Source organism: Pseudomonas sp. R1-15 (assembly GCF_051132085.1).
Taxonomy (GTDB): Bacteria; Pseudomonadota; Gammaproteobacteria; order Pseudomonadales; family Pseudomonadaceae; genus Aquipseudomonas.
In genome coordinates this window covers 4,758,840-5,673,123 of the sequence record NZ_CP071660.1, presented here as the reverse complement: position 1 = coordinate 5,673,123, position 914,284 = coordinate 4,758,840, and the positions used below count along the sequence as shown (strand labels likewise).

Genomic DNA, 914,284 nt, shown 5'->3' with positions numbered 1-914,284 from the left:
CCAGGTCGCTCAGCAGCGCGTCGCTTTCCGCGCCCATTTCGAACCACTTCTCAGGGTTGGCGAAGACCTTCAGCGGCTTCATTCGCGCGCGCGCCTGGCCCTCGGCCTGGTAAAGGTCGCGCTGTTCCATGTAGAACAGCTCCCAGCCGCGCTTCTGAGCGGCCAGCAGCATGGCCAGCGAGCTATCCTTCTTATAGGAAATGCTGGCGATTGGGTCCATGACAATGCCGACGCGTACGCTCATGGCTTGGTTCCTCGAAAATGGGGTGGGCACGAATGGCTTGAAAAGTGGCGTCAGAGTGGCGCCCCGAAGTTTGGCGGTCAAGGAAAAACCGCCGTGCCGAGCGGCTGATAGATCGGCGATGGAGACTGTGCTAAAAAGGCTGCCATGTGACGTGCGGGCCTTGAACATCAAGGGTTTGCGCTGTCGATCACACTTACGCGTTAAAAACCGGTTTGCAGTGGCAATGGCAGAGCATCTCACGCAGCAGCAACCCAGCGCCTTGAAGGTCATGGTCATCGACGACTCGAAGACCATCCGCCGCACCGCCGAGACCTTGCTGCGCAACGTTGGCTGCGAGGTCATCACGGCGGTCGATGGTTTTGACGCCATGGCCAAGATCGTCGACCACCATCCGGGCATCATCTTTGTCGACATCATGATGCCGCGCCTGGACGGTTACCAGACCTGTGCCCTGATCAAGAACAACAGCGCCTTCAAGGCGACGCCGGTGATCATGCTGTCGTCCCGCGACGGTCTGTTCGACAAGGCCAAGGGGCGCATCGTCGGCTCCGATCAGTTTCTGACCAAGCCTTTCAGCAAGGAAGAATTGCTGGGCGCGATACAGGCCCATGTCCCGGGTTTTGCCGCTGTCCAGCCGCACCAGGCACATTAATGACGCTCGGCCTTCGGCCTGGGGTCTACAGAAGAAATGGGGAACACCATGGCACGAGTTCTGATCGTCGATGATTCGCCGACCGAAATGTACAAATTGACCGGCATGCTGGAAAAGCACGGCCATCAGGTCTTGAAAGCCGAGAATGGCGCCGACGGCGTGGCCCTGGCCCGCCAGGAAAAGCCCGACGCGGTGCTGATGGACATCGTCATGCCCGGCCTCAACGGGTTCCAGGCCACGCGCCAGCTGACCAAGGACCCCGACACGGGGCATATCCCGGTCATCATCATCACCACCAAGGACCAGGAAACCGACAAGGTCTGGGGGACCCGCCAAGGGGCGAAGGACTACCTGACCAAACCGGTAGACGAAGAAACCCTGATCGCGACCTTGAACAAAGTACTGGCGGGTTGAACGCGCGGCCATGAGCCACTCCCTGACCGCATTCGAACTGTTGCTTCAGATCGATCGGCGCTGTCGGCTGCTGGGCGCGGACCTGCCGTCCCAGCCAACCCATCGCGACAGCTGGAGCGGGATCGGTTTTCGCCTCGGCGAGCATTGGTACGTGGCGCCCATGGGCGAGGTCAGCGAAGTGCTGCACGAGCCGCGCTACACGTCGTTGCCCGGGGTCAAGCCATGGGTTCGCGGAGTGGCTAACCTGCGCGGGCGTTTATTGCCGCTGATGGACCTGTGCGGTTTTTTCGGTCACGAGCTGTCCAGTGTGCGCAAGCAGCGGCGGGTGCTGGTGGTCGATAACGAGGAAGTCTTCGCCGGCTTGCTGGTGGACGAAGTCCTCGGGCTGCAACATTTCGCCCAGGGCAGCCTGGAACCGGTTTTGCCTGGCTACCTCGATGGCCCGGAATCGGCCTTCGTCCAGGGCCGTTTTCCTGGCGATCGGCAGTGGCAGGTGTTCAGCCCGTTTGCCGTGACGCGTTCGCCAGGGTTCATGAATGTGGCGGTTTAACAGGCCGCAGCGCGGCCTCTGTGGGAGCGAGCTTGCTCGCGAAGGCGCCAGTACAGTCAACATTGATGCAAGCTGTACCGCCGCTATCGCGAGCAAGCTCGCTCCCACATTGGAATGGCAGTGGTTTGAGGTTTTGGGGACAGGCGAGTACCGATGATCAAAGCAAAAACAGGCAAGCCTCTGGAAGCGTCGCGCAGTCGGTCGCAGATCATCGTGCTGTTCGTCGCGCTGATTGTCTTCATCATGCTGTTATTCGCCAACTTCGCGTACCTCAACACCCAGTCCACCTATGACAAACAGTACATCGGCCACGCCGGTGAGCTGCGGGTGCTGTCCCAGCGCATTGCCAAGAACGCCACCGAAGCCGCGGCCGGCAAGGCCGCCGCGTTCAAGTTGCTGAGTGATGCGCGCAACGATTTCGCCCAGCGCTGGGGTTACCTGAAGCAGGGTGACCCGGTGACCGGCCTGCCTCCGGCGCCCGCCACCCTGCGCCCGCAGATGCGCGCGGTACAGCTGGACTGGGAGCGCCTGCTGAAGAACACCGATGCGATTCTTTCCAGTGAGCAGACCGTCCTGTCGCTGCACCAGGTGGCGGCAACCCTCGCCGAAACCGTGCCGCAACTGCAGGTCGAATACGAAAAAGTTGTCGAAATCCTCTTGCAGCGAGGCGCCCCGGCCTCACAGGTGGCCATGGCCCAGCGCCAGTCACTGCTGGCCGAGCGGATTCTCGGCGCGGTGAATACCGTATTGGCCGGCGACGAGAACGCCAGCCAGGCTGCCGACACCTTCGGCCGTGACGCCGCGCGTTTTGGCCAGGTGCTCAATGGCATGCTGCAAGGCGACCCGACCTTGAAGATCCCCCAGGTCCAGGATCGTGACGCCCGGGCGCGCCTGACGGAAATCAGCGAGTTGTTCGAATTCGTCTCGGGGTCGGTGGACGAAATCCTCGAGACCTCACCGGAGCTGTTCAAGGTCCGCGAGTCGGCGGGCAACATCTTCAACCTGTCGCAGACCCTGCTCGACGAAGCCTCTCACCTGGCCACCGCTTTCGAGAACCTGGCCGGCGGTCGTTCCGTCAACAGCATCGGCGGGTATGTGCTGGGCCTGCTGGCACTGATGTCGATCATCCTCATCGGCCTGGTGATGGTGCGTGAAACCAACCGCCAATTGCGCGAAACCGCGGAAAAGAACGAGCGCAACCAGAACGCGATCATGCGCCTGCTGGACGAAATCGAGGACCTGGCCGATGGCGACCTGACCGTCACCGCCTCGGTCACCGAGGACTTCACCGGGACCATCGCCGATTCCATCAACTATTCGGTGGACCAATTGCGCGATCTGGTGGCGACCATCAACCTCACGGCCGGCCAGGTGGCCGCCGCCGTGCAGGAAACCCAGGCCACGGCGATGCACCTGGCCCAGGCGTCGGAACACCAGGCCCAGCAAATTTCCGAAGCTTCGACTTCAATCAATGAAATGGCCCAGTCCATCGACCAGGTATCGGCCAATGCGGCCGAGTCGTCGGCGGTGGCCGAGCGCTCCGTGGAAATCGCCAACAAGGGCAACGAGGTGGTGCACAACACCATTCATGGTATGGACAACATTCGCGAGCAGATCCAGGACACCGCCAAGCGCATCAAGCGCCTGGGCGAGTCGTCACAGGAAATCGGCGACATTGTCAGCCTGATCGACGACATCGCCGACCAGACCAACATCCTTGCGCTCAACGCGGCGATCCAGGCCTCCATGGCGGGCGATGCCGGCCGGGGTTTTGCGGTGGTGGCCGACGAAGTGCAGCGCTTGGCCGAGCGCTCCTCGGCGGCCACCCGGCAGATCGAGACACTGGTGCGGGCGATCCAGGCCGACACCAACGAAGCGGTGATCTCCATGGAGCAGACCACCACCGAGGTGGTGCGCGGTGCCCGACTGGCCCAGGATGCCGGCGTCGCCCTGGAGGAAATCGAGGGCGTTTCCAAGACCCTGGCGGCGCTGATCCAGAGCATCTCCAACGCGGCGCAGCAACAGACCACCTCGGCGGGACAGATTTCGCTGACCATGAACGTGATCCAGCAGATCACCAGCCAGACCTCGTCCGGCTCAACCGCCACGGCCGAGAGCATCGGCAACCTGGCAAAAATGGCCAGCCAACTGCGTCGCTCGGTGTCCGGGTTTACCTTGCCCGCGGCGCCTGTGGCGGATGAGGATAAGGTGTGATTGGGCTGCTGGGAGGATATGTCCCTGTGGCAAGGGCGCTTTTGTGGCGAGGGAGCTTGCTCCCGCTGGGGGGCGTAGCCGCCCCAAAGATTTTGTGAGCGCTGCGCACTCAAGCGGGAGCAAGCTCCCTCGCCACGGAGTCCTCGGCCGTACCACAGGCATACGCCTGTTGATTTGGAGTGGTTATGGGTGATCGGCACGACTACGTGGCCCTGGAATGGGTCAAGGGCGAGATTGCCGAAACGCTGAAGCAGGCCCACCTGGCCCTCAATCGCCTGGTGGACGACCCCCAGGCGTCGGATGCGCTTGTCCAATGCCTGGCCTGCATTCACCAGGTCCATGGCGGCCTGCAGATGATCGAATTCTACGGCGCGGCGTTGCTGGCCGAGGAAATGGAGCAACTGTGCAGCGCGCTGCAGGACAACCGCATCGCCCACCGCGAGGAGGCGATCAGCCTGTTGCGCCAGGCCCTGGGCCAGTTGCCGGTCTACCTCGAGCGGGTGCAGGGTGCTCGTCGCGACCTGCCGCTGGCGGTGCTGCCCTTGCTCAACGACCTGCGCAGTGCGCGGGGCGAAAGCCTGTTGTCGGAGACCAGCCTGTTCAGCCCGGAACTGCCCGATATCGCGCCGCTGGGCGAGGACGCCTTGAAGCGGCTCGCGCCGGCGGACCTGCCGGGCACCTTGCGCAAATTGCGCCAGACCCTGCAGGTGGCCCTGGTGGGCCTGTTGCGCGAGCAGGACGACGCGACTCACCTCGGTTACCTGGCCAAAGTCTTTCAGCGCCTTGAAGCGCTTTGCGCCGCAGCGCCGCTCAATGCGTTGTGGCAGGTCGCTTCGGCGTTGGTCGAAGGCATGCGCGAGGGGCGTATCGCCAACAGCCCGGCGCTGCGCAGCCTGTTCAAGGATGCTGACAAGGAACTCAAGCGCTTGCTGGAGCAAGGCATGCCCGGCATCAACCAAGCGGCCCCGCCACACCTGCTCAAGAGTCTGTTGTTCTATATTGCCAAGGCCGAACATCCCAGCGGGCAGATGCAGATCATGAAAGAACGCTACTCACTGGACGATGCGCTGCCCGACAGCGCCATGGTCGACGAAGAACGCGCGCGCCTGGCCGGGCCCGACCGCGATGCCATGCGCTCGGTGCTGGCAGCGCTCTGCGAGGAGCTGGTGCGGGTCAAGGAGCGCCTGGACCTGTTCGTGCGCAGCGACCGCCAGCATGCCTCGGAGCTGGACAGCCTGCTGGCGCCCCTGCGGCAGATTGCCGACACCCTGGCGGTGCTGGGTTTCGGCCAGCCGCGCAAGGTCATCATCGATCAACTGGCCGTCGTACTGAGCCTCGCCCAGGGCCAGCGCGAGCCTGATGACGCGACGCTCATGGACGTTGCCGGGGCCTTGCTGTATGTCGAGGCAACCCTGGCCGGAATGGTCGGCACCGTCGAGCCTGAAAGCCGCGAAGACAATCGCCTGCCGACGACCGACCTGACCCAGATCCATCAGATCGTGATCAAGGAAGCCCATACCTGCCTGCAACAGGCCAAGGACATGATCGTCGACTACATCGACGCACACTGGAACAGCGCGCAGCTTGAGCCATTGCCGGCGCTGCTGACCCAGGTCCGCGGGGCGCTGGCGATGATTCCCCTGAGCCGCGCCGCCCGCCTGGTGGAGGCTTGCAACGATTTCATCCGTGAACACCTGCTGCTCGACCCTGCCCAGCCGGGGTGGGAAGCACTCGATCACCTGGCCGATGTGATTACCGGCCTGGAATATTACCTGGAGCGTTTGAGCGAAGACCCGTTGATGCCGGCCGAGAATCTGCTCGACGGCGTCGAGCGGAGCCTGGGCGCCCTCGGCTACTTTCCCGACGAAGCCCGCGTGCCCTTGCTCGATGACCGGCTGAGCCCGAACGAGGCCCAGGTCATGCAGGATTTGCAGGAACTGGACGACCCACAGACTGTGCAATCCCTCGCTGATGTTCTGGCCAGCCCGGTCTCGGCGGTCAACCCGCCGGCCAAAGGCATGCCCGGCAGCCTGCTGCCGCCGCCCGTGGATGAGCATCCGGTGGACGACGAGCTGCGGGAGGTCTTCCTCGAGGAAACCGACGAGGTGCTCGATGTCCTGCGCGAATACCTGCCGCGCTGGGCTGCGCAGCCCGACGACCAAGGCGCGCTCACTGAGCTGCGCCGGGCCTTCCATACTCTCAAGGGCAGCGGCCGGATGGTTCGGGCGCTGGTGCTGGGTGAGTTGGCCTGGGCGGTGGAAAACCTGCTCAACCGCGTGCTGGAGCGCAGCGTCGAGCCGGGCGCTTCGGTTCGGCAAATGCTTGAGGACGCGGTGCGATTGCTGCCGGAACTGGTCGCTGAATTCGCTGCCCAGCGCCAATGCCAGCGCGACGACGTCGACCGTCTGGCCGCTCGCGCCCATGCCTTGGCCAAGGGGGGCGATGAGGAAGACGACGACCAGCAGGACGTGGTCGCTCTCGACCCCTTGCTGCTGAAAATCTTCGACAACGAAGCCCAGGGGCATCTGGCCGCGCTTGATCGATTCCTCGATCTGGCCGCCGAGCATCTGCCATTGCAGGCCAGCGACGAGCTGCAAAGGGCCTTGCACACGCTCAAGGGCAGTGCATCGATGGCCGGTGTGCTGCCGATCGCCGAACTGGCCGGGGCGATGGACGAGATGGCCCGGGAATACAAGGCGCACCTGATCGCTTTCGACCTGGATGAGATCGAGCTGCTGCTGGAGGCTGAAGGGTTGCTGCGCCGCGGTCTGCGCCAACTGCATAACGAGCCGCTGGCAGCGATTCCCGGCGCCGCGGACCTGATCCAGCGAACCCAGGCACTGTCCGTCGAACGCCTGCAAACGGCTCTCAACACGCCGGACCAGGGCGTGCGGACCAAGCGCGACCCGCAATTGATCAACAATTTTCTCGCCCAGGGCATGGATATCCTGCTGGACGCTGAGAACCTGCTGCGGCGCTGGCAGCAACAACCCGGCGAGGGCCAGGAGCTGAGCGCGCTGCTCGATGAGTTGACCACCCTTGGCGAAGGCGCGCATCTGGCCGACCTGCACCCGGTGGACGAGCTCTGCGAAGCCTTGCTGGACCTGTATGGCGCCGTCGAGGAGAGCAGCCTGGCGGTCAGCGACAGGTTTTTCCATGAGGCGCAGCTTGCTCACGAAGCGTTGATCGACATGCTCGACGAATTGGCTGCCGGCCAGCACGTGCGTGCGCAACCTGCCCGGGTGCAGGCCCTGCGCAGCCTGCTCCAGGAAGGCCTCGACCCGACGGCCACGGGACTGATCCGCAGTGACGGCAGCCGCACGTTGAGCATCCGCGAGCTGGGTCATGCGACGGCTGAGATGGAGCGCAGCTCGCCGGCGGCTGTTTCGGTGGATGACGATATCGCCGCGATCTTTCTCGAAGAGGCCCAGGATATTCTTGAAAGCGCCGCACAGGCCTTGCGGCGCTGGCTCGCCGACCCGGAGAACGGCGCGCCGCTGTCCTCGCTGCAGCGTGACTTGCACACCCTCAAGGGCGGCGCACGCATGGCGGATGTGCGGCCAGTGAGCGACCTGGCCGGGGAGCTCGAAACCCTATACGAAGGACTGGTGGATCGCCGCTACAGTTACAGCGAGGAGCTGGCGCAACTGCTCAACAGCAGTCATGAACGCCTCGATCTGTTGCTCGGGCAACTGCAGCAAGGCCAACCGCTGGGCGATCCCGTGGCGTTGATCGACGCCATTCATCGTTTCCGCCAGGACAAGCCGAACGCCATCGAGGTGGCGGGGCATCGGCAAAATGACACGGCGGGCCATGATCCGGAGTTGCTGGAAATCTTTCTCGAGGAAGGTTTCGATATCCTCGACAGTTCCGGGGCGGCGTTGCAACGCTGGCAGGAAGAGCCGTCGAACCGTCAGGCGGTGGAAACCCTGCTGCGCGATCTGCACACCCTCAAGGGCGGCGCGCGGATGGTGGAGATCGGGCCCATCGGCGACCTTGCCCACGAACTGGAGAACCTTTACGAAGGGTTGTCGGCGGGCCTGTTACAACCGAGCCCGGCGCTTTTTGCCTTGCTGCAAGGCAGCCATGACCGGCTGGCCCATATGCTCGACGCCGTCCGTGCCGGGCAGCCGTGCCCGCCGGCCGACCGGCTGATCGCGCAGATCCAGGCGGTCAATCATCCGCAGGACAGCGAGGCGCCCCAGGTCGTTATGCCGGTCGAGCCGGCACCGGCCCAGGTCGCGCCGCCGATGCGAGCCGAGCCCGCCGCGCCGGGCGATGGCGCGGACATGGTCAAGGTCTCTGCCGAACTGCTCGACGATCTGGTCAACCTGGCCGGGGAAACGTCGATTTTCCGTGGGCGCATCGAGCAACAGGTCAACGATGCGCGCATCGCCCTGAACGAGATGGAAACGACCATCGAGCGCATGCGCGATCAACTGCGACGCCTGGATACCGAAACCCAGGGGCGGATTCTCAGCCGCCAGCAGGTGGACGCCGAGCGACTGGGCTATGAAGAGTTCGACCCGCTGGAAATGGATCGCCATTCCCAGCTCCAGCAACTGTCCCGGGCGCTGTTCGAGTCTGCCTCGGACCTGCTTGACCTCAAGGAAACGCTAGACCGCAGCAACCACGACGCCGAAAACCTGCTGCAACAGCAGGGGCGCATCAACACCGAGCTCCAGGAAGGCCTGATGCGTACGCGCATGGTGCCGTTCGAGCGCATGCTGCCGCGCCTCAAGCGCATCGTCCGGCAGGTGGCGCAGGAGCTGGGCAAGGACGTCGAGTTCGTGGTCGACAATGCCGAAGGCGAGATGGACCGCAACGTGCTCGAACGCATGGCGGCGCCTCTGGAACATATGTTGCGCAATGCCGTTGATCATGGCCTGGAGCCCGCCGATGTGCGCATCGCAGCCGGCAAACCGGCGCGGGGACGCATCAGCCTGGATCTGTCCCGCGAAGGCGGCGACATCATTTTCGACATCCGTGACGACGGCGCCGGGGTGCCATTGGACGCGGTGCGGCGCAAGGCGATAAAGCGTGGGCTGCTGGCGCCCGACAGCGACATCAGCGACCGCGACGTGCTGCAGTTCATCCTGCAGCCAGGTTTTTCCACGGCGGAAAAAATCACCCAGATCTCCGGGCGCGGCGTCGGCATGGACGTGGTCCACGAAGAAGTGCGGCAACTGGGCGGCAGCATGGTCATCGATTCGACGCCGGGTAAGGGCGTGCATTTTCGTATCCGGCTGCCATTCACCGTGGCGGTCAACCGGGCGCTGATGGTGCAGTGTCACGAAGATCAATACGCCATCCCGCTCAACACCATCGAGAGCATCGTCCGGGTATTGCCCGCCGAACTGGATGGCTACTACCAGCTCGATCCGCCGACCTACACCTACGCCGGGCAACGTTATGAGTTGTGCTACCTGGGCGAGTTGCTGAAAACCGGGGCCCGCCCGAAATTGCTCGGCCAGAGCCAGCCATTACCGGTGCTGCTGGTGCAATGCAACGACCGACACGTCGCCGTGCAGGTAGACGCCACCGCCGGCACCCGGGAAATCGTGGTCAAGAGCCTCGGCCCGCAATTCTCGGCGGTCCAGGGCTTGTCCGGGGCAACGATCCTGGGGGACGGCCGGGTGGTGCTGATCCTCGACCTGCTCGCGCCGATCCGCGCCTTGCCCAACCAGGCGGCGCGCCGTCCGGCCGTGGTGCAAGGCGAGGGCGAGCAGCAGCGGCCTTTGCTGGTGCTGGTAGTGGACGATTCGGTAACGGTGCGCAAGGTTACCAGTCGCCTGCTGGAGCGCCACGGCATGCATGTGCTCACCGCCAAGGACGGCGTGGACGCCATGGCATTGCTGGCCGAACATTCGCCAGACCTGATGCTGCTGGACATCGAGATGCCCCGCATGGATGGTTTCGAAGTGGCGACGCAAGTGCGCAACGACCCGCGCCTGGCGCATCTGCCGATCATCATGATCACCTCCCGCACCGGCCAGAAACACCGCGACCGCGCCATGGCCATCGGCGTCAACGACTACCTGGGCAAGCCGTACCAGGAGTCGGTGCTGCTCGACAGCATCGCCCACTGGAGCAAGACCCATGCATGAGCACCGCACCAGCCATCTCACTGGTTTGTTGCTGCCCCTGGCCGACCGTCACCTGATCCTGCCGAACGTGGCCGTGGCCGAGTTGATCGACTACCAGAGCAGCGTGTTCGATCTGGACACCCCGCCCTGGTTCCTGGGCTGGGTAAGCTGGCGCGAACGGCAGATCCCGCTGCTGAGCTTCGAGTCGGCCTGCGGCCAGAAGACCGTGATCGGCGAGCGCGCCCGCATCGTCGTGCTCAACGCCCTGGGCGGCCGCCCGGAACTGCGTTTCATCGCGCTGCTGGTCCAGGGCATCCCGCGCTCCTGCAAGCTCGACACCCAGTTGAGCTACGTCGACGTGCCGCTGTGCGGATTGGAGCAGGCGGCCGTGCAAGTGGGCGAGCATGTGGCGAAAGTGCCGGATCTGCTGGCGTTGGAAGAGTTGGTGGTTGCGGCGGGGTTGGTAAGAGCCTGAGTCAGCCATCTGACTAATGTAGGAGCGAGCTTGCTCGCGATAGCGGTGGGTCAGGCGACATCAATGTCGACTGTTGCGCAGCCATCGCGAGCAGGCTCGCTCCCACAGGGGTACGTGGTGAGCATTGAAGTTCAGGCATGCCACTAACCCGGCGTCGCCTCTGCCAGCGATTGGTCCCAGACTGGGACCGATAAGTCCCTTTTAAGGACTCGCTATTAATACTGCACGGAAACTCGCCGCACTCGGTGATCAATGCCCGCTCTCGTCGCCGCTTCGCGCCCAACGGGTGGTGCGACGTTTCGCTAAATCCCCTCGCCACAGGATCAGAGGTCAACCTCAAACCCTGTGGGAGCGAGCCTGCTCCCGATAGCGTAGTGTCAGGCGACATCAATGTTGGCTTTTACACCGCCATCGCGAGCAAGCTCGCTCCCACAGGGTCGCATCAATCCGGGCTAACCATTACTCCCACCGTAACGATCCGCCGCCGAGCTTGATTGATGCCCACGCCACAACACTCCTAAGGTGAGCTCCACGACAGCGAACCCGTGGAGTGGTCATGACAACAACAATATCCCCCGACTCGCGATGGACGCGGCGGCGCAGCGAAAAGCAGCGGCGCCTGGCGTTGGTGAAGGGGCTTGCCGACGGTGTGGTCCTGCCCACCGACAAGATCGTCGCGGCGCTGGAGGCGTTGATCCTGCCCGGCGACCGTGTGGTGCTGGAGGGCAATAACCAGAAGCAGGCGGATTTCCTGTCGCGTTCCCTGGCGAAGACCGATCCGGGCAAGCTGCATGACTTGCACATGATCATGCCCAGCGTCGGCCGGTCCGAGCACCTGGACCTGTTCGAGCGCGGCATCGCCCGCAAGCTCGATTTCTCCTTCGCCGGCACGCAGAGCCTGCGCATCAGCCAATTGCTGGAAGACGGCCTGCTGGAAATCGGCGCGATCCACACCTACATCGAGCTCTACGCCCGGCTGGTGGTCGACCTGATTCCCAACGTGGTGCTTTCGGCCGGTTTCATGGCCGACCGCGCCGGTAATATCTATACCGGTCCCAGCACCGAAGACACCCCGGCGCTGATCGAACCGGCGGCGTTCAGCGACGGTATCGTCATCGTTCAGGTCAATCAGTTGGTGGACGACGTCAGCGACCTGCCCCGCGTAGACATTCCAGCATCCTGGGTCGACTTCGTGGTGGTGGCCGACAAGCCGTTCTACATCGAGCCGCTGTTCACCCGCGACCCGCGCCACATCAAGCCCGTGCATGTCTTGATGGCAATGATGGCGATTCGCGGGATCTACGAAAAACACAACGTCCAGTCGCTCAACCACGGCATTGGTTTCAACACCGCCGCCATCGAATTGATCCTGCCGACCTACGGCGAATCACTCGGACTGAAGGGCAAGATCTGCCGCAACTGGACGCTCAATCCGCACCCGACGCTGATCCCGGCCATCGAAAGCGGCTGGGTCGAGAGCGTGCATTGCTTCGGCACCGAACTGGGCATGGAAAACTACATCGCCGCCCGGCCTGACGTGTTTTTTACCGGGCACGACGGTTCGCTGCGTTCGAATCGAATGGTTTGCCAACTGGCCGGGCAGTACGCGGTGGACCTGTTCATTGGCGCCACCTTGCAGGTGGACGGCGACGGCCATTCCTCCACCGTGACCCGAGGCCGACTGGCCGGTTTCGGCGGTGCGCCGAACATGGGCCACGACCCGCGCGGTCGCCGTCACGGCACGCCGGCCTGGCTCGACATGCGCCATGGCGACGGCGAGGCGCCGCTGCTCGAACGCGGCAAGAAACTGGTGGTGCAGATGGTCGAGACGTTCCAGGAGGGCGGCAAACCGACCTTCGTCGACACCCTCGACGCGGTGGACGTGGCGAAGAAAGCCGGCATGCCCCTGGCGCCGATCATGATCTACGGCGACGACGTCACCCATTTGCTGACCGAAGAAGGCATCGCCTACCTGTACAAGGCCCGCTCCCTGGAAGAACGCCAGGCAATGATCGCCGCCGTGGCCGGGGTCACCGCCATCGGCCTGCGCCACGACCCGAAAGACACCGCGCGGATGCGCCGCGAAGGGCTGATCGCCTTGCCCGAAGACCTCGGCATCCGCCGCACCGACGCCACCCGCGAGTTGCTCGCGGCCAAGAGTGTGGCCGATCTGGTGGAATGGTCCGGTGGCCTCTACAACCCGCCCGCCAAGTTCAGGAGTTGGTAAATGCGCGCCCTGAATCTGCAACCCGGAACTTTATCCCTGGCTGAGCGTTTGGCCGACCTGGCAGTGGACGCGTTGATCGATGAAGCCGACCTCTCGCCCAAACCGGCCTTGGTGGACCGTCGCGGTAGCGGCGCCCATAGCGATCTGCACCTGGGCTTGATGCACGCTTCGGCGTTGTCGTTGTGGCCGGCATTCAAGGAAATGGCCGAGGCCGCGTTCGACTGTGGCGAGATCGGCTTGCCACTGCGTGAAGCCCTGGGGCGCATCGGGCGGGAAGGTGAAGCCGCGATGCTCACCACCACGGGCGGTGTGAATACTCACCGGGGCGCGATCTGGGCCTTGGGCCTGTTGGTCGCCGCGGCGGCGCTGGAACCTGAGTCCAGTGGCGCTGGCGCCGTCACGTTGCGTGCCGCCCGCCTGGCCTTGCTCAACGACCGTCATGCGCCTCAACCCTTGAGCCACGGTGCCCAAGTGGCCCAGCGCTACGGCGCCCGCGGTGCCCGGGAGGAAGCGCAACTGGCATTTCCGGCGGTGACAACCCTGGGCCTGCCGCAACTCAAGCGCAGCCGCGCGGCCGGCGTCGGCGAACAGAACGCCCGCCTCGACGCCTTGCTGGCAATCATGACCCGCCTGGCCGACACCTGCGTGCTCTATCGCGCCGGCGAAGCGGGTTTGCAGGCGATGCAGCAGGGCGCCAGGGCGGTGCTCGACGCCGGAGGCAGTGCGAGCCTGGGCGGTCGTCGCCAGCTGCACGTGCTGGACCAACAACTGATTGCCTTGAACGCCTCGCCCGGCGGCGCTGCCGACCTGCTCGCCGCTTGCCTGTTTCTCGACCGTATCGAGCGCAGTGATGGCCTCTTCCCAGGAGTGTGCTGATGCAAACCTTATCCTTTGAATTCACCGCCGGGCAGCCGCCACGGGGCCGGGCGCTGGTCGGCTGCGTCGGCTCGGGCGATCTCGAAGTGCTGATCGAGCCCGGGCTGGCGGGCAAGCTGACCATCCAGGTGCAGACCTCGGTCAATGGCAGCGAGCAACGCTGGCAACACTTGTTCGCGCGCATGTTCGACGGCCAGACGCCCCCCGCGATGGCCATTGAAATCCACGATTTCGGCGCCACCCCCGGCGTGGTGCGCCTGCGCCTGGAACAAGGCTTCGAGGAGATCGGCCATGACTGACAGCGCTGCGTTGCTCAACAAGCACAGTTTCGTCGAACTCGGCGCCCGGCAACGGGCCAAGGCCTTGCTCGATGTCGGTACGTTCCGCGAATTGCTCGACCCGTTCCAGCGGATCATGTCGCCGTGGTTGCTGCGCCAGGGCGTGGTCCCGCAAAGCGACGACGGCGTAGTGATCGCCAAGGGTGAGCTAGACGGTTTGCCGGTAGTCATCGCCGCCATTGAAGGCGCGTTCCAGGGTGGCAGCCTCGGTGAAGTCGGCGGGGCAAAGATCGCCGGTGCCCTGGAGCTGGCGGCCGAGGACAATCGCAAAGGCATCCCGACCCGCGCCGTGTTGCTGCTGGAAACCGGCGGCGTGCGTTTACAGGAAGCCAACCTCGGGCTCGCGGCAATTGCCGAGATCCATTCGGCGATTATCGACCTGCGCCAATACCAGCCGGTGGTTGGCGTAGTCGCTGGCAGCGTCGGCTGTTTCGGCGGCATGTCCATCGCCGCCGGGCTGTGCAGTTATCTGCTGGTGACGCAGGAAGCGCGGCTGGGGCTGAACGGTCCGCAGGTGATCGAGCAGGAAGCTGGCATCGATGAGTACGACTCCCGCGACCGTCCGTTCATCTGGAGCCTGACCGGTGGTGAACAACGTTTCGCGACCGGGCTGGTGGACCGCTACGTCGCCGATGACGTGACGCAGATTCGTCGTCAGGTCTGCGAACTGTTGCATCTGGGTGTGCCCACTGAACACCGCAGTGGCCAAGCCAGATTGTTCCTCCAGCGCCTGTCGCGCCTGGACACCGAGGTGCAAATCGAACCGGCAGCGGTTCGCCAGTTGTATCAGGGAGAACGTCCATGAATACATATTCTTTGAGGGGCCTGCGCTGGTTCGAGGCCTTGAGCGGTGGCGTCAAACCGTTGGAAGGCTTGCCTGCTTCGCTGAAAGTGGCCGATGTCCAACTCGGCGAACAAACCGCGCGTCTATTGGCTGTCGTGGCCGATCCCGCCAACCGTTTCCCTCGGGCGCGCAATGGCGAAGTCGGTTTGCTCGAAGGCTGGGGGCTGGCCAACGCCGTGGACGACGCCATCGAGGCCGATCGCAACGCGGCCAGCAAACGTGTGCTGATCGCCATCGTCGATGTGCCGAGCCAGGCCTACGGTCGGCGTGAGGAAGCGCTGGGCATTCATCAGGCTTTGGCCGGCGCGGCGGACAGTTATGCCCGGGCCCGACTGGCCGGGCATCCAGTGATCGGTTTGCTGGTAGGCAAGGCGATGTCCGGTGCGTTCCTCGCCCACGGCTACCAGGCCAACCGGTTGATCGCCTTGCGCGACCCGGGCGTGATGGTCCATGCGATGGGCAAGGCTTCGGCAGCGCGGGTCACCCTGCGCAGCGTCGAGGAACTCGAAGCCCTGGCCGCCAGCGTGCCGCCGATGGCCTACGACATTGACAGTTTTGCCAGCCTTGGACTGCTCTGGGAGACCTTGTCGGTCGAACAGATCGAGCAGCCGACGGCGGCGGACCTGGCGCGGGTGAGCGACTGCTTGCTCCAGGCAATCAACGACGTGGCGGGCACGCCTCGGGATCTCAGCGGTCGCCTGGGCGCTGTTCACCGGGCAGCGTCCAGCCACGTTCGGCAATTGTTGAGGGCGCAATGGTGAGCATGCTCCTGGCCCATGACCTGCTCTGGGGGATGACTGCTTTGCAGTTGCCTGCGGATGCGCCGGGCTGGGCTGTCGAGTCGCTCGACCTCGGGCAACCGGTCGTGGTGCGCCGCGCGCTGTCCTCGCCTGGACACATCGCCGTGGGCATGCGCGGTCGCTCTCGCGAACAGCGCTACGCCGCATCAATGTCGGTGGCGGCGATCCAGCGTCGCGTGCGCCCGGAGGACCTCTGCCATGTTCAATCCCCGCGCGACCTCCCGGCCTTGCAAGCGCTGGCCGAGTTGCGCCCGCTGCTCGACGCCAGTGGCTGGGCCTGGGGTGTCAGCGGCAGCGCCGGGTTTGAACTCGCCACCGGTGTCGAGGCACTGCATGAGCGCAGCGACCTGGATCTGATTCTGCGCACGCCGCAGTGCCTGGATCGGCTCCAGGCCAAGGAGTTGCTGGCGCTACTGGATGCTTCGGTATGCGCCGTGGACATGCAGTTGCAAACCCCTTGCGGCGCCGTGGCCTTGCGCGAATGGGCGGGCTCGTCCCGTCGGGTCTTGCTCAAGGATGATGTTCAGGCCCGGCTGGTGGGCGATCCCTGGCAGCCTTCGTTGGAGCGGGTCGCGTGAGCAGCCTCTTCGTCTTTCCCGGCCAGGGTGCGCAGCGCGTGGGCATGCTTCATGGGGTGGCGCCGCGGATCCTGGACGAGGCGAGTGCTGTGCTCGGTGAGGACGTTTTGCGGTTGGACACTGCCCATGCGTTGCAATCGACCCGCGCCGTGCAGCTGTGCCTGTTGATCGCCGGCGTGGCGGCAGCCCGTCGGTTGCTGGAACAGGCTCCCGCGCCTGACTATGTGGCGGGCCTGTCCATCGGTGCGTATCCGGCGGCAGTAGTGGCCGGAGCGCTGGCTTTCGAGGATGCGTTGCGACTGGTCAGCCTGCGCGGCGAACTGATGCAGCAGGCCTACCCGCAAGGCTACGGCATGACGGCAATCATCGGCCTGGACCTCGCGGCCGTGGAAACCTTGCTGGCCCAGGTACACAGTGAAACAACGCCGGTCTACCTGGCCAATATCAATGCCGATAACCAAGTGGTCATTGCCGGCAGCGACGGCGCCATGGGCCTTGTTGCCGAAAAGGCTCGGAGCCAAGGCGCTGGCAAGGCCTGCCGGTTGGCGGTGAGCGTACCGTCCCATTGCCCGTTGCTGGAGGCGCCGGCCCGGACGTTGGCCGATGCGTTTGCCGAGGTGCCGTTGAAAGCTCCGACACTGGGCTATCTCAGCGGCAGTCGCGCCCGACCGGTGATAAAGGCCGACGCGCTGCGCGACGACCTGGCCTTCAACATGTGCCGCGTCGTCGACTGGCGCGGCACGGTGCAAAGCGCCTACGAGCGTGGCGTGCGTTTGCAGATCGAGTTGCCGCCCGGCGCGGTGTTGACCGGGCTGGCGCGCCGGGTGTTCGAGCAGGGCACCGTCATGGCTTATGACGGCGCGCGGCTCGACACCCTGCAAGCGCTGTTGCAAGAGGAGGGAAGCCGCCGACCCTAGACACCGACTCAAGCTGGCGAAGCACAAAAACAACAACTTCGACGATGCACTTTGAGGACTACAATAATGATTATCTATGGTGTGGCGTTTCTGGCTTTTTGTACCCTGGTGGGCATTTTCATCGGTGAGCTGCTGGGCAAACTGATTGGCGTACCGGCCAACGTTGGCGGCGTCGGCATTGCAATGCTGCTGTTGATTGGCCTGGGCAGCTACCTGAACAAGCGCGGCTTGTTCAAGGGCAAGTCCGAAGCTGGCGTGGAGTTCTGGAGCGCCATCTACATTCCGATCGTGGTGGCGATGGCGGCGCAGCAAAACGTCTATGGCGCACTGAAAGGCGGGCCGATGGCGATCCTCGCCGGGACCCTTGCGGTGGTGATTGCCTTTGCGTTGGTGCCGGTGCTGGTACGCATCGGCAACAAAGACCCTCAGGCCGATGTTTCCGTCAAGACGGTCGGGTGATTGCCATGTACGAATCCATGATGAAAGTCATCACCGGCTACGGTCTGATCAGCGGGTTTGCCATTGTCGGCATCACCATGTGGGTGTCCTACTGGATCAGCAACACCTTCACCAAAGGCCGCCTGCATGGTTCGGCCATCGCGATCCTGCTGGGGCTGGTGCTCTCGTATATCGGCGGTGCAATGACCGGGGGGCAAAAAGGTGTGGTGGACATTCCACTGCTTTCCGGGATTGGTTTGCTGGGCGGCGCCATGCTGCGGGATTTCGCCATTGTCGCCACGGCGTTCGGCGTGAGTGTCGAGGAGCTCAAGCGCGCCGGTTTCGTCGGGGTGCTGGCGTTGTTCGTTGGAGTCGGCACCTCGTTCATTGCCGGCGTCGGCGTGGCGATGGCCTTCGGTTATACCGATGTGGTGAGCCTGACCACGATCGGTGCCGGAGCGGTCACCTACATCGTCGGGCCAGTGACCGGGGCGGCGATTGGGGCCACTTCCGAGGTGATGGCCCTGTCCATTGCCGCCGGGTTGATCAAGGCGATCCTGGTGATGGTGGCGACACCGTTCGTGGCGCCGTACATCGGTCTCAACAACCCTCGTAGCGCGGTCATCTTTGGTGGGCTGATGGGCACCTCCAGCGGCGTGGCCGGCGGCCTGGCGGCGACCGATCCGAAGCTGGTGCCTTATGGCTGTCTGACGGCGGCGTTCTATACCGCCCTTGGGTGCTTGCTCGGGCCTTCGCTGTTGTTCCTGATCATGCGGGGACTGATGGGGTAGGGCTTCGGCTTTTCGCTAACCGCGCTGGCGCCTTCGCGAGCAGGCTCGCCCCCACATTGATTGGGTCCACCCTTGTGGGAGCGAGCCTGCTCGCGAAACGCGCGACTCGGTCTCAAGCCTGGCGATTGGCATACATCCGGCATTCCGCCAACAACGCCAGCAGGTTCGGGTCGCGCTCCTTGGCCTTGAGGAACACCACGCCGATGTGCTGCTGCAACCGGTACTTTTCCTGCAACGGGATCAGCTTCACCCGGTTTTCATACACCGCCGCAATCCGGCCTGGCAGCAAGGCATAACCCACCCCGGAGCTGACCATGCTCAGCAGGGTGAAGATGTCATTGACCTGCATCGCCACTTTCGGCTCGAACCCCGCCTGCTTGAACACCCGTACACCGTCCTGATGCGTGGCGAAGCCCTGGGTCAGGGTGATGAACGTCTCGTCGCGGACTTCGGCCAAGTCGACCTCGCTGCGTTGGGCGAAGGGCGAGTCGGCGGGCGTGGCGAGGAAGATGTCATCGGAAAACAGCGCGATCTGCTCGCAGTCCGGGTCGTTGACGCTGTCGTCCAGGGACACCAGGATCGCATCGACTTCCATGTTCTTGAGCTTGTACAACAGGTCGATGTTGGAGCCCATGATCAGATCGATGTTGAGCTCGCTGCGGCGGATCTTCAGGCCCATGATCAACTGCGGCACGGTCTTGACCGTCAGCGAATACAGCGAGCCAAGCTTGAAGCGCTCGGCGGAGAAGCCGGCGGCCTCGCGGGTCAGGCGCACACTGTCGACCACGTCCTGGATCAGCTTCTGCGCCCGTTCCTCCAGCACATAGGCGCTTTCCAACGGCGTGAGGTTGCGGCCTTCGTGCTTGAACAGCGGGCAGCGCAAGGCGCTTTCCAACGAGTGAATGGCCCGGTGCACGCTGACGTTGCTGGTCTGCAACTCGGCCGCCGCCCGCGCCAGGTTGCCGGTGCGCATGAAGGCCAGGAACACCTCGAGTTTCTTCAGGGTCAATTCTTCGTCGATGAGCATGGGGCGGACTCTTGTTCGTATGGCTCGATTGTGCCCCATGTCTTCCCGGCGACGCGATTTATGTGGCTAGGAAGCTGTTGTGGCGAGGGAGCTTGCTCCCGCTGGGTGGCGAAGCAGCCCCAAGAATCTTGTGAGCGCTGCGCACTGGAGCGCCAGCCCGGTCAAGCGGGAGCAAGCTCCCTCGCCACAGAGATCTTCACAGTTCAGTGTTAAGTAGGCTGGAAGCAAACCATTGCACTTTGACGCGCCAGGCCTGAGCCTTGGCGCCAAATTCGTAATAGGGGGTGGATCTGGATGTATCACGGGGAACGACTCAACGCCTGGACGCACCTGGTGGGCGCGGTCGCCGCGTTTATCGGTGCGGTGTGGCTGCTGGTGATCGCCGGGATGGCCGGCGATCCGTGGAAGATCGTCAGCGTGGCAATCTACGGGTTCACCTTGCTGGTGCTCTACAGCGCATCGACGGTTTATCACAGCGTGCGCGGGCGCAAGAAAGAGATCATGCAGAAGGTCGATCATTTTTCGATCTACCTGTTGATCGCCGGCAGCTACACGCCGTTCTGCCTGGTAACGCTGCGCGGGCCGTGGGGCTGGACGTTGTTCGGGATCGTCTGGGGGCTGGCGGTGATCGGTATCCTGCAGGAAATCAAGCCGCGTTCCGAAGCGCGGATCCTCTCGATCGTCATCTATGCGGTGATGGGCTGGATCGTTCTGGTGGCGGTCAAACCGCTACTGGCGGCGCTGGGCAGCGCCGGGTTTGCCTGGCTGGCCTCGGGAGGCGTGCTGTATACCGTCGGCATCATCTTCTTCGCGCTCGACCATCGCCTGCGCCACGCCCATGGCATCTGGCACCTTTTCGTCATCGCCGGCAGCCTTTTGCATTTCGTGGCGATTCTGTTCTACGTGCTTTGAGCGGTCGCAAACAGGCGATCAAGTTGCGCCTGGGCCTGGCTGGCGACAATTTCCAGCAGGGCCCCCACGGTGTGGGGCGGGGCTTCATTGGCGCGGGTTACGGCGTACAAGGCAATGGGCAACGGCGGCGACAATGGCCTGATAGCCGTACGGGCGCGTGAAGCCCCCAAGGCGGTAAACGGGTCGATGACCGCCAGCCCGGCGCCGGATTCGACCATGGCCCGGGCCAGTGAGTACGTCTGTACGGCAATGCTCACTCGGGGTGGAGGTTCCACTGACTTGAGGTAGCCATCCAGCCTGGCGGACAGCGGGTCGGTGCTGGACAAGCCGATCAACGGCGCGCCGGCCAGCTCCTGCAACGGCATAGGCGTGCCGATCACCGCTTCGGGCCAGTGACCGCTCGGTGCCAGGGCTACCAATACGCCGCTGGCAAGGGGCTCGGCCTTGAGGCCTGGGTGATCGGGCAATTGCAAACTCAGGGCTACGTCGATCTCGCGCATCAGCAGGTTTTGTGTCAGTTCGCGGCTGTGGGCGCTGGACAACTCGCAGACGATGTCCGGGTAGCGTCGGGTCCATTGATGGATTGCCGCCGGCAATAGCGACAAGGCCAGGGCCGGTGTCGCGCCGATCCGCAGGCTGTGGCCCGGCTCGCGCCGCAGGCTCTGGGCGAGGCGCCGGACACCTTGCAGGCTCTCGCTGACCTTGTCGACTTCGCGCTCCAGCTCCAGCGCTTCGGGGGTGGCCTGCAACTTGCCGCGCACCCGCAGGAACAAGGCAAAGCCCAATTGCTGCTCGGCATGCTGCAATACCTTGGTCACCGCCGGCTGGGAAACGTGCAGCAACTGGGCGGCGCCGCTGATGGAGCCGGTCTGGCGAATCGCCTGGAAAATCTCGATATGACGAAGGCGCATGGCGTGCCTATAACCTTTGTTTATAGGAGGCTCATCTTTATTCATTGTTCGAGCGCTGTCACCTGGCCCTAACCTCGGGTCATTCGAAACGGATGTGAGGCGGACATGGCTCAGCGGGTATGCATCATTGGCGGCGGCGTGGTCGGCCTGGCGACGGCTTACGCGCTGGTCCGCGATGGGATCGACGTCACGCTGGTTGAGGCGCGGGATGCGTTGGGCAGCGAGACCAGCTTCGCCAATGGCGGCCAGTTGTCCTATCGCTACGTCACGCCGCTGGCTGACGCCGGGGTGCCCTGGCAGGCCTTGGGCTGGATGCTGCGCGGTGACTCGCCGCTCAAGCTGCGGCCACGCCTGGACCCGGCCCAGTGGCGCTGGATGGCAGCGTTCATCGCCGCGTGCCGGACTTCGGTCAACCGGCGCAACGGCGCCCACCTGCTGCGCCTGGCGCTGTTGAGCCAGGCGACCTTGCAGGGCTGGCGCGAACAGGACCACCTCGACGGCTTCGAGTGGCGGTGCAACGGCAAGCTGGTGACGTTTCGTGACGCGGGGCATTTCCGGCGCGCGCGGCAGGGGTTGGCGGACACTGCCTCTCAGCAGGTGCTTGGCCCCGCCGAGTGCGCGACCCTGGAACCGGCCCTGGCCGGCGTGCCGTATGTAGGCGGGATCTACACACCGGATGAGGAGGTCGCCGACTGCCATGGGTTCTGCCAGCAATTGGCGGCACGTTTGCGCGCTTCGGGGCGCTGCGAGTTCGTGTTGGGGGAGCCGGTCAGCGCCATCGAACACGCCAATGGCGCGGTGCAGGCCATCAACCTGGGCGAGCAGCGTGTGGAGGTCGAGCACCTGGTAATCGCCGCCGGCCACCGCAGCGCCGCGCTCGCCTTGCCCGGCGTGCGGATGCCGCTGTATCCGCTCAAGGGCTACAGCTTGACCGTGCCCATTGGTCGCGAGCATCAGGCGCCGGAGTTGAGCATCACCGACTACGACCGCAAGGTTGTCTATGCGCGGATCGGCGAACAATTGCGAATCGCGGCGATGGTCGACATCGTCGGCTTCGACCCGACGCCGGACCCCAAGCGCCTGGCCTTGATCAAGCGCCAGGCCCTGGAAACGTTTCCCCAGGCTGGGGATTATTCCCATGCCATCGAATGGGCCGGCATGCGCCCGGCGACCCCCAGCGGCGTGCCGCTTATCGGCGCCACCGGCTACCGTAACCTGTGGCTCAACCTGGGCCATGGGGCCTTGGGTTTTACCCTGGCGTGTGGCAGCGCTCGCGTGCTCAGCGAGCTGATCCGCCAGCACACACCTTCCATCGACCTGCAGGGCCTCACGCCCCGCGCCGCCTGACCCACCCGCAACGGAGAACAACAATGCAGAAAATCACGTTGATCGGCTGTACCCTGAGCCTGCTGCTCGGCGCCCAGGCTTTTGCCAATGAAGCGCCTCCGGCCGGCACGCTGGAAAAGATCGCCAGCAACAAAAGCATCACCCTGGGCTATCGCGACGCCTCGGTGCCGTTTTCCTATGTCGGGGACAACAGCGGCAAACCGATGGGGTATTCGGTGGAGCTGGCGGGCAAGATCGTCGAGCGCATCAAGCAGCAACTGGCGTTGCCGCAACTGAACGTGAAGTACAACCTGGTCACCTCCCAGACCCGCATTCCACTGGTGCAGAACGGCACCGTGGATCTGGAATGCGGCTCCACCGGCGTGACTGCCGAGCGGCAGAAGCAGGTGGCGTTTTCCTACGGTTTCATTTACGTGAAGGGCCAGTTGTTAACGGCCAAGGACAGTGGCATCCACAGCTTTGCCGACCTGCGCGGCAAGAACGTGGTGACCACCGCCGGCACCACCAACGAGCGGTTCCTGAAGAGCTACAACCAGGACAACAAGGCCGACATGTTCATCATCAGCGCCAAGGACCACGGCGAGTCCTTCCAGATGCTCGAGACCGGCCGGGCGGCGGCGTTCTACATGGACGATGCGCTGCTCTACGGCGAACGGGCCAAGGCCCGCGACCCGCACAAGTGGGTGGTGGTGGGGCAGGAGCAATCGCGGGAAATCTACAGCTGCATGGTGCGCAAGGACGATCCGCAATTCCTGGCGCTGGTCAACGCGACCCTGGCCGATTTGTACAAGTCGGGGGAGATCAACGAGATCTACGACCGCTGGTTCCAGAAACCGATTCCACCCAAGGGCCTGAACCTGGAATTTCCGATGACCAGCGAGTTGAAGGCGATCATTGCCAAGCCGACCAGCGAGCCGGTGCAGTAGCCCGTCCAGACATCCAAGATCCCTTGTGGGAGCGAGCTTGCTCGCGATAGCGCCGGATCAGTCGGCATCGATATTGACTGACCCACCGCCATCGCGAGCAAGCTCGCTCCCACAGGGGGATAGGGCGACATCTGATTTCAGAAATCCCCCCACAACTGCTGCGCCACCGCCAACGCCACCACTGGCGCGGTTTCGGTGCGCAGCACGCGGGGGCCGAGGCGGGCGGCTTGGTAGCCGGCGGCTTTGGCCTGCTCGACCTCGGCATCCGACAAGCCGCCCTCGGGGCCGATCAGGAAGGCCAGTGTGGACGGTTTGTCATGGCTGACCAGCGGCTCGGCCACCGGGTGCAGTACCAGTTTCAGCTCAGCCTCGGCCTGCTTTAACCAGTCCGCCAGCAACAGCGGCGGGTGGATCACCGGCACGGTCGAGCGCCCGCACTGTTCGCAGGCGCTGATCGCTACCTGGCGCCAGTGCAGCAAGCGCTTGTCGGCGCGCTCGTCCTTGAGGCGCACTTCGCAGCGCTCGGTGAAAATCGGGGTGATCTCGCTGACCCCCAATTCCGTGGCCTTCTGGATCGCCCAGTCCATGCGCTCACCCCGGGACAGGCCCTGGCCGAGATGAATGCGCAAGGGCGACTCGGCCTGCCCGGCAAATTGCTCGTCGAGCTGCACGCGCACGCGCTTCTTGCCGACCTCGGCCAGGGTGCCGCGAAACTCCTGGCCGGAGCCATCGAATACTTGCACCGCGTTGCCCTCGGCCATGCGCAGCACCCGGCCTATGTAGTGGGCCTGGGCTTCGGGCAGCTCGTGATCGCCGAGGCTCAGGGGGGCATCGATGAAGAAGCGGGAGAGTCTCATGTTTTGTTCTCTACACAATCGGATTGCGCATTGCTGCGTGGTCGGGGGCTTTGCGGTGAGCAAGCTTTTTTGGCGAGGGAGCTTGCTCCCGCTGGGCTGCGAAGCGGCCCCATTCTTGCGATTGCTGCGCAATCGAGCGGGAGCAAGCTCCCTCGCCACGGAGAATTTCGTTCACAGACGTATCAGCCCGGATCGCGATACCCCGGGTGAAAATCCTTCGGCACCGCCACGCTGACCTTGTCCCGGGTGGCGATATCGATCCCTTCGCTGGCAACTTCCGCGAGGAAATCGATCTGCTCCGGCGTAATGACATACGGCGGCAGGAAATATACAACGCTGCCCAGCGGCCGCAGCAGGGCGCCGCGCTCCAGGGCATGCTGGAACACGGCCAGGCCGCGCCGTTCCTGCCATGGGTACGCGGTTTTGCTCGCCTTGTCCTTGACCATCTCGATAGCCAGGACCATGCCGGTCTGGCGCACTTCGGCCACGTTCGGGTGGTCGACCAGGTGGGCGGTGGCGCTGGCCATGCGCTGGGCCAGGGCCTTGTTGGTTTCGATGACGTTGTCGTCTTCGAAAATATCCAGGGTCGCCAGCGCCGCCGCGCAAGCCAGCGGATTGCCCGTGTAGCTGTGGGAATGCAGGAAGGCACGCAGGGTCGGGTAGTCGTCGTAGAACGCGCTGTAGACCTCATCGGTTGTCACGCACGCCGCCAGCGGCAGGTAGCCGCCGGTCAGGGCCTTGGACAGGCAAAGGAAGTCTGGCGTGATACCAGCCTGTTCGCAGGCAAACATCGTCCCGGTGCGGCCGAAGCCGACCGCGATTTCGTCGTGGATCAGGTGCACGCCATAGCGGTCGCAGGCTTCACGCAACAGCTTCAGGTACACCGGGTGGTACATGCGCATGCCGCCTGCGCCCTGGATCAGCGGTTCGACGATCACCGCCGCCACCGTGTCGTGGTGCTCGGCCAGGGTTTGCTCCATGGCCGCGAACATGTTTCGCGAATGTTCTTCCCAGCCCATGCCTTCGGGGCGGTGGTAGCAGTCGGGGCTCGGCACCTTGAGCGTGTCCAGCAACAACGCCTTGTAGGTTTCGGTGAACAGCGGTACATCGCCCACCGACATCGCCGCGATGGTTTCGCCGTGGTAGCTGTTGCTCAGGGTAACGAAGCGTTTCTTGTCGGGCCGGCCGCGATTGATCCAGTAATGAAAGCTCATCTTCATCGCCACTTCGATGCAGGACGAGCCGTTATCGGCATAGAAGCACCGGGTCAGGCCTTCGGGCGTCATCTTCACCAGGCGTTCGGACAGCTCGATCACCGGCTGGTGGCTGAAACCGGCGAGAATCACATGCTCAAGCTGATCGACCTGATCCTTGATGCGCTGGTTGATGCGCGGGTTGGCGTGGCCGAACACATTGACCCACCAGGAACTCACCGCATCAAGGTAGCGCTTGCCTTCGAAGTCCTCAAGCCACACGCCTTCGCCGCGCCGGATAGGAATCAGCGGCAGTTGTTCGTGATCTTTCATCTGGGTGCAGGGGTGCCACAGCACGGCAAGATCGCGCTGCATCCACTGGTTATTCAGGCCCATGTACAGTCTCCTCGAGGCGGCTCGCGGCGGGCGCGGGCAAAACAATCGCGCAAGCCTATGCAATGGCGGGCCGGGGAACAACCCATTGTGTCGTCCCCACCCGTTTCAGTGAGGTGATAGACGTCGCTGGCGGCGTTTTGATGGCTGACGTATTCTTCGCCGTTCCCGGAGCCGACTGGCTCGAAAAACCGAAAATTCTTACGCAATTCCGGAGTTCGCTGAATGTCTGCTGGTTGGCTGCGCGCCTGTGCGCTGGTGATGATAGGGCTGTTCAGCGTTTCGGCGCTGGCCAAGGACAAACAACCGACGGCCATCGTCATCGGCGGCGGGTTGGCCGGGCTCACGGCGGCCTACGAGTTACAGAACAAGGGTTGGGCCGTGACCCTGCTGGAAGCCAAACCGAGCCTGGGCGGCCGTTCGGGCATGGCCACCAGCGAGTGGATCGGCAACGATAAGGTCCAGCCGGTACTGAACAAGTACGTTTCGACCTTCAAGCTGAGCACCACGCCGGCGCCGGAATTCGTGCGCACCCCTAGCTACCTGATCGACGGCACCTATTTTACTGCCGCCGACCTGGCGACCAAGCAGCCAGCCACGGCCGAGGCGCTCAAGCGCTACGAAACCACCCTGGATGATCTGGCCCGTTCCATCGACGACCCACTGAACCCGACGGCTACCAGTACCTTGCACGCGCTCGACCAGATCACCGTGTCCAACTGGCTGGACCGCTTGCAATTGCCGGCGACCGCCCGACAGTTGGTCAACCAGGAAATCCGCACGCGCTATGACGAGCCGTCGCGCCTGTCGTTGCTGTATTTCGCCCAGCAGAACCGCGTCTATCGCGGCGTGTCCGACCGTGACCTGCGCGCCTCGCGCCTGCTCGGTGGCAGCCCGGTATTGGCCCAGGCATTCGTCAAGCAACTGAAAACCATCAAGACGAGCTCGCCGGTGTCGGCCATTTCCCAGGACAAGGACGGCGTCACCGTCAAGGTCGGCAGCGTCGGTTACCAGGCCGACTATGTTGTACTGGCCGTGCCCTTGCGAGCATTGAACAAGATCCAACTGACCCCGGCCCTGGATGCCCAGCACCTGGGTGCGATCAAAGGCACCAACTACGGCTGGCGCGACCAGATCATGCTCAAGTTCAAGACCCCGGTCTGGGACAGCAAGGCACGCATGTCGGGCGAGATCTACAGCAACGCCGGCCTGGGCATGATGTGGATCGAGCCAGCCATGAAGGGTGGCGCCAACGTTGTCATCAACCTGTCCGGCGACAACGCACGGGTGATGCAGGCCTTCGGCGACAAGCAGATGGTCGACCAGGTGTTGATCCGCCTCCACGCGTTTTATCCACAGGCGCGCGGTGCATTCACCGGTTATGAAATCCGCCGCTACAGCACCGACCCTGCCATGGGCGGCGCGTACCTGGCGTTTGGTCCGGGCCAGATCAGCAAGTACTGGCGCCTGTGGGAAAAACCATTGCAGCGCGTCGCCTTTGCCGGCGAACACACCGACGCGCTGTACCCAGGCACCCTGGAAGGCGCACTGCGCAGCGGCCAGCGCGCCGCCAGCCAGGTTGAAGACCTGGCGGCGGGCAAGTCGTTCGAACCACCGAAAGTCGCCCCGGCCGCAGCAGCTGCCGCCGGAGCGGTGGCGGCGAAGAAAGGCAACTTCTTCAGCAACCTGTTCGGCGGCTCGGATGATGACAAGAAGCCGGAGCCGGCCAAGGCTCCCGAGCCGGTAGCGCCGCCTCCAGCGCCGGCACCGGCCCCCGTCCCAGCCCCTGCGCCGGTGGAACCACCCGCGCCGGCGCCGGCGAAGACCGAGCCAGCCAAGAAAGCCACGGCCAAGCCAGCGGCGAAGAAGCCGGCGGCCAAGGCCCCGGTTAAAAAGGCCCCGGCCAAGGCACCAGTGAAAAAGGCTGAGCCAGTGAAGAAGCCCGCCGCCAAACCGGCGGCAACTACTGAGACGAAGGCTCAGTAACGTCAAGTGGAAAGAACGCTGCCGTTTACTTAAGGCAATCAATAAACCCGTGGCGAGGGAGCTTGCTCCCGCTGGGCCGCGAAGCGGCCCCAAACCCTCCCAATGCGGAACATCAGACACACCGCACCCGCCGGTTTGCGACTGCTTCGCAGCCGAGCGGGAGCAAGCTCCCTCGCCACGGGTCGATCATTACGCCGACGTCCCGCATGTCTCGACGATATATCGGAAACTTCCCACCCTTTAACCGGAAGCAGCCGATAGAGCTCGCCGGGCCATGCGTTCAGGCTCCTTGAAAAACAGGAGTGCGTATGAAAATACTGATGGCAATGGTCGTATCGATTTCGCTGTACGGGTGTGTGTATGGTGAATGTCGGGATCCCCTGATGATTCCGATGGTTCCGGAACGGGACCCTCAGTTGGCGTACAAATGCACCTTTGATCCATACAAGCCTGAGTGCTCGGTTAATTGATAATTCAAAGCGTTGGACGCGTAGAACTGGAGCAACATATGAAACCGGTGGCGGCATTAATATTATTGATCATGCTCTTCGGCAGCGGCTGTACAGATGGCCGTATGATACTTAAAAAACACGATCCTCAATTGTCGTACAGATGCGATATGGATCCTTACAGGCCTGAATGCGCCAATACTTGATTTTTGGGAAGCCGCTACAGGGGTGGTAGTGAAAAAGACCAAGTGTAAACCTCCACATCCTCGAACCAGATCTTGACCCGTTTTGGTTTCGAAAAACGTCCCGGGACGAAGCCAAAGCGGGCCCAGCAGAGGTTGCCTGTTCGCTTGTCAAAAATGACCAGATTGCCATCGTCCTGCATGATCATGCAGGTGTTGAACCAAAGAGATTTGTCTGCACTGTGGGTACTTTCGGCGATCCATAAACGCCGTCGGGACGGATCATAAAGAAAGCCGCTGTTGCTAACGACAAGTTGTAGAGGCTCACGCATTTTTTTTGGATACAACGTGACGCTGTAAGGTTGTTTGTCACCAGCGGTCCAAACAATTGCCTCGCCGTCCTTGATTACCAAGTCCCCATCGGCCTGCAATATCAATCGGAACCGCCCGTTGCTGGATTTCAGGTATTGCCCCGGGGACATCGTTTGATTTGGTGGCAGTTGCGGCGAGCCGCTAGCTTTAAAAGGGGTATAACGAACAGCCATTTTGTTCACCTTGTTCAATGATTTATTGAGGGCTCATTTAATCAGGCAGCAAAAAGAAAATGACTATACATATATATTGCACGGCAAAATATCTAAGCGAGCTTGCTCTTCCCTGGGTATCGAGCAGGCAGCAGATATAGCCTGACAGGCGTTTTTTGGAGCGAGCCTGCTCGCGATGAGGCCCTCCGGCCAAGCTGATGTCCTGGCTCCCCCGCCATCACGCAGCGCATCCGCTTTAATCTTTCCTTAACGCACCCGTCCCAGACTGATGATCGTATTTCTCGATATTTCAAAGCGAAATTTTCCGCTTTAATTCGATAGATAACTCGCTAGTCTTGGTCACAGTTTTTACAGGATATGAGCAATGCAGCTACGCAACTCTTCTTCTCGCTATGGCTGGGTCAGCATCGTTTCGCACTGGGCCGTTGCCTTGGCGGTGTATGGGCTGTTCGCGCTGGGCCTGTGGATGGTCGGGCTGGATTATTACAGCACCTGGCGCAAAGACGCGCCGGACATCCACAAGAGCATCGGCCTGGTGCTGTTGGCGGTGATGGTGCTGCGAGTGATCTGGCGTTTCGTCAGCCCGCCGCCACCGACCCTGGAAACCTATGGCCGCCTTACACGCGTCGGCGCCAGGATTGGTCATAGTGCACTGTATCTCGGGCTGTTCGCCGTGATGATCGCCGGTTACCTGATTTCCACCGCAGACGGTGTCGGGATCTCGGTGTTTGGTTTGTTTGAAGTACCCGCGCTGGTGTCCGGACTGCCCGATCAGGCAGACGTCGCCGGCCAGATCCACTTCTACCTGGCATGGGCGCTGGTAATTTTTTCCGGCCTCCATGCGTTGGCAGCATTGAAGCACCACTTTATCGACCGTGACGCGACCCTCAAGCGCATGCTGGGACGCCAAGCCTGATGTTCAACCTCGACTCCAAAGGAATAGAAAGCATGTTGAAAAAGACGCTCGCCGCCCTGGCAATCGGTTCTGCCCTGCTGTCCGCCGGCCAGGCCATGGCCGCAGACTACGTGGTCGACAAGGAAGGCCAGCACGCCTTCGTCGACTTCAAGATCAGCCACCTGGGCTACAGCTACATCACCGGTACCTTCAAGGACATCGACGGCAAGTTCAGCTTCGACGCCGCCAAGCCTGAAGCCAGCAAGATCGAATTCAACGTCAACACCGCCAGCGTGTTCACCAACCACGCCGAACGTGACAAGCACATCGCCAGCGCTGACTTCCTGAACGCCAGCAAATTCGGCAAGGCCACCTTCGTGTCCACCAGTGTCAAGTCCACCGGCGCAAACACCGCCGATGTGACCGGTGACCTGACCCTGCTGGGCGTGACCAAGCCGGTCGTGGTCAAGGCAACCTTCCTGGGCGAAGGCAAGGACCCATGGGGTGGCTACCGTGCCGGCTTCGAAGGCACTACCACGATCAAGCGTTCCGACTTCGGCAAGCAGAAAGACCTGGGTCCGAAATCCGACGTGGTCGAGCTGTACGTGACGTTTGAAGGTGTTCAGGCGAAGTAACTTTCGCGCCTGACAAAAAACGCCGCTGGTCTTGGGATCAGGGGCGTTTTTTATTGCATGGATTCTGGTATTCCAGAACATTCTTTGAGAGCTTGTCTCCACAAGATTTGTGAACACCACTAAGCCACTGTGGGAGCGAGCCTGCTCGCGAAGAGGCCGTGACATTCAGCATCCTTGTCAGTTGTGACACCGCTTTCGCGAGCAGGCTCGCTCCCACAGGGGGTCCAGCTCTTAATAAAAAATGCCCCGGGTCGCGAGAACCGGGGCATTTTTCATGGCTTGGAAAACTCAGCGATTGCGTGTCAGCAAGGCCGGTTTTTCGCCGCGTGGACGGCTTGGCAATTGGTCCAACTGTTCAGGCGTCGGGAAACGATCGACTTTCGATTCCTTGTGCATGATTTTCGGCTGGTTGCCACGCGGGTTCTGCACGGCAGGTTCCTGACGAGGCTGGTCATCATCACGTGCCGGGCGGCGTGGACGGGACTCTTCGCGGCGGGCCTGGCCGTCACGTGGGGCGCCATTACGCGGACCGCTGCGCTTGCCTGGCGGAGTGCCGGTGGACGAGCCGTTGCTGTTGCGCGGTCCGTTCTGGCGACCCTGTGGCTGGCCACCGCGGGGTGCGCCGGCACCAGCGCCTGTTGCCGGGGCGCCCGGACGGCGACCGCGACCCTGGGCCGGTTTCTGCTGCGGCACGTAGTCCACGCGGTTACCGAAGTTATCGACATCGTCGTCGAGGAATTCGTCCGGGGCGCGGTCGGCGGCCGCGGCGCGAGGCGCAGGGCGTTGCTGCTCACGGGCCGGAGTGCCTTCGCGGGGCTTCTGCTCGCGGGCTGGGCGTTCGCCGCGACCGTTGCTGTTGCTGGCCGATTTTTCCTTGCCCTTGTCCTTGCCTTTGTCCTTACGACCGCCGCCACCACCGCCGCCATTCGGGCCGTCGCCGCGCGGGCCACGAGGATTGCGCGGGTTGCGCACATCCGGACGCTCACGCACTTCAGGCTTCTCGGCCTCGATGGTGCTGGCATCAAAGCCCATCAGGTCGCCGTCAGGGATTTTCTGCTTGGTCATGCGCTCGATGCTTTTGAGCAACTTCTCTTCATCCGGCGCGACCAGGGAAATCGCCTCGCCCGAACGACCGGCCCGGCCGGTACGGCCGATACGGTGAACGTAATCTTCATCGACGTTCGGCAGCTCGAAGTTGACCACGTGAGGCAACTGGTCGATATCGAGGCCACGGGCGGCGATATCGGTGGCCACGAGGATGCGCACTTCGCCGGCCTTGAAGTCGGCCAGGGCCTTGGTACGGGCGTTCTGGCTCTTGTTACCGTGGATCGCCACAGCTGGCAGGCCGTGCTTGTCCAGGTATTCGGCCAGGCGATTGGCGCCGTGTTTGGTGCGGGTGAAGACCAGGACCTGTTCCCAGGCGCCCGTGGTGATCAGGTGGGCCAGCAGGGCACGCTTGTGGCTGGCCGGCAGGCGGAACACGCGCTGCTCGATGCGCTCGACCGTGGTGTTCGGCGGCGTGACTTCGATGCGTTCCGGGTTGTGCAGCAGCTTGCCGGCAAGGTCAGTGATGTCCTTGGAGAACGTCGCCGAGAACAGCAGGTTCTGGCGCTTGGCCGGCAGGCGGGCCAGCACTTTCTTCACGTCATGGACAAAACCCATGTCGAGCATGCGGTCGGCTTCGTCCAGCACGAGGATTTCCACGTGGGACAAGTCGACGCTGCCCTGGCCGGCCAGGTCCAGCAGGCGGCCGGGGCAGGCCACCAGGACATCGACGCCACGGGCCATGGCCTGGACTTGCGGGTTCATGCCGACGCCGCCGAAGATGCAGGCGCTGACGAACTTCAGGTCACGCGCGTAGACCTTGAAGCTCTCGTGGACCTGGGCCGCCAGTTCGCGGGTTGGGGTCAGGACCAGCACGCGGGGTTGGCGCGGGCCGTGACGCTGGGATTTGTCCGGATGACCGTTGGGGAACAGCCGCTCCAGGATCGGAAGGGCGAAACCGCCGGTTTTACCAGTACCTGTCTGTGCGGCGACCATCAGGTCGCGACCTTGCAACACGGCGGGGATGGCCCGCTGTTGCACCGGGGTAGGCTGGGTGTAGCCGGCGGCTTCGATGGCGCCGACTAAAGCCTCGGAGAGACCGAGGGAAGCAAAGGACATGAGTAATCCTGTTTTTAGTGAGGGCCTGGCCCAATGGGATAGTCTTGCCTGGCGCAAATGACGGTCATTGGAAGACGTCATCCCGTCCGGTCCTGCCGGGTCTGGAAGACGGGTCCGGACAGGGCTCGCGCGGGCTGGAAGCTGCGCTGTAGCGGTGTCGGGATGCCTTTTGCAAGACCGGGCGTCCGGGCGTGAGCCTGGCGGGAAGGCCCGAGTATAACAGAGCAATCGCCGCGCGCCGCTTTCCTGCTGCTCAACGGTGTATTTCAGTGGGGCGCCGGGTCTTGCGGTGCCGCCTTGCCGGCCGGATCGGCACCATAGCGGGCGCTCAGCTCGGCATAGGCCGGTTCGCGCTTGAAGCGCTTGAGTTCAGCGCCGAAGCGCTGCACCAGCAAATCCATGCCGGCGCTGCGCCGTACCGCCAGGTATTGGCTTTGACGGCTCACGACCGTGGGATTTTCGCTGATCTGGTCACCCAGTTGCAGCGCCTTGAGCACATGCCGGCCCACTCGGCGGTCGGTGATGAGCAGGTCGATCCGGCCCAACTGCAACTTGCCGAAATTGGCTTCGTGGGTGGGCGCGGTTTCCCGCTTGAACCGGGTCGATTCCCTGAACGCCTGGCTGTAAAGATAACCCGGAGACGTACCGACTGTCAGTCCGTCGAGCTCATCGAACGTGCGAAACGGATGGGGCCGGGCGTTGGCGTAGAACATCACGAACTCGACGTCCGACAGCGGTTCGCTCGGGTAGAGCAGCAGGGAGTCGCGCTCCTCGCTGCGAAAGATATCCAGTGCACCGTCTGCCAGCCCCTGTTCCAGCATCGCCAGGCAACGCTTCCATGGCAGGAACTGCCATTCGACATCAACGCCCAGACGCTTGAACACTATGGCGGTGGTTTCATAGTCCAGGCCCAGGGCCTTGCCGTTCTCCTCATAGACGTAGGGCGCCCAGGGTTCGGTGACGATGCGCAGCTTCTCGGCCCGGGCGCAAACGCTCAGGCACAGGAGTAACAGGACGGTCAGGAGTTGGGCAAAGACGGGCATTGCCTGAGGTTACGATGAGAGCTCATCAAATAGCTAGAGCGCTCTGGCTCGCGGGTTGGTTGCCCTTTGCCTGCAAGGCGCATGAAAAAGGCCCGGGTTTTCACCAGGGCCTTTGCGTACCGGCACTTCAGTGCCTAGCGCGGCAGCTTGAGGTTGTTCCACACAGCGAGGCTCGGCTCGGCCTGGTTCAACGTGTAGAAGTGCAGGCCCGGCGCGCCACCTTGCAACAGTCGTTCACACATCTGCGTGATGACCTCCTCACCGAAGCGTTGGATGCTGGCCGTGTCGTCGCCGTAGGCTTCCAGTTGCTTGCGGATCCAGCGCGGGATTTGCGCGCCGCAAGCATCGGAAAAACGCGCCAGTTTGCTGTAGTTGGTGATCGGCATGATGCCCGGTACCACCGGAATGTCGACACCCAGCTTGCGCACACGCTCGACGAAGTAGAAGTAGCTGTCGGCGTTGAAGAAATACTGGGTGATTGCGCTGTTGGCGCCGGCGTTGGCCTTGCGCACGAAATTGCTCAGGTCGTCTTCGAAATTGCGTGCTTGCGGATGCATTTCCGGATACGCGGCGATTTCAATATGAAAGTGCTCGCCGGTCTCCTGGCGGATGAACTCGACGAGCTCGTTGGCGTGGCGCAGTTCACCGCTGGCCATGCCCATGCCCGAAGGCAGGTCGCCGCGCAGGGCGACGATACGCTTGATGCCAGCGGCCTGGTATTGGGTCAGCAGGCTGCGCAGGTCATCCTTGCTGTCGCCCACGCAGGACAAGTGCGGAGCGGCCGGGACTTTGACTTCGCTTTCAAGCTGCAGCACGGTATTCATCGTGCGGTCACGGGTCGAACCGCCGGCGCCATAGGTGCAGGAGAAAAAATCAGGGTTGTAGCCTGCCAGCTGTCGGGCAGTGGCAATCAGTTTTTCATGCCCAGCATCGGTCTTCGTCGGGAAGAACTCGAAGCTGTAGCGACGTTCTTGGGACATGGTCATATCCTTGGAAACTCGTAGGCCGGTGAGGCGCTCGGGCTCTTTGTGGGAGCGAGCTCGCTCGCGATTGGCATCGCCTCGGTCCGGCAGCTGGACCGAGGTGTCTGCATCGCGAGCAGGCTCGCTCCCACAAAGGAGCCGGCTCCCGCAGGGGGAGCCGCGCCGATCAGTAGCGGTAGGCGTGCGGCTTGAACGGGCCTTCGACGGTCACGCCGATGTAGTCAGCCTGTTGCTTGGTCAGCTTGGTGACCACGCCGCCGAAACCGCGGACCATTTCCAGGGCCACTTCTTCGTCGAGCTTCTTCGGCAATACTTCCACCGTCAGGCGCTCGGCTTTCTGGGCCGGCGACAGGTCGGCGTATTTCTGGCCGAACAGGAAGATCTGGGCCAGGACCTGGTTGGCGAACGAACCGTCCATGATGCGGCTTGGGTGACCGGTGGCGTTGCCCAGGTTCACCAGGCGGCCTTCGGCCAGCAGGATCAGGTAGTCATCGTTCTGCGGGTCGAAGCTGCCGGTACCGGTGCGGTGAACCTTGTGTACCTGTGGCTTCACTTCTTCCCACGCCCAGTTCTTGCGCATGAAAGCGGTGTCGATTTCATTGTCGAAGTGACCGATGTTGCAGACCACGGCGCGCTTCTTCAGGGCCTTGAGCATGTTGGCGTCGCAGACGTTGACGTTGCCGGTGGTGGTCACGATCAGGTCGATCTTGCCCAGCAGTGCCTTGTCGACGCTGGCTTCGGTGCCGTCGTTGTTGCCGTCGATGAACGGCGAAACCAGTTCGAAACCGTCCATGCAGGCCTGCATGGCGCAGATCGGGTCGACTTCGGACACCTTGACGATCATGCCTTCCTGACGCAGGGACTGGGCCGAACCCTTGCCCACGTCACCGTAGCCGATCACCAGGGCCTGCTTGCCGGACAGCAAGTGGTCGGTGCCGCGCTTGATGGCGTCGTTGAGGCTGTGACGGCAACCGTACTTGTTGTCGTTCTTGCTCTTGGTCACCGAGTCGTTGACGTTGATGGCCGGGATCTTCAGCTCGCCCTTGGCCAGCATGTCCAGCAGGCGGTGGACGCCGGTGGTGGTTTCTTCGGTCACGCCGTGGACCTTGTCCAGCACGGCCGGGTATTTCTTGTGCAGCAGCTCGGTCAGGTCGCCGCCGTCGTCGAGGATCATGTTGGTGTCCCATGGCTGGCCATCCTTGAGGATGGTCTGCTCCAGGCACCACTCGTACTCTTGCTCGGTCTCGCCTTTCCAGGCGAAAACCGGGACGCCGGCAGCGGCGATCGCGGCAGCGGCCTGGTCCTGGGTCGAGAAAATGTTGCAGGACGACCAGCGCACTTCGGCACCCAGGGCAACCAGGGTTTCGATCAGCACGGCGGTCTGGATGGTCATGTGGATGCAGCCGAGGATTTTTGCGCCCTTCAATGGCTGTTCGCCAGAGTATTTGCGGCGCAGGCCCATCAGGGCCGGCATTTCGGATTCGGCGATGATGATTTCGCGACGGCCCCAGGCAGCCAGGGACATGTCGGCGACTTTGTAGTCGGTAAAAGCTGCAGGCGTGATAACAGCGCTCATGAAGAGCCTCCATTCGTAATGTATGCGAATGGGCGCCGTTGTGCGTTTAGTGCCAGTGCGGGGAACCCCGTACCAGCAACGCCCCATCCGAGCCTGACAGGTCGAGCCTGCTGCAGCGCCCCTCGGACAGGTGGCGGGAACGACCCAAAGCGTGGGCCGATGAAACGGGGGCGATTATAACGGGCTAAGCGGATCTTCCAAAGGGTTTCTGTCGGCAAATCAAAAATGCCGATGATCGTCATAGGGGCGGCGACGTAGAGCCTGCCCGCCGGGTCTGCCATGATGCCGGCATTCATCGGCCAGACGCTCAGGAGTGAACATGAATTTCCACACCCGCAAATGGGTCAAGCCCGAAGACCTCAACCCCAACGGCACGCTGTTCGGTGGCAGCCTGCTGCGCTGGATCGACGAAGAGGCGGCGATCTATGCCATCGTCCAGCTCGGTAACCAGCGTGTGGTCACCAAATACATCTCCGAAATCAACTTTGTCAGCGCCTCGCGCCAGGGCGACATCATCGAACTGGGTATCACCGCCACCGAGTTCGGCCGCACGTCCATCACCCTGACCTGCGAAGTGCGCAACAAGATCACTCGCAAGAGCATCCTGACGGTGGAAAAGATGGTTTTCGTCAACCTCGGCGAAGACGGCTTGCCCGCGCCCCATGGCCGGACCGAGATCAAGTACGTCAAGGATCAGTTCAAGGACGATACCGTCGAATAGGGTCGGCGTTGTGTTCTTCGCGAGCAGGCTCGCTCCCACATTGGATTAGTCCCCACCGCCGGTTCCTCTGTGGGAGCGAGCCTGCTCGCGAAGGCGGCATTACCGGCGCCGGTCATTTCCTGGCACCACTGAACAGCTCCGAGCGCCGCGTGTCGTAGGTACATCACGCCACTGGTTCAGGAGCTGTATGGACACTCATAAAGACGGCAAGACCCCTGACCTCTCGGCAGAGGAGCAGCACGAGGTCGACCGCAACCAGCCGCCACGGGCGGCGGTATTGCATGAAATCATTCGCACCCAGGGTGATCAGGAGCTGGAGCGCAGTGTCGCCGCCCTGTGGTGGTCGGCCCTGGCGGCCGGTTTGACGATGGGCTTGTCGCTGATGGCGATGGGGCTGCTCAACTCCCGGTTGCCGGACCATGAAGGCTTCAAGGTCATCGCCAGTTTTGGCTACTGCGCCGGCTTCCTGGCCGTGATCCTCGCGCGGCAGCAGTTATTCACCGAAAACACCCTGACGGCGGTGCTGCCGATCATGAGCAAACCCACGCTGGGCAACTTCGGCCGGTTGTTCCGGTTATGGGGCGTGGTGCTGGTGGGCAACCTGTGCGGCACCTTGCTGGTGGCCTATGTGATGCTGCACCTGCCGATCTTTGACCGGCGCACCGACCTGGCCTTTCTGGAGATTGGCCGCAAGGTGATGGAGAACGACGCCGGCCAGATGTTCGCCAAAGGCATCATTTCCGGCTGGATGATCGCAACCATGGTGTGGATGATCCCCTCCATGGAGAACGCCAAGATGTGGATCATTGTCCTCATCACCTACCTCATGGCGCTCGGGGATTTCACCCACATCGTCGTGGGATCGGCCGAGGTGTCTTACCTGGTGTTTGCCGGGCAGCTGTCGTGGGAGGACTTCTGGATGGTGTTCGCCGCGCCGACCCTGGCGGGAAACATCATCGGCGGCAGCTTCATCTTTGCTCTGATCAGCCACGCCCAGGTGCGCAGCGAAACCAATACGCCCCTCAGTCGGCAAGGTCTGCCGCCGCGCCGACGTGACGTTGCCGATAAATGAAGTAAAGCGCGGTCAGTACGGTGAGCCCGCCGACCAGGGCGCCGGTCCACGGCAAATCGGCGAGGTCGGCGCCGCTGGCGACCACCAGGCCGCCGATCCAGGCGCCGGCCGCGTTGCCCAGGTTGAAGGCGCTCTGGTTCAGGGTCGAGCCCAGGTTGGGGGCTTCGTGGGCCTGGTCGATGATCAGCAATTGCAGGATCGGGCACAGGGCGAACGCAAAGACGCCCCACAACACCAGGGTGATCGCCGCCGGAATCACCGATTGGCTGGTCTGGCTGAACGCGGCGAGCACCAGCACCACGGCCAGCGCCATGCCCACCAGGGACGGCAGCAAGCGCCGGTCAGCCAGGCGTCCGCCCAGGAAACTCCCCGCCGTCAGGCCTACGCCGAATAACAACAGCATGACGGTGATGCCGTGGGGACTCACGCCAGTGATGTCCTGCAGGATCGGTGCGATGTAAGTGAACACGCTGAACAGGCTGGTCGAAGCCAGCACGCTCATGCCCAGCGCCAGCAGCACATTGGCCTTGCCCAGCACCTTGAACTCACTGGCGAGGTTGGCCTTGTCCATGGGAATTTCCTTGGGCAGCCACACCCATTGGGCGATGGCTGCAATCACGCCGATGACCGCTACCGCCCAGAACGTCGATCGCCAGCCGGCGTATTGACCCAAGGCCGTGCCCAGCGGCACGCCCAGCACATTCGCCAGGGTCAGGCCGGTGAACATCATTGCAATCGCCTGGGCCCGTTTGTTCGGTGCTACCAGCCCGGCGGCCACCACCGACCCGATGCCAAAAAAGGCCCCGTGACAGAGCGCGGTAATGACTCGGGCAGCCATCAGCGTGACGTAGTTCGGCGCGAGGGCGCAGAGCACGTTGCCGAGAATGAACATCAGCGTCATGCCCAGCAGCGTGGCCTTGCGCGGCATGTTCGCGGTGCCGATCGCCAGGATCGGTGCGCCGAATACCACCCCCAGCGCATAGCCGGTAATCAGCAGCCCGGCGTGGGGAATGCTTACGGCCAGGTCACGGGCGACATCGGGCAACAGCCCCATGATGACAAATTCAGTCGTGCCGATGCCGAAAGCGGCGACGGCCAAAGCAAGCAAGGCGAGTGGCATGCGCAAGGTCTCTGTCTGTAGTCTTGACGCTCTGATCAGGCATACGCATGCCGATGCCTTGGTTCGAATGAACGGGCAGCAGCAGAATTATTGGAATTGATCTATGCGCAACTGAGTGCGGCGTGGTCGGGTGCAGTATAACGGTGGTGGTGCTTTTCGGCATGCGCTAGCTGAAAGAACCTTTCGGCCGGCCGCGACTCTTAGCCTGCGGGCTGGCATGCTGTGATGAAGCTCTGGCGCTGCTTGACGCTCGATTCTCGATAAAACTCAATAAGGAAATGCGGTATGACGGTAGCCCTGTGGTGCGTTTTGATTGCTTTTATCCTGCCTTACCTGTGTATCGGCATCGCTAAGGCCGGCGGCAGATACAGATTGCAAGATAACCACGACCCCCGGGATTTTCTCGACTCGCTCGAAGGCGCTCCCCGCCGTGCCTACGCCGCGCAATTGAACAGCTTTGAAATCGCCCCGTTTTTTGCCGCCGCCGTGATCGTCGCGCACCTGGCCGGCAATGCCGAACTGGTCACCATCAATGTGCTGGCGGTGCTGTTCATCACCAGCCGCCTGCTCTACATCATTTGCTACCTGGCGGACTGGGCGATCCTGCGTTCGCTGGTGTGGTTCGTGGGGGTAGGGTTGGTGCTGAGTTTCTTCTTTGTTTCGGTCTGAGGCTGTTTGTTGAATATTTGATATTTGTGCGGGCCTCTTCGCGAGCAGGCTCGCTCCCACAGTGGATCCCAGTGAATCCGGACCCCATGTTGGAGCGAGCCTGCTCGCGAAGGGATTGCACTGTCAGCTCATTCCTCAAGGATTGGCGCTGACCGCATTCGCCACCTGTGGCACTTGCGGCAGTGCCATGCCCTTCGGCCACAACATCCAGATCTGACCTTGCTGTTTCATGTCTCCGGCCAGTTGCCCGGCCGCGTCCCCAGTGCCCCAGAACAGATCCGCTCGGACTTCGCCCGAGATCGCGCCCCCTGTGTCCTGGGCGGCGACGGGACGGTTCAGGGCGCTGCCATCGGGGCGAGTCGTCGACAGCCACAGCAGGCTGCCCAACGGAATCACCTTGCGATCCACCGCCACGCTGTAGCCGGCGGTAAGCGGTACATTCAACGAGCCTCGCGGGCCTTCGTTGCTGTCGGGGTTGCGGTTGAAAAACACATAGCTGGGGTTGCTGCCCAGCAACTCGGGGATCCGCTCCGGATGGGCCTTGGCCCAGGCACTGATGGTGCCCATGGTCACGTCTTCTTTTTTCAGCTCGCCCTGTTCCACCAGCCAGCGGCCGATGGGCCGGTAGGGGTGGCCATTCTGGTCGGCATAACCGATGCGCAACTGGCGGCCGTCATCGAGCCGGATGCGTCCCGAACCCTGGATCTGCAGGAATTGCAGGTTCATCGGGTCGGTGAGCCAGGCGATGACCGGCGCCTTCACGCCGTTGGCCTCGATGGTGCTGGCGTCGTCGTAGGGTTTCAGCACGCGGCCTTCGAGACGCCCGCGCAGGCGCTTGCCCTTGAGCTCCGGGTAGAGGCTGTCCAGCGCCACGACGATCATGTCTTCAGGCACACCGTAGACCGGGATATTCGCCGTGGCGGTCTGCGTGAGGCTGCCGGGATAGACCGGCTCGTAGTAGCCGGTAATCAGGCCGTTGGGGCTGTTTTCGCCCGAGCGCAGGCCATAGACGTCGAGGTTCTGTTTCAGGAAATTGCGTACAGCCGCGGCGGTTTGCGGCACATTGGCCGCCGCCGCGCAGGTCGGCCCCCAGGCCGCATCGGCCTTGAGGCGGGTGCAGGCGCTGCGCCAGGCGCCGAAGCCGGCCAGCAGGTCTTCATCGGCTACCGACGGAAGTGCCTCCCAGGGCGCGCTGACGTAGGTGGCGAGGGCATGAGTCTGAGGCTCCTCGACCTTTTCGCCGCGGTTGCAGCCGGCCAGCAGTGCAATCAGCGGTAAGGTCAACGCCAGGCCCGTGCGCCAGGACTTGAAGCGGCTGTTCATGATATTTCCTTTGCGGTCGTCCAGGCGCTGTCATGCGCCTGGCACCCGTATTGTTGATAGGGCCATTGGTGTTTTCCGACGACCCGGGGATACTAGCGGTCGTTTTCTGTCCAGAGGCCAAAATGTTTGTAAGACGCTTTTCCATGGCAGTGCTGGCCTGCCTGATGCTGTCCGCCTGTGGTGGTGTCGATCCCAACTCGCCATTGGGCCAGCGCAAGACGATTTTCAAGCAGATGCTCAAGACCAACGAAGAGTTGGGTGGCATGTTGCGTGGTCGTGTCCCGTTCGATGGCGCGCGTTTCGCCGAAGGCGCGGTGCAACTGGATCAACTTTCCCATGAACCGTGGAAACATTTTCCGCAGGTGCGTGAGCAGGATCACACCAGTGCCCGGGACGAAGTCTGGCAGAAGCAGGCGCGTTTCCAGGAACTGGCCCGCAGTCTCGAAGCGGCGACCGCCGAGTTGGTGACCGCCAGTCGGGTCCAGCCCTACCGGGCCAGTAACCTGGGGCCGGCGGTGCAGAAGGTCGAGGATGCGTGCAGTGCCTGTCATAAGGAATTCCGGGACTATTGAAACCCATCCCGGTGCTCATTTATCCAGCTCGTCCACCGCTTCCTGCAGCTCCTTGCGGGACGCCGCCAACTTGTCCTTGCGCTTGTTGATTCTCTCCGCGTCGCCTTTTTTCATGGCCTTTTCCAGGTCGGCCTGACGGCGACTGACTTCATGCTTGGCCTCCAGCACCTTGTTTTCACGCTCCTTGCGCAGGGAAGCATCGGTGCAGTGGGTGGTGACTTCGGCCAGGGCTGTTTCCAGCCCGGCCTGCTGGTCCTGATTGCCTCGGGACCTGGCCAGTTCGATCTGGTTGATGATGCCTTGGCGCTTGGCTGCGCAACCGGTCAGTTCCGGGCTCTGTTCATCCGCCATCAAGGGGGCGGCCATGGCACCGCATAAGGCCAGCAGGGCAACGGGGTACAGGAAATTCATAGCAACTCCGTATAAAAACTCACGAGCGGTCGGGACAGATGCGCAGTTGGAGCGCCTCCCGTCTCTTGGGTTCAACCGCACGGGCCGGACTAGAAGCCATCGACCCCTGCGGTGCGTAATGTTTCACTCAAGGCCAGTACCTGCGGGTCGCGAAAAAAAGCGCTCAGTTGCGCGGCGCGTCCCGGCCCGATACCCGTTTCGGCTTGCCATTGTTCAGTGTCGCGTTCAGCCAGGACCTCCCAGCGCTCCTCGAGCCTTGCCCCTCCGGTGGGCGGTACGCCAAGCGCCTTGAGCCATTGACGGAAGGGGCGCTGCCGGGCGCTGTCCAGGCTGGCGAGCAGACGGGCGCTGTTGCGTTCGCCGAAACCGGCAATGTTAGCAAGCTCGGCGGCATCAAGGGTCAACCAATCCAGCAATCCGTCCAGCTGGCCGGCGGCCAGCAGTTGCTCCCAGGTGCCGGGGCCAACATGGGGCAGGGCGAGCCCGTGCTTGCCGCTGAGCCAGTTCAGGCGCGCGAGGAACTGGCTTTCACAGCCAGGCGTCGGTTGCCAGCAGCTCAAGAAGTGATGATCGGCAGCGGCGGGGATGTCGAGGCTCTGGCGCTCGGCACTGCGCAGCACGACACTGTCGAGCCGCGGAATGGTCAACCCGGCCAGGCTGATGGCGACCTGGTCGCCGGGGCGGATATCCATGCCTTCCCAGCGCTTGAGTGAGCTGACGCTTACCCGGCGAATCTGTCGGTCGTCGAGCATCACCGGCGCAAGCTCCAGCACCGGCGTAATACGCCCGGTGCGGCCGATCTTGAAACGCACATCGCGCACCTCGGCCAGCGCCTGGGCGTGTGGGTATTTCCATGCCACGCTCCAGGAGGGCGCCCGGGCTCGCCAGCGATCGGCGGACGGGCGACGACTCTGGCGCAAGACGACCCCGTCGCTGGCGAACGGCAGCGGCGTGCGGTACCAGTGGTTGCGCCAGTGTTGCGCATCGGCCAATGCCTGGATGGGCTGGCTATAAACGGTCGCATCGGCGAAACCCAGCTCTTTCAGCTCGGCAATCCGTTCAGGCAGGGTCGCCGGCCCTTCCGGCCACTCCCACACGAACAGGCCGATGCCAGACGCCTGTTCCGCGCTCAGGTCCTTGCGGGCCATCAATCCCGCCACGATTGATCGGGCGTTAAGGCTGCCGCTGACGGCCTGTACGTGATCGTCGAGCCGCCAGTAGAGCTCGCCCTGGACGAGCAGGTCCGCAGGTTCGCGCAACCGTTGGGGGATGTCGCGGATCTTTCGTGCAGTGTTGGTCCAGTCATGTCCCTGGATGCCATCGCCGCGGCTGATCGCCTGGTGCAGGTGTCCACCGCGATAAACCAGGGTAACCGCTACGCCATCGACTTTCGGCTGGGCCCAGACGTCGTCGCGACTGTCCAACCAGCTGCGCACGGCATCGGCGTCCTTGAGTTTATCCAGGCCGGTATGAGCGGTCGGGTGGGGGACTTTCCCGCCAGCGGAGCGCAAGGGCGTGCCTGGCGACCCGAGGCCAAGGCAGTTGCGCCAATATTCCAGTTGCGCTCGGGACTGATCGTAAAGCTCATCGGCCACCAAGGAGTGGCCGAGGCGGTGATAGGCATCGTCCCAGTCATCGATCTGTTGCTGGAGGACGTCGACCTGTGCCTGGACGCCTTCGATTGGCCCACTCGGGCAAGGGGCCGCGAGGACGGGCATGGTCAGTAAAAAGCCTACAAGTGCACGCAGTAACGACAGCATCGAAGCATCCTTGCCAGGTGAAGTACTGGAAGGCTAGTCAGTGTTGCAAAAGGCGCGAGGTCCAGTGCGTTACCGGGTTTTGCCAAGCACGATGGCGAAGCTGTGGCGGTACAGTCGGGAGCGATTTGCCCGGGCAACTGTGCCTTGAACGCGTCACTGAGCGGTGCAGAATGGACGCTCGATCCGCTCTGCCAGGAGTGCAACCGATGGACCTGACCACGCTCGCGGTCTTTATCCCGGCCTGCTTTGCGCTGAACATGGCGCCGGGCCCGAACAACCTGCTATCGATCAGCAACGCCTCGCGCTATGGTTTCGTTCGCGCCTGCAGCGGTGGCATCGGCCGCCTGCTGGCGTTTGCGATCATGATTGCCCTGGCGGCGGTGGGGCTGACGGCGGTGCTGCACACCTCGGAGCTGCTGTTCCTCGGCATCAAGCTCGTCGGTGCCGGTTATCTTTTTTATCTCGCTGTGCAGTTGTGGCGTGCGCAACCTGAAGCCGCCGGCGAGGCAGAGGCCAGTTCGATGAGCATGGCCAGCCTGGCGCGCCAGGAATTCCTCGTGGCGATCGGCAATCCGAAGGCAATCCTGCTTTTTACCGCTTTCCTGCCACAGTTCGTTGACCGCGCGGGCACCGTCACCCAGCAGTTCGCGGTGCTGGGCGGGCTGTTCCTGGCATTGGAATGCGTTGCCATTGGCTTGTATTGCTACATGGGTATTTATGCCCGGCGGCTGTTCGCCCGGCCGAGTGGCAAGCGGTTGTTCAACCGGATGTGCGCGGGGTTACTGGCGAGCGCGGCTTCGTTTTTGTTGGTGGCGCGGCGGACTTGAACAGCTTGATACACCCTGAGGTTTGAAGGGGGGGGCGCTTCGCACCCCAGCGGGAGCAAGCTCCCTCGCCACGAAGGCGTAAAAAAAGCCCCTGGCGACTCAGTCGCCAGGGGCTTTTTCAATGCGGCGGGGTGTTACAGGCCAGCAGCGGCGCGCAGGGCGTCGGCGCGGTCGGTTTTTTCCCAGGTGAACGTGGTGAAGGTGTCGTCGCCCACGGTCTTGGTCTGCGGCGTGCGACCGAAATGGCCGTAGGCTGCGGTGTCCTGGTACATCGGGTGCAGCAGGTCGAGCATGGTGGTGATCGCGTATGGACGCAGGTCGAACACTTCACGCACCAGCTGGATGATCTTGTCGTCGCCAATCTTGCCGGTACCGAAGGTGTTCAGCGAAATCGACGTAGGCTGGGCGACGCCGATGGCGTAGGACACCTGGATCTCGCAGCGCTCGGCCAGGCCGGCGGCAACGATGTTCTTGGCCACATAACGACCGGCGTAGGCGGCCGAACGGTCAACCTTGGACGGGTCCTTGCCAGAGAACGCGCCGCCGCCGTGACGGGCCATGCCGCCGTAGCTGTCGACGATGATCTTGCGACCGGTCAGGCCGCAGTCGCCCACTGGGCCGCCGATGATGAACTGGCCGGTCGGGTTGATGTGGAACTGGGTGTCCTTGGACAGCAGTTCGGCAGGCAGCACGTGCTTGACGATCAGCTCCATCACGCCTTCGCGCAGGTCCTTGTAGGACACTTCCGGGTTGTGCTGGGTCGACAGCACGACCGCGTCGATGCCGACGACCTTGCCGCCTTCATAACGGCAAGTCACTTGCGACTTGGCGTCCGGGCGCAGCCAAGGCAGCAGGCCGGATTTGCGCGCTTCAGCCTGGCGCTGGACCAGCTGGTGCGAAAAGGTGATCGGTGCCGGCATCAGTACGTCGGTTTCGTTGCTGGCGTAGCCGAACATCAGGCCCTGGTCGCCAGCGCCCTGGTCTTCCGGCTTGGCGCGGTCAACGCCCTGGTTGATGTCCGGGGACTGCTTGCCGATGATGTTCATCACGCCGCAGGTCGCGCCGTCGAAGCCGACGTCGGAGCTGTTGTAGCCGATGCCCAGGATTACGTCGCGAACGATCTGTTCCAGGTCGACCCAGGCGGAAGTGGTAACTTCGCCGGCGATGATCGCCACGCCCGTTTTCACCAGAGTCTCGCACGCCACGCGGGCGAACTTGTCTTCAGCAATGATGGCGTCCAGCACCGCATCAGAAATCTGGTCGGCGATTTTGTCCGGATGCCCTTCAGACACGGACTCGGAGGTGAAAAGGGAGTATTCGCTCATCTCGATGTTTTCCTACAAGTTACCGATGGTGAGTGTCGCCAGCCGGTCGCTGAAAATGGCGAACCTGGATCTGGAAACCATTACGTAAGCCTACATAGAGGCTTTCCCCGGGCACGAGGCCCGCAGCGGTGGCCCAACGGGCCAGATCGTCCTGTTCAAACCCCAGCCAGAGATCACCGCAGGCCTCCTTGGCCCAACTCTGGTTGTGGCTGCATAACTCTGTCACCAACAGGCTACCGCCCGGTTGCAGCAGGTTGGCCATGTGCTTGAGTGCATCGGCCGGCGCGGCAAAATGGTGAAGCACCATGTTCAATACAACACAGTCGGCCTGCAGGCTCACACCGTTCAGCGCGTCGGCCAGTTGCAGGCGGACATTAGCCAGGGACTCACGTTCGCACACCTGGCGGGCCAGTTCGAGCATCGCCGGGCTGTTGTCCAGCGCGGTCACCTGGCTGAAGCGCCTCGCCAGTTCCGGCAGGAATGCACCGTCGCCGGGGCCGACTTCCAGCGCCGTGGCGGTGGGCTCGAAGCTGAGCTTGTCCAGCAGCGCCACGACGCTGTCACGGTATTGCGGCAGTCCTGCGATCAGGTCCTGCTGGGCGCGAAATTTCTCCGCCACCCGGGCGAAAAAGTCCTGGCTGGCGGCGGCTCGTTGCCCGTGTACCTGGGCGATGCGGGCTTGCACGTCCAGCGGCAAGTCCAGTTCGTCCACCTCTTCAAGCAGCGCTGCGTGCAGCTTGCCGCCCAGCAGTTCGGTGTGGGGCAGGGCGCGGCGGTAGAAAATCGCGTTGCCTTCACGGCGCGTCGCCACCAGGTCGGCCTGGGCCAGCACCTTCAAATGGTGGCTCATGCCGGACTGGCCGATGCCGAAGATCTGCGCCAGTTCCAGAACGCCGAACGAGTCGTTGGCCAGGGCGCGCAATACATTGAGCCGCAACGGATCGCCGCCGGCCTTGCAAAGGGCCGCCAGCTCATCGCAATCGTCATGGCGAATGGAAGGCACGCGTAAATTCATGGGCGGCAGTCTAGTGACGGGTCTGGCGCATCGCAAGGTCAATATCAAAAAGTTTTGATATTGCTCGATAAATGGCACTTCCCAGCAGCAGCTTGACTCTACCCAGCAACAGCGGAAAGGTTTCACCTGGCCGATGCGGCTTTATACGGCGCAAATATCGCCTTTGGACGAGTATCTGATTGCCCCGAGGCGGGTGGGTGAGGGAAAATGCTCGCCTTTTTCAGTTTCGTTATTCAAAACCCAGGAGATCAGCGATGCCCAGCCGTCGTGAGCGTGCCAATGCCATTCGTGCCCTCAGCATGGATGCCGTGCAGAAAGCCAACAGCGGCCATCCCGGTGCCCCAATGGGTATGGCGGATATCGCCGAGGTGCTTTGGCGCGACTACCTCAAGCACAACCCGAGCAACCCATCGTTTGCCGACCGCGACCGCTTCGTGCTGTCCAACGGCCACGGCTCGATGTTGATCTACTCGCTGCTGCACCTGACTGGCTATGACCTGTCGATCGATGACCTGAAGAACTTCCGCCAGCTGCACAGCCGCACCCCGGGCCACCCGGAATACGGCTACACCCCAGGCGTTGAAACCACCACCGGTCCGTTGGGCCAGGGCCTGGCCAACGCGGTGGGCTTCGCTTTGGCGGAAAAAGTCCTGGCGGCCCAGTTCAACCGTCCTGGCCACGACATCGTCGATCACCACACCTACCTGTTCCTGGGTGATGGCTGCATGATGGAAGGCATTTCCCATGAAGTCGCTTCCCTGGCCGGTACCCTGGGCCTGGACAAGCTGATCGCCTTCTACGATGACAACGGCATTTCCATCGACGGTGAAGTCGAAGGCTGGTTCACCGACGACACCCCCAAGCGCTTCGAAGCCTACAACTGGCTGGTGATCCGCAACGTCGACGGTCACGACCCGGAAGAAATCAAGATCGCCATCGAGACTGCGCGTAAGAGCGCCCAGCCGACACTGATCTGCTGCAAGACCACCATCGGTTTCGGCTCGCCGAACAAGCAGGGCAAGGAAGACTGCCACGGCGCGCCACTGGGCGCCGAGGAAATCGCCCTGACCCGCGCCGCGCTGAAGTGGGAACACGGCCCGTTCGAAATCCCGGCCGACATTTATGCCGAATGGGACGCCAAGGAAAAAGGCCGCGCGGCCGAAGCCGAGTGGGACCAGCGTTTTGCAGCCTACTCCGCCGAATTCCCTGAGCTGGCCAACGAACTGGTCCGTCGCCTCAGCGGCGAGCTGCCGGCCGATTTCGCCGAGAAAGCTTCTGCCTACATCGCCGAAGTCGCGGCCAAGGGCGAAACCATCGCCAGCCGCAAGGCCAGCCAGAACACCCTGAACGCCTTCGGCCCATTGCTGCCGGAACTGCTGGGCGGTTCGGCCGACCTGGCCGGCTCCAACCTGACCCTGTGGAAAGGCTGCAAGGGTGTAACCGCCGAAGACGCCAGCGGCAACTACATGTACTACGGCGTTCGTGAGTTCGGCATGAGCGCGATCATGAACGGCGTTGCCCTGCACGGCGGCCTGGTGCCTTACGGCGCGACCTTCCTGATGTTCATGGAATACGCCCGCAACGCTGTGCGCATGTCGGCGCTGATGAAAAAACGCATCCTGTACGTGTTCACCCACGACTCCATCGGCTTGGGCGAAGACGGCCCGACTCACCAGCCGATCGAGCAACTGGCGAGCCTGCGCTGCACGCCGAACCTGGACACCTGGCGCCCATGCGACGCCGTGGAGTCTGCTGTGGCCTGGAAACACGCCATCGAGCGCAACGACGGCCCATCGGCGCTGATCTTCTCGCGCCAGAACCTGCAGCACCAGGAGCGCGATGCCGGCCAGATCGGCGACATCAGCCGTGGCGGCTATGTGCTCAAGGACTGCATCGGCGAGCCTGAGCTGATCCTGATCGCCACCGGTTCGGAAGTCGGCCTGGCCGTCCAGGCCTTCGACAAGCTGACCGGGCAGGGCCGCAACGTGCGCGTGGTCTCCATGCCTTGCACCAGCGTGTTCGATGCCCAGGACGCCGGCTACAAGCAAGCGGTGTTGCCGTTGCAGGTCAGCGCGCGCATTGCCATCGAAGCCGCTCACGCCGATTACTGGTACAAGTACGTGGGCCTGGAAGGCCGCGTGATCGGCATGACCACCTACGGTGAGTCGGCGCCTGCGTCGGCGCTGTTCGAGGAGTTCGGCTTCACCCTGGAGAACATCCTTGGGCAGGCTGAAGAGCTGCTGGAAGACTGATCTGTAATAGGTTGTCTGTGCTGACGCCATCGCGAGCAAGCTCGCTCCCACAAGGATCTCCACCGACCCTGTGGGAGCGAGCTTGCTCGCGATAGCGGTGGTGCAGGCAATGCTGGTCTTAACGGATTCACCCCGATCAGAGAACCCCCATGCCCCAACCGCGTCCCTACAAAGTTGCACTCAACGGCTACGGCCGCATTGGTCGTTGCGTCTTGCGTGCGTTGTTCGAGCGAGGGGCGGAGGCCGGGTTCGAGATTGTGGCCATCAACGATCTGGCCGACATGGCCAGCATCGAATACCTGACACGCTTTGACTCCACCCACGGCCGGTTTCCCGGCGAAGTGCGGGTCGAGGGCGATTGTCTGCACATTAATGGCGACTGCGTGAAGGTCCTGCGCAGCGCCACGCCCGAAGGCATCGATTGGGCGTCCCTGAACGTCGATCTGGTGCTTGAGTGCTCCGGCGCCTATAACACCCGTGACGATGGCCAGCGGTTCATCGCTGCCGGCGCGCCACGGGTGCTGTTCTCCCAGCCGATGGCCAGCGAGGCCGACGTTGACGCCACCATCGTCTACGGTGTGAACCAGGACTGCCTGACTGGCGAAGAGCTGCTGGTGTCCAACGCGTCCTGCACCACCAACTGCGGCGTGCCGCTGTTGCGCCTGCTGGACCAGGCTATCGGCCTGGAATACGTGTCGATCACCACCATCCACTCGGCGATGAATGATCAGCCGGTGATTGACGCCTATCACCACGAGGATTTGCGCCGTACCCGTTCGGCCTTCCAGTCGGTGATTCCGGTGTCCACTGGTCTGGCGCGCGGCATTGAACGGCTGTTGCCGGAACTTGCCGGGCGAATTCAGGCCAAAGCCGTGCGGGTGCCGACGGTCAACGTGTCCTGCCTCGACATCACGATGCAGACCGTGAGCGATACCGACGCCACCGAGGTCAACCGGATCCTGCGCGAAGCCGCCACCAGCGGCCCGCTCAAAGGCCTCCTGGCCTATACCGAGTTGCCTCACGCCAGTTGTGATTTCAACCACGACCCACATTCGGCCATCGTCGATGCCAGCCAGACCCGCGTTTCCGGGCCCAGGCTTGTGAACATCCTGGCCTGGTTCGACAACGAATGGGGTTTTGCCAATCGTATGCTGGACGTTGCCGAGCATTACCTGCAAACCGCTTCCAATAAACCTGCTCTCTAAACAGTTACCCAGGAATTGCGACCCATGACCGTGTTGAAGATGTCCGACCTCGATCTGCAAGGTAAGCGCGTACTGATTCGCGAAGACCTCAACGTCCCCGTCAAGGACGGTGTTGTCACCAGCGACGCGCGCATCCTGGCCTCGCTGCCGACCATCAAGCTGGCCTTGGAAAAAGGTGCGGCAGTGATGGTGTGCTCGCACCTGGGCCGCCCAACCGAAGGTGAATTCTCGGCCGAGAACAGCCTCAAGCCGGTGGCGGATTACCTGAGCAAGGCCCTGGGCCGCGACGTGCCGTTGATCGCCGATTACCTGGGCGGCGTCGACGTCAAGGCTGGCGATGTCGTGCTGTTCGAAAACGTGCGCTTCAACAAGGGCGAGAAAAAGAACGCCGATGAGCTGGCCCAGCAATACGCCGCCCTGTGCGACGTGTTCGTGATGGACGCCTTCGGCACCGCGCACCGCGCCGAGGGCTCGACCCACGGCGTGGCCAAGTTCGCCAAAGTCGCCGCCGCAGGTCCGTTGCTGGCGGCCGAGCTGGACGCGCTGGGCAAGGCCCTGGGCTCGCCAGCCCAGCCGATGGCCGCCATCGTTGCCGGCTCCAAGGTTTCGACCAAACTGGATGTGCTCAACAGCCTGAGCCAGGTCTGCAACCAGTTGATCGTCGGTGGCGGCATCGCCAACACCTTCCTCGCCGCCGCCGGTCACCCGGTAGGCAAATCCTTGTACGAGCCGGATCTGCTGGACACCGCCCGTGAAATCGCCGCCAAGGTCAGCGTACCGTTGCCCGTGGATGTGGTGGTTGCCAAGGAATTCGCCGAAAGTGCCACCGCCACCGTCAAGCTGATCGACGATGTGGCCGAGGACGACATGATCCTCGATATCGGCCCGCAAACCGCGGCGAACTTCGCCGAACTGCTGAAATCCTCCCAGACTATCCTGTGGAACGGTCCGGTCGGTGTGTTCGAGTTCGACCAGTTTGGCAACGGCACCAAGGTGCTGGCCCAGGCGATCGCCGAGAGCACTGCGTTTTCCATCGCGGGCGGTGGCGACACCCTGGCTGCCATCGATAAATATGGCGTAGCCGAGCAGATCTCCTACATTTCTACCGGTGGTGGCGCGTTCCTCGAATTCGTCGAGGGCAAAGTGCTGCCTGCCGTGGAAGTCCTGGAAAGCCGGGCCAAGGCCTGAGGCAACGTTGACCAGGCAAAGGAGTGTTCCGATGGTCAAGACGTTCATGTTGCTGATGGCCGCGACGCTGTTGGTGGCTTGCTCGAGCAGCCCGCAAGCCACCGCGCCGGACACGGCGGCGCCAGTGCCTGAGCAAGGCTGTTATCAGGCTGACTGGCAGGCCGAGACCAACCCGGTACTGAACAAGCGTTCCGGGCCGGACGGCCTGGATAAATACGAGACGCAGGCGCCGGTCAAGGAACATGGTTGCCCTTGACGGGTCAGACTCTTAACTCATGGCGAGCGGCACGGGCCGCCCGTCGAGGAACACGGATGAAAGGCTTTATCGCCGTCGTGGCGTTGGCATTGTTGGCCGGTTGCTCGCAACTGGGTTTTTTGCAGTCGTCCGAGCCTGCTGCAGAGGGCTGGACGAGTTGGACATGTGACAGCGAGGCCAAGGTGCTCTGGCGTTATGCCGATGCAGCGCGCAAGGAAGTCGATGTCCGGCTGGGCGGCGCTGACAAGGTTTATCGCCTCAAGCTTGAGCCCGGCGCCGAAGGTTCGCTGTACAGCGATGACATGCTGGCGTTGCACATCAAGGGTGAGGAAGGCCTGGCGTATTGGGTCGCCACCAATGATCTGATTGGGCGGGGCTGCAAGGCCGATTGACAGGATTCAGCTGATTCACACAGATCTGAATAGGGAAAGCAGATCCCATGTGGGAGCGAGCTTGCTCGCGATAGCGGTCTATCAGGCAACAGAGATGTTGAATGTGCCACCCTCATCGCGAGCAAGCTCGCTCCCACAGGGATCGCGTCAATGTTTGGGTTTGGCGATACGGAACACGCAGGCTCGGGCCAGCCCCGACCCGCAATGACTTGAATAGCCGCCGCCGCTCCGGCAGGCTGGCACGATTAACGACCCTCGACCGGGAGAGACACACTAATGGCACTTATCAGCATGCGTCAGATGCTGGACCACGCAGCCGAGTTCGGCTATGGCGTCCCAGCCTTTAACGTCAACAACCTTGAGCAGATGCGCGCCATCATGGAAGCCGCTGACAAGACTGACTCCCCGGTGATCGTCCAGGCTTCGGCCGGCGCTCGCAAATACGCCGGCGCGCCGTTCCTGCGTCACCTGATCCTGGCGGCAATCGAAGAATTCCCGCACATCCCGGTGTGCATGCACCAGGACCACGGCACCAGCCCTGACGTCTGCCAGCGCTCCATCCAACTGGGCTTCAGCTCGGTAATGATGGACGGCTCCCTGGGCGAAGACGGCAAGACCCCGACTGACTACGAATACAACGTCCGTGTCACCCAGCAAACCGTCGCCATGGCCCACGCCTGCGGCGTCTCGGTGGAAGGTGAGCTGGGTTGCCTGGGCTCGCTGGAAACCGGCATGGCCGGTGAGGAAGATGGCATCGGCGCCGAAGGCGTGCTGGATCACAGCCAGATGCTGACCGACCCGGAAGAAGCCGCCGACTTCGTCAAGAAAACCCAGGTCGACGCCTTGGCGATCGCCATTGGCACCAGCCACGGCGCCTACAAGTTCACCAAGCCGCCTACCGGCGACGTGCTGGCCATCGACCGCATCAAGGAAATCCACAAGCGTATCCCCAACACTCACCTGGTGATGCACGGCTCCTCCTCGGTACCGCAGGAGTGGCTGGCGATCATCAACCAGTACGGTGGCGACATCAAGGAAACCTACGGCGTGCCGGTCGAGGAAATCGTCGAAGGCATCAAGTACGGCGTGCGCAAGGTCAACATCGACACTGACCTGCGCCTGGCTTCCACCGGTGCCATGCGTCGTCTGATGGCGACCAATCCTAGCGAGTTTGATCCGCGTAAATTCTTCGGTGCGACCGTGACGGCGATGCGTGATGTGTGTATTGCGCGTTATGAGGCGTTTGGTACGGCGGGTAATGCGTCGAAGATCAAGCCGATCTCGCTGGAAGCCATGTATCAGCGGTATTTGAAGGGTGAGTTGAACGCTAAGGTTAATTGATGGTTTAGCGTTGTTGGAAAACCCGCAGTGATGCGGGTTTTTTTTATGCTTGGGATGTCGTGGTTTTGTGTGTATATCCGTTTTTTTGGTGATGGCTGCTTATGGTTCCGCTCTTACAGCGGGTCACTTTTGAAAAGCCCGGAAGCCGGCCCAGTCGAAAGTATTCCCCTGTGGGAGCGAGCCTGCTCGCGAAGTCGGTGTCACAGTCGATGAAAGTATTGAATGTCCTGCCGCCACCGTAAGCTGGCTGGCAATATCGGTGGTTCAATCAGATGGCGTTGGGCTTACTGGCCTCTTCGCGAGCAGGCTCGCTCCCACAGGAGGAACGCGGACCCCATCCAGAACCAGGTCGGCTTCAGGCCGCCTCGCGGCGGACGTTGACTTCGGCGCCCCGTTAGCCGCGCTGGGCCAGGGACGGCCCTTCGCGGCGGGCCCACGGAGCAATGCCGGAGTGAGGGCATGCCGAGCCTTAGCGAGGCACCGAGTGGTGGGGCAGAGCGTTTTTGGTTACTTTTGGCTGGTCCGGCTCCCGGCTCTTTCCAAAAGTGACCCGCTGTAAGAGCGGAACCATAAGTAGCCGTTACAAAAAAACGGATATACACACCGATCCTGATAGCGCCGAGTCAGCCAACATTTCCGCTACAGACCCAACGCCATCGCGAGCAAGCTCGCTCCCACAGGGGATCTCCTGCACGCAGGTTTTAGTGCTCTTCGAGCCCACGTTGCTCAATGACACCGAACACATCGGCCACATCCTGAACCAGAATCCGGGCGACATTAGTGAGGGTATTGAGATCCCCGGCAGCCGAATCGCGCAGGGTGGTGCAGGCCATGAGCGTCAGGTAATCAAGAGTGGCATGCAAGCGTTCGCTGGCGCAGGCGTGAAGCTCGGTCAGTGGCGCGGTGCTGTCGATGAACAGGATAGGTTGGGTGGTGGCGATTGGGGTGAGTGGGGTAAAGCGGCCAAGCAATTGTTCGGTTTTCATGACAAACCTCTAACTCAAGAAAAGCAATTGCCACCGTTCGCTGCGAAACAAATTGGGTGGCAGCCATGTGCGGGTTCGCAGACCGAGGAGTTAGAGAAACCCGGCAGACCCGAAGATCTCCCACACACAGCCGCCATAAAAAGCCGAACGCAGGCGGGATGCGCCTATGTTGACTTCTGACGGTCGTGATTCTAACTCACCAGGGCTGCGAAACCCCTGCCACTGACCAAAGCCAGCAGACCAACCAAACTATAGAGTAGATTTTCCAGGCCAAAATCGACCTGTAGGACGCACCGGCCCCCGTGGCGAGGGAGCTTGCTCCCGCTCGGGGGCGCAGCCGCCGCAAAACCGCTGCATACGGTGCGTCTGACAAAAGAGGGGGCTACTTCACAGCCCAGCGGGAACAAATCCCCTCACCACAAGGGGATGTTTCCTACGAGTTTTTAGGACGTGAAATTTCAAGTGTTGTGATCGATGTCCAACTTGCTGAACGTCACCTTGCCGCCTTCACTGGTATAGCCACTGTTGTCCTGCACATACACCCCGGCCTTGAAATACAACGGCTTGACCCGCCAGGCAGCGCCGACCGTGGTGTACCAGCTATTACCGGCGGCGGTGATGCCCAGGTCGCCGGTGCGATCCAGGTGGATCCGATAAGAAAAGGCCCGGTCAAGCTTCACGCCGGTAGCTACCGTGATGACCCGGCTTTTGCTGTCATCGGGGCGCATGCGCACCTTGGCGACGATGTTGCCGGTGTTGGTGGCGTCCTTGAACTGGTATTCCAGCTTCACCATCGGTTTGTTGCTGTCCTTGGCATGGATCTGGCCAATCACGATTTTGCCGCTGCTGGGAACCTGATTGACCACCAGCGTCGCGCGCAATTGATTGTCGGCCTCTGGGTAAAGCCAGTTGCGCAGGGTGCCGTCTCGGTAGGTCTCGCGTAGTTCGCTGCGCGGGTAGATCGCGTTTTCGGTCTTGGTGCCGGTCACCGGCGACCAGAAATACACCGTGCTGCCTTCGGAGTTGAAGTACTTGTCCCTGAAGCCATCCACCAGTCGAGGGGTTTCGATGGTTTTTGGCGGGCTGCCTTCGGGGATGCTCAGGTTCCAGGTTGCTAGATCGACCATGTTCGGATCCTTTCTGAGAAGAAGAAATGATTTACGCCACAGCCGGAGGCTCTAAGACGCGCTTTCTGCGGACGCCGGCAGGAATGCGGACAAACATTCGGCACGTTCGTACGGCGGAGGTTTGGCGTCAGCAGTCCGTCAGAGTAGGGATTGGCGATTTTGTGCCGCAGATAATTGACCGTTGGTCGGTAGCGTCAAAATTTTATTGAACGATGGCTTTTTGGCGGTGCCATTGCGACGTCGATCGAAGGGGAGCGAGTCGGTTGCGGGCAAGCAGCGATCCATGCTGCTGCTCGGGGGGAAACCTTAGAGGTTGTGATCGATATCGAGCAGGCTGAACGTGGCTTTTGCGCCTTCGGTGGCGTAGCCAGCGTTGTCCTGCACGTAGACGCCAGCCTTGAAGTACAACGGTTTGGTGCTCCAGGTGTTGCTGACGGTGGCACTCCACTGATAGCCGGCGCCGTTGATGGTCAAGAGGCCTGCACGGTTGAGGTGGATCAGGTACGAGAACGGCTGGTTGAGCTTGATGCCGGTGGCGATGGTGATGACCTGGCCCGTGGCGTCGTCGGGACGCATGCGCACCTTGGCGACGATGTTGCCGGTGGAGCTGTAGATCTTGTACTGGTATTCCAGCTTCACCATGGGGCTGGTGCTGTCCTTGGTGTGGATCTGGCCAATCACCAGCTTGCCGGTGCTGGGCACCTGGCCGACGGTCAACGTGGCGGCCAGCTTGTTATCCGCAGCCGGGTACAACCAATTGCGCAAGGTGCCGTCGCTGTTGGTTTCGCGCAGCTCGCTGCGAGGGTAAATGGCGTTGGCCGTCGTGGCGCCCGTGACGGGGACCCAGAAAAACACGGTGCCGGTTTCCGAGTTGAAATACTGGTTCTTGAAGCCTTGTACCAGTTGCGAAGTCTGGATGGTCGCCGGTGGTGCGCCTTCAGGAATGCTCAGGTTCCAGGTTGCGAGATCGATCATGTCGTGTGTCCTGCGTATCGGATGTAAAAGGGTGTACGCCGTGTCGGGAGGCTTTGAACCGCCCTTTTGAGCGTCTCGAAACGCTGGGTGGGGCTTTTGTTGTTGACCGCTCGGCGAATGTTTGACGTCAAATGTTCGTCGAGGGGGTCATTGCAGTTTCTGTGCCTGAGCAGGGTGACCGTTAGTCGGCTATTTCGGGCTTTGTCTGGATGATGGCGTCATGACACCTACTGCTTTTCAAAATCCCGGTCTAGAGTGAGATCACTGTATGTTGTCCGTTTTCCCACGTAGGACGGACATGGCGTCCCGATAAGAGAAGCAGCATGGAATGCGCGCAACCCCCGTTTGGCGAAGACAGCTCCGTCCTTTTGATTGTTGATGACTACCCTGAAAACCTGCTCAGCATGCGAGCGTTGTTGCAGCGTCAGGATTGGCAGGTCATGACCGCGTCCTCGGGTGTCGAGGCTCTCAACCTGCTACTCGAACATGACATCGACCTGGTGCTGCTGGATGTGCAGATGCCGGACATGGACGGCTTCGAAGTGGCGCGTCTGATGCGTGGCAGCCAGCGCACGCGGCTCACGCCGATCATCTTCCTGACCGCCAACGAGCAGTCCCAGGACGCGGTGATCAAGGGTTACGCCAGCGGCGCGGTGGATTACCTGTTCAAACCGTTCGACCCGCAGATTCTCAAGCCCAAGGTCCACGCGCTACTCGAACACCAGCGCAATCGCCGGGCCTTGCAGCGTTTGAGCCAGGACCTGGAGGCAGCCAGGGCCTTTAATGCCTCGGTGCTGGATAACGCCGCCGAAGGCATCCTGGTGGTGGATGAAGGCGGTTTCATTCGTTTTGCCAACCCTTCGACGTGCCGCTTGCTCAACGCCACTGCGGACCGATTGCAAGGGATGCCCTTCCTGGATTTCCTGCAGAAACCCCATATTCCCGAGTGGATCGATTCGGATATCCATGCCGCCTATCGACGTGGCGAAACCTGGCGCTTGCACGACGCCGTGCTGCGCACCGCGCCCGGCCAGCAAGTGTCGGTGGCCTTGTCCTGTGCCCCCCTGCCTTCTGAACAAAAGGCCATGGTGGTGACGCTTCAGGACATGTCGGTGGTTCGTCATTTGCACCAGCAGTTGGAGTTCCAGGCCGTCACTGATCCCCTGACCGGTTTGCTCAACCGCAGGGGGTTCTATCAGACCGCCGAAAACCTGCTGATGCGCAGCGAACGGCTGGAAAGCAACTGGGTGCTGTTGTACCTGGACCTCGATGGCTTCAAACGGGTCAATGACTCGCTGGGCCACGATGCCGGCGACCGGGTGTTGCGCTGGGTATCGGAACAGTTGAAGGCCTGCCTGCGCCCGTTCGACATCCTCGCGCGGCTCGGCGGCGATGAGTTCACGGCGCTGCTGGATCTTGAGGTGCCCGAGCAGGCGGCGAAGATTGCCGAGAAACTCATCGAGCGCGTCTCGGTCTGCCAGCAGATCGAAGGCATGGACGTAGCGCTGGGCGCCAGTATTGGCATCGCCACGTACCCGGACTGCGGCTCCAACCTCGACGGGTTGCTTCGCGCGTCCGACATCGCCATGTACGAGGCCAAGCGCGCCGGCCGCCAGCAGTATCGTTTCTACGATCACGAAATGAACGGCCGAGCCCGTTCACGGCTGATGCTTGAAGAAAGCGTACGTTCGGCCATCGAAAATCGCGACTTCAATATGGTCTATCAACCACAGGTCAGCATCCTCGACGGACGGACCCGAGGGTTCGAGGCGCTGCTGCGCTGGCAGCACCCCAGCGTCGGGGACGTACCGCCGGGCTTGTTCCTGCCGTTGCTGGAGGAGGCTCGGTTGATCAGTCGGCTGGGCAGCTGGATTTACCATCGCAGTGCGTCCCAGCGCAAAGTCTGGGAGCGGATGTTTCCCGACGATCTGGTGTTGGGCGTGAGCCTGAGCAGTACCCAGTTCGGCATGCCCAACCTGGTGACCGAGTTGCGCCAGGTCCTGGATCGCCATGCGTTGAAGCCGCGGCAGCTGGAGGTCGAGATCACCGAAGACGCGCTGATGCGCAACCCCGACGAAACCCATAAGCAATTGCGCCTGCTGCGCCACCTGGGCGTGCGAGTGGCGCTGGACGACTTCGGTTCGGGGCCTTGCTCGCTGGCGCATCTGCGTGATCTCGAACTCGATACGCTCAAGCTTGATCGGCACTTGATCGCCCGCTTGCCGGACTCGCCCAGGGACGCTGCGCTGGCCGCCTCGGTGATCGACCTGTGCAAGCAATTGGGCTTGCGAGTGATCGCCGAGGGGGTCGAGACGCCGCAGCAGTATCACTGGCTCAAGGCCCATGGCTGTGAATATGTGCAAGGCTTCCTCGTGGCGCGGCCCTTGATGGCCGAGGACACAGATGCTTTCGCGCGACCATTCGACTGGAGCGCGGTGCCGGCCTGAATTCGCTACACTGGCGGCCTCCAGTGACTGTGTTGCCGTCCGATGACCGTGCTCAAATACCTCCAGGCGTACCCCGCCGCGCTGCAAGCCCAGGTGCAGCAACTGATTGCCGAGGATCGATTGGGCGATTACCTGCAACAACGCTATCCCGGCCGCCATCCGATCCAGAGCGACAAGGCGTTGTACGGCTATGCGCTGGATCTCAAGCAGCGCTACCTGCGTAACGCGCCGGCCATCGACAAAGTACTGTTCGACAACCGCCTCGACCTGACCCATCGCGCGCTTGGGCTGCATACGGCGGTGTCACGGGTACAGGGCGGCAAGCTCAAGGCCAAGAAAGAAATCCGCATTGCTTCGTTGTTCAAGGACGCAGCGCCCCAGTTTCTGGAAATGATCGTGGTGCACGAGTTGGCCCACTTCAAGGAGTCGGACCACAACAAGGCTTTCTACCAGCTGTGCGAGCACATGCTGCCGGGCTACCACCAGCTGGAATTCGACCTGCGGGTGTACCTGACCTGGCGGGACCTGCAACAAGACAAGGGATGAGCGAATGGACGTCAGCAAGACCAAGAGCAGCTTCTATCGTCGACTGTACGTGGCTTACCTGATCGACAGCGGCCTGGCCAGCAACATTCCCGCGCTCACCGAAGTTACCGGCATGCCTCGGCGCACCGCCCAGGATACCGTCGTGGCGCTGGCGGACCTGGACATCCTCTGTGAATTCGAGCAGCAGGAGGGCGCGCGCAACCATGCCGGGCGGTATCGGATTCGCGATTGGGGGGCGATTGATCGGCGGTGGATCGAACAGAATCTGCAGCGGATCAAGGCGGTGCTTGAGTACCCCTGAATTGTTGGTGCCTGGGCTGGCCTCATCGCGAGCAAGCTCGCTCCCACAGAGGCCTTATGTGGACAGAAGATTGGGCCCCACCTGGGCCCCCTGTGGGAGCGAGCTTGCTCGCGATGGCGGCTTCAGGGACGATGCATGCCAATGTGCGGAATCCCATCCTCAAGATATTCCACACCCACCACTTCAAACCCGTATCGCCCGTAATACCCCTGCAGATGCGCCTGGGCCGACAATGAGATCGATACGCCGGGCCAGTGCTTTTCGGCCTGCTTCAAGGCTTGTTCCATCAGTGTATGCCCCAGCCCTTGCCCTCGCGCCTCGGGGGCGATGACCACGCGGCCGATCACCACATCGCTGTTTCGCGAATGCGGATCGAGCAAACGAAGGTAAGCGACCAGGTGGTTGTCCTGCCAGGCCATCAGATGGCAGGTGTCGCCTTCCAGGTCCAGTCCGTCGACGTCCGGGTAGGCGCAGTTCTGTTCGACGACGAAGACCTCGGCGCGCAGTTTCAGGATGGCATATAGCTGTTCCTTGCTCAGGTCAGTGTGATGTTTGCAGACCCAGTCGATATCCATTTTTTGAATTTCCCAGAGAACCTGCTGCCGATATTAGGCGTCCTTGCGTCGGAAGTCTCTTTTCAATCGGTCGAAAAATCTGTGATAAAGACCAAAATGCCATCATCGATTTGTCGCGGTACTGCCTTCTTTATGTAATCTTCAATCCAGCGCTGCGCAGCGGTTTCGATGAGCTAACGTCAGGACCCGGATGCCTTGGGGAGTCCCTTGGGTTTCGGCTAAAAACAAACCGGGCTTTGAACCCGTCAAGGAAGTCAGGCATGCCGCGATTGCATCGAGCTCTTGCTTTGGTCGGGTTGCTGTTGCTGAGCCACAACGCCTGTGCGCAGAAACTGCGTCTGGTCGCCGATGCCTGGCCACCCTTTACCGACTCGACGCTGGTCAATGGCGGCCTTGCGACCGATATCGTCACCACCGCCCTGGCGCGCGCCGGTTATGCCAGTGATTTCGAGCAGGTGCCCTGGGCCCGGGCGATGCTGGGGATCAGCGAAGGGCGGTATGACGTGCTGATCAATGCCTGGTACGCCGAGGAACGCACCCATGTGGGCCATTTCTCGGCCGAGTACCTGCTCAACCGCGTGCGATTTATCAAGCGCAAGGACTCGCCCATCGACTTCGACAACCTGCAGCAGTTGTATGCCTATCCCATCGCCGTGGTTCGTGGCTACGCTTATTCCAAGGCGTTCGATGAGGACGAGAAGATGCAGAAAATCCCTGTGCATAATTTTGCGATGGCCGTGCGCATGCTCGCCGCCGACCGGGTGAAGCTGACGCTGGAAGACGAATACGTCGCCCGTTATTACCTGGCCCGCGAATCCGCCAAGGTGCGCAATGCCGTGGAATTTCTACCCAAGCCGTTGAGTGAAAACAGCCTGCATATCCTGGTCAGCCTGAAGAATCCCGAGCATGAGCAGATCGTCGCCGGGTTTGATCGGGAGATCGCGGCGATGAAGGCGGATGGGAGTTATCAGAAGTTATTGAAGGCGCATGGGATGTGAATCTGCTGTGCGGCTGATGGCCCCTTCGCGAGCAGGCTCGCTCCCACACTGAAAATGCCTGCCCCTGTGGGAGCGAGCCTGCTCGCGAAGACGATGGCATGGTCACCACAGCACTCAAGCCTCACTGGTGTCCTTGATCAGGTGCGCCGCCAGCGTCCGCAACGGCCCCAATTGCCGGCAGATCAACGCCAGTTGCGTCTGCACCAGCCGCTGGCCTTCGTCGATTTCATCGGGCATCAGCTCAAGCGCACTGGCGAGGTCTTCTTCGTCGTCGCTCTGGATCGCGATCGGCTGTTTGCTCGCCAGGCCCTGGGCAATTTCATCGATGCTGGTCGCCAGCCTTGCTCCGGCGCCGTCGATCAGTTGCTCGCGCACCTCAGTCGGCAGTTCGGTGCCCCGGTGGGCCCCGAGCCCCGACAAGTAACTGAGCAGGGTGTGGGACAGCACCAGGAAGCGGAACCCCACGTCGGCCTCCTTACGGAAATGGCCCGGCTCCATCAGCATGTTCGCCAGTGTCGTGGACAGCGCCGCGTCGGCGTTATGGGCGTTGCGCCGGGCCAGGCGATAGGCCAGGTCGTCGCTTTTGCCCGCGGCGTATTGCTGCATGATCTGGCGCAGGTAGATGCTGTTGCAGGTCAGCGTATTGGCCAGCACCTTGTTCAGCCGCCGGCCCTGCCAGTCTGGCAGGAACAGGAACACCGCCAGCCCGGCGATCAGGCTGCCGAGCAAGGTATCGAACAGCCGTGGCAGCAGCAGCCCGTAGCCGTCGCCGACCTGATTGAAGCAGAACAGCACCATGACGGTGATCGCGGCAGTCGCCAGGGTGTAGCGGGTGGTGCGGTTGGTAAAGAACACCACCCCGGCGGCAATGGCGAAGCATGACTGCACCAGCGGGGTGGGGAACAGGTCGAACAGCGCCCAGGCGACCGTCAGGCCGATGGCGGTGCCGATGATCCGCTGGCCGAGCTTGCGCCGGGTGGCGCCGTAGTTGGGCTGGCAGACGAACAGTGTGGTGAGGATGATCCAGTAGCCCTGGGAGGGGTGGATCAGGTGCACCATCGCGTAGCCCACGCTCAGCGCCAGGGGCAGGCGTAGGGCATGACGGAACAGCAGCGACGTCGGCGTGAGTTGCGTGCGCAGGCGGACCCAGACGTCCTTGAGGTTGCGTGGCGAGCGGTCCAGCAGGCTGCTGTCAGTGGCGTCGGCGAGGGCGTCGGGGTTGCTCGCGTCGCTGAGCAGGCGGTCCATCGTGCCGAGGTTGACCGACAACGCCCGCAGCGAGCGCAACAGGCCGCGCCAGGCCGGGTTGCTCTGGATGCGCAGGTGCTCCAGGGACGCATGCAAATCGTTCAGGGCCTCGGCGAAGCTGTCGTCGTAGACGAACGGCTGGCGCAACTGGATGGACTCGGCCAGTGCCAGGCAAGCCTTGCCTTGCTGGCGCAGCAGGCGCTGGCAGCGGAACAGTACGTCGCTGTGGAAGAACGCTTCGGCCAGGGCGTTATAGGGATAGTGCGAGGAGCTGGCGCGTTCATGGATGTCCTGGGCAAGGAAGTACAGCTTCAGGTAGCGGCTGACTTTCGAGCCCGGCCGGCCATTGCCGACGCGGTGCAGGATGATTTCCTTCGCGCTGTTGAGCGCGGCCACCACCCGGCCATTCTGCTGGGCCAGCTCCAGGCGTCGGGCCTCGATATCCAGATGACGGATCGGCTCCAGCAGCGATGACTTGAGCTTCAGGTAGCGCCCCAGTTCGCGGAACAGCCGCGCCAGGCTCTGCTGCACCGGCTGGTTGGAAAACAGCGCGTGCCACAACACCGAGAGCAGCCCATACCAGGCGGCGCCGGCTACCAGCAACACCGGTTCATGCCAGAAGTCCGTGACCGCGCCGCCGCGCTGGTCCACGCCGATCATGGTGTAGACCGAAAGAATCAGGGTAGCCGAGGCAATCGCGCCATAGCGCTCGCCCAGGGCGCCGAGCATGGTCAGGCCGAAGGCCGCCAGGGCCAGGGCGACGATGAACAGGACGGGGTAGGGAAACAGCAACTCCACCGACAGCGCGGCAACGCTGAAGCACACCAGCGTCACGGCCAACGCGTTGAGACGGCCTTGCCAGCTGTCGTCGGTCTCGGCCAATGCGCTGGCGATGATGCCGAGGAACAGCGGAATCAGCAGCGCCATCTGATTCAAGTACCAACAAAGCACCATGCTGCCGGTCAGGGCGATGAACACCCGCACGCTATAGCTGAATTTATCCAACGCCCAAAGGCGACGCAGAGACTGGCTGAACGAGGTCGATGACATGAAGTGCACGGGCCTGACGGGCAATGACGCTAAATTGAGGCAGTAATGACGCCGATGCAATGGCGACGATCACATCCGGCAGCAAAAAGTGTTCCGGCATGCGAAGAACACCCCCTGTGGCGAGGGAGCTTGCTCCCGCTGGGCTGCGAAGCGGCCCCTTCCCCAAGCGTTGCATTAATTCAGACCGAGTGCGATGGCTGTTTTGCGACTGCTGCGCAGTCGAGCGGGAGCAAGCTCCCTCGCCACAAAAGCGGGCTCGACCCAGGGTGGTATCAGACGTACTGCGCCGCCGCATACCCCGAAGCCCAGGCCCATTGGAAGTTGAAGCCGCCCAGGTGACCGGTGACGTCGAGCACTTCGCCAATGAAATACAGCCCCGGGCTCTTCAGCGACTCCATGGTCTTGGAAGAAACTTCCCGAGTGTCGACGCCGCCTAGGGTCACTTCGGCGGTGCGGTAGCCTTCGGTGCCGGCGGGGACGATGTTCCAGCTCGCCAGCTTCTCGGCGATGTCCGCGAGTTCCGCGTGAGTGTATTGCTTCATCGGCTTGGAGACGAACCAGGTGTCGGCCAGCAGGTTGGCCATTTTCTTGGTGAACAACTCGCCCAACAGGGTCTTGAGTTCGCTGTTCGGGCGTTCGGCCTGTTGCTGTTGCAGCCACTGCGGCACGTCGTGGTCGGGCAGCAGGTTGATCTGCACCGTGTCGCCCGGCTCCCAGAACGACGAGATCTGCAAGATCGCCGGACCGCTCAAACCGCGATGGGTGAACAGGATGTTCTCGCGAAAACTCTGCTCGTTGCAGCTCACCAGACAGTCCACCGACGTGCCCGACAGTTCGGTGCACAGGCTCTTTAACTGATCGGTGATGGTGAACGGCACCAGTCCAGCCCGGGTCGGCAGCAGCTGGTGGCCGAATTGCCTGGCCACCTGATAGCCGAAGCCAGTCGCGCCCAGGGTCGGGATCGACAGCCCGCCCGTGGCGATCACCAGGGATTGGCAAGCGATGGGCCCGAGGGTGGTTTGCAGCAGGTAGCCGTCGGCGGTCTTCTCGATCTGCTCGATCGAGGTGTCCAGGTGCAGGTCGACGCCGGCCTGGTCACACTCATCCAGCAGCAGGCCGAGGATGTCGCTGGATTTGTTATCGCAGAACAACTGGCCGAGTTTTTTCTCGTGATAGGGCACGCCGTGCTTGGCCACCAGCGCGATGAAATCCCATTGGGTATAGCGAGCCAGGGCCGACTTGCAGAAGTGCGGGTTTTGCGAGAGGAAGTTGCCCGGTTCGGTGTACATGTTGGTGAAGTTGCAGCGTCCACCGCCCGACATGAGGATTTTCTTGCCGGCCTTGTTGGCGTGGTCCAGCAACATCACCTGCCGCCCGCGCCCGGCGGCGGTCAGCGCGCACATCAACCCCGCGGCGCCAGCGCCAATGATCACGACTTCGGTAGAGCGCAAAACGGTGTCCTCACATTCAGATGAGTATGGAGCTTTTTTGGCGAGGGAGCTTGCTCCCGCTGGGCTGCGAGCAGCCCCCGAACTGACGACACGGTGCATCTGGAAGATCGCATCGCCTGGATTACGACTGCTGCGCAGCCGAGCGGGAGCAAGCTCCCTCGCCACAGGGTGAATGAACGGCAATCAGAGGATCCGCACCCGCAACGAGCGTCCCTTGATCTTGCCATCGTTCAGGCGCTGCAAGGCCTGTTTGGCGATACCGCGCTCCACTGCCACATAGGCCTGGAAATCGAAAATCGCGATCTTGCCCACCTGCGCGCCAGGGATGCCGGCCTCGCCGGTCAGGGCGCCGAGGATGTCGCCGGGGCGCACCTTGTCCTTGCGTCCGGCACCGATGCACAGCGTGCTCATGGCCGGCAGCAGCGGGCCGCCGCCCTGGGGCTTGAGGTTGTCCAACTGGTCCCAGCTCAACGGCGACTTCTGCAGTTGCTCGATGGCCTGGGCGCGGTGGGCTTCGGACGGCGCCACCAGGCTGATGGCGATGCCTTTCTCCCCGGCGCGCCCGGTGCGGCCGACGCGGTGGATATGAATCTCCGAGTCCCGGGCCAGCTCGACGTTGATCACCATGTCCAGCGCATCGATATCCAGGCCACGGGCCGCCACGTCGGTGGCGACCAATACCGAGGTGCTGCGGTTGGCGAACATCGCCAGGACCTGGTCGCGGTCGCGCTGCTCCAGGTCACCGTGCAGGCCGACGGCTGAGATGCCCTTGGACGTCAGGTGATCGACGGTTTCCTGGACCTGCTGCTTGGTGAAGCAGAACGCCACGCAGGAGGCCGGGCGGAAATGCGCCAGCACCTTGACCACCGCGTCCATGCGCTCCTCGGGGGAGATCTCGTAGAAGCGCTGCTCGATCTGGGAGTCGGAGTGCAGCGCCTCGGCCTTGACCTGCTGCGGATTGCGCATGAACTTGGACGACAGTTGCTTGATGCCCACCGGGTAAGTGGCCGAGAACAGCAGCGTCTGGCGGCGTTCCGGGGTCTGCTGGATGATGTCTTCGATGGCGTCGTAGAAACCCATGTCGAGCATGCGGTCGGCTTCGTCGAGGATCAGCGTGTTGAGGCCGTCGAGCACCAGCGAACCCTTGCGCAGGTGCTGCTGGATGCGCCCCGGCGTGCCGACGATGATGTGGGCGCCGTGTTCGAGGGAGGCGATCTGCGGGCCGAAGGACACGCCGCCGCACAGGGTCAGGACCTTGATGTTGTCTTCGGCGCGGGCCAGCCGGCGGATTTCCTTGGCGACCTGGTCGGCCAGCTCACGGGTCGGGCACATCACCAAGGCCTGACAGCCAAAGAAGCGCGGGTTGATCGGGTTCAGCAGGCCGATGCCAAAGGCCGCGGTCTTGCCGCTGCCGGTCTTGGCCTGTGCGATCAGGTCCATGCCCTTGAGGATCACCGGCAAGCTTTGCGCCTGGATCGGCGTCATCTGGGCATAACCGAGTGATTCGAGGTTAGCCAGCATGGCGGCGGACAGCGGCAAAGTATTAAAAGCGGTGGCAATGGTGGTCACGGGACTGGCCTGCAAAACAAAATGTCGCGCAGTGTAGCAGCCTCGTGCCACTTTCTTCGAAAGTTCTGGACGAGCTGTGGCGCAGCTCCGAAGCGGGAAGATTCCCCTGTGGCGAGGGAGCTTGCTCCCACTGGGGTGCGAAGCGCCCCCAAAACCGGCCAACACGGTGCGCCTGAAGTATCGCGTCGTCTGGATTGCGTCTGCTGCGCAGCCGAGCGGGAGCAAGCTCCCTCGCCACAACAGCCCTATCGCCACATTAGTGCTCGATATGCTCATCCGGCCGCTTCACCCGACGTCCGTCCTGCTTGGACAACTGGGAAAAAATCGTCGCCGCCAGCATCGCCATGATGCCCACGGTCACGAAGGTCAACTGGAACGCGCCCAGCACCGTGTCCACGCCGTCATTGCCGACTTGGGCGGTAAAGCCGCCGAGGAGGGCGCCGGCGCAGGCCACGCCGAGGCTCAGGGACAGTTGCGCGACCACCGACAGCAAGCTGTTGCCGCTGCTGGCGCTGGCGTCGTCCAGGTCGATCAGGGTCACGGTGTTCATCGCGGTGAATTGCAGCGAATTGATCGCCCCCAGCACCGCCAGATGCGCCAGCAGCAGCCAGTACGGGGTCTGCTCGCTGACCAGGCCCATGCTCGCCAGCATCACGCCCAGGGCCAGGGTGTTGGCAGTGAGGACGATGCGATAGCCGAAGCGTTCGATCAACGGCCGGGCCACGGATTTGGCGACCATCGCCGCCGCCGCCAGGGGCAGCATGCTCATGCCAGCCTGGGAAGGCGAATAGCCCAGCGCCACTTGCAGCAGCAACGGCACCAGGAACGGCAACGCGCCGCTGCCCAGGCGTGCGAACAGGTTGCCGAGGATGCCGACGGCAAACGTCCGGGTCTTGAACAGTGACGGCGGGAACAGCGCATTCTCGACGTGCCCGGCCCGTAGCCAATAGGCCGCGAGGCAGGCCATGCCGCCGAACAGCAGCAACATCACGCGCAGGTGCGGAAGATGCAGTTCACCCAGGCCTTCCATGGCGATGGTGATCAATACCATAGCGGCGCCAAACAGCAGGAACCCCAGCCCATCGAACCGCGTGCGCTCGCTGCCGCGCAGGTCCGGAATGAATTTCCAGACGGCATAGCAGCCGATTACCCCCACCGGCAGGTTGATGATGAAAATCCAGTGCCACGTCAGGTACTCAACCATCCAGCCACCCATGGTCGGGCCGATCAGCGGGCCGAGCAGGCCGGGGATGGTGATGAAACCCATGATCCGCACCAGCTCCGAACGCGGGTACGCCCGTAGAACTACCAGCCTGCCCACCGGCAGCATCAGCGCGCCACCCAGGCCCTGGACGACCCGGGCGCCGATCAGCATGCTCAACGAATTGGACAAGGCGCACAGCAACGAGCCGAAGCTGAACAGCAGGATCGCGCCGAAGAAAATCTTCTTGGTGCCAAAGCGGTCGGCGATCCAGCCCGAGGCCGGGATCAGCAGGGCCACCGTGAGCATGTAGGCGATGATCACGCCTTGCATGCGCAGCGGGTTCTCCGCCAGGTCGCTGGCCATGGCAGGCAGGGCGGTGTTGAGGATGGTCCCGTCCAGGGACTGCATGAAGAAAGCGATTGCCACGACCCACGGAAGCCAGCGGGCGGTGACGGCGTCGAGCGGGGCGCGGTTGGGCATGGGACCTCTTGTGTGAAAAAGTGAACAATTTCCTGTGGCGAAACGCTTTTGTGGCGAGGGAGCTTGCTCCCGCTGGGGTGCGGAGTACCCCCAAGCCGGTGAGCACGGCGTGCCTGAAATATCGCGCCGCCTGGGCTGCGACTGCTTCGCAGCCGAGCGGGAGCAAGCTCCCTCGCCACGGGGAACTACGAGTTATAGCGTCAGCGTGAGCCTCTTCACCAACGCCCCCGGCAGCAGCATCGAAGCCGTGGCCCGCTGGCTGTAGGTACTGGCCGAAAGCAGAAGTTCCCGCTCCCGGGTCAGGCCTTCGAGTTGCGAGCCGAGCAGGCTGTAGACGCTGTCGTCGAAACGCATGGTGCTCACCGGCGCCTGGATCTGGCCATCCTCGACCCAGAACGTGGCGAAACGGGTCATGCCGGTCAGGCGTGCCGCCGGTTGGTCCGAGTAGTTCAGGTACCAGAGGTTGCTGATGTACAAGCCGGTGCCGAGTTCTTCGAGAACGTGCCTTAGCGCCAGATGACCCTCTTTCATCTCCAGCGCGGTAGGGTATTCATAGCTGCTGGCGCCGTTGGCGGTAAGACCGTATTCGGCGGCGCTGCGGGAATTGACCAGCCGTGCGTTGGCCGTGCCCTTGGCGATGAGCCCCAGGTCATCGCGAGGATAACCTTCGTCGGAAAATGCCGGGCTCAGGGAGCCGCTGACCTGCTCCGTCAACCAGACGTTGGGGCTGAAGTGGGCTTCGCCGGCGTAGAACTTCTGCAGCGGGCTTTGCTTGCTGGCGATTGCACGGGCCGAGAACCCGCCCCAACTGAGCATGCCCATGATTTCTTCCAGCGCGGCGGGCGCCAGGTAGGCGCGGTATTCACCGGGCGGCAGCGTGCGCAGTGGTCGGCCGAGAAATTGCAGCTGTTCGCGGGCCTGTTCGAAACGTTCGGCGAACCCTTCGCTGCTCCAGGCGTGGCCTGCATAACTCGCTTTCACGGCCTGGCCGTTCTCATGGAACAAGCTGAAGTCGAAATTGAAACTGTTGGCCTGATGCCAGCCGAAGGCACCCGAGGAACTGGCGAAGCCCCGGCTGATCGGCCCGGCCGCATAGAACCCCACCAGGTCCAGGCCTTCTGCGGCGCGGGTGATTTCGCCGACCGCCTGCTCCGTCTCAGGCAATGGGTGAACCAGCACATTGTTGCTCTGCCAGTGGTTGTGGTTGAGCAGCAGGTAGGGATCGGCGGGCAGCAACGGCAACGTCTCGCGCAACTGTTGCAACCCTTCGCTCAGGCGTTGCAGATCGGTCTGGGTGTCGCCGGACAAGGTGATCTGCAAGTCGGCATGGCGGCCGTCGTTGATCAGTTTGAGGTTGATATTGGCCTGTTGGACCTGCCCGGCCTGGCGAACCTTGCCGTGGTTGAAGCGCACGAAAGCCGAAGACTCGGCGGCATAGCCGAGGGTGAACTGTTCGGGCTCACGCAAGGCATTGCGCAGCCAATCGACCAACGCCTTGAACGCCCCGGCCTCATTTGTGACGGTGCTCATCAGGCATCTCCCCCAAATACGTCAACGTTGCTGAACACGCAGGCCGGCGAAGCATGGCCGACGCGGATGACCTGGTTCGGCTCACCCTTGCCACAGTTCGGCGTGCCGAGGACCTGGGAAGTGCTGGCGTCGCCTACGGCCCTCAAGCTTTTCCAGAACTGCGCGGAAATGCCCCGGTAGTTGGGATTTTTCACCACGCCCTTGAGCTCGCCGTCTTCGATCAACTGGCCCCATTCGCAGCCAAACTGGAACTTGTTACGGGCGTCATCGATGGACCAGGAGCGGTTGGTGCGCATCAGCACGCCGTGCTCGATGCCTTGGATCAGTTGCTCCAGGGGTTGGTCGCCGGGCTCGATGTTCAGGTTCGCCATGCGGTCGATGGGCGGACGATTCCAACTGCAGGCGCGGCTGTTGGCGACCCCGTCGAGGCCGGCGCGGAACTGCGACAGCGCACCGCCCAGGGGACGCAGCAGCAAGCCTTCGCGGATCAGGAACTGTTTGCTGGCAGCACTGCCGTCGTCGTCATGGCTGTAGCTGGCCAGTTCTTCCGGGATGTCCGGGTCGAACGTCACGTTCAGCAGGTTGGAACCGTATTGCAGCTGCCCGAAATCACTGGTCTTGACGAAACTGGTGCCGGCGTAATTGCGCTCGTCGCCGAGGATGCGGTCCAGTTCCAGCGGGTGACCGATGGATTCGTGGATCTGCAGCATCATCTGGTCTGGCATCAGCAACAGGTCCCGCCGGCCTTGCGGGGTGTTTGGCGCCATCAGCAATTGCAGGGCCTGGTCGGCGATCTTCGGCCCGGCACCGATCAGGCCGCAGCGGTTGATCACATCGAAGCCGCCCTGCTGACCGAAGTTCTCGCGGCCCAGGGTGCGCGTCTGGCTGTCGTGCCCGTCGAAGGCGGTGACGTCCAGGGCCGGGTAGATGAAGCGCTGGGCCTGGCGCAGTTCGGCACCGGCGCTGTTGAGGTAGATCTGCTCGACCTGGGTCAGGCCGATACTGGCCTGCCAGTTCACCAGCCGTTCATCCGCAGGGACCGCTGCCGATTCGTCGCCGAGCAGTTGGTAGCAATCGCTCAGTGGAGGGAACGCCTGGTCGAAATGCGGTGAGAAATAATCGGCGCGGTCGCTGGAGACCGGCTGCTCGCGCAAGTCGAGCAAAGCGTGGGGCTTGAGCCGGCGGGCCTGTTGCTCGGCGCGTTCGAGCGCTGCTTGCAGGCCGGCCTGGGATAAATCGTTGGTGGCCGCATAGGTTTCGACGCCATTGACCCGCACGGTAAGCATCGCACCTTCGTCGCGGCTCAGGCTAGGCGGCTCGGCGACATTCTTGCGCACCGACAGGTGCTGACCGGACTCGCGCACGTAACGCAGGGAAAAGAATTCAGCGCCCGTGCGCAATGCAGCAAACCGCTGCTTGAGCCGGGGATGGAAATCGAACATGAAACCTCCTTGTCTGGAGTGACGATGCAGCGAGGTGCGGCGCGTTGACGCGGGCGGCTCTAGAGTAGGCCTGGGGTGGGGGAGGGATCAAGGCAGATGGATATTTGCGTTGGCAGGTCGGACGCCATCGTCGGATCGCCGCCCGGAGCAAGCTCGCTCCCACAGGCGACCTGCGATGGAACGGATTTTGAGCCATCACAGATCCAGTGTGGGAGCGAGCTTGCTCGCGAAGACGGCGGCACATCCAACATTGATGCAAACAGACCCACCGCTTTCGCGAGCAGGCTCGCTCCCACAATTGGGATTGTTGGTGGTCACAAAATCTGTGCCCACAATCAAGCTTTGTGGGAGCGAGCTCGCTCCGGGCGGCGACCCGACGAAGGCCGCGCCGCGGTTATGAGTCTTACTGTGCAGCCGTCGCCACTTCACGCAATGATTTGCCGCGCACCGGCGCATCGCCGGCCACGTAGTACGGCGCGGCACTTCGAGGCAGCGGTTTGCGGCCGCGGATCCTGTCGGCGATTTTCTCGGCCATCATGATCGTCGGCGCGTTCAGGTTGCCGGTGGTGATGATCGGCATGATCGAGGCATCGACTACCCGCAGGCCTTGCATGCCATGCACACGGCCTTCGCCATCGACCACCGCCATGTCGTCAGTGCCCATCTTGCACGAGCAGGACGGGTGGAACGCGGTTTCGGCGTGCTCGCGGATGAACTGGTCCAGTTGCTCGTCGGTCTGCACCTCGATGCCCGGGCTGATCTCGCGGCCGCGGAACGGGTCGAGCGCCGGCTGTTGCATGATCTCGCGCGTCAGGCGGATGCCATCGCGAAATTCCTGCCAGTCCTGTTCGGTGGCCATGTAGTTGAAGAGGATGCTCGGGTGCTGGCGCGGGTCCTTGGACTTGGCCTGGATCCGGCCACGGCTCGGCGAACGCATGGAGCCCATGTGCGCCTGGAAGCCGTGCTCCTTCACGCCATTGCTGCCGTTGTAATTGATCGCCACCGGCAAGAAGTGGTACTGGATGTTCGGCCACTCGAAGTCCGGGCGGGTGCGGATGAAACCGCCGGCTTCGAACTGGTTGCTGGCGCCGATGCCGGTGCCGTTGAACAGCCACTCGGCACCGATGGCCGGCTGGTTGTACCAGAGCAGCGACGGGTACAGCGAAACCGGCTGGGTGCAAGCGTATTGCAGGTACAGCTCCAAGTGGTCCTGGAGGTTTTCACCAACGCCCGGCAGGTCGTGGACCACCGGGATGTCGAGGCTTTCGAGCAGTTTTGCCGGACCGACGCCGGAGCGTTGCAGGATCTGCGGCGAAGCGATGGCGCCGGAGCACAGCAGCACTTCCTTGCGGGCCCGGGCCTCGACGCGCTCTTCGGCGGCGCCCACCAGGTAACGCACGCCGACCGCACGCTTGCCTTCGAACAGGATCTTGTCGGTCAGGGCGTGGGTGACGATGGTCAGGGTGGAGCGCTTCTTGGCGATGTCCAGGTAACCGCGCGCGGTACTGGCGCGGCGGCCATTGGGCGTCACGGTACGGTCCATCGGGCCGAAGCCTTCCTGCTGGTAGCCGTTGAGGTCTTCGGTACGCGGGTAACCGGCCTGCACGCCGGCTTCGACCATGGCGTGGAACAGCGGGTTGTTGCCGGGCTTGGGCGTGGTCACGCTGACCGGACCGTCGCCGCCGTGGTAGTCGTTCGGGCCGATGTCGCGGGTTTCGGCTTTACGGAAATACGGCAGGCAGTCGAGGTAGGTCCAGTCTTCCAGGCCTGGCAGCTTGGCCCAGTTGTCATAGTCCAGGGCATTGCCGCGGATGTAGCACATGCCGTTGATCAGCGAAGATCCGCCCAGGCCCTTGCCGCGACCGCATTCCATGCGGCGGCCGTTCATGTGCGGCTCCGGGTCGGTCTCGTAGGCCCAGTTGTAGCGTCGGCCTTGCAGCGGGAACGCCAGGGCGGCGGGCATTTGCGTGCGGAAGTCCAGGCGATAGTCCGGGCCGCCGGCTTCGAGCAGCAGGACGGTGACGCCTTCGTCTTCGGTCAGGCGGGTGGCCAGGGTATTACCGGCCGAGCCGGCACCGATGATGATGTAATCGAATTCTTGGGACATGAAATGCACCCTCTTTTGAATTGGGTTCAGGTCGCGGCTGCCGAGATGCCCTATCTTGCGTGGCGAGGGAGCTTGCTCCCGCTCGGCTGCGCAGCAGTCGCAAACAGGGCGACCGTGTTCTGTCTGGATGACCTTGGGGGCTGAAGTGGGGCCGCTTTGCGGCCCAGCGGGAGCGAGCTCCCTCGCCACAAAAGCCCCACCTAAGGTTCGTGTCAGATCAGAACACCGACGTGTAATCGCCCATTTCGACCTGTACCGATTTGATGCGCGTGTAGTTGGTCAGCGAACTGATGCCATTCTCCCGACCCACGCCCGATTGCTTGTAGCCACCGACCGGCATTTCCGCCGCGGACTCGCCCCAGGCGTTGATCCAGCAGATGCCTGCTTCGAGCTGATGGATCACCCGGTGGGCGCGGTTCAGGTCGCGGGTAACGACGCCGGCGGCCAGGCCGAAGTCAGTATCGTTGGCGCGGCGGATCACTTCTTCTTCGGTGTCGTAAGTGAGGATGCTCATCACCGGACCGAAGATTTCCTCACGCACGATGGTCATGTCATCGGTGCAATCGGTGAACACCGTCGGTGCGACGAATGCGCCCTTGGCGAATTCACCCTCGGTCAGGCGACCGCCGCCACACAACAGGCGCGCGCCTTCGGCCTTGCCCTTCTCGATGTAGCCCAGCACGCTTTCCATGTGGGCGAAGCTCACCAGCGGACCGAAATTGGTGTTTTCGTCTTCCGGGTTGCCGATGCGGATGCGCGCCACGCGTTCGGCGATCTTGGCTTCGAACGCTGCCTTCAGATGGCTCGGCACGAACACGCGGGTGCCGTTGGTGCACACCTGGCCGGAGCTGTAGAAGTTGGCCATCATCGCGGTGTCGGCGGCGCGATCCAGGTCGGCGTCGTCGAAGATGATCAGCGGCGATTTACCGCCCAGCTCCATGGTCACGTCCTTGAGCGAAGAACTCGAAGCGCTGGCCATGACTTTCTTGCCGGTGTCGGTGCCGCCGGTGAAGGAGATTTTCTCGATGCGCGGGTGCTCGGTCAGCCAGGTGCCGACTTCACGACCACTGCCGGTCAGCACGTTGAACACGCCCGCTGGAACACCGGCCTCGGTGTAGATCTCTGCCAGTTTCAAGGTGGTCAGCGAGGTCACTTCGCTGGGTTTGAAGATCATCGCGTTGCCGGCTGCCAGGGCCGGGGCGGACTTCCACAAGGCAATCTGGATCGGGTAGTTCCACGCGCCGATACCGGCCACCACGCCCAGGGGCTCGCGACGGGTATAGATGAACGAAGTGCTGCGCAGCGGAACCTGCTCGCCTTCGATGGCGGGCACCAGGCCGGCGTAATATTCCAGCACGTCGGCACCAGTGACGATGTCGACGTATTTGGTTTCGGAGAAGGATTTGCCGGTGTCCAGGGTTTCCAGGGCGGCCAGTTCATCGTTGCGTTCGCGCAGGATGTCGACGGCGCGGCGCAGGATGCGCGAGCGCTGCATGGCGGTCATCGCGGCCCAGACTTTCTGGCCCTTTTCGGCGCTGACCACGGCGCGCTCGACGTCCTCGAACGTCGCGCGCTGCACCAGGGCGAGAACTTCACCGTTGGCCGGGTTGATGGCTTCGAAAGTGGCGTCGCCGCTGGCATCGCTGTACGCGCCATCGATGTAGAGTTTTTGCAGTTCGAAACGGGCCATAAAGTCCTCGCAAGTGCATGAGTGGTTGGCTGGCCACCGAGCGTGTCGTTTATAGGTGACTACGCGCTGCGGTGACGGTTCAGGAGTCGAGCGGTTCTGTGTGCTCTGGCGCTCCTGCCTTGGCCAGTTGGAAATCCATGTATTCGTAGGCGATCTGGTGCGCCTGGGCGGTATCGAACGCGTCTCCCGACAGCGCCCCGCGCAGCCACAAACCGTCAATCAGGGCGGCCAGGCCCCGTGCCGCGCTGCGTGCCTGGTCAACGGGCAAGACGCGGCGGAACTGGCAACACAGGTTGGAATACAGACGGTGATCGTTGATCCGCTGCAACCTGTGCAATGACGGGTGATGCATGCTGGTGGCCCAGAAGGCCAGCCAGGTTTTCATTGCCGGCCCGTTGACCTGGCTGGCGTCGAAATTGCCTTCGATGATCACCTTCAGGTGAGCTCGCGGGCTTGGATCCGTCAGCGCTTGACGCCGCGCGGTGACGTTCTCGCTCAAGACACTCATCAGGTACTGGGCCGTGGCCGCGATCAGGCCATTCTTGTCCTGAAAGTAGTGACTGATGATGCCGTTCGAAACACCGGCCAAACGGGCGATCAGCGCAATGCTGGCGTCCCCCATTCCGACCTGGTCGACAGCCTGCAAAGTGGCTTCGATCAACTGCTGGCGGCGGATGGGTTGCATACCGACCTTGGGCATCTGCACATCTCCTTAGGCCATCGGGCGGACGAGTCTTCGCCTGCCTTCATGAGGGCCAGTCTATTTTGTTTTGATTGAACGTTCAATCAACAAAGAATAAGCTCTGCGACAAATCGTCGCGATTTACGAAATTTCCTACGCGTAAACGGCGTAAATAAACGGACATCAAGGGCCCTCACACCCGCGCATTGCGGGGGCAGGGCTTCCAGGGTGTCTTTATAACACCCGCCGGTCGGCTGCCAACTCATCGATCGGACGGGTATTGCGTTGCCTAGTCCTTCTCTCGCACTGCCTGGAGCATCCGTGCAATGAGTTCTGCCTTGCTGATAAAGACCCCGCCGCAGAAGGTGACGGTCAACGGTTGGGTGTTCTACACCTCCACCGCGTTGATTCTGTTGTTGACGGCCACCCTGATCATCGCCCCGCAGGAGGCCGGCCGGTTGCTCGGCATTGCCCAGGCGTGGCTATCGCGCAGCTTCGGCTGGTACTACATGGTGGTCATCGCCGCTTACCTGGTGTTTGTGGTCGGCCTGGCGTTTTCCTCCTACGGCAAGCTCAAGCTTGGCAGCAAGGACGACACGCCGGATTTCAGTTATGGCGCCTGGGCCGGGATGCTGTTTTCCTCGGGCATCGGCATTTCGCTGCTGTACTTTGGCGCATCCGAGCCACTGGACCATTTCTTCAACCCGCCCGAAGGCGTCGCAGGTAGCAACCAGGCTGCGCGCCAGGCGGTGCAGCTGACGTTTTTGCATTGGGGCCTGCACGGCTGGGCGATCTATGCCCTCGTGGGCCTGGCCGTGGCCTATTTCGCCTACCGGCACAACCAGCCGCTGGCGCTGCGTTCGGCCTTGTATCCGCTGATGGGCGAACGCTGGGTCAAGGGCGCGGCCGGTCACGCGGTGGACGGCTTCGGCATGTTCGTTACGTTGCTGGGGCTGGTGACCAACCTGGGGATCGGATCGCTGCAAGTCGCCTCCGGGCTGGAAAACCTGTTCGGCATGGAGCACAGCAACACCAATCTGCTGATCGTGATCATCGTGATGAGCAGCGTGGCGACCATCGCCGCCGTGTCCGGCGTGGAGAACGGCATCCGCCGGCTGTCCAACCTGAACATCGTGCTGTTCAGCGGTTTGCTGATCTTCGTCTTGCTGTGCGGCCCCACGCTGCACTTGCTCAATGGCTTCGTGCAGAACATTGGCGACTACCTCAACGGCGTGGTGCTCAAGACGTTCGATCTGTACGTGTATGCGGACGACAACGCCAAGTCGGGCCGCTGGATGGGCCTGTGGACGCTGTTCTACTGGGCCTGGTGGATTTCCTGGGCGCCATTTGTCGGCATGTTCATCGCGCGGATTTCCCGTGGCCGCACCGTGCGCGAGCTGGTGGCCGGTGTGCTGCTGATTCCCCTGGGCTTTACCTTGGCCTGGCTGTCGATTTTCGGTAACTCGGCACTGGATCTGGTGATGAACCACGGTGCGGTGGAGCTGGGCAAGACCGCACTGACGCAGCCGTCGATGTCGATCTATCAGCTGTTGGAATTTTACCCGGCGTCGAAAGTGGTGATCGGCGTGTCGATCTTTGTCGGTTTTGTGCTGTTCCTGACCCCGGCGGATTCCGGCGCGGTGATGATGGCCAATCTCTCGTGCACGGGCGGCAATGTCGATGAAGATGCTCCCCACTGGTTGCGGATCTTCTGGTCGGTGGTGATCACGCTGGTGACCATCGGCCTGCTGTTTGCCGGTAACTTCGAAGCCATGCAAACCATGGTCGTGCTGGCCGGACTGCCGTTCTCGGTGGTGCTGGTGTTCTTCATGTTCGGGTTGCACAAGGCCATGCGCGAGGATGTGCGGGTTGAGCAGGAGCGGGCGGAGTTGGCGGGGTTGGGTAAAGTTTTTAGCTGACCCTCTGTCTGGCCCAGCTCTTGTGGCAGAGGGGCTTTTGTGGCGAGGGAGCTTGCTCCCGCTGGGTTGCGAAGCGACCCCAAACCGGCCAACACGGTGAACCTGAAGGTTAGTGTCACCTGGATTGCGACTGCTGCGCAGTCGAGCGGGAGCAAGCTCCCTCGCCACGGGATAGCGTTTTTAATTCTTGTTCCTGCACAAACAAAAACGCCGCGATCATCTCGCGGCGTTTTTGTGTGCCCGGGCTCAGCCCAGGTTCTTGCCGAGCAGCGCGTGGTACAGCTCGCTGTCGCCGAGGATCCCGACGACCTTCTGGTTATCATGGAGCACCAGCTTGTTGCCGGTCTGGTAGCGGATCTGCAAGGCGTCGCGCATGCCGATGCTGGAGTCCACCAGGGTCGGACGGCGGCCGAGACCCTCGACGGCCTGGCCCGGTGCCCAGTTTTGCAGGTCCAGCGCGGCGCCGTTCTGACGGGCGCCCTTGATGGTGTTGCCTTCGGCCAGGTCGAGCCAGGAATCGCCGCCCGGGTCCAGGCAGACCGAGCCGTTGATGCGTTTGCAGTTGTCCAGGGTGCGCATCAGGCTGCGTCCGCAGAGCACGTTGAGCGGGTTGGTGTGGGCAACGAAGGTGCGCACGTAGTCATCCGCCGGGTTCAGCACGATCTGTTCCGGCTTGCTGTACTGGATGATGCGGCCGTCTTTCATGATCGCGATGCGGCTGCCCAGTTTCAGGGCCTCGTCGAGGTCATGGCTGACGAATACGATGGTCTTGCTCAGCTTGCGCTGCAGCTCCAGCAGTTCGTCCTGCAGGCCTTGGCGGATCAGCGGGTCGAGGGCCGAGAAGGGTTCGTCCATGAGCAGGATATCGGCGTCCATCGCCAGGGCACGGGCCAGGCCGACCCGTTGTTGCATGCCGCCGGACAGCTCGTCGGGCTTCTTGTTGCGCCACTGGGTCAGGCCCACCAGCTCCAGCTTTTCATCCACCAGCTTTTTGCGTTCCTTCTCTGGGCGGCCCTGCATTTCCAGGCCGAAGCTGATGTTCTCGCGCACTGTCAGCCAGGGCATCAGGGCGAACTTCTGGAAGACCATGGCGATGCGCTTGGTGCGCATCATCTTCAACTCGGCGGGGGTGCAGGAGGCGATGTCGATCTGGCGGCCTTCGTGTTCGACGAACAATTTGCCGCGACTCACTGTGTTCAAGCCGTTGATGCAGCGCAGCAGGCTCGACTTGCCGGAGCCGGAGAGGCCCATCAGTACGCAGATCTCGCCTTTTTCGACATCCAGGCTGGCCTTTTCCACGCCGACGATCTGCCCGGTCTGCTTCAGGATTTCGTTGCGGGTCATGCCCTTGTCGAGCAGCTTGAGGGCTTCGCGTGGATCTTTGGAGAAGATCACGTCGACCTCTTCGAAGCGGATTATGCTCATGCGTCACCCCCTACTTTGGCGTCGGGTTGTTTGCAGATTCGGTCGAGCATGATCGCCAGCAATACGATCGCCAGGCCGGCTTCGAAGCCCAGGGCGATATCGGCGGTGTTCAGTGCGTTGACCACGGGTTTGCCCAGGCCGTCGGCACCGACCAGCGCCGCGATGACCACCATCGACAGCGACAGCATGATGCATTGGGTGATACCGGCGGCGATGCTCGGCATGGCATGGGGCAATTCAATGCGTGAGAGGAGTTGGCGACGGGAGCAGCCGAAGGCTTTGCCGGCGTCCATCAGTTCGTCGGGAACGTCGCGGATGCCCAGGTAGGTGAGGCGGATGGGCGCGGCAATCGCGAACACCACCGTGGAGATCAGGCCCGGGACCACACCCAGACCGAAGAGGGTCAGGGTAGGAATGAGGTAGACGAAGGTCGGTACGGTCTGCATCAGATCGAGCACCGGACGCATCATGGTGTAGAACATCGGCTTGTGCGCGGCAACAATGCCCAGCGGCACGCCGATCAGCACGCAGACCAGGGTCGCGAACAGCACCTGGGCGAGGGTTTCCATGGTTTCCTGCCAGTAACCCAGGTTGAGGATCAGCAGGAACGAGGCGATGACAAAAACGGTCAGGCCCCATTTGCGCTGGATGAAATGCGCCAGCAGGGCAATGAGGCCGATCAGGGCCAGGGGATTGAACCAGGTCAGCGCAAACGTCACGCCGTGAATCATCGTTTCCAGAAACATCGCGATGGCATCGAAAGTGTTGGCGCCGTTTTGCGTCAACCATTCGACAAAGCCCGCGATGTACTGGCCCAAGGGTATTTTCTGATCAATAAGCATGGTAGTGAACTTCCGCATGCAAGGAATAAACAGCCCGGGCGAGTGAACTCGCCCGGCATAAGCTTTTACTGCGCGAGCTTGGCTTTCACGGCCTCCAGGCCAGGTTTACCGTCGATGGTGGTGACGCCGGCGAGCCAGGTGTCGAGCACCTGTGGATTTTTCTTCAGCCAGGCCTTGGCGGCGGCTTCAGGCTTCATCTTGTCGTCCAGCACGTTGCCCATCAGCGTGCTTTCCATGTCGAGGGTGAAGACCAGGTTTTTCAGCAATTGGCCGACATTGCCGCATTCCTGGGCGTAGCCCTTGCGCGTGTTGGTGTAGATGGTCGCCTGGCCGAAGTTCGGACCGAAGAATTCATCGCCACCGGTGAGGTATTTCATTTTGAAACGGGTGTTCATCGGGTGCGGTTCCCAGCCCAGGAACACCACGGCGGTGTTACGGCGCTGGGCGCGATCGACCTGCGACAGCATGCCGGCTTCGCTGGATTCGACGACCTTGAAGCCAGCGTCCTTGAGACCGAAGGCGTTCTTGTCGATCATGCTCTGGATCAAGCGGTTGCCGTCGTTGCCTGGTTCGATGCCGTAGATCTTGCCGTCCAGTTCCTTCTTGAACTTGGCGATGTCGGCGAAATCCTTCAGACCCTTTTCATACAGCTCTTCGGGGACGGCAAGGGTGTACTTGGCGTTCTCCAGGTTGGCGCGCACGGTTTCCACGGTGCCGGCTTCGCGGTAGGCCTTGATGTCGTTTTCCATGGTCGGCATCCAGTTGCCGAGGAAAACGTCCATGTTCTTGCCGTCGGCCAGGGATTTGTAGGTCACTGGTACGGAGATCATGGTGGTCTTGGTCTTGTAGCCGAGGGCGTCGAGCACGACGCTGGTGGTAGCGGTGGTAACGGTGATGTCGGTCCAGCCGACATCGGAGAAGTTGACGGTGCTGCACTGAGCGGGCTCTGCAGCGTTGGCCAGCATCGGAAGACTCAGCATGGCGGCCAACAACAACGGCTTGGAACCTTTCATGGGTGGACTCCTGGTGTTTTATCGGCAGTGTCCGGTCGGGGACAACCGCGCTTTTTTGCTTTTTTAATGTTGCGGTTGGTGGCGCGTGGGCACCCTGGGTGACACGCGGCCTTGCAAACGAGCCGTAACCGATCATGTACCAGTGCAAATCCGACGCCTACAGGGTGCGTCGTATCCAGTACAGGGAGGGTCGCATCCAGTGTTGGTGACGTCGTTTACAGATTTTTTCCGCCCTCGGCTGGCTTCTGACACGCAAAAAAACGTCGTAAAACCTGGGCAACAAGGGCGCGGCGCTGCTGGGCATGATTGCGTCGGTGTCAGACGTCGAAAGCCGATTCAAAAGCCGGATGATGCGGCCATCCCGGCGTTGAGCGTAGCAGCTCCGCCACCGGGCGCTCCTGCGCCCGGATGTGACCGTTCTGGAGATCCAAGGCATGGCAATCAGCGTGTTCGACCTGTTCAAGATCGGTATCGGCCCGTCCAGTTCCCATACCGTGGGCCCCATGCGCGCCGCGGCGCTGTTCGTTGAAGCGCTGCGGGCGAAGGCGCTGCTGCACGATGTGCGCCGGGTCGAGGTGCAGTTGTACGGTTCGCTGTCGGCGACCGGCATCGGCCATGGCAGCGACAACGCCACGATCATGGGTCTGATGGGCGAATGGCCTGACGCGATCGACCCGTCGCAGATCGGCAAGCGCATCGAACTGCTGCGCGAAACCGCGACCTTATTGCTGGATGGGCGTCTGCCGGTGCCTTTTGTCTGGTCGCGCGACATGCGCCTGATCGACGAGAACCTGCCGTTCCACCCTAACGCGATGACGTTGGTTGCCGAAGGCGCGAGCGGCGAATTGCACCGCGACACGTACTATTCCATCGGCGGAGGTTTTGTTGTTGACCAGGCCCAGGCTTCCAGCGGCGTGGTGGACCTGGACAGTACCGAACTGCCGTACGATTTTTCCAGCGCCGAAGAGCTCCTGGTACTGTGCCGCACGCACAACCTGCGGGTGGCCGAGTTGATGATGGCGAATGAAAAGGTCTGGCGCTCCGAGGAAGAGATCCGCAGCGGCCTGATGAAACTCTGGCGGGCCATGCAGGATTGCGTCGAACAAGGCCTCAAGCACGAAGGCATCCTGCCCGGCGGCCTCAACGTGCGGCGGCGTGCGGCCAAGTTGCATCGCAGCCTGCAGGAGCTGAACAAACCGAACGTGATCGGCTCGACCTTGAGCGCCATGGAATGGGTCAACCTGTTCGCCCTGGCGGTCAACGAGGAAAATGCCGCCGGCGGGCGCATGGTCACGGCGCCGACCAATGGCGCGGCGGGGATCATTCCGGCGGTGCTGCACTACTTCATGAAATTCAGCGAAGCGGTGACCGACGCCAACGTGGTGGACTATTTCCTCAGCGCAGCGGCGGTGGGGATTTTGTGCAAGAAGAACGCTTCGATCTCCGGCGCCGAAGTTGGCTGCCAGGGCGAAGTCGGCTCGGCCTGCGCCATGGCGGCGGCGGGCCTGGCGGAAATCCTCGGCGCCACGCCGGAGCAATTGTGCAACGCCGCGGAAATCGGCCTGGAGCACAACCTTGGCCTGACGTGCGACCCGGTCGGCGGCCTGGTCCAGGTGCCCTGTATCGAGCGCAACGCGATTGCCGCGGTGAAAGCCATCAATGCCGCACAAATGGCCCTGCGTGGCGACGGCCAGCACTTCATCTCCCTGGACCGGGTGATCCGCACCATGCGCGACACCGGTGCCGACATGCATGACAAATATAAAGAGACATCGCGGGGCGGGTTGGCGGTGAGTGCGGTGGAGTGTTGATTCAGGATTCACAAGATAATTCCGTGGCAAGGGAGCTTGCTCCCGCTGGGGCGCGAAGCGTCCCCTTTGCGGTTTTCTGACACGCCGAGGTGCCCGACTCAGGGCCGCTCCGCAGCCCAGCGGGAGCAAGCTCCCTCGCCACAGGTATCGAGAAAAACCGCTCGTAAAATGAACACCGCTGCAAAAACACGCCACGTTTTGGCGCGTCGCAAACAGACAAGACCTGACTTATCGGTCACGCCATTGTCCGCCGCGCTACCGTCCGTCCCCGCGCTTGCGGTGACATCCGCCGTGCAAGCGGCGCAGCCCAGTTACCACAAGTGCTACCGATCTGCTCACAGCCCACTGTGGCAGGTGCCTGGGGCCGTTGATGGCACTTTCAAACCAGCCCCGACAGGCCCCTTGAATAGACAGGTCGGCATGTCGTTTTCAGGATTTATTGAACGCGCATTCAAATTTAGGCATGGCAATTGCTCTGTCCCGATAAAGCCCCGTCTCACGCAAGAGAATGGTGGGCAATAACAAGAGCCTCCGCCTGAGGCCATCACCCGCTTTGTGTGAGGAGATACCGCGATGACGACGTCCAACTCTGGGGCTCAACCCCAGAACCGTGCGCCTCAATCCATCGGCTTTTTGCTGCTGGACAATTTCACGCTGATTTCCCTGGCGTCCGCGGTGGAACCGCTACGCATGGCCAACCAGCTGTCCGGTCGCGAGTTGTATCGCTGGACCACCCTGACTGTCGATGGCGGGCAGGTCTGGGCCAGTGACGGTCTGCAGATCACGCCTGACGCCTCCATGCACAAAGCGCCGGCCCTCGACACCGTCATCGTCTGCGGCGGCATCGGCATCCAGCGCACCGTTACCCGTGAGCACGTCTCCTGGCTGCAAAGCCAGGCCCGGCAGTCCCGTCGCCTCGGCGCGGTCTGCACCGGCAGTTGGGCCCTGGCCTGTGCCGGCCTGCTGGACGGTTTCGATTGCAGCGTGCACTGGGAATGCCTGGCAGCCATGCAGGAAGCCTTCCCGCGGGTGTCGATGAGCACGCGCCTGTTCACCCTCGACCGCAATCGCTTCACCAGTTCTGGCGGCACCGCGCCGCTGGACATGATGCTGCACTTGATCAGCCGCGATCACGGTCGCGAACTGTCGGCAGCGATCTCGGAAATGTTTGTCTATGAGCGCATCCGCAACGAGCAGGATCACCAGCGCGTGCCGCTCAAGCACATGCTCGGCACCAACCAGCCGAAGTTGCAGGAAATCGTCGCACTGATGGAGGCCAACCTCGAAGAGCCGATCGACCTGGACGAACTGGCGGTGTATGTCGCCGTGTCCCGACGTCAGCTCGAGCGGCTGTTCCAGAAGTACCTGCACTGTTCGCCGTCGCGCTACTACCTCAAGCTGCGGCTGATCCGCGCGCGGCAGTTGCTCAAGCAGACGCCGATGTCGATTATCGAGGTGGCCTCGGTGTGCGGCTTCGTCTCCACCCCGCACTTCTCCAAGTGCTACCGCGAATACTTCGGCATTCCGCCGCGTGACGAGCGCGTCGGTTCCAACACTACGCAGCAGGTAGCGATGATGCCGTTGCCGCAGGCCCTGGTGCTGTCGCCATTGTCCGGCCCGCTGTCGGCCTTGAGCCAGGCGCGCAATGAGTCGACGTTTGCCAGTGTGAGGCTCTAAGACCTCAGCGCTTTCATCGCGAGCAGGCTCGCTCCCACAGGATTTGTGAACGACACAGAACCTGTGGGAGCGAGCCTGCTCGCGAATAGTCAGTTTCAGGCGCTATGGTTTTGCTGGTATTCCGTCAGCGCTGGCAGCAGTTGCTTGTCGATCGCCTGACGCACCGCCGGCAGGATGGTCGCGCTGCTGGTGTACATGTCCTTGACCATGCGCCGCAGTTCATTGGCGCGCGCCCGGTCCAGGCCGCGCACCGCGCATTCACAGGCCTGCTCGGCGGTCGCACCGCTGGGTATCTGCAGCCCCAGGGCCTTGAGTTGGCCCAGCAGGTCTTCCTGGTCGATCAAATCGGCGTACATCATGACGCTTTTCCTTGTTCAGGGATTGGGGTCGTGACTGGATTCTGGTAGCCGTCCGGAGCTGCGGCAAGGGCAAATTGTCGATCTGGCCTGAATGACTATGAGCGGGTCGTTTTCGGCTAACTCGCCTGCCTCGGGAGTGGGCACACTGGTCCCAAGCTGAATCACGATGGTTTGGTCACCCTCGCGCAACGGCTCCTCCAGTAACGCTCCTGCCCCGATCCTGTCACGGCTTGATCGGGGATTTTTTTGTCTGTGTGAATCAGCGGGAATGAGTTGTCTGATCGGGTGCTTTCGCGAGCAGGCTCGCTCCCACATTAGATTTTGTGATCGACACAGAACCCCTGTGGGAGCGAGCCTGCTCGCGAAGAACGATGACGCGGTCTAACGCTGCAACACCAGAATCCGCGACAGCAACTCATCCCGATCGACATAACACCCCTGGAAGTGTCGCGCCCCGGAGGCTGGGTCGAACGCATTGCGCGCGTGGAGGGTGCGACGGTTGTCGAAGCACCAGAGCTGGCCGGGTTCAAGCCTCTGTACCAGGCGAAACCGAGGCTCGCGGGTCAGGGCAATGAAGCGGCGATAGGCTTGATAGAGCCTGGGCATCTGCTCCACCGACGTATCGAACGGTCCGCGCAAGAAATTCGCCATGCGGATCTCCGAGACCTGCCCCAGCGTATCCAGGGCGATGATCGGCGCCAGGCAGCGGTAGTCGCTGTGGCGATCCTTGTTGCGAAATTCCACCGGGATCTGGCACAGCGCGTCGAAGGCTTCGGCGTCTTCCCGGCGCAGCGCCTGGGCGATGGCGAAACCGTCGACGAAGATGCTCTCGCCACCGTCGGCGTCGTTCACCAGGCAATGCAGGAACTGCAAACCGGGCTGCAGCTCTCGTGTTGGCAGGTCGCTGTGCAGCGGCAGATTGAAGGCGGTATAGGCGTTGCTGTCGGCATCGGCCTTGGACTGCACGTTGAACAGCACGCCGAAATTGCTTTCGCGAATAAAGGAAATGCGCTGGGCAATCAGTTTCAGCGAGTCGGGTTCGGTGGGGACGTCCCGTACCTGGGTCAGGCCGATGTCGCGTACTGCCAGTAGCCATTTCAGCAAGGTGTCGGAGTCCTCCATCAGGGCCTGGTATTCGAACACTGGCAGTGACAGATCGTGCTGCCACAGTTGGCGTTGTGGTTTGCCCGCCAGTCGCTCGGCCCTGGATTGATCGTCATAGGCATGGGCGCGCAACCAACCCGGGTCGAAAAGGCTCTGATGGCCGTCCTGCCAAACCACGTGTAGGCAGCCCGCGCCGTCGATGTCGATTTCGCCGGGCGTCAGGTCTTCCGGGACGTCGACGATCTCCAGGACCTGCTCGCGGGTGACGCTGTAGACACACTGCGCGCAGGGGCAGTTGTCCCGCAGCCATTGATGGTGAAACGGGCTGATCCGACCGTCAGCCCACGTGACGTGGACCCGGTCGGCCAAGGGGGTTACAGCGCTCAATGCCTGGACAAGAGGGTAGCGTCGGAAGTCGGCAATAGCGGCGGCGATGTTCATGGCGGTCTCCTGTTCGAGACTTATCGGGCGGGCGGCAAGGCGATGACGCGGCCAATGCAGGTCGGAGCCGGCAGGTCGGATTGTTCGTCGATCAGGGCTTTGAGTCGGCCCAGGGTCTGCTCGGTGAAAGGCGCTGAGCGCGGGCCCGCCAGGTCGACGTGCAGCAGCATCTGCTCATTGCCGGCCAGCTCTTTGTCTCCGCCCACCAGGTGCAGGCTGTGGTAGAGGTGCAGACGTTTGGCGTCGTGGCCGATGATTTGTGTGTGCACCTCTACCTCGGCCCCGAGCTTCACTTCGTGGAAGTAGTTCAGGTGCAGTTCGAGGGTGAACAGAGAATGGCCGCTGGCTTCGCGGTTCTGGCTGTCCAGGCCGAGCTGGTCCATCAGCGCGTCGGTCGCGTAGCTGAAGATCAGCAGGTAGAAGGCATCGCGCAAGTGACCGTTGTAGTCGACCCATTCCGGGAGGATGGGGGTTTGGTAGGTGGTTAGGGTGGGCATGCTGGACTCCACGGATCGTCGCTGTTGTACACAAATGTGGCGAGGGAGCTTGCTCCCGCTGGACTGCGAAGCGGTCCCAAAACCTGTACATGCGGTGTATCAGATAAATGGCATTCGCCGGTTTTGCGACCGCTTCGCGGCCGAGCGGGAGCAAGCTCCCTCGCCACAGGGGATGGGGTTACTCGGCGAAGGCCATTCCATGCTTTTCCTTGGTGGCCTTCACCGCCTCCAGCACCGCCATCAGACAATCATCACGATAGCGTTCCAGCGCCGAAATGCTGTGGCGCCCCAGTTGCTCGCTCGTCCCGTCCACCACATCGTCGATCAGTTTCTCGGTCAGCTCCGGCGCCGGCAGGTAGGTCCACGGCAATTGCAGCGCCGGGCCGAACTGGGCCATGAAATGGCGCATCCCGGCATCGCCGCCGGCCAGGGTGTAGGTCAGGAACGTGCCCATGAACGACCAGCGCAGGCCGGCGCCAAAACGAATGGCATCGTCGATTTCGCCGGTGGTCGCTACGCCGTCGTTGACCAGGTGCAGGGCCTCGCGCCACAGCGCTTCGAGCAGGCGATCGGCGATGAAACCGGGGACTTCCTTGCGCACGTGCAGCGGGCGCATGCCAAGGGATTCGTAGACCTGCATCGCCGCTTGCACGGCTTCAGGCGCGGTGTGCTTGCCGCCGACCACTTCCACCAGGGGCAGCAGATAGACCGGGTTGAACGGATGCCCGACCACGCAGCGCTCCGGATGAGTGGAGTTTGCATAAAACTCGCTCGGCAAAAGCCCCGAGGTGCTTGACCCGATCAGTGCATTCGGCTTGGCGGCGGCGCTGATCTGGGCGTGCAGCTCAAGCTTGAGCTCCAGCCGCTCGGGAGCGCTTTCCTGAATGAAATCGGCCTCGCGCACGCATTCCTCGACGGTCGCGACGAATCGCAAGCGATCCTGCGATGCGCCGGGGGCCAGGCCCTGTTTTTCCAAGGCGCCCCAGGCGTTGGCGACGCGTTTGCGCAAGGCCGCTTCGGCACCCGGCGCCGGGTCCCAGGCGACCACGTCGAGGCCGTGGGCCAGGGCGCGGCTGACCCAGCCGCTGCCGATGACGCCGCTGCCCAGGGCGGCGAAGGTTTTGATGTTGGTGATGAAGCTCATGGTGGTTTCCCTAATGATTCGATGATCCAAAATGTGGAACGAGCCTGTGTGGGAGCGCGCCTGCTCGCGATGACGGAGTGTCGGTCGATGCATGTGTGGCCCGTTCCACAGCTTTCGCGAGCAGGCTCGCTCCCACAAAGGGGGATAAGTAGGTTCGGCTCAGCCGCGCTGGGTCAGGCCCATTTTCTTGCGCCCTTCAGCCGGCGTAAGCACACGCGCCCCGAGGCGGCTGAGGATTTCGCCGGCACGCTCCACCAGTTGTCCATTGGTGGCGAGCACGCCTTTGTCCAGCCAGAGGTTGTCTTCCAGCCCGACCCGCACGTTGCCGCCGAGCAATACGGCCTGTGCCGCCATCGGCATTTGCATGCGGCCGATACCGAAGCCGGCCCACACCGCGTCGGCGGGCAGGTTGTCGACCATCGCCTTCATGGTGGTGGTATCCGCCGGCGCGCCCCACGGGATACCCAGGCAGAGCTGGAACAATGGGTTGTCCAACAGGCCTTCCTTGATCATCTGCTTGGCGAACCACAGGTGCCCGGTGTCGAAGATCTCCAGCTCGGCCTTGACCCCCAGCTCGGTGATGCGCTTGGCGCCGGCCCGCAGTTGCGCCGGGGTGGAGACGTAAATGGTGTCGCCGTCGCCGAAGTTCAGGGTGCCGCAATCCAGCGTGCAGATTTCCGGCAACAGCTCCTCGACGTGGGCCAGGCGGGTCAGTGGGCCCACCAGATCGGTGTTGGGGCCGAACTCCATGGGTTTTTCGCCGCTACCGATTTCCAGGTCGCCGCCCATGCCGGCGGTGAGGTTGACGATGATGTCGACGTCGGCCTCGCGGATGCGCTCCATCACTTCGCGGTACAGCGCCACGTCGCGGCTGAACTTGCCGGTCTGTGGGTCGCGCACATGGCAGTGGACCACGGTGGCGCCGGCCTTGGCCGCCTCGACGGCCGCCGCGGCGATCTGTTTCGGGGTAACCGGCACGTGCGGGCTCTTGGCGGTCGTGTCGCCAGCACCGGTGAGTGCGCAGGTGATGATGACGTCGTGGTTCATGGTGCGGATTCCTTCAGGCGTGGTGAGTCACCGCGCAGCCCTTTGGAGCTGCGCAGAGGGATAACGGTTGATCAGTTGCTGGTCAGTTTCAGGTTGTCGATGGCCGGCTTGCCGTCGAAAGTGGTCACGCCTTCGAGCCAGCGCTGCTTGTCTTGCGGGTGGTCCTTCAGCCATTGCCGGGCGGATTCCAGTGGGTCCTTGTGGTCGAGCAGCGGCTGCATCATCCGGCTCTCGTCTTCGGCGCTGAAGGTCAGGTTGCTCAGCAGGCGGCTGACGTTAGGGCATTGCTCGGCGTAGTTCGGCGCGGTGACGGTCCAGACGCTGGCCATGCCTTCGTTCGGGCCGAGGGCGTCTTCGCTGCCGGTGAGATAGGTCATCTGCACATTGACGTTCATCGGGTGCGGCGCCCAGCCGAAGAACACCACGGCTTCCTTGCGCCGCACGGCGCGGTCCACCGCCGCGAGCATGCCGGCCTCGCTGGACTCCACCAGCTGGAACTTGCCCAGGCCAAACTGGTTCTTGGCGATCATCGCTTTGATCTGGGTGTTGGCACCGGAACCGGGCTCGATGCCGTAGATCTTGCCGCCCAGCTCTTTTTCGAATTTGGCGATATCAGCGAAGGTCTTCAGGCCCTTGTCGGCCAGGTAAGTGGGTACGGCCAGGGTGGCGCGGGCGTCCTTCAGGCTCGGCTGCTCCAGCACCTTGACCTGCTTCGCCTCGACGAACGGGGTGATGGTCTGGGTCATCAGCGGGTTCCAGTAGCCCAGGAACAGGTCCAGGCGCTGGTCGCGGATGCCGGCGAAAATGATCTGCTGGGAGGCGCTGGTCTGCTTGGTCTTGTAGCCGAGGCCATCGAGCATCACTTGGGTCAAGGCGCTGGTGGCAATGACATCGGTCCAGTTGACCACGCCCAGGCGCACGTTCTGGCAGGCAGCGGGTTCGGCTGCGAGGGCAGTCTGGTTCAGGAGAGACGTGGCGCTGATTGCAAGAACGCAGTAGCTGATCAGGTGTTTCATTGTCAGGTTCCTCGGCAGCTTGTTGTTATGGGTTCCGGCGTCTGCGCGCCGGTGATGCCAAAGTACGCAGCCGGGCCCTGCGCAAAACGCACAGCGGCGACCTGCTCTTGCACTGCAGCGACCTGTGCGCTTGAAGGACGCTTGCAAGTGGCGTATCAAGGTCCGCACGCTGCCCGTCAACCGAGTGCGCTCCATGTCCCAGGATTTTTATTTCTTGTTGATGCCGGGTTTCTCGGCCATCGGTTTCATCTCGGCCATCGAGCCCTTGCGGGTCGCCAACCGTTTTCGCGGCGAGCTGTACCGCTGGCATGTACTGAGCGCCGATGGCGGTGCGGTGCTGGCGAGCAACGGCATGTCGGTCAACGCCGACGCCGCGCTGGAGCCGCTGAAGAAGGGTGCGACGCTGTGGGTCGTGGCGGGTTTCGAACCGTTGAAATTTGCCAGCCCGGCGTTGGAGCGCTGGTTGCATCGACTGGACAATGAAGGTGTGATCCTTGGCGGTATCGACACCGGCAGCGTGGTCCTGGCCGAGGCGGGGCTACTTGATGGACACCGGGTGACGTTGCACTGGGAGGCGATCGAGGCGTTCAAGGAATCTTATCCACAGCTCGGCGTGACCCAGGAACTGTTCGAGATTGACCGCCGTCGCATCACTTGCGCCGGCGGCACCGCCTCCATCGACCTGATGCTCGACCTGATCGGCCAGGCCCACGGCCCGGAGCTGGCGATCCAGGTCAGCGAGCAATTCGTGCTCGGTCGCATTCGTCCGCGCAAGGATCACCAGCGCATGGAAATCGCCACGCGCTATGGCATTCGCAACAAGAAGCTGGTGCAGGTCATTGGCGAGATGGAGACCCATAGCGAACCGCCCTTGAGCACCCTGGCCCTGGCCGAGTCGATCAACGTGACGCGGCGTCAGCTGGAGCGCCTGTTCCGCCTGCACCTGAACGACACCCCGAGCAACTTCTACCTGCGCCTGCGCCTGGAAAAGGCCCGGCAACTGCTGCGTCAGACCGACATGAGCGTGCTGGAGGTGAGCATCGCCTGCGGGTTCGAGTCGCCGTCGTACTTCACCCGCAGCTATCGGGCACGGTTTGCCCGGTGTCCACGGGAGGATCGGCGACGGCAGGGGGATGAGCGGGAGGTGGTTTGACAGGTTTTCATAGTCTGGAAATACACCGTGGCGAGGGGGCTTGCTCCCGCTGGGCTGCGGAGCAGCCCCAATGTCATCGACTCAATCAACCTGACACATTTGGGTGCCGGGTTTCGGGGCCGCTGCGCAGCCCAGCGGGAGCAAGCTCCCTCGCCACGGGGGGCTGTGTTCGGCTGAAAAAGGTCTATTTCTTCATCAGTGCCGAGCAGGCTGCCTTGTACGCCTCATGCTGATACTTGTTCAGCGTCGCCGGCAGGGCGAAGTCGTGTTTCTTGCTCTGCGCGTTGATGGTCTGCGGCGACAGTAGCGTCACCTCGCAACCTTCCAGCAACTGGAAAATGCCTTCGATCTTGAACGTGGTCGGCCCGCCGGCGAATTCACCTTTCTTGCTGCGCTTCTTGATGGCGACGCGTTCGATGCCGTTGTCCGTCACGAACGCCCGAACCTGCGCGGCGAAGGCCTTGACGTTGGCGGCTTCGTCATCGTCGTCGAGGGCGATTTTCTTGGTACTGAGCGCGACGTGGCTCAACGCCTGCTGGTCCAGCGAGGCAACGGCGATGATCGCTTCGCTGCCTTTGATTTCGATGCCGCAAGTTTTCATGTGAATCCCTTTCCCGAAGATGCACGCAGCTTACCGTGCTGAACGGCTTCTTATGCATCACTCCTGCCCAATCGACTCCAAAAACTCCGACCGGTCATCGCTCACCTGGGCCATGCAGTCGTTTTCGGCGATTTTGTAGGCGTCGCTGCCAGGTTTGGCCGGGAAGGCGGCGATCGCGCAGTCGGCTTCGCGCTGCTTTTGCCACAGTTGCTGGGCGGCCTTGATCTTGGCGGTGATGTCGTTGAGCTGGGCCTTGTCGCTGGCGTAGCGGGTTTGCAGGCGTTCGTTGAGGCTTTGCAGGTTTTCGTTGAGCAGTTGTTCGGCGGCGGCTTTGCCGTAGGCCGAACAGGCCAGGGTCTGGACGTCGTTTTCAACTTCGTCGCAGGGGTTGGGTTCGGTGTCTTCGGTCGCGTGGGCGACGGTGCTGATCAGTGCCAGGGCGAAGAAAATCGATTTCATCGGTTGTCGCTCGAGTCCGGTTGAATCCAGTGGTGCAGCGGATTCTGGCGCAAGCGCCGGGTAAAGAACAGATGGGCAGGGTGGGCCTGTCGCAGCCCATTGTCGCGGATTGACGCTTTCGGCAATTCCCCTGTCGTTTTTGCACCCGGTCGCGACGGCCCTCAGGCATATGCTGGCCCCAAAGCGCCGGCACACGATTCGGCGCATGAATCGCCAACAAGGGGACTGCCTGATGAGCCCAGCCGAATTGCACGCCGACAGCATCGTTATCGACGGGCTGATCATTGCCAAGTGGAACCGTGACCTGTTCGAAGACATGCGCAAGGGCGGCCTGACCGCAGCCAACTGCACCGTGTCGGTGTGGGAAGGTTTCCAGGCCACCATCAACAACATCGTCGCCAGCCAGAAACTGATCCGCGAAAACAGCGACCTGGTGATCCCGGTGAAGACCACCGCCGACATCCGTCGCGCCAAGGAGCAGGGCAAGACCGGCATCATCTTCGGCTTCCAGAACGCCCATGCCTTCGAGGACCAGCTCGGCTATGTCGAGATCTTCAAGCAGCTGGGCGTCGGCGTGGTGCAGATGTGCTACAACACCCAGAACCTGGTGGGCACCGGCTGCTACGAGCGCGACGGCGGCCTGTCGGGCTTCGGTCGTGAAATCGTCGCCGAGATGAACCGCGTCGGCATCATGTGCGACTTGTCCCACGTTGGTTCCAAGACTTCCGAAGAAGTCATTCTCGAATCGAAGAAGCCGGTCTGCTACTCCCACTGCCTGCCGTCCGGTCTGAAAGAGCACCCACGCAACAAGTCCGATGAAGAACTGAAGTTCATCGCCGACCACGGCGGTTTCGTCGGCGTGACCATGTTCGCGCCGTTCCTGGCCAAGGGCATCGATTCGACCATCGACGACTACGCCGAAGCCATCGAATACACCATGAACATCGTCGGTGAAGACGCCATCGGCATCGGCACTGACTTCACCCAGGGCCATGGCCAGGATTTCTTCGAGATGCTGACACACGACAAGGGCTATGCCCGTCGTCTGACCAGCTTCGGCAAGATCATCAACCCCCTGGGCATCCGCACCGTGGGCGAGTTCCCGAACCTCACCGAGACGCTGCTCAAGCGCGGTCACCCGGAGCGGGTGGTGCGCAAGATCATGGGCGAGAACTGGGTGAACGTTTTGAAAGATGTCTGGGGCGAATGAATAACTCTGGAGCCTACTCCGCTCGCCGATAACTGCGTCAGGTCCTCGCGCCAAGCTCGCCGTACGTCCCGTACTGTCTCGCTTGTCGCTCCGGTCCTTCCTTGCTCTCGACGTGCTCGCTACGGCTCCAAAGTCATTCACCGGCTTGTTTATAAGAGCTAAAGCAAAAGCATTGCTAAGCACTGACTACGAATTTTCTGGAGTTAACGTTTCATGGCCAAGATCGCCCCGCAACTGCCTATCGAAGTCGACAGCGAAACCGGTGTCTGGACCTCCGACGCCCTGCCGATGCTGTACGTGCCGCGGCACTTCTTCGTCAACAACCACATGGGCATCGAGGAAGTGCTGGGCGCCGATGCCTACGCCGAAATCCTCTACAAGGCCGGCTACAAATCCGCCTGGCACTGGTGTGAAAAAGAAGCCGAATGTCACGGCCTGGAAGGCGTCGCGGTGTTCGAGCATTACATGAAGCGCTTGTCCCAGCGTGGCTGGGGCCTGTTCAAGATCCAGGACATCGACCTGGACAAAGGCACCGCCAGCGTCAAGCTCGAACATTCGGCGTTCGTCTACGTGTACGGCAAGGTCGGGCGCAAGGTCGACTACATGTTCACCGGCTGGTTCGCCGGCGCCATGGATCAGATTCTCGCCGCTCGCGGCAGCCAGATCCGCACCGTGGCCGAGCAGGTCTACGGCGGTTCCGAAGAAGGCCACGACGACGGCCTGTTCATCGTCAAGCCGTTGTAAGTCGAGGATCGCGCCATGGCTTTTGAAGCAATGTTCCAGCCGATCCAGATCGGCAAGCTGACCATCCGCAACCGCGTGCTCAGCACCGCGCACGCCGAGGTCTACGCCACCGACGGCGGCATGACCACCGACCGCTATGTGAAATATTACGAAGAGAAGGCCAAGGGCGGCATCGGCCTGGCAATCTGCGGCGGCTCGTCCGTGGTTGCCATCGACAGCCCGCAGGAATGGTGGAGTTCGGTGAACCTGTCCACCGACCGCATCATCCCGCACTTCCAGAACCTGGCCGACGCCATGCACAAGCATGGCGCCAAGATCATGATCCAGATTACCCACATGGGTCGTCGCTCGCGCTGGGACGGTTTCAACTGGCCGACCCTGATGTCGCCGTCCGGCGTGCGTGAGCCGGTGCACCGTGCGACCTGCAAGACCATCGAGCCGGAAGAAATCTGGCGGGTGATCGGCAACTACGCCCAGGCCGCGCGCCGGGCCAAGGCCGGTGGCCTGGACGGCGTCGAGCTGTCCGCCGTGCACCAGCACATGATCGACCAGTTCTGGAGCCCGCGGGTCAACAAGCGGACCGACGAGTGGGGCGGCAGTTTCGAAGGCCGCATGAAGTTCGGCCTGGAAGTGTTGAAGGCCGTGCGCGCCGAAGTGGGTGACGATTTCTGCGTGGGCATGCGTCTGTGCGGTGACGAGTTCCACCCGGACGGCTTGTCCCACGAGGACATGAAGCAGATCGCCAAGTACTACGACGACACCGGCATGCTCGATTTCATCGGTGTGGTGGGCTCGGGTTGCGACACCCACAACACCTTGGCTAACGTCATCCCGAACATGAGTTATCCGCCGGAGCCGTTCCTGCACCTGGCCGCCGGTATCAAGGAGGTGGTCAAGGTCCCGGTGCTGCACGCGCAGAACATCAAGGACCCGAACCAGGCCACGCGGATTCTCGAGGGCGGCTACGTCGACATGGTCGGCATGACCCGTGCCCACATCGCCGATCCGCACCTGATCGCCAAGATCAAGATGGGCCAGATCGACCAGATCAAGCAGTGCGTCGGCGCCAACTACTGCATCGACCGCCAGTACCAGGGCCTGGACGTGCTGTGTATCCAGAACGCCGCGACCTCCCGTGAATACATGGGCGTGCCGCACATCATCGAGAAATCCACCGGGCCGAAACGCAAAGTCGTGGTGGTCGGTGCCGGCCCGGCCGGGATGGAAGCGGCGCGCGTGGCCGCCGAGCGCGGGCACGACGTGACGCTGTTCGAGAAGAAGGAATTCATCGGCGGGCAGATCACCACCGCCTCGAAAGCCCCGCAACGGGACCAGATCGCCGGTATCACCCGCTGGTTCCAGCTGGAGCTGGCGCGGCTGAAAGTCGACCTGCGCCTGGGCGTGGCGGCGGATGCGCCAACCATCATGGACTTGCGTCCGGACGTGGTGGTGCTGGCCGTCGGCGGCCACCCGAACGTCGAGCAGAACGAACACTGGGGCGCCGCCGAAGGGCTGGTGGTCAGCAGTTGGGACGTGCTCGACGGCAAGGTTGCCCCGGGCAAGAACGTGCTGGTCTACGACACCATCTGCGAGTTCACCGGCATGTCGGTGGCGGACTTCCTCGCCGACAAGGGCAGCCAGGTCGAGATCGTCACCGACGATATCAAGCCAGGCGTTGCCATTGGCGGGACGTCGTTCCCGACCTACTACCGCAGCATGTACCCCAAGGAAGTGATCATGACCGGGGACATGATGCTGGAGAAGGTCTACCGCGAAGGCGACAAGCTGGTGGCGGTGCTGGAGAACGAATACACCGGCGCCAAGGAAGAACGCGTGGTGGACCAGGTGGTGGTGGAGAACGGCGTGCGGCCGGACGAAGAAATCTACTACGCGCTGAAGGAAGGTTCGCGCAACAAGGGCCAGATCGATGTCGAAGCCCTGTTCGCGATCAAGCCGCAGCCGTGCCTCGAGCAGAGTGGCGATGGCTACCTGCTGTTCCGCATCGGCGACTGCGTGGCCCAGCGTAATACCCACGCGGCCATTTATGACGCCCTGCGGCTGTGCAAGGATTTCTAACGGCTTAACACCATCACCTGTGGCGAGGGAGCTTGCTCCCGCTGGGCTGCGAAGCGGCCCCAAATCACCAGTCGAGGAGCATCAGGTTTACACCTGGCGCTGTTTTGGGAGCGCTTCGCGCTCCAGCGGGAGCAAGCTCCCTCGCCACAAGTAGGTGCGTCGCTCTCACTGGCGCGCACACGACCCTGAGGTCTTTGGGAGCAACACCTATGTTGAACACCCTTCTTCCAATCCTGCTGTTCGCAGCCCTCGGCCTAGCGGCCCTGGGTGCCTTGCGGCGGGTGAACATGTGGCGCCGGGGACGACCGTCGAAAGTCGACCTGATCGGTGGCCTCTTCGCCATGCCCAAGCGCTACATGGTGGATTTGCACCACGTGGTGGCGCGGGACAAATACATCGCCAATACCCACGTCGCCACGGCGGGCGGGGCGGTAGCATCGATTGTGTTGGCGATCCTGGTGCACGGTTTTGGCTTGCACAACCGCATCCTCGGTTACGCCCTGCTATTGATGTCGGCGGTGATGTTCGTCGGTGCGATCTTCATGTACCTGCGTCGGCGCAACCCGCCAGCGCGATTGTCGAAAGGTCCTTGGATGCGCCTGCCGAAAAGCCTGCTGGCCTTCTCGGCGTCGTTTTTCCTGGTGACCCTGCCGGTGGCGGGCATCCTGCCGGAGAACTTCGGTGGTTGGCTGGTGGCGGCTGTCCTGGGGCTCGGTGTGTTGTGGGGCGTGTCGGAATTGTTCTTCGGCATGACCTGGGGCGGGCCGATGAAGCACGCCTTCGCCGGTGCCCTGCACCTGGCCTGGCACCGCCGTGCAGAACGTTTTGGTGGCGGCCGTTCCACCGGCCTCAAGCCGCTGGACCTGAACGACCCCGCCGCACCGCTGGGTGTGGAGAAACCCAAGGATTTCACCTGGAACCAGTTGCTCGGCTTCGACGCCTGCGTGCAGTGCGGCAAGTGCGAAGCGGCGTGCCCGGCGTTCGCCGCCGGCCAGCCGCTGAACCCGAAAAAGCTCATCCAGGACATGGTCGTCGGCCTGGCCGGCGGTACCGATGCGAAATTCGCCGGCAGTCCTTACCCAGGCAAACCCGTCGGCGAGCACGGCGGTAATCCACACCAGCCGATCGTCAACGGTCTGGTGGACGCCGAGACGCTGTGGTCCTGCACCACTTGCCGGGCGTGTGTCGAGGAGTGCCCGATGATGATCGAGCACGTCGACGCCATCGTCGACATGCGCCGGCACCTGACTCTGGAAAAAGGCGCCACGCCGAACAAGGGCGCCGAGGTGCTGGAAAACCTCATCGCCACCGACAACCCTGGCGGCTTCGCTCCGGGCGGACGGATGAACTGGGCGGCGGACTTGAACCTGAATCTGCTCAGCGAGAAAAAATCCACCGACGTGCTGTTCTGGGTCGGCGACGGTGCCTTCGACATGCGTAACCAGCGCACCTTGCGCGCCTTCGTCAAAGTCCTCAAGGCGGCGAAAATCGACTTCGCCGTGCTCGGCCTCGAAGAACGCGACAGCGGCGACGTGGCCCGGCGCCTCGGTGATGAAGCGACGTTCCAGCTGTTGGCCAAGCGCAACATCCAGACCCTGGCCAAATACCGCTTTAACCGCATCGTCACTTGCGACCCCCACAGCTTCCACGTGCTGAAAAACGAGTACGGCGCCTTCGATGGCAACTACCTGGTGCAGCACCACAGCACCTATCTGGCGGAAATCATCGACGCCGGCGCGCTGAACCTCGGCCAGCACAAGGGCGACAGCGTGACTTATCACGACCCCTGCTACCTGGGCCGCTACAACGGCGAATACGAGGCTCCGCGCCAGGTGCTGCGTGCGCTGGGCATCGAGGTCAAGGAGATGCAGCGCTCCGGTTTCCGTTCCCGTTGCTGCGGCGGCGGTGGCGGTGCGCCGATCACCGACATTCCGGGCAAGCAGCGTATTCCTGACATGCGCATGGAAGACATCCGCGAAACCGGCGCCGAACTGGTGGCCGTGGGTTGTCCACAGTGCACCGCGATGCTGGAGGGCGTGGTCGAACCACGACCGATGATCAAGGACATTGCCGAACTGGTGGCCGATGCGCTGCTCGAGGATACGACCCCGAGCAAGCCCGTGGCTCCGGCCAAACGTGAACCTGCGGAGGTGCATTGATGAGCGACATCATCCGCCGCGACCCTCGCGCCGAGTGGATCGCCCGTAACCGGCTGCACCCGCTGCACGCGGCCATGCAACCGGTGCAGCACAGCTGGATGGGCCCTAACGGCGTCATTCGCAAGAACGTCCATGGGGTCGGCTTCATCGGCCCCAACGGCATCAAGCGCATCGACCGCAGCGGCGCCCAGCAGGGCGGCGCGACCAAGCGCACCGCGGCCACCGAAGTGCAGCTACCGCTGCATCAGGTGCCGCAACCGGCGTTCTACATCAGTGTGGTCCCGGACATGGTCGGTGGCCGTCTCAGCAGTCACGACCGCGACCTGTTGGGCCTTGCCCATCAATTGGCGGGCGCGGACGGCGCGGTCCTGGCGGTGGTCTTCGGCGAGCATAAAGAGAATGCCTTCGCCACGGCGGGCGTGGACCGCTTGCTGGTGCTTGAGGGCGAGGAATTCAGCGGTTATGCACCGGAACAACGGGTCCAAGGCCTGCGGGCTGTGGATAACCAGTTCAGCCCACGCCATTGGCTGTTGCCCGACAGCCGCAGCGGCGGTGGTGAACTGGGCCGGCGTTTCGCTGCAGCTTTGGGCGAACGCCCGGCCACGCGTGTCTGGCAGGTCAAGGGCGAAGAGTGCATCGGCCGTGCCGGTGCTGGCCTGCAAGACCTGGCCCGACCATTGGCGCGACTGATCCTGGCAGCGGCCGAATGCGCCGAGCCGGTTAGCGAGACCCGCCACGAGGCGTTGCCGGTGGAGTTATCCACAAGCGTGGCGCGCAGCTTGTCGCGGATCGAGGATCTTGGTGCGGTGGCAGTGGATCCGGGCGCGATCCCGATGGCTGAGGCCGAATTCATTTTCTCCGGCGGCAACGGCGTCAAGGACTGGGAGCTTTTCCACAGAACCGCGGCGGCCTTGGGCGCGACCGAAGGCGCTTCGCGGGTGGCGGTGGACGACGGTTTCATGGCCCGCGATCGCCAGGTGGGCGCCAGCGGCACCTGGGTCACCGCACGGGTCTACGTGGCCGTGGGGATTTCCGGGGCGATCCAGCACCTGCAGGGCATCGGTGCCTGCGACAAGGTGGTGGCGATCAACCTTGATCCGGGCTGCGACATGATCAAGCGCGCGGACTTGTCGGTGATCGGCGACAGCGCGGCGATTCTCCAGGCCCTGATCGCGGCGGTAGAGGCTTACCGCAACGAAGCCAGGCGCGATGCGGCTTAAGCTAAGGAAATGTTCATGAGTACCCAAGTGATCAGCCTCGTCTCCATCGGCGCCCACCCGACTTCTGGTCGGCCCCGACGCGCCGAACAGGACGCCCGCGCCGTGGAGCTGGGCCTGCAACTGGCCGGCAATGAACTGCAAGTGCTGCATGCCGGCGACGTGGCCGAACCGGCACTGCGCGCCTACCTGGGCATGGGCCTGGATGAGCTTCACGTGTTGGATAATCCGGAGGGCGCCGATGCGCTGCCGGCGTTGACCGAGTATCTGAGAGACGCTGGCGCCCAAGTGGTGCTCACCGGCAGCCAGGCGGAAACCGGTGAAGGCTCGGGCATGCTGCCATTTCTGTTGGCGGAAAATCTCGGTTGGCCGTTGGTGGTGGGATTGGCCCAGGTCGAATCCATCGACAACGGCGTGGCCCTGGTGCTGCAAGCCTTGCCCCGCGGTCAGCGCCGTCGGCTCAAGGTGCGCCTGCCGTTTCTGGCCACTGTGGATAACGCCGCGCCGAAACCACGGCAGAGCGCCTATGGCCCGGCGCGGCGTGGAGCGTTGCAGGCGGAAGAAGTCGAAGTGGTCGACGATACCCTGCTGGCGGTGGCAACCCTGCAACCGGCCAAGCCACGGCCCAAGCGCTTGAAGGTCATCAAGGCCAAGAGCGGCGCCGACCGCATGAAAGCCGCCACGGCCAAGGCCAGCGGCGGAGGTGGGCAGGTGCTCAAGGGCTTGAGCCCGGAGGCGGGGGCCGAGGCGATTTTGAAGCTGTTGGTGGAGGAAGGGGTGGTTCGCTAGATCCAGAATCACCGAAAACCCTGTGGGAGCGAGCCTGCTCGCGAATGCATTTCGTCAGTCACCGTTGCATGGCAGTTCCACCGCATTCGCGAGCAGGCTCGCTCCCACAGGGGATTGGTGGGGAGCCCGCTATCTCCTGCCTAGCCCGGTGTTGTGGGACGGTTACCCACAATCCCTGTGTGTCCGGCTGTGGATAACCTGTTTGCCCCTCGCTGCAACCCATGTAAATCGCTCTCTGTAGACCTTCGCTCAAAAAACAACCAGCGTAACTTGCGGTTTCTATTGGCTTTTGTCTGCGAGCAACGCAGCATTTCCAAGCCAGACTTGCCCCCAATCTCTGTTGGCGCTTCTGTGGATAAGATGTTCGCTCAACGCTGCAACCCATGCAGTACGGGGCTTCCAGTGAGTTGATCGATTAATGATCAATCATGGCCTACAAATAGAAAAACCACCGCAATAACACCGGGTTGGTGGCTGCTCAGCCTGTTTTCCACAAAACCGTCAAATTACCCCCAAACGCTGTTGGCGCTTCTGTGGATAACATGTTCGCTCTGTCCTCCAGGCCACGCTGTGTGGGGCTTACGGCGTATTGATCAAAAATTGGTCAATCAGGCATGAAACTCCTGTTTGCAAATAAGTCACGGATTTTATTCACATTCGCCCTGACAAAATCCAGATCACCTCGACACTTGTCCCCATTAGCTGTGGGTTGCCTTGTGGATAACTTGTTCGTCGAACGCTACAGGTCACGGCAGGCTTAGCGCGGAATGCGATAGGTCAAATTTCATACAGTTCTAAGGAACCGCCTTGACGTATGGGTGTCGCCTGTCTTCACTCATGGCACAAGGACAGCGCGACTTTATCCATGCCGGTTCAGGGAGAACGCATGATGGATAGCAAGCCCCCCAATTTATATCCCGCTTCAACCCCGACGTGCATCCCCACCCCTATGACCTCGTTACCCCGGCGCAACGGTCGGCGTGCCGCCAATCAGCGTGCACGCCTATAGCGCCTGAGGTTCCCTCCCATCAACACCGTTGACTGCCGCTCCAACCCATACGGGATAGCGGCCAGGCGTTCGTGCGCCTTGAAACTACAGGCAACCGCAGAGTTGCCCCTTCTGCCTGAGAGGACTTGAACATGACACGGATATCGACCCCCATCAGTGAAATCAAGGAACACTACGACGTGATCGTCATCGGTTCCGGCTACGGCGGCGGCATTGCTGCGTCGCGCCTGTCCCGGGCCGGGCGCAAGGTCTGCCTGCTGGAACGTGGCCGGGAAATCCAGCCGGGCGAATACCCCAATACGTTGCTCGCTGCCACCGAGGAGTTGCAGGTGCACGACCCCGACGGCCACATCGGTTCGCGCACCGGGCTGTTCGACCTGCACGTCAACGCCCAGCAGAACGTGGTGGTCGGGTGTGGCCTGGGCGGCACGTCACTGATCAACGCCAACGTCGCCCTGGAAGCCGAGCCCGGCGTGTTCGAGGACCCGCGCTGGCCGCTGGCGATGCGTGAGCACCGCGACACGCTGCTCCAGGACGGCTACGCGCGGGCTCGGGAAATGCTCAAGCCCAACCCGTATCCGGCGTCCTCGCCGAACCTGCCCAAGCTCGACGCCCATAAGAAGTCCGCTGATTACCTCAAGCAGGGCGCGCATTTCTACAAGCCGCCGATCAACGTGACTTTCGACAAGTTGCCGAACAACCTCAACCACGTCGGCGTCGAGCAGTTGCCGTGCAATGGCTGTGGCGACTGCGTCTCGGGCTGTAACAACAAGGCCAAGAACACCACGCTGATGAATTATCTGCCGGACGCCTGGAACCATGGCACAGAGATTTTCTGCCAGGCTGAGGTGCGGCACCTGGAGCGCGATGGTGACGGCTGGATCGTGCATTTCCAGTACCTGGACAGTGGTCGCGAAATGTTCTCGGCGCCAACGCTGTTCGTGCGCGCCGATATCGTGGTGGTGTCCGCCGGCACCCTGGGCTCCACCGAGATCCTGTTGCGCTCGCGAGACAAGGGCCTGTCGATGTCTCCCCAGTTGGGCGAGAACATGAGTGGCAACGGTGACATCCTCGGCTTCGGCCACAACTGCGACCAAGTCATCAACGGCATCGGTTTTGGCGCTCATTCGGCCAAGGAGCTGGAGCCGGTGGGGCCGTGCATCACCTCGGTGATCGACATGCGCACCGAAGGCGACTGGCGCAGCCGCATGGTCATCGAAGAAGGTTCGATCCCCGGCGCCCTCGGCCGGGCCATGGTGCCGAGCATGGCGGCGTTCGCCGAGATGATCGGCGTGCCCACCGACACCGGCTTTGGTGCCGCCCTCAGGTACAAGGGGCGCGAAGCCGAAAGCTTCCTGCGCGGGCCGTACTACGGCGCGCTGCATAACATGCAGACCTACCTGATCATGAGCCATGACAACGGCAAGGGCCGCATGGTCCTCGATAACAAGGACCAGCTGCGTATCGACTGGTCCGGTGTCGGCGAGCAGGAAAACGTTACCCTCGGCAACGAGCGTCTGCACCAGAGCACCAAGGCCTTGGGCGGGATCTGGGTCGAAAACCCGATCTGGACCAAGCTGCTCAAGCACAGCATTGTCTCGGTCCATCCACTGGGCGGTTGCGTGATGGGCGAGGACGCCACCCAAGGCGTGGTCAATCACAAGGGGCAGGTATTCATTGGCGCCAGCGGCACCGACGTCTATCCCGGTCTTTACGTGACGGACGGCTCGGTGATCCCGACGTCCCTGGCGGTCAATCCGCTGCTGACCATTTCAGCGGTGAGTGAACGCAATATGGGCTTGCTGGCGGCCGATCGCGGTTGGCTGATCGACTACACGCTGCCGTCGGCCCCGCGTAAACCAGTGGCGGCGCCGACCCTCGGTGTGCAGTTCACCGAAACCATGAAGGGTTATTTTTCCAGCGCCTTCACCCAACCCCAGGGCACCGACCTGCCGCTTTACGAGGAAGCTGCCAAGCGCGGCAAGGCGGACAACTCGCCCATCGAATTTACGCTGACCATCACCGCTGCCGACCTTGATCGTTTGATCAAGGAGCCGGAGCACGCTGCGACCCTGGTGGGTACCCTCGATGCCCCCCTGCTGTCGGCGAAGCCGTTGGTCGCCAGCAACGGCGTGTTCAACCTGTTCGAGCAGTATCAGGATCAAGTCGGGGTGCGGCACATGAACTACGACATGAAACTGACCGCTGAAGACGGCAGCGACTATTTCTTCAGTGCGTTCAAGACCGTGCCGGAGGACAACGGCGTGCTGAACATCTGGCACGACACCAGCACCCTTTACGTCACGCTCTATCGCGGGTCGGACAAGACTGGTGCGGTGCTCGGATCGGGGGTGATGCACATCCTCCCGGCTGATTTCGCCAAGCAGATGACCACAATGAAAGTGCTCAACGCTCGCAACGAGCGTGAGCGGGTGGAGGCGCTTGCGCGATTCGGCAAGTTTTTCGCGGGCATCCTGTGGGAGAGCTACGGCGGGGTGTTCACCGGCGACGTCTATTTCAATCCGGACGCGCCGTCGCGCTTGAAACGGCCGCTGGATGCACCGGCCCCGGTGGTGCATTTCTTCCAGACCGAAGACCACGTCGAGCTGCGCCTGACGCGCTACCAGGCAGGCAGCAAGGGCCCGGTGATGCTGGTCCATGGCCTGGGCGTGGGCTCGAATATCTTTTCCACCGACACCATCCACACCAACCTGTTGGAGTACCTGTGCAAGCACGAGTATGACGTCTGGCTGCTGGATTTGCGGGTGAGTATCCTGCTGCCGGCGAGCAAAAACGAATGGAACGGCGACCAGGTGGCCCAGTACGACTTCAAGGCCGCCATCGAGCAGATCCAACAGGCGACCCTGGCCCGTGACGTGCAATGCGTGGTGCATTGCTACGGCGCGACGACGTTCTTCATGTCGATGCTTGCGGGCTTGCAGGGCGTGCGCTCGGTGGTCTGCTCGCAGATCGCCGCCGACACGGTGGTCGCCACCGCCACCGGGTTGAAGGCCGGTTTGCATTTGCCGGGGATGCTCGATGCCATCGGCATCAAGTCCATGACGGCCTATGCCGACACTAAGGAAAGCTGGTTCAACAAACTCTACGACAAGGCCCTCAACGGCTACGCCCGGATCGAGGCCCAGGGCTACTGCACCAATCCGGTCTGCCACCGCATCACGTTCATGTATGCGTCGCTGTACCGCCACGACACCCTCAATGAAACCCTGCACGACAATCTGCATGAATTGTTCGGCGAGTCGAACATCCAGACCTTCGAGCACCTGGCGCTGATCGTGCGCAAGGGGCACCTGGTGGACTTCAACGGCAACGACGTCTACATGCCGCATTTCGATCGGTTGAAGTTGCCGATCTGCTTCATTAGCGGCGCCGACAACCAGTGCTACTTGCCGCAGAGCACCCTCAAGACCTACGAACGGTTGTGCGAGATGCACGGTCCGCAGTTGTTCAGCCGTCATGAGGTCCCCGGCTACGGCCACATCGACTGCATGTTCGGCAAGGACGCGGTGGTGGATGTGTATCCGATCATCCTTGGGCACTTGGAGAAGACGGCGCTCGGTTGAAGTATGACTATCCCGTGGCGAGGGAGCTTGCTCCCGCTCGGCTGCGAAGCAGTCGTCGCTTTTTGAAGTCTTGTGGGCCGCTACGCGGCCCAGCGGGAGCAAGCTCCCTCGCCACATGGGTTTTGTGGTGAGTCAGGAATAGGAAAAGGATGCCATGAACACTTGTATCCGCTGGTTCCAACGCATCATCTGGATCGGAATCGTCATGAACATGGTCTTCGCGATCCCGGCGCTGTTCGCGCCGGCGTTGCTGACCTCCGTGCTTGGCCTGCCGCCGGTGCTGTCCGATCCCTGGCTGGAAAACGCCGGCATGTTGCTGGTGGGGATCAGCCTGTTCTACATGCCTTCGGGGTTCAACGCGCCGCGTTTCGTGGTGCATTCGTGGTTATGCGTGCTGTCGCGTCTGGTGGCGGTGGTGTTCTGGATCTACCTGATCAACACCAACAACCAGGGCCAACTGTTCGTGCCAATGTTGATGGGCGACCTGAGCATGTTCCTGATCCTGGGCGTGCTGTTGTATCTGGGCAGCCCGGCGGCCAATCGTCCGCTGGCCTTGCTCCGGGCCGGTTGGCGCGAATGGTGTGAAGGCTGGGCACATCGCTGGCAAAGCCATGGCTTCAAGGTAGGCGCGCTGATTGTGCTGCTGGTGCTTGGCTTCGTCGGCTACCAGACCTGGTATCAGATGATCCGCGAGGTGCCGCAGCCGGACTTCGCCTCCGACGAAGATCATTACAAATACGCCGCCATCGGCCTGGGCATCGAAGCGCGGATTCCCTACTACCTGTTCGCCGTGCTGCCACAGATGTGCCCGGAAAAACTGCCCAAGCCAGGCGGTTATGAGGTGTTCGGCTTCCTCTATGTAAACGGCAACGACTTGCCCATCGGCATGGCCAAGCGGCAGCTCGGTTACCCCACGGTGGAGCCCAACTGCGCGCTGTGCCACACCGGTTCCTACCGGGCCAATGCCACTGACGTAGCGGTGCCGGTCGCCGCCGCGCCGGCCAATACCCTGCAATTGCAAGCCTTCCAGTGGTTCGCCTACGAGTGTGCCAGCGATCCGAAATTCACCCCGGACGCGGTGATGGCGGCGATCAACGGCAAGTTCCAGCTGGGGTTCTTCGAAAAGCTTTATAACCGCTACCTGATCATTCCGATGGCCAAGAGTGCGCTGCTCAAGCAGAAACAGGCGTACGCCTGGCAGAAGCTGCGTCCGGCCCAGGGACCGGGGCGGACCGACACGTTCAACCCGACCAAGATGGTGGTCTTCGGCTTCCCGGATGACTCCACCATCGGCACCGTGGACTTGCCGCAGGTGTGGAACCAGAAACCCCGCGAGTCCATGTACCTGCACTGGGACGGCAATAACAACAAGATCCACGAACGCAACTACGCCGCAGCCATGGCCGTGGGCGCGACGCCGAAATCGGTGCTGCCGCCGAGCTTCAACCGGGTGACCAACTGGTTGCTGGGCCACAAGCCACCGGCCTGGCCGTTCACCCTGGATCAGGCGAAAGTCGCCCAGGGCAAACCGATCTGGGAGCAGAACTGTGCCGGTTGCCACGACTTCGGCCGCAGCGACACCGGCCAGGTCACCACCAACATCGACCAGTTGGGCACCGATCCCCATCGGCTGAATTCCTTCACCACCGGGCTGGTGACGGCGTTCCATGGCTTCAAGAAAGCGCCGTTCGACTTTGGCGCCTATCGCAAGACCCAGAGCTACAGCAACACGCCCACCGACGGCATCTGGCTGCGCGCGCCGTACTTGCATAACGGTTCGGTGCCGACCCTGTGGGATCTGCTGCAAGCGCCAGAACAGCGTCCACAAGTGTTCTACACCGGCTCGGATATCTACGACCCGCAGAAGGTTGGCTTCGTCACCAGCGGCGCGCAGATGAAGGCGTCGGCGGATTTCAAGTACGACACGCGGCTCGAAGGCAACCACAACGGCGACCACCTGTATGGCACGCAGCTGTCGGACGTCGACAAACGGGCCCTGATCGAATTCATGAAGACCCTGTAGCCCAGGGCATAACGAAGGAGCGTTGACATGTCATTACTGCACCATTGGGAACATGAGTTCGACAAGGTCAAGGTCCGCCTGCACGGCTTGGTCACGCGGCTGGAAATGTCCTGGAAAAAACTCGTCAACGACCTGGAGCCAGAGGAGTTTCAGGCCATCGTCAAGCTGCTGGAGCGTGGTCACGCTCAAGCCCGGCATGTCATTGATCATGGTGATTTGCCCGACGATGAGCCGGCCGTGCCATGGGAACTGGCCCACGGCCTGTCGATTCTGAAAATCGGCAACGCCACGCCTTTGCCGCAAAAGGAAGAGGAACTGCCAACCCGAGTGCTCAAGGACGGCACCTTGCTCGGCTGCCGCAAATGGGAACTGCTGGACCTGTTGTGGAGCGAGGCGCTGCTCAAGTGGATCGAGAACCTGCGCCACCACGCACCGTTCGCTACCACCCCGGCGCTGGTCAAAATGGACAACGACGTGGTGCTGGCCATCGCTGGCGACTGGGGCACCGGCCCGTTCGACAGTCACGCACCCGCCGTGGCGGTCGCCAACCAGATGCAACTGGCCCAGGCCGATTTCACCATCCACTTGGGCGACGTGTATTACGCCGGCACCCATTCCCAGGAAGACGTCGACATGGTCGGCTGGCCGCAGGGCAGGCACGGCTCGTTCACGCTCAATTCCAATCACGAGATGTACAGCGGCGCCCACGGTTATTTCAAGGAATTGGCCAAGCGCTTTCCGGTGCAGCAAGGCACGAGCTACTTTGCCTTGTACAACGATGACTGGCTGGTGGTTGGCCTGGACAGCGCCTATGCCTCGGATGCCATGAACCTGTACATGGACGGTACGCTCAACACGCAACAGATCGAGTGGATGAAAAGCCTGCCCAAGCGCAAGAAACTTATGGTGCTCAGTCATCACCAGGGTTTTGACATTTCCGGGCACCACAAGACCGCCCTCTACCAACCGGTATGCGATGCTCTGGGGCGTGAGCCGGATTACTGGTATTGGGGCCATTTGCACAACGGTATCTGCTACGCGCCGCAAGGCGGGCTGCAGGCGCGTTGCGTCGGGCACGGAGCGATTCCCTACGGCACCACCAGCGAGTTGAACGGGCATCCTCGGGTGTTGTGGTCGGAAACACAATTGGCGGGGGACGAGGCGTATCCGGAGCGGGTGTTGAACGGCTACGTGAAACTTCGGCTGGTGGGTGAAAGTATCGTCGAGGAATTTATCAGCGAGAATGGCGAAGTGCGTTGGCGCTCAAGTTAGCCGGATATTCGTTAGTTCAAAATGCGCTCCTGAGCGCATTTTTTGTTGTCATGAAAATCACATAAATATCAGGAAAAAAATTCACCCTGTACGACCGATCTGATTTTTCGGTTAATGCGCTTTCAGCACTAATCAAAGTGCGGTACTCATCAGGGAAGATTAATCTATGTTTGACTTCAAAAAAGCAGCCTTGCTGTTGGGCTTATTAAGCTCGTCAGCGGTCACTGCATCCTTGGCCCATGCTGCGGAAACGGCGCCGGGCATCAGTAATTTTAAAAAACCCTTTAATGAATACACTTGGGTGACCGCCCACAACGGTTATCAGGACGACAAGCGCACCCAACTCGATCGTGGCGTGCGTGGCTTCATGCTGGACCTGCACCCAGGCAATCTGGGGTCGAAGGACGTCTACTTGTGTCATACCACCGAGAACGGCACCTGTGATGTCCGTAGGGACAAGAAGTTTACCGATGCATTGAACAAGGTCTTCTTGCCGTTTCTACGCGGTAATCCGAACGCTGTTGTAACCCTGAGACTGGAGAACTATGTGGATAGGGCGACGCTGCAAAATGCGCTGGAGCGAGTGCCGGGCCTTGAGGATTGGGTATTTGACCCCGCCCCCTATGCGGGCACCTCGAACTGGCCAACACTGGAGCAGATGATTCGCAGCGGCAGACGGCTGGTTATCCTCACGGACAGGCACGAGGGCGGCTATCGGATCAGAGGCAAGACCGTCAACCTGTTAAAAGACAGCTTATGGGAAAAGCAGAATCACTGGGAGCTGGGCACCAGCATTTTCAAACATGACTGGAGCTGCCCGTCGCGCTGGCGCACCTACTCTTCGAGCGTAGGTGCCGGTGGATTTGAGCGGTGGCCAAGACTGTTCATCATGAATCAGTTCCATGCCTGGGGTTCGACCGCGGCCCATGCCGCTGATGTGGACAACAACCTGACCTGGCTTGAGCGACGCGTGGACAACTATTGTGCCGCCGCGCTGGGCAGGCGCACCGCGCCAAACTTCCTGGCAATCGACTTCAACCAGACCGGCGATGCGTTCGCCTATGCCGCCGCATTGACCCAGGGCGGGTTCTATTTCCATGAGAAAAACCGCGCCGACCCCACCGGTGATACTACGTGTGTCATACCCGCCGGGCAGCACCATAACCTGCGCCTGCCTGGGCGCGGTTGTGAAAACGATGAGGCCCGTTCACTGAAGTTGCGTGGCATCGTCAAGGGCACGCGTATTTCCGTCTATGACTCGCCCGCGGCCAGCAAGCAGGACGACTACGCAGTCATCGATATCAAACGTGATATCGGGCTAAACGAATCGGTCGTTGTCGATACGTTCGAAAAAAGTTATGAAAGTGCAGACTTGAAAGTGGTTTATGTGCGTAACAATGGCCTGGACGGGAAAGTATCGCGAGTTATAACCGGAACAACACCGACGAATTTTTCCGATGCAAACGTTGTATTGTATGAGGGCAACTCCGCCAGGCAGAACGTGGTATGCACCGTGAGTCTCGCAGGCAGCCTCCGCTTCAACTTCGGTGGTAGCTGCGACAACGATGAAGCGCGCTCGGCCAAAATTCTGAAGGCCAAGGCCGGCACCCGGTTCTGGGTGTACGGCAACAAGGACCAGAAAGAGAACCAGGGATGGGCGCGGATCGAGGTTTTAACGGATATCACCCAGCCGGTGGTGGTGGGCAGCTTCGAAAGAAGCCACAACGCAGGCGCATGGCGCATTATCCGCGGCGGCGCGAAAAACCAACTCGATGGCAAGGTTTCGAGCATGAAGATCGAGCGACCGTGACCCCGCGGTACCGTGCGATACCGGCGGGGTTCGGCGCATTTGTCAGCCCTGGACCGGAACGCCCTTGAGGTACGGCGCCGGCTCGGCCCCGAGGTTGTTGAGCATGCGCTCGCTGTACCAGTCGACGAAGTTCACCACGCCGAATTCGTAGGTCTTCGAGTACGGGCCCGGCTGGTAGGCGGTGGAGTTGATGCCGCGCTGGTTTTCTTCGGCCAGGCGACGGTCCTGGTCGTTGGTGGCGTCCCAGACCTGGCGCATGCGCTCCACGTCATAGTCCACGCCTTCGACCGCGTCCTTGTGTACCAGCCATTTGGTGGTGACCATGGTTTCCTGGGCGCTGATCGGCCACACCGTGAAGACGATGATGTGGTCGCCCATGCAGTGGTTCCACGAGTGAGGCAGGTGCAGGATGCGCATCGAGCCCAGGTCCGGGTTCTTGATGCGGCCCATCAGTTTGGCGCAGCCCTGCTTGCCGTCCATCGTCATCGACACGGTGCCCTTGAGCAGCGGCATGCGCACGATGCGGTTGCGCAGGCCGAAGCTGGCGTGGGCGTAAGGGATCTTCTCGGCATCCCAGGCGGCGGCGGAAGCGGCCACGTGGTCCTTGAACGCCTGGTCGGCCCGCGGATCGGTGACGTCGTCCCATTCCAGCAGGGTCTTGAGCAGTTCGGGGTGCGAGGCGTTGCAGTGGTAGCACTCGCGGTTGTTTTCCAGCACCAGTTTCCAGTTGGCCTTTTCCATCAAGGTGGTTTGCACCGCCACCTTGGTATTTTCCATGTCGTAGGGTTCCATATAGTGGTTTAGGGTCGACAGGAAATCATCGATGGCCGGCGGATTCTCGGCCAGGCTGATGAAGATGTAGCCGCCGGCGGTCTTCACGTTCACCGGCTTGAGGCCGTACTGCTTCATGTCGAAGTCGGCACCCATCTCGGTGCCGGCGAACAGCAGGCGACCGTCCAGTTCGTAGGTCCATTGGTGGTAATGGCAGACCAGCTTGGCGACCTTGCCCTTGTCGCTGGTGCACAACCGCGAGCCGCGGTGGCGGCAGACGTTATGGAACGCGTGCACCACGCCTTCGGCGCCGCGAATCACGATGATCGGGTTCTTACCGACCTGCAGCGTCAGGTAGTTGCCCTTGGCCGGGATTTCGCAGGTCATGCCGGCGATCAACCATTCCTTCTGAAAGATTTCCTGCATGTCGATATCAAACAGGCGCTCATCGGAGTAGAACGGCTGCGGCAGCGAAAAGGTGCGCTCGCGCTCTTGCAGCATTTGCGCGGTGGCCTTGCGTGCGGGTTCCAGCGGATCGCCCAGGCTCAGGGTAGTGGTGACGTCCATCGTTTTATCCTCATGGCCATCTCTGTGGCCGGCGAAAGTGGCTAATCAAGGGTGCTACGCAAGGCAGAAATATTGTTTATCCGTTGGGGCGAGTGTGGGGCCGCGCAGGGGCGCAACCTTATCCATGGGCGACATGGCCCAATCTGTTCCCGACGCGCGAGCCCCGGTAGTTGGGGGCTGGTCGCGATAAGTATGTGAATGTCGCAGATAGGTAAATGGCGGTGCAGGCGCCTGCGCACAATCGCCATCATGAAGGCCGACAGTCGGCCGTGGAGATCAGCATGTCCAACAATTTCCTGAACCCGGTCACCACCCAGACCTGGGCCAATGGCCGACATATCGTTCGTTGCGTCAAAGTCATCCAGGAAACCTGGGATGTGCGCACCTTTTGCTTTATGGCCGACCAGCCGATCATGTTCTTTTTCAAGCCCGGGCAGTTCGTCACCCTGGAGTTGGAAATCGAAGGCCAGCCGATCATGCGTTCCTACACGATCTCCAGTTCGCCGTCGGTGCCCTACAGCTTCTCGGTGACCATCAAGCGCGTGCCGGGGGGCAAGGTCTCCAACTGGCTGCACGACACGCTGCACGAAGGCCAGGAACTGGCGGTGCACGGGCCGGTGGGGTTGTTCAATGCCATCGATTTCCCGAGCCCGAAGGTCCTGTACCTCAGCGGTGGCGTCGGAATCACGCCATGCATGTCCATGGCCCGCTGGTTCTACGACACCAACGCCAACGTCGACATGACCTTCGTCCATAGCGCCCGCTCGCCCAAGGACATCATCTACCACCGTGAGCTGGAGCACATGGCGTCGCGGATCGATAACTTCAGCTTGCACCTGATCTGCGAAAAGCATGGTTTGGGCGAGCCGTGGGCCGGGTATCGCGGTTACCTGAACCACAAGATGCTGGAACTGATGGTGCCGGATTTCCTTGAGCGCGAAGTGTTCTGCTGCGGCCCGACGCCGTATATGAGCGCGGTCAAGCGCCTGCTGGAAGCGGCCGGCTACGACATGAAGCGTTATCACGAGGAATCCTTCGGCGCCACGCCACCGGAAGCTCGCGCCGATGCGGTGGAGCAGGCCGAACAGGCGGCGGATGCGCCTGAAGTCGACCAGGCGGACCTGCATCAGGTGGAATTCGTCGCGTCGGGCAAGAGCATCGGCGTGGCACCGGGCGAAACCGTCCATGCGGCAGCAGCCAAGCTTGGCCTGATGATTCCCAAGGCCTGCGGCATGGGCATCTGCGGCACCTGCAAGGTCATGAAACTCGGCGGGGAAGTGGAGATGGAGCACAACGGCGGCATCACCGAGGATGACGAGGCCGAGGGTTACATCCTGTCGTGCTGCAGCGTGCCGAAGGGGGATGTGCGGATCGAGTTTTAACCCGCAGCGAGCCCCCTGTGGCGAGGGAACTTGCTCCCGCTGGGCTGCGCAGCAGCCCCATGCGATCCATCAGATAGCTCGTGCTTACCGGAGGCGACTGCTGCGCAGCCGAGCGGGAGCAAGCTCCCTCGCCACGAAAGCCCTGAAGCTTTAAAGGGCAAACGGCCTTGATGCATCGGTGGTTGCCTCAGGCGCTCATCACTTCCCGAATATCCGCCGCCAACTCCCGCACCCGCGCTTCTTCGGTATCCCACGAGCACATGAACCGTGCGCCGCCCTTGCCGATGAAGGTGTAGAAGCGCCAGCCCCTGGCGGTCAGCGCGGCGATGGCCGGTTCCGAGAGTTGCAGGAACACGCCGTTGGCCTGGACCGGGAACATCAGTTCGACGCCAGGAATGTCGCTGACCAGTTGCGCCAGCAATTGGGCGCAGTGGTTGGCGTGGCGGGCATGCTTGAGCCAGGCGTCGTTCTGCAGCAGGCCGACCCAGGGCGCGGAGAGGAAGCGCATCTTCGAGGCCAATTGCCCGGCCTGTTTGCAGCGATAGTCGAAATCTTCCGCCAGGTCGTGGTTGAAGAAGAGGATCGCTTCGCCCACCGCCATGCCGTTTTTCGTGCCGCCGAAGCACAGCACGTCGACGCCGGCCTTCCAGGTCAGGTCGGCCGGGGTGCAGCCGAGGAAGGCGCAGGCGTTGGAAAAGCGCGCGCCGTCCATGTGCAGGTTCAAACCCAGTTCCTTACAGGTAACGCTGATGGCGCGGATTTCTTCCGGGGTATAGACGCTGCCGACTTCCGTGGCCTGGGTCAGGGTCACCACGCGCGGCTTGGGATAATGGATGTCCTGGCGCTTGAGGGCGATCTCGCGAATCGACTCGGGAGTCAACTTGCCGTTTTCGGTGCGTGCCACCAAGAGCTTGGAGCCGTTGGAGAAAAATTCCGGCGCGCCGCATTCGTCGGTTTCGACGTGGGCGGTTTCCGAGCAGATCACGCTGTGGTAACTCTGGCACAGCGACGACAGGGCCAGGGAGTTGGCGGCCGTGCCGTTGAACGCGAAGAACACTTCGCAGTCGGTTTCGAACAGGGCACGGAAATCATCCGCCGCGCGGTGGGTCCATTCATCGTCGCCATAGGCGCGCTGGTGGCCCTGGTTGGCTTCTTCCATGGCCGCCCAGGCTTCGGGGCAAATGCCGGAATAGTTGTCGCTGGCGAATTGTTGGCTCTTGTCGGTCATGGCCTTGCTCCTTGAATAGAGAGTCCTGGGTAAGAGATCCCTGGTGGAATTCCCGGGTGAGGGGTTCCATGGTTCGGCGTGTTTGGGTCCACAGCGCCGTGGTCGATAGTGGTGCGCACTTTACCCAAGATTAGCGAGGGAGCACACGGGATGTTTCGGTCAGAAAATCACAAAATCAGCGGGCCGCAGTACACATGAGTCAGCGCGACGCTGCGCTGGACCTGCTCAAGTGGCTGGCACTGTTGTCGATGGTCCTCGATCATCTGCGATATGTCGGTTTTCCCGCCGATTGGCTTTATGTGCCGGGACGCTTGGCATTTCCCTGGTTCTGCCTGGCGATGGCGGCCAACCTCGCACGCAACGGCGCCAGCTCGCTTCCGTGGCGTTACCTGGGCTGGCTGTTACTGTTCAGCGCCATCAGTGAAATCCCCTACCGCTTGTTCGTTCCCAACCCCACGACATTGAACGTGATGCCGACGCTGGTGCTGGGATTGTGGGTGGCGCGCAGTTGGCAAACCCCCACCTTGCAGGCGCGATGCCTGGCGGTGGCGGCGCTGCTGCTGGCGGCGCTGTGCTCGTCCCGGTTGATGTTCGGGTTCTACGGCGTGCTGCTGCCGCTGGCGATGTTGCTGGTGTATCGCCGGCCTTGGTATTTCGTGTTGCTACCGGGAATGGTCTGCGTGGCGGCCAATCAATGGCGGGTGCTGTATGGCGCGGCATGGCTGGGCGACACGGTGGCGGTCTGGGGGCTGGTGGCTTGCCTGATCGCGCCATGGCTTGGGCTGGCGCTTTTGCGACAGGCGGGGCGTTTTCGTCCAGTGCCCATGCGGCGCTGGGCGTATGCGCTGTATCCCGGGCATTTCCTTATATTGCTCGCGGTCCGCCAGGTCATTGCATAACCCTTCGTGGCGAGGGAGCTTGCTCCCGCTGGAGGGCGAAGCCCTCCCAAAAGGCCACCCCGGATTTACCTGATGTGCCGAGGCGTCTGGTCTTAGGGCTACTTCGTAGCCCAGCGGGAGCAAGCTCCCTCGCCACAAGGGCCGTCTTCGATTCCATTTGATCCCATGTCGTAAACGCACCTTTGCGTGGCGTCCATAGGCATTTGACCTGCCTGCGCCGGCCATACCATCGCATCCAAAGGGCACGACCGAAACGGTCCGTGCCTCACCGAGACGAAAGGCGCACTGCCGCCGCTGGGAGAGACGCGATGTTCAGCAAGCAAGACCAGATCCAGGGTTACGACGATGCACTGCTGGCGGCGATGAATGCCGAGGAGCAACGCCAGGAAGATCACATCGAACTGATCGCGTCGGAGAACTACACCAGCAAGCGCGTGATGCAGGCCCAGGGCAGCGGCCTGACCAACAAGTACGCCGAAGGTTACCCGGGCAAGCGCTATTACGGTGGCTGCGAGCACGTCGACAAGGTCGAGGCCCTGGCCATCGAGCGCGCCAAACAACTGTTCGGCGCCGATTACGCCAACGTCCAGCCGCATTCCGGTTCGTCGGCCAACAGCGCCGTGTACCTGGCCTTGCTGCAAGCCGGCGACACCATCCTCGGCATGAGCCTGGCCCACGGCGGTCACCTGACCCACGGCGCCAAGGTGTCGTCCTCGGGCAAGCTGTACAACGCGGTGCAATACGGAATCGACACCACTACGGGCCTGATCGACTACGACGAAGTCGAGCGCCTGGCGGTCGAGTGCAAGCCGAAGATGATCGTGGCCGGTTTTTCTGCCTATTCCAAGACTCTGGATTTCCCACGCTTTCGCCAGATCGCCGACAAGGTCGGTGCGCTGCTGTTCGTCGACATGGCCCACGTCGCCGGCCTGGTTGCCGCCGGCCTGTACCCGAACCCGCTGCCGTACGCCGACGTGGTCACCACCACTACCCACAAGACCCTGCGCGGCCCACGCGGCGGCCTGATCCTGGCCAAGGCCAACGAAGAGATCGAGAAAAAGCTCAACGCCGCCGTATTCCCCGGAGCCCAGGGCGGCCCGCTGATGCACGTCATCGCCGGCAAGGCGGTGTGCTTCAAGGAAGCGGCGGAGCCGGGCTTCAAGGCTTACCAGCAGCAAGTGATCGACAACGCCCAGGCCATGGCGGGCGTGTTCATCAAGCGCGGCTACGATGTAGTGTCCGGCGGCACCGACAACCACCTGTTCCTGGTCAGCCTGATCCGCCAGGGCCTGACCGGCAAGGACGCGGACGCCGCCCTGGGCCGCGCCCACATCACCGTCAACAAGAACGCCGTGCCGAACGACCCGCAATCGCCGTTCGTGACCTCGGGCCTGCGCATCGGCACCCCGGCGGTGACCACTCGCGGCTTCAAGGTGACCCAGTGCGTCACGCTGGCCGGCTGGATCTGCGACATCCTCGACAACCTCGGCGACGCCGACGTCGAGGCCAATGTCGCGCAGCAAGTGGCGGCCTTGTGCGCGGACTTCCCGGTTTATCGCTGAGTCGGTTTTGGAGTAAATGACTATGCAACGCTATTCGGGCTTCGGCCTCTTCAAACACTCACTCAGCCATCATGAAAACTGGCAGCGGATGTGGCGCACGCCGACCCCGAAAAAGGTCTACGACGTGGTTATAGTCGGCGGCGGCGGGCATGGTCTGGCGACCGCCTACTACCTGGCCAAGGAGCACGGCATCACCAACGTCGCCGTGGTTGAGAAGGGCTGGCTGGGCGGCGGTAACACCGCGCGCAACACCACCATCGTGCGCTCCAACTACCTGTGGGACGAATCGGCCCACCTGTACGAACACGCGATGAAACTCTGGGAAGGCCTGTCCCAGGACCTGAACTACAACGTGATGTTCTCCCAGCGTGGCGTCTACAACCTGTGCCACACCTTGCAGGACATCCGTGATTCCGAGCGCCGCGTCAGCGCCAACCGCCTCAACGGCGTGGACGGCGAACTGCTCAACGCCAAGCAAGTGGCCGACGAGATCCCATACCTGGATTGCTCGAAGAACACCCGTTATCCGGTGATGGGCGCCACCGTCCAGCGTCGCGGCGGCGTGGCCCGTCACGATGCCGTGGCCTGGGGTTTTGCCCGGGCGGCGGATGCCTTGGGCGTGGACCTGATCCAGCAGACCGAAGTAATCGGTTTCCGCAAGGAAAACGGTGTGTGCATCGGTGTGGAAACCAACAAGGGCTTCATCGGCGCCAAGCGCGTCGGCGTGGTGACCGCAGGTAACTCCGGGCACATGGCCAAGCTCGCCGGCTTCCGCCTGCCGATCGAATCCCACCCGCTGCAAGCGCTGGTGTCGGAGCCGATCAAGCCCATCATTGACAGCGTGATCATGTCCAACGCCGTGCACGGCTACATCAGCCAGTCCGACAAGGGCGACCTGGTGATCGGGGCCGGTATCGACGGCTACAACGGCTACGGCCAGCGTGGCTCGTACCCGGTGATCGAACACACCATCCAGGCCATCGTCGAGATGTTCCCGGTGCTCTCGCGGGTGCGCATGAACCGCCAGTGGGGCGGCATCGTCGACACCACCCCGGACGCCTGCCCGATCATCTCCAAGACTCCGGTGCCGAACATGTTCTTCAACTGCGGTTGGGGCACCGGTGGCTTTAAAGCGACACCTGGCTCGGGCAACGTGTTTGCCGCGAGTTTGGCCAAGGGCGAAATGCACCCATTGGCCGCCCCTTTCTCCATCGACCGTTTCCACAACGGTGCGTTGATCGATGAACACGGCGCTGCTGCGGTTGCCCACTAACAGGAGAAATCCCCATGTTGCACATCTTCTGTCCTCACTGCGGCGAACTGCGCTCCGAAGAGGAATTCCACGCATCCGGCCAGGCGCACATCCCGCGTCCGCTGGATCCGAACGCCTGCACCGACGAGGAGTGGGGCGACTACATGTTCTTTCGCGACAACCCTCGCGGTCTGCACCACGAGCTGTGGATTCATGCCGCCGGTTGCCGCCAGTACTTCAACGCGACCCGTGACACCGTGACCTACGAGATTCTCGAAACCTACAAGATCGGTCAAAAGCCGCAATTCACCGACAAGGCTGACAGTCCGAAAGCGGCCGCGCAGGCTCTGGGAGAGAAGGTATGAGCCAGATCAATCGCCTGTCCAACGGCGGACGGATCGACCGCAACAAAGTGCTGACATTCACCTTCAACGGCCAGACCTACAAAGGCTTCGAAGGCGATTCCCTGGCCGCTGCGCTGCTGGCCAACGGTGTCGACATCATCGGCCGCAGCTTCAAGTATTCCCGTCCGCGCGGCATCTTTGCCGCCGGTGCGGAAGAGCCGAACGCGGTGCTGCAGATCGGTGCCACCGAAGCCACGCAGATCCCGAACGTGCGCGCCACGCAACAGGCGCTGTACCAGGGCCTGGTAGCCACCAGCACCAACGGTTGGCCGAACGTCAACAACGACATGATGGGGATTCTCGGCAAGGTCGGCGGCAAGCTGATGCCGCCGGGCTTCTACTATAAAACCTTCATGTACCCGCAATCGTTCTGGATGACTTACGAAAAGTACATCCGCAAGGCCGCAGGGCTGGGTCGCTCGCCGACCGAGAACGATCCGGACACCTACGACTACATGAATCGTCACTGCGACGTGCTGATCGTCGGCGCTGGCCCTGCTGGCCTGGCCGCAGCATTGGCCGCGGCTCGCAGCGGTGCGCGAGTGATCCTGGCCGATGAGCAGGAAGAATTCGGCGGCAGCCTGCTCGACTCCCGCGAAAGCCTGGACGGCAAGCCGGCGACCGAGTGGGTCGCGGCGGCGGTGGCTGAACTGCGCTCGATGCCGGAGGTGGTGTTGCTGCCTCGCGCCACGGTGAACGGTTACCACGACCACAACTTCCTGACCATCCACGAGCGCCTCACCGACCACCTCGGCGACCGCGCACCGATCGGCCAGGTTCGCCAGCGCATCAACCGGGTTCGCGCCAAGCGTGTGGTGCTGGCGACTGGTGCTTGCGAGCGCCCGCTGGTCTACGGCAACAACGACGTGCCGGGCAATATGCTGGCTGGCGCGGTTTCTACCTACATACGCCGCTATGGCGTGGCGCCGGGCAATAAACTGCTGTTGAGCACCAACAACGACCACGCCTATCGCGTCGCCCTGGACTGGTTCGACGCCGGCCTGCAAGTGGTGGCCGTCGCCGATGCCCGCAGTAACCCGCGTGGTGCGCTGGTGGAAGAAGCCCGCGCCAAAGGCATCCGCATCCTCACCGGCAGCGCCGTGATCGAAGCCCGTGGCAGCAAGCGCGTCACCGGTGCACGTGTCGCCGCGATCGACGTCCGCGCCCACAAGGTCACCAGCCCTGGCGAATGGCTGGACTGCGACCTGGTGGCCAGTTCCGGCGGCTACAGCCCGGTGGTCCACTTGGCTTCGCACTTGGGCGGCAAGCCGATCTGGCGTGAAGACATCCTCGGTTTCGTGCCGGGCGAAGCGCCGCAGAAACGCGTTTGCGTCGGCGGTGTGAATGGCGTCTACGGCCTCGGCGATTCCTTGGCCGACGGTTTTGAAGGCGGCGTGCGCGCGGCCAGCGAAGCCGGTTTCAAGGCTGTTGAGGGCGTGTTGCCCAAGGCCCTGAGCCGTCATGAAGAACCGACCCTGGCGTTGTTCCAGGTGCCGCATGAAAAAACCACCGCACGGGCGCCGAAGCAATTCGTCGACCTGCAGAACGACGTCACCGCCGCCGCCATCGAACTTGCCACCCGCGAGGGCTTCGAGTCGGTGGAACACGTCAAGCGCTACACCGCACTGGGCTTCGGCACCGACCAGGGCAAGCTGGGCAACGTCAACGGCCTGGCCATCGCGGCCCGCTCGCTGAACGTGAGCATCCCACAGATGGGCACCACCATGTTCCGTCCGAACTACACGCCGGTGACTTTCGGCGCGGTGGCCGGTCGGCACTGCGGGCACATCTTCGAACCGGTGCGCTTCACCGCGCTGCATGCCTGGCATGTGAAAAACGGCGCCGAGTTCGAAGACGTCGGCCAGTGGAAACGGCCTTGGTACTTCCCGAAGAACGGCGAAGACCTGCATGCCGCGGTCAAGCGCGAGTGCAAGGCCGTGCGCGACAGCGTCGGTCTGCTGGACGCCTCGACCCTGGGCAAGATCGACATCCAGGGCCCAGATGCCCGTGAGTTCCTCAACCGCATTTACACCAATGCCTGGACCAAGCTCGACGTGGGCAAGGCCCGCTACGGCCTGATGTGCAAGGAAGACGGCATGGTCTTCGACGACGGCGTGACCGCCTGTCTGGCCGACAACCACTTCCTGATGACCACCACCACTGGCGGTGCGGCCCGTGTACTGCAATGGCTGGAGATCTACCAGCAGACCGAATGGCCGGACCTGAAGGTGTATTTCACCTCGGTTACCGACCACTGGGCGACCATGACCCTGTCGGGGCCCAATAGCCGCAAGCTGCTGAGCGAAGTCACCGACATCGACCTGGACAAGGACGGCTTCCCGTTCATGACCTGGAAGGAAGGCCTGGTAGGCGGCGTGCCGGCGCGAGTGTTCCGCATCTCGTTCACCGGTGAGCTGTCGTACGAAATCAACGTGCAGGCCGACTACGCCATGGGCGTGCTCGAACAGATCGTCGAGGCCGGCAAGAAGTACAACCTGACCCCGTATGGCACCGAGACCATGCACGTGTTGCGGGCCGAGAAGGGCTTCATCATCGTCGGCCAGGACACCGACGGCTCGATGACCCCGGACGACCTGAACATGGGCTGGTGCGTCGGCCGGACCAAGCCGTTCTCGTGGATCGGCTGGCGTGGGATGAATCGCGAAGACTGCGTGCGTGAAGAGCGCAAGCAACTGGTGGGCCTCAAGCCGATCGACCCGAATGTCTGGCTGCCGGAAGGCGCGCAGCTGGTGTTCAACCCCAAGCAGGCGATCCCGATGTCGATGGTCGGCCACGTGACCTCCAGCTATGCGCATAACTCTCTGGGTTATTCGTTTGCGATGGGCGTGGTCAAGGGCGGCTTGAAGCGCCTCGGCGAGCGAGTCTTCGCCCCGCTGGCGGATGGCCGGGTGATCGAGGCAGAGATCGTTTCTTCGGTGTTCTTCGATCCGAAGGGGGATCGGCAGAATATCTAGTGGCTTGAGGTCCTGTGGGAGAACGGCGATACCGCGTCGGCTTCATCGCGAGCAAGCTCGCTCCCACAGTTGATCATGTAACCCTTGTGGGAGCGAGCTTGCTCGCGATGACGGCCTGACGGCCACCACAAGGGTTTGACTCAACAGCATTCAGACAGGTGCTCCATATGACCGCAGTCAACGTGTACCAACAACGCCCCACCACCGGGGCCAAGGCCGAGTCGTCGCTGCACCATGCCGACCTCGCCAGCCTGGTGGGCAAGGGCCGCAAGAACGCCGGTGTGACCGTGCGCGAGAAAAAACTCCTGGGCCACCTGACCATTCGTGGCGACGGCCACGACCCGGCGTTTGCTGCCGGCGTGCACAAGGCCCTGGGCCTGGAATTGCCGGGTGCGCTGGCCGTCATCATCAAGGGTGAAACCAGCCTGCAATGGCTGGGCCCGGATGAATGGCTGCTGATAGTGCCGAGCGGCGAGGAATTTGCCGCCGAAAAGAACCTGCGCGAAGCGCTGGGTGAACTGCACATCCAGATCGTCAACGTCAGCGGCGGCCAGCAAATCCTCGAGCTGTCCGGCCCGAACGTGCGCGACGTGCTGATGAAATCCACCAGCTACGATGTACACCCAAGTAACTTCCCGGTGGGCAAGGCCGTTGGCACGGTGTTCGCCAAGTCGCAACTGGTGATCCGCCACACCGCTGAAGACACCTGGGAACTGGTGATCCGCCGCAGCTTTTCCGATTACTGGTGGCTGTGGTTGCAGGATGCGGCGGCTGAGTATGGGTTGAGCGTGCAGGCGTAAGGACTGAAAGCCGACCGCGGCTTTTTGTGGCGAGGGAGCTTGCTCCCGCTGGGGCGCGTAGCGGCTCTCGCTTTTTGGCGGTTGCTACGCACTGGAGCGCCAGCCCGGCCGAGCGGGAGCAAGCTCCCTCGCCACAGGGTTCTTTGTCGCTCAGTTAATTTTGAACAGGAGTCACCGCAATGAGCCGCGCCCCAGACACATGGATACTGACTGCCGACTGCCCCAGCGTGCTCGGCACGGTGGATGCGGTGACCCGCTTTTTATTCGAGCAGGGCTGCTACGTCACCGAGCATCATTCCTTCGACGACCGGCTCTCGGCGCGCTTCTTCATTCGCGTGGAGTTTCGCCAACCTGACGGTTTCGACGAGCAGAGCTTCCGCGCCGGCCTGGCCGAGCGGGCGCAAGCCTTCGGCATGGTCTTCGAACTGACGCCGCCCAACTACCGGCCGAAAGTGGTGATCATGGTCTCCAAGGCCGATCACTGCCTCAACGACTTGCTCTACCGCCAACGCATCGGCCAGTTGTCGATGGACGTAGTGGCCGTGGTCTCCAATCACCCCGACCTCAAGCCGCTCGCCGACTGGCACCAGATTCCTTACTACCATTTCCCCCTGGACCCGAACGACAAGCCGGCCCAGGAACGGCAGGTGTGGCAGGTGATCGAGGAGACCGGCGCCGAGCTGGTGATTCTTGCCCGCTACATGCAAGTGCTGTCGCCGGAACTGTGCCGCAAGCTCGACGGCAAGGCCATCAACATCCATCACTCGTTGCTGCCGGGCTTCAAGGGCGCCAAGCCGTATCACCAGGCCTACAACAAAGGCGTGAAACTGGTAGGCGCCACGGCGCATTACATCAACAACGACCTGGACGAAGGTCCGATCATCGCCCAGGGCGTCGAAGTGGTGGATCACAGCCACTATCCCGAAGACCTGATCGCCAAGGGGCGGGACATCGAAGGGCTCACGTTGGCGCGGGCGGTGGGGTATCACATCGAGCGACGAGTATTTCTGAACGCCAATCGCACGGTCGTTCTTTAGGCCGACATCGCGAGCAGGCTCGCTCCCACACTATAGGGGAGCACACAGATTCCAATGTGGGAGCGAGCCTGCTCGCGAAGAGGCCCTCCCAAACAACACAGAAACAAGACACAAGCACTAACCCGAGCAATCAACGCGCTGCCTGCCTGGGCAACGCAGTTCCACAAAAACAACAGCGAGGTGAAAGCATGTCTGGTAATCGTGGTGTCGTGTATCTCGGCAACGGCAAGGTCGAAGTACAGAAAATCGACTATCCCAAAATGCAGGACCCGCGCGGCAGGAAGATCGAGCACGGCGTCATCCTGCGCGTAGTCTCCACCAACATCTGCGGTTCCGACCAACACATGGTGCGCGGCCGTACCACTGCCCAGACCGGTCTGGTCCTGGGTCACGAGATCACCGGTGAAGTGATCGAAAAGGGCAGCGACGTCGAAAACCTGAAAATCGGTGACCTGGTCTCGGTGCCATTCAACGTTGCGTGCGGGCGGTGCCGTTCCTGCAAGGAGCAACACACCGGTGTTTGCCTGACGGTCAACCCGGCCCGTGCCGGCGGTGCCTACGGTTATGTCGACATGGGCGACTGGACTGGCGGTCAGGCTGAATACGTGCTGGTGCCGTACGCCGACTTCAACCTGCTGAAACTGCCGGACCGCGACAAGGCCATGGAGAAAATCCGCGACCTGACCTGCCTGTCCGACATCCTGCCGACCGGCTACCACGGCGCCGTCACCGCTGGTGTCGGCCCTGGCAGCACCGTCTACATCGCCGGCGCCGGCCCGGTTGGCCTCGCGGCTGCCGCTTCCGCCCGCCTGCTGGGTGCTGCGGTAGTGATCATCGGCGACGTCAACTCCATCCGCCTGGCTCACGCCAAGGCCCAAGGCTTTGAAATCGTCGACCTGTCCACAGACACCCCGCTGCACGAGCAAATCGCCGCGCTGCTGGGCGAACCAGAAGTGGACTGCGCCGTCGATTGCGTGGGCTTCGAAGCCCGCGGCCACGGCCATGACGGCGTCAAGCACGAAGCCCCGGCCACAGTGCTCAACTCATTGATGGGCGTGGTCCGCGTGGCCGGCAAGATCGGTATCCCCGGCCTTTACGTCACCGAAGACCCGGGCGCAGTTGATGCCGCTGCAAAAATGGGCAGCCTGAGCATCCGCTTCGGCCTGGGCTGGGCCAAATCCCACAGCTTCCACACCGGCCAGACCCCGGTGATGAAGTACAACCGCCAACTGATGCAGGCGATCATGTGGGACCGCATCAACATTGCTGAAATCGTTGGCGTGCAAGTCATCAGCCTGGATGACGCGCCGAAGGGCTATGGCGAGTTCGATGCGGGCGTGCCGAAGAAGTTTGTGATTGATCCGCATAAGTTGTTTAGTGCGGCGTAAGGTTGGGTCTGCAGTAATGAAAGGGCGGCAAAGAGATGCCGCCCCTTTTATGTGCTCGGGTTGTTTTCGAGGTAACAGAATCAGTCGGGTAAATAAAATCCGCGTGCTCTCCCTAAACTATCATACCGCCCAAATTTGGCGTGGTAGGCATCCACACTCGCCGCAAGATTACCGATACGAATAGTGATACCTGCGCTTCTTTTTTGTTGATAAGCATTTGTCATTTCGATTGCGTGAGCAGGAACGATTCCATTCATGTGACCCCGTGCTGCGGATTTGAGGCTATCTATTGAGGCTTCTCCAAGTTCCGGTTTGAAAAGGCGGACAGGTGATTTGGCCATCGAATAGACTTCTTGTTTCATGGCCCGTGATGTCTTAGCAAGCGAGGCCATGTCCGGTCCGGGTAAATAGCTGAAGATTTCATCATAGACAACGTGTACTCCCTTGATCTTTTCAAACGCTCCAAGTGGTGTTCTATAGCGCTGAGCTGTCCTTAGCCCGATAAGGTTTAGTAAACCTTTCCATACGTTGGGGAAATGCCCAGAGGGATCGGCCTTGTTCACCGGATCTCCAGTGCAATACGCATAAGCATTTAACCCACCCTTGCCAAATGGACTCAAACTGTCCGGACTGTTGAACCGCATCAGCACTGGGCTGAATGCGCGATATCCATTGCCCAGTAAATAATGCCCGGTCACGGGGTCGGGTCGTTCTCCATTGAAGGCAAGCAGGCCGAGCAAGCCGTTTACATGACGGCGGTGACCGTAGGCCGTGTAAGCGAAGGCGTAAGGTTGCGTTGCGTCGAGCATCTGTAAAACAGAACGCTGCTGGTCGATGGCGAGCACCGTGGTTTTGCTGATCGCATTTTCCCGTTGCTGCTGTGCCAGCAATTGGTCGTCGTGCTGGAAAACCGATCGTTGCACCGAGCCTTGAATTTCTGAGGTCAGGCGCTGCTTCAAGTAAAAGCGCTGGGTGCTGGCCTGGGCCGCTGGTGTGCAATCGGCCAGGCGATCGAGAGGGTCATAGTGATAGCGGCAAAGTAGCGTTTCGTCTGTAGAAGGCATGGAATTCGCTCTGAATTAAAGGACCTTTGACGCAGGTATCAGGCTCGGGCAGATGCACAGGGTTGTCTAGCTAGCAGAAGTGTTAGGTATGATAGCCACTAGCTGGTCCCTGCTCATGGGGGCCGCATCAACATTGCTGAAATTATCGGCGTGCAGGTCATCAGCCTGGATGACGCGCCGAAGGGCTATGGCGAGTTCGATGCGGGTGTGCCGAAGAAGTTTGTGATCGATCCGCATAAGTTGTTTAGTGCGGCGTAAGGTTGGGTCTGCAGTAATGAAAGGGCGGCAATGCGATGCCGCCCCTTTTATGTGCTCGGGTTGTTTTCGAGGTGACAGAATCAGTCGGTAAAAAAAACTCCGCGTTCTCTCCCTAAACTATCATACCGCCCAAATCTGGCATGGTAGGCACCCACCGTCGTCGCACGAATACGGATACCAAGAGTGAAACCTGCGCTTCTTTTTTGTTGATAAGCGTTTGTCATTTCGATTGCGTGAGCAGGAACGATTCCATTCATGTGACCCCGTGCTGCGGATTTGAGGCTCTCTATAGAGGCTTCTCCAAGTTCCGGTTTGAAAAGGTGGACAGGTGATTTTGCCATCGAATAGACTTCTTGTTTCATGGCCTGTGATGTCTTAGCAAGCGAGGCCATGTCCGATCCGGGTAAATAGCTGAAGATTTCATCATAGACAACGTGTACTCCCTTGATCTTTTCAAACGCTCCAAGTGGTGTTCTATAGCGCTGAGCTGTCCTTAGCCCGATAAGGTTTAGTAAGCCTTTCCATACGTTGGGGAAATGCCCAGAGGGATCGGCCTTGTTCACCGGATCTCCAGTGCAATACGCATAAGCATTTAACCCACCCTTGCCAAACGGACTCAAACTGTCCGGACTGTTGAACCGCATCAGCACTGGGTTGAATGCGCGATATCCATTGCCCAGTAAATAATGCCCGGTCACGGGGTCGGGTCGTTCTCCATTGAAGGCAAGCAGGCCGAGCAAGCCGTTTACATGAGGGCGGTGACCGTAGGCCGTGTAAGCGAAGGCGTAAGGTTGCGTTGCGTCGAGCATCTGTAAAACAGAACGCTGCTGGTCGATGGCGAGCACCGTGGTTTTGCTGATCGCATTTTCCCGTTGCTGCTGTGCCAGCAATTGGTCGTCGTGCTGGAAAATCGATCGTTGCACCGAACCCTCGATTTCGCTGGCCAGGCGCTCCTTCAGATAAAAGCGCTGAGTGCGGGCCTGGGCTGCTGGGGTGCAGTCGACCAAGCGATCGAGAGGGTCGTAGTGATAGCGGCAAAGCGTATCTATTCTCTCTGTCGACATAAAATTGCTCCGTATAAGCCTGTTTTTTTATTTAAAGCTGTTTTCGAAATGCGCCAATCCAATAAGCGGCACTTTCTTGCTCGGTCATGAACCTGTTGAAGTTAGAGCTTCTATCGGTGGAGGAGATAATCTTGAAACTCAAGGATTTATGCGCTGCCTCGGGGATCTTCAATTGTGGGATATTCGATTGCTTGACCATGCTACGTGTTGAAAACGCCCGAACCTGGTCAACGTCGTTGCTGTAGATCTCGAGGACGGCACCGTTCTTTTGAAGGCTGGAATAGTTGTTTGCACTGTCAAACGTGTTGGTGACAAAAAAGGAGTCTCCCTTGCTCTTGCTTCGAATGCCGTTATTTATGATTTGCTCTGCATTCTCGCGGCTCGTGCCGTGGAAGCCAATTAAATCTCTTGTACTGTCCGTGGATTTTTTCGCCGCTGGCGAAACGGGTGGCGATAAAGACTGCTTGGTATTTTTTATTGAGCTTCGTGTTTTTGGCGCAAAAAGTTGTCTCAAGCTTCTGAATAATCCCCTGAGCGGTATATGTCCTGTTAGATCCGCATAATTTACCGGGTCCCCTAAGCAATAGGCATATGGATTCAACCCACCTTTGCCAAACGGACTCAAGCTGTCCGGGCTGTTGAACCGCATCAGTACTGGGTTAAATGCGCGATATCCTTTGCCCAGTAAATAATGCCCGGTCACCGGGTCCGGCCGTTCCCCATTGAAGCCGAGCAGACTGAGCAGGCCGTTTTCCTCAGAGCGGTGACCATAGACCGTATAGGCAAGGGGATAGGATTGCGCTGTGTCGAGCACCCGTAAAACCGAGCGGTGCTGATCGGTAGCGAGCAAGGTGGCTGTGCCAATCTCATTTTCCCGGTACTGCTGGGCCAGCAACTGGTCGTCGTGCTGAAAGATCGACCGTTGCACCGAGCCTTGAATTTCTGAGGTCAGGCGCTGCTTCAAGTAGAAGCGCTGGGCGCTGGCCTGGGCTGCTGGTATGCAATCGGCCAGGCGATCGAGAGGGTCATAGTGATAGCGGCAAAGTAGCGTTTCGTCTGTAGAAGGCATGGGCTTCGCTCTGAATTAAAGAACCTCGGACGCAGGTATCAGGCTTAGGCAGATGCGCAGCGTTGTCTAGCTAGCAGAAGTGTTAGGTTTGGCTCCCGATAACCTCCAGCCCCGACGATGGAATACATTCGCCCGTTGGCGTGGCGATCATTGTCATACATAGATAGACGTTAAAAAGGTGCCTCTGAAGCTCTTGGAAGAGTTGGCTTGCTTCTGATGTCAGTCATGTATATTGCTATTCGATTGTATATTTTCTCGTGTAGAACTATCTCCATCTCGGATAGCGATCGTAGAGCTAAGCCCCCTTCGCCCATTGTGCGGAACTGATAATGTCGACCTGGCGTCATGGCGCTGAATCCTCTGACGTGAACTGTATAAACATGAGGTGTGCCATTACTGTAACTGGCCGCGACTTGTGAAAAATCGATTGCTATTGGTCGTTTCGGCGCTACGTAAAATCCTCTGCCACCGCTGAGGCCACCCACACTGTCCATGAAATTTGGATTTGGACCTCTCGTCAAACTACGGTAATTTTCTTTAGTTGAGCCATGAAAACCTATGAACTCGAAAGTTTCTATGTCGGGTTTGAGCGGGGGAGATGACTCCGAAGCCCTTCTCATGGCTCGTGAAGGTAATCCCGGAAGGGCAAAATCATTGATTACTTTCGAAGGAGGTGGTGTGGCTGTCTTTATTATTTTGGAAAGACTGTTTTTGACCAGCGACCAGCCAAATGCGTGGCCGCTGGGATCCGAATGATTTGTCGGATCCCCGCCACAGTACGCATATGCATTCAACCCACCCTCCCCAAACGGACTCAAATTGTCTGGGCTGTTGAAGCGCATCAGCACCGGATTGAACGCCCGATAGCCATTACCCAGCAAATAATGCCCGGTCACCGGATCCGGCCGTTCGCCGTTGAAGCCGAGCAGGCCGAGCAAGCCGCTTCGCGCAGAGCGGTGACCGTGGGGAGTGTAGGCGAACGGATGAGGCTGCGTGGCAGTGAGCGCGTGCAATACCGAGCGTTGTCGGTCGGTGGCAAGCAATGTGGTTTCGATGGCGCCATCGTGGCGCTGTTGCTGAGCCAGAAGTTGGCCGTCCTGTTGGAAAATCGATCGTTGTACCGAGCCCTGAATTTCACTGGTCAGCCGCTCTTTCAGGTAGAAGCGCTGGGTGCTGGCCAGGGCCGATGGCGTGCAATTGGCCAGGCGATCAAGCGGGTCGTAGTGATAGCGACACAGCAATGTTCCACGTTTCGCCGGCATGGGTCTGTTCCTGGGTGTTTTCGCTTTATTCGGGTATCACTCTCACGGTTCTCACATGCTTTGCACTGTTTTCCAGTTCTTTTTGTCTCGCCAGTGCGCTTGTATAACGGGGAAGCCCGGTGGCAGTGTTGTAATCTGGTGTTTCTCCTGCGCGCATTCTTAATTCATTGATACGGTCTAGTAATTCATCTCGTAGCTCTAAAAAGTCCATGAATTGATGGTAGGCATCGGGATCCTGTTTTGGATTTAACGTGATTGCGCCATATTTAGTATTGCCCTCGCCTATCAAGTACTGGAGGCCGGGTAGATCCTCGTCGATGTAAAACATTTCCGCTATTTCTTCTCTTCCAAGCCTGCTTGGCTGGGCCGAGCTTCCCGGAACAACATCGGAACTCGGACGATCGAGTGCTCTCGGAAGCCTCGCCTCCGGAGCTTCAGTTGATAACAAGGAGCGCTGAGATACGGACCGGGCAACGGGAACGGGCGGGTGTGTTCGGGAAGGCATGAAGCCTAGCGATCGCAGGATACCCTTCATGAAAGCGGGGACATGGCCGGAAGGATCCCGATGGTTGATGGGATCCCCCAGGCAATACGTATACGCATTCAACCCACCCTTTCCAAACGGACTCCAACTGTCTGGACCGTTGAACCGCATCAATACCGGATTGAAAGCCCGATACCCATTACCCAGCAGATAATGCCCGGTCACCGGATCCGGCCGTTCGCCATTGAAGCCGAGCAGGCTGAGAAAGCCGTTAGCCGGGACGTGATGGCCGTAAGGCGTGTAGGCGAGGGCGTCAGGTTGTGTTGGATCAAGCAGCTGCAATACAGAACGCTGTCGATCGGTTGCCAGCAAGGTGGTTTCGACGGTGCCACCTTGGCACAGCTGTTGCGCCAGCAGCTGATCGCCGTGTTGGACGACCGAACGTTGGATCTGCCCCTGGATCTCGGTGCTCACGCGGCCTTTCACATAGAAGCGTCGGGCGCTGGACTGGTCTGGTACCGTGCAATCAGCCAGGCGGTCCAGCGGATCGTAATGGTATTGGCAAAGTAAGGTTAGCTGGTTCTTCGACATGAGATCAGTCCCGTGTAAGGCCGCTGTTAACAGTACAAAGTGCCTCGCTTACCCTTTCGCATTCACCAGCACCACATCGCTGCAACTGAAGAATGTTTCACGGGCAGGGTCTTCATGGCGTTGCCACATGATGAAGATCACTGACCGGCTGTCCGTGGCGTAGCCTGCAGGTAATTGAACGTCCAGGTAATAAGTACCCGGTCCCTTGGTGTCCGGAGCGAGCCTCACCTTGACGTCAGGGGATTGCTTCAGCGCGGCCCAATTGAGGTTGTCCGGGTCGGTCAGGTAAACCATGAACTCGCTGGGATCATGCATCTGGCTCGCCACGTAAGTGAGCTGCACGCGGCCATCCTTCACGTCCAGGTTGGTGGTGTGCCAGGCGGCGCTTTTAATATTGATGCTGTCGAAGCGATCCTGCCCGGCGGAACACAGTTTCCCATCGGGAGCGACATCTTCCGGCTTTGTGCCTTCGGGGATGTTTTGCGAGTAGGCGTTCCAATCGTTGAACAGGCGGGCGCGTTCCCAGTCGGCGTCGCCTGCCGCTGTAAAGGCTTCCCTACACGCAGCGTTCTTGATGTTTTCACTGCCATTGTTGAAGTCTTGCTGATCCCAGCAGTAGTACTGGCGGGACGGAGGCATCTGTGATGTACCGTGTTTTATCTCGGGGCTCTTGGGCGGGGTTTTGACATCAGTGCAACTGATCAAACCGATGCTGGACAGAAGGATGCAGCTCAGGGCTAGGCTGGAATATTTCATTGTAAATTCCTTTTTCTAGAGAAAATTCCTTTATTTCGGACACGACGTCCGGGCTGTTTTCAGCGCAAAGGAATGGTATCTGCCAAGGTTTTTACCTTCGACGATCCGAGCTTAGGACCGGGATGAACAACTGCCTACTGTCAGAGTTGACAGTACTGCGTCAAAAAAACGGGTCAAGAGCTCGCTGTGCGACTGCGTTCAGGGTTGGCTCGTTATGGCCTCGCCGACCCGCTGGCAGAATTGCGAATAGAACGCCTGCGCGTTCATGCCACGGCAATCGTCCTTGATCTGCGCCAGGGCGGCCGGACTGAATGACAGGCTGCGCGGCATGCTGGCGAAGTTGAAGTAGCCATCCTGTTGGGTCTTGATGGCATCGAACCCCGGCATGTCATACATCAGTTCGACGTCATCATCGGCAAGCATTCGCGCTTTCACGGTCACTTGGGTATACGCCTTTCCTCCTGGCGCGCCATTCAGCGCCGCCAGGCCGTGGCCGACGATGCGCAGCATGTCCGGCGCCCAATCGTCACCCTCCTCGGTGGGCGTGGCGGGGCGGTAGAAAACGGTCAGGCCCTGCTGGTCTCGCGTGACCTGCGTCAGGGCTGGATCATAACGCTTGATGCGGTGCTCGATGGTCAGCCAGGTCTTTTGCGCGTCGCTGACGTCGTCGGCAAGCTCCGGATTCAACGGGCCGCGCTGGCACTCGCTGACGCCGAAGGCGATGAGCATGCCCGTCAGAATGACCGCGAGGGCGCCGCCACCGATTTGTACGTTCATGGCGTTACTCTGCTGAAAGAAGGCTGCACTGTATTCGATGGCAGACATTGCTGCACGCGGCAAGCGCGGTGTTGAACAAACCCCGGCTATCCCAGTCCAACGCTCGACTTTGCGCCGCCCCTTTCCGGGCGGCTTTTTCATGTTCCAGAGGATGTCCCGATGAAGGTTTCACGCGGTTTTGCACTGTCTTGCCTGCTTTCGTTGGCAGCTGGCCCGGCCTTCGCACAGTTCAGCCTCGCTGATGCGACAAGCGTGATCTCGGCCATTCAGGGCAACCAGCAGGAGGGGGCGGTGGCGGCTGCGCCGAAAGCCGCCGGGTTGCTCAACACCCTCGGCTCGGAACTCCAGATCACGCCGGAGCAAGCCGTGGGCGGTGCCGGGGCGATGCTCGGGCTGGCCAGGAACCAGCTCAGCGAGGCGCAGTTCTCCGAGCTGAGCAAAAGTGTGCCGGGGCTCGATCAGATCGCCGGGAACAGCGCCATCGGTGGCCTTAACGGCTTGGGTGGCTTGCTGGGCGGCGGGTCGGACAAAAACGCCTTGCTCGACGGCTTGCTCGGCAACGTCAAGGACACCGGTGACCTGAACAATGCCTTCAGCGCGCTGGGCATGGACAGCGGCATGATCGGCCAGTTTGCCCCGATCATCTTGCAGTACCTCGGCCAACAGGGCGTCGCCAGCTCGTTGTTGCAGAATCTGGGCGGCATCTGGGGCGCCGGCGCCGGTATCTGATCAGCCGCCCTCGTTGCGCAGTTGGGCAATGCGCCGGTCCTTTTCATGCCAGAGCTGGGTGACCCAGTCCTGCACATGCTGGCGAAAAACCGGGTCGTTTTCGTAATCGCCTTGCCACAGCGCCGGGTCCAGTTCGCGGGTCTGGATGTCGACGATGACCCTGGGCACCGCGCCGCTGATCAAGTCCCAGAACCCGGGGATGCGCTGCTGCGGATAAACCACCGTCACGTCGAGGATCGCATCCAGCTGCTCGCCCATCGCCGCCAGCACAAACGCCACGCCACCGGCCTTGGGCTTGAGCAGATGACTGAACGGCGATTGCTGCTGTTGGCTTTTGGCGGCGGTGAAGCGCGTGCCTTCGAGATAATTCACCACGGTGACTGGCTGACGCTTGAACAGCTCGCAGGCGGCCTTGGTGATTTCCAGATCCTTGCCGGCCAGCTCCGGATTCTTCGCTAGGAACGCCTTGGTATAGCGCTTCATGAAAGGGTAATCCAATGCCCACCACGCCAGCCCCAGGAACGGCACCCAGATCAGCTCTTTCTTGAGAAAGAATTTGAAGAACGGCGTGCGTCGGTTGAGGGTCTGGACCAGGGCGGGGATATCCACCCATGACTGGTGATTGCTGATCACCAGGTACGAGGTGTCGCTGCGCAGGCCTTCACCGCCGCGAATGTCCCATCGGGTGGGGATGATCGAGGCGAAAATCAGTTTGTCGATCTCGGCCCAGGTCTCGGCAATCCACATCACCGCCCACGAGGCGTAGTCGCGAAGACGCCCGGGCAGGACCAGTTTGAACAATGCGAACACCATCAGTGGCCCGAACAGCACCAGGGTATTGAGCAATAGCAGCAGGGTGACGAAACAGCCGGTGAGCAGGCGGCGCATAGATGACTCTTGCAAACGGGTTGGGCGGGCCATCATAAGCAGCTTCGAGCGGCAGGCCAAATCGGCCTGGACGAAAGTTTCACTTGGACTTGTATAGGCTGAATCTGCTTTTGTGGCGAGGGAGCCACGGTGCGTTTTACCGAACGAATTCATCGGCCACTGTCTAAAATCCCACTCCCACAACGGAAGCCCCTTACATGAAATCCGTTTTAGCCCTGCTTTCCCTGGTGGCCCTCCCCGTGCTCGCCGCCGAACCGACCCTCTATGGGCGCTACGAATACATCGCGCTGCCGGAAATCGGTGGCGAAGTGCTCAAGGCCAAGATGGACACCGGCGCATTGACCGCCTCGCTGTCGGCCAAGGACATCGAGACGTTCACCCGTGACGGCGATGACTGGGTACGTTTCCGCCTGGCGACCAAGGGCGCGAGCAACAAGATCTACGAACACAAGATCGCCCGCATCAGCAAGATCAAGACCCGTTCCGAAGAGGACGAGGACGACGACGAAAAGGTCGCCCCCAGCAAGCGTCCGGTGGTGGAACTGGAAATGTGCCTGGGTAACGTCAAGCGCACCGTCGAGGTCAACCTGACCGACCGCAGCAGTTTCAACTACCCGTTGCTGATCGGTGCCAAGGCCTTGCGTGAGTTCGACGCGGCGGTGAACCCGGCTCGGCGGTTTACGGCGGATAAACCGGACTGTTGATTTCCCCGATTGACGTGCCCCGAGGCTTGGGGCACCGTTCCGGCAACTTTACTGTCGGGCCCGGTCGCCATGCCTCATATTCTGATTGTCGAAGACGAAGCCGCCATCGCTGATACGCTGGTGTTTGCACTGCAGGGCGAGGGCTTCGACACCACCTGGTTGAGCCTGGGAGCCGCGGCCCTGGAGCATCAGCAGAAGACTCCGGCGGACCTGATTATTCTCGACGTGGGCCTGCCGGATATCAGCGGTTTCGAGACGTGCAAGAATCTCAGACGTTTCAGCGACGTTCCGGTAATTTTTCTTACGGCTCGGGATGGCGAGATCGACCGGGTGGTGGGCCTTGAGATTGGCGCTGATGATTACGTGGTCAAGCCCTTCAGCCCTCGCGAAGTTGCCGCCAGGGTTCGCGCGATTCTCAAACGCGTGGCGCCGCGGCCCTTCGCGGAAGCAGGTTCGGCGTTGTTCCAGGTGGACAGCGAGCGCGTGCAGATCAGCTATCGCGGCAAGCCGTTGAACCTCACTCGTCATGAGTTTCGCCTGTTGAACTGCCTGCTGGAGCAGCCTGAGCGGGTCTTCAGTCGCGAGCAGTTGCTCGACGCCCTGGGCGTGGCCAGCGATGCCGGCTACGAGCGCAGCATCGACAGCCACATCAAGAGCCTGCGCGCCAAGTTGCGTCTGGTCAGGGCCGAGGCCGAACCGATCCAGACCCACCGGGGCCTTGGCTACAGCTACAGCCCGGGCCACAGCTGATGTCGCTGGGTATCCGGATTTTCCTGGCCTACGTGCTGTTCATCGGCCTGGCCGGGTATTTCGTGCTCAACACGGTGATGGAGGAGATCCGTCCCGGTGTGCGCCAGTCCACCGAGGAAACCCTGGTGGACACGGCCAACCTGATGGCCGAGATCCTGCGGGACGATTTCAAGGCCGGGACGCTCAGCCAGAACCGCTGGCCGCAATTGCTCAGGTCCTATGGCGAACGCCAGCCGGCGGCGACGATCTGGGGATTGCCAAAAAACCAGGTCAACCACCGTATCTACGTCACGGATGCCAATGGCATCGTCGTGCTCGATTCCAGTGGCGTGGCGGTGGGCCAGGATTATTCGCGGTGGAATGACGTCTACCTGACCCTGCGCGGCCATTACGGCGCTCGTTCGACCCGCAACGATCCGGACGATCCGGCGTCGTCGGTGATGCATGTCGGGGCACCGATCCGCGACAACGGAAGAATCATCGGCGTGGTCACGGTGGCCAAGCCCAACAGCTCGTTGCAACCTTACATCGACCGCACGGAGCGGCGCCTGCTGGCGTACGGTGCCGGGTTGATCGGCCTGGGCCTGTTGCTGGGCGCCTTGCTGTCCTGGTGGCTCAGCGCGGCTTTGCGTCGGTTGACTCGTTATGCTCAGGCGGTCAGCCAGGGGCGGCGGGTGGAAGTGCCGCATTATCGCGGCGGCGAATTCGAGCAACTGGCGGGCGCCGTCGAACACATGCGCACCCAGCTCGAAGGCAAGGCCTACGTCGAGCGTTATGTGCACACCTTGACTCATGAACTGAAGAGTCCGCTGGCCGCGATTCGCGGCGCCGCCGAGCTGCTGCAGAGCGACATGCCCGCCGCCCAGCACCAGCGCTTTGTCAGCAACATCGACAGCGAAAGCGTGCGCATGCAGCAATTGATCGAGCGCCTGCTCAACCTGGCGCAGGTCGAGCAGCGCCAGGGGTTGGAGGATATTGTCGCGGTGCCGTTGGCGGCGTTGGTCGATGAATTGCTGGAGGCTCGCGGCGGCTGGATCGAAAGCCGTCAATTGCGCATAGAGCGATGCATCGCCGCTGATCTGACGCTGACCGGGGAGGCCTTCCTGTTGCGCCAGGCCCTGGGCAACTTGCTGGAAAATGCCTTGGACTTCACCCCTGTCGAAGGCTGGTTGCGCATCAGAGCCGAGCGCCTGGGCAGCCGCGTCGAGATCCGTCTTTTCAACCAGGCCGAGCCGATTCCCGACTACGCACTACCGCGCCTGAGCGAGCGGTTTTATTCCTTGCCGCGCCCTGGCACCGGGCGCAAGAGCACAGGCCTGGGGCTCAACTTCGTCGAAGAAGTGGTGCAGTTGCATGGGGGGGAATTTGGCATCGGTAATGTCGAGGGTGGGGTGGAAGTGGTGCTGCGGTTGCCCTGACACCACAAAATCCATTTGAAAAAGCACTCCTATGTGGGAGCGAGCCTGCTCGCGAAGACAGTGGCACATCCAACATCATCGCCCAGACAGTCCGCTATCGCGAGCAGGCTCGCTCCCACAGTTCAGTTGCCGTCGGGCCTGTCTCCACACAATCTCCACATTCCCCTCATAAACCGCCCACACAGCCGCGCCAGACTCTTCCCCATTCGAACAGGGAGAGCCCCACATGAACCGCAGCCTCGCCATAAAACTGGGCATGATTGCCCTCTTGATTCTCTTGCTGATGATCCCGCTGTTGATGATCAACGGCCTTATCGATGAGCGCCAGGAGCTGCGCGATGGGGTGTTGCAGGACATCGCCCGCAGTTCCAGCCACAGCCAGCAGTTGATCGGCCCGATGATCGTGGTGCCGTTTCGCAAGGACGTGAAGGTCTGGAATACCAACGAGAAGACCGGCGTGCGCTTCCTCGAAACCGTCGAGCAAACGGGCGAGTTGTATTTCCTCCCGGAGCAATTCGAGCTCGACGGCCAGATCCGCACCGAAACACGTGCCCGGGGCATCTACGAAGCGCGCTTGTTTCATGCCGACAACCGGATCGATGGCCGCTTCAAGGTGCCGGAACGTTATGGCGTCGCGCCGAAGGATTTCGCCGACTACCGCTTTGACGAGCCGTACCTGAGCGTCGGCATCAGCGATATTCGTGGCATCGAGAATGCATTGACCCTGACGCTGAACCAGCAGACGGTCGATTTCCTTCCCGGTTCGCGGCTTGGCTGGCTGGGGCAGGGCGTCCACGTGCCGTTGCCGATGATCACCGCCCAGGGCAGCCCCGAGCTGACCTTCGGTTTCGACCTGCGCCTGCAAGGCACCGGCGAGCTGCAGATCCTGCCGGTGGGCAAGTCCACCAAGGTGCACCTGTCCGCCGATTGGCCGCACCCGAGCTTCATCGGCAATTACCTGCCGGTCAATCGCGAGATCAATGAACAGGGCTTCAATGCCGACTGGCAGACCTCGTTTTTCTCCACCAACCTTTTGGAAACACTGCAAGCCTGCGATCCCAGCGATGGTTGCGAAGCGTTCCGCAGTCGTGCGTTCGGTGTAAGTTTCGTCGATCCGGTGGACCAATACCTGAAGAGCGACCGGGCGATCAAATATGCGCTGCTGTTCATCGCGCTGACCTTCGCCGGGTTCTTCCTCTTCGAAGTGCTCAAGAGCCTCGCGGTGCACCCGGTCCAGTATGCATTGGTCGGCGTGGCGCTGGCGTTCTTCTACCTGCTGCTGTTGTCGCTGTCGGAGCACATCGGCTTCACCCTGGCGTACCTGGTATCGGCGAGTGCCTGTGTGGTGCTGATTGGCTTCTACGTCTGCCATGTGCTGCGCAGCGTGAGCCACGGCCTGGGATTTTCAGCGGGGTTGGCGGGTTTGTACGGACTGCTTTATGGCCTGTTGAGCGCCGAAGACTACGCGCTGTTGATGGGCTCGCTGCTGCTGTTCGGCCTGCTGGGCGTGTTCATGGTGCTGACCCGCAAGCTGGATTGGTACGGAGTGGGCGCGAAGCCGGCGGCTGCGATGAGTTTTGATCTGGGAGAGGTGAAATGAGCCGGTCGTTGGGGTTGCGGGAGGACCAGCGGGTGGGGGAAATGCTGGTGATGCGAATTGTCGGGTTGTTTCCTTTGGATCCGGTGCGCGGCCTTCGCGAGCAGGCTCGCTCCCACAAGAGGGCAACACACTCAAATGTGGGAGCGAGCCTGCTCCGGGCGGCGTTCCGACGAAGAGGCCGCCGGTGGAGCCAAGGCAGTTTTAGACCCTGGGCACCGTCTCGACCATCGAAGGCCGCAAACTGACCTCGGAAAACCACGCCGCCAGCTGCGGATTATTCTCGCGCCATTCCAGGTCGGCATGGCGCAAGTCCAGGTAACCCAGGGCGCAGGCCACGCTGATGGACGCGACGTCGAAATGGCTGGCCAGTTCGGCAATCGCCTCGGATTCGAGCGTGGCGAGGGCGCGACGAATCTTGTCCCGCTGCGCATCGAGCCATTCGTCCCAGTGTTTCTCCACAGGACGCAGGGCGGTCTCGTAGCGGATCATCACCGCCGCGTCCATGATCCCGTCGGCCATGGAGGCCAGGGTCAGGCGCCGCCAGCGCGCGGCGCCCTCGCGCGGTATCAGCGGGTTGCCGACGTGTTGGTGGTCGAGGTAGTCGAGGATGACGCGGCTGTCGTGGATCACCGTCCCGTTGGCCAGGCGCAGGGCCGGGATCTTGCTCAACGGATTGTCATGGATCAGTGCTTGGTCCGGCTTGACCGGCGTGAGTTGGCTGAGTTGCAAGGCGACGCGATCCTGCTGTCCGGTTTCGTGCAGCAGCACCAGGACCTTGCGGACGAAGGGCGAAGCGGGGTTGTGGAACAGGGTCATGCTGGGGGTGGACATGCAGAACATCCTCGATTGGGCGGGCTGGGTTAGCCTAGACAGTTGCGGGTCTGCTGGCGAGCAGCGAATGTGGGAGCGAGCCTGCTCGCGAAAGCAGAGTGTCAGTCAGCATGAATGTAACTGACTTACCGCCTTCGCGAGCAGGTTCGCTCCCACAGGTTCTTTGCCGCGCTGGGGTTATCCGCGTTTGATCAAGCCCCAGGCCCCAAGCAGGGTCGGGATTCCCAATCCAACCCAGCTCAGCGCATCCCAGGCGCCGTCACCGAGCAATGCGCTGAACAGCCCCGCCGCGCTCAATGCGCCGATCACTACGGGAATACCAAACACCTTCCAGAAATTCGACTGCCGGGGCCTCACGAGGTTACCTCCGTGCCGACAGTCGCGCGCTTGGCGGCTTTCCGTCGCACCACCCAAAGATAAACGCCACTGCCCAGGACGATGATGGTCAGCACATCCAGGGTTGCCCAGAAAATCTGCATTGGCCGGCCACCGTAGTCGCCGAAGTGCAGCGGCAGAGACAGGCTCATCACGTCCATGTACCACGGCCGCTCGGCCACGGCGGTGACGTCCAGGGTGCTGGCGTCGATCAATACCGGAGTGAGCAGGTGCGAGGTCAGGTGGGTGTCGCCCTTCATGAACACGCTGTAGTGATGCTCGCTGGAAAACAGCGTGCCGGGGAAGGCGATGAAGCTGGGTTCCATGCCCGGCGCGACTTCCTTGGCAATGTCGAGCAGGCGGGTCGCCGGCGCCAGTTGCGTCAATGGCGGGGCGTTGCGGTACGGCTCGACCATCGCGCTGAGGCTGTCGTTGCGCCACGCGGCGATGATCAGGTCGGCGCAGGCGGCAATCACGCCGGTCACGCCCACGGTCAGCGCCCAGACCAGGGTGACGACGCCGATCAGGTTGTGCAGGTCGAGCCAGCGCAGGCGGGTGGATTTGTCCTGGCGCACCGTGCCGAAGTTCAAGCGCCGCATGAACGGCAAGTACAGCACCACGCCGGAGACGATGGCAATCACGAACAGAAACCCCATGAACGCCAGCAGCAACTTGCCCGGCAGCCCGGCGAACATGTCCACGTGCAGGCGCAGCATGATCATCATGAAACCACCGTTGGCCGAAGGCATTTCCAGGGCTTCGCCGGTGCGCGCGTCGAGCATGAAGGTATGGGATGAATTGGGTTCGGTGCCCGGTGTCGGCGCCATGATGGTGATCACGCCGTTGGGGTCGTCTTCGTCCCAGCCGAAATACTGGACCACTTCACCCGGACGATGAGCCTTGGCTTTTTCCACCAGTTGTTGAAGATCCAACGGCGGCGTGCCGGCCGGCATTTCCCGCAGTTCCGGGGCATCGCCCAACAGATGTTCGATTTCATGATGGAAAATCAGCGGCAGCCCGGTGATTGCCAGCATCAGTAGGAACACCGTACAGATCAGGCTGCTCCAGGTGTGGACAAAGGACCAGCGGCGAATGGTTTTGCTTTTCATGATCGATCCGAATGCAAAAGGGCACCTTGGGGGATAACGCTGTTCTTTTGAGGAGAGCCATTGTGGCGAGGGAGCTTGCTCCCGCTGGATTGCGCAGCGATCCCAAGCTTTTGGGGCCGCTACGCAGCCCAGCGGGAGCAAGCTCCCTCGCCACGGTTTGCCTTACATGAACAGCATTGCCAACCGAGCACTCTCAAATAGGTTTTGCAAATGCTAACCGTTTACCATTTGTAATTCACGCTGGCGACGACGTTGCGTTGGTCTCCGTAGTAGCAATAGAAGCCGTCACAGGTGGACAGGTATTCCTTGTTGAAGATGTTTTTCGCGTCCACCGCCACGGTGACGCCCTTGAGGGTCTTGTTCAAACGGCCCAGGTCGTAATGGGCCGAGGCGTCATACACCGTATAGGAGCCGACATGCCCCCAATCGGTGTTGGTGGTGTTGCCGTAGGTGTCGCCGACATAACGCACGCCGGCACCCACGCCGAATCCGTCCAGCGGGCCGTTGTGCCAGGTGTAGTCAGCCCATGCGGTGGCCTGGTTACGCGGAACCTGGGCCATGCGCTTGCCTTCTTCGGCCGCGGTGCCCTTGGTGATTTCGCTGTCGTTGTAGGTGTAGGAACCGACCAGCTTCAGGTTGTCGGTAACGTCGCCCGAGGCTTCCAGCTCAAGGCCGCGCACCTGGACTTCACCAACCTGGCGGGTGACGTTGTTTTCGGTGACGGAGTTGTTTTTCTGGGTCAGGTCGAACACCGCAGCCGTCAACAAGGTCTTGGTGCCGGGTGGCTGGTACTTGATACCCGCCTCGTACTGTTCGCCTTCCGTCGGCTTGAACGCTTCGGTGCTGTTGACGGTTGAGCCCGCCGCCGCCTGGAACGACTGGGCGAAGGAAACGTAGGGCGTCACACCGTTATCGAAGACGTAGCTTAACGCCGCGTTGCCGCTGAATTTCTTGTCGCGCTGGGTGTTGGTGACATTGTTCTGGTTGTGGAACACGGTGCCGGTGTGAATCCAGTCTTCACGACCACCAAGGGTCAGGCGCCACTTGTCCAGGGCAATCTGGTCCTGGAAGTACAGGCCGGTCTGGTTGGTCTTCTGGTTGTAGTCATACATCGTGAAGTACTGGACGTTGGAAAAATCCTGTCCGTAGGTCGGGTTGTTGATATTGCTGGTCGGCACGCCAGTCGAACCCCAATCCCAACGCGAATTGCTGTTCGAGCGCTGGTGATCCAGGCCCAGCAACAAGGTGTGGCTCAGATCACCCGTCTGGAAGTCGGCCTGGAAGTTGTTGTCCACGGCGAACTGGCTGATGTCTTCGTCGATCACGCTGGCGCTGCGCTTGACGTTGCCGTCGGCGTCCACCGATTGGTCCGGGCCATCTGGCCAGAATTGGCCACCGGCGGAGATGCCCTGGGTTTCCAGGTCGCTCTTGGTGTAGCGCAGGTTCTGGCGGAACTGCCAGGTGTCGTTCAGGCGGTGTTCAAAGGCATAACCGAGCGCGTAGTAGGTGCGGTCGTAGAATTCCCAATCTGGATCACCGAGGTTCTTGTGATGGGAAATCTTGCCCGCCGGCGACGACAGCTTGGTGCCTTGCAGGGGCAGGAATTGCCCGGTGATGCCGGTGTCATCGCGGGTGTATTGCGAGAGGAATGTCAGGCGGGTGTCGTCGTTGATGTTCCAGGTCAGGCTCGGGGCGATGTTGTAGCGCTTGTCCGGGATGTGATCGATCTGGGAGTTACTGTCGCGCACGGTACCGCTGAGCCGGTAGAGGAACTGGCCTTCGTCGTCGACCTTGCCGGTGCTGTCGAAGTTGATCTGCTTGTGCTCGTGGCTGCCGGCCTGCAACTCCACTTCATTGCTGCTCTCGGCTTGCGGGCGACGACTGACCATGTCGAGCATGCCGCCGGGTGGCGTCTGGCCGTAGACCGACGACGCCGGGCCTCGAAGCACGGCGATGCGCTCAAGGTTCCACGGCTCGATCTTCGGTGTGATGTAGTTGCCCTTGGGCAGCGGCAGGCCATCGAGGAACTGGGTCGGTACGAAGCCGCGCACCAGCAGCCAGTCATTGCGCGAATCCGAACCGTAGCCGCTGCTCTGCACGCCGGCGGTGTAGCGCAGGGCATCGTTGAGGTTGAGCACGGAGCGGTCGTCCATCTGCTGGCGCGTGACCACCGAGACCGAGCGCGGCAGTTCGACGATCGGCGTGTCGGTCTTGGTGCCGGCGGCGGTGCGGGTGACCGCATAGCCTTCGGTCGGACCCCAGGCGGTTTCGCTGACGCCGGCGCCGATCACGCTGGTTTCCGGCAGCACCATGACACCCTCCGGCACGACCACCAGGCTGTAGGTGCCGGCACTGCTTTGTTCCAGTTGCAGGCCGGTGCCGCGCAAGGCTTCACGTAGCGCACCGGTGGCGTCGAACTGGCCTTGGACCGGCGCCGAGGTTTTACCCGAAGCCAGCGCCGGGTTCAGGCTCAGGGCAAGGCCGGCCTGGCTGGCGATCTGGTTCAGGGTGCTGGCCAATGGCGCGGCGGGCAGGTTGTAGGCGCGCACGCTGGACGCCTGCTCGGCGGCCAGCAGCGGACCGCTGGCCAGCGGGGTGGCGAAGGCGATGGCGACGGCCAACAGGCTGGGACGCAACAGGGTGTCTAGCGGGCGGGACATACGGCGGCTCCTGAATGGAAATATTTCTCAATTGCCTGTGTGCCGGATGAAAACCGAAAAGTGATAGGGGTGGATGAAAATAATTTAGATTCAGATTGCGAGCGGTTTGATGGTGATGCAACTGGCCTCTTCGCGAGCAGGCTCGCTCCCACAGGGGTTCGCATTGCCTGGTGGGAGCGAGCCTGCTCGCGAAGGCCTCCTCAGAGACGCAACATTCTCTAGCGCTTGGCCTCGACCCGCGGCGCCACCAGCACCCACCAACGCGTGTGATGCTCGACCTGCACCGGCAAGGTCGGCAGCAAAGCGGTCAACGCCAGGTTGGTGTCATGCAGCGGGAAACTGCCGGTAATTCGCAGGTCCGCCACCTTGGGCTCGACGCCGAGGTAGCCGCGCCGATAGCGCGCCAACTCACGGACCAGGTCTTCGAGTCGCGCGTTGTCCACCACCAGCATGCCGCGAGTCCAGGCATCGGCGCCGGGGCTCAGGGCCAAGGTTGGACCGAGGCCGTCGCGGCGCATCAGCACCTGCTGGCCTTCGCGCAGAATCTGCTCTTCAGCGGTCGCTTGCGGATGCGCGGCCACCGCGGATTTCAACACACTCAGGCGCGTACCTTCGTCTTCGAGCCTGACCAGAAAGCGCGTGCCCAGGGCGCGCATGCTGCCCTCGCGAGTCTCGACGATGAACGGGCGCGGATCGTTGTGGCCGGTTTCCACCAGGATCTCGCCTTCCTGCAGGATGACGCGACGCTGCTTGTCGTCGAAACGCACGTCCAGCGCGCTGTGAGTGTTGAGGTTGATCAGCGTGCCGTCGGCCAGGCGCAACGTGCGCTGTTCACCGGTGGCGGTGCGCTGGTCGGCCAGCCAATAATCCAGCGGCAGGTAACGCTCGCCAGCGAACAGCGCCAGGCCGATGACCGCGACGACACTGGCCAGGCCGCTGCCGATCTTGCGTACCCGCCGCCGGATGCTGACCCGCGATTGCAGCAGCGCCGCACGCGCCGGGCCGCTGGCGGCGCTGAAACGCTGGTCGAGCATGCCCAGCTGTTGCCAGGCGCGTGCATGCTCCTCATCGGCGGCGTGCCATTGAGCGAAGGCTTCACGCTCCTGAGGGCTGCCATTGCCTGAGTCCAGGGACAATTGCCAGGCGATGGCCGCGTCCAACACCCGCGCCGAGACTGGCTTGGAAGAGGCCAGGGTCATGTCGGCTCACCGTAAAGGGCGATGTAGCACTGCCGCACGCCTTGGGCCAGGTATTGGCGCACCCGCGGCACCGAAACCCCCAGGCGCTCGGCAATTTCAGCATGGCCGAGGCCGTCGAGGCGGTTATAGAGGAAGGCCGCACGCGCCTTGCTCGACAGTTTGCCAAGCAGACGGTCGATGTTCCTGAGGTCTTCGAGGATCATCTGCTGCTCCTCTACCGAAGGTTGCTCAGCCTCGGGAATCAGCATCAGTTCGGTCAGGTAAGCCTGCTCCAGCGCGGCCCTGCGGAAATAATCAAACAGCAGGCCTTTGGCGATCGCCAGCAGAAACGCCCGGGGCTCGCGCGGTGGCTGCAACCCGTCACGCCCCAGCAGCCGCACGAAAGTGTCCTGGCTCAAGTCTTCCGCCCGCTGTGGGCACGCCACGTTGCGCTGTAGCCATGCCAATAGCCAGCCGCGATGGTCGCGGTACAACGCACCAACCAGATCACCGTTAGGAGTAGGAACTGACGACACGGAGCATCACCGACGCATTAAGTAACGAGAATTGTTCGCGATTGTGGCAGAGGCGGGGGCGGGAAAGCAATTGGCGCTGGTCGGGATAAAACTGTGCACTCCTGTGGGAGCGAGCCTGCTCGCGAAAGCGGTCCATCCAATACATTGATGCCGGCTGACAAACTGCCTTCGCGAGCAGGCTCGCTCCCACAAAAGCCTTGCTGTTTCAATTAAAGCGAAGGCGCCTGCTGCCTCCGTTTCCATTGCCCCAGGCGCTGTTGCAGGTCGAGCGCGCTGTGGATGTCCTGCTGGCGGGCGCGGCTGAACAGGATCAGCGCTAGTTCCGCGGTGGCGAGGGCGTCGGCGCTGGCGTTGTGGCGCTCGAAGACTTGCAGCTTGAACCAGTCAATCCACTCGTCCAGGCCTGACTTGCGCAGATTGGCTTGCGGGCAAAGCATCGGGGCCAGGTCGGCCACGTCCAGGAACGGATGCAGCAGCCGGCAGCCCAGATAATCTTTCATGGCGCGTCCGAGCATGTGCGAATCGAACGGCGCATGGAACGCCAGCAATGGGCTGTCGCCGACGAACTCCATGAATGCCACCAGCGCTTCGGCCGGGTCGCTGCCGGCGGCGATGGCACTGGGTGCCAGGCCATGGATCAGTACGCTTGGCCCAAGCTTCTGCTGGTCGCATTGCAAGGTTCGCTCGAACTGCTGGCTGAAGTCGATGGCGCCGTCTTCAATGACGACCGCACCGATGGACAGCACCTGATCCTTGTTCAGGTTGAGGCCGGTGGTTTCCAGGTCGACCACCACCCACCGTTGTTCCCGCAGGCTGCGCTCCGTCAATGGCGCGGCGGCGGGCAGATTGTTCAGGCGCTGCTGCAATGCGTCCGAGAGCATCGGCTGGACCGGGCGCAACCAGGAAAACAGACTCACAGTTGGTACCTCACGGTCAGGCTGCTCTGCAGGCGTTGGGCCTGGCGCAGGGACTCACGCAGGATGCGCCGGTCCAAGTGGTTGAGGCTGTCCGGGTCGACGCGGTTGGAGTAGGGCTGGTTCTCCCGCGTTTGCAGCTGATGCTGTTGCATGCGCGTCTGCTGGATAAAGTGATAGGCCTCTTCATAAGCCGCGCCGTCCAGCGGCTCGATCACCTCCTTGACGACCAGTTGCCGCAAGCGCTCCAGAGTATTGTTGGCCTCGATGCCGTTGGCCAGCGCCAGCAGGCGGGCGCCGTCGACGAAGGGGGTCAGGCCTTGTACTTTGAGGTCGAGCGTCGCCTTCTCGCCGTTTTTGCGGCTCAACACAAAATCCCTGAAGCGGCCAACGGGCGGGCGATGGCGAAGCGCGTTCTCGGCCAGCATGCGTTGGAACAGGCGATTGTCGGCCACCTGATCGAGGATCTGCCGGCGCAACTGCTCGCAGCCTTGCTCGTCGCCCCACACCACCCGCAAATCGAAATAGATGCTCGAACCCAGCAGGTTCTCCGGGGTGGCCTCACGGACAAATGCCGCGAAGCGGCGTGCCCATTCGGCGCGGGACAGGCACAACTCGGGGTTGCCGGCCATGATGTTGCCCTTGCACAACGTGAAGCCGCACAAGGCCAGGCTCTGGTTGATCTGCTGGGCGATGGGCAGCAGCAGGCCACGGATCTGCGCCGCATGGGCAGCGTCCCGGGCTTCGAACAGGATGCCGTTGTCCTGGTCGGTGTGCAGGGTCTGTTCGCGGCGGCCTTCGCTGCCAAAGCACAGCCAGCTGAACGCAACGCCCGGGTCGCCCTTCTCGGCCAGGGTCAGCTCGATGACCCGGCATACGGTGTGGTCGTTGAGCAGGGTGATGATGTGGGTGATCTGGGTCGATGACGCGCCATGGGCCAGCATGCGCTCCACCAGTTGACCGATTTCGCCGCGCAAGGTCACCAGGTTCTCGATCCTGGGGGCGTTGCGGATCGTCCGGGCCAGGTGCACCAGGTCGACGCGCTGCAGGGAAAACAGGTCCCGCTCCGAGACCACGCCGCACAAGCGCTGGTCCTTGACCAGGCAGACGTGGGCAATGTGGCGCTCGGTCATGGCGATGGCCGCATCGAAGGCGCTGTGGTCAGGCGACAGGAAAAACGGTGCCTGGGTCATGTGCATGGCGATCGCCCCGGAAAAATCCCCGGTACCGTCGGCCACGACCTGACGCAGATCGCGCAGGGTGAAAATCCCGACCGGCGCCTTGTGTTCGTTCACCACCACGATGCTGCCGACTTGCTGCTCATGCATCAGCTTGACGGCTTCGCGCAACGGCGTTTCGGGGCTGCAACTGACCGGGTGACGCATTGCCAGCTCGCCCAGGCGGGTATTGAGGGAATATTGCGTGCCCAGGGTCTGCGCGGATTTCTGCTGTACTTGCTGGTTGACCTGATCGAGCAGGCTGCTGACGCCGCGCAAAGCGAAATCGCGAAACGGGCCGGACAGGGCGAACAGCTTGATGAAGGCCAGTTTGTTCAACTGCAGGCAGAAAGTGTCCTCGCCGGCCCGGTGCTCGGTGCGGGTCGCTCGCTCACCCAACAGGGCCGCGAGGGGGAAGCACTCGCCGGTGGTGATCTCGAAGGTGGTCTCGGTGCCGCCCTTGGCCGAGTGCGGTCGCTCGCCCACTATCCGGCCTTGCTTGACGATGTAGAAGTGCTCAACCGGACCGTCGGCCGGCTTGATAATGGTTTCGCCCGGGGCATAAAAACGCAGCAGGCATTGTTCGACCAGGTAGGCCAGGTGGGCGTTTTCCATCTGGTTGAACGGGGGGAAACGCTGAAGAAACTGCAACGTACCCTGGATGTTCTGCAACACCGCGGTTTTCCCTGCCTGGATGAAGGCGTCCGCTTTTTTCATAACCATTACGCAGTCTTTTTCGAATTGTTGTGGTCGGATCTGTTCCCCCATGGTCGGCCCCTGAGCGCGGGGTGCCCATTGGACGTAAGTCTAGGTCGCGGCAATGGGAGCGAAACCAAGGAAAATTCCCACGCCTTGCGTCGAAAAATTCTTCAAGGAATGTACTTGGAAAAAAATCCGACGAAGTGCACATTGAAGCGCCGCAGAACGATGTCTGACCACTGTGCCAGGGGATCGATTCGAGAACGTAGAGAGCATCATGTCCGACCACGATATTTTGAGTGACGCCGAGCGCGAGGCGCTGAGTGCCGTCATGCTGGAACCCGACCTGCCGCCGCAGCGAGTCCTGATTGTCGATGACGACAAGGACGCCCGTGAGCTGCTGTCGGAAATCCTGGCATTGGATGGCATACGCTGCATGACCGCCGCCAGTGGCGAAACCGCACTCAGGATGCTGGAAACCAAGCCCGCCATCGGCCTGCTGATCACGGACCTGCGCATGGGCAATGTCGATGGCCTGGAACTGGTGCGCCTGGTACGCGAGTCGGAGCGGGCGGCGCTGCCGATCATCATTGTGTCGGGCGATGCCGACGTGAAGGACGCCATCGAGGCGATGCATCTCAGTGTGGTGGATTTCCTGTTAAAGCCGATCGACACCGACAAGCTGCTGGGGCTGGTCAAGCATGAGTTGGGGATGGATCTCTAGCCACCGTCTGTTCAATTGACCCGATTGCTTTAGTGATTGAGAGCTTTTGTGGCGAGGGAGCTTGCTCCCGCTCGACTGCGCAGCAGTCGCAAGTTTGCCGATGAAGTTCGAAATCTGAAAAGAGGGGCTGCTTTGCAGCCCAGCGGGAGCAAGCTCCCTCGCCACAGAAGCCTGTCCAGGCCTGAAACTGTTGCAAACTTTCGGGACTGAACAGCCCGCATGAAAAAGCCCTGATCTTTCGATCAGGGCTTTTTTATGTGCCGCGATTACCGCTCAATCACAACCCATTGGCTGCCTTGAACTCGCGACGACGACGGTGCAGCACCGGCTCGGTATAGCCATTTGGTTGCCTGGTCCCTTCGATCACCAGTTCGACCGCCGCCTGGAAGGCGATGTTGCTGTCGAAGTCTGGCGCCAGCGGGCGATACAGCGGGTCGCTGGCGTTCTGGCGGTCGACCACCGGCGCCATGCGCTTGAGGCTTTCCATCACCTGCTCCTGCGTGACGATGCCGTGGCGCAGCCAGTTGGCGATGTGCTGGCTGGAAATACGCAGCGTCGCACGGTCTTCCATCAGGCCGATGTCGTTGATGTCCGGCACCTTGGAGCAGCCCACGCCCTGGTCGATCCAGCGCACCACGTAGCCAAGGATGCCCTGGGCATTGTTGTCCAGTTCATGCTTGATCTGCTCGGGCGTCCAGTTCGGGTTGACCGCCAGCGGGATGGTCAGGATGTCGTCCACCGAAGCGCGAGCGCGCTTGGCCAGCTCGGCTTGGCGGGCGAACACGTCGACCTTGTGGTAATGCAGCGCGTGCAACGCGGCGGCAGTCGGCGACGGCACCCACGCGGTGTTGGCGCCGGCCATTGGGTGAGCGATTTTCTGCTCCAGCATGGCTGCCATCAGGTCAGGCATGGCCCACATGCCCTTGCCAATTTGCGCACGACCTTGCAGACCGGTGCTCAAACCGATGTCGACGTTCCAGTTTTCATAGGCGGCGATCCACTTCTCGGCCTTCATGTCGGCCTTGCGCACCATCGGGCCGGCTTCCATGGAGGTGTGGATTTCGTCGCCGGTGCGGTCGAGGAAACCGGTATTGATGAACACCACGCGCTCGCTGGCCGCCTTGATACAGGCCTTGAGGTTGACCGTGGTACGGCGCTCCTCGTCCATGATTCCTACTTTGAGGGTGTTGCGCGGCAGGTTCAGCACGTCTTCGACGCGGCCGAACAGCTCGTTGGTGAACGCCGCCTCTTCCGGGCCGTGCATCTTCGGCTTGACGATGTACACCGAGCCGGTGCGGCTGTTGCGGCGCGAGGTGTTGCCGTTGAGGCTGTGGATCGCCGCCAGGCTGGTGATCAGCCCGTCGAGGATGCCTTCCGGCACTTCATTGCCGTCCTTGTCCAGGATCGCGTCAATGGTCATCAGGTGACCGACGTTGCGCACGAACAAAAGCGAACGGCCGTGCAGTGTCACGCTCGACCCGTCCGCGGCGGTGTAGACGCGGTCAGGGTTCATGGTCCGGGTAAACGTCTGGCCGCCCTTGGCGACTTCTTCCGACAGATCGCCTTTCATCAGGCCGAGCCAGTTACGGTAGATCACCACCTTGTCATCGGCATCGACGGCGGCGACCGAGTCTTCGCAATCCATGATGGTGGTCAACGCGGCTTCCATCAGGATGTCTTTGACGCCGGCGGCGTCGGTCTGCCCGACCGGAGTGCTGGCATCGATCTGGATTTCGAAGTGCAGGCCGTTGTGCTTGAGCAGCACGGCGCTCGGCGCCGACGTATCGCCCTGGAAACCGATCAGTTGGGCATCGTCGCGCAGGCCGCTGTTGCTACCGCCCTTGAGGGGCACGACGAGCTTGCCGTCGACGATCTTGTAGGCAATGGAATCGACATGGGAGCCGGCCGCCAACGGGGCTGCTTCGTCGAGAAAGGCGCGGGCGAAGGCGATGACCTTGTCGCCGCGGACCTTGTTGTAGCCTTTGCCTTTCTCCGCGCCATCGGCTTCGCTGATCGCATCGGTGCCGTACAGCGCGTCGTACAGCGAACCCCAGCGGGCGTTCGAGGCGTTGAGGGCGAAACGGGCGTTCATCACCGGCACCACCAGCTGCGGGCCGGCCATGCGGGCGATTTCTTCATCGACATTCTGGGTCGTGGCCTGGAAATCCGCCGCTTCTGGCAGCAGGTAACCAATGTCTTGCAGGAAGGCTTTGTAAGCCACGGCGTCGTGGGCCTGGCCGGCACGAGCCTGGTGCCAGGCATCGATCTGCGCCTGGAAATCGTCGCGTTTGGCGAGTAGGGCTTTGTTCTTCGGCGCCAGGTCGTGGATGACCTTGTCGGCACCGGCCCAGAATGCGTCGGCGGTGAGGCCGGTTCCGGGAATGGCTTCGTTATTCACGAAGTCGAACAGGACTTTGGCGACCTGCAGGCCACCGACTTGAACGTGTTCAGTCATTGCTTGCCTCACTCTGCTCAGCTATTGCGCTTTTCAGCTCTTCGATTTGGACAATGAAGCCTCGGGACATTTAAACCACAAACCCCTGGACCAGTACATGCCATTGCTGGCGGCTGGGTTAAGCCTTGCTGACGGGGCTTTCAGGGATGCGACTGGCCTGGGCAGACATCGGTGCAACATTAGGCATTGCGGTTATGTAGTGCACGCTGCGGCATACTACATGATCAGTTACGGTTGTGAAAATCAGACTAATTCCGTCGTTCCGCGACCGACTAAAGCACTACAGTCACGGCGCGGAACCGGATGTTCTCAAAAAACTGTTGGATTGTTCCAGATAAATCTAAGATTCGTACACGATTCGTACACATATACCTGTGGCAAGGTAGCGCGACCGTGTGGATTTTCCGCCTTGCCTATACTGTCCGTTCCATCAACAGAAGGGCTGCGCCATGGACCATCTCGTCATCACCGTTTTCGCCCCGGACAAACCCGGGCAGGTCGAGCGCATCGCTGAGTGTATTGCCGAGCACGGCGGCAACTGGCTGGAAAGCCGTATGTCCCACCTCGCCGGGCAATTCGCCGGGATCCTGCGCCTCAGCGCCCCGGCTGAATCTCATGAAGAACTGATCGAGGCTTTGCATGGGCTGGCGGCCCATGGCATTCGTGTGCTGATTGCTGAGAATGCGATCGAAGAATCCTGCACCTGGAAACCCATCGCCATGGAACTGGTGGGCAATGACCGTCCCGGCATCGTGCGCGACATCACGCGCCTGTTGAGCGAGCAGGGGGTGAACGTCGAGCGGCTGGTTACCCATGTTCGACCCGCGCCGATGAGCAGCGAATTGTTATTCCATGCCGAGGCGATTCTCGGAGTGCCCCTGACCTTGTCACTGGACACCCTGCAGGAGCGCCTGGAAACCCTGGCCGATGAACTGATGGTCGAGCTGAAACTCGGCGACGAAAGCTGACGCAGGTTATCCAAGGAAAAGCTGCGCCTGCCTGTGGATAACCTGTAGAGACCCGGCGCCAGCCCAGGCCTGCCGGGCCTCCGCCAGTGATGATCAAAAAACCACCAGTTTTCAAAGGCTTGTGCACAAACGCCGGGGATCACGTTGTGGATAACCTTGGGAAGGATAAGCGCAGGCCACGCCGGACGTGGCCTGTAGAGATGTGTTGGTTTTTTGATCAGGTGCGCCGGCGCATGCTGACCACCGCGTCGATGCTGTACACCGCCAGACCGGCCCAGATGAACAGGAACGCCACCAGCGTGCTGGACGACAAATGTTCGTCAAACAGAAGCACCGCGAGCAGCAGGACGAGCGTCGGCGCGATGTACTGCAAGAAACCCAGCGTGGTGTAGGGCAGGTGCCGCGCCGCCGCGTTGAAGCAGACCAGAGGTACCAGCGTCACGGGACCGGCCGCCACCAGCCACCAGGCTTCGGAAGTCGTCCAGAAAGCCGCCTGGGCGCTGGTGGCGGCCGGGTTGAACAGCAGCCATGCGATAGCGATCGGTACCAGCATCCAGGTTTCCACCACCAGCCCTGGCAAGGCCTTGACCGGCGCCTGCTTGCGGATCAACCCGTAGAAACCAAACGTCAGCGCCAGCATCAGCGACACCCACGGCAGACTGCCCACCTGCCAGACCTGTTGCGCCACGCCAATGGCTGCCAACGCCACCGCGACCCATTGCATGCGGCGCAGCCGCTCGCCGAGGATCAACATGCCCAGCAACACGTTGACCAGCGGATTGATGTAATAGCCCAGGCTGGCTTCGAGCATGCGACCGTTATTCACCGCCCAGACGTAGGTCAGCCAGTTGGCGGCGATCAGCGTGCCGCTCAGGGCCAGGATCGCCAGGCGCCGCGGATTGTCCCGCAGCTCGCGCCACCAGCCCGGATGTTTCCAGACCATCAGCAGGGCCGCGCCGAACAGCGCCGACCAGAGTACCCGGTGGATGATGATTTCCACCGATGGAACGTTGGCGATGGCTTTGAAATAGATGGGGAACAGGCCCCAGATGATATAGGCGCTCAGGCCCAGAATGTACCCGCGACGCGGGTTGGCGGCTTGCATGCAGAATCCTTGCTTAGGCAGCTAACAAAGAAGTGATTGTAAGTAGATTTTTCTGATTGTGCTGTGAACCTTGCAAGGAACTGACCCGAGCAAAAGTCCGCTGTGGGAGCGAGCCTGCTCGCGAAGGCGGTGAAACACTCGCCATTTATATGACTGACGTATCGCTTTCGCGAGCAGGCTCGCTCCCACATGAGTTTCAAGTGGCCGTTGGTGCCCCGCCCATCAAAAAAGCTTCAACGGCTCTTCCTGAAGCGCCGCCAGTTGCTCGCGCAGCGCCAACACCTGGTCGCCCCAGTAACGTTCGCTGCCGAACCAGGGGAAGCTTCGCGGAAACGCCGGGTCATCCCAGCGGCGCGCCAGCCAGGCGCTGTAGTGCATCAGGCGCAGGGCGCGCAGCGGTTCGATCAGGGCCAATTCGCGCGGGTCGAAATCATGGAATTCCCGGTAGCCGTCCATCAATTCCGATAGCTGCCCTAGGCATTCCTGCCGATCCCCGGCGAGCATCATCCACAGATCCTGCACGGCCGGGCCCATGCGGCAATCGTCGAGGTCGACGATATGGAACACCTCGTCGCGGCACATCATGTTGCCGGGATGGCAATCGCCGTGCATGCGGATGTTCTGGTGGGGCGTGGCGGCGTAGGCATCTTCGACACGCTTGAGCAGATCCCTGGCCACTGATTCGTAGGCCGGCAGCAGGCTACGGGGGACAAAGCCGCTTTGCAGCACGGTCTCCAGCGAGTCATGGCCGAAGTTCCTCACGCCCAGTGCTTCGCGATGCTCGAATGGCCGGGTCGCGCCGATCGCGTGAAGCCTTCCGAGCAACTGGCCCAGACGATAGAGCTGGTCGAGATTGCCTGGCTCCGGCGCCCGCCCGCCGCGACGGGGGAACAGGGTGAAACGAAACCCGGCGTGCTCATGCAGGCTGGCACCGTTATGGATCAGCGGCGCCACCACCGGCACTTCGCAGTCGGCCAGCTCGAAGGTAAAGCGGTGTTCTTCCAGGATCGCTTCGTTGGTCCAGCGCTGGGGGCGATAGAACTTGGCGATCAGCGGCTCGGCGTCTTCGATGCCGACCTGATAGACACGGTTTTCGTAGCTGTTGAGCGCCAGCACGCGGGCGTCGCTGAGAAAGCCGATGCTTTCAACGGCATCGAGCACCAGGTCGGGCGTAAGGGTTTCAAACGGATGGGACATGCTGACTCCTGCGCAGCGGCAGGGCTGCCGCGTCCGACCCGGCATGGTAGCGCAGACAGAGGCAGATAGGGGGCTGCGCTGAAGCGATCGCGAGCAGGCTCACTCCCACAGAGATCGACGGCAACCGCAGATCCACTGTGGGAGCGAGCCTGCTCGCGATGAGGCCCGATCAGCCGCCGATGATCCCGCCATCCTCGCGCGTAATCACCATCACTGACGACCGTGGCTTGCCATTGGGCAGGTGCTCGGGGAACGTCGAACCGCCGTTTTCCCCAGGGTGCTGGATGCCCACGAACAAGGTCTTGTAGTCCGGCGCGAAGCTGATCCCGGTGACCTCACAACCCACCGGTCCGACCATGAAGCGGCGGATCTCACCGCTGTTGGGGTCGGCGCAGAGCATCTGGTTGTTGCCCATGCCGGCGAAATCCCCGGCGTTGCTTGAGTCGCCATCGGTCTGGATCCACAGCCGGCCGGCTTTGTCGAAGCCCAGGCCGTCGGGGCTGTTGAACATGTTCTGGGCATTGACGTTGGACGATCCGGCCTTGGGCGTGCCGGCATGCACCGTCGGGTTACCGGCGACCACGAACAGATCCCACTCGAAGGTCTTGGAGGCGTGATCGTCGCGGTCGGTGCGCCAGCGCAAAATCTGCCCGTAGACGTTTTTGGCCCGAGGGTTGGGCCCGTCCACCGGTTGGCCTTCTTCGCCGCGCTTGGAGTTGTTGGTCAGCGTGCAATAGACCTGGCCATCCTTCGGGCTCACCACGATCCACTCCGGGCGGTCCATGCGGGTGGCGTCAACGGCAGTGGCGGCCAGGCGTGCATGAATCAATACTTCAGCCTGGTCGTTGAAGCCCTTGCCGGCGTCGAGGCCATTCTTGCCATGGGTCAGTTCGATCCACTGGCCCTTGCCTTTCGGATGGTCCGGGTTGCCGTCGCCGGCGTCGAAGCGCGCCACATACAACGTGCCGTGGTCCAGCAGGTCGCGGTTGGCCTTGGGATTGCGGCGGTCGATGCGATCGCGGCTGACGAACTTGTAGATGAACTCGCCACGCTCGTCGTCGCCCATGTACACAACGGCGCGCCCGTCATGGGTTTTCGCCAGCGCGGCGTTTTCGTGTTTGAAGCGGCCCAGGGCGGTGCGTTTTACCGGCGTGGACTTCGGATCGAACGGGTCGATTTCAACCACCCAGCCGTGACGATTGAGCTCGTTGGGGTTTTTCGCCAGGTCGAAACGCGGATCGTACAGATGCCAGTTGATTTCGCGGCTGGTGACGGTAGCGCCGTAGCGCTTTTGCGCCTCATCGAACTTCAGATCGGCGTTGCTGCTGCCGAAGCAGTCGGTGAAGTTTTCTTCACAGGTCAGGTAGGTGCCCCACGGCGTCATGCCGTTAGCGCAGTTCTGGAACGTCCCCAGCGCTTTTTTGCCGCTTTTGTCGGCGCTGGTTTTCATCAGGTCGTGACCGGCAGCCGGGCCGCCCAGGCGAATCGGCGTGTTGCCATGGATCCTGCGGTTGTAGCGCGAATCCTGGACAAATTGCCACTGGCCACGGCGCCGCTGGATCTCGATGACCGATACGCCCTCGCTGGCCTGGGCCTTGTGTACGTCTTCGGCGGACTGCGGCTGGCCGCCATGGGGGAAGAGGTAGCGGTAGTTGGTGTATTCGTTGTTGATCGCCATCAGCGCCCGGTTGTCCTCGCCGGGAAACGGGAACAGGCTCATGCCGTCGTTGTTGTCACCGAACTGCATTTCCTGGGCGCGGGCGGTGCCATTGCCGCTGGGGTCGAATGCCGGGGCATTTTTTTGCAGTGGCTGGCCCCAACTGATCAGCACCGAGGCTTTGTAGCCTGGCGGCAAGGTAATGGTGTCGGTCGTGGCGGCGGCAATGCTGTCAAAGCCCAGCAACCTTTTGTTGCCTTCGCTCACGGCGGCGGCCATGACGCTGCGGCTCAGCAGGTTGCCGCCCAGGAACATCGCCGCGCCGCACAGAGCGCCTGCGCCGATGAAGCGGCGACGGCTCAGGCCGACGATCTTTTCCAGGTCGGTGGATTGGTTCTCTTCTAATAGGCTCATCATCAGGCTCCCTGCTGGTTTTGGCAGTCACCTTAAAGCGGGTCGATGAAGTTTATGTTTCAGCGCGCTACAACGGTGTGCCGAGCAGCACATTTGCAGGGGAAAAACGCACTTGCACCGGTGAGCCGGCGTCGAGGTTTCGTTCAACCAGCTCAAGCGGGTCTGCAAGGGCACACAACGTTTGGCCGTTGGGCAAGCCGATGCGCACTTCATTGGGGCCATCCGCAGCGACCGCGATGTGCTCGATCACGCCTTGCAGACTGTTGGCCGAGCAATCGTCCGGCTGGTCGAGTGGATACAACGTCAGCCAGCCGGCCTTGATCAGGGCCACCACTTCGGTACCGAGGCCCAGCTCCAGGCGCAGTGCGCTGTCGTGGGTGATCTGCGCGTCGATGAGCAAGCCGCGCGCCAGTTCCAGGTGTATCCGGTCGTTGTGGCCCTGGGCCTGGATGCCGACGACCTTGCCATGCAGTTGGTTGCGCGCGCTGGTGCGCAACATCAGGCGGCTGAGCAGGCCCAGGTCACCGGCGTTCTCGCTCGCTTCAAGCAACTGCGCCTGCAATGCCTGCAAACGCTGATAAAGACGCAGCACGCGCAGGCCCTCTTCCGACAGTTTCGCGCCACCGCCGCCCTTGCCGCCAACGCTGCGCTCGACCAATGGCCGGTCCGCCAGGTTGTTCAACTCATCGATCGCATCCCAGGCCGCCTTGTAGCTCAGCCCGGCACTTTTCGCGGCCCGCGTGATGGAGCCCTGCTCGGCGATGTGCTGTAACAGGGCGATGCGTTGTGGACGGCGGACGATATGTTGGCTCAACAGCGTAGGCAATGACATGGTGCAAACCCTGTACGGGACGGATGCAGGACGTTGGCGCCTCGGCCACTGCACGTCAAGCCGGATCACCGGGTTTCGGCGTGCGCGCCAGGCAATACACATCGACCCGTGCGGCACCGGCATCGAGCAGCAACCGGGCCAGTGCCTGGGCCGTGGCGCCAGTGGTGAGTACATCATCGACCAGCGCCAGGTGACGGTTGTCCAACGTCGCGCCGGGTGCTAAGGCAAAGGCCTGGCGCAGGTTCCGGCGCCGGGCCCGGGCATCCAGGACCTGTTGGGCCGGGGTGTCCTGGACGCGCAACAGCAGGTCGTCTTCGCAAGGGATCCGCAGCGCTGCGCTGAGCCAGCGGGCCAGCAGCGTCGCCTGGTTGAAGCCGCGCTGGCGCAAGCGCCCCGCCGCCAGCGGCACTGGCACCAGCGCATCGGGCCGCTCCAGGTCTTCGTCGAAATGGTGCTGCAGCGATTGCGCCAGCAACTCGCCAAGTAGTCGACCGAGGGGCCATTTTGCCTGGTGCTTGAAGCGGGTAATCAGGCTGTCCACCGGAAAGTCGTAGGCCCATGGGGCCAGGACCCGCTCGAAAGCCGGAGGCCGCGCGGCGCATTGGCCGCAACGGAGCCCGGCCATGGGCAGCGGCAGGGCGCAAACGGCGCAATGCTCGCCGAGCCAGGGCAGTTCGCTCTCGCAAGGGGTGCAGATGGGTTGCAAGGTGTCGGTGGACTCGCCGCACAATAGACAAAGTTGTTTGTTTTTTAACCAGATGTAAACCGGGCCTTTGTATCGTGGTTGACAGCGCATGGCTCTTCCTTAAATATGCCGAACATCCGTGTCGCGCCTGTGGGTATTGCGTCCCTCAAGCGCCAGCCAAGCATAATCAAGGAAATGCCCATGAGCGCCAGCACCACTGCCAACCTGCGTCATGACTGGTCTTTGGCCGAAGTCAAAGCACTCTTTGTCCAGCCATTCAATGACCTGCTCTTCCAGGCGCAGACCGTGCACCGCGCGCACTTCGACGCCAACCGCGTCCAGGTTTCGACCCTGCTGTCGATCAAGACCGGCGCCTGCCCGGAAGATTGCAAATATTGTCCGCAGTCCGGCCACTACAACACCGGGCTGGAAAAAGAGAAATTGCTGGAAGTGCAGAAGGTCCTTGAAGAGGCCGCGCGCGCCAAGGCCATCGGTTCGACCCGTTTCTGCATGGGCGCGGCGTGGAAACATCCGTCGGCCAAGGACATGCCCTACGTGCTGGAGATGGTCAAGGGGGTCAAGGCCATGGGCCTGGAGACCTGCATGACCCTGGGGCGTCTCGACCAAGAGCAGACCGAAGCGCTGGCCCAGGCCGGCCTGGATTATTACAACCACAACCTCGACACCTCGCCGGAGTTCTACGGCAGCATCATCACCACCCGCACCTACAGCGAGCGCCTGCAAACCCTGGCGTATGTACGGGATTCGGGGATGAAGATCTGTTCCGGCGGGATCCTGGGCATGGGCGAGTCCCTGGACGACCGCGCCAACCTGCTGATCCAGCTGGCCAACCTGCCGGAGCATCCAGAGTCGGTGCCGATCAACATGCTGGTGAAAGTCGCCGGCACGCCGCTGGAAAATGCCGAGGACGTCGACCCGTTCGATTTCATCCGCATGCTCGCCGTGGCGCGCATCCTCATGCCGAAATCCCATGTGCGCTTGTCTGCTGGCCGCGAAGCCATGAACGAGCAGATGCAGGCCTTGGCGTTCTTCGCTGGCGCCAATTCGATTTTCTACGGTGACAAATTGCTGACCACCGCCAACCCGCAGGCCGACAAGGACATGCAACTATTTGCGCGCTTGGGCATCCAGCCGGAAGCTCGCGAAGAGCATGCCGATGAAGTGCATCAGGCGGCCATCGAGCAGGCGCTGGTGGAGCAGAAGAGCAGCGAGCAGTTCTATAACGCAGCTGTTTGATTGCTCACCGATTCCCTGACTGGAATGCAAGACGCTGTGGGAGCCGGCTCGCTCCCACCGGGGTCTTTGGCCAGTCTTTAAACAGTTGAGGCCTGCATGCCCTTCGATCTTGCCGCACGCCTGGCTGCCCGTCGTGCCGAAAACCTCTATCGCCAGCGTCCGCTGCTTGAAAGCCCCCAAGGCCCGCAAGTGGTGGTGGATGGCCAGCCCTTGCTGGCGTTCTGCAACAACGACTACCTGGGCCTGGCCAATCACCCGCAGGTGATCGAGGCCTGGCGTGCCGGCGCGTCGCGTTGGGGCGTCGGTGGCGGTGCGTCGCATCTGGTGATCGGCCACAGCGGCCCTCATCACGCCGTGGAAGAGGCGCTGGCCGACTTGACCGGCCGGCCCCGGGCACTGTTATTCACTACCGGCTACATGGCCAACCTTGGTGCCGTCACGGCGCTGGTCGGACAGGGCGACACGGTGTTGCAGGACCGGCTCAACCACGCGTCGTTGCTCGACGCCGGGCTGTTGTCCGGTGCTCGTTTCAGCCGTTACTTGCACAACGATGCCCAAAGCCTGGCGACCCGCCTGGAAAAAGCCATCGGCAATACCCTGGTGGTCACTGACGGCGTGTTCAGCATGGACGGCGACATCGCCGACCTGCCGGCTCTTGCCCGCGCAGCACGGGCCAAGGGCGCCTGGCTCATGGTCGACGATGCCCATGGCTTCGGCACGCTGGGTGCCACCGGCGGCGGTGTCGTCGAGCATTTCGGCCTGAGCCAGGAAGACGTACCGGTCCTGGTAGGGACGCTGGGCAAGGCGTTCGGCACCGCCGGGGCATTTGTTGCCGGCAGCGAAGAATTGATCGAGAGCCTGATCCAGTTCGCGCGCCCCTACATCTACACCACCAGCCAGCCACCGGCGTTGGCCTGCGCCACGCTCAAGAGCCTTGAGTTGCTGCGCAGGGAGCATTGGCGGCGTGAGCATCTGCAATTGCTGATCCGCCAGTTCCGCCACGGTGCCGAGCAGATCGGCTTGCAATTGATGGACAGCTTCACGCCGATCCAGCCCATCCTGATCGGCGACGCGGGACGGGCGATGCGGCTGTCGCAGATGCTGCGCGAGCGCGGGCTGATGGTCACCGCGATCCGCCCACCCACCGTGCCGGCCGGCAGCGCTCGGCTGCGTGTGACGTTGACCGCTGCCCACAGCGAAGCCCAGGTACAATTATTGTTGAATGCACTGGCCGATTGTTTTGCGCAACTGGGAGCGGAGCCAAGCCATGCGTGATCGACTGATATTGCTGCCCGGCTGGGGCTTGGGCGTTTCGCCCCTCGAACCGCTGGCGGCGGCCCTGCAAGGGCTCGATGAGCACTTGCAAGTGGAAATCGAGCCATTGCCTGCACTGGTGTCGAGCGACCTCGGTGAATGGCTCGATGAACTGGATGCCACGTTGCCCCAGGATGCCTGGCTGGGCGGCTGGTCCCTGGGCGGGATGCTGGCCGCGGAACTGGCGGCACGTCGGGGCGAGCGTTGCTGTGGCCTGCTGACCCTGGCGAGCAACGTGTCTTTTGTGGCCCACCAGCATTGGCCGAGCGCGATGCCCGCTGACACTTTCGATGGATTTCTCGCCGGATGCGCCGCCGATCCGCGCCAGACCCTCAAACGCTTCAGCTTGCTGTGTGCGCAAGGCTGTGGCGACCCGCGCGGGTTGTCGCGATTGCTGCTGGCCGGCGCGCCGAACACCTCGCCTGAGGTATTGATGGCCGGGCTCGAACTGTTGGCGCGACTGGACACGGGGGGTGCCTTGCAGGGTTTTCGAGGCCCGCAATTGCATCTGTTTGCCGGGCTCGACGCGCTGGTGCCTGCCGAGGCTGCGGGAGAACTGCTGGCGATGCTGCCAGATGTCGAAATCGGTCTGATTGAACAGGCTGGCCACGGATTCCCACTGGAGGACCCCCACGGCGTGGCGGGGGCGATCCAGGCTTTCCTGCATGAGTCCGGTGATGACTGATTTATCTATTGTGAAGTTGCCGGGCGCCTTGCCCGACAAACGTCAGGTCGCGGCCTCGTTCTCCCGGGCGGCGGCCAGCTATGACAGCGTCGCTGAACTGCAGCGCGACGTCGGACAGCAATTACTGTCGCGGCTGCCCGTCTCGTTTATGCCGGGACGCTGGTTGGACATGGGGTGTGGCACCGGTTATTTCACCCGCGCCCTTGGTGCGCGGTTCGGTGAAGGGTCGGGTGTTGCGCTGGATATCGCCGAAGGCATGCTCAACCGCGCCCGTCCTCAAGGCGGCGCCGCGCATTTCATCGCCGGTGATGCCGAGCGGCTGCCGTTGCAGTCGGCCAGCTGTGACCTGGTGTATTCCAGCCTCGCGGTGCAATGGTGTGGCGATTTTGCCTCGGTATTGAGCGAGTCCTATCGTGTTCTGAAACCCGGTGGGATGTTTGCCTTCACCAGCCTGTGTGTCGGCACGTTATACGAGTTGCGTGACAGCTGGCGTGAAGTGGATGGCCTGGTACACGTCAACCGTTTCCGCGCATTCGATACCTATAGACAGCTGGCCGACGCCAGCGGGTTGCGCGTCGTCAGCCTGGAGAATCGCCCGCATGTTCTGCATTATCCCGATGTACGTGCCCTGACCCACGAATTGAAAGCATTGGGTGCGCACAATCTGAATCCTGGTCGTCCCGGTGGGTTGACGGGCAGGGCGAGAATTTTCGCGCTGGTCCAGGCCTATGAAAAGTATCGCCAGGCCCAGGGCCTGCCGGCCACTTACCAGGTGGTCTACGCCGTGCTGGAGAAACCGCTATGAGCCAGGCTTATTTCATCACCGGCACCGACACGGACGTGGGCAAGACCACCGTTGCGGCGGGGCTGCTGCACGCGGCCAGGCGGGCCGGCATGAGCACCGCCGCGGGCAAGCCCGTAGCCTCTGGTTGCGCAGTGACGCCCAAGGGCCTGCGCAACGCCGATGCCTTGGCCCTGTTGGCCGAATGTTCGGTGCCATTGACTTATGCACAGGTCAATCCGGTGGCATTCGAACCGGCGATCGCACCTCACCTGGCCGCCCGGGAAGCTGGCGTGGCATTGACCGTGCAATCCTTGCTCGGGCCGATGCGCGAGGTGCTGGCTCTGGATGCGGATTTCACCTTGATCGAAGGCGCGGGCGGCTGGCGTGTGCCGCTGGCCGGGCAAGACAATCTTTCCGATCTTGCGATAGCGTTGGGCCTGCCGGTGATCCTGGTGGTGGGGGTACGCCTGGGCTGCATCAGCCACGCGTTGCTGACCGCCGAGGCTATCGCCCGGGACGGCTTGCCACTGGCCGGCTGGGTAGCAAACATCATCGATCCGGCAACGTCGCGCATGGAAGAAAACCTCGCGACCCTCGCCGAACGGCTGCCGGCGCCCTGCCTGGGCAGAGTCGCGCGAATCAAGGACGTGACGGCCGAGGCGGTGGCCGAACATCTGCAACTGGATCTGCTGGACTGACCTCGAACCAAGGTTTTGGCTATGACGCGGCACTGTGCCATTAGTGTTTTTGTCGAGCCTTTTCCCAAGGCATCTGGTTCAATGCCCGTGTCGACCCTTCAAGAAGACCCTCCCTGCCATGGAAATCTCAGGAAACACCGCGTTCTATGCCGGTCTGAGCACGATTCAGACAGGGCAGTACCGCGTTGATCAGGCCTCTAGCCAGATTGCCAACAACACGATCGAGCGCTCGGTCACCAGCCAGTCCTCCGACGTTCAGGTGGATCGCCTGCGTTCGGTGGATCGCAGTCAGCAATCGGACCTGACCAGCAACATGGTCGAAATGGCCCAAGGCAAGTTCCAGGTGCAACTGGGGGTGAACGTTGCCAAGGCTTCCGACGAAATGCTCGGAACGTTGATCGATACGTTCGCCTGACTCTGCCGTACAGATGTAGTAAAAACGCCGCGATCCATTCGCGGCGTTTTCGTCTCTAACTCTTTCTTCCTCAACTAATCTTTCACTGCGCGAGCCGTGCCTCTGCTTGGCGATGGATTTTTCGCGGCCGAAATTTCCTGCAGGGACGATGACGAACGGCAAAAGATCGCCGCTTGACAAGGTATGGGCGTAAACGTATGTTTCAAACAGCTGTTTGATCGCTATAACAAATCCACGCGGTCGTTCATTCCCGGTTACATCAGCAGAGGTTTATCGCTATGCCTGACTACAAGGCCCCCTTGCGTGATATTCGCTTCGTTCGTGACGAACTGCTCGGCTACGAAGCGCATTATCAGAGCCTTCCAGCGTGCCAGGAGGCAACTCCGGACATGGTTGACGCCATCCTCGAAGAAGGCGCCAAGTTCTGTGAGCAGGTGCTGGCGCCGCTGAACCGCGTGGGTGATCTCGAAGGTTGCACCTGGAGCGAGTCCGGCGTGAAAACCCCGACCGGCTTCAAGGAAGCCTACAAGCAATTTGTCGAAGGCGGCTGGCCGAGCCTGGCCCATGACGTGGCGCACGGTGGCCAAGGCCTGCCGGAATCCCTGGGCCTGGCAGTCAGCGAGATGGTCGGCGAAGCCAACTGGTCGTGGGGCATGTACCCGGGCCTGTCCCATGGCGCGATGAACACCATTTCCGAGCACGGTACCCCCGAGCAGCAAGAGGCTTACCTGACCAAGCTGGTATCCGGCGAATGGACCGGCACCATGTGCCTGACCGAACCGCACTGCGGCACCGACCTGGGCATGTTGCGCACCAAGGCCGAACCTCAGGCCGACGGCTCCTACAAAGTGACCGGCACCAAGATCTTCATCTCGGCCGGCGAACACGACATGGCCGACAACATCGTCCACATCGTGCTGGCGCGCCTGCCGGACGCACCGGCTGGCACCAAAGGTATCTCGCTGTTCATCGTTCCGAAATTCCTGCCTGAGGCCGACGGCTCCATCGGCCAGCGCAACGCAGTCAGCTGTGGCTCCCTGGAACACAAGATGGGCATCCACGGCAACGCCACCTGCGTGATGAACTTCGACGCGGCCACCGGTTTCCTGATCGGCCCGGCGAACAAAGGCCTGAACTGCATGTTCACCTTCATGAACACCGCTCGCCTGGGTACTGCGCTGCAAGGCCTGGCCCACGCCGAAATCGGTTTCCAGGGTGGCCTGAAGTACGCTCGCGACCGCCTGCAGATGCGTTCCCTGACCGGCCCGAAAGCACCGGACAAGGCCGCCGACCCGATCATCGTGCACCCAGACGTGCGTCGCATGTTGCTGACCATGAAAGCCTTCGCCGAGGGCAACCGGGCGATGGTGTACTTCACCGCCAAGCAGGTCGACATCGTCAAGTACGGCGTGGATGAAGAAGAGAAGAAGAAGGCTGACGCCCTGCTGGCGTTCATGACCCCGATCGCCAAGGCGTTCATGACCGAAGTCGGCTTCGAATCGGCCAACCACGGCGTGCAGATCTACGGCGGCCACGGCTTCATCGCCGAGTGGGGCATGGAGCAGAACGTGCGCGACAGCCGCATCTCGATGCTGTACGAAGGCACCACCGGCATCCAGGCGCTCGACCTGCTGGGCCGTAAAGTGTTGATGACCCAGGGCGAGGCGCTCAAGGGCTTCACCAAGATCGTCCACAAGTTCTGCCAGGGCAACGAAGGCAACGAAGCCGTCAAGGAATTCGTCGAGCCGTTGGCTGCACTGAACAAGGAATGGGGCGAACTGACCATGAAGGTCGGCATGGCCGCCATGAAGGATCGCGAAGAAGTCGGCGCGGCCTCGGTGGACTACCTGATGTACTCCGGTTACGCCTGCCTGGCTTACTTCTGGGCCGACATGGCGCGCCTGGCTGCGGAAAAACTGGCGGCCGGCACGACCGAAGAAGCGTTCTACACCGCCAAGCTGCAAACCGCGCGCTTCTACTTCCAGCGCATCCTGCCGCGCACCCGCACCCACGTGGCGACCATGTTGTCGGGCGCCAACAATCTTATGGACATGAAAGAAGAAGACTTCGCGCTGGGCTACTAAGCCTTAAGCGTTTCTTCAAAAAGCCGCTGCTTCTTCGGGAGCAGCGGCTTTTTCATGTTTGTCATAACCCCAGTCAGGCCATCGACAAACCCGTGGCGAGGGAGCTTGCTCCCGCTGGGCTGCGAAGCGGCCCCCAAACCTGCCGAATACGGAGCATCCGACACACCGCGCCCGCCGGTTTACGACTGCTTCGCAGCCGAGCGGGAGCAAGCTCCCTCGCCACAGGGGAACCATGGCGATCCTGAAACAATATTCATCGAACCGGACCCTAAGAAAACTTCCTGCCCTGCCGTTACAGCGACGGCAGTGTGACATCTGTCACCTCTCGCGTGCCTTACTGCTCCAGTTGCAGGCACAATGCCATCTTTGATCAGCCGGGTCGGAGCTTTACCCTTGCCGCGTCTTTCCGTAATGCGCTTCAGCCATTTCCTACCATCGACAGTGCTTTTACTGGCGGGGCTCGCGGCTGCCTACGTCAAGGACCTGAACGTCTTCTTCACATCATTGTTCAACGTGCTTCCTACGCTGGTGTTGTTGTTGGGCGGGGCGTACTGCTCCGTTTACCGACGTCAGCGCGAACTGTTTCTGATGGTCACGGTGTACATCGCTTATTTCCTGCTGGATACCCAGACCGACTTCTATCGCGATAACGGCAAGGTGCGCGAAGACGCGGCGGTGGTTTTCCATCTGGTCTGCCTTCTGCTGCCGCTGTTGTTCGGGCTGTTCGCGGCATGGCAGGAGCGCACGCATCTGTTCCAGGACATGGTGGCGCGTTTCGCGGTGCTGCTGGCCTTTGGTGGCGTGGCCCTGGCCCTGGAGCAAAGCTTTCCCCAGGCCCTGCTGCTGTGGCTTTCGGAAATACGTTGGCCGGCGCTGCATGGTGCCTGGATGAGCCTGATCCAATTGTCATACCCGGTGTTTGCCGCTGCGTTCGTGCTGCTGGCCTGGCAATACTGGCGTAACCCGCGGCCCTTGCATGCGGCGCAGTTGGTGGGGTTGGTCGGGTTGTTCTGGATGCTGCCGAAGACGTTCATCTTGCCGTTCACCCTGAACATCATGTGCAGCCAGGTGATGCTGATGATCGCCGCCGCGGTTGCTCACGAGGCCTACCAGATGGCCTTCCGCGATGAGCTCACCGGCCTGCCGGGGCGCCGGGCGCTGAATGAACGCATGCAGCGCCTGGGTCGCAACTACGTGCTGGCGATGAGCGACGTGGATCACTTCAAGAAATTCAACGACACCCACGGTCACGATGTCGGCGATCAGGTGCTGCGCCTGGTGGCCAGCAAGCTGTCGAAAATCGGTGGCGGCGGCAGGGCTTATCGTTACGGCGGCGAGGAGTTTGCTCTGGTGTTTGCCGGCAAGACCATTGATGAATGCATGCCTCATCTGGAAGTCATCCGCCAGTCCATCGAGACGTACGCCATTCAACTGCGTAATCCCGACAATCGCCCCCAGGACGACCAGCAAGGGCGCCAACGTCGCTCCGGCAGCGGCGCCACCAGCGTATCGGTGACCGTCAGCATCGGCGTGGCCGAACGCGTGGACCAGCGCACGCCCGAGGAAGTGCTCAAGTCCGCCGACCAGGCGCTCTACAACGCCAAGGGGGCAGGGCGCAATTGTGTGATTGCCTTCGGCCAGAATCGTCGCGGCGCAGTGCGCATGGAGGCCGCCGCGGGTTGAGTGATGACGGCGCATTCAGCGTCTGGAGATTGATTGTGGGCCTTGGCGGCCGGCAGTAGGTTGGGATGATCTGCTACCGGAGAAAACCACCATGCCCGAGTACAAAGCCCCGCTGCGCGATATGCGTTTCCTGATCGACAACGTCTTTGATTTCCACGGTCGCTATGCCGAGTTGGGGGCCAGCGACGCCAGTCCGGACATGGTCAGCGCCATCCTCGAAGAAGGTGCCCGATTCTGTGAGAACGTGCTGGCTCCGCTTAATCGTCCGGGTGACGAAGAGGGCTGCCATTTCGATAACGGCGTGGTCACTACACCTACGGGCTTCAAGCAAGCTTTCGCGCAGTATGTGGAAGGCGGCTGGCACGGCCTGGCAGCGGATCCGGCTTATGGTGGCCAAGGCCTGCCCAGCTCGCTGGGGCTGGTGATCAGCGAGATGATCGGGTCGAGCAATACCTCCTGGGGCATGTACCCCGGCCTGACCCACGGCGCCATGTCGGCCATCCACGCTCACGGCACCGAACAGCAGAAACAGACCTACCTCAACAAGCTCACCGCCGGCCAGTGGACCGGCACCATGTGCCTGACCGAAGCCCACTGCGGCACTGACCTGGGCATCATCAAGACCCGCGCCGTGCCTCAGGCGGATGGTAGCTACGCGGTGACCGGCAGCAAAATCTTCATCAGTGCCGGCGAGCACGACATGAGCGACAACATCATTCACTTGGTGCTCGCCAAATTGCCGGATGCTCCCGCCGGGACCAAAGGCATCTCGTTGTTCATCGTGCCCAAGTTCCTGCCCGATGCAGCGGGCGAGGCCGGTGAGCGCAATGGTGTTTCCTGCGGTTCGATCGAGCACAAGATGGGCATCAAGGCGTCGGCCACGTGCGTGCTGAACTTCGATGGGGCCAAGGGTTTCCTGATCGGTGAACCGAACAAGGGCCTCAACTGCATGTTCACCATGATGAACCATGCCCGCCTCGGCACCGGCATGCAGGGCCTCTGCCTCGGCGAAGCGAGCTTCCAGGGCGCGGTCAAATACGCCAACGATCGCCTGCAGATGCGCTCTTTGACCGGCCCGAAGGCGCCGGAAAAAGTCGCCGACCCGATCATCGTCCATCCCGACGTACGTCGGATGCTGCTGACCATGAAAGCCTTCAACGAAGGCAACCGGGCGCTGACCTATTTCACCGCGCAACTGCTCGACACCGCGCATTTGAGCCGCGACGAAAGCGCCCGCCAGGAAGCCGAAGACCTGCTGGCCTTCCTCACCCCGATCTGCAAAGCCTTCATGACCGACACCGGGCTGGAAGTGACCAACCACGGCATGCAGGTCTTTGGCGGTCATGGCTTCATTCGTGAGTGGGGCATGGAGCAGCTGGTGCGTGATTGCCGGATCGCGCCGATCTATGAAGGCACCAACGGCATCCAGGCCCTGGACCTGCTGGGGCGCAAAGTGCTGGGTAGCCAGGGCAAGTTGCTGCGCGGTTTCACCAGAATCGTTCACAAATTCTGCGCTGCCAATGCCGGGCATCCGCAGCTCCAGGCTTTCATTGCGCAACTGGACGGGCTCAACCAGCAATGGGGCGAACTGACGACGCAGGTCGGCATGGCCGCCATGAAAAATCCGGATGAGGTGGGCGCCGCTTCGGTGGATTACCTGATGTACAGCGGCTATATCATTCTGGCCTATCTGTGGTTGCGCATGGCGTTGGTGGCCCAGGCGCAACTCGACAGCGGCACTGGAGACAGCGATTTCTGCCGGGCCAAGCTGGCGACGTGCGAGTTTTACTTCAAGCGCCTGCTGCCGCGTACGGCCGCCCATCGGGCTGCAATAGAGGCAGGGAGCGATTGCCTGATGAGGTTGCCGGCGGAGTTGTTTGCGCTTTGACAGGCTGAAACATTTCTCAGTGGCGAGGGAGCTCGCTCCCGCTGGGGTGCGCAGCAGCCCTCTAGTGAGCGCTGCGCACTCAAGCGGGAGCAAGCTCCCTCGCCACGGAAAAACAGAGCTTCGAGGTTGACTAAAAATAACAAAACAGTCACAGGTTGACCCTATGCGTCTCAAAAGTTGTTGAGGTACACTCTGGGCCATTGCGAGAACGCTTTCCTACGAACCAATTGTTTAGATCCTGCGAGGTTTGCCATGGCTGACTACAAAGCGCCCCTGCGCGATATGCGCTTCGTCCTCAATGAAGTATTCGAGGTCGCGAAACTCTGGGCTCAACTGCCGGCGTTGGCCGAAACCGTAGACGCTGAAACCGTCGAAGCGATCCTCGAAGAGGCGGGCAAGGTCACCGGTAAAAGCATCGCGCCCCTCAGCCGTGCAGCTGACGAGGAGGGCTGCCACTGGGCTGACGGCGCCGTGACCACCCCGGCGGGTTTCCCTGAAGCCTACAGGACCTTCGCTGAAGGCGGTTGGGTCGGTGTCGGCGGTGATCCAACGTACGGTGGCATGGGCATGCCCAAGGCGGTTTCGGCCCAGGTCGAGGAAATGGTCAACTCCGCCAGCCTGTCCTTCGGTCTGTACCCGATGCTTACCGCAGGAGCCTGCCTGTCGATCAACGCCCACGCCAGTGAGGAATTGAAAGCCGCGTACCTGCCAAACATGTACGCCGGCGTCTGGGCCGGCTCCATGTGCCTGACCGAACCCCATGCCGGCACCGACCTGGGGATTATCCGGACCAAGGCTGAGCCCCAGGCTGACGGCACCTACAAGGTCAGCGGCACGAAGATTTTCATTACCGGTGGCGAACACGACCTCACCGAAAACATCATTCACCTGGTGCTGGCGAAGCTCCCCGACGCACCGGCGGGCCCGAAAGGCATTTCGCTGTTCCTGGTGCCGAAATTCATGGTCAACGCCGACGGCAGCCTGGGCGCACGCAACGCGGCCAACTGCGGTTCGATCGAACACAAGATGGGCATCCAGGCGTCCGCCACCTGCGTGATGAACTTCGACGAAGCAGTGGGTTACCTGGTCGGCGAGCCGAACAAAGGCCTGGCGGCGATGTTCACCATGATGAATTACGAACGCCTGGGCGTCGGAATCCAAGGCTTGGCCTCCGGCGAGCGTTCGTACCAGAACGCTGTCGAGTACGCCCGTGATCGCCTGCAAAGCCGTTCGCCAACCGGCGCGCAGAACAAGGACAAGATCGCCGACCCGATCATCGTCCACCCGGATGTGCGCCGGATGTTGCTGACCATGAAAGCGTCGAACGAAGGTGGCCGGGCGTTCTCCACCTACGTGGCGATGCAACTGGACACCGCCAAGTTCAGCGAAGACCCGACGACTCGCAAGCGCGCCGAAGACTTGGTGGCCTTGCTGACGCCGGTTGCCAAGGCATTCCTGACCGACTTGGGCCTGGAAACCACCATTCACGGCCAGCAGGTTTTCGGCGGCCACGGCTACATTCGAGAATGGGGCCAGGAGCAGCTGGTGCGCGACGTGCGCATCACCCAGATATACGAAGGCACCAACGGCATCCAGGCACTGGACCTGGTGGGGCGCAAGATCGTCGGCAACGGCGGGGCGTTCTACAAACTGTTCGCCGACGAGATTCGTCATTTCACCGATACCGCTGGCAGCGACCTGGCAGAGTTCACCCAGCCGTTGAACGATGCCGTCGGCACGCTGGACGAGCTGACCGAGTGGCTGCTGGACCGGGCGAAAAACAATCCCCATGAAATTGGCGCGGCTTCGGTGGAGTACCTGCAGGCGTTCGGCTACACCGCATATGCCTACATGTGGGCGCTCATGGCCCGGGCGGCCCTGGGCAAGGAAAAGCAGGACGATTTCTACGCGAGCAAACTGGGCACGGCACGTTTCTATTTCGCCCGCCTGTTGCCACGAATCCATTCCTTGAGCGCTTCGGTAAGGGCGGGCAGCGAGTCGCTGTTCCTGCTGGAACCCGGCCAGTTCTGATGGAAGACGTCATGTAGGAAAATGCTTACATGACGTGCTGGCGATTTCCCTCTATCGGCCGATTGGATCCACGGCTAATCTAGCTTCCATGGACGTAGCGCAGGACGCGCAAAGTTACAACACGGACACGTAGGATTCTGCCAGGAAGGCGGAGTGAAATGGATGTCAGGGAAACAGTCTGCAAAGCCCCGCTTCGGCGGGGTTTTCTTTTGCCCGCGTTTTTTGCCTGCGTATCTTCTCCCTGCGGCCCGCCTCTTTGGACGCGCACTGAACCCTGACGAGCGGTCAGCTGTCCATGAGCTATATGGCAATGTGGCCATCGACCATCAGGAGCTGTCCATGGATATCATTCGAATCATCATCGCCATTCTGTTGCCACCGCTGGGTGTGTTCCTGCAAGTCGGGTTCGGCGGGGCTTTCTGGCTGAACATTCTGCTGACGCTGTTGGGTTATATCCCCGGCATCGTGCATGCGGTGTACATCATCGCCAAACGCTGATTCACCCGTCACAACATCCCTGTGGGAGCGAGCCTGCTCGCGAAAGCGGTGTATCAGTCAGCGAGATGTTGACTGAACCATGGTTATCGCGAGCAGGCTCGCTCCCACATTGGTTTGCATTGCTGCTATGCGAGTCCATCCATCACCCTGCGATAGAACAACCACTCATGCTCCAGCGCATGTGCCTGGTTCGCGGCCTTGCGAAAGCCATGGCGCTCATCAGGGTAGTAATGAGCCTCGACCGCAACACCGTTGTCTTCCAGCGCCTTGACCATGTGGCGGGTCTGCTGAGGCACGACCACGGCGTCCAGTTCACCTTGGAAAAAAATCACCGGCGCGCGAATCCTCTCGGCATGCAGTAACGGGGTGCGGGCCCGGTAGCGTTCGGCGTCCAGTTGCGGGTCGCCGATCAGCCAGTCCAGATAGTCACCTTCGAATTTGTGCGTAGCGCGGGCCAGGGCAACGGGATCACTGACGCCGTAGAGGCTGGCGCCAGCGCGGAACACGTCCCGGAACGCCAGGCCGCAGAGGCTGGTATAGCCTCCCGCGCTGCCGCCACGGATGAAGGCGCAGCGGCCATCGACCAAGCCTTGCTCATCCAGGTAAGCAACCACGGCGCAGGCATCCTCGACATCCACCACGCCCCAACTCAAATGCAGCGCTTGCCGATAGGCGCGGCCATAGCCGCTGCTGCCACGGTAGTTGAGGTCGGCAACGGCGAAGCCGCGCTGGGTCCAATACTGGATGCGCGGGTCGAACATCGGGTAGCAAGCCGAAGTGGGCCCGCCGTGGATGAACACCACCAGCGGCGGTTTCGCGTCGGTGTTCATGGCTGGATAAAAAAAACCGTGGGCTTCGCTGGACGCAGAGGGATAGCGCAGAGTCCGGGGGCGGCTGATTTGCTCGGGAGGCAACGGCGCGATGCCTCCGGTCAGCACCAGCGCTTCATGACTGCGCCGCTCGATCGCAATGACCGCCGAGGGGCTGGCTGGCGAGGCGGTAATGGCATAGATGAATTGCTCATCCAGCGCGAGGCTGCGGAAGCGGCTGTAAGTGCCGGTGAAATCTTCGAGCACGCCGCCGCTGCGCAGCCCCAACCGCCCGAAGCCGGCCTCGGTCCAGCTTGCCAGATAAGTGCTTTCATCCACCGGCAACCATGTACACCCGCCCAGTTGCCAAGGCGCCGGGGCGTGATCGGCTTCGGCGGCGTCCATTGGCTTCAGGACGCCGGCCCGTTCACTCCAGGGCTGCCAGTAACCGTCTCGGTCGGTCAGGCAATACAGGCGATTGCGAGCATCGAAGCGAGGTTGCTGGATGGATTCTTCGCCATCATCGCCCGCCACGCAGCATGGCGCTGCCCAGGTTGAATCGTTGCGCTCGGCGAGCATCAGCCGCGTCGCTGTCCATGGCTGGTGGGGGCGACTCCATTCAATCCAGGCGAGACGTTTTCCGTCGGGGCTCAAGATCGGCGCGGCATAGAAGTCCGCGCCTTCGGCCAATACACGGCGTTGGTGATCCGCCAGCCCGATCGATACCAATCGATGCTGATCGGCCTGTTCCTCCACGGCCAGCACGTGCCCTGTGGCGAAGTGCAGATCGCCGTATCGACAATCGCCCGCGGTCAGCGCTACCGGACACTGGTCGCCCAGCGATTGGTGATACAGCTGTTGGTCGCTTTCGTTGACGAACAGTACGCCGTCGTCGCTCAGGCAGAACGACCCGCCGCCGTATTCATACACCCGGCTGCGCACACTGAAACCGTCCGGGGTCAGGCAACGCGCCTTGCCGTCTCGCCAATGCCAGATCCGGCAAGCGCCATCTTCGGGGCGGTATTCGTTCCAGAAAAGACCCTGGGGGCCGAGTTGCAGCTCGGCAAAGTCGACGCCTGCCGCGACGGCCTGGGCGGCGCTGAAAGGTTCAGCCTTTAACGATGAGGCGCGAGTTTCGTTCATTGCGAAAGGCCAGTTGTTCAATGGTTTGCGTGGCATGCTCGGCGTCTTCGCGAGCCTGGAGAATCATCCCGTGGTGCGCGGATTTGCTGCACACCGGATCGGCATTGCTGGCGTCACCGGTGAGCATGAACGCCTGGCAACGACAGCCGCCAAAGTCCTTTTCTTTTTCATCGCACGAGCGGCAGGGCTCGGGCATCCAGTCATAACCCCGGAAACGGTTGAAGCCGAACGAGTCGTACCAGATGTGTTGCATGCTGTGGTCACGCACATTCGGGAACTGCACCGGCATCTGCCGGGCGCCATGGCAAGGCAATGCCGTGCCATCCGGGGTAACGGTCAGGAAGATGCTGCCCCAGCCGTTCATGCAGGCCTTGGGACGCTCTTCGTAGTAATCCGGGGTCACGAAGATCAACTTGCACGGGTTACCTTCGGCCTCGAGCTTGGCCCGGTATTCATTGGTGATGCGCTCGGCACGCACCAGTTGTTCCCGCGTGGGCAGCAGGCCGACGCGGTTGAGGTGTGCCCAGCCATAGAACTGGCACGTGGCAAGTTCGACAAAGTCCGCCTCCAGGGCGATGCACAGCTCGATGATGCGGTCGATCTTGTCGATGTTGTGCCGATGGGTGACGAAGTTCAGCACCATCGGATAACCATGGGCTTTCACCGCTCGGGCCATCTCCAGTTTTTGCGCGAAAGCTTTTTTCGAACCGGCCAGCAGATTGTTCACCTGCTCGTCGCTGGCCTGGAAACTGATCTGGATGTGGTCGAGGCCGGCCTTCTTGAAATCGCTGATTTTCTGTTCGGTCAAGCCGATGCCCGAGGTGATCAGATTGGTGTAGAAGCCTAGCTTGCGCGCCTCGCCGATCAGCTCGGCGAGGTCCTGGCGCACCAACGGCTCGCCACCGGAAAAGCCCAGTTGCGCGGCGCCCATTTCCCGGGCCTCGCGAAAGACCTTGAACCACTGCTCGGTGCTCAGCTCCTTGCCTTGCTCGGCAAAGTCCAGCGGGTTGGAGCAGTACGGGCATTGCAACGGGCAGCGATAGGTCAGCTCGGCCAGCAGCCACAGCGGCAAGCCGACGGCGGGCTTCTCAGGCAAGGGTGATCCAGTGCTGTGCACGGGCGACCTCCATGAATTGCTCGATGTCGTCACCGAGTTCCGGCACGTCCGGGAATTGCTTCTCCAGCTCGCCGATGATCGCCGCGACATCCCGTTCACCATCGATCAGGCCGCCGATCAGCGAAGCGCTGTCGTTGAGCTTGATCATGCCTTCAGGATAAAGCAGCACATGGCCTTTCTGGGCCGGTTCGTATTGGAAGCGATAGCCGGGACGCCAATGAGGGGTTTTGCTGCGGTCGAAGCTCATAAGGTAATCCCTTTATGCCACACCCGTTGATCGGTCACGCTGTGATAGGGCGGGCGTTTTAGTTCGTAAGCCATGCTCATGGCGTCGAGCATGCTCCAGAGAATGTCCAATTTGAACTGGAGAATTTCCAGCATGCGCTGCTGGCCTGCGCGGGTGGTGTAGTGCTGCAAGGTGATCGCGAGACCATGCTCCACATCACGCCGAGCCTGGCCCAGGCGGGTGCGGAAATATTCATAGCCGGCCGGGTCGATCCAGGGGTAGTGCTGCGGCCAGCTGTCCAGGCGCGACTGGTGGATCTGCGGGGCGAACAGTTCGGTCAATGAGCTGCTGGCGGCTTCCTGCCAGGAGGCCCGGCGGGCGAAGTTGACGTAGGCATCCACGGCGAAGCGTACGCCGGGCAGCACCAACTCCTGTGAGCGCAGCTGATCGGGGTCCAGGCCCACTGCCTGGCCCAGTCGCAGCCAGGCTTCGATGCCGCCGTCTTCGCCGGGGGCGCCGTCATGGTCGAGCAGGCGCTGGATCCACTCGCGACGGATTTCCCGGTCCGGGCAGTTGGCCAGGATCGCGGCGTCCTTGAGCGGAATATTCACTTGGTAGTAGAAGCGGTTCGCGACCCAGCCCTGGATCTGCTCGCGCGTGGCACGGCCTTCATACATCGCCACGTGATAGGGATGATGAATGTGGTAGTACGCGCCTTTGGCACGCAGGGCCGCCTCGAACTCGGCGATGGGCAGGGGGGTGTCAGTCATTTCGGTTCTCCGGAGAATAACCGTTGGGTTCCGTGGCGTCGGGGCTGGCCCTATCGCGAGCAAGCTCGCTCCCACACTGGTTTTGCTGCGGATCAGATATCCGATACCACTCAGGCCACTGTGGGAGCGAGCTTGCTCGCGAAGACGGCCTGTCAGCCAATACAAGCATTGGATCGCTCCCGGTTATCAGACCTTCCTACAGTTCAATACTCATCCCGTCATAGGCCACTTCAATCCTGCGTCGCACCAGCTCGGCCCGCTCGGGCGAGTCTTCGTCCAGGATCGGGTTGGTGTTGTTGATATGGATAAGCACCTTGCGCTGTTCGGGCAATTGCTCCAGCACCTCCAGCATGCCGCCAGGGCCATTCTGCGCCAGGTGGCCCATTTCCCGACCGGTGCGAGTGCCGACGCCTCGGCGTTGCATTTCGTCGTCGTCCCACATCGTGCCGTCCACCAGCAGGCAGTCGCTGTCGGCCATGATCTGCAGCAACGGTTCGTCGACCTTGCCCAGGCCCGGCGCATAGAACAGTTTGCCGCCGCTGCGCAGGTCTTCAACGATCAGCCCGATGTTGTCACCCGGATGCGGATCGAAGCGGTGCGGTGAATAGGGCGGCGCGGCGCTGCGCAGCGGCAGCGGGGTGAAGCGCAGGTTCGAGCAGGCCGGGACGGTGAAGCTCTGGTCCAGCTCGATGCGGTTCCAGCTCAGGCCGCCGTTCCAGTGGGTCAACATGTTGAACAGCGGGAAACCGGTGCTCAGGTCTTCATGGACCATGTCGGTGCACCAGACCTGATGCGGGCAGCCTTCGCGCAGGCTGAGCAAGCCGGTGGTGTGATCGATCTGGCTGTCCATCAGGATGATCGCGCCGATGCCAGTGTCCCGTAGCGCCCGGCCAGGCTGCATCGGGGCGAAACCCTGGAGTTGCGCGCGGATGTCCGGCGAGGCGTTGCACAGGACCCAGCTCACGCCATCATCGGAAATTGCAATGGACGACTGGGTGCGCGCCTGCGCTCGGAGACTGCCGTCGCGAAAACCCGCGCAATTGGCGCAGTTGCAGTTCCACTGGGGAAAGCCCCCGCCGGCGGCGGAACCTAGAATCTGGACGAACATGCTCGCTCCATCTGCAAACCGAAATAAAAACGCCCCGGATGGCCGAGGCGTTGTGTCGCGTACTAACTGCCTGCAATCATCAACGGCTGGCGAAGTACATGGTGACTTCGAAGCCGATACGCAGGTCGATATATGCGGGTTTGGACCAGGACATGGAAATACTCCTTTGGTTGGGGTGGATCGGTTTAAAGCTATACATATAGTCCACCTCCGTCCGGAGATGTTCAGATGCTCAGGTGACTATGTTACTAAATCTGACAATTTGGTTCGCTGCGATTCTCTGAGAAAGCTCATTGCAGCGCCTGTAATGATCATTCGGCCGCTCGCCAAGGGGTGCCCGGGCTCGGCGCGTTGCTGAGGCAATAACGTCCTCCCTGCGCATCGATCAAGCGGCGGGCGGCATTCACCAGGTCTATGCGCTGCATGCCCAGGATGGCATCGGCCAGTCGCTCGGGGAAGTCCGCCGGGTGGCTGGCCAGTTTTCCTTGCCAGAGCAGCTCGGCCGCCTGGGCGCAGGGCAACGCCGCGATTTGCATCTGGCTGGCCAGGGCTTGTTGTTGGCTGGCCAGGGTTGCATCGTCGGTTTTCTCGACCACTGCGGGGAGCTCGGTCAGGAACTGCTCCATATGGCTGACCAACTGTGCGGCCGACGTCTCGGGCGATTGCGCACCCAGCAACAAGCCGGTCCACCCATCGATTTGTTTCAAACCACTGAACACCGCATAACCTAACTGCAGCTCGACTCTCAAGCGCTGGTAATACGGGGTCTGGCACAAATGAGCCAGCAATCGCCAGGCAGCTTCGTCGGGCCAGTCCAACGTGGGCGAGGGGCAAAACAGCAACACGGCGTGTTCGTCGCCATGGGTCTCGAGGGTGCGCCAGATCCGCCCTGGTGAAGGCGTCACTGCTGGCGCCGTCGCCTCGCGGGCCACGCCAGGAATTCGGGCCAACAACGGGCCCACAGCCGCTTGGTAAGCAGCCGACAGACCGATGGCCAGGCCGTCCCAGCGGGCGCTTGCCCAGACGTCTTGTTCGCTGTCGGGCGGTGGCAGCTCTGCATGCCGCAGGTTTTGCTGATAATAATCCGGCAATTCCCGCAGCAAATGTCGAATCGGCATCAGGGGCGTTTCGTTCCTGGCCTGAACGGGTGGCAGCGGCTCCTCCAGCTTCGTCAGCAGGTGCTCAAGCACCAACGGCATAGGTGCTTGCAAACCGACCAGCTTCAACAGCCATCGATCACTACAGGCCTCGAAAGTGATGTCCACGCCTGCCTGCCGGGCGTCCTCGCGCACATCCGCCAGGTGCCGATCGAGTCTGGGTTGAAAATCGAGCGGTACCCGGGTCTCCAGTTGCCAGCGCACGTACACCGCACTTTCCCGGGAGTCCGGCAATGCCTGGCTGAACTGCATGGGCGAGCGTTCCCGCCGGCCCCGGCTGCGGTCTTGTGCGAAAGTGCGCAGACCACGGTGGGCGCTGGTCTGGCCGCGTATCAAACCGGCGCGGGGCGGCTCGCTTGGCGCTTGCAGGAACGGGTTGGGCGAGGGCAGTTGCCATTGTTCGGCGACCTGATTCGCAGGGTGCAATTGTTTGAGGATTTCTCGAACCCGCATCAAGTCGTTTTCCGCTAGAGCCCCGGCACATCCATCGCCGTCCCAACGCGCCAGTTGCAGGGCGGTTGCCGTTTCCTGACGGCGCTGCAGTAGCGCGTTGAATTCCTGGCGCAAGGGAGCCCAGTCGTCATGGGCGGCAAAGAACCCCAGCCAATCGCGCAGCAACGGCTCGATAGCCGACGGTACCTGGCCGCTGTCGAGCTTGAGCTCGATGTGCAGCAGTGCCTGACCGGCAAATTCATACAGCGGCGAAGCCTTGAGGCTGTCGGCGAGACCTCGTTGGCGCAACGTCGCAAGCAAGCCGCCCGGTTTGCTGGAGTTCAGCCAGTGACACAGGAAGGCCAATGCTTGAGGCGAGGCGCCAGGCAAGTGTTCGAGGGCGAAGAGCAAGTCGAGGCAGCCTTCCCGGACCTGTTGATAAGCGATGCCTGGCGACGTCATTAGCCTCGGCGGCGATTGCCTGGTCACCGCTTTTCCGATGGGCATGCTTGTAGCGAATTGATCGGCCAGCGCCTTCATTGTTTCGAGGCTTTGCGGGCCGGCGAGGCTCAAGGTCATCTGACCGCTCTGGTAGAAACGCTGATGGAAACCGCGCAGCGCCGTTTGAAATTCAGGCTGTGATACGCCGAGGCTGTCGCGATTGCCGGCGTGAAAACCTCGCAGCGGATGAGCCGCCGATAATCCGTCATACAGGGCAACCTGGCGCTGGGCGGCGGCGTCCCGGGACCAGGCGATGAATTCGGCGTGCAGCACTTCCCGCTCGCGTAACTGGTCGGCTTCATCCAGTCGGGGATGAGCGAGCATGTCTGCCAGGCGCTCCAACCCGTCGGCCAGGGCGGCAGGCGGCAGCTCGATGAAAAAGTCCGTGGTGCGCTCGCTGGTACGCGCGTTGACTTGCCCACCGTGATCCCGCACGTAGGCCATCAGGTTCTGCCCGCTGGGAAAACGTTCTGTCCCGAGGAAGAAAAGATGTTCGAGAAAATGCGCGAGGCCCGGCCAGGCCTCGGGCGCATCATGGCTGCCGGCCGCCACCCGCAATACCGCAGCGCTGCGCTTGAGGTCGGGTGCATGGCGCAACGTCACTTGCAGGCCGTTGGCCAGGGTTTCGGTATGGGGGCGGAGGGAATCGGGGGCCGGCATGAGCGCTTCCAGGACAAGGATGTGCTCATGCTAGCGGATTAGCCCGGATCAGTGTTTATGCAAGTCGCCGTATAGCGCCGGGCGACGGTCGTGCAGGTAGTTGTAGGCCGCGCGTGAGTCATTCATCAACTGTCGATCCAGTTCGCCGACGATCAACGCCTCGTCCAGCCCCGCCAGGGCCGGGCGGCTGCCGTCCGGCGCGGCGATGCTGCTCTGGCCGCAATAGCGCAATTCACCTTCGTGGCCACAGTAGTTGGCGTAGGCCACGAAACACTGGTTTTCAATGGCTCGTGCCCGCACGGTGACGTCGGCGATGAACTCGTAGGGCTGCATGTTGGCGGTCGGCACCAGGATCAGCTCGGCACCGGCCAACGCCAGCCGCCGGGCGTTTTCCGGGAACTCCAGGTCATAGCAGATCAGGAAACCGAGTTTCCAGCCGTTGAGCTCGACAATGGGCAGCGTCGCATCCCCGGCGCTGAACATCGTATGGTCGAGGTCGCCGAACAGGTGGCTCTTGCGATAGTTGGCGAGGCGTTCGCCTTGGGCATCGATCAGTTGCACGGCGTTGTAGATCTGTCCGTCTTCGCTGCGTTCGGGGTAGCCATAAAGAATCGCCAGGCCGGCCGCCTTGGCGATGCGGCCAATCTGCTGGGCCCATTCGCCGTTGTAGACCTCGGCCAGTACATTCACCGCATCGACGCCGATGTTATAGCCGGTCAGGAACATCTCCGGCAGCACCAATATGTCAGCGCCTCGGGCCTCCAGCGCGACTTGGTGCAGGCGCTGCAGGTTGCCGGCCGGATCCATTGGCAGCGGTGGACATTGGTAGAGGGCTACGCGCATCGACAACTCCTTTTATTCGGGCAGGGCGATCGGACCGATTTCGTCGAACACATCCCCTGGACCCGGGTTTTCGGCATGGGTTTTACCGCCGAAGTGTTTCATGATTCCCCACACGGCATTGAGCGAGGTCTGCACCGCGCCTTCAACCCAGGCGGGTGTCCATGAGACGTCGTCGCCGGCGATAAAGATCCCTTTTTGTTCGGCCGGCATGTCGTCCTGCATGAAATGCGCGTACATGCGCTGGTTGTAACGATAGTGGCCGGGTAGCGCGCCCTTGAAGGCGCCGAGGAAATACGGGTCGGCTTCCCAGGACACGGTGATCGGTTCGCCAATGATCCGCGCGGCGATGTCCACCTTCGGGTAGATTTTTTTCAGGGCATCCAGGGCCAGCTTGACGCGTTTTTCCACCGGGTACGGGAGCATTTTCAGTGCATCGCTCATCCAGGAATACGACAGGCAAATGACCCCCGGCTTGTTGTCGCCGTTGTCGAACAGGTAGGTGCCTCGGGTCAGGCGATCGGTGAGGGTCATGCTCATCAGGTCGCGGCCGGTTTCCGGGTCCTTGTCCTTCCAGAACGGCCGGTCGACCATCACGAAGGTCTTCGACGATTGCATGTAGCGGGTGCGATCCAGGGCCATCCACATTTTTTGCGAGAACAGCGCTTCTTCACACTCGATCTGGGTGGTCAGCAGCCAGGTCTGGCAGGTGACCAGCACGGCGGCGTATTCGCGCGTGTCGCCCCAGACGTCGGTCACGCTGAATCGGCCGTCGTCGGCGCGAGCGATACGCTTCACCCCGCTGCGTGGCGCGCCCAGGTGCAACGAATTCAGGCTGGTGCCCTCCGGCCAATGCACACAACGCTCCGGCACATGTCTCCAGATTCCCTGCGGTACCTGTTCCACGCCGCCGACCACCAAATGCTGATGGTCGTCGCAATTGGTCATCACCACGCGAAAGATTTCCAGCATCGAGTTGGGGAAGTCCGAGTCCCAGCCGCCCGTGCCGAAGCCGACCTGGCCGAACACTTCGCGATGCTGGAAAGACAGCTTGGCGAACGCCTTGGAGGTGGCGACGAAATCGTAGAACGTGCGGTCATCCCACAGCGGTACCAGGGTGTTCCACAGCTCTTTGAGACGCGGCACGTCGCGCTCGCGGATCGCTTGCTGGATCTCGCTGAAACGCGAGCCATCCTCCAGGGCATCGGCCCAGGCGTCGGCGACTTCCTGGAACAGCGCAGGGAGGTCGGCCATTTTTTCGGCGTAGTAAGTCTGCCCTTCCAGGTCGATGACGGTGCTGCCCGAGGCCGAGGTCAGTGGGTTGGGGAACGGTTTGGTCTCCAGGCCCAGTTTGTCGACGTAGTGGTAGAACGCCGTGGACGACACCGGAAAACGCATGCCACCGAGTTCGGCAACGATGCCTTCGGCGCCGTTGAACGCTTGGGAGCGCAGACGTCCGCCCATCTTCGACGCCTCGTAGACCACCGGTTTGAGGCCCAGCTTCATCAATTCGTAAGCGGCTACGAGACCGGCGATCCCCGCGCCGACGATCGCCACTTCAGCCCCGTGGTTTTGCTCGGGAATGACCCCCAGGCCGGCCGGGTGCTCGATCCAGTCGTCAAAGGCGAAAGGAAAGTCCGGCCCGAAAATGGTGATGGGCTTCTTACCGTCTGCTGGGTGGCGATTGTGCTTGTTCATGGCTGACCTTGATGGGCGACTCGACGCGGCGTTCGCGTCTGAGTATAGAAAAGATGCCAGCCATTCTAGAGAGGGTGAAACACGTTAATAAGACGCAATGTGTCGTCGTTTTGCGTGGTTACAAGTCATTTTGTAATCTGGTCGAGTCGTAATGACGAAGTATGATCCTGTGGGAGCGAGCCTGCTCGCGAAGCGGTTGTCAGAAAGAACGACCCCAACTGGCCCACCGCATTCGCGAGCAGGCTCGCTCCCACAGAGGTGCAAGGCTTCAGACCGGCTGGCCCCGATCGATCTTGCTGCTGAGAATGATCGACGTAGTCGTTTTCTCCACCCCGTCCACGCTGCCGATCTGGTCGAGCAACTGATCCAGCTGCTCCGGCGAATCGGTGCGCAGCCACGCCACGTAATCAAATTCGCCGCTGACTGCGCACAACTGCTGGACCTGGGCCATGGCACTCAAGCGTCGCAGTACCTCTTTACCGGAGCGTGGCTGCACCTTGATGCCGACATAGGCCTGTAGACCGCCATCGACCACCCGCTGGCCAAGACGCACGCCGTAGCCGGTGATCACCTTGGCTTTCTCCAGCCGAGCCAGGCGCGAGGTCACGGTGGTGCGGGCAATCCCCAGTTGCCGGGCGAGCATGGCGACGCTTTCCCGCGCGTTGATTTGCAGGGCCGCGATCAACTGGCGGTCGATTTCGTCGAGGACGGGAGGGCGGATCTCAGTCAAGGTTGGCTCCGGCGCGGGCATCAATGGCGGGCATGTTACAGGTTCCCTCGCTCGAAATAGCCAGTGGCAGGTAAAGCCAGCGCCCGCCAGGCGGCTGCCAGGTGCGCCTGGGAAGACCTGAGCCAGACACCTTCCTGGCAGATCAGTTGCTCAGTGGGCAACTGCAGCAGAGCGTCCAGTGAGAACGACTGCACCGAACCCTGGTCTTCGTCGGCTTCGGTCTCCCAGTCGCGCTGGAAGCTTCGCAGGCGTAGTTGCTCTTCTTCGAAGCTTTCAAATAGCGGCCGATTGCCCAGCCATTGCGGATGTATACGCAGCGTACGCGCCTCAACATCAAGGAGCAGCAGTTGCCAACCGCGGTAACTTCCACACAGTTCCGTGACATCGGTCGCCATGCAGGTCAGGGCCAGGTAGCGGCTGTCCGCCGACCAGATCATCGAGGGCGCCAGATCAATCAACGCGCAGCCTGAGACGGTCAGCAAATGCCCGCCGAGACGGGGCGTACCGGTACGCACCCAGCTGTCGGCGTATTCCGTCTCACTGCCGAACAGCCAGGCGGCATCCTGATCATTCGGCGCGGGCTGGATGAAATCTCCCTCGGCAGTGGCCGCTTGCGGGCCATCCACCAGACGCCAAGGCGGGACGGCTTTGAGCTGCGAGTCTGTCGGCTGCAACTGCACAGTGTTGTAGAACAGCCGGGATTGCTCGTTGGGACGGAAGAACGACGCGTCGCCGCCAACCTCTGGCGCGGCGATGTTGAAACGTTGCAACGGGCTGCTTTCCCTGTCTTGATCAAGACGGCCCTGGATCACTGCCAGATTCAATCGACCATCGCGGAAATCCAGTATCCGTTCCACCCACATGGGCGGCCCTTCCAGCAGACGTTGCTCCTGCACATCCGCCACCAGCGCATGGCTGGTGACTGTCGTTGAGTTTTCAAAGGGCAGCAGCGCCAGATAGCGTCCACAATCGGAAACCCGATGGTCCAGCAGCCAAGCCCCCGGCAACGACCAGTCGCCGATCCGGCAGCGATAGCCACCCAGGCCTTGGCGATTGTCACCGAGCCAGGTCAGGACAGCGCGCACATCGCCTTGCAATGGTTGCGTCTCGATGCACGAGTCGCCTCGCCGCCCCGTGCTGTCCAGCGGCAGCATGATCGCCATGCGGGTCAGCTTGAACTCACCGACCTGCACGCGTCCTTGAGCGTCATGACCGGTTTGGGTCTCGGTATCGCCGTGGATACTCTCCAGGCGGTAGCCATAACGGCCGGCGCCTGGTCGCGGATAATCGAGATACGAGCCGATACGGACATGGCTCGCATCAAGACTCAATAATTCGTGCCAATAAAAGGACGGCTCCGCGTCGCTCTTCACCCACGGCGAGGGCAGGGCTCGCCAGCCATGATCCACTTGCCACAACCAGTACTGATTGCCATCCGCATCGTTGGCCTGCTCCCGGGCAAGACAGACCAGGGCGCGGTTATCGCCGCTCCAGACCAATGGCGCATCGGCTGCCATGACCAGGCCCGATGGTTGACCATTGAGGCTGATGGCGTAGCGCGGCGCATACAGTGGCTCCAATGGCTGGGCCAGATCGCGAAAGGTCTTGGGCAACAAGATGTCGCCCTGCAGGATTTGCTCCCCATCAATGGAAGTCCGTTCGAAGCTGCGCGCAACATTGTCAGGATTCCAGCCAGGCTCCAGCCAAAGGTCCGCAAACGGGATCAGGTCGGATACTTTGGCGGCCTGCAACAGTTCATCCAGTCGGACCTGACGAACGCCGTTGTCGACCAAGGGGCTATGGCGGCCGCTCAGTTGATCCAGGTCCAGGGCATCCAGCTCCCAGAACTCGCTTTCGGCACAGCGGTACAGCTTGCGTTGCTCCCGGTCGAGAACGACCAGTCCCCATTCCTGGCGTGAAGGTACCGGCGCGGCGAAATAGCGACCGTCGCTGGAGAACACCGCCGAGGAGCCAAGGCCTTGCAAGAGCACGCCATCAGGAAACAGATAATCGCAATGAACGGGGCCGCCCATGGCGATTTCACTGTGGTTGAACACCCGGATCGGCTCGCCCTCGGGCGTCAGCAGCGGTGCGTTTGTGCCCCAGGCACTCGGTCCTTGGCCCGCAGAGGAGACCGGCGCCAACCCAAGGCGGCGCTCCCACTTGCTCACGCAGGCGAGACCGCCAACGATGGCGACGATCGCCACCAGAATTCCCCACCACTCAGGCAATGCCCGTCCCAGACTGAAACCCAGGCCAAACACCGCGCCGACAGTCAGCCGGGCAATACCCCGGCCCGCCGCCAAAAAGCCCAACCGCGCGGCAAGACCCATCAGCAAACCGAGCAACACCACCGCCAGCAAGGCCAGCGGCGGCGGCAGTATGGTGATGAAAAAGGCTGGCACCACCAGGATGCCGAGTTGCCAGAAGAGTTCGAGGAACAGGCGGGGAAGGCTGGGGCTGGCGATGATGGGCGTCTCGGCGGGGTATTGGAAATCTGATTGTAAGTGAGCGGACGTTAAAAAAGACAAAGTCCGGCGCTGAGCCGTTTACGAGAACCTTGGTAGTACGCTGCTGATCGGCCCGGAAACACAAAAGCCGCGCAATGCGCGGCTTTCAATTTGGTGGGCCCACACGGACTCGAACCGTGGACCAAAGGATTATGAGTCCTCTGCTCTAACCAACTGAGCTATAGGCCCTCAGTAGGCGGCGGATTATAGCGACGGTTTCTCGGCTGTGCTATCCGAAAAATCCGATACGGTCACATGCAGAAACGTCGCGGCAAATTCTTCGGCGCACAGGGGCAGGCTGACGATGTAGCCCTGGATCTGTTCGCAGCCTTCCTCGGCGAGAAATTGCTGTTGGGCGAGGGTTTCGACGCCCTCGGCGATGATGCTGAATTGCATGCTCCGGCCCAGGGCGATGATTGCCCGCACGATGGCCACATCGTGGGGGTCATCGGGCAGGCCGCGGACGAAAGACTGGTCGATTTTCAGGATGTCCAGCGGCAGGCGCTTGAGGTAGCTCAGCGAGGAATAGCCGGTGCCGAAGTCGTCGATGGCCAGTTGCACGCCGAGTTTTTTCAGTTGATACAGTACCGTCAGGGCCTCTTCGGCCTGGCTCATGATGAAGTTTTCGGTAATCTCCAGTTGCAACAAACCAGGCTCAAGGTGGTTTTCCCGCAGCAATTGTTCGATCCGATTCAGTAGGTTGGGCTGACGCAGTTGGGCGCCGGCCAGGTTGACTGACAATGGCCCGAGGCTTTCGTGACAGCTGTTCCATGCGTGCAGTTGCCGGCAGGCGTTTTCCAGTACCCAATCGCCGATTTGCAGGATCATGCCGTTTTCTTCGGCCAGGGGGATGAAATGCTCCGGTGGTACGTCGCCAAAGGTCGGATGGGTCCAGCGAATCAACGCCTCGGCGCCCACCAGCCGGTTGTCGATGAGGCTGATTTTCGGCTGGAACGACAACGACAGTTCGTTGCGTTCGATCGCCCGACGCAGCTCGTGTTCCAGTGCCACGCGCTCGCTGGCCTGGGCCGTGAGGTCGCGAGTGTAGCTCTCCACCCGGTTGCGGCCCTTGGCCTTGGAGCGGTACATCGCCGCGTCGGCGTTTTTGACCAGCGTGGCGACATCGCAGCCATCCTGCGGATAGAGGCTGGTGCCGATGCTGGCGCTGATGAAAAACTCATGCTCGCCGGCCTGGAACGGCGCGCAGAAACAGTTCAACAGCTTCTGCGCAATGTGCTCGGCATCGCTGGGCTGCTGCAGGCCGGGCAGCAGAATGATGAATTCGTCACCGCCCAGGCGCGCCACGGTGTCGATATCACGCAGTTGCTCGCGCAGGCGCACGGCAATGCCCTTGAGCAGCAGATCGCCGACCGGGTGCCCGAGGCTGTCGTTGATGTGTTTGAAACGATCCAGGTCCAGGAACAACACCGCGCCTTGGCCGCCATTTTCTTGCTGACTATTGAGCGCCGAGAGCAAACGGCTTTCGAACAGGGTGCGATTCGGCAGGCCCGTGAGCGGGTCGTGATGCGCCTGGTAGTCGAGTCGGGCCTGGGCGTGCTTGAGGCTTGAAATGTCGGCAAAGACCGCGACGAAATGGGTGGTCTGTTGTTCCTGGTTGCGCACGGCGCTGATGGTCAGCCAGCTGGGATACAGCTCGCCATTTTTGCGTCGATTGGAGATCTCACCCTGCCAGTGGCCCTCCGCCGTCAACTGATGCCACATCGCGGCATAAAACGCGCTGTCGTGCAGCCCGGAAGCAAGCAGCCGAGGCGTATGGCCCAGGGCTTCGGTTTCGCTATAGCCGGTGATTTCGGTAAAGGCTCGGTTCACGGCGCTGATGTGCTGTTGCGTATCGGTGATCAGTACGCCTTCGGCGGTGCTTTCGAATACGGTGGCGGCCTGCTGCAGTTTCTCCTGCATGAAGTGGCGTTCGGTGATGTCCCGGGCGATAGTCAGCATGCAGTCCTCGTTGCCGATGGGCAGCGGACGGCTGGACACCTCGCAGAGCCGTATCTGCCCGTCTTTACGGCGGATATGGCAGCTGAAATCCTTTACGAAACCGTCCCGCTGCAGCAGGTCGAGCATCTGCTTGCGCTCGTTGAGATTGACCCAGATTCCCAGGTCCAGGGTCGAACGATCAACCGACAGGGCGCTGTTGAAACCGGTAATGCGGCTGAAACCGTCGTTGACTTCAATCAACAAACCATCGCTCTGCCTGGATAGCAGCAAGCCGTCGGGCGAGGCATGAAAAGCCTTGGCGAACTTTTCCTCGGAGGTCTGCAATTGTTGCTGGGTCTCCTTGAGCTGGCTGATGTCCCGCACCACCACGACCAGCGCGGGCGTGGTGTCCAGATCAAAGGGTTCGGCAGATATCAGCCCGGTGAACACTTCGCCGTTGCTGCGTTGGAAAGGCATTTCCAGATTGCGAATGCTCCCGGCCTGCAACCGCTGGAGCAGGCTCGGGCCGACGCCCTGTATGCCCCAGATATCCAGGTCGGTAGCGCTTTTGCCGACCACCTCTGCGGCGCTGAGGCCGATCTGCTCTTCGAAGGCTTTGTTGACCTCCAGCAGGCAACCGTCCAGCAGGCGGGCAATCACCAGGATGTCCGGGCACTGGCGAAACACCGAGCCGAACTTCTGTTCGGAAAGGCGCAGCGCTTCCTCAGTGTGCTTGGCTTCACTGATGTCGATCATCAGTCCGCGCATCAACGGTTCATGGCCATGCTTGATCAGGCTGACGATGTCCCGCACCCACAGGCAGCGACCGTCGGCGGTGATCACCCGGTAATCGATGCAATGGTCGCGGCCGGCAAGGACTTCGTGATCACAATATGTCTGCGCGCGGATCAGGTCCGCCGGGTGAATGATGTTGCGCCAGAATCCGGGGATGAGCCAATGGGCGAGGGGGTAGCCGAGCAATTCTTCGGCGTGAGGCGATACATAGCTGTAGGTAAAGTCGCTGACCCTGGCCTCCCAGGCAATCGCCGAAAGGCTCTCTACCAGACCGCGATAATGGTATTCGCTGCTGCGCAACTCCTGTTCCAGGTCGACGCGTCGGGCTATTTCCGAACTCAGGCGACGGTTGATGCGAATCACCACCGCCAGGATGGCGATCAACAGCAGCAGCCCGGGCAGGCCGTAAAGCAGCAGGTCTGACCAGAGCTGGCGATGGTCCCGCACGTTGCCAACCCATTTTTCCTGGATTTCGCTGATCTCCATCGGCGTCATGTCCGCCAGGACCTTGTCGAGGATGCCCACCAATATCTTGTTTTCCCGTGGGACGGCCATCGCCAACTGGTAGCGGTAGGGCGTTTCTCCGCTGACGTAGAGCCCGTCAAGCTTGAGCTGGCGCAAGCTCCACACGCTGGAAGCAAGATCGCCCACCACCGCATCGACTTCATCGGTCGCCAAGGCCTGCAGCGCCGAACTGACGTTGGGCAGCGCGACCAGGTTCAGGTCGGGGTGGTGGTTGCGCAGCAGTTCGTGGGGGGCATAGTTCTCCACCACGGCGATTTTCAGCCCGTAAAGGTCTTCGAGCTTATGGGGTCGGGGCCCGCCTTTATGGGCCAGGATGACAATCGGAAAATCGAGGTAGGGGCGGGTGAACGACAGGTAGTTCTGGCGTTCGGGGGTGGACATGATGCCCGGTAGAAGGTCGATCTTGCCCTGCACGACCTGTTCCAGCACCTCCGTCCAACTGACGGGTTCGATGGGGGTGAGCGTGACGGCCAGTTTCTCGCGGATGATGTCGACATAGTCGGCGGCCAGGCCTTGGTAGCGGCCGTTGTCGTCGCGAAATTCGAACGGCGGCCATGACGCATCGACACCCAGGCGCAGGTCGGGGTGGTCCTTGAGCCAGCGGCGTTCTTCCTCCGTGAGCGTCAACGCGCCGGCCGTTGCGGTCCAGGTCATCAGTGACAGCAAAAGCACGGCCGTCAGTCTGGGCATCACGGTCTCGTCATGGCTGGGAAAGGATGAATCGAGTGTAGACGGACAACAGGGCGGGGGAGCAAGAAGGAAGAGTTATCTGCACATAACAAAACCCCCGGCAGGGCCGGGGGTTTGAAGGTCACTCGTCGAGGAACGAACGCAGATGCTCGCTTCGCGTCGGGTGGCGCAGTTTGCGCAACGCCTTGGCTTCGATCTGACGAATCCGCTCACGAGTCACATCGAACTGTTTACCGACTTCCTCGAGGGTGTGGTCGGTGTTCATGTCGATGCCGAAGCGCATCCGCAGTACCTTGGCTTCACGGGCAGTGAGGCCGGAAAGGACTTCGCGAGTCGCTTCCTTGAGGCTCTCAACGGTGGCGACATCAATCGGCGACTGCATGGTGGAGTCTTCGATGAAGTCACCCAGATGAGAGTCTTCGTCATCACCGATCGGGGTTTCCATGGAGATCGGCTCTTTGGCGATCTTTAATACCTTGCGAATCTTGTCCTCAGGCATTTCCATGCGTTCGCCCAGCTCTTCCGGCGTCGGTTCGCGACCCATTTCCTGCAACATCTGCCGGGAAATACGGTTGAGCTTGTTGATCGTCTCGATCATGTGCACCGGGATACGGATGGTGCGGGCCTGGTCGGCGATCGAGCGAGTGATCGCCTGACGAATCCACCAGGTGGCATAAGTCGAGAACTTGTAGCCGCGACGGTATTCGAACTTGTCCACCGCCTTCATCAGGCCGATGTTGCCTTCCTGGATCAGGTCGAGGAATTGCAGGCCACGGTTGGTGTACTTCTTGGCAATCGAGATCACCAGACGCAAGTTCGCTTCGACCATCTCTTTCTTCGCGCGACGGGCCTTGGCCTCGCCTATCGACATGCGACGGTTGATGTCCTTGATTTCAGCGATGCTCAGGCCAGTCTCGGCCTCCAGCGCGCTCAGCTTTTGCTGGCAACGAATGATGTCCGGTTGCAGACGAGCAATCGCTTCGGCGTATTTGCTCTTGCCTTTGGCCAGTGCATCGGTCCAGCTTTCGTCGACTTCATGGCCAGGGAACTGGCGCAGGAAATCTGCACGCGGCATGCGGGCGTCACGCACGCACAGTTGCATGATCGCGCGCTCTTGCTGACGCAGACGATCCAGGGCACTGCGAACACGCTCGACCAGGCCTTCGAACTGCTTGGGCACCAGCTTGATCGGCATGAACAGCTCAGCCAGCGCCAACAGTTCGGCAATTGCCTGCTTGTTGTTGCGACCATGCTTTTTCAGCGCCTTGCGGGTGATCTCCATCTGGTCGGCCACGGCGCCAAAACGCTGGGCGGCGATGACCGGGTCCGGACCGCTTTCGGCTTCTTCTTCGTCGTCGCTGGCTTCGGCGTCGTCATCGTCGGTCTCATCGTCGGCCTTGACGGCTTTCGGGTCGACCAGCGGCGGCACCTCGGCGGCAGGCGGCGCGATGCCGTCGTCCGGGTCGATGTAACCGCTCAGGACGTCAGACAGGCGCCCACCTTCGGTGGTGACGCGGGTGTATTCGGAGAGAATATGGTCGACCGTGCCAGGGAAGTGCGCAATTGCGCCCATCACTTCACGGATGCCTTCTTCAATACGCTTGGCGATTTCAATTTCGCCTTCACGCGTGAGGAGCTCTACCGTACCCATCTCACGCATGTACATGCGCACGGGGTCGGTGGTGCGACCAATGTCGGTCTCGACCGCTGCCAACGCTGCGGCCGCTTCTTCAGCGGCCGCCTCGTCGGTATCGGCGTCGGCCAGCATAAGGGCATCCTTATCTGGAGCAACCTCGAATACGTTGATCCCCATGTCGTTGATCATGCGGATGATGTCTTCCACCTGTTCCGGATCTGAAATATCCTCCGGCAGGTGGTCGTTGACCTCCGCGTAAGTCAGGTAGCCCTGCTCACGACCCAATAGGATCAACTCTTTGATACGAGACTGCTGTTGCGCTTTTCCGGACATAACACCCTATCCACTGAAGGTCTTGGCGGGCAAAAAACAAGCCGAGGATTATACCTGAGCTGTGACCTCACGCGCCAGTTGAGGTCGGGTTTGATGCGCAAACATTGCGGCTGAGTAAGTCACGCAATTGGTTTTTCTCTTCGCTGGTCAACTCGCTCTGGCGAGCTTTGCGCAGAAGTTGTTCCAGGTTTCGCTCGCGTTGGCGGGCGGACAAGCTAGTAATGGTGTCGAAAAACTGTTGTTCAAGGTTATCTCCCTCTATCAGCCATTCCTTCTCGGCCAATGCCTTCAAAAGGCGCCCCTGCTCGGTGCCGTGCCACCGCGCGATCAACTGGAATGAGTTTAGCTTGGGGTTCTTCTGCACAGCTTCAAGGAGCGCGACCAGCAATTGTGTATTGCTGTGGTCCTCGGCGGCGAAGTGCCCGGCATCCTCTACCTTTTCAGCCAATTGCGGGTGGTGCAGCAGGGTGCGCAGGGCAGCCAGTGTTGGTGGTTCGACGGCGGCCGGCACGCGCGGGGCACGTGGTTGGTCGCGATCGCCGCGCTTGCCGTTCTTGTCCCAGGGTTTCTTGTCCCATTTCTTGCCGCCGGCACCGGGTTTCTTCGGTGTCCATTCCTGCTGCGGCGCGTAGTCCTGCTGGGTTTGATGATAGTCGGCGAAGTCCGGTATCGCGTCGTAGTCGATGCCCGGGTCATAAGCCGGCGGTGCCTCCTGGGGGGCACTGTGGGCCAGCTGGCTGACCGCTTCGCTGTTCAGCCCGGTAATTTCCGTCAGGCGTTGACGCATCAAGGTCCGCAGGTTGGCGCCGGGCACCTTGTCGATCAGCGGTGCCGCGAGCGTGGCCATATGGGCCTTGCCTTCGAGGGAGCGTGGATCGGCTTCTTCGGTCAATTGCTGGAAAAAGTAGTCGGCCAGCGGCTGTGCGTGCTGGTTGATCCGCGCACGGAACGCATCGGTGCCCTCGGAGCGCACCAGGGTGTCCGGGTCCTCGCCCTCGGGCAGGAACAGAAAACGTGCGCGCCGCCCGTCCTGCAGGCAGGGCAGCGTCGCTTCAAGCGCGCGCCAGGCGGCGTTGCGTCCGGCCTGGTCGCCGTCGAAGCAGAACAGCACGCTCGGCACGACGCGAAACAGGCGCTTCATGTGTTCTTCGCTGGTGGCCGTGCCCAGGGTCGCAACGGCGTTGCGCAAGCCTTGCTGGGCCAGGGCGATGACGTCCATGTAGCCTTCGACAACGATGATTTCATCGAGGTTGCGATTGTTCTTGCGCGCCTCGTACAGGCCGTAGAGTTCCTGACCCTTATGGAAAACCGGGGTCTCCGGGGAGTTCAGGTACTTGGGCTTGTCGTCCCCCAGCACCCGGCCGCCAAAGGCGATGATCCGCCCGCGGGTATCGCGGATCGGGAACATCACCCGGTCACGGAAGCGGTCGTAGCGCTTGCCCGTCTCGGCGTTCTCGATCAGCAGGCCGGCGTCGATCATGGCGCGTTGCTGCAGCGTATCGCTGCTCAGATGTTTGTACAGGTTGTCCCAGCCCGGCGGGGCGAAGCCGAGGCCGAAGTCGCGAGCAATCTCACCGGTCAGGCCGCGGCCCTTGAGATAATCCACCGCCGCCTTGCGGGCCGGATGGCTTTTAAGTGCCTGGCGATAAAAGTCGGCTGCTGCCGTGAGTAGCGGGTACAGCGGCGAATCGGTGGGTTGGCGAGGCTTGTGTTGTCGTCCGCTCTCCTCGCGAGGAATTTCCATGCCGGCGGCTTTGGCCAGTTCCTCGACGGCCTGGGGGAAATCCAGGTTGTCGTGGTCCATGATGAAGCCGAGGGCATTGCCGCCAGCGCCGCAGCCGAAGCAATAGTAGAACTGCTTGTCGGGGCTGACGCTGAAGGAGGGGGTTTTTTCTTTGTGAAACGGGCAGCAGGCTGTGTAGTTCTTGCCCGCTTTCTTCATTTGCAGGCGAGAGCTGACCACGTCGACGATGTCGGTGCGGTTCAGGAGGTCGTCAATAAAGCTCTGGGGAATTAGCCCGGCCATGGCGTTCTCATCATCACTGCGCGAAATAGGAGCCCAAAATCAGCTGCGGAGTCGGTTCCTGGTCCTGAGGCACGGAAAATGGTGGCTCGACCGAGTCGTCTGCATCATTGCTGTCGGGAAGTGTATCTGCCGATTATCCACTGACGTTAATGGCTATCAGTATTCGACTGTACGAAATGTGTTGCGCTGAGTCCGGTAACGGCCGGTCAGGCCTCGGATAGCTCATGAAGCGGGCACGCAGCGGTGCCTTGGGCTGATCGTCGTTAGAGGAATCAGGGTGTGCTCGTCAGTAGCCTTGGAAGGCTCGTCAGAAGAGACGTGCACCGCTGGCAAAAGAGCCAGGTCTGACGCGATAAAGCAGATCGTCTTGGTCGCGTCTGCGACTTTGACGGTGAAGCATCAAGCGTTGTTCCGCAAATGCCATAAGCCCGGCTTGGAGGCCGGGCTTGGCAAGAAGCTTGCGACGGACGTCTGTGTATTAGTACAGACGTACGGCGCGGCGCTGTTCGCGCTGAACTTTCTTGGCGTGACGCTTAACAGCGGCTGCTGCTTTGCGCTTACGCTCGGAAGTCGGCTTCTCGTAGAATTCGCGGCTACGAACTTCAGCCAGAACACCGGCTTTTTCGCAGGAGCGCTTGAAACGACGCAGAGCTACGTCGAAGGGTTCGTTCTCTTTTACTTTGACGGCTGGCATCCAGAGCTACCTTCATTCATTACCGGGGTCAACATCCTCGCGGCAAAAGAGCACTTGAAGACGTCGGTTTTTAAGGGTTGCGGATGTTAACCCCTCAACGCTCGGAATGCAAAGCCTCTGATCGAAAACCGCTGGTCGGGGCACAACGCGACGACTATTATGCGCGCCTTCGAATTCAGCCTCTACAAGGCGCAACCCATGCTAGTACTGGGATTAGAAACGTCCTGCGACGAAACCGGCGTCGCCCTCTACGACAGTGAACGTGGCCTGCTGGCCGACGCGCTGTTCAGCCAGATCGACCTGCACCGCGCGTACGGCGGCGTGGTGCCGGAGCTTGCGTCACGCGATCACGTCAAGCGCATGCTGCCCTTGATCCGCCAGGTCCTGGCCGAAGGCGGCTGCGTGCCGACCGAGATCGACGCCATCGCCTACACGGCCGGGCCGGGTCTGGTGGGCGCCCTGTTGGTCGGTGCCTCCTGTGCCCAGGCGCTGGCCTTTGCCTGGGGCATTCCGGCCTTGGGCGTGCACCACATGGAGGGCCACCTGCTGGCGCCGATGCTGGAGCCGCAGCCGCCGGAGTTTCCGTTCGTCGCTTTGTTGGTATCCGGAGGCCATACGCAGCTCGTGCGGGTCGATGGAATCGGCCAATACCAACTCATGGGCGAGTCGCTCGACGACGCCGCGGGCGAGGCTTTTGATAAAACCGCCAAGATGATGGGGCTCAATTATCCTGGCGGACCGGAAATCGCACGACTTGCCGCTCAAGGCATTGAAGGGCGTTTCCTATTCCCGCGTCCGATGTGCGACCGGCCTGGACTGGATTTCAGCTTCAGCGGCCTGAAAACCTTCGCGCTGAATACCTGGCAACAATGCGTCAATGCCGGGGACGACAGTGAGCAAGCCCGTTGCGACATCTCCCTGGCGTTCCAGCAGGCCGTGGTGGAGACTTTGACGATCAAGTGCAAGCGCGCGCTGAAACAAGCTGGGCTCAAGCGCCTGGTGATTGCCGGCGGGGTGAGCGCGAACAAGGCCTTGCGGGTATCCCTGGAGAAAATGCTCGGCGATATGGAGGGCGACGTTTACTACGCTCGGCCGGAGTTCTGTACAGATAACGGCGCGATGATCGCTTTTGCCGGTTGCCAGCGCCTGCAAGCGGGGCAGCAGGAAAGCCTGGCGATCAGCGTGCAGGCGCGCTGGCCCATGGAGCAACTTTCACCGCTGTGAGGCGTTATCAGAAATGCCGTTCGCGCCCGGCGAACAGGTCGCGTAGATTGCCCCGGTGACGCCAGACGATCAGCGCAACGAGTGTCGTCATCGGCAGCAACGCCGCCGGTTCCTGCCAGGCCAGCAAAGGCAGGGTCAGTGGCGTGGCGATCAATGCGGCCAGGGAGCTGGTGCGGGTCAGGTAGAAGGTCAGCAGCCAGGCGCACACGGCAAGCAGGGCGGCAGGCGGATACAGGCCCAGCAGCATGCCGGCGGCGGTGGCGACACCCTTGCCGCCGCGAAAGCGGAAGTACAGCGGGAACAGATGGCCGATGACCGCGCAGACGCCGACCCAGGCCTGTTGCTGCAACGAAAGCCCTGCGAGGCTGGCGAGCAGAACCGGCACGAGGCCTTTGCAGAGGTCGCCAAGCAGGGTCAGGACGGCAAGCTTGCGTCCGGCCAGGCGCAGCATGTTGGTGGCGCCGGCATTGCCTGAGCCACTCATTCGCGGATCCGGGCGACCGGTCAGGCGGCTGAGCAAAATGGCAAAGGACAGTGAGCCGAGCAGGTAGGCGAGGATCGCCAATGACCAAAACATGCTAGCTATTCCGGGCGAGGAAGCCCCTGATTCTAACGGCGCAACGCGCCCTTGTCGTGCTGCGGAGAAGAGAGCTTGGACAGAGTGTTTATCGAAGGCCTGGAAGTCGACACGGTGATTGGTGCCTACGACTGGGAGCGAGGCATCCGACAGTGCCTGCGGCTTGATCTGAGTTTTGCCTGGGATAATCGTCCGGCGGCTGCGGGCGACGACCTGAGCCTGGCCCTCGACTACGCCAGCGTATCGGCCCGCATCCAGGCATTTGCCGAGCAGGCGCAGTTCCAATTGGTCGAGACCTTTGCCGAGCGACTGGCCCAAGAGCTCATGGATGAGTTCAGGATCACCTGGCTGCGCCTGAAAGTGACCAAGCCCGGGGCCGTGCCGGCCGCTACCGGCGTTGGCGTGGAGATCGAGCGCGGATGTCGCTGACTCAGGTTTTTCTCGGGCTCGGCAGCAATATCGAGCGCGAAATCCATTTGTGCGCGGGGCTTGAGGCTCTGGCCGGTTTCCTGGTGGATATGCGCTGTTCGGCCGTGTTCGAAAGTCAGCCGGTGGGTATAAAGAGCGGGCCGTTCTTCAATTTCGTCGTGTCGGCGTTCACCGATCTTCCACTGATGGAACTGGACCGCCGCCTCAAGTTCATCGAGGCCGATAATGGCCGCTACGCGCCGGACCGCAAGGGTTTGCCACTGGATATCGACGTGCTGCTGTATGGCGAGCAGGTCGGCAACTTCGATGGGTTGATCCTGCCGCGCGCGGAAATTCTCAAGAATGCTTTTGTCTTGTGGCCTTTATCGTTGATTGCGCCGGACCGGATTCATCCAGGCGTGGGCAAGAGCTTTTCCACGTTGTGGAAAGAAGCACAGATTGATCAGGTGCTGGCGCCGGTGGCTTTCGAGTGGCGAGGTCAGCCGCTTACACCGTCGAATCTGTTGTGAAGCGTCTGCTGCTATCGCGAGCAGGCTCGCTCCCACAGTGGATCTTGGTCAGACACAAGATATGTGCCCGCTGAAATCCTAATGTGGGAGCGAGCCTGCTCGCGATGGTGGTTGTATATTCAGCAGAAATATCAGTTGGTCCAAACTCCCGTCAGTTCGCCGCTTCCTTGTAGGCTTTCAGCGCCCTGAGGCGCTCTCGCTTGATCGCTTCACCCAGTTCCGGCCCCTTGAAACCCTTCTCCAGCAAAGGTTGCACTGCCACGCCGCGGGCCGCTGACGCAGCGCCCCGCAGGTAATCAGCCTGTGGGTAACTTCGTTCCTCAAGCCCCTTGCGCCCTCGCGCATCCATCTCGCATGCGGCAATGAACTCCTCGAAACGCTGGGGGCGCCGGTACACATCAAAGCTCTGCAGCAGCTCAAGCAAAGTGGTTGCCCGGAGCTCCAGCGCGCGATGTCCATGGGTGTGGTATTGACCCACCAGAAGTGCCAGTTCCTGGCAGTCACGGGGCGCTTTGAAGCGTTCGTTGACTGCTTTGATCAGCTTCAGGCCCTTGTGCTCATGGGCGATGTGTCTTGGCCATTCATGCTCGGGTGTCAGACCTTTGCCGAGGTCATGCAACAGGCAAGCCCAGCGGACCGTCAGTGGCTGTTTGTGCAGCGCCGACTGTTCCAGCACGCTCAAGGTATGGACGCCGCTGTCGATTTCCGGGTGATGAGCTTCAGGCTGCGGGACCCCGAACAGCGCATTGACCTCGGGCATCAATACCTTGAGGGCATCGCAGTCGCGCAGTACCTGGATAAACACTTGTGGCTGATCTTCCATCAGGGCGCGGGAGATCTCTTTCCAGCTGCGTTCGGCAGTCAAAGCTTCCAGTTCGCCAGATTCACTGAGCTTGCGCATCAACGCGAGGGTTTCGTCCGCCACCTTGAAACCTAGCGGGGCATAACGTGCGGCAAAGCGGGCAACTCGCAGAACCCGCAGTGGATCCTCGGCAAACGCCGGGGAAACGTGCCGCAGCAGGCGATCTTCGAGATCGCGCTGACCGTGGTAGGGATCGGTGAGGTTGCCATGGTCGTCTTCGGCCATGGCGTTGATTGTCAGGTCCCTGCGGATGAGGTCTTCTTCGAGCGTCACCTCGGGGCTGGCATGGAATACGAAGCCACCGTAACCCCTCCCGCTCTTGCGTTCGGTGCGGGCGAGGGCGTATTCCTCGCCAGTCTTCGGGTCAAGGAATACCGGAAAATCAGCCCCCACGGGACGGAACCCCTTGGCCAGCATTTCCTCGGCGGTGGCGCCCACGACCACCCGGTCGATGTCGGTGACGGGGATGCCGAGCAGGCGATCACGAACAGCGCCGCCGACTTTGTAGATCTGCATAAAAAACCTCCGTTGGGCCGACAGGATAAACCTTTAAGCCGGCCCTTCGGAGGCGAAAACGTATCAAAGATGAATGACGGCCAGGTCCAGGCGCCCGTAATCGCCTTCGCCTTGTTCGCCGCGCGGCGGCACATGGTGGGTTTTCATCACCTGGTCGCCCTGCAGGGTTTCCAGGTGGATGTCGAACCCCCAAAGCCGATGCAGGTGCTTGAGGACCTCGTCGGTGGAATCGCCCAGCGGTTTGCGGTTGTGCTGCTGGTGCCGCAGGGTCAGGGAACGATCACCCCGACGGTCGATGCTGTAGATCTGCACGTTGGGCTCGCGATTACCGAGATTGTATTGCGCTGCCAGGGTTTCCCGGATGACCCGGTAACCGCTCTCGTCGTGGATGGCGGGCACCAGCAGGTCATCCTTCTGATCATCGTCCATGATGCTGAACAGCTTGAGGTCGCGGATCACCTTGGGCGAAAGGTACTGCAGGATGAAACTTTCGTCCTTGAAGCTGCTCATGGCGAATTTGATCGTGGAAAGCCAGTCCGAGCCGGCGATTTCCGGAAACCAGCGGCGATCCTCTTCGGTAGGGTCTTCACACATGCGGCGAATGTCGCGGTACATGGCAAAGCCCAGGGCATATGGGTTGATACCGCTGTAGTAGGGACTATCGAACCCTGGCTGGAATACCACGCTGGTATGGGAGGTCAGGAACTCCATCATGAAGCCATCGGTGACCAGGCCCTCGTCGTACAGGTCGTTCATCAACGTGTAGTGCCAGAATGTTGCCCAGCCCTCGTTCATCACCTGGGTCTGGCGCTGAGGGTAGAAATACTGGGCGATCTTGCGCACGATGCGTACGATTTCACGCTGCCAGGGTTCCAGCAGCGGCGCGTGTTTCTCGATGAAATAAAGGATGTTCTCCTGGGGCTCGGCAGGGAACCGCGCGTTGTCTTTCTCGCTGTACTTGTCCGCGCCTTTGGGAATGGTCCGCCAAAGATCGTTGATCTGCTTTTGCAGGTGTTCTTCACGGTCCTTCTGGCGCCGGCGCTCTTCCTCCGCGGAAATCGGATACGGCCGCTTGTAGCGGTCCACACCATAGTTCATCAGGGCGTGGCAGGAATCCAGCAGGTCCTCCACCGCATCAATGCCGTGGCGTTCCTCGCACTGCATGATGTACTGCTTGGCGAACACCAGGTAATCGATGATCGAGCTGGCGTCGGTCCAGGTGCGGAACAGATAGTTGCCCTTGAAGAAGCTGTTGTGGCCATAGCAGGCATGCGCCACCACCAGCGCCTGCATGCAGATGGTGTTTTCTTCCATCAGGTAGGCGATGCAGGGATCGGAGTTGATCACGATCTCATAGGCCAGCCCCATCTGGCCGCGGCTGTAGGATTTCTCCGTACTGAGGAAATGCTTGCCGTAGGACCAATGGTGGTAGCCCAGTGGCATCCCTACGGATGCATAGGCGTCCATCATTTGCTCGGCGGTGATCACTTCGATCTGGTTGGGGTACGTGTCCAGGGCGTAACGGTCCGCGATACGGCTGATTTCGCGGTCATAGGCCTGGATCAGCTCGAATGTCCATTCGGAACCGGTGGAAATGGGCTGGCGCTTCTGCTCTTTTTTGGCGGTCATGTCACTAACCTGCGCTGGAAGAGTTCACGGAAGACCGGGTAGATATCCCCGGCCGAGACCAGTTGCTGTTGGGCAAATGTGTCGGAGAAGGCTTCGGCGATGCGTTCGTATTCGTACCACAGGGCCTGGTGTTCGCGTGGAGTAATTTCCACGTAGGTGTAGTACTGGACGAACGGCATGATCTGGTTGATCAGGATGTCACGACAGATTGGCGAGTCGTCGTTCCAGTTATCGCCGTCGGACGCCTGGGCCGCATAGATGTTCCATTCATTGGCGGGGTAACGTTCGGCCATGATTTCCTGCATCAGTTTCAGCGCGCTGGACACGATCGTGCCGCCAGTTTCCCTGGAATAGAAAAACTCTTCCTCGTCGACTTCCCTGGCGCTGGTGTGGTGACGGATGAACACCACATCGATCTTGTCGTAGTTCCTCTTCAGGAACAGGTACAGCAGGATAAAGAAACGCTTGGCGATGTCCTTGGTGGCTTGGGTCATGGAGCCGGAAACGTCCATCAGGCAGAACATCACGGCCTTCGAACTGGGATTCGGTTGTTTCACCAGGAGGTTGTATTTTAGGTCGAACGTGTCGAGAAACGGCACACGATGGATACGCGCGCTGAGTTTCTCGATTTCCGCTTCCAGGTCCTGGATATCACCAAAATTGTCGGGCTCTTCACGTTTCAGGCGAGCCAGTTCTTCCTTGGCTTCGCGAAGTTTTGCCCGGCTGCTGCCTGATAGCGCAATGCGTCGGGCATGGGCCGAACGCAGGGTGCGAATAATATTGATGCGTGACGGATTACCCTCGTTGCTGATGCCGGCGCGCACGGTCTTGAAGGTGTCGGTACCGGTCAGGTTGCGCTTGACCAGGTTCGGCAGTTCCAGGTCCTCGAACATGAATTCGAGGAATTCCTCCTGGGTGATCTGGAATACGAACTCGTCCATGCCTTCGCCGGAATTGCCGGCCTTGCCGGGCCCCTTGCCGCCGCCTCCCCCCTGCGGACGCGGGATGTGCTCGCCAGTGGTGAATTCCTTGTTCCCCGGGTGCACGACGGTCTGCTTGCCACCACGGCCGTGGTGAAGCACCGGCTCGTCGATGTCGCGGCCAGGGATGCTGATCTGCTCGCCATGCTCCATGTCCGTAATGGAACGACGGCTGACCGCCTCTTCGACGGCTTTCTTGATGTGGTCACGGTACCGCCGCAAGAAACGCTGGCGGTTCACCGTGCTCTTGTTCTTGCCATTCAGGCGTCGGTCGATCACATAGCTCATAGGTGACCCTCTGGGCAGCTTCAAGGGTGAGCTACGAGCTGCAAGTAGAAGCGGTCGCCCGGAACCGGAGTTCAGGCGATTCTGTCTTGCAGCTCGTCGCTTGCGGCTTGTAGCTGCGCTACTGTGATTTACGGACCCGCAGGTACCACTCGGAAAGCAGGCGTACCTGTTTGTCGGTGTAGCCACGTTCGACCATGCGTGTAACGAAGTCGTTGTGTTTTTGCTGGTCCTCCTTGCTGGCCTTGGCATTGAAGCTGATGACTGGCAGCAGGTCTTCGGTGTTGGAGAACATTTTTTTCTCGATAACCACCCGCAGCTTCTCGTAGCTGAGCCAGGTCGGGTTCTTGCCGTTGTTGTTGGCCCGGGCGCGCAGCACGAAGTTGACGATTTCGTTGCGGAAATCCTTCGGATTGCTGATGCCCGCCGGTTTTTCGATTTTTTCCAGTTCCTCGTTCAGTGCCACGCGATTGAGGATTTCGCCGGTTTCCGGGTCGCGGTATTCCTGGTCCTGGATCCAGAAATCCGCATACAGCACATAACGATCGAAGATGTTCTGACCGTACTCGCTGTAGGACTCCAGGTAGGCCGTCTGGATCTCCTTGCCGATGAACTCGATATAACGTGGAGCCAGGTATTCCTTGAGGAAGCGCAGGTACCGCTCACGGGTTTCAGCCTGGAACTGTTCCTGCTCGATCTGCTGTTCAAGTACATAAAGCAGATGGACCGGGTTGGCGGCAATTTCGTGAGGGTCGAAGTTGAAGACCTTGGACAGGATCTTGAATGCGAACCGCGTGGAAAGACCATTCATGCCTTCGTCCACGCCCGCATTGTCGCGGTATTCCTGGATCGACTTGGCCTTCGGATCGGTGTCCTTGAGGTTTTCACCGTCGTAGACGCGCATTTTCGAATAGATGTTGGAGTTTTCCGGCTCCTTGAGACGCGACAGCACGGTGAACTGGGCCAGCATCTTCAGCGTATCGGGGGCGCAATGGGCCTTGGACAGCGAACTGTTGAACAACAGCTTGTCGTAGATTTTGATCTCATCGGTCACCCGCAGGCAGTACGGCACCTTGACGATGTAGATCCGGTCGATGAAGGCTTCGTTGTTCTTGTTGTTGCGGAAGGTATGCCATTCCGACTCGTTGGAGTGGGCCAGCAGGATGCCGCTGAACGGAATCGCCCCCAGCCCTTCGGTACTGTTGTAGTTGCCTTCCTGGGTGGCAGTCAGGAGTGGGTGCAGCACCTTGATGGGCGCCTTGAACATCTCGACGAATTCCATCAGGCCCTGGTTGGCCCGGCACAGCGCGCCCGAATAGCTGTAGGCGTCGGCGTCGTTCTGAGGGAATTCCTCCAGTTTGCGAATATCGACCTTACCCACCAGGGCAGAGATATCCTGGTTGTTCTCATCCCCGGGCTCGGTCTTGGCCACGGCGATCTGGTTAAGTATCGAGGGGTAGAGCTTGACCACCCGGAACTGGCTGATGTCGCCGCCGAACTCGGCCAGGCGCTTGGTAGCCCATGGCGACATGATGGTATTGAGATAGCGCCGGGGAATACCAAAGTCTTCCTCGAGAATCGCGCCGTCTTCGGTAGCGTTGAACAGCCCCAGTGGGGACTCGAACACCGGCGAACCCTTGATAGCATAGAAGGGCACTTTTTCGATCAGTTGCTTGAGCTTCTCGGCCAGGGACGATTTACCGCCACCGACGGGGCCGAGCAGATAGAGGATTTGTTTTTTCTCCTCCAGGCCTTGGGCGGCATGGCGGAAATAGGAAACGATCTGTTCGATGCATTCTTCCATCCCGTGGAAGTCCGCAAAGGCCGGATAGCGGCGAATTACCTTGTTGGAAAAGATCCGCGAGAGCCTCGAGTTGGTCGAGGTATCCAGCAGTTCCGGTTCTCCGATTGCCAGCAACAGACGCTCCGCGGCCGATGCGTAGGCACTGCGGTCCTGCTTGCAGAGTTCGAGGTATTCCTGCAGCGAGTACTCCTCCTGCCGCGTGGACTCGAAACGTTGCTGGAAGTGGCTAAAAATACTCATGACGTCACCTCGCTCGATACGTGGAGCCGGTGTCGGATCAATCAGTCGATGCTGGACAGCCGCTGGGAACCCAGTTGCCGTTTACCCCCCAGAATGCTCTCAAGAACACTGGCTCCTGAAAGCTGACTCCCGATGACCCGCGCGCCGGTGTACCGGCTCTCCCCTGTTTTGGATGGCCTGAGGCTAAGGATAGTTCGGAATCCGAGAGGTAAAGGTGGAATACGTAATTAGTTATGGCAGACCGTTCGTCTGCCATCGCCCAAGCCCGCGGTTCTCGTGGGCTTGGCTGTCATAAAAAATTATTCGTGAGTGCTTTGCGCTGTTTCGTCAGGATAAGTCGTGCGCCACAGCTCAAAGCCGCCGTCCAGGCTGTAGACATTGCTGAAGCCCTGGCTGACCAGGTAACCCGCTGCGCTCTGGCTGGAGTTGCCGTGGTAGCAGACCACAACGGTAGGGGCATCGAGGTCGGCGGCACGGATGAAGTCGGCCAGCGAATGGTTGTCCAGATGCTTGGAGCCGCTGATATGCAAAGCTGCAAAGGTGGCTGGGTCGCGCACATCGACGACGACGGCACCCTGTTCACGCAGGGCCTGGGCTTGTTCGGGAGAGATGCGTTTGAATTCGGTCATACGGGACTCCTGTGGCCTTGAGTGCAAAGCCGATCAAATGGCAGTGCCGGCCGGCAATGATGCGGTGGTCGGTTGATGGGGTTTGGCATGCCCCTTCTCGTCGCAATCGCAGCGCAGCAACTCGCCGCTGTCGACGTTCATCAGTGTCAGCGCGCTGCCCCAGACACAGCCGGTATCGAGGGCAAAGACCCCTGGCTCGTCGCTTTGGCCTTCAAGCGCGGCCCAATGGCCGAAGATGATCTTCAGATTGCGGGTCTTGCGCTCCTTGTGCTTGAACCAGGGCGCATAGCCGGGCGGAGCGGTTTCGATGCCTTCCTTGCCCTTGAGATCAAGCTTGCCATCACGGGTGCAGAAGCGCATCCGGGTGAAATAATTGGTAATGACCCTGAGTCGGGCGGCGCCGGTGAGGTCGTTGTCCCACTTCACCGGTTCGTTGCCGTACATGCCATCCAGGTAGGGGCCGAACAGGTTGTCATCGCGCAACGCCTGCTCCACTTCGCCTGCGCACTTGAGCGCCTTGCGCAAGGACCATTGGGGCGGAATGCCGGCATGGACCAGCGCCAGATTGCGCGCCTCGTCGTAGTGCATGAGCTTCTGCTGGCGCAGCCATTCGAGCAGCTCGACGCAATCAGGCGCGTCTAGAATTTCCTTCAGGGTATCGGACTTCTTCAAGCGCTCGATGTTCTGCCAGGCCGCCAGCAGGTGCAGGTCATGGTTACCCAGCACGCAAACCAGCGAATCGCGGATGCCGTAGAGGAAGCGCAAGGTTTCAAGCGATTGCGGCCCCCGGTTGACCAGGTCGCCCACGAGCCACAGGGTGTCTTCGCGTGGGTCAAAGGCGACCCGCTCCAGCAGGCACTTGAGCGGGTCGAGGCAGCCTTGCAGGTCGCCGACCGCGTACGTGGCCATCAGTGCAACGCTCCTGGCACCGCCAGGCGAAAGGGCTTGATGACCGCGTCGAAGCGTTTGCCGTCCTCGGCCAGCATCTGGTAGGTGCCCTGCATGGTGCCGACCTTGGTCGTCATCACGGTGCCGCTGCTGTAGCTGTGGCTTTGGCCTGCGTCGATCAACGGTTGCTGACCGACCACACCCTCGCCACGGACTTCTTCGACGTGCCCGTCGCCGTCGGTGATGATCCAGTGCCGTGACAGCAGTCGGGCTGGCAACGAGCCGTTGTTGCGCACAGTGATGGTGTAGGCAAAGGCGAAGCGGTTGTGCTCGGGTTGCGACTGTTCAGCGAGAAAGCGGGTGGCGACGCTGACGTCGACCTGGTAACGGGGATCGGACATGCAAAAGGGCCTTGGAAGCGGGACGCGGGCGTAACTGAGGGAATCAGTCTAGGCCAAGTATCGGGTAGTAGACCAGACTGGCGTACTGCCCGATAGCGACCATTGAACGTCAGATGGCGTCGGTATTTGGCGCGACCTGTTCGCTGAGCTTGTCGGCCAGGCGGACGAAGGCTGCGAGGTCCAGTTGCTCCGGACGCAGGCTGCCATCGACGCCGGCGGCTTCGATTTCGGCGCTGCTGAGCAACAGTTTCAGCGTATTGCGCAGGGTTTTACGGCGCTGGTTGAACGCTTCGCGTACCAGACGCTCCAGCAGGCGATGGTCCTTGGCGGGATGCGGCAGGACCGCATGGGGCACAAGCCGGACGATGGCGGAGTCGACTTTCGGCGGCGGGTTGAACGCACCGGGGCCTACGTTGAACAGGTGATCAACCCGGCAATGATATTGGACCATGATCGACAAACGACCCCAGTCACCTCCACCAGGCCCGGCGGCAAGACGCTCGACCACTTCTTTCTGCAGCATGAAGTGCATGTCGCGGATCAGGCCGGCATTGTTCAGCAGGTGAAAAATCAGCGGCGTCGAGATGTTGTACGGCAGGTTGCCCACGACTCGAAGGCTGCCCGGTGCGGCATTCAGGCTGTTGAAGTCGAATTTCAGCGCATCGCCCTGATGCAGGTTGAAATTGCTCTTGCCGGCGAACTGCTGGTTAAGAATCGGTACCAGGTCCTTGTCCAGCTCCACCACGTCCAGTTGCGCGCCGCTGCCAAGCAACCCTTCGGTCAGTGCGCCCTGGCCCGGCCCGATCTCGAGCATACGGTCATCAGGCTTGGCATTGATGGAGCGCAGGATACGGTCGATAACGCCGGCGTCATGCAGGAAGTTCTGGCCGAAGCGCTTGCGCGCGCGGTGTTGGTATTGCTCGGTCATAAATGGGTCTCGGCCATCTGGTAGGCGGTTTCCAGCGCGACTTGCAGGCTCCCGGTGTCGATCCTGCCGCTGCCGGCCAAATCCAGGGCGGTGCCGTGATCCACGGATGTGCGGATGATCGGCAGGCCCAGGGTCACGTTGACCGCCGCACCGAAACCTTTGTATTTCAGCACGGGCAGGCCCTGGTCGTGGTACATCGCCAGCACCGCGTCGCAGTGCTCCAGATATTTGGGGGTAAACAGAGTGTCGGCAGGCAGCGGGCCACGCAGGTCCATGCCCTCGCTGCGCAAGCGCTCCAGTGTGGGTTCGATGATGTCGATTTCTTCATGGCCCAGATGCCCGCCTTCGCCGGCATGCGGATTCAGCCCGCACACCAGGATGCGGGGCCGGGCGATGCCGAATTTTTCCTGGAGGTCGGCGTGCAATATCCGCGTAACGCGTTCGAGGCGTTCCGGGGTAATGGCATCCGCGATGTCTCGCAGGGGCAGGTGAGTGGTGACCAGAGCCACGCGAAGGCCACGGGTGGCGAGCATCATCACCACTTGCGGGGTATGGGTCAGGTCGGCCAGGAATTCGGTGTGTCCGGAAAAATGAATGCCGGATTCATTGATCACACCCTTGTGTACCGGCGCCGTGATCATGCCGGCGAAAGCCCCATCCAGGCAGCCTTGGCCGGCGCGGGTCAGGGTCTGCAGCACGAATGCTGCGTTGGCCTTGTCCAACTGGCCTGCGGTGACAGGTGCGCCCAGTGGTGTATCCCATACATACAGGCTACCGGCGGGAGCGGGGGCATCCGGCCAAGCGTCCGGCGTTACCGGCAACAGGTCGACGGCCACCCCCAACTGCGCGGCCCGCTCAAGGAGCAGGTCGCGGCTGGTGATGGCAATCAGGGGGTGTGGTTGGACTTGCGAGGCGAGCAGCAGGCACAGGTCGGGACCGATGCCGGCAGGCTCGCCGGGAGTCAGCGCGAAACGCTTGGGTTTCACTGCGCTGCCTGGTCTGCACCAGGGAGTTTGATCTCGACGTAGGCTTCGTCGCGAATCTGGCGCAGCCAGGTTTGCAGCTCTTCGTCGTACTTGCGGTTACGCAATACCGTCAACGCCTGTTGTTCGCGCGCCTGGGTGGTGCTGTCGGTGGCGCGACGGCCAAGGACTTCCAGGACATGCCAGCCATAAGGGCTCTTGAACGGCTTGGACAGTTGGCCTTGCGGTGTTTCGGCCATGACCTGGCGGAACTCGGGAACCAGCGCGTTCGGGTCGACCCAGTTCAAGTCGCCGCCGTTCAGGGCCGAGCCCGGGTCTTCCGAGAAGCTCTTCGCCAGCTCGGCGAAGTCTTCGCCGGAGGTGATGCGTTCGTATAGTTTCTCGGCCAGACGCTTGGTCTCGGCTTCGCTGCGGATCTCGCTTGGCTTGATCAGGATATGACGAACATGTACTTCGTCACGCACCTGGGTACCGCCACCGCGTTTTTCCAGCAGCTTCAGGATAATGAAGCCGCCAGGCGTGCGGGCTGGCTGGGTGATGTCGCCCACGGCCATGGTGCTCAGCTCGCGATCGAACGGAGGCGGCAGCTGGGCGGCCTTGCGCCAGCCCATGTCGCCGCCTTCCAGAGCGTTTTCACTGGCCGAACGGGCTACCGCCATCTGGCTGAAGTCAGCGCCTTGCTTGAGCTGCTGGTAAATGTCCATTGCCTGGCGATAAGCGCTCTGGATCGCTTCCGAATTGGCGCTTTCCGGCGTAGGAATCAGGATGTTTGCAAGGTGCAGTTCTTCCGAAAGCTGCATCTTGCCCAAGTCGGAGGCGAGGAAGTTCTTCACTTCCTGCTCGGAAACCTGGATGCGTTCGGCGACGCGGCGCTGACGCACACGGCTGATGACCATCTCGCGACGGATCTGGTCGCGGGCGTCGTCAAACGACAGGCCATCGCGCGCCAGGGCAGCGCGAAACTGGTCGACAGTCATGTTATTGCGCTGGGCAATGGTGCCGACGGCCTGGTTCAGTTCTTCATCGGTGATGCGGATGCCGGAACGCTCGCCAATCTGCAACTGCAGGTTTTCGACGATCAGGCGCTCGAGCACCTGTTGGTCCAGCACACCCGGTGGTGGCAAGCCACCGCCACGCTTGGCGATGGTTTGCTGAACTTCATGGACCCGCTGGTCCAGCTGGCTCTGCATGACTACGTCGTTGTCGACGATGGCCACGACCTTGTCGATGGGCTGTACCGCGGCGTTCGCCGCGGTACCCAGGAACAGCGCGCCCAGCATCAGCGGGCGCAGACAATCAGAAAGCTTGGTCTTCACGTTCACGATAACCTTGAATGCCTTTGTCGAGGAAGCTCTCTACCTTGGCGCCGGTGAGGCCGCCGAGTCCCTTCAGAACAATTTGGAGGAAGACGCCGTGGTCGCCTTTTTCGTTTTCCGGGGCGGCTTGACTGAATTCTTCATAGTCGACCCAGTAACGGTTGATCAGGCGCAGTTTCCAGCAGCAGTTGTCGTATTCGAAACCACCGAAGGCTTCCAGGGTACGGTTGCGGTTGTAGTCATACTGCCAGCGGCTGATTGCGTTCCACTGCGGCACGATCGGCCAGATGACCGAGAAGTCGTGCTGTTTGATCTTGTAGTAGTCCTTCACGTAGCCAGGTTGGCCCGGGGTGCCGTAGTCGCCGCCGCCCACTTGCCATTGACCGGTAGTCTGGTCATAGCGCACGAGGTCGTTGCGATAACGATAACCGGCGTTGATAACCTTGTTCGGGTTGTCCTCCGGCTGGTAGTGGAACATGGCACTACCCGAGCGCGGGCTATGAGTGTCCGGGTCCCAGTTGTAGTCGGCCGTGGTGCGCCAGTCGCGGTTCCAGCGGTATTCATATTCCAGGGCGTACGGCGAAACGCTCGAGTGCGCGTCTTCACGAGTCCTGGCGTCGATACCTGGCAGTTGAACTTCGCGGTCCTTGAAATAGAAGGCCTGGCCGACGCTGATGCGTTGGCGTTCGAAGCCGTCTTCCTGGATCCAGCGGTTGGTCACACCCAGGGACAGCTTGTTCTCGTCGCCGACGCGGTCGGAACCGGTGAAGCGATTGTCCCGGAACAGCGAGGCGTAGTTGAAGGTGCTTTCGCTGGTGTCGAAGACTGGAATGTCACTCTGATCTTTCTCCGGCACGTAGAGATAGAACAGGCGCGGCTCCAGTGTCTGGCGATAATTCTTGCCGAACCACTGGGTATCACGGTCGAAGTACAGGCCGCTGTCGATGCTGGCAATTGGCACGCCGCGGTTCTGGCTGCCACTGTAGGTACCGTTCAGGCGATCACCTTCAGCGGTCTGGGCGGCGATGTCCTGTTTGCCCTGGCTATCCAGGTCAAGATCGTATTGAGTGTATTGGTACTTGAGCGAGGGTTTGATGAAGCCATAGCTTGCGTTCATTGGCAGGCTGACAACCGGGGCCAGATTTATCCGGTCGCCGGTCGCGCGGGCCAGGCCCCGGACGTTCTCATCCAGAAACAGCTCGGTATTACCGTTTTCATCCGTGTAGTTGCCGTTCCTCAAGTCCCTGTCAAACCGCACGAACTCAGTGTTATAGGCGAAATCAAGACCATACGGATGCTGTGGCAGAAAACCGTTGAAGGTAATTTGCGGTAGACGGTCATAAGGCGTGATATTCGAGATAGTGGCCATCTGGAAGGCTTGTGCATTCAGCCGTGCGGTATAGGTATCACCGCGATAGCTGACCGCACCTTGCTGGTTCACGAAATCCTTGGACTCAACACCAATCTGATCGGTCTGCAGATCCTGGAAGTAATACGGATCGCTGATCTTGGTGTAGTCGACTTCCGTCAGCACACGCGAATCCAACCCGCCCTTGTGCTGCCAGTTGTACATGTAGCGGGTCTTGCTGTAGTCGGTCTGCTTGGCGCGCTCGTCTTCTTCGTCGTTGAGGTACGCCGCGCCGAACTGGCCTTCGCTGGACTTGGTCAGGTAGCGGAATTCGCCTTCCATCAACAGGCCGCGCTTGCTCATGTAGCGTGGGTACAACGTGGCGTCGTAGTTCGGCGCCAGGTTGAAGTAGTACGGGGTGACCAGCAGGAAGCCGGTGTCGCTGCCGCTGCCGATGGTTGGCGGCAGGAAGCCGGACTGGCGACGGTCGTCGATCGGGAAGTAGATGTACGGCGTATACAGGACCGGGAAGTCCTTGACCCGCAGCGTCACGTTGGTAGCGGTGCCGAAGCCGGTGGCCGGGTTCAGGGTGATGTTGTTGCCCTTGAGCGTCCAGGCGTTGCTGCCCGGCTCGCACGTGGTGTACGTACCGTCCTTGAGGCGGATGATCGCGTTCTCGGCGCGCTTGGCGTACAGCGCGTTACCGCGGATGCGCGATTTGTGCATCACGTATTCGGCGTTGTCGACCTTGGCTTCACCGGTGTCCAGCTGCACATCGGCGTGGTCGCCGACAATCAGCGCACCGTTGTCGCGGACTCGCACGTTGCCGCTCAGCTCGCCGCGGTTCTCGGCCTGGTACAGGCTGGCCTCGTCGGCCTCGACCTGCATGCTGCCCTGACGCATGACCACGTCACCGGCCAGGGTCGCCACTTGCTGTTCCTGCTCGTAGCGTGAAGCCTTGGCGCCGAGGAACGTCGGAGCGTCACTCTTGGCGGTCTTGTCGTTCATGCCTGGGCGAGACGGCTCGATGTACGCGCCCGCGCAGTACGGGCCGGTTTCAGCCAGTTGCGCGGGCGTGAGGTTCTCGCGCGGAACCCAGTCCAGGTGACTGTAGTCTGCACTGCGCGACTTCAAGCCGCGGCCCTTGGATTCGGTAACGAGCATCGGCTTATCGCCGGCTACCTCGCCCGAATCGCTGTCGGCCGGAGCGCTGCCGCTGTCGGCAATCGCACTGCCTTCATGCACCGGGCGCGGCGGCAATGCAGCGGCCGGCGCTTTGGGTGAACAGTCCCAGGCACCCGAAGCGGAGACGGAACAGTCATACTGCTGCGCCGCGACGACGAATGAAGAGGCCAGGGGTTGCAGAGCCAGCAGACTGCCGGTGACCAGCAACGGAAATTTTTTACGAAACGCGGGGGATTTCAATGCCATCTTATTAGTCCGGGCTTCCTGCGTGCCATCTGCCCGCGGTGTGGGCCGCACGCCTCTCGATGGTCTGAAAAAGATGCTGGATAATAAAGCATGACCCGCTTGACGGCTAGCGCCGTCGGAGACCCTTGCAATGCCTGACCAAGATGTACGCTTGCAACACCTGAAAGTTTGGCTCGATGAGCAGCTACCAATCCTCTTCACCCAGCAAGGCTGGGGCGCCGTACCCCCGGCCACATTGACCGCGGCCAGCAGTGACGCGAGTTTCCGGCGGTACTTCCGCTGGCAGGGGGAGGGCCGCAGCCTGATCGTGATGGACGCGCCACCGCCCCAGGAAAACTGCAAACCGTTCGTGGATATTGCTTTTTTGCTGGCGAAATCCGGGATCAACGTGCCGAAAATTTATGCCGAAGACCTCGAACGCGGGTTTCTTTTGCTCAATGACCTGGGCAACCAGACCTATCTGGACGTGATCAACGGCGAAAATGCCGACGATCTGTTCAGCGATGCCCTGCAAGCCTTGTTGGCTTTTCAGCAACTGCCGATGGTCGCGCCGCTGCCCAGCTACGACCTCGCGTTATTGCGTCGCGAGTTGGACTTGTTTCCCGAGTGGTACGTCAAGCGTGAGCTGGGAGTCGAGTTCGATACGGCCCAGCAGCAACTGTGGCAGCAGGCCTCCGACCTGCTGATCAACAGTGCCCTGGCCCAACCGAAAGTGTTGGTGCACCGCGACTACATGCCGCGCAACCTGATGCTCAGCGAACCCAACCCAGGCGTGCTGGATTTCCAGGACGCGGTCTATGGCCCGGTGACCTACGACGTGACGTGCCTGTTCAAGGACGCCTTCCTCAGTTGGCCGCAAGCGCGCGTGCGCGGCTGGCTGGAAGATTATTGGCGGCAGGCCGGCACGCTCGGCATTCCGGTCCAGCCGGATTTCGAGGATTTCCTGCGTGCCAGCGACCTGATGGGCGTGCAACGCCATCTCAAGGTGATCGGCATCTTCGCGCGCATTTGCCACCGCGATGGCAAGCCACGTTACCTGGCTGACGTGCCGCGTTTCTTTGCCTATATAGAAGCGGTCATTGCCCGTCGTCCGGAACTGGCACCCTTGGACGAGTTGCTCCGCAGCCTGCGTCAAGCGGATGGAGCGAGCGCATGAAGGCGATGATCCTGGCGGCGGGCAAAGGCGAGCGCATGCGGCCCCTGACCCTCACTACCCCCAAACCGTTGATTCGCGTCGGCGGCATCCCGTTGATCGAGTACCACCTGCGGGCATTGGCCGCGGCCGGGTTCACCGAAATCGTGATCAACCATGCCTGGCTCGGCCAGCAGATCGAAGATCACCTCGGCGACGGTTCGCGGTTTGGCGTGCAGATCCGCTATTCGCCGGAGGGTGAGCCGCTGGAAACCGGCGGCGGAATTTTCCGCGCGCTGCCGCTGCTGGGTAACGAGGCGTTCCTGGTGGTCAACGGCGACATCTGGACCGATTATGATTTCAGCGCCCTGCGTCGGCCGATTCCGGGGTTGGCGCACCTGGTGCTGGTGGACAATCCGGAGCATCACCCCAAGGGCGATTTCATTCTGGCTGGCGGCCAGGTTAATGACGGCGAACCTGGTGCCGATAAGCTGACATACAGCGGCATCGCCGTGCTGGATCCACAGCTGTTTGCCGGCTGCGCCGATGGCGCATTCAAGCTGGCCCCGCTGTTTCGCCGCGCCATGGCCGCAGGGCAGGTCAGCGGTTCGCGCCTGGAAGGACGCTGGGTCGATGTGGGTACTCACGAACGTTTGTCGCAAGTCGAAAAACTGATAGAAGCGAGCTGTTGATATGTGGTGGCCAGGGACTCTGATTGGAGCGGGGGCGGGCTTTGCCATTGCCAGCATCCCGGGGGCCATGCTCGGCGCATTGTTGGGGCAGGCGCTGGACCGGCGTCTGAATCTGCACGGCTGGGCCCAGGTGCGCGAACGCCTGGGCGGGCGCCCGGCGTTGCGCAACGATGAACTGTTGTTCGTGTTGCTCGGTCGCCTGGCGAAGATCGACGGGCGCGTGGTCGATGGTCACATCCAGCAGGCGCGTCTGGAAATGCGCGCGCTGGATCTGAGCGAACCGGCGCAACGTCGGGCTATCGCGGCCTTTAATCGGGGCAAATCGGGAAACGATCGGCTGCGTGGTTACCTGCGTCGCCTGAGTGCCCAGCCGCATGCGGCTGAAGGCGTGCTTCGGGCCTGCTGGCGGATGGTCTGGGCCGACGGCCGTGCCGGTGTAGCCGAACGTGAGTTGCTCGCTCAGTGGGGCAAGTGGCTGGGTTGGACGCCGCAGCAGGTCCAGGCCTTGGCGATGGACTACGAGCCGCAGAAACCGGGGCTGCCCAGCAGTGGCTTGACGTATCAGGAGGCGTTGCGGCTCTTGGGGGTTTCGGCCAACAGCGAACCGTCGCAAATCAAGCGCGCTTATCGCCGCCTGATCAGTCGTCATCACCCGGACAAGATCGCTGGCAGCGGGGCGACAGCCTTGCAGGTACGCGAAGCGACCGACAAGACCCGCGAGCTGCACAACGCCTATCGAGTGATTCGCGAGCGCAGGGATTTTCGCTAGTACACCCGTGGCGAGGGAGCTTGCTCCCGCTGGTCCGCGAAGCGGACCCAAACCAGGCGCCGCACTTCCCAGATAATTATGCTAAGCGGATTACGACTGCTGCGCAGCCGAGCGGGAGCAAGCTCCCTCGCCACAGAAGCAGGCGGCAAGGTCTCACTGCTCCGGACTTTGCGGACTCAACCACCCCCGAACCCGTCGAAACAGCTGCTCCTGCTGCGCCGTTGCGTTGGGCAGTGCCTTGAGGGAAACCTGGCTGAAGCTCGACCCTTTCAGTCGTTTGCTGGCTTGCAGGCGCTCCAGGGCTGCGTTGCGGTCCGTCGGTTTGTCCATATAAAAGATGTCCGCCGTTGCCAGCTTCAGGTTCGGTGTCAGCTCGGCGAGGCCGGGCTTGGCGGTGACGGGTGTCTGGGCCGCGACCATCACGAAGCGCTGGATTTGCGTGGGTTGTCTTTCGCCAAGATAGCGCGCCGCCCAATAGGCACCGGTGCCGTGGCCCAGCAGGACGATACTGCGGGCGCTCTGTTGCTCGGCGTAGGCCAATGCCGCGTCGATACGGGCGAAAATCCGTTCGGCGTCGGCCTTGTCGGATTCTTCGCCGGTTTCGGCGGAGGCCGGCTCAGCCGCGTCGGCCTCGCCGCCGGCGACCTGCTCGATCGGGGCTGCGGTGGTCGCGTCGGGGGCTGCAGCAGCGATGTCGGCCGGCTTGGTCTCCGGCGGTGTTTCCGCCGCGCGGGGTGCGATAACGTCGCTCTGCATGTCCGGCAGCGTAATACTCAGGCTGCTCCATTCGGCATCCGGCAGTTTTTTGCGCAGCGGACTGATGACTTGCGGCCAGTCAGCCGTTTCGCCGGCGCCAGGGATGATGATGACCACGCCCTTGGGCTCGCTGGTGTTGGCCGGCTTCCAGAGGGCAAGGAAAGCATCGCTACCGGTTTGCAGCTGTTGCTGTTCCTGGGCTGGGACTTTTCGCGCGAGCGCCGCCGCTTCTTCCTGGCTACGCTCGAGCAACGGCTGGCGCTCGGCCGGTTTCGCCTCGGCGGGTTGATCTGCCGCGGCGGGCGTCGTTTCACCGGCCTGTACAGAAAATGCACTCGGCAGGATCAGCGACAGGCACAATGCAGACAGTGTCAGGCGGTTAACAAAGGACATCGGATATTCCATGACCAGAAGTATTTCCGGCAGCCTAATGGGTTGGTCAGTATTTGTCAGTGCGTGAGATTTCGATGATGCGTGTTTGCCTGTGGGTTATCGGCTGTCTATGGCTTCCCTTGATGGCGTGGGCTGCACCCGCGCCACAGGCGCAGACGGTGCAGTTGAGCGCGGGTCAGCGCCAATGGCTGGCGGAGCATCCGCAGTTGCGCGTCGGCCTGGTGCTGCAGGCGCCCTACGCACAGTACGACCGGCGCTTGCAGCGTCTGTCCGGCACTCACGTCGAATTGATGCAATGGCTGGCCAAGGCATTGAACGTCGAGCTGACCTGGCGCAACTTCCAAGATGTCGCGCAACTGGAAGCCGCGGTGCGCAACGGAGAAGTGGATGTCGCGCCGGGTTTGACGCAGACCCCGGCGGGCCTGCGGCTCTGGCAGTTTTCCGACCCTTACATGCGTGTGCCGCAGTTGATCGTAGGCGAGCAGAAGGGCGCCGAAGGCGTGGAGTTGGAGAGGCTCGACCCCCAGGCCCGGGTGGTGGTACGCATGCCCAGCGTCACGGCCGATTACTTGCGCAGCAACTACCCGATGCTGAATCTGCAAGGCGTGCCGATGGAGCGCCAGGCCCTGCAGCTTCTATTGAGCCAGCAGGCACGCTACGCCGTGATCGACGAGGCGCAGTTGGGGCGCCTGATGGTCGAGCCGGAGTTTTCCGGATTGGTGGTGGTGGGTGACATCGGCCTGCCGCAACTGCTCAGGGTCGCCACGCGCCGGGACTGGCCGCAGTTGGCCGAAATCGTCGACAAGGGCTTGCAGGCGATTCCCGCCAAGGAGCTGGAGCAACTGCACAACCGTTGGATCAAGCCCAAATACCCACGCCTGACCGAGACGCCTGGCTTCTGGCAGAACCTGACCCTGCTGATGCTCGCCTTGCTGCTGAGCAGTGTCTCCATCGTGTTCTGGCAACGCCGTCAGCAACGCGGGCTGGAACGTCGCCTGCGCTCGGCGCGCGAGGACATCGCCCAGCGCGCGGCCAGTGAAGAAGCCTTGCGCCTGACACAGTTTTCCATCGATCAAAGCACGGTCGGGATCCTCTGGGTGAATTGGGACAGCCATGTGCGCTACGCCAATCGCGCCGCCGAAACCATGCTGGGTTATGCGCCAGGCGCGATCATCGATCGGCCGCTGATCGACTTCGAGCCAGGCCTGCACATGGACCGCTGGCTTAACCTGTGGAAGCGCGCCCGTGCCAGCGAAGACGGGCCGCAGAGTTTCGAAACCGAATGCGTGCGGGCCGATGGCAGTATCCTGCCGGCGGATGTTTCCTTGAGTTTCCTGCGTTTTCGTGACGCGGAATACCTGGTGGTCTACCTCAATGACGTGACCGAGCGTCGTCGCGCGCTGGCTGCGTTGCGTGAAAGCGAGGCGCGGCTGCAGGGCATTGCAGCCAATGTGCCGGGCCTGGTCTTTCGCCTGGAGCGAGCACCGGTGACCGGCCAGATCGACTTCGCCTATATCAGCGAAGGCAGCGAAAGCCTGGTGGGCTACTCCCCCGCAGTACTGGCCCGCAGCGATACCGGGCTGCGCAGCCTGGTGCACCCGCAGGACAAGGCCGATTACCACCGCACCCAGGACCAGGCGCTGGACAGCGACAGCGATTGGTCTTGGCAAGGCCGTATCCTCACTCGCGAAGGCCAGGAGCGCTGGGCCGAGATCAAGGCGATCACGCGTCGGCTCGAAGATGGCGCCTATGTCTGGGACGGCATTGTCTGGGACATCACCGAAAGCAAACGTGTCGAGCTGGAATTGGCCAGTTCCCGGGAGCAGTTGCGTGAACTGTCGGCGCACCTGGAAAGCGTACGGGAAGAAGAGAAAGCGCGCATTGCTCGGGAAGTCCACGACGAACTGGGGCAAATGCTCACGGTGCTGAAGCTGGAGACGTCCATGTGTGAACTGGCCTACGCGCAACTTGACCCGGGCCTGCAAGAACGGCTCAACAGCATGAAGCGCCTGATCGCCCAATTGTTTCAGTTGGTGCGGGACGTGGCGACGGCGTTGCGCCCGCCGATCCTCGATGCCGGTATTGCCTCGGCCATCGAATGGCAGGCCCGCCGTTTCGAGGCGCGCACGCAGATTCCGTGCCTGGTGCAGGTGCCGGACAACCTGCCGGCATTGAGCGACGCCAAGGCCATCGGCCTGTTCCGGATTCTCCAGGAAGCACTGACCAATGTGATGCGCCATGCCCAGGCGCATACTGTGGAGTTGACGTTGGCTCAACAAGGCGCTGATTTATGTCTGACGGTCAGCGACGACGGTGTAGGATTTATTGCCGATACGGGCCGGCCAACGTCCTTTGGCCTGGTCGGCATGCGTGAGCGGGTGCTGATCATGGGCGGGCAATTGACCCTGGACAGTGAGCCGGGGGAGGGGACGACCTTGTCGGTGCGGGTGCCTTTGGGTGAGGCCTGATGGTTTTCTGTTGCCTGGGCTGACGCCATCGCGAGCAGGCTCGCTCCCACAAGGTTTGTGTACGCCTCAATCAATGTGGGCGCGAGCTTGCCCGCACATGAGATTCTGAATCTGGAGAAGAGCCGTGATCCGTGTACTGGTAGCTGAAGACCACACCATCGTCCGCGAAGGCATCAAGCAATTGATCGGCCTGGCCAAGGATCTGGTGGTGGCAGGGGAGGCGAGCAATGGCGAACAGCTGCTCGAGACCCTGCGACACGTGCCTTGCGAGGTGGTGCTGCTGGATATTTCCATGCCGGGCGTCAACGGCCTTGAGGCAATCCCACGGATCCGTGCGCTGAACAATCCGCCGGCCATCCTGGTGTTGTCGATGCATGACGAGGCGCAAATGGCCGCTCGGGCCTTGAAAGTCGGCGCCGCTGGCTACGCCACCAAAGACAGCGATCCCGCTTTGCTGCTCATGGCGATCCGCAAGGTCGCGGCGGGTGGGCGCTACATTGACCCGGACCTTGCCGACCGCATGGTCTTCGAAGTGGGCCTGACCGACACACGGCCGCTGCACTCCCTGCTGTCGGAGCGTGAATTCTCGGTTTTCGAACGCCTGGCCCAAGGTGCCAACGTCAACGACATCGCCCAGCAACTCGCCCTGAGCAGCAAGACCATCAGCACCCATAAGGCGCGGCTGATGCAGAAACTCAACATCACCTCGTTGGCCGAGCTGGTGAAATACGCGATGGAGCACAAGTTGCTCTAGGCCTCCCCCCATTCCCCGGTGGGAGCGAGCCTGCTCGCGAAAGCGTTGGACCATTCAGCATCGATGCTGGATGCCGCACCGTATTCGCGAGCAGGCTCGCTCCCACAGTGTCTCGTGTTGGCATATCCATTTGCGACACACCCCAACAGCGCTTTTGCCCCTGCTTGCAGCTTGCCGCTTGAAACTCACCGCTGCACTTATCCAATCCCGCCATCCTTGTAGGGCAATCCCTACCCCGACGCTTCCATCCGGCTGAGGCGATTCTCTCCTGCGGCCCGATTTGCGTGGATGTCGGGCTCCACTAGGCTTGACTCACAAGCAGTCATCAATACAAAAGGTGCGGGTATGAGCCAGGTGGATTCAAGCGCGGGGGCCGGTGATGTGCTGGTCAGCTTTCGTGGTGTGCAAAAGAGCTACGACGGCGAGAACCTGATCGTCAAGGACCTCAACCTGGACATTCGTAAAGGTGAATTCCTGACCCTGCTCGGGCCTTCCGGCTCCGGCAAGACCACCAGCCTGATGATGCTCGCAGGCTTCGAGACCCCGACCGCCGGCGAGATCCAGCTGGCCGGGCGCTCCATCAACAACGTGCCGCCGCACAAGCGTGACATCGGCATGGTGTTCCAGAACTACGCCTTGTTCCCGCACATGACCGTCGCCGAAAACCTGGCATTCCCGCTGACCGTCCGCGGCCTGAACAAAAGCGACGTCGGCGATCGGGTCAAGCGTGTCTTGAGCATGGTCCAGTTGGACACCTTCGCCCAACGTTATCCGGCGCAGTTGTCCGGCGGCCAGCAACAGCGCGTGGCCCTGGCCCGGGCGCTGGTATTCGAGCCGCAACTGGTGCTGATGGACGAGCCTCTCGGCGCACTGGACAAGCAATTGCGCGAACACATGCAGATGGAAATCAAACACCTGCACCAGCGCCTGGGCGTGACCGTGGTCTACGTGACGCACGACCAAGGGGAAGCCCTGACCATGTCCGACCGCGTGGCGGTGTTCCACCAGGGCGAGATCCAGCAGATCGCCCCGCCGCGCACACTCTATGAGGAACCGAAGAACACCTTCGTCGCCAACTTCATCGGCGAGAACAACCGCCTTAACGGCCGCCTGCACAGTCACACCGGTGACCGTTGCGTGGTGGAGCTGGGACGTGGCGAAAAGGTCGAGGCCCTGGCGGTCAATGTCGGCAAGCCCGGCGAACCCGTCACCTTGTCGATCCGCCCGGAGCGGGTGAGCCTCAACGGCGCCAGCGAACAATGTATCAACCGCTTCTCAGGGAGGGTGGCGGAATTCATCTATCTGGGCGACCACGTCCGGGTTCGCCTCGAAGTCTGCGGCAAGAACGACTTCTTCGTGAAACAACCGATTGCCGAGCTCGACCCCGGGCTTGCTGTCGGGGACGTGGTTCCGCTTGGCTGGCAGGTCGAGCACGTACGCGCGCTCGATCCGCTTCTAGAGGCGAATTGATCGCCCCCCTGCTGTACCAACACCAACCCTGCACGTGGAGAGAACAATAAATGTTGAGATCCCTGAAGTTCACAGCCCTGACACTGGGCATGATGGGTGCGGCAAGCGCGATGGCGGCGGGCCCGGACCTGACCGTGGTGTCTTTCGGCGGGGCGAACAAGGCGGCTCAGGTCAAAGCCTTCTACGCACCGTGGGAAGCGGCTGGCAACGGCAAGATCGTGGCTGGCGAATACAACGGCGAAATGGCCAAGGTCAAGGCCATGGTCGACACCAAGAGCGTCTCGTGGGACCTGGTGGAAGTCGAGTCGCCGGAATTGTCCCGTGGCTGCGACGAAGACATGTTCGAGCAACTCGATCCGGCCCTGTTCGGCAAGGCCGAAGACTACGTCAAAGGCGCCATCCAGCCTTGCGGCGTGGGCTTCTTCGTGTGGTCGACCGTGCTGGCCTACAACGCCGACAAACTGAAGACCGCGCCGACCAGTTGGGCGGACTTCTGGGACACCAAGCAATTCCCGGGCAAGCGCGGCCTGCGCAAAGGCGCCAAGTACACCCTGGAATTCGCCTTGATGGCCGACGGCGTGGCGCCGAAGGACGTCTACAAGGTGCTGGCCGGCAAAGACGGCCAGGATCGCGCCTTCAAGAAGCTCGATGAGCTCAAGCCGAACATCCAGTGGTGGGAAGCCGGTGCCCAGCCACCGCAGTACCTTGCTTCCGGTGACGTGGTCATGAGCTCTGCGTACAACGGCCGGATCGCCGCGGTACAGAAAGAGAGCAACCTGAAGGTGGTGTGGAACGGTGGCATCTACGACTTCGACGCCTGGGCCATCCCGCGTGGCCTGGACAAGACTCGCGCCGAAGCTGCGAAAAAATTCATCGCCTTCTCGGTGGCGCCGCAGCAGCAGAAAACCTACTCGGAAAACATCGCCTACGGTCCTGCGAATACCCAGGCCGTGCCGTTGCTGGCCAAGGATGTGCTGAAAGACATGCCGACCACCCCGGAAAACATCGCCAACCAGGTGCAGATCGACGTCAGCTTCTGGGCTGACAACGGCGAGCAACTGGAGCAGCGCTTCAACTCCTGGGCGGCGAAGTAACCCACGTCATCCTGTGAGGCGAGGCTTTTGTGGCGAGGGAGCTTGCTCCCGCTTGACCGGGCTGGCGCTCCAGTGCGCAGCACTCACAAAATTGGCATTGCCGACAAAATTTTGGGGCCGCTTCACGGCCCAGCGGGAGCAAGCTCCCTCGCCACGACCACGCATACCACCAGGTTGCGGTTTCAAAAGAACAGAGGCGGCTCGCCGCCCCTGTAACGATCAAAGAGATTTGCGGAGTTCGCCATGGCCATCGCCGTTCCACTGAACGCGGGCACCAGCCCCACCCTCAAGCAGCGACTCAAGCGCGCCGAGCGGCTCAACCGCTGGAAGGCCCAGGCCTTGATCGCGCCGCTGGTGCTGTTTTTGCTGCTGGTGTTCCTGGTGCCGATCGTGGCGCTGCTGTTCAAAAGCGTCAGCAACCCGGAAGTGGTGGGCGCGATGCCGCGCACTGTCGCTGCCGTCGCAGCATGGGACGGACGCGGTTTGCCAAGCGAGCCGGTGTACAAGGCTGCCAGTGAAGATCTGGCCGAAGCCCGCAAGAATCAGACCCTGGGCGATTTGTCCAAGCGCCTGAACATGGAACTGGCCGGCTACCGCAGCCTGCTGACCAAGACTGCTCGCGCGCTGCCGTTCGCCACCGAGCCGGCCTCTTATAAAGAAGCACTGGAAAGCCTCGACGAACGCTGGGGCGACCCCGCGTACTGGCAGGTGATCCGGCGCAACACCAGTAATGTCACGCCTTACTACCTGCTGGCGGCCGTCGATCACCGCATCGACGATCTCGGTGAACTGGCCCCGGCCACCCCCGACCAGGCGATCTACCTGGATATTTTCACCCGTACTTTCTGGATGGGCCTGGTGATTACCGCCATCTGTCTGGTGCTCGCCTATCCATTGGCCTACCTGCTGGCGAACCTGCCGTCACGCCAGAGCAACCTGTTGATGATCCTCGTGCTGCTGCCGTTCTGGACCTCGATCCTGGTGCGGGTGGCGGCGTGGATCGTGCTACTGCAGTCGGGCGGATTGATCAACAGCGCGCTGATGGCCATGGGCGTCATCGATAAACCGCTGGAGCTGGTGTTCAACCGCACCGGCGTCTACATCTCCATGGTCCACATCCTTCTGCCGTTCATGATCCTGCCGATCTACAGCGTGATGAAGGGCATCTCGCCCACCTACATGCGGGCGGCGATCTCCCTGGGCTGCCACCCGTTCGCCAGTTTCTGGCGGGTGTATTTCCCGCAGACCTACGCCGGCGTAGGTGCCGGGTGCCTGTTGGTGTTCATCCTCGCCATCGGCTACTACATCACCCCGGCACTGCTGGGCAGCCCGAACGACCAGATGGTCAGCTACTTCGTCGCGTTCTACACCAACACCAGTATCAACTGGGGCATGGCCACGGCGCTCGGCGGATTGCTGTTGCTGGCGACCATCGTGCTTTATCTGATTTACAGCTGGCTGGTGGGCGCCAGTCGCCTGCGCCTGAGCTAAGGGGAGATCGAAATGCTGAGTCCTTACATGTCCCCCGTCGAGCGGGTGTGGTTCTACAGCTTGCGCATACTCTGCGGGCTGATCCTGTTGTTCCTGATCCTGCCGGTGCTGGTGATCATTCCGTTGTCGTTCAACTCTGGCAGCTTCCTGGTTTATCCGCTGCAGGGCTTTTCGTTGCAGTGGTACCACGATTTCTTCGCTTCGGCCGAGTGGATGCGGGCGTTGAAGAACAGCATCATCGTGGCCCCGGCGGCAACGCTGTTGGCGATGATCTTCGGTACGCTGGCGGCGATCGGCCTGACTCGTGGTGATTTCCCGGGCAAGGCGCTGGTGATGGCCCTGGTGATTTCGCCCATGGTGGTTCCGGTGGTGATTATCGGTGTCGCGAGCTACCTGTTTTTCGCGCCATTGGGGATGGGCAACAGCTTCTTCTCGCTGATCATCGTCCACGCGGTGCTCGGTGTGCCGTTCGTCATCATCACCGTCTCGGCGACCTTGCAAGGGTTCAACCACAACCTGGTCCGCGCTGCTGCCAGCCTCGGGGCTTCGCCATTGACCGCGTTCCGTCGCGTGACCTTGCCGTTGATCGCGCCGGGCGTCATCTCTGGTGCGTTGTTCGCCTTCGCGACTTCGTTTGATGAAGTGGTGGTGACCCTGTTCCTGGCCGGCCCGGAGCAAGCGACCCTGCCACGGCAAATGTTCAGCGGTATTCGCGAGAACCTGAGCCCGACCATCGCCGCCGCGGCTACGTTGTTGATCGCCTTCTCGGTGATCCTGCTGCTGACCCTGGAATGGCTGCGTGGGCGTAGCGAGAAGCTGCGTACGACCCAAGTCTGAGGCCCCCTGCAAAACCAGTGGGAGCGAGCCTGCTCGCGAATGCGGTGTACCAGTCGACATAATTGTTGACTGACGGTCCGCTTTCGCGAGCAGGCTCGCTCCCACATCCGCTCCTCGGTGCATTCATAAGCTGAATGACAGACCACCCCCCAATACCGAGCTATCCTTGTGCCAGCCCCCACTCGAACAAGAGGCCGCGCACATGAGTCTTTCCTCATTCAAGATCGCCCACAAACTGATCACCGGCGCCGCTGCCATCGAGCAACTGGCGGCGGAGCTGACACGGCTGGATGTCGATAACCCGTTGATCGTCACCGACGCGGCGCTGGTCAAGTCGGGCACCGTGGAGTTGGCGCTGCAGCATCTGGGCGGGCGCAACTACGAGATTTTCGACCGGGTCATGCCCGACCCGGAAATCGCCATCGTCGAAGATTGCATGCAAGCCTACCGCGACGGCGGGCATGACGGCCTGATCGGCCTGGGTGGCGGCAGCGCCATCGACATTGCCAAGTGCGTGGGCGTCTATGCCGGTTACCACGGTGAGTTGCAGGATATGTTCGGTGTCGATCAGGTGCCGCGCAAAGGTCCGCCCATGATTGCCATTCCCACCACCGCCGGTACCGGTTCGGAAGTCACCAACGTGGCGATCCTCTCTGACAAGGCCGCACAGCTGAAAAAGGGCATCGTCAGTGACTACCTGCTGCCGGACGTGGCGCTGGTCAGCCCGCAGATGACCCTGACGTGTCCGCGCAGCGTGACCGCCGCCAGCGGCGTTGATGCGTTGGTGCACGCTATCGAGTCGTACCTGTCACTCAACGCCTCGCCGATCACCGATGCCCTGGCCATCGGCGCGATCAAGCTGATCACCCGCGCGTTGCCCAAGGCCTACGCCAACCCGTCCCACTTGCAGGCCCGTGAAGACATGGCCACCGCCAGCCTGATGGCCGGCATGGCGTTCGGCAATGCCGGGGTCGGCGCCGTGCATGCGCTGGCCTATCCGCTGGGCGGGCGTTTCCATGTCTCTCATGGCGTCGCCAATGCCTTGTTGCTGCCGTATGTCATGCACTGGAACAAGATGGCCTGCGTCGAGCGCATGCGCGATATTGCCGAAGCCATGGGCATCAAGACGGCTCATTTGAGTGATATCGAAGCCGCGGATGAGGCCGTGGAAGCCATGGCGGCGTTGTGTGCCGCGGTGGAAATCCCCAAGGGCCTGAGTGGCCTGGGCGTCACCGAGGAAGTGATTCCGTCCATGGCGGCGGAGGCGGCGGGCATAGAGCGGCTGATGCGCAACAACCCGCGCAAACTGAGCGCCGGCGATATCGAGAAGATCTACCGAGCGGCGTATTGATCGTGCGTCACGGTGGGCGCGCCAAATCTTGAGGTATACAATGCGCGCCATCGTGATTTCGCTCAAAACAGGTGCGTCATGCAGCCCTTCGCTATTGCTCCGTCGATTCTCTCCGCCGACTTCGCCCGCCTGGGCGAGGAAGTGGATAACGTTCTGGCCGCCGGGGCCGACATCGTCCACTTCGATGTCATGGACAACCACTACGTACCCAACCTGACCATCGGCCCGATGGTCTGCGCGGCGTTGCGCAAATATGGCATCACCGCACCAATCGATGCACACCTGATGGTCAGTCCGGTGGATCGTATCGTCGGTGACTTCATCGAGGCCGGTGCCACCTACATCACCTTCCACCCGGAAGCCACGCTGCACGTCGACCGCTCCCTGCAATTGATCCGCGAAGGCGGCTGCAAGGCCGGCCTGGTGTTCAACCCGGCCACGCCCCTGGACGTACTCAAGTACGTGATGGACAAGGTCGACATGGTTCTGCTGATGAGCGTCAACCCGGGTTTCGGCGGGCAGAAGTTCATTCCGGGCACGCTCGACAAGCTGCGCGAAGCCCGCGCCCTGATCGATGCCTCGGGCCGGGATATCCGCCTGGAAATCGACGGCGGCGTGAACGTGAACAACATCCGCGAAATCGCCGCGGCCGGTGCCGACACCTTTGTCGCCGGTTCGGCGATCTTCAACGCACCGGACTACCAGGCAGTGATCGAAAAGATGCGCGCCGAACTGGCCCTGGCACGTCCATGAGCGGCTTCGAGCAGCTGTTTCCCGGCAGCCTGCCGCGTCTGGTGATGTTCGATCTCGACGGCACGCTCGTCGATTCGGTCCCGGACCTGGCGGCCGCCGTGGACAATATGCTGCTCCAGCTCGGGCGTCCGCCTGCCGGCATCGACGCGGTGCGCCAGTGGGTCGGCAACGGCGCGCCGGTGCTGGTGCGCCGGGCGCTGGCCAATCACATTGATGCCCAGGGCGTTGAGGAGGCCGAGGCCGAGCGGGCTCTGGAGCTGTTCAACGAAGCCTATGAAGGCAACCACGAACTGACCGTGGTTTATCCGGGCGTGCGCTCTACCCTCAAATGGTTGCACAAGCAGGGCGTGGAAATGGCGCTGATCACCAACAAGCCGGAGCGTTTTGTCGCGCCGCTGCTGGATCAGATGAAGATCGGCCGTTATTTTCGCTGGATCATCGGCGGCGACACCTTGCCGCAGAAAAAGCCCGACCCGGCCGCGCTGTTCTTCGTCATGAAAATGGCCAACATCCCGGCGTCCCAATCGTTGTTTGTCGGCGACTCGCGCAGCGACGTGCTGGCGGCGAAAGCCGCGGGGGTCAAATGTGTTGCCCTGAGCTACGGCTACAATCATGGCCGACCGATTGCCGAGGAATTTCCGACATTGGTGATTGATGATCTGCGCCTGCTAATTCCCGGTTGCCTGGACCCGGCCGCTGAGATAACGTTGCCCGACGCTGTTCAATCCTCTTCTGGAAACGCCATCGTGGTGGTCACTCGCAAACTCTGGATGAAAGTCATGAAGGCCCTGGCCCGCTGGCGTTGGCGCGCCTGACGTGATCCTGGCCGGTTATCCGGCGCGTTTGCATACCTGACTGTCAGCTCCTCTTGCCACGAGGCACCCCATGATCCGCGAAGAATTTCTGCGTCTAGCCGCTGCCGGCTACAACCGCATCCCGCTTGCCTGCGAAACCCTGGCCGACTTCGACACGCCGCTGTCGATCTACCTCAAGTTGGCCGACCAACCCAATTCCTACTTGCTCGAATCGGTGCAAGGTGGGGAAAAATGGGGTCGCTATTCCATGATCGGCCTGCCGTGCCGCACCGTGCTGCGAGTCCATGACCATCGCATCAGCGTGACCTACGATGGCGTCGAAATCGAAAGCCACGAAGTCGAGGATCCGCTCGCGTTCGTTGAATCCTTCAAGGCCCGCTACAACGTCCCGACCATCCCCGGCCTGCCACGTTTCAACGGCGGCCTGGTGGGTTATTTCGGCTACGACTGCGTGCGCTATGTGGAAAAACGCCTGGGCACCTGTCCGAACCCCGATCCGCTGGGTGTGCCGGACATTCTGCTGATGGTCTCCGATGCGGTGGTGGTCTTCGACAATCTCGCCGGCAAGATGCACGCCATCGTCCTGGCCGATCCGTCCCGTGAAGACGCCTACGAGCAAGGTCAACAAAGCCTTCAGACTTTACTGGAAAAACTCCGCCAGCCGATCACCCCGCGTCCCGGCCTGGACTTCAGCAAGCAGTCGGCAGCCGACCCGGTGTTCCGTTCCAGTTTCACCCAGGGTGACTACGAAAAAGCCGTCGACACCATCAAGGAATACATCCTGGCGGGCGACTGCATGCAGGTCGTGCCGTCGCAACGGATGTCGATCGACTTCAAGGCCGCGCCGATCGATCTGTACCGGGCGCTGCGCTGTTTCAACCCGACGCCTTACATGTACTTCTTCAACTTCGGTGACTTCCATGTCGTGGGCAGTTCGCCCGAGGTGCTGGTGCGGGTCGAGGAAAACCTGATCACCGTGCGGCCGATCGCCGGCACACGGCCACGCGGCGCCACGGAGGAAGCGGACCGGGCGCTGGAAGAGGACCTGTTGTCAGATGCCAAGGAGATCGCCGAGCACCTGATGCTGATCGATCTGGGACGCAACGACACTGGCCGGGTTTCCGAAGTGGGCTCGGTGAAACTCACCGAGAAAATGGTCATCGAGCGCTACTCCAACGTGATGCACATCGTGTCCAACGTCACCGGGGAGTTGAAGGCAGGGTTGACGGCGATGGACGCCTTGCGAGCGATCCTGCCGGCGGGCACTTTGTCTGGCGCGCCGAAGATCCGCGCCATGGAAATCATCGACGAGCTGGAGCCGGTCAAACGCGGTGTGTACGGCGGAGCCGTCGGCTACTTCGCCTGGAACGGCAACATGGACACGGCCATCGCCATCCGCACCGCCGTGATCAAGAACGGTGAGCTGCACGTGCAGGCCGGCGGCGGCATCGTCGCCGACTCGGTGCCCGCGCTGGAATGGGAGGAAACCCTGAACAAGCGTCGGGCAATGTTCCGTGCCGTGGCCCTGGCCGAGCAGACCTCGAACGACTGAAGGCGTTTGCCGAACAACTGTGGCGAGGGCAACTGGGTCCATGTGGGAGCGTCAAAAGTCCAGGCTGACCCCCAGGCTCACCCCTTGCTGGGTAAAATCATCATCCTTGCGCAACGTATAACCGCCCCGCAGCGCGAGATCGCTGGTCAACTTGTGGCTGATCCCCAGGTTCAGGCGATTGAGGTGGCTTTGTGGGGTGTAGCCCTCCAGCGTGAAGTCATTGGCCGGCAAGCTGTTGAGGGCGATGTTCACCTTTTGCGTATCGTCCTCATACTCGCGCTCGTGGGCATACTCCCCGTACACCTGGGTCTGGCGGGTAAAGTTGTATTTGCCCTGCAAGCCGATGCCCAGGCGTTTTGAATCGCGGGTCTGGTCGTCGAAAGTCAGCGCCGTGGAGCGGCTGCCCTGTTCCGAGTAACCATCGACCTCGACCTTCGCATAATCGGCGCTGACAAACGGTGACAGGTGCCATTGGCTGCCCGGCTGGGCAATGTCGTAGCCTACACGTGTGCTGAATGCCCAGAGATGACCGTCGGTATCGCCTTTTTCCTGCGCCTGGCTGACGCCCAGGTCGAATTTGCGCTCCAGGTTCTCGTAGTCGAGCTTGCCGCCGGTCAGCGCGGCGTCGGCCCACCAGCGGTTCTGCTGGAACTGGGCGAACGCGGTGGCGAGGTAGCTGTTGAGCTTGTAGTTCGAATCGTTGCGGCCTGCGTCCATGTCCTGGCGGTACAGACCGGCGGCCACGCCGATGCGCCAGGCTTCGTTGAGACGGTAACTGCCGCCGATGTTCAGGTTGTAGCCACTGCCGTCGGCGCTTGCACCGCTGCCTTGGCTATCAATGTCCAGATGCTGGCCGCCGCCGGCAACAATCGCCCGCCATTGACCTACCGCCTGCCAATCTTCCCAGTCCGATTGCCATTGGCTGCGCAATTCATCCTGGTGGGCGCGCAAGGTCGAGTGGGCCATTTCCGGCAGCAAGGTCAGTTCCCACGGCGCTGCGAGCAGGGAATAGGCGTAGTCGGCAATCAGCTTCTGCCCGGTTTCGGTGGGGTGAACCGCATCGTTATAGATCAGCTTGCTCGGATCAGGCGTGGCGCTGTTGATGCCGTAGGTAGGGTTTTCCGTACAGCTGTTGCCGCTGAAGCAAGTGGCGGTGAGGTTCTCGCCGGTGGCAAGGCCGAATCGTCCAGGATCGGCAAAGGTTTCCTGCAGCAATAGCGGAACGTTCAGCGGAATGATCTCGGCATCGATGCCTTGCAAACGTGTGATCAGTTGCTGGTTGAACTGATTACTGAGCAGGGAGACCGCTTCTTGAAGCGGGGTGCCATTGAGGGCCGGCGTCAGGCCCAGATCAGGCAGCAGCCAAACCATCGCGTAGCGGGCACCGGCGGTCTGCAGCACCTGGACACTGTCGGCCAGGCGGTCCGCGGCGGCGTTCGCCTGGGCAATGTTGAGCACTCGGCCCTGAAGGAAGTCGTTACCGCCGCCGGACAGGTAATACAGTGCGTTCGGATCAGCGCGTAGGCCATTGGCTGGCAGATAACCGGCACGACTGCGCTCGCCCGTGTCGGAGATATTGGTGATCGAGTCGAGTATCTGGTCGGTACGATAACCGCCCACGGCCCAGTTGTTGCCGTCCGCCAGCCCCTCGCGGGCACGGGCAGCCGAGGTGGAGGCCGCGGTCTCGTCGTCGGAAAAGCCCAATCGCCCCCCGAGCAGTTGGGTGGCGTTGGCAGAATAGGCTTCGCCGCTGCCATCCAGATAAATCGGACCGGTTCGGTTGGTAGCCCGCAAGGTTGACCCGGGCGGGCCGCCCGGATCGGTGAACTGGCCGGCGTCACTGAGGCTGTCACCGAACACGATGAAGCTGGAGTAGGGGTTGGGGGCGGCATTTGCCGAAGCGCAAGCCATGGCCAGCAGGCAGCCGGTGATCGGTACAAACAAGGTCTGTTTGATCATGAGAAGGTCCTTTTCAATCTTATTTTTATGGGAAAACGAAACGACAGTACCAAAAACTTCCGACGGTCTGCCACCCATCTGGGAACATCGCGATTGTTTGCAAGCCCTTCGGGTCCGTCTTATTGCGTGCTCCGCCCAGCTAAGTTACTGTGCCGGAACGTATGAACGAGACTTCCCCCGTGTCGATTGTCAGCAAACTTCTGAATCAATTGATCAAGGCTCACGCCCGTTGGCGTTGGCGCGCCTGAACGTTCCATGCCGGCTCGCCGGACCTGTACCGATTTGCCTTCTTTACCCGTTTGGAAACCGCTTCGCAGGCGCATCATTCGCCTGTCCAGCGCAGCACCGTGCGGGTCACTCTTCGAAGGCTGTATTCCAAGTCAGTGTATTCAATAGGTTGTTTACGCCATGTTGCTGATGATCGATAACTACGACTCTTTTACTTACAACGTTGTGCAATACCTCGGCGAGCTCGGCTCCGAGGTCAAGGTTGTGCGCAACGATGAGCTGACCATTGCCGAAATCGAGGCCCTCAAGCCCGAGCGCATCGTCGTCTCGCCCGGCCCTTGCACGCCGACCGAAGCGGGCATCTCAATCGAAGCCATCAAATATTTTGCCGGCAAGCTGCCGATCCTCGGTGTCTGCCTGGGGCACCAGTCGATCGGCCAGGCGTTCGGTGGCGATGTCGTGCGGGCCCGCCAGGTGATGCACGGCAAGACCAGCCCGGTATTTCATGAAGACAAGGGCGTGTTCGAAGGCTTGAATCGCCCGCTTACCGTCACCCGCTACCACTCGTTGATCGTCAAGCGCGAAACCCTGCCCGACTGCCTTGAGCTGACTGCCTGGACCCAGCTCGAAGACGGCTCGGTGGACGAAATCATGGGTTTGCGTCACAAGACGTTAAACATCGAGGGTGTGCAATTTCATCCCGAGTCTATCCTCACCGAGCAGGGCCACGAACTGTTCGCCAACTTCCTCAAACAAACCGGCGGCACGCGCTAAGGACTCTCCATGGACATCAAGACAGCCCTGAACCGTATCGTCGGCCAGCTCGACCTGAGCACCGACGAGATGCGCGACGTGATGCGGGAGATCATGACTGGCCAGTGCACGGACGCGCAGATTGGCGCGTTCATGATGGCCATGCGCATGAAGAGCGAGAGCATCGACGAGATAGTCGGTGCGGTCACGACCATGCGCGAGTTGGCGGACAAGGTCGAACTCAAGACCCTCGACGGTGTAGTGGATGTCGTCGGGACCGGTGGTGACGGAGCCAATATCTTCAACGTTTCCACCGCGTCGGCATTTGTCGTTGCGGCGGCCGGCTGCACCGTCGCCAAGCATGGCAATCGTGCGGTGTCGGGCAAGAGCGGCAGCGCCGATCTGCTGGAAGCCGCCGGTATCTACCTCAACCTGACGTCGGTCCAGGTGGCTCGTTGTATCGATAGCGTCGGCATCGGCTTCATGTTTGCCCAGACCCACCACGGCGCCATGAAATATGCCGCGGCGCCGCGTCGCGAGCTGGGCTTGCGCACGCTGTTCAACATGCTCGGCCCGCTTACGAATCCGGCCGGTGTGAAGCATCAAGTGGTCGGCGTGTTCAGCCAGGCGCTGTGCCGGCCATTGGCGGAGGTCCTGCAACGTTTAGGTAGCAAGCACGTGCTGGTCGTCCATTCAAAAGACGGCCTGGATGAATTCAGCCTGGCGGCGCCCACTTTCGTGGCCGAGCTAAAAAATGATCAGATCACCGAATATTGGGTCGAACCTGAAGACCTCGGCATGAAGAGCCAGAGCCTGCATGGACTGGCGGTGGATGGGCCAGCCCAGTCACTTGAGTTGATCCGCGATGCCTTGGGGCGGCGTAAAACCGAGAATGGCCAGAAGGCTGCGGAAATGATCATGCTCAATGCGGGCGCCGCGTTGTATGCCGCCGATCACGCCAGCAGCCTCAAGCAAGGTGTCGAGCTCGCGCATGATGCGTTGCACACCGGCCTGGCCCGGGAAAAACTGGACGAATTGGGCGCGTTTACCGCCGTATTCAAAGTGGAGAATGAAGGATGAGCGTGCCAACGGTTCTGGAAAACATTCTGGCTCGCAAGGCTGAAGAAGTGGCCGAGCGCCGGGGCCGGGTCAGCCTCGCCGAGCTGGAAGGTCTCGCACGTTCAGCAGACGCGCCTCGCGGCTTTGCCCAGGCGCTGATCGATCAGGCGAAGAAAAAGCAGCCTGCAGTCATCGCCGAAATCAAGAAGGCGTCCCCCAGCAAAGGTGTGATCCGTGAGGACTTCGTCCCCGCCGACATCGCCAGGAGCTACGAGAAGGGCGGTGCGACCTGCCTTTCGGTGCTCACCGACGTCGATTTTTTCCAAGGCGCCGATGACTATCTAAAACAGGCGCGGGCGGCGTGCAAGCTGCCGGTGATCCGCAAGGATTTCATGATCGATCCGTACCAGATCGTCGAGGCGCGGGCCTTGGGTGCCGATTGCGTGCTGTTGATCGTTTCCGCCCTGGATGACGTGAAAATGGCCGAGCTGGCCGCAGTTGCTAAAGGTGTGGGCCTGGATGTACTGGTGGAAGTCCACGACGGCGACGAGCTAGAGCGCGCCCTGAAAACTCTGGATACCAAGCTGGTCGGCGTGAATAACCGCAACCTGCATACGTTTGAAGTCAGCCTGGAAACCACTCTTGACCTGTTGCCGCGAATTCCACGCGATCGCCTGGTCATCACCGAGAGCGGCATCCTCAACCGAGCCGATGTCGAGTTGATGGAAGTCAGCGATGTGTATTCGTTCCTGGTTGGCGAGGCTTTCATGCGGGCCGAAAGCCCGGGTACAGAACTGCAGCGCTTGTTTTTCCCCGAGCGCGGCGTTCCGGTAACCGGCTCGACGCTGGACTGAATCGATGCCTCCAGCCATTGCCTTAACGGTTCAAAGCGGCCTGCAGGCCGAACAGGATCTGCTGGCCAGCGTTTGCGCCGGTGACGCTGAATCGGGCTTGCTGTTCTGGCAACCCAGCGATCGTGCCCTGGTCATGCCGCGTCGCTTGAGTCGCCTGCCAGGTTTTGAACTTGCCTGTGAGGTATCGGCTGCAAGCGGCTGGCCGGTGCTGCTGCGTGAAACCGGTGGCGAGCCAGTGCCTCAGTCGGGCGCTACGGTCAATATCGCGCTGGTCTATGCGCCACCGCGAAGTGAAGGTGACCATGGCCGGATCGAGACTGCTTATCGGCGTCTATGCGATCCGATCTGCCAGTTGCTCGATGAGCTGGGCGGGGTGGCTTCCCTCGGTGAAGTGGAGGGCGCGTTTTGCGACGGGCGCTTCAACGTCAATCTGGACGGCCGAAAAATGGTCGGTACCGCCCAGCGCTGGCGGCAAAGCAAGGGCGGCCAGAGGCCGGTGGGCCTGGTGCATGGCGCCCTATTGCTGGATGACGAGCGCGAGTCCATGGTTGCGGCGGTCAATCGGTTCAACGAGGCGTGTGGCCTGGAGCAGCGAGTGCGTGCCGAGAGCCACATTGCCCTGCATGAGAAATTCCCGGCGCCTCATGCGCTGGAACGGCTCGAGGCGCTTTACCAGGAACTGTTGAGCAACTTCTAGCGCGTCCCGAACACGACCATGGTCTTGCCTTTGACGCTGACCAGATTGCGCTCTTCCAGGTCCTTGAGCACGCGTCCGACCATCTCTCGGGAGCAGCCAACGATGCGGCCGATTTCCTGACGGGTCACTTTGATCTGCATACCATCCGGATGGGTCATGGCGTCGGGCTGTTTGCACAGTTCCAGCAGGCAGCGGGCGACGCGACCGGTCACGTCGAAGAACGCCAGGTCACCGACTTTGCGGGTGGTATTGCGTAGACGCTGCGCGATTTGTCCGCTGAGGGCATAAAGAATGTCTGGATCCTGCTGCGACAGCTCTCGGAATTTGCCATAGCTGATTTCCGCCACTTCACATTCGACCTTGGCTCGCACCCAGGCGCTGCGCTCCTGCTCCTTGCCCGCCTGCTCGAACAATCCCAGTTCGCCGAAAAAATCCCCGGAGTTGAGGTAGGCGATGATCATTTCCCGGCCGTCATCGTCCTCGATCAGGATAGTGACGGAGCCCTTGATGATGAAAAACAGCGTATCGGAGCGGTCGCCTGCGCAAATGATGTTGTGCTTGGCGGGGTAGCGGCGACGCTGGCAATGCATCAAGAGTTTGTCGAGGTTCTTGATCTTGGACGTGGGAGTAATGGCAACCATGGTTGTATCCCGAAAGACTGCGCGGTGTGGTGGTTTGGTTTTTTGGGTGAGGGCGAATGGTTATCGCCAAAAGCTGGCCATACGCCAGCGAGATGGCGCAGCTTAACAGAGGCATTCGTAATAGATTCGAGAATTTACCTACAGGCGCTGGCGTAAGAGGCATCAGGCATGCCGCTGCCATCAACGGGCGCTGTGCTAAGCTGGCGCCCCCTTTTTTTGAACAGTGGAGTCTTGGCGATGAAGGCACGCATCCAATGGGCTGGCGAAGCCATGTTCCTCGGTGAATCAGGCAGTGGTCATGTGGTCGTCATGGACGGCCCACCGGATGCCGGCGGTCGTAACCTGGGTGTCCGGCCAATGGAAATGCTCTTGCTCGGTGTCGGCGGCTGCAGCAACTTCGATGTGGTCAGCATTCTCAAGAAGTCACGCCAGGCCGTCGAAAGTTGCGAAGCGTTTCTTGAAGCCGAGCGCGCGACAGAGGATCCGAAAGTGTTTACCAGGATCCACATGCACTTCGTGGTCAAAGGCCGTGGACTGAAGGAAGCCCAGGTCAAGCGCGCCATTGAGCTGTCCGCCGAGAAATACTGCTCGGCCTCGATCATGCTCGGTGCCGCCGGTGTTGAAATCACTCACGATTATGAAATCATCGAGTTGGGTTGAATCGACATCCAACCATCACAAATGCAGTGCAAGCTCTGGCGGTCAGAAGCCGACATCTGCATAATGCGCCACTTTTTTCAGGGCAATGATCGGCTCGCGGGCTGATCCATTGCCTGGACAGACAACCAAAATCGCCATCGCGAAGAGGTGTTAACCGTCCTACGCAGGTGCGTCGTTCGCATCTGACGGGCATGCTTGATCACGCGGCCGGGCCGCAATACACAGAGAGTTTTCAAACGGTGAAAAGCAAACTCAAGCTCCATGGGTTCAATAACCTGACAAAGACCTTGAGCTTCAACATCTATGACATCTGCTATGCGGAAACCCCGCAAGACCAGCAGGCCTACGTCGAGTACATCAATAAAGAGTACAACGCCAAGCGCCTCACGCAGATCCTCACGGAAGTTGTCGATATCATTGGTGCCAACATCCTGAACATCGCCAGTCAGGACTATGAACCCCAAGGCGCCAGCGTGACCATTCTGATCTCGGAAGAGCCGGTGACACCGACCGAAAGCCAGATCGAAGAGTCCCCGGGCCCGTTGCCTGAAATTATCCTGGCCCACCTCGACAAGAGCCACATCACGGTACATACCTATCCGGAGATCCATCCGGTGGACGGTATCGCAACGTTCCGAGTGGACATCGATGTGTCGACCTGTGGCGTCATTTCACCGCTCAAGGCGCTCAATTTCCTGATTCATCAATTCGATTCCGACATCGTGACCGTGGATTACCGTGTGCGTGGCTTCACACGGGATGTGGAGGGCCACAAGCACTTCATCGATCACGAGATCAATTCGATCCAGAACTATCTCTCCGAAGACACGCGCGACGCTTACCAGATGACCGACGTGAATGTGTACCAGGAAAACCTGTTCCACACCAAGATGCTGCTCAAGGACTTCGAACTGGACAACTACCTGTTCGGTGATGCCACCAGCAACCTGTCCGTTGAGCAGCGTGGCCAGGTGGAAGAGCGTGTGAAGCACGAGATGCTGGAAATTTTCTACGCGCGCAACATGCCGCGCTGAAGGTCAAGGCTACAAAAAAAGGCGACTACCTGTGCGGTAGTCGCCTTTTTCAGTTCTGGGAAACCCGATATGTCTGTGGGACAGGCTCCGTATCGCGGTCAGATCCGATAGGTGCTCTTGGTCATGACCTTCGCCAACAGGCTCATGCCGAATTTCACCGGAGCCGGGAAACGAAACCCCCCCGCATCGAGAGCGCTTTCGGCATGCTGTTCTTCATCCTTGCGCATCTGTTCAAGAATCGCCCGGGACTTTTCATCTTCGGCCGGCAACTGCTCCAGGTGCTCATTCAGATGCTTGCAGACTTGATGTTCGGTTGCCGCGACGAAGCCCAGGCTGACCTTGTCGCTGATCAGCCCGGCCACCGCGCCGATGCCGAATGACATCCCATAGAACAACGGATTCAGGACGCTGGTATGGCTACCTAATTGGCGAATGCGCTGCTCGCACCAGACCAGGTGGTCGACTTCTTCTTCGGCGGCATGCTCCATCGCCTCGCGTACCTGCGGCAATCTCGCCGTCAGCGCCTGGCCCTGGTACAGAGCCTGGGCGCAAACCTCACCGGTATGGTTGATGCGCATCAGGCCCGCGACATGGCGAGTCTCTTCGTCACTCATCTGTACGTCCGGCTGCACGATTGCCGGCGACGGGCGGTACGGCTGGCCGCTGAAGGGCAGCAGCGTGCGCATCGCGGTATCGGCTTGCAGCAGCAGGCGGTCAATGGGCGAGTAGTGACGTTGGGTAGTCATGCTTACCTCCGGAAAAAATCACGGCAGCCAGTTTAACCCAATCGGCCGCTGAAGATTTGCGCTGGGTCAGCGGTATCAACCCGGTGGCCAGTTCATCTGGCGCTGCCCCAGCACGTGCATATGAATGTGATAGACGGTTTGCCCGCCAAGTTCATTGCAGTTCATCACCACGCGGAAGCCTTCCTCACAGCCCAGTTCAAGCGCCAGGCGCTGGGCGGTAAACAGGATATGTCCGGCCAACCCTTTGTCTTCCTCGGTCAGGTCATTGAGGGTGCGGATCGGTTTTTTCGGAATCACCAGGAAATGCACTGGAGCCTGGGGGGCGATGTCGTGAAAAGCCAGAACCTGATCGTCTTCATAAATGATCCTGGCCGGAATTTCCCGGTTGATGATCTTGGTAAACAGAGTGTCCACGGCTGCTGCTCCGTTGGGTTGTTTGAGGTCGAGTGTATTAAAGGCTCGGTTGGCAAGCCCGGGTTAACCATCCGCAAATCTAGCGTGGACAGTAGGCTTTATTGGACATGCCGCTGAGAATTCGCACCAGCCAGCGCGGCCCGAGTCGGGGCAGGGCGGCGATCCAGCGGTTGCGGCGTCCGGGAATGATAATGGCCCGGTCCCTGTCCAGCGCGCGGACAGCGTACAGCGCAACCTCTTCAGGGCTCATCAGCTTCTTATCGTCGCTGGGCTTCTCGTCCCGTTGCCACTCGGCGAAAAAACCGGTGCGGGTCGGGCCAGGGCAAAGTACCGAGACTTTGATCGCACATTTCTTCAGCTCGATTCGCAGGGCTTCGGAAAAATGCAATACGTACGCCTTGCTGGCGTGGTAGGTGCTCATCCAGGGGCCCGGCTGGAACGCGGCAATCGACGCGACGTTCAGGATCTGGCCGCCTCCATGCAGCGCCATGCTGTTGCCTACGGCGTGACAGAGGCGGGTCAGGGCCAGGATATTCACTTCGATGAGGTCCTGCTCGGTCATCCAGTCCTGGCCCAGGAACGGGCCGAAGGTGCCGATGCCGGCGCAGTTGACCAGCAGGTCGATCTGGCGTTCGCCTTCTTCCAGTTCCAGCAGGAAACCTGAAAGCCGCAAGGGCTCGCTCAGGTCGCAAGCCCGGAACAATACTTCCACGCCAAATCGCTGGGTCAGTTCGATCGCAATACTTTCCAGTCGATCGCGCTGTCGCGCCACGAGTATCAGGTTGCGCCCGCGCCGGGCCAGTGCTTCAGCCAGGGCCAGGCCGATTCCGCTGGAAGCGCCAGTGATCAGGGCGTAACGGGTCATGCAGTTCTCCATCGCAACAGCCCGCCGCCAGTGGACTGGGCTGTCACTGGCATGAAGCGGGCCTATTGTTCCTCTTCTTCTTCGTAGTCTACAGAAGGCGAGGCGGGCTCGGCTGCATCAACGGCCGGTTCTTCGCTGGTCTGGTCACTGTATTCGCTGCTTTCGTAGCTGCTCGAGGCACCGCTATCGAAGTCCTCCTGGAGAGCACCGAAGATGCCGGCGAAGGTGGCCACGAAAATCAGGACGATCATCACCAGCCAAAGCGACGCCAGCAGCTTGACCGCCGTGGTATTGCGCGGCGGTGGTGGGCCGTACTGGTTGGCGCCGGTATTGCCTGGGGCGATGATGAGAATGAACGGGAAGATGCTGCCCACGAATGGCACGAGGTTGATCAGCCACAACCACCCCGACCAGCCGAGATCATGCAGACGCTGGACGTTGAACTGGATGCTCACGAACGCGAAGGCAAGCACGACGACTACAGCGATCAGACCACCGACGACCAACCCTGCTATCGAGTCGGAAGCGAGCAGCCAGTTCGTGGCGACCCAGAAGCCCAGGCCTACCAACGGCAGCATGGCCAGGGTCAGGACCATGGTCCAGGCCAGGTAGCGCAGGCGTCCGATACGTCCGTCGAAGCTGAAGGGTTTGAGCGTGCCGTACTCGGCGAACGTTTCACCCACTGCTGCCCGTGGAGGCGCATAAGGAGAAACAGGATCGATCACGGAGTCCGGCTGGCGGCCGCCCGGCTGCTCCTGGATTTCGCCGAGATTGAGCTGGATGGACGGTTCGGCTTCGATTCGTGCATCGATGCCGCTTTTATGAAGCGCGTCCAGGTACTGTTGCGCTTCATTCTGGGACAGGTTGTTCTTGAGGGACACCTTGCGACCGCTGAACAGTCGTTCAATGGCGCTCACATCACTTTTGAACAGTTCGGCGAGGTTGAGCTTGGCGGTAGTGGTATCTACGCCTGGCAGCAGGGCCCCGTCGAATACGATGTTGAAACGGTTTTCGCTCATGCCTGGCATCCTTGTCTTTCTGGTTGGTTTATTGTGGGTTCAGCGCGGCCAATGGCCGCCAAGTTGTGTCGCTAGGGCTTGCGCCTGCCGGTATTCTTCATCCAGGCGTGCGATCAATTGATCGACACCGGGCAAATCATTGATGTCACCTACACCCTGGCCGGCGGACCATACGGTCTTCCAGGCCTTGGCTTCATCATTGAGCGGTTTGAGTTTCGCCCCCGCATCCGCCACGCCCTTGCCTTGCAGAGCAGCCAGGTCGAAGCCGGCACTTTCCAGGCTCTGACGCATGAAACTGGCCGGCACCCCGGACACTGCGGGAGTATGCACGATGTCCGCAGCTCTGGATGTGAGCAACATCTCTTTATAAGCGTCGGACGCGTGACTTTCCGTGGTGCCGATAAAACGCGTTCCGAAGTAGGCCAGATCCGCGCCAAGCAATTGCGCAGCCAGAATCTGATGGCCGTGGTTAAGGCATCCTGCAAGCAACAGGGTTTTATCGAAGAACTGCCGGATTTCAGCAATCAGTGCGAATGGGCTCCAGGTTCCTGCGTGCCCACCCGCACCGGCCGCAACGGCAATCAAACCGTCGACGCCCGCTTCGGCGGCTTTTTCGGCATGGCGGCGAGTGGTCACGTCGTGAAATACCAGGCCGCCATAGCCATGAACCGCGTCCACCAATTCCTTCACCGCCCCCAGGCTGGTGATGACGATCGGCACCTTGTGCTCGATACAGATTGCCAGGTCGGCCTGGAGTCGCGGGTTGCTGTGATGGACGATCAGATTGACTGCGTAGGGCGCCGGCTTTTCCAGGGTCGCCAAGCCCGCTTCGATTTCCTCCAGCCACGCCTTGAAGCCGCTGCTTTCACGTTGGTTCAACGCCGGGAAACTCCCGACGACACCGTTGCGGCAGCAGGCCAGTACCAGCTGCGGATTGGAAATGAGGAACATCGGTGCGACCACGACAGGCAGCCGCAGACGTTGTTCAAGCAGAGCGGGCAGCGACATTGGAGGTCCCTCTGATCAGTGGATGCGGTTGGAGTTAGAACGGCCGGACCACGACCAGAATTACAATAGCCAGCAATATCACGACCGGCACTTCGTTGAACCAGCGATAAAAGACATGACTGCGGGTGTTTTCGCCACGGGCGAAGCGCTTAACCTGGGCACCGCACATATGGTGATAGCCGATCAGCAAGACGACCAGAGTCAGCTTTGCGTGCATCCAGCCGCCTTGGGTGAAATAGGCGCTGGCATTGAGGCTGAGCAAGCCGATGCCGAACACCAGCGTGGCGATCATCGCCGGGCCCATGATGCCGCGATACAACTTGCGTTCCATGATGGAGAAGCGTTCCTTGCTGACGCTGTCTTCGCTTTGAGCGTGGTAGACGAACAGTCTAGGCAGGTAGAACAGGCCGGCAAACCAGCAGACCATGCTGACAATGTGAAGCGCTTTGAGCCATAGATAGAGCATTTTTGAATATTCCCAGATTCACGGTAGCCTCGATAGTAGAGGTTAGCGCGGCCACACGTCACCTTGGCGGTTGTCGCAGCGCTGCGGGCGCCCTATCATCGACGGCTTTCCAGTGGTTCGTTGAGGGCAGGTTCATGGTCAAGGTCGGTATCGTCGGCGGCACGGGTTACACCGGTGTCGAACTGCTGCGTCTGTTGGCGCAGCATCCGCAAGCTGAGGTGGTGGTCATTACCTCCCGATCCGAGGCCGGCCTGGCCGTCGCCGACATGTATCCGAACTTGCGTGGCCATTACGATGGCCTGGCGTTCAGCGTCCCTGACGTCAAAGCCCTTGGGGCCTGCGATGTGGTGTTTTTCGCCACCCCCCATGGTGTCGCCCACGCTTTGGCGGGTGAGTTGCTGGCCGCGGGTACCAAGGTCATTGACCTGTCGGCAGACTTCCGTCTGCAGGACGCAGACGAATGGGCCAAGTGGTACGGTCAGCCCCATGGCGCACCGGAACTGCTGGACGAGGCGGTCTACGGCTTGCCGGAAGTCAATCGTGAAAAAATCAGGCAGGCACGGCTGATCGCGGTGCCGGGTTGCTATCCGACCGCGACGCAGTTGGGATTCCTGCCTTTGCTGGAGGCCGGTCTCGCCGATGCGTCGCGCTTGATCGCCGACTGCAAGTCGGGCGTCAGCGGCGCCGGTCGAGGTGCCAGCGTTGGCTCGTTGTACTCCGAAACATCGGAGAGCATGAAGGCCTACGCGGTCAAGGGGCATCGTCATTTGCCGGAGATTCGCCAAGGGTTGCGTCGCGCGGCAGGCAAGGACGTCGGCCTGACTTTCGTGCCGCACCTGACGCCCATGATCCGTGGTATCCATTCCACCCTCTACGCCACCGTGACCGATCGCTCCGTGGATCTGCAGGCGCTGTTCGAGAAGCGTTATGCCGATGAGCCGTTTGTCGACGTGATGCCGGCTGGCAGCCATCCGGAAACCCGCAGTGTCCGCGGCGCGAACGTATGCCGGATCGCTGTGCATCGCCCCCAGGATGGCGACCTGGTCGTGGTCCTGTCGGTAATCGACAACTTGGTCAAGGGCGCTTCCGGCCAGGCGGTACAGAACCTCAACATCCTCTTTGGGCTGGATGAGCGGCTGGGCCTGTCCCACGCGGGGATGCTGCCTTAATAAGCTATGAGCCCGTGGCTTATAGCTTGCGGCTTACAGCTGCTGCGCAAATAGTTGACCAATTTTGTCGGAGAAGCGGATAATGCCCGCCATCACGCATTATGGCGGCGTAAGCGCCGGGAGATATTCAGCATGAGCGTCGAAACCTTCACTCCCACGGCTTTGCAATTCACCCACGGTGCCGCGCACAAGGTGAAGAGCCTGGTCGATGAAGAGGGCAATGATCGTTTGAAGCTGCGCGTGTTCGTGACGGGCGGCGGTTGTTCAGGTTTTCAGTACGGCTTCACTTTCGATGAGGAAGTGGCCGAGGATGACACCATCGTCGAGCGCGAAGGCGTCAGCCTGGTGGTCGATCCGATGAGCTTCCAGTACCTGGCGGGTGCCGAGGTGGATTATCAGGAAGGCCTGGAAGGATCGCGCTTCGTGATCAAGAATCCTAACGCCACCACAACTTGTGGGTGCGGTTCTTCGTTTTCGATCTGATCGCTTCAATAAAAACGCCGCAGAGCCTTACGGCCCTGCGGCTTTTTTTTGTCCGCGATTATTGATCTCAGGCCGGATAAATAGCGCCGAGTACGCGCGGGCCACGGGCACCAGTGACACTTGGACGGTTGCCTGGAATACCCTCAAGACAGCAATGGGCGAGCCAGGCAAAGGCCATGGCTTCAACCCAATCCGGGTCCACGCCGTACGCTGCCGTACTGCTGACTTTGGTAGCTGGTAGCAAGTCAGCCAGGCGCTTCATCAGTGTCTGGTTGTGTGCGCCACCGCCGCAGACCAGCAGCTCCTGCGTGTTCGGCTGGGCATGCTGGAGTGATTCGACGATGGTCAGGGCAGTCAGTTCAAGTAGTGTCGCCTGCACATCTTCAGGGGCGAAGGCTGGCAATTGCGATAGATGACGGGTCAGCCAGGACAGGTTGAATACTTCTCGTCCGGTACTTTTCGGGCCCTTGGTTACAAAGAAGGGGTCTCCAAGCAACGTCTTGAGCAAAGTCGGCTCTACTTTTCCGCTGGCTGCCCATTGGCCGTCACGATCAAAAGGCTCGCCTCGCTCCTGGTGTATCCATGCATCGAGCAATACGTTGCCTGGGCCACAATCGAAACCTGATACGGGTTTTGCCAGCTCTATCAGGCTGAGATTGCTGAAGCCGCCGACATTCAGCACTGCACGAGGACCGACCCGCTCTTCGAACAGCGCTTCGTGAAATGCCGGAACCAGAGGCGCCCCCTGTCCTCCGGCGGCGACATCACGGCTGCGGAAATCGCTGACAACGGTGATGCCGGTCAATTCGCTCAAGAGTGCCGGGTTACCGATCTGCACGGTAAATCCGCGGGCCGGTTCATGGCGAATGGTTTGGCCGTGGCTGCCAACCGCGGTAACGTCTTCAGGCTTGAGCCTCTGTTCGTCGAGTAAGGTATGGATGCCCTGCGCGGCCAGCTTTACCCAGTTCTGCTGGGCGATGGCGGAGCGGGCGATCTCATCGGGCCCACTGCTGCACAGTGCAAGCAACTCGGTGCGCAGGGGCGTGGGCATGGGTATGTAATGCGTGGCGATCAATTTGATCGCCGGGGCAAGTTCGATCAGCGCGATATCCAGGCCATCCAGGCTGGTCCCGGACATCACACCGATATAGAGCGCCATGGCTTAGCGCTTGCTCGAAGCCAGCAGGGTGGCTTTCTCTTGATCCATGCGAGCCATCAGAGGCTGGCTCTGAGCCAGGAAACGGGTGCGCTCGGATTTCGCAATCGGATCGGCCATCGGCAGTTTCTGGCCGAGCGGATCGACGTGAACGCCGTTGACCTGGAATTCATAGTGCAAGTGCGGGCCGGTGGACAGGCCAGTCGTGCCGATGTAGCCAATAACCTGGCCTTGCTTGACGGAGCCGCCGGTCTTCACGCCTTTGGCGAAACCTTGCATGTGGCCGTACAGCGTGCGGTAGGTGTTGCCGTGCTGGATGATCACGGTATTGCCATAACCGCCACGACGGCCGGCCAGCAGTACCTTGCCATCGCCGGCAGCCTTGATGGGCGTGCCGCGCGGAGCTGCGTAGTCGACGCCCTTGTGGGCGCGGATCTTGTTCAGGATAGGATGCTTGCGGCCTGCGGAAAACCTGGAACTGATGCGGGCGAAGTCGACTGGAGTACGGATAAACGCCTTGCGCATGCTGTTGCCGTCAGCGGTGTAGTAGCTGCTGTTGCCCTGCTTGTTGGTGTAGCGCACCGCCGTATAGGTCTTGCCGCGGTTGGTGAAGCGCGCGGAAAGGATCGGTCCGTTGCCGACGCTTTTCCCATTGACCACTTTCTGTTCGTAGATGACGTCGAACTCGTCGCCCTGGCGAATATCCTGCGCGAAGTCGATGTCATAACCAAACACGCTGGCCATGTCCATGGTCAGGCTGTGGGAAAGGCCGGCGCGGGCGGCCGACTGGGATAGCGAACTATTGATGACGCCGTGAACATAGGCGGAGCGCACGGTAGGTTTGGTGGTGACGCGGTTGAATACATAACCCTTTTCGTTTTTGGTCAGGGTGATGCTTTCCAGATCGCTCAGCTTGGTGTGCAGGTTGGTCAGCTGCCCGTCTGGATTGAGTTCGAATTCGAGTTTCTGGCCACGTTGCAGTTGAGTGAACTGTTTGGCTTGCTTGTCGCTGGCCAGGATTTCATGGACTGAGGTTGAGGGCAGGCCCACCTTTTCGAAGAGGGTGGAGAGTGTGTCGCCCTTGGCAACAATCACTTCACGGTGGTCCGGTCCTTTCTTCTCTTCTGCAACAGGCGCTTCTACCTGTGCAGTGGTGTTTGCAGTGTCTTTCGCGCTTTCTTCAATCTGCGCAAAAGGCGAAGCGGCCGGTTCGTTTGTGGCTTGAACGGCTTCGGCGGCGTCTTGTTCTTGTGTCAGTTGTTCAGCGGGACTTTCCAGTTCAAGACTCAGAGTCGTCTTTTTGGCTTCGACATCGCTGGAAGGAAATACCAGGAGCGCCAGGCTAAGGAGGGCGGCGATACCACTTGCGGCGAGCAGGTGGGTCTTTGGGTAAAGCGGCGGCGCTTTAGACGGTTCGGTGGTCATAGGTAATTTGACTTTTGAAAAGATGAATTGGAAAAGATGAATGACATGATGAAGATGAAATAACTGTATAAAATATAACCAAAACCCCTGCGAAGCAAGCCCGCGGACGCTCTGTCTATGGGATTGGCGTTCGTGCACCTGGCAAACCTTGTATTTGGTGCGCGATCTTGTATGGTTGGGGCCCTTTGAATCTGAGCCTTGCGGGTCTGTTATGAAGTCGGTTGAAGAGCAGCTAGCGCTGATCAAACGTGGTGCGGAAGAACTGTTGGTCGAGTCCGAGCTGATCGAAAAGCTCAAGCGCGGGCAGCCGCTGCGTATCAAGGCCGGTTTCGATCCGACGGCGCCCGATCTGCACCTGGGGCATACCGTGCTTATTAATAAGCTGCGTCAGTTCCAGGACCTGGGGCATCAGGTTATCTTCCTTATAGGCGACTTCACCGGCATGATCGGTGACCCGAGCGGCAAAAGTGCCACGCGTCCTCCGCTGACCCGTGAGCAGGTTCTCGACAACGCCGAGACCTACAAGACTCAGGTCTTCAAGATTCTTGACCCGGCCAAGACCGAAGTGGCTTTCAACTCCACTTGGATGGATCAGATGGGGCCAGCGGATTTCATACGCCTGACTTCCCAATACACCGTAGCTCGCATGCTCGAGCGCGACGATTTCGACAAGCGTTATACAACCAATCAGCCAATCGCCATCCATGAGTTCCTCTACCCGCTTGTGCAGGGTTATGACTCGGTCGCATTGCGGGCGGACGTCGAGCTTGGCGGTACCGATCAGAAGTTCAACCTGCTGATGGGGCGCGAGCTGCAGCGCGGCTATGGGCAAGAAGCTCAGTGCATCCTGACCATGCCATTGTTGGAAGGTCTGGATGGCGTGAAGAAGATGTCCAAGTCGCTGGGCAATTACGTCGGGATCCAGGAGGCGCCGGGCGTCATGTACGGCAAGTTGGTTTCCATTCCTGATGTGCTGATGTGGCGTTATTTCGAGTTGTTGAGCTTCCGCTCCATGGATGAGATCAATGCTTTCCGAGCCGATGTGGAGGCGGGCGCAAATCCGCGTGACATCAAGATCAAGCTGGCCGAAGAGATCGTTGCTCGTTTCCACGGGGAAGAGGCTGCGGCCAACGCTCATCGCGCGGCGGGTAATCGCATGAAGGATGGCGAGCTGCCGGATGACCTGCCGGAGATCGAATTGACTGCTGCCGAGGATATGCCGATTGCGGCGGTTCTGAATAAGGCGGGCTTGGTCAAGAACGCTGCGGTGGCGCGAGACCTCTTGGGTTCGGGCGGCGTGCGTATAGATGGTGAGGTCGTGGATCGCACCTTCATATATAAGCTGGGCTCCACTCATGTGTGTCAGGCCGGCAAGAAAGCTTTCGCACGTATTACGCTCAAATCCGAATAAAGCTGAAAATAACGGTTGACGGCAAATTCTGGATGTCTATAATTCGCCCCACTTCCGGCGCAGTCGAAACGGAAAACTCCTTGAGTTTCAACGAGTTAAGTAGGTTTCGAAAGTGCGCGGCTTCAGATCATCGAAGCACGGAAGGAGTGGGCAGGCCGGTTTGATGGGTTCTGCCGACGGTTCGATCCTCTCGGTCGAAAGCGGTAAAAAAGAGGTGTTGACAGCAGCGACTAACGCTGTAGAATTCGCCTCCCGCTAACGAGAGATCGGAAGCGCAAGTGGTTGAAGTTGTTGAGGATTTCCAAGCGAAACTTTGAAAGCTTCTTAAAATAACCGCTTGACAGATACACGGGGCGCTGTAGAATGCGCGCCTCGGTTGAGACGAAAGGCTCAACCCACCGCTCTTTAACAACTGAATCAAGCAATTCGTGTGGGTGCTTGTGGAGTCAGACTGCTAGTCAACAGATTATCAGCATCACAAGTTACTCCGCGAGAAATCAAAGATGTAACCAACGATTGCTGAGCCAAGTTTAGGGTTTTCTCAAAACCCAAAGATGTTTGAACTGAAGAGTTTGATCATGGCTCAGATTGAACGCTGGCGGCAGGCCTAACACATGCAAGTCGAGCGGCAGCACGGGTACTTGTACCTGGTGGCGAGCGGCGGACGGGTGAGTAATGCCTAGGAATCTGCCTGGTAGTGGGGGATAACGCTCGGAAACGGACGCTAATACCGCATACGTCCTACGGGAGAAAGCAGGGGACCTTCGGGCCTTGCGCTATCAGATGAGCCTAGGTCGGATTAGCTAGTTGGTGAGGTAATGGCTCACCAAGGCGACGATCCGTAACTGGTCTGAGAGGATGATCAGTCACACTGGAACTGAGACACGGTCCAGACTCCTACGGGAGGCAGCAGTGGGGAATATTGGACAATGGGCGAAAGCCTGATCCAGCCATGCCGCGTGTGTGAAGAAGGTCTTCGGATTGTAAAGCACTTTAAGTTGGGAGGAAGGGCAGTTACCTAATACGTAATTGTTTTGACGTTACCGACAGAATAAGCACCGGCTAACTCTGTGCCAGCAGCCGCGGTAATACAGAGGGTGCAAGCGTTAATCGGAATTACTGGGCGTAAAGCGCGCGTAGGTGGTTCGTTAAGTTGGATGTGAAATCCCCGGGCTCAACCTGGGAACTGCATTCAAAACTGTCGAGCTAGAGTATGGTAGAGGGTGGTGGAATTTCCTGTGTAGCGGTGAAATGCGTAGATATAGGAAGGAACACCAGTGGCGAAGGCGACCACCTGGACTGATACTGACACTGAGGTGCGAAAGCGTGGGGAGCAAACAGGATTAGATACCCTGGTAGTCCACGCCGTAAACGATGTCAACTAGCCGTTGGGAGCCTTGAGCTCTTAGTGGCGCAGCTAACGCATTAAGTTGACCGCCTGGGGAGTACGGCCGCAAGGTTAAAACTCAAATGAATTGACGGGGGCCCGCACAAGCGGTGGAGCATGTGGTTTAATTCGAAGCAACGCGAAGAACCTTACCAGGCCTTGACATCCAATGAACTTTCCAGAGATGGATTGGTGCCTTCGGGAACATTGAGACAGGTGCTGCATGGCTGTCGTCAGCTCGTGTCGTGAGATGTTGGGTTAAGTCCCGTAACGAGCGCAACCCTTGTCCTTAGTTACCAGCACGTTATGGTGGGCACTCTAAGGAGACTGCCGGTGACAAACCGGAGGAAGGTGGGGATGACGTCAAGTCATCATGGCCCTTACGGCCTGGGCTACACACGTGCTACAATGGTCGGTACAGAGGGTTGCCAAGCCGCGAGGTGGAGCTAATCCCACAAAACCGATCGTAGTCCGGATCGCAGTCTGCAACTCGACTGCGTGAAGTCGGAATCGCTAGTAATCGCGAATCAGAATGTCGCGGTGAATACGTTCCCGGGCCTTGTACACACCGCCCGTCACACCATGGGAGTGGGTTGCACCAGAAGTAGCTAGTCTAACCTTCGGGAGGACGGTTACCACGGTGTGATTCATGACTGGGGTGAAGTCGTAACAAGGTAGCCGTAGGGGAACCTGCGGCTGGATCACCTCCTTAATCGACGACCGCAGCGGCTTCATGAGCTCCCACACGAATTGCTTGATTCATTGAAGAAGACGATTGGGTCTGTAGCTCAGTTGGTTAGAGCGCACCCCTGATAAGGGTGAGGTCGGCAGTTCGAATCTGCCCAGACCCACCAATTTCATGGTGTCCCCTGTAGCGATACGGGGCCATAGCTCAGCTGGGAGAGCGCCTGCCTTGCACGCAGGAGGTCAGCGGTTCGATCCCGCTTGGCTCCACCATTACAGATTGGTACCAACGTTTAAAGCTTAGAAATGAGCATTCCACCGTACGGTGCCTGAATGTTGATTTCTAGTCTTTTGATTAGATCGTTCTTTAAAAATTTGGGTATGTGATAGAAAGATAGACTGAACGTTACTTTCACTGGTAACGGCTCAGGCTAAGGTAAAATTTGTGAGTTCTCTTAGTTGAGAAATTCGAATTTTCGGCGAATGTCGTCTTCACAGTATAACCAGATTGCTTGGGGTTATATGGTCAAGTGAAGAAGCGCATACGGTGGATGCCTTGGCAGTCAGAGGCGATGAAAGACGTGGTAGCCTGCGAAAAGCTTCGGGGAGTCGGCAAACAGACTTTGATCCGGAGATGTCTGAATGGGGGAACCCAGCCATCATAAGATGGTTATCTTGTACTGAATACATAGGTGCAAGAGGCGAACCAGGGGAACTGAAACATCTAAGTACCCTGAGGAAAAGAAATCAACCGAGATTCCCTTAGTAGTGGCGAGCGAACGGGGACTAGCCCTTAAGCTTCTTTGATTTTAGCGGAACGCTCTGGAAAGTGCGGCCATAGTGGGTGATAGCCCTGTACGCGAAAGGATCTTAGAAGTGAAATCGAGTAGGACGGAGCACGAGAAACTTTGTCTGAATATGGGGGGACCATCCTCCAAGGCTAAATACTACTGACTGACCGATAGTGAACTAGTACCGTGAGGGAAAGGCGAAAAGAACCCCGGAGAGGGGAGTGAAATAGATCCTGAAACCGTATGCGTACAAGCAGTGGGAGCCCACTTTGTTGGGTGACTGCGTACCTTTTGTATAATGGGTCAGCGACTTATTTTCAGTGGCGAGCTTAACCGAATAGGGGAGGCGTAGCGAAAGCGAGTCTTAATAGGGCGTCTAGTCGCTGGGAATAGACCCGAAACCGGGCGATCTATCCATGGGCAGGTTGAAGGTTAGGTAACACTGACTGGAGGACCGAACCGACTACCGTTGAAAAGTTAGCGGATGACCTGTGGATCGGAGTGAAAGGCTAATCAAGCTCGGAGATAGCTGGTTCTCCTCGAAAGCTATTTAGGTAGCGCCTCATGTATCACTGTAGGGGGTAGAGCACTGTTTCGGCTAGGGGGTCATCCCGACTTACCAAACCGATGCAAACTCCGAATACCTACAAGTGCCGAGCATGGGAGACACACGGCGGGTGCTAACGTCCGTCGTGAAAAGGGAAACAACCCAGACCGTCAGCTAAGGTCCCAAAGTTATGGTTAAGTGGGAAACGATGTGGGAAGGCTTAGACAGCTAGGAGGTTGGCTTAGAAGCAGCCACCCTTTAAAGAAAGCGTAATAGCTCACTAGTCGAGTCGGCCTGCGCGGAAGATGTAACGGGGCTCAAACCATACACCGAAGCTACGGGTATCACGCAAGTGATGCGGTAGAGGAGCGTTCTGTAAGCCTGTGAAGGTGAGTTGAGAAGCTTGCTGGAGGTATCAGAAGTGCGAATGCTGACATGAGTAACGACAATGGGTGTGAAAAACACCCACGCCGAAAGACCAAGGTTTCCTGCGCAACGTTAATCGACGCAGGGTTAGTCGGTCCCTAAGGCGAGGCTGAAAAGCGTAGTCGATGGAAAACAGGTTAATATTCCTGTACTTCTGGTTATTGCGATGGAGGGACGGAGAAGGCTAGGCCAGCTTGGCGTTGGTTGTCCAAGTTTAAGGTGGTAGGCTGAGATCTTAGGTAAATCCGGGATCTTAAGGCCGAGAGCTGATGACGAGTTACCCTTTGGGTGACGAAGTGGTTGATGCCATGCTTCCAAGAAAAGCTTCTAAGCTTCAGGTAACCAGGAACCGTACCCCAAACCGACACAGGTGGTTGGGTAGAGAATACCAAGGCGCTTGAGAGAACTCGGGTGAAGGAACTAGGCAAAATGGCACCGTAACTTCGGGAGAAGGTGCGCCGGTGAGGGTGAAGCACTTGCTGCGTAAGCCCACGCCGGTCGAAGATACCAGGCCGCTGCGACTGTTTATTAAAAACACAGCACTCTGCAAACACGAAAGTGGACGTATAGGGTGTGACGCCTGCCCGGTGCCGGAAGGTTAATTGATGGGGTTAGCTAACGCGAAGCTCTTGATCGAAGCCCCGGTAAACGGCGGCCGTAACTATAACGGTCCTAAGGTAGCGAAATTCCTTGTCGGGTAAGTTCCGACCTGCACGAATGGCGTAACGATGGCGGCGCTGTCTCCACCCGAGACTCAGTGAAATTGAAATCGCTGTGAAGATGCAGTGTATCCGCGGCTAGACGGAAAGACCCCGTGAACCTTTACTATAGCTTTGCACTGGACTTTGAATTTGCTTGTGTAGGATAGGTGGGAGGCTTTGAAGCGTGGACGCCAGTCTGCGTGGAGCCATCCTTGAAATACCACCCTGGCAACTTTGAGGTTCTAACTCAGGTCCGTTATCCGGATCGAGGACAGTGTATGGTGGGTAGTTTGACTGGGGCGGTCTCCTCCTAAAGAGTAACGGAGGAGTACGAAGGTGCGCTCAGACCGGTCGGAAATCGGTCGTAGAGTATAAAGGCAAAAGCGCGCTTGACTGCGAGACAGACACGTCGAGCAGGTACGAAAGTAGGTCTTAGTGATCCGGTGGTTCTGTATGGAAGGGCCATCGCTCAACGGATAAAAGGTACTCCGGGGATAACAGGCTGATACCGCCCAAGAGTTCATATCGACGGCGGTGTTTGGCACCTCGATGTCGGCTCATCACATCCTGGGGCTGAAGCCGGTCCCAAGGGTATGGCTGTTCGCCATTTAAAGTGGTACGCGAGCTGGGTTTAGAACGTCGTGAGACAGTTCGGTCCCTATCTGCCGTGGACGTTTGAGATTTGAGAGGGGCTGCTCCTAGTACGAGAGGACCGGAGTGGACGAACCTCTGGTGTTCCGGTTGTCACGCCAGTGGCATTGCCGGGTAGCTATGTTCGGAAAAGATAACCGCTGAAAGCATCTAAGCGGGAAACTTGCCTCAAGATGAGATCTCACTGGGACCTTGAGTCCCCTGAAGGGCCGTCGAAGACTACGACGTTGATAGGCAGGGTGTGTAAGCGCTGTGAGGCGTTGAGCTAACCTGTACTAATTGCCCGTGAGGCTTGACCATATAACACCCAAGCAATCTGTAGACTCGAAAGAGGCCAGATTGCGGTGTGTGAAGACGCAATGAACCGAAAGTTCGAGTCAAAACCCACAAACTATCGCATACCCATTCGCTGGAACGTGACCGCAAGGCACGCGCTGGCTACCGAATTTCTTGACGACCATAGAGCATTGGAACCACCTGATCCCATCCCGAACTCAGAAGTGAAACGATGCATCGCCGATGGTAGTGTGGGGTTTCCCCATGTGAGAGTAGGTCATCGTCAAGATTAAATTCCGAAACCCCTATCTGCTGACGCAGGTAGGGGTTTTGTTTTGCCCGCAGGAAAGCGCTTGGGTGTTTCTATGCAACCGTCTTGTGCATGGCTATCATGCGGGCCTCGTTATCAGGCGCAGTTCGTATGCTCACGTTGCTAAGACTTCTGAAGGACGGCCGTTTCCATTCGGGCCAGGCGCTGGGTGCTGGGTTAGGTATCAGTCGTAGTGCGGTATGGAAACAATTGCAGCACCTGGAGGCGGAATTAGGCTTGTCTGTACATAAGGTTCGGGGCAAGGGGTATCGCCTGGCGAAGCCGCTGTTGCTTTTGGATGCGGCCGAAATCCGCGCGGCAGAAGGCTGTGAGTGGCCTGTTCACCTGTTTGATTCCATTGACTCCACCAATGCCGAAGCGCTGCGGTCCATCGGGCGTGGGGTGGAAGCGCCATTCCTTGTTCTGGCCGAGCGGCAAATAGCCGGTCGGGGACGTCGCGGCCGCAAATGGGTCAGTCCATTCGCCGAAAATCTCTATTACAGTCTGGTGCTGCGCATTGACGGTGGCATGCGGCAGATTGAGGGGCTCAGTCTTGTCGTTGGGCTCGCCGTCATGCATTCGTTGCGTGATATGGGAGTTGTTGAGGCAGGGCTAAAGTGGCCTAACGATGTGTTGGTAGGTGAAAAGAAAATCGCCGGCATACTGCTTGAGCTGGTAGGGGACCCTGCGGACGTTTGTCACGTTGTCCTGGGTGTCGGCGTAAACGTGAATATGCAATCGACTGATGAGGTTGATCAGCAGTGGACGTCCATGAGCCTTGAAGCGGGTCGTGATTTTGACCGGAACGAGTTGGTGGCGCGAATGAGTGGAAAGCTTCAGGGGTATCTGGAGCTGCATCATGCGTCGGGATTTGCAGCGATCCAGTCGGAGTGGGAGCAATATCATTTGTGGCAGGGGCGGGCTGTGTCGCTGATTGCCGGTATCAATCGTATCGACGGCGTGGTGATGGGCATTGATCGCCAAGGTGCGCTGCGTTTGAAGGTGGATGGTGTGGAAAAGATATTCAGTGGTGGCGAGCTCAGCTTGAGGTTGCGTGATGATTCTTGAGCTTGATTGCGGCAACAGTTTTATCAAGTGGCGTGTTGTTCGTGCAGATGGCGTCACCCCTGTCGGCGGTGGGGTAGTCGGCTCGGATAGCGATTTGCTCGCGAGCCTGACAGGCTCAGATAAATTTCAGCTGAAGAAATGCCGTCTTGTCAGCGTCAGGACTCCTGAGGAGACCGATTCGTTGGTCGCCTCCCTGGTAGAGACATTTGGGGTCTCCGTGGCTCGCGCAACACCTACCCAAGAGATGGCGGGCGTTACAAACGGTTATGAAGACTATGAGCGCTTGGGGCTTGATCGATGGCTGGCTTTGCTCGGTGGGTACCACCTGGCTTCGGGCGCATGCCTGGTTCTGGATTTTGGTACGGCAATCACGGCAGATTTCGTAGCGCCTGACGGGCAGCACTTGGGAGGGTTCATCTGCCCTGGGATGCCTCTGATGCGTAACCAGTTACGTACCCATACCCGGCGAATCCGCTATGACGATACTGCTGCAGAGCGGGCTCACGAGAGTCTTGCTCCTGGCAGGGCAACGGTCGAGGCGGTGGAGCGTGGTTGTATGCTGATGTTGAGAGGCTTCGTGCTGACTCAGCTCGAATTGGCGCGGCAATATTGGGGAGAGGATTTCGAGGTGTTTCTAACGGGAGGGGATGCCGATCTGGTTTCCGGGGTTGTTCCAGATGCCAAGGTGGTGCCTGACCTGGTTTTTGTTGGTTTGGCGATGGCTTGTCCTTTGTCTTGAGGTTTTCTATGCGGTGGCTGTTTTTATTGTTGCTGGTTTTAAATGGCTTCTATTACATCTGGCATCAGCAGGAGGTCCCGCTTCGCGCCAAGGATGTCACTCCGCTGAGCCTGTATCGGGGTTCGCAGCAAGACATTCATCTCTTGAGCGAGACGGCGGATGCGCTAGTCAGGCGTGAGCCGGGTAAATCGAGTGAAGGGCAAAAGAACTGCAATTACCTGGGTGGCTTCGTTCGCCCGGAGCTGGCCAGGCAATTGGAGCAGCGACTGGCTTCTTCGGGGGTTGCGGGCCGTACCGTTACGTTTAGCTCGCCAGCGTCTCCAGAGTCTGGTGGATTCTGGGTCCAGGTTCCACCGGACAGCGCGGCGAAGATGAATGAGGTGCTGCTTCAAAACCTTTCCAAAGATTTCAATGAGTTAAAACATAAAATAATGCCTTGCGAAGGGGTTGCGCCTGCTGGGTAGTTTGCATAGAATGGCGCCCGCTTCGCAGTGAAGACCTTTAACGGTCATCGGTACGAAGCGGTGTCAACGCAGCTAACCTCAGGTTTTTTATGAGAAAATGCTTGACAGGAGGCTGGCATGATATAGAATGCCGGCTCGCTTAGGAGGGGTTCCCGAGCGGCCAAAGGGATCAGACTGTAAATCTGACGTCTACGACTTCGAAGGTTCGAATCCTTCCCCCTCCACCATTTTTAGCGTGAGCTGCAAGCTCCGCGGGTATAGTTTAGTGGTAGAACCTCAGCCTTCCAAGCTGATGATGCGGGTTCGATTCCCGCTACCCGCTCCAAGTTTGCAGGTTGTGCAAAGTGTTTTGCTCTTGTAGCTCAGTTGGTAGAGCACACCCTTGGTAAGGGTGAGGTCAGCGGTTCAAATCCGCTCAAGAGCTCCATATTACAAGGCAGATATGAAAATATCTGCCTTTGTTTTAATGGCTCGTGTGAATCGCTAAATTCTTCTCCTAGGGGTGATTTCGATGGCTAAGGAAAAGTTCGAACGTAATAAGCCGCACGTCAACGTTGGTACCATCGGTCACGTCGACCACGGTAAAACCACGTTGACCGCTGCTCTGACCCGTGTCTGCTCCGAAGTTTTCGGTTCGGCCAAGGTTGACTTCGACAAGATCGACAGCGCCCCGGAAGAAAAAGCTCGCGGTATCACCATCAACACCGCTCACGTTGAATACGATTCGGCCGTGCGTCACTACGCGCACGTTGACTGCCCAGGTCACGCCGACTACGTAAAAAACATGATCACCGGTGCTGCCCAGATGGATGGTGCGATCCTGGTTTGCTCGGCCGCTGATGGTCCGATGCCGCAAACTCGTGAGCACATCCTGCTGTCCCGTCAGGTAGGCGTTCCGTACATCGTTGTCTTCCTGAACAAGGCTGACATGGTTGACGACGCTGAGCTGCTGGAACTGGTTGAGATGGAAGTGCGTGACCTGCTGAGCACTTACGATTTCCCGGGTGATGACACTCCAATCATCATCGGTTCGGCTCTGATGGCTCTGAACGGCCAAGACGACAACGAAATGGGTACCACTGCGGTCAAGAAGCTGGTTGAGACTCTGGACAGCTACATCCCAGAGCCTGAGCGCGCTATCGACAAGCCGTTCCTGATGCCAATCGAAGACGTATTCTCGATCTCTGGTCGCGGTACTGTTGTGACTGGTCGTGTTGAGCGTGGCATCGTCCGTATCCAGGAAGAAGTTGAGATCGTCGGTCTGCGCGACACTCAGAAAACTACCTGCACCGGCGTTGAGATGTTCCGCAAGCTGCTCGACGAAGGTCGTGCTGGCGAGAACTGCGGCGTGCTGCTGCGCGGCACCAAGCGTGACGACGTTGAGCGTGGCCAGGTTCTGGTCAAGCCGGGCACCGTCAAGCCGCACACCAAGTTCACCGCAGAAGTTTACGTTCTGAGCAAGGAAGAAGGCGGCCGTCATACTCCGTTCTTCAAAGGCTACCGTCCACAGTTCTACTTCCGTACAACTGACGTGACTGGTAACTGCGAGCTGCCAGAAGGCGTTGAAATGGTAATGCCAGGTGACAACATCCAGATGACTGTCACTCTGATCAAGACCATCGCGATGGAAGACGGTCTGCGTTTCGCTATCCGTGAAGGCGGTCGTACCGTCGGCGCCGGCGTCGTAGCCAAGGTCATCGAGTAAACAGTTGTAATGTCTTTTTCGGGCCGGCATAATGGTCGGCCTGATTTTGTTTTAGGTCAGTAGCTCAATTGGCAGAGCGACGGTCTCCAAAACCGTAGGTTGGGGGTTCGATTCCCTCCTGACCTGCCAGATTCACTTGGTGTGTCTGGCTTTCTTTTCACAGGATCTTCATAGATGACTCCTAAAGCTGAAGCTCAAGGCTCTCGCTTCGATCTGCTCAAGTGGCTAGTGGTAGTCGCTTTGGTGGTTGTTGGCGTTGTTGGCAATCAGTATTTTTCTGCTTCGCCGATCCTGTACCGCGTACTTGCATTGCTTGCTATTGCTGCTGTTGCTGCCTTTGTAGGCCTGCAAACAGCCAAGGGCAAGTCTTTCTTTGTACTCGCTAAGGAAGCTCGCACCGAGATTCGTAAAGTCGTATGGCCGACTCGCCAAGAAACCACGCAGACCACGTTGATCGTTGTGGCTGTTGTTCTGGTAATGGCGTTGCTGTTGTGGGGGCTTGATTCCCTGCTCGGCTGGCTTGTTTCCTTGATTGTTGGCTAAGGGTGTCCCGTGGCTAAGCGTTGGTACGTTGTGCATGCTTACTCGGGTTACGAGAAGCATGTAATGCGCTCGCTGATAGAGCGCGTAAAGCTGGCTGGCATGGAAGATGGCTTCGGCGAGATTCTGGTCCCCACTGAAGAAGTGGTGGAGATGCGTAACGGCCAGAAGCGCAAAAGTGAACGCAAGTTCTTTCCAGGCTATGTGCTGGTACAGATGGATATGAACGAAGGGACTTGGCACTTGGTCAAGGATACCCCTCGGGTGATGGGCTTCATCGGCGGAACCGCCGACAAGCCTGCGCCGATCACTGACAAAGAGGCAGAAGCAATTCTGCGTCGCGTCGCTGATGGTAGCGACAAGCCGAAGCCGAAGACGTTGTTTGAACCAGGTGAAGTTGTACGGGTCACGGATGGTCCATTCGCCGATTTCAATGGTACGGTCGAAGAAGTTAACTACGAAAAGAGCCGGATCCAAGTGGCAGTGCTCATTTTCGGTCGCTCTACTCCGGTAGAGTTGGAGTTCAGTCAGGTCGAAAAGGTCTGATTGAGCAGGCATCCCAACCCCGCAGCCCAAGGCTGTGGGGTTTTGTCGTCACTGGGATAAACGCGCAAGCAACCGGGGAGCCTTTCGAGGCGTTCGAACCCGTAATTGGAGTGCCTCATGGCCAAGAAGATTACCGCTTACATCAAGCTGCAAGTGAAGGCCGCTCAGGCTAACCCAAGCCCACCCGTTGGTCCTGCACTGGGTCAGCACGGCGTGAACATCATGGAATTCTGCAAGGCTTTCAACGCCCGTACCCAGGGTCTTGAGCCAGGTCTGCCGACTCCAGTGATCATCACTGTCTACAGCGACCGTAGCTTCACTTTCGAAACAAAAAGCACCCCTGCTTCGGTTCTGCTGAAGAAGGCTGCAGGTTTGACCAGCGGTTCCGCTCGTCCAAACACCGTTAAGGTTGGCACCGTTACCCGTGCTCAGCTGGAAGAAATCGCGAAAACCAAAAACGCGGATCTGACTGCAGCTGATATGGATGCAGCCGTGCGTACTATCGCCGGTTCTGCTCGTAGCATGGGCCTTAACGTGGAGGGTGTGTAATGGCTAAGCTGACCAAGCGTCAAAAGGCTATCGCCGGCAAAATCGAAGCAGGCAAGGCCTACAACTTTGTAGACGCCGCCGCTCTGCTGGCCGAGCTGTCGACTGTCAAGTTCAGCGAGTCGTTCGACGTTGCTGTAAACCTGGGCGTTGACCCACGTAAATCCGACCAGGTCGTTCGTAGCGCTACCGTGCTGCCACACGGCACTGGCAAGACCGTACGTGTTGCCGTGTTCACCCAGGGCCCTGCAGCTGAAGCTGCTCTGGCTGCTGGCGCTGATCGCGTAGGCATGGACGACCTGGCTGCCGAAATGAAAGGCGGCGACCTGAACTATGACGTCGTGATCGCATCCCCGGATGCCATGCGTGTTGTAGGTCAGTTGGGTCAGATCCTCGGTCCACGTGGCCTGATGCCTAACCCTAAGGTTGGTACCGTGACTCCAGACGTAGCCACCGCGGTTAAAAACGCCAAGGCTGGTCAGGTTCGTTATCGCACCGACAAAAACGGCATCATCCACACTTCCGTTGGCAAGATCGGCTTCGACGCCGTCAAGCTGAAGGAAAACGTTGAAGCCCTGATCGCTGATCTGAAGCGTATCAAGCCAGCTTCTTCGAAAGGTATCTACGTCAAGCGCGTTACCCTGAGCACCACTATGGGCCCAGGTCTGATCATTGATCAGAGCTCGCTCGACGCGTAAGACTCAGGTTGGCGCAAGCGATTGCGCCAATCACATATTGGGGTCCCTGCCTGGCGGGGGCTGTCCAAGACCGTAGGCGACGCAAGTCTTAAACCACAAGCCTACGCAGATGGTGCTCCCGGTTCCTTACCGAATCAGACACCAAAACGACATTCGGTTTCGATCGGATGAAACGGTAACAAGCAGGAGTTAAACCCGTGGCAATTAATCTCGAAGACAAGAAGGCCATCGTCGCTGAAGTCAACGAGGCTGCCAAAGTCGCTCTGTCCGCTGTCGTGGCTGATGCCCGTGGCGTAACAGTAGGCGCAATGACCGGACTCCGTAAAGAGGCCCGTGAAGCTGGCGTTTATGTACGTGTCGTACGTAACACCCTGCTCAAGCGCGCTGTTGCTGACACTGAATACAGTGTTCTCAACGACGTGTTCACCGGCCCGACCCTGATCGCGTTCTCCAAAGATCATCCAGGCGCTGCTGCCCGTTTGTTCAAGGAATTCGCCAAGGGTCAGGACAAGTTCGAGATCAAGGCAGCTGCGTTCGAGGGCAAGTTCCTCGCAGCTAATCAGATCGATGTACTGGCAACACTGCCGACCCGCGACGAAGCCATTTCGCAGTTGATGAGCGTGATTCAAGGCGCCACCAGCAAGCTGGCTCGTACTCTGGCTGCAGTTCGCGAGCAAAAAGAAGCTGCCGCGGCCTAAGGCTGAGCACTTTCTCTCGCGCTTTTTTGTTTATTTCGATGGCCGCGTAGGCCGTCCCCCAATTCAGGAAATACAGTAATGTCTATCTCCCAAGACGATATCCTCAACGCCGTAGCTGAAATGTCGGTTCTGCAGGTTGTTGAGCTGATCAAAGCTTTCGAAGAAAAATTCGGCGTTTCCGCTGCTGCTGCTTCCGCTGGTCCAGCTGCTGCTGCCGCTGTTGTTGAAGAGCAAACCGAATTCAACGTCATGCTGACCGAAGCTGGCGAGAAGAAAGTTAACGTGATCAAGGCAGTACGTGAACTGACCGGTCTGGGCCTGAAAGAAGCCAAGGCTGTAGTTGACGGCGCTCCTGCCATGGTTCTGGAAGCTGTTGCCAAAGACGCAGCTGACAAAGCCAAAGCAGTACTGGAAGAAGCAGGCGCTAAAGTCGAGCTGAAGTAAGCATCGACTTTGCGTCTCCAGCCCGAGCGTTAAGCGACAGGCTGATGGCTGGTGGCTCTTGCCACCGGCCTTTTTCCGTTATTGGCAGCCGACTGGGTCGGTGCTGATCACGCGCTGTAACCACCCGATGTGGTGGCGCAAACCAAGGGGTTTGCACGATTTTCTGGCTGCTCCCGTCGGGAGGGGCCAAACAAGCAGGTGACCAAGCTGGGGAACGCTGATGGCTTACTCATATACTGAGAAAAAACGTATCCGCAAGGACTTTAGCAAGTTGCCGGACGTCATGGATGTGCCGTACCTCCTGGCCATCCAGCTGGATTCGTATCGTGAATTCTTGCAAGCGGGAGCGACTAAAGATCAGTTCCGCGACGTGGGCCTGCATGCGGCCTTCAAATCCGTTTTCCCGATCATCAGCTACTCCGGCAATGCTGCGCTGGAGTACGTCGGTTATCGCCTGGGCGAGCCGGCATTTGATGTCAAAGAATGCGTATTGCGCGGTGTGACTTACGCCGTACCTTTGCGGGTAAAAGTGCGCCTGATCATTTTCGACAAAGAATCGTCGAACAAAGCGATCAAGGACATCAAAGAGCAAGAAGTCTACATGGGTGAAATCCCCCTGATGACTGAAAACGGTACCTTCGTAATCAACGGTACCGAGCGTGTAATCGTTTCCCAGCTGCACCGTTCTCCGGGCGTGTTCTTCGACCACGACCGTGGCAAGACGCACAGCTCCGGCAAACTGCTCTACTCCGCGCGCATCATTCCTTATCGCGGTTCGTGGCTGGACTTCGAGTTCGACCCGAAAGACTGCGTATTCGTGCGTATCGACCGTCGTCGCAAGCTGCCTGCATCGGTACTGCTGCGCGCGCTCGGCTATACCACCGAGGAAGTGCTGGACGCGTTCTACACCACCAACGTCTTCCATGTGCAGGGTGAAAACCTGAGCCTGGAGTTGGTGCCTCAGCGCCTGCGCGGTGAAATCGCCGTCCTGGATATCCAGGATGACAAGGGCAAGGTTATTGTCGAGCAAGGTCGTCGTATCACCGCTCGCCACATCAACCAGCTGGAAAAAGCCGGGATCAAAGAGCTGCAGGTGCCGATGGACTACGTCCTGGGTCGCACCACCGCCAAGGTCATCGTGCATCCGGCCACTGGCGAGATCATTGCCGAGTGCAACACCGAGCTGACCACCGAGATCCTGGCGAAAATCGCCAAGGCTCAGGTTGTTCGCATCGAGACTCTGTACACCAACGATATCGACTGCGGTCCGTTCATCTCCGATACGCTGAAGATCGACTCCACCGGCAACCAACTGGAAGCCCTGGTAGAGATCTATCGCATGATGCGTCCTGGCGAGCCACCAACCAAGGATGCCGCCGAGACCCTGTTCAACAACCTGTTCTTCAGCCCTGAGCGCTATGACCTGTCTGCGGTCGGCCGGATGAAGTTCAACCGTCGTATCGGTCGTACCGAGATCGAAGGTTCGGGCGTGCTGAACAAGGACGACATCGTTGCGGTGCTCAAGACCCTGGTCGACATCCGTAACGGCAAAGGCATCGTCGATGACATCGACCACCTGGGTAACCGTCGTGTCCGCTGCGTAGGCGAGATGGCCGAAAACCAGTTCCGTGTTGGCCTGGTGCGTGTCGAGCGCGCGGTCAAGGAACGTCTGTCGATGGCTGAAAGCGAAGGCCTGATGCCGCAAGACCTGATCAACGCCAAGCCAGTGGCTGCGGCGGTGAAGGAGTTCTTCGGTTCGAGCCAGCTGTCGCAGTTCATGGACCAGAACAACCCGCTGTCCGAGATCACCCACAAGCGTCGTGTCTCCGCACTCGGCCCAGGCGGTCTGACTCGTGAGCGTGCAGGCTTCGAAGTTCGTGACGTACACCCGACTCACTACGGTCGCGTATGCCCGATCGAAACGCCGGAAGGTCCGAACATCGGTCTGATCAACTCCCTGGCTGCCTATGCGCGCACCAACCAGTACGGTTTCCTTGAAAGCCCGTACCGTGTGGTGAAAGACGCCCTGGTTACCGACGAGATCGTATTCCTGTCCGCCATCGAAGAAGCTGATCATGTGATCGCCCAGGCTTCGGCCACGATGAACGACAAGAAAGTCCTGACCGACGAGCTGGTAGCGGTTCGTCACTTGAACGAGTTCACCGTCAAGGCGCCGGAAGACGTCACCCTGATGGACGTATCGCCCAAGCAGGTAGTTTCGGTTGCTGCGTCGCTGATCCCGTTCCTCGAGCACGACGACGCCAACCGTGCGTTGATGGGTTCGAACATGCAGCGTCAAGCTGTACCGACCCTGCGTGCCGACAAGCCGCTGGTAGGTACCGGCATGGAGCGTAACGTTGCCCGCGACTCCGGCGTTTGCGTCGTGGCTCGTCGTGGTGGCGTGATCGACTCCGTCGATGCCAGCCGTATCGTGGTTCGTGTTGCCGATGACGAAGTTGAAACTGGCGAAGCCGGTGTCGACATCTACAACCTGACCAAGTACACCCGCTCCAACCAGAACACCTGCATCAACCAGCGTCCGCTGGTGAGCAAGGGTGATCGGGTTCAGCGCAGCGACATCATGGCCGACGGCCCGTCCACCGACATGGGTGAACTGGCACTGGGTCAGAACATGCGCATCGCGTTCATGGCATGGAACGGCTTCAACTTCGAAGACTCCATCTGCCTGTCCGAGCGTGTGGTTCAGGAAGACCGCTTCACCACGATCCACATTCAGGAACTGACCTGTGTGGCCCGTGACACCAAGCTTGGCCCGGAAGAAATCACTGCGGACATCCCGAACGTGGGTGAGGCTGCACTGAACAAGCTGGACGAAGCCGGTATCGTTTACGTAGGTGCCGAAGTAGGCGCAGGCGACATCCTGGTCGGCAAGGTCACTCCGAAAGGCGAGACCCAACTGACTCCGGAAGAGAAACTGCTGCGTGCCATCTTCGGTGAAAAAGCCAGCGACGTGAAAGACACCTCCCTGCGTGTGCCTACCGGCACCAAGGGTACCGTCATCGACGTACAGGTCTTCACCCGTGACGGTGTCGAGCGTGATGCTCGTGCATTGTCCATCGAGAAGACTCAGCTCGACGAGATCCGCAAGGATCTGAACGAAGAGTTCCGTATCGTTGAAGGCGCGACTTTCGAACGTCTGCGTTCCGCTCTGGTAGGCCACAAGGCAGAAGGCGGCGCAGGCCTGAAGAAAGGTCAGGAAATCACCGACGAAGTTCTCGACGGTCTTGAGCATGGTCAGTGGTTCAAACTGCGCATGGCTGAAGACGCTCTGAACGAGCAGCTCGAGAAGGCCCAGGCCTACATCGTTGATCGCCGCCGTCTGCTGGACGACAAGTTCGAAGACAAGAAGCGCAAACTGCAGCAGGGCGATGACCTGGCTCCAGGCGTGCTGAAGATCGTCAAGGTCTACCTGGCAATCCGTCGTCGCATCCAGCCGGGCGACAAGATGGCCGGTCGTCACGGTAACAAAGGTGTGGTCTCGGTGATCATGCCGGTTGAAGACATGCCGCACGATGCCAATGGCACCCCGGTCGATGTGGTCCTCAACCCGTTGGGCGTACCTTCGCGTATGAACGTCGGTCAGATCCTCGAAACCCACCTGGGCCTTGCGGCCAAAGGTCTGGGCGAGAAGATCAACCGCATGATCGAAGAGCAGCGCAAGGTCGCGGACCTGCGTAAGTTCCTGCACGAGATCTACAACGAGATCGGCGGGCGCAACGAAGAGCTGGATACCTTCTCCGACCAGGAAATCCTGGATCTGGCGAAGAACCTGCGCGGCGGCGTTCCAATGGCTACCCCGGTGTTCGACGGTGCCAAGGAAAGCGAAATCAAGGCCATGCTGAAACTGGCAGACCTGCCGGAAAGCGGCCAGATGCAGCTGTTCGACGGCCGTACCGGCAACAAGTTCGAGCGTCCGGTTACCGTTGGCTACATGTACATGCTGAAGCTGAACCACTTGGTAGACGACAAGATGCACGCTCGTTCTACCGGTTCTTACAGCCTGGTTACCCAGCAGCCGCTGGGTGGTAAGGCGCAGTTCGGTGGTCAGCGTTTCGGGGAGATGGAGGTCTGGGCACTGGAAGCGTACGGTGCTGCTTACACTCTGCAAGAAATGCTCACAGTGAAGTCGGACGATGTGAACGGCCGGACCAAGATGTACAAGAACATCGTGGACGGCGATCACCGTATGGAGCCGGGCATGCCCGAGTCCTTCAACGTGTTGATCAAGGAAATTCGTTCCCTCGGCATCGATATCGATCTGGAAACCGAATAACACGTGACGCGAATCGAGAGCGGGGCTGTCTTGCCCGCTCTCTGCTCCGCCAGGAGGAAAGGCCTTGAAAGACCTACTGAATTTGCTGAAAAACCAGGGTCAAGTCGAAGAGTTCGACGCCATCCGTATTGGATTGGCCTCGCCTGAGATGATCCGTTCGTGGTCGTTCGGTGAAGTTAAAAAGCCGGAAACCATCAACTACCGTACGTTCAAACCCGAGCGTGACGGCCTGTTCTGCGCCAAGATCTTTGGCCCGGTAAAGGATTACGAGTGCCTGTGCGGTAAGTACAAGCGCTTGAAGCATCGCGGCGTGATCTGCGAGAAGTGCGGCGTTGAAGTTGCGCTGGCAAAAGTTCGTCGTGAGCGCATGGCGCACATCGAGCTGGCTTCGCCGGTTGCCCACATCTGGTTCCTGAAATCGCTGCCGTCCCGTATCGGCTTGCTGATGGACATGACCCTGCGTGATATCGAGCGCGTTCTCTACTTCGAGAGCTATGTCGTTATCGATCCAGGCATGACCACCCTTGAAAAAGGCCAGTTGCTCAACGACGAGCAATACTTCGAAGCGCTGGAAGAGTTCGGCGACGATTTCGATGCCCGCATGGGTGCCGAAGCTGTCCGCGAGCTGCTGCACGCTATCGACCTGGAGCACGAGATTGGTCGTCTGCGCGAAGAGATTCCGCAAACCAACTCCGAAACCAAGATCAAGAAGCTGTCCAAGCGTCTGAAGTTGATGGAAGCCTTCCAGGGTTCCGGCAACCTGCCAGAGTGGATGGTGCTGACCGTTCTGCCGGTACTGCCGCCAGACCTGCGTCCACTGGTTCCGCTTGATGGCGGTCGTTTCGCGACTTCCGACCTCAACGATCTGTATCGTCGAGTGATCAACCGTAACAACCGCTTGAAGCGCCTGCTCGATCTGTCCGCTCCGGACATCATCGTGCGCAACGAAAAGCGTATGTTGCAGGAAGCGGTCGACGCACTGCTCGACAACGGTCGCCGTGGCCGCGCTATCACCGGTTCGAACAAGCGTCCTCTGAAATCCCTGGCTGACATGATCAAGGGTAAACAAGGTCGTTTCCGCCAGAACTTGCTCGGTAAGCGTGTTGACTACTCGGGTCGTTCGGTAATTACCGTAGGTCCGACCCTGCGTCTGCACCAGTGCGGTCTGCCTAAGAAAATGGCACTGGAACTGTTCAAGCCGTTCATTTTCGGCAAGCTGGAAATGCGTGGTCTCGCTACCACCATCAAAGCCGCCAAGAAAATGGTCGAGCGCGAGCTGCCAGAAGTCTGGGACGTTCTTGCCGAAGTAATTCGCGAACACCCAGTGCTGCTCAACCGTGCACCGACCCTTCACCGTCTGGGTATCCAGGCGTTTGAACCGGTACTGATCGAAGGCAAGGCTATCCAGCTGCACCCTCTGGTCTGTGCTGCGTACAACGCCGACTTCGACGGCGACCAGATGGCCGTGCACGTACCGCTGACGCTGGAAGCCCAGCTCGAAGCGCGTGCGTTGATGATGTCGACCAACAACATCCTGTCGCCAGCCAACGGTGAGCCAATCATCGTTCCGTCGCAGGACGTTGTATTGGGTCTGTACTACATGACGCGTGAAGCGATCAACGCCAAGGGCGAAGGTCGTGTTTTCGCGGACCTGCAGGAAGTCGACCGGGTGTTCCGTGCTGGCGAAGCCGCACTGCACGCCAAGGTCAAGGTGCGGATCAACGAGACCGTTAACGATCGTGATGGTGGCAGCGTCAAGAACACTCGCATCGTCGACACCACTGTCGGCCGTGCGCTGTTGTTCCAGGTTGTTCCACCTGGCCTGTCGTTTGACGTCGTCAACCTGCCGATGAAGAAAAAGGCGATCTCCAAGCTGATCAACCAGTGCTACCGCGTGGTTGGTCTGAAAGAGACCGTGATCTTCGCTGACCAGCTGATGTACACCGGTTTTGCCTATTCGACCATCTCCGGCGTTTCCATCGGTGTTAACGACTTCGTTATCCCTGATGAAAAAGCCCGCATCATCGGTGCTGCCACCGAGGAAGTGAAAGAGATCGAGAGCCAGTACGCGTCCGGCCTGGTAACCCAGGGCGAGAAGTACAACAAGGTAATCGACCTGTGGTCGAAGGCGAACGACGAAGTATCCAAGGCGATGATGGCCAACCTCTCGAAAGAGAAGGTCATCGACCGCCACGGCAACGAAGTCGACCAGGAATCGTTCAACTCGATGTACATGATGGCCGACTCGGGCGCACGGGGTTCTGCTGCGCAGATCCGTCAGCTCGCCGGTATGCGTGGCCTGATGGCCAAGCCGGACGGCTCCATCATCGAGACGCCGATTACCGCGAACTTCCGTGAAGGTTTGAGCGTACTTCAGTACTTCATCTCCACTCACGGTGCTCGTAAGGGTCTTGCGGATACCGCGTTGAAAACCGCGAACTCCGGTTACCTGACTCGTCGTCTGGTAGACGTGGCGCAGGATCTGGTTGTGACCGAGATCGATTGCGGCACCGAACACGGCCTGGTCATGACGCCGCACATTGAAGGCGGTGACGTTGTCGAGCCGCTGGGTGAGCGCGTATTGGGTCGTGTCATTGCCCGTGACGTGTTCAAGCCGGGTACCGAGGACGTTATCGTTCCTGCGGGCACCCTGGTTGACGAGAAGTGGGTCGAGTTCATCGAGCTCAACAGCATCGACGAAGTGATCGTACGTTCGCCGATCAGCTGCGAAACCCGCTACGGCATCTGCGCCAAGTGCTACGGCCGCGATCTGGCTCGTGGTCACCAGGTGAACATCGGTGAAGCGGTCGGCGTTATTGCTGCCCAGTCCATTGGTGAGCCGGGTACCCAGCTGACCATGCGTACGTTCCACATCGGTGGTGCGGCAAGCCGGACCTCCGCGGCCGACAGCGTTCAGGTGAAGAATGGCGGTACTGTCCGTCTGCACAACCTGAAGCACGTTGAGCGTGTCGACGGTCACCTGGTGGCTGTGTCCCGTTCCGGTGAGCTGGCGATTGCCGACGACTTCGGTCGTGAGCGCGAGCGCTACAAGCTGCCGTACGGTGCGGTGATTTCGGTGAAGGAAGGCGATAAGGTCGACGCTGGCGCTATCGTGGCCAAGTGGGATCCGCACACTCACCCGATCGTTACCGAAATGAAAGGTACCGTGACCTACGTGGGCATGGAAGAAGGCATCACGATCAAGCGTCAGACTGACGAATTGACCGGTATGACCAACATTGAGGTACTCGACGCCAAAGATCGTCCAGCTGCCGGCAAGGACATCCGTCCAGCCGTGAAGATGGTCGACGACAACGGCAAGGATCTGTTGCTGCCAGGCACTGACGTAATCGCTCAGTACTTCCTGCCAGCCAACGCCTTGGTCGGTGTGGCGGACGGCGCGCGGATCGCGATCGGTGATGTTATCGCTCGTATTCCGCAAGAAACTTCGAAAACCCGCGACATCACCGGTGGTCTGCCGCGTGTTGCCGACCTGTTCGAAGCCCGTCGTCCGAAAGAAGCCTCGATTCTGGCTGAAGTCAGCGGCACCATCGCGTTCGGTAAAGAGACCAAGGGCAAGCGCCGTCTGGTCATCACCCCGAACGACGGTAGCGATCCGTACGAAGAACTGATTCCGAAGTGGCGTCACCTGAACGTCTTCGAAGGCGAACAGGTAAACCGCGGCGAAGTTATTTCCGACGGTCCGAGCGATCCACACGACATCCTGCGTCTGCTGGGTGTGAGTGCGCTGGCCAAGTACATCGTGAACGAGATCCAGGACGTTTATCGTCTGCAAGGCGTGAAGATCAACGACAAGCACATCGAGACCATCCTGCGTCAGATGCTGCGTAAAGTTGAGATCTCCGAGTCCGGCGATTCCAGCTTCATCAAGGGCGACCAGATGGAACTGACTCACGTACTGGTGGAGAACGAGCGCCTGGCGAACGAGGACAAGTTCCTTGCCAAGTTCACTCGCGTACTGCTGGGTATCACCAAGGCGTCGTTGTCCACCGAATCGTTCATCTCGGCGGCTTCCTTCCAGGAAACCACGCGGGTACTGACCGAAGCGGCGGTAACCGGCAAGCGCGACTACCTGCGCGGCCTGAAAGAAAACGTGGTCGTGGGTCGTCTGATCCCGGCCGGTACCGGTTTGGCCTACCACAGCGAGCGCAAGCGCCGCCGTGAAGCAGACAAGCCGTTGCGCGTAAGCGCCAGTGAAGTGGAAGCTGCACTGACCGAAGCACTGAACTCGAGTGGTAACTGAGTTCTGAGCTGATTGAGTGCCTGGCCCTGGTCGCCCCGTTCGGCGGATCGAGACAAATTGTCTAGATCCGGCGGGTGGGGAGGTCGGGGCCTTGCCTTGACTGGGGACAAGATCCTCTTTAGACTCTTGATCCCCTAAATTTGGCGGGAATTCGTTCCTGCCATTTTGCTTTTCTTGTAAGACAATAGCGTCGCAAGACAACAGTGGAGCTAGTAGATGGCAACTATCAACCAGCTGGTACGTCAGCCGCGTAAGCGTATCGTCGAGAAATCCGACGTGCCTGCGCTGCAGAACTGCCCGCAACGTCGTGGCGTATGCACCCGTGTGTATACCACCACGCCGAAAAAACCTAACTCGGCACTGCGTAAAGTATGCCGTGTGCGCCTGACCAACGGTTTCGAGGTTTCCTCGTACATCGGCGGTGAAGGCCACAACCTGCAAGAGCACAGCGTGGTACTGATCCGCGGCGGTCGTGTAAAAGACTTGCCAGGTGTTCGTTACCACACCGTCCGCGGTTCTTTGGATACTTCCGGCGTCAAAGGTCGTAACCAGGGTCGTTCGAAGTACGGTACCAAGCGTCCGAAGTAATCGGTCGTTTTGCAGTTTTTCATTTTTATTGAGTCGATAAGAGTAAGGTCGGGCAAGCGTGAGCTGTCCCGGGCTAACCTGAAGACCGCTTGAGGGCTTATCATGCCAAGACGTCGCGTAGCAGCCAAACGTGAGATTCTGGACGATCCGAAATACGGAAGCCAGATCCTCGCCAAGTTCATGAACCACGTTATGGAGAGCGGCAAGAAAGCCGTTGCCGAGCGTATTGTTTATGGCGCACTGGACAAAGTTAAGGAACGCAAGAACAGCGATCCCCTGGAAATCTTCGAGAAAGCTCTCGACGCCATCGCTCCGCTGGTCGAAGTGAAGTCGCGCCGTGTAGGCGGTGCTACTTACCAGGTTCCGGTCGAAGTTCGTCCTTCCCGTCGTAACGCCCTGGCAATGCGCTGGCTGGTAGACTTCGCCCGCAAGCGCGGCGAGAAGTCCATGGCTCTGCGTTTGGCTGGTGAACTGTTGGACGCTGCTGAAGGTAAAGGTGCTGCAGTTAAGAAGCGTGAAGACGTGCACCGTATGGCTGAAGCCAACAAGGCTTTCTCGCACTACCGCTTCTAATTTTAGCGTCACTCAATTTGCGAGGGCTTTATGGCTCGTACTACACCGATTAATCGCTACCGTAACATCGGTATCGTTGCTCACGTGGATGCTGGTAAGACCACCACCACCGAGCGCGTCCTTTTTTACACCGGCAAAAGTCACAAAATGGGCGAGGTGCATGACGGCGCCGCGACCACAGACTGGATGGTGCAGGAGCAGGAGCGTGGTATTACCATTACGTCTGCTGCTATCACCGCCTTCTGGAAAGGTTCCGAGAAGCAGTACCCGCACGAGCATCGCTTCAACGTTATCGATACCCCGGGCCACGTAGACTTCACCATTGAAGTTGAACGTTCCCTGCGTGTACTCGACGGCGCGGTCGTTGTGTTCTGCGGTACTTCGGGTGTTGAGCCTCAGTCGGAAACCGTATGGCGTCAGGCCAACAAATACGGCGTTCCACGTCTTGTTTACGTAAACAAGATGGACCGTGCTGGTGCCAACTTCCTGCGCGTGATCGCTCAGATCAAGCAGCGTCTGGGTCACACTCCGGTGCCGATCCAGTTGGCTATCGGTTCCGAAGACAACTTCCAGGGTCAGATCGATCTGATCAACATGCAAGCTGTCTACTGGAACGATTCCGACAAGGGCATGGTTCCTGTTCGCAAGGACATTCCTGCTGAATTGCTGGAAGAAGCCGAGAAGTGGCGCGGCAACATGGTCGAGGCTGCGGCCGAAGCCAACGAAGAGCTGATGAACAAGTACCTCGAGGGTGAAGAACTCACCAACGAGGAAATCAAGGCCGCTCTGCGTCAGCGTACTATCGCTGGTGAGATCGTTCTGGCTGTTTGTGGTTCTTCCTTCAAGAACAAGGGTGTTCCCCTGGTTCTCGACGCCGTTATCGACTTCCTGCCTGCTCCAACCGACATTCCTGCTATCAAGGGTTCCAACCCGGATAACGAGGAAGAGGAAATGGAGCGTCACGCAAGTGACGACGAGCCGTTCGCGGCTTTGGCATTCAAGATCGCTACCGACCCATTCGTGGGTACCTTGACCTTTGTTCGGGTTTACTCGGGCGTGTTGGCCTCCGGCGACGGCGTGATCAACTCGGTAAAAGGCAAGAAAGAGCGTGTGGGTCGTATGGTGCAGATGCACGCAAACGCCCGTGAAGAAATCAAGGAAGTACGCGCTGGTGACATCGCGGCCTTGATCGGCATGAAGGACGTCACCACTGGCGAAACCTTGTGCAACGCTGACAAGCCAATCATCCTGGTTCGCATGGACTTCCCGGAGCCGGTTATTTCGGTTGCCGTTGAGCCCAAGACCAAGGATGACCAGGAAAAAATGGGTATCGCTCTGGGCAAACTTGCTCAGGAAGACCCGTCTTTCCGCGTCAAGACTGATGAAGAGACTGGTCAGACGATCATCTCCGGCATGGGCGAGCTGCACCTGGACATCCTGGTTGACCGGATGCGCCGTGAGTTCAACGTCGAAGCCAACATCGGCAAGCCTCAGGTTTCCTATCGTGAGCGCATCACGAAGAACTGTGAAATCGAAGGCAAGTTCGTTCGCCAATCCGGCGGTCGTGGCCAGTTCGGTCACTGCTGGATCCGTTTTGCACCGGCTGACGAAGGTCAGGAAGGTCTGCAATTCGTGAACGAAGTCGTAGGTGGTGTTGTTCCTAAGGAATACATCCCGGCGATCCAGAAGGGTATCGAAGAGCAGATGAAGAACGGCGTTGTTGCCGGCTATCCGCTGATCGGCCTGAAGGCAACAGTGTTTGATGGTTCTTACCACGACGTCGACTCCAACGAGATGGCGTTCAAGGTGGCTGCTTCCATGGCAACAAAGCAACTGGCCCAGAAGGGCGGTGGTGAGTTGCTCGAGCCGATCATGGCAGTAGAAGTCGTTACGCCTGAAGACTACATGGGTGATGTCATGGGCGACCTTAACCGTCGTCGTGGCATGATTCTGGGTATGGAAGATACGGTTTCCGGCAAGGTTATCCGCGCCGAGGTTCCGTTGGGTGAAATGTTCGGTTACGCGACCGACGTTCGTTCCATGTCTCAGGGTCGCGCAAGCTACTCTATGGAATTCAAAAAATACAATACAGCTCCGTCGCATATCGTCGAGACTGTTACCAAAAAGCAAGGCTGATTCAGCCCTTTAGGCAAGGAGTTAATTGTCGTGGCTAAAGAAAAATTTGATCGTTCCCTACCGCACGTCAACGTTGGCACCATTGGTCACGTTGACCACGGTAAAACCACTCTGACCGCTGCTCTGACTCGCGTCTGCTCCGAAGTTTTCGGTTCGGCCGTTGTTGCTTTCGACAAAATCGACAGCGCTCCGGAAGAAAAGGCTCGTGGTATCACCATCAACACCGCGCACGTTGAGTACAACTCTTCGATTCGTCACTACGCTCACGTTGACTGCCCAGGTCACGCTGACTATGTGAAGAACATGATCACCGGTGCTGCCCAGATGGACGGCGCGATCCTGGTTTGCTCGGCCGCCGATGGTCCGATGCCACAAACCCGTGAGCACATCCTGCTGTCCCGTCAGGTAGGCGTTCCGTACATCGTTGTCTTCCTGAACAAGGCTGACATGGTTGACGACGCTGAGCTGCTGGAACTGGTTGAGATGGAAGTGCGCGATCTGCTGAGCACTTACGACTTCCCAGGTGATGACACCCCAATCATCATCGGTTCGGCTCTGATGGCTCTGAACGGTCAGGACGACAACGAAATGGGTACCACCGCTGTGAAGCGTCTGGTAGAAACTCTGGACAGCTACATCCCAGAGCCAGTTCGTGTTATCGACAAGCCGTTCCTGATGCCTATCGAAGACGTATTCTCGATCTCCGGTCGCGGTACTGTTGTGACTGGTCGTATCGAGCGCGGTATCGTCAAGGTTCAGGATCCGCTGGAAATCGTAGGTCTGCGTGACACCACCGTCACCACCTGCACCGGTGTTGAAATGTTCCGTAAGCTGCTCGACGAAGGTCGTGCTGGCGAGAACTGCGGCGTTCTGCTGCGTGGTACCAAGCGTGACGACGTTGAGCGTGGCCAGGTTCTGGTTAAGCCGGGTTCGGTCAAGCCGCACACCAAGTTCGAAGCTGAAGTGTACGTTCTGAGCAAAGAAGAAGGCGGTCGTCACACTCCGTTCTTCAAAGGCTACCGTCCACAGTTCTACTTCCGGACCACTGACGTGACCGGTAACTGCGAGCTGCCGGAAGGCGTTGAAATGGTAATGCCAGGCGACAACATCAAAATGGTTGTCACCCTGATCAAGACCATCGCAATGGAAGACGGTCTGCGTTTCGCTATCCGTGAAGGCGGTCGTACCGTCGGCGCTGGCGTCGTAGCCAAAATCATCGAGTAAGACTCTCTTGTAGAGTTGGCTCGGTGAGTTGAAAAGCCCCCGCTTAGCGGGGGCTTTTTTATTGGGTTGACACCTATCGGGGGCGTCTATAGAATTGCGCCTCCTTTTAACGGGCGTATTGCGCCCGGTGGGAATAGCAGCCGGAGTCTGAAATCCAATGCAAAATCAGCAAATCCGTATCAGGTTGAAGGCTTTTGACCATCGCCTGATCGACCAATCCACCCAGGAAATCGTGGAAACCGCGAAACGTACTGGTGCTCAAGTGCGTGGTCCAATTCCACTGCCTACCCGTAAAGAGCGGTTCACCGTTCTGGTCTCCCCGCACGTCAACAAAGACGCGCGTGACCAGTACGAGATCCGTACTCATAAGCGCGTTCTGGACATCGTCCAGCCAACGGATAAAACCGTTGATGCTCTTATGAAGCTCGATCTTGCGGCCGGTGTGGAAGTGCAGATCAGCCTCGGCTAAGACTCGGTCTTAGTCGTGTAACGCTCTGAAATGGGCGGCCATAGCGGGTGAAAGCCCCGTACACTCATGAGGTTTACAACATGACTATTGGTGTAGTCGGTCGTAAATGCGGTATGACCCGTATTTTCACCGAAGAAGGTGTCTCCATTCCGGTCACGGTCATTGAGATCGAGCCGAATCGCGTCACCCAGTTCAAAACTGAAGAGACCGATGGCTATCGTGCAGTGCAAGTCACTGTCGGCGAGCGTCGTGCTTCGCGTGTAACAGCTGCTCAAGCTGGCCACTTCGCCAAGGCGAACGTTGCCGCTGGTCGTACCGTAATGGAATTCCGCCTTGAAGAAGGTGAGTACCAGGCCGGCGATCTGATCAACGCTGAAATCTTCGCCGCTGGCCAACTGGTTGATGTAACCGGTCAGTCCAAGGGTAAAGGCTTCCAGGGTACGATCAAGCGTTGGAACTTCCGCGGGCAAGATAACACCCACGGTAACTCCGTATCCCACCGCGTTCCAGGCTCTATCGGCCAGTGCCAGACTCCTGGTCGTGTATTCAAGGGCAAAAAAATGTCCGGTCATATGGGCGCCGAGCGCGTGACCGTGCAGTCCCTCGAAGTAGTGCGCGTGGACGCTGAACGCAATCTGTTGTTGGTCAAGGGCGCTGTTCCTGGCGCTACTGGCGGCAACTTGGTTGTACGTCCAGCAGCCAAGGCTCGCGGTTAAGGGGAAGCTGACATGCAATTAAATGTAAATGACGCTCAAGCGATCGAAGTTTCCGAACTGACATTTGGCGGCGAATTCAACGAGACGCTGGTTCACCAAGCAGTCGTGGCCTACATGGCCGGCGGTCGTCAAGGTAGCAAGCAGCAAAAGACCCGTTCCGACGTTCGTGGTGGCGGTAAGCGCCCATGGCGTCAGAAAGGTACTGGCCGTGCTCGTGCCGGTACTATCCGTAGCCCTATCTGGCGTGGCGGCGGTACCACTTTCGCAGCTCGTCCTCAGGATCACACCCAGAAGCTGAACAAGAAGATGTATCGCGCAGCAATGCGTTCCATCCTTGCTGAGCTGGTGCGTACTGATCGTCTGGTCGTGGTTCAGGACTTCGCTGTTGAAGCACCGAAAACCAAAGATCTGCTGAACAAGCTGAATGGCATGGGCCTGACTGACGTCCTGATCGTGTCTGACGCTGTTGATCAGAACCTGTACCTGGCTGCTCGCAACCTGCCACACGTCGATGTCCGTGACGTGCAAGGTTCCGATCCGGTCAGTCTGATCGCATACGACAAGGTGTTGATCACCGTGTCGGCCGTGAAGAAATTCGAGGAGCTGCTGGGATGAACCAGGAACGCGTATTTAAAGTTCTGCTTGGCCCGCACGTTTCCGAGAAGGCTACGGTTCTGGCAGACAAGAAAGGCCAGTTCGTTTTCAAGGTTGCAACCGATGCAACCAAGCTGGAAATCAAGAAGGCCGTCGAAAGCCTGTTCAGCGTGAAAGTAGAGCGCGTTACTACCCTGAACGTTCTGGGTAAGAGCAAGCGCACTGCTCGCGGTCTGGGCAAGCGTAATGACTGGAAGAAGGCAGTTATCTCCCTTCAGCCAGGCCAAGATCTCGATTTCAGCAGCAGTGCTGAGTAAGGAAGGGGTGCATCATGGCAATCGTTAAATGCAAACCGACTTCCCCTGGCCGCCGTTTTGTGGTCAAGGTGGTCAACCAGGAGCTGCATAAAGGCGCTCCTCACGCACCGCTGCTCGAGAAAAAATCGAAGTCTGGTGGTCGTAACAACAATGGCCGTATTACCACTCGTCACATTGGTGGTGGTCATAAGCAGCATTATCGTCTGGTCGACTTCCGTCGCAACGACAAGGATGGCATCGCTGCCACCGTCGAGCGTATCGAATACGATCCAAACCGTACTGCTCACATCGCTCTGCTGCTGTACGCAGATGGCGAGCGTCGCTACATCATCGCCCCTAAAGGCGTGAGCGCTGGCGACCAGCTGATCGCAGGTGCTCTGGCACCGATCAAGCCGGGCAACGCTCTGCAACTGCGCAACATTCCAGTTGGTAGCACCGTACACGGCATCGAATTGAAGCCAGGTAAAGGCGCGCAAATCGCTCGTTCCGCTGGTGCTTCGGCTCAGCTGATCGCTCGTGAAGGTGTCTACGTGACCCTGCGTCTGCGTTCTGGTGAGATGCGTAAAGTCCTGGCTGAATGCCGTGCGACCCTGGGCGAAGTCTCGAACTCCGAGCACAGCCTGCGTTCGTTGGGTAAAGCTGGTGCCAAGCGCTGGCGTGGCGTTCGCCCAACCGTTCGTGGTGTTGCCATGAACCCGGTTGACCACCCACATGGTGGTGGTGAAGGTCGTACCTCTGGTGGTCGTCATCCGGTATCGCCATGGGGCTTCCCGACTAAGGGCGCGAAGACTCGTGGTAATAAGCGTACCGACAAAATGATCGTCCGTCGTCGCAAGTAAATAGAGGGATACGACAGTGCCACGTTCTCTGAAAAAAGGTCCTTTTATTGATCTTCACCTACTGAAGAAGATCGAAGTGGCGGCGGAAAAGAACGATCGCAAACCAGTTAAGACCTGGTCGCGTCGTTCGATGATCCTGCCACAGATGGTCGGTCTGACCATCGCTGTACACAACGGTCGCCAGCACGTCCCAGTTCTCGTGAACGAAGACATGGTCGGCCACAAACTGGGCGAGTTCGCCGGTACCCGCACATATCGTGGGCACGTGGCTGACAAGAAAGCCAAGCGTTAAGGGGTAAGGAAATGGAAGTAGCCGCTAAGTTGTCGGGCGCTCGAATCTCCGCCCAGAAAGCCCGCTTGGTCGCCGACCAGATCCGCGGGAAGAAGGTGGGCGAAGCGCTCAACCTGTTGGCTTTCAGCAGTAAGAAAGCCGCCGAGATCATTAAAAAAGTGCTGGAGTCGGCCGTAGCCAACGCCGAGCATAACGAAGGCGCAGACGTTGATGACCTGAAGGTCAGCACCGTTTTCGTCAACGAAGGGCGTTCGCTGAAGCGCATCATGCCACGTGCCAAAGGCCGTGCTGATCGCATCGTCAAGCGGTCTTGCCATATCACTGTCAAGGTTGCTGACAAGTAACGGAGTCGAAGAGATGGGTCAGAAAGTACATCCCATTGGCATTCGCCTGGGAATCGTCAAGGAGCACACCTCCGTCTGGTACGCAGACGGTCGGACTTATGCGGACTACTTGTTCGCTGATCTGAAGGTGCGTGAGTATCTCCAAGACAAACTAAAAAGCGCGTCCGTCAGCCGTATCGATATCCATCGTCCGGCTCAGACTGCACGTATCACCATCCACACCGCTCGTCCAGGTATCGTTATCGGGAAGAAAGGTGAAGATGTTGAGAAACTGCGTCAGGACCTGACCAAGCAAATGGGTGTGCCTGTGCACATCAATATCGAAGAGATCCGCAAGCCGGAGCTCGACGGTATGCTGGTTGCGCAGAGCGTAGCTCAGCAGCTGGAGCGTCGCGTAATGTTCCGTCGCGCTATGAAGCGCGCTGTACAGAACGCCATGCGCATTGGTGCCAAAGGCATCAAAATCCAAGTGAGCGGTCGTCTCGGCGGTGCTGAAATCGCACGTACTGAATGGTATCGCGAAGGTCGTGTGCCACTGCACACCCTGCGTGCCGACATCGACTATGCCAACTACGAAGCTCACACCACTTACGGTGTGATCGGTGTAAAGGTTTGGATCTTCAAAGGCGAAGTAATTGGTGGTCGCCAAGAAGAACTGAAACCACAAGCACCAGCGCCTCGTAAAAAAGCTGCTAAGTAAGGGGTACGCCAAATGTTGCAACCAAAGCGTACGAAGTTCCGCAAGCAGATGACCGGTCACAACCGTGGCCTGGCATTGCGCGGTAGCAAAGTCAGCTTCGGCGAGTTCGCGCTGAAGTCTGTTGCTCGTGGTCGTCTCACCGCTCGTCAGATCGAGTCAGCGCGTCGTGCTCTGACCCGTCACGTAAAACGTGGCGGCAAGATCTGGATCCGTGTATTCCCGGACAAGCCTGTCACCAAGAAGCCACTCGAAGTTCGGATGGGTAAAGGTAAGGGTAACGTGGAGTACTGGGTTGCCCAGATTCAGCCAGGCAAAGTCCTGTATGAAATCGAGGGTGTTTCTGAAGAGCTGGCGCGTGAGGCTTTCGCCCTGGCTGCTGCAAAGCTGCCGCTCGCCACCTCCTTTGTTAAACGGACGGTGATGTGATGAAAGCGAATGAACTTCGTGAAAAATCAGCACAGCAGCTGAACGAGCAACTGCTCGGCCTGCTGCGCGACCAGTTCAATCTGCGTATGCAGAAGGCAACTGGCCAGTTGGGGCAGTCTCATCTGCTCTCGCAAGTTAAGCGTGACATCGCTCGCGTGAAAACTGTGCTCAACCAGCAGGCAGGTAAGTAATCATGGCTGAAGCCGAAAAAACTGTCCGTACGCTGACTGGCCGTGTTGTCAGCGACAAGATGGACAAAACCATCACCGTTCTGATCGAGCGTCGCGTTAAGCACCCGATCTACGGTAAATACGTTAAGCGTTCGACTAAGCTGCACGCGCACGACGAAACCAATCAGTGCCACATCGGCGACAAAGTCACTATTCGTGAAACTCGTCCGATGGCCAAGACCAAGTCTTGGGCGCTGGTTGATGTCCTCGAACGCGCTGTGGAAGTCTAAGGGCTAGGGGTCGGAGAAATTATATGATTCAGACTCAATCCATGCTCGATGTGGCCGATAACAGCGGCGCTCGCCGTGTTATGTGCATCAAGGTGCTGGGTGGCTCCCATCGTCGTTACGCTGGTATCGGTGACATCATCAAAGTTACCGTCAAGGAAGCAATTCCTCGCGGTAAGGTGAAGAAAGGTCAAGTGATGACTGCTGTTGTAGTCCGCACTCGCCATGGTGTTCGTCGTGCTGACGGCTCCATCATCCGCTTTGATGGCAACGCTGCTGTTCTGCTGAACAACAAGCAAGAGCCAATCGGCACCCGTATCTTTGGGCCAGTGACCCGTGAACTTCGTACTGAGAAGTTCATGAAGATCGTCTCGCTCGCCCCAGAAGTGCTGTAAGGAGATCCGACATGCAAAAGATTCGTCGTGACGACGAGATCATCGTGATCGCCGGCAAAGACAAAGGTAAGCGCGGTAAGGTGCTTAAGGTTCTCGCTAACAACCGTTTGGTTATTGGCGGTCTGAACCTGGTCAAGCGTCATACCAAGCCTAACCCGATGTCGGGCGTGCAGGGCGGTATCGTCGAAAAAGAAGCTCCACTGGATGCTTCTAACGTCGCCATTTTCAACGGCGAAACCAACAAGGCTGACCGCGTTGGTTTCAAAGTAGAAGACGGCAAGAAAATTCGTGTCTTCAAGTCGACCCAAAAAGCGGTTGATGCTTGAACACTGCTAGGTAGATGAGACCATGGCACGACTAAAAGAGATTTACCGGAAGGAAATCGCACCGAAGCTTAAGGAAGAACTTAAGCTTTCGAACGTGATGGAAGTTCCGCGCGTTACCAAAATCACCCTGAACATGGGTCTGGGCGAAGCGATCGGCGACAAAAAAGTCATCGAGCACGCTGTAGCCGACCTGGAAAAGATCACCGGTCAGAAAGTCGTTGTGACTTACGCTCGGAAATCCATCGCTGGCTTCAAAGTCCGTGAAGGTTGGCCGATCGGCGTCAAAGTGACCCTGCGCCGTGAGCGTATGTACGAGTTCCTGGATCGTCTGCTGTCGATCTCCCTGCCTCGGGTTCGCGACTTCCGCGGCCTGAATGCCAAGTCCTTCGATGGTCGTGGCAACTACAGCATGGGCGTGAAAGAGCAGATCATTTTCCCGGAAATCGATTACGACAAGATCGACGCTCTCCGCGGTCTGGACATTACCCTGACCACCACTGCTCGGACGGATGAAGAGGGTCGCGCACTGCTGCGTGCTTTCAAATTCCCGTTCCGCAACTGATTGGAGTAGGACAATGGCCAAGAAGAGCATGAAGAACCGTGAGCTGAAGCGTCAGCTCACCGTTGCCAAGTACGCCACCAAGCGTGCAGCGCTGAAAGCTATCATCGTTGATCTGAACGCAAGTCCAGAAGCGCGTTGGGAAGCTACCGTAGCACTGCAGAAGCAGCCACGTGACGCCAGCGCTTCGCGCATGCGTAACCGCTGCCGCCTGACTGGTCGTCCGCACGGCGTGTACCGCAAGTTCGGCCTCGGCCGTAACATGCTGCGTCAAGCTGCAATGCGTGGTGACGTTCCAGGTCTGGTCAAGGCCAGCTGGTAAGCACTGTCAAAGTCGCGGCGCTCGGGATCGCAAGATCCTGACCGTTGGTGACCTTGAACTTGAATCAAGCCCCTTTTGGGGCTTGATTCATTTGTGGGGTGTGTCTAGAATACCCGGCTCGCCTGAGCCCGTGTTTTTATTGCACGGATGCGCTCGGCGACACGTACTAGCCGAAAGGCTAATTTTTTGTGTATTAGGAGCGTCTAGCCCATGAGTATGCAGGACCCGTTAGCGGACATGCTAACTCGTATCCGTAATGCCCAGATGGCTGAAAAGTCCGTCGTAAGCATGCCATCTTCTACGTTGAAGGTAGCTGTTGCCAAAGTCCTGAAGGACGAAGGTTACATTGCGGGTTATCAGATCAGCAGCGAAATCAAGCCTCTGCTGTCCATCGAGCTTAAGTACTTCGAAGGCCGTCCGGTCATCGAGGAAGTGAAGCGCGTTAGCCGTCCAGGCCTGCGTCAGTACAAGTCCGTCGATGATCTGCCAAAAGTTCGTGGCGGTCTCGGTGTGTCTATCGTCTCCACCAACAAAGGTGTGATGACGGATCGTGCTGCGCGCGCTGCCGGTGTCGGCGGCGAAGTTCTTTGCACTGTGTTCTAAGGGGGGATAAGCATGTCACGCGTCGCTAAGAACCCCGTTAAGCTGCCAGCCGGTGTCGAAGTCAAATTCGCAGGCCAACAGCTTTCGGTGAAGGGTGCCAAGGGCACTCTGCAACTGAACATCCATTCGTCCGTTGAGATCGTTGAAGAAGCTGGTGAGCTGCGTTTCGCTGCTCGCAATGGCGATCAACAGACTCGCGCAATGGCTGGTACCACTCGTGCGTTGGTAAACAACATGGTCCAAGGCGTAAGCCAAGGCTTCGAGCGCAAGCTCCAGCTGGTCGGTGTTGGTTACAAAGCGCAAGCAAAAGGCACAGTGCTGAACCTGGCTCTTGGCTTCTCGCACCCAGTGGATTATGAACTGCCGGAAGGCATCACCGCTGAGACTCCTAGCCAGACCGATATCCTGATCAAGGGCATCGACAAGCAGCTGGTAGGTCAAGTGGCCGCCGAGATCCGCGACTTCCGTCCACCAGAGCCGTACAAAGGCAAAGGTGTGCGCTACGCGGACGAAGTCGTCCGTCGTAAAGAAGCCAAGAAGAAGTAGGGCATAGCAAATGACCGACAAAAAAGTTACTCGACTGCGTCGCGCTCGCAAAGCACGCCTGAAAATGCACGAACTCGAAGTCGTGCGTCTCTGCGTGTTCCGCTCGTCGCAGCACATCTACGCCCAGGTCATTTCGGCCGACGGCAACAAAGTCCTGGCAAGTGCCTCGACTTTGGATAAAGAACTGCGTGATGGCGCCACTGGCAACATCGACGCGGCCACTAAGGTTGGCCAGCTGGTCGCTACGCGTGCTAAAGCCGCTGGCGTCTCGCAGGTGGCTTTCGACCGCTCTGGCTTCAAGTACCACGGCCGCGTCAAGGCGCTGGCTGATGCTGCTCGTGAAGCTGGGCTGGAGTTCTAAGTTATGTCAAATAACGACCAAAAGCGCGACGAAGGCTACATCGAGAAGCTGGTTCAAGTTAACCGCGTAGCCAAAACCGTTAAAGGCGGCCGTATCTTCACTTTCACCGCGTTGACCGTGGTAGGTGATGGTAAAGGGCGTGTTGGCTTCGGCCGTGGCAAGTCGCGTGAAGTGCCTGCTGCGATCCAGAAGGCAATGGAAGCTGCTCGCCGCAACATGATCCAGGTTGATCTGAACGGCACCACCCTGCAGTACGCAATGAAGTCTGCCCATGGCGCTTCGAAGGTGTACATGCAGCCTGCTTCTGAAGGTACCGGTATCATCGCTGGCGGCGCTATGCGTGCTGTCCTCGAAGTTGCTGGCGTTCAGAACGTTCTGGCCAAGTGCTACGGCTCGACTAACCCGGTAAACGTGGTTCACGCCACCTTCAAGGGTTTGAAAGCAATGCAATCTCCTGAATCCATTGCCGCCAAGCGTGGCAAAAGCGTCAAGGAGATCTTCTGATCATGGCTACCGTAAAAGTTACGCTGATCAAAAGCATGACCGGCCGCATCCCTAACCACAAACTGTGCGTTAAGGGTCTGGGTCTGCGTCGCATCGGTCACACTGTAGAAGTCCAGGATACTCCCGAGAATCGCGGGATGATCAACAAGGCTTACTACATGCTGCGTGTCGAGGGTTAATCGATGAAACTCAATGATCTGAGTCCAGCGCCGGGTTCCCGTCGCGAAAAGCATCGTCCGGGCCGTGGTATCGGTAGTGGTTTGGGCAAGACCGGTGGCCGTGGCCACAAGGGTCAGACCTCCCGCTCCGGTGGCACCATTGCTCCAGGCTTTGAAGGCGGTCAACAGCCGCTGCATCGTCGTCTGCCGAAGTTCGGTTTCGTTTCCCTGAAAGCCATGGACCGCGCAGAAGTGCGTCTGTCCGAGCTGGCCAAGGTGGATGGCGACATCGTCACCGTGCAGTCCCTGAAGGATGCCAACGTGATCAACCAGAACGTACAGCGTGTGAAAATCATGCTGTCGGGCGAAGTTGCTCGTGCTGTCACCATCGGAAAGGGAATCGGCGCCACCAAAGGTGCGCGTGCGGCTATCGAAGCAGCTGGCGGCAAGTTCGAGGAATAAATGGCTAAGCAAGGTGCTCTCTCTGCGCTCGGCAAAGGCGGTATGTCTGAACTCTGGGCTCGTCTGCGTTTTCTGTTCCTGGCGATTATCGTCTACCGAATAGGCGCACACATCCCGGTTCCAGGTATCAACCCGGACCGACTCGCGGACCTGTTTCGACAGAATGAGGGGACCATTCTTAGCTTGTTCAACATGTTTTCCGGCGGCGCGCTGGAGCGGATGAGCATCTTTGCACTGGGGATCATGCCGTACATTTCGGCATCGATCATCATGCAGCTGATGTCCGCTGTCAGTCCGCAGCTGGAGCAGTTGAAGAAGGAAGGTGAAGCTGGCCGTCGCAAGATCAGCCAGTACACCCGCTACCTCACTGTCGTCCTCGCTCTCGTCCAGGCTGTTGGCATGTCCATCGGTCTGGCGGGGCAGGGCGTAGCGTTCACTGGTGACTTTGGCTTCCATTTCGTCGCGGTAACCACTTTTGTGGCGGGTGCGATGTTCATGATGTGGCTGGGTGAGCAGATTACTGAGCGTGGTGTTGGCAACGGTATCTCGATGTTGATCTTCGCAGGTATCGTCGCCGGTCTTCCGAGAGCGATCGGGCAGTCTTTCGAGTCTGCGCGTCAGGGTGATATCAACATCTTCGCCCTGGTTGCCATCGGTTTGCTGGCAGTAGCGATTATCGGTTTCGTGGTGTTCATTGAGCGTGGCCAGCGTCGTATCGCTGTTCACTACGCCAAGCGTCAGCAGGGCCGCAAGGTATTTGCTGCGCAGACCAGCCACTTGCCGTTGAAGGTGAACATGGCCGGCGTTATCCCGGCCATTTTCGCGAGCAGCATCTTGCTGTTCCCGGCTTCGTTGGGTGCCTGGTTCGGCCAGTCTGAAGGTATGGGCTGGTTGCAGGACATCTCGCAGTCGATCGCTCCTGGTCAGCCGTTGAATATTCTGCTGTTTAGTGCAGGGATTATTTTCTTCTGCTTCTTCTATACGGCGTTGATGTTCAATCCGAAAGACGTAGCGGAAAACCTGAAGAAGTCCGGTGCCTTTATTCCGGGTATCCGTCCAGGCGAGCAGTCGGCGCGCTACATTGATGGCGTTCTGACGCGTTTGACCTTGTTCGGTGCTCTTTACATGACGGCCGTGTGCTTGCTTCCCCAGTTCCTGGTGGTTGCGGCAAACGTTCCGTTCTACCTTGGCGGGACCTCGTTGCTGATCGTGGTCGTGGTTGTGATGGACTTCATGTCCCAAGTACAATCGCACCTCGTTTCGCACCAGTACGAATCCCTGATGAAGAAAGCCAACCTGAAGGGCTACGGCAGCGGCATGTTGCGCTGAGTAGCGTCCATAAGGTTCGAGGAGTTGGTGATGAAAGTTCGTGCATCGGTGAAAAAGCTGTGCCGTAACTGCAAGATTATTCGCCGCGAAGGTGTTGTTCGGGTAATTTGCAGCGCGGAACCGCGTCACAAACAGCGCCAAGGCTGAGTGTGATTGTGCTTTAAGCCCGGCAGCTAGTGCGCTGCCGGGTTGATTATTTGTTATTACAGCGATATTATCTCGCGCCCTATTTCTTGGCTTCCGGGGCGTAGGTAGCTGTCAATTGGAGTCCCACTGAATGGCCCGTATTGCAGGCGTCAACATTCCAGATAACAAGCATACTGTTATCTCGCTGACCTACATCTATGGTGTTGGTCGCACTACTGCACAGAAAATTTGTGCAGAGACTGGGGTCAACCCAGCAGCAAAGATCAAGGATCTGAGCGACGAGCAAATTGAACAGCTGCGTGGCGAAGTGGCGAAGTTCACCACTGAAGGTGACCTGCGTCGCGAAATCAACATGAAAATCAAGCGCTTGATGGACCTCGGTTGCTATCGCGGTCTGCGTCATCGTCGTGGTCTGCCAGTACGCGGTCAGCGTACCAAGACCAACGCGCGTACCCGTAAAGGTCCGCGTAAGCCGATCCGCAAGTAATCGCCCCAGCGAATCGACAGGAATTTAATCATGGCAAAACCTGCTGCTCGTCCTCGTAAAAAAGTTAAAAAGACAGTGGTTGATGGCATCGCCCACATCCATGCATCTTTTAACAACACCATCGTGACCATTACCGACCGTCAAGGTAACGCTCTTTCCTGGGCTACCTCCGGTGGTTCGGGTTTCCGCGGTTCCCGCAAGTCCACCCCGTTCGCTGCTCAAGTAGCTGCTGAACGTGCTGGTCAAGCTGCGCTGGAATACGGCCTGAAAAACCTCGACGTCAACGTCAAAGGTCCAGGTCCAGGTCGTGAATCCGCAGTCCGCGCTTTGAACGGCTGTGGCTACAAGATCGCCAGCATCACCGACGTGACGCCAATCCCGCACAACGGGTGCCGTCCGCCGAAGAAGCGCCGCGTGTAATCCAGGAGATTGTAAAGAATGGCTCGTTACATTGGTCCAAAATGCAAACTCGCTCGTCGCGAAGGCACCGATCTCTTCCTGAAGAGCGGCGTGCGCGCGATCGAATCGAAGTGCAACATTGAAGCAGCACCTGGTATCCACGGCCAACGCCGCGGTCGCCAGTCCGATTACGGCACCCAACTGCGTGAAAAGCAGAAGGTCCGTCGTATCTACGGCGTTCTCGAGCGTCAATTCAGCGGCTACTACAAAGAAGCTGCTGGCAAGAAAGGCGCAACCGGTGAAAACCTGTTGCAGCTGCTCGAATGCCGTCTGGACAACGTTGTATACCGTATGGGTTTCGGTTCTACTCGTGCCGAATCCCGTCAGCTGGTATCGCACAAGTCGATCAGCGTTAACGGCCAGACCGTGAACGTTCCGTCCTACCAGGTTCGTGCTGGTGACGTGGTTGCTGTTCGCGAGAAAGCAAAAAACCAACTTCGCATTGTCCAAGCTCTCGATCTGTGTGCCCAACGTGGCCGCGTAGAATGGGTAGAAGTAGACACTGAGAAGAAGTCGGGCGTTTTCAAGAACGTTCCTGCTCGCAGTGATCTGTCCGCCGACATCAACGAAAGCCTGATTGTCGAGCTCTACTCCAAGTAAGGGCTAGAAAATAGGTGCATCCATGCAGATTTCGGTAAATGAGTTCCTGACACCCCGCCATATTGATGTGCAGGTTGTCAGTCCAACCCGCGCCAAGATCACACTCGAGCCTCTCGAGCGTGGTTTCGGCCACACCCTGGGCAACGCGCTGCGCCGCATCCTGTTGTCCTCAATGCCCGGCTGTGCAGTAGTCGAGGCCGAGATTGACGGTGTGCTCCACGAGTACAGCGCCATCGAAGGTGTACAGGAAGACGTAATTGAAATCCTGTTGAACCTTAAAGGTCTGGCTATCAAGCTGCACGGTCGTGACGAAGTTACGCTGACCTTGTCGAAGAAGGGTTCGGGGGTGGTTACCGCTGCCGATATTCAGCTGGATCATGATGTCGAGATCGTTAACCCCGATCACGTAATCGCTAACCTGGCGTCTAACGGCGCCCTGAACATGAAGCTCACCGTAGCTCGTGGTCGTGGTTATGAACCGGCAGACTCGCGTCAGAGCGATGAAGACGAAAGCCGCAGCATCGGTCGCTTGCAGCTTGACTCTTCGTTCAGCCCGGTTCGCCGTATCGCATACGTGGTGGAAAACGCCCGTGTCGAACAGCGTACCAACCTGGACAAGCTGGTTATTGATCTGGAAACCAACGGTACCTTGGATCCTGAAGAGGCTATCCGCCGCGCTGCAACCATCCTGCAACAGCAGTTGGCTGCGTTCGTCGACCTCAAGGGTGACAGTGAGCCAGTGGTTATCGAGCAGGAAGACGAGATCGATCCGATCCTGCTTCGCCCGGTTGACGATCTGGAACTGACTGTACGTTCGGCTAACTGCCTTAAGGCGGAAAACATCTACTACATCGGTGACCTGATTCAGCGTACCGAAGTAGAGCTGTTGAAGACTCCGAACCTTGGCAAGAAATCCTTGACTGAAATCAAGGACGTTCTGGCCTCCCGCGGTCTGTCCCTCGGCATGCGCCTCGACAACTGGCCGCCTGCAAGTCTTAAGAAGGACGACAAGGCGACTGCCTGATCGTCGTAATCACCGAACGTTGTGTTTGGTAAGGAATGAACCATGCGTCATCGTAAAAGTGGTCGTCACCTGAGCCGCACCAGCTCGCACCGCAAGGCCATGTTCCAAAACATGGCGGTGTCGCTGTTCGAGCACGAGCTGATCAAAACTACACTGCCGAAAGCCAAAGAACTGCGCCGCGTTGCCGAGCCGCTGATCACTCTGGCCAAGACAGACAGCCTGGCTAACCGCCGCCTGGCTTTCGACCGTACCCGTTCGAAAGCTATCGTTGGTAAGCTCTTCAACGACCTGGGCAAGCGATACGCTACCCGTGAGGGTGGCTACCTGCGCATCCTCAAGTGCGGTTTCCGCGCTGGCGACAACGCGCCTATGGCGTACGTCGAGTTGGTTGATCGTGCTACTGCCGGCGAAGCTGTAAGCGCCGAGTAAGACGACAGTCTGCAACGAAGAACCGGGCCTAGTGCCCGGTTTTTTGTGCTCGATTGAAAAGTGCTTTAGCCGTTTCGCCTGGCCTGGCTATTGGCAATCTTGCTTATTAGATAATGACTATCGAAGCCCATGATTTAATGAATTTGGATACTGTCACTAACATGATCAATACTCCTCACCAGCCGATTAGCCGGCAGTCCGAACCGACCTAGGAAGATTTGAGCATGAGCCAGACCAAAACGCTTACGACCGCCAGTGGCGCTCCTGTCGCCGATAACCAGAACTCTCGCTCCGCCGGCCCACGTGGCCCGCTGCTGCTCGACGATTTCCACCTGATCGAGAAGCTTGCTCATTTCAATCGCGAAAACATTCCAGAGCGTCGCGTACACGCCAAGGGCTCGGGCGCTTACGGCACCTTCACCGTAACTCGCGACATCACTCAATACACCAGCGCCAAGTTGTTCGAGTCGGTCGGCAAGCAGACGCCGACTTTCCTGCGCTTCTCTACCGTAGGTGGCGAGCGCGGCTCCGCCGATACCGAGCGCGATCCACGCGGTTTCGCCCTGAAGTTCTACACCGAAGAAGGTAACTGGGACATCGTCGGCAACAACACACCGGTGTTTTTCATCCGTGACCCACTGAAGTTTCCAGACTTCATTCACACCCAGAAGCGCCTGCCACAAAGCAACCTCAAAAGTGCCCAGATGATGTGGGACTTCTGGTCGCACTCGCCCGAAGCGTTGCATCAGGTCACCATTCTGTTCTCTGACCGCGGTATTCCTGACGGCTACCGTCACATGCACGGTTTCGGCAGCCACACCTACAGCCTGATCAATGCCCTGGGTGAGCGTCACTGGGTGAAATGGCACTACAAGACCAAGCAGGGCATCAAGAACCTCGCGCCGGCCGACGCTGCACGCCTGGCGGGCACCGATCCGGATTATGCCCAGCGCGACCTGTTCAACGCGATCGAGCGCGGTGACTTCCCGAAATGGAGTGTCTGCATCCAGATCATGACCGAGGCACAGGCCGCGGCCCATTACGAAAACCCGTTCGATGTGACCAAGACCTGGTCGCAGAAAGAGTTTCCGCTAATCGAAGTCGGCGAGCTGGAGCTCAACCGTAACCCGCTGAACTACTTCGCCGAAGTGGAGCAAGCGGCATTCGGGCCTAGCAACATGGTGCCGGGTGTGGGTCTCTCGCCTGATCGCATGCTGCAGGGGCGTGTGTTTGCCTATGCCGATGCACACCGCTACCGCGTAGGTACCAACCATCAGCAGTTGCCGGTGAACGCGCCGCGCAGCCCGGTCAATACCTACCAGCGCGACGGCACCATGGCGTTCGGCAGCAATGGCGGCGCGGCTCCGAACTATGAGCCAAACAGCTTCGTGGAGGCGCCGAAGCAGGCGCCACGTTATGCGGAGCCGGCACTGGCCCTCAGCGGTGCGGCGGATCGGTATGATCATCGCGAAGATACCGACTACTACACCCATGCCGGTGCACTGTTCCGCTTGATGAACGATGAGCAGAAAGCGCTGTTGATCAGCAATATCGCCGGTGCGATGGCGGGGGTCTCGGCGGATGTTGTCGATCGCCAGCTGCAGCATTTCTTCAAGGCAGACGCTGCCTATGGAGAAGGTATCGCAAAAGCCTTGGGCGTACAGCTTAACTAAGTCTAAACGAGAAGCAGAACCGCCCTCATTTGGGCGGTTTTTGCGTTATTTACCCTGCTTTTCTCGGATTTTCTTCACTTTTATTGCGATAGGCGAGTGACCTTGCAGTCAGCTTGGTTCAAACTAGGGCCTTTCAAAGCTTGTGGAGATGTAGGGCGATGCAAGGTCACCCAGACGTAATCGATTACCTCAACACGTTGCTGACAGGCGAACTGGCAGCCCGTGATCAATATTTCATCCACTCGCGGATGTACGAGGATTGGGGTTTTACCGAGCTCTACGAACGTATCAACCATGAGATGGAAGAAGAGGCGCAGCACGCCGACGCCTTGATGCGCCGGATCCTGATGCTCGAAGGCACGCCACGCATGCGCCCGGACGACCTGGACATCGGTACCACCGTACCTGACATGCTCGCCGCCGACCTGCGTCTGGAATACAAAGTCCGTGCGGCGCTGTGCAAAGGCATCGAGCTGTGCGAACAGCACAACGACTACGTCACTCGCGAGATCCTGCGGGTGCAGCTCAACGATACTGAAGAAGACCACACTTACTGGCTTGAAAAGCAGTTGGGTCTGATCAAGTTGATCGGTCTGGAGAATTACCTGCAATCGCAGTTCTGATGTATTTATTGCGGGATAAAAAAGCCCCTGCCATCGATGAGATGACAGGGGCTTTTTCATGCCCGGTGTTTCAGTCCCGGTCACGCTCCAGCAACGGCTTGAGGTAATAGCCGGTGTGAGACTGCTTCATTTCCGCCACTTGCTCCGGCGTACCTACGGCGATGATCTGGCCGCCCTTGGAGCCGCCTTCCGGCCCGAGGTCTACCAGCCAGTCAGCCGTCTTGATCACATCCAGGTTGTGCTCAATGACCACAACGGTGTTGCCGTGGTCGCGAAGCCGATGCAATACATCGAGCAATTGCTGGATATCGGCGAAGTGCAGGCCTGTGGTCGGCTCGTCGAGGATATACAGGGTCTTGCCGGTATCGCGCTTGGACAGTTCACGGGACAGCTTGACCCGCTGCGCCTCGCCGCCGGACAAGGTCGTCGCCGACTGCCCGAGCTTGATGTACGAAAGCCCCACATCCATCAGTGTCTGGAGCTTGCGCGCCAATGCCGGTACTGCATCGAAGAACGCTCGGGCTTCCTCGATCGTCATTTCAAGGGTTTCGTGGATGTTCTTGCCCTTGTACTTGATCTCCAGCGTTTCACGGTTGTAGCGCTTGCTCTTGCACACATCGCACGGCACGTAGATGTCGGGCAGGAAATGCATCTCCACCTTGATCAGGCCGTCGCCCTGGCAGGCTTCGCAGCGCCCGCCCTTGACGTTGAACGAGAACCGGCCCGGGCCGTAGCCCCGCGAGCGTGATTCAGGTACGCCGGCGAACAGTTCGCGGATCGGCGTGAACAACCCTGTATAGGTCGCCGGGTTGGAGCGTGGCGTCCTGCCGATCGGGCTCTGGTCGATGTCGACAACTTTATCCAGATGCTCCAGGCCCTTGATGCTGTCGTGCGCGGCGGCTTCCAGGGTGGTGGCACCGTTCAGCGCGGTGGCACTGAGGGGAAACAGCGTGTTGTTGATCAGCGTCGACTTGCCGGAGCCGGAAACACCGGTAACGCAGGTCAGCAGGCCGATCGGGATTTCCAGGTCGACGTTGCGCAGGTTGTTGCCGCGTGCGCCCTTGAGGGTCAACGACAGCTTTTTATTGCGTGGGGTACGCTTGGCCGGCACCTTGATCTTCACCCGGCCCGACAGGTATTTGCCGGTCAGCGAGTCGGGGTGCGCCATGACTTCGGCGGCGGTGCCCTGGGCGACGATGTGTCCGCCGTGCACGCCCGCGCCGGGGCCGATATCCACGACGTAATCGGCGAGGCGAATCGCGTCTTCATCGTGTTCGACCACGATCACCGTATTGCCGATATCGCGCAGGTGTTTCAGCGTGCCGAGCAAGCGGTCGTTGTCCCGCTGGTGCAAGCCAATGGACGGTTCGTCGAGGATGTACATGACGCCCACGAGCCCGGCACCGATCTGGCTGGCCAGGCGAATACGCTGGGCCTCACCGCCGGACAGGGTATCCGCGCTGCGGTCGAGGGTCAGGTAGTCCAGGCCGACGTTCACCAGGAACTGCAAGCGTTCGCGGATCTCCTTGAGGATCTTGTCGGCGATTTCGCCACGACGGCCGGTGAGCTTCAAGCCGCCGAAATAGTCAGTGGCATCGCCGATCGGCAGGCTGGTCACCGCCGGCAGGGTTTTCTCACCCACCCACACGTGCCGCGCCTCCCGGCGCAAACGGGTGCCGCGGCAGTCCGGGCAGGGCTGGGTGCTGAGGAACTTGGCGAGTTCTTCGCGCACGCTGGCCGATTCGGTCTCGCGGTAACGCCGTTCCAGGTTGGGCACGATGCCTTCGAACGGGTGGGAGCGCTTGACGATATCACCACGGTCGTTCAAGTATTTGAAATCGACGTTCTGCGTGCCGCTGCCGTGCAGGATGAATTTCTGCTGGTCCGCAGGCAGCTCGTTGAATGGTTTGTCCAGGCTAAACTTGTAATGGGCCGCCAGCGACCCGAGCATCTGGAAGTAATAAACGTTGCGCCTGTCCCAGCCACGAATCGCGCCTTCGGCCAGGGTCAGCTCGCCGTTGACCAGCCGCTTGGTGTCGAAGAACTGCTTGACCCCCAGGCCGTCGCAGGTCGGGCAGGCGCCGGCCGGGTTGTTGAAGGAAAACAGCTTGGGTTCCAGCTCGCTGATGGCGTGGCCGCAGATCGGGCAGGCGAAGCGTGCCGAGAAGATAATCTCTTCACCGGGTTCGTCGTCCATCGGCGCCACCAGAGCGATGCCGTCGGCCAACTTCAGCGCGGTCTCGAAGGATTCGGCCAGACGCTGTTGCAGGTCGGCGCGGACCTTGAAGCGGTCTACCACCACATCGATCGAGTGCTTCTTCTGTTTATCCAGCTTCGGCAGTTCGTCGAGCTCGCACAGCTTGCCGTTGACCCGGGCGCGTACGAAGCCCTGGGCGCGCAATTCTTCGAAGACCATCAGGTGTTCGCCCTTGCGCTCGCGGATCACCGGTGCGAGCAGCATCAGCTTGCTGCCTTCCGGCTGGGCGAGCACCAGGTCGACCATCTGGCTGACGGTCTGGGCTTCCAACGGGGTGTCATGATCAGGGCAGCGGGGGATACCGACTCGCGCATACAGCAAGCGCAGGTAGTCGTAGATCTCGGTAATGGTGCCGACCGTCGACCGCGGGTTGTGGGACGTCGACTTCTGTTCGATGGAGATCGCTGGCGACAGGCCTTCGATGGTATCGACGTCGGGTTTTTCCATCATCGACAGGAACTGCCGGGCGTAGGCCGACAGCGATTCGACATAGCGGCGCTGGCCTTCGGCGTACAAGGTGTCGAAGGCCAGGGATGATTTGCCGGATCCGGACAGGCCGGTGATGACGATCAGCTTGTCCCGTGGCAGGGTCAGGTCGATGTTCTTCAGGTTGTGGGTACGGGCCCCACGAATCAGGATCTTGTCCAAAGTGGCCTCGCTCGGCGGGCGTCGAAAACGTAGGAGTATACGGGCAAATACTGGATGGATGCACACTATTGAAAGCCATACATGAAGACTGCGCGGCAAACGGTCGCCATATACCCCCTCAATCGATGGGACTGGTAGAATCCCCGCCGGTTCACACGAGGTTTTTCCATGCAAGATCCCCACAGCGAACGCATGAGTAGCGGCGAGACCCGCGCGGCAGGCGGTCTGGCCCTGGTGTTCGCCTTCCGCATGCTCGGCATGTTCATGGTGTTGCCGGTACTGGCGACCTATGGCATGGACCTGGCGGGCGCGACCCCGGCCCTCATCGGGCTCGCCATCGGCGCCTACGGCCTGACCCAGGCGATTTTCCAGATTCCCTTCGGGATCATTTCCGACCGGATCGGCCGGCGCCCGGTGATATACCTGGGGCTCATCGTGTTCGCCCTCGGCAGTGTGCTGGCGGCGAATGCCGATTCGATCTGGGGCGTGATCGCCGGACGGATCCTACAAGGAGCGGGTGCCATTTCCGCTGCCGTCATGGCGTTACTGTCGGACCTGACCCGCGAGCAACATCGCACAAAAGCCATGGCGATGATCGGCATGACGATTGGTCTGTCGTTCGCCGTCGCCATGGTTGTAGGACCGTTGTTGACCCGTGCCTTTGGGTTGTCGGGGTTGTTCCTGGCGACCGGTGCCATGGCACTGGTGGGCATCCTCATCGTCGCGTTGATCGTGCCGCGCTCCACCGGGCCATTACAGCACCGCGAATCCGGGGTGGCCCGCCAGGCGCTGGTGCCGACGCTCAAGCATCCTGACCTGCTGCGCCTGGACCTGGGCATCTTCGTGCTGCATGCCATGTTGATGTCCAGCTTCGTGGCCTTGCCGCTGGCGCTGGTGGAAAAGGCCGGCCTGCCCAAGGAGCAGCACTGGTGGGTCTATCTGACGGCACTGGTCATTTCGTTCTTCGCCATGATTCCGTTCATTATCTATGGCGAGAAGCGACGCAAAATGAAACGAGTTTTGCTCGGCGCCGTCGTGACGCTCATGCTCACTGAGCTATTCTTCTGGCAGTTCGGCCACAGCCTGCGCGCCCTGGTGATTGGCACGGTGGTGTTCTTCACCGCGTTCAACCTGTTGGAGGCGTCACTGCCGTCGCTGATCAGCAAGGTGTCACCGGCGGGCGGCAAGGGCACGGCGATGGGGGTTTATTCCACCAGCCAGTTCCTCGGTTCGGCATTGGGCGGGATCCTCGGCGGCTGGCTGTTCCAGCATGGCGGTTTGTCGGTTGTGTTCCTGGGATGTGCCGCGCTGGCTGCACTTTGGCTGGTTTTTGCTGTTACCATGCGCGAACCTCCGTATGTGACGAGCCTGCGCTTGCCGTTGTCGCCCGAAGCCATCCGCGAAGCAGGCCTGGCCGAGCGCCTCAGGGCCGTCGTTGGAGTAACCGATGCAGTGGTGGTCGCCGACGAGGCGGCCGTTTATATCAAACTGGACACCGAATTATTGGATCGTGCGACGCTTGAGCGCCTGGTGAACAACCCGGCCCCGGCAGCGTGCGAAGCCTAGGAGAACGTTATGGCCCGTGGGGTTAACAAAGTCATATTGGTCGGTACTTGCGGCCAGGATCCAGAAGTTCGCTACCTGCCTAACGGCAACGCCGTGACCAACCTGAGCCTGGCGACCAGCGAACAATGGACCGACAAGCAGACGGGCCAGAAGGTCGAGAAGACCGAATGGCACCGCGTGTCGATGTTCGGCAAAGTGGCGGAGATTGCCGGCGAATACCTGCGCAAGGGTTCGCAGGTCTACATCGAAGGCAAGCTGCAGACCCGCGAGTGGGAAAAAGACGGCATCAAGCGTTACACCACCGAAATCGTGGTCGACATGCAAGGCACCATGCAATTGCTCGGTGGCCGTCCGCAAGGCGACCAGCAGCAGGGTGGCAACAACTACCAGCAGTCGGCTCCACGCCAGCAAGCCCCTCGTCCGCAATCGGCGCCACAGCCACAGCCACAGCGCGAGCGCCCAGCTCCGCAACAGGCCGCACCGCAACCGGCGCCGGATTTCGACAGCTTTGATGACGATATTCCGTTCTGATTACTGGCTGAGCCTGTTCAGCCGGTAATTTCAAAAAAGCCCCAAGCGCACTTTGCCCTTGGGGCTTTTTGTTTGTCTGGCGTCAGCCAGCTTTGTGGCTCATAAATCCAGATCCAGCAGCTCCAGCATCCTCTCGCCAATCGACTGGCTCAGCCACGTTGCATGAAACGCCATTTCCGCCACCGGTATGTCAACCTCGAACCGAAGCGCAATCGGCTTGCCATCGGCTCCGGTGTAGCCGACATCAAAGTGGTTCACGTTGGCGAAAGTGCTCAAGGTGTAGGGCTTGATGTAATGGATGTCGCTGTAGGGGATGTATTTCTCGGTGGTTTCCCGGGCAGGACGGCGCTGGGTGAAGGTGAGGCGTTGCTGGCGTTCGTCAAAACAGAAGCCAAGCACCTTGGGCCCGGAGACGAGCCAGTTGATCGTACAGACGGCCGCGAACGCACTGATGAACATGAGCGCGATAATCAGCGGTTCCATAATGATCTGCTGGTGAATCGGCGACAGGCCTTCGACCTTGAACAGCATCAGGGTAAACGCTGCCAGCCAGTAGGCAGGCAGGGCCAGCAAGATTGCCGCGACGTAGATCATGGTCCCCAGGAATCCCGGCCTGGATACGCCGCTTGAGCAATCCCACGTGGGCGGGTGCCGTGGCGCTGATGTAGCGCTCGGGAAGGGGGATTCGACCAGGCGCGGCGGTCGCTTACGTTTCATACGGCGGGCTCAGGCAGAAAAACCTCGCCATTCTCGTCGTAACCGCTCACACACGCCTAGTCATTTCCGCTTGCCGTCAATGCCTGCGCCTACGCCTGGCTGCCGCTCAGGAATTGCGCGGTACTCACCACATTCGCATAGGCAAACCCCAGTGCCGACATGAACGCAGCGTGGACATGGGCCGCAGGGACGACGAGGCCGTTGAATTCCAGGTCGCGGCTGGCACAGGCATCATGCACCACCGTGACCTCATAGCCCATGTCAGCGGCAGCGCGGGTAATGCCGTCGATGCACATGTGGCTCATGCTACCGACCACGACCAACCGTTCGATGCCGTGCTGTTCGAGGATCGCTTGCAGTTCGGTTTCGCGAAACGAATTGACGAAGTGCTTGAGCACGACCGGTTCATCGGCGCGGTTGAGTACCTTGGGATGCAACTGCGCACCTTCAGAGCCGGGCGTAAAAAATGGCGCTTCGTCGGAGGTGAATTCGTGACGGATGTGCACGACCTGGTTTCCGGCCTGGCGAAACGCCTCGATCAACCTGGCGGCGTTATCGGCGGCGGTCTCTGCACCGACCAAAGGCCATTTTCCTTGGGGGAAGTAGTCGTTCTGGATATCTACGACGATGAGCGCTTGCTTGGACATGGGGTCTTCCTCGTTTAAGTCAGGATGTGGCGCCAGTATTGGCGTTTGTCCGGGTTTCGAGGATTGGCCGTAACGACAATAAGCGGGGGAAAACTGACAATGCGGCAATGGCGCTGCATTGTCAGGCTCGGTTCACCAGTTATACGTCAGGCTTGTCGTCATGGTTCGACCATCGCCGTAGTAGCAGTCCCAGTCGCTGGTACAGCGTGCCACGTACTTCTTGTCGGCGAGGTTTTCCACGTTCATGTCGACCTTTACGCCCTTGAGGCCCAGCGGCGATTGGCCAAGGTCGTAGGAGAGGCGCGCGTCGTAAACAGTAAAAGACGGCACATCGAAGGAGGGCGCGGTGGCTGTGCCCGGGTATTCGGTTCCGGGACTGCTGCGCACATAACGAACACCGAGCCCGGCGCCAAATCCGGCCAGCGGAGTGCTGCCCAGGAACGTGTAGTTGATCCAGGCGGAGGCTGTCAGCGGCGAGATGCCGGCCAGATGGTTGCCTTGGCGGCCATCATTATCCTTGGTGTATTCAATATCGTTGCGCGAGACCGAAGCGATGATGTCCAGTGATTTGTTCAGGCTGGCCTTGCCTTCCAGTTCGATACCCGTCGAGCGCACGGCGCCGGTCTGGCCGTTGAAGCCCGGGTTGTCCAGGTCGGTGGTCAGCATGTTCTCCTGGTCCAGTTGATAAACGGATAACTGCACAAAGCTCTGCTGTCCTGGCGGCTGGAACTTGAGGCCTATTTCATACTGCTTGCCGGTGGTGGCCTCGAACGGTTTGCCGGACACATCACGGCCGCTCACCGGCTGGAATGACTCGGCATAGCTGATGAACGGAGCCAGGCCGTTGTCGAACAGGTATACCAGGCCGGCGCGCCCGGTGAAGGCACTGTCGCGGACATTGCTGTGGGCGCCGCTGACCGGTTCCTTGTTGTCCACTTCGGTCCAGTCATAGCGGCCACCCAACACCAGCACCCATTGGTCGAACTTGATCTGGTCCTGCATGTACAGGCCGGTCTGGGTGATGGTGTTGTCCCATCGGTACAGATTGCCGAAATTGAGAGGTTGGCCACGGACCGGGTTGAAGATGTCGATGATCGGCGGGTTGTAGTCGTACAGCCCTTTGAATTTTGAGTTGAACCGGTAGTAGTCCAGGCCGGTGATCAGGGTGTGTTTCAGGGGGCCGCTGTCAAATTCGGCCTGGGCGATATTGTCCACGCCGAAGACCTTGTTGGTCTGCGACCAGTCGACGCCGTAGCGGGTCATGTAGCGTTTGTCGTCGGCGCCGGTGACGGGGTTGTTGACGAAGCGATAGCCATGCAGCGGGGCGGTGTAATGGTCGTCCACCACGGCATAACGAGCGTTCTGCTTCAAGGTCCAGACATCGTCCAGGCGATGGCTCAGCTCATAGCCCAGGGCATATTGGTTGCGCTTGTAGTCATTCACGCCGGGCTCGCCCAGGAAAAGGTTCCGCGAAACCTTGCCGTTGGGGTTGTTGAACACCGTCCCCAGGGCGGGCAATCCTTGCGCTTCCGGAACCGCGTCATCGCGTTGGTACTGGGCGAACAGGGTCAGGCTGGTGTCTTCGTTGGGCAGCCAGGTCAGGCTCGGCGCGAGGAATTGACGTTTCTGCTGGGCATAGTCGATGCTCGAATTGCTGTCGTTGACCAGCCCGGTCAAGCGATACAGCAGCGTGCCTTGCTCATCCAGGGGCCCGCCGATATCCACGCCGACACCCGTCTGGTCGTAGCTGCCCGCCTTCAACACCACTTCGTGGACGGGTTCGAGGGTTGGCCGCTTGCTGACCATGTTGACGATGCCGCCAGGCTGGTTCTGACCGTACAGCACGGAGGCCGGTCCTTTGAGCACTTCAATGCGCTCCAGCGAGTACGGTTCGATCTGCAGCGCGCCGCCGGTGCTGCCTCCGCCGTAGGGCAAGTGCAGGCCGTCCAGATACAAAGGAACTGGGGTTATGCCGCGAGATGTCGGCTCGTCGAAAATCTTTACCCGATCGGAGAAGCCGCCGCCAGTGATGCCTGGTGTGTAGCGCAACGCTTGGGTGACGGTCTGGGCGCCTCGGGCCTTGATCTCGTCAGCCGTGACCACGTTGATGGTTTGCGGCACCTCCACCAGGGCGCTGTCGGTCTTGCTGCCCGTGGCGCTGCGCGTGGCGACGATGCCATCGACGGGGCCCCAGGGGTTTTCGCCAAGGTTGCGGGCACCGATCAGTGTGGCGTCCAGTTGCAAGGTTGCGCTGTCGGGTGCGAGCTGCAGAGACCAGGCGTTGCCACTGTTGACGGCCTGCAAGCCTGAGCCCGCCAATAGACGCTGCAGCGCCCCGGGAATGTTGAATTGCCCGTGGAGCCCCGGCGTGCTCTTGCCGGTGGTCAGTTGCGCGTCCACCGACAGCAACACACCGGCTGTCCTGGCGAATTGGTTCAACGCCTGGTCGAGCTGGCCCGCGGCGATATCGTACTGGCGAACATCATCGATGTTGGCGGGCTCAGCCTGGGCTGTTGCGCAGAACATTGGCGTTGCAGCCAGGGCACCGAGGAACAAACCGTTGCGCAAGAAATGGAGAGGGGCTTGGACGGGCACTGCGATACTCCCTGGCGATAGCAATTGAAGGGTTTCAGAGCTATCCCGTATCAACAGGAAAAACCGACAATGCCCGGCGAAAAAATCACGTGAGACGCTTTACCGTGACCCAATAACGCGTTGCCTGGTGGACACGCACGGGCAGCGAACGGGCCAGCGCCGCCAGGATGGCGTCGGTGTCGGCTAGAGGAAATACACCGGTGATCAGCAACGGGGCGGCGGCCGGATCGCAGCGCAGGATGCCGGGCCGGTAGCGGCTCAGTTGCGACAGAAACTGACCCAGCGGCTGGCGCTCGGCGATCAGGTGGCCCTCGCTCCAGGCGCCGGCGTTTGGGTCAGTGGCGGTGACGACACCGAGTCGGTCCTGGTCGAACCAGAGGCTCTGGCCTTCCACCAGCCTTTGGGCCGCAGCGGCGATAGGCCGTACTTCCAGCATTCCCGTGTAAAGGTCGACTCGGATGCCTTGCTGGGCCTCGGCCACGCAGAAGCGCGTACCCAGCGCCTGTATCTCGCCTGCCCCGGTCTGCACGATCAACGGCCGCTGGAGGTACTCGGGTTTGTGTCCGGTCTCCAGTAGGATGGCCCCCTTGATCAGGCGAATGCGTCGATGGCTGGCAGAAAAACGCACGTCCACGGCGCTGTCGGTATCCAGGTCCAGGCGCGTGCCGTCCTCCAGCGTCAGCCGACGGATCTCGCCGACCGCCGTGTGTTGATCGGCCAATGCGCCGCGCCAGGGTTTCTGGCTGTGCAGCGAATAACCGGTTGCGCCAGTGACCAGCATCAGCGAAAGCAACTTGAGCATGTCCCGCCGCGAGCGCTGCGGCGCATCCTTGAGCACGGCCTGAGCGCAGTCGCGCGGGACGCGACCCAAGGTCTGCTGCAGATCCTGCAAGCGCTGCCAGGCCCTGGCGTGTTCGGCATCGGCGCGCTGCCACAGGACAAACGCCCGCTGTTGAGCGTCAGTCATCTCGCCGCCCCAATGCAGCATCAGCCACTCGCTCGCCTGTTCGACGACGGCCGGCGAAACCGGAAGCTCGGTGCGGCGATTCATTCTTCGTAGACCGTCTGGTAGCAGGCCAGGATGGCGCGGGTCATGTATTTTTGTACGGAGCTGACGGTGACTTGCAGGCGTTCGGCAATTTGCGCATAGCCCAGGCCTTCGAATTGCGACAGCAGGAAGGCCGTCCGCACATTGCCTGGCATGCGGTCGAGCATCGCGTCGATTCTCTGAAGCGTTTCGAGAATGATTGCTCGTGTCTCCACGCAAGGCGTCTGGGGTTCGGGCAAATGAGCGATACTTTCAAGGTAGGCCCGTTCGATTCGCTGTCGACGCCACTGATCGATCACCAGGTTGCGGGCGATCTGGGTCAGGTAACTGCGACCTTCCACTACCCCGGGAATACGTCCGGAAACCAGCAGGCGCAGGAATGTGTCTTGCGCGATGTCCGCCGCGTGGTCATGGTTGCCCAGCTTTCGACGCAACCAGGCGTGCAGCCAGCCGTGATGATCGCGGTAGAGTTCATGCAGTTGAGCGTTGCCATTGGAAGTTGCTGACATGACGGGCTCGTCGGGAAGGTGTTAATGATAGGTATTATCATTACACTTTCATTTGGCCTTTGAAAGCCGACCGATGGAACTCTGGTGCGTAGCAGGGATTTGCAACGATTGGTTGAAAAAAAGACTGGGAAACTGACATGGCGCAGGAAAGGGCATTCGTCGAACTCGGCGTGCTGATCTACCCCGGCGCGCAAATGGCCGCGGTGCATGGTTTGACCGATCTGTTTGCCGTGGCGGATGGCATTGCGGCGGAGCATGCCAGTGTGCAACTGCCGCGGCTACGCGTGAGCCACTGGCAAACGGCGGGCGGAGAAATGCCGCTGCGGGTGTTTGCCAGTGATGCCGGTCCGCATGCGCCATTGGTCGCCTTGTTGATCCCACCGTCCATTGCCGGCTTCAATGAAGCTGTCGCAACACAGACGCTGATGGATTGGCTCCGGGCGCAACACGCTAGCGGCACGGTACTGGGCGGGGTTTGCGTCGGCTCCATCCTGCTGGCCGAAAGCGGTTTGCTGGATGGGCGTAGTGCCACGACCCACTGGACCTCGGCCAAGACCTTCGCGGCACGTTATCCGAAGATCAAGCTCAACGCCGATAAACCCATTGTCGACGACGGCGACCTGATCACCACCGCCGGGCTCATGGCCTGGTCGGAGCTCGGGCTGCGGCTGGTGGACCGCTTGCTCGGCCCCGGCATTGCCACACGCACCGCGCAGTTTCTGGTGATCGAGCACAGCGACAGCGCGAGCCAGTGCGGCAGCAATTTCGCGCCGATCCTCGGGCATGGCGATGGAGCGATTCTGAAAGTGCAGCACTGGTTGCAACGCAGCGGCGCGGTGGATGTTTCCCTTGGCGCGATGGCCGAACAGGCCGGGCTGGAGGAACGCACGTTCCTGCGCCGGTTTCGCGCGGCTACCGGCCTCAAACCCACCGAATACTGTCAGCACCTGCGGGTCGGCAAGGCCCGGGAAATGCTGGAGTACACCAACGGTACCATCGACCACATTGCCTGGACCGTTGGTTATCAGGATCCTTCTGCCTTTCGAGCGACGTTCAAGAAAATCACCGGGCTGGCGCCGAGTGATTACCGGGCAAGGTTCGGGGTGAACCCGAGTGCTGCCAAAAGCTGACACGGAGCCTCTGTGGCGAGGGAGCTTGCTCCCGCTGGGGGTGAAGCCCCCCAATAAGGTGCACCGCGGTTTGTCAGTTTAAAGTTGGGGCTGCTGCGCAGCCCAGCGGGAGCAAGCTCCCTCGCGACGGGGGAGATGCTGGCTCGGGATGTCGTGCAAATTGCCGGACATCCGCCTCCAGTCGTGCGGAATGAAACAGGCCCGGTGCCACATCATCCGCTCATCCCCCCGTTTCCTTGACCGTTCGTCCCCCGCCGTGCCGTTGGCCTAATCTCTGCAATCCTTATAGCTACGGCTATTAGCGCAGTTGAAAGGACAACGCATGACTCAGATCCATCGTGACAAATGTGTAGTGGCCCACTCGGTCAATCCCCAGGCACCCCTGCATGAAGTCGAGACCAATCGGGCGCTGGCGCGCTGGCTGGCGAATATCCTTGGCCTGGAGTTCGGCGGCAGTTACGACAGCCAGCAACACGCCGGGCGGGATCTGTACCTGTTGCCTACGCAAACCCTGATCGGTCCCGAGGCTGCGTTGCGTCTGGGCGTCAAGGGACCGGACGATCTTTGGGGCGGTTACGTCGACCACGATTTCATCTGCACCAAGGCGATTGCCCATGGTCTGTTGAATAAGGATGCGGTCGCGCCGAAGGGCTGGTCACCGCTGTTTGCCAAGCTGACCCGGGGCGTTGTGCTCGATGGGATCAGCGTGTTTTCGCTCAAGGATGCGCGCCAGGCCGCCGAACATCTGCTCTACGCCGGGCCGATTCGCTTCAAGCCAATCCATGCTTGCGCCGGACGTGGCCAGCGAGTCATCCGGAGCATCGGGCAATTCGATGAAATCGTCGCGGCTCCAGACGCCCAGGCATTGTTCAGCGAGGGAATCGTGCTGGAACAGAATCTCAGTGAGGTCAAGACCCAGAGCGTCGGCCAAAGCTTTATCAACGGCAAGGTCTTGAGCTACTGCGGCGTGCAGCACCTGACCCACGACAACGAAGGGGAAGAGGTCTACGGCGGCTCCGACCTGCTGGTGGCGCAAGGGGGCTACATCGAGCTTCTCGGCCTGGAATTGCCGGACGATGTGCGCGAAGCGGTCCGGCTGGCGCAGGTATTCGATGACGCCGCCAACCAGGCTTTCCCCACGTTCTTTGCTTCGCGGCGCAACTACGACATTGCCCAGGGGACGGATACCGGGGGCCAGCCTCGCGGTGGCGTGCTGGAGCAGTCCTGGCGAATGGGCGGCGCCAGCAGCGCGGAACTGGCTGCCTTGCAGGTGTTCGTCGAGGACCCATCGATCCGCGCGGTTCGTGTGTCCTCAGTCGAAACCTACACCGACCAGCCGCTGCCGCCCGGCGCCACGGAGGTTTATCGCGGCGCTGCGGAAAATGGTGATTTCCTACTCAAATACGTAACGGTTCAATCCTATGACGGCTAGAAGCGAAACCATCCAGATTGCGATTGATGATGAACACATGAATGGAACCTTCCTCAGCCCCAAGTCGAAGGTTCCCGGTGTGTTGTTCGTGCACGGTTGGGGCGGTAGCCAGGAGCGAGATCTCGAGCGGGCCAAAGGCATCGCCGGCCTGGGCTGCGTGTGCCTGACCTTCGACTTGCGCGGCCACACCGGTGGGGCCGGGATTCCGCTGTCGCGGGTCACGCGCGAGGACAACCTGCGGGACTTGCTGGCGGCCTATGACCGGTTGCTCGCCCACCCGGCCCTGGACACCTCGGCGATCGCGGTGGTCGGTACCAGCTACGGTGGTTACCTGGCCTCGATCCTTACCTCATTGCGACCGGTGCGCTGGCTGGCCCTGCGGGTGCCGGCGCTGTACCGCGACGAGCAGTGGCACACACCCAAGCGCGACCTCGACAAGGCTGACTTGCTCGATTACCGCAGCACCCTGGTGCACGCCGATACCAACCGGGCCTTGCACGCCTGCGCGCAATTCACCGGCGATGTGTTGCTGGTGGAGTCGGAGACGGACGACCATGTGCCCCACGCCACGATCATGAGCTACCGAGCCGCCTGCCAGCAGACTCACTCGTTGACTCATCGGACCATCGATGGCGCCGACCATTCCCTGAGTGACCCCGTGTCACAACAGGCCTACACCTCGATCCTGGTGAGCTGGATCACGGAGATGGTGGTGGGCGAGCGGTTGAGCATCATTCAGGAGCGGTAGACAGCTGGCGTCCTGGCGGGCCCCTTCGCGAGCAGGCTCGCTCCCACAGAGGGCAATGCATTTCAAATGTGGGAGCGAGCCTGCTCCGGGCGGCGATCCAACGAAGGCGCCATGCCAGGCGCCGCATCACTTGAGCCCAGGCTTGACCCGTAACGCCTTGGCCTTCGCCTCGATCACCAGATACATCACCACGGTAATCAGCAATGGCAGGATGAAGTAGATCGCCCGGTAGGCAATCAGCCCCGCGATCAGGCTGCCTCGCGACACTTCATGCTGCAGCAGCGCGACGAACACCGCTTCCAGCACTCCGAGCCCGGCGGGGATATGGGTAATCACCCCGGCGATGCTGCTGATCAACAACACCCCCAGCACCACGGGATAGTCCAGTTTGCTCGGCAGCAAGGTGAAGATCACCGCTGCCATCAGCGACCAGTTCAGCGCGCCCAGTGCCAATTGCAGGACGGCCATGCGCAGGGACGGCAGATTGATTTCCATACCGCGAATCGTCCAGGCCCGGCGCCTGGAGAAACGGCAGGCCGCCAGGTAACCGGCACTGGCCAGCAACAACAGCACGCCCACGCCTTGCAGCGCATTGCTGCTCAGCTTCCAGCCCGGTGGCATGGTCACCAGGCCGCTGCTGAACACTACGCCGGCCAGGGTCATATAGCCGAACCAGTTGGTGGCCAGGCTCAGGCCGAGGATCTTGGCGATGTTGCCGTTGCTGACGCCGAGCCGCGAATACAACCGATAGCGCATGGCGATGCCGCCGACCCAAGCGCTGAGATTCAGGTTGAAGGCATAGCTGATCACCCCCACCGGCAGGATCTGCCGCCAGCCGAGTTTCTGCCGGATGTAGGTGCGACCGATCAAGTCGAAGCAGGCGTAGGTGATGAAACTGGTGATCGTCAACGCGGCGGCGATCAGCAGTGTGCGCAGCTTGAAATCCGCCAGGGTGGCGAATACTTCGGACCAGTCGATGCGGCGCGCCAACGCGGTGAACAGCACAATCAGCAGCAGGAAAAAAGCCAACGTCAGCGGGCGTTTCCAGCGGCTCCAGCGCGACTTCGGCTTGGCCTGTTCCGGCGCCTGGGCGTCTCTCGGCGCGGTGTGCGCTTCAGAGTGGTTCATGGGGTTCGCTCCGGACCGCCGTCGGCGGTGAAAAAGGTTTCAGACGCGGTTTATGGGCCGGCAGCCATCCGGCCCAGGCCGGAAAGTGACGCAGGAAGTGGAACACCATGAAACCGATGGTCATGCGCCAGAGCAGCCCGCGCGGCGCGTGGTTCTCGGGCATGATGGTGCAATGGGTGCGGCTCAAGTGATCGAGGCGGTCGAACAGCTCGCGGTTGAACGCACGGTCGCGGATCAGCACGTTGGCTTCCAGGTTCAGGGACAGGCTCAACGGGTCGAGGTTGCTCGAGCCGACGGTGCTCCAGTCCTCATCCACCAGGGCGACCTTGCCGTGCAGCGGCCGCTCGCAATATTCATAGATCGTCACGCCGGCCTTGAGCAGATAGTCGTAGAGCATCCGCGCGGCAAGCTTGGCGATCATCATGTCCGGTTGCCCCTGCAGGATCAGCCGCACCTCCACGCCACGCCGGGCGGCGTTGCGGATCTCGCGCAGCAACCGGTAGCCGGGGAAGAAATAGGCATTGGCGATCACTACCCGCCGCTGGGCGCTGCGCAGCACTTGCAGGTAGACCTCCTCGATGTCGGTCTGGTGCTCGTGGTTGTCGCGATAGACCAGGCGCACCTGGCCGTCATGATCATTGAACGCCAATTCGGTGCGACGGCTGCGGCGACGTTGCCACCAGTATTTGGCCCGAGCCGGCCGCCCGGTCTGGAGCAGCGCAAAATGGTGGATATCCACCACCGCCGGGCCCTTGATTTCCACGGAGTAATCCTGCTTGGCCTCGGGACCGAAGTCGCCCAGGTGGTCGGCGGAGAAATTGATCCCGCCGATAAATGCGATCACACCGTCCACCACGACGATCTTGCGGTGCAGGCGGCGGAACCAGTTGGTGCGGATGCCCAGGTGCCTCGGAGCCGGGTCGAACATCTGCAGGCGCACCCCGGCCTCGCTCAACGACGCGAGAAACCCGGTGGTCAGTTCGCCGCAACCGAAACCGTCGAGATTGACGGTAATACGCACTCCCCGCTTGGCCGCATCCACCAGCAGGTCGCGCAGTTCAAAGCCGACCTTGTCCTCGAACAGAATGAAAGTCTCCAGGAGAATTTCTTCCTGGGCACGGCGAATCGCCTCGAAAACCCGTGGGAAATATTCCTCGCCATTTTCCAGCAGCGTGACACGGTTGTTGCCGTGCCAGCCGTATTCGATATCGTTCAGCGCCGGGTTGCTCTCGGTCGGCGGGACCTCGATCTTTTCCACCGTTGCCTTGTTCATCGTCGCGCTCATAATTCGATCTCCACCGACAGCGGTGCGTGGTCGGAAAGGTGCGACCAAGGACGTACATTCAATACTTTGGCGTGATGGGCCTTGAGGTTGCGCACGTAGATGCGGTCCAGGCGCAGGATCGGCAGGCGTGCCGGAAAACTGCGGGCCGGCTTGCCCCATTGTTCGGCGAACACTTCCCGCAGGCCGCAGGGGGCGAGCAGGTCATTGGCCTTGCCGCGCCAATCGTTGAAGTCACCGGCGACAATCACTGGCGCTTCAGGCGGCAGCTCACTCAGGCGCTGGCAAAGCAGTTTCAGTTGCTCGACGCGATGGCCTTCGCGCAACCCCAGGTGCACACAGATCGCATGCACGTCCTGGCCTTCGCCACCCGGCAGACGCAGCACGCTGTGGAGCATGCCGCGGCTCTCGTGGCCGCTGATGGAGACGTCGAGGTTCTCGTGGCGAATGATCTGGAATTTCGACAGCAACGCGTTGCCATGGTCCCCCGCCGGGTACACCGCGTTGCGCCCGTAGGCGAACTGCGGCCAGAGGGTATCGGCGAGGAATTCGTACTGCGGGATGCTTGGCCAGTTGCTGTAGCGTTGGGGGTGGTGCTCGTGGGTGCCATGCACTTCTTGCAGGAACACCACGTCGGCAGAAACGCTGCGCACGGCTTCGCGCAGTTCCGGCAGGATGAAACGCCGGTTCAGGGCGGTGAACCCCTTGTGTGTATTAACCGTCAGGACGGTGAAGCGGCTGACCCGTTCGAAATCCCGCAACGATTGCTGGGTCGGGTCACGGGTGGCTTCGCTGGATTCTGGCGTAGTCATGGCAATACCCCTTCGGCCGGGCGCACGCCGGGAGCGGTGGCGAGATGCTTGTCCAGGTCGAAGCGCTCCAGCAGGTGGCGCGCGTCATACGGCGCGCGGACTTTGATGTCGTTGTCGAAATAGCAGAACACTTCCCGGCTCTTGCGCGCCCGGGGTTTCTTTTTCGGATCGATCAGGTGGGCGTCACTCGGCTGAGTGCCGTGGCTCCAGGCTTCGATCCGATCGCCCCAGCGCTTCAGCGCCTCGTCGGTATAGCCGCTGGCGTACAGCTCTTCGGCGCCGTGCAGGCGCAGATAGACGAAATCGCTGGTGACGTCCTCGCGATACGGCCATTTTCCGGCGGTATCCGCCACCACCAAGGCGACGTCGTAACGTTTGAGCAGGGCGACGAAGCGTGGATCGATAAAGCTCTCATGACGGATTTCGACGGCATGGCGCAGCGCACGCTTCTTGTCGGTCGTTGTGCTGGCGTGGCCGTCCAGACGCGGTTCGTGCTCGCGCGCCAGCGCGGCGGCGGCTTCGGTGTCGTGGGGCAGTTGCTTGAGGAAGTCTTCGAAGAGCTCGGGGTCGAATTTGAAGCTCGGCGGAAACTGCCAGAGGATGGCCCCGAGTTTTTCCTTGAGCTCCAGCACCCCGGAGGCGAAGAAGTTCGCCAGCGGCTTGTGGATGTCCCGCAGGCGCTTGATGTGGGTGATGAACCTTGGCGCCTTGACGCTGAAGACGAAGTCGTCCGGCGTCTCGGCGTACCACTGGGCATACCGTTCGGGACGTTGCAGGGCGTAGAACGATCCATTGATTTCGATGCTGTTGACCGCGCGAGAGGCGAATTGCAGTTCCCGCTTCTGAGCCAGCCCCTTGGGGTAGAAATCCCCCCGCCAAGGCGTGTAGCGCCAACCGGAAATGCCAATGTGGATCGCCGTCATGTATCCCTCCCGTGCCAATGACCTCGTACCGCCTGTGTCTTTTGATGACCGCCGCGCGGGCTGGAAAGTTTCGCCGGCCTTACCGACGGAAGGGGCTGAGCGGGTTCTGTGGCGAGGGAGCTTGCTCCCGCTGGCCTGCGCAGCAGGCCCATGCATTCATCCTGACGTGACGAGGTACCCAGGTTTCAGGGCCGCTACGCGCCCCAGCGGGAGCAAGCTCCCTCGCCACCAAGTTTTGTATTGGCCTTGCGAGCGAACTTGCCGGCCCGATGTTGATCAGTTCCTTACCGACCCCGTGCAAAGGAGCCCCGCGTTTTGTCTCGATTGAGCACCGTATTGCTGTTGGTCCTGCTGACGCTGACCGGCACCAGCGCCTACGGGACCGCTGCTGTCCCTGGCGCCTCCAATCCCAGTGAGGCCCCGGCCGAGCCCGAACCGCTGGTGCAGGGCGGTTTGCTGGGCGCGATCAGTTCGAGCATCGATGACGTCCAGGACAAGCTCGACCTTAACCAGAGCCTGGTGGACGCCTGGCGCCTGCGGGCGGACCGGGCGGCGGACGAGGTCGATCGCCTGGTGGACCAGACGTCCCGTTCCACATGGCGCGTGGCGGGGGATTTCCTGCTGCTCTCGGGCGTATGGCTGGGGACGTTTGCGCTGATATGGACCGCCGCGCGATTGCTGGTGCGCCGCTTGCGCCGGCGCCGCTGGCTACGCACCCGCCAGCGGGTGCTGGACGTGCTCGGCTATGTGCTGCCCTACACCTTGCCTGCCGTGGCCTGCCTGCCGCTGACCCTCTACGTCAGCCACTTCCTGCAAGTCTCGGTCGGCCGCGCCCTGGCGCTGTGTTTCGCCTACGCCACCAGCAGCGGTATTTTTTCCACGTCGGTGCTGCTTTGCGTGATCGTGATGTTCAACGCCGGGCACAAACGGCGAGCGGTGGCGATGCTTCGTCGTTTCACCCCGCGGCCGTTGTTCCTGATCGGCTTCCTGGCCGCCCTCAGCGATGCACTGACCAGCCCGCAGATCGCCAGGCAACTGGGCGGCAATATCACCAGCAGCGTTGCGGTGTTCACCGGGCTGTCGGCGTCGATGATCTTTGGCTGGCTGGTGATCCATATGCGCCGGCCGGTGGCCCACCTGATCCGCAACCGACCGTTGGCCCAGCGCTTGAAACAGCCGGCGTTGCAGGAGTCCCTGCGGATTTTTTCCGGTCTCTGGTACTGGCCGATCCTGCTGATGGTGCTGGTGTCGGCGGTGAGCCTGATCGGCGTCGGCGAAGACAACCAGAAAGCCCTGCGTTGCGCCCTGTTCACCACCATCCTGTTGATCGCGATGGTGTTCCTCAGCACCATATTCCAACATGTCTTCAAGTCGCCCAAGGCCGAAGCCATCCAGCGTAACAGCGCCTACAAGGGACGACTGTTGAGCTTGCTGCACGCCTTGGTGCGCATCGTCATGGCGGTGGCGTTCATTGAAATCCTCGGGCGGATCTGGGGGATTTCCCTGTTCGAATTCGCTTCGCGCAACGCCGTGGGCCGGGCGATCAGTGATTCCTTGAGCCGCATCGGCCTGATCTTCCTGATGACCTGGCTGACCTGGGTGGTGCTCGACACGGCGATCCAGGAGGCGCTCAAGCCGCCGCTCAACAAGCGTGGCGCGCGTCAGCCCAGCACGCGGGTCAAGACCATCCTGCCGCTGCTGCGCAACGCCGCCAAAATCATCCTGGTGGTGATCTGCGCGATCACCACCATGGCCAACCTGGGCATCAACGTTGCGCCGTTGCTGGCTGGTGCCGGGGTGGTGGGGCTGGCGATCGGTTTTGGTTCGCAGCAACTGGTACAGGACGTGATCACCGGGTTGTTCATCATCATCGAAGACACGCTGTCCATCGGTGACTGGGTGGTACTCAGCTCCGGCCACGCCGGCACCGTCGAAGGCCTGACCATCCGCACCCTGCGCCTGCGCGACGGCAAGGGGTTTGTGCATTCGGTGCCGTTCGGGCAGATCAAGGCCGTGACCAACCAGTCCCGGCAATTCGCCTTTGCGTTTTTCTCGGTGCAGTTCACCTACGACACCGATGTGGACCGTGCCATTGAATTGATCCGCGAGGCCGGCGATTCGATTTCCGAAGACCCGTTCCTCAAGTTCAACCTGCAAGGGCCGCTGGATGTGTTCGGCGTGGACAAGATGGACCTCAACGGGCTGGTGCTCACTGCCCAGTTCCGCACTGTGTCAGGCGGGCAGTATGCGGTGAGCCGGGCGTTCAACCAGCGGCTCAAGAAGCTTGTGGATAACGAACCGTCGGTGCATTTTGCGCAGACTTATCCACAGCAGGTGGTGATGCCGAAGCGGTTGGCCGAGGAGCCGAAGGCAGGGAATGAACAGCCTGATCAAGCTCAATGATGTGGTAAAGCGGAGTGCCTCTTCGCGAGCAGGCTCGCTCCCACATTGGATTTGCGGTGAATGGTAAACCTGTGGGAGCGAGCCTGCTCGCGAAGGGGCCCGCCCAGACACCCTCAACTTTTATGGATGAGCTTGCTCCTGGCCCCAGCCATCCCTTGAGCATCCAGCTCCACCCAGAACTGCGGCTTGCCGGCAATCAGCGCCGCCACCGGCAACCCATCGCGATACACCAGTCGATTACTCGCCAGCGCTGGCACTTTCGCCCCCGGCAGCAAGGTCCCGGCGAGATTCAGCGGATCCACCCCGCACACCGCGATCAGGCTGCCATCGCTGGGACGGCGCCGCGTTTCGCGCAGCAGGGGAATGGCTTCGGGCAAGGCAAATTGCTCGCCGGCCAGCCCGCTGACAAACCGCCCGCCGCGAATCTCGCCGCGTGCCTCCAGGCGATGGAAGGTGCGCAGCAACTCGCGCCAGCTCGGCAGCCAATCGGCCTCGCGCTCCAGCAGACGCCAGAACACCACCCCGTAACGGCGCAGCAGGGTCATGGCGATGTGTTCCAAGGTCTCGGGCGCAGTCGGCGCTGGCCGCTTACCCGGTTGCGCAGCAGGCGAACTGCGGCGCAACAAGGCCCAGCGCCCGGCGTCGTCCATGCCGCCGACAAATGCTCCACGTCCGCGCCGGCTGCTGCGGGCCTGGCGTTTGCTGGCGGGAGTGATCAAGGCTCGCAGCCCGGCGAAGCTGTCGGCGTTCACCAGCCCGGCGCCCACCAGTTCCTGCAAGGCGCTTTCCAGTTCGCTGCGCAGCAGGTGCGCCTCGTGCAGCAACTCATCGAAAAACAATGCGCCGTGCTCGCTGAGGGCCTGGTGGACTTTTTGCGTCCTCGGCGACAGCTCGTCGAGCGGCGTCTGCTCGGCCAGGCTGCTCCAGAGCCCGACCTGGCGGCGCGGCAGCAAGACGATCGGCGTGCTGCGCAAGGCGCTGGCGGACAGCTTCTGGCGGGCGCTCAGGCGCGTCCAGACAAACTTGCCGCTGCGACACAGTTCGTCGAGCCAGCTCGCTGAATAATCCTTGATCCGCGCCGGCAGCAGGTCGCTGTCCCAGGCCGAGGCGGCCGCCGGATAACCTTCGAACTGGCTGACGATCGACGGCAGCACGGCGCTGCCCCGGCCTTGGGTGGATGGCGACAGGTGCTGCCAGTCGAAGAGAAATCGCATGAAATCCTGCAGCGTCACCGGCTCGATTTCCCGGCGCAGGCGCTTGACGGTGTAGCGGTGGATCCGTGCCAGCAGGTGCCGCTCGCACCATTCTTCCTGCCCGGTGCCCGGCGTGAACCGACCGCGCAGCACATACCCTTGTTGCTCCAGTTGGGCCAGGGCCTGGGTCGCTTGCGCGGGTGACAACCCCAGCGGATAGGCGATCGCCGTCAGCGGCTGCGGGCCGAAGGCGCTGAGTCGCGCCCGCAGGACCTCGACCACGGCGTCGTCGCTGTCCCACCGCTCATCAAACCCCGGCAGTGGCGTCAGCGGCGGCTGCCATCGGGCCTGTGGATAAATTGCTTGCAGGCACGTCAGCCGTTCCAGCGGCACCCACAAACCACGCTCCTCGCTGATCCGCACATGGCTGGCGCGACCGCGCTCGGCCAGGGTCCGCAAGCCCTCCAGCCACGACGGCTCGGCGTCGGCTTCGCTGTCGGCGATGCACGCCAGGCTCATCAGCGCTTCATGGATTTCATCGATATTGCTCGGCGTCGGCCAGGCCTCTTCCCGCACCGCCTGAATAGCATCGGCGTCCAGCGCGCCGAGGTCATCGGTGGATTGCGGATCGCTCCAGCGGCGATTGATAACCGCTTGGGTGCGGCGTTCTTCCAGGGGCGCGTCGTCGAGAAAGGTATAGGGCCGGGCACTGAGAATTTCCGCCGCCAGGGGCGAGGGCGCCGGCAGGTCGCGGCTGACCAGGCGGATCTCGCCCGCTTCCATGCGTCGCAACAGGGCCAGCCAGCCTTCGCTGTCCATGGCTTCGTGCAGGCAATCGTCGAGAGTCTGTTCCACCAGCGGGTGGTCGGGAATCTCTCGCTCGCCGGCCAGATTTTCAAGGCACGCGATCTGATCGGGAAAAACGCTGGCGATCAGGTCTTCGCTCTTCATGCGCTGGATCTGCGGCGCGACCTTGCGCCCACCGGCGTAACGCGGCAACGCCAGGGCCACGCCGGCGTTCCAGCGCCAGCGCACCCCGAACAACGGCGCATCCAGCACCGCCTGGATCAGGATCTGTTCGGCGCTGTGGCTGTTGAGGTAACGCCAGACCTCGTCCAGCTCGAAGCTGTGGCTGGTGGATAACGAGAGCACGATGGCGTCTTCGCTGGCGGCGGCCTGCAATTCGAAATTGAACGTGCGGCAAAAACGCTTGCGCAGGGCCAGGCCCCAGGCACGGTTGATGCGGCTGCCGAACGGCGTGTGGATGATCAGTTGCGTACCGCCGGATTCGTCGAAAAAGCGCTCCATCAGCAGCGTGTCCTGGGACGGCAGGGCGCCGAAGGCCAGGCGCGCCGGGGCGAGGTAATCGAGCAGTTGCTCGGCGCTGGCGAGGTTCAGTTGCAGGGTCCCGGTCAGCCAGTCGAGGGCCGGTTGCAGATTGCCCGGTGTGGCGCCGAGCAATTCATCCAGGCGGGCTTGCAGGCGGGCCACGGCCTCGGACAACTCGGCGCTGCGCCCCGGGGCTTCGCCGAGCCAGAACGGGATGGTCGGCGGTTGGCCCTGGGCGTCCTCGACCCGCACGCGGCCACTTTCGACGCGGATGATCCGGTACGAGGTATTGCCCAACTGGAACACGTCGCCGGCAATGCTCTCGACCGCGAAGTCTTCGTTGACGCTGCCGATGTTCAGGCCCTGGGGTTCGAGCAGCACGCTGTAGTCGGCGTTGTCCGGAATCGTGCCGCCGCTGGTCACGGCGGTGAGCTTGCTGCCTCGGCGCCCGCGCAAGGTCCGACTGACCGCGTCGCGATGCAGGTACGCGCTGCGCACACCCTGGCGGCCATTGACGCCCTCGGCGAGCATCTGCAACAGCGCCTGGTAATGGCCTTCGTCGAGTTCGGCGTAGGGCGAGGCACGGCGGAACATCTCCAGCAATGCCTGTTCGTGCCATTCCTGGCAACTGACCTCGGCGACGATCTGCTGCGCCAGTACATCCAGCGGCGCCTCGGGGATGTGCAGGATGTCCAGCTCGCCACGGCGCACGCAGTCGAGCAGGGCGACGCACTCGATCAGGTCATCGCGAGTGGTGGCAAACAGACGCCCCTTTGGCGTGCCGCCGACCTGGTGGCCGGAGCGTCCGACCCTTTGCAGGAACGCCGAGATCGAACGGGGCGAGGCGATCTGGCAGACCAGGTCGACATCGCCGATATCGATGCCCAGCTCCAGGGACGCAGTGGCGATCAATACCTGCAGTTCGCCGCGCTTGAGGCGTTGTTCGGCGTCGAGGCGAAACTCCTTGGCCAGGCTGCCGTGATGGGCCGCCACCGCCTCCTTGCCCAGGCGCTCGCTCAAATGCCGGCTCAGGCGCTCGGCCAGGCGCCGGGTATTGACGAACACCAGGGTGGTCCGATGTTGCCGGGCCAGTTCGGCGAGCCGGTTGTAGACCAATTCCCAGACATCGTTGGCCATCACCGCCGAAAGCGGCACGGGCGGCACTTCGATGTCCAGGTCCCGTGGGCGGGCGTGGCCGATGTCGACGATTTCACAGGTGCGTCCCTGGCCGACGAGAAAGCGCGACACCGCTTCGATGGGTTTTTGCGTGGCGGACAGTCCGATGCGCACCAGCGGTTCGGCGCATAGCGCTTGCAGTCGCTCCAGGCTCAAGGCCAGGTGGCTGCCGCGTTTGCTCGCGGCGATGGCGTGGATTTCATCAATGATCACCGTGCGCGTGCTGGCGAGCATCTGCCGGCCGGAATCGGAACCGAGCAGCACGTAGAGCGATTCGGGCGTGGTCACCAGGATGTGCGGCGCGGTCTTGCGCATCGCCGTGCGATCTTTTTGCGGTGTGTCGCCGGTGCGCACCGCCGTGGTGATGGGCAACGGCGGCAAGCCCATTCGTTGCAACTGCTCGGTGATGCCGGCCAGGGGATTTTGCAGATTGATGCGGATATCGTTGCTCAACGCCTTGAGCGGCGAGACGTAAACCACCAGGGTCTGGTCCGGCAGACCGCCTTGCTCCAGGCCACGATGCACCAGGTCATCGAGCACCGCGAGAAACGCCGTCAGGGTCTTGCCCGAGCCGGTGGGCGCCGCGACCAGCACCGAACGCCGTTGGCTGATCAACGGCCACGCCCGGGCCTGTGCGGCGGTGACCGCCGGGAATGTCTGGCTGAACCAGGCGCGAACGGCGGGGTGAAAGCCTGCCATGGCGTGGTCGGCTGGAAGGGGCAGATTCATGAGGGGCAGTTTAGGCGGGTGGGGTGGGGGCGGTGCAAGTACCGTCCGGGATCTCTATTGCCTGCCAGGGCCCCTTCGCGAGCAGGCTCGCTCCCACAAGGATTGCATGCGCACTTGAGATCCCCTGTGGGAGCGAGCCTGCTCGCGAAGGGGTCCTTGAAGTCCACCAGACCCACGATCTGCACATTACGGATGACGGTTGCGCACTAAACCCGCAAAATGCAACGATTCCGACCACGCCCACGGGCGTTGTCGACCAAAATTCTTGTGCCAACAGACTGGGCCTGCTGACTTTATGCGAATGCGCCTTATGTTACTGGGCGGCGGAAATGCCCTTGGGCAGGCGCTGATTCGCCTCGGTGCAGAAGAAGACATCGGTTTTCTTGCCCCCCGCCCACCCGAAGATGGCTGGGATGCCGCGAGCCTGACGCAGTTGCTCGACGACACCCGGCCGGACGCCTTGATCAACCTGGCGTACTACTTCGACTGGTTCCAGGCCGAGACCGTCAGCGAGCAGCGCCTGGCGAGCCAGGAGCGGGCGGTCGAGCGCCTGGCCGAACTGTGCCAGCATCACAACATCGTCCTGGTGCAACCATCGAGTTACCGTGTATTCGACGGCTCGCGCGCCACCGCCTACAGCGAAAAAGACGAGCCGGTGCCCCTGGGCTTGCGTGGCCAGGCACTGTGGCGCATCGAGCAAAGCGTGCGCGCCACCTGTCCGCAGCATGTGCTGCTGCGTTTTGGCTGGCTGCTGGACGACAGCGCCGATGGCATCCTCGGACGGTTCCTGGCCCGGGCCGAGCAGCCCGAAGAGCTGCTGCTGGCCGACGACCGCCGGGGTAATCCGACGCCGGTTGACGATGCGGCGCGGGTGATCATTTCGGTGCTCAAGCAACTCGATTGCGCGGCGCCGCTGTGGGGCACGTACCATTACGCCGGACACGAGGCGACGACGCCGCTGGCGCTGGGCCAGGCAATTCTTACCGAAGCCCGCGCCCTGCACCCGCTGGCCATCGAGTCGCCCACGCCGCAAGCCCATGCCGCGCGGCCGGACGCCGCCGAAGAGCCGCAGCACGCGGTGCTGGCCTGCAAGAAAATTCTGCACACTTTCGGGATCAAGCCACGCGCCTGGCGCGCCGCACTCCCGGGCTTACTGGATAGGTTTTATCGCCATGGCTAAAGGCCCTGTTTTAATCACCGGCGGCGCCGGTTTCATCGGTTCGCACTTGACCGACGCGTTGCTCGCCAACGGCCATTCGGTGCGCATTCTCGATGACTTGTCCACCGGCAAGCGCAGCAACCTGCCGCTGGACAACCCGGCAGTCGAACTGATCGAAGGCGACGTCGCCGATGCGGCGCTGGTCGCCCGGGCCATGGCCGGGTGCAGCGCGGTGGCGCACCTGGCGGCGGTGGCCTCGGTGCAAGCCTCGGTGGACGACCCGGTACGTACCCACCAGAGCAATTTCATCGGCACCCTGAATGTCTGCGAGGCCATGCGCCAGGCGGGCGTGAAACGGGTGCTGTTCGCTTCCAGCGCCGCGGTCTATGGCAACAATGGCGAAGGCCAGTCCATCGACGAAGACACCTCCAAGGCTCCGCTTACGCCCTACGCTTCGGACAAGCTGGCGAGCGAGTTCTACCTCGACTTCTACCGGCGCCAGCACGATCTCGAGCCGGTGGTGTTCCGCTTCTTCAACATCTACGGTCCACGCCAGGATCCGTCCTCGCCGTACTCGGGGGTCATCAGCATTTTCAGCGAGCGGGCCCAGAAAGGCTTGCCGATCAGCGTGTTCGGCGACGGCGAGCAGACCCGGGATTTCGTCTACGTGGAAGACCTGGTACAGGTGCTGGTGCAGGCCATCGAGAAACCTGAAGTGCAAGCGGGCGCGGTGAATGTCGGCTGGAACCAGGCCACCACGCTCAAGCAGATGCTCCAGGCCTTGGCCGACGTGGTCGGGGATTTGCCCGCGATCAGCTACGGCCCGGCGCGCTCCGGCGACATTCGCCATTCGCGGGCTGATAACCAGCGGTTGCTGGAGCGTTTCGACTTGCCGGTGCAAACGCCGATGAGCGTGGGCCTGGCGCGGCTGCTCGGGCGCTGAGTTTCACCAGCCAAAAAACTGTGGGAGCGAGCTTGCTCGCGATAGCGGTGGGTCAGTCAACATTATTGCCGACTGATCCACCGTCATCGCGAGCAAGCTCGCTCCCACAGGGGCTTTCGTTCCTTCAGGTTCGGCTCAGAACTTGTAACCCAACCCCACCATGTAGACGAATGGATCCACGTCCACGTCAACCTTGGCCCGCGTTCCGCCGGCCACCGCGTTGTTGTCGACATAGGCGGTGGTGTCGATGTCGATGTAGCGGACCTGGCCGTTGATCATGATGTTGTCCGTCAGCATGTAGTCGGCGCCGACTTGCCACGCCATGCCCCAGCTGTTGCTCGCCCGGAAGTTGCTGAAACCGTTGGCGCTGGCGTCGCTGCCGACGTGTTCGTCATAGATCCAGGTGTAGTTGATGCCGGCGCCGACGTAAGGCTGGAAGGCCGACTTGGCGTCGAGCGGGTAGTAGACCAGGCTCAGGGTCGGCGGCAAGTGCTTGAGTGTGCCGAGCTTGCCATTGGCGGCGCCCAGGGCGGTGCCTTTGATTTTCACGTCGTGCTCGAATGGCGAGGCCGCCAGCAGCTCGATCCCCCAATTGTCGGTGAGCATGTAGGCGAAGTTCAGGCCCAACTGAGTGTCGCTGCTCATGGTCGCCTTGCCGCCCAGGTCGGCACCGGCCAGCGGGCCACGGTCGACCTTGACGCTGGAACTGTCGGCATCCGGATTGACGGTGATGGCGCCGGCGCGAACGATGATATCGCCGGCGGTATGGGCCTGGGCGAGTGGTGCCGCGAGCGCGAGGGCGACGAGGGAAGCGCTGAGCAGAGACTTTTGCATGGGGGCTCCGGAGAACATTCAAAAAGGATGTCCCATGTTACGAAGCCGTCTGGAGCGGTCTTTTGACTCAGCTCAATGAAAGTGTGATGAGTGGGTCTTGAGGCTTCGCGAGCAGGCTCGCTCCCACAGTGGATCGGCTGTGAACACAAATCTTGTGTCCGACGCAGAACCCTGTGGGAGCGAGCCTGCTCGCGAATGCTATTTCACTGGCAACCATCGGCTACCAGACTCACTCCGGCAGCTCATACACATAAATCTTCTGCGCCTCCATCTGATACCCGGCATCGGCCAGTTCACTGGTGGATGGCTTGACCTGCATCGGCCCTTCCACCCAGTACGGTTGATAAAGCTCGTCGAGCTTGACCCCGACTTCGCTTTTCACGTGCACGATCTGGTTCGACGGCGGAGGCGGCACGTGGATGCAGGCGCCGAAATACGGCACCAGCAGGAAGTCCGTCGTGCGGCCTTCCTCGCTGACTTCCAGCGGCACGATATAACCCGGCAAGCGAATCTGCTGGCCGTCCAGGGCCTTGACCACCGGGGCGTTGGGCATGTCCTGCCGGGCCGCCGGCGCGGACTCGGCGGCCAGGGCGTCGCTCATTTTCGACAGGTCATGCAGGGGCGTCATGTTCGGCACTTCCGGCGGCGCGTCCGGCGGGATCATTTCCGACCAGGCCAGGTCTCTCGGCTCGGCCGCCCACAATGGCAGGCTGACCAGCATCAACAGCGCAAGCAGGGCGCGGGGCATTTTCAACGTCCTCATAAACGGATCGACAGGCCATCGGCCAGCGACTGGCGATAGGCGCGCCAGGCCGGCACGCTGCCCATCAGCAGGGCGGCGACCAGAATGCCAGCCAGCAGCGTCCATTCATACTCGCTCGGCCAGCCCAGGGGCAGATACAGGCCGTAGGCCGACTGCACGTAACCCTGGGCGACGGCGATGCCGATGTACAGCAAGGCCAGCCCGGCGGTGACTCCGGCCAAGGCCAGCGCAAAGGCTTCGAGCACCAGCAGCGTTGCGATGTGCCACGGCCGCGCGCCCACCGAGCGCAGGATTGCCATTTCCCGGCGGCGCTCGTTGAGGCTGGTGAGGATTGCCGTGAGCATGCCGATCAAGCCGGTCAGCACCACGAACAGTGAAATCACGAACAAGGCTTTTTCCGCCGTGCCCATCAGGCTCCACAACTCTTGCAGCGCCACACCGGGCAGGATCGCCAGCAGCGGCTCGCCACGGAATTCGTTGATTTCCCGTTGCAGCGCAAACGTGGAAATCTTGCTGTTGAGGCCAAGCATGAACGCGGTAATGGCCTTGGGCGTAAGGTCCATGTTGCGGGCCTGGTCGGCGCTGATACGGCCGTTGCCCTGGGCCGGTACGCCATTTTTCCAGTCGACATGGATCGCCTCCATGCCGCCGAGGCTAATGTGCAGCGTACGGTCCACCGGCGTGCCGGTGCGCTTGAGAATCCCGACCACGGTGAATGGTTTGTCATCATGCTTGACCAGGCTGATGGCCGCCACGCCGTGGGCCAACACCAGCTTTTCGCCGAGTTTGTAATGCAGCGCCTCGGCCACTTCCGCGCCGAGCACCACTTCGAACGGATCGCTGGCGAATGCCCGGCCGTCCGCCAGTTCCAGATGTTGCCGGCGACCGTACTGGTAATGCTCGAAGTAGGCCTCGGTGGTGCCCATCACTCGATAACCGCGATGGGAATCGCCAAGGGACATGGGGATCGCCCATTTCACTTTCGGGTTGTTGGCGAACTGCTCGAAGCTGTCCCAGCGAATGTTATTGGTGGCGTTGCCGATGCGAAACACCGAGTACAACAGCAGGTTCACCGAACCGGAGCGAGCGCCGACAATCAGGTCGGTGCCGCTGATGGTGCTGGCGAAACTGGCCCGCGCCTCGGTACGCACGCGCTCCACGGCCAGCAGCAGGCAGACGGAGAGGGCAATGGCAAAAGCGGTGAGGATCGCCGTGAAGCGGCGGTTCGCCAGGCTGGCCATGGCTAGACGGAACAAATACATCTCAGACCTCGGGTGGCGTGGCGGCGCGATTGAGATCGGCCAGCGAGAGGTGGCGATCGAACAGCGGCGCCAGGCTCTGGTCGTGGCTGACAAACAGCAGGCTCGAACCGGCTTCGCGGCATTCGGCGAAAAGCAGCCGCAGGAAGTTTTCCCGGGCGTCGTAATCCAGCGCCGAGGTCGGCTCGTCGGCAATCACCAGTTCCGGTTGGCCGATCAGCGCGCGGGCGGCGGCGACCCGTTGTTGCTGGCCGATGGACAATGAGTCGGCGCGGCGATCCAGCAGGCTCGAATCGCTCAGCCCGAGGTGAGCCAGCAGCGTGGCGGCGGCTTGATCGACGCTGCCATGGCGTTGCTTCGCCCGTTGCGCGCGTAATATCGAGAAATGGCAGGGCAGCTCGACGTTTTCGCGCACCGAGAGAAATGGCAGCAGGTTGAACTGCTGGAAAATGTAGCCGGTATGGTCCACGCGAAAGCGGTCGCGGCGGCCGGCGCCCAGTTCGCTGAGCTCCTGGCCGAGCAGGCGGATGCTGCCGCGATCGGGTGTCTGCACACCGCCCAGCAGCCCCAGCAACGTGGTCTTGCCGCTGCCGCTGGGGCCCTTGAGAAACAGGGTTTCACCGGCCTCCAGGCGAAACGCCGGGATATCCAGCAAGAGCGGATGCCCGGGCCAGCTGAAGCCCAGGTCGGACAGTTCGATGAGTGCTTGGGTCATGTTGCCGATTTTTCAGGTTAACGGAATTCCTGTGGGAGCGAGCCTGCTCGCGAATGCGGTGAGTCAGCCAACATCGTCGTTGAATGTACTGGCGCATTCGCGAGCAGGCTCGCTCCCACATTGGGATTTTGCAGTGGATCAGAATTTCAGTGCCGGCGCCTTTGCCGTCACTTCAACACCTTGCTGACCGCTCGGGCTGATCAGTTGTACCTGAATTTTCTGGGTGGCCGGGAAGGTTTTGAACAGGGTCGCCAGGTCCAGGTTCTTCAAGGTGCCCGGAACCGCGCAGGTGAACTGGTAGTGGGCATGGATCTCGCTGTGCTCGTCGTGATGCTCGTCGCCGTCTTCATCGTGGTCTTCATGGTCCGGCTCATCGCCGAAAAGCGGGCTCTCCAGCTCCTGCTGGGCCACGGTGCATTTGGCCGCAGCCGGCAGGTTGAACAGCGTCAAGGGTTTTTCCAGCTGCGCCCGCACGGCGGCGACCTTGGCCTTGTCGGCATCGCTGGTGGCGGCGTGTTCGAAGCCGACCAGGTTCATCGCCGGGCTCTCCAGCTCCAGTTCCAGGGTCTGGCCGTCCAGCGCGGCGTTCAGCCGAGCGACGCCGTGTTCATGGGCGCCGAGGCTACCGTGCTCATGGTCGTGATCATGCTCGACGGCCGCGTGAGCGACAGCCAACGGCAGCAGGGCGAACGGCAAAGCGAGAAGCAGACGACGCATGACGAGTCTCCGAAAAGGTTATGTAATCTTATAACGAAAGTGCGCAGAGTTTGACCGTCTGCTTGGCGTCGCGCAAGGCCCATGGGAGCATGCGTAGATGAAATCTTCAGGAGCACGGTGATGTTGCGGATACGCGGAACCGTCGGCGAGTGGCCGGTGGACTTGACGATCGAGATGGATGAAGGCGACTGGGCGCAGCTCGGCGCGCAGTTGCAGGTGGCCAAGTCCGAGGTTGCGACGACACCGCCGGCCAGGCCGGCGAGTCAGGACGATGCCCAATGGCAGATCGCCAAGGAATTGCTGCGCAAGGCCGGGCAATTGACCGGCCCGGACTTGCTGGAGCAGTTGGAAGGCCTGACCGGCAGCGCTTCGTCCGGCAAGCGGCTGTTGGTGCGTCTGCGCCACAGCGCCGAGGTCAAGGTCCTGAGCGGCGGGGATACGCCGCTCTACAGCTGGGTCGGTCAGTAAAGCGCGGCGAACAGCTTGCGGCGATAGGTCGTCACCAGCGGGTGATCATTGCCCAGCAGCTCGAACACTTGGAGCAAGGTCTTGTGTGGCAGGCCTTCGCTGTAGCTGCGATTGCGGATGAACAGCTTGAGCAGCGCATCGAGGGCGGGTTCGTACTGCTGGCGCGCCAGTTGCTGGATCGCCAGTTGATACACCGCTTCATCATCTTGTGGGTCTTTCGCCAGGCGCGCCTTCAGGTCGGCGGCGTCCGGCAGGTCCTTGGCCAGGCCGAGGAACTGGATCTGCGCCTTGGCACCGGCCAGGGCGGCCTTGTGTTCGTCACTTTTCACGGCATCCAGAACTGTCTGCGCTTCGTCCAGCTCGCCGCGCTCGGTCAGGCAGCGGGCATAGAGGATCAGCGCCTTGGCGTTGCTGTTGTCTTCCACCAGCAGTGCCTTGAGCAGGGCTTCGGCGTCGGCGAAACGACCGTCGTCGAACAGCGCCTGGGCTTGTTCCAGCGGATCGGCGGCGGCTGGCGGCGGCATCTGCACATGGGGTTCGAGCATCGCCCGCACCGCCGATTCCGGCTGGGCACCGGCAAAGCCGTCGACCGGCTGGCCGTCCTTGAACAGCACAACGGTGGGCAGGCTGCGAATGCCGAAGCGGGCGACGATGTCCTGCTCGATGTCGCAGTTGACCTTGGCCAGCAGCAGTTCACCCTGGTAGCTCTCGGCGATGCCTTGCAGCATCGGCATCAGCGCCTTGCACGGCGCACACCACTCGGCCCAGAAATCCACCAGCACCGGTTTGTGGAAGGAGTTGGCGATTACCGACTGGTCGAAATCGGCAGTGGTGGCGTCGAAGATGTAGGGCGTGTCCTGGGTCATGGGAAGTCTCGTAGAACGCTTGAATGGGGCAACTATACGGCTTGGTGGGGGATGGCTGAAAGCCGGGACTTGCGGTGCCTGATGCACTGCTTTCGCGAGCAGGCTCGCTCCCACAGTGTTTTGTGGTGCCGGCAACTTCTGTTAACTGAACAAAATCCCTTGTGGGAGCGAGCCTGCTCGCGAAGCTTTCAGTCGCGCCGCGCGTGGTACAGGCTCACATGCCGAAACTCCTCCGGCTCGGCCAGGTCCGGCAAGGTCATGGCCTCGAACATCTCAATACGGCGATACAGCGGATGCTGGAAATCGCGCACCCGGGAGTCCGCCACCAGCGCCTCGCGGCCACGGCTGAGGAACTGGTCGAGCAACGGCAGGTTGGCCCGGTCATAAAGCACATCGGCGACCAGGATCAGGTCGAAGCGATCGGCTTCGGCGAAAAAGTCCGCTGAATAATTCAGTTCTACGCCGTTAAGCGCGGCGTTGGCCCTTGACGCGGCAAGCGCCAACGGATCCAGGTCGCAGGCCACCACTTCGCGCGCCCCGGCCTTGATCGCCGCGATACCCGCCACGCCGGAGCCGGCGCCGAAATCCAGTACCCGCTTGCCCTCGACCCACTGCGGGTGTTCGGCCAGGTAGCGGGCCAGCGCCAGGCCGCTGGCCCAGCAGAAACTCCAGTAAGGCGGTTCGTGGAGGATGCGGCGGGTTTCCTCCGGGCTGAAGGCGCGGTCCATGTTCTCGCCGTCGATCAGCCACAACGCCAGGTCGGTGCCGGGTAGCGCACAGGACACCAGGCGCGCATCGCCCAGCAGCTCGACCAAGGCACCTTGCAGGTGCTGCGGTGCCTTCATGGAGCTTTGACGAATTGCAGGACGCCCAGCGCCTGGGTGGTCGGTTGCGTGATGCGTTGTTCCGGCAGATGCAGGATCAGTTGGCCGGACTGGCTGGCGCGGCCGCGCAACTCGACACGGGCGCCGACCGGGAACGCTTCCGGATTGAAGCGCAGGCGAAAGGGCAGCGCCTGGTTGGTGCCGATCAGACTGGAGCTGGCGAGCAGTTGTTGCGGGCGGTCCTTGTCATCGATCACCAGTAGCGCCAGTTCGACTTCGGCGCCGGCCGGTACGCCTTGCAGGGTGCCGCTCAATTCGCGCTGATGGGCCGGCAGCGGGCCAAGCTCGGTGGCCTGCCGGGCCTTTTCCTGGGCCTGTTTCGGCGCTGGGGCCGGGGCGGGGGCAGCGGGCTTGGGGGCGTCGCTGCTGCACGCCATCAGCAGGCTGAAGAGACTGAGCAAAACGAGCGATCGTAGCGGCATGGGTGGCTCCAGCAAGGTGAATTCCGTGGGTCTTACAATAAGCCCGTCTGTATACCGTAAACCCTATGGCTTGTCTTGCCAGTGGGATGCGCTACCATGGCCCTCCCTTTTTTTGTTGCCTGCCACCATGCACTGTCCCTTCTGCGGTGCCAACGACACCAAAGTCATCGACTCGCGACTGGTCGCCGAGGGCGAACAGGTCCGCCGCCGCCGCGAATGCCTGGCCTGCGGCGAGCGTTTCACGACGTTCGAGACCGCTGAACTGGTGTTGCCGCGCCTGATCAAGACCGACGGCAGCCGCCAGCCGTTCGATGAAGAAAAACTGCGCGCCGGCATGCAGCGCGCCCTGGAAAAACGCCCGGTGAGCGTCGAGCGCCTGGAAGCGGCGCTGGTGCACATCAAGCACAAGCTGCGCGCCACCGGCGAGCGTGAGGTCAAGTCCCTCGTCGTCGGCGAGTTGGTCATGGCCGAACTGCAAAAGCTCGATGAGGTGGCCTATATCCGCTTCGCCTCGGTGTACCGGCGTTTCCAGGACCTCAACGAGTTCCGCGAGGAAATCGACCGCCTGGCCCGCGAACCGGTGAAAGAATGACCGGCGCGGCGCAGCAGGCCGTCCTCGACGCCCACTACATGGCCCGTGCCCTGGAACTGGCGCGGCGCGGTCACTACAGCACCCACCCCAACCCCCGGGTCGGTTGCGTGATCGTGCGGGACGGGCTGGTGGTCGGCGAAGGCTGGCACATCCGTGCGGGCGAACCCCATGCCGAAGTCCATGCCCTGCGCGCCGCCGCTGACAAAGCCCGGGGCGCGACGGCCTACGTGACGCTCGAACCTTGCAGCCACCATGGGCGCACGCCGCCCTGCGCCGATGCGCTGGTCAATGCCGGCGTGGCGCGGGTGGTCGCGGCAATGCAAGACCCCAATCCGGAAGTCGCCGGGCGCGGCCTGCAACGTCTCGCCCAGGCCGGCATCGCCACACAAAGCGGCGTGCTCGAAGGCGAAGCGCGCAAGCTCAACGAAGGTTTTCTCAAGCGCATGGAGCACGGCCTGCCGTTCGTGCGGGTCAAGCTTGCCATGAGCCTGGATGGCCGCACCGCCATGGAAAGCGGCGAGAGCCAATGGATCACCGGCCCGGCCGCTCGCTCAGCGGTGCAACGCCTGCGCGCCCAGGCCAGCGTGGTGCTGACCGGCGCCGATACGGTGCTGGCGGACAACGCCCGGCTGACCGTGCGTGCCGATGAGCTTGGGCTGGACGCCGAGCAGACCGCGTTGGCCATGAGCCGTCCGGCGCTGCGGGTGCTGGTGGACGGTCGTCTGCGGGTGCCGCTGGATGCGCCATTCTTCAGAGCCGGCCCGGCGCTTGTCGCTACCTGCATGGCGGTTGAGGAACAGTACGCCAACGGCCCGGAATGCATGATCGTCGCCGGGGAAGATGGCCAGGTCGATCTGCATCGCCTGCTGCTGGAGCTGGCGGCCCGTGGCGTCAATGAAGTGCTGGTGGAAGCCGGCCCGCGGCTGGCGGGTGCTTTCGCCCGGCAGGGGTTGGTCGATGAATTCCAGATTTTCATCGCCGGCAAGTTCCTCGGATCCACGGCGCGGCCATTGCTCGATTGGCCGCTGGCGCAGATGAAAGACGCGCCGCAGCTTCAAATCACCGACATTCGCGCCGTGGGCGATGACTGGCGAGTCATCGCCGTCCCCGCTCCGCAGGCCAGCGTATAATTCCCGGCTTTCGCGCAAGCGACGGTCCGTTCTCGAGGAGGACTCCATGTTTACCGGCATCATCGAATCCATCGGCAGCATCCGTGCACTCACCCCAAAAGGCGGCGATGTGCGGGTCCACGTCGAAACCGGCAAGCTCGACCTGAGCGACGTCAAGCTGGGCGACAGCATCGCCGTGAACGGCGTCTGCCTGACCGCCGTGGAACTGCCGGGCAATGGTTTCCTGGCGGACGTCAGCCGGGAAACCCTCGACTGCACCGCGATGAACGACCTCAAGAGCGGTAGCCCGGTCAACCTGGAAAAAGCCCTGACCCCGACTACCCGCCTGGGCGGGCACCTGGTCAGCGGTCATGTCGATGGCGTCGGTGAAGTGGTGTCGCGTACCGATAACGCCCGGGCCGTGGAGTTTCGTATCCGCGCTCCGAAAGAACTCGCCAAGTACATCGCCCACAAGGGCTCGATCACGGTCGACGGCACCAGCCTGACCGTCAACGCGGTGGATGGTGCCGAATTCCTGCTGACGATCATCCCGCACACGCTGAGCGAAACCATCATGGCCTCGTACCGGCCTGGTCGCCGGGTCAACCTTGAGGTCGACCTGCTGGCCCGTTACCTGGAGCGCCTGCTGCTGGGCGACAAGGCTGCCGAACCTGCGGCCGGTAACATCACTGAAAGCTTTCTGGCCGCCAACGGCTACCTCAAATCCTGACCCAAGGGGGTGCCGCGTGGCGCTCAATAGCATCGAAGAACTGGTTGAAGACATCCGCCAAGGCAAGATGGTCATCCTCATGGATGACGAAGACCGCGAGAACGAAGGCGACCTGATCATGGCCGCCGAATGCTGCAAGGCCGAACACATCAACTTCATGGCCAAGCACGCCCGTGGCCTGATCTGCATGCCGATGACCCGCGAGCGCTGCGAGCTGCTGAAGCTGCCGTTGATGGCGCCACGCAACGGTTCCGGGTTCGGCACCAAGTTCACTGTCTCTATCGAGGCTGCCGAGGGCGTGACCACCGGTATCTCCGCCGCGGACCGGGCGCGTACCGTGCAGGCCGCTGCGGCCGCCGACGCCAGGGCCGAAGACATCGTCAGCCCTGGTCACATCTTCCCGCTGATGGCCCAGGCCGGCGGCACCCTGGCCCGCGCCGGCCACACCGAAGCGGCGTGCGACCTTGCGCGTATGGCCGGTTTCGAGCCCGCCGGCGTCATCTGCGAAGTGATGAACGACGATGGCACCATGTCCCGTCGCGCCGAGCTTGAGGCTTTCGCTGCCGAGCACGACATCAAGATTGGCACCATTGCCGATCTGATCCACTACCGGATGATCCACGAGCGTACCGTTCAGCGGATTGCCGAGCAGCCGCTGGACAGCGAACTGGGCCAGTTCAACCTCGTGACCTACCGCGATTCGGTGGAAGGCGACGTGCACATGGCGCTGACCCTGGGGACCGTGTGCGCCGAAGAACCGACTCTGGTTCGCGTGCACAACATGGACCCACTGCGTGACCTGCTGATGGTCAAGCAGCCGGGCCGCTGGAGCCTGCGCGCGGCCATGGCCGCGGTGGCCGAGGCCGGCAGCGGCGTGGTGCTGTTGCTCGGGCACCCGCTCGATGGCGACGTGCTGCTGGCGCACATTCGCGAAACCACCGAACATCAACCGGTGAAAAAACCGACCACCTACAGCATCGTCGGTGCCGGTTCGCAGATCCTGCGCGACCTGGGCGTACGCAAAATGCGCCTGATGAGCGCACCGATGAAATTTAATGCGATATCCGGTTTCGATCTGGAAGTTGTAGAATACGTGCCCTCCGAATAATGGCCTGCGGATTCCGGCATTATTGTTCACTTAAGGCTTGTTAGATTCATCTGTGGCGAGGGAGCTTGCTCCCGCTTGGCTGCGTAGCGGCCCTATTATGGGCGCTGCGCAGCCAAGCGGGAGCAAGCTCCCTCGCCACAGAAGACGTGCAAGTGAACGAGATGACGGATCCACGGCGCTGTATTCGAGACTAATATCACTGAGGAGTACGTATAGAACGTGCTCCGGCTCTTTAAGAGAACTGACGAATGACCCTGAAGACCATCGAAGGTACCTTCATCGCCCCCAAGGGCCGCTACGCGCTGGTAGTCGGCCGTTTCAACAGCTTTGTGGTTGAGAGCCTGGTCGACGGTGCGGTCGATGCCCTGGTTCGCCATGGCGTGAGCGAAGGCGACATCACCATTATCCGTGCCCCTGGCGCCTTCGAAATTCCGCTGGTAGCGCAGAAAGTCGCTCAAAAGGGCGAATTTGCGGCGATCATCGCCCTCGGCGCGGTCATTCGTGGCGGTACTCCACACTTCGAATACGTGGCTGGCGAATGCACCAAGGGCCTGGCCCAGGTGTCCATGGAATTCGGCGTACCGGTTGCCTTCGGCGTGCTGACCGTTGATTCCATCGAACAAGCCATCGAACGTTCCGGCACCAAGGCCGGTAACAAAGGTGCCGAAGCTGCCCTGTCCGCCCTGGAAATGGTCAGCCTGCTGGCGCAGTTGGAGGCCAAGTGATTAGCGACGAAAGCGATCGTTTCAATCCGCGCGAGCCGAAACCGGCCGACGCCGGCAAGCCTTCGAAGAGCGTCAAGCGCCGCGAAGCCCGTCAGCTCGCGACCCAGGCCCTGTACCAATGGCACATGGCCAAGCAGTCGCTGAACGAGATCGAAGCGCAGTTTCGCGTCGATAACGATTTCAGCGATGTCGATGGCGCGTACTTCCGCGAGATCCTGCACGGCGTCCCGGCCCACAAGACCGAAATCGATACGGCCCTGGCTCCTTGCCTGGACCTGACGATCGATGAACTGGACCCGGTTGAGCTGGCCGTGTTGCGCCTGTCCACCTGGGAACTGATGCAGCGCGTCGACGTACCTTACCGCGTGGTGATCAACGAAGGGATCGAGCTGGCGAAAGTCTTCGGTTCCACCGATGGCCACAAGTTCGTCAACGGCGTACTCGACAAGCTCGCCCCGCGTCTGCGTGAAGCCGAAGTGAAGGCGTTCAAGCGCTGATTGGCGCTTGTAGCGGCTATGGGCGAATTTGAGCTGATCCGTCACTACTTTGCCGCCGCTGCCTGTGCGCAGGGCGGCGAGGGCGTTGCGCTCGGAATCGGCGACGATTGCGCCCTGCTGGCCGTTCCTCCCGGGGAACAGCTCGCGGTATCCACCGACACGCTCGTGGCCGGTGTGCATTTTCCAGACCCTTGCGACCCGTTCCTGCTCGGCCAGCGCTCGCTGGCCGTGGCGGTCAGCGACCTGGCCGCCATGGGCGCCAGTCCTCTCGCTTTTACCCTTGCCCTGACCTTGCCGACGGTGGCCGCCGATTGGCTGCAGGCGTATGCCCGTGGCTTGAACCGGATGGCCCAGGCCTGTGGTGTAGCACTGGTGGGGGGCGATACCACCCGCGGGCCGTTGAGCCTGACCATGACCGTGTTCGGCTGCGTGCCGTCCGGCCAAGCGCTGACCCGCAGCGGCGCGCAACCCGGCGATCTGCTTTGCGTCGGCGGTGACCTGGGCAACGCCGCTGGCGCGTTGCCGCTGGTTCTCGACGAGCGCAGCGCTGAGCCTGCTATCGCCGAGCCGCTGCTGGCGCATTACTGGTCGCCACAACCGCAGATCGGCCTTGGCCTGGCGCTACGGGGCAAGGCCAGCGCGGCAATGGACATTTCCGATGGGTTGTTGGCGGACTGCGGGCATATCGCGCTGGCATCCGGTGTGGCGTTACGGGTTGAACGGGACCGGTTGCCGTTGTCCAACGCTCTGTTGGCGTTTGGTCTCAAGCAGGCACAACACGCCGCCCTGAGTGGCGGCGACGACTATGTGTTGCTGTTCACCCTGCCGCCGGTCCGATTGTCGGCACTTCTCGCCGAAGGCTGGCCGATTCATGTGGTCGGCAGTGTCACGGCGGGGCAGGGCGTCATGCTGGTCGACAGTCTTGGACAGGACATCACCCCGCCAATCCGGGGCTATCAACATTTTCGGGAGACACCGTGACAGATCATCCCAACCAGGTTCCGGCAGAATTCGTTCCGCCCTCGGTCTGGCGCAATCCCTGGCATTTCATGGCGTTTGGCTTCGGTTCGGGCACGTTGCCCAAAGCGCCAGGCACATGGGGCTCGCTGGTTGCGCTACCCTTCATACCGTTGTGGCAGATGTTGCCGGATTGGGGCTACTGGCTGATGCTCGGCATCACCATGCTGTTCGGCTTCTGGCTGTGCGGCAAAGTGGCGGATGATTTGCGGGTGCACGACCATGAGGGCATCGTCTGGGACGAGATGGTCGGCATGTGGATTACCCTGTGGCTGGTACCGGAAGGCTGGTATTGGTTGTTGACGGGTTTCCTGGTGTTCCGCTTCTTCGATATCCTCAAGCCGTGGCCGATCCGCTGGATCGATCGGCATGTACACGGCGGGGTAGGCATCATGCTCGACGACGTATTGGCCGGCGTGTTCGCCTGGCTGGCAATGCAAGGGCTGGTGTGGTGTTTTACCTGAGGGAACCAGGCATGGGCGTAAGCCGCACACTGTTACTGTTGTTATGTCTCGGGGCGTTGCTCGGTGTTCGCGTGGCCGAGTCGGCGCCGTTGCCCGGCAAGATCCGCGCGGCCAGCGAGGAGTGGGCCGACTACACCCAGGCGGATGGCCAGGGCATGGCCTGGGATATCCTGCGCGAGGTGTTCGAACCCGAAGGCGTCAAGCTGGAAACCCGCAGCGTGCCTTACACCCGTTCGATCGGCCTGGTGCAGCGTGGCGAAGTCGATGTGCAGGTCGGTGCCTATCGCGACGAATCCGAGGGGGTGCTCTACCCCAATTGGCACTACGACGTCGATCACATCTATGCGTTGGGCCTGGCGTCAAAGCCCTCTCCCACGTTGGCCACGGTGGGTAATTACCGGCTGGTGTGGATGCGCGGGTACGAATACAACAATTACCTGCCGAACATCCGGCGCTTCAATGAAATCCACCGCTCCGTGGGGATCCTGCCGATGCTGATCCACGACCGTGCCGATTTTTATATCGATGCGTTGATGGAAATCCAGGATGTACTCGCCAAGGCCGACGACCCCCAGCAGTTCAAGCTCTCTGCGCTGATCAACCTGCCGCTGTACCTGGGCTTTGCCGACACCGAAAACGGACGTGCCTTGCGTGCACTGTTCGACCGGCGCATGGACGTGCTGGTGAAAAGCGGCCAATTGAAGCCGATTTTCGAACGTTGGAAGCAGCCCTATCCCTTCGACGAGAGTGGCAAGCCACCAAAGCCGTGATCAAACTTTTCGATGGTAATGGTTGATAATTCAGCCTAAGCGTCTGTCGGATCGTGCTGTTACAATGCCCGCCTCTGCGAATCTCCAGTACTAGATCAGGAGCACACCGGTGCCTGTCGTTTTTGTTGCCGCTTCCAAGCTGCCAACACCCTTTGCGCAATTCACCATGCATGGTTTTCTCGATGAAGCCACCGGCCGCGAGCACGTCGTGCTCAGCCTGGGTGATTTCGCCGACGGCGCTCCGGTACTCGGTCGCCTGCACTCCGAATGCCTGACGGGCGATGCCTTGTTCAGCCAGCGCTGCGACTGCGGCTCGCAACTCGAAGCGGCCCTGCAGGCCATTGCTCGCGAGGGCCGTGGCGTACTGCTGTACCTGCGCCAGGAAGGCCGCGGCATCGGCCTGTTGAACAAGATCCGTGCCTACGAGCTGCAAGACGGCGGCGCCGATACTGTCGAAGCCAACGAGCGCCTCGGGTTTGCCGCCGACTTGCGTGACTACAGCATCTGCCAGCCGATGCTCGAACACCTGGGCATCAAGTCCTTGCGACTGATGACCAACAACCCGCGCAAGGTCAAGGCATTGACCGACATGGGCGTAGTGGTTGCGGAGCGCGTGCCGCTGCATACCGGGCACAACCCGCACAACAAGCTTTACCTGGCAACCAAGGCCAGCAAGCTCGACCACATGATGGGCAATGAGCACCAGGGCGAGGTCGACCGGGCGTGACGCGTGGTCAGGTTCGGCGGCGGCTGGCCGTCAGTTGGTGGCAATACCTGGCGCTGGCGTTGCTGCCGCTGTTCGTGATCAACGCGGTGTTTGGTCAGGGCGAAGGGATTCTGCCGGTATTGGCGATGCCGTTGTTTATCGCCGGCGTGGCGTCGATGTTTGTCAGCCTGCGATTTTTCGGCGGTTATAAAAACGCACTGATCGCCACGCAGAAATTCCTCGATACACCGGAAGAACCCCAAGCCTGGATCACTCTCGCGGCTCGGCGTCGCGCAGCGTTTCTGGCGGCAGGCCTACCGGCGTGGATTGGCGCGCTGGCGGTGTTTGTCGGGTTGGAAGCGGTACCGCTGATGCTGCTGGCGTTATCCACTGCGGTGCTGTTCTATTTGTATCGCATCCCACGCCAGCTCGGCTGATGCGTCTCTGGCTGGCGGTTCTGTTGCTAGCCGCCAGCGCTTCGACGGCGGCGGCCAATCGTGTCGTCAGCCTGGCGCCGTCGCTCTCTGAAATCGTCGTTGAACTGGACTCCGCCGACCTGCTGGTGGGTGTGCTGGACGGTGGCGATCGTCCTCCGGTCCTGAAGGACCTGCCGTCGGTGGGGCGTTATGGCCAACTGGATATGGAGCGCTTGCTCAGCCTCAAGCCTGACCTGCTCCTGCTCTGGCCCGGCAGTATCGGCCCGGCCCAGCGCGAACAGCTCAAGGGCCTGGGCATCCCGATTTATATCGCCGAGTCCCACAGCCTCGACCAGCTCCTCCACCAAATCGAAGACATCGCCGCCCAGCTCGGCCGCCCGGAGCGGGGCGTGCAACGGGCGGCGCAATTGCGTGAGCGTCTTGAGGCATTACGCCAGCGCTATCGACGGGACGCGCCGTTGCCGGTGTTCTATCAGGTCTGGGATCGGCCGCTGTACACCGTGGGCGGCCGACAGATCATCAGTGATGCGTTGTCAGTGTGCGGCGCGCGCAACGTCTTTGCAGACCTGGACCTGCCGGCGCCGCAGGTGAGCGTGGAGTCGGTATTGCAGCGCCAACCGCAGGTGATCCTGGCTACGGAGCAGGCGCAGCTTGACGCCTGGAAAGCCTGGCCGGTGGCGCAGGGGCGGTTGTTACTGGTCAAGGACAAAGGCCTGGAGCGGGCCAGCGGGCAGATGATCGAGGCGACGGCGCGGTTGTGTGAGTTGATTGCGCCAGACCGGTAGACCGCGGGGCGTCTTTCGCGAGCAGGCTCGCTCCCACAGGGGCGTGGCGTATTCACCGCAATCCACTGTGGGAGCGAGCCTGCTCGCGAAGAGGCCGATTTAATCCCTAGAGATTCCGGATCAGAGGAAAGGCGTCCAGGTCACCCCAAACAACCACGCCCGCCCTTCCTCCCGATACCCATACTGTCCCCCGTCATGGCTATACAGCGCCCGGCTGTAATTCTGGTCCAGCAGGTTATCGACCTTCATCTCCAGCTTCACTTCCCGGCTCAACGCCCAACTGCCGCGCACTCCGAGCAGCGCATCGCCGCCCAGGGCGTTGCGGTTGTTTTCATCGTCGTAACTGCTGCTCACCGCTTGCCAGCTCGCGCCGAGGCCGAGGCGGTCGAATTGCCGGTCCAGGTCCAGGCTCAACGTGCGGCGGGCGCGGCGTGCCAGGGTGTGGCCGCTGTCGCGGTCGCGCGGGTCGATGATCGCCAGGCCGAGGTTGCCCTGCCAGCCGAACAGTTCCTGCCGGTAGGCCATTTCGAAACCGTTGATCCGCGCCGAAGCGACGTTCTGCGGGCGTGAGTTACTGCCGAAGATGATCGCGTCTTCCAGGTTCGTGCGGTACAGGGACGCTTCCAGGCGAGCGCTGTCGCTCAGTTGGCTGCGCCATTGCAATTCGTAGCTTCTGGCCGTCTCGGGTTTCAGGTCCGGGTTGCTGAAGTCCGGGTAGTAAAGATCGTTGAAGGTCGGCGCGCGGAAGCTTTCGCTGTAGGTCAGCAACACGTCGTTGGTCGGGTTGACCGGCAGGGTAAGGGTGCCGCTCCAGCTGTTCTGGCCGCCAAACTGCTGGTTCTGATCGAGGCGCAGGCCCAGCTCGGTCGAGAACGTTTCGGCCTGGAAGCGGTGCTGGATGAATGCCGCACGATTCCAGCGGCTGCCTTCGTCGAACGGTGTGCTGCTGTTGACGCGGTCCTGATACCAGTCGCCGCCGAGGATCAGGCTGTTGCGTTCGTCCAGGGTCACGTCGTTCTGCCAGGTCAGCGAGTCGCGGTAAGTGTTAAACACCTCCCGGACATCGCTGAGCTTGTCGAACGTTTTTTCCCGGTTCTCGCTGTGGCCCAGCTCGAGGCGGGATTTCCACGCGTCGTTGATCCGCCCGTCGACGTAACCGCTGAAGCTGCTGACCGCAAATTCACTGTAGGGCTGTTGGGGCAGCGACTCGAAAGTGTTGGAGTCGAAGCGGCCGAACGGGTTGTCGTATTCGCTTTTGCCGCGGTTATCCAGCAGGTTCAGGCCGACTTCCAGGTCGTCGCTGGCTGCATGGCTCAGGCTGAGACTGAAGGACTGGTTGCGGTTGGCATCGGCGTCGCGGTCGCTGGCGTAGGACTCATGGGTCCGATTGCTCCCCTCGCTTTCGTCGAGGCTGGCGCCCAGGTTGAAACGGGTCTGCTCGTCGCCACCGGACAGACCGAGGCTGCGCTCCCAGGTCTGATGATTGCCGACGCCCATATGCAGGCGTGGCTGCAGGCCTTGTTGGGCGCCGCGACGGGTAAAAATCTGAATGACCCCGCCCACCGCATCGGCGCCGTAGATCACCGAGCGCGAACCGCGCAGCACTTCCACCCGTTCGATCTGGTTGATGTTCAAGCGTTGCAGATTGCTGTCGCCGGAGGTCGCGTTGCCGATGCGCTGGCCGTCCACCAGCACCAGGCTCTGGGCCGACTTGGTGCCGCGAATGTAGATTCCCGGCAGGCTGCCGCGCCCGCCCAACGGTGCCACCTGTACGCCGGGCACGCGGCTGAGCAGGTCGGTGACAGTGGCCGGTTGCAGGCGTTCGATGTCGTCGCGGGTGAAGATTGTGTTGGCGGCGCTGCTGTCATTGCGCGCCTCGACCTGGCGATTGGCGCTGATCAGGATGTCAGGCAGCTTGAGGGCCTGGTCGCGTTCGAAGGTCTCGGCGAGCAGGTCGGCGGCGGGTAGCAGAGAGAGGGCGAGGGCGAGGCGGAGTTTCATGGGTGTTCCGTTATGACTGGGTCCACATAAAACCAATGTGGGAGCGAGCTTGCTCGCGATAGCGGAGTGTCAGTCAACTAATGCTCGGCTGATACACCGCTATCGCGAGCAAGCTCGCTCCCACAGGGGCTTGTGTTGGCTGTACTTACAAGCCCAGCAACTGCAACCGCAGCCGCACCGCCGCTTCGATCCCCACCTCGTCCAGCCCGCATTCGGCGAGCATCTGCGCCGGCTTGGCGTGCTCGACGTAGATGTCCGGCAACCCCAGGTGCAGCACTGACTTGAGGATGTTTTCCCGGGCCAGGAACTCGCTGACCGCCGCGCCAGCGCCGCCCATGATGGCGTTTTCCTCGATGGTCACCAGCAGTTCGTGGCTGCCGGCCATCTCGCGCACCAGGGCTTCGTCCAGCGGTTTGACGAAACGCATGTCCACCACGGTGGCGTCGAGTTTTTCGGCGACCTTCAAGGCTTCCGCCAGCTGTACACCAAACACCAGCAGGGCGGTTTGCTTGCCGTGGCGGCGGATCACGCCCTTGCCGATCTCGATCGGCTCCAGGTCGCTTTCGATCGTTGCATTCGGGCCGGTGCCACGCGGGTAGCGCACCGCCGCCGGACCGTTGAACAGGTGGCCGGTGGTGAGCATCTTGCGCAATTCATTCTCATCGCTCGGCGTCATCACCAGCATGCCGGGGATACAGCGCAGGTAGGACAGGTCGAAGCTGCCGGCATGGGTCGGACCGTCTTCGCCCACCAGGCCCGCGCGGTCGATGGCGAACAGCACGTCGAGGTTCTGCACGGCGACGTCATGCACCAGTTGGTCATAGCCGCGTTGCAGGAACGTCGAATAGATCGCCACCACCGGTTTGGCGCCTTCGCAGGCCATGCCGGCGGCGAGCGTAACGGCATGCTGTTCGGCAATTGCCACGTCGAAATAACGCTGCGGGTAACGTTCGCTGAACGCCACCAGGTCCGAACCTTCCTTCATCGCCGGGGTAATGCCCACCAGGCGCGGGTCGGCATCGGCCATGTCGCACAGCCATTGGCCGAACACGCCGGAATACTTCGGTCCGCCGGCCTTTTTCGGCGCGGCGGCGGGGGCATCCAGGGGTTCGAGCTTGGTGATCGCGTGATAGCCGATCGGGTCGACTTCCGCCGGAGCGAAGCCTTTGCCTTTCTTGGTGACCACGTGCAGGAACTGCGGGCCCTTGAGATCGCGCATGTTGCGCAGGGTGGCGATCAGCGTCGGCAGATCGTGGCCGTCGATGGGGCCGATGTAGTTCCAGCCCAGCTCTTCGAACAGCGTGCCGGGGACCAGCATGCCCTTGGCATATTCTTCGGTACGGCGGGCGATTTCCCAGGCGCCGGGCAGGCGCGACAAGACCTTCTTGCTGCCTTCACGCATGCTCGCATAGGTGCGGCTGGAGAGGATCTTCGCCAGGTAGTTGGACAAGCCGCCGACATTGCGCGAGATCGACATGTCGTTGTCGTTGAGGATCACCAGCATGTTGGCGTCGACTTCAGGGGCGTGGTTCAGCGCCTCGAAGGCCATGCCCGCCGTCAACGCACCATCGCCGATCACGGCGATCGCCTTGCGTTCGCTGTTCTGCAGGCGGGCGGCAATGGCCATGCCAAGGGCAGCGCTGATGGAGGTGCTGGAATGACCGACGCCAAAGGTGTCGTACTCGCTCTCGGAACGGCGCGGAAAAGCCGCGATGCCGTCCTTCTGGCGCAGCGTGCCCATGCGGTCGCGGCGGCCGGTGAGGATTTTATGCGGGTAGGCCTGATGGCCAACGTCCCACACCAGGCGATCGTCCGGAGTGTCGAAGACGTAATGCAGGGCGATGGTCAGCTCGATGACGCCCAGGCCAGCGCCGAAATGCCCACCGGTCTGGCCGACCGTGTAGAGCAATTCCAGGCGCAACTCATCGGCCAGGGTTTCCAGCTCGGCTTCACCCAGCCGACGCAGGCCGTCCGGCGTGTTGGCGCGGTCCAGCAAGGGCGTGGACGGGCGTGTGCGGGGAATCTCTTGGAACGTCGTGGGCATCAGGCGAATCGTTATAGGTATAAAAGAGGCGGCAGTTTACCTTATGCATCGCAAGCTGCCCACGCGTTGGCCGGAACTTGGCCGATACGCACATGTAATTGGGTTGACCGTGTATCAGCTGCGTCGTTCGACGATATAACGCGCCAGCTCGCGCAACGGTTCGGCGGCCGCGTCAAAGGGTCGCAGCGCGTCCAGGGCCTGGTCGCGCAGCTCCAGCGCGTAGGCCTTGGCGGCCTCGAGTCCGAGCAGGGCCGGGTAGGTCGGCTTGTCACGGGCGATGTCGGCGCCCTGGCGTTTGCCGAGGGTCTGGGTATCGCTTTCGACGTCAAGGATGTCGTCCTGCACCTGGAAGGCCAGGCCGATGGCCCGCGCGTAGGTCTGCAAGGCCTGCAGCTGTTCAGGCGTGGCCCGGCCGCTGGCCAGGGCGCCGAGCCGGACGCTGGCTTCGATCAGCGCGCCGGTCTTGTGCCGATGCATGTATTCCAGGGCGTCCTGGTCGAGTTTCAAGCCCACCGAACCGAGGTCGATGGCCTGGCCGCCGACCATGCCAGCCGGGCCTGCCGCTTGTGCCAGGGCGCTGACCATGTCCAGGCGAACCTCTGCCGGGCAATTGCTCAGGGCCGGGTCCAGCAGGGCGCTGAAAGCCAGGCTTTGCAAACCGTCGCCCGCGAGGATTGCGCAGGCTTCGTCGAATTTCTTGTGCGTGGTCGGCTGGCCGCGACGCAGGTCGTCATCGTCCATGGCCGGCAAGTCGTCGTGCACCAGCGAATAGGCGTGGATCAGTTCCACCGCGCAGGCCGCGCCGTTGGCCTGCTCGGCAGCGCCACCAAGGGCTTCGCACGCGGCATAGGCGAGCAACGGACGCACGCGCTTGCCGCCGTTCATCACGCTATAGCGCATGGCTTCGTAGAGCCGCGCCAGTTCAGGGCTCGGGGCGGCGAACAAACTGTCCAGCGCGGCATTGACCCGGGCCTGACTGCTGGCCTGATACGCGCCGATCATTCAGGCTGTTCCGCGTCGAACGGTTCTTCGGTCAGCTCGCCGTCGCGTTCCAGCAGCAGTTGCACTTTCTGCTCGGCCTGGGCCAGCGCCGCCTGGCAGTCGCGAGTCAAGCCGATACCCTGCTCGAAAGCGGTCAGCGAGTCTTCCAGCGACAGTTCGCCGTTCTCCAGGCGTTCGACCAGCGCTTGCAGGTCGGCCAGAGATTGTTCGAAATCCAGTGCAGCTTTCTTGCGGGCCATGGCGGCTATTCCGGTTGACTGTTAAACCGGCGCGACACTAGCAGACATGGGGGTTTGGGGCAAATCAGGGTCGGGTTTATCGCGGCGCAACGGGTGAGCTGAGACAGACGGCTTTTGTGGCGAGGGAGCTTGCTCCCGCTGGGCTGCGAAGCAGGCCCAACGCTGCGCAGGCTTACCCAGATTGCGACTGCTGCGCAGTCGAGCGGGAGCAAGCTCCCTCGCCACGGGGTATTCAGTCAGCGGGATAATTGATGCGATAACGGGTGCTGCGTCCCCCGCCGGGCATCCGCTCCAGGCAGCCCTTCTCCAACAGCTCCGTCAGGTGTCGCGTGGCCGTTGCCTTGGAGACCTTGGCCACGGCTTGGTACTGAGCTGCGCTGATGCCCTGCTCGAACCCCTTTTCACCACCGTCGAGCAATCGGTTCAGCACTTTGATCTGTTCCGGTGAGAGCGCCGAATCGCGATGGACTTGCCAGAAACGCGTCTTGCCCAGAACACTTTCGATATTGGTCATTGCCTTCTGCAGGCTGTGCAAAAGCGTTTGCAGGAACCAGGTCAACCAGTCGGTGATATCCAGCGTGGCTTTCTGGCTGTTTTCCAGGATTCGGTAATAGCCGGCGCGGTCGTCCAGGATGCTTACGGACATCGCGTAGAAACGGATCGCCTGGGCCTCGCCCTGGGCCAGTGCCAGGTCGGTCAAGGTGCGGGTCAAGCGACCATTGCCATCATCGAATGGGTGCAGAGTGACAAACCAGAAATGAGCGATGCCGGCTCGCAGCAATGGGTCGAGATCGATCTGTTGACGACTTGCCTCGAACCAATCGACAAACCTTTGCAATTGCTGTTCAAGGCCTTGGCGAGGCGGTGTCTCGAAGTGAACGGTAGGGCGGTCCAACCGGCCCGAAACCACTTGCATCGGTTCATCACCGCGTAGCGCGCCGACGCGGATCCGCCGATGAGCCAGGTTGCTGGTTTGATCAGGAAACAACCACTCATGCCAATCCAGCAAGCGCTCGACAGTCAGGGGCTGATTGAAATGCCGGGTCGCATCCAGCAGCAGGTTTGCCAAGCCCTCGCTACGCGGGCTGGCCGGATTGTCGTCTACGGGTTCCAGGCCCAGACGGCGAGCCAGGGACGAGCGCACCGAGCCGACATTCAGTTGTTCTCCTTCGATAGCCGAGGAGGTCACGATGTTCTGCAGCAAGGCGTCCAACTCGTTTTGAGCGCTGAGCGAAGCCGTGACCGCGCCCGTCATGCCAAGCAGTTGGCCTTGGGCCTGCACGCATTCCCTTAGCGCCGGCGCCAATGCTTCAGCTTGCCAGTGAAAGTCGGGCCATTCGGCCTGCTGCCAGATCCAATAAGCTGCCATGAGTCTGTCCGAAAGTGAGTGAGCCGAATAATAGCGCTATTCGGCTCATTTAGTGAGCCGAATAAAATCCCTATTCGGCTCACGCTATTCTCAGTCCGTGATTTCGCACACAGAATCGCGCGTTCCCCGATTGTGAAAAATCCGTCAAATGGCTACTCTTCGCGCCATCTACGGCCCCTTGTAACGGGGCCTTCAGACGTAACCCGAATAATGACAAACAGCGCCCGGGGAAGGGCGCCGGGTTGCGTTGTGCATGGCAGGAGGCATACGTGCGTTTTCTTTTTTTATCGATCGTGCTGCTCGGTGCGCCGTTGGCGTGGGCCGGGCCTTCGGCCGAGTTGTCGGAGCCGGTCGGTGGCTGGCGTTATAGCGGCTTGCTCGATCGCACGGAAAACCCTCAGGTCGCCTATCCGACACCGCCCATTGACCGAGGCATCCAGCGCAATCGCACGATGATCGAAGGTCGGATCATGGACATGGGCACAGCGCGCCAGCCCCACAGCCTGGCAGTCAACGGCAACCCGTTGAATCTCTATACTGACGACGAGGGGCGTTTTGCCCGGCCGTATGCCTTTGGCGCCGGCTCCAACAGCGTCGAGGTGCGCAGCTCCGAAGGCCAGTCCCTCAAGCGCGTGCAATTTTATGAAGCCAACAACCTGCGCACCCCGGCGCAAATTCGCGTGGTGCTGGGCTGGGACGACCCCAAGGCCGAACTCGACCTGCATATCGTCACACCTGATGGCCAGCATGCGTTCTTCGGCCAGCCGGCGCTGAGCAATGGCGGCGGCCTCGACCCGGACGGCGTCGATGGCCCCGGCCCCGAGATGTTCACCATGACCGCGCCGATGCATGGTACCTACCTGGTCTACGTGAACTATTGGGGCAACTACGGCAGCGGCGGCTACAACTTCGATGAAACGAGCAACCAGAACGAGGTGATCACCTCGCAGATCAACCTGGTGCTCAACGAAAACACCGTCGATGAAAAACGCGAGACCTTTGTCGTGCCCCTGCGCGCCATTGGCGATCTGTTGCTGGTCAAGACTTTCAACTACTAAGTATCCGCTCCACGGATGAACAGGCCCTTGTGAATATGAGCGACAACACTGCTTCCCCGACCACGCCGACCCCTGTCGCCAAACCAGTGCGCCGCTGGCCGGCGATACTGATCGGGCTATGCCTGGTGACCGGCGTGGCCGCCGGGTTGGGCTGGTTCATGACCAAGCCCAAGGCGCCGCCCATGGAGCTGGCGTTGGAAAAGCTCGGCGTGAGCCGTCCCGACGGTCTGCTCGAGGCGCACTCCTTGAGCCAGTTGCCCAAGGACCTGCTGGCCGTGCCGTTCCTCAAAGCCACGCTCACCGAGGATTTCGTCTTCTATTACGAAGCCCACGCCGACCGCCTCGGCCTGATCGGCAGCCTGCGCCGGATCATCTACGAGCATGACCTCAAGCTGCAGGACAGCCTGATCGAGCAGCTTTTCGACCAGCCAGCCGACGTCGCGCTGTGGCGCGGTGCGGACGGCCGACTCAAGGATTTCCTGCTGGTGATGGACCGTGGCGGATTGGCGAAGGTGCTGGAGCCGTTGGCGAAAGTCGCCCTGGACGACACCCAGTTGAGCAAGCTCGGCGACCTGAAGGTGGGCGGCGATGAAGTCGCGCTCTATCAACTGAGTTATAACGCCAGCAAATCCCTGGTTTTCGCGTCCCATGGCGACAAGCTGGTGGTGCTGTCCAACCCGACCAAACTCTACGACCAGGGCAGTGGCCCTACCGACGAACCGGGCATGATCTCGACCCAGGCCCTCGAAGCATTGCTGGCCGGTGAGAAACTCTTTCCGGAAGCCTTCGGCCTGCCGCCCAAGGCGCCGCAGATCAAGCAGCGCATCTCGGTCAACGCCAGCGTGCTCGCCATGGGTTACCAGCGTTTCATTCCGAACTTCGCCGGCTTGCGTTTCGACATGGACGACAAGGGCTGGCACAGCTTCCTGGCCATGGACGAATTGGAGAACCAGCGGGACTTCGATTTCAAGCCCATCTGGCAAGCCATGCCGATGGGCGCCAGCGCCTGCGTGGCCTTGCCCCTGGCCGCCGAGCAGCAGAAGCCCCTGCTGGTAAAACTCGGTGCCGACGAAAAAGCCGCCCAGGCCATGGTTGATCACGTGGCGGGTGCGGCGGGCCTGTGCTGGTACGCCGAGTCGCGCCTGTACACCCCGCTGCTGGTGGCAAGCCTGAACGAAGACGACGGCAAGCTCGACGCCGACCTGGGCAAGCTGTTCGGTTCGATGGTGGGCGCCTATGAAAACAATGTCGCCGAACATGCGTTCCCGGTTGTAGAGAAGCAGCAAGGTGCGATGCACCAATGGCAACGCCAGGTCAGCTCCAACTTCGGCCCCTACCTGGCCAAGGACGCTGAGCAGCCCGAGTCGATCACCGGCAAGGCGTTCATGCGGGTCAGCCTGGCGCGCCACGGTTCGACCCTGCTGTTCTCCCTTGACGACAAACTGGTCGACAAGGCCCTCGGCACCCTCGACAAACGCTTCCCGCCCATGGCCGATATAGTGCCCAAGGACCAATTGATGCCGGTCTACTTTGGCCCCGACTCCATGGCGCAACTGATGCAGCGCGAAACCCTCGACAGCCTGCCACAGGACATGGAACCGGTGTTCTATAACGCCGCGCAAACCTACCTGATTCCGAAACTGCGCACCCTCGGCGGCTACGGCAAATACGCCCTGACCTTGCCTGCAGGCAGCGAGCCGGACGGCCATTGGCAATGGTTGCCGCTGGAATGGAAAGCGCTGTGACAGGACTGATCCGCATTCCCGGATTGGCGCTGCTGCTGGCATTGCTGCTCGGCACGCGGGCGTTCGCCGACGAGGCGCCGCCGCTGGATGCGCAACAATCCCAGGTCTTTCGGGCCTGGTTCGTGCGCATCGCCCAGGAGCAACTGAGCAAAGGCCCGAGCCCGCGTTGGTACCAGCAGGACTGCGCCGGACTGGTGCGCTTCGCTGCCAACGAAGCGCTGAAAGTCCATGACCAGAAATGGTTGCGCAGCAATGGCCTGTCCAACCGCTACCTGCCGCCGGAGCTGCCGCTGAGCGATGCGCAACGGCGCCTCGCCCAGCAATGGCAACAGGGCGGCGGCAAGGTCGGGCCCTATGTCAACGCGATCAAGCTGATCCAGTTCAACAGCCGTCTGGTGGGCCGCGATGTCACCCAGGCCCGGCCCGGCGACCTGATGTTCTTCGACCAGGGCGACGACCAGCACCTGATGATCTGGATGGGCCGCTACATCGCCTATCACACCGGCACTACCACCCCCACTGACAACGGCATGCGTTCCGCAAGCCTGCAACAACTCATGAACTGGAAGGACACCCGATGGATACCCGACGCAGCCAACCCCAACTTCATCGGCGTCTATCGACTCAACTTTCTCACCCAATGACCGGTGCCCGCATGCTGCGCTTGTGTTCAAAACTGCCCCTGCTGTTTGCTCTGTTGCTGGCACCTCTCGTTAACGCCGAAGACACGGTGGAGCCCAGCGGCTACACGCCGGTGTCCGGTGAAAGCTTCTTCCTGCTGGCCGACAGCAGTTTCGCCAGCGACGAGCAGGCGATGGTCCGTCTCGAAGCGCCGGGTCGCGACTACCGCCGGTTCCGCATGGAGCCCTACGGCGGCGCCGATATCCGCGTCTATCGCATCGAAAAGCCACTGGAGTTCCTCAAGCGCCAGAAGAACCTGCATCGCGTGGTCAGCGACGGCCAGTTCAAGGGCGAAGGCTTGTCCAATACCCTCGCGTACCTGTGGGACAACTGGTATCGCAAGTCCCGCCGGGTGATGCAGCGGGCGTTCTCCTACGAGTCCCGCCAGCAAGTCACTGAAGAAGTGCCGGAGCTGAAGGTCGGCAATGCCCTGATCGCGCCGACCCCGTACGACGCTCCAGCGCAATTCGCCTTGATCCCCGGCTTGCCGGTGGTCAGCCAGTTCCGCTATCCGCTGTGGCAGGCCAAACCGATCCAGCCACCGGCCGGCGTCGACCTGGCCGGTTCGTCCAGCGATTTTGTCAGCGTCGCGCCGGGCAATGTCTACGTGCCGCTGGGCCAGTTGAAGCCGGGCCTGTACCTGGTGGAAGCGCTGATCGGCAAGTACCGGGCGACGACGATGGTCTTTGTCTCCAACACCGTGGCCGTGAGCAAGATTGCCGGCGACGAATTGCTGGTCTGGGCCGCACGCAAGCATGAAGGGCGCTCGGTGCCCAAGGTCAACGTGCTGTGGACCGACGGCCTGGGTGTGATGAGCAGCGGTGCCACCGATGAAGACGGCCTGCTGCGCCTCAAGCACGTCAGCCCGGAGCGTTCGTTCGTCATTGGCGAGGACGAAGAGGGCGGGGTGTTCGTCTCGGAAAACTTCTACTACGACAGCGAAATCTACGACACCAAGCTCTACGCCTTCACCGACCGGCCGCTGTACCGGCCGGGGGATTGGGTGTCACTGAAGATCGTTGGCCGGGAGTTCAAGAACGCCCGTGACTCGGTGCAACCGACCGCCGCCGACGTCAACGTCACAGTGCTGGACGCGACCGGCACCGCGTTGCAAACCCTGGCCTTGAAGCTCGACTCCAAGGCCGGCACCCAGGGCCGTTTCCAATTGCCGGAAAATGCCGTGGCCGGTGGTTATGAGTTGCGCTTCAGCTACAAGGATCAGCTCTACAGCAGCGCCTTTCGCGTGGCTGAATACGTCAAGCCGCATTTCGAAATCGCCCTGAACCTCGCCAAGCAGGATTACCGCACCGGCGAGCCGGTCAAGGGCAATCTGGTGTTGCTGTACCCGGACGGCAAGCCCGTGGCGGACGCCAAGGTCAGCCTGAGTCTGCGCGCCCAGCAACTGTCGATGGTGGATAACGAGCTGCAATACCTGGGGCAATTCCCGGTGGAGCTGACCAGCAGCGAAGTGACCACCGACGCCAAGGGCAACGCCGTCCTCGACCTGCCGGCCGCCGACAAGCCAAGCCGCTACACACTTACCGTATTCGCCAGCGATGGCGCGGCCTATCGGGTCAAGACCAGCAAGGAAATCCTCATCGACCGTGGCGCGGCGAATTTCCGCCTGAGCGCTCCCCAGCGGTTCAGCACCGTCGGCCAGAAAGTGTCGTTCAGCTACGCCAACGAAGGCGGCAACGAGCAGGCCAAGGCCGTGACACCGGGCAGCTACGCCTGGGTACGCCTGGAAGACCAGAGCACCGGTGAAGGCAAGCTGGCGGCCAAGGACAAGGGTTTCAGCCTGACCTTCGAGCGTCCTGGCACCTACAACCTGACGCTCAAGGACGACCACGGCCGGGTCATTGGCGCCGCCGCGCATGCGGTAACCGGTGAAGGTATCAAGGCCGTGCCGGGCACGGTCGAGATCGTCTTCGACAAGCCTGAATACAAGACCGGTGACGAAGCCCTGGCCTTGATCACTTTCCCGGAACCGGTCAGCGACGCGCTGCTGTCCCTGGAGCGGGACAAGGTCGAGGCTACCGCGCTGCTGACCAAGGGCGCCGACTGGCTGAAGATGGAAAAGCTCAGCGACACCCAATACCGCGCGCGCATTGCCGTGAAAGACAACTTTGCGCCGAACCTGACCTTCTCGGTGCTGTACACCAAGGGCGGCCAGTACAGCTTCCAGAACGCCGGGATCAAGGTGGTTGCGCCGCAGATCGACGTGGCCATCACCACCGATAAAGCCACGTATCGCCCGGGCGACACCGTAACCGTGGACCTGGGCACCCAGTTCGCCGGCAAGGCGATCCCGGCGCACCTGACCGTCAGCGTCGTCGATGAAATGGTCTATGCCCTGCAACCGGAAGTGGCGCCCACTATCGACCAGTTCTTCTATCACCCCCGCCGCAACAACGTGCGCACCAGCGCCAGCCTGTCGTTCATCAGCTACGACGTGGCGCTGCCGGGCAGCCCTGGCGCGCCGGGCAAGGCCAACCGCAGCGAGCGCGGCGTCAAGGTGCTGGAACGGCCGCGTCGCGAAGACGTCGACACCGCCGCATGGCAACCGGAGTTGGTCACCGACGCCAACGGCAAGGCCCGCTTTACCTTCAAGATGCCGGACTCCCTGACCCGCTGGCGCATCACCGCCAAGGCAATCGCTGACGACGGCCAGGTGGGGCAGAAGAAGCAGTTCATCGCCTCGGAAAAACCGCTGTACCTGAAGTGGAGCGGCCCGACCCGCTTCCGCGTGGGCGACAAGCCGCAACTGGGCCTGTTCGTCTTCAGCCAGTCGGAAAAACCGCTCAAGGCCGAACTGTTGATCCGCTACGCCGGCGCCGAACAGCGTGTGGTCGCGGACCTGAAAAATGGCATCAACTACGTCGCGCTGCCGACCATGGAACTGAGCAACGGCGACTTGACCGTGCAGTTGCAACTCAATGGCGAAACCCAGGACTCCCTGGCCATGCACCTCAATGCCAGCGGCAACGGTTGGCAAGTCACCCAGAGCCAGCGCCTCGACGTCATGAGTGACGCCACGCCACTGAGCCTGCCGGCCGACGCCAGTGACATTCGCCTGCGTCTGGATGACAGCCCGCAAGCGCTGTTCCGTTCGGCCCTGGACGACCTGCTGAGCTACCCGTACGGCGGCGTCGAACAGACCGCCAGCCGCTTGTTGCCGTTGAGCATTGCCTACCCGTCCCTGGCGTCGAACCCACAGATCCGTGACCGCTTGCGTTTGATCATGCAGAACAGTCGCTTGCGCCTGGTGCAAATGGCCGGCCCGTCGGCGAGCTTCACCTGGTGGGGCCAGGATGGCGAGCCGGATGCATTCCTCACCGCCTACGCCTATTACGCCGACTGGCACGCCAGCAAGGCGCTGGACCTGAACCTGCCGCCGGAACACTGGCAGCGAGTGCTGGAGGTCTATGCCAAGCAGGCCGGTGATACGCCATTGCTGCAACGTGCCCTGATCCTGTCGTTTGCCAAACAGATGCAGCTGCCGGTGAACACCTTGGTCAGCGGTTTGATGGACGACCTGGCGAAGGCCAGCGAAGACAGCACCGAGAGCGTGCTGGACAGTGGCGAGGACAGCCTCGTCATGTACGCGCCGGATTCAGCCCTCGGCCTGGCCAGCGCCCGTGTCCTGACGGCATCGCTGGCCAAGCAGGTAAAAGTGCCAATGCCGGCGGCCTTCAGTCGCCAGGCAGACGCCGCGCAACAGCAGTTGGAACTCAGCTCCCAGCCGTTCGTCGAGGCCTTGCTGTTGTCGTTGCAGAGCTTCGATCAGGCGCGCGCCGCCGCGTTGCTGCAGCGCGTGTTGCCACAGCAATCCACGCTGGAACGTGCCCTGGCCCTGACCTGGTTGCAGCGCAGTATCGAACAGGCGCCGGCGGCCACAACCCTGGAACCGGCCGAAGGCTGGGCAGCCAAGCAGGGCGCGACCGGTGAAACCTACTGGCAGTGGCAGGGCGCGCAGCTACCAACGATGCTGACCCTGACCAGTGCCCAGGCGCGTCCGGTGCAGGCGTCATTGAGCTTCCAGAGCCAGCAAGCGCCAATTGCGCCGATGGCGGTGTCCATTACGCGTCGCCTGTCGCGCCTCGTCCCGGGCGACGAAGCGTTCACCTTCAAGCTCGAAGCCGTCGGCAACAAGCCGTTGTCCAGCGACAGCCTCTATCTGGATGAAGTGATCATCAACAGCAAGGCCTCAACGCCGCTGCGCTACGGCATGCTCGAAGTGCCGCTGCCGCCGGGCGCTGATGTGGAGCGCACCACGTGGGGCATCCAGTTGCTGGGCAAGGCCGACAGCGAACCGACGTCCCTGGAAAAGGCCCGTTTCGAACCGGGCCAGATGGCTTACGCGGTCCCGGTGGATGCCCTTAGTGGCGAACTGCGCCTGCGGCACCTGGTGCGTTTCTCCCAGAAGGGCCAGTTCACCCTGCCGCCGGTGCGTTTCACCCAGGTGTATGCGCCGCAAAACCAGGCTCGCGAACAGAAACCGGCGCTCGGTCAGGTGACGGTCAACTGACATGCGCAAGCCTTGGGGCTGGTGGCTGTTGTGCTTGATTCCTGCGCTGGCGACAGCGCAGGAGGAGCCCTTGCGCCTGGCTTTCGACGGTCAGTTGTTGCGAGTGAGCCAGACCCAGGTGCTGGATCGCCAGCCGTTGCCGGACGCGTTGACGGCACCGTTGGGCAGCCTGTGGAAGCTCTTCGTCTACGCCTGGCTGGTGGACACCGATGCCCGCGAGCCGGTCTATGAGTGTCGCGGCGAATCGAAAGAAGAAGTCTATTGCTGCAATGCCGGGCAGAGCATCGGCCGTGATCAGGCGCTGGTGAAGTCCTGCGGCTTGTACTTCGAACCGCAACGGCTCGGGCTTTCGGCGCCGGACTGGCGAGATTACTGGCAAGCGCGCCGGGCGCCGAACTGGTTGCTGGACTTGCCGACCTTGCAGCCGCAAACCCAGGTACCCGTTGCAGAACTGCTCAAGGCGCTGGCCACGTTGCCGGCCCAGGATCAGGCCCGGCGGGTATTACTCGACGTGGTGCTCGGCGCTGCGGATGGGCGATTGGTCGGTCAGTTGGGCGGTCGCCTGCGGGTCAAGACCTGGAGCTGGCTGGGTGACCGGGGCCCAGCGTCGCGCCAGGGCGGTTTCGCCGGTTGGCTGGCCGATGGCACGCCCGTCTGGGCCGGCGGCCGCGGTACCAGCCAGCAGGTGCTGAAGAAGTATGGCGATGGCTTGGCCACGGCACTGCCGTCGCGCTGGCCGGCGGAAACCGGGCGTTGCGTGGAAGTAGGCCTGTTTGCCCGTTATCCGTTGCAGCGGGTCATGGCTGGCGACCGTCCTGCCACGCCGGGTCAGCTGCGCGGCGATTACCGTGTCGAGTTCACCAATGGCAACCAATTGGATATCCACAGCGACGGCGAGCTGTTCCTGCTGCCTGGCAAGTTGGTCGCGCGACTGGATCGGGAAGAATATGTCGCCCGGGTCCTGCAACGCGAAGCCAAGGCCGAACCGGTCGAAGCGGCCAAGGCATTGGCCGTGGCGATTCGCACCTACCTGCTGCAAAACGCCGGGCGCAATGGTGATTGCCTGAGCATCGATGACAGCAGTCACCGCCAGCGCGTCGCCCCGCGTCCGGCGGCGCCTGAAACCCGCGCGATTGCCGCGTGGACCACTGATCTGGTCCTGGCCGGCACTGACGTCACTTACCACTCAGATCAACCGGGCCCGGACAAATTGTCCTGGGCCCAAGCCGTTGAACAAGCCAACGGCGGCCAACGCTACGACGCCATCCTGCTGCATGCGTATCCGCGTGCCAGCCTCAGCCGCTGGGACAATCCGGTGGCGTCCTGTGAAGCGTTGCCCGCGGCCCAGGACTGGTTGCTGAAGCAGCGCCGTGACTGGCGTCAGCGCCTGGAAAGCGAAGTGGGCTACAACGAAATCAGCGCTTTCGCGGTCTGCCGCGTCGCCTTCGGCCGGCCGTATGTCGACCGCGAGCGCCAGCGCATCTACGTACGTGGCGTGCTGTCGCTGCAAGACCGCCTCGACCTCACACACGAATACCTGCACCTGGCCTTTGAAGCTCACCCCAACGGCCAGGACGAAACCTATATCGAAGGGCTTGCCCGTCACCTCTTGCTGGAATAGACCATGACACTCCGTTATCCACAGGTCTTGTTGTTGCTCTGTGCCTTGACCGCGTTGCCACCGGCCATGGCTGCCGACCCCATCAAGCTCGACACACCCGTCGGCGGCTGGCGCAGCGGTGCGCCGGGGGGCGAGGGCGAAAGCTTCAGCCAGACCGTCAACTACCCGGCCTCGTCGGTCAATACGCCCCCGGGCCAGGCCGACACCGCGCGCATCAGCGGCCAGATCAAAGGCGCGCCCAAGGACAGCAACGCACCAGGACAATTGATCGTCAACGGCGTAAGCCTACCGCTGAAAACAGATGAAGAAGGCCGTTTCGACCGACCGTTCTCATTCCCCAATGGCAGCAACAGCGTTGAAGTGCGCAGCGCCGATGGTCAGCAGCGCCACCGCACGCAGTTCCTCAACACCACCGGCGGCGCCACCCCGGCCAAGCTACGGGTCCTGCTGACTTGGGATAGCGACGGCACCGACCTCGACCTGCACCTGGTGACGCCCGATGGCGCGCACATCTGGTACGGCGACCGCGCCGTCGCCAACGGCGCCGCGCTCGACGTTGACGTCACCACCGGCTACGGCCCGGAAATTTTCGCCATGCCCGCGCCGATCAAAGGCCAGTACCTGGTGTACGTGAATTATTACGGCGGCGGCTACCGCAGTGACGAGGATGAGGAGGGCGACGGCGAGCAGGTGGAACAGGCGCAACAGGCCCTGACCACGGCGCAGGTGACGGTGATTACTGAAGAGGGCACACCGAGCGAGAAGATGGAAACGTTCGTGGTGCCGATGCGGGCGGTCGGGGAGCTGACGTTGATCAAGAGCTTCAGCTATCCGTGAGGGACAGGAGGGGGGGCTGCTGCGCAGCCCAGCGGGAGCAAGCTCCCTCGCCACAAGGGATTCTGGGGTTGACGCCTGATTTGTGGACCCTGGGAAATCCTGTGGGAGCGAGCCTGCTCGCGAAGACGGCGGCACATTCAACATCAATGCAAGCTGACCCACCGATTCGCGAGCAGGCTCGCTCCCACAGGTGGCGTCAGTGTGTTTGTGACAAATAAAAATCTCACGCGTGAGCTATTGTGGGGTTTGGAAAGTACCTGTAGTGTCTCTCACGCGTGAGTTTTTCACAGTGGGGCCAATGCCATGCCAACCAGCTCTCCAGCAGATCCACCTGACGGCTCTGTGACCGAGTCAGTGAGCCGCACGGAAGAACGCGCCAAGCCCTCGGCGAAAAAACCGTCGAGCTTCTACATGAAGCAGATGCGCGCGGGCCTGAGTGCCGCAGGCTATGTAAAACACGAGACTTGGGTGCTTCCCGAAAATCGAGGCCTGCTCAAGCAAATGGAGAAACAGCTACGCCAACCGATTCTGGCTGGCTCATTCATGTCGGAGAATTACATGAGCGCAGGTAATAACTGGAACATCGACCGTCTCTACAGCGCCCTTCAGGCCCTGGACGAAGTGGTCGCGAACGACATCACCCTGAGCCTCGTCCAAGGCTCCGAATCCAGCATCAAGCTGGAAATGAATGACTTCGGCGGTTTGCCGATCTACATCGCCGTGGTCGGCGACCAGATCATCGTCGACACCGTCCTGGTGGATGTCGAGTCGATCAAGGATGTAGCGGCCTTCAACGACGCCGTGTTGCGCAGCCGGGAGATGTTTCCGCTGTCGTCCATCGGCATCGAGACCATGCCCAACGGCCAGGTCGTCTACAACATGTTCGGTGCGCTGAGTTCCGACTCCAGCCTGACCAACATCGTCACCGAGGTCAAAACCCTCGTTGACAATGTGCAGCGTGCCAGCGAAGCCTTCGACCGCTTCTTCAATTAATTCGCCAACAGGAACTATCCAATGACTCAGTCCATCTGGAGCAAGTTGTTCACCGCGCTGCGTGGCGGTGCCAATGAAGTCGGCGAATCGATCGTCGATCAACAGGCCCTGCGCATCCTCGACCAGGAAATTCGCGACGCCGACACCGCGCTGGCCAACGCCAAGCGCGAGCTGGTCACGATCATGGCCAAGCACAAGCTGGCGACCGATCGCGTCGGCGAATACAACGCCAAGATCAAGGACCTCGAAGCCAAGGCCCTGGCCGCGATCCAGGCCAACCGCGAGGATCTGGCATTGGAGGTGGCCGAAGCCATTTCGACCCTGACCAACGAACTGGACGCCGAGCAAAAGCACGCAACGGAATTTGGCGGTTACGCGGAAAACATGCGCAAGGACATCACCAAGGCCGAAAGCCGCATCAAAAGCCTGCGTCAGCAAGTGGACATGGCCAAGGCCCGGGAAAGCGTGCAAAAGGCCCAGGTCAGTGCCTCGATTGCCAGCGGCGGCGCCAATGGCAAGCTGGAAACAGCGGTCGGTACACTCAATCGCCTGCAAGCCAAGCAACAGCAGCGGGCCGCTGAACTGCAAGCCCAGGACGAATTGGCGGAGGCTTCGACCGGCTCCGACCTGGAGCGCAAGCTGCGTGACGCCGGCATCACGCCGAACGAAGGCAGCGCCAACGCGATCCTGGAACGCCTGAAGAAAAAATCGGCTGAGTGATCGGTACACGTTGTCCTGAGTGAACCCGTGGCGAGGGAGCTTGCTCCCGCTGGACTGCGCAGCAGTCCCATTCTTTGGGGGCCGCTTCGCGCCCCAGCGGGAGCAAGCTCCCTCGCCACAAGGACTGTGCTCGGCCTGCCTGCTCGTCGGATTTATTGTCGCCAAGGTACTTCTATCCAAGCCCCGCAACAGGTTTAATGCTGTCCGGCCACTACGCTCGATCACACAGCTGCCCGAGCGAACATCCCGCCAGGAACGAAGCCCCACGGAGTCAGGGACGAAATGTCGATTTTTCTTCTGTTGCGCGCGTACGCTTCGTCGTTCTTTCATCGATTCGGCTGGGCCGGCCTGGCCATTGCGCTGGGTGTGCACCTGTCCACGGCCTGGATCGGCCTGGTGTTGCTGGGCGAGCAGCACCTTATCGCCGCCGCCACGTTCACCTACTTCTATCTCACCACCACGCTCACCGTCGGCTATGGCGATCTCGCGCCGCAGACTGCGGCGGGACGGGTGTTCGTGGCTACCTGGGTGATGCTCGGGGGCATTGCGCTGCTGACGGCAGCCATCGGCAAAACCACCAGCAGCGTCATCGATGTATGGAGAAAAGGCATGAAAGGCAAAGGCGATTTCACTGGCCAGGTCGGCCACACGGTTCTCATCGGGTGGGAGGGCGCCTCCAGCGAGCGGGTCATTGAATTATTGCTGCAGGACGAAACGTCCAATGACAACCTGATCGTCATCTGCGATTGCGATCTCGAAGAAAACCCCATGCCCGGCAAGGCCTCGTTCATCAAGGGCGACAGCCTGTCCTCGGTCGCCCTGTTACAGCGCGCCGGCGTACCCGGCGCCGAGCGCGTGCTGGTGCGAACCCATTCCGACGACCTGACCCTGGCCACGGTGCTGGCGGTCAATCGGCTGGGGCCCGTCGGGCATGTGGTCGCCCACTTCAATGACAGCGAAATTGCCGCCCTCGCCAGCGCCTATGCGCCGAGCCTGGAATGCACCTCCAGCATGGCCATCGAAATGCTCGTGCGGGCCTCCCAGGATCCGGGCTCGTCAGTGGTCATCAACGAGTTGCTCTGTGTCGGCGAAGGCGCCACCCAATACCTGATGAAATTGCCCGATGCGTTTGAAGCGACGTTCGGCGACCTCTACGGCCGAATGAAAGAGCAGCACAACGCTACGCTGATCGGCTACCGCGCCAAGGGTGCCCGACACCCATCGATCAATCCGCCTGGCACCACGCGCATCGCGGGTGGAGAACTCTTCTACATCGCGTCCGCGCGGCTCAAGGAAATTGCCCATGGGGTGGTTTAAACAGTTGATGGGGCTTGAGGCCCCGAACGCGAACAAGACAGCCAGCCATGACTCGCCCGTCAGCGGTCCGCTGGGCCTGGCCTCCGGCAAGCAGGTCATGTTCGATGCCACGCTCAAGTTGTTGCTCGACGGCAACAGCACCGTGGTCATCCCCGGCTCCCAACAGATCTGGAGCCTGGGCATCGTCGACCTCGGGCAGTCGAACTGGCTGTCGCGCTGCTACATGAACGACGAAGACTACTGGCTGCAAGTTCACACCAGCGGCGACGTCGCCGGGCAGGTCGAGTCGGTGATCCTGTTCAATTACCTCAGCTACGTCACGATCAACAGCGAAGCGGAGTTGCGTCGGCTGGCTGGCCCGGAAAGCCTGATCGGCCTGCCGACCTACACCCACGACGGTGTCGAATACACCCGTGAATGGGGCTCCGAGGCTGGCCAGACAGAACTGGTGGCGTTGAGCGAGCGCGTGAGCAATCCGCAAGAGTCCTACAGCGTCGAGCACCGCTCGATGCTGTACGCCCGCGACACCGGCCTGACCGATCGCCGGGAATTCCTGCTGTTCTCTGTCGAAGAGGACGCCGAAGGCACCGTCAGCATGAGCACTTCGCTGGGTATTTCGCTGTACACCACTGACCTGAACACTCTTTGAATAAGGAAGAATTCCATGCTTGAAGCGCTCTCCATTTCCCTGAACAAGGCTGCCGTGTTCGGCTTCGTCCTGTATATCCTCGGCGCGGCCGTGCTGTTCGCGCTGTTTCAGTTCATCTACATCCATGTCACGCCGCACAAAGAGTTCGAGCTGATCCGCTCGGGCAACGTGGCCGCGGCGATCGCCCTGAGCGGTGCCCTGGTTGGTTTCGCCATTCCTGCGAGTAACGTGATCGCCTACTCGATCAGCCTGCTGGATTTCGTCGTCTGGGCGGTGATCGCCGCAGCCGTCCAGTTGCTGGCCTTCCTGGTGACTAGCCTGGTGCTCAAGGGCGCCTCCGCGCGTATCAAGAATGGTGAGATCGCCGCCGGTATTTACATCGCCGCCGTGGCCATCAGCGTCGGCATGCTGAACGCCGCATGCATGACGCCTTCCACGAACTGATTGCGCCACGGAGATCCCGATGAAACGAAGCAAGTACGTCCAGCTTTCGCTGGCTGCGTCGGTCGCCCTGGCGATATCCGGTTGCGGGCCAACGGAAAAAACCTACAAGTTGCAAAAGAAGTACAACTTCCAGTCCGTCCAGCAATGTGTCGATGAAAAGCTGCCGGTGGACATTTGCGCCGACGCTTACATGACCGCCATGGCCGAGCATCGTCGCATCGCGCCGACGTACGCCAGCCAGGCCGATTGCGATGCCGACTTCGTCCCCGATTGGTGCCAGCAGGACTCGTCCGGCCAGTTCATTCCCAAGCTGGGCGGTTTCGAGCTGAGCGCCGATGGCGAAGTCACCCAATCCCAGGTGGACGCCGCCAGGGCCCAATTGCCCGCTTCGGAAGCGAACGTCGGTGGTTCAGGCTTCGGCAACCTGCTGACGGGCATGCTGATCGGCAACATGTTGAGCAGCAACCGCAACAGCTATTACTCCGAGCCGGTCTACCGTTACCGCGATGATCGCGGCAGCTTCGGGTCCTCGACCCTCAGCCAGCGTGTCTCCAGGGGCTCGACTTTTACCAAGTCCAACCAGGCGCGGTACGGCAGCTACACCGACACCATCAAGACCAGCAAGCCGATGTCCGTTGCTTCCTCCACGTCTCGCGGTGGTTTCGGCAGCAGTTCCAGCGCCCGCAGCGGTTGGGGCGGATCGAGCAGCTCCGGCGGTTGAGGAACCAGCACCATGAAGAAGATCCAGTGCGCAGAACGTCCTGACTGGAAACAGACGGCCGAGCAGCTCGGCTTTCTGTTCCACACCATCGACGACGAGCCTTATTGGGACGAAAGCGCGTACTACCAGTTCACCCTCAAGCAGATCGAGAATGACCTGGAAGACCCGACGACCGAGATCCATGAGATGTGCATGGACCTCGTGGCCCGCGTGGTCCAGAGCGAAGAATTGCTGGAGCGCCTGAGCATTCCCGCGCCGTTCTTCGACCTGGTTCGCACTTCATGGCTTGAAGGCCACCCGCACCTGTACGGGCGTATGGATTTCTCCTACAACGGCAGCGGCCCCGCCAAGCTGCTGGAGCTCAACTACGACACGCCGACCAGCCTCTACGAAGCGGCGGCGTTCCAGTGGGGCTGGCTGGAGCAATGCATCGAGCGCGGCGTGCTGCCGGCCCATGCCGACCAGTTCAACAGCATCGATACCAAGCTGCACCAGGCCTTTGCCCAGTTGCAGCTCAAGGAACCGTTTTATTTCGCCTCGATGAAAGGTTCGGTGGAAGACAAGGGCACCACGGACTACTTGCGCCTGATTGCGGAAAAAGTCGGCATCGAATCGCGGCACATCGATATCGAAGACATCGGCCTCAACAGTGACGGGCGTTTCGTCGACCTGGAGGAGCGCTGGATTCCACACCTGTTCAAGCTGCACGCCTGGGAGTTCATCTTCCACGAGCCGTTTGGCGCTGCGATCGCCCAATGCGATACGCAGTTTTTCGAGCCGGCCTGGAAGTCGATCGTCTCCAACAAGGGCATTCTGCCGCTGCTGTGGGAATTCAACAAAGGCCACCCGAACCTGCTCGCGGCCCACCTGGATACCGACACGAGCAAAGCCGTGCCCAAGGGCTGGGTGCGCAAGCCGTTCTTTTCCCGGGAAGGCGCCAACATCGAGCTGCAGACTGCTGACGGTTTGATCGTCAAGGAAGACGGCCCTTATACCGACGCACCGTTCATCCTCCAGGAATTCGCGCCATTGCCGCGCTTTGGCGACAGCTACACCCTGATCGGCTCCTGGGTCATCGGCGACCAGGCGGCCGGCATCGGCGTGCGCGAAGACAACAGCCTGATCACCAAGGATTCCAGCCGGTTCCTGCCGCATCTGATTCTCGACTGATTACCTGCACACAGCTTTTGGCCAAGCGTTGCACCCCTATGGGAGCGAGCTGCCACAGGGGTGTGCGGTATGTCAGTTATCTCAAGTCCACCAGTACCGAACCAGATGAAAGAAGATTGGTGCGGCGAAGCACACCGAATCCAAGCGGTCGAGCATGCCGCCGTGGCCTTCGATCATGTGCCCCCAATCCTTGACGCCTCGGTCGCGCTTGATCGCCGACATGACGATGCCGCCAGCAAACCCCAGCAGGTTGATCAGCAAGGCAATGAGGAACGACTGCCATGGGTTGAACGGGGTGATCCACCACAACGCGCCGCCAATCAGCGAGGCCAGGAAAATGCCACCGACAAAGCCCTCGACGGTTTTCGACGGTGACAGGTTCGGTGCGATCTTGTGCTTGCCGAACAACTTGCCGCACACGTACTGCAACACATCCGACAGTTGCACCACGATTACCAGATAGGCGATCAAGAGCAGGTTGCGCCCTTCGAAACCGGCAATGTCCAAGGTCAGCAACGCCGGTACAAAGGAGATGCAGAACACCGCGATCATCAAGCCCCACTGGACTTTGGAGGCGCGTTCCAGGAAGTGCGTGCTGTCGCCGCCAAGGGACGCGAGGATCGGCAGCAGCAGGAACACGTACACCGGAATGAAGATCGAAAACAGCCCGTACCAGTCGTAATAGATCAGCAAGTATTGCAGCGGCAGCGCCAGGTAGAACGCCGCCACCAAGGCTGGGTAATCGCTGCGCCGGGTGGGCGTCAGCGTGAGAAATTCCCGCAGCGCGTAGAACGACACGGCGTAGAACAACAGGATCACCGCCGCGTTGCCCAGCCAGAACGCGATGCCGATCACCAGCACCATGATCCACCAGGCATTGATCCGCGCATTGAGGTTCTCGATGACCGAGTTCGGTGCGCCTTTGGTCCGCAGCTTGAGTATGAAACCGACCAGCGAAGCCAGCAGCAGAATCGCGCCGATCCCGCCAAACAACATCAGGGTATATCGATCCATGTCAGACGTGCTCCGGGGCCAGCGCCAGCAGTGCGGCGCGGCTGCGTTCAAGGAATTGCTCTTTGCTTTCGCCTTCTTCGATGCACAGCGGCGCGCCGAAACTGGTGGTGCACAGCAGCGGTAAGGGCAATACGCGGCCCTTGGGCATGACGCGGTTGAGGTTGGCGATCCACACCGGGATCACCTCGACCTCGGGGTGGCTTTTCATCAGGTGGTAGATCCCGCTCTTGAACGGCAGCAGGCCTTCATCCGGGTTACGCGTGCCCTCGGGGAAGATGATCAGCGAGTCGCCGTTCTCCAGCGCATCGAGCATTGGCTGCAATGGGCTGTAGGAAGGGTCCTTGCGCTCGCGATCCACCAGCACGCCGTTGAACACCCGGTTGATGATGTAGCGGCGCATCGGGCTGGTTTGCCAATAGTCGGCGCCAGCGACGGGCCGAGTCAGTTTGCGCAGCGCCGGCGGTAGCGAGGCCCAGAGCAGCACGAAGTCGCCGTGGCTGCTGTGGTTGGCGAAATAGATCCGCTGCACCGGCGTGGGCGCGCAGCCGAGCCACAGGCTGCGAGCACCGGTGACCATCCGCGCGGCGGAGGTGATGAGGTTGGCGACCACGGGTTCGAACATGAGGATTCCTTGTCCTGAGAAACATAAATATCTGCACAACGCTTACTGGCCGGAATACATCACTGTGGCGAGGGGATTTATCCCCTCGCCACAAAAGCCATTCACTTGCTGTTTTTAAACACCCAGACCCGAGTAAACCAACCAGGGGCTCGCCAGTACGAAGCCCACCGTCAACAGCGCTTGCGTCGCCACCAGCCAGGCTTGGCGGCGAAGCAGGCGCATGGAACCGTGGCTGCGCTCGGGCCATGACCGCCCGCCGCGCTCGACCGGTTGCAGGCCGAGGTTGGCGAGGGCGGCGTCCAGCGCCTGGGTGCGTTCGGTCAGCGGCTTGCCAGCATCCGCGACGATCTGAAACAGATCGGCATCAAAGGCCACGCGAAACGCCAGATATTTTTCCTGCAGGCCGAGGACGAACACGCCAAAGCTCAGCAACAGCAGCCATGGATCGATGCTGCCCACCAGCCATTGACCCAGGCCGATCAGCGCCGCCAGCAAGGTCAGGCCGGTGGAGAGCTGGTCCAGCGAATGACCGCGGCGCAGCAGGCTCGCCACGGTGTGCAGTTCCATGTCACTGCTCATGACGACTCCCCGAACCTGTGGACATTTGTTCCAGCGCCTGGCGATGGGCCGGGTGCAATACGACACCCGGGCGCGCACGGCGGATCCGGGCGATGGCCGCCTCGACACTGTCGGCCCGACCGCTGTGCAGCAACCACGCCGCCACCGCCGTGGCGCTACGCGAATAACCCAGGGCGCAGCAGACCAGCACCGGCCCGTGCTGGCGCAGTTGCTCAATCATCTGCGCCGCGTTCAGGCACTGCTCGGCGGTCGGTGCCGTCAGGTCGAGCACCGGCAAGCTGCGATAGGCGATTGCGGTGCTGTCCATCGACAACTCGGCGCAGAGGTCGAGCACGCCAGTAAACGGGCTGCTTTTAAGCGACGCCGAGGTAGGAATTCGTCCGAGCCAGACGCCATCTGCCACCTGGTCCGGCTGCGGATGTTTGCGCGTCCACACGCGGGAATTGATCCACGCCGCGGCCAGATAGGGCGCCAGCAACCAGCGCACCGCCGGGCTCAGCCGGCCATCTTCACGCTTCTGGAAGCCACTGGCGCCAAACGTCAGGTAATTCAACGCCACCATGAGCACCGCGACCGCCGGCCAGATCAGCCAGAGCCACGCGCCGCCGAAGGCGAACGCCAACGTGAAAAAGACTGCGGCGCCCACGCCATAACGCAAGGCCAGTCGCAGGCGCGCCGGGTCGCGCGTCAGGCGTGCACTTCGCAGTGGACTCGGTCGGTCCAGCGGCCACAGCCAGACGCACAACCAACCGGCCAACGCACCGGTGGGCACGTCGACAAAATGGTGTTGGTAAGTGGTCAGTACCGACACGCCAATCAAGGCGAGCCAGCCGTGCATCAACCAGCGCCAGAAGCCTTGCAGATGACGTTGATAGCAGACCCAGAGCACCACCAGCAGCGCGATGTGCAGGGACGGCGCCTGGTTGAACGGCTTGTCGAAGCCGGCCAGCACGTCGAACATCCAGCCGAACACCCCGTCCATTTCCGGCCGCGGAAAGGTGAACGTCAGCGGCCAGAGCAGGAAGCAACTGACGGCAATCACCTGAGCCGTGAGCAGGCGCAGGGCGTGGCGCTTGAGTTCGTCGCGGCTGTTGGGCAGCAGCAGGGACAGGCCGTACAACAAGTCGATCGACCAGTACGGCACGATGGTCCAGGCCAGGAACGGCATGTGGCTTTCCCAAGCGAACACCAGCGTGCCGACATCGTCACGCTGGGACGTTACCCAGGTGGCGAAGCCGTAGGTGCTGAAGAACAGCGGTGCCAGCAACAGCAGCCAGAGCACCGCCGGTTTCAGCAGCGCGGGTTCGCGGACCGGAGCAATGACCGCGCTCATTACTGGACTCGCTGAGCCAGCGAAACGCTGAAGATGCCCCACTCATCGACCCGCAGGGTGATCTTGCGGAAACCCGCCGCCTCAACCAGTTGGTCCATTTCCGCTTGAGTGCGCCGACGCATCACCCAGGCCTGGCCAGCGCGGTGGCTGGTCAGGGCGCGGGCGATCAATTCCAGCTGCGGGTGCCACGGCTGGCCGGTGTAGACCAGGAAACCACCGGGCTCGACCGCTTCGGCCAGGCCGGCCAGAGAGCCCGCGACCATCTGGTTATCGGCGAACAACTCATACAGGCCCGACACCACGGCGAGGGTCGGCTTGGGTTCCAGGGCTGCGAGATCCTGACGGTCGAAGGCATCGCCTTTGACGAATCGAGCGATATCGCCCAAACCTTTTTCAACGATCAGCGCACTGCCGTCGCGCACGTTGATGTCGCTGTAGTCGCGCAGCAGGATCGACTCCGGCAACGGGCTGACGCCTTGCAGCGCCTCGAGAATGTAACGGCCGTGTCCGGCGGCGATGTCGACGATGCGCACTTCGCGGTCCTGCTCGCGCAATTTGCCCATCGCCAGGCGCAGCAATTCTTCGACGTGCAACTTGCGTTGGCGAATGCCACGCCAGCCGATGGAGTTCAGGTAGTTCTGGTCGATCATCTTGCCCAGCGCAGACGTGCCGGTGGGCCGGTTGCGATAGACGTAATCCAGGGTACTGCCGGAGTCGAATCCGGTGTCGAAGCCCAGCTTCACCCCGGCGGACAACTTGCTGCCAAAACGCATGCTGGCGCGGGTCATGCGCCAGTAAACGTCGCGCAACGAGTTGTGGGGCAGCGGCGTGGCCAGGGTTTCGGCTTCGGCGCAGGTCACGCCCAGGCGATCGGCGTCCAGCAGGGAAGGGCGCTCCAGCGGTCGGGCGAAGTTTTGCAGGATAAAACGTCGGGCACTGGCAATCGCCGGGGCGCGATTTTTCTCGCCGAGGGTGTCGTGGAAGAAACCCGGCAGAATGTGTTTTTCCTTGTGCAGGCTGCCCAGCCGCTCGAAGAACTGCTCCTGGGGTTTGCGATGCACCACGAAGTCGGAACCGGAGATCAACAGCTGCGTCGGCACCTGGATTGCCTGCGCGTCGGCGACAACCCGATCGGCGGCTTCGTACAGGCCCAGTAGCACATTCACCGAAATGGCCTTGGTGATCAGCGGATCGCTGTCGTAGGACGCCACCCGCTCCGGGTCATGACTGAGGAACTTCGCCTTGACGTAGCTGTTGACGAAAAAGTTGCCACGGAACTTGCGCATCAATGCCAGGCCCGGACGGGCAAACGGCACGTAGAGCTTGACCTTGAAGGCCGGCGACGCCAACACCAGCGAACGAATGCGCGGTGCGTAATCGTGGACCCAGGTGGATGCGATCACCGCACCGACGCTTTGCGCCACTACGGCGATGTTCTGTTCGTCGATCTGGTGCGTTGCGCCGATGTGGTCACAAAAGGTCTGCACATCCCGCGCGCTGGTGGCAAAACTCGGGCTGTCGCCGCGTTCGCCAGGCGACTGGCCGTGGCCGCGTGCGTCCCAGGCGAAAAACTCGAACCCGGGCAGATCCAGCTCATCCACCAGATGCGCGATGCGCCCGGAGTGTTCATGGCCGCGGTGAAACAACAACACAGCCTGACGGGGTTCACCCGTCGCTGCCTCGACAGCCGGCCAGTGCCGGTAGAACAACTCCACGCCATCGTGGGTGGTGAACGTCAGTTCCTGGGCTTCGCGCATTGCAACTTCCTTATGCTGAGGGAGCGTTTTCCGACACCTGGCTCAGGCCATGACGGACCCGATTGACCAAGGTATAAACCAGCAGGGCGGCAACAACCGCCATCACACCATCAACCCACAGCGCCCCAAGCCAACCCAGGGCAATACCGGTCGCGAGCACGCCGAACACAAAGGCGCGATCACTCTTGCCCATCGGCCCGTCATAACGCCGCGAAGCCCCGACCATCGCCCCCAGCACGCCGGCGTATTCGCTGAACAACGCTAACAGCGTGACCAACAACACGAGCAACAGGCTGGTATCGGCAAACAAGGCAAAAGGCAGGATCAAGGCAGCGTCGGCGATGATATCGCATAGCTCATTGAGGTACGCGCCCAGATTCGATTGCTGGCCAAACTCCCGCGCGAGCATGCCATCCACCGCGTTCAAGGCCATGCGCAGGAACATCCACACAGGCACCAGGATAAAAACCCACGGATGACTGGCGAACCACGCAATTACCGCCCCCACCAACACCGACACAGCACCCGCCAGAAGCGTGACCTGGTTGGCGGTGACACCCTTGTTGTAAAGACGTTGGACGGTGGGGCGAAGCAAATTCTGGAAGGCGGGTTTGAGTTGATAAATGGAAGGCATTTGAAATGGGATCTCGGCCGGATTCGGGGCAGGGCTTGTGCAGATGCGAGATTACGATAGGTTGAGGCCTTGCAGGTGGGTATTTACTGGGAATGCGCGCGGGTAGGCATCTGCGCGGGTGTTTGCGCTGGAAAACCGACTACAAAAGGACTGCTGAAATGCTGCGAGTGGATTGGCTCATCAACCACATGGATAAGTGCAACCTGATGGCCGAGTGGCTTTATCGAGAGTTCAGCTATGAATTTGCGCAGCAGTCGCTCGCCAGTTGGCAGGAAGAGTTTGCAGCGGGGCAACGCGATGGCCGCTGGAAATGCCTGATCGCCCTGGAACACGACCAGTTGTTGGGCGGCGCCTCGGTGGCGGGAGACGATCTGCCTGAACGCCCCGACCTCGGCCCTTGGCTGGCCTGCGTATTCACCAGCCCGAATGCCCGCCGCAGAGGACTTGCGGCGCAGTTGATCGACGGCATCTGTAGCCATGCGAAAGAGGCAGGCTTCACCACCTTGTTCCTGCACACCCACAGCCAACGGGATTATTACGCCAGGCTGGGCTGGGAAGTGCTGGAGCGCTTCGAGGCTTGGGGCAAGGAGCAATGGCTCATGGCGCGGTGTTTATGATTTTTATAAGCCCTAGCCCCCAGCACGCAGCGGCCCTCCGACCGGGACGTACACGACCGGGGCATCCCCGGGCAACGTTTCGATGGGGTCTTCGGTGTAGCCAAAGCCTTCCTCCTTCAGATTGATCGAATGCACGCTGTGCTCACGGGCGGTGTTTTCGGTGAGTTTGGTGAACAGGCGGTGATCGGCGGGTTGGGTGAAGCGATCGCCGGGGTGGAGTTGGGCGAAGGTCAGGGTGGGGTGGTTCATGACGGGGCGCTCCGAGTGATACGTGGTCTCTCTGGGATTGAGGGGCGCGTTGGGATTGGGTTCCGTTTTTGCACAGTCGAACGCGATGATTGGCTTGGAGTGGGCAACCCGTATTTAGGTGGGCCGTTGTGGGAGCGAGCTTGCTCGCGATGGCGGTGTGTTAGGCAAGAATGACTCAACTGACCAGATGCCGGACGCGCCGGCTTCTCATTTCCCAACCTGCTGACCTGCGTGCGGCTGCTTCCTTATTGTTCATGAAAAGGGGCTGCGTCATTATTATTCAGTATGTTCAGAATGTGCTTTAGCCATAACTCCCCAGACTCCCAGTTCATCCAATAGCAATAATTGCAAGGCATGTCATCCATAATAAATTCTTTAATTTTTTCTTCGCTGAGCTCCATTGCTAGCAACCTATAAATTTCGTTTGTCACCATCGTTATGATTTCAGGTGCGGAGTCCAATACAAAGGCCCTGATTATTTCGTCGGGTTCTGATGACTCACACATCCAATCTTGATGAAAATAACATCCAAAAAATTGGAAGAGCTCGGGGTATTTATCTTTCATATTTTTCAATAAATCCTGTGAGTAAATTATATCCCGTTGGTGATCGGTCGGACTTTCTAAGAACTAAGACCACGACCGACAGCGGTTCTAGGATTCCAGCTTCACGTATAACGCCGACTCCAACTGGAGAGGTAAACGATTGCTGTAAGGTAAGCGATGTTCTCAATCTGTTATTTAAGAAACCATCTACATCTGCCTTTCTAGCCCTTAGTACGCTGGAAACAGCTGACTCTGCCGTAGCCCTATCCGGAAATGTAGAAGCGGTAGGTACGTGAGGCTCCGAGTCAAGGCGCCTCCTTAGTTGATCTTCGGAACGCCCCACATGTTTTTCTATCAAATGCCCACCACGGGCCTCATGCGCAGCCAAACCTCCACCCGGCACAATTTCGCTAAACGGTCCATCGGCGTCGATATCGCCGGGGCACTGACACGCCAACCCCAACGGATCCACCCACCCCGTCGGGTTCAGGGTGTACCGGTACCCATTCAACCCACCCGCCAGCTTGCTCGGGTCAGGCGTGAGATACCGGCCCGTGTCCGGATTGTAGTACCGGTGCCGGTTGTAGTGCAGGCCGCTTTCCAGGTCGTGGTATTGGCCTTGGAAACGCAGCGGTTGGTTCAGTTGCTTGCCGGCGCCGTGGGCGAGTTTGGTGAGTTTGCCGTAGCCGGTGTAGCGCGCCGCCCAGACGATTTCGCCCTGGTGGCTGGTCAGTTCCTGGGGTGTGCCCAGGTGGTCGTTGTGGTAGTAGAAGGGCGTGGCGTTTTTTGGGCCTTGGCCTTCGAGCAGGGCGAGGGGGCGGAAGGTGCCGGGCTCGTAGACGTAGCTTTGGTAATGATGGTCGCTGCTTTCGGCGATGAGCTGGTCGCCTTGCCAGATGAATTCGGTGGTCTGGCCGTCCACGGTCTTTTCGATGCGTCGGCCGAAGGCGTCGTAGCGGTAGGACGTTTCGTTGCCGTCCGGGCTGGTGAAGCCGATGAGGCGGTGCTGGCTGTCGTAGCGGTATTCGGTGACCAGGCACTGGGCTTTGCCGCGGCGCTCGCGGACCAGGTTGCCGTAGGCGTCGTAGTCGTAGTGGCGATCGCCCTCCATCAGCAGGCGGTTGCCCTTGAGCGTGGTCGGGCCGGGGCGGTCGTGCAGCAGCAGGTTGCCGGCCGGGTCGTGGGAAAAGTGCTCGGGGGGCTGGCTGTGGGCGTAGTCGATGCGCAGCAGGCGATCTTGCGGGTCGTAGTGGTAGGCGCGTCGGTTTCGGGTGTCGGACAGCGTGGCGAGGTTGCCGTTGGCGCTGTAGGAATAATCGCGCCAGAACAGTTGTTTCTGCTGGGTCTGCCACACGGTCTGGGCCTTGAGGCGGCCCTGTTCGTCGTAGTTGTAGTCGCTGAGCAGCAGGCCTTGCTGGCGCTGGCGCTCGCGGGTACCGGTGAAGCGGTGTTCGGTCAGGCACTGGCCGTTGAGGTCGATGGCCAGCAGCGCGCCGCCATAGAGGTGGCGGTAATTGAGGGTGCTGCGGTCGGGCAGGCGGCAGTAGGTCAGCCGGCCGGCCTCGTCGTAGCGATAGTGCAGGGTGGCCCAGCCCTCATGTTCGGCGACGAGGCGGTCCTGGTTGTCGTATTCGTAGGCCAGCGGCCAGTGGCCGTCGTCGACGCTGACCAGCCGGCCGAGGGCGTCGTAGCGGTACTCGACCGGTTTGCCGTCGGGCAATGTTTTGCGCAACAGGCGGCCAGCGCTGTCGCGCTGATAAGCGGTGAGCCGCTGGCTGCCATCGGCACCGAACTCGGTCTTTTCCAGCAGGTGGCCGTTGAGGTCGTAGGCGTAGCCGGTGCGCTGGCCGTCGAAGCCGGTTTCCTGTCGGATCAATCCGTTGGGCGTGTAGGCCAGCTGATATTTTTCGCCGGATTCATTCTCGATTTCGGTGAGCAACAGCCGCGCCGAGTCGTAGCGATACTTCAGTTCGCTGCCATCGGGATTGAGCCGCCGGCTGATCAGGTGCAGGTCGTCGGCGTATTCGTAGCGGGTGATGCGCCCCAGTTCGTCGCGTTCGGCGGTGACCTTGCCGTAGGCGTTGTAGCTCCAGGCGCGGGTGGCGCCGGTGGGCAGGGTGGTTTCCAGCAGGCGGCCGACGGCGTCCCACTGGTAGTGGGTGATCGCGCCATGTTCGTCCCGGCGGGTCAGCAGCCGTCCCAACGTGTCGTAGGAAAAACTCCGCTGACTGTCGTCGGGCAGGGTTTCTTCGGTCAGCTGGCCCTGGCTGTTGCGGACAAAATGATGGGTGCCGCCGTCCGGATAGCGGATCGAGAGCAGTTGCCCTTGGGCGTCATAGGCGTACAGGGTGCTGTGACGATCCGGGTCGATGGCCTCGATCACATCACCCTGGGCATTGCGCCGGTAGGTCCACACGGCTTTGCCGCGCTGTCGGGCGTGCAGGAAGCCGTTGCGGTATTCGTAGGACGTCGGCTCGCCTTCAGGCGGAATCAACGCCACCAGCCGTCCGGCTTCGTCGTAGCGGTATTCGGTCACCGCGCCCAAAGGATCCTGCTCGGCGGTCAGCCGGCCCTGCTGGTCATAGGCTTTGAGCTGTTCGCCACCAGCGGGATCGACCTGGCGCACCAACCGTGCACGGTCGTCGTGGACGTACACCTCCTGGCTGCCATCTCGATGCCGGACCGTGACGCTGCCGTCCTCGCCCCAGCTGTAGTGGCTGTCCATCTGCGCGAAGGACGCCCAGTGCCGCACGCAGCGCGCCGCTGGGCCGAGGCCTTGCCATTCCCAGTAAAAACTCGCGCCGCCGGCCAGTTGCCGCTGGAGGATGACGTGCTGGTCGTCGTAGTCGTAGCGCTCGCTTTCGCCGGCGGCATTGGTCGCCTCGATCAGTCGGAAACGGCCGTCGTAGCGGTAGGTCACCAGCGTCTGTTCGGTGCGCCAGGCTTCGTCCGGATGCTGTTGCGGGTCAAAGCTCTGATAGTCGATGGCGACCAGGTGACGATGCTCGTAGCGCAACCGCAGGCCGCGTCGGGCGCCGTTGTCCAGGCGGCTGATGTCGCCATAGATGTTGCGCTGGACGGTCAGGCGGTTGTCGTACCGATCGCTCAGCGCCGTCAGATGACCGTCGCGAAAGTGTAGGAAAGGGGCGTCTTCGCCGGGTTGGGCGATGATCAGTTCGTCCGGCTCGCGGCTCAGGTAGATCGCCGCGCGGGCCAGGCTGTTGTGGATCGCCGGGCGCTGAAGGTTGGGGCGAGGAAAGGTTGTGCGGCGGTTTTCCTGATCGATCCAGATCACCTGCTCACCCTCGATCACCAGGCGATGGGCCAGGCCATGGCTCCAGCCACGGCCGAGGCCGATGTCCAGCCCGGCGGCGCTGGTGCGGTAGAGGCGGGTGAAGACGAAGGGCAAGCGCCCGTCGAGGGTGCCATCCTCCAGGGTCAGCAGTTCCTCGCCGGTGACCATCGACACCGGGCAGCCGTCGGTGCGGGTCTGGGCGGCGCTGTCGGCGGGGTCGCCGTTGGGGTTTTTTGATGGGGTGGGGGCGTCGTCGTGGGGTTCGTACTTGCTCAGCCGTGCAGCGGCCTGGGACTTTTCCCGCACGATCGGAGCCGGATGTCTGACCGACAGCGGTGCGGAATCCCCAGTGGTGATCTGCAACGGCGTGACGGGCGCCGGCCCCACCGACGGCCCTCGGCCACCGACCACCAGCGGTTTCAGTACATCGGCGTGGTTGTCGAGGCTGCCGCCGCCGAGTTGGCCCAATCGCTGGCTGGATGCCTGCAACCACTCGCGGGCGCGTTCCGAGCGGACATGGCGCAACACTTTGCCGGTCAGGCGCAAACCCAGACCCAGGCCGCCGGTAAAACGCGCCAACAGAAAGTTGATCAGAATGGCGGCGCGTATTTCGCCCATGACTTCAGCCATGTACTGCGGCGGCAACATCCGCAGCCAACTGGTGAAGGCCGCCGTGTAGACCAAGAGCAACGGCTCGTCGCTCAAGATCATCAAGGCTTTGGCTATCGCCTCTACCGGTGCTTTCAGCAGTTGCTCAAGTTCGACCTCGGTGAGGTACTCCAGCAACTTTTCGCTGTTGGCCTGCAGGTCCGCCAACAGATCGAAGACCTGCTTGATGTCGTCCCATAGCCCATGCAGCGCGTCTTCAAAGCCGCGCAACTGAGCCTGCTGCAATACGTCGATGCGCTTGAGGAAACTGCTTTCGGAAAATTCCTTCCACAGTGGTTGAAACTCGTTCCACTCGGCTTTCAGCCAGCCTTCGAGCTCGACGATCACCTGCTGGTAGGACGCGTACAGTGCCGTGACGTGATCGGCCGTCAGATCAGGAAAAAAGGTGATGCGATAACGCCGACCGCGGTCGCATTCAGGTATTTCCAGGATGCCGCTGGGGCCGATGTCGTGACGGACTGCCTCGCCAAACGTTTCCTTCCCCGGCTCGCCGCCAAGGATTGGCTCCAGCATCACCGGCGTGTCGCCGATTGGCACGAAACGCGAGGCCTGGAACATATGCACGAGCGTCAACGGGCCCTGCGCCGGACACCGTGCCACCATAGAGCTGACCTGCTTGCCGCCAGTTCTTGCAGGCGCCAGCGCGACCTCGTCGCCCACCTTGAACGCCTGCTTGATGTCCAGCGTCCGGCCGGCCCAGAAATCTTCTGCCCAAGTGTCGTAGTCGCTCAGGCATTGGCGGAAATCCTCCAGCACCACCTCGACATCGGGACGGTCCGAGTCCATGACTGCCATCACCAGCGAACCAATGACGTTGCCCTGGGCAAGGATTTTCTCGTAGAAGGGCATGCAGGCATCTCGCGGCGCAGGGTAGACGCGAGACTTTGCCGGGGGCGGCAAAGGAAATAAGTCAGGAAAAGAAGCAGCGCGTGTAGGGCGTTTCTTTAATTGCCGCTACGTTGTCGGGGGCAAGCCGAAGCGCTGAAATGGAGGTGACTCAGCCGAGGGTGTTTATCAGGCTCGTGGGATCTGGAAAGGGGCTGACGCTGTCTTGCGCCGTTGCCTACAACTACGCCAGAATCGGCCGGCTTGTGCGGCTTGGGGTTGGTCGGTAGCTTGGGTCCGGTCACTGCTCATCAGTGATCGGGTTTCGCAGCCCGGACTCTATAGACGCACAATGTCACCTTCGAAAGCAGATAGTCCATGTCTGTACTTTCGTCAGAGGTGGCTGTGCGTGGGAGACCTTCGGGTCTGCCGGTCCCTAGAGTCCCGGTCTGCGAACCCGCGTACAGCTGCCACCCATAATTCGTTTCGCAGCGAACGGTGGCAGCTCCAACCGACTCTAGGAGCTTTCCATGGCCAAAATTACACCGAACCCCCCAGCTACAGATGGACATGAGTCTCGCGCTCAGTCTGCTCGCAACAAAAAAGTCGATGATGCTACCAATCGGGCTTTCGATTCCGATCTCAAGCCTACCCTTCAGAACGAAACTTCCGACAAGCCCGACGCCTTGTTTACCGTCGCGCCAGATGTGGACATGGAGTGCCTGCTCGCGAACCTGAGCGAAAGCCTGGCTTCGGCCAATGCAATGATCAATGATCTCGCGTTCGATCTGGAAGGCTCACGACGACATGTCGCGTTGGGGATTTTGCAGTTGATTGAGCTGAGTGAGTTGTTGGCGAACCGGGCTTTGGATATTGTTGAGATGAGGTAGGGCGGGGAGTTGAATGCCCGCCTGGCGTAAAAAAGGTCTTGCCTGGCAAGACCTCTTGCGTCTTCCGATTGCCCCGAAACGACGAGCGCTCAGATTGTCCAGATGAGATACACACGGCCCTAACAGGTCGCCATCTCCGGCCTGAAACTGCTGGTGGTCAACCGCTTCAACGCGATCCCAAGCGCGTGATCATCAAATAACTTGCTTTTGCGAGCCGCAGCCCCCGCTCCGCCGTCCCAGCGCTTCATCGCCTCGCGAATCGCAGGCACAGTCGGGGTGACCCCCTCCTGGCTCAGCAGCCAATCAACTGTCGCCAATAACTCCATGCCGAAAGGCGACTCAAAGCCGTCGATCAACTCGGCGGTGCGTTCCAAAGCCTGGACGTATTCCTTGGCTTCTGTCTGGAGATAAGTCTGTAGGAACGCTTTGCGCCCTTCATCGAACCAGATCACGTCGCTGATACCCGCATCACTGATACGTTTGTCGCAATGCAGATAGCTTCCATCCAGGTTATTAAGCAGATGCTCCAGCCGGTTGGCGTACGGCCCGTATTTATGAGCAACAAACTGAAGATTCAGAGGGTTCTCGGTGTTCGGCAGCTTTTCGATAGCGCGCTCAAGAAACCAGGCAAGCTTCTGAATCTCAAGCAGGCTGCATTCCATACCCAGAACCCAGTAGCGACGAACCAGTTCGGCAATCAATGCACGAGCAGGCGTGAGCTTCTCCACGCCGCTACGCTTGGCAACGTTCAGATACTGGTTGGACGGCTCGAACACCAGCACATCGACATCCAGATCATTCAAGACTTCAACAATCTGCTCGCGAACCTCGGGCCACTTCAAACCACCGTTGCCAGCCCCTAGCGGTGGAACCGCCACGGACTTCACATCATTTTCGATCAGGAAGCGACGCAGGTCGTGCAGACCTTCAGTGATCCACACCATCTGCGACGGTGACCGCCAGTGCCGTTTGGTCGGGAAGTTCACGATCCAGCGTGGCCCTTCCAGTTCGTTGACTGCCGTCACGTGAACCTTGCCCGTCTCCACTTCGCCAGCCTTGCAGGCCGCCGAGTACAGGCGGTAATTCTCCGTGAAGCGCTCTTTGAACATCAGCGCGATACCTTTACCCATCACGCCCACGGTATTCACCGTGTTGACCAGAGCTTCGGTTTTGGCTTCCAAAAGGTTGCCTTGGGTAAAACGGATCATTGGAAATACCATCCCGGACGCGCATGAACAGGTAACGCCAAGCCCCTTACGGCCACGTCCTGCTCTATGCGGTTTTTCATTGCATCGGTGTAGCACATGATGCCAAGGAGTCCTGTAATGGGTAGATGGTTATGGATCAGCGCTTCGGCCTGATACCGCTCCATCTTACGAGGGTCGTCAGGATCGCGCTTGAAGTCGCGTCGTTGAATGATAGACCAATCGATCTGGCCGAGATTCTCCAGGTCGCTGTAGTAGTCTGTCCAATCAGGGTAGGCATGGGCTGTCGTGTAGACGAACGGAAGGTCCATCTGCTCAATGCGGTACAGGCTGGAGACCAGGATCACGATCTCATCATTGCTGCGCTGCTGAACACTCCGCCCCGAGTGGATGTTTTTCATCATCACAGAGAAGGGCGTGAAATAAAAGGGCACGTAGTCAGCCAATACCCCTCCCGGAGCTATGGGAACGTGCCGAGCTCGGCGTTTGTCAATCAAGTCAACGTTGCCGATGTTTACGTACTGCGGTGACTGAACGCCCGAATTCGCACAGTGCAGACCGTTGTCCAGAATCCAAGGCAGGTTCTCCCGATGGACAATACGCCAAATCAGAGCTTTCTCTGGATTCAGTCTGCTGTAGATCATTTATCGGAACATTCCGGGATTCACACTGATGGGAGTCGCTAGATTGGCTGGGCGCATTTTAGCCTCACAAAGCTGTTTGACCTCATCGTTTGGGACGTAAATCCTGGAAAAATCTTCGGGTGAAACCACGTGTGGGGATAGGCATTCAGCCATACAGACGTTTTTGCACTGGTGGTTTTGATATTCGCGGGTATTCATGAGCTCCCAATTGATGACTTGGAAACCAGCGTTGTAGTCGAGTAGCTGAATTGCCTCATCTGCAAGTGGATGCTGCGGGATGATCTTCCAGCCCGTTTCCTTGGCAAATGTTCTGAAAACAGAGATCAGCACGAACTTTGATTTAGGACGATCAAGCTGCACGCGGCCATCAAACGGGTTGCCGGCGAACCAATGAAAGGGAACATAGCGGTCCAGGTTGAGAGCTTGGCGCTTCTTGAGAATCTCGCTGTCTGCCACATCAGTGAAGTTGGCGAGACTGGCCCGAGGCTTCAGGCCTGCTGAGAAGATCCCATCCAGGTTTTCAATAGAAGTCAGATGGTAAACGAAGTACTGGTCTTTGATGCTTCTGGCGTCTGACATTGCGGTCTCCTTGACCTACGCATATCTAAATGGGCGCTGTCCTAGCTGCTCCCCAACCCTCAACCCGAGGGGCCTAGTAGGGCATGCGGCTTGATTCTAATGTGCCATCATTTAAGGCCGCAATACTTATGCGGTTATGGTCCCTTTGTCAGAAACGCTGCAGCTCATTCCTCATCGAAATAATCGCGATCCAACGTTGGCAGCCGCAGGAGTCGTGATGTAACGCCCACCTCGTGATCCATCATCAGGTGCACCAGCCGCATGCCGTCCACCAACACGATGCCTTCCACCGATTTAGCGAAGTCGATCGCATGAGCGGTGAAGCCAGATGTTGTGATGAAAACTCCGCGTTTGGCTTTTTGTCCCGCGAGCGCACCGTAGAAAGCCTGCAACTCAGGGCGGCCCACTGTGTTATGCCACCGCTTGGCTTGCACGTAAACCTTCTCGAGTCCCAATTTATCGAGCGAGATAATGCCGTCGATGCCGGCATCGCCAGAGCCGCCGACCCGCTGCAAGTCATTGCGGCTGGCGCCGTAACCCAGGCGATGGAGCACATCAAGTACGATGACTTCAAAGCGGTTGGGGCTCACCTGTAACAAGTTATCCAACAAATCGGCAGCAGTTGCGTTACGTAACTCCTGGAGGGCTTGTTCGAGCCGATCATCTGGGCTCGCGGTTGCGGAGGTTATGTCAGGCCCAACAGGCGTTTCGTCATCAAGCGGGGCAGCGTCGGGGGCAACCTTTAGTTTCACATTCATATAGCCGATGGCTAAATGTTCCACATCATCTGACGGCAAGGGAGCTGGATGGTCTTTGGCGTAAGCCATGCCTGTCTCCGTCAGTTTCCAATATCCGCGTTTGGCGCTGCTGGAAAGGCCGGCGCGCTTCAGCCGATCATGCGCCCAGCCCGCTCTATTTTTTATAGGTGGCTTGCCCACTGGCGATTATCTCTTCGCGTTGTTCTACGGTCAGTCCCAGCATCTTGGCTGCCGCTTCATGGGCATCCCGAGCAAGGGCTCCGGCAGGTTTGGTAGCGAGAAAGCGCAGGATGGGTTCGATGAACTGATCGTACGTTGGAACGGACATGGACGCTTCCCTGTGATGGCTACTTTTTTGCGGTCGAGGAGGGAGTATAAGTTACGGATTCTCAGCAACCCATAGCGAGTGAGTCGTGGCGCTATCAAAGCGTAAGCCATTGTGTAGCCCGGGGGACTGGTCCAGCATCGCGTATGAAGACCTAGACGTGCTGGCTTGGGTACGGTCTGAGTGGGTTGTGATTGAAAAATCCAGACATTAAAAAGCCGGCTTATGGCCGGCTTCTCGTTGACTGATTCAGTTCGTTTTTGACAAACCTTACCAGCCTTCAAAACGTACATCCGGCTCTTGCGGCCGGCTGTGGGACTTGGTCAGAAAGTGATCTGCCTTGTCGGTGCGAGGCGTGGGCTCGCAAATGTGGGGCGCAGGATACGCGGGTTTTCTTCGGAATCCCAGTAGTAAGTGGTGTGGAATCATTGGGTTAGCGGAATGCAGGTAAAAAGCATGGGCTGCTGCGCAGCCCAGCGGGAGCAAGCTCCCTCGCCACGGGGGAGCTGTGTTGGTAGGAGCCGCGTGGGTCAATCGAACACCTGCGGTCGTTTTTTCGAGAGGGTGGACCACCAGAAGACCCAGCCGATCACGCGGATGTGCTGGGCTTCGATCTGTTCGGCGCTGAAGACTTCGTCGGGGTAGGCGGCGCTGTTCTGGCTGCGCAGGCGCAGTCGGTTGCCGGGGATGCGGTGCAGGTATTTGATGCGGAGCATGCCGTCGTGTTCGAGGGCGTAGATCTGCCCGTCGACGACTTGGGTCAGGCCGCGGTCGATGGCGACGGTGGAACCGTCTTCGATGCGTTCGGCCATGCTGTCGCCGACCATGGTGATGCAAATGACGTCGTTGGGGTTGATGTCGAGGGATTCGAGGTGGCTGCGGGGCAGACGGATGGACTGGTCGGGGTCTTCGATGATGTGCGTTGTGGTTTCGCCGGGGGCGATGGGTGCTTCCTTGTGGAAGGGCAGCTCAATGTCGAGGGTTTCCGGCACGCTGTAGACGCCCTGGGTTTCCGCGGCGTCGTAGGTAATGCCCGGGCCGAGCCCCAACGGGGTTTGCGGGCCTTCACCGCTGGCGAGCCATTCAGGGCTGACGGTCAGCATGCGGGCAATGTTGTGGATGCGCCCCGGCGGGATGCCGCGGTTGAACCAGTTGTTTACGTGCTGCGACTTCACGCCGTAAAGCCTGGCGAAGTCGACAGATCGGATGTTGGCTTCTTTGAGAAGGGCTCTGAAGCGATCGCCGCTGGATATGATTTTCATAAACGGAAAGTTTAGGGCCGACAGTGTTTTCAGCAATAAACATGTCGTTCCGATTTATAAGATGATCTTTCCGTTTGCGTGAATGGAACTAGGCAAGTTAAACATAAATAAACAATTGCGCGGCCTTGTTAATACTTTCACGTATTAAGCGGCATTAAGGCATAAAAAAACCCCGGTGCATACCGGGGTTCTTTTACTTGCAGTTTCAGCCCTTGTAGGCGGCAACCGACTTGGTGATCGCTTCGCGGGCGGCGTCGGCGCCGGCCCAGCCTTCGATCTTGACCCACTTGCCTTTTTCGAGGTCTTTGTAGTTCTCGAAGAAGTGTTCGATCTGCTGGATCAGCAGGGCTGGCAGGTCGGTGTATTCCTTCACGTCGACATACAGTTGCGACAGTTTGTCGTGTGGTACTGCGATGACTTTGGCATCGCCGCCGCCGTCGTCGGTCATGTTCAGGATGCCGACAGGACGGGCGCGGATGACCGAGCCTGGCGCAACCGGGTAAGGGGTCACGACCAGTACGTCGAGGGGGTCGCCGTCGTCGGCCAGGGTGTTGGGGATGTAACCGTAGTTGGCCGGGTAGAACATCGGGGTGGCCATGAAACGGTCAACGAACAGGCAATCGCTGTCTTTGTCGATTTCGTATTTGATCGGGGCGTGGTTGGCCGGGATTTCGATCGCGACGTAGATGTCGTTCGGCAGGTCTTTGCCAGCCGGAATCTTGCTGTAGCTCATTGGGCGGTGCCCCCGTTAGTTGACCAGATGACTGGTCGGATTGACCAAAAAGTGGCGGCGATTATAGGCATATTCGGCCGCTGTTGCCACGCTACCAGGGTCTTAGGCTTTGTACGAAAAATGCCTGCGCGACGATCATGCTGCGTTGAAAACAGGCTCGGAATGCTCATTGACAACCAGTCAACTCCGCTTCCTCGCCTGTTTTCGCCTTGCCTGATCGCCGCTCGGCGACTTTTCGTACAAACCCTAGAGACCTTAGTATGACGCCTGATAGACCGGATCTTCGGCCTGAAGTTGCCGCAGCCGGGCCAACGGGTCCTGGCGGTAGAACGCCTTGAGCTGTTCGTACACCTTTGGGTAGGCCTGATGCAGCAGGTCCGGGGCGCTGAAGAAGTATTCGCTGGTGACGGCGAAGAACTCCGCCGGGTTTTCCGCCGCGTAGGGATCGATGGCGGTTTCTGCGTCGGGGTTCAGGTCCAGTTGGCGGTTGAGGTCGTCGAAGGCCTCTTGCATGGCTTGCGCCCAGTCGCTGACGCGCATGTCGGCGTGCAGCGGCGGCAGGCCGTTGGCGTCGCCGTTGAGCATGTCGAGTTTGTGCGCCAGTTCGTGGATCACCAGGTTGTAGCCTTCCCAGCCGCCGCTCGCCATCACGCCGTCCCAGGCCAGGATGATCGGGCCCTGGGGCCAGGCTTCGCCGCTGTGTTCGCCGTCCCACTCGTGTTCGATGCCGCTGGCGTCGCGGTAGCGCTGGGGGCTGAGGAAGTCGTCCGGGTAGAGAACGATTTCGTGGAAGCCCTGGTACCAGTTCAACTCGCCGAGGTGCATTAGCGGCAATTGCGCCTGGGCGGCAAGCAACAGGCGTTGTTCCTGGTGCAGTTCGACGCCGGGCAGGGCGGTGAGGTGTTTGTCGTGCAGGAACAGCACGCTGGCGTCACGCAGCCATCGGTCTTCCTCGGCACTGATACCGTCGAGAAAGCTCAGTTGATGGCGCACCCGCTGCCAGGTTTCGTCGGCAACGGGGTGTTTGGCCAGGGTGCGGCGGCGACGCCAGGTGCTGAGAGACCACATGGCCGATCAGCGCGTCTCGGCTTTCGAGCCGCGCTGGCTCATTTTGCTGCGTACCAGGCCGATTATCATCGGCAGCAGCGACAGCAGGATGATGCCCACTACCAGCAGCGACAGGTTCTGCTTGATGAAGGGCACGTTGCCGAAGAAGTAGCCGAGGGTCACCAGGCCACCGACCCAGAGCACAGTGCCGAGGACGCTGAAGCCGAAGAAACGCGGGTAGGGCATTCTGCCGACGCCGGCGACGAAGGGCGCGAAGGTGCGGATGATTGGCAGGAAGCGCGCTAGCGTTACGGTCTTGCCGCCGTGTTTGTCGTAGAAGTCATGGGTCTGTTGCAAGTAGTCGCGGCGGAAGATTTTCGAGTTCGGGTTGCTGAACAGCTTCTCGCCGGCGGTGCGACCAATGAGGTAGTTGGTGCTGTCGCCGAGGATGGCCGCAAGCATCAACAGTGCTCCTAGCAGCAGCGGGTCCATGGCGCCACCGGCTGCCACCGCGCCGGCGATGAACAACAGGGAATCGCCTGGCAGGAACGGCATCACCACCAGGCCGGTTTCACAGAAGATCACCAGAAACAGGATGGCGTAGATCCACGTCCCGTAGTTGGTCACGAGCATGTCGAGGTAGACGTCGAGATGCAGAATGAGGTCGAGGGGGTTGAAATCCATGAATGACACCTTGGTGGCGGCCCGGCTCGGCGGGCTAGTGGGTCTGGCTTGGAGTAAGACTACAGCGTGTGCAGCTTTTTCTTACAAGCCGGGAAGATCGGAATTATACGGGGTGGAGGGTGATGAGCGGGGGGAGTTTGTAGCTGGGGATGTCTGGGGAATGGCTGGGTAAGATGTCGGCCGCTTTTGTGGCGAGGGAGCTTGCTCCCGCTGGACCGCGAAGCGGTCCCAAAGCAGCCTGCTCGGTCGGCCTGATGCATCACATGCTCAGGTTTGGGGCTGCTGCGCAGCCCAGCGGGAGCAAGCTCCCTCGCCACGAGGGGTCTGCAGAGGGATCAAAGCCCTTCGCTGATCGGCAACACGTAGTTCTTGAACTCGGTGTCTTCCTTGAAGCCGATCGATTCGTAGGTTTTCTGCGCCACGTCGTTGTTGCTGCTGGTGGAGACGCGCATGCGCACGGCGTTGGTTTCCTTGGCCATTTTTTTTGCGGTGCGGATCAGGTTGTCGGCGACGAGCTGGCGGCGGGCGTCTTCGGCGACATAGATGTCGTTGAGGATCCAGACGCGCTTGAGCGACAGCGACGAATAGCTTGGGTAGAGCTGGCAGAACCCCAGCAATCGGCTGTCGTCGTCATCCGGCAGGGCCAGGTAGATCACCGATTCCTTGCGGCGCAGGCGTTTTTCGAGGAACGCCCGGGACGAGTCCGGATAGGGCAGCGAGCCATAGAACTCCCGGTATTTGACGAACAATGGGGTCAGCAGGTCCAGGTGTTCCAGCGTCGCTTGGATAATCCGCATGGTAGGTCTCGTCTGCAAGGGTCGACATGGCGTCCGACAACAACGGCGGACTACCGTGCCAAGATGCTGCCTGAAAGCGGATCAAAAACGCAATTGGCCAAACGGATCAGCTTGGGGGCGGCGCCAGTAGGAAATTACCTTTCATATCGGCACCGTTTTCCGCCTCTAGAGTGTGAACCTGGGCTTCGTCCTTCAGATTGACCCCCGAAAGCTGCCGGCGGCAGGCCTCGCGCATCAGGTAGATCAGGCGATGGGCCGCCATGCCGTAGCTCAGGCCTTCGAGGCGGACATTGGAAATGCAGTTGCGATAGGCATCGTTCAGGCCAACCTTGGGGGCGTAGGTGAAATAAAGTCCCAGGCTGTCGGGGGAGCTGAGGCCGGGGCGTTCGCCGATCAGGATCACCGACATCTTGGCGCCGAGCCGTTCGGCCACTTCATCAGCCACGGCCACCCGGCCTTGTTCCACCAAAACGATTGGCGACACAGACCAGCCTTCAGCGGTGATCTGTTCTTCCAGCCGCGCCAGGAACGGCAGCGTATGGCGATGCACCGCCAGCGCCGACAGGCCGTCAGCCACCACGATAGCCAAATCCACGCCGCCCGGATGGGCCGCCGCGTAGTCCTGCAGGATCTGTACGGAAGCATCGTCGAGCCGTCGGCCCAGGTCCGGACGCTGCAGATAGCTGTTTCGATCTGCCGCCGCGCTGTGAAGCAACAGGCTTTCGTGGCCGCGCTCCGTGAGTTGTGCACGGATGCCCTGGTGATCGAACGCCAGGTGCACGGCGTCGCGGGCCTGGGCGTGGGCGAACTGGAAGTCCAGTTGCGCCGAGGTCGGCAGGCTGGTGCCGGTGCGGCCCAGGGCGATGCGTGCCGGGGTCAGGTTGCGCAGATTCAGCCAGGGGTTTTGTGGCTCGACAGGTTTTTTATCCATGGGCAACTCACTCATAAATGCAGCTCATCCCAAATGCGCCAAGGCGTGACGAAACGCCGGCGGCAGGTTGTCACCGAACCGCACCCGACCATCGGCCTGGGTGAAGATGCCCATGTTCGCCAGCCATTGCTCGAATTCCGGCGCCGGTTTCAGGCCCAGTGTCTGGCGGGCGTAGAGGGCGTCGTGGAACGAGGTGGTCTGGTAGTTGAGCATGATGTCGTCGGAGCCGGGGATGCCCATGATGAAGTTGATCCCGGCCACGCCCAGCAGGGTCAGCAGGGTGTCCATGTCGTCCTGGTCGGCTTCGGCGTGGTTGGTGTAGCAGATGTCGCAACCCATCGGCACGCCCAGCAGCTTGCCGCAGAAATGGTCTTCGAGGCCGGCGCGGATGATCTGTTTGCCGTTGTACAGATATTCCGGGCCGATGAAGCCGACCACCGTGTTCACCAGGAACGGGTTGAAATGGCGCGCCACGGCGTAGGCTCGGGTCTCGCAGGTCTGTTGATCGACGCCGTGGTGGGCGTTGGCCGACAGCGCGCTGCCCTGGCCGGTTTCGAAATACATCAGGTTGTTGCCGAGGGTGCCGCGCTTCAGGCTGAGCCCGGCTTCGTAGCCTTCTTTTAACAGGCTCAGGCTGATGCCGAAACTGGCGTTGGCCGCTTCGGTGCCGGCGATGGACTGGAACACCAGATCCAGCGGCACGCCGCGGTTTGCCGCCTCGATGGAGGTGGTGACGTGGGTCAGCACGCAGCCTTGGGTCGGGATGTCGTAGCGCTGGATGATGGCGTCGAGCATTTCCAGCATCGCGCAGATCGAGGCCGTGCTGTCCGTGGCCGGGTTGATGCCGATCATGGCGTCGCCATTGCCGAAGAGCAGGCCGTCGAGGATGCTCGCGGCGATGCCGGCGGGTTCGTCGGTCGGATGGTTCGGTTGCAGGCGAGTGGACAGGCGCCCGCGCAGGCCAAGGGTGCCGCGGAACTTGGTGACCACGCGGATTTTCTGTGCAACCAGTACCAGGTCCTGCACGCGCATGATCTTCGAGACGGCGGCGACCATTTCCGGCGTCAGCCCGGGAGCCAGCACCCGCAGGCTGTGTTCGTCGGCGGCGTCGCTGAGCAGCCAGTCGCGAAAGCCGCCGACCGTGAGGTGGCTGACGGCGGCGAAGGCTTGTTTGTCATGGGTGTCGACGATCAGCCGGGTGACCTCGTCGGCCTCGTAGGGAATCAGCATTTCCTGCAGGAAATGGCTAAGTGGCAAGTCGGCCAAGGCCATTTGCGCGGCCACCCGCTCGCCATCGTTGAGCGCGGCGATCTCGGCCAGGAAGTCCCCGGAACGCGCCGGGCTGGCCTTGGCCATCAGGTCTTTGAGGCTGTCGAAGCGGTAGGTCTGGGCGCCGACCGTGTGTGCAAAGCTGGCCATACAGGTTCTCCGTGACGGCGCCGCTGGGCGGCGCCGTGGTTTTCGGCACGTTACGGCTTAGTGCAGGGCTTCTTCGGCTTTTTGAATGGCCGCGAATTCCTCTTCGGGCGTGCCTGCTACCAAGTGATGCCGACTGTAGAAAGCAAAGTAAGCAATTAACACTCCATAGATGATCGCGGCGCCGATCACCACTCGTGGGTCCACCAGGAAGCCCGCCACTACGGCGATGCAAGCCAATACCAGCGCCACGCCCGAGGTGAAGATGCCGCCCGGCGTGCGGTACGGCCGGTCCATTTTGGGGCGGCGGATGCGCAGGGTGATGTGCGCGGCCATCATCAGCACGTAGGAAATGGTCGCGCCGAACACCGCCACCAGAATCAGCAGGTCGCCCTGGCCAGTCAGGGACAGGCCGAAACCGATGATGCCGGGAATCACCAGCGCCAACACCGGTGCTTTGCTTTTATTGGTTTCCGAGAGTTTGCGCGGCAGGTAGCCGGCGCGGGACAAGGCGAAGATTTGCCGCGAGTAGGCGTAAATGATCGAGAAGAAACTGGCAATCAGACCGGCCAGGCCGACGAGGTTGACGAAGCTGCCCATCCAGGTCGAGCCGCCATAGGCCTTGGCCAGGGCTTCCACCAGTGGGTTGCCCGAGGTCATCAGCGCGTTGGAGCCGGCGCCGCCGGGGCCGATCACCAGGATCAGCAGGGCGAACGCCACCAGCACCAGCATGGCGCCAATCAGGCCGCGCGGAAGGTCGCGCTTGGGGTTCTTGGTTTCTTCTGCGGCGAGTGGCACGCCCTCGACGGCGAGGAAAAACCAGATCGCGTAAGGGATCGCCGCCCAGACGCCGACGTAGCCGAACGGCAGGAACGGGCTGGCGCCCTTGGCCTCGGTGACCGGGATGTCCAGCAGGTTGGCGACGTTGAAGTGCGGCACCATCGCCACCAGGAAAACCCCCAGCGCCAAGGCGGCGACAGCAGTGATGATGAACATCAGCTTGAGGGCTTCGCCGACCCCGAATATGTGGATGGCGATGAAGATGATGTAGAACGCCAGGTAGATCATCCAGCCACCAATCCCGAACAACGATTGGCAATACGCGCCGATGAACACGGCAATCGCCGCCGGGGCGATGGCGTACTCGATCAGGATCGCCGTGCCGGTGAGAAATCCGCCCCAGGGCCCGAATGCGCTGCGGGCAAAGCCGTAGCCGCCGCCTGCGGTGGGGATCATCGAGGACAGCTCGGCGAGGGAAAAACACATGCACAGGTACATCGCGGCCATCAGCAGCGTGGCGAGGAACATTCCGCCCCAGCCGCCCTGGGCCAGGCCGAAGTTCCAGCCGGCGTAGTCGCCGGAGATGACATATGCCACCCCCAGCCCTACGAGCAGGACCCAGCCTGCCGCGCCTTTTTTCAGCTCGCGTTGTTGGAAATATTCGGAGCCGACTTTTTCAAAGTCGACCGAGGACGTTGCCGGTTGCGGGTTTGCATGATCGCTTGGCATAAGGGTTTACCTGTTTTTATTGTTTTTTGGCCCTGTTGGAGCGGGGCTGCTCTTGGAACCGGTGTGTTGCATGCAGCATGGATGCAAGCTGGACCGCCGCCTTCGCGAGCAGGCTCGCTCCCACAGGTTGCGTGTACAAAACAACTTCTGTGGGAGCGAGCCTGCTCGCGAAAGCAATCCAGAGGGCGAAGCAGAAAGCCTGTCTCGCCCTCTCTGGCTTAGAAGAACCCCAACGGATTGATGTCGTAGCTCACCAGCAGATTCTTGGTCTGCTGGTAATGATCGAGCATCATCTTGTGCGTCTCACGCCCCACGCCAGACTTTTTGTAGCCGCCAAACGCGGCATGCGCCGGGTACAGGTGGTAGCAGTTGGTCCAGACGCGACCGGCCTTGATCGCCCGGCCCATGCGGTAGGCGCGGTTGATGTCGCGGGTCCAGAGGCCGGCGCCGAGGCCGAACTCGGTGTCGTTGGCGATCGCCAGGGCTTCGGCTTCATCCTTGAAGGTGGTGATGCTCACCACCGGGCCGAAGATTTCTTCCTGGAACACGCGCATCTTGTTGGTGCCCTTGAGCAGGGTCGGCTGGATGTAATAACCGCTGGCCAGGTTGCCTTCGAGTTTTTCCACCTTGCCGCCGGTCAGCAGCTCGGCGCCTTCGCCCCGGGCGATTTCCAGATAAGACAGGATCTTGTCGAATTGCTGCTCGGACGCCTGGGCGCCGACCATGGTGTCGGTGTCCAGCGGGTCGCCGCGCTTGATCTGCTGGATCTTCTTCATCACCACTTGCATGAATTCGTCGTAGATCGACTCTTGCACCAGCGCCCGGGATGGGCAGGTGCAGACTTCACCCTGGTTGAAGAACGCCAGCACCAGGCCTTCGGCGGCTTTTTCGATGAAGCTCGGCTCGGCCTGCATGATGTCTTCGAAGAAGATGTTCGGCGACTTGCCGCCCAGTTCCACGGTGGACGGGATGATGTTTTCGGCGGCGCATTTCATGATGTGCGAGCCGACCGGTGTCGAGCCGGTGAAGGCGATCTTGGCGATGCGCTTGCTGGTGGCGAGGGCTTCGCCGGCTTCCTTGCCGAAACCTTGCACCACGTTCAGCACGCCCGGCGGCAGCAGGTCGCCGATCAACTCCATCAGCACGCAGATGCCCAGCGGGGTCTGTTCGGCGGGCTTGAGCACCACGCAGTTGCCGGCGGCCAGGGCCGGCGCGAGCTTCCAGGCGGCCATCAGCAGCGGGAAGTTCCACGGGATGATCTGCCCGACCACGCCCAGCGGTTCATGGATGTGATAGGCCACGGTGTTGCCGTCGATCTCGGCGGCGGCGCCTTCCTGGGCCCGCAGGCAACCGGCGAAGTAGCGGAAGTGGTCGGCGGCCAGGGGGATGTCGGCGTTGAGGGTTTCACGCACGGCCTTGCCGTTGTCCCAGGATTCGGTGATCGCCAGGGTTTCGAGGTTCTGTTCGATGCGGTCGGCGATTTTCAGCAGGATCAGCGAACGCGCCTGGACCGACGTGGCGCCCCAGGCGTCAGCGGCCGCGTGGGCAGCGTCGAGGGCTTTGTCGATGTCTTCGGCGGTGGAACGCGGAAATTCTGCAATGGGCTGGCCATTGACCGGGGAAGTGTTGGTGAAGTACTGACCTTTGACAGGCGCGACGAACTCGCCGCCGATGTAGTTACCGTATTTGGCCTTGAACGAAACGATAGCGCCTTCAGTACCGGGGTGAGCGTAACGCATGATGAGTTCTCCTTGGCTTTTGTGCTTATTAGGGAGCCGCGCAAAAAACGCGCTGGTACTCAAGCCTAGAGCAAAGGTCGGGCCATTGCCTTGTGGGGCCCGGAAATCAATACTTTGGGAGGAGCTGGTCGGACAAACGGAGGGGCTGTGTCACGGTTGCGATACGGCGGGTGTGACAGTTTGTGCCATGGTTGAGACGGTCTGTGACCGACAGGTCGCGCCAGCATTGCAAAGGTCGGTGGGCTGGAGGATGCTGGCGTCGAAGCCAAGTCTATGGACGGACCGCTTTTCGTGGCGAGGGAGCTTGCTCCCGCTGGACTGCGAAGCGGTCCCCCCAAAGCCAACTCGGTCAGCCTGATGCACCGCGTGCTCAGGTTTTGGGTCTGCTGCGCAGCCCAGCGGGAGCAAGCTCCCTCGCCACGGGTAAGGTGTCGGCAGGTCCAAAGGGTCCTTCGGGAGAACAATAAGAAATGCACAGCAACCATTTGAGTCGCCATGCCCGGCAAGTCCTCACGGTCACTCAGGGCAAGGCCCATTTGCAGGGGCCTGGCAGCGATCCTTCGATTGCCCGTTCCTGGCTGCGCTGCCTGGAGGACTATCACCTCGACCCGGCGCAGAACCTGGCGCCGACCGTGCTCGAGCATGGCCGGTTGCTGGAAAGCCGCGAGCGCTTGCAGCAGGTTCTGCATATCGCCGGTGCCGAGATGACCAGCCTGCACCAACAATTGTCCGGCGCCGGCCATGCCGTGCTGTTGACCGATGCCCGGGGCGTGATCCTCAATTGCGTCACCGCCCCCAGCGAACGGAAGATTTTCGAACGGGCCGGCCTCTGGCTCGGCGCCGATTGGAGCGAAGCCTGTGAAGGCACCAACGGCATCGGTACCTGCCTGGTGGAACGCCAGGCCCTGACCATCCACCAGGAAGAACATTTTCGCGGCCGCCACACCGGCCTGACCTGCTCGGCGAGCCCGGTGTTCGACCCTCATGGCGAGCTGCTGGCGGTGCTCGACGTGTCTTCGGCGCGGCCGGACGTATCGCGCCAGAGCCAGTTCCACACCATGGCCCTGGTCAATCTCTCGGCGAAGATGATCGAGAGCTGTTATTTCCTTCGTTGTTTCGACAATCAATGGCTGCTGCGCTTTCATCTGCAGGCCGAGTCCGTGGGGTTGTTCAGCGAAGGGCTTTTGGCGTTCGACGGCGAAGGACGCATCTGTGCAGTCAACCAGAGCGCGCTGAACCTGCTTGGGCACCTTCGCGGTGGCTTGCTCGGCCAGCGGGTCGAGGACTTCTTCGACTGTTCGCTGGATGAGTTGCTGGGCCGGGCCAGCGCCCAGGCCAGTGCCAGTTGGCCGCTGCGCACCCGTGACGGTCGGCACTTGTTCGCGGTCCTGCGTGGGCAAGCTCGTAGCGTGCCGGCTGCGGTCGCGCCTGCGCTCAAGGCTGTCGAGCCCGCCCGTCTGCCGGGCATCTGCCTGGGGGACGCGGCGTTGCAGGAACATTTTCGCAAGGCTTTGCGGGTGTTCGAGCGCGATGTGCCCCTGCTGATCCAGGGCGAAACCGGTTCCGGCAAGGAGGCGTTTGCCAAGGCCGTGCACCACGCCAGCCAGCGCGCCGGGAAAAACTTTGTCGCGCTCAATTGCGCCGCGATTCCGGAAAGTCTGATCGAGAGCGAGTTGTTCGGTTATCGCGGCGGCAGCTTCACCGGCGCGCGCAAGGAAGGCATGCGCGGCAAGCTGCAACAGGCCGACGGCGGCACGCTGTTTCTCGATGAGATCGGCGATATGCCCCTGGCCTTGCAGACCCGCTTGCTACGGGTGCTGGAGGATCGTCAGGTAGTACCCATCGGCGGCGAACCCGAGGCGGTGAACGTGCGCATCATCAGTGCGACTCACCGGCAATTACTCGACCGCGTGGCCGACGGCAGTTTTCGCGAGGATTTGTATTACCGCCTCAACGGCCTGGAAATCCCGCTTCCGGCATTGCGCGAGCGCAGCGACAAATCCCAGTTGCTGGATTTCCTTCTGGCCGAGGAGAGCGGTGCCGAGACGGTGTCCATCGATGAACCGGCGCGCCAGGCGCTGCTGGCGTTCGACTGGCCGGGCAACGTGCGGCAGTTGCGCAATGTGCTGCGGACTCTTGCGGCGTTGTGCGACGGCGGGCGGATTGGGCTGGAGGATCTGCCGGCGATGATTCGCCAACGCCCGGTTGCGGTGGTCGAAACCCCGACCGAGCATCCGTTGGAAGATGCCGAGCGCCTGGCGTTGCTCGATGCGCTGGAACGTCAGCGTTGGCACATGACCCACACCGCCGAACAGCTGGGGATTAGCCGCAATACCCTCTACCGCAAGCTGCGCAAGCACGCCATCGCCCGATAAACCACTGACTGCCTTTGTGGCGAGGGAGCTTGCTCCCGCTCGGCTGCGCAGCAGTCGCCTTTGGTTTCAGAGTGAAGGAAGCTTGGGGGCTGCTTTGGGCAGCCCAGCGGGAGCAAGCTCCCTCGCCACAAAAACCTGTGCTCCAGCAGGAGTCTGCGGTGTTCTGGCGCGGATAAGTTCGAACACAAGGTGCGATTTCCCCCTCCCTACGCTAACCTGCGGCCATGTTTTACGAGGTCGACTATGCACATCCATATTCTCGGTATTTGCGGCACTTTCATGGGTTCGATGGCGGTCCTGGCCAAGGAACTGGGCCATCATGTGACCGGTTCCGACGCCAACGTCTACCCGCCGATGAGCACACAGCTGGAGGCTCAGGGCATTGAGCTGACCCAAGGTTACGACCCGGCGCAACTGGACCCGGCGCCGGACCTGGTGGTCATCGGCAACGCCATGTCCCGTGGCAACCCGGCGGTGGAATACGTGCTCAACAAAGGCTTGCCGTACGTGTCGGGGCCGCAGTGGCTGGCCGATCATGTGTTGCAGGGCCGTTGGGTCCTGGCCGTCGCCGGTACTCACGGCAAGACCACCACCAGCAGCATGCTCGCCTGGGTGCTGGAACATGCGGGCATGAGCCCGGGTTTCCTGATCGGTGGCGTGCCGCAGAACTTTTCGGTGTCGGCGCGCCTCGGTGGCACGCCATTCTTCGTGATCGAGGCCGATGAATACGACAGCGCGTTCTTCGATAAACGCTCGAAATTCGTCCACTACCGTCCGCGCACGGCGATCCTCAACAATCTTGAGTTCGACCACGCTGACATCTTCCCCGATCTGCCGGCTATCGAGCGCCAATTCCACCATTTGGTGCGGACCATCCCAAGTGAAGGCCTGGTCATCCACCCGACCACCGAGCCGGCCTTGCAGCGGGTCATTGAAATGGGCTGCTGGACCCCGGTGCAGACCACCGGGGCGGGCGGTCAGTGGCAGGTCAAGCTGCTCAAGGATGACGGTTCGGCGTTTGAAGTCATGTTCGAAGGTCAGTCCCAAGGCGTGGTCGAATGGGACATGACCGGCCAGCACAACGTCGCCAACGCCTTGGCGACGCTGGCGGCGGCCCGGCACGTCGGGGTGGTCCCGTCCATGGGCATCGCCGCGTTGAGCGCGTTCAAGAGTGTGAAACGGCGGATGGAGAAAGTCGCCGAGGTGAACGGCATCACCATTTATGACGACTTCGCCCACCATCCGACCGCTATTGCCACCACCCTCGACGGTCTGCGCAAGCGCATCGGCGATGCGCCGCTGATTGCGATCATCGAGCCGCGCTCCAATTCCATGAAACTCGGCGCTCACCGCGACGGCCTGCCGGAAAGCGTGGTCGATGCCGACCAGGTGATCTGGTACGCGCCGGCCAACCTCGGCTGGGACCTCGGCGCCACGGCTGCGCTGTGCACGGTGCCGTCGATTGTCAGCGATTCTCTGGAGGGCATCATCGAGCGCGTGAAGAGCCAGGCCCAGCCCGGCACCCATGTGGTGATCATGAGCAATGGCGGCTTCGGCGGCCTGCACGGCAAACTCGCCGAGGCACTGAAATGAATACTCGCTTGGAGAGCAACGGCCCCGAACGCATCACGCTGGCAATGACCGGCGCTTCCGGCGCCCAGTACGGCTTGCGCCTGCTCGATTGCCTGGTGCGTGAGGATCGCGAGGTGCACTTCCTCATCTCCAAGGCCGCGCAGTTGGTGATGGCCACCGAGACTGACGTGACGTTGCCACCCAAGACGCAGATGATGCAGGCCTTTCTCACCGAGTACACCGGTGCGGCGGCAGGGCAGATTCGTGTGTATGGCAAGGAAGACTGGATGTCACCGGTGGCTTCGGGCTCCGGCGCGCCGGCGGCGATGGTCGTGGTGCCGTGTTCCACCGGTACGCTGTCGGCGATCGCCACCGGGGCCTGCAACAACCTGATCGAGCGGGCGGCGGACGTCACGCTCAAGGAACGCCGCCAGTTGATCCTGGTGCCGCGGGAAGCGCCGTATTCGAGCATTCACCTGGAGCACATGCTCAAGCTGTCGAACATGGGCGTGACCATCCTGCCGGCCTCGCCGGGCTTCTACCATCAGCCGCAGACCATCGACGACCTGATCGATTTTGTGGTCGCGCGGATCCTCAACTTGCTGAACCTCCCGCAAGACATGCTGCCACGTTGGGGCGAGCATCATCCGGGCAGCGATGAATAAGCTGCTGGCGGTGTTGCTGGTGTTGCAACTGACCGGCTGCGCCACTGCCCGCACCCTCGACGCCGCCAAGCCGGGAGCGCCGGTGGTGTATGCGGGTACGCGGCTGGACATGTACGCGCTCAACGGCGGTTGCTGCGCCAAGGACCGTTTTGGCGCCGAGGCGCCGAGCTATCCGGGTCTCGATCTGCCGGGGAGTGCGCTGCTGGATACGTTGTTGTTGCCGTTGTCGTTGCTGACAGTGATTGGCGTGGGGTTTCAAGCGACCGGTGGGATGTAATAGAAGCCACGATGAGTACCTGGCTTTGGATCGGTGCTGCGCCCTTCGCGAGCAGGCTCGCTCCCACAGGGCCTCGTTGAATGCGATCCTTGTGGGAGCGAGCCTGCTCGCGAAGGCGCCCGGCCAGGCACCACATGATCATTTGCCCAGCTTGCGCAACTCATCCGACTCCACTACCCGCACCCCATCCTGCTCCTCCAGCGCAAGTCGCCACATGGCCCGGGCCAGTTGGCAGGCTTCGATGCCGTGGTATTTGCCGGGGATCAGCTTGGACAACGGGCCGGCCAGTTGCTCGGCCAAGCGTGGTTCAACCCGGTCGCCCAACAGCAACGAAGGTCGGCAGATGGTCAGTTGCGGCCAATGCTGCGCGCGGAGCGCAGCTTCCATTTCACCCTTGACCCGGTTGTAGAAAATCGAAGATTTCGGGTCGGCCCCGAGGGCGCTGATCACCACCAGGTGCCGTGCGCCCAGTTCACGCGCGCGGTTGGCGAAGGCCACCACCAGGTCCAGGTCGACCGCGCGAAAGGCCGATTCGGAGCCGGCTTTCTTGATGGTCGTGCCGAGGCAGCAGAAGGCGATGTCGACCTGGCCGCCAAGCCGTGGCAGCAGTTCGGCCGGTTCCCCAACCGGGTTTTCCAGGTGCGGGTGTTCGGCCAATGGCCGGCGGGAAGGCGCCAGTACCCGCGTGATGGTCGGCTCGTTCAGCAGCCGGTCCAGTAGATGTTCCCCGGTCAATCCGGTCGCGCCGGCGAGCAAAACATGCTGAGGCGTCAAGTACATAGTGTTTCCCCCTTGATACGGTTCAGCTTAGTTGCTCTTTTTAGCCTCGTCGTTCAACGCAGCACTTTGTAATGCTTTTCGCGCCTGTTGCTTGCGCAACAGCTGCCAGTGAGAAAGCACGGTCCGGGGCGCCCACATCTGTGGTTCGGACGCTTCGAAATTGTCCGCCTGCTCCCGTTCGGCAACGATGCCCTTGGCCCGCTTGAAAGCTTGTTCCAGATCGTCGGTCTGGTTCAGCGCCTGGGCGAACAAGGCATCGCCGAAGTAGGTGAAGTTGGCCTCCTCGGAGCAGCCGAAAGACACCCGGTCGGCCCGGGAGGCGGTCATGATCAGGGTCCGTTCGTCCTTGAGCGCGGGGATGAAACCGCCGGAATAACAGGCCGAGATCACGATGATCTTGTCGCGATTCTTCAGCGGCGCCAGCACTGCGGCCAATTCGTCAGCCGGCAGGTCGGCCAGCTCCATGCGCGGCTGGTCGAGTACCAGTTCATGTTCGCTGCTGCCGTGGCTGGTCAGGTAGATGAACACCAGGTCTTCCGGACCGCTGCGTTCGGCCAGCGTGGCGGCGGCACGGCGCAGGTTTTCGCGAGTGGCCATGGGCCGGTCGCCGAGGTGATCGCGATGGTTCACCAGGCGAATCTGGCCGAATGCGCCAAAACGGCTGGCGAGCATGTTGGCGACATAGTCGGACTCACGCAGGAACACGCTTTGCTTGCCATCGCCGCCCAGGGTCAGGCTGTACAGTTCCACCGCCGACGTCGAGGCCGGGATGTTGGCGAGGGCCTCGTCAAGCAGGCGACCCTGGGCCAGCAGGCCGAGTTCGAGCACATCGGGCAACAGCCTGCCGTCGGCGTCACGTATTCGTTGGCCGTTGGCCCAGGTGCCGCTCTGCACGGTGCCGTCGGTCAGCACCAGCGTGCCGCGCCCGTGGTAGCTGTCGCCTTCGAACTGGCCGATGTAGAAGCTGCCGTCGGGCAGGTTCAGGCGACCTTCGCCGGTGAAGCGCCAGTCATTGAAGCGCCCGCGGTAGTGGCTGCCATCGGCGCCGATCAGTTCACCCTTGCCGGTCAGCGCACCGTCCTTGAACTGGCCGATCCAGACATCGCCATCGGCGTTTTCGTAGCGACCGCGGCCGTTGAGCTGGTTATTCCTGAAGCCGCCGATGTAGACGTCGCCTTCGGCGCTGTTGAACGTGCCCTTGCCCTGGAGCTGGCCGTCGACGAAATGGCCGGTGAACTGGTTGCCGCTGGCGTCGAAGCGCTGGCCTTCGCCGTTGGGCTTGCCGTTGACGAACGGGCCTTGGTACTGGCTGCCGTCGTCGAGTTCCAGGCGGCCGAGACCGGAGTAGCGGTCGGCCTTGAACTCGCCCCGGTAGGTCACGCCGTTTTCCTTGAGCGTGCCTTCACCGTCCCGCCGGCCCAACTTGAAACCGCCGGTGTAGCTGCTGGTCGGTGTGGTCAGGCTGCCCTGGCCGTGGAACAGGCCATGCTGGAACTGGCCGCGATAGACCTCGCCATTGCTGCCATGCCATTCCCCGGTGCCGTGCCACTGGCCCTTGTCGAACTGCCCGGCGTACCAGCTGCCGTTGGGATAGTCGATGCGTCCCTGGCCCTGCAACAGCCCGTCTACCAGATCGCCGCGATAGCGTCCGCCGTCGGGCAGGCGTGCGTCTGGGGGCAGCGGTGATTCGCCGTTTCCGCAGGCGGTGAGCAGGAGGGTCAGGGTCAGGGGTACAAGTGCGCGCATAACGGGATCCAGATAATCAGGCGACGAGTATGCCGCAGCTATGCGCGTTGAAGCGATGCGAAACTGCATGAGCGGTTTCGCGACCGCAAGGGCCTATACGAAGCAGAGTGACAGCGGCTCGGCGATATAGGCCGGTTTTTCCGAGCCTTCGATTTCCAGGGTGGCGGTGGCCTTGAGCAGCCATTGGCCAGGTTTCTTCTCGGTAACGTCCACCAGGTCGACCTTGAGCCGGACTTTGGAACCGACTTTCACTGGCTGGATGAAGCGCACGCTGTCCAGCCCGTAGTTGATCACCATCTTCACCCCCTCAGGAAGGAGCAGGATGTCTTCCATCAGTTTGGGCATCAGCGACAGCGACAGGAACCCGTGGGCGATCGTGCTGCCGAACGGGGTCTGCGCGGCCTTGACCGGATCGATGTGGATGAACTGGAAGTCGCCGGTGGCTTCGGCGAACAGGTTGATACGCTCCTGGTCGATGGTCAGCCAGTCGGAGTATCCAAGTTCCTTGCCGACATAATCCTTGAGCTCTGCAACGGGAACGTAGGGCATTGAGACTCTCCTGGGTCATCTGTTCTATTTTTTCTGGAACGGGGATCTGTGTCCCCGCAAACCACTGTAGATCAACATGACCGGCGGGGCAGGTCATCGACCATGCTTTTTACGAATGCCGACCCATAGCGCGGGCGTGTTTATAATGGGCGCGCATGCTTGAACACGTGTTACAGGGGAGAGAACGGATGTTGCTACGGGGCCTGACCTGGCTGGTGCTGTTCCAATTGCTGGGCACCGCCATCAATCATTTGTTCCTGCCGATCCTGCCGGGGCCGATCATCGGGCTGCTGCTGTTGCTGGGCTATCTGATCGTCCGTGGCGAAGTCAGCGAGCCGTTGAACCTTGCCGCCGGCAGCCTGCTGCGTTATCTGCCGTTGCTGCTGGTGCCGCCGGCGGTGGGCGTGATGGTCTATGCCCGGGCGATCGCTGCCGACTTCTGGGCCATCGTTGGCGCGCTGGTGTTGTCGCTGGTGCTCTCCGTGGCGCTGACGGGCGTGCTGATGCAACGTTTGGCCCGGCGTCATATCGTCGAGCCGGAGGATGCCCGATGATGTTCGATTGGCAGGGGGCCTGGACGTCGGTGATTCACCATCCACTGTTCGGCATCGGCATTACCCTGGGCGCCTACCAGTTGGTGCTGGCGGCGTACGAAAAGACCCGTTGGGTGTTCCTGCAGCCGGTATTGATGTCGATGGTGCTGTTGATTGTCGTGCTGGTCGGCTGCGGCATCAGCTACGCGGAGTACCGCAAAAGCACCGAGATTCTCAGCATTTTGCTGGGCCCCGCGACCGTGGCGCTGGCGGTGCCGTTGTACCTGAACCTGCGCCGGATCCGCCAATTGTTCTGGCCGATTTTTACTACGCTGGTGATAGGCGGGGTGTTTGCCACCGGCTCTGCGGTGGTGCTGGGCTGGGCTTTTGGCGCCGAACACATGATTCTGATGACCATGGCGCCCAAGTCGGTCACTTCGCCGATCGCCATGTTGGTGGCCGAGCAGATCGGTGGCGTGGCGGCGATGGCGGCGGTGTTCGTGCTGATCACCGGGGTGCTTGGCGCGATCCTCGGCCCGAGCATTCTGACCCGGCTCGGTGTCCATAGCCCTGAGGCCCGGGGCATCGCCCTGGGGCTGACTGCCCATGCGGTGGGTACGTCGGTGGCCTTGCAGGAAAGCGAGGAGTCCGGTGCCTTCGCGGCGCTGGCGATGAGTCTGATGGGCGTGGCCACGGCGGTGCTGCTGCCGCTGGTGGTGTCGATGACGGTCTAAGGAACAGGTTATGAGCTTGCCGCTTTTCCCATTGAACACCGTGCTGTTTCCCGGTTGCATCCTTGACCTGCAGATATTCGAGGCGCGTTACCTCGATATGATCGGGCGCTGCATGAAAAAAGGCGAAGGCTTCGGGGTGGTCTGCATCCTTGACGGCGAAGAGGTCGGTATCGCGCCCGACGGTTATGCCCGGGTGGGCTGCGAGGCGCTGATTACCGACTTCTCCCAGCAGGACAACGGCCTGCTGGGCATTCGTGTGCAGGGCGGCCGGCGCTTCATCGTGCATGCCAGCAGTGTCCAGCCGGATCAACTGACTGTCGCTGAAATCGATTGGCTGGAAGACGAGCCGGAGCAACCGCTGCAGGACGAGGATGCCGACCTGGTGGCGCTGCTCAGGGCCCTGGCGGAACACCCGATGGTCGAGGCGCTGAACATGGGCACCGAGGCTACCGGTCAGCAGTCACTGGCCAATCAACTGGCCTATCTGCTGCCATTCAATGAACTGGACAAGATCGACCTGCTGCAGCTCGACGACCCGCAGCAGCGCCTGGATGCGATCCAGGCCTTGCTGGATGAGTTGCAGGGTGAGCTGTTTGCCTAAGATGCTGATACCGTCAGATCAATGCGGGCCTTTGTGGGAGCGAGCCTGCTCGCGAAGGCGGTGGATCAGTTGGCAGATGTGCTGGATGACCTCCGCTTTCGCGAGCAGGCTCGCTCCCACAGGGGGGGCGGCGCCTGCGCTTTAGTAGGCATACCGCAACATCGCATGCGGCAGGTGCCGCAGGGCGAAGAAGCTGAACGCCGCCGCCAGCGCCGGCAGGACCAGCCACCAGACTTTCGGCGACATGGCGCGCAACGGTTCCTGGCGCTGGCTCAGCCACAGGACAGTGGCGCAGACCGTGGCGGCGAGCACGGCACCGGCGACAATGTCGCTCGGCCAGTGGGCGCCGAGGTACACCCGCGACAACGCAATCGCCAGCGCCGGCAACGAGCCGAGCAGTAGCCAGGTCAGGCGCAGGCGCGGTGGTTGGCCGCGACCGGCCAGTATCGCCAGGCTCAGGAACAGGGCGAAAGCGCCGGAGGCGTGGCCGCTGGGCATGCTGTAGCTGGTCAAGGGTTCGCTGAGGATCTCAGGGCGCACGCGGGCGAAAAACAGTTTCAATCCAGTGTTGGCCAGGGCCGTGAGCAGCATCGTGCCGCCGGCAAAGATTGCCTGCCGCCATTGTCGTGCAAACAGCAGCAACACGGTCACCAGGCTGCAGACGATCAACATGTAGCGGAATTCACCGATCAGCGTGAACGTCACGGCGATCTCGTCCAGGGTCGCGCTGCGATGCTCCTGCACCAGGGCGATCAGGCCCTGGTCGAAGGCTGTGAGGTAACGAAAGCCGACAAACAGGCTGATCAGGATCGCCAGACCGACACTTGCGATGATCGCTGAGGCATGGCGATGACGACGCAGGCTGCTGTTGACACTCAGCCCGAGCATCACGGCGATGCTGCCGATGACCACGCCGGCCTGCGGCCAGAAACCTTCGGGCAACGGCAGGCGGAACGCTGCGCCGGTGGCCCAGCCCGGCAGCAGGTAGGCCACGGTCCAGCCCGCCGCGGCGAGCACGCTGACGGCGGCGAAGCGTGGGAACGGCATGTCGCACATCCCGGCTACCATCGGCAGCATCGGCCTCAACGGCCCGATAAACCGCCCCACCAGCAGGCTGGCGATGCCATAGCGCTGGAAGTAGCTCTCGGCCGCGCTCATCCATTCCGGATGTTGCCGCAGCCCCGGCAGGCGCCGGATGTTCTGGTGGAAATGCCGGCCGAGGAAATAGGACACCAGATCTCCCAGCAGTCCCCCCAAAAGGCCCAGCAACAACGTCTCGCCCAGGGACAAAGCGCCGCTGCCGGCCAGCACCGCGATCGCAAATAGCAAAACAGTGCCCGGCACGATCAACCCGGCGATGGCCAGGCATTCAATACAAGCAACGACAAACACCGCCACCGCCAGCCATTGCGGGTTGACGGTCAGCCAGCCGGTAATGCTATCGAGCCAAGGGCCCATAAGGACAACTCCATTTATTGTTCAAACCGCATGTTTTTACCGTGGGAGCGAGCCAGCTCGCTCCCACAAGGTAATTCCGGGTGTAGCCAAAATCCGCGTCCACCGAAGATCCAGTGTGGGAGCGAGCCTGCTCGCGAAAGCGGTGTATCAGTCAACATCAATGGTGACAGGACTGTCCTCTTCGCGAGCAGGCTCGCTCCCACAGGGCAAATTGTCGATTCAGGAAAGCAGAAAATAATCCCGCCCCTCGACCTGCCCCCGTCGCAACGGGTTGCGGGTGCACCATGGCGCATAGGCGGCGTCGACGAAGCGGTAAAGCAGGTGCTCATCTCGTCCCAGCGGGATGCCCAGGCGAGTGGTCTGGATCACATTGACCGTCGGCACCCCCACATCCTCCACCAGCAGCCGTTCAGGGTCGAAGCGTCTGGCGTCCCAGTCCGGCACTTTCAGGCCCAGCGCCTTGCACAGCAAGGTCTGTCCGGCACAAAGTTTCTGCGGCGTACGTGGCCGGCCTTGCGCATCGGGGTTGTTCAACAGCATCTGCGCCAGGCTTGCCGGGCCGCTGATGGCGTCCACCCAGGGATACGCCGATTTGATCAATACGGCATTGCCCGGGCCTTGGGCGCTGAAATTCAGCGAATCGCCGCCCCGCGCGTAGTACATATAGATGTGGCCGCCATCCAGAAACAAAGCCTTACGCTTTTCCGTGTAGCCCAACGAGGCGTGGCTGCCCTTTTCGGCGAAGTAATACGCTTCGGTCTCGATGATCCTCGCGCTCAGCCACAGGTCGCCAACCTTGTGGCGAATCACCTTGCCCAGCAGATCCTTGGCAAGCTCCTGGGCGTCGCGGTCAAAAAAAGCGTGTGGCAAAGCAGTGGGCATCGGAGGCGAATCGGTCATGGTCATGGACGGAACAGGGCCAAAAGTAGCGAGATGATAACAATGGAAAGCTTAATTACCGCTGAACATTCACGGAAACACTAGCGATTCATGCCGGTTTTGCTTCTCCGCCGGTCACCGCTGTCAGTCCATGCTGTTAGTCGCGGGTTACGACAGCTATAATCTGCCGCTTTCCTCTTTGCCAAGACCACACAGACCATGACTGAGTCCGTTCTTGACTACATGACCCGCCTGGGTCGCGCCGCCCGCGAAGCGTCGCGCATCATCGGTCGTGCCAGCACCGCGCAGAAAAACCGCGCCCTGCAGGCCGCCGCCAATGCGCTGGACGCTGCGCGCGCCGAGCTGTCCGCCGCCAACGAGCTGGACCTGGCCGCCGGCCGGGCCAATGGGCTCGAGCCGGCCATGCTCGAGCGCCTGGCGCTGACTCCGGCACGCATCGACGGCATGATCGTCGGTCTGCGTCAGGTGGCGGCTCTGCCGGACCCGGTCGGGGCGATCCGCGACATGAGCTATCGGCCGTCGGGTATCCAGGTCGGCAAGATGCGCGTGCCCCTGGGTGTGGTCGGGATCATCTACGAGTCGCGGCCGAACGTGACCATCGACGCCGCGAGCCTGTGCCTGAAGTCGGGTAACGCGACCATCCTGCGCGGCGGTTCCGAGGCGATCCATTCGAACCGTGCGATTGCCGCCTGCATCCAGCGCGGGCTGGCCGAAGCCAACCTGCCGGCGGCGGTCGTGCAAGTGGTGGAAACCACCGACCGCGCCGCGGTCGGCGCGTTGATCACCATGCCCGAGTTCGTCGACGTCATCGTTCCGCGTGGCGGCAAGGGGCTGATCGAACGAGTCAGCCGCGACGCCCGCGTACCGGTGATCAAGCACCTGGACGGCATCTGCCATGTCTACGTCAGCGCCCACGCCGAATTGGCCAAGGCCCAGCGCATCGCCTTCAATGCCAAGACCTACCGTTATGGCATCTGCGGCGCGATGGAGACCCTGCTGGTGGACCAGGCCGTCGCCGGGGATTTCCTGCCATCGATGGCGGCCCAGTTCCACGAAAAAGGCGTCGAGCTGCGTGGCTGCGAGCGCACCCGGGCGATCATCGAGGCCGCAGTCGCCACGCCAGAGGACTGGGACACCGAATACCTCGCGCCGATCCTGTCGATCCGCGTCGTGGACGGGCTGGACCAGGCCATCGAGCACATCAATCGCCACGGATCCCACCACACCGATTCCATCGTCAGCGAGCACCAGGGCGAAACCCGGCGCTTCGTGGCTGAAGTGGATTCGGCGTCGGTGATGATCAACACCCCGACCTGTTTTGCCGACGGCTTCGAATACGGATTGGGTGCCGAGATCGGCATTTCTACTGATAAGCTGCATGCCCGTGGCCCGGTGGGCCTGGAAGGCCTGACCTGCGAGAAGTACATCGTGGTCGGCGACGGCCAGTTGCGCGGACAGGAGCCAGCCTGACTTGGGCGACCTCGACCCACTGGCCTCCATGACTACGCCCGCTGTGACGGCGACCGCGCCAAAGCGCATCGGTATCCTGGGCGGTACGTTCGACCCGGTGCACATCGGCCATTTGCGCGGTGCGCTGGAAGTCGCCGATGCCCTGGCCCTCGATGAGCTGCGCCTGACGCCCAGCGCCCGGCCACCTCATCGGGATACGCCGCAGGTGTCGGCGCAGGATCGCCTGGCGATGGTCGAGTGCGCGGTGGCCGGTGTGGCGCCGTTGGTGGTGGACGCCCGCGAATTGCAGCGGGACAAACCGTCCTACACCATTGATACCCTGGAGCTGATGCGCGCCGAGTTGGCCGCCGATGCCCAGGTTTTCCTGCTTCTGGGCTGGGACGCATTTTGCGGCCTGCCCACTTGGCACCGCTGGGAAGAGTTGCTCCAGCATTGCCACATCCTGGTGCTGCAACGCCCGGATGCCGACAGCGAACCGCCGGATGCCTTGCGCAACCTGCTGGCGGCGCGCTCGGTGAGCGACCCGCTGGCCCTCAAGGGGCCGAGCGGACAGATTGCATTCGTCTGGCAGACGCCGCTCGCGGTATCCGCCACCCAGATCCGTCAACTGCTGGCCAGCGGTAAGTCGGTACGTTTCCTGGTGCCCGACGCGGTCCTGGCCTACATCGATGCGCACGGTCTGTACCGTGCGTCGAACTGAACAAGGCGTGCTCCGCCGACACGAATCAACGTGTACCGAAGCGCCCGAACATACGAGCAAAACGAGTTTTATATGACTGACAAAGACCTGAACAAAGTAAAGCGCAAGGGCACTTTCAAGAGCGCCCCGCTGCCGGTAGAAGCGCCAACCGGCGTGGCGCTGGTCGGTGAAGAACTGGTCAAGGTGGCCGTGGCGGCCCTGGAAGACGTCAAGGCCCAGGACATCCAGGTGATCGACGTTCGCGAAAAGCAGAGCATCACCGACTACATGATCATCGCCACGGGTACTTCGAACCGCCAGATCGGCGCGATGCTCGACAAGGTCCGCGAAGCGGTGAAGGCCCAGGGCGTCAAGCCGTTGGGCGAAGAAGGCAAGGGCGACAGCGACTGGGTCCTGCTGGACATGGACGACGTCATCGTGCACATGATGACCGCCTCGGCGCGCCAGTTCTATGACCTGGAGCGCCTGTGGGCCGGTGCCGAGCAGAGCCGTTCGGCCAGCGCCGCGCACCACAGCCCGGAAAACACCCATGAGCACTTCACCAAGCTCAACAAAGACCAGCAATAAGGGATCGCTGTGCGACTGCGCCTGATCGCCGTCGGTTCTCGCATGCCCAAGTGGGTGGAAGAAGGCTGGCATGAATATGCCAAGCGTCTTCCGTCCGAGCTGGCTTTGGAACTGGTGGAAATTCCGCTCAATACCCGCGGCAAGAACGCCGACGTGGCGCGCTTTATCCGCCAGGAAGGTGAGGCCATGCTGGCCAAGGTCGGGCCGAACGAGCGCATCGTCACACTCGAAGTTCATGGCAAGCCCTGGAGTACCGAGCAACTGGCGGTGGAGCTCGATCGCTGGCGGCTGGATTCGCGCACGGTCAATTTCATGGTCGGCGGTCCGGAGGGGCTGGCGCCGGAAGTCTGCGCCCGTGCCGATCAACGCTGGTCGTTGTCGCCCCTGACGTTGCCGCATCCGCTGGTGCGGATCCTGATCGGTGAACAGTTGTATCGTGCCTGGACAGTCCTGTCCGGGCACCCTTATCACAAGTAATCCTGCCCTCATGCCTCAGCCGATCCGCATCAAGGACCACGAAAAAGACGCCCGCCTGGTGCGGGGCCGCGTCGTGTTCGGCGCCATTACGGTGGTCACGCTGATCGGCGTGCTGATCGCGCGGCTGTATTTCCTCCAGGTGATCCAATACGAGTACCACTCGACCCTGTCGGAAAGTAACCGCGTGCATGTGCAGCCGATCCCGCCGACCCGCGGGCTGATTTTCGACCGCAATGGCGTGGTGGTGGCCGATAACCGGCCGAGCTTCAGCCTGAGCATGACCCGCGAGCGGTCCGGTGACTGGCAGAAAGTCCTCGACGTAATCGTCGAAGTGCTGCAACTGACCCCCGAGGACCGGGCGATCTTCGAGAAGCGCATGCGCCAGGGCCGGCGCCCCTTCGAGCCGGTGCCGATCATGTTCGAGCTGACCGAAGAACAGATCGCCCTGATCGCGGTTAACCAGTTCCGCCTGCCGGGCGTCGAGGTGGTGGCGCAGCTGGTGCGGCATTATCCCCAGGGGCCGCACTTCGCCCACTCGGTCGGTTACATGGGGCGAATCAACGAAAAAGAGCTCAAGACCCTCGACCCGGTCAACTACAGCGGCACCCACCATATCGGCAAGACCGGCATCGAGCGCTTCTACGAGGCCGAGCTGCACGGCCAGGTCGGCTACGAGGAGGTCGAGACCAACGCTCGCGGCCGCGTGCTGCGCGTGCTCAAGCGTACCGACCCGATTCCAGGCAAGGACATCGTCCTGAGCCTCGACATCAAGTTGCAGGAAGCCGCCGAAGCGGCGCTGGGTGGACGACGTGGCGCGGTGGTTGCGCTGGACCCGAACACCGGCGAAGTCCTGGCGATGGTCAGCCAGCCGAGTTTCGACCCGAACCTGTTCGTCACCGGCATCAGCTTCAAGGCCTACGCCGAGCTGCGCGATTCCATCGACCGGCCGTTGTTCAACCGCGTGCTGCGTGGCCTTTATCCGCCAGGTTCGACCATCAAGCCGGCCGTGGCGATTGCCGGGCTGGATGCCGGAGTGGTGACCGCGTCGAGCCGGGTCTATGACCCGGGTTATTACCAATTGCCCAACTACGACCACAAGTACCGTAACTGGAACCGCACCGGTGACGGCTACGTGGACCTGGAAGCGGCGATCATGCGGTCCAACGACACCTACTTCTATGACTTGGCCCACAAGCTGGGGATCGATCGGTTGTCGTCCTACATGAACAAGTTCGGCCTTGGTCAGAAAGTCTCCCTGGACATGTTCGAAGAATCCCCGGGCCTGATGCCGTCCCGGGAATGGAAGCGAGCGACTCGCCGCCAGGCCTGGTTCCCCGGCGAAACCCTGATCCTGGGGATCGGCCAGGGCTACATGCAGGCCACGCCCCTGCAACTGGCCCAGGCCACGGCGCTGGTGGCGAGCAAGGGCAAATGGTATCGGCCACACCTGGCGAAGACCATCGAAGGCCAGAAACCCGTGGACCCGGACCCGATGCCGGACATCATCCTGCGCAACCCGTCGGACTGGCAAAAGGTCAACAACGGCATGCAGCAGGTCATGCACGGCGCCCGGGGTACCGCGCGCAAAGCGGCCATCGGTGCGCAATACCGCATTGCCGGCAAGAGCGGTACCGCCCAGGTGGTAGCGATCAAGCAGGGCGAGAAGTACGACCGCTCCAAGGTCCAGGAACGCCATCGCGACCACGCCTTGTTCGTTGGCTTCGCGCCCGCCGAGAACCCGAAGATCGTCGTGTCGGTGATGGTCGAGAACGGTGAATCCGGCTCCGGCGTCGCCGCGCCGGTGGTGCGCCAGATCATGGACGCCTGGCTGCTGGATGAGCACGGCCAGCTCAAGCCCGAATTCGCAAGCCCCATCAGCGCGGAGGCTACGGCCCGTGAAGAATAATTTCGACCGTATCCTCTCCAGCGAAGATGTGATGCGCCGTCGCGCCACCTTGCTGCAGCGCATGCACATCGACGGTCCATTGCTGATCCTGTTGCTGACGCTGGCCGCCGGCAGCCTGTTCGTGCTGTATTCGGCCAGTGGCAAGAGCTGGGACCTGCTGGCCAAGCAGGCCACCTCGTTCGGCATCGGCCTGGTGTCGATGATCGTCATTGCCCAGCTCGAACCACGGTTCATGGCGCGCTGGGTGCCGCTGGCCTACGTGGTCGGCGTGGGTTTGCTGGTAGTGGTCGACATCATGGGCCACAACGCCATGGGTGCCACCCGCTGGATCAACATCCCCGGGGTGATCCGCTTCCAGCCTTCGGAATTTCTCAAGATCATCATGCCGGCGACCATTGCCTGGTACCTGTCCAAGCGGTCCTTGCCGCCGCAGCTCAAGCATGTGTGTATCAGTCTGTTGCTGATCGGCATTCCGTTCATTCTCATCGTCCGCCAGCCGGACCTCGGCACCTCGCTGCTGATCCTCGCCGGGGGTGCGTTCGTGCTGTTCATGGGCGGGTTGCGCTGGCGCTGGATCCTCAGCGTGATCGCTGCCGCCGTGCCGGTGTCGGTGGCCATGTGGTATTTCGTGATGCACGACTACCAGAAGCAGCGGGTACTGACCTTCCTCGACCCGGAAAGCGATCCGCTGGGCACCGGCTGGAACATTATCCAGTCCAAGGCCGCCATCGGTTCCGGCGGGGTATTCGGCAAGGGCTGGCTGATGGGCACCCAGTCGCACCTGGATTTTTTACCGGAAAGCCACACCGACTTCATCATCGCCGTGATGGGCGAGGAGTTCGGCCTGGTGGGCATTTGCGTGCTGTTGCTGATCTATCTGCTGTTGATCGGGCGCGGGCTGGTGATTACCGCCCAGGCCCAGACGCTGTTCGGCAAGTTGTTGGCGGGCAGCCTGACCATGACGTTTTTTGTTTATGTTTTCGTCAACATCGGTATGGTCAGTGGCCTGTTGCCGGTGGTGGGGGTGCCGTTGCCGTTCATTAGCTACGGAGGAACTTCGCTGGTGACGCTACTGTCAGCGTTTGGGGTTTTGATGTCGATCCATACGCATCGCAAGTGGATCGCGCAGGTTTGAATAAGGTGAAGAGTTCAATGCAAGCAATGCGTGGCTGGTCGACGCGATATGCGCCGTGGGTCGGCCTGGTCGGCTTCCTGGGCTGTGCGCCGCAGGCCCTGGCCGGTGAATACGAAGGCTCGCCGCAGGTGGCCGAATTCGTCGGTGAGATGACTCGCGACTACGGTTTTGCCGGTGAACAGCTGATGGGCGTGTTTCGCGAGGCCGAGCGCAAGCAGTCGATCCTCGACGCGATTTCCCGGCCCGCCGAGCGGGTCAAGCAGTGGAGCGAGTACCGGCCGATGTTCATCACCGAGGCGCGTATCGCCCGGGGTGTTGACTTCTGGCGCCAGCACGAAGCCGCCCTGGCCCGCGCCGAGCAGGAATATGGCGTACCGGCCCAGGTCATCGTATCGATCATCGGCGTCGAGACCTTCTTCGGCCGCAACACCGGGAATTTCCGAGTGATCGACGCCTTGTCGACCCTGGGCTTCGATTACCCGCCGCGCGCCGAGTTCTTCCGCAAGGAGCTACGCGAATTCCTCCTGCTGGCCCGTGAAGAGCAGGTCGATCCGCTGACCCTCAAGGGCTCCTACGCCGGGGCCATGGGCTTGCCACAATTTATGCCCAGCAGTTTCCGCGCCTATGCGGTGGACTTCGACGGCGACGGCCACATTAATATCTGGACCAACCCGACCGATGCCATCGGCAGTGTTGCCAGTTATTTCAAACGGCATGGCTGGGAGGCCGGCGAGCCTGTGGTCAGCCTTGCGGACGTGCGTGGCGACCAGGTGGATCAGGGCCTGACCACGGGCATCGAGCCGACAAAAACCGTCGGGGAGTTGCGAGCGCTGGGCTGGTCGAGTCATGATGCGCTGCGTGACGACATGCCGGTCACCGCGATGCGCCTGGAAGGCGAGCAGGGCCCCGAATACTGGATGGGCCTGAAGAATTTCTACGCGATTACGCGTTATAACCGCAGCGTGATGTACGCCATGGCCGTATATCAACTGTCTGAAGAGCTGGTCAAAGCACGGGGCGTCAAATAATGCGGGCAATGCCTACCTATCAACCCCTGAAAGCCAGGCCCCTCAAGCTGGTGGCATTGGCGGCGCTGTCTTTGCTGGTCGTGAGCTGTTCGACCAGTCGCGCACCGACCCAGAAAAGTCCCAACGTCGTGCGGGCCACACCGGGCCTGGACATCAACCGGGCCCACAAGGATGGCGCGCCGTGGTGGGATGTCGATGTCTCGCGCATTCCCGACGCGACACCAACCCTGCACACCGGCCCCTACAAGGCCAACCCGTATACGGTGCTGGGCAAGACCTATTTCCCGATGGCCGATTCCAAGCGCTATGTCGCCTCGGGCACGGCTTCCTGGTATGGCACCAAGTTCCACGGCCAGAACACCGCCAATGGCGAGGTCTACGACCTGTATGGCATGAGCGCCGCGCACAAGACCCTGCCGCTGCCCAGTTATGTGCGGGTGACCAACCTGGACAACAACAAGAGCGTGATCCTGCGGGTCAACGACCGTGGGCCGTTCTATTCCGACCGCATCATCGACTTGTCGTATGCGGCGGCGAAAAAGCTCGGTTACGCTGAAACCGGCACCGCCCGGGTCAAGGTCGAAGGCATTGATCCGCAGGAATGGTGGGCCCAGCGTGGCCGTCCGGCGCCTTTGATGCTCAACGAACCAAAAGTGGCGCAAAATGCCGCGCCGACCGTGACGGCCTCCACCGGCACGGTCGAGCAATGGACCCCGCCGCCGCAGCAACACGCCGCGGCCGTGGTGCCGGTGCAGATCGATGCAAAAAAAAAACGCTTCTGCAACAGCGTCTGGCCAGTATCTGCAAGTGGGCGCGTTCGCCAACCCGGACGCTGCAGAACTGTTGAGGTCGAAGCTGAGCTCGATGGTCAGCGCGCCGGTGTTCATCAGCTCGATCGTGCGCAACCAGCAGACCCTGCATCGGGTGCGCCTGGGGCCGATCGGTTCTCCGGGTGAGGTCCAGCAGGTACAGAATAGCGTGCGCCTGGCCAATCTCGGTTCGCCGAGCCTGGTCACGTCCGAATGATTGATTGAGGGCCTGCTCGTGGTTTGGGCGGGTCAGGTTGTTGGCTCCACGAATAACAAAAGCCCGGCAGGGGTTGTGAGTGAGCAACTTAAATACGCGGCAGATCCTTGTAGAATTGCCAGTTCAGTTTTTGCCTTCGGGCAGTCCCATTAGCGATTTCGAGAGACGGATGAACATCACCACCTTTGCCAAACGCCTTTGCCTGCTAGTCCCGCTGCTTCTCTCTCCGGCCGCGTTCGCGGTCGAGATGATGCCTTCGCCTCCGCAACTGGCGGCCAAAGCCTATGTCCTCATGGATGCCAGCAGCGGCAATGTGCTGGTAGAGAACAATGGTGACCAGCGCCTGCCACCGGCCAGCCTGACCAAGCTGATGACCGCGTACATCGCCACGCTGGAGATCCGTCGCGGCCAGATCGGTGAAAACGATCCGGTGACCGTCAGCGAAAACGCCTGGCGCACCGGCGGTTCGCGGATGTTCATCAAGGTCGGTTCGCAAGTGACCGTCAGCGACCTGCTGCACGGCATCATCATCCAATCCGGCAACGACGCCAGCGTCGCCCTCGCCGAGCACATCGCCGGCAGCGAAGACGCGTTCGCCGACATGATGAACAAGACGGTCGCCGACCTGGGCATGACCAACAGCCACTTCATGAACCCGACCGGCCTGCCGAACCCCGAGCATTATTCCTCGGCTCACGACATGGCGATCCTGGCCCGGGCAATCATCCACGAAGACCCTGCGCATTACGCCATCTACTCCCAGAAGGAATTCTTCTGGAACGGCATCAAGCAGCCTAACCGCAACCTGTTGCTATGGCGCGACAAGACCGTCGATGGCCTGAAGACCGGCCACACCGAGGAGGCTGGCTACTGCATGGTGTCTTCGGCGGTTCGTGACGGCATGCGCCTGATCGCCGTGGTGTTCGGCACCAACAGCGAAGTGGCCCGCGCCGCCGAGACCCAGAAGCTGCTGACCTACGGTTTCCGTTTCTTCGAAACCCAGACCTTCTACCAGAAGGGCACCGAACTGGCCCAGGCCCAGGTGTGGAAAGGCACCAGCAACCAGGTGAAAGCCGGCCTGGCGCAGGACCTGACCATGACCTTGCCTAAAGGCCAGCTCAAGAAGCTTGCCGCCAGCATGACCATGAACCCTCAGCTGACCGCGCCTATCGCCAAGGGTGACGTGATCGGCAAGGTCGAAGTCAAACTGGACGACAAGGTGGTGCACAGCGCCGACCTGATCGCGCTGGACGCGGTCGAGGAAGGTGGTATTTTCCGCCGCATGTGGGATAGCATCCGTCTATTCTTCTACGGCTTGTTCAACTGATTTCGAGTGTTGACCTGCATGGCCCCGTTCCTTTCCGGTGCGGGGCCATGTTCGTTATCACGGCTTGCGAGGCCGTTACGCCATGACAGACTCCGAAGTAAAAGCGCCAAAGATCGAATTTCCCTGCGCGGATTATCCGATCAAGGTAATCGGCGATACCGGTGTGGGCTTCAAGGACAAGATCATCGCGATCCTTGAAAAACACGCCACCGTTGACCACAAGACCCTGGCCGAGCGCCAGAGTACCAACGGCAAATACACGACCATCCAGTTGCACATCATTGCCACCGGCCAGGAACAGCTCTACGACATCAACAGCGAGCTGCGAGCGACCGGTTTCGTGCATATGGTGCTGTGATGCCGGGCACGCTGGGCTTTCGCGAGCTGGGCAGCATGGCTTACGAGCCGGTCTGGCACGCCATGCAGCGCTTCACGAACGAACGTGGCACCAGCGCCGACGACGAAGTCTGGCTGGTGGAACACCCGCCGGTGTTCACCCAGGGCCAGGCCGGCAAGGCCGAGCACTTGCTGCTACCGGGCGATATCCCGGTGGTGAAGGTCGACCGGGGCGGGCAGGTGACTTACCATGGCCCCGGCCAACTGGTTGCCTACCTGTTGCTGGATGTGCGCAAGCTGGGGTTCGGTGTGCGCGAGCTGGTCACTCGCATGGAAACATGCCTGATCGAGCTGCTCGCCAGCTATGGTGTGACCGCGGCGGCCAAGCCGGATGCACCGGGTGTCTACGTCGACGGGGCGAAGATCGCCTCCCTCGGCTTGCGCATCCGCCATGGCTGTTCGTTCCATGGCCTGGCGTTGAACGTGGACATGAATCTTGAACCGTTTAGACGGATTAATCCCTGTGGCTATGCAGGGCTGGCAATGACCCAGCTGCGCGATCACACAGGATCGATTGAATTTGCCGAGGTAAGTGCCCGGCTGCGCGCGCAGCTCGTCAAACACCTCGACTATGCTGAGCAGACGACCCTCACGGGCGGAATCGACTGATATGACTACTGATGCAGTGCAAACCATGATCCCGACGCTGGACGTCACCGAACGTCCGGCCCCGCGTGCCAAGGTAGAGGCCGGCGTCAAGCTGCGCGGCGCCGAGAAGGTTGCACGCATTCCGGTCAAGATCATCCCGACCACCGAACTGCCGAAGAAACCCGACTGGATCCGCGTGCGCATCCCGGTCTCTCCGGAAGTCGACCGGATCAAGGCCCTGCTGCGCAAGCACAAGCTGCACAGCGTCTGCGAAGAAGCCTCCTGCCCGAACCTGGGCGAGTGCTTCTCCGGCGGCACCGCGACGTTCATGATCATGGGCGACATCTGCACCCGTCGTTGCCCGTTCTGCGACGTCGGCCATGGCCGTCCGAAGCCATTGGACACCAACGAGCCGGAAAGCCTGGCCATCGCCATCGCCGACCTTAAGCTGAAATACGTGGTCATCACCTCGGTGGACCGTGACGACCTGCGTGACGGCGGTGCCCAGCACTTCGCCGACTGCATCCGCGAGATTCGCAAGCTGTCGCCGAACGTGCAGCTGGAAACTCTGGTGCCTGATTACCGTGGCCGCATGGACATTGCTCTGGAAATCACCGCTGCCGAGCCGCCGGATGTGTTCAACCACAACCTGGAAACCGTGCCACGCCTGTACAAGGCTGCGCGCCCGGGTTCGGACTACCAGTGGTCGCTGACCCTGCTGCAGCGTTTCAAGCAGATGATGCCGCATATTCCGACCAAGTCTGGCTTGATGCTGGGCCTGGGTGAGACTGATGAGGAGGTCATCGAGGTCATGAAGCGCATGCGTGAGCACGACATCGACATGCTGACCCTGGGCCAGTATCTGCAGCCTTCCCGTAGCCATTTGCCGGTGCAGCGCTTTGTGCATCCTGATACCTTTGCCTGGTTTGCGGAGGAGGGGTACAAGATGGGCTTCAAGAACGTTGCTTCGGGGCCGTTGGTGCGGTCTTCGTATCATGCGGATGAGCAGGCTAAGTTGGTCAAGGCTGAGTTGCTCGGGTCCTGATTTTTTTGCTTTGGTTTTCGGAGTGGGGTGTATATCCGTTCCTGCGGTAACGGCTACTTATGGTTCCGCCCTTACGGCGGGTCACTTTTTTCAGACGCCAAAAAAAGTAACCCAAAAGGCTTTGCCCCACCACTCGGTGCCTCGCCTAGGCTCGGCATGCCTGAATGAAGGCACCGCTCTGTGGGCCGCCGCGAAGGGCCATCCATGGCCCAGCGCGGCTAACCCGGCATCCATGCCGGGTTACCCACTGCGCAATGCCTTCATTCAGCCATCGTGGTTAACGGGGCGGTTCAGATCAAAAGCAAAAAGCAAAAGCAAAAGCAAAAACAAAAGCAAAAACCCAGGCGGCTTTGGGGCCGACCTGGTTTCTGATGGATCGCGTTTCTCCTGTGGGAGCGAGCCTGCTCGCGAAGGCGGTGTGTCAGTTTGCGGTGATGTTGGGTGTACAGGCCTCTTCGCGAGCAGGCTCGCTCCCACAGGGTTTTGCGGTGCATTGAAAATCCAATGTGGGAGCGAGCTTGCTCGCGAAAGCGGTGGTTCAGCCCCATAAATACCAGCCCAGCCCAGCCCCGACCGCTCTTGATCTTGATCTTGATCTAAGCGCCCCGTTAAACCACGCTGGCCGAACGCAGGCATTGCGCAGTGGGCATCCCGGCATGGATGCCGGGATAGCCGCGCTGGGCCATGGATGGCCCTTCGCGGCGGGCCCACGGAGCAATGCCGGAGTGAGGGCACACCGAGCCTAGGCGAGGTGCCGAGTGGTGGGGCAAAGCGTTTTTGCTTACTTTTGGCGCTTCTCCAAAAGTGAGCCGCTGTAAGAGCGGAACCATAAGCAGCCGTTACCGCAGCAACGGATATACACACATATCTAAGTCTCAAAGCCGGGAGCTCCATGGTCCAGACCCTAACCCCCCATCACCCCGTCCCAGCCCTCCCGCCCGAAGGCCTGATCGCCGTGATCGCCCCCGCCGGCCCGGCCCCATTGGACATGGAAAAAGCCATCCAATGGATGCGCGCCAGAGGCCATGATCTGCGAATCTTCCCCGGCGTCTACGAAAAAGACGGCTACCTGGCCGGCAGCGACGATACACGACTGAACGACCTGCACGCCGCCTTCGCCGACCCAGAGGTAAACGCGATCATCTGCCTGCGCGGAGGCTACGGCACCCCACGCCTGCTCGATCGCATCGACTTCGACCTCATAAAACGCAACCCCAAGCCCTTCGTCGGCTACAGCGACATCACCGCACTGCACTTGGCAATCAGCCGTTACGCCGGCTTCGTGACCTTTCACGGACCGTTGCTCAACGCCGACCTGCTGAGCGACAAGGAGCCCCCAACCGTCACGTCCTTTTTCAGCCTGCTGCGCGGCCAATTGAAGGCGGGCGACGTACTGAGCCATCCCGCAGCCTATCCATTGACCACCGTGGAACCCGGCGTTGCCCGAGGGCGCCTGCTGGGCGGCAATCTGTCGATGATCGCCGCAACCATGGGCACGCCCTACGAAATTGATGCCGAAGGTGTAATCCTGCTGGTCGAGGACGTCAATGAGCCGCTCTATCGCATCGACCGTCTGCTGACCCAATTGCGGCTGGCAGGCACCCTTGCGAAGCTGCGAGGCGTGCTATTGGGGGATGTCGCCGGTGTGGATGGCGATGCGCTGAACCGCTTGTTCAAGCAGACCTTCGAACCACTGCGTATTCCGGTGTTGTCCGGCTGGCGCAGCGGGCATTGCGATCCGAACCTGACGTTGCCGATGGGCGCGCTGGTGACGCTGGATGCGGGGGAGAAGAGGCTGGTGCTGGAGCAGGATGTGGTGGTCAGCCGCTAGTCTTGTAGCGCCTGCAAGTCAGTCATCGCGAGCAAGCTCGCTCCCACATTCGACCGAGTTTCCCTGACGGAACGCAGCCACTGTGGGAGCGAGCTTGCTCGCGATGGCGTCAGCCGCCATACATCGATTCAGCGACTACGCAACGCCTCCAGCAACTTGTGCGTCGGATACCCATCCGCCGGCCAGCCAAACGACTGCTGGGCGCCGCGGATCGCCTTGCGGGTGTTGGCGCCGATAATGCCATCAGGCGTGCCCGCATCGTAGTTGTGCTTGCCCAGCAGGGTCTGCAGTTCGATACGTTCGCTGCGGCTCAGTGGCAGGTCCTCCTTTGGCCACTGGCCGTAGACCAGGCCTGCGCCAGCGAAGCGCTGCGACAACAGCCCAACCGCCAAGGCGTAGGACGATGAGTTGTTGTACTTGAGGATGGCTCGGAAGTTATCGAATATCAGGAATGCCGGGCCGCGATGGCCTGCCGGCAGGAGAAGGGAAGCCGAGAGCTGTTTCTCATCCGGGGCAATCGGCAAGCCGCCATATTCGGAAACGCCCAGGCGCTCCCATTCGGAGACGGGCTTGCGAATCGTGCCGTCGGCCAGGGTGTAGTCGAAGCCTTCACCGAGCGACACCTCGAACCCCCACGGTTGGCCGCGCTGCCAGCCGGAGCTCTGCAGGTAATGCGCGGTCGAGGCCAGGGCATCGGTGGCGCTGCCCCAGATATCACGACGCCCATCGCCATCGAAGTCCACCGCATGGGTGTTGTAGGTGGTGGGAATGAACTGGGTCTGGCCCATGGCGCCGGCCCAGGAGCCGAGCATTTTTTCCGGGGTGATATCGCCCTGTTGCAGAATTTGCAGCGCGGCAATCAGTTGTGCGTGGGCAAAGCCCGGGCGCCGTCCTTCGTAGGCGAGGGTGGCCAGGGAATTGATCACTGACTTGGTCCCCTGGAACTGGCCGAAATTGCTCTCCATGCCCCACACCGCTACCAGCGCCTGGCGATCAACGCCGTAGCGCTGTTCGATGCTTTGCAGGATGTCGGCGTGCTGCTGGAGCAAGGCCTGGCCTTTGCGCACCCGCAAAGGTGACAAGGCGCCATCGAGGTATTCCCATACAGGGCGGCTGAATTCAGGTTGGCTGCGATCCGCCTTGATCACGCTCATGTCCGGGCTGACGCCGATAAAGGCACGGTCGAACAGGTCGGCCCGGATCCCGGCGGCCAGTGCTTCCTTGCGAAACCCGGCTTGCCATTCGGCGAAGGTCTGGGTCGGCGCAATATCCAGGTTCTCCCCGGTCGGCACTACGGGCGGCACGATGGCCGGTGCGGTCACGGCAGGCAGGGTCTTGAGCGGTTGGGCGTCGGCGGCGGTGGGTTTTTCAGCGCAGGCGACCAATAACGCAACGCTTGCGGAAGCTATCAATTGGCGCAGTGGCCAACGACGGGAAAGGCAAAGGGGCATGCACGGGTCCAGATAAACGAATCAAGTGCTGACCTTAACATGGGCAGGGGCTGTAGAGCTTGTTCGAGTGTTTCAAGCTGCCAGAAAGCAAGAAGCCTCCCAGTTGTCAGACTGGAAGGCTTCGCGGCGGTAGCTGCCTTTGCCCTTGGCGGGTCGTTCCTGGCGGCTGCGGAACAGGGGCTGGGCGACGATGGACTTGGCCTTGTTGGGGCCATGCCTGGATGGCTTTTTGCTCATGACGGGATCTCTCACAGGTTGGGTTTAGCGGGGCAGATGATGGGTCAGGGCTGGGGTTTTGTCCAGTCCCTGCGCTGTGCAGGATATGTCACCTGAATGAACGGCTTTTGTGGCGAGGGAGCAAGCTCCCTCGCCACAGGTACCGGTTTATTCAGCGGGTAATGACAGCCGTTGGCCGGCCATCAACAGCGACAACCGGCTCAGGCTCATCCACGGCGAGCCTGCGGCCTGGCCCTTGATCTGTGCGTCGATGCGCTGGGCTTCGAGCAGCAATTGCGCCCAGCGTGATGCCGAGTAACGTTGCAGCGCCTTGCTCATCAACGGTTTGCGTTTGTCCCATACCGGCGGCCGGGCCTGGCTGAAGGCTTTGTCCAGCGGCACGCCCTGACTGTATTGCAACGACAGGTTCGCGAGCAGGCGCAACTCCCGGGCCAGCGCCCAGAGAATCACTGGCGGTTCGACGCCTTCGCCCCGCAGGCCTTCAAGCATGCGCAAGGCGTGGGCGGCTTCACCGTTGAGGATAGCGTCGGTAAGCCCGAAGACATCAAAGCGTGCGCTGTCGGCCACGGCCGCCTGGACCGTTTCCACCGTAATCTGGCCACCCTCGGCCATCAGCTTGAGCTTTTCGATCTCCTGGGCGGCGGCCAACAGGTTGCCTTCGACCCGGGCAGCAATCAGCTCGACCGCGTCCTGGCTGGCCGACAGGCCGGCCTGGGACAGGCGCTGGCGGATCCAACTGGGCAACTGGCTGACATCCACCGGCCAGATTTGCACGAACTGAGTCTGCTGGCCTTCGACCAGTGCCTTTCCCCACTTGGTTTTCTGCGCGCTGCCATCGAGTTTCGGCAAGCTGATCAGCAATACCGTGTCCTCGGCGGGCCGCGAGCAATATTCGATCAGCGCGGCGGCGCCCTTGTCACCGGGTTTACCGGAGGGCAAGCGTAGTTCCAGCAGGCGTTTCTCGGCGAACAGCGACATGCTTGCCCCGGCCTGCAGCAGCGTACCCCAATCGAAGCTGGCGTCGGCGGCGAACACCTGGCGTTCGTCGAAACCTTGTTGGCGGGCGGCAGAGCGGATGGCGTCGGCGGCTTCCTGGCACAGCAGCGGATCATCGCCGCTGATGATATAGACGGGCGCGAGCGCGCCTTGCAGGTGTTTGCCGAGTTGAGCGGGAGCGAGCTTCATAGGCGCAGGCGAGCGGGGCGCCGGAGCGCCCCGCAAGGCTTATTGGGCCGGGATCTGCAACGGCGACTGTTGCGGGGTTTCCGCCTCAGCCTTGCGTGCCGCTTCCAGCGCTTCGGCTTCGGCCTTGGCACGGGCATTGGCGGTCTGTTGCAACTGGTCCAGTTGAGCCGGGCTCAGCTGTTGCAGGCGCAGCATCATGCGCTGGACCAGTTCACGGCGCATTTCGCCGCGTACTTCGACGGACTCCTGGTCGGAACCGGTGATGTTGTTGCCATCGTGCAGGTAGACCTTCTGCACCTGCAGCTTGTCATCCAGCAGCGACAGACCATTCTGGCCGCGGATTTCGTAGTTCAACACGTTGGTCAGCTCGTACTCGGCCGAACGACCGGCGCCGGCATAGCTGAGGCTGCGCTGGCTTTGCTGTTCGCTTGCCAATACCAGCTTGTACGGTGCGCCGCTGTAGACTTTCACACCGCTGTTTTCCAGGGTCTGACGCAGCATTTTCACGGTATCGCCATAAGCGTCCCGCGCGCTGAGGTCCAGTTCCTTGATGGCCAGCTCGGTGGTGCCAGTGCCGCGCAGCTGGAAGCCGCAGGCGCTCAACAGGACCGCCAGGCCCATAACCAGCAGATTACGTTTGATCATCTTGTTGCTCCCCTTGAAACCCAGGGGCCGACTGTGCGGCCCCGCAGGTCATATTCGGCGTCCGGCCGATGGCCTGGACGCCCGATCCAATTAGCTTGCGACGATATTGACCAGTTTGCCGGGCACGACGATCACTTTGCGGATCGTCAGGCCATCGACGAAGCGCAGTACGTTTTCGTTGGCGCGTGCGGCGGCTTCGACTTCTTCGCGAGTGGCGGCGGCCGGCATGTCGATCTGGCCGCGCAGCTTGCCGTTGACCTGGATGACCAGGGTCAGGCTGTCTTGTACCAGCGCTGTTTCGTCCACCACCGGCCAACCGGCATCGATCACCGGGTCGGCGTGACCTAATTGATTCCACAGTTCATGGCTGATGTGCGGGGTGATTGGCGCGAGCAGCAGCGTCACGGCTTCCAGGCCTTCCTGAACCAGCGCGCGATCCTGTTCGGTGTCTTGCGCGGCTTTTTCCAGCACATTCATCAGCGTCATCACTTGGGCGATGGCAGTGTTGAATTTGTGGTTCTGGCCGACGTCATGGCTGGCCTGCTTGATCGCCAGGTGAATCAAGCGACGAATGGTTTTCTGCTCGTCGTTCAGGCCGGCGAGGTCCAGTTTGCCCGGCAGACCCTGGTTGACGTGAGCCTGGGCCAGGCGCCAGACGCGCTTGAGGAAGCGGTGCGAGCCTTCGACGCCGGAGTCGGACCATTCGGCGCTCATGTCGGGTGGCGACGCGAACATCATGAACAGGCGGCAGGTGTCTGCGCCGAACTGGTCGATCATCGATTGTGGGTCGACGCCGTTGTTCTTCGACTTGGCCATTTTTTCGGTACCGCCGATTTCCACCGGCAGGCCGTCGGCGATCAGCTTGGCGCTGATGACCTTGGCTTTGCTGTCGCGTTCGAGCTCGACGTCGCTCGGGTTGAACCAGGTATAGGCACCATTGGCTTCGCGGCGATAGTAAGTCTCGGCGATCACCATGCCTTGGGTCAGCAGGTTCTTGAACGGCTCGTTGGAGCTCACCAGGCCTTCGTCGCGCATCAGCTTGTGGAAGAAGCGCGCGTAGAGCAGGTGCAGGATGGCGTGTTCGATGCCGCCGATGTACTGGTCCACCGGCAACCAGTGGTCGGCCGCGGATTTTTCCACCAGGCCGCCTTCATAATGCGGCGAGGCGTAGCGGGCGTAATACCACGAGGACTCGACGAAGGTGTCCATGGTGTCGGTTTCACGCTTGGCCGGTGCGCCGCATTTCGGGCAACTGCATTCGTAGAACTCGGGCATGCGTGCCAAAGGCGAGCCGGCGCCGTCGGGTACGACGTCTTCCGGCAGGACCACTGGCAACTGGTCTTCCGGTACCGGCACATCGCCGCAAGTGTCGCAATGCACGATCGGAATCGGGCAGCCCCAGTAGCGCTGGCGGCTGATGCCCCAGTCACGCAGGCGGAACTGGGTGCGCGAGGCGCCGAGGTTTTTCTTGATCAGCGCGACTTCGATGGCATCGAATGCGCCGGCGAAATCCAGGCCGTTGTACTCGCCGGAATTGATCAGCTCACCGTGCTCGCCATAGGCATCCTGCCATGGCGCCGGGGTCTGGTCACCGGCGCTGGTGCGCACGACCGGTTTGACTGGCAGGTTGTACTTGTGGGCGAACTCGAAGTCGCGTTCGTCGTGAGCCGGCACGGCCATCACGGCGCCGTCGCCATAGTGCATCAGCACGTAGTTGGCGACCCACACCGGCAGTTTCTCGCCGGTGAGCGGGTGTTCGACGAACAGCGAGGTCGGCAGGCCTTTCTTTTCCTGGGTGGCGACATCGGCTTCGGCGACGCTGCCGCCCTTGCATTCGGCGATGAACGCCTGCAGCTCGGGGTTGTTCTGCGCTGCGAGGGTCGCCAGCGGATGTTCGGCGGCCACGGCTACGTAGGTGGCGCCCATCAGGGTATCCGGACGGGTGGTGAAGACTTTCAGGGTGCCGGCCTCGCCAATGGAGGCGACGTCGTACGGGAACTGCACTTCCATGCCCCGGGACTTGCCGATCCAGTTGCGCTGCATGGTCTTGACCTGCTCGGGCCAGCCGGTCAGCTCGTCGAGACTCTCCAGGAGTTCATCCGCGTAGGCGGTGATCTTGAAGTAGTACATCGGGATCTCGCGCTTTTCGATCAGCGCGCCGGAGCGCCAGCCGCGACCGTCGATGACCTGCTCGTTGGCCAGTACGGTCTGGTCCACCGGGTCCCAGTTCACGGTGCCGTTCTTGCGGTAGATCACGCCTTTTTCGAAGAGGCGGGTGAACAGCCACTGCTCCCAGCGGTAGTACTCGGGCTTGCAGGTGGTGACCTCGCGAGACCAGTCCACCGCAAGGCCCAGGCTGCGCAGCTGGGTCTTCATGTAGGCGATGTTTTCGTAGGTCCACTTGGCAGGGGCCACGTTGTTTTTCATCGCGGCGTTTTCCGCCGGCATGCCGAAGGCGTCCCAACCCATCGGTTGCAGGACATTCTTGCCCTGCATGCGTTGGTAGCGGGAGATCACGTCGCCGATGGTGTAGTTGCGCACGTGCCCCATGTGCAGCTTGCCGCTGGGGTAAGGGAACATCGACAGGCAGTAGTACGTCTCCTTGCCTGGCTGTTCACTGACTTCAAAGGACTTTTGCTCGTCCCAGAACGATTGGGCGGCGGCTTCGATTTCACGGGGCTGGTAGTGTTCGTGCATGGCTACTTTTGTACTGAATGGGGTGGCCCAATCCTCTTCATTGCCATGCTGGACGCAGACGACGCCGGATGCGGCGTTTTCGATGCCCAGCCAGGCTGGAAGTGGAGTTACAGGAAGCGCCGTAGCATACATGACCGCGCTCTGCCGAGGGAAACCTTGATTGCGTGTCCAGGCGTTGCCGACCATTGCCGACGGCCGGCGTTCAGGGCCGTTGGTCGCGGCGTCCTGCCGGTTTGCCCAGCGAAGCTAAGCTTCTCAATGGGGAGTGAGTCTTATCTTCAATGAGGTGAGGGATGGTTGAATCACAACGAAAAGTCGCTACACCTGAGCTGTACGAAAAACTGATCGATCGTCTCGGGGTGGCCCTGGACGCGGCAAGAACCGCCGGTCGCTTGCGTGATGAACGCCCGGCAGAGCTGGAACTACGCGGCTTGAGCCCCGCAGAGTTCGAAGTCGTCAAGGCTTACCTTGAGCAAGTCGGGCACCAGGCCTCCTCCAGTGGTGTCCAGGCAAACAAGCGTCTCGATGCGCCCCGTCCGGCCAAGGTTGTCTGGCTCAAGGACCGGACGCCCGACAAGGATGCTGTAAAGGTCCGGTCGCTGCAGTTCAAGTGAAGCCGGATCCACGCGTGTCGCTTTTTTTTGATTCGGCTTTTTTCGAATCTGTTGTCGCATTGCGTCAACCCACCTAGGCTTCGGGCATCTTTGGAGATGCCCGATGCCGTTTCGTTATTTCATCAAACAACTTCTATTGCCGCCCGGCATTCTTTTACTGCTGCTGGCGCTTGCCTGGTGGTGGCGCGACTCCCGGCCGCGCCTGGCTCGCCTGTGTTTTGCGGCGGGCCTGGGTGGTTTCTGGCTGATGAGCCTGCCGGTGGTGGTGCAGTGGAGCGCCGGGGCATTGGAGCGTGAGCCGCCACTGCCGCGCAGTGAATGGGCGACCCTGGCTCAGCGTGCCGACGCCATCGTGGTGCTGGGGTCCGGTCGTGAACGTGGCGACCTGGCCTGGGGCACTGACCAGCCCACCGGTATCGGTCTGGAGCGCCAGCGCTATGCGGCGCGCCTGGCCAAGGCGTCCGGCCTGCCTGTGCTGACTACTGGTGGCTTGCACTATGGCACTCCGCCCAGCGAAGCGAAGCTGATGGCCGACGCGATGCTCGATGATCACGGGGTGACCGTACGCTGGCTGGAAGAGCGCAGCCGCACGACCTGGGAAAATGCCCAGATGAGCGCGCAGATCCTGTTGCCTGAAGGCGTCAAGCGCGTGGTCGTCGTGACCCAGGCCTGGCATATGCCACGCGCGGTCTGGAGCTTCCAGCGTGCGGGCTTCGAGGTGGTACCGGCGCCGATGGGGTTTCTCGGCCAGGATAATGCCCGGCCATTGGGCGGCTGGATGCCGGAGTTCAAGTCGATCTGGCAGTCGGGACAGTTGATGAATGAAGCGGTGGGGTTGGTAGGGTATTGGTTGTTCTACCGCTGACTTATCAAGGTGAACGCTATTGTGGCGAGGGAGCTTGCTCCCGCTGGCCTGCGAAGCAGGCCCCAGCAGTGCTCCAGATAAACCGCACTGTCCGGTTTTGCGACTGCTGCGCAGCCGAGCGGGAGCAAGCTCCCTCGCCACAGAGATATCCAGCCCTACAAGAGATGTGTCAAACGGTTTTTGCCATCCGTCCGGCCATCAACGCCCAGCCCAGCAGCAACACGCACAGGATGATCAACGGCCACGAACGCCATTGCAGGTAGGGCGTCAGGTCGTGCATCGGCACCACTTCGCCGTAGAGGATGCCGCGCTCGAACTGCGGGATGCTGACGGTGATCTGGCCTAAGGGGTTGATCAGGCCGGTCACGCCATTGTTGGTGGCACGAATCATCCAGCGGCCGGCTTCCAGCGCGCGCATCTGCGCCATTTGCAAATGCTGCAACGGGCCGATCGAAGTGCCGAACCAGGTGTCGTTGCTGATGGTCAGCAGCAGGTCGCTGCGCGCCGAAAGGCTGGCGGCGAATTCCGGGTAGACCACTTCGTAACAAATGAATGGAGCGATCTGGTAACCCTTGGCTTGCAGCAGCGGCTGGTCGGCCGGGCCCCGGGCGAAATCCGACATGGGCAAGTCGAAGAATGCGATCAGCCCGCGCAGCAGGTCCTGCAACGGCACGTACTCGCCGAAGGGCACGAGTTTCTGCTTGAGGTAGGTGCCATCGCCTTCTCCGGTCACGGTGATGCCGTTGAAGTAGCGTCTCTCGTGGCGCACCAGTTGGCGAATCGGCACGCCGGTGATCAGCGCCGAATGCCGCTCGGCGGCGAAGCTGCCCATCATGTCCAGGTAACCCTGGGCGGACTCCTTGAGCACCGGCACCGCGGTTTCCGGCCAGACCAGCAGGTCGACGCGCTTGGAGCTGAGGCTCATGTCGCGGTACAGCGCCAACTGCGCGTTGAGCTGTTCGGGGTCCCACTTCATGCTTTGTTCGATATTGCCCTGGATCGCCGCCACGCTCAGCGGGTCGCCCGAAGGACTGGTCCAGGCGTGACCCTTGAGCGCCATGCCGGCGACCCACGGACCGACCAGCAGCACCAGGCCCGCAGCAATGAAGCCCTTGCGCCCGGCGCGCAGCAGCCGGGGCACGTTGTACAGCAGCGCGGCGGTCAGGGCGAGGGTGAAGGATATCAGCCACATCCCGCCCAGCGGCGCGAGCCCCGCCAGCGGGCCGTCGAGCTGGCTATAGCCGGAATAAAGCCACGGGAAACCGGTCAGGAACCAGCCGCGGAAAGCTTCCTGGCCCAACCACAGCGCGGCGAAGGCCAGTGCGTCGGCCAGGGGCGCCTCGTTGCGCCGCAGCCAGCGCGCCCACAGCCAGGCGGGCAGGGCGAAAAACCAGGCGATGGCGGCGATGAACAACAGCATCAACAGACCGGCTAGCAGCACCGAGGCGCCGCCGAAGTTGTGGATGCTGACGTAGATCCAGCTGGTGCCGGCGCCAAACAGGCCGAAACCGAAACACCAACCACGGCCCAGGGCCTGGCGGGGCGAGAGTTCGCGCAAGCCGGCGTAGAACAACCCGACCGCGAGCAATGCCAGCGGCCAGATGTCGAAGGGTGCCAACGCCAGGGTGGTGATCGCGCCGGCCGCCACGGCCAGCAGGTTACCGGGCCAGCCGGGGCGGGTTATCCAGCGCATGTATTTCCTTAGCGGGTCTCGCAGGGGTTAACGGGCAATGGGTGACAGGCGCAGCAGATGGATCCGGCGACTGTCGGCATTCAGGATGCGGAAGCGCCAGGAGCCGATCTCGGTGGTTTCGTTACGCTTGGGCAGGTGCCCGAAAGCGCTCATGACCAGGCCGCCGACGGTATCGAACTCATCGTCGGAAAACTCGCTGTCGAAGAACTCGTTGAAGTTCTCGATGGGCGTCAGGGCCTTGATCAGGAAGTCACCGCTGGGCAGTGGCTTGATGTAGCTGTCTTCCTCGACATCGTGTTCGTCCTCGATGTCGCCGACGATCTGCTCAAGCACGTCTTCGATGGTGACCAGCCCGGCCACGCCACCGTATTCGTCGATGACGATGGCCATATGATTGTGATTGGCGCGGAACTCGCGCAGCAGCACGTTAAGGCGCTTGGACTCGGGCACGAAGGTGGCCGGACGCAGCAAGTCCTTGATGTTGAAGCTGTCGCCGTTCTCCTGGAGGATCAGCGGCAGCAGATCCTTGGCCAGCAGCACGCCCATGACGTCGTCATGGCTCTCGCCGACGACCGGGTAGCGCGAGTGAGCGGAATCGACCACGGCCGGCAGGAATTCGCGGGGAGTCTGGGTCGCCTTGATGCTGACCATCTGCGAGCGCGGGACCATGATGTCCCGCACTTGCAGGTCAGCGACCTGGATGGCGCCTTCGACGATGGCCAGCGCTTCGCTGTCCAACAGTTTGTTCTGGTGTGCATCGCGCAGCAGCTCCAGCAGCTCCTGGCGGTTTTTCGGCTCATGGGCAAAAGCCTGGGTGAGCTTGCCCAGCCATGACTTCTGCCCGTTGGTCGATCGATCTTCGCTCATAGCGATTACTCTGAATCCTTTGTCGTTACAGGTTGATGTATCAGTGTTCGTCGCCGGCATAAGGGTCGGGATAACCCAGCTCGGCAAGCAACGTTCGTTCCAGTGCTTCCATTTCCTCGGCTTCGTCATCTTCCATATGGTCGTAACCGAGCAAATGCAAGCAGCCGTGAATCACTAGGTGAGCCCAGTGGGCCTCAGGGGTCTTGTGTTGTTCCGCCGCTTCACGCTCCACCACGGGGACGCAAATCACCAGGTCGCCCAATAGCGGGATATCGAGCAGCTCGTCGGGCACGTCGGCGGGGAAGGACAGCACGTTGGTGGCGTAGTCCTTCTGCCGCCAGGTGTGGTTCAACTCGCGACCTTCGGCTTCGTCCACCAGGCGGATGGTCAGTTCCGAGTCGGCGCTACGCTGACGCAGGGCCAGTTCGCACCATTGACGGAACTGGGCCTCGCCGGGGGCTGCATGTTCGCTGGCCAGTTGCAGGTCGAGTTCAAGCATCGTGGCTGTTGCCCTTGGCGGCGGGCGCGTCTTCCTGGCGATTCTCGAAGCGTTCATAGGCTTCGACGATGCGCTGCACCAGCGGATGACGTACGACGTCCTTGGGCATGAAATGCGTGAAGCTGATGCCCGGGACATCCTTGAGCACCTGGATCACATGGTTCAGCCCGGACTTGGTGCCACGGGGCAGGTCGACCTGGGTGATGTCCCCGGTGATGACGGCGGTGGAGCCGAAGCCGATCCGGGTCAGGAACATCTTCATCTGTTCGACGGTGGTGTTCTGGCTTTCGTCGAGGATGATGAAGCTGTTGTTCAGGGTGCGGCCACGCATGTAGGCCAGTGGCGCAACCTCGATGACCTGGCGTTCGATCAGCTTGGCGACGTATTCGAAACCGAGCATTTCGTACAGTGCATCGTAAAGCGGGCGCAAGTACGGGTCGATTTTCTGGGAAAGGTCGCCGGGCAGGAAGCCGAGCTTTTCCCCGGCTTCGACCGCCGGGCGCACCAGCAGGATGCGTCGCACCTGTTCGCGCTCCAGCGCATCGACCGCACAGGCCACGGCCAGGTACGTCTTGCCGGTGCCGGCCGGGCCGATACCGAAATTGATATCGTTGGCGAGGATTTCCTTCACGTAGCGCTGCTGATTCAGGCCGCGCGGGCGAATCATGCCTTTTTTCGTGCGCAGGGCCACCGCAGCTTCCGCAGGGGCTGGGTTGTCGAGTTCCTCGACAGCCGATTCCTGCAGGAACAGATGGACCAGATCCGGCGACAGCTCGCTTGCCTTGGTTTCCCGATAGAGGCGGCGCAGCAGGTTTTCCGCGGAGGAGGTGTGCTTGGGTTCGCCGATCAGTTCGAACTGGTTTCCGCGGTTGCGGATCTCGATGGCCAGGCGCTGTTCGATCAAGCGCAGATGCTCGTCGAATTGCCCGCACAGATTGGCGAAGCGGCGAGCCTCGAAGGGCTCGAGAATGAAACGATGTGGTTCGATGGGTGCGTTCAAGGTCGTTTTTAGCCGCCCAGGGGCAATTAAGATGAAATCAAGGATAACGCCAGTAGGCTGGGTGCGAAAGCTCTTAAGCGGCGCAATCTGACAACAGGCTCGCCACGACCAGTGTAGGAGCGAGCCTGCTCGCGAAAGCGCTGTCACATCCAACCTCGATATTGACCGTAATAGCGCTTTCGCGAGCAGGCTCGCTCCCACATGGCGTGGTGTTGTTACTGGACCAGCGAGCCGCGCAGGGAGTGCGGTTGCGCGGCGTCGATGTGCACGTCGGCGAACTGGCCGATCAATGCCGGAGTGTCGCAGCGGAAGTTGACGATACGGTTATTCTCGGTGCGCCCCTGCAATTCGCCCGGGTCTTTTTTCGAGTAATCGGTCACCAGGATCCGCTGGATGGAGCCGACCATTTGTCGGCTGATCTCGAAACCTTGCTGGTTCAGGCGGTGTTGCAACGCGTTGAGTCGCTCCTTCTTCACTTCCTCGGGCGTCTCGTCCACCAGGTCCGCCGCCGGCGTGCCGGGGCGCTGGCTGTAGACAAAGGAATAGGAGAAATCGAAGCCCACATCCTCGATCAGCTTCATGGTCTGTTGGAAATCCTTCTCGGTTTCGCCGGGGAAACCGACGATGAAATCCGAACTGATGCAGATCCCCGGGACCGCCGCGCGCAGTTTGCGCAGCTTGGATTTGTATTCGAGCGCCGTGTGGTTGCGCTTCATGGCCGCGAGGATCCGGTCGGAACCCGATTGCACTGGCAGGTGCAGGTGCTTGACCAGTTCGGGGACCTCGGCGTGGGCCTGGATCAGGCTGTCGGAAAACTCCAGCGGGTGTGAGGTGGTGTAACGGATGCGGTCAATGCCGTCCACCGCCGCCACGACGCGGATCAGTTCGGCGAGGTCCGCCAGGCGACCGTCATGGGTCAGCCCGCGGTAGCCGTTGACGTTCTGCCCCAGCAGGGTCACTTCGCGCACGCCGTTTTCCGCCAGGTGGATGATTTCGGCAATCACGTCGTCGAAGGGGCGGCTGACTTCTTCGCCGCGGGTATACGGCACCACGCAGAACGTGCAGTACTTGCTGCAGCCTTCCATCACCGATACGTAGGCACTTGGGCCGTCGATACGCGGTTCGGGCAGGTGATCGAATTTTTCGATTTCCGGGAACGAGACGTCTACTTGCGGCAGCTTGGTAATGCGTGCGGCGTCGATCATCTCCGGCAGGCGGTGCAAGGTCTGTGGGCCAAAGACCACGTCCACGTAGGGCGCGCGGTCACGAATGGCCGCGCCTTCCTGGCTGGCGACACAGCCGCCCACGGCAATGACCATGTCCGGGTTGGCCAGCTTCAGTTCGCGCCAGCGGCCCAACTGGGAATACACCCGGTCCTGGGCGCGTTCGCGGATCGAGCAGGTGTTGAGCAGGATCACGTCCGCGTCTTCCGCGCGGGCGGTGACTTCCAGGGCCTGGTGTTCGCCCAGCAGATCGACCATGCGCGAGCTGTCGTACTCGTTCATCTGGCAACCGTGGGTTTCGATGTAAAGCTTCTTGGCCATGGACGGGTTCATCACGTGATTCAAAGAACCGCGCATTATAGGGAAATAGTGGCCTGTGTGGCTAATTCGCGCGAGCAGTGGCTATGCTATAGTTCGCGCCCTCATTTTTACCCGCCGATGTGTTTCGCCAGCCATGACCAAACGTGAAGCTCCAATCTACAAGGTGATTTTCCTCAATCAGGGCCAGGTGTTCGAAATGTACGCCAAACAGATCTATCAAAGTGATCTGTGGGGCTTCCTGGAGGTCGAGGAATTCGTCTTTGGCGAGCGCACGCAAGTGGTCGTCGACCCGAGCGAAGAAAAGCTCAAGGCGCAGTTCGAAGGCGTGGTGCGCAGTTTCGTGCCGATGCACTCGATCGTGCGCATCGACGAGGTCGAGCGCCTGGGCACGCCGAAAATCAGCGAGGCCCGTGGCGCGGTCGGCAATGTCATGCCGTTTCCGATGCCGATGCCTGAGAAGTAAGGCTCAACACCGAGTTGCTCCCAATCGCGAGCAGGCTCGCTCCCACAATGGATTGCTGGTGTACACAAATTTTGTGTTTCCAGGGATCCAACTGTGGGAGCGAGCCTGCTCGCGATGAGGCCATCCAGGCTGAAGCAATAATCAGGGCAGCGGCGAGAACGGCGTACGCCCGTCGGCGTTCTGCAATTCCATCAGGTATTTGCGAAAGATCTGTCCCAGCACCTGGGTCGCCACTTCCAGCTCGTCGCGGGGCATCTGCTCGGCGACTTCGTCGGCGGTGTCCAGTGCTTCTTCGGCGCCGTTGACCGCCGCCATCTTCAAGACGATGTAAGCCTGGACGTTGTTGGCCTGCACACCTTCGCCATGGAAGAACATGCCGCCAAGCTTGAATTGCGCCTGGGCGTGGCCTTGCAGCGAGGCTTTTTCGAAATAGTCGAGGGCTTGCTTGAGGTCGCGGGGCGCGGCCTTGCCGTCATAGTAGAACTCGCCCAGCTCATATTGCGCTTGGGCATCGCCCTCGTCGGCGGCTTTTCGACAGGCGTCGAGTGCCGGTGCCAGATCTTGTGGCTGGGTGTTGAGCGTGCAACGGCCCATCGCCGGGATCAACAACGAGTTGCCGCCTGCCTGTGCGTTGGCGAGCAGGGGCTGAAGGAGCAACAGGCAGCCCAAGGCAAGGGTGCGGCCGGTGCGGTTCATGGGAATCGACTTACCTCTGAGGGGCGCGTGGACCCTCCGGGGGATCCAATAAGCGCGCATTATGAAATAAGCAGGGCCATCCTTACAAAGTCTTTACTCGTTTTTCTGCTGCGAGGGAACGATAGCGGCCGCTTGTTGGGCAAATACCTGGAAAAAGGCATCCCGAGGCAATGGGCAATCACTGACGCTGGTGTCAGCCAGCGTCAGTCGTCCACACGTTTACTTCAGCGCAGCAAAGGCCCGCTCGGCAGCGTCGAGGGTGATCTTCAACTCGGCCTCGCCATGGGCGATGGAGGTGAAGCCGGCTTCGAACGCGCTTGGCGCCAGGTAGACGCCACCCTCGAGCATCAGGTGGAAGAAGCGCTTGAAGCGGTCGGCGTCGCTGGCCATCACGTCGTCGAAGGTCACGATGTCATCGGCGCCACTGAAGTACAGGCCGAACATGCCGCCGGCCTGGGTGGTCACGAACGGGATGCCTGCCGCATCGGCGCGTACTTGCAAGCCGTCGAGCAGGCGAGTGGTGAGGTCGCTCAGCTCGGCGTGGAAACCCGGACGGCTGATCAGGCGCAGGGTGGTCAGGCCGGCGGCCATGGCCAGCGGATTGCCCGACAAGGTCCCGGCCTGGTAGACCGGGCCCAGCGGGGCGATGCATTCCATGATCGCGCGCTTGCCGCCGAAGCAGCCTACCGGCATGCCGCCGCCGATGATCTTGCCGAAGGTGCTCAGGTCCGGCGTTACGCCGTAATGAGCCTGGGCACCGCCGAGGGCGACGCGGAAGCCGGTCATCACTTCGTCGAAAATCAGCACCACGCCGTGCTGGTCGCACAGGCTGCGCAGGCCTTCGAGGAAACCTGGCGCTGGCGGCACGCAGTTCATGTTGCCGGCCACCGGCTCGACGATGATGCAGGCCACTTCCTGGCCGACTTCCCCGAGCATTTTCTCGACTTCTTCGAGGTCGTTGAACGGCAGGGTCAGCGTGTGTTTGGCAAATGCCGCCGGTACGCCCGCCGAGCTGGGCACGCCTTGGGTCAGCGCGCCTGAGCCGGCCTTGACCAGCAGGCTGTCCGAGTGACCGTGGTAGCAGCCTTCGAATTTGATGATGCTGTCGCGCCCGGTGTAGCCGCGCGCCAGGCGGATCGCGCTCATGGTCGCCTCGGTGCCGGAACTGACCATGCGCACCATTTCCATCGATGGCACGATGGAGCAGACCAGATCGGCCATTTCGGTTTCCATCGCGGTCGGCGCGCCATAGGACAAACCGTGCTCCAGTTGTTTGCGCACCGCGTCCAGCACGTCCGGATGGCTGTGGCCGAGGATCATCGGGCCCCACGAACCCACGTAATCGACGTAGCGCTTGTCGTCTTCGTCGGTGACATACGCGCCCTCGGCGTGCTTGAAGAACAGCGGGGTGCCGCCGACGCTCTTGAACGCACGAACAGGTGAATTCACGCCGCCGGGGATGTGTTTCTGAGCGTTGGCAAACAGGGTTTCGGAACGGGACATGGTAGGGCTCTCGAAATCGGGAAATGACTATTTGGTTTGCAGCAGGTCGTTGAAGGCGCGGGCGCGGCGCGTCACCTCAGCCGTGCTGTCGGCGCCGAACAGGCCATGGACCACCGCGAGCAGGTCGACGCCATGGGCCACCAGCGGGGCGGCGTTTTCCAGAGTGATGCCGCCGATAGCGCACACCGGTATATGCAATTTGATGCGGGTCTGTTCGAGCAGTTCAAGGTTTGCCGCGGGCGCCCCGGGCTTGGTATTGGAATTGAAGAAGCGCCCGAACGCGACGTAGCTGGCGCCTTCCCGGACGGCCTGTTCGGCCAGTTCCAGGCTGGCGTGGCAAGTGGCGCCGACGATTGCCTTGTGCCCCAGCAACGCCCGCACCGGCGCCAGCGGGCCATCGGTCTGGCCCAGGTGGACGCCGACGCCGAGGCGTGCGGCCAGTTCGGCGTCATCGTTGATGATCAGTTGGGTCTTGTAGCGCTCGCACAAGTTGCGCAGTGCCTCGGCCTCGCGCAAGCGCCGAGCCTCGTCGCTGCTTTTGTCGCGGTATTGCAGCAGGGTCACGCCACCTTCCAGCGCGGCTTCCACATAGGCGAGGAACTTGCCGGCCAGCAACTGGCTGTCGGTGACGGCATAAAGGCCACGTAATTTCATTCCACGGCTCCTTTGCTACGAGCAGAAATCCAGCGGCAGGCGACGCGGGACGAACTGGCCTTTGCCCAGTTGTTCGGCATCGCGCAGGGTTCGCCAGGTGTAATCCAGCGCGGTCTTCACCGCGCTGGCGAGCTGTTCACCCTGGGCCAGCCGGCCGGCCAGGGCGCTGGCCAGGGTGCAGCCGGAACCGTGATAGCTGCCGGGCAAGCGCTGGCAGGTGAAGGTCTCGCGGCGTCCGTCGCGGCTGTACAGGCGATTGTGGACTTCATGTTCATCGCCGTGACCGCCGGTGATCAGCAGGTGCTTGACGAAGGGCAGCAGTTTTTCGGCGCATTCATCGGCGCTGCCTTCCGGCAGTTCGGCGAGAATGCGTGCTTCAGGAAGGTTGGGCGTGGCGATGATCGCCAGCGGCAGCAGGCGCTCGCGCATGGCGTAGCCGACTTCATCCTTGCCCAGCCGTCCGCCACCACCGGCGCGCAGCACCGGGTCGCAGACCATCGGCAGATGTGGATGCGCCTGGAGCAGCTCGACCACGGTGTCGACCATTTCCAGCGAACCGAGCATCCCCAGCTTGACCGCCGCGACGGGCGAATCGTTGAGCACGGCATTGGCCTGGGCCATTACCCACTCGCGATCGAGTACGCGGAAATCGCTGACATTGACCGTGTCTTGCACGGTCAACGCGGTAACGGCCGGGGCGGCATGACAACCCTGGGCGAGCAGGGCTTCGATATCTGCCTGCAAGCCGGCGCCACCACTGGGGTCGTGGCCGGAGAGACAGAGGACAACGGGGCGGGAGTTGTAGATATTCATGGTGCGCGAGCTTATCACCAAACCCCATTTATCGGTGATCGGGCTCTGAGGGTTTTACGCGACGTTTCCTGCTGGAGACTGTTTTTGTGGCGAGGGAGCTTGCTCCCGCTGGGGCGCGAAGCGACCCCGAGATCTTGCGGTCGCTACGCAACCGAGCGGGAGCAAGCTCCCTCGCCACGAATGGCCCGCCAGTACCAACCTGACCAAAGCAACAGCTCTATCTCAACGCTTGGCGCTGAGACGCCCGTGCTAGAGCCTTTTGTCGGAAAAATTTCAATGGTGCAAATTGGCCATCAACGGCTATGCTACGGATGGATCCAACCAATAACAGGTAATGCCGGTTTTACGTCTACTCAGGGAATGGGGGGCTTCCTGACTCAACCGGACAGGCCACGCTGGGGCTTTAATGCGCTATTTGCTGATGTTGCTGCTGTGCTTGTCCCCCTTGGCAAGCGCCCTTGAATTCGATGAATCTACCCGAAGCCTGCCTTTGGGCCATGCCTTGCAGGTGTTTGAAGACGCCAGCGGCACGGCCACCCTCGAGGATGTCCTGGCCCAGGCCGCGGCTGGGCGCTTCAAACCCCACGACCAGGCCACGCTGAACGCAGGGTATTCGCGCTCGGCGTTCTGGCTGAAGATCGACTTGCACTACCGCCCGGGCAATCCCGGCGCCCAGCGCACCTGGCTGCTGGAGTTGGCGTATCCGCCGCTGGACCGCCTGGACCTGTATCTGGCCGATGCGCAAGGTGCCTATCGCCTGGTTCGCCAGACCGGCGATGCCTTGCCGTTCGCCAGTCGCGAGGTGCGCCAGAACAACTACCTGTTCAGCCTGGATTTCCAACCCGATCAACGCCAGACCGTGTATCTGCGCCTGCAAAGCCAGGGCTCGATCCAGGCTCCGTTGACGCTCTGGTCAAGCACCGCGTACCTGGAACAGCAGCCGGTGCGCCTGTATGTGCTGGGCATCATCTACGGCGTACTGCTGGGGATGCTGGTCTACAACCTGTTCATCTACCTGAGCGTGCGCGACACCAGTTACCTCTATTACATTTTCTATATCGCCTCGTTCGGCCTCTATCAATTGTCGGTCAACGGCGCGGCGGTTGAGTATTTCTGGCCGGACAACCCCTGGTGGGCCAACGCCGCGACGCCGTTTTTCATTGGTTGCGCGGGGGTGTTTGGCAGTCAGTTCGCCCGCAGCTTCCTGCAAACCGCCCAGCACAGCCGCTGGCTCGACCGATTGCTGCTCGCGCTGATTGCCTACGGCGCGGTGGTGGTGGGCCTGTCGTTGATGACCAGCTATGCGCTGGCGCTGCGCCTGGCGACGGCGCTGGCCCTGGTGTTCACCGTGGTGATTTTCGCCGCCGGCTTGTTCGCCTGGTGGCGAGGGCTACGGGTGGCGCGTTACTTCATTATTGCCTGGTCGGCGTTTCTGCTGGGGGGCGTCGTCAATACGATGATGGTGTTGGGTTACCTGCCGAACATCTTCCTGACCATGTATGCCAGCCAGATCGGCTCTGCCATCGAGGTGGCGCTGTTGTCCCTGGCCCTTGCGGACCGCATCAACGCCATGCGCGAACAGCAGGCGCAGACGCTGTTCGACGCCGGGCAGAAACTCGAAGTGCTGAACCAGCAGTTGGCTCAGGGCAACAAGCTCAAGGACGAATTTCTCGCCACGTTGACCCATGAGTTGCGCACGCCGATGAATGGTGTGATCGGTTGCCTGGAACTGATGGAAACCGTCGAGATGGACGAGGAACTCAGCCAGTATCAGCAGACCGCAGCCGGTTCGGCGCGGGACATGATGCGCATGGTCAACGGCATGCTCACCCTCACCGAGTTGCAGGCCGGCAAGCTCAAGGTGTATCCGGCGCCGTTCAGCCTGCGCAGTGTGATAGAGGCCCTGCAGGTGCAGTTTGGCGCCAACGCGGCGGGCAAGGGCCTGGATTTCAAGGTCGACGTAGCGCCCGGCCTGGCGGACCGTTTGTTGGGTGACAGCGGTAAATTGGCCCAGTGCCTGGAATGCCTGCTGGACAATGCCATCAAGTTCACCCGCGTCGGTGGCATCGCACTGCGGGTCAGTGGCCGGACGTCGGAGCTCGATCGCCTGGTGCTGTCTTTCGCCGTGATCGATACCGGCATCGGCTTTACCGATCTTGGGGAGGCGACCCTGTACCAGCGTTTCTTCCAGCTCGACGGCTCGATGACCCGCGAATACGGCGGCCTCGGCGTCGGCCTGGCGATTTGTCGGCAACTGGTCGAATTGCTCGGCGGGCGCCTGACCCATACCTCGGAGCCGGGGCGCGGCAGTCGTTTCCAGCTGGACGTGGAATTTGACATCGCATTGCCTGTGGCCGTCCCGGCAACGTTTCCTGGCAGCGCACGCCGGGCTGCGCGCTTGCCCCAGGATTGCACGGTGCTGCTGGCCGACGACAACAACATCGACGAACTGGTGATGCGCGGCATGTTGCTCAAGCTTGGCTACCGAGTACGTACCGCCGACAGTGGCCGCGCGGCGCTGGAGCTGCTGCAGGGCGACAGTTTTGACGCGGTGCTGCTCGATTGCCAGTCGACACCATCGGATGGGGTGTCGGTCTGCTGTCAGATCCGCGCGATGTCAGGTTGCGAGGACTTACCCGTGCTGGTGGTCAGCCCGAACGTGGACCAGGCGCATTGCCCTGCGGGTAGCCTGATCGATTACCTGAGCAAACCGGTGAAATTCGAAGCACTGCAGGCGATTCTGCAACGACGGGTACTTTGTCCGAAACAGGGTGAAAGCGCCGGTATTTAGGCGGATATGCCACTTTGATCGGCCAGGAGGCGGTGCTTAACTGACCTCTGCTGGCCGACCAAGGAGCCCCGTCATGAACCTGCACCAGTTCGCCGAAACCCACGACGTCACCAATCAGCCGCCGTCCCTGGATGGCGCCAACCTGTACCGTATCGACCTGCCGCTGCAAGAATGGTCGCGGCGTTTCGGCGCAGGGTGGGCACAGGCGCGGATCGACGCCTACGGTGCTCTGGCCGGCGGACCGTTGATGGAGGCGGGGTTCCTGGCCAACCAGAACAAGCCGATATTTTCCAGCCACGACCGTTACGGCCATCGTATCGACCTGGTGGAATTTCATCCTGCCTATCACGAGCTGATGCGCACTGCCATCGAACATGGCCTGCCCAGCCTGCCGTGGGCCCACCCGCAACCTGGCGCCCATGTCGCCCGCGCCTCGATGACGTACCTGCACAGCCAGGCCGAAGCCGGCACCGGTTGTCCGTTGACCATGACCTTTGCCAGTGTGCCGGCCCTGCGCCTGCAACCGGACCTGGCCGAGCGCTGGGTGCCGAAAGTGCTCGCCACCGAATACGATCCACGTAACGTCGGCATGGCCCACAAGGCCGGGGTCACTCTCGGTATGGCGATGACCGAGAAGCAGGGCGGCACCGATGTGCGCGCCAACACCACCAAGGCGTATCCGGTAGGCGCCAGCGGCCCGGGCCAGGCCTATGAGCTGGTGGGCCACAAGTGGTTCTGTTCGGCGCCGATGTGCGATGCCTTCCTGACCCTGGCCCAGACCGACAAGGGCCTGACCTGCTTTTTGCTGCCGCGCCACCGCCCGGACGACACCCGCAACCAGTTCTACATCCAGCGTTTGAAAAACAAACTCGGCAATTGCTCCAACGCCTCCAGCGAGGTGGAGTTCCGTGGTGCGCTGGCCTGGATGGTCGGCGAAGAGGGCCGAGGCGTGCCGACGATCATCGAGATGGTCGCCATGACCCGCTTCGATTGCATGGTCGGCTCCAGTGCCCTTATGCGCCAGGCCCTGACCCAGGCCAGTCACCATTGTGCGCACCGCAAGGTCGGCGGCAAGTTGTTGATTGAGCAGCCCCTGATGCAGAACGTACTCGCCGACCTGGCGCTGGAAAGCGAAGCTGCGTTGGCGCTGAGCTTGCGCATGGGCCGGGCGCTGGATCATCTGAACGATGAGCATGAAGCCAAGTTCGCCCGGCTGGTGACGGCGGTGGGCAAATACTGGATCTGCAAACGCGCCCCGGCAATGATCAACGAGGCGGCCGAGTGCATGGGCGGTGCCGGCTATGTCGAGGACAGCATCCTGCCGCGCCTGTACCGCGAGGCACCGGTCAATTCGACCTGGGAAGGCTCCGGCAATGTGCAATGCCTTGACATCTTGCGCGCTCTGTCCAAAGAGCCGGGCGTGTTGGAAGTGCTGTTCGACGAACTGGGCGACGGCCATGGGGACAATCGCCTGGCGACCCATATCGACCGGTTGCACGCAGCGTTCAAGGACACCGATGACATCCAGTATCGTGCCCGGCAATTGACCGAAGACATCGCCGTCGGCCTGCAAGCCAGGCTGTTGCTGGAAGCGGGGAACAGCGACGTCAGCGATGCCTTCATCGCCAGCCGGCTGGGTACCACCGGCCGGGTCTACGGCGCGTTGCCCCGCGGCCTGAATGTCGAAGCCATTGTCGCCCGCTCGACCCCGCACGGCTTCTAAACAACCCATCCCCCTGCTCGCGAAGGCGTCGGTACATTCAGCATCGATGTTGCCTGATACACCGCTATCGCGAGCAAGCTCGCTCCCACAGTGGACCTGTGCAGCACGCAACTTCTGAGTAAACATCAAACCCTGTGGGAGCGAGCCTGCTCGCGAAGGCGTCAGTACATTCAGCGTCGATGGTGGCTGATACACCGCTTTCGCGAGCAAGCCCGCTCCCGCAAAAGGCTCCGCGCAAGGGCAACTAATACGCCACTGTTCCCGTCGGCCTACGATGCAGGCAAGATGAAGGCCTGCAAGTCAGAACACAGGAAGCTGATCGTGACCGAAGCGTTTATTGTCGTTCAAACCGCCGAGCAAGCCGTGGACCGGCTGGCGGCCCTGCACGAGCGTGCGACCACTGCGCTGAACCAGGCGCTCAAGCGTTATCTCAAGGACCGCATCGAGCCGGATGCCGAGCAACGCGCATTGTTCCGCTATCCGGCCCTGCGCCTGACCTACCATTGCCATGGCGAAGTCCCGCAGACCACCCGCGCCTACGCCAAGGTCCAGCTGCCGGGCACCTACAGCGTCACCGTCACCCACCCGGCGGCATTTCGAAAATACCTGCTCGAGCAGCTTGTCCCGCTGATGCACGACTTCACCGTCACCGTCGAGGTGGGCGTCAGTGAGCAGAACATTCCGTACCCGTATGTGGTGGAGCAGGGCGATGAACTGGCCGGTTCCGGTGTGACGGCGGCGGTGCTGGCGCGGGTGTTCCCCAGCACCGATCTCTCGGCCGCCACCGATGGCATCGCCGATGGCCTCTACGATTGGGAAAACACCGACCCGCTGCCCCTGGCGCTGTTCGACGCCGCGCGGGTGGATTTCTCCCTGCGCCGGCTCGTGCATTACACCGGCAGCGATTGGCGCCATGTGCAGCCCTGGATTCTGCTGACCAACTATCACCGCTATGTCGACCAGTTCATCGTCCACGGGCTGGAGCAGTTGCGCAGCGATCCGCGTTTCGTGCGCATGGTGCTGCCGGGCAACGTGATCATCGACAAGAACATGGATCACGGTGAAGCCTCGGCCATCGCCGCTGGCGTGGTCTGGCATCGCTACCAGATGCCGGCCTATCACTTGCAAGCCAGCGATGGCCACGGCGTGACCCTGGTGAACATCGGCGTTGGTCCGTCCAATGCCAAGAACATCACCGATCACCTGGCCGTGCTGCGTCCGCATTGCTGGCTGATGATCGGCCACTGCGGCGGCCTGCGTCAGTCCCAGACGATCGGCGATTACGTCCTGGCCCACGCCTACATGCGCCGCGATGGCATCCTCGACCGCGTGGTGCCGCCGAACATCCCGATCCCGGCCCTGGCCGAAGTGCAGTTGGCGCTGCAGCAGGCGGCGGCGAACATTACTGGCGAAAAAGGCGACGAGCTGAAAAAACGCCTGCGCACCGGCACCGTGCTGACTTACGACGACCGCAACTGGGAATTGCGCTGGGCCCAGGAGCGTCCATTGATCAACCTGTCCCGCGCCGTGGCGGTGGACATGGAAAGCGGCACCATCGCTGCCCAGGGTTACCGCTTGCGGGTTCCATACGGCACGTTGCTGTGCGTCTCGGACAAGCCGCTGCACAGCGAGATCAAGCTGCCGGGCTCGGCCAACGCGTTTTATGAGCGGGCGGTCAACCAGCACCTCAAGATCGGGATCGCGGCGCTGGACCTGCTGCGCAACGAACTCAACTCGTTGCACTCGCGCAAACTGCGCAGCTTCGACGAGCCGCCGTTCCGCTGATGCCGTCCTGAACGGTGGTTATTTAACGGTCGGGCCACTAGCATGTCGGCCTCGACCGTTGGATATTCTTGCCGCCATGCCCCGTCCTCCACGCCCCGCTTCCCGCCGCCCTGGCGCGAAGCCTCCCGCTTCCACCCCGCGCCGTGTGGCCAAGGTGCCGCCGGCCGAAGCGAAACTGATCCTGTTCAACAAGCCTTTTGACGTGCTGACGCAATTCAGCGACGGCGAAGGGCGCGCCACGCTCAAGGATTTCATCGACGTACCGGGCATCTACCCGGCCGGTCGGCTGGACCGCGACAGCGAAGGACTGCTGTTGCTGACCAATGACGGCCAGTTGCAGGCGCGCATCGCCGATCCCAAGCACAAACTGGCCAAGACGTACTGGGTACAAGTCGAGGGTGAGCCGAGCGACGAGCAACTGCAGCGTTTGCGTGATGGGGTCGAGTTGAACGACGGTATGACGCTGCCGGCCGAGGCCCGTCAGCTGGACGAACCGCAATTATGGCCGCGCAATCCACCGGTGCGCTTTCGCAAAAGCGTGCCGACGAGTTGGCTGGAACTGGTGATACGTGAAGGGCGCAACCGCCAGGTGCGGCGCATGACCGCCGCGGTGGGCCTGCCGACCCTGCGCCTGGTGCGGGTCAGGATCGGTGACTGGACGATCGAAGGGCTCGACCAGGGCCAGTGGAAAGAGGTACCGGCGCGTTTATAACGAGCCGGATTCGATCAGACCGATGACCACGCTCTTGATGATGAATGCCGCCACGCCCAGGCCAAGCACGAAAAACAGGATGAACGAGCCGAAACGCCCGGCCTTGGATTTCTTCGCCAGGTCCCAGACGATGAACCCCATGAAAATGATCAGGATGCTGACCAGTCCGGTCATCATCCACTCTTCGAAAACAGCAGGATCCATCGGCGCACTCCGGCGTGGGCGGGGTTGAAAAGGCAGGGCGAGTATACGGCATGGCGGCGGGGCGCAGGATCGGGCTGCGGCGGTGTGTCGCAGCCCGGATAATCATGGGCTGTTTTTTGTGGCGAGGGAGCTTGCTCCCGCTCGACTGCGCAGCAGTCGAAAACCAGTGGAGATTTGGGGTCGCTGCGCAACCCAGCGGGAGCAAGCTCCCTCGCCACATAAGATCTCAGCTGCGCAGGTGGGTAAGCGGCAGCTCGGTACTGTTGAGCACCTGGTTCAGCACAAAACTCGAACGCACGCTGGTGACGCCTTCGATCCGGGTCAGGTGGCCCAGCAGCAGCTTCTGGTAATGATCCATATCCGGCACCACCACCTTCAGTTGGTAATCCGCGTCGATGCCGGTCACCAGGCTGCATTCAAGCACTTGCGGCAGGTTGCGGATCGCGGCTTCGAAGGTCTCGAAGCGGTCGGGGGTGTGGCGGTCCATGCCAATCAGCACATAGGCCGTCAGGCTCAGGCCGAGCATCTTGCGATCGAGCAGGGCAACCTGGCGGGTGATGTAGCCGTCGTCTTCCAATTGCTTGACCCGCCGCGAGCAGGGGGAGGGCGACAGGCCGATGCGCTCGGCCAATTCCTGGTTCGAGATGCGCGCGTCGCGCTGCAATTCCGCCAGGATGCTCAGGTCGTAACGGTCGAGTTTGCTCATTGAGCGGGCCTTTATTCGGTTAATTGCGGAAGATTATCCATCCAAGGGTAAAAATTGCGCAAGTGGTGTTTATTCAAGCAATCTTAGCAATCATCTGCCGGCGCCTCGGGCCTATGCTTACCACCAAGATCACTGCTCGGACAAACAGTCCAGTGCAGCCCGCCCAATCAGGCCGGCTGCGGTCGCAGTACCCATAGGTACTGGCAGACCCCCGAGCTGCACACTGTCCAGAAGACGGCGTGAGGTGAGCCGATGCCACAAGCGTCGCGCACGGACTAGATTCTCAAGGGGAGGCCGACGGGCCTCCCTTTTTTATGCCTGCGAAATAAACCCCGCGCCTGATAACCTGTCGCAGAACCGGCCTGGGCTTTTCCAGTCTTATTTTCAGGCCCCCGAACCGCTGTGAGGAATTTCATGAAGTCGCGCATCTGGCGTTTGGCAGGTGTTGGTCTGTTGTGGGCAAGTGTCAGTGCGCAGGGAATGGCGGATGATCAGCAGAACCGTGGCGGCCCAAACGGTAATGGCCCGGGTTATTCAGGCCAGCCCCGGCCGCAAAGCAACGAGATCATTCGTGGCGATAACAGCCGACAGTTCGAGGTCCAGCCGCAATCTCCAGGTGGGCAACACTACGAGCGTCCACCGCAGGACCCCAACGTACACAACCGCCCGCCGCAACAGCAACCGGGCAACAATCTGCCGATCCAGGGCCGGCCCGACAGCGTGACCCAGACCCAGGAGCCGCGACCGGGCTACTACCGCGACATTCCACGGCGCAACGACGGTTATCCGAACGGCGGGCCGCGTCCAGGCCACGACAATCGGCCCGATCAGCACTGGCCCGGTCGGCCGGACGGCCATGGCAACGGTTGGGGGCAGGGGCCGCAATATCGGCCAGGGTATGTGATCGATCGTTTCCCGGATCGGAATTACCGCGTGCCTTATCGCGGCCAGGATTATTTTTACTCGGGTGGCTACTGGTATCGCCCGCAAGGGCCGCGTTATGTCGTGGTGCAGCCGCCTCGGGGCATTCGTACCCGCTATCTGCCCGATTATGCCCGTGAGGTCTGGATCGGCAGCTCGCTGTTTTTCCTCGCCGCCGGTGCCTATTACATTTATGAGGCCAACACCCGGGATTACGTCGTGGTCGAGGCGCCGGTCGCCAATCCGCAGCCGCAGCCCCAGGGCAACAGCTTCGACGTGGTGGCTTATCCGGCCAACGGCCAGTCGCCCGAGCAGGTCAACCAGGACGGCTACGATTGCTATCGCTGGGCGGTGCAGCAGAGTGGTTTCGACCCGCGCACCTATACCTACCCACCGGCGCCGGAAGTGGTGCAGACCTATCGCCGGGCCCAAGGTGATTGCTTGAGCAGTCGTGGGTATCAGATGACGTACTGATTACTCGAAATAGAAAAAACAGCTCCCTGTGGCGAGGGAGCTTGCTCCCGCTGGGCTGCGCAGCGGCCCTAAGATCTTGCGGTCGCTGCGCAACCGAGCGGGAGCAAGCTCCCTCGCCACGGTGACGGCATCAAGCGTCGGTGCGCTTTACTACCTCCAACGGATCGGCATGCACCAGCACCTCGGCCTTCGGATAAGCGCGATGGATCGCATCGGCGGCCTGGTCGCTGATGCCGTGGGCCACTGACAGGGTCAGCTCGCCCGGCAATTCCAGGTGCAACTGCACGAACCAGTGGTTGCCGGAGATTCGTGTGCGCAGGTCATGGGCGCCGACCACGCCGGGCACCGCGCAGGCCAGTTCGAGCATGTGCCGGCTGACGTCCGGCGGCAGCTCTTCATCCATCAGCACGGCGAAGCTTTCCCGGGCAATCTGCACTGCGCTCCAGAGGATGTACGCGGCGATGCCCAGGCCGAACCAGGCATCGAGCTGGTACCAGCCGAACCCTGCCAGGACCAGGGCTACCAGGATGCTGCCGTTGAGCAACAGGTCCGAGCGGTAGTGTAGCGAGTCGGCGCGCACGGCGTTGGAGCCGGTGGCGCGCACGACCCGATGCTGCAACGCCAGCAGAGCCAGGGTCAGTGCCAGGGAAAACACGATCACGCCGACGCTGAGCCAGGGCGCCTCGACCGGCAGCGGCTGCTTGAGTCGTTCGTATGCCTGCAACGCGATCAGCACCGCACTGCCGCCGATGAAGAGTGCTTGGGCCATGCCGGCCAGTGATTCAGCCTTGCCGTGCCCGTAGCGATGATCATCATCAGCCGGTCGCAGGGCATAATGCACCGCCAGCAGATTGAGCAACGAGGTGACGCCGTCCAGCGCCGAGTCGGTCAGGCCGGCAAGCATGCTTACCGAGCCGCTGAGCCACCAGGCCAGCGCCTTGGCAACGATCAGAATGCACGCCACGGCCACCGATGCGCGGGTGGCCAGGCGTAGCAGGCGAGCATGTTCGGCGCTGGTGGTCATGGCGCGGTCTTCCTTGGGCTGCGCCTCTTACGCGGCGGGTACGAGACCGAGCGTGGCCAGTTGTTGCACGTTGCCCTTGTGCTGGATCAGGCGCGGGTCGTCCAGCGGGAAGCTGCGGCCCAGCTCGCGCTCCAGGATGGCTTGCAGCTTCTGATTATTGACCGTGCCGTCGGCGTTGATGGCCGGCTTGAGTTTCTCCGGTTCGATCTGCACGCTTCTGCCCGGCTCGAAATAGATCGCGCCGGTGGCAAAATCCACGGCAAAGGCGATCAGGCCGGGGATGATGTAGAACAGCAGGCCGACGGCGTCGAGCGCGGCGATGGCCGGGTCGATCTTGCCCTCGATCTGGCCGCGACGGTCGGGGTAGAAGATCGAGCCACAGGCGCTGATCTGGGTCAGCAGGCTGGCGACCAGCACGCCGCCGATCACGCGAAAGGGAATACGCATAACAATCTCCTGAGCAGGTAAGGGCGTTGCTGGTTGGAGTCCAGACCACGCTAAACAGTTCGCCGTTATACTCGGCCCTCTGTTTTGGAGCCAGCATGATTTCTTTGCCGATTGATGAAGTTTTACCGGCCCTGCGCCAAGCCCTGGCGTCGCGCCACGAAGCGGTGCTCGAAGCGCCCCCCGGTGCCGGTAAGACCACCCGTGTTCCCTTGGCCCTGTTGAACGAGCCATGGCTGGCCGGGCAGACCATTCTGATGCTCGAACCCCGGCGCCTGGCGGCACGGGCGGCGGCCGAGCGCCTGGCCAGCGAACTGGGGGAAAAGGTCGGCGAAACCGTGGGCTACCGGATTCGCCTCGACAGCAAGGTCGGGCCGAAAACCCGCATTGAAGTGGTCACTGAAGGCATTCTCACCCGTCGCCTACAGGATGACCCGGCACTGGATGGCGTGGGACTGTTGATTTTCGATGAATTCCACGATTTGCTGATTGGTTCGCTTTTAGGCTTCTGGTTGTCAAGCTTTAAAGGCAACGCCCACAAGGCGTTGCCTGCATTTGCTCTTGCTTAAAAGTCAAAGCCCACAAGGCTTTGATGCTCCTGCTCCTGCTCCTGCTCCTGCTCCTGCTCCTGCTCCTTCCCTCGCTATTCTTGTCTTCAATTAGGTAGCTCACTGATCCTGACTGGCACTCTCAAGTCCAAATCATCACTAAACTCCCAGCGTATACTGCTTCCCTGCTTTGGGAGCCTTGATGATTTCTCTACCTATTGACCTCGTATTGCCAGACCTACGAGAGGCCCTGGCCAACCGCCACGAAGTAATCCTTGAAGCGCCACCTGGTGCGGGTAAGACCACTCGAGTGCCCCTGGCGCTCCTGAACGAACCTTGGCTTGGTGACCAGAAGATCATCATGCTTGAGCCTCGCCGTTTGGCTGCTAGGGCAGCGGCTGAGCGTTTGGCGAGTGAACTGGGTGAGACGGTTGGTGAAACTGTCGGCTACCGGATTCGCCTTGAAAGTAAGGTAGGCCCTCGAACCCAGATTGAGGTGGTCACCGAAGGCATCCTGGCTCGCCGTCTCCAGGATGACCCCGCGTTGGACGGTGTGGGTGTGGTCATCTTCGATGAGTACCACCTTCGAAACCTTGACTCTGACCTTGCGCTGGCCTTGTGCGTGAGTGCTCGTGAGCTGCTGCGTTATGAGCCCCCACTGAAGTTACTTCTGATGTCCGCAACGCTGGAAGGCGCTCGGCTTTCAAAGCTTCTGAATGACGCGCCAGTTGTCACGAGTGAGGGGCGGATGTATCCGGTCTCTACGGTTTGGGGTAGCCCATATCAGCCCGGGGAACGAATCGATTCGAGGGTCACGGATACCTGCTTGGCCGCCATCAACGAACAGCCGGGAAGCGTTCTGGTTTTCCTTCCAGGGCAGGCAGAGATTCGGCGGGTGGCTGAGGTGCTCAAGGAACAGTTGAGCAGTCGTCCAGAGGTGATCGTATGCCCTCTGTACGGTGACCTCGACCTGAACGCACAGCGTGCTGCTATAGACCCGGCACCCAAGGGTTCCCGGAAGATCGTTCTGGCCACGAACATCGCTGAGACCAGCTTGACCATCGAAGGTGTCAGGGTCGTGGTGGACAGTGGCCTTGAGCGAGTGCCGAAGTTTGATCCTAGCAGTGGAATGACCCGGCTCGACACACAGCGTATTTCGAAGGCCAGCGCTACTCAGCGTGCAGGACGGGCAGGGCGATTGGAACCAGGTATCTGCTATCGCCTTTGGTCTGAGTCGCAGCACGAGCAAATGGCTGGCTACAGTACCCCTGAAATCCTGCAGGCGGATCTAGCAGCCCTGTCACTCCAGTTGGCCCGGTGGGGGATGAAGCCGGAAGAGATGACCTGGCTCGACCAACCTCCATCAGCCCCATTCGGCCAAGCCAGAGACCTTCTAAAGCGCCTGGGCGCACTCGACGATGTTGGACAGCTTACACCACACGGTTCGGCCATGAGCGAGCTCCCAGCGCATCCACGAATCGCTCACATGCTCACCAAAGGCAACGCGATGGGCTTGGATGATTTGGCGTGCAACATCGCTGCGTTGCTGGGTGAAAAGGACATCCTGCGTGGAGCAGGTGCCGACCTTCAAACCAGGCTGAGTGCCTTGTCAGGCGAGCAACATTCACGTCGTAGTGGTGGTTCCCTCCAGCGTGTGAAGCAGTCTGCGCGGCAGTACCGATCCCTCCTGCGTGGAAAGGCCTCCAGCCCTGTCAGCGAGCCCAATCACCCAAGATGGGTAGGATGCCTACTGGCGTTCGCCTACCCTGATCGAATCGGCCTGCAGAGACGTGCAAGTGCATCTGAGTACCGTCTCTCCAACGGTCGGGCTGCCGTGTTCTCAGAGCCCGATGCTCTCACCAAGCACGAGTGGCTGGTGGTAGCCGATCTGGGTAGCCGGCAAGGCCAGCGTGAGGAGCGGATCTACCTGGCGAGTGACCTCGATCCGGCCCTTTTCGATGACGAGCTAGATGACCTCGTGAGGTCTGTCGATGAGGTCGATTGGGATGAAAGGGAGGGGGTGCTTAAGGCTGAGCGGCAGTTGAAGGTTGGGCAGCTCATCCTGTCGACGACACCCCTGCCGAATCTTGATGAGCAAACCCGTTCGTTGGCCTTGGTCAGCCTGGTGAGGCGTAAGGGCCTCGAGCTCCTGCCTTGGAACCCTGAGCTGCGCCAATGGCAGGCGCGGGTCGATCTGCTGCGTCAGCTGGATATCCACAATGGCCAAGCAGAAAGCAAGTGGCCTGACCTCAGCGATACCAACCTTCTGGACACGCTGGAAGAATGGCTCGCACCGTACCTGGGCAAAGTCTCGAGGCTCAGCCACTTCAGCCAACTGGATCTGTCATCGATTGTCAGAAATCTTCTGTCTTGGCCGCTTCCACAGGAACTAGAGGTTCAAGCACCCCAGACGATTCAGGTGCCGTCAGGGTCGAACATTCGCATCGACTACAGCGAACAGCCACCTATCCTAGCCGTACGATTGCAGGAGCTGTTTGGGATGGCAGAAACGCCCCGCATAGCCCACGGCAAGCAACCGCTGGTTCTGCATCTTTTATCGCCAGCCCGCAGGCCTGTGCAGGTGACCCAGGATCTAGCCAATTTTTGGCGTAGCACCTATGCGGAGGTCAAGAAGGATCTTAAAGGTAGATATCCGAAGCATTTTTGGCCTGAAGACCCATTGGTGGCAGAAGCTACTGCAAGAGCGAAGCCTAGGAAGCCCTGAGGTACGAGCAGCTTTTTGGGCGTGCCCTGTCGGTCGGCTGTCGTGAACCAAGCCGCCAGAGGCGTCTTGGCCCGTAGGGCTTCCATCCTCACGCCTTTGGCCCTTCGGGCCGGCGCGCTCCGCTTGCTCTGCAGCATGGTTCTTAGAGTAGGCAGCTAACCATTGAGAACTAGCTGCTCACGTAGCTCCATGACCGGGATAGGCGGGTCGGCACGATGCACCATGGCATGACAATTTGGGCAAAGCGGCTTCATGTCGTTGACCGGGTCAACATTCTGGGGGCCGCCCAATGTATGCAAAGGGACTTCATGATGTACATGGATAAAGTCAGTACCGAGTTCACCGTACACATCCCCAAAGCTCATTCCACAGGCCTGGCATGACGGGCCGTAATGGTCGAGGCAGGCCTTTCGGTTAGCGCGACTTCTTTCATGTCGGGTCACGGTCACCTGTTGCCATTCGCCTTCTTCGTCCCCGTGTGGGGCGGGGACGACGATGTTTGCTCGACGAGTTCTGTTGCTTCAGTCGTCTCAGGGTGGCTTGCATCGCTGACAACTTGACCTCGATAAACCTTGTCTACCCACGCCAGAAACTGCTCAGCAAGGAGTTCTATCGTCTCTTCCAGCTCTGACTCGACGACAAGCGGTTCACCTGGCGTTGGCATCTTGGAAAAGATCGGATGTTCGGCGTAGTGCTGTATGCCTTTGACCACCGTATTTGACTCTTGAAGCTTTCTTTTCCAAGTGCGACTTGGCGGCACACCCATCCAACGAACCGAGTGGCTGCCGATCAGGGCAAGCGCTCCACTCCGGGAAAACTTTGCCCACAAATCATCCTGCCCTTCATAAATCCACACTCTGCACTCCACGTGAGGGGAAGCGACCGTCGGATCGAGTTCGAACGCTATTAGACGGATACCCTCGTAGGGTTCGCGATACTCAGCCCAAAGGCTTTTTCGATGTTGTCGAGAGCACTTGAGAAATTTGCAAACAAAGAGTTCTTCACTTGGCGTTGCCGCATTCTCAAAACCTCGAGTCCAGCAACCCTTGGCTGTGTCCGACCTCCACCATTCTTCGAGCGCCATAAGACACTCCTCCTCTCACTAAATACCCATTTTCCGGGGCAGGGCCAATTCCTCTGGCACTTCACCTTCTTTGAATCCAACCAGATAAAGCACGTCTCCAACTGGGAGCGCTTCATGCCGCGAACCCGAGGTCGTGTTCTGGATCACCGAGCAGGTTGCATAGCGCAGAGTAACGCCCAGTTCTTCAAGGCGTTCGATCATGGCTTGGAGTTCTTCAAACACCTCCAAGCGCGCTGTGCTTGAATAAAGCTCGGCGCAGTCGCGATAGTCCCTTAGGTAATCAGTCAGCTCCGCGAATGCCAACGCCTGGTCTTTGGACGTCTCGAAGGCGGGCTCGATGTAATCGCCGATGCTTTCAGCTGCAAGCTTGGCCAAGCCCCTGCCTGATTCGGGCTTCAATGCTTTCGTCATGACATATTTCTGATCGAAATGCTCACGAGCAGCGCGCAGTTGCTCCTCGGTGGGAATCGCCATCGGCTTCGTGAATGCGTCGATGTCTTGAAACTCGAAGGCGCTGGCCAATGATCTCAAAGTGTGGGGGTTCCCTCCTGAGCCAGCCTCCACGCGCTGGATAGTTCTCGGGGTTGTCCTGGCAAGCTCCGCAAGTGTTTCTTGTGACCATTGACGAATCTCACGCAGGTATCTGACCACCTGACCCAGTTCGCCTTTGCTCAGTAAGCGTGTCTCAATTTTATCGAAGCTGCTCATATCGTTTCTCCTGCCCCAGTGGCTAATGTGATGGGTCAAGTATGGAAGCGGCCAAGGCGGTACAACACGACACGAACACGACAGGCTCAGTCCTTATGTCACGCGCCTTCGCGAGCAGCAGGGATTACTTTTTTTCCCTCCAGTCGGCTTTGTAGAGAAGCTGGTCGCGGTGAAGCTGTAACACTTTATGGGCTTGCAGTGTCTGCTGTGTTTCCTTGTTAAACTTCTTTGCTTCATCAAATGCTAGAAATATTTGCTTTCTTTTTACTGAGTTTAGAATGCGGATAATATTTTCCGTGGCGGCCAATTCGATATTTTTGTAGATGATGGAGTCGTGAATTACAAATGGAAGTCGAGTAAGTGATAGCATCGCGAGGTCGAAACCTACAAGTCCGGCGTAGGACTTACCCGTCCCGGTATCCATCGGGCAAGTGAAGCTGTACGAGCTAGCACTTTTTATTCGAAGTTGTGATGGGCCACGATCTGGCCCGTAAACTACACTATTGAAATTTTTTAGCTTATGATTGATGGAAGATTCTAAGTCTAAAAAAATCTCATTATAAATGACGTCTAGTCGGGCTTTGGAAGCCGCCTCGCTTTCTTCAATCGATGCTTTTTGATCGTAAAAACGATTTTCTTCCCTGGCTTTATCAGTGACCTCTTTGATCTCAAAAACCTTGGCGAAAAGATCAGTTGGTGTTCCTTTTGCTGACAGTGCGAGCTTTATCTGTTGGTCGAGTGAGTTGATTTCGCTATTAAGCGCGGCCTCTGTGGTGACCAGATTATGCAGTTCGCTCTTAAGCTCTTTGGATACCAGCTTCCCAATTTTTTCGTGGAAAGCTTCCACTTGCTGCAGGCGTCCAAGATCAGCTGAAGGGAAGAACTCTGCCACCAATGCAATATTTGCTGTCAGTCTTGGAGAAACGCCAGTGATATCACGTTGAAGCTTTTCTCTTCTAGCTGAGACATGATTTTTCTTTTGAATAAGATCATTTTTTTGCTGCTGGATGGATCTTAGCTGCTCATCGAACAGAGCCTCATACGCGCTAAGTGCACCTGCGAAGTTTTCTTTGAGTTCGTCAATGGCTTGCGAATTGTTTGTTATTACTTTGAGGTTGGAGTTGTACTGTGTTTTTGTGACGCCAGGAATTATTTTCGCGGCCATTGATTTGCGCATCAGATCCTTCTTTTCCTTAAAGGAGTGAAGCACCCCACGCTCAGCGGAAACATCTCCTGTACGTTCGAAGAGCTCAATGAGCCGGACTATCGCTGCACTAAGCTTTTCCTTTTGCGCATTTGCTAGCGGAAAATCTGGATCATATTCGCCTTTATTCCAAATTCTGGAAAATGGGCTAACGATAGACCGGAAGTGGCTCTCTAGCACGTCTAGGCCGTAATGCTTTTTAAGAAGTGCCTTGTAATCCTCTACTGAAATTTCATTAAGCACTACGTGGTTTGAATTGCATATTTTGACAATCTCGGCTTCGTCTGTTGATCGGCTTACATACACAGGTTTTCCTGCGAACTCGAAAGTAACTCTATAGATGTGATGTCCGAGTTTTTTTATAACGCCGGCTTTGTCTATTAACAAGCTGCTTCCGCCCATGGCGAAATCGATAGCGAGAAGTGCTGAGGACTTTCCGATGGAGTTCTTGGCCTCGTCATCGCCTAATATCACGTTGAGGCCAGTCTGGAAGTCAATTTGTTGGTGAGTGAATAAATCGCACTTTATTTGCTTAAGCATATTCAATCACTCCGGAGTCTTCCTTTACATCCAAGTAACCTAGGAAAAACAATACATCCAAGGCCGATAGAAATTCTGATGCATCTATAAAGTGGTCTTTTGTCCTAGACAAAGCTTGAGCTACGGTTTCGCCAGGCTGTTTGCCGGCAAGAATAACAAGCATTTTGAAGATTGTTGACTCTTCAAGCTTTGTGAATTTACTAGGGACTAACATCAAACACCTCGCAATTCTGCACAAAGAAAGACGTCAAAATTCTTGAAGAGTCGATTGACTTGCCTGTCCTGGTGCTAATCCATTGAGCGATGTATTGGAACACGACGTCTTTGTTTTCTGGGTTTTGCCTATGCATTTCCCAAAAATATGTATTGACCTGATTTTGTAGCATTTTCACAGACGCTTGGTCGCGTTGTTCTAAAAGACGCATCTCTTCTCTTATGGATACAAAGTAGTCAACAACATCGTTGCGAATATTTCGCTTAAGGAAGTTGCTTGCTCCTGTTCTTAACTTGTCATTAAGGGTCTTCGCATCAAGTTCAAGGTCAAATGCTTGCGCCCCATCAGTTTTCATGCTGGTGATGAGTTCAAGTATTTCCTTAACCTCTTCCCTGAGGGTATGCTCCGAGATTGCCTTGCGCGCATTTGCGTCCCTGATGTAACCATCCTTGATGGCACGTATCCGAGTGTACTCTTCGATCTTGAAGTCTTTGTCGAACCTTCTATGGCAAGTAGGGCAAAGGCATATAACGTTGTCTAGTCCATTGATGTTTGCGGGAATTATATATCCAGTTAAAGCCAGCGCTTGAGGCGCGGTAGGGTTTAAAGGATAAATATGGGCGACTTCATATCCTTTAGATGGATTCTTTGAACCTGCTTTTCTGAAAATAATTGGTTGAGTACAAAGAGGACACGCTCCTCCTGTCTCTCCGTACAGCATACTATGCTCTTCGGGGTGAAACTTTACCCGTGCATTCGCCATATTCAACCTTTCAAACTTAAATTATCTGCGTGCCACTCATTGCCATGTAGAATTCTACTTGGCTCATATCTGAGCGTTTGGAGTGAGGGCGTGCGTGCCGCGTATGGTGGTGAGGAGGCCTGGCCTTTAGATGAGCAGCTATGCAATGAGATGCCTTTGAGTGGCGATCTGCCTGCGTCTGATGACAACGATTGGCTGTGTGCGCAACCTACCTGTTTTAGATCTTTCCACATTCCGTGTGCCTAATTTCTGCTTATGGAGGTGAACATACCACTTCGCCACCATGCTCGGTATAGCCAAATGGGAGCCATTGGAATAGTGACCTCAATGGGCCTGACAGATTAGTCGTCTTCATTCAATGGTGTCGTATGATCGTAGGATCTGTGTCCAATGCCTCAAGGTAGGAGAATGTCATTGAAGTTGCTCACAAGGCTTTGGAGTGTTATCAGCCCCGACCGCAGCCCCGAGCAAGAGAAAACTCGAGAACGTGAGTTCATCCTGGCAGCGAACAGCCTGAAGACCCTTTCGGTCACCGACCGGGGTGGCATGTCTATAGACCCCGAAGAGCTCCGCGACCAGATAGTCGCCTCGCGTGAGCAGTTGAAGCATCTCGTCCACAGGCCAGAGGCGCCTAGCCGATCATTCAGAGCATCGGAAGATGCCCAGGTGGAACCGTTAGTGAGTCCCACCGTAGAGGCTCCGGTGAGCGCCATGGACTGTATCGAGGTAGTGGCTTGGCGTCGGTTGCCCAGTGGCGCTGCCGTGCGCTACGTATGCCTCCAGTCTACGAGTACCGGTGGGTATTCTGTCGCGGCAGCCAATTTTTTCCCAGGAGCCTTAGAGAGTCTCCCGACCTGGGTCGACGGCAATACCAGCAGGCAAATTGCGAATGCCCTACAGCTTGGTGAGCTCCAGTGGTACTCGACTCTGAGCGAGGCTATGGATGCATGGGATGCAGAGCTCTGATGGCCGTAAGGGTAGCCTTCCCTGAGTCTGACAAAACCAATGTCTCAATTCCCTCTTGGCGGGGGATAATGACCGTGTGCCGTTAGCCACTGGTTGACTGCACATGCACTAGGGCAGAGCCCTTCAATGACAAAAGGAGATTCCATTGATCAAGCAATATGTAGCAGGAATGGTCGCGATGGTGATGTGTGGTGCAGTGTGGGCAGCGAGCAATGCGGATGAGGCGGCTGCACTGTCAAACCTGAACGAGGTGCAGAAGCTGTACGAGAATCGTCCTCAAGGTACGCCCAATCAGGCGGGCACGCGGACTCTCTCGAAGAGGGATATCAATGATTGCGTGACTCAGATGACCGAAGCGAAAAACAAGCTCGATATCGTGAAGAAGCAGTACGGCTCGACCAAAGCCTACCAGTCTATGCAGACACGTATGCTTACAGGGCAGGTACGAGGTCGACTGGGCACCTGCAAGCAGACCAAGGACACATTGGGATACTGACGGCAAACCTCCTTCTGGAGCGCTGCCATGAGTTGCTGTGGCCTAATCTACGGCTTTTCGTGATAAAGGTTATGGTTATATCCCGGAAGAGGGCATGAATCTCTACAATATCTCTGGACTGATTTATGCTATCCGCCACCAAACACTTCACAAGTGCGGCATATAGCGTAAAGCTGTAGATGTTGGCGTATTATAGGAATGGCTCTTGAAGCGGCAGAAAGTCAAGGAAGGGATGGAAGCCTAATTGCATCAAAACGATCAGACGGCATTGCGCGCATTAGAACAGAACGTCGTCTTACGTTTCTCGGCAGCGCTACGTCAGCGATTTTCAAACACCGCGCCGGACAAAAGCTCAGCGGGTTATGCTGACACAACTCTGGGATCACAGGATAAGATATTTGCCGATTACTTGATCGCGGCCAATGCACGGTTTGCGCTGGTGGAGTTCAAAGCATCATTTTTGGATATACGCTCAGAGGCAAAGAAACCCTTGCGGCGCTCCCTGTTTGATCACCTAGCTGTGCGGGATGACCTGCTAAGGCGCTGCTTGGACTTTCACTACATTTGCTGGGGGGCAACTAGCTACCTTCCAACCTCAGGTAGCCAAGAGGGGTTTATTGAAGAGTACGAGTTCTTGAATCATTACGCGCTGCAGGTCGCCCCGTTCATGGTCACAAAACCTCGTCTTAAAAAAGTCGCTGACTTTTCAACGACCTCTTTTCTGGATGATTTCCTAGGCGCTCGCTTAGTTGGCGGCACTGTCCATCGATTCAAAACCTATGTGAACGAGCTCGCTGCGATTGCAGGAGGTACTCAAGGCGACGCTTCAACCCTCGAGGGTATGGTGTTTGCTTTCGTACCAGGTGATGAAAACAGGCCGGGACGGTATGCACATGGAAGGTTTCGGGGACTTGATCATCTTGCCTTGCTGCTAGCGGCTAAGCCCGACGAACTGGAATATGACCGACGTCCAGGATACGAGCCCAAATCAGCGCCGGAGCATGACCATCTTCAGAGATCGAGTCGAGGCATGCAGATGTAGCATGTGGTACTACCTAGTGATCGCATTTGGCTGGCGCTGGATAATTTCGACGATCTTTTTTCTCTCGTCAGCCTTAGCATTACCCCATAGCAAATCGAAACGCGCTGCACTGAGTCTCACCTCTGCTTCGAGACCAGAATCCCCTCTATTGCCGGCATACAAGGCTGCGGACACACCTAGAGCGGCTATAACGAGAAAAGCTGCTGATAGGTAGTAGATCGAACCCCTTGCTTGGCGTGCGGACTGTTCCACTTGCTCGGCAGCATTTTCATTCTGTTGAGCTGAGCGACCTACAGCGGCGACGACGGATTTGATCGAGTCCTCAACACCCTTGAAGGCTGCGGCATGTGCTTGTCTCGCTGCGTGGACGGCGACTTCATCTGCTTTTGACCAAGCCATTTCGGCGTTCTTTATTTGCTGCGCGATCTGCCTACCGACAGCTTCAACGTGCTCCGTGTACCTAGCTGAACTTTCGAGCACTGCCGTTGCTGCACGGGTTTGGCTCGTCAGCCGATCCACTTCATCAGTCAGTCTTTCTGTGCAACCTTGAAAATCCTTGTACGTGACCGTCCACGGGTCTGTCTGGCTCATGTGTCGTCCTTAAATGTCAACTATTGAGGGGGGCTTAGAAGTCATGCACTGAGCCATCCAGGCACACCTACATGGGGTCTCATGCCATCAGGTGCACTCAGTACCCCGATAGCCAGTCTCTCAAAGGGACAGCGGTGTTTGCCTTGGTGTCTAGCACCATCCAAAGCTCTTGTGCGTGTCCGTTCAATAACCCCCAAACGACTCTTTGGTACAGCCCTAGGTACTCCCAGCTGACCCAGCTATCATCATAAGCGGTGTCCGAGGCTGGGAATATGGCGATCTTTGAAAGCCCTTTCGCTCCATCAGCAATGCCTAGTTCCCAAGGCACCCAGCGGCTCTCTTTGCTGTTTTTGGTAGTAAGGAGCACGAACCTTTTTGTTTGGGCTATACGTTGTTTGAGTAGAGCTGCGGTCTCCTCGGACGTGTAGGGTGGCATTTCGGCATCAATTTCGTCGATGTACACAGAGGCGCCATGATTCTGAAGCACCTGTATCGCGCCAGGAAGGACTTCCTTGTCTTTGCTTGAGTGCGATAGAAACGTACTCATAGAAGGCGTAGCGGCCAAAGATTTGAATATGTGATCGCGGGTAGCTTGAGAGCTGTTTGCAGTGAAGTTTCTCAGCTCTGCTGTGGTGACATTACGAGCCATACTTCCTTCCTAGAATGATGATGTCAGCCAACACGGGCAACCCTGTCAATGATTTGAAATACCAAACTTACCAGAGCTGCTCGGCCTTCAGCAGTAGCTAGAGCTGCCGGGTCTGCTAGAGCTTTTAGTTCCTTGTCGGTGGGTCGCATCGGAGAGCTGCCCTTCGAGGGAAGCTCTGAACCTTGAAGCTGGTTGGATATCTGTTCTGCAGTCCCGCCGGTTGCACCGATAGGTAGGACAAAAACACCAGCGGCTTTTGCAAATTGGAATTCTCGCTCGACTCCATCCGCAGGTACGGGAAGACCATTACTTAGCTTCGCCCCACCAATGAAGATCGCTATCCCGGCTTGGCGAGCTAACTCCTGACGAAGAGCAGCCCATTCCTTATCCTTGGGAGCTCCTGCCTGTAATGGCTGAGGGAACGGTCTGGCGATCAGTCGGCGATCCAAATCCCAGCCCCCTCCATTGCGGAGGGCCGCGAGGAAACCAGAAAGAGATGCAGAACCGACCAACAAACCAGCACCTGTGACCAGGTATCTATCGGTCTCTCCTATCCTGCGGCCTACTTCCTCAGCTATGGCGTAGATATTCGCTGGTTTAGCACCTCCATGTTCAAGTGGCCAGCTACCGCTCACCCAAACTCTCCGCGCAGCCACTCGTCTTTCGATCTGACGAAGAAGAGCAGGCACCTCGTCATAGTCATCAATCTCCACGGCAAGCAGACCGTAGCGCTTCAGGTCTTTTGTCCAAAGATTATGTTGAGCAAGCCTGGCTGAGAACTCGTCCTTAGTTTTGAAATCGGATCTTTTCGGTGCCCTGACAATGGCAAAGTGTTCTGGAGGGGAGTCAGTGAAGCTTTCTCTTATCAGCGAAAGCACATGTCTAACATTCGGGTCGGTGAAACTGATGCCGATGAATAGCATCGACATGCTGGTCAGATGCGCTTGAAAGAGGGGGAGGTATTGGCCGCGCCGGGATCGGAAAAGCTCGTAGTCATCTGTGGATATCACAATATCGTCGAGACGATCCACCGATCCGTGCATTTTGTAGAGTATAGCTGCGCCAGGAGTGGTTTTGAGCGCAAGATCTTTTGGTGCGGAGATGGGATTAAGTGGACGGCTAATAGCTGCGAACGCGCGCTCTACTAACCGATCATAGTTAGTCGTCCAAATATGCCTTACAGGCAGTCGTGCAAGGATATCCAGAGTTTCGGGAATTGGTTTGTCTGGGCCGATCTCTTTCCTAATAACATTTCGGACACGGGTGGCACCACCGCTCTCTTGGATGCTCCACTGAGCAAGAGCCGCCAGGTCGTGTACATTTCTAGAGTTGATTTCCAGTTCATCCGCAATGTCGCTTAGCAAGCCCGACCACGAAGGGTAGCCTGCGGCCATGGATACACCCGCGCCAATAAATACCGCTCCGAGGCCGTCGTTGAGCGCGTCAGGGTATTCAGTGAGAAAACGATTCATGGCCACTTTGGTCATATCGAGCCCTTGGATGCGAGATCAGCAGACTAACCCGCACCTTTAGAATGATGAGGTTTTTAAGGTTTGTAATTTTTTCGGATAGTAATGGCGTCCTCTATCCAGCTTTCGATATTGGCCTGAATCGAGGCATAAACCTCTTTGCTGTCGTTCCCGGCTGGAGTCATCAGCTTCGCATAGCTGGATAGGCTCACTGTGCCATTTTTAAGCGTGACTGCATCGAAGGGGTTAGAGCCAGCGGCGGAGGTTTTCTGGTGGTTGTCTAGAAGACGGTTGATCCGAATAGCGACAACGCCTTTTCCTGCGTTCCATCCCTTTACAATCTCCTCCAACACCCAGGGCCGAGAAGCGGTTTCTGAGCCCACCAAGGCAACGACACATGATTTTCCGACCAGGCTGTCGTCGATCCATTTCCTGATCGCAGCTTCCCCCTTTTTCTTGACCTCTTCCCATTCATTGGCGGTATAGAGCTTTTGCCCTTCCAAAGCGCCAATATTTCGCACCTGCTGAGTGCGCCAGAAGTCGTTAGCGAAGTGGAAACTGAAGAACACATTTCGAGCCATGGATAATTCCTTCTAGGATAAGGGAAAAGGTCAGGCGCTTTCTTCCTCGGCTTGGAAAGCCTCAATCAGCTTCTGGTTGTAATCATCCAGATAACTCTGAAGCCCATCCCGGTCGATCAACCGCACACCCGCCGTGCTGGCCAATTCGTTGGCGGATTTCGTGTAGTAGGAGTTTGTAATCACCATGGCCTCGTCGCATCCGTAGAAGGCTTTAGCGGAAATGGCTTGCTGCACCGCTGCATTACCTACGGAACCAGAGTAGTTCTTGGCCTGGATTACCATGTTCTTACCGAACCGGGTGACGAAAAGGTCGGCACCCTGATCAGCCGTCTTCTTGGTCTCTTTCACGTCGTAGCCGATGGTTCGGAAGATCTCGACTAGGAAGGCTTCAAACTGAAACCCGTCCATGGCATCCACTAGGTACATGGTGATGAACTGATTCGGATTGAAATGCTCGAGCTGAGACCCCAGCCGCTCGACGAGAATGTCAAAATAAATTTCCTCACATAAGCTCAAGCCATTCCGGAAAGCCTGCAGCGGCAGGAGTGGTACTCCGGATGTGGTGGCTGCCTGGGGATTAAATTGGACATTGGGAAAAAGAACATCATGTTCCCAAAGGTAGTAGTAGAACAGGGCCAGGTCAGACCTGAAGGTCGTTCCGGCCTCTTCAATCCAAGCGTAAGGTGTCCGCAAGATCGGTTCGGATGTGGCGTGTGAGCTCTCTGGAGAAGCCAAGGTAGGCAGAGTTAAACGCAGTCGTCTGAAGCAGTTTGTCCAATAAAGATGGAAGCCCTTCAAGCTCGTCAAAGCCTTTCCGAATCAAGACCTCCCTAAACAGCTCCCTCTCGCTGTACACACCGTCCAAGCGGGGGCCAGGAACGCCCGCGTCATCGCTGCTACCGGCTCTTTCACGAGTCGTGTGAATGAAGTTCGTGAAATATGGCTGCTTCAGCTCCGCGTATTTTCTCAACACGTTGTTTAGAAGGTCGTTGAGCTGGGCTTGCTCCTTCTTCTTACCGAGAAAATCCTTGATCAAGCCCTTGGATCTGTACTGGAAATCTGGGTAGAACGAGGGATCCAGCGAGGTTAGGTGCCGCAGAGTGAGTTCTGAGGACGGCGAAACCTGGGAGCCCATGCACCATGGGCATGCTGTCTCGAAAGTAGTCCTGTTGCATCCATTGCACTGGTAAATCATCGCGCGAATCCCGTCCCTGAATCATTGCGCGGCCTCGCGCATGCTTATGCGTGCGAACATAGCTCAATGCTATCAGCGCGTCCATTGGGACGATCCCGAACTAGCGGACGACTCCTATGAGACATCTCAAAAAGCTTTTCACATAGGCTAATAGCGTGCCCCTGTCGGGGACGGCTGTCGTAGACCTAGCCTTCGCTGTTCCCGCTCTGTCTCGGCCCTGCCGGGCGTCCATCCTCCCGCCTTCGGCCTACACTGCGCACTCCGTATGCATTGAGCATTAACACCGATATCGACCCCTAGATGATCCCATCCGCTAGGTGATGAGTGCCGCCTAGGCGGAAGGGCCGCCGTGAATCGAGCCACGGCAAGCCGTGTCTCGCCAATGCGGGCTGACATCTCGCACGCCTGCGCGCTCCGCTTGTCTAAGGCTCCGGCGCATTATTCGGTCGCAGCGCACGAAGAGGGTGAATGCGTTGGGAGGCCAAGCGGTACAAAAAATCATGCGACTTAGCCATGCTCCACGGAGAGCCGTCCTTATTATCTCGCATCCATTTTTCTCAGGATGGTGTTAGGCGCGTTTTTAATTCCATAGCTCCTTTTTTACCCGAGCCAGTCAGATACCATCTTTTCTGTTTTCTGGCATTTACGCCACGTCTTACAAAATTCATTTCCTGGAGGGCAATCAAAGCTTCGTTGACAAGTTCAACGTTCAATTCAAGCTCTTGAGCTAGACCTGTAGCCGACCTCATTGTGTAAGGGCCATCAAGGAGGTGGCTCAGAACTAGCTTGGTTGTATCGTCTAATCCGGCGAAAACCTCTTGTTCTTGTGAACTCAGTGGCCCAGCCTCCGGCTCCATGGAACTCTCCGTCGCTTCTAATGCGGACTCCGCCTTGGTCTCTGCGGCTTCAACTTTCTCCTTCACCTCCCTAAGCTCTTTTATAATATTAGCACTCATTAAACGAATGAATTTTTGGGCGGATATCGATGCTATTAGGCAGAACCCAATGAGGATGAGATATTTAGTAGAGTCAAGCTCGCTATTGCTCAGAATCTCTTGAAGCAAAGTGCTGGATATAGTGTTGAAAAACAGAGGAACCATAAGCGCAGCGCAGATGCCCAGCAAAACGTTTTTCCCAACGTTCCATCCCCAGCTTCCACCGTAAAGCAGATGGCCAGCGAAACCTCCAACCGCACCAGTGCCAACGAGCGTCCATAAAACTAATGCGAGCATTTTGCCCTCCTTGCGAATTTTTCGTTTTGTAGTGGCTTATTGGCATAGTGCTTGAAGCGCTGATCTTGATACAACCCGTCGAGTGGATGGAGTGATGGAATCAGTCAAGGAAAATGGGCGGTTATGGCGAGTCGACTGCCGCGAAGGGGCCGTGAACTGGGGCACGGAGTCGAACTCAGCCCTCCGGGCGCTCATCCCGCTCGCCTGCGCGCTCCGCTTGCCATGCTTATCCAGCCGTGTGATCACCTGCCTTCGGTGCGAGCGGTCGCACACGCTGTGCTACATCCATACTTCAATGGACTCATCGCTTTCGCATAGCTGAGGGTATGTATCCACCCCTCTGGTAGTTCAAGCTTCGAAAAAAGCACGGCAGGCTTCCATCAAAGCAGTCGCATCATGGAAAGCTCGGTGGTGCCTAGTTGTTGGCAGTCGCCGGTAGATGTCACTGGCAGCCTCCCTTCCCACAAAAACCTCCAAAGGCTTCAACTCGAAGGTAGGTATCAGATCTGCTGCCTCGTAGAGCACATCGAGCCAAAAACCGTCCTGAGGTGAATCACTGCAAAGCACCTGCCCGGAAAACAGCTGATTCATATTTCTCGCGACGGCGGCTGGGGTATCACCTTCCTGATGTAACTGATCTTGTGTGAGACCGTGCATGTCTTGCGCGTCAAACGACCAGTGCGTCCAGTACCGGACGGGCTTGATAAGCGAGCTGAAAGTGGTATCAATCGACACGACGGCAACTTCAATCGGATAGCTGTCAGGAGCTATTCCAGAAGCTTCAAAATCAATAAAAAAAGAAGGCTGTTCCACCTTGCTGCTCCTGTTTGAGGCTGCGCTTTTCAGCGGCTACACCGACTGCTTATGTGTTTGCGCCGCCATTGCTAGAACCAGCAGTTCTAGCTGTTAGCAGCCTGTGCAAGTCGATGGGTTTGCAGATGCTGCATCTCACGCTCCCATTCAACCAGAAATTTATCCCAATCCGAGGCGTATGGCCCATTAAGCAACCTGGTCGAGCCGATACTTGCCTGGTTGAAACGCTCCCTCCAGGGTTGCGGAATAGTCTGCTCCAGGATGATGTCGATTCCGGAGTAGTGATGCTGCACCGTGACACAATCCCGAGGCTGGTTGAACTCAAGTGCCTTGCCAGCATTGGGGGAGTATTTTCCTTCTAGACGGTCAAGGTCATCAAGGATGGATAAGGCATCGAACGCCTTCAAATCGCCTGGAGATATGTTCGCAAGCATCCACAAAGCCTTTCGTCTCTTGGCCTCCAGTTCGCGGAGTTCATCGTCGGGCATTTGAGTTACCTCTTGTTGGCGTTGATGGCGTGCCGCCTGCGGCATCGCTATTCGAAGCGTTCTGTTATCGTTCTAAAAGTAATTTAGTCGCTCTTAGTCATCAGCCTTCTGGGGAGCCGGGAATGGACACAACTCGACGTGTACCAGGCAGAGCCTACCAAAAGGTTCGCGATCCCGAGCGCCTACTCATTGAAGAACGCGCCGAAGCTCTATCCGCTGCCGGCTACCCGCTGCCAGCTGATGACCCGGCTATGTACGCTGAGCAAAGGCTGAAAGAGGCCAGAGCGGCAGCGCGTTCATCCCAGGTAGGTAGTGTTAGCGAAAACACTGCGGCTGAGCTCTCCGCAAGAGAGGTATCCCACGTACTTAGGGAGGTGATCTTGGGTCGAACCGTCATGAGTAAGGTAGGTCATGAATCGTGGGACGAAATTTATGCCGGCCACTTCCAGATCAATGTAGATGGTTGGGAGATATCGATTTACAACGACTGCGATCAACTCGACTACTGCGAAAAATGCATCAGCCCGGATGGGCGACACTGGTCGTTTGACTCCGGAGATCGCTTTGGCACAGACCCCATTGCACTGCTATCTGTATGGGAGCATGAGATGCTTGAGAAACTGCTGAAGGCTCTCTAGCGGTCGACTTTTAGTCGGCAACGACGACTGCCGCAGCCGCGCACCTTCTAACACCTACGTCAGCGTACATAGCCTCTAGTAATCATCCCAGTCGTCGTAATGCTCGTCGGACTCTGGCTGACCATCATCGCGCTGCAGGTCTTCAGTTATGAATTTGACACGACAAACCTTATGCCTTACTAGCGTGTCAGGCACGTACTCAATCGCAGGCGTCTGCGATGAGGGGCTGCTAAGCAAATCATCTAGGTTCGTGAAAGCAGTTCTAGGCTCGAGTGAAGCCACCACGGCATGATTAAAAAGGGTCAGGTTTGTACCTTTCCGCACTTGAGCTGATTCGAACAGCACTCCGTCGAGCGGCGGGTCGAATTGTGTAGCTAGGTACTCCGCCATGACTTGTGTAGCTAGGTATTCGTGTTCCTGGTTCGGAAGCACCGGAACGGTAATTTTTGCGTGGAGTGTTTTCAAGAAGATGCGCCTACCCATTTGCTCTTCGTAGCTGGCTTCAAACGCACTCAACGGCCTCGCTTCGTAGGCTTCATCCAATGCGATGAAATCCAGGACGCGAACGGGTCTTGTGAGTTTAAATTCTCCGCTTACGACTCGTCCTCCTACTGGCGGGCGAAGCTCGGCAACACAGGTCTTTCGGTCAAAAGCGCCATAAAAAGCGGCCAGCCCTTTAGGGTTCATTCGGCCAGCACCTGCGGCCTCCTTGGGTGGAGGGCCGAGTTCTGCAGCAGGCTTGCTAATGATCGAGTCGTATTCTGAAGCGGAATCACAGCGCCTAGCACGAAAGATCTGATCGTCGACAAGCTCTCTGACAACGGACATCAAGCCATTAGGGCTTTTGAAGGATGAGAGCCCTCGAAACAGCCAGTCCAGAAAATCCTTGGCATGCTGACTAAAAAATCGATTTCCATGCTTCATTTCGTTCTGAAAATTCAGCCATCGAGCTTCTGCTTCCCTTGGTCGAATCACTCTCCACTCATAGTTTTCATCATCGCTGTACCTCGCGTCACCTCCTTGCATGATGTCGTAATGGGAGCTTTCGTTGAGGTCGCAGAGAACACGCTCGGCAACCGGGTCGTCCTCATCCAAACCAAGCAATTCTGCGACATGGAAGATAAGGGGATCGCCAGTCTGCTCTGTTTCAGAGCGTTTTCCGTTGTCATCGTACTGATCGTATATCGCTCCAGGATGGCAATACTTCTGGAGGACATCGTCGACCATGCTGATCAGGTCTTCTAATGGGATACCCTTACGCCTTTTTAGGCAGAACGAGCACTCCGCAGTCACGCCTGTTCGCCTGATCAACCTAATGAGATAGGCTTCGTTCAAGCATTGGTGGCAGATCAGGTCTTTGTCCATGGGGCTGTGCCTAGCAAAGTTCAGATGGCGGTGATTCTAAGTCACCTTAGACGCTGAGCCCGATGGAAACTTGCTGCGTCTTAGTCTTCCGTCTTCAGGGCGTGTCCTGGCAATCAGATAACGCAACTGCACAGAGGCATGTCACATGAAGCAACCGCTCCTCGATTTCGATCTCAAACGCGTTTCTCGCCAGCACTACATAACTGGCAAGGCCGCAATCAATTTCCCTCACCCAGGGTGTATCACCGGTGGGTGGCACTTCCTGTCGTACTTTGACCGAGAGGCAGGGGTCGCCAAAGTATCGCTTGCAGGGATTCACTACCCAGATACCGACGCCTTTTTTGGTGACACGGGCATCACTGATGTTACCGAGCAGCTCAGGGAGCGTGGCTGGGCCGTAGAGGGCAGAGGGCTCTTCATGGCTGATCACTACAGAGCTGCAACTGACATGATCGTTAAATGGGCGTTGAGCGATTCAACATATTGCAATGTAGAAGTCGCGGAATGGTTTCCTTCCCCTGAGGCAAGGAGTCGGTTGCTTAAGGTGCTGGATCTTGGCAAGCCCCGGCTTTCTGAACTGCACAGGCTGCAAAAAGTGGAAGCTTGGCTAAGCTCGCAATAGGTGATGACGTCAGGTTGGTCAGGAAGACAGCCGTTGTAATACATGCTGAATGAGAGCAATGGATATGCGCAAGAAGTCTCCCTCATGGTTTGTCCCGCTCCTGATTCTTTTTGCCGTCCTGTGGGCAATGGGGAAGAAAGACACGCCTCCAGCCCCGGTACAGCCACACGCTCTTAGCTCGCCGAATACGCAAGCGTCGATTTCCCCGGCCTCACCGCCAACCCCAGCTCCTGTTTCCGCAACTGAGCACTTTGTGAGTGCTGATAATCTCAATGTCAGGGATCAACCAGGTGGAAAGGTCATCTCAAAATTGAAGCGCGGGGAGAAGGTTCAAGTTTTTGAGACCCGAAAGGATTGGGCGCGGATCAGCATTGATGGTCAACCTTCAAAGTGGCTTTCGTCCAAAAGCCTGTGCAGCGGCTCAGACTGCTACGTCGTCTTAAGGCCAAGGCCAGCGATTCAGCCGAAACAGCCTGCTCGCCAACAGACCCCAGCTTACGGTTCATCCTGCCCCTGTTCCTCTGGGAACGTTTGTATCGGGCCTCGCGGTGGTCGATATTGCATTACCTCTGGCGGTAACAAACGATACGGTGTCTGATCTGCTGTTCACCATTGAGACAATCTGCAACGATCACACCTAGTTACAGTCCAAAAGGACACATATGCCAGCGTTCAGAGGATGCACTGATGAAGGTGTTCATAAGCTCCGTAGTAAGAGGTTTCGAGCAGTTCAGAGCCGCCGCCAAAGACGCGGTGGAGACACTGGACATGAAGCCGGTCATGAGCGAGCACTTCGGAGCGCGAACCTATTCCTCGGAGCACGCCTGCCTGACAGAGGTCGATCAGTGCGACGTTTATATCCTGATTCTTGGCGCTAACTACGGCTATGAACCTCAGCCAGGTCTCTCGGTTACGCAGCAAGAATTCCACCAGGCAGTGAGCAAGCGTAAACCGATTCTGGTCTTCATCCAGCAGACTGACTTTGACGCGAAGCAGGCCGTGTTCGTCAACGAGGTGTCTGACTACAAACAAGGTTTTTTCAGAGCCTCATTCTCAGACCCCCAAGAGCTGTTGAAAGCTATTGTCCAGGGCCTGAGTAGAATGGAGAAATCCAAAAGCGCAATTTCTGAGAAAGCTTTTCACGAGCGCATTACAGAGGCATCAAGCTCTCGCTCCCACGGCGGTCACTCCTATGCGCCACAGCTTGAGTTCGCGTTTCTGCCACAGCCCGTTGAGCAGCACGCTGTTCACGGCGCGGCCCGACGCCGTGATGAGATTTTCCAAAGCTTCCATAACCTGGGCCTGGCGAAGTTCAAGCAAGGTTACGAAGACTGGGATGACAAGTTGTTCACAGGACTGAAGTCCGGAGACACGTCTTGGCGCGTTTTTGACGACGGGCTCGTCCTTTTGGAAACTGACGCAAGTGTGCCAGTCGAGGGGCGTACGGCTGGTCTCTATTTCGTGTCTCCGACCAACCTATCAAAGCTAATTATGTCCTGCTTCGAGGTGGCCGGATTCAACAGCGGTTGGTATCGCATTACCTTGAAGAATTTAGACATGGCGAAGATAGAGGAGCCGCCAGCGACTGCCCCCAGCAGCTATTCGATGCCTATGCGCCGTGAAAAGCTCGTTAGTGAGTCACGACTTTTCATCCCTGCCACACGGCCCATCGTGGAGCAATGGATACAGGAAAGCATCGTAAGAATGGCAAGAAGTTTGGCTTACTGATCAGTGACGTGCCTCTGTTGCTTTGAGCTGAGGTGGGACTTTTAATCGTCAACGTGCCACAGGCGGCCAACAGTGCTTCTGGGTAATCCTAGGTGCCGGCATACCTCTGCCTGAGAAAGACCCTCTGCCTTGAGTTTGCGTACTGCCTCGAGCTTTTCTGCGGCAGCGATTCTCTGTGGCGTGGTGATCTTATGCGGCTCGGCAGGCAGTGCCTCATCAAGAACTCCTAGCCGCATGAGTTCTATCATCGATTCATTCAAGACAGAGCGTGCTGTCTTGCCCTCGTCGGCTGCGGCCACCAGTGTGAGCAGCGACAGAGGTGTTAGGCCCAGCGCATGAGCCAGATCCGCACTCAGATCAATAGTCGGTGTCGTTGTCGCAGCCTCCAAGCGGCTTATGTGAGCCTGGTCAGCTTGATGCTGGAGGTCTGCTTGAGATAAGCCATTTCGAATCCTCAGCCACTGTAGCGTCGCCGCATAAGCCTTCCGCAGGGACATCCAACCTACCTCTCCAAAAAAGAGACGGTATGACCCGTTTGATAGATCCCACACAAATGCATATAATCATATCTATGGGATTTCTGGGTTGTTGCCCGGTATTTTGCGTGTTCGCAGAGCCTGATTTTCGGGTTTGCACCATGAGGATCATCAATTTATGGGTAATTCTTCGGAGCATGAGTTGCTCCGCGAGGGTGAGATATCGTCCTTTGGAACAGAGCTGCCTCAAGCCGAAATAGAGGCATTGGTGGCGGATCGTTTCGGTCGGAAACCCTACTGTTTGGTCGAGGATTGGCTGATCTTTCATGTGGACGAGCCTCCTGAATCGCTCGCCAGGGTGCGCGCCATAGGCCTGCAGACAATGTTCCTTTATTCCCATTGCGTCACCTACGACAGCCAGGGCCGGTTCCCTCCAGGGGGCTGGGTACGCTCGACCCTGTGCAAGTCGTTCGACGGTGTTTGCTTGTTCGAGACCCGTAATACGGTTTATGCCCTAGTGGGCAAGGGGCGTGAGATGACCGCATCGCTCAAGACAATATTCGGCTTATGTTAATCGCAGGCGCTAAGCAGGCCTGCTCCACACGAGATACGCGATGTTCAGGATTAGCATGCAAGACCAGGCCGGCCCGGTGGGTATGTTCGGGAACGGTCTCGCTCACTTTCACGCCATGTCGCGATCCTTGGTTACTCATTGGTATCACGTAAGCCTCAGACGCCGGCATGAGGGGCGGTTCGTAGCTTATGAAGAGATGCTGAACGATGAGCCTCGCTTGGTGGAGCTGCTGCTCTCCCAAGACGAGAGCATGGTCATTCAAGATGTCCAGGTCGTTACCCCGGCATGGATGAACAAAGGGTCAGGCTGGAAGATGGAAAAGCTGAAATCGCTCTCCATGGGGTTCAACCAGGCAGAAGTGCCAATCTGTGTTCTGCAGGTCGAGAGTGGTGATGTGTACGTCAATACCCATCAGCGCGACCTCGATGTCGATGCCTTGGTTGGGGTCAGGGAGCTATATCGGCGCAGTGCTGCAACCACCGGCGTAGCCTCAGCGTCGGAGGCTCTGTAGCTATGGACGACATCAATACCGTCGCAGTCGATTTACACGAAAAGCGCTACTCGGACTTCGACCTCCTTCGCATCGCCAAAGCAGTGAGTCAAGACTACGACGGGTTGGTCACGGCCTACCTGGTGAATGTCCATATTCATGCGTGCAGTGCTGTTGGTGTGGTGTTCGGTCACATTTGCCCTGGGCCGTACCAACGATTTGCAGATGGTCGGCTGATTCGGACATCCGACATTCAGTCCGTTACGAAGGAAGGTAGATTTGGGTCATCAACACGGTCAACTCGAAGTACGTTGTTGCGACGTTCAGGCGGGACGTTGGGCGCCGTAGCCTGCGTGAGTTCCTACGACTAGCGGGCGACAGGTACTTTCCTACGCCTCGTCGCCTCCAGTAGCTGTTGCATTTTTGTTTGGGCTTGCCCCGCTTCGGGGGGCGGCTGTCGTGACCCTAGCTCCGCTACGACGGATCTTGGCCCCTGCGGGCTACCATCCTCGAGCCTGCGGCCATCAATGGCCTGCGCGCCCCGCTTGCCAGTAGTGCAGCGAGGCTGATGCCTTGGCTTTCATGTCTCTGACTAACCTTGGACACTATGAATACGAACACTGACGCTCTGCCCGATATCGACATTGAGGGCCCGAGAACGCTTCCCTCGGATGTTTTCAGACCCCGCAGTTGAGGAGATTTATTGCGGCCACGGCTGGAGGAATCCCCTGATCGCGGTTTGTGATGTGCTTCAGCAGTGCCTGAGACGGCATCCTGAATTCACTCCCGTTACTTGGCGGTTTTTCTGCCTGAGCGCTGGGGGCTTCGGCAGGCCTTATCTGGCTGCCATGAAGCTAGGGTGTAGCTGGCTTCTCTTTGAGCGTTTTGCCATACCTCGTCAAAAGGTATTGCTGGGCGTATCTACTGATGAAGTGGTAAGCCTCGCTGATAGTAAGAGGTGGAGTCTTGATCTCCTTCACCAGCTGCTTGAAGCCATGTCTTGAGTCGAAACCGCTCAGTGAGAAGTTGTTAGCGGTCAGCTCCAAGCGCTTCTTGATTTTTTCGTCTACAGGCACCGTCAATCCATACTTTGTGGTGTATGACTCGATTGTTTCAACAATCTTGTAATAACTGACCCAACCACCATCCTGTTCAAACAGTTTGACCAAGTGATAGGCGTCTTGATGTTCACAGGCTAGTGCCTGGATACTGAAAATAATCGAGCTATCACCGTAGTCTTTCCCGCGTATCGCCGACGGCGGCAAAGGCCCCAGTACAGCTGAAGCATGCTGCTTTTCAACGTGGCTGGTGTTGTACCCGTCCTTCAGAACGGCTAGCAGCCTGAAGCGATGCTTATGAGGCATGATCATGGATACCGCACCGTTGAACAGCGAGAGCAGTTCATGCGCGACCTGCCATGCCAGATCATCGTCACCATCAATGTCGCAAAAGTAGGCAGAGCTGAAGCTGAAGTGGTCGTTTTGGCAGTCGAGGTGATGATCGACACCGCCCCAAATCCAAAAATGCCCAGTATTTTCGTTGTGGGATGCAATGTCGTGCATCAACATGGCGTTGCCGCCGGATAGCTGGACTTCCCATTCGTGTTTGGGGTGCATCAAAACGTATCCTTGAAGTGAAAATCGGAACCTATGTTCAGCTAGGCACTCACTCTAGGATATGTCGCAGCAGCACCCAACCGCCATCCGGTTAAAGCGCTGCTGTGCTGCCTAAATCGTCACCTTCGAGTGGTATTAGCCCCTCAGTGGCGCAATTTTAGGTGTGGCTTGGCCATTTCGACGCGTTACCAGCCCGTAAGGGTCGCTTACCGCCTACAGTTGTGTGCTTTATGCTGGCTCACTGATAGGCAGCTCTGCCGAAACTTCAGAGTCGTAATTCATCAAGTAGTTAAACAAAGCAATACGCACATGGGATTCAATTTCAGTAAACTCTCTATGTTCTTTCATAGAGAATTTTGACAAAAGCCTGTCGATTTCAAGAATTCCACCGCTGTGAGATATCTTGCTCCTACGACTGTAAAATTTATTCAGCAGGCTATTTGGATTTTCGACATCAAACTCTGAAAATTTCTGCATGAAGGTCTTGAAGCGTTTAGAGATGGAATAGACTGGCTGAGTGCACTCTCCGCATTTATTTGGTTTAATGCCAGATCTCTGGCTTTCAAAATCCATCAAATTTTCTATAGCAGAAATCAATCCAATAATCGCCATGCTTGCAGATGTCAGAAATATTTTTCGCATGCCCTGATACAAGAAAATTGAGGCGTTATATCTTGATCTGGCTTCCGAGCTTAAGTTGAAATATTTTTCAAAGAAAATATCTGCATCAGGATGAATCGATAGAAAGCTCATCGTGTAATTTTGACGCTGTACCACCCGATCAGGATCCTTTCTAACTACAAACATTTTAGAAGTGTCCGAGAACCCATCTATCGTTTCCTGAATCGATGGCCTAATGTTCTGCTTGCTATCAAAATCAAGCTCATAATACTGATTGGTGACAATGGAAATCAGAGCTATCAACTCCTTGAGAAAATCCAAGTGTGCGCGCTCTCGCATCCTGTCCCTGTAAAATATCTCATCAGGATCTGTCGAAAGCTCTTCATGTGGCGGCTGACTTGAATATGCTTGATTATATTCAATGTCCACATATTTTCCTTCCGTTATCGAGCTCTGCTTTCTACTAATGACTATTTGGAAAGCATCCTTATATCGATAATAACCACTCAACATTGACCCGCTCTTTAACGTGCTTCGAAATAGACCACTCATAGGACTCTCTAGGTTTTCTGGAGGTTAAGTTTCTCAATAGGCCAATCGGTGCTGTCTGGAGAACAGATTAAGTAATCCCGAATGCTGAATTAGTGCTGGAGGGCGTTGGCTCGTATCGCTTCCCTGTGTAGGCGTGGCAAGGATACTGTCGCTCAAATTTTTAGGTTACTAAGCGTTAGTTTATTTGGGTCGTAAGCTTTTGTCGATCACGGATTTGTCTACGTGATAGCTCCTGATGATCTGGCTTATCGATTTTAGAATTGGCGAGAATCCTTTGAATTCAATATTCGCGCGGTCGGCTTTTACGATTTTTTGTGCAAATATGTTCTTACTGTACGTATTTTTATTGGGGGGCTTGGTCAGGATTTCGAAAGTTTTGTTGTCCCATGGGGTCTGTAGCACCTTAGCTGGAAAAAAATCTTCCATCATGGTCGGTTTGCCGTCTTTTTTCAAAGGGGTTAGAACTACAGCTAAGTTTTGAGCAATATAATATGTTGTCTGAGACTTATCTAGGACAGTTCCCTTTCCATTAGCGATTACGTAACGATTACCCGTGACGTCCTTGATCGCTTTAAATATTGGGTCGGAGCCACTATCGTTGTCCACAACTATAATGGTTGGGCTTAGAGGAGGGTGTGCTTTGTATTTCCCACAGTTTTTTGCATATGATCGGATGAATGCAGCGAGATCAGCCGAGCCTCCATTTAGATCTAGTGCCCTATGCGTAAGTTCGGAGTAGTTTATAAAGCGGACTCTCAGCGCTGGCTTCCCATCTTTATTAGGCTTGCAGAGTCGTGGGAACCTCTCCATCAGAGACTTCATGGCGCATGTAAGGTAAATGTTGTCTGTTTTTCCTTCGCACATAATAGTTGGTATCGGAGAGGCGTAGAAGTTCTTGTAAAATAAAAAGTCTCCATGAATGATTTCAAGGGCGGTCTTTTTAATGGACTCGATTTTTACAATGCTGTTCTTCACGAGTTTCTTGCGATTAAACTGATCAACCATGTATATAAAGCTAAACAATCCGTCAAGCGATGCTAGCTGCGTATAGTCCCTGATCATTGGAGCTGTCGCTTTCTCTGCGCCTGCCACTTCCTTCTTGATCAGGTAGTAACCTTTATTAAACAGGTGAAAAGCCATTGCTCGAGCGGTGCGTCGAACCTCCGCAGGAGTATTAGTTACTTGGTTAACGACAAGGCCGGTTACGGACTGCCTATTGGTACGGTACTGCATGCGAGTCTTACTGTGGTTAAGCTCGAATCCGCTCTTTTGGATTATTTTTGTCAGCGACGGGCCCGCTGCCCAAGAGTTCCCACCCTCGTCAGAAGAGGCGATCTCTTCAGGAAAATTTTTCTTGTTGGTTGAGAAGGTTAAGTCATCCGCGTATCGTGAATATGAACAACCATTTCTCTTTGCCAACTGGACAAGCCTTAAATCCAACAAGTGACCAATCAGATTGGAAGCGACCGGTGAGGTCGGGCTACCTTGGGGCAGTTTGTCGTCATGACAAATTATCTGCGCCAAGACAGTGGCTACTTTAGGGTTGAGCTGGAAATCCTTGTTGTTGATTAAGAAGCCGCGAATCCTACCCATGTGAATAGAGTCGAAGAAACCTTCTAAGTCTACATTAAATACGTACCTTCTTTTTTTGTGGGTTTCAGCATTGGTGATAATGGAGTGCCCTGCTTTGAATCCATGAGAAATAGCCCCCCGAGCTTGGCCTGTGTTCTCGATGGTGGCCAAGCATTTGTCCAAGAGGGTTTTGACTTGCTTCTGAACGGCCTTTAACTCATCGCATGGAGCGCAGATTTGACGTGGGGAGCCATTACTCTTAGGGATTGTGAACTGCGTGTACTTCCCTGGCCTCTTGTACACTAGGTACGATAAGGCGCTTGGCGTGTAATTAAGGATGGCAGCCAAGTCATGAAGAGAAGCGGCTTTCTGAAGTTGATGCAGTTCCGACATGCAACATCCTTGTTTAAGAGCGGAAGCTTACAGGCACTCATATGCGTCCCGGCAGGGTATTCCGAAGCGCCAAATTGTGAGTCACGTCGAAGCAATCTCCGACACGATGGTTTCAAATGCCGACGAAACGCGGCAAAAAATCTGCCTGTAAGCCTCACGCGAAAAGTATCGTGCTGTCATACTGATATTGTCAATGGCTTAGCACAGAGCAGAGTCGTACCAACCATCCCTTATACACCGAGGCTGTGGAAGCGCTGAAGGTTTACCATCAGGCCGAAGCTGATGGGGGCGAGGGGGAGGAACTGGAACGCCTGTGGTTCATAGCTGAGCATCGCCTCCAGGCGATCACCGGCTACCAGTTGCACGCCCTAGGCGGGCCCGCTGAGGAAGATCATTAAAACAGATGGCCTACCTTGGGGCATGCAAGTGTACCTAACCTCCTGCGACCCATCATCGCGTGAACATTCTAGCGATTATCCTGGCGTCTAGAAGGGCGTGGTGAGGCAGCGCCGCCCCATCACTTGTAGGCGAAAGTGTAGTGGCATCGGTCGGATAATTTCGGACGTTCTTAGGCCATCGTCCATTGTCGTAAGCGAGCTCGCAAAACAGCTCCCAGTCGTAGATAGGTGTGTCTGTGACAAGCTTAATCTCTTCGTCGTATGTTGCCAGGAACCGGAGGAGCGCTGATCTGGCCTCGATCAGAGGCATGGCATACTGACCGCCCCAGAGCTGCGGCAGTACGATCTCCTTCACGAAATCACTGCAGTCGTCTTCTCGCCACGCGTCGATCACTTCCACGTAAAATTCCCGGCCATCCTCGGCGACCAGCGCCAAGGAGATTAGCTTCGCCTGCGCGCTGAGCCGGGTGAACTCACAATCTAGAAAGAGCCTCATGCTGTTGAAACTCCGTAATGACTAGGGCCCGCCTGACTATGGCGCATGAGGGGCAACTATGGGAGATGGCTCTCGCGCATTTTGGCTGGGACGGGCTGCTTCAGGTGGTTGTAGAGATGTGGAGCCATGCCGCTGTTCCGCCCACGCCTGTCGTTGAGCACCTGACCACTGACAAGGTGAGCCAGGGAGTCCTGAATATACTGAAAATTGCTCAGGAACGCGTCGGGGCCTTCGTACCGAGTCGAACGCCAGTTGCGGGCACAGTGACATTGTACGCCCGACATGCGAGTGACCTAGCTGACGGGCTCATTATGCGGCTGCCGAAGGAGCTGCTTTCGCGAGCATGGAGAGGCTCCCGTCTCGATATCGACCTAGGCATTTGACTTCCCATATGCTCCAAACTGCCGCTTGCGGTAGCCGTCCCGACAAACTTTTAGCCTACTGCCCTCCCATTGAGATGTTTATGAGCATTGATTTAACAGAAGAAGAAATGCGTCGCGCCCTTTTCGGTACGGCTCAGTCTGGACATCAGTTGCCCGCCGCTCCGGTGCAGGAGCCGGTGCCAGATATAGTGTTCACGAAGCCGGTAGCAGCTCCGGCAGCCAACAAAAAAGTCGCCAAAGCATTCACGCCTAGGCTCAGGGTCACTCTCCGGGTTGGGAACGAGTTTGAAGGGAAAATGTACGAGCTGATTCATGAGGCCGACACGCTGAGCTCGCTACTTGCCGAGCAAGAAGCTGTGACGGCTGCTAGGAAGAAGTACAGGTATGTGGAGGTAGTCTCGGTCAAGTCGATGTAAGCCCCGCCCAAGCCGGGTAGATGGTTAGCCATGCCAGAGGCCGTATGCATGGGCGGGCATGCTGGCCCTAATGGCTCTCCTCCTCACGTCCGCATGTTTCGCTTATGCCACCAACGACGTCCGCCTCATGACAAAGGCTGCAACCGAAGCGGTGAATCGCATCTTTAGGCCGGCTTCAGGTTCGGCAAGGCTGAGGCACTTCTCCTGGATGTGCGTCAGCCTGGCGAGTTTACAGATGATCTGTTCGCGCATTCGCAGCCTGCTGTGGCTGATAAGGTGATGGAGGTGCTGGATGAGATCAATGGCCGCTGGGGAAGGGGCGCTCTTCGTTTAGCCACCGTGCCTGGCACCTGAATGGGCGATGCGCCGGGATTTGATGAGTCAGAGCTACACAACGAAGTTAGACCAGTTATGGACGGTCAAGGCTAGGTAGTGGTGCGAAACTCCAATTGACCTATACCTGTTCACCTTCAACGGAGGCAGTACATGTTGAGCGAATTCTTGAAGATGTCATCCAACCTCAGTTCCCTAGTGGATGCCAATCCCGCGCTTGCAGTGCAACAAGCACGTGAAATCGATCTCGATAGGCCTGATTGTGTTAATTGGATGTCATTGCGAGCAGCCACACTGGTTAATGCCGGCGCCTCACTGGGGTGTCAGGATGCAATCGATGAAGGGGTAGAGCTATACCGCGAGCTTCACGACCTGTATCCAACAGCAGATGTCACCTACAACTTGGCAAATGGGCTCGTGGAGGCCGCAAATTGCGGCAGCGCTGATTCGGAGTGGGTTGATCATCAGGAGCACACCCGAGCACACAGAGCCGAAGCTCGGAGGCACTACTGGAGGGTGGTTCAGGATGTAGATGCCGATGTGGAGTTACGCACCCAGTCATGGACGAACATCGCGAATCAGTTCGCAAAAACCTACCGGCTCTCCGAGGCTCATGATGCACGCCTTTCCGCATTGAGGGTTGATCCAACGAACGGTGTCGCCGCCTTTTGCGCGGCGTTGGATCTAATGTGGCTTTTTAAGCGTGGAGGTTGCTCTGAGCTAACCCACATGGAAGCCGTGATGCTAGCCAGGCAGGCGCTTCGAAATAAGGAGCGAATTCTCCAATACGCCGGAGCGAACGTGGTGGCCAAGGTTGAAGCGCTCGCCAGTGAGCTGAGTGATCCGCCATCTCGGTCTGAGCATACCGACCCATTTATCAGGTGGGTGGAGGAGGAGCGCCTCACACTTGCTCCGGCTGTCGAACTCGTTGATCCATCTTTGGGTAAGCTTGATTGGCTCACGCTCCCTGGCATCCTTGAACGTGAACCTGAAAAGGGAGTTAGCCCTCCGCCACTGTTTGCCATGTTCAATATGCTGAAAGGCGATTTTTTGCTGGCCCGAGAATTAGCATGGCGTGCAAGAGACGAAAGCGTTTGGCCAAAGACGGGGCAATTTGCAGACACTCTTGACTATGCTTTATACGGCCCTGATACCTCTGCAATTATACTGGCGCACCGGACAGCCCTTGATCTGCTCGACAAGGTAGCCGTAACGGCAAACTCCTATTTCGAGCTCGGATTAGCGCCAAAAAAAGTGAGCTTCGGGAGGCTATGGCGGGATCCCGAAGACAAGAAAACAGACTCGGCTTGTAGAGAAAGTTGAGGCGCTGATTCGGGCAGGCGTATACGCAATGTACGGATTGGCCGAGCTTGCAGAGGACTATGACGGTATAGATGGAATTCTCCGCTCACAGAAGGATCTGCGAAATTCGGGTACGCACCGATTCGTAGTGCTTCATGACCTTGGGGATCCCTCGAAAGCGAGGCAAGCTCCTGAAATCGAGCATCACAACCGCTCAGATTTTATCGAGGAGGCCTTGCGTGCCCTTCGGGTCGCGAGAGCTGCAATCCAGATGCTTGCACTGGCAATTTCTCAGCATGAGGAAATCCTGGGAAAGCTATCGGATGGCCTTATCGGAACAATGATCGTTCCTGATCACCATTGGATTCGCGGTGCAGATGGGGAACTCTGATCCCTTGCTATGGAGCAGCCGGAGCGTTCAGTCAGCGTCATATTCTTTATTGATATCTAGGTGAGCAGTGAACTCTACTCACCAAAAAAAACGCCATCACTTTGTCCCCAAAGCGTATCTCAAAGCGTTCGCGAATCAGGGCGGCCAAGTTCTCGTTTACCGTAAAGACAACCCTGGACGGGCGCTCCCTGCCAGGCCGGATACAACGCAGTTTGAGCGCTATTACTATTCGCAACCGCTACCCGAAGGCGGTCAGGACAATAACACCCTCGAAGACATCTTCTGTGAGGTAGAGTCCGCATGGCCAGCCCTTGTTGAAAGGCTGACTCGGAAAGACTCCATAAACGACGACATTGAGCCCTTCATCCAGTTTGTTGCGCTTCAGCGAGCTCGTGTGCCTGCGGCGCGAGATGCGTTTGAGGCGGGGTTGGCGGCAACCGTTAAGGACACGATGAAAGCGCTGGTGAGGAACGGAAAGCTCTCACCGCCACCCCAAGGTTTTGAAGACATCCTCGACAAGGTAGAGGTGTCCATCGACCCTCATCAAAGCCTGCATGCGATGCCTGGCCTTATCAAGAAGATCGGCGAGCTTTTCGATACGGTTGGCCTGGCCATCATCCATAACACGTCAGACGTGCCGTTTCTCACAAGCGACAATCCAGTCGTTTGGTACGACCCATCAATTCCAATCGAAAGCCAGAATCCCTATACGATTTCCCCTAATGGGCCGATAGCGATCCAGTTCCCCATCAGTCCACACATGATGTTATTTGGAGTGAGAGAATACCGAGAGCGCTACTGCAGGGAGGGGCTTATGCATGGTGAGATACCAGACGTTGAATGGGTACATTATGTAAACACCCAAACCTGTCGCTTCGGCTATGGAGCTGTCATTGCCCAAAAACCAGGACAGGAGGAAGTGATTCAGGCGCATAGCGCGCTGTCGCCGGTGTTCGACCACTCTGCATTGGAGTTCGGCGCCCAGACAGTCTCAATAGGTAGGTTCGTCTTCGGATCACGAATAGCCAAGCCAAAGTGGATACCTCACAAAGATGAATCAGCCTGAACTCGTGCGGCGCCCGAAGCTTTATGCTGTCGATGGGGCAAGGCGTTAAGAGACATGAACATATTCTTGGTGTCAGGATTATCTATTAGTGGCACCCCCGACAGCGCAAGCGGAGCGCGCCGGCCCACGAAGGGCCAAAGGCTTGAGGATGGAGACCCGAAGGGCCAAAACCCGGCGTGACGGGGTTAGGTTCACGACAGCCGCACCCCGAAGGGGGCAAGTTCACATCCTGTTTATTAGTGAGTGTCCGCAACATGCAAGGGTGACCAAAGGCTCATTACGCGGCTGACGAGACGCGCTATCATCGCGCCATTAGCTCAATCGGGGCTCCCTTGACCTGGCATTCGCCTGCACCCCCATGGGCACTGAGACAAGGATGTTTGCGCATGGACGAACTCGTTCAGCATGTCACCTTACCAGCAGAACCGAAGCTGAAAGAGCTCAAGATCCTCGCTACGCTGGTGTCAAAGCTCAACCTGGCAGACTTCCAGAACGCAATCCCAGTGATCCATGAGCTGCGTCTCGCCAATGAAACTGGCGAGCGCTATCTCAATGCTACGTTGACTCTGACATCCTCGCCTGAAGTGTTGAAGCGGAAGAGCTGGCGCATTGAAGAGATTGCGGCGGAGTCGTTTCGAGCCCTTCCTGGTCTCGATCTTGTGCTGGATGGGCCCCTGCTCAGCAGGTTGACTGAAGCGGAAATGTCTACGTTCCTCTTCGTCCTGGAAGCCGATTGCAAAAAGGCTGAAGGAGGGCGCAAAGTTATTGCGCAGCTGGAGCAGGTCGTTGAGCTGCTACCTCGGAACCAGTGGGGTGGATTGCGTCATATCCCGGAAATGACGGCTGCGTTCGTTCAACCAAACGATCCAGCGGTAGAGCGTGTTCTCAAGCAGGCTGCCGAGTTGCTTCGTTTGAGCGAAAAGTCTCCTGCACTGGATGGTTACGCCGGTGGCCCTAAGCGAGCATGGCATCTTGCTTCAGCCGCGTGGGGTGCTGTTGCTCGGATGAAGCTGGACTACTCATTGCCGCCGGCCAGTTTCGAACAGTTCGGTCAGAAAGTGCGAAGCCCTAGCCAGATTGCCGATTCTGGCCTAGCAACCTGTATGGATTTGACCCTATTCCTGTGTGCAGCGTTGGAGCAGATCGGCCTCAACCCAGTCATCGTGTTCACTAAAGGCCATGCGTATGCAGGGGTTTGGCTGAAGCCTGAAGAGTTCACCACTACACTCATCGACGATGTCACGACAGTTCGTAAAAGGGTAAAGCTCAAAGAGCTGGCTCTGTTTGAAACTACGTTGCTTACTCAGCCATCAATCCCGTCGTTTGGATATGCAGTCGAACGTGGCGCCAAGCAGATCGACGAGGATGCCGAGGCCGAGTTCGAGATGCTGCTTGATGTTCGACGTGCTCGACTTCAACGTATCAAGCCCTTGGCCAGCTCCGAGGCTCAGATTGCCCGGGTTGTAACAGGCGACTCGAGCGAGGCGCCTTTTCTTCTAATTGATGATGGTGACGATATTCCCGACGAAATGGTGAATATCGAAATCGAAGACATCGCTAAGCTCAATCCAAAAGATAGGTTGGAGCGATGGCAGCGCAAGCTGCTTGATCTCTCGCTGCGTAACAACCTGCTCAATTTCAAATATGGCAAGAGAGCCCTCAAGCTTGAGGCGCCGGATCCTGGAGCACTCGAAGATATTCTCGCCAGCGGGCAGTCTCTGAAGCTTTTGACCCGCCCAGACCTCATGGATGGGGCAGACCCGCGTGAGAAAGAAATTTATGAGCAGCGTGAGCGTGAGGATGTTCGCCGGCGTCACGCTGAGGATGCGCTGAAGCGTCGAGAGGTTTTTGTCGCTCTAACTTCTCGCGAGATGGATGCGCGCTTGACCGAACTCTATCGCGGCGCTCGTACCGCTTTGCAAGAGGGCGGAGCTAACACATTGTTTCTCGCTGTTGGCTTTTTGAGGTGGACGCGCGAAGACAAAGGGGGACAGAAATACAGCGCACCTCTGTTGCTCATCCCTGTCAGCCTTGAGCGTAAAAGTGCACGTTCAGGTTTTTCAATTGTGCTCCATGATGAGGAGCCTTGCTTCAATCCAACTCTCATCGAAATGCTTCGGCAGGATTTCCAGTTAGGCTTAGGGACATTGGAAAGTGAGCTTCCTCGAGATGAATCGGGGTTGGATATTGTCGGGATATGGCGGCGAGTAGGTCACGCTATTAAAGACATTTCAGGATGGGAGTTATCTGAAGAAGTAACCCTAGCCATGTTCTCGTTTGCCAAGTACCTAATGTGGAAAGACCTGTCAGAAAACGCTAGCCACTTGCGGCAGAGTCCAGTCGTCCAGCATCTTCTCGACACCCCAAGGGATTCATTTGCATCTGATACGCCTTTCCCGGATGCCAGATTCCTTGATCGTGAATACGGCCCAGCAGATGTGTTCTGCCCCTTGCCGTCAGACTCCTCCCAGCTCGCCGCCGTGATGGCTGCGTCCAAGGGAAAAGATTTCGTGCTTATCGGCCCACCCGGTACCGGTAAAAGCCAGACAATTTCTAACATGATCGCCCAGTCAATTGCTCAGGGTCGACGCGTATTGTTTGTTTCCGAGAAGATCGCTGCCCTGGACGTTGTCTACAGACGGCTACGTGAGATCGGTCTCGGAGAGTTCTGTCTCGAAATTCACTCCAGCAAGGCGCGCAAAGCGGATGTACTAGCCCAACTGCAATCAGCTTGGGAGGCAAAGGGAGAGATTGACACGCAAGCTTGGGAGGTTGAGGCGCAGAGGCTCGCTTCTATCAGAGATAGTTTGAATATCTACGTTGAGCGATTGCACAACCGGTATCGCAATGGGTACACCGTGTTTGATGCGATCGGTACGGTCACCTCCGGTAATGACGAGCCGGTAGCTCCATTGAGTTGGATATCTCCTGAAATCCATGACCAGAAGGCAATGCTGGAAATTCGGGAGATTGGCGACCGCCTAGAGGTCAACGCTCAAGAGGTGGGGTATGAACACCTAGGCAAGCATTCACTTTCTGGAATCGGGCAGTCGGAATGGTCGCCCCATTGGACGCAACAGTTTGTGCAGGCTTCTCGTGATGTTTTGCCTGCGGTTCTTGATGCCCAAAAAGCTGTTGACGGATTTATTGAGTTTGCAGGGTTGCCAGCAGTTCCTCATACACCTCCGTCTCTTCAAGGATTGTCAGCTCTGTCTTTCGTGCTTCCGACTGCCGCCGGCCATGACTGGCGCTTCGCCTTGCTGCCGAGCGCCCGATCGATCGCGCAGCGTTTAACCGATGGGTGTAATTGGATTGAGGAGCACCGTGATCTGACAAGCAGTTTGTCGCAGATCTGGCCGACTCGGGTTGTGGGAGAAGCCAAGAGCGCAATGGATCTTTTGCAACAGCGAAGGACGACATTAGATTCCCTGAGTCCTGCTTGGTCTTCTGCCGTGATCGAGACGATCCAAGATGGACTCGCCAAGTTTGCAAAAATTAAGGAGCTGACAGATCAGCTTTCGGCAACCTACACCGACGCGGTCGAAACGCTCGATGTTGAACAACTTCACCAAGAGTGGGTAAAGGCTGATGAGGCCATTTGGCCTAAATCTTGGCTGGGCAAGCGTCGTGTTACTGCCACCCTCGCCGCAGTTCAGGCAGTAGCTGGAGAAGCTGATGTTGCAAAGGATCTTTCGACTTGGATTGAGATTCGTGGTCAGCGGAAACTCATTGACGAACTCCAGCCTGGAGCCCAGTGCGGAGACGTTTGGAACGGATCTAAATCTAATCCTAGCCACCTAACCAGCTCCCTAGCTCTTCAGTTCGCCTTGGCGAATCAGATGAACAACTCTGAGTGGCACGACGAAGGATTTGATGTCGTTGAACAGGGGCATTTAGGCGAGGCTCTGAAGGCCCAGCTCTCGCGCATGCGCGCTATTGTTCGTCTCGACAGTGATTTGGCTAAATTCGATGAGCTTGGTGGTCATACCTCCGGCCTGTGGAGAGGGCTTGCTACAGAGTGCGAATTACTTACGGCGGCATTGCAGTTTCAGGCTGAGCGGCGAGAAATAGAAGTGCGTGGTCGCCTAACCGATGACCATCCTCATGTGGAGGAGGGGCGTTGTGGCCAAACTCTGAAAGGTGACTACATCCTACTCAAGAAGCGCGGCATTCTTGAGCGAGAGTTGGCTGACCTTGCTGATCTTTGTGAAATTGTGCCCTTTTGGAATGACCTGAAGACAAAGGTGGATGACGCACGCCAGGCAGTGCTGTTCCAAGGTCAAATTGCGGTCGCCTTGGCCAAGCTAGCCCAAAATCCCGAGCAAATCGCAGGGTTTAAGGGGCCATTGAGTGTGCTGCTCGGAGAGGGTAACGCTCTGCTGGAACCTGAGGGCGCTATCCACCAGTCTGGGATCGCCCTCCGTGAAAAACTTCAACAGGTGGAAATCCGGTCAGCACATTTGACTGCTGTGGGTCAGTTCACTGAGCAGGCAGTAGCCATAAATTCAGAGCTGTCTCTTGATGAGTTGAGGAAAAATTGTGAGTTGATGATCGTGTCTGAGCCTCGTCTGAGAGCTTGGTGCGCTTGGCGTAAAGTCCGTGATGAGGCTTTTGCGGTTGGCCTGGCTCCGATTGTGGAAGCTATGGAGAAAGGAGCAATTACTCTCGGCAATGTGCGTCGAGTGCTTGAAGTGAACTACGCACGGTGGTGGTTGAATGCGACCGTCGATAACGAAGCGGTAATTCGAACGTTCGTCAGCGCCGAACACGAACAGCGCATCCGTGATTTCCGAGCCCTGGATGATAAATTCACTTCGTTGACTCGTGACTGGTTACGGGCGCGCCTGTGTTCAGAGCTTCCTAGCCAGGAAAGCGTAAGTCGCTCTTCTGAGTGGGGTTTACTGCGTCACGAGATGAGTAAAAAAACCAGGCATATGCCGTTGAGGGAGCTGATGAGTCAGGCACCGGGTGCGCTGACAAAACTCACCCCTTGCTTGTTGATGAGTCCGCTGTCGATTGCTCAGTATCTGCCATCAGGTACTACTCCGTTCGACTTGGTGATTTTTGATGAGGCCTCTCAAATTCCTGTCTGGGATGCAATTGGCGCGATGGCTCGTGGGCGTCAGGTTGTCATGGTTGGTGACCCCAAACAGCTACCACCAACATCCTTCTTCGGGCGCGCAGAGTCTGGATCTGACGATGAGGACACCGAAGCTGACCTGGAAAGCATTCTGGATGAGTGCATCAGTGCCAACCTCCCGACTCGAAAGCTCAATTGGCACTATCGTAGCCGCCATGAAAGTCTCATCGCGTTCTCGAACCAACGCTATTACCAGTCTGAGCTGGTTACCTTTCCGTCGCCATTCACTGCGGATAAAGCTGTCACTCTTCATCCTGTCGCAGGTGTGTACGATAGGGGTGGATCGCGAACAAATCGCATTGAGGCCCAGGCCCTCGTCGCGCATCTCGTTGCCCGTCTGAGATCGCCGACGTTCAGGCAGTCGGGACATACCGTAGGAGTGGTTACCTTCAACAGCGAACAACAAAAGCTGATTGAAGATTTACTCGATGAGGCGTGCAGGAAGGATCCGTCGTTGGATAGCTATTTCTCGGAGTCGCTACTGGAGCCCGTTTTCGTCAAAAACCTGGAGAGCGTTCAAGGTGATGAACGAGACATCATCTATTTCTCCATCACGTTCGGTAAGGATGCAGCAGGCCACACATCGATGAGCTTTGGCCCGATGAACGAACAGGGTGGCGAGCGTCGTTTGAACGTGGCGATAACTCGAGCGCGTCAAGAGCTTGTGGTGTTCTCCACTACGCGTCCTGAACATATGGATCTCTCCCGAACCAAGAATGAGGGCGTACGAGACCTGAAGCACTTCCTTGAATTCGCCGAGCGTGGCCCTCGTGCTCTGGTGGAAGCAGATTTTGGGAGTGTTGGAGGCTTCGATAGCCCCTTCGAGAAAGCAGTCGCGTCCGCTCTGTCCAAGAAGGGATGGCAAGTCCACACACAGATCGGCGTATCGTCGTTCCGAATTGACCTGGGTGTAGTTCACCCCGACGCACCTGGTCGATTTCTCGCGGGCGTCGAATGCGATGGCGCTACTTACCACCGCAGCGCTACTGCTCGAGACAGGGACAAACTTCGTGAATTTGTGTTGCGCGGGTTGGGCTGGGAAATCGTCAGAATTTGGTCGACCGATTGGTGGATCGATGCTGTAGGGACGGCAGACAAGGTTCATCAGAAGCTCACTGCGCTGTTGGAGGCTTCGCGTGCGAAACAGGCGGAAATTGATGCGGTTGAGGAAGCTGAACGGCTCAAGGCTGACGCAGCAGTAGCCGAGGTGATCGAAATAGCTGAGCAGGTCGGCCAAGTAGTATTAGGCGAGGAGGGTACTCCCGTTGCCAATGATCCTACGCTGGGCATGCCAGAACTGAAGTACGCGAGAGCGGCTGATATAGAGGACACGAACAAGTACGTGGCTTACGAGCCCGTGAGCTATCTAGTTTATCGAGAAACAGATCCTGCCCAGGCTGTAGACAATGTGAACCCAGACCTCTTCTTTGAAACAGAGTACACGCCGCTTCTGCAGAGCATGATCGCGCACGTCGTGAACGAAGAAGGCCCAATATTAAATACAGTTCTGGCGAGGCGTGTTGCCAGGGCTCACGGCTGGGTACGCACTGGAGCACGTATCCGGGATCGCGTGGATCAAGTTGCTCTCGCGCATTTCAGATCTCACGAGGAGGAGCTTGGTACCTTTTTTTGGCCGATTCATTTGCAGTCAGACTCAACTTCATTTCGCCGCCCTGGTGATGATGACTCTACGCGCAGCCTCAGCGAAATTTGCCTTCAGGAGCTATCTGCGCTTGTAGGGGAGATGGAAAGCAAAGGGCATGAGGCTGAAGCGCTAATTTACGCCGTCGCGAAGGAAGCAGGTGTCACGAAGCTTGCTCACGCTGGCCGCTTGCGTATAGAGAAAGCCATACGACATCGCAGAGATGTTTAGTGATCGATAGTAGCGAGTGGCATGGGTAGCCGCCTGAGGCGGCTCGCCCGATGAAATTCAACCTTAACCACGAGTCTGTTATAGAGCCTGCACCACGTTACTGAGCGTATTTTGTTTGGAGTGCGGTTAGCCTCGTTGCATCACGCTCGGTGAATGAGCCTGCGTCGAATAAAGGCTTATCATCAGCACCATCAAGCCGTTCGACGGTAACGGTGAAAATGGCATCCTTTGGTGGTTCGACCTTGCCCCAGTCCGAGAACTGATTAGGGGCGAGACTCCAGGATTGAGATTCGCCTGGTTCCAAACCACCGCTGATTGAGTAATTGAACGTTTCGACAAGCCAAGGCACTGAGCGTCCAGGAGAGGCTATGGTGCCTTTGAAATACGCCCGTGACACGGCGCTGGCAGTCCCGTTATTCACCGTTATTTCGATGATAGGTTGGTTACCAAGGCCATACTCTTTGGCCCTTTGATAAAAGCGAGACTTTGAAACCTGAAAGCGGGCTAATTCTGTTTTTGCAGCTTCGGATTTTTTTTGCTTTTCGACCAGTTCCTGGATTTCCGTCAAGGCCTGTTGCCGTTCTTGCTCCGCACGTTCTGTTCGTACTCGGTTTGCTTCATCGGCAACCTGCTTAGCAGTCTTTCCGTTGAGGGCAGCAAGCATGTCTGCGGAGACACCTTCAGCATTTTTCTTGCCCTGTAAAACCTGAGAAATATCGAGCCCCTGAAATGCAAGCACCATCACATCAGATGCGAACAGCTTGCGCTTGTCCTCAGGCAAGCTCGCAGCAACCTTCGCCGCAGAGTCTTTGAAAGCCTGTTGTGAGCTACCGTCCAGCTTCGGCTCGCCACAGCCAGCCAGCATCCCTGCCATAAGCGCTATGCATATAAATCGACGCATCCGCATTCCCTCTCAGAAAATTCAGGGCAGCATATCAAAATGATGTCGGAATGCGATCCGTGCAGGTAGGCGGGACTCCTTTGACGGGGAGTCTAAAGTTTTATAGTCCTTCGCTCGGCAGCGATTTCTTCGAACCATACCAGTCACCTGAAAGATTTCAGGCTTGTCATGTGCGATCCGCTGATGTCTGGTCTGCGACTATGGCGATGAAAAACTGACATAAAAAAATAATCTGAATATTCGAGTAGATTCGTTTTAGGAGGATTCGCAGTCGTTCTTTTTTGGATATCATGTGGCCATTAGGCTATGGATTTATGACTAATAACTAAGTCATAGTTTCCAAGGTTCTTGGTTAGTATTGCTGGTATATGGTGAAAGGATTAGATATGCCTATTATTGTGGGGCTGCGTATTGAGGAAAGGTTGCTGGACTTGGTAACTCCAGAAATGCTGGATGTTGGGAAGGTTTTTGAGATTGACTCAATAAATTTGCTTCTGGGTAAAAATGGTTCTGGAAAAACTCGTCTTCTTAATTTGATCGCCGAGGCGATATCTGCGCCAGGTAGTAATGGCTCAAAAGTCTACATACAAGGTCGATCCGGGGATGTCTCTATCTTGAATAGAGATGAATCTGATCTTTGTGCTATTTACTACTTAGGGCTTCCTTATAGGAGGAAGATGAGTCGAAGGGGTGGGCTTATTGATGCGTCCCCAAATAATAAAAATACTGATCAAATAACTGAAGAGCATGGCCGTATGCGCCAGCTTGGAGAGATCGCTACTGCATTGGGAGTTGACACTAAGCTTAAAGCCAGTTTGTCGTATTCCAAAAATATCCACAGATCAATACTTGTGCCAGCTTTGAAGCAGGCTAGACAAATAACAAATGCAAGCCTTTCAAGCTTAGTAAAAAGCCTCGCAAACCAAGAGTCCACGTCTCTAAAGGATCCTGGTTATTTAAAAGATCTGGATTCTCTCATAGAGACAACGCTCACGGATATTGCGGAGTTTTTAGATGAGTATGTTGAGGCACATTTGCCAGGTAGGGATTATATATATTATCTTTCCGGGTTAGAGAGCCTGCTTGAGGAGGAAGACGATGATGGCGATAATTATGCTTTAGCGTTTTTGAATTATTTAGGTCTTGTAAGTGGGGATTACTTTGCGGAGCTCGACCCACTCCATGAATTGGTTGCCAGATCTCAAGAGGCCATCAGAAATTACGGTGGGGTGCCAATGTACTCTGAACGCTCAATCTCTTTTTCCATTGATGGTTTAGGTCATTTAAATGCTATTCACCAATATGATACGCCTATTAAAATCGAGTGGACGATGCTTAGTTCAGGGCTTCACGCCCTCATCGATCAATTTGCCCATATTGGTGATGCGATAGAAAAAGCAGCACGTCGTGGGCGTGATTCAATTTTGTTGATGATCGATGAGGGGGATGCTTATCTACATCTTGATTGGCAAAGAAAATATCTCACACTTCTGAATAAGTATTTGGGGCGTTTAAAGAGGCATTATGAATTGCGCAGCTTGCAGGTGTTATTGGCTTCACATTCACCATTGATAGCTGCTGATATGCCAGGACTCTTCGTAACCAATCTAGATTCTGATGTTCGAATAAAAACGTTTGGTGCGCCAATTGAAGATGTGATTGCAGGATCCTTCGAATCTAGCTCCCTCGGAGTTTTTGCTGCAAGTAAAATCAATGAGATTTATGATCGGGCGCGGAGGAATAAGCTCTCTAGTGCAGATAAAAGACTGATTGAGGAAATTGGAGATGAAGCCATACGTTCTGCTCTCATGAGGGGTGGATGGTCGTGATTATTAGTATTCAGGATGTGTGGTCGACAGCCGTGGCTGATCATGCAAGGTTTCTAGAAGGAAGTATTGATAAAGGCTTGGAAAAACTAAGTAATACATTTATCGAGCGAGCAGTGTCCAAATTTATACTGGATAATAAGTACCGTATTATCTATGGTCACTCAGTTGATCTAGCACAGTGCATTGAGAAATTCTCAGAAGCTTTTCCAGGTGTGCTAATCAGAGAGTGCGCTGTTGATATTATGGGAAAGATCTTTGATTACGAATCTTTCTCTGCTAAGTCTAAGAAGCCTTGGACGGCGTACCATCTATGCTTACAAGCTCGCTATAAAGTGTGCTGTTACTGTCATTTGGTAGATACTGGTACCTGCTTGCCTGATGAGGAAACAAAGGGGTACCGTCCTCCAATTGATCATTACTACGGGAAGGCAGAATACCCTTTTTTATCCTTGTCTTTATTCAATTTCATCCCTTGTTGTGAAAAGTGCAATGGACGCCAAATGAAGGGGGACATTGATTTTTCTCAAAAACTTCATCTTAATCCGCTTGTAGATGAAGAGTCGATTGAGTTTTTCTTAGGGCCAGCTCTTGAAGTTGAAGATAAATTGGCTGAGTTCGCGTCCTTTGCATTACCTAGGGAATGCTATCAGCTAGATTTGCAGTCAGTGCGGAACCATGAAATATCTTTAGCGTCAATTAAAACCTTTCAGTTGAAAAGGCGATATCGAGCGTATTCCAATCAAGCCTATTATTTAGCTAAAAAGCTTCGTGGTTCGGTCTCCAGGTTGCAGTTTCACCAAAGCGAACTGGACTTTCGAACTGAAATTGAGGACTACTTAGAGTTTAAGCCGGAAGAATACAAGTCTGTTCCATATGGCAAGGTAAGAATGTGCATGGCGAAGCAGTTCGGTGCAGAAGTGTAGACCAAGATATTTCATTCGCTTGGTAGGAGTCAGAGGCGAACACTTGGTCGCAGTCTAGCGATATAAGGGCTCACAACCCTGTGGTTGGAAAGGTAAGTGTCGCATCTGGCATAACCCGAAGCTCTAATTTTGGGATACAGGCGTTGGCGTTGAGAATTTAGGAGCTGACATTGTGCTGATTGTAGAGCGCAGCTTAGGCGCCTGATGGCATGTGGATGGTTGATCACCTCAAGGTAGGCGAGATTGAAAGCGAAATCTAAAAAGACAGAATGGATGCTACCGATTGACTTTCCGGTGGATGATCTTATTGAGGTGAGTGAGATGCTGAGAGCAGCAAGCTTGCTTACGCCTGGATACCTCCCTCCCGACGCAGGCATATATGAACCTGCCGTGTACTTTTACGCGCGAGATCAGGGCGTCCAGACGGTCATACTGCCGGATCGAAACGTAGCCTCGCGTATCGCGCAATTAGCTAAAGGCAAAGAAACGACCAACGACAAGCAGCTCAAGCTTTCAGCCGCACTGCTAGGATTTGCTCAGCTTCTGAATATCGATTTTGAACCTGGTGTTTCCTTCCATGAGCTGGCTCACCGATGTGGTAACACCAGCTCAGCGGATGAGCTTGGTTGGTTCAGGGCGGCTGACAACGCCCCTCCACAGGATATGCTGAACGTAGCGCTCGATAGGACAAATCGTGTTTCCCGCACCTATACCCCGGTCGAGGCATCGCACCTCAATCTAGAACTGCCATTGAAACGCTGGAATCGAAATTACATCACCGCGCTCAAAATTCTGGAGTTAGACCTCGCTCCAGGTGAGCAAGTCGACAAGATGCTTCGTCTTCTAGATTGGATGAGTACGAGTCTTGTATTCGCGGGGCCTGCTCTGATGCTCGCGTGTGTGTACCTGGGTACTCATTCGCCTGCTCGCAAGAATGTGTTCAAGAACAGCAGGTCTGCTGATCGCATGGCGGCGATCGCTGGGGTGAGAAACGCTGCATGGGATATCACTCATCTGAGCGATTTTATTCTTCGCTCAAACGAGAGCGCCGATCTCGGGAACGTTCAATATTTGCTTGCTAGCTTCGATGCACATTTGAAGCTAACGACGAACCTCCTGATGACAGTAGGCCGCGAAGGGAGCGATGCCTCGCTTATCGCAGCTGGGCTTGCCCAGTGGTGGGGGGCAAAGGACGCTCAGCGTATTGCACATGAAGTAGTCATTCAGCTCCGACGAATCAATAGCGACTCGCACGTTCCCAAAACATCTGACGATCCCGATTACATTTCCAAGCTGATACTGCTCGGCGAGCGCTTGGTGAAGGAAGCCATCTAGCATTCAGAACAATGCCTGTGTTTATGTTCTGCGTTATGTCTAGAGCCTAGACGGTTGGGTTACGCCCAGCTTTGCCATGCAAGCGGAGCGCGCAGGCTTGAGGATGGAAGCCCGCAAGGGCCATACCCGGGCTTGTCCGGGGTTTGGTTCACGACAGCCGTACCCCGCTAGGGGGCAAGCCCAAAGCAAAAACGATGTGGATCGCTGGCAACTACGATGTAGGAACTTATCCGAATGCCTCGTTAAGCAGGCTCTGCACCATCACAGAGGCAGGGCCTTCAAGAAAGTGCTCTTGGCTGCTGACATCAAACCGCACAGGATTGATGTGAACAACAGTCGCCCCGTGGCCTAAAGCACGTAGTGGTAGCTCAGCTGCAGGGTAAACAATCCCGGACGTACCAATCGAGAGGAAGACATCGCATTCCTCAGCCGCTGCGAGACCTGCACTCCATGCGCCTTCAGGAAGCATCTCGCCAAACCAAACGACTCCAGGTCGAAAACACCCATCACACGCTCTGCATCGCGGCGGCTCAATCCGACTTCCACCCTCAGGCAGAGCATCGGACGTGAGGGGCAACGTATAAGCCAGCCCGCAATCAATGCACCGAGGCGTATGCAGGCTGCCGTGCAGATGAATCACATCTTGGCTACCAGCGCGCTCATGAAGGTCATCAACGTTCTGGGTCACCACGGTCAGCTTGGGCACGTGCCTCGCTAGTTCGGCGATAGCGAGATGAGCACCGTTTGGCTGCGCCTGCAGAACCTTATGCCGGCGCCATTCGTACCATCCCCAACACAGTGATGGATCAGCTCGGAATGCTTCGCTGGTCGCAAGTTGGGCGGGATCGAAGCGCTCCCATAGTCCCGTCAATGCGTCTCTGAAAGTCGGGATGCCACTCTCGGCTGAGGCACCAGCGCCGGTGAAAACTACGACATGCTTAGTCTCCCGCAATTGCTGAGCTAGGGCACTGGTGATCATGAGCATTCCTTGGGGTGGATTTCAGTTGAGGTGCCGGCACTATGGGCTATGAATCGGTAGCTGATGTCGTCATCCAAACCAGGAAATTCTAAGCCAATCCTCGTTCAACCATACGATCCAAAAGCGCTTGAGGATGAATGCGGTAAGTGCCTACCCCAACCCGTTGCGTGAAGTGGTCATAGGTTGGGCTGCTAACGCCAGTGGTCATTTCCGAATTAGATAAGAAGACGCCTGTGTAAGTTTCAGCAATTTCGCTGAAAAGCTGGATTACAGCTTGTCTCGTGACAACGAGACCTTTCCCTAGATGACCGTCGATTACAGCATCGAGCACGTTGGTGCGCAGGCTCATGGTGTGTTCCTTGTTTTCAGGTATGACTGCCAAGGGGATGCTAGCTATTTTTGCTGGCCAATGGCTATTCTCTCATCATCTCTACGGCAAGGAACGCGCATGAAGCTCAATCCGCTACATCTCAAGATTGCTGGCCTGCTTGAAGGAAGACTTTTTCGAATTCCCGAATATCAACGAGCCTACTCATGGACATCCCGTCAGCGGAAAGACTTATTCGGCGACATCGAGGAGGCGTTTCGATCTGGTCGCGAGCATTTCATGGCAACGTTGGTTGCCTTGGCCAAGGAAAAAGAGACCCGCCTTCTTGGCGTTGACGAGTTCAAAACTGTCGAGCTGGTTGATGGCCAACAACGTGTAACGACTCTGATCATCCTTATGAAGGCGATTGAAAAGGCTCTCGACAAGGATGATTTTACGCAAGCCAAGGTACGGCGGGAGTTGGGTGAGCTGCTTGTAAAAGGAGACGACCATTCTCTGATTCTGCTCCAGACAAACCATGACGCGAGTCAGGTTTTCACCAACTACATCCGCAAGGGGTTGGTGGAGGAAGGCTCCGCAAAAACTGCTGCAGATCAGAACTTGGTTGAAGCTGCCCGTGACTGCGAGCTCTTTGTGAGCAAATGGTTGGCTCGTGGAGATACGATCTTTGAGCTGTTGGTGACCATCAGGAATAAGCTGACGATCATTTACCATGAGATTTCTGACGAGGCTACGGTATACCGAGTCTTCGAGGTTCTGAACAGCCGTGGGCTGGATGTGAAATGGATCGACAAGCTCAAAAGCCAGCTAATGGCGCTCATTTTCGAGCACGTTGAGGGTGGTACTCGCGATGAGGCAGTATCTGAAATGCAAGACGTCTGGCGGGGCATTTATCGCTCGCTGGAAAACAGCACACGAATCGGAGACGAAGCTCTCCGATTCGCAGGAGCATGGGCCTGTGACGCACGACCGAATCGGATTCCCAGTGAAGCAGACTCGACTGCATTGCTAACCTTAAAGGCGGGTACGCAGCTAAATACGATTGCAGAGGTTGGTCATGAGCTCGAAGCGGTCGTGCAAGCGAACCTGCGCCTATTCCGAGATCCGCGCCTCCGGGCCGTAACGCGCATCGTGCACGCTCGGTTTGTTGCCGCAGCGATCATCCTGCGGAAATTCGATAAGAAGACAGAGCAGGAGCTCCTGGGTAAATGGGAGCGCGCAACTTTTAGAATCTACGAGTTGGCGAGCCGAGACAGCCGTCACAAGGTCGGGGAGTACATCCGCCTTGGTTACGAAATCTACCGGAATAACCTGGATAGAGATCAAATCCTTATCGGCTTGGAAAAAATCTCCAACGGCTATTCCATTGACGAGGTTTTGAACAATATTGATTGGGTGAGCAGCTACGATGGCTGGCAAAATCAGCTGCGCTATGTCCTTAACCGTTATGACGAACACTTGGCCAAGCTCGCAGGGCAGAAGCTAAATGAGAGCCAATGGGGAAAGATCTGGGAGCAGGATGCCGCTAGCTCAATAGAGCATATTGCACCGCAAAGCAGTGGCGTTGAGTGGATGCACCACCTCGGGAATCTGACGATGCTGCCACCTGGAACAAACTCTTCGCTAAAAGCTAAGCCTCCGGTTGAAAAGATAGACGTCTATCGAAGCTGCGGGCTGATTGCCACGATCCATGTCGGCCAACAGATTCATGACGCTGAATCTTGGACTGAAGATATGGTTCTAGCTCGAGCACAGAGCATCGAAGACTTCATCAGGCTGGAATGGGCCAACTGATCACGGTGTAAGTCACGTGAAATCAATCTTGGAGGTAATCGCTACCTCCAAGTGGGCTGCGTAGGCCGGACTGAGAATTGCGGAGATCGGTGGGAACGGCGGATGAGGTGGTTGCCTGCATAGGCCTCGACAGTTAGCAGAGGCAATCCTGTTGCAAGCACATCTGATGCAGTGAACTGGAAGTTGCTGAAGCAAAGCGCTAATTTAGCAGTCGACCGGCACCTGATGACGTAAGACCGTTCCGCCTGAGATTCTATGATTCGCGCAATAAAATGAAACTTCAATATATCATTGATTTTCTTTCTGTTTTTCGCCAGCAGGAGTTAAGTGCCGACCAAGCTTTTCAGTTTTATGCTGATAAAAATCAGCACTTCGAAGTTTAAGCTAGTGTCCTTTTTCTATTTTTCGAGTTTGGGTGGATAAATGAGTTTAAAACTTCTGGCTGACGTTCTAAAAGCGATAATTGACCGCGAAAAAGAAATTCTCAATGAGCATGAAGTCAAGCACGGCCCGACGATTGGTGATATGTACGAGGGCTTGACTAAGTCTATCCTTGAGAGGCTTAATCTGCCCGCTCTAGGGTTGAAAATTGTTTCTGGATTTATGAGGGCGGGTGAGAATTTATCAGGCCAAATAGACTGCATGATAGTAATGGGTGAAGGAGAAAAAATAAAATACCTTGATCGCTACATATATCCTGCTCGACAAGTTTTGGCCGTGATTGAGATAAAAAAAACTATTTATTCTACTCAGTTTGAAGAAGCCTATGGGCAGCTTGCGGATGTGCTTCGTATTTCCAAGCTCGATTTGAGTTTGCAGGAGGCGGAGGATAGCCTTGAGTTCAACACTATTCGCCCTAGCTTGGAGTACATGAAGCTATTTGGGGAAAGGCCGCCCAGATATGAAGATAACGAGAATTTACCTCTCGCGAAACGAATGGTGTACCAGTGGCTCGTTAATGAGCATATAGCACCGTTGCGAATCGCTATTGGATATTATGGATTTAAGACGCAGTCTGGTTTTAGAGCAGCTATAAGCTCTTTTTATGAGGGGAAAGAAAATTTACCAGGCTACGGGATTAGGGATATGCCAAGCTTGGTTATAAGTGAAAATTCCTCGATACTTAAAACAACTGGCTTGCCTTATAGCGGTGACTGGCACGATGAGGGCGGTTGGCTGTGGTTATGCTCAAGTGATGCTAATCCAGCGCTATTGATGCTAGAGTTTTTAATTGACCGTATCGAGCGAGTGCTGGGGATTACAGTTAATCGCGGTGAAGATGTAAACTTAGAGGTTAATAATCCCTTGGTTTCAAGTATGCCTGTGTCACTTCAGCATAGAATACTTCACGTCGCTCATCATGTAGTGCCTGCGAGAGAAATCCATGAGAATAATGGTGGAGGGCAGTGGCATCCCTATAAGCTATCTCTGGAAGAGAAAGAGTTGCTTGAGCTAATCTCTGAGATTGGTGGCTTATCAGCTAGAGGTAAAACTTTAAACTCATTCAAGTCTCGTCATGAGATTTCAGATTTATCTCTGTTCATGAGTAATATGCTGAAAGCAAGAGTTATTCTTCGGAATGGTGATATCTACACCGCCTATCCCGGCGTGGTGATTGTGAAGGTTCAGGGTGAATTTTATTGTGCAGATAATTCCGGGGGTAGGCTTGCTCAGTGGGTCAATCTAAGATCCGACAAGCCTTACGGCGAGGGCATGTATTTGAAAATTGGGGATGAACTGTAGACTACTACTTAGATGCGGGCCCGAATCAGGAGCTTCGTCATTATCTTGTCCCTTGCTCAATGAGCCAGGTAGCTGGCTCTCGATCTGAACTCTGCTATCCACTTTTGTAGGGCTATCGCGTCGGCTTCAAAGATGTCCAACTCGACATCGCTACAGGGCAATTCGTCCGACTGTGCGTGGGTCAGATGCTTGAGGATGGAAGCCCACAGGGCCAAAACCAGGCGCTGCCGGGGTTTGGTACACGAGAGCCGTCCCCCGGAGGGTGCAAGCCCAGAACGTACGGCGTAACGATCCCGATTCGGGACATTGAAGCCATTTTTACCCCTTAATGTATCTATATGGGGGCATTAGGAATCGCGCCCCATCGCCGAATGCCGCAACCCTTGGGGTCACAGTCATTTGGGCTTAGCGTCATACCTAGATAGCTCGCGATCTCGCAGTTCCATCAACTCGTCACTCTTGCGCACGAACTCGTCCGGAGTGATTTTCTTGAGCTTGAACTCTTTGTAGAGAGCATCGTACTTCTTCTGGTAAAGCGCCAGGGTAGTAGTCTTGTGTACGCTTTCGGTGGCATCACCTATGCCATCGTTTCCTTCAAATACTTTTGTCAGGTAGTCCCTCAAAGATTCGATGCTCTTATGGCCTGTCCACTCTCTTACCTTGCGCAAAAACTCTCTGTCGCTAATCAGTGCAGCTTCGAAATCATCCTTGCTTTCAAATTTGTGTCGTTCGATGAGTAGTGTGAACAAATTCGTGATGAAAGCGTGACGGAACATGTGCGCACATGCTTGTTCCTCGATGCCAGCAGCCTTTCTTATTAGTGATATGATCGATGTGAAGGACTCGACGGCTAATGGGCGCCCTGTTGTCTGAGAGATGAACAGGTAATCATTGTTGTTTTCTGAATGCTTTTTGATTATTTTCTGTCTTTCGTGAATATATTTTTTGACCTCGTTCAATGCAATCGCGTTGACAGGAACTTCGCGGATGAAGGCGTCCCCTCGCTTGAGCGTTACCAGCCTCAGCATTGGGTACTTCATAAGTAGAGCATCTCGTAATGACGACAGCGTTAATGACGCAATTTCTGCTCGACGGGCGCCGGTATGCTGCAGTAATGTTATTAGGGCAAGGTGTCGTGCATTGAGGAAATCCGACCCGCTTCCTGAATTAATAGCCAGTTCCATGCTATCGATGTTGTGCAGAGGGATTGGGCCGCGTGTATGTTCGCGAAAGGGTAAGGGGTGCGCATGGTGTGAAGTAGTATTTATCACGACATTTTGATTGTTGAAGGTGCGGATAACTTCTTCTGTAGTTAGTTTTATAGTTCCTTTGCGTGAAACGAAATTAGGGTCGCCATGAAAATCCCCAATCCATGCAAGAAACTTTAAGCATTCCCTGCCAATGTTGATCGTGGTTCCATCTTTCCTTTTAGGTTTGCCGGGACGTGTCGGGTGGGGTTCCTCTATTAATTCGATAATGAAGTTTTCATAGAACCTGTCAGTTATGTGATAGGGGTCAATGCCATGCTGCCAGCATCGTTTTATAAGCAGGCTGATATTGCTAGCGTACTGGCCTATCGTCCCGCCTTTGCTGTCCTGTCTACGGCCATCAGCGGAAATCTGTTGATGCTTTCTGGCGAGGTGAAGTAAGTAAAGGTTTGCGATATGACAGGGGTGGTTATTAGGCCACTTGATGTAGGGGAATTTATAGAATGACTTCTTTCGGGCCTTAGTCGCGGAAAACCTATGAAATAGATCAGCATGATCTAATGTTTCCACAAGAAATCCGTCAGTCATTTTTCTTACCCTTGGCCGTGATCGATACGACAGGTGCCTTTTGTATTGATGGGATTTGATACATTTCAGGGTTTAAGCTGGTAATCGCGGTGATGCGTTTCAAAATTTCCGCAGCACGAATCTTGCGAGTGACTTCATCTGGCGCGCTAACAACACCATCCAATTTGCTACGAACGTCGGACAATGTTTGAAGGAGTATTAGATTTGCGCGTTTGTGTATATCCAGGTTGAGATTAGCCTCCGCCAATTGCTCAAGGAGCGCTTCTCGGGTTCTATTATTTTTCGGAAGCGGCTTTCCCTCTTCCTTTTTGATAGCCAATACAGCGTTTTTACGCAGGCGGTCTATTGCGTCAAACCCCCCTGGTAGTCGCTCCTCAGATCTTTGCTTAAATGTGTTTAGGCTTAGAGGCAATATTTGCAGCGTTTCACCCTCGACCGTGGTCAGCAATTCGAGCTTGGCCAAGGATGCTTGGCTAATAAGCGCTTCTCTCACCACGGTATTATCGAGATACTTCGATGGCGTCGAAATTACCGCTAGCAATAATTTTCTAGCATTCTCAATTGACGTGGTTTGAATAATTTTAACTTCATCCCAATCCATCTTGTTTCCTCAAAACAACAAGTATTTCAACCCGGAAGCCGGTATCACTCTCCAAGAAAACTGGCTCCATCGTCATCTGTCCGGTTTCCATAAGAAAATCAAGGTATCCTGCAAGCTTTTCCGCATCCATTACTGATACATTTCGAGTCCCAAATTTATCCTCAATCAGGTCAATCACATCAGTATAGTGCGTGGCGCCTCCCGTGGTCATACGCTCACTTACAGCCTGTGCCAAGGTGTTTCGGAGCTCCTTGCCTGGCAGCTCCTCTGTTATGTAGTTCCAGATGTGCGCCGGGTCAGTGTGCCCGAACATCCACTGGAGGATGCCCGCGTTTGCCCCGTAGCCACAGTGCAGGAAAACCAAGGCAAAGAATCGCCTCAGCTGATGCTGACGGATGTAGTAGCGGCGCCCCTGGCCGTCACGCTCGACCTCAAAATAGTCGCAGAACAGGTCAATGTTCTTGTAGTAGAGGTAAACGTCGCAGGGTGTCAAAGAGCTTGTGCCGATGACGCCAGGGGATGAAAACAGGGGAAAATGGTGTTCGATGAAGCCAATCTCGATCAGCTCCTTCTGGAAGTCGATCAGCGTCTGAACCATCTCCGCTGCAAGAGGGTCGATGGGGCGGGCATTCCGAGCTCTTAGGCCTTTCAGACCGCGACTGGACTTCGCGATGCGGGCAATTAGCCAGCCTTTGTCCTCGCTGAGGCAGTTGATCGGGTCGAGACTGCGTAGCTCACTGCCACGCTTCGCCATGGTTGCTCCGACCAACAACTGGATGGCCCCGTAGTAAACCCCGATAAGCTCCAGTAGGCCTGCGTTGCTTCGTAACTTGCCAAAGTAAACTTCCTTGGACTCTTTGAGTTCAGTGCCAGGATCCCTACCGCTGGAGCGAGTCGAAATGCCCAGATACTGCACCCCTAAATCAGCGATGGAGGGTTCCAGCAGCGAGAGGATAGTCTCGTCCGGGATACCTGTGATGTTCACCTTGTGTTTGACAGAATACTTGGCGATGTTCACATAGCTTTTAAGAAGCTGTGGGCCGTGTTCAAAGTGGAACTCAATCCCATCCTTGATCGACTTGAAGATGATTGGAGTAGGGACGTTTTTGAAGCGTCCCATCTCCGCACCACTAACCTTAAAGGTGGCAATATCTCTGAGATCTTGTTTGCTGGGAAGCTTTAAGTCGAGGGCCGAGATCTTTTGCAAGAACGTAAAAACAGTACGGTACAAGACTAAGTCCCGCTTGGTCATACAGTCTGGGTTGCCATTAGTGACTGGGACGCTGTCGAACTCGCGAATGAAACGGTCTATACGCCAAACAAAGCCTAGTATGCTGTGCAGAGGCTTGAGCCGCTTTTTTCCTGCTAAAGTGTCTTTGTAAAGAAGTGCGCTAACTCGTTTTGAGTTTACGTTAAGTCCACCATTCGGATTGGTATGGTACATCTTATTAATATAAAGCGCGGCTCGTACACGCGGGATCAGCTCTAGAGGGATCTCCAGCGTATTCTCTTCAAGCTGAAGAGGTGTTATATCTGCGAGGGAAGGGTGTTCTTCCAAGCACTTATCAATACTTTCCTCGCTGGTTGTCTGCAAGAGGGACATGCAGTAGTCCGTGAGGCGGTTGTTCCAGTCGTAAGTGCTCACGGCAACGTAGCTGCTCGTGCCAATCTGGTCGATGATGTCGCACATCACGTCATAGGTAAGCGCGGCTAGGCCGTGCTCGACCAACTCCAAATCCTCAGCGCTTTGAAGGATATGATCGATAACCGTGATTGTTCGTCGGAAAGAGGCTGACTGTGAAGCCAAGCTATTGGTGAAGCTAGGCCCCGTAGCACTTTCAGTCGAGGCGATCAGCCAGCATTGCAATGAGTGTAGGAGTTTGATGTGCTGCGGATCTGTTAACAACGAACCGTCGTACAGGTGGACACGCCAGTCTAGACCTTGGTCAGCCTTGTAACCAAAATTGTATTTCCATACGGGCTCCCGAAAGGTTGATACAAGCCAGGGTGCCGACATGAAGTGTGCTATGTCGCGCTTCTTGAAAAGGCTGGCGAAATGGGCGAGGTGTTCAGGATGCTGCATGAATCATGTTCTCGTAGGCACTGGGAGTGCAGTTCTTGAGGGCGCACTTCAAGTGGGCGTGCATGACTTTGTCGTGGCTTTTGAGGATGTATTTTTCGACTGTATCGCAGACCTCAGCCCAGTATTTGGCCAGTCCTCGAACAGCTAGCGGCGTCTTACTCAGCGTGATGGCTTCCCTGATGGACACAAGCGCGGTCATGCTTTCAGCAGACACAGCGATACCCACCTCGACAACCTCGCCATTGACCAAGAGATTTTCCTCCCTGGTTTTGAGGTTCTCGGGCACCTCCTTGAGCGTGTACCGACTCAGAAACTCATGAAGGTGTTCGAACTTGTCAAACTTGGAAGCACGAAGTAGGTATGTACTGTCTTTCATGGCTTCGCAGATGATGCCCTTCTGGAATATGCGCACATACCGGGTCGCGAAAAAATCGTAGATCGCGGTGGGCAGATAAGAGTCCAGCAGGTCTCGACTCAGGTGGGCGTGGCCGAGCTTTCTGGCTAATCTCGGTAGGCTGTGGTTCTGAATGTAATCGGCAACCGCTGCCTGAGCGCGAACCCTGGAAATCGAGAGCTTCTTAATAAACTCCACCAAGTCCTCGCCCCTCTTCGCTGTATAGGGTGATAACCGCTCAATGAAGAAATTCCGCTTTATCGTATTTTTCTCGACTGCAGCTCGATTCAGAATATTACTGTTGGCAGTTATCGGATAGTTGAAACTATGCCCGCAGGTCAAGAATAGCTTTTGCCATGTCGGATCACCCTGCTTTTTAAGGTACTGGCGAAGTGGCTCTGTGATCTGCTCGACCATACGCACGAGCGCAGCTGCCTTAGGATGCAGCAAGATTTTTTGCTCGGAACTCTTACTCCCACGGCGATCCTTGAATCCAATCAGTTCATAGCCCTTATCAGTCTTCAGGAATGAAACCCTTTTAGGGCCGTCCCAGATCACCAAGTCATCCATAAAGGTGGTTGTGATTTCCGGATGGTAAAGAGTGAGTAAGCACTGAAACGGCAGCATGCTATAGGTCGTGGGAAGGCCAAGTTTTAGTGCGAGTGCGGGGAGTCTGAATCCGTAACGGAGACGCGCGTCAACGGTCGTGCACATCCCTTCTTCTTCGAAGGTTCGGCAGATATTTTCAAAGACCAGGTTTTCGAAGTCGAAGTCGTTTCTGGGATTGCGGACAACGTGCTCTAGAATCATCCCATCCTGGGCGTACCTAACCCGAAGTTGTTGGGCTTTACGGATTTTTAATACCTCTGATAATCCCCATTTTTTGACGCACAAAAGATCACTGGCAATGTCTCCGTAAAGGAGGTCGATAGCCTGTATGTCCGTGACATGCGCCGGTACTTCTGTCAGAAGTTTGTCTTTGATCTCGATGCCATGTTTGTTCTTCTTGATGTTGAGCTCTGAACCTCGCCGAGAGATTCCGGGAGGCAAAGGTATGGAGTCTTCTTCACCTGACCATACATCTGTTTTGAGGAAACACCTGATGATCAGGTCGCGCATAGTTCTGAAGGTGCGAGCATTAAGGCCTGTGTTCTCATTGCGCTCATATTCAGTCTCTTGGTAGTACCAGAAAAAATCCTTGAAAAATCCTTCAAGGAGTTCCGGGGACTGGAAAGCTGCCGGGGGGAAGCGAAAGCTATTCTCAGCTATGTACATGGCGAGCTTGTTAACCATGGGGCTCGAGACTTTTGCGCGCTTCATAGAGTCGCGCCTGATCGCTTCATGGAAGGACTTGGTGAACTCAGGCCCCTGCGAGTGATACATCGCATTCAGTTTGAGATAAACCGGTTTTCCTTTTTTACCCTTGACCATCCAACCACTCCAGAACGACACGGTCTCCGGATCTAGCTTGTGCTTGCTCTCTTGCCATACCTGGTCGAAGTGAGGCAATTGGGCACGAGACCAAGTCACTGGCTGCAGGCCAGGAATCTGATCGATCAAACCAGAAATCATTTCAGCCGCCGTGATTGAGCGGATCCGGACGACCTCGTCTGCAAGTTGGGTAAGGTCACCGACATGCAGGTTTCCAAGAAAGCTTTCGATTAGCCACGTGAGCTTTTCGGCTTCGAGGTTTGACAGGCTGAGGTGCTCGCCTAGGCAGTGGCAGTGACAGTCGAAAAGCTGAAGAGCATTCCCCCTTAGCGCATCGAATCTTGTGGGAGTCATCAAAAGCTTGCACGCCAGCTCATCATCAATGGCTTGAAGTGGGTAGTGAGGCAGGTAGGCCTTGCTTTTGATGATTGTCACGGTTTTTTTTGTCCATGATTGCTGGCTTAGTCCAGAAAGAGTAGTGGTTAAGTCGAACTATGACAATATGACAAATCAGCAAACTCACGGAGCGCAGCCTCGACGCCGACCTTGCCTTGGCCTTGAGCCTCAATGGCCGTGAGCTGTTTCGTGACGAGCAGCCGCTGAAAATCCTGCTGATGTCCGCGACCCTGGAAGGCGAGCGCCTGGCCGGGTTGCTGGACGATGCGCCGATCCTGCGCAGCGAAGGACGCATGTTCCCGGTGACGGTGCGCTGGGGCCGGCCATTCCAGCCCGGCGAATTCATCGAGCCGCGACTGGTGCAGACCCTCCTCGAAGCGCTGCACGACGAAACCGGCAGCGTGCTGGTGTTCCTGCCGGGGCAGGCGGAGATTCGCCGCGTTCATCAACAATTGGCCGAAGCCTTGGGCGAGGGCGGCAACGTGTTGCTGTGTCCGCTGCATGGCGAGCTGGACCTGGCCGCCCAGCGCGCCGCCATCGATCCGGCACCGCCCGGCCAGCGCAAAGTGGTGCTCGCTACTAACATCGCCGAGACCAGCCTGACCATCAACGGTGTGCGGGTGGTGGTCGATGCCGGGCTCGCCCGCGTACCGCGCTTCGACCCGGGCAGTGGCATGACCCGCCTCGATACCCAGCGTATCTCCCGCGCCAGCGCCACCCAACGGGCCGGCCGGGCCGGGCGACTGGAGCCGGGGGTGTGTTACCGGTTGTGGTCCGAAGACCAGCATGAACAGCTGGCGGCCTACGGCAGCGCCGAGATTCTCTCGGCGGACCTGGCCGGGCTGGCCCTGCAATTGAGCCGCTGGGGCGTGACGCCGCAGCAGTTGACGTGGCTCGACGTCCCGCCAACCGCCGCGTATGCCCAGGCGCGGGATTTATTGCAGCGCCTGGGTGCGCTGGACGGTGGACAACTGACTCGGCACGGCCAGGCCATGGCCGAGCTGCCGGCCCATCCGCGCATCGCGCACTTGCTGCTGCGGGGCCAGGCGCTGGGGCTGGCGGACATGGCCTGCAATGTCGCGGCGCTGTTGGGCGAGCGCGACATTCTTCGAGGCGCCGGCGCGGATTTGCACAGTCGCCTGGCGTTGCTGTCCGGCGAGGAACGAGCGGCACGCGGCGCTCAGGGCGGTGTGCAGCGGGCGCGGCAATTGGCCCGGCAATATCGTGGCTACTTGCGCGGCAAGGCCGAGGAAGCGGTCGCCGATCCCGAGCATCCGCGCTGGCTTGGCGCGCTGTTGGCGCTGGCCTATCCGGATCGCGTCGCGCAACAGCGGCGACCCGGCGGCGCGGAATATCGCCTGGCGAATGGGCGCGCGGCGCTGTTTGCCGAGGCCGATAGCTTGATGAAGCAACCGTGGTTGGTGATTGCCGAACTGGGAAGTCGCCAAGGCCAGCGGGAAGAACGGATCTACCTGGCGACGGATTTCGATCCGCTGCTGTTCGATTCGGTGCTGGCAGAGCAAGTACGTACCGAAGACCAACTGGATTGGGACGAGCGCGAAGGCGTGCTGCGGGCCGAGCGCCAGCGCAAGGTCGGTGAACTGGTGCTTAGCCGCGAGCCATTGACCGGCCTGGATGAATCTGCCCGCAGCCGGGCGCTGGTGAACCTGGTACGGCGCAAGGGGTTGGAGTTGTTGCCGTGGACGCTGGAGCTGCGTCAGTGGCAGGCGCGGGTGGCGCTGTTGCGTCGGCTCGACCTGGATACCAAGGGCGACAGCGAGTGGCCGGACGTCAGCGATGCGGCGTTGCTGCTCAGTCTTGAAGACTGGTTGATGCCATATCTGGGCCGGGTGTCGCGCCTTAGTCATTTTGCCAACCTGGATCTGTCGAGCATCGTCCGTAACCGGTTGCCCTGGCCTCTGCCGCAAAGGCTGGACGAACTCGCGCCGCAGCACTTGAGCGTGCCTTCCGGTTCATCGATTCGCCTGGATTACAGCGAACACCCACCTATTCTGGCGGTGCGCTTGCAGGAGCTTTTCGGCCTGGCCGACACCCCACGTATCGCCGGTGGTCGGCAGGTGGTCAAGCTGCACCTGCTATCGCCCGCGCGCCGACCAGTGCAAGTGACCCAGGACCTGGCGAACTTCTGGCGTAGTACTTACGCCGAGGTGAAGAAGGATCTCAAAGGACGGTATCCCAAGCACTACTGGCCGGACGACCCGCTGGTGGCGGAGGCGACGGCGCGGGCCAAGCCTAGACGCTAGTTTTCAAAACGGGAAACCAGCCAAGGTTGAATTGGCTTTCTGATAGGCCTGCTGGAATGCTTCGAGGTAGCCGTCATACATCTTTGATATATCGGTTTCCCTGGCCCGATCCAGATGCGCTTGTCTGGCTTCAGGATCTTCGCTTAACGCCAGCGCTTCCTGCAATTTATCGACAAACTCACCAATGGATTCATCGGATAGCATTCTGTAGTTCGGAAAAAGCGGGTCGGGTTTTTCGGCCTGCTGTCGTTTGACACACAGGCTGTAATCTTCAGCGAGGCGGCCCATGGCATTGCGTGTACCGGGTAGGTCAGAATAAACGGCTATACACCCCGCGGCCGCTGCCTCCAGCAATGTAAGGCCCCAGGATTCGGTCCGGGAAGTAGAAAGGACGATGTCCGTCGCGGACATCACCGCTGGCATGTCCTGAAAGCCGAGAAAATGAATGCGCTCCTTTAATGACTGAAGGTCGCCCAGCGTATTTTTCAGCAGATTTTGCAGATCGCGGTTATCCGAACTTAACATCGCGCCGCATCCGACAAAATGTACGGCTTCATTACCTGGTCTTTGTAACACTTCGCTGACTATTCTGACGCATGCAGTCATGTCTTTTTCGGGCGAGTATCTGCCGGCCAAGGTGATGACCTTGGCGTCTTGTGGAATATCATGCTGTTCTCTGAATTGGTGGCGTGCTTTATCGTTACGAGCAAATTTTTCGCAATCGGTACCGTTTTCAACTTCTTTTAATGCGTATGGGTTGCCACCGACACTTGCATAGTTTTGTCCCGCCGAGCGAGAACAGACCACTGCGACCTGGATAGCGCCATAAGATGCCCGCATATTTGTTGCCACGCAGAAGTCCTTTTCATTGTTCAACGTGTCCTCTACTGAAAGGTCTTCCCGGTGGATACCGTAGACTATTCCAATCCGTTCCCCAATTGGCCGAACATCGTTCAGCTGCTTGATTGCCTCAGTGACCAGCGTAGTGGCATGGTCTTGTGCAACATAAACGACATGAGGCGCGGCGTCCTCTATGGCCTCCTTCATGCTGGCGATCGCTGACGGGTTTAATTCGAAGCCGTCCGGCGATTTTATAAGTACGCCGTCAAGTCGATTGGCATTGCTCTGGGCGTTGGTTGTTGTTTCGGATTTTGTCGTCTTGTGACCCAGGTTCAGGAAATAGTTTTTCAGACAGATTTTTTCTATTGCCAGCCCGAATGGCCCCCTTCCGATATGGCGCCCCGCTTGTGATTGTATGTCGCTGAAGTTGCTGTTCGAATCCCAGGCTATCACTTCCAGCGTTGTTCTGGTGATACCGTTCTGGTCGGTTTGCGTGATGTGGTTGTGCAGAGGGAATTTACTACCGTCGCCCTTCAGGGTGACATCAATAAGTGTCGCGTTACTGAGTTTCAGCTGGGCACCTGTGGCTCCGCTGTTGTGCTGGGCCAACATGTTTCCAATGTTTTCGGTGCCACCGGTTCCCTGATAGTTCTGTACAAATAGTATGGACTTTGCCCAAGCGTATTTAGGCGCGCTGGATAGACTTTCTGTGTGGGGGTTGGGCACCGCGTCGACTGGAGTAATCATCGGTTGAACTCTTATTGGGTTTGCAGATATTAGCCCCTTGCTTAGTTGGCAGGAATAAATGAGTTGCAGGTATGTGGTTCTGGATATTGCAAGTGATTGTCTGCATAGAGGGTGCGCAGCTTTAAATTTTTGCGCTGCTGGTCACTGCGGTCAGGGCATCGCCGGCAACAGAAACCGCGCGATCACCGGCAAATGATCGGAAATGCGCAACGTATCGTCCTGCCGGACCTGGGCTTCGACCCGTTTGAGGCGGGGGCTGTAGAACAGGTAATCGACGGTCCGGTCGGGACCGTTGAGGCCGGGGTCGTTGGGGTAGTGGGTCAGCCAGTTTGCGCGGTCGATGCCGCTGGCCTCGTTGTTGGTGGGGATCATCGGGTATTTGTCCCACAGCAGGTGCAATTCGCTGTCGGCGGAGTAGGGTGAGCGTTGCTCGGTGGGCAGGCGTCGGTATTGGCCCAGGGGTAACAGGTTGAAGTCTCCCCCGGTCAGCCAGGGAGTGCCGGCGGATTCAAGCTTGTCCAAGGCCTTGGCTATCGCGCTGACTTGCGCGCGCGCAGTGTCGTCCGGCTGGGTGGCCCGCTCCAGATGTGTATTGAGCACCGCCAGTTGGCCGCCGCCGCTCAGGGGCAGGTAACTCACCAGCAAGGCATTTTTCGGCTGGAACTGGCGGGTGATGAAGTTCGCCTCGGCCACCGGCAATTGCACCCGCTCGGCGTGGTCGATGCGATAGCGGCTCAGCGTCGCCAACTGGCGGCCAACGCTGCCGAAGATATGTGGGCTGGGAATGAAATCGGCTTTCCAGTCAAAAGCGCTGGTGCCGCAGGGATAGAGGTCGGCCAGCCGTTCCTGCAAGAGCTTGAGCTGATTCTGGTAGTCGCTGGCCTTGGCGCCGTTGTCGAGTTCCTGCAATAGCACCACGTCCGGCTGTTCGTCGCGAATGACCCGTGCCACTTCGTCGAGGCTGAAGGCCATGTCTTCCGGGGTCGGGCTTTCATCGTCGCCCTCGGCCAGGTCGTGCCAGAACACGTAGCGCTTGCCAGCCAGGAACTGGACGTTCCAGGTCATCACCTTCAGGGCTTGGCCGGGCACCAGCGGTGGGGCGTTCGCGGCGCAGCTGACGGGCATCGCTTCCCGGGCCTGTGGGCGCCAGGTCGGGCCATAGATGGAAAAGGCCGCAATGCCGACGAGCAACAACAGGCCCAGCAAGGTGTATCGCAGCAGACGGGTCATGGCTCGGGTTTTTCTGCAATCAACATGAACATTCGGAACAGCACCACGGTGGTGAACAGTTGCAGGAAACTGTGGACGCTGTCGATCAGCAAACTGATGAAGGGGTTCTGCGGCGGCGGATACACCGAGACGCTGGCGCCCTTGAGCAGCCACAACGGGACCATTACGGCGAGGATGCATAACAGGATTCGCCAGAAATTGCCTCGACTCAGGCGCGCGCTTTCCTTCATGGCCGCCAAGGGCGCCATGCCCCGCAAAACCAACAGGTATTCACCGAAGGCGAGGACGACCATCAGCCACAACCCCGGCAGGAAGTACAAGGAAATGCCGATCAGGATCAGCAACGTATTAAGGGCGGTCAGCAAGGCGAAGCGCGGCCACTGGAGGAGGGCTGCCGCGAGCAAGTCACGGGCACGCGGGGCTTCGCCGCGACTGCGGGCATCGAGAAACAGGATCAACGCCGCGGTATACAGCGGGTACACGAGGAGACCGACGATCACGCTGTAGCCGGAGAAACCGTCGGCGCCGATGGCGCTGTCCACCCCTTGTTGGAGGACCGCCTCAAGTATTACCAGCGGCAGGCACAGCTGGGCGATCCGGCCCAGGTTGCGCTTGAAAAAATACAAGGAGTCACGCAGTACTTCTAACGGATTCATGAGTCGGTATCGCAGTTCGAAAAAGCGGTCCGACACTTTAACCGATCAAGCGACCGCACAAGCAAACGTAAACATCAGGTAAAGACCATTGAAAGCATCCTGCGCAACCCCATTACTGAATCGCACCGGTCTTTGCGACCGGCCTGGTTTTAATCCGGCAATCTGATGAGGTCGCCATGAACAGCGAAGAACAAACCCTGATCGATGGACTGTTTTCACGGCTGCAGCAGGCCGAAAAGGATTCAGCCCCGCGCGACGCCCAGGCCGAGGCGCGGATCAAGGAACACTTGGCCAACCAGCCTGCCGCGGGCTATTTCATGGCCCAGGCGATCCTGGTGCAAGAGGCAGCGATCAAGCGCCTGGACGAGCAGAACAGACAGCTCGCCCAACAGGTCGAGCAATTGCAGGGCGAATTGCAGCAGGCCCGCAGCCAGACTTCGGCGCCAAGCGGCGGCGGTGGTTTCCTTTCGAGCATCTTCGGCGGCAGCAACCGCGATTCACGACCAGCAAGCGCACCGGCATCCGGCGGTGGCGGCTGGCGCGAACCGGCCAGGCCCTCCTTCAATGCGCCGGCCCAGCCTGGCTTTGGCGCTGCGCCCGGCAACTATGCCGCGCCGCAACAGCAGGCCCCGGCGGCGGGCAGCTTTCTCGGCGGTGCCTTGAAAACCGCAGCGGGCGTGGCCGGTGGTGTGATGCTCGCCCAGGGCATCAGTAGCCTGTTCCACAGCAATCAACCCCAGGAGATCGTCGAGGTCCTCAAGGAAGAGCCGGCCCAGCCGGTCAATGACGCCGCCAACAACGGTGACAGCGGTTGGGGCGATGATCAGCGCGTGGCCGACAGCGATAGCGACGGCAACAATAGCTATGGCAACGACCAGGGCGGTTTCAGCGACGCCGACTACAGCGACGATTCGTCCTTGTTCGGCGACGACGACTCTTTCGTCTGATCCGCCGTTCGTCCGGGGCGCCCTGGCGCCTCGGGCCGATTATTCGCGGAACGCTCCTCGAGACTGGCATACTGGGCGACTTTTCGGCCCGGGTGGCCTGCGCGCGTGTGCATTCAAGAGGAAACGCGGTGAAAAAAATCGCAGTGTTCGCCGATGTCCAGAACCTCTACTACACCGTGCGCCAGGCCTATGGTTGCCACTTCAACTATGCCGCGCTGTGGGCCGATGTGAGCAAGCAGGGGCAGATCGTCGAGGCCTATGCCTACGCGATCGATCGCGGTGACAGCAAGCAACAGCAGTTCCAGCAGATCCTGCGCAACCTGGGGTTCACCGTGAAACTCAAGCCCTATATCCAGCGCAGCGATGGCTCGGCCAAGGGCGACTGGGACGTGGGCATCACCCTGGACATCATGGACGCCGCCGACCATGTCGACGAGGTGGTCCTGGCCTCCGGTGATGGCGATTTCGACATGTTGCTCGAACGCATCATCATCAAACACGGCGTGCAGGCTGTGGCCTATGGAGTCCCTGGGTTGACCGCCAACTCGCTGATCCGCGCCGCCAGCCGCTACGTGCCGATCGAAGGCGCGTTGCTGCTCAAGAACTGATTTTCAAGGAGCCTCACCGGTTTGGAACGTATCGCAGTCATCGACTTTGAAACCACCGGCATCACCCCGAGCAGCGGTTGCCGGGCCACCGAAATTGCCGTGGTGATACTTGAGCAAGGCCGGATAGTCGACCGTTACCAGAGCCTGATGAACGCCGGCGTGCGCGTCCCGGCCTTCATCGATCAACTGACCGGTATCAGCAATGCCATGCTGCGCAGCGCACCGCCAGCGGAAAAGGTCATGAACGAGGTCAACGAGTTCGTCGGCATCACGCCGCTGCTGGCTCACAATGCCGCGTTCGACCAGAAGTTCTGGGACTTCGAACTGGGACGAATCAAGCGCACCCGCCTGCAGAATTTTGCCTGTTCACTGCTGTTGGCCCGACGCCTGATGCCAGCGGCGCCGAACCACAAGCTCGGCACGCTCAACGCTTTCGCCGGCCTGCCCCACACCGGCCAGGCTCACCGGGCCATGGCCGACGCCGAAATGGCCGCCAACCTCACCGCGCACCTGGCCTCGGAGCTGCGGCAAAAGCATGGGTTGCGAGAGCTGTCCCATGACCTGCTGTGCAGCTTGCAGAAGGTGCCGGCAGCGAAGATCAACGAGCATCTCAAGCGCCATCGCGGGTTCTGAACACTGCACAACTCTCCTGTGGGAGCGAGCCTGCTCGCGAAAGCAGTGTGTCAGCCACCACAGATGTTGGCAGGGCGGACGCCTTCGCGAGCAGGCTCGCTCCCACAATGAAAAGTGTATGGCTCGGATAAACAGATTTTGTAACTTAATTTCTGTCGATTGCCTTTTTAGAATGACAGGTTTCATCGTCCTGACTTCGAGCTGAACATGCCTGGCCCACGCCGTTTTCCGTTGCCATTGATCGCTGCCTTCTTCGCTTTGTACGTCATCTGGGGATCGACCTATCTGGTGATTCGCATCGGCGTCGAGCATTGGCCGCCCTTGCTGCTGGCCGGGATTCGTTTCGTGATCGCCGGGTCGTTGATGTATGGCTTCCTGCGCTGGCGCGGGGCACCGGCGCCGACCTGGGCGCAGTGGAAGGCCGGGGCGCTGATTGGGGTGTTGTTGCTGACGTTCGGCAATGGCGCGGTGAGTATCGCCGAGCATATGGGCGTGGCCTCGGGCGTGGCGGCGTTGGCCGTGGCGACGGTGCCTTTGTTTACCTTGCTCTGCGGATATTTCTGGGGCGCGCGTAATACCCGTCTGGAATGGGCCGGGATTGTATTGGGGCTGATCGGTATCGCCATGCTCAACCTCGGTTCCAACCTGCAATCGAGCCCGATGGGGGCGGCCTTGTTGGTGTTTGCGGCGGCTTCCTGGGCCTTCGGCTCGGTGTTGAGCAAACACCTGCCGTTGCCGGCGGGAGCGATGGCCAGCGCCGTGGAGATGCTGGTGGCCGGTGTGGTGCTGTTGATCGGCAGCTTCGCCAGTGGCGAGCGCCTGGAAAGCATGCCGCCGCTGGAAGGCTGGTTCGCGCTGGTCTATCTGATCGGTTTCGGTTCGATCATCGCCTTCAACGCCTACATGTACTTGCTCAAGCATGTGCGTCCGGCCGCAGCCACCAGCTACGCCTATGTCAACCCGGCGGTGGCGGTGTTGCTGGGGATCGTCTTCGCCGGGGAAACCATCGGTATCGAAGAGGCCTTGGCGATGCTGGTGATTATCAGCGCCGTGGTCCTGATCGGGTTGCCGCAGTGGCGCAAGCCCAAGCCCGCACCGGCCGAATCATGATTTAGGGTAAACTGCCGCGCATTGCACACCTTGCGCTGATTTTTCCTACGGTATCTCCATGACTTTCGCCACTCTTGGCCTGATCGAACCCCTGCTGCGCGCCCTCGAGACGCTCGGCTACCAGACGCCGACCCCAGTCCAGGCCCAAGCCATGCCGGCGGTGCTCGCCGGTCGCGACCTGATGGCCGCAGCCCAGACCGGCACCGGCAAGACCGCCGGTTTCGCCGTGCCGCTGTTGCAGTTGTTGACCACCGAAGGGCCGAAAGTTGCCGCCAACTCGGTGCGCGCGCTGATCCTTGTGCCGACCCGCGAGCTGGCCGAGCAGGTCCACGAAAGCGTGCGCCAGTACGCCCAGAACCTGCCGCTGAGCACCTACGCCGTGTACGGCGGTGTCAGCATCAACCCGCAAATGATGAAGCTGCGCAAAGGCGTCGATCTGTTGGTCGCCACGCCGGGCCGCTTGCTCGACCTGTTCCGCCAGAACGCGCTGAAGTTCAATCAGTTGCAGACCCTGGTGCTGGACGAGGCCGACCGCATGCTCGACCTGGGCTTCTCCGAGGAACTGGCGAACATCTATAGGGCCCTGCCGAAGAAGCGCCAGACCTTGCTGTTCTCGGCGACCTTCTCCGATGCGATCCGCCTGCTGGCCGGGCAGATGCTCAACGACCCGCTGAGCATCGAAGTGAGCCCGCGCAACGTGGCCGCCAACACCGTCAAGCAATGGGTGGTGACGGTGGACAAGAAGCGCAAGCCGGAACTGTTCATCCACCTGATGCGCAAGCACAAGTGGAAGCAGGTGCTGGTATTTGCCAAGACCCGCAACGGCGTCGATGCACTGGTGGAAAAACTCCAGGGCCTGGGCGTCAACGCCGATGGCATCCACGGCGACAAACCCCAGGCGACCCGCCAGCGTGCGCTGGATCGTTTCAAGGCCAGCGAAGTGCAGATCCTGGTGGCCACCGACGTCGCGGCCCGTGGCTTGGACATCGAGGACTTGCCGCTGGTGGTGAACTTCGATTTGCCGATCGTCGCCGAGGACTACATCCACCGTATCGGCCGTACGGGCCGTGCGGGTGCCACCGGGCAGGCGATTTCCCTGGTCTGCGCCGATGAAGTGAATCTGCTGTCGGCCATTGAAACCCTGACCCGCCAGGCATTGCCCCGGCAGATGGAACATGATTTCGAACCTGAGCATCGCGTGCCGGAAACCGATGCCAGCGGCCAGGTGATCAAGAAACCGAAAAAGCCGAAGAAACCGAAAGCTTCCGGCGGTAGCGGCAAGCGCAACCTTGGCAAGTGGGTGGACAGTGGCGACTCGGGGCCGGTGGAGCCTTCGGTGAAACCTGTGCGAAAAGTGCCAGTGTTCAATACCGGGCCGCGCAAGCGTAAGCCTTGATGATTTGCTGCGTCGGATAGATTGCTTTCGCGAGCAGGCTCGCTCCCACAAGGGCTCTGTGGTGTTCACCGCTCTGGTGTCCAGCGCCCGATCCCTGTGGGAGCGAGCCCGCTCGCGAAGGCGGCAACAAAGATTTCAAGCCTGGCGCTGTAGCCACTCCACCATCCCCAACCCCGCCGCACGACCGCTGGCAAAGCATGCCGTAAGCAAGTATCCGCCAGTCGGCGCTTCCCAATCGATCATCTCTCCCGCGCAGAAAACGCCGGGCACTTGCTTGAGCATCAGTCGCTCATCGAGTGCCTCGAAGGTCACGCCGCCGGCACTGCTAATGGCTTCGTCCAGCGGACGGGTTTTCACCAGCGTGACCGGCAATGCCTTGATCGCCTGGGCCAGCCGCGCCATGTCGGCAAAACAATCGGCTGAAGTCAGTTCCCGTAACAACGCTGCCTTGACCCCGTCGAGCCCCAACTGGCTGTGCAGATGCTTGGCCATCGAGCGAGAACCGCGCGGCTTGCTCAATGCCAGGAGAATCTTGTCCACAGGCCGGCCCGGCAGAAGATCCAGATGAATGGTCGCGCTGCCGTGTTGGTTGATAGCCTCACGAATCCGCGCCGATAGCGCATAGATCAGGCTGCCCTCGATGCCGGTGGCGGTGATGACGCATTCGCCGAGGCGTGGCACGTCATCGTCGAGGCCGATGGCAATGTTCTTCAGTGGGGTGCCGGCAAATTTGGCGATCATCAGATCGCTCCAGCCCGGCACATCGAACCCGCAGTTGCTTGGCTGCAAGGGCGCGAGGAGGACGCCGCGCTGTTCCAGCGGCAACATCCAGGCACCGTCGGAGCCCAGGCGTGACCAACTGCCGCCTCCCAGCGCCAATAAGGTCGCGTCGGGCTGTAGGGCCTTTTCCCCGTCCGCGCTGGCAATGCGCAGGCTGCCGTCGGCATTCCAGCCAAGCCAGCGGTGGCGCGTATGAATCAGCACGCCGGCATCGCGCAGGCGCTTGAGCCAGGCGCGCAGCAGCGGGGCGGCCTTCATATCGGTAGGAAATACCCGCCCGGAGCTGCCGACAAAGGTGTCGATGCCCAGGCCATGAATCCATTCGCACAACTCATCGGCGCCGAATGCCCGCAGCAGCGGGGCGATATTCGGCGTGCGTTCGCCGTAGCGGGAGAGGAACGCCGGGAAAGCTTCCGAGTGAGTGATATTCATGCCGCCGACACCGGCCAGCAGAAATTTCCTGCCCACCGATGGCATGCCGTCGTACAGGTCGACCTGGAGGCCGGCCTGGCTCAACACCTCGGCCGCCATGAGGCCGGCCGGGCCGCCGCCGATGATGGCGATGTTTGGGGTGGAAGGCTTGGTGGTCGAGGTCATGATCGGGCTGTGGGGCGGGAATAGGCGAGGCATTCTATCAGCACGCTTCACTGATATCCCTGCGGGAGCGAGCTTGCTCGCGATTGCGGTGAACCAGTTACATCAACGCCTCTGAAACACCGCCATCGCGAGCGGGCTCGCTCCCACAAGGGGGATATAGGATGCGTGGAAAGTCTGGTTAAAAAACAGCCAAGCTCTTGCGAGCTATAGACGGCATAGGTTGCAGGCCCTTTCGCTCAGGTTATCCACAGGCCGCTCCACAGGCATTGTGGGTAACGCACCCCGGCTTCAATGACAACCTGATGACGTCCAGACCTTCTGTGCGCTGTGGTGCAGGATTCCGTGCCGGCGGGCCAGGGCCTTGCGGTCCTTGCTGTAGCCGCCGCCGATCACGCCGACCACCGGAATGTCCCGGCCCAGGCAATGGCGCATGACGCTCTCGTCCCGGGCGGCGAGGCCTTCGTCGGTCAGCTTCAGGTAACCGAGGGCATCGTCCTTGTGTACATCGACGCCGGCGTCATAGAGCACCAGATCGGGCTGATAGAGCGGCAGCAGGTAATTGAGCGCGTCATCGACGACTTTCAGGTAGGCGGCGTCCTCCATGCCCATCGGCAGGGGAATATCCCAGTCGCTTTGCGCCTTGCGTGCAGGAAAATTCTTTTCGCAGTGCAAGGAAACTGTCACGGCGTCGGGAGTGTCATGGAGTATTCGAGCCGTACCGTCGCCCTGGTGCACGTCGCAGTCGAAAATCAGCACTCGCGAGACCTGACCGCTGGCGAGGAAATAGCGGCTGATCACCGCCAGGTCATTGAAGATGCAAAATCCGGCCGGGTGGTCGTAGTGGGCGTGGTGCGTACCGCCGGCCAGATGACAGGCCAGTCCGTGTTCGAGGGCCTGCTCGGCGGCCAGCAGTGATCCGCCGACGGCGCGTACCGTTCGGCGAGCCAAGGCTTCGCTCCAGGGCAGGCCGAGGCGCCGTTGGTCTTCGCGGGACAACTCGCCGCCCATGTAGCGTTCGATATAGGCGCGATCGTGGGCCAAGGCAAGGATGTCCGGCGGGCATAGGGCCGGACGCAGCAGGTCCGCGTCCCGGGCCAGGCCGCTGTCCACCAGGTGATCGCGCAGCAGGCGGAACTTGTCCATGGGGAAACGGTGCTCCGCAGGGAATTCGGGGCTGTAGTCTTCGTGGTAGATCAGCGGTAGCGGCATGGTGTTTTCAGTGGCGGGTGAGTGACGGATCCTACCAGCGATGTAGACTCTGGGCATGGAAAGGGAGTGAAGATGGAGCCGATACTGGAAGTGGAAAGCGCACGGCTGATTCTGCGGCAGTGGCGCGATGAAGACCTGCCGGCGTTTGCGGCGATGTCTGCCGATCCGCAAGTGATGCGTTATTTTCCGGCCCCCCTGAGTCGCCTGGAAAGCGCTGCGTTGATCGGCCGGGTGCGCGGGCATTTTGCCGAGCATGGTTTTGGTTTGTGGGCATTGGAGCGCAAGGACACCGGTGCCTTCATCGGTTTTACCGGGCTGGGCGTGGTCGGGTTCGATGCGCATTTCACCCCGGCGGTGGAAATCGGCTGGCGCCTGGCGCGCGAACACTGGGGGCTGGGGTATGCCAGCGAAGCCGCATGGACCGCGTTGCGTTGCGCCTTCGACCGCCTGGGCCTGGATGAAGTGGTGGCGTTTACCGCTGTGGATAACTTGCCTTCGCAGAAGGTCATGCAGGCCATCGGCATGCAGCACGATCCGGACGATGATTTCGAACACCCAAAGCTCGCGGTCGGTCATCCATTGCGTCACCATGTGCTCTATCGCATCAATCGTGAGCAATGGTTGCAGACCCTTCACGGTTAACCGACACGGACGTTTACAATGCCCGCCAAAATGGCCCGGGCCAATTATCGATCCGCCGCCGCAGCACAGCCTGCGCGGTTTTGTGCTGTGTGAGGAAAATCTGAATGAGCCACGTGTTGGAAGATCTGGTCGACCTGCTGACCCTGGAACCGATCGAAGAGAACCTGTTTCGCGGTCGCAGCCAGGACCTGGGCTTTCGCCAGCTGTTCGGCGGCCAAGTGCTGGGCCAGTCGCTGTCGGCGGCCAGCCAGACCGTGGAAGAGGCGCGCCATGTGCATTCGATGCATGGCTACTTCCTGCGTCCGGGCGATGCGGCGTTGCCGGTGGTCTACCAAGTGGATCGCGTGCGTGATGGCGGCAGCTTCAGCACCCGACGGGTCACGGCGATCCAGAAGGGCAACCCGATCTTCACCTGCAGCGCGTCGTTCCAGTACGACGAGCAGGGCTTCGAGCACCAGAGCACCATGCCGCAGGTCGTCGGGCCGGAGAACCTGCCGTCGGAACTGGAACTGACCCAGCAGCGCGCGCACCTGTTGCCTGAACACATGCGTGAAAAACTGCTGTGCCCCAAGCCGATCGAGGTGCGCCCGGTCACCGAAAAGGACCCGTACAACCCGCAACCGGCCGATCCGGTCAAGTACGTGTGGTTTCGTGCCGATGGCGCCTTGGCGGATTCCCCGGCCCTGCATAAATACCTGCTGGCCTACGCGTCGGATTTCGGCCTGCTGACCACCTCGTTGCTGCCTCATGGCAAATCGGTCTGGCACAAGGACATGCAGGTCGCCAGCCTCGACCACGCGTTGTGGTTCCACGCCGACCTGCGCGCCGATGACTGGTTGCTCTACGCCATGGACAGCCCCTGGGCCGGCAATTCCCGTGGTTTCTCCCGGGGCAGTGTGTTCAATCGCGCCGGGCAACTGGTGGCCTCGGTGACCCAGGAAGGCCTGATCCGCCATCGCAAGGACTGGGCATGAGCCTGGCCGATGTGCGGCACTGGGTGTTCGACATGGACGGCACGCTGACCATCGCCGTGCATGATTTCGCCGCGATCCGCGTGGCCCTGGCGATTCCGCCTGAAGACGACATCCTCACGCATCTGGCGGGATTGCCCGCTGAAGAAGCCGCGGCCAAACATGCCTGGTTGCTGGAACACGAGCGGGACCTGGCGCTGGGCTCCAGGCCCGCGCCGGGGGCGGTGGAGCTGGTCCGCGAGTTGGCCGGGCGTGGTTATCGCCTGGGCATCCTGACGCGCAACGCACGCGAGCTCGCCCACGTGACGCTTGAGGCGATCGGCCTGGCCGATTGTTTTGCCGTGGAGGACGTTCTCGGCCGTGATGAAGCGCCGCCCAAACCTCATCCCGGTGGCCTGTTGAAACTGGCCGAGGCCTGGAACGTGGCGCCCGAGACCATGGTGATGGTGGGTGACTACCGCTTTGACCTCGACTGCGGTCGCGCGGCGGGGGCGCGGACGGTGCTGGTGAATCTGCCGGACAATCCCTGGCCTGAGCTGACGGACTGGCATGCGCGTGATTGCGCCGTGTTGCGGCGGATGCTTTCGGCTTGATTCGGGCGGTGCCTGACTTGCCGCTTTCGCGAGCAGGCTCGCTCCCACAGCGATTCAGGACCACCGCAGATCCCCTGTGGGAGCGAGCCTGCTCGCGAAAGGGTTTCCCGGTCGACACAACGCTCACTGCCCAAACAGCACCTTCAACCCCTCCGGCGAATTGAACATCCCATCCCCATCATGTCCAACCCCGGGCACTTCGATCAGTCGCTGATTCAACCCTTGCGGGTGACGCCGGGTCAGGTAGTCAAAAAAGAAATGCCCCCGTAGCAGCCGATACGCCCCTTGTGTCTGCGCTTCACAACCTTTATCCAGCGCCGGATGTTCCGGGTCGATGTCCTGTTGCCCAAGCAGATAGACGATGTCGCGCTTGATGTAGCGATCCTCGAGCTGGGCGGGCGTTTGCACGGTAGCGTAGGCGGGCAGGTTTTCCAGGCCGTATTTCCAGCGATTGAAGCCTGGGCAACTGACCGGGTCGAACGCCATGGGCCGCTGTGCGTCCAGGTAGGCATAGGACGAAGGGTTGGCGATCACGAACCGTGGGCTGATGCGATAAGTGCCATGGGCAAGCAGGGCATAGCGCTGCACCACTTGGGCGCCGCCGGAGTGGCCGGCGATGACGATGTCTTTCACTGCGGGAAACTGCTGGCGGTCGCTGACCCGCGCAACGATGTCGTCCAGCACCTGAAATGAACTGAGCGGTTTCGGCCCCGTGGACAGGCCGCCCGCCATCCAGTCGTTGCCCTGCCAGCGCAGGATTTCAGCAGGCAACTGATGGCGCGCTACGTCATGTTCGTTGAGAAATTGTGGGGCAATGATCAACGTCGTCGCCGACTGACTGGCCTGTGCCGCGGCTTTTTCAGCGCTGTGCAAGTAAGTATCGGCATTGCGCAGCCGACCATGGAGGATGATCAGCACCCGCTCGATCGAGGCCGGTGGCGGGCTGACACCGACGGCCATGGCGCCGCCCCTGATCTGCAAGCGTCCCTCGGCGATCACCTTGACGCCGTGTTCCTCGGCCTGGGCTACGGCGCAGCACAGCACCAGCCCGATCAATGCCCGCCACTTCATCTACAGGGTTTTCGCCGCGAAGGTGTCGCACTGGCTGACCTGGCCTTGAGAAAAGCCGGTCTTGAACCAGCGCACCCGTTGTGCCGAAGTGCCGTGAGTAAACGAGTCCGGCACCACGCGGCCCTGGCCTTGTTGCTGAAGACGATCGTCGCCAATGGCATTCGCGGCGGTCAAGGCCTCTTCGATATCCCCCGGTTCAAGCCAGTTCAGGCGCTTTTGTGCGTGGTTGGCCCAGACGCCCGCCAGGCAATCGGCCTGCAACTCTTGGCGCACCAGCAAACCACCGTCGCCTTCCATTTGCCGGCCTTGCTGGCGCGCTTCCTGGATTTTCGCCGACACGCCGAGCAGCGTCTGCACGTGGTGGCCCACCTCATGAGCGATGACGTAGGCCTGGGCGAAATCCCCGGCGGCCGAAAAACGCTGGGACATTTCCTTGAAGAAACTCATGTCCAGGTAAACCTGCCGGTCCGCCGGACAGTAGAAGGGGCCGGTCGCCGAGGAAGCCAGGCCGCACGCCGAGTTGACCCGACCGCTGAACAGCACCAGCTTCGGTTGCTGGTACTGGCGCCCGGCCTGTTGGAAAACCTGGCTCCAGGTGTCTTCGGTATCGCCCAGGATGGAGCGCACGAATTCAGCCTGTTCGTCGTTGGCCGGTGGCGCCTGGCGCGTTTGCGAAGGAGCGGGCGCGGAAGCCTGGTCCATCTGCCCGGTCAGTTGCCCGAGAATCTGCATGGGGTCCTGGCCGGTGATCCAGCCGATGCCGACGATCAGGATAATGGCCGTCAGGCTCAAGCCCTTGCCGCCACCAAAACGCATCCCGCCGCCGCCCCCACCGTCACCGCGGGCGTCCACCACGTTGTCACTGCGGCGACCTTTTTTCCATAACATGGGGAGAATCCTCTGAATGACCGTGCGAAGAATGGCTGCTGTGGCGAAGAGTCTAGCTTTCAGGAGCGCAAGGTGCGCGCATGCTTGAGCTTTCAGGCAACTGACAGGGATTTTGGTTCATCGGTGCGCCGGTCCTGCCCGAGAGCGGAATTTTCATTACACTTCGGATCAGAACTATTGGAATCCTCGCTGGCCCAACAAGTGCATCAAGGATCACGGCCTTTCATCAAGCAACGCAGGTTTCCCTCATGACCGTCAGCACTCCGCTCTCCGGCGTCAACCAGGCTTTCAAGGGCATCGTGCTTATTCTGGTCGCAACGTTCCTGTTCTCCAGTCACGACGCGTTGTCCAAATATCTCTCGGGTTTTTATCCGATCATCATGGTGGTCTGGGCCCGTTACGTGGTGCACACGTTGTTGATGGCGGGCATTTTCCTGCCGCGCTCTGGGCTGCGGGTGCTGCGGACCAAGCGTCCGTTGTGGCAACTGGCCCGGGCGTTGTGCCTGTTGGGCACCAGTCTGTTTTTCACCACGGCGCTGATGTACATCCCCTTGGCCGAGGCGACCGCGGTCAACTTCCTCGCCCCCGTGCTGGTCACCGCGCTGTCAGTGCCGTTGCTGGGCGAACACGTGACGCGCGGTCAGTGGATCGCGGTGATCTTCGGTTTCATCGGGGTGCTGATCATCGTTCACCCCGGTGGTGATCTGTTCACGCCGGCGGTGCTGTTGCCGTTCTGTTCGGCGCTGTTTTTCTGCTTCTACCAATTGCTCACGCGCAAGCTCAGTGAGATCGACAGCCCGACCACCAGCAACTTTTTTGCAGGGCTGTGCAATACCCTGGTGATGAGCGCGCTGGTGCCGTTCTTCTGGCAAGTGCCCAGCGTGACCCACGGCTTGATGATGCTCGCATTGGGTGCCTGCGGGATGACCGCGCACCTGATGCTGACCCAGGCCTTCCGCTTCGCCGCCCCGGCGTTGCTGGCGCCATTCGGGTATTGCCAGATTATCTTCGCGGGGCTGCTTGGCTGGCTGTTGTTCAGCCATACGCCGACGCTGACCACGGTAGTCGGTATCGTCCTGATCTGCTTGAGTGGATTGGCAGCGGCGTGGCAGCAGCGGCGCAAGTGACGGGCTGTACACACCCTTGATGGCTTGCTAGCACAACCCTTCCTCTGGTTATACAAGCCTCTCGTGGCGAGGGAGCTTGCTCCCGCTGGGCTGCGAAGCGGCCCTCGCTTTTTTACGATTGCTGCGCAATCGAGCGGGAGCAAGCTCCCTCGCCACGGGTAAATCGCTGTCCGTTAGTTCACGGTCAGTTTTCCAGGGTCGGAACCTTGCGCGGCGCCATGAAGTACATCCAGATCAGCGCAATGAAATACATCGCCGGAATCAGGGTGAACAGCACCGTGTAGTTGTTATTGGTGACGGTCAGGATGTGCCCCACCAACTGGGTCATGAACATCCCGCCGACGGCCGCGCACATGCCGCCGAAGCCGAACACCGTGCTCATCATGTGCTTGGGCGTGTAATCCATGACCAGGCTCCAGATGTTCGCGGTCCAGGCCTGGTGCGCGCCGATGGCCAGGGAAATGGCAAACACCGCCACCCACAGGCTGCTGGAGCCGGCGGCCATGATCACCCCAACGATGCAGCAGGCGAACAGCAGCATGGAGACCAGTCGCGCCTTGATCGGGTTGACCCCGCGACCGATCAGGAACGAGGACAGGATCCCGCCGCCGACGCTGCCGAAGTCGGCGGTCAGGTAGATGATGATCAGCGGGATGCCCATCTGGGTCACGTTGATGCCCAGGTTGTATTGCTGGTTGAGAAACGGCGGCAGCCAGTAGAGGTAGAACCAGAACACCGGCGCGGTAATCGAGTAGGCCAGGGCGAAGGCCCAGGTGCCGCGCATGCGCAGGATACGGGAGAACGGTACGCGGACCTGGTCCGGTTCTTCCTGGGCCTGGATGTAGTCCAGTTCCGACTGTTTGACGCTGGGGTGATCTTCCGGGTTGAAGTATTTCAGGCCCCAGAACAGCAACCAGATCCCGCCCAGCGCGGCCATGCACAGGAACGCGGCCTGCCAGCCCCACACGTGCAGGATCAGCGGCAGCAGCATCGGCGTGAACATCGCGCCAACGTTGGTGCCGGCATTGAAGATGCCGGTGGCCACGGCCCGTTCGCCGGCCGGGAACCACAGCCGCGTGGTCTTGACGCAGGCCGGGTAATTGGCGGCTTCGGTCAGGCCGAGGATGAAGCGGCAGACCATGAAGCCCACCGCCGAAGTGGCCAGGCCATGTGCGCCGGTTGCCAGGCTCCAGAGCAGCACGGCGCAGAAGAACACACGCTTGACGCCGATCCGGTCGATCAGGCGACCTTGCAGCAGGAAGCCGACCGCATAACCGACCTGGAACCAGAAGTTGATATTGGCGTAGTCCATCGCCGTCCAGCTCATCTCCTTGGCCAGGATCGGCTGCATGACCCCAAGGGCGGCGCGGTCGATGTAGTTCAGGGTGGTGGCGAAAAACACCAGGGCAAGCATGCCCCAACGGGTCTTGCCCACGGCCATGGCGCCACGGATCTTGTCGCCGATGCCGTCTTGGGCGGCACTCAGGCCGGGGGCCAGGCGGGAACTCTGGGAAGGAATCATAAGGTGCACCCGTTCTTGAAATTCTTATGGTGTGGTCTGGGTCTGCATTGAGGCTCGCGCCGCAACCCGGCGTCAATGTGGGGTCGATGGTGCGCAGTGGACAAAAAATCGTCAATTCGCTGATCGGGCATTGTGTTCGATAATCGCCCAAAAAACTAACCGGATGGTACATATTAAATTGCCCAAAAAAACCGACCGCTCAATAATCGGCTGACTCTTTCAAAAGCGGCGCACCTTGTGTAGCCGATGCCTGTCCCGGGAGCCGAAGTCATGCAGCGTTCCATTGCCACTGTTTCCTTGAGCGGTACCCTGCCGGAAAAACTCGAAGCGATTGCCGCCGCTGGTTTCGACGGCGTGGAAATTTTCGAGAACGACCTCCTGTATTACGACGGCAGCCCTCGGGAAATCAGGCAGATGTGCGCCGACCTGGGTATCGCCATCACCTTGTTCCAGCCATTTCGGGATTTCGAAGGCTGCCGCCGGGATCGTCTGGCACGCAACCTTGACCGCGCCGAGCGCAAATTCGACCTGATGCAGGAGCTGGGCACTGATCTGGTGCTGGTGTGCAGCAATGCCTCGGCCGACAGTGTCGGCGACGAGCAGGTCCTGATTGATGACCTCAGGCTGCTGGCCGAGCGTGCCGGTGCGCGGGGCCTGCGCATCGGCTATGAAGCGTTGGCCTGGGGCCGCCACGTGAATACTTATCAACAGGTCTGGAACATCGTGCGCCAGGCCGATCACCCCAGCCTGGGCGTGCTGCTCGACAGCTTCCACACCTTGTCCCTCAAGGGCGACCCGAGCGCCATCGCCGAGATTCCCGGGGAGAAGATTTTTTTCGTGCAGATGGCCGACGCACCGATCCTGGCGATGGACGTCCTGGAGTGGAGCCGGCATTTCCGCTGTTTCCCGGGCCAGGGCGAATTCGACCTGCCGGGTTTCCTCGCGCCGATCATCCAGAGCGGCTACACCGGGCCGCTGTCGCTGGAGATCTTCAACGACGGGTTTCGCGCCGCGCCGCCCAGGGCCAACGCCGCCGACGGTTTGCGTTCGCTGCTGTACCTGGAAGAAAAAACCCGTGAGCGCCTGGCCGCGCAAGCGCCTGCCCAGAACAGCGATATCCTCTTCGCGACAGCGCCGGCCAGCGAATACAACGGCATTGAATTCCTGGAGTTCGCCGTGGATGACAACCTCGGCGCCAAGCTTTCCCACTGGCTGGAGCGGCTGGGGTTCGTCAAGGCCGGCCAGCATCGCTCCAAGAACGTCAGCCTGTTGCGCCAGGGCGATATCAACCTGATCCTCAATTGCGAGCCGTATTCCTTCGCCCACAGCTTTTTTGAAGCCCACGGTCCATCGTTGTGCGCCACCGCCGTGCGGGTCAAGGACAGCGCCAGCGCTCTCAAGCGGGCGGTGGCCTACAAGGGCCAGCCTTATCGTGGCCTGGTCGGGCCCAACGAGCTGGAGCTGGCGGCGGTGCGAGCGCCGGATGGCAGCCTGATCTACTTGGTGGACCAGGACGCCGATGTCTATGGCACCGATTTCAACTTGCAGCCCGGTGCGGTCATCGGCGCCGGGCTCAAGCGCATCGACCACATGGCGATGGCGCTGCCGGCCGACAGCCTCGACAGTTGGGTGCTGTTCTACAAGAGCCTGCTGGATTTCGAAGCTGACGATGAAGTGGTGTTGCCCGACCCCTATGGCCTGGTGAAAAGCCGTGCGTTGCGCAGCCGTTGCAGTTCGATTCGTTTGCCGCTGAACATTTCCGAGAACCGCAACACCGCGATCTCACATGCACTGTCGAGTTATCGCGGTTCCGGCGTGCACCATATCGCCTTTGACTGCGACGATATCTTCGCCCAGGTCAGCCGTGCCAAGGAGGCCGGGGTGCCGTTGCTGGACATTCCGCTCAACTACTACGATGACCTGGCGGCACGTTTCGATTTCGACGATGAGTTTCTCAGCGAGCTGGCCTATTTCAACGTGTTGTACGACCGTGACGCCCAAGGCGGCGAGTTGTTTCACGTCTATACCGAACCGTTCGAAGGTCGGTTTTTCTTCGAAATCATCCAGCGCAAGAACGGTTATGCCGGCTACGGTGCGGCCAACGTCGCGGTGCGGCTGGCGGCCATGGCCAAGTCCCGCAGCGGTGGCTTGCGGCACGCCAAGTTGTAGGGAAATCGTAAGCGCGGCGGTAAAGGGCAACGCCGTGGCTTCCTTCACTGTGCGGTGCGGCCCATAATCGCCAACCTGTGCAGTGATGGCCGTGAGCCCGTAATGACTATGAATCCAGAGCTTTCCGCAGCCCTCGGCGAACCTGTCGCCGCGCCGCGCAAGAGTCGCAAGAACAACCCGGAAAAGACCCGGGAAAACATTCTTCAGGAAGCCATTGTCGAGTTCGTCCAGCAGGGGCTGGCCGGCGCGCGGGTCGACGCTATCGCCGAGCGCATCCACACCTCCAAGCGGATGATCTATTACTACTTCGGCAGCAAGGAGCAACTGTACGTCGAGGTGCTGGAAAAACTCTACGGCGACATCCGCACCACCGAAAGCCGCCTGCACCTGGCCGAGCTGGCGCCGGTCGACGCAATCCGGCGCCTGGTGGAATTCACCTTCGACCACCATGACCGCAATGTGGACTTCGTGCGTATCGTCTGCATCGAAAACATCCACAACGCTGAATACGTGAAGCAATCCGGCGCGATCAAGGCGATGACCAACACCATCCTCGATTCCCTTGGCGTGATATTGCGCCGAGGCGCCGAGGAGGGCGTATTTCGCGCCGGCCTCGAGCCGCTGGATGTGCACCTGCTGATCAGTTCGTTCTGCTTCTACCGGGTGTCCAACCGCCAGACGTTCGGTGAGATCTTTCAGATCGATCTGTCGGACGAAGCGGTCAAGCAGCGCCATCGGCAGATGGTCTGTGAATCGGTGTTGCGGTACTTGCAGGCCTGACACCGAACCTTATGTGGAAGCGAGCCTGTGTGGGAGCGAGCTTGCTCGCGATAGCGGCCGATCAGCCAGCACCAGTGGTGACTGGAACACCGCCATCGCGAGCAAGCTCGCTCCCACAAGGTAAGCAGGGATTGTGATCAGGCTTCAGTGATCCATGCGCTGAAAATGCGCCAGCATCCGCCCCGCATCGGGCGCCACGCCGCTGAACAGTTCGAACGCCTTCACCGCCTGGAACACCGCCATGGTGCCGCCATCCAGCGTGCGGCAGCCGAGGGCGCGGGCGTTGCGCAGCAGTTCGGTTTCCAGCGGGAAATAGACGATTTCCGCGACCCACAGATCGCCTCGCAACAGCTCCACCGGTACCGGCATGCCCGGCAGTTTCGCCATGCCCATGGGCGTGGTGTTCACCAGCCCGTCGGCCTCGGCCATGGCGGTGGGCAGGTCATGCCCGGCGCGAGCACGGCCGGTGCCGAACTGTTGGTTCAGGTTATTCGCCAGCGCCTCGGCACGGCTGGTCTCGACATCAAAGATGCTCAGCGTCTCCACGCCTTCGGCGAGTAGCGCGTGGGCAACGGCGGCCCCGGCACCCCCTGCGCCCATCTGGACGACATGGCGACGGGTAACATCGCCCAGGCCACGCCGAAAGCCCTCGGCGAACCCGAGGCAGTCGGTATTGTGGCCGATGCGTTTGCCGTTCTTCAGCACCACGGTATTTACCGCACCGATGCCGCGCGCTTCGGGCGACAACTCGTCCAGCAGCGGGATGACCGCCTGTTTACAGGGAAACGTGATATTCAGCCCGGTGAAACTCATGCGTTCGGCAGCCACGAGCAAATCGGCCAGGGCGCCGCTGTCGAGTTTCAGCGCATCAAGGTCAATCAGCCGATACAGGTAACGCATGCCTTGGGCATCGCCTTCGTGTTCGTGGAGCGCCGGCGTGCGAGAGGCCTGGATGCCCGCGCCGATCAGGCCGGCCAGTACAGTGACGTTGGACATACTCATCAACCCTTCAACCGCTGACTGAAATGTTCCAGGGCCAGGCGATAACCATGGCTGCCGAACCCGCACATCACGCCGATGGCGACTGACGAGACAAAGGAGTGGTGACGAAAGGTTTCGCGGGCGTGGACGTTGGACAGGTGGACTTCGATCACCGGGACTTCACTGGCCACCAGCGCGTCGCGGATCGCAACCGAAGTGTGGGTCCAGGCCGCCGGGTTGATGATGATCCCGGCACACCGGCCACGGGCGCCGTGGATCCAGTCAAGCAATTCGCCTTCCTGGTTGGTCTGGCGGAACTCCACGGCCAGGCCGAACTCCTCGGCGGCACGGCCGCACAGCGCGGAAATATCAGCCAGGGTTTCGTGGCCATAGGTGGCCGGCTCGCGTGTGCCGAGCAGGTTCAGGTTCGGGCCGTTGAGCACCAGAACGATCGGAGGCATCGCAATTTCTCCACATTTTTATTGTTGGTGTGGGCTGTAGTTCAGCCTGTGGGGATAAATTGTACTAGATGGTTAATTTGGTCAAATAAAGCAGCGGTCATCGGGCAATAACTGTTCGATGATCGAACATTGCCGTTATAAGGAGAGGGCAGTTGTGGCGAGGGAGCTTGCTCCCGCTGGGCTGCGCAGCAGCCCCAGGTTTTTGCGGTTGCTGTGCAACCGAGCGGGAGCAAGCTCCCTCGCCACGACGGTTTGCGTAGGTCAGCGCCGAGTCAACAACACGCCGGATTCCATGTGATGAGTCCACGGAAACTGATCGAACAACGCGCAGCGCGTGATGCGGTGGGTGTCGCTCAACTGCGCGATGTTCGCGGCGAGGGTTTCCGGGTTGCAGGAAATGTAGAGGATATTGTCGAAGCGTCGGGTCAGTTCGCAGGTGTCCGGGTCCATGCCGGCGCGAGGTGGGTCGACGAAGACGCTGCCGAATTCGTAGCTTTTGAGATCGATACCCTGCAAGCGGCGGAATGGGCGGACTTCGTTCAAGGCTTCGGTCAGTTCCTCGGCGGAGAGCCGTACCAACGTGACGTTATCCACAGCGTTTTCGCTGAGGTTGCTCAGCGCGGCGCTGACCGATGTCTTGCTGATTTCAGTGGCGAGCACTTTGCGCGCGCGGGTGGCCAGGGGCAACGTGAAATTGCCGTTACCGCAGTAAAGCTCCAGCAGATCGTCGCTGCGATCGCCCAAGGCTTCATAAGCCCAGCTGAGCATCTTCTGGTTTACCGTGCCGTTGGGCTGGGTGAAGGCGCCTTCGGGCTGGCGATAGCTGAAGGCACGGCCGCCCACCTCAAGTTTTTCCACCACGTAATCGTGGCCGATCACTTCCCGTTTGCCTTTGGAGCGCCCGATGATACTGACGCCAAGGTCGGTCGCGAGTTGCGACGCCGCGGCGTGCCAGTGTTCATCCAGCGGGCGGTGATAACACAGGGTGATCATCGCGTCGCCGGCCAGGGTGGTCAGAAATTCGACCTGGAACAGCTTGTGGCTCAAGGGCGCACTGGCCTGCCAGGCGGCCTTGAGCTGCGGCATCAATTGGTTGATGCGCAGGCTGGCGATGGGGAACTCTTCGATCAGAATCGGCGTGCGCTTGTCGTCTTGGGAGAACATCGCATAGTGGCGTTCGCCAGCTTCGCGCCACAGGCGGAATTCGGCGCGCAGGCGGAAGTTCTGCAAGGGCGAGTCGAATACCTCGGGCTCGGGTGCATTGAACGGAGCCAGCAAGTCACGCAAGCGCGTGACCTTGTCCTGCAACTGGGCGGCGTAGGCCTGGGAATCAAAAGTCATGCGTTGAACCAACCCAACTTGATAACGAACAGGATCGACAGGATGACCAGCGCCGGGTTCAGCTCACGGCCACGGCCCGACACCAGTTTGATGGCGGTCCAGGCGATGAAGCCGAAGGCGATGCCATTGGCGATGGAGTAGGTGAACGGCATTGCCAGCGCCGTGATCACCACCGGGGCGGCGACGGTGATGTCGTCCCAGTCGATCTCGGCCAGGCCGGAGGTCATCAACACGGCCACAAACAACAGGGCCGGCGCGGTGGCGAAGGCCGGGACGCTGGCGGCCAGTGGCGAGAAGAACAGCGCCAGCAGGAACAGGACCGCCACGACGATGGCGGTCAGGCCGGTGCGTCCGCCAGCGCTGACGCCTGCCGCCGACTCGATGTAGCTGGTGGTCGTCGAGGTGCCCAGCAGCGAACCAGCCATGGCGGCCGTGCTGTCGGCGATCAGCGCGCGGCCCATCTTCGGCATGTGGCCGTCCTTGCCCATCAGCCCGGCGCGCTTGGCGACGCCGATCAGGGTGCCGGAGTTGTCGAACAGGTCGACGAAGAGGAAGGCGAAGATCACGCTCACCAGACCGATGTCCAGGGCGCCCTTGATGTCCAGCTGCAAAAACGTCGGGGCCAGGGAGGGCGGCGCGGAAATGATCCCGCCAAACGGCGTGAAGCCCATCACGATCGAGACGACGGTGACCGCCAGGATGCCGATCAGCACGGCGCCGCGCACTTTCAGTGCTTCGAGGGCGACGATCAGGACGAAGCCCACGGTCGCCAGGATCGGCGCCGGTTGTTTCAGGTCGCCCAGACCGACCATGGTCGCCGGGTTTTTCACCACGATGCCAGCGTTATTCAAGGCGATCAGCGCCAGGAACAGGCCGATACCGGCGGCGATGGCCGAGCGCAGTGGCAGCGGGATGCTGTTGATGATCCATTCGCGAATACGAAAGATCGACAGCAGGAAAAACAATACGGCTGAAACGAATACCGCACCCAGCGCCACTTGCCAGGTGTGGCCCATGTGCAAGACCACGGTATAGGTGAAGAAGGCGTTCAGGCCCATGCCCGGTGCGAGGGCGATCGGGTAGTTGGCGATCAGGCCCATGACCGTCGAACCGATGGCCGCCGCCAGGCAGGTGGCGACGAAGACGGCGCCCTTGTCCATGCCGGTTTCGCCGAGAATGCTCGGGTTGACGAACAGAATGTAGGCCATGGCCAGGAAGGTCGTGACGCCCGCCAGGATCTCGGTCCGCACGTTGGTGTTGTGTGCCTTGAGTTGAAACAGCCTTTCCAGCATGTCTGCTCCCCGTGGCGCGCGCGGCGCCGTGAATGTATCGACCTCAACAGCAAAGCACACTGCGCCAGGGGCGCCCGGGATTTTCTGCGGGTCGGAAAAAGCCGCGCATCATAGCAGCGCGGCGATGAGGCTGCGATCCTCGGTGTGCGTCGCAAAGTGTGCAGACGCAAAAGTTGGGCCATACTGCGCGCGATTCCGGGGAGGTCGGTATGTATCGCATGAAAAAATTCGCATGGACCTGCGCGTTGAACCTGGCGCTGCTCGAACCGGCGGCGCACGCCGCCTCCGCGCCGCCGCTGAGCGAGGTCAAGGTGCTCAAGGTCGAATCGCCGACCTGTGGTTTCGAGGATGTCGCGGCGGGGCAGACGCAGACCCGTTGCGATCATAGCGGGCCGAATATCAAGGTCTTCGTGCTGGAGGTCGGTTATGGCCGCCAGCCTCATGTCACGCTGGACGGCTTCGAAGTCGACGGCACCCGCTCGCCGGTGTGTGCGTTCAGCAATGGCAATCTCAACGACTGTTCGACAAGCACCAAGGTGGTCGGTTACCTGTACATCTTCGATCTGAAGGGCAAGCAGGAAGGCACTTTCAGCTTCAGTAATGTGTCGATCAACGCGCCGGGGAACCGGATGGCGACCGAGCTCTACATCAAATGACCACGTCACGGGCGACCTTCACCTGACACGGCCCGGCAAAGCTGGCTAGTCTTGAGGGAGTCACCCAGCGGAGAGCGCCCATGATTCCTGGAACCAAGATCCCCCGAGCCCTGATTGCCGTGGCTGAAGGCGTCGACGATTTGCAGACGGTGACGCTGATCGATGTGTTGCGTCGTGCGCAGCTCGAAGTGGTGGTGGCGAGTATCGAGGGCCGACGCATGCTCACCTGTGCACGCGGCACGCGCCTGACCGCCGACGGCATGCTGGTGGACATGCTGGTCCAGGATTTCGACCTGATCGTCCTGCCGGGCGGCATCATTGGCGCGCAGCATCTGGCCGCCCACCAGCCGTTGCAGCAGTTGGTCAGGGACCAGGCCGCCGCCGGGCGATTTTTTGCCGCCATCGCCGAAGCGCCAGCGCTGGTACTCCAGGCGTTCGGCGTGCTACGCCAGCGCCGCATGACGTGCCTGCCCGCCGTGAGCCAGCAGCTGTCCGGATGCAGCTTCGTCGACCAGCCGGTGGTGGTGGATGGCAACTGCATCACCGCCCAAGGCTCGGCCGCCGCCCTGATATTTGCCCTGACGCTGGTGGAGCAACTCGCCGGCAAGGGTGTGAGAGGCGTGGTGGCGGCGGAGTTGCTGGCCTGATCTTTCCTTTAATCGAGAGTAGCCCTGTGGCGAGGGAGCTTGCTCCCGCTCGGCTGCGCAGCGGCCGCTGGCGTTTCGTCGCCCAATTGCCTTGAACGCTCACCCCACCTCGAAGTCGTACCCCTTATGACGGCGGTTTCCCAAAACGCCGCGAGTACGACCAACCGTGAGGTGTTCCATGAGCGCGACCTTGTCCGAAGCGACGCAGGCGTCCTTCGTCCGTCATCCGATACGTCTGACACTCAATGGCGCCGTGCGTGAGCTGCAGGTGCTGCCCTGGACCACGCTGCTGGACCTGCTGCGCGAGCAACTGGACCTGGTAGGCAGCAAAAAAGGCTGCGATCACGGCCAATGCGGCGCCTGCACGGTGTTGCGTGATGGCAAGCGTATCAACGCCTGCCTGACCCTGGCGGTGATGTGCGACGGCGCCGAGCTGACCACCGTCGAGGGCTTGGCCAATGGCGATGAGCTGCACCCCATGCAGCGGGCGTTCATCAAGCATGACGCGTTCCAGTGCGGCTACTGCACGCCGGGGCAGATCTGTTCGGCGGTGGGGCTGGCCAACGAGGGCCGGGCGCAGACCAGCGCCGAAATCAGCGAACTGATGAGCGGCAACCTCTGCCGATGCGGCGCCTACAACAATATTCGCGACGCCATCGAGGAAGCGCTTCCGCTCTGCCAGCCAACGGAGGGCGAGCGATGAATCCCTTTAGCTACAGCAAGCCCGACACCGTGCAGGCGGCCGTCGAATTGTCCAGTGCGAACTCGCGCTTCATCGCTGGCGGCACCAACCTGCTGGACCTGATGAAGGAAAATCTCAGCCGCCCCCAGCACTTGATCGATATCACCGGACTGCCTTTGACGGACCTCAGCGAGACCCCGTCGGGCGGGGTGATGATTGGCGCATTGGTGAGCAATGCCGATCTGGCCTGGCATCCGTGGATTCAGCGGCGCTATCCGCTGCTCGCCCAAGCCATCCTGGCGGGCGCCTCGCCGCAGTTGCGCAATATGGCCAGCACCGGTGGCAACCTGTTGCAACGCACGCGCTGCTATTACTTTTATGACGCCTCCGTGCCCTGCAATAAGCGGCGCCCAGGCAGCGGTTGCCCGGCCCGAAGCGGCCTGAACCGGATCCACGCGATTTTCGGCGCCAGTGATCAGTGTGTGGCGACTCATCCGTCGGACATGTGCGTGGCCCTGGCGGCGCTTGAGGCGGTTGTTCATGTGCTGGGACGGGGCGGCGCGCGGACCATCGAATTCGCTGATTTTCACCGTCTGCCCGGTGACGCACCGGATCGGGACAACCAATTGGCCGATGACGAGCTGATCACCTACATCGAGTTGCCCCCAGCGGGTTTTGCTGAACATAGCCACTACCTGAAGATCCGTGACCGGGCCTCCTACGCCTTTGCGCTGGTTTCGGTGGCGGCGGCGCTGGAGCTTGATGGGCCGGTGATTCGCCAGGCTCGGCTGGCCCTCGGCGGTGTAGCCCACAAACCGTGGCGCGACAAGGCCGTTGAGAACTGGCTGGTCGGCCAGGCCGTCAGCCGCGAAACCTTTACGGCGGCTGCCGATGCGTTAATGCAGAACGCCGAGCCGCTGGAGCACAACGGCTTCAAAGTCAAACTGGCACGCCGGGCAATTATCCGCGCCTTGAGCGATGCCGCGCTGGTGGGGGGAACCACCCGATGAATGCATTGAGCAAAACCATAGGCAAGCCGCTTGACCGGACCGATGGCCTGCTCAAGGTCACTGGTCGGGCCCGATACGCCGGGGAGTACCCCGAAGATGGCCTGCTGCACGGCAGCGTCGTCTCCAGCGGTATTGCCCGTGGCCGGGTCGTGCGCATCGATGCTTCCCGAGCCTTGGCGCTGCCGGGCGTCGTCGCGGTGATCGACCATACCAACCGCCCGAAGATCGCCAGTTACGACGAGCCCTACCAGGATGCCGATGCCGCGGAGGGTTCGCCGTTCCGGCCGTTGTTCAACGACCAGGTCCTCTACAGCGGCCAGCCGCTCGCCCTGGTGGTTGCGGAAAATCTCGAGTTGGCGCGTTATGCCGGCTCGCTCGTTGAGATCGACTACGAGACCCAGGACCATCAGACCGATCTGACGATCCTGCAAAACGAAGCGCATCCGGCACCGGCCGAATTGCCCAAGCCCCGCGGAAATTTTCAGGGGGAGTACGCCAGCTCGGCACTCAGCGTTGATGTGTCCTACAGCACGCCGATCGAACATCACAACCCGATGGAGCCCCACGCTTCGACCGTTCTGTACCAACCCGACGGCAGCTTGCACATTCACGACAAAACCCAGGGCACTCAGAATTGCCAGGCCTACGTGCAAGAGGTGTTCGGGCTGGAAAAAGAACAGGTGCGGGTGTTTGCCGCCTACGTTGGCGGCGCTTTCGGTTCCGGGCTGCGCCCGCAGTACCAGTTGCCGTTGGCGGTAATGGCCGCGCTGACGCTCAAGCGCTCGGTGCGGGTCAGCCTGACCCGTCAGCAAATGTTTACCTTCGGCTACCGGCCCCGGACCTTCCAGCGCGTGCAACTGGGAGCGGCGGCCAACGGACGTTTGCTCGCGGTGGCCCATAGCGCCGTAGGCCAGACGTCGCGCTTCGAGGACTTCACCGAGCATGTGGTGGAGTGGAGCGGCATGCTCTATCACTGCGATAACGTCGAATTGAGCTACAAGCTGGTGCCCCTGGACGTCTACACGCCGCTGGACATGCGTGCCCCCGGCGCCGCCCTTGGACTGATCGGTCTGGAGTGCGCCATGGACGAGTTGGCCTGCGCCCTGGCCATCGACCCGGTCCAGCTGCGCTTGATCAACTATGCCGAACGTAACGAGAACGAAGGCAAGCCGTATTCGAGCAAGGAGTTGCGCGAATGTTATGCCCAGGGTGCCGACCGTTTCGGTTGGAGCAAGCGCAATCCGGAGCCGCGCAGCATGCGCGCAGGGCGGCAACTGGTAGGTTGGGGCATGGCCGGCGGTGTCTGGGAGGCCATGCAGCAGAAGGCCAGCGCCCGAGCGTCGCTGGATCCCAACGGCAAGCTGACCGTCAGCAGCGCGACCACTGACATCGGCACCGGCACCTATACCGTCATGACCCAGATTGCTGCCGAGACGTCAGGCGTTTCCTTGGAGAATGTCACCTTTGTGCTTGGCGATTCGTCGCTGCCGACCGCACCGCTGCAGGGCGGTTCGTTTACCGTCTCGTCAGTCGGCACCGCAGTGCAGCAAGCCTGTGAGGCGCTGCGGGAAAAACTGCTCGCCGTGGCTCGGCAGACTTGTCCGGCCTTCAGCGGCGCAACCCTTGAGCAAGTCACGTTTCTCGACGGTGAACTGCGCATGGGGGAGGCCAGTGTCACCCTGGCGCAGCTCGCTCGGAACAGCGGCGAGACGCCGTTGCAGGCACAAGTCACGGCCCAGCCGGATGAGAAACGCCAGGCCTATGCCACTGCTACGCACTCGGCGGTGTTCGTCGAGGTGCTGGTCGACGAAGACCTGGGCACGGTGAAGGTCAACCGCGTGGTCAGCGCCATCGCGGCCGGGCGGGTAATCAACCCGAAAACCGCCCGCAGCCAGATTCTCGGTGGCGTGGTCTGGGGCGTTGGCATGGCCTTGCACGAAGAGACCCTGACCGATCACGCCCTGGGCCGTCACATGAACCACAATCTGGCCGAATACCACGTGCCCGTTAACGCCGACATTGGCGACATCGACGTGGTGTTTGTCGATGAACAGGACGACATCGTCAACGCCCTCGGGTCCAAGGGCGTCGGTGAAATCGGCATTGTCGGCGTGGCCGCGGCGGTGGCGAATGCGATCTACCATGCCACGGGCAAACGGGTGCGGAATTTCCCGATCACTGTGGATAAGTTGCTCTAGGCTTTTGCTTCGTCCACCGGTTCGTGCATGCGGTCGCGGTTGGCCAGGGTCGGGAACAGTTTGATCCAGGCCCCGGTCACCAGCAGCGTGCCGACGCCGCCCATGACCACCGCCGGCACCGTGCCGAACCAGTGGGCGGTCAGGCCGGACTCGAATTCACCCAACTGGTTCGAGGCGCCGATGAACAGGCCGTTCACGGCGCTGACCCGGCCACGCATTTCATCCGGCGTTTCCAATTGCACGAAAGAGGCGCGGATGACCATGCTGATCATGTCCGCCGCGCCCAGCACCACTAGCACCGCCAAGGAAAACCAGAACGAAGTGGAGAGGCCGAAGGCAATCGTGGCGACGCCGAACACGCCCACCGCCGTGAACATCACCCGGCCGACCTTGCGCTCGACGGCAAATCGCGCCAGCCACAACGACATCAGCAAGGCGCCCACCGCCGGTGCCGAGCGCAACAGGCCCAGGCCCCAGGGGCCGGTGAGCAGGATGTCCTTGGCGAATACCGGCAGCAACGCCGTCGCGCCCCCCAGCAATACCGCGAACAGGTCCAGGGAAATCGCCCCGAGAATATCCTGCCGGCTCCGGATGAAGCGGATGCCCGCCAGCAGCGAATCCAGGGTCGCCTTGCCTTTGTTCAACGGCGTCTGCCGCGCGGGCAGGTTGAGCATCAGGCCGCAGGCGATGAGGTAGAGCAGCACGGTCGGCCCGTAGACCCAGACGCTGCCGAAGGCGTACAGCAAACCGCCCAGCGCGGGTGCGACGATAGTCGCCGATTGCTGTGCCGACTGCGCAGCGGCCACGGCGCGGGGAAACAGCGCGGAAGGCACGATGCTCGGCAGCAGCGCCTGGGTCGTCGGCATTTCGAAGGATCGGGCCGCGCCCAGCAGGAACGCCAGGATGAAGATCATCTCCCGCGTAACATTATCGGTGGCGCTGCCGATCACCAGCGCCGCGGCAATCGCCGCCTGCAAGGATTGGCAGATGGCCGCGACCTTGCGCCGGTCATACCGATCGGCGACATGCCCGGTGTGCAGCATGAACAGCACCCGCGGTGCGAACTCGACCAGCCCTACGAGACCCAGGTCCAAGACGTTGCCGGTCAGTTGATAGAGGTTCCAGCCAATGGCCACGGTGAGCATCTGGAAGCCGCTCGCCGTAAAGATCCGGGCCAGCCAGAAGGCGATGAAAGGTCGGTGGTGACGGAGCAGCAAGGGCGCTTGGCTGGGCATCTACGACGGGTCCGGTGACGTGAAGAGCGAGATTATCACCGAGCTGTAACTGGAAGTTGCGGCGGCTGGAAAAATAGTTAGCCAGACATCAATTCAAAATTGATGCGGGCTATTGTGGCGAGGGGGCTTGCTCCCGCTGGGCTGCGCAGCGGCCCTCGATTTTGACGGTCGCTACGCAACCGAGCGGGAGCAAGCTCCCTCGCCACGGGGGCCGTGCAGGTTTGGGAAATCCAGACTTGGAACAGGAGGACAGCACTGAGACAACCTGCCACGCGACAAAAGACCACGCCGTCCATCGGCAAATATGGGTCTACTCTTTGAACATTGCTTGATCCAGATCAATGCCTGCCAAGGCGTTGCGCTGGGGCCACCCGGCCAGAATCCTGCGTTGTGACGGTTCTAAAAAAAGAACGATTTGAAAAACATCACACTCCATATCCCCAGGGAGCTGTGATGCAAGCCCCGCCCGCAGCCGGTTTTACCTGACAGAGGAAGACTTATGTTCGGTTTGGAGGCGCTCGATCTCGCCCGAATCCAGTTCGCATTCACCATCTCGTTCCACATCCTGTTCCCGGCCATCACCATTGGCCTGGCGAGTTACCTGGCGGTGCTCGAAGGGCTGTGGCTGAAGACGCGTGACGACACCTACCGCGACCTGTACCACTTCTGGTCGAAGATATTTGCCGTCAACTTCGGCATGGGCGTGGTGTCCGGGCTGGTCATGGCCTATCAGTTCGGCACCAATTGGAGCCGCTTTTCGGACTTCGCCGGTGCGGTCACCGGGCCATTGCTGACCTATGAGGTGCTCACGGCATTCTTCCTGGAGGCGGGTTTCCTCGGGGTCATGTTGTTCGGCTGGAACCGCGTCGGCAGGGGACTGCATTTTTTCTCCACGGTCATGGTGGCGATCGGCACCCTGATCTCGACTTTCTGGATTCTTTCCTCCAACAGCTGGATGCAGACTCCGCAGGGCTACGAAATCATCGATGGCCGGGTCATTCCGGTGGACTGGCTGGCGGTGGTGTTCAACCCCTCGTTCCCTTACCGACTGTTGCACATGTCGGTTGCGGCATTTGTTGCCACGGCGTTCTTCGTCGGGTCGTCGGCAGCCTGGCATTTGCTCCGTGGTCGCGACAATCCGGCCATTCGCAGGATGCTGTCCATGGCGATGTGGATGGCCCTGCTGGTGGCACCGGTGCAAGCGGTCATCGGCGACTTCCACGGGCTCAACACGCTCAAGCATCAGCCGGCAAAAATCGCCGCGATCGAGGGGCATTGGGAAAACGTCGGCGACGAGCCCACGCCCCTGATTCTGTTCGGCTGGCCGGACATGGAAGCCGAGGAAACCAGATTTGCCGTGGAGATCCCTTACCTGGGCAGCCTGATCCTGACGCACTCGCTGACCGATCAAGTGCCGGCCCTGAAGGAGTTTCCGCCGGAGGACCGGCCGAATTCGACCATCGTGTTCTGGTCGTTCCGGGTCATGGTGGGCCTGGGGCTGCTGATGATTTTCACCGGCCTGTGCAGCCTCTGGCTGCGGCGTGGTGAACGGCTCTACCAATCCCGGCCATTTTTGCATCTGGTGCTGTGGATGGGACCGTCGGGCTTGATTGCGATTCTCGCGGGCTGGTTCACCACTGAAATCGGCCGCCAACCCTGGGTGGTCTACGGTCTGATGCGTACGGCGGATGCCTCCTCTGGCCACAGCTTTGCACAAATGAGCTTTACCCTGATCATGTTCGTGGTGGTGTATTTCGCGCTGTTCGGTGCGGGCCTGAGCTACATGCTGCGCCTGGTGCGCAAGGGGCCGGTGGCTCACGAAGCCGAGCCGAGCGACGGCGGTCCGGGCCAGAAACGCACCCCGGCCCGTCCATTGTCGGCTGCCAACGAAGGCGACGACGAAGTGGACCACAACGACAGCTCGCACAAGGGGAATTGAGTCATGGGTATTGATCTTCCGCTGATCTGGGCCGTGGTCATCATCTTCGGCATCATGATGTACGTGATCATGGACGGCTTCGACCTGGGGATCGGCATTCTTTTCCCCTTCGTCAAGGGCGAGCGCGACCGTGATGTGATGATGAATACCGTCGCGCCAGTCTGGGACGGTAACGAAACCTGGCTGGTGCTGGGCGGCGCCGGGCTGTTCGGGGCGTTTCCGCTGGCCTATTCGGTGGTGCTCTCGGCGCTGTACCTGCCGTTGATCCTGATGCTCGTCGGCCTGATCTTCCGGGGCGTGGCATTCGAGTTCCGCTTCAAGGCCAAGGCCGAGAAGCGGCATTTGTGGGACAAGGCGTTCATCGGTGGTTCGCTGACGGCGACCTTTTTCCAGGGCGTGGCGCTGGGGGCATTCATCGACGGTTTCGAGGTGGTCAATCGCCAGTTTGCCGGCGGCTCCCTGGATTGGTTCACGCCGTTTACGGTGTTCTGCGGCCTGGCGTTGATCGCCGCCTACGCTTTGCTCGGCTGTACCTGGCTGATCATGAAGACCGAAGGCAAGCTGCAAGAGCAGATGCACGACCTGGCCAGACCACTGGCATTCGTGGTGCTCGCCGTGATCGGCATCGTCAGCATCTGGACGCCGCTGGCTCACGCCGACATCGCGGCACGCTGGTTCACCCTGCCGAACCTGTTCTGGTTCCTGCCGGTGCCGATCCTGGTGCTCGTCACCATGTACGGCTTGTTCCGCGCCGTGGCCCGCAACGCCAACTACACGCCGTTCATCCTGACGCTGGTGTTGATCTTTCTTGGCTACAGTGGCCTCGGCATCAGCTTGTGGCCGAACATCGTGCCGCCATCCATTTCGATCTGGGACGCCGCGTCACCGCCCCAGAGCCAGGGCTTCATGCTGGTCGGCACGCTGTTCATCATTCCGTTGATCCTGGTGTACACCTTCTGGAGTTACTACGTGTTCCGCGGCAAGGTCACCCATGACGATGGCTACCATTGACCGATCTGCGAGGTGCCGAGAATGGCCAAGCCTGACTTGAAAGACATCGAAGCCGCTGAGAAAAAACCGTTGTGGCAGCGGCTCGGCTGGCTGGTGATGATCTGGGCCGGGAGTGTGCTGGCGCTGTTTATCATCGCCAGCCTGATGCGGATGTTCATGAACGCCGCCGGGCTGACGACTCATTGAGCGGACCGCACTGAATGCCGGGGCTACTTGCGGGCCTTGAGAATCACGAATTTTGGCGTGGCGGCGACCTGCTCGACTCCCCGGAACAGCCGAGCCAGCTTGCTGTGGTAGCCCAGGTGCCGGTTGCCGACGATGTACAGCGCGCCGCCAACCACCAACGCCTCGCGGGCTTGCTGGAACATCCGCCAGGCGAGGAAATCGCCGACCACTTGCTGCTGATGGAAGGGTGGGTTGCACAGCACCACATCCAAAGATTGCGGCGCTTGTCCGGCGAGTCCATCGCCGGCCCGCAGGGTCACCTCACGCTCGCCGAGGGCCGCTCGCCAGTTTTCAGCGGCTGATTGGACCGCCATGTACGACTCATCCACCAACGTGTACTGGGCCTGCGGGTTGTGCAGGGCGCTGGCGATACCCAGCACGCCATTGCCGCACCCCAGGTCCGCCACCCGCGCCGTGCCGAGGTTTTTTGGCAGGTGTGGCAAAAAGGCGCGCGTGCCGATATCCAGCCCTTCGCGACAGAATACGTTGGCGTGATTGAGTAACTCGATTTTCGGCTCATCCAGCCAATAACGAGTGGGGTAGGGAGAGGCGGTGGTGGTCCTGGTTTGTGGCGTGGCAATCAACAGGCGAGCCTTCTTCACCGCCAACGAGGCCTGTACCGGGCCGATATAGCGCTCCAGCAGATCGCCAGCGGCCCGTGGCAGATGCTTGACCATCGCGGCGGCTATGACCTGAGCGCCTGGAGCCAGTTGCTCTTGCAGCCGGATCAATTGCTCTTCCAGCAGGGCCAGGGTCTTGGGTACTTTGATCAGGACACGGTCGAACAGCCCTGTCAGCGGTTCGCTGGCGGGCACGATCGGTACCGCATCGAAGGGCAAACCGTTGCGCGCCAGGTTTTTCTCCAATGCCTGTAGGGCAAGGAACGAGTCGCCGCTGCTGGTGACCTTGACCTTGCCGGCCAAGCTCGCCGCCAGGGCCCCGAAGCCGTCATTGAGTACCAGAACCCGGGTATCCGCTCCCGGCTGCTGTTCGGCCAGGTACGCAAGCAGATATTCATCGGCTGCGTCGAATGCCTGCAGCGGTTCGTTCTGCTGTTCGGGTTGGCGGATCAGGTCGAGTTGGGCGAAGGGACTGTCTAGCAAGGGCATGGCGGGGACTCTGGCAAATCAACGAATGTCCCGCTGCCTGGGGGCAGGTGTCTCAACGGGACCGCCTGAATGAACTGCGTTGCGTGCCTGGCACGTCATCATTCAAGTGGAACCGTAAATGGTACGTTTTTTTGCCGGGTAATACTCGTGGGTTTTTCAGCGGGCTGTTCTGCCTTGCTGATCAGATCACATGGATATGGGCCGCCTTGGCAACCGCCGAGATTTTGTTGGTCACGTTCAGTTTCCGCATGCAGCTATTGACATGGAAATTCACGGTGCGCTCGGAAAGACAGAGGATCCTGCCGACTTCCGATGCCGTCTTGCCTTCGGCGGACCATCTCAATACTTCAATTTCCCTTGGCGACAAATGGACTGTCTGTGACGAAGGCTCGGCGTCGGACATTCGCTGGCCCGCCAGCGCATGCAACCGTTGGCTGGCGAAAATGGCATAGCCCAGGTTGCCATAAAGCTCCTCCGGGTCGATGGGGCGTTGCATCCTGGCGAGACTGAACAGGCTGTAATAGGTGCCCCGTTCCTCATGGACGGCTTGGGTCCAGCCATGGCTGAGTCCTTGGTGTTCCAGTTCCTGCCATAACTCGGGCGCCTCGCAAAAAACATCTTCACTCCAAAGAATTGGCAATGATGAATGATTGCAGTGTGCCAGTATTGGATCGTTCGCGGCATAACCGTTTTGTTTGTACAGCTTGTTCCATCCGTAAGGGTAGTTGTTGATATTGATCTGATGCCTGTGTCTGTCCGTAAAAGTCGGGTATGCAGCGAAGGCGCAGTATTCAAATCCCTGATAATTAAAGAAGTTTTGTACGAGGCGATAGGCTTTTTGCAAATCCTGTTCGCACGATAATTTTCGCAATTGCAAATCTTTCCATGTATCCATGGCGTTCTCCTGAGTGTCGTGGATCCCATTGAAGCTGCGAAAAATTAGTGTAGGAGATTTCCTCAATGTTAGGTATTTTTTTGTCGATGTTAGTTGTTTATGGACTGGGTCGAGTTTTTACGATGTTTTTCGATACGCTGTTTGGTTTTTGTATAAGGCTGATGAAAGATTCCTCCATCAATGTTTAATGTTCAGTTCAATACCATTACTGATCGTAAATGGTTAACGTGCTTGGTTTACGGGACAATACGGTCCTCGTCCCATTGGAGAGGCTCATGACCGACAGCGCAGAAAAGTTTACCCGCCAAACCCTGATCGATGTGCAGCCCCTGACGCCTCACCTGTTTACCCTGCGTACCACCCGGGATCGCGGCTTTCGTTTCCGGGCTGGTCAGTTTGCTCGACTGGGGGTGGTGAAGGCGGACGGCACTGCCGTCTGGCGGGCTTATTCCATGGTGTCTTCGCCGTTCGACGAGTTTCTCGAGTTTTTTTCCATCGTCGTCCCGGACGGCGAATTCACCAGCGAGCTCAGCCGGTTGAGGCCGGGGGACAGCTTGTTGGTCGAGCGCCAGGCCTTTGGTTACCTGACGCTGGACCGTTTTGTTGACGGTCGCGATTTGTGGCTTTTGTCCACCGGGACAGGGGTCGCCCCGTTTCTTTCTATCCTGCAGGACTTCGAGGTCTGGGAGAAATTCGAGCGAATCATCCTCGTTTACAGCGTCCGCGAGTCACGGGAGTTGGCCTATCAGGCCTTGATTGATGCGTTGCCCCGGCGAGACTATCTGGCGGAATACGCCCATAAGTTTCGCTTCATTGCGACCGTTACCCGTGAACAACACCCTGGCGCCCTCAACGGACGCATCACCACACTGATCGAAAATGGCGAGCTGGAACAGGCCGCCGGTGTCGCGCTGACGCCAGAGCATTCGCGGGTCATGTTGTGCGGCAACCCGCAGATGATTGACGACACGCGCAAGTTGCTCAAGGCCAGGGGCTTGCAACTGAGCCTCACGCGGCGGCCCGGCCAGGTGGCGGTGGAAAATTACTGGTGAAAAAAATGGCGTCCGTGGGACGCCATTTTTGGGCCGGCGAGAATGCTCAAGGCCTCTCGTTCTGAGCCTTGAGCAGGTCGCGGATCTCGCTGAGCAATTGTTCTTCCTTGGTAGGAACAGGCGGCGCGCTCGGAGCGACGGCCTCTTCGCGCTTCAGGCGGTTGATGGCTTTGACGCCCATGAAAATGGCGAAAGCCACGATGATGAAATCCACTGTCGTCTGGATGAATTTGCCATAGGCGAGCACCACCGCTGGCGTATTTCCCTCGGCCGCCTTGAGCGTGATCGCCAAGTCACTGAAGTCCACTCCGCCGATCAGCAGCCCGAGCGGTGGCATGACCACGTCGCCAACGAATGACGAAACGATTTTGCCAAAAGCAGCACCAATGATGATCCCGACGGCCATGTCGACGACATTGCCTTTGACCGCGAAGGCCTTGAACTCGCTTAGCACGCCCATGAGTTGTTCCTTGTGACAGATGAGATTTATAGCCGCAGTGTAAGTCAGCTAAACGGGTCTTGCCTGACATGCATGCTTACAAAGCTTGCCAGTTATCGACCCAGCACCTCGCAAAAAGTTTACAAAGTGCCACCAATCGCGCGTGATACGCGGTTCAAGGCCGATTCCCCATATTGTTTTTTCTATCAGGTCGGTACGGCATTTCTATTTAGGTTTCGGTTTGTCGAGCACTAGCCTCTGAAAGGCGCACATGGATGCGCTCTATAAAATCAGAGGAAACTCACATGAACACTTCCCTTGGCCTTGGTGCTTTTTCCAACCGCCATACCCTCGTTGTGCTGACCGCCAGCCTGTTTTCCCTGTCCGTCAATGCCGCCACCCTGACCCGGGATAATGGCGCGGCAGTGGGCGACAACCAGAACTCCCAGACCGCCGGCCCCAACGGCCCGACCCTGCTGCAGGATGTGCAACTGATCCAGAAGCTCCAGCGTTTTGACCGTGAACGGATCCCCGAGCGTGTGGTGCATGCCCGTGGTACCGGTGCGCATGGCGAGTTTACGGTATCCAATGACCTGAGCGACCTGACCAAGGCCAAGGTATTCGCCGCCGGACAGGTCACGCCGGTGTTCGTCCGTTTTTCCGCCGTGGTGCACGGTAATCATTCGCCTGAGACGCTGCGTGATCCTCGAGGCTTCGCTACCAAGTTCTACACGGCCGATGGTAACTGGGACCTGGTCGGGAATAATTTCCCGACGTTCTTCATCCGTGATGCGATCAAGTTTCCCGACATGGTCCATGCGTTCAAGCCCGACCCTCGGACCAACCTGGACGATGATTCGCGTCGTTTCGATTTCTTTTCCCACGTACCGGAAGCCACCCGCACGCTGACCGAGCTGTATTCCAACTCCGGTACCCCGGCCAGTTATCGCGAAATGGACGGCAATGGCGTGCACGCTTACAAACTGATCAACGCCAAGGGCGATATCAGTTACGTGAAGTTCCATTGGAAAAGTTTGCAGGGGTTGAAAAACCTCGATCCAAAAGAAGTAGTGAAAGTTCAAGGGCAGGATTACAGCCATATGACGAATGATTTGGTCAGTCATATCAACAAGGGTGACTTTCCAAAGTGGGATCTGTACGTTCAGGTGCTCAAGCCGCAAGACTTGTCGAAGTTCGATTTCGATCCGCTGGACGCCACCAAGATCTGGCCGGACGTGCCTGAGCGAAAAGTTGGGCAGATGGTGTTGAATCGTAATCCGGCGAATGTTTTCCAGGAAACCGAACAAGTCGCGATGGCCCCGGCCAATCTGGTCCCGGGTATCGAGCCTTCCGAGGATCGCCTGTTGCAGGGTCGGGTCTTCTCTTATGCCGATACGCAAATGTACCGGGTCGGGCCGAACGCGTTGCAGTTGCCCATCAACGCGCCCAAGGTCGCGGTAAACAATGGCAACCAGGACGGTGCGATGAATTTCGGCAGCACCAGCACTGGCGTGAACTACCAGCCGAGTCGCTTGATGCCGCGCGAAGAGCAACCTGCGGCGCGCTATAGCCAGGCAGCGCTGACCGGCAGCACCCAGCAAGCGAAAATCCAGCGCGAGCAGAACTTCAAGCAGGCGGGTGATCTGTACCGCTCGTTCAATCAGAAGGAGCGCAATGACTTGATCGAAAGCTTCGGTGGGTCATTGGCAACGACTGACGATGAGAGCAAGCACATCATCCTGTCGTATCTCTACAAGGCTGACCCCGAATACGGCACCGGCGTGGCTCGTGTCGCCAAAGGCGACCTGGCGCGGGTCAAGGCGCTGGCCGAGAAGCTGAGCGACTGATCGACCTGTAGGGAGCAAGTTTGCTCGCGATGCGGTGCCCAGGCAGGCCGCGTTGCCTGGATCGCGAGCAGGCTCGCTCCCACAGGCCTGCGTCATAAGGAGAAGCCTGATGCGAAATGTTCTTCTATCGGTACTCATGACCTGGTCGGTGGGCGTGTTGGCCGAGCAGCCCGTACCCGCCGATCCGGCTGCGGTGCGGGAACAGCTGCAAGGCTATTATTTCGACGCCGCACGCCGGGGTGATGTGCCGATGCTCGATACGTTCATCGAGGCCGGTTACTCGCTCGACACCCGGGATGAAAAGGGCTACACGGCGCTGATCCTGGCGGCTTATCACGGCCACGCGCCCGCGGTGGAGCGGCTGTTGGCCGCTGGCGCCGATGCCTGCGCCCAGGACAAACGCGGCAATACTGCGTTGATGGGTGCCATCTTCAAGGGTGAAGTCCAGATCGCCCGCCGGTTATTGTCCACCGAGTGCAGTCCGGACCAACGCAACGGCGCCGGACAGACTGCTGCGATGTATGCGGGCCTGTTCAAGCGTGACGAATTGCTCGATGCCTTGAAGGCCAGGGGCGCCGACCTGGAGGCCAGGGATCCGCTGGGCAATAGCGCGGCGGATCTGGCGAAGGGCGAAATCAGAATGCCGGCCCCGCAGTAAAGCCTGGCTAGGCTATCATCGCGGTTTTTACCCGGAGTTCAGATGGCCAAGGCAAAGCGCATGTACGGCTGCACCGAGTGCGGCTCGACCTTTCCCAAATGGGCTGGCCAATGCAGTGAATGCGGGGCCTGGAATACCCTGACCGAAACCATGGTGGAAAGCGGCGGGGCGGCGGCACCCACCGGGCGCACGGGTTGGGCTGGGCAACAAGCCCAGATCAAGACCCTGGCCGAGGTCAGCGTCGAAGAAATCCCGCGCTTTTCCACGGCGTCCGGCGAACTGGATCGCGTGCTGGGCGGCGGTCTGGTGGATGGTTCGGTGGTATTGATCGGCGGAGATCCGGGCATCGGCAAATCCACCATCCTGCTGCAGACCCTGTGCAATCTCGCCACTCGCATGCCGGCGCTGTATGTCACTGGCGAAGAGTCCCAGCAACAGGTCGCGATGCGCGCACGACGGCTGGGGTTGCCCCAGGATCAGTTGCGCGTCATGACCGAGACTTGCATCGAAACCATCATCGCCACGGCGCGCCTGGAGAAACCCAAGGTGATGGTGATCGACTCGATCCAGACGATCTTCACCGAACAGCTGCAATCGGCACCGGGCGGCGTGTCCCAGGTACGCGAAAGCGCGGCGTTGCTGGTGCGTTATGCCAAGCAGAGTGGCACGGCGATCTTCCTGGTCGGCCACGTCACCAAGGAAGGCGCGCTGGCGGGCCCTCGGGTGCTGGAACACATGGTCGATACGGTATTGTATTTCGAAGGCGAATCGGACGGGCGCCTGCGTTTGTTGCGAGCGGTGAAGAACCGTTTTGGCGCCGTCAACGAATTGGGCGTGTTCGGCATGACTGACCGGGGCCTGAAGGAGGTCTCCAACCCTTCGGCGATTTTTCTCACGCGTGCCCAGGAAGAAGTTCCGGGTAGCGTGGTCATGGCGACGTGGGAAGGCACTCGACCGATGCTGGTGGAGGTCCAGGCACTGGTGGACGACAGCCACCTGGCGAACCCGCGCCGGGTCACCCTGGGCCTGGATCAGAACCGGCTCGCCATGCTGTTGGCTGTCTTGCACCGACACGGCGGCATTCCTACCCACGATCAGGATGTGTTCCTCAACGTGGTGGGCGGGGTGAAGGTATTGGAGACCGCCTCCGACCTGGCGTTGATGGCGGCCGTGATGTCCAGCCTGCGCAATCGGCCGCTGCCGCATGATTTGCTGGTGTTCGGTGAAGTCGGGCTTTCGGGTGAAGTGCGGCCAGTGCCGAGCGGGCAGGAGCGGCTCAAGGAGGCTGCCAAGCATGGCTTCAAGCGCGCCATCGTGCCCAAGGGGAACGCGCCGAAGGAAGCGCCCGCGGGGTTGCAGATCATTGCCGTGACGCGGTTGGAGCAGGCGTTGGATGCTTTGTTCGAGTAGCGGCTTGTGCAGGTCTTTTGTGGCCAGGGAGCAAGCTCCCTCGCCTGGGGAGTCGGTGCCGTCAGATATGAATCAGCGCCGCCAGCTCCCGCTCCAGCTCGTCATGGTCGGCCAGATTCAGCTCTACCAGCCGACGTAGATGCGCAATGGAATCCAGGTCGATGTGTTCACAGACAAAGCCCAAGTGACCATGGTCGTCGTGAGTCAGCCGGACTTCCATCTTGACCTCAGCCTCGGGGCTCAAATGAATATCAGCCATGAAGGACTTTTCGGGGTCACCAATCCAGGGTTCGGGCTTTTCGATCAGCAGCCCCTTGAGAGATAGATCCAACAGCTTTACCGGCCAGATGAACGGCCCTTGGCTCAGTTCGGTCTTGGCATGGAACTCAATTCGTACGAAGCGGCGGCGTTCGCTCATTACGCAATCCCTCTGGAGATTCACTGACTATAGACCCTGCTGGCGCAGCATCGTGCCCGTTTGGCCATTGGCAGACGAATGTCGGGTATGGCCTTTACGCCGGTAAGCGCTAAACTCGGGTGGCTGTCTTTCTTGTCCACCCTGGCTGGAATAAAAAAATGAAAAACAATAATAGCCTGCTACGCCATCTGCCCTGGCTACTGCTGGCCGTCGTAGGCGCGTGCGCCCTTGGCGTCGTGGCCCTGCGCCGCGGAGAGCCGATCAACGCCCTCTGGATCGTCGTCGCAGCCGTGGCCATCTACCTGGTCGCCTACCGCTACTACAGCCTCTTCATCGCCAACAACGTGATGCAACTCGATGCGCGCCGGGCCACGCCCGCCGTGCTCAACAATGATGGCCTGGACTACGTCCCGACCAACAAACACATCCTCTTCGGCCACCACTTCGCGGCCATTGCCGGCGCGGGGCCGCTGGTCGGGCCGGTGCTGGCGGCGCAGATGGGCTACCTGCCCGGCACGCTCTGGCTGATCGCCGGCGTGGTGCTGGCCGGTGCGGTGCAGGACTTCATGGTCCTGTTCCTGTCGACCCGCCGCAACGGTCGCTCCCTGGGCGACATGGTGCGCGAGGAAATGGGCCGCATCCCCGGCACCATCGCGCTGTTCGGCTGCTTCCTGATCATGATCATCATCCTCGCGGTGCTGGCGCTGATCGTGGTCAAGGCCCTGGCCGAGAGCCCGTGGGGCATCTTCACGGTGATGGCGACCATCCCGATCGCGATGTTCATGGGCATCTACATGCGCTACATCCGCCCGGGCCGCATCGGTGAAATCTCGCTCATCGGCGTGCTGTTGCTGCTCGGTTCGATCTGGCTGGGCGGGCAGATTGCCGCCGACCCGGTCTGGGCCAAGGCCTTCACCTTCACCGGGATCCAGATCACCTGGATGCTGATCGGCTACGGTTTTGTCGCCGCGGTGCTGCCGGTGTGGCTGATCCTGGCGCCACGGGACTACCTGTCCACATTCCTCAAGATCGGCACCATCATCGCCCTGGCGATCGGCATCCTGGTGACCATGCCCGAGCTGAAAATGCCGGCGCTGACCCAGTTCACCGACGGCACCGGGCCGGTGTGGAAGGGCGGTCTGTTTCCGTTCCTGTTCATCACCATCGCCTGCGGCGCGGTCTCGGGTTTCCACGCGCTGATCTCCTCGGGCACCACGCCCAAGCTGCTGGATAACGAAACCAACGCGCGCTACATCGGTTACGGCGGCATGCTGATGGAGTCGTTCGTGGCGATCATGGCGATGGTCGCGGCCTCGGTGATCGAGCCGGGCGTGTACTTCGCCATGAACAGCCCGGCGGCGATCGTCGGCACCGACGTGGTGGCTGTGGCCCAGACCGTCAGCAGCTGGGGTTTTGCAATCACCCCCGACGCGCTGCAAGCGGTGGCCAAGGACATCGGCGAGACCACCATCCTGGCCCGTGCCGGCGGTGCGCCGACCCTGGCGGTGGGTATCGCGCAGATCCTTCACTCGGTGCTGCCGGGTGAGAACACCATGGCGTTCTGGTACCACTTCGCGATCCTGTTCGAAGCGCTGTTCATCCTCACCGCGGTAGACGCCGGCACCCGTGCCGGGCGGTTCATGCTGCAGGACCTGCTCGGCTCGTTCGTGCCGGCCCTCAAGCGCACCGAATCGTGGACCGCCAACCTGATCGCCACCGCCGGCTGCGTCGCGCTGTGGGGTTACCTGCTGTACCAGGGCGTGATCGATCCGCTGGGCGGCATCAACACCTTGTGGCCGCTGTTCGGCATCTCCAACCAGATGCTGGCCGGTATCGCGCTGATGCTCGCCACCGTGGTGCTGATCAAGATGAAGCGCCAGCGCTACGTCTGGGTCACGCTGCTGCCGGCCAGCTGGCTGCTGATCTGCACCACCACCGCGGGCCTGATCAAGCTGTTCGACGCCAACCCGGCGATCGGCTTCCTGGCCCTGGCGCGCAAATACAACGATGCCCTGGCCGCCGGCCAGATCCTGGCCCCGGCCAAGAGCATCGAGCAGATGCAGCACGTGGTGTTCAATGCCTACACCAACGCAACGCTGACGGTGTTGTTCCTGTTCGTGGTCTTCAGCATCCTGTTCTACGCGCTCAAGGTCGGCATCGCCGCCTGGGGCACGAAAGAACGCACGGACAAGGAAGCGCCATTCCAGGCGCTGCCGGACGCTTGATAGGGGATTGCAACGATGTTCAATGACTTGAGTCGCCTCGGTAAATACCTCGGTCAGGCCGCCCGCCTGATGGTCGGCATGCCCGACTACGACAACTACGTCGAGCACATGCAAACCAAGCACCCCGACAAGCCGCTGATGGACTACGAGGCGTTCTTCCGAGAACGCCAGGAAGCCCGCTACGGTGGCAAGGGTGGCCCCAAATGCTGTTGAACTGAAGTAATCCCCTGTGGGAGCGAGCCTGCTCGCGAAAGCGGAGTGTCAGTCGATGAAGATGTCGACTGACCTGACGCCTTCGCGAGCAGGCTCGCTCCCACAGTTGTTTTCGGTTGGACTCAGGATTTGCATGCGCCACAGATGCCCCTGTGGGAGCGAGCCTGCTCGCGAAAGCGGGGTGTCAGTCAAGGATGATGTCGACTGACCCGGCGCCTTCGCGAGCAGGCTCGCTCCCACAGTTGTTTTCGGTTGGACTCAGGATTTGCGTGTGCCACAGATGCCCCTGTGGGAGATTCTATGGTGCGGGACTAGCCCCTAAATGCCTTTTGGTAAGTATTCGCTCTGGTTCTTCAACAGAGCGAATACCACTCGGGCAAGCTTGCGGGCCAGCGCTACCAATGCCTCGGTTGTGCTGAGCCCTCGGGACCTCAAACCCTCGTAAAATCCCTTCCACGCCGCCGTGCGACTCGCCGACATCGCGGCGTTGTGCATCAATCGGCGTGCCTCCGGATCACCTCGCTTAGACAGGCAGCGGCGTCCCTTCTTTTTTCCTGAGTCCGATATGCGCAGGTCCAGACCCAGAAAAGCGATGAAGGCATCGGCATTTCTGAAATCTCCACGTTGAAACGACGTGAGCAAACGGGCACCGCTTAACAGACCGATGCCTTCGACTTTCATGCAGCGCTTGAGCTGACTGCCCAAACCGGCTGCATCCAACTGCGTCTGGATTGTTTTCTCAAGCAAAATCTCGAGTCTTTGCATTGCCTTTATCTGGTTCTCAAAGGCCGTTTTGAGCAACGGTTCGTTTGACCAGCTTTGCTTGAGGCTGACACGCGCCTGAACCAAGGCTGCCCGTCGCCGGAAAAGGCTTATAAGCCTGCAATACAGGGGCGATGGCGGGGACCAAGGGTGCAACTGGTGGCCTTCGTTGTTCAAGTAGCGAGCCAACAACCGAGCATCCAGCGCATCGGTTTTAGCGCGCACTTTCACACCTTTGCGGTAATGACTGAGTTCGTAACCGCCGATCATATAAATCACACAGCCATGCGCATAAGCCAGATCGGCGAAGTCCTGGTGATAGATATTAGTGGCTTCGATGGCGACATCCACTGGCGCAGGTAATGCCTTGAGCCACTTTTTGATATCAGCTTTGGTGTTGGGGATCGTTTCGAGTCGATCGGATTGGGCGTGATAAATCACCAACTCATCTTTGGCGACATCCACACCTACGATCGGCTGGGCGGTGGCGACGGGCATTGCCATTGAAAATCCTCCGGGCTAAGGTTTGAACACTTGAAGGGTTCACCCAGAGGCGCAGGCTTGTTCCTATCGTCGGTCTAGGCCAGATGCATTCTTTATCGGCGCTTGGGTGAAAGGAGGAGGGGTGAAATCTCCCACGGTCTGTACTGCGGCTAACAGTCAGAATCGAGCCTAGTCCCTCCTCCTCCCTTCAAGTCCTACCATACAAGCGAGCCTGCTCGCGAAAGCGGGGTGTCAGTCAATAGAAATGTCGACTGAGCGGACGCCTTCGCGAGCAAGCTCGCTCCCACAGTTGTTTTTGGGGCAGACTCAGGATTCGCATGCGCTACAAAGGCTCGCTCCCACAGGAGTTTGTTTGCCTTATTTTAATTTCGAAACAGGAGATCCAGTGTGTCCTCTCCCATCCCGGTCACGATCCTCAGCGGCTTTCTCGGTGCTGGCAAGACCACGTTGTTGCGTCATCTGCTCAAGGCCGAGCACGGCCTGAAAATCGCCGTGATCGAGAACGAGTTCAGCGATGCCGGCATCGACACCCAGTTGCTGGGCGACGATCCGGTGCAAGTCATGACCCTGGCCAACGGTTGCGTGTGCTGCACCATTCACACCGATCTGACCAAGGCCCTGTATCTGTTGATCGAGCGGCTGGACAGCGGTGAAATCGCCTTCGACCGCCTGGTGATCGAATGCACCGGCCTGGCCGATCCAGCCCCAGTGGCCCAAACCTTCTTCATCGATGAAGACCTGCGCGAACGCTACATCCTCGACGGTATCCTGACCTTGGTGGACGCCGCTCACGCCGAGATCCACCTGACCCAGGCCATTGCCCAGGCCCAGGTCGGGTTTGCCGATCGGCTGCTCATGAGCAAGACCGACCTGGTGGACGCCGCTCATGTCGAGGCACTTGCCGAGCGCCTGACTCGGATTAACCGACGGGCGCCGATCCGAGTGGTCGAGCACGGCAAGATTGATCTGGCCGAGTTGCTCGACATTCGCGGCTTCAATCTCAACGCCGACCTGGGCGGCGGGCTCAGCCTTCGCCCGGTCGCCAAGGCCACCACGGCCGATCGCATCAGCAGCCTCGTGCTGCGCACCGACAAGCCGCTGGATATCGACAAGCTGAGTGCGTTCATGAATCAGCTGCTGGAAGAGCACGGCAAGCAATTGCTGCGCTACAAAGGTGTGCTGAACATTGCCGGCGAACCCCGCCGACTGGTATTCCAGGGCGTACTCAAGCTGTACGGTTTTGACTGGGACACCGAATGGGCCGAGGGTGAAGCTCGGGAAAGCGTGATCGTGTTCATTGCCGATGAATTGCCTGAAGAGAAGATCCGCGAAGGTTTCGACGCCGCACTCCTCTGACCATCCGCGCCTGCGCCTGGATTTTCATACCGCCAAAAAAAACCGGCCGCAGGGGCCGGTTTTTTGTTGCAACTGCTGTTAAGCGCCGTACACCGGCAGCTTCTTGCAGATGGCTTTGACCTTCTCGCGAACGGCATCGATCACCGCTTCGTTGTTCAGGTCCGCCAGGATGTCGCAGATCCAGCCGGCCAGTTCCTTGCACTCGGCTTCCTTGAAGCCGCGAGTGGTCACGGCCGGGGTGCCGAAGCGCAGGCCCGAGGTGACGAATGGGGAGCGTGGGTCGTTCGGCACCGAGTTCTTGTTCACGGTGATGAACGCCTTGCCCAATGCGGCGTCAGCGTCTTTGCCGGAGATGTCCTGCTTGATCAGCGACAGCAGGAACAGGTGGTTTTCAGTACCGCCGGAGACCACGTCGAAGCCGCGTTCGATGAACACGCCGGCCATGGCCTTGGCATTCTTCACCACTTGCTGCTGGTAGGCCTTGAACTCAGGTTGCAGAGCTTCCTTGAAGCAGATCGCCTTGGCCGCGATCACATGCTCCAGCGGGCCACCCTGGGCGCCAGGGAATACGGCCGAGTTCAGCTTCTTCTCGATGTCGGCGTTGGCGCGTGCCAGGATCAGGCCGCCACGTGGGCCACGCAGGGTCTTGTGGGTCGTGGTGGTGACCACGTCGGCGAACGGCACCGGGTTCGGGTAGACGCCAGCGGCGACCAGGCCCGCAACGTGAGCCATGTCGACGAACAGGTAGGCACCGACCTTGTCGGCGATTTCGCGGAAGCGCGGGAAGTCGAGGATCTGCGAGTAGGCGGAGAAACCGGCCACGATCATTTTTGGCTTGTGCTCGACCGCCAGGCGCTCGACTTCGTCGTAGTCGATCAGGCCGTTGCCATCGATGCCGTACTGGATGGCGTTATACAGTTTGCCCGAGGACGAAACGCTGGCGCCGTGGGTCAGGTGACCGCCGTGGGCCAGGCTCATGCCCAGGATGGTGTCGCCGGCCGACAGCAACGCCAGGTAGACGGCGGCGTTGGCTTGGGAGCCTGCGTGCGGCTGGACGTTGGCGTAATCGGCGCCAAACAGTTGCTTGGCGCGGTCGATGGCCAGTTGTTCGACCACATCGACGTACTCGCAACCGCCGTAGTAGCGCTTGCCCGGGTAGCCTTCGGCGTACTTGTTGGTCAGTACCGAGCCTTGAGCTTCCATCACCGCGGGGCTGGTGTAGTTTTCCGAAGCGATCAGCTCAATGTGCTCTTCCTGGCGCTGAGCTTCTTGCTCCATGGCGGCAAAGAGATCGGCGTCGTACTTGGCAATAGTCAAATCACGGCTGAACATGGCGGTCCTCAAGGATCGGGGGCAGAAAAGGGGGGCATTCTAACCCAACCGGTTTTGGAAGGCATATGAAAGGACGTCATGTCCTGGACGAATGGGTTTCATGGGGGCTCTGTGTCGTCCTGGCTGGCCCCATCGCGAGCAAGCTCGCTCCCACACTGGACCTGCGTACACATAACCCTGTGGGAGCGAGCTTGCTCGCGATGGGGCCAGTCCAGGCAGCAGAGATTTCAGTCGAGCATGAACAGCGCATCATTGCTGAACTGCGCTTCAAACCGGTTGGCCGGCATCGGGCGGCCGAACAGGTAGCCCTGGACCTCGTCGCAGCCATGTTCACGGAGGAAATCCAGTTGCTCGTGCGTCTCGACACCCTCGGCGATGACCGCCAGGTTGAGACTATGGGCCATGGCGATGATTGCCCGGGCGATCTGTGCATCCTGCTCGCCGGACGGCAGGCCGTCGACGAAAGTACGGTCGATCTTCAGCACGTCGATGGGGAATTGCTTGAGGTAGTTGAGCGATGAATAACCGGTGCCGAAGTCATCGACCGCGATGCTCAGGCCCAGATTCTTCAAGCCGGCCAGGATCTGCATCGCCTCGCTGACTTCGCGCATCAGAATGCTCTCCGTCAGCTCCAGTTCCAGGCAAGCCGGCGGCAGGCCGGTGCTGCGCAGGATATTGGCGATGCGCGTGCCGAGTTGGCCGTCGGAGAACTGCCGGGCGGAAATGTTGACCGAGACCTTCGGCACCCGGACCTTGGCCTGGTGCCAGGTCTTGAGCTGGCGACAGGCCTCGCTGATGACCCAGTCGCCGACGTCCACCACCAGCCCGAGTTCTTCGAGCACCGGGATGAAGTCCCCTGGCGGCACCAGCCCGCGTCGCGGATGGCGCCAGCGCAGCAAGGCCTCGGTCCCGGTCAAGCGCTTGCCGTCGCCGCTGAACTGTGGCTGGTAATACAGGACGAACTCGTTCTGTTCCAGCGCATGGCGCAGGTCGCTTTCCAGCTCCAGGCGCTCCAGGGCGCTGGCGTTCATGTCGGCCTGGTAGAACTGGAAGTTGTTCTTGCCGCGCTCTTTGGCGTGGTACATGGCGGTGTCGGCGTTTTTCATCAGTTGGCTCAGCTCGTTGCCGTCCTGTGGACTCAGGGCGATACCGATACTGGCGGTGACGAAGAACTCCCGGCCTTCGAGCACAAACGGCCGGACCAGGCTGGCAAGGATCTGCTCGGCCACGGTAATCGCCCGGTTGAGCGCCATTTCGCGGCTTGCGCGCGGTTGCAGCAACAGGGTGAACTCGTCGCCGCCCATGCGCGCCACCGTGTCGTCATCGGCCACGCAGCCGAGCAGCCGCGTGGCCATTTCCTTGAGCATCCGGTCGCCGGCGGCGTGGCCGAGGGAATCGTTGATCGGCTTGAAGCGGTCCAGGTCGAGGAACATCAGCACCACCCAGCTCTTCTGCCGTTCCGCCGATTGCAGTGCGGTATGCAGGCGGTCCTGGAACAGCGTGCGGTTGGGCAGGTGGGTCAGGGCGTCGTAGTAAGCCAGGCGGTGGATGCGCTGCTCGCTGGCCTTGCGCTCGCTGATGTCGCTGAAGAAGCACACGTAGCTGGCGAGGTCGCCCTCGTCGTCGAGCACCGCGGTAATGCCGACCCAGGCCGGGTAGTGCTCGCCGTTGCGGCGCTTGAGCCAGACTTCGCCTTCCCAGGTGCTGTGCTGTTGCAGTTGCTTGAGTACGTAGCGCAGGTGGGCTTCCTGCTGCTCGTCCACGGTCAGCATGTTGGGCAACTGGTCCAGCACCTGCGACACCGCATACCCGCTGACCCGGCTGAAGGCTTCGTTGGCCTGGACAATGTAGCCGGCCGGGTCGGTGATCAGGATCGCCGAGGTCGAATGTTCGAATACCGTCGCGGCCATGCGCAGGTCTTTTTCCGCTCGGCGCTGCTGGCTGATGTCGCGGCCCACGCCCAATACCCCTTCAAACGCGCCGTTGTCGTCCCACACCAGCACCAGCCGCAGCTCGATGGGAATCTTGCGCCCGTCGGCACGCAGGCAGTCGAACAGGAACAGTTGGGTCTGCAACTGGTTGCGCAGCTCGGCCAGTTGGCCAGGCTTGTCGAGGGCCTTGCTGACCCGGTCCATCAGGCTGTAGATGCCGGTCAGTTGTTGCGGATTGGCGATGGTCGACTGCCAGCCATGCTGGAAGATCCAGTCGGCGGTGTAGCCCAGCACTGCCTGGACCGACGGGCTGACATAGTTGAGCGAGAGCTTGCTGTCGGTGGAGAAAATCACGTCGCTGATGCTTTCGGCGAGCATCCGGTAGCGCTGCTCGCTGTCGCGCAACGATTCGCTGGCTTCGATCTGCTCGGTGATGTCCTTGGCCACGCCGATGATCCGCGTGACCTGATTATGGCGGTCCCGGGCCAGAGCCTGTTCACGGACCTCGAAACGTCGCCATTTGCCGTTGCGATGGCGAAAGCGTAACTGGCATTGCAGCAGTTGCGTGTAACCGCCGCGGCGCTGTTCCTGGCGCAGATGGTGGTAATGATCGGCATCGTCACTGTGCAGCAGGATTTCCCAGAAATATTCGCCCATCTGGTGCAACTCGGTACGGTCGTAGCCGAGCGTCTGGCCCAGGTGGTGGTTGCTGAAGATCATCCGCTGGCTGATGACGTCCTGTACGTAAAGATGATCCGGGACGGTGCGCACCACGTCGGACCAGAAGCCTTCGCGCTCAAGCAGCGACAATTCGATCAGCTTGCGGCTGGTGATATCGCTGATGCTCAGGATGACGGCGTTATAGTCCTCCTGTGTTTCCGGCAGGCGCAACACCAGCCACAAATGCTGGTCACGACCATGGGCGTCCTGGAGCCTGATTTCCAGTTCCAGTTGTTTGTGCTGGTCAAGCAGCGCTTCGAGCAGTTTCGAGCCAACCGGGTTGTTGTCTTTTGCCGCGTTGCCCACCAGCAGTTGCCAGGCCTGTTCGCAGGAGTCGACATTGAGCAGCTTCAAGGCCATCTGGTTGACTTCGGTGACGTGCACTTGCTGCTGTAACTGCTCGAGCTGCTGGGGGACCTGCAGCCAGGCGCGCAACTGCTCGCCATCATGCAGGCCGGCCCTGGCAAAAAAGCCCTTGAGCCCGGACAGGTCAAGTACGCAGAGGGCCACGCCGGTGCCCTCGAAAATGTCCTGGTAGCGGCGGCGCCCCTCATGCAACTGACGCTGGCGGCGACGCATGTTCAGCAGCGCGATCACCGGCAGCAGCGAAAACGCCAGGCCCAGCAGGCATTTGCCGATGAACGCGGGCAGCAACTGTTCAAACACCTGGCTGCGATCGAACAACCCGCGCAGCTGCCAGTCACTGCTGCTCAGGGGCACGGTCAACACGGTGTTGCTCAGGTCTTGCTCGGTCAATCGGGTCGGGTTGAGCGCGGGCGGGGCCTCGTCACGGCTGACGATTTGCTGGTTGAGCCGGTTCTCCACCAGCCACAGCGGGCGCAGCCCGGTATCGGCCTGTTTGGTCAATGTCGCAAAAAAACTCGGGGTCAGGCGCAACGCCCAATAACCGCGACTACTGCCGCTGGCCTGATGCAATAGCAGGTGCACCACGGAACCGTCCTCGGCATTACTGAAATAATGCGCCTGGGCATGACTGCGCCGTACCAGTTCGGCCAGGTAGCCGGCATCCTCGCTGGTAGCGTCGCTGTCGCTGAGCACCCGGCCGGAAGGGCTCAGCAGTGCCAGGCTGCGTAATTCGGGCAACGATTGCTGGAGTTTGCGCAGCAGCGCCTGTTGTTCGTCGGCGCTTTGCGGTTGTTCGACGATCGGTAGCAGATTGAGTGCAATCTGCGCATTCAACGCCATGTTCAGGCTGACTTGCGCGGCCAGGTCGGCGGTGTAGTCGATGGTGTATTGGCGCTGTTGCTGCTGGGTTTCGCGCAGTTGGTCGAGCAATTGCCAGAAAAGCAGGCCCAGCAGCAACAGCACCAGCGAGGCCAGCGCGCCCTTCAATGTCCCGCGCAGGGGCACGCCAGGCACAGCAGGGGCGGCGCGCGGGGACGGGGACGGAGTGACGTTGGACAAGCTGTAATCCTGCAGTTTGCTGGACTGGCGCGACGTGCACTATAAGCCGGACGCCCGAAGGGCGGCTAGCATGCCTTGACTTGTGGCAAAGTGCCAGCCCTGGGCGGCTGGACCTTGACCGACGGTTGAGGTAGCTTTGCCGGTCAAACAAGAGCGCTCCGGCTCCAGATTCCCAGGCTCAATCGGCCCGCAGGCATTGATCAACATCAAGTGCCCGCGCCGCGCATGGCCTGGCTCGTTCTTTTCACCTGTCACTGACGCTAGGTTCACCATGGCTCAATACGTCTTCACCATGCATCGGCTGAGCAAAGTTGTTCCGCCGAAGCGGGAAATCCTGAAAAACATTTCGCTGTCATTTTTCCCCGGCGCCAAGATCGGCGTGCTGGGCCTCAACGGTTCGGGCAAGTCCACGCTGCTGAAAATCATGGCTGGCGTCGACAACGAATTCGACGGCGAAGCCCGTCCGATGCCTGACCTGAACATCGGCTACCTGCCGCAGGAACCTCAGCTGGATCCGACCAAGACCGTTCGCGAAGTGGTCGAGGAAGCGGTCAGCGTGATCAAGGACGCCCAGGCGCGCCTGGACGAGGTCTATGCCGCCTACGCCGATCCGGACGCCGATTTCGACAAGCTGGCCGCCGAGCAGGCCAAGCTCGAAGCGATCCTGCAGGCCAGCGATGGCCACAACCTGGACCGTCAGCTGGAAGTCGCCGCCGATGCATTGCGCCTGCCGGCCTGGGACGCCAAGGTCGAGCACCTGTCCGGCGGTGAAAAGCGCCGCGTGGCGCTGTGCCGCTTGCTGCTGTCCGCCCCGGACATGCTGCTGCTCGACGAACCGACCAACCACCTGGACGCCGATTCCGTCGCCTGGCTCGAACACTTCCTGCACGATTTCCCCGGCACCGTGGTTGCGATCACGCACGACCGGTACTTCCTGGACAACGTTGCCGGCTGGATCCTGGAGCTCGACCGTGGCGCAGGCATTCCATACGAAGGCAACTATTCGGGCTGGCTGGAGGCCAAATCCGATCGTCTGGCCCAGGAGTCCAAGCAGCAATCGGCGCATGAAAAAGCCATGAAGGAAGAACTGGAGTGGGTGCGCAAAGGCGCCAAGGCTCGTCAGTCCAAATCCAAGGCGCGTCTGCAACGCTTCGAGGAAATGCAGTCCCAGGAATTCCAGAAGCGCAGCGAAACCAACGAGATCTACATCCCGGCCGGCCCACGCCTGGGTGACAAGGTCATCGAGTTCAAGAACGTCACCAAGGGCTACGGTGATCGCGTGTTGATCGACAACCTGTCGTTCTCCATGCCCAAGGGCGCCATCGTCGGCGTGATCGGTGGTAACGGCGCAGGTAAGTCCACGCTGTTCCGCATGCTGATGGGCAAGGAAACGCCGGATTCGGGCACCATCGAAATCGGTGAAACCGTGCAGTTGGCCTGCGTCGACCAGAGCCGCGAGGACCTGGACGGCAGCAAGACGGTGTTCCAGCAGATCTCCGACGGCTCTGACCAGATCCGCATCGGCAGCTACGAAATTCCGTCGCGTACCTACGTGGGGCGCTTCAACTTCAAGGGTGGCGATCAGCAGAAATTCGTCAAGGACCTGTCCGGTGGTGAGCGTGGTCGCTTGCACCTGGCGTTGACCTTGAAGGAGGGTGGCAACGTCCTGCTGCTCGACGAACCGTCCAACGACCTCGACGTCGAAACCCTGCGTTCCCTGGAAGAGGCCCTGCTGGACTTCCCGGGCGCGGCCATTGTGATCTCCCACGACCGGTGGTTCCTTGACCGCGTCGCGACGCACATCCTGGCGTACGAAGACGACTCGCAAGCGGTGTTCTTCGAAGGCAACTACACCGAGTACGAAGCCGATCGCAAGAAGCGCCTCGGCGAAGCCGCTGCCCAGCCGCATCGTGTACGGCACAAGAAGCTGGCTTGATTCGCCCGGCTAAGCAGTAGCCCTGTGGGAGCGAGCCCGCTCGCGAAGGCGTCGGATCAGTTGAAATATAATTGACTGACCCACCGCTTTCGCGAGCAAGCTCGCTCCCACATTGTTTTGGGGTTGCCGCAAGATATCTGGGCGACATCGAATCCTGTGGGAGCGAGCCTGCTCGCGAAGGCGTCGGATCAGTTGAAAGATAATTGACTGACCCACCGCTTTCGCGAGCAGGCTCGCTCCCACATTGTTTTTTGGGGGGGCGCAAGATATCTGGCTGACATCGAACCCTGTGGGAGCGAGCTTGCTCGCGAAGGCGTCGGATCAGTTGAAAGATAATTGACTGACCCACCGCTTTCGCGAGCAGGCTCGCTCCCACATTGTTTTTTGGGGGGGCGCAAGATATCTGGCTGACATCGAACCCTGTGGGAGCGAGCTTGCTCGCGAAGGCGTCAGATCAGTTGAAAGATAATTGACTGACCCACCGCTTTCGCGAGCAGGCTCGCTCCCACATTGTTTTTTGGGGGGACGCAAGATATCTGGCTGACATCGAACCCTGTGGGAGCGAGCTTGCTCGCGAAGGCGTCGGATCAGTTGAAAGATAATTGACTGACCCACCGTCATCGCGAGCAAGCTCGCTCCCACATTGGTTTTAGGTTTGCCGCAAGATACCTGGCTGACATCGAACCCTGTGGGAGCGAGCTTGCTCGCGAAGGCGTCAGATCAGTTGAAAGATAATTGACTGACCCACCGCTTTCGCGAGCAGGCTCGCTCCCACATTGTTTTGGGTTTGCCGCAAGATACCTGGCTGACATCGAACCCTGTGGGAGCGAGCTTGCTCGCGAAGGCAGCGGATCAGTTGAAAGATAATTGACTGACCCACCGCCATCGCGAGCAAGCTCGCTCCCACATTGGTTTTGGGTTTGCCGCAAGATACCTGGCTGACATCGAATCCTGTGGGAGCGAGCCCGCTCGCGAAGGCGTCAGATCAGTTGAAAGATAATTGACTGACCCGCCGCTTTCGCGAGCGGGCTCGCTCCCACATTGGTTTTAGGTTTGCCGCAAGATATCTGGCTGACATCGAACCCTGTGGGAGCGACATCACCCAAGCTCTATTTCCAGCACCTCGATCGCCACATCCCCCACCGGCCGCTTCCACACCACCTCATCCCCGATCTTCGCCCCCAGCAAGGCCCGCCCCAGCGGCGAGCCCCAATTGATCAATCCATTGGCGGCATCGGCCTGGTCTTCACCGACCAGTCGCACTCGTTGCGCCTGGTCGTGCTCATCGGCGAATGTCACCCAATGTCCGATGCGCACCTGATCACATTTGCTCAAGGTGACGACCTGCGCGCTTTGCAGCCGCTGATTGAAATACCGCAGGTCCCGTTCGAGGTCGGCGATGCGCTGCTTGTCCGCCTGCTCGCCCTGGGCTGTCTGTTGACCGTGCAGTGCTTGCAACTCGGCGACTCGCGCCTGTAGCTGGGCAAGCCCGGCGGGCGTGACGTAATTGGGTTGCGGGCTGACCTGGCGCTCGACCGGTTGATCGGCCTGGGCGGCGGCGTTGTCTTCGTTGACGAAGGCGCGACTCATGGCATTCTCCTCTATTGGAGTTTGGGCCATGGTCGCAGGGTTTTGGTTTCGACGAATGTCTGTACGCGACTCACGGCGAGCGATAAGCCCGGGCGGCGTCCCGATCTTTCTCCTGTTGCCAGGCCCGCTCGCGGTCGTCCCAATGGCGCTCGCGGTAAGCGTCACGCTCTTCGCTCTCGCGCATGGCCTGGCACTGCCGAAAGCCATCGCTCCAGCCTTCGGCGTAGTGGGCGTCCTTGAGATAACGCGGCACGTCTTTCCTGAATTGGCCAGTAATCACGCCGGCCGCTTGCCGGCCACTGCTGCAACCGTCATCGAAGCCATCGGCGAAGGCCGGTGGATAACCTCGGGCGATCAGATCCTCGTGGGTGGTTTCGCAGCCACCGAGCAACATCAACACACCCAGTACCACTGCCGCGCGCCTCATGTTCTGCCTGCCTGCCGGAGCCACTTGTAAGGCAAGTCTAGAAGCGGATTCGTCAGAAAGGCGTGAAAGCGCGGTGATCATTCCGTTCGTTCAGTAGTGGTACCACTTCACTTCGAGCATCACCTCGGTTTCCGGCGAAGCCAATTGGCTGAATTCGCGCTGGGCGCTCAGGCGCAGACCGAGGTTGCGCGACAATTCCCACTGCTGATTCAGGCTCAGGCTACGGCGCACTTCGCCGTTGACGAAGTAATCGCCCTTGGCTTCGAGGCTCAGGTTGCCCAGTGGGTTTTTCCACAGCACGCCGCTGTTGAAGCCGGCGGCCGGGGCGATGAACTGGGCGAAGTCGTTATTGTGCTCGACCCGCACCGTGCCCAGGGCAAAGCCCAGCACATCCTCACCCAAGGCCCAGGTACCACCGGCGCCGCCGTTGACGTGGCTGACCAGGGTTTCATCGTCGTGTTTGCCAGGCACCCGCTCCAGGCCACCGGTAACCTGCCAGGACAGCGGCTGTAGCAACTCATTGCGCGGGGTCAGTGAGCGAATGGTCGCCAGGTCCAGTTGTTGTAGCTGCCAATCGTTGCCTTCGTACTGGCGCAGCTTCAATTGCAGAATCTCGATCTGTGCGCCGAGCGGGAAACTCTCGGCATTGTCGTTGAGGTCGTGATAGGCCATGCGCAAGCCGTATTCACCGAACGCACGATCGCCTCGCGTACCCAGGCCAGCCTGCCAGGTGCGCGATTCATGGCCATCCTCGGGCAGGCCGGGTTGCGGGATGTCCAGTTCCGGCGCGGGATTGCGGTTGATCGCCCGCAGCAGTTCGAAGCTGCGCTGGGCCCGCTGTGGGTCACGTTCCTGGCCGTTGGCGCGATAGCGCTCCAGGCGATAGGCCGCATCGATGATCAGGGCCTGGCGCTGACGCGGCAGCGCCTTGAATGCCGGCGCTTGCAGTTGCTGCTGGTCGGCGCTGACTTTCTGTACCCATTGCTGCTCGTCGTCGCTGAGCGGCTCGGCGCGGCTGAGCAGCTCTCGCTCGCGGGACGGCCGGTACTGGATGCTTTCCACCAGTCCGGCTTCCTTCACTGCCTTCACAGTGTCGGTGGGGATCGCCGTCAGCGGGAACTGCTCGGTCAGGCGCAGGCTCGGACGCGCCACCTGCAGCAGTTCGAGAAGGCGATAGGAGCAGTTTTCATCGAAGAAGAAATAGTCGAACTGGATCTGCTTGAGTTCCCACACATGCTCGACCATGCGTTCGGTTTCCGCCTGGCTCAGGTTGAGACGGTATTCCCACAGGTCGCGGTTCTCCAGGCTACGGTACTCGGAGAGTTTTTCCTGGTACGGCACCAGGGCGAACAGTCCTGGGTAGCCGCCCATCAAGCCCTTCCAGGCGTAGAGCAGGCTGTTGTCGGAGCCCTCGATGTAGGCGCCGAAGTTGATTGCGTAGCTGAGCAGGGCGGTCTTGTCGCTTTGCACGTCGGCCTGGTCGATGCGCAGCAAGGTATGGCCGAACATCGAGGAAGGGCTGTTCAGGTACGCGGCGGGGAAAATCATCACCGCGCTGTGGGGCGATACGTCCTTGAACCACTGAGTGAATTCGCTGCAATTGACCGCCGGCAGGTCCGTCAGGTTGAGCTGCGCCTTGAGCCAGCGCGTTCGCGCCGGGTACACGCACTGGGCATGTTGCTGGCCGGCACTGGCCGGGCCGTACAAGGCTTGCAGCGTGGCGGTCAGCTCACGGTCGGGATGTTCATTGCCGTCGGGTGCGAGGAAAAACTTGCGATCGCTGACATAGCTGCGCCAGCCACCGAGCTTGGCCGTTTCGTAGTGACCCAGGGAAATCCAGAAGCGGTCATTGGCCAGTTGCTGCAAACGTTGAGGATCGACATGAGGCGCGGCGGACAGCGGGGCGCACACACAGAGCGCCAGCCAGGCAAGGCGTTTGAGCATAGTCGGCTACTTGGAAAGTCGAAAAATAAAGACCGAAGGGGCCCCAAAAAGAAAAAACCCGCTCCCCGAAAGGAGCGAGTGATGTCGAGCTTAAGCTTGAGTAGCGTACTTGGCCAGGCGAGGGTCGTTTTTCAGCACGGCCAGGGTGTTGGTATGCACGTCTTCGGCGGTCACGTCAGCCTTGCTGAAGATCTGCTGGAAGTGCTCGTGGGTCACAGCGGAGAAGTGCGCGCGGTCTTCCGGCGCCACGCCCAGTACCACGGCGTAAGTGGTCAGTGCTTCACCCTGACCCTTGGCCATGTCTTCGGACAGCTCGTTCATCATGCCATTCATGGCCAGCCAGGACTTGCCACCGTAGGTCAGTGCCGCGTTGGTCGAGCAGCCGTTGGTGCCGGAGGTCATGCCGAAGGTGGCGTTGCCGGAGGTGCCGTTGGTGGTGGATGCGAGGAAGTGCGCCGGGGTGCCACGCTGGCCTTCGAACAGCATGTTGCCCCAACCGCAATCCGGGCCGCCCGGGGCCTGAGCCATGGCGTTGATGGATACAGCGGTGAAGAGAGTACCGAGAAGAATCCGTTTCATAGCTATGTTCTCTTTATGTGCATACCAATGGACAGGGTCTGGCCCCTACAGCAGCCAGTGGGCCGGTTATTGTTCCAGCCGCGCAGTTTGGAGTTTAGGCACGTTCCGAGGGTTCCGTGACATTTTGCAAAAACATTATTTGAAATCACCTGTTTACGGGCTTCTGCCGGTGGTGGGACCGTCGACTATGCTTCGGCCTGAGGCGCTCCTTGCCAGTCAGGCATGGGCAGCGCCAGAATGCCGCTATCTGCCCCGCCTGATGTAAGGAAGCCCGATGCCTGATCCTGTTGCTGCCAGCTTGCGTCTAGCGCCCGAAGCGCTGACCCGTCCGTTTTCCGCTGAACAGTTCAGCTTCTCTACCACCAATGATCTGGAGCCCTTTCGCGGTGTGCTTGGCCAGGAACGCGCGGTCGAAGCCTTGCAGTTCGGTGTGGCGATGCCACGCCCCGGTTACAACGTCTTTGTCATGGGCGAGCCCGGCACCGGTCGGTTCTCGTTCGTCAAACGCTACCTCAAGGCCGAGGGCAAGCGCATGCAGACCCCGGCGGACTGGGTCTACGTCAATAATTTCGACGAGCCTCGCGAACCGCGTGCCCTGGAACTGCCGTCGGGCACGGCCGGGGCTTTCATCGCCGACATCAATGGCCTGATCGACAATCTGCTAGCGACTTTTCCGGCAGTATTCGAGCATCCGTCCTACCAACAGAAAAAAAGCGCGATCGACCGCGCCTTCAATCAGCGCTACGACCGCGCCCTCGATGTGATCGAGCGCCTGGCGTTGGAAAAGGATGTCGCGCTGTACCGTGACAGCAGCAACATCGCCTTCACGCCGATGAGCGAAGGCAAGGCCCTGGATGAAGCGGAGTTCGCCCAGTTGCCGGAGGCCGATCGCGAGCGCTTCCATGAGGACATTTCCAGTCTGGAGGAGCGTCTGAACGAAGAGCTCGCCAGCCTGCCGCAGTGGAAACGCGAATCCAACAACCAGCTGCGCCAGCTCAACGAAGAAACCATCACCCTGGCCTTGCAGCCGTTGCTCGCGCCGCTCTCGGAAAAATACGCCGAGAATGCCGCCGTCTGCGGTTACCTGCAGGCCATGCAGGTCTACCTGCTCAAGACCGTGGTCGAGCAATTGGTCGACGACAGCAAGACCGACGCCGTCGCCCGCAAATTGCTCGAGGAGCAATACGCGCCGAGCCTGGTGGTCGGGCATCCGGCGAGCGGTGGCGCGCCGGTGGTGTTCGAACCGCACCCGACCTACGACAACCTGTTCGGGCGCATCGAGTACAGCACTGATCAGGGCGCGCTCTACACCACGTATCGGCAGTTGCGCCCGGGTGCCTTGCACCGAGCCAACGGCGGGTTCCTGATTCTTGAGGCGGAAAAGATGCTCGGCGAGCCGTTCGTGTGGGATGCGCTCAAGCGCGCCCTGCAATCGCGCAAGCTGAAGATGGAGTCGCCGTTGGGTGAGCTGGGGCGGCTGGCGACGGTCACCCTGACGCCGCAACATATTCCGTTGCAGGTCAAGGTGGTGATCATCGGCGCCCGCCAGCTTTACTACGCGTTGCAAGACCTGGATTCGGACTTCCAGGAAATGTTTCGCGTGCTGGTGGACTTCGACGAAGACATCCCGATGGGCGACGAGAGCCTGGAACAGTTTGCCCAGTTGCTCAAGACCCGAACCTCGGAGGAGGGCATGGCCCCGCTGACCGCCGATGCGGTGGCGCGCCTGGCCACTTACAGCGCGCGCCTGGCGGAGCACCAGGGGCGCCTGTCGGCGCGGATCGGTGATCTGTTCCAATTGGTCAGCGAAGCGGACTTCATCCGGCAGTTGGCCGGCGATGACATGACCGATGCCGGCCACATCGAGCGCGCCCTCAAGGCCAAGGCGACTCGCACCGGACGGGTTTCGGCGCGGATCCTCGACGACATGCTGGCCGGGATCATCCTGATCGATACCGACGGCGCGGCCGTGGGCAAGTGCAACGGGCTGACCGTGCTGGAAGTGGGGGATTCGGCGTTTGGCGTGCCGGCGCGGATTTCCGCCACGGTGTACCCCGGCGGCAGCGGTATCGTCGACATCGAGCGTGAGGTCAACCTCGGCCAGCCGATCCACTCCAAGGGTGTGATGATCCTCACCGGGTACCTGGGCAGCCGTTATGCCCAGGAATTCCCCCTGGCGATTTCGGCCAGCATCGCCCTGGAGCAATCCTACGGTTATGTGGACGGTGACAGCGCCTCCCTGGGCGAGGCTTGCACGTTGATCTCGGCCCTGTCGAAGACGCCGTTGAAGCAGTGCTTCGCCATCACCGGTTCGATCAACCAGTTCGGCGAAGTGCAGGCGGTCGGCGGGGTCAACGAGAAGATCGAAGGGTTCTTCCGCCTCTGCGAAGCCCGCGGGCTGACGGGAGAGCAGGGTGCGATCATCCCCCAGGCCAACGTTGCGACCCTGATGCTCGACGAGAAGGTGCTGGCCGCGGTGCGAGCGGGGCAGTTCCACGTCTATGCCGTGCGCCAGGCCGACGAGGCATTGAGCCTGCTGGTGGGCGAGCCTGCCGGTGAGCCGGATGAAAATGGCGAGTTCCCGGAGGGCAGCGTCAACGCTCGCGTGGTGGAGCGGTTGCGGGTGATCGCGGAAATGATCAGCGAAGACGACATCAAGGAAGCGGAAAAGGAAATGGCCCAGCAGGCCCTGGCGGAGGCGAAGCCGGCCTGATGTTTTCCTGATTGTCGCAGGTACCCTTGTGGGAGCGAGCCTGCTCGCGAAAGCGGACTGTCGGCCAGCATTGTTGTTGGCTGACACACCGTCTTCGCGAGCAGGCTCGCTCCCACATTGTTTGGTGAATCTGGGTGTTGCGTCACCAGTTTGGCGTCAATATTCACACTATGACCGCTCAGCGCATTCTGGTCTCGAAATCCCTTGCGGCCGGAACTTTTCTCCTATCCTCAGTTCAAGGATAACGAGAGCCATCATTGGATCGAAACAGCCTTCCCGGGCTGAATACCGGATCTACCGAGGGGCGCCGCCATGTCGCGCAACCTTTGTCTTACTCGCCACTGCCTGGGTCTGGTGACCCGTATCGAATGCGCCGTTCGTCCGCTCGCTGGCGACACCGGCATGTGGACTGTACTGTTCGCCGCCGGAATGGCCGGCGAGCAACCTACCGCGATCAAGGCCCAAGGGCCGTTCCCTGGCCCGACTGCCGCTGAAACCCTCCTCGACACCATCGTCCAGAACCTGACATTGCACGGTTATGAGCTGGCTGATGATCCGCAGATCTGGTCGCTGCACATGCAGGCACAGCTACGGGAAATCAACGGAGGCCGGTGTCGCAACGTCGGCGGCGTCGAATATCGCCCGCTGCATTGAGCCTTCTGCGCGGTAAAGTCTTGACACAAGCGTCGGGCCCCAGGAAGGGGGCGGCGTTTGTGGGGCGGGTCGTGGCTGATATACTCGCCGCGATTTTTCAGCCCAGGTGTGAGACTCAATGGAACGCTTTATCGAAAATGCAATGTATGCCTCCCGTTGGCTACTGGCGCCGATCTACTTCGGGCTGTCCCTGGGCTTGCTGGCCCTGGCACTGAAATTCTTCCAGGAAGTCTTTCATATCATTCCCAACGTATTTGCCATGGCCGAGTCCGAGCTGATCCTGGTGCTGTTGTCGCTGATCGACATGGCGCTGGTAGGCGGCCTGCTGGTGATGGTGATGATTTCCGGCTACGAGAACTTCGTCTCGCAACTGGACATCGACTCCGACAAGGAAAAGCTCAACTGGCTGGGCACCATGGATTCCTCGTCGCTGAAGATGAAAGTCGCGGCGTCGATCGTTGCCATTTCGTCCATCCACTTGCTGCGTATTTTCATGGACGCCAAGAACGTCGATCCCGAGCACCTGATGTGGTACGTGATCATCCACATGACGTTCGTGGTCTCGGCATTCGCCATGGGCTATCTGGACAAACTGACCAAGCATTGAGGTTCGTCACGGGCGGCGGCATCTGTGCTAGTCTGCTCGCCCTTTTGGTTCCGGGCGCTCCGGGAGGCGCTGTGTCACGCACGGCACGTTCCCGAGCCGTCCGCACAGCGGAGCAGCATCATGTCCGAAGTTAACCTGTCCACCGACGAAACCCGCGTCAGCTACGGCATAGGCCGTCAGTTGGGCGACCAACTGCGCGACAACCCGCCGCCGGGCGTCAGCCTGGACGCGATCCTCGCCGGCCTGACCGACGCTTTCGCCGGCAAGCCGAGCCGCGTGGGCCAGGACGAGATGTCCGCAAGCTTCAAGGTGATCCGCGAAATCATGCAGGCCGAAGCTGCCGCCAAGGCTGAAGCCGCTGCTGGCGAAGGCCGTGCATTCCTGGCCGAAAACGCCAAGCGCGAAGGAATCACCACCCTGGCGTCCGGCCTGCAGTTCGAAGTGCTGACCCAGGGCGAAGGCGCCAAGCCGACTCGCGAAGACCAGGTGCGTACCCACTACCATGGCACCCTGATCGACGGCACTGTGTTCGACAGCTCCTACGATCGTGGCCAGCCAGCCGAATTCCCGGTAGGTGGCGTGATCCCGGGCTGGACCGAAGCGCTGCAACTGATGAACGCCGGCAGCAAATGGCGCCTGTACGTGCCGAGCGAGCTGGCCTATGGCGCCCAAGGCGTTGGCAGCATTCCACCGCACAGCGTGCTGGTGTTCGACGTCGAGCTGTTGGACGTTCTGTAAGGCAACTGCCTTTTGTGGGAGCGAGCCTGCTCGCGAAGCGGTGTGTCATCGAACATTGATATCGACTGACCTACCGTCTTCGCGAGCCGGCTCGCTCCCACAGGGTTTGCTGCTTCATCCATGGAACCTGCCACTGAAATCACCGGTCGGGCGCAACGCCCGGGCGTAGCAGAACAGGAACAGGTTACGCACCAGCTCCTTGAGCACCAGCGGCTCACTGGAATTGAGGCTGTTGAGGTCCAGGTCGCCTTGGTCCTGCAGCTCGTTCAAGGCTTCTTCTTCAAGCACCGCACAGACTTCGCCGGTTTCCCGATGCAGGATCCTGAGGTAGGGATGTGGGCGGTCCAGCCAGGCATCGATCAAATAAGTCATGGTTCTCATCTCCTTGATGGGGTTCGATGAGAATAATTCTTATTCGCTAAATAGCAAGTCTCTATTGGCGCAACGCTGGTTTTTCTGACGATGGGTTGGGATGGCTCAGGTCATTCGCAACTGGCGGGCCTGGCGAAACGGAGGGGGCCAAGCAGCATCCCGCGCGTGACGCGGGATGGGCGTGTGACAGGTTCAGACCTTTCTGACGAACTCGGATTTGAGCTTCATCGGGCCGATGCCGTCGATCTTGCAGTCGATGTCGTGGTCGCCATCGCACAGGCGGATATTCTTCACCTTGGTGCCGACCTTGACCACCAGCGAAGTGCCCTTGACCTTGAGGTCCTTGATCACGGTGATGGTATCGCCGTCCTGCAGGACGTTGCCGACCGAATCTTTTTTCACCGTATCGTCGGACGGCGCTTCAGCTTCGCCGCTGGCGGACCATTCGTAGGCACACTCCGGGCAGACCAGTTGAGTACCGTCTTCATAGGTGTATTCGGAATTGCATTTCGGGCAGGGAGGCAACGTGCTCACTAAGGTTCCTTGGGTATCAGGAGGTCAAAAGGGCGCACATTGTATAGGGTTTTGTCGCAAGGAGGGTGATACGCGGCTTTTGTGGCGAGGGAGCTTGCTCCCGCTGGGTTGCGAAGCAGCCCCGATTGGATTGCTGCGATCATTCAGGCGGATCGCGTCAGCCGGTGTTACGCCGGCTGCGCCGCCGAGCGGGAGCAAGCTCCCTCGCCACTAAAGCTCGCCGTTTTCATGCAATCAATGGGTACGCGCCACCGCAAACTCGCTCAGTTCCACCAGCGCGTCGCGGTATTCGCTGGCCGGCAGGGCGTCGAGGCACTTGATCGCACGGGCAACGTAGTCCCGGGCCAGGGTGGCGGTGTAGTCCAGCGAACCGGAAGCTTCAACCGCCGCACGGATGCTTTCCAGATCTTCGATCCCGCCTTTCTGGATCGCCTGACGGACCAGTGCGGCCTGTTCCGGCGTGCCTTCGCGCATGGTGTAGATCAGCGGCAGGGTTGGCTTGCCTTCGGCCAGGTCGTCACCGACATTCTTGCCCAGGGTGTCGGCGTCGCCCTTGTAGTCCAGCAGGTCGTCTACCAGTTGGAACGCCACGCCCAAGTGATCGCCGAAGGTGCGCAGGGCTTCGCTCTGCTCGGCGGTGGCGCCGGCCAGGGCGGCGGCGCTGTGAGTCGAGGCTTCGAAGAGCATCGCGGTCTTGCCGCGGATGACTTCCATATAGGTTTCTTCAGTGGTGCTGGCGTCGCGGACCTTGGACAACTGCAACACTTCGCCTTCGGCGATGATGCGCGTGGCCTGGGACAGAATCTTCATCACCGGCATCGAGCCCAGTTCGACCATCATTTCGAACGAGCGCGAATACAGGAAATCGCCGACCAGTACGCTTGGGGCGTTGCCCCACATCGCGTTGGCGGTCGAGCGGCCACGGCGCATGCCGGACATGTCGACGACGTCGTCATGCAGCAGCGTCGCGGTGTGCAGAAATTCGATGGTGGCGGCCAGCAGGCGCATGTCGTCGCCTTCGCGACCCAGGGCCTTGCCGCACAAAAGCACCAACAGAGGACGCAGGCGCTTGCCCCCGGCCGAAGTGATGTAGTCGCCGATTTTAGATACCAGCGGCACTCGGGAAGTCAGCTGCTTCTTGATGATACCGTCGACGGCGCTAAAATCGTCCGCCACAGCGCGGTAGAAAGCTTGGGGTTGCATCAGCGACAGGCGCTCCAGAAGGGTTGCGCGGCATGCTAGGACCCACGTCCGCAGGTGTCAAGGCGCGATAGACGGCCACTTGCAAGGCTCTGCCGGCTTGCGTACAATCGCGCACCCTGAACTTCCTGGGCAGCACCTGCCTTACGCAATTGCATCCGGGCCTTCCAGCCCATGCAGCCATGCCAGCCAATACCTCTTCTTATAAAGCGCTGGGTGAGCAGGATTATCGGAGAAATACCATGTCGTACGCAGTAATTGTTACTGGTGGCAAGCAATACAAGGTCGCCCCAGGTGAATACCTGAAGATCGAAAAACTGGAAATCGCTACCGGCGAATCCGTGACTTTTGATCGCGTTCTGTTGGTCGCCAATGGCGACGACGTGAATATCGGCGCTCCAGTCGTTGCTGGCGCTACCGTTGTGGCTGAAGTGATCTCCCAAGGTCGTCACGATAAAGTCCGCATCATCAAGTTCCGTCGTCGTAAGCACCACATGAAGCGTATGGGCCACCGCCAGTGGTACACCGAGATCAAAATCACTGGTATTCAGGCTTAATTCCAGCCTAATTCCTCACTAGGAGAATTGAACTCATGGCACACAAAAAAGCTGGTGGTAGTACCCGTAACGGTCGCGACTCAGAAGCCAAACGCCTTGGCGTGAAGATGTATGGCGGCCAGGCTATCAAAGCGGGCAACATCATCGTGCGTCAGCGCGGCACCCAATTCCACGCTGGCTACGGCGTTGGCATGGGCAAGGATCACACCCTCTTCGCTAAAGTCGAAGGCGTGATCAAGTTCGAAGTAAAAGGCGCCTTCGGTCGTCGTTACGTAAGCGTTATCGCAGCTTAATTGCGAGACCGCTGGAAAAGCCCTGTCTTGCGACGGGGCTTTTTCGTTTGTGGGGTGAGTCTCTTGCAAAACTGTTTGTATGGGCTGTCGGCGCTGCGGTTGGGGCGTGTTTTCAGGTCGCTGCGCTCATTTTTGCAAGAGTCTTATGTCTTGTTTTTTTGGCTCGTCCGTACGGCGAGAGGCGTGTGTCATGAAGTTTGTTGATGAAGTATCGATTCGAGTAAAGGCTGGCGACGGCGGCAATGGTTGCATGAGTTTCCGTCGGGAAAAATTCATTGAGAACGGTGGTCCGAACGGTGGTGACGGGGGCGATGGTGGCTCGATCTACATGCTCGCCGATGAAAACCTCAACACCTTGGTGGATTACCGTTACACCCGGCATTTCGATGCCGAGCGTGGTTCCAACGGCGGCAGCACCGACTGCACCGGCAAGAAGGGCGAAGACCTGATCCTGCGTGTGCCGGTCGGTACCACAGTGATCGACTCCGCCACCCAGGAAGTCATCGGCGACCTGACCAAGGCCGGCCAGCGCCTGCTGGTGGCTCATGGCGGCTGGCACGGTCTGGGTAACACCCGCTTCAAGTCCAGTACCAACCGCGCGCCGCGCCAGACTACGCCGGGCAAGCCAGGCGAGCAGCGTGACCTGAAGCTGGAAATGAAAGTACTGGCCGACGTGGGTCTGCTGGGCCTGCCGAACGCGGGTAAGAGTACGTTCATTCGCTCGGTGTCGGCGGCCAAGCCGAAAGTCGCCGATTACCCGTTCACCACCCTGGTGCCGAACCTGGGCGTGGTCAGTGTCGATCGCTGGAAAAGCTTCGTGATCGCCGACATTCCGGGGTTGATCGAAGGTGCCTCCGAAGGTGCTGGCCTGGGGATTCGTTTCCTCAAGCATTTGTCCCGCACCCGTCTGTTGCTGCACCTCGTCGACATGGCGCCGCTGGATGAAACCGATGCCGCCGATGCCGCCGAGGTCATCGTCAACGAGCTGACCAAATTCAGCCCGGCCCTGGCCGAGCGCGACCGTTGGCTGGTGCTGAACAAGTGCGACCAGATCCTCGAAGAAGAGCACGAAGAGCGGGTCAAGGAAATCGTTGATCGCCTGGAGTGGGAAGGTCCGGTCTACGTGATCTCGGCCATCGCCAAAGAAGGCACCGAGCGCCTTTGCCACGACATCATGCGTTACCTGGAAGATCGTGCTGATCGCCTGGCCAATGATCCGGCCTACAAGGAAGAGCTGGCCGAGCTCGACCAGCGCATCGAAGACGAGGCGCGCGCCCAGTTGCAGGCGCTGGATGACCAGCGTGCCCTGCGCCGCAGCGGCGTCAAGTCGGTCCATGACATCGGTGATGACGATTGGGACGAAGAGGATGTGGATGACGAAGACGGTCCGGAAATCATCTACGTTCGCGACTGATCTGGTGCTGATGCAGGCCGCTTGAGATCAGAACCTGTGGGAGCGAGCCTGCTCGCGAAGGCGGTGTGTCAGTTTGCATTCATGCTGCTGACCCTATGCCATCGCGAGCAGGCTCGCTCCCACAAGGTTTCTCGGGTAGCTGGCATGGGGAGCAGGTTCAAGTGTTTCGGCGCGGTGTTATCATCGCAGTCGGCCGGTTTTCAAGGCGCCGCTCATTCGAGCGGCGTTTTGGTATCTGAAAAACGCAAATACGAATAATCCCATGAGTGGCGCTGGGTCGCGCTGTTCGCTGGCAAAGGTTGAAGAAAATGCGGAGCAAGGTGACGGGTGCGCAACGCTGGGTCGTGAAGATCGGCAGCGCACTGCTGACGGCGGATGGCAAGGGCCTGGATCGCCAGGCGATGGCGGTGTGGGTCGAGCAGATGGTGGCCCTGCATGAGGCGGGCGTCGAGCTGGTACTGGTCTCCTCGGGTGCCGTGGCGGCCGGCATGAGCCGTTTGGGCTGGACGTCGCGACCCAGCGCGATGCACGAACTGCAGGCCGCTGCCGCCATTGGCCAGATGGGCCTGGTGCAGGCGTGGGAGTCGAGCTTTGCCGAGCTTGATCGCCACACGGCGCAGATCCTGCTGACCCACGATGACCTGTCCGACCGCAAGCGTTACCTCAATGCCCGTAGCACGCTGCGAGCGTTGGTGGAGCTGAAAGTCATCCCGGTGATCAACGAGAACGACACGGTGGTCACCGACGAGATCCGTTTCGGCGACAACGACACGCTCGCGGCGCTGGTAGCCAACCTCGTGGAAGCCGACCTGCTGGTGATTCTCACGGATCGCGACGGCATGTTCGACGCCGATCCGCGCAATAACCCTGATGCCAAGCTGATCTACGAAGCTCGAGCCGACGATCCCGCGCTGGATGCGGTGGCGGGTGGCACTGGCGGAGCCCTGGGGCGCGGCGGCATGCAGACCAAGCTGCGCGCGGCGCGTCTGGCGGCACGTTCCGGTGCTCATACCATCATCGTCGGTGGTCGTTTGGAGCGGGTGTTGGATCGCCTCAAGGCCGGGGAGCGCATCGGCACGCTGTTGTCGCCTGAGCGCGGCATGCTGGCGGCGCGCAAACAGTGGCTGGCCGGGCATCTGCAAACCCGGGGCACGCTGGTGCTGGACACTGGTGCCGTGTCGGCGCTGTCCCAAGGTAATAAAAGCCTGCTGCCGGTAGGCGTGAAGCTGGTCCAGGGCAGCTTCCGCCGCGGCGAAATGGTCGTTTGCGTAGCGCCGGATGGTCGAGAGATTGCCCGGGGCCTGGCCAACTACAGCGCGCTGGAAGCACAGAAAATCATCGGCCAATCGTCTGATGCGATTGTTGGTCTGCTGGGTTACATGGCTGAGCCTGAGCTGGTTCACCGTGACAACCTGATCCTCGTCTAAGGAAAAATCATGGGTTTGGCAAAAGGATTGATCGGCTTGCTGGTGGCGCTGCCGCTGTTGGCCTCTGCCGAGGAAATCGGGCAGGTGTCCACGGTGTTCAAGTTTGTCGGGCCAAACGACCGGATCGTGGTCGAGGCGTTCGATGATCCCAGGGTCGATGGCGTGACCTGCTATCTGTCGCGTGCCAAGACCGGCGGCGTAAAAGGTGGCCTGGGGCTGGCCGAAGATCGCGCCGAGGCGTCCATCGCCTGCCGCCAGGTCGGGCCGATCAGCTTCAAGGGCGAGCTCAAGGATGGCGAGGAGGTCTTCAGGGAGCGCACCTCGCTGGTGTTCAAGACCATGCAGGTGGTGCGTTTTCTCGACAAGAAGCGCAATACGTTGGTGTACCTGGTCTACAGCGACCGTGTGATCGAGGGTAGCCCGCAGAATGCGGTGACGGCGATTCCGATCCTGCCGTGGGCCAAGGTTCAATAACCACGCAAAAACCATTGTGGGAGCGAGCCTGCTCGCGAATGCGGTCTGCCAGTGACATTGATGCTGTCTGGCACACCGTATTCGCGAGCAGGCTCGCTCCCACATTTCTTGCTTGTGGTGCGCCTGACAAATCCCAGGCAATAAAAAACCGACCCTGGGGTCGGTTTTTTAACGAGCGCGTCGCTTAGGCAGCAGCGGCAACGTTCAAGGCCTTTACGTGGCCATTCAGGCGGCTCTTATGGCGAGCAGCCTTGTTCTTGTGGATGATGCCTTTATCGGCCATGCGGTCGATAACTGGCACAGCCAGAACGTAAGCAGCTTGTGCTTTTTCAGCGTCTTTTGCGTCGATGGCCTTGACTACGTTTTTGATGTAGGTACGGACCATGGAACGCAGGCTGGCGTTGTGGCTGCGACGCTTCTCAGCCTGTTTTGCACGTTTTTTGGCGGAAGGTGAGTTGGCCACCGTCGAGCTCCTCGAAAGACTTTTTAGGAAATAGCAAACAAAATAGGCCGCGAATCATGCCGATGAGTTGACGTGTTGTCAAGGGCGGGTGACACGTTCCGCTGAATGGCAGGTGCGGCGCACCGAATGATTTCTTTCCGGCGTGCGACCTGTAAACTCGCGGGCTTTGGCGCTGTGCTGTTTAGCGGCGCGAAGTATCGCACAAGTGGGCGCGTTGTTCGCCTGCTGTTTATCGACAGGCACAAACTCTTTTCATGAATCTGCTCAAATCGTTGGCTGCCGTCAGCTCTATCACGATGCTTTCCCGGGTTCTGGGATTCGTTCGCGATACGCTGATCGCGCGGATATTCGGTGCCGGAATGGCCACCGACGCCTTCTTCATCGCCTTCAAGCTGCCAAACCTGCTGCGGCGGATCTTCGCCGAAGGGGCCTTTTCCCAGGCCTTCGTGCCGATCCTGGCTGAATACAAAAGCCAGAAGGGCGACGAGGCGACCCGCACTTTCATCGCTTATGTGACCGGTTTGCTCACGCTGGTGCTGGCGCTGGTCACCGCGGCCGGCATGCTCGCCGCGCCTTGGGTGATCTGGGCCACCGCGCCAGGTTTCACCGACACGCCGGAAAAATTCCAGCTCACCTCCGACCTGTTGCGGGTGACCTTTCCTTATATATTGCTGATTTCCCTGTCATCGCTGGCCGGGGCGATCCTCAATACCTGGAACCGCTTCTCGGTGCCGGCCTTCGTGCCGACGCTGCTCAATGTCAGCATGATCGTGTTCGCGCTGTTCCTGACGCCGTATTTCGATCCGCCGGTGATGGCCCTGGGTTGGGCGGTGCTGGTCGGCGGCCTGGCGCAATTGCTCTATCAACTGCCCCACCTGAAAAAGATCGGCATGCTGGTGCTGCCGCGCCTGAACTTGCGCGACAGTGGCGTGTGGCGCGTCATGAAACAGATGCTGCCGGCCATTCTCGGGGTGTCGGTGAGTCAGATTTCCCTGATCATCAACACTATCTTCGCCTCGTTCCTGGTGGCCGGCTCGGTCTCGTGGATGTACTACGCCGACCGCTTGATGGAGCTGCCTTCCGGCGTACTGGGCGTGGCGCTGGGCACGATTCTGCTGCCTACCCTGGCCAAGACCTACGCCAGCCAGGACCGTCATGAATACTCGCGCATCCTCGATTGGGGCCTGCGCCTGTGCTTCGTGCTGGTCCTGCCTTGTGCGCTGGCGCTGGGGATCCTTGCCGAGCCGCTGACGGTTTCGCTGTTCCAGTATGGCCAGTTCAATGCGTTTGATGCCTTGATGACCCAGCGCGCGCTGATCGCCTATTCGGTGGGCTTGCTTGGAATCATTGTAATCAAGGTCTTGGCGCCGGGTTTCTACGCCCAGCAGAACATTCGCACGCCGGTGAAGATCGCCATCTTTACCTTGGTGATGACCCAGCTGTTCAACCTGCTGCTCATCGGACCCCTGGCCCATGCCGGCCTGGCCCTGGCGATCAGCGCCGGTGCCTGCCTCAACGCCGGGCTGCTGTTCTACCAGCTGCGCAAACAGGAGATGTATCAGCCGCAGCCCGGCTGGGCCAGGTTCGGCCTCAAGCTGCTGGTCGCCGTGGCGGTGATGTCGGCGGTGTTGCTGGCGGGGATGCATTTCATGCCGGCCTGGGGCGAAGGGCAGATGCTCGAGCGTTTCCTGCGCCTGGGCGTGCTGGTCGTGGCCGGCGTGGTGGCTTATTTCGGCATGTTGCTGCTAATGGGATTCCGTCTGCGCGACTTCAATCGCAAGGCCTTGAGCTGAACGGTTGCCTTCGATAATCCCGGGCCGGACGGCGGTTTTGTCGGTTCGATCACTTTGGGTTACGGTGTTGCCTGTCGCCGACCGCCGGGTGTGGTTATAATCGGCCACTTTATGAGCAAGAAGCGCGTTATGCAGCTGGTTCGAGGCCTCCACAACCTGCGTCCCCGGCATCGGGGCTGTGTCGCCACTATTGGCAACTTCGACGGTGTTCACCGTGGCCACCAGGCTATCCTGGCGCGGCTGCGCGAGCGTGCGCTGGAGTTGGGCCTGCCCAGCTGCGTGGTGATCTTCGAGCCGCAGCCCCGGGAGTTCTTTGCCCCGGACACCGCTCCGGCGCGTCTGGCCCGGTTGCGTGACAAACTGCAACTGCTGGCCGCCGAAGGCGTCGATCGGGTCCTCTGCCTGGCTTTCAACCAGCGCCTGAGCCAGCTCAGCGCCGCTGAGTTCGTCGATACCATCCTGGTGGACGGTCTCGACGTAAAGCATCTGGAAGTCGGCGACGATTTCCGTTTCGGCTGCGACCGGGCAGGGGATTTCGATTACCTGCAACAGGCCGGCATCGCCCAGGGATTCACCGTCGAAGCGGCACAGACCGTCGAAATGGACGGTCTGCGCGTCAGCAGCACCCAGGTCCGCAATGCCCTGGCGGCGGCGGATTTCGAATTGGCCGAGCGCTTGCTCGGCCGGCCGTACCGGATTGCCGGGCGGATCCTGCACGGGCAGAAACTGGCGCGCCAATTGGGCACACCGACGGCCAACGTGCAACTCAAGCGCCGTCGTGTGCCGTTGACCGGGGTGTTCCTGGTGAGTGTCGACATTGACGGCAAGACCTGGCCCGGCGTCGCCAATATCGGCGTACGTCCCACGGTGCAGGGGGATGGCAAGGCCCATCTCGAAGTACACATTCTGGATTTTGCCGGCGATCTGTATGACCGGCGTTTGACGGTGGTTTTCCACCAGAAGCTGCGTGAAGAGCAGCGTTTTGCCTCTCTGGAGGCGCTCAAGACGGCGATCCATGCAGATATCGCCGCCGCCCGTGCCCTTGTCGCAACCAGCGCCAATCGCTAATGAAGAGCCTTAAATGACCGACTATAAAGCCACGCTAAACCTTCCGGACACCGCCTTCCCAATGAAGGCCGGCCTGCCTCAGCGCGAACCACAGATTCTGCAGCGTTGGGACAGCATTGGCCTGTACGGAAAGTTGCGCGAAATTGGCAAGGATCGTCCGAAGTTCGTCCTGCACGACGGCCCTCCGTACGCCAACGGCACCATCCACATCGGTCACGCGCTGAACAAGATTCTCAAGGACATGATCATCCGCTCCAAGACCCTGTCGGGTTTTGACGCGCCGTATGTCCCGGGCTGGGACTGCCACGGCCTGCCGATCGAGCACAAGGTTGAAGTCACCCACGGCAAGAACCTGGGCGCCGACAAGACCCGCGAGCTGTGCCGTGCCTACGCCACCGAGCAGATCGAAGGGCAGAAGTCCGAATTCATCCGTCTCGGCGTGCTGGGCGACTTCGCCAACCCGTACAAGACCATGGACTTTGCGAACGAAGCCGGCGAGATCCGTGCCCTGGCGAAAATCGTCGAGGGCGGCTTCGTGTTCAAGGGCCTGAAACCGGTCAACTGGTGCTTCGACTGTGGTTCGGCCTTGGCCGAGGCGGAAGTCGAGTACGAGAACAAGAAGTCCTCGACCATCGATGTCGCGTTCCCGATCGCCGATGAAGACAAGCTTGCCGCCGCTTTCGGCCTGGGCAAGCTGGCCAAGCCGGCCGCCATCGTGATCTGGACCACCACCCCGTGGACCATCCCGGCCAACCAGGCGCTGAATGTCCATCCGGAATTCAACTACGCCCTGGTCGACGTCGGCGACAGACTGCTGGTGCTGGCCGAAGAGCTGGTCGAATCCTGCCTGGCTCGCTACAGCCTGGAAGGTTCGGTGATTGCCACCGCGCCAGGTTCGGCGCTGGAGCTGATCAACTTCCGTCATCCGTTCTATGACCGCCTGTCGCCAGTGTATCTGGCCGACTACGTGGAACTGGGCGCCGGCACTGGCGTGGTTCACTCCGCGCCGGCCTATGGCGTCGACGACTTCGTGACCTGCAAGAAATACGGCATGGTCAACGATGACATCCTCAATCCGGTGCAGAGCAATGGCGTCTACGTGCCGTCGCTGGAATTCTTTGGCGGCCAGTTCATCTGGAAAGCCAACCCGGCCATCGTCGACAAGCTGACCGAAGTCGGCGCGCTGCTGCACACCACTGTCATCGAACACAGCTACATGCACTGCTGGCGCCACAAGACCCCCCTGATCTATCGCGCGACCGCGCAGTGGTTCATCGGCATGGACAAGCAGCCAACCAGCGGCGACACCCTGCGCCAGCGTTCGCTCAAGGCCATCGAAGAGACCCAATTCGTTCCGGCCTGGGGTCAGGCGCGCCTGCACTCGATGATCGCCAACCGTCCGGACTGGTGCATCTCCCGCCAGCGCAACTGGGGCGTGCCGATCCCGTTCTTCCTGAACAAGGAAAGCGGCGAGCTGCACCCGCGCACCGTCGAACTGATGGAAGAAGTGGCCAAGCGCGTTGAAGCCGAAGGCATCGAAGCCTGGTTCAAGCTCGATGCCGCCGAGCTGCTCGGCGACGAAGCGCCGCTGTACGACAAGATCAGCGACACCCTCGACGTCTGGTTCGATTCCGGCACCACTCATTGGCACGTGTTGCGCGGCTCGCATCCGATGGGCCACGCGAACGGCCCGCGCGCCGACCTGTACCTGGAAGGTTCGGACCAGCACCGTGGCTGGTTCCACTCGTCCTTGCTGACCGGTTGCGCCATCGACAACCACGCGCCGTACCGCGAGCTGCTGACCCACGGTTTCACCGTTGATGAGGCCGGCCGCAAGATGTCCAAGTCCCTGGGCAACGTGATCGCGCCGCAGAAAGTCAACGACACCCTTGGCGCCGACATCATGCGCCTGTGGGTCGCGTCCACCGATTATTCCGGCGAGATGGCCGTTTCCGAGCAGATCCTGCAGCGCAGCGCGGACGCCTACCGGCGGATCCGCAACACCGCGCGTTTCCTGCTCTCGAACCTGACCGGTTTCAACCCGGCCACCGACCTGCTGCCGGCCGAAGACATGCTTGCGCTGGACCGCTGGGCCGTGGACCGCACCCTGTTGCTGCAGCGCGAATTGCAGGAACACTACGGTGAATACCGTTTCTGGAACGTCTACTCGAAGATCCACAACTTCTGCGTGCAGGAGCTTGGCGGTTTCTACCTCGACATCATCAAGGACCGCCAGTACACCACCGGCGCCAACAGCAAGGCACGTCGTTCGTGCCAGACCGCGCTGTTCCACATCAGCGAGGCGCTGGTGCGCTGGATCGCGCCGATCCTGGCGTTCACCGCCGACGAATTGTGGGAATACCTGCCGGGCGAGCGCAACGAATCGGTGATGCTCAACACCTGGTACGAAGGCCTGACCGAACTGCCGCAAGGCTTCGAGCTGGACCGTGCGTATTGGGACCGGATCATGGCGGTCAAGGCGGCGGTCAACAAGGAAATGGAAATCCAGCGGGCGGCCAAGGCTGTCGGCGGCAACCTGCAGGCTGAAGTGACCCTTTACGCCGAAGAGGCGCTGGGCGCCGATCTGGCCAAGCTGGGCAACGAGCTGCGCTTCGTGCTGATCACCTCTACCGCCAGCGTCGCGCCGCTGGTGCAGGCGCCGGCCGATGCGGTGGTCACCGAGGTTAGCGGCCTGAAGCTCAAGGTGGTCAAGTCGAGCTTCGTCAAGTGCGCCCGTTGCTGGCACTGCCGCGAAGACGTCGGCGTGAACCCGGAGCATCCGGAAATATGCGGGCGTTGCGTCGACAACATCAGCGGTACGGGTGAGGTTCGCCACTATGCCTGATTTGGCGCCCAACGCAGCGGGCCGTTTCGGACGGCTGGGCTGGCTCTGGTTGAGTGTGCTGGTACTGGTCATCGACCAGGCCAGCAAGTACTACTTCGAGAGTTCGTTGACCATGTACCAGCAGATCGTGGTCATCCCCGATTACTTCAGCTGGACGCTGGCCTACAACACCGGCGCGGCATTCAGCTTCCTGGCCGACAGTTCGGGCTGGCAGCGTTGGCTGTTCGCCCTGATTGCCGTCGTGGTCAGCGCCGTGCTGGTGGTCTGGCTCAAGCGCCTCGGGCGTGACGAGACCTGGCTGGCCGTGGCGCTGGCGCTGGTCCTGGGTGGCGCGCTGGGCAACCTGTACGACCGGATTGCCTTGGGCCATGTGATCGATTTCATCCTGGTGCATTGGCAGAACCGCTGGTACTTCCCGGCGTTCAATATTGCCGACAGTGCTATCAGCGTGGGCGCCGTGATGCTCGCCCTGGATATGTTCAAGAGCAAGAAAACCGGAGAAGCCGTCCATGACTGAGCAGCGTATCGCTCAAAACACCGAAGTGAAGCTTCACTTCGCCCTGCACCTGGAAAACGGCGACACCGTCGACAGCACGTTCGACAAGGCGCCGGCGGTGTTCAAGGTCGGCGACGGCAACCTGCTGCCGGGTTTTGAAGCGGCGATCTTCGGTTTCAAGGCCGGCGACAAGCGCACCGTGGTGGTTGCGCCGGAAAATGCCTTTGGTCAGCCCAACCCGCAAAACGTGCAGACCATGCCACGCTCGCAGTTCCAGGACATGGAGCTGTCCGAGGGGCTGCTGGTGATCTTCAACGACGCGGCCAACGCCGAGCTGCCGGGTGTGGTGAAAGCTTTTGACGATGCCGAGGTGACCGTGGACTTCAACCACCCACTGGCGGGCAAGACCTTGAGCTTCGAGGTGGAAATCCTTGAAGTGAAGGCGGTTTAACGTTTAACAGCAATTACCGCACCCACAATACCTGTGGGAGCGAGCCTGCTCGCGAAGGCTGCGTCACAGTCGCCACCGAGTTGACTGAACCACCGCATCGCGAGCAGGCTCGCTCCCAGAGACACGAGGCACAGCATGCAAATCAAACTCGCCAACCCCCGTGGCTTCTGCGCTGGCGTGGACCGGGCGATCGAAATCGTCAACCGCGCCCTGGAAGTCTTCGGACCGCCGATCTATGTGCGCCATGAAGTGGTCCACAACAAGTTCGTCGTCGAGGACCTGCGCAGCCGTGGGGCCATCTTCGTCGAAGAACTGGACCAGGTACCGGACGACGTGATCGTGATCTTCAGCGCCCACGGCGTTTCCCAGGCGGTGCGTACCGAAGCGGCTGGCCGTGGCCTGAAAGTGTTCGATGCCACATGCCCACTGGTTACCAAGGTCCACATCGAGGTGGCTCGCTACAGCCGTGACGGTCGCGAATGCATCCTGATCGGCCATGAAGGCCACCCGGAAGTTGAAGGCACCATGGGTCAGTACGACGCCAGCAATGGCGGGGCGATCTACCTGGTTGAAGACGAAGAAGACGTCGCGGCCTTGCAGGTTCGCAACCCGGAAAAGCTGGCTTTCGTTACGCAGACTACCTTGTCCATGGACGACACCAGCCGGGTGATCGACGCCCTGCGCGCGCGCTTCCCGGCCATCGGCGGGCCGCGCAAGGACGACATCTGCTACGCGACCCAGAACCGTCAGGACGCGGTCAAGCAACTGGCCAACGAGTGCGATGTGGTCCTGGTGGTCGGCAGCCCGAACAGCTCCAACTCCAACCGCTTGCGCGAGCTGGCCGAACGCATGTCGACCCCGGCCTACCTGATCGACGGCGCCGAGGACATGCAGCGCAGCTGGTTCGATGGTGTCGAGCGGATCGGCATCACCGCCGGCGCCTCCGCACCGGAAGTCCTCGTACGCGGGGTGATCGAACAGTTGCAGGCCTGGGGCGCAACGGGCGCCGACGAGCTGGCGGGGCGCGAGGAAAACATTACGTTCTCGATGCCGAAAGAGCTGCGGGTCCGCTCCCTGCTTTGAGTCCTTTTTCACAGAGGGCCTGCTCGGCTTTGACACTTTCCAGGCGGACGCGGCCGGAGGGCGCCAGGATCACCTGGTGATGGCTGACCGGCCCGCGTCTGGCGCAGACATGCAGCGTGCCTGCCTGGAACGCGCCGTCGGGGTGCAGGGCTTCTCCCTGGCCGCCGAACCTCACCCGGCGTTTCACTGGGGAGTTGCCAACCACCCGAGCATGACCGCTGCGCTCCCTGAGCAAGGTTTGCTCCTTGTTGTCCAGCGTGATCCGCCAGCCCTTGCCCCAATCATTGTCGATTCCCTGGATCAAGATGCGGCGGTTGCGCGTGATGGCTTCGCTGCGGGCAAAACGCAACCCGCTGATCAGCAACCGGGCGGTATCCTCGCGTTCGATGGACTCGATCAGCTCTTTGTAGCTTGCACCGGCCCACGGCAGAACAATTGCGGCAATCGCCAGTCCCATGAGCAGTTCAATCAGGCTGAAGCCCTGTTGATGCATGACGTCTCCTCCCTGGAGAGCGTGAAGCGGATTTAAGGCTTATGAATCGTTGTGGCACTTCGCATACGGCGACGGTTTGTTCTAGCGTGTAGAAGCAGGTATAGCCGACGGCAACGGAGGGCATCGATGGATCTTCGTACAAAAGGTTTCACGCTGATCGAGGTGTTGGTGGCCCTCGGCGTGCTGCTGATCCTGATCACCATGGCGGTGCCGTCATTCACCGGCTCGCTGCAAAGTACCAAGGCCGATACCGAGATCGACGACCTGCGCCGAGCCTTGAATTTCGCGCGAATGGAAGCGATCAACCGTGGCATCACCACGCGCATTCGTCCCACCACGCAGGGCGGTGCCTGGAGCGGTGAATTGATGGTGTATGACAACACGGGCAACCCGGCCAATCCGACCAATGTATTGCGGGTTGTTCCAGCAATGGGCGGCGGCGTGACTCTGACGCTAACCTCAGAAGTGACCAACATTGATTTCAACAACCTGGGCGGGTTATCGGCACCGACCACGCCGGTGGGCTTCAATTACGTGAGAGGGGCGCAGAGCAGGACGCTCAATGTCTGCCTCAATGGACGAATCGTATTGGGTGGAAATTGCGGATGAAGGATTGCAGTAAAACGGCGCAGGAGGGCATGACGCTCATCGAGGTGCTGGTGGCGATGCTGATTCTCGGCGTGGGTTTGCTGGGCGCGGCGATGGTCCAGCTCAATGCTCTCAAATACACCGACAGCTCGCGCATGACCAGCCAGGCCAGCTTCATCGCCTACGACCTGTTGGACCGCATCCGGGCCAATTCCGGTGCCGACTACACCATCACGCCGCCGAGCTCGCCGAACCTCAACGTGGCCCGGGACCAGGATCTTTATGACTTCAAGACCAACATCGTCGCTTTCGGCGGCGCCACGGCCACCGGTACGGTTGCGCTGAACCAGCGGGTCTACACCATCACCATTTCCTGGGACGACGCCCGGGCTGCCAACACGACCAACGCGGCCGAGGCGCGACGCAGCTTTGTGCTGACCAGCCGGGTCGCTGTCGATCCAGTGGCGACGACGCCATGAACCGGCATAGCCGGGGTTTCGGGCTGATCGAACTGATGATCGCGCTGGTCATCAGCCTGATCGTCGTGCTGGGCGTCGTGCAGATTTTCATCGCAGCGAAAAATACTTACGTAAGCCAGAGTGCCGCCGCGGTAATGCAGGAGGATGCACGGTTTGCCTTGAGCAAAATGGTTCAGGAAATTCGCATGGTGGGCATGTTCGGCTGCCTGGCGACGGTCACCGATGCGTCTTCGAACAATGATTTCGCCGCCAGCCAGATCACCCCGATTCGCTGGGACAACGCCACCCGCAGGTTGACCCTGGTCACGGCGGATATCGGCAATAGCGGCAGTGCGCCGACCTGGACCATCGTTTCCGATTGCCGCAATACGGCCACCGCCTACACCGGAACGCGAGCACCCGCGAGCGGGCAGATGGCCTTTCCGATCCGGCGGCTGATCTATGGTTTCAACAACAATCAGTTATTGCTGGGGAGCGGCGCTGGCAACCCGACCATGGCGGTGCTGGTGGATAACGTGCGGGCATTCGACGTGACCTTCGGCGTGGCCGGCAGCGCGACGGACATCGCGGCCACCAGCTACAGCGGCAACCCGAGCGACCCGGCGCTGATCCGCAGCGTGCGCCTGACGCTGACGCTGTACGACCCGAAAAATACCGTGCGCGAGCAGACCTTCAACGTGGTTGCTGCCTTGCGCAACCGGCTGCTATGAGGGGGCGACTGATGAGGTCGACAGGTTTCGGGTATCGCCAGCGTGGCATGGCCTTGCTGGTCAGCCTGGTCTTTTTGCTGCTGCTGACACTGATTGGTTTGTCATCGATGCAGAGCGCCACGCTCCAGGAAAAGATGACCAGCAGCGTCATGCAGCGCAACCAGTCGTTCCAGATGGCCGAGGCCGCGCTGAGGATCGGGGAAAGCGCGGTGCAGGCAGAAAGTTATTCGTTGCCGGTTTGTACCGCGGCCCAATGCGCGCCACCGCCTGAGTCGGCAACAGTGACGGTGGCGGGGCGTTATTCCTCGTCGGGGGTGCTCTGGGTGGCCGCCGCCGGTGGGTTTTACGGCGTGCAGAATATCGGCACAACCCTTACGGCAGTCAACGTGCCGCTCAATACCTCGGCGACGCTGTACCGGATCACGGCGGTGGCGGTGGTGGGCAACAACCAGCGCAGCGTGGTGGAGAGCATCTATGCGAAATATTAGAGTGCTTCGGGGCTGGCGACAGGCGTTGTGGGGAGTGCTGCTCAGCCTTTACCTGACGGCCCCGGTCTATGGCTTCACACCGTCGGAATCGCCGTTGTTGAGTGCGGCGGCGGTGACGCCCAACGTAATGCTGCTGATCGATGATTCGGGAAGCATGAACAACATTATCTGGGCGGCGGGGTTTGATCCGGCGGCAACGCAACCACCGATTTCTATATGCACTGACGACAGAAGTTGTAGCAGCAGCAATAGGGCGCTGCTTGCGGCAAACGACGGGAACGTCTTGCTTGCGAGTCTGTTCCGCGGCGATTGTTTAAATGGCTGGTATGGCTTCTACCGAACTGGCTTTGGTCAGGTTTGCCTGCGGTTACCCGATCCGGTTGGCGGCGAGAATACTCGCTACACAGCTAAGTACTTATCTTATCTAGTCACCCTTGCCAACGGTTCAAGCCGGGACTTCACCAACGGCTCAATCCCGAGAGACTATCGAATAAACGTAGCAAGGAATGTTTCGACTGATCTGGTCGGCAACAATCGCTCCCTGCGCATCGGCCTTGCCACTTTCAATTCGCCCAACAGCTTCAATTCCGGCCCTGGCGGCTATATTGCTCGTGCGATCAGCGATCTGTCGCCGGTAAGTGGCAGTGTCACCCAGACGCAGGCGAATACTAACTACAGCGCCTTGATCAGCGCCATAAACGCTCTAGGCGCCGTCGCCAATACGCCGCTGGCTGAGAGTTACTACGAAGTCACTCGTTATTTCAGAGGTATGGCGCCTTATTACAACAGCACCCCAAGTACCTATACCAGTCCGATTCAGTACCGATGCCAGAAAAATTTTGGCGTGGTGATCACTGATGGTTTGCCCACTTTTGACCGAACGTTTCCTACCGATGATCCGTCCGGGGGAAGCCGCTTGCCAAACTGGGATGGCATCAGCGCCAACGATGGCGCCGATCCCAGGGGGGACGGAGAGGGTGACACGCTGTATCTGGATGACATCGCCAAATTCGCCTTCGACACCGACATGCGTTCCACCGGCACCGACGTCACCGGGAAAAGCTGGGATGGAGCCGAATTCCGCCGGCAGTACCTCAATACTTATACTGTGGGTTTTGCTGTCACCAACCAGATGCTTTCCGACGCCGCTCGCTACGGTGCGGGCAAATATTATCCGGCCACCGACAGTGAAGGCCTGAACTCGGCCCTGTCGTCGGCCCTGAGCGACATCACCTCCAAGGCCGGTTCCGGAGGCGGCGGCACCAGCAATGGCGCGACGCTCTCCAGCACTTCCAGTTTTTACCAGACCACCTACGACCCCAGGGACTGGCGCGGTACCATCAAGGCATTCGGCTTCAATTCCACTGGAACGGTGAACACCGCAGCAGCGCAGTGGACCACTGACACCGCTATCGTTCCCGGTGCCACACCGCCGATCTACCAGTCCTGGAACACCGCGACCAACGTGCCGGTGACCCTGGCCTATGGCAACTTTTCGCCGGCCCAGCAAACCAGCCTGAGCCAGGGCCTGCCCACGGGGATCACCGGCAGCGATCTGGTGGAGTGGAGCAAAGGCGTCAACAGGACCGGGCTCAAGGTGCGCAGCGTCCTGCTGGGGGACATTATCAATTCGCCGCTGGTCCTGGCCTCGCCCACTGACCAGACCGCCTCGGACCTGCTGAACGACACCAGTTACAGCAATTACCTGACGACCAAGGCGGCAAACATGAGCAGCAGCCTGGTGGTGAATGGCAATGATGGTTTCTTTAGTGTCATCAACAGCGCCAACGGAACCCGCCGTTACGCATATATGCCGTCGACCGTGCTTCCCTCATTGCAGCTCATCGCTGATCCCGGCTACATCAATGGCGTGAGTCATAAATTCCTGGTGGACGGACAGGTTGCCGTATTCGATGCGCAACTGGGCAGCGTCTGGAAAACGCTGGCCCTGGGTGGCACCGGCGCGGGCGGCCGGGCGTTTTACGCGGTGCAACTGTTCGACGCAGCGGCAGGCAACGCGATCCGGGCACTGTGGGAGATCAGCGCGCCGACCCTCGCCAACGCAGCCAATGTCTTCAATGACCTGGGCTACGCCTACGCGCGCCCTGAAGTCGCGCGCCTCGCGGACGGTCGCTGGGCGGCGTTCATCGCCAATGGGTATGGCAGTAATACCGGTGTGGCGGCGCTGTACGTGGTGGACGTTCGCGACGGCTCGCTGATTCGCAAGATAGTCGTCAACAGCCCCGACACCAATAACGGCCTTTCGTCGGTCAAGCTGCGGGTCAACGCCCAGAACGTTGTGCAGGCGGCCTATGGTGGGGACCTGAAAGGACGGATGTGGAAGTTCGACCTCAGCGCAACTTCGCCGAACACCTGGGGCCTGGCGTTTGCCGGCCAGCCGTTGTTCACCGCTCCAGGTGGGGCGACACAGCCGATCACCGCGCAACCGCTGCTGGCGGAAAACCCCCAGGGCGGCATCCAGGTATTTTTCGGCACGGGCAAGTTCAATGAGTCGGCGGACAAGCTCAACAAGGACCTGCAAGGGTTCTATTCGATCTGGGACGCTAGCGGTGGCGCCGGGCAGATTACCGTGGCGAACCTGCAGGCCCAGTCGATCACCAGCATTTTTTCCGGTACTACCGGGCAATTCGTGACCACCAGCCAGAACAACGTGGCCTATCCCACGCAAAAAGGCTGGTATCTGCCGCTGATATACAACAACGCGCTGACCGGTGAACGGGTGATCAACCCGGCCAGCCTGGTACTTGGGCGTGTGGTCTTTACCACCGCCGCCGTTGATACCACTGACCCATGCGCGAGCTTCGGTACCGGCAAGCTGATCGAAGTGGATGCGTTCAACGGTAAGATGCTCAACTACGCGGTGCTCGATACCAACAACGATGGCTCGATCAATACCCTCGACACGATTTCCGCTGGCGTGGTGTTCACGGGGGGGATCCCGACCTTGAGCGCCGTCGTCAGCGCCAATGGAGCAACCAATATGGTCGTGAATGACTCCGGTGGTGGAATCACCGACCTGCTGACCAAGTCCGTCGGTGGCAGCCGTCGTATCATGTGGCGGCAAATACAGTGAGGTAAGGCATGCGCAAATCCAACCGGGGTTTCACCTTGATCGAAATCATGATTGTCATCGCGATCATCGGTATCGTGATCACCATCGGCTATCCCAGCCTGACCGAATACATGAAAAAGGGGCGGCGGGCCGAAATCGCCGGGCTGCTGTCGGAGCAGGCACAAATCCTTGAGCGTCACTATTCGAAGACCAACGTCTATACCAACGCGACTGGCCTGAGCAGTGGCAACGATTTCTACACTATTAACCTGACGCCGACGGAGCAGAGCTTTACCCTGACCGCACTACGCAGAAGTGGCTCGTCCATGGCGACGGACAAGTGCGGTGATTTTACGATCGACAACACGGGCAAGCGGGCCAATATCAACTTCGCTGCCGGCGTGACCACCAAGGATTGCTGGGGTCGTTGAGTTTTTTATCCGGGTGCGGACGAGCGCCCTCTGTCTTGTGAGTCGAAACAGAACATGACCAGGCAACAGCAAGTGGTGATAGTCGGCGGCGGAGTCATCGGCCTGCTGACGGCATTCAATCTCGCCTCCGAAGGCCAGCGGGTGGTGCTGCTGGACCGCTCCGGCGTTGGCCAGGAATCATCCTGGGCCGGCGGCGGTATTGTTTCGCCGCTGTACCCATGGCGCTATAGCCCGGCGGTCACCGCGCTGGCCCACTGGTCGCAGGATTTTTATCCACAGCTGGGCGAGTCCTTGTTTGCCGCGACCGGGATCGATCCGCAAGTGCATATCACCGGCCTGTATTGGCTGGACCTCGACGATCAGGCCGAAGCACTGGCCTGGGCCGAGCGGGAAGGGCGCCCGCTGCGGGCTGTGGATATCTCCGCGGTCCATGATGCGGTTCCGGTATTGGGCTCGGGCTTTTCCCGGGCGATCCATATGGCCGATGTGGCGAACGTGCGTAATCCGCGGCTGGTGAAGTCGCTCAAGGCAGCGTTGCAGACGATGCCGAATGTCACGCTTCATGAGCATTGCGAAGTCAGCGGGTTCATTCGCGACGGTGAGCGTGTCAGTGGCGTGAGGAGCTCAGCGGGGGAGATACGCGGTGATCAAGTGGTTCTCGCTGCGGGGGCCTGGAGCGGCGAGTTGCTTGGAACGCTGGGGCTGGAGTTGCCGGTCGAGCCGGTGAAGGGCCAGATGATCCTGTACAAGTGCGCGTCCGATTTCTTGCCGAGCATGGTCCTGGCCAAGGGCCGTTATGCGATTCCGCGTCGTGACGGGCACATCTTGATCGGCAGTACGCTGGAGCATGAAGGCTTCGACAAGACGCCGACCGATGCGGCGCTGGAAAGCCTCAAGACTTCGGCTCTGGAGTTGATCCCGGCGTTGGCCGACGCCGAGTTGGTGGGGCATTGGGCCGGGTTGCGCCCAGGATCGCCGGAGGGTATTCCCTACATTGGCGAAGTGCCGGGGTTTGCGGGACTGTGGCTGAACTGCGGGCATTACCGCAATGGCCTGGTGCTGGCGCCGGCTTCGTGCCGGTTGTTCGTCGATGTGATGCTGGGGCGTGAGCCGGTGATTGATCCTGCGCCGTATGCCCCGGCAGGGCGGCTGTAGGTTCGGCTCTCCCTGTGGGAGCGCAGCTGCGGCAGCAACCAAAAATCCCGTGGCGAGGGAGCTTGCTCCCGCTGGGCTGCGCAGCAGACCCAAAATCATTCAGCAAGGTGCATCTGGGAAACAGCAGGATGTTTTTACGACTGCTGCGCAGCCGAGCGGGAGCAAGCTCCCTCGCCACAGGATGAGCGCTGGCTTCAATCCAGCCCCAACTTCTTCAAGCGATACCGCATCGATCGAAACGACAACTTCAATCTCTGCGCCGCTGCGGTGCGGTTCCAGCGGGTTTCCTCCAGGGCCTGGAGGATGACCTTGCGTTCGACGTCCTCCAGATAATCTTCCAGATTGTCGACCTGCATCAGATCCGGATTGCCCGCCTCGCCAGCCCCGCTGTGTTCGGCGAGACGCAAGTCATCGGCCTCGATCTGCTGGTGTTCGCACAGGGTGTAGGCCCGTTCGAGCATGTTCTCCAGTTCTCGCACGTTGCCCGGGAAGCGGTAGTTCTGCAGCGCTTTGAGGGCTTGCGGATGGAGCGTCGCCACTGGGCTGCCGGCGTTGGTGGCCAGGCGCTGGAGCATGTGGTTGGCCAGCAACTCGATGTCTTCCCGGCGTTCACGCAAGGGTGGGACGCGCAATTCGATGACATTCAGCCGGTAATACAAGTCCTGGCGAAAGCGACCGGCGGCGACTTCTGCGCCGAGGTCCTTGTGGGTGGCGCAGAGGATTCGCACGTCCACCACTTCTTCCTGTTGCCCGCCCACCGCGCGCACGGCTTTTTCCTGGATGGCACGCAACAGCTTGACCTGCATCGCCAGTGGCAGGTCGGCGACTTCATCGAGGAACAGAGTTCCGCCGTGAGCCGCCTGGAACAGGCCGGGCTTGTCTTCGATGGCGCCGGTGAAGCTGCCTTTTCGATGGCCGAAAAACTCGCTTTCCATCAACTCCGTTGGAATGGCCCCACAATTGACCGGCACAAACCCCTGGCTGTAGCGAGGGCCTTGTTCATGAATCAGGCGCGCCACCAGTTCCTTGCCGCAGCCTGATTCGCCGCTGATGTAGACCGGTGCCTGGCTGCGGGCGAGTTTTTCAATCTGTCGGCGCACGCTGCGCATGGGTGGTGAGTCGCCCAACAGGCAGCGCTCGACGGTCGCACTCGGCGCAGCCCCCGGCGACAGGCGCAAGGCGCTGCCGATCAGCTCCCGCAGCCGCCCCAGGTCGACCGGTTTGGTCAGGAAGTCGAAGGCGCCGGCCTTGAGCGCGTCGATAGCAACTTCCAGGCTGCCATAGGCGGTGATCATCGCCACCGGCAGTTGAGGAACGCGTTGCTGGATGTGTTGCACCAGTTCCAGGCCGGTGCCATCGGGCAGGCGCATGTCGGTCAGGCACAGGTCGAAGGTTTCACCTGCCAGCAGGGCTTGGGCCTCGGCAAGGTTCTTGGCGCTGCGGGTGTCGAGTTTCATCCTTCCCAGGGTGATTTCCAGGAGTTCGCGGATGTCCGGTTCGTCATCGACGATCAGGATTCGTTGCCGTGCGCGTGTATTCAAATCTGTTTCCGTCCGTGAGCAAAGGTGATGCGAAAGCAACCGCCGCCTTGGCGTGATTTGAAGTCTAGGCGGGCCTGGTTGCTTTCGCACAGCTCACGGGACAGATAGAGCCCGAGGCCGGTGCCCTGGCTGCTGGTGGTGAAGAAAGGTTCGAACAAATGCGCCTGCTGCTCCGGCGTTACGCCAGGGCCGTTGTCGATGATGTCCAGCGTGGCCAGTTGACTGTGCGGGTCGACGAACAGCTTCAACCAGGCCTCGGCCTGTTCATGGGCCATTGCGCTATGACGCCAGGCGTTGCGCAGCAGATTGTCGAGCACCTGGGCCAGTTGGTCGGGGTCCATGAGTGTGATGTAGTCGCCCGGGTCGATGCTCAGGTGCAATCGCTGGGGTTCGGCCGTGTTTTCCCGGGTCTGCCGGACGAATTGCTCCAGCCATGTGCGTAAATCCAGGCGTTGCGGCGCGGTTTGCTGACGGCGGGACAGCTGCAGGACGTTTTCGATGACGCGATTCATTCGTAGGGAGTGGTCTTGAATAATCTGCGTCAGACGTCTGTCGGCGTTGTTCAGTTCCTCGGATTCACCGAGCAATTGCGCGGCGTGGCTGATGGCGCCCAGAGGGTTGCGGATTTCATGTGAAATACCCGCGGTGAGGCGCCCGAGGGAGGCGAGTTTCAGTTGCTGGGCATGTTGGGCCACTTGGGCCAAGTCTTCGAGAAATACCAGGATTTGCTGCTGATCCTGAGGGCCGAGGGCGATGAAGCTGGGTTGCAGCGTCAGGCCGGTGCCGCTGATGGTCAGGCTTTGCGCGCGCAGGCTGGGGTTGTTCTGCCACGATTGCAACCGTTCGACCAGGGCGCTGGAATAATCGTTTATCTGCTGGCCGATCAGGTCGTGCATGCCCAGCAGGTTCAAGGCGCTTTCGTTGGCCAGTCGCACCCGGTGCTGGTGATCAAGCACCAGGATGCCAGTGCGCATGCGTTGCAGGATCAAGGCGTTGAGGGCTTCGAGGCTGAGCACTTCGCTGGCCCGTTGCTCGGCCAGGGTTTCGCTGGCTTCCAGGCGTCGGGTCAGGCCTTGCACCAGCAAAGCGGCGGCAAAACACAAGGCGCCCAGGGTGCCTGCCTGTAGATAGCTGCTGGGGCGGCTCGCGTCGCTGAGGCCGAGGACAAATGTCGAGCCGACGATGCCAAGGGTGGCGACGGCAGCGATCAGCAGGCCGATGCGCCCTTTCAGCAAGGTGTTGCCGATGGCTACCGAGACAATGATCAGGTTGCCGATGGCGCTGGGGGCGCCACCCGCGACGAAGAACAGCCACGACAGCAGCAATACGTCGGTGAGCGCCAGCCCGAACAGCCGGGCTGGGCGACGCGTATTTTCAAGGAACACCACCAACAGGATGTTGAGCACCAGATACAACCAGCTGCCGCTGCGCAGCAGGTCGTCGTTGGCGAACTCCAGCAGCCGGTTGTCCATGTTGCTGGTGATCAGCAGCACCAGGGTGATGCCGATGCTCAGGCGGTACAGGTGATAGAGGCGCAGCAGACGCTGCGCCTGTTTGACGCGGGGACGCGAGGCCTCAGCGATCACGAGTACCCGGGCCTTGCTCGAGGTGAGCCTGGCTGCAATACCATTGTTGGTCGAGGGCCAGCGCCCGGTCGCGCGGCAGGTGCACCCCGCACTGGGCGCAACGCACCATGGGGCGCGCGTCATGGTCACGCGAGGTGTTCGATGTGGCGGAGGTTGCCTTGAACTTGCGCCACAACCATATCGCGGCGGCAATCAGGGCGATCCAGAACAGTAAACGAAGCATGATGGGCGGCTTTTTGGCTAGAGATCAGGCAGTTTAGCCAAGGACAGGAACGGCGCACAGCGCAATAAAATGCAGGCATGAAAAAGGGAGACCCAGGGTCTCCCTTTTATGGTGCCTTGGCTTTCAGTCGAACATGCCGAAGGTCATGTAGCTGAACCAGGAGCGATCGCTGGATTCGCTTTCCGGCTCTTCTTCTTCGATCACGTCGCCATTTTCGTCCTTGGGCTTGAGCTCGTTCGGAATGGCTTCCTTGGCGTCCTGGAACTGGCGCTGGACGTCCTGGTTGGCGCGGGTTTCTCCCGGCGGCAGCGGCGGACGGGATTCGATCAGGCCGAGGGTCGCCTTGCTCAGCCACGAACGGTTGTCGGCTTCATCGACCCGCGGGGTGAACTGGCCATCGACCAGCGATGGGTGATCGGGGTAGTTCAGCTTCAGCGTTTCCAGGCTGGTGGCCGCGAGGTCATCCAGGTGCAGGCGCTGGTAGGCTTCGGTCATGACAGCCAGGCCGTCGCCAACCGATGGGGTTTCCTGGAAGTTTTCCACCACGTAGCGGCCACGGTTGGCGGCGGCGACATAGGCCTGGCGGGTCAGGTAGTAGTCAGCCACGTGGATTTCGTAGGACGCCAGAAGGTTGCGCAGGTAGATCATGCGCTGCTTGGCATCAGGCGAATAGCGGCTGTTGGGGAAGCGGCTGGTCAGCTGGGCGAACTCGTTGTAGGAGTCGCGCGCGGCGCCCGGGTCACGCTTGGTCATGTCCAGCGGCAGGAAGCGCGCCAGCAGGCCGACGTCCTGGTCGAAGGAGGTCAGGCCCTTGAGGTAGTAAGCGTAATCGACGTTCGGGTGCTGCGGGTGCAGACGAATGAAACGCTCGGCGGCGGACTTGGCAGCTTCCGGCTCGGCGTTCTTGTAGTTGGCGTAGATCAGCTCCAGCTGCGCCTGGTCGGCGTAGCGACCGAACGGATACCGCGACTCCAACGCCTTGAGCTTGGCGGTGGCGCTGGTATAGCTGTTGTTATCCAGGTCGTTCTGCGCCTGTTGGTACAGTTCGACTTCGCTCAGGTTTTCGTCTACGACTTCCTTCGACGAGCAAGCAGCAGTCAATGCGAGGATGGCGATCAGCAGCAGGTGTTTCACTTGCATGGCGGCTTGCGTCCCTATGACGGCCGCTGTCTTGGGCGGGGCCGTCCTGTTATGATGAGCGCCCCGTTGAAAGCCTCGGGGCAAAAGACGCCGTATTTAACCACAAGCGCGCAGCCGAAACCAAAGGCTGTGCCGACGCCCAGTCCGAGCATGTCCGATAAAATAGAACTTCGCGCAGAGGTGCCGTCCGAATTGGGCGGCCAACGCCTCGATCAAGTCGCCGCCCAACTCTTCGCCGAGCACTCGCGCTCGCGCCTTTCCGCCTGGATCAAGGACGGTCGCCTGACAGTGGACGGGGCGGTGATCCGTCCGCGCGACATCGTCCATGGTGGCGCCATCCTCGAACTGACCGCCGAGCAGGAGGCCCAGGGAGAATGGGTCGCCCAGGACATTGCCCTGGACATCGTCTACGAAGACGACGACATCCTGGTGATCAACAAGCCCGCGGGCCTGGTGGTCCACCCGGCGGCCGGTCACGCCGATGGCACCCTGCTCAACGCCTTGCTGCACCATGTGCCGGACATCATCAATGTGCCCCGCGCCGGGATCGTGCACCGCCTGGACAAGGACACCACCGGCCTGATGGTGGTCGCCAAGACCATCCAGGCGCAGACACAGCTGGTCACACAGCTGCAAAGCCGCAGCGTCAGCCGCATCTATGAATGCATCGTGATCGGCGTGGTCACCGCCGGTGGCAAGATCAACGCACCGATCGGCCGTCACGGCCAGCAGCGCCAGCGCATGGCGGTGATGGAAGGTGGCAAGCAGGCGGTCAGCCATTACCGCGTGCTGGAGCGTTTTCGTTCGCACACGCATGTGCGGGTCAAGCTGGAAACCGGCCGGACCCACCAGATTCGCGTGCATATGTCCCATATCAACTTCCCGCTGGTGGGCGACCCGGCCTATGGCGGTCGCTTCCGCATTCCGCCGGCCGCGAGCCAGACCATGGTCGAATCGTTGAAAAACTTCCCGCGCCAGGCGCTGCACGCGCGTTTCCTGGAGCTGGACCACCCGACGACCGGTAAGCGCATGAGCTGGGAATCTCCGTTGCCGGATGACTTCGTCTGGCTGCTGACGCTGCTCAAGCAGGATCGCGAGGCGTTCATCGGATGAGTGACTGGCTGATACCCGACTGGCCCGCGCCGGCCCGGGTCAAGGCCTGTGTCACCACCCGCGAGGGCGGCGTCAGCCTGGCGCCGTTCGACAGCCTCAACCTCGGCGACCATGTCGGCGATGAGCCTGCGGCCGTCGCCGAAAACCGTCGTCGCCTCACCGATCGTTTCGCCATGCGTCCGGCCTGGTTGCAGCAGGTCCACGGTATCGAGGTGGTCGAAGCTGACCCGGCCGAGGTGGCTGTCGCCGATGCCTGCTGGACCGCCACGCCGGGTATCGCCTGCGCGGCAATGACGGCCGATTGCCTGCCTGTATTGTTCTGTAACCACGCCGGCACCCATGTCGCGGCAGCCCATGCCGGTTGGCGCGGGCTGGCCAACGGAGTCCTGGAAGCCACCCTTGATCGTCTGCAAGTACCGGCCGAAGAAATCCTCGCCTGGCTCGGCCCGGCCATCGGCCCGCAAGCGTTCGAAGTGGGGCCTGAGGTGCGTGAGGTTTTTGTTGCGCAACTGCCCGAGTCGCAACAAGCCTTCATGCCCAGCCACAATGCCGGGAAGTACCTGGCGGATATCTATGCGCTGGCGCGCCTGCGTTTCGCGGCTCGCGGCGTCACCGCCGTGTACGGTGGCGGCCTGTGCACCGTGACCGATCCGCGCTTCTTTTCCTACCGTCGCAACGCCCGCACCGGTCGCTTCGCTTCCCTGATCTGGCTTGAACGCTAGACTCTGCTGATCTGCATCAACCGCGCACTGCTTGAATCTTCCAGAATCGGCCACATCTATAGCGGTATCTGGCAGGTTTCTTCATTCAGGATGTTTTTCCAGGTCCGGCCTGCTCATTAGGAAGGTGACCCATGCGTATTGATCGTTTAACCAGCAAACTGCAATTGGCCTTGTCCGATGCCCAATCCCTGGCCGTCGGCCTGGACCATCCCGGCATCGAACCGGCGCACTTGATGCAGGCCATGCTCGAACAGCAAGGCGGTTCCATCAAGCCACTACTGATGCAGGTGGGCTTTGACGTCAACAGCCTGCGCAAAGAGTTGGCCAAAGAACTCGACCAACTGCCCAAGATCCAGAATCCGACCGGTGACGTGAACATGTCCCAGGACCTGGCGCGGCTGCTCAACCAGGCCGATCGCCTGGCCCAACAGAAGGGCGACCAGTTCATTTCCAGCGAACTGGTGCTGCTCGCCGCGATGGACGAGAACAGCAAGCTGGGCAAGTTGCTGCTCGGCCAGGGCGTGAGCAAGAAAGCCCTGGAAAATGCCATCAACAACCTGCGTGGTGGCGATGCGGTCAACGACCCCAACCACGAGGAAGCGCGCCAGGCGCTGGACAAGTACACCGTCGACCTGACCAAGCGCGCAGAGGAAGGCAAGCTTGACCCGGTGATCGGCCGTGACGATGAGATTCGCCGCACCATCCAGGTCCTGCAGCGTCGCACCAAGAACAACCCGGTGCTGATCGGTGAACCTGGCGTGGGCAAGACCGCCATCGCCGAGGGCCTGGCCCAGCGCATCATCAATGGCGAAGTGCCCGACGGCCTGCGGGGCAAGCGCTTGCTGTCCCTCGACATGGGGGCGCTGATCGCTGGCGCCAAGTACCGCGGCGAATTCGAGGAACGGCTCAAGGCCTTGCTCAATGAACTGTCGAAGCAGGAAGGGCAGATCATCCTGTTCATCGACGAATTGCACACCATGGTCGGGGCCGGCAAGGGCGAGGGCTCGATGGACGCCGGCAACATGCTCAAGCCTGCGCTGGCCCGTGGCGAGTTGCATTGCGTTGGCGCGACCACGCTCAACGAATACCGCCAGTACATCGAGAAGGATGCGGCCCTGGAACGGCGCTTCCAGAAGGTGCTGGTGGAGGAGCCGAGCGAAGAAGACACCATCGCGATCTTGCGCGGCCTGAAGGAGCGCTACGAGGTTCACCACAAGGTGGCGATCACCGACGGCGCGATCATCGCGGCAGCGAAGCTCAGCCACCGCTATATCACTGACCGGCAATTGCCGGACAAGGCCATCGACCTGATTGACGAGGCCGCCAGCCGCATCCGCATGGAAATCGATTCCAAGCCTGAGGTACTGGATCGTCTGGAGCGGCGCTTGATTCAGCTCAAGGTCGAGTCCCAGGCCCTGAAAAAAGAGAGCGACGAGGCCGCGAAGAAACGCCTGGAAAGATTGCAGGAAGAAATTGTCCGGCACGAGCGCGAGTATTCCGATCTCGAAGAAATCTGGAATTCGGAGAAAGCCGAAGTCCAGGGCTCGGCGCAGATCCAGCAGAAGATCGAACAGTCTCGCCAGGAACTGGAAGCGGCCCGCCGCAAGGGCGATCTCAACCGCATGGCCGAGCTGCAATACGGGGTGATTCCGGACCTTGAGCGCAGCCTGCAGATGGTCGACCAGCACGGCAAGAGCGAAAACCAGCTGCTACGTAGCAAGGTCACCGAAGAGGAAATCGCCGAGGTGGTTTCCAAGTGGACCGGCATTCCCGTGTCGAAAATGCTTGAAGGCGAGCGCGACAAGCTGCTGAAGATGGAAAGCCTGTTGCACCAGCGCGTGATCGGCCAGGAAGAAGCCGTGGTGGCGGTCTCCAACGCCGTGCGTCGGTCCCGTGCCGGGTTGTCGGACCCTAACCGTCCGAGCGGCTCGTTCATGTTCCTCGGCCCGACCGGCGTGGGCAAGACCGAGCTGTGCAAGGCGCTGGCCGAATTCCTCTTCGACACCGAAGAGGCCATGGTGCGCATCGACATGTCCGAGTTCATGGAGAAACATTCCGTGGCCCGCTTGATCGGTGCGCCGCCAGGCTATGTCGGCTACGAAGAGGGCGGTTACCTGACCGAGGCCGTGCGGCGTAAACCCTACTCGGTGATCCTGCTCGATGAGGTCGAGAAGGCCCACCCGGACGTGTTCAACATTCTCTTGCAGGTGCTTGAGGACGGTCGCCTGACTGACAGCCACGGCCGTACGGTGGATTTTCGCAACACGGTGATCGTGATGACCTCCAACCTGGGCTCGACGCAGATCCAGGAATTGGTCGGCGATCGCGAGGCGCAACGCGCTGCGGTGATGGACGCGATTTCCACGCACTTCCGTCCCGAGTTCATCAACCGGGTGGACGAAGTGGTGATCTTCGAGCCGCTGGCCCGTGATCAGATCGCCGGTATTACCGAGATCCAGCTGGGTCGCCTGCGCAGCCGTCTCACCGAGCGTGAGCTGAAGCTGCAACTGAGCGACGAGGCGTTGGACAAGCTGATCGCGGTGGGTTACGACCCGGTCTATGGCGCACGGCCGCTGAAACGGGCCATCCAGCGCTGGATCGAAAACCCGTTGGCGCAGTTGATTCTGTCCGGTCGCTTCATGCCCGGCGAAACCGTGACCGGCACCGTGGAAAACGACGAGATCGTCTTCAACTGAAAGCCGCAACAGCCGGTGATTGAAATGGCCTCGCCTGGCGAGGCCATTTTTTTCGTCAGGCCGTTGAACTCAAAGGAAAAGGCTTGTAAAGTGCGCCCCGCAGTACGTCACCGCGAGGGCGACTTCTCACTGAGAAGGAATCCAAAATAAGTTGCAAATCATTGTCTTGAAAGCAATTTAAGGGGTTGACAGAGGTTTTGAAGATTGTAGAATAGCGCGCCTCAGACACACGAACGCAGCGATGCAAACGGGTCGAAGAGGTTGCAGCAAGCTTCAACGCTGTAGCGGTAAATAGCAGTAACTTGAAATATCAGTTCCGTGATAGCTCAGTCGGTAGAGCAAATGACTGTTAATCATTGGGTCCCAGGTTCGAGTCCTGGTCACGGAGCCATTTCAATCGGGGTATAGCGCAGTCCGGTAGCGCGCCTGCTTTGGGAGCAGGATGTCAGGAGTTCGAATCCCCTTACCCCGACCATATTTGGGTCGTTAGCTCAGTTGGTAGAGCAGTTGGCTTTTAACCAATTGGTCGTAGGTTCGAATCCCACACGACCCACCATTTTTGAAACCAGTTCGCTGGAATCGAATCTTAAGATCAGAGGCCAAAAGCGCTGATCGAGGAAGGCGACTTGCGAAGGTCGCCTTTTTTTTACCGGGGTATAGCGCAGTCCGGTAGCGCGCCTGCTTTGGGAGCAGGATGTCAGGAGTTCGAATCCCCTTACCCCGACCATATTAAAAATCCTCGTATCGAAAGATACGGGGATTTTTTTTTGCCCGCCGGAAAGCCTCTTCCCTTCAAGTCATCATACAACTTGCCGATAACCCGCCGACAGGGGCATGAACGATCGCCCTCTCTTCAGGCCGATAACAAGAAAAGGCGCCCGTTATGTTTCTTCGTCAGTTGAATATCGCCCCCCGCGCCGCGCTGGGTTTCGCCTTGATCGCCGTGCTGGTGGCGCTGCTCGGCGTATTTGCGCTGGGGCAGATGTCGAGTATTCGCGACAGCGAGGTCGCGGTGGAAACCCAATGGCTGCCGAGTATCCGGGGCGGCGACGAGATCCGCGAATTGATGTTGCGCATTCGCACCATTTCCCTGCGCATGGCCCTGGATGAAGACCCGAAGAACATCCCGGTGTATCGCGGGCAGATGGATACCCGCGACAAGGAACTCAGCGAGAAAATCGCCAGTTACGACAAGCTTGTGGTGACACCGGAAGGCAAGGCGCTCTACGAGCAGTTCAAGCAGACCTTCACCGCCTATCGCGCGGGGATCGCCCAGTCATTCACCCTGGCGGAGCAGGGGCGGCGGGATGAATTGATCAAGTTGTTGCTGGTGGACATGAAAACCGTGGTGGATGGCTCGGGCAAGCAGCTCAACGACCTTGCGCAACTGTTCTCCAAGCAGGTGTCCATCGAGAGCCAGAAATCCCAGGAGCACTACGTCAACTCGCGGATGATCGTCAGTCTGTTCGTGGTGCTGGCGGCTCTGGCCACGGTGGTCCTGGCAATGTTGCTGACCCGCAGTATCGTCAAGCCGCTGGGCGAGGCGCTGACTGCCGCGGAGAGTGTGGCCCGCGGTGACCTGACCCGGCCGATCGAGACCCATGGCAATGATGAAGTGAGTCGCCTGCTCAAGGCGTTGGCCACCATGCAGCAGAACCTTCGGCAAACCCTGCAGGGCATCAGCGGCTCGGCGACGCAACTGGCGACCGCTGCCGATGAATTGAACGCCGTCACGCTCGACAGCACTCAAAGCCTGCAACAGCAGAACAACGAAATCGAGCAGGCCGCCACTGCGGTCACCGAAATGACTACCGCCGTGGAAGAGGTCGCGCGCAACGCGGTGTCCACCTCCGATGCGACACGCCAATCCAGCGAGTCGGCGATGTTGGGCCAGGAACGGGTCAGCGATACCGTCAACGCGATCAGCGCCCTCGCCAGCGATGTGCAAATCACCGGCGGCCTGGTGCAATCCCTGGCCAGCCAGTCCCAGGACATCGGCAAGGTGCTGGATGTGATCCGGGCCATTGCCGAGCAGACCAACCTGTTGGCGCTCAACGCGGCCATCGAAGCGGCGCGGGCGGGAGAGAGCGGCCGTGGTTTTGCCGTGGTCGCCGACGAAGTCCGGGCATTGGCCTATCGCACGCAGCAATCGACCCAGGAAATCGAGCAGATGGTCCAAGGCATGCGCACTGGTGCTACCCAGGCGCTGGATTCCATGCAGGCCAGCTCCAGCCGTGCGGCCAGTACCCTGGCAATGGCCGAGCGCGCGGGGGAGGCGCTGCAAACCATTACTGCGTCGGTGCATCAGATCCACGAGCGCAACCTGGTGATCGCCAGCGCCGCCGAAGAGCAGGCACAAGTGGCCCGCGAGGTGGATCGCAACCTGGTCAATATCCGTGATTTGTCCGTGCGCTCGGCCACTGGGGCCGACCAGACCAGCGCGTCCAGCCATGAACTGTCGCAGTTGGCGAACTCGCTGCGCACGATGGTGCAGCGGTTTCAGGTTTGATCGGTCGCCGCTTGGATCGGGTTTGGCTGCACTGCCATCTTCGCGAGCAGGCTCGCTCCCACAGGATGACCATGATCAACTGTGGGAGCGAGCCTGCTCGCGATAGCGGTGGATCATTCAACCTCGGTTCCGCTGGCTCAATGCAACTTCAACCGAGGCTCGGTCCCACGCCCGATCTTGCTGCCCAGCATCAGCATCGCCGTGCGGAACATGCCGTAAAGCGCCATCTGATGCATGCGGTACAGCGACACGTAGAACATCCGCGCCAGCCAGCCCTCAAGCATCACGCTGCCGGTGAGGTTGCCCATCAGGTTGCCGACCGCCGAGAAGCGCGACAGCGAGATCAGCGAGCCGTAGTCGGTGTATTTGTAGTCAGGCAGGGCCTTGCCTTCGATCCGCAGCTTCAGCGATTTCGCCAACAGCGAGGCCTGCTGGTGCGCGGCCTGGGCACGGGGCGGAACGTTGCGGTCGCTGTCCGGTTGCGGGCAGGCGGCGCAGTCGCCAAAGGCGAAGATATTCTCGTCGCGGGTGGTCTGGAGTGTAGGCAGCACCTGCAACTGATTGATCCGGTTGGTTTCCAGGCCGTCGATGTCCTTGAGGAACTCCGGCGCGCGAATCCCGGCGGCCCAGACTTTCAGGCTCGCGTCGATCACTTTGCCATCTGCGGTGATCAGACTGTCGGCAGTCACCTGACTGACGGCCGCGTTGGTCATGACCTTGACCCCGAGTTTTTCCAGAGTCCTGTGCACCGGCCCGCCGATCCGCTCCGGGAGCGCCGGCAAGACCCGTGGACCGGCCTCGATCAGAGTGATGTGCATGTTTTCCGGTTTGATCCGGTCCAGTCCATAGGCGTGCAATTCATGGGCGGCATTATGCAGCTCGGCTGCCAGTTCGACACCGGTGGCGCCCGCGCCGACAATCGCGACGCTGATGCGCTCGACCACGTCAGTCTGCCCGGCATGGGCGCGCAGATAGTGGTGCAGCAACTGCTGATGGAAGCGCTCGGCCTGTTTGCGAGTGTCGAGGAACAGGCAATGCTGCGCCGCGCCCTCGGTGCCAAAATCATTGGTGGTGCTACCGACCGCGATCACCAGCGTGTCATAGCCCAGCTCGCGGGCCGGCAACAACTCCAGGCCTGCTTCGTCGTAGGTGGCGGCCAACTGGATGCGCTTGCGCTCACGGTCCAGGCCGCTCATGCGCCCGAGCTGGAACTCGAAGTGGTTCCATTTCGCCTGGGCGACATAGTTAAGTTCGTCTTCGGAAGAATTCAGGGAACCGGCGGCCACTTCGTGCAGCAAGGGTTTCCAGATGTGGGTCAGGTTCGCGTCGACCAGCATCACACTGGCCGTGCCACGCTTGCCAAGAGTCTTACCCAGACGGGTAGCCAACTCCAGACCGCCGGCGCCGCCGCCAACGATGACAATACGATGAGTCATGGGGATATCTCGCAAGGCTAAAGGAATTTGGTGCCGTTACCCGCGCGAGCATCAATCGGCTCATAGCGTCAGGTAACTGATCAATCGGCTCAACAGGCCCAGGCCAATCGTGATGGCCAGTACCACCACCAGGAGCATCCACGGCCGGAAAGGCCGGCGCTCGACTCGGTGCTGGGACAGTTGCAGGTACTCTTCGACATGCTTCTGGTCTTCTGGGTTCAGGCGACTGGTCATAAAGGCCTCGTCAGGTAGACGTTGCGAAAGGTGCAGACGTTACAGCGTCCGGCTATCCGGCATTAAAAGCAGCGTAGCCGGTTGCCGGGACGGGCTCGACGATCAGGCTGTCGTCCAGGCGAATGATTCCACTTTTTAACACCCGGGCGGTGATTCCGCCATGGCCGCGTACGGCCTGGAACGTGCCTTCGCCAAGATTTCGCTCAAGTCGCGCGCAGGGTTGGCACCAGCCGGTGGTTTCGAAGATCGCCTGGCCGATGCGAAAACGCCGGCCCTTGAGGCTGAACAGGTTGATGCCGCTGACCACAATGTTGCGGCGCAGCTCCTCGGGACGCACCGGTTGTTCCTCGGGACGGCCCATCAGCGAGCTGATCACGGCCAGGTGTTCCCATTGGATCAACGTCACTTGCCGCGCATTGCGCACGCCGGGGCGAGCGTGATCGCCGGTCAGGCCGGCTTCCAGTCGTGCCTCGACGGCGTCCAGCTCGATCATCGGTGCATGCCCTGCGGGGCGCACGCCGATCCAGCGTACCCGGCCCCGCTGCGGCACGGCGGCGATCAGTTCCTGTAATGGGCTCAAAGGCTGATCCCCACATCGAAGACGATGCTGCGGCCCAGGTTCCCCCGCAGGAAGTCGGGTGCATCGGGATGGGCGAACAGCACGCGGGCAAAGGTCGGGCCCACCAGCGACAACGAGCGCCACCCTTGGCGCAGGTACTCGGTGGGCGGCGGGAAATGGCTGTTGAGGTCGAGGACTTCGCGCTTGAGGCTGGCGAAAGCGATGATATCCAGCTCCCCCAGGTCCATGCCGCGCTCGGTGTAGTTATGGGCTTTCTTGCGCAGGGTCGGGGCCAGCCTCATCAGGAACTCGTTGGCCGGAATCCGTCTTGGCTTGGCCTCGCGACGAACCAGTTGGCTCAGGGAAAAGGCGCTGCGGCGGCGTTGCAGTTCGTCGCGCCATTCATCATTGAGACGACGGCCTTCATCGAGGACAAAAAACACTTCGAAATTGGCGTCGCGAAACAACACGTCCGGCGGCTCCCCGGCGGGCGCGAACTCATCGGCACGATAGGGCACGTTGAGCCCTTGCAGCAGGCGCTGGCAGACCCAACGCTCACGCTCCCATTTGCGGGCATTGGAGAGGAAGGCGTTGGCTTGCTCGGCCGCGATGGTCAACAAGCGTAAATAATCGGAATCATCCATGAGCCCAAGCTTAGCGTTCAATTACGACAAGCCGAAAGCGTTGCGTTGATTAATCGCGGTCGGGCGGGGGTGTAGACTGCCGGCTTGAATCTCAGGGCGATCATGGAGTCTCTGATGCAGGGGCACGCCAAAGGAGTACGTCGATGATCGGTGCCGAGTTGCTCTCCTCGCAGACCCTGGCGGTTGGCTGGCTGATCTACGTGCCGGTGTTGGCCTGGGCGGTGGCGAAGGCACCGTGGGTCGAGCTGTTTACCGACATTCGCCGCCAGCACCTGCTGTTCGGCACGGTATTCGCGCTGTTCATGTTGTGGATGGTGCGACGCGACTTCGATACGGGGGTCTCCTACCACTTCATTGGCCTGACCGCCGTCACCTTGTTGCTGGACTGGCCGCTGGCGATCCTTGGCGGGCTCGTTGCCCAGCTTGCGCTGGTGCTGTTGGGACGCCAGGACATGATGGCCGTCGGGGTCAATGGCGCGCTGCTGGTGCTCCTCCCAATATTGGTCACGGAATGCTGCGCGATCCTGGTGGAGCGTGCCCAGCCGCGCAATCTGTTCGTGTATATCTTCTGTTCGGGATTCCTCGCCGCCGCATTGTCGGCTTTGGCGTGCCTGCTGCTGGGGCTTGGCCTGCTGTGGTATGACGGCATCTTCGCGATGCCTTATTGGCTGGAGGATTTCATCGGCTATCTCTGGCTGATGATCTTTCCCGAGGCCTTCATCAACGGCATGGTGGTCAGCGCGCTGGTGGTGTTCAGCCCCGAATGGCTGGAAACCTTCAACCGTACGCGCTACCTGTCGGCCCCCTGGAACGATGACGACAAGCCTTGATTCACTTCTAGGCTGCACCGCCGTTAGGCCCCATGCCATGGAAAACCTAGTGATGGGAGCGAGGGTTGAAGTCTTCGCTGAACAATTCATCCTCGGCATCCGGTGCGACCGGGATCTTGTGTTCTTCCGACGCCCAGGCGCCCAGGTCGATCAGCTTGCAGCGATCGGAGCAGAACGGCCGGAATTTGCTTTCCGGGGTCCATTCGACAGGGGCGCCGCAGGTTGGGCAATCAACGGTTGGGGTTTGGCTCATGGTTGGCCTCCACGCAAAGTAAGGTAGAAGTGATGCAGGCGTTCGACCTCGCTGTGCAGCCAGGCGAGGTCGCGGTCGTTGACTACCACATCGTCGGCATGGCTCAGACGGTCCTGGCGACTGGATTGGGCTTTGAGGATCGCCTGGACTTGCTGTTCGCTGGTCTGGTCGCGCTGCAAGGTGCGTTCGATCTGCAATTGTTCCGGAGCGTCGATCACCAGGATTCGCTGGGTCATCGCGTACTGCCCGGATTCGATCAGCAGTGGCGATACCAGAATCGCGTACGGCGATTGCGCCTGGCCCAGGTGATGGACGATTTCTTCGGCGATCAGCGGATGCAGCAATGCCTCCAGCCAGCGGCGTTCCTCGGCATTTTCGAAGATGAGCCTGCGCAGCGCTGCCCGATCGAGCGTACCGTCTGCCTGCAATACACCAGGACCGAAATGTTCGCTGATCTTTGTCAGCGCCGGGCGCCCGGGCTCAACGACCCAGCGCGCCGCATGGTCGGCGTCGATGACGTGCACACCCAGGTCGATGAAGTGCTCGGCCGCCGCACTCTTGCCGCTGCCGATGCCACCGGTCAGGCCGAGGATCCAGGGTTTTTTCGCAGAGCTGTTCATTAGAAACCGACTGACTGCCAATAGAAGTCGGTTATTTGACCACCCCAGAGCAAGGCAATCCAGCCGGCAATGGCCAGATAAGGTCCGAACGGGATCTGGGTCGACGTCGGCGCGCCGCGCGTGCGCAGCACAATGACGCCGATAATGGCGCCCACCAGCGACGACAAAAGCAGCGTCAGCGGCAGAATCTGCCAGCCGCCCCAGGCACCGAGCATCGCCAGCAGCTTGAAGTCGCCGTAGCCCATGCCTTCTTTTCCGGTCAGCAGCTTGAATAGCCAGAACACCGACCACAGCGCCAGATAGCCGGCTACCGCCCCCCACAAAGCCTGGTTCAGCGAGACGAACAGTCCGAAGCTGTTGACGATCAAGCCCAGCCATAACAATGGCAGCACCAGGGAGTCGGGCAGCAACTGGTGCTCGGCGTCGATCAGGCTCATGGACAGCAGGCCCCAGCTCAGCAGCATCGCCATGGCGGCCTGCCAGCCGAAGCCGAAATGCCAGGCAATGAATGCCGACAGGACGCCACAGGCCAGTTCGGTTAGCGGGTAGCGCTTGCCGATGGGCACGGCGCAGCTGGAACAGCGGCCGCGCAACATCAGGTAGCTCAACAGCGGAATATTTTCCCAGGCGCGGATGCGATGGCCACAATGGGGACACTGGGAGTGGGGCAGCATCAGGTTGTAGACCGGACCGGGGGCGTCGGCCTGCAGGCCGAGCAAGTCCTGGGCTTGCAGGCGCCACTCGCGATCGAGCATCTTCGGCAGGCGCCACACCAGCACGTTGAGAAAGCTGCCAATGATCAACCCGAGCAGCAGCGCTGTCAGTACGAAGGCCAGCGGGTAAAGCACGAAAAATTCGCTCAGGGGCATGTCAGATCGCAGAGCCGAGTTGGAAGATGGGCATGTACATGGCAACCACCAGGCCGCCGACGACCACCCCCAGGATCACCATGATGAAGGGTTCCATCAGGCTGGTGAGGTTGTCCACCAGATTATCCACTTCGGCCTCATAAAAACTCGCCACTTTGTCGAGCATGTCATCCAGCGCACCGGACTCTTCGCCAATGGCGGTCATCTGGATCGCCAGGTTCGGAAAAATGCCTGAGGTGCGCATGGAGAAGTTCAACTGCATGCCGGTCGAGACGTCCTGCTTGATCCGCTGCACGGCACGCTTGAATACCACGTTGCCGGTGGCGCCCGAGACGGAGTCGAGGGCTTCGACCAGCGGCACGCCGGCGGCGAACGTGGTCGAGAGCGTGCGCGCGTAACGCGCCACGGCGGACTTGTACATCAAGGTGCCGACCAAGGGCAGCTTGAGCAGCCACTTGTCTCGCCAGTCACGAAACGCCTGGGAGCGCTTGAGGGCATATTTCACCCCGAAAAATCCGCCCACCACTCCGCCAAGCAGCACCCACCACCAGTCTTGCAGGAACTCCGACAAGCCGATGACCATTAGCGTGAAGGCCGGCAGCTTCGCGCCAAAGCCGGAAAATACCGACTCGAACTGCGGCACGACCTTGATCAGCAAGATGCTGGTGACCACCGCCGCGACGGCGATCACCGCTGCGGGGTAGGTCATGGCTTTCTTGATCTTGGCCTTCAGGGCTTCGCTCTTTTCCTTGTAGGTCGCGACTCGGTCCAGCAGCGTGTCCAGGGCACCGGCCTGCTCACCGGCATCGACCAGGTTGCAGTACAACTCGTCGAAATACTGCGGGCATTTGCGCAGCGAGGCGGCGAAGCTGTTGCCGGCGGCGACTTCCTGCTTCACTTCGTCCACCAGCTTGCGCATGTTGGCGTTGTCGAAGCCTTCGCCGATGATGTCGAATGCCTGCAGCAGAGGAACGCCGGCCTTGAGCATCGTCGCCATCTGACGGGTGAAGAGCGCGATATCCAGCGGCTTGATGCGTTTGCCCTTGCTGAATATCGAAGTGGACTTCTTGCGTACCTTGCCCGGGTTGATCCCTTGCTTGCGCAGCTGCGCCTTGACCAATGCCGGGCTCTGGCCGGTCAGTTCGCCGGACATTTTTGTGCCTTTGCGGTCCTTGCCTTCCCACGTGTAGACGTCGGTTTTTGCTGCCTTGACCGCCATGCTCAATCCTTGGTGACCCGGTTGATTTCTTCGAGACTGGTGACGCCTTGCATCACTTTGACCAGCCCCGAGGTGCGCAAGTCATTAAAGCCGTCCTTGCGCATTTGCAGGTCGATTTCCAGGGAGTTGCCTTCGGCCATGATCAGCCGCTGCAGCTCCGGCGTGTTCTTGACCACTTCGTAGACCCCCACGCGACCCTTGTAGCCGTTGTTGCACTGTTCGCAACCGACCGGCTCATAGATCGTGAATGAGCCGATGCGTTCCCGCGGGAAGCCCTCCTTGAGCAGGGTTTCCTCGGGAATCTCGATGGCTCTGCGGCAGTGCATGCACAACTTGCGCGCCAGGCGCTGGGCGATGATCAGGTGCACTGCCGTGGCGATGTTGAAACCTGGGATGCCCATGTTCTGTAGCCGGATCAGGGTTTCGGCGGCGCTGTTGGTGTGCAGCGTGGACAGCACCAGGTGTCCGGTCTGGGCCGCCTTGATGGCGATCTCGGCGGTTTCCAGGTCGCGGATCTCGCCGACCATGATCACATCCGGGTCCTGGCGCAGGAACGAGCGCAGTGCATGGGCGAAATCCAGCCCCTGGCGCGGATTCACGTTGACCTGGTTGATGCCTTCCATGTTGATTTCCACCGGGTCCTCGGCGGTGGAAATATTGATGTCCACGGTGTTGAGAATGTTCAAGCCGGTATACAGCGACACGGTCTTGCCCGAGCCGGTCGGCCCGGTTACCAGAATCAGCCCCTGGGGTTGCTTGAGGGCCACCATGTACAGGTCTTTCTGTTCCGGTTCGTAGCCCAGGGCGTCGATGCCCATTTGCGCGCTGGAGGGATCGAGGATCCGGATCACCACCTTTTCTCCCCAAAGCGTGGGGAGGGTGTTGACCCGGAAATCGATGGACTTGGTCTTTGACAGGCGCATCTTCAGCCGTCCGTCCTGGGGCTTGCGTCGTTCGGAAATGTCCAGGCTCGCCATCACCTTGAGGCGCGCGGCAATGCGGTTGGCCAGTTGGATGGGCGGCTTTGCGACTTCCCGCAGCATACCGTCGGTGCGCACGCGTACCCGATAGGTCTTTTCATAGGGTTCGAAGTGCAGGTCGGAAGAGCCGCCCTTGATCGCGTCCAGCAACATCTTGTTGACGAAGCGCACCACCGGCGCATCGTCGCCGTCCTGGCCGGCGATGGCATCCTGCTTGCGGTCATCGATCGACTCGATGTCGAGGCCGTCGAGGTCGACGTCGGCCATGCCTTCCAGGCCCGTGCTGCTGGACTCGAAGAACTTCTCGATGGCATCGCTGAGCTTGTCGTCCTCCACCAGTATGGCTTCGGTGGTCAGGCCGGTGCTGAACTGTATGTCGTTGATGGCCTGGTGATTGGTCGGATCGGAAATGCCCACGTACAGCTTGTTGCCACGCCGCCACAAGGGCAGGGCGTGATGCTGGCGCACGAGTTTCTCGCTGACCAGGCCAGCGGGCTGGTTGTCCTTGTCGAGGCTGTTGAGGTCCAGCAGGGCGATACCAAAATGCTCCGAGGCGATTTCCGCCACCTGGCGGCTCTGGACGAGTTTGTTCTGCACCAGGTAGCTGACCAGGGGCGTGCGATTGCGCTGCGCCTGTTGGTAGGCCTGCTGCGCGCTTTGTTCGGTGATCAGTTCGGCCAGCACCAGTTGCTTGGCCAGGCCGCTGAGGGCGATGTCATTCATGGGAATACCGGTGGCGGACTGTTCATGATTTATAGCCTAGTCAAGCATCGGTGCCTCACCAGCGAGCAGAGGTGACAAAAAGCGTCAGATAGTGCGGTTGTTGGGGTAGGACCTTGCTCGTATGTCGCTGGAAAAGCTTCGGCTGGCGGGGCCGCGGCGGTTGGCATGTGCCGTGCAATGCTCGTTTCATCGCATGAGATCCGACTCATGCAAGGGAGATGACTATGAACAGGCAAAAGGGTTTCACCTTGATCGAGCTGCTGATTGTGGTGGCGATCATCGGCATCCTGGCGACGTTTGCGTTGCCGCAGTATTCGAGGTACCAGGCGCGGGCAAAGGCGACAGCGGGCTTGGCGGAAATTTCTACCTTGAGGGTGGCGTTCGAAGATGTCATGAATCAAGGAACGGCCCCCACGCTGGCCAACATTGGCGGCACATCCCCTACCAGCAACTGCACTATTACGGCGGAAGGCGTGGCTAACACTGGAGTAGGCGCGATCGTTTGCACTCTTGTTAACGCACCTGCTCCTGTACTCGGCAGGACTATTACGCTCAGTCGGGCGGCTACAGGGGTCTGGACCTGCACTTCAACCGCTGCTCAGGAATTCTTGCCAGCAGGTTGTGACGGGGCATAGACCATGCCGTATGACTTGGCCCCGCTTTTATAGCGGGGCTTTTTATTGGGTGAGAAATGTTTACGCAATTCATGGAGTTAGCAACCGGGCCAAAACCCGCAACTTGCATGTACCAAATCATCCGGTCATGCAAATTGCATGATTGTGAAAAATGCCGCTTCGCTTAACTATATGAATTTAAAGGGAAATCCGATTGTTTCAAAACTGGCACAGCCTTCGCACTACTCCTGACAACCTGCCGCGATGCACTTTCGGCAGTTTCTGAGAAAAACAGGAGTTACTCGTATGAAGAAGTTCGCTATCACTGCCGCTGCTGCCACTGCACTGACCCTGACCATGGCTAACGCATTTGCCGAGACCACTCAAGCGACTCAGGCACCGATGATGCTGGCTGCTGGCGAAGTGACAGAGGCTAAGGAAGACGTTTCCGACACCTGGATCACCACCAAGGTCAAAGCTGACCTGGTCACCGAGAAAGGCATTCCAGGCTCCGACATCAAGGTTGAAACCAACAAAGGCGTTGTGTCCCTGTCTTCTATGACCAAGGTTACTGAGGCACAAAAAGACACCGCTGTGGCAATCACCAAGAAAATCAAAGGCGTCAAAGCCGTATCGGCTGACGGCCTGAAAGCCGAGTAAGGCTAGGCTTCTCGCCTGAACGGGAGAAGGCACGGCACGCGGGCTGAGATATACGTATGCCGTTGCTTTGGAGTTCATGCGAAAGGCCACAGGGACGTGGCCATTACAGGCCCCCGGCATTCGTGCCGGGGGCCTGTTCTATTCTGGGGAGGAAAACCTGGTGTACGGCCAGGAAACCGGGTTGTTCTTTTCGCGAGCAGGCTCGCTCGCACACTGGACCGAGTTTCGTCAGGCAAAAATGCAGTCAAACGTGGGAGCGAGCCTGCTCGCGAAGGCGTCGGCGCTATGCATGGGAAATGCCTGTCCCAGAGGCACAATCACCGCCCACGCTTGCTGGTGATCTCCACCAGCCGATTCCCCACGAAGCGCAAGTATTGGTACATGCCGTTGTTGGGCCCGTAGGTCCATTCCTCCACCGGGTACTCTTCCCGGCGATTGGCGCTGCGTTGGTAGCCCAGGTCATCGCGCGCCGTGGGCTCGCCACACTTCTGCCGCACCTCGCTGGAGCGATCACCGACGCTGATCAATTGGCTGCCGCAGCGCAGGGTCTCGGCGGCTGATGCATGGCCGGTCGCAAGCAGCAGGACCAGGCCGATTCCAGACAGACACTTCATTTTCATTCGGCATCCAGATGCATAGGGGTAATGACGCTACCGTCGCTTTCGGCCTGACCGAGGCTGGCGTCGATGAAGTACACGCGGTCATCGGCCAGCTTGCCATTGTCCACCAGGAAATCCTTGATGCTGCTGGCCCGCTCCTGTCCCAGTTCGCGCAACAGCAGATCACTGCCGCTCCAGAACCTGATGACCCCTTCACGGAGTTTTTCGATGCGGGCCTGTTTATCCAGTTGTGTCCATTCGGCCGGTGGTTGAGTCTTCAGGCGAGTGCGATAGATGCCTTCAAGCAGCGGGGCTTTTTCGTCTTCCGGTACTTCCAGCAACGAAGCTTTGGCCGGGACCTTGTCGCCCCTGCGCTGCAGCATCTTGTAGTAGTTGTACTGGTATTCGCGTTCCAGGCGCTGGGCGGCGAGCAGCGGGCCGTCGCTGCTTTCGGCGGCGGTGCCTTCGATCTCCAGCTTCAACTCTGGCCGTTTGCCCAGGGCTTCGGACAACTTGAGCAGAGCGTTTTCGTTTTCCTTGCTCAGGTCACTGGAGCCCGGCGCGAACGCCACGCTGCCCAGGTCTTCCGAGCCGCCGCCGCCGGCCACCAGCCCGCCGATCAGCTTGAACGGCGCTTGTGCCGCGCGAACCACCAGGTTGCGCAGGGTTTGCCAGACAATCGGCATGACGCTGAACTGCGGATCGTTGAGGTTGCCGGAAACCGGCAGCTCGATGGAGATCCTGCCCTCGGAATCTTTCAGCAAGGCGACGGCGAGCTTGAGCGGCAGGCTCACGGCGTCCGGGCTGTCGACCTTTTCCCCCAGTTGCAGTTGTTCGACCACGACTTTGTTGTCGGCCTGGAGCTGGCCCTTGGTGATCCGGTAATGCAGGTCGAGATTGAGCCGGCCCTTGCGGATGCGATAGCCGGCGAACTTGCCGGAGTACGGCGTCAGGGTGGTCAGCTCGACCCGTTTGAAACTGGTGGCGATGTCGAGGCTGGCCATCGGGTCGAAGGGGTTGACCGCGCCCTTGATCGTGACAGGCGCGTAGCGATCGACCTTGCCTTTCACATCGACTGTGGCGGGCTTGGCCTGGCGGCTGTCGATGGTGCCGATCTCGCCGTTGAGCTGCTGGACGGCTGTGGCGAAGTTCGGCGTCAGGCTGAAGTCGGCGAAATTGGCCGAACCGTCATTGATGGCGATTCCGCCGACATGAATGCCCAGCGGTTTTTCCTTGGGTGCCGGTTTGGCCGCGGTGTTTCTGGCCGGGGCGTCGGCGGGTTGTGGAATCAGCAGGTCGTCGACGTTGGTGGTGCGATCGTCGTTGATCATGAAGCGTGCATAGGGCTGGAACAGGTTGACCTTGTCGATCGACAGGCTGTCGCCATGCTGGTAATTGAGCCCCTGGAGTTCCAGGCGCTGCCATTTGAGGAAGTCACGGGTCTTGAGCGTGTCGAGGGTATGCAACTGATCGACCTGGGCGCGGCCGGTCACGGCGAACGCCAGCGGTTCGGTACTTTTCAGGTCTACCGCCAGATCGCTGCCGAGCATCCCGGAGCGTAGCTCCAGGCGGATGAACGGGTTGATGTAGGCCTGGGCGACCCGCAGGTCGATGTCCTGGGTCTTGACATTGAGCTTCGCGGTAACCGGATTCAGATTGACCTCGCCATCGGCGAGCAGCTTGCCTTGTTTGCCCAGCCCGGTGTCCAGCTTGAGGTTGAAAGGCGAGCCGTTGAGTGTGTCGTAGTTCTGCAGGTCGAGGTTCAGCGGGCCGAGGTCCAGTGCCACGGCCGGCTGCGCCTGGCGGTCGGCCAGGTGTACCTGGTAATCGCGCAGTTGCACGTCCTTCAGCATCACCTGCCAAGGCTTGCTCGGTGTTGTCGGCTCAGGCTTGGGCGAGTCGGCGGCGGCCGGGGCCGAGGCCGGTTCGGCCTTGACCTTGGGTTTGGCTGCCTGGCTGGCTAAGAGCTTCTGCCAGTCCAACTGCCCGTCGGCTTCCCGAGCGGCCCAGGTCTCGAGTTTGTGGCTGCGGATCTTGCCCACGATGACCTGCTGCTTGCCCAGGTCCAGCGAGGTTTCGCTGACGTCCAGGCGCTCCAGCCTTGCCAGCGGACGGCCGTCGGGCGCCTTGATGGCGAAGGGCGCGACGCTGACCGACGCGTTATTGAGCAGCAGTTCCGTGCCCTTGGCGAGGTTGAGCTTGTACTCGGTGCTGAGGTTCAGCACGCCGTTTTCCAGAACGAGCGGCACTGCGTCTCGCACGTAGGGCCACCAGGCTTTCATCTGGCCCCCGGTCACCTTGAGCGTGCCCTCGGAGGCGATCGGCGCGAGGCTGAAATTACCGGTCCAGTCGATCTGCCCACCCTCGGGACCGACGGCCACCAGGGTCATGTCGGCGCTGTCGTCGGGCAGGGTGCTGAGGTTCTTCAGCTCGAAGTCGAGGGTGTCATACAGGAACTCGATGGGTTCGCTGGGGCGCAGGTCCTGGAAGCGCACGTAGCCGCTGGCCAGTTTGATCCGCTCGACTCGCAAGGGAAACGGCTTGGCGTCGGGATCCGCCGGAGTCGGTTCGCTGGGCGGCAGCTTGAACAGGCCCAGCAGATTCAGCTGGCCGTCCTTGGCGAACACGATCTCGGTCCTGGGCTTGTCCAGCTCGACGTCGGCCAGGTGCAGGGCGCCGGACCACAGACTGTCGAGTTGCAGGTTGGCATAGAGCCGTTCGAAACCGATCTGTTCCTTGCCAGGCTCGCCGACTACCAGCCCCCACAAGGTCACTTCAAGGCTGAAAGGATTGAGCTCGATGCGCTGGATTTGCGCCGGCACCGTCGCATGGGCGGCCAGTTGCTGATTGGCGATCCGCAGGGCAATGCCCGGCAGTATCAGAAAACCCAACAGACTGTAGAGGGCCAGTGCGGTCAACAGGGCGCCGAAAGCGCGAATCAATCCTTTGGGCATGTGTGGCTTCATCTGGTGTGAATCGGAGTGCCTTGGAGTATGGCATGTGATTACGGTTCCGAAGCCACTGTGTTTTATGAGAATTGTCCGTTTTATTCGTGGGAATTCATGGGGGCTCAGAGCTGGAGGATCAACGTCTTGAGCGGCGGTTGTTGATCCTGCGAGGGAAAATCGCTGCCAGGTGTCAGCACGCTCCACTCGCGAACCGGGCGGCCGGCTTTTTCCGCACAGCGCAATACCTGCTCGCGCCAGTCGTCCATGGGCACCTTCGCCAGGTTGTTGCAGCAGATCAGCACGCCATTTTCGGCGGTGGTGAGCAGTGCCGGCTTGAGCAGGCTTTGGTAATCGCGCAACAGGTCGACTGTGCCGAAAGCGCTCTTGGCCCAGGCCGGCGGGTCGAGCAGCACCAGGTCATATTGGCGTTGCTCCAGACGCACGTAAGCGGGCAGCTTCTGCCCGCGGCGTTGACTGATCGGCAGGCCGGCGAGTTGGCGAATCGCGGGGAAATAATCCGACTGGACGAATTCCATCGTCGGCAGGTCGGGATTGAGCAGGCCGTTCTCGCGGCCCACCGCCAGGTTGCCCTCGGCGAAGTCCAGGTTGCACACCTCGCGCGCTCCGCCCGCCGCGGCGCTCAGGCCGACGCCGCAGGTATAGGCGAACAGGTTCAGCACGCTTTTGTTCCGGCTGTGGTCCTTGACCCAGCCCCGGGCGTTGCGCAGATCGAGAAACAGCAACGGATCCTGCCCGGCGTGACGTCCGCGAACCCGGTAATTCAACCCCCACTCATGGCCAACCAGGTCTTGCAAGGCAGCCTCGTCAGGCTGATAAATGCTGTCCTGGCGGTCGATGCGCGAGTTGCCCCGGGCGCGGTCGTTGTAGACCAGCAGGGTATCCAGCCCCAAGTGTTGATTGACGATGCCGTGCAGTTGCAACAGGGCCTCGCGCTCCAGTGACTGATGAAAACTCTGCACCAGCAGCTGCGGGCCGTAGCGGTCGACCGTCAGGCCGGGAGCGCCTTCCTGGCTGCCGTGGAACAGGCGATAGCAATCGGTGCCCTGCTGATGCAATTGGCCAAGCAGGTCCTGACGCTGGTCGAGGGCGGCGCGCAGCGCCAGATTCAAGGAAGACATGCCGGGCGCGCCTTAAGGAAATGAGGCGCGGGAGTTTAGCAGTTATGGATACCCGGGTATCGCCTGCAGGTTTGAGTCAGGCAGCGCTCTTGTGGCGAGGGAGCTTGCTCCCGCTGGGGGGCGAAGCGCCCCCTGTTTTCCAAGGGGCAATAGCGATTTTGCGTCTGCTGCGCAGCCGAGCGGGAGCAAGCTCCCTCGCCACGGGGTCTATGTTGTCTCAGCGGTTCAGGCGTGTGTCGATCAAACCCTCCACCACGCTCGGATCAGCCAGGGTCGAGGTGTCGCCCAGGCTGTCGAGCTCGTTGCAGGCGATCTTGCGCAGGATCCGCCGCATGATCTTCCCCGAGCGGGTCTTCGGCAGGGCCGGCGCCCACTGGATCAGCTCCGGCTTGGCAAAACTGCCGATTTCCTTGCTGACATGAGCCAGCAATTCCTTCTTCAACTCGTCGTTGGCTTCGACCCCGTTCATCGGCGTGACAAAGGCGTAGATGCCCTGGCCCTTCAAGTCATGGGGATAACCCACGACCGCTGCCTCGGCAATGTTGTCGTGCAACACCAGCGCACTCTCTACCTCGGCGGTGCCGATACGGTGGCCCGACACATTGATCACATCGTCGATACGCCCGGTGATCCAATAGTCGCCATCTTCGTCGCGACGGGCGCCGTCGCCGGTGAAGTAGTACCCGGGGTAAGGCTTGAAGTAGGTGTCGACCATTCGTTGGTGGTCGCCGTAGACGCTGCGAATCTGCCCCGGCCAACTGGATTTTATCGCCAGTACGCCGCTGCCCGCGCCGCTGATCTCCTTGCCGACTTCATCCAGCAGTACCGGCTGCACGCCAAACATCGGCCGGGTGGCGCAGCCCGGCTTGAGCCGTGGGGCGCTCACCAGCGGGCTGAGCATGATGCCGCCGGTTTCGGTCTGCCACCAGGTATCGACAATCGGGCAGCGTTGTTCGCCTACGACGTTGAAATACCATTCCCACGCTTCCGGGTTGATTGGCTCACCGACACTTCCGAGCAAGCGCAGGCTCTTGCGCGAAGTGTCCTGCAGCGGCCCGGCGCCCTCGCGCATCAGCGCGCGCAGGGCCGTCGGGGCGGTGTAGAAGATGTTGACCTGATGTTTGTCGATCACCTGCCAGAACCGCGAACTGCTCGGATGGCTTGGCACGCCCTCGAAGATCAGCGTGGTGGCGCCGTTCGCCAGTGGCCCGTAGACGATATAGCTATGGCCGGTGACCCAGCCGACATCAGCGGTGCACCAGAATACTTCGTTGTCGCGGTAATCCAGCACGTACTTGAAGGTCATCGCCGCCTGCAACAGATAGCCGCCGGTGGTGTGCAGCACGCCCTTGGGTTTGCCGGTGCTGCCGGAGGTGTAGAGGATGAACAGCGGGTCCTCGGCGTCCATCGGTTCGGGGGGGCAGTCGTCGCTCATGTCGTGCATGGCCTGGTGGTACCAGACATCGCGCCCTTCGACCCACTCCACCTCGCCCTGGGTACGCTCCACCACCAGCACGGTGCTGACGTCCGGGCAGCTTTCCAGCGCCTTGTCGACGTTGCGCTTGAGCGGTATGAACCGTCCGCCGCGCACGCCTTCGTCGGCGGTGATGACGGTGCGGCAATCGGCATCGAGAATCCGGTCGCGCAGCGAGTCCGGCGAGAACCCGCCGAACACCACCGAATGCACCGCGCCGATGCGGGTGCAGGCGAGCATGGCGTAGGCTGCTTCCGGAATCATCGGCATGTAGATGCAGACCCGGTCGCCTTTTTTCACGCCACGGCTTTTCAGCACGTTGGCCAGGCGGCACACATGATGGTGAAGTTTCTTGTAGGTGATCTGTGCCGATTCGGCGGGATTGTCGCCTTCCCAGATGATCGCGATCTGATCGCCGCGCGTGTCCAGGTGACGGTCGATGCAGTTGGCGCTGACGTTCAGCTTGCCACCGGCGAACCAGCTCGCCTCGCCGCTCTTCAAATCGTAGCGCTGGACGGTCTGCCAGGGCGTCATCCAGTCAAGAAAACGCGTGGCCTGCTCGGCCCAGAAGGCGCTGGGGTGTTCGATGGATTCTTTATAGAGCCGCTTGTACTCGTCCTGACTCAATTGCGCAGCCCGGCGGACGGCATCGGCGTGGGGGTACTGGCTGATATCGAACATGACGGTTCCTTATTCTTGTTTTGCGACAAGACATAAAGATGCGCCGAGTAACTGGAGGGTTCAAGTCATGTGCAAAACAACTGTGGGAGCGAGCCTGCTCGCGAAGGCGATGGACCAGTTAACACGGAGGTTGACTGAAACACCGCGTTCGCGAGCAGGCTCGCTCCCACAGGGTTAGCGCAAACTTCGGATCAGCCGCGATGACGTCCGCGGAAGTAGCTGATCAGGCCTTGGGTCGAAGCATCTTCGGCCGGGCTTTCTTCGCTGCCCACCAGGCGGTTGTAGACGCCTTTGCCCAGTTCCTTGCCAAGTTCCACGCCCCATTGGTCGAAGGCATTGATGCCCCAGACCACGCTTTGCACAAATACCTTGTGCTCATACAGCGCAACCAGTGCACCGAGGCGGCGCGGGCTGATGCGTTCAACCACCAGGGTGTTGCTCGGGCGGTTGCCCGGGATCACCTTGTGGGGGGCGAGCTTCTGCACTTCTTCTTCACTGGCGCCTTTATCGCGCAACTCGGCCTCGGCCTCGCTGCGAGTCTTGCCGAGCATCAGCGCCTGGCTCTGGGACAGGCAGTTGGCGTACAGCCACTGATGATGGTCGGCAACCGGATTGAAGCTGACGATCGGCACGATGAAATCGGCCGGGATCAGTTGGGTGCCCTGGTGCAGCAATTGATGGTAGGCGTGCTGACCGTTGGCGCCGACGCCACCCCAGATCACTGGCCCCGTATCGGTGGACACCGGCGTGCCATCCTGGCGGACGCTCTTGCCGTTGGATTCCATGTCCAGTTGCTGGAGATGCTTGGTGATGTTGCGCAGATAGTGGTCGTACGGCAGGATCGCATGGCTTTGCGCACCCCAGAAATTGCCGTACCACACGCCAAGCAGCGCCAGCAGCACCGGCATGTTCTGGTCGAACGGCGCGCTCTGGAAATGCTGGTCCATGGAATAGGCGCCGGACAACAGCTCCTTGAAGTTCGACATGCCGATGGCCAGGGCGATTGGCAGACCGATGGCCGACCACAGCGAGTAACGGCCGCCGACCCAGTCCCACATCGGGAAGATGTTTTCTTCGCGGATGCCGAAGGCCACCGCGGCGGCGTTGTTGCTCGATACCGCGATGAAGTGGCGATAGAGCTCCGCTTCCGAGCCACCTTGTGCCAGGTACCAGGCACGAGCGGCCTCGGCATTCTTCAGGGTCTCGAGGGTATTGAAGGATTTCGACGAGACAATGAACAACGTGGTCTCGGCGCGCAGCTTCTGGGCCAGCTCGTGGAACTCACTGCCGTCGATGTTCGCCAGGTAGTGACAGCGCACGCCTTTATGCGTGTAGGACAACAGCGCTTCGGACACCAGCTGCGGGCCGAGGAAGGAGCCACCGATGCCGATGTTCACCACGTCGGTAATCGGTTTTTCGGTGTAGCCGCGCCACAGGCCATCGTGAATGCGACCGACCAGATCGGTAATCTGGTTCAGCACTTTGTGCACATCGGGCATCACGTTGACGCCACTGACCAGCAATTTGTCGCCGACCGGGCGACGCAGCGCGGTGTGCAGGGCCGGGCGGTTCTCCGAGGCGTTGACGATTTCGCCTTCGAACAGCGCCTCGATCGCGCCCTTGAGGTCGACTTCGTTGGCCAGGTTTACCAACAGGTCGCGGGTCTGGGCGTTGATCAGGTTCTTCGAATAGTCGAGAAACAGGCCGCAGCTCGACAGGGTGAATTGATTGAAACGCTGCGGATCGGCATTGAACGCTTCGCGCATGCTGAAATCCTGCATGGCTTTGCGGTGGTCATTCAGCGCTTGCCAGGCGGGCAGAGCGGTCACGTCGTGAGGAGTTCGGTAATACGCCATCGCTGCGGGTTTCCTTTTACTTTGAACGGCCTTTTTAACACTGTAAATTCCGGCGCGGCCCGAGAAGGGCGTCCGGACAACTGCGTCGACACGATCGCCAGACGCAGGGCGACTACAGTAAACCTCGCGTTGCGATCTGTCTTGACTTTGTCTGACAGTTTCCCGGTACTTTTTTATACAACAGCGGGTGACAGGGGCCGACAGGCGGAACGCGAATTCCCCCTGTGGGAGCGAGCCTGCTCGCGAAAGCGCTCTGGCCGATACATTGTGAGACACTGACGCACCGCCTTCGCGAGCAGGCTCGCTCCACAGAAGAGGGGCGTGGGAGCCGTTGGATTCGGTCAGGCCACCTGGACCGGAATGGCGTTGCTGGTGTGGCTCAGTTCGTTGCCCGGCGCCATGTAGAGCATGCGCGGCTTGAAGTTGAGCAGTTCGGCTTCGCTGTAATGGGCATAGGCGCAGATGATGACGCGGTCTCCGACCTTGGCCTTGTGCGCCGCAGCGCCGTTGACCGAGATCATCCGCGAGCCTTCTTCGCCACGGATGGCGTAGGTGGTGAAGCGCTCGCCGTTGTCGACGTTGTAGATCTGGATCTGTTCGTATTCGCGGATGCCCGACAGGTCCAGCCACTCACCGTCAATGGCGCAGGAGCCTTCGTAGTCGAGCACGGCGTGAGTGACTTCGGCGCGGTGCAGCTTGGCCTTGAGCATGATGGCGTGCATGAGTGTTTCCTCTGGTCGGGTCCAAACGGCGGGCAGTTTGCCCGAAGGCTTGGGGGGCGGCAATACGCGCGGGATCTGCAAATACAGTCTGCCAGGCACCCCATACTCCTGTGGGAGCGAGCCTGCTCGCGAAGGCGGTGTATCAGTCGACGCTTGCGCCAACTGACCTGCCGTTTTCGCGAGCAGGCTCGCTCCCACAGGGGCGCTGAGGTGTTCAGGCGGGCGTGTCGAGTTCCAGGTGCAGGTTGTCGATCAGGCGCGTGGTGCCCAGGAAGGCGGCGACCAGGATCACCAGGTCGCGATCCTCGCTCACAGCTGGGCGCAAGGTCCTGGCGTCACGGATTTCCAGGTAATCGGGACGCAGCCCGGCGGATTCGAGCTGTTTGAGCTGTTCGCCAATCAGCGCCGGGAAGTCCCGTTGCCCCTGCCTGATCGCTTCGGCGATCTGGCTCAGGGCACGGTAGACCACGGGCGCCACGGCGCGCTGCTCGGGGCTGAGAAAACCGTTGCGCGAAGACAGCGCCAGGCCGTCCTCGGCGCGCACGGTCGGCTCGCCGATGATCTGGATCGGCATGTTCAGGTCATGCACCAGCGCGCGGATCACCGCCAGTTGCTGGAAATCCTTCTGGCCGAACACCGCCAAATCCGGCTGGACCATGTTGAAGAGCTTGCTGACCACGGTAGCCACGCCTTCGAAATGCCCCGGACGGCTGGCGCCACACAGGCCTTCGGACAACTGTGGGACGCTGACGCGGGTCTGCCCGGCCATGCCATCGGGATACATCTCCTCTACGCTGGGCGCGAACAGCAGATGGCAGCCGGCCTGGAGCAGTTTCTCCTGGTCGGCCGCGAGGGTGCGCGGATATTTGTCGAGGTCTTCGCCAGCGCCGAATTGCAGCGGATTGACGAAAATACTCGCCACGACAAAATCGGCCCGCTGCGCCGCCTTGGTCACCAGCGCCATGTGCCCGCTGTGCAGGTTGCCCATGGTCGGGACAAAGGCGATGCGTTTGCCTTCGCCCCGGGCACGGGCCACGGCGGCGCGGAGTTCGCGTACGGTCTTGACGGTGTTCATGCGGAAAATCCGTGCTCGGCGCCAGGGAAGGTTGCCCCCTTCACTTCAGCGACATAGGCGGACAGGGCTGCCTGGATAGTGGTTTGCCCGGCCATGAAATTCTTCACGAACTTGGGTACGCGGCCGGTAATCGACAGCCCAAGCATGTCGTGGAGCACCAGTACCTGGCCGTCGGTAGCGTTACCGGCGCCGATGCCGATCACCGGAATTTTTACCGCCTGAGTGATTTCCTGCGCCAACTCGCTGGGTACGCATTCGAGCAGCAACATGGCGGCACCGGCCTGTTCCAGCGAAATCGCATCGGCACGCATCTGCCGCGCCTGGTTTTCGTTGCGGCCCTGGACCTTGTAGCCACCGAGGATATTCACCGCCTGGGGCGTCAGTCCCAGGTGTGCGCACACCGGGATACCGCGCTCGGCCAGGAGGCGGATCGAGTCGGCCAGCCACAACGCGCCTTCGACCTTGACCATGTGGGCACCGGCCTGCATGAGCATGGCGCTGTTGGTCATGGTTTGATCGAGGGTGGCGTAGGCCATGAACGGCAGGTCGGCGAGGATCAGCGCGTCGGTGTTACCGCGTTTGACGGCGGCTACATGGTAGGCCATTTCGGCGGTGGTCACCGGCAGCGTGCTGTCGTGACCTTGCAGCACCATGCCGAGGGAATCGCCCACCAGCAGCACTTCGACACCGGCCTCGTTGCAGGCATGGGCGAAGGTTGCGTCATAGCAGGTCAGCATGGTGATTTTTTCACCTTTCTGCTTGAGACCTTGCAGCGTGGTCAGGGTAATAGCTGGCATGAAAAAGTCCTCATTAGGCGCTCGAATACAGGCGCACCTTCTATGCGTGGTGCTTGTAAGGCCTGGATTACGCCCATTAGCGCCGCGTTGGCGGCGACGGGACGCCTATAGTCGTGAGGAGCAACCGGGAAGTCAATTGGATGTGTTACCGGTGGGTGTTACCGAGGTTACTGATGCGTTTCAGCGTGGAGGCGTGTTTAAAAACTGACTGCCTGGTCCCGGATTTTTTGTGGGAGCGAGCCTGCTCGCGAAGCGGTGTGTCAGTGGATATGTGGATAACGGATCCACCGCCTTCGCGAGCAGGCTCGCTCCCACAGGGGATTGGTGTCAGTTAGCAGGCAGGCGTTCCAGGCCGACGAAGGGGCACGCCGCGAGGAGGTCCTTGAGCAAACGCCCATCGGCCAGGCGCAGGTCGGCGGGCGCGAGCTCGGCCAGCGGATACAGGACAAAGGCTCGGGCGTGCATATGGTAATGAGGGACTTTGAGGCGCGGCTCGTCGATCAGGTGATCACCGAACAGCAGAATATCCAGGTCCAGGGTGCGCGGGCCCCAGCGCTCGAGGCGCTCGCGACCCTGGCCGGTTTCGATGGCCTGTAGTGCATCGAGCAAGTCCAGCGGCGCGAGGTCGCTGTCCAGCGCCGCAACGGCATTGGTATAGCGAGGCTGGCCGGGGAGCAGGGAGTCGCTTTGATAGAACGCTGAAACGCCCGCCAATCGCGTCTCGGGCAGTCGCGCCAGCGCCTCGACGGCGCTGCGCAATTGTTCGGCGGGCTCGGCCAGGTTGCTGCCCATGCCGATGTAGATGCGTTCCATCGATCACTCGCCCGAGGCGCTTGGCGCACCGGCACGTTTGCGCTTGGCGCCACTGCTGCGGCGACGTTTGCGCGGGCCGCTGGCGCCGTCATCCTTGCCGCTCAGTTCGCGAATCATGTCGCGGCGCTCGCTGTCGTTGGCGTCCTGGTAATCGGTCCACCATTCGCCCAGGCCATCGGTCTGTTCGCCGGCGCTTTCGCGCAGCAGCAGGAAGTCGTAACCGGCGCGGAAACGCGGGTTGTCCAGCAACAGGTCGGCGCGTTTGCCGCTGCGCCGCGGCAGGCGCTCTTGCATGTCCCAGATCTCGCGGATCGGCATCGTGAAGCGTTTTGGAATGGCGATGCGCTGGCATTGCTCTGCGATCAGCTCATGGGCGGCTTCCTGCATCGCCGGAATCGGCGGCATGCCGCGTTCCTGCAAACGCAGGACCCGGGCGGGCAGGGCGGGCCAGAGCAAGGCGGCGAACAGGAACGCCGGGGTCACCGGTTTGTTCTGCTTGATGCGCAGGTCGGTGTTGATCAACGCTTCGCTGATCAAGGTGTGGGTGTAGGTCGGGTTGTATTCCAGCGCCTCGGCACTGGCGGGGAACAGCGGGTCGAACAACTGCAGGTCGACGAGCATTTCGAAGGTGTCTGCGGCGTGACCCGACAGGAACAACTTGAGCACTTCTTCGAACAGCCGCGCCGACGGGATCTCCCTCAGCATCGGCGCCAGTTCGCGAATCGGCAGGGCGCTGTGCTTTTCAATGCCAAAATCCAGCTTGGCGGCGAAACGCACGGCCCGCAGCATCCGCACCGGGTCTTCCTGGTAACGCTGCCTGGGATCGCCAATCAGGCGGATAAGCCGGTTGCGGATGTCGTGAACGCCGTTGGCATAATCGAGGATGCGTTCGCTGACCGGGTCGTAATACAGCGCGTTGATGGTGAAGTCGCGGCGCTGCGCGTCTTCCTCCAATGTGCCGTAGACGTTATCGCGCAGGATGCGCCCGCTCTCGTTGCGCGAAGACTGGTTGCTGTCTTCTTCTTCGTCGTTTTGCGGGTGGTTGGCGCGGAACGTCGCGACCTCGATGATTTCGCGGCCGAAATGGATGTGCACCAGCTTGAAGCGCCGCCCGATGATCCGCGCATTGCGGAACTCGGCTCGTATCTGCTCAGGCGTGGCACTGGTGGCGACGTCGAAATCCTTGGGCGTGATATTAAGCAGCATGTCGCGCACGCAACCACCGACCAGGTAAGCCTGGTAGCCGGCGTTCTGCAGGCGTTCGACGATGTTCACCGCGTAACGGCTGAATTGGGCCTTTTGCAACGAATGCTGGCCGCTGTTGAGCACTTCAGGCGTGCTGCGGATGTGTTGCGTACGACGCAAGGGAGAACGGAATGACTGGAACAGCTTCTTCAGCATGGGATGCACTGTTTGAAGGAATATTCGGCCAAAAACGAGGAATGACCGCATGATGGGCGGGGATTCTAGCATTTAGTCGAGGGATGGTGTAGGACACAGGAGTTTTGAGCTGCAAGCTTTGGGCGACGAGCTTGTAGGCTGCGGGGAAGGCGGAATGACAGAAACCACAAGGGGAGCCGAAGCTCCCCCAGAATTAGTTGCGTGCTCTGTTTTTATTATTGGTTTCGGGCTTTTTGTTTTTGTTGAGTGCCCGCGCCACGAGGTTTCCCTTCGTGACCCTCCCAATCGGGAGCCAAGAGCAAACGGATTGCTTTGGTCGCTGTGTTGCAGTGATCAATCGATCCAACCAGTTCAGGCACCTGTCTTGAGACAGTTTTATTGTTCTCGGCCTGGTTGTGGGGCAAGCCCCAAATACAACGCCTCTCCAAAAGAATCAGTTAGCTGCGCCTCTCGCCGTCTTGTTTTTATTGTGCGTGAGTCGATTCGTCTTATTTTTATTGTCTTGTGCATTGCTTGTTATTGTTCTTGTACCAAAGCTATAGCAGGGTGCGTGCCAACTTTTGGCAGGCCCAGCGAAATCGGGGGTTCTATGGTTATAGCGGTTTTTTCGAGGCGAAAAAAAGCCGGGGTTTCGTTACCGTAAACCCCGGCATCTGTTACGTGAAAAAACTGAGGTAACAGTTTTTTCACATCCTGCGGTGTTACCTGCGTGTTTCAGCTCTCGCTGGCGACGCCCGTCTTGCGTCGTGGGATACCCAGGCGCTGGCGGCGCTCCCACAGGCACTTGCGGCTCACGCCCAGCTTGCGCGCCAGTTCCGTCTCGGTCATGTGGTCCTGGTGCTCCAGGACGAAGTGCTGGAAGTAGTCCTCCAGCGACAGGTCTTCGGTGGGCTCGTGGCTGGTGTTGTTGGCGCCGCCGCCCTGTTGAGGGGCCAGGCCGATGAATTCTTCATCGTCCAGGTCACTCAATTCGATGTCGATTCCCAGCAGGTCGGCGGATATTTCCGGGCTCTCGCACAGGATCACCGCGCGCTCCACGGCGTTTTCCAGCTCACGGACGTTACCCGGCCAGGCGTAATGACGAATGGCTTGTTCGGCGTCGGGGGCAAACTTCAGGTCGGTGCGGTTGACCCGCGCGCTCTGGCGGGCGAGGAAGGCATTGGCAATCTCGTTGACGTCCGCGCCGCGCTCGCGCAGTGGCGGCAGCTTCAGGGCAATTACGTGCAGCCGGTAATACAGGTCTTCACGGAACTGACCGATTTTCGCCAGGCTCTTGAGGTCGCGGTGCGTCGCGGCGATCAGGCGCACATCGACCTTTTGCGACTGGACCGAACCGACTCGACGAATCTCGCCTTCCTGGAGGACGCGCAACAGCCGCGCCTGGGCTTCCAGGGGCAGCTCGCCGATTTCGTCAAGAAACAGCGTGCCTCCGTCCGCCGCCTCGACCAGGCCGGCACGCCCTGCGCTGGCGCCGGTGAAGGCGCCTTTCTCATGGCCGAACAGCTCGGACTCGATCAGGCTTTCCGGGATGGCCGCACAGTTCACCGAAATCATTGGCGCCTTGGCTCGGCGCGACAGGTTATGCAGCGCCCTGGCCACCAGCTCCTTGCCGGTGCCGGACTCGCCCTGGATCAGGACGTTGGAATCGGTCGGCGCCACTTTGCGGATCTTGCTGTAGAGGTCCTGCATGGGTGGGCAGGAGCCGATGATGCCGATTTCGCCGTTGCTGTTGCTGGCGCCCGCCTTGCCTGGAGCCGCGGCCTTGCCGTTCGTCGGTTCCGAAGGCTGGCTGCTCGCCGTTTGTCGGTCACGCAGGATTCGAGCGACGGCCTGAAGCATTTCGTCGTGGTCGAACGGCTTGGCAATGTAGTCGACCGCACCCATTTTCATGGAGTCGACCGCCGAGCGCAGGCTGGCATAACTGGTCATGATCAGCACAGGCGTGCCCTGGCCGAGCTTGATCAACTCGGTCCCCGGGGCACCAGGCAGGCGCAGGTCACTGACGATCAGGTCAAACGTTGGAATGCTGAAACGCTCTTGTGCTTCCTGCACGGAACCGGCTTCGCTGACCTGGTACTGGTTGCGTTCCAGCAGGCGGCGCAAGGCGGAGCGGATAATTGTTTCGTCTTCGACGATCAAAATGTGCGGCATTGATTCGATTCTCTCGACGGTCTCAGTTCACAGCGGACGTCGCTTCGACATGACGCGGCAAGGTCACCCGGATACGGGTGCCGCGTTGGCTCTGAACATCGGCCGGGCTGTCGATGGTGATTTGTCCATAATGCTCTTCAACGATGGAATAGACCAGTGCGAGGCCCAGACCGGTGCCTTCGCCAGGATCCTTGGTGGTAAAGAAAGGTTCGAACAATCGATCCATGATGTTCTGTGGGATACCGCTGCCTTCGTCTTCGACGATCAGGTCGACCGTGTGTTCAAAGGCTTCGCTCTTGACCCGTACCGCGCTCCCGGCCGGCGAGGCGTCGCGCGCGTTGGAAAGCAGGTTGATCAGCACCTGGGCGAGCCGTTGGGGATCGCCATCGACCCAGTGATCGGGGTCGCACAGGTTGAAGAACTGCACTTCGAAATTGCGCCGGTTGAGTGCCAGCAGGCCAATGGCGTCCTGGGCGACTTCGGCCAGGCACACCGGTTCGTCGTTGTGCTGGTGGCCGCCGGCGTGGGCGAAACTCATCAAGGATTGGACAATGCGCGACACGCGCTTGGTCTGTTCGAGAATCTGCCCGCTGATTTCCGTCAGCTCACCGTCGTCCTCGCGTTCTTCGCGCAGGTTCTGCGCCAGGCAGGCGATGCCGGTGATCGGGTTGCCGATTTCGTGGGCCACGCCGGCGGCCAGTCGTCCGATGCTGGCCAGGCGCTCGGAATGGACCAGTTTGTCTTCGAGCATCTGGGTGTCGGTCAGGTCTTCCACCAGCAGCACCAGGCCGCTGTTGCCCGGCGCCAACGGCTCGTCGATCGCCGCCTTGTGCAGGTTCAGCCACCGGGTCTGGCCGTCGAGAGCCAAGTGCTGTTTGTGCAGGTGCTCGTCCGGCAGGTCGATGAAGCCTTGCAGCAAACCTTTCCACGGCTCGCCCAGGGTACTCAGGCGCGAGCCGACCACGCGCTGGGCGGCGATGCCGGTCAGCTCCTCCATGGCCTTGTTCCACATGAGGATTTCCTGGTCCTTGGCCAGCGAACAGACGCCCATCGGCAGTTCCTGCAGGGTCTGGCGGTGGTAGCGGCGCAAGGCGTCCAGCTCGGCGGCGAGGCCAGTGAGGCGCGAGTGGTAGTCCTCGAGGCGGCTTTCGATGAAGTGGATGTCTTCGGTCACGTAGTTTTCGCCGCCTGCCTTATAAGGCAGGAATGTCTCGACCATGTCCTGGGCCACGCTGGGGCCCATCAGGCCGGACAGGTTGGCTTCGATCCGGTCGCGCAAGCGACGCAACGCGTACGGGCGACGCTCATCGAACGGCAGGTAAAGATCGCGCAGGGCCTGTTCGACTTCCTTTTGTGCGGCCTTGGCGCCCAGCGGCTTGGCCAGTTGCGTGGCGAATTCCTGGGGCGAGGCGGCATGCAGTTCCCGGCGTTGCGGGCGACGCACGTTATCCACGGCGCAGGCTTCGGCGGCGCTGGCTTCTTCACTGCTGGCGTTGGTGAACAGCGAAATCAGGGTGAACATCAGCACGTTCGCCGCCAGCGAGGCGATGGCTGCCATGTGCCAGCTGGTGTCGTCGAGCACGTAGATCATGTTCAGCAGCGGGATGTAGAACCCCTGCAGGTTGCCCAGCAGCGGCAAGAGCATGGCGACTAGCCAGACCAGGATCCCGGCCAGCAGGCCGGCGATAAAGCCGCGGCGGTTGGCGGTTGGCCAATACAGGACCGACAGCACGCCGGGCAGGAACTGCAGGGTGGCGACGAACGCGACGATGCCCAGGTTGGCCAGGTCCTGCCCGTCGCCCAGCATCAGGTAGAAACCATAACCGGCCATGATGATCGCAACGATCAGCGCGCGGCGGGTCCATTTCAACCAGCGGTAGATATTTCCTTCCGCCGGCGGCTGGTAGAGCGGCAGCACCAGATGATTGAGGGCCATGCCCGACAACGCCAAAGTGGTGACGATGATCAGGCCGCTGGCCGCCGACAGCCCGCCGATATAGGCCAGCAATGCCAGGGCCTTGCTGTTGGCGGCAATGCCGATGCCGAGGGTGAAGTATTCCGGATTGGTGCTGGCGCCGAGTTTCAGACCTGCCCACAGAATCAGTGGCACCGCCAGGCTCATCAACAGCAGGAACAGCGGCAGGCCCCAGCTTGCGCTGACCAGTGAGCGCGGGTTGAGGTTTTCGGTGAAGGTCATGTGGTACATGTGCGGCATCACGATTGCCGAGGCGAAGAACACCAGCAACAGCGTGCGCCACGGGCCTTCCTGCAAAGGCGTATGCAGGGCGGCGAGGGCGGTCTGGTTCTGCAACAGCCAAAGCTCGAGCTGTTGCGGGCCATCGAACACGCCGTACAGCGCGTAGAGGCCGACGCCACCGATGGCGATCAGCTTGATCACCGATTCAAAGGCAATGGCGAATACCAGGCCTTCGTGTTTTTCCCGGGTGGCGATGTGCCGGGAGCCGAAAAAAATCGTGAACAGAATGATCAGCGCGCAGAAGCTCAGCGCTACTCGATGTTGCACCGGTTCGCGGGTCAGGATGCTGATGGAATCGGCCACGGCCTGGATTTGCAGAGCGAGCAGCGGTAACACGCCGACCAGCATGAAGATCGTGGTCAGCGCGCCGGCCCAGGTGCTGCGAAAGCGGAAGGCGAACAGGTCGGCCAGCGATGACAGCTGGTAGGTACGGGTGATCTTCAGGATTGGATAAAGCAACACCGGCGCCAGCAGGAAGGCCCCGGACACCCCAAGGTAGCTGGACAGGAAACCATAGCCATACTGATAGGCCAGCCCGACCGTGCCATAAAACGCCCATGCGCTGGCGTAGACCCCCAGCGACAGGGTGTAGGTCAGCGGGTGGCGGATGATCGCCCGGGGGATCATGCCTCGTTCGCTGATCCAGGCCACGCCGAACAGCACCGCCAGGTAGGCGGCGCTGATCAGGATCATCTGGGTCAGGCTAAAGCTCATCGGCATCTTTTTGGCTCTGCAGGATGAAGGTCACGACGATCAGGATCAGCCAGAGCAGATACGGCCGATACCAGGCACCCGTGGCATCGATCCACCAATCCATGATGGCGGGGGAGAACAGGTAGATCCCCACTACCAAAAGCAGGACCAAGCGATAGATGTACATCCCGGCCTCTCTTTGTTTATGCGCGTGCCCGAAAACGTGCGGCGATGGTAACGGATAGGCGGCAGGCTGCAAGGGCCGTCATGGTATTTGCGCTTCGGGCAGGGTGAGGACGCGCGGGATCTTGCTCGCATCCCAGTGCCGAATGCCCCAGGCCAGCAGTTCGCGGGGGCTGGCATCGCAGAGTTCCGGGCCCGGTTGCTGGCCCAGTGCGCGCAATGCCCGTAACAGCAGCGGCGTAGCCTGGTCCGCTGTCAGCGGCGGTGAACGATAGGATTTGCCGAGCTTGTGCCCGTCGGGCTGGGTGATCAGCGGCACATGCAGGTAACGCGGTTGTGGCAGCCCGAGGAGTTCCTGCAGGTAGAGCTGGCGTGGCGTGGAGTCCAGCAGATCAGCGCCGCGAACGATATCGGTGACGCCTTGCCAGGCGTCGTCCAGGACCACCGCCAGCTGATAGGCGTAAAGCCCGTCACGACGACGGATCACGAAATCACCGGCCTCACGGCCCAGATGCTGGCGAAATTCGCCCTGGACCCGGTCGGTGAAGTGATATTCAAGCTCGGGGACGCGCAGGCGGATGGCGGCGTCCTCGGTATCGTGGCCGGCGTTGCGGCATAGCCCCGGGTAAATACCCTGATACGGTTCCAGTTGCTTGCGCGAACAGGTGCAGGCGTAGGCCAGGCCTTGGCTGAACAAGCGATCGATGACCAGTTGATAGGCTTCATGGCGGTCGCTCTGGCGGACCATTTCGCCATCCCATTCAAAACCATAGGTTTGCAGCGCATTCAGGATCGCCGCTTGCGCGCCGGGCTCCTCCCGCGGTGGGTCGAGGTCTTCCATGCGCAACAACCAGCGCCCGCCGACGGCCCGGGCATCGAGGTACGACGCCAGGGCGGCGACCAGCGAGCCGAAGTGCAGGTGGCCGCTGGGGGTGGGGGCGAAGCGTCCGATGTAGGCAGTCATAAGGCGAATATCATTGGGGTCAGGGCGGTAGGCAATCTTGACAACAAAGCACATCCCCTGTGGGAGCGAGCCTGCTCGCGATAGCGGTGTATTTGTCACATCAAGCTGCTGACCCACCGCTTTCGCGAGCAGGCTCGCTCCCACAAGGGGATTGGGTGTGCGGGAGGTGCGCAAACAAAAAACGGAGCGTATGAACGCTCCGTTTCGGTGACAGCCCCGGCGATTACTTGCCGACCTGTTTTTCCTTGATTTCCGCCAGGGTCTTGCAGTCTACGCACATGTCTGCGGTTGGACGTGCTTCCAGTCGCTTGACGCCGATCTCGACGCCACAGGACTCGCACCAGCCGTATTCTTCGTCTTCGATCAGTTGCAGCGTCTTGTCGATTTTCTTGATCAGCTTGCGTTCCCGGTCACGGGCGCGCAGTTCGAGGGCGAACTCTTCTTCCTGGCTGGCACGGTCGGCCGGGTCGGGGAAGTTGGCAGCGTCGTCCTTCATATGGTCCACGGTGCGGTCGACTTCCAGCATCAAGTCCTGTTTCCACTTGTTCAGGATCTTGGTGAAGTGCGCGCGCATCGGGGCGCCCATGTACTCTTCGCCCGGTTGTGGGATATACGGCTCAAACCCGCTGAGCGACTGATTTTGATTCTGCTTTGCTTGGGTGGGCATGAATGGACCGCCTCTACTCTTGTAATCCACTACGCAGGATTGCTCCATCACCGACACCTGCCGGCCCTGCGGCTGCAAGCGGGCGAACTTACCAGATCAAATCGGGCCGCGCTACTCCCGGTTGTCGAGCCTGCGGCGGCCGGGGCCTGTAAAACGTGGCCGGGTTCGCTTCGGTGGGGGTGCAATCCTGCTCAATGCTTGATTCTAGTCAAGCCTGGGCCAATCGCCGGAGCCATTTCCAGCGATCTACGGTAGGACCATTGTGTATTCCCGCTCGTTCCCGCACCGCTGCCCGAGTTGGGTAGAATCGGTTCTTTTTTCGTGAAGGAGGGCCCCAATGGCCCAGCCCTACAGCGCACGCAGCCGTGCCATCGAACCGTTCCATGTCATGGCGCTGTTGGCGCGCGCCAACGAATTGCAGGCTGCCGGGCACGACGTCATCCATCTGGAGATCGGCGAGCCGGACTTCACTACCGCCGAGCCGATCATCCAGGCCGGCCAGGCCGCCCTGGCGGCCGGCAAGACCCGTTACACCGCAGCCCGCGGCATTCCCGAGTTGCGCGAGGCCATCGCCGGCTTTTATGCGCAGCGCCACGGCGTCGACATCGATCCGCGGCGCATCCTGGTCACGCCGGGTGGGTCTGGTGCCTTGTTGCTGACCAGTGCCCTGCTCGTCGACCCGGGCAAACATTGGTTGCTGGCCGATCCTGGCTATCCCTGCAACCGCCATTTCCTGCGCCTGATCGAAGGTGCTGCGCAATTGGTGCCAGTCGGGCCGGACGTGCGTTACCAACTGACCCCGGACCTGGTGGATCGCCATTGGGATCAAGACAGCGTGGGGGCATTGGTGGCGTCGCCGGCCAACCCGACCGGGACGATTCTCTCTCGGGACGAGTTGGCGGGGTTGTCCAGGGCAATCAAAGGCCACAATGGCCATCTGGTCGTCGATGAGATCTATCACGGCCTGACTTATGGCACCGACGCCACCAGTGTGCTGGAAGTGGACGACGATGCTTTTGTTCTCAACAGTTTTTCCAAGTATTTCGGTATGACCGGTTGGCGACTCGGTTGGCTGGTGGCCCCTTCGGCGGCGGTCAGTGAGCTGGAGAAACTTGCGCAGAATCTTTATATCAGTGCGCCGAGCATGGCCCAGTACGCGGCCCTGGCCTGTTTCGAACCCGCGACCATCGAGATTTTCGAGCAGCGTCGTGCCGAGTTCGCGCGGCGTCGCGACTTCCTGCTACCGGCGTTGCGTGGGTTGGGATTCGGCATCGCGGTGGAGCCCGAAGGTGCGTTTTATCTTTACGCCGATATCAACGCGTTCGGCGGCGATGCCTTTGCGTTCTGCCAGCATTTCCTGGAAACCGAACACGTGGCGTTCACGCCGGGGCTGGATTTCGGTCGGCACCAGGCCGGTCATCATGTGCGTTTTGCCTACACCCAAAGCCTGCCTCGGCTACAGGAAGCGGTGACGCGAATCGAACGTGGACTGCGGAGCTGGCGAGGCTGATGCGTTTTTCTCCTGCACTGGAAGAAGGTCGACTGATTCGACGTTACAAGCGTTTTCTCGCCGATATCGAGACCATTGACGGCGAACTGCTCACCATCCACTGCCCGAACACCGGCTCGATGCTCAATTGCATGGCCGAGGGCGCACGCGTCTGGTTCAGCCGCTCCAGCGATCCCAAGCGCAAGCTGCCAGGGACCTGGGAAATAGGCGAAACCCCTCAAGGCCGGTTGGCCTGCATCAACACCGCGCGAGCCAACCCCCTGGTTGAAGAGGCGCTGCGCGCGGGTGTCATCAAGGAGCTGAACGGTTTTGTCGGGCTGAAGCGCGAAGTCGCCTACGGCGTGGAGAACAGCCGTATCGATTTTCGACTCGACTATGCCGACCAGACCTCGGCCTGGGTCGAGGTCAAAAGTGTCACGCTGGGTTTCGATGCAACAAATGTGGCGGCATTTCCCGATGCGGTGACGCTGCGTGGCGCCAAACATCTGCGGGAACTGGCTTGTCTGGCCCGCGACGGCGTACGGGCGGTGCAGCTGTATTGCGTAAACCTGAGTGGCATCGACGCGGTGCGCCCGGCGCAGGAAATCGACCCGGTGTACGCGGCGGCGTTGAGTGAGGCGGTGGCCGCCGGGGTGGAAGTGTTGGCCTACGGGGTCACCTTGACGCCGGAGCAGATATGGGTGGATCGCCCGCTGCCGGTATTGCTTGAACCGCTACAGGTCGACCCAGATGCCCTGATCATCCTCCCGGCTGTCTAGCGCGGCCAGGAACTGCCCGGCGCAAGGGCCGGCGACGCATTCACCGCTTTCAATCAGGAACAGCGCGCCATGGGTCGCGCACTGGATCAGGCTGGCGCTGGGGTCGAGGAACTGGTCAGGCTGCCACTCCAGCGGCACACCGCGATGCGGGCAGCGGTTGAGATAGACGTAGGCCTGGCCTGCACGTCGCACGGCCAGGACCTTGCGCCCTTCAATGTCGAAGCCGCGACTGCTGTTGTCCGGTAACTCAGCGGCGGCGCAAAGGTATTTCATGTGGGTCTCGACATGTCTGTGAATCCTCTGTGGGATTCATGTGGCATAGGTTCCGCGCTTGACGGTCAAATGAAAACAATTATCAAATGGCGCCTCCTTCAGAGGTGACCGAGGATACGTCGCCAGGCTCGGCCCTGTGAAAAATTTCTCTGAGGAAGCTATCCGATGCGCTTGAATTTCCGCGTTGCTGCGCTCTGTGTCGTCCTTTTGGCCAGCCAGGGAGCGCTGGCGGCCGATCTGCCGCAACGCTGGGTGAGCGCTGGGGGGGCCTTGTCGGAGTGGGTCAGTGCGCTCGGCGGTGAGTCGAAGCTGGTGGGCGTGGACACCACCAGCCAGCATCCCGAGTCGTTGCGAGCGCTGCCCAGTATCGGTTATCAGCGACAGATGTCGGCGGAGGGCGTGCTGAGCTTGCGGCCGCAGATTCTGGTGGGTACCGAGGAAATGGGACCGCCGCCGGTGCTCGCGCAAATTCGTGCGGCCGGGGTGCCGGTCGAGTTGTTCTCGGCGGCGCCGAGCCTGGAGGCGCTTCAGACCAATCTGCGTCACTTGGGGCAGCTCTTGGGGGCCGAGACCAAGGCTGCGGAGTTGTTCGATGACTATCGACAACGGCTTTCCCAGCACGCCGTCCGCGTAAACGCAGCCCGGCTCAGGCAGAAGGCGCCTGGTGTATTGCTGCTGGTGGGCAATGCTGGCGGCAAATCGCTGATCGCCGGTAAAGGCACCGCCGCCGACTGGTTGCTGGAGCAGGCCGGTGGTCACAACCTGGCGACCCACAGCGGCTACAAACCGTTTTCCGTGGAAACCCTTGCCAGCTTGAATCCTGAAGTGCTGGTCTTTGCCGATCGAGCCTTGACCGGCCAAGAAGCGCGCGCCGCGCTGTTCAAGGAAAATCCGATCTTGTCCTCGACCCGGGCCGCCAAGAGTGGGCGTGTCATGGAACTGGACCCGACGCTGCTGGTGGGCGGATTGGGTCCGCGCCTGCCGCAAAACCTGGTGAAGCTCACCGACGGTTTTTATCCGGTCAAGACCCCATGACTGCGCTGGTCAAGCCACGCACTTTATTTATTGGGCTGGGCCTGCTATGCCTGCTGGCGATCTGGTTGTCCCTGGCCTTGGGGCCGGTGAGCTTGCCGCTGTTCGATACCCTGCGCGCCGCCATGCGCCTGTCGGGCTTGCCGGTGGCTGCCGATGGCCTGGAACAGGCCGAACTGATCCTTGGCCAGATCCGCCTGCCGCGTACCTTGCTGGGGCTGGCGGTGGGCGGGGTATTGGCGTTATCCGGCGTGGCGATGCAGGGGCTGTTTCGCAACCCGCTGGCGGACCCGGGGCTGGTCGGGGTTTCCAGTGGTGCGGCGCTGGGGGCAGCGTTTGCCATCGTCGGCGGTTCGATGCTGGGCGGGCTGCCCGAAGCGCTGGGACCTTATCTTTTGTCACTGTGTGCGTTCCTTGGCGGGCTCGGGGTCACGGCGCTGGTCTATCGCCTCGGCCGGCGCAACGGTCAGACTCACGTCGCGACCATGCTTCTGGCCGGGATCGCCCTGACCGCGCTGTCCGGCTCGGCGGTCGGCTTGTTCACTTACCTGGCGGATGACGCGACCCTGCGCACCCTGACGTTCTGGAACCTGGGCAGCCTGAACGGCGCCACCTACGCGCGCTTGTGGCCCCTGCTGCTGGTCAGCGTCGGCGTGGCGATCTGGTTGCCGCGTCGGGCCCGTGCGCTCAACGCCTTGTTGCTCGGCGAGTCCGAGGCCGCGCACCTGGGCATTGACGTCGAACGGCTCAAGCGTGAGCTGGTGTTCTGCACGGCGCTGGGCGTTGGGGCCGCGGTGGCGGCTGCGGGCATGATCGGTTTTGTCGGGCTGGTGGTGCCGCATCTGGTAAGGCTGATGGCGGGCCCCGACCATCGCGTCCTGCTACCGGCTTCAATCCTGGCCGGGGCGAGCCTGCTGCTGTTCGCCGATCTGGTGGCGCGCCTCGCGCTGGCCCCGGCGGAATTGCCCATCGGCATTGTCACCGCGTTCATCGGTGCACCGTTCTTCCTGTATCTGTTGCTGCGGGGGCGTGCCTGATGCTGCGAGCGCATGACCTGCATATTCTTCGGGGCCGCAGAACCGTACTGGCGGACATCGACTTTCAGCTCAATCCCGGCGAAGTGCTCGGTGTGCTCGGGCCCAACGGTGCGGGCAAAAGTACGCTGCTGGCAGGCTTGTGTGGCGAGTTGCGTCCGGCCCGGGGCCAGGTCTGGCTCGACGACAGGCCCCTCGCCCAGTGGGGCGGCGCCGAGCGCGCCCGTCGTCTGGCGGTGTTGCCACAATCATCGACCCTGGATTTTGCATTCCGCGTGGAAGAGGTGGTCGGCATGGGGCGCCTGCCCCACCAGAGCGGCCAGGTGCGGGACGCGCAGATCGTTGAATCGGCATTACAGGCCGCGGATGCCACGCATCTGTATGGCCGCAACTACCTGACCCTGTCCGGTGGCGAACGCCAGCGGGTGCACCTGGCGCGGGTGCTGGCGCAACTGTGGCCGGGCGAGATGGGGCAGACGCTGTTGTTGGACGAGCCGACTTCGATGCTCGATCCCTTGCACCAGCACACCATCCTGCAAGCGGTGCGTGAATTCGCCGGTCGCGGCGCCGCCGTGCTGGTGATCCTGCATGACCTGAACCTGGCGGCGCGTTACTGTGACCGCCTGTTGCTGCTTGCGTCCGGCCGGCCGGTGGCCCTGGACACGCCCCGGCACGTGCTGCGCCCGGAGCCGCTCAAGGCGGTATTCGGCCTGGAAGTGCTGGTGCAGTCCCATCCGGAGCGCGGGCATCCGTTGATCATCGCCCGCTGAGGCAATCTGGAGGATGCAGATGTGCGCCTGTTCCTGATCCTGGCTTTGAGTGTGTTGACGGCTTGCCAAAGTATCGCGCCGCCTCCGGTCAACGGACGGATCCTTGACCTGCAAAATGGCCAGGCCCTCTCGTCGCCTACGTTGGTCGAGCGCTTGGCGAAGGCCTCGCGTGTCGTGGTCGGAGAGCAGCACGACAACCGCGACCACCATGTGTTGCAACGCTGGTTGCTCCAGGCCTTGGCCGAACATCGAGCCCAAGGCAGCTTGCTCTTGGAGATGCTGACGCCACAGCAGCAGCCGAAGGTCGACGCGGTTCGCCAGTTGCCAGCCTTGCCCAAGGATTTGCCCGGCGCGCTGGACTGGTCGCCGGGTTGGGATTGGAACCTGTACGGAGCCGTGGTGGAGTTCGCCTTGACTCAGCCTTATCCGGTGCTGGCGGCCAATCTTGACCGCACGGAGATCCAGCGCATTTATCGTCAAATGCCCTTGGTGGAGGGCGAGCGCTCCAATTCGTCCGTGGTGAAGGAAAAGCTGCTGGGACAGATCCGCGAGTCCCATTGCGGCCTGTTGCCGGAATCGCAGATGCCGGCGATGCTGGCGGTTCAGCAGCAGCGAGACCGGCGAATGGCGGAGCAGTTGCTCAAGGCGCCGACGCCTGCATTATTGTTTGCCGGTGCCTGGCATGGGCGAAAAGACGTCGGCGTGCCGCTGCATGTGCGGGACCTGGGCGCCAACGAGGCGCCGGTTGTGCTGATGCTGGCCGAGGAGGGGAGCAACGTTACGTCGGCCATGGCTGATTATGTGTGGTACACCCCGGCCACCCCGCCTCAGGATTACTGCGCGCAGATGCGTGGACAACAAGGCAAGTGATATTCCGGGCAAAAAAAGACCCGGCAAAAGCCGGGTCAAATAACCGTGATTAGCCTGATGAGGAGATATCTGAGAGTCCGAACCAAGGGCTTTTCAAATATCGACCAGTCTCGCGACCGGATGTGGTAATCATAGCGATTCTCATTTCCAAGTCAAACAAAGTTTTTCGATTCGCCAAAAATAATGGGGCGGCGCAATGTGGGCGGCAAAAATCGTGCGTCAGGCTTTGTGGCGAGCCGAAATGGCATCCAGCTGTTTGTTGAGGGCTTCCTTGCGTTCAGCGGGAATATCGTTCCAATGCATGTCCATCAATGCGCCTTCGATGGCATACAGCAATACCTTTGATGCCCGGAACCCGCGAGTGCGAACGGCGCGATAGGCGTCCACCGCGCCGAGGCGGCGTAGATCCGAGGCGCTGTGGATGCCCACGGCATGCAGCCACTGGGCTGACGTCTTGCCCAGATTCTTCAGGTGTTGCAGTTCATCATTCATCGAGCCTCCTTGCGACGGCCGACTGGTGCAGTGGGCAAGCTTCTCAGGAGTGTAGCGGTCAGTAGGAAAAGCGTGATTGTTTGGTCGGAATCGACGCAAAACCTTCTAATGCATTACGCACGATAGGGAGTAGAACGACAAACACGGCACGTCGTCCAGCGCAGGCGGGGGCGCTGGAGGTCTGTTCGATGCCGGGCCTCGGTTGCTTCAGGCTTAGCGGGTGCGGTAGCGCAGGCGTGTGCCGAAATTCATCGACATCAGGATCTCATCGGCCGACAGCTCGGGCGGGAAGTAGGCACCGGAAATCTGCGCGTGGGCGAGGCTCGCGCCTTCCAGCGACGAGTTACGAAAATCGACGCCGCGCAAATCGGCGGAACGGAAGTAGGCATCGGTGAAATCGACGTTGTCCGCGTTAAGTTCACGCAGGTCAAGACCACGGAAATCGCCGCCGCGCATGTCGATCGGCCCTTGAGGCCGTTCGCTGTTGAAGCCGGCGATATCGTCGTTGCGCAACAAGGCATAAAGCGGGGTGTCGAGAAGCTTGGGGTGGCTCATTTCATATCACCTGCTGGTATTATGACGCCAGTATAGTGCCACTATTTGACGGCCGTGAAGCCGGGCGTCGCTTCACGGCCGAAATAATTCCTACAGGCCTGGCAAGCGTTGGCGGATCTGCGCGACCACAACATCCAGCGTTCCGCTTTCGTTGGTCTGAACCCGTTTGCTACAAAGGATTTCCGCCGGGGTCAACGCTTCGCGGCCGGCCTGTTGGGCGGCGATGACGGCCAGGTTCGCGTCGGACGGGTCCTTCTGGTCCGCCTGGCGCTGGGCGAGCCGGCTTTCGATCACTGCTTGCGGCGCGTCGCAGTCGAGGATCAGGAACGGCGCGCCCGTGCCTTCGGCGATCCTGGCAGCGGCGTCACGCTGCTCACGCTTGAGGTAGGTGGCGTCGATTACCACCGGGAAACCTGCGTGCAGGATCGCGTCGGCAATTTCATGCAGGCGGGCGTAGGTGGTGCTGCTGGCGTCGCTGCTATAAATGCCGGCCTGTGGATCGTTCGGTATTTGCTGCTCGCCGAACAGGCGCTTGCGCTCCACGTCCGAGCGCAGGCGAATCGCGCCCAGGGCCTCTACCAGGCGCATCGCGACGTGACTTTTGCCCACGGCCGAAACACCGTGGGTAATCGCCAGGAAGCGCGACGGGATGGTGCTGTAGCTTTCGGCCAGGTTGGCGTAGTTGCGGTACTGGCGCAGAGTCGTGGCGCGCTGCACCGGATCGGCTTCGGCGGGCATGCTGAACAGTGCGACCTTGGCGCGCACCAGGGCGCGGTAGGCCTTGTAGAAATTCAACAGCTCCAGGCCCTGGTAATCGCCCGTCAACTCCAGGTACTGGCTGACGAACCGCCGCGCCAGTGACTTGAGGCCGCGGTCTTCAAGGTCCATCGCCAGGAACGCGGTGTCGGCGTAGACGTCGGTGAAACGGAACGGCTCGTTGAACTCGATGCAGTCGAAAATCACCACCTGGCCATCGATCACGGTGGCATTACCCAAGTGGATGTCGCCGTGGCATTCGCGGGTGAAGCCTTCGGTCTTGCGCTGGGCCAGCAGCGGCTTGAGGCGTTCGAAGCTGCTTTCGGCCCAGGCTTGCAGGGCTTCGAGTTGCAGCAGGTCAGCCTTGTCGCTGAGGAACGGACGGATCTGTTCGAAATTCTGCCGCACCGGCGCCATGACGCTGTCCGGCGTGCCTGCCGCGTTGTCGGCGGGCACCTTGGGCGTCGAAAGATGGAACTGGGCGATCTGCGCGGCCATTTCATCAATGTGCGCGGTGGTCAGTTCGCCGTTGGCCTGGAGCGTGCTGAGCAGTTGGCTCTGGGGAAACTGGCGCATCTTCAGGGCGTATTCGATGGCCGGACCATCACCGCCGAGGCTTGGCGCTTCGGCGCTGCCGGTAATCGGCAAGACTTCCAGGTAGAGGTCCTGGGTCAGGCGCTGGTTCAGGCGCAGTTCTTCAGCGCAAAAATGCTTGCGCGCGTCGAGGCTGGTGAAGTCGAGGAAGCCGAAATTGACCGGTTTCTTGAATTTGTAGGCGTAGGGCCCGGTGAGCAACACCCAGGAAATATGGGTTTCGATGACCTGGAACCCTTCGACGGGATGCGGGTAAAGGGCCGGGTTTTGCAGGGCAGCGATCAGTGATTGGCTCACGGGCGATCCTTCAGAGGCGGGAAAATTCAAGGCGGTCATTATGGCGGCAAGCGAGGCTAACGCAAACCTTGGCAGACGCATGTTGAACCACGCCAAAGTGCGTATAATCCGCCGCCATGACTCGTACCCGATCCCCCCGTACCCCCAAGAAACCTCCCGCCAGCCGCCTGCGGCCCTGGCTGGGCTGGGCCCTTAAACTGAGCCTGGTGGGCCTTGTCGTGCTCGCCGGTTTTGCCGTCTACCTCGATGCCGTGGTCCAGGAGAAATTCTCCGGCAAGCGCTGGACCATTCCGGCCAAGGTCTACGCGCGGCCGCTGGAGCTGTTCGTTGGACAAAAGCTCAGCAAGGAGGATTTCCTGACCGAGCTCGATGCCTTGGGTTATCGCCGTGAAAGCGTGGCCAATGGCCCGGGTGCAGCTTCGGTCAATGGCAACACCATCGACATCAATACTCGCGGCTTCCAGTTCTATGAAGGCATGGAGCAGGCGCAGCCGGTGCGGGTGCGTTTCTCCGGTGACTATGTGGCCGCGCTGACGGGCGCCAACAATGCGAGTCTGTCGGTGGTGCGCCTCGAGCCGCTGCTGATTGGTGGGTTGTACCCGAAAAATCTCGAAGACCGGATCCTGATCAAGATCGACCAGGTGCCGCCGTTCCTGCTTGAAACCCTGATCGCCGTCGAAGACCGTGATTTCTACCATCACTTCGGCGTCTCGCCCAAGTCGATTGCCCGGGCTGTCTGGGTCAATACCTCGTCGGGACACATGCGCCAGGGCGGCAGTACCCTGACCCAGCAGTTGGTCAAGAACTTCTACTTGACCAACGAACGCAGCCTGACCCGCAAGCTCACCGAAGCGATGATGGCGTTGTTGCTGGAGCTGCATTACAGCAAGCAGGAAATTCTCGAGGCCTACCTCAACGAGGTCTTTGTCGGCCAGGACGGCCAGCGGGCGGTGCACGGTTTCGGCCTGGCCAGCCAGTTCTTCTTCAGCCAGCCGCTGTCCGAGCTCAAGTTGCACCAGGTGGCGTTGTTGGTCGGCATGGTCAAGGGGCCGTCTTCCTACAACCCGCGTCGCAATCCGGAGCGCGCCCTCGAGCGGCGCAACCTGGTGCTGGACTTGTTGCAGCAACAAGGCGTGGCCACGGCCGAGCAGGTAGAAGCAGCGAAAAAGATGCCGCTGGGCGTGACCAAGCGCGGCAGCCTGGCGGACAGTTCGTTCCCGGGCTTCATGGACCTGGTCAAGCGTCAGCTGCGCGAAGACTATCGCGACGAAGACTTGACCGAAGAAGGCTTGCGCATCTTCACCAGCTTCGATCCGATCCTGCAGATGAAAGCCGAGGCCTCGGTCAATGACACCTTCAAGCGCCTGGCGGGGCGCAAGGGCTCTGACGAAGTCGAAGCGGCCATGGTGGTGACCAACCCGGAAACCGGCGAAGTCCAGGCGATGATCGGTAGCCGTCAGGCCAGCTATGCCGGTTTCAACCGGGCGCTGGATGCGGTGCGCCCGATCGGCTCGCTGATCAAGCCGGCGGTGTACCTCACCGCTCTGGAAAAACCGAGCCAGTACACGCTGACCAGTTGGCTCTCCGACGAGTCATTCTCGGTCAAGGGCGCGGACGGCCAGGTCTGGACGCCGCAAAACTATGATCGTCGTCCCCACGGCACGGTATTCCTTTATCAGGGCCTGGCGCATTCCTACAACCTCTCAACGGCTCGCCTCGGGCTGGAAGTCGGCGTGCCGAATGTGCTCAAGACCTTGGCGCGCCTGGGGGTGAACCGCGAGTTCCCGGCTTTCCCGTCGATGCTGTTGGGCGCCGGTGGCCTGACCCCGATCGAAGTGGCCGCGATGTACCAGACCCTGGCCAACGGTGGTTTCAATACGCCGATGCGTGGCATCCGCAGTGTGCTGACCGCCGACGGCGAGCCGCTCAAGCGTTATCCGTTCCAGATCCAGCAGCGTTTCGATCCGGCTTCCATTTATCTGATCCAAAGCGCCATGCAGCGGGTCATGCGTGAAGGTACCGGCAGCTCGGTCTATAACGTGCTTCCGCGGACGCTGACCCTGGCGGGCAAGACCGGCACCAGTAACGATTCGCGCGACAGTTGGTTCGCCGGGTTCAGCCAGGACTTGCTGGCGGTGGTCTGGTTGGGGCGTGACGACAACGGCAAGACGCCGTTCACCGGCGCCACCGGCGCATTGCAGGTCTGGACCAGTTTCATGCGCAAGGCCGACCCGTTGCCGCTGGACATGCCGCAACCGGACAACATCGTCCAGGCCTGGGTCGATTCACGCACCGGGCAGGGCTCCGACGCGAATTGCCCGGGCGCGGTTCAGATGCCGTATATTCGCGGCAGCGAACCGCCGCCCGGTGCGGCGTGTGGCGGCCAGAACCCAGCCGAATCGGTGATGGATTGGGTCAAGGACTGGGTGAATTAAGCAAAGAGGGCTTCAAGTGAACAAGTGGTTGATTCCAGCGGTAACCGCCGTGGCTTTGCTCAGCGGCTGCTCTACCGTACAGCGCGGCTCGATTCCGGTTGTCGACTCCGGTACCGCCGTTTCCAACAGCGAGCGGGTCTCGGCCAATGGCGGTTTCCGTCAGACGACCGTAAAGCGGCCGGTGCAGGGTGCTCAGACCCAGGCGATTCCCCAGGGTGATACGGGCGTCGTGGTGATGGTGCCCGGTGGTGGCGCTGCCACGTCGGCACCCATCAGCAGCACGCCGATCACACCGGGGCCGATCACGCCGGGTCCTATCGAGACTTCGCCGATCGACCAGGGCAGCTACAGCATGCCATCGACGCCGAGCAGCATCCCGTCGGCGAGCTCCGGTGGCTTGTCCGCCGATGAGCAACTGGATGGTCCGGTGCTGGCGCTGCTGACTACGGCCCAACAGCAGCAGGCCGGTGGTGACCTCAACGGTGCGTCCTCCAGCCTCGAGCGCGCCCAGCGTGTCGCGCCGCGCGAGCCTCAGGTTCTTTATCGACTGGCCCAGGTACGCATGGCCCAGGGCGATGCGCCGCAAGCCGAGCAACTGGCGCGCCGCGGCCTGACATTCTCCAGCGGTCGGCCGGCACTCCAGGCAAGCCTGTGGGAACTGATTGCCCAGGCCCGCGAGAAACAAGGCGACTCCGCTGGCGCCGCACTGGCCCGTCAGAAAGCCAAGGTTTCACTCTGATGGATGTTCGTTTTCCCCAGATCGCCGATCAGTTGCTGCTGATCGAGCGCGAACTGCGCGTCCAGGGTTGGTGGAGCAGCGTTTCGCCTTCGGCCGAGGCGCTGGCGAGTGTCGAGCCGTTTGCGGTCGATACCCTGGATTTCGAGCAGTGGCTGCAATGGATCTTCCTGCCGCGGATGAAGGCGATCCTGGAAAACGACCTGCCACTGCCTAACGCCTCGGGCATCCTGGCCATGGCCGAAATGGTTTATGCCCAGCGGCCAGGGCAGGGCGCCGAGTTGCAGCGGTTGCTGGCGCAGTTCGACCAGTTGATCAGCGACGCCCGCTGACTTCCCTCACTGGCAGTGTTCTTCGATCTGCTTGCGGGTCTCATCGATGCGCTGGCGCCGCTCTTCATCCGTGAGCCGGCGCATTTCGCCTTCCACGTCTTCCCTGACCCTGGGGTTGTTCTGCAGTTGCGCCAGGTTAGTTCGGGCCTGTTCGCAGAACGCCTTGAGTTGGGCTTCCTGCTCGGCAACTTGCTGCTTTACCTGTTGGTCGATGGCTTTTTGATCGCCGACGACACCGCCGGTAACAGGTGCTGCCGGCTTGGGAGCGGGCGGTGCGGATCTGCCCACGGTTGTCGCCTCTACGCCTTGCGGCGGCTGGGCGCCGAAGTGGGTCACGCCCTGGGCGTCCACCCATTTATAAATCTGGCCGGCCATGCTCATCGGGCTCAGGCCCGCCAGCAGGCAGGCCGTCAATAACATCGTTCGCATGCTGTTTCCTTGTCCTGGGTTGCGCAATCGAAGCTAACAGAGTAGCCGTTTAAAGGTTTTTTCTTGCGTTCTCATGTGCTTACTTCAATAAAGCACATTGACGACTTGACTTGCAGAGGGCGAAACAGAAGAATCCAAAGTCCGCTGTAGAGGGACTGCCAGAAGCAGACCCACTCGGCAGATCATGAGGCGCACATCCGCGCCGACCTGTTACACCCGCAACGCGTTACCTCGCGCTGGGTGGGAAAGGCCCGCAACACTTGGGACGATCCCAATACTTGCTCAGTCAGTGCTGACGTAGTCGGCGACCACCGTCGCTCATGCTCTGCCGAGAAGTAAACCTATTAAGACCCGTCCCCTTTTCGTGGGTCGGTATTCTGGCGTTTTAGAGGTGAACAACGTGGAGCTTTTATCTGGCGGTGAGATGCTCGTCCGCTTCTTGCGTGACGAAGGCGTCAAATATATCTACGGGTACCCCGGCGGTGCTCTCCTTCATGTCTATGATGCCCTGTTCAAAGAACCGGAAGTGACCCACATCCTGGTTCGCCACGAACAAGCGGCCACCCATATGGCTGACGGCTATGCCCGCGCCACCGGCAAGGCCGGCGTGGTTCTGGTGACATCCGGCCCTGGCGCCACGAACGCCATCACCGGTATCGCCACGGCCTACATGGACTCGATCCCGATGGTGATCATCTCTGGCCAGGTGCCCAGCACCATGGTCGGTACCGATGCGTTCCAGGAAACCGACATGATCGGTATCTCCCGGCCGATCGTGAAGCACAGCTTCATGATCAAGCACGCGTCGGAAATCCCGGAGGTCATGAAAAAAGCCTTTTACCTGGCTGAGTCCGGTCGTCCAGGCCCGGTCGTGGTCGACGTGCCGAAAGACATGACCAACCCGGCCGAGAAATTCGAGTACATCTATCCGAAAAAAGCCAAGCTGCGCTCCTACAGCCCGGCCGTACGCGGTCACTCGGGACAAATCCGCAAGGCCGCCGAAATGCTGCTCGCGGCCAAGCGCCCGGTCCTGTACTCCGGGGGTGGGGTCATCCTCGGTGGTGGCTCCGCGCCGCTGACTGAATTGGCAAAGATGCTCAACCTGCCGGTTACCAATACCTTGATGGGGCTTGGCGCCTACCCGGGCACCGACCGCCAGTTCATCGGCATGCTCGGCATGCACGGCAGCTACACCGCCAACCTGGCGATGCACCATGCCGATGTCATCCTGGCCGTGGGCGCACGTTTCGACGACCGGGTCATCAACGGCCCGGCGAAATTCTGCCCGAACGCCAAGATCATCCACATCGACATCGACCCGGCGTCCATCTCCAAGACCATCAAGGCAGACGTGCCGATTGTCGGTCCGGTCGAGAGCGTGCTGACCGAGATGGTCGCCATCCTCAAGGAAATCGGCGAGGCTCCGAACAAGGAGTCCGTGGCCGCCTGGTGGAAACAGGTCGATGAATGGCGCGGTGATCGTGGCCTGTTCCCGTACGACAAGGGCGACGGCAGCGTGATCAAGCCGCAGACCGTCATCGAGACCCTGTGCGAAGTGACCAAGGGCGATGCCTTCGTGACTTCCGACGTTGGCCAGCACCAGATGTTTGCGGCGCAATACTACCGGTTCAACAAGCCTAACCGCTGGATCAACTCCGGTGGCCTGGGCACCATGGGCTTCGGCTTCCCGGCGGCCATGGGCGTCAAGTTGAGCTTCCCGGACAACGACGTCGCCTGCGTCACCGGCGAAGGCAGTATCCAGATGAACATCCAGGAGCTGTCGACCTGCCTGCAGTACGGTTTGCCGGTGAAGATCGTCAACCTGAACAACGGTGTACTGGGCATGGTTCGCCAGTGGCAGGACATGAGCTACGGCAGCCGTCATTCGCATTCCTACATGGAATCGTTGCCGGACTTTGTCAAGCTGGTCGAGGCCTACGGTCACGTGGGCATCCGCATCACCGACCTGAAGGACTTGAAGTCCGGGCTTGAAGAAGCCTTCGCCATGAAAGACCGCCTGGTATTCCTCGATATCCAGGTCGATACCAGCGAGCACGTCTACCCGATGCAAATCAAAGACGGCTCCATGCGCGATATGTGGCTGAGCAAGACGGAGCGTACCTAATCATGCGACATATTATTTCCTTGCTTCTGGAAAACGAACCGGGTGCTCTGTCTCGTGTAGTGGGCCTGTTCTCGCAGCGCAACTACAACATCGAAAGCCTGACCGTGGCGCCAACCGAGGACCCGACCCTGTCGCGTCTGACGCTGACCACCGTAGGTCACGATGAAGTCATCGAGCAGATCACCAAGAACCTGAACAAGCTGATCGAGGTGGTCAAGCTGGTGGACCTGTCGGAGAGCGCTCACATCGAACGCGAGCTGATGCTGGTCAAGGTCAAGGCCACCGGCGCCCAGCGCGCCGAGATCAAACGCACTACCGATATTTATCGTGGGCAGATCGTCGATGTCAGCGCCAGCGTCTATACCGTTCAGTTGACCGGTACCAGCGACAAGCTCGACAGCTTCATTCAATCGATCGGAACTGCCTCGATCCTGGAAACCGTACGCAGTGGTGTCACCGGGATTGCCCGTGGCGACAAAGTACTGAGCATCTAACCAAATTAGCGAATGGCCGGAATGGCCGGATATAGGGGAAATTCATGAAAGTTTTCTACGATAAAGATTGCGACCTGTCGATCATCCAGGGCAAAAAAGTCGCCATCATTGGCTACGGTTCCCAAGGCCACGCCCAGGCGTGCAACCTGAAGGATTCGGGCGTTGACGTAACCGTCGGCCTGCGCAAAGGCTCGGCCACTGTCGCCAAGGCTGAGGCCCACGGCTTGAAAGTCACCGACGTGGCTTCCGCCGTTGCCGCTGCCGACCTGGTCATGATCCTGACCCCGGACGAATTCCAGTCTGCCCTGTACAAGAACGAAATCGAGCCGAACATCAAGAAAGGCGCCACCCTGGCCTTCTCCCATGGCTTCGCGATCCATTACAACCAGGTTGTGCCGCGCGCCGACCTCGACGTGATCATGATCGCGCCGAAGGCCCCGGGCCACACCGTCCGTTCCGAGTTCGTCAAGGGCGGCGGTATCCCTGACCTGATCGCGATCTATCAGGATGCGTCCGGCAATGCCAAGAACGTTGCGCTGTCCTACGCCGCCGGCGTGGGTGGCGGTCGTACCGGCATCATCGAAACCACCTTCAAGGACGAGACTGAAACCGACCTGTTCGGTGAGCAAGCCGTTCTGTGCGGCGGCACCGTCGAGCTGGTCAAAGCCGGTTTCGAAACCCTGGTTGAAGCTGGCTACGCGCCGGAAATGGCCTACTTCGAGTGCCTGCACGAACTGAAACTGATCGTTGACCTCATGTACGAAGGCGGTATCGCCAACATGAACTACTCGATCTCCAACAACGCCGAGTACGGCGAGTACGTGACCGGTCCGGAAGTCATCAACGCCGAATCTCGCCAGGCCATGCGCAACGCCCTGAAACGTATTCAGGACGGTGAATACGCCAAGATGTTCATCAGCGAAGGTGCCACCGGCTATCCTTCGATGACCGCCAAGCGCCGCAACAACGCCGCTCACGGTATCGAAATCATCGGCGAGCAACTGCGCTCCATGATGCCGTGGATCGGTGCCAACAAGATCGTCGACAAAGCCAAGAACTGAGTCGCGACTTGATCGAAAAACGCGGCCCTGGCCGCGTTTTTTCGTTTGGGCATTGGCTTCTGGTATAAAGCTGCATCGTTTGCGGCCGAACCGTCGTCCCAGACGCCTGTCGAATTTTTTCACACCGTTGCAAGGTACTGTCCATGAGCGAACGTCCCGACGAGCCGAACCAGGCTCCTGACGCCGAAAGCCTGTTGCCCATCGATGAACACGTCGAAGAGGGCCATGACGCTGAAGGCCGTAAGGTCCGGCATCGTGGCATCTATCTACTGCCGAACCTGTTCACCACCGCGAACCTGTTTGCCGGCTTCTATTCCATCATCAGCTCCATGAGCGCCCAGGCGGCGCTCAGTGCTGGTGACAGTGCCGGCGCAAGCCGCTATTTCGCCCTGGCTGCCATTGCGATATTCGTCGCCATGGTGCTCGATGGCCTTGACGGGCGCGTGGCCCGCATGACCAATACCCAGAGTGCATTCGGCGCCGAATACGACTCGCTGTCCGACATGGTCGCGTTCGGTGTTGCCCCCGCGTTACTAGCGTTCGGCTGGGCGCTGGGCGACATGGGCAAGGTCGGCTGGATGGTGGCTTTCATCTATGTGGCCGGTGCCGCGTTGCGCCTGGCACGTTTTAATACCCAGGTCGGCACTGCCGACAAACGCTACTTCATCGGTCTCGCGAGCCCTGCAGCCGCGGGCGTGGTGGCCGGCGTGGTCTGGGCATTCAGCGACTACGGCATCCAGGGCTCGAAAATGTCGTTCCTGGTGGCATTGCTGGTGGCGGCGGCCGGGATGCTGATGGTCAGCAACATCAAATACAACAGCTTCAAGGAGCTGGATCTGAAAGGTCGCGTGCCGTTTGTCGCGATCCTGGCTGTGGTGCTGGTGTTCGCCGTGGTCTTCAGCGATCCGCCGCGTATCCTGCTGCTGGTATTTCTCGCCTATGCTGCGTCGGGTCCGGTGCAATATTTGTTGCGTCTTCGCCGACGCTAAACGTTGCCTTAATCTAATTTCCCCCATACTCCGCAGTCTATTGGTGCATCTGCCCTCCAACACTGCGGAGTCGTCATGCTGATCAAGATCCCCAAATCGTCCGACAGTCGTGAATCGGACGTCACGCCTGAATCCTTCTATCTATCCCGTCGCAAGTTGCTAGGGGCATCCGTGGCTGGCCTCGCCGTGGGTAGCTTGCCGCGATGGGCCGGCGCCGCGGATGTAGCGCGTTATCCCAATGTCGAGCCAGGCAAGGCGCCGGCCTGGTTGGCTGAGAAGGTTGCAGCTACCCAATGGGGCGCGGTGACGGCTGGAAATGAGTCGATCACCCCATTCAAGGACGCCACCCACTACAACAACTTCTATGAGTTCGGAACCGATAAGGGTGATCCAGCGGCCAATGCAGGGTCGTTGAAAACCGAGCCCTGGAGCGTAGTCGTGGAGGGTGAGGTGGGTAAGCCGGGCCGCTATGGTCTGGAAGACTTCATGAAGCCTTATCAGCTGGAGGAGCGGATTTATCGATTGCGCTGTGTCGAGGCCTGGTCGATGGTCATTCCGTGGATCGGCTTTCCCATCTCCGCACTACTCAAGCAGGTCGAGCCGACCTCCAAGGCCAAGTACATTCGTTTCGAGACGCTGCAGGATCCCAAGGCCATGCCGGGCCAGCGTTCAGGCTTTGCCCTGATTGACTGGCCGTATGTAGAAGGTTTGCGGTTGGATGAGGCGATGAACCCGCTGGCAATCCTCGCGGTTGGGATGTACGGGCGGGAGTTGCCGAACCAGAACGGTGCGCCGTTGCGGTTGGTGGTGCCATGGAAGTATGGCTTCAAGAGCGTGAAATCCATCGTGCGGATCAGTCTGGTCAGCGAGCAGCCCAAGACAACCTGGCAAAGCATTGCGGCTGATGAGTACGGCTTTTATGCCAACGTCAATCCCACCGTTGACCATCCGCGCTGGACCCAGGCGCGGGAGCGTCGTTTGCCGAGCGGGCTGCTCAGCCCCAACGTTCGCGATACGTTGATGTTCAACGGCTATCAGGATGAAGTGGCTTCTTTATATACAGGAATGGACCTGAGGAAGGATTATTGATGCGTTTGCTGGCGTGGCGGATCGGCGTATTCATCGCGGCGGCGATCTGGCCAATGCTTTGGCTTTATGAGGCATTGGCGAATTTCCTGGGGCCGGACCCGGGCAAGGTGCTGGTGGATCGGTTGGGGTTGGGGACGCTGATCCTGTTGCTGGTTACCTTGTGCATGACGCCGCTGCAGAAACTGACGGGGTGGGCGGGGTGGATAGCCGTCCGGCGTCAGTTGGGTTTGTGGTGCTTTACTTATGTCGTACTGCATTTGAGCGGGTATCTGGCGTTCATCCTGGGGTTCGATTGGTCACAGCTGGGTGTGGAGCTGGGCAAGCGGCCTTACATCATCGTCGGAGCGCTCGGTTTTCTTGGCTTGCTGGCGCTGGCAGTGACGTCCAACCGCTACAGCCAGCGGCGACTGGGCGGGCGCTGGAAGAAACTGCATCGCCTGGCCTATCCGATATTGGGGCTTGGGTTGCTGCATATGTTGTGGATCGTGCGGGCCGATCTGAAGGAGTGGGCGATATATGCCTTTATAGGTGCGGTACTGTTGGTGCTCAGGGTGCCTGCGGTGATGCGGCGTATCCCGCGTCTGATGGGGCGAAAGGAGTCTTCTGCAACAAAAACGTAATTAATGGTTGACGACAAATTCTGGATGTCTATAATTCGCCCCACTTCCGGCGCAGTCGAAACGGAAAACTCCTTGAGTTTCAACGAGTTAAGTAGGTTTCGAAAGTGTGCGGCTTCAGATCATCGAAGCACGGAAGGAGTGGGCAGGCCGGTTTGATGGGCGCTGTCGACGGTTCGATCCTCTCGGTCGAAAGCGGTAAAAAAAGAGGTGTTGACAGCAGCGACTAACGCTGTAGAATTCGCCTCCCGCTAACGAGAGATCGGAAGCGCAAGTGGTTGAAGTTGTTAAGGATTTCCAAGCGAAACTTTGAAAACTTCTTAAAATAACCGCTTGACAGATACACGGGGCGCTGTAGAATGCGCGCCTCGGTTGAGACGAAAGGCTCAACCCACCGCTCTTTAACAACTGAATCAAGCAATTCGTGTGGGTGCTTGTGGAGTCAGACTGCTAGTCAACAGATTATCAGCATCACAAGTTACTCCGCGAGAAATCAAAGATGTAACCAACGATTGCTGAGCCAAGTTTAGGGTTTTCTCAAAACCCAAAGATGTTTGAACTGAAGAGTTTGATCATGGCTCAGATTGAACGCTGGCGGCAGGCCTAACACATGCAAGTCGAGCGGCAGCACGGGTACTTGTACCTGGTGGCGAGCGGCGGACGGGTGAGTAATGCCTAGGAATCTGCCTGGTAGTGGGGGATAACGCTCGGAAACGGACGCTAATACCGCATACGTCCTACGGGAGAAAGCAGGGGACCTTCGGGCCTTGCGCTATCAGATGAGCCTAGGTCGGATTAGCTAGTTGGTGAGGTAATGGCTCACCAAGGCGACGATCCGTAACTGGTCTGAGAGGATGATCAGTCACACTGGAACTGAGACACGGTCCAGACTCCTACGGGAGGCAGCAGTGGGGAATATTGGACAATGGGCGAAAGCCTGATCCAGCCATGCCGCGTGTGTGAAGAAGGTCTTCGGATTGTAAAGCACTTTAAGTTGGGAGGAAGGGCAGTTACCTAATACGTAATTGTTTTGACGTTACCGACAGAATAAGCACCGGCTAACTCTGTGCCAGCAGCCGCGGTAATACAGAGGGTGCAAGCGTTAATCGGAATTACTGGGCGTAAAGCGCGCGTAGGTGGTTCGTTAAGTTGGATGTGAAATCCCCGGGCTCAACCTGGGAACTGCATTCAAAACTGTCGAGCTAGAGTATGGTAGAGGGTGGTGGAATTTCCTGTGTAGCGGTGAAATGCGTAGATATAGGAAGGAACACCAGTGGCGAAGGCGACCACCTGGACTGATACTGACACTGAGGTGCGAAAGCGTGGGGAGCAAACAGGATTAGATACCCTGGTAGTCCACGCCGTAAACGATGTCAACTAGCCGTTGGGAGCCTTGAGCTCTTAGTGGCGCAGCTAACGCATTAAGTTGACCGCCTGGGGAGTACGGCCGCAAGGTTAAAACTCAAATGAATTGACGGGGGCCCGCACAAGCGGTGGAGCATGTGGTTTAATTCGAAGCAACGCGAAGAACCTTACCAGGCCTTGACATCCAATGAACTTTCCAGAGATGGATTGGTGCCTTCGGGAACATTGAGACAGGTGCTGCATGGCTGTCGTCAGCTCGTGTCGTGAGATGTTGGGTTAAGTCCCGTAACGAGCGCAACCCTTGTCCTTAGTTACCAGCACGTTATGGTGGGCACTCTAAGGAGACTGCCGGTGACAAACCGGAGGAAGGTGGGGATGACGTCAAGTCATCATGGCCCTTACGGCCTGGGCTACACACGTGCTACAATGGTCGGTACAGAGGGTTGCCAAGCCGCGAGGTGGAGCTAATCCCACAAAACCGATCGTAGTCCGGATCGCAGTCTGCAACTCGACTGCGTGAAGTCGGAATCGCTAGTAATCGCGAATCAGAATGTCGCGGTGAATACGTTCCCGGGCCTTGTACACACCGCCCGTCACACCATGGGAGTGGGTTGCACCAGAAGTAGCTAGTCTAACCTTCGGGAGGACGGTTACCACGGTGTGATTCATGACTGGGGTGAAGTCGTAACAAGGTAGCCGTAGGGGAACCTGCGGCTGGATCACCTCCTTAATCGACGACCGCAGCGGCTTCATGAGCTCCCACACGAATTGCTTGATTCATTGAAGAAGACGATTGGGTCTGTAGCTCAGTTGGTTAGAGCGCACCCCTGATAAGGGTGAGGTCGGCAGTTCGAATCTGCCCAGACCCACCAATTTCATGGTGTCCCCTGTAGCGATACGGGGCCATAGCTCAGCTGGGAGAGCGCCTGCCTTGCACGCAGGAGGTCAGCGGTTCGATCCCGCTTGGCTCCACCATTACAGATTGGTACCAACGTTTAAAGCTTAGAAATGAGCATTCCACCGTACGGTGCCTGAATGTTGATTTCTAGTCTTTTGATTAGATCGTTCTTTAAAAATTTGGGTATGTGATAGAAAGATAGACTGAACGTTACTTTCACTGGTAACGGCTCAGGCTAAGGTAAAATTTGTGAGTTCTCTTAGTTGAGAAATTCGAATTTTCGGCGAATGTCGTCTTCACAGTATAACCAGATTGCTTGGGGTTATATGGTCAAGTGAAGAAGCGCATACGGTGGATGCCTTGGCAGTCAGAGGCGATGAAAGACGTGGTAGCCTGCGAAAAGCTTCGGGGAGTCGGCAAACAGACTTTGATCCGGAGATGTCTGAATGGGGGAACCCAGCCATCATAAGATGGTTATCTTGTACTGAATACATAGGTGCAAGAGGCGAACCAGGGGAACTGAAACATCTAAGTACCCTGAGGAAAAGAAATCAACCGAGATTCCCTTAGTAGTGGCGAGCGAACGGGGACTAGCCCTTAAGCTTCTTTGATTTTAGCGGAACGCTCTGGAAAGTGCGGCCATAGTGGGTGATAGCCCTGTACGCGAAAGGATCTTAGAAGTGAAATCGAGTAGGACGGAGCACGAGAAACTTTGTCTGAATATGGGGGGACCATCCTCCAAGGCTAAATACTACTGACTGACCGATAGTGAACTAGTACCGTGAGGGAAAGGCGAAAAGAACCCCGGAGAGGGGAGTGAAATAGATCCTGAAACCGTATGCGTACAAGCAGTGGGAGCCCACTTTGTTGGGTGACTGCGTACCTTTTGTATAATGGGTCAGCGACTTATTTTCAGTGGCGAGCTTAACCGAATAGGGGAGGCGTAGCGAAAGCGAGTCTTAATAGGGCGTCTAGTCGCTGGGAATAGACCCGAAACCGGGCGATCTATCCATGGGCAGGTTGAAGGTTAGGTAACACTGACTGGAGGACCGAACCGACTACCGTTGAAAAGTTAGCGGATGACCTGTGGATCGGAGTGAAAGGCTAATCAAGCTCGGAGATAGCTGGTTCTCCTCGAAAGCTATTTAGGTAGCGCCTCATGTATCACTGTAGGGGGTAGAGCACTGTTTCGGCTAGGGGGTCATCCCGACTTACCAAACCGATGCAAACTCCGAATACCTACAAGTGCCGAGCATGGGAGACACACGGCGGGTGCTAACGTCCGTCGTGAAAAGGGAAACAACCCAGACCGTCAGCTAAGGTCCCAAAGTTATGGTTAAGTGGGAAACGATGTGGGAAGGCTTAGACAGCTAGGAGGTTGGCTTAGAAGCAGCCACCCTTTAAAGAAAGCGTAATAGCTCACTAGTCGAGTCGGCCTGCGCGGAAGATGTAACGGGGCTCAAACCATACACCGAAGCTACGGGTATCACGCAAGTGATGCGGTAGAGGAGCGTTCTGTAAGCCTGTGAAGGTGAGTTGAGAAGCTTGCTGGAGGTATCAGAAGTGCGAATGCTGACATGAGTAACGACAATGGGTGTGAAAAACACCCACGCCGAAAGACCAAGGTTTCCTGCGCAACGTTAATCGACGCAGGGTTAGTCGGTCCCTAAGGCGAGGCTGAAAAGCGTAGTCGATGGAAAACAGGTTAATATTCCTGTACTTCTGGTTATTGCGATGGAGGGACGGAGAAGGCTAGGCCAGCTTGGCGTTGGTTGTCCAAGTTTAAGGTGGTAGGCTGAGATCTTAGGTAAATCCGGGATCTTAAGGCCGAGAGCTGATGACGAGTTACCCTTTGGGTGACGAAGTGGTTGATGCCATGCTTCCAAGAAAAGCTTCTAAGCTTCAGGTAACCAGGAACCGTACCCCAAACCGACACAGGTGGTTGGGTAGAGAATACCAAGGCGCTTGAGAGAACTCGGGTGAAGGAACTAGGCAAAATGGCACCGTAACTTCGGGAGAAGGTGCGCCGGTGAGGGTGAAGCACTTGCTGCGTAAGCCCACGCCGGTCGAAGATACCAGGCCGCTGCGACTGTTTATTAAAAACACAGCACTCTGCAAACACGAAAGTGGACGTATAGGGTGTGACGCCTGCCCGGTGCCGGAAGGTTAATTGATGGGGTTAGCTAACGCGAAGCTCTTGATCGAAGCCCCGGTAAACGGCGGCCGTAACTATAACGGTCCTAAGGTAGCGAAATTCCTTGTCGGGTAAGTTCCGACCTGCACGAATGGCGTAACGATGGCGGCGCTGTCTCCACCCGAGACTCAGTGAAATTGAAATCGCTGTGAAGATGCAGTGTATCCGCGGCTAGACGGAAAGACCCCGTGAACCTTTACTATAGCTTTGCACTGGACTTTGAATTTGCTTGTGTAGGATAGGTGGGAGGCTTTGAAGCGTGGACGCCAGTCTGCGTGGAGCCATCCTTGAAATACCACCCTGGCAACTTTGAGGTTCTAACTCAGGTCCGTTATCCGGATCGAGGACAGTGTATGGTGGGTAGTTTGACTGGGGCGGTCTCCTCCTAAAGAGTAACGGAGGAGTACGAAGGTGCGCTCAGACCGGTCGGAAATCGGTCGTAGAGTATAAAGGCAAAAGCGCGCTTGACTGCGAGACAGACACGTCGAGCAGGTACGAAAGTAGGTCTTAGTGATCCGGTGGTTCTGTATGGAAGGGCCATCGCTCAACGGATAAAAGGTACTCCGGGGATAACAGGCTGATACCGCCCAAGAGTTCATATCGACGGCGGTGTTTGGCACCTCGATGTCGGCTCATCACATCCTGGGGCTGAAGCCGGTCCCAAGGGTATGGCTGTTCGCCATTTAAAGTGGTACGCGAGCTGGGTTTAGAACGTCGTGAGACAGTTCGGTCCCTATCTGCCGTGGACGTTTGAGATTTGAGAGGGGCTGCTCCTAGTACGAGAGGACCGGAGTGGACGAACCTCTGGTGTTCCGGTTGTCACGCCAGTGGCATTGCCGGGTAGCTATGTTCGGAAAAGATAACCGCTGAAAGCATCTAAGCGGGAAACTTGCCTCAAGATGAGATCTCACTGGGACCTTGAGTCCCCTGAAGGGCCGTCGAAGACTACGACGTTGATAGGCAGGGTGTGTAAGCGCTGTGAGGCGTTGAGCTAACCTGTACTAATTGCCCGTGAGGCTTGACCATATAACACCCAAGCAATCTGTAGACTCGAAAGAGGCCAGATTGCGGTGTGTGAAGACGCAATGAACCGAAAGTTCGAGTCAAAACCCACAAACTATCGCATACCCATTCGCTGGAACGTGACCGTAAGGCACGCACTGGCTACCGAATTTCTTGACGACCATAGAGCATTGGAACCACCTGATCCCATCCCGAACTCAGAAGTGAAACGATGCATCGCCGATGGTAGTGTGGGGTTTCCCCATGTGAGAGTAGGTCATCGTCAAGATTAAATTCCGAAACCCCTATCTGCTGACGCAGGTAGGGGTTTTGTTTTTATCTGTAATAAAATCGGCCGAAGCTCGTGGTAAATTTGCGCAGTTATTTTCGAGCTGGAGCACTAGAATAGCCCCACCTTAGTTGAGCCAGAGCGCTATATGCCCGATCCGTCAGACATCGATAGGTTGTCAGATCTACCCTTGGACGGTCTGGTGGCGTGTCATGAATGCGACTTGTTGATGCGCAAGCCACAGCTGGCCCACGGCGAAAAAGCCGAATGCCCCCGCTGTGGATACGAACTTTATGCACACCGACATAACGTGGTCGAACGTAGCCTCGCCCTGGTAGTTGCCGCTTTGCTGTTGTTTGTGCCGGCGAACTTTTTACCCATCATGCAACTCAATCTGCTCGGACAGTCGTCCCAGGACACTGTCTGGAGTGGCGTGGTCGGGCTGTTCAATACCGGTATGCACGGTGTATCGGTGGTGGTGTTCCTGTGCAGCATGGGGATTCCGCTGCTCAAGTTGCTCTGTCAGCTGATTGTGCTGCTGACCATTCGCTGGAACGTCGGGCGAAGTTACGGCTTGTTGTTGTACCGCACTTACCATCACTTAAGGGATTGGGGGATGCTCGAGGTCTATTTTATGGGCGTGCTGGTTGCCATCGTCAAACTTGCCGACATGGCGGCTATTACCGTGGGCCTGGGCCTGGTGTGTTTTGTCAGTTTGTTGCTGGTTCAGGTCTGGCTGGAAGTGGTGATGTCACCGCATCAGATCTGGCAGGCGCTGTCAGGAGAGGATTCTCATGCGGGCGATTGATGCGGGCATTCTGATCTGCGTCGAATGTCACGAGTTGAATCGACAGGATGCAGGCGCTGACAAACAGACCTGCTCCCGTTGTGGCGCACGCATCCATCCCCGTCGTCCGAACAGCCTCATGCGGACCTGGGCATTATTGATCACGGCCGCGATTCTCTATATTCCGGCCAATATGCTGCCGATCATGACCATCAATTCGCTGGGCCAGGGATCGCCCAGCACCATAATGGCCGGCGTCATCGAGCTGGTTCAGCACGGCATGATCCCCATTGCCGCGGTGGTGTTTGTTGCCAGTATCGTCGTGCCCACTTTCAAGCTGGTGGGGCTCGCCTTGTTGTTGTTTTCGGTGCAACGGCACCAGCCAATGTCCGCGCGTCAGCGCATCCTCATGTATCGCTTCATTGAGTTCATCGGCCGCTGGTCGATGCTGGACATTTTCGTAATCGCAATCCTGGTGGCGGTGGTCAATTTCGGGCGGCTTGCCAGTGTTGAAGCCGGTCTCGGTGCCATCGCCTTTGCCAGCGTAGTGATTTTGACAATGATTGCCGCAGTTACCTTCGATCCCCGACTGATTTGGGATAACACGGAGTCGGATGCCGACCATGACTGATTTGCCTACTGCTAAAACCCGACCGGCTTCGAACTGGTCGGCCATCTGGGTCTTGCCGCTGATTGCCTTGATCATCGGCGGTTGGCTCGGCTGGCGGGCTTATAACGAGACCGGTATCGAGATCAGCGTACGTTTTGAAAGCGGTGAGGGCATCCAGGTCAACAAGACCGAGATCGTCTACAAAGGCATGACGGTGGGCAAGGTAAAGGACCTTACGCTTGATGACGAGGGCAGCTCGAAAGGCGTTATCGCGACCGTCGAAATGAACAAGGACGTCGAGCAATACCTCAAGACCGGCACACGTTTCTGGCTGGTCAAGCCGAGTGTGAGCCTGGCCGGGATCACCGGCCTGGAGACGCTGGTATCAGGCAACTACGTGGCCATAAGCCCGGGAGAAGGCGAATCGACACGCAAGTTCAAGGCCTTGGCCGAAGAGCCGCCGCTATCGGACGCCAAACCAGGTTTGCACCTGACGATCAAGGCCGAGCGCCTGGGTTCGCTGGACCGTGGCAGCCCGGTTTTCTACAAACAGATTCAAGTTGGCCAGGTGAAAAGTTATTCCCTGTCCGAAGATCAGCGCACAGTCGAGGTCAAGGTCTTCATCGAGCCGACCTACGCCAGCCTGGTTCGCAAACACACACGATTCTGGAACGCCAGCGGCATCAGCATCGATGCCAACCTGTCGGGCGTTAAAGTACGCAGTGAATCACTGGCCAGTATCGTGGCCGGCGGTATCGCGTTCGCCACGCCGGAAAACCGCAAGGACAGCCCGCCCACGGACCCAAGCCTGCCGTTTCGTCTGTACGAAGACTTCGATGCGGCCGCCGCCGGGATCCGGGTAAAGGTCAAGCTCAGCGATTTCGAAGGGTTACAGGCGGGGCGCACGCCGGTCATGTACAAAGGCATCCAGGTCGGCAGCCTGAAGACGTTGAAGGTCGACCCCGACTTGTCCAGCGCCAGCGCCGAGCTGACCCTTGATCCTTTGGCCGAGGACTACTTGGTGACCGGCACTCAGTTCTGGGTCGTCAAGCCATCGATTTCCCTCGCGGGTATCACCGGCCTCGAAGCGCTGGTCAAGGGTAACTACATTGCCGTGCGCCCGGGCGACAAGGGCGCGGCGCCGCAGCGCGAATTCGAAGCCAGGGCGAAGGCTCCGCCATTGGACTTGCGTTCCCCTGGCCTGCACCTGGTGCTGCTGACTGAGAATCTGGGATCGCTGGAAGTCGGCAGTCCGATTCTCTACAAGCAGGTCAAGGTCGGCTCGGTGCAGAGCTACCAATTCTCCCGCAAGAAAAAACAATTAATCATCGGTGTGCACATCGAGAAGGAATACGAAGGGCTGGTGAACGGTTCGACGCGATTCTGGAACGCCAGCGGCGTCACCCTCACGGGCGGTCTGACTGGCGGGATACAGGTCAAGAGCGAGTCGCTGCAGAGCCTGATGGCCGGCGGGATCGCCTTCGAGACGCCGGAGCCGAATGTACCGTTGAAAAGACGCATCCCTCGGTTCCGCCTGCATGAAGACCGCGAAGCGGCACAGCAGAACGGCACGGTCGTGACGATCAAGGTCGATCGCGCCGACGGCTTGCGCAGCGGTACGCCGATCCGTTTCAAGGGGCTGGATGTGGGCAAGATCGAGAACGTCGATCTCAGCGCCGACATGCAGTCGGTGCTGGTCACCGCGCGTATCACCGAAGTGCCGGAGCGTATCGCCCGCGTCGGGACCCAGTTCTGGGTGGTCAAGCCAGAGCTGGGGTTGATGAAGACGTCGAACCTGGAAACCCTGGTGACCGGTCAATACATTGAAGTGCAGCCCGCTGTGAAAAGCCAGGGTCCACAGAAAAGCTTTGTTGCGTTGACCGAACCACCCGAAAGCGCGGTTCCGGAGGCTGGTTTGAGCCTGGTATTGAGTGCGGCGCGCCGTGGTTCGTTGAAGATTGGCGTGCCGGTGACCTATCGCGAGGTGACGGTGGGCAAAGTCACGGGATATGAATTGGGCCAGACGGCGGACCGAGTGCTGGTCCATATCCTGATCGAGCCCAAGTATGCGCCGTTGGTGCGCAGTGGCACTCGCTTCTGGAACAGCAGCGGTTTTGGCCTGGACTTCGGCTTGTTCAAGGGCGCGACGGTGCGGACCGAGTCGCTGGAGACGCTGATTCAGGGCGGTATCGCTTTTGCGACACCGGACGGCGAGCGGATGGGCAACCCGGCGCGACCGCAGCAGACGTTCCCGCTGTTCGACAAGTTTGAAGATGAGTGGCTGACCTGGGCGCCGAAGATCACGCTCGGCAAGTGAGCTTATAGGATGTGACACCTGTCGCAAGGGAGCTTGCTCCCGCTGGGTCGGTCCGACGCTTCGGGCGTAGCGGCCCCAAAGCCTGCGACCGCTGCGCAGTCGAGCGGGAGCAAGCTCCCTCGCCACGGAGTATGCGATAACAAAAAAGGCCGCGATCCAATGGATCGCGGCCTTTTTCATACCCGGCTATTCACCTCAGACCGGATCCAGCTCCGGCTCATCGGCCTGGACGTTCACCGTGGCTTTCACCGCATCGTGGCGACGGATGTACTTCCAGTCCGCCTCGTCGATGTAGATGCCGTTCGGGCCGCTGCCGCCTTCCAGGTCGATGGCGACACTGGCGCAGACCTGCGGCTTCACACTGGCTAGGATCGGCACGAAGCCCAGTTGCAAGCTGGTTTCCAGCAGCGCTGCCTGGTTCTTTTCGTCGATGTCCGCCGCTTCGTCCAGGTAGTACGGCAGGCGCACGCGGCCAGCCTGTTCGCGGTCCATCAGGTGCAGCAACAAGTACATGTTGGTCAGCGCCTTGATGGTCATGGTGGTGCCGTTGGACGCCGCGCCGTCGATGTCGGTGTGGATCACCGGCTGGCCGTTGACCTTGGTGATCTCGAACGCCAGTTCGAACAGGTCCTTGAGGCCGAGCTGGTTGTGGTTTGCAGCCACCAGCCGCGCCAGATATTCCTTGGCTTCTTCGTTCTTGTTGTCCTGCTCGGCGCTCTGGCTCAGGTCGAACACCGACAGCGTCTCGCCTTCTTCGTACTGGCCGGCGCTGTGGATGATCTGGTCGATGTGCTTGAGCGCTTCCTTGTTCGGCGCCAGGACGATGCGGAAGCTTTGCAGGTTGGACACCTGGCGCTTGTTGATCTCGCGGTTGAACAGCGCCAACTGGTGTTCGAGGCTGTCGTAGTCGCTGCGGATGTTACGCAAGGTCCGGGCGATGTCAGTGACGGCCGCACGGCGCGCCTTGCCCAGGGTCAGGGCTTCGTCGGTGCGGTGGGCATAGGCGTTGATCAGCAGTTGCAGACGGCGCTCCATGTCGTCTTCGCTGTCGAACTTGGCCACGCCCTTGAGGCGCACCTGGGCGTACAGCGCTTCGATCTGGCCATCGACCCGTAACAGGCCCTGCCAACTGTCCTGATAATCGTTGAGCAGCGGCAACAGGTTGTCCATGGAGTCGTCGACCGGGTCCATGAACGGCGTGCCGAATGGCAGGTCCGCCGGCAGCAACTGACGACGGCGCAGGGCATCGTCGAGGGTGCGTTGCTTGGCTTCCATGTCGGCGATCTGCCGGCCCACCAGTTGCAACTTGGCGGACAATTGCTGGACGCGCTCGGTGAAGGCATCGCTGGAGCGCTTGAGTTCGTCCTGGGCGGCTTCCATCTGCGCCAGTTGCTCGAGTTTCTCGCTTTCCTCGGCGCTCAAGGTCTGGGTGCGACGGAAATCCTCCAGGGCTTTCTGTGCATCCAGCACCTGCTGGTACAGCGCTTCGGTCTGGGTCTTGCTCGCGGCACGGTCGGCGGCCACGGCTTGTTGGGTCTTGAGCTGCTTGAGCTCTTTTTCCAGACGCTCTTTCTGATCGCGCAGCGCGGCGCGGTCGGCAAGCGCTTGCAGGGCCGGCGGTTCGATGTGGGACAGGTCGATGGACAGGCCCGGCACTTCGAAGCGCTCGCCCTTGAAGCCGTCGAGAATCAGCTCCATGGATTTGACCCACTCGCCATTCTCGTCCAGCGCGATCCCGTGTTCGCCCAGCGGCAGGCTGAACAAAGCGCTGTTGAGCAGGCGCATCAGGCGCTCGACGTCCTGCTGGGAGAACTCTTCGCGCAGGCGGGCGTAGCTGTTGTTGTCGGCGTGATCGAGTTGCTGCTTGACCGACTTGAGGCGTTTTTCCAGATCCCGCAGGCGCTCTTCCAGGTCTTCGGCGCTGAACTGCCGGGACTGAGCCAGAGCGCCGGCCAGTTCGTCGTGGGCGTCCTTGGCGGCGAGCAGTTGCTGCTCCAGGACCTTGACGTCGTCCACCAGGGCAAAGCGATGCTTGAGCACCGACAGTTCGCCGAGCCAGCGCTGGATGCCGCTGATTTCACGCTCCAGGCGCATCAGCTCCTGGGTGCCGCCGCGCTGGTCGTTCTGCAGCGAATCCTGCTCGTTGCGGTAGTGCTCGGCCTGGATGGTCAGCTCCTCCTTGCGCGCACTGGCATAGTCCGACCAGGTGCCCAGCAGCGAGTCGAGCAATGGCGACAGGCGATGCAGTTTGCCGCGCAGGATATCGCGCTGCTTCACGCCGTTGGCCAAGGCTTCCACCAACGGGCCCGCCGCCACAAGGGAGTTGTAGTCCTGTTCCATGCGTCGCACGTCGCGGAAGGCTTCTTCGCACGCGGCTATGTAGTCCACGCTGCCGGAGCGCAGGCTGTGCTCGAAGGCATCGAGGAACAGTTGCTTGAGCTTGGCGGCGGTGATTTCGCGCATGTGCAGCAGGTTGATGAACAACGCGCGGAAGGTCTTGAGGCTTTGCTCGCTGGTTGAGCGCAGCGGGATCAGCGTCAGGTCCAGGGGGATCGAGGTGTGTCCGCCGACCAGCAGGCGACGCAGTTCATCCGGCTTGAGTTCGTAGGCCTTCAGGCCTTCGCGCTCCAGGTTGGTGAACAGCTCTTTCTGGCGCAGGCAAGTGTCATCTTTCTGATAGTGGGCCAGGTCCAGTTTGCCGGCGTAGGCAAAGAACTGATGGCCGAAACCGCCGCCAGGGCCGCGACCGACCACGCCAATCACGTGCGGGCCGTGGGGCAGGGCAACTTCCACGAGGATGTAGCTGGTGTCCGAGGCGAAGTAGAAACGCCGGGATTGCTCCAGGCTGTACTTGCCGAAGCTCATGTCCGACATGCGCGCCAGGATCGGGAACTGCAAAGCGTTGATCGAGGCGGATTTACCGAGGTTGTTCGCGCCGTAAACTGATAACGGTTCTTCCAGCGGGAACAGGCCGAGGCTATAGCCGGCGGTGTTCAAAAGGGCAAAGCGGCGGATGCCGTAGCGTTCCTTGCTCATGCGTCGGTCTCCTGTTCTTCGGCAATGGCACGGGCCAGTGCGTCTTCTTCACTTTCACCGTCGAATTCACTGAGGTCCAGCGGGTCATCGGTCTGCAGCAGTTTTTCGTCGCTGTCTTCGTCGATCAGTACCGGAGCCGGCAACGGCAGCACGCTGTGCAGGCTGGCGGCCAGGTCGCGGTCCTGCTGGACCGACAGGCAGACGTCGAGAAAACGATGCATCGGCGGCAGGAAGCGATACACGCCGTTTTCTTCGCTGGCAAAACCCAGCTGGGTCATGCGGCGCATGATTTTTTCTTCCAGCTCTTCCTGGGTCTGTACTTCGGCCTGGATGAACAGGTCGCGGTATTTTTCCAGCAGCGACGGCAACTCATCGCGGCCGAGGCTGCCACCGTCGAGCACGGCGATTGGGTCGCGACCCTGATCGGCCAGGTGTTCGACGAGGATGAAGGTGAACAGGGCCAGGCGCTGGGCGGTCTTGTTCACCGCGGCGGCGGCCAGGTCGGGTACGAAGTAATAAAAGCCGCGGGTGTCGCACACCAGTTCGAAGCCCAAGGCCTTGAACAGCGTGCGGTACTGGTCCTGGAAGTTCGACAGTTGCGCGTACAGCTCCGGGTCGCGGCGGCTGACGTGGTAACCCTTGAACAGCTCGCGAAAGATCGGTGCCAGCTGGGACAGTTCGGATAGATCAAGATGCATGGGGGATGCTCGCAGAATCCTCGGCGGCGCTGCCGGCCGAGAGCAGGGCGAAGGAGCGCAGGCTGACCTGATGCTCATGGGTGTGGTAATCGCGGCGCTCCAGACGCTCGCGCTTGAAACGTTTTTCCCGCGACAGGCGCGAGAACCAGTACAGCAATTCGTCGGTGGCACCGTCCGGTTCTTGCTCCAGCAGCCAGCTCATCAGGTCCGGCATCGGCAGGGCGTCTTCGCAACGCTCGACCATCTCGCGCACGGTGCGCGGAGCCCGTGGTGCCTCGCCGCCCTTGTGGGTCTTGTGGGACTTGGGGAAGCGCGCCGGTTTCGGTTCGAAGCGGGCCAGGGCATAGACATAGGCTTCGACCTGGCTGGCGCTGCCCAGGAAGGTGCTTTGCGGTCGGGTGAACAGCGGCATGGCGGCTTGCGGCACGGCATCGATGCCCTTGCGGCGAATGGCCGCCAGGGCCAGCGCCGCGCCACGGGTCACGGCGTTGTGGCGGCGAGCCTCTTCACGCAGCGGCAGGAGCAGTTCCCGGGCGTGGCGCAGGGTCAGTTGGGCGCTGGTCTGCATTTCGAGGATGCGTGCATGGGTACGCAGCAGCATGTCGTCGTCGACGAGGTGGCCGAGGCGCTGTTGTTCGGTGAGCATGCGCAACAGCACGTTCTCGACCTTGCGCACGCCTTGCTCGAACGCGCCGTCGGCGTTCACCAACTGGATCATCGGCTCGACGTATTCGTCCCAGGTCGCCAGTACTTCGGCGTAGCGCTGGCGCAGCGGAATCTGTCGATCGCTGGTCTTGGCCCGTTCGGCCACGGCCACCAGTGCCTGCTCATCGTTGGCGAGCTTCTTCAGGACGTCGCGCACGCGCATGTCCAGCAAGCGCAACTGGCGGGCCAGGTCGTTGCCGTCGCGCACCTCGAAAGCGTCCTGGATGTAACCGGCCAGGCGCTCGAGGTGGCGCAGGTAGGCTTCGATTTCCAGGCACAGGCCCAGGCGGTGTTCGCGGCGAAGGTAGGCGAGGAAGTCGTGGATCTGGGCGTTGAGCTCGAAACGGTTGGGGCTTTTCGCCACCGGCACGAGGATGTCCAGGCGGATCCACACGTCCAGCAGGTGGGTAATGTCCTGGGGCGTGCTGTCCAGTTGTTGGGCGGCCAGTTGTGAACGCAGTTCGTTGAGGCTCAGGGTGCCCTGGTCGAAGTGCTCGCACAAAGGTTCCAGCAATGCCCAGTGTTCAGCAAGGGCGCGCAAGACGCGCTTGGGTTCGATCATCGCAATGGCCGTCGGGTTGGCAATTAAAAGCGGCGATTGTACTGCATCGCGCCGGTTGCTATTCACCCCCGAGACGGACTGTCGTCGCGTATCGCTCAACTATCGGCTCAACAGGGAAGCGATCCGCGCCGAAGGGCGGTAGAATCCTCCCCACTTTCAGTTTTCCACAAGTGGCCGACCCTTGCTTATCGAGTCCCGCCGCCGCGCCTATCTGACCGCCATGCAGGTGGTCAACTGGCTGCCGCGTACCGAATTGCCATTTGCCGCCCCGTCGCGGCCCGAGCTGCTGGAAGCACCTGAGCCGATGGAGGTCGCGCCGCCCCAGGCCGTGCCCGTCGCCAAGGCCGTTGCCGAACCGTTGGTGCCCGCTGTCGAACGGCCGAAAGTCGAAGTCCCGCGTCCGAGCCTGGCCTCGACCCGGACCAACGCCAAACCGGTGGAAGAGGTCGACGAAGCGCCGGCCCCGGTGAAGGTTGCACAGGTGCCGCCGCCACGTTTCGCCCTGCAACTGCTGCGAGCCGGGCGTTGCCTGCTGCTGGTGGAGTTACCCACCGGCGAACCCTTCCAGAGCCGCGATCCAGCCTACTTGCTGCTCAAGGACATGCTGCGTGCCGCCGGCCTGCCGGACAGCCCGCAAATCATCGGCGAGCCGGTGCGCTGGCCATTGTTATCGCGCGGCACGATGGACCAGGGGCCGGAGGCGGCGCGGGATTTTGTCCAGGGATTTGTTTCGGCGCGTCTGGAAGATGAACCGTGCGTGTGTCTGTGGCTGATCGGCCTGCCGGCAGTGAGGTTCGCCGGCGAGGCGGATGCCGAAGCGTTCAACCGTGAATTGCAGGTCGAAGGCCTGGGCTCGGCCTGGGCGTTGCCTGGACTGGAATCGTTAATGGAAACGCCACGGCACAAGGCTGACGTCTGGCAAGCCATGCGCCGGCTGATGGCGCGCTGGAAAGAATCGAATGAGTGACGCTGTATCGTTCCGCCCGATGACCGAGGCGGACCTCGACGCTGTACTGAAGATCGAATACGCGGCCTACAGCCATCCCTGGACCCGCGGGATATTTCTCGACGGGCTGGGCAAATACCAGATCTGGCTGATGTTCGAAGGCCAGCAGCAAGTCGGCCATGGCGTGGTGCAGATCATCCTCGATGAGGCGCACCTGCTAAATATCACCGTCAAGCCGGAAAACCAGGGGCGCGGCCTGGGTTTGCGGCTCTTGGAACACTTGATGTCGATTGCCTACAAGGCGGAGGCACGCGAATGCTTCCTGGAAGTGCGCGACAGCAATCGCACGGCGTTCCGGTTGTATGAGCGTTATGGTTTCAACGAGATTGGCCGGCGGCGGGATTACTACCCGGCGGTGGGCGGGCGTGAAGATGCGGTGGTCATGGCCTGTACCTTGGTGGACTGAATCAAGGGCTTTGATGTTGACTGAGCCACCGCCTTCGCGAGCAGGCTCGCTCCCACAGGGATTTGGCGGCGTACATCAAATCCTGGGTACACCGTGTGGGAGCGGGCCTGCCCGCGAAGGCGGCGGTGCAGTCGGCATCAATGCAAGCTGACCCAGCGCTTTCGCGAGCAGGCTCGCTCCCACAAGGGACTGGCGAGGTTGCTCAGCGCTTGCCATTCAACGGGTCGATATCGGCCATTTCCGCTTCGTCCAGGCCGTCGCCGCCGCCGATATCATTTTCGCCCACGACGCTCAGGTCCCAATCGGCCTGTTCACCTTCACCGGCCTCCAGGGCGTCCCTGGCGCCGTCATCACGGATCAGGGTCTCGGGGCTCAGATCATCTTCGGTCGGCTGGCGGTCATCCATCGAGGCCCCCGTCATGCCTGCTTCGCGCACACGTTCGTCCGGTATCAGTTGCTCGCGCTCGTTTTCAGGCAGCTCGTCGCCGATCCTGGCTTCGTATTCATCGTCATCGAATTCCAGCTCACGCATCGAGCCCATGCGGTCTTCGTTGTCGTCGATGGGTTCCGGTTGCACCGCATCGTAGGGACGTCGTGAATCATTCATGGCAATTCCTCATACTGTGGGCCTTACTATGAGTCGACCGGCTGCGGTGCCAGGAATTCCAACGCGCTGCCGACGTGACCTCGACCGGCGGTCGTCTGTCACAGTTGCGCACTCTCTATCGAGGCTGGACAGCATGAATGAATTACAAGATCTGATTGATAACAACGCGCGCTGGGCCGATGCGATCAAGCAGGAGGATCCTGACTTCTTCGCCAAGCTGGCTCGTCAGCAAACCCCCGAATACCTGTGGATCGGCTGCTCCGACGCGCGAGTGCCGGCCAACGAAATCGTCGGCATGTTGCCAGGTGATCTGTTTGTGCACCGTAACGTGGCCAACGTGGTGTTGCAGACCGACCTGAACTGCCTTTCGGTGATCCAGTACGCCGTGGACGTGCTCAAGGTCAAGCACATCCTGGTCACCGGCCATTACGGCTGCGGCGGCGTGCGTGCCTCGATGCAGGACCGCCAGCTCGGCCTGATCGACGGCTGGCTGCGCTCGATTCGCGACTTGTACTACGAGCACCGCGAAGCGTTGGCCAAATTGCCGACCGAAGAGGAACGGGTGGACCGCCTGTGTGAACTCAACGTGATCCAGCAGGTGGCGAACGTCGGTCACACCAGCATCGTCCAGAATGCCTGGCACCGCGGGCAGAAACTGTCCATTCATGGTTGCATCTATGGGATCAAGGACGGGCGCTGGAAAAGCCTGGACACCACGATCAGCGGTTTCGAGCAGTTGCCACCGCAGTATCGCTTGCGTCCTGTAGACGCGCCCTGAGCGTAGACGTCAGTGATCAGCATCGTCGCTGATTGACGGCAGCGGCGCTTTCCCGCGTCAGCCAAGGCTCACGCGGGAAGGCTCCGTCAGGTTCAGACTGATTCAGCTGGCAGCGGCATAGGCATAGGCACCTTCAATTGCTGAAGTTGCGACTTGATCGCCGGCGCCGCGCATTTTGTCGCCGCTTCGGCCGGCGTCAGTTTGCGAATCGAGGTATAGAACAACTCGCAGGTCTTCTCTTTCTGGGTAACCTGCCAGGTCTGCGTGCATTGGTTCAGTTGCTGGGTCGGATCGGTATCGGGCTTGCTGCCCATCCCGGCTTGCCAGCATGCGGCGCTCAGGTCCTGTCCCATGACTTTCAAGCCGGCAGCATCTGCCTTGGCCTGGTCACCGTCATAGCTTTCAGGGTCGGCGGCGTACCAGATATAGCTGGGGTGATTGGAGCCGAGTACCGGAACCTTGACGCCTTCTGTCGGTGTGATGGTCGCCAGGCCGAGCACATTCACGGTCGGGCCGTATTGGGTCTTGATCCAGTTCCGAACCGGAGCGCCGAAGGCCACCATCGGCAGTGCATTGCCGCTTGCGTTCTGGCTGACCTGCTTGACCATGGTGGTCTGGTAGTCGTTGAAATAATCGTAGACGCCTTCCAGCGCCTGGCCGGCGTTGGACGGGGCGGCGATCGGCGCGATGTCGATGATCGTCTGGTAGGCCGGCGTCTGGTCGGCGGCGATGCCATTGGCGGTCAGCAGCGTGGCCCAGCGGTCGGTAGTGGCCGATTCGAGGTAATCCTGGGCCTGGGTCAGCGAGTAATCCGGCGGGAAGTGCAGCAACTCGACGCTCTTGCGGTTTTCCAGGGCCATGCCCAAGGGCAGGAACAGGTACCAGTTGTAGGCCCACTTTTTGTCATTGTTGAGTTTCGTCGCGCCGTTGTACGCCAGGTCTCCGGCGTTGAGCAGCGCGGCCAGCGGTTGGCCGTAGCTTTTCGGGACTCCGCTGATGTTCGCGTAGACGATGTCGTTATCGCGCTTGACGCTGACCTTGGCCGCGCCGTAGCCGTCGCGCTGAACGCTTTGGGTCAGGTAATGCTCGACGGTCTGCTCCAGCGTCCAGTTGCGAAAACAGATGACGTTGCAGTTGTTGGGGTAGGCGAAGAGACGGGTGACACGTTCGGTACTGCCCAGTTGTACATCGATGTCGGCGGCATGGGCGGCGGCACTGAAGGCCAGGGCGGCGAGAGAGAATACGGCGAGTTTGGACATGCTCAGATCCTTTTCAGCGTGTGAGCCCTTTGAACAGGGTGTATCCATACTGAAACAGACGAAGCCGAAGAAGAAGTGGGCCGATGTAAATATCGGCCCTTTTTTATGGCTTTATGGCATCACCGGCGGTAAATAGGTCAACGTAGTCCCCAACGCCCAGAGCAGTACCAGCACCAGAGGGGTGTGTACCAGCAGTTGCACAAAGGAAAAACCGATCAGATCCCTGGCCTTCAGCCCCAGGACACCCAGCAGCGGGAGCATGTAGAACGGATTGATCAGGTTCGGCAGCGCCTCGGCGGCGTTATAGATCTGCACGGCCCAGCCCAGGTGATAGTTCAGGTCATTGGCCACCTGCATGACGTAGGGGGCTTCGATGATCCACTTGCCCCCGCCCGAGGGAATGAAGAAGCCCAGCACCGCCGAATAGACGCCCATCAACAAGGCGTAGGTATCATGCGACGCGATCTGTACGAAAAAGGTCGAGATATGGTGGGCCAGCGTCTGCGCGTCGCTGCCCTTGACCGTGGTCAGCAGCGCGGCGATCGAACCGTACAGCGGAAACTGGATCAACACCCCGGTGGTGGTCGGCACCGCGCGGGCCACGGCGTCGAGAAAGCTGCGCGGGCGCCAGTGCAGCAATGCGCCGAGCATGATGAACAGGAAGTTGTAGGTGTTCAGCCCGGAAATGGCACTGATCGCAGGCTTGGTGGAAAACTCATGGAACAGCCAGCCGGCAGCCAGCAGCACCAGGGCGATGGTCAACAGCGGGCTGTGTTCCAGCCATTCTCCTGGACGGGTGCGAGGCTGCAACGCCGGCATGCTGAAACTCGGATCGATCCCGCAGGCGGCGGCATCACGGGCGCTGTTGGGCCCTGGAGCGGTGGCGTAGGCGACGATCAGCGAAATCACGATCAGCGCCAGCAACATCACCCCGGACTGCCAGAGGAAAATGGTCTGGGTGAACGGAATGACGCCCGTGATGGACAGGATCGATGGCGGCAGGCTGGCCGGGTTGGCCTGCAGTTGCGCGGCCGACGAAGACAATCCCAGCGCCCACACCGCGCCCAGGCCCAGATAGGCGGCGGCACCGGCGGCGCGATAATCCATTTTCAAGTCGCTGCGCCGGGCGAGTGCCCGCACCAGCAGGCCGCCGAACACCAGCGACAGGCCCCAGTTGAGCAGCGACGCGACCATGGAAATCAAGGCCACCCAGGCCACCGCGCTGCGGCCGTTTTTTGGAACCCGTGCCAGGCGATCGATCAGCTTGACGGCGGGCGGCGAACTGGCGACCACGTAACCGCCAATCACCACGAAGGCCATTTGCATCGTGAACGGAATCAGGCTCCAGAAGCCATCGCCAAACGCCATCGCCGCTGCCGTGGGCGTAGCGCCGATGAACTGCGTGGCGATTGCGACCACCAGCACCGCCAGCGCGGCGAAGACCCAGGAGTCGGGAAACCAGCGCTCGGCGAAACTTGAGCAGCGCAATGCGAAGCGGGCGGAGCGGCTGTCTTCAATGTCAGTGGTCACGGCAATCACCTCGGTTTTTATGGTTATGGGTATCTGGTGCGACGAAGCACCAGCGGTCGGACGCCAACGGTGGAACATTCCAATGACCGTGGAAGCCGGACCGGCGTTCGAGCGCCACTGGATTATTTTTCAGGCCGACCAGCGGCACTCTTCAGAAACAAATCGCCAAGCCGATGGCATGGGAACACAACAGATTCTCTGCCTGCCGGAGCATGCCCATGTTCAACACCCGCCTCAAGCAGGAGCTGCTGGCTCTTCGCCAAGAACTCTCGAGCATCATGCAAGTCAAGGAAAGCCTGGATCGAGAGATGTTGGCGCTGACCCTGGACGCCGAGGGGCGGGTGCAATCGGTCAATCAGAACTTTCTCGATGAGATGCACTACAAGAGCCAGGACTTGATTGGCCGCGCTGTCGAGGACCTGGTGCCGGCCTACCTGAGGTCCAACGAATTCCAGATTCGTTTCAAGACCGCGCTGACCCGCGGTGAGCACTTTTCCGGTGCCGTTCGCCTGGTACGAGGCAACGGCGACGAGGCCTGGCTACGCTCGATCCTCCAGCCGGTACGGGATGCCAATGGGCGAATCCGCTATTTCTCGATGTACTCCAGTGACCTGACCCGTACCATCGAAAATTCCCGCGAGCATGAAAACCTGATCGGCGCCCTGGTCCGTTCGACAGCGGTGATCGAGTTCGACCTGGGCGGCCACGTCCTGACAGCGAACGGTCGTTTTCTCAATGCCATGGGCTACAACCTTGCGCAGATCAAGGGCAAGCACCACCGCACGTTTTGCGAACCCGAGGAGTACAACAGCGCGGCCTACCAGACCTTCTGGAAACGCCTGAACAACGGGGAGTTTGTCGCCGGCCGCTTCAAGCGCCTCGACAGCAATGGCCGTGAGGTATGGCTGGAGGCTTCCTACAATCCGGTACTCGACGCCAACGAGCGCCTTTACAAAGTGGTCAAGTTCGCGACCAATATCACCGATCAGGTCAATCAGGAAAAAGCCGTCGCCGAAGCCGCCAGCATCGCCTACAGCACGTCATTGCAGACCGATAACAGCGCCCAGCGCGGAACCACCGTCGTGACCCAGGCGGTGGACGTGATGCGTGACCTGGCCCGACACATGCAAACCGCCGGTCAAGGTATCGAGGCCCTGAACGAGCAGTCCCTGGTCATCGGGACCATCGTCAAGACCATCAGCGGCATCGCCGAACAGACCAACCTGCTGGCGCTCAACGCGGCCATCGAGGCTGCTCGGGCCGGTGAGCAGGGACGCGGTTTCGCAGTGGTCGCCGATGAGGTCCGGCAACTGGCTTCGCGAACCAGCCAGGCGACCGACGAGATCATTGGCGTGGTCCGCCAGAACCAGGACATGGCCCGCAATGCCGTGGCGCTGATGACCGATGGTCAACATCAGGCCGAACAGGGCCTGGCCCTGGCAGCCGAGGCGGGAACGGTCATCGTCGAGATCCAAGACGGGGCGAAAAAGGTGGTGGATGCGGTGAGCCAGTTCGCCAATCAGCTGTCGACTTGAGAACTTGCTGAGTGAGCCGCCTTCGCGAGCAGGCTCGCTCCCACGGTTGATCGGGGTTGTCACAGGTATCACGCAGATCCATTGTGGGAGCGAGCCTGCTCGCGAAGGCGTCAACCCATCCACCATCAAAACAAGCGGACCTCACCTGATCCCCGCGCGCTCAATCCCCCAGCGCCTCTCCCTCACGCCGCGGATCCGCCCCGCCAGCCAGTGAAGCCTTGCCTTGCGCATCGCGCACCCGAACGATGGCCTGGGTGCCGCTGGTCATGTCGATCTCGCTCACCGTGTGGCCCTGGTTTTTCAGCGCCTGGATCAGCGTCGGGCTGAACTGGCCCTGCTCCAGTTCGGTGGCGCCGTTGCGGCTGCCGAAGTTGGGCAGGTTGATGGCGGCTTGCGGGTCCAGGTTCCAGTCCAGCAGGCCGATCACCGACTTGGCGACGTATTCGATGATCTGCGATCCGCCCGGCGAACCAATCGCGGCTAGGAATTCGCCACTCTGGCGATCGAAGATCAGCGTCGGTGCCATGGACGATCGCGGGCGTTTGCCGGGCTCGACGCGGTTGGCGACTTTCTGTCCGTTCTCTTCGGGTATGAACGAGAAATCGGTCATCTGGTTGTTGAGCATGAAGCCCTGCACCATCAAGTGCGAACCGAAGGCCGACTCCACCGTGGTGGTCATCGACACGGCGCCACCCTGGTCATCCACCGCCACCACTTGCGAGGTGGAAATGCGCAGGGGCGAGCGGTCCGGTGCGTAGGCCACCTGGATGCCCGGCGGTGTGCCGGGCTTGGCGATACCGATGCTGCGTGGGCCGATCAGGCTCGCGCGACTGGCCAGATAGGCCGGATCGACCAGACCCTTGAGCGGCACCGGGACAAAGTCCGCATCGGCGACATACTGGGCGCGGTCGGCGTAGGCCAGGCGTTCAGCCTCGGAAATCAGGTGCACCGCTTGCGGCGCCGGCTCGATACCCGCGGGCTTGTCTGACGGTAGCGGTTTCAACGGCGCGAGGGCCGAGCGGCTGTCGCGATGTTCCAGGGCCTGCAATGTCCCGAGGATCTGCGCCACGGCGATCCCGCCGGACGACGGTGGCGCCATGCCACAGACTTGCCAGCGCTTGTAGTCGGTGCACAACGGCGCGCGTTCCCGGGCGGCGTAACCCTTGAGGTCGCTCAGCGAAAGGCTGCCGGGATTGCCATGGCCTTGCACTTTGGCGACGATCTCCGCAGCCACCGGCCCCTCATACAACGCGCTGGGACCTTCGTGGGCAATACGCGAAAGTACGCCGGCCAAGGCAGGATTTTTCAGCAGCGTGCCCACCGCTTTCGGGCTGCCATTGGCGTTGAGGAAATAGGCGGCCATCTCGGGCGAGCTGGGCAAGGCTGTATCGGCGGTAATCATCGAGTGCAGCCGGGGGGAAATCCTGAAGCCCTGTTCCGCCAGTTTGATGGCCGGCTCGAACAGCGTCGCCCATTCCAGGCGACCGTGTTTGCGATGAGCCAGTTCCAGCGCGCGCAACACGCCAGGCGTGCCTACCGAACGGCCGCCGATCTGCGCGGCGGCAAACGGCATGGGTTTGCCGTCGGTCTGGATGAAGAGTTTTTCGCTGGCGCCGGCCGGTGCCGTTTCGCGACCGTCGTAGGTGCGCACCGCCTTGCCGTCCCACAGCACAATGAACGCGCCGCCGCCGATGCCGGAAGACTGCGGTTCCACCAGCGTCAGCACTGCCTGCATCGCAATCGCCGCGTCGATGGCCGAGCCTCCACGCCGGAGCATTTCCCGCCCGGCCTCGGCCGCCAGAGGATTGGCCGCAGCGGCCATGTGCCGGTCGGCGTGGCGAGTCTGCAGGTCGGTGCGGTAGCCGGAAGCGATTTCCGGAGCGGTGGGCAATGGCGGGGCAGTCGTGGAGGCGGGCGGCGTCTTACAGGCAACGAGTGTCAGGGCGACAGCCAGCAGCGAAACGGCTGACAGGCGATGAAGATTCGATTTGAGGTCTGAAAGCACGTGTCGCTCCATCCATGGGCCAGGGATATTGAGGCCGACTGTAGCGATGCGGGACGTGGGGCGCAAATCAGCAAGGGCGTGCTTCTTTCAATAAGCGCTATTCTGCGTCGCTCCATAGACACGTCAGGCATTCTGCGCCTGGAGAAAAATCGAAAACAGCTCGGACTGGGACTTGATCCCCAGTTTGCTGTACATGTGCTTCTTATGGACTTTCACGGTCTCGACAGAAATTTCCAGCTTGCGGGCGACTTCCTTGCTGGAGCAGCCACTGAGCATCAAGCGCCCGACATCCAGCTCCCGCGCCGTCAATTGCGCGCCTTTGAGCTGCTGCACTGACGCTTCCAGCTGCACTCGCCAGTCGACTTGCGACGGTGCTGGCGCGAGGGCCACGACCTCATTGATTTCATAAGGCAGACGCTGGCGCAACAGGCCGAGTACCCAGGGCTGGATCAGTGACAGCAGCGCAATCTGCTCGCCACTGAAGCGCTGCTTGCTGCCCAACGACAGGCACAGCGTGCGGTCGCCTTCGAGCTGGCAATTGAACTGGATTTCATCGGATACCACATTCAGCCGAAAGTAGCGTTGGTAATACTCGGTCAGCTCGAAATGTTCCGGTGCGACTTCCGAGAGGCGATACAGCCCGGTGCGCGACTGCTCGCGACAGGCGATGTAGAACGGATCGAGCAGATACAAACCGCGCAGGTAATCCTGGAACAACTGATCGGGGGTGCCGTCCGCGCCCGGGCACTCGGCGAACACTTGTGGGCGCTGGTCGGCACTGAAAAGCAACGCCACCCAACTGTCGAAGGGGACGTACTGATCCAGCAGCCGTACCAGCTGCGTCCAGAAATTGGGCTTGTCCAAGGCGTCGATCAGTTGCCCGACCGAGCGGTGCCACGCGATGTCATCCAGCGAAAGTGTCATGCCTCTACCCCTATCGGGTTACCCCAGCGGCGTGATTTCCCGGCCGCGGGCTTGCTGCGCATACTGGCGCACAGACACCGAGCGGGCAATCTTTCTACCCGCCGATCAAGAACAAGGAATACCCATGAAAGTCGAACTCGCCCAGTTGGCGGGCCGTGATAACGCCACGGCTTACAACCTCGAACGCGCGCTCAAGGCGATTGCCGCGTGTGCCGCCGATACGCAGATGATCGTGTTCCCCGAAACCCACCTGATGGGTTTTCCATCGCTTGAGACGGTGGCAGAAACCGCCGAACCGCTGGACGGACCGACCGTCAGCGCGGTGCTCGCTGCGGCTCGGGAACATGACGTTGCCGTGGTGATCGGCGTGGCCGAGAACGACCGCGGCCGCTTTTACAACACCACGCTGCTGATCACGCCACAAGGCATTGCGCTGAAATATCGCAAGACACACCTGTGGGCGTCGGATCGCGGGGTGTTCGAGGCCGGCGACCGTTACGCCACGTGTGAATGGAAAGGTGTGCGGGTCGGCCTGCTGATCTGCTACGACATCGAATTCCCGGAAACCGCCCGAGCCCTGGCGCAATTGGGGGCCGAACTGCTGATCGTCACCAACGGCAACATGGATCCCTACGGCCCGACCCACCGCACCGCAATCATGGCCCGCGCCCAGGAAAACCAGGCGTTTGCGCTGATGGTCAACCGGGTGGAGGAGGGCGACGGCGGGTTGGTGTTTGCAGGCGGCAGTGCGTTGGTGGACCCGCTGGGCAAATTGTTGTTCGAGGCCGGGCGGGAGGAAGGGCAGTTTGCGGTGGAGCTGGACCTGAACCAGCTGACGGCGGCGCGGCATGATTATCGGTATCTGGATGACCAACGCCTGAAGTTGCCGGGGGAAATTGTCGAGCATGCCTGTGGATTGCGCGAGCTGCTGATTCCTGCGCGTTGATCCTGATCCTGTGTGGGTAGGGCTGACGCATTCGCGGGCAGGCCCGCTCCCACACTGGATGTGAACGCCAGAGATCAACTGTGGGCGCGGGCCCGCCCGCGAAGAGGCCCTGAGCAGCAACATCTCTTTGCTGAAGAAAAACCAGAACAACAACGTAACACCCGAAAACTTGCGCCGAACTCGGCTCTGCCATAAATCCAATAATTCGGAGTAGTCGCTCATGGCTCGTTTACAACGCACCCTGTCATTGAGGTCGGTGGTGCTGTTCGGCATCGCTTATATGACACCGATCATTGTCCTCGGCACCTTCGGCATCCTCGCTCAATCCACCGCCGGCATGGTCCCCGCCGCTTATCTCGCGGCACTGGTGGCGATGTTTTTCACCGCGATGAGCTACGGCCGCATGGCCGCAGCGTTCCCCGTCGCCGGTTCGGCCTACAGCTACGTGCGCAAGGCGATCAGCCCGAAACTCGGGTTCATCGCCGGTTGGGCGGTGCTGCTCGATTATCTGTTCCTGCCCATGGCGATCTGGCTGATCGGCGCGGCCTACCTCCATTCTGCATTTCCGGCGGTGTCGCAGTGGATCTGGGTGCTGCTGTTCATCGGCATAACCAGTGCGATCAATATCGTCGGTCTGAAACTGGCCAACGGTATCAACGCGTTATTGATGCTGGTGCAGTTCCTGGTACTGATCGCCTTCGTTGCGCTGTGCGTTCATTACATCGGCGGTGATGCGAGCACACCGTTGTGGTCGGTCAAGCCGTTCTTCAACGGTGACATGCAGATGCCGCTGATCATGAGCGGTGCAGCCATCGCCTGTTATTCCTTCCTCGGGTTCGACGCGGTCAGCACCTTGACCGAAGAAACCCGCGACCCGCGCCGGACCATTCCGCGCGCGATCATGCTGATCACCCTGATCGGCGGATTGATCTTCGTCAGCGTGTCGTATTTCGTGCAGGTCGCGCATCCGTCGTTCCAGTTCGACAGCGTCGATGCGGCGGCCTATGAAATTGCCCGCAATATCGGTGGCGACCTGTTCGTGTCGATCTTCCTGATCGGCCTGATCGTTGGCCAGTTCGCGTCGGGGCTGTCGGCTCAGGCCAGCGGCTCGCGGTTGCTGTTCGCCATGGGCCGTGACGGTGTGCTGCCAAAATCCTTCTTCGGTACCTTGCATGAGCGCTTCGGGACGCCGATCAACAGCATCCTGTTGTGCGCAGTGGTCGCGTTGCTGGCGCTGAAACTGGACGTCACCACCTCCACCTCGTTCATCAACTTCGGCGCGTTCCTGGCGTTCAGCCTGGTGAACCTGTCGGTGATCTTTCACTACTGGATCGGCGCAGAAAAGAAGGGCCCGCGTGAATTCGTATTGTTCCTGCTGTTCCCGTTCATAGGGCTGGCAGCGGATGTGTGGCTGATGGTCAGCCTCGATCACCTGGCGATCTATCTGGGCCTGAGTTGGCTGGCGATCGGCGTGGTGTACCTGGCGGTGCTGACGGGCGGCTTTCAGCGCCAGCCACCGGAGATGGATTTCCAGGAGACTGCATAACCGCACTGCAACCTGGAGGGATATACGAAGGAGGGGAGAAGGAGATACAGCCAGAAACAAGAAAGCCCGCACTAGGCGGGCTTCTTGTTGTTCAAAGGTATTCGAGAACATCTTTGAACAGGACTTGGTGGCTACACAGGGACTTGAACCCCGGACCCCAGCATTATGAATGCTATGCTCTAACCAACTGAGCTATGTAGCCAAGTGGCGCGCATTATTCGCTGGTAACGAAGATGTGTCAAGCGTGAATCAAAAATATTTCTCTGCGCTTTCAACCGCTTATCCATCCTCGCCGCCAGCGCTTGTCAGCCGAGTTGAAATCTCCCCGTGTTCGCGCTCAAGGCCTGGCTGCCTTGGCTCAATGTGTCCGCCGCCAGGTTCACGGCGCGGGCACCTTCCAGCAAGCGCATGGCGGCCTGATCCACCTGTTGGATATTGCCGCTGACTTCGTCGGCGGTGCTGGCCTGTTCGTCAACCGCGGTGGCGATTTGCGCCAGGGTATCGGTGACGCTTTGCACGGCGCTGGCAATTTCGCCCAGTCGTTCGCCAAGCCCGGTGACGGCTTGGGCGTCGGTCTGGGCCTGGCCGCAGGCGGCCTCCATCAGGCTGACGGCCTCGTTGACCGTGGCGCGCAGGCTGTCGACGGTGCCGGCAATCTGCTGCGTCGAGGACTGGGTGCGCTGCGACAGGCTGCGCACTTCATCGGCAACCACGGCAAACCCGCGGCCTTGTTCGCCGGCGCGGGCGGCCTCGATGGCGGCGTTGAGCGCCAGCAGGTTGGTCTGCTCGGCCACGCCACGAATGGTGTCGACCACCAATTGGATCTGCTGGCCCTGCTCGCTGACCCGGCCCAGCGCCGCGGCGGTTTCGTTGAGACGCTGGTTGAGTTGCTGGATGCTCGCCGTGGTGCGCTGGCTGTCGCGACTGCTGTCGGCGGCGATCTGGCGGGTCTGTTGGGCGCTGTCGGATGCCTGTTCACAACTTCTCGCGACGCCTTGGGACGTTGCCGCCAGTTGCGTCGCGGCAGCGGCGATCTGGCTGATCTGTATCTGTTGTGCCTCGACCTCGCCCAGGGCTCCGCTGGAATGGGTGTTGAGGGTGCGCACGGCATCGCTCAGTTGCAGGGTCTCGTGGTCGACGCCCAGCAGGCTGTTGCGCAATTGCACCACGGCGACGTTGAGAGCGGTGCTGATCGCCGCCAGTTCGTCGCGGCCCTGCACCGGCACTTGCACGCTCAGGTTCCCGTCACGCAGGGCTTCGGCCAGCACGGTGATGCCGCTGGCGCTGCGCCGGATCGAGGTCTGCAGGCAGATGAACAGATACAGCGCGGCCAGCAGCAGGCAGCCCAGCACGGTGGCCACCAAGGTGAATTGGCGGATCGCCGAGCTGTGATAATGCTCCAGCCGGGTATCCAGAGCGATCAACGATTGTTGGCGCAGGGTCGCCAGATCGAGGAGGAGGGCATCCATCTGTTTCTCGAAGCCTTCCGGCTTGAGATTGATGGCACCGCCGAACACGCCGTCATCGAGGATTTTCAAACCGCCGTCGAGGTTTTTCAGGCTGCCCTGGAACTGGCCGGCCCAGGTTTGCAGCTCGCTGGGCAGGCGCGTTTCCAGCAGCGCACCGGTCTTGACCAACTGGTCGCGGGCATCGCCGATGCGGCTGCGCAAGTCGCGCAGTTGCAGGCGGCTCTGCAGAGTAAACTGGCCCGACACTACCGAGGCCTGGCCAACGCTGGCCAGGCGGCCGACACGTTCGATCAGCTCGGGTGTCTGCTGGGTCGAGATCTGGGTCAGCAGATAGGTTTCCAGCCAGGAGGCGAGCGTCAGGCGATTGTCCATGACGATCTGTTCACGCAACGCTTGCAGCGCGCCGAGGGCCGCGGTGAAACGATCATAGCCGTCCGGCCACCAACCGACGGTGCCGAGGCTTTTGGAATCCAGGCCGTTGAGACTGGTTTGCAATGTCTGATAGCGGGCGAGGGTGTCGGCCTCCGCGCCTTCGGCTTGCAGGGTCGCGCCGAGGTCGCTGGCGGCCTGGTTGAGCGCCGGTTGCACGGCCTCGAACGCGGCCATGGCGGCCAGTGTCGCCGGGGTCGGTTGGCGGTTGGTTTCCGTTGCTCTCCAGCGCGCCGCGCGATTGCGCTGGGCGGCGAGCAGGTTGTCCAGGTTGTCCAGCGCCAGCAACTGACGCACCCCTGCACGTTCCCCGGAAATCAGGTTGAGCTTGTCCCGGTAATCCTGGCCGATCAGCCACAGGCTGCCCATGAGCGGCAGGATGAACAACAGGAACAACAACTGGAATTTACGGGCGAAACCAAAATGCCCCAGCAACCGGATGCCCGGTGATAGAAAAGCCTGCATGCCCATACTCCCCTGGACACCCTTTGCACTGTTTTTGTGCGTTTCGACACGCTTGTCGAAACAGGTGCCCTTTTAAAAGGCCTCGAAAGTTTGTCCAGGCTGGCTCTGTGGGCCTGCTCTGTAGCGAAACTTCCCATTCTCGGTCCCCTTTGTAAGGAGCCGCGTCGTAGAGCATAAACAAGGCAAGATTCAGACCATGGCGTTGCGCTATCACCTTGTTCGGCGACTATTTTTTATAGGTAGATAGCAAGCTAAGGGGATAGCCTTGCCGCACCGAAAAATGGCACATTGACGCACCTGCCCGTGTGCACCCATCCGCCGTATGGAAACTCCCATGGCTATCAGCGATACCCAGGCCGACACGACGTCGCCAGCCTCCACGCCTCAAAGCAGCCCGTTAGTCATGCGCATCATTGGTGCGGTGGCGCTGGCCCATCTGATCAATGACCTGATCCAGGCCGTGCTGCCGTCAATCTATCCGATGCTCAAGGAAAGCTACGGCCTGACGTTTACCCAGGTCGGCCTGATCACGCTGACCTTCCAGCTGACGGCCTCGCTGCTGCAGCCCTGGGTGGGTTATCACACTGATCGGCACCCCAAGCCCTGGCTTTTGCCGGCAGGAACAATCTGCACCTTGGTCGGTATCGTGATGATGTCGATGGTCGGCAGTTTTGCCTTGATCCTGCTGGCGGCCGGGTTGATCGGGATCGGCTCCTCGACCTTCCACCCCGAGGCGTCGCGCGTGGCACGCCTGGCCTCCGGCGGCCGCTACGGCCTGGCACAATCGACGTTCCAGGTGGGCGGCAACGCCGGCTCCGCCTTCGGGCCGTTGCTGGCGGCGGCGATCATCATTCCCTACGGGCAGGGCAACGTGGCCTGGTTTGGCTTGTTCGCGCTGTTCGCCTTGTTCGTGCTGTACCGCATCAGCCGCTGGTACGCCAATCACCTGAACCTGTTCAAGCTCAAGCAAGGCCAGGCGGCGACCCACGGCTTATCCAGGGGCCGGGTCTTGAGCGCCTTGGTGGTGCTGGGGTTACTGGTGTTTTCCAAGTATTTCTACATGGCCAGTTTCACCAGCTACTTCACCTTCTACCTGATCGAGAAATTCGACCTGTCGGTGGCGTCATCCCAGTTGCACCTGTTCCTGTTTCTTGGCGCGGTAGCGGCCGGAACGTTTTTTGGCGGACCGATCGGTGACCGGATCGGACGCAAGGCGGTGATCTGGTTCTCGATCCTCGGCGTGGCGCCATTCACGCTGATCCTGCCTCACGTCGATCTGCTGTGGACCAGTATCCTCAGCGTAGTGATCGGCTTCATCCTGGCCTCGGCATTCTCCGCCATCGTGGTGTATGCCCAGGAACTGGTGCCGGGCAACGTCGGGATGATTGCCGGCGTGTTCTTCGGCCTGATGTTCGGTTTCGGCGGGATCGGCGCCGCGCTGCTGGGGCATCTGGCAGACATCCGTGGCATCGAATATGTGTACTGGTTGTGTTCGTTCCTGCCGTTGCTTGGGGTGCTGGCGATTTTCCTGCCGAGGACCAAAAAAGCCTGAGGCGGGCGCAATGCTCCTTCCTGATATTCGTTTCTGACGGTGGGCGGGTGAGCACTCCCCGCCACCGGATCCGTAGCCGCCGCATATTCGCACAGACGAATCACCCTTCAATGACTGTGTCGTTGGCTCGCTCCATGTACGGGAGCGAGTCGATGGTGTCGGTCACCAGTGCACCCCGACGCCAGACGTTCCTTTGGTCGTCTTCCTCCAGTCGCAAGTGAACTTGCCGCTCGTTTGATATCTCCGAAAAAAGCGATCATCTCGATCAGCTCCGACGAGGCCAGTGGCCACCAAAACCACTGGTCTTGCTCATGGTCGGGCGGCGTGCAAACCCTGATCGCTTTACTAGAGTGACGAATCCAGCACCCATTTAAAGGATTAAATCATGGCAACTACCGATAGCACGGGAACCAGTTCCCATATCGTGAGAACGGGCCCGGGCACTGTCCAGGTCGACCTCACCGGCCATTCCGATGACAACCAGAGCATCATTATCCAGCCGGACGGCAAGATACTGATTGGCGGTTATACCGAATACCTGGCATGGGGTTATCCCGGCGCGCCAGGCGAGGAAAGCTACGGCTACGAGCAGAACCATTCGGTTGTCCGCCTGAACGCCGATGGCAGCCTGGACACCGGCTTCCACGACGGCGGCGTCGACATTGTTCCTGCCACGATAGCCCCGTCTTCCCGCTACGAGCTGACGGCGGTGCAGGCCGATGGCAAGGTGCTTGTCGCTGTCGCGCTGAACACCGGCATACAGGTGGAGCGCTTCAACAGCGACGGGACACGCGATGCAGCCTTTGGTCAGAACGGCGCCGTGACGGTCGCCATCAGCCATGACTTCAAGGACATCGACCTGACGGCCAACACGGATGGCACCTTCCAGGTCAGCGCGCGCGGGTTCGACCAGGCCACTATCACCAAGGTCGGCGATGACGGCACCCTTGTCGACGGCTTTGGCAACGAGGGCGTACTGACCGTCAACATTGCCGAAGACCCGTATTTCAACGGAGCAATCTCTACTGCGGTGCAGGCCGATGGAGGTGTCGTGGTCGGGGCTGCCTACAATGCCGCCGGGGCGGGTGATCCGACGTTCGCATTACAGCGCTACAACCCCGACGGTCAATTGGACACCCGTTTTGGTGACAACGGTGTCCTGCACTTGAGCGCTGCGATGGGTTTTGGCGAAGACTCGACGGTCACCGTTCAGGCTGACGGCAAGATCGTTGTCATGGGCCATGCTCAGGGCGGTACCTTGGCCACCATCGCGCGGCTTAACGCTGACGGGTCCTTCGACAGCCACTTTGGCGATAACGGCAGGGTGACCTTCGAGGCCGACACGCCAGTGGCATTGACGGTACAGACAGATGGCAGGATCCTGGCCGCCGGCACGAGCAACGGCGATTTCAGTGTCATCCGCTTGAACGCCGATGGCAGTCTGGACAGCAGTTTCGGCAGCCACGATGGCAAGCTCCATGTGGATGGGTACGCCGGTGAGGAAATCCTCCGGGGGACCGCTGCCGCCGAAATCATCCACGGCCTGGCCGGCGACGATGTGCTCCAGGGCAATGGCGGGCGTGACGTTCTGCAAGGTGGCGCTGGCGCGGACATCTTCCGCTTTACCGAACTGGGCGACAGTTTCCGCACGGCTGCGCTGAACAACAGCGACCGGGTCCGGGACTTCGATGTCTCACAGGACCGCATCGACCTGATTGGCCTGGGCTTCACCGGGATTGGCGACGGCCATGACGGCACCTTGGCCATCCAGGCCAGCGCGGACGGCACCCGCACCTACCTCAAGAGCTACGACGCCGATGCCGCCGGGCAACGCTTTGAACTGTCCCTGGACGGCAATCTGGTAGGGCAACTGAACAGCACCAATCTGGTGTTTACCGCGCCCACCGTCGAAGGTACGTCTGCCAACGATACGATCACCGGTTCGGCCTTGTCAGAGATCATCCGTGGCCTGGACGGCAATGACCGTATCAACGGCGGCGCCGGAGCAGACGTCATCATCGGTGGCGCGGGCGCCGACCGTCTCAACGGCGGAGACAGGGCCGACATTTCGTTGTGGACGGACAATCGGGAAAACGCCGACGTATTCCGCTATCTCTCCACCGAAGACAGCTACTGTACCGACAGCCAGAGCTTTGCCGACCTTATCGAAGGCTTTACGGTTGACGACAAGATCGATGTATCGGCACTGGGCTATACCGGCTTCGGAGAGGGGACGGACACGACGCTGAAGTTGGTTTACAACGAGGCATTGGACCGCACTTACCTGAAGGATGCGGAAGCGGACGCGCAAGGCCATGCGTTCCAGATTGCGCTGGCTGGGGACTGGCGGGAAAGCCTTGGCGAAGACAACATGGTCTTTGCTCCCGCTGCGGCTCCCGACGCCGAATTAGGCCTGATCGGGGTGGTGCCAGACGTCGATCAATGGCATTTGTTGAGTTGACGCCCATAAAAAACACCGCGTGACAGTTGCTGCCACGCGGTGTTTTTTTTATTTCAAACGTTGAAGCGGAAGTGCATCACGTCGCCATCCTTGACGATGTATTCCTTGCCTTCCAAGCGCCATTTACCGGCTTCCTTGGCACCGGCTTCGCCCTTGTACTGGATGAAATCCGAGTAGGCGATGACTTCAGCGCGGATGAAGCCTTTTTCGAAGTCGGTGTGGATTACGCCGGCGGCTTGCGGGGCGGTCGCGCCAACACGAACGGTCCAGGCGCGGACTTCTTCTACACCGGCGGTGAAATAGGTCTGCAGGTGAAGCATTTCGTAGCCGGCGCGGATCACGCGGTTCAGGCCAGGCTCTTCCAGGCCCAGGGCCTCGAGGAACATATCCTTCTCTTCACCGTCGTCCAGCTCGGCGATTTCCGCTTCGATCTTGTTGCAGACCGGAACGACCATGGCACCTTCTTCTTCGGCGATGGCCTTGACCACGTCCAGATGCGGGTTGTTCTCGAAACCGTCTTCAGCGACGTTGGCGATGTACATGACCGGCTTGGTGGTCAGCAGGTGGAAGCCCTTGATCACCAGTTTTTCATCGGTGCTCATGTTCTTCATCAGGCTGCGGGCAGGTTTGCCTTCAGTGAAGTGGGCGATCAACTGCTCAAGCAGGCCCTTCTGGACTACTGCGTCCTTGTCGCCACCCTTGGCGTTGCGAGCGACTTTCTGCAGTTGTTTTTCGCAACTGTCGAGGTCGGCAAAAATCAGTTCCAGGTCGATGATTTCGATGTCGCGTTTCGGGTCGACGCTGTTGGAAACGTGAATCACGTTTTCGTCTTCAAAGCAGCGCACCACGTGGGCGATTGCATCGGTTTCACGGATGTTCGCCAGGAACTTGTTGCCCAGGCCTTCACCTTTCGAGGCGCCCGCCACCAGGCCGGCGATATCGACGAATTCCATGGTGGTCGGCAGGATGCGCTTGGGGTTGACGATGGCTGCCAGGGCTTCCAGGCGCGGGTCGGGCATCGGCACGATGCCGCTGTTCGGCTCGATGGTGCAGAAGGGGAAGTTCTCGGCCGCGATCCCGGATTTGGTCAGGGCGTTGAACAGGGTGGACTTGCCGACGTTAGGCAGGCCGACGATGCCGCAATTGAATCCCATGGTGTTTCCCCTCGGATAAGTGTCAAGCCTTCTGGCTGTGCAGGTTTTTCATCGCACGGTTCCATTCACCGGCGAGGATATCCGGCAGCACGCCGAGGGCAAAATCGATGCTGGCATCGAGTTTTTCCTGTTCGGCGCGAGGTGCGCGACCCAGGACAAAGTTTGAAACCATACTGGCAACGCCCGGGTGGCCAATGCCGAGCCGCAGGCGGTAGAACGTATTCTGATTGCCCAATTGCGCGATGATGTCGCGCAACCCGTTGTGACCGCCATGGCCGCCGCCCTGCTTGAGCTTGGCAACGCCCGGAGGCAGATCGAGTTCGTCGTGGGCCACCAGGATTTCTTCAGGCTTGATGCGAAAGAAACCGGCCAATGCCGCCACGGCCTGGCCGCTGCGGTTCATGTAGGTGGTGGGAATCAACAGGCGAACATCCTGACCTTGATGCGAAAAGCGCCCGGTCAGGCCGAAATATTTGCGATCGGCAGCCAGGCTGACGCCTTGGGCGTGCGCGATGCGCTCAACAAAAAGGGCCCCTGCGTTATGCCGGGTCTGTTCGTATTCAGCGCCTGGATTTCCCAGGCCAACGATCAGTTTGATGGCAGTCACGATAGGGGCCCTTCCTGGAGTGTGGATAACATGTCGCGGTCAGGTGTATGGCGACAACGAACGAAAATTGCGGATCTACCGTTAAGTAAACTTCGCGTTCTTGCCCGTTGTCTCGCTACGTTCCAGTCCGCGATGTTTCCGGTCACCCCGGCGACAGAGTGAAATTACTCTGCAGCGCCTTCTTCAGTAGCTTCTGGAGCAACACGTGGAGCGTGGACGTTGGCAACAGCCTTGTCATCACCGTGAGCCAGGGCAACAAACTCAACGCCTTTAGGGGCCTTGAGGTCGGACAGGTGAATGATCGTGCCGATTTCGGCGTCAGCCAGGTCGACTTCGATGAATTCAGGCAGGTCTTTCGGCAGGCAGGAAACTTCCAGTTCGGAAGTCACGTGCGAGATCTCGCCGCCTTTCTTGACCGGAGCAGCTTCGTTGATGAAGTGCACTGGAACAACAGCAGTCAGCTTCTGACCGGCAACAACGCGGACGAAGTCAGCGTGCATCACGTGGCCTTTGGCCGGGTGACGCTGCAGGGCTTTGATCACGACGTTTTGCTTGGTGCCACCAACGTTCAGCTCGATGATGTGGCTGTAGGCCGCTTCGTTTTCGAGCAGTTTGGCAACTTCTTTGGCCAGCATGCTGATGGACTCAGGGGCTTTGTCGCCACCGTAGACTACAGCTGGAACCAGGCTTGCGAGACGACGCAGGCGGCGGCTCGCACCTTTCCCCAGGTCGGAACGCACTTCAGCATTCAGAGTAAAATCGTTCATGTTGTATCTCCAAAATAGCCATGACCGAGTGGCGTTTGCGACCAGCGCCAGGCACGGTATGGGCAAAAAAGCCCCGCCCCGACAGGTGATGCCGGGGCGGGGCGCTTTTCGTCAACGAGACATCCTGGAAAGGGCAGGGCCCTTAACGGAACATCGCACTGATCGATTCTTCATTGCTGATGCGGCGAACCGCCTCGGCAACTACCGGCGCGATATCCAGTTGACGGATACGCGCACAGGCTTGTGCTGCAGCGGACAGCGGGATGGTATTGGTTACCACCAGCTCGTCCAGCACGGAATTTTCAATGTTTTCGATCGCTCGACCCGACAGCACAGGGTGTGTGCAGTAGGCAAAGACCTTGGCAGCGCCATGCTCTTTCAGGGCCTTGGCCGCGTGGCACAGGGTGCCGGCGGTATCGACCATGTCATCGACCAGAATACAGGTGCGCCCTTCGACGTCGCCGATGATGTGCATCACTTCGGAGTGATTGGCCTTCTCACGGCGTTTGTCGATGATACCCAGATCCACGCCCAAGGATTTGGCAACAGCCCGTGCACGCACGACGCCGCCGATATCCGGGGACACGATCATCAGGTTTTCGAAGCGCTGATCTTCAATGTCATCCACCAGGACCGGGGAGCCGTAGATGTTGTCCACGGGAATATCGAAGAAGCCCTGGATCTGGTCAGCATGCAGATCGACCGTGAGTACACGATCGATGCCGACCACGGTGAGCATATCGGCGACGACTTTCGCGCTGATAGCCACACGTGCGGAACGCGGACGGCGATCCTGACGGGCATAACCAAAGTAAGGAATAACAGCAGTAATACGAGTAGCCGAGGAGCGGCGGAAGGCATCAGCCATCACGACGAGTTCCATCAGGTTATCGTTGGTCGGAGCGCAAGTCGGCTGAATAATGAAGACGTCTTTACCGCGAACGTTTTCATTGATCTCGGCAGTGATTTCGCCGTCGGAGAACTTACCGACAGAAATGTCACCGAGAGGGATATGCAGCTGACGTACTACACGCCGAGCCAGATCGGGGTTAGCGTTCCCCGTAAAGACCATCATCTTGGACACGCGCAGTACCTGAAGGCTGAGGGTATACCTGGATGAGTATAGGAAAATGGCAGGGGCGGCTGGATTCGAACCAACGCATGGCAGGATCAAAACCTGCTGCCTTACCGCTTGGCGACGCCCCTGTATCTGTTGCTGCGAGTGCCCAGCACTCGATTCCTTTTAGAGCAGACTTTGCAGCTTGCGATGCAACATCGAAACGTTGCTTCCCTTTGCTACAAACCCTGTAAGGGTCTCTGTCAGAAGGGCCGAGACTTTATCAGCTTCAGCTTTGCTTGGGAAGCCCCCAAACACACAACTTCCAGTTCCGGTGAGTTTTGCTTCGGTAAATTTACCTAACAAATTCAAAGCGTTACGAACATCTGGATAACGCCTTGCTACCACCGGTAAGCAGTCATTTCGACTGTTTCCCTTGGGAACGGGGCGCACTTTAATGGGCTCCGAGTTACGTGTCAACAGCGGATCTGAAAAAATTTCTGCTGTACTTACAGATACTTGCGGCACCAGTACCAGATACCAGGGTTCTTCGGGTTCCACCGGGGTGAGTTTTTCCCCGACGCCCTCGGCAAAAGCCGCGTGGCCACGCACGAAAACCGGTACGTCGGCGCCCAGTGTCAGGCCCAGCGCTGCCAGGCGATCCAGGTCCCAGCCAAGCTGCCACAAATGGTTTAGGCCCAGCAGAGTCGTCGCCGCATTCGAACTGCCGCCACCGATACCGCCGCCCATGGGCAGGATTTTTTCGATCCAGATGTCGATGCCCAGCGAACAACCGGATTGCTCCTGGAGTTTTTTCGCGGCCTTGACGATCAGGTTGCTGTCATGGGGCACGCCGTCGAACTCGGTGTGAAGATGGATCACGCCGTCATCGCGTACGGCAAAGGTGATCTCGTCGCCGTAGTCGAGGAACTGAAAAATCGTCTGCAATTCGTGGTAACCGTCCGGACGCCGGCCGAGGATATGCAGCATCAGGTTGAGCTTGGCCGGGGAGGGCAGCGTCAGGCGTGTTGCGCTCATGTCATTGCCCCAGCTTGCGCGGCTGCCATTGCTTGATGACCAGCGTGACGTCGAGGTTGCTGCCGTGCAGCTTGATGCGCTCGGGCAACCAGTAACCGTTCTGCCGGGCATAGCTGAGGTATTCGATCTGCCAGTCATCCTGTTCCAGATTGGACAGGCGACTGTCGGCATCCAGGGTCAGGCGGCTTTTGCTGTCCGGCGCCGGAAGGCCGCGAACCCACCAAGTGAGGTGCGATACCGGCAGTTTCCAGCCCAGCTGTTCTTCCAGCAACGCCTCGGGGCTGGGCGCCTCGTAGCGTCCCTGGTTGGCGACTTCCAGCGAAACCTGGCCTGGCCTGCCGGTCAGCCGTGCCGCGCCACGACCCAGCGGGCCGGAAAGGCGAATGTCGTAGTAATCCTGGCGCTGCAGCCAGAACAAGGTGCCGCTGCCCGAGTCTTTAGGCGCGCGAATGCCGATCTTGCCGTCGATCTGCCAGCCGTCGAGGCCGCTCAGTTGTTCCTTGTGCACGCGCCACTGGGCCTGGTTGCCTTGGCCCTGGACAGATTCGCGGGCGCCGAAGCCCGCGCAACCGGCGAGCAGGGCGATAAAACTGAAGACGATGAAGTGGCGCAAAAACATGGCTTAAAGAGTCTCTGATCCGGTCAGGCGTTTGATGGTGCTGCGCAGAATCGGGCTGTCGGGCTGTTCCTTGAGGAATTTGCTCCAGATCTGCCGGGCCTCGCGCTGTTTGCCGTTGGCCCACAGGACTTCACCCAGGTGAGCGGCGACTTCCTGATCGGGGAAGCGCTCCAGGGCCTGGCGCAACAGGCGTTCGGCTTCGTCGAGATTGCCCAGGCGAAAATTCACCCAGCCAAGGCTGTCGAGCACAGCAGGGTCTTCCGGATTGATCTGATGGGCTTTCTCGATCAGCACCTTGGCTTCATCGTAGCGGGTGGTGCGATCCGACAAGGTGTAGCCGAGGGCGTTGAGCGCCATGGCGTTGTCGGGATCACGCTGGATGATCAGACGCAGGTCCTTTTCCATCTGGGCCAGGTCATTGCGTTTTTCCGCCAGCATGGATCGGGTATACAGCAGGTTCAGGTCGTCCGGGTATTGCTTCAAGGCTTGTTGCAGCACGGCCCAGGCTTTGTCGCTCTGGTTGTTCGCCGCCAGGGTCTCGGCCTCGATCAGGTAGAGCTGGATGCCGTAGTCCGGCTGGGTGTCGCGCTGGATGGCCAGGCGACTCTGGGCCTCGGCCGCCCGACCATTGCCGATCAGGATGTCGGCCTGGCGCAACTGCGCGGGCAGGTAGTCGTTACCCGGGCCGACCTGGGCGTACTCGATCAGCGCGCTTTCGGGGTCGTTGCGTTCTTCGGCGATGCGCCCCAGGTTCAGGTGGGCCGAATCGACGTGGCTTTCGCGGGCGATCAGGTCCTCCAGATAGCCCTTGGCTTCTTCCCAGGCCTTGGCTTCCAGGCAGACCAACGCCAGGGAATAGCGCAGGTCGTCGTCTTCAGGGTACTGCTGGACCAGGCTGGAAAACTCGACCTTGGCATCATCCATGCGGTTGTTTTCCACCAGCATGCGCGCATAGGTGAGGCGCAGGCGTTTGTCGTCCGGGTATTTCTTGATGCTTTTTTCCATCAGCGGCAGGGCTTCATCGCCGCGATTCATGCTTTGCAAGAGGCGGGCGCGTAACAGGATAGGCGCCACTTCGCCGGGTTCCGGCGGGTTGTCTTCCAGCAGCGTGAGGGCGCCCTGGGAGTCGCCGTTCTGTTGCAAGAGCAAGGCCTTGCCAAAAATCAGCTGCCCGTTGTTCGGGTGACGCTGCAGCAGGCGGTCGAAACTCTTCATCAGGCCGTCGCGGGTTTCCTGGTCGGTATCGGCCGCAGACAGCGCGAGGAAATCGAAATGGGTATCGCCCTTGCCCAGCAGGACTTTCTCCATATACATCATGGAATCGTCGTAACGGCCCGCGCGCGCCAGTTGCACGGCGGCGGCGCGTTGCGCTTCGAGATCGTCGGGTGCGTTCCTGGCCCAGATCAGCGCCGTATCCAGCGCGGGCTGGTCGGCCCCCAGGTATTCGGCGATGCGAAAGGCCCGCTCGGAGATGCCCGGATCCTGGGTGTTGACGGCCTGGGTCACATAGTTGTCCAAGGCAATATCGAAGCGATTGCGCTGGCCGGCCAGTTCTGCGCTCAACAGGCTGAAGATGGTTTCTTCGCTGAACGATCCGTAGACCTTGGGCTTTTCGGGGGCCGGGGTGCTGTCTTCGACCGGTGGCGTACCGTCCGTCGAGACGGGGGCCATGGACTGGCAGCCGCCGAGGAAGGCAAAAGCGAGGAGCAACGCGAAAGATCTATTCATATAGGAAGAGGGCGACTAACCTGCGGTCGGATCATCATGACACAAGCCATCGGCCAAACATAACCGAGTCTCGGTGGATGCCTCATAGGCACAGGTAATTGTGACAATAGTCGGTGGTAGTTGTTCTGAATCTGACGAAGTAGGACAATTGCCGGCTTCACGTCACCACCAGCGACCTTGAATGGCCTTCCTTGCACTTGGTATCAACCACAAGACTGCTTCAGTAGACGTCCGCGAGCGGGTGGCCTTTACGCCTGAGCAGCTGGTGGAGGCCCTGCAGCAGCTCTGCCGACTCACCGACAGCCGAGAAGCTGCGATTCTCTCCACCTGCAATCGCAGTGAGCTTTATATAGAGCAGGATCACGTTTCGGCCGATTCGGTGCTGCGCTGGCTGGCCCAATACCATGATCTGAGCCTTGAAGAACTGCGCGCCAGTGCCTATGTGCATGAGGACGATGCGGCAGTTCGTCACATGATGCGCGTCGCCTCCGGGCTCGATTCGCTGGTGCTGGGCGAACCGCAGATTCTCGGCCAGATGAAATCGGCCTACGCCGTGGCCCGCGAGGCCGGAACGGTTGGCCCGCTGCTGGGGCGTCTGTTCCAGGCCACCTTCAATGCCGCCAAGCAAGTACGCACCGACACTGCCATTGGCGAAAACCCGGTGTCCGTGGCGTTCGCCGCCGTCAGCCTGGCGAAACAGATTTTCAGTGATTTGCAACGCAGCCAGGCGCTGCTGATCGGCGCGGGCGAGACCATCACCCTGGTCGCCCGGCACCTGCACGACCTCGGCGTGAAGCGCATCGTGGTCGCCAACCGCACCCTGGAGCGCGCCAGCACCCTGGCCGAGCAGTTCGGCGCTCATGCAGTGCTGCTCTCGGACATTCCCGCCGAGCTGGTGCACAGCGACATCGTCATCAGTTCCACCGCCAGCCAACTGCCGATCCTCGGCAAGGGCGCGGTGGAAAGCGCCCTGAAGCTGCGCAAGCACAAGCCGATCTTCATGGTCGATATCGCCGTTCCCCGCGACATCGAGCCGGAAGTGGGCGAACTCGACGACGTTTACCTCTACAGTGTCGATGACCTGCACGAAGTCGTTGCCGAGAACCTCAAGAGCCGTCAGGGCGCGGCCCAGGCGGCGGAGGAAATGATCACCGTTGGCGCCGAGGACTTCATGGTGCGCCTGCGCGAGCTGGCGGCGGTGGATGTGCTCAAGGCGTATCGTCAGCAAAGCGAGCGGCTACGCGACGAAGAATTGCAAAAGGCCCAGCGCCTGCTGGCCAACGGCGGCAGCGCCGAAGAGGTGTTGGTGCAACTGGCGCGTGGCCTGACCAACAAATTGCTTCACGCGCCCAGTGTCCAGCTCAAGAAGCTGACCGCCGAAGGCCGCCTCGATGCGCTGGCCATGGCCCAGGAACTTTTCGCCCTCGGTGAAGCTTCACCGGATGGCTTATCGGATAAGAAACCGTAATGAAAGCGTCACTGCTCAATAAGCTGGATATTCTCCAGGACCGTTTCGAGGAACTGACCGCCTTGCTGGGCGATGGCGAAGTCATTTCCGACCAGAACAAATTTCGCACCTACTCCAAGGAGTACGCGGAAGTCGAGCCGATCGTTGCGACCTACAAGCAGTTGCTCAAGGTGCAAAGCGACCTTGAGGGCGCCCAGGCGCTGCTCAAGGACAGCGACCCGGACCTGCGCGAGATGGCCGTGGAAGAAGTTCGCGAAGCCAAGGAGCAACTGGTCGAGCTGGAAAGCAACCTGCAACGCATGCTGTTGCCCAAGGACCCGAACGACGGGCGCAACGTGTTCCTCGAAATCCGCGCCGGCACTGGCGGCGACGAGGCGGCGATCTTTTCCGGCGACCTGTTCCGCATGTATTCGCGCTACGCCGAGCGTCGCGGCTGGCGGGTCGAGATCCTCTCGGAAAACGAAGGCGAACACGGCGGCTATAAAGAAGTTATCGCCCGGGTCGAGGGCGATAACGTCTATGGCAAGTTGAAGTTCGAGTCCGGCGCCCACCGCGTACAACGCGTGCCGGCCACCGAATCCCAGGGGCGCATCCATACGTCCGCCTGCACCGTGGCGGTCTTGCCCGAGCCGGACGAACAGGAAGCCATCGAGATCAACCCGGCGGACCTGCGCGTCGACACCTACCGGTCTTCCGGCGCGGGCGGCCAGCACGTGAACAAGACCGACTCGGCGATCCGCATCACGCACTTGCCCTCGGGCATCGTGGTGGAGTGCCAGGAAGAGCGCTCCCAGCACAAGAACCGCGCGCGGGCGATGGCCTGGTTGTCGGCCAAGCTCAACGACCAGCAAACCAGCGCCGCCGCCAATGCCATCGCCAGCGAACGCAAGTTGCTGGTGGGCTCGGGCGACCGTTCCGAGCGGATCCGTACCTACAACTTTGCCCAGGGCCGGGTCACCGACCACCGTGTCAACCTGACCCTGTATTCCCTCGACGAAATTCTTGCAGGTGGTGTCGACGCCGTCATCGAGCCCTTGCTCGCTGAATACCAGGCCGACCAGCTGGCCGCGATTGGCGAGTAAGCAGAGGTAAACCCATGACCATCATCGCCAGCTTGCTTCGCGCCGCGCAATTGCCGGATTCGCCCAGTCCACGACTGGACGCCGAGCTGTTGCTGGCCGCCGCCCTGGGCAAGTCCCGCAGCTTCCTGCACACCTGGCCCGAGCGAATCGTGCCGAGCGAGGCGGCGCTGTTGTTTTCCGAATACTTGCGTCGCCGTCGCTCCGGCGAGCCGGTGGCTTATATTCTCGGGCAGCAGGGTTTCTGGAAGCTCGACCTGGAAGTCGCGCCCCATACGCTGATCCCCCGACCCGACACTGAACTGTTGGTCGAGACCGCACTGGCATTGTTGCCAGCCACGCCCGCCCGGGTCCTCGACCTTGGCACCGGCAGCGGCGCGATTGCCCTGGCGCTGGCCAGCGAGCGTCCGGCCTGGAACGTCACGGCGGTCGACCGGGTGCTGGAAGCCGTGGCCCTGGCCGAGCGCAATCGCCAGCGCCTGGGCCTGCGCAATGTCACGGTGCTCAGCAGTCACTGGTTCAGCGCCCTGGAAGGCGAGCGTTTCGACCTGATCATCAGCAACCCGCCTTATATAGCCGCCAGCGATCCGCACCTGGCCGAGGGCGATGTGCGCTTCGAGCCGGCCAGTGCGCTGGTGGCGGGGGCGGACGGTCTCGACGACTTGCGTGCAATCATCGCCCAGGCCCCCGATCATCTCGGGGCAGGCGGCTGGCTGATGCTGGAGCACGGTTATGACCAGGCCGAGGCGGTGCGTGGTCTGTTGCAAAAGCAAGGGTTTGCCGAAGTCCACAGTCGCAAGGATCTGGGTAATCACGAACGCATCAGCCTGGGACGCCTGCCGTGCTGAATGATCAAGAACTGCTGCGCTACAGTCGCCAGATTCTGTTGCAGCACATCGACATCGATGGGCAGCTGCGCCTCAAGCAGGGCCGCGTATTGATCATCGGCCTCGGTGGCCTGGGCGCCCCGGTGGCGTTGTACCTGGCCGCCGCTGGCGTCGGCGAGTTGCACCTGGCGGATTTCGACACGGTCGACCTGACCAACCTTCAGCGACAGATCATTCACGACACCGATAGCGTCGGCCTCACCAAGGTCGATTCGGCGGTGCGTCGCCTGACCGCCATCAATCCCGAGGTTCGCCTGGTTTCCCATTCGACCGCCATGGATGAAGACTCCCTGGCCGGCGCGGTGGCGGCGGTGGATGTGGTGCTCGACTGTTCCGACAACTTTGCTACCCGCGAAGCGGTGAATGCGGCGTGTGTCACCGCCGCCAAGCCCCTGGTCAGCGGCGCAGCGATTCGCCTGGAAGGGCAACTGTCGGTATTCGACCCACGTCGCCCTGAAAGTCCTTGTTACCACTGCCTTTACGGTCACGGCAGCGAAGCCGAACTGACCTGCAGCGAAGCCGGTGTGCTCGGGCCGCTGGTGGGTTTGGTAGGCAGTCTCCAGGCGCTGGAAGCCTTGAAGTTGCTGGCGGGTTTCGGTGAGCCCCTGGTGGGGCGCCTGCTGCTGATCGATGCCCTGGGCACGCGTTTTCGCGAACTACGCGTCAAGCGCGATCCGCGCTGCGGTGTCTGCGGTAACCGGCATGCGTGAGGCGCCGGTCGGTGTGTTCGACTCGGGTGTCGGCGGGCTGTCGGTGCTGGGGGAAATCCGTCGGCTGTTGCCCAATGAGTCGCTGCTGTACGTTGGCGACTGCGGGCATATTCCCTATGGCGAAAAAAGCCCGGAATTCATCCGGCAGCGCTGCGCGGTCATTGCCGATTTTTTCCAGCGCGAGGGCGCCAAGGCGCTGGTGGTGGCCTGCAACACCGCGACAGTCGCCGGGGTGGCTGACCTGCGTCGCGACTACCCCGACTGGCCCATCGTCGGTATGGAGCCGGCGGTCAAGCCGGCTGCCGCCGCGACGCGAAGCGGCATCGTTGGCGTGCTGGCAACGACTGGCACCTTGCAGAGCGCCAAATTTGCCGCGTTGCTCGACCGCTTCGCCACGGATGTCCGCGTGATCACGCAGCCTTGTCCGGGACTGGTGGAATTGATCGAGGCGGGGGACCTGCATAGTTCGGCCTTGCACCAACTGCTACAAGGCTACGTCAACCCGCTGCTGGCGGCTGGCTGCGACACACTGATCCTTGGCTGTACGCACTATCCATTCCTCAAGCCGTTGCTCAAACAGATGATTCCCGCCCATATCAGTCTGATCGATACGGGCGCCGCCGTGGCCCGGCAACTCCAGCGCTTGTTGGCGGAGCGGGCGCTACTGGCTGACGGGCCTGCCAGCGAAACTCAATTCTGGAGTAGCGCTGATCCGATACATTTAAGAAATATCCTACCGATGCTATGGAATTCGTCTGGCATTGTGCGAAGCTTCGTTCTGTAAAAAAACGTGAAAATTATGTGAATCGTGCTGAACTTCTGATTTGGCGTGGATTTCTATAGCTGTGTCTTCTGTAAGAAAAACTAACTAAGGCTGTCGGAAAAGGATGTTTCTAATGAAGCGTTTATTCTGCTTTGCCGCATTTGCGGCTGCGTTGCTGGGGCACACTTACACCGCACAGGCGGCGGGCGTGGAATTCGGGGTTGGCCAGACCGGCGACTCGACCATGACTTATCGCCTGGGCATGCAATTCGATTGGGACAAGAGCTGGCTGCAGAGCGACGTGGGTCGCCTGACCGGTTACTGGAGCGGTGCCTATACGTACTGGGAGGGGGACGAAACTTCGAGCAACCACAGCCTGTCGTTCTCGCCAGTCCTGGTGTATGAGTTTGCTGGTCAGAACGTGAAGCCTTACATCGAGGCAGGCGTCGGTGTTGCGCTGTTTGAAAACACTGAAATCGAAAGCAACAAGCTCGGCACAGCGTTCCAGTTCGAAGACCGCATCGGCTTTGGCCTGCGCTTCAATGGCGGGCATGAAGTCGGCATCCGTGCCACTCACTATTCCAACGCCGGCATCAAGTCGACCAACGACGGTGTGGAAAGCTACGCATTGCATTACACAATGCCGCTGTAACAAAACGCTTGGGCACAGTGGGAGCGAGCCTGCTCGCGAAGCGTTGGGTCAGTCGGGTTGATATTGGCTGGCCCAGCGCATTCGCGAGCAGGCTCGCTCCCACATAAAAGCTTCTTTTATCTGTACGCCGTTGCAATGCCCTGGCGCTCTTCCAGGCATTCTGGCGCACCCATCTCGAACTCCCGGCAGATCAGTGGGCGCTTTTCGTAGATTGTGCATCTCATGGTGTCGCGATCCAGCGCCGCGCACCAGCCGTCGTCAAGACGCAGCATCACTTCTCCACCCCAGTCATCCGTGTCGATGAAGCGCTCGGGCACGCCGGTGTCGGTGATCAACATGACTTCCAGTTGGCAGCAGCACGCCGCACACGTTGAACACGTGACGGCCGGGGCGGGGATTTCGTGCAGCGGGATGGTCTTCATGGCGCGCAGTGTAAGGCAAGCGCGCTATTCAGGGGCGTCCCTTGATCGGGCACTGGTAACTGTCCGAACGTGAATGCGCGCCCGCCAGCACCGTGTCGTTCGATGGCAATGGCCAAAGCAGGTCCATGGTCATGGCGGGCAGGATCACTTCAAGGGGACGTTCGGTCAGTTGGGTCAGGATGTGATGGGCCGCCGTTTCAGCAGACCAGCGAATCGACGGCGGCAAGCCATCTTCGACGGCCGGCGATGAGTTGTCGAACCCTGGGTGCACGATGGTCACGTCAATGCCATCGCGGGCCAGTTTGCCGCGAGCCGATTCGAATAGAAAACGCATTCCGCAGTCGCCGGCCTCGAATTGCGAGGGCGGCAGATAGGTCAGCGGACTGGCGATGCCCACCAGATGGGTCCCGTTGCCGGCGCGCAGCAATGGCGCGGCCGCCTCGATACACAGGCTGGCGGCCAGCAGGTTGCTGCGCACGATGTGCTCGATGATCGATGGGGTGACGGGTTGTCCGCTGATGTATTCGGCGGTTCCGGCGTTGATGATCACGGTATCCAGGGAGCCCCATTCCTGGGCGATTCGCTCGCCCGCCTCGCGTACGGCCTGACTGTCGGTCAAATTGCCGGCCACGATCAGGACCTGTCCTGGATATCTTGCCGAAAGCGCATCGCACGGCAAGCGTGAGCTGACAGCCAGATGGGCGCCGGTACGCAGTATCGATTCGGCCAAAGAGGCGCCAATTCCGTTACCGGCGCCGGTCAGCCAGTATCGCCGTGGCGGTGTCAAACCCATTACTCACTCCTTGTTTACCGGACGATGCGCATTTTTTAACGACTATATCGTCATACTATTGAGAATGGCAGCCCGCATCGGCCGACCCCTATTCGTTCACCGCACAAATCCTCAACCGGCGTCCTGCCGTGACGGCAGGTTTCTGAACGCTGCCAGGGCGCGGGCCCTGGACTGGCTGAGGTCGACGATCGGAGCGGGGTAGTCCACCGCACCAAACAAATCGCCACGGGTATTCGGGCTATGGACATCCGGCTTATCGAGATCGTTCAGTTCGGGTAACCAGCGTTTGATGAACAACCCCTCGCGGTCGAATTTTTCCGATTGGCTCAACGGATTGAAAATCCGGAACCAGGGCGCCGAGTCGGTGCCGGTCGAGGCGCTCCACTGCCAGCCGCCATTGTTTGCCGCCAGGTCACCATCGATCAGGTGCTGCATGAAAAAGCGTTCGCCCTCACGCCAATCGATCAACAGGTTCTTGGTCAGGAACATCGCCACCACCATCCGTAGGCGGTTATGCATCCAGCCGGTCTCCAGCAATTGGCGCATGGCAGCGTCAATGATCGGCAAGCCTGTACGGGCTTCTTTCCACGCCGCCAGTGCCTGGGGGTCGTTGCGCCAGGCCAGGGCCTCGGTTTCCGGGCGGAACGCGCAGTGGCGCGATACGCGGGGGAATCCCACCAGAACGTGTTTATAAAACTCGCGCCAGAGCAGTTCATTGATCCAGGTCACGGCTCCGACGTTTCCGCTTTCGAACTCGCCCTGATTGGCCTGCAGCGCGGCGTGCAGGCACTGGCGCGGTGAAACCACGCCGGCCACCAGATAGGCCGACAGCTGGCTGGTCCCGGGTCTGGCCGGAAAATCCCGTTCGCTCTGGTAGTAATCGATGTGTTGCTCGACGAACGACTCGAGCCGGCGCCGGGCTTCGCTTTCGCCGGCGGGCCAGAGATCGCGCAGGTCCGCATTCGGCGGGTTGAATCCTTCAACCTGCGTCGGCAGCGGATCGCTGGCGATGGCCGTAGGTGCCTGCCGAACAGGCGCGGGCACCAGGCTCGGTAACGAAAAATGCAGACGGCTATAGCAGACCTTGCGAAATTGGCTGAACACCTTGAAATAACTGCCGGTCTTGGTCAGGACGCTGCCGGGCTTGAACAGGAGCTGGTCGAGATGGCTGCGAAATTCCACGCCCTCATCCTTTAGCGCCCGGGCGACGTCGGCGTCGCGCCGGGTTTCATTCAGGCCGTATTCCTCGTTGACGTGTACGGCACCGATGCCCAGCTCGCGACATAAAGTGACCAGCACTTGCGGGGCCTGATTCCAATACTCCGTGTTGCGGATCAGCAATGGGATGTTCAGTTCCGCCAGGGCCGTGCTCAATGTCGCGAGGTTGCGCAACCAGAAATCGATCTTGCAGGGTGCGTCGTCATGGGCCGCCCATTGCTTCGGGCTCGGCAGGTAGACCGCTACGCAGGGCCCCCGGGCAGCGGCGGCCGCCAGGGCGGTGTTGTCGTGCAGGCGCAAGTCGCTGCGCAGCCAGATCAATTGCATGGTTTTTTCCAACTAGAGGAGTTCTCTGCGGCTCAGTTCGCGATGAGCCGATAGCGGGTCTTCGGCCCAGCTGACGTTGCTCATTGCCGCGCTTGCAGACAGCTTGGCCTGGTGAATCGAGGCGGCGGGGCCGGCGATGATGATCGGGCAGTCGAGCCCGCTCAGCAGCCTGGGCAATTGCGACAGGTTCAGTGCCTGGCTCGAATACAGCAGCACGCCGCGGGCCTTGAGCCGTTCGACCGCCAACGCCAGCTCACCGGCCGGGAGCGGCCCGTCGAACACCTCCACGGGACAGTCGGCGCTGCTTGCCAGCCAGGCGGTGAGCCACAACTGGGGCTCCTGCGGCACCTCGGACTGGTTGATCATCAACAGCGGTGCGCCGCGCAACTGGCGGTTGTTGTGGTAGATCCGGCTGCCGAATTTGCTGCGCAGCCAGGAGTACAGGAAGACCTTTTCCAGCTGCGCGCCGAACTGGCTCTGCCAGCGCAATTGCAACTCGCCCAGCAAGGGCAGGAGCAACTGTTCACAAACAGTCCAAGGCGGATACAGCGCCATGGCCTGGTTCACCGAATCATCGACCTGACGCTCGGCCAGTTGCGTCACCGCCAGCATCAGGGCATGGCGCTGACGTTGCCAGTCGTCTTCCAACGGTTCGCCTGACGGCTGCGGTGTGTCGAGCAACGGTTTTATCTTGCTCACTGCCACGCCACGATCGATCCAGGTGAGGATGCTCAGGATCCGCTGCACATGTTCGCGGTTGAACAAGCGATGGCCCTTGGGCGTACGGTGCGGCACGATCAACCCGTAGCGCCGCTCCCAGGCTCGCAGCGTGACGGCATTTACGCCGGTTTGCCGGGCGACTTCGCGGATCGGCAGCCAGCCCTGCGCGAGGGCCTTGGCGAAATCGGCGCCCAGGTCTTCGCTGGCGCTGGAGTCGAGTTCGTTCTTCATCAAATGGCGTTTCGCAAGCTGAGGTTCTCTGGGTGCGGTTGCAGGTACACCTGTTGGGCGAGATAGGGGTCGGGGTGCTGACGCAGATGATGCTTGAGCAATGTGAGCGGCACCACCAGTGGCACGATACCAAGACGGTATTGCCCGATCAGGTGCTGCACCTCCTGCTTGTCATCGGCATCAATGGCACGCTTGAGGTAACCGCTCAGGTGCTGCAGGACGTTGGTGTGCGTGCGTCGGGTGGCGCATTTCTTCAAGGCCGCCATCAGCGCGCTGAAATAACGCTGGCCCAGTTCGTCCGGATCGGCCTTGCCCATGTTGCCTAACATGTTGCCCAACGCCTTGTATTGCTCAGGGTTGTGGGCCATCAACAGGTACTTGTAGCGTGAGTGAAATTCAATCAGGTCGCGTCGGGTCAGCCCGCGGCGGCGCAGCGGTTGCCAGGCGGCATAGGCGAATACACGGGTCAGAAAGTTCTCGCGCAGTACCGGATCGTTGAGGCGGCCGTCTTCTTCCACCGGCAAGTCGGGGTGGCGCTCGCAAAAGGCCTGGGCGTAGACACCACGTCCACCGCCGTCCTGCGGGACGCCGTTGTGGTCGTAGACCTTGACCCGCTCCAGCCCGCAGGACGGCGACTTCTGCATGAAGATATAGCCGCAGATGTCATCCAGCTCAGCGGCCATTTGTTGACCGTAATCGGCCAATGGCTGGGTCACGTCGAGGTCTCGCTTCACCGTGCCGACCGCGTCGGGGCGCGCGGGGTTGCCAACCAGCCGGATCGGCTCGCGCGGGACGCCCAGGCCAATGGCGACTTCCGGACACACCGGCACGAAATCGAAGTATTCGACCAGCGTGCGGCTGCACAACGGCGATTGCTTGTGACCACCATTGAAGCGCACTTCAGCGCCCATCAGGCAGGCGCTGATGGCAATTTTCGGTTTGGCGATAGCTTCGTTGGGCATGGGCGACCTCTGCTGGGTAAATCTTGTACATGTACTATTGTTTGTACAATATTTTCATCATAGGTCGGTATGCGAACAAGTCAACCGATTGTTCCAGGCCGAAGGGTGGCGTTGTGACCTTGCCGCCGGCTGCTGCCTCTCGCGACAGCAGCGGATGGCCTGGGGAATGCGCTCACTGAAGGCTGGCGTGCAAGCGACGGGCGGCATCCTGGCCACTGAGCCATGCTCCTTCGACCCGGCCGGACAGGCACCAGTCTCCGCACACATACAAGCCCAGGTCGGCATCGGCCAGGGCGCCCCATTCGTGGCTGCCGGCGGGACGGGCATACAGCCAGCGATGGGCCACGCTGAAGCTCGGCGCGGGCATCGCGCTGTGCAGCAGTTCTGCGAAGGCGCCGTGCAAATGCTCGATCACCGCTTCCTTGGGCATGTCGATGTGCTGGCGGCTCCAGTCGCTGCTTGCATGCAGCACCCAGGTGTCGAGCTTGGCATCGCGCCCTGGTTTACTGCGGTTGCGGGCCAGCCAGTCGAGGGGGCTGTCCTGGACGAAGCAGCCCTCCATGGGCGTATCCAGGGGTTGTTCAAAGGCCAGCGCCACTGCCCAGGTGGGGTCCATTTTCACCCCGGCGGCGACGCCGGCCAGTTTCGGCACGGCGGCGAGCAACGCCGTGGCCTGGGGCGCGGGCGTGGCAATCACGACCTGGCCGAACGGGCCGTGGGTAAACCCTTCGGCGTCCTGCAGGTGCCAGTGTTCCTGGCCACGAAAGACCTCGGTGATGCGGCAGGAAAACTGCACCTGTAGCTCGCCGAGCAGGGCGCGGGTAATCGCGCTCATGCGCGGGGTACCGACCCAGCGGGTCTGCTCGTCCGGCGAGGGGCTCATCTGCCCGTCCTGGAAGTGATAGAGCTGCGGGTTCCATTCCGCCGCCCAGCCGTTGGCTTGCCAGCGCTGGACTTCCGTGACGAAGCGCCGATCCCGGGCGGTGAAATATTGTGCGCCCATGTCCAGCGCGCCGGCGTCGCTGCGCTTGCTGGACATGCGGCCGCCGCTGCCATGGCTTTTATCGAAGAGTTGAACGACATGCCCGGCCTCCGTCAGGGCCTGGGCGGCTGAAAGTCCGGCGATGCCGGTGCCGATGATTGCGATGGGTACAGTCATGAGGGCCTCGTTTACCTTTCTGTACAGACTACGCCGTCGTTTAATCCTGTACAATTCTGGTTTTTGGTATAAGTTTTACCGTTCGCGTTTTGGCGGGTTGTCCTATTGTTAGGTACAGACCCTGTCCGATATGAAAAATGCCTACTTATAAAAATAGACTAATGGGCCAGGTAAAACGCGAGCCGAGGGACATCTCATGCACATATTGCTGACCGGCGGTACTGGTTTGATCGGACGTCAACTCTGCCGGCACTGGCTGGAGCAGGGACATCGCCTGACGGTCTGGAGTCGTCGGCCCGAACAGGTGGCGAAAATCTGTGGCGCGCAGGTGCGCGGTATCGCCAGCCTCGATGAGCTTGGCGAGCCGGTGGACGCGGTCGTCAACCTTGCCGGCGCGCCTATCGGCGACAGGCCCTGGAGCCATAAACGCAAGATGCTGCTGTGGAGCAGCCGCGTCACGCTGACCGAGGTTCTGCTGGCCTGGCTGGAGCGTTGCGAACAGAAACCGCGGGTGCTGATTTCCGGCTCTGCGGTGGGCTGGTATGGCGACGGCGGCGAGCGGGAGTTGACCGAAGAATCCGGGCCGGTCAGCGAAGACTTCGCCAGCCAGTTGTGCATCGCCTGGGAAGAAACCGCGCAACGTGCAGAAGCCTTGGGCATACGTGTGGTGCTGGTTCGCACCGGCCTGGTCCTGTCTGCAGAGGGCGGCTTTTTGTCGCGGCTGTTGCTGCCGTTCAAACTGGCAATGGGCGGGCGTATCGGCAGCGGGCGGCAGTGGATGCCCTGGATTCATATCGACGATCAAATCGCCCTGATTGATTTTCTTCTGCACCGCAGCGATGCCAGCGGTCCTTATAATGCCTGCGCACCGAACCCGGTGCGCAACCGCGATTTCGCCAAGGCCCTGGGGCACGTACTGCATCGCCCGGCCGTGGTGCCGATGCCGGAGCTTGCGTTGAAAATCGCTTTGGGGGAGTTGTCATTGCTGTTGCTGGGAGGCCAGCGCGCCACGCCCGCCCGATTGCAGGCGGCGGGGTTTTCATTCCGGTTCACTGAGTTGTCTGCGGCCCTGGAAGATTTGTCGGGTCGCCTTTGAAATAGGACGTTGCATGACCGATCACGCGTTGCTTCTGGTGAATCTGGGTTCGCCTGCCTCCACCTCGGTGGCCGATGTACGCCGCTACCTCAACCAATTTCTGATGGACCCCTACGTCATCGACCTGCCATGGCCGGTGCGGCGGCTACTGGTGTCGCTGATCCTGGTCAAGCGCCCCGAGCAATCGGCCCACGCCTATGCCTCGATCTGGTGGGAAGAGGGCTCGCCGCTGGTGGTCCTCAGTCGCCGCCTGCAACAGGCCATGAAAGCGCAATGGACCCAGGGCCCGGTGGAGCTGGCAATGCGTTATGGCGAGCCATCGATCGAATCGACCCTGGTGCGCCTGGCAAGCCAGGGACACACCAAAATCACCCTGGCGCCGCTGTATCCGCAGTTCGCCGACAGCACCGTGACCACGGTCATCGAAGAAGCCAAGCGGGTAGTGCGCGAGAAAAAGCTCAAGGTGCAGTTCTCGATTCTCCAGCCCTTCTATGACCAGCCGGAATATATCGATGCCCTGGTTGCCAGCGCCAAGCCGTACCTGATGCAGGATTACGATCATCTGTTGCTGAGTTTCCATGGCCTGCCGGAACGGCACCTGACCAAGCTCGACCCTACGGGCTATCACTGCTTCAAGGACGCCGATTGCTGCCGGAACGCGCCGCCGGAAGTCATGGCCACGTGTTACCGCGCCCAGTGTATTCGTACCGCCGAGCTGTTCGCCCGGCAGATGGGGCTAGCGGATGGCAAATGGTCGGTGTCGTTTCAGTCGCGACTGGGACGGGCCAAGTGGATCGAACCTTATACCGAGGCGCGCCTGGACGAACTGGCCAAAAGCGGCGTGAAGAAAGTACTGGTGATGTGCCCGGCATTCGTTGCCGATTGCATCGAGACGCTGGAAGAAATCGGCGACCGCGGGCGCGAGCAGTTTCGCGAAGCGGGAGGGGAGGAGTTGGTACTGGTGCCGTGTCTCAATGACGATCCGCAGTGGGCGAAGGTGTTGAGCACCCTTTGCGAGCGGGCGCCGCTGGCGTTGTAGATCTCATCGGCCCCTTCGCGAGCAGGCTCGCTCCCACAAGGAAAGCGTGTGGTCACAAAGTTTGTGTTCACAACATCCCCTGTGGGAGCGAGCCTGCTCGCGAAGCTTCTGACTGACGACGAAAACTCAGATCAGCGGCTCATCCGCCTTCTTCTGCTTCCAGCCATCGTTGCCCGGCAAGATCAGGTTCAACGCGATCGCCACCACGGCGCACAGCGCGATGCCCTTGAGGCCGAAGTCGTCCGGGCCGGTACCGGTGCCGACCAGTACGCCGCCGATGCCGAACACCAGCGTCACCGAAACGATCACCAGGTTGCGTGCTTCGCCCAGGTCGATCTTGTGGCGGATCAGCGTATTCATGCCCACCGCCGCGATCGAACCGAACAACAGGCACAGGATCCCGCCCATCACCGGCACCGGGATGCTTTGCAGCAGTGCGCCGAACTTGCCGATGAACGCCAGGCTGATCGCGAAGATCGAGGCCCAGGTCATGATCTTCGGGTTGTAGTTCTTGGTCAGCATCACCGCGCCAGTCACTTCGGCATAGGTGGTGTTGGGCGGGCCGCCGAACAGGCCGGCTGCGGTGGTGGCGATACCGTCACCGAACAGCGTGCGGTGCAGGCCGGGTTTTTTCAGGTAGTCGCGACCGGTCACGCTACCCACGGCGATCACCCCGCCGATGTGTTCGATCGCTGGCGCCAGGGCTACCGGCACGATGAACAGGATCGCTTGCCAGTTGAATTCCGGCGCGGTGAAGGCCGGCAGGGCGAACCAGGGGGCGGCGGCGATTTTCGCGGTGTCGACGACGCCGAAGAAAAACGCCATGGCAAAACCCACCAATACGCCGGAGATGATCGGCACCAGGCGGAAGATGCCTTTGCCGAACACGGCGACGATCAGGGTAGTGAGCAACGCCGGCATCGAGATCAGCATCGCGGTCTGATAAGGAATCAGCTCGGTGCCGTCGCCGGCCTTGCCCATCGCCATATTTGCAGCGATCGGCGCCATCGCCAGGCCGATGGAAATAATCACCGGGCCGATTACTACTGGCGGCAACAGCCGGTCAATGAAGCCGGTGCCCTTGATCTTCACCGCCAGGCCCAGGAACGTATAGACAAAACCGGCCGCCATCACGCCGCCCATGGTCGCGGCCAGGCCGAACTGGCCCTTGGCGAGAATGATCGGCGTGATGAAAGCAAAACTCGACGCCAGGAATACCGGCACCTGACGCCCGGTAACGATCTGGAACAGGATCGTCCCCAGGCCCGCCGTGAACAGCGCCACGTTCGGGTCCAGGCCAGTGATCAGCGGCATCAGCACCAGCGCGCCGAAGGCGACGAACAGCATCTGTGCGCCGGACAGCACCTGACGCCAGAGCGGATCGTTGAATTCGTCCTGCATGCTCAGGCGTCCTTCTGCTTGGTGCCGAAGATCTTGTCGCCGGCATCGCCCAGGCCCGGGATGATGTAGCCGTGTTCGTTGAGTTTCTGGTCAATGGAGGCGGTGTAGATGGTCACGTCGGGGTGGGCATCTTCCACGGCCTGGATGCCTTCGGGCGCGGCGACCAGGACCATGGCGCGGATGTCCCGGCAACCGGCTTTTTTCAGCAGGTCGATGGTTGCAACCATGGAGCTGCCGGTGGCGAGCATCGGGTCGATGATCATCGCCAGGCGCTCGTCGATCTCCGGCACCAGTTTTTCCAGGTAGGTATGGGCCTGCAGGGTTTCCTCGTTGCGGGCCACGCCGACGGCGCTGACCTTGGCACCCGGAATCAGGCTCAGGACGCCTTCGAGCATGCCGATACCGGCACGCAGGATCGGCACCACGGTAATCTTCTTGCCGGCGATTTTTTCCACCTGCACCGTGCCCGCCCAACCGGCGATCTCGTAGGATTCCAGCGGCAGGTCCTTGGTGGCTTCGTAGGTGAGCAGGGCACCGACTTCCTGGGCGAGCTCGCGGAAGTTCTTCGTGCTGATGTCGGCGCGGCGCATCAGGCCGAGTTTATGTCTGATCAGCGGGTGGCGGATCTCGAGGATGGGCATGGGGAAGGCTCCGGCGGCGGGCAAAAAAACCGGCCTAGATTAATCTATCCGAGGGTGTTGTCCTATAGACAATACAGAACGTTAGTCCACAAACGCTTGATCTGGCCGGGCGGGATGCGTACCTTTGCCCGCTTTTCCGCAAACGCCACCCTTGGAGAGCGCCATGTCCGCTGATCTCGAGCATATCCGTCAAGTCATGCGAGAGGCTGACTGCCTGTACACCGAAGCTGAAGTCGAAGCGGCCATTGCCCGTGTCGGTGCGCAAATCAACGATCAGTTGGCTGACCGCAACCCGGTGGTGTTCTGCGTGATGAATGGCGGGCTGATTTTCTCCGGCAAGCTGCTGACCTGCCTGAACTTCCCGTTGGAAGCTTCCTACCTGCACGCCACCCGCTATCGCAACGAAACCAGCGGCGGCGACCTGTTCTGGAAAGCCAAGCCGGAAGTCTCGTTCATCGACCGCGACGTGCTGATCATCGACGATATCCTCGATGAAGGTCACACCCTGGGCGCGATCATCGACTTCTGCAAACACGCTGGCGCCCGTGCCGTACATACCGCCGTGCTGATCGACAAGGACCACGACCGCAAGGCCCGTCCCGACCTGAAGGCCGACTTCGTCGGTTTGCCGTGCATCGATCGCTACATCTTTGGCTACGGCATGGACTACAAAGGCTACTGGCGTAACGCCAATGGTATTTTTGCCGTCAAGGGGATGTAACCGTATGGATCGGCCAACGTTCCTGGACCAAGCCCTGTTCGATGAACTGGCCGAGAAAGCCGCGGCCAATCCCCGTGGACGGCAACACCACAACCTTCACCAGATGGACGAACCGTGCCATCGCATGGCGGTGGGCTTGCAGCCGTCTACCTACATCCCGCCGCATCGCCATTTGAGCGCCGACAAGGCGGAAACCCTGCTGGTGCTCAGGGGCCGGCTCGGTGTGTTGATCTTCGATGAAACCGGGACGGTGATCGACAAGCGAATCCTCCAGGCCGGCGCTGATTGCCTCGGTATCGACCTGCCGGCCGGGGTATATCACGGCCTGGTCGTGCTTGAAGCCGACAGCCTGATGTTCGAATGCAAGGCCGGCCCGTACCGGCCGGTGGGCGACGGCGAGCTGGCTCATTGGGCCCCCCGCGAAGGTGAACCCGGCGTGGCGCAATACCAGGCCTGGATGCGCGCTCAGTTCGATTGATCGGTATCCCCTGTGGCAAGGACGCTTTTGTGGCGAGGGAGCTTGCTCCCGCTCGGTTGCGCAGCAACCGCAAGATGGCCTGCTGCGCACTGGAGCGCCAGCCGGCCCAGCGGGAGCAAGCTCCCTCGCCACACAATCAAACCAGTCTTGAATGCGCTTCGCTCGCGGCCAGCCAGCGCTCACTTTTGCTCCGCGCCTGTTCCAGCGTCTGCACATACGCCAACTGCCGCTGCTCGCGATGGACCCCGGCGCGGCGCAGTTTCAGGCGTACCCTCGGTGCGGTCGCGACCAGGATCAGGCCGATGCCCTGCTTTCGATAGTCCCTGAGGATATTTTCCAGCGCGGCCAGGGCCGTCATGTCCAGCATCGGCACGGCGCTCATGTCCACGACCACCACCCGGACACCCGGGTCGAACCGGCGTAATACATCCAGGGCCTTCTCCGCCGCACCGAAGAACAGCGGCCCGCGAATGGCGTAGCAGCGAACATGCTCGGGCATGTCCAGCAAGGCCAGGTGGGCATGGCGTGGCAGTTCAGCGCTGTCGGTCAGTTCGCTCATGCGCTTGATGAACAGCCCGGCGGCCAACAACAGGCCGACGGCGACGGCCAGGACCATGTCGAACAGCACCGTCAGGCCCAGGCAGGTCAGCAGCACCAGCACGTCGCTGCGCGGGGCGATGCGCAGGGTATGCAGCACATGCCCGGCCTCGCTCATGTTCCAGGCGACCATCACCAGCAACGCCGCCAGTGCCGCCATCGGCAAATAACTGAACAGCGGCGCGAGCAACACAATCGCCACCAGCACCACCAGGCTGTGAATGATTGCCGCCAGGGGCGATGACGCGCCGCTGCGCACGTTGGTTGCGCTGCGGGCAATTGCGGCGGTGGCGGTGATGCCGCCGAACAACGGCGCCACGAGGTTGCCCAGGCCTTGGCCGATCAATTCGGCGTTGGGGTCGTGCCTGCTCCCGGTCATGCCATCCGCCACCACGGCGCAGAGCAATGACTCGATGGCGCCGAGCATGGCGATGGCGAAGGCCGGGCCCAGTAATTGGCGGAACAGGTCATAGGAAAGTATCAACGCACCGCCCTGGCCATTCGGCAGGTTCCAGGGCCAGTCGAAGCGCGGCAGCAAAGGCGGGATGCCGGGGTAGACGATGCCGTCGACGACGTAGCTGAAGCGTTCGCCCAGCGTTGCGACCGGCAGCCCGGCGCGCTCGATGGCCAGCCCCAGCAACGCGCCGATCAGCAGCGCGACCAGATGGCCCGGGACGCGTGGCACCCAGCGCGGCCAGATTATCAATACGGCCAGACACGCCGCGCCGATAATGGCGTCGCCAAGCCGTGCGCCGGGCAGCGCCACGATCAATTCGCCGAGCTGTTCGATGTAATGCGTGGCCTGGCCCGCAGTGCTCAGGCCCAACAGGTCCTTCAATTGCAGCGTCGCAATCACTACGCCGATCCCGGCGGTGAAACCGAGGATCACCGGATACGGGATGAACTGGATCAAGCGCCCGGCGCGCATCAGCCCCAGCGCAATCAGGATCAGGCCGGCAAGCATTGTGCACAGCAGCAGGCCGCCCAGACCGTATTGCTGGGTGATGGGCAGCAGGATGACAACGAATGCGGCCGTCGGCCCGCTCACGTTGAATCGCGAGCCGCCGGTCAGGGCAATCAAGGGGGCGGCCACCAGCACGGTGTAAAGACCGTGTTGTGGTGGCACCCCAACGGCGATTGCCAGGGCCATGGCCAGGGGGATAGCGATGATGCCGACCGTAAGCCCGGCTACCAGGTCGCCGCGCAGGCGCTCAAGGGTGTAACCGGCACGCCAGGCTTGGCGCCAGGCGGCGAACAGCGGTGGGGCGGAGAAGGCCATGATGCTCCTCGCATAGACTGGACAATAAACCCGTGGCGAGGGAGCTTGCTCCCGCTGGGCTGCGCAGCAGACCCAAAATGGGCCATTGAAATCTTTCAGACGGAGTGCGCTAGCCGATTTACGACGGCTGCGCCGCCGAGCGGGAGCAAGCTCCCTCGCCACAACGGCATATGCCAGCGGGCCGACACCGATGGCCTCACGGAGTATGCCGCGCCGCAAGCCCTGCTGTATTGACCCGGTCGCATATTTTTTCAAGGAGTGCTAGCGTGCCCGGCCATGCCTTCCGGAGCCTGTCATGAGTGTATCGATCCGTCGCTGTGCCGCTCTGCTGCTGATCTGCGGCCTGCCATTGCTGGCAGTGGCCGCGCCGATGCACAGCCAGTTCCTGCCCCCCGATGACCTGGTGGCGCGTCAGGAACAGCCCGAACAGCAGCAGCTGCTGCAAGTCACCGAGTATTCGGTGGTGCTGGGCAACCAGCGCCCATCCAACCAGCAGCCGATCCCGGTCACTTCGCCGCTGATGGTGCGGCTCAAGGGCAAGCCCCTGAACAAGGGCGCCACCATCAGCCAGGTGATCCTCAATTTTGATGGCGAAAGCAAAAGCCTGAAGAAACCGGTATTCGATGAGGCGAGCAAGACCCTGACGCTGTCTTATCCACAGGCCCAGTACCGGGTGGTGATCGATCTGTTGCGCAACGACACGGTCTACGTGCAGTTCCTCAGCTACGCCAACGGCCATATCTGGGCCGACCTGCACACTGGCGCCGCACGCCCGCGTTGAGCCCCGAGGCCCGCCGGGGGTAAACTGCCCGCCCCGTGAACTGTGCGAGCTGGAGCCGGCAATGCGTAAAGACAAGAAACAAGTGATTGGTGACGAGATTGGCGACGAACAGATCAAGCTGTTCCTCAATTTCGAGCCCGTCGATGCCACTTCGCCGTCGCTGCACAAACTGATCAAGGCCTACCGTGGGCTGCGTGTCGACGATTTCGAGCGTTTCCTGACGTTCTTTGTCGAGGCCGGCCATGACCTCAACGGCAAGGACGAGCACGGTAATGATTTCGTTGCGTTGATCCAGGACCAGCGTAATGCCGAGGAATACATCGAGTTGATCAACAAGGCGCGTGGCTGATTGATTCAGGGCCTGCTTTGCAGGCCAGCGGGAGCAAGCTCCCTCGCCACGAAAAGCTGCAAAAAAACGCCCCGCTCTCATGGAGGACGGGGCGTTTTTTTCATCCGGGAGATCAAGCGTAGCTTTGGGTTTCGCTGCTTGCTTCAACCAGTTCCAGCGCGATGTTGTTCTGCGCGTTAACCTTGCGATACAGCGCCGCATCGGTTTCCAGCACTTTTTCCCGGGCCGGGAAGATTTCCGCGAGCTTGGCGGCCCACTCTCCCTTGGCTTTTTCCGGGAAGCAGCGCTCGATCAGTTCGAGCATGATCGACACGGTGACCGAAGCGCCTGGTGAAGCGCCGAGCAAGGCGGCGAGAGTGCCGTCCTTGGCCGCCACCAATTCGGTACCGAATTGCAGGATGCCTCCTTTCTTCGGGTCTTTCTTGATGATCTGCACGCGCTGGCCAGCCACTTCCAGGCGCCAGTCCTCGGCTTTCGCCTCGGGGTAGAAGCGCCGCAGGGATTCCAGGCGCTGCTCCATGGACTGCATCACTTCGCTGATCAGGTATCTGGTCAGGTCCATGTTGTCCCGGGCCACGGCCAGCATCGGGCCGATGTTGCCGGCGCGTACCGACAGCGGCAGGTCCATCAGCGAGCCGTGCTTGAGGAACTTGGTGGTGAAGCCAGCGTATGGCCCGAACAGCAGGGATTTCTTGCCATCGACCACGCGGGTATCGAGGTGCGGCACCGACATCGGCGGCGAGCCCACCGCGGCCTGGCTGTAGACCTTGGCCTGGTGATGCTTGACCACTTCCGGGTTGTCGCAACGCAGCCACTGGCCGCTGACCGGGAAACCGCCGAAGCCCTTGCTCTCTTCAATGCCCGAAGCTTGCAGCAGCGGCAACGCGGCGCCGCCGGCACCGAGGAAAACGAATTTGGCGTCGACTTCACGGGTGCTGCCGGAATTGACGTCCTTGATGCTCACGGTCCAGCCATCGCCCTTGCGCTTGAGGCCGGTGACGCGCTTGCAATACTTGATCTGGGTGTCCGGCGCGCTGCCCAGATGCTTGAGCAACTGGTTGGTCAGGGCGCCGAAGTTGACGTCGGTACCGTTCATGACGCGGGTCGCGGCGATGACTTCGTCAGCCGGGCGGCCTGGCATCATCAGCGGCATCCACTCGGCCATCTGGTCGCGGTCTTCGGTGTATTCCATGTCGGCGAACGCATGGTGCTGGCGCATCAGTTCGAAGCGCTTCCTGAGGAATTCAACGCCTTTCTCGCCTTGCACGAAGCTCAGGTGCGGCACCGGGGCGATGAAGGATTTCGACGAGCCGAACGTGCCTTTTTTGGTCAGGTACGTCCAGAACTGCTTCGACACCTCGAACTGGGTGTTGATGTGCACGGCTTTCTTGATGTCGACACTGCCATCGGCGGCCTGGGGTGTGTAGTTCAGCTCACACAGCCCGGCGTGGCCGGTACCGGCGTTGTTCCAGGGATTGGAACTCTCCGCGGCACCCGAATCCATCAGTTCGACGACTTCCAGCGAAATCGCCGGGTCGAGCTCCTTGAGCAGCACGGCCAGGGTGGCACTCATGATGCCGGCCCCTACCAGAACTACGTCGACTGCTTCGTTATGCGCCATTTAACGCGTCTCCAAAATCTGCAGCACCAAATTGTCGGCATAGCGGCCAGGAAGCGGGGCAGGTCAGTTACGCCCCAGGTATCCATGGCCAGGATCGCCATGTCCGAATCTTCGCAATTTTTCGCAACACTGCGGATGCATGCAGCCTGGCCTCAAGAGTCCCATGAACTCATTTAAGCGCCGGGCGGGCAATTCGACTTATGGCCGAGACATCCGTTCGTGCAACCAAATCCGTAGCGGACAGGCTTCAGGCGCCGGTTCTTGAGCGATATCCGGTCCTGTCTCGTTGGGCTGTTCCAGACGCCAATGGTGCTTGTTCAGACGCAAAACTCTTCATTTGCTCGCCACACTCTTGTGAAGTTGTGAAAACCCGTTTTTTCACGCTCTTTTGAAGACGTGAACCTCAAAAAGGGCTGTCCCAGCCTGGCACCGCGCCCGATCTGGATGCCCCTCATGTAATACATGACAGGCAAAACGGGCAGACAGCTCAGTGACCGAGCGTAATGACAGCTCTGCAGATTCGCGAAAAGCAGTGATTTGCCAGGGAAACAGCAAGCGCGCCAGCTTCACTCGATCTGTGTGGGCGGCTCTCTGTGGGCGGTGCGGGGTGCCAATACAAGCGCATCAGCGGCGTTGCGGGGCCCGATCAGGAGACGTCCTTATAATCGGGGGGAGATTGTAACGAAGAAACGCGCGGAAATGGTCGTGTTTTATGACTTTTATTAGCCTTGCGGTCAGACGGCCAACAACTGGCGGCTGCGTGCACGAGCGCGGGGCGCTTGTACCAGGGCGCTGGCGGGCAACGGCTGATGCAGCCAATTGAGACGGATCTCTTCGATTTCGACCCAGCCATCGCCCATGGGCTGCAGGCTGCATTGCTTGAATGCCTGGCAACGACCGCTGCGGTCGAGCAGGGCGAAGCAGCGGTGATGCGGGCGCGGGGTAAACAGGGAGATAAGAAAACGCATGGTCGGATACCGTGTCCGGGGAACTTGAGACCAGCCTGACAGCCCGGCATGACACCCCGGTGTAAGGACAATGACAACACGGTGACAGGAACCGGCCACCGCGGCCCCTGTCAGACATTTCAGTATTCATGCGGCGACGCTAGTTCGCCGCGATGGCGCACCGCTATACTGCCGGCCTGTTTGTGCCCGATTCTGGAGAGAAGAGCATGTTGCAACGCCTGTTGTTCGGTTTGATCGCCGTGACCAGTCTGACCCTTGTCGGCTGTGCCCACAGCCCGCAACAACTTAACCCGGAACCCAAGCTCAACGCCCAGCTGGCGCCAGTGGGTCGCGGCCAGCCGGTGGTGGTACGGGTCGTCGACGGTCGCCCGTCGCCAACCCTCGGCACGCGCGGCGGCCTGTACCCTGAAACCAGCGTGATCACGGTGCAGGGCGCGCAGGTCCTGCCAAAATTGCAGGCCCAGGCTGAAGCGGCCGTGCGTCTGCTGGGCTTCACCCCGACGCAGAACGCAATGAACGCCCCGCAACTGACCGTGACCCTGGCCGAACTGAAATACCAGTCGCCCAAGGAAGGCATGTACGTGACCGAAGCCACCATCGGCGCGACGTTCCGTTCCGACGTGCAGAACGCCAACCGCCGCTACAGCGGTCGTTATGGCGCTTCACTGGACCAGCGCTTCGGCATGGCGCCGAACCAGGACACCAACACCAAGCTGGTCAGCGACGTGTTGAGCGATGCCCTGACCCGTCTGTTCAAGGACCCGACCATTGGTCAGGTGTTGGCGGAGTAAGCAGCAAGTCTGATATCCCTGTGGGAGCGAGCTTGCTCGCGATAGCGGCATTTCAGCCAACTCAATGTTGACTGATCCACCGTCATCGCGAGCAAGCTCGCTCCCACAGGTTTTTTTATGGGCGTGATTCACGCAGCCTGGTAATAGAGTTCCAGCACGCTGATCCCGGTCAGCAGGTCTGTCTCCGGGAGGTCCGCATGTTGATGGCCGCCGAGGGCGCAGTACACCAGCCAATGACGATCCTGGACATTGAAGGACAGACTGCCGACAAGGTTCTGTTGTTCATCGCTCGGGCTGATCAGGTAGAGACGATCCTGGTTTTCGGCGTGCAGCATGACAGACTCCGTACAGTTTTGGAGGGCGACAGGGTGGCCTATCCATATGACGAAACCGTGACGTGAAGAATTAGAAGGTTTGCACTTGGTCTTGTGGCGAGGGAACTTGCTCCCGCTGGGCCGCGAAGTGGCCCCAAAACCTGCCAAATGCGGAGCATCAGACACACCGCACCCGCCGGCTTACGACTGCTTCGCAGCCGAGCGGGAGCAAGCTCCCTCGCCACGGGTCCATCATTTTTCTTAAGTGAACCGCATTGCGGGCATTGGGATCGTTACCGGTCGGAAAAAGCCGCGCAAGGCGACTGGCTTTCGGTAGAATCCGCGCCCTGTTCGTAGGCTCCGGGCGCAGCGCGTCCGTTTTCGCTTGAGGTTTGTGATGTCGTTGCAACTGTTCTCGCTGTTCGCTGCCCACCCCGCCAAACTGATCAACCTGCTCGCGCTGCTGTTTGCCTGTCCGGGGGGCTGGGTGCTGCACGCGACGCGTCGCCGCGAACTGCGGGCGCGGGCCTGTCTTGCGGAGCGCAGCAGCGAAGGCAATGAACGATTCGAAGCGCTGCTGGACTTGGCGACGCAACGCATGAACCGGTTTTTCTACCGTTTCGGCTTCGCTTGCCTGGGGTTGGCGCTGCTGATGTCGTGGATCAGCACGCAGTTCTGATCACTGCTTTTGTGGCGAGGGAGCTTGCTCCCGCTGGGCCGGCTGGCGCTCCAGTGCATAGCGGCCCCCTCTGAACACAAACCGTTTTGCGATTGCTGCGCAATCGAGCGGGAGCAAGCTCCCTCGCCACAAGATTCCGCGTCGTCCTTGCGCGGCTTTAAAGCGCCAGCCCCGCCCTGACCCGATACTGGTTCCGCACCGGCGTCGCATATTGCAGCACCAGGAACGGTCGGTGTTCCTCCGGGCAGGCTTCCAGCCGGCGCTGCCATTCTTCTTCAGCCTTGGCCAGTTCTTCGGCACCGAACACCTCGGCCGCCGTCGGAACCTGCAACTGCGGGTCGGCATCGGCCCATTGCGCGTAGGCCAGGTAATGCACCGGGAACAGGCGATAGCCGCCGAGTATCTGCCGGTCCATCTCCATGGCCAGTTGTTTGGTGTCCTCGAACAGTTCGGTGATCGGCGCGGCAAAGTTCACGTGGACCCGGCCCTTATAACCGGTGATGCCCTTGGCAATGCTGACGTCGTCCTCGCCCGGCGCCTTGGTGTACGTGCCGGTGGTGGCGCGGATGTACAGCTCGCGGGCCTTGGCCTGGTCGCACGGGTCATATTCGTAGCTGATCGACACCGGCGTCAGGTTCAACGAGCGGATGACCTCGCCGAACGGCTCGTCCTTGCGGCTCATGTGGAACATTTTCAGGATCGCCGACTCGGTCCGGTCATCACCGTCCTTCGCCCGGCCCTCGGCCTGGGCGATCCAGATCGAGGCGCAATCGTTGCGGATCGAGTGGTTGATGTAGGCCGACAGCAACTGGTACGCCGCCATTTTTTCCCGGCGACCGGTGATGGAGCGGTGCACGATGAAGCTCTTGTTCAGGCGCATCAGGTCGCTGACGAAGGGCTTTTGCAGCAGGTTGTCGCCAATCGCGATGCGCGGCGTCGGCAGGCCGGCGTGGTACACGGCATAGTTGACGAAGGCCGGGTCCATCACGATGTCGCGGTGGTTGGCGATGAACAGGTAGGCATTGCCGGACTTGAATTGCTCGACCCCGGTGTAGGTCACGCCATCGGTGGCACGCTCGATGGTGTGGTCGACGTAGAACTCGACTTTGTCCTGCAACGTGGCAACGGAGGTCACACCGGCGAACTCTCGACGCAACTTCTGCGCTATAAGAGGTTTGAGCATCCAGCCGAAAGCGCCGGCCAGGCGCGGGAAGCGGAAGTGGGTGAGGATATCTAGAAACGCCTTGTCGCTGAGCAGCCGTGCCAGCACCGCTGGGACTTCGCTGTCGTTGTAAGGTCGGATGGCATCGAATTCGCCCATCATGCTCTCTTGTTGGAAACGGCTAGGGTAAGTAAAGGTTCGATCGAAAAACCGACGGGGCACGACCTGGAAGATAGTCCAGGCAAAAATAGCCCTGCAAATAGACCGGCGATTATACGCACAAGTCACTTGGGAGACCGCGATGCTGGAAGCTGCTCATTATGAATGTCCGTATTGTGGGGAAGAGGTGGAGTCTTCCGTGGATTTGTCCGGCGGCGACCAGACCTACATCGAAGACTGCCAGGTCTGTTGCCGACCGATTACTTTCGTCCTGCAGGTCCACGAAGACGAATGGCACCTTGAGGTCTTCAGCGAAAACGAATGATGGGGCGGCCATGCAGCGAATCTACGAGCTGGAAAACCTGATGGAAGGCGAATTGCTCCAGGGCATGCTCGCCAGCGAAGGCATCACGGCGCACCTGGTGGGCCGCGATCTGGTGGGCGGCGCGGGTGAGCTGCCGATGTACGGTCTGCTGGGGCTGGCGGTGGAGGACGAGCAGGCGCAGTACGCCCGGGAGCTGATCGCCGCCTACAATGCCGCGATGCCGGTGCCGGGCGATGAGCCTGACAGTTACCCCGGTACGCTGGTCTGTTAGGCTGGCGGCCGTTTGATACAAGAGTCGTGTTGCCCCATGTGTGGACGTTATGCCCTGTTTCGCTGGAACCCCGCTTTCGCGGCCTTGCCCGGCTTCCCTGCCGACCAGAAGGCCCAATGGAATATCTCGCCCAATGACTCGGTGCTGATGCTGCGCGCCGGCGCGGATGGACAGCGCGAACTGGCACGGGCGCGTTGGGGCCTGACGCCGCCGTGGCTGACCGATCTGTCCCGCACCCCGGCGCACGCCCGCGCCGAAACCGTGGCCGAGCAACCGATGTTCCGCGAAGCGCTGCGTTTGCGTCGTTGCCTGCTGCCCGCCAATGGTTTTTACGAGTGGCGCGGCGGCACGCGCAAGCGCCCGTACTGGCTGACGCCGGGGGAGGGCTCATCGCTGTTCTTTGCGGCGATCTGGGAAGCGTACCCGGTGCAGGAACAGGTTTGGCTGAGCACGGCGGTCATCACCCAGCCGGCGGCCGGTCAGCGCCGACCGTTGATTCTGGATGAAGAGGGCCAGCGCTTGTGGCTCGACCCCGAGACACCCTTGCATGCCTTGCAGGGGCTGCTGGCGAGCGAGCCAGGGCAACTGCGCGAGCGGGTTTTGGCGAACATGGTCAACGACCCGAAACTCAATGGGCCGGAATGCCTGACCCCGGCCTGAGTTCTTTGGCGACAGCACTGGCCCCTTCGCGAGCAGGCTCGCTCCCACAGGGAATAGCAAGTCACCCAAAATGCTGTGGCGAGCCGCAGCCTTTCTGTGGGAGCGAGCCTGCTCGCGAATACGCTCTGTCAGGCGAAGCAATTCAGCCTGGCACGGCCCCATCGCGAGCAAGCTCGCTCCCACAGGGATGCAGGGCACCACAAAAGTTTGTGGCGACCCGTATCTATTTTGTGGGAGCGAGCTTGCTCGCGATGGCGGCGTTGGATCAAACCCTGAACTGATTGATCAACCGCCGTTGCTGCTCCGCCAGCCTGGTCAGCCCGGCACTGGCCGCGCTGGACTCGTCGGCGCCGCTTGCCACTTCGTTTGCCACCTGGCCGATGTTGATCACGTTACGGTTGATGTCATCGGCCACCGCGCTTTGTTCCTCGGCAGCGCTGGCGATCTGGGTGTTCATGTCGCTGATCACCGACACGGCCTGGGTGATCGTCTCCAGGGCCTGAGCCGCTTTTGCCGCGTGCTGCACACTTTCATCGGTACGCTGCTGGCTGTCTTCCATCACCCGCACCACGTCCCGCGTCCCCTGCTGCAGCTGTTGGATCATCGACTGGATTTCTTCGGTGGCCTGCTGGGTCTTCTGCGCCAGGTTGCGCACTTCATCGGCGACCACGGCAAAACCGCGACCCTGCTCACCGGCCCGTGCAGCCTCGATGGCCGCGTTGAGCGCCAGCAGGTTGGTCTGCTCGGCGATCCCGCGGATGGCGGTGAGAATCGCGTTGATGTTTTCGCTGTCCTTGGCCAACGTCTGCACCACGCCCACGGCCTTGCCAATCTCCACGGCAAGGGCTCCGATGGAACTGGAAGTGTCGCGCACGATTTGCATGCCCTGGCTGGCGGCCTGGTCGGCGTGGCTGGCGGCTTGGGCTGCCTGGCTCGCATTCCGCGCCACGTCCTGGGCAGTGGCGGTCATTTCGTGCACGGCGGTGGCGACCTGATCGATTTCCGACAACTGCTTGTGCACGCCCTGGTTGGTGCGGATCGCGATGTCGGCGGTGTGTTCCGACGAATCGCTGACGCTCTGCACCGAGGTCACTACCTGAGTGATCATCCCCTGCAATTTGCTCAGGAACGTGTTGAAGCCCTTGGCGATGGCCCCCAATTCATCGGCGCGGTCGCTGGTCAGCCGGCGGGTCAGGTCGCCTTCGCCCTGGGCAATGTCGTCGAGCATCGCCACCATTTGCTTGAGCGGCCGGGCGATACCGTGGCCCACCAGCCAGATCACCAACAGGCCGATCGCGGCAATCGCCAGGCCGACCATGGCCATGCCGAAGATGTCGGTTTCGCGCTGATCGTCGAGGTCTTTCTGCAAGGCTTGCAGATCCGCCATCACGGCATTCAGCGGCAACTGCAACATCAACGTCCAGCGCGCCTCGGTCTGGCCGATACCGAAAGGCATGTACACCTCCAGATGGCCGTGTTCTTCGTCGATGTCGTAACGCACTTCACCGATGCCGAGCCGGGTCAGGTTATCCAGTTCGTTGGCGTCCAGCAGGTCGCTGGCTTTCTCGCCGAGTTTGCCTGGGTCCTTGGTGAAGGCCACCAGCCGGTTGTTGCTGGCGAGCAGGGCCATTTCCCCGGCGCCGTCGTACAGCTTGGCGTCGGCGGCGACGAGCATGTCCTGGATGAAGTTCACCGACAGATCGGCGCCGACGATGCCCTGGAACTTGCCATCGACCAGGATTGGCTCGATGAACGAGGCGAGCATGGTCATGGTGTCGCCGACGCGGTACGGCGCGGGATCGATCACGCAGGCTTTTTTGCTGTCCTGGGAGCACAGGTAATATTCACTGGCACGAATGCCGGTGGACAGCAGTTTCTGGTCCGTCACGTCGGCGAGTTTTTCCAGGCCCAGGGTGCCGTCCTGATTGCGAAACCACCATGGCAGGAAGCGTCCGTTGGTTTCCATGCCCAGCACCTGACTGTCTACATAGCGGGCGTCGTCGTGGTCGATGGCGTTCGGTTCCCAGGCGATGTAGGCACCGAGAATCTTCGGATTGCGCACCACGGTTTCACGCAGCAGGCTGATCATTTGCTCGCGCGGGATCTTCAGTTGCGGGTTGCCGTCCGTTCCGTTCATGCCCATCAAGGCGTTGCTGGTGGCAAGCCCACGAGCGAGCAGCAGCGGCGCTTCGAGTTCGCGCTGGATCAGGCTGGCCTGGGTGCGGGCCAGCGCACTGAGGCGTTGCTCGATGAGTTGCTCGAACTGCGCCTTGGTCCGCTGTTGCACCATGTCCTGGGTGCGGGCGCCGGCGAATAATGCGTACAGCACCAGGGCGCCGACCACGCTGAGCACGATGGCACCAGCCAGGGCGGCAACGGAAAACTGGATCGATCTGAATTTCATAAAGGCTCCGGACGCGGAAGTGACGTCTGGACTTTTTATCGGCGTTTCCGGGGCGTGGCATGAGGCACTGTTCGTCGGATGACTGTTTTGGCTAGACCGGTGTCGCAATCGGGCCAAGGGGGACTTGTCCGAAAATCGGTAATCCCTCGCTTCGTATCTGGCGCCGATACCAATCAGGGCCTAGGATACGCCCACGATTCCATGGAGCTTCTTTTGTATGAACAAGACTTTGATGGTGAGCGCTTTGGGCGCGGCTCTGCTGCTCGCCGGTTGCCAATCGGTCAATACCACCAGCGGCGGAGCCGTGGGGGTGGAACGCAAGCAGTACATGTTCAGCATGCTGTCGACCGCTGAGGTCAACCAGATGTATGCGCAGTCCTATCAGAAGACGTTGGGTGAGGCGAGCTCCCAAGGTGCCCTGGACAAGACCAGCAGCGATGCCAAGCGCCTCCAGGTCATTGCCGACCGTCTGATTGCCCAGGCGCCAGTGTTCCGCCCGGATTCGGCGCAGTGGAACTGGGAAGTGAACCTGATCAAGAGTGATGAGCTCAACGCCAACTGCGGTCCTGGCGGCAAGATCATGTTCTATACCGGCCTGATCGATCAGTTGAAGCTGACCGACGCTGAGATCGCCGCGATCATGGGCCATGAAATCGCCCACGCCTTGCGCGAGCACGGCCGTGAAGCGATGTCCAAGGCCTACGGCATCGAAATGGCCAAGCAGGGCGCCGGTGCCATATTCGGCCTGGGCCAGGACAGCCTGGCGCTGGCCGACACCGTGGCCAACTACGGCATGACCTTGCCCAACAGCCGTGGCAACGAGAACGAAGCCGACCTGATCGGCCTCGAGCTGGCCGCCCGGGCCGGTTACGACCCGAACGCGGCGATCACCCTGTGGAACAAGATGGCCAAGGCTTCGGAAGGGGCTCCACCGGAATTCATGAGCACCCACCCCTCGTCGACGAGCCGGATCGCCTCGTTGCAGGCGGCGATTCCGAAGGTGATGCCGCTTTACCAGCAGGCCAGGAAGTAAGGGCGAACCTGCCGGCCTCTTCGCGAGCAGGCTCGCTCCCACAAAGACAAAGCGGTTAACTGTGGGAGCGAGCCTGCTCGCGAAGAACGATAACGCGGTAGCTCTGGAATCGGATCAAACCCACCCACTACTCTGCATCGCCTTGTACACCGCGACGATCGCCAGGATGAAAAACGCCGAGGCGGCCAGGCGGCGGATGAGGGCAAGCGGCAGTTTCTCGGCGGCGAAATTGCCCGCCAGTACCACCGGCACGTTAGCGATCAACATACCCACGGTGGTGCCGATGATCACCAGCCACAACTCCGGGTACTGCGCGGCAAGCATCACCGTGGCGATCTGGGTCTTGTCACCGATTTCCGCCAGGAAAAACGCGATCAGCGTGGTCAGGAAAGGTCCGAACCTGCGAGCCGTATTGGCTTCCTCGTCGTCCAGCTTGTCCGGCACCAGGGTCCACAGCGCGGTGGCGGCAAAGCTCGCCGCGAGGATCCAGTGCAACACCGAGTCGGAGAAGAACCCGCTGACCCAGGCACCTACCGCGCCAGCCGCCGCATGGTTGGCCAGGGTTGCGGCGACGATGCCGGCAATGATCGGCCATGGTTTGCGAAAGCGTGCGGCGAGGATGAGCGCGAGCAATTGCGTCTTGTCGCCGATTTCGGCCAGCGCAACGATGGCGGTGGGTACCAGGAAAGAGTCCAGCATCAGGTGGTTCCTAAGAGGGGCGGGTCGACACGGCTATGACACGTACAGCCTTCCCGCCCCGGGTAAGGTGTGCGTGTCATAGGTCTTGTCAAACCCAGCGACCATCTGCGTGGACGCTTGGGCCGCATACGCCATGGTCTGCTGACCAAGTATGTTGACGTATGCCGGGCGAGCATGGCGCTCGCGGGAGACTACTCCCCTAGGACGGAGCGGATTCTGCCTAGGCAAATCCGTTTGGGCAAGCGCTGTTTTTCAAAAACGCCTTAGCCACGCTTGGCTCGGTAGATGCGAAAACCCTGGCCTTCGGCCTTGATCGTGCACGTGCCCAGATGCTCCTCGATCAGCGGCTGGTACTTGAGGAAACTGTTCGCGACCAAGCGCAGTTCGCCGCCGTTTTTCAGATGTTTGGCCGCTTTTCGCAGCAGGTTTTCCGTGGCGTGATAATCGGTGTGCACGCCGACATGGAAGGGTGGATTGCTCAGGATTGCGTTCAGGCCCATGGGCGCGGCATCGATTCCATCACCGGTCAACACCTCGGCTTCCAGCCCGTTGGCCGCGAGGGTCAGGCGGCTGCTGGCGGCGGCAAAGGCGTCCACGTCCAACAGGGTGACGGTATTGTGCGGGTAGCGGCGCTTGACCGCCGCGCCCAGTACACCGGCACCACAACCGAAATCCAGCAGATGGCCGCTGGGCAGCTTGTCCAGGTGCTCCAGCAGCAACGCACTGCCGCGATCCAGCCGACCATGGCTGAACACCCCCGGCAGGCTGATCACTTTCAACGGGCCTTCGGCCAAGGGCAGCTCGTAGGTTTGCGCCAGGCTTTCCAGCGGCTTGGCCTGCGGGGCGTTGGCGACGGTGACTTGCCACAGTTGGCAATGCCGCGCGCTGTCGAGCTTGCGTGGCTTGCCGAACGGGTTGAGCTGCTTGGAAGCGCCTTCGATGCCGCTGCGCTTTTCCCCCACCAGGTACACCTCGCGACCGGCCAGGCGCGCGGCCACGGCGTTGAGAATGTAGTCGGTCAGGTCCTTGGCCTTGGGCAGGAACACCACGGCCGTTTCGAATTCCCGCTCGGGTACGTTCACGCCAAAGTGGCTACGTTGCGCAAAGCGCGCATCCAGCGCGGCCTGGTCGCCGGCATGCCAGCACCAGCCATGGGCCTCGGGCAAACGGCCGAGCAGATCGTCGGCGGGCAGGCCGGCCAGCAGGACCGGGCCCTGGAATAATTCGGGCTGACGAAGCAGTACTTCACTGCGCGGATCCATGGTCTGCTCCTTGTAAAAAATTGCGGCAGTTTATCAACTGACGACCCGGCGCGCTGTACCGCTGAAAAAGCCTTTGGCGTTTTCCGTCAGTTGGCCGACGATCCGCTGCCGCGCCTCGCGGCTGCCCCAGGCGTTGTGCGGGGTGATGATCAGTCGCGGAATGTCGCCGGCCAGCAAGGGATTGCCTTGGGTCGGCGGCTCCACGCTCAGCACGTCGCTGGCCGCACCGCCCAGGTGACCGCTGCGCAAGGCGTCGGCCAGGGCCTGTTCGTCAATCAGGCCGCCACGGGCGGTGTTGACCACGAACGTGCCGGGCTTGAGCAGCGCCAGTTCGCGCGCGCCGATGAAGTGGCGGGTGTGCTCGTTGAGCGGGCAGTGCAGGGTCAGGGCATCGATCTGCGGTAACAGCTCATCCAGCGGCAAGCGATCCGGCCGTGCCGGACGCCCCGGAATCTGCCCCAGCAGCACACGCATGCCAAAGGCTTGCGCCAGCCGGGCGACGGCGCCGCCCAGTTCGCCATGGCCGAGCAAACCCAGGGTCTTGCCTTGCAGCTCGACAATCGGATAGTCCAGCAGGCAGAACTGCGAAGCCTGTTGCCAGCGACCTTCAGCCACGGCTCTCTGGTAGTCGGCGAGGCGCGTCGCCAGGTTCAGCAACAGCATGATCGTGTGCTGGGCCACCGACGGCGTGCCGTAGCCTTGGCAATTGCACACGGTGATGCCGTGGTGGCGGGCAGCGGCGAGGTCGACGTTATTGGTGCCGGTAGCGCTGATCAGGATCAGCTTCAGTTCGGGGCTGGCGGCCATGGCTGCCGCGTCGATCACTACCTTGTTGGTGATCGCCACCGTCGCCCCCTTGAGTCGCTCGGTCACCTCGTCCTGGCGGGTCCCGGCGAACAATTGCAGTTCGCTGAAGCAATCGCGCAACGGGCCTAGGTCCAGGTCGCCGAGGTCCAGGGATGGGTGGTCGAGAAAAACGGCGCGGGCGGTGTTCGTCATCAGCTGTACCTGTCATGTAAAGAACCGAAGGCGTAATGTGGCGAGCCTATCAGATGAATCGTGGCCAGGGAGCAAGCTCCCTGGCCACGGGATTTCATTCACCAAGAGATGTCGCAAGGAGCCCACCATGTACCTCACCGAATTCCTCACCGTCGCCCTGATCCACCTGCTGGCGGTCGCCAGCCCCGGTCCGGACTTTGCCGTGGTGGTGCGCGAAAGCGTGACCCATGGCCGACGTGCCGGGACCTGGACGGCGCTGGGCGTCGGCACGGCGATTTTCCTGCATGTGGGGTATTCGTTGCTGGGCATCGGCCTGATCGTGTCCCAATCGATCGTGCTGTTCAACGCGCTGAAGTGGGCCGCGGCCGCGTACCTGCTGTACATCGGCTTCAAGGCCCTGCGCGCGCAACCGGCCAAGGCTTCCGGAGAAAACCTGCACAAGGAGGCTGGCGAGCGTACCGCTCGCGGTGCGTTCACCGCAGGCTTTGTCACTAATGGCCTGAACCCCAAGGCAACGCTGTTCTTCCTGTCGCTGTTCACCGTGGTGATCAATCCCCATACGCCGCTGGCGATCCAGGCCGGCTACGGCGTGTACCTGGCGATCGCCACGGCGGCGTGGTTCTGCATGGTGGCGATGCTGTTCAGCCAGGCGCGGGTGCGTGCCGGTTTCGCCCGCATGGGCCACTGGTTCGACCGGACCATGGGCGCCGTGCTGGTGGCCATTGGCGTGAAACTGGCCTTCACCGAGGCGCACTGACCGCGCCTGAACATGTCCCTGAGATGGCTCAAGGCTAGTATTTGCGGGCGGATGAAATCATTCCTTCGGCTGATTTGATCCGCGGGCAGGCACTTTAGAGTGCTTACCTTCCAGCCAAGACCGTGCAGTCAGAAAAGGGACCCTTATGTTGCAGACTCGCGTTATCCCTCCAGCCGAAGGCGCCTACCAATACCCGTTGCTGATCAAACGGCTGCTGATGTCCGGTGCGCGTTACGAGAAAACCCGCGAGATCGTCTACCGCGACCAGTTGCGCTACAGCTACCCGACGCTGATCGAGCGCGTCGCGCGGCTGGCCAACGTGCTGACCGAGGCCGGGGTGAAGGCCGGTGACACCGTTGCCGTGATGGACTGGGACAGTCATCGCTACCTGGAATGCATGTTCGCGATCCCGATGATCGGCGCGGTGATCCACACCATCAACGTGCGCCTGTCACCGGAGCAGATCCTCTACACCATGAACCACGCCGAGGACCGCTTCGTGCTGGTCAACAGCGAATTCGTCGGTTTGTACCAGGCGATCGCCAGTCAGTTGACCACGGTAAAGAAGACGCTGCTGCTGACCGACCTGGCGGACAAGACCGCCGATCTGCCGAACCTCGTGGGCGAGTATGAGCAACTGCTGGCCGCCGCCAGCCCGGCTCATGATTTCCAGGATTTCGACGAGAACTCCGTCGCCACCACGTTCTACACCACCGGCACCACGGGCAATCCCAAGGGCGTGTACTTCACCCATCGACAACTGGTGCTGCACACCCTGGGCGTGTCGACCATCATGGGCTCCATCGACAGCGTGCGGCTGTTGGGCACCAACGATGTGTACATGCCGATCACGCCGATGTTTCACGTACATGCCTGGGGCCTGCCGTACGTGGCGACCATGCTCGGGCTCAAGCAGGTCTATCCCGGGCGTTACGATCCGGAGTTCCTGGTCGAGCTGTGGCGCAAGGAAAAGGTCACCTTTTCCCATTGCGTGCCGACCATTTTGCAGATGGTCCTCAACGCCAAGGGCGCCCAGCAAACCGATTTCGGCGGCTGGAAAATCGTCATCGGCGGCAGCGCCCTCAACCGCAGCCTGTACGAGGCGGCCAAGGCCAAGGGCATCCAGCTCACCGCCGCCTACGGCATGTCCGAAACCGGGCCGCTGGTATCCTGCGCGCACCTCAACGACGAGCTGATGGCCGGCGGTGAGGACGAACGCATCACCTACCGGATCAAGGCCGGCGTGCCGGGGCCGCTGGTGGAAGCAGCGATCGTCGACGGCGAGGGCTGTTTCCTGCCCGCGGACGGCGAGACTCAGGGCGAACTGGTGCTGCGCGCGCCGTGGCTCACCGAAGGTTATTTCAACGAACCGCAGAAAGGCGCCGAGCTCTGGAAGGGCGGCTGGCTGCACACCGGCGACGTCGCCACGCTCGACGGCATGGGCTTCATCGACATTCGCGACCGGATCAAGGACGTGATCAAGACCGGCGGCGAATGGATCTCGTCCCTGGACCTGGAAGACCTCATCAGCCGTCATGCGGCGGTACGCGAAGTAGCAGTGGTCGGCATCCCCGATCCGCAGTGGGGCGAGCGCCCGTTCGCCTTGCTGGTTGTTCGCGAAGGGCACCAGCTCGGGGCTCGCGAGCTCAAGGAACACCTCAAGCCATTTGTCGAGCTGGGGCACTTGAGCAAGTGGGCAATCCCGAGCCAGATCGCCCTTGTTACGGAAATTCCCAAGACCAGCGTCGGCAAGCTCGACAAGAAGCGCATCCGCGTCGACATCAGCGAATGGCAGAGCAACAACAGCACCTTCCTCTCGACGCTCTGAGCGTACCCGCCGTGCCTGAAAAGGGCACGGCAGGCCCACCCGGCAAGCGCTTGTCTTGTCAAACCGGAAAATTCAGCCATCCTTGCCGTGCCGACATCCGTCGGCCTGGCGAAGGACTGTTCCAGAGTGGTCGAAGGCTGCAAATCACACTTTAGAGGGATCAAGCCGTACTACCTGCTGGCTATAGTCCGCTCAAGGATTTTCGGAATGGGACGCGCGTGCCAGCACGGCGCAGGGTTTCCGGAAATGCCCACTGCCATAACAATAAAACACATGGAGTTGCGTCGATGACCTCAGCAAACACTTTCTGGCGCCGGGCAAAACTGCCTCTGGCCGTCAGTCTTGCCTCTTCGCTCGCCGGCCCGGCATTCGGCGTCAGCTTCAACATCGGTGAAATCGAAGGCCAGTTCGACTCGGCCCTGTCGGTCGGCGCAAGCTGGTCCACGGCCAAGGCCAACCGCGACCTGATCGGCGTCAACAACGGTGGCAAGGGCCTGTCCCAGACCTCCGACGACGGTCACTTGAACTTCAAGCGCGGGGAGACCTTCTCGAAGATCTTCAAGGGTATCCATGACCTGGAGCTGAAGTACGGCGACACCGGTGTGTTTGTACGTGGCAAGTACTGGTACGACTTCGAACTCAAGGACGAAAACCGCCTGTACAAGGACATCAGCGACAGCAACCGCAAGGAAGGCGCCAAGTCCTCCGGCGGGCAGATCCTCGATGCGTTCGTCTACCACAACTACGATATCGCCGATCAGCCGGGCTCGGTCCGCCTCGGCAAGCAAGTGGTCAGCTGGGGTGAAAGTACCTTTATCCAGGGCGGTATCAACGCCATCAACCCGGTCGACGTGTCCGCGTTCCGTCGCCCCGGTGCCGAGGTCAAGGAAGGGCTGATCCCGGTCAACATGTTCTACGTGTCCCAGAGCCTGACCGACAACCTGTCGGCCGAAGCGTTCTACCAACTGGAATGGGACCAGACTGTCGTCGACAACTGCGGCACGTTCTTCTCGCAGCCGGACGTCATCGCCGACGGTTGTGACGACAACCTGCGCGTCTTGAACAAACGTTCGCGGATTCCGGGCGCAGCCTTGCCGACCCTGACGGCGTTGGGCGTCAACGTGAACGAGGAGGGCGTGCTGGTTCGCCGTGGTCCCGACCGTGATGCCCGTGACAGCGGCCAGTGGGGCCTGTCGTTCAAATACAACTTCGAGCCGCTGGACACCGAGTTCGGCGCCTACTTCATGAACTACCACAGCCGGGCGCCAATCTTCAGCGCCACGGGCGCCGCGTCACGGTTCTATACCCAGCCGCTGGGGCCGTTGGCCGCATTGCGTCCGGTGATCGTGGCGGGTAACTCGAACTACTTCGTCGAGTACCCGGAAGACATCCGGCTCTATGGCCTGAGCTTTTCCACCACGCTGCCCACCGGCACCGCGTGGAGTGGTGAGCTGAGCTATCGGCCGAACGCTCCGGTACAACTGAGCACCACCGACATCCTGTTCGCCGGTGTCACGCCAATTCCGGGCTTTGGTAACGCCTCCGTACTGGACGGCGCGCCGGGCCAGGACTTGCATGGCTATCGCCGCAAGGAGATCACCCAGTTCCAGACCACCTTCACCCACTTTCTCGACCAGGTCATGGGCGCCAGCCGCCTGACCCTCGTCGGTGAGTTGGGCGTGACCCACGTTGGCGGCCTGGAAAGCCGCTCCGAAGCGCGCTACGGCCGTGATCCGGTGTTCGGCCCGGGCGAACTGCCCAACGGCTTCTGCAATACCCTCAACACCTCGACTGCGGCAGGTGGCGGCCAGACCATCAGCGGGGTGAACAGCAACTGCAACAACGACGGCTTCACCACGTCGACCTCGTGGGGCTACCGCGCTCGCGCCATCTGGGAATACCCGGATGTCTTCGCCGGTGTGAACCTCAAGCCCAACGTGGCCTGGTCCCATGACGTCAAGGGTTACTCGCCAGGTCCTGGCGCCAACTTCGAGGAAGGCCGCAAAGCCGTCAGCCTCGGGCTGGATGCCGAGTACCAGAACACTTACAACGCGAGCCTGGCCTACACCAACTTCTTTGGTGGCGACTTCAGCACCGTGGATGATCGCGACTTCCTGGCGCTCAGCGTCGGCGTGAACTTCTAAGCACCGTATTTCAGGACGACACACTATGAAAATAACCAAGAATCTGTTGCAAGTCGGTGTGCTGGGGCTGTCGCTTTTGGCGGCCAGCGTCATGGCCGCCGTGCCTGCGGCCGAAGCCGACAAACTGGGCAAGAGCCTGACGCCGATGGGCGCCGAAATGGCCGGCAACGCCGATGGTTCGATTTCCGCCTGGAAACCCATGGCCAAGAACGCCGGCAGCGTCGACGGCAAAGGCTTCCTCTCCGACCCGTACGCCAGTGAGAAGCCGCTGTTCACCATCACCGCGCAGAACGTCGAGCAGTACAAGGCCAAGCTTGCGCCCGGCCAGTACGCGATGTTCAAGCGTTACCCCGAAACCTTCAAAATGCCGGTCTACCCGACCCATCGCGGCGCTACCGTGCCGGACGAAGTGTTTGCTTCCATCAAGAAAAACGCGGTCAACACCAAACTGGTCTCCGGCGGCAACGGTCTGGAGAATTTCGAGACGGCTGTGCCGTTCCCGATTCCCCAGAGTGGCGTCGAGGTGATCTGGAACCACATCACCCGCTATCGCGGCGGCAGCGTGACGCGCCTGGTGACCCAGGCCACGCCGCAGCCCAACGGCTCCTACAGCCTGGTGTACTTCCGTGACCAGTTCGTGTTCCGCGACAAGATGAAGGATTTCGATCCGGCCAACCCTGGCAACATCCTGTTCTACTTCAAGCAGCAAGTGACCGCTCCGGCGCGTCTGGCCGGCGGCGTGTTGCTCGTCCACGAAACCCTCGACCAGGTGAAGGAACCGCGTTCGGCGTGGGTCTACAACGCCGGCCAGCGCCGTGTGCGTCGCGCCCCGCAAGTGTCCTATGACGGCCCGGGTACCGCCGCCGATGGCTTGCGTACCTCCGACAACCTGGACATGTACAACGGTGCGCCGGACCGCTACGACTGGAAGCTTGAAGGCAAAAAAGAGCTGTATATCGCCTCCAACAGCCACAAGATCGATTCGCCGCAGCTCAAGTACGCGGACATCATCAAGGCCGGCCACATCAACCAGGACCTGACGCGCTACGAGCTGCGTCGTGTCTGGCACGTGACCGCGACCCTGAAGGAAGGCCAGCGCCACATCTACGCCAAGCGTGACTTCTACATCGACGAAGACACCTGGCAAGCCGCAGTCATCGACCACTACGACGGCCGTGGCCAACTGTGGCGCGTAGCCGAGGCCCATGCCGAGAACTACTACGACAAACAAGTGCCGTGGTATGCCCTGGAAACCATTTACGACCTACAGTCCGGTCGCTACCTGGCCCTGGGCATGAAGAACGAAGAAAAATCGGCCTATGACTTCGGCTTCACCGCCAGCACCGCCGACTTCACGCCTAACGCCCTGCGTCAGGACGGCATCCGCTAAACGCTCCACCCGAGGCCGCATCCTCGAAAAAACGCCCCGGCTGGTTCGGGGCGTTTTTTTTGCCTGAAAAAAAGCTTCCTGGCCACAATAGCGGCCAACCGCTTGTAGCCTTTTTGTAGCCATTTGTAGCACTCCCTTCAATACCTCCTCGTTTACCGCTAGTCTGCGGACATCTGCAACGCCGCCACCCGCATTCCAACAAGAGCCGGCCATGACTGATTTGTCTTCACCTGCGGATTCTGCCCGCGCAGCCATCGCGGTACAGGACGGGCGTTTCTACCGCCCGCCCTTGCCCGACGGTCACGTCCCGCGGCCGCGGTTGTGCGAGCGTCTGAGCGCTGGGCTCGGCGGTCGCCTGCTGCTGGTGAGTGCACCGGCGGGGTTCGGCAAAAGCTCCCTGGCGGTGGAATTCTGCCAGAGCCTGCCGGCCCATTGGCGGAGTCTCTGGTTGGGGCTCAGTGCCCGGGACAATGATCCGGGCCGCTTCCTGGAGCGGCTGCTCGAAGGGCTTCAGGCCTTTTATGCGCAGCTGGGCGGACGGGCGTTGGGCCTGCTGAAGATGCGCCAGCGGCACCAGCCCTTTGCTTTCGAGGAATGGCTCGACGGCTTGCTGGATGAACTGTCCAGCCACCTTTCCTCCCGCGCCCCGCTGTTGCTGGTACTCGACGATTACCACCTGGCCCAGAGTCCGGTGCTGGATCGTTGCCTGCAGTTTTTCCTCAATCACCTGCCCGAGGGCTTGCTGGTGCTGGTCACCAGCCGCCAGCGTCCGGACTGGCACCTGGCGCGTCTGCGCCTGTCGCGGCAATTGCTCGAACTCAACGAGCAGGACCTGCGCCTGACCCATGACGAAGCGTTGACCTTGCTCCAGCACCACAGCAGCTCGCTGCGTGGCGAGGCACTGGAGAGCCTGATCCAGCGCAGCGAAGGCTGGGTCGCCGGGCTGCGTTTCTGGCTGCTGGCCGCTTCCGAGGCCGGTAGCGAAGGCCGGCTGCCCCAGGCCCTGCATGGTGGTGAAGGGCTGATTCGCGATTATCTGCTCGAAGAAGTCATCGATTGCCTGCCCCCCGAGGTGCAGGCGTTTCTCTACGACACCGCACCACAGGAGCGCTTTTGCAGCGAACTGTGCGATGCGGTGCGCGACGCCCATGACAGTCACGAAATTCTCCAGTACCTGGCCGCCCACCAGGTTTTTCTGGTGCCGCTGGACGAGCATGGCCACTGGTACCGCTACCACCACCTGTTTTCCGACCTGTTGCGCAGCCGGCCCAGCGCACCGGCCATGGTGCCGGCCGCGACTCTGCACTTGCGCGCCTGTCGCTGGTTCAACGCCCAGGGTCTCATCGACGAAGCCGTGGAGCAGGCGTTGCGTGCCGGGCACCTGGACGTGGCGGCGAACCTGGTGCAGAACCTTTCGGAAGAACAACTGCTGGCCGAGCAGAACGTCGGCATGTTGCTGCGCTGGAAAATGGACCTGCCTGATAGCCTGCTCATCAGCACTCCACGGCTGATCGTGCTCTACAGCTGGGCGTTGGGCCTGGCCAGTCAACTGGATGCCGCCGAGGAACTGGCCGCCCACTTGAGTCGCTTCCTGCCGGCGCCGTCGGCCACCGCGCAAAAATCCATGCTCGCCCAGTGGCTGGCCCTGAGCGGCATCGTCGCCCGCGGGCGTGGCGACCGGGAGGCCACACTGCGCTATTGCACCGAAGCCCTGGAAAGCCTGCCGCAGAAACGCTATGGCCAGCGCCTGATGTGCTTGTCCACCCTGTCGAACCTGGCGATTGCCGACGGTGACCTGTGGCGCGCCCGCGCGCTGAACCGTGACTCCCTCGAACTGGCGCAGCGGGTCGGCAATCCGTTGTTCGAGGCGCTGGCCCATTACGATCGTGCGCGGGTGTTGCAGGCGCGAGGGGAGATCCTGCGCGCGCTCGATGAAGTGAAGCAGGGGCTGCAGCGGCTGCACGGATTGTCGCCGCAACGGCTGTATGCGGTGCGCGCGCGATTGGTGCTGTACGAAGGCTTCCTGTTGACGCTGCGCATGCAGTCCCAGGCCGGATTGACACGGTTGCAGGCCGGCCTGACCGAAGCCCGGGCTTGTCGCGATATCAGTGTGTTGATCGGCCACTGCGTGATTGCCCGGGTCGAAGGCTATAACGGCGAATTCGCCCGGGCCTTCGCCGAGCTGGCCGAGGCCGAGCGCCTGATGCACATCTGGGATGTACCACCGGTTTACTACCTGGCGATGATCACCCTGGTCAAATGCGAGCTCTGGCTGGCCCAGGGCCGTACCGAGCTGGCCGAAGCCTGGCTGGCGCGGCTGGGCCAGACCTACACCGGCGAGCGGGCCGCCGCGCCACCGGAATTCCACCCGCAGTTGCCGTTGCATGTCGAGCTGCAGCAGGCGTTGCTGGAATCCATAAAGGGCCAACCGATGCAGGCCGAGGGGCGCCTCGATGCCTTGCTTGAACACGCACAGCAAACCGGGCGGCAGATGCTCAGCGTGATGGTGCTCAACCAGAAGGTGGCCTTGCTGCTGCGCCTGGGCCGCGAACCCGAGGCCCGCAGCACCCTGGCCCAGGCGTTCGATGCCGCCATAGGCGGCGTGTTGCAGCCTTTCGAATGGTTGTTGGGAGAGCATCGTGAATGGCTGCGCGAACAGTTGCTGCATGCGCCGCCCAGTGACGTGCGCCAGCACTTGCTCGAATGCTTGCCGTCGGCCGCGACGCCAGCGATCGAACCCTCGGTCCCGGTCGAAACCCTCAGCAGCCGCGAGAGGGCAGTGCTGCAACTGATCGCCCAGGGATGTTCCAATCAGGAAATAAGCGAGCAGTTGTTCATCTCGCTGCACACGGTAAAAACCCATGCCAGCCACATCAACAGCAAACTTGGCGTCGAACGCCGCACCCAGGCCGTAGCGCGGGCGAAGGCCTTGGGGTTGTTGGGCTGAGTTCTTTACTCCCGCTGGGTTGCGAAGCGACCCTAAGATCTGACAGCGCGGTGTGGCAAGCTATGAGTTGCTCCGCAACTCAGCGGGGATAAATCCCCTCGCCACAAAAGCAATGAGCGTGAGCCAAGGAACCACTTGAATGCCGCCCCTTTACCAAACCATCCAATCCCCCGTAGGCGAGCTGATCCTTGTCGCCCGCGGCACCAAGCTGGCGGCCATCCTGTGGGAGAACGAGCGGCTCAACCGGGTGCGCCTCGGACCGTTGGAGCAGGACAGTGATCATCCGACCCTCAAGGAAACCGAGCGTCAACTGCTGGAATATTTTTCTGGCCAACGCCGCCGTTTCGAGCTTGAACTGGATTTCGCCGGCACCGACTTTCAGGAGCGAGTCTGGCAGGCTCTGCTGACTATCCCGTTCGGCGAAACCCGCAGCTATCGCGACATAGCCATCCAGATCGGCCAACCGACCGCGACGCGCGCGGTCGGTGCCGCCAACGGACGCAACCCGATCTCGATCATCGCGCCCTGCCATCGGGTCATCGGCACCTCCGGCAGCCTCACCGGTTTCGCCGGCGGCCTTGCCGCCAAACAGTTCCTGCTGAGCCTCGAAGGCCAACAGAGCCTGCAACTGGCGTTCTGAACCCTGACCCTGCCCAATCCCTGTGGGAGCGAGCCTGCTCGCAAAAATAGCCGTTCAGCTCAAGGGAGACTTCGGCGCCAGCATGCGCGTGGGCGGCTTGCCGTTGGCGTTGTGCTGATAGATCTGCGCCGGTTGCCCCTGTTCGTTGAAAAACACCTGGCCAATCCCCGCCGAGTTCCACAGCCGTTCCCCGGCTTCGGCATGTTCCGGGACATGGGGGACGATGCGCATGCTGCGGCGCTTGGTGAACCAGTTCAAGGGCGAGCGTGGTGAATAGAGCCAGCGGTTCAGCCGATCGAACCATTCCAGCAGCGCCGGCGGGAACTCGTTCTTGATACCGCTGCTGGTGATCTGCCAGACACGTGGGCCGCCCTTGCGGTGCGGGATCAGCACCTCGTAGACGAAGGAATAATGCACATCGCCGGACAACACCACGTAGCTTCCCGGCGTGCGCGAGTGGCGGAAAATATTCAGGATCACCTGGGCCGCGCCACGGTGGGCCATCCAATTCTCCGCATCCACCAACAGCGGGTAGCCGCACCAGCTGAACAGCCGCTGCACGGTCTCGATCAGCTTGACGCCAAAGATCGGCGCCGGCGAGACGATGATCGCCGAGGGATGGTCCAGCAGTTCCTGCTGCAGTTCGCTCAGGGCTTCCCAGTCCAGCAGGCCCGACGGCTGCTTGAGGCTATTCTCGCTGCGCCAGCGGCGGGTGCGGGTGTCGAGCACCACGAGCGCCGGCGTGCTCGGCAACACGTAATGCCATTGCTGGAAACCGAGCAGGGTGTCGATCAACGCATCCTGGGGCCCGCTGTCGATGTAGCGGTCCCGGGCGGTGTCGCTCAAGGCCACGGTCTGCTCGATCACTTCGCCAAAGGCATCCGGGTTGTTGCCCCAGCCCTGGCAGAGCAGATAGGCGATCAGCGCGTTGCCGATGATGCGTTTGGAGAAGGGATGGCCGTAGGCCGTTTCCTCCCATTGCGCGGACAGGTTCCAGTCATCGGTGATGTCGTGATCATCGAAAATCATCAGGCACGACAGATGGGCGAACACCCGTGCCACGCCATCCAGCCCGGTCTTGAATGCCTCGATGCGCTGTTGTTCGAGGTCGTAGCGCTGGCGCCGTTCGGCGGTCAATTCAGGCGGTTGCGGATCGATCAGCGTCCACGGTACGGGCGACCACACCAGCAGATACATCGCCATGACCTCGGCGAAGGTCACCAGATGGTTGTCGGCGCTGCTGCTGGTGAAGATCGGCTTGCGCGCCCCGCCGAAAAAACGTTCGCGCAGGGTTTTGTTGCTCTCAAGCGCCGGTAACAGATCCGCGCGGTGATAATAACTGGCCGGGTGTTGGTAGAGTTTGGCGCTGTCTTCCACCACCGCACCTTCCAGGCACTCCTCGAACAGGCCCAAGCGCTCGATCAGGGCATGAATCGCCCGCAACATCGGCCCGGCGACATCGTCGGCGTACACCTGGTCGCCGCTCATCATCAGCAATGCCGGACGCTGCTCCGCAGACTCCGCCAACAAGCGGTCGACACAGAGCAGACCATCATTGGCCGGGAAATGGGGTTTACGACAAGAGCCGTGGACCAGCTGTTCTATGCGCGAATGCAGCATGAAGTTCGGACGCTTTGCGTCGCCGTACAACAGATACGGCGCCCATTCGGCAATGGGGACGCCGTCCACCAGCAGGTCGTAGTCAATCGCCACGTCCTGGGGCAAGGGCGTATCGAGTGTCACATCGATCAAATGCACAAACGCTCGTTGCCCCACCGGCACCACGGTGCAGCGCGACGCATCCAGCGCCAGGTCGCCGACGCCGTCGATACTCAGCGTCAACGCCAACGCTCGTGTCCCCACCAGCCACATCACCAGCCGCGTCGGCTCCAGTCGTCGCAACAGCGGGCCGACAAGGACGGGGGGGAGGGTGATCGGGGTATCGGAAGGGGCCGGCAACATGCGTGGGAAAAGCTCTGTTTCAGAATAAAGCAGGGATCATAACGCATGCGTACGCGGGGAGGGGGCATGCGCGCCTGCGGCAATGGAGCATTGCTCCCTCACCACAGGGCGGTATGTTCAGCTCGGAATAATCAGCTCATCCCCAACCAGTTAGGCAGCGCGAGCGAGATCCACGGTACATAGGTAATCAGCACCAGGAACGCCAGCAGAATCATCAGCCACGGCATGGCCGCGCGGATGGTCGCCGTCAGCGACATGCCGGTCACCGCCGAGGTGACGAACAGATTCAAGCCCACCGGCGGCGTGATCAGGCCGATCTCCAGGTTCACCACCATGATGATGCCCAGGTGGATCGGGTCGATGCCCAGCTTCATGGCGATAGGGAACAGGATCGGCGCCAGGATCAGGATGATCGCCGAAGGCTCCATGAACGCACCGGCAATCAGCAGCACGATGTTGACCACCAGCAGGAAGGTTACTGGCGTCAGCCCGGCCTCGATCACCCACGCAGTGATCTGCTGCGGCAGTTGCTCGGTGGTCAGCACGTGGGCGAAGAGCATGGCGTTGGCGATGATGAACATCAGCATGATGCTCAGCTTGGCCGACTCCAGCAGCACCTTGGGGGTTTCGCGGAACGTCAGGTCCTTGTAGACGAACAGCGCGATAAACGCTGAGTAGACCGCCGCCACTGCTGCTGCTTCGGTGGGCGTGAACATCCCCGAATAGATCCCACCGAGGATGATCACCATCAGCAGCAAGCCCCAGATGGCCTGGCGTGCCGTGCTCAGCCATTCCCGCAGCGTCGCCCGAGGCATCGCCGGGAGTTTTTTCTTAACCGCGACGATGTAGATCGCCACCATCAAGAAGAACCCCAGCAGCAGGCCCGGTATCACACCCGCCATGAACAATTTTCCTACCGAGGTTTCGGTCGCGGCGGCATAGACCACCATGACGATCGACGGCGGAATCAGGATGCCCAGGGTCCCGGCGTTGCAGACGATGCCGGCACCAAACGCCTGGGGATAACCTGAGCGCACCATGCCGGCGATGGCAATCGAACCCACCGCTGCCACCGTCGCGGGGCTGGAACCGGACAACGCGGCAAACAGCATGCACGCCAGCACCGCCGCAATCGCCAGGCCACCGCGGACGTGTCCGACGCAGGCGTTGGCAAAGTCGATCAACCGTCGCGCCACGCCACCCGTGGTCATGAACGCACCGGCCAGCAGGAAGAATGGAATCGCCAGTAGGGTGTAGTGTTCGGATGTCTCGAACAGCTTGATTGCCAGGGAGCGTACCGAATCGGGGCTGAAGAAAATGATCGTCAGCGAACCGGCCAGCCCGAGGGAAATGGCGATGGGCACGCCAATGAACATCAGCACGAACAGCGCGATGAACAGGAAGGCAATGGTCATGGCTTGTCTTCCTCGATCTCGGTCAGTTTGATCGCTTCGGCCGCTTCATCGGCAAGACCCAGGCCTGTCTGACGGTTCATCAGGATGCGCACCAGGATTTCCGCGAAGCGGATAAACACCAGGGCAAAACCTACCGGCACGATCAGCCCTACGTGCCATTGCATGATGCCGAAATGGCCGAGGTCTTCCGCGCCGATCTGGGCAATCATCAAGGTATTGATCCATTCGTAACTCGCCACGGCCAGCAACCCGGCGTAGGCCAGGCAGCACAGGCAGGCGATCACGCCGATAATGCGCTGCACCGGTTTGCTCGCCAGTTTCACCAACGCGTCGACGCCGATGTGGCCGGCCGTGCGCACGCCATACGACAGGCCAAAAAAAATCAGCCAGCCAAACAGCGCCTTGGTCAGCGCGCTGCTCCAGGTCATGGCCTGGGCCATGCCCATGATGCCGTCGCCAATGGCGAACATCGGTTCGCTGGCGGCTGGCCAGTTGTCGCCAAGGCTGTAGAACACTGCATAAAGGTTGTTGAGGACCACGTAGACGAAAGTGACCAACGTCATGGCGGCCAGAAGGAAGGCAATGAAACCTTCCTCGAAATGTTCCCAGGTGCGCCGAAGGGCGTTCATGGATGGCATCTCCTGCAGGGAGGACGACAGGCCGGCGCTGCCACGGCGGCAGCGCCGACCAACCCATTACTGAGCCTTGTTGGAGGCTTCGGCGGCTTGGATCAGGTCAGCGCCGATGTCACCTTCGAACTTCTTCCAGACCGGTTTCATCTTGTCGCGCCATGCGTTGCGTTCTTCAGGCGTGAGGGTAATGATCTCGGTGGTCTTGGCGTCGAGGATGCGCTGCTTGTCGTTCTGGTTCAGTTGCGCCGCTTCCTTGTTCACATGGGCGGTGACTTCCACAAGGATCTTGTCCAGTTCGCTGCGTACGTCCGGCTGCAGGCCATTCCAGAACTTGGTGTTGGTGATCAGCATGTAGTCGAGCAAGCCATGGTTGGACTCGGTGATGTACTTCTGCACTTCATGCATTTTCTGGCTGTAGATGTTCGAGTAGGGGTTTTCCGCACCGTTGACCACGCCGGTCTGCAGGCCTTGGTACACCTCGGCGAAGCTCATCTTGCGCGGGTTGGCATTGACGGCCTTGAACTGTTCTTCCAGCACTGCCGATGCCTGTACGCGAAACTTCAGGCCGCGTGCGTCCTTGGGTTCGCGCAGGGGTTTGTTGGCAGAAAGTTGCTTCATGCCGTTGTGCCAATAGGCCAGGCCGGTGATGTTCTTGCTTTCCATGGACTTGAGCAGTTTCTGACCTTCAGGGCTCAGTTGAAAACGGTCCACGGCAGAGATGTCATCAAACAGGAACGGCAGGTCGAACAACTGCACCGTCTTGGTGTATTGCTCGAACTTGGCGAGCGATGGCGCGATCATTTGCACGTCACCCAGGAGCAGGGCTTCCATTTCCTTGCCATCGCCGAATAACGACGAGTTGGGGTACACCTCGACCTTCACTTTGCCCGGCAATCGCTCTTCCACCAACTTTTTGAAGAGCAACGCGCCTTGGCCTTTGGGGGTTTGTTCGGCCACCACGTGCGAGAATTTGATAACCACCGGATCAGCCGCCATGGCGCTGCTCAACGCGCTGAGGGCCAGTGTGCAGACGAGTGCTTTCCACATAGGTTTAAACATAGGGGTTCCTTTTATTTTTAGTTTTTCGCGTGCGGGCTCATTCAAAACACGACGCACGGTGGGACACTTGCAAGTCTAGGCAGAAAAACAGCTTGCCGGGGCATTGTGACATCAAGTGCAGGGCTTTACTGCGTCTTGTTGGATGCTTCGGCGGCTTTGATCAGCTCCGGGCCGATATCCTTTTCGAACTTCGCCCATACCGGTTTCATTTTCTCTCGCCAGGCATTCCGCTCTTGCGGCGTGAGGGTCATGATCTCGGTGGTCTTGGCATCCAGGACGTGCTGTTTGTCCAGCTGGTTGAATCGCTCCGCTTCCTTGTTGGCATGAGCGGTGGATTCGACCACGATCTTTTCCAGCTCACCGCGGATATCCGGCGGCAGGCCGTTCCAGAAATCCGATGTGGTGATCAGCATGTAGTCGAGGATGCCGTGGTTGGACTCGGTAACGTATTTCTGTACCTCATGCAGTTTCTGATTGTAGAAGTTCGAATAGGTATTTTCCGTGCCATTGACCAGCCCCGTTCGCAAGCCCTGATACACCACCGAAAAAATCATCGGCTGGCCTTTGGCACTCACCGCCTTGAACTGTTCCTCCAGCACCGCGGAAGTCTGCACGCGGAAGACCAGGCCGCGCGCATCTTCGGGCGTGCGCAGGGGTTTGTTCGCCGACAGCTGCTTCATGCCGTTGTGCCAATAGGCCAGGCCGGTGACGTTCTTGCTCTCCATGGACTTGAGCAGCTGCTGGCCCTCGGGGCTCTGTTGGAAACGGTCCACCGCGGCAATGTCATCGAACAGGAACGGCAAGTCGAACAACTGCACCTTGCGGGTGTACTGCTCGAACTTGGCCAGTGACCGCGCGATGATCTGCACGTCTCCCAGCAGCAACGCTTCCATTTCCTTGTCGTCGCCATACAGTGTGGAGTTGGGATACACCTCCACCGTGACCTTGCCCGGCAACCGCTCCTCCACCAGCTTCTTGAACATCAGGGCGCCCTGGCCCTTGGGCGTCTGTTCGCCCACCACATGGGAAAACCTGATCACGATGGGGTCGGCTGCGTAGGCGCTGCCCAGTGCGCTGAAAACCAGGGTGCAGATGAGCGCTTTCCATAAGGGGTTGAGCATTTGCGTTTATTCCTTTTGCATTACCGCTTGGCATGCGCACTGATTCGAAAATGAATCAATGCAAGTCTAGGAGAAAAAACGCTGGTGAAAAGAAAACCGAGCAAATGGGGGGCTCTTGTCATCTGCTAGGCTAGGCCCCTCAGGATCAGAAATCTCAGGAGAGGCAGGATGTTCACGTTCGACAAGTTGTGGAAAAGTCATCCGGAAATATTCGGCGATGCCGCCCCCTGCCGAACCAATGGCTCGAAGAACTTCAGCGACCAATGCGCAATCAACCTCGGCGTCGCCCTGCGGCGCGCAGGTGTCGACATGGGCCAGCTCAGAGGTGTGCGTCATTGTTGGCAACACCCCAAGAGCGAAGGGCACATACTGGCTGCCGAAGAACTGGCCAAAGCCTTGAGTCGGGCCAGGATTCCCGGCTTGCAAGGCATGAAAATCGTCAAGAGCGAGGACTTCGAGAGCAGCCTTGAAGGGCAGCAAGGCATTATTTTTTTCAAGGATTTCTGGCGTCGTGCGAATGAAACCCCTGCCAACCGCAGTGGTGACCATATCGATCTGTGGAATGGCCGTCGACTGACAGATTGGTTGAGTTACCCACGGATACAAATGGGCTTGTCCATCGAAGGTACATTCTCCGATTACCATGAGTCCAAGGACATCTGGTTCTGGAAGGTCATATGAAGGTGATCAAGGGCGTCCTGTTTGTCTTATTGTTCGTCGCGTTGGCCGTGGGTGCCTTCAATCTGTTTTTCATACTGATCGGAAGCTACTTTGGACCGTTATACGAAAGCGAGGCGGACCAGAGCCGCAACTTCGCGATCTGGCTGTTTGGAAACATCGGGGTGGCGATCACGGCGGTAGTGGTGGGCATCATCTGGCGTCGACGGCGCAGGAGCAGGATCTGACCGAGTCGTACACGTTATTCGCGCGTCTTTCTATTTCATGGATTTGACAATGATCGACTTCAACAACAAAGGCTTCTTCAAGCTCAAGCAAAACAACGAATACGCCGAACGCGTCTCGGATCTGTTGCTGGACGGTGAACAGGTGATCGACGCCTACAAGTCGATGCGTGATGGCGTGGTGTTCACCAACAAACGCATCATCGCGGTAAACGTGCAGGGCATTACCGGCAGCAAGAAGGATTTCACCTCGCTGCCCTACAAGAATATCGTTGCGTACTCGGTGGAAACCTCCGGCACCTTCGACCTGGATTCCGAACTGGAGATTTATTTTTCGTCCTTGGGCAAGGTGAAGTTCGAATTCACCGGCAAGACCGGCATCGTCGAAATCTCCAAGGTCATTTCCAGGCATCTTTTGGTCTGAGTCGATACAAGCGCACCCCGGCAGCGTAAGTCCCGCTGGAGCTCAAGGCTCCAGCGCCGGTCCCTTCAACTCGATCTGGTTGCCATCCGGGTCCAAGCAATAGATCGACCAGCCTTGCCCCTCCGCGCCATAGCGCATCTGTGCCTTCTCGACATCCAGCCCGGCTGCCCCCAGATGAGCGAGCAGGGCTTGTTCGTCAAACGGTTCGACGCGCAGGCAGAAGTGATCGACGTTGTGCCCCTGCCTGCCCGACGCCGCGCCACCCTGACGGCCGAGCGGTCCTTCGACATCCACCAGATCGATCATCGACGCCCCGGCGCCGAGGTGGACCAACCCCAAATCGTCCCGCCGCTTCTTCAGTTCGCAACCGAGCACCGAGGTGTAGAAGGCGAGGCTGCGCTCGATGTTCGTCACGCGCAGTACGACGTGGTCGATGCGCTCGATGGTGAAATTTTTCATACCGGTCTCCACAAGGCGGGCACAGATGGGCCACGTCACTGTAGTCAGAATTTCCCAAGGGAAACGAGCTGATTATTAGATCGTGGTATGACGACATTTCAAGTCGTCATCTTTTCAAAATAGAGCTGATCCGAAAAACCTCATATTTAGCTGATGCGCAGGCTTGACAGCTCCGAGTAAACGTACAAATAATCCGCAACGTTGTATGACGACATACAAATAAAAATAACCACACGGTGGCTCCTTCTTATGAGAATCACAGGCGTTCACGTCGAAATCTTTTCCACCCCGTCGCGCCGCGCCCAGGACAGCGCCGGCCACGCCCATCCAGGCGACGAAGTCATGATCAAAATGGCCCTGCTGCGCATTAGCTGCGACGATGGCTCGGAGGGTTACGCCTTCGGTACGCCCGAGTTGATTCGTCCACACATCATCGAATCGTTCGTGCGCAAGGTGCTGATCGGCCGCGACCCGATGGACCGTGAGAGCATCTGGCAAGACCTGGCGCACTGGCAGCGCGGCAGCGCCGGCCAGTTCACCGACCGCGCGCTGGCGCTGGTTGAGCAAGCCTTGTGGGATCTGGCCGGGCGCAAGCTGAAGTTGCCGGTGCACAAGCTCATCGGCGGTTACCGTGACAAAGTCCTGGCCTACGGCTCGACCATGTGCGGCGATGATTTGCCGGGCGGTCTGTCGACGCCGGATGAGTACGGCCAGTTCGCCGAAAAGCTCGTTAAGCGCGGCTACAAGGCAATCAAGCTGCACACCTGGATGCCGCCGATCTCCTTCGCGCCGAATCCGCAAATGGACATCCAGGCCTGCGCCGCCGTGCGCGAGGCGGTCGGCCCGGACATCGCACTGATGCTCGATGGCTACCACTGGTACAGCCGCATGGATGCGCTGACCATTGGCAAGGCCCTGGAAAAACTCAATTTCGCCTGGTTCGAAGAACCAATGATGGAAGACTCCGCCGAGTCGTACGCCTGGCTGGCCGCCAACCTGGACATCCCGGTGCTGGGCCCGGAAAGCATTGCCGGGAAATTCCACAGCCGCGCCAGTTGGGTGACGCAGAAGTCCTGTGACATCCTGCGCGCCGGCGTGGCTGGCGTCGGCGGTATCGGCCCTTGCCTGAAAGTGGCGCACCTGGCCGAGTCGTTCGGCATGGATTGCGAGGTCCACGGCAACGGCGCGGCGAACCTGGCGGTGGTGGGCGCGATCAGCAACTGCCGGTGGTACGAGCGCGGCCTGCTGCACCCGTTCCTCGATTACGAGGAAGTGCCGGCACACCTCAACAGTCTTGTCGACCCGATGGATACCGACGGTTACGTGCATCTGTCTGATCGGCCGGGGTTGGGCGAGGACATCAACTTCGCGTATATCGAAGCCAACACCTTGTCTCGACACTGATGGCGCACCACGTCCGAGGCTGAGCGGCCCGGGCGACAAGTCTTTATAAATATAAGAAAGGACTGAACCATGAAACTCTGGCCCAAGCGCCTGACCAGGCTGCTGTGTGTCACCGTGGCCCTGTGCGCAGTGCAGGTGCCCGTCAGCCTGGCCCAAGGCGAAACGCCCGCCGACCAATTGGTGGTGGGCATGAGCATGATCAACCTGCTGTCCCTGGACCCGGCGGCCGCGACCGGCCTGGAAGTGGCCGAGGTCAACGCCAATGTCTACGACATGCTCCTGGAGCAGGACGCGGCGCAGCCGGACACGCTGGTGCCGGCCCTGGCGAAAAGCTGGGAAATCAGCCCGGACCGTATGCGCCTGACCTTTCAATTGCGCGACGACGTCCGCTTTCACTCCGGCGCGCCGCTCACTGCACAGGATGTCGCCTGGTCCTTGCAGCGCGTGGTCATCCTCAATCGCGCCCTGGCGTCGACCTGGAAGGCCTACGGTTTCACCGCCGAAAACGTCGTCAAACTGATGCGCGCCGAAGGGCCACACACCTTTGTCATGGAGTTGCCGCGCAGCACCGATCCGTTGCTGGTGCTCAATACCTTGGCTACCTCTCCCAGTGCTTTCATCGTCGATCGCTCGGTGGCCTTGCAGCATCAGGTGGGTGACGATCAGGGCGCGGCCTGGCTGGCGACGCACACCGCCGGGTCCGGTGCATTCAAGCTGGATATTTGGCGCGCCAACGATGTGATCCTGATGAGCCGCAACGAGGACTACTGGCGCGGCGCGCCGAAGTTGCACCGGGTGATCATGCGCAACATGACCGAGTCCCAGGCCCTGCGCCTGATGGTCGAGCGCGGTGACCTGGATGTCGCCCGCGGCATGGCGGCCACCGATATCAAGGCGCTGGGCAAGGTGGATGCGGTGCGCATCCAGAGCATCGCCCGCGGCACGCTGTACTACGTGGCGATGAGCATGCAGCAGCCGCTGTTCCAGGACATCCGGGTGCGCCAGGCGATCCGTCTGCTGATCGACTACCAAGGCATTAACGACGTGGTGATGCCGCACTACGGCGTGATCAACCAGCGCCCGATGCAACTGGGCTTGCCGGCACGCCTGGACGATCCGGGTTATCGCCTGGACGTGGCCGAGGCTCGCCGCCTGCTGGCAGAAGCCGGTCACGCCGAGGGCTTCAAGGTGAGCATCCGTTCGCTGACCGACCCGCCCTTCATCAACATCGCCACCAGCCTGCAAGCGACGCTGGCCCAGGCGGGCATCCAGGCGACGATCATCACCGGCACCGGCAACCAGATCTATGGGGCGATGCGCGACCGCCAGTTCGACATCCTCGTGGGGCGTGGCGGTGGTGGGGCGGAGCGCCATCCGCATTCGAGCCTGCGGGCCCTGGTGTACAACCCGGACAACCGCAGCGAAGCCAAATTGAGCAACTTCCAGGGCTGGCGCACCTCGTTCTTCAACCCGCAGCTCAATCAGTTGATCGAACAGGCCGAGCGCGAGCGCGACCCCGAGCGGCAGCGGCAAATGTACGCCCAGGTCCAGACCCTCTATGACCAACAGGCCGGGGCAATCATGCCGGTCTCGCAGATGGTGGACGAGGTGGTGATTCACGCCGACGTGCGCAACTACATCGGCCACACCGCCGCCACCACGCGTCTTCGCGACGTCTACAAGCAGCGCTGAAATCGACGGCCTCAAGGCCAAGGCAGGAAATGAACATGTCGACTGCATCCTTTTCAATCTGGACAACCCGGGCCGCTTCGGCGACCCGGCGCGGCGGTTCGGTGGCGGTAACGCTGCTGGGGTTGCTGCTGCTGACCTTTTTTATCGGCCGGGTGATGCCGCTGGACCCGGTGCTGGCAATCGTTGGCCCGGACGCCGACGCTTCGGCCTACGCCCAGGTCTATCAGGAGCTGGGCCTGGACAAGCCACTGTGGACCCAGTTCGCGATCTACCTCGGCGACCTGCTCCACGGCGACTTCGGCATGGCCTTGCTGACCGGCAACCCGGTCATCAGCGACATCGCCCGGGTGTTTCCGGCCACCTTGGAACTGGCGACCCTGGCCATTCTGTTCGGCGTGCTGGCGGGCCTGCCGCTGGGTGTCTACGCGGCGACTCATCAGGGCCGCGCCGGTGACCATGTCGCGCGGTTGATCACGCTGTTCGGCTATTCCACGCCAATCTTCTGGATCGGCATGATGGCCTTCCTGGTGTTCTACGCCTGGTTGGGCTGGGCCGGTGGCGTCGGGCGAATCGGCCTGGCCTACGACGGGCTGATTCCGAGGCACACCGGGCTGCTGTTGATCGACACCGCCTGGTCCGGCGATTGGGAAGCCTTTCGCAGCGCGCTGCGGCATATCCTGCTGCCGGCGGTGATCCTCAGTTTCAACTCGGTCGCCTACATCAGCCGCATGACGCGCAGCTTCATGCTCGAGCAGCTGTCCCAGGAGTACATCATCACCGCACGGGTCAAGGGTTTGTCCCAGCGCAAGATCGTCTGGGGCCACGCCTTCGGCAACATCCGCGTGCAGCTGTTGACCATCGTCGCGCTGGCCTACGGCGGGCTGCTGGAGGGCGCTGTGCTGATCGAAACCGTGTTCGCCTGGCCGGGCTTCGGCCAGTACCTGACAAGCAGTCTGTTGCTCGGCGACATGAACGCGGTGATGGCCTGCGTGCTGCTGATCGGCCTCATCTTCGTGACGCTGAACCTGATCAGCGATGCGCTGTACAAGATCTTCGACCCGAGGACTCGCTAATGAATCTGCCTCTTGCTTCCAGTGCCGCCGGCAGTGCCGCGCTGCCCGCTTCGAGTACGGCAGCGCTGCTTGCCAGCGCCGCCCGGCTGCTGCGATTTCTGCTGCGCAACCCGATGACCTTTGCCGGCCTGGTCGTCGTCTCGACCTTGATGGTGGTCGCGGCGTTCGCGCCATGGATCGCCGGTCATGACCCATTGTTGCAGAACCTCGCCGGCGCGTTGCAGGCACCCAGCAGCGCGCATTGGTTCGGCACCGATGAATACGGTCGCGATGTGTTCGCCCGGCTGGTGTACGGCTCGCGCATCACCTTGTACATCGTCTTGCTGGTGACGGTGATCGTCGGTCCCATCGGCCTGTTGGTCGGGACCATCTCCGGTTACTTCGGCGGCTGGGTCGACAGCCTGTTCATGCGCATCACCGACATCTTCATCTCGTTTCCGAGCCTGGTGCTGGCGCTGGCCTTCATCGCGGCGCTTGGCCCGGGCCTGGAGCACGCGGTCATTGCCATCGCGCTGACGGCCTGGCCGCCGATCGCCCGATTGGCTCGCGCAGAAACCCTGCCGCTGCGCAACGCCGACTTTGTCGTCGCGGTGCAGCTCCAAGGTGCGTCGAGTGCCCGGATCATCCTGCGCCATATCATCCCGATGTGCCTGTCGTCGGTGATCATCCGCCTGACCATGAACATGGCAAGCATCATCCTCACCGCCGCCGCCCTGGGTTTTCTCGGCCTCGGCGCCCAGGCACCGTTGCCGGAGTGGGGCGCGATGATCTCCACTGGCCGGCGCTACATGCTCGAAAGCTGGTGGCTGGTGGCGGCGCCGGGTGCGGCGATCATGCTGGTCAGCCTGGCCTTCAACCTGTTGGGCGACGGCTTGCGCGACGTCCTCGACCCCCGCAGCCAATCCTGAGGAACCTCCCATGACTGAGATAAAACTGGATGTGCAGGATTTGTGCGTGGAGTTTCGCAACGCGGGCAAAACTTCCCTGGCGGTGCGTGATGTGTCGTTCAACCTGGGGCGGGAAAAACTCGCCATCGTCGGTGAATCCGGCTCGGGCAAATCCACCGTCGGCCGCAGCCTGTTGCGCTTGCATCCGCCAACGGCGCGGGTCACCGCCAAGACCCTGCGTTTTGCCGACATCGATTTGCTGAAGGCCAGCGAAAAGCAGATCCAGGCGATTCGTGGCGCGCGCATGTCGATGATCATGCAAGATCCGAAGTACTCGCTGAACCCGGTGGTGCGAGTCGGCGAGCAAATCGCCGAAGCCTATCTCGCCCATCACAAGGTGCCCCATCGCGAAGCCCGCGAACGGGCGCTGGACATGCTCGGCAAGGTGCACATCCGTGATCCTCGAAGGGTCTATGACCTGTACCCCCATGAAGTTTCGGGCGGCATGGGCCAGCGGATCATGATCGCCATGATGGTGATCACCGATCCCCAGGTGATCATCGCCGACGAGCCGACCTCGGCGCTGGACGTGTCGGTGCGTCGGCAGGTGCTCAACGTATTGGAGGAGCTGGTCAGCGAGCGTGACCTGGGACTGATCTTCATCAGCCACGACCTGAACCTGGTGCGGCATTTCTGTGATCGCGTGCTGGTGATGTATGCCGGCCGGGTGGTCGAGTCGATTGCCGCCGCTGACCTGGATAACGCCATCCATCCCTATACCCGAGGCCTGTTGGCCGCGTTGCCAAGCCTGGACCACCCGCGCGCCACGCTGCCGGTGCTGCAGCGCGACCCACGTTGGTTGAACGCTTGAGGAGCCTGTCATGAACATGATCGAAATCGCCGGCCTGAACCTCAGTTTTGGCACCGGCGCGGCACTGAACGCGGTATTGCACGACGTCGACCTGAGCGTTGGCGAAGGCGAGGCATTCGGCCTGGTGGGGGAGTCCGGTTCGGGCAAGACCACCGTGCTGCGTTGCCTGGCCGGACAGTACCAGCACTGGACGGGACGGTTGCAAATCGCCGGGAGGGCGGTGACGCGCAAGCTGCCGCTGGACCACTACCGCACCGTGCAGATGGTTTTCCAGGACCCCTACGCTTCGTTGCATCCGCGCTACACCATCGACGCCGCGTTGCAGGAACCGCTGCGCATCCACGGCATTGACGGGCGCGGGCAAAAGATCAGCGAGATCCTGCGCAAGGTCGGCTTGAACGACAGCTTCCGCTTTCGTTATCCGCATCAATTGTCCGGCGGCCAGCGCCAGCGCGTGGCGATTGCCCGGGCGCTGATCCTGCGCCCGCGGGTATTGCTGCTGGACGAGCCAACCTCGGCACTGGACGTCTCGGTGCAGGCGGAAATTCTCAATCTGCTGGCTGATCTGCGTCGTCAGGAAGGTCTGACCTACCTGATGGTGACCCATGACTTGGCCGTCGTTGCGCACTTGTGTGATCGGCTGGCGGTGATGCAACAGGGCCGGGTGGTGGAAACCCTCGACAGCCAGCTGCTGGCGGGCGATGGCGCCGCCCACGAGTACACCCGTTTGCTGGTGCAAGCCAGTCGCGACATACAGCGAATACCCATCGCCGTATGAAGTAACCAAGCCGCTGTAACTGTTTTAAACCGCCGCACACGTTGAACCGCAAGTTTCAATGCGCGCACGCGCTCGCCTGCGATTTGACGTTAACCCCAACTATTGATTTCAACCAACAAGAATAAAAAACATGAAAAAGATATTCACCGTTTTGTCGATCGCTTCATTGTTCACTTCGGTTGTCGCTCAGGCCGATACCGGTTACATCAACGTTCGCCATCAATACGCCGAAAAGACCCGCATGCACGCCGACCGCGCCAAGTTCGGCATCAGGCTGGATAACGGTGTGGGCCTGGAAGGCGAACTCAAATACAAGACCGCCGGGGATCGGGAAGATGTCGCCTTCGACAACACTGTCGGCAGCGGCCATGAGTTCACCGTCAACTACCAGCACAAGATCGACGACCGCTGGACGCTGACGCCTTCGTTCGCCATGGAAAGCGACGAGGAGTCCACCACCTACAAGATGGGCTTGCGCCTGGGCTACAAGATCACCAAGGAACTGAGCATCGCCGGGCGTTACCGTTACGACGCCAGCAAACTGGACCGCGACAAGGTGGATCACGACGTGCCGGACAATGGCCAGGACGACCAGACGATCCATCGCTACGACGTCTACATCAACTATGCGAACCAGGGACCGTGGGCCTATGAATACCAACTGACTTACTTCGATGCCGATTACATTCGTTACAACGGCGGTACTGACGACTATGAGCAGAATGCCGTGGTCAAGTACAAGTGGGATAAGCGTTGGGCACCGTTCTTTGAGGTCGGTGACATCAAGGTCAATTCGGTGGACAGCGATCGGCAGTTGCGCTTGCGGGTGGGTATTCAATACAACTTTTTCTGAGTCGCGAGATCACCGGGATCAACTTGTGGGAGCGAGCTTGCTCGCGATAGCGGTCTGTCTGGGGCGGTGATGTTGGATGTGCCGCCGCCTTCGCGAGCAAGCTCGCTCCCACAGGGGCTTTGTTGTGTATGTAAATGCAATGAACACTGGAGATCAGGGTGGGAGCGAGCCTGCTCGCGAAAGCGGTGGGCCCGCTTGCATCAGCATTGAATGTGCCCCCGTCTTCGCGAGCAGGCTCGCACCCACAGGGAACAAAGGTTATTCGTTGTAGAACGCCTGGCGTTGCTGGGTTTCACACAAGCGCATGCGGCTGTTGCTCAAGTGCAGGTACATGGCCGCCCGCGCCGCGTCGGCATTGCGGCTGGCGATGGCATCGAAAATCTGCTGGTGTTCGGCGTTGATCCCCTGCAGGTAGGCGCTGCGATCACTTTGCCCGGAGTAGGCGGAGTTCATCCGGGTGCGCGGGATCAGCTTTGTACCCAGGTGCTTCATGATGTCGATCAGGTAGTAATTGCCGGCCGCCTTGGCGATTTTCAGATGGAACTGGAAATCGGCGTTGATCGTGGTGCCGGATTTTTCCGGCCCTTGCAGCAACGCCTCCAGCGCCTGGGCCAGTTCGGCCAGGGCTTCGGGCGTGGCGCGTTCGGCGGCCATGCCGGCGGCCTGCACTTCCAGGCTCAGGCGAAACTCCAGCAAATTGAGTACGTCCGACAACGTCGCAATCGTCGCCGGCCCGAGGGTGAACCCCTCCGGTGCCGGCATATCCAGGACAAACGTACCGACGCCATGGCGGGTCTCGACCAACCCCGCCGCCTGCAGGCGCGACAGCGCCTCGCGCACCACCGAACGGCTGACGCCCTCGGCTTCCATGATGTGCACTTCGGTGGGGAGCTTTTCGCCGCATTTCAGAATGCCGTCGCGCATGCGCTGGGCAAAACGGTCGACCAGTGTTTCGGCCAGGCGGCGCGGCTTGTTCAATGGAGATAACGCTTGGTCCGTCATCGGCGTGCTCTAGTGTGATCAGCGGGCATTATAGTGAGTTTTGGCCCAAGGTCGCGGCTATAATGCCGCGATCGTCTGGCTTGATGGATAGGTGCAATGGAGCGTGTCACAACCGATCGACGCCTGAGCATGACTCAGCAACTGGTGGTCGACCTGACGCAGCAGATACTCGCAGGCGAGCTGCCGGCGGGCAGCAAACTGCCGACCGAACAGGTGATCATCAAGGAGCGCGGCGTCAGTCGGACCGTGGTCCGCGAAGCCATGTCGCGGCTGCAGGCCGAAGGCTTGGTCGAGACGCGCCATGGCATCGGCACCTTCGTCGTCGACACCGCGCGCCCGGGTGATTTCCAGGGCGGCAAGCACATCAAGGGCGGCGCCCATGACGCGCTGGCCGTCATCGAACTGCGCCTGAGCCTGGAAGTGGAAGCGGCCGGCATCGCTGCGCAACGCGCCACGCCGGAGCAGTTGCTGGCAATGCGCGAAGCGCTGGATGCGGCGAATGCCGCCGACGCAACGGACGACAACAGCGCCCGGACGGATTTCGAATTTCATCGGCAGATTGCCCAATGCACCGGCAACAGCTTTTTTATCGACGCGATGGCGCACGTCGGCAATACCCTGATCGCCGTGGTCCAGCAGGCGCTGCCAGCGATGGCAACTGAAAATCGAGCATTGGTGGTGCGTGAACGCGAGCAGATCTACGCGGCATTGGCGCGACGGGACGGCGAAGCGGCGCGGGCGTCGATGCGGTTGCATCTGATCAACATGCAGCAGCGGGTCCGGGGCGCGGTAGAATTGGCGAAGCAATAGTTCGCACCACAGACCCTGCGGGGGCGGGCGGGCTTGCTCGCGAAGGCGGCCGGCCCATCCTCTTGCTAATTGCGCTTCCAGCACTCCGTAAACCGCGCACATACCCCGTAATGCTCGTCCATCTGCGCCATCCTTTCCAGGTGACGAGTTACCGCTTCGACCGTCACCCCATTCCCGATCCGGAAGTACTCCACCATCATCGCAACGTCCAGGTCGGTCTCGGCTTTCTCCGGCTTGGCATTGGCGATTTTGGGTAACGCCCATTGCTCCAACTGCTCGTCCTTCAGCTGTCGGAGACGCGTCTGGTATTCCTCCTTGAAACGTTCCATCGAGTGCGTCTTGTTCTGCGCCATGTCATCGCCAAACGACTTCAGATTTTCCCGGTACAGCGTCCAGTAGTCAGCCGGCAGGTCGAAACCGAGCTTGGCCTTGCGTTCGCTGATTAGGGTGTCCAGTTTCTCTGGCGAATAACTTTCGACTTTTTCCTTGGCCGGATCCGTCTTCACCGTGACGACCAGGCTTTTATCGATGACCCGGCTCATCAATTCCAGGCGATGGGGTGTGTCCGGGTAGGTCTTGGGGAACAGCGCATTGCGGCCGGAGCAGGCGGGAAAGTCTTTTTTCAGGATCGGGATCGGTGTGCGCACGTCCTTGCCGTCGACCCGTTGCAAACGTTGCAACTGAGTCAGGCAGAAGTTCTTCTCGGACTTGAACGTCACCTCGTATTCGGCATTGGCCTCGGGTGTAAAGTTGAAGCCCTTGCCACACACGGCATAACCGCTGTTCATGTTGGTGCGCAGGTGAATCTGCTCACCGGGCTTGAGCTTGACCTCCAGATAACCCCTGGCATCCTTGGGCGCCGGAACGCTCATCCCCACCCGCCGCGCGGTATCGCTCAACAGCATATTGTTGAGGATGCCCGTGGTTTGTCCATCGCAATGGGCCGCGTCGAAATAATCCAGCGTGGCGTTGCTGGTATTGGCGACGAACCTCAACTTGGCGGCGTCCGGTTCGATGGCATCGGGGTAACTGCCATTGACGCTGCAACCGCCGAGCAATACAAACAACGCGGACAATACTAACAACGGGGCAGGACAGCGAGGCAGGGCGAGCATAGGTCATCCTTGAAGGATCGATAAAGTGGCGAATGCTACTAAAATGCCACTATTGCGTCCATCACCTGCCGCTGGACTGCTGGCAATACCCTCTTCTTTTCCGCAATGGCGGCGCAGTTGTCGTTGAATGTCAGTGATGTTTATCCATAGGGCGAGGCGAAGCGGTAGGGCCGATGTCGCGCTGATGCTCTAGCCAGGACTTGAAACAACATTTCAGCACGCTATCAGCAGGGCTGATAGTGTGGTGAAAAAATGATTCAAACGAGGCTGAAGGCTTCTTGAATAGTCTTGATCAAGCGGTCGCCGTCCACCCCTTTGTAGACTTGAGGATTTGACGCGAGCTCGGTAGGCACCTGGTAAAGAAACGACTTCATATCGAGTGCCAGTCGTTCCGGTAGCTGGGTCATTCCCTCAGTGAGACCGAGAGCAAGAACGATCACATCCCTGAAGTGCTTTTTGATATCGCGACTGTCCACCGCAATGCCTTGCTCAAGCAGCGCCTTCTTGTTGAGCCAGGCATGGGCTTTGAGAGGAACGAGCCGGTCGGCACCGATGTGGCTGATCTCCTGGGTATGATCGATGCCGGCCAGGAGAAAAGCGTAATACTCGTCATCCAGGATAATTGCAGACAGGCTGGCAGCTTGCTCTTCCACAGGTATCTTGGTCAGTCGGGCTGCGTCTTCGTGTTCCAGGCCGTCCGGGACACGAGAAAAAAGCTCGACCTGAACAGGAAAAGACTTGTCCACAGGATTTTGGAAACGATAAAAGACAGGGGAGGCCCTCTCGCTGTCCCCATTCTGGCGAATGGTATAGCCGCCGTCTTTGATGAACTTCCAGAACTGCCCGACGAACTCACGGTCAAGGGCTTCGACGACCAGCACGATGTCCAGATCCTTGGTCGGTCGAAATGCCACACCGAGTTCCTCCATGGCAATCGAGGCGGCCACTCCACCGATCAGAACGTAACTGCTCTGGAAGTCCTTGAAATACTCTCGAAACCGGTCGACACCCACTACCATTTCACATTCCCCATCATTTCATCCAGACACATTTGTATGCGTTCATCATGGTCATCCTTGAGGCTCAGATAGAGAGAAAAGGGATCTACCGTTCCATTGGAGAGCGTGCTGCGGGGTGGTTCATAACTCCAAAGCTGAATGCAACAAACCGCATGGTTTTGCGGCACCTCAATATAGGGCGCCGTGGCCCCGGGTTTCGACTGGGTCGTTTTTGAAGTTGAGCTCCAAGCGCCGAAGGTGTCCCCATAGGCTGCATTCATTTCAGACTGCGCGCGCGCTCGAATCTGATCGAACTGCGCTGCCGTCATTGCAAAGCAAAGAGCTTTAGGGCCGGCGAGAAGACTCATCTCCGCGAGGGCCGTTTCGCCTGCCACCAACATTGGCGTGTCGAACGCCTCCGGAATTGCGTTGAGCCAAAGTGTTTTTTTGACCGGCGAGCGCATGGCCTCTTTCGCTCTTTCCCAGGTTTCCTTGGGCGATAAATGGAAAATGATCGCGGCTTCGCCCAGCTCTTTTCCAGGCTTGATTATGTCCAAGTCTGTCAGTTCCTTGATCGCTCGGGTGACGGTCATTTTTGCGTAGCTAAAGCATTGCTCGAAGGCTGCGCGAGTGGTCAGTAGTTGATGATGCCATCCTTTGATAAGGTATCGAATCAGCATGGCTTGGGTGGCAGGGCTCAAAGCCTCGGGTTTGTCCAGACGCTGGCGGAAGTACTCACGCAAATCCATGCCAAAGGCCGGAAGAAAAAGCTGATTGCCCGGCACGATGAACTGCACGCCTTTCTCCACCAGCCGCTTGCGGTCATAACTGGGGAGCGTGTCGGTGACGAAAATCATCAGATCGCCAGCCTCGGGCAACTTGTTGTGGGCCTGGAGGTTGTGGATGGCCTGGATATGCTTTGCGACATCAGCAACACTGGCTTCGCGCTGTGGACGTTCCTTCAGGATAAGGCACTGGGCGTCGAAGATAGTCGTGACGAAAAACTCGTATCGGTTACGCAACGCATATGGGAGGATCTTTACGTTTTCCCATGGCTTCAGGCGCAGCCTTAGACCAAGCACGCTTTCTACGTAGACTTTGAGCTCGAATAGATCACGCCTCTCGATGAGGCCATGGTCGTGGCTGGTAGTACTCATGGGTTATCCTGCCGTATCACGATTTCGTCACGCTATCATTAGTTTTGATAGCGTGCAAAATTCTTGATATTTCCCATGAAAAACGGTGGTGCGGTTTGTGCACGTTGCTTCAAAGCGGAGGGTTCGGTTTTTCCCTCATCTGCGTGCAGGAGATGCCGGATCTGCTGAGAGCCTGGGTTGGCTCAATCAATTGAGCGCCTGACCCACTCCTGCGGGAGCGAGCAAGCTCGCTCCCGCAGGTCTCTCGTGGAGATCAAACCTTCGCAGGGTTCTGCTTTTGCGGATCGATACCGTAGAGCCTGATTGCCTCCGCTACTTTTTCCCGGGGAATTTTCCCGTCATCGGCCAAGGCCTTCAACGCCGCCAGTGAGATGAAGTGACGATCCACTTCGAAAAACCTGCGCAATGACTCACGGGTATCCGATTGGCCGAAACCGTCGGTGCCGAGGGCTACGAAGCGTCGATTGGGTGCGAACGGGCGGATCTGGTCGGCGAATATCTTCATATAGTCAGTCGCGACCACCACCGGCCCCTGTTTGTCCTGCAGGCAACTTTCCACATAACCGATACGCGGCGCGTGCTCGGGATGCAGCAGGTTCCAGCGTTCGGCTTCCTGGCCGTCGCGACGCAGTTCGGTCAGGCTGGTTACGCTCCAGACTTCGCTGCTGACGCCGAAGTCCTGCTCCAGCAACTGCGCCGCCGCGACCACTTCCTGAAGAATCGAACCGCAGCCCATCAGTTGGACATGCTTGCCTTCGACAGGCTTTTCAGGCGCCGAGAGCCGATACATGCCCTTGAGAATGCCTTGCTCGACACCTTCGGGCATTGCGGGGTGGGCGTAGTTTTCGTTGAGTACGGTGATGTAATAGAAGATGTCTTCGTTTTCGGCATACATCCGCCGCATGCCGTCCTGGATGATCACGGCCAATTCATAGGCGTAGGTCGGGTCGTAGGACACGCAGCAGGGGATGGTCGAGGACAGCACATGGCTGTGGCCGTCGTCATGTTGCAGGCCTTCGCCCATCAGCGTGGTCCTGCCGGAGGTGGCGCCGAGCAGGAAGCCGCGAGCCCGGGCGTCACCGGCGGCCCAGGCGAGGTCGCCGACGCGCTGGAAGCCGAACATCGAATAAAAGATGTAGAAGGGCACCGTCATCACGCCGTGGGTGCTGTAGGACGTACTCGCGGCGATCCATGAAGAAATCCCGCCGGACTCGTTTAGCCCCTCCTGCATGATCTGGCCGTCCCGGGCTTCCTTGTAATAGCTCAACTGGCCGGCGTCTTGCGGCGTATACAACTGGCCGACGTGGGAATGGATACCGATCTGGCGGAACAGGCTTTCCATGCCGAAGGTCCGTGATTCGTCCGGGACAATGGGCACGATCAGCTTGCCGATGTTCGGATCCTTGAGCAGCGTGCCGAGGATGCGCACGAACGCCATGGTGGTAGAGATCGCCCGTTCGTCAGTGCCTTTGAGTTGTGTATCCAGCGACGACAAAGGCGGGACCTGCAACGGCGCCACGGCATTAAAACGGGCCGGGATATAGCCGCCCAACTGGCTGCGCCTGGCTTGCAGGTACAGCGCCTCGACGCTGTCCGCGGCCGGCTTGAGGTAAGGCATGTCGCCCAGCTGGTCATCGCTGAGTTCCAGACCGAACCGATCACGGAACGCCTTGACCGCGTCGTCGCCCATTTTCTTGAGCTGGTGGTTGATGTTCTGGCCTTCGCCGGCTTCGCCCATGCCGAAACCCTTCACGGTCTTGGCCAGGATCACGGTCGGCCCGCCGGTGTGGCGCATGGCGGCGGCATAGGCGTTGTGGACTTTTTCCGGGTCGTGGCCGCCGCGAGACAGCTTCCAGATATCGTCGTCGCTCAGGTCGCTGACCAGCTCCAGCAGCTCTGGATACTTGCCGAAGAAGTGCTCGCGCACATAGGCGCCGTTCTGGGATTTGTAGTTCTGATAATCGCCGTCCACGCACTCCATCATCCGCTGGCGCAGCAGGCCGCTCTTGTCCTTCTCGAGCAGGGCATCCCAGCCGCTGCCCCAGATCACCTTGATCACATTCCAGCCGGCCGCCCGGTACAGGCTTTCGAATTCCTGGATCACCTTGCTGTTGCCACGCACCGGGCCGTCCAGGCGTTGCAGGTTGCAGTTGACGACAAAGATGATGTTGTCGAGCTTCTCCCGGCCCGCCAGGGAAATCGCCGCCAGGGATTCCGGCTGGTCCATTTCACCATCACCGAGAAACGCCCAGACCTTGCGGCCCTGGTGTTCCTTCAGGCCGCGATCTTCCAGGTAGCGCATGAACCGGGCCTGATACGCGGCCGTGATAGGACCCAGCCCCATGGACACTGTCGGGAACTGCCAGAAGTCAGGCATCAGCCGTGGATGCGGATAGGACGAAACGCCGTCGCGGTCGGTCTCGCGGCGAAAGTTATCCAACTGTTCTTCGCTCAGGCGTCCTTCCAGATAGGCGCGTGCATAGATGCCCGGTGACGAGTGGCCCTGGATGTACACCATGTCACCGGCGAACTGCTCGGTGCGACCACGGAAAAAATGCTCGAAGCCAACGTCATACAAAACCGCCGCCGACGCGTAGGAGGCGATGTGCCCGCCGACGTTCGAATGTTTGCCGGCGCGCAGCACCATGGCCAGCGCGTTCCAGCGGATATAGGCATTGATCCGGCGCTCCACGGCCAGGTCGCCGGGGTAGGGCTGCTGGCGGTCGGCCGGGATGGTATTGACGTAGGGCGTCGTCACGCGCCCGTAGAAATCACCGTGGCGGTTGGCGTCGAAATCAAGCATCTGATCGATCAGGTAGTGGGCACGAGAGCGCCCTTCGACACTCGCCACCGATTCAATGGATTCGAGCCATTCGCGAGTCTCTTGTGGATCCTCGTCGAGAAACATGGATTGTTGTGCCATCGTTGTCGTCTCCTGGACAGTGCAGCAGCACCGAGTCGTTTGGTGCCTGACTAAGGGGCGTGGGTCGACGCCAACCTTCGAGAATTTTGTAGTTGCACTTGCAACTACGTGCCAGAACTTAGCCTGCCGCGCGCTACAATTGCAACTAAATCGATTTCTTGAGAAAGGTGCTGCATGTCATCCAGCGAGCCGGATACCTGGTTCAGATTCGTCAGGGCCCACCGTTGCCTGATCCGCGAAATCGAGCGTCGGCTGGCGGCCGCCGGACTGCCGGCCTACGCCTGGTACGACGCGTTATGGGGCCTGGAAAGCGGCCCCGACGGCGCCCGGCGGATGAGCGAACTGGCCGATGTCATGGCCATCGAGCGCTACAACCTCACCCGCCTGGTGGACCGCCTGGAGGCGGAAGGCCTGGTCACCCGCAGCCGCGCCAGCGATGACGGCCGAGGGGCGTACGCCGCCATCACCGAGAGCGGGAAAGTGCTGCGCAAGAAAATGTGGAAAATCTACGAAGAGGCGGTGGACGAATTGTTCCTGGCGCAGTTCGACGACGACCAGCAGCGAGTCTTCAGCGAAGCGCTGGAGCGTGCGGCCACAGCGGCGCGCAGCAGTGGTCGAGGGAAATAGTCGATGGACTCCACTCAGTGCCGGATAAGCCACCCATGATCAAATGGTTCAAGACCCTCACCCGAACGGATGTCATTGCAACACTCGCCTTGGTCGTCTCCATCGCGTCCGCCTACTTCAGCTACCAGCAATACCAGGACGGCATCGCCAGTCGCAAGACACCGATCATTGTCCGTGTCGGTGCTGAACACGACAAAATCTCGTTCTTCAAGCCCCACGCCGACTTCCCGGTACTCTTCAAACAGCGTTACAAGATCATCCTCACTAACAACAGCTTCAATCCGGAAAGCGTCATTGACTGGCGAATATGGGAGCGCCGGGAAGAGGGCGGCGGGCAGTACATCGGCATGAAATCCAAGCTGCTCGATTCCACGGGAATGCCGATGACCTTGCCATTCCTGATCGCTGCGAAAGAAAGCAAAGTGCTCTTCCTCGACGTTGGCCAGAAAGTCACGCCAGAGGCGTGGGCGGCGGTGGGACCCGCGGTGAGTCTCGGAAAAGAACTGGACTGGTTCGACGCAGACAGGATTTTTGCCGACGCGGGTTATCCACAGTTCGGGCAGCTTGCGCCGGGAGAAAGCTCCCGGTATCAGGACCTGCAAGTCAACCGCTGGACGAAGGGCCCCGCGTACCAGGAATTCCAGTTGAACTTCACCAAGGCCGATGGCTACGAAGTGGCTGCGCAGTTATCGCTGAATGTCAGTGATGTTTATCCACAGGGGGAGGCGGTGCGGTAGTGGTGGGCAAAAGCTGATCCGGCATGATTGCCGTTACCCGTGGCGAGGGAGCTTGCTCCCGCTGGGCTGCGTAGCAGCCCCAATGTTATGGCCGTACCCCGATAAACAAGTCGAGATTTTCAGGTAGTGGTTGCTGTATTACGCATTCTATTTTTCGAACCTGCGCAATGCTTAAGGGCAATTCGCCGACGACCTCGTTCGCCAAGCTCTCCCAGCCCAAAATAGCCATGATCGCTGGCTCAAACTTGGAATCCACGTCGAGTTCGAACTGAATAAAATCGTCCTCGTGGTCTTCATTAAAAAAGCCGGTAATTTCCAAATTCACTCGGTACGTATTTCCTCAATCAATGTTGCAGGTGAGCTGGAAAATATGATCGTGGTCGTAAAATGGTTTGCCGACTAGTACTTCAATAGCCGCGGCTTGGCTGGGGCTCAGGTCATAACCTTCATCGCCACGCTGGGGCGCCGTCCACCCCATGATTTGTTTCAGTCGTACGTCGCAGTTTCCGGGGAGCTCAACCTCAAATGCCAGGAGCTCGCTCGATCTGTCAAAAGCCTCAACAATGTATTTCAAGGTTCCACCTCGTATGTATCGTCCGCCTCTTCGCTGTTCTTGGATTACGCTCTTATTCCGATAAAAAGGTCCAGGTTTTCAGGCAATGTTTGGCGAATAACTTCCTCTGTTTGTCGAACACTTCCATTTCGAGCTAGGCCTCGACTCCGATGTACAGCTTTAATTCTGTTGGTAACGAATATCCAATGAGCTCTGATATTTGATCTGCCTGCTCCACCGCAAGCAACCATTCCCCTGCGGGCATTGCGTAAAAATCCTTATGGCCTAAGAGCTGCACGATTTGATCGTTAAATTTTTTGTCAGGAACAAATTCGAATTTTATTGAGTCATCTTTCTTACTGTCTATTAAAAAACCACTTATACACAAATGCATAATCGCTCCTTATTTCTCTACTCTTCTGCCAGGTTTGGCAGGCTTGGTTTGCTCGCCTGTATCGGCCTTGAACTCCCCTAAATGCGAGCCTTGTTTGTTGTATAGCTCAACGCGCCCGTTTTCGTAATCCCATTCATAAATACGCCCCTTGCGGTCCTTCCAGCGTTTGCGAGCTCCCCCGCCACCTTGTACGTTCGATTTGGAATCTACTTTGAATGCATCAGGAAAAGCAGCCAGCAATTTCGGAGCAGGATGATAACTATGATCCCCACCAAAAGGCCGGGTAAACACCACATAAAGCGACTTCAGCCCGTATCCGCCGGAAACACCAGAATCCAGTCTTCGGCCGTGATGTCTTCCCCCGGCAGCCCATCAATCTGGCTGTCGACATCCTCCGCTATCGGATGGACGAAGATCGTGTCCAGCTGTTTGCCAATATCCTCCGGATAGGTCAGCGGCGGAAGCGAGCCATGCGGGGTCTCCTGGGGCGTCCAGATAAGGGTGACGTCGTTGAGCTTGGCTTCCATGGCGGTCTGGTCGGCGTTCCAGGTCACCTGTACGGTGCGCACCGAGTCGTCGCCGGATGGGCCGCTGTGGATGCCATATACCTGGAGCACGCCTTCGGCATCGCGGCGCAATTGGAAGCGCACGCGGGTGGTGGCGTGGCTCAGGCGGCGTAGCTGGTCATCGGTGTACAGCGTGCCGTCGTTCATCTTGGCCGGGAGCATGCCCAGGACGAAGACGCTGGCTGGGCCGCCGGCGCCGCGTAGCGCCCAGGTCAGGCGCTGTTGCATGATCCCGCCGCCGGCGATGCGACCCAGCGCCAGGTCAGCGCCAAGGGCCGAGGCAATGGCGGTACTCGCCGAGGGCATGAGCATGGCGCCCGCCACCATGATCCGGCCGAAATTCGAGGCCGGTTCGCGGGTGGTGCCGGCGCCTGTGTTGCACCAGTTTTCCGCGCTGCAGGATTTGGCAAACACCAGGTCTTCGCGTGGCTTGGGCTGCGGCCATCGTTCCGGGCGCCTGCGAACCGGTTCAGGCTCCGGTTTCTGGCGCGGCATCGAACCAGCGCCCGAGCCGACGAACGCCATGCTCACCAATAACAAGTCGCCGTTCCTGACGGCCTTGACGATATCGATGCCTCCGTGGATTCTCGAGTGTATTCGAAACTGATCCGGCCCATAGACGGTGAAGCCGTTCATCAGCGCGCTCTCGACCGTAAGCGCGGCAACATCGGCAGCCACGGTCGACTCAAAGCCTTTTTCCCCCCACCTTATCAAGCGCATTGCGTTCCTTTGCGTTTCAAGTAGGCGGGCAATTCTGGTGAGGCGCTCCATGACCGGCAATGCAAGGACCGTTGCGGCATATGTCTGGCCGGTCGCACCGGCGCGCGGGTTTCGCAGGTTGCTTGGCAGCACATTATCCCCCGTGGCGAGGGAGCTTGCTCCCGCTGGGGTGCGCAGCAGCCCCCTGGCGGTGTGTCAGGAAAAAAACGTCGGCAGGTTTGCGACTGCTGCGCAGCCGAGCGGGAGCAAGCTCCCTCGCCACGGGATTGATGTGGTTCAACGGATCGCGGTGCGGCAGCGGTGGCTCACTCGAAGCTCAACACTTCGCAACCCTTGGCCTCGACCATGTCGCTGAATACCGGCAAGCGCGCCACAAACTCCGTCTCGAACGCCAGATACCGATCCTGCGCCGGCACATAACGAATCTCCGGTTTGATCCGCGGCAGGTCCTTGGACGTCAGCTTAAGCACCTGGTTGCTCCGTTGGTTCCACAACCACGCCAGCGTGTGTGTGCCGAAAGTATTGGCGCGATAGCTCCAAACCCACCAGTCGCCATGCCCACGCGCGACGTGTAGTTGTCCATGAAACGTGCGCAATGTGATCACCTGCTTGGGCTGGGTGACCAGCAGGCGGGTGTCCTGGCGCAGCTCACTGCCGAAGCCGTCCAGCGTCGCCTGGGTCTTGGCGCCGGTGATGAAGTTGAAGCGCCACGCCAGCAACACTGTCTCTTGATACCCCGCGTGCTCGAGGTTCTGCCGCGCGCCTTCGCTGAACAGCAGAATCTCGTCACCGCCCAGATACGCCGTGGCTGGCCGCAGCTTGTAGGCTTCGGCTGGCATCGGTTTGGCGGGGACGGCCTGGTGCGGCGGGTCCAGGTTCCAGACCCAGCAGCGCTTCCCGTTGTGCTGCATGAACAGCAAGCGACGGGGGCCGATGGGCAGGATTGTCAGCTCCTCCGAATCCTCGAAGATCACCTCGCTGCTGTCCCCCGTGATCCGCCAGATTCGCGTCAGATGCTCGGGCTGGTAAATGCGCTGACGTTCGAAAATCTCCTCATCCATCACGACACAAGGCTCTTCGAATGCCTGCCATTGCATTTCGGCAGGGCCGAAATCCTTGATGGCATCGCCCCGGAGGACCTCGTATTTGAACCGATCATCCGCACTGTAATCGCCGTGTTTGATCTGGCGCCTCCACAGGCTGCGCTGGGCGTTGGCGTCGATCAGCCGCAGATCGGCGCCGTCCACGCCATCGGTGCGCTGATCGAGCATGTCCTGTTCGGCGGGCGGCCATTGGTTGTAGTCGATCAGAAAGCACAGCCAACGGTCTTCGTCCTGCTCGGTAATCGCGGCCCAGCCGTTGCGGTAGTTGTATTCATGCACATAGGTGGGGCCGGGATAGTCATGGACTTCCTGCAACCACTTGACTTTACCGCGCTTGGGTTTGGCCGGTTTGCGCGCTTTTACCGCAGGTGGCTCGATCAACGTCGCCGTGAACCTGGGCTCCCCGCGAGGGCTTTGCCAATGCTGGGCAAACGCCTCACGCTGATCGGAAGGAAAAATCACCGGCCGATAATCGTCGCCACCGGCATCCAGGTTCCACAAGTCATAACCCTGACCCGCCAACACCGGTGCCAACGCCTCGAAGCAGACCTCGGGCATCTCGTTGGACAGCTCATCCAACAACGCCTCGAACCCCGGGCCGGCAAACACACCGACGTCGGGATAGTAATGCTGCAAGAGCCCGAGCAAGTCGCTGCCCGGTGTTTTCCAATCGATATGAACCAATGGATCAAAACGAGCTGCCATCACGTCTGTTTCCTTATGGTTTCTCTGCGTATCCCAGCTGCACACCACCAACCTCAAGCAAACCAATAAGCCGATTTTGATTGATTGGTCGAGCACAGACTACTGTGGGAGCGAGCTTGCTCGCGATAGGGGCAGGACAGGCAACCTGAATGGCGGCTGGTTTACCGCCATCGCGAGCAAGCTCGCTCCCACAGGTGACAAGGACAGCCACCGACCCCGTGGCGAGGGAGCTTGCTCCCGCTGGGCTGCGCAGCAGCCCCAACCCGGCCCACTCAACGCCCCGGAAACTCCCCCAGATAACAAACCGGCGAACTCGAATCCGCCCGCTTCTCCACCTCGTCCTCCAGCCACCGCGCCAGCACCACTGCATTATTCTCAACCGGCGACTTGGCCGCATAGATCAACGTCAGCTTCCCGTCCCTGGCGATATCCACCAACTTCCACCAATGTTCCGGCCGGGCCGCCAGCTCTCGTCGATACGCCACATCGAACTCGGCAAACGAAACCGCCCCCGCCTTGAACGCCTTGCGCAACTCATGAGAAGGCCCAACTTCTGGCAGCCATGTATCGATCGCCAGCGCATCCTTGCGGCAATTGCGCGGCCACAGGCGATCAACCAGAACCCGCACGCCGTCCTCGGCGCTGGCGGTTTCGTAGGCGCGCTTGCATCGGATCATCAACGTCTGCCTGTCGAAGTGGGACCGCGTCAGCATAGGTCGCCCACGACGAGGCGACCAGCCTCCTTCCAGCGCACTTTACCCACCCTTTGTGAAAAAAGTTCACTCGATCCCTTCAATCAAAAGCCGCGGGCGCTCAAGCAAAGGTGCGCTCCGCAGGCGGCAGAGATGATGGCGCGGAGCACTGTGGGATTTTCGAGCCGTCATCCGTCCGGAGGCGGTTTTCCATTTGATTTGTCGACAGCGAACCGCCTGGTCGTCATGGCACGGCCCGCCGTATTAAGGATGAGTGAACAAAAATGAACAGAGTTTACCGAGTCGTCTGGAATGCCGTGATGGGCGCATGGCAGGTGGCATCCGAGTTGGTCAAGAGCCACGGCAAGGATAAAAGCCGTACATCGCTCAGCCTCGTCATCGGCGTGGGCGGCGGACTTTTCGCCTCGGTAGCGGCGGCGGGAGCGTTGCCCACCGGCGGGAACATCGTCGCGGGTAACGGCAGCATTCAGCAGAATGGCAACAACATGGCCATCCATCAGGGCAGCGACAAGCTCGCGATCGACTGGCAGGGCTTTTCCATCGGCAAAGGCAACACCGTCGAATTCGTCCAGCCTGGCAAGGCGTCGGTCGCCTTGAACCGTGTGCTGGGCTCGGATGTATCGGTGATCCAGGGCGCGCTGAAAGCCAACGGCCAGGTGTTCCTGGTCAACCCCAACGGCGTACTGTTTACCCCCGGCGCACAGGTTGATGTGGGCGGCCTGGTGGCCTCCACGCTCAACTTGAGCACCGAAGATTTCCTCGCTGGCAACTACCGTTTCAGTGGCAACAGTGCCGCCTCGGTGGTCAACCAGGGCAACATCAATGCAGCGCAAGGCGGCACCGTTGCCTTGATCGCCGCAAAAATCGTCAACGAAGGCAATATCACCGCGCACAAGGGCAATGTCCTGCTCGGCGCCGGCAGTGTCGTGACGCTCGACCTGGGCGGGCCGGTGCAACTGGAAGTGAAAGAAGGCGCGCTTCAAGCGTTGATCGAAAACGGCGGCGCCATTCGTGCCGATGCCGGGCGCATCCTGCTGACCGCCCGTGCGGCGGAAACCCTCGCAAGCACCGTCATCAACAACACCGGGTTGATCGAAGCACGTTCCCTGGACATCGGTGAAAACGGCCTGGTCACGCTGATGGGTGACCATGGCGATGTGCAAGTCGCTGGGCGTATCGATGTGTCCTCCGACACCGCCAAGGGCGGCAAGATCGTCGTGACTGGCGAGCGCGTGGCGATCAAGGCAGGCGCCGTGCTCGACGCCACCGGCGCCAAGGGTGGCGGCGAAATCAATGTGGGCGGCAGCTGGCAAGGCAAGGACCCGTCGATCAAACAGGCCAGCCAGACCACCATCGCCGCAGGTGCCGTGCTCGACGCATCGGCCACCGACAACGGCAAGGGCGGTACCGTGGTGGCCTGGTCGGATGTCAAGAAACCGGGCAGCGTGACCCGCGTGGACGGCACCCTGAAAGCCACCGGCGGCGCCAAGGGCGGCGACGGCGGCAAGATCGAGACCAGCGGTGCGAAGCTGGCGGTGAGCAAGGCGGCCGATGCTTCGGCTAAAAACGGCAAGGGCGGCTTGTGGTTGCTAGACCCGGACAGCGTCACGGTGGGGCCGGGTAACGGAGGGTTGACCGGCGGCGCCAACGGGACAGAAGCCACGGTTGGCTTCAACGCGATCGATACGGCCCTGGCCGGCGGCACCGACGTCGCGATCAAGGCTGACAACAGCATCCACTGGAATGGCGACTACACCCCGTCGAGCATCAGCGGCGAGCGGACGCTGACCTTGCAGTCCGGGCACAACGACGGAGGAACCGGCCGCTACGTCTTCGGCAATATTTTCCTCAACGGTGATATCGACGCCAGTGGCGCCGGCAATGGCAACAGCCTGGCATTGATCCTCAATGGCAAGATCGCGCTCAACACCGACGTCAGCTTGAAGAGCAACGGCGGCAACGTCGTGTTTGCCGGCGTGGTGGACTCCGACGCGGTAGCCAACAACCGCCAACTGCGCGTCGATGCCGGTTCAGGTTCGATCATCTTCAGCGACATGGTCGGCGGTAACAGCGCGCTGGGCTCGCTGTACGCGACCACCAGTGGCGCCGGCAAAACCTATATCAACGGCGCGAAAGTCTTCACCAGCGGCGAGCAGGTCTACACCGGCGCCGTCGAGCTGGGCACTTCGCAGTTCCTGAACGCCGACTTCGAAAACGGCCTGGTCGGCTGGCAGACGTCCATCGCCCAGTTCTTCACCGGCGTCACCGTGGTCGACGGCGTGGTATCGCCGGATGACCCGACGCTCCCGACCACCTCGCCAACCAACGGCAATGCGCCGAGTGTTTCGCCTGGCGACCAGGGTGACATGAACTACAAACCGCTCACCCCGGTTGCCGCCGCTGGCCAGGGCAAGGACGGCGGCGCTGCGCTGCTGCTGGGTACCGAGAACAATTCCAACTGCCTGAACGCGCCCGCCGGCTGCATCATGCGCGGCCCTTCGGTCGTGAGCGAGGGCACGGTTTCGCTGGCGGCAGGGGAAGCGGTCAGTTTTGATTACAAACCGGTCGCGGGCGGCGACACCTACGATGTCTTCGGCTATCTGTTGAACGTCAACACCGGCGAATACCAGATCATCCTGAACGAAACGGGTAACGGTACCGGCGCGGTGAATTGGCAAACCCGCACGGCAACGGCTGATAGGGCTGGCACATACAAGTTCGTCTTCGTTTCCGGCAGCTTCGACCAGACCGCCGGCAAGCAGGTCGGTGGCTCGCTGTACGTCGACAACATCAAGACCAACACCTCGGGCAGCAAGGGCCTGCAGGGCAGTTCGATCACGTTCAACGGCAGCCTCAACAGCACCGATAACAACCTGGCCATCAAGGCGGACGATATCAACTTCAACGGTGGCGTTGGCAGCGTTACCGGCAACGGCAGCATCGCCCTTGAAACCAACACCCCGAGCAAGAACATTGCCGTGGGCGGCAGCACCGGCGATGCCCCCGGAGCGTTGGAGCTGACCGGCACCGACATCGGCGCACTGAGCGACGGGTTCACCTCCGTCAAGATCGGTGGCGCGGACATGACCGGTGACATCAATGTCATCGAGCAGACGCGCTTCAACGACAGCCTGGTCCTCGATGCCGGTACCGGCAATATCCACATCAATGACCAACTGACCCTGGCGGACGCACCGGGCACCGGTAACGACGACAACAAACCGGCTCCGGTGCTGGCGTTGCAAAGCAATGGCGGCAAGATCGACCAGACCGCTGGCGGCGCCATTATTGCCGATGGCCTGGTGCTGTTGGGTAACGGTGCCGTCCATGACCTGGACAAAGCCGGCAACGACGTCAATACCATCGCCAGCAACACCGGCACGGTCAGCTTTGCCGATGTCGATGACCTGACCGTTGGCGTTGTGACCATTCCCGACAGCCAGACTCCGGCAAACCCGCAAGGCGTACCGGTTGCCGGCATGACCCAGACCGGTGACCTGAACCTTGTCTCCGACACCCTCACCGTCGGCCAGGCCTTGGTCACCCAGGGCGATACGAGCCTGACCGCCGACGAAATCGATCTCGCCGCGAGCGTCGCCGGTGGCGGCAGCCTCACCCTCCAGCAGAAGACCGATGGCCTGGATATCCACCTGGGCGGCAGCGACGATCCGGAAGTCACCGGGCCAAACGATCCGCTGGTGCTGTCCGACGCCGACCTGGCCAATATCCAGGATGGCTTCGACAAGGTCGTCATCGGTAACGACAAGACGCGCAACATCACCGTCGACGACGAGGGCGCGACCTTCAAGGACGACCTGGCCCTGGTCGCAAACGGCGTCCTGGACCTGCTGGGCAATCTGGCGCTCAAGGACCCCGAAGGCAACGATGAAGACGGCGCCACCGGCAAGGGCCTGACCCTTAGCGTCGACGCGGGCAAAGGCGCGACCCAGGCAACTGGTGCGACCATTACCGCAGACGAACTGGCCTTGCGCGGCGAAGGTGACTTCAACCTGGGCAAGGGCGGGCATGACGTGAGTGTCATTGCCGCGGATGTCGGCAGCCTGAAATTCGCCGGCAACGGCGACCTGACGGTGGGCGTCGTGGACGGCACCGTGGGGATTACCTCCGATGAGGCGGTCACCCTGAAAACCGATCACGACCTGACGCTGGCCAAAGGCATCACCATCGAAAACGGCCCACGGGATGACGCCAACAATGGCGAAACCCGTGCCGACGACATCATCACCCTGGAAGTAGGGGGCAACACCACCCAGTCCAGCGACGTCGGGGCCAAGCTGGATGCCAGTGGCCTGGTGCTGCTGGGCGGCAACTACGAGTTGAACAATTCGGGCAACGTGATCGGCGATATCGCCAGCGAGGCGGGCAAAGTCCGCTTCAACAACAGCGGCGACCTCAAGGTGGGCACGCTGACCGCGACCCATGCCGACGGCACGCAAACCAGCCTCACCGGCGTGAACAACACAGGTGATGTCAGCATCGGCACCCAAGGCAATCTGGCAATCAACGAAGGGCTCGCCACCAGCGGCAACGTGTTCCTCAACGTCGACGGAAAGACCACGCAGGACAGCAACGGCAACATCACTGCCGACGGCCTGGCCCTCAACGGCGGCGACTTCGAGTTGCGCAACAACGGCAACGTAGTGGGTGATATTGCCAGCGAGGCGGGCAAGGTTGCGTTCAACAACACCGGCAACCTGAAGGTGGGCACGCTGACTGAAACCGATGGCAGCGGCAACGTGGTCAAGACCACGACTGGCGTGAACAACAGCGGCGACGTGAGCATCGGCACCCAAGGCGATCTGGCGATTAACGAAGGGCTGGTGACCAGCGGCAACGTGTTCCTGAACATCGGCGGCAAGACCACCCAGGACGGCAACGGCAATATCACTGCCGATGGCCTGGCGCTTAACGGCGGCGATTTCGAGTTGCGCAACAACGGCAACGTGGTCGGTGATATCGCCAGTGAGGCGGGCAAGGTCGCGTTCAATAACACCGGCAATCTGAAGGTCGGCACGCTGACTGAAACCGATGGCAACGGCAATCTGGTCAAAACCACGACTGGAGTGAACAACAGCGGCGACGTCAGCATCGGCACCCAAGGCGATCTGGCGATCAACGAAGGGCTGGCCACCAGCGGCAATGTGTTCTTGAACATCGGCGGCAAGACCACCCAGGATGCCAACGGCAATATCACCGCCGATGGCCTGGCACTCAAGGGCGGTGATTTCGACCTGCGCAATGCCAGCAACTGGGTCGGCGATATCGCCAGCCGAGCGAAGGACGTCAACTTCGTCAACCGCAGCGACGTCACCGTCGGCAGGTTGACCGAGACGGCACTGGACGGCACCCAGCTGGATCAGATCGTCGGCATCGGCAACTCCGGCAAGGTCCAGGTCGTAACGACGACCGGCAACATCACCCTAGCCGAGAACGTCAGCACCACCAGTAACGCTTCCGATGCGATCGTGCTCAACGCCGGTCAATCGGCTTCGGCGGGCGTGGCCGCAGGCGGTGATGTAAAGGCTGATGCCGGCGTGACGGTGTCCACCGGCGTTGGTGGCCGGGCGGTGATCTACACCGGCAGCCTTGCCAGTAGCACCCGGATGGTCGATGTGGTCGGCAATGGCAGCGGCAATTTCCGCTACAACAGCGACGAGCAGCAGAGCAACTTCGGCAGGGCGTTGGGCAACAGCGGCGTGCATGCCGTGTACCGCGAGCAACCGGCCCTGGTGGTTTCAACCAACGGTACGACCACCCAGACCAAGGTGTTCGACGGCAGCACCACCTTCGACGGCGGCGGTATCGGCGGTTATGACGCCAACGGTTTGTGGAACGGCGACACCAAGCAGATGCTCGGCAACCCGCTGTACTCGGTGGGGACTTCCGGCCCGGGCTCGCACCTGATCAACATCGGTGGGCTGGCTGACCTGGGTTACCTGATCGTCAGCAATCCGGCCAACGCCAACCTCACCGTGACCTCCTCCATTGACTATGAGGCCGTCCGGCAGAGCGTCGCCGATGCAACCCGCGTTGGCGCGCAGCAGAATTCGCCGCATGCCCCGGAGCTCGATCCGGCCCAGCCGAAACCGGCTGACTGGTCTGACTACGGCGTCGAGGACGGCGGTCTCCTGCTGGTGGACCAGGGCGGTACTCGGGCGAAGGGCAATGCGGGCAATAGCGGTTCGGCCGCCCAGGCCGAGGACACCGCCAGCGAGCGGGAACTGGCCGGGAACGTCTGCTCCGACGGCGGGGTATCCGCCGGCGGCGCGTGTGCGGCCTATCCGCCGCAGACCGTGTTCGTCGTGCGTGGCGGTGTGCGCTTGCCAAGCCTGGCCATGCGTCCCTGAACCCTGAAATCCACCTTTTCATTTGAAGGAGCCCCCTGGCCACGTCCGCGGACGTGGTCATGGGCTCAGGCAAGCCGAATTTTTCGAGATTGATCCAATGCATAACAAACTGATGTCCTGCGCCGCCGGTCTGGCGTTGTTGTCCACTTCTCCGGCCTGGGCGGCGACCCTGCCGGCACGCCCGATTCCCGACGCCGGCCGAATCCTGCAGGAACTGCCGATTCCGCAGCAGGAGCTGCCGCAAAGCATTCGCCTGGATGTCGAGGCACCACAGCCGGCACAGGAAAAAGTCGGCGGCGCCAAAGTCCAGCTCAACGCCGTGCGCTTCACCGACAACACCCGCATCGACGAGGCCAGCCTGCAACGCGTCGTTGCCCCGGCCATCGGTCAGGCCCTTGATCTGGATGCGCTGCGCGAAGTGGCCCGGCAGGTGACGCTTTACTACCGCGAGCAAGGCTACCCCTTCGCCCGCGCCTACCTGCCGGCACAACGCATGGAAAAAGGCGAGCTGACCATCGCCGTCATCGAAGGCCGCTATGGCAAAGTCACCGCCGTCAACGACGATGCAAAACTGGCCGCCCAGGCGCAGCCGTTCCTGGATGACTTGCAGCCGGGCGACGTGATCGAGCGTGAGCGCCTGGAGCGCAGCATATTGGTGCTCTCCGACTTGCCGGGCGTGGCGGTGCGCCCGGTCATCCGTCCGGGTGAAGCACTTGGCACCGGTGACCTCAATGCCCAGGTGAGCAAAACCGAGGCCTTCGAGGGCAAGGCCACGCTGGACAACCACGGCAACCGCTATTCGGGGCGCAACCGCCTGACGGTACAAGGCGATTGGAACAGCCCGCTGATGTTGGGCGATCGCCTCAGCGCCGCGGTGATGGCCACCGATGAAGACCTGTATTTCGGCAGCCTCGGTTACTCGATGCCACTGGGCACCTCTGGCCTGCGTGGCAACGTCGGTTACGCCCAGAGCTCTTATGACCTGGGCGCCGAATTCGCCGACCTGGGTGCGACCGGTACTGCCGAAGTCAGCAGCATCGGCCTGAGCTATCCACTGCTGCGCAGCAACCAGGCGAACCTCATGCTGGCCGGGCAGTACCAGCACAAGGACCTTGAAGACAAATACGAAGTGCTCGGCCTGAGCTTTGAAAAAAGCAGCAACTCGCTGCCCATCAGCTTGCAGTTTGACGTCAGGGACACTTTGTTCGGCGGCGGCATCACCTACGGCGGCGCAACGCTGACCTACGGTGACCTGAAGCTGGATTCGGCCCTGCGCGAAGGCGACCGTCAGACTGCCCAGACCGAAGGCGATTTCAGCAAAGTGAATGTCGACCTCGCCCGCCTGCAAGCGCTGCCAGCCAACTTCACGCTCTTCGCCCGTTTCCTCGGCCAGTGGAGCAACGACAACCTCGACTCCTCAGAAGATTTCAGCCTCGGCGGTATCGATGGCGTACGCGCTTATCCACAAAGCGAAGGCTCGGGCGACGAAGGCATGCTGACCCAGATCGAGCTTCGCTACCCGATCGACAAGCTCACGCCTTACCTGTTCTGGGACGCCGGCAAGGTGCGCATCAACCACAACGAGTGGGCCGATGAGGAAAACACCCGCAGCATCTCCGGCGGCGGTGTCGGTTTGCGCGCTCAATACGGCCAGCTGTCGTTCGACGCAACGGTCGCGTGGCGCCACTCCGGCGGCGAAGCGCAAAGCGATACACGCCAGGAAAACCCGCAACTGCTCGCTCAGATCGGCTACTCGTTCTGATTGCATAAAGCCCCCGTGGCGAGGGAGCTTGCTCCCGCTGGGCTGCGAAGCGGCCCCTGAACCAGCACCTCGGTGTGTCAGGTAAATTGGGTTTGCTGCTTTGGGGCTGCTGCGCAGCCCAGCGGGAGCAAGCTCCCTCGCCACGGGTTGAGTGAACGGCATTAACTGCGAGGCCATCTCGCCTGTTGGCTTCAACCAAAACTCGCCTGGGCTGATGTCCAGGCACGGCCAATCGTGCTTGCCATCCCTCCGCCGGATCTGAAATAGAAACCGAATCCCTGTGGGAGCGGGCCTGCCCGCGAATCGGCGGTGGCAACACTGTTCATCCAAGGATTCACACTAACCCCGTGGCGAGGGAGCTTGCTCCCGCTGGGCTGCGCAGCGGCCCCTGAACCAGGCACCTCGGTGTGTCAGGAAAATTAGGCTTGCTGCTTTGGGGCTGCTGCGCAGCCCAGCGGGAGCAAGCTCCCTCGCCACGGGTTGAGTGAACGGCATTAACTGCGTCGGCCATCTCGCCTGTTGGCTTCAACCAAAACTCGCCTGGGCTGATGTCCAGGCACGGCCAATCGTGCTTGCCATCCCTGCACCGGATCTGAAATAGAAACCGAATCCCTGTGGGAGCGGGCCTGCCCGCGAATCGGCGGTGGCAACACTGTTCATTCAAGGATTCACACTAACCCCGTGGCGAGGGAGCAAGCTCCCTCGCCACGGGTTGAGTGAACGGCATCAACTGCGTCGGCCATCTCGCCTGTTGGTTTCAACCAAAACTCGCCTGGGCTGATGTCCAGGCGCAGCCAGTCGTGCTTGCCATCCCTCCACCGGATCTGAAATAGAAACCGAATTCCTGTGGGAGCGGGCCTGCCCGCGAATCGGCGGTGGTAACACTGTTCATTCAAGGATTCACATTAACCCCGTGGCGAGGGAGCTTGCTCCCGCTGGGCTGCGCAGCGGCCCCTGAACCAGGCACCTCGGTGTGTCAGGAAAATTAGGCTTGCTGCTTTGGGGCTGCTGCGCTGCCCAGCGGGAGCAAGCTCCCTCGCCACGGGTTGAGTGAACGGCATCAACTGCGTCGGCCATCTCGCCTGTTGGCTTCAACCAAAACTCGCCTGGTCTGATGTCCAGGCGCAGCCAGTCGTGCTTGCCATCCCTCCACCGGATCTGAAATAGAAACCGAATCCCTGTGGGAGCGGGCCTGCCCGCGAATCGGCGGTGGCAACACTGTTCATTCAAGGATCCACACTAACCCCGTGGCGAGGGAGCTTGCTCCCGTTGGGCTGCGCAGCGGCCCCTGAACCAGGCACCTCGGTGTGTCAGGAAAATTAGGCTTGCTGCTTTGGGGCTGCTGCGCAGCCCAGCGGGAGCAAGCTCCCTCGCCACGGGTTGAGTGAACGGCATTAACTGCGTCGGCCATCTCGCCTGTTGGTTTCAATCAAAACTCGCCTGGGCTGATGTCCAGGCGCAGCCAATCGTGCTTGCCATCCCTGCACCGGATTTGAAATAGAAACCGAATCCCTGTGGGAGCGGGCCTGCCCGCGAATCGGCGGGTGGCAACACTGTTCATTCAAGGATCACACTAACCCCGTGGCGAGGGAGCTTGCTCCCGTTGGGCTGCGCAGCGGCCCCTGAACCAGGCACCTCGGTGTGTGAGGAAAATTGGGTCTGCTGCTTTGGGGCTGCTGTGCAGCCCAGCGGGAGCAAGCTCCCTCGCCACGGGGTTTAGCGAACGGCATCCCCCGTATCAGTGAACGCCCCAAATCGTACGACCGTTTATCGCCCCTCAAAAATTTGATAGCTTCAGTTCTCGCTTTACCTGCCGCTATATCGATTTGTTGCCGGCCCGGTACATAATTCCTCGCTTGGCAATTCGCGACAGTGACCTGGCTGAACACAACAAGAGACCTGGCGAATGGACAACGGACGATACGAAAGGCCGGCAGCGGCGGCGGGGGGCTCGGCGGTGTCCGACGCGTTGCCGCATATTCTGCTGATCGACGATGTCCCTGAAGACATCCGCGCCACGCTCATCCTGTTGAAGACCCAGCCCTGGCGCATCTCCCTGGCCAGCGATGCCTATCAAGGCTATCAACGGGCACTCGCCCTGCGCCCGGACCTGATCGTGCTGGATGTGCACATGCCGCAAATGGATGGCTTCAGCCTGTGCCGGCTGTTGCGCGAGGCACCGGCCACACGGCAGACGCCGATCCTGTTCCTGTCATCGGCCAATACTTCATTGGAGCGCCTCGAAGGGCTGACGGTCGGCGCGGTCGATTACATCCCCAAATCCTGCGCCCCCGAAGAAGTGCTGGCGCGGATCAAGATCCACCTGCAACTGACCTGGCGAGCACCACCGGCTCTCCACGAAAGGCCGGCCGATCCGGAACCGCAAGGCGATGAAATCGTGCTGCGCGCGGCGATGCGCCTGATCGAAAACCAATTGGACGACATGCCGTCCCTCGGCATCCTCGCGCAAAAAGTCGGCACCCATGAAAAACGCCTCTCGGCGATTTTTCGCGAACACCTGGGGATGACCGTGTTTGCCTATATCCGCGACGCCCGCTTGCGGCGCGGCCAGGATCTGCTCGCCGAAAGCGCCATGAGCGTGCAAGACGTCGCCGAACTGGTGGGTTTTCGCAACGCCTGCAATTTCACCACGGCGTTCCGCCAGCGAATCGGCATGACGCCCAGTCAGTTTCGCCAGCAGACCCTGGGCACCAGCGAAATCGAGTCGGCCGGGCGCGCCTGATGCGGCTACTACAGTTTTTCTTGCTGACGATAACGTTGTTATCCACAAGCCTGCTGCGCGCGGCGCCTGTGGATATCTGCCGGGCTGACCAACTGGACCTGATGCCCTCGGCGCAGATTTTCGAAGACGCCCAGGCCAATCTGAGCCTGGAACAAGTCGCCCAGCTGCCCGAAAATGATTTCAACTCTGCAACCGCGCACTGGCCGACCCAGGGCTATAGCCGGTCCGCGTTCTGGTTGAAATGGCAGTTCACCAATTCGAGCGCTGAGGCCTGCTCGCGCATGCTGGTCGTAGGGGCGCCGCGCCTGGAAGACATTCGCGTCTACCAGCCGGGGCATGGCGCCCATGCTGGCGGGGCCTATCCCTTGGTTGAATGGCCGCAGCCGGCGGCGCGTCAGCCGGCATTTCCGGTAACGTTGGCGGCAGGGCAGAGCACCACGGTATTCGTCCGGGTGAAGAGCAACTTCCAGATGCTGCTGGAGCCGGAACTGTGGTCCGAAGCGGCGCTGCTGCGCAGTCAGCAACAGACCTACCTGAGCGACGGGCTCACCCTCGGCATCGTCCTGCTGGTCGTCCCGTTCGGCCTGATCGTCGGCGGGATCCTCCGTTCGCGACTGCTCAGCGTGAACGCCGGCGCGGTCCTCAGCTACATCCTGCTGACCTGCATCCTCAACGGATATTTGATCTACTGGCCGAGCGCGCTGGGTTGGACGCGTGAGCTGCTGACCTGCGCCAGCGCGATCTCTTTCGTCCTGTTTCTGGCCTACTTCCGCGTGCTGCTGCAGGTATCCCAACTGCCCAGGATCATCGCTTGGAGCTATTGGGTGCCGCTGCTGGGCTGCATCTTCGGCCGGCTCTGGTGGCTCAAGGTCGATGCGGTCCAGGGCGCGCAGATGGTTCAGGTGGCCCTGTTCAGTTTTTATGGCGTGCTGCTCGTCACGCTGTTCATGGCCTGGCGCGCACGCCTGAGCTACAGCTGGATGGCCTGGCTGGTGCCGGCGCTATTGCTTGGGCAACTGCTGATGCGGATCTTTTTCCCTCAGGAACAATTGCCCTGGCAGTCGCCGCAAAGCAAGTACAGCTTGTCGTCGACCTTGGCCGGCGTGGTCCTGCTGGTGTGTACGTTGCTCATGGAAGTCGCCCGCAGCCGCAACCGCGAGAAGCACGCCCTGTCCACCCTCGAACAACAACGCCAGGCCGAACACGAACGGCTGGAAAGCACCGTTGCGCTGCGCACCTCGCAACTGCGTGAATCGCTGGCGGCCCGCAGCGCGTTGATGGCACGGATCAGCCACGACCTGCGTTCGCCGCTGGTGCGCATCATCGACTACGCACGCCTGCTGCACGCCGGGCCCAACCGCGACTATCAAGCGACGATCGAGCGCAACGCCCGCCAGCAACTGGAGCTGATCGACGAAATGCTCGAGTTTTCCCGTGGCGAGCTGGAGCAGATGCAACTGACCCTCGCACCGGGCTACCTGTACGGCTTCCTCCACGAGATCGCAGATGAGGCGGGTTTCCTCGCCGCGCGCCAGGGCAATACTTTCGAGGCGAACTTGGCCGATGACCTGCCGCCGCTGGTGGAAGCCGACTTCAAACGCCTTCGGCAGGTGCTGATGAACCTGCTGGCGAACGCGGCAAAATTCACCCGCGATGGCCAGGTCCGCTTCGAAGTGAGCGCAGGTCCAGGCGCCACCGCCGGCACCGTGGAACTGCACTTCAACGTGATCGACAGCGGCATCGGCATCGACCCGCAAGAATTCGAACAGCTGCTGCAACCGTTCCGCCGCGGCCGCAATGCGCAGCGCTACGAAGGCAGCGGGCTTGGTCTGTCCATCGTCACGCAATTGCTCGAACGCATGGACAGTCGCCTCGAACCCCAGGCCACCGGGCAGGGCAGTCACTTCAGTTTTCGCCTGCAACTCAAATGCGCCGAGGAACACGACCTCGAAAACGGCATCGTCGACAACAACGCCGCGCCGTTTGATGGCCATGGCAAGCATGTGCTGCTGGTGGACGACATCGAGCAGAACAGCGAGTGGCTCTACGACCTGCTGGCCGGCTACGGCTTTGACGTGAGCATCGCGACCAACGGCGAAGCGGCCTTGGCCTGCCTGGCGGAACAACCGGTCGACCTGCTGATCAGCGACCAGATGATGCCCGGCATGGACGGTTGGGAACTGCTGCGACAAGTGCGCAAGCGCTGGCGTCATCTGCCCGTGATGCTTTATTCGGCGGTGCCGCCACGCAGGCCGCAGGATTATCCAGAGGATCTGGAGTTCAATGCGGTATTGCTCAAACCCGCCGACAGCCGCGAACTGCTGGCGTGGGTCAAGGCGCTGGCCTGCCCGGACACAACGCGTCGTGCGTTGGCTCGGGAGTTCTAGCATGCCGGGTTTGAGTTACCGGTTGCTCCTGATTGGCAGTCTTTCGGCATGGCCCTGGACGGTGGCGACTGCCGGCCAAGAAGCGCCCGGCGCCCTCACGCTCGACGAAACCACGGTGACCGCCCGACGCCGCGAAGAAGACCCGCAGGACGTGCCCATCCCGATCAACGTCCTCTACGGCGAACAGCTGGACGAGGCCGGCCTGCACTCGCTTCGAGACATTCAACAGCGCGTGCCCGGCCTGATCGTCTCCGGCCATGACGCCCGCTACGCCGGTTTCGGCCTGCGCGGCTTCGGCGCCACCGCCTACAACGATGGCCTGGAAGGCAGCGTCGGCACCTATGTCGATGGCGTCTACCAGGCGCGCCAGGGCATGGCCTTCACCGAGCTGATGGACATCGAGCGCATCGAAGTCCTGCGCGGGCCGCAAGGCACTTTGTTCGGCAAGAACACCACCGCCGGCGCCCTGAACATCATCACCCGCCAGCCGACCTTCCAGCCCGAAGCCAACCTGGAAGCCAGCTATGGCGAGCGCGGTTTGCGTGAGTTTCGCGGGACGATTTCCGGGCCGCTGCAGGACGACGTGCTGGCCGGCCGACTCAACGTTTTCGACAGCGCCACCGAGGGCAGCGTCGAAAACCTGCAAGACGGCAGCCGCCTCGGCGATGCCGACAGCCAAGGCCTGCGCGGCCAACTGTTGTGGACGCCGAACACCGATTTCAGTGCTCGCCTGATCGCCGACTACGCCGAGCAAAACGAAGCCGGCAACGTCCTGTTGGCCAATCACTACAGCCAGCAAACCCGCAAGCGCGCCCAGTTCGTCGGTTATCCGCTGGCGGAGCCCGACCCTTACAAACGCGAGACCCGCATCGACGCGCCGGGCCGTCCGCGAACCCTGCAGAACGGCGTGTCACTGGAATTGAACTGGGACCTCGACGAGGCGATGCGCTTCACCAGCATCACCGCTTATCGCGACTGGGACTACCGCGCCACCCGCGACGGCGACAGCACCGCGCTGGCGGTGGCCCAGTCCGAAACCGAGCTCGGCCATCGACAGTTCAGCCAGGAATGGCGCCTGTCCGGCACGGCCGGTTCGTCCGTCGACTATGTCGCCGGCCTCTATTATCTGCGCCAGCAGCTCGACCGCGAGATCGATGCCGAATTCGGCAAGGACGCCGCGCCCTGGTTCGTCGGCGATCAACTCGACCAACTGAAAAAACTCTTCGGCATCAATTTCACCAATCCAAGGCAGGTGCCTTCGATGCTGCTCAACGGCGCCCGACAACATTTCGACGGCGAGCAGAAGGGCGACAGCCGAGCGATTTTCGGCCAGCTCTCCTGGCGTCCGATCGACCCGCTGGAACTCACCGGCGGCCTGCGCTACAGCCATGAGCGCAAGGACGGCTGGATCTCCCGCGACGTCAGCAACCTCGCCCCGCTGACCGGCTTGCCCCCGGTGTTCCAGGGCGGTGGTCAACTGCTGCGCGACATCGCCCTCGGCCGTGGTTATTACCGCGAGGACTCGATCGAAGAGCACAACGTTTCCAGCCTCGCCAGCGCCAGCTACCGTTTCAGCGAAGCGGTGATGGGCTACGTCAGCTGGTCGCGGGGCTACAAGGCCGGCGGCATCAACTTCGACGTGGTCGGCCCGTTCACCGCGCCGACCTTCGAGCCGGAGCGGGCCACGTCGCTGGAACTGGGCGTGAAAACGCGCTTCTGGAACGAGCGCGCGTTGCTTGACCTTGCCGTCTACCAGACCGACGTCGATAACTACCAGGCGCTCACCTACAGCCCGCCGACCTCGCTGTTCGCGCCGCCGCTGCGGGACAACCTGATTAACGTCGGCGAAGTCCGCCTGCGCGGCATCGAACTGGATTCCGCCTGGCAACTCACCTCGCAACTGACCGGGCGCCTCGGCCTGGCCTGGAGCGATGCGCGCTACCGCAGCTTCCCCAACGCGCCGTGCCCGCCGGCCTCGGGCCAGTGGACCTGCGACCTCAGCGGCGACCGGCTCTACAACGCGCCGGAATGGAACCTCAGCAGCGGCCTCGACCACAGCCATCCGCTGCCCTATGGATTGGAAGCTTTCAGCGGCATCGACTACAGCTTTCGCACCGGCTACTACGGCACCCTCGAAGGTGGCGAAGGCAGCTATCAACCGAGCTACGGCCTGACCAACCTGCGCCTCGGCCTGCGCAGCCAGGACCGCGCCTGGGAAGTGGAAGGCTGGGTGCGCAACGTCTTCGACCGTAACTACATCACCGCCGTCTATTCACTGCTCGGCGCCGGGGACTACGGCGTCATGACCGGCAGCGAACGCACCCTCGGCACCACCATCAGACTTCGCTATTGACCGAAATGAACCGCGTCGGGCAGAACGCCAGACGATTGCCGCCGGCCTTCTTCGACAGGTACATCGCCTGATCCGCCTTGCTGATCAGCGCATCGACCTCCAGCCCATGCTCCGGGTAAAACGCCACGCCGATACTCGCGGCGATCTCTACCGTCTGCGCACCAATCAGGATCGGCGCATTCGCCGCCGCCAGCATCCGCTTGAGCAACGGCTCGCTGTCCTCCACCTCCTGCAAACCCACCAGCCCGGCGACAAACTCGTCACCGCCGAGGCGTGCCAACGTATCGCCCTCACGCAACGTCGCGTTGATCCGCGCCGCGACAATCTGCAACACCCGATCACCCCAGTCATGGCCATAGCTGTCGTTCAGCGCCTTGAACCCATCCAGGTCAATAAACGCGATCGCCACCTTCTGCTGATGCAGGCGCGCCTTGCCCAACGCCTGGCGCATCCGCTCGGCCAGCAACAAGCGATTGGGTAACTGTGTGAGCGCGTCATACCGCGCATCCCGCTCCAGCAACTGCAAGCGCTGCTTCATTTGCGTCATGTCGCTGCACAGCGCCACGTAGTGCTGAACGTTACCGTGACGGTCATGCACCGCACTGATGCTGATCCGCGACGTCATCTCCCGGCCGTCCTTGTGGCTGCTTTGAATTTCACCGGACCAATGCCCGTGGAAATCCAGCGCATTTTTCATCGGCGCATAAAACGCCGCGAGCCGCCGCACCATGCGATGAGAATTCAACTCCCGCCCCAGCACCTCGTCCTGCGCGTAACCGGTAAGCCGCGTAAACGCCTCGTTCACGCCGATGACCCGACCGAACGCATCGACCATGATCACCCCGTCGCGGGCATGGCTGAACACCGTCGCGGCCAGCTCCGGGCAAACGTCGCTGAGGTAACGGTCCAGCGCACCTTCGTCACGGGGCGCGGGCCAAGTCCTGGAATCAAAACCCTGCTGCGCCAGATAGGCGGCCAGGGAAGAAAGGGATTTATGCAGGCGGGTCAGCGCATTCGTAGCGAGCCTGGAATTGAGGCAATAGCCGCGAATGAAGGTGCGTAGGTTCATGGGAGGTACACGGTGCTCGGGTTGCAGCGGTTGGGGGTGAGTGGATGTGGGCATTATCGGGGTGGGGGAGTGGAGGGGCGTTTGCTGGAGGGGATGGGGGCTTTGCGAGAGGGGATGGAGTGGAAAGATATTTTGTGGTTGTAACTGGATTCCTATTGAGGCCCAGCCACAACACTCCCCTTGTGGGAGCGAGCTTGCTCGCGATAGCGGTGGGTAGGTCGACGACAATTCAAGCGGGTCCGGCCTTCCAGGACGCAACCCGCCCTGTGGGACCTAATGCACCACTTCAAAGGGCGGCGTGACCACCCGCCGCCAGCACAACCCGGCCAAACCTGGCGTGCTTATCCAGCGGTGTAATCGCCAACAAGCGATCGAGGCGAATCTCCTGGCGACCGTCAGCGGTTTCGACTTCGAGAAATTCCTCCCGTGTGCTGGCGGTTCGTGTGGTGATCGCGCGGGCCGTCAGGTGCTGGCCGTCGATCAGCTCAATGTCCAGCATGTAGCCGCACAGGCAAGCGATTTCCAGATAGTCATGCAGGTCGCAGTGCAGCGGTTTATAGGTATCCACTTCACGCCTCCCAGCCTCGCAGTTTCAGGATGAAAAAGCCCTGCCTGCCGACACGTGCGCAGAATTGGGCGAAGTCCAAGTCGTGGCAGTCAATCAGCACGTCGAAGTGTAAGCATCGCCCGTTCTGAAGGCGCATACAGATATGCCAACCGATCACACCACCATTCCCCAAGAGAAACCACTGTTCTCAACAAGAACACCAACCCCGTGGCGAGGGAGCTTGCTCCCGCTGGGCTGCGCAGCAGCCCTAGTCGTGAGCGCCTCGCACCGAAGCTGGAACCGTGTCAGTAACGACTGACAGACGCTGGCAACAATGGCCCGCCAGCCCACAGCGCCTTGCGCCGTTGCCTACAACTACGCCAGAATCCGCCGACTTGTGCGCCTTGGGTGGTGTCGGTAGCTTGGGTCCTGTCACTGCTCATCAGTGATCGGGTTTAGTCGCCCGACGTTGCTAAGTCGCTCAAGCGTCCATCAGTCAGGTATCCCCATCCCTGCACTCGATGGTGGCTGTGCGCAGGGCGCCTCCGGGCGCGCCGATTTCTTAGCTCGTCGGTCGACTAACCTGCGTACAGCTGCCTCCCAATCGTTTAGTCGCGAACGGGTCGTAGCCTCAACCAGAGAGAGCTAAGACCATGGTCAAAATTACACCGAACCCTCCAGCGCCAGACGATTCCGTATCCCGCGCTCAATCCGCCCGCAACAAAAAACTCGAAGACGCCACCAATCGCGCTTTGAATTTCTACCTGAAACCCAAGCCTGAGGGCGAAGCGCCCGACAACTCCAGCACGCTGTTTCGTATTGATCCGGATGTTGATAGCGAGTGCTTGCTCGCGAACTTGAGCGAAAGCCTCGCTTCGGCGAATGCGCTGATCAATGACTTGGCGTTTGATCTGGAAGGTTCCCGGCGGCATGTTGCGTTGGGGATTTTGCAGTTGATTGAGCTGAGCGAGCTGTTGGCGAATCGCGCGTTGGATATTGTTGAGGCGCGGTAGTTAATCGGGGCAGGAAGGGTCTTGCACAGCGGGACCTTTCTTGTTCGGCACAGCTGAAATTGCCGGCGCTTAGCTGCTTATTATTTGCCAATGCCTGTCCGCTAATAGAAACTCCCGGCCTCACCAAACTCGATAAGGATGCGAGCATTGAAGTTTGAGAACGGTCAGTTTTCTGGAAGCCATGGAATTGTCTTCAGCGTATCGCGTTTTACTCTGTCAGCCGATGAGCGGGGTAGCCTCAGGACGCTACATTTCGGCGAAGCGAAAGCCGCCCATTATGAAGTCAGCAACCGGGTGGTGGAACTCTACGACAAGATGCTCGCCAAGGATTTACCCTGCCAAATGATGGTCGGGATCTCCAAACCCTTGACCCGGCAGCAGGGGGATCTACTCAACGCCCAACGAATGAGTATCGCCAACCTCACCAGTGGCGTCTTCGCCGCAGCGGCAGGCAAGTTCATGCCCGCTGCGGTCATCCCCGTAGGATGGGCCGTCCGCGAATTCACGCTAGGCAAACTGCCGACCTATCACGCCGGTGATGTCATCATCAGTCTGGATGCGCAAGTCAGCGGGGGCATAGGGCCGCAACACTCCGGATCCTCCATGATTATCAAGACTCGGGGAGGCTAGTGCGATGAACGAATATGGCCTATATGCACTGGCGTACGCAGTGTTCCTGTTGTTGTTTTTCTATATGAAAGCTTACGGCCTCAGGAAATGGCTAGGCATTGCTCTAGTCGTTCTAGGGTTTGCGAGTATTTTTGCGCTGCCGTCTCTGATCTCCGGTATTGACCTCGGAATTGTCTCTACCAGTGCAATTGGCATCGGAGCGGCACTGTTTTTCAGCAGGGCCAGGTATACGGTGTGAACCACGGAAAGTGCTGGCTAGCAATGCCTCCACCTCAACCCGTGGCGAAAGCGATAGCTCCGACTGGTTGCGCAACCGTCCAACCCCATTGAAGACCGGTAGGTCTTGCAACCCAAGGCTTTCATTCATCCATGTAATCGGTTTTCCCTCCCATGAAAAAGCTGTTTCTCGCGTTACTTTCGGTCGCCCTGCTTTCCGGATGTGTCACCAAGTCGTTGAGTGTCGAAGACCGCCATCAGATCAAAACCATCAAGATCCTTCCGGTGTACTTTGCGGTGCAGAACTTCAAGTACACCAGCATGACCCAGGCCTGGGGAGCAGGCTTGGGTGCCGGAGCAGGTGCCGCAACCGGAATGGCGGCCGGAGCATCCAGCTCCGCCACCAGCGCATTGACCGGCGCCGGCTCGGTCGCGGGCACCAAGGCGGCAGACGGCGCGACGGTGGATATTTCCCAAGCGATCCTGAACAACATGCAGGCCCACGGTATCGATGTGGGCAAGCTGGTGCGTGAAAGCTTTGAAAGGCGCATCAAGCAAGAAGGGCTGTTCACCCTTGTCGCCGAAGGCGAGAAAGCGGACGCCGACGTTGAGATCATGGTCATGCAGTGGGGGCTGAGCCTGAAAAACTACAGCACCGTGCTTTACCCGGTCATCGGCGTGAACGGATTAATGAAGCGCGGCGGTACATCGGTTTGGCGCAACTTCAATACCATATCGCCCTTCAATGAAAGCAATACCCTCGCCTACACCCCTGAACAGTACGCCACCGATCCCGAAGTACTGCGCGCGGCATTTTCCCGGGTGTCCGATCTGGCAGTCGGCAAGCTGATTGAAGACTTGAAACAATAACTGCCCAGGCGAACCGGAGTGCTGCCTCATGGTTCAGGCGCGATGGATGGCCGTTGCGTCAGCCGGGGCTGTCAGACACCGGACGCCTCCCGCCCGTAAGCCCACATCACCTTGCGCCTTTACCTGCAACTACGCCAGAATCCGCCGGCTTGTGCGCCCCGGGCCGCGTCGGTAGTTTGAGTCCTGTCACTGCTCATCAGTGATCGGGTTTAGCAGCTCGTGGTGAAACAGGTTGTGCAAGGCGTCATCCAGTCGGGATTCCATCCTGCACTCGATGGTGGCTGTGCGCAGGGCGTCCCCGGACGCGCCGGTTTCTTGTTTCCCCGGTCTGCTAACCTGCGTACAGCTGCCTCCCATCGTTTAGCAGCGAGCGGGTGATGGCTCCAAGACAGGAAGCAAGACGATGGCAAAAGTAACTCCAAACCCACCTGCGGCAGACGAATCCGTATCCCGCGCCCAATCCGCCCGCAACAAGAAACTCGAAGACGCCACCAACCGCGCGTTGAATTTCTATCTGAAACCCAAGCCCGAGGGCGAAACGCCCGGGAATTCCAGCACGCTTTTTCGTATTGATCCTGATGTGGACACGGAGTGTTTGCTTGCGAATCTGAGCGAGAGCTTGGCTTCGGCGAATGCGATGATCAGTGATTTGGCGTTTGATCTGGAAGGGTCAAGGCGGCATGTTGCGTTGGGGATTTTGCAGATGATTGAGTTGAGTGAGCTGTTGGCGAATCGGGCTTTGGATATTGTTGAGGGGAGATAAATCCAAAGATAATTTTCTAGCGTGAGAATCTCTAAAGACTCGGTATGAATGTGGAAGCAGCATCGAGTTGGATGCTGCTTCTAGCAAGCGCGACATCCCGTTCCTGTTCCTCCCCCTCGCTTACAAAATACCAAGCGTGCCTTGCCAATACGCATACCTGAACTAATATCATTTTGCTTTCACGAGGAATAGATTGCCAGCACGTCAGTTGCAGCTAAATGGAGCAGTTATGAGAACAGTTCTGATGCTGATCGGTTTGGTGTTAGCTACTCAGACGGTTGCAGACGATTGGGGAAGCTTCTCTGACCCGTTGGAGGTCGAGTTTTTACCGACCAAGCATGACGCTAGATTACTGCGAGATTTCACCTACACGGGGCCAAGCCCCCAGAGACGCTTTTGGATCGCACCCAAAAATACGGTTTCAGATGGGGCTTCGATTCCCAAAATTGCTTGGTCCGTTATTGGCGGCCCATTAGATGGCCAATATCGTAAGGCTGCGATAATTCATGACGTGGCTTGTGTCGAAAAGACACGAAGCTGGAAGGAAACGCATCTGGCCTTTTACACTGCGATGAGAGCGGCCGGCGTAGATGCTACGACCGCGAAAATTATGTATGCGGCGGTTTACCACTTTGGCCCTCGCTGGGCAGAACCAAAGCGAGTTCTATTGCCACGTACCAATCTAAAATTAGTTTCGTATTCCCTTGATGAGATCAATGCTGGTCTTCCGCCAGGAAAGCATGCTGTGCTTCTGGATGAGGGGCGCGTGATTGATAGAACAATATCAACTGGTCTTTTTGAAACGGAACAGCGTCAGGAGGTTGTTGGCGCTGTAATAGAGGTGCGTGAGCTACAGCCTGATCTATCCGTAGAGGCTTTCGAACAGATGTCACGCAAGATAAAAGAAAAGGATCTGAGTTTGTCGGAAATTGAGATGCTGTCAGCAACGACGGAAAAGTAATCGGAGTCGGATTGTGAGTAAAGGACAATAGGAGTTACGCCATGGCTAGATGTACAGCACCGGTACGTGGACATAGTTCGGCGGCGGCTGCCTGCCCTGCAGGCCGTTACCGCACTAGTTACCGTTATGAAAGTCGCGGGCTTTCTTTAAGATGGTGCCCGAGGGAGACTCGTGCATGCCATAAGCCGTGCCTTGTAGACGGTTTTTACGTCTAGGGATAGTAGGGATACACGCTGACGTGCGCTGGCTAACCTTCTATCCCTTTGCGAGTTTACGAAAGTGCTCGAATAACCGAAACCCCACATAGTCTTGCCTGTGTCTATACAGGTGTCGGTAGTAGCAATCCCAGTAACTGATCATCCGATCCTGTAGTACTTTGAAGTACTCTGGGTTGTCCCTGATGAATGCTCCGTACAGGTCCGGATCGAGCGCTTGCAGGTGAGCGTCGCAGGTATCGAGTATTTCGATTACGTACTCGCCGGTTAGCTGCACCACGAACGGGACAACCCAAGGCTCATGCACAGAGAGAATTTGCCGTAGCTGACGTTGTCGGACATGACCATCGTGATGCCTAGTCAGGATGCAGGAGTACATGACGCTTTGAAGCCCATTCAGCTGTGAACATCCCCGCTCATTGCCCTCGTGATGGATTCGATAGGGAATGACTAAATCCTCGTCACCTACTCTGACTTCAATGCCTGGATGTGTGGCTTGGCTGGTGTTCCCTAATATTGGGCGTAGGCCCTCAGCTCTGAACGTAAGATCAGACGGGAAAGCGGTTGTGATTGAGCCTGTACGAAATGCAAGGTTTGATGCTGGGCTGGGTGGCATGTTCAGTCTCGGCAGCCAGGGACGATGTGCTGTGCATCTATCCTGACAGAAAGCGACGCGGTGCATTAGGTTGAAGGGACCACGCCGTTTTCGGCACTCAAGGCTGTGCTTTATGACTTCAGTCCCAGCCGTGCAGGGGAGCATGCGCGCAACTTTCTTGGGCAGTGGAACGGCAAGCTGGTATGCGACGATTTCGCTGGCTACAAGGCCGGTTTCGAGAAAGGCATCACCGAAATTAGCTGCGTGGCTCACGCCCGTCGCAAGTTTTTCGATCTGCACGTGGCGAACAAAAGCCAGCTGGCTGAACAAGCGCTGTACTCGATTGGCGGCTTGTACGAAGTCGAACGCCAAACTCGAGACATGAGCGATGAGGATCGTTGGCGAATACGCCAGGAAAAGGCAGCCCCGATCATCAAAACGCAGCATAACTGGATGCTGACCCAACGCGATCTCGTGCCCAATGGATCAGCAACGGCCAAAGCTCTGGTACAGCCTTAAACGCTGGGTAGCGTTGACGCGCTACTTGGAAGACGGGGCCGTGACCATCGACAATAATCAAGTCGAGAACCAAACCCGACCATGGGCACTTGGGCGCTCCAACTGGCTGTTTGCCGGGTCGCTTCGCAGTGGCAAACGGGCGGCGGCGATCATGAGTCTGATCCAGTTGGCACGCATGAACGGGCATGATCCGTACGCCTATCTGAAAGATGTGCTGACACGGCTGCCGACACAGCGGGCGAGTGAGATTGGTCGATTGTTACCCGATCACTGGCGACCGACGTAGTGGCGCCAAAAGGTGTGTCACTACAGGTGGGATAATGCACTCCTCTTGACCAAGCATTTGCGTTGCACTTGCCCATCTGTTCGTATCTTCAACCAAATCGGCCAGTAGCGGTCGGTCGACTGATTGGACTGGGGCGGTTACGCTGGCGTTATTCACCTGCACGGAACAGCCTATGACACAGGTATACCAAGGAAGCTGCTTATGCGCTGCCGTCAGTTACGAGCTACTCGTCTCACCAAAAGCAGTGAGTCATTGTCATTGCAACCAGTGTCGCAAAGGTCACGGAGCAGCATTCGCTTCGTACGGCAGCATTCCGCTTAGCGCGCTTCGAATACTTCGCGGTTCCACCAGCATCAAAACCTATGCTTCGTCAGAGACGGTATTACGGGAGTTCTGCATGGACTGCGGTTCGACTCTGTTCTGGTCGCGATCTGAAGGTAAGTTTGCCGTCTGGGTCTCGATAGCGTTGGGCACGCTTGATACGCCCTTCCTGCCTCAAAAGCAGAAGCATGTTCATATCGACTCCGCAGTCCTCTGGTTCAAATCATCTAACCTATGCCCTCAGGTCGAATGACGGCTTTGGGTCGCTTTCTGCCGGTCTCAGTCACCAAGTGTGCTGGTCAAGTCCGATGCAAACGACAGATCATGTCGAATACAAATGGTGGGCAAGCCTGTGCAATACCCAGTTGAGAACAATATGAAAGTTCGAAAAGCCTTACTAACCGATGCAGAATCGGTGTCCAAACTCCTAGGCCAGTTAGGCTACCAAGCCTCGCCAAAGCTAATCCGAGATAAGCTTGAGGCTTTAGAACTTAGCGCTCGCGATACCGTGCTGCTGGCACAAGACGGTAAAAATATTATCGGCGTCATAAGCTTGCACGTACTTGAACTGTTTCATCAGCCGGGTAGGCTCGGACGCATTACCTCCCTTGTCATTGATGATGACTTCCGAGGACAAGGAGTAGGGGCAATGCTAGTTTCCGCTGCTGACGCGTTTTTTACAGAGCAACTTTGCGTCCGGGCTGAGGTGACTAGCAGTGACCACCGAATACCGGCTCACACTTTTTATCAGCAGCAAGGTTACGCGGTCGACGAGCGTAGGTTTGTCAAACGGTATGATTTTTCCGGGGCATAGCAAGTTTAAATTCGGCGAGCACATCACCTTGATCAAATATAAAACTGGTAAGCAGCGTGTATTGCCCGAACGCTTACGCTACGCTATAGGCCTAAGGTGGGGAGCTAATATAGAAGTCACTCAGATGTGGTGCGCCGCGCTGGCCCGAATTTGTCGGAACTCATCCCACCCTTCAAATCATTCTGCTAGCTATGGGCGGGCCATCTCAGGCCATGACGGTTATGAGCTATAGCGTTCTGTCTGATAGTGACCTCTTCGCTACAGTGCTTTTAAGCTTTGCTTCAGAAAGAGCGACTGTTACCGATCCCATTAGTCGAGTAAGGGTCGAAATTGCGGGATGTAAGTCGTCCTGAGTGTCCCCGTCCCACTCCTCAACTATCTCCAGTTCCGCACGTAACTTAAGAATACGTTCTTGAATCTCTACTAGCTCAGCGGCGCCACATTGCGTGGCAATTGCTTGCCAGCCTGCATCGGAGATTTTCTCTTGAACTGATAAGCCTGATCTGGCTTTTTTCAATCAACTCTTGAAGTTTGCTCATATGACATTCATGCCAAGGTTGGGAGATGGGAATCTGACCGCTCACTGAATATTCTTCAAATAGTCTCTAAGCGCGACAAGCGACGTATCCAATTGTGCCACCGTTGGCACGGTTTGGAGATTTTCAGCCAGACGATTCAACTCCCGCCCCAGCACCGAATCCACCCCACCAACCGCCCCCAACGCCAAACCCAAACACCGCCCAATCTCCCCCTGAATCCCAACCAAATCCCCCCGCCGCACCAACAACCCAAAAACCTCCCGATCACAACCCCCCATCAACGGATCATCCCGCAAAATCGGACTGTGACCCTCCGTCTCATAAGCCAGCTTGAGCGAGTAAAGAGCGACCGTTTCCAGCAGCAATTCCATGGGGTGAGATCCTTGGTGACTGGGTGAAGAGGGTGGGGTGGTGGTTTTGGCCTTGGCGGTGGCAACTCGGAGTATCGGTGTGGGCAGTGACTCTTTTGTGAGCGCTTTGCGCTCAAGCGGGAGCAAGCTCCCTCGCCACGGGTTTTTTCCTACCACCGGTTCTTCCTTGCCTCAGATCTTTTCACATTAGGGGTTGGGTATTTGGGGCTGCTTTGCAGCCCAGCGGGGATGAATCCCCTCGCCACAACCGCGGGCGCCCTGGGGTGGGATTTGCGTTGCTCGCGGCAAAGCCACTTTCCTGCAGACGAAAAAAAAGACCTTGGATTTCAAGGTCTTTCTTTAAGATGGTGCCCCGAGGGAGACTCGAACTCCCACTCCTTTCGAAAACGGATTTTGAATCCGCCGCGTCTACCAATTCCGCCATCAGGGCTCAATGGCGGCGAAGTATAGAGAGGTGCCTACCGTTGGTCAATCACGTTTCATGGTGAATTTTTGATAATTCCGCTAGACTTTCCGGCCCTGCTAGACGAACCCCATCATGCGTGTTGCTGACTTTACCTTCGAACTCCCGGATTCGCTGATCGCTCGCCACCCTCTGGCCGAGCGTCGCGCCAGTCGACTGTTGACCCTGGACGGGGTCAGCGGTGCCATGGCTCACCGTCAATTCACTGATTTGCTTGAGCATTTGCGCCCGGGCGATTTGATGGTGTTCAACAATACCCGAGTCATTCCGGCGCGGTTGTTTGGCCAGAAGGCCTCCGGCGGCAAGCTGGAGATTCTGGTGGAGCGGGTGCTGGACGGGCATCGGGTGCTGGCCCATGTACGGTCGAGCAAGTCGCCCAAGCCGGGCTCGTCGATTTTGATCGACGGCGGCGGTGAGGCGCGGATGGTGGCGCGGCATGATGCGTTGTTCGAGCTGGAGTTTGCCGAAGAGGTGTTGCCGCTGCTCGACCGCGTCGGGCACATGCCGTTGCCTCCTTATATAGACCGCCCGGACGAAGGTTCGGACCGCGAGCGTTATCAGACCGTGTACGCCGAGCGCCTGGGGGCGGTGGCGGCGCCGACGGCGGGGCTGCATTTTGATCAGCCGTTGCTGGAGGCGATTGCCGCCAAGGGCGTGGAGACGGCGTTCGTGACGCTGCACGTCGGCGCCGGCACGTTCCAGCCGGTGCGCGTGGAGCGCATCGAAGATCACCACATGCACAACGAATGGCTGGAAGTCAGCCAGGAAGTCGTCGATGCCGTGGCGGCGTGTCGCGCCCGCGGTGGGCGGGTGGTGGCAGTGGGGACCACCAGCGTGCGTTCCCTGGAAAGCGCCGCGCGTGATGGCGTGCTCAAGCCGTTCAGCGGCGACACCGACATCTTTATCTACCCGGGCCGGCCGTTTCATGTGGTCGATGCCTTGGTCACCAACTTTCATTTGCCCGAATCCACGCTGTTGATGCTGGTTTCGGCGTTCGCCGGTTATCCCGAGACCATGGCCGCCTACCAGGCCGCCGTCGAGCATGGGTACCGCTTTTTCAGCTACGGTGATGCGATGTTCATCACCCGTAACCCCGCGCCACGCGGGCCCGAGGAAACCGTATGAGTCGCACCTGTCGCATGTCCTTCGAGTTGCTTGCTACCGATGGCAAGGCTCGTCGTGGTCGTCTGACCTTCCCCCGCGGTACGGTGGAAACCCCCGCGTTCATGCCGGTGGGCACCTACGGCACGGTCAAGGGCATGCTGCCGCGTGACATCGTTGCCACGGGCGCGGAGATCATTCTCGGCAACACCTTCCACCTGTGGCTGCGTCCGGGCATGGAAGTGATCAAGGCCCACGGCGACCTGCACGATTTCATGCAGTGGAAAGGCCCGATTCTGACCGACTCCGGCGGTTTCCAGGTGTTCAGCCTCGGCGCCATGCGCAAGATCAAGGAGGAGGGCGTGACCTTCGCCTCGCCGGTCGACGGCTCCAAGGTGTTCATGGGCCCGGAAGAGTCGATGCAGGTGCAGCGCGACCTGGGCTCGGACATCGTGATGATCTTCGACGAATGCACGCCGTACCCGGCCGATGAAGACGTGGCGCGGGTGTCGATGGAGCTGTCGTTGCGCTGGGCCCAGCGCTCGAAGAATGCCCACGGCGAAAACACCGCGGCTCTGTTCGGCATCGTGCAGGGCGGCATGCACCAGGATTTGCGCATGCGCTCGCTGGAAGGCCTCGACAAGATCGGCTTCGACGGCCTGGCGATTGGCGGCCTGTCGGTGGGCGAACCGAAGCACGAGATGATCAAGGTGCTCGATTACCTGCCGGGCCAGATGCCCGCTGACAAACCTCGTTACCTTATGGGCGTTGGCAAACCGGAAGATCTGGTTGAGGGTGTGCGCCGCGGGGTGGACATGTTCGATTGCGTGATGCCAACCCGTAATGCCCGCAATGGGCATCTGTTCATCGACACTGGTGTGCTGAAGATCCGTAACGCGTTCCATCGCCATGATGATTCGCCGCTCGATCCGACGTGCGATTGCTATACCTGCCAGAACTTCTCCCGCGCTTATCTGCATCATTTGGACAAGTGCGGCGAAATGCTCGGCAGCATGCTCAATACCATCCATAATTTGCGCCATTATCAGGTGCTTATGGCTGGTTTGCGCGAGGCTATCCAACAGGGTACATTGGCCGCCTTTGTCGAGGCCTTCTATGCCAAGCGCGGGTTGCCTGTTCCGCCTTTGGACTAAGTTTTCCGATCCCTAGATTCAATATTTGCAACTGGAGTGCTAAATGAGCTTTTTTATCTCTAATGCCATGGCTGACGCGGCTGCACCTGCTGCTGCCAGCCCTATGGGTGGCGGTTTCGAGTGGATTTTCCTGGTCGGCTTCCTGGTCATCTTCTACCTGATGATCTGGCGTCCACAGGCCAAGCGCGCCAAAGAGCAGAAGAACCTGCTCAGCAGCCTGCAGAAAGGTGATGAAGTGGTCACCACCGGCGGCATCGCCGGCAAGATCACCAAAGTGGCGGATGACTTCGTGGTTCTGGAAGTGTCCGACACTGTTGAAATGAAGTTTCAGAAGGGCGCCATCGCGGCCACGCTGCCAAAAGGCACGCTGAAAGCGATCTAGGTAACAACTTCTCTTCAATCGACGGGGCGCGCAAGGCGCCCCGCGTCATAAGCGGGCGGCGTGATGCTGAACAAATACCCTCTGTGGAAATACCTACTGATCCTGGCGGTGCTGGCGGTCGGTGTGATTTATTCCGCTCCCAATCTCTACCCGGATGACCCGGCCATTCAGGTCAGCGGCGCCAGCACGGCATTGCAGGTCACCCAGGCCGATCTGGACCGCGCCAGCGCTGCGCTCAAGGCGTCCAATATCGAGGTCAAGGCTGCGTCCATCGCCGAAAACGGCAAGGGCGGCCTGTTGCGCCTGGTCAAGTCTGAAGACCAGTTGCCGGCCAAGGATGTGGTACGCAAGGCGTTGGGCGACGATTACGTTGTGGCCCTGAACCTGGCCCAGACCACCCCGCAGTGGCTGCGCAATCTTGGCGCCCACCCGATGAAGCTGGGCCTGGACTTGTCCGGCGGTGTGCACTTCCTGCTGGAAGTGGACATGGAAAAAGCCCTCGACGCGCGACTGAAAGTCTACGAAGGCGACGTCAAGAGCCTGCTGCGTAAAGAGCGCGTGCGTTATCGCAGCCTGCCGCAGTTCGAAGGTGCCATTCAGCTGGGCTTCAGCGATGAAGATGCCCGCGAACAGGCCCGTGCCCTGATCCGCAAGAATTTCAACGATTTCGACATTGTGCCGGCCGACCTCAATGGTCAGGCGGTGCTGCGTCTGGCGATGACCCCGGCCAAGCTGGCGGAAATCCGCGAATACTCCATCAAGCAGAACTTGACCACGGTGCGTAACCGCGTCAACGAGCTGGGTGTGGCCGAGCCGATCGTCCAGCGCCAGGGCGCCAACCGTATCGTGGTTGAGTTGCCGGGTGTGCAGGACACTGCCGAAGCCAAGCGTATCCTCGGCAAGACCGCCAACCTGGAATTCCGCCTGGCCGCTGAGCCGGGTGCTTCCAAGGCGACTTCCGAAAGCTTCGAGTTCCGTGAAGGCGGTCGTCCGGCGGCGCAGATCGAGCGCGGCCTGATCATCACCGGTGACCAGGTGACCGACGCCCAGGCGGGCTTCGACGAGCAAGGTCGTCCACAGGTGAACATCCGTCTCGACGGCCACGGCGGCGAACTGATGAGCCGCGCCACGCGCAGCAACGTCGGTCGCAGCATGGCGGTGATCTTCATCGAGCAGAAGCCGACCACCACCTACACCAAACAGGTAGTCAACGGCGTCGAGAAAGACGTACCGGTCCAGACCTTCAAGGAAGAGAAGAAGATCATCAGCCTGGCGACCATCCAGTCGCCACTGGGCAGCCAGTTCCGCATCACCGGCCTGAACGGCCAGGGCGAATCCTCGGAGCTGGCCCTGCTGCTGCGTGCCGGTGGCTTGGCCGCGCCGATGTACTTCGCTGAAGAGCGCACCATCGGCCCAAGCCTGGGTGCCGACAACATCACCAAGGGCGTCGATGCCTCCCTGTGGGGCATGCTGTTCGTGTCGCTGTTCATCATCGCCATCTACCGCTTCTTCGGCCTGATCGCCACGGTTGCGCTGGCGGTGAACATGGTGCTGTTGCTGGCTCTGATGTCGTTGCTGGGCGCCACGCTGACCCTGCCGGGTATCGCCGGTATCGTCTTGACGATGGGTATGGCGGTGGACGCCAACGTGCTGATCTTCTCGCGGATACGTGAAGAGATTGCCGCGGGCATGTCGATCCAGCGGGCAATCAACGAAGGCTTCGGCCGGGCATTCACCGCGATTCTCGACTCCAACCTGACTACCTTGCTGGTCGGCGGGATTCTCTTTGCCATGGGCACCGGCCCGGTCAAGGGCTTCGCAGTGACCATGTCCCTCGGGATCTTTACCTCGATGTTCACAGCCATCATGGTGACCCGCGCAATGGTCAACCTGATCTTTGGCGGTCGTGACTTCAAGAAGTTGTGGATTTAAGGGGCTGCCATGTTACGTACAATCAACTTCATGGGCGTTCGCAACATTGCGTTCGGCGTCACATTGTTCCTCACGGCACTGGCGTTGTTCAGCTGGGCCACCAAGGGCCTGAACTACGGCCTGGACTTCACCGGCGGTACGCTCATCGAGCTGACCTACGAGCGTCCGGCCGACGTCACCAAGGTGCGTGAGCAACTGGCGAGCTCGGGCTACAGCGATGCCGTGGTGCAGAGCTTTGGCGCCACCACCGATTTGCTCGTGCGTATGCCGGGTGAAGACCCGCAACTGGGCCACCAGGTCGCCGAAGCCTTGCAGAAGGCCGGTGGCGATAACCCGGCCCAGGTCAAGCGCGTCGAGTTCGTCGGCCCGCAGGTGGGTGAGGAGCTGCGCGACCAGGGCGGCCTCGGCATGCTGTTGGCGCTGGGCGGCGTGATGCTCTACCTGGCTTTCCGCTTCCAGTGGAAGTTCGCGGTCGGCGCGATTGTCTCGCTGATCCACGACGTGATCGTGACCGTGGGCATCCTGTCGTTCTTCCAGATCACCTTCGACCTGACGGTGCTGGCGGCGGTGCTGGCGATCATCGGTTACTCGCTCAACGACACCATCGTCGTGTTCGACCGGGTGCGCGAAAACTTCCGAGTGCTGCGCAAGGCCTCGTTGATCGAGAACATCAACATCTCGACCACCCAGACCCTGCTGCGGACCATGGCGACGTCGATCTCGACCTTGCTGGCGATTGTCGCGCTGCTGGTGTTTGGCGGCGACAACCTGTTCGGCTTCTCCATCGCGCTGTTCATCGGTGTGATGGCGGGTACCTACTCGTCGATCTATATCGCCAACGTGGTGCTGATCTGGCTGAACCTGAGCTCCGAGGACCTGATTCCTCCGGCGGCCACCGAGACCGAGGTGGACGACCGCCCGTAAGGCTCGGTTTTCCGTCCGTCACCGCTCAAAAGGCGCGAGTTGAACTCGCGCCTTTTTTTGTGCTCCAAGGCTGGGAGAAGCGCGGATTATTCCGCTTGTAATGGCCTGGAGGTTCAAGTGAACAAATCGATGCTGGTTGGTGCGGTATTGGGTGCTGTCGGTGTAACAGCCGGTGGTGCGGTCGCCACCTACAGCTTGGTAAAAAGTGGCCCTGAGTATGCGCAAGTACTGGCCGTGGAACCGGTCAAGACCCAAATCAAGACCCCGCGTGAAGTGTGCAAGGACGTGACAGTGACCCGGCAGAAGCCGGTTCAGGATCAACACCAGATCGCCGGCACTGTGCTCGGCGCCGTGGCCGGTGGCCTGTTGGGCAACCAGATCGGCGGCGGCACCGGCAAGAAGATCGCCACCGTGGCGGGTGCGGCTGGCGGCGGTTATGCCGGTAACAAGATTCAGGAAGGCATGCAGGAGCGCGACACGTACACCACCACCCAGACTCGCTGCAACACCGTCAATGACATCAGCGACAAGGTTGTAGGCTACGACGTTCGCTACATGCTCGACGGCAAGGAAGGCAAAGTCCGTATGGACCGCGACCCGGGCAACCAGATCCCGGTCAGCAAGGAAGGCCAACTGATCCTGGGCCAGAACGAACCGGCCCAGTAATCCACCGCTATGAAAAAGCACCCTCCGGGGTGCTTTTTTTACGCTCGCATTTCCACGCTCCACCATCAATCCCCGGTGGGAGCGAGCCTGCTCGCGAAATCGGTGGCTCAGCTTGCATCGATATTGAATGTGCCGGCCTCTTCGCGAGCAAGCTCGCTCCCACATTGGATCTGTGGTGGGCACAAATCTTATGCCTACCCCAAATCTCCTTGTGGGAGCGAGCTTGCTCGCGATAGCGGTGGTTCAGCTTGGCTCCATATTCAAGGTGTAACCCATCGTGGCGAGGGGGCTTGCTCCCGCTGGGCTGCGCAGCAGACCCAAGATCTTGCGGTCGCTGCGCAACCGAGCGGGAGCAAGCTCCCTCGCCACGGATTACCTGTATCCGGGTAAAGTGACAGGCATAAAAAAAGCACCCCGAAGGGTGCTTCTCTTGAGCCGAGCGGCTTAGCGCTTCAGCGAGGCCGGCAGGTGCGGCTGGATCGCCGTCAGCACAGCCTTGAAGCATTTGGTGTTGCCGGCAACGATGTGGCCTTTTTCAAGGAAATCGTGGCCGCCGGTGAAGTCGCTCACCAAGCCACCCGCTTCCTGGATCAACAGGGCGCCTGCCGCCATGTCCCACTCGGACAGGCCCGATTCCCAGAACGCATCGAAACGACCGGCAGCTACATAAGCCAGGTCCAGGCTCGCGGCACCGGCGCGGCGGATGCCGGCGGTCTGGCCGACCAGGGCGCGGAACATGCCCAGGTAGTTGTCGAGGTTGTCCATCTGGTCATCACGGAACGGGAAACCGGTGCCCAGCAGGGCGCCGTCCAGGCTGGTGCGGCCGCTGACGCGCAGGCGACGGCCGTTCAGTTGGGCGCCACGGCCACGGCTGGCGGTGAATTCTTCCTGGCGAACCGGGTCCAGCACGACGGCGTGTTCCAGGCGGCCACGGTACTTGCAGGCGATGCTGACAGCGAAGTGAGGAATGCCACGCAGGAAGTTGGTGGTGCCGTCCAGCGGATCGATAATCCACAGGTACTCTTCGCCTTCGATGCCGGTACCGGCGTGCATGCCGGTCTCTTCACCGAGGATGGAGTGGTTCGGGTAAGCCTTGCGCAGGGCGTCGACGATTTTCTGTTCGGCGGCGCGATCAACCTCGGACACATAGTCCTTGGCATCTTTTTCATCGACCTTGATGGTATCCAGGCGCTCGATGGAGCGGAAGATCAGTTCACTGGCGCTGCGGGCGGCGCGCAGCGCGATATTCAGCATGGGCTGCATGGATGTGTCACCTAAGGTTGTTAAAGAAAGCCGCGCATTCTATCAGAAAGTTTTCTCAGGAGAAGGTTGGTGTTCGCTTTCATAGCTTAACGGTAGGTGCTTAGGTAAGATTTGCTCCCTTTTATATGTTCGAGAGCGCCTCCCTTGTTGCAGAACATTCGTGTCGTCCTGGTCAATACCAGCCATCCGGGTAACATCGGCGGAGCTGCGCGGGCCATGAAGAACATGGGCCTGTCGCGGCTGGTGCTGGTTGAGCCGCGCTCGTTTCCCCATCACGAAGCCGATGCGCGGGCATCCGGCGCCGGTGACATCCTCGCCAATGCCCAGGTCGTCGCTACCCTGGAAGACGCCTTGGTGGGTTGCAACCTGGTGCTCGGCACCAGCGCCCGCGACCGCCGTATCCCCTGGCCGCTGCTCGATCCTCGCGAATGCGGCACCAAGGTGGTCGAGGAAGCGGGGCAGGGCGCGGAAATCGCCTTGGTGTTCGGCCGTGAAGATTCCGGCCTCACCAATGAAGAGCTGCAGCGATGTCATTTTCACGTGCATATCCCCTCCGACCCCGGCTTCAGCTCGCTGAACCTCGGGGCGGCGGTGCAGGTATTGAGCTATGAAGTGCGCATGGCCTGGCTGCAAGCCGAAGGCCAGCCCAGCAAGGTGGAAAAATTCGAGGCGACGTCGCCGCGCAGTGAGACACTGGCGACCATGGACGAGCTGGAGCGATTTTATGAACACCTGGAGCAGACCCTGGTGGACATCGAATTCCTTGACCCGGACAAGCCTCGGCACTTGATGGCGCGCCTGCGTCGGTTGTACGGACGAAGCTCGGTGAGCCGGGCGGAAATGAATATATTGCGCGGCATCCTCACGGAAACCCAGAAAGCGGCCCGTGGCGAGCTGATTAAGCGGAAGGAATAAAATGTTCGAACGTTTGCGTGAAGATATCCAGAGCGTCTTCCATCGTGACCCGGCGGCGCGCAATGCCTTTGAAGTGCTGACCTGCTACCCCGGCATGCACGCCATCTGGATCCATCGCCTGTCCGGCGCCTTGTGGAGCATGGGTTGGAAATGGCTGGCGCGGCTGGTCTCGAACTTCGGCCGCTGGCTGACCGGCATCGAGATCCATCCGGGCGCCAAGGTCGGCCGGCGGTTTTTCATCGATCACGGCATGGGCATCGTCATCGGCGAGACCGCCGAGATCGGCGACGACGTGACGCTCTATCAGGGCGTGACCCTCGGCGGCACCAGCTGGAACAAAGGCAAGCGCCACCCGACCCTGGAAAACGGCGTTGTCGTCGGTGCTGGCGCCAAGGTGCTCGGCCCGTTCACCGTGGGCGCGGGAGCGAAAGTCGGCTCCAACGCCGTGGTCACCAAGGCCGTGCCGCCCGGCGCGACCGTGGTGGGTATTCCGGGGCGGATCATCGTCAAGTCGGACGAAGAGCAGGACGCCCGGCGCAAGGCCATGGCCGAGAAGATCGGCTTCGACGCCTACGGTGTCGGCGAAGACATGCCCGACCCGGTGGCGCGCGCCATCAACCAGTTGCTCGATCACCTGCAAGCGGTGGACGGGCGCCTGGAGGGGATGTGCGGCGCACTAAAGGAGCTGGGGAGTGATTATTGTGCCAAGGATCTGCCGGAACTGCGCGAGGAAGACTTTGCGTGTGTGAAGGACAAGGACCAAAGCCAGGCTAGCTGAAACCTGGCAGGCCTCTTCGCGAGCAGGCTCGCTCCCGCACTGGATCTGCGCTGGACCGCCAGTCCCCTGTGGGAGCGAGCCTGCTCGCGAAGAACGATAACGCGGTACAGCTGGTCGTTAGCCGCCTACGTTTGCTATCATGCGCGCGCTCTTTTGCGGGTAAACCCGAGTAAAGCACTAGGTCTTATACTTGACTTAAATACTCGGGAATTGCATACTCGCCCCCATTCCGAACTTCGTGGTAATTGTCCATGCGACTGACTACAAAAGGCCGATACGCCGTGACCGCAATGCTCGATCTGGCATTGCATGCGCAGCACGGGCCGGTGTCCCTGGCCGATATCTCCGAACGCCAGGGCATCTCCCTGTCCTACCTCGAACAGCTGTTCGCCAAGCTGCGCCGCAGCAACCTGGTCTCCAGCGTTCGTGGCCCCGGTGGCGGCTACCAGCTGTCGCGCGAGATGCAAGGCATCCAGGTCGCCCAGGTGATCGATGCCGTGAACGAATCGGTCGATGCGACCAAATGCCAAGGGCTGGGCGACTGCCACGGCGGCGATACCTGCCTGACCCATCATCTGTGGTGCGACTTGAGCCTGCAGATTCACGAGTTTCTGAGTGGTATCAGCTTGGCCGACCTTGTGACTCGCCGTGAGGTGCAAGAAGTAGCCCAGCGTCAGGACCAGCGCCGTTGCAATGGCAAGGCGCCGCACCTGGACAAGATTGAAGCGTCCGCCGTCGAATGACTGCCGCAGAGCACGCGGAACGCCAGCCAGCCTGATTTAGGAGAGAGTCCATGAAATTGCCGATTTACCTTGATTACTCTGCGACCACCCCGGTTGATCCGCGTGTCGCGCAAAAGATGAGTGAATGCCTGCTGGTCGACGGAAACTTCGGCAACCCGGCCTCGCGTTCCCACGTGTTCGGCTGGAAAGCCGAAGAGTCGGTCGAAAACGCCCGTCGCCAAGTCGCTGACCTGGTCAATGCCGACCCCCGCGAGATCGTCTGGACCTCCGGTGCCACCGAGTCCGACAACCTGGCAATCAAGGGTGTCGCGCATTTCTACCACACCAAGGGCAAGCACCTGATCACCTCCAAGATCGAGCACAAGGCTGTCCTGGACACCATGCGCCAACTGGAGCGTGAAGGCTTCGAAGTCACCTACATCGAGCCCGGTGAAGACGGCATCATCACCCCGGCCATGGTCGAAGCCGTACTGCGCGACGACACCATCCTGGTTTCGATCATGCATGTGAACAACGAAATCGGCACCGTCAACGACATCGCGGCCATCGGTGAACTGACCCGTTCCAAGGGCGTCCTGTTCCACGTCGACGGCGCGCAGTCCACCGGCAAGGTCGACATCGATCTGTCCAAGCTGAAAGTCGACCTGATGTCGTTCTCGGCCCACAAGACTTATGGCCCTAAAGGCATCGGCGCCCTGTACGTCAGCCGCAAGCCGCGTGTTCGCCTCGAAGCGACCATGCACGGCGGCGGTCACGAGCGTGGCATGCGTTCCGGTACCCTGGCGACCCACCAGATCGTTGGCATGGGCGAAGCCTTCCGCGTGGCCAAGGAAGACATGGCCGCCGAGAACGTGCGCATCAAGGCCTTGAGCGACCGTTTCTTCAAGCAGGTCGAGCACCTCGAAGAGCTCTACGTCAACGGCAGCATGACCGCCCGCGTTCCACACAACCTGAACCTGAGCTTCAACTACGTTGAGGGCGAGTCGCTGATCATGGCGCTCAAGGATCTGGCCGTGTCGTCCGGTTCGGCGTGCACCTCGGCGTCGCTGGAGCCTTCCTACGTACTGCGTGCCCTGGGCCGCAACGACGAACTGGCTCACAGCTCGATCCGCTTCACCTTCGGCCGCTTCACCACCGAAGAAGAAATCGATTACGCCGCGCAGAAAGTCTGCGAGGCCGTTACCAAGCTGCGTGCTCTTTCGCCGCTGTGGGACATGTACAAAGACGGCGTCGACATTTCGAAAATCGAATGGGCGGCGCACTGAGAAGTCGCCACCAGAGCGGCTCCACTGATGAGGATTGAAGCAAATGGCATATAGCGAAAAGGTCATCGACCACTACGAGAACCCGCGCAACGTCGGCAAGATGGACGCGCAGGATCCTGACGTCGGCACCGGCATGGTCGGCGCCCCGGCGTGCGGCGACGTGATGCGTCTGCAGATCAAGGTCAACGAACAAGGCATCATCGAAGATGCCAAGTTCAAGACCTACGGCTGCGGCTCCGCCATCGCGTCCAGCTCCCTGGCCACCGAGTGGATGAAGGGCAAGACCCTCGACGAAGCCGAAACCATCAAGAACACTCAGTTGGCCGAAGAACTGGCCTTGCCGCCAGTGAAAATCCACTGCTCGGTACTCGCTGAAGACGCCATCAAGGCCGCCGTTCGCGACTACAAGCAGAAGAAAGGCTTGATCTGATCCGCGTTACGGTAAGGAGTTTCCATGGCTATCCAGATGACAGAAGCGGCAGCTAACCATATCCAGCGCTCACTTGCGGGGCGCGGCAAGGGCGAGGGTATCCGCCTGGGTGTTCGCACCACGGGTTGTTCCGGCCTCGCCTATGTACTGGAATTCGTCGACGAAGTCGGTGAAGACGATCAGGTGTTCGAGAGTCATGGTCAGAAAGTGATCATCGATCCCAAGAGCCTGACGTACCTGGACGGCACCGAGCTGGATTTCGTCAAGGAAGGGTTGAACGAAGGCTTCAAGTTCAACAACCCCAACGTGCGCGGTGAGTGTGGCTGCGGCGAAAGCTTCAATATCTGAGGCTGCTCGTGGGTACTCCTTGTCATTTTGCGTTGTTCCAGTTGCAGCCTGCTTTCCAGCTGGACCTCGATCAGTTGTCCGCGCGTTATCTGGAACTGGCCCGTGGTGTCCACCCCGACCGCTTTGCCGATGCCTCCGAGGCTGAGCAGCGGCGGGCGCTCGAGCAGTCGGCGAACCTCAACGAGGCCTACCAGACGCTCAAGAGTCCGGCCAAGCGCGCGCGTTATCTGCTCGCCATCAGCGGTCATGAGTTGCCCCTGGAAGTCACGGTGCACGATCCCGAGTTCCTGTTGCAGCAGATGCAATGGCGCGAGGAGCTCGAAGACCTGCAGGACAGCGCCGACCTGGCGGGTGTCGCGGTCTTCAAGCGTCGCCTGAAAGACGCCCAGCAAGAACTCAACGAGAGCTTCGCCGCCTGCTGGAACGACGCTGCGCAACGCGAACAGGCCGAACGCCTGATGCGGCGCATGCAGTTCCTCGACAAGCTGACCTACGAAGTGCGCCAGCTGGAAGAGCGCCTCGACGATTAACCTAGTGCCGCTCCGGTCGCACGCCTGATTACAGATAAGTCCTGATTACGATGGCCCTACTGCAGATCGCCGAACCCGGCCAAAGTCCACAACCGCACCAGCGTCGCCTGGCTGTCGGGATCGACTTGGGTACCACCAATTCCCTGGTCGCTGCTTTGCGCAGCGGTCTTTCCGAGCCGCTGGCCGACGAGCAGGGGCGGGTGATCCTGCCGTCTGCCGTGCGCTATCACGCCGATCGCGTCGAAGTTGGCGAGTCGGCCAAGCTGGCCGCCGCCACCGATCCACTCAATACCGTCGTGTCGGTCAAGCGCTTGATGGGTCGTGGTCTGTCCGACGTCAAGCAATTGGGTGATCAACTGCCGTACCGTTTCGTCGGCGGCGAATCCCACATGCCGTTCATCGAAACCGTGCAGGGCCCGAAAAGCCCGGTAGAAGTCTCCGCCGATATCCTCAAGGTCCTGCGTCAGCGCGCCGAAGCCGCGTTGGGCGGTGAACTGGTGGGCGCGGTGATCACCGTCCCGGCCTATTTCGATGACGCCCAGCGCCAAGCCACCAAGGACGCGGCCAAGCTCGCCGGTCTCAACGTGCTGCGCCTGCTCAACGAGCCGACGGCGGCTGCGGTGGCGTACGGGCTGGACCAGCATGCCGAGGGCCTCGTCGCCATTTACGACCTGGGCGGCGGCACGTTTGATATTTCGATCTTGCGCCTGACCGGCGGGGTCTTCGAAGTCCTCGCCACCGGTGGCGACAGCGCCCTGGGCGGCGACGACTTCGATCACGCTATTGCCGGCTGGATCATCGAGCAGGCGGGCTTGTCCGCTGATCTCGATCCGGGTACCCAGCGCCATCTGCTGCAAACCGCCTGCGCCGCCAAGGAAGCCTTGACCGACGCCGCCAGCGTTGAAGTCGCTTACGGCGAATGGACAGCCACGCTGACCCGCGAAGCCTTCAATGCCCTCATCGAGCCCATGGTCGCCCGCAGCCTCAAGGCCTGCCGCCGTGCCGTGCGTGATTCCGGCGTCGAGCTGGAAGATGTCAAGGCCGTGGTCATGGTCGGTGGTTCGACCCGCGTGCCTCGGGTTCGCGAAGCCGTTGCCGAAGCCTTTGGCCGCCAGCCGCTGACTGAAATCGACCCGGACCAGGTGGTCGCCATCGGCGCCGCGATCCAGGCCGATACCCTGGCTGGCAACAAGCGCGACGGCGGCGAATTGCTGCTGCTCGACGTGATTCCGTTGTCCCTGGGTCTGGAAACCATGGGCGGCCTGATGGAGAAGGTGATCCCGCGCAACACCACCATCCCCGTCGCCCGCGCCCAGGATTTCACCACTTATAAAGACGGCCAGTCGGCCATGATGATTCATGTGCTGCAAGGCGAACGTGAATTGATCAGCGACTGCCGCTCCCTCGCGCGTTTCGAATTGCGCGGCATCCCGGCGATGGTTGCCGGCGCGGCGAAGATTCGCGTGACCTTCCAGGTCGACGCCGATGGCCTGCTCAATGTCTCCGCCCGCGAGCTCGGTTCGGGCGTCGAGGCAAGCATCCAGGTCAAGCCGTCCTACGGCCTGACCGATGGCGAAATCGCCAAGATGCTCAAGGATTCGTTCCAGCACGCCAGCGACGACAAAGTCGCACGTGTGCTGCGCGAGCAGCAGGTCGATGCCCAGCGCCTGGTCGAAGCCGTGCAAGCCGCCCTCGAAGCCGACGGCGAGCGCTTGCTCGACGCCGAGGAGCGCATGGTCATCGAAATGCAGATGCAAGAACTCTCCGAATTGATCAAGGGCACGGATGGTTATGCCATCGAGCAGCAGACCAAGCGTCTGTCGCAAGTCACCGATGCCTTTGCTGCCCGCCGCCTGGACTCGACGGTGAAAGCCGCCCTGGCGGGGCGCAACCTGAATGAAATCGAGGAATAACTGATGCCGCAGGTGATTTTTCTGCCCCACGAGAAGTTCTGCCCGGACGGCATGGTCGTGGAAGCCGAGCCCGGAACGTCCATTCTTGACCTGGCCCACGAACACCACATCGAGATGGAAAGTGCCTGTGGCGGCGTTTGCGCTTGCACGACCTGCCACTGCATCATTCGTGAAGGTTTCGAGTCGCTGGAAGAGGCGGACGAGCTGGAAGAAGACTTTCTTGACCGCGCCTGGGGGCTTGAGCCGCAATCGCGTCTGGGTTGCCAGGCCATCGTCGGCACTGAAGACCTGACCGTCGAAATCCCGAGATACTCACTTAACCATGCGGCCGAAGCGCCGCACTGATGGTGACACTGTCATGAGCTATGGTTGGAATGATGTACAACGCATCGCGGAAGAATTGGCCGAAGCCCACGAGGGTCTCGATCCGTACTCTGTAGGTTTCGTCCGTCTGCAGCAGATGATCCTTGAGCTGCCTGACTTCGATGCCACCTCTGGCCGAGTCGGCGAGAAGGTGTTGGAAGCGGTTCAGGAGCTCTGGGCCGCAGAATTGGACTGATCGCCTCGCAGGTTAGGCAATACCCAAGAACCCGCGTATAATTCGCGGGTTTAATTTTTCGTAAATTACCGTTTCTGGAGTTACACCATGGCTGTTCAACGTACTTTCTCCATCATCAAGCCTGACGCCGTTGCTAAAAACGTGATCGGCAAGATCGTTACCCGCTTCGAAGACGCTGGCCTGCGCGTTGTAGCTTCGAAAATGAAGCAACTGTCCAAAGCCGAAGCCGAAGGCTTCTACGCTGAGCACAGCGAGCGCGGTTTCTTCGGTGAACTGGTTGCCTTCATGACTTCCGGTCCGGTTGTCGTTCAGGTGCTGGAAGGCGAAAACGCCATCGCTCGCAACCGTGAGCTGATGGGCGCTACCAACCCTAAAGAAGCTGCTGCCGGCACCATCCGTGCTGACTTCGCTGAATCCATCGACGCCAACGCCGTCCACGGTTCGGACTCCGAAGCCGCCGCTGCTCGCGAAATCGCTTACTTTTTCTCCGCTACTGAAGTAACCACTCGCTAAGCCCAGGCTTTTGAGTGAAGGTGAATCCATGACTACATCGAACGGCAAAACCAACCTGTTGGGCCTGACCCAGCCGGAAATGGAGAAATTCTTCGACTCGATCGGGGAGAAGCGTTTCCGTGCCGGTCAGGTGATGAAATGGATTCACCACTTTGGCGTCGACGATTTCGACGCCATGACGAATGTCGGCAAGGCCCTGCGCGAAAAGCTCAAGGCCGTTGCCGAGATTCGCGGCCCCGAAGTGGTCAGCCAGGACATTTCCAGCGACGGCACCCGCAAGTGGGTGGTGCGCGTGGCGTCCGGCAGCTGCGTCGAGACCGTCTACATTCCCCAGGGCAAGCGCGGCACCTTGTGCGTTTCGTCCCAGGCAGGCTGTGCCCTGGATTGCAGTTTCTGCTCCACCGGCAAGCAAGGCTTCAACAGCAACCTCACCGCCGCCGAAGTGATCGGCCAGGTGTGGATTGCCAACAAATCCTTTGGCAGCGTCCCGGCAACCGTCGACCGTGCCATCACCAACGTGGTGATGATGGGCATGGGGGAGCCGCTGCTGAACTTCGACAACGTCGTCTCCGCCATGCACCTGATGATGGACGACTTGGGCTACGGCATCTCCAAGCGCCGCGTGACCCTGTCCACCTCCGGCGTGGTGCCGATGATCGATGAGCTGGCCAAGCACATCGACGTCTCCCTGGCGTTGTCGCTGCACGCACCGAATGACGCATTGCGTAACCAATTGGTGCCGATCAACAAGAAATATCCGCTTAAGATGCTGCTCGAGTCGTGCCAGCGCTACATGTCGTCCCTGGGCGAAAAACGCGTGCTGACCATCGAGTACACCTTGCTCAAGGACGTAAATGACAAGGTTGAACACGCGGTCGAGATGATCGAGCTGCTCAAGAACATCCCGTGCAAGATCAACCTGATCCCGTTCAACCCGTTCCCGCATTCCGGCTACGAGCGTCCGAGCAACAATGCGATTCGTCGGTTCCAGGATCAGCTTCACCACGCTGGCTTCAACGTCACCGTGCGCACCACCCGTGGCGAAGACATCGATGCCGCGTGTGGCCAATTGGTAGGACAGGTGCTGGATCGCACCCGTCGCAGCGAACGCTACATTGCCGTGCGCGAATTGAACGCCGCGGACGATGCAGTACAGAACGCTGCGAACAGTCACTAAGAGAGGAACTCTATGTCCCTGCGCTTTGCGCTGCTGTTGCTGTTGGCCGGCCTTTGTTCCGGTTGTGTTCTGTCGGGCGACTATAACCCGATGAAAACCAGCAAGGGCCGTGACGAAGCGCGCGAGGCCTATGTGCAGCTGGGCATCGGCTATTTGCAACAGGGCATGACCGAACGGGCCAAGGTGCCGCTCAAGAAGGCCCTTGAGCTGGACAGCTCGGACGCCGATGCCAATGCGGCGCTGGCCCTGGTGTTCCAGGCCGAGATGGAGCCGGAACTGGCCGACGAACACTTTCGCAAGGCGTTGTCCGCTCGCCCGCAAGACGCCCGGATCCTCAACAACTACGGCAGCTTCCTCTACGAGCAGGCACGCTACAAGGAAGCCTACGAGCGCTTCGAGCAAGCGGCCGCCGATACCCTTTACCCTGAGCGTTCGCGGGTGTTCGAGAACCTCGGCATGACCGCCGCGAAACTCGGCCAGCGTGACCTGGCCCGCCAGCAGCTCGAAAAGGCGCTGCGGCTCAACCGCCAGCAACCGCGCGCGTTGCTGGAAATGGCTGAGTTGTCTTACGAAGACAGGCATTATGTGCCCGCTCGCGACTATTACGAGCGGTTTAGCCTGCTCAGCGAGCAAAATGCACGTAGTCTATTGCTCGGCGTTCGGCTGGCGCATGTGTTTGAAGATCGTGACAAGGCCGCCAGTTATGGCCTGCAACTCAAAAGACTCTATCCCGGTACGCCGGAATATCAGCAATACCTGTCGGAGCAATGATGAAAGCGGCGCATCCCGAAGTTGTAGCAGCGACTCGCGTAAATCCCGGTGAGACCCTGCGTCAAGCCCGCGAAAGCAATGGTTGGTCGCTGGCCGAAGTGGCCCTCAAGCTCAATCTCACCGTGACTTCCCTGAGCAACCTGGAAGCCGGCGCGTTCGACAAATTGCCAGGGCATACCTTCGCCCGGGGCTACATCCGCGCCTATGCCAAGTTGCTTGGCATGGACCAGACCGTGCTGGTCCAGCAATTCGATCAATACACCGGTTCCGACGCCCAGGGCAGCAGTGTGCACAGCCTGGGTCGTATCGAGGAGCCAGTGCGTGTTTCCCACACCATTTTGCGTATCGTCAGCCTGCTGCTGCTGATCGCGGTGATCGGTGGCGGTTTCGTCTGGTGGCAGGATCAGGCTTCCTTGCGCAGCAAGGAGCCGGTTGCGATGAACCCTGAGCATGTCGAAGTCGAAGGCGCCGACGGCACCACCCAGATTCATCCGCTGGATGAGCCGGAAGACCAGGCTGTTGTCGAAGGGCAGACCGAGGGTGAAACCGCCCTGGCATTGCCTCAAGGGCAGGACAGCGGCGAGACCGATGCCGCCGCGGGTGCCGAGCCTGTCATGCCATCCGTTCCCGCGCCAGCCCCGACGCCTGCCGCCCCCACGGCTCCGGCCCATGCCGGCAGCGCGCCGACCACCCCCACGGCTCCAGCCCCCGTCACGCCAGCGCCAACCGTGGCCGCTCCGGCCGTGCCAGCAGCGCCAGCAACCCCGGCGGCCCCGGCTCCTGCGCCCGGCGATGGCCAGGTACAGATCCAGTTCACTGCCGATTGCTGGACGCAGATTACCGACGGCAACGGCAGGGTCCTGTTCAGCGGCCTCAAGCGCAAGGGCGACAGCACGTCCGTCAACGGCAGGCCGCCGTTTGCCGTACGCCTGGGCTATGCCCGTGGCGCGCAGGTCAGCTACAACGGCCAGCCGGTCGATGTGGCTCCGTTCACCAGTGGCGAGACCGCTCGCCTGAAGTTGGGTCAATAAGTCATGCACGGCGAATCTCCTATCAAGCGTCGCGAATCCCGGAAGATCTGGGTCGGTAACGTGCCCGTGGGCGGCGATGCGCCAATCGCTGTGCAGAGCATGACCAACAGCGACACCAATGACGTGGCCGCCACGGTCGCGCAAATCAATCGTCTTGAAGCCGCCGGCGTCGATATCGTGCGCGTATCCGTGCCGGACATGGACGCCGCCGAGGCGTTCGGCAAGATCAAGCAGCTGGTCAAGGTGCCGTTGGTGGCCGATATTCACTTCGACTACCGCATTGCCTTGCGCGTGGCCGAGCTGGGCGTCGACTGCCTGCGCATCAACCCGGGCAACATCGGTCGCGAAGATCGCGTGCGCGCGGTGGTGGATGCCGCCCGTGATCGCGGCATTCCGATCCGTATCGGCGTCAATGCCGGTTCCCTGGAAAAAGACCTGCAGAAGAAGTACGGCGAACCGACTCCGGCCGCGCTGGTGGAATCGGCGCTGCGCCATGTCGAGCACCTCGAACGCCTGAATTTCCCGGACTTCAAGGTCAGCGTGAAGGCCTCCGACGTGTTCATGGCCGTCGAAGCCTACCGCCTGCTGGCCAAGGAAATCGTCCAGCCGTTGCACCTGGGCATCACCGAAGCCGGTGGGTTGCGCTCGGGTACGGTGAAATCTGCCGTCGGCCTCGGTATGCTGCTCGCCGAAGGGATAGGCGATACCATCCGCATCTCGTTGGCAGCGGACCCGGTCGAGGAAGTGAAAGTCGGCTACGACATCCTCAAGTCCCTGCACCTGCGTTCCCGTGGGATCAACTTCATCGCCTGCCCGAGCTGCTCGCGGCAGAACTTCGATGTGGTCAAGACGATGAACGAGCTGGAAGGGCGCCTTGAAGACCTGCTGGTGCCGCTGGATGTCGCGGTGATCGGTTGCGTGGTCAACGGGCCCGGCGAAGCCAAGGAGGCCCATATCGGCCTGACGGGCGGCACGCCGAACCTGATTTACATCGACGGCAAGCCGTCGCAGAAACTGACGAATGACAATCTGGTGGATGAGCTGGAAAAGCTGATCCGCCAGAAAGCGGCCGAAAAGGTCGAAGCCGACGCAGCGGTCATCGCGCGCGGTTAAGTCGCAAGATTAAGGAATACACGTGAGCAAGTCTCTGCAAGCCATTCGTGGCATGAACGACATCCTGCCCGAGCAGACGCCGCTGTGGCGCTATTTCGAGGGCACCGTCGCGCGCCTGCTGGATAACTACGGTTACCGGCAGATCCGCATGCCCATCGTCGAGTTCACCGAGCTGTTCAAGCGCTCCATCGGTGAAGTGACCGACATCGTCGAAAAAGAGATGTACACCTTCGACGATCGCAACGGCGATTCCCTGACCCTGCGCCCCGAAGGCACGGCAGCATGCGTGCGTGCAGTGCTTGAGCACGGCATCACCGGCGGCGGCCAGGTGCAGAAACTCTGGTACATCGGCCCGATGTTCCGCCACGAGCGTCCGCAGAAAGGTCGTTATCGCCAGTTTCACCAGATCGGCCTTGAAGTATTCAACCTTGCAGGTCCGGACATCGATGCCGAGCTGATTGTGATGACCTGGCGCCTGTGGGGCGAGCTGGGCCTGCGCGATGCGGTCAAGCTTGAGCTCAACAGCCTGGGCACCAGCGAATCCCGTGGCCGCTACCGCGAGGCGTTGGTGGAGTTTCTGTCCGCCCATGTCGACAAGCTCGACGAAGACAGCCAGCGCCGCCTGAAGACCAACCCGCTGCGCGTGCTCGATACCAAGCACCCGGAGACCCAGGCGATCCTGGTGGACGCGCCGAAAATGGCCGACTACCTCGACGACGAATCCCGCGCGCATTTCGAAGGGCTGAAGGCACGTCTGGACGCCGTCGGCATCCCTTACGTGATCAACCCCAAGTTGGTCCGTGGCCTGGATTACTACAGCAAGACCGTCTTCGAATGGGTCACCGACAAGCTCGGCGCCCAAGGCACCGTATGCGCCGGTGGCCGCTACGACGGGCTGGTGGAGCAGATGGGCGGCAAGCCGACCCCGGGCGTGGGCTTCGCCATGGGCATCGAGCGTCTGGTGCTGATGCTTGAGGCGCTGGATAAAGTGCCGGAAGAACTGGCCCGCCAGGTCGATGTGTACCTCTGCGCCTTTGGCGAGGCCGCCGAACTGGCCGCCCTGGCCCTGAGCGAGCGAGTGCGCGATCAGTTGCCCAACCTGCGTCTGCAGATCAACGCCGGCGCCGGCAGCTTCAAGAGCCAATTCAAGAAGGCCGACAAGAGCGGTGCACTGTACGCACTGATTCTTGGTGACGACGAACTGGCTCAACAAGTGGTAGGTTTCAAACCCCTGCGTGGCCAGGGCGAACAACAAAGCATTGCCTGGGATGCGCTTGCTGCACACCTGGCCACCTGCGTCGTGCAGGGTTGAAGCTGTCAAACAGCCGATTTAGCGATTAAGGAGTATTGGGGTGTCGAGTACCGAAGATGAACAGCTGGCGGATTTGAAGGACTGGTGGACGCGCAACGGCAAGCCGCTGGTCACTGGCGGCCTGTTGGCGCTGGTCATCGTGTTCGGCTGGCAGGCCTACCAGAAATACCAGAGCAACCAGTCGCAAGGTGCCTCGGTGCTTTACCAGCAACTGCTGGAAACCACCCTGACCCCCGACGGCAAGCCTGACGCGGCGCGCGTGGCGGACCTGGCCGGCAAGCTCAACAAAGAGTTCGGCGGCACCGCCTACGCCCAGTACGGCAGCCTGTTCGTGGCCAAGGTCGCGGTCGACAGCGGCAAGCTGGACGACGCGGTCACCGAGCTGAAAGCCATCGTCGACAAACCGGCCAACCCGACCCTGGGCGAAGTTGCGCGTCAGCGCCTGGCGCAGGTGCTGGCGGCACAGAACAAGGCCGAAGACGCGCTGAAGCTGCTCGACGGCGACGCCGACAAGGCGTTCCTGGCGACCCGCGAAGAACTCAAGGGCGACCTGCTGGTACAGCTGGGCCGTGCCAATGAGGCCCATGCGGCCTACCAAAAAGCCAAGGCTGCGCTGTCGGATGAAGCCGCAGTCGGTGGCCTGCAAATCAAGCTGGACGACCTGGCCAAAGGGGATGCGTGACGTGATCCGTTGGAAACATGCAGCATTGCTGGCCCTGGCCATTCTGGCCGCGGGTTGCAGCAGCAACAGCAAGAAAGAACTGCCTCCGGCCGAACTGACCGATTTCAAAGAAGAAGTCGTGCTGCAGAAGCAATGGAGCCGCTCCATCGGGGACGGCCAGGGTGAAACCTACAACATGCTGGTGCCGGCCATCGACGGCGACACCCTCTATGCCGGCGACGTGACTGGCGTCGTCATGGCCATGGATCGCATGAGCGGCGACGTCAAATGGGAAAAGGATCTTGAGCTGCCTGTGTCCGGCGCCGTTGGCGTGGGTTACGGGCTGGTCATGATCGGCACGCTCAAGGGCGAGATCGTCGCCCTGGACGCGAGCAGCGGTGAAGAGAGATGGCGCGCCCGCGTGACCAGCGAAGTCCTCGCGCCGCCTGCCACCAACGGTGATGTGGTCGTGGTACAGACCCAGGATGACCGCCTGATCGGCCTGGATGCCGCTACCGGCAACCAGCGCTGGTTGTACGACAGCACTCCGGCGGTACTGACCCTGCGTGGCACCAGCGCGCCGATCGTCACCAACCGCCTCGCGGTGGCTGGCTTGTCGACCGGTAAAGTCGTGGCCCTGGATATTTCCAACGGCGTACCGGTCTGGGAACAGCGCGTAGCGATCCCGCAAGGTCGTTCGGAGCTGGAGCGTGTGGTCGACATCGACGGCGGCCTGCTGCTGTCCGGCGGTACGCTGTACGTCGCCAGTTACCAGGGCCGCGTTGCGGCGCTGGACCTGGAAAGCGGTCGTCCGTTGTGGCAGCGCGATGCGTCGAGCTACGCCGGTGTCGCCCAAGGTTTCGGCAGCGTCTACGTGAGCCTGTCCTCGGGTACCGTCGAAGGCGTTGACGAGCGTTCCACCACCGCATTGTGGAGCAACGACTCCCTGGCCCGTCGCCAATTGTCGGCCCCGGAAGTGTTCTCCAGCTACGTTGCAGTGGGTGACCTGGAAGGTTACCTGCACCTGCTCAGCCAGGTCGACGGTCGTTTCGTCGGTCGCGAGCGCATCGACAGCGACGGCCTGCGTGCCCGTCCGCTGGTGGTGGGAAACATGATTTATGTGTATGGCAACAGCGGCAAACTGGAAGCCCTGACCATCAAGTAAGACTATGCTTGGGTTAATTCCCAAGCGGCTTCACCTTTGTAGGCGCGAGCCTGCTCGCGAATGCGCTGGTCCAGCGGCCTGTATGTCGACTGACCCACTGCTTTCGCGAGCAGGCTCGCTCTCACAAGGTGGCCCCCGAGCACCAGCCGCTGCCTCGCAGCGGCTTTTGTATTTTCTGAAATAACGAAGTGGAGAGCCGCATGGTTCCCGTAATCGCCCTGGTGGGCCGACCGAACGTCGGCAAGTCCACCTTGTTCAACCGCCTGACCAGGACTCGCGACGCTATCGTCGGCGACTTGTCCGGTCTGACCCGTGATCGCCAATACGGTGAGGCCAAGTGGCAAGGGCGTACCTATATTCTGGTCGACACCGGCGGCATCTCCGGTGATGAACACGGCATGGACGAAAAAATGGCCGAGCAGTCGCTGCTGGCCATCGAAGAAGCCGATGTGGTGCTGTTCCTGGTAGACGCCAAGGCTGGTTTTACCGCCGCCGACCAGATGATCGCCGAGCATTTGCGCAAACGTAACAAGCGTTCATACGTCGTTGCCAACAAGGTCGACAACATCGACCCCGACATGGCTCGCGCCGAGTTCGCACCTTTGGGCATGGGCCAGGCGATTCCGATCGCCGGTGCCCACGGTCGTGGCATCACCCAGATGCTTGAAATCGCCCTGGCTGATTTCCCCAAGGACGATGAAGACGAGCCGGAAGAGGGCGAGGAAGAAATCGTTGCCGAGGGCGAGGAAGCCAAGCGTATTCCTGGTCCGAGCGAAAAGGACGGCATCAAGATCGCCATCATCGGCCGCCCGAACGTCGGCAAGTCGACGCTGGTCAACCGCATGCTCGGTGAAGACCGGGTCATCGTCTACGACCAGCCCGGCACCACCCGTGACAGCATCTACATTCCCTTCGAGCGTAACGAAGAGAAGTACACGCTGATCGACACGGCCGGTGTGCGCAAGCGCGGCAAGATCCACGAAGAAGTCGAAAAATTCTCCGTGGTCAAAACCCTGCAGGCGATCAAAGACGCCAACGTGGTGATCTTTGTGATGGACGCCCGCGAAGGCGTGGTCGATCACGACTTGAACCTGCTGGGCTTCGCCCTGGAAGCCGGTCGTGCACTGGTCATCGCGATCAACAAGTGGGACGGCATGACGCCGAGCGAGCGCGATTACGTCAAGGTCGAACTGCAGCGTCGGCTGTTCTTCGTCGACTTTGCCGACATCCACTTCATCTCGGCCCTGCACGGTACCGGCGTGGGCAACCTCTACGCCTCGGTGCAGAACTCGTTCAAGTCGGCGGTTACCCGCTGGCCGACCAACCGCCTGACCCAGATCCTCGAAGACGCGGTCGGCGAGCATGCGCCACCGATGGTCAACAACCGACGGATCAAGCTGCGCTACGCCCACTTGGGCGGTGCCAACCCACCGATCATCGTGATCCACGGTAACCAGATCGAGAAGGTGCCCAAGTCCTACGTTCGTTATCTGGAAAACACTTACCGTCGCGTCCTGAAGCTGGTCGGTACGCCGATACGCATCGAGTTCAAGGGCGGCGAGAACCCGTACGAAGGCAACAAGAACACGCTCACCGACCGCCAGGTCAACAAGAAGCGCCGCTTGATGTCGCACCACAAGAAGGCCGACAAGAAGCGCCGCGACAAGCGCTGATCCTGGCTTCTCAAGACCGCTTTTGTGGCGAGGGAGCTTGCTCCCGCTGGGCTGCGCAGCAGCCCCCTGCGTTTTGTCTGATGCACCGCTGTGGTGGATACATCTTGGGGCTGCTTCGCAACCCAGCGGGAGCAAGCTCCCTCGCCACGGTGTTCGGCAACAATTGAAGAGGGTGCCCACGGGGCACCCTTTTTCATGCCCGGCGATTGGGCTATCCTCGACCTCTCCCGCGCCGCGCCAGAGCCGGGTGCAGATCCAGGGAACCCTCGATGATCACCAGCAAGTTGCCGAATGTCGGCATCACCATTTTTACCCAGATGTCCCAGCTTGCCGCGCAGACCGGTGCGCTGAACCTGTCCCAGGGGTTTCCCGATTTCGATGGCCCGCAGGCCCTGCGCGATGCAGTGGGCCGGCATATCGCCCAAGGCCACAATCAATATTCGCCGATGACCGGCCTGCCAGCCCTGCGCCAGCAGATCGCGGCAAAGATCGCCCGCAGCTATGGCGCCAGCGTCGACGCCGATCAGGAAGTCACCGTGACCCCCGGCGCGACCCAGGCGATTTTCTGCGCCATCGCGGCGGTGGTACACAGCGGCGACGAAGTGATCGTCTTCGACCCAGCGTACGACAGCTACGAACCTGCCGTGCAACTGGCCGGCGGGCGTTGCGTACATGTGCAACTGGGCCTGGATGATTTTGCCATCGACTTCCAGAAGCTTGGCGAAGCCCTGAGCCCGCGCACACGGATGATCATCCTCAACACGCCGCACAACCCCAGCGGCGCATTGATCAGCCGCGCCGAGCTGGACCAGTTGGCGGCGTTGATTCGCGATCGCGACATCTACCTGATCAGCGATGAGGTTTATGAGCATCTGGTATTCGACGACGTGCCCCATGTCAGCGTCCTTGCCCACGAAGAACTCTACCGCCGTGCCTTCGTCGTCAGTTCGTTCGGCAAGACCTACCACGTCACGGGCTGGAAAACCGGCTACGTCGTCGCGCCAGCGGCCCTGACGGCGGAGCTTCGCAAGGTGCACCAGTACGTCAGTTTCTGCGGCGTGACACCGTTGCAATACGCGTTGGCCGACTACATGGCCGAGCATCCGGAGCATGTCGATGAACTGCCGGATTTTTATCAGGCCAAGCGCGACCTGTTCTGCGATCTGCTGGCGCCGTCGCGCTTCACTTTCAAGCGTGTCGCCGGTACGTATTTCCAGTTGGTGGATTATTCGCAGATCCGCCCAGACCTCAATGACGTCGACATGGCGCTCTGGATGACCCGCGAACACGGCGTGGCGACCATTCCGATCTCGGTGTTCTACCAGAACCCGCCGCAGGGCCAGCGTCTGGTGCGCCTGTGTTTTGCCAAACGCGAGGAGACGCTGCGCGAAGCGGCGGAAAAACTATGCGTGATCTGAGCGCGTTGCCCAACCTGAACATCGCCTTGATCCAGACTACGCTGGCCTGGCATGACCGCCGGGCCAACCTGGAACATTTCGACGCGCTGCTCGAACAGGCGCGCGGGGCGGACCTGATCATCCTGCCGGAAATGTTCACCACCGGTTTTTCCATGGAGTCCGAGGCCCTGGCCGAGCCGGAGAACGGCCCCGCCAGCCAGTGGCTCAAGGCCCAGGCGGCAAAGCTGGACGCCGTGATCACCGGCAGCGTGATCATCCAGGCCGCCGACGGCAGCCATCGCAATCGCTTGCTGTGGGCGCGTCCGGATGGCGAGGTGCTGCATTACGACAAGCGTCATCTGTTTCGCATGGCCGGCGAGCACAACCATTACACACCGGGTGACCAGCAGGTGTTGTTCGAGCTCAAGGGCTGGCGGATTCGGCCGCTGATCTGCTACGACCTGCGCTTCCCGGCGTGGAGTCGCGATGCCGAGGACACCGACCTGTTGCTATACACCGCCAACTGGCCGGGCGCCCGGCGTCAGCACTGGAACCGGCTGCTGCCGGCACGGGCCATCGAAAATCTCTGCTATGTGGCGGCGGTGAACCGGATCGGCACCGACGGCAAGGGCTTCGCTTATACCGGTGACAGTCAGGTGCTGGACTTCCAGGGCGAGACGCTGCTCAGTGCCGGCGAGGCCGACGGCGTGTTCATGGTGTGCCTGAGCGCGGCGGACCTGGCAGCGTATCGCACACGCTTTCCGGCGAACCTGGACGCTGATCGCTTCGAATTCGTATATTGAAACGATTCAGCCCTCAAGGAACGGTATTGCACGCCGATAACAGGTCAGCCAAGGAGGAGTCCCCATGACCAGTATCAGCGCAACGACCGTAAACCCATATCCGCTGTCGGCCCCCAAAGTCTCCATCAGGGGCGCCGAGGAAGAGAAAGCCGTCAGTCCGGTGGTATCGCCTGACACCGGCGAAGACAAGGACAAGGAACTGAAAGTCGACACCAGCGGGGCGAATATCGCTGGTGTTGGCGGCAGCAATGGCAGCAATATCATTGAGCAGTTGAAGAAGCAGATCGAGCGGACCGAAAAGTTGCTGGCCGACCAGCAGGCCCAATTGGCCCGCGTGCAGAAAAGCCGGGCCGACGAGGAGCAGAAAGCCCAGCAGGCCATGGCGATCCAGACCCAGATCATGGGGACCCAGGCCACATTGCAGACCCTTCAGGCCGCGCTGCTGCAGGCGATGACGGTTTCGATCGATACCCATGCCTGAGTTTGGTGTTGTCTGACGGACCGCTTTCGCGAGCAGGCTCGCTCCCACAATATGTGCATCACGCCGACCACTGTGAGAGCGAGCCTGCTCGCGAAGAGGCCGGAACAGCCAACCCAAAACCAAGCCAAACAAAAGGCCCCGAGGTTCACGCCCCGGGGCCTTTTGTTTTTCAGCGACCGATCAAGCCGCCTTGGCTTCCGGCTGGCTCAGCGAGCGGTTCAGCGCACTGAACAGCGCCTTGAAGCTCGCCGTGGTGATGTTTTCATCGATTCCCACGCCGTGCACCGCACGTTCGCCGTTGACGCGCAGTTCGATGTACGCCGCAGCCTTCGCGTTGGTGCCGGCGCCGATGGCGTGTTCGTTGTAGTCCATGATTTCCACCGGAATCGGCAGCCCGGCCACCAGCGCTTCCAGCGCGCCGTTGCCTCGGCCACGCCAGTGCAGGTTGGTCTCGCCCTGGCCCTTGCTGGCGACTTCCACTTCCACGGCGCTGTTGCCGTTCTCTTCCTGCAGGCGATGGCTGACCAGCGCGTACGGAGTGTTGGCTTGCAGATATTCGCGCTGGAGCAGGGCGTGGATCTGCTGGGCAGTCATTTCCAGGCCCAGGCGATCGGTTTCACGCTGTACCACCTGGCTGAACTCGATCTGCATGCGACGCGGCAAGCTGATGCCGTATTCCTGTTCCAGGAGGTAGGCGATGCCGCCCTTGCCCGACTGGCTGTTCACGCGGATTACCGCTTCGTAGCTGCGGCCGATGTCGGCCGGGTCGATCGGCAGGTACGGTACTTCCCACAGGGTATCCGGTTTCTGCTGGGCGAAGCCCTTGCGGATTGCGTCCTGGTGCGAGCCGGAGAACGCGGTGTGGACCAGGTCGCCGACATACGGGTGACGTGGATGGACCGGGATCTGGTTGCATTCCTCGACGACTTTGCGCACGCCGTCGATGTCGGAGAAGTCCAGCTCAGGGTCGATGCCCTGGGTGTAGAGGTTCAGCGCCACGGTCACCAGGTCGACGTTGCCGGTGCGCTCGCCGTTGCCGAACAGGCAGCCTTCGACACGGTCGGCGCCGGCCATCAGGCCCAGCTCGGTGGCGGCCACGCCGGTGCCACGGTCGTTGTGGGTGTGCAGGCTGATGAGCACGCTGTCACGCCGGGTGATGTTGCGGTGGAACCACTCGATCTGGTCGGCGTAGATGTTCGGGGTGGCGACTTCGACGGTGGCCGGCAGGTTGAGGATCACCTTGCGCTCAGGCGTCGGGTTCCACACTTCGATCACCGCGTCGCAGACTTCCTTGGCGAACTCCAGCTCGGTCGCGCTGAAGGTTTCTGGCGAATACTCGAACTGCCATTGGGTTTCCGGCTGCTGGGCGGCGTATTTTACGAACAGCTTGGCCGCGTTCACGGCGATTTCCTTCACGCCTTCCTTGTCCTGGTTGAACACGATGCGGCGAAACGACGGGCAGGTGGCGTTATACAGGTGGACGATGGCTTTCTTCGCGCCACGCAGGGACTCGAAGGTACGAGCGATCAGGTCTTCACGGGCCTGGGTCAGCACCTGGATGGTGGTGTCGTCCGGGATGTGGCCTTCTTCGATGAGGGTGCGCACAAAGTCGAAGTCAGTCTGCGAAGCGGCCGGGAACGATGCTTCGATTTCCTTCACGCCCACTGCAACGAGGGTTTTCCAGAAGCGCAGTTTCTTGGCCGCATCCATCGGTTCGATCAGCGACTGGTTGCCATCGCGCAGGTCGGAGCTGCACCAGATCGGCGCGGCGGTGATGGTCTTCGATGGCCAGGTGCGATCCGGCAGGTTGATGGTCGGGAAGGCGCGGTACTTCGAAGACGGGTCTTTGAGCATGCTCATGGGGAAATCCTTATTGTCGTGGCCGGAAAGAGGCGGCCTGCCGGTGGTTCGAACGGGTTGGCTTCACGCCTGGACGAGGTGCCGCGATTCAGCCCGGCAGTCGTGCGCTGACGAGGCACAGGCTGCGGTGCTGGCGAAGCTGAATGAGGGTGTGAGAGGTTTTCATGCCCTCAACCCTAACCGCGTGGCCGGGGGGTTGCAAGCAGTCGGGAAAAATTGGGAGAAGTTCTGTTTTTGGGTGGGTTTGCGAGATTTAATCGCTGGTTTCTGAATTAAATATTATGGAAATTGCGTTGATGATTTGAGCTTGGCAATTTCTGAGGTGGGGGCGATACGACTGCCGTCTTCGCGAGCAGGCTCGCTCCCACATCAGGTCCGTAGCGCGACGCGGATCCCTGTGGGAGCGAGCCTGCTCGCGAAGAGGCCAGTAGCCGCACCGCAATTGCTCAGGGCTGAAACGCCCCGATAAAGATCGCCGGATCTACCCGCGCATCATTCAGGCTGATGTTCCAGTGCATGTGCGGCCCGGTCGCGCGGCCTGTCGCGCCAACCTTGCCGACCACGGTGCCGCGCGCCAGTTGCTGGCCGACCTTCACGTCGATCTTCGACATGTGGCAGAACATGCTGATGAAGCCTTGGCCATGGTCGACGAACACGGTGTTGCCATTGAAAAAGTAGTTGCCGGTGAGGATCACCTTGCCGGCGGCCGGGGTCTTGATCGGCGTGCCGGCGGGCACGGCGAAGTCCAGGCCGGAATGAGGGTTGCGCTCTTCGCCGTTGAAAAAGCGGCGCACCCCGAACTTGCTCGACAGCGGGCCGTTCACCGGTTTGTCCAGCAGCAGGTTGCTGGGAATGTTGGGGCTGAAGCTGCGGTAGGCCTTCAACTGCACCGCAAGCTCGCCCTCGATGCGCTTCAGATCCGCAGGGTCCGGATTGACCTGGCGCTTGTTTTTCAGGGTGATGTGCTGCTCGGGGTATTTCTTGTAGCCAACCACGAAGGGCTGGGTGGCGCCGCCACTGCTGATCTGCTGGGTGCCGGGTTGGACGGTCAGCGGAATGCCGACAATTGCCAGCCAGTTCTGCTGTTCCTTGACCACCAGCACCGGTTTGCCCTGGTACGTGGCTTTCGGCGCCTGGGCCGCGCTGCCCAGATCCACCACGGCCACGCCGCCGGGCACCGGCTTGTTCAGCAGGCGAGTGATGTAGCTGTCAGCCTGGGCGTTGGCGGCGAGGCACAGCAAGAGCAGGGGAGCGAGAAATCGCGGCATGAATCAATCCAATAGCGAAAGGGTGACCGGTGTCAGGTGATTGTCTTCGACCCGCACCAGCAGTTCGCCTTCGCCGAGCCTGGCGGTCAGGCGCTGACCGGTGCGGGTTTGCCCGGCGTTGCGGATTGCATGGCCGCGTTCGTCGAGCAGGATGCTGTAGCCGCGGCCAAGGGTCGCCAGTGGGCTGACGATGTGCAGCGTCTGCATCTGGTTGTGCAACTGTACGCGGCGGGTTTTCAGGCCTTCGCGCATGGCTCGGGGCAGGCGTTCGGCGAGACTGTCGAGGCGATGGCGCAACATGGCCAGCTGACGGCCCGGATGTTGCCCGGCCAGGCGGGTTTCCAGGCGAATCAGGCGTTCGCGGCGGGTATTGAGGCTGCGTTCGAAGGCCCGGCGCATGCGCATGTCCAGGTCGTCGAGGCGCTGGGCTTGCTGGCGCAGGCGTTCGCCGGGATGGCGCAGGCGGCGGGTGAGGCCTTCGAGACGCAACTGGTCGCGCATCAGGCGGTCGCGCATGCGCATCACCAGGCGCCGGTGCAGGCTTTCGACCCGGCGCACCAGGTCGCCGGCGTCCGGTGCGAGCAGTTCGGCGGCGGCGGACGGAGTCGGCGCGCGCACATCGGCGACGAAATCGCTTATGGAGACGTCGGTCTCGTGGCCTACCGCGCTGACAATGGGCGTGACGCAGGCGTCTACCGCACGAGCCACGGCTTCTTCGTTGAAGCACCACAAGTCTTCCAGCGAACCGCCGCCCCGGGCCAGGATCAGCGCATCGAAGCCTCGGGCATCGGCCAGTTTCAGCGCGCGGACGATCTGTGCGGTGGCTTCACGGCCCTGCACGGCTGTCGGAATCAACGTCAGGGAAATCTGCGGCGCGCGGCGACGGAACACGCTGATGATGTCGCGGATCACCGCGCCGGTGGGCGAACTGATGATGCCGATGCGTTGCGGATGAGCCGGCAGCGGCACCTTGCGCTCGGCGCTGAACAGGCCTTCGGCGCTGAGCTTTTCCTTCAGGGCGTCGAACGCCAGGCGCAGGGCGCCATCGCCGGCCGGCTCCACGGTGTCGAGGATCAGTTGATAGTCGCCACGGCCCTCGAACAGCGAGACCTTGCCGCGTACCTTCACCGCCAGCCCGTCTTTCAATGCCTGGCGCACCCGCGCGGCGTTCTGTCGGAACAGCGCGCAACGCACCTGGGCGCCGCTGTCCTTGAGCGTGAAATACACGTGGCCGGAGGCGGGGCGGGCGAGGTTGGAGATCTCGCCCTCGACCCAGATGTTGCTGAACACGTCTTCGAGCAACACCCGCGCACGGCCGTTGAGCTGGCTGACAGTCAGGACCTCGCGGTCCAGGCCCAGTCGGGCAAAGGGATCTTTAATCATGGGCGGCATGATAAGGGGATTCGCTTGCGAATCTCCATGTATGTAGAAATTTCCTCCTGCGTACCGCCAGTCAAGCGGAGTCGCCTGCTTCGAGCGAGCCCGTTTCCACCGCTTGTGTGTTGCGCCGCCCGTCGCCTGCGCGGAATTCACCGCGCCTGCTTCCAGTCGATTTCAAGAGACAAATATCCCCGCGAAAGGAGGCCATCCATGCGTATCCATCACCTGAACTGCGGATGCATGTGCCCGGTGGGCGGGGCGCTATTCGATGGTTACAGCCGGGGGCTGACGGCGTGCCTGGTGTGTCATTGCCTGCTGATTGAAACCGACACCAACGGCCTGGTCCTGGTGGACACCGGGTTTGGCCAGCGGGATGTGCAGACGCCGCAACGGCTGAGCCGATTCTTTCGAGTGTTCAACAATATCCAGTTCGAGCATCGCCTCACGGCTTTGGAGCAGGTGCGGCGCTTGGGTTTCGAGGCCAACGATGTACGGCACATCCTGCTGACGCACCTGGATTTCGATCACGCCGGCGGGCTCCAGGATTTTCCCCAGGCCCGGGTGCATGTGATGCGCGACGAGATGGCGACGGCCCGCAGCGCCGACACCTGGATAAGTCGACGACGGTTCCAGGCGCGGCAGTGGCAGGGCGTCGATAGCTGGGAGTTCTATGCCCCCGAAGGCGATACCTGGTTCGGCTTCGATTCGGTGCGCGCGCTGATCGGCGCCGAGGAAGAGGACATTTTCCTGGTGCCGCTTCAGGGGCACACCGCCGGACATGCCGGGATTGCCCTGCGCACTCCGGACGGTTGGCTGCTGCACGCCGGTGATGCCTATTTTTTCCATGACGAGGTCCATCAACCCGAGCGCCATTGCCCGCCGGGGCTGAGGTTCTACCAATACATGATGGACACCTACCGTTCGGCACGGATGCGCAACCAGGATCGCCTTCGCGAGTTGGCGCAAGTCCAGAACGGGCACGTCGAGATTTTCTGCAGTCACGATGCCAGGGAATGGGAGCGGGCCGTAAACCAGGCGCACACGGTGCGGGTGGATTCCACCGCCATGTCGCCGGCCGCCGGCAGACAATCTTCCTGAGCCGCCCAGGCGAAAAAACAGCTTTCCCTTTTGCCCACGTCTCGTGGGCTTTTTTTTGTCGGCAGTGCCGTTCGTCACCGTTTCCGGATGTTTCTCTCAACTTAGCCAGAGGGGGCAATTCTAAAAATCGTGTACCCAACAACACTGCTAAAGGAGAAGGCCATGCCTGCTTCTCATGATCTCTACCAAGATTTGAATTGCAGCAAAGAGACGGTCCAACAGCGTCGCCAGCAAGACCCGGAACTTGCTCGGCTGCTGGACGAATACACGGACGTGGATAACCAGGTCCTGGCCGCCGAATCGATATCGGCGGGCAACGTCGAGGATGATGACATCCGTAGACTCAAGGAACAGCGTCTGTCGATAAAAGACAAAATCGCTCAGCAATTGACAGCCACTCAATAAGCGAAGTGTAAGACATGCGAACTCGACTGCCTTGGCATCTATCAAGGTTGTTGCTGGTCGGCGGGATGCTGTTGCTCGGCGGTTGCGACATGGTGTTGTTCAATCCCAAGGGACAGGTCGGCGTTGACCAACGCAACTTGATCATTCTCTCGACGCTGTTGATGTTGCTGGTGGTGGTGCCGGTCATCGTCATGGCGTTGGTCTTTTCCGTGAAGTACCGCGCCTCCAACACCAAGGCCAGGTACACGCCGGAGTGGGCCCATTCACGCAAGATCGAAACGGTGGTCTGGGGCGTACCGTTGGTGATCATCATCATTCTCGGCGTGGTTACCTGGAAGTCGACCCATGCGCTGGATCCGTACCGACCGCTGGATTCGGACGTCAAGCCGCTGGTGGTGCAGGTCATCGCGACCGACTGGAAATGGCTGTTCATCTATCCGGAGTTGGGCATTGCCTCGGTCAACGAACTGGCCATGCCACTGGACACACCGGTGAATTTTCGCGTGACCTCGGACGGCGCCATGACCTCGTTTTTCATTCCGGCGCTGGGCGGGCAGATCTATGCCATGGCCGGCATGCAGACCCAACTGCACCTGATCGCCAACAAGGCCGGGGAGTACCGGGGCATCGCTGCCAACTACAACGGGCCGGGTTTCTCCGACATGCATTTCCGGACCCTCGCCACCGATGCGGCGGGCTTCGACAAGTGGGTCGCCGACGTGCGGGCGGGGCAAGGACGGTTGGACAAGGACAGTTATGCCCGACTTGCCAAGCCGACGTTCAAGCACCCGGTTGAGCATTACGCATCGGTCCAGCCGGACTTGTTCCAGAGCATCATCGACAAATACGAAGGCATGAATCGTTCCCGTGAAGTCGAGCATCGCATGCACGACATGCAGGGCAGCATCGGGTCTCCCGTCGGGACTCAAAGATCAGCGCAGGAGTAGGACATGTTTGGAAAACTGACGCTTGAGGCGATCCCGACGGATGAGCCGATCATCATGTGGACGCTGGCGGTGGTGGGACTGGTCGCCTTGGCCGGCATGGGTGCCATCACCTACTACCGCAAATGGACCTATTTGTGGAAAGAGTGGTTTACCTCGGTGGACCATAAACGCATCGGCGTGATGTACATCGTCGTGGCGCTGGTGATGCTGCTGCGCGGTTTCTCCGACGCGATCATGATGCGCACGCAACAGGCCATGGCGTCCGACGGTTCGCCCGGTTACCTGCCGCCGGAACACTACGACCAGATTTTCACTGCCCACGGCGTGATCATGATTTTTTTCATGGCGATGCCGCTGGTGGTGGGCTTGATGAACATCGTCGTGCCGTTGCAGATCGGCGCCCGGGACGTGGCGTTCCCGTTCCTCAACGCGTTGAGTTTCTGGCTGTTCGTGGCCGGCGCGATGCTGGTGAATGTTTCCCTGGCGGTCGGCGAGTTTGCGCGCACCGGTTGGGTCGCCTATCCGCCGTTATCCGGGTTGTCCTACAGCCCCGGGGTCGGGGTGGACTACTACATATGGTCATTGCAGATATCGGGCGTCGGGACGTTGCTCACCGGGGTAAATTTCTTCGTCACCATCCTGAAAATGCGTACGCCGGGCATGACCCTTTTCCGCATGCCGGTGTTTACCTGGACGGTACTGTGCACGGCTGTGCTGATCCTGGCGTCATTCCCGATCCTCACCGCGACGCTGTTCATGCTCAGCCTCGACCGCTATCTGGACATGCACTTTTTCACCAACGAGCTGGGCGGCAACCCGATGATGTACGTCAACCTCATCTGGGCCTGGGGCCACCCGGAGGTGTACATCCTGATCCTGCCGGCGTTCGGTATTTTCTCCGAGGTGGCTTCCACGTTCAGCCGCAAGCGCCTGTTCGGTTACCACTCGCTGGTGTGGGCGACGATTGTCATCACCATCCTGTCGTTCATCGTCTGGGTGCACCACTTCTTCACCATGGGTTCGGGGGCGAGCGTCAACGCGTTCTTCGGCATCATGACCATGATCATCGCCGTGCCCACCGGGGTGAAGATATTCACTTGGCTGTTCACCATGTATCGGGGGCGCGTGCGCTTCGAAACGCCGATGCTGTGGACCGTCGGCTTCATCGTCACTTTCAGCATCGGCGGCATGACCGGGGTGCTGCTGGCGGTGCCCGGGGCGGATTTCCTGCTGCACAACAGCCTGTTTCTGATCGCGCACTTTCATAACGTGATCATCGGCGGCGCCGTGTTCGGCTACCTGTGTGGACTGACCTACTGGTTCCCCAAGGCGTTCGGCTTCAAGCTTCACGATCGCCTGGGCCGGGCGGCGTTCTGGTGCTGGATTGTCGGTTTCTACTTCGCCTTCATGCCGTCCTACTTCCTAGGCTTCATGGGCATGACCCGGCGCCTCAACCATTTCGACGTACCCGAATGGCGGCCCTGGCTGGAGCTGGAGTTGCTCGGCGTCGGCATTATCCTCTGCGGCGTGGTCTGCCAGATCCTGCAGTTCTATTTCAGCATTCGCCAACGTCATCAGAACCGTGACCTGACAGGCGATCCGTGGGACGGTCGTACCCTGGAATGGTCCACCGCCTCGCCGCCGCCGTTCTACAACTTCGCCCAACAACCGGTGGTCGAGGGCATCGACGCGTACTGGGGCATGAAGGAGCGCGGCCAGAAGACCGCCGTCGAAGCCGACTTCCAAGCCATCCACATGCCGCGTAACACCGCGATGGGCCTGGTCATCAGCCTGTTCAGCCTGATCATGTGCTTCGCCCTGGTCTGGCATATCTGGTGGCTGGCCATCGTCGGGCTGGTTGCGACCATTGGTGGGGTGATCTGGCGCAGCGCCGATGACGACATCGATTACTACGTGCCTGCCGAAGAGGTAGCACGCATCGAAAACCAACGTATCAAGGCACTGGCGGAGGCTTGATCCATGTCCAATCTCGTTCAGCCACACGCCACCGCGCCGGAATCCGAACACGGTCACTCGGACGCAAGCTCCATGACCCTGTTCGGGTTCTGGATCTACCTGATGACCGACTGCATTCTGTTCGCAACGCTATTTGCGACCTATGCGGTACTCGGTCAGAGCGTCGCCGGCGGGCCCGGCGCCGCCGACATCTTCGAATTGCCCTACGTCCTCACGGAAACTTTCATCCTGCTGTTCAGCAGCATCACCTACGGCTTCGCCATGCTCGCGCTGAGCGCCGGGAACAAGCAGAAGGTATTGGCCTGGCTGGGCCTGACCTTCGTCCTGGGGTTGGCGTTCATCGGCATGGAAATCCATGAGTTCCAGAAACTCATCGCCGAAGGCTACGGCCCCAACCGCAGCGCCTTTCTCACCGGCTTCTTCACGCTGGTGGGTACTCACGGCCTGCACGTCGCCACGGGGCTGCTGTGGATGGCCGTGCTGATGTTCCAGGTGCAACGCAATGGCCTGACCACCGTCAACGCCACCCGCCTGGGCTGCCTGAGCCTGTTCTGGCACTTCCTCGACGTGGTCTGGATCTGTGTGTTTACCGTGGTCTATCTGTTTGGAGTGATGTAAATGAGCAGTCATCAGAGCAGCGTCGATGCCAGCCACGGCAGCGCAAAATCCTACCTCACCGGGTTCGTTCTGTCGGTCATCCTCACCGTTATCCCGTTCGCCCTGGTGATGTATCCCACATTGCCCAAGCCCATGACGGCCGGGATCGTGGCGATCTTTGCGGTGATCCAGATCGTTGTGCACCTGATCTATTTCCTGCACCTGAACTTCTCACCGCAACAACGCTGGAACCTGACGGCCCTGGTGTTCTCGACCGTGGTGATTGCGCTGTTGGTGGGGCTGTCGCTGTGGATCATGTACAGCGTGCATCACAACATGTTGGCGCATTGAGCGCAGGGGGCATCTGGCACGCGGGCGCCTGCGGCAAGCCGTGTGTTCGCGATGGCGCACCACGGTAATAGTGGATATGCCGCAATAAATCTGGCTAAAGTCGCCGGTGCTCTCAACAAGGACGTGCCGGATGGATCTTTTCTCGTGGTTGGGTGAGTGGGCGTTCGCCCCCACGCAATGGCTGGTGATCGGGCTGGCCATTACCCTGGCCTACATCGTGTTCGGCATCGCCGGGTTCGGCACGGCGCTGGTGGCCGCGCCGATCCTGCTGCTGTACATGCCGCTGGCGAAAATCATCCCGCTGCTGGTGCTACTGGATTTTGTCGCGGCATTCGGCAACCTGTTGCCGTCGCGTCGGGATGTCGCCCGGCCCGAGTTGCTGCGGTTGTTGCCGTGCATGGCAGTGGGCTGCACCCTCGGGGTGATTTTCCTGCTCAACCTCAAGTCCGACCTGTTGCTGTTGTTGATGGGCCTGTTCATCAGCGCCTATGCGGTCTACAGCCTGTGGATAAAGACCCGGCCGACGCAGCTGTCGGCGCTGTGGGCGCTGCCGATGGGCACGGTCGGCGGAATGTTCGGCGCGCTGTTTGGCAGCGGTGGCTTTTTATATGCCATTTATTTGAATAGCCGGTTATCCAAGGAGGCGGCCCGGGCGACCCAGAGTGCGCTGATCAGTTGCAGCACGGTGGTGCGCTTGAGCCTGTTCATCGTCGCCGGGGTGTATGCCGAGCTACCCTTGCTGGTACTGGCGCTGTGTTTGTTGCCGGCCATGGCGCTAGGGCTGTGGGTTGGGCGCCGCTTGACCATGAAGATGTCGCGAGAGGCGTTTGTGCGACTGGTCACCTGGCTGGTGCTCGCCAGCGGCCTGGCATTGATCGGGCGCTATCTGAGTGCTTGACCTGGCCGGGCCAGGGATTAAGCTGCCGGCCTTTTATAAGACCCGCCAGGGAAACAGCCAGGCCTCGCCATGAATTCGCAAAGCATCATCGTCCCGAAAATTTCCACCTTGCCGGTTCACGAGCCCCGGGCTCGGGCGATCGTGCGCTGGCTGGTGCGCAAGAACATCGTCGAAGAGCAATTGACCACTTGCGGTCGCACTGGCAATCGCATGGCTCACGCCATCGCCCCCGGCGCCCGCCAGGTGGTCCTGCATCCCGACGCGTTGCCGTTCGGCGAACCGGTCAACGGCCTGGAGATCATCACCAAGCGCTGCATCTACACGCCGGCCAAGGGCTTTCTCGAAGAGGCCGGCTGCGCCGAGTGCCGCAAGGAAATTGGCGAAGCGCTGTTCGAAAGCCTGGAGGAGTGGATGCCAGGTCGTACCGACAACTTCACCTGTCCTGAATGCGGGCATGAAGATGACATCAACGGGTTCCTGTTCCTGCAACCCTGCGCCTTCTCCAACCTGGGCTTCATCTTCAATAACTGGCTGGAGGCGGGGTTCAAGCAGGAGTTCATCGATGAGTTCGCCGATTGGCTGGACCAGCCGGTGAGTTGGGTGAGGGTGGAGTTGTAAGGGCAAACGCAGTAACCCATGTGGGAGCGAGCCTGCTCGCGAAGGCGGCACATTCAATACTGAGTTGGCTGATCCACCGCTATCGCGAGCAGGCTCGCTCCTACAGGGGAATGTGTTGGTAAATCAGAAGTGTTTCAGCCTCTGAATCACCCCGCCAATAATAGACAGAGTTTTACATTGAGCCAGACGGGGTCCATGAGTATAATGGCGCGCTTCCATTTTCCCGCTCGGGAGCCCCCGCGATGCTGCGTATCAGCCAAGAAGCTCTGACCTTCGACGACATTCTCCTAGTGCCCGGTTATTCCGAGGTACTGCCTAACGAAGTCAGTCTCAAAACCCGTCTCACCCGTGGCATCGAACTGAATATCCCCCTGGTTTCCGCCGCCATGGACACCGTGACCGAAGCCCGTCTGGCCATTGCCATGGCCCAGGAAGGCGGTATCGGTATCATTCACAAGAACATGACCATCGAACAGCAGGCCGCCGAAGTGCGCAAGGTCAAGCGGTTCGAGGCTGGCGTGGTCAAGGATCCGATCACCATCGAGGCTGATGCCACGGTCCGGGATCTGTTCGAACTGACCCGCATGCACAACATCTCCGGCGTCCCGGTGCTGCACGATGGCGACCTGGTCGGCATCGTCACCTCCCGTGACGTGCGTTTCGAGAATCGCCTGGACGCCAGCGTTCGCCAGGTGATGACGCCGAAAGAGCGTCTGGTCACGGTCAAGGAAGGCACCAGCAAGGACGAAGTCCGCGAATTGCTGCACAAGCACCGCATCGAGCGCGTGCTGATCGTCGACGACAAGTTCGCCCTCAAGGGCATGATGACCGTCAACGACATCGAAAAAGCCAAGGCTTATCCGCTGGCAAGCAAGGACGACCAGGGTCGTCTGCGCGTTGGCGCGGCGGTCGGCACCGGCAAGGACACCGGCGATCGCGTCGCCGCCCTGGTCAATGCCGGCGTTGACGTGGTGGTGGTCGACACTGCCCACGGTCATTCCAAAGGCGTGATCGACCGCGTTCGCTGGGTCAAGCAGAACTTCCCTGACGTCCAGGTGATCGGCGGCAACATCGCCACCGGCGAAGCCGCCAAGGCGCTGGCCGAAGCTGGCGCCGACGCGGTCAAGGTCGGTATCGGCCCTGGCTCGATCTGCACCACCCGCATCGTTGCCGGTGTCGGCGTGCCGCAGATCAGCGCCATCGCCAACGTCGCCGCCGCCCTTGAAGGCACTGGCGTGCCGCTGATCGCCGACGGCGGTATCCGCTTCTCCGGTGACCTGTCCAAGGCCATCGTCGCCGGTGCCTACTGCGTGATGATGGGTTCGATGTTCGCCGGTACCGAAGAGGCGCCGGGCGAGATCGAACTGTTCCAGGGCCGTAGCTACAAGGCCTATCGCGGCATGGGTTCGCTGGGCGCCATGTCCCAGGCCCAGGGCTCTTCCGACCGTTACTTCCAGGACTCCTCCGCGGGTGCCGAGAAGCTGGTGCCGGAAGGTATCGAAGGTCGCGTGCCTTACAAGGGCACCCTGAGCGCGATCATCCATCAACTGATGGGCGGCCTGCGTTCTTCCATGGGCTACACCGGCAGCGCGGACATCGAAGAGATGCGCACCAAGCCGGAATTCGTGCGCATCACCGGCGCCGGCATGGCCGAGTCCCATGTCCACGACGTACAGATCACCAAGGAAGCGCCGAACTACCGTGTAGGTTAAGGCTTCCAGCAAAACGTTAATCACCGGGGCTGTTCATTCAGCCCCGAGTTGTTTCTGATTCACTACATGAGAATGAGTCATGGCCCTCGACATTCACGCTCACCGCATCCTGATCCTCGACTTCGGTTCCCAGTACACCCAGCTGATCGCCCGCCGCGTGCGTGAGATCGGCGTGTACTGCGAGCTGCATCCGTTCGACATGGATGAAGAAGCGATTCGCGAGTTCGCTCCCAAAGGCGTCATCCTCGCCGGCGGCCCCGAGTCCGTGCACGAAGCCGACAGCCCGCGCTGCCCGCAAGCGGTGTTCGACCTCGGCGTACCGGTGTTCGGCATCTGCTACGGCATGCAGACCATGGCTGAGCAATTGGGCGGCAAGGTCGAAGGTTCCGACCTGCGTGAGTTCGGTTATGCCCGTGTCGACGTGGTCGGCAAGAGCCGCCTGCTGGACGGCATCGAAGACCACATCGACGCCGACGGCCTGTTCGGCCTCGACGTGTGGATGAGCCACGGTGACAAGGTCACGAAGATGCCGGAAGACTTCCACATCCTCGCGAGCACCCCGAGCTGCCCGATCGCCGGCATGTTCAACGACGATCGCCGCTACTACGGTGTACAGTTCCACCCGGAAGTGACCCACACCAAGCAGGGCGGCCGCATCCTGTCGCGCTTCATCCTCGACATCTGCGAATGCGAAGCCCTGTGGACGCCTTCCAAGATTGCTGAAGATGCCATCGCCCAGGTTCGCGCCCAGGTCGGCACCGACAACGTATTGCTCGGCCTGTCCGGCGGTGTCGATTCCTCGGTGGTTGCCGCGCTGCTGCACAAGGCCATCGGCGACCAGCTGACCTGCGTCTTTGTCGACAACGGCCTGCTGCGCCTGCACGAAGGCGAGCAAGTGATGGCCATGTTCGCCGAGAACATGGGCGTCAAGGTGATCCGCGCCAACGCTGAAGAGCAGTTCCTGAACAACCTGGCCGGCGAGTCCGACCCGGAGAAGAAGCGCAAGATCATCGGTCGCACCTTCATCGACGTGTTCGATGCCGAATCCTGCAAGCTGGACAACATCAAGTACCTGGCCCAGGGCACCATCTACCCCGACGTGATCGAGTCGGCCGGCGCCAAGAGCGGCAAGGCCCACGTGATCAAGTCCCACCACAACGTCGGTGGCCTGCCGGAAGAGATGAACCTGAAACTGGTCGAGCCGCTGCGCGAACTGTTCAAGGACGAAGTACGTCGCCTCGGCCTGGAGTTGGGCCTGCCCTACGACATGGTCTACCGCCACCCATTCCCCGGCCCGGGACTGGGCGTGCGGATCCTCGGTGAAGTGAAGAAGGAATACGCCGACCTGCTGCGTCGCGCCGACCACATCTTCATCGAAGAACTGCGCAAGGCCGACTGGTACCACAAGGTCAGCCAGGCATTCGTGGTATTCCAGCCGGTGAAATCGGTCGGCGTGGTCGGCGATGGCCGTCGCTACGCCTGGGTCGTGGCCCTGCGCGCCGTGGAAACCATCGACTTCATGACCGCTCGCTGGGCACACCTGCCGTACGAGCTGCTGGAAACCGTGTCCGGGCGGATCATCAACGAAATCGAAGGCATCTCCCGCGTGACTTATGACGTGTCGAGCAAGCCGCCGGCGACGATTGAGTGGGAATAACGGAACCTCAACAGGGGTAACCCCCCTGTTGTCCTGAAATCGATGCAACGTCGATTTTGCGATCGGAGGGAGAAAGGGGCGGGTTCAGCCTCTTTCTCAGCTCGACGAGCCGGTTGTTGGAAATAATCGTTTTTGCGCACAGATCTTGTTATCTAATCGTTTTTATCCCATCTTAATCGTTAACTGACCAGATCAGGCGGCACGACATCATTTTTTAGCCCCTAAAACTCAACTTGTCCGCGGAGGCCCTATATGACCGATTTCCCCGCAGACGCGATAGGCGCCGCCTGGCTGGCCCAAATCTATGATGTGCAGCCTTTGGGGCGATTGCCGGTGATGAGTCAAGTAGGCGGGCGACGCGCAACTCAAGTCACCGATGGCTTTCGTCTGGAGACCTACACCGAGGCGATGCGCCCGGATGCGAAGATTGCTGCACATCTGCAGTTCCATCTGCGCCATGAAGTCCCGCATCTGGAGTTCCTTGCCCGTCTGTTCGAGAAGACCGGGCCTGTTTTCGTCCAGGACTGGGTTACGGTCGAGCCTACTGGGCAGTACGCGCGTCGTGCTGCGTTTCTATATGAATGGCTGACCGGAGACGCTCTGGTCGTGCCCGAGCGCTTAGGCGGCAATTATGTCGATGCCATTGACGAGGCCAAGCTGGTGTCGGCATCCCGAGACCGAGTGGTCAAGGTGCAGCGCTGGCGGGTAAATGACAACCTGCCCGGCACGCGCAAATTCTGTCCTTGCGTGGTCAAGACCGAGGCGGTAATGCGTGCGGTCGAACTGGACGTTCCACGCCTGTTCGGTGAATTGACAGATGAGTTCGGCGAGGATCTGTTGATGCGGTCGGCGGTCTGGATGACGCTACGCGAGAGCAAGGCCAGCTTCGCCATCGAAGGCGAGGCCGACCGGGTAGGGCGGGTGCAACGCTTTGCCGACGTAATAGCGCGTCGTACAGGGCAAGGTGCGGTCCCATTGAGCAATGCCGCGCTGGCAGAGTTGCAGCAGGAAATTCTCGGTGATCGGACGACGATCACTCACTTCGGCGTGCGTCAGTCTCCGGTTTTCGTCGGCGAAACGGTGCGCTACGAGCAGGTCGTTCATTACGTCGCCCCGGCGGCCGATGAAATCGACGCGATGCTTGAAGGGCTGGGAGTGTTCCTCGAAAGGACGCAGGGCCAGTCGCCGGTAATGCGCAGCGCAGTCGCAGCCTTTGGTTTCGTCTATATACACCCGCTCGCTGACGGCAACGGTCGTGTGCACCGGTTTTTGGTCAACGACGTACTGCGACGCGACGGCGCGATTCCGGATCCGGTAATTCTGCCGATCTCAGCGGTCATTACAGATGACGTGGGCGAGCGCCGCAGCTACGACCGGGTGCTGGACCAGGTGTCCAAGCCGCTCATGCAGGCTGTACGCGAGCGAGTAGTCTTCGAGCCCACACAGACGACCTATCCAGATGGTGTGGTGTCGAACTTCTCTTTTCAGGGCGCTGACCAGGCCCGACCGCTGTGGCGTTATCCGGATCTCGGACCTCATACCGTGTTTCTGGCCAATATCATTGGCCGGACGTTGACTGAGCAGATGCGCGAAGAGTCTCGTTATCTGCGCAGCCACGCGCGGGCGCGGGCGGTGCTGAAGGAGGTAGTCGAGATGCCCGACCACCAAGCGGATCGAGTGCTGCGCTCAATCGAGCAGAATCGCGGCGAGTTGAGCAATGTGCTTGCCAAGGAAATGCCTGTCCTGCAACAGGTCGGGGTGTGGGCTGAAATCGTTGACGCCGTCTCGCGGGCGTTTGCGGAGGACGGCGGAGCGGGGGTTGCTGTGATTGATCGATATCGTCCGGGGAAGCCCGTCGACCGCTGAGGCCCTTCATGCGAAGTTCGTTACGCCCGGATTGGATGGCAACGGCTGGCTTAGCTATTAGAGAAATTGTGATCGAATCAAGTCCGTATCGAACGGAGTTACCCCTTGATGAGGCGCAAATACCGCCTGTGCCTGTTGTGGCGAAGCCACCCGTTCTCCTCGGGCTCGTGCATGTAAATCGAACAGCGTCTCCAAATCCGGACGTGGTGTATGCACCAAAGCCCGCAGCATCAACGATATCCCACTCAGGTTGTTCTGAACGTTGTTCCACCGCGGCGATGACGTGAGCCCCAGATCGGCCCAAATCACGCGCCTCTCCTGTATGTCCATCACGAATGGCAGACATATCCCGGTGTCGGATGCGATATCGAGACGGTCGATCACGGATCGCGGTTCGAATACTTCACCCGATGCCACGTCGGCACGGGCCATCCAGCCAGTGAAGCACTCGGGGAGATCGCAGTACGGCTGCTCGGTGAATGAGTTGATGGACGTGACCACGTAGCGGATACCCTTCTCGACGAGGGCATCAAGGTCGAGATCGATGAACTCCGAAGCCCCGTGGGGTGCATCGACGATATCGCCGCTGTGATAGCCGCCGAACCCCTTCAGGTTGTAGTACGCGACAGTTTGCGTGAACACGAAGTCGGCGTCGAAAAATGCGGCGGACAAGTCGATGTCCGTGCGTTCACGGCCGTTCTTCCACCACAGGAACAGGCGAATGAAACGCGTGTCAGGCATAGGCAACCGGCTGCCTCGCACCAGTGTACGCAGCGACTTCGATGCGGCACGTTGTGCCAGCGGCACCCTGTATTCGCGCAGTGCGGGATCGATGAAACAGCGGCCTAGCGGCAGCAGCGATGCAAAACGCTTTATGAGTGCGTCCTGGCAAATTTGGGCTGCACGCGCCAACACTTCTGGTGTGAGAGGTTCGCGCCGATCCTCGATGCCGTAGATCTTGGCCAATGCCCCTTTCGGCGTGAAAGCCCGCAAGGGCAGGGGGCGCGGGGCTCGTACTTGGGCCAGCAGCTGCAACAGGATAGGTGTGGACACTTGTACCGCGACGGTCTCGAACGCGTCGAGTACAGCGTCTGCTTCGGTCGCGCGGCGCAAGGTCACATCCAGTCGTCGTGCGAACTCACCGGGACGCTCCTGCAATAAGGGCGTAAGCGCGGCGATCTGACGCTGGGCAAGCATTGTTTCGACACGTGATCCAAACGAGGCCGGCGGGTCGTTGCGGCGCGCTGCCGTGATGGCGGCGAGTGCTCGTGGATACTTATCGGCGTACTCCCCCGGATGCAGTATTTCGGCCAAGCGTTTCCAGCGTTCGGCATGACGCATCACATCCTCCCCGGCGTTGGGTGCGCGATCGAGTAGGCGCAACAGCAGACGGCGCGTCGCGCGCTTCATCGCTGTGAAACGTGTCGAAGCTGTCGTCAGTGACACGTCGCCTCCACTCAGCGCGACCGCCAGTCGTAGCACATCTGTCGCCGTTTCGACGTTTTGTTCCAGGAATACGTCCACCCGTGCATCGCCGGCTACATGCAGGAGCAATGCGCCGCCAACCAGTGCGCGAATCTCCCGGAACGGGACGGCCTCAGGCAGCAGACGGAACACATCGCTTCTGTACGCTCGGATAAACCAGACGACATCGGCTGTTTCCACTTCGGAGAGCGAGGTGCGCGATGAAACCAGCGGCTCGAGCAATGATTCGAACTCGGAGACGCTGCCCAGTTCGAGAACTCGGGATATGGAGTTTCCTTCAAGCATCACAGGTCGAGAGTGTTCGCTCGGAGGCAAACGCCAAAGCGTGAGGTAGTGAATGACGGCGTTAAGGTACAACTCCGCCGCTGAGGCTGACAGAACCTGCTCTGGAAAGTCAGGATAAAATGGCTGGTGGTGCACATGAGCGCCGGTCTGTCGCCGAAGCACTCCGATAACGTCGCGCAGCCAGTTCGTGAGTTCTGCCGCCGAGAGCATGCCGATTTGCTCGATCAGTGGCTCCGATAGCACGCATCGGAACGCTGCTATTTCCTGGACAGCCGACGCGACCTGAGCGCGCGTTGCACCGCCGGTGCCCTCAGGAACGTGAACCTTTGTACGACGACGCAAAAACAGCTCCTGATCCATGCTTGATGTCTTTCCTTGGCCGTCGTAGTGAGTGAGTTGCAGCGTCACGTCGCGTCGATGTAAAAACGCCTGCAAGAAGCAGGCGCGGTGTGGAGAGCAGAACCCCTAGATCATAGGAGGTTAGAAGGAAGGTGTTCCATAGCCACGGAGGCATTCTAGGGGAGGTTGTTCCTGTTTGTCAGGCTGCTCACATATCTTGAACCATTACCGGCACAAGAGCGGAGAAAGGAGCCCGCCATTTTTTGACATTCAAGGAGTCGCCCTCTGCGCATCGTGTTGATCGGCTGCAGGCCAGAGGCAACTGTCCGCCTACCGGGAACGTATTGGATGTGGCCTAGGTGGCATTGCAGGTCAGCGTGGCGAAAGAAGGCCGGTGAATGCCTGGCATGGCTTTCAAAGAGCTGGAGGCTTTGATTGGGAGGCAGTCCTGAACTCGTCAACGAATCGAAGGCTTGTCTCGCGTGAGATACGACGTGTCGAGCAAGCCGCCGACGACGATTGACTGGGAATGTTTTGAGCGGTAGTCGCTAGCAAAAAAGCAAAGGCCCGGATGATGCGGGCCTTTTGCGTCCCGGGGGGTCAGATGTTCGGTTTGGCCGCCTTGGATTTTTCTTCCTCCAGTTTCCTGGCCTGTTCCGCCTTTGCTTGCGTCTCTTTGGCATTCAACTGGTCATACATGCTCTTGACATCGGTTACGCTCAGAGAAAACTCACGCACCATCTTGTCCTGATCAGGTTGTGAATAAGCCATGATCAGAAGGCTGCACTCGGATGGGAAGTTTTGTGGTGCAGGGAAGGAAACGCCAGGAATATGCATATTGCTAAAGTGCACCTGCGCGCAAGGACCAATGCCACGGTCGTTAAAGACTTGGTCTACACCCTTATACAGCTTGCCGTTTCGGTCAAACTCCCAGTACATGACTTCTCCCATCTGGGAATTGCGGAACGAGGTCGGGCCGAATTTTTCGGTCAGCGATGCCACCAGATTGTCGAGTGGGATACGCGACCCTTCTTCGTAGTGCTTCATATGCCCGACAAACCATACCTTGCCAGCATCGTCTTGAAGCGCGGCAAACTGGTCGGCTTGGGCAAGAGTCTTGTTGGTCACGGCTGTCACGCCGGCCTCGGTGCCATCGACAGTTTTCAGCGGGCTGATCGTATAGGCCTGGTTGGCTTTCATGATCGCATCTTTGGCTTCTTCCAGAGTCGAGCCAAGGGCGACACCCGAAATATCGGTGGGAACCGCCGCGAAAGCTGTGGATACGGCAAATGCCAGGGTTGCAGACAGAGTGATGCAAGCGCCAATTTTGCTCATGAATAAATCCCTTTGTATGAAAGATACCGTGCGGTCCCGCTTAGACCGGTATCCGAACATTTTCCGGTGGGACGAAGCAACACAAATCCATTGCCTGGACATCAAGTTTGAAAAAGGGGTTCATCGCCCGAGCGCGCCCCGCGACAATCCTTCACTTAATATTTCTCAATTGCAGGTGTATCGTATTCGCCTTTTCCGGGCCCCACCGGCCCGCCGCAGATTCAAGAGGTAGTCGCGTTCATGTCCTTTACCCGTCGCCAAATACTCGGTGGCCTGGCCGGTCTTGTTGTCGTTGGCGTAGGTGCGGGAGGCGCGTCGCGGTACTGGTTGGGCAAGATGGCCGATGCCGAGGCCGGTCACGACTATGAACTGATCGCGGCGCCGCTGGATGTGGAACTGGTGGCCGGGCACAAGACCCAGGCCTGGGCCTTTGGTCCGTCAGCGCCGGGCACCGAATTGCGGGTGCGCCAGGGCGAGTGGCTGCGGGTGCGATTCATCAACCATTTGCCGGTCGCGACGACCATTCACTGGCACGGCATCCGCTTGCCACTGGAGATGGACGGCGTACCGTATGTCTCGCAACTGCCGGTGTTGCCAGGCGAGTACTTCGATTACAAATTCCGCGTGCCGGACGCCGGCAGTTATTGGTATCACCCGCACGTCAACAGCAGCGAGGAGCTCGGACGCGGGCTGGTGGGGCCGCTGATCATCGAAGAGCGCGAGCCTACCGGCTTCAAATACGAGCAGACGTTGAGCCTCAAGAGTTGGCATGTGGACGAGCAGGGCGAGTTCGTCGCGTTCAGTATCCCTCGCGAGGCGGCGCGTGGCGGCACCGCCGGGTGGCTGTCGACGATCAACGGCGTGCCCCGGGCGGTGATTGATTTGCCGGCCGGGCAGATTACCCGGGTGCGGTTGCTCAACCTCGACAACACGCTGACTTACCGCATCAATATCCCCGGCGTCGAGGCGCAGATCTATGCGCTCGACGGCAACCCCGTCGCGCCGCGCCCGTTGGGCAAGGAGTACTGGCTGGGCCCGGGTATGCGCATCTGCCTGGCGATCAAGGCGCCGCCGGCCGGTGAAGAGTTGTCGTTGCGCAATGGCCCGGTGCGCCTGGGGACGCTGCGTTCGGTGCCCAACAACGACGCACCGAGCCAGTGGCCGCCGGCACTGCCGGCTAACCCGGTGGCCGAGCCGGACCTGGCCAATGCGGAGAAACTCAACTTCAATTTCGAATGGGTCGGTTCGGTCTCGGTCAATGTCGACAACGGCAAGCCGCCGAGCCTGTGGCAGATCAACGGCAAGGCCTGGGACATCACCGACAAGACCTGCGCCGATCGGCCGATTGCCACGCTGAAGAAAGGCCAGAGCTACATATTCGAATTGAAGAACATGACCCAGTACCAGCATCCAATCCATCTGCACGGCATGAGCTTCAAGGTGATTGCGTCGAACCGGCACAAGGTCATTCCGTATTTCACCGACACCTACCTGCTGGGCAAGAACGAGCGGGCACAGGTGGCGCTGGTGGCGGATAACCCGGGGGTGTGGATGTTCCACTGCCATGTGATCGATCACATGGAAACCGGCCTGATGGCCGCCATCGAGGTGGCGTGATGCGCCAGATTCGTCCCGCGCGGATCATCGACCGCAGCCGTGACCAGGATTTCATGCGTGAAGCCCTGGCCCTCGCCGCCCAAGGCGCCGCGCTGGGCGAAGTGCCGGTGGGCGCAGTGCTGGTGCAGGATGGTGAGGTCATCGGGCGTGGCTTCAACTGCCCGATCAGTGGCCACGACCCCAGCGCCCACGCGGAGATGGTCGCCATCCGCGCCGCTGCCCAGGCGGTGAGCAACTATCGCCTGCCTGGCAGCACGCTGTATGTGACGCTGGAACCGTGCAGCATGTGCGCCGGCCTCATCGTCCACTCACGCATCGCCCGGGTCGTCTACGGTGCGCTGGAACCCAAGGCTGGGATCGTGCAGAGCCAGGGGCAGTTTTTCAGCCAGGGATTCTTGAATCATCGAGTAATGTTCGAGGGCGGGGTGTTGGCGGAGGAGTGCAGCGCGGTGTTGAGTGAGTTTTTCAAGGCCAGGCGAGCCAGATCCCAAAATTGAATACACAACCCTGTGGCGAGGGAGCTTGCTCCCGCTCGGCTGCGCAGCAGTCGTAAAACCTGCTGACCGGTTATTCCAGGTGCATCGTGTTGGCGGGTTTGGGGCTGCTGCGCAGCCCAGCGGGAGCAAGCTCCCTCGCCACAATGATGGGCAATCCTTTAGAGTCCCATTGCTCCCTACCAGGGTGTCGTGTTGCTTGGGCTGTTTACTTACGCGCCACAATCACCGCCCGCATCGGCGCCGGCAGTCCCTCGATGGTTTTACTGTGGTCCGCAGGATCGAGGAAATCACTCAGTGACTGGTACTTCATCCACTCGGTGCTGCGCTGTTCCTCCACGGTCGTCAGGCTGACGTCCACGCAGCGCACATCGCTGAACCCGGCGCGGCGCAGCCAGCGTTCCAGGGCCGGGACCGACGGCAGGAACCAGACGTTGCGCATCTGCGCGTAGCGGTCCTCGGGCACCAGCACCTGGTGTTCGTCGCCTTCGATCACCAGGGTTTCGAGCACCAGCTCACCGCCTTTTACCAGGCAGTCCTTCAAGGCCAACAAATGCTCGATCGGCGAGCGGCGGTGGTAAAAGACGCCCATGGAGAAGACCGTGTCAAAACCTTCCAGCTCCGGCGGCAGGGCTTCGAATGGGAACGGCAGGTGCCAGGCGTTGGGCTGTGACAGGTAGCGCTGCACCGCCTGGAACTGGCAGAAGAACAGCCAGTTCGGGTCGACGCCAATCACCGTGTCCGCGCCGGCACCGAGCATCCGCCACATGTAGTAGCCGTTGCCGCAGCCGACATCGAGGATGCGCTTGCCCTTGAGGTCCAGATGCGGGGCGACGCGTGACCATTTCCAGTCCGAGCGCCATTCGGTGTCGACGTGGACGCCAAACAGATCGAACGGGCCCTTGCGCCACGGAGAAAGACCCATCAGCGCGGTACGCATTTGGGCGCGGGTTTCGTCAGAGCAATCTGCGTCCAACGTCAGCCCGTTCAGCAGATCCACGGTGGTGGGCTGCAAGGCCGGCAGCGCATCGAGGGCGCTTTGCCAACGCTCCAGGTCGCCGTGGCCCTTTTCCATCTTGATATCGAGCTGCGTTTGCAGCGTCGCGGCCCAGTCGGCCAGGGGCGTGCCGGCCAGATGGCGGGCGAGGGGGGACAGGTCAATCATGGCAAGGCAATCAACGAGGCGAAGTTAAGACACTGGAACCACGGCACGACTTTCGAGAAGCCGGCCGCCAGCAGGCGCTCGCGGTGTTCTTCGAGGCTGTCGGGCTTCATGACGTTTTCGATGGCGCTGCGTTTCTGGGCAATTTCCAGTTCGCTGTAGCCGTTGGCGCGCTTGAACGCCACGTGCAGGTCGGTCAGCAGGGCATGTTCCTCGGCATCGTTGAAGCGCAGTTTTTCCGAGAGGATCAAGGCGCCGCCGGGCAGCAAGGACTGACGGATGCGGGTCAGCAACGCGGTGCGTTGTTCTGGTGCGATGAATTGCAGGGTGAAGTTCAACGCCACCACCGAGGCCGGCTGGAACGCCAGCGCAAGGATGTCACCTTCGATCACCTCCACCGGCAACAGCTCCTGGAACATCGAGTCCTGGCCGTTGAGGTATTCGCGGCAGCGCTCGACCATCGCCGCCGAGTTATCCACCGCGATCACCCGGCAACCGTCGGTGCGCACATGACGGCGCAGCGCCTGGGTCACCGCGCCCAGGGACGAACCGAGGTCATACAGCACGCTATTGGGCTGGGCGAACTGCGCGGCGAGCACGCCGAGGTTCTCGACGATGGTCGGGTAGCCTGGCACCGAGCGCTTGATCATGTCCGGGAACACTCGAACCACGTCTTCATTGAAGGCGAAGTCGGGCACCTGGGCCAGCGGCTGGGCGAATAGGCGATCGGGTTCTTTGCTCACGACGGTTCCGGCGGCAGGGATAGTGAAAAGGCCGGCATTTTAACCAAAAAACCTGTGGGAGCGAGCTTGCTCGCGATTGCGATGGTTCAGCCAGTCGTTCGGTTGGCTGACAGATTGCTATCGCGAGCAGGCTCGCTCGCACATTTGATCTCTGTTTAGTGATGTTTTTGGTGGAGAAAGGTGGCCACACCCATCAGCACGAGTATCAGCCAACCCACGTTCAATTCACCGAAATGGCGCAGTCGAAGGTTTCCACGGGCGGTACTTCAGGCGCCCAGGGTTGTTGATACGTCAGGCGCAAGCGCCCGGTGCCGGCGTTGAATGCTTGGAAGCGCCAGGTTGACACCCCGGCGGCGCCGACGATGCCGGCGTCTTCCGGGTTGCGATAGACCTCCGGGCCCAACGCCTTCAACACGCCGCCGGCTGAATCCTGAACCGTCCATCGGTAGCCGGTGCTGGGGTTGGTCGGCAGGCTCAGGATCAGGTTCTGGCCGTTATTGAGCTGCACCGGGCATTGGCTAAGCTTCTCGACCGTCACGTTGTGTTTCGGTTGCATGGCACAGGCGCTCAACAAGGCGAGGCTGACGGGTACGAGCAGGCGGGTGAGAGGCATAAGGGCTCCGGCGTTCACGACGAACGGCGAGCATAACCGAAGATGCTACCGGGTGTGTCAGATGAGGTGTGTTGGTTGTGAGGGGCCCCATCGCGAGCAAGCTCGCTCCCACAGGGTTCGGTGTGGAACACAAACGCTGTGAACGACACTTATCCAATGTGGGAGCGAGCCTGCTCGCGAAGGCGTCAGCACAGGCGCTACAGGACCGTCAGAACAACACCTTCGCCACATCCGCAAACCGCTTGGCAAAGTGCACCGTGACACCTTCCTTGAGGTAGTCCGGCAGTTCCTCGAAATTGCCCCGGTTGGCGTCCGGCAGGATCAATTCATTGATCTTCTGCCGACGCGCCGCGATGACTTTTTCGCGCACGCCGCCAATCGGCAGGACATGCCCGGTAAGGGTCAGTTCACCGGTCATGGCCACGCCTTTTTTCGGCGGCTGGTTACGCGCCAGGGACAGCAGGGCGCTGGCCATGGTCACGCCGGCACTCGGGCCGTCCTTGGGCGTGGCGCCTTCCGGTACGTGCAGGTGAACAAAAGCCTCATCGAAAAACTTCGGATCACCGCCGAATTGCTTCAGGTGCGAACTGACGTAGCTGTGGGCAATTTCAGCCGATTCCTTCATGACTTCGCCCAGTTGCCCGGTGAGCTTGAAGCCGCGATTGAGCGTGTGGATACGCGTTGCCTCGATCGGCAGGGTCGCGCCGCCCATGCTGGTCCAGGCCAGCCCGGTGATCACACCCACGCCGGACAGCACCTGCTCATTGCGAAATACCGGTTTGCCCAGGGACGCCTCGAGATCTTTCGGCCCGAGTTTGATCACGGCTTTCGGCTCGTCGATCAGCTTCATCACCGCCTTGCGCACCAGTTTGCCCAGCTGTTTTTCCAACTGACGGACGCCGGCCTCCCGGGCATAACCGTCGATCAGTGCCTTGAGGGCGCTGTCGTTGATGCTCAGGCTGCCCTTGGAAACGCCGGCCTTGGCGAGTTGCTTGGGCCATAAGTGGCGCTTGGCGATGGCGACCTTTTCTTCGGTGATATAGCCCGACAGGCGAATCACTTCCATCCGATCCAGCAGCGGGCCGGGAATCGAGTCCAAGGTGTTCGCTGTGCACACAAAGAGCACTTTCGACAGGTCCAGGCGCATGTCCAGGTAGTGGTCGAGGAATTCGACGTTCTGTTCCGGGTCGAGGGTTTCGAGCAGCGCGGAAGCCGGGTCGCCTTGGTAGCTCTGGCCCATCTTGTCGATTTCGTCGAGCATGATCACCGGGTTCATCACTTCGACGTCCTTGAGCGCCTGCACCAGCTTGCCCGGCTGGGCGCCGATGTAGGTGCGTCGGTGGCCCTTGATTTCGGCCTCGTCGCGCATGCCGCCGACACTGAAACGATAGAACGGCCGCCCGAGGGATTCGGCAATGGACTTGCCGACGCTGGTCTTGCCTACGCCCGGAGGTCCAACCAGCAAGACGATCGAACCGCTGATCTCGCCTTTGTAGGCGCCCACCGCGAGGAATTCCAGGATGCGGTCCTTGATGTCGTCCAGGCCGGCGTGGTGCTGGTCGAGAATCTTGCGGGCGTGCTTGAGGTCAAGTTTGTCCTGGCCATACACGCCCCACGGCACCGATGTTGCCCAATCGAGGTAGTTACGTGTGACAGCGTATTCCGGCGAGCCGGTTTCCAGGATCGAGAGCTTGTTCATTTCCTCTTCGATGCGTTTCTGTGCCTGGGCCGGCAGCACCTTGCCCTCCAGGCGCTGCTCGAATTGTTCGAGGTCGGCGCTGCGATCGTCCTTGGTCAAGCCCAGCTCCTGCTGGATGACCTTGAGTTGCTCCTTTAGAAAGAACTGGCGCTGATGTTCGCCGATCTTGCTGTTGACCTCGGCGGAAATCTCTTTCTGCAGCCGCGCCACTTCGACTTCCTTGCGCAGCATCGGCAGGACCTTTTCCATGCGCTTGAGCATCGGCACGCAATCGAGCACTTCCTGCAACTCACTGCCGGTGGCGGAGGTGAGCGCGGCGGCAAAGTCGGTCAACGGCGAAGGGTCGTTGGGGCTGAAGCGGTTGAGGTAGTTCTTCAGCTCTTCGCTGTACAGCGGGTTGAGCGGCAGCAGTTCCTTGATCGCATTGATCAGCGCCATGCCGTAGGCCTTGACCTCGTCGGTCGGCTCGCTTGGCTGATGCGGGTATTCGACTTCCACCAGGTACGGCGGGCGATGGTGCTTGAGCCAGGTGCGAATGCGCACGCGGGTCAGGCCCTGGGCAACGAACTGCAATTTGCCGGCCTCACGGCTGGCGTGGTGGACCTTCACCAGCGTGCCGTACAGCGGCAGTTTCGAGGTGTCGAAGTGGCGCGGGTCTTCCTGGGGCGTGTCCATGAAGAACAACGCCAGGGAATGGTGATCGGACTTGGCCACCAGCTCCAGGGTCTCGGCCCACGGTTCTTCGTTGACGATGACCGGCAGTACCTGGGCCGGGAAGAACGGACGATTGTGGATCGGGATGATGTAGACCTTGTCCGGCAGGCTCTGGCCGGGCAGGGCCAGGCCCGTACCGGAAACGGTGTGTTCGATCTGTTCGGCGTCTGCGTATTCGTCGTTTGCTTCAGTCGAGTGCTGGTCGCTCATGGGGCACCTGCGCAATGGAGTATGGGTCTTAGATGGGGCAGGTGAGGGGTTGTTTCAATGCTGGATAATTGTCAGGGGTTATTTCAATGGTCTGCGTTCAGGCTGGCGACAGGTTGATGTGGCGAGGGAATGATCCCTCGCCACCGCTTCAACCGATGCGATTCAAGTCGTTATGACGCGTTTCCTTAAGGCACAGTACCGCGATAACGCTGAGCATCGCCGCTGCGGAAACGTATCCGCCGACGTAGCTCAGGCCGCCCATCGCCACCAGTTTCTGGGCGAAGAACGGTGCCGCCGACGCACCGACGATGCCGCCCAGGTTGTAGGCCGCCGACGCGCCGGTGTAGCGCACGTGTGTGGGAAACAGCTCCGGCAGCAACGCGCCCATGGGAGCGAAAGTCACGCCCATCAGGAACAGTTCGATGCACAGGAACAATGCCACGCCAGCGGTAGAACCGTGGGTCAGCAACGGTTCCATGAGGAAACCCGAGGCAATCGCCAGGACGCCGCCGATAACCAGTACCGGCTTGCGCCCGTAGCGATCGCTGGCCCAGGCCGATAGCGGCGTGGCGGCGGCCATGAACAGCACGGCAAAGCACAGCAGGCCGAGGAAGGTCTCGCGGCTGTAACCGAGGGTGGACACGCCATAGCTCAGGGAAAATACCGTCGAGATGTAGAACAAGGCGTAACACACCACCATCGCGGCCGCGCCGAGCAATGTTGGCGCCCAATACTGGCTGAACAGCTCGACCAAGGGGATTTTCACCCGTTCCTGACGGGCCACCGCGTTGGCGAAGACCGGCGTTTCATGGAGCTTGAGACGCACATAAAGGCCAACGATGACCAGGGCGGCGCTCAGCAGGAACGGAATTCGCCAGCCCCAGGAGCGGAACTGCTCGTCGTCGAGGGTCATGGCCAGGGTCAGGAACAATCCGTTGGCCGCCAGGAAGCCGATGGACGGGCCCAGTTGGGGGAACATGCCAAACCAGGCGCGCTTGCCTTTCGGGGCGTTCTCGGTGGCGAGCAACGCCGCGCCGCCCCATTCACCGCCCAGTCCCAGGCCCTGGCCGAAACGCAGCAGGCACAGGAGAATCGGCGCCCACGCGCCAATGCTGGCGTAGCCGGGCAGCACGCCGATGAGGGTGGTGCACACGCCCATCAGCAGCAGCGACGCCACCAGGGTGGACTTGCGCCCGATCCGGTCGCCGAAATGGCCGAACAGCGCCGAGCCCAGCGGCCGGGCGAGGAAGGCGATGCCGAACGTCAGGAAGGACGACAGCATCTGTGCCGTGCCCGAGGTTTGCGGAAAGAATACCGGCCCGATCACCAGGGCGGCAGCGGTCGCGTAGACGTAGAAATCGTAGAACTCGATGGCGGTGCCGATGAAACTCGCGGTTGCCACGCGGGTGGCCGAGTTGGTCGGTTGGTTCGCCACAGCGTCATTGCAAGTGGTGGTGGTCATGCGGTTATCCCTGACAGTCATGTGCTCCGTTGGAGCGAATTATTATGGTCGAACACCCAGGGATGTGGGTTGGGGCGCTGTCGCTGTTTCGGGTAGGAACAGTCGCAGGGTTACAGCGGATATTGCCGGTGGGCTGCCCGGAACGGTCTGAGTGCCGGGTAAGCACTGGGTTCGGGCGGGGCTGGGTAAGCGGGTTGAGTATAGGAAGGGGGCTAACGAATCGACAAGAGAGCCTGCGCACAATATTGAAGCGTGTGCTGAGCTTTTGTGGCGAGGGAGCAAGCTCCCTCGCCACGGGTACGGCGGTTAGATAACCACCGGCACCGAGCTGTTATGCCACACCAGCACCTGGCTGACGCGGTTGTCGACGGTCTCGATGATTTCCAGCCGGTAGCGGCCGATCTTCAGGCAGACCGGGCTTTCGGGGATGGTTTCCAGGGCCTCGGTGACCAGGCCGTTGAGCGTCTTGGGGCCATCGCAAGGCAGGTGCCAGCCGAGGGTCTTGTTCAACTCGCGGATTGACGCCGCGCCTTCGATCATCAGGCGGCCATCGGGCTGGGGATGGACATGGGGATTGTCGAGGCTGTGCTCGCTTTCGAACTCGCCGACGATTTCCTCGAGGATGTCTTCCAGGGTCACGATGCCCAGCACTTCACCATATTCATCCACCACCATGCCCAGGCGTCGCTGCTGCTTGTGGAAGTTGAGCAACTGCAGTTGCAGCGGCGTGCTCTCGGGGACGAAGTAAGGCTCGTGGCAAGCGCTCAGCAGCGCTTCCTTGGTCAGGCTCGCGTCCGCCAGCAGGTGGCGGATCTGGCGGGTGTTGAGCACCGCTTCGACCTGGTTGATATCGCTGTGGAACACCGGCAGGCGGGTCCGACGGTTCAGGCGCAGCTGTTCGATGATTTCGCCGATAGGGTCGTCGAGGTTGATCCCGTCCACCTCGCTGCGGGGCACGAGGATGTCGTTGACGGTGATGTTGTCCAGCGCATGGATGCCGGATACCGGATGGACCCGGCCGCTGTGTTCCTGTTCATGCTCAGCGCGTGGCGGTGCGGGCATTTCATCGTCGCTGTGCTGGACAGCACCGGTCTTGCGGGCAAACGGGCGCAGCAGCAACTGACTGAAACCGTTGAGCAGCCAGGCGGCCGGATAGACAATTTTCAGCGGCAGGGCAAGCAAGCTGTTGCCCAGGCCCAGCACCGCGTCGGGGTAGCGGGTCGCCAGGGTGCGAGGCAGGTAATCGGCAAAAACCAGCAAGGCCGCGCTGGTGCCGAGCCAGGCCAGCCACGGGCCGTTTTCCAGCCAGGCAAAAATCGCCAGCCAGGTGCCGATTACCACCGCCAGCGCACGACAGAGGGTGTTGCCCAGGATCAGGCTGGCGATAGGGAAGTTCAGCTTCGCCAGTGGTTTGTCGCCAGAGCGCGACGCTCTGCGTTGCGCGAGCAGATATTGTTGGGCCGCTTCGATGGCCGTGAACAGCGCCGACCAGAGGATCAGTACGACCATTACCGCAAACAATGGCCCCAAGGGCAGCCTATCCATCAGTGTCGTCCGTCAGACATGCAGGATGTATTCGCGGACCAGCTTGCTGCCGAAGTAGGCGAGCATCAGCAGGCAGAATCCGGCCAGGGTCCAGCGAATTGCCTTGTGGCCCCGCCAGCCGAGACGATTACGCCCCCACAACAGCACGCTGAACACGATCCACGCCAGGCACGCCAACAATGTCTTGTGCACCAGGTGTTGGGCGAACAGGTTTTCGACGAACAGCCAGCCGGAAATCAGCGACAGCGACAGCAGCGTCCAGCCGGCCCAGAGGAAACCGAACAGCAGGCTTTCCATGGTTTGCAGTGGCGGAAAGTTGCGGATCAGCCCGGACGGGTGCTTATGCTTGAGCTGATGGTCCTGCACCAGCAGCAGCAATGCCTGGAATACCGCGATAGTGAACAGGCCGTAGGCGAGGATCGACAACAGGATATGGGCGAGGATGCCTGGCTCTTCGTCGATGATCTGCACGGTGCCCGACGGCGCGAACTGCGCCAGCAGCACCGTGGCCAGTCCCAGCGGGAACAGCAGCACCAGCAGGTTTTCCACGGGGATGCGCGAGCAGGCCAGCAGCGTCAGGGCAATCACGGCCACGGCAATCAGGCTGGCGGCATTGAAGAAGTCCAGGCCCAGGCCGATCGGCGTCATCAGGTGGGTGACAAGACTGGCCGCGTGGACAAGCACCGCCAGCACGCCGAGCGTGACCAGCAGGCGCTTGTTCGCCTTGGCGCCGGAGGCCAGGCGGGTGCCCTGATAGAAGGTCGCAGCGGCATAAAGACAAGCGGCGGCGAGGGAAGCAAGCAAGCTGGGTGACAAGGGGAGCATAAATCCTGTTAGGCAAGCCCGAAAGGCGCTGAGTTTGGCATAGAATCCCCACCGCACGAAAGACCACCGCAACCGACGGCGAGGTGTACGTCGCACGCTTCTTCGCTATAATCCGCGACCTGCCCACGCCGCAGGCTCGCCGAGCACATATTTCACGGTCTGGGCCGCCATTATCCCGGTCTTATCTGGGCCTGAAAGGATCGCGCATGTTTGAAAACCTAACCGACCGTCTCTCGCAGACGCTGCGCCATGTCACCGGCAAGGCGAAACTGACCGAAGACAACATCAAAGACACCCTGCGCGAAGTGCGCATGGCGTTGCTCGAAGCCGACGTCGCTCTGCCGGTGGTCAAGGACTTCGTCAATTCGGTGAAGGAACGCGCCGTCGGCACCGAAGTGTCGCGCAGCCTGACGCCGGGCCAGGCCTTCGTGAAGATTGTCCAGGCCGAACTCGAAAGCCTGATGGGCGCCGCCAACGAAGACCTGAACCTGAGCGCCGTGCCTCCGGCGGTCGTGCTGATGGCCGGCCTGCAGGGCGCGGGCAAGACCACCACTGCCGGCAAGCTGGCGCGCTTCCTTAAAGAGCGCAAGAAGAAGTCGGTGATGGTGGTGTCCGCGGACATCTATCGCCCGGCGGCGATCAAGCAGCTGGAAACCCTGGCCAACGACATCGGCGTGACGTTCTTTCCGTCCGACCTGAGCCAGAAGCCGGTGGATATCGCCCAGGCTGCTATAAAGGAAGCGAAGCTCAAGTTCATCGACGTGGTTATCGTCGACACCGCCGGTCGCCTGCACATCGATGAAGAGATGATGGGCGAGATCAAGGCACTGCACGCCGCGATCAACCCGGTGGAAACCCTGTTCGTGGTCGACGCCATGACCGGCCAGGACGCGGCCAACACGGCCAAGGCCTTCGGCGACGCACTGCCGCTGACCGGCGTGATCCTGACCAAGGTCGACGGCGACGCCCGTGGCGGTGCCGCGCTGTCGGTCCGCGCGATTACCGGCAAGCCGATCAAGTTCATCGGTATGGGCGAGAAGAGCGAGGCGCTCGAGCCGTTTCACCCCGAGCGTATCGCCTCTCGTATCCTCGGCATGGGCGACGTGCTCAGCCTGATCGAGCAGGCCGAACAGACCCTCGACAAGGACAAGGCCGACAAACTGGCCAAGAAGCTGAAGAAGGGCAAGGGCTTCGACCTCGAAGACTTCCGCGACCAGTTGCAACAGATGAAGAACATGGGCGGCCTCGGCGGCCTCATGGACAAACTGCCGAACATTGGTGGCGTGAACCTGGCGCAAATGGGCAATGCGCAGGGCGCGGCCGAGAAGCAGTTCAAGCAGATGGAAGCCATCATCAACTCCATGACCCCGGCCGAGCGCCGCGACCCTGACCTGATCAGCGGTTCGCGCAAACGCCGTATCGCCATGGGTTCCGGCACGCAGGTGCAGGACATCGGTCGCTTGATCAAGCAACACAAGCAGATGCAGAAGATGATGAAGAAGTTCTCCGCCAAGGGCGGGATGGCCAAGATGATGCGCGGCATGGGCGGTATGTTGCCCGGCGGCGGTATGCCGAAAATGTAAAGAATCTGCGCCGGCTGTCATGTCGGCGTTGCCCCGCACGGATGCGGGGATCTCCAGCAAACCCGTGCTATGCGGGAGCTACCTGCCGTTTTTCATGACGGCTCTACGGCAAATCTTGATCGCACGGCGCCATGCGCCGGAAAAAGTCATTTGCAAAAGTCCGGATATTCCTTAGAATATGCGGCCTTTCGGGCACCTATGCCCGCTGTGCATTTAGATTTGCAGCACCGACTACAGGAACGATGTTCACATGCTAACAATCCGTCTTGCCCTTGGCGGCTCCAAAAAGCGCCCGTTTTACCACCTGACCGTAACCGACAGCCGCAATCCGCGTGACGGTTCCCACAAGGAACAGGTTGGTTTCTTCAACCCTGTTGCCCGTGGTCAGGAAATCCGTCTGTCCGTGAACCAAGAGCGCGTAGCCTACTGGCTGAGCGTTGGTGCACAGCCTTCTGAGCGTGTTGCTCAGTTGTTGAAGGAATCGGCTAAGGCTGCGGCCTGAGCAATATGAACGCGACGCCAAAAGATGCTGATGATCTGATCGTTGTCGGCAAGATTTATTCTGTTCATGGCGTTCGCGGCGAAGTGAAGGTTTACTCCTTTACTGATCCGATCAAAAACCTGTTGGACTACAAAACCTGGACGCTCAAGCGCGAAGGTAGCGTGAAACAGGTTGAGCTGGTCAGCGGACGTGGGAACGACAAGTTCCTGGTCGCAAAGCTCAAGGGTCTCGATGATCGTGAAGAAGCGCGTCTTCTGGCCGGTTATGAGATCTGCGTGCCGCGCAACCTGTTCCCTGAACTGACCGACGGCGAGTACTACTGGTACCAGCTTGTAGGTCTGAAGGTCATCGACCACCTCGGGCAACTGCTCGGGAAGATCGATCACCTGCTCGAGACCGGTTCGAACGATGTCATGGTGGTAAAGCCTTGCGTCGGTAGCCTGGATGATCGCGAACGCCTGTTGCCCTATACCGAGCAATGCGTGTTGGCCGTTGACCTGGCAGCAGGCGAGATGAAGGTGGAATGGGATGCGGATTTCTAGACGTGGCTAATTTGCGCGTTGAAGTCATCACGTTGTTTCCCGAGATGTTTTCCGCCATCAGCGAGTACGGCATAACCAGCCGCGCGGTGAAACAGGAGCTGTTGCAGCTCACTTGTTGGAATCCGCGGGACTACACCACGGATCGACATCACACTGTGGACGATCGCCCGTTTGGCGGTGGTCCGGGCATGGTGATGAAGATCAAGCCCCTGGAAGATGCGCTGGTTCAGGCCAGGACGGCAGCCGGGGAGGGTGCGAAGGTGATCTACCTGTCGCCCCAAGGCCGTCAGCTGACTCAGTCGGCGGTACGCGAGCTGGCGAAATCGGATGCATTGATCCTGATTGCCGGCCGTTACGAAGGCATTGACGAGCGTTTCATTGAAGCTCATGTCGATGAAGAGTGGTCGATTGGCGACTATGTACTGTCTGGCGGCGAGCTGCCGGCGATGGTCCTGATCGATGCGGTTACACGACTGCTGCCTGGAGCTTTAGGGCATGCGGATTCCGCCGAGGAAGATTCCTTTACGGATGGTCTGCTGGATTGCCCGCATTACACCCGACCGGAGGTGTATGCGGATCAGCGTGTTCCCGACGTGTTGCTAAGTGGCAACCACGCGCACATCCGGCGTTGGCGTTTACAGCAGTCCCTTGGTCGGACCTATGAACGACGCGCCGATCTTCTGGAAAGCCGCTCGCTTTCTGGAGAAGAGAAGAAGCTGCTCGAGGAATACATCCGCGAGCGGGACGATAGTTAACAACGTATCGATGGTAAGTCCGATGACTTGCCTTAGGAGCACAGCATGACTAACAAAATCATCCTTGCACTCGAAGCAGAGCAGATGACCAAAGAAATCCCTCCCTTTGCCCCGGGCGACACCATTGTCGTTCAGGTGAAAGTGAAGGAAGGCGACCGTGCACGTCTGCAAGCGTTCGAAGGCGTTGTTATCGCCAAGCGTAACCGCGGCGTAAACAGTGCATTCACCGTTCGTAAAATCTCCAACGGTGTTGGCGTAGAGCGTACTTTCCAGACCTACAGCCCGCAGATCGACAGCATGGCTGTGAAGCGTCGCGGTGACGTGCGTAAAGCCAAGCTGTACTACCTGCGTGACCTGTCCGGTAAAGCAGCTCGCATCAAGGAAAAACTGGCTTAAGTCCAGCTTCCGATGCAAAAAAAAGCAGCCTGCGGGCTGCTTTTTTGTTGCCTGCGATTTGGTCTTTGCGCACCCTGCATGGCTTCATTCCCGTTGAATCCGTGTACGCCCGTATCCTTCAAGAGTCTTTATGCCTGCCATCGATCACCCGCTGATAGACCAGTTTCTCGATGCCCTGTGGCTGGAGAAGGGGTTGTCCGATAACACCCGCGATGCTTATCGCAGCGACCTCGCCCTATTCAACGGCTGGCTCCAGGAAAACAACCTGGAGCTGGCCAATGCCGGGCGGGAGCTGATCCTCGATCACTTGGCGTGGCGCCTGGAGCAGAACTATAAGCCACGCTCAACTGCCCGGTTTCTCTCTGGCTTGCGTGGGTTCTATCGTTATTTGTTGCGGGAAAAGCTGATCGCGGTGGACCCGACCTTGCGCGTGGAAATGCCGCAACTGGGGCGTCCGCTGCCCAAATCCTTGTCGGAAGCGGACGTCGAGGCGCTGCTGGCGGCACCGGACCTCAGCGACCCCATCGGTCAGCGCGACCGGGCCATGCTGGAAGTGTTGTATGCCTGTGGCTTGCGCGTCACCGAGCTGATCAGCCTGACGCTGGAACAAGTGAACCTGCGCCAGGGCGTGTTGCGGGTGATGGGCAAGGGCAGCAAGGAGCGCCTGGTGCCGATGGGCGAAGAAGCGATCGTCTGGGTCGAGCGCTACATGCGCGACGCCCGTCATGACTTGCTGGGCGGTCGCCCCAGCGACGTGCTGTTTCCCAGCCTGCGCGGCGAGCAGATGACCCGCCAGACCTTCTGGCACCGCATCAAGCACCAGGCCAAGGTGGCCGGGATCAACAAATCGCTCTCGCCCCACACGCTGCGCCATGCCTTCGCCACGCACCTGCTCAATCACGGCGCCGACCTGCGGGTGGTGCAGATGCTGCTGGGGCATAGCGACCTGTCCACCACCCAGATCTATACCCATGTGGCCCGGGCGCGGTTGCAGGAGTTGCATGCCAGGCACCATCCGCGCGGCTGAATGAACACCCGCTTTTGTGGCGAGGGAGCTTGCTCCCGCTGGGCGCGAAGCGCCCCAACGCAGCCGCCGCGATCTTCCCTGAGAGCGGAGTGACTCCATTTGCGACTGCTGCGCAGCCGAGCGGGAGCAAGCTCCCTCGCCACAGGGGACCTGGTACACCGACATCGTGTGTTGTCTTGCGACAGGTGAATTCGGCCATACGGGCCTTATGTGGTAGGCTTTCCCGGTTTGCACAGTGGGCGGCTGGAACCCGAATCTCTGCCTCGGTGTCCCCGCCTATTTGTTTGCCTCAGGAGTCCTCATGCGTTTGATCCAGATGTTCACGGCCGCCGCCATTGCGTTGGCCAGTACCTTTGCCATCGCCGATGACGCGGCCGACCAGGCGATCCGCAAAAGCCTCGCCAACCTCGAGCTTGAAGTGCCGATCGAGGCCATCTCCGCCAGCCCGATGTCCGGCCTGTATGAGGTCAAGCTGCAGGGCAGCCGTGTGCTGTATGCCAGCGCCGACGGTCAGTACATCGTCCAGGGCAACCTGTTCGCGCTCAAGGACGGCAAGCCGGTGAATCTCACCGAGATCACCGAGCGCCAAGGCATCTCCAAATTGATCAACGGTATCCCGGTCGCCGAAACCGTGGTCTACCCGGCGGTCGGCGAAACCAAGTCGCACATTACCGTGTTCACCGACACCACCTGCCCGTACTGCCACAAACTGCACGCCGAAGTGCCAGAGCTGAACAAGCGCGGCATTGAGGTGCGCTATGTGGCCTTCCCGCGTCAGGGCCTCGGCTCGCCGGGTGATGAGCAATTGCAGGCAGTCTGGTGCTCCAAGGACAAGAAAGCGGCCATGGACAAAATGGTCGACGGCAAGGAAATCAAAGCCGCCAAGTGCGAGAACCCGGTCTCCAAGCAATTCGCCCTCGGCCAGTCCATTGGTGTGAACGGCACGCCGGCCATCGTTTTGGCCGATGGCCAGGTGATTCCGGGCTACCAGCCGGCGCCGCAAGTCGCCAAACTGGCCCTTGGGGCGAAATGATCGTGGCCAATGGGCTGCAGAAGATCACGGCCTGGCGAAAATCTTTGCCGGGCCGTTAAACACAAAGTCGCGTTGCTGCGCGGCTGTATTCACGGCCGACCTTGTGTCGGCCGTTTCATGGGGAGTCAAGAGTGAATCCGGTCAAAGTAGGCATCTGTGGGTTAGGTACCGTCGGTGGCGGCACCTTCAACGTACTTCAGCGCAACGCCGAGGAAATTGCTCGTCGTGCCGGGCGTGGAATCGAAGTGGCACAAATTGCCATGCGCACGCCAAAGCCTCAGTTCCAGACGACCGGTATTGCGATTACCAACGATGTCTTCGAAGTGGCCACGAACCCTGAGATCGACATCGTGATAGAGCTGATGGGCGGCTATACCGTTGCCCGCGAGCTGGTACTCAAGGCCATCGAGAATGGCAAGCATGTGGTCACCGCGAACAAGGCGCTTATCGCCGTTCACGGCAATGAAATTTTCGCCAAGGCCCGCGAGAAGGGCGTGATCGTGGCTTTCGAGGCCGCCGTAGCCGGTGGTATCCCGGTGATCAAGGCGATTCGCGAAGGGCTGTCGGCCAACCGGATCAACTGGGTGGCCGGGATCATCAACGGCACCGGCAACTTCATCCTCACCGAGATGCGCGAGAAGGGCCGCACTTTTGAAGACGTGCTGGCCGAAGCCCAGGCGCTGGGCTACGCCGAGGCGGACCCGACGTTCGACGTCGAAGGCATCGATGCGGCGCACAAGCTGACGATCCTGGCGTCGATCGCCTTCGGTATTCCGCTGCAGTTCGACAAGGCCTACACCGAAGGCATCACCAAGCTGACCACCGCCGACGTGAACTACGCCGAGGCCCTGGGCTATCGCATCAAGCACCTGGGCGTGGCGCGCAGCACCGCCAGCGGCATCGAGTTGCGTGTGCATCCGACGCTGATCCCGGCCGATCGCCTGATCGCCAACGTCAACGGCGTGATGAACGCGGTAATGGTCAACGGTGACGCCGCGGGCTCGACCTTGTTCTACGGCGCCGGCGCCGGCATGGAGCCGACCGCTTCTTCGGTGGTGGCCGACCTGGTGGACGTGGTTCGCGCCATGACATCCGACCCGGAAAATCGCGTGCCGCACCTGGCGTTCCAGCCGGACTCGCTGTCGGACCATCCGATTCTTCCGATCGAAGCGTGCGAAAGTGCCTACTACCTGCGTATCCAGGCGAAGGACCATCCAGGGGTGTTGGCCCAGGTTGCCAGCATTCTTTCGGAACGCGGCATCAACATCGAGTCGATCATGCAGAAGGAAGTCGAGGAACACGACGGCCTGGTGCCGATGATCCTGCTGACCCACCGCGTGGTGGAGCAACGCATCAACGATGCGATCGCAGCGTTGGAGGCGCTTCAGGGAGTCGTTGGCCCGGTGGTCCGTATCCGCGTCGAGCATTTGAACTAAGCAGCTACAAGCTTCAAGCTGCAAGCTGCAAGTAAAAGCAGATGCGCTTTTACTTGCAGCTTGTAGCTTACAGCTCGCAGCTCAAACCGAAGGTTTGCCCCTATGCGCTATATCAGTACCCGCGGCCAGGCACCGGCCCTGAATTTCGAAGATGTCCTGCTGGCTGGCCTGGCCACGGACGGCGGCCTCTATGTGCCGGAGAACCTGCCGCGCTTCACCCAGGAAGAAATCGCTTCCTGGGCCGGCCTGCCGTATCACGAGCTGGCCTTCCGAGTGATGCGCCCGTTCGTCACCGGCAGCATTCCGGACGCTGATTTCAAGAAGATCCTGGAAGAGACATACGGCGTCTTTTCCCACAACGCTATCGCGCCGTTGCGTCAGCTCAACGGTAACGAATGGGTGATGGAGCTGTTCCACGGCCCGACCCTGGCCTTCAAGGATTTCGCCCTGCAGTTGCTCGGCCGCCTGCTGGACTATGTGCTGCAAAAGCGTGGCGAGCGGGTGGTGATTGTCGGTGCCACTTCCGGCGACACCGGTTCGGCCGCCATCGAAGGCTGCAAGCATTGCGAGAACGTCGATATTTTCATCCTGCACCCGCACAACCGCGTCTCGGAAGTGCAGCGTCGGCAGATGACGACGATTTTCGGCGATAACATCCATAACATCGCCATCGAAGGCAACTTCGATGACTGCCAGGAAATGGTCAAGGCCAGCTTCGCCGACCAGAGCTTCCTCAAGGGCACCCGGCTGGTGGCGGTGAACTCGATCAACTGGGCGCGGATCATGGCCCAGATCGTCTATTACTTCCACGCGGCCCTGCAGTTGGGCGGCCCGGCCCGTTCGGTGGCGTTCTCGGTACCCACCGGCAATTTCGGCGATATCTTCGCCGGTTACCTGGCACGCAACATGGGGCTGCCGATCAACCAGTTGATCGTCGCCACCAATCGCAACGACATCCTGCACCGCTTCATGAGCGGTAACCAGTACGTAAAGGAAACCCTGCACGCCACGTTGTCGCCGTCGATGGACATCATGGTGTCGTCGAACTTCGAGCGTTTGCTGTTCGACCTGCACGGTCGTAATGGCGCGGCGATTGCGGGCCTGATGGACAGCTTCCGTCAGGGCGGTGGTTTCAGCGTCGAGGCCGAGCGCTGGACCGAAGCCCGCAAGCTGTTCGACTCCCTGGCGGTGGATGACGCGCAGACCTGCGAAACCATCGCCGAGGTGTTCGAGCAGAGCGGTGAGTTGCTCGATCCGCACACCGCCATCGGGGTGCGAGCGGCGCGCGAATGCCGCCGCAGCCTGGATATCCCGATGGTCATCCTGGGCACCGCTCACCCGGTGAAGTTTCCGGAAGCAGTGGAGAAGGCTGGCGTAGGAAAAGCGCTTGAGCTGCCTGCACATCTTTCTGATTTGTTTGAGCGAGATGAGCGTTGCACCGTATTGCCTAATGATCTGAAGGCCGTGCAGGCCTTTGTCAGCCAGCATGGCAACCGCGGCAAACCGCTCTGATCGCTGGAAGCTGTCACATCTTGAAGCCCGTCTCCTGACGGGCTTCTTTGTTTCTGCATGCCAAACTCTCCGGGTTTCGCCCAAGGAAGAACGGGTGAGTTATCTCGAAGGAAGTGCAGATGCTGTTCGTAAACCGATGCAAACCGGCGTTGAGCTGGATCATGGGCCTGGCCCTGATGTACTGGAGCCAATGGGGCGGCGCTGACCCGTCGACGACTCCCGGACAGTCACCGCTCGAAGCGGGCGAGAGACTGGTGCTCGACGCCCGTGAGCTGGACTGGATCAGGCAGAACCCGCGTGTCGTTGTGGCGTCGATGCAAATCCCGCTGTACCTGTTCAAGAATGCACAGGGAGAATGGAGCGGCCTGAACGCTGACATGCTCCATGCCATTGAGCAAATGACCGGACTTGAATTCATCCATCGGGAGTCGTTCTCTGCCGATCAATTGATCGAGATGCTGGAAAACGGCGAAGCCGACATGTCTAGTGTCCTGGCGATGAATGACGAGCGCCGGGCTGTGCTGAATTTCAGCCATGCGTTCGGCGGTTTCGACTGGGTATTCGTTGGCCGTGAGGGGGAGCCCGCGCTTCGTTCGCTGGATCAGTTGGCGGGCAAGGTGCTGGCGTTGCCGGCACGGCATGCCCTCGAAGCGCAAATCCGCCGCGAGCATCCGACCATAGCGCTGCGCACGGTGATGACCCGTGCCGAGGCAAGGGCGTTAGTGGAAAATCGCGAAGCCCATGCCACCATCGAAAGCGAAACCGCCGTGCACCTCTATCCTTCAGGGCAGCTGCAGGTAGGAGGCAGTCTCGAAGGCATGTGGGAACCAGACTATCTCACTGTACGGCAGGATTCCCACATATTGCTGGAGATCCTCAACAAGGCGCTGGAAGCGTTTCCCGCCGAAGACATGCGCGCGCTACGTTTCAAGTGGTTCGCCGAGAAAACACCTGATCAAGAACCGTCGTTCTGGTCGCGCATCCCCCTGCAAGGTTATTGGTGTGTGATCGCGGCAGGGGTGTTCGGCCTGTTGTCGCTGCTCTGGAACCGCCGCTTGCAGGGCCAGATCGGACAGCGCCTCAAGGCCGAGACCGTGCTCAACGACCAATTGACGTTCCAGCGCGCCTTGATGGATGCCATTCCCGATCCGATCTTCATCCGAGATCTCGAAGGGCGGCTGATCATGTGCAACAAAAGTTATGAGGAGCGGTTCGCGACTCGCTTCGAGAAGCTCCGAGGCACGTGTCTGACGGAGTCTGCGGCAATGCCGGCGGCGACCGCCGAACTGTTGCACGGGGAGCTGATGGAGCAGCTGCGAACCCGTCAGCCTCGGTTTGTCGACCGCCAGCTGATGTTGCGCAATGGATTGCAGGACATCTATCACTGGTCGGTGCCCTTTTATGCCGCCGATGGCCGGTTGCGCGGTGTCCTGGGCGGTTGGACCGAGGTTGGACGCCGGAGGGATCGTTCCAAGCGGCTGCCGGCTTGATCGATGGCATCCGCTGAGGCTGATATCCAGCTGTCATATTGAACGCGCATGCTCGGTTGAACAGGCCGCCGTTGTGCCGGTTCGTCGCGCTGGCGAACTTTCCGCCGGGCCGCGGGGTCACTTAATGTGCAGTTGTTTTTTTTCGGACTATTGAAGGGTGATCGAATGGAAAGTATCAGCCTGTTGCTCAATGAAGCCTTGAGCCCGTATCAGGTCACGCTCACGCCCTCCGGTACCAAAGGCGAATGCCTGGTAACGCTGAAGAATTCCTCGGGGGCCATCATGGTCGAGCGGCTGTTCAACCAGGCCCAGCTGACCGACAAGCGCCAATTGACCGACGTGGTCGACGGCCTGCATCGCGATGTGCTGATTGCCGAGGGGCGGCTGGAGCCGTGTGTCATCGCGGCGTTACGTAACGTGGCGCGCGACAAGGTCATGCTTGCTGCCAATTGAGTGACATCCCGCGGGAACCTTCCTACGTTCTAGCGAGTCAGACTTTTTACCAACAAGAGCAAGCATTGTGCTCCGGTGCTTGTCGCTTGTTGTACGGACCTTTAAGGGTCACGTTTAACCCCGAGTTGTCTCCCCACTTCTCGGGGTTTCTTTTTGCCTGGTGTTTATGGCCACGGTGCTCTGCATCAGGCAAAACAGAACCCTTGTGGGAGCGAGCCTGCTCGCGAAAGCGGTTTGTCAGTCAATAGCAGGTTGACTGGTCCGATGCCTTCGCGAGCAGGCTCGCTCCCACCGTGGATCTTCAGCTATCCGAAGAATTTGCCTCAGACGGCGCCGTCGGTGCGCAGCCTGGCGACCTGCTGCGCATCGTAGCCAAGCTCACCGAGCACCTCTGCCGTGTGCTCGCCCAATGCTGGCCCGACCCATTCGGCTGTTCCCGGTGTGTCGGAAAGCTTCGGTACGATCCCAGGCATCTTGAACGCCTTGCCATCCGGCAGCCTGGCTTGCAGGAACATCTCGCGGGCGAGAAATTGCGGGTCGCTGAACATGTCCTCGGCACTGAAGATCCGGCTCGCCGGCACGCCGGCCTGGTTCAATTGGTCGATGACGGCATCCAACGGCAGCGAGTTGACCCAGCGATCAATGACCCCATACAACTCGTCGCGGCGTTCGTCACGGCCATCGTTGCTGGCCAGTTGCGGGTCGTTCGCCAGGTCGTCGCGGCCAATGACCTGCATGAAACGCTTGAAGATGGCGTCACCGTTGGCGCCGATCTGTACATGCTTGCCGTCGGCGCTGGAGTGGATAGACGACGGCGTGATACCAGGCATGATGTTGCCGGTGCGTTCGCGGATGAAACCGAACACGTCGAACTCCGGAACCATGCTTTCCATCATGGCGAAAATCGCTTCGTATAGCGCCACGTCCACCACCTGGCCGGTCCCGCCGTTGACCTCCCGGTGACGCAAGGCCATCAGCGCGCCGATCACCCCCCAGAGCGCGGCGATCGAGTCGCCGATGGAGATGCCGGTGCGCACCGGTGGGCGATCCTCGAAGCCGGTGATGTAGCGCAGGCCTCCCATCGACTCACCGACGGCGCCGAACCCGGGCTGATCCTTCATCGGCCCGGTCTGGCCGAAGCCTGATAGCCGGACCATGACCAGCTTCGGATTCAGTGCGTGCAGCACGTCCCAGCCCAGGCCGAGCTTTTCCAGCACGCCGGGACGAAAGTTCTCGATCAGGATGTCGGCTTCGCCAAGCAGTTTTTTCAGGATCGCCAGGCCTTCGGGGTGCTTGAGGTTCAGCGTCACGGACTTTTTGTTGCGTGCCTGGACGAACCACCACAACGACGTACCTTCATACAATTTGCGCCACTTGCGCAGCGGATCGCCGCCGTCCGGCGATTCGACCTTGATGACCTCGGCACCGAATTCACCGCAGATACGCGAGGCAAAAGGGCCGGCGATCAGCGTGCCGAGTTCGATGACCTTGACGCCGGCAAGAGGTTTGGCAGTAAGCGACATGACGGATCCTGTAGGGACAAAGGCAGAACGAATAGAGCGTTTTATCATAGGCCGACCACCGCCGCCGCAGGTTGATGGTCGGCAATTCGTGGATTAGCCGTCGCATCGGTTAGACTTGCCGCCTTTCCTCGTATCAAGAAGCCCGTTCATGGCCCAGCCGTCCACGACCTACAAGTTTGAACTGAACCTCACTGACCTCGACCGCAGCGTGTACGAGAATGTGAAGCAGACCATTGCCCGCCATCCTTCGGAAACCGAAGAGCGCATGACCGTGCGCCTCTTGGCCTACGCGTTCTGGTACAACGAGCTGCTGGCGTTTGGTCGTGGGCTGTCGGATGTCGACGAACCCGCGCTGTGGGAAAAAAGTCTGGATGACCGTGTGCTGCACTGGATCGAAGTCGGCCAGCCGGATGCCGATCGCCTGACCTGGTGCTCGCGCCGCACCGAGCGCACCAGCCTGCTGGCCTACGGCAGCCTGCGGGTATGGGAAGGCAAGGTGATCCCCGCGGTGAAGAACCTGAAGAACGTGAACATCGCCGCCGTCCCCCAGGAAGTGCTTGAAACCCTGGCCAAGGACATGCCACGGGTGATCAAGTGGGACGTGATGATCAGCGAAGGGACGATTTTCGTGACCGACGACCGTGGCCAGCATGAGGTTCAGTTGCAATGGTTGCTGGGCGAGCGTGGCTGAGCCGTTGACCCTGTATCAAGTGAACGCTTTGTGGCGAGGGAGCTTGCTCCCGCTTGGGTGCGCAGCGCCCACAGAAAGGGGCCGCTACGCAGCCCAGCGGGAGCAAGCTCCCTCGCCACAGGATCTACAAAAATAGAGAAATGATCGTTAGCCCATGCGCATAGAACCCCGCCAGTTACCCGCCACCCTGCCGTTTCTCGGTGACCTGCCGCCGTTGTTGACCCGTCTTTACGCAGCACGTGGCGTGCAGTCCGAAGCGGAGCTGGACAAGAGCCTGGCGCGCCTGATTCCTTATCAGCAACTCAAGGGGATCGATGCCGCGGTGGACCTGCTGGTGGTGGCGCTGGAGCAACGCCAGCGCATCCTCATCGTCGGCGATTTTGATGCCGATGGAGCGACCGCCAGTACCGTGGGCATGCTTGGTCTGCGCCTGCTCGGTGCGGCCCATGTCGACTACCTGGTGCCCAATCGCTTTGAATATGGCTATGGCCTCACGCCGGAAATCGTCGAAGTCGCCCTGACACGCGCGCCGCAATTGTTGGTCACCGTGGACAACGGCATCTCCAGCGTGGAGGGCGTGGCAGCGGCGAAAGCGGCCGGCCTCAAGGTGCTGGTCACCGACCACCACTTGCCGGGGCTCGAATTGCCGGCGGCCGATGCCATCGTCAACCCGAACCAGCCCGGTTGTGAGTTCCCGAGCAAGGCACTGGCGGGTGTCGGGGTGATCTTTTATGTGCTGATGGCCCTGCGGGCCCGTCTGCGCAGCCTCGGTTGGTATGTCAGCAAGCCGCAGCCGAACATCGGCGAACTGCTCGACCTGGTGGCGCTGGGCAGCGTCGCCGACGTGGTGCCGCTGGATGCCAACAACCGGATCCTGGTGCACCAGGGCCTGGAGCGTATTCGCGCCGGACGCGCCCGGCCCGGCATCAAGGCCATCCTCGAAGTAGCCAAGCGCGATCACTCGCGCATCACGTCCACCGACCTCGGGTTCATCCTCGGGCCGCGCCTGAATGCGGCGGGGCGGCTGGACGACATGAGCCTGGGCATCGAATGCCTGCTCACCAACGACCCGGCGCTGGCACGGGACATGGCGGCGCAGCTGGATGGCATGAACCAGGACCGCAAATCCATCGAACAGGGCATGCAACGTGAAGCCATGGCCCAGCTCAAGGATCTGCCGGTGGAGTCGATGCCGTTCGGCTTGTGCCTGTTCGATCCGCAATGGCACCAGGGCGTCATCGGGATCCTGGCGTCACGCATGAAAGAGCGCTATTTCCGTCCGACCATTGCTTTCGCCGATGCCGGGGACGGCCTGCTCAAAGGGTCGGGCCGCTCGGTGCCGGGTTTTCATATCCGCGATGCGTTGAGCGTTGTCGCAGCGCAGCATCCGACCCTGATCAGCAAATACGGCGGTCACGCCATGGCGGCGGGGCTGACGTTGCCGGAGGCGAACTTTGCCTTGTTTGCCGAGGCTTTTGACGCGGAGGTGCGCCGGCAACTACGTGAAGAAGACCTGACGGGGCGGCTGTTGTCGGATGGCTCTCTGGCGGTGGAAGAGTTCCACCTGGAACTGGCCCGGGCATTGCGCCATGCGGGGCCGTGGGGACAGCATTTTCCGGAGCCGGTGTTCCACGGCGTGTTCCAGCTGGTCGAGCAGCGAGTGGTGGGTGAACGGCACCTGAAGGTCATTCTCAAGACTGAGTGCGGTTCGGTGAAACTCGATGGCATAGCCTTCGGCATTGACCGGGAAATCTGGCCCAACCCCACCGTGCGCTGGGTGGAGCTGGCCTACAAGCTTGACCTCAACGAGTTCCGTGGCCAGGAAACGGTGCAGTTGATGATTGCTCATATCGAACCCCGGTAGCCTTACTGCCCCCGTGGCGAGGGAGCTTGCTCCCGCTGGGCTGCGAAGCGGCCCCTGTTGGCGTGAAGCAATTCTTTCAGGTAAACCGCAATGATCGGTTTTACGACTGCTGCGCAGCCGAGCGGGAGCAAGCTCCCTCGCCACGGGAGTTCACACAAGCCTTGAAGACACAGCTTGGCTTCGAAAGGGCGGTTTTTGACTTCTGAACCCTTCCTCCTCCCCGGTTGTCGACTAGTCTCTAAGCACTGCTTGATAGGCCTTGTGACGTCTTGTCGATTGTTTTGCCCGCGGGGGCGGGTGTTGCACCGTTTGTCACTCGTCGACTTTTCAAACAGAACCCTGGAGCCTGCCCACTGATTCGAGAGGTGCCCCATGAGTCTGCTGCTGGAACCTTATACCCTTCGTCAACTGACCCTGCCCAATCGCATCGCGGTTTCGCCGATGTGCCAGTATTCGAGCGCCGATGGCCTGGCCAACGACTGGCATCTGGTGCACCTCGGCAGTCGTGCCGTGGGCGGTGCCGGCCTGGTTTTCACCGAAGCCACCGCCGTCACGGCCGATGGCCGGATTACCGCCGAGGACCTCGGGTTGTGGAACGATGAACAGATCGAGCCTTTGCAACGCATCACCCGGTTCATAACCGCCCAAGGCGCCGTGCCCGGCATCCAGCTGGCCCACGCCGGGCGCAAGGCAAGCACCTGGAGGCCCTGGCTGGGCAAGCATGGCAGCGTCAAACCGGAAGAGGGTGGCTGGGTTCCGGTCGGCCCTTCGCCGATTGCCTTTGATCCCCAGCACACTCAACCGAAGCAGCTCGATGAAGGACAGATCGCCGATGTCATCCAGGCATTCGTCGATGCGGCCAAACGTGCCCTGACGGCTGGTTTCAAGGTCGTCGAGGTCCATGCAGCCCATGGCTATCTGCTGCACCAGTTCCTGTCGCCGTTGAGCAATCAGCGTCGGGATCAATACGGTGGGTCGTTTGAAAATCGTATCCGCCTGGTACTGCAAGTGACCGAAGCGGTCCGGGCCGTATGGCCAGAGGAGCTGCCGGTTTTTGTTCGGGTATCCGCCACCGACTGGGTCGAAGACGGCTGGAACCCCGATGAAACGGTGGAACTGGCGCGGCGATTCCGGGCGCTGGGGGTGGACTTGATTGATGTGTCGTCGGGCGGTACCGCCGCCAACGCCGAGATTCCCACCGGCCCGGGCTACCAGACGCGCTTCGCCGAGCGGGTGCGCAAGGAGTCGGAAATCGCCACTGGCACGGTCGGGATGATCACCGAGCCGGCCCAGGCCGAACACATCCTGCGCACCTGCCAGGCCGATATCATCTTCCTCGCTCGCGAGCTGTTGCGTGATCCGTACTGGGCGCTGCATGCCGATGATGACCTGGGCGGACGCAAGGCCACCTGGCCGGCGCAGTACCAGCGGGCGACGCATCGGGACCAGCCGATCCATGAGTCGGATTTGCGCGACTGAGCGGCCGCTGAAACAAAAAGCCCCGGTCTCATTGGCCGGGGCTTTCGTTTATCAGGTGAGTTATTCGGTGGCTGTACCGCCCTCATCGCGAGCAAGCTCGCTCCCACAGGGTAGGGTGTAGATTACAAATTCTGTGAACAACACAAAACCACTGTGGGAGCGAGCTTGCTCGCGATAGGGCCAGCCCAGTCACCCGATCAACATCAGGGATACTTGCGCTTATCCGGCGCCGGCGGGAAGTACTGGTACAACCAGGTCTCGCTCAACGTCCGGTCCTTGGAGCGAATGAACAGGCGCATCTCCACCGGGTCCACGCGGTCGTCAGTCGGATACCAGTCGAAGGTGATGCGATAACCCTTGATCGCGTCCAGCACCAGCACGTTGAAATCCTTGACCTCGCCGTGGGAGCAGGTCACCACCGGCTCGATGCCGGTGCCCGATGGCAACTGATCGAGACCGCCACCGGTAAAGTCCACCGCGAAGCGCCGTGCCCAGACGGTGGGGTAGTGTTCGCCGGGAGCCCAGCCTTCGATGAAGCCGCCCATGCCGGAACGGGTGGCGTCGACGCGGGCCAGGTCCGTGCTGACCGGTGGCAGGGCGCTCCAGTAGAGTTTGTAGCCATAGTTCAACGAATCGCCGGCAGCGACCGGTTTTTTCGGCGTCCAGAACGCAACGATGTTATCCAGGGTCTCGCCGGTGGTAGGAATTTCCAGCAGGTCGACCGAGCCTTCGCCCCAAGCGGTCGTAGGTTCGACCCACAGGCTTGGCCGTTTGCTGTACCAATCCACGGTGTCCTGGTAACTCTCGAAGTCGTGGTCGGTTTGCACCAGGCCGAAACCTTTCGGGTTGTTGTCGGCGAATGCATTGAACTGCAAGGTGGCGGGGTTGTTCAGCGGACGGCAGACCCACTCGCCGTTGCCGCGCCACATGGCCAGGCGATCGGAGTCGTGGATCTGCGGGTGAATGGTGTCGCACATGCGTCGCTCGACGGTGCCGCAACTGAACATGCTGGTCATCGGCGCGATGCCCAACTGCTCGATGGCGGTACGCGCGTTGACGTGCGCGTCGACTTCCATCACCACCCGGGTAGGCTGGCAGTCGATGTCAAAGCGGTAGGCACCGGTGGCGCTCGGTGAGTCGAGCAGGGCATAGACCACGAAGCGGGTGCTGTTCTTGTCCGGCGTTTCGAACCAGAACTTGGTGAAGTCGGGGAATTCCTCGCGTTTTTTTGCGTACGTGTCGATGGCCAGGCCGCGGGCAGACAAGCCGTACTGGCCGGTGGCGTCCACCGCGCGGAAGTAGCTGGCGCCGAGAAACGAAACGATGTCGTGCCGGTCCAGCTCCGGTGCCTTGAACACCCGGAAACCTGCGAACCCGAGGTCGCCGGTGAGCTGCGAGGTATTGACCGTGGTCTTCTCGTAGTTGAACAGTTCCGGGCGAAAGTGTACTTCACGCGCCATGCGGGTCTTCGGGTCGACACTGTACATGCGCACCGGCTGCTTGAAGCCCATGCCGACATGGAAAAACTGCACGTCCAGCTTGCCGTCCAGTTCATTCCATAGCGAATGATTGGCGTCGTACTGGATGGCATTGAACTGCAAGGGGGACATCTGGGCCAGCGTCGGCGGCAGGACTTGCTTGGTGTCGACGTAGCGGCTTGCGGCCAGTCGCAGGGCCTGGTCTTTCAATTGGTTGAAATCGAAGGGACGGGCTTCGCCGTCGGCGGTCTGATCGGCAGCCCAGGCACGTGCGGCCATGAGCCCGGAGGCCGACAGTCCGGTGTAGGCGGCGAAGGCCATGGAGGCCTTGAGCAGATTCCTGCGGTGCATAAATACAACCTTATCTGAAGACAATCCCGAGCCGATCCTGGCAACAGAGACTGGTAAAGGAGTTCGGACATGCCTTTGGCCAAACGCGACGAACGTTAGAACAGATGCCTGAGAGCTGGATCGGTTCACCGAAACGCAAAATCATAGGGGAAATGCCCGTTTGGAGAGATGGGAAAGCGTGGCTTGGTTAAAAATTCTTACAGTTATTTCTGTTTTTGTGAGGATTCGGGAATTTTTTGATCAATTACTTTATGACTGTCTTTACGCTTTGAATCGACGTAACGAAGGACAACCCATGACCAAAATACAGAGCATTACCGAAATGCTGGGGATCTTTCCTGGCCTGACCAGAACACGGAGCAAACGCCCGCTCAGCCTGGAGGAAATGAGGCTGGTCGAGCGTTATCGAGAGTTGTCGGAAAGCGACCGGATCGCCATGCGTTATCTGATGGATGCGATGGGCCGTGCTTCGCGGTTTTGAGCGGAAACCGCAGCAGTTCGAATTCAGCTTTCCTGTTGGGTAATTCGGGTCACAAAAGCCACAGCACATCTCCCACCGTAAATGGCAGTTGCAGGTCTGAGCGCGAAGTATTACTTTTTAAAAAAAGTAATACCTTAAGGAGAATACAATGCCGACGACTATGACAAGTAAAGGGCAGGTCACCATTCCCAAACCCATCCGCGATGCGTTGCACTTGATGCCTGGTAGTGCAGTTGAGTTCAGCATCAATGCGCGCGGTGAAGTGGTGCTGCATGCCGGCAGGCCAGAAACAACGGCCGCAGCCATCAGCGATCGTTTCGAAGCGGTACGTGGCAAGGCGGATATCAAATGGCGTACGGACGATCTTATGGCGCTATTGCGCGGTGACGACTGATGATATTAGTTGATACCAACGTTCTGATCGATGTGCTGGAAGATGATCCGGTTTGGGCTGACTGGTCTATTCAGCAGCTGCGTGCCCAATCCAGAGCTCATGACCTGGTCATCAATCCAATTATTTACGCAGAGCTGTCCCAGACTTTTTCCACCTTCGAAGCCTTGGATGAGGTGGTCGAGAAGCTGGGGCTGGTGCTGCAGGAAATACCCAGACCAGCATTGTTTCTGGCAGGGAAGGCTTTTGTGCGGTATCGAAAAATGGGCGGTGGAAAAAGTAACGTCCTTGCAGATTTTTTTATCGGTGCACATGCGGCTGTGAAGCGCCTCCCTTTGCTCACCCGTGATGCGAAGCGTTACCGGAATTATTTCCCCTCGGTCGAGTTGGTAGTGCCATCCTGAATGGCGCATCACCACGACCAATCACCTTGATCGTGGAGTGCCTGCCGTTGGCGTAGGCTCAATGCTTGAACATCACATGCCGCACCACCGTGTAATCCTCCAGCCCATACATCGACATGTCTTTGCCATAGCCGGAACGTTTCTGACCGCCATGGGGCATTTCGCTGACGAGCATGAAGTGCGTATTCACCCAGGTGCAGCCGTATTGCAGGCGTGCCGACAAGCGATGGGCGCGGCCGATGTCGGCGGTCCACACCGATGAGGCCAGGCCGTAGTCCGAATCGTTGGCCCAAGCCAGCACTTGTGCTTCCTCAAGGAATGGCGTGACGGACACCACCGGACCGAACACTTCGCGGCGGACAATTTCGTCGTCCTGCTGGACGTCGGCCAGCACCGTCGGTTCGAAGAAGAAGCCGTTGCCGTCCACAGCCTTGCCACCAGTGACCAGGCGGATGTGGGGCTGGGCGATGGCCCGCTCGACGAAGCCGGCCACGCGGTCGCGGTGTTGAGCGGTGATTAACGGTCCCATCTCGGTATCGGGTTCGTTCTGCAGGCCGTACTTGATGCTGGCGACGGCGGCGCCGAGTTTTTCGACAAATTTGTCGTAGATGCCTTGCTGGGCATAGATGCGGCAGGCGGCTGTGCAGTCCTGGCCGGCGTTGTAGAAGCCGAAGGTGCGGATGCCTTCCACCACAGCGTCGATGTCGGCGTCATCGAAGATGATCACCGGGGCCTTGCCGCCCAGTTCCATGTGCGTGCGCTTGACGCTCTCGGCGGTGCTGGAAATGATGTTCGAGCCGGTGGCGATGGAGCCGGTCAGGGAGACCATGCGGACTTTCGGGTGCGTGACGAGCGGCTGGCCGACGGTTTGCCCGCGACCGAAGACGACGTTGAGCACACCTGCCGGGAAAATTTCCGACGCTAGTTCCGCCAGGCGCAACGCGGTCAGTGGCGTCTGTTCCGACGGCTTGAGCACCACCGTATTACCAGCGGCCAGGGCCGGGGCGATTTTCCAGGCGACCATCATCAACGGGTAGTTCCACGGGGCGATGGAAGCGATCACGCCCACCGGGTCGCGACGGATCATCGAGGTGTGCCCCGGCAGGTACTCGCCGCCCGCCGAGCCGTTCATGCAACGGCTGGCGCCGGCAAAGAAACGGAACACATCGGCGATCGCCGGGATTTCATCGTTCAGGGCGGCGCTCAATGGCTTGCCGCAGTTGTCCGATTCGAGCCTGGCCAGTTCTTCACCATTGGCCTCGATGGCATCGGCCAGCTTGAGCAGCAGCAGGGAGCGGTCCTTGGGCGGCACTTGCGACCAGGCATCGAAAGCGCTGTCGGCGGCGCGCACGGCGGCGTCGACCTGGGCCTCGCTGGCTTCATTGATTTCCACCAGGACCCGGCCCAGCGCCGGATTGAAGACGGCCTGGCCAGGGCCGTCGCCGTTCACCAGATGGCCGTTGATCAACAGTTTGGTTTGCATGTCCGTGTCCTCTTGAACGCTGTTGTTTTCCTGTGGGAGCGAGCCTGCTCGCGATGGCGATGCAACAGTCGACATCGCTGCTGAATGCTGATCTGTCATCTCGAGCAGGCTCGCTCCCACATGGGATAGTTTTCATTGGGGCCTGGGTTACTTCCCACCACTCCCCGCCACGCTCTCCCCGCCGCGCGTCAGGTAATACGCGCCGAGTATCGGCAGCATCGTCACCAACATCACCAGCATCGCCACCACATTGGTCACTGGCACGTCGCGAGGGCGGCTGAGCTGGTTGAGCAGCCAGAGCGGCAGCGTGCGCTCATGACCGGCGGTGAACGTGGTGACGATGATTTCATCGAACGACAGGGCAAACGCCAGCATCCCGCCGGCCAGCAGGGCCGACCCCAGATTAGGCAGGATGATGTAGCGAAAGGTCTGCCAGCCGTCGGCGCCCAGGTCCATCGACGCTTCGATCAGGCTGTGGGAGGTGCGACGCAGACGGGCGATGACGTTGTTGTAGACGATCACCACGCAGAAGGTCGCATGGCCGACGATGATGGTGAACATGCCGGGTTCGATGCCCAGGGTCTTGAACGTCGCCAACAGCGCGATGCCGGTGATGATCCCCGGGAGTGCAATTGGCAGGATCAGCATCAGCGAGATACCCTGCTTGCCGAAAAAATCACGGCGGTACAGTGCCGCCGACGCGAGTGTGCCGAGCACCATGGCAATCAGGGTCGCGACGGCTGCGATCTGCAATGACAACTTGATCGCCTCCAGCACGTCCGGGCGCGAGAAGGCGACGCTGAACCACTTCAGGGTCAGGCCCTTGGGCGGGAAGCTGAACGCAGCGTCTTCAGTGTTGAAGGCATAAAGGAAAATGATCAGGATCGGGAAATGCAGGAACACCAGCCCGCCCCATGCCGCGATCCGCAAGCCCCACGAGGCCTTGGAGTCAGAGTGCATCGAAAGCCCCCAGTCGCTTGACGACAGACAGATAGATGGCGATCAGCACGATGGGCACCAGCGTGAACGCCGCGGCCATGGGCATGTTGCCGATGGCGCCTTGCTGGGCGTAGACCATGCTGCCAACGAAGTAGCCCGGCGGGCCCACCAACTGGGGCACGATGAAATCCCCCAGGGTCAGCGAAAAGGTGAAGATCGAGCCGGCGGCAATGCCCGGGATCGACAGCGGCAGGATTACCTGCATGAAGGTCTGGCGTGGCCTGGCGCCGAGGTCCGCCGAAGCTTGCAGCAGCGATGGCGGCAGCCGTTCCAGGGAGGCCTGGATCGGCAGGATCATGAACGGCAGCCAGATGTAGACGAACACCAGGAAGCGCCCCAGGTGCGAAGTAGACAGCGTGCTGCCACCGACGCCGGGAATGCCCAGCACGAACTGCAACACCGGCCCCAGCCCCAGGTGCTGGATGAACCACTGCGCCACGCCGCCCTTGGCCAGCAGCAGTGTCCAGGCGTAGGCCTTGACGATGTAGCTGGCCCACATCGGCAGCATCACCGCGATGTAGAAAAACGCCTTGGTCTTGCCGCTGGTGTAGCGCGCCATGTAGTACGCGATCGGGAAGGCGACAATGGCGCTGGCGATGGACACCGCGATCGCCATGGTCAATGTCCGCGCAATGATGTCGAAATTCGACGGCTGGAACAGCGCCGAAAAATTCGCCAGGGTCAGGTCCGGCGTGACCGCCATGGTGAAGTCGTCGAAGGTATAGAAGCCTTGCCACAGCAAGGTCAGCAGCGAGCCCAGGTAGATCGCGCCAAACCAGATCAGCGGTGGTACCAGCAACAGCGATAGGTACAGGTTGGGTCGCCGATACAGCAGGTTCGAAAAGCGTCGCAACGGCGAACCGTGTGTCTCGGTTCGAGTCATGGCCAGGGTACTCATTTCAGGCCTCGCTGCCGGCGGTATCGTGCAGGGCAACCATCGCCTCGCGGGCCCAGCGCACGGCGAGGTGCTGGCCGGTCTGGTGCTGGGCGCCGTTGTCGTCCCATTGGCTGTTGGCCTGGCTGAGGCTCAGGGTCTGGCCGTTTTCCAGCTTCAACTCGTAGCGCGTGGCGCTGCCCTGGTACTGGATGTCGTGAAGTAGGCCGCTGACTTCGATTTCATCGCCTGCCAGCAGACCTTCGGCAAAGCGCACGTGTTCCGGGCGGATCGAGAACGGCTGTGGATAACCGCTCAGTTGCCTGGCCAACTCACCGCGAATCACGTTGGAAGTGCCGACGAATTCGGCGACGAAGGTGGTGGCCGGCTTCATGTACAGGTTGCGTGGGGTATCGACCTGTTCGATCCGGCCCTTGTTGAACACCGCCACGCGATCGGACATCGACAGGGCCTCGGTCTGGTCGTGGGTAACGAAGATGAAGGTGATACCCAACTGGCGTTGCAGTTTTTTCAACTCGCTTTGCATCTGTTCGCGCAGCTTCAGGTCGAGCGCGCCCAAGGGCTCATCCAGCAGCAACACACGCGGGCGATTGACCAGCGCGCGGGCCAGGGCAACGCGCTGGCGCTGGCCACCGGACAGTTGCACCGGCTTGCGTTCGCCATAGCCGCCCAGGGCAACCATCTCCAGCGCTTCATCGGCGCGCCTGATGCGCTCGGCCTTGGCGACGCCTTTGACTTTCAGGCCGTAGGCGACGTTGTCGCGTACGTTCATGTGTGGGAACAGGGCGTAGTCCTGGAACACCGTGTTGACGTCCCGCTGATACGGCGCGAGCCCGACGGCTTCCTCTCCATGGATGCGAATCGAACCGGCGCTGGGCTGCTCGAACCCGGCAATCAGCCGCAGGCAAGTGGTCTTGCCCGAGCCGGACGGGCCGAGCATGGAGAAGAACTCGCCGTCCTGGATGTCGATGGAGACCCGGTCAACGGCCTTCACCTCGCCGAACTGACGGGAAACGTGAGTGAACTGGACTGCAAGCGTCATGGTGCGGTGCTCCAGAAAGCGGGGCGGGTATGAAATCTCAACGGTTGGAACGCGGTCCCGTGGCGAGGGAGCTTGCTCCCGCTGGGTGGCGCAGCCGCCCCAACACCAGCCGATGCGGTGGGTCAGCTAATACCGCGTCGGTCCATGTTGGGCGCGCTTCGCGCGCCAGCGGGAGCAAGCTCCCTCGCCACAGGGCTAACCATGTCCCCCCGGTCCAAACAGGTGACTGCGACTTAGCGTCCACCCATGATCGCAATGTAATCCTGCGTCCAGCGGCTGTACGGCACGAACTTGCCGCCTTCGGCTTGTGGGGTTTTCCAGAAGGCGATCTTGTCGAACTGGTCGAACCCGTTGGTCTTGCAACCCTCGGCGCCGAGCAGTTCGCTTGCCTTGCACGCCTCGGGCACGGCCGGCAACGAGCCGAACCAGGCGGCTACGTCGCCCTGGACTTTCGGCTGCAGCGACCAGTCCATCCATTTATAGGCGCAGTTGGGGTGCTTGGCCTCGGCGTGCAGCATCGTCGTGTCAGCCCAGCCGGTGGCGCCCTCCTTGGGGATCGTCGAGGCGATTGGCTGTTTTTCGTTGATCAGGCCGTTGACCTGGTATGGCCAGGCGCCGGATGCGACCACGCCTTCGTTTTTGAAATCGCTCATCTGCACGGTCGTGTCATGCCAGTAGCGGTGGATCAACGGCTGCTGGGCACGCAGTAATTCCAGCACGGCCTTGTACTGGGCTTCGTCGAGTTGATACGGATCCTTGATGCCCAGCTCGGGCTTGGCGGTCTTGAGGTAAAGCGCCGCGTCGGCGATGTAGATCGGCCCATCGTAGGCTTGCACCCGGCCCTTGTTCGGCTTGCCGTCGGGCAGGTTCTGCGCCTCGAACAGGACGCTCCAGCTGGTCGGCGCTTGCTTGAATACTTCGGTGTTGTACATCAGTACGTTCGGCCCCCACTGGTACGGCGTCCCGTAGGTCTGTTGGCTGACCACGTACCACGGCGCGTCCTTGAGGTGCGGGTCGAGGTTTTTCCAGTTGGCGATCAACGCGGTATTGATCGGCTGCACGCGTTTGCCGGCAATCAGCCGTAGCGAGGCATCGCCCGACGCGGTGACCAGGTCGTAGCCGCCCTTGGTCATCAGGCTGACCATTTCGTCGGAGGTGGCGGCGGTCTTGACGTTGACCTTGCAGCCGGTTTCTTTCTCGAAACCGCTGACCCAGTCATAGGCCTTGTCGCTTTCGCCGCGTTCGATGTAGCCCGGCCAGGCGACGATATCCAGTTGGCCTTCGCCAGCGCCAATGGCCTTGAGCGGTTCGGCGGCCTGGAGGCTGGCGCTGGCCAGCAGCGCCGTGGTGATTGCGCTGAGCAATGCGGTCTTGTGCGCGTACATGGAAATCCCTCTTGCTTTAATTATGGTCGGGGCAGTTTTCGAACGGGGTGAAGCGCCATGGCTGGCCTGTTATTAGAGTAGTGCTGTTCCCTACAGATGCTGGCCGTGGCGGGCCATGATGTGGCGCACCACGCTGTAGTCCTGAAGCGAATCGCTGGACAGGTCCTTCCCATAACCTGAGCGTTTCAGGCCGCCGTGGGGCATTTCGCTGACCAGCATGAAATGACTGTTGATCCAGGTGCAGCCGTATTGCAGCCGCGCCGCCACCTGCATCGCCTTGTCGAGGTTGTGGGTCCAGACCGAGGAGGCCAGGCCGTATTCCGAATCGTTGGCCCAGTCCACCGCCTGGCTGAGTTCATCGAAACGGGTCACGGTGACCACCGGGCCGAATACTTCGCGCTGGACGATCTCGTCGCTTTGCTTGCAGCCTGCCAACAGCGTGGGCTGGTAATAGAAACCGGCGCCGGAATGCACCGCCGCGCCGGTGATGCGCTCGATATGCGGCTGGCCGAGGGCACGCTCGACGAAACTGGCGACGCGGTCGCGCTGGCGGGTGCTGATCAGCGGACTGATTTCGTTGTCGGCATCGCGCTTGCCGGCAAAGCGCAGGCTGCTGACCGCCGCGCCGAGTTCAGCCACCAGCCGGTCGTGAATCCCGGACTGGGCGTATATCCGGCACGCAGCGGTGCAATCCTGGCCAGCGTTGTAGTAACCATAGGTGCGTACACCCTCGACCACTGCCTGCAGGTCGGCGTCGTCACAGACGATCACCGGGGCCTTGCCGCCCAGTTCCAGGTGCGTGCGCTTGAGGGTTTTTGCCGCGGCCTGGAGGATTTTCTGGCCGGTGACGATATCGCCCGTCAACGAGACCATGCGCACCTTGGGGTGGCTGACCAGATGGCTGCCGACACCTTCGCCGCCACCGCAGATGATGTTGATGACGCCGCGCGGCAGGATCTCTGCCATGATCGGCGCCAGGGCCAGGATCGACAGCGGCGTGTGTTCCGAAGGCTTGAACACCAGGGTATTGCCGGCGGCGAGGGCCGGGGCGATTTTCCAGGCCGCCATCATGATCGGGTAGTTCCAGGGCGCAATGGACGCCACCACGCCAATCGGGTCGCGACGCACCATGCTGGTGTAGCCCGGCAAGTATTCGCCGCTGAGCTGGCCGGTCTGGCAGCGTACGGCGCCGGCAAAAAAACGGAACACATCCACCGTGGCGCTCAGGTCGTCCTGACGCGCCAGGTGCAGTGGCTTGCCACAGTTCAGGGATTCGAGACGGGCCAGGTAATCGGCGTTTTTTTCGACAGCGCCGGCGATCTCCAACAGCAGGTTCGAGCGTTGTTGCGGCGTGGTGCGCGACCAGCCGTCAAAGGCCTGATGAGCCGCGAGGATCGCGGCTTCGACCTGTTCGGTACTGGCCTCGGCGATGTGGGCGAGCACTTCACCGGTGGCCGGGTTGAGGATCGGCTCGACAAAGCCCTCGCCGGGTACGCTTTCGCCGTCGATCAACAACGCTGTACATAACGGGGTTTGCGTGCCGGCCATATTCGCCTTCTCTTTTTTATAACGGTGAACACGGACCCTGTGGGAGCGAGCTTGCTCGCGATAGCGGTATGACAGGCAGCATTAAATTGACTGAAAGACCGCTATCGCGAGCAAGCTCGCTCCCACAATGGCTCGCTCCCACATTGGATTGTTGTGATGCAGCAAGACTAGTGCCCAGTCGCCAGGCCGACAAATTCGAAATACTCAAGGCAGCATTCGATTAAATAGATGGCTTGCGTCCGTGGGGCTGTTCGCGGGCAACAGCCAGGAACGGGTCGACCGAGGCCGGGCGTGCCGTGCCTCGGCGCCAGGCGAGTCCGACATCCAGCGTCTGGTTGAGGTCGGCGATGGGTCGTGCCTCGATGATGTCGCCTTCCAGCGACCATGGGCGGTAAGTCATGTCCGGTTGGATCGATACCCCCAGCCCGGCCGCCACCAGGCTGCGTACCGCCTCGGTCGAGGCGGTACGCAGGGTGATCTGCGGTTGCAGGCCCGCACCGCGCCACAGGCGTTGCGCGTTGCGATCCATCTCGTCGACGTTCAGTTGGATCAACGGCTCGCGAGCCACATCCGCAAGGCTGATGCTGTCGTGTTCGAGCAACGGATGCTGGGCCGGCAGCCACAAACGATGGGGCGAGTGGGTCAGTACTTCGGTTTGCAGGGCGTGGCGGTCTTCCAGGTTGGACAGGATCAGCACACCGACGTCGATCTCGCCGCTGACCAGCAGATGTTCGATATAGGGGCGTTCGTCCTCCATCACGCGGATGGCCACATTGGGGTAGGCGCGCTGGAAGCGGGTCAAGAGGTCCGCCAGATAGTACCCGGCGACCAGGCTGGTCACGCCGATGGTGACCTGTCCGGCAACCTGGTCGGCGCGTTGTTGCAGGCTGCGCTTGGCGTTGTCGACGGTGGCGAGTATCAGGTGCGCCTGACGCAGGAACTGATGCCCCTGGTGGGTCAGCGTCATGCCCTTGGCGTGACGGTTGAACAGACTGACGCCGATTTCCTCTTCCAGTTGCTGGATGGCCAGGGTCAGGGTGGATTGGGAGATGAACGCGGTTTGCGCGGCGGCGGAAATCGAACCGGTTTCGGCTACCGCGATGAAATGACGGATCTGGCGCAGGGTCATCATTGTTGGATACCCAGGAAACGTATTTATCGATGTCTTGGAGTGTATATCGTTTTTATCGAATGGCTGCGGCTGCCCTCCAATCACCGGCAAGTCCGTAGGCAACATCTCGAAGCAATCTGGCCGAGGGTGGTGGGGCACTTTCGATCTACGCTGGGGGCCTTATGATCCGGTTAACCCGAATGCGTGGAGGCAGCAAATGAACACCCGTGGATTGCTCGATCAGTTACTCAAGTCCGGTCAGGAAATGTTGCAGAACAAGGCCGGCGGCTCCCAGGGCAAGTCGTCCGGCGGTCTGGGTGGTTTGCTCGGCGGCTCCGGCAACCTCGGCGGAATGCTCTCTGGCGCAGGGGGCGGGGCGCTGGCGGCCAGCGCCATGGGGTTGCTGCTGGGCAACAAGAAAGCCCGTAGCTTTGGCGGCAAGGCCCTGACGTATGGCGGCCTGGCTGCATTGGGCGTGATTGCCTACAAGGCTTATGGCAACTGGCAGGCCCAGCAGGGCAATGCGCCGAAAACCGAACCGCAGACCCTCGACCGCGTCCCACCGGCGCAGGTCGAACAGCACAGCCAGGCGATCCTCAAGGCCCTGGTCGCGGCAGCCAAGGCCGACGGCCATGTGGACGAACGCGAGCGTCAACTGATCGAAGGCGAATTCACCAAGCTCGACAACGACCAGGAACTGCAACACTGGCTGCACGCCGAGCTCAACAAGCCGCTGGATCCCAGCGACGTCGCCCGGGCGGCCAGCACACCGGAAATCGCCGCCGAAATGTACATCGCCAGCGTGATGCTGGTGGATGAGGAAAACTTCATGGAGAAATCCTACCTCGACGAACTGGCGCGACAACTCAAGCTGGAACCGGGACTGAAGGCGGAGCTGGAGAAGCAGGTGCGTCAGGCGGCTGCCTGACCGGTACCGCTGTGGGAGCGAGCCTGCTCGCGAATGGCGTCCAGCCAGTCAAAACCCGTTGACTGACACACCGCTTTCGCGAGCAGGCTCGCTCCCACAGGTTTTGTATCCAGCCCTCGCCACCGATAGCGAAACGGTGAGCGAAAATCTCCCGAACACCGCCATACAGACGCACCACCACCCTCGGCTATACTCCCGGCAATTCAAAGTACCCGAGGTTTTCCTGTGAAGAACTGGACGTTGCGCCAACGCATTCTGGCGAGTTTTGCGGTGATTATTGCCATCATGTTGCTGATGGTGGTGATCACTTACTCGCGGTTGTTGAAGATCGAGGCCAGTGAACAGGAAGTACGTACCGACGCCGTTCCAGGGGTGTATTACAGTTCCATGATCCGTGGGGGCTGGGTCGACAGTTACGTCAAGACCCAGCAGCTCGTGGGTCTGTCCGATCACCGGGAAATCACCGACGAAGACAAGGCGCTCTACCAGCGGTACGAGCAGCATCTGCGCGATGAAATGCAGCAATACCAGAAGCTGATCCAGGACCCGGCCGACCAGGCCTCATTCGACGAATTCGAAGTCAATCACCAGGATTTCAACAAAGCCCTTGCGAAGGTGCTGGAGCTGTACCAGCGCAAGGACTACGAAGGCGCCCGGCTGGCGGTGGGAAAAGAACTGACGCCGGCATGGCTCGACGGCCGCGGGCACTTGAACCAGATCATCGAGCGCAATCGTGAGCTGGCGGAACAGGCCGCCCTGACGATTGGCCGTGCGGTGACAGCCGCCGAGGTCGCCATGGGCCTGTCGTTTGTCGTCGCGGTGCTGGTAGCCGTGCTTTGCGGCCTGTTGCTGATGCGCGCGATCATGGCGCCGATGAGTCGCATCGTCGAGATACTCGAGGTCATGCGCAGCGGTGACTTGAGCGGGCGCCTGAACCTGGCGCGCAAGGACGAGTTCGGCGCTGTGGAGACCGGCTTCAACGACATGATGGCCGAGTTGACGTCGCTGGTGTCCCAGGCCCAGCGTTCCTCGGTGCAGGTCACCACCTCGGTGACCGAGATCGCCGCGACCTCACGGCAGCAACAGGCCACGGCCACCGAAACCGCGGCAACCACCACCGAGATCGGCGCGACGTCCCGTGAAATCGCCGCCACTTCTCGCGACCTGGTGCGCACCATGACCGAAGTCTCCAGCGCCGCCGACCAGGCCTCGGTCGCCGCCGGCTCGGGCCAGCAAGGCCTGGCGCGCATGGAAGAAACCATGCATTCGGTGATGGGCGCCGCCGACCTGGTGAACGCCAAGCTGGCGATCCTCAACGAGAAGGCCGGCAACATCAATCAGGTGGTGGTGACCATCGTCAAGGTCGCCGACCAGACCAACCTGTTGTCGCTCAACGCCGCCATCGAGGCCGAGAAGGCCGGTGAGTACGGGCGCGGTTTCGCCGTGGTCGCCACGGAGGTACGGCGTCTGGCCGATCAGACCGCTGTCGCCACGTACGACATCGAGCAGATGGTGCGTGAGATCCAGTCCGCCGTCTCGGCCGGCGTGATGGGCATGGACAAGTTCTCTGAAGAAGTGCGCCGTGGCATGGCCGAGGTGCAGCAGATCGGCGAGCAACTCTCGCAGATCATCCATCAGGTCCAGGCGCTGGCGCCGCGGGTGTTGATGGTCAACGAAGGCATGCAGGCCCAGGCCACCGGTGCCGAGCAGATCAATCACGCGCTGGTGCAACTGGGCGATGCCAGCAGTCAGACCGTGGACTCCCTGCGCCAGGCCAGTTCCGCCATCGACGAGCTCAGCCAGGTGGCCGTGGGCCTGCGCAGCGGCGTCTCGCGTTTCAAAGTCTGATGAGCGAGTTCGACGCCCGACGCGGTACCGGGCCGGCGGCCCGGCAGGCGCTGTTCCTGGTGTTTTGCATCGGCAACGAGCGCTACGCCCTGCAAGCCATCGATGTGGTGGAAGTGCTGCCGCGCCTGCCGCTCAAGCCGATTGCCCGGACGCCGTCCTGGGTGGCCGGGGTATTCGCCTGGCGTGGCCGGGTGGTGCCGGTGCTCGATCTGTGCGCCTTGACCTTCGGCCAGGCCGCCGAGGCGCGCACCAGTACCCGGCTGGTGCTGGTCAATTACCGGCCCCAGGCGCAGCAAGCGGCGCACGTGCTGGGTTTGATCCTGGAACAGGCCACCGACACCCTGCGTTGTGATCCGGCCGACTTCAAGCCTTATGGCCTGGATAATCCCCAAGCGCCTTACCTAGGCCCGGTACGGGAGGATGCTCAAGGAATGCTGCAATGGGTACGGGTCAACGATTTGCTCGATGAGTCGGTTCGCGCGGTGCTGTTCCCCCCTACGCCGCTGGACGTCGATGGCCTCAAGGAACGGCGATGAACAACGACCAGCGTTTTTTCGACTTCCTCAAGGAGCGCATCGGCCTGGACGTGACGTCCGTCGGCACCGCCATCATCGAGCGGGCCGTGCGCCAGCGTGTCCTTGCCGTGCCCGGCCGGACCACCGATGACTATTGGCAAAGCCTGCAGCATTCTGCCCAGGAGCAGCAGGCGCTGATCGAAGCGGTGATCGTCCCGGAGACCTGGTTCTTCCGTTATCCCGAATCCTTTGCGACGCTGGGGCGACTGGCCTCCCAGCGCCTCGCTGCGATCAAGCACCTGCGCGCCCTGCGCATCCTCAGCCTGCCATGCTCCACTGGCGAAGAGCCGTATTCGATCGCCATGGCCCTGTTCGACGCGGGCCTCGGGCCGCATCAGTTCAAGGTCGATGCGCTGGACGTCAGCCCGCTGTCCGTTGATAAAGCGCGGCAGGCGCGTTACGGCAGGAACTCCTTCCGAGGCGCGGACCTGGGTTTTCGCGAGCGCTATTTCAGCGCCGAGGGCGACGGTTATCACCTTGATGAGCGCATACGTGAACAGGTGCGCCTGCAAGTGGGCAACCTGCTGGATCCGGCCTTGCTGGTGAACGAGGCGCCGTATGATTTTGTGTTCTGTCGCAACCTGCTGATCTATTTCGACCAACCGACCCAGCAACAGGTATTCGAGGTGCTCAAGCGCCTGACCCATCAGGACGGTGTGCTGTTCATCGGCCCCGCCGAGGGCAGTTTGCTCGGACGGCTGGGCATGCGCTCGATCGGCATCCCCCAGTCGTTCGCCTTCAGTCGCCAGGGCGCGCCCGAGCCGCAACCGCTGCCAACGCTGCTGCCAAGTCCGCTGCCGATTCGCCAGCCGCCACCACGAGTCGCTGCGCCGCCGCTTCGGCCTCGACCGTTCGCCGCCGGCGTGACGCCGATTGCCCCACCCAGGAGCAACGACGCGGTGACCCTGCTGGCCAATATCGCCGCCCTGGCCAACGGCGGCAAAAGCGCCGACGCCCGTGCGGCTTGCGAAGAATATTTGCGCAGCCATGCGCCCAGTGGGCAGGTGTTCTATTGGCTGGGCCTGCTCAGCGACATGGCCGGCAATGCGCTCGAAGCCCAGGGTTTTTATCGCAAGGCGCTGTATCTTGAACCGCAACACGCCGAGGCCCTGGTGCATCTGGCGGCGCTGCTGGCTTCCCAGGGCGACGTGGCCGGTGCCCGTCGATTGCAGGAACGCGCGGCCCGTAGCGGGCGCACAGTTGAGAGTGAGCGCAAACGATGAGCGGTTCGGCTTCCTATAACGTGACCCATGACGATGCCCAGGCCATCGATGACTGCTGGAACCGCATCGGGGTCCACGGCGACAAGTCTTGCCCGTTGCTGGTCGAACATATCCATTGCCGCAACTGTTCGGTGTACTCGGCGGCGGCCACCCGTTTGCTCGACCGTTATGCCCTGCGCCAGGATGATCGGGAGCAGGCCCCGGCACCGGTCGACAGCGACATCGTCACGCGCTCGGTATTGATGTTCCGCCTTGGGGAAGAATGGTTGGGCCTGAGTACCCGCAGCCTGGTGGAAGTGGCGCCGTTGCAGCCGATCCATTCGCTGCCGCACCAGCGCTCGCGTGCCTTGCTCGGCGTTGCGAATGTGCGCGGAGCCCTGGTGGCCTGCCTGTCGCTGGTCGAGCTGCTGGGGCTGGAGCCTGGCTCGGCCGCACCTTCCGGCGGGCGGATCATGCCGCGCATGCTGATTATCGCCGCCCAGGGCGGGTCGGTACTGGTGCCGGTGGATGAGGTGGACGGCATTCACGCGATTGACGAACGCATCCTGGCCGGCGCTTCGCAGTCGGCGGGCAAATACACCCGTGGCGTGTTGCAATACAAAGGCCGCAGCCTGCGTTGGCTGGATGAAGAGCAGTTGTTGCCCGCCGTGTCCCGGAGCCTGTCATGACCCCCGATCAGATGCGTGACGCCTCGTTGCTCGAACTGTTCAGCCTGGAAGCCGAGGCGCAGACCCAGGTACTCAGCGCCGGCCTGCTGGCCCTCGAGCGTGACCCGACCCAGGCCGAGCACCTTGAGTCGTGCATGCGCGCGGCCCACTCGCTCAAGGGCGCCGCGCGAATCGTCGGGATCCCCGCCGGGGTCAGCGTGGCCCATGTCATGGAAGATTGCCTGGTCAGCGCCCAGGAACGCCGCCTGGTCCTGCGTGCCGAGCATATCGACGCCTTGCTGCAAGGCACCGACCTGCTGACGCGCATCGCGACCCCAGGCAACAGCGTCGGCGCCGAGGACATCGAGGCCTATGTCGCGTTATTGGGGCGCCTGCTTGAGCCTGCTGCGGCGGTTTCACCCGCCACGTCGCCGACCATCGAGATACCCGTCGAGCCCGTGCGGCTCGAGATGCCTGAACTCACGTCCACGCCCATGGAGCCCGTGGAGCCAGCGCCCAGGAAAAAGCGTGTCACCGAGGAGGGCGAACGGGTCTTGCGGGTCACTGCCGGGCGCCTCAACAGCCTGTTGGACCTGTCGAGCAAGTCGCTGGTGGAAACCCAGCGCCTCAAGCCCTGGCTGGCGACCCTGCTGCGCCTCAAGCGCCAGCAAGGCAATGGCCTGCGCGCCCTTGAAGACCTGAACGTGCATCTCAAGGATCACGCCTTGAGTCTCCAGGCCCAGGAGGCGCTCAACGATGCCCGGCGCCTGTTGGCGGAAACCCAGCAGGTGCTGGCGCAAAAAACCGCTGAGCTGGACGAGTTTGCCTGGCAGGCCGGCCAGCGCGCGCAAGTGTTGTACGACACGGCGCTGGCCTGCCGCATGCGCCCGTTTGCCGATGTGCTATCGGGGCAGGCGCGCATGGTCCGCGACCTGGGGCGTAGCCTGGGCAAACAGGTGCGCCTGGAAATCGAAGGCGAGAAAACCCAGGTCGATCGCGATGTACTGGAAAAACTCGAGGCGCCCCTGACTCACCTGCTGCGCAACGCCGTCGACCATGGCGTCGAGACGCCGGAGCAACGGCTGTTGGCTGGCAAACCCGCCGAAGGCCTGATCCGCTTGCGCGCCTCGCACCAGGCCGGCCTGCTGGTGCTGGAGCTGGCGGACGACGGCGCCGGCGTGGACCTGGAGCGGGTGCGTCGCAGCGTGGTGGAGCGTGGTCTTTCTCCCGAGCACACCGCCGCCAGCCTGAGCGAGGAAGAACTGCTGACTTTCCTCTTCCTGCCCGGCTTCAGCCTGCGGGACACGGTCACCGAGGTGTCCGGGCGCGGCGTCGGGCTGGACGCTGTCCAGCATATGGTCAAGCAGTTGCGTGGCGCGGTGGTGCTGGAGCAGACGACGGGCGCGGGCAGTCGTTTCCATCTTGAGGTGCCGTTGACGCTTTCGGTGGTGCGCAGCCTGGTAGTGGAAGTCGGCGCAGAAGCCTATGCCTTTCCCCTGGCCCATATCGAACGCATGTGCGACCTGGCGCCCGAGGACATCGTCCAGGTCGAAGGTCGCCAGCATTTCTGGCACGAAGGCCGTCATGTGGGGTTGGTCGCCGCCACGCAATTGCTCAACCGCCCGGTAACGCCGAACGACGGCCAGAGTCTCAAGGTCGTGGTGATTCGCGAGCGCGAGGTGATTTATGGCGTGGCGGTGGAACGGTTCATCGGCGAGCGAACCCTGGTGGTGCTGCCCCTGGATGAGCGCCTGGGCAAGGTCCAGGACATTTCCGCCGGCGCCTTGCTCGACGACGGCTCGGTGGTGTTGATCGTCGATGTCGAAGACCTGCTGCGTTCGGTGGAAAAGTTGCTCGACACCGGGCGCCTGGAACGCATCGCCCGGCAGAACGAGGCCCAGGCGCCGCGCAAGCGGATCCTGGTGGTCGACGACTCGCTGACCGTGCGGGAACTGGAGCGCAAGCTGTTGCTCAATCGTGGCTACGATGTAGCAGTGGCGGTGGACGGCATGGATGGCTGGAATGCGTTGCGTTCGGAGGATTTCGACTTGCTCATTACGGACATCGACATGCCACGCATGGACGGCATTGAACTGGTGTCGCTGCTGCGCCGCGACAACCGCCTGCAATCGCTGCCGGTGATGGTGGTTTCCTATAAGGATCGCGAGGAAGATCGCCGCCGTGGCCTGGATGCCGGGGCCGACTATTATCTAGCCAAGGCGAGTTTCCATGACGACGCCTTGCTCGACGCCGTGGTCGAATTGATCGGAGGAGCGCGCGCTTGAAGATCGCCATCGTCAATGACATGCCCCTGGCGGTCGAGGCCCTGCGCCGCGCGCTGGCATTCGAGCCCGCGTATCAGTTGGTCTGGGTGGCCGCCAACGGCGCCGAGGCGGTGCAGCGTTGCCATGAATACACGCCGGACCTGATCCTGATGGACCTGTTCATGCCGATCATGGACGGTGTCGAGGCGACCCGGCGAATCATGGCCGACACGCCCTGCGCCATCGTGATCGTCACTGGCGACAGCCAGCAGAACGTCCATCGGGTGTTCGAAGCCATGGGCCATGGCGCCCTGGACGTAGTGGATACCCCGGCGCTGGGCGTCGGCAGGCCCGAGGACGCCGCTGCCCCCTTGCTGCGCAAGATCGCCAACATCGGCTGGCTGATCGGCGAGCGGGGCAACCGTGAGCGCGCCGCGCCGGCTGCGCAGCGGGCCTCGGTGTCACGCAACAGCCTGGTGGCGATCGGCTCGTCTGCCGGCGGCCCCGCCGCGTTGGAAGTGCTGCTCAAGGCGCTGCCCCGCGATTTTGCCCCGGCCATCGTGCTGGTCCAGCATGTGGACGAAGTGTTTGCCGCCGGCATGGCCGAGTGGCTTGGTGGCGTGTCGGGCCTTGAGGTCCGGCTGGCCCGCGAGGGCGAGACACCGCGAGGCGGGGTGGTGCTGTTGGCCGGAACCAATCATCATTTGCGCCTATTGAAAAATGGCACGCTGGCGTACACGGCGGAGCCCGTCAACGAAATCTATCGGCCCTCCATCGATGTGTTTTTCGAGAGTGTCGCCAATTTCTGGAGTGGTGAGGCGGTAGGCGTGTTGCTCACCGGCATGGGCCGCGACGGTGCGCAAGGGCTTAAACTGATGCGCCAGCAGGGCTGTGTGACCATCGCCCAGGACCAGCAGAGCAGCGCGGTCTATGGCATGCCCAAGGCGGCCGCCGCTATCGACGCGGCGGCGCAGATACTCGCGCTGGACCGGATAGCGCCACGCCTGGTGGAAATTTTCAGCCAATGATGCCCTCTTGCACCCCAGCAGTACTCAGGTGAGCCCCATGAATGAATTACAGCTCGACGACTTCAAGCGCGATGAGAACGCCGCCATGGTCTTGCTGGTCGATGACCAGGCGATGATCGGCGAGGCAGTGCGACGCGGGTTGTCGAACGAGCAGAACATCGACTTCCACTTCTGCTCCGACCCTCACCAGGCCATCGCCCACGCCGTGCGCATCAAGCCGACGGTGATTCTCCAGGACCTGGTCATGCCCGGTCTCGACGGCTTGAGCCTGGTGCGCGAGTACCGCAACCATCCGGCCACTCGCGACATCCCGATCATCGTCCTGTCGACCAAGGAGGACCCGCTGATTAAGAGCGCGGCGTTTGGCGCCGGAGCCAACGATTACCTGGTCAAGTTGCCGGACAATATCGAACTGGTAGCGCGGATCCGCTATCACTCGCGCTCCTACATGATGCTGTTGCAGCGCGACGCGGCCTACCGTGCGCTGCGGGTCAGCCAGCAGCAGTTGCTCGACACCAATCTGGTGCTGCAACGGCTGATGCACTCCGATGGCCTGACCGGGCTGTCCAATCGCCGGCACTTCGACGAATACCTGGAGCTGGAGTGGCGAAGGGCGCTGCGGGACCAGTCCCAGCTGTCGCTGTTGATGATCGATGTGGATTATTTCAAGTCGTTCAACGACAACTACGGTCACCTTGAAGGCGACGAAGCCCTGCGCAAGGTTGCCACGGCGATACGCGATGCCTGCAGTCGTCCGTCCGACCTACCGGCCCGTTATGGCGGCGAGGAGTTTGCCCTGGTATTGCCCGGCACCTCGCCTGGCGGCGCACGGTTGATGGCCGAAAAGCTGCGCCAGAGCGTCGCCGCCCTGAAAATCCCCCATGCCACGCCCGACGGCGGCGAGAACCTGACCGTCAGCATCGGCGTCGCGACCTTCACCCCGCAACAGGGCGGCGAGTGCCGCCAACTGATCTCGGCGGCGGACAAGGGGCTGTACCTGGCCAAGCACAATGGGCGCAATCGGGTGGGGGTTGAATAAACCCTGCCTGGCGAGATTGCTTTTGTGGCGAGGGAGCTTGCTCCCGCTGGGGCGCGCAGCGGCCCTTAAACCAGTTGGCTCGGTGTGCCAGGTCGATTGAGGGGGCCGTTTTGGGGCTGCCGCGCAACCCAGCGGGAGCAAGCTCCCTCGCCACAGGGCCGTACGCTCAATCTCATTCCCCCTAAAGCCGCCAGGCGGGCTGCCGCCGACGCTTGATTACGTTATACTCGCCGGCTTTCAAAAGTTCGCCAACGAGTGCTGCCCGCCATGGAAATCAACCCGATCCTGAACACCATCAAGGACCTGTCCGAGCGCTCCGAAACTATTCGGGGGTATCTTTGACTACGATCAAAAGCATGAGCGTCTGACTGAAGTCAATCGCGAGCTTGAAGATCCGAATGTCTGGAACAACCCTTCCTACGCCCAGGAACTGGGCCGCGAGCGTTCTGCGCTGGCGCAGATCGTCGAGACCCTGGACGAATTGTCCAGCGGCCTGGCCGATTGCCGCGACCTGCTGGACATGGCCGTAGAGGAAAACGACGAAGGCGCGGTCGGCGATGTGGTCGCCGAGCTGACACGCCTGGACGAGAACCTGGCCAAGCTGGAGTTCCGCCGCATGTTCAGCGGCGAGATGGACATGAACAACGCCTACCTGGACATCCAGGCCGGCTCCGGCGGCACCGAGGCCCAGGACTGGGCCAATATCCTGCTGCGCATGTACCTGCGCTGGGCCGACAAACGCGGTTTCGACGCAACCATCATGGAACTGTCCGCCGGTGAAGTCGCCGGGATCAAGGGCGCTACCGTGCACATCAAGGGCGAGTACGCCTTTGGCTGGCTGCGTACCGAGATCGGCGTGCACCGCCTGGTGCGCAAGAGCCCGTTCGACTCCGGCAACCGTCGGCACACCTCGTTCTCGGCGGTATTCGTCTCGCCGGAAATCGATGACAACATCGAGATCGAGATCAACCCGGCCGACCTGCGTATCGACACCTACCGTTCCTCCGGGGCCGGTGGCCAGCACGTAAACACCACCGACTCGGCCGTACGGATCACCCACGTACCGACCAACACCGTGGTCAGTTGCCAGAACGAACGGTCCCAGCACGCGAACAAAGACACCGCGATGAAAATGCTGCGGGCGCGTTTGTACGAGCAGGAAGTGCAGAAGCGCAACGCGGCGTCCCAGGCCCTGGAAGACACCAAGTCCGATATCGGCTGGGGTCACCAGATCCGCTCGTACGTCCTCGACGCTTCGCGGATCAAGGACCTGCGCACCAGCATTGAACGCAGCGACTGCGACAAGGTGCTCGACGGCGACATCGATGAATATTTGATCGCCAGCCTCAAGCAAGGGCTGTAACGCGACACCCACGTGGCGGGCGGGCACGCTTTCGAAGCGCGGCTCGCCGGCAGACTCCGGCCCGGGCCGGGGGCAACGAACCTGTGATGGAAACCTTAAAGACATGAGCGACCAAGAACTCGACCCGCAAGCCCTGCAACAGGAAGAAAACTCCCTGATCGCCCTGCGCAAGGAAAAGCTTGCTGCCGAGCGCGCCAAGGGCCAGGCCTTCCCCAACGACTTCCGCCGCGATTCGTACTGCGATGCCTTGCAGAAGAAGTACGCGGACAAGACCAAGGAAGAGCTGGCCGAGGCGGCGATTCCGGTCAAGGTTGCCGGTCGTATCATGCTCGACCGTGGTTCGTTCCTGGTGATCCAGGACATGACCGGTCGCATCCAGGTCTACGTCAACCGCAAGACCCTGCCGGAAGAAACCCTGGCCGCCGTCAAGACCTGGGACCTGGGCGACATCATTGCCGCCGAAGGCACCCTGGCCCGCTCCGGCAAGGGCGACCTCTACGTCGAAATGACCAGCGTGCGCCTGCTGACCAAATCCCTGCGCCCGCTGCCGGACAAGCACCACGGCCTGACCGACACCGAGCAGCGTTACCGCCAGCGCTACGTCGATCTGATCGTCAACGAAGACGTGCGCCACACGTTCCGCGTGCGCTCGCAGGTCATCGCGCACATCCGCAGCTTCCTGATGAAGCGTGACTTCCTGGAAGTCGAGACGCCGATGCTGCAGACCATTCCGGGTGGCGCGGCGGCCAAGCCGTTCGAAACCCACCACAACGCCCTGGACATGGAAATGTTCCTGCGCATCGCGCCGGAGCTGTACCTCAAGCGCTTGGTGGTCGGTGGTTTCGAGAAGGTCTTCGAGATCAACCGCAACTTCCGTAACGAAGGCGTTTCGACCCGGCACAACCCCGAGTTCACCATGCTCGAGTTCTACCAGGCCTACGCCGATTACAACGACAACATGGACCTGACCGAAGAACTGTTCCGCGAGCTGGCACAGTTGATTTTGGGCAGCACCGACGTGCCGTACGGCGACAAGGTGTTCCACTTTGGCGAGCCGTTCGTGCGCCTGTCGGTGTTCGATTCGATCCTCAAGTACAACCCGGAAATCACCGCGGCCGACTTGCAGGACATCGACAAGGCCCGTGCCATCGCCAAGAAGGCCGGCGCCAAGGTGCTTGGCTTCGAAGGCCTGGGCAAGCTGCAAGTGATGATTTTCGAAGAACTGGTCGAGCACAAGCTGGAGCAGCCGCACTTCATCACCCAGTACCCGTTCGAAGTGTCGCCGCTGGCCCGTCGCAACGACGAGAACCCGAGCGTGACCGACCGTTTCGAACTGTTCATCGGCGGCCGTGAAATCGCCAACGCCTACTCCGAGCTCAACGACGCGGAAGACCAGGCCGAGCGCTTCATGGCCCAGGTGGCCGATAAGGACGCCGGTGACGACGAAGCCATGCACTACGACGCCGACTTCGTTCGCGCCCTGGAGTACGGCATGCCACCGACGGCTGGCGAAGGCATTGGTATCGATCGCCTGGTGATGTTGCTGACCAACTCACCGTCGATCCGGGATGTCATCCTGTTCCCGCACATGCGGCCCCAAGCGTAAGTGTTTCAATTAAAAAGCCGCCTCGATGGGCGGCTTTTTAATGCCTGTCTGGTACAAACGTATCAATTGGTTACTTCTGAAATAGCGAGGAAAGACCTGTCGTGAATCGTGCAATGGCTCCAGAAGGTGCAGCGGGCGTCGCCACTGCTGTCGCTGAAAGTGTTCAGTACCAGGGTCGCAAGGCCAGCCGACAGGGCAGTGAACAGCGTCGCCAGGAGATTCTCGACGCGGCCATGCGCATTGTCGTGCGCGATGGCGTGCGTGCGGTGCGCCACCGCGCGGTGGCCGCCGAAGCGGGCGTGCCGCTGTCGGCCACCACTTATTATTTCAAGGACATCGACGACCTGCTCACCGACACCTTCGCCCAGTACGTGGAACGCAGCGCGGCGTTCATGGCCAAGCTGTGGACCAATAATGAAGGCCTGCTGCGCGAGATGGTCGCCTACGGGGATGGCAGCGCCGCGTCGCGCTCGCAACTGGCGGACGACATCGCGCGGATGACGGCGGACTACGTGCAGCATCAATTGCATAGTCGTCGCGACTACCTGATGGCCGAACAGGCCTTCCGCCAGGAAGCGCTGCTCAACCCGCGCCTGGCGGTGTTGGTGCGTTCTCACCAGCAGATTTTGTTGCACGGCACCTGTCAGTTTTTCCAGGTCCTGGGCTCCCGCGAGCCACAACAGGATGCCAAAGTGTTGACGGCGATTATCGGACGGATGGAATATCAGGGCTTGCTCAATGGCGCCGAGCCGGTAGCTGAAGAAGACATGCTCGGCATCCTGACCCGTTACATGCACTTGGTACTGGCGTCGGTGTGACCCTGGGGGGTTATTACGGTCCCCTGTGGCGAGGGAGCTTGCTCCCGCTGGGCTGCGCAGCGGCCCCTCTTTGTGAGCGCTGCGCACTCAAGCGGGAGCAAGCTCCCTCGCCACGGAAGACAAGACGCTGAAGCCATAGGGAGTTCCAATGAAAGCCTGGCGTGCCGTTGCACTGGCCGTGTCGTTGCTGCTGCTCAGTGGCTGCCTGGTGTCGTTCAAGGCGCCGTTGCCCGACAGCGAAGCCGCGCCCAAGGGCCTGCTCGGCCACTGGACCAGCACCAACGCCTGGGGCGAGCCGGTGAACCTGGAGCTGACGGAGGTCGGCAAGCATCGCTACCAGGCCGTCAGTTATTTCAGGGCCAGGCCTCAGGAGCGCGAAGCCATTCCCCTGACCGTCTCCCGCCACGGCAATCGCTGGTATTTGTCGGCCAAGGTGCCGGCGCGCTTCGGCGGCCATTTCGTCATCGCCGGTTTCGAACTGACCGACAAGCAGGAACTGGTGGTCTACAACCTGGACATGGAACAGATCAACCAGGCCATCGGCCAGCAGCTCCTCAGCGGCCAGCCAAACCAGAGCGAGGAGGGTGATGGCGTGCTGGTGGACAGCGACATGAACAAGGTTTTCAGCTACCTCGACGACCCGGCAAATTCCGATGTGTTCTCGGAAGCCGTACGCTACCAGCGACTGAGCAAATCCCAATAACGGCTACAAGCGGACGTTTTTCACAGGAGTTTCGGGTGGACGATTACCAGCAGACGATACGCACCTTGTCCGATCGCATTGTGCTGGCGCAAACGCCGATTCGCATTCTCGACGCGGTGAAGTGGGACGAGAGCATCCGCAAGGGGTTTCTCAAGGCCAAGGGCAAGGAAATGCCTGCGGTGGACCGTGATTATTACCTCAACCGGCCACTGTCCTTCGATTCCAGCAAAGTGAAGCTGGAGTTCCAGAACATCGAGCGCGACATCACTCGCCAGCTTGGGCAGTTCAACCCGGTGGGCCAGATCATGCGGCGCATGTGCAAGGAGTACCGCATGGTGGTGCGCATGCTCGAAGCGCGCGGCACCGAGGACTTCGGGCTGATTTCCCAGGAACTGTACGGCGCCGCTTCCGATGCCTTCCACGCTGGTGACCCGACCCTGGCCGACCTGGGCCTGATGCTCTCCGACTACCTGAACAACATCGATGGCCGTGGCGACCTCAAGGACGAGCCCAAGGTGCTCAGTGCCAAGGAGGCCGTCAGCCTGTTGCAGCATCGCCTCAACCGGGTGTTTGGCGAGGCCGAGGAAACCATTCGCGTATTCGAGTCCGATGGTATCGTCGCCGACGCGGCGGCGGGTGCCGACTACATCAAGATCCGCACCGACGCGATGTTCAACGAGCGGGATGTGCGCGCCTTGGAGGTCCATGAGGGACTGGTGCATGTTGGCACCACCCTCAATGGTTTGAACCAGCCGATCTGCACCTTCCTGTCCAAGGGGCCGCCCTCGTCGACGGTGACCCAGGAAGGCCTGGCGATCCTGATGGAAATCATCACCTTCGCCTCCTACCCGAGTCGCCTGCGCAAACTCACCAACCGCACCCGCGCCATCCATATGGTGGAGGAGGGGGCCGACTTCCTGCAGGTCTTCGAGTTCTTCCGCGAACAGGGTTTTGAAATGGCCGAAAGCTACGGCAACGCCAGTCGCGTTTTCCGTGGCTCGGTGCCGACCGGTCTGCCATTTACCAAAGACTTGTCCTACCTCAAGGGCTTCATCATGGTTTACAACTACATTCAGCTGGCCGTGCGCAAAGGCAAGCTGGAGCAGGTGCCGCTGCTGTTCTGTGGCAAGACCACCCTGGAGGATATGCGCACCCTGCGCCAGTTGGTGGATGAGGGCCTGGTCGTGCCGCCCAAATACCTTCCGGAGCAGTTTCGCGACATGAACGCCTTGTCGGCCTGGATGTGCTTCTCCAACTTCTTGAACCACCTGAGCCTGGACCGGATCGAAGCGGACTATTCGAACATTCTTTGAGCACACCCCATCCCTGTGGGAGCGAGCCTGCTCGCGAAAGCGGTATTGCAGTCAACATTGATGTTGAATGTTCAACCGCATTCGCGAGCAGGCTCGCTCCCACAGGGGGGCTGCGTATAACTTCTGATTTTTGCGAGGCTTCACCGGATGCGAACCCTCGGCATCATTTGCCTGCTGCTGGCCCTGAGTGGCTGCAGCTCCCTGCTGTTCTACCCCGAACGCGGACTGCCGTTCACGCCGCAGCGGGCCAAGCTCGAATACCGCGACGTCACCCTGACCACGGCTGATGGCCTGAAGCTGCGTGGCTGGTGGCTGCCGGTGAAGCCGGGTGTCGAGGTCAAGGGCACGGTGCTGCATTTGCACGGCAACGGCGGCAACCTGTCCTGGCACCTCGGCGGGAGCTGGTGGTTGCCGGAGCAGGGTTATCAAGTGCTGATGGTCGATTACCGGGGTTATGGGGTGTCCGAGGGCGAGCCGAGCCTGCCGGCGATCTACCGGGACATCGACGCTGCGTTCAAATGGCTCGACCAATCGCCCGAGGTCCAAGGCAAGCCGCTGGTGCTGCTCGGCCAGAGCCTGGGTGGCGCGCTGGCGGTGCATTACCTGGTGGAGCATCCTCAGCGTCAACAGCAGCTCAAGGCGTTGGTGCTTGATGGCGTGCCCGCCAGCTATCGCGACGTCGGACGTTTTGCCCTGAGCACTTCCTGGCTGACCTGGGCGTTGCAGGTGCCGCTGTCGTGGCTGGTGCCGGACGGCGACAGCGCCATTGGCTCGATCGCACAATTGAACGGCGTGCCGAAACTGATCTACCACAGCCTTGACGACCCCATCGTGCCCCTTTCCAACGGCATCCGCTTGTATCAAGCTGCGCCGCCGCCCCGGGTCCTGCAACTGACCCGGGGCGGCCACGTGCAGACTTTCGCCGACCCGACCTGGCGAACCGTGATGCTGCGCTACCTCGACGATCCCCAGCACTTCGATGGCTTGCGCCGCCTGGGCGAGGTGCCGAACTACCCGAAATCTTCCGTTGAATCATCCGAGAACCCGCAATGAGCGAAGAACGCAACGCCATCCCCCTGATCATCACCGGTATCTGCAGCATTCTCGGCACCGTCGCGGCGCTCTGGTACTACGGCTATCTGCATTTCGCCAAGCCCGAGGATGCGTTGCTGCTCAACCAGTTCACCATGCTCAAGACCGTGCCGGGCGAAGACTATAAAGTCGCCCTGGAGCCGGCGCCCCAGGTCGCCCAATGCATTGATGGGGTACTGGTGCTGTTCGACACCGAGCAGAAAGGCCTGACCGGTGTGCTGATCAACGAGAAGAAACGCGCGGTGCGGTGCATGGGGCAGGAGACGCCGCAGAAGCTGCAACCGTAACCGATTCGATTTCCTGTGGGAGCGAGCCTGCTCGCGAAAGCGCTAGCTCAGTCGACAGATGTATCGACTGGATGACCGTCTTCGCGAGCAGGCTCGCTCCCACAGGGGCATGGTCAGCTAAAAAATATTCAGCCAATAAAAAACCCCGCCTGATTGAAGTCAGGCGGGGCTTTTGCGTTGCAGTCAGCCGATCAGTTGGCGCTCATGGTCGAGCGCGGGGCGACTGGCTGGTTGTCGTTGGAAATAGTGACTTCCACGCGACGGTTCATGGCACGGCCCGAGACGCTGGTGTTGTCGGCGACCGGAAATTCCTTGCCGTAACCCTGGGTCACGATGCGGGCCGGGTCGACGCCCATTTTTACCAAGGCGGTGCGCACGGAGCTGGCGCGGCGTTCGGACAGCGACTGGTTGTAGGAATCCGAACCGGTGCTATCGGTATAACCTTCGATGATCACCTTGCGATCCGGGTTTTCCTGGAGGAACTGCGCCAGTTTGCTCACATTGGTCATGCCGCTGGCGCGCAGGTCGGATTTGTTGGTGGCGAACAGCACGTCACCGAAGGTCACCAGCGTGCCGCGCTCGGTCTGCTTGGCGTTGAGGCTGTCCTGCAACTGCTTGATCTGCGCGTTGCGGGCGTCGAGCAGTGCGCGGGCGCGTTCGTCACCGGCGTTTTTCAGCTCGGCTTCAGCGTTGCGCAGGGCGATGGTCTGCTTGGCCACTTCGACGCGCTGGTTGGTCAGGTAGGCCAGTTGGTCAACCTTGGCTTCGTCTTCGTTGTCCAGGTAGGCCTTGTCGGCCTTGGCCAGGAAGTCGGAGGCCTCTTTGGTTTCCAGGGCCGCGACCTTGGTGGCCGCCGGGTCGGCCTGCAGGCCGTTGTAGTTGGTACGGGCCTGTTCCAGGTTCGCGTTCGGGTCGTGGGAGCAAGCGGCCAGGGCTACGCAGGCGGCAAGCAGGGCGGGCATCATGAAATGTTTGTGCGTCATAGTCTGTCGTCCTTTTATCAATGAGAAATACGTCGTGGCTCGAACAGGGTTACTGAACCTTGTTCATGCCTTCCTGACGCAGTTCCTGAACCCCTTTCTGGGAATCCTTGAGGGCCTGTTCGGCCTTGGCTGCCTGGGCCTTGCGTTCGGCAACGCGCGCATCCCATTCGGCCTGTTCGGCCAGACGCTTGGCCTCTTCGTAGTTCTCGTCGTGCATGGCGATCTCGGCCTGCTTGAGTTTGTCCTGGGCCGATTTCATTTCTACCGCGGCAAACTCGGTGCCGCCCGCGCTTACGGCGCTGTTGACCGCCGATTGCGTGACCGCGTATTGCTCCGAAGGTGGATTGCCGGCGCAACCGGCCAGGATGAAGCTGCTACCGATAGCCAGGGCAGCCAACTTCAGGCCGCGCAAGCCAGTGGATGAGGGTTTGGCAGTGCAGGTATTCATAGGCTTCAACTCCATTGGAAAACTCCTGAAAAAACACTAATCCATGCTGGGACCGAAGCCGTGACGTCTGTTTTGGCGCTGGCGCCAGGGCGCGTTTATTTAAACGACCGTTCCAGTATGGTTACTCGGTGTGACCCGAGGCGTTTTTCAAAAGTTCAGGTAAGGATGGCCAATCGCCAAAAGAAATGCTGACTGATCGGTCAGCTGCCAAAAAGCTGAACTTTCAAGGCGGGCAGCGGTATTCCGGCACCAAAAACTCGGTAGCGGTGCCGGGATAGCGCGATGCGGGGAGAGGGTATCAGTGCTTGGACTTGTCGTTTTGCGAGGAGAGTTGGCGCAAATGACGACGGGACAAGGCGAGAAATCGCGGGGTCGGACCGACGTCTTCGTACAGCGGGTCGCCTTCTTCATCGGTGGCCACGACCTGCGCGCCCTTGATGTAGGGGAAGCTGGCTTCCAGCTCCTCCAGCGCCGCGCCGATCAATTCGCCGAGCAGTTCTTCGGGCTGGCGCTTGGGGTACATGTCGCAGATCGCCGCCAGGCGTGCGGCGGCTTCTACATCCAGATGAATCGTATAACCGGTCTGGGTCAGGTGACCCTTGGCGTTTTCTTCCCAGTGCTGAGCAAGTTCACGGATTTTCATGATGGCGCCTCAATGGACCCGCTCGTGGCGGGCGCGACAGTGACAAGCCGTTGTGTGGCTTACCCATGAGACTAGCTTTGGCTGACAAGGTTTAAAGTCCCTTCGTCGCTTGTCATAAGCGACCGGCATCGGCACTCTCTCCTACAAAGCTGTCCGGACCTTTTTGCTGGAGACCTGCTGATGACCGATATTGATGCCCGCTTGCGCGAGGACGTCCACCTGCTCGGCGAGCTGCTGGGCAATACCATTCGCGACCAGTACGGAGACGCCTTTCTCGACAAGATCGAGCAGATTCGCAAAGGCGCGAAGGCTGACCGACGCGGTTCGATGGATGCGGAACTGAGCGCCAGCCTCAACCAGTTGAGCGAGGACGAGTTGCTGCCGGTAGCGCGGGCGTTCAACCAGTTCCTCAACCTGGCCAATATCGCCGAGCAATACCAGCTGATTCACCGCCGCGAAGAATCCAGGCCGGCGCCGTTCGAAGCACGCGTGCTGCCCGAGCTGCTGGCGCGCCTGCGAGCCGAAGGCCATGGCGCCGAAGCGCTGGCGCGGCAATTAGGCCGGCTGGAAATCGAACTGGTGCTCACTGCGCATCCCACGGAAGTCGCCCGGCGCACGCTGATCCAGAAATACGACGCGATCGCCGCGCAACTGGCCGCCCAGGACCATCGCGACCTCACCAGTGCCGAGCGCGCGCAGATCCACGAACGCTTGCAACGGTTGATCGCCGAAGCCTGGCACACCGAAGAGATTCGCCGGACCCGCCCGACGCCCGTGGACGAGGCCAAGTGGGGCTTCGCGGTGATCGAGCATTCACTGTGGCACGCCATCCCCAATTACCTGCGCAAGGCTGACCAGGCCCTGCATGCCGCCACCGGGTTGCGCCTGCCGCTGGAGGCCGCGCCGATCCGCTTTGCCTCGTGGATGGGCGGCGACCGGGACGGCAACCCGAACGTCACCGCCGCGGTCACTCGCGAGGTGTTGCTGCTGGCGCGCTGGATGGCGGCGGACCTGTATTTGCGCGACGTCGACCATCTGGCCGCCGACTTGTCCATGCAGAAAGCCAGCGAGGCTTTGCGCGCCCAGGCCGGTGACAGCGCCGAGCCCTATCGCGCGGTGCTCAAGCAATTGCGCGAACGCCTGCGAGCCACGCGCAACTGGGCCCAGGCCTCCTTGACAGGCGCGACGCCGGCAACCGCCGAGGTGCTGCAGGACAACCGTGAACTGCTCGATCCGTTGGAGTTGTGCTACCAGTCCCTGCATGAGTGCGGCATGGGCGTGATTGCCGACGGGCCGTTGCTCGATTGCCTGCGCCGCGCGGTGACTTTCGGCCTGTTCCTGGTGCGCCTCGACGTGCGCCAGGACTCGACGCGGCACACGGCGGCGATGACCGAGATCACCGAATACCTCGGGCTGGGGCGTTACGAGGAATGGGACGAAGAGCAGCGCATCGGTTTCCTCTTGGGCGAACTGAATAATCGCCGGCCCTTGTTGCCGCCTTACTTCAAACCGTCGGCCGATACGGCGGAAGTCCTGGCCACGTGCCGCGAGGTTGCGGCGGCACCGGCAGCGTCCCTGGGCTCTTATGTGATTTCCATGGCCGGCGCGGCTTCCGATGTGCTGGCGGTGCAGTTGCTGCTCAAGGAGGCCGGCGTATTGCGGCCGATGCGCGTAGTGCCGCTGTTCGAAACCCTCGCCGACCTGGACAACGCCGGGCCGGTGATCGAACGCCTGCTGTTGCTGCCGGGTTATCGCTCGCGCCTGCAAGGTCCCCAGGAAGTGATGATCGGCTATTCCGACTCGGCCAAGGACGCCGGGACCACGGCGGCAGCCTGGGCGCAATACCGCGCCCAGGAGCGTCTGGTGGACATCTGCCGCGAGCAGCAAGTCGAATTGCTGTTGTTCCATGGCCGCGGTGGCACCGTCGGCCGTGGCGGCGGCCCGGCGCACGCGGCGATCCTGTCCCAGCCGCCGGGTTCGGTGGCCGGACGTTTCCGCACTACCGAACAGGGCGAAATGATTCGTTTCAAATTCGGCCTGCCGGACATCGCCGAACAGAACCTCAATCTTTACCTCGCCGCAGTGCTCGAAGCGACCTTGCTGCCACCACCGCCGCCAACCCCGCAATGGCGGCATCTGATGGATGAACTGGCTGCCGACGGGGTCAATGCCTACCGGGCCGTAGTGCGCGAAAATCCGCAATTCGTCGAGTATTTCCGCCAGTCCACGCCGGAACAGGAACTGGGCCGCCTGCCCTTGGGCAGCCGTCCGGCCAAGCGTCGCGCCGGCGGTATCGAAAGCCTGCGGGCGATCCCGTGGATTTTCGGCTGGACCCAGACCCGGTTGATGCTGCCGGCCTGGCTCGGTTGGGAAACCGCCCTGGGCAAGGCGCTGGAGCGCGGCGAGGGCGAACTGCTCGGGCAGATGCGTGAGCAATGGCCGTTCTTCCGCACCCGCATCGACATGCTGGAGATGGTCCTGGCCAAGGCCGACGCCGATATTGCCCAGTCCTATGATGAGCGTCTGGTGGAACCAGCGTTGCTGCCTTTGGGCGAGCATTTACGCGACCTATTGTCGCAGGCCTGTTCGGTGGTCCTGGGCCTGACCGGCCAGTCGCAGCTACTGGCACATAGCCCAGACACGCTGGAATTCATCCGCCTGCGCAATACCTACCTCGACCCGCTGCACCTGTTGCAGGCCGAGCTGCTGGCACGTTCGCGGCAGCAGGACGTGGCCCAGGGCAGCCCTGTGGAACAGGCGTTGCTGGTGTCTGTGGCAGGGATTGCCGCCGGTTTGCGCAACACCGGCTAATCTCCCGGAGGGCTAAAAAACAGCACGCCCGGCCTGTCCGGGCGTAGCTGTTTGCAGGGGCAGGGAGGTCGACCAGGCGACAGTTTGTTGTCCGCTTGCGACTCCCACTACCCCCTACGAAGGTCGCGTGCGGCGCGGGTTACTCCGACTTTCGGCGGCTTGTGTGGGTCGGGCCCGCTGTGTATCTTGATCAGCCTTTGGCCGTTTGGGCGGTCACGATCAAGTTTTTCGAAGATTGGCCCCACGAGGCGAATCCGAGCGTTTTACATAAAAAAATTGAGGAGCACATCGATGCGCGTCATTCTGCTGGGAGCTCCCGGGGCCGGTAAAGGTACTCAGGCAAAGTTCATCACCGAAAAATTCGGTATCCCGCAAATCTCCACTGGCGACATGCTTCGCGCCGCGGTCAAGGCTGGTACCCCACTGGGTGTTCAGGCCAAGAGCATCATGGATGCCGGCGGCCTGGTGTCGGATGACCTGATCATCGCGCTGGTCAAGGACCGCATTGCTCAAGCCGACTGCGCCAACGGCTTCCTGTTCGATGGCTTCCCACGCACGATCCCTCAGGCTGAAGCCCTGGTGAGCGCTGGCGTGGAGCTCGACCATGTTGTCGAGATCGCGGTCGATGACGAGGAAATCGTCCAGCGTATTGCCGGGCGTCGCGTTCACGAAGCGTCCGGTCGTGTCTATCACACCGTCTACAACCCGCCAAAGGTCGCCGGTAAGGACGACGTGACTGGCGAAGAACTGGTGCAGCGCAAGGACGATACGGAAGAAACCGTGCGTCATCGCCTGTCGGTCTACCATTCCCAGACCAAGCCGCTGGTGGACTTCTATCAGAAGTTGTCTGTTGCTCATGGCAAGCCGAAGTACAGCCACATCCCGGGCGTCGGCTCGGTCGACGCGATCACCGGCAAGGTGCTTGAAGCACTGAGCTGAAAACGCTGATTGCAGCCTCAACTACGGCCCGCTTGCGGGCCGTAGTTGTTTATACTGGCGCACTTTTTCCCACCTGATTTACGGACATATCGATGAGCACCTTGCTGGCCCTGGACACCGCGACTGAAGCTTGCTCCGTTGCCTTGCTGCATGACGGCAAGGTCACGAGCCACTACGAGGTGATCCCGCGCCTGCATGCGCAAAAATTGCTGCCTATGATTCAGCAATTGCTCAGCGATGCCGGGATCACCTTGCAAGCCGTGGATGCGATCGCCTTTGGCCGCGGCCCAGGGGCGTTTACCGGCGTGCGCATCGCCATTGGCGTCGTGCAGGGCCTGGCCTTCGCCTTGGAACGCCCGGTATTGCCGGTCTCGAACCTGGCCGTACTGGCCCAGCGCGCCTTGCGCGAGCACGGCGCGCATCAGGTAGCGGCCGCCATCGATGCGCGCATGGACGAGGTGTACTGGGGCTGCTATCGCGAAACCGCTGGCGAGATGCGCCTGGTCGGTGCCGAGGCGGTGTTGCCACCCGAAGCGGCGGCGTTGCCGGCTGACACCAGCGGTGACTGGTTCGGCGCCGGTACCGGTTGGGGCTACGGCGAGCGAATCGGCGTCAGCCTTGTCGGCCAGGATGCCTCGATGTTGCCCCATGCCGAAGACCTGCTGGCCCTGGCACGCTTTGCCTGGGAACGCGGCGAAGCCATCCCTGCCGACGATGCGCAGCCGGTGTACCTGCGGGACAAGGTCGCGACGCCCAAGTCCGAACGGTAAACCCAAACTTGACCACACTCTCGAGCGAGCACCATTGTGGCGAGGGAGCTTGCTCCCGCTGGGGCGCGAAGCGGCCCTGAAATTTCCTTGGTGCCCTTACTGGTCGGGCTGAAATTAAATCTTGGGGTTGCTTCGCAACCCAGCGGGAGCAAGCTCCCTCGCCACAAAGCCATTAATCCAGCTAAGGCCTGTCAAAGTCATCCCAAGACCCAAAAGTCACACCCAAAATTGCCAGTCGTCACTTTTTTCGCCGGTTTTTAAACCTTTTTGCCTTTATGTGTTCTAGTTATCACTTGCGCATTTGCGCGGATACGAATGTGCCGCTAAATTGCCATCATTGATACCGAGCATTCTGTTATGCGTATAGACGGCGTTTCATCCCAGTCCTACCCCATCAAGCGTCGGCCTCGTGCGGGTAAAGCCGCTGAGCCGGAAAACTTCGATGACATCGATGGTGAGCTGGAATTTCCGTCCGAAGAGCAACTGGCCGCCCGCACCGCCAAAGCCTCCGCGCAACGCCTGAGCAATCTTCCCGCCCGTCAGCAGGACATGCTGTATCACCGCGCCATGAGCCGCAGTGTCGCGACGGCGCTGGCCAGCTACCTGAGCACCGCCGGTTTCGTTGATTGGGATATGGAAGTGCTGGGCCTCGACCTCTACATCTGATGCGGTTGCCCTACTATCTGGGTTGCCCGTCCTGGAGCGAAAACGTCTGGCGCGATTATCTTTATCCCCAAGACGCCAAAAGCTCCGATTTCCTCGGTCTCTACTCTCAAGTATTCAACGCCGTGGAAGGCAACACGACCTTCTACGCGAGCCCGGCCGCGTCCACCGTTCAGCGCTGGGCCGAGATCATGCCCGAGCACTTTCGCTTCACCGCCAAGATCCCCGGTGACATCAGCCACGGCGGCGACCTGCGCGAACACCTGACCGCCACCGAAACCTTTGTCCAGTTGCTGAGCCCGTTGGGCGAGCGCGTCTCGCCGTTCTGGCTGCAACTGTCCAAGGCGTTCACGCCCAATCGATTGCAGGAGCTGGCGGCATTCATCGACGCGTTCCCACGGTCGTTGGCCGTAGAGGTGCGTCACGATGAGTTTTTTGCCAAAGGCGACGCTGAACGACAGCTCAACCGTTTGCTGCTCGATCGTGGTGTCGAACGCATCTGTCTCGATCCCCGCGGCCTGTTCAGCTGCGCGTCGACCGCCCCTGAAGTCATTCACGCGCAATACAAGAAGCCCCGGGTGCCGACGCGACCGGCGGCGTTCACTCAATACCCGCAGGTGCGCTTCGTCGGTCATCCGGTAGTGGAGGCCAACGAGCCGTTCCTGACGCCATGGGTAGAAAAAATCGCCGTGTGGATCGAAGAGGGGCGCACGCCGTATATGTTCCTGCACACCGCCGACAATCTGCTGGCGGCGAAACTCGCGATGCATTTTCACAGCCGCCTGATGAAGCGTTTGCCTGGCTTGCCGGCGCTGCCTGAGCTATATAGAGAACCCGCCGCCGAGCAACTCGGTCTGCTCTGAGGCGAATTGCGCAAAATTGCTCAGGAGCGACTTTCATGGATGCACAAACCCGCCGAGCCCAGGCGTTCAAGGCCTTGCACGAACGCGATGGGGCGTTTGTCATTCCCAATCCATGGGATGCCGGTTCGGCAAAGATGCTCGCCAGCCTCGGCTTTGAAGCATTGGCGACGACCAGTGCCGGTCACGCTTTTTCCCTGGCACGACCCGACGGCGCCCTGGGCCTTGATGACACGCTGGCGAATGTGCGAGCGATTGTTGCGGCCACGGACCTGCCAGTCGCCGTCGACCTGGAAAACGGCTTTGCCGATGCGCCCGAAGACTGCGCCCGCAGCTTGCTCCGCGCGGCACAAGCCGGCGCGGTAGGGGGCTCCATCGAAGATGCCACGGGCCGCGAAGACAGCCCGATCTACGATTTCGAGCACGCCGTGGCGCGGGTCAAGGCCGCCGCCGAGGCGGTGCGCAGTCTGCCTTTCCCTTTCCTGCTGACTGCACGGGCGGAAAACTTCCTGCATGGCAGGCCGGATCTGGACGACACGATCCGACGCCTGAAGGCCTTCGCCGACGCCGGCGCCGATGTGCTGTACGCGCCGGGGCTGAGCAGCGCCGAGCAAGTGCTGGCGGTGGTCCGGGCCGTGGCGCCCAAGCCCGTTAACGTACTGATGTCCGGCGCGCTGGATCTGACGGTAGCCCAGTTGAGTGAACTGGGCGTCAAGCGCATCAGTGTCGGATCGGCTCTCGCGCTGGCGGCGTATGGCGAGTTTTTCCGCGCCGCCGAAGAAATCCAACGGCAGGGGACCTTCACCTTCACCCGTCGCTCAATGCCTTTCAACCAGGCCAATCAATTATTCAAGGGTTGAATCCCGAGGCGTTGTCGTGCGGTTTTTGAAAGGACTGATGGTATTGACGCTGATCGCTGGCGTCGCGGTGGTGGCGGTATGGCGCGGTTGGCTGACCGTACCGCCGCAATGGAACCCCTGGGCGCCGCTGGACGTGAAAGCGCCGCCAAATCTGCTGACCCGCTACAAACTCATGGCGCTGCGCAACGATCCGCAACTGTGTGACCAGGCGCTCGCCACGTCGGGGCTGCGCACCGCTCGCCAGGCCGACAGCGGCGCCAATACCTCGTGCCCGCTGACCAATGTGCTGCGGGTGCAGGGCGGTGAGGTGGCGCTGAGCAGCAGCTTCCTCGCCAGTTGCCCACTGGCCGTGGCCTTCGCGCTGTTCGAGCGCCATGCATTGCAGCCGGCGGCAATGGCCGCCTATGGCAAGCAAGTCACGCGGGTCGATCACCTGGGCAGTTTTGCCTGTCGCAACATGTACGGTCGTGAAAGCGGCGCGCGCAGCCAGCACGCCACTGCCAGCGCACTGGACATCGCCGGGTTTCGCCTGGCTGATGGACGAGCCGTCAGCGTGCTCAGGGATTGGCCGAAGGACAACACCGATGCGCAGTTTCTACGGCAGGTGCGCGATGGCGCCTGCGACATGTTCAGTGTGGTCTTGAGTCCGGATTACAACGCGGCGCACCGCAACCATTTTCATCTGGATGTGGGGCCCTGGTGGATTTGTCGTTGAGGAATCAGGCAGCGATGCGCAGGTTCTGCAATACGATCGGACGCGCCCAGCGAGTGTCGAAGTCCAGTTGTTTCTGCTGCGCCACCAGTTCCTCTTCCGGGAATGGAGGGAATGGCTTGTCCAACAGGTCGAGTTCGAATTCGGCAATCGGCAGGGGCAGTCGACGCGGCTGTGGTGCCGGGCCCGGTTCTGGCAACGGTTGACCGGCGGCGAGGACGATCGGGCGAACCCAGTTGCTCTCGAAGGTCTGCTGCTTTTGCTGTGCGACGATTTCTTCTGGCGGGAAGGGCGGGAACGGCTTGTCGAGCAAATCGAGTTCGAACTCGGCGATCGGCAGGAACAACGGCTCGGGTGGCTTGACCTGGGTTTCCGTGACGTCGCAGGTGCGCTGGCTGACGATATGCTCCAGCAGCTCGGCGCCCAGGGTCGGTTCAACCGCTTCATCGAGGGCGACTGGCTGGTAGCTGCCGGGCGCCGGTGCGTTTTCACCCAACTGGTCGGCCAGGGCCCGGGCAAAAAAATCCTGCCACAGGTGACTGACGCCGCTCAGCGCTTGGGTGTTACGCAGGCTGTAATCGCCGTAAGGGGAGATAACGCCTATCGATGTGGATTGAATGTCTGACATTTTTCTCGGTCGACGCTCAGCTCTGGCAAAATGCCGTTCACCGTTGTTATCGGCCGTTTTTGCCGATCCTTAATTTTTTGAGCATGCTTTCATGATTGAGCAACTCGCGGCTTGCCGCATCCACGTCGAGGCCCTGGCCCCGGCGTTCCAACCCCGCGCCGAGCAGTGGGCCGAGCAGCTCGGCCTGCCGTTGCAGATGGATGACGGCGAGTTCGCCTTGCAGGTCGGCGAGCACGGGTTGCAATTGCAGCAGCTGGGTCCCGATGCGCCGGGACCGGTGCGGGTGGATTTCGTCGAAGGCGGCGCAGCCCACCGTCGTTTGTACGGCGGCGGCAGTGGCCAGATGATCGCCAAGGCAGTCGGTGTCGCGCAGGGTGTGCGTCCGCGAGTGCTGGATGCCACGGCGGGGTTGGGCAAGGATGCGTTCGTGCTGGCGAGTCTCGGCTGCGAGATGAGCCTGATCGAGCGTCAACCCTTGATCGGTGCTTTGCTGGAGGATGGCCTGGCTCGCGGTGCGGAAGATTTCGATGTGGCGCCGATTGTGGCGCGGATGCGCTTGCTCAAGGGCAATTCCATCGAAGTGATGCGCAGCTGGCAAGGCGAGCCGCCCCAGGTGATCTACCTGGACCCGATGTTTCCCCATCGGGAGAAAACCGCCCTGGTGAAAAAAGAGATGCGCCTGTTCCGCCCGCTGGTGGGCGATGATACCGACGCCCCGGCGCTGCTTGCCGCCGCGCTGGCGTTGGCGACCCACCGGGTGGTGGTCAAGCGCCCGCGCAAGGCCCCCTGCATTGAAGGGCCGAAGCCGAGCCATGGGCTGGAAGGCAAGTCCAGTCGGTACGATATCTATCCGAAGAAAGCGCTCAAGGCTTGAGACCGGGGTGACTTCATTCGCGAGCAGGCTCGCTCCCACATAGGGTCTTGGGAAGGAGCTGTTCAGCAGAATCCATATTCACCACAGTTCTCCTGTGGGAGCGAGCCTGCTCGCGAAGAGGCCCTCCCAGCCAGCGAAAGTGACCGGTCGAACTAAGGCCGATAAGCCCGCACAAACAACCCCACCACTTCCTGCACATGCGCTTCGGCCGCTTCGGCGTCCTGCGGCCCGTCGCAGCCATACAACAACCTGAAGTTCGCCGCGCCCTTGATCAGGCAGAAAAAATGCTCGGCGGCGTTGCGCGGTTTGTCGATGCTCAGGGCGCCGCTCTGGTCGATCTTGGTCAGCAACCTTTCCATTCCGGAAAGCATTCGCTGCGGGCCGGCCTGGTAGAAGATGGTCGAGAGCTTCGGATCCTGGCTACCCAGCGCCACCATCAGCCGATGCAGGTTCACCGATTCGTCGCTGTTGATCAGTTGGTTGAAGCCGCGGGCGATGTTCAGCAGCACGTGTTCAATCGGAACACCGTCGGCCCATTCGAAGAAAAGCGGCGGCACCTGTTCCTCGCACTTGGCAATCACGGCGGCGGAAAACAGCGTTTCCTTGTCATTGAAGTGGCTGTAGACGGTCAGCTTCGAGACGCCGGCCTCGGTGGCCACAGCGTCCATGCTGGTGCTGGCGTAGCCCAGGCTCAGGAACAGGCGTTTTGCGGCGTCGAGAATGGCCTGGCGCTTGGCCAGATCCTTGGGACGACCAGGGCCGCTGGAGGAGGGAGGATTGTTCGACATTATTCGCTTTTAATACTGGACTGGTGAGTTTGCTATTAATAACATACTCGCCAGTATAATTATTCCAAGCACCATTAGCGAAAGGTCATCCACCATGTTCCGCTATGTCCTGCCCCTCGCCGTGCCAGTCAGCCTGGCTTTTTTATTGTCTGCGTGCGGTCATGAGGAGCCGACGCCGGTCGCCGTGCGCCCTGCGATGGTCGTCAAGCCGGAGCCTTCGGCCCAGGCAATGGACAGTTATCCCGGCGAAGTACGGGCGCGGTTCGAGCCGGACCTGGCGTTTCGCATTGGCGGCAAGGTGAGCCGCCGGCTGGTGGAAGAGGGCCAGCGGGTCAAGGCCAACCAGGCGCTGGCCGAACTCGACCCCGAGGATGTGCGCCTGCAACTGGAAGCCAGTCGGGCTCAGGTCGCCGCCGCCGAGGCCAACCTGAGCCTGGTGAAAGCCGAGCGTGACCGCTACAAGACCTTGATGGAGCGGCAGATGGTCAGCCGCTCCCAATACGACAACGCCGAAAATCTATATCGCTCCGGTGCCGCGCGGCTCAAGCAGATCAAGGCCGAATTCGACGTTGCCAGCAACCAGGCCAGCTATTCGGTGTTGCGTGCACCCCAGGAGGGCGTGGTGGCCCGGCGGGCGGTGGAAGTCGGCCAGGTGGTGTCGGCTGGACAGACCGTCTTCACCCTGGCCACCGACGGCGAGCGTGAAGTGTTGATCAGCCTGCCGGAGCAGGGATTTGGGCGGTTCAAGATCGGCCAGCCAGTGTCGGTTGAATTGTGGAGCCAGCCCGATCAGCGCTTCAGCGGACGCATCCGCGAACTCTCGCCGGCCGCCGATCCGAAATCCCGTACCTTCGCCGCGCGCGTCGCCTTCACCGCTGGCAGCGTCCCGGCGGAACTGGGCCAGAGCGCCCGGGTGTTTATCCAGACCACTGAGAAGGCGCCGCTGTCGGTGCCATTGTCGGCCCTCACCGCCGAGAACGGCGCCACCTTCGTCTGGGTGGTCAAGCCCGACAACACGCTCAGGAAAGTCCCGGTGCGCGTTGGCGCCTTCGGTGAAAAGACCGTGCCGGTGCTCGAAGGCCTGAATGCCAATGACTGGGTGGTGGCCGCTGGCGTGCATGTGCTTCTGGATGGCCAGCAGGTTCGGCCGGTGGATCGCTCCAATCGCGTGGTCAACCTGGCGGCCAAGGAGTAATCCCGATGGGCTTCAATCTCTCCGAATGGGCGTTGCGTAACCGCCAGATCGTACTGTTCCTGATGCTCTTGCTGGCGATCGTCGGCGCGCTTTCCTACACCAAGCTGGGTCAGAGCGAAGATCCGCCATTCACCTTCAAGGCCATGGTCATCCGTACCGTCTGGCCGGGGGCCACGGCGGAGGAAGTGTCGCGCCAGGTCACCGAGCGTATCGAAAAGAAGCTCATGGAAACCGGCGACTACGAAAAGATCGTCTCGTTTTCCCGCCCGGGAGAATCCCAGGTGACTTTTGCGGCTCGCGACTCCATGCATTCCAAGCAGATTCCCGAGCTGTGGTACCAGATCCGCAAGAAGATCGGCGATATCCGGCAGACCCTGCCGCCCGGTATCCAGGGGCCGTTCTTCAACGATGAGTTCGGCACTACCTTCGGCAATATCTACGCGCTCACCGGTGACGGCTTCGATTATGGCGTGCTCAAGGATTACGCCGACCGTATCCAGATCCAGCTGCAGCGGGTCAAGGACGTGGGCAAGGTCGAGTTGGTCGGCCTGCAGGACGAGAAAATCTGGGTCGAGCTGTCGAACGTGAAGCTGGCGACCCTCGGCTTGCCCCTGGCGGCTGTCCAGCAGGCTCTGCAGGCGCAGAACGCGGTATCGACCGCCGGCTTCTTCGAGACCGGCAGCGAGCGATTGCAGCTCCGGGTCTCGGGGAATTTCCAGACCGTGGAAGAGATCCGTGACTTTCCGATCCGCGTGGCCGACCGGACCTTCCGCATCGGTGACGTGGCCGATGTCCGGCGCGGCTTCAATGACCCACCGGCCCCGCGCATGCGCTTCATGGCTGAAGACGCCATCGGCCTGGCCGTGGCGATGAAGGAGGGCGGCGACATCCTGATCCTCGGCAAGGCCCTCGAAGCCGAGTTTGCCCGCATCCAGAACACCCTACCGGCGGGCATGCAACTGCGCAAGGTTTCCGACCAGCCGGCTGCGGTGAAGACTGGCGTCGGCGAGTTTGTCCAGGTACTGGTGGAAGCACTGACGATCGTGTTGCTGGTGAGCTTCTTTTCCCTGGGGCTACGTACCGGAATGGTGGTGGGGCTGGCGATTCCGCTGGTCTTGGCGATGACCTTCGCCGCGATGTATTACCTGGGCATCGGTTTGCACAAGATTTCCCTTGGCGCGTTGGTGTTGGCGCTGGGGCTGTTGGTGGACGATGCGATCATCGCGGTGGAGATGATGGCCATCAAGATGGAGCAGGGCTACGACCGGATCAAGGCGGCCAGCTTTGCCTGGACCAGCACAGCGTTCCCGATGCTCACCGGTACCCTGATCACCGCGGCGGGGTTCCTGCCGATCGCCACCGCGCAATCGGGCACCGGTGAGTACACCCGTTCGATTTTCCAGGTGGTGACCCTCGCGCTGCTCGCTTCCTGGGTGGCCGCGGTGGTGTTCGTGCCGTATCTCGGGGAAAAACTCCTGCCGGACCTGGCGAAGATTCACGCGGCCAGGCATGGCACCGCTGACGGCCAGCCGGACCCCTACGGCACGCCGTTCTATCAGCGAGTCCGGCGAACGGTGGAGTGGTGCGTGCGTCGACGCAAGACGGTGATCACCTTGACCGTGTTGTTGTTCGTTGGCTCGGTGGTGCTTTTCCGTTTTGTCCCGCAGCAGTTTTTCCCGGCGTCGGGAAGACTGGAGCTGATGGTCGACCTGAAGCTGGCCGAAGGCGCTTCGCTGGTCAACACCGCGGAGCAGGTCAAGCGCCTTGAAGCGCTGCTCAAGGACCACGCTGGCATCGACAATTACGTGGCGTACGTCGGCACCGGCTCACCACGCTTCTACTTGCCGCTGGATCAACAACTGCCGGCGCCGAGCTTTGCCCAATTCGTCGTGCTGGCCAAGACCATCGAAGACCGCGAGCCCCTGCGCAGTTGGCTGATCAGCACACTGAACGAGCAGTTCCCGACCCTGCGCTCGCGGGTCACACGCCTGGAAAACGGCCCGCCCGTGGGGTATCCGGTGCAGTTTCGGGTGACGGGTGAGCACATCGAAGAAGTCCGCGCGCTTGCCCGGAAAGTCGCGACAAAGGTTCGCGAAAACCCCTACGTCGCGAATGTCCACCTGGACTGGGAAGAACCGAGCAAGGTGGTGTACCTCAACATCGATCAGGATCGCGCCCGCGCGTTGGGCGTCACCACCGCCAACCTGTCGAGTTTCCTGCAAAGCTCCCTCACGGGCTCCAGTGTCAGCCAGTACCGCGAAGACAACGAGCTGATCGAGATCCTGCTGCGTGGCACCGTGCATGAGCGCACCGAGCTTTCACTGTTGCCAAGCCTGGCGGTGCCTACCGACAACGGCACGAGCGTTGCCCTGTCGCAGATCGCGACGCTGGAATACGGCTTTGAAGAAGGGGTGATCTGGCACCGTAACCGTTTGCCCAGTGTGACCGTACGTGCCGACATCTATGGCAAGGAGCAACCGGCGACGCTGGTGCAACAGATTTTCCCGACCCTGGACCCGATCCGCGCAGAGTTGCCGGACGGCTATCTGCTGGAAGTCGGGGGCACGGTGGAGGATTCAACCCGCGGGCAGAAATCGGTGAATGCGGGCGTGCCGCTGTTCATCGTGGTGGTGCTGACGTTGCTGATGCTGCAGCTGCGCAGCTTCTCGCGCACGGCGATGGTGTTTCTCACCGCGCCGCTGGGACTGATCGGCGTCACGCTGTTCCTGCTGGTGTTCCGCCAGCCGTTCGGTTTTGTCGCCATGCTCGGCACTATCGCGTTGTCCGGGATGATCATGCGCAATTCGGTGATCCTGGTGGACCAGATCGAACAGGACATCAAGGCGGGGCTAGCCCCCTGGCAGGCGATCATCGAAGCGACCGTGCGCCGTTTCCGGCCGATTGTACTGACCGCACTGGCGGCGGTCCTGGCGATGATCCCACTGTCGCGCAGCCTGTTCTTCGGGCCGATGGCAGTGGCTATCATGGGCGGTTTGATCGTGGCGACGGCGTTGACGCTGTTGTTCCTGCCGGCGTTGTATGCGGCGTGGTTCAGGGTCAGGAAAACCTGACCCACAGGCGCACATCGAACCTGTGGCGAGGGAGCTTGCTCCCGCTCGGTTGCGCAGCGACCGCAAAAGACCTAGGGGCGCTACGCGCCCCAGCGGGAGCAAGCTCCCTCGCCACAGGTATTGTATTTGTCGGATAGGGTTCAGAGGGTGCCGAAAACCTTCTTGGCCAAACTGGTCGCCGCGGTCGCCGGGTTCTGGCGGATCGTTGTTTCCTGCTTGGCGATCATTTCGAACAGACCGTCCAGCGCCTGCTCGGTCACGTAGTTCTCGACGTTGGCGCTCTTGGTGTCCACCACGCCGAGTGTTGCAGCCTGGCCGGCGAAGGCGTTGTATTTCTGGACCAGGCCGACCTTGTCGGTGGCTTGCTTGACGATCGGCAGGAACTTCGCGCGAATCTGCTCGCGGCTGCTCTTGTTCAGGTATTGCGTGGCCGAGTCGTTGCCGCCGCTCAGAATGCCCTTGGCATCCGTCACGCTCATGTTCTTCACCGCATCCACCAGGATCGGCTGGGCCTGTACTACGGCGGCTTCGGCAGCCTGGTTCATGCTGGTTTCCAATTGATCGACCTGAGCGCCCATGCCGAAGGCCTTCATCTTGCTGGCGACTTTACCGAGCTTGCCCGGCAGCTCGATCTTCACGTCGGGGTTGTTGCTGAAACCGCCAGGCTTACCCAGTTGCTTGACCGCGATCTGGGCGCCTTGGGTGAGGGCATCCTTCAGGCCGCCCGTGGCGTCCTGCTGCGAGAGATCACCGAGCGACAGGGCCATGGCGTTGGCGCAGATCAACAGGCCGGCGCAGAGGCCGGTGAAACGGAGGGTAGGGCAGAGCATGGGCACTTTCCTTGAACGTTTGGAAAAGAATCAGCGTACGGCATTGCCAGGGATCTTCATATTCAGGGCGCCCGAATGCAACCAGGCGCTTTTCAAGAGTCAGTCCGCAGCCGTCGGAACGTCCTGATCCGCCGCATCTTCGCTGCGATGCAAGGCCACCTGGCGGATCGACAGACGAATTTCCGCCGGCAGCACCCGCTTGGCCGCGCCTTCAGCCAGCTCGCCGAGCAGTTCGTGATAGCTCAGCTTGCCTGCTTCGTCGCGTCGCAGGACGTCGAGGTCGAGCATTGTCTGGATGAAGTGGCGGAACAGGCTTTTGTCGAAGAACTCCGGTGCGTTCAGCCCATGCAGGATCGACAGGCGCTGGGCCATGACGGTGCAGAGGTCCTCCAGTTCTTCGGCGCTGATGCTGTTCTGCCCGCTGTTGAGCAGCAGCGAGACGGTCATGTAGAAACGCTGCAAGGTCTGGGCGATGCTTTTCGACAGCAGCGTCAGCAGCACGAAATGCCGCGAACTCGGCGCCGGGCGCAGGTAGAGGTCTTTTTCGAAACGCAGCAGGCCTTGTTCAACGAATGCTTCGAGCCACTGGTCTACCACCGCGTCCAGTTCCTCCAGCGACCAGCGAATGAACAGCTCCGACTGCAGGTACGGATACAAGGCCCGGGTGTAGCGCAGGATCTGTTCGCGGCTCATGCGCGAGCTGCTCTGGAAGAAACTGGCGAGCAGCGCCGGCAGGGCGAAGATGTGCAGGACATTGTTGCGGTAGTAGGTCATCAGCACCGCGTTCTGCTCATCCAGATACAGAATCTTGCCCAGGGCGTCCTTCTGTTCCGACAGCAGGTCCATGCCTTTGACGTGCGCGATCAGCGCCTGGCCATCGCCTTCGGGCAAGGTGGTGTGCGGTGAATATGGCACTTTGCGCAGCAACGCGAGGTACAGGTCCAGCACGCGGGCCATGGCATGATCGTCCAGGGCCAGACGGCTGGTGGACAGCAGCGCGAGCGCTACCAGGTTGACCGGGTTGATGGCCGCGGCTTCGTTCAGATGGCGGGCGACACGTTCGCCGAGGCGGTTGGTGGTCGCGTTGAGCCAGTCGGGTTTGAACTGCGGACCGAGCTCCTGCTGGCGCCAGCCGGGTTGTTCGCCGTCGAGGAACTCCGCCAGCTTGATTGGCTCGCCAAAGTTGACCGCGACCTGGCCAAAGCGTTGCTTGAGGGCGCCGATGACCTTGAAGATGTCGAAGATCGACTCCTTCTTTTTGCTCGCACCCCGCAGCTCACCGAGGTAGGTGCGGCCTTCCAGTACGCGCTCATAACCGATGTACACCGGCACGAAGACGATCGGCATGCGCGAGGAGCGCAAAAAGCTACGCAGGGTAATGGCGAGCATGCCGGTCTTCGGTTGCAGCATGCGCCCGGTGCGCGAACGGCCGCCTTCGACGAAATACTCCACCGGGAAGCCCTTGGTGAATAGCGTGTGCAGGTATTCGTTGAACACGGCGGTGTAAAGCGGGTTGCCCTTGAACGTGCGGCGCATGAAAAACGCGCCGCCACGGCGCAGCAGGCCGCCTATCACCGGCATGTTGAGGTTGATGCCGGCGGCAATGTGCGGGGGTGTCAGGCCATTGCGAAACAGCAGGTACGACAGCAGCAGGTAGTCGATATGGCTGCGATGGCAGGGTACGTAGATGACTTCGTGGCCTTGGGCAACGTTCTGCACGCCTTCGATGTGGTTGACCTTGATGCCATCGTAGATCTTGTTCCAGAACCAGCTCAGCACCACTTCCAGGAAGCGGATCGCGGTGTAGGTGTAGTCCGAGGCAATCTCATTGCCATAACGCAGGGCCTGCGCCTTGGCTTTTTCGGCCGGGATCTTTTCCCGCTCGGCCTCTTCGAGAATGGCCTGCTTGACCAGCGGCTGGTTCAGCAACCCCTTGACCAGGTTGCGCCGGTGGGAAATGTCCGGGCCGATAACCGCTGCTTTCAGATTGCGGAAGTGCACCCGCAGGATCCGCTGGGCCATGCGCACGGTGCGTTCATGGCCTTTGTCGTGCTCGATCAGTTCGCGCAGATGAATTGGCGCGGAGAATTGCACCCGGGTCTTGCGCCCGAGAATCATGATGCTCAGCAAGCGACGCAGGCGCCCGGTGACCGCCCAACTGTCGGCGAACAGCAGCTTCCAGGGGCTGGATTCGCTGTCGGGCGACTGGCCCCAGAAGACGCTGACCGGAATGATCTGGGCGTCCTCGGCGGCGTTGTGGGTCAGTTCGTCGACCAGCCGCGTCAGGGTCGGCGGCGCACCGCGTTTGTCCTGGCGCCCGAGCCAGTCCGGCGCCGGCGTCAGGTAGAAAAACGCCGCCGGCTCCAGCAGGCCGCCCACCGAGACGGGCAGCACCGGACGTGGCAGGCCGGCCTTGGTGCATTCGGTGTCGAGCACCGCCAGATCGGTGAGCGAAGGATCTTGCAGGACGTAGAACACCGGACGACTGCGGTCGAGGTTGAGGGTGAAGGACGATTGGTTGATGGTCTCGGAGCGAACCCAGAGGTACAACAGCCGGCGCAGGGTGCCAAACACAAGACGGCGGAACGGGGAACGGGTCATACGGCTTCTGCGTGAGTGGATAAGAGCAAGCGGTACTAGTGTGCCGGATTCACCGAAAATCGGCAAAAAAGCGGCGAAGTAAAGTCAGTTGAGAGTTTTTCCGGGTGTCATATACTCGGCCAGTTACTGCCCCGGCCTTCCGACGGACGGTGGGACGGCGGCTGAAACGCGTACGGCTTTCCCTCGAAAAGCCGGCTCAGAAAACAAGAACGGGAGTGAGCATCATGGCAGCACGCGAAACTGGCAGTGTGAAGTGGTTCAACGACGCCAAGGGTTATGGCTTCATCCAGCGCGAAGGCGGGGCGGATGTGTTCGTCCACTACCGCGCGATCCGTGGCGAAGGCCACCGTTCACTGACCGAAGGCCAGCAGGTCGAATACGCGGTGGTGGAAGGGCAGAAGGGCTTGCAGGCTGAGGATGTGGTGGGGTTGTAAGCCGCTCCTGCAATCGCCGCAAATCCCCCGTGGGAGCGAGCCTGCTCGCGAAGACTGTGTCAGGTGATCAGTTATATACCGTCACACCGCCTTCGCGAGCAGGCTCGCTCCCACAAGGGATCACCGTTGATCAGAAGCCAGCCTTACGCCGTCTTCCAGGTAATCTCTTCTTCCCCATCGGCGCTGATGCGAATCCAGCGATCCGCCGAATCCTCGCCTTCTTCCTCCACCCACGACCCCGGCGCGCAGCGCACTTCGACGTTCAGCGCGGCGAAGGCGGCGCGGGCGCAGGCGATGTCGTCTTCCCACGGGGTCTGGTCACTTTCCAGGTACAGGCTGTTCCATTTGCCTACAGCCTTGGGCAACCAGGTCACGGGGATGTCGCCGGCCTTGCACTTGTACGTCTGACCTTTCTGCACCCAGTCGCTGCACGGGCCGAGGGCCTGGCCGAGCCAGGCGGCGATCGCCTTGTGGTCGACGTCGGCGTCCTTGAGGTAAATCTCGATATCGGGTTGGCGCATGGATGTCCTCACTGCGGTCTCGAAAAATCCATTCGCGGATTTAACTGGCCCCGGACAGTTGTCCGAGGCCCGGAATAAAAAGGTTACTGAAGAACGAAATAATCGTAGCGCATCGACACGCTCACCTCGAACGGCTCGGCCTGCTCGATCACGCTGGCGCGGCGTTCGGCGCTGGCGCGCCAGCCGTGGGGCGTCATCGCCAGCAGATTGGCGCGATCCTGGCTGTTGTCGAGCGTGAGCTTGAACTCAAGGGTTTCACTGTGATCCAGCGCCATCCCCGACGGCACCAGGGCCAGGTGTTTGTCATCGGTGTATTCGCGAACCTCGTCATACAGCCGCTCGCGCAGCTCCATCAGGTGGCCGCTGGTAGGCCCGACTTTCATCAAGCCGCCGCCGGGGCTGAGCAGGCGCTTGGCCTCCTGCCAGTCCAACGGGCTGAACACGCTGGCGAGGAACTGGCAGCAGCCGTCCGCCAGCGGCACCCGCGCCATGCTGGCGATCAACCAGGTCAGTTGGGGGTTGCGTTTGCAGGCGCGCTTGACGGCTTCGCGGGAAATATCCAGGGCGTAGCCATCGGCGTCGGGCAGGGCGTCGGCGAGTTGCGCGGTGTAATAACCTTCGCCACAGCCAATGTCCAGCCAGCGTCCGGGCGCACGTTCGGCGGCCAGTTCAGCCAGGCGCCGGGCGACCGGGGCGTAATGGCCAGCGTTGAGGAAATCGCGGCGGGCCTCGACCATCGCCTGATTGTCGCCAGGGTCGCGGCTGTTCTTGTGCTGCACCGGCAGCAGGTTCAGGTAACCCTGGCGCGCGCGGTCGAAACGATGCCCGGCGGGGCATGCCACGCCGTTCTCCACCGCATTCAAGGGTTCATTGCAGATCGGGCAGGCGAGCATCAGGCGAGCAACTTGATGAGCGTCTTGTAGTAGATCTCGGTCAGCACGTCGAGATCGGCGGCCAGCACGCGTTCGTTGACCTGGTGGATCGTCGCGTTGACCGGCCCCAGCTCAACCACTTGAGTGCCCATGGTCGCGATGAAGCGACCGTCGGAGGTGCCGCCGCTGGTGGAGGCCTTGGTCTCGCGGCCGGTGACGTCCTTGATGCTCGACGACACGGCGTCGAGCAGTGCGCCCGGCTCGGTGAGGAATGGCAGGCCGGACAACGCCCAGTCGATGTTCCAGTCCAGTTGATGCTTGTCGAGGATGTCGGCGACCCGTTGCTGCAGGCCTTCGACGGTGGACTCGGTGGAGAAGCGGAAATTGAACACGGCTTCCAGGTCACCGGGGATCACGTTGGTCGCGCCGGTGCCGGAGTTGAGGTTGGAGATCTGGAAACTGGTCGGCGGGAAGAAATCGTTGCCGTGATCCCAATGCTCGGCGGCCAATTCGGCCAGGGCAGGCGCGGCCAGGTGGATCGGGTTCTTCGCCAAGTGTGGATAAGCCACGTGGCCTTGCTTGCCGCGCACGGTCAGTTTTGCGCCGAGGGAGCCGCGACGGCCATTCTTCACCACATCACCCACCAGCGTGGTGCTCGATGGTTCGCCGACGATGCACCAGTCCAGGCGTTCCTGGCGGGCCTTGAGGCGCTCGACCACGGCTTTGGTGCCATGGTGGGCCGGGCCCTCTTCGTCGCTGGTGATCAGGAAGGTGATCGAGCCCTGGTGATCCGGGTAGTCGGCGACGAACCGTTCGGCCGCCACTACCATCGCCGCCAGGCTGCCTTTCATGTCCGCCGCGCCACGGCCGCAGAGCATGCCCTGTTCGTCGATGACCGCATCGAACGGGTCGAGCTGCCAGGCCTGTACCGGACCCGTCGGGACCACATCGGTGTGACCGGCGAAGCACAAAACCGGACCGTCATGCTTGCCATGGCTGGCCCAGAAGTTATCCACATCCTCGATACGCATGGGTTCGAGCTTGAAACCGGCGTCGCCCAGGCGCTGCATCATCAGTTTCTGGCAATCGGCATCCACCGGCGTCACGGACGGACGGCGGATCAGGTCGCAGGCGAGTTGCAGGGTCGGCGAGAGGTCGGCGTGGGCCGTCATGGAAACTCCGGAATATAGTGTGGACGCAAGGCTAGTGCTGGCGCGGGCTGGATCGCGCAAAATGGCGGTTATCTTATAGCAAAACGATCGCCATGGGCCGCCGCTCCCCTCAGTTGGAACTCAAAACCTGTGGGAGCGAGCCTGCTCGCGAAAGCGATTTGTCAGTCAACATTTGATGCTGCTGATTCGACGCCTTCGCGAGCAGGCTCGCTCCCACAAGAGATTATTGAGTGGGGGCATTTCGCGATCGGTCGCCTGAGGCTCGAATTGCTGCGGCAAAGCCCTATAATGCGCGCCGGTTTTTGGGGTAATGGTCATGAGTACAGAAGATCCACGGTTCGCCGGCATCGCCCGTTTGTATGGCATCGAAGGCCTGGAGCGCCTGCGGGCGGCGCATGTGGCGATTGTCGGCGTCGGCGGCGTTGGTTCCTGGGCGGCGGAAGCCATTGCCCGTTGTGGCGTGGGCGAGATTTCGCTATTCGACCTGGATGACGTCTGTGTCAGCAACGCCAATCGTCAGTTACATGCCCTGGACAGCACCGTCGGCAAGCCCAAGGTCGAAGTGATGGCCGAGCGGCTGCGGGGGATCAACCCCGATTGCACCGTGCACGCGGTGGCCGACTTTGTCACCCGCGACACCATGGCCGAGTACATCACGCCGAACATCGACTGCGTGATCGACTGTATCGACAGCGTCAACGCCAAGGCTGCGTTGATCGCGTGGTGCAAGCGCCGCAAGATTCAGATCATCACCACCGGCGGCGCAGGCGGGCAGATCGACCCGACGCTGATCCAGGTCTGCGACCTCAACCGTACGTTCAACGATCCGCTGGCCTCCAAGGTGCGCTCCACCTTGCGCCGCGACTATGGTTTCTCGCGCACCGTGACCCGTCATTACAGCGTGCCCTGCGTATTCTCCACCGAGCAATTGCGCTACCCGAAACCGGACGGCAGCATCTGCCTGCAGAAGAGTTTTGTCGGGGACGGCGTCAAGCTCGACTGCGCTGGCGGGTTCGGCGCGGTGATGATGGTCACCGCGACGTTCGGCATGGTCGCGGCGACCAAGGCTGTGGACAAGATCGTCGCGGGTGTGCGGCGGCCGGCGGACCGGCTTAAGCCCGGGCTGTAACAGCTTTGTGGCGAGGGAGCTTGCTCCCGCTGGGCCGCGAAGCGACCCTGAAACGGGGCAACGCGGTATGTCAGCCGGAGCGAGTTGACTGCTTTTGGGACTGCTGCGCAGTCCAGCGGGAGCAAGCTCCCTCGCCACGGTTATCCAGCCAGCTCGCGCATCCGCTTCAGCACCGCATTCAAGCCATTGCTGCGCGAAGGCGACAACTGCCGTGACAACCCCAACTGATTGAACCAGTCCGGCAAGTCGACCTGGCGCAAATCCTCAGCCGACAACCCGTTGACCCGCGCCAGCAACAACGCCACCAACCCGCGTATCAAGCGCGCATCGCTGCTGGCGGAAAACTGCCAGTGCCCATCATGCAGCCGACCCACCAGCCATACCTGGCTTTCACAGCCGTTGACGAGGTTGGCCTCGCACTTGTCTGCATCGCTCAGCGGTGGCAAGCGATCGCCCCACTGCATCAGCAGCCGGGCGCGTTGCTCCCAGCCGGAGGCGTCCTGGAAAATCCGCAATGCCGCAGCGGCATCGGCAGGCAGGCTCATCGCAGCATCTCCAGGGCCTGATCCAGCGCCTCGAAGAACCGTTCGATATCGGCGGAGTCGTTGTACAGCGCCAGCGACACACGAATCGCCCCGGAAAGCTTCAATTGCTTGAACAGCGGCATCGCACAGTGATGCCCGGCGCGCACGGCAATGCCTTGCTCGGTCAACAGATGCGCCAGATCAGCGTTATGAACGCCTTCGACGCCGAAGCTGACCAGCGCCAGTTGTGGGTTGCCCACCAGCCGCACGCCGTTGCGCGCCAGCAGGCCGTGAAGCAGATAATCGTGCAGCGCGGTTTCATGGTCGATAACCGCCTGCCCGTCGAGATCGGACAGATAGTCGAGCGTCGCTCCCAGGCCGATCACGCTGGCGGTGGGCGGCGTGCCGGCTTCGAAACCCAACGGCGCCGGGCGGAACGTGGCGCTGTGGTAATCAGCCGTTTGCACCATTTCGCCGCCGAACTGCCAATGACGCAGTCGAGCGAGGGCGTCGGTACGGCCGAACAGCACGCCCAGGCCTTCGGGACCGTAAAGCTTGTGGCTGGAAAAAACATAGAAGTCGCAGCCCAGCGCCTCCACATCATGGCGACCGTGGACCACGCCCTGTGCGCCATCGACCACCGTCAGCGCACCTTGCGCCTTGGCCATCGCCAGCAACGCCGGCACCGGTTGCCAGGTGCCAAGCACGTTGGACAACTGGCTCACCGCCAGCAGGCGGGTGCGCGGACCGATCAGCCTGGTGGCGGCCTCTGTATCGATCACCCCGTCGGCATCCAGGGGCAGCACCACCAGCGCCAGCGAGCGGCGCTCGGCCAGTTGCTGCCACGGCAGCAGGTTGGCGTGATGTTCGAGGGCGCTGATGACAATCTCATCGCCCGGGTTGAACAGGTGTTCCAGCCCATAGGCCAGCAGGTTCAGCGCCGACGTGGCGCCGTGGGTAAAAACGATCTGTCCGCAATTTCCCGCATTGAGCCACTGGGAAACCTTGAGTCGGCTGTCCTCGAACGCCTGGGTGGCCAGTGCGCCGGGCAGATGTTGCGCCCGGTGCACGTTGGCCGCGCCGTTGGCGTAGTAATGCGCCAGGGCGTCCAGCAGGGCTTGGGGTTTCTGTGTGGTGGCGGCGTTGTCCAGATAGGTCTGGCCTTGCCGTTGCAGGGCGGCGAGGGCCGGAAAATCGGCACGCCAGGGGGATGGAATCAACATGCTTTCGGGCCCTGCTGGAGTTACGCCGGACCCTGTGGGAGCAAGATTGCTCCCACAGGTGAGGTGTGAAGCGGTTCAGTTATGCGCGTGCAGTGCTTCGTTCAGCTCGATGGCCGACTTGTGGGTCTTGCATTCCACTGCGCCGGTCTCGGAGTTGCGCCGGAACAGCAGGTCCGGCTGGCCGGCCAGGTCGCGAGCCTTGACCACTTTGACCAATTGGTTGTTCTCATCCAGCAGCGCAACCTTGGTGCCTGCCGTCACGTACAGGCCCGACTCCACGGTGTTGCGATCGCCCAGCGGAATGCCGATGCCGGCGTTGGCGCCGATCAGGCAACCTTCGCCAACCTTGATCACGATGTTGCCACCACCCGACAGGGTGCCCATGGTCGAGCAGCCGCCGCCCAGGTCCGAGCCCTTGCCGACGAACACACCCGCCGAGACCCGGCCTTCGATCATCCCCGGCCCTTCGGTACCGGCGTTGAAGTTGACGAAACCTTCGTGCATCACCGTGGTGCCTTCGCCCACATAGGCGCCCAGGCGCAGGCGCGCGGCGTCGGCGATACGCACGCCGGCCGGAACCACGTAGTCGGTCATCTTCGGGAATTTGTCCACCGAGAACACTTCCAGCAACTCGCCACGCAGACGGGCTTCGAGCTGGTGCTCGGCCAGTTCGGCCAGGTCGATCGCGCCCTGGCTGGTCCAGGCCACGTTCGGCAGCAGTGGGAAAATGCCGGCCAGGTTCAAGCCGTGGGGCTTGACCAGGCGATGGGACAGCAGGTGCAGTTTGAGGTACGCCTCGGGCGTGGAGGTCAGTTGCGCATCTTCGGCCAGCAGCGTGGCGACCAGCGGCTTGTGGCTTTCAGCCAGGCGGGTCAGCAGCTTGGCTTGCGCGGCGTCGACGTTGCGCAGCGCTTCAGCCAGTTGCGAGGCCTGGGCCGTGGTGAACGTGATGGCCTGGTTGCCTTCGCTGTAGCCAAGGATCGGCGCGATGGCGGCAACGATCTCGGCCGACGGGTTGAGCAGCGGTTGGGCGTAGAAGACTTCCAGCCAGGCGCCTTCACGGTTTTGAGTGCCGACACCGAAGGCCAGGCTGAACAGGGTAGTGGACATGAAAATTACCTCAACAAAATGGACTGGGCAGGCTTACTTGATCTCTGCCGCATAGATATCTGGCTTGAAGCCAATCAGGGTTCGGTCACCGAGATCGAGCACCGGGCGCTTGATCATCGAGGGTTGGGCGAGCATCAGTTCGATGGCTTTCGTCTGGTCGAGATCGGCTTTGCGTTCGTCGTCGAGTTTGCGAAAGGTCGTACCGGCACGGTTCAACACCACTTGCCAGCCATGCTCGTTGCACCATTGGGCCAGGTGCTCACGGTCGATGCCGGCAGTCTTGTAATCATGAAAGTCATAATGCACCGCGTGTTCATCGAGCCAGGTGCGGGCCTTTTTCATCGTGTCGCAGGCTTTGATGCCGAAAAGGTGCAACGTTTTGCTTGAATCGGTCAAGGAACTGCCCCCTTTGCAGGTGCTGGAAATAAAAGGTGAAGGATTATGCCATGACCGGACGGTTTCGCGGCGGCCCAGATCGTCATGCATCTTCGAACCTGTGGGAGCGAGCCTGCTCGCGATAGCGGTTATTCCGTCGACGGCAATATGACTGACCGAGCGCCTTCGCGAGCAGGCTCGCTCCCACAGGAGGTGGATTGCGACATAGGTGTAACGGCCAGGCCAATGCTAAGCGGTTAATATGGCACTTCAACGGCAAGCTGTTGCCGGATGTGTGTGGCTGTCACTGGAAAGTTGTTATGCAAAGCGCCTATACCGTCCTGATCCTGTTGATGCTGGTGGGCGTCTCGCGCCTGGTCGGACGATTGATCCCGCTGCCGTTGCCCCTGGTGCAGATCGCTGCCGGCGCCGTGCTGGCCTGGCCATCGCTGGGGCTGCATGTGGCGCTTGATCCCGAGTTGTTCCTGTTTCTGTTCCTCCCGCCATTGTTATTCTCCGACGGCTGGCGCATGCCCAAGCGCGAGCTGTGGCGCCTGCGCGGGCCGGTCCTGACGCTGGCGGTCGGGCTGGTGTTGTTCACGGTGGTCGGCGCGGGTTATTTCATTCATTGGTTATTGCCGAGCATCCCGTTGCCGGTGGCCTTCGCCCTGGCGGCGGTGCTGTCGCCGACCGACGCGGTGGCGGTGTCGGCGATCGCCCGGGACCGCTTGCCCGCGCCGTTGATGCACATGCTCCAGGGCGAGGCACTGATGAACGATGCGTCGGGCCTGGTGACTTTCAAGTTCGCTGTGGCAGCGGCCATCACCGGGGTGTTCTCCCTGGCCAGTGCCAGCCTGACTTTTGTCTTGGTCGCTGTCGGTGGCCTGCTCGTAGGCGTGGCCCTGAGTTGGCTGGTGGGACGCTTGCGGGCATGGATGATCGCCCGGGGCTGGGACGACCCCGCTACCCATGTGGTGTCCATGTTGTTGCTGCCGTTTGCCGCTTATGTGCTGGCTGAACGCCTGGGTGCCTCGGGCATTCTCTCGGCGGTGGCGGCTGGGATGATGCAGAGCTGGCTTGACCTGCTGCCGCGCCAGACCGGCACGCGGCTGCTCAATCGCAGTGTCTGGGCGCTGTTGGAATTTGCCTTCAATGGCTTGATTTTCCTGCTGCTGGGCTTGCAACTGCCGGACATCATCAAAGCCGTGACCAGCCACGAGACCACGTTGTGGCCGATGTTGTTCTACCGCTGCCTGGATGTGGTGGCGATTTTCCTGGTGCTGCTGGTGTTGCGTTTTGTCTGGGTGCAAAGCATTTGGCGCTTGTCCGGGCTGTTGCGCCGCTGGCGCGGCAAGGGCGAGTTGACCCTGGTGCCGAACGCGCGCTCTTGCTGGTTGCTGACGTTTGGCGGCGTGCGCGGGGCGGTAACGCTGGCGGGCGTGATGTCGGTGCCGTTGCTGTTGGAGGCGGGGGAGGCGTTTCCCGAGCGCGACTTGCTGATTTTCATCGCTGCGGGGGTGATTCTGCTGTCACTGGTCGCCGCTTGCATCGCTTTGCCCCTGCTGTTGCGCGGCGTCGAGAAGGGGCCGGACGACAAGCGCCGCAACGAAGTCCGTGAGGCCTGGCGTAAAACCGCTGAAGCGGCGATTCATGCCTTGGAAGTGGAGGAACCGGCCGAGACAGCCGCGCCTGACGCGGCCACGGCGGCGCTGGCGACGGAGGTCAAGGCGCGGCTGATGTCCGAGTATCGTCATCAGCTTGAGGTATTCAACGACTCGGCCGAAGCCCAGGCGCTGGCGTTCGAAATGGACCTGCTGGAGCGCCGGCTGCGTTTGAAGGCGTACCGAGCGCAGCGGTTGGAGCTGTATCGCCTCAGTCGCCAGCACCAGATTGGCGATGATGTGTTGCGTGAGGTGCTGGCGGAGCTGGATCTGGCGGAGGCGAATTTGGGGTTGGGTAAATAAATACTCCTCTGGCATGTCTTTCTCTTCGGTTGAGGCCATTTCTTGTCCTTGCTGGTTTGAAAAAGCCCGGCGGGCCGGGCTAGTATCAGGCAGCTTTTATTGGCTTTATCAGGCTTTCTGCTGGGATGCCGAACATATCGTGAAGCTTCCAGATCATGGGCAGAGTTAACGAGCGCTTACGGTTGAGCACCTCGTATACGCGGTTCGTTTTTCCGATAGCCGGAGCAAGATCGGCCGCGGTGAGTCCGGATTGCTCCATGCGAAACTTGATGGCTTCAATTGGGTCGGGCAGATCCACCGGGAAATGCTTGGCTTCATATGCCTCGATCAGAGTGACCATGACTTCGAAAGCATCGCCTTCCGGGGTGCCAGGTTCAGGCTCATTCTCAAACAGGGGAGAGATCTCTTTGAGAGCTACCCGGTATTCTTCATCGGTGCGGATTGGGCGAATGTTCATGATGATTACTCCATTTCCACGGTGTTTGCGTCGATCTCATCGTATCGGCGATGAGTGCCGACAAACTTGATGTACACAGCGCCGAAGCGGTAGGCAATGGCGACCACCAGGCGCTAGTCGTTACCCTTGATGTTGAACACCACGCGGCGACTCTTGAGAATCAGCCCATGACCGCAATTTGCTGTACGGGCAGCGTGTTGTATGGATCGAATGCATCAGACAGATTGAGTTGTCTGCTTTTAGGGCCGCTGCGCAGCCCGGCGGGAGCAAGCTCCCTCGCCACGGCAGCGGTCCGTTTCGGCTCGATAACCATCAACCCCGACGTTGGATGAACGAGCGAATCCGCTCCGCCGCTTCCACGCATTCGGCCAATGGCGCGACCAGGGCCATGCGCACGCGGCCGGCGCCGGGGTTGACGCCGTCCACATCGCGCGACAGGTACGAGCCTGGGACGACCGTCACGTGTTCCTGTTCGAACAGGTCACGGCAGAATGCCGCGTCGTCGCCGGCCACGTTCGGCCACAGGTAGAAGCTGCCGTCGGGGCGTTGCACGTCGAGCACCGGGCTGAGGATTTCCAGCACCGCGTCGAATTTTTCCCGGTACAGCGCGCGGTTGGCCCGGACGTGCACTTCGTCGTTCCACGCGGCAATGCTCGCCAATTGGGTCTGAACCGGCATCGCGCAACCGTGATAGGTGCGGTAGAGCAAAAAGCCCTTGAGGATGTCGGCGTCGCCAGCAACGAAACCGGAGCGCAGGCCCGGCAGGTTGGAGCGCTTGGACAGGCTGTGGAACACCACGCAGCGCTTGAAGTCCTTGCGACCCAGTTCGACGCAGGCGCTGAGCAGGCCTGGCGGCGGGGTCTGTTCGTCGAAGTAGAGCTCGCTGTAGCACTCGTCCGCGGCGATGACGAAGTCGTGCTCGTCAGCCAGGGCGATGAGCTTCTTCAGCACGTCCACCGGAATCAAGGCGCCGGTCGGGTTTCCCGGGGAGCAGAGGAACAGGATCTGGCAGCGTTTCCAGATGTCCGGCGAGACGGCATCGAAATCCGGGTTGAAGCCGTTCGTGTCCAGGCATGGCAGGTAGTGTGGCTTGGCCCCGGCCAGGAATGCTGCGCCTTCGTAGATCTGATAGAAGGGGTTCGGGCTGACGACCAGGGCGTCATCGCCACGGTTGACCACGGTCTGGGTGAAGGCGAACAAGGCTTCACGGGTGCCGTTGACCGGCAGCACATGGCGCGCCGGATCGAGCCAGCCGTCTGGCACGTTGAAGCGCCGCTCGCACCAATCGGTGATGGCTTCGCGCAGCTCGGGGATGCCAAGGGTGGTCGGGTACACGGCCATTTTTTCCAGATTGCCGGCCAGGGCTTCAGCCACAAAAGCGGGCGAGCGATGCTTGGGTTCGCCGATGGACAACGCGATCGGGCGCTTGTCAGGATTGGGCGTGACGCTGCCGAGCAAGGCGCGAAGCTTCTCGAACGGGTAGGGCTGGAGCTGGGACAGGGCGTTGTTCATCGGGGGCCTCGTTCAATGTGGGCACTGCCCCTTGTGGGAGCGAGCCTGCTCGCGAATACGCTGTGTCAGTCGACAAAATCATTGACTGATCCGCGGCTTTCGCGAGCAGGCTCGCTCCCACAGGGGGAATATGTTCGTTCAGATGCTGATGCGCGTCAGGTTGATGTCGGGTTCCTGGTTGACGCTCAGATGCCGCACGATCGCTTCCTGCAAACGGCTGCACAGCTGCGGGTCGGACAGCGGCTGGTTATGGGCGTCGGTGATGAAGAATACGTCTTCCACCCGCTCGCCGAGGGTCGCGATCTTGGCGTTCTGCAGCGACAGGTCGAATTCCAGGAAAATATGGCCGACCCGCGCCAGCAGGCCCGGGCGGTCCGGCGCGCTGAGTTCCAGCACGGTGACCTGGCGCTGTGCGTCGTTGTGGATCGTTACCTGCGGCGCAAAGGCGAAATGCTTGAGCTGGCGCGGTACCCGGCGCTGGATGATGGTCGGGTAGTCCGCCGGGTTGCGCAGGGCTTCGGTGAGACCGTCGCGAATCTGCTTGACCCGCGCCGGGTTGTCGCCGATCGAGTCGCCGTCAGTGTCGAGCACGATGTAGGTGTCGAGGGTGAACTGGCTGCTGGACGTGATGACTCGGGCGTCATGGATGTTGAGGTTGAGCTGGTCCATCGCCGCCACGGTCACGGCGAAGAAATCGTGCTGGTCCGGGGCGTAGATGAAGATCTGCGTACCGCCCTCGAATTCGCGCTGGGTGGTTTCCTTGATCAATACCAGCGGACCGCCATCGGCCGGCTGCTGGAGGATCGCATCGGTGTGCCAGGCCACATCGCCGGCGGTATGGCGCAGGAAGTAGTCATCGCCCAGTTGCGACCAGAGTTGCTCGACATCATCCGGATCGGTGCCGCCGCGTACCAGGATGTCCAGGGCCGCGCTCTGGGTGCGGCGGATCTGTTCTTCGCGATCCACCGGGTTTTCCAGACCACGGCGCAGGGCACGCTTGGTCTCAGTGTACAACTGGCGCAACAGGCTGGCGCGCCAGGAATTCCACAGGGTCGGGTTGGTGGCGTTGATGTCGGCCACGGTCAGCACGTAGAGATAATCCAGGCGGGTTTCATCGCCCACCGCCTGGGCAAAGTCGTGGATCACCTGCGGGTCGGACAAGTCCTTGCGCTGGGCGGTGGTCGACATCACCAGGTGGTTCTGCACCAGCCAGACGATCAGCCGGCTGTCCCACACCGGCAACTGGTGCCGTTGGCAGAACGCCTCGGCATCCACCGCGCCAATCTCCGAATGGTCGCCTTGGCGGCCCTTGCCGATGTCGTGATACAGCCCCGCCATGTAGATCAGCTCAGGCTTGGGCAGCTTGGCCATGAGCTTGCTGGCCAGCGGGAATTTCTCCGACACCTGGGTGTACTGCAACTTGCGCAGGTGTTTGATCAGGTTCAGCGTGTGCGCATCGACCGTATAGATGTGGAACAGGTCGTGCTGCATCTGCCCGACGATGTAGCCGAACTCCGGCAGGTAACGCCCGAGGATCCCATAGCGGTTCATGCGCCGCAGGTTGCGGTGCACGCCGATCTTGCACTTGAACAGTTCGATGAACAGGCTGGTGTTGCGAATATCGTGGCGGAAGTCGTCATCGATCAGGTGACGGTTTTCCCGCAGCAGGCGGATGGTGTCGGCGCGCACGCCCTTGATTTCCGGCTGCTGGGCCATGAGCACGAAAATCTCGAGCATGGCGAACGGCGTGCGGCGAAACACGTTGGCGTGGCGCGCCTCGATGTAGCCGTCGTGCAACTGGAACCGGGAATTGATCGGCTGCGGCGGCGCCTCGTCTTCCGGCGCGAGGATGACTTCCTCGAAGTGCTGGATGATCAGTTCGCTGAGCTGGGCGATGCTCATCACCACGCGGTAGTACTGCTGCATGAAGTTTTCGATGGACTGCTTGGCGTCCTGGCCTTCGAAACCCAGCAGGCCGGCGATGGAGCGCTGGTGATCGAACAGCAGGCGATCCTCGGAGCGCCCTGCGAGCATGTGCAACGCGTAGCGGACCTTCCAGAGGAATTCCTGGGACGAGGCCAGCAGGGCGTTCTCGCTTTCCACCAGGAAGCCTTCGCCGGCCAGTGCGCGCAGGTTCAGCGTGCCGTACTGGCGACGGGCGACCCACAGGATGGTCTGGATGTCCCGCAGCCCGCCTGGCGAGCCTTTGACGTTGGGTTCCAGGTTGTACTCGGTATCGTTGTACTTGTGATGGCGAGCCTTCTGCTCGGCGCGCTTGGCCAGGAAGAAGTCCTTGCTTGGCCACATGTGCGCCGTGCTGGTGACGTCGAGCATGCGCTGGCGCAAGCGCTCGGGGCCGGCGATGGTGCGGCTTTCCATCAGGTTGGTGATCACCGTGAGGTCGGCGCGGGCCTCGTCGGCGCATTCCTGCACCGAACGCACGCTCTGGCCGACTTCCAGGCCGATGTCCCACAGCAGCGTGAGGAAGCGCTCGATGGAATCACGAAAAATCTCGTGGTCGGCGCTCTCCAGCAGGATCAGCAGATCGATATCGGAGTAGGGGTGCAGTTCGCCGCGCCCGTAGCCGCCCACGGCCACCAGGGCGATGTTGGCGTCCTCGCTCCAATTGAATTGCTCCCAGGCCTTTTGCAGGATGTTGTCGACGAACCAGGCGCGGTCCTCGATCAGCCGACGAATATCGCGGCCACTGCGAAAGCGCTGGTCGAGCACTTCGTGGGCCTGGCGGATCGCCTTCTTGAATGCCGAGATGGGGCTTGCCTTCAGGGCCAGTTCAGCCTGGAACTGGCCGCGGTCGAAGAGTTCGGGATCCACCTGCGGCATTGAATGGCTTTCCTTTCTATCTATATCTATCGGATCGGTCAGGCTGGGTTCTGATCAGGCGGAAACACGGGGAATGGTGTCATCGCTGCGCAGGGTGAAGATCTCGTAGCCAGTCTCGGTGACCAGCAGCGTGTGCTCCCACTGCGCCGACAGCTTGCGGTCCTTGGTGATGGCGGTCCAGCCATCGCCAAGGACCTTGGTGTCGGCGCGGCCCTGGT

802 protein-coding genes, 16 tRNA genes, 6 rRNA genes, 14 pseudogenes and 2 riboswitches (2 of these 840 only partly in view) are annotated in these 914,284 nt (G+C 60.5%); of the genes and pseudogenes, 475 read left to right on the top strand and 363 right to left on the bottom strand.

Going from position 1 to position 914,284, the window contains the following annotated elements; genetic code table 11:
• On the bottom strand, positions 1-244 hold the 5' portion of the coding sequence (gene gshB, locus J3P97_RS25625; protein WP_434673025.1) for a glutathione synthase. The gene continues 728 nt to the left of window position 1, outside the view; the window shows 244 of its 972 coding nt (coding positions 1-244); its start codon is at positions 242-244; its stop codon lies beyond the left edge, outside the window.
• Between the two features lie 223 nt (positions 245-467).
• Between gshB and J3P97_RS25620 the strand changes: the two genes are divergently transcribed.
• The 15 genes from J3P97_RS25620 to madM all read left to right on the top strand — a co-directional run bounded on the left by J3P97_RS25620 (position 468) and on the right by madM (position 18,444).
• Complete coding sequence (locus tag J3P97_RS25620; RefSeq protein ID WP_434571200.1) at positions 468-896, top strand: response regulator; 429 nt, start codon at positions 468-470, stop codon at positions 894-896.
• A 48-nt stretch (positions 897-944) separates the two neighbouring features.
• Complete coding sequence (gene pilH, locus J3P97_RS25615; protein WP_186612056.1) at positions 945-1,310, top strand: twitching motility response regulator PilH; 366 nt, start codon at positions 945-947, stop codon at positions 1,308-1,310.
• 10 nt (positions 1,311-1,320) lie between these two features.
• Positions 1,321-1,860: a chemotaxis protein CheW gene (locus J3P97_RS25610; RefSeq protein ID WP_434571202.1), complete on the top strand. Its 540-nt coding sequence runs from the start codon at positions 1,321-1,323 to the stop codon at positions 1,858-1,860.
• A 153-nt stretch (positions 1,861-2,013) separates the two neighbouring features.
• Positions 2,014-4,074, top strand: a complete 2,061-nt coding sequence (locus tag J3P97_RS25605) for a methyl-accepting chemotaxis protein (RefSeq protein ID WP_305498193.1) — start codon at positions 2,014-2,016, stop codon at positions 4,072-4,074.
• 185 nt (positions 4,075-4,259) lie between these two features.
• Positions 4,260-10,181, top strand: a complete 5,922-nt coding sequence (locus tag J3P97_RS25600; protein ID WP_434673024.1) for an Hpt domain-containing protein — start codon at positions 4,260-4,262, stop codon at positions 10,179-10,181.
• Complete coding sequence (locus J3P97_RS25595) at positions 10,174-10,635, top strand: chemotaxis protein CheW (protein ID WP_434571205.1); 462 nt, start codon at positions 10,174-10,176, stop codon at positions 10,633-10,635. Before J3P97_RS25600 ends, J3P97_RS25595 begins: the two co-directional genes overlap by 8 nt.
• Before the next feature lie 556 nt (positions 10,636-11,191).
• Positions 11,192-12,862, top strand: a complete 1,671-nt coding sequence (gene mdcA, locus J3P97_RS25590) for a malonate decarboxylase subunit alpha (RefSeq protein WP_305498198.1) — start codon at positions 11,192-11,194, stop codon at positions 12,860-12,862.
• Positions 12,863-13,738: a triphosphoribosyl-dephospho-CoA synthase gene (locus J3P97_RS25585; protein ID WP_434673023.1), complete on the top strand. Its 876-nt coding sequence runs from the start codon at positions 12,863-12,865 to the stop codon at positions 13,736-13,738. It abuts the gene before it with no gap.
• Positions 13,738-14,037, top strand: a complete 300-nt coding sequence (locus tag J3P97_RS25580; RefSeq protein WP_305498200.1) for a malonate decarboxylase subunit delta — start codon at positions 13,738-13,740, stop codon at positions 14,035-14,037. The genes J3P97_RS25585 and J3P97_RS25580 overlap by 1 nt, the downstream gene beginning before the upstream one ends.
• On the top strand, positions 14,030-14,881 hold the full coding sequence (locus tag J3P97_RS25575) for a biotin-independent malonate decarboxylase subunit beta (RefSeq protein WP_434602110.1): 852 nt from the start codon (positions 14,030-14,032) through the stop codon (positions 14,879-14,881). Before J3P97_RS25580 ends, J3P97_RS25575 begins: the two co-directional genes overlap by 8 nt.
• Positions 14,878-15,681, top strand: coding sequence for a biotin-independent malonate decarboxylase subunit gamma (mdcE, locus tag J3P97_RS25570; protein WP_434571210.1), 804 nt, complete (start codon positions 14,878-14,880; stop codon positions 15,679-15,681). The genes J3P97_RS25575 and mdcE overlap by 4 nt, the downstream gene beginning before the upstream one ends.
• On the top strand, positions 15,675-16,298 hold the full coding sequence (locus J3P97_RS25565) for a malonate decarboxylase holo-ACP synthase (protein ID WP_434673022.1): 624 nt from the start codon (positions 15,675-15,677) through the stop codon (positions 16,296-16,298). The genes mdcE and J3P97_RS25565 overlap by 7 nt, the downstream gene beginning before the upstream one ends.
• Positions 16,295-17,215, top strand: coding sequence for a malonate decarboxylase subunit epsilon (gene mdcH, locus J3P97_RS25560; RefSeq protein WP_434673021.1), 921 nt, complete (start codon positions 16,295-16,297; stop codon positions 17,213-17,215). Before J3P97_RS25565 ends, mdcH begins: the two co-directional genes overlap by 4 nt.
• 66 nt (positions 17,216-17,281) lie before the next feature.
• Positions 17,282-17,674: a malonate transporter subunit MadL gene (gene madL, locus J3P97_RS25555; protein WP_434627410.1), complete on the top strand. Its 393-nt coding sequence runs from the start codon at positions 17,282-17,284 to the stop codon at positions 17,672-17,674.
• 5 nt (positions 17,675-17,679) lie between these two features.
• Positions 17,680-18,444: a malonate transporter subunit MadM gene (gene madM / locus J3P97_RS25550; RefSeq protein ID WP_434673020.1), complete on the top strand. Its 765-nt coding sequence runs from the start codon at positions 17,680-17,682 to the stop codon at positions 18,442-18,444.
• A gap of 112 nt (positions 18,445-18,556) precedes the next feature.
• Here madM and J3P97_RS25545 read toward each other — a convergent pair whose 3' ends face one another.
• Complete coding sequence (locus J3P97_RS25545) at positions 18,557-19,471, bottom strand: LysR family transcriptional regulator (protein ID WP_186707073.1); 915 nt, start codon at positions 19,469-19,471, stop codon at positions 18,557-18,559.
• 294 nt (positions 19,472-19,765) lie between these two features.
• Between J3P97_RS25545 and trhA the strand changes: the two genes are divergently transcribed.
• A complete protein-coding gene (gene trhA, locus J3P97_RS25540) occupies positions 19,766-20,383 on the top strand; it encodes a PAQR family membrane homeostasis protein TrhA (protein ID WP_305498208.1) in 618 nt (205 codons plus the stop codon).
• On the opposite strand, the gene J3P97_RS25535 is transcribed toward trhA, so the two are convergent.
• The gene (locus tag J3P97_RS25535; RefSeq protein ID WP_434673019.1) at positions 20,371-21,294 is read right to left on the bottom strand and encodes a LysR family transcriptional regulator; all 924 of its coding nucleotides are present in this window, start codon (positions 21,292-21,294) and stop codon (positions 20,371-20,373) included. The two genes, trhA and J3P97_RS25535, sit on opposite strands and share 13 nt — an antisense overlap.
• A gap of 105 nt (positions 21,295-21,399) precedes the next feature.
• On the opposite strand from J3P97_RS25535, the gene J3P97_RS25530 reads away from it, so the two are divergent.
• Entirely contained in the window at positions 21,400-22,641 is a 1,242-nt protein-coding gene (locus J3P97_RS25530; protein ID WP_434673018.1) for a D-amino acid dehydrogenase, read from the top strand.
• 23 nt (positions 22,642-22,664) lie between these two features.
• On the top strand, positions 22,665-23,567 hold the full coding sequence (locus tag J3P97_RS25525) for a transporter substrate-binding domain-containing protein (protein ID WP_434673017.1): 903 nt from the start codon (positions 22,665-22,667) through the stop codon (positions 23,565-23,567).
• A gap of 137 nt (positions 23,568-23,704) precedes the next feature.
• Here the strand turns inward: J3P97_RS25525 and J3P97_RS25520 are convergent, their stop codons facing one another.
• Entirely contained in the window at positions 23,705-24,424 is a 720-nt protein-coding gene (locus tag J3P97_RS25520; RefSeq protein ID WP_434673016.1) for a 16S rRNA (uracil(1498)-N(3))-methyltransferase, read from the bottom strand.
• A 182-nt stretch (positions 24,425-24,606) separates the two neighbouring features.
• Complete coding sequence (locus J3P97_RS25515; protein WP_434673015.1) at positions 24,607-26,013, bottom strand: adenosylmethionine--8-amino-7-oxononanoate transaminase; 1,407 nt, start codon at positions 26,011-26,013, stop codon at positions 24,607-24,609.
• A gap of 222 nt (positions 26,014-26,235) precedes the next feature.
• Between J3P97_RS25515 and J3P97_RS25510 the strand changes: the two genes are divergently transcribed.
• Positions 26,236-27,996 (top strand): flavin monoamine oxidase family protein, encoded by a 1,761-nt coding sequence (locus tag J3P97_RS25510; protein ID WP_434673014.1) that lies wholly within the window; start codon positions 26,236-26,238, stop codon positions 27,994-27,996.
• 669 nt (positions 27,997-28,665) lie between these two features.
• Here the strand turns inward: J3P97_RS25510 and J3P97_RS25505 are convergent.
• Positions 28,666-29,172: a hypothetical protein gene (locus J3P97_RS25505; RefSeq protein ID WP_434673013.1), complete on the bottom strand. Its 507-nt coding sequence runs from the start codon at positions 29,170-29,172 to the stop codon at positions 28,666-28,668.
• Positions 29,173-29,536: 364 nt separating this feature from the next.
• Between J3P97_RS25505 and J3P97_RS25500 the strand changes: the two genes are divergently transcribed.
• Both J3P97_RS25500 and J3P97_RS25495 read left to right on the top strand, forming a co-directional pair.
• Positions 29,537-30,088, top strand: coding sequence for a cytochrome b (locus J3P97_RS25500; protein ID WP_305498213.1), 552 nt, complete (start codon positions 29,537-29,539; stop codon positions 30,086-30,088).
• A 32-nt stretch (positions 30,089-30,120) separates the two neighbouring features.
• Positions 30,121-30,702, top strand: a complete 582-nt coding sequence (locus J3P97_RS25495; protein ID WP_305498214.1) for a YceI family protein — start codon at positions 30,121-30,123, stop codon at positions 30,700-30,702.
• A 288-nt stretch (positions 30,703-30,990) separates the two neighbouring features.
• On the opposite strand, the gene J3P97_RS25490 is transcribed toward J3P97_RS25495, so the two are convergent.
• The 4 genes and pseudogenes from J3P97_RS25490 to ahcY all read right to left on the bottom strand — a co-directional run bounded on the left by J3P97_RS25490 (position 30,991) and on the right by ahcY (position 36,467).
• Complete coding sequence (locus J3P97_RS25490; RefSeq protein WP_434574071.1) at positions 30,991-32,865, bottom strand: DEAD/DEAH box helicase; 1,875 nt, start codon at positions 32,863-32,865, stop codon at positions 30,991-30,993.
• 231 nt (positions 32,866-33,096) lie between these two features.
• Positions 33,097-33,908, bottom strand: a pseudogene (locus J3P97_RS25485) (substrate-binding periplasmic protein); the annotation flags it as partial.
• Between the two features lie 134 nt (positions 33,909-34,042).
• Entirely contained in the window at positions 34,043-34,888 is an 846-nt protein-coding gene (gene metF, locus J3P97_RS25480) for a methylenetetrahydrofolate reductase [NAD(P)H] (protein WP_434571231.1), read from the bottom strand.
• A 169-nt stretch (positions 34,889-35,057) separates the two neighbouring features.
• Complete coding sequence (gene ahcY, locus J3P97_RS25475) at positions 35,058-36,467, bottom strand: adenosylhomocysteinase (protein ID WP_434602096.1); 1,410 nt, start codon at positions 36,465-36,467, stop codon at positions 35,058-35,060.
• A 23-nt stretch (positions 36,468-36,490) separates the two neighbouring features.
• Positions 36,491-36,597, bottom strand: a riboswitch (S-adenosyl-L-homocysteine riboswitch).
• Positions 36,598-36,786: 189 nt separating this feature from the next.
• On the opposite strand from ahcY, the gene J3P97_RS25470 reads away from it, so the two are divergent.
• A complete protein-coding gene (locus tag J3P97_RS25470; protein WP_030137870.1) occupies positions 36,787-37,188 on the top strand; it encodes an acyl-CoA thioesterase in 402 nt (133 codons plus the stop codon).
• A gap of 187 nt (positions 37,189-37,375) precedes the next feature.
• Positions 37,376-38,260 (top strand): formate/nitrite transporter family protein, encoded by an 885-nt coding sequence (locus J3P97_RS25465; RefSeq protein WP_305498226.1) that lies wholly within the window; start codon positions 37,376-37,378, stop codon positions 38,258-38,260.
• On the opposite strand, the gene J3P97_RS25460 is transcribed toward J3P97_RS25465, so the two are convergent.
• Positions 38,211-39,380 (bottom strand): MFS transporter, encoded by a 1,170-nt coding sequence (locus tag J3P97_RS25460; RefSeq protein ID WP_434602095.1) that lies wholly within the window; start codon positions 39,378-39,380, stop codon positions 38,211-38,213. The genes J3P97_RS25465 and J3P97_RS25460 overlap by 50 nt on opposite strands.
• 285 nt (positions 39,381-39,665) lie before the next feature.
• Here J3P97_RS25460 and J3P97_RS25455 point away from each other — a divergent pair, with 285 nt between their 5' ends.
• Positions 39,666-40,049 (top strand): MAPEG family protein, encoded by a 384-nt coding sequence (locus J3P97_RS25455; protein ID WP_249877090.1) that lies wholly within the window; start codon positions 39,666-39,668, stop codon positions 40,047-40,049.
• Between the two features lie 135 nt (positions 40,050-40,184).
• On the opposite strand, the gene mltA is transcribed toward J3P97_RS25455, so the two are convergent.
• A complete protein-coding gene (gene mltA, locus J3P97_RS25450; RefSeq protein ID WP_434560362.1) occupies positions 40,185-41,372 on the bottom strand; it encodes a murein transglycosylase A in 1,188 nt (395 codons plus the stop codon).
• A gap of 122 nt (positions 41,373-41,494) precedes the next feature.
• Here mltA and J3P97_RS25445 point away from each other — a divergent pair, with 122 nt between their 5' ends.
• Complete coding sequence (locus tag J3P97_RS25445) at positions 41,495-41,944, top strand: c-type cytochrome (protein ID WP_434560364.1); 450 nt, start codon at positions 41,495-41,497, stop codon at positions 41,942-41,944.
• A 15-nt stretch (positions 41,945-41,959) separates the two neighbouring features.
• On the opposite strand, the gene J3P97_RS25440 is transcribed toward J3P97_RS25445, so the two are convergent.
• Positions 41,960-42,355: a DUF1090 domain-containing protein gene (locus J3P97_RS25440; RefSeq protein WP_434560366.1), complete on the bottom strand. Its 396-nt coding sequence runs from the start codon at positions 42,353-42,355 to the stop codon at positions 41,960-41,962.
• A gap of 89 nt (positions 42,356-42,444) precedes the next feature.
• Positions 42,445-44,115 (bottom strand): NAD-dependent DNA ligase LigB, encoded by a 1,671-nt coding sequence (gene ligB / locus J3P97_RS25435; protein ID WP_434673012.1) that lies wholly within the window; start codon positions 44,113-44,115, stop codon positions 42,445-42,447.
• Positions 44,116-44,321: 206 nt separating this feature from the next.
• Here ligB and J3P97_RS25430 point away from each other — a divergent pair, with 206 nt between their 5' ends.
• Positions 44,322-44,942, top strand: coding sequence for a LysE family translocator (locus J3P97_RS25430; RefSeq protein ID WP_434560370.1), 621 nt, complete (start codon positions 44,322-44,324; stop codon positions 44,940-44,942).
• Positions 44,943-45,076: 134 nt separating this feature from the next.
• Here J3P97_RS25430 and metK read toward each other — a convergent pair whose 3' ends face one another.
• Positions 45,077-46,267: a methionine adenosyltransferase gene (gene metK / locus J3P97_RS25425; RefSeq protein WP_030137860.1), complete on the bottom strand. Its 1,191-nt coding sequence runs from the start codon at positions 46,265-46,267 to the stop codon at positions 45,077-45,079.
• Positions 46,268-46,286: 19 nt separating this feature from the next.
• On the bottom strand, positions 46,287-47,282 hold the full coding sequence (locus J3P97_RS25420) for an ArsR/SmtB family transcription factor (protein ID WP_434673011.1): 996 nt from the start codon (positions 47,280-47,282) through the stop codon (positions 46,287-46,289).
• A 254-nt stretch (positions 47,283-47,536) separates the two neighbouring features.
• Between J3P97_RS25420 and tkt the strand changes: the two genes are divergently transcribed.
• The 6 genes from tkt (at position 47,537) to fba (ending at position 53,916) form a co-directional block, all read left to right on the top strand.
• Positions 47,537-49,534, top strand: a complete 1,998-nt coding sequence (tkt, locus tag J3P97_RS25415) for a transketolase (RefSeq protein WP_434673010.1) — start codon at positions 47,537-47,539, stop codon at positions 49,532-49,534.
• Positions 49,535-49,683: 149 nt separating this feature from the next.
• Complete coding sequence (gene epd / locus J3P97_RS25410; RefSeq protein ID WP_434673009.1) at positions 49,684-50,739, top strand: erythrose-4-phosphate dehydrogenase; 1,056 nt, start codon at positions 49,684-49,686, stop codon at positions 50,737-50,739.
• Positions 50,740-50,763: 24 nt separating this feature from the next.
• Complete coding sequence (locus tag J3P97_RS25405) at positions 50,764-51,927, top strand: phosphoglycerate kinase (RefSeq protein WP_434673008.1); 1,164 nt, start codon at positions 50,764-50,766, stop codon at positions 51,925-51,927.
• Between the two features lie 31 nt (positions 51,928-51,958).
• Positions 51,959-52,183, top strand: coding sequence for a hypothetical protein (locus J3P97_RS25400; RefSeq protein ID WP_434673007.1), 225 nt, complete (start codon positions 51,959-51,961; stop codon positions 52,181-52,183).
• A gap of 56 nt (positions 52,184-52,239) precedes the next feature.
• A complete protein-coding gene (locus tag J3P97_RS25395; RefSeq protein WP_434571249.1) occupies positions 52,240-52,575 on the top strand; it encodes an MliC family protein in 336 nt (111 codons plus the stop codon).
• Between the two features lie 276 nt (positions 52,576-52,851).
• Positions 52,852-53,916, top strand: coding sequence for a class II fructose-bisphosphate aldolase (fba, locus tag J3P97_RS25390; protein WP_003177554.1), 1,065 nt, complete (start codon positions 52,852-52,854; stop codon positions 53,914-53,916).
• A 701-nt stretch (positions 53,917-54,617) separates the two neighbouring features.
• Here the strand turns inward: fba and J3P97_RS25385 are convergent.
• The 3 genes from J3P97_RS25385 to J3P97_RS25375 form a co-directional block, all read right to left on the bottom strand.
• Positions 54,618-54,902: a fructose-bisphosphate aldolase gene (locus J3P97_RS25385; protein ID WP_434571251.1), complete on the bottom strand. Its 285-nt coding sequence runs from the start codon at positions 54,900-54,902 to the stop codon at positions 54,618-54,620.
• A 458-nt stretch (positions 54,903-55,360) separates the two neighbouring features.
• Positions 55,361-56,029 (bottom strand): polysaccharide lyase family 7 protein, encoded by a 669-nt coding sequence (locus J3P97_RS25380; protein WP_305498250.1) that lies wholly within the window; start codon positions 56,027-56,029, stop codon positions 55,361-55,363.
• A 306-nt stretch (positions 56,030-56,335) separates the two neighbouring features.
• On the bottom strand, positions 56,336-57,004 hold the full coding sequence (locus J3P97_RS25375; RefSeq protein ID WP_434673006.1) for a polysaccharide lyase family 7 protein: 669 nt from the start codon (positions 57,002-57,004) through the stop codon (positions 56,336-56,338).
• A gap of 323 nt (positions 57,005-57,327) precedes the next feature.
• Here J3P97_RS25375 and J3P97_RS25370 point away from each other — a divergent pair, with 323 nt between their 5' ends.
• Genes J3P97_RS25370 through J3P97_RS25360 form a run of 3 tightly spaced genes read left to right on the top strand, consistent with a single transcriptional unit; the run spans position 57,328 to position 60,298 of the window.
• Complete coding sequence (locus J3P97_RS25370) at positions 57,328-59,451, top strand: putative bifunctional diguanylate cyclase/phosphodiesterase (protein ID WP_434571255.1); 2,124 nt, start codon at positions 57,328-57,330, stop codon at positions 59,449-59,451.
• Between the two features lie 42 nt (positions 59,452-59,493).
• On the top strand, positions 59,494-59,997 hold the full coding sequence (locus J3P97_RS25365) for a M48 metallopeptidase family protein (protein WP_434571257.1): 504 nt from the start codon (positions 59,494-59,496) through the stop codon (positions 59,995-59,997).
• A 4-nt stretch (positions 59,998-60,001) separates the two neighbouring features.
• Positions 60,002-60,298: a winged helix-turn-helix domain-containing protein gene (locus tag J3P97_RS25360; RefSeq protein WP_434602090.1), complete on the top strand. Its 297-nt coding sequence runs from the start codon at positions 60,002-60,004 to the stop codon at positions 60,296-60,298.
• Between the two features lie 122 nt (positions 60,299-60,420).
• Here J3P97_RS25360 and J3P97_RS25355 read toward each other — a convergent pair whose 3' ends face one another.
• Positions 60,421-60,873, bottom strand: coding sequence for a GNAT family N-acetyltransferase (locus tag J3P97_RS25355; protein WP_434571261.1), 453 nt, complete (start codon positions 60,871-60,873; stop codon positions 60,421-60,423).
• Between the two features lie 260 nt (positions 60,874-61,133).
• Here J3P97_RS25355 and J3P97_RS25350 point away from each other — a divergent pair, with 260 nt between their 5' ends.
• Positions 61,134-61,871 carry a substrate-binding periplasmic protein gene (locus tag J3P97_RS25350; RefSeq protein WP_434673005.1) on the top strand — a complete coding sequence of 246 codons (738 nt, stop codon included), beginning with the start codon at positions 61,134-61,136 and terminating at the stop codon, positions 61,869-61,871.
• 114 nt (positions 61,872-61,985) lie between these two features.
• Here the strand turns inward: J3P97_RS25350 and yccS are convergent, their stop codons facing one another.
• From yccS to betI, 9 genes are all read right to left on the bottom strand, one after another.
• Positions 61,986-64,169, bottom strand: a complete 2,184-nt coding sequence (gene yccS, locus J3P97_RS25345) for a YccS family putative transporter (RefSeq protein WP_434673004.1) — start codon at positions 64,167-64,169, stop codon at positions 61,986-61,988.
• Positions 64,170-64,441: 272 nt separating this feature from the next.
• Entirely contained in the window at positions 64,442-65,620 is a 1,179-nt protein-coding gene (locus J3P97_RS25340) for an NAD(P)/FAD-dependent oxidoreductase (protein ID WP_434571267.1), read from the bottom strand.
• Positions 65,621-65,803: 183 nt separating this feature from the next.
• The gene (dbpA, locus tag J3P97_RS25335) at positions 65,804-67,141 is read right to left on the bottom strand and encodes an ATP-dependent RNA helicase DbpA (protein ID WP_434574072.1); all 1,338 of its coding nucleotides are present in this window, start codon (positions 67,139-67,141) and stop codon (positions 65,804-65,806) included.
• Positions 67,142-67,445: 304 nt separating this feature from the next.
• On the bottom strand, positions 67,446-68,873 hold the full coding sequence (gene mdtD / locus J3P97_RS25330) for a multidrug transporter subunit MdtD (RefSeq protein WP_434602087.1): 1,428 nt from the start codon (positions 68,871-68,873) through the stop codon (positions 67,446-67,448).
• Positions 68,874-69,065: 192 nt separating this feature from the next.
• Positions 69,066-70,403: a TldD/PmbA family protein gene (locus tag J3P97_RS25325; RefSeq protein WP_434673003.1), complete on the bottom strand. Its 1,338-nt coding sequence runs from the start codon at positions 70,401-70,403 to the stop codon at positions 69,066-69,068.
• Entirely contained in the window at positions 70,403-71,845 is a 1,443-nt protein-coding gene (locus J3P97_RS25320; RefSeq protein ID WP_434673002.1) for a TldD/PmbA family protein, read from the bottom strand. The genes J3P97_RS25325 and J3P97_RS25320 overlap by 1 nt, the downstream gene beginning before the upstream one ends.
• 403 nt (positions 71,846-72,248) lie before the next feature.
• A complete protein-coding gene (gene betA / locus J3P97_RS25315) occupies positions 72,249-73,952 on the bottom strand; it encodes a choline dehydrogenase (RefSeq protein WP_434673001.1) in 1,704 nt (567 codons plus the stop codon).
• A 217-nt stretch (positions 73,953-74,169) separates the two neighbouring features.
• Positions 74,170-75,642, bottom strand: a complete 1,473-nt coding sequence (gene betB, locus J3P97_RS25310; RefSeq protein ID WP_434571277.1) for a betaine-aldehyde dehydrogenase — start codon at positions 75,640-75,642, stop codon at positions 74,170-74,172.
• 79 nt (positions 75,643-75,721) lie between these two features.
• Positions 75,722-76,342, bottom strand: a complete 621-nt coding sequence (gene betI, locus J3P97_RS25305) for a transcriptional regulator BetI (protein ID WP_305498277.1) — start codon at positions 76,340-76,342, stop codon at positions 75,722-75,724.
• Positions 76,343-76,707: 365 nt separating this feature from the next.
• Between betI and J3P97_RS25300 the strand changes: the two genes are divergently transcribed.
• Complete coding sequence (locus J3P97_RS25300) at positions 76,708-78,243, top strand: BCCT family transporter (RefSeq protein ID WP_434605225.1); 1,536 nt, start codon at positions 76,708-76,710, stop codon at positions 78,241-78,243.
• A gap of 246 nt (positions 78,244-78,489) precedes the next feature.
• On the opposite strand, the gene choV is transcribed toward J3P97_RS25300, so the two are convergent.
• From choV to J3P97_RS25285, 3 genes are all read right to left on the bottom strand, one after another.
• Positions 78,490-79,668 carry a choline ABC transporter ATP-binding protein gene (gene choV / locus J3P97_RS25295; protein ID WP_434602082.1) on the bottom strand — a complete coding sequence of 393 codons (1,179 nt, stop codon included), beginning with the start codon at positions 79,666-79,668 and terminating at the stop codon, positions 78,490-78,492.
• Positions 79,665-80,510: a choline ABC transporter permease subunit gene (gene choW / locus J3P97_RS25290; RefSeq protein WP_305498280.1), complete on the bottom strand. Its 846-nt coding sequence runs from the start codon at positions 80,508-80,510 to the stop codon at positions 79,665-79,667. The genes choV and choW overlap by 4 nt, the downstream gene beginning before the upstream one ends.
• Positions 80,511-80,575: 65 nt before the next feature.
• Positions 80,576-81,523 carry a choline ABC transporter substrate-binding protein gene (locus J3P97_RS25285; protein ID WP_305498281.1) on the bottom strand — a complete coding sequence of 316 codons (948 nt, stop codon included), beginning with the start codon at positions 81,521-81,523 and terminating at the stop codon, positions 80,576-80,578.
• 434 nt (positions 81,524-81,957) lie between these two features.
• Between J3P97_RS25285 and J3P97_RS25280 the strand changes: the two genes are divergently transcribed.
• The gene (locus J3P97_RS25280) at positions 81,958-83,334 is read left to right on the top strand and encodes an L-serine ammonia-lyase (RefSeq protein ID WP_434673000.1); all 1,377 of its coding nucleotides are present in this window, start codon (positions 81,958-81,960) and stop codon (positions 83,332-83,334) included.
• Positions 83,335-83,907: 573 nt separating this feature from the next.
• Positions 83,908-85,011 (top strand): GlxA family transcriptional regulator, encoded by a 1,104-nt coding sequence (locus J3P97_RS25275; RefSeq protein WP_003177576.1) that lies wholly within the window; start codon positions 83,908-83,910, stop codon positions 85,009-85,011.
• Between the two features lie 95 nt (positions 85,012-85,106).
• On the opposite strand, the gene J3P97_RS25270 is transcribed toward J3P97_RS25275, so the two are convergent.
• The 6 genes from J3P97_RS25270 to J3P97_RS25245 all read right to left on the bottom strand — a co-directional run bounded on the left by J3P97_RS25270 (position 85,107) and on the right by J3P97_RS25245 (position 90,619).
• Positions 85,107-85,370: a hypothetical protein gene (locus J3P97_RS25270; protein ID WP_434672999.1), complete on the bottom strand. Its 264-nt coding sequence runs from the start codon at positions 85,368-85,370 to the stop codon at positions 85,107-85,109.
• A 381-nt stretch (positions 85,371-85,751) separates the two neighbouring features.
• Positions 85,752-86,915 carry a gamma-butyrobetaine dioxygenase gene (locus J3P97_RS25265; protein WP_434571284.1) on the bottom strand — a complete coding sequence of 388 codons (1,164 nt, stop codon included), beginning with the start codon at positions 86,913-86,915 and terminating at the stop codon, positions 85,752-85,754.
• A gap of 20 nt (positions 86,916-86,935) precedes the next feature.
• Positions 86,936-87,412, bottom strand: coding sequence for a thioesterase family protein (locus J3P97_RS25260; protein WP_434672998.1), 477 nt, complete (start codon positions 87,410-87,412; stop codon positions 86,936-86,938).
• 178 nt (positions 87,413-87,590) lie between these two features.
• Positions 87,591-88,556, bottom strand: a complete 966-nt coding sequence (locus J3P97_RS25255; RefSeq protein WP_434672997.1) for an L-carnitine dehydrogenase — start codon at positions 88,554-88,556, stop codon at positions 87,591-87,593.
• A 159-nt stretch (positions 88,557-88,715) separates the two neighbouring features.
• Entirely contained in the window at positions 88,716-89,603 is an 888-nt protein-coding gene (locus J3P97_RS25250) for a 3-keto-5-aminohexanoate cleavage protein (protein WP_434571287.1), read from the bottom strand.
• 71 nt (positions 89,604-89,674) lie between these two features.
• Positions 89,675-90,619, bottom strand: a complete 945-nt coding sequence (locus J3P97_RS25245; protein ID WP_434655086.1) for a choline ABC transporter substrate-binding protein — start codon at positions 90,617-90,619, stop codon at positions 89,675-89,677.
• Between the two features lie 193 nt (positions 90,620-90,812).
• Between J3P97_RS25245 and J3P97_RS25240 the strand changes: the two genes are divergently transcribed.
• Positions 90,813-91,772 (top strand): GlxA family transcriptional regulator, encoded by a 960-nt coding sequence (locus J3P97_RS25240; protein WP_434627534.1) that lies wholly within the window; start codon positions 90,813-90,815, stop codon positions 91,770-91,772.
• A gap of 184 nt (positions 91,773-91,956) precedes the next feature.
• On the opposite strand, the gene J3P97_RS25235 is transcribed toward J3P97_RS25240, so the two are convergent.
• On the bottom strand, positions 91,957-92,373 hold the full coding sequence (locus tag J3P97_RS25235; protein WP_434672996.1) for a DUF3010 family protein: 417 nt from the start codon (positions 92,371-92,373) through the stop codon (positions 91,957-91,959).
• A 57-nt stretch (positions 92,374-92,430) separates the two neighbouring features.
• A complete protein-coding gene (locus tag J3P97_RS25230; protein ID WP_434655090.1) occupies positions 92,431-92,832 on the bottom strand; it encodes a lysozyme inhibitor LprI family protein in 402 nt (133 codons plus the stop codon).
• A 232-nt stretch (positions 92,833-93,064) separates the two neighbouring features.
• Here J3P97_RS25230 and J3P97_RS25225 point away from each other — a divergent pair, with 232 nt between their 5' ends.
• From J3P97_RS25225 to J3P97_RS25180, 10 genes are all read left to right on the top strand, one after another.
• The gene (locus J3P97_RS25225; protein ID WP_030139307.1) at positions 93,065-94,042 is read left to right on the top strand and encodes a dipeptidase; all 978 of its coding nucleotides are present in this window, start codon (positions 93,065-93,067) and stop codon (positions 94,040-94,042) included.
• Positions 94,043-94,255: 213 nt separating this feature from the next.
• Entirely contained in the window at positions 94,256-94,786 is a 531-nt protein-coding gene (locus tag J3P97_RS25220; protein ID WP_018612374.1) for a DUF5943 domain-containing protein, read from the top strand.
• Between the two features lie 15 nt (positions 94,787-94,801).
• Positions 94,802-96,862 carry a dimethylglycine demethylation protein DgcA gene (gene dgcA / locus J3P97_RS25215; RefSeq protein WP_305498294.1) on the top strand — a complete coding sequence of 687 codons (2,061 nt, stop codon included), beginning with the start codon at positions 94,802-94,804 and terminating at the stop codon, positions 96,860-96,862.
• Positions 96,863-97,071: 209 nt separating this feature from the next.
• The gene (gene dgcB, locus J3P97_RS25210; protein ID WP_434672995.1) at positions 97,072-99,021 is read left to right on the top strand and encodes a dimethylglycine demethylation protein DgcB; all 1,950 of its coding nucleotides are present in this window, start codon (positions 97,072-97,074) and stop codon (positions 99,019-99,021) included.
• Complete coding sequence (locus J3P97_RS25205) at positions 99,021-100,241, top strand: electron transfer flavoprotein subunit alpha/FixB family protein (RefSeq protein WP_434571295.1); 1,221 nt, start codon at positions 99,021-99,023, stop codon at positions 100,239-100,241. Before dgcB ends, J3P97_RS25205 begins: the two co-directional genes overlap by 1 nt.
• 15 nt (positions 100,242-100,256) lie before the next feature.
• Positions 100,257-101,027 carry an electron transfer flavoprotein subunit beta gene (locus tag J3P97_RS25200; RefSeq protein WP_434672994.1) on the top strand — a complete coding sequence of 257 codons (771 nt, stop codon included), beginning with the start codon at positions 100,257-100,259 and terminating at the stop codon, positions 101,025-101,027.
• A gap of 1,140 nt (positions 101,028-102,167) precedes the next feature.
• Complete coding sequence (locus J3P97_RS25195; RefSeq protein ID WP_434672993.1) at positions 102,168-105,620, top strand: GMC oxidoreductase; 3,453 nt, start codon at positions 102,168-102,170, stop codon at positions 105,618-105,620.
• 154 nt (positions 105,621-105,774) lie between these two features.
• On the top strand, positions 105,775-107,643 hold the full coding sequence (locus J3P97_RS25190; protein WP_434672992.1) for a hypothetical protein: 1,869 nt from the start codon (positions 105,775-105,777) through the stop codon (positions 107,641-107,643).
• Between the two features lie 27 nt (positions 107,644-107,670).
• A complete protein-coding gene (locus J3P97_RS25185) occupies positions 107,671-108,915 on the top strand; it encodes a metallophosphoesterase (RefSeq protein ID WP_434602069.1) in 1,245 nt (414 codons plus the stop codon).
• A gap of 166 nt (positions 108,916-109,081) precedes the next feature.
• Positions 109,082-110,725, top strand: a complete 1,644-nt coding sequence (locus J3P97_RS25180) for a hypothetical protein (protein ID WP_434672991.1) — start codon at positions 109,082-109,084, stop codon at positions 110,723-110,725.
• 42 nt (positions 110,726-110,767) lie between these two features.
• Here the strand turns inward: J3P97_RS25180 and gbcA are convergent, their stop codons facing one another.
• Positions 110,768-112,063 (bottom strand): glycine-betaine demethylase subunit GbcA, encoded by a 1,296-nt coding sequence (gbcA, locus tag J3P97_RS25175; protein WP_305498304.1) that lies wholly within the window; start codon positions 112,061-112,063, stop codon positions 110,768-110,770.
• A 281-nt stretch (positions 112,064-112,344) separates the two neighbouring features.
• Between gbcA and gbcB the strand changes: the two genes are divergently transcribed.
• Positions 112,345-113,445, top strand: a complete 1,101-nt coding sequence (gene gbcB, locus J3P97_RS25170) for a glycine-betaine demethylase subunit GbcB (RefSeq protein WP_434571306.1) — start codon at positions 112,345-112,347, stop codon at positions 113,443-113,445.
• 187 nt (positions 113,446-113,632) lie between these two features.
• Here the strand turns inward: gbcB and J3P97_RS25165 are convergent, their stop codons facing one another.
• Entirely contained in the window at positions 113,633-114,673 is a 1,041-nt protein-coding gene (locus J3P97_RS25165) for a low specificity L-threonine aldolase (protein ID WP_434571307.1), read from the bottom strand.
• Positions 114,674-114,867: 194 nt separating this feature from the next.
• On the opposite strand from J3P97_RS25165, the gene J3P97_RS25160 reads away from it, so the two are divergent.
• From J3P97_RS25160 to fdhA, 8 genes are all read left to right on the top strand, one after another.
• On the top strand, positions 114,868-115,572 hold the full coding sequence (locus tag J3P97_RS25160) for a TraX family protein (RefSeq protein WP_434672990.1): 705 nt from the start codon (positions 114,868-114,870) through the stop codon (positions 115,570-115,572).
• Between the two features lie 308 nt (positions 115,573-115,880).
• Positions 115,881-117,134 carry a serine hydroxymethyltransferase gene (gene glyA / locus J3P97_RS25155; RefSeq protein ID WP_030139294.1) on the top strand — a complete coding sequence of 418 codons (1,254 nt, stop codon included), beginning with the start codon at positions 115,881-115,883 and terminating at the stop codon, positions 117,132-117,134.
• Positions 117,135-117,156: 22 nt separating this feature from the next.
• Entirely contained in the window at positions 117,157-118,407 is a 1,251-nt protein-coding gene (locus tag J3P97_RS25150) for a sarcosine oxidase subunit beta (protein WP_003206307.1), read from the top strand.
• Positions 118,408-118,421: 14 nt separating this feature from the next.
• On the top strand, positions 118,422-118,751 hold the full coding sequence (locus tag J3P97_RS25145) for a sarcosine oxidase subunit delta (RefSeq protein ID WP_434561923.1): 330 nt from the start codon (positions 118,422-118,424) through the stop codon (positions 118,749-118,751).
• Entirely contained in the window at positions 118,748-121,765 is a 3,018-nt protein-coding gene (locus tag J3P97_RS25140; protein WP_434602064.1) for a sarcosine oxidase subunit alpha, read from the top strand. Before J3P97_RS25145 ends, J3P97_RS25140 begins: the two co-directional genes overlap by 4 nt.
• Before the next feature lie 167 nt (positions 121,766-121,932).
• Positions 121,933-122,565 (top strand): sarcosine oxidase subunit gamma, encoded by a 633-nt coding sequence (locus J3P97_RS25135; RefSeq protein ID WP_434672989.1) that lies wholly within the window; start codon positions 121,933-121,935, stop codon positions 122,563-122,565.
• A 179-nt stretch (positions 122,566-122,744) separates the two neighbouring features.
• Complete coding sequence (gene purU / locus J3P97_RS25130) at positions 122,745-123,602, top strand: formyltetrahydrofolate deformylase (protein WP_434571318.1); 858 nt, start codon at positions 122,745-122,747, stop codon at positions 123,600-123,602.
• A 188-nt stretch (positions 123,603-123,790) separates the two neighbouring features.
• Positions 123,791-124,990 (top strand): formaldehyde dehydrogenase, glutathione-independent, encoded by a 1,200-nt coding sequence (gene fdhA / locus J3P97_RS25125; RefSeq protein ID WP_003177608.1) that lies wholly within the window; start codon positions 123,791-123,793, stop codon positions 124,988-124,990.
• An 80-nt stretch (positions 124,991-125,070) separates the two neighbouring features.
• Here the strand turns inward: fdhA and J3P97_RS25120 are convergent, their stop codons facing one another.
• Positions 125,071-126,054: an RHS repeat-associated core domain-containing protein gene (locus J3P97_RS25120; RefSeq protein ID WP_434602062.1), complete on the bottom strand. Its 984-nt coding sequence runs from the start codon at positions 126,052-126,054 to the stop codon at positions 125,071-125,073.
• A gap of 123 nt (positions 126,055-126,177) precedes the next feature.
• On the opposite strand from J3P97_RS25120, the pseudogene J3P97_RS25115 reads away from it, so the two are divergent.
• Positions 126,178-126,312: pseudogene (locus tag J3P97_RS25115) on the top strand (formaldehyde dehydrogenase, glutathione-independent); the annotation flags it as partial.
• Between the two features lie 80 nt (positions 126,313-126,392).
• Here J3P97_RS25115 and J3P97_RS25110 read toward each other — a convergent pair.
• The 6 genes from J3P97_RS25110 to J3P97_RS25085 all read right to left on the bottom strand — a co-directional run bounded on the left by J3P97_RS25110 (position 126,393) and on the right by J3P97_RS25085 (position 132,315).
• Positions 126,393-127,376: an RHS repeat-associated core domain-containing protein gene (locus J3P97_RS25110; RefSeq protein ID WP_434602061.1), complete on the bottom strand. Its 984-nt coding sequence runs from the start codon at positions 127,374-127,376 to the stop codon at positions 126,393-126,395.
• A 31-nt stretch (positions 127,377-127,407) separates the two neighbouring features.
• The gene (locus J3P97_RS25105) at positions 127,408-128,445 is read right to left on the bottom strand and encodes an RHS repeat-associated core domain-containing protein (protein WP_434672988.1); all 1,038 of its coding nucleotides are present in this window, start codon (positions 128,443-128,445) and stop codon (positions 127,408-127,410) included.
• 170 nt (positions 128,446-128,615) lie between these two features.
• Positions 128,616-129,707 carry an RHS repeat-associated core domain-containing protein gene (locus J3P97_RS25100; protein ID WP_434672987.1) on the bottom strand — a complete coding sequence of 364 codons (1,092 nt, stop codon included), beginning with the start codon at positions 129,705-129,707 and terminating at the stop codon, positions 128,616-128,618.
• Between the two features lie 25 nt (positions 129,708-129,732).
• On the bottom strand, positions 129,733-130,782 hold the full coding sequence (locus J3P97_RS25095; protein WP_434672986.1) for an RHS repeat-associated core domain-containing protein: 1,050 nt from the start codon (positions 130,780-130,782) through the stop codon (positions 129,733-129,735).
• Positions 130,783-130,830: 48 nt separating this feature from the next.
• Positions 130,831-131,538, bottom strand: coding sequence for a lytic polysaccharide monooxygenase auxiliary activity family 9 protein (locus J3P97_RS25090; RefSeq protein WP_434672985.1), 708 nt, complete (start codon positions 131,536-131,538; stop codon positions 130,831-130,833).
• Between the two features lie 198 nt (positions 131,539-131,736).
• Complete coding sequence (locus J3P97_RS25085) at positions 131,737-132,315, bottom strand: hypothetical protein (protein WP_434602053.1); 579 nt, start codon at positions 132,313-132,315, stop codon at positions 131,737-131,739.
• Positions 132,316-132,474: 159 nt separating this feature from the next.
• Here J3P97_RS25085 and J3P97_RS25080 point away from each other — a divergent pair, with 159 nt between their 5' ends.
• Positions 132,475-133,044: a DUF2780 domain-containing protein gene (locus tag J3P97_RS25080; protein ID WP_434571332.1), complete on the top strand. Its 570-nt coding sequence runs from the start codon at positions 132,475-132,477 to the stop codon at positions 133,042-133,044.
• On the opposite strand, the gene J3P97_RS25075 is transcribed toward J3P97_RS25080, so the two are convergent.
• Positions 133,045-133,932 (bottom strand): acyltransferase, encoded by an 888-nt coding sequence (locus J3P97_RS25075; RefSeq protein ID WP_434672984.1) that lies wholly within the window; start codon positions 133,930-133,932, stop codon positions 133,045-133,047.
• Positions 133,933-134,129: 197 nt separating this feature from the next.
• Between J3P97_RS25075 and J3P97_RS25070 the strand changes: the two genes are divergently transcribed.
• From J3P97_RS25070 to creD, 4 genes are all read left to right on the top strand, one after another.
• Entirely contained in the window at positions 134,130-134,636 is a 507-nt protein-coding gene (locus J3P97_RS25070; RefSeq protein ID WP_434672983.1) for an ATP-dependent zinc protease family protein, read from the top strand.
• Positions 134,637-134,705: 69 nt separating this feature from the next.
• Entirely contained in the window at positions 134,706-135,386 is a 681-nt protein-coding gene (gene creB, locus J3P97_RS25065) for a two-component system response regulator CreB (RefSeq protein WP_305498327.1), read from the top strand.
• Positions 135,386-136,804, top strand: a complete 1,419-nt coding sequence (creC, locus tag J3P97_RS25060; protein ID WP_434672982.1) for a two-component system sensor histidine kinase CreC — start codon at positions 135,386-135,388, stop codon at positions 136,802-136,804. Before creB ends, creC begins: the two co-directional genes overlap by 1 nt.
• A gap of 226 nt (positions 136,805-137,030) precedes the next feature.
• Positions 137,031-138,404 (top strand): cell envelope integrity protein CreD, encoded by a 1,374-nt coding sequence (gene creD / locus J3P97_RS25055; protein WP_434602048.1) that lies wholly within the window; start codon positions 137,031-137,033, stop codon positions 138,402-138,404.
• Positions 138,405-138,605: 201 nt separating this feature from the next.
• On the opposite strand, the gene J3P97_RS25050 is transcribed toward creD, so the two are convergent.
• From J3P97_RS25050 to J3P97_RS25015, 8 genes are all read right to left on the bottom strand, one after another.
• Positions 138,606-139,235 (bottom strand): glutathione S-transferase, encoded by a 630-nt coding sequence (locus J3P97_RS25050; RefSeq protein ID WP_434672981.1) that lies wholly within the window; start codon positions 139,233-139,235, stop codon positions 138,606-138,608.
• A 177-nt stretch (positions 139,236-139,412) separates the two neighbouring features.
• Positions 139,413-139,592, bottom strand: coding sequence for a hypothetical protein (locus J3P97_RS25045; RefSeq protein ID WP_434602045.1), 180 nt, complete (start codon positions 139,590-139,592; stop codon positions 139,413-139,415).
• Positions 139,589-140,719: a PepSY-associated TM helix domain-containing protein gene (locus J3P97_RS25040; protein WP_434602043.1), complete on the bottom strand. Its 1,131-nt coding sequence runs from the start codon at positions 140,717-140,719 to the stop codon at positions 139,589-139,591. The genes J3P97_RS25045 and J3P97_RS25040 overlap by 4 nt, the downstream gene beginning before the upstream one ends.
• A gap of 221 nt (positions 140,720-140,940) precedes the next feature.
• The gene (locus J3P97_RS25035; RefSeq protein ID WP_434672980.1) at positions 140,941-143,379 is read right to left on the bottom strand and encodes a TonB-dependent siderophore receptor; all 2,439 of its coding nucleotides are present in this window, start codon (positions 143,377-143,379) and stop codon (positions 140,941-140,943) included.
• A 218-nt stretch (positions 143,380-143,597) separates the two neighbouring features.
• Positions 143,598-144,578 (bottom strand): FecR domain-containing protein, encoded by a 981-nt coding sequence (locus tag J3P97_RS25030; protein ID WP_434672979.1) that lies wholly within the window; start codon positions 144,576-144,578, stop codon positions 143,598-143,600.
• Positions 144,575-145,093 carry an RNA polymerase sigma factor gene (locus J3P97_RS25025; RefSeq protein WP_434602040.1) on the bottom strand — a complete coding sequence of 173 codons (519 nt, stop codon included), beginning with the start codon at positions 145,091-145,093 and terminating at the stop codon, positions 144,575-144,577. The genes J3P97_RS25030 and J3P97_RS25025 overlap by 4 nt, the downstream gene beginning before the upstream one ends.
• 209 nt (positions 145,094-145,302) lie before the next feature.
• Entirely contained in the window at positions 145,303-146,010 is a 708-nt protein-coding gene (locus J3P97_RS25020; RefSeq protein WP_434672978.1) for a 3'-5' exonuclease, read from the bottom strand.
• A complete protein-coding gene (locus tag J3P97_RS25015; protein WP_434672977.1) occupies positions 146,007-147,947 on the bottom strand; it encodes a putative nucleotidyltransferase substrate binding domain-containing protein in 1,941 nt (646 codons plus the stop codon). Before J3P97_RS25015 ends, J3P97_RS25020 begins: the two co-directional genes overlap by 4 nt.
• Positions 147,948-148,200: 253 nt before the next feature.
• Between J3P97_RS25015 and J3P97_RS25010 the strand changes: the two genes are divergently transcribed.
• Entirely contained in the window at positions 148,201-148,647 is a 447-nt protein-coding gene (locus J3P97_RS25010; RefSeq protein WP_434571351.1) for a response regulator, read from the top strand.
• 277 nt (positions 148,648-148,924) lie between these two features.
• On the opposite strand, the gene J3P97_RS25005 is transcribed toward J3P97_RS25010, so the two are convergent.
• The gene (locus tag J3P97_RS25005) at positions 148,925-151,102 is read right to left on the bottom strand and encodes a malate synthase G (protein WP_434672976.1); all 2,178 of its coding nucleotides are present in this window, start codon (positions 151,100-151,102) and stop codon (positions 148,925-148,927) included.
• Between the two features lie 449 nt (positions 151,103-151,551).
• Here J3P97_RS25005 and J3P97_RS25000 point away from each other — a divergent pair, with 449 nt between their 5' ends.
• Positions 151,552-152,070 (top strand): glycine cleavage system protein R, encoded by a 519-nt coding sequence (locus tag J3P97_RS25000; protein ID WP_434672975.1) that lies wholly within the window; start codon positions 151,552-151,554, stop codon positions 152,068-152,070.
• A 217-nt stretch (positions 152,071-152,287) separates the two neighbouring features.
• Here J3P97_RS25000 and rarD read toward each other — a convergent pair whose 3' ends face one another.
• The 5 genes from rarD to J3P97_RS24975 all read right to left on the bottom strand — a co-directional run bounded on the left by rarD (position 152,288) and on the right by J3P97_RS24975 (position 158,071).
• Positions 152,288-153,175 carry an EamA family transporter RarD gene (rarD, locus tag J3P97_RS24995; RefSeq protein ID WP_434602037.1) on the bottom strand — a complete coding sequence of 296 codons (888 nt, stop codon included), beginning with the start codon at positions 153,173-153,175 and terminating at the stop codon, positions 152,288-152,290.
• 222 nt (positions 153,176-153,397) lie between these two features.
• Positions 153,398-154,372 (bottom strand): serine/threonine protein kinase, encoded by a 975-nt coding sequence (locus J3P97_RS24990; protein WP_434602036.1) that lies wholly within the window; start codon positions 154,370-154,372, stop codon positions 153,398-153,400.
• Between the two features lie 169 nt (positions 154,373-154,541).
• Positions 154,542-156,443: a PhoX family protein gene (locus J3P97_RS24985; protein ID WP_434672974.1), complete on the bottom strand. Its 1,902-nt coding sequence runs from the start codon at positions 156,441-156,443 to the stop codon at positions 154,542-154,544.
• 67 nt (positions 156,444-156,510) lie between these two features.
• Positions 156,511-157,275, bottom strand: a complete 765-nt coding sequence (locus J3P97_RS24980) for a TOBE domain-containing protein (protein WP_434672973.1) — start codon at positions 157,273-157,275, stop codon at positions 156,511-156,513.
• A 55-nt stretch (positions 157,276-157,330) separates the two neighbouring features.
• Positions 157,331-158,071 carry a ComF family protein gene (locus J3P97_RS24975; RefSeq protein ID WP_434672972.1) on the bottom strand — a complete coding sequence of 247 codons (741 nt, stop codon included), beginning with the start codon at positions 158,069-158,071 and terminating at the stop codon, positions 157,331-157,333.
• Positions 158,072-158,161: 90 nt separating this feature from the next.
• On the opposite strand from J3P97_RS24975, the gene bioB reads away from it, so the two are divergent.
• The 11 genes from bioB (at position 158,162) to J3P97_RS24920 (ending at position 171,297) form a co-directional block, all read left to right on the top strand.
• Positions 158,162-159,217, top strand: coding sequence for a biotin synthase BioB (gene bioB / locus J3P97_RS24970; protein ID WP_039590691.1), 1,056 nt, complete (start codon positions 158,162-158,164; stop codon positions 159,215-159,217).
• A gap of 96 nt (positions 159,218-159,313) precedes the next feature.
• Positions 159,314-160,492: an 8-amino-7-oxononanoate synthase gene (gene bioF, locus J3P97_RS24965; RefSeq protein ID WP_434672971.1), complete on the top strand. Its 1,179-nt coding sequence runs from the start codon at positions 159,314-159,316 to the stop codon at positions 160,490-160,492.
• Positions 160,485-161,216, top strand: coding sequence for an alpha/beta fold hydrolase (locus tag J3P97_RS24960; protein WP_434672970.1), 732 nt, complete (start codon positions 160,485-160,487; stop codon positions 161,214-161,216). Before bioF ends, J3P97_RS24960 begins: the two co-directional genes overlap by 8 nt.
• Positions 161,209-162,021 (top strand): malonyl-ACP O-methyltransferase BioC, encoded by an 813-nt coding sequence (gene bioC / locus J3P97_RS24955; RefSeq protein WP_434672969.1) that lies wholly within the window; start codon positions 161,209-161,211, stop codon positions 162,019-162,021. Before J3P97_RS24960 ends, bioC begins: the two co-directional genes overlap by 8 nt.
• Entirely contained in the window at positions 162,018-162,698 is a 681-nt protein-coding gene (gene bioD, locus J3P97_RS24950; RefSeq protein ID WP_434571368.1) for a dethiobiotin synthase, read from the top strand. The genes bioC and bioD overlap by 4 nt, the downstream gene beginning before the upstream one ends.
• A gap of 118 nt (positions 162,699-162,816) precedes the next feature.
• Entirely contained in the window at positions 162,817-163,113 is a 297-nt protein-coding gene (locus tag J3P97_RS24945) for a pyrroloquinoline quinone biosynthesis protein PqqE (RefSeq protein WP_305498355.1), read from the top strand.
• Between the two features lie 278 nt (positions 163,114-163,391).
• The gene (locus J3P97_RS24940; protein WP_434571371.1) at positions 163,392-165,197 is read left to right on the top strand and encodes a phenylacyl-CoA dehydrogenase; all 1,806 of its coding nucleotides are present in this window, start codon (positions 163,392-163,394) and stop codon (positions 165,195-165,197) included.
• Between the two features lie 393 nt (positions 165,198-165,590).
• Entirely contained in the window at positions 165,591-166,880 is a 1,290-nt protein-coding gene (locus tag J3P97_RS24935; RefSeq protein WP_305498358.1) for a GGDEF domain-containing protein, read from the top strand.
• 91 nt (positions 166,881-166,971) lie between these two features.
• Entirely contained in the window at positions 166,972-168,768 is a 1,797-nt protein-coding gene (locus tag J3P97_RS24930; protein ID WP_434672968.1) for an acyl-CoA dehydrogenase C-terminal domain-containing protein, read from the top strand.
• Between the two features lie 252 nt (positions 168,769-169,020).
• Positions 169,021-170,799, top strand: coding sequence for an acyl-CoA dehydrogenase C-terminal domain-containing protein (locus tag J3P97_RS24925; RefSeq protein WP_434672967.1), 1,779 nt, complete (start codon positions 169,021-169,023; stop codon positions 170,797-170,799).
• A gap of 339 nt (positions 170,800-171,138) precedes the next feature.
• Positions 171,139-171,297 carry a YqaE/Pmp3 family membrane protein gene (locus J3P97_RS24920; protein ID WP_038436734.1) on the top strand — a complete coding sequence of 53 codons (159 nt, stop codon included), beginning with the start codon at positions 171,139-171,141 and terminating at the stop codon, positions 171,295-171,297.
• 125 nt (positions 171,298-171,422) lie between these two features.
• On the opposite strand, the gene J3P97_RS24915 is transcribed toward J3P97_RS24920, so the two are convergent.
• From J3P97_RS24915 to rpsU, 16 genes are all read right to left on the bottom strand, one after another.
• The gene (locus tag J3P97_RS24915) at positions 171,423-173,249 is read right to left on the bottom strand and encodes an alpha/beta hydrolase family protein (RefSeq protein WP_434672966.1); all 1,827 of its coding nucleotides are present in this window, start codon (positions 173,247-173,249) and stop codon (positions 171,423-171,425) included.
• The gene (gene pqqE, locus J3P97_RS24910; protein WP_434672965.1) at positions 173,215-174,345 is read right to left on the bottom strand and encodes a pyrroloquinoline quinone biosynthesis protein PqqE; all 1,131 of its coding nucleotides are present in this window, start codon (positions 174,343-174,345) and stop codon (positions 173,215-173,217) included. The genes J3P97_RS24915 and pqqE overlap by 35 nt, the downstream gene beginning before the upstream one ends.
• A complete protein-coding gene (gene pqqD, locus J3P97_RS24905; protein ID WP_434672964.1) occupies positions 174,338-174,613 on the bottom strand; it encodes a pyrroloquinoline quinone biosynthesis peptide chaperone PqqD in 276 nt (91 codons plus the stop codon). Before pqqD ends, pqqE begins: the two co-directional genes overlap by 8 nt.
• Complete coding sequence (gene pqqC, locus J3P97_RS24900; RefSeq protein WP_434672963.1) at positions 174,610-175,362, bottom strand: pyrroloquinoline-quinone synthase PqqC; 753 nt, start codon at positions 175,360-175,362, stop codon at positions 174,610-174,612. Before pqqC ends, pqqD begins: the two co-directional genes overlap by 4 nt.
• Before the next feature lie 196 nt (positions 175,363-175,558).
• Positions 175,559-176,470, bottom strand: coding sequence for a pyrroloquinoline quinone biosynthesis protein PqqB (pqqB, locus tag J3P97_RS24895; protein WP_434672962.1), 912 nt, complete (start codon positions 176,468-176,470; stop codon positions 175,559-175,561).
• Between the two features lie 79 nt (positions 176,471-176,549).
• Positions 176,550-176,624, bottom strand: coding sequence for a pyrroloquinoline quinone precursor peptide PqqA (gene pqqA / locus J3P97_RS24890; RefSeq protein WP_003177660.1), 75 nt, complete (start codon positions 176,622-176,624; stop codon positions 176,550-176,552).
• A 157-nt stretch (positions 176,625-176,781) separates the two neighbouring features.
• Positions 176,782-179,220: a pyrroloquinoline quinone biosynthesis protein PqqF gene (gene pqqF / locus J3P97_RS24885; protein ID WP_434672961.1), complete on the bottom strand. Its 2,439-nt coding sequence runs from the start codon at positions 179,218-179,220 to the stop codon at positions 176,782-176,784.
• A 48-nt stretch (positions 179,221-179,268) separates the two neighbouring features.
• Positions 179,269-180,063, bottom strand: coding sequence for a carbon-nitrogen hydrolase family protein (locus J3P97_RS24880; protein WP_434672960.1), 795 nt, complete (start codon positions 180,061-180,063; stop codon positions 179,269-179,271).
• Between the two features lie 12 nt (positions 180,064-180,075).
• The gene (locus J3P97_RS24875; protein WP_434672959.1) at positions 180,076-181,758 is read right to left on the bottom strand and encodes a flavin monoamine oxidase family protein; all 1,683 of its coding nucleotides are present in this window, start codon (positions 181,756-181,758) and stop codon (positions 180,076-180,078) included.
• Between the two features lie 268 nt (positions 181,759-182,026).
• Positions 182,027-182,488, bottom strand: a complete 462-nt coding sequence (locus J3P97_RS24870) for an Lrp/AsnC family transcriptional regulator (protein ID WP_434672958.1) — start codon at positions 182,486-182,488, stop codon at positions 182,027-182,029.
• A 35-nt stretch (positions 182,489-182,523) separates the two neighbouring features.
• A complete protein-coding gene (locus J3P97_RS24865) occupies positions 182,524-185,019 on the bottom strand; it encodes a hypothetical protein (RefSeq protein ID WP_434672957.1) in 2,496 nt (831 codons plus the stop codon).
• A 91-nt stretch (positions 185,020-185,110) separates the two neighbouring features.
• Positions 185,111-185,187, bottom strand: a tRNA-Ile gene (locus tag J3P97_RS24860).
• Positions 185,188-185,202: 15 nt separating this feature from the next.
• The gene (locus J3P97_RS24855; protein WP_434672956.1) at positions 185,203-188,946 is read right to left on the bottom strand and encodes a bifunctional diguanylate cyclase/phosphodiesterase; all 3,744 of its coding nucleotides are present in this window, start codon (positions 188,944-188,946) and stop codon (positions 185,203-185,205) included.
• Between the two features lie 121 nt (positions 188,947-189,067).
• The gene (gene rpoD / locus J3P97_RS24850; protein WP_305498382.1) at positions 189,068-190,915 is read right to left on the bottom strand and encodes an RNA polymerase sigma factor RpoD; all 1,848 of its coding nucleotides are present in this window, start codon (positions 190,913-190,915) and stop codon (positions 189,068-189,070) included.
• A 67-nt stretch (positions 190,916-190,982) separates the two neighbouring features.
• Positions 190,983-192,941, bottom strand: a complete 1,959-nt coding sequence (dnaG, locus tag J3P97_RS24845) for a DNA primase (protein WP_434602018.1) — start codon at positions 192,939-192,941, stop codon at positions 190,983-190,985.
• A gap of 478 nt (positions 192,942-193,419) precedes the next feature.
• Positions 193,420-193,635, bottom strand: coding sequence for a 30S ribosomal protein S21 (gene rpsU / locus J3P97_RS24840; RefSeq protein ID WP_002551877.1), 216 nt, complete (start codon positions 193,633-193,635; stop codon positions 193,420-193,422).
• Between the two features lie 198 nt (positions 193,636-193,833).
• On the opposite strand from rpsU, the gene tsaD reads away from it, so the two are divergent.
• A complete protein-coding gene (gene tsaD / locus J3P97_RS24835; RefSeq protein WP_434674589.1) occupies positions 193,834-194,859 on the top strand; it encodes a tRNA (adenosine(37)-N6)-threonylcarbamoyltransferase complex transferase subunit TsaD in 1,026 nt (341 codons plus the stop codon).
• 7 nt (positions 194,860-194,866) lie between these two features.
• On the opposite strand, the gene plsY is transcribed toward tsaD, so the two are convergent.
• Complete coding sequence (plsY, locus tag J3P97_RS24830) at positions 194,867-195,436, bottom strand: glycerol-3-phosphate 1-O-acyltransferase PlsY (protein ID WP_305498384.1); 570 nt, start codon at positions 195,434-195,436, stop codon at positions 194,867-194,869.
• Between the two features lie 75 nt (positions 195,437-195,511).
• Here plsY and folB point away from each other — a divergent pair, with 75 nt between their 5' ends.
• A complete protein-coding gene (gene folB, locus J3P97_RS24825) occupies positions 195,512-195,865 on the top strand; it encodes a dihydroneopterin aldolase (protein ID WP_434602017.1) in 354 nt (117 codons plus the stop codon).
• A complete protein-coding gene (gene folK, locus J3P97_RS24820) occupies positions 195,856-196,374 on the top strand; it encodes a 2-amino-4-hydroxy-6-hydroxymethyldihydropteridine diphosphokinase (protein ID WP_434672955.1) in 519 nt (172 codons plus the stop codon). Before folB ends, folK (J3P97_RS24820) begins: the two co-directional genes overlap by 10 nt.
• A gap of 151 nt (positions 196,375-196,525) precedes the next feature.
• On the opposite strand, the gene J3P97_RS24815 is transcribed toward folK (J3P97_RS24820), so the two are convergent.
• The 11 genes from J3P97_RS24815 to J3P97_RS24765 all read right to left on the bottom strand — a co-directional run bounded on the left by J3P97_RS24815 (position 196,526) and on the right by J3P97_RS24765 (position 210,614).
• Positions 196,526-197,752: a multifunctional CCA addition/repair protein gene (locus J3P97_RS24815; protein ID WP_434672954.1), complete on the bottom strand. Its 1,227-nt coding sequence runs from the start codon at positions 197,750-197,752 to the stop codon at positions 196,526-196,528.
• Positions 197,753-197,815: 63 nt separating this feature from the next.
• Positions 197,816-199,381, bottom strand: coding sequence for a SpoVR family protein (locus tag J3P97_RS24810; protein WP_305498391.1), 1,566 nt, complete (start codon positions 199,379-199,381; stop codon positions 197,816-197,818).
• The gene (locus J3P97_RS24805; RefSeq protein ID WP_305498393.1) at positions 199,378-200,649 is read right to left on the bottom strand and encodes a YeaH/YhbH family protein; all 1,272 of its coding nucleotides are present in this window, start codon (positions 200,647-200,649) and stop codon (positions 199,378-199,380) included. Before J3P97_RS24805 ends, J3P97_RS24810 begins: the two co-directional genes overlap by 4 nt.
• Before the next feature lie 118 nt (positions 200,650-200,767).
• A complete protein-coding gene (locus J3P97_RS24800) occupies positions 200,768-202,690 on the bottom strand; it encodes a PrkA family serine protein kinase (protein ID WP_305498395.1) in 1,923 nt (640 codons plus the stop codon).
• 299 nt (positions 202,691-202,989) lie between these two features.
• Positions 202,990-203,319, bottom strand: a complete 330-nt coding sequence (gene glpE / locus J3P97_RS24795) for a thiosulfate sulfurtransferase GlpE (RefSeq protein WP_434571406.1) — start codon at positions 203,317-203,319, stop codon at positions 202,990-202,992.
• Positions 203,320-203,352: 33 nt separating this feature from the next.
• Positions 203,353-204,228 (bottom strand): symmetrical bis(5'-nucleosyl)-tetraphosphatase, encoded by an 876-nt coding sequence (locus tag J3P97_RS24790; protein WP_434571408.1) that lies wholly within the window; start codon positions 204,226-204,228, stop codon positions 203,353-203,355.
• On the bottom strand, positions 204,228-204,608 hold the full coding sequence (gene apaG / locus J3P97_RS24785; RefSeq protein ID WP_305498400.1) for a Co2+/Mg2+ efflux protein ApaG: 381 nt from the start codon (positions 204,606-204,608) through the stop codon (positions 204,228-204,230). Before apaG ends, J3P97_RS24790 begins: the two co-directional genes overlap by 1 nt.
• A gap of 109 nt (positions 204,609-204,717) precedes the next feature.
• Complete coding sequence (rsmA, locus tag J3P97_RS24780) at positions 204,718-205,536, bottom strand: 16S rRNA (adenine(1518)-N(6)/adenine(1519)-N(6))-dimethyltransferase RsmA (protein ID WP_434571410.1); 819 nt, start codon at positions 205,534-205,536, stop codon at positions 204,718-204,720.
• A complete protein-coding gene (gene pdxA, locus J3P97_RS24775; protein ID WP_434571411.1) occupies positions 205,533-206,522 on the bottom strand; it encodes a 4-hydroxythreonine-4-phosphate dehydrogenase PdxA in 990 nt (329 codons plus the stop codon). Before pdxA ends, rsmA begins: the two co-directional genes overlap by 4 nt.
• A complete protein-coding gene (gene surA / locus J3P97_RS24770; protein WP_434672953.1) occupies positions 206,519-207,835 on the bottom strand; it encodes a peptidylprolyl isomerase SurA in 1,317 nt (438 codons plus the stop codon). The genes pdxA and surA overlap by 4 nt, the downstream gene beginning before the upstream one ends.
• The gene (locus tag J3P97_RS24765; protein WP_434672952.1) at positions 207,816-210,614 is read right to left on the bottom strand and encodes an LPS-assembly protein LptD; all 2,799 of its coding nucleotides are present in this window, start codon (positions 210,612-210,614) and stop codon (positions 207,816-207,818) included. The genes surA and J3P97_RS24765 overlap by 20 nt, the downstream gene beginning before the upstream one ends.
• Positions 210,615-210,744: 130 nt before the next feature.
• On the opposite strand from J3P97_RS24765, the gene J3P97_RS24760 reads away from it, so the two are divergent.
• The 3 genes from J3P97_RS24760 to J3P97_RS24750 are packed head-to-tail and all read left to right on the top strand — an operon-like array spanning position 210,745 to position 213,207.
• Complete coding sequence (locus J3P97_RS24760; RefSeq protein WP_434672951.1) at positions 210,745-211,770, top strand: aminoglycoside phosphotransferase family protein; 1,026 nt, start codon at positions 210,745-210,747, stop codon at positions 211,768-211,770.
• Entirely contained in the window at positions 211,767-212,438 is a 672-nt protein-coding gene (gene murU / locus J3P97_RS24755) for an N-acetylmuramate alpha-1-phosphate uridylyltransferase MurU (RefSeq protein WP_434672950.1), read from the top strand. The genes J3P97_RS24760 and murU overlap by 4 nt, the downstream gene beginning before the upstream one ends.
• Before the next feature lies 1 nt (position 212,439).
• Positions 212,440-213,207, top strand: coding sequence for a DnaJ domain-containing protein (locus J3P97_RS24750; RefSeq protein ID WP_434571419.1), 768 nt, complete (start codon positions 212,440-212,442; stop codon positions 213,205-213,207).
• Positions 213,208-213,360: 153 nt separating this feature from the next.
• Here the strand turns inward: J3P97_RS24750 and J3P97_RS24745 are convergent, their stop codons facing one another.
• The gene (locus J3P97_RS24745; protein WP_434672949.1) at positions 213,361-214,356 is read right to left on the bottom strand and encodes an alpha/beta hydrolase family protein; all 996 of its coding nucleotides are present in this window, start codon (positions 214,354-214,356) and stop codon (positions 213,361-213,363) included.
• A 74-nt stretch (positions 214,357-214,430) separates the two neighbouring features.
• Between J3P97_RS24745 and J3P97_RS24740 the strand changes: the two genes are divergently transcribed.
• The 10 genes from J3P97_RS24740 (at position 214,431) to trpE (ending at position 226,941) form a co-directional block, all read left to right on the top strand.
• Positions 214,431-216,824: a PAS domain-containing sensor histidine kinase gene (locus J3P97_RS24740; protein WP_434672948.1), complete on the top strand. Its 2,394-nt coding sequence runs from the start codon at positions 214,431-214,433 to the stop codon at positions 216,822-216,824.
• Positions 216,825-216,948: 124 nt separating this feature from the next.
• Positions 216,949-217,578 carry a response regulator gene (locus tag J3P97_RS24735; protein WP_047702279.1) on the top strand — a complete coding sequence of 210 codons (630 nt, stop codon included), beginning with the start codon at positions 216,949-216,951 and terminating at the stop codon, positions 217,576-217,578.
• 345 nt (positions 217,579-217,923) lie between these two features.
• The gene (locus J3P97_RS24730) at positions 217,924-219,048 is read left to right on the top strand and encodes an ABC transporter ATP-binding protein (RefSeq protein ID WP_434672947.1); all 1,125 of its coding nucleotides are present in this window, start codon (positions 217,924-217,926) and stop codon (positions 219,046-219,048) included.
• Positions 219,049-219,098: 50 nt separating this feature from the next.
• Complete coding sequence (locus tag J3P97_RS24725; protein WP_003206153.1) at positions 219,099-220,142, top strand: ABC transporter substrate-binding protein; 1,044 nt, start codon at positions 219,099-219,101, stop codon at positions 220,140-220,142.
• Between the two features lie 243 nt (positions 220,143-220,385).
• Positions 220,386-221,633: an ABC transporter permease gene (locus J3P97_RS24720; RefSeq protein ID WP_434571431.1), complete on the top strand. Its 1,248-nt coding sequence runs from the start codon at positions 220,386-220,388 to the stop codon at positions 221,631-221,633.
• Positions 221,634-221,645: 12 nt separating this feature from the next.
• Positions 221,646-222,470 carry an ABC transporter permease gene (locus J3P97_RS24715; RefSeq protein ID WP_305498415.1) on the top strand — a complete coding sequence of 275 codons (825 nt, stop codon included), beginning with the start codon at positions 221,646-221,648 and terminating at the stop codon, positions 222,468-222,470.
• Positions 222,471-222,672: 202 nt separating this feature from the next.
• Positions 222,673-223,821 (top strand): iron-containing alcohol dehydrogenase, encoded by a 1,149-nt coding sequence (locus J3P97_RS24710; protein ID WP_434672946.1) that lies wholly within the window; start codon positions 222,673-222,675, stop codon positions 223,819-223,821.
• A 78-nt stretch (positions 223,822-223,899) separates the two neighbouring features.
• Complete coding sequence (gene rpe, locus J3P97_RS24705; protein ID WP_305498417.1) at positions 223,900-224,574, top strand: ribulose-phosphate 3-epimerase; 675 nt, start codon at positions 223,900-223,902, stop codon at positions 224,572-224,574.
• The gene (locus tag J3P97_RS24700) at positions 224,571-225,389 is read left to right on the top strand and encodes a phosphoglycolate phosphatase (RefSeq protein ID WP_434672945.1); all 819 of its coding nucleotides are present in this window, start codon (positions 224,571-224,573) and stop codon (positions 225,387-225,389) included. The genes rpe and J3P97_RS24700 overlap by 4 nt, the downstream gene beginning before the upstream one ends.
• 70 nt (positions 225,390-225,459) lie before the next feature.
• Positions 225,460-226,941: an anthranilate synthase component I gene (gene trpE, locus J3P97_RS24695; protein WP_434571437.1), complete on the top strand. Its 1,482-nt coding sequence runs from the start codon at positions 225,460-225,462 to the stop codon at positions 226,939-226,941.
• A 51-nt stretch (positions 226,942-226,992) separates the two neighbouring features.
• Here trpE and estP read toward each other — a convergent pair whose 3' ends face one another.
• Positions 226,993-228,900: an esterase EstP gene (gene estP, locus J3P97_RS24690; protein ID WP_434672944.1), complete on the bottom strand. Its 1,908-nt coding sequence runs from the start codon at positions 228,898-228,900 to the stop codon at positions 226,993-226,995.
• Between the two features lie 408 nt (positions 228,901-229,308).
• Here estP and J3P97_RS24685 point away from each other — a divergent pair, with 408 nt between their 5' ends.
• From J3P97_RS24685 to J3P97_RS24670, 4 genes are read left to right on the top strand one after another with little or no spacing between them, the layout of a single operon-like run.
• Positions 229,309-229,902, top strand: coding sequence for an aminodeoxychorismate/anthranilate synthase component II (locus J3P97_RS24685; protein ID WP_018928869.1), 594 nt, complete (start codon positions 229,309-229,311; stop codon positions 229,900-229,902).
• A gap of 9 nt (positions 229,903-229,911) precedes the next feature.
• The gene (trpD, locus tag J3P97_RS24680) at positions 229,912-230,961 is read left to right on the top strand and encodes an anthranilate phosphoribosyltransferase (protein WP_434672943.1); all 1,050 of its coding nucleotides are present in this window, start codon (positions 229,912-229,914) and stop codon (positions 230,959-230,961) included.
• On the top strand, positions 230,958-231,794 hold the full coding sequence (gene trpC, locus J3P97_RS24675) for an indole-3-glycerol phosphate synthase TrpC (protein ID WP_434672942.1): 837 nt from the start codon (positions 230,958-230,960) through the stop codon (positions 231,792-231,794). The genes trpD and trpC overlap by 4 nt, the downstream gene beginning before the upstream one ends.
• 4 nt (positions 231,795-231,798) lie before the next feature.
• Positions 231,799-232,491 (top strand): lipoate--protein ligase family protein, encoded by a 693-nt coding sequence (locus J3P97_RS24670; protein WP_434672941.1) that lies wholly within the window; start codon positions 231,799-231,801, stop codon positions 232,489-232,491.
• Here the strand turns inward: J3P97_RS24670 and crp are convergent.
• Positions 232,488-233,132: a cAMP-activated global transcriptional regulator CRP gene (gene crp / locus J3P97_RS24665; protein WP_305498426.1), complete on the bottom strand. Its 645-nt coding sequence runs from the start codon at positions 233,130-233,132 to the stop codon at positions 232,488-232,490. The two genes, J3P97_RS24670 and crp, sit on opposite strands and share 4 nt — an antisense overlap.
• 237 nt (positions 233,133-233,369) lie before the next feature.
• On the opposite strand from crp, the gene J3P97_RS24660 reads away from it, so the two are divergent.
• On the top strand, positions 233,370-233,792 hold the full coding sequence (locus tag J3P97_RS24660) for an OsmC family protein (protein WP_015097046.1): 423 nt from the start codon (positions 233,370-233,372) through the stop codon (positions 233,790-233,792).
• A gap of 239 nt (positions 233,793-234,031) precedes the next feature.
• Complete coding sequence (speD, locus tag J3P97_RS24655; RefSeq protein ID WP_434571448.1) at positions 234,032-234,826, top strand: adenosylmethionine decarboxylase; 795 nt, start codon at positions 234,032-234,034, stop codon at positions 234,824-234,826.
• A 98-nt stretch (positions 234,827-234,924) separates the two neighbouring features.
• On the opposite strand, the gene coq7 is transcribed toward speD, so the two are convergent.
• The 6 genes from coq7 to hemJ form a co-directional block, all read right to left on the bottom strand.
• Positions 234,925-235,572 carry a 2-polyprenyl-3-methyl-6-methoxy-1,4-benzoquinone monooxygenase gene (gene coq7, locus J3P97_RS24650; RefSeq protein ID WP_305498429.1) on the bottom strand — a complete coding sequence of 216 codons (648 nt, stop codon included), beginning with the start codon at positions 235,570-235,572 and terminating at the stop codon, positions 234,925-234,927.
• A gap of 75 nt (positions 235,573-235,647) precedes the next feature.
• The gene (locus J3P97_RS24645) at positions 235,648-235,986 is read right to left on the bottom strand and encodes a histidine triad nucleotide-binding protein (RefSeq protein WP_305498431.1); all 339 of its coding nucleotides are present in this window, start codon (positions 235,984-235,986) and stop codon (positions 235,648-235,650) included.
• A 79-nt stretch (positions 235,987-236,065) separates the two neighbouring features.
• Positions 236,066-236,851, bottom strand: a complete 786-nt coding sequence (locus tag J3P97_RS24640; RefSeq protein ID WP_434571452.1) for an SDR family NAD(P)-dependent oxidoreductase — start codon at positions 236,849-236,851, stop codon at positions 236,066-236,068.
• 62 nt (positions 236,852-236,913) lie between these two features.
• Entirely contained in the window at positions 236,914-237,870 is a 957-nt protein-coding gene (locus J3P97_RS24635) for a DUF805 domain-containing protein (RefSeq protein ID WP_434601994.1), read from the bottom strand.
• Between the two features lie 39 nt (positions 237,871-237,909).
• Positions 237,910-238,878, bottom strand: a complete 969-nt coding sequence (locus J3P97_RS24630; protein ID WP_434571456.1) for an NAD(P)H-dependent flavin oxidoreductase — start codon at positions 238,876-238,878, stop codon at positions 237,910-237,912.
• 34 nt (positions 238,879-238,912) lie between these two features.
• Entirely contained in the window at positions 238,913-239,344 is a 432-nt protein-coding gene (hemJ, locus tag J3P97_RS24625; RefSeq protein WP_305498435.1) for a protoporphyrinogen oxidase HemJ, read from the bottom strand.
• 134 nt (positions 239,345-239,478) lie between these two features.
• On the opposite strand from hemJ, the gene argC reads away from it, so the two are divergent.
• The gene (gene argC / locus J3P97_RS24620; protein WP_434672940.1) at positions 239,479-240,513 is read left to right on the top strand and encodes an N-acetyl-gamma-glutamyl-phosphate reductase; all 1,035 of its coding nucleotides are present in this window, start codon (positions 239,479-239,481) and stop codon (positions 240,511-240,513) included.
• A gap of 132 nt (positions 240,514-240,645) precedes the next feature.
• Positions 240,646-240,996, top strand: coding sequence for an iron-sulfur cluster insertion protein ErpA (gene erpA, locus J3P97_RS24615; RefSeq protein WP_003177727.1), 351 nt, complete (start codon positions 240,646-240,648; stop codon positions 240,994-240,996).
• 67 nt (positions 240,997-241,063) lie between these two features.
• On the opposite strand, the gene J3P97_RS24610 is transcribed toward erpA, so the two are convergent.
• A complete protein-coding gene (locus tag J3P97_RS24610; protein ID WP_434672939.1) occupies positions 241,064-242,155 on the bottom strand; it encodes an anhydro-N-acetylmuramic acid kinase in 1,092 nt (363 codons plus the stop codon).
• A 3-nt stretch (positions 242,156-242,158) separates the two neighbouring features.
• Positions 242,159-243,577: a peptidoglycan DD-metalloendopeptidase family protein gene (locus tag J3P97_RS24605; protein WP_434674588.1), complete on the bottom strand. Its 1,419-nt coding sequence runs from the start codon at positions 243,575-243,577 to the stop codon at positions 242,159-242,161.
• A gap of 211 nt (positions 243,578-243,788) precedes the next feature.
• On the opposite strand from J3P97_RS24605, the gene tyrS reads away from it, so the two are divergent.
• The 56 genes from tyrS to bfr all read left to right on the top strand — a co-directional run bounded on the left by tyrS (position 243,789) and on the right by bfr (position 287,449).
• Positions 243,789-244,988, top strand: a complete 1,200-nt coding sequence (gene tyrS, locus J3P97_RS24600) for a tyrosine--tRNA ligase (RefSeq protein ID WP_305498438.1) — start codon at positions 243,789-243,791, stop codon at positions 244,986-244,988.
• A gap of 560 nt (positions 244,989-245,548) precedes the next feature.
• Positions 245,549-247,087 (top strand): 16S ribosomal RNA (locus J3P97_RS24595).
• A gap of 65 nt (positions 247,088-247,152) precedes the next feature.
• Positions 247,153-247,229, top strand: a tRNA-Ile gene (locus tag J3P97_RS24590).
• A 27-nt stretch (positions 247,230-247,256) separates the two neighbouring features.
• Positions 247,257-247,332 (top strand) — tRNA-Ala (locus J3P97_RS24585).
• 251 nt (positions 247,333-247,583) lie between these two features.
• Positions 247,584-250,475, top strand: a 23S ribosomal RNA gene (locus J3P97_RS24580).
• Between the two features lie 149 nt (positions 250,476-250,624).
• Positions 250,625-250,740, top strand: a 5S ribosomal RNA gene (gene rrf, locus J3P97_RS24575).
• Together the 16S, 23S and 5S rRNA genes with 2 tRNA genes alongside form the textbook arrangement of a ribosomal RNA operon.
• Positions 250,741-250,872: 132 nt before the next feature.
• Positions 250,873-251,829 (top strand): bifunctional biotin--[acetyl-CoA-carboxylase] ligase/biotin operon repressor BirA, encoded by a 957-nt coding sequence (birA, locus tag J3P97_RS24570; protein WP_434672938.1) that lies wholly within the window; start codon positions 250,873-250,875, stop codon positions 251,827-251,829.
• Positions 251,819-252,568, top strand: a complete 750-nt coding sequence (locus J3P97_RS24565; RefSeq protein WP_434601989.1) for a pantothenate kinase — start codon at positions 251,819-251,821, stop codon at positions 252,566-252,568. The genes birA and J3P97_RS24565 overlap by 11 nt, the downstream gene beginning before the upstream one ends.
• An 8-nt stretch (positions 252,569-252,576) precedes the next feature.
• The gene (locus J3P97_RS24560) at positions 252,577-253,032 is read left to right on the top strand and encodes a hypothetical protein (protein ID WP_434571469.1); all 456 of its coding nucleotides are present in this window, start codon (positions 252,577-252,579) and stop codon (positions 253,030-253,032) included.
• Positions 253,033-253,174: 142 nt separating this feature from the next.
• A tRNA-Tyr gene (locus tag J3P97_RS24555) sits at positions 253,175-253,259 on the top strand.
• Positions 253,260-253,283: 24 nt separating this feature from the next.
• Positions 253,284-253,357 (top strand) — tRNA-Gly (locus J3P97_RS24550).
• A 26-nt stretch (positions 253,358-253,383) separates the two neighbouring features.
• Positions 253,384-253,459, top strand: a tRNA-Thr gene (locus J3P97_RS24545).
• An 84-nt stretch (positions 253,460-253,543) separates the two neighbouring features.
• Entirely contained in the window at positions 253,544-254,737 is a 1,194-nt protein-coding gene (tuf, locus tag J3P97_RS24540; RefSeq protein WP_003186103.1) for an elongation factor Tu, read from the top strand.
• Positions 254,738-254,790: 53 nt separating this feature from the next.
• Positions 254,791-254,866: transfer RNA gene (locus tag J3P97_RS24535), tRNA-Trp, on the top strand.
• 45 nt (positions 254,867-254,911) lie between these two features.
• Complete coding sequence (gene secE, locus J3P97_RS24530; protein WP_024776457.1) at positions 254,912-255,280, top strand: preprotein translocase subunit SecE; 369 nt, start codon at positions 254,912-254,914, stop codon at positions 255,278-255,280.
• Positions 255,281-255,289: 9 nt separating this feature from the next.
• A complete protein-coding gene (nusG, locus tag J3P97_RS24525) occupies positions 255,290-255,823 on the top strand; it encodes a transcription termination/antitermination protein NusG (protein WP_010443972.1) in 534 nt (177 codons plus the stop codon).
• Positions 255,824-255,940: 117 nt separating this feature from the next.
• Complete coding sequence (gene rplK / locus J3P97_RS24520; protein WP_003176435.1) at positions 255,941-256,372, top strand: 50S ribosomal protein L11; 432 nt, start codon at positions 255,941-255,943, stop codon at positions 256,370-256,372.
• The gene (rplA, locus tag J3P97_RS24515; RefSeq protein WP_030138521.1) at positions 256,372-257,067 is read left to right on the top strand and encodes a 50S ribosomal protein L1; all 696 of its coding nucleotides are present in this window, start codon (positions 256,372-256,374) and stop codon (positions 257,065-257,067) included. The genes rplK and rplA overlap by 1 nt, the downstream gene beginning before the upstream one ends.
• A 197-nt stretch (positions 257,068-257,264) precedes the next feature.
• Complete coding sequence (rplJ, locus tag J3P97_RS24510) at positions 257,265-257,765, top strand: 50S ribosomal protein L10 (RefSeq protein WP_047230484.1); 501 nt, start codon at positions 257,265-257,267, stop codon at positions 257,763-257,765.
• A 78-nt stretch (positions 257,766-257,843) separates the two neighbouring features.
• Entirely contained in the window at positions 257,844-258,209 is a 366-nt protein-coding gene (rplL, locus tag J3P97_RS24505; protein WP_053125869.1) for a 50S ribosomal protein L7/L12, read from the top strand.
• 220 nt (positions 258,210-258,429) lie between these two features.
• On the top strand, positions 258,430-262,503 hold the full coding sequence (rpoB, locus tag J3P97_RS24500; protein WP_434571472.1) for a DNA-directed RNA polymerase subunit beta: 4,074 nt from the start codon (positions 258,430-258,432) through the stop codon (positions 262,501-262,503).
• A 64-nt stretch (positions 262,504-262,567) separates the two neighbouring features.
• Positions 262,568-266,767 carry a DNA-directed RNA polymerase subunit beta' gene (gene rpoC, locus J3P97_RS24495; RefSeq protein ID WP_305498443.1) on the top strand — a complete coding sequence of 1,400 codons (4,200 nt, stop codon included), beginning with the start codon at positions 262,568-262,570 and terminating at the stop codon, positions 266,765-266,767.
• Positions 266,768-266,983: 216 nt separating this feature from the next.
• A complete protein-coding gene (rpsL, locus tag J3P97_RS24490) occupies positions 266,984-267,355 on the top strand; it encodes a 30S ribosomal protein S12 (protein WP_003186084.1) in 372 nt (123 codons plus the stop codon).
• Between the two features lie 102 nt (positions 267,356-267,457).
• Positions 267,458-267,928, top strand: a complete 471-nt coding sequence (gene rpsG, locus J3P97_RS24485; protein ID WP_003186074.1) for a 30S ribosomal protein S7 — start codon at positions 267,458-267,460, stop codon at positions 267,926-267,928.
• 30 nt (positions 267,929-267,958) lie between these two features.
• Complete coding sequence (gene fusA / locus J3P97_RS24480) at positions 267,959-270,064, top strand: elongation factor G (RefSeq protein ID WP_053125865.1); 2,106 nt, start codon at positions 267,959-267,961, stop codon at positions 270,062-270,064.
• A gap of 30 nt (positions 270,065-270,094) precedes the next feature.
• On the top strand, positions 270,095-271,288 hold the full coding sequence (gene tuf, locus J3P97_RS24475; RefSeq protein WP_003186071.1) for an elongation factor Tu: 1,194 nt from the start codon (positions 270,095-270,097) through the stop codon (positions 271,286-271,288).
• A gap of 157 nt (positions 271,289-271,445) precedes the next feature.
• Positions 271,446-271,757 carry a 30S ribosomal protein S10 gene (rpsJ, locus tag J3P97_RS24470; protein ID WP_003186070.1) on the top strand — a complete coding sequence of 104 codons (312 nt, stop codon included), beginning with the start codon at positions 271,446-271,448 and terminating at the stop codon, positions 271,755-271,757.
• A gap of 80 nt (positions 271,758-271,837) precedes the next feature.
• Positions 271,838-272,473, top strand: a complete 636-nt coding sequence (rplC, locus tag J3P97_RS24465) for a 50S ribosomal protein L3 (RefSeq protein ID WP_003186059.1) — start codon at positions 271,838-271,840, stop codon at positions 272,471-272,473.
• Positions 272,474-272,485: 12 nt separating this feature from the next.
• Positions 272,486-273,088, top strand: a complete 603-nt coding sequence (gene rplD, locus J3P97_RS24460; RefSeq protein ID WP_186615425.1) for a 50S ribosomal protein L4 — start codon at positions 272,486-272,488, stop codon at positions 273,086-273,088.
• Positions 273,085-273,384: a 50S ribosomal protein L23 gene (gene rplW, locus J3P97_RS24455; protein ID WP_002555488.1), complete on the top strand. Its 300-nt coding sequence runs from the start codon at positions 273,085-273,087 to the stop codon at positions 273,382-273,384. The genes rplD and rplW overlap by 4 nt, the downstream gene beginning before the upstream one ends.
• A gap of 14 nt (positions 273,385-273,398) precedes the next feature.
• Positions 273,399-274,223, top strand: a complete 825-nt coding sequence (gene rplB, locus J3P97_RS24450) for a 50S ribosomal protein L2 (RefSeq protein WP_003186055.1) — start codon at positions 273,399-273,401, stop codon at positions 274,221-274,223.
• Between the two features lie 16 nt (positions 274,224-274,239).
• A complete protein-coding gene (gene rpsS, locus J3P97_RS24445; protein ID WP_002555486.1) occupies positions 274,240-274,515 on the top strand; it encodes a 30S ribosomal protein S19 in 276 nt (91 codons plus the stop codon).
• An 11-nt stretch (positions 274,516-274,526) separates the two neighbouring features.
• A complete protein-coding gene (gene rplV, locus J3P97_RS24440; RefSeq protein ID WP_003210077.1) occupies positions 274,527-274,859 on the top strand; it encodes a 50S ribosomal protein L22 in 333 nt (110 codons plus the stop codon).
• Positions 274,860-274,872: 13 nt separating this feature from the next.
• Positions 274,873-275,559: a 30S ribosomal protein S3 gene (rpsC, locus tag J3P97_RS24435; RefSeq protein WP_003176422.1), complete on the top strand. Its 687-nt coding sequence runs from the start codon at positions 274,873-274,875 to the stop codon at positions 275,557-275,559.
• Between the two features lie 12 nt (positions 275,560-275,571).
• Complete coding sequence (rplP, locus tag J3P97_RS24430; RefSeq protein WP_003186052.1) at positions 275,572-275,985, top strand: 50S ribosomal protein L16; 414 nt, start codon at positions 275,572-275,574, stop codon at positions 275,983-275,985.
• Positions 275,985-276,176 carry a 50S ribosomal protein L29 gene (rpmC, locus tag J3P97_RS24425; protein ID WP_002555481.1) on the top strand — a complete coding sequence of 64 codons (192 nt, stop codon included), beginning with the start codon at positions 275,985-275,987 and terminating at the stop codon, positions 276,174-276,176. Before rplP ends, rpmC begins: the two co-directional genes overlap by 1 nt.
• Before the next feature lie 2 nt (positions 276,177-276,178).
• Complete coding sequence (gene rpsQ / locus J3P97_RS24420; protein ID WP_003194644.1) at positions 276,179-276,445, top strand: 30S ribosomal protein S17; 267 nt, start codon at positions 276,179-276,181, stop codon at positions 276,443-276,445.
• A gap of 23 nt (positions 276,446-276,468) precedes the next feature.
• Positions 276,469-276,837 (top strand): 50S ribosomal protein L14, encoded by a 369-nt coding sequence (gene rplN / locus J3P97_RS24415; protein WP_002555479.1) that lies wholly within the window; start codon positions 276,469-276,471, stop codon positions 276,835-276,837.
• A gap of 11 nt (positions 276,838-276,848) precedes the next feature.
• Positions 276,849-277,163 (top strand): 50S ribosomal protein L24, encoded by a 315-nt coding sequence (gene rplX / locus J3P97_RS24410; protein WP_003176416.1) that lies wholly within the window; start codon positions 276,849-276,851, stop codon positions 277,161-277,163.
• A gap of 22 nt (positions 277,164-277,185) precedes the next feature.
• Positions 277,186-277,725 carry a 50S ribosomal protein L5 gene (gene rplE / locus J3P97_RS24405; RefSeq protein WP_030140492.1) on the top strand — a complete coding sequence of 180 codons (540 nt, stop codon included), beginning with the start codon at positions 277,186-277,188 and terminating at the stop codon, positions 277,723-277,725.
• Between the two features lie 13 nt (positions 277,726-277,738).
• Complete coding sequence (rpsN, locus tag J3P97_RS24400; RefSeq protein ID WP_003186042.1) at positions 277,739-278,044, top strand: 30S ribosomal protein S14; 306 nt, start codon at positions 277,739-277,741, stop codon at positions 278,042-278,044.
• Between the two features lie 210 nt (positions 278,045-278,254).
• Positions 278,255-278,647, top strand: a complete 393-nt coding sequence (rpsH, locus tag J3P97_RS24395; protein ID WP_003186040.1) for a 30S ribosomal protein S8 — start codon at positions 278,255-278,257, stop codon at positions 278,645-278,647.
• A gap of 12 nt (positions 278,648-278,659) precedes the next feature.
• Complete coding sequence (gene rplF, locus J3P97_RS24390; protein ID WP_003186039.1) at positions 278,660-279,193, top strand: 50S ribosomal protein L6; 534 nt, start codon at positions 278,660-278,662, stop codon at positions 279,191-279,193.
• A 10-nt stretch (positions 279,194-279,203) separates the two neighbouring features.
• On the top strand, positions 279,204-279,554 hold the full coding sequence (rplR, locus tag J3P97_RS24385) for a 50S ribosomal protein L18 (protein ID WP_003186037.1): 351 nt from the start codon (positions 279,204-279,206) through the stop codon (positions 279,552-279,554).
• A 3-nt stretch (positions 279,555-279,557) separates the two neighbouring features.
• On the top strand, positions 279,558-280,058 hold the full coding sequence (gene rpsE / locus J3P97_RS24380) for a 30S ribosomal protein S5 (protein ID WP_003186035.1): 501 nt from the start codon (positions 279,558-279,560) through the stop codon (positions 280,056-280,058).
• Positions 280,059-280,060: 2 nt separating this feature from the next.
• Positions 280,061-280,237: a 50S ribosomal protein L30 gene (rpmD, locus tag J3P97_RS24375; protein WP_003176408.1), complete on the top strand. Its 177-nt coding sequence runs from the start codon at positions 280,061-280,063 to the stop codon at positions 280,235-280,237.
• 3 nt (positions 280,238-280,240) lie between these two features.
• Positions 280,241-280,678 carry a 50S ribosomal protein L15 gene (rplO, locus tag J3P97_RS24370; protein ID WP_003186032.1) on the top strand — a complete coding sequence of 146 codons (438 nt, stop codon included), beginning with the start codon at positions 280,241-280,243 and terminating at the stop codon, positions 280,676-280,678.
• Complete coding sequence (gene secY, locus J3P97_RS24365; RefSeq protein WP_018612224.1) at positions 280,679-282,007, top strand: preprotein translocase subunit SecY; 1,329 nt, start codon at positions 280,679-280,681, stop codon at positions 282,005-282,007.
• Positions 282,008-282,037: 30 nt separating this feature from the next.
• On the top strand, positions 282,038-282,154 hold the full coding sequence (rpmJ, locus tag J3P97_RS24360; protein WP_002555468.1) for a 50S ribosomal protein L36: 117 nt from the start codon (positions 282,038-282,040) through the stop codon (positions 282,152-282,154).
• A 130-nt stretch (positions 282,155-282,284) separates the two neighbouring features.
• Positions 282,285-282,641: a 30S ribosomal protein S13 gene (gene rpsM / locus J3P97_RS24355; protein ID WP_009045849.1), complete on the top strand. Its 357-nt coding sequence runs from the start codon at positions 282,285-282,287 to the stop codon at positions 282,639-282,641.
• Between the two features lie 30 nt (positions 282,642-282,671).
• Entirely contained in the window at positions 282,672-283,061 is a 390-nt protein-coding gene (rpsK, locus tag J3P97_RS24350) for a 30S ribosomal protein S11 (protein WP_002555466.1), read from the top strand.
• Positions 283,062-283,079: 18 nt separating this feature from the next.
• Positions 283,080-283,700 (top strand): 30S ribosomal protein S4, encoded by a 621-nt coding sequence (gene rpsD, locus J3P97_RS24345; RefSeq protein WP_003176404.1) that lies wholly within the window; start codon positions 283,080-283,082, stop codon positions 283,698-283,700.
• Between the two features lie 22 nt (positions 283,701-283,722).
• Positions 283,723-284,724 carry a DNA-directed RNA polymerase subunit alpha gene (locus J3P97_RS24340; protein WP_003176403.1) on the top strand — a complete coding sequence of 334 codons (1,002 nt, stop codon included), beginning with the start codon at positions 283,723-283,725 and terminating at the stop codon, positions 284,722-284,724.
• 42 nt (positions 284,725-284,766) lie between these two features.
• Positions 284,767-285,153: a 50S ribosomal protein L17 gene (gene rplQ, locus J3P97_RS24335; protein WP_003176402.1), complete on the top strand. Its 387-nt coding sequence runs from the start codon at positions 284,767-284,769 to the stop codon at positions 285,151-285,153.
• 224 nt (positions 285,154-285,377) lie between these two features.
• Positions 285,378-286,826, top strand: a complete 1,449-nt coding sequence (locus J3P97_RS24330; RefSeq protein ID WP_434672937.1) for a catalase — start codon at positions 285,378-285,380, stop codon at positions 286,824-286,826.
• 158 nt (positions 286,827-286,984) lie between these two features.
• Complete coding sequence (gene bfr, locus J3P97_RS24325; RefSeq protein ID WP_024778335.1) at positions 286,985-287,449, top strand: bacterioferritin; 465 nt, start codon at positions 286,985-286,987, stop codon at positions 287,447-287,449.
• Between the two features lie 70 nt (positions 287,450-287,519).
• Here bfr and uvrA read toward each other — a convergent pair whose 3' ends face one another.
• Entirely contained in the window at positions 287,520-290,354 is a 2,835-nt protein-coding gene (gene uvrA, locus J3P97_RS24320) for an excinuclease ABC subunit UvrA (RefSeq protein ID WP_434571478.1), read from the bottom strand.
• Between the two features lie 168 nt (positions 290,355-290,522).
• Here uvrA and J3P97_RS24315 point away from each other — a divergent pair, with 168 nt between their 5' ends.
• Both J3P97_RS24315 and J3P97_RS24310 read left to right on the top strand, forming a co-directional pair.
• Entirely contained in the window at positions 290,523-291,920 is a 1,398-nt protein-coding gene (locus J3P97_RS24315) for an MFS transporter (protein WP_434672936.1), read from the top strand.
• Between the two features lie 9 nt (positions 291,921-291,929).
• Complete coding sequence (locus tag J3P97_RS24310; RefSeq protein ID WP_434672935.1) at positions 291,930-292,451, top strand: single-stranded DNA-binding protein; 522 nt, start codon at positions 291,930-291,932, stop codon at positions 292,449-292,451.
• Positions 292,452-292,550: 99 nt separating this feature from the next.
• On the opposite strand, the gene J3P97_RS24305 is transcribed toward J3P97_RS24310, so the two are convergent.
• From J3P97_RS24305 to J3P97_RS24285, 5 genes are all read right to left on the bottom strand, one after another.
• Positions 292,551-293,045: a hypothetical protein gene (locus J3P97_RS24305; RefSeq protein WP_434672934.1), complete on the bottom strand. Its 495-nt coding sequence runs from the start codon at positions 293,043-293,045 to the stop codon at positions 292,551-292,553.
• Between the two features lie 212 nt (positions 293,046-293,257).
• Entirely contained in the window at positions 293,258-293,815 is a 558-nt protein-coding gene (locus J3P97_RS24300; RefSeq protein WP_434672933.1) for a cysteine hydrolase family protein, read from the bottom strand.
• A gap of 132 nt (positions 293,816-293,947) precedes the next feature.
• Positions 293,948-296,341, bottom strand: coding sequence for a TonB-dependent siderophore receptor (locus J3P97_RS24295; RefSeq protein WP_434674587.1), 2,394 nt, complete (start codon positions 296,339-296,341; stop codon positions 293,948-293,950).
• Positions 296,342-296,495: 154 nt separating this feature from the next.
• Positions 296,496-297,461, bottom strand: coding sequence for a FecR domain-containing protein (locus J3P97_RS24290; RefSeq protein WP_434672932.1), 966 nt, complete (start codon positions 297,459-297,461; stop codon positions 296,496-296,498).
• Complete coding sequence (locus J3P97_RS24285) at positions 297,458-297,967, bottom strand: sigma-70 family RNA polymerase sigma factor (protein ID WP_434672931.1); 510 nt, start codon at positions 297,965-297,967, stop codon at positions 297,458-297,460. The genes J3P97_RS24290 and J3P97_RS24285 overlap by 4 nt, the downstream gene beginning before the upstream one ends.
• 137 nt (positions 297,968-298,104) lie before the next feature.
• Here J3P97_RS24285 and J3P97_RS24280 point away from each other — a divergent pair, with 137 nt between their 5' ends.
• From J3P97_RS24280 to J3P97_RS24270, 3 genes are all read left to right on the top strand, one after another.
• Positions 298,105-299,097 carry a GlxA family transcriptional regulator gene (locus J3P97_RS24280; protein ID WP_434672930.1) on the top strand — a complete coding sequence of 331 codons (993 nt, stop codon included), beginning with the start codon at positions 298,105-298,107 and terminating at the stop codon, positions 299,095-299,097.
• 322 nt (positions 299,098-299,419) lie between these two features.
• Positions 299,420-300,529, top strand: coding sequence for a DUF3182 family protein (locus J3P97_RS24275; RefSeq protein ID WP_434672929.1), 1,110 nt, complete (start codon positions 299,420-299,422; stop codon positions 300,527-300,529).
• Positions 300,519-301,277 (top strand): alpha/beta hydrolase family protein, encoded by a 759-nt coding sequence (locus J3P97_RS24270; protein WP_434672928.1) that lies wholly within the window; start codon positions 300,519-300,521, stop codon positions 301,275-301,277. The genes J3P97_RS24275 and J3P97_RS24270 overlap by 11 nt, the downstream gene beginning before the upstream one ends.
• Positions 301,278-301,403: 126 nt before the next feature.
• Here J3P97_RS24270 and J3P97_RS24265 read toward each other — a convergent pair whose 3' ends face one another.
• The 4 genes from J3P97_RS24265 to J3P97_RS24250 are packed head-to-tail and all read right to left on the bottom strand — an operon-like array spanning position 301,404 to position 305,422.
• Entirely contained in the window at positions 301,404-302,405 is a 1,002-nt protein-coding gene (locus J3P97_RS24265) for a lysylphosphatidylglycerol synthase domain-containing protein (RefSeq protein ID WP_434672927.1), read from the bottom strand.
• A complete protein-coding gene (clsB, locus tag J3P97_RS24260; protein ID WP_434571504.1) occupies positions 302,392-303,690 on the bottom strand; it encodes a cardiolipin synthase ClsB in 1,299 nt (432 codons plus the stop codon). Before clsB ends, J3P97_RS24265 begins: the two co-directional genes overlap by 14 nt.
• Positions 303,687-304,499 (bottom strand): endonuclease/exonuclease/phosphatase family protein, encoded by an 813-nt coding sequence (locus tag J3P97_RS24255; protein WP_305498461.1) that lies wholly within the window; start codon positions 304,497-304,499, stop codon positions 303,687-303,689. The genes clsB and J3P97_RS24255 overlap by 4 nt, the downstream gene beginning before the upstream one ends.
• Complete coding sequence (locus tag J3P97_RS24250; protein ID WP_434627811.1) at positions 304,496-305,422, bottom strand: DUF72 domain-containing protein; 927 nt, start codon at positions 305,420-305,422, stop codon at positions 304,496-304,498. The genes J3P97_RS24255 and J3P97_RS24250 overlap by 4 nt, the downstream gene beginning before the upstream one ends.
• Before the next feature lie 315 nt (positions 305,423-305,737).
• Here J3P97_RS24250 and J3P97_RS24245 point away from each other — a divergent pair, with 315 nt between their 5' ends.
• On the top strand, positions 305,738-307,825 hold the full coding sequence (locus tag J3P97_RS24245; protein WP_434571507.1) for a mechanosensitive ion channel family protein: 2,088 nt from the start codon (positions 305,738-305,740) through the stop codon (positions 307,823-307,825).
• 113 nt (positions 307,826-307,938) lie between these two features.
• Here J3P97_RS24245 and J3P97_RS24240 read toward each other — a convergent pair whose 3' ends face one another.
• The gene (locus J3P97_RS24240; protein ID WP_434672926.1) at positions 307,939-312,252 is read right to left on the bottom strand and encodes a DEAD/DEAH box helicase; all 4,314 of its coding nucleotides are present in this window, start codon (positions 312,250-312,252) and stop codon (positions 307,939-307,941) included.
• A gap of 295 nt (positions 312,253-312,547) precedes the next feature.
• Between J3P97_RS24240 and J3P97_RS24235 the strand changes: the two genes are divergently transcribed.
• Together J3P97_RS24235 and J3P97_RS24230 are read left to right on the top strand one after the other, a co-directional pair.
• Positions 312,548-313,432, top strand: coding sequence for a sugar nucleotide-binding protein (locus tag J3P97_RS24235; protein ID WP_434571510.1), 885 nt, complete (start codon positions 312,548-312,550; stop codon positions 313,430-313,432).
• Positions 313,425-314,354: an NAD-dependent epimerase/dehydratase family protein gene (locus J3P97_RS24230; RefSeq protein ID WP_434672925.1), complete on the top strand. Its 930-nt coding sequence runs from the start codon at positions 313,425-313,427 to the stop codon at positions 314,352-314,354. Before J3P97_RS24235 ends, J3P97_RS24230 begins: the two co-directional genes overlap by 8 nt.
• Positions 314,355-314,489: 135 nt before the next feature.
• Here the strand turns inward: J3P97_RS24230 and J3P97_RS24225 are convergent, their stop codons facing one another.
• The 5 genes from J3P97_RS24225 to J3P97_RS24205 form a co-directional block, all read right to left on the bottom strand.
• Positions 314,490-315,188 carry an OmpW/AlkL family protein gene (locus J3P97_RS24225; RefSeq protein WP_434571514.1) on the bottom strand — a complete coding sequence of 233 codons (699 nt, stop codon included), beginning with the start codon at positions 315,186-315,188 and terminating at the stop codon, positions 314,490-314,492.
• Between the two features lie 229 nt (positions 315,189-315,417).
• On the bottom strand, positions 315,418-315,936 hold the full coding sequence (locus J3P97_RS24220) for a DUF3299 domain-containing protein (protein ID WP_434571515.1): 519 nt from the start codon (positions 315,934-315,936) through the stop codon (positions 315,418-315,420).
• Between the two features lie 11 nt (positions 315,937-315,947).
• Positions 315,948-317,213, bottom strand: coding sequence for an ABC transporter permease (locus J3P97_RS24215; protein ID WP_434672924.1), 1,266 nt, complete (start codon positions 317,211-317,213; stop codon positions 315,948-315,950).
• Position 317,214: 1 nt separating this feature from the next.
• Positions 317,215-317,925 (bottom strand): ABC transporter ATP-binding protein, encoded by a 711-nt coding sequence (locus tag J3P97_RS24210; RefSeq protein WP_434672923.1) that lies wholly within the window; start codon positions 317,923-317,925, stop codon positions 317,215-317,217.
• Between the two features lie 138 nt (positions 317,926-318,063).
• Entirely contained in the window at positions 318,064-318,642 is a 579-nt protein-coding gene (locus tag J3P97_RS24205; RefSeq protein WP_434672922.1) for a DUF2796 domain-containing protein, read from the bottom strand.
• A 120-nt stretch (positions 318,643-318,762) separates the two neighbouring features.
• Between J3P97_RS24205 and J3P97_RS24200 the strand changes: the two genes are divergently transcribed.
• Positions 318,763-319,110 (top strand): hypothetical protein, encoded by a 348-nt coding sequence (locus tag J3P97_RS24200; RefSeq protein ID WP_434571522.1) that lies wholly within the window; start codon positions 318,763-318,765, stop codon positions 319,108-319,110.
• Here J3P97_RS24200 and trxA read toward each other — a convergent pair.
• The 3 genes from trxA to J3P97_RS24185 form a co-directional block, all read right to left on the bottom strand.
• Entirely contained in the window at positions 319,104-319,976 is an 873-nt protein-coding gene (gene trxA, locus J3P97_RS24195) for a thioredoxin (protein WP_434601972.1), read from the bottom strand. The two genes, J3P97_RS24200 and trxA, sit on opposite strands and share 7 nt — an antisense overlap.
• A gap of 188 nt (positions 319,977-320,164) precedes the next feature.
• Positions 320,165-320,821: a class I SAM-dependent methyltransferase gene (locus J3P97_RS24190; protein ID WP_434672921.1), complete on the bottom strand. Its 657-nt coding sequence runs from the start codon at positions 320,819-320,821 to the stop codon at positions 320,165-320,167.
• Entirely contained in the window at positions 320,818-321,282 is a 465-nt protein-coding gene (locus tag J3P97_RS24185) for a YbaY family lipoprotein (RefSeq protein ID WP_305498477.1), read from the bottom strand. Before J3P97_RS24185 ends, J3P97_RS24190 begins: the two co-directional genes overlap by 4 nt.
• A gap of 127 nt (positions 321,283-321,409) precedes the next feature.
• Here J3P97_RS24185 and nrdR point away from each other — a divergent pair, with 127 nt between their 5' ends.
• From nrdR to J3P97_RS24125, 12 genes are all read left to right on the top strand, one after another.
• Positions 321,410-321,874, top strand: coding sequence for a transcriptional regulator NrdR (nrdR, locus tag J3P97_RS24180; RefSeq protein WP_013694316.1), 465 nt, complete (start codon positions 321,410-321,412; stop codon positions 321,872-321,874).
• Positions 321,871-323,004, top strand: a complete 1,134-nt coding sequence (gene ribD / locus J3P97_RS24175; protein ID WP_434601969.1) for a bifunctional diaminohydroxyphosphoribosylaminopyrimidine deaminase/5-amino-6-(5-phosphoribosylamino)uracil reductase RibD — start codon at positions 321,871-321,873, stop codon at positions 323,002-323,004. Before nrdR ends, ribD begins: the two co-directional genes overlap by 4 nt.
• 46 nt (positions 323,005-323,050) lie before the next feature.
• Positions 323,051-323,713 (top strand): riboflavin synthase, encoded by a 663-nt coding sequence (locus J3P97_RS24170; RefSeq protein ID WP_092204487.1) that lies wholly within the window; start codon positions 323,051-323,053, stop codon positions 323,711-323,713.
• 16 nt (positions 323,714-323,729) lie between these two features.
• Positions 323,730-324,821: a bifunctional 3,4-dihydroxy-2-butanone-4-phosphate synthase/GTP cyclohydrolase II gene (ribBA, locus tag J3P97_RS24165; protein ID WP_305498480.1), complete on the top strand. Its 1,092-nt coding sequence runs from the start codon at positions 323,730-323,732 to the stop codon at positions 324,819-324,821.
• Positions 324,822-325,069: 248 nt separating this feature from the next.
• Positions 325,070-325,546 carry a 6,7-dimethyl-8-ribityllumazine synthase gene (gene ribH / locus J3P97_RS24160; RefSeq protein ID WP_039594266.1) on the top strand — a complete coding sequence of 159 codons (477 nt, stop codon included), beginning with the start codon at positions 325,070-325,072 and terminating at the stop codon, positions 325,544-325,546.
• On the top strand, positions 325,543-326,043 hold the full coding sequence (nusB, locus tag J3P97_RS24155; protein WP_305498485.1) for a transcription antitermination factor NusB: 501 nt from the start codon (positions 325,543-325,545) through the stop codon (positions 326,041-326,043). Before ribH ends, nusB begins: the two co-directional genes overlap by 4 nt.
• A gap of 18 nt (positions 326,044-326,061) precedes the next feature.
• Positions 326,062-327,024 (top strand): thiamine-phosphate kinase, encoded by a 963-nt coding sequence (gene thiL, locus J3P97_RS24150; protein ID WP_434672920.1) that lies wholly within the window; start codon positions 326,062-326,064, stop codon positions 327,022-327,024.
• A complete protein-coding gene (locus J3P97_RS24145) occupies positions 327,021-327,524 on the top strand; it encodes a phosphatidylglycerophosphatase A family protein (protein ID WP_030140455.1) in 504 nt (167 codons plus the stop codon). Before thiL ends, J3P97_RS24145 begins: the two co-directional genes overlap by 4 nt.
• An 11-nt stretch (positions 327,525-327,535) precedes the next feature.
• Positions 327,536-328,294, top strand: a complete 759-nt coding sequence (locus J3P97_RS24140) for a substrate-binding periplasmic protein (RefSeq protein WP_434672919.1) — start codon at positions 327,536-327,538, stop codon at positions 328,292-328,294.
• Positions 328,295-328,403: 109 nt separating this feature from the next.
• A complete protein-coding gene (gene ribA, locus J3P97_RS24135; RefSeq protein WP_305498489.1) occupies positions 328,404-329,021 on the top strand; it encodes a GTP cyclohydrolase II in 618 nt (205 codons plus the stop codon).
• Positions 329,018-329,437 carry an MFS transporter gene (locus J3P97_RS24130; protein ID WP_434672918.1) on the top strand — a complete coding sequence of 140 codons (420 nt, stop codon included), beginning with the start codon at positions 329,018-329,020 and terminating at the stop codon, positions 329,435-329,437. The genes ribA and J3P97_RS24130 overlap by 4 nt, the downstream gene beginning before the upstream one ends.
• Positions 329,437-330,222: a cobalamin-binding protein gene (locus J3P97_RS24125; protein WP_434672917.1), complete on the top strand. Its 786-nt coding sequence runs from the start codon at positions 329,437-329,439 to the stop codon at positions 330,220-330,222. Before J3P97_RS24130 ends, J3P97_RS24125 begins: the two co-directional genes overlap by 1 nt.
• A 120-nt stretch (positions 330,223-330,342) precedes the next feature.
• On the opposite strand, the gene J3P97_RS24120 is transcribed toward J3P97_RS24125, so the two are convergent.
• The 5 genes from J3P97_RS24120 to J3P97_RS24100 all read right to left on the bottom strand — a co-directional run bounded on the left by J3P97_RS24120 (position 330,343) and on the right by J3P97_RS24100 (position 336,877).
• Positions 330,343-332,223, bottom strand: a complete 1,881-nt coding sequence (locus J3P97_RS24120; protein WP_434672916.1) for a TonB-dependent receptor domain-containing protein — start codon at positions 332,221-332,223, stop codon at positions 330,343-330,345.
• Between the two features lie 145 nt (positions 332,224-332,368).
• Positions 332,369-334,267 (bottom strand): 1-deoxy-D-xylulose-5-phosphate synthase, encoded by a 1,899-nt coding sequence (gene dxs, locus J3P97_RS24115; protein WP_434601960.1) that lies wholly within the window; start codon positions 334,265-334,267, stop codon positions 332,369-332,371.
• A gap of 114 nt (positions 334,268-334,381) precedes the next feature.
• The gene (ispA, locus tag J3P97_RS24110) at positions 334,382-335,269 is read right to left on the bottom strand and encodes a (2E,6E)-farnesyl diphosphate synthase (protein WP_434655334.1); all 888 of its coding nucleotides are present in this window, start codon (positions 335,267-335,269) and stop codon (positions 334,382-334,384) included.
• A complete protein-coding gene (locus J3P97_RS24105) occupies positions 335,266-335,508 on the bottom strand; it encodes an exodeoxyribonuclease VII small subunit (protein WP_305498501.1) in 243 nt (80 codons plus the stop codon). The genes ispA and J3P97_RS24105 overlap by 4 nt, the downstream gene beginning before the upstream one ends.
• A gap of 232 nt (positions 335,509-335,740) precedes the next feature.
• A complete protein-coding gene (locus J3P97_RS24100) occupies positions 335,741-336,877 on the bottom strand; it encodes a Fic family protein (protein WP_434672915.1) in 1,137 nt (378 codons plus the stop codon).
• A gap of 269 nt (positions 336,878-337,146) precedes the next feature.
• On the opposite strand from J3P97_RS24100, the gene J3P97_RS24095 reads away from it, so the two are divergent.
• The 13 genes from J3P97_RS24095 (at position 337,147) to J3P97_RS24035 (ending at position 353,361) form a co-directional block, all read left to right on the top strand.
• Entirely contained in the window at positions 337,147-337,935 is a 789-nt protein-coding gene (locus J3P97_RS24095) for a YfaP family protein (RefSeq protein ID WP_434672914.1), read from the top strand.
• A gap of 35 nt (positions 337,936-337,970) precedes the next feature.
• The gene (locus J3P97_RS24090) at positions 337,971-339,680 is read left to right on the top strand and encodes a DUF2138 domain-containing protein (RefSeq protein WP_434672913.1); all 1,710 of its coding nucleotides are present in this window, start codon (positions 337,971-337,973) and stop codon (positions 339,678-339,680) included.
• Positions 339,665-340,324: a DUF1175 domain-containing protein gene (locus J3P97_RS24085; RefSeq protein WP_434672912.1), complete on the top strand. Its 660-nt coding sequence runs from the start codon at positions 339,665-339,667 to the stop codon at positions 340,322-340,324. Before J3P97_RS24090 ends, J3P97_RS24085 begins: the two co-directional genes overlap by 16 nt.
• Positions 340,321-344,889 (top strand): alpha-2-macroglobulin family protein, encoded by a 4,569-nt coding sequence (locus J3P97_RS24080; protein WP_434674586.1) that lies wholly within the window; start codon positions 340,321-340,323, stop codon positions 344,887-344,889. The genes J3P97_RS24085 and J3P97_RS24080 overlap by 4 nt, the downstream gene beginning before the upstream one ends.
• A gap of 1 nt (position 344,890) precedes the next feature.
• Positions 344,891-346,510 (top strand): DUF2300 domain-containing protein, encoded by a 1,620-nt coding sequence (locus tag J3P97_RS24075; RefSeq protein WP_434672911.1) that lies wholly within the window; start codon positions 344,891-344,893, stop codon positions 346,508-346,510.
• Between the two features lie 3 nt (positions 346,511-346,513).
• A complete protein-coding gene (locus J3P97_RS24070; RefSeq protein WP_434601950.1) occupies positions 346,514-347,347 on the top strand; it encodes a YfaP family protein in 834 nt (277 codons plus the stop codon).
• A gap of 411 nt (positions 347,348-347,758) precedes the next feature.
• Complete coding sequence (locus J3P97_RS24065; protein ID WP_434571551.1) at positions 347,759-348,340, top strand: YjfI family protein; 582 nt, start codon at positions 347,759-347,761, stop codon at positions 348,338-348,340.
• Positions 348,341-348,361: 21 nt separating this feature from the next.
• Positions 348,362-349,060: a PspA/IM30 family protein gene (locus tag J3P97_RS24060; protein ID WP_434601949.1), complete on the top strand. Its 699-nt coding sequence runs from the start codon at positions 348,362-348,364 to the stop codon at positions 349,058-349,060.
• 282 nt (positions 349,061-349,342) lie between these two features.
• Positions 349,343-350,377 (top strand): ion channel, encoded by a 1,035-nt coding sequence (locus J3P97_RS24055; RefSeq protein WP_434571554.1) that lies wholly within the window; start codon positions 349,343-349,345, stop codon positions 350,375-350,377.
• Positions 350,364-351,026 carry a DUF2491 family protein gene (locus J3P97_RS24050; protein WP_434672910.1) on the top strand — a complete coding sequence of 221 codons (663 nt, stop codon included), beginning with the start codon at positions 350,364-350,366 and terminating at the stop codon, positions 351,024-351,026. Before J3P97_RS24055 ends, J3P97_RS24050 begins: the two co-directional genes overlap by 14 nt.
• 15 nt (positions 351,027-351,041) lie before the next feature.
• Positions 351,042-351,470 carry a DUF350 domain-containing protein gene (locus J3P97_RS24045; protein ID WP_434571556.1) on the top strand — a complete coding sequence of 143 codons (429 nt, stop codon included), beginning with the start codon at positions 351,042-351,044 and terminating at the stop codon, positions 351,468-351,470.
• A gap of 19 nt (positions 351,471-351,489) precedes the next feature.
• Complete coding sequence (locus J3P97_RS24040) at positions 351,490-352,191, top strand: DUF1190 domain-containing protein (protein ID WP_434571557.1); 702 nt, start codon at positions 351,490-351,492, stop codon at positions 352,189-352,191.
• A 12-nt stretch (positions 352,192-352,203) separates the two neighbouring features.
• Positions 352,204-353,361, top strand: coding sequence for a glutathionylspermidine synthase family protein (locus J3P97_RS24035; protein WP_434672909.1), 1,158 nt, complete (start codon positions 352,204-352,206; stop codon positions 353,359-353,361).
• An 81-nt stretch (positions 353,362-353,442) separates the two neighbouring features.
• Here J3P97_RS24035 and J3P97_RS24030 read toward each other — a convergent pair whose 3' ends face one another.
• The 6 genes from J3P97_RS24030 to J3P97_RS24005 form a co-directional block, all read right to left on the bottom strand.
• Entirely contained in the window at positions 353,443-354,375 is a 933-nt protein-coding gene (locus J3P97_RS24030; protein ID WP_135847378.1) for a phosphatidate cytidylyltransferase, read from the bottom strand.
• A gap of 1 nt (position 354,376) precedes the next feature.
• Positions 354,377-354,997 carry a lysophospholipid acyltransferase family protein gene (locus tag J3P97_RS24025; protein WP_434571559.1) on the bottom strand — a complete coding sequence of 207 codons (621 nt, stop codon included), beginning with the start codon at positions 354,995-354,997 and terminating at the stop codon, positions 354,377-354,379.
• Positions 354,998-355,111: 114 nt separating this feature from the next.
• Positions 355,112-355,576: a hypothetical protein gene (locus J3P97_RS24020; RefSeq protein WP_434672908.1), complete on the bottom strand. Its 465-nt coding sequence runs from the start codon at positions 355,574-355,576 to the stop codon at positions 355,112-355,114.
• Complete coding sequence (locus tag J3P97_RS24015; RefSeq protein ID WP_434672907.1) at positions 355,566-356,909, bottom strand: phosphatase PAP2/dual specificity phosphatase family protein; 1,344 nt, start codon at positions 356,907-356,909, stop codon at positions 355,566-355,568. Before J3P97_RS24015 ends, J3P97_RS24020 begins: the two co-directional genes overlap by 11 nt.
• Entirely contained in the window at positions 356,909-358,666 is a 1,758-nt protein-coding gene (locus tag J3P97_RS24010; RefSeq protein ID WP_434672906.1) for a bifunctional alpha/beta hydrolase/class I SAM-dependent methyltransferase, read from the bottom strand. Before J3P97_RS24010 ends, J3P97_RS24015 begins: the two co-directional genes overlap by 1 nt.
• A gap of 10 nt (positions 358,667-358,676) precedes the next feature.
• Positions 358,677-359,300 carry a CDP-alcohol phosphatidyltransferase family protein gene (locus tag J3P97_RS24005; RefSeq protein ID WP_434571567.1) on the bottom strand — a complete coding sequence of 208 codons (624 nt, stop codon included), beginning with the start codon at positions 359,298-359,300 and terminating at the stop codon, positions 358,677-358,679.
• A gap of 158 nt (positions 359,301-359,458) precedes the next feature.
• Here J3P97_RS24005 and J3P97_RS24000 point away from each other — a divergent pair, with 158 nt between their 5' ends.
• The gene (locus J3P97_RS24000; RefSeq protein ID WP_434672905.1) at positions 359,459-359,917 is read left to right on the top strand and encodes a GNAT family N-acetyltransferase; all 459 of its coding nucleotides are present in this window, start codon (positions 359,459-359,461) and stop codon (positions 359,915-359,917) included.
• A gap of 12 nt (positions 359,918-359,929) precedes the next feature.
• On the opposite strand, the gene J3P97_RS23995 is transcribed toward J3P97_RS24000, so the two are convergent.
• The 3 genes from J3P97_RS23995 to J3P97_RS23985 all read right to left on the bottom strand — a co-directional run bounded on the left by J3P97_RS23995 (position 359,930) and on the right by J3P97_RS23985 (position 365,524).
• A complete protein-coding gene (locus tag J3P97_RS23995) occupies positions 359,930-360,166 on the bottom strand; it encodes a hypothetical protein (RefSeq protein ID WP_434672904.1) in 237 nt (78 codons plus the stop codon).
• A gap of 245 nt (positions 360,167-360,411) precedes the next feature.
• On the bottom strand, positions 360,412-360,732 hold the full coding sequence (locus J3P97_RS23990) for a contact-dependent growth inhibition system immunity protein (RefSeq protein WP_434672903.1): 321 nt from the start codon (positions 360,730-360,732) through the stop codon (positions 360,412-360,414).
• Positions 360,722-365,524, bottom strand: a complete 4,803-nt coding sequence (locus J3P97_RS23985; RefSeq protein WP_434672902.1) for an RHS repeat-associated core domain-containing protein — start codon at positions 365,522-365,524, stop codon at positions 360,722-360,724. Before J3P97_RS23985 ends, J3P97_RS23990 begins: the two co-directional genes overlap by 11 nt.
• Before the next feature lie 506 nt (positions 365,525-366,030).
• Here J3P97_RS23985 and J3P97_RS23980 point away from each other — a divergent pair.
• Entirely contained in the window at positions 366,031-366,390 is a 360-nt protein-coding gene (locus tag J3P97_RS23980) for a DUF6124 family protein (protein WP_434672901.1), read from the top strand.
• 119 nt (positions 366,391-366,509) lie between these two features.
• Here the strand turns inward: J3P97_RS23980 and darG are convergent, their stop codons facing one another.
• From darG to exaC, 15 genes and pseudogenes are all read right to left on the bottom strand, one after another.
• Entirely contained in the window at positions 366,510-367,598 is a 1,089-nt protein-coding gene (darG, locus tag J3P97_RS23975; RefSeq protein WP_434672900.1) for a type II toxin-antitoxin system antitoxin DNA ADP-ribosyl glycohydrolase DarG, read from the bottom strand.
• Entirely contained in the window at positions 367,595-368,239 is a 645-nt protein-coding gene (gene darT, locus J3P97_RS23970) for a type II toxin-antitoxin system toxin DNA ADP-ribosyl transferase DarT (RefSeq protein WP_434672899.1), read from the bottom strand. Before darT ends, darG begins: the two co-directional genes overlap by 4 nt.
• Positions 368,240-368,818: a DarT ssDNA thymidine ADP-ribosyltransferase family protein gene (locus J3P97_RS23965; protein ID WP_434672898.1), complete on the bottom strand. Its 579-nt coding sequence runs from the start codon at positions 368,816-368,818 to the stop codon at positions 368,240-368,242. It abuts the gene before it with no gap.
• A 164-nt stretch (positions 368,819-368,982) separates the two neighbouring features.
• Positions 368,983-369,645 carry a restriction endonuclease gene (locus J3P97_RS23960; protein ID WP_434674585.1) on the bottom strand — a complete coding sequence of 221 codons (663 nt, stop codon included), beginning with the start codon at positions 369,643-369,645 and terminating at the stop codon, positions 368,983-368,985.
• 45 nt (positions 369,646-369,690) lie between these two features.
• Positions 369,691-369,756, bottom strand: a pseudogene (locus J3P97_RS23955) (hypothetical protein); the annotation flags it as partial.
• On the bottom strand, positions 369,731-369,904 hold the full coding sequence (locus J3P97_RS23950; protein ID WP_434672897.1) for a hypothetical protein: 174 nt from the start codon (positions 369,902-369,904) through the stop codon (positions 369,731-369,733). The gene J3P97_RS23950 and the pseudogene J3P97_RS23955, both read right to left, overlap by 26 nt.
• A gap of 527 nt (positions 369,905-370,431) precedes the next feature.
• The gene (locus J3P97_RS23945; protein WP_434601930.1) at positions 370,432-371,163 is read right to left on the bottom strand and encodes a LexA family transcriptional regulator; all 732 of its coding nucleotides are present in this window, start codon (positions 371,161-371,163) and stop codon (positions 370,432-370,434) included.
• Between the two features lie 205 nt (positions 371,164-371,368).
• Entirely contained in the window at positions 371,369-371,896 is a 528-nt protein-coding gene (gene ppa / locus J3P97_RS23940) for an inorganic diphosphatase (RefSeq protein WP_024780093.1), read from the bottom strand.
• 255 nt (positions 371,897-372,151) lie between these two features.
• Positions 372,152-372,964: a zinc-dependent peptidase gene (locus J3P97_RS23935; RefSeq protein WP_434571575.1), complete on the bottom strand. Its 813-nt coding sequence runs from the start codon at positions 372,962-372,964 to the stop codon at positions 372,152-372,154.
• Between the two features lie 6 nt (positions 372,965-372,970).
• Entirely contained in the window at positions 372,971-373,627 is a 657-nt protein-coding gene (locus J3P97_RS23930) for a DedA family protein (protein WP_434672896.1), read from the bottom strand.
• 335 nt (positions 373,628-373,962) lie between these two features.
• Entirely contained in the window at positions 373,963-374,424 is a 462-nt protein-coding gene (locus tag J3P97_RS23925; RefSeq protein ID WP_186641436.1) for a GNAT family N-acetyltransferase, read from the bottom strand.
• A gap of 106 nt (positions 374,425-374,530) precedes the next feature.
• A complete protein-coding gene (gene eutC, locus J3P97_RS23920) occupies positions 374,531-375,355 on the bottom strand; it encodes an ethanolamine ammonia-lyase subunit EutC (protein WP_434574086.1) in 825 nt (274 codons plus the stop codon).
• 24 nt (positions 375,356-375,379) lie between these two features.
• Entirely contained in the window at positions 375,380-376,774 is a 1,395-nt protein-coding gene (locus J3P97_RS23915; RefSeq protein WP_434672895.1) for an ethanolamine ammonia-lyase subunit EutB, read from the bottom strand.
• A gap of 57 nt (positions 376,775-376,831) precedes the next feature.
• On the bottom strand, positions 376,832-378,280 hold the full coding sequence (eat, locus tag J3P97_RS23910) for an ethanolamine permease (protein ID WP_434601928.1): 1,449 nt from the start codon (positions 378,278-378,280) through the stop codon (positions 376,832-376,834).
• 218 nt (positions 378,281-378,498) lie between these two features.
• Positions 378,499-380,019 carry an acetaldehyde dehydrogenase ExaC gene (gene exaC, locus J3P97_RS23905; protein WP_305498559.1) on the bottom strand — a complete coding sequence of 507 codons (1,521 nt, stop codon included), beginning with the start codon at positions 380,017-380,019 and terminating at the stop codon, positions 378,499-378,501.
• Between the two features lie 470 nt (positions 380,020-380,489).
• Here exaC and J3P97_RS23900 point away from each other — a divergent pair, with 470 nt between their 5' ends.
• The 4 genes from J3P97_RS23900 (at position 380,490) to J3P97_RS23885 (ending at position 384,908) form a co-directional block, all read left to right on the top strand.
• The gene (locus J3P97_RS23900) at positions 380,490-382,394 is read left to right on the top strand and encodes a sigma-54-dependent Fis family transcriptional regulator (RefSeq protein ID WP_434672894.1); all 1,905 of its coding nucleotides are present in this window, start codon (positions 380,490-380,492) and stop codon (positions 382,392-382,394) included.
• Positions 382,395-382,637: 243 nt separating this feature from the next.
• Entirely contained in the window at positions 382,638-383,987 is a 1,350-nt protein-coding gene (gene mpl, locus J3P97_RS23895) for a UDP-N-acetylmuramate:L-alanyl-gamma-D-glutamyl-meso-diaminopimelate ligase (protein ID WP_434601926.1), read from the top strand.
• Positions 383,984-384,631, top strand: coding sequence for a flavin prenyltransferase UbiX (gene ubiX, locus J3P97_RS23890; protein ID WP_305498563.1), 648 nt, complete (start codon positions 383,984-383,986; stop codon positions 384,629-384,631). The genes mpl and ubiX overlap by 4 nt, the downstream gene beginning before the upstream one ends.
• Positions 384,624-384,908, top strand: a complete 285-nt coding sequence (locus J3P97_RS23885) for a YceK/YidQ family lipoprotein (protein ID WP_434571586.1) — start codon at positions 384,624-384,626, stop codon at positions 384,906-384,908. The genes ubiX and J3P97_RS23885 overlap by 8 nt, the downstream gene beginning before the upstream one ends.
• A gap of 138 nt (positions 384,909-385,046) precedes the next feature.
• Here J3P97_RS23885 and J3P97_RS23880 read toward each other — a convergent pair whose 3' ends face one another.
• The 3 genes from J3P97_RS23880 to J3P97_RS23870 all read right to left on the bottom strand — a co-directional run bounded on the left by J3P97_RS23880 (position 385,047) and on the right by J3P97_RS23870 (position 387,983).
• The gene (locus tag J3P97_RS23880) at positions 385,047-385,688 is read right to left on the bottom strand and encodes an oxidoreductase (protein WP_434601925.1); all 642 of its coding nucleotides are present in this window, start codon (positions 385,686-385,688) and stop codon (positions 385,047-385,049) included.
• A 27-nt stretch (positions 385,689-385,715) separates the two neighbouring features.
• Positions 385,716-387,434 (bottom strand): C13 family peptidase, encoded by a 1,719-nt coding sequence (locus J3P97_RS23875; protein WP_434672893.1) that lies wholly within the window; start codon positions 387,432-387,434, stop codon positions 385,716-385,718.
• 93 nt (positions 387,435-387,527) lie between these two features.
• On the bottom strand, positions 387,528-387,983 hold the full coding sequence (locus tag J3P97_RS23870; RefSeq protein ID WP_434672892.1) for a MaoC family dehydratase: 456 nt from the start codon (positions 387,981-387,983) through the stop codon (positions 387,528-387,530).
• Between the two features lie 188 nt (positions 387,984-388,171).
• Between J3P97_RS23870 and J3P97_RS23865 the strand changes: the two genes are divergently transcribed.
• Genes J3P97_RS23865 through J3P97_RS23855 form a run of 3 tightly spaced genes read left to right on the top strand, consistent with a single transcriptional unit; the run spans position 388,172 to position 389,851 of the window.
• Positions 388,172-388,537, top strand: a complete 366-nt coding sequence (locus J3P97_RS23865) for a CidA/LrgA family protein (protein ID WP_434672891.1) — start codon at positions 388,172-388,174, stop codon at positions 388,535-388,537.
• A complete protein-coding gene (locus J3P97_RS23860) occupies positions 388,534-389,250 on the top strand; it encodes an LrgB family protein (RefSeq protein WP_305498569.1) in 717 nt (238 codons plus the stop codon). The genes J3P97_RS23865 and J3P97_RS23860 overlap by 4 nt, the downstream gene beginning before the upstream one ends.
• A gap of 10 nt (positions 389,251-389,260) precedes the next feature.
• The gene (locus J3P97_RS23855; protein ID WP_434672890.1) at positions 389,261-389,851 is read left to right on the top strand and encodes an LON peptidase substrate-binding domain-containing protein; all 591 of its coding nucleotides are present in this window, start codon (positions 389,261-389,263) and stop codon (positions 389,849-389,851) included.
• A 141-nt stretch (positions 389,852-389,992) separates the two neighbouring features.
• Here the strand turns inward: J3P97_RS23855 and J3P97_RS23850 are convergent, their stop codons facing one another.
• Positions 389,993-391,309, bottom strand: a complete 1,317-nt coding sequence (locus J3P97_RS23850) for a bifunctional DedA family/phosphatase PAP2 family protein (RefSeq protein ID WP_434672889.1) — start codon at positions 391,307-391,309, stop codon at positions 389,993-389,995.
• A 219-nt stretch (positions 391,310-391,528) separates the two neighbouring features.
• Positions 391,529-392,209, bottom strand: coding sequence for a DNA-3-methyladenine glycosylase (locus J3P97_RS23845; protein ID WP_370871057.1), 681 nt, complete (start codon positions 392,207-392,209; stop codon positions 391,529-391,531).
• A gap of 198 nt (positions 392,210-392,407) precedes the next feature.
• Here J3P97_RS23845 and J3P97_RS23840 point away from each other — a divergent pair, with 198 nt between their 5' ends.
• The 13 genes and pseudogenes from J3P97_RS23840 to J3P97_RS23780 all read left to right on the top strand — a co-directional run bounded on the left by J3P97_RS23840 (position 392,408) and on the right by J3P97_RS23780 (position 405,705).
• The gene (locus J3P97_RS23840) at positions 392,408-393,679 is read left to right on the top strand and encodes a glutamate-5-semialdehyde dehydrogenase (RefSeq protein ID WP_434672888.1); all 1,272 of its coding nucleotides are present in this window, start codon (positions 392,408-392,410) and stop codon (positions 393,677-393,679) included.
• Positions 393,680-393,707: 28 nt separating this feature from the next.
• Positions 393,708-394,379, top strand: a complete 672-nt coding sequence (gene nadD, locus J3P97_RS23835; RefSeq protein ID WP_434574088.1) for a nicotinate-nucleotide adenylyltransferase — start codon at positions 393,708-393,710, stop codon at positions 394,377-394,379.
• 72 nt (positions 394,380-394,451) lie between these two features.
• Positions 394,452-394,946: a ribosome silencing factor gene (gene rsfS, locus J3P97_RS23830; RefSeq protein ID WP_434571605.1), complete on the top strand. Its 495-nt coding sequence runs from the start codon at positions 394,452-394,454 to the stop codon at positions 394,944-394,946.
• Between the two features lie 9 nt (positions 394,947-394,955).
• Entirely contained in the window at positions 394,956-395,423 is a 468-nt protein-coding gene (gene rlmH / locus J3P97_RS23825; RefSeq protein ID WP_003185785.1) for a 23S rRNA (pseudouridine(1915)-N(3))-methyltransferase RlmH, read from the top strand.
• A 10-nt stretch (positions 395,424-395,433) separates the two neighbouring features.
• Positions 395,434-397,329 (top strand): penicillin-binding protein 2, encoded by a 1,896-nt coding sequence (gene mrdA / locus J3P97_RS23820; protein WP_305498579.1) that lies wholly within the window; start codon positions 395,434-395,436, stop codon positions 397,327-397,329.
• 31 nt (positions 397,330-397,360) lie between these two features.
• The gene (rodA, locus tag J3P97_RS23815; protein WP_305501174.1) at positions 397,361-398,464 is read left to right on the top strand and encodes a rod shape-determining protein RodA; all 1,104 of its coding nucleotides are present in this window, start codon (positions 397,361-397,363) and stop codon (positions 398,462-398,464) included.
• A 17-nt stretch (positions 398,465-398,481) separates the two neighbouring features.
• Entirely contained in the window at positions 398,482-399,492 is a 1,011-nt protein-coding gene (mltB, locus tag J3P97_RS23810) for a lytic murein transglycosylase B (protein ID WP_305498581.1), read from the top strand.
• Positions 399,492-400,518 (top strand): annotated as a pseudogene (locus J3P97_RS23805) (septal ring lytic transglycosylase RlpA family protein). The gene mltB and the pseudogene J3P97_RS23805 overlap by 1 nt, the downstream one beginning before the upstream one ends.
• A 169-nt stretch (positions 400,519-400,687) precedes the next feature.
• Complete coding sequence (locus J3P97_RS23800) at positions 400,688-401,845, top strand: D-alanyl-D-alanine carboxypeptidase family protein (protein ID WP_434571608.1); 1,158 nt, start codon at positions 400,688-400,690, stop codon at positions 401,843-401,845.
• An 82-nt stretch (positions 401,846-401,927) separates the two neighbouring features.
• Positions 401,928-402,203, top strand: coding sequence for a DUF493 domain-containing protein (locus J3P97_RS23795; RefSeq protein ID WP_053125656.1), 276 nt, complete (start codon positions 401,928-401,930; stop codon positions 402,201-402,203).
• Positions 402,203-402,850, top strand: coding sequence for a lipoyl(octanoyl) transferase LipB (gene lipB, locus J3P97_RS23790; RefSeq protein WP_305498585.1), 648 nt, complete (start codon positions 402,203-402,205; stop codon positions 402,848-402,850). The genes J3P97_RS23795 and lipB overlap by 1 nt, the downstream gene beginning before the upstream one ends.
• Position 402,851: 1 nt before the next feature.
• Positions 402,852-403,874, top strand: a complete 1,023-nt coding sequence (lipA, locus tag J3P97_RS23785) for a lipoyl synthase (protein ID WP_014340371.1) — start codon at positions 402,852-402,854, stop codon at positions 403,872-403,874.
• An 892-nt stretch (positions 403,875-404,766) separates the two neighbouring features.
• Entirely contained in the window at positions 404,767-405,705 is a 939-nt protein-coding gene (locus tag J3P97_RS23780; protein WP_434672887.1) for a S66 peptidase family protein, read from the top strand.
• 128 nt (positions 405,706-405,833) lie between these two features.
• Here J3P97_RS23780 and J3P97_RS23775 read toward each other — a convergent pair whose 3' ends face one another.
• The 5 genes from J3P97_RS23775 to leuS all read right to left on the bottom strand — a co-directional run bounded on the left by J3P97_RS23775 (position 405,834) and on the right by leuS (position 411,920).
• Positions 405,834-407,156: a lytic murein transglycosylase gene (locus tag J3P97_RS23775; protein ID WP_434601916.1), complete on the bottom strand. Its 1,323-nt coding sequence runs from the start codon at positions 407,154-407,156 to the stop codon at positions 405,834-405,836.
• Between the two features lie 72 nt (positions 407,157-407,228).
• Positions 407,229-407,393 (bottom strand): alternative ribosome rescue factor ArfA, encoded by a 165-nt coding sequence (arfA, locus tag J3P97_RS23770; protein ID WP_030140368.1) that lies wholly within the window; start codon positions 407,391-407,393, stop codon positions 407,229-407,231.
• A gap of 147 nt (positions 407,394-407,540) precedes the next feature.
• Positions 407,541-408,578 carry a DNA polymerase III subunit delta gene (gene holA / locus J3P97_RS23765; protein ID WP_434571617.1) on the bottom strand — a complete coding sequence of 346 codons (1,038 nt, stop codon included), beginning with the start codon at positions 408,576-408,578 and terminating at the stop codon, positions 407,541-407,543.
• Between the two features lie 39 nt (positions 408,579-408,617).
• A complete protein-coding gene (lptE, locus tag J3P97_RS23760) occupies positions 408,618-409,223 on the bottom strand; it encodes an LPS assembly lipoprotein LptE (RefSeq protein ID WP_434601915.1) in 606 nt (201 codons plus the stop codon).
• A gap of 90 nt (positions 409,224-409,313) precedes the next feature.
• Positions 409,314-411,920, bottom strand: coding sequence for a leucine--tRNA ligase (leuS, locus tag J3P97_RS23755; protein WP_434672886.1), 2,607 nt, complete (start codon positions 411,918-411,920; stop codon positions 409,314-409,316).
• A 293-nt stretch (positions 411,921-412,213) separates the two neighbouring features.
• On the opposite strand from leuS, the gene J3P97_RS23750 reads away from it, so the two are divergent.
• Together J3P97_RS23750 and J3P97_RS23745 are read left to right on the top strand one after the other, a co-directional pair.
• Positions 412,214-412,534, top strand: coding sequence for a hypothetical protein (locus J3P97_RS23750; protein WP_434571622.1), 321 nt, complete (start codon positions 412,214-412,216; stop codon positions 412,532-412,534).
• Between the two features lie 103 nt (positions 412,535-412,637).
• On the top strand, positions 412,638-413,399 hold the full coding sequence (locus J3P97_RS23745) for a YdcF family protein (RefSeq protein ID WP_434672885.1): 762 nt from the start codon (positions 412,638-412,640) through the stop codon (positions 413,397-413,399).
• A gap of 169 nt (positions 413,400-413,568) precedes the next feature.
• Here the strand turns inward: J3P97_RS23745 and lnt are convergent, their stop codons facing one another.
• From lnt to miaB, 5 genes are all read right to left on the bottom strand, one after another.
• On the bottom strand, positions 413,569-415,092 hold the full coding sequence (gene lnt / locus J3P97_RS23740) for an apolipoprotein N-acyltransferase (protein WP_434672884.1): 1,524 nt from the start codon (positions 415,090-415,092) through the stop codon (positions 413,569-413,571).
• 27 nt (positions 415,093-415,119) lie between these two features.
• A complete protein-coding gene (locus J3P97_RS23735) occupies positions 415,120-415,959 on the bottom strand; it encodes an HlyC/CorC family transporter (protein ID WP_186610826.1) in 840 nt (279 codons plus the stop codon).
• 40 nt (positions 415,960-415,999) lie between these two features.
• Entirely contained in the window at positions 416,000-416,458 is a 459-nt protein-coding gene (ybeY, locus tag J3P97_RS23730; RefSeq protein WP_434672883.1) for an rRNA maturation RNase YbeY, read from the bottom strand.
• Positions 416,451-417,458, bottom strand: coding sequence for a PhoH family protein (locus J3P97_RS23725; protein WP_434571629.1), 1,008 nt, complete (start codon positions 417,456-417,458; stop codon positions 416,451-416,453). The genes ybeY and J3P97_RS23725 overlap by 8 nt, the downstream gene beginning before the upstream one ends.
• Before the next feature lie 215 nt (positions 417,459-417,673).
• Positions 417,674-419,002 (bottom strand): tRNA (N6-isopentenyl adenosine(37)-C2)-methylthiotransferase MiaB, encoded by a 1,329-nt coding sequence (miaB, locus tag J3P97_RS23720; protein WP_434672882.1) that lies wholly within the window; start codon positions 419,000-419,002, stop codon positions 417,674-417,676.
• Positions 419,003-419,135: 133 nt separating this feature from the next.
• On the opposite strand from miaB, the gene J3P97_RS23715 reads away from it, so the two are divergent.
• Positions 419,136-419,465 (top strand): DUF1820 family protein, encoded by a 330-nt coding sequence (locus tag J3P97_RS23715; RefSeq protein WP_003185742.1) that lies wholly within the window; start codon positions 419,136-419,138, stop codon positions 419,463-419,465.
• Between the two features lie 141 nt (positions 419,466-419,606).
• Here the strand turns inward: J3P97_RS23715 and J3P97_RS23710 are convergent, their stop codons facing one another.
• The 4 genes from J3P97_RS23710 to J3P97_RS23695 form a co-directional block, all read right to left on the bottom strand.
• Positions 419,607-420,161: a tetratricopeptide repeat protein gene (locus J3P97_RS23710; RefSeq protein WP_434672881.1), complete on the bottom strand. Its 555-nt coding sequence runs from the start codon at positions 420,159-420,161 to the stop codon at positions 419,607-419,609.
• Between the two features lie 219 nt (positions 420,162-420,380).
• The gene (gene hemL / locus J3P97_RS23705) at positions 420,381-421,664 is read right to left on the bottom strand and encodes a glutamate-1-semialdehyde 2,1-aminomutase (protein ID WP_434672880.1); all 1,284 of its coding nucleotides are present in this window, start codon (positions 421,662-421,664) and stop codon (positions 420,381-420,383) included.
• A 27-nt stretch (positions 421,665-421,691) separates the two neighbouring features.
• Positions 421,692-422,318, bottom strand: coding sequence for a thiamine phosphate synthase (gene thiE / locus J3P97_RS23700; RefSeq protein WP_434571635.1), 627 nt, complete (start codon positions 422,316-422,318; stop codon positions 421,692-421,694).
• Positions 422,319-422,333: 15 nt separating this feature from the next.
• On the bottom strand, positions 422,334-423,131 hold the full coding sequence (locus J3P97_RS23695) for a hydroxymethylpyrimidine/phosphomethylpyrimidine kinase (protein ID WP_434655446.1): 798 nt from the start codon (positions 423,129-423,131) through the stop codon (positions 422,334-422,336).
• Positions 423,132-423,537: 406 nt separating this feature from the next.
• On the opposite strand from J3P97_RS23695, the gene J3P97_RS23690 reads away from it, so the two are divergent.
• From J3P97_RS23690 to J3P97_RS23675, 4 genes are all read left to right on the top strand, one after another.
• Positions 423,538-425,922, top strand: coding sequence for a hybrid sensor histidine kinase/response regulator (locus J3P97_RS23690; RefSeq protein ID WP_434672879.1), 2,385 nt, complete (start codon positions 423,538-423,540; stop codon positions 425,920-425,922).
• 73 nt (positions 425,923-425,995) lie between these two features.
• Positions 425,996-427,645, top strand: coding sequence for an acyl-CoA dehydrogenase family protein (locus J3P97_RS23685; RefSeq protein WP_434672878.1), 1,650 nt, complete (start codon positions 425,996-425,998; stop codon positions 427,643-427,645).
• A gap of 285 nt (positions 427,646-427,930) precedes the next feature.
• Complete coding sequence (gene amn, locus J3P97_RS23680) at positions 427,931-429,430, top strand: AMP nucleosidase (RefSeq protein ID WP_305501175.1); 1,500 nt, start codon at positions 427,931-427,933, stop codon at positions 429,428-429,430.
• Between the two features lie 145 nt (positions 429,431-429,575).
• The gene (locus J3P97_RS23675; RefSeq protein WP_434674584.1) at positions 429,576-430,142 is read left to right on the top strand and encodes a pseudouridine synthase; all 567 of its coding nucleotides are present in this window, start codon (positions 429,576-429,578) and stop codon (positions 430,140-430,142) included.
• Here the strand turns inward: J3P97_RS23675 and J3P97_RS23670 are convergent.
• Both J3P97_RS23670 and J3P97_RS23665 read right to left on the bottom strand, forming a co-directional pair.
• The gene (locus J3P97_RS23670; protein ID WP_305498615.1) at positions 430,137-430,346 is read right to left on the bottom strand and encodes a DUF2788 domain-containing protein; all 210 of its coding nucleotides are present in this window, start codon (positions 430,344-430,346) and stop codon (positions 430,137-430,139) included. The genes J3P97_RS23675 and J3P97_RS23670 overlap by 6 nt on opposite strands.
• 226 nt (positions 430,347-430,572) lie before the next feature.
• Entirely contained in the window at positions 430,573-431,052 is a 480-nt protein-coding gene (locus tag J3P97_RS23665; RefSeq protein WP_305498616.1) for an Lrp/AsnC family transcriptional regulator, read from the bottom strand.
• A 414-nt stretch (positions 431,053-431,466) separates the two neighbouring features.
• Between J3P97_RS23665 and J3P97_RS23660 the strand changes: the two genes are divergently transcribed.
• Positions 431,467-432,447, top strand: a complete 981-nt coding sequence (locus J3P97_RS23660; protein WP_434672877.1) for a DUF6515 family protein — start codon at positions 431,467-431,469, stop codon at positions 432,445-432,447.
• 130 nt (positions 432,448-432,577) lie between these two features.
• Here J3P97_RS23660 and J3P97_RS23655 read toward each other — a convergent pair whose 3' ends face one another.
• Together J3P97_RS23655 and J3P97_RS23650 are read right to left on the bottom strand one after the other, a co-directional pair.
• Positions 432,578-433,471: a cation diffusion facilitator family transporter gene (locus J3P97_RS23655; RefSeq protein ID WP_434672876.1), complete on the bottom strand. Its 894-nt coding sequence runs from the start codon at positions 433,469-433,471 to the stop codon at positions 432,578-432,580.
• Between the two features lie 27 nt (positions 433,472-433,498).
• Positions 433,499-433,918, bottom strand: a complete 420-nt coding sequence (locus tag J3P97_RS23650; protein ID WP_434571645.1) for a polyribonucleotide nucleotidyltransferase — start codon at positions 433,916-433,918, stop codon at positions 433,499-433,501.
• 95 nt (positions 433,919-434,013) lie between these two features.
• On the opposite strand from J3P97_RS23650, the pseudogene J3P97_RS23645 reads away from it, so the two are divergent.
• Both J3P97_RS23645 and hrpB (J3P97_RS23640) read left to right on the top strand, forming a co-directional pair.
• Positions 434,014-434,397 (top strand): annotated as a pseudogene (locus tag J3P97_RS23645) (DEAD/DEAH box helicase); the annotation flags it as partial.
• A gap of 268 nt (positions 434,398-434,665) precedes the next feature.
• Positions 434,666-437,188 carry an ATP-dependent helicase HrpB gene (gene hrpB / locus J3P97_RS23640; protein WP_192020424.1) on the top strand — a complete coding sequence of 841 codons (2,523 nt, stop codon included), beginning with the start codon at positions 434,666-434,668 and terminating at the stop codon, positions 437,186-437,188.
• Positions 437,189-437,343: 155 nt separating this feature from the next.
• Here hrpB (J3P97_RS23640) and J3P97_RS23635 read toward each other — a convergent pair whose 3' ends face one another.
• From J3P97_RS23635 to J3P97_RS23610, 6 genes are all read right to left on the bottom strand, one after another.
• The gene (locus J3P97_RS23635) at positions 437,344-437,553 is read right to left on the bottom strand and encodes an HNH endonuclease (RefSeq protein ID WP_434672875.1); all 210 of its coding nucleotides are present in this window, start codon (positions 437,551-437,553) and stop codon (positions 437,344-437,346) included.
• Positions 437,554-437,633: 80 nt separating this feature from the next.
• Positions 437,634-438,272: a hypothetical protein gene (locus J3P97_RS23630; RefSeq protein WP_434672874.1), complete on the bottom strand. Its 639-nt coding sequence runs from the start codon at positions 438,270-438,272 to the stop codon at positions 437,634-437,636.
• 18 nt (positions 438,273-438,290) lie between these two features.
• Positions 438,291-438,980: a helix-turn-helix domain-containing protein gene (locus J3P97_RS23625; protein WP_192020422.1), complete on the bottom strand. Its 690-nt coding sequence runs from the start codon at positions 438,978-438,980 to the stop codon at positions 438,291-438,293.
• A 124-nt stretch (positions 438,981-439,104) separates the two neighbouring features.
• Positions 439,105-440,724, bottom strand: a complete 1,620-nt coding sequence (locus tag J3P97_RS23620; RefSeq protein ID WP_192020421.1) for a DUF2326 domain-containing protein — start codon at positions 440,722-440,724, stop codon at positions 439,105-439,107.
• Entirely contained in the window at positions 440,717-440,887 is a 171-nt protein-coding gene (locus J3P97_RS23615; protein ID WP_406229219.1) for an ABC-three component system middle component 7, read from the bottom strand. The genes J3P97_RS23620 and J3P97_RS23615 overlap by 8 nt, the downstream gene beginning before the upstream one ends.
• Before the next feature lie 37 nt (positions 440,888-440,924).
• Complete coding sequence (locus J3P97_RS23610) at positions 440,925-441,659, bottom strand: ABC-three component system protein (protein ID WP_244654024.1); 735 nt, start codon at positions 441,657-441,659, stop codon at positions 440,925-440,927.
• A 450-nt stretch (positions 441,660-442,109) separates the two neighbouring features.
• On the opposite strand from J3P97_RS23610, the gene J3P97_RS23605 reads away from it, so the two are divergent.
• The 3 genes from J3P97_RS23605 (at position 442,110) to J3P97_RS23595 (ending at position 444,205) form a co-directional block, all read left to right on the top strand.
• On the top strand, positions 442,110-442,667 hold the full coding sequence (locus tag J3P97_RS23605) for a hypothetical protein (RefSeq protein WP_423246501.1): 558 nt from the start codon (positions 442,110-442,112) through the stop codon (positions 442,665-442,667).
• Positions 442,668-442,812: 145 nt separating this feature from the next.
• Positions 442,813-443,163, top strand: coding sequence for a hypothetical protein (locus J3P97_RS23600; RefSeq protein WP_192020419.1), 351 nt, complete (start codon positions 442,813-442,815; stop codon positions 443,161-443,163).
• A gap of 244 nt (positions 443,164-443,407) precedes the next feature.
• Positions 443,408-444,205, top strand: a complete 798-nt coding sequence (locus J3P97_RS23595; protein ID WP_192020418.1) for a hypothetical protein — start codon at positions 443,408-443,410, stop codon at positions 444,203-444,205.
• A gap of 9 nt (positions 444,206-444,214) precedes the next feature.
• On the opposite strand, the gene J3P97_RS23590 is transcribed toward J3P97_RS23595, so the two are convergent.
• From J3P97_RS23590 to J3P97_RS23555, 8 genes and pseudogenes are all read right to left on the bottom strand, one after another.
• Positions 444,215-444,796, bottom strand: coding sequence for a hypothetical protein (locus tag J3P97_RS23590; RefSeq protein WP_192020417.1), 582 nt, complete (start codon positions 444,794-444,796; stop codon positions 444,215-444,217).
• Positions 444,797-444,893: 97 nt separating this feature from the next.
• The gene (locus J3P97_RS23585) at positions 444,894-445,445 is read right to left on the bottom strand and encodes a toll/interleukin-1 receptor domain-containing protein (RefSeq protein WP_434672873.1); all 552 of its coding nucleotides are present in this window, start codon (positions 445,443-445,445) and stop codon (positions 444,894-444,896) included.
• Between the two features lie 23 nt (positions 445,446-445,468).
• The gene (locus tag J3P97_RS23580) at positions 445,469-446,932 is read right to left on the bottom strand and encodes an SIR2 family protein (protein WP_192020415.1); all 1,464 of its coding nucleotides are present in this window, start codon (positions 446,930-446,932) and stop codon (positions 445,469-445,471) included.
• Between the two features lie 59 nt (positions 446,933-446,991).
• On the bottom strand, positions 446,992-447,495 hold the full coding sequence (locus tag J3P97_RS23575; protein ID WP_434672872.1) for a TIR domain-containing protein: 504 nt from the start codon (positions 447,493-447,495) through the stop codon (positions 446,992-446,994).
• A gap of 30 nt (positions 447,496-447,525) precedes the next feature.
• Positions 447,526-448,690: pseudogene (locus J3P97_RS23570) on the bottom strand (restriction endonuclease).
• Between the two features lie 557 nt (positions 448,691-449,247).
• Positions 449,248-449,922, bottom strand: a complete 675-nt coding sequence (locus J3P97_RS23565; protein ID WP_192020412.1) for a YEATS-associated helix-containing protein — start codon at positions 449,920-449,922, stop codon at positions 449,248-449,250.
• Positions 449,923-450,270: 348 nt separating this feature from the next.
• Positions 450,271-450,735 (bottom strand): exonuclease domain-containing protein, encoded by a 465-nt coding sequence (locus tag J3P97_RS23560; RefSeq protein ID WP_192020411.1) that lies wholly within the window; start codon positions 450,733-450,735, stop codon positions 450,271-450,273.
• A gap of 86 nt (positions 450,736-450,821) precedes the next feature.
• Positions 450,822-451,223 carry a hypothetical protein gene (locus J3P97_RS23555; RefSeq protein WP_434672871.1) on the bottom strand — a complete coding sequence of 134 codons (402 nt, stop codon included), beginning with the start codon at positions 451,221-451,223 and terminating at the stop codon, positions 450,822-450,824.
• A gap of 122 nt (positions 451,224-451,345) precedes the next feature.
• Between J3P97_RS23555 and J3P97_RS23550 the strand changes: the two genes are divergently transcribed.
• The gene (locus J3P97_RS23550) at positions 451,346-451,861 is read left to right on the top strand and encodes a DUF7693 family protein (RefSeq protein WP_339327642.1); all 516 of its coding nucleotides are present in this window, start codon (positions 451,346-451,348) and stop codon (positions 451,859-451,861) included.
• A 75-nt stretch (positions 451,862-451,936) separates the two neighbouring features.
• Here J3P97_RS23550 and J3P97_RS23545 read toward each other — a convergent pair whose 3' ends face one another.
• Positions 451,937-453,226: an RES family NAD+ phosphorylase gene (locus tag J3P97_RS23545; protein WP_192020409.1), complete on the bottom strand. Its 1,290-nt coding sequence runs from the start codon at positions 453,224-453,226 to the stop codon at positions 451,937-451,939.
• A 145-nt stretch (positions 453,227-453,371) separates the two neighbouring features.
• Between J3P97_RS23545 and J3P97_RS23540 the strand changes: the two genes are divergently transcribed.
• The 3 genes from J3P97_RS23540 to J3P97_RS23530 all read left to right on the top strand — a co-directional run bounded on the left by J3P97_RS23540 (position 453,372) and on the right by J3P97_RS23530 (position 455,576).
• A complete protein-coding gene (locus J3P97_RS23540; protein WP_192020408.1) occupies positions 453,372-453,848 on the top strand; it encodes a hypothetical protein in 477 nt (158 codons plus the stop codon).
• A gap of 49 nt (positions 453,849-453,897) precedes the next feature.
• Positions 453,898-454,446 carry an SH3 domain-containing protein gene (locus J3P97_RS23535; RefSeq protein ID WP_339327641.1) on the top strand — a complete coding sequence of 183 codons (549 nt, stop codon included), beginning with the start codon at positions 453,898-453,900 and terminating at the stop codon, positions 454,444-454,446.
• Between the two features lie 89 nt (positions 454,447-454,535).
• Positions 454,536-455,576: a DUF4062 domain-containing protein gene (locus tag J3P97_RS23530; protein WP_434672870.1), complete on the top strand. Its 1,041-nt coding sequence runs from the start codon at positions 454,536-454,538 to the stop codon at positions 455,574-455,576.
• Between the two features lie 41 nt (positions 455,577-455,617).
• Here the strand turns inward: J3P97_RS23530 and J3P97_RS23525 are convergent, their stop codons facing one another.
• Positions 455,618-456,073, bottom strand: a complete 456-nt coding sequence (locus J3P97_RS23525) for a helix-turn-helix domain-containing protein (RefSeq protein WP_057429668.1) — start codon at positions 456,071-456,073, stop codon at positions 455,618-455,620.
• Positions 456,074-456,230: 157 nt separating this feature from the next.
• On the opposite strand from J3P97_RS23525, the gene J3P97_RS23520 reads away from it, so the two are divergent.
• From J3P97_RS23520 to J3P97_RS23510, 3 genes and pseudogenes are all read left to right on the top strand, one after another.
• The gene (locus J3P97_RS23520; protein WP_020308628.1) at positions 456,231-456,626 is read left to right on the top strand and encodes a DUF6957 family protein; all 396 of its coding nucleotides are present in this window, start codon (positions 456,231-456,233) and stop codon (positions 456,624-456,626) included.
• A gap of 40 nt (positions 456,627-456,666) precedes the next feature.
• On the top strand, positions 456,667-457,137 hold the full coding sequence (locus tag J3P97_RS23515; protein ID WP_192020406.1) for a hypothetical protein: 471 nt from the start codon (positions 456,667-456,669) through the stop codon (positions 457,135-457,137).
• Positions 457,138-457,139: 2 nt separating this feature from the next.
• Positions 457,140-457,528, top strand: a pseudogene (locus J3P97_RS23510) (hypothetical protein).
• Positions 457,529-457,970: 442 nt separating this feature from the next.
• Here J3P97_RS23510 and J3P97_RS23505 read toward each other — a convergent pair.
• From J3P97_RS23505 to J3P97_RS23490, 4 genes are all read right to left on the bottom strand, one after another.
• Positions 457,971-458,732 carry a hypothetical protein gene (locus J3P97_RS23505; protein WP_434672869.1) on the bottom strand — a complete coding sequence of 254 codons (762 nt, stop codon included), beginning with the start codon at positions 458,730-458,732 and terminating at the stop codon, positions 457,971-457,973.
• Between the two features lie 228 nt (positions 458,733-458,960).
• Positions 458,961-459,782 carry a hypothetical protein gene (locus J3P97_RS23500; protein ID WP_434672868.1) on the bottom strand — a complete coding sequence of 274 codons (822 nt, stop codon included), beginning with the start codon at positions 459,780-459,782 and terminating at the stop codon, positions 458,961-458,963.
• Between the two features lie 303 nt (positions 459,783-460,085).
• Entirely contained in the window at positions 460,086-461,870 is a 1,785-nt protein-coding gene (locus J3P97_RS23495) for a retron Ec67 family RNA-directed DNA polymerase/endonuclease (RefSeq protein ID WP_434672867.1), read from the bottom strand.
• Between the two features lie 450 nt (positions 461,871-462,320).
• Positions 462,321-462,764, bottom strand: a complete 444-nt coding sequence (locus tag J3P97_RS23490; protein WP_192020402.1) for a 3'-5' exoribonuclease — start codon at positions 462,762-462,764, stop codon at positions 462,321-462,323.
• 463 nt (positions 462,765-463,227) lie between these two features.
• Between J3P97_RS23490 and J3P97_RS23485 the strand changes: the two genes are divergently transcribed.
• The 6 genes and pseudogenes from J3P97_RS23485 (at position 463,228) to J3P97_RS23460 (ending at position 473,668) form a co-directional block, all read left to right on the top strand.
• Complete coding sequence (locus tag J3P97_RS23485; protein WP_406227526.1) at positions 463,228-463,563, top strand: hypothetical protein; 336 nt, start codon at positions 463,228-463,230, stop codon at positions 463,561-463,563.
• Positions 463,564-463,666: 103 nt separating this feature from the next.
• Positions 463,667-463,996: pseudogene (locus J3P97_RS23480) on the top strand (DUF4113 domain-containing protein); the annotation flags it as partial.
• Between the two features lie 53 nt (positions 463,997-464,049).
• Complete coding sequence (locus tag J3P97_RS23475; RefSeq protein WP_434672866.1) at positions 464,050-465,219, top strand: LA2681 family HEPN domain-containing protein; 1,170 nt, start codon at positions 464,050-464,052, stop codon at positions 465,217-465,219.
• Positions 465,220-465,247: 28 nt separating this feature from the next.
• A complete protein-coding gene (locus J3P97_RS23470; protein ID WP_434672865.1) occupies positions 465,248-465,589 on the top strand; it encodes an LA2681 family HEPN domain-containing protein in 342 nt (113 codons plus the stop codon).
• Positions 465,590-465,656: 67 nt separating this feature from the next.
• Positions 465,657-466,655, top strand: coding sequence for a DUF4238 domain-containing protein (locus tag J3P97_RS23465; protein ID WP_434672864.1), 999 nt, complete (start codon positions 465,657-465,659; stop codon positions 466,653-466,655).
• A 386-nt stretch (positions 466,656-467,041) separates the two neighbouring features.
• Complete coding sequence (locus J3P97_RS23460) at positions 467,042-473,668, top strand: DUF3320 domain-containing protein (protein WP_434672863.1); 6,627 nt, start codon at positions 467,042-467,044, stop codon at positions 473,666-473,668.
• Positions 473,669-473,765: 97 nt separating this feature from the next.
• Here J3P97_RS23460 and J3P97_RS23455 read toward each other — a convergent pair whose 3' ends face one another.
• Positions 473,766-474,569 carry a DUF6694 family lipoprotein gene (locus tag J3P97_RS23455; protein ID WP_434672862.1) on the bottom strand — a complete coding sequence of 268 codons (804 nt, stop codon included), beginning with the start codon at positions 474,567-474,569 and terminating at the stop codon, positions 473,766-473,768.
• 386 nt (positions 474,570-474,955) lie between these two features.
• Between J3P97_RS23455 and J3P97_RS23450 the strand changes: the two genes are divergently transcribed.
• From J3P97_RS23450 to J3P97_RS23440, 3 genes are all read left to right on the top strand, one after another.
• Positions 474,956-476,398 (top strand): hypothetical protein, encoded by a 1,443-nt coding sequence (locus tag J3P97_RS23450; protein WP_434672861.1) that lies wholly within the window; start codon positions 474,956-474,958, stop codon positions 476,396-476,398.
• On the top strand, positions 476,389-477,321 hold the full coding sequence (locus J3P97_RS23445; protein ID WP_192020396.1) for a hypothetical protein: 933 nt from the start codon (positions 476,389-476,391) through the stop codon (positions 477,319-477,321). The genes J3P97_RS23450 and J3P97_RS23445 overlap by 10 nt, the downstream gene beginning before the upstream one ends.
• Positions 477,322-477,564: 243 nt before the next feature.
• Positions 477,565-478,656, top strand: coding sequence for a hypothetical protein (locus J3P97_RS23440; protein WP_434672860.1), 1,092 nt, complete (start codon positions 477,565-477,567; stop codon positions 478,654-478,656).
• Between the two features lie 226 nt (positions 478,657-478,882).
• Here the strand turns inward: J3P97_RS23440 and J3P97_RS23435 are convergent, their stop codons facing one another.
• Both J3P97_RS23435 and J3P97_RS23430 read right to left on the bottom strand, forming a co-directional pair.
• Positions 478,883-479,635 carry an SIR2 family NAD-dependent protein deacylase gene (locus tag J3P97_RS23435; protein WP_192020394.1) on the bottom strand — a complete coding sequence of 251 codons (753 nt, stop codon included), beginning with the start codon at positions 479,633-479,635 and terminating at the stop codon, positions 478,883-478,885.
• An 88-nt stretch (positions 479,636-479,723) separates the two neighbouring features.
• Positions 479,724-479,984, bottom strand: coding sequence for a hypothetical protein (locus J3P97_RS23430; RefSeq protein ID WP_024685811.1), 261 nt, complete (start codon positions 479,982-479,984; stop codon positions 479,724-479,726).
• 99 nt (positions 479,985-480,083) lie between these two features.
• On the opposite strand from J3P97_RS23430, the gene J3P97_RS23425 reads away from it, so the two are divergent.
• A complete protein-coding gene (locus J3P97_RS23425) occupies positions 480,084-481,757 on the top strand; it encodes a DUF262 domain-containing protein (RefSeq protein ID WP_192020393.1) in 1,674 nt (557 codons plus the stop codon).
• Between the two features lie 423 nt (positions 481,758-482,180).
• A complete protein-coding gene (locus J3P97_RS23420; protein WP_434672859.1) occupies positions 482,181-483,500 on the top strand; it encodes a DUF6602 domain-containing protein in 1,320 nt (439 codons plus the stop codon).
• A gap of 395 nt (positions 483,501-483,895) precedes the next feature.
• Here J3P97_RS23420 and J3P97_RS23415 read toward each other — a convergent pair whose 3' ends face one another.
• From J3P97_RS23415 to J3P97_RS23400, 4 genes are read right to left on the bottom strand one after another with little or no spacing between them, the layout of a single operon-like run.
• A complete protein-coding gene (locus tag J3P97_RS23415; RefSeq protein WP_192020391.1) occupies positions 483,896-485,296 on the bottom strand; it encodes a tyrosine-type recombinase/integrase in 1,401 nt (466 codons plus the stop codon).
• Positions 485,289-485,897 (bottom strand): hypothetical protein, encoded by a 609-nt coding sequence (locus J3P97_RS23410; protein ID WP_024685815.1) that lies wholly within the window; start codon positions 485,895-485,897, stop codon positions 485,289-485,291. Before J3P97_RS23410 ends, J3P97_RS23415 begins: the two co-directional genes overlap by 8 nt.
• A complete protein-coding gene (locus tag J3P97_RS23405) occupies positions 485,884-487,980 on the bottom strand; it encodes a hypothetical protein (protein WP_406227516.1) in 2,097 nt (698 codons plus the stop codon). The genes J3P97_RS23410 and J3P97_RS23405 overlap by 14 nt, the downstream gene beginning before the upstream one ends.
• Positions 487,967-490,240, bottom strand: coding sequence for a hypothetical protein (locus J3P97_RS23400; RefSeq protein WP_434672858.1), 2,274 nt, complete (start codon positions 490,238-490,240; stop codon positions 487,967-487,969). The genes J3P97_RS23405 and J3P97_RS23400 overlap by 14 nt, the downstream gene beginning before the upstream one ends.
• Before the next feature lie 89 nt (positions 490,241-490,329).
• On the opposite strand from J3P97_RS23400, the pseudogene hrpB (J3P97_RS23395) reads away from it, so the two are divergent.
• A pseudogene (hrpB, locus tag J3P97_RS23395) lies at positions 490,330-492,465 on the top strand (ATP-dependent helicase HrpB); the annotation flags it as partial.
• Positions 492,466-492,468: 3 nt separating this feature from the next.
• Here the strand turns inward: hrpB (J3P97_RS23395) and J3P97_RS23390 are convergent.
• The 3 genes from J3P97_RS23390 to J3P97_RS23380 all read right to left on the bottom strand — a co-directional run bounded on the left by J3P97_RS23390 (position 492,469) and on the right by J3P97_RS23380 (position 495,938).
• Positions 492,469-494,052 carry a glycosyltransferase family 4 protein gene (locus tag J3P97_RS23390; RefSeq protein ID WP_434672857.1) on the bottom strand — a complete coding sequence of 528 codons (1,584 nt, stop codon included), beginning with the start codon at positions 494,050-494,052 and terminating at the stop codon, positions 492,469-492,471.
• Positions 494,053-494,202: 150 nt separating this feature from the next.
• Complete coding sequence (locus tag J3P97_RS23385) at positions 494,203-495,282, bottom strand: endonuclease/exonuclease/phosphatase family protein (protein WP_434672856.1); 1,080 nt, start codon at positions 495,280-495,282, stop codon at positions 494,203-494,205.
• Positions 495,279-495,938, bottom strand: a complete 660-nt coding sequence (locus tag J3P97_RS23380; protein WP_434571649.1) for a YciC family protein — start codon at positions 495,936-495,938, stop codon at positions 495,279-495,281. Before J3P97_RS23380 ends, J3P97_RS23385 begins: the two co-directional genes overlap by 4 nt.
• A 176-nt stretch (positions 495,939-496,114) precedes the next feature.
• Between J3P97_RS23380 and J3P97_RS23375 the strand changes: the two genes are divergently transcribed.
• From J3P97_RS23375 to J3P97_RS23355, 5 genes are all read left to right on the top strand, one after another.
• The gene (locus J3P97_RS23375; RefSeq protein ID WP_434672855.1) at positions 496,115-496,885 is read left to right on the top strand and encodes a DUF2076 domain-containing protein; all 771 of its coding nucleotides are present in this window, start codon (positions 496,115-496,117) and stop codon (positions 496,883-496,885) included.
• 128 nt (positions 496,886-497,013) lie between these two features.
• Entirely contained in the window at positions 497,014-497,493 is a 480-nt protein-coding gene (locus tag J3P97_RS23370; RefSeq protein WP_434672854.1) for an NYN domain-containing protein, read from the top strand.
• Positions 497,494-497,514: 21 nt separating this feature from the next.
• Positions 497,515-498,126, top strand: a complete 612-nt coding sequence (locus J3P97_RS23365) for a 3'-5' exonuclease (RefSeq protein WP_434672853.1) — start codon at positions 497,515-497,517, stop codon at positions 498,124-498,126.
• Positions 498,127-498,333: 207 nt separating this feature from the next.
• Positions 498,334-499,236: a drug/metabolite exporter YedA gene (yedA, locus tag J3P97_RS23360; RefSeq protein WP_434571653.1), complete on the top strand. Its 903-nt coding sequence runs from the start codon at positions 498,334-498,336 to the stop codon at positions 499,234-499,236.
• A gap of 58 nt (positions 499,237-499,294) precedes the next feature.
• A complete protein-coding gene (locus J3P97_RS23355; RefSeq protein ID WP_434672852.1) occupies positions 499,295-500,632 on the top strand; it encodes a DEAD/DEAH box helicase in 1,338 nt (445 codons plus the stop codon).
• Between the two features lie 135 nt (positions 500,633-500,767).
• Here J3P97_RS23355 and J3P97_RS23350 read toward each other — a convergent pair whose 3' ends face one another.
• A complete protein-coding gene (locus J3P97_RS23350) occupies positions 500,768-502,009 on the bottom strand; it encodes a TIGR03862 family flavoprotein (protein ID WP_434674583.1) in 1,242 nt (413 codons plus the stop codon).
• A gap of 288 nt (positions 502,010-502,297) precedes the next feature.
• Entirely contained in the window at positions 502,298-503,218 is a 921-nt protein-coding gene (locus tag J3P97_RS23345) for a histone deacetylase family protein (protein WP_434571656.1), read from the bottom strand.
• Between the two features lie 72 nt (positions 503,219-503,290).
• Here J3P97_RS23345 and J3P97_RS23340 point away from each other — a divergent pair, with 72 nt between their 5' ends.
• The 3 genes from J3P97_RS23340 (at position 503,291) to J3P97_RS23330 (ending at position 505,424) form a co-directional block, all read left to right on the top strand.
• Complete coding sequence (locus tag J3P97_RS23340; RefSeq protein ID WP_434571658.1) at positions 503,291-503,860, top strand: GNAT family N-acetyltransferase; 570 nt, start codon at positions 503,291-503,293, stop codon at positions 503,858-503,860.
• 104 nt (positions 503,861-503,964) lie between these two features.
• Positions 503,965-504,834 carry an acyl-CoA thioesterase II gene (tesB, locus tag J3P97_RS23335; RefSeq protein ID WP_072411434.1) on the top strand — a complete coding sequence of 290 codons (870 nt, stop codon included), beginning with the start codon at positions 503,965-503,967 and terminating at the stop codon, positions 504,832-504,834.
• The gene (locus J3P97_RS23330; protein WP_434672851.1) at positions 504,831-505,424 is read left to right on the top strand and encodes an HAD family hydrolase; all 594 of its coding nucleotides are present in this window, start codon (positions 504,831-504,833) and stop codon (positions 505,422-505,424) included. Before tesB ends, J3P97_RS23330 begins: the two co-directional genes overlap by 4 nt.
• Positions 505,425-505,547: 123 nt before the next feature.
• On the opposite strand, the gene J3P97_RS23325 is transcribed toward J3P97_RS23330, so the two are convergent.
• The gene (locus tag J3P97_RS23325; protein WP_434672850.1) at positions 505,548-506,495 is read right to left on the bottom strand and encodes an alpha/beta fold hydrolase; all 948 of its coding nucleotides are present in this window, start codon (positions 506,493-506,495) and stop codon (positions 505,548-505,550) included.
• Entirely contained in the window at positions 506,496-507,383 is an 888-nt protein-coding gene (ypfJ, locus tag J3P97_RS23320; RefSeq protein ID WP_434601895.1) for a KPN_02809 family neutral zinc metallopeptidase, read from the bottom strand.
• A 248-nt stretch (positions 507,384-507,631) separates the two neighbouring features.
• Between ypfJ and J3P97_RS23315 the strand changes: the two genes are divergently transcribed.
• Entirely contained in the window at positions 507,632-508,510 is an 879-nt protein-coding gene (locus J3P97_RS23315; RefSeq protein WP_434571664.1) for a DMT family transporter, read from the top strand.
• 184 nt (positions 508,511-508,694) lie between these two features.
• Here the strand turns inward: J3P97_RS23315 and J3P97_RS23310 are convergent, their stop codons facing one another.
• On the bottom strand, positions 508,695-510,032 hold the full coding sequence (locus J3P97_RS23310) for an MFS transporter (protein ID WP_434628046.1): 1,338 nt from the start codon (positions 510,030-510,032) through the stop codon (positions 508,695-508,697).
• A gap of 270 nt (positions 510,033-510,302) precedes the next feature.
• Here J3P97_RS23310 and quiC point away from each other — a divergent pair, with 270 nt between their 5' ends.
• Positions 510,303-512,201 (top strand): 3-dehydroshikimate dehydratase QuiC, encoded by a 1,899-nt coding sequence (gene quiC, locus J3P97_RS23305; RefSeq protein WP_434672849.1) that lies wholly within the window; start codon positions 510,303-510,305, stop codon positions 512,199-512,201.
• Between the two features lie 102 nt (positions 512,202-512,303).
• A complete protein-coding gene (locus J3P97_RS23300; RefSeq protein ID WP_434672848.1) occupies positions 512,304-512,981 on the top strand; it encodes a TetR/AcrR family transcriptional regulator in 678 nt (225 codons plus the stop codon).
• Positions 512,982-513,125: 144 nt separating this feature from the next.
• Here J3P97_RS23300 and J3P97_RS23295 read toward each other — a convergent pair whose 3' ends face one another.
• From J3P97_RS23295 to J3P97_RS23280, 4 genes are all read right to left on the bottom strand, one after another.
• Entirely contained in the window at positions 513,126-513,977 is an 852-nt protein-coding gene (locus J3P97_RS23295) for a shikimate dehydrogenase (RefSeq protein WP_434672847.1), read from the bottom strand.
• Between the two features lie 5 nt (positions 513,978-513,982).
• The gene (gene aroQ, locus J3P97_RS23290) at positions 513,983-514,423 is read right to left on the bottom strand and encodes a type II 3-dehydroquinate dehydratase (protein ID WP_305498655.1); all 441 of its coding nucleotides are present in this window, start codon (positions 514,421-514,423) and stop codon (positions 513,983-513,985) included.
• 261 nt (positions 514,424-514,684) lie between these two features.
• A complete protein-coding gene (gene trmA, locus J3P97_RS23285) occupies positions 514,685-515,764 on the bottom strand; it encodes a tRNA (uridine(54)-C5)-methyltransferase TrmA (RefSeq protein ID WP_434672846.1) in 1,080 nt (359 codons plus the stop codon).
• The gene (locus J3P97_RS23280; protein ID WP_434672845.1) at positions 515,761-517,056 is read right to left on the bottom strand and encodes an NCS2 family permease; all 1,296 of its coding nucleotides are present in this window, start codon (positions 517,054-517,056) and stop codon (positions 515,761-515,763) included. Before J3P97_RS23280 ends, trmA begins: the two co-directional genes overlap by 4 nt.
• A 218-nt stretch (positions 517,057-517,274) precedes the next feature.
• Here J3P97_RS23280 and J3P97_RS23275 point away from each other — a divergent pair, with 218 nt between their 5' ends.
• The 5 genes from J3P97_RS23275 (at position 517,275) to J3P97_RS23255 (ending at position 522,249) form a co-directional block, all read left to right on the top strand.
• Positions 517,275-517,712: a DUF4879 domain-containing protein gene (locus J3P97_RS23275; protein ID WP_434672844.1), complete on the top strand. Its 438-nt coding sequence runs from the start codon at positions 517,275-517,277 to the stop codon at positions 517,710-517,712.
• 80 nt (positions 517,713-517,792) lie between these two features.
• Positions 517,793-518,359 (top strand): DJ-1 family glyoxalase III, encoded by a 567-nt coding sequence (locus J3P97_RS23270; protein WP_434601889.1) that lies wholly within the window; start codon positions 517,793-517,795, stop codon positions 518,357-518,359.
• A gap of 178 nt (positions 518,360-518,537) precedes the next feature.
• Complete coding sequence (locus tag J3P97_RS23265; RefSeq protein ID WP_434571674.1) at positions 518,538-519,062, top strand: (2Fe-2S)-binding protein; 525 nt, start codon at positions 518,538-518,540, stop codon at positions 519,060-519,062.
• Complete coding sequence (locus tag J3P97_RS23260; protein WP_434571676.1) at positions 519,059-520,051, top strand: FAD binding domain-containing protein; 993 nt, start codon at positions 519,059-519,061, stop codon at positions 520,049-520,051. Before J3P97_RS23265 ends, J3P97_RS23260 begins: the two co-directional genes overlap by 4 nt.
• On the top strand, positions 520,048-522,249 hold the full coding sequence (locus J3P97_RS23255) for a xanthine dehydrogenase family protein molybdopterin-binding subunit (RefSeq protein WP_434672843.1): 2,202 nt from the start codon (positions 520,048-520,050) through the stop codon (positions 522,247-522,249). Before J3P97_RS23260 ends, J3P97_RS23255 begins: the two co-directional genes overlap by 4 nt.
• Here J3P97_RS23255 and J3P97_RS23250 read toward each other — a convergent pair.
• Complete coding sequence (locus J3P97_RS23250) at positions 522,246-523,484, bottom strand: MFS transporter (RefSeq protein ID WP_434571679.1); 1,239 nt, start codon at positions 523,482-523,484, stop codon at positions 522,246-522,248. The two genes, J3P97_RS23255 and J3P97_RS23250, sit on opposite strands and share 4 nt — an antisense overlap.
• Positions 523,485-523,983: 499 nt before the next feature.
• On the opposite strand from J3P97_RS23250, the gene J3P97_RS23245 reads away from it, so the two are divergent.
• From J3P97_RS23245 to J3P97_RS23235, 3 genes are read left to right on the top strand one after another with little or no spacing between them, the layout of a single operon-like run.
• Positions 523,984-525,423 carry a cytochrome ubiquinol oxidase subunit I gene (locus tag J3P97_RS23245; RefSeq protein ID WP_434601886.1) on the top strand — a complete coding sequence of 480 codons (1,440 nt, stop codon included), beginning with the start codon at positions 523,984-523,986 and terminating at the stop codon, positions 525,421-525,423.
• Positions 525,424-525,426: 3 nt separating this feature from the next.
• Positions 525,427-526,434, top strand: a complete 1,008-nt coding sequence (gene cydB / locus J3P97_RS23240; protein ID WP_434571683.1) for a cytochrome d ubiquinol oxidase subunit II — start codon at positions 525,427-525,429, stop codon at positions 526,432-526,434.
• Between the two features lie 21 nt (positions 526,435-526,455).
• On the top strand, positions 526,456-526,620 hold the full coding sequence (locus J3P97_RS23235) for a DUF2474 domain-containing protein (RefSeq protein ID WP_434672842.1): 165 nt from the start codon (positions 526,456-526,458) through the stop codon (positions 526,618-526,620).
• Between the two features lie 23 nt (positions 526,621-526,643).
• Here J3P97_RS23235 and J3P97_RS23230 read toward each other — a convergent pair whose 3' ends face one another.
• Positions 526,644-527,768 (bottom strand): methyltransferase, encoded by a 1,125-nt coding sequence (locus J3P97_RS23230; RefSeq protein WP_434672841.1) that lies wholly within the window; start codon positions 527,766-527,768, stop codon positions 526,644-526,646.
• 181 nt (positions 527,769-527,949) lie between these two features.
• Positions 527,950-528,663 (bottom strand): autoinducer binding domain-containing protein, encoded by a 714-nt coding sequence (locus tag J3P97_RS23225; protein WP_434672840.1) that lies wholly within the window; start codon positions 528,661-528,663, stop codon positions 527,950-527,952.
• Between the two features lie 275 nt (positions 528,664-528,938).
• Here J3P97_RS23225 and J3P97_RS23220 point away from each other — a divergent pair, with 275 nt between their 5' ends.
• On the top strand, positions 528,939-529,715 hold the full coding sequence (locus tag J3P97_RS23220; protein WP_434601884.1) for a ferredoxin--NADP reductase: 777 nt from the start codon (positions 528,939-528,941) through the stop codon (positions 529,713-529,715).
• A 46-nt stretch (positions 529,716-529,761) separates the two neighbouring features.
• Here the strand turns inward: J3P97_RS23220 and mscL are convergent, their stop codons facing one another.
• Positions 529,762-530,175: a large-conductance mechanosensitive channel protein MscL gene (mscL, locus tag J3P97_RS23215; RefSeq protein WP_434571690.1), complete on the bottom strand. Its 414-nt coding sequence runs from the start codon at positions 530,173-530,175 to the stop codon at positions 529,762-529,764.
• A 284-nt stretch (positions 530,176-530,459) separates the two neighbouring features.
• Between mscL and katB the strand changes: the two genes are divergently transcribed.
• From katB to radA, 3 genes are all read left to right on the top strand, one after another.
• Positions 530,460-532,001 carry a catalase KatB gene (gene katB / locus J3P97_RS23210; RefSeq protein ID WP_434571692.1) on the top strand — a complete coding sequence of 514 codons (1,542 nt, stop codon included), beginning with the start codon at positions 530,460-530,462 and terminating at the stop codon, positions 531,999-532,001.
• A gap of 109 nt (positions 532,002-532,110) precedes the next feature.
• Positions 532,111-532,659: an ankyrin repeat domain-containing protein gene (locus J3P97_RS23205; protein ID WP_434672839.1), complete on the top strand. Its 549-nt coding sequence runs from the start codon at positions 532,111-532,113 to the stop codon at positions 532,657-532,659.
• Positions 532,660-532,701: 42 nt separating this feature from the next.
• Positions 532,702-534,069: a DNA repair protein RadA gene (gene radA / locus J3P97_RS23200; RefSeq protein ID WP_030140305.1), complete on the top strand. Its 1,368-nt coding sequence runs from the start codon at positions 532,702-532,704 to the stop codon at positions 534,067-534,069.
• A 61-nt stretch (positions 534,070-534,130) separates the two neighbouring features.
• Here radA and J3P97_RS23195 read toward each other — a convergent pair whose 3' ends face one another.
• Entirely contained in the window at positions 534,131-534,487 is a 357-nt protein-coding gene (locus J3P97_RS23195; RefSeq protein WP_434571697.1) for a PilZ domain-containing protein, read from the bottom strand.
• Between the two features lie 158 nt (positions 534,488-534,645).
• Here J3P97_RS23195 and J3P97_RS23190 point away from each other — a divergent pair, with 158 nt between their 5' ends.
• Together J3P97_RS23190 and J3P97_RS23185 are read left to right on the top strand one after the other, a co-directional pair.
• Complete coding sequence (locus tag J3P97_RS23190; RefSeq protein WP_434571699.1) at positions 534,646-536,712, top strand: carbon starvation CstA family protein; 2,067 nt, start codon at positions 534,646-534,648, stop codon at positions 536,710-536,712.
• Positions 536,713-536,727: 15 nt separating this feature from the next.
• The gene (locus tag J3P97_RS23185) at positions 536,728-536,925 is read left to right on the top strand and encodes a YbdD/YjiX family protein (protein WP_003201656.1); all 198 of its coding nucleotides are present in this window, start codon (positions 536,728-536,730) and stop codon (positions 536,923-536,925) included.
• 318 nt (positions 536,926-537,243) lie between these two features.
• Here the strand turns inward: J3P97_RS23185 and J3P97_RS23180 are convergent, their stop codons facing one another.
• Positions 537,244-538,191 (bottom strand): IS110 family transposase, encoded by a 948-nt coding sequence (locus J3P97_RS23180; RefSeq protein WP_434623735.1) that lies wholly within the window; start codon positions 538,189-538,191, stop codon positions 537,244-537,246.
• Between the two features lie 387 nt (positions 538,192-538,578).
• Between J3P97_RS23180 and yjiA the strand changes: the two genes are divergently transcribed.
• Positions 538,579-539,547 carry a GTPase gene (yjiA, locus tag J3P97_RS23175; RefSeq protein WP_434672838.1) on the top strand — a complete coding sequence of 323 codons (969 nt, stop codon included), beginning with the start codon at positions 538,579-538,581 and terminating at the stop codon, positions 539,545-539,547.
• A 78-nt stretch (positions 539,548-539,625) separates the two neighbouring features.
• On the opposite strand, the gene glyA (J3P97_RS23170) is transcribed toward yjiA, so the two are convergent.
• On the bottom strand, positions 539,626-540,879 hold the full coding sequence (glyA, locus tag J3P97_RS23170) for a serine hydroxymethyltransferase (RefSeq protein WP_305498691.1): 1,254 nt from the start codon (positions 540,877-540,879) through the stop codon (positions 539,626-539,628).
• A 227-nt stretch (positions 540,880-541,106) separates the two neighbouring features.
• Positions 541,107-544,955 (bottom strand): bifunctional diguanylate cyclase/phosphodiesterase, encoded by a 3,849-nt coding sequence (locus J3P97_RS23165; protein WP_434672837.1) that lies wholly within the window; start codon positions 544,953-544,955, stop codon positions 541,107-541,109.
• Between the two features lie 271 nt (positions 544,956-545,226).
• Between J3P97_RS23165 and ettA the strand changes: the two genes are divergently transcribed.
• On the top strand, positions 545,227-546,891 hold the full coding sequence (gene ettA / locus J3P97_RS23160; protein WP_434571705.1) for an energy-dependent translational throttle protein EttA: 1,665 nt from the start codon (positions 545,227-545,229) through the stop codon (positions 546,889-546,891).
• A gap of 205 nt (positions 546,892-547,096) precedes the next feature.
• Here ettA and J3P97_RS23155 read toward each other — a convergent pair.
• The 5 genes and pseudogenes from J3P97_RS23155 to J3P97_RS23135 all read right to left on the bottom strand — a co-directional run.
• Positions 547,097-547,932, bottom strand: a pseudogene (locus J3P97_RS23155) (hypothetical protein); the annotation flags it as partial.
• 57 nt (positions 547,933-547,989) lie between these two features.
• On the bottom strand, positions 547,990-548,481 hold the full coding sequence (locus J3P97_RS23150) for a GreA/GreB family elongation factor (RefSeq protein WP_434672836.1): 492 nt from the start codon (positions 548,479-548,481) through the stop codon (positions 547,990-547,992).
• A gap of 70 nt (positions 548,482-548,551) precedes the next feature.
• A complete protein-coding gene (locus J3P97_RS23145; RefSeq protein WP_434571709.1) occupies positions 548,552-548,908 on the bottom strand; it encodes a hypothetical protein in 357 nt (118 codons plus the stop codon).
• Between the two features lie 90 nt (positions 548,909-548,998).
• The gene (locus tag J3P97_RS23140; protein ID WP_434571710.1) at positions 548,999-550,852 is read right to left on the bottom strand and encodes an Lnb N-terminal periplasmic domain-containing protein; all 1,854 of its coding nucleotides are present in this window, start codon (positions 550,850-550,852) and stop codon (positions 548,999-549,001) included.
• Between the two features lie 90 nt (positions 550,853-550,942).
• A complete protein-coding gene (locus tag J3P97_RS23135) occupies positions 550,943-551,431 on the bottom strand; it encodes a DUF3015 domain-containing protein (protein WP_030140293.1) in 489 nt (162 codons plus the stop codon).
• Positions 551,432-551,705: 274 nt separating this feature from the next.
• On the opposite strand from J3P97_RS23135, the gene J3P97_RS23130 reads away from it, so the two are divergent.
• The 4 genes from J3P97_RS23130 to J3P97_RS23115 all read left to right on the top strand — a co-directional run bounded on the left by J3P97_RS23130 (position 551,706) and on the right by J3P97_RS23115 (position 556,143).
• On the top strand, positions 551,706-554,144 hold the full coding sequence (locus J3P97_RS23130) for a Lon protease family protein (protein ID WP_434571712.1): 2,439 nt from the start codon (positions 551,706-551,708) through the stop codon (positions 554,142-554,144).
• Positions 554,145-554,456: 312 nt separating this feature from the next.
• Positions 554,457-554,798 carry a hypothetical protein gene (locus tag J3P97_RS23125; RefSeq protein ID WP_305498700.1) on the top strand — a complete coding sequence of 114 codons (342 nt, stop codon included), beginning with the start codon at positions 554,457-554,459 and terminating at the stop codon, positions 554,796-554,798.
• Positions 554,799-554,916: 118 nt separating this feature from the next.
• A complete protein-coding gene (locus J3P97_RS23120) occupies positions 554,917-555,405 on the top strand; it encodes a TIGR00645 family protein (protein WP_047230159.1) in 489 nt (162 codons plus the stop codon).
• 120 nt (positions 555,406-555,525) lie between these two features.
• A complete protein-coding gene (locus J3P97_RS23115) occupies positions 555,526-556,143 on the top strand; it encodes an FKBP-type peptidyl-prolyl cis-trans isomerase (RefSeq protein ID WP_003205746.1) in 618 nt (205 codons plus the stop codon).
• Positions 556,144-556,257: 114 nt separating this feature from the next.
• Here the strand turns inward: J3P97_RS23115 and J3P97_RS23110 are convergent, their stop codons facing one another.
• The 3 genes from J3P97_RS23110 to J3P97_RS23100 form a co-directional block, all read right to left on the bottom strand.
• Positions 556,258-556,515, bottom strand: a complete 258-nt coding sequence (locus J3P97_RS23110; RefSeq protein WP_003205743.1) for a PA4570 family protein — start codon at positions 556,513-556,515, stop codon at positions 556,258-556,260.
• A gap of 192 nt (positions 556,516-556,707) precedes the next feature.
• Positions 556,708-557,049, bottom strand: coding sequence for a zinc ribbon domain-containing protein YjdM (locus J3P97_RS23105; protein ID WP_434672835.1), 342 nt, complete (start codon positions 557,047-557,049; stop codon positions 556,708-556,710).
• Between the two features lie 234 nt (positions 557,050-557,283).
• Positions 557,284-558,252 carry a polyprenyl synthetase family protein gene (locus J3P97_RS23100; RefSeq protein ID WP_305498703.1) on the bottom strand — a complete coding sequence of 323 codons (969 nt, stop codon included), beginning with the start codon at positions 558,250-558,252 and terminating at the stop codon, positions 557,284-557,286.
• Positions 558,253-558,491: 239 nt separating this feature from the next.
• On the opposite strand from J3P97_RS23100, the gene rplU reads away from it, so the two are divergent.
• The 5 genes from rplU (at position 558,492) to J3P97_RS23075 (ending at position 562,414) form a co-directional block, all read left to right on the top strand.
• The gene (gene rplU, locus J3P97_RS23095; RefSeq protein WP_003176051.1) at positions 558,492-558,806 is read left to right on the top strand and encodes a 50S ribosomal protein L21; all 315 of its coding nucleotides are present in this window, start codon (positions 558,492-558,494) and stop codon (positions 558,804-558,806) included.
• Positions 558,807-558,841: 35 nt separating this feature from the next.
• Positions 558,842-559,099 (top strand): 50S ribosomal protein L27, encoded by a 258-nt coding sequence (rpmA, locus tag J3P97_RS23090; RefSeq protein ID WP_003205738.1) that lies wholly within the window; start codon positions 558,842-558,844, stop codon positions 559,097-559,099.
• 190 nt (positions 559,100-559,289) lie between these two features.
• On the top strand, positions 559,290-560,513 hold the full coding sequence (gene cgtA / locus J3P97_RS23085) for an Obg family GTPase CgtA (RefSeq protein ID WP_060740551.1): 1,224 nt from the start codon (positions 559,290-559,292) through the stop codon (positions 560,511-560,513).
• Between the two features lie 308 nt (positions 560,514-560,821).
• Positions 560,822-561,940 (top strand): glutamate 5-kinase, encoded by a 1,119-nt coding sequence (gene proB, locus J3P97_RS23080; RefSeq protein ID WP_434672834.1) that lies wholly within the window; start codon positions 560,822-560,824, stop codon positions 561,938-561,940.
• 9 nt (positions 561,941-561,949) lie between these two features.
• The gene (locus J3P97_RS23075; RefSeq protein WP_434672833.1) at positions 561,950-562,414 is read left to right on the top strand and encodes a CreA family protein; all 465 of its coding nucleotides are present in this window, start codon (positions 561,950-561,952) and stop codon (positions 562,412-562,414) included.
• Positions 562,415-562,598: 184 nt separating this feature from the next.
• On the opposite strand, the gene rpsT is transcribed toward J3P97_RS23075, so the two are convergent.
• On the bottom strand, positions 562,599-562,877 hold the full coding sequence (gene rpsT, locus J3P97_RS23070) for a 30S ribosomal protein S20 (protein ID WP_020798646.1): 279 nt from the start codon (positions 562,875-562,877) through the stop codon (positions 562,599-562,601).
• A gap of 254 nt (positions 562,878-563,131) precedes the next feature.
• On the opposite strand from rpsT, the gene murJ reads away from it, so the two are divergent.
• From murJ to ispH, 6 genes are all read left to right on the top strand, one after another.
• Positions 563,132-564,670: a murein biosynthesis integral membrane protein MurJ gene (gene murJ, locus J3P97_RS23065; protein WP_434672832.1), complete on the top strand. Its 1,539-nt coding sequence runs from the start codon at positions 563,132-563,134 to the stop codon at positions 564,668-564,670.
• Between the two features lie 129 nt (positions 564,671-564,799).
• A complete protein-coding gene (gene ribF / locus J3P97_RS23060) occupies positions 564,800-565,738 on the top strand; it encodes a bifunctional riboflavin kinase/FAD synthetase (protein WP_039593898.1) in 939 nt (312 codons plus the stop codon).
• Positions 565,739-565,751: 13 nt separating this feature from the next.
• Positions 565,752-568,583 carry an isoleucine--tRNA ligase gene (gene ileS, locus J3P97_RS23055; RefSeq protein ID WP_434672831.1) on the top strand — a complete coding sequence of 944 codons (2,832 nt, stop codon included), beginning with the start codon at positions 565,752-565,754 and terminating at the stop codon, positions 568,581-568,583.
• Entirely contained in the window at positions 568,576-569,100 is a 525-nt protein-coding gene (gene lspA / locus J3P97_RS23050) for a signal peptidase II (protein WP_434601878.1), read from the top strand. Before ileS ends, lspA begins: the two co-directional genes overlap by 8 nt.
• Positions 569,093-569,530 carry an FKBP-type peptidyl-prolyl cis-trans isomerase gene (fkpB, locus tag J3P97_RS23045; protein WP_434672830.1) on the top strand — a complete coding sequence of 146 codons (438 nt, stop codon included), beginning with the start codon at positions 569,093-569,095 and terminating at the stop codon, positions 569,528-569,530. The genes lspA and fkpB overlap by 8 nt, the downstream gene beginning before the upstream one ends.
• A 135-nt stretch (positions 569,531-569,665) precedes the next feature.
• Positions 569,666-570,613, top strand: a complete 948-nt coding sequence (gene ispH / locus J3P97_RS23040) for a 4-hydroxy-3-methylbut-2-enyl diphosphate reductase (RefSeq protein ID WP_305498716.1) — start codon at positions 569,666-569,668, stop codon at positions 570,611-570,613.
• Here ispH and J3P97_RS23035 read toward each other — a convergent pair.
• Entirely contained in the window at positions 570,567-571,106 is a 540-nt protein-coding gene (locus tag J3P97_RS23035; RefSeq protein ID WP_434601876.1) for a GspH/FimT family pseudopilin, read from the bottom strand. The genes ispH and J3P97_RS23035 overlap by 47 nt on opposite strands.
• A gap of 126 nt (positions 571,107-571,232) precedes the next feature.
• On the opposite strand from J3P97_RS23035, the gene J3P97_RS23030 reads away from it, so the two are divergent.
• From J3P97_RS23030 to thiO, 7 genes are read left to right on the top strand one after another with little or no spacing between them, the layout of a single operon-like run.
• Entirely contained in the window at positions 571,233-571,715 is a 483-nt protein-coding gene (locus J3P97_RS23030) for a GspH/FimT family pseudopilin (RefSeq protein ID WP_434571729.1), read from the top strand.
• Positions 571,712-572,173 carry a type IV pilus modification protein PilV gene (gene pilV, locus J3P97_RS23025; protein WP_434672829.1) on the top strand — a complete coding sequence of 154 codons (462 nt, stop codon included), beginning with the start codon at positions 571,712-571,714 and terminating at the stop codon, positions 572,171-572,173. Before J3P97_RS23030 ends, pilV begins: the two co-directional genes overlap by 4 nt.
• A complete protein-coding gene (locus J3P97_RS23020; RefSeq protein WP_434672828.1) occupies positions 572,170-572,883 on the top strand; it encodes a PilW family protein in 714 nt (237 codons plus the stop codon). The genes pilV and J3P97_RS23020 overlap by 4 nt, the downstream gene beginning before the upstream one ends.
• A gap of 11 nt (positions 572,884-572,894) precedes the next feature.
• The gene (locus tag J3P97_RS23015) at positions 572,895-573,371 is read left to right on the top strand and encodes a pilus assembly PilX family protein (protein WP_434571733.1); all 477 of its coding nucleotides are present in this window, start codon (positions 572,895-572,897) and stop codon (positions 573,369-573,371) included.
• On the top strand, positions 573,358-576,465 hold the full coding sequence (locus J3P97_RS23010) for a pilus assembly protein (protein ID WP_434672827.1): 3,108 nt from the start codon (positions 573,358-573,360) through the stop codon (positions 576,463-576,465). The genes J3P97_RS23015 and J3P97_RS23010 overlap by 14 nt, the downstream gene beginning before the upstream one ends.
• An 8-nt stretch (positions 576,466-576,473) precedes the next feature.
• A complete protein-coding gene (locus J3P97_RS23005; protein ID WP_434601872.1) occupies positions 576,474-576,875 on the top strand; it encodes a type IV pilin protein in 402 nt (133 codons plus the stop codon).
• A 54-nt stretch (positions 576,876-576,929) separates the two neighbouring features.
• Positions 576,930-578,030 (top strand): glycine oxidase ThiO, encoded by a 1,101-nt coding sequence (gene thiO / locus J3P97_RS23000; RefSeq protein WP_434672826.1) that lies wholly within the window; start codon positions 576,930-576,932, stop codon positions 578,028-578,030.
• Positions 578,031-578,224: 194 nt separating this feature from the next.
• On the opposite strand, the gene J3P97_RS22995 is transcribed toward thiO, so the two are convergent.
• The 4 genes from J3P97_RS22995 to J3P97_RS22980 all read right to left on the bottom strand — a co-directional run bounded on the left by J3P97_RS22995 (position 578,225) and on the right by J3P97_RS22980 (position 582,520).
• Complete coding sequence (locus J3P97_RS22995; RefSeq protein ID WP_434672825.1) at positions 578,225-579,571, bottom strand: sigma-54-dependent transcriptional regulator; 1,347 nt, start codon at positions 579,569-579,571, stop codon at positions 578,225-578,227.
• Positions 579,568-581,157, bottom strand: coding sequence for a two-component system sensor histidine kinase NtrB (locus J3P97_RS22990; protein WP_434672824.1), 1,590 nt, complete (start codon positions 581,155-581,157; stop codon positions 579,568-579,570). Before J3P97_RS22990 ends, J3P97_RS22995 begins: the two co-directional genes overlap by 4 nt.
• Positions 581,147-581,380 (bottom strand): PP0621 family protein, encoded by a 234-nt coding sequence (locus tag J3P97_RS22985; protein WP_434601868.1) that lies wholly within the window; start codon positions 581,378-581,380, stop codon positions 581,147-581,149. Before J3P97_RS22985 ends, J3P97_RS22990 begins: the two co-directional genes overlap by 11 nt.
• A 123-nt stretch (positions 581,381-581,503) precedes the next feature.
• A complete protein-coding gene (locus J3P97_RS22980; protein WP_305498735.1) occupies positions 581,504-582,520 on the bottom strand; it encodes an outer membrane protein assembly factor BamD in 1,017 nt (338 codons plus the stop codon).
• A gap of 150 nt (positions 582,521-582,670) precedes the next feature.
• Here J3P97_RS22980 and rluD point away from each other — a divergent pair, with 150 nt between their 5' ends.
• From rluD to J3P97_RS22940, 8 genes are all read left to right on the top strand, one after another.
• The gene (gene rluD / locus J3P97_RS22975) at positions 582,671-583,633 is read left to right on the top strand and encodes a 23S rRNA pseudouridine(1911/1915/1917) synthase RluD (RefSeq protein ID WP_434571746.1); all 963 of its coding nucleotides are present in this window, start codon (positions 582,671-582,673) and stop codon (positions 583,631-583,633) included.
• The gene (gene pgeF, locus J3P97_RS22970; RefSeq protein ID WP_434672823.1) at positions 583,630-584,355 is read left to right on the top strand and encodes a peptidoglycan editing factor PgeF; all 726 of its coding nucleotides are present in this window, start codon (positions 583,630-583,632) and stop codon (positions 584,353-584,355) included. Before rluD ends, pgeF begins: the two co-directional genes overlap by 4 nt.
• 131 nt (positions 584,356-584,486) lie before the next feature.
• The gene (gene clpB / locus J3P97_RS22965) at positions 584,487-587,051 is read left to right on the top strand and encodes an ATP-dependent chaperone ClpB (RefSeq protein WP_181290028.1); all 2,565 of its coding nucleotides are present in this window, start codon (positions 584,487-584,489) and stop codon (positions 587,049-587,051) included.
• A gap of 315 nt (positions 587,052-587,366) precedes the next feature.
• Positions 587,367-587,442, top strand: a tRNA-Asn gene (locus tag J3P97_RS22960).
• A gap of 7 nt (positions 587,443-587,449) precedes the next feature.
• Positions 587,450-587,526: transfer RNA gene (locus J3P97_RS22955), tRNA-Pro, on the top strand.
• 5 nt (positions 587,527-587,531) lie between these two features.
• Positions 587,532-587,607, top strand: a tRNA-Lys gene (locus J3P97_RS22950).
• 94 nt (positions 587,608-587,701) lie between these two features.
• A tRNA-Pro gene (locus tag J3P97_RS22945) sits at positions 587,702-587,778 on the top strand.
• Between the two features lie 156 nt (positions 587,779-587,934).
• The gene (locus tag J3P97_RS22940) at positions 587,935-589,560 is read left to right on the top strand and encodes a methyl-accepting chemotaxis protein (protein WP_434672822.1); all 1,626 of its coding nucleotides are present in this window, start codon (positions 587,935-587,937) and stop codon (positions 589,558-589,560) included.
• 137 nt (positions 589,561-589,697) lie between these two features.
• Here the strand turns inward: J3P97_RS22940 and J3P97_RS22935 are convergent, their stop codons facing one another.
• Genes J3P97_RS22935 through J3P97_RS22920 form a run of 4 tightly spaced genes read right to left on the bottom strand, consistent with a single transcriptional unit; the run spans position 589,698 to position 592,433 of the window.
• Positions 589,698-590,996 (bottom strand): NAD(P)/FAD-dependent oxidoreductase, encoded by a 1,299-nt coding sequence (locus J3P97_RS22935; protein ID WP_434571751.1) that lies wholly within the window; start codon positions 590,994-590,996, stop codon positions 589,698-589,700.
• A gap of 60 nt (positions 590,997-591,056) precedes the next feature.
• The gene (locus tag J3P97_RS22930; RefSeq protein WP_076386361.1) at positions 591,057-591,230 is read right to left on the bottom strand and encodes a DUF3094 family protein; all 174 of its coding nucleotides are present in this window, start codon (positions 591,228-591,230) and stop codon (positions 591,057-591,059) included.
• A 52-nt stretch (positions 591,231-591,282) separates the two neighbouring features.
• Complete coding sequence (locus tag J3P97_RS22925; protein WP_434571754.1) at positions 591,283-591,810, bottom strand: MOSC domain-containing protein; 528 nt, start codon at positions 591,808-591,810, stop codon at positions 591,283-591,285.
• Entirely contained in the window at positions 591,807-592,433 is a 627-nt protein-coding gene (locus J3P97_RS22920; RefSeq protein ID WP_030140261.1) for a DUF1780 domain-containing protein, read from the bottom strand. The genes J3P97_RS22925 and J3P97_RS22920 overlap by 4 nt, the downstream gene beginning before the upstream one ends.
• A 143-nt stretch (positions 592,434-592,576) precedes the next feature.
• On the opposite strand from J3P97_RS22920, the gene J3P97_RS22915 reads away from it, so the two are divergent.
• Entirely contained in the window at positions 592,577-593,263 is a 687-nt protein-coding gene (locus tag J3P97_RS22915; RefSeq protein WP_434571756.1) for an energy-coupling factor ABC transporter permease, read from the top strand.
• A gap of 46 nt (positions 593,264-593,309) precedes the next feature.
• Here J3P97_RS22915 and yacG read toward each other — a convergent pair whose 3' ends face one another.
• Genes yacG through pilB form a run of 5 tightly spaced genes read right to left on the bottom strand, consistent with a single transcriptional unit; the run spans position 593,310 to position 597,927 of the window.
• Complete coding sequence (gene yacG / locus J3P97_RS22910; protein ID WP_434571758.1) at positions 593,310-593,516, bottom strand: DNA gyrase inhibitor YacG; 207 nt, start codon at positions 593,514-593,516, stop codon at positions 593,310-593,312.
• Positions 593,513-594,136 carry a dephospho-CoA kinase gene (gene coaE / locus J3P97_RS22905; RefSeq protein ID WP_434571759.1) on the bottom strand — a complete coding sequence of 208 codons (624 nt, stop codon included), beginning with the start codon at positions 594,134-594,136 and terminating at the stop codon, positions 593,513-593,515. Before coaE ends, yacG begins: the two co-directional genes overlap by 4 nt.
• On the bottom strand, positions 594,136-595,005 hold the full coding sequence (locus J3P97_RS22900) for a prepilin peptidase (RefSeq protein ID WP_434571761.1): 870 nt from the start codon (positions 595,003-595,005) through the stop codon (positions 594,136-594,138). Before J3P97_RS22900 ends, coaE begins: the two co-directional genes overlap by 1 nt.
• 1 nt (position 595,006) lies before the next feature.
• Positions 595,007-596,224 (bottom strand): type II secretion system F family protein, encoded by a 1,218-nt coding sequence (locus J3P97_RS22895; protein ID WP_434601862.1) that lies wholly within the window; start codon positions 596,222-596,224, stop codon positions 595,007-595,009.
• Positions 596,225-596,226: 2 nt separating this feature from the next.
• A complete protein-coding gene (gene pilB, locus J3P97_RS22890; RefSeq protein WP_434571765.1) occupies positions 596,227-597,927 on the bottom strand; it encodes a type IV-A pilus assembly ATPase PilB in 1,701 nt (566 codons plus the stop codon).
• Between the two features lie 224 nt (positions 597,928-598,151).
• Between pilB and J3P97_RS22885 the strand changes: the two genes are divergently transcribed.
• On the top strand, positions 598,152-598,562 hold the full coding sequence (locus J3P97_RS22885) for a pilin (protein WP_434571767.1): 411 nt from the start codon (positions 598,152-598,154) through the stop codon (positions 598,560-598,562).
• A 285-nt stretch (positions 598,563-598,847) separates the two neighbouring features.
• Positions 598,848-599,201: a BON domain-containing protein gene (locus J3P97_RS22880; RefSeq protein WP_305498762.1), complete on the top strand. Its 354-nt coding sequence runs from the start codon at positions 598,848-598,850 to the stop codon at positions 599,199-599,201.
• A 317-nt stretch (positions 599,202-599,518) separates the two neighbouring features.
• Here J3P97_RS22880 and J3P97_RS22875 read toward each other — a convergent pair whose 3' ends face one another.
• From J3P97_RS22875 to dksA, 15 genes are all read right to left on the bottom strand, one after another.
• On the bottom strand, positions 599,519-599,815 hold the full coding sequence (locus J3P97_RS22875; RefSeq protein ID WP_434574095.1) for a DUF2845 domain-containing protein: 297 nt from the start codon (positions 599,813-599,815) through the stop codon (positions 599,519-599,521).
• A gap of 2 nt (positions 599,816-599,817) precedes the next feature.
• Positions 599,818-602,754 (bottom strand): DUF748 domain-containing protein, encoded by a 2,937-nt coding sequence (locus J3P97_RS22870; RefSeq protein WP_434672821.1) that lies wholly within the window; start codon positions 602,752-602,754, stop codon positions 599,818-599,820.
• A 116-nt stretch (positions 602,755-602,870) separates the two neighbouring features.
• Positions 602,871-603,887 (bottom strand): class I SAM-dependent rRNA methyltransferase, encoded by a 1,017-nt coding sequence (locus tag J3P97_RS22865; RefSeq protein ID WP_434672820.1) that lies wholly within the window; start codon positions 603,885-603,887, stop codon positions 602,871-602,873.
• A 217-nt stretch (positions 603,888-604,104) separates the two neighbouring features.
• Entirely contained in the window at positions 604,105-606,042 is a 1,938-nt protein-coding gene (gene acs, locus J3P97_RS22860) for an acetate--CoA ligase (RefSeq protein ID WP_434672819.1), read from the bottom strand.
• A gap of 191 nt (positions 606,043-606,233) precedes the next feature.
• On the bottom strand, positions 606,234-607,898 hold the full coding sequence (gene pgi / locus J3P97_RS22855; RefSeq protein WP_434655623.1) for a glucose-6-phosphate isomerase: 1,665 nt from the start codon (positions 607,896-607,898) through the stop codon (positions 606,234-606,236).
• Between the two features lie 341 nt (positions 607,899-608,239).
• A complete protein-coding gene (panD, locus tag J3P97_RS22850) occupies positions 608,240-608,620 on the bottom strand; it encodes an aspartate 1-decarboxylase (protein ID WP_003228271.1) in 381 nt (126 codons plus the stop codon).
• A gap of 214 nt (positions 608,621-608,834) precedes the next feature.
• Positions 608,835-609,695, bottom strand: a complete 861-nt coding sequence (panC, locus tag J3P97_RS22845; RefSeq protein ID WP_434571777.1) for a pantoate--beta-alanine ligase — start codon at positions 609,693-609,695, stop codon at positions 608,835-608,837.
• Complete coding sequence (gene panB, locus J3P97_RS22840; protein WP_434672818.1) at positions 609,692-610,492, bottom strand: 3-methyl-2-oxobutanoate hydroxymethyltransferase; 801 nt, start codon at positions 610,490-610,492, stop codon at positions 609,692-609,694. The genes panC and panB overlap by 4 nt, the downstream gene beginning before the upstream one ends.
• A 327-nt stretch (positions 610,493-610,819) precedes the next feature.
• A complete protein-coding gene (gene folK, locus J3P97_RS22835) occupies positions 610,820-611,305 on the bottom strand; it encodes a 2-amino-4-hydroxy-6-hydroxymethyldihydropteridine diphosphokinase (RefSeq protein ID WP_434601857.1) in 486 nt (161 codons plus the stop codon).
• Positions 611,306-611,308: 3 nt separating this feature from the next.
• Positions 611,309-612,706, bottom strand: a complete 1,398-nt coding sequence (locus tag J3P97_RS22830) for a polynucleotide adenylyltransferase PcnB (protein WP_434601856.1) — start codon at positions 612,704-612,706, stop codon at positions 611,309-611,311.
• 714 nt (positions 612,707-613,420) lie between these two features.
• On the bottom strand, positions 613,421-614,857 hold the full coding sequence (locus J3P97_RS22825) for a sigma-54-dependent transcriptional regulator (protein ID WP_434628241.1): 1,437 nt from the start codon (positions 614,855-614,857) through the stop codon (positions 613,421-613,423).
• A gap of 22 nt (positions 614,858-614,879) precedes the next feature.
• Positions 614,880-617,834, bottom strand: a complete 2,955-nt coding sequence (locus J3P97_RS22820; protein WP_305498777.1) for a sensor histidine kinase — start codon at positions 617,832-617,834, stop codon at positions 614,880-614,882.
• Positions 617,818-617,994 carry a hypothetical protein gene (locus tag J3P97_RS22815; RefSeq protein ID WP_003176118.1) on the bottom strand — a complete coding sequence of 59 codons (177 nt, stop codon included), beginning with the start codon at positions 617,992-617,994 and terminating at the stop codon, positions 617,818-617,820. Before J3P97_RS22815 ends, J3P97_RS22820 begins: the two co-directional genes overlap by 17 nt.
• 78 nt (positions 617,995-618,072) lie before the next feature.
• Positions 618,073-618,954 (bottom strand): tRNA glutamyl-Q(34) synthetase GluQRS, encoded by an 882-nt coding sequence (gluQRS, locus tag J3P97_RS22810; RefSeq protein WP_434601854.1) that lies wholly within the window; start codon positions 618,952-618,954, stop codon positions 618,073-618,075.
• A gap of 223 nt (positions 618,955-619,177) precedes the next feature.
• Positions 619,178-619,621 carry an RNA polymerase-binding protein DksA gene (dksA, locus tag J3P97_RS22805; RefSeq protein WP_434571787.1) on the bottom strand — a complete coding sequence of 148 codons (444 nt, stop codon included), beginning with the start codon at positions 619,619-619,621 and terminating at the stop codon, positions 619,178-619,180.
• 337 nt (positions 619,622-619,958) lie between these two features.
• Between dksA and J3P97_RS22800 the strand changes: the two genes are divergently transcribed.
• Positions 619,959-621,131, top strand: coding sequence for a pyridoxal phosphate-dependent aminotransferase (locus J3P97_RS22800; RefSeq protein ID WP_434571789.1), 1,173 nt, complete (start codon positions 619,959-619,961; stop codon positions 621,129-621,131).
• Positions 621,131-621,889, top strand: coding sequence for a DNA/RNA nuclease SfsA (sfsA, locus tag J3P97_RS22795; protein WP_434672817.1), 759 nt, complete (start codon positions 621,131-621,133; stop codon positions 621,887-621,889). Before J3P97_RS22800 ends, sfsA begins: the two co-directional genes overlap by 1 nt.
• Here the strand turns inward: sfsA and J3P97_RS22790 are convergent.
• Positions 621,845-622,162: a Rieske (2Fe-2S) protein gene (locus J3P97_RS22790; RefSeq protein WP_434601851.1), complete on the bottom strand. Its 318-nt coding sequence runs from the start codon at positions 622,160-622,162 to the stop codon at positions 621,845-621,847. The two genes, sfsA and J3P97_RS22790, sit on opposite strands and share 45 nt — an antisense overlap.
• 165 nt (positions 622,163-622,327) lie before the next feature.
• On the opposite strand from J3P97_RS22790, the gene J3P97_RS22785 reads away from it, so the two are divergent.
• Genes J3P97_RS22785 through J3P97_RS22770 form a run of 4 tightly spaced genes read left to right on the top strand, consistent with a single transcriptional unit; the run spans position 622,328 to position 625,868 of the window.
• The gene (locus tag J3P97_RS22785; RefSeq protein WP_434672816.1) at positions 622,328-623,197 is read left to right on the top strand and encodes a heme/hemin ABC transporter substrate-binding protein; all 870 of its coding nucleotides are present in this window, start codon (positions 622,328-622,330) and stop codon (positions 623,195-623,197) included.
• A 50-nt stretch (positions 623,198-623,247) separates the two neighbouring features.
• Positions 623,248-624,231 carry a FecCD family ABC transporter permease gene (locus tag J3P97_RS22780; protein WP_434605211.1) on the top strand — a complete coding sequence of 328 codons (984 nt, stop codon included), beginning with the start codon at positions 623,248-623,250 and terminating at the stop codon, positions 624,229-624,231.
• The gene (locus J3P97_RS22775; RefSeq protein ID WP_434672815.1) at positions 624,231-624,998 is read left to right on the top strand and encodes a heme ABC transporter ATP-binding protein; all 768 of its coding nucleotides are present in this window, start codon (positions 624,231-624,233) and stop codon (positions 624,996-624,998) included. The genes J3P97_RS22780 and J3P97_RS22775 overlap by 1 nt, the downstream gene beginning before the upstream one ends.
• Positions 624,999-625,019: 21 nt before the next feature.
• Complete coding sequence (locus J3P97_RS22770) at positions 625,020-625,868, top strand: ChaN family lipoprotein (RefSeq protein WP_434672814.1); 849 nt, start codon at positions 625,020-625,022, stop codon at positions 625,866-625,868.
• 219 nt (positions 625,869-626,087) lie between these two features.
• On the opposite strand, the gene J3P97_RS22765 is transcribed toward J3P97_RS22770, so the two are convergent.
• The 3 genes from J3P97_RS22765 to J3P97_RS22755 all read right to left on the bottom strand — a co-directional run bounded on the left by J3P97_RS22765 (position 626,088) and on the right by J3P97_RS22755 (position 628,562).
• On the bottom strand, positions 626,088-626,360 hold the full coding sequence (locus tag J3P97_RS22765; RefSeq protein ID WP_039593847.1) for a TfoX/Sxy family protein: 273 nt from the start codon (positions 626,358-626,360) through the stop codon (positions 626,088-626,090).
• Between the two features lie 213 nt (positions 626,361-626,573).
• On the bottom strand, positions 626,574-626,915 hold the full coding sequence (locus tag J3P97_RS22760) for a pentapeptide repeat-containing protein (RefSeq protein WP_305498787.1): 342 nt from the start codon (positions 626,913-626,915) through the stop codon (positions 626,574-626,576).
• A 90-nt stretch (positions 626,916-627,005) separates the two neighbouring features.
• Entirely contained in the window at positions 627,006-628,562 is a 1,557-nt protein-coding gene (locus J3P97_RS22755) for an AAA family ATPase (RefSeq protein WP_434672813.1), read from the bottom strand.
• Positions 628,563-628,678: 116 nt separating this feature from the next.
• On the opposite strand from J3P97_RS22755, the gene mrcB reads away from it, so the two are divergent.
• Genes mrcB through J3P97_RS22740 form a run of 3 tightly spaced genes read left to right on the top strand, consistent with a single transcriptional unit; the run spans position 628,679 to position 632,065 of the window.
• Positions 628,679-630,997 carry a penicillin-binding protein 1B gene (mrcB, locus tag J3P97_RS22750; RefSeq protein ID WP_434571803.1) on the top strand — a complete coding sequence of 773 codons (2,319 nt, stop codon included), beginning with the start codon at positions 628,679-628,681 and terminating at the stop codon, positions 630,995-630,997.
• 16 nt (positions 630,998-631,013) lie between these two features.
• Positions 631,014-631,736, top strand: a complete 723-nt coding sequence (locus J3P97_RS22745) for a tetratricopeptide repeat protein (protein WP_434571804.1) — start codon at positions 631,014-631,016, stop codon at positions 631,734-631,736.
• Positions 631,736-632,065: a YqcC family protein gene (locus J3P97_RS22740; protein WP_434571806.1), complete on the top strand. Its 330-nt coding sequence runs from the start codon at positions 631,736-631,738 to the stop codon at positions 632,063-632,065. The genes J3P97_RS22745 and J3P97_RS22740 overlap by 1 nt, the downstream gene beginning before the upstream one ends.
• Before the next feature lie 6 nt (positions 632,066-632,071).
• Here the strand turns inward: J3P97_RS22740 and J3P97_RS22735 are convergent, their stop codons facing one another.
• A complete protein-coding gene (locus J3P97_RS22735) occupies positions 632,072-632,494 on the bottom strand; it encodes a DUF4124 domain-containing protein (protein ID WP_434571808.1) in 423 nt (140 codons plus the stop codon).
• 400 nt (positions 632,495-632,894) lie between these two features.
• Here J3P97_RS22735 and J3P97_RS22730 point away from each other — a divergent pair, with 400 nt between their 5' ends.
• The 14 genes from J3P97_RS22730 to J3P97_RS22665 all read left to right on the top strand — a co-directional run bounded on the left by J3P97_RS22730 (position 632,895) and on the right by J3P97_RS22665 (position 648,331).
• The gene (locus J3P97_RS22730; protein ID WP_305498794.1) at positions 632,895-634,619 is read left to right on the top strand and encodes an acetolactate synthase 3 large subunit; all 1,725 of its coding nucleotides are present in this window, start codon (positions 632,895-632,897) and stop codon (positions 634,617-634,619) included.
• Positions 634,620-634,621: 2 nt separating this feature from the next.
• Positions 634,622-635,113 (top strand): acetolactate synthase small subunit, encoded by a 492-nt coding sequence (ilvN, locus tag J3P97_RS22725; protein ID WP_003176102.1) that lies wholly within the window; start codon positions 634,622-634,624, stop codon positions 635,111-635,113.
• 44 nt (positions 635,114-635,157) lie between these two features.
• On the top strand, positions 635,158-636,174 hold the full coding sequence (ilvC, locus tag J3P97_RS22720; RefSeq protein ID WP_003185459.1) for a ketol-acid reductoisomerase: 1,017 nt from the start codon (positions 635,158-635,160) through the stop codon (positions 636,172-636,174).
• A 143-nt stretch (positions 636,175-636,317) separates the two neighbouring features.
• The gene (gene pssA / locus J3P97_RS22715; protein ID WP_305498795.1) at positions 636,318-637,163 is read left to right on the top strand and encodes a CDP-diacylglycerol--serine O-phosphatidyltransferase; all 846 of its coding nucleotides are present in this window, start codon (positions 636,318-636,320) and stop codon (positions 637,161-637,163) included.
• Positions 637,164-637,238: 75 nt separating this feature from the next.
• Entirely contained in the window at positions 637,239-638,252 is a 1,014-nt protein-coding gene (msrP, locus tag J3P97_RS22710) for a protein-methionine-sulfoxide reductase catalytic subunit MsrP (RefSeq protein ID WP_434672812.1), read from the top strand.
• Entirely contained in the window at positions 638,252-638,872 is a 621-nt protein-coding gene (gene msrQ, locus J3P97_RS22705) for a protein-methionine-sulfoxide reductase heme-binding subunit MsrQ (protein WP_434672811.1), read from the top strand. Before msrP ends, msrQ begins: the two co-directional genes overlap by 1 nt.
• Positions 638,873-639,425: 553 nt before the next feature.
• A 16S ribosomal RNA gene (locus tag J3P97_RS22700) occupies positions 639,426-640,964 on the top strand.
• Positions 640,965-641,029: 65 nt separating this feature from the next.
• Positions 641,030-641,106 (top strand) — tRNA-Ile (locus J3P97_RS22695).
• 27 nt (positions 641,107-641,133) lie between these two features.
• Positions 641,134-641,209: transfer RNA gene (locus J3P97_RS22690), tRNA-Ala, on the top strand.
• 251 nt (positions 641,210-641,460) lie between these two features.
• A 23S ribosomal RNA gene (locus J3P97_RS22685) occupies positions 641,461-644,352 on the top strand.
• A gap of 149 nt (positions 644,353-644,501) precedes the next feature.
• A 5S ribosomal RNA gene (gene rrf, locus J3P97_RS22680) occupies positions 644,502-644,617 on the top strand.
• Positions 644,618-644,765: 148 nt separating this feature from the next.
• Positions 644,766-645,425 carry a paraquat-inducible protein A gene (locus tag J3P97_RS22675; RefSeq protein ID WP_434571812.1) on the top strand — a complete coding sequence of 220 codons (660 nt, stop codon included), beginning with the start codon at positions 644,766-644,768 and terminating at the stop codon, positions 645,423-645,425.
• The gene (locus tag J3P97_RS22670; RefSeq protein WP_434672810.1) at positions 645,412-646,035 is read left to right on the top strand and encodes a paraquat-inducible protein A; all 624 of its coding nucleotides are present in this window, start codon (positions 645,412-645,414) and stop codon (positions 646,033-646,035) included. The genes J3P97_RS22675 and J3P97_RS22670 overlap by 14 nt, the downstream gene beginning before the upstream one ends.
• Positions 646,028-648,331, top strand: coding sequence for an MlaD family protein (locus J3P97_RS22665; protein WP_434655668.1), 2,304 nt, complete (start codon positions 646,028-646,030; stop codon positions 648,329-648,331). Before J3P97_RS22670 ends, J3P97_RS22665 begins: the two co-directional genes overlap by 8 nt.
• A gap of 195 nt (positions 648,332-648,526) precedes the next feature.
• Here the strand turns inward: J3P97_RS22665 and mksF are convergent, their stop codons facing one another.
• The 3 genes from mksF to mksB are packed head-to-tail and all read right to left on the bottom strand — an operon-like array spanning position 648,527 to position 653,332.
• Complete coding sequence (mksF, locus tag J3P97_RS22660; RefSeq protein ID WP_434672809.1) at positions 648,527-651,367, bottom strand: Mks condensin complex protein MksF; 2,841 nt, start codon at positions 651,365-651,367, stop codon at positions 648,527-648,529.
• Positions 651,364-652,065, bottom strand: a complete 702-nt coding sequence (gene mksE / locus J3P97_RS22655; protein WP_434558641.1) for an Mks condensin complex protein MksE — start codon at positions 652,063-652,065, stop codon at positions 651,364-651,366. The genes mksF and mksE overlap by 4 nt, the downstream gene beginning before the upstream one ends.
• Positions 652,055-653,332, bottom strand: coding sequence for an Mks condensin complex protein MksB (gene mksB / locus J3P97_RS22650; protein WP_434672808.1), 1,278 nt, complete (start codon positions 653,330-653,332; stop codon positions 652,055-652,057). The genes mksE and mksB overlap by 11 nt, the downstream gene beginning before the upstream one ends.
• A gap of 181 nt (positions 653,333-653,513) precedes the next feature.
• On the opposite strand from mksB, the gene J3P97_RS22645 reads away from it, so the two are divergent.
• Together J3P97_RS22645 and rimI are read left to right on the top strand one after the other, a co-directional pair.
• Positions 653,514-654,299 (top strand): energy transducer TonB, encoded by a 786-nt coding sequence (locus J3P97_RS22645; protein ID WP_434672807.1) that lies wholly within the window; start codon positions 653,514-653,516, stop codon positions 654,297-654,299.
• The gene (rimI, locus tag J3P97_RS22640) at positions 654,292-654,744 is read left to right on the top strand and encodes a ribosomal protein S18-alanine N-acetyltransferase (RefSeq protein ID WP_003205585.1); all 453 of its coding nucleotides are present in this window, start codon (positions 654,292-654,294) and stop codon (positions 654,742-654,744) included. Before J3P97_RS22645 ends, rimI begins: the two co-directional genes overlap by 8 nt.
• 202 nt (positions 654,745-654,946) lie before the next feature.
• Here rimI and J3P97_RS22635 read toward each other — a convergent pair whose 3' ends face one another.
• Positions 654,947-655,351, bottom strand: a complete 405-nt coding sequence (locus J3P97_RS22635) for a serine kinase/phosphatase (protein WP_434672806.1) — start codon at positions 655,349-655,351, stop codon at positions 654,947-654,949.
• Positions 655,352-655,484: 133 nt separating this feature from the next.
• Between J3P97_RS22635 and can the strand changes: the two genes are divergently transcribed.
• Positions 655,485-656,129, top strand: a complete 645-nt coding sequence (gene can, locus J3P97_RS22630; RefSeq protein WP_434672805.1) for a carbonate dehydratase — start codon at positions 655,485-655,487, stop codon at positions 656,127-656,129.
• 92 nt (positions 656,130-656,221) lie between these two features.
• Here can and J3P97_RS22625 read toward each other — a convergent pair whose 3' ends face one another.
• Both J3P97_RS22625 and J3P97_RS22620 read right to left on the bottom strand, forming a co-directional pair.
• On the bottom strand, positions 656,222-657,388 hold the full coding sequence (locus J3P97_RS22625) for a hypothetical protein (RefSeq protein WP_434672804.1): 1,167 nt from the start codon (positions 657,386-657,388) through the stop codon (positions 656,222-656,224).
• Positions 657,389-657,499: 111 nt separating this feature from the next.
• Positions 657,500-658,918 (bottom strand): short-chain fatty acid transporter, encoded by a 1,419-nt coding sequence (locus J3P97_RS22620; RefSeq protein WP_434571825.1) that lies wholly within the window; start codon positions 658,916-658,918, stop codon positions 657,500-657,502.
• A 173-nt stretch (positions 658,919-659,091) separates the two neighbouring features.
• Here J3P97_RS22620 and J3P97_RS22615 point away from each other — a divergent pair.
• Positions 659,092-659,865: pseudogene (locus tag J3P97_RS22615) on the top strand (PAS domain-containing protein); the annotation flags it as partial.
• Between the two features lie 156 nt (positions 659,866-660,021).
• Positions 660,022-660,453 carry a methyl-accepting chemotaxis protein gene (locus J3P97_RS22610; RefSeq protein WP_434605209.1) on the top strand — a complete coding sequence of 144 codons (432 nt, stop codon included), beginning with the start codon at positions 660,022-660,024 and terminating at the stop codon, positions 660,451-660,453.
• Between the two features lie 160 nt (positions 660,454-660,613).
• Here the strand turns inward: J3P97_RS22610 and ggt are convergent, their stop codons facing one another.
• Positions 660,614-662,470, bottom strand: a complete 1,857-nt coding sequence (ggt, locus tag J3P97_RS22605) for a gamma-glutamyltransferase (protein ID WP_434672803.1) — start codon at positions 662,468-662,470, stop codon at positions 660,614-660,616.
• Between the two features lie 111 nt (positions 662,471-662,581).
• Complete coding sequence (locus J3P97_RS22600; protein ID WP_434571828.1) at positions 662,582-663,382, bottom strand: response regulator transcription factor; 801 nt, start codon at positions 663,380-663,382, stop codon at positions 662,582-662,584.
• A gap of 124 nt (positions 663,383-663,506) precedes the next feature.
• Here J3P97_RS22600 and J3P97_RS22595 point away from each other — a divergent pair, with 124 nt between their 5' ends.
• Together J3P97_RS22595 and J3P97_RS22590 are read left to right on the top strand one after the other, a co-directional pair.
• Complete coding sequence (locus J3P97_RS22595) at positions 663,507-664,328, top strand: carbon-nitrogen hydrolase family protein (RefSeq protein ID WP_434601837.1); 822 nt, start codon at positions 663,507-663,509, stop codon at positions 664,326-664,328.
• 220 nt (positions 664,329-664,548) lie between these two features.
• On the top strand, positions 664,549-665,874 hold the full coding sequence (locus J3P97_RS22590; RefSeq protein ID WP_434672802.1) for an APC family permease: 1,326 nt from the start codon (positions 664,549-664,551) through the stop codon (positions 665,872-665,874).
• 125 nt (positions 665,875-665,999) lie between these two features.
• Here the strand turns inward: J3P97_RS22590 and J3P97_RS22585 are convergent.
• A tRNA-Met gene (locus J3P97_RS22585) sits at positions 666,000-666,076 on the bottom strand.
• 103 nt (positions 666,077-666,179) lie between these two features.
• Positions 666,180-668,237 (bottom strand): methyl-accepting chemotaxis protein, encoded by a 2,058-nt coding sequence (locus J3P97_RS22580; RefSeq protein ID WP_434672801.1) that lies wholly within the window; start codon positions 668,235-668,237, stop codon positions 666,180-666,182.
• Positions 668,238-668,571: 334 nt separating this feature from the next.
• Here J3P97_RS22580 and J3P97_RS22575 point away from each other — a divergent pair, with 334 nt between their 5' ends.
• Both J3P97_RS22575 and J3P97_RS22570 read left to right on the top strand, forming a co-directional pair.
• Positions 668,572-669,789, top strand: coding sequence for an MFS transporter (locus J3P97_RS22575; protein ID WP_434672800.1), 1,218 nt, complete (start codon positions 668,572-668,574; stop codon positions 669,787-669,789).
• Between the two features lie 385 nt (positions 669,790-670,174).
• On the top strand, positions 670,175-672,250 hold the full coding sequence (locus tag J3P97_RS22570; RefSeq protein WP_434672799.1) for a calcium-binding protein: 2,076 nt from the start codon (positions 670,175-670,177) through the stop codon (positions 672,248-672,250).
• Positions 672,251-672,303: 53 nt separating this feature from the next.
• On the opposite strand, the gene ychF is transcribed toward J3P97_RS22570, so the two are convergent.
• The 8 genes from ychF to J3P97_RS22530 form a co-directional block, all read right to left on the bottom strand.
• The gene (ychF, locus tag J3P97_RS22565; RefSeq protein ID WP_060740647.1) at positions 672,304-673,404 is read right to left on the bottom strand and encodes a redox-regulated ATPase YchF; all 1,101 of its coding nucleotides are present in this window, start codon (positions 673,402-673,404) and stop codon (positions 672,304-672,306) included.
• A gap of 22 nt (positions 673,405-673,426) precedes the next feature.
• Positions 673,427-674,011 carry an aminoacyl-tRNA hydrolase gene (gene pth, locus J3P97_RS22560; RefSeq protein WP_047735973.1) on the bottom strand — a complete coding sequence of 195 codons (585 nt, stop codon included), beginning with the start codon at positions 674,009-674,011 and terminating at the stop codon, positions 673,427-673,429.
• 164 nt (positions 674,012-674,175) lie between these two features.
• Complete coding sequence (locus J3P97_RS22555) at positions 674,176-674,778, bottom strand: 50S ribosomal protein L25/general stress protein Ctc (protein ID WP_186612429.1); 603 nt, start codon at positions 674,776-674,778, stop codon at positions 674,176-674,178.
• A gap of 142 nt (positions 674,779-674,920) precedes the next feature.
• Positions 674,921-675,862, bottom strand: coding sequence for a ribose-phosphate pyrophosphokinase (locus J3P97_RS22550; RefSeq protein ID WP_003171603.1), 942 nt, complete (start codon positions 675,860-675,862; stop codon positions 674,921-674,923).
• Positions 675,863-675,909: 47 nt separating this feature from the next.
• Positions 675,910-675,984, bottom strand: a tRNA-Gln gene (locus J3P97_RS22545).
• A 37-nt stretch (positions 675,985-676,021) separates the two neighbouring features.
• Complete coding sequence (ispE, locus tag J3P97_RS22540) at positions 676,022-676,873, bottom strand: 4-(cytidine 5'-diphospho)-2-C-methyl-D-erythritol kinase (RefSeq protein ID WP_434571840.1); 852 nt, start codon at positions 676,871-676,873, stop codon at positions 676,022-676,024.
• Between the two features lies 1 nt (position 676,874).
• Positions 676,875-677,492 (bottom strand): lipoprotein insertase outer membrane protein LolB, encoded by a 618-nt coding sequence (gene lolB, locus J3P97_RS22535; RefSeq protein ID WP_434601833.1) that lies wholly within the window; start codon positions 677,490-677,492, stop codon positions 676,875-676,877.
• Positions 677,493-677,495: 3 nt separating this feature from the next.
• On the bottom strand, positions 677,496-679,220 hold the full coding sequence (locus tag J3P97_RS22530) for a tetratricopeptide repeat protein (RefSeq protein WP_434628330.1): 1,725 nt from the start codon (positions 679,218-679,220) through the stop codon (positions 677,496-677,498).
• Positions 679,221-679,401: 181 nt separating this feature from the next.
• On the opposite strand from J3P97_RS22530, the gene hemA reads away from it, so the two are divergent.
• The 6 genes from hemA to J3P97_RS22500 all read left to right on the top strand — a co-directional run bounded on the left by hemA (position 679,402) and on the right by J3P97_RS22500 (position 684,779).
• Complete coding sequence (gene hemA / locus J3P97_RS22525) at positions 679,402-680,688, top strand: glutamyl-tRNA reductase (protein WP_434571844.1); 1,287 nt, start codon at positions 679,402-679,404, stop codon at positions 680,686-680,688.
• On the top strand, positions 680,688-681,770 hold the full coding sequence (prfA, locus tag J3P97_RS22520; RefSeq protein WP_305498846.1) for a peptide chain release factor 1: 1,083 nt from the start codon (positions 680,688-680,690) through the stop codon (positions 681,768-681,770). The genes hemA and prfA overlap by 1 nt, the downstream gene beginning before the upstream one ends.
• 14 nt (positions 681,771-681,784) lie before the next feature.
• Positions 681,785-682,615, top strand: coding sequence for a peptide chain release factor N(5)-glutamine methyltransferase (gene prmC / locus J3P97_RS22515; protein WP_434655702.1), 831 nt, complete (start codon positions 681,785-681,787; stop codon positions 682,613-682,615).
• The gene (locus tag J3P97_RS22510) at positions 682,609-683,364 is read left to right on the top strand and encodes a molybdopterin-synthase adenylyltransferase MoeB (RefSeq protein WP_434571848.1); all 756 of its coding nucleotides are present in this window, start codon (positions 682,609-682,611) and stop codon (positions 683,362-683,364) included. The genes prmC and J3P97_RS22510 overlap by 7 nt, the downstream gene beginning before the upstream one ends.
• A complete protein-coding gene (murI, locus tag J3P97_RS22505) occupies positions 683,357-684,148 on the top strand; it encodes a glutamate racemase (RefSeq protein ID WP_434628342.1) in 792 nt (263 codons plus the stop codon). The genes J3P97_RS22510 and murI overlap by 8 nt, the downstream gene beginning before the upstream one ends.
• Positions 684,149-684,260: 112 nt before the next feature.
• The gene (locus tag J3P97_RS22500; protein WP_434571851.1) at positions 684,261-684,779 is read left to right on the top strand and encodes an acyloxyacyl hydrolase; all 519 of its coding nucleotides are present in this window, start codon (positions 684,261-684,263) and stop codon (positions 684,777-684,779) included.
• Positions 684,780-684,895: 116 nt separating this feature from the next.
• Here J3P97_RS22500 and J3P97_RS22495 read toward each other — a convergent pair whose 3' ends face one another.
• The 6 genes from J3P97_RS22495 to J3P97_RS22470 form a co-directional block, all read right to left on the bottom strand.
• Complete coding sequence (locus J3P97_RS22495) at positions 684,896-685,201, bottom strand: YkgJ family cysteine cluster protein (protein WP_434571853.1); 306 nt, start codon at positions 685,199-685,201, stop codon at positions 684,896-684,898.
• Between the two features lie 28 nt (positions 685,202-685,229).
• Positions 685,230-685,994: an SDR family NAD(P)-dependent oxidoreductase gene (locus J3P97_RS22490; RefSeq protein ID WP_434672798.1), complete on the bottom strand. Its 765-nt coding sequence runs from the start codon at positions 685,992-685,994 to the stop codon at positions 685,230-685,232.
• Positions 685,995-686,105: 111 nt separating this feature from the next.
• The gene (phrB, locus tag J3P97_RS22485; protein ID WP_434601827.1) at positions 686,106-687,539 is read right to left on the bottom strand and encodes a deoxyribodipyrimidine photo-lyase; all 1,434 of its coding nucleotides are present in this window, start codon (positions 687,537-687,539) and stop codon (positions 686,106-686,108) included.
• Between the two features lie 12 nt (positions 687,540-687,551).
• Positions 687,552-688,490 (bottom strand): MerR family transcriptional regulator, encoded by a 939-nt coding sequence (locus J3P97_RS22480; RefSeq protein WP_434672797.1) that lies wholly within the window; start codon positions 688,488-688,490, stop codon positions 687,552-687,554.
• Positions 688,490-689,452, bottom strand: a complete 963-nt coding sequence (locus tag J3P97_RS22475) for a YbgA family protein (RefSeq protein ID WP_434571859.1) — start codon at positions 689,450-689,452, stop codon at positions 688,490-688,492. The genes J3P97_RS22480 and J3P97_RS22475 overlap by 1 nt, the downstream gene beginning before the upstream one ends.
• Positions 689,453-689,624: 172 nt before the next feature.
• A complete protein-coding gene (locus tag J3P97_RS22470) occupies positions 689,625-690,611 on the bottom strand; it encodes an NAD(P)/FAD-dependent oxidoreductase (protein ID WP_434672796.1) in 987 nt (328 codons plus the stop codon).
• A 196-nt stretch (positions 690,612-690,807) separates the two neighbouring features.
• Here J3P97_RS22470 and J3P97_RS22465 point away from each other — a divergent pair, with 196 nt between their 5' ends.
• Together J3P97_RS22465 and hemH are read left to right on the top strand one after the other, a co-directional pair.
• Positions 690,808-691,707, top strand: a complete 900-nt coding sequence (locus tag J3P97_RS22465; protein ID WP_434571863.1) for a TIGR01777 family oxidoreductase — start codon at positions 690,808-690,810, stop codon at positions 691,705-691,707.
• A gap of 13 nt (positions 691,708-691,720) precedes the next feature.
• Positions 691,721-692,746 (top strand): ferrochelatase, encoded by a 1,026-nt coding sequence (hemH, locus tag J3P97_RS22460; protein WP_434672795.1) that lies wholly within the window; start codon positions 691,721-691,723, stop codon positions 692,744-692,746.
• Positions 692,747-692,872: 126 nt separating this feature from the next.
• Here hemH and J3P97_RS22455 read toward each other — a convergent pair whose 3' ends face one another.
• Together J3P97_RS22455 and upp are read right to left on the bottom strand one after the other, a co-directional pair.
• Positions 692,873-694,147, bottom strand: coding sequence for a uracil-xanthine permease family protein (locus J3P97_RS22455; RefSeq protein ID WP_434571867.1), 1,275 nt, complete (start codon positions 694,145-694,147; stop codon positions 692,873-692,875).
• A gap of 2 nt (positions 694,148-694,149) precedes the next feature.
• A complete protein-coding gene (upp, locus tag J3P97_RS22450) occupies positions 694,150-694,788 on the bottom strand; it encodes a uracil phosphoribosyltransferase (protein ID WP_434571869.1) in 639 nt (212 codons plus the stop codon).
• Between the two features lie 163 nt (positions 694,789-694,951).
• Between upp and J3P97_RS22445 the strand changes: the two genes are divergently transcribed.
• Both J3P97_RS22445 and J3P97_RS22440 read left to right on the top strand, forming a co-directional pair.
• Entirely contained in the window at positions 694,952-695,509 is a 558-nt protein-coding gene (locus tag J3P97_RS22445; protein ID WP_434571871.1) for a hypoxanthine-guanine phosphoribosyltransferase, read from the top strand.
• 4 nt (positions 695,510-695,513) lie between these two features.
• Entirely contained in the window at positions 695,514-695,987 is a 474-nt protein-coding gene (locus tag J3P97_RS22440) for a WbuC family cupin fold metalloprotein (RefSeq protein ID WP_434571872.1), read from the top strand.
• Between the two features lie 136 nt (positions 695,988-696,123).
• Here J3P97_RS22440 and dauA read toward each other — a convergent pair whose 3' ends face one another.
• Positions 696,124-697,863 carry a C4-dicarboxylic acid transporter DauA gene (gene dauA / locus J3P97_RS22435; protein WP_434672794.1) on the bottom strand — a complete coding sequence of 580 codons (1,740 nt, stop codon included), beginning with the start codon at positions 697,861-697,863 and terminating at the stop codon, positions 696,124-696,126.
• 295 nt (positions 697,864-698,158) lie between these two features.
• Between dauA and J3P97_RS22430 the strand changes: the two genes are divergently transcribed.
• Complete coding sequence (locus J3P97_RS22430; RefSeq protein ID WP_434601821.1) at positions 698,159-698,644, top strand: hypothetical protein; 486 nt, start codon at positions 698,159-698,161, stop codon at positions 698,642-698,644.
• Between the two features lie 61 nt (positions 698,645-698,705).
• Complete coding sequence (locus tag J3P97_RS22425; RefSeq protein ID WP_434571877.1) at positions 698,706-698,993, top strand: PA4642 family protein; 288 nt, start codon at positions 698,706-698,708, stop codon at positions 698,991-698,993.
• Positions 698,994-699,105: 112 nt separating this feature from the next.
• Here the strand turns inward: J3P97_RS22425 and mqo are convergent, their stop codons facing one another.
• Entirely contained in the window at positions 699,106-700,614 is a 1,509-nt protein-coding gene (mqo, locus tag J3P97_RS22420) for a malate dehydrogenase (quinone) (protein WP_434628379.1), read from the bottom strand.
• A gap of 734 nt (positions 700,615-701,348) precedes the next feature.
• Positions 701,349-701,582, bottom strand: coding sequence for a hypothetical protein (locus J3P97_RS22415; RefSeq protein WP_305498881.1), 234 nt, complete (start codon positions 701,580-701,582; stop codon positions 701,349-701,351).
• A 206-nt stretch (positions 701,583-701,788) separates the two neighbouring features.
• On the opposite strand from J3P97_RS22415, the gene J3P97_RS22410 reads away from it, so the two are divergent.
• Entirely contained in the window at positions 701,789-702,373 is a 585-nt protein-coding gene (locus J3P97_RS22410) for a YajG family lipoprotein (protein ID WP_305498883.1), read from the top strand.
• Positions 702,374-702,501: 128 nt separating this feature from the next.
• Here the strand turns inward: J3P97_RS22410 and J3P97_RS22405 are convergent, their stop codons facing one another.
• On the bottom strand, positions 702,502-702,708 hold the full coding sequence (locus J3P97_RS22405; protein WP_434672793.1) for a hypothetical protein: 207 nt from the start codon (positions 702,706-702,708) through the stop codon (positions 702,502-702,504).
• Between the two features lie 376 nt (positions 702,709-703,084).
• Between J3P97_RS22405 and J3P97_RS22400 the strand changes: the two genes are divergently transcribed.
• Positions 703,085-703,366, top strand: coding sequence for a hypothetical protein (locus J3P97_RS22400; protein ID WP_434571881.1), 282 nt, complete (start codon positions 703,085-703,087; stop codon positions 703,364-703,366).
• 157 nt (positions 703,367-703,523) lie between these two features.
• Here J3P97_RS22400 and J3P97_RS22395 read toward each other — a convergent pair whose 3' ends face one another.
• Positions 703,524-704,690, bottom strand: coding sequence for a 1-acyl-sn-glycerol-3-phosphate acyltransferase (locus J3P97_RS22395; RefSeq protein ID WP_305498886.1), 1,167 nt, complete (start codon positions 704,688-704,690; stop codon positions 703,524-703,526).
• 139 nt (positions 704,691-704,829) lie between these two features.
• Here J3P97_RS22395 and J3P97_RS22390 point away from each other — a divergent pair, with 139 nt between their 5' ends.
• Genes J3P97_RS22390 through J3P97_RS22380 form a run of 3 tightly spaced genes read left to right on the top strand, consistent with a single transcriptional unit; the run spans position 704,830 to position 705,943 of the window.
• A complete protein-coding gene (locus J3P97_RS22390) occupies positions 704,830-705,012 on the top strand; it encodes a CPXCG motif-containing cysteine-rich protein (protein WP_434558602.1) in 183 nt (60 codons plus the stop codon).
• A gap of 10 nt (positions 705,013-705,022) precedes the next feature.
• The gene (locus tag J3P97_RS22385; RefSeq protein WP_305498888.1) at positions 705,023-705,283 is read left to right on the top strand and encodes a putative signal transducing protein; all 261 of its coding nucleotides are present in this window, start codon (positions 705,023-705,025) and stop codon (positions 705,281-705,283) included.
• A 36-nt stretch (positions 705,284-705,319) separates the two neighbouring features.
• Positions 705,320-705,943 (top strand): SOS response-associated peptidase, encoded by a 624-nt coding sequence (locus J3P97_RS22380; protein WP_305498889.1) that lies wholly within the window; start codon positions 705,320-705,322, stop codon positions 705,941-705,943.
• 265 nt (positions 705,944-706,208) lie between these two features.
• On the opposite strand, the gene J3P97_RS22375 is transcribed toward J3P97_RS22380, so the two are convergent.
• Together J3P97_RS22375 and J3P97_RS22370 are read right to left on the bottom strand one after the other, a co-directional pair.
• Complete coding sequence (locus tag J3P97_RS22375; RefSeq protein WP_434674582.1) at positions 706,209-706,913, bottom strand: methyl-accepting chemotaxis protein; 705 nt, start codon at positions 706,911-706,913, stop codon at positions 706,209-706,211.
• A gap of 201 nt (positions 706,914-707,114) precedes the next feature.
• Positions 707,115-707,171 (bottom strand): annotated as a pseudogene (locus tag J3P97_RS22370) (hypothetical protein); the annotation flags it as partial.
• Between the two features lie 1,393 nt (positions 707,172-708,564).
• On the opposite strand from J3P97_RS22370, the gene J3P97_RS22365 reads away from it, so the two are divergent.
• Positions 708,565-709,380: a M48 family metallopeptidase gene (locus J3P97_RS22365; protein ID WP_434571884.1), complete on the top strand. Its 816-nt coding sequence runs from the start codon at positions 708,565-708,567 to the stop codon at positions 709,378-709,380.
• Positions 709,381-709,494: 114 nt separating this feature from the next.
• Here the strand turns inward: J3P97_RS22365 and J3P97_RS22360 are convergent, their stop codons facing one another.
• From J3P97_RS22360 to J3P97_RS22350, 3 genes are all read right to left on the bottom strand, one after another.
• On the bottom strand, positions 709,495-710,079 hold the full coding sequence (locus tag J3P97_RS22360) for a TMEM165/GDT1 family protein (RefSeq protein ID WP_305498893.1): 585 nt from the start codon (positions 710,077-710,079) through the stop codon (positions 709,495-709,497).
• A gap of 90 nt (positions 710,080-710,169) precedes the next feature.
• Positions 710,170-710,292: riboswitch (yybP-ykoY riboswitch) on the bottom strand.
• A gap of 50 nt (positions 710,293-710,342) precedes the next feature.
• Positions 710,343-711,341: a methyltransferase gene (locus tag J3P97_RS22355; protein ID WP_434571887.1), complete on the bottom strand. Its 999-nt coding sequence runs from the start codon at positions 711,339-711,341 to the stop codon at positions 710,343-710,345.
• Between the two features lie 33 nt (positions 711,342-711,374).
• On the bottom strand, positions 711,375-712,340 hold the full coding sequence (locus J3P97_RS22350) for a 2-hydroxyacid dehydrogenase (RefSeq protein WP_434672792.1): 966 nt from the start codon (positions 712,338-712,340) through the stop codon (positions 711,375-711,377).
• 127 nt (positions 712,341-712,467) lie between these two features.
• Between J3P97_RS22350 and J3P97_RS22345 the strand changes: the two genes are divergently transcribed.
• From J3P97_RS22345 to J3P97_RS22320, 6 genes are all read left to right on the top strand, one after another.
• The gene (locus J3P97_RS22345; protein ID WP_305498896.1) at positions 712,468-713,097 is read left to right on the top strand and encodes a LysE family transporter; all 630 of its coding nucleotides are present in this window, start codon (positions 712,468-712,470) and stop codon (positions 713,095-713,097) included.
• 145 nt (positions 713,098-713,242) lie between these two features.
• On the top strand, positions 713,243-714,925 hold the full coding sequence (locus J3P97_RS22340) for a fatty acid--CoA ligase (protein ID WP_434672791.1): 1,683 nt from the start codon (positions 713,243-713,245) through the stop codon (positions 714,923-714,925).
• A gap of 287 nt (positions 714,926-715,212) precedes the next feature.
• Positions 715,213-717,069 (top strand): DUF1302 domain-containing protein, encoded by a 1,857-nt coding sequence (locus J3P97_RS22335; RefSeq protein WP_434628401.1) that lies wholly within the window; start codon positions 715,213-715,215, stop codon positions 717,067-717,069.
• Between the two features lie 25 nt (positions 717,070-717,094).
• Complete coding sequence (locus J3P97_RS22330) at positions 717,095-718,459, top strand: DUF1329 domain-containing protein (protein WP_434571896.1); 1,365 nt, start codon at positions 717,095-717,097, stop codon at positions 718,457-718,459.
• A gap of 211 nt (positions 718,460-718,670) precedes the next feature.
• Positions 718,671-721,406, top strand: a complete 2,736-nt coding sequence (locus J3P97_RS22325) for a LuxR C-terminal-related transcriptional regulator (RefSeq protein WP_434601813.1) — start codon at positions 718,671-718,673, stop codon at positions 721,404-721,406.
• Positions 721,407-721,545: 139 nt separating this feature from the next.
• Positions 721,546-722,046 (top strand): methylated-DNA--[protein]-cysteine S-methyltransferase, encoded by a 501-nt coding sequence (locus J3P97_RS22320; RefSeq protein WP_434672790.1) that lies wholly within the window; start codon positions 721,546-721,548, stop codon positions 722,044-722,046.
• A gap of 54 nt (positions 722,047-722,100) precedes the next feature.
• On the opposite strand, the gene J3P97_RS22315 is transcribed toward J3P97_RS22320, so the two are convergent.
• The 5 genes from J3P97_RS22315 to J3P97_RS22295 all read right to left on the bottom strand — a co-directional run bounded on the left by J3P97_RS22315 (position 722,101) and on the right by J3P97_RS22295 (position 728,235).
• Positions 722,101-724,008, bottom strand: a complete 1,908-nt coding sequence (locus J3P97_RS22315) for an alkaline phosphatase D family protein (RefSeq protein ID WP_434672789.1) — start codon at positions 724,006-724,008, stop codon at positions 722,101-722,103.
• A 131-nt stretch (positions 724,009-724,139) separates the two neighbouring features.
• Positions 724,140-725,423 carry a C4-dicarboxylate TRAP transporter large permease protein DctM gene (gene dctM / locus J3P97_RS22310; RefSeq protein ID WP_434601811.1) on the bottom strand — a complete coding sequence of 428 codons (1,284 nt, stop codon included), beginning with the start codon at positions 725,421-725,423 and terminating at the stop codon, positions 724,140-724,142.
• Positions 725,420-726,052 carry a TRAP transporter small permease gene (locus J3P97_RS22305; RefSeq protein WP_434571904.1) on the bottom strand — a complete coding sequence of 211 codons (633 nt, stop codon included), beginning with the start codon at positions 726,050-726,052 and terminating at the stop codon, positions 725,420-725,422. The genes dctM and J3P97_RS22305 overlap by 4 nt, the downstream gene beginning before the upstream one ends.
• A gap of 66 nt (positions 726,053-726,118) precedes the next feature.
• The gene (dctP, locus tag J3P97_RS22300; protein WP_434571906.1) at positions 726,119-727,114 is read right to left on the bottom strand and encodes a C4-dicarboxylate TRAP substrate-binding protein DctP; all 996 of its coding nucleotides are present in this window, start codon (positions 727,112-727,114) and stop codon (positions 726,119-726,121) included.
• Positions 727,115-727,239: 125 nt separating this feature from the next.
• The gene (locus J3P97_RS22295; RefSeq protein WP_434672788.1) at positions 727,240-728,235 is read right to left on the bottom strand and encodes a TRAP transporter substrate-binding protein; all 996 of its coding nucleotides are present in this window, start codon (positions 728,233-728,235) and stop codon (positions 727,240-727,242) included.
• Between the two features lie 168 nt (positions 728,236-728,403).
• Here J3P97_RS22295 and J3P97_RS22290 point away from each other — a divergent pair, with 168 nt between their 5' ends.
• The 3 genes from J3P97_RS22290 to J3P97_RS22280 are packed head-to-tail and all read left to right on the top strand — an operon-like array spanning position 728,404 to position 729,561.
• Positions 728,404-728,916, top strand: coding sequence for a type VI secretion system amidase effector protein Tae4 (locus J3P97_RS22290; protein WP_434672787.1), 513 nt, complete (start codon positions 728,404-728,406; stop codon positions 728,914-728,916).
• Positions 728,913-729,140: a hypothetical protein gene (locus J3P97_RS22285; RefSeq protein WP_434672786.1), complete on the top strand. Its 228-nt coding sequence runs from the start codon at positions 728,913-728,915 to the stop codon at positions 729,138-729,140. Before J3P97_RS22290 ends, J3P97_RS22285 begins: the two co-directional genes overlap by 4 nt.
• A 49-nt stretch (positions 729,141-729,189) precedes the next feature.
• Positions 729,190-729,561, top strand: coding sequence for a PH domain-containing protein (locus tag J3P97_RS22280; RefSeq protein WP_305498907.1), 372 nt, complete (start codon positions 729,190-729,192; stop codon positions 729,559-729,561).
• A 42-nt stretch (positions 729,562-729,603) separates the two neighbouring features.
• Here the strand turns inward: J3P97_RS22280 and J3P97_RS22275 are convergent, their stop codons facing one another.
• On the bottom strand, positions 729,604-730,020 hold the full coding sequence (locus tag J3P97_RS22275) for a VOC family protein (RefSeq protein WP_434571914.1): 417 nt from the start codon (positions 730,018-730,020) through the stop codon (positions 729,604-729,606).
• Positions 730,021-730,269: 249 nt separating this feature from the next.
• Here J3P97_RS22275 and J3P97_RS22270 point away from each other — a divergent pair, with 249 nt between their 5' ends.
• The 7 genes from J3P97_RS22270 to J3P97_RS22240 all read left to right on the top strand — a co-directional run bounded on the left by J3P97_RS22270 (position 730,270) and on the right by J3P97_RS22240 (position 737,578).
• A complete protein-coding gene (locus tag J3P97_RS22270) occupies positions 730,270-731,424 on the top strand; it encodes a mandelate racemase family protein (protein ID WP_434601809.1) in 1,155 nt (384 codons plus the stop codon).
• A 69-nt stretch (positions 731,425-731,493) separates the two neighbouring features.
• Positions 731,494-733,116 (top strand): ABC transporter substrate-binding protein, encoded by a 1,623-nt coding sequence (locus J3P97_RS22265; RefSeq protein WP_434672785.1) that lies wholly within the window; start codon positions 731,494-731,496, stop codon positions 733,114-733,116.
• Between the two features lie 35 nt (positions 733,117-733,151).
• Positions 733,152-734,189 carry an ABC transporter permease gene (locus J3P97_RS22260; RefSeq protein ID WP_305498912.1) on the top strand — a complete coding sequence of 346 codons (1,038 nt, stop codon included), beginning with the start codon at positions 733,152-733,154 and terminating at the stop codon, positions 734,187-734,189.
• Complete coding sequence (locus tag J3P97_RS22255) at positions 734,189-735,097, top strand: ABC transporter permease (protein WP_434672784.1); 909 nt, start codon at positions 734,189-734,191, stop codon at positions 735,095-735,097. Before J3P97_RS22260 ends, J3P97_RS22255 begins: the two co-directional genes overlap by 1 nt.
• 10 nt (positions 735,098-735,107) lie before the next feature.
• The gene (locus J3P97_RS22250) at positions 735,108-735,947 is read left to right on the top strand and encodes an ABC transporter ATP-binding protein (protein ID WP_434672783.1); all 840 of its coding nucleotides are present in this window, start codon (positions 735,108-735,110) and stop codon (positions 735,945-735,947) included.
• Between the two features lie 10 nt (positions 735,948-735,957).
• Positions 735,958-736,725: an ABC transporter ATP-binding protein gene (locus J3P97_RS22245; RefSeq protein ID WP_434672782.1), complete on the top strand. Its 768-nt coding sequence runs from the start codon at positions 735,958-735,960 to the stop codon at positions 736,723-736,725.
• Between the two features lie 130 nt (positions 736,726-736,855).
• On the top strand, positions 736,856-737,578 hold the full coding sequence (locus J3P97_RS22240; RefSeq protein ID WP_434571927.1) for an oligogalacturonate-specific porin KdgM family protein: 723 nt from the start codon (positions 736,856-736,858) through the stop codon (positions 737,576-737,578).
• 258 nt (positions 737,579-737,836) lie between these two features.
• On the opposite strand, the gene J3P97_RS22235 is transcribed toward J3P97_RS22240, so the two are convergent.
• Positions 737,837-738,580: a FadR/GntR family transcriptional regulator gene (locus J3P97_RS22235; protein ID WP_434571929.1), complete on the bottom strand. Its 744-nt coding sequence runs from the start codon at positions 738,578-738,580 to the stop codon at positions 737,837-737,839.
• A gap of 96 nt (positions 738,581-738,676) precedes the next feature.
• Here J3P97_RS22235 and J3P97_RS22230 point away from each other — a divergent pair, with 96 nt between their 5' ends.
• A complete protein-coding gene (locus J3P97_RS22230) occupies positions 738,677-739,390 on the top strand; it encodes a FadR/GntR family transcriptional regulator (protein WP_434672781.1) in 714 nt (237 codons plus the stop codon).
• Positions 739,391-739,455: 65 nt separating this feature from the next.
• Here J3P97_RS22230 and J3P97_RS22225 read toward each other — a convergent pair whose 3' ends face one another.
• The 4 genes from J3P97_RS22225 to aceE all read right to left on the bottom strand — a co-directional run bounded on the left by J3P97_RS22225 (position 739,456) and on the right by aceE (position 745,583).
• Entirely contained in the window at positions 739,456-740,505 is a 1,050-nt protein-coding gene (locus J3P97_RS22225; protein WP_434672780.1) for a hypothetical protein, read from the bottom strand.
• 257 nt (positions 740,506-740,762) lie between these two features.
• The gene (locus J3P97_RS22220) at positions 740,763-741,524 is read right to left on the bottom strand and encodes a hypothetical protein (protein ID WP_434672779.1); all 762 of its coding nucleotides are present in this window, start codon (positions 741,522-741,524) and stop codon (positions 740,763-740,765) included.
• Entirely contained in the window at positions 741,518-742,660 is a 1,143-nt protein-coding gene (locus J3P97_RS22215; protein WP_434672778.1) for a hypothetical protein, read from the bottom strand. The genes J3P97_RS22220 and J3P97_RS22215 overlap by 7 nt, the downstream gene beginning before the upstream one ends.
• A 253-nt stretch (positions 742,661-742,913) precedes the next feature.
• On the bottom strand, positions 742,914-745,583 hold the full coding sequence (gene aceE, locus J3P97_RS22210) for a pyruvate dehydrogenase (acetyl-transferring), homodimeric type (RefSeq protein WP_434672777.1): 2,670 nt from the start codon (positions 745,581-745,583) through the stop codon (positions 742,914-742,916).
• A gap of 174 nt (positions 745,584-745,757) precedes the next feature.
• Here aceE and J3P97_RS22205 point away from each other — a divergent pair, with 174 nt between their 5' ends.
• Both J3P97_RS22205 and J3P97_RS22200 read left to right on the top strand, forming a co-directional pair.
• On the top strand, positions 745,758-746,210 hold the full coding sequence (locus tag J3P97_RS22205; RefSeq protein WP_434571933.1) for a MarR family winged helix-turn-helix transcriptional regulator: 453 nt from the start codon (positions 745,758-745,760) through the stop codon (positions 746,208-746,210).
• 35 nt (positions 746,211-746,245) lie between these two features.
• Positions 746,246-746,947, top strand: coding sequence for a hypothetical protein (locus J3P97_RS22200; protein ID WP_434672776.1), 702 nt, complete (start codon positions 746,246-746,248; stop codon positions 746,945-746,947).
• Positions 746,948-747,032: 85 nt separating this feature from the next.
• On the opposite strand, the gene J3P97_RS22195 is transcribed toward J3P97_RS22200, so the two are convergent.
• From J3P97_RS22195 to J3P97_RS22165, 7 genes are all read right to left on the bottom strand, one after another.
• Entirely contained in the window at positions 747,033-747,272 is a 240-nt protein-coding gene (locus J3P97_RS22195) for a pyocin S6 family toxin immunity protein (protein ID WP_434672775.1), read from the bottom strand.
• A gap of 15 nt (positions 747,273-747,287) precedes the next feature.
• On the bottom strand, positions 747,288-747,521 hold the full coding sequence (locus J3P97_RS22190; protein WP_434672774.1) for a DUF7683 domain-containing protein: 234 nt from the start codon (positions 747,519-747,521) through the stop codon (positions 747,288-747,290).
• Between the two features lie 133 nt (positions 747,522-747,654).
• The gene (locus J3P97_RS22185; RefSeq protein WP_434672773.1) at positions 747,655-747,894 is read right to left on the bottom strand and encodes a pyocin S6 family toxin immunity protein; all 240 of its coding nucleotides are present in this window, start codon (positions 747,892-747,894) and stop codon (positions 747,655-747,657) included.
• A gap of 9 nt (positions 747,895-747,903) precedes the next feature.
• Positions 747,904-748,188 carry a colicin E3/pyocin S6 family cytotoxin gene (locus J3P97_RS22180; protein WP_434672772.1) on the bottom strand — a complete coding sequence of 95 codons (285 nt, stop codon included), beginning with the start codon at positions 748,186-748,188 and terminating at the stop codon, positions 747,904-747,906.
• 11 nt (positions 748,189-748,199) lie between these two features.
• A complete protein-coding gene (locus J3P97_RS22175) occupies positions 748,200-749,180 on the bottom strand; it encodes an S-type pyocin domain-containing protein (protein WP_434672771.1) in 981 nt (326 codons plus the stop codon).
• A 305-nt stretch (positions 749,181-749,485) separates the two neighbouring features.
• Positions 749,486-750,988, bottom strand: a complete 1,503-nt coding sequence (locus J3P97_RS22170) for a hypothetical protein (protein ID WP_434672770.1) — start codon at positions 750,986-750,988, stop codon at positions 749,486-749,488.
• A gap of 272 nt (positions 750,989-751,260) precedes the next feature.
• Entirely contained in the window at positions 751,261-751,665 is a 405-nt protein-coding gene (locus tag J3P97_RS22165) for a DUF488 domain-containing protein (protein WP_434672769.1), read from the bottom strand.
• A gap of 299 nt (positions 751,666-751,964) precedes the next feature.
• On the opposite strand from J3P97_RS22165, the gene J3P97_RS22160 reads away from it, so the two are divergent.
• From J3P97_RS22160 to J3P97_RS22140, 5 genes are all read left to right on the top strand, one after another.
• Positions 751,965-758,069, top strand: coding sequence for a filamentous hemagglutinin N-terminal domain-containing protein (locus tag J3P97_RS22160; RefSeq protein WP_434672768.1), 6,105 nt, complete (start codon positions 751,965-751,967; stop codon positions 758,067-758,069).
• A 97-nt stretch (positions 758,070-758,166) separates the two neighbouring features.
• Positions 758,167-759,831, top strand: a complete 1,665-nt coding sequence (locus J3P97_RS22155; RefSeq protein ID WP_434571943.1) for a ShlB/FhaC/HecB family hemolysin secretion/activation protein — start codon at positions 758,167-758,169, stop codon at positions 759,829-759,831.
• A gap of 1,906 nt (positions 759,832-761,737) precedes the next feature.
• Positions 761,738-762,574 (top strand): response regulator transcription factor, encoded by an 837-nt coding sequence (locus J3P97_RS22150; RefSeq protein WP_434571944.1) that lies wholly within the window; start codon positions 761,738-761,740, stop codon positions 762,572-762,574.
• A complete protein-coding gene (locus J3P97_RS22145; RefSeq protein WP_434672767.1) occupies positions 762,574-764,961 on the top strand; it encodes a 7TM-DISM domain-containing protein in 2,388 nt (795 codons plus the stop codon). Before J3P97_RS22150 ends, J3P97_RS22145 begins: the two co-directional genes overlap by 1 nt.
• 1 nt (position 764,962) lies before the next feature.
• Positions 764,963-767,314, top strand: coding sequence for a TonB-dependent receptor (locus tag J3P97_RS22140; RefSeq protein ID WP_434672766.1), 2,352 nt, complete (start codon positions 764,963-764,965; stop codon positions 767,312-767,314).
• Here the strand turns inward: J3P97_RS22140 and J3P97_RS22135 are convergent.
• Together J3P97_RS22135 and J3P97_RS22130 are read right to left on the bottom strand one after the other, a co-directional pair.
• Positions 767,298-768,383, bottom strand: a complete 1,086-nt coding sequence (locus J3P97_RS22135; RefSeq protein WP_434672765.1) for a diguanylate cyclase domain-containing protein — start codon at positions 768,381-768,383, stop codon at positions 767,298-767,300. The genes J3P97_RS22140 and J3P97_RS22135 overlap by 17 nt on opposite strands.
• 286 nt (positions 768,384-768,669) lie before the next feature.
• Positions 768,670-768,951, bottom strand: a complete 282-nt coding sequence (locus J3P97_RS22130; protein ID WP_434672764.1) for a Rho-binding antiterminator — start codon at positions 768,949-768,951, stop codon at positions 768,670-768,672.
• A gap of 632 nt (positions 768,952-769,583) precedes the next feature.
• Here J3P97_RS22130 and J3P97_RS22125 point away from each other — a divergent pair.
• From J3P97_RS22125 to J3P97_RS22085, 9 genes and pseudogenes are all read left to right on the top strand, one after another.
• The gene (locus J3P97_RS22125) at positions 769,584-769,943 is read left to right on the top strand and encodes a DUF6124 family protein (RefSeq protein ID WP_434672763.1); all 360 of its coding nucleotides are present in this window, start codon (positions 769,584-769,586) and stop codon (positions 769,941-769,943) included.
• A 147-nt stretch (positions 769,944-770,090) separates the two neighbouring features.
• Positions 770,091-770,573 (top strand): hypothetical protein, encoded by a 483-nt coding sequence (locus tag J3P97_RS22120; RefSeq protein ID WP_434655863.1) that lies wholly within the window; start codon positions 770,091-770,093, stop codon positions 770,571-770,573.
• A 4-nt stretch (positions 770,574-770,577) separates the two neighbouring features.
• Positions 770,578-770,811 (top strand): hypothetical protein, encoded by a 234-nt coding sequence (locus tag J3P97_RS22115; RefSeq protein ID WP_434672762.1) that lies wholly within the window; start codon positions 770,578-770,580, stop codon positions 770,809-770,811.
• A gap of 152 nt (positions 770,812-770,963) precedes the next feature.
• Positions 770,964-771,659 (top strand): hypothetical protein, encoded by a 696-nt coding sequence (locus J3P97_RS22110; RefSeq protein ID WP_434672761.1) that lies wholly within the window; start codon positions 770,964-770,966, stop codon positions 771,657-771,659.
• Between the two features lie 403 nt (positions 771,660-772,062).
• On the top strand, positions 772,063-772,422 hold the full coding sequence (locus tag J3P97_RS22105; protein ID WP_434672760.1) for a DUF6124 family protein: 360 nt from the start codon (positions 772,063-772,065) through the stop codon (positions 772,420-772,422).
• A 229-nt stretch (positions 772,423-772,651) separates the two neighbouring features.
• Complete coding sequence (locus J3P97_RS22100) at positions 772,652-773,383, top strand: DUF1353 domain-containing protein (RefSeq protein ID WP_434672759.1); 732 nt, start codon at positions 772,652-772,654, stop codon at positions 773,381-773,383.
• Positions 773,384-774,292: 909 nt separating this feature from the next.
• Positions 774,293-774,998: pseudogene (gene tnpC, locus J3P97_RS22095) on the top strand (IS66 family transposase); the annotation flags it as partial.
• 172 nt (positions 774,999-775,170) lie between these two features.
• Positions 775,171-775,572: a GFA family protein gene (locus J3P97_RS22090; protein ID WP_434672758.1), complete on the top strand. Its 402-nt coding sequence runs from the start codon at positions 775,171-775,173 to the stop codon at positions 775,570-775,572.
• A gap of 123 nt (positions 775,573-775,695) precedes the next feature.
• Positions 775,696-776,133, top strand: a complete 438-nt coding sequence (locus J3P97_RS22085; protein ID WP_434672757.1) for a GNAT family N-acetyltransferase — start codon at positions 775,696-775,698, stop codon at positions 776,131-776,133.
• Positions 776,134-776,713: 580 nt separating this feature from the next.
• Here the strand turns inward: J3P97_RS22085 and J3P97_RS22080 are convergent.
• Entirely contained in the window at positions 776,714-777,043 is a 330-nt protein-coding gene (locus tag J3P97_RS22080; protein WP_434672756.1) for a hypothetical protein, read from the bottom strand.
• 345 nt (positions 777,044-777,388) lie between these two features.
• Positions 777,389-777,473 (bottom strand) — tRNA-Leu (locus tag J3P97_RS22075).
• A 108-nt stretch (positions 777,474-777,581) separates the two neighbouring features.
• On the opposite strand from J3P97_RS22075, the gene queA reads away from it, so the two are divergent.
• From queA to J3P97_RS22045, 6 genes are all read left to right on the top strand, one after another.
• Positions 777,582-778,631 (top strand): tRNA preQ1(34) S-adenosylmethionine ribosyltransferase-isomerase QueA, encoded by a 1,050-nt coding sequence (queA, locus tag J3P97_RS22070; protein ID WP_305498973.1) that lies wholly within the window; start codon positions 777,582-777,584, stop codon positions 778,629-778,631.
• A gap of 14 nt (positions 778,632-778,645) precedes the next feature.
• A complete protein-coding gene (tgt, locus tag J3P97_RS22065; protein ID WP_305501181.1) occupies positions 778,646-779,761 on the top strand; it encodes a tRNA guanosine(34) transglycosylase Tgt in 1,116 nt (371 codons plus the stop codon).
• 43 nt (positions 779,762-779,804) lie between these two features.
• Positions 779,805-780,143 (top strand): preprotein translocase subunit YajC, encoded by a 339-nt coding sequence (gene yajC / locus J3P97_RS22060; protein ID WP_016773317.1) that lies wholly within the window; start codon positions 779,805-779,807, stop codon positions 780,141-780,143.
• A gap of 63 nt (positions 780,144-780,206) precedes the next feature.
• Positions 780,207-782,075: a protein translocase subunit SecD gene (secD, locus tag J3P97_RS22055; protein ID WP_305498976.1), complete on the top strand. Its 1,869-nt coding sequence runs from the start codon at positions 780,207-780,209 to the stop codon at positions 782,073-782,075.
• Positions 782,076-782,084: 9 nt separating this feature from the next.
• Positions 782,085-782,999: a protein translocase subunit SecF gene (gene secF, locus J3P97_RS22050; RefSeq protein WP_434571964.1), complete on the top strand. Its 915-nt coding sequence runs from the start codon at positions 782,085-782,087 to the stop codon at positions 782,997-782,999.
• A gap of 117 nt (positions 783,000-783,116) precedes the next feature.
• Positions 783,117-783,665, top strand: a complete 549-nt coding sequence (locus J3P97_RS22045) for a glycine zipper 2TM domain-containing protein (protein ID WP_014336691.1) — start codon at positions 783,117-783,119, stop codon at positions 783,663-783,665.
• Positions 783,666-784,109: 444 nt separating this feature from the next.
• Here J3P97_RS22045 and suhB read toward each other — a convergent pair whose 3' ends face one another.
• Positions 784,110-784,928 carry a type III secretion system regulator SuhB gene (gene suhB / locus J3P97_RS22040; RefSeq protein ID WP_003185165.1) on the bottom strand — a complete coding sequence of 273 codons (819 nt, stop codon included), beginning with the start codon at positions 784,926-784,928 and terminating at the stop codon, positions 784,110-784,112.
• Positions 784,929-785,072: 144 nt separating this feature from the next.
• Between suhB and trmJ the strand changes: the two genes are divergently transcribed.
• The 22 genes from trmJ (at position 785,073) to J3P97_RS21930 (ending at position 804,506) form a co-directional block, all read left to right on the top strand.
• A complete protein-coding gene (gene trmJ / locus J3P97_RS22035; RefSeq protein ID WP_434628536.1) occupies positions 785,073-785,843 on the top strand; it encodes a tRNA (cytosine(32)/uridine(32)-2'-O)-methyltransferase TrmJ in 771 nt (256 codons plus the stop codon).
• Position 785,844: 1 nt separating this feature from the next.
• Entirely contained in the window at positions 785,845-786,621 is a 777-nt protein-coding gene (cysE, locus tag J3P97_RS22030) for a serine O-acetyltransferase (RefSeq protein ID WP_434571967.1), read from the top strand.
• A gap of 251 nt (positions 786,622-786,872) precedes the next feature.
• Entirely contained in the window at positions 786,873-787,364 is a 492-nt protein-coding gene (iscR, locus tag J3P97_RS22025; protein ID WP_030139599.1) for a Fe-S cluster assembly transcriptional regulator IscR, read from the top strand.
• 50 nt (positions 787,365-787,414) lie between these two features.
• Positions 787,415-788,629 (top strand): IscS subfamily cysteine desulfurase, encoded by a 1,215-nt coding sequence (locus J3P97_RS22020; protein WP_434571968.1) that lies wholly within the window; start codon positions 787,415-787,417, stop codon positions 788,627-788,629.
• Between the two features lie 43 nt (positions 788,630-788,672).
• Positions 788,673-789,059 (top strand): Fe-S cluster assembly scaffold IscU, encoded by a 387-nt coding sequence (iscU, locus tag J3P97_RS22015; protein WP_003185157.1) that lies wholly within the window; start codon positions 788,673-788,675, stop codon positions 789,057-789,059.
• A gap of 24 nt (positions 789,060-789,083) precedes the next feature.
• A complete protein-coding gene (iscA, locus tag J3P97_RS22010; protein WP_003185155.1) occupies positions 789,084-789,407 on the top strand; it encodes an iron-sulfur cluster assembly protein IscA in 324 nt (107 codons plus the stop codon).
• A gap of 8 nt (positions 789,408-789,415) precedes the next feature.
• The gene (gene hscB, locus J3P97_RS22005; protein ID WP_305498984.1) at positions 789,416-789,937 is read left to right on the top strand and encodes a co-chaperone HscB; all 522 of its coding nucleotides are present in this window, start codon (positions 789,416-789,418) and stop codon (positions 789,935-789,937) included.
• Between the two features lie 50 nt (positions 789,938-789,987).
• A complete protein-coding gene (gene hscA / locus J3P97_RS22000) occupies positions 789,988-791,850 on the top strand; it encodes a Fe-S protein assembly chaperone HscA (RefSeq protein ID WP_434571970.1) in 1,863 nt (620 codons plus the stop codon).
• Positions 791,851-791,853: 3 nt separating this feature from the next.
• On the top strand, positions 791,854-792,195 hold the full coding sequence (gene fdx / locus J3P97_RS21995; RefSeq protein ID WP_434571971.1) for an ISC system 2Fe-2S type ferredoxin: 342 nt from the start codon (positions 791,854-791,856) through the stop codon (positions 792,193-792,195).
• Between the two features lie 13 nt (positions 792,196-792,208).
• The gene (gene iscX / locus J3P97_RS21990) at positions 792,209-792,409 is read left to right on the top strand and encodes a Fe-S cluster assembly protein IscX (RefSeq protein WP_016773328.1); all 201 of its coding nucleotides are present in this window, start codon (positions 792,209-792,211) and stop codon (positions 792,407-792,409) included.
• Positions 792,410-792,496: 87 nt separating this feature from the next.
• A complete protein-coding gene (gene ndk, locus J3P97_RS21985; RefSeq protein ID WP_042727994.1) occupies positions 792,497-792,922 on the top strand; it encodes a nucleoside-diphosphate kinase in 426 nt (141 codons plus the stop codon).
• Positions 792,923-792,950: 28 nt separating this feature from the next.
• Positions 792,951-794,099, top strand: coding sequence for a 23S rRNA (adenine(2503)-C(2))-methyltransferase RlmN (gene rlmN / locus J3P97_RS21980; protein WP_053118626.1), 1,149 nt, complete (start codon positions 792,951-792,953; stop codon positions 794,097-794,099).
• Positions 794,100-794,111: 12 nt separating this feature from the next.
• A complete protein-coding gene (gene pilW / locus J3P97_RS21975; protein ID WP_305498992.1) occupies positions 794,112-794,870 on the top strand; it encodes a type IV pilus biogenesis/stability protein PilW in 759 nt (252 codons plus the stop codon).
• On the top strand, positions 794,870-795,901 hold the full coding sequence (locus J3P97_RS21970) for a RodZ domain-containing protein (RefSeq protein WP_434672755.1): 1,032 nt from the start codon (positions 794,870-794,872) through the stop codon (positions 795,899-795,901). Before pilW ends, J3P97_RS21970 begins: the two co-directional genes overlap by 1 nt.
• Positions 795,902-795,904: 3 nt before the next feature.
• Positions 795,905-797,014: a flavodoxin-dependent (E)-4-hydroxy-3-methylbut-2-enyl-diphosphate synthase gene (gene ispG, locus J3P97_RS21965; protein WP_305498996.1), complete on the top strand. Its 1,110-nt coding sequence runs from the start codon at positions 795,905-795,907 to the stop codon at positions 797,012-797,014.
• Positions 797,015-797,036: 22 nt separating this feature from the next.
• On the top strand, positions 797,037-798,326 hold the full coding sequence (hisS, locus tag J3P97_RS21960; protein WP_434672754.1) for a histidine--tRNA ligase: 1,290 nt from the start codon (positions 797,037-797,039) through the stop codon (positions 798,324-798,326).
• Between the two features lie 40 nt (positions 798,327-798,366).
• Positions 798,367-799,008 (top strand): YfgM family protein, encoded by a 642-nt coding sequence (locus tag J3P97_RS21955; protein ID WP_434571975.1) that lies wholly within the window; start codon positions 798,367-798,369, stop codon positions 799,006-799,008.
• Entirely contained in the window at positions 799,001-800,152 is a 1,152-nt protein-coding gene (gene bamB, locus J3P97_RS21950; protein ID WP_434571977.1) for an outer membrane protein assembly factor BamB, read from the top strand. Before J3P97_RS21955 ends, bamB begins: the two co-directional genes overlap by 8 nt.
• Positions 800,153-800,352: 200 nt before the next feature.
• Positions 800,353-801,825, top strand: a complete 1,473-nt coding sequence (gene der / locus J3P97_RS21945) for a ribosome biogenesis GTPase Der (protein ID WP_030139585.1) — start codon at positions 800,353-800,355, stop codon at positions 801,823-801,825.
• A 269-nt stretch (positions 801,826-802,094) separates the two neighbouring features.
• A complete protein-coding gene (locus J3P97_RS21940; protein ID WP_434601773.1) occupies positions 802,095-803,243 on the top strand; it encodes a pyridoxal phosphate-dependent aminotransferase in 1,149 nt (382 codons plus the stop codon).
• Entirely contained in the window at positions 803,231-804,025 is a 795-nt protein-coding gene (locus tag J3P97_RS21935; RefSeq protein ID WP_434601772.1) for an amidohydrolase, read from the top strand. Before J3P97_RS21940 ends, J3P97_RS21935 begins: the two co-directional genes overlap by 13 nt.
• A gap of 64 nt (positions 804,026-804,089) precedes the next feature.
• Positions 804,090-804,506: a hypothetical protein gene (locus J3P97_RS21930; RefSeq protein WP_434571984.1), complete on the top strand. Its 417-nt coding sequence runs from the start codon at positions 804,090-804,092 to the stop codon at positions 804,504-804,506.
• Between the two features lie 180 nt (positions 804,507-804,686).
• Here J3P97_RS21930 and leuA read toward each other — a convergent pair whose 3' ends face one another.
• From leuA to xseA, 3 genes are all read right to left on the bottom strand, one after another.
• On the bottom strand, positions 804,687-806,366 hold the full coding sequence (gene leuA, locus J3P97_RS21925) for a 2-isopropylmalate synthase (protein WP_305499003.1): 1,680 nt from the start codon (positions 806,364-806,366) through the stop codon (positions 804,687-804,689).
• A 446-nt stretch (positions 806,367-806,812) separates the two neighbouring features.
• The gene (locus tag J3P97_RS21920) at positions 806,813-807,634 is read right to left on the bottom strand and encodes a peptidoglycan DD-metalloendopeptidase family protein (protein ID WP_434672753.1); all 822 of its coding nucleotides are present in this window, start codon (positions 807,632-807,634) and stop codon (positions 806,813-806,815) included.
• A 3-nt stretch (positions 807,635-807,637) separates the two neighbouring features.
• Positions 807,638-809,017: an exodeoxyribonuclease VII large subunit gene (gene xseA, locus J3P97_RS21915; RefSeq protein ID WP_434601769.1), complete on the bottom strand. Its 1,380-nt coding sequence runs from the start codon at positions 809,015-809,017 to the stop codon at positions 807,638-807,640.
• A gap of 207 nt (positions 809,018-809,224) precedes the next feature.
• Here xseA and J3P97_RS21910 point away from each other — a divergent pair, with 207 nt between their 5' ends.
• The 11 genes from J3P97_RS21910 to J3P97_RS21860 all read left to right on the top strand — a co-directional run bounded on the left by J3P97_RS21910 (position 809,225) and on the right by J3P97_RS21860 (position 821,140).
• A complete protein-coding gene (locus tag J3P97_RS21910) occupies positions 809,225-810,112 on the top strand; it encodes an MBL fold metallo-hydrolase (RefSeq protein WP_434571990.1) in 888 nt (295 codons plus the stop codon).
• 162 nt (positions 810,113-810,274) lie between these two features.
• Positions 810,275-810,517: a YdcH family protein gene (locus tag J3P97_RS21905; RefSeq protein ID WP_434601768.1), complete on the top strand. Its 243-nt coding sequence runs from the start codon at positions 810,275-810,277 to the stop codon at positions 810,515-810,517.
• A 14-nt stretch (positions 810,518-810,531) separates the two neighbouring features.
• Complete coding sequence (gene cyoA / locus J3P97_RS21900; protein ID WP_434672752.1) at positions 810,532-811,464, top strand: ubiquinol oxidase subunit II; 933 nt, start codon at positions 810,532-810,534, stop codon at positions 811,462-811,464.
• A gap of 3 nt (positions 811,465-811,467) precedes the next feature.
• Positions 811,468-813,441 carry a cytochrome o ubiquinol oxidase subunit I gene (cyoB, locus tag J3P97_RS21895; RefSeq protein WP_434571994.1) on the top strand — a complete coding sequence of 658 codons (1,974 nt, stop codon included), beginning with the start codon at positions 811,468-811,470 and terminating at the stop codon, positions 813,439-813,441.
• 3 nt (positions 813,442-813,444) lie between these two features.
• The gene (gene cyoC, locus J3P97_RS21890; protein WP_434571996.1) at positions 813,445-814,059 is read left to right on the top strand and encodes a cytochrome o ubiquinol oxidase subunit III; all 615 of its coding nucleotides are present in this window, start codon (positions 813,445-813,447) and stop codon (positions 814,057-814,059) included.
• The gene (gene cyoD, locus J3P97_RS21885) at positions 814,060-814,389 is read left to right on the top strand and encodes a cytochrome o ubiquinol oxidase subunit IV (RefSeq protein ID WP_434571998.1); all 330 of its coding nucleotides are present in this window, start codon (positions 814,060-814,062) and stop codon (positions 814,387-814,389) included. It begins immediately after the preceding gene.
• 130 nt (positions 814,390-814,519) lie between these two features.
• Positions 814,520-815,287, top strand: a complete 768-nt coding sequence (locus tag J3P97_RS21880) for a sulfite exporter TauE/SafE family protein (RefSeq protein WP_434601765.1) — start codon at positions 814,520-814,522, stop codon at positions 815,285-815,287.
• Between the two features lie 69 nt (positions 815,288-815,356).
• Positions 815,357-815,905 (top strand): sugar ABC transporter ATPase, encoded by a 549-nt coding sequence (locus J3P97_RS21875; RefSeq protein WP_434572002.1) that lies wholly within the window; start codon positions 815,357-815,359, stop codon positions 815,903-815,905.
• Positions 815,906-816,147: 242 nt separating this feature from the next.
• On the top strand, positions 816,148-817,617 hold the full coding sequence (guaB, locus tag J3P97_RS21870) for an IMP dehydrogenase (RefSeq protein WP_305499015.1): 1,470 nt from the start codon (positions 816,148-816,150) through the stop codon (positions 817,615-817,617).
• Positions 817,618-817,696: 79 nt separating this feature from the next.
• On the top strand, positions 817,697-819,274 hold the full coding sequence (gene guaA, locus J3P97_RS21865; RefSeq protein ID WP_305499016.1) for a glutamine-hydrolyzing GMP synthase: 1,578 nt from the start codon (positions 817,697-817,699) through the stop codon (positions 819,272-819,274).
• Positions 819,275-819,526: 252 nt separating this feature from the next.
• A complete protein-coding gene (locus J3P97_RS21860; protein WP_434672751.1) occupies positions 819,527-821,140 on the top strand; it encodes a Fic family protein in 1,614 nt (537 codons plus the stop codon).
• 57 nt (positions 821,141-821,197) lie between these two features.
• On the opposite strand, the gene J3P97_RS21855 is transcribed toward J3P97_RS21860, so the two are convergent.
• Positions 821,198-823,270: a TerD family protein gene (locus J3P97_RS21855; RefSeq protein WP_434672750.1), complete on the bottom strand. Its 2,073-nt coding sequence runs from the start codon at positions 823,268-823,270 to the stop codon at positions 821,198-821,200.
• A gap of 579 nt (positions 823,271-823,849) precedes the next feature.
• Positions 823,850-824,584 carry a hypothetical protein gene (locus J3P97_RS21850; RefSeq protein ID WP_434601760.1) on the bottom strand — a complete coding sequence of 245 codons (735 nt, stop codon included), beginning with the start codon at positions 824,582-824,584 and terminating at the stop codon, positions 823,850-823,852.
• A gap of 240 nt (positions 824,585-824,824) precedes the next feature.
• Between J3P97_RS21850 and J3P97_RS21845 the strand changes: the two genes are divergently transcribed.
• Both J3P97_RS21845 and tadA read left to right on the top strand, forming a co-directional pair.
• Positions 824,825-826,201, top strand: coding sequence for a multicopper oxidase family protein (locus J3P97_RS21845; protein ID WP_434672749.1), 1,377 nt, complete (start codon positions 824,825-824,827; stop codon positions 826,199-826,201).
• Positions 826,201-826,698: a tRNA adenosine(34) deaminase TadA gene (gene tadA, locus J3P97_RS21840; protein WP_434672748.1), complete on the top strand. Its 498-nt coding sequence runs from the start codon at positions 826,201-826,203 to the stop codon at positions 826,696-826,698. Before J3P97_RS21845 ends, tadA begins: the two co-directional genes overlap by 1 nt.
• 205 nt (positions 826,699-826,903) lie before the next feature.
• Here the strand turns inward: tadA and cmoB are convergent, their stop codons facing one another.
• The 7 genes from cmoB to J3P97_RS21805 all read right to left on the bottom strand — a co-directional run bounded on the left by cmoB (position 826,904) and on the right by J3P97_RS21805 (position 835,668).
• Complete coding sequence (cmoB, locus tag J3P97_RS21835) at positions 826,904-827,860, bottom strand: tRNA 5-methoxyuridine(34)/uridine 5-oxyacetic acid(34) synthase CmoB (protein ID WP_434655944.1); 957 nt, start codon at positions 827,858-827,860, stop codon at positions 826,904-826,906.
• Positions 827,857-828,600, bottom strand: coding sequence for a carboxy-S-adenosyl-L-methionine synthase CmoA (gene cmoA / locus J3P97_RS21830; RefSeq protein ID WP_305499021.1), 744 nt, complete (start codon positions 828,598-828,600; stop codon positions 827,857-827,859). The genes cmoB and cmoA overlap by 4 nt, the downstream gene beginning before the upstream one ends.
• Before the next feature lie 220 nt (positions 828,601-828,820).
• Positions 828,821-829,213 (bottom strand): protease inhibitor I42 family protein, encoded by a 393-nt coding sequence (locus J3P97_RS21825; protein WP_434672747.1) that lies wholly within the window; start codon positions 829,211-829,213, stop codon positions 828,821-828,823.
• Between the two features lie 208 nt (positions 829,214-829,421).
• On the bottom strand, positions 829,422-831,836 hold the full coding sequence (lon, locus tag J3P97_RS21820) for an endopeptidase La (protein ID WP_434601755.1): 2,415 nt from the start codon (positions 831,834-831,836) through the stop codon (positions 829,422-829,424).
• A 148-nt stretch (positions 831,837-831,984) separates the two neighbouring features.
• The gene (locus J3P97_RS21815) at positions 831,985-833,298 is read right to left on the bottom strand and encodes an MFS transporter (protein WP_434672746.1); all 1,314 of its coding nucleotides are present in this window, start codon (positions 833,296-833,298) and stop codon (positions 831,985-831,987) included.
• 306 nt (positions 833,299-833,604) lie between these two features.
• The gene (locus J3P97_RS21810) at positions 833,605-834,843 is read right to left on the bottom strand and encodes an HlyC/CorC family transporter (protein WP_434672745.1); all 1,239 of its coding nucleotides are present in this window, start codon (positions 834,841-834,843) and stop codon (positions 833,605-833,607) included.
• Positions 834,844-834,855: 12 nt separating this feature from the next.
• Entirely contained in the window at positions 834,856-835,668 is an 813-nt protein-coding gene (locus J3P97_RS21805) for a cytochrome C assembly family protein (RefSeq protein WP_305499026.1), read from the bottom strand.
• Positions 835,669-835,874: 206 nt separating this feature from the next.
• Here J3P97_RS21805 and ffh point away from each other — a divergent pair, with 206 nt between their 5' ends.
• From ffh to J3P97_RS21750, 11 genes are all read left to right on the top strand, one after another.
• Entirely contained in the window at positions 835,875-837,251 is a 1,377-nt protein-coding gene (gene ffh / locus J3P97_RS21800; protein WP_135843856.1) for a signal recognition particle protein, read from the top strand.
• Positions 837,252-837,501: 250 nt separating this feature from the next.
• Entirely contained in the window at positions 837,502-837,753 is a 252-nt protein-coding gene (gene rpsP, locus J3P97_RS21795) for a 30S ribosomal protein S16 (protein WP_003185073.1), read from the top strand.
• Between the two features lie 5 nt (positions 837,754-837,758).
• A complete protein-coding gene (gene rimM, locus J3P97_RS21790) occupies positions 837,759-838,295 on the top strand; it encodes a ribosome maturation factor RimM (RefSeq protein WP_058544503.1) in 537 nt (178 codons plus the stop codon).
• On the top strand, positions 838,277-839,050 hold the full coding sequence (gene trmD, locus J3P97_RS21785) for a tRNA (guanosine(37)-N1)-methyltransferase TrmD (RefSeq protein WP_434572025.1): 774 nt from the start codon (positions 838,277-838,279) through the stop codon (positions 839,048-839,050). Before rimM ends, trmD begins: the two co-directional genes overlap by 19 nt.
• Before the next feature lie 45 nt (positions 839,051-839,095).
• Complete coding sequence (gene rplS / locus J3P97_RS21780; RefSeq protein WP_305499028.1) at positions 839,096-839,446, top strand: 50S ribosomal protein L19; 351 nt, start codon at positions 839,096-839,098, stop codon at positions 839,444-839,446.
• 130 nt (positions 839,447-839,576) lie between these two features.
• Positions 839,577-840,473: a site-specific tyrosine recombinase XerD gene (gene xerD / locus J3P97_RS21775; RefSeq protein ID WP_434572028.1), complete on the top strand. Its 897-nt coding sequence runs from the start codon at positions 839,577-839,579 to the stop codon at positions 840,471-840,473.
• Positions 840,474-840,774: 301 nt separating this feature from the next.
• Positions 840,775-841,506, top strand: a complete 732-nt coding sequence (locus J3P97_RS21770; protein ID WP_305499030.1) for a DsbC family protein — start codon at positions 840,775-840,777, stop codon at positions 841,504-841,506.
• A 131-nt stretch (positions 841,507-841,637) separates the two neighbouring features.
• A complete protein-coding gene (locus J3P97_RS21765) occupies positions 841,638-842,942 on the top strand; it encodes a homoserine dehydrogenase (RefSeq protein WP_305499031.1) in 1,305 nt (434 codons plus the stop codon).
• Between the two features lie 102 nt (positions 842,943-843,044).
• Positions 843,045-844,454: a threonine synthase gene (thrC, locus tag J3P97_RS21760; RefSeq protein ID WP_305499032.1), complete on the top strand. Its 1,410-nt coding sequence runs from the start codon at positions 843,045-843,047 to the stop codon at positions 844,452-844,454.
• A 119-nt stretch (positions 844,455-844,573) separates the two neighbouring features.
• Positions 844,574-845,944, top strand: a complete 1,371-nt coding sequence (locus J3P97_RS21755) for a transporter substrate-binding domain-containing protein (protein ID WP_434672744.1) — start codon at positions 844,574-844,576, stop codon at positions 845,942-845,944.
• Between the two features lie 165 nt (positions 845,945-846,109).
• Positions 846,110-846,397, top strand: a complete 288-nt coding sequence (locus tag J3P97_RS21750; protein WP_305499033.1) for a DUF3509 domain-containing protein — start codon at positions 846,110-846,112, stop codon at positions 846,395-846,397.
• A gap of 323 nt (positions 846,398-846,720) precedes the next feature.
• Here the strand turns inward: J3P97_RS21750 and J3P97_RS21745 are convergent, their stop codons facing one another.
• Positions 846,721-847,920: a CaiB/BaiF CoA transferase family protein gene (locus J3P97_RS21745; RefSeq protein WP_434601750.1), complete on the bottom strand. Its 1,200-nt coding sequence runs from the start codon at positions 847,918-847,920 to the stop codon at positions 846,721-846,723.
• A gap of 148 nt (positions 847,921-848,068) precedes the next feature.
• Between J3P97_RS21745 and J3P97_RS21740 the strand changes: the two genes are divergently transcribed.
• The 3 genes from J3P97_RS21740 to J3P97_RS21730 all read left to right on the top strand — a co-directional run bounded on the left by J3P97_RS21740 (position 848,069) and on the right by J3P97_RS21730 (position 851,954).
• Positions 848,069-848,611, top strand: coding sequence for a YaeQ family protein (locus J3P97_RS21740; protein WP_047227511.1), 543 nt, complete (start codon positions 848,069-848,071; stop codon positions 848,609-848,611).
• Positions 848,612-848,765: 154 nt separating this feature from the next.
• A complete protein-coding gene (gene recJ / locus J3P97_RS21735) occupies positions 848,766-850,475 on the top strand; it encodes a single-stranded-DNA-specific exonuclease RecJ (RefSeq protein ID WP_434672743.1) in 1,710 nt (569 codons plus the stop codon).
• 372 nt (positions 850,476-850,847) lie between these two features.
• The gene (locus J3P97_RS21730) at positions 850,848-851,954 is read left to right on the top strand and encodes an NADH:flavin oxidoreductase/NADH oxidase (protein WP_305499036.1); all 1,107 of its coding nucleotides are present in this window, start codon (positions 850,848-850,850) and stop codon (positions 851,952-851,954) included.
• Between the two features lie 203 nt (positions 851,955-852,157).
• Here J3P97_RS21730 and J3P97_RS21725 read toward each other — a convergent pair whose 3' ends face one another.
• On the bottom strand, positions 852,158-853,783 hold the full coding sequence (locus J3P97_RS21725; RefSeq protein WP_434572033.1) for a glucan biosynthesis protein D: 1,626 nt from the start codon (positions 853,781-853,783) through the stop codon (positions 852,158-852,160).
• A gap of 295 nt (positions 853,784-854,078) precedes the next feature.
• On the opposite strand from J3P97_RS21725, the gene J3P97_RS21720 reads away from it, so the two are divergent.
• The 3 genes from J3P97_RS21720 (at position 854,079) to J3P97_RS21710 (ending at position 855,059) form a co-directional block, all read left to right on the top strand.
• Entirely contained in the window at positions 854,079-854,264 is a 186-nt protein-coding gene (locus J3P97_RS21720; RefSeq protein ID WP_434572035.1) for a hypothetical protein, read from the top strand.
• A 148-nt stretch (positions 854,265-854,412) separates the two neighbouring features.
• Positions 854,413-854,658, top strand: a complete 246-nt coding sequence (locus J3P97_RS21715) for an AbrB/MazE/SpoVT family DNA-binding domain-containing protein (RefSeq protein ID WP_434572036.1) — start codon at positions 854,413-854,415, stop codon at positions 854,656-854,658.
• The gene (locus J3P97_RS21710) at positions 854,658-855,059 is read left to right on the top strand and encodes a type II toxin-antitoxin system VapC family toxin (RefSeq protein WP_434672742.1); all 402 of its coding nucleotides are present in this window, start codon (positions 854,658-854,660) and stop codon (positions 855,057-855,059) included. Before J3P97_RS21715 ends, J3P97_RS21710 begins: the two co-directional genes overlap by 1 nt.
• 58 nt (positions 855,060-855,117) lie before the next feature.
• Here the strand turns inward: J3P97_RS21710 and J3P97_RS21705 are convergent, their stop codons facing one another.
• The 7 genes from J3P97_RS21705 to J3P97_RS21675 all read right to left on the bottom strand — a co-directional run bounded on the left by J3P97_RS21705 (position 855,118) and on the right by J3P97_RS21675 (position 863,543).
• Positions 855,118-856,542 (bottom strand): gamma-aminobutyraldehyde dehydrogenase, encoded by a 1,425-nt coding sequence (locus J3P97_RS21705; RefSeq protein WP_434601747.1) that lies wholly within the window; start codon positions 856,540-856,542, stop codon positions 855,118-855,120.
• 147 nt (positions 856,543-856,689) lie between these two features.
• Complete coding sequence (locus J3P97_RS21700; protein ID WP_305499042.1) at positions 856,690-857,502, bottom strand: ABC transporter permease; 813 nt, start codon at positions 857,500-857,502, stop codon at positions 856,690-856,692.
• Positions 857,492-858,439: an ABC transporter permease gene (locus tag J3P97_RS21695; protein ID WP_434572044.1), complete on the bottom strand. Its 948-nt coding sequence runs from the start codon at positions 858,437-858,439 to the stop codon at positions 857,492-857,494. Before J3P97_RS21695 ends, J3P97_RS21700 begins: the two co-directional genes overlap by 11 nt.
• A gap of 1 nt (position 858,440) precedes the next feature.
• The gene (locus J3P97_RS21690; protein WP_434672741.1) at positions 858,441-859,478 is read right to left on the bottom strand and encodes an ABC transporter ATP-binding protein; all 1,038 of its coding nucleotides are present in this window, start codon (positions 859,476-859,478) and stop codon (positions 858,441-858,443) included.
• Between the two features lie 233 nt (positions 859,479-859,711).
• The gene (gene ydcS / locus J3P97_RS21685) at positions 859,712-860,863 is read right to left on the bottom strand and encodes a putative ABC transporter substrate-binding protein YdcS (protein WP_434672740.1); all 1,152 of its coding nucleotides are present in this window, start codon (positions 860,861-860,863) and stop codon (positions 859,712-859,714) included.
• A 90-nt stretch (positions 860,864-860,953) separates the two neighbouring features.
• Entirely contained in the window at positions 860,954-862,411 is a 1,458-nt protein-coding gene (locus J3P97_RS21680) for a gamma-aminobutyraldehyde dehydrogenase (RefSeq protein ID WP_434672739.1), read from the bottom strand.
• A 220-nt stretch (positions 862,412-862,631) separates the two neighbouring features.
• Positions 862,632-863,543: a LysR family transcriptional regulator gene (locus J3P97_RS21675; protein ID WP_434672738.1), complete on the bottom strand. Its 912-nt coding sequence runs from the start codon at positions 863,541-863,543 to the stop codon at positions 862,632-862,634.
• A 196-nt stretch (positions 863,544-863,739) separates the two neighbouring features.
• Between J3P97_RS21675 and J3P97_RS21670 the strand changes: the two genes are divergently transcribed.
• From J3P97_RS21670 to J3P97_RS21600, 15 genes are all read left to right on the top strand, one after another.
• A complete protein-coding gene (locus J3P97_RS21670) occupies positions 863,740-864,450 on the top strand; it encodes a tellurite resistance TerB family protein (RefSeq protein WP_434572053.1) in 711 nt (236 codons plus the stop codon).
• Positions 864,451-864,675: 225 nt separating this feature from the next.
• Entirely contained in the window at positions 864,676-866,298 is a 1,623-nt protein-coding gene (locus J3P97_RS21665; RefSeq protein ID WP_434672737.1) for a methyl-accepting chemotaxis protein, read from the top strand.
• On the top strand, positions 866,298-866,834 hold the full coding sequence (locus tag J3P97_RS21660) for a chemotaxis protein CheW (RefSeq protein ID WP_434672736.1): 537 nt from the start codon (positions 866,298-866,300) through the stop codon (positions 866,832-866,834). Before J3P97_RS21665 ends, J3P97_RS21660 begins: the two co-directional genes overlap by 1 nt.
• Positions 866,831-868,096: a CheR family methyltransferase gene (locus J3P97_RS21655; RefSeq protein ID WP_434672735.1), complete on the top strand. Its 1,266-nt coding sequence runs from the start codon at positions 866,831-866,833 to the stop codon at positions 868,094-868,096. The genes J3P97_RS21660 and J3P97_RS21655 overlap by 4 nt, the downstream gene beginning before the upstream one ends.
• Positions 868,093-868,764, top strand: coding sequence for a chemotaxis protein CheW (locus J3P97_RS21650; RefSeq protein ID WP_434672734.1), 672 nt, complete (start codon positions 868,093-868,095; stop codon positions 868,762-868,764). Before J3P97_RS21655 ends, J3P97_RS21650 begins: the two co-directional genes overlap by 4 nt.
• A complete protein-coding gene (locus tag J3P97_RS21645; protein ID WP_434672733.1) occupies positions 868,761-871,028 on the top strand; it encodes a hybrid sensor histidine kinase/response regulator in 2,268 nt (755 codons plus the stop codon). The genes J3P97_RS21650 and J3P97_RS21645 overlap by 4 nt, the downstream gene beginning before the upstream one ends.
• On the top strand, positions 871,025-872,035 hold the full coding sequence (locus J3P97_RS21640; protein ID WP_434628651.1) for a chemotaxis response regulator protein-glutamate methylesterase: 1,011 nt from the start codon (positions 871,025-871,027) through the stop codon (positions 872,033-872,035). Before J3P97_RS21645 ends, J3P97_RS21640 begins: the two co-directional genes overlap by 4 nt.
• 37 nt (positions 872,036-872,072) lie before the next feature.
• On the top strand, positions 872,073-873,074 hold the full coding sequence (locus tag J3P97_RS21635) for a diguanylate cyclase domain-containing protein (protein WP_434672732.1): 1,002 nt from the start codon (positions 872,073-872,075) through the stop codon (positions 873,072-873,074).
• A gap of 267 nt (positions 873,075-873,341) precedes the next feature.
• Positions 873,342-874,437 (top strand): peptide chain release factor 2 gene (prfB, locus tag J3P97_RS21630; protein ID WP_095963568.1). Its coding sequence is split into 2 segments (ribosomal slippage): positions 873,342-873,413 and positions 873,415-874,437, totalling 1,095 coding nucleotides; the frame shifts between segments, so codons are not numbered across the junction.
• Positions 874,438-874,540: 103 nt separating this feature from the next.
• Complete coding sequence (lysS, locus tag J3P97_RS21625) at positions 874,541-876,043, top strand: lysine--tRNA ligase (protein ID WP_305499056.1); 1,503 nt, start codon at positions 874,541-874,543, stop codon at positions 876,041-876,043.
• Positions 876,044-876,144: 101 nt separating this feature from the next.
• Positions 876,145-876,861, top strand: coding sequence for a TetR/AcrR family transcriptional regulator (locus J3P97_RS21620; RefSeq protein WP_434572066.1), 717 nt, complete (start codon positions 876,145-876,147; stop codon positions 876,859-876,861).
• A 148-nt stretch (positions 876,862-877,009) separates the two neighbouring features.
• Complete coding sequence (locus J3P97_RS21615; protein WP_434672731.1) at positions 877,010-877,564, top strand: hypothetical protein; 555 nt, start codon at positions 877,010-877,012, stop codon at positions 877,562-877,564.
• A 35-nt stretch (positions 877,565-877,599) separates the two neighbouring features.
• Entirely contained in the window at positions 877,600-878,877 is a 1,278-nt protein-coding gene (locus J3P97_RS21610) for a flavohemoglobin expression-modulating QEGLA motif protein (RefSeq protein ID WP_014336757.1), read from the top strand.
• Between the two features lie 147 nt (positions 878,878-879,024).
• Positions 879,025-879,930, top strand: a complete 906-nt coding sequence (locus J3P97_RS21605) for an alpha/beta hydrolase (RefSeq protein WP_434572068.1) — start codon at positions 879,025-879,027, stop codon at positions 879,928-879,930.
• On the top strand, positions 879,927-880,256 hold the full coding sequence (locus J3P97_RS21600; RefSeq protein WP_305499060.1) for a hypothetical protein: 330 nt from the start codon (positions 879,927-879,929) through the stop codon (positions 880,254-880,256). Before J3P97_RS21605 ends, J3P97_RS21600 begins: the two co-directional genes overlap by 4 nt.
• Positions 880,257-880,447: 191 nt before the next feature.
• On the opposite strand, the gene J3P97_RS21595 is transcribed toward J3P97_RS21600, so the two are convergent.
• From J3P97_RS21595 to J3P97_RS21585, 3 genes are all read right to left on the bottom strand, one after another.
• Positions 880,448-881,239 carry an OmpA family protein gene (locus J3P97_RS21595; protein WP_305499061.1) on the bottom strand — a complete coding sequence of 264 codons (792 nt, stop codon included), beginning with the start codon at positions 881,237-881,239 and terminating at the stop codon, positions 880,448-880,450.
• A 49-nt stretch (positions 881,240-881,288) separates the two neighbouring features.
• A complete protein-coding gene (locus J3P97_RS21590; protein WP_014336761.1) occupies positions 881,289-881,702 on the bottom strand; it encodes a DUF4398 domain-containing protein in 414 nt (137 codons plus the stop codon).
• Between the two features lie 283 nt (positions 881,703-881,985).
• Positions 881,986-882,330, bottom strand: a complete 345-nt coding sequence (locus tag J3P97_RS21585; protein ID WP_434572070.1) for a pilin assembly protein — start codon at positions 882,328-882,330, stop codon at positions 881,986-881,988.
• A gap of 180 nt (positions 882,331-882,510) precedes the next feature.
• Between J3P97_RS21585 and ppc the strand changes: the two genes are divergently transcribed.
• The 7 genes from ppc (at position 882,511) to J3P97_RS21550 (ending at position 889,948) form a co-directional block, all read left to right on the top strand.
• Positions 882,511-885,141 (top strand): phosphoenolpyruvate carboxylase, encoded by a 2,631-nt coding sequence (ppc, locus tag J3P97_RS21580; RefSeq protein ID WP_434572072.1) that lies wholly within the window; start codon positions 882,511-882,513, stop codon positions 885,139-885,141.
• A gap of 291 nt (positions 885,142-885,432) precedes the next feature.
• A complete protein-coding gene (gene adk / locus J3P97_RS21575; protein ID WP_434672730.1) occupies positions 885,433-886,080 on the top strand; it encodes an adenylate kinase in 648 nt (215 codons plus the stop codon).
• A gap of 92 nt (positions 886,081-886,172) precedes the next feature.
• Entirely contained in the window at positions 886,173-886,850 is a 678-nt protein-coding gene (tsaB, locus tag J3P97_RS21570) for a tRNA (adenosine(37)-N6)-threonylcarbamoyltransferase complex dimerization subunit type 1 TsaB (RefSeq protein WP_434601733.1), read from the top strand.
• A gap of 357 nt (positions 886,851-887,207) precedes the next feature.
• Complete coding sequence (locus J3P97_RS21565; RefSeq protein ID WP_434572076.1) at positions 887,208-887,516, top strand: hypothetical protein; 309 nt, start codon at positions 887,208-887,210, stop codon at positions 887,514-887,516.
• Complete coding sequence (locus tag J3P97_RS21560; protein ID WP_434672729.1) at positions 887,516-888,376, top strand: DUF72 domain-containing protein; 861 nt, start codon at positions 887,516-887,518, stop codon at positions 888,374-888,376. Before J3P97_RS21565 ends, J3P97_RS21560 begins: the two co-directional genes overlap by 1 nt.
• 35 nt (positions 888,377-888,411) lie before the next feature.
• Positions 888,412-889,233, top strand: coding sequence for an isocitrate lyase/PEP mutase family protein (locus tag J3P97_RS21555; protein ID WP_434601731.1), 822 nt, complete (start codon positions 888,412-888,414; stop codon positions 889,231-889,233).
• 37 nt (positions 889,234-889,270) lie between these two features.
• The gene (locus J3P97_RS21550) at positions 889,271-889,948 is read left to right on the top strand and encodes an extensin-like domain-containing protein (protein WP_434574103.1); all 678 of its coding nucleotides are present in this window, start codon (positions 889,271-889,273) and stop codon (positions 889,946-889,948) included.
• 4 nt (positions 889,949-889,952) lie between these two features.
• On the opposite strand, the gene J3P97_RS21545 is transcribed toward J3P97_RS21550, so the two are convergent.
• Entirely contained in the window at positions 889,953-890,573 is a 621-nt protein-coding gene (locus J3P97_RS21545) for an energy transducer TonB (RefSeq protein ID WP_305499072.1), read from the bottom strand.
• Positions 890,574-890,664: 91 nt separating this feature from the next.
• Here J3P97_RS21545 and J3P97_RS21540 point away from each other — a divergent pair, with 91 nt between their 5' ends.
• A complete protein-coding gene (locus J3P97_RS21540) occupies positions 890,665-891,447 on the top strand; it encodes a class I SAM-dependent methyltransferase (protein ID WP_434601730.1) in 783 nt (260 codons plus the stop codon).
• 152 nt (positions 891,448-891,599) lie between these two features.
• Here the strand turns inward: J3P97_RS21540 and J3P97_RS21535 are convergent, their stop codons facing one another.
• Positions 891,600-892,235, bottom strand: coding sequence for a TetR/AcrR family transcriptional regulator (locus J3P97_RS21535; RefSeq protein WP_434572083.1), 636 nt, complete (start codon positions 892,233-892,235; stop codon positions 891,600-891,602).
• A gap of 94 nt (positions 892,236-892,329) precedes the next feature.
• Between J3P97_RS21535 and J3P97_RS21530 the strand changes: the two genes are divergently transcribed.
• The gene (locus tag J3P97_RS21530; RefSeq protein ID WP_434672728.1) at positions 892,330-893,430 is read left to right on the top strand and encodes an efflux RND transporter periplasmic adaptor subunit; all 1,101 of its coding nucleotides are present in this window, start codon (positions 892,330-892,332) and stop codon (positions 893,428-893,430) included.
• Positions 893,431-893,435: 5 nt separating this feature from the next.
• Positions 893,436-896,501, top strand: coding sequence for an efflux RND transporter permease subunit (locus J3P97_RS21525; protein ID WP_434672727.1), 3,066 nt, complete (start codon positions 893,436-893,438; stop codon positions 896,499-896,501).
• Between the two features lie 140 nt (positions 896,502-896,641).
• Here J3P97_RS21525 and J3P97_RS21520 read toward each other — a convergent pair whose 3' ends face one another.
• Positions 896,642-897,331, bottom strand: coding sequence for a DUF4197 domain-containing protein (locus tag J3P97_RS21520; protein WP_434672726.1), 690 nt, complete (start codon positions 897,329-897,331; stop codon positions 896,642-896,644).
• A gap of 99 nt (positions 897,332-897,430) precedes the next feature.
• Complete coding sequence (plsB, locus tag J3P97_RS21515; RefSeq protein ID WP_434628679.1) at positions 897,431-899,932, bottom strand: glycerol-3-phosphate 1-O-acyltransferase PlsB; 2,502 nt, start codon at positions 899,930-899,932, stop codon at positions 897,431-897,433.
• 224 nt (positions 899,933-900,156) lie between these two features.
• Between plsB and J3P97_RS21510 the strand changes: the two genes are divergently transcribed.
• The gene (locus tag J3P97_RS21510) at positions 900,157-900,366 is read left to right on the top strand and encodes a cold shock domain-containing protein (protein ID WP_003198198.1); all 210 of its coding nucleotides are present in this window, start codon (positions 900,157-900,159) and stop codon (positions 900,364-900,366) included.
• A 143-nt stretch (positions 900,367-900,509) separates the two neighbouring features.
• Here the strand turns inward: J3P97_RS21510 and J3P97_RS21505 are convergent, their stop codons facing one another.
• The 3 genes from J3P97_RS21505 to dapE all read right to left on the bottom strand — a co-directional run bounded on the left by J3P97_RS21505 (position 900,510) and on the right by dapE (position 902,931).
• Positions 900,510-900,887 (bottom strand): hypothetical protein, encoded by a 378-nt coding sequence (locus J3P97_RS21505; RefSeq protein ID WP_305499079.1) that lies wholly within the window; start codon positions 900,885-900,887, stop codon positions 900,510-900,512.
• 83 nt (positions 900,888-900,970) lie between these two features.
• A complete protein-coding gene (locus tag J3P97_RS21500; protein WP_434672725.1) occupies positions 900,971-901,780 on the bottom strand; it encodes a putative RNA methyltransferase in 810 nt (269 codons plus the stop codon).
• Positions 901,780-902,931, bottom strand: coding sequence for a succinyl-diaminopimelate desuccinylase (dapE, locus tag J3P97_RS21495; protein WP_434601725.1), 1,152 nt, complete (start codon positions 902,929-902,931; stop codon positions 901,780-901,782). Before dapE ends, J3P97_RS21500 begins: the two co-directional genes overlap by 1 nt.
• Positions 902,932-903,241: 310 nt before the next feature.
• Here dapE and tcdA point away from each other — a divergent pair, with 310 nt between their 5' ends.
• Entirely contained in the window at positions 903,242-904,060 is an 819-nt protein-coding gene (gene tcdA, locus J3P97_RS21490; protein WP_434672724.1) for a tRNA cyclic N6-threonylcarbamoyladenosine(37) synthase TcdA, read from the top strand.
• A gap of 140 nt (positions 904,061-904,200) precedes the next feature.
• Here tcdA and J3P97_RS21485 read toward each other — a convergent pair whose 3' ends face one another.
• From J3P97_RS21485 to J3P97_RS21470, 4 genes are all read right to left on the bottom strand, one after another.
• Positions 904,201-904,605, bottom strand: a complete 405-nt coding sequence (locus tag J3P97_RS21485) for a SufE family protein (protein ID WP_305499083.1) — start codon at positions 904,603-904,605, stop codon at positions 904,201-904,203.
• Positions 904,602-905,807 (bottom strand): aminotransferase class V-fold PLP-dependent enzyme, encoded by a 1,206-nt coding sequence (locus tag J3P97_RS21480; RefSeq protein WP_434656024.1) that lies wholly within the window; start codon positions 905,805-905,807, stop codon positions 904,602-904,604. Before J3P97_RS21480 ends, J3P97_RS21485 begins: the two co-directional genes overlap by 4 nt.
• Before the next feature lie 75 nt (positions 905,808-905,882).
• Positions 905,883-906,917, bottom strand: coding sequence for a 2,3,4,5-tetrahydropyridine-2,6-dicarboxylate N-succinyltransferase (dapD, locus tag J3P97_RS21475; RefSeq protein ID WP_434572101.1), 1,035 nt, complete (start codon positions 906,915-906,917; stop codon positions 905,883-905,885).
• A 33-nt stretch (positions 906,918-906,950) separates the two neighbouring features.
• The gene (locus tag J3P97_RS21470) at positions 906,951-907,259 is read right to left on the bottom strand and encodes an arsenate reductase (RefSeq protein ID WP_434605203.1); all 309 of its coding nucleotides are present in this window, start codon (positions 907,257-907,259) and stop codon (positions 906,951-906,953) included.
• Between the two features lie 353 nt (positions 907,260-907,612).
• Here J3P97_RS21470 and J3P97_RS21465 point away from each other — a divergent pair, with 353 nt between their 5' ends.
• On the top strand, positions 907,613-909,256 hold the full coding sequence (locus J3P97_RS21465) for a Na+/H+ antiporter (protein WP_434672723.1): 1,644 nt from the start codon (positions 907,613-907,615) through the stop codon (positions 909,254-909,256).
• An 85-nt stretch (positions 909,257-909,341) separates the two neighbouring features.
• Here J3P97_RS21465 and J3P97_RS21460 read toward each other — a convergent pair whose 3' ends face one another.
• The 5 genes and pseudogenes from J3P97_RS21460 to map all read right to left on the bottom strand — a co-directional run.
• Entirely contained in the window at positions 909,342-909,713 is a 372-nt protein-coding gene (locus tag J3P97_RS21460; RefSeq protein WP_434572106.1) for a helix-turn-helix domain-containing protein, read from the bottom strand.
• 5 nt (positions 909,714-909,718) lie between these two features.
• Positions 909,719-909,874 (bottom strand): annotated as a pseudogene (locus J3P97_RS21455) (type II toxin-antitoxin system HigB family toxin); the annotation flags it as partial.
• Between the two features lie 151 nt (positions 909,875-910,025).
• Positions 910,026-911,225, bottom strand: coding sequence for a succinyldiaminopimelate transaminase (gene dapC / locus J3P97_RS21450; protein ID WP_434672722.1), 1,200 nt, complete (start codon positions 911,223-911,225; stop codon positions 910,026-910,028).
• Between the two features lie 138 nt (positions 911,226-911,363).
• Positions 911,364-914,066: a [protein-PII] uridylyltransferase gene (locus tag J3P97_RS21445; RefSeq protein WP_434672721.1), complete on the bottom strand. Its 2,703-nt coding sequence runs from the start codon at positions 914,064-914,066 to the stop codon at positions 911,364-911,366.
• Positions 914,067-914,120: 54 nt separating this feature from the next.
• On the bottom strand, positions 914,121-914,284 hold the 3' end of the coding sequence (map, locus tag J3P97_RS21440) for a type I methionyl aminopeptidase (protein ID WP_030139491.1). The gene runs 619 nt beyond the window's last position; only the last 164 of its 783 coding nucleotides appear in the window; its start codon lies off the right edge, out of view; it ends in the stop codon at positions 914,121-914,123.

Excerpts from the sequence above, each read along its gene's own strand:
- J3P97_RS25620 (WP_434571200.1), top strand. The coding sequence starts at position 468 with ATGGCAGAGCATCTCACGCAGCAGCAACCCAGCGCCTTGAAGGTCATG.
- pilH (WP_186612056.1), top strand. The coding sequence starts at position 945 with ATGGCACGAGTTCTGATCGTCGATGATTCGCCGACCGAAATGTACAAA.
- J3P97_RS25610 (WP_434571202.1), top strand. The coding sequence starts at position 1,321 with ATGAGCCACTCCCTGACCGCATTCGAACTGTTGCTTCAGATCGATCGG.
- J3P97_RS25605 (WP_305498193.1), top strand. The coding sequence starts at position 2,014 with ATGATCAAAGCAAAAACAGGCAAGCCTCTGGAAGCGTCGCGCAGTCGG.
- J3P97_RS25600 (WP_434673024.1), top strand. The coding sequence starts at position 4,260 with ATGGGTGATCGGCACGACTACGTGGCCCTGGAATGGGTCAAGGGCGAG.
- J3P97_RS25595 (WP_434571205.1), top strand. The coding sequence starts at position 10,174 with ATGCATGAGCACCGCACCAGCCATCTCACTGGTTTGTTGCTGCCCCTG.
- mdcA (WP_305498198.1), top strand. The coding sequence starts at position 11,192 with ATGACAACAACAATATCCCCCGACTCGCGATGGACGCGGCGGCGCAGC.
- J3P97_RS25585 (WP_434673023.1), top strand. The coding sequence starts at position 12,863 with ATGCGCGCCCTGAATCTGCAACCCGGAACTTTATCCCTGGCTGAGCGT.
- J3P97_RS25580 (WP_305498200.1), top strand. The coding sequence starts at position 13,738 with ATGCAAACCTTATCCTTTGAATTCACCGCCGGGCAGCCGCCACGGGGC.
- J3P97_RS25575 (WP_434602110.1), top strand. The coding sequence starts at position 14,030 with ATGACTGACAGCGCTGCGTTGCTCAACAAGCACAGTTTCGTCGAACTC.
- mdcE (WP_434571210.1), top strand. The coding sequence starts at position 14,878 with ATGAATACATATTCTTTGAGGGGCCTGCGCTGGTTCGAGGCCTTGAGC.
- J3P97_RS25565 (WP_434673022.1), top strand. The coding sequence starts at position 15,675 with ATGGTGAGCATGCTCCTGGCCCATGACCTGCTCTGGGGGATGACTGCT.
- madL (WP_434627410.1), top strand. The coding sequence starts at position 17,282 with ATGATTATCTATGGTGTGGCGTTTCTGGCTTTTTGTACCCTGGTGGGC.
- madM (WP_434673020.1), top strand. The coding sequence starts at position 17,680 with ATGTACGAATCCATGATGAAAGTCATCACCGGCTACGGTCTGATCAGC.
- J3P97_RS25545 (WP_186707073.1), bottom strand. The coding sequence starts at position 19,471 with ATGCTCATCGACGAAGAATTGACCCTGAAGAAACTCGAGGTGTTCCTG.
- trhA (WP_305498208.1), top strand. The coding sequence starts at position 19,766 with ATGTATCACGGGGAACGACTCAACGCCTGGACGCACCTGGTGGGCGCG.
- J3P97_RS25535 (WP_434673019.1), bottom strand. The coding sequence starts at position 21,294 with ATGCGCCTTCGTCATATCGAGATTTTCCAGGCGATTCGCCAGACCGGC.
- J3P97_RS25530 (WP_434673018.1), top strand. The coding sequence starts at position 21,400 with ATGGCTCAGCGGGTATGCATCATTGGCGGCGGCGTGGTCGGCCTGGCG.
- J3P97_RS25525 (WP_434673017.1), top strand. The coding sequence starts at position 22,665 with ATGCAGAAAATCACGTTGATCGGCTGTACCCTGAGCCTGCTGCTCGGC.
- J3P97_RS25520 (WP_434673016.1), bottom strand. The coding sequence starts at position 24,424 with ATGAGACTCTCCCGCTTCTTCATCGATGCCCCCCTGAGCCTCGGCGAT.
- J3P97_RS25515 (WP_434673015.1), bottom strand. The coding sequence starts at position 26,013 with ATGGGCCTGAATAACCAGTGGATGCAGCGCGATCTTGCCGTGCTGTGG.
- J3P97_RS25510 (WP_434673014.1), top strand. The coding sequence starts at position 26,236 with ATGTCTGCTGGTTGGCTGCGCGCCTGTGCGCTGGTGATGATAGGGCTG.
- J3P97_RS25505 (WP_434673013.1), bottom strand. The coding sequence starts at position 29,172 with ATGGCTGTTCGTTATACCCCTTTTAAAGCTAGCGGCTCGCCGCAACTG.
- J3P97_RS25500 (WP_305498213.1), top strand. The coding sequence starts at position 29,537 with ATGCAGCTACGCAACTCTTCTTCTCGCTATGGCTGGGTCAGCATCGTT.
- J3P97_RS25495 (WP_305498214.1), top strand. The coding sequence starts at position 30,121 with ATGTTGAAAAAGACGCTCGCCGCCCTGGCAATCGGTTCTGCCCTGCTG.
- J3P97_RS25490 (WP_434574071.1), bottom strand. The coding sequence starts at position 32,865 with ATGTCCTTTGCTTCCCTCGGTCTCTCCGAGGCTTTAGTCGGCGCCATC.
- metF (WP_434571231.1), bottom strand. The coding sequence starts at position 34,888 with ATGTCCCAAGAACGTCGCTACAGCTTCGAGTTCTTCCCGACGAAGACC.
- ahcY (WP_434602096.1), bottom strand. The coding sequence starts at position 36,467 with ATGAGCGCTGTTATCACGCCTGCAGCTTTTACCGACTACAAAGTCGCC.
- J3P97_RS25470 (WP_030137870.1), top strand. The coding sequence starts at position 36,787 with ATGAATTTCCACACCCGCAAATGGGTCAAGCCCGAAGACCTCAACCCC.
- J3P97_RS25465 (WP_305498226.1), top strand. The coding sequence starts at position 37,376 with ATGGACACTCATAAAGACGGCAAGACCCCTGACCTCTCGGCAGAGGAG.
- J3P97_RS25460 (WP_434602095.1), bottom strand. The coding sequence starts at position 39,380 with ATGCCACTCGCCTTGCTTGCTTTGGCCGTCGCCGCTTTCGGCATCGGC.
- J3P97_RS25455 (WP_249877090.1), top strand. The coding sequence starts at position 39,666 with ATGACGGTAGCCCTGTGGTGCGTTTTGATTGCTTTTATCCTGCCTTAC.
- mltA (WP_434560362.1), bottom strand. The coding sequence starts at position 41,372 with ATGAACAGCCGCTTCAAGTCCTGGCGCACGGGCCTGGCGTTGACCTTA.
- J3P97_RS25445 (WP_434560364.1), top strand. The coding sequence starts at position 41,495 with ATGTTTGTAAGACGCTTTTCCATGGCAGTGCTGGCCTGCCTGATGCTG.
- J3P97_RS25440 (WP_434560366.1), bottom strand. The coding sequence starts at position 42,355 with ATGAATTTCCTGTACCCCGTTGCCCTGCTGGCCTTATGCGGTGCCATG.
- ligB (WP_434673012.1), bottom strand. The coding sequence starts at position 44,115 with ATGCTGTCGTTACTGCGTGCACTTGTAGGCTTTTTACTGACCATGCCC.
- J3P97_RS25430 (WP_434560370.1), top strand. The coding sequence starts at position 44,322 with ATGGACCTGACCACGCTCGCGGTCTTTATCCCGGCCTGCTTTGCGCTG.
- metK (WP_030137860.1), bottom strand. The coding sequence starts at position 46,267 with ATGAGCGAATACTCCCTTTTCACCTCCGAGTCCGTGTCTGAAGGGCAT.
- J3P97_RS25420 (WP_434673011.1), bottom strand. The coding sequence starts at position 47,282 with ATGAATTTACGCGTGCCTTCCATTCGCCATGACGATTGCGATGAGCTG.
- tkt (WP_434673010.1), top strand. The coding sequence starts at position 47,537 with ATGCCCAGCCGTCGTGAGCGTGCCAATGCCATTCGTGCCCTCAGCATG.
- epd (WP_434673009.1), top strand. The coding sequence starts at position 49,684 with ATGCCCCAACCGCGTCCCTACAAAGTTGCACTCAACGGCTACGGCCGC.
- J3P97_RS25405 (WP_434673008.1), top strand. The coding sequence starts at position 50,764 with ATGACCGTGTTGAAGATGTCCGACCTCGATCTGCAAGGTAAGCGCGTA.
- J3P97_RS25400 (WP_434673007.1), top strand. The coding sequence starts at position 51,959 with ATGGTCAAGACGTTCATGTTGCTGATGGCCGCGACGCTGTTGGTGGCT.
- J3P97_RS25395 (WP_434571249.1), top strand. The coding sequence starts at position 52,240 with ATGAAAGGCTTTATCGCCGTCGTGGCGTTGGCATTGTTGGCCGGTTGC.
- fba (WP_003177554.1), top strand. The coding sequence starts at position 52,852 with ATGGCACTTATCAGCATGCGTCAGATGCTGGACCACGCAGCCGAGTTC.
- J3P97_RS25385 (WP_434571251.1), bottom strand. The coding sequence starts at position 54,902 with ATGAAAACCGAACAATTGCTTGGCCGCTTTACCCCACTCACCCCAATC.
- J3P97_RS25380 (WP_305498250.1), bottom strand. The coding sequence starts at position 56,029 with ATGGTCGATCTAGCAACCTGGAACCTGAGCATCCCCGAAGGCAGCCCG.
- J3P97_RS25375 (WP_434673006.1), bottom strand. The coding sequence starts at position 57,004 with ATGATCGATCTCGCAACCTGGAACCTGAGCATTCCTGAAGGCGCACCA.
- J3P97_RS25370 (WP_434571255.1), top strand. The coding sequence starts at position 57,328 with ATGGAATGCGCGCAACCCCCGTTTGGCGAAGACAGCTCCGTCCTTTTG.
- J3P97_RS25365 (WP_434571257.1), top strand. The coding sequence starts at position 59,494 with ATGACCGTGCTCAAATACCTCCAGGCGTACCCCGCCGCGCTGCAAGCC.
- J3P97_RS25360 (WP_434602090.1), top strand. The coding sequence starts at position 60,002 with ATGGACGTCAGCAAGACCAAGAGCAGCTTCTATCGTCGACTGTACGTG.
- J3P97_RS25355 (WP_434571261.1), bottom strand. The coding sequence starts at position 60,873 with ATGGATATCGACTGGGTCTGCAAACATCACACTGACCTGAGCAAGGAA.
- J3P97_RS25350 (WP_434673005.1), top strand. The coding sequence starts at position 61,134 with ATGCCGCGATTGCATCGAGCTCTTGCTTTGGTCGGGTTGCTGTTGCTG.
- yccS (WP_434673004.1), bottom strand. The coding sequence starts at position 64,169 with ATGTCATCGACCTCGTTCAGCCAGTCTCTGCGTCGCCTTTGGGCGTTG.
- dbpA (WP_434574072.1), bottom strand. The coding sequence starts at position 67,141 with ATGCTGGCTAACCTCGAATCACTCGGTTATGCCCAGATGACGCCGATC.
- mdtD (WP_434602087.1), bottom strand. The coding sequence starts at position 68,873 with ATGCCCAACCGCGCCCCGCTCGACGCCGTCACCGCCCGCTGGCTTCCG.
- J3P97_RS25325 (WP_434673003.1), bottom strand. The coding sequence starts at position 70,403 with ATGAGCACCGTCACAAATGAGGCCGGGGCGTTCAAGGCGTTGGTCGAT.
- J3P97_RS25320 (WP_434673002.1), bottom strand. The coding sequence starts at position 71,845 with ATGTTCGATTTCCATCCCCGGCTCAAGCAGCGGTTTGCTGCATTGCGC.
- betA (WP_434673001.1), bottom strand. The coding sequence starts at position 73,952 with ATGTCCCAAGAATTCGATTACATCATCATCGGTGCCGGCTCGGCCGGT.
- betB (WP_434571277.1), bottom strand. The coding sequence starts at position 75,642 with ATGGCCCGTTTCGAACTGCAAAAACTCTACATCGATGGCGCGTACAGC.
- betI (WP_305498277.1), bottom strand. The coding sequence starts at position 76,342 with ATGCCCAAGGTCGGTATGCAACCCATCCGCCGCCAGCAGTTGATCGAA.
- choV (WP_434602082.1), bottom strand. The coding sequence starts at position 79,668 with ATGAGCATAATCCGCTTCGAAGAGGTCGACGTGATCTTCTCCAAAGAT.
- choW (WP_305498280.1), bottom strand. The coding sequence starts at position 80,510 with ATGCTTATTGATCAGAAAATACCCTTGGGCCAGTACATCGCGGGCTTT.
- J3P97_RS25285 (WP_305498281.1), bottom strand. The coding sequence starts at position 81,523 with ATGAAAGGTTCCAAGCCGTTGTTGTTGGCCGCCATGCTGAGTCTTCCG.
- J3P97_RS25280 (WP_434673000.1), top strand. The coding sequence starts at position 81,958 with ATGGCAATCAGCGTGTTCGACCTGTTCAAGATCGGTATCGGCCCGTCC.
- J3P97_RS25275 (WP_003177576.1), top strand. The coding sequence starts at position 83,908 with ATGACGACGTCCAACTCTGGGGCTCAACCCCAGAACCGTGCGCCTCAA.
- J3P97_RS25270 (WP_434672999.1), bottom strand. The coding sequence starts at position 85,370 with ATGATGTACGCCGATTTGATCGACCAGGAAGACCTGCTGGGCCAACTC.
- J3P97_RS25265 (WP_434571284.1), bottom strand. The coding sequence starts at position 86,915 with ATGAACATCGCCGCCGCTATTGCCGACTTCCGACGCTACCCTCTTGTC.
- J3P97_RS25260 (WP_434672998.1), bottom strand. The coding sequence starts at position 87,412 with ATGCCCACCCTAACCACCTACCAAACCCCCATCCTCCCGGAATGGGTC.
- J3P97_RS25255 (WP_434672997.1), bottom strand. The coding sequence starts at position 88,556 with ATGAGCTTCATCACCAACATCAAAACCTTCGCCGCCCTGGGCAGCGGC.
- J3P97_RS25250 (WP_434571287.1), bottom strand. The coding sequence starts at position 89,603 with ATGAACCACGACGTCATCATCACCTGCGCACTCACCGGTGCTGGCGAC.
- J3P97_RS25245 (WP_434655086.1), bottom strand. The coding sequence starts at position 90,619 with ATGAAACACCTGATCAGCTACTGCGTTCTTGCAATCAGCGCCACGTCT.
- J3P97_RS25240 (WP_434627534.1), top strand. The coding sequence starts at position 90,813 with ATGTCCCAGGATTTTTATTTCTTGTTGATGCCGGGTTTCTCGGCCATC.
- J3P97_RS25235 (WP_434672996.1), bottom strand. The coding sequence starts at position 92,373 with ATGAAAACTTGCGGCATCGAAATCAAAGGCAGCGAAGCGATCATCGCC.
- J3P97_RS25230 (WP_434655090.1), bottom strand. The coding sequence starts at position 92,832 with ATGAAATCGATTTTCTTCGCCCTGGCACTGATCAGCACCGTCGCCCAC.
- J3P97_RS25225 (WP_030139307.1), top strand. The coding sequence starts at position 93,065 with ATGAGCCCAGCCGAATTGCACGCCGACAGCATCGTTATCGACGGGCTG.
- J3P97_RS25220 (WP_018612374.1), top strand. The coding sequence starts at position 94,256 with ATGGCCAAGATCGCCCCGCAACTGCCTATCGAAGTCGACAGCGAAACC.
- dgcA (WP_305498294.1), top strand. The coding sequence starts at position 94,802 with ATGGCTTTTGAAGCAATGTTCCAGCCGATCCAGATCGGCAAGCTGACC.
- dgcB (WP_434672995.1), top strand. The coding sequence starts at position 97,072 with ATGTTGAACACCCTTCTTCCAATCCTGCTGTTCGCAGCCCTCGGCCTA.
- J3P97_RS25205 (WP_434571295.1), top strand. The coding sequence starts at position 99,021 with ATGAGCGACATCATCCGCCGCGACCCTCGCGCCGAGTGGATCGCCCGT.
- J3P97_RS25200 (WP_434672994.1), top strand. The coding sequence starts at position 100,257 with ATGAGTACCCAAGTGATCAGCCTCGTCTCCATCGGCGCCCACCCGACT.
- J3P97_RS25195 (WP_434672993.1), top strand. The coding sequence starts at position 102,168 with ATGACACGGATATCGACCCCCATCAGTGAAATCAAGGAACACTACGAC.
- J3P97_RS25190 (WP_434672992.1), top strand. The coding sequence starts at position 105,775 with ATGAACACTTGTATCCGCTGGTTCCAACGCATCATCTGGATCGGAATC.
- J3P97_RS25185 (WP_434602069.1), top strand. The coding sequence starts at position 107,671 with ATGTCATTACTGCACCATTGGGAACATGAGTTCGACAAGGTCAAGGTC.
- J3P97_RS25180 (WP_434672991.1), top strand. The coding sequence starts at position 109,082 with ATGTTTGACTTCAAAAAAGCAGCCTTGCTGTTGGGCTTATTAAGCTCG.
- gbcA (WP_305498304.1), bottom strand. The coding sequence starts at position 112,063 with ATGGACGTCACCACTACCCTGAGCCTGGGCGATCCGCTGGAACCCGCA.
- gbcB (WP_434571306.1), top strand. The coding sequence starts at position 112,345 with ATGTCCAACAATTTCCTGAACCCGGTCACCACCCAGACCTGGGCCAAT.
- J3P97_RS25165 (WP_434571307.1), bottom strand. The coding sequence starts at position 114,673 with ATGACCGACAAGAGCCAACAATTCGCCAGCGACAACTATTCCGGCATT.
- J3P97_RS25160 (WP_434672990.1), top strand. The coding sequence starts at position 114,868 with ATGAGTCAGCGCGACGCTGCGCTGGACCTGCTCAAGTGGCTGGCACTG.
- glyA (WP_030139294.1), top strand. The coding sequence starts at position 115,881 with ATGTTCAGCAAGCAAGACCAGATCCAGGGTTACGACGATGCACTGCTG.
- J3P97_RS25150 (WP_003206307.1), top strand. The coding sequence starts at position 117,157 with ATGCAACGCTATTCGGGCTTCGGCCTCTTCAAACACTCACTCAGCCAT.
- J3P97_RS25145 (WP_434561923.1), top strand. The coding sequence starts at position 118,422 with ATGTTGCACATCTTCTGTCCTCACTGCGGCGAACTGCGCTCCGAAGAG.
- J3P97_RS25140 (WP_434602064.1), top strand. The coding sequence starts at position 118,748 with ATGAGCCAGATCAATCGCCTGTCCAACGGCGGACGGATCGACCGCAAC.
- J3P97_RS25135 (WP_434672989.1), top strand. The coding sequence starts at position 121,933 with ATGACCGCAGTCAACGTGTACCAACAACGCCCCACCACCGGGGCCAAG.
- purU (WP_434571318.1), top strand. The coding sequence starts at position 122,745 with ATGAGCCGCGCCCCAGACACATGGATACTGACTGCCGACTGCCCCAGC.
- fdhA (WP_003177608.1), top strand. The coding sequence starts at position 123,791 with ATGTCTGGTAATCGTGGTGTCGTGTATCTCGGCAACGGCAAGGTCGAA.
- J3P97_RS25120 (WP_434602062.1), bottom strand. The coding sequence starts at position 126,054 with ATGCCTTCTACAGACGAAACGCTACTTTGCCGCTATCACTATGACCCT.
- J3P97_RS25110 (WP_434602061.1), bottom strand. The coding sequence starts at position 127,376 with ATGTCGACAGAGAGAATAGATACGCTTTGCCGCTATCACTACGACCCT.
- J3P97_RS25105 (WP_434672988.1), bottom strand. The coding sequence starts at position 128,445 with ATGCCTTCTACAGACGAAACGCTACTTTGCCGCTATCACTATGACCCT.
- J3P97_RS25100 (WP_434672987.1), bottom strand. The coding sequence starts at position 129,707 with ATGCCGGCGAAACGTGGAACATTGCTGTGTCGCTATCACTACGACCCG.
- J3P97_RS25095 (WP_434672986.1), bottom strand. The coding sequence starts at position 130,782 with ATGTCGAAGAACCAGCTAACCTTACTTTGCCAATACCATTACGATCCG.
- J3P97_RS25090 (WP_434672985.1), bottom strand. The coding sequence starts at position 131,538 with ATGAAATATTCCAGCCTAGCCCTGAGCTGCATCCTTCTGTCCAGCATC.
- J3P97_RS25085 (WP_434602053.1), bottom strand. The coding sequence starts at position 132,315 with ATGAACGTACAAATCGGTGGCGGCGCCCTCGCGGTCATTCTGACGGGC.
- J3P97_RS25080 (WP_434571332.1), top strand. The coding sequence starts at position 132,475 with ATGAAGGTTTCACGCGGTTTTGCACTGTCTTGCCTGCTTTCGTTGGCA.
- J3P97_RS25075 (WP_434672984.1), bottom strand. The coding sequence starts at position 133,932 with ATGCGCCGCCTGCTCACCGGCTGTTTCGTCACCCTGCTGCTATTGCTC.
- J3P97_RS25070 (WP_434672983.1), top strand. The coding sequence starts at position 134,130 with ATGAAATCCGTTTTAGCCCTGCTTTCCCTGGTGGCCCTCCCCGTGCTC.
- creB (WP_305498327.1), top strand. The coding sequence starts at position 134,706 with ATGCCTCATATTCTGATTGTCGAAGACGAAGCCGCCATCGCTGATACG.
- creC (WP_434672982.1), top strand. The coding sequence starts at position 135,386 with ATGTCGCTGGGTATCCGGATTTTCCTGGCCTACGTGCTGTTCATCGGC.
- creD (WP_434602048.1), top strand. The coding sequence starts at position 137,031 with ATGAACCGCAGCCTCGCCATAAAACTGGGCATGATTGCCCTCTTGATT.
- J3P97_RS25050 (WP_434672981.1), bottom strand. The coding sequence starts at position 139,235 with ATGTCCACCCCCAGCATGACCCTGTTCCACAACCCCGCTTCGCCCTTC.
- J3P97_RS25040 (WP_434602043.1), bottom strand. The coding sequence starts at position 140,719 with ATGAAAAGCAAAACCATTCGCCGCTGGTCCTTTGTCCACACCTGGAGC.
- J3P97_RS25035 (WP_434672980.1), bottom strand. The coding sequence starts at position 143,379 with ATGTCCCGCCCGCTAGACACCCTGTTGCGTCCCAGCCTGTTGGCCGTC.
- J3P97_RS25030 (WP_434672979.1), bottom strand. The coding sequence starts at position 144,578 with ATGACCCTGGCCTCTTCCAAGCCAGTCTCGGCGCGGGTGTTGGACGCG.
- J3P97_RS25015 (WP_434672977.1), bottom strand. The coding sequence starts at position 147,947 with ATGGTTATGAAAAAAGCGGACGCCTTCATCCAGGCAGGGAAAACCGCG.
- J3P97_RS25010 (WP_434571351.1), top strand. The coding sequence starts at position 148,201 with ATGTCCGACCACGATATTTTGAGTGACGCCGAGCGCGAGGCGCTGAGT.
- J3P97_RS25005 (WP_434672976.1), bottom strand. The coding sequence starts at position 151,102 with ATGACTGAACACGTTCAAGTCGGTGGCCTGCAGGTCGCCAAAGTCCTG.
- J3P97_RS25000 (WP_434672975.1), top strand. The coding sequence starts at position 151,552 with ATGGACCATCTCGTCATCACCGTTTTCGCCCCGGACAAACCCGGGCAG.
- rarD (WP_434602037.1), bottom strand. The coding sequence starts at position 153,175 with ATGCAAGCCGCCAACCCGCGTCGCGGGTACATTCTGGGCCTGAGCGCC.
- J3P97_RS24990 (WP_434602036.1), bottom strand. The coding sequence starts at position 154,372 with ATGTCCCATCCGTTTGAAACCCTTACGCCCGACCTGGTGCTCGATGCC.
- J3P97_RS24985 (WP_434672974.1), bottom strand. The coding sequence starts at position 156,443 with ATGAGCCTATTAGAAGAGAACCAATCCACCGACCTGGAAAAGATCGTC.
- J3P97_RS24980 (WP_434672973.1), bottom strand. The coding sequence starts at position 157,275 with ATGTCATTGCCTACGCTGTTGAGCCAACATATCGTCCGCCGTCCACAA.
- J3P97_RS24975 (WP_434672972.1), bottom strand. The coding sequence starts at position 158,071 with ATGCGCTGTCAACCACGATACAAAGGCCCGGTTTACATCTGGTTAAAA.
- bioB (WP_039590691.1), top strand. The coding sequence starts at position 158,162 with ATGAGCGCCAGCACCACTGCCAACCTGCGTCATGACTGGTCTTTGGCC.
- bioF (WP_434672971.1), top strand. The coding sequence starts at position 159,314 with ATGCCCTTCGATCTTGCCGCACGCCTGGCTGCCCGTCGTGCCGAAAAC.
- J3P97_RS24960 (WP_434672970.1), top strand. The coding sequence starts at position 160,485 with ATGCGTGATCGACTGATATTGCTGCCCGGCTGGGGCTTGGGCGTTTCG.
- bioC (WP_434672969.1), top strand. The coding sequence starts at position 161,209 with ATGACTGATTTATCTATTGTGAAGTTGCCGGGCGCCTTGCCCGACAAA.
- bioD (WP_434571368.1), top strand. The coding sequence starts at position 162,018 with ATGAGCCAGGCTTATTTCATCACCGGCACCGACACGGACGTGGGCAAG.
- J3P97_RS24945 (WP_305498355.1), top strand. The coding sequence starts at position 162,817 with ATGGAAATCTCAGGAAACACCGCGTTCTATGCCGGTCTGAGCACGATT.
- J3P97_RS24940 (WP_434571371.1), top strand. The coding sequence starts at position 163,392 with ATGCCTGACTACAAGGCCCCCTTGCGTGATATTCGCTTCGTTCGTGAC.
- J3P97_RS24930 (WP_434672968.1), top strand. The coding sequence starts at position 166,972 with ATGCCCGAGTACAAAGCCCCGCTGCGCGATATGCGTTTCCTGATCGAC.
- J3P97_RS24925 (WP_434672967.1), top strand. The coding sequence starts at position 169,021 with ATGGCTGACTACAAAGCGCCCCTGCGCGATATGCGCTTCGTCCTCAAT.
- J3P97_RS24920 (WP_038436734.1), top strand. The coding sequence starts at position 171,139 with ATGGATATCATTCGAATCATCATCGCCATTCTGTTGCCACCGCTGGGT.
- J3P97_RS24915 (WP_434672966.1), bottom strand. The coding sequence starts at position 173,249 with ATGAACGAAACTCGCGCCTCATCGTTAAAGGCTGAACCTTTCAGCGCC.
- pqqD (WP_434672964.1), bottom strand. The coding sequence starts at position 174,613 with ATGAGCTTCGACCGCAGCAAAACCCCTCATTGGCGTCCCGGCTATCGC.
- pqqC (WP_434672963.1), bottom strand. The coding sequence starts at position 175,362 with ATGACTGACACCCCCCTGCCCATCGCCGAGTTCGAGGCGGCCCTGCGT.
- pqqB (WP_434672962.1), bottom strand. The coding sequence starts at position 176,470 with ATGTTCGTCCAGATTCTAGGTTCCGCCGCCGGCGGGGGCTTTCCCCAG.
- pqqF (WP_434672961.1), bottom strand. The coding sequence starts at position 179,220 with ATGCCGGCCCCCGATTCCCTCCGCCCCCATACCGAAACCCTGGCCAAC.
- J3P97_RS24880 (WP_434672960.1), bottom strand. The coding sequence starts at position 180,063 with ATGCGCGTAGCCCTCTACCAATGTCCACCGCTGCCAATGGATCCGGCC.
- J3P97_RS24875 (WP_434672959.1), bottom strand. The coding sequence starts at position 181,758 with ATGAACAAGCACAATCGCCACCCAGCAGACGGTAAGAAGCCCATCACC.
- J3P97_RS24855 (WP_434672956.1), bottom strand. The coding sequence starts at position 188,946 with ATGCCCAGACTGACGGCCGTGCTTTTGCTGTCACTGATGACCTGGACC.
- rpoD (WP_305498382.1), bottom strand. The coding sequence starts at position 190,915 with ATGTCCGGAAAAGCGCAACAGCAGTCTCGTATCAAAGAGTTGATCCTA.
- dnaG (WP_434602018.1), bottom strand. The coding sequence starts at position 192,941 with ATGGCCGGGCTAATTCCCCAGAGCTTTATTGACGACCTCCTGAACCGC.
- rpsU (WP_002551877.1), bottom strand. The coding sequence starts at position 193,635 with ATGCCAGCCGTCAAAGTAAAAGAGAACGAACCCTTCGACGTAGCTCTG.
- tsaD (WP_434674589.1), top strand. The coding sequence starts at position 193,834 with ATGCTAGTACTGGGATTAGAAACGTCCTGCGACGAAACCGGCGTCGCC.
- plsY (WP_305498384.1), bottom strand. The coding sequence starts at position 195,436 with ATGTTTTGGTCATTGGCGATCCTCGCCTACCTGCTCGGCTCACTGTCC.
- folK (WP_434672955.1), top strand. The coding sequence starts at position 195,856 with ATGTCGCTGACTCAGGTTTTTCTCGGGCTCGGCAGCAATATCGAGCGC.
- J3P97_RS24815 (WP_434672954.1), bottom strand. The coding sequence starts at position 197,752 with ATGCAGATCTACAAAGTCGGCGGCGCTGTTCGTGATCGCCTGCTCGGC.
- J3P97_RS24810 (WP_305498391.1), bottom strand. The coding sequence starts at position 199,381 with ATGACCGCCAAAAAAGAGCAGAAGCGCCAGCCCATTTCCACCGGTTCC.
- J3P97_RS24805 (WP_305498393.1), bottom strand. The coding sequence starts at position 200,649 with ATGAGCTATGTGATCGACCGACGCCTGAATGGCAAGAACAAGAGCACG.
- J3P97_RS24800 (WP_305498395.1), bottom strand. The coding sequence starts at position 202,690 with ATGAGTATTTTTAGCCACTTCCAGCAACGTTTCGAGTCCACGCGGCAG.
- glpE (WP_434571406.1), bottom strand. The coding sequence starts at position 203,319 with ATGACCGAATTCAAACGCATCTCTCCCGAACAAGCCCAGGCCCTGCGT.
- J3P97_RS24790 (WP_434571408.1), bottom strand. The coding sequence starts at position 204,228 with ATGGCCACGTACGCGGTCGGCGACCTGCAAGGCTGCCTCGACCCGCTC.
- apaG (WP_305498400.1), bottom strand. The coding sequence starts at position 204,608 with ATGTCCGATCCCCGTTACCAGGTCGACGTCAGCGTCGCCACCCGCTTT.
- rsmA (WP_434571410.1), bottom strand. The coding sequence starts at position 205,536 with ATGACCGAGCAATACCAACACCGCGCGCGCAAGCGCTTCGGCCAGAAC.
- J3P97_RS24765 (WP_434672952.1), bottom strand. The coding sequence starts at position 210,614 with ATGGCATTGAAATCCCCCGCGTTTCGTAAAAAATTTCCGTTGCTGGTC.
- J3P97_RS24760 (WP_434672951.1), top strand. The coding sequence starts at position 210,745 with ATGCCTGACCAAGATGTACGCTTGCAACACCTGAAAGTTTGGCTCGAT.
- murU (WP_434672950.1), top strand. The coding sequence starts at position 211,767 with ATGAAGGCGATGATCCTGGCGGCGGGCAAAGGCGAGCGCATGCGGCCC.
- J3P97_RS24750 (WP_434571419.1), top strand. The coding sequence starts at position 212,440 with ATGTGGTGGCCAGGGACTCTGATTGGAGCGGGGGCGGGCTTTGCCATT.
- J3P97_RS24745 (WP_434672949.1), bottom strand. The coding sequence starts at position 214,356 with ATGTCCTTTGTTAACCGCCTGACACTGTCTGCATTGTGCCTGTCGCTG.
- J3P97_RS24740 (WP_434672948.1), top strand. The coding sequence starts at position 214,431 with ATGATGCGTGTTTGCCTGTGGGTTATCGGCTGTCTATGGCTTCCCTTG.
- J3P97_RS24730 (WP_434672947.1), top strand. The coding sequence starts at position 217,924 with ATGAGCCAGGTGGATTCAAGCGCGGGGGCCGGTGATGTGCTGGTCAGC.
- J3P97_RS24725 (WP_003206153.1), top strand. The coding sequence starts at position 219,099 with ATGTTGAGATCCCTGAAGTTCACAGCCCTGACACTGGGCATGATGGGT.
- J3P97_RS24720 (WP_434571431.1), top strand. The coding sequence starts at position 220,386 with ATGGCCATCGCCGTTCCACTGAACGCGGGCACCAGCCCCACCCTCAAG.
- J3P97_RS24715 (WP_305498415.1), top strand. The coding sequence starts at position 221,646 with ATGCTGAGTCCTTACATGTCCCCCGTCGAGCGGGTGTGGTTCTACAGC.
- J3P97_RS24710 (WP_434672946.1), top strand. The coding sequence starts at position 222,673 with ATGAGTCTTTCCTCATTCAAGATCGCCCACAAACTGATCACCGGCGCC.
- rpe (WP_305498417.1), top strand. The coding sequence starts at position 223,900 with ATGCAGCCCTTCGCTATTGCTCCGTCGATTCTCTCCGCCGACTTCGCC.
- J3P97_RS24700 (WP_434672945.1), top strand. The coding sequence starts at position 224,571 with ATGAGCGGCTTCGAGCAGCTGTTTCCCGGCAGCCTGCCGCGTCTGGTG.
- trpE (WP_434571437.1), top strand. The coding sequence starts at position 225,460 with ATGATCCGCGAAGAATTTCTGCGTCTAGCCGCTGCCGGCTACAACCGC.
- estP (WP_434672944.1), bottom strand. The coding sequence starts at position 228,900 with ATGATCAAACAGACCTTGTTTGTACCGATCACCGGCTGCCTGCTGGCC.
- J3P97_RS24685 (WP_018928869.1), top strand. The coding sequence starts at position 229,309 with ATGTTGCTGATGATCGATAACTACGACTCTTTTACTTACAACGTTGTG.
- trpD (WP_434672943.1), top strand. The coding sequence starts at position 229,912 with ATGGACATCAAGACAGCCCTGAACCGTATCGTCGGCCAGCTCGACCTG.
- trpC (WP_434672942.1), top strand. The coding sequence starts at position 230,958 with ATGAGCGTGCCAACGGTTCTGGAAAACATTCTGGCTCGCAAGGCTGAA.
- J3P97_RS24670 (WP_434672941.1), top strand. The coding sequence starts at position 231,799 with ATGCCTCCAGCCATTGCCTTAACGGTTCAAAGCGGCCTGCAGGCCGAA.
- crp (WP_305498426.1), bottom strand. The coding sequence starts at position 233,132 with ATGGTTGCCATTACTCCCACGTCCAAGATCAAGAACCTCGACAAACTC.
- J3P97_RS24660 (WP_015097046.1), top strand. The coding sequence starts at position 233,370 with ATGAAGGCACGCATCCAATGGGCTGGCGAAGCCATGTTCCTCGGTGAA.
- coq7 (WP_305498429.1), bottom strand. The coding sequence starts at position 235,572 with ATGACTACCCAACGTCACTACTCGCCCATTGACCGCCTGCTGCTGCAA.
- J3P97_RS24640 (WP_434571452.1), bottom strand. The coding sequence starts at position 236,851 with ATGACCCGTTACGCCCTGATCACTGGCGCTTCCAGCGGAATCGGCCTG.
- J3P97_RS24635 (WP_434601994.1), bottom strand. The coding sequence starts at position 237,870 with ATGAGCGAAAACCGTTTCAACATCGTATTCGACGGGGCCCTGCTGCCA.
- J3P97_RS24630 (WP_434571456.1), bottom strand. The coding sequence starts at position 238,878 with ATGTCGCTGCCCGCTCTGCTTGAACAACGTCTGCGGCTGCCTGTCGTG.
- hemJ (WP_305498435.1), bottom strand. The coding sequence starts at position 239,344 with ATGCTCTATCTATGGCTCAAAGCGCTTCACATTGTCAGCATGGTCTGC.
- argC (WP_434672940.1), top strand. The coding sequence starts at position 239,479 with ATGGTCAAGGTCGGTATCGTCGGCGGCACGGGTTACACCGGTGTCGAA.
- erpA (WP_003177727.1), top strand. The coding sequence starts at position 240,646 with ATGAGCGTCGAAACCTTCACTCCCACGGCTTTGCAATTCACCCACGGT.
- J3P97_RS24610 (WP_434672939.1), bottom strand. The coding sequence starts at position 242,155 with ATGGCGCTCTATATCGGTGTGATGTCCGGGACCAGCCTGGATGGCCTG.
- J3P97_RS24605 (WP_434674588.1), bottom strand. The coding sequence starts at position 243,577 with ATGACCACCGAACCGTCTAAAGCGCCGCCGCTTTACCCAAAGACCCAC.
- tyrS (WP_305498438.1), top strand. The coding sequence starts at position 243,789 with ATGAAGTCGGTTGAAGAGCAGCTAGCGCTGATCAAACGTGGTGCGGAA.
- birA (WP_434672938.1), top strand. The coding sequence starts at position 250,873 with ATGCTCACGTTGCTAAGACTTCTGAAGGACGGCCGTTTCCATTCGGGC.
- J3P97_RS24565 (WP_434601989.1), top strand. The coding sequence starts at position 251,819 with ATGATTCTTGAGCTTGATTGCGGCAACAGTTTTATCAAGTGGCGTGTT.
- J3P97_RS24560 (WP_434571469.1), top strand. The coding sequence starts at position 252,577 with ATGCGGTGGCTGTTTTTATTGTTGCTGGTTTTAAATGGCTTCTATTAC.
- tuf (WP_003186103.1), top strand. The coding sequence starts at position 253,544 with ATGGCTAAGGAAAAGTTCGAACGTAATAAGCCGCACGTCAACGTTGGT.
- secE (WP_024776457.1), top strand. The coding sequence starts at position 254,912 with ATGACTCCTAAAGCTGAAGCTCAAGGCTCTCGCTTCGATCTGCTCAAG.
- rplK (WP_003176435.1), top strand. The coding sequence starts at position 255,941 with ATGGCCAAGAAGATTACCGCTTACATCAAGCTGCAAGTGAAGGCCGCT.
- rplA (WP_030138521.1), top strand. The coding sequence starts at position 256,372 with ATGGCTAAGCTGACCAAGCGTCAAAAGGCTATCGCCGGCAAAATCGAA.
- rplL (WP_053125869.1), top strand. The coding sequence starts at position 257,844 with ATGTCTATCTCCCAAGACGATATCCTCAACGCCGTAGCTGAAATGTCG.
- rpoB (WP_434571472.1), top strand. The coding sequence starts at position 258,430 with ATGGCTTACTCATATACTGAGAAAAAACGTATCCGCAAGGACTTTAGC.
- rpsL (WP_003186084.1), top strand. The coding sequence starts at position 266,984 with ATGGCAACTATCAACCAGCTGGTACGTCAGCCGCGTAAGCGTATCGTC.
- rpsG (WP_003186074.1), top strand. The coding sequence starts at position 267,458 with ATGCCAAGACGTCGCGTAGCAGCCAAACGTGAGATTCTGGACGATCCG.
- fusA (WP_053125865.1), top strand. The coding sequence starts at position 267,959 with ATGGCTCGTACTACACCGATTAATCGCTACCGTAACATCGGTATCGTT.
- rpsJ (WP_003186070.1), top strand. The coding sequence starts at position 271,446 with ATGCAAAATCAGCAAATCCGTATCAGGTTGAAGGCTTTTGACCATCGC.
- rplC (WP_003186059.1), top strand. The coding sequence starts at position 271,838 with ATGACTATTGGTGTAGTCGGTCGTAAATGCGGTATGACCCGTATTTTC.
- rplD (WP_186615425.1), top strand. The coding sequence starts at position 272,486 with ATGCAATTAAATGTAAATGACGCTCAAGCGATCGAAGTTTCCGAACTG.
- rplW (WP_002555488.1), top strand. The coding sequence starts at position 273,085 with ATGAACCAGGAACGCGTATTTAAAGTTCTGCTTGGCCCGCACGTTTCC.
- rplB (WP_003186055.1), top strand. The coding sequence starts at position 273,399 with ATGGCAATCGTTAAATGCAAACCGACTTCCCCTGGCCGCCGTTTTGTG.
- rplV (WP_003210077.1), top strand. The coding sequence starts at position 274,527 with ATGGAAGTAGCCGCTAAGTTGTCGGGCGCTCGAATCTCCGCCCAGAAA.
- rpsC (WP_003176422.1), top strand. The coding sequence starts at position 274,873 with ATGGGTCAGAAAGTACATCCCATTGGCATTCGCCTGGGAATCGTCAAG.
- rplP (WP_003186052.1), top strand. The coding sequence starts at position 275,572 with ATGTTGCAACCAAAGCGTACGAAGTTCCGCAAGCAGATGACCGGTCAC.
- rpmC (WP_002555481.1), top strand. The coding sequence starts at position 275,985 with ATGAAAGCGAATGAACTTCGTGAAAAATCAGCACAGCAGCTGAACGAG.
- rpsQ (WP_003194644.1), top strand. The coding sequence starts at position 276,179 with ATGGCTGAAGCCGAAAAAACTGTCCGTACGCTGACTGGCCGTGTTGTC.
- rplN (WP_002555479.1), top strand. The coding sequence starts at position 276,469 with ATGATTCAGACTCAATCCATGCTCGATGTGGCCGATAACAGCGGCGCT.
- rplX (WP_003176416.1), top strand. The coding sequence starts at position 276,849 with ATGCAAAAGATTCGTCGTGACGACGAGATCATCGTGATCGCCGGCAAA.
- rplE (WP_030140492.1), top strand. The coding sequence starts at position 277,186 with ATGGCACGACTAAAAGAGATTTACCGGAAGGAAATCGCACCGAAGCTT.
- rpsN (WP_003186042.1), top strand. The coding sequence starts at position 277,739 with ATGGCCAAGAAGAGCATGAAGAACCGTGAGCTGAAGCGTCAGCTCACC.
- rpsH (WP_003186040.1), top strand. The coding sequence starts at position 278,255 with ATGAGTATGCAGGACCCGTTAGCGGACATGCTAACTCGTATCCGTAAT.
- rplF (WP_003186039.1), top strand. The coding sequence starts at position 278,660 with ATGTCACGCGTCGCTAAGAACCCCGTTAAGCTGCCAGCCGGTGTCGAA.
- rplR (WP_003186037.1), top strand. The coding sequence starts at position 279,204 with ATGACCGACAAAAAAGTTACTCGACTGCGTCGCGCTCGCAAAGCACGC.
- rpsE (WP_003186035.1), top strand. The coding sequence starts at position 279,558 with ATGTCAAATAACGACCAAAAGCGCGACGAAGGCTACATCGAGAAGCTG.
- rpmD (WP_003176408.1), top strand. The coding sequence starts at position 280,061 with ATGGCTACCGTAAAAGTTACGCTGATCAAAAGCATGACCGGCCGCATC.
- rplO (WP_003186032.1), top strand. The coding sequence starts at position 280,241 with ATGAAACTCAATGATCTGAGTCCAGCGCCGGGTTCCCGTCGCGAAAAG.
- secY (WP_018612224.1), top strand. The coding sequence starts at position 280,679 with ATGGCTAAGCAAGGTGCTCTCTCTGCGCTCGGCAAAGGCGGTATGTCT.
- rpmJ (WP_002555468.1), top strand. The coding sequence starts at position 282,038 with ATGAAAGTTCGTGCATCGGTGAAAAAGCTGTGCCGTAACTGCAAGATT.
- rpsM (WP_009045849.1), top strand. The coding sequence starts at position 282,285 with ATGGCCCGTATTGCAGGCGTCAACATTCCAGATAACAAGCATACTGTT.
- rpsK (WP_002555466.1), top strand. The coding sequence starts at position 282,672 with ATGGCAAAACCTGCTGCTCGTCCTCGTAAAAAAGTTAAAAAGACAGTG.
- rpsD (WP_003176404.1), top strand. The coding sequence starts at position 283,080 with ATGGCTCGTTACATTGGTCCAAAATGCAAACTCGCTCGTCGCGAAGGC.
- J3P97_RS24340 (WP_003176403.1), top strand. The coding sequence starts at position 283,723 with ATGCAGATTTCGGTAAATGAGTTCCTGACACCCCGCCATATTGATGTG.
- rplQ (WP_003176402.1), top strand. The coding sequence starts at position 284,767 with ATGCGTCATCGTAAAAGTGGTCGTCACCTGAGCCGCACCAGCTCGCAC.
- J3P97_RS24330 (WP_434672937.1), top strand. The coding sequence starts at position 285,378 with ATGAGCCAGACCAAAACGCTTACGACCGCCAGTGGCGCTCCTGTCGCC.
- bfr (WP_024778335.1), top strand. The coding sequence starts at position 286,985 with ATGCAAGGTCACCCAGACGTAATCGATTACCTCAACACGTTGCTGACA.
- J3P97_RS24315 (WP_434672936.1), top strand. The coding sequence starts at position 290,523 with ATGCAAGATCCCCACAGCGAACGCATGAGTAGCGGCGAGACCCGCGCG.
- J3P97_RS24310 (WP_434672935.1), top strand. The coding sequence starts at position 291,930 with ATGGCCCGTGGGGTTAACAAAGTCATATTGGTCGGTACTTGCGGCCAG.
- J3P97_RS24305 (WP_434672934.1), bottom strand. The coding sequence starts at position 293,045 with ATGATCTACGTCGCGGCAATCTTGCTGGCCCTGCCTGCCTACTGGCTG.
- J3P97_RS24300 (WP_434672933.1), bottom strand. The coding sequence starts at position 293,815 with ATGTCCAAGCAAGCGCTCATCGTCGTAGATATCCAGAACGACTACTTC.
- J3P97_RS24295 (WP_434674587.1), bottom strand. The coding sequence starts at position 296,341 with ATGTTCTGCGCAACAGCCCAGGCTGAGCCCGCCAACATCGATGATGTT.
- J3P97_RS24290 (WP_434672932.1), bottom strand. The coding sequence starts at position 297,461 with ATGAATCGCCGCACCGAGCTTCCGGTTTCGCCGGCCGTCGTCGAACAG.
- J3P97_RS24285 (WP_434672931.1), bottom strand. The coding sequence starts at position 297,967 with ATGTCAGCAACTTCCAATGGCAACGCTCAACTGCATGAACTCTACCGC.
- J3P97_RS24280 (WP_434672930.1), top strand. The coding sequence starts at position 298,105 with ATGGCGCAGGAAAGGGCATTCGTCGAACTCGGCGTGCTGATCTACCCC.
- J3P97_RS24275 (WP_434672929.1), top strand. The coding sequence starts at position 299,420 with ATGACTCAGATCCATCGTGACAAATGTGTAGTGGCCCACTCGGTCAAT.
- J3P97_RS24270 (WP_434672928.1), top strand. The coding sequence starts at position 300,519 with ATGACGGCTAGAAGCGAAACCATCCAGATTGCGATTGATGATGAACAC.
- J3P97_RS24265 (WP_434672927.1), bottom strand. The coding sequence starts at position 302,405 with ATGAACCACTCTGAAGCGCACACCGCGCCGAGAGACGCCCAGGCGCCG.
- clsB (WP_434571504.1), bottom strand. The coding sequence starts at position 303,690 with ATGAGCGCGACGATGAACAAGGCAACGGTGGAAAAGATCGAGGTCCCG.
- J3P97_RS24255 (WP_305498461.1), bottom strand. The coding sequence starts at position 304,499 with ATGACTACGCCAGAATCCAGCGAAGCCACCCGTGACCCGACCCAGCAA.
- J3P97_RS24250 (WP_434627811.1), bottom strand. The coding sequence starts at position 305,422 with ATGACGGCGATCCACATTGGCATTTCCGGTTGGCGCTACACGCCTTGG.
- J3P97_RS24240 (WP_434672926.1), bottom strand. The coding sequence starts at position 312,252 with ATGAATCTGCCCCTTCCAGCCGACCACGCCATGGCAGGCTTTCACCCC.
- J3P97_RS24235 (WP_434571510.1), top strand. The coding sequence starts at position 312,548 with ATGCGAATGCGCCTTATGTTACTGGGCGGCGGAAATGCCCTTGGGCAG.
- J3P97_RS24230 (WP_434672925.1), top strand. The coding sequence starts at position 313,425 with ATGGCTAAAGGCCCTGTTTTAATCACCGGCGGCGCCGGTTTCATCGGT.
- J3P97_RS24225 (WP_434571514.1), bottom strand. The coding sequence starts at position 315,188 with ATGCAAAAGTCTCTGCTCAGCGCTTCCCTCGTCGCCCTCGCGCTCGCG.
- J3P97_RS24220 (WP_434571515.1), bottom strand. The coding sequence starts at position 315,936 with ATGCCCCGCGCCCTGCTTGCGCTGTTGATGCTGGTCAGCCTGCCATTG.
- J3P97_RS24215 (WP_434672924.1), bottom strand. The coding sequence starts at position 317,213 with ATGTATTTGTTCCGTCTAGCCATGGCCAGCCTGGCGAACCGCCGCTTC.
- J3P97_RS24210 (WP_434672923.1), bottom strand. The coding sequence starts at position 317,925 with ATGACCCAAGCACTCATCGAACTGTCCGACCTGGGCTTCAGCTGGCCC.
- J3P97_RS24205 (WP_434672922.1), bottom strand. The coding sequence starts at position 318,642 with ATGCGTCGTCTGCTTCTCGCTTTGCCGTTCGCCCTGCTGCCGTTGGCT.
- J3P97_RS24200 (WP_434571522.1), top strand. The coding sequence starts at position 318,763 with ATGTTGCGGATACGCGGAACCGTCGGCGAGTGGCCGGTGGACTTGACG.
- trxA (WP_434601972.1), bottom strand. The coding sequence starts at position 319,976 with ATGACCCAGGACACGCCCTACATCTTCGACGCCACCACTGCCGATTTC.
- J3P97_RS24190 (WP_434672921.1), bottom strand. The coding sequence starts at position 320,821 with ATGAAGGCACCGCAGCACCTGCAAGGTGCCTTGGTCGAGCTGCTGGGC.
- J3P97_RS24185 (WP_305498477.1), bottom strand. The coding sequence starts at position 321,282 with ATGCCGCTACGATCGCTCGTTTTGCTCAGTCTCTTCAGCCTGCTGATG.
- nrdR (WP_013694316.1), top strand. The coding sequence starts at position 321,410 with ATGCACTGTCCCTTCTGCGGTGCCAACGACACCAAAGTCATCGACTCG.
- ribD (WP_434601969.1), top strand. The coding sequence starts at position 321,871 with ATGACCGGCGCGGCGCAGCAGGCCGTCCTCGACGCCCACTACATGGCC.
- J3P97_RS24170 (WP_092204487.1), top strand. The coding sequence starts at position 323,051 with ATGTTTACCGGCATCATCGAATCCATCGGCAGCATCCGTGCACTCACC.
- ribH (WP_039594266.1), top strand. The coding sequence starts at position 325,070 with ATGACCCTGAAGACCATCGAAGGTACCTTCATCGCCCCCAAGGGCCGC.
- thiL (WP_434672920.1), top strand. The coding sequence starts at position 326,062 with ATGGGCGAATTTGAGCTGATCCGTCACTACTTTGCCGCCGCTGCCTGT.
- J3P97_RS24140 (WP_434672919.1), top strand. The coding sequence starts at position 327,536 with ATGGGCGTAAGCCGCACACTGTTACTGTTGTTATGTCTCGGGGCGTTG.
- J3P97_RS24125 (WP_434672917.1), top strand. The coding sequence starts at position 329,437 with ATGCGTCTCTGGCTGGCGGTTCTGTTGCTAGCCGCCAGCGCTTCGACG.
- J3P97_RS24120 (WP_434672916.1), bottom strand. The coding sequence starts at position 332,223 with ATGAAACTCCGCCTCGCCCTCGCCCTCTCTCTGCTACCCGCCGCCGAC.
- dxs (WP_434601960.1), bottom strand. The coding sequence starts at position 334,267 with ATGCCCACGACGTTCCAAGAGATTCCCCGCACACGCCCGTCCACGCCC.
- ispA (WP_434655334.1), bottom strand. The coding sequence starts at position 335,269 with ATGATCGGCGCGTATCAGGCCAGCAGTCAGGCCCGGGTCAATGCCGCG.
- J3P97_RS24105 (WP_305498501.1), bottom strand. The coding sequence starts at position 335,508 with ATGGCCCGCAAGAAAGCTGCACTGGATTTCGAACAATCTCTGGCCGAC.
- J3P97_RS24100 (WP_434672915.1), bottom strand. The coding sequence starts at position 336,877 with ATGGCAGCTTATTGGATCTGGCAGCAGGCCGAATGGCCCGACTTTCAC.
- J3P97_RS24090 (WP_434672913.1), top strand. The coding sequence starts at position 337,971 with ATGAGCGACAACACTGCTTCCCCGACCACGCCGACCCCTGTCGCCAAA.
- J3P97_RS24085 (WP_434672912.1), top strand. The coding sequence starts at position 339,665 with ATGGAAAGCGCTGTGACAGGACTGATCCGCATTCCCGGATTGGCGCTG.
- J3P97_RS24080 (WP_434674586.1), top strand. The coding sequence starts at position 340,321 with ATGACCGGTGCCCGCATGCTGCGCTTGTGTTCAAAACTGCCCCTGCTG.
- J3P97_RS24075 (WP_434672911.1), top strand. The coding sequence starts at position 344,891 with ATGCGCAAGCCTTGGGGCTGGTGGCTGTTGTGCTTGATTCCTGCGCTG.
- J3P97_RS24070 (WP_434601950.1), top strand. The coding sequence starts at position 346,514 with ATGACACTCCGTTATCCACAGGTCTTGTTGTTGCTCTGTGCCTTGACC.
- J3P97_RS24065 (WP_434571551.1), top strand. The coding sequence starts at position 347,759 with ATGAAGCAGATGCGCGCGGGCCTGAGTGCCGCAGGCTATGTAAAACAC.
- J3P97_RS24060 (WP_434601949.1), top strand. The coding sequence starts at position 348,362 with ATGACTCAGTCCATCTGGAGCAAGTTGTTCACCGCGCTGCGTGGCGGT.
- J3P97_RS24055 (WP_434571554.1), top strand. The coding sequence starts at position 349,343 with ATGTCGATTTTTCTTCTGTTGCGCGCGTACGCTTCGTCGTTCTTTCAT.
- J3P97_RS24050 (WP_434672910.1), top strand. The coding sequence starts at position 350,364 with ATGGGGTGGTTTAAACAGTTGATGGGGCTTGAGGCCCCGAACGCGAAC.
- J3P97_RS24045 (WP_434571556.1), top strand. The coding sequence starts at position 351,042 with ATGCTTGAAGCGCTCTCCATTTCCCTGAACAAGGCTGCCGTGTTCGGC.
- J3P97_RS24040 (WP_434571557.1), top strand. The coding sequence starts at position 351,490 with ATGAAACGAAGCAAGTACGTCCAGCTTTCGCTGGCTGCGTCGGTCGCC.
- J3P97_RS24035 (WP_434672909.1), top strand. The coding sequence starts at position 352,204 with ATGAAGAAGATCCAGTGCGCAGAACGTCCTGACTGGAAACAGACGGCC.
- J3P97_RS24030 (WP_135847378.1), bottom strand. The coding sequence starts at position 354,375 with ATGGATCGATATACCCTGATGTTGTTTGGCGGGATCGGCGCGATTCTG.
- J3P97_RS24025 (WP_434571559.1), bottom strand. The coding sequence starts at position 354,997 with ATGTTCGAACCCGTGGTCGCCAACCTCATCACCTCCGCCGCGCGGATG.
- J3P97_RS24020 (WP_434672908.1), bottom strand. The coding sequence starts at position 355,576 with ATGAGCAGTGACATGGAACTGCACACCGTGGCGAGCCTGCTGCGCCGC.
- J3P97_RS24015 (WP_434672907.1), bottom strand. The coding sequence starts at position 356,909 with ATGAGCGCGGTCATTGCTCCGGTCCGCGAACCCGCGCTGCTGAAACCG.
- J3P97_RS24010 (WP_434672906.1), bottom strand. The coding sequence starts at position 358,666 with ATGCGCGAAGCCCAGGAACTGACGTTCACCACCCACGATGGCGTGGAG.
- J3P97_RS24005 (WP_434571567.1), bottom strand. The coding sequence starts at position 359,300 with ATGCCTTCCATTTATCAACTCAAACCCGCCTTCCAGAATTTGCTTCGC.
- J3P97_RS24000 (WP_434672905.1), top strand. The coding sequence starts at position 359,459 with ATGCTGCGAGTGGATTGGCTCATCAACCACATGGATAAGTGCAACCTG.
- J3P97_RS23995 (WP_434672904.1), bottom strand. The coding sequence starts at position 360,166 with ATGAACCACCCCACCCTGACCTTCGCCCAACTCCACCCCGGCGATCGC.
- J3P97_RS23990 (WP_434672903.1), bottom strand. The coding sequence starts at position 360,732 with ATGAAAGATAAATACCCCGAGCTCTTCCAATTTTTTGGATGTTATTTT.
- J3P97_RS23985 (WP_434672902.1), bottom strand. The coding sequence starts at position 365,524 with ATGCCCTTCTACGAGAAAATCCTTGCCCAGGGCAACGTCATTGGTTCG.
- J3P97_RS23980 (WP_434672901.1), top strand. The coding sequence starts at position 366,031 with ATGGCCAAAATTACACCGAACCCCCCAGCTACAGATGGACATGAGTCT.
- darG (WP_434672900.1), bottom strand. The coding sequence starts at position 367,598 with ATGATCCGTTTTACCCAAGGCAACCTTTTGGAAGCCAAAACCGAAGCT.
- darT (WP_434672899.1), bottom strand. The coding sequence starts at position 368,239 with ATGATCTACAGCAGACTGAATCCAGAGAAAGCTCTGATTTGGCGTATT.
- J3P97_RS23965 (WP_434672898.1), bottom strand. The coding sequence starts at position 368,818 with ATGTCAGACGCCAGAAGCATCAAAGACCAGTACTTCGTTTACCATCTG.
- J3P97_RS23960 (WP_434674585.1), bottom strand. The coding sequence starts at position 369,645 with ATGGCTTACGCCAAAGACCATCCAGCTCCCTTGCCGTCAGATGATGTG.
- J3P97_RS23950 (WP_434672897.1), bottom strand. The coding sequence starts at position 369,904 with ATGTCCGTTCCAACGTACGATCAGTTCATCGAACCCATCCTGCGCTTT.
- J3P97_RS23945 (WP_434601930.1), bottom strand. The coding sequence starts at position 371,163 with ATGAAAATCATATCCAGCGGCGATCGCTTCAGAGCCCTTCTCAAAGAA.
- ppa (WP_024780093.1), bottom strand. The coding sequence starts at position 371,896 with ATGAGCTACAGCAAGATTCCGGCTGGCAAAGACCTGCCGAACGACATC.
- J3P97_RS23935 (WP_434571575.1), bottom strand. The coding sequence starts at position 372,964 with ATGTGGTCTCTCAGCACCTGGCGTCGCCGCCGCACCCTGGCCAAACAC.
- J3P97_RS23930 (WP_434672896.1), bottom strand. The coding sequence starts at position 373,627 with ATGGATTTCAACCCCCTCGACCTCATTCTGCATCTCGACGTCTACCTC.
- J3P97_RS23925 (WP_186641436.1), bottom strand. The coding sequence starts at position 374,424 with ATGCGGATTATCCAAGCGACGCTGGAACACCTGGACCTGCTGACCCCA.
- eutC (WP_434574086.1), bottom strand. The coding sequence starts at position 375,355 with ATGGATAAAAAACCTGTCGAGCCACAAAACCCCTGGCTGAATCTGCGC.
- J3P97_RS23915 (WP_434672895.1), bottom strand. The coding sequence starts at position 376,774 with ATGGCCAGCTTTGCACACACGGTCGGCGCCCAGACCTACCGCTTCGAC.
- eat (WP_434601928.1), bottom strand. The coding sequence starts at position 378,280 with ATGCCAAGCGATCATGCAAACCCGCAACCGGCAACGTCCTCGGTCGAC.
- exaC (WP_305498559.1), bottom strand. The coding sequence starts at position 380,019 with ATGCGTTACGCTCACCCCGGTACTGAAGGCGCTATCGTTTCGTTCAAG.
- J3P97_RS23900 (WP_434672894.1), top strand. The coding sequence starts at position 380,490 with ATGCACAGCAACCATTTGAGTCGCCATGCCCGGCAAGTCCTCACGGTC.
- mpl (WP_434601926.1), top strand. The coding sequence starts at position 382,638 with ATGCACATCCATATTCTCGGTATTTGCGGCACTTTCATGGGTTCGATG.
- ubiX (WP_305498563.1), top strand. The coding sequence starts at position 383,984 with ATGAATACTCGCTTGGAGAGCAACGGCCCCGAACGCATCACGCTGGCA.
- J3P97_RS23885 (WP_434571586.1), top strand. The coding sequence starts at position 384,624 with ATGAATAAGCTGCTGGCGGTGTTGCTGGTGTTGCAACTGACCGGCTGC.
- J3P97_RS23880 (WP_434601925.1), bottom strand. The coding sequence starts at position 385,688 with ATGTACTTGACGCCTCAGCATGTTTTGCTCGCCGGCGCGACCGGATTG.
- J3P97_RS23875 (WP_434672893.1), bottom strand. The coding sequence starts at position 387,434 with ATGCGCGCACTTGTACCCCTGACCCTGACCCTCCTGCTCACCGCCTGC.
- J3P97_RS23870 (WP_434672892.1), bottom strand. The coding sequence starts at position 387,983 with ATGCCCTACGTTCCCGTTGCAGAGCTCAAGGATTATGTCGGCAAGGAA.
- J3P97_RS23865 (WP_434672891.1), top strand. The coding sequence starts at position 388,172 with ATGTTGCTACGGGGCCTGACCTGGCTGGTGCTGTTCCAATTGCTGGGC.
- J3P97_RS23860 (WP_305498569.1), top strand. The coding sequence starts at position 388,534 with ATGATGTTCGATTGGCAGGGGGCCTGGACGTCGGTGATTCACCATCCA.
- J3P97_RS23855 (WP_434672890.1), top strand. The coding sequence starts at position 389,261 with ATGAGCTTGCCGCTTTTCCCATTGAACACCGTGCTGTTTCCCGGTTGC.
- J3P97_RS23850 (WP_434672889.1), bottom strand. The coding sequence starts at position 391,309 with ATGGGCCCTTGGCTCGATAGCATTACCGGCTGGCTGACCGTCAACCCG.
- J3P97_RS23845 (WP_370871057.1), bottom strand. The coding sequence starts at position 392,209 with ATGACCGATTCGCCTCCGATGCCCACTGCTTTGCCACACGCTTTTTTT.
- J3P97_RS23840 (WP_434672888.1), top strand. The coding sequence starts at position 392,408 with ATGACTGAGTCCGTTCTTGACTACATGACCCGCCTGGGTCGCGCCGCC.
- nadD (WP_434574088.1), top strand. The coding sequence starts at position 393,708 with ATGACTACGCCCGCTGTGACGGCGACCGCGCCAAAGCGCATCGGTATC.
- rsfS (WP_434571605.1), top strand. The coding sequence starts at position 394,452 with ATGACTGACAAAGACCTGAACAAAGTAAAGCGCAAGGGCACTTTCAAG.
- mrdA (WP_305498579.1), top strand. The coding sequence starts at position 395,434 with ATGCCTCAGCCGATCCGCATCAAGGACCACGAAAAAGACGCCCGCCTG.
- rodA (WP_305501174.1), top strand. The coding sequence starts at position 397,361 with ATGCGCCGTCGCGCCACCTTGCTGCAGCGCATGCACATCGACGGTCCA.
- mltB (WP_305498581.1), top strand. The coding sequence starts at position 398,482 with ATGCAAGCAATGCGTGGCTGGTCGACGCGATATGCGCCGTGGGTCGGC.
- J3P97_RS23800 (WP_434571608.1), top strand. The coding sequence starts at position 400,688 with ATGAACATCACCACCTTTGCCAAACGCCTTTGCCTGCTAGTCCCGCTG.
- J3P97_RS23795 (WP_053125656.1), top strand. The coding sequence starts at position 401,928 with ATGACAGACTCCGAAGTAAAAGCGCCAAAGATCGAATTTCCCTGCGCG.
- lipB (WP_305498585.1), top strand. The coding sequence starts at position 402,203 with ATGCCGGGCACGCTGGGCTTTCGCGAGCTGGGCAGCATGGCTTACGAG.
- lipA (WP_014340371.1), top strand. The coding sequence starts at position 402,852 with ATGACTACTGATGCAGTGCAAACCATGATCCCGACGCTGGACGTCACC.
- J3P97_RS23780 (WP_434672887.1), top strand. The coding sequence starts at position 404,767 with ATGGTCCAGACCCTAACCCCCCATCACCCCGTCCCAGCCCTCCCGCCC.
- J3P97_RS23775 (WP_434601916.1), bottom strand. The coding sequence starts at position 407,156 with ATGCCCCTTTGCCTTTCCCGTCGTTGGCCACTGCGCCAATTGATAGCT.
- arfA (WP_030140368.1), bottom strand. The coding sequence starts at position 407,393 with ATGAGCAAAAAGCCATCCAGGCATGGCCCCAACAAGGCCAAGTCCATC.
- holA (WP_434571617.1), bottom strand. The coding sequence starts at position 408,578 with ATGAAGCTCGCTCCCGCTCAACTCGGCAAACACCTGCAAGGCGCGCTC.
- lptE (WP_434601915.1), bottom strand. The coding sequence starts at position 409,223 with ATGATCAAACGTAATCTGCTGGTTATGGGCCTGGCGGTCCTGTTGAGC.
- leuS (WP_434672886.1), bottom strand. The coding sequence starts at position 411,920 with ATGCACGAACACTACCAGCCCCGTGAAATCGAAGCCGCCGCCCAATCG.
- J3P97_RS23750 (WP_434571622.1), top strand. The coding sequence starts at position 412,214 with ATGGTTGAATCACAACGAAAAGTCGCTACACCTGAGCTGTACGAAAAA.
- J3P97_RS23745 (WP_434672885.1), top strand. The coding sequence starts at position 412,638 with ATGCCGTTTCGTTATTTCATCAAACAACTTCTATTGCCGCCCGGCATT.
- lnt (WP_434672884.1), bottom strand. The coding sequence starts at position 415,092 with ATGCGCTGGATAACCCGCCCCGGCTGGCCCGGTAACCTGCTGGCCGTG.
- J3P97_RS23735 (WP_186610826.1), bottom strand. The coding sequence starts at position 415,959 with ATGAGCGAAGATCGATCGACCAACGGGCAGAAGTCATGGCTGGGCAAG.
- ybeY (WP_434672883.1), bottom strand. The coding sequence starts at position 416,458 with ATGCTTGAACTCGACCTGCAACTGGCCAGCGAACATGCAGCCCCCGGC.
- miaB (WP_434672882.1), bottom strand. The coding sequence starts at position 419,002 with ATGGCCAAGAAGCTTTACATCGAAACCCACGGTTGCCAGATGAACGAG.
- J3P97_RS23715 (WP_003185742.1), top strand. The coding sequence starts at position 419,136 with ATGACCAAACGTGAAGCTCCAATCTACAAGGTGATTTTCCTCAATCAG.
- J3P97_RS23710 (WP_434672881.1), bottom strand. The coding sequence starts at position 420,161 with ATGAACCGCACCGGCCGCACCCTTGCCTTGGGCTGCCTGTTGCTCCTT.
- hemL (WP_434672880.1), bottom strand. The coding sequence starts at position 421,664 with ATGTCCCGTTCCGAAACCCTGTTTGCCAACGCTCAGAAACACATCCCC.
- thiE (WP_434571635.1), bottom strand. The coding sequence starts at position 422,318 with ATGAAATTACGTGGCCTTTATGCCGTCACCGACAGCCAGTTGCTGGCC.
- J3P97_RS23695 (WP_434655446.1), bottom strand. The coding sequence starts at position 423,131 with ATGAATATCTACAACTCCCGCCCCGTTGTCCTCTGTCTCTCCGGCCAC.
- J3P97_RS23690 (WP_434672879.1), top strand. The coding sequence starts at position 423,538 with ATGCGCTATTTGCTGATGTTGCTGCTGTGCTTGTCCCCCTTGGCAAGC.
- J3P97_RS23685 (WP_434672878.1), top strand. The coding sequence starts at position 425,996 with ATGAACCTGCACCAGTTCGCCGAAACCCACGACGTCACCAATCAGCCG.
- amn (WP_305501175.1), top strand. The coding sequence starts at position 427,931 with ATGAAGGCCTGCAAGTCAGAACACAGGAAGCTGATCGTGACCGAAGCG.
- J3P97_RS23670 (WP_305498615.1), bottom strand. The coding sequence starts at position 430,346 with ATGGATCCTGCTGTTTTCGAAGAGTGGATGATGACCGGACTGGTCAGC.
- J3P97_RS23665 (WP_305498616.1), bottom strand. The coding sequence starts at position 431,052 with ATGAGCAAACTCGACCGTTACGACCTGAGCATCCTGGCGGAATTGCAG.
- J3P97_RS23660 (WP_434672877.1), top strand. The coding sequence starts at position 431,467 with ATGAAGTCGCGCATCTGGCGTTTGGCAGGTGTTGGTCTGTTGTGGGCA.
- J3P97_RS23655 (WP_434672876.1), bottom strand. The coding sequence starts at position 433,471 with ATGACCACCAGCGCCGAACATGCTCGCCTGCTACGCCTGGCCACCCGC.
- J3P97_RS23650 (WP_434571645.1), bottom strand. The coding sequence starts at position 433,918 with ATGCGTATTCCCTTTCGCGTGATCGGCGGCGTGCTGGTCGCCAGCCTG.
- hrpB (WP_192020424.1), top strand. The coding sequence starts at position 434,666 with ATGATTTCTCTACCTATTGACCTCGTATTGCCAGACCTACGAGAGGCC.
- J3P97_RS23635 (WP_434672875.1), bottom strand. The coding sequence starts at position 437,553 with ATGAGCTTTGGGGATGTGTACGGTGAACTCGGTACTGACTTTATCCAT.
- J3P97_RS23630 (WP_434672874.1), bottom strand. The coding sequence starts at position 438,272 with ATGGCGCTCGAAGAATGGTGGAGGTCGGACACAGCCAAGGGTTGCTGG.
- J3P97_RS23625 (WP_192020422.1), bottom strand. The coding sequence starts at position 438,980 with ATGAGCAGCTTCGATAAAATTGAGACACGCTTACTGAGCAAAGGCGAA.
- J3P97_RS23620 (WP_192020421.1), bottom strand. The coding sequence starts at position 440,724 with ATGCTTAAGCAAATAAAGTGCGATTTATTCACTCACCAACAAATTGAC.
- J3P97_RS23615 (WP_406229219.1), bottom strand. The coding sequence starts at position 440,887 with ATGCTTGTTATTCTTGCCGGCAAACAGCCTGGCGAAACCGTAGCTCAA.
- J3P97_RS23610 (WP_244654024.1), bottom strand. The coding sequence starts at position 441,659 with ATGCTGTACGGAGAGACAGGAGGAGCGTGTCCTCTTTGTACTCAACCA.
- J3P97_RS23605 (WP_423246501.1), top strand. The coding sequence starts at position 442,110 with ATGTCATTGAAGTTGCTCACAAGGCTTTGGAGTGTTATCAGCCCCGAC.
- J3P97_RS23590 (WP_192020417.1), bottom strand. The coding sequence starts at position 444,796 with ATGAGCCAGACAGACCCGTGGACGGTCACGTACAAGGATTTTCAAGGT.
- J3P97_RS23585 (WP_434672873.1), bottom strand. The coding sequence starts at position 445,445 with ATGGCTCGTAATGTCACCACAGCAGAGCTGAGAAACTTCACTGCAAAC.
- J3P97_RS23580 (WP_192020415.1), bottom strand. The coding sequence starts at position 446,932 with ATGACCAAAGTGGCCATGAATCGTTTTCTCACTGAATACCCTGACGCG.
- J3P97_RS23575 (WP_434672872.1), bottom strand. The coding sequence starts at position 447,495 with ATGGCTCGAAATGTGTTCTTCAGTTTCCACTTCGCTAACGACTTCTGG.
- J3P97_RS23565 (WP_192020412.1), bottom strand. The coding sequence starts at position 449,922 with ATGCTCGCATTAGTTTTATGGACGCTCGTTGGCACTGGTGCGGTTGGA.
- J3P97_RS23555 (WP_434672871.1), bottom strand. The coding sequence starts at position 451,223 with ATGCCCGACGATGAACTCCGCGAACTGGAGGCCAAGAGACGAAAGGCT.
- J3P97_RS23550 (WP_339327642.1), top strand. The coding sequence starts at position 451,346 with ATGGACACAACTCGACGTGTACCAGGCAGAGCCTACCAAAAGGTTCGC.
- J3P97_RS23545 (WP_192020409.1), bottom strand. The coding sequence starts at position 453,226 with ATGGACAAAGACCTGATCTGCCACCAATGCTTGAACGAAGCCTATCTC.
- J3P97_RS23540 (WP_192020408.1), top strand. The coding sequence starts at position 453,372 with ATGAAGCAACCGCTCCTCGATTTCGATCTCAAACGCGTTTCTCGCCAG.
- J3P97_RS23535 (WP_339327641.1), top strand. The coding sequence starts at position 453,898 with ATGAGAGCAATGGATATGCGCAAGAAGTCTCCCTCATGGTTTGTCCCG.
- J3P97_RS23530 (WP_434672870.1), top strand. The coding sequence starts at position 454,536 with ATGAAGGTGTTCATAAGCTCCGTAGTAAGAGGTTTCGAGCAGTTCAGA.
- J3P97_RS23525 (WP_057429668.1), bottom strand. The coding sequence starts at position 456,073 with ATGTCCCTGCGGAAGGCTTATGCGGCGACGCTACAGTGGCTGAGGATT.
- J3P97_RS23520 (WP_020308628.1), top strand. The coding sequence starts at position 456,231 with ATGGGTAATTCTTCGGAGCATGAGTTGCTCCGCGAGGGTGAGATATCG.
- J3P97_RS23515 (WP_192020406.1), top strand. The coding sequence starts at position 456,667 with ATGTTCAGGATTAGCATGCAAGACCAGGCCGGCCCGGTGGGTATGTTC.
- J3P97_RS23505 (WP_434672869.1), bottom strand. The coding sequence starts at position 458,732 with ATGCACCCCAAACACGAATGGGAAGTCCAGCTATCCGGCGGCAACGCC.
- J3P97_RS23495 (WP_434672867.1), bottom strand. The coding sequence starts at position 461,870 with ATGTCGGAACTGCATCAACTTCAGAAAGCCGCTTCTCTTCATGACTTG.
- J3P97_RS23490 (WP_192020402.1), bottom strand. The coding sequence starts at position 462,764 with ATGAGGCTCTTTCTAGATTGTGAGTTCACCCGGCTCAGCGCGCAGGCG.
- J3P97_RS23485 (WP_406227526.1), top strand. The coding sequence starts at position 463,228 with ATGAGCATTGATTTAACAGAAGAAGAAATGCGTCGCGCCCTTTTCGGT.
- J3P97_RS23475 (WP_434672866.1), top strand. The coding sequence starts at position 464,050 with ATGTTGAGCGAATTCTTGAAGATGTCATCCAACCTCAGTTCCCTAGTG.
- J3P97_RS23470 (WP_434672865.1), top strand. The coding sequence starts at position 465,248 with ATGTACGGATTGGCCGAGCTTGCAGAGGACTATGACGGTATAGATGGA.
- J3P97_RS23460 (WP_434672863.1), top strand. The coding sequence starts at position 467,042 with ATGGACGAACTCGTTCAGCATGTCACCTTACCAGCAGAACCGAAGCTG.
- J3P97_RS23455 (WP_434672862.1), bottom strand. The coding sequence starts at position 474,569 with ATGCGTCGATTTATATGCATAGCGCTTATGGCAGGGATGCTGGCTGGC.
- J3P97_RS23450 (WP_434672861.1), top strand. The coding sequence starts at position 474,956 with ATGCCTATTATTGTGGGGCTGCGTATTGAGGAAAGGTTGCTGGACTTG.
- J3P97_RS23445 (WP_192020396.1), top strand. The coding sequence starts at position 476,389 with ATGGTCGTGATTATTAGTATTCAGGATGTGTGGTCGACAGCCGTGGCT.
- J3P97_RS23435 (WP_192020394.1), bottom strand. The coding sequence starts at position 479,635 with ATGATCACCAGTGCCCTAGCTCAGCAATTGCGGGAGACTAAGCATGTC.
- J3P97_RS23430 (WP_024685811.1), bottom strand. The coding sequence starts at position 479,984 with ATGAGCCTGCGCACCAACGTGCTCGATGCTGTAATCGACGGTCATCTA.
- J3P97_RS23425 (WP_192020393.1), top strand. The coding sequence starts at position 480,084 with ATGAAGCTCAATCCGCTACATCTCAAGATTGCTGGCCTGCTTGAAGGA.
- J3P97_RS23420 (WP_434672859.1), top strand. The coding sequence starts at position 482,181 with ATGAGTTTAAAACTTCTGGCTGACGTTCTAAAAGCGATAATTGACCGC.
- J3P97_RS23415 (WP_192020391.1), bottom strand. The coding sequence starts at position 485,296 with ATGACTGACGGATTTCTTGTGGAAACATTAGATCATGCTGATCTATTT.
- J3P97_RS23410 (WP_024685815.1), bottom strand. The coding sequence starts at position 485,897 with ATGGATTGGGATGAAGTTAAAATTATTCAAACCACGTCAATTGAGAAT.
- J3P97_RS23405 (WP_406227516.1), bottom strand. The coding sequence starts at position 487,980 with ATGCAGCATCCTGAACACCTCGCCCATTTCGCCAGCCTTTTCAAGAAG.
- J3P97_RS23390 (WP_434672857.1), bottom strand. The coding sequence starts at position 494,052 with ATGATTACTCCAGTCGACGCGGTGCCCAACCCCCACACAGAAAGTCTA.
- J3P97_RS23385 (WP_434672856.1), bottom strand. The coding sequence starts at position 495,282 with ATGACCCGTCTGCTGCGATACACCTTGCTGGGCCTGTTGTTGCTCGTC.
- J3P97_RS23380 (WP_434571649.1), bottom strand. The coding sequence starts at position 495,938 with ATGAATCCGTTAGAAGTACTGCGTGACTCCTTGTATTTTTTCAAGCGC.
- J3P97_RS23375 (WP_434672855.1), top strand. The coding sequence starts at position 496,115 with ATGAACAGCGAAGAACAAACCCTGATCGATGGACTGTTTTCACGGCTG.
- yedA (WP_434571653.1), top strand. The coding sequence starts at position 498,334 with ATGCCTGGCCCACGCCGTTTTCCGTTGCCATTGATCGCTGCCTTCTTC.
- J3P97_RS23355 (WP_434672852.1), top strand. The coding sequence starts at position 499,295 with ATGACTTTCGCCACTCTTGGCCTGATCGAACCCCTGCTGCGCGCCCTC.
- J3P97_RS23350 (WP_434674583.1), bottom strand. The coding sequence starts at position 502,009 with ATGACCTCGACCACCAAGCCTTCCACCCCAAACATCGCCATCATCGGC.
- J3P97_RS23345 (WP_434571656.1), bottom strand. The coding sequence starts at position 503,218 with ATGCCGCTACCGCTGATCTACCACGAAGACTACAGCCCCGAATTCCCT.
- J3P97_RS23340 (WP_434571658.1), top strand. The coding sequence starts at position 503,291 with ATGGAGCCGATACTGGAAGTGGAAAGCGCACGGCTGATTCTGCGGCAG.
- tesB (WP_072411434.1), top strand. The coding sequence starts at position 503,965 with ATGAGCCACGTGTTGGAAGATCTGGTCGACCTGCTGACCCTGGAACCG.
- J3P97_RS23330 (WP_434672851.1), top strand. The coding sequence starts at position 504,831 with ATGAGCCTGGCCGATGTGCGGCACTGGGTGTTCGACATGGACGGCACG.
- J3P97_RS23325 (WP_434672850.1), bottom strand. The coding sequence starts at position 506,495 with ATGAAGTGGCGGGCATTGATCGGGCTGGTGCTGTGCTGCGCCGTAGCC.
- ypfJ (WP_434601895.1), bottom strand. The coding sequence starts at position 507,383 with ATGTTATGGAAAAAAGGTCGCCGCAGTGACAACGTGGTGGACGCCCGC.
- J3P97_RS23315 (WP_434571664.1), top strand. The coding sequence starts at position 507,632 with ATGACCGTCAGCACTCCGCTCTCCGGCGTCAACCAGGCTTTCAAGGGC.
- J3P97_RS23310 (WP_434628046.1), bottom strand. The coding sequence starts at position 510,032 with ATGATTCCTTCCCAGAGTTCCCGCCTGGCCCCCGGCCTGAGTGCCGCC.
- quiC (WP_434672849.1), top strand. The coding sequence starts at position 510,303 with ATGCAGCGTTCCATTGCCACTGTTTCCTTGAGCGGTACCCTGCCGGAA.
- J3P97_RS23300 (WP_434672848.1), top strand. The coding sequence starts at position 512,304 with ATGACTATGAATCCAGAGCTTTCCGCAGCCCTCGGCGAACCTGTCGCC.
- J3P97_RS23295 (WP_434672847.1), bottom strand. The coding sequence starts at position 513,977 with ATGTCCAACGTCACTGTACTGGCCGGCCTGATCGGCGCGGGCATCCAG.
- aroQ (WP_305498655.1), bottom strand. The coding sequence starts at position 514,423 with ATGCCTCCGATCGTTCTGGTGCTCAACGGCCCGAACCTGAACCTGCTC.
- trmA (WP_434672846.1), bottom strand. The coding sequence starts at position 515,764 with ATGACTTTTGATTCCCAGGCCTACGCCGCCCAGTTGCAGGACAAGGTC.
- J3P97_RS23280 (WP_434672845.1), bottom strand. The coding sequence starts at position 517,056 with ATGCTGGAAAGGCTGTTTCAACTCAAGGCACACAACACCAACGTGCGG.
- J3P97_RS23275 (WP_434672844.1), top strand. The coding sequence starts at position 517,275 with ATGAAAAAATTCGCATGGACCTGCGCGTTGAACCTGGCGCTGCTCGAA.
- J3P97_RS23270 (WP_434601889.1), top strand. The coding sequence starts at position 517,793 with ATGATTCCTGGAACCAAGATCCCCCGAGCCCTGATTGCCGTGGCTGAA.
- J3P97_RS23265 (WP_434571674.1), top strand. The coding sequence starts at position 518,538 with ATGAGCGCGACCTTGTCCGAAGCGACGCAGGCGTCCTTCGTCCGTCAT.
- J3P97_RS23260 (WP_434571676.1), top strand. The coding sequence starts at position 519,059 with ATGAATCCCTTTAGCTACAGCAAGCCCGACACCGTGCAGGCGGCCGTC.
- J3P97_RS23255 (WP_434672843.1), top strand. The coding sequence starts at position 520,048 with ATGAATGCATTGAGCAAAACCATAGGCAAGCCGCTTGACCGGACCGAT.
- J3P97_RS23250 (WP_434571679.1), bottom strand. The coding sequence starts at position 523,484 with ATGCCCAGCCAAGCGCCCTTGCTGCTCCGTCACCACCGACCTTTCATC.
- J3P97_RS23245 (WP_434601886.1), top strand. The coding sequence starts at position 523,984 with ATGTTCGGTTTGGAGGCGCTCGATCTCGCCCGAATCCAGTTCGCATTC.
- cydB (WP_434571683.1), top strand. The coding sequence starts at position 525,427 with ATGGGTATTGATCTTCCGCTGATCTGGGCCGTGGTCATCATCTTCGGC.
- J3P97_RS23235 (WP_434672842.1), top strand. The coding sequence starts at position 526,456 with ATGGCCAAGCCTGACTTGAAAGACATCGAAGCCGCTGAGAAAAAACCG.
- J3P97_RS23230 (WP_434672841.1), bottom strand. The coding sequence starts at position 527,768 with ATGCCCTTGCTAGACAGTCCCTTCGCCCAACTCGACCTGATCCGCCAA.
- J3P97_RS23225 (WP_434672840.1), bottom strand. The coding sequence starts at position 528,663 with ATGGATACATGGAAAGATTTGCAATTGCGAAAATTATCGTGCGAACAG.
- J3P97_RS23220 (WP_434601884.1), top strand. The coding sequence starts at position 528,939 with ATGACCGACAGCGCAGAAAAGTTTACCCGCCAAACCCTGATCGATGTG.
- mscL (WP_434571690.1), bottom strand. The coding sequence starts at position 530,175 with ATGGGCGTGCTAAGCGAGTTCAAGGCCTTCGCGGTCAAAGGCAATGTC.
- katB (WP_434571692.1), top strand. The coding sequence starts at position 530,460 with ATGAACACTTCCCTTGGCCTTGGTGCTTTTTCCAACCGCCATACCCTC.
- J3P97_RS23205 (WP_434672839.1), top strand. The coding sequence starts at position 532,111 with ATGCGAAATGTTCTTCTATCGGTACTCATGACCTGGTCGGTGGGCGTG.
- radA (WP_030140305.1), top strand. The coding sequence starts at position 532,702 with ATGGCCAAGGCAAAGCGCATGTACGGCTGCACCGAGTGCGGCTCGACC.
- J3P97_RS23195 (WP_434571697.1), bottom strand. The coding sequence starts at position 534,487 with ATGAGCGAACGCCGCCGCTTCGTACGAATTGAGTTCCATGCCAAGACC.
- J3P97_RS23190 (WP_434571699.1), top strand. The coding sequence starts at position 534,646 with ATGAAAAACAATAATAGCCTGCTACGCCATCTGCCCTGGCTACTGCTG.
- J3P97_RS23185 (WP_003201656.1), top strand. The coding sequence starts at position 536,728 with ATGTTCAATGACTTGAGTCGCCTCGGTAAATACCTCGGTCAGGCCGCC.
- J3P97_RS23180 (WP_434623735.1), bottom strand. The coding sequence starts at position 538,191 with ATGGCAATGCCCGTCGCCACCGCCCAGCCGATCGTAGGTGTGGATGTC.
- glyA (WP_305498691.1), bottom strand. The coding sequence starts at position 540,879 with ATGTTCAGCCGTGATTTGACTATTGCCAAGTACGACGCCGATCTCTTT.
- ettA (WP_434571705.1), top strand. The coding sequence starts at position 545,227 with ATGGCTCAATACGTCTTCACCATGCATCGGCTGAGCAAAGTTGTTCCG.
- J3P97_RS23150 (WP_434672836.1), bottom strand. The coding sequence starts at position 548,481 with ATGAGTCGCGCCTTCGTCAACGAAGACAACGCCGCCGCCCAGGCCGAT.
- J3P97_RS23145 (WP_434571709.1), bottom strand. The coding sequence starts at position 548,908 with ATGAGGCGCGCGGCAGTGGTACTGGGTGTGTTGATGTTGCTCGGTGGC.
- J3P97_RS23140 (WP_434571710.1), bottom strand. The coding sequence starts at position 550,852 with ATGCTCAAACGCCTTGCCTGGCTGGCGCTCTGTGTGTGCGCCCCGCTG.
- J3P97_RS23135 (WP_030140293.1), bottom strand. The coding sequence starts at position 551,431 with ATGAAACGGATTCTTCTCGGTACTCTCTTCACCGCTGTATCCATCAAC.
- J3P97_RS23130 (WP_434571712.1), top strand. The coding sequence starts at position 551,706 with ATGCCTGATCCTGTTGCTGCCAGCTTGCGTCTAGCGCCCGAAGCGCTG.
- J3P97_RS23125 (WP_305498700.1), top strand. The coding sequence starts at position 554,457 with ATGTCGCGCAACCTTTGTCTTACTCGCCACTGCCTGGGTCTGGTGACC.
- J3P97_RS23120 (WP_047230159.1), top strand. The coding sequence starts at position 554,917 with ATGGAACGCTTTATCGAAAATGCAATGTATGCCTCCCGTTGGCTACTG.
- J3P97_RS23115 (WP_003205746.1), top strand. The coding sequence starts at position 555,526 with ATGTCCGAAGTTAACCTGTCCACCGACGAAACCCGCGTCAGCTACGGC.
- J3P97_RS23110 (WP_003205743.1), bottom strand. The coding sequence starts at position 556,515 with ATGACTTATTTGATCGATGCCTGGCTGGACCGCCCACATCCCTACCTC.
- J3P97_RS23100 (WP_305498703.1), bottom strand. The coding sequence starts at position 558,252 with ATGCAACCCCAAGCTTTCTACCGCGCTGTGGCGGACGATTTTAGCGCC.
- rplU (WP_003176051.1), top strand. The coding sequence starts at position 558,492 with ATGTCGTACGCAGTAATTGTTACTGGTGGCAAGCAATACAAGGTCGCC.
- rpmA (WP_003205738.1), top strand. The coding sequence starts at position 558,842 with ATGGCACACAAAAAAGCTGGTGGTAGTACCCGTAACGGTCGCGACTCA.
- cgtA (WP_060740551.1), top strand. The coding sequence starts at position 559,290 with ATGAAGTTTGTTGATGAAGTATCGATTCGAGTAAAGGCTGGCGACGGC.
- proB (WP_434672834.1), top strand. The coding sequence starts at position 560,822 with ATGCGGAGCAAGGTGACGGGTGCGCAACGCTGGGTCGTGAAGATCGGC.
- J3P97_RS23075 (WP_434672833.1), top strand. The coding sequence starts at position 561,950 with ATGGGTTTGGCAAAAGGATTGATCGGCTTGCTGGTGGCGCTGCCGCTG.
- murJ (WP_434672832.1), top strand. The coding sequence starts at position 563,132 with ATGAATCTGCTCAAATCGTTGGCTGCCGTCAGCTCTATCACGATGCTT.
- ribF (WP_039593898.1), top strand. The coding sequence starts at position 564,800 with ATGCAGCTGGTTCGAGGCCTCCACAACCTGCGTCCCCGGCATCGGGGC.
- ileS (WP_434672831.1), top strand. The coding sequence starts at position 565,752 with ATGACCGACTATAAAGCCACGCTAAACCTTCCGGACACCGCCTTCCCA.
- lspA (WP_434601878.1), top strand. The coding sequence starts at position 568,576 with ATGCCTGATTTGGCGCCCAACGCAGCGGGCCGTTTCGGACGGCTGGGC.
- fkpB (WP_434672830.1), top strand. The coding sequence starts at position 569,093 with ATGACTGAGCAGCGTATCGCTCAAAACACCGAAGTGAAGCTTCACTTC.
- ispH (WP_305498716.1), top strand. The coding sequence starts at position 569,666 with ATGCAAATCAAACTCGCCAACCCCCGTGGCTTCTGCGCTGGCGTGGAC.
- J3P97_RS23035 (WP_434601876.1), bottom strand. The coding sequence starts at position 571,106 with ATGCATCAACAGGGCTTCAGCCTGATTGAACTGCTCATGGGACTGGCG.
- J3P97_RS23030 (WP_434571729.1), top strand. The coding sequence starts at position 571,233 with ATGGATCTTCGTACAAAAGGTTTCACGCTGATCGAGGTGTTGGTGGCC.
- pilV (WP_434672829.1), top strand. The coding sequence starts at position 571,712 with ATGAAGGATTGCAGTAAAACGGCGCAGGAGGGCATGACGCTCATCGAG.
- J3P97_RS23020 (WP_434672828.1), top strand. The coding sequence starts at position 572,170 with ATGAACCGGCATAGCCGGGGTTTCGGGCTGATCGAACTGATGATCGCG.
- J3P97_RS23015 (WP_434571733.1), top strand. The coding sequence starts at position 572,895 with ATGAGGTCGACAGGTTTCGGGTATCGCCAGCGTGGCATGGCCTTGCTG.
- J3P97_RS23010 (WP_434672827.1), top strand. The coding sequence starts at position 573,358 with ATGCGAAATATTAGAGTGCTTCGGGGCTGGCGACAGGCGTTGTGGGGA.
- J3P97_RS23005 (WP_434601872.1), top strand. The coding sequence starts at position 576,474 with ATGCGCAAATCCAACCGGGGTTTCACCTTGATCGAAATCATGATTGTC.
- thiO (WP_434672826.1), top strand. The coding sequence starts at position 576,930 with ATGACCAGGCAACAGCAAGTGGTGATAGTCGGCGGCGGAGTCATCGGC.
- J3P97_RS22985 (WP_434601868.1), bottom strand. The coding sequence starts at position 581,380 with ATGCTTCGTTTACTGTTCTGGATCGCCCTGATTGCCGCCGCGATATGG.
- J3P97_RS22980 (WP_305498735.1), bottom strand. The coding sequence starts at position 582,520 with ATGCAAGTGAAACACCTGCTGCTGATCGCCATCCTCGCATTGACTGCT.
- rluD (WP_434571746.1), top strand. The coding sequence starts at position 582,671 with ATGTCCGATAAAATAGAACTTCGCGCAGAGGTGCCGTCCGAATTGGGC.
- pgeF (WP_434672823.1), top strand. The coding sequence starts at position 583,630 with ATGAGTGACTGGCTGATACCCGACTGGCCCGCGCCGGCCCGGGTCAAG.
- clpB (WP_181290028.1), top strand. The coding sequence starts at position 584,487 with ATGCGTATTGATCGTTTAACCAGCAAACTGCAATTGGCCTTGTCCGAT.
- J3P97_RS22940 (WP_434672822.1), top strand. The coding sequence starts at position 587,935 with ATGTTTCTTCGTCAGTTGAATATCGCCCCCCGCGCCGCGCTGGGTTTC.
- J3P97_RS22935 (WP_434571751.1), bottom strand. The coding sequence starts at position 590,996 with ATGACTCATCGTATTGTCATCGTTGGCGGCGGCGCCGGCGGTCTGGAG.
- J3P97_RS22930 (WP_076386361.1), bottom strand. The coding sequence starts at position 591,230 with ATGACCAGTCGCCTGAACCCAGAAGACCAGAAGCATGTCGAAGAGTAC.
- J3P97_RS22920 (WP_030140261.1), bottom strand. The coding sequence starts at position 592,433 with ATGGATGATTCCGATTATTTACGCTTGTTGACCATCGCGGCCGAGCAA.
- J3P97_RS22915 (WP_434571756.1), top strand. The coding sequence starts at position 592,577 with ATGATCGGTGCCGAGTTGCTCTCCTCGCAGACCCTGGCGGTTGGCTGG.
- yacG (WP_434571758.1), bottom strand. The coding sequence starts at position 593,516 with ATGAGCCAAACCCCAACCGTTGATTGCCCAACCTGCGGCGCCCCTGTC.
- coaE (WP_434571759.1), bottom strand. The coding sequence starts at position 594,136 with ATGAACAGCTCTGCGAAAAAACCCTGGATCCTCGGCCTGACCGGTGGC.
- J3P97_RS22900 (WP_434571761.1), bottom strand. The coding sequence starts at position 595,005 with ATGCCCCTGAGCGAATTTTTCGTGCTTTACCCGCTGGCCTTCGTACTG.
- J3P97_RS22895 (WP_434601862.1), bottom strand. The coding sequence starts at position 596,224 with ATGGCGGTCAAGGCAGCAAAAACCGACGTCTACACGTGGGAAGGCAAG.
- pilB (WP_434571765.1), bottom strand. The coding sequence starts at position 597,927 with ATGAATGACATCGCCCTCAGCGGCCTGGCCAAGCAACTGGTGCTGGCC.
- J3P97_RS22885 (WP_434571767.1), top strand. The coding sequence starts at position 598,152 with ATGAACAGGCAAAAGGGTTTCACCTTGATCGAGCTGCTGATTGTGGTG.
- J3P97_RS22880 (WP_305498762.1), top strand. The coding sequence starts at position 598,848 with ATGAAGAAGTTCGCTATCACTGCCGCTGCTGCCACTGCACTGACCCTG.
- J3P97_RS22875 (WP_434574095.1), bottom strand. The coding sequence starts at position 599,815 with ATGAAGTGTCTGTCTGGAATCGGCCTGGTCCTGCTGCTTGCGACCGGC.
- J3P97_RS22870 (WP_434672821.1), bottom strand. The coding sequence starts at position 602,754 with ATGCCCAAAGGATTGATTCGCGCTTTCGGCGCCCTGTTGACCGCACTG.
- J3P97_RS22865 (WP_434672820.1), bottom strand. The coding sequence starts at position 603,887 with ATGTCTTCCTTGAATCTGGCGCTGCGCGCCGCCCTCGACCAGCGTCAG.
- acs (WP_434672819.1), bottom strand. The coding sequence starts at position 606,042 with ATGTTCGATATCAGCCAGTACCCCCACGCCGATGCCGTCCGCCGGGCT.
- pgi (WP_434655623.1), bottom strand. The coding sequence starts at position 607,898 with ATGGCGTATTACCGAACTCCTCACGACGTGACCGCTCTGCCCGCCTGG.
- panD (WP_003228271.1), bottom strand. The coding sequence starts at position 608,620 with ATGCACGCCATCATGCTCAAGGCCAAGCTGCACCGCGCCGAAGTCACT.
- panC (WP_434571777.1), bottom strand. The coding sequence starts at position 609,695 with ATGAACACCGTCAAGACCGTACGCGAACTCCGCGCCGCCGTGGCCCGT.
- panB (WP_434672818.1), bottom strand. The coding sequence starts at position 610,492 with ATGCCAGCTATTACCCTGACCACGCTGCAAGGTCTCAAGCAGAAAGGT.
- folK (WP_434601857.1), bottom strand. The coding sequence starts at position 611,305 with ATGGAACGCATCTACATCGGCATGGGCAGCAACCTGGCCGAGCCCGCC.
- J3P97_RS22830 (WP_434601856.1), bottom strand. The coding sequence starts at position 612,706 with ATGCTGAAGAAGCTGTTCCAGTCATTCCGTTCTCCCTTGCGTCGTACG.
- J3P97_RS22825 (WP_434628241.1), bottom strand. The coding sequence starts at position 614,857 with ATGCCGCACATTTTGATCGTCGAAGACGAAACAATTATCCGCTCCGCC.
- J3P97_RS22820 (WP_305498777.1), bottom strand. The coding sequence starts at position 617,834 with ATGCCGATGAGCTTTAGCCTGACCCAGATGATCCTGATCAGCGCCGCC.
- J3P97_RS22815 (WP_003176118.1), bottom strand. The coding sequence starts at position 617,994 with ATGTACATCTATCGCTTGGTCCTGCTTTTGGTAGTGGGGATCTACCTG.
- gluQRS (WP_434601854.1), bottom strand. The coding sequence starts at position 618,954 with ATGACTGCCTACATCGGACGCTTCGCCCCCACCCCCAGCGGCCACCTG.
- dksA (WP_434571787.1), bottom strand. The coding sequence starts at position 619,621 with ATGCCCACCCAAGCAAAGCAGAATCAAAATCAGTCGCTCAGCGGGTTT.
- J3P97_RS22800 (WP_434571789.1), top strand. The coding sequence starts at position 619,959 with ATGGCCCAGCCCTACAGCGCACGCAGCCGTGCCATCGAACCGTTCCAT.
- sfsA (WP_434672817.1), top strand. The coding sequence starts at position 621,131 with ATGCGTTTTTCTCCTGCACTGGAAGAAGGTCGACTGATTCGACGTTAC.
- J3P97_RS22790 (WP_434601851.1), bottom strand. The coding sequence starts at position 622,162 with ATGAAATACCTTTGCGCCGCCGCTGAGTTACCGGACAACAGCAGTCGC.
- J3P97_RS22785 (WP_434672816.1), top strand. The coding sequence starts at position 622,328 with ATGCGCTTGAATTTCCGCGTTGCTGCGCTCTGTGTCGTCCTTTTGGCC.
- J3P97_RS22775 (WP_434672815.1), top strand. The coding sequence starts at position 624,231 with ATGCTGCGAGCGCATGACCTGCATATTCTTCGGGGCCGCAGAACCGTA.
- J3P97_RS22765 (WP_039593847.1), bottom strand. The coding sequence starts at position 626,360 with ATGAATGATGAACTGCAACACCTGAAGAATCTGGGCAAGACGTCAGCC.
- J3P97_RS22760 (WP_305498787.1), bottom strand. The coding sequence starts at position 626,915 with ATGAGCCACCCCAAGCTTCTCGACACCCCGCTTTATGCCTTGTTGCGC.
- mrcB (WP_434571803.1), top strand. The coding sequence starts at position 628,679 with ATGACTCGTACCCGATCCCCCCGTACCCCCAAGAAACCTCCCGCCAGC.
- J3P97_RS22740 (WP_434571806.1), top strand. The coding sequence starts at position 631,736 with ATGGATGTTCGTTTTCCCCAGATCGCCGATCAGTTGCTGCTGATCGAG.
- J3P97_RS22735 (WP_434571808.1), bottom strand. The coding sequence starts at position 632,494 with ATGCGAACGATGTTATTGACGGCCTGCCTGCTGGCGGGCCTGAGCCCG.
- ilvN (WP_003176102.1), top strand. The coding sequence starts at position 634,622 with ATGCGACATATTATTTCCTTGCTTCTGGAAAACGAACCGGGTGCTCTG.
- ilvC (WP_003185459.1), top strand. The coding sequence starts at position 635,158 with ATGAAAGTTTTCTACGATAAAGATTGCGACCTGTCGATCATCCAGGGC.
- pssA (WP_305498795.1), top strand. The coding sequence starts at position 636,318 with ATGAGCGAACGTCCCGACGAGCCGAACCAGGCTCCTGACGCCGAAAGC.
- msrP (WP_434672812.1), top strand. The coding sequence starts at position 637,239 with ATGCTGATCAAGATCCCCAAATCGTCCGACAGTCGTGAATCGGACGTC.
- msrQ (WP_434672811.1), top strand. The coding sequence starts at position 638,252 with ATGCGTTTGCTGGCGTGGCGGATCGGCGTATTCATCGCGGCGGCGATC.
- J3P97_RS22675 (WP_434571812.1), top strand. The coding sequence starts at position 644,766 with ATGCCCGATCCGTCAGACATCGATAGGTTGTCAGATCTACCCTTGGAC.
- J3P97_RS22670 (WP_434672810.1), top strand. The coding sequence starts at position 645,412 with ATGCGGGCGATTGATGCGGGCATTCTGATCTGCGTCGAATGTCACGAG.
- J3P97_RS22665 (WP_434655668.1), top strand. The coding sequence starts at position 646,028 with ATGACTGATTTGCCTACTGCTAAAACCCGACCGGCTTCGAACTGGTCG.
- mksF (WP_434672809.1), bottom strand. The coding sequence starts at position 651,367 with ATGAGCAAGGAACGCTACGGCATCCGCCGCTTTGCCCTTTTGAACACC.
- mksE (WP_434558641.1), bottom strand. The coding sequence starts at position 652,065 with ATGCATCTTGATCTATCCGAACTGTCCCAGCTGGCACCGATCTTTCGC.
- mksB (WP_434672808.1), bottom strand. The coding sequence starts at position 653,332 with ATGATCGAACCCAAGCGCGTCTTGCGCGCCCTTGCTGAACACTGGGCA.
- rimI (WP_003205585.1), top strand. The coding sequence starts at position 654,292 with ATGAGTGACGCTGTATCGTTCCGCCCGATGACCGAGGCGGACCTCGAC.
- J3P97_RS22635 (WP_434672806.1), bottom strand. The coding sequence starts at position 655,351 with ATGAATGATTCACGACGTCCCTACGATGCGGTGCAACCGGAACCCATC.
- can (WP_434672805.1), top strand. The coding sequence starts at position 655,485 with ATGAATGAATTACAAGATCTGATTGATAACAACGCGCGCTGGGCCGAT.
- J3P97_RS22625 (WP_434672804.1), bottom strand. The coding sequence starts at position 657,388 with ATGTCCAAACTCGCCGTATTCTCTCTCGCCGCCCTGGCCTTCAGTGCC.
- J3P97_RS22610 (WP_434605209.1), top strand. The coding sequence starts at position 660,022 with ATGCGTGACCTGGCCCGACACATGCAAACCGCCGGTCAAGGTATCGAG.
- ggt (WP_434672803.1), bottom strand. The coding sequence starts at position 662,470 with ATGGAGCGACACGTGCTTTCAGACCTCAAATCGAATCTTCATCGCCTG.
- J3P97_RS22600 (WP_434571828.1), bottom strand. The coding sequence starts at position 663,382 with ATGACACTTTCGCTGGATGACATCGCGTGGCACCGCTCGGTCGGGCAA.
- J3P97_RS22595 (WP_434601837.1), top strand. The coding sequence starts at position 663,507 with ATGAAAGTCGAACTCGCCCAGTTGGCGGGCCGTGATAACGCCACGGCT.
- J3P97_RS22590 (WP_434672802.1), top strand. The coding sequence starts at position 664,549 with ATGGCTCGTTTACAACGCACCCTGTCATTGAGGTCGGTGGTGCTGTTC.
- J3P97_RS22580 (WP_434672801.1), bottom strand. The coding sequence starts at position 668,237 with ATGCAGGCTTTTCTATCACCGGGCATCCGGTTGCTGGGGCATTTTGGT.
- J3P97_RS22575 (WP_434672800.1), top strand. The coding sequence starts at position 668,572 with ATGGCTATCAGCGATACCCAGGCCGACACGACGTCGCCAGCCTCCACG.
- J3P97_RS22570 (WP_434672799.1), top strand. The coding sequence starts at position 670,175 with ATGGCAACTACCGATAGCACGGGAACCAGTTCCCATATCGTGAGAACG.
- ychF (WP_060740647.1), bottom strand. The coding sequence starts at position 673,404 with ATGGGATTCAATTGCGGCATCGTCGGCCTGCCTAACGTCGGCAAGTCC.
- J3P97_RS22555 (WP_186612429.1), bottom strand. The coding sequence starts at position 674,778 with ATGAACGATTTTACTCTGAATGCTGAAGTGCGTTCCGACCTGGGGAAA.
- ispE (WP_434571840.1), bottom strand. The coding sequence starts at position 676,873 with ATGAGCGCAACACGCCTGACGCTGCCCTCCCCGGCCAAGCTCAACCTG.
- lolB (WP_434601833.1), bottom strand. The coding sequence starts at position 677,492 with ATGTTTTTGCGCCACTTCATCGTCTTCAGTTTTATCGCCCTGCTCGCC.
- J3P97_RS22530 (WP_434628330.1), bottom strand. The coding sequence starts at position 679,220 with ATGAATAGATCTTTCGCGTTGCTCCTCGCTTTTGCCTTCCTCGGCGGC.
- hemA (WP_434571844.1), top strand. The coding sequence starts at position 679,402 with ATGGCCTTCCTTGCACTTGGTATCAACCACAAGACTGCTTCAGTAGAC.
- prfA (WP_305498846.1), top strand. The coding sequence starts at position 680,688 with ATGAAAGCGTCACTGCTCAATAAGCTGGATATTCTCCAGGACCGTTTC.
- prmC (WP_434655702.1), top strand. The coding sequence starts at position 681,785 with ATGACCATCATCGCCAGCTTGCTTCGCGCCGCGCAATTGCCGGATTCG.
- murI (WP_434628342.1), top strand. The coding sequence starts at position 683,357 with ATGCGTGAGGCGCCGGTCGGTGTGTTCGACTCGGGTGTCGGCGGGCTG.
- J3P97_RS22500 (WP_434571851.1), top strand. The coding sequence starts at position 684,261 with ATGAAGCGTTTATTCTGCTTTGCCGCATTTGCGGCTGCGTTGCTGGGG.
- J3P97_RS22495 (WP_434571853.1), bottom strand. The coding sequence starts at position 685,201 with ATGAAGACCATCCCGCTGCACGAAATCCCCGCCCCGGCCGTCACGTGT.
- J3P97_RS22490 (WP_434672798.1), bottom strand. The coding sequence starts at position 685,994 with ATGGGTTTGACACCGCCACGGCGATACTGGCTGACCGGCGCCGGTAAC.
- phrB (WP_434601827.1), bottom strand. The coding sequence starts at position 687,539 with ATGCAATTGATCTGGCTGCGCAGCGACTTGCGCCTGCACGACAACACC.
- J3P97_RS22480 (WP_434672797.1), bottom strand. The coding sequence starts at position 688,490 with ATGAAGAACGAACTCGACTCCAGCGCCAGCGAAGACCTGGGCGCCGAT.
- J3P97_RS22475 (WP_434571859.1), bottom strand. The coding sequence starts at position 689,452 with ATGCCCAACGAAGCTATCGCCAAACCGAAAATTGCCATCAGCGCCTGC.
- J3P97_RS22470 (WP_434672796.1), bottom strand. The coding sequence starts at position 690,611 with ATGACTGTACCCATCGCAATCATCGGCACCGGCATCGCCGGACTTTCA.
- J3P97_RS22465 (WP_434571863.1), top strand. The coding sequence starts at position 690,808 with ATGCACATATTGCTGACCGGCGGTACTGGTTTGATCGGACGTCAACTC.
- hemH (WP_434672795.1), top strand. The coding sequence starts at position 691,721 with ATGACCGATCACGCGTTGCTTCTGGTGAATCTGGGTTCGCCTGCCTCC.
- J3P97_RS22455 (WP_434571867.1), bottom strand. The coding sequence starts at position 694,147 with ATGCAGGACGAATTCAACGATCCGCTCTGGCGTCAGGTGCTGTCCGGC.
- upp (WP_434571869.1), bottom strand. The coding sequence starts at position 694,788 with ATGCCCATCCTCGAGATCCGCCACCCGCTGATCAGACATAAACTCGGC.
- J3P97_RS22445 (WP_434571871.1), top strand. The coding sequence starts at position 694,952 with ATGTCCGCTGATCTCGAGCATATCCGTCAAGTCATGCGAGAGGCTGAC.
- J3P97_RS22440 (WP_434571872.1), top strand. The coding sequence starts at position 695,514 with ATGGATCGGCCAACGTTCCTGGACCAAGCCCTGTTCGATGAACTGGCC.
- dauA (WP_434672794.1), bottom strand. The coding sequence starts at position 697,863 with ATGGCCTTCTCCGCCCCACCGCTGTTCGCCGCCTGGCGCCAAGCCTGG.
- J3P97_RS22430 (WP_434601821.1), top strand. The coding sequence starts at position 698,159 with ATGAGTGTATCGATCCGTCGCTGTGCCGCTCTGCTGCTGATCTGCGGC.
- J3P97_RS22425 (WP_434571877.1), top strand. The coding sequence starts at position 698,706 with ATGCGTAAAGACAAGAAACAAGTGATTGGTGACGAGATTGGCGACGAA.
- mqo (WP_434628379.1), bottom strand. The coding sequence starts at position 700,614 with ATGGCGCATAACGAAGCAGTCGACGTAGTTCTGGTAGGGGCCGGCATC.
- J3P97_RS22415 (WP_305498881.1), bottom strand. The coding sequence starts at position 701,582 with ATGCGTTTTCTTATCTCCCTGTTTACCCCGCGCCCGCATCACCGCTGC.
- J3P97_RS22410 (WP_305498883.1), top strand. The coding sequence starts at position 701,789 with ATGTTGCAACGCCTGTTGTTCGGTTTGATCGCCGTGACCAGTCTGACC.
- J3P97_RS22405 (WP_434672793.1), bottom strand. The coding sequence starts at position 702,708 with ATGCTGCACGCCGAAAACCAGGATCGTCTCTACCTGATCAGCCCGAGC.
- J3P97_RS22400 (WP_434571881.1), top strand. The coding sequence starts at position 703,085 with ATGTCGTTGCAACTGTTCTCGCTGTTCGCTGCCCACCCCGCCAAACTG.
- J3P97_RS22395 (WP_305498886.1), bottom strand. The coding sequence starts at position 704,690 with ATGATGGGCGAATTCGATGCCATCCGACCTTACAACGACAGCGAAGTC.
- J3P97_RS22390 (WP_434558602.1), top strand. The coding sequence starts at position 704,830 with ATGCTGGAAGCTGCTCATTATGAATGTCCGTATTGTGGGGAAGAGGTG.
- J3P97_RS22385 (WP_305498888.1), top strand. The coding sequence starts at position 705,023 with ATGCAGCGAATCTACGAGCTGGAAAACCTGATGGAAGGCGAATTGCTC.
- J3P97_RS22380 (WP_305498889.1), top strand. The coding sequence starts at position 705,320 with ATGTGTGGACGTTATGCCCTGTTTCGCTGGAACCCCGCTTTCGCGGCC.
- J3P97_RS22375 (WP_434674582.1), bottom strand. The coding sequence starts at position 706,913 with ATGACCGCCACTGCCCAGGACGTGGCGCGGAATGCGAGCCAGGCAGCC.
- J3P97_RS22365 (WP_434571884.1), top strand. The coding sequence starts at position 708,565 with ATGAACAAGACTTTGATGGTGAGCGCTTTGGGCGCGGCTCTGCTGCTC.
- J3P97_RS22360 (WP_305498893.1), bottom strand. The coding sequence starts at position 710,079 with ATGCTGGACTCTTTCCTGGTACCCACCGCCATCGTTGCGCTGGCCGAA.
- J3P97_RS22355 (WP_434571887.1), bottom strand. The coding sequence starts at position 711,341 with ATGGATCCGCGCAGTGAAGTACTGCTTCGTCAGCCCGAATTATTCCAG.
- J3P97_RS22350 (WP_434672792.1), bottom strand. The coding sequence starts at position 712,340 with ATGACGAACACCGCCCGCGCCGTTTTTCTCGACCACCCATCCCTGGAC.
- J3P97_RS22345 (WP_305498896.1), top strand. The coding sequence starts at position 712,468 with ATGTACCTCACCGAATTCCTCACCGTCGCCCTGATCCACCTGCTGGCG.
- J3P97_RS22340 (WP_434672791.1), top strand. The coding sequence starts at position 713,243 with ATGTTGCAGACTCGCGTTATCCCTCCAGCCGAAGGCGCCTACCAATAC.
- J3P97_RS22335 (WP_434628401.1), top strand. The coding sequence starts at position 715,213 with ATGACCTCAGCAAACACTTTCTGGCGCCGGGCAAAACTGCCTCTGGCC.
- J3P97_RS22330 (WP_434571896.1), top strand. The coding sequence starts at position 717,095 with ATGAAAATAACCAAGAATCTGTTGCAAGTCGGTGTGCTGGGGCTGTCG.
- J3P97_RS22325 (WP_434601813.1), top strand. The coding sequence starts at position 718,671 with ATGACTGATTTGTCTTCACCTGCGGATTCTGCCCGCGCAGCCATCGCG.
- J3P97_RS22320 (WP_434672790.1), top strand. The coding sequence starts at position 721,546 with ATGCCGCCCCTTTACCAAACCATCCAATCCCCCGTAGGCGAGCTGATC.
- J3P97_RS22315 (WP_434672789.1), bottom strand. The coding sequence starts at position 724,008 with ATGTTGCCGGCCCCTTCCGATACCCCGATCACCCTCCCCCCCGTCCTT.
- dctM (WP_434601811.1), bottom strand. The coding sequence starts at position 725,423 with ATGACCATTGCCTTCCTGTTCATCGCGCTGTTCGTGCTGATGTTCATT.
- J3P97_RS22305 (WP_434571904.1), bottom strand. The coding sequence starts at position 726,052 with ATGAACGCCCTTCGGCGCACCTGGGAACATTTCGAGGAAGGTTTCATT.
- dctP (WP_434571906.1), bottom strand. The coding sequence starts at position 727,114 with ATGTTTAAACCTATGTGGAAAGCACTCGTCTGCACACTGGCCCTCAGC.
- J3P97_RS22295 (WP_434672788.1), bottom strand. The coding sequence starts at position 728,235 with ATGCTCAACCCCTTATGGAAAGCGCTCATCTGCACCCTGGTTTTCAGC.
- J3P97_RS22290 (WP_434672787.1), top strand. The coding sequence starts at position 728,404 with ATGTTCACGTTCGACAAGTTGTGGAAAAGTCATCCGGAAATATTCGGC.
- J3P97_RS22285 (WP_434672786.1), top strand. The coding sequence starts at position 728,913 with ATGAAGGTGATCAAGGGCGTCCTGTTTGTCTTATTGTTCGTCGCGTTG.
- J3P97_RS22280 (WP_305498907.1), top strand. The coding sequence starts at position 729,190 with ATGATCGACTTCAACAACAAAGGCTTCTTCAAGCTCAAGCAAAACAAC.
- J3P97_RS22275 (WP_434571914.1), bottom strand. The coding sequence starts at position 730,020 with ATGAAAAATTTCACCATCGAGCGCATCGACCACGTCGTACTGCGCGTG.
- J3P97_RS22270 (WP_434601809.1), top strand. The coding sequence starts at position 730,270 with ATGAGAATCACAGGCGTTCACGTCGAAATCTTTTCCACCCCGTCGCGC.
- J3P97_RS22265 (WP_434672785.1), top strand. The coding sequence starts at position 731,494 with ATGAAACTCTGGCCCAAGCGCCTGACCAGGCTGCTGTGTGTCACCGTG.
- J3P97_RS22260 (WP_305498912.1), top strand. The coding sequence starts at position 733,152 with ATGTCGACTGCATCCTTTTCAATCTGGACAACCCGGGCCGCTTCGGCG.
- J3P97_RS22255 (WP_434672784.1), top strand. The coding sequence starts at position 734,189 with ATGAATCTGCCTCTTGCTTCCAGTGCCGCCGGCAGTGCCGCGCTGCCC.
- J3P97_RS22250 (WP_434672783.1), top strand. The coding sequence starts at position 735,108 with ATGACTGAGATAAAACTGGATGTGCAGGATTTGTGCGTGGAGTTTCGC.
- J3P97_RS22245 (WP_434672782.1), top strand. The coding sequence starts at position 735,958 with ATGAACATGATCGAAATCGCCGGCCTGAACCTCAGTTTTGGCACCGGC.
- J3P97_RS22240 (WP_434571927.1), top strand. The coding sequence starts at position 736,856 with ATGAAAAAGATATTCACCGTTTTGTCGATCGCTTCATTGTTCACTTCG.
- J3P97_RS22235 (WP_434571929.1), bottom strand. The coding sequence starts at position 738,580 with ATGACGGACCAAGCGTTATCTCCATTGAACAAGCCGCGCCGCCTGGCC.
- J3P97_RS22230 (WP_434672781.1), top strand. The coding sequence starts at position 738,677 with ATGGAGCGTGTCACAACCGATCGACGCCTGAGCATGACTCAGCAACTG.
- J3P97_RS22225 (WP_434672780.1), bottom strand. The coding sequence starts at position 740,505 with ATGCTCGCCCTGCCTCGCTGTCCTGCCCCGTTGTTAGTATTGTCCGCG.
- J3P97_RS22220 (WP_434672779.1), bottom strand. The coding sequence starts at position 741,524 with ATGGTAGTGGGTGTCGACCGGTTTCGAGAGTATTTCAAGGACTTCCAG.
- J3P97_RS22215 (WP_434672778.1), bottom strand. The coding sequence starts at position 742,660 with ATGAGTACTACCAGCCACGACCATGGCCTCATCGAGAGGCGTGATCTA.
- aceE (WP_434672777.1), bottom strand. The coding sequence starts at position 745,583 with ATGGCACAACAATCCATGTTTCTCGACGAGGATCCACAAGAGACTCGC.
- J3P97_RS22205 (WP_434571933.1), top strand. The coding sequence starts at position 745,758 with ATGTCATCCAGCGAGCCGGATACCTGGTTCAGATTCGTCAGGGCCCAC.
- J3P97_RS22200 (WP_434672776.1), top strand. The coding sequence starts at position 746,246 with ATGATCAAATGGTTCAAGACCCTCACCCGAACGGATGTCATTGCAACA.
- J3P97_RS22185 (WP_434672773.1), bottom strand. The coding sequence starts at position 747,894 with ATGCATTTGTGTATAAGTGGTTTTTTAATAGACAGTAAGAAAGATGAC.
- J3P97_RS22175 (WP_434672771.1), bottom strand. The coding sequence starts at position 749,180 with ATGCGCTTGATAAGGTGGGGGGAAAAAGGCTTTGAGTCGACCGTGGCT.
- J3P97_RS22170 (WP_434672770.1), bottom strand. The coding sequence starts at position 750,988 with ATGGCAGCTCGTTTTGATCCATTGGTTCATATCGATTGGAAAACACCG.
- J3P97_RS22165 (WP_434672769.1), bottom strand. The coding sequence starts at position 751,665 with ATGATCCGATGCAAGCGCGCCTACGAAACCGCCAGCGCCGAGGACGGC.
- J3P97_RS22160 (WP_434672768.1), top strand. The coding sequence starts at position 751,965 with ATGAACAGAGTTTACCGAGTCGTCTGGAATGCCGTGATGGGCGCATGG.
- J3P97_RS22155 (WP_434571943.1), top strand. The coding sequence starts at position 758,167 with ATGCATAACAAACTGATGTCCTGCGCCGCCGGTCTGGCGTTGTTGTCC.
- J3P97_RS22150 (WP_434571944.1), top strand. The coding sequence starts at position 761,738 with ATGGACAACGGACGATACGAAAGGCCGGCAGCGGCGGCGGGGGGCTCG.
- J3P97_RS22145 (WP_434672767.1), top strand. The coding sequence starts at position 762,574 with ATGCGGCTACTACAGTTTTTCTTGCTGACGATAACGTTGTTATCCACA.
- J3P97_RS22140 (WP_434672766.1), top strand. The coding sequence starts at position 764,963 with ATGCCGGGTTTGAGTTACCGGTTGCTCCTGATTGGCAGTCTTTCGGCA.
- J3P97_RS22135 (WP_434672765.1), bottom strand. The coding sequence starts at position 768,383 with ATGAACCTACGCACCTTCATTCGCGGCTATTGCCTCAATTCCAGGCTC.
- J3P97_RS22125 (WP_434672763.1), top strand. The coding sequence starts at position 769,584 with ATGGTCAAAATTACACCGAACCCTCCAGCGCCAGACGATTCCGTATCC.
- J3P97_RS22115 (WP_434672762.1), top strand. The coding sequence starts at position 770,578 with ATGAACGAATATGGCCTATATGCACTGGCGTACGCAGTGTTCCTGTTG.
- J3P97_RS22110 (WP_434672761.1), top strand. The coding sequence starts at position 770,964 with ATGAAAAAGCTGTTTCTCGCGTTACTTTCGGTCGCCCTGCTTTCCGGA.
- J3P97_RS22105 (WP_434672760.1), top strand. The coding sequence starts at position 772,063 with ATGGCAAAAGTAACTCCAAACCCACCTGCGGCAGACGAATCCGTATCC.
- J3P97_RS22100 (WP_434672759.1), top strand. The coding sequence starts at position 772,652 with ATGAGAACAGTTCTGATGCTGATCGGTTTGGTGTTAGCTACTCAGACG.
- J3P97_RS22090 (WP_434672758.1), top strand. The coding sequence starts at position 775,171 with ATGACACAGGTATACCAAGGAAGCTGCTTATGCGCTGCCGTCAGTTAC.
- J3P97_RS22085 (WP_434672757.1), top strand. The coding sequence starts at position 775,696 with ATGAAAGTTCGAAAAGCCTTACTAACCGATGCAGAATCGGTGTCCAAA.
- J3P97_RS22080 (WP_434672756.1), bottom strand. The coding sequence starts at position 777,043 with ATGGAATTGCTGCTGGAAACGGTCGCTCTTTACTCGCTCAAGCTGGCT.
- queA (WP_305498973.1), top strand. The coding sequence starts at position 777,582 with ATGCGTGTTGCTGACTTTACCTTCGAACTCCCGGATTCGCTGATCGCT.
- tgt (WP_305501181.1), top strand. The coding sequence starts at position 778,646 with ATGTCCTTCGAGTTGCTTGCTACCGATGGCAAGGCTCGTCGTGGTCGT.
- yajC (WP_016773317.1), top strand. The coding sequence starts at position 779,805 with ATGAGCTTTTTTATCTCTAATGCCATGGCTGACGCGGCTGCACCTGCT.
- secD (WP_305498976.1), top strand. The coding sequence starts at position 780,207 with ATGCTGAACAAATACCCTCTGTGGAAATACCTACTGATCCTGGCGGTG.
- secF (WP_434571964.1), top strand. The coding sequence starts at position 782,085 with ATGTTACGTACAATCAACTTCATGGGCGTTCGCAACATTGCGTTCGGC.
- suhB (WP_003185165.1), bottom strand. The coding sequence starts at position 784,928 with ATGCAGCCCATGCTGAATATCGCGCTGCGCGCCGCCCGCAGCGCCAGT.
- cysE (WP_434571967.1), top strand. The coding sequence starts at position 785,845 with ATGTTCGAACGTTTGCGTGAAGATATCCAGAGCGTCTTCCATCGTGAC.
- iscR (WP_030139599.1), top strand. The coding sequence starts at position 786,873 with ATGCGACTGACTACAAAAGGCCGATACGCCGTGACCGCAATGCTCGAT.
- J3P97_RS22020 (WP_434571968.1), top strand. The coding sequence starts at position 787,415 with ATGAAATTGCCGATTTACCTTGATTACTCTGCGACCACCCCGGTTGAT.
- iscU (WP_003185157.1), top strand. The coding sequence starts at position 788,673 with ATGGCATATAGCGAAAAGGTCATCGACCACTACGAGAACCCGCGCAAC.
- iscA (WP_003185155.1), top strand. The coding sequence starts at position 789,084 with ATGGCTATCCAGATGACAGAAGCGGCAGCTAACCATATCCAGCGCTCA.
- hscA (WP_434571970.1), top strand. The coding sequence starts at position 789,988 with ATGGCCCTACTGCAGATCGCCGAACCCGGCCAAAGTCCACAACCGCAC.
- fdx (WP_434571971.1), top strand. The coding sequence starts at position 791,854 with ATGCCGCAGGTGATTTTTCTGCCCCACGAGAAGTTCTGCCCGGACGGC.
- iscX (WP_016773328.1), top strand. The coding sequence starts at position 792,209 with ATGAGCTATGGTTGGAATGATGTACAACGCATCGCGGAAGAATTGGCC.
- ndk (WP_042727994.1), top strand. The coding sequence starts at position 792,497 with ATGGCTGTTCAACGTACTTTCTCCATCATCAAGCCTGACGCCGTTGCT.
- rlmN (WP_053118626.1), top strand. The coding sequence starts at position 792,951 with ATGACTACATCGAACGGCAAAACCAACCTGTTGGGCCTGACCCAGCCG.
- pilW (WP_305498992.1), top strand. The coding sequence starts at position 794,112 with ATGTCCCTGCGCTTTGCGCTGCTGTTGCTGTTGGCCGGCCTTTGTTCC.
- J3P97_RS21970 (WP_434672755.1), top strand. The coding sequence starts at position 794,870 with ATGAAAGCGGCGCATCCCGAAGTTGTAGCAGCGACTCGCGTAAATCCC.
- ispG (WP_305498996.1), top strand. The coding sequence starts at position 795,905 with ATGCACGGCGAATCTCCTATCAAGCGTCGCGAATCCCGGAAGATCTGG.
- bamB (WP_434571977.1), top strand. The coding sequence starts at position 799,001 with ATGCGTGACGTGATCCGTTGGAAACATGCAGCATTGCTGGCCCTGGCC.
- der (WP_030139585.1), top strand. The coding sequence starts at position 800,353 with ATGGTTCCCGTAATCGCCCTGGTGGGCCGACCGAACGTCGGCAAGTCC.
- J3P97_RS21940 (WP_434601773.1), top strand. The coding sequence starts at position 802,095 with ATGATCACCAGCAAGTTGCCGAATGTCGGCATCACCATTTTTACCCAG.
- J3P97_RS21935 (WP_434601772.1), top strand. The coding sequence starts at position 803,231 with ATGCGTGATCTGAGCGCGTTGCCCAACCTGAACATCGCCTTGATCCAG.
- J3P97_RS21930 (WP_434571984.1), top strand. The coding sequence starts at position 804,090 with ATGACCAGTATCAGCGCAACGACCGTAAACCCATATCCGCTGTCGGCC.
- leuA (WP_305499003.1), bottom strand. The coding sequence starts at position 806,366 with ATGAGCATGCTCAAAGACCCGTCTTCGAAGTACCGCGCCTTCCCGACC.
- J3P97_RS21920 (WP_434672753.1), bottom strand. The coding sequence starts at position 807,634 with ATGCCGCGATTTCTCGCTCCCCTGCTCTTGCTGTGCCTCGCCGCCAAC.
- xseA (WP_434601769.1), bottom strand. The coding sequence starts at position 809,017 with ATGATTAAAGATCCCTTTGCCCGACTGGGCCTGGACCGCGAGGTCCTG.
- J3P97_RS21910 (WP_434571990.1), top strand. The coding sequence starts at position 809,225 with ATGCGTATCCATCACCTGAACTGCGGATGCATGTGCCCGGTGGGCGGG.
- J3P97_RS21905 (WP_434601768.1), top strand. The coding sequence starts at position 810,275 with ATGCCTGCTTCTCATGATCTCTACCAAGATTTGAATTGCAGCAAAGAG.
- cyoA (WP_434672752.1), top strand. The coding sequence starts at position 810,532 with ATGCGAACTCGACTGCCTTGGCATCTATCAAGGTTGTTGCTGGTCGGC.
- cyoB (WP_434571994.1), top strand. The coding sequence starts at position 811,468 with ATGTTTGGAAAACTGACGCTTGAGGCGATCCCGACGGATGAGCCGATC.
- cyoC (WP_434571996.1), top strand. The coding sequence starts at position 813,445 with ATGTCCAATCTCGTTCAGCCACACGCCACCGCGCCGGAATCCGAACAC.
- cyoD (WP_434571998.1), top strand. The coding sequence starts at position 814,060 with ATGAGCAGTCATCAGAGCAGCGTCGATGCCAGCCACGGCAGCGCAAAA.
- J3P97_RS21880 (WP_434601765.1), top strand. The coding sequence starts at position 814,520 with ATGGATCTTTTCTCGTGGTTGGGTGAGTGGGCGTTCGCCCCCACGCAA.
- J3P97_RS21875 (WP_434572002.1), top strand. The coding sequence starts at position 815,357 with ATGAATTCGCAAAGCATCATCGTCCCGAAAATTTCCACCTTGCCGGTT.
- guaB (WP_305499015.1), top strand. The coding sequence starts at position 816,148 with ATGCTGCGTATCAGCCAAGAAGCTCTGACCTTCGACGACATTCTCCTA.
- guaA (WP_305499016.1), top strand. The coding sequence starts at position 817,697 with ATGGCCCTCGACATTCACGCTCACCGCATCCTGATCCTCGACTTCGGT.
- J3P97_RS21860 (WP_434672751.1), top strand. The coding sequence starts at position 819,527 with ATGACCGATTTCCCCGCAGACGCGATAGGCGCCGCCTGGCTGGCCCAA.
- J3P97_RS21855 (WP_434672750.1), bottom strand. The coding sequence starts at position 823,270 with ATGGATCAGGAGCTGTTTTTGCGTCGTCGTACAAAGGTTCACGTTCCT.
- J3P97_RS21850 (WP_434601760.1), bottom strand. The coding sequence starts at position 824,584 with ATGAGCAAAATTGGCGCTTGCATCACTCTGTCTGCAACCCTGGCATTT.
- J3P97_RS21845 (WP_434672749.1), top strand. The coding sequence starts at position 824,825 with ATGTCCTTTACCCGTCGCCAAATACTCGGTGGCCTGGCCGGTCTTGTT.
- tadA (WP_434672748.1), top strand. The coding sequence starts at position 826,201 with ATGCGCCAGATTCGTCCCGCGCGGATCATCGACCGCAGCCGTGACCAG.
- cmoB (WP_434655944.1), bottom strand. The coding sequence starts at position 827,860 with ATGATTGACCTGTCCCCCCTCGCCCGCCATCTGGCCGGCACGCCCCTG.
- J3P97_RS21825 (WP_434672747.1), bottom strand. The coding sequence starts at position 829,213 with ATGCCTCTCACCCGCCTGCTCGTACCCGTCAGCCTCGCCTTGTTGAGC.
- lon (WP_434601755.1), bottom strand. The coding sequence starts at position 831,836 with ATGAGCGACCAGCACTCGACTGAAGCAAACGACGAATACGCAGACGCC.
- J3P97_RS21815 (WP_434672746.1), bottom strand. The coding sequence starts at position 833,298 with ATGACCACCACCACTTGCAATGACGCTGTGGCGAACCAACCGACCAAC.
- J3P97_RS21810 (WP_434672745.1), bottom strand. The coding sequence starts at position 834,843 with ATGGATAGGCTGCCCTTGGGGCCATTGTTTGCGGTAATGGTCGTACTG.
- J3P97_RS21805 (WP_305499026.1), bottom strand. The coding sequence starts at position 835,668 with ATGCTCCCCTTGTCACCCAGCTTGCTTGCTTCCCTCGCCGCCGCTTGT.
- ffh (WP_135843856.1), top strand. The coding sequence starts at position 835,875 with ATGTTTGAAAACCTAACCGACCGTCTCTCGCAGACGCTGCGCCATGTC.
- rpsP (WP_003185073.1), top strand. The coding sequence starts at position 837,502 with ATGCTAACAATCCGTCTTGCCCTTGGCGGCTCCAAAAAGCGCCCGTTT.
- rimM (WP_058544503.1), top strand. The coding sequence starts at position 837,759 with ATGAACGCGACGCCAAAAGATGCTGATGATCTGATCGTTGTCGGCAAG.
- trmD (WP_434572025.1), top strand. The coding sequence starts at position 838,277 with ATGGGATGCGGATTTCTAGACGTGGCTAATTTGCGCGTTGAAGTCATC.
- rplS (WP_305499028.1), top strand. The coding sequence starts at position 839,096 with ATGACTAACAAAATCATCCTTGCACTCGAAGCAGAGCAGATGACCAAA.
- xerD (WP_434572028.1), top strand. The coding sequence starts at position 839,577 with ATGCCTGCCATCGATCACCCGCTGATAGACCAGTTTCTCGATGCCCTG.
- J3P97_RS21770 (WP_305499030.1), top strand. The coding sequence starts at position 840,775 with ATGCGTTTGATCCAGATGTTCACGGCCGCCGCCATTGCGTTGGCCAGT.
- thrC (WP_305499032.1), top strand. The coding sequence starts at position 843,045 with ATGCGCTATATCAGTACCCGCGGCCAGGCACCGGCCCTGAATTTCGAA.
- J3P97_RS21755 (WP_434672744.1), top strand. The coding sequence starts at position 844,574 with ATGCTGTTCGTAAACCGATGCAAACCGGCGTTGAGCTGGATCATGGGC.
- J3P97_RS21750 (WP_305499033.1), top strand. The coding sequence starts at position 846,110 with ATGGAAAGTATCAGCCTGTTGCTCAATGAAGCCTTGAGCCCGTATCAG.
- J3P97_RS21745 (WP_434601750.1), bottom strand. The coding sequence starts at position 847,920 with ATGTCGCTTACTGCCAAACCTCTTGCCGGCGTCAAGGTCATCGAACTC.
- J3P97_RS21740 (WP_047227511.1), top strand. The coding sequence starts at position 848,069 with ATGGCCCAGCCGTCCACGACCTACAAGTTTGAACTGAACCTCACTGAC.
- recJ (WP_434672743.1), top strand. The coding sequence starts at position 848,766 with ATGCGCATAGAACCCCGCCAGTTACCCGCCACCCTGCCGTTTCTCGGT.
- J3P97_RS21730 (WP_305499036.1), top strand. The coding sequence starts at position 850,848 with ATGAGTCTGCTGCTGGAACCTTATACCCTTCGTCAACTGACCCTGCCC.
- J3P97_RS21725 (WP_434572033.1), bottom strand. The coding sequence starts at position 853,783 with ATGCACCGCAGGAATCTGCTCAAGGCCTCCATGGCCTTCGCCGCCTAC.
- J3P97_RS21720 (WP_434572035.1), top strand. The coding sequence starts at position 854,079 with ATGACCAAAATACAGAGCATTACCGAAATGCTGGGGATCTTTCCTGGC.
- J3P97_RS21715 (WP_434572036.1), top strand. The coding sequence starts at position 854,413 with ATGCCGACGACTATGACAAGTAAAGGGCAGGTCACCATTCCCAAACCC.
- J3P97_RS21710 (WP_434672742.1), top strand. The coding sequence starts at position 854,658 with ATGATATTAGTTGATACCAACGTTCTGATCGATGTGCTGGAAGATGAT.
- J3P97_RS21705 (WP_434601747.1), bottom strand. The coding sequence starts at position 856,542 with ATGCAAACCAAACTGTTGATCAACGGCCATCTGGTGAACGGCGACGGC.
- J3P97_RS21700 (WP_305499042.1), bottom strand. The coding sequence starts at position 857,502 with ATGCACTCTGACTCCAAGGCCTCGTGGGGCTTGCGGATCGCGGCATGG.
- J3P97_RS21695 (WP_434572044.1), bottom strand. The coding sequence starts at position 858,439 with ATGAGTACCCTGGCCATGACTCGAACCGAGACACACGGTTCGCCGTTG.
- J3P97_RS21690 (WP_434672741.1), bottom strand. The coding sequence starts at position 859,478 with ATGACGCTTGCAGTCCAGTTCACTCACGTTTCCCGTCAGTTCGGCGAG.
- ydcS (WP_434672740.1), bottom strand. The coding sequence starts at position 860,863 with ATGTACGCGCACAAGACCGCATTGCTCAGCGCAATCACCACGGCGCTG.
- J3P97_RS21680 (WP_434672739.1), bottom strand. The coding sequence starts at position 862,411 with ATGGCCGGCACGCAAACCCCGTTATGTACAGCGTTGTTGATCGACGGC.
- J3P97_RS21675 (WP_434672738.1), bottom strand. The coding sequence starts at position 863,543 with ATGATGACCCTGCGCCAGATCCGTCATTTCATCGCGGTAGCCGAAACC.
- J3P97_RS21670 (WP_434572053.1), top strand. The coding sequence starts at position 863,740 with ATGAACACCCGTGGATTGCTCGATCAGTTACTCAAGTCCGGTCAGGAA.
- J3P97_RS21660 (WP_434672736.1), top strand. The coding sequence starts at position 866,298 with ATGAGCGAGTTCGACGCCCGACGCGGTACCGGGCCGGCGGCCCGGCAG.
- J3P97_RS21655 (WP_434672735.1), top strand. The coding sequence starts at position 866,831 with ATGAACAACGACCAGCGTTTTTTCGACTTCCTCAAGGAGCGCATCGGC.
- J3P97_RS21650 (WP_434672734.1), top strand. The coding sequence starts at position 868,093 with ATGAGCGGTTCGGCTTCCTATAACGTGACCCATGACGATGCCCAGGCC.
- J3P97_RS21645 (WP_434672733.1), top strand. The coding sequence starts at position 868,761 with ATGACCCCCGATCAGATGCGTGACGCCTCGTTGCTCGAACTGTTCAGC.
- J3P97_RS21635 (WP_434672732.1), top strand. The coding sequence starts at position 872,073 with ATGAATGAATTACAGCTCGACGACTTCAAGCGCGATGAGAACGCCGCC.
- lysS (WP_305499056.1), top strand. The coding sequence starts at position 874,541 with ATGAGCGACCAAGAACTCGACCCGCAAGCCCTGCAACAGGAAGAAAAC.
- J3P97_RS21615 (WP_434672731.1), top strand. The coding sequence starts at position 877,010 with ATGAAAGCCTGGCGTGCCGTTGCACTGGCCGTGTCGTTGCTGCTGCTC.
- J3P97_RS21605 (WP_434572068.1), top strand. The coding sequence starts at position 879,025 with ATGCGAACCCTCGGCATCATTTGCCTGCTGCTGGCCCTGAGTGGCTGC.
- J3P97_RS21600 (WP_305499060.1), top strand. The coding sequence starts at position 879,927 with ATGAGCGAAGAACGCAACGCCATCCCCCTGATCATCACCGGTATCTGC.
- J3P97_RS21595 (WP_305499061.1), bottom strand. The coding sequence starts at position 881,239 with ATGACGCACAAACATTTCATGATGCCCGCCCTGCTTGCCGCCTGCGTA.
- J3P97_RS21590 (WP_014336761.1), bottom strand. The coding sequence starts at position 881,702 with ATGGAGTTGAAGCCTATGAATACCTGCACTGCCAAACCCTCATCCACT.
- J3P97_RS21585 (WP_434572070.1), bottom strand. The coding sequence starts at position 882,330 with ATGAAAATCCGTGAACTTGCTCAGCACTGGGAAGAAAACGCCAAGGGT.
- ppc (WP_434572072.1), top strand. The coding sequence starts at position 882,511 with ATGACCGATATTGATGCCCGCTTGCGCGAGGACGTCCACCTGCTCGGC.
- adk (WP_434672730.1), top strand. The coding sequence starts at position 885,433 with ATGCGCGTCATTCTGCTGGGAGCTCCCGGGGCCGGTAAAGGTACTCAG.
- tsaB (WP_434601733.1), top strand. The coding sequence starts at position 886,173 with ATGAGCACCTTGCTGGCCCTGGACACCGCGACTGAAGCTTGCTCCGTT.
- J3P97_RS21565 (WP_434572076.1), top strand. The coding sequence starts at position 887,208 with ATGCGTATAGACGGCGTTTCATCCCAGTCCTACCCCATCAAGCGTCGG.
- J3P97_RS21560 (WP_434672729.1), top strand. The coding sequence starts at position 887,516 with ATGCGGTTGCCCTACTATCTGGGTTGCCCGTCCTGGAGCGAAAACGTC.
- J3P97_RS21555 (WP_434601731.1), top strand. The coding sequence starts at position 888,412 with ATGGATGCACAAACCCGCCGAGCCCAGGCGTTCAAGGCCTTGCACGAA.
- J3P97_RS21550 (WP_434574103.1), top strand. The coding sequence starts at position 889,271 with ATGGTATTGACGCTGATCGCTGGCGTCGCGGTGGTGGCGGTATGGCGC.
- J3P97_RS21545 (WP_305499072.1), bottom strand. The coding sequence starts at position 890,573 with ATGTCAGACATTCAATCCACATCGATAGGCGTTATCTCCCCTTACGGC.
- J3P97_RS21540 (WP_434601730.1), top strand. The coding sequence starts at position 890,665 with ATGATTGAGCAACTCGCGGCTTGCCGCATCCACGTCGAGGCCCTGGCC.
- J3P97_RS21535 (WP_434572083.1), bottom strand. The coding sequence starts at position 892,235 with ATGTCGAACAATCCTCCCTCCTCCAGCGGCCCTGGTCGTCCCAAGGAT.
- J3P97_RS21530 (WP_434672728.1), top strand. The coding sequence starts at position 892,330 with ATGTTCCGCTATGTCCTGCCCCTCGCCGTGCCAGTCAGCCTGGCTTTT.
- J3P97_RS21525 (WP_434672727.1), top strand. The coding sequence starts at position 893,436 with ATGGGCTTCAATCTCTCCGAATGGGCGTTGCGTAACCGCCAGATCGTA.
- J3P97_RS21520 (WP_434672726.1), bottom strand. The coding sequence starts at position 897,331 with ATGCTCTGCCCTACCCTCCGTTTCACCGGCCTCTGCGCCGGCCTGTTG.
- plsB (WP_434628679.1), bottom strand. The coding sequence starts at position 899,932 with ATGACCCGTTCCCCGTTCCGCCGTCTTGTGTTTGGCACCCTGCGCCGG.
- J3P97_RS21510 (WP_003198198.1), top strand. The coding sequence starts at position 900,157 with ATGGCAGCACGCGAAACTGGCAGTGTGAAGTGGTTCAACGACGCCAAG.
- J3P97_RS21505 (WP_305499079.1), bottom strand. The coding sequence starts at position 900,887 with ATGCGCCAACCCGATATCGAGATTTACCTCAAGGACGCCGACGTCGAC.
- J3P97_RS21500 (WP_434672725.1), bottom strand. The coding sequence starts at position 901,780 with ATGCTCGCCTGCCCGATCTGCAATGAACCCTTGAATGCGGTGGAGAAC.
- dapE (WP_434601725.1), bottom strand. The coding sequence starts at position 902,931 with ATGACGGCCCACGCCGACCTCTCGCCGACCCTGCAACTCGCCTGCGAC.
- tcdA (WP_434672724.1), top strand. The coding sequence starts at position 903,242 with ATGGTCATGAGTACAGAAGATCCACGGTTCGCCGGCATCGCCCGTTTG.
- J3P97_RS21485 (WP_305499083.1), bottom strand. The coding sequence starts at position 904,605 with ATGAGCCTGCCTGCCGATGCCGCTGCGGCATTGCGGATTTTCCAGGAC.
- J3P97_RS21480 (WP_434656024.1), bottom strand. The coding sequence starts at position 905,807 with ATGTTGATTCCATCCCCCTGGCGTGCCGATTTTCCGGCCCTCGCCGCC.
- dapD (WP_434572101.1), bottom strand. The coding sequence starts at position 906,917 with ATGTCCACTACCCTGTTCAGCCTGGCCTTCGGTGTCGGCACTCAAAAC.
- J3P97_RS21470 (WP_434605203.1), bottom strand. The coding sequence starts at position 907,259 with ATGAAAAAGGCCCGCACCTGGCTCGATGAACACGCGGTGCATTATGAC.
- J3P97_RS21465 (WP_434672723.1), top strand. The coding sequence starts at position 907,613 with ATGCAAAGCGCCTATACCGTCCTGATCCTGTTGATGCTGGTGGGCGTC.
- J3P97_RS21460 (WP_434572106.1), bottom strand. The coding sequence starts at position 909,713 with ATGAACATTCGCCCAATCCGCACCGATGAAGAATACCGGGTAGCTCTC.
- dapC (WP_434672722.1), bottom strand. The coding sequence starts at position 911,225 with ATGAACAACGCCCTGTCCCAGCTCCAGCCCTACCCGTTCGAGAAGCTT.
- J3P97_RS21445 (WP_434672721.1), bottom strand. The coding sequence starts at position 914,066 with ATGCCGCAGGTGGATCCCGAACTCTTCGACCGCGGCCAGTTCCAGGCT.